The organism is Stenotrophomonas maltophilia, from assembly GCF_006974125.1.
Classification (GTDB): domain Bacteria; phylum Pseudomonadota; class Gammaproteobacteria; order Xanthomonadales; family Xanthomonadaceae; genus Stenotrophomonas; species Stenotrophomonas maltophilia_O.
The window spans coordinates 2,569,066-3,472,807 of the sequence record NZ_CP037858.1; the positions used below are offsets into that span (position 1 = coordinate 2,569,066).

Genomic DNA, 903,742 nt, shown 5'->3' on the forward strand with positions numbered 1-903,742 from the left:
CCCCGAGAGCATGCCGACGCCACGCGACGGCTGCATGCCTACGCGGGCGCACGACCGACGATGGACGTCCTGGGTTTCCGGTGGCTGCCGATCAAAGTCGTAGCGCAGGCTGCCGTCTTCCTGCAGCAGCCAATGCACGGTAACGCGCTCGTGGCGACCATCACCGAGATCCCAGTCCAGGGTGCGCATGATCAGGGTCTGGTCATCGGGCAGCTGCCGGACTTCGTCATAGGCACCCTGGGTCTTCGGTGCGCTTACCGCAAGCAGCAGAAACAGCAGCATTGGCATCGCTCCTCAAAGAAGACAGGATGCGCCCATATTGCCCTGAGCCGCCATCAGAATCATGTCGTCTTACGGGCACTTCACCGCATACACCGGCCCAGCACCGATCAGCATCAACGCCATGTAGTCACTGTCGCTGGCCTTGCCCTTCAGCGATGCGCCCCTGTTGAAGTGGAAGATGCCGAAGCCACCGGCCATGCGGACCAGCGCGCTGTCGATCTGCTCGGCGTCATCGCGGAAATAGCGGCTGATCTCGCTGCGGGAGGCCTTGTGCAGGGCATTGGGTTCGCGCTGCCACTGGTCGCCGCGACTGAAGGAAACGAAGTACTGGCCACCTTCCTTGTCGATGCGGAAGTCGGCCGGCTTGCGCGCGCTGGTGGCGAAACAGCCCTGCAGCGGATCGGCGGAGAACGGGAGCCCGGCGTCACCCCCACAGGCGGTGAGCAGCAGGAGGGCACCGGGCAGCAGCAGGCGGAGCGTGCGCATGGGATGTCCCTACAGGGGCAGGTGCGGCTAGTGTAGGCAGCATGCGGGCACAGCCCGTACAGAAATTCGGCAAGAACAAAGGGGTTTTCGGATGGCGCAGGGCAAGGCACCGTGGTGCGGCATGGCCAGTTGGCTGGGGATCGCTGTGGGTTGGGGGGCTGGCACATTGGCGGCGCAGGCCGCGGTGGCCGCAGGCGGCAATGGCATGGCCGCAGGGCTGGGCGTGGGCGTGCTGGGTGCGGCACTGGTCGGCGGCGGCCTGGCGGTGGCCTCGCGCGTGCGGGGTGAGCGTTGGCCGGGGATCGGCATTGCTGGCGCAGTGATCAGCGCGCTGCCGCTGCTGATGTACCTGCTGCGGATGATGTTGAAGCTCTAGGCGGTAGAGCCGAGCGATGCTCGGCTGATGGCCTGCGACAGCCGAGCATGGCTCGGCTCTACAGATTCGACTGCAGTCACGCAGGATCAGCTGCGGTGAATCTCCACCGTCACGTGTACCAGCTCCTCATGGATGGCCAGCGCGTTGCGCACGGTATCCGCATCAAGGCTGGCATCGCTGGTGACCACGCTGGCACTGACTGCGTACTTGCCACGGCCCACCTGCCAGACGTGCAGGTCGGCCAGGCGTGCCGGCCAGGGGCCCTGTTCGATCACTTCGCGCACTTCGGTCACCACCGGCGCATCCATCTGCGCGTCCAGCAGGATGCGGCCGCTGTCGCGCAGCAGGCCCACCGCCCACACCGTGACCAGTACGGCGCCGACCAGGCCCATCACCGGGTCCAGCCAGGTCAGGCCCAGCAGCTTGCCGCCGAGCAGGGCGACGATGGCCAGCACCGACGTGGCGGCGTCGGCCAGCACGTGCACGTAGGCCGAGCGCAGATTCAGGTCGTGACCGTGCGCATGGCCGTGATCGTGGTGTTCGTGGTCATGCCCGTGATGATGGCCATGGTCATGCCCGTGGTGATGATGCGCGTGGCCCGGGCTGTCGTGCAGCCACCATGCACAGAGCAGGTTCACGCCCAGGCCCACCGCAGCGATGGCGATGGCTTCGTTGTAGTGGATCGCCGCCGGTACCCACAGCCGCTGCAGTGACTGTACCGCCATCAGTGCAGCGACGCCGAGCAGGGCGATGGCACTGGTATAGCCGGCCAGGATTTCGATTTTCCAGGTGCCGAAGGCGAAGCGCGGATCGTGCGCGTAGCGGCGTGCACAGCGGTAGGCGAACACCGAGAGGCCCAGCGCCAGCGCGTGCGAACTCATGTGCCAACCGTCGGCGAGCACGGCCATGGAGTTGAACCACCAGCCGCCGACGATCTCCACCAGCATCATGCCGACGGTGAGCCACAGTGCGCGGCGGGTATTGCGTTCGGCAAGCGGGTTGCCGTCGTCGAAGCGGTGTTCGTGGCGGCGGGCGGCGGCGAGGGCGTCCAGATGCATGGGCAGACCATGGGATGGAAATATACCCCCATAGGGTATACGATCCCGCCATGGCCCATGTACACAAGAATCGAAAGCAGCTGCTGACCCGGGTACGCCGTATCGGCGGCCAGGTGGCGGCGTTGGAACAGGCGCTGGACAAGCCCGAGGGCGAAGCGGGCGACTGCGCGGACGTGCTGGTGCAGGTCGCGGCGGTGCGCGGTGCCGCACACAGCCTGCTGATGGAGCTGCTGCACGAGCACCTGCAGGAGCACGTGGTGGGTGCCGATGACCCGCAGCAGCGGGCGGACGAGGCCGCGGTGCTGGTCGAGCTGCTGCGCCGCTACGGCAAATAGCAAGGGTAGTGCCGGCCGCTGGCCGGCAACCCCATGAATTCCGCAATCAACCTGCAGTTGCCGGCCAGCGGCCGGCACTACCCGTGCCGGTGCCGCGCATTCCAGATATGCGTCGCCGCCAGCAGCAGGCTGCCGGTGACGGTCATCGGCGTTTCCCAGTCATGCGAAGGTAGCGCCAGCGCGCCGGCCAGCAGCAGCCCGAGTCCGGCGCCAGCGGTGGCCCAGGCCAGCACGGGCAGCGGATGACGGCGCTCGGCCCGCCACAGCGCATAGCCGGTCAGCGGCAGGGCGATGGCCACGAACAGCAGGTGGACCCATTCCGCTTCGGCCCAGGTGCCGAACAGGGGGAGCGCAGCGGCCGGCAGTGGCAGCGCCAGGCAGTGCAGCAGGCACAGGCTGGACAGGGCGACCGCGCCGGCATCAAGCAGGGTGGCAGAAGGCGACTTCATCGGGGGAGGTTCCTTGCACAACAAGTGTTATACAGTAACATTTCCGTTCCGCAGCCAACCCGCTCCGACATGAACACTGTTTCCCGCGCCGACCGTCGCCTTCCGGTCACCGTGCTGTCCGGCTTCCTCGGGGCCGGCAAGACCACCCTGCTCAACCAGATCCTGCGTAACCGCGAGGGCCTGCGCGTGGCGGTCATTGTCAACGACATGAGCGAGGTCAACATCGACGCACAGCTGGTGCGTGAAGGCGGCGCCGAACTGCGCCGCACCGAAGAGACGCTGGTGGAGTTCAGCAACGGCTGCATCTGCTGCACGCTGCGCGATGACCTGCTGCAGGAAGTGCGGCGCCTGGCCGATGCGGGTCGCTATGACTACCTGCTGATCGAATCGACAGGCATCGGCGAACCGATGCCGGTGGCGGCCACGTTCGCGGTGCGCGACGAGCAGGGCTTCAGCCTGAGTGACATCGCGCGCTTGGACACGATGGTGACCGTGGTCGATGGCAGCGCCTTCCTTGCCGATTTCGGTTCGACGCTGCGCCTGGCCGAGCGCGGCCAGCAGGCTGGCCCGGAGGACGATCGCGGTGTGGTCGACCTGCTGTGCGAGCAGGTCGAGTTCGCCGACGTGATCGTGGTCAACAAGGTGGACCAGGTGGACGACGAAGTGTTGCAGGACACGCTGGCCGTGCTGCGCGGGTTGAACCGCGACGCGAAGCTGCTGCTGTCCAGCTTCGGTGATGTGCCGCTGGCCGAGCTGCTGGATACCGGTCGCTTCGACATGGAGCGTGCGCAACGTGCGCCGGGGTGGGTGAAGGAACTGCGCGGCGAGCACACACCGGAGACCGAGGAGTACGGCATCGGTAGCTTCGTCTACCGCTCGCGACGTCCGTTCCATCCCGCGCGATTCGCGCGCGCGCTGCAGTCGGGCATGCCAGGCGTGATCCGCAGCAAGGGCTGGTTCTGGCTGGCCAACCGCATGGACTGGGTGGGTGAGCTGAACACGGTGGGCGCAGCGACGCGCACGCAGGCGGCAGGCTTCTGGTACGCCGCGCGCGATCGTGTGCGTGCGGGCATCGAGGACACCACACCGCTGCTGCCGCCCACGCCGCTGCCCTACAGCGACCTGGGCTGGGCCCGGCAGCAGGCCGACTGCTGGAGCGCGCCGTTGCCGGGGCTTGAGGAATTTCCGGACTCGGCCGCACACACGGCGATGCAGCGGCTGTGGCACCCGTTGTGGGGCGATCGTCGCCAGGAACTGGTAGTGATTGGCGTGCACATGGACGAGCGCGCCGTGCGTGCAGAGCTGGATGCCTGCCTGCTCAATGACCAGGAGCTGCGTGCGGGGCCGCTGCTGTGGCAGCAGCTGCCGCAGGCGTTCCCGGTGTGGAAGCGCTGAGCGGGCGCTGAGGGTTCGAGGTGTGCCGGCCAGCGGCCGGCACTACCTGCCCTGCATCGATCCACGCATGGCGTGGATCTACAAGGCGTCACGCCACTGCCAGCCCTCGGTGCTCACCTGCAGCACGTGGGTCGGTCGCAACGCCTGCAGCAGGTGCCGGTCGTGGCTGACCATCATCAGTGCACCCGGCCACGCCGCAAGCAGTTCCTCCAATGCCTGCAACGCGCTCAGATCCAGCGCATTGCCCGGCTCGTCCAGCAGCAACAGCTGGGGCGCAGGATCGGCATACAGCACGCTGGCCAGCGCACCCTTCACGCGTTCGCCATCGCTGAGGCTGTGGGCTGCCCGCTGGATGCGCTGTGCGTCCAGCCCGAGCAGCGCAAGCCGCGTGCGCAGTTCGCCCGCATCGGCACTCGGGTTTGCCGCTTGCACGGTCTCCAGGATGCTGCGCCCGTCGGACAATCCCAGTAGTTGCTGGTCAAGCAGTGCCAATGGCGCATGCCGTTGCACGGTGCCACTGCGTGCAGGCAGCTGCCCTGCCAGCACACGCAGCAAGGTAGATTTTCCAGCACCATTGTCACCGACCACAGCGATGCGCTGCCCCCGGCGGATCTCCAGCTGCAAGGGGGCGGCGCAGCCGTGCGGCAGCACCAGCGACTCTGCCTGCAGCAGGCGCGCGCTGCCGCGTTCGCCTTCGACGGCAAACAGCGCCAGTTCCGGCGTAGCGTGAACCGCTGATGCCGCAGCGCGCAGCTGGTCGGCGCTGACCTGCAGGCGCTCGGCCTGGACCTGCTGCGATCGACCATGGCTGGCCTCGGCGCGCTGCTTCTGCCGGCCCAGCAGGATCGGCGCCTGGTTGGCCTGCTTCGCATCGCGGTTGCCGCGCGACTGGCGTTGCTGCTGCCGTTCGTGCTGTTCACGCGCGCTGCGCTGCTGCTGCCGGTGCTGGGTGCGGGCGTGGTCGAGCTGGGCAACGGCGGCTTCACGCTCGGCCGCGCGCGCGTCGGCGTAGTGTTGCCATGGCCCGCCATAGCGATGCAGTCCGCGCGCGTCCAGTTCGACGATCTGCTGCATGTGCCCAAGCAGCCCGCGATCATGGCTGATCGCCAGCAGGCCGCCACGCCACTGCTGCAGCTGTTCGTACAGCTGCTGTCGATGCCGCACGTCGAGATGGTTGCTGGGTTCGTCCAGGATCAGCCAATCAGCGCCGCTGGCCCAGGCGCCGGAGAGCGCCACCTGCATCGCCTGGCCACCGCTGAGACGCGCGGCAGGCTGGGCGGGATCGAGATCATCGGGCAGGCGCAATGCCTGCCATTGCTGTTGCAGGCGATCACGCAGATCCCAATGGTCGCCGACGCAGACAAAGTCGGCCTCGTCCACACTGCCGGCTTCGATGCGTTGCAGCGCGGCCAGTTCCGCGCCGACGCCGGCCAGTTCACCGACGGTGCCGGCAGGTGGATAGCCGGGCGTGGGCAACAGGAATACGCGGCGGCTGCCGCGTACCTGGCCGCTGTCGGGTGGCAGGCGGCCGGCCAACAGGCGTGCCAGCACGCTTTTGCCGGCGCCGTTGGCACCGACCAGGCCGGTGGCGACCGGATCGAAGGAAAACGACAGATCGGAAAACAGCGGGCGGCCGTCGGCCAGCCGATACGACACGCGATCGAGCGTGAGGGAATGTGTGGTCATGCGACCTCCATGGATGCCGGGTTCTCCCCTGCGCGCAGGGGCGGGAAGAGTCAGGCCGTCTATCGGGAAGACGGCGGCATCAATGGCGCATTGGTCGCGAGCCTCTGGGAGGAATGAGCGGCCAGTATAGCGGGGTTGGCTGAATGGTCGGGTTGGCAACGGGTGACTCGAGCGCGGCTCGACTCTACACGGGCATCCACGCATGGCGTGGATCTACTGTGGGGCGGGCATGGCGCGGAGTGGTTGGGCCTACGGCACGGTTTCCAGACGTTCGCTGACGAAGTCGATGAATACCCGCAGCTTCGGAAGCACGTGGCGGCCCGAGGGCCACAGCAGGTGGAAGATGCCGCAGGAGTGCACGTGATCGTCGAGCACGGTCACCAGCCGGCCGTCGGCCAGTGCATCGCGCACCGAGTGCACCGGCACGAAGGCCAGGCCGATATCGCGCAGCGCCAGTGCCACCCGCGCTTCGATGGTGTTGGCCACCATGTGCACCGGAAGCTCCTGCGGTGTTTCATGATCGGGCCAGTGGATCGGCCACAGTTCCAGCTTGCCGGTGCTGGGGAAGCGGTAGTGCAGCAGTGTGTGCTGCATCAGCTCTGCTGGCGTGCGCGGAATGCCGCAGCGCTGCAGGTAGGCGGGCGAGGCGACGATGCGGCGCGGGAACACGCCCAGCCGCCGCGCGTTCATGCGCGAGTCGCTGGGCTCACCGACGCGCAGCACCGCATCGAAACCTTCCTCGATGACATCGACCAGGCGGTCGCTGAAATCCAGGTCGAGGCGGATGTCTGGATACGCCGCCATGAATTCGGCCATCAATGGCAGGGTGAGGTCGCCGACCAGGGGCAGGCTGATGCGCAGCGTGCCCTTGGGTGAGGCATGTGGCTGCGCCAGTTCGGTGCGGGCGGCGTCGCGCTCGTCGAGGATGCGGCGGCAGCGCGCCAGGAACAGCTGGCCCTCGGCGGTGAGGGTGATGCTGCGCGTGCTGCGATGGAACAGGCGCACGCCCAGTGCGTGCTCCAGCCGCGCTACACACTTGCCCGCTGCCGAGGCGGAAATGCCCTGCAGGCGCCCGGTCTCGACAAAGCTGCGGGTGTCGGCGGCATGCACGAAGGTCTGCAGGTTGGCGAGGTTGTCCAGGACTGACATGGCGTGCAGGTGGTGAAAGCGGCAGGGTAGGTCGGCGCGACCGCTGCGGGTGGCTCCGCCATCGCAACACTGTGGTGCGGGCGGAGCGGGGACCGTTGCGGCCTTGAAGTTCCGGTCATCATGCCGATTGCGGACTACGGGGTCCATGATGCCCGGAGCGGCAACCGGCTTTTTGCGAGGACGCCCGCTGCCTAACGTGGCGGCTTCTACCCCCACGGATCACCGCGATGAATGCCACTCCTTCCTTCGAACCTGAGCCGACACTGCCGTCGGTGCAGCGGCTGCTGCAGCAGGTCCACCCGCAGCGCCTGGTCGGTGCGGTGGTGCTGGTGCGCGAGCACGGCGTGCTGCGCCATGCCAGCGCCACGGGCCTGGCGGATCGCGGGTCGGCCACGCCGATGCAACGCGACCAGCTGTTCCGGTTGGCCTCGGTGAGCAAGCCGCTGCTGACCACGGTGATCCTGCGCCTGGTGGCCCAGGGCGTGCTCGACCTCGATACGCCGGTACAGCGCTGGCTGCCGGACTTCCGCCCGGCGATGGCCGATGGCAGCACGCCGCCCATCAGCCTGCGCCAGCTGCTCAGCCACAGCAGCGGGTTGGGCTATCGCTTCCTCGAAGCCGATGCGGACGGCCCCTACGCGCGGGCCGGTGTCAGCGATGGCATGGACGCCAGGCCGTTGACCCTGGCCGAGAACGTGCGCCACATCGTGCAGGCGCCACTGCTGTTCGCACCGGGCAGCCAGTGGATGTATTCGCTGGGCGTGGACGTGGCCGGTGCCGTGGCCGAAGCGGCGACCGGGGAAACGTTGCAGGCATTGTTCGCACGCTTGCTGGCTGCGCCCCTGGGCCTGCGCGATACCGCCTTCGCTACCCACGATGCGTCACGGTTGGCCACGCCCTATGTCACCGACACACCGCAGCCACACCGCCTGCGCGAAGGCGAGGTGGTCGCCCCGTTCGAGGGCACGGTGGGCATCGAGTACAGCCTTGCCCGCGCAACCGATGGCAGCCGGTTCCCTTCGGCCGGCGCGGGCCTGGTGGGTACCGCCGATGAAGTGGTGCTGGTGCTGGAGGCGCTGCGCGACGGGCAGCACGCCGGCCTGTTGCCGCCCCACCTCGTGGCAGAGATGGCCACCCCGCAGGTCGGCGAGCAGGGACCACCGGAGCCGGCTGGCTGGGGCTTCGGTCTTGGCTTTGCGGTGCTGCGCGATGCGGCCGCCAGCGGCACGCCGCAGAACACAGGTACATGGCGCTGGGGCGGTGCCTACGGCCATAGCTGGTTTGTCGACCCTGCGCGCGGCCTGAGCGTGGTGGCGCTGACCAACACGCTGTACGAAGGCATGGACGGTGCCTTTGTCGATCAACTGCGCGATGCGGTGTATGCCGATCTGGGGACTGCACGATGAGCGGCCATGCCATCGATGCCGCCAGCCCGGCCGGTGAAGCCACGCGTCTGCCATGGGCCGGCCTGCTGGCACTGGCCGGCGGTGGCTTCATCACCCTGCTGACCGAGACCTTGCCGGCCGGTGTATTGCGGCCCATGGGCGACAGCCTGGGTGTGAGTGATGCGGCGGTGGGGCAGTTGGTGAGCGTGTATGCGTTGGGCTCGGTGATGGCCGCGTTGCCGATGACCGCGCTGACCCAGCGCCTGCCACGACGCCCGCTGCTGCTGGCAGCCATCGCCGGCTTCGTGGTGGTCAATACATTGACCGCGTTGAGCGGCAGCTATCCACTGATCCTCGCCGCACGTTTCCTGGCGGGCGTGAGCGGCGGGCTGCTGTGGTCACTGGTGGCTGGCTACGCGGCGCGCATGGTGGTGCCCTCGCTGCAGGGCCGGGCGATTGCGGTGGCGATGGTCGGATCGCCGCTGGCGCTGTCGCTGGGCGTACCGGCCGGCACGTTGCTGGGCCAGCAGATCGGCTGGCGCTGGGCGTTCGCAGTGATGAGCGTGCTGGGCGTGGGGCTGCTGACGTATGCGCGTTGGGCACTGCCGGCCTTGCCCGCCGCCGGTGCCGGCCAGCGCACCTCGCTGGGCGCGGTGTGGCGCACGCCCGGCGTGCGCAGCGCACTGCTGGTGATGGTGCTGTACGTGCTCGCGCACAATGTGCTCTACACCTACATCGAACCGCTGGCAGTGGAGGCGGGGGCGGGCCCGTGGCTGGATCGCCTGCTGCTGGCCTTCGGCCTGGCGGCGATCGCGGGTATCGGTATTGCCGGCTGGGGCGTGGATCGCCACCTGCACACGCTGGTGTGGGCAGCGGTGATCGGTTTCATCCTGCCGGTGCTGGCGCTGCTGATGTGGCCGGGCAACGCGACCGCGCTGCTGCTGGCGACGGTCCTGTGGGGCGTGGCCTTCGGCGCGGTGCCGACCCTGTTCCAGACCGCACTCGCACGCCGAGCCGGGGCCGCAGCGGATCTGGCGCAGTCGATGCTGGTGACCGGCTGGAACCTGGCCATTGCGGCGGGAGGTGTGGCGGGTGGTGTGCTGCTGCAGACCAGTGGGCCCACCCAGTTGGGATGGTTGCCGTTGCTGCTGCTGGCGGTGACTGCTGCATGGTTGCTGGCACGGCCGAAGGCGTGGGCGTAGGCGACGATCGGTGGTGGCGCGGTGCCGGCCAGCGGCCGGCACTACCGTGGTCCACGCCATCCACGCATGGCGTGGATCTACCGGGCGCAGCGACCCGCGTTTGCTTTTGCTTTCTTCTGTTGATTCCGTGGTGGGAGGCAGCCGGAACCTGTCAGAGGCCGGGGCGGTCGGGTTCGCGGGGGTGTCCGCGGCATGGATGCCGCGGCCAAGCCCCCATGGATGGGTTTACGGCGTCCCCCGCGAACCCGACCGCCCCGGCCAACTCCGGGATAGCTGTACGCGACCCACCACGAGGGGCTCCGCCGTTCGCCGTCCTATTCCACTGGCTCACGCTCGATCGGCACGCTGCGCGGGTTCTGCATGTCCTCCCGCGCTGCGCCATAGCGCTGCTGCCGTTTGTGATGGAACGCCACGAATTCATCGCGTGGCAACGGCCGCGAGAAAAGCCAGCCCTGTCCGAATTCCACCTTGCGGCTGTGCAGGTAGGCCAGCTGGGCTTCGGTCTCCACGCCCTCGGCCACCACCCATAGCCCCAGTTCCTTGGCCATGTCGATGATGTGCGGGGTCACCGGGCTGGTGGCGCTCTCGGTGCCGATGGCATCGATGAACGACTTGTCGATCTTCAACGCATCCAGCGGCAGCTGCTCCAGGTACTGCAGGCTGGAGAAGCCCACGCCGAAATCATCGATGGCCACGCTGTGGCCGGCGCGGCGTGCCTGCGCCAGCATCGTGCGGGCGCGGTCCAGATCGAGGAAGCCGCGCTCGGTGGCCTCCATCCAGATCTGTTGCGGCAGGATGCCGCTGCCGGCCATGTGCCTGGAGATCATCTTCAATGCACGACCGCTGCTGATGTCCTCGGCAGCGAGATTGATCGCGATGTGCGCGCTGCGATCGGCCACCAGCAGCTCGCGCATGTCGCGCACCACGTTCTCGATCACCAGGTCGGTGACGTCGGCGATCATTCCGGCTTCCTCGGCCAACGGAATGAACAGGTCCGGGCGCACCTGGGTGCCATCCGGGCGCTGCCAGCGGATCAACACCTCGGCGCCGACGCAGATGCCGGTATCCAGTTCGATGATCGGCTGGTAGTGCAGGTACAGCTCGCGGCGGCGGATGGCGGTGGCCAGTTCGCCGCGCAGCGACAGGCGGCGCCGCGACAGCCAGATCACCAGGCCGGCACCGGCAGCGGCCAGCAGGACGCTCAGTGGCACGAACAACCACGCCTGCTGCCGGAACGTGGCAGCCAGTGCGGCGCGCGGTGTGGTGGCGATCGCCAGCCATTCCTCGTTGCGTGCGGTCGCGTACAGCGTGTTCTGGTCCAGGCCTTCGCCCGGTGTTCGCAGCAGCGCTTCCAGCAGCGCCGGTTCCATGCCCTCCTGCCTGGCCAGCAGGCGGCCGTCGGGGCTGGCCAGGGCCAGGCGCACGTGTGGATCGACGATGACGTCGACGAAGCGGCGTGGATCGACCAGTACATCGTAGTTGCCGTACAGGATGGCCAGCATCTGCCTCCGGCCACTGGCTTCGGGCCGGATATCCACCGCAATCCCCGCACCGTCACTGGTGACATGGTCGGCCTTGGGCTGGTTCACGTCGGATGGGAACGGCCCCCACGACGTGCACCGCAGCTTGCCGCCCTCGAAATAGCCCATCTGGTCGACCGACGACGTGGTCATCACCAGAGTCTGCATGCGCCGGATGTGGTCCGGCCCGCACGGATCGTAGGCGCCGGCCTCGGCGGACTTCAACGCGGCCAGCGCTTCCATGTAGGACTGGTCGGAACGGCGCAGGGTGCGGCCGGCGATGTCGCGCAGGCGCTGCTGCTCGACGCTGACCGCACGGTCCCAGGTGGCATAGGCCATCACCGCGATCGGCACAGCCGCAGCCAGCAGCGCCAGTGCGGTGGCGCCAATGATCACGCGCAGCCGGCTCATGGCCGGGGCTCCAGCAGGGCGGGCAGGGCAGGGTGCATGGACTGGGCCGATCCTTGGGCAGGTGCGGCTATCTGAGCATGGCGCCGGGCCGGGCGGAATGGGCGCGACCCGGCATTTCGTCACATTGTGATGAAAGCGGCCAAGTTTGACGGGATCGGCCCATCCAGCGCTGGCGCTCCGGCCTGTGGAGGACTACCGTCGAACGCTTCGCCCGCCCTTTTGCCCGCGCCCATGACCGAGCCCGCAACGCCCCCCGAGCACCTGCGCCGCAGCCTGTCCAACCGCCACCTGCAACTGATCGCCATCGGTGGTGCCATCGGCACCGGCCTGTTCATGGGGTCGGGCAAGACCATCAGCCTGGCGGGCCCATCCATCGTCTTCGTGTACCTGATCATCGGCGCGATGCTGTTCTTCGTGATGCGCGCGATGGGCGAGCTGCTGCTGTCCAACCTGAACTACAAATCCTTCATCGATTTCTCCACCGACCTGCTCGGTCCCTGGGCCGGCTTTTTCTGTGGGTGGACCTACTGGTTCTGCTGGATCGTCACCGCCATCGCCGATGTGATCGCGATTGCCGCCTATGCGCAGTTCTGGTTCCCCGGGCTTGAAGCCTGGAAACCGGCGCTGGCGTGCGTGATGCTGCTGTTGTCGTTGAACCTGGTGACGGTGAAGCTGTTCGGCGAAATGGAATTCTGGTTCGCGCTGATCAAGATCGTTGCGATCTGCGCGCTGATCATCACCGGTGCCGGGCTGGTGGCGTGGGGCTTCACCTCGCCCAGTGGCCACACCGCGGCGCTGTCGAACCTGTGGAATGACGGTGGCATGTTCCCGATGGGCCTGGTGGGCTTCTTCGCCGGCTTCCAGATTGCGGTGTTCGCCTTCGTCGGCATCGAGCTGGTGGGTACCACCGCCGCCGAAACCGCCGATCCGGAGCGCAACCTGCCCAAGGCGATCAATTCGATCCCGGTGCGCATCATCATCTTCTACGTGCTGGCGCTGATCGCGATCATGGCAGTCACGCCGTGGCGCCAGGTGGTGCCGGACAAGAGCCCGTTCGTGCAGCTGTTCGTGCTGGCCGGCATTCCCGCTGCCGCCAGCCTGATCAACTTCGTGGTGCTGACCTCGGCCACCTCGTCTGCCAACAGCGGCATCTTCTCCACCAGCCGCATGCTCTACGGCCTGGCCGAGGAAGGCCACGCGCCGCGCGGGCTGTCGCGCCTGTCGCGCGCGGCGGTGCCGGCCCGCGGCCTGCTGTTCTCCTGCCTGTGCCTGCTGGGTGGCACCCTGCTGATCTACCTGATCCCGAACCTGGTGACCGCCTTCACCCTGGTGACCACGCTGGCCACCGTGCTCTTCATCTTCGTCTGGTCGCTGATCCTGGTGGCCTACATGGTCTACCGCCGCCGCTACCCGGAGCGCCACGCTGCCTCGATCTTCCAGATGCCCGGCGGCGTTGCCATGTGCTGGGCCTGCCTGGTGTTCTTCGCCGGCGTGCTGGTGCTGCTGAGCCTGCAGGGCGACACCCGCCAGGCGCTGATCGCCAGCCCGGCGTGGTTCGTGCTGCTGGGTGTGGGGTATTGGGTGCGCCGGAGGACCGCGAAGTGATCCAACGTCTCCGTTCCATCGATTGGCCCATCGTCTCCAGAGAGTTACATCCACGCATGGCGTGGATCTACTGTCAGCCGCAGGAAATCGGCCGTTGCCGTTGCTGTTGCTGTTGAGGTTGCCGGCCAGCGGCCGGCACTACCACGGGTGCAGGGCGCAGCCCTGCCGGCCCCCATTCACCCGGCGTTAGCGGGCGCGGCCGGATCATCCGGCCGCCATGTCCCGTCGCTCCCTCCTGCTCGCGCTGTCGCTGCTGTCCAGCCTGTGGCCGGGGCTGGCCGCCGCGCGCACCGTCTACCGTTGCGTGCAGGGCAACACCGTGAGCCTGGCCACCGCCCCGGAACCCGGTTCACGTTGCACCCCGAAGGAAATCGACGACAACGCCATCCAGGCCCCGAACCTGTGGGGCAACATGGGTGTGTTCAGTGGTGTGCTGTATGAGCGCGAGCAGGATGGCGTGCTGGTCTATTCCACCCGCAACCTGCCCGGTTCGCGGGTGTTCCTGAAGTTCACCGTGGCCACGCCGCCGGGTGAGCCCGCCCACGAGGGCCTTGGCAAGGTCGGCAAGCCGCAGCTGGCCCAGCATGCCAGGCAGTTCAAGGCCGCCGCCAAGGCCACCGGCGTCGACGACGCCTGGCTGCGTGCGATCGCCCATGCCGAGAGCAATTTCGATGCGCTGGCGGTCTCGAGCAAAGGTGCGCAGGGCGTGATGCAGCTGATGCCCGAGACCGCGCAGGAATTCGGCGTGCGTGATCCGTTCTCGCCGCAGCAGTCGATCGAGGGTGGCGCGCGCTACATGCGCGCGCTGCTGCGCCGCTACAACGGCGATCGGCCGCTGGCCGCAGCGGCCTACAACGCCGGTATCGGTGCGGTCACCCGCTACAAGGGGGTGCCGCCGTATGCCGAAACCCTGGCCTATGTGGACAAGGTGATGGCGCTGTACGCGCGTTACCGCGAAGCGATGGGCATCCGCACCGAGGTGCCTGCACGCTAGGCTGGCGGTGCTGGATGTGTCGTGTAGCGCCGAGCCCATGCTCGGCTCTACAAGGCGTCTGCTCAGCGCGAGGTCGAGGTGCTGACCAGTTCGTAGCGCTCGACGCGGCCCAGGCGGGCAACCTCGGCCTGCACGTCGGCACGTTGCTTCAGCGCACGCCAGGCTGCATCGATCTTCACGTCGCCCGGCAATGACGGATAGGTGCGCATGTCCTGCAGGCTGGCCAGCGTCTCGCCACGGTCGGTGGGGGAGCGCAGCTGTTCGATCAGCACTGCGGCTGCTCCGTCCAGGTTGCCTTCGTCCAGCAGCATCTCGCGATGGAACAGGCGCGCGTCGTCGCGCTGGGCAAGGATCACCGAGCGTGCGGCTTCCATTGCCTGGGCATCGCCGCGTTCGCGGGCGGCAGCGAACTGCACCAGGGCTTGTGCGGCTTTGCCGTAGCCACCGAGGTCGGGGAGATCTTTCACGGCCTGCGCTGCATCCTGCATGCGGCCGAGCGAGGTGAACACGAAGCCGACATTCAACCGGTGCTCGATGTCGTCCGGGCCGAGTGCGCCGATGCGGGCCGCCTGTTGCGCCGCCGCCAGGGCATCGTCGGTGCGGCCCAGCCGGCGCAATGCGGTGAACCGGCTGTTGAGCAGCCACGCCACCCATTCGGCTTCCTCCGCCGACGGCGATTCGCCTTCGGCAGCCGCCCGGGCCATGCCGTCGGTCAGTGCCAGCACTTCCTCATTGCGGTCCAGCATCAGCAGCGTGACGCTGAACTGGGCCATGCGCGCGTCCAGCTTGCGATCAAGCAGGCCGGACACCCGCAGGTCGTCCAGGTGCTTCTGCGCGACCTGTACCGGGTCGAAGCGCGGATCGGCGCGGTCGACATAGCGGTCGAAGCGCTTGTCGCTGCGCAGCTGGATGATCTCGGTTGGGCTGTCGATGCGGGCCAGCGTGGCCGGAATCGCGTCGCCGCGGCCGTTCTCGGCCTGCAGCGTGGCCAGCGCCAGCCACAGTCCGGTCGGTTCCAGGCCACCGCTCTTCCAGCCGTTGTCGAACAGCGCCTGCAGCAGGTCCATGCGCTGCCGCGGCTGGTCGCGCAGGCGGTACTGCAGGTAGCCGATCGTCTGGTGTTCGAGCGGCAGCGGCGCTTCGGCATGTTTCAGTGCCTGCACCAGATGACGGGTGGCCGCTGCAGGCTGGTCCTCGGACAGTTCAACCGACATCAGGGTGAGCAGGACCTGCGCATCCTCCGGCAGTGCCTCCTGCGCCCGCTGCAGGTAGCGGCGGGCCTGGTCCGGCTTCTTCTGCACCATCGCGGTCCAGCCGGCCACCTGCGCGGCGCGGCCGCGATGTTCGGCATCGAAGTCATCCAGCATCGGATCTTCCATCAGCCGTTCCATCGCGATCAGCGCGCCCAGTGTGTTGCCACTGCGCGACTGCTGGATCGCCTCATCCCATCGCGTGGCATAGGCCATGTGTACTGCGTCGCTGGTGACCGACGGCTTCTGCGGCGCCACCGTGATCGAGGCGGAGGCGGATGTGCTGGCCAATGCGGCAATCAGCAGGGCGGCGAGGGGGAGGATGCGGGGCATGGAGGATCTCCATCCGTGGGAACCGCATTGAACCTGCTGGAGCCAGCGAGAACAAGCGCGATGGATGGAACTCTGGCGTTTGACCGCACGATTGGCCATGGCGGATCGTGCGTTCAGCGTCTATTGTCGGTGCCTCTTCAGACAGCAGGCAGGCAGCGCAGCACGATGGCACGGTGGCAATGGATGGCGGCAGGCGTAGCGTTGGCGACGGTAGTGGCATTGGCCGCAACCTGGTGGGAGACACCGCTGCATACGCTGGCTGAACCGGCGGGTCCGGCTCCAACGCCGTTGGCGTGGACCGCGCAGATCGAACCACTGGCCGGCGATGGCCACCCGGGTGACCGCGATGGCGCGTCCGCACAGGCACGTTTTGCGGATCCGTACGCGTTGCTGCGCGGCGCCGATGGCAGCGTCTATTTCACCGATGCCGGTGACAACAACCGGATCCGCCGCCGCTTGCCCGATGGCCGCGTTGAAACGGTGGCCGGGCAGGGCGAGGGGCGCGTTGATGGCCCGGCACTGCAGGCCAGTTTCAATACGCCCTCGGGCATTGCCGCCGACGCGCAGGGCAACCTGTATGTGGCCGACACCGGCAACCATGCGATCCGCCGCATCGGCACCGATGGCCAGGTGACCACACTGGCCGGTGGCGAACAGGGCCACGCCGATGGCCCTGCCGCGCAGGCACGCTTCGATGCGCCGATGGGCATCGCAGTGGATGCGCAGGGCCAGGTCTACGTGGCCGATACCTTCAATGACCGCATCCGGGTGATCGGTACTGATGGCAACGTGCGCACCCTGGCCGGCGGCGATCGGCCGGGCCTGGCCGATGGCACGGGCCCGGCTGCGCGCTTCGATACGCCGGTGGCCCTGGCCTTCGATGCGCAGGGCGCGCTGCTGGTGGCCGACCTGTTCAACAATGCCGTGCGCCGCGTAGGCGCCGACGGCACGGTCAGCACCGTGGTCGCCGCCGGTGGCGTGATCAATGGGCCGCTGTCGCTGGCCACCACGCACGACGGTGTGCTGTACGTGGGCGATCTTGATGGCCGCATCGTGCAGGTGACGCCGCAGGGCCACCAGATCGCGCTGGTCGGCAATGGTCGCCTGCCGCGGCTGGCCCGCCCCACCGGACTGGCGATGGACGCCGATGGCAGCGTGCTGGTGGCCGACGCCGCCAGCTACCGTCTGCATCGCCTGCGCCCGCTGCCGGTGGGCGAACTGCCGGCACCGGCACTGGTCGGCCCGGCTGCCGATGCGGCGCTGCCGAAGACGGGCGGCCGCTGGCCGCTGGCACCGCAGGACGGTTGGCATGAGGTGGTCGGTACGTTGGGTGAGGTGCGCGGCAACTTCACCGGCGAGAGCCGCCACCACCTGCATGGCGGCTTCGACGTGCGCGGTGATGTGGGCCAGACCGTGCTGGCGATTACCGAAGGCAAGATCAGCAGCCCGATGGCGGCATGGAGTCTGGGTGAACAGGCCGAGGGCCTGGCGGTGGACCGCCTCAAGTACATCCACATGCGGGTGGGCCGCACCCCGCGCAATGAACCGTTCGATGCGCGCTGGCAGGCGCTGTACGACGAGCAGGGCAAGCTGCAGCGGATGCGCGTGCGCCGCGGCATGCGCATCCACGTCGGCGATCGCCTGGGCAGCATCAACAACCAGGCGCACGTGCACCTGGCCGTGGGTACCGGTGGTTTCGAGACCAATGCCGTGGCGCTGGGCTTCCAGAACTACGCCGACCACTTCGCACCGCGCATCACCGATGTGGCGCTGCTGGACGACAACGACCAGCCGATGGCCGCCGGCAGCGATGGCGTGGTGATGGTGGCGCGCCAGGGGCGCGGCGTGCAGATCGTGGTGGAGGCGTGGGACCAGGTCGACAACAACCTGCCGCGACGCCGTCTGGGCATGTACCAGGTGGGCTACCAGATCCTCGATGCCGGCGGACAGCCGCTGCAGGGCTATGAACAGCCGCGCTGGAACATCGTGTTCAACCGCATGCCGCCGCAGAAGGAAGCGGTACGCGTGGCCTACGCACCGGACAGCGGCATCACCGTGCATGGCAGTGCGATGACCCGTTTCCGCTACCTGGCCACCAACACCGTGCGTGATGGCCTGATGGAAACCGGGCGCTGGCAGCCGGCGTCGCTGCCGCCGGGCGAGTACACCGTGCGCGCCAGCGTGCGCGATTACAGCGGCAACGAAGGCGTAGGCCCGCGCGAGATCAGGGTACGGCTGCTGCCATAGCCGCAGCCGGGGCGCCGCAGCGTTCGCGCTCGGCGTCCATGTCTTCCAGCGGCCGCACCTCGATGCTGCCGAAGCGCGCCCACGGGAAGTCGCGGGCGATGCGCATGGCTTCGTCGCGGTCGCGGGCGACGATCAGGTTGAAGCCGGCCAGCAGTTCGCGGGTTTCGGCGAACGGGCCATCCAGTACACGGCTGTTGCCATCGCGCACGCGCAGGGTCTGCGCGGTGTCGACCGGCTGCAGCTTCTGCGCGGCCAGCAGTGTGCCCTCGGCCTGCAGCTTGTCGGCATGGGCGAGGCAGTCGCGCATCAGCGCGTTGAATTCTTCGATGGGCAGGGCCTGCAGCAGGGCAGGCTCGATATAGATCAGAAGCAGGTACTGCTGCATGGCACGGTCCAGGCGGGGCGGGTGCTCATGATGGCGCAGGATTGCGCGTGGGCATGTTGCAGCGCGGGAGGCGGCGCCTTTCGGCGGGGATCGGCGAACGGCGGAGCCCCTTCGTGGTGGGTTTGGGTTGGGCGCTGAAAGCGGGTTTCCTGAGGGTGTGCCGGGCGGGTGGGATTGGCGGGGACGCCGTGAATCCGTCCTTGGAGGCTTAGCCGCGCCATCCATGGCGCGGATACCCCGCCAATCCCACCCGCCCGGCCCCAGACAGATTCCGGCGGCCGATCCACCACGGGAAATCAACAACAAGAGCAAAAGCGGGTCGCTTCGCTCGCAAAGCAGAGGCCGCCAGCCAGCCGCCGTTGCTGTTGCTTTTGCTGTTGCTTTTGCCCTCTTTCTTGATCTTCCCGTGGTGGGTACCGGAGGCAGAAAACTGTCCAGGGCCGGGTGGGGAGGCAGGGCAGGGGCGTGAGCCGCATGGATGCGGCGACCGAGCTTACATGGACGTACTTGCAGCGTCCCCTGCCCTGCCTCCCCACCCGGCCAAACCCATGAACCCGAGCTTTCAGCGACCAACCCAACCCCACCACGGAGGGGCTCCGCCGTTCGCCGACCTCCGCCGAAGGCACGCTTTCCGCGGAAGAAAAATTTCCAACAGACGTGTCGATTCCCAGCCCTCTGGTTCGTTGTACCCAGTGAAGGGCACGCACCACGCGTCCCCACGGGAGACTGCAATGAAAGTGATGGTGATCGTGAAGGCCAACGCCGACTCCGAAGCCGGCCGCATGCCCAGCGAACTGGAACTGTCCGAAATGGGCGCCTTCAACGAACAACTCGTGGCCGCCGGCATCATGCTGGCCGGTGAAGGCCTGCACGCCACCCAGCGCGGCCGTCGCATTCATTTCGGCAGCGGCGCACCCAGGGTCGAGGCCGGTCCGTTCGGCCCCGCCAGCGAGCAGATCGCCGGCTTCTGGCTGTGGGACGTGCGCTCGCTGGACGAGGCCGTCGAATGGGCCAGCCGCGCGCCGTTCGGCAGTGGCGGCACGCTGGAACTGCGCCCCCTGATCACCGCCGAAGACTTCGGTGAAGCCTTCACCCCCGACTTACAGCAGCAGGAACAGCGTCTGCGTGTACAGCTGGAAGGTTGATCCGATCCATTTCTCCGCCGGGCACCGCCCGGCGCTACCGTCCTGAAACCCTCAACGGAGCAATGCCATGAAACTGATTCCCTTCCTCGGCTTCAGCGGCCAGGCCCACGATGCGATGGCGTTCTACGCCAAGGCACTCGGTGGCCAGGTGACGTCGGAAATGAAGTACCGCGACATGCCGCCCTCCGATGGCTCGCCGGGCTGCAACGAAATGCCGCCGGAAACCCTCGACCACGTCGCGCACAGCCAGCTGGAGATCGGCAACGCCATCCTGATGGCCGCCGACGGCCCCGGCGGTGGCGAGGGTGGCTCGACCACCATCAATGTCGATGTCGACAGCATCGAGGAAGCCGAGCGCGTGTTCGCCGCGCTGGCCGACGGTGGACAGGTGCAGATGCCGATCGCCGAAACGTTCTGGGCGCATCGCTGGGGCATGCTGATCGACCGCTACGGCAAGCCGTGGATGGTCAACTGCATGAAGCAGCCCTGATTCCTCTTTCCTTCATCCACAAGGAGCTTTACCGATGAGTGCACCGCAACCGCAGATGATCTTCGTCAACCTGCCCGTTCAGGATCTGAACGCATCCAAGGCCTTCTTCGCCGCGCTGGGCTACAGCTTCAATCCGACCTTCACCAATGACGATGCGGCCTGCATGGTCATCAGCGAGAGCATCTTCGTGATGCTGCTGACCCAGCCGTTCTTCAAGCAGTTCACCAATAAGGCGATTGTCGATGCGCACAAACACACCGAGGTGATCACCTGCCTGTCGGCCGACAGCCGCAAGGCGGTGGACGTGATGGTGGACAAGGCGCTCGCGGCGGGTGCCAGCGAACCGCAGCCGGCTCGTGACTACGGCTTCATGTACCAGCGCGGCTTCCAGGATCTGGACGGCCATCTCTGGGAAATCGCACACATGGACGGCGAGCCGGGCTGACGGCGGTCGCAGGGAGAACCCTCATGGCTTACGTGGATGCTTACGTTCTGCCGTGCCCGCAGGACAAGGTGGCGGCCTACCGCCGCCTTGCCCGCAAGGCCGGCGCGGTCTGGAAGGACCATGGCGCGCTGCAGTACATGGAGTGCGTGGCCGACGACGTGGAACCAGGCAAGAGCACGTCGTTCCCGCGCGCGGTGAAAGCCAGGCCCGGTGAAACGGTGATCGTCGCCTTCGTGCTGTTCCGCTCGCGTGCGGCACGCGACCGCATCAACGCGAAAGTGATGGCCGACCCACGGTTGGCGTCGCTGGGCCCGAAGGACATGCCGTTCGATACCAAGCGCATGTTCTGGGGTGGCTTCAAGCCCATCGTCGAAGCGTGAGCTGTGGCGCTTGTGCGGGCCGGGCGTGCGTGCTGTGATCGGCGCATGCTCGATCCCGCACTGACGCAGCGTCTGGAAACCCTCTGGCGGATGGAGTCGCCGGTGTTGATCGCGCGCCTGGCGCGGCTGCTCGGGGGCGATGTCGGCCGTGCCGAGGAGCTGGCCCAGGACACCTGGCTGGCCGCGCTGGAGCGCTGGCCGGAGCAGGGCATCCCGGACAATCCCGGAGCCTGGCTGATGACCACTGCGCGCAACCGCGCCATCGATGTGCTGCGCCAGCACCAGCGCGTGGCGCAGCAGCATGCGCAATGGGGTGAGGAACTGCATCCGGCACCCCTGCCAGCGCCGGATGACAGCCATGCGCTGGAAGATGACCTGGGTGACGATCTGCTGCGCCTGATGTTCGTGGCCTGCCACCCGGTGCTGCCTGCCGATGCGCGGGTGGCACTGACCCTGCGCCTGCTCGGCGGCCTGACCACCACCGAGATCGCGCGTGGTTTCCTGCAGCCCGAGCCGACCATCGCCCAGCGCATCGTGCGCGCCAAGCGCACCCTGGCGCAGAAGCAGGTGCCTTATGAAGTGCCGCGCGCGGAGGCAATGCCCGAGCGATTGGCTTCAGTGCTGGAGGCGATCTACCTGGTCTTCAACGAAGGCTATGCGGCCAGCGCCGGCGATGACTGGATGCGACCGGCGTTGTGCGAGGAGGCGCTGCGGCTGGCACGCGTCCTGGCCCATCGGCTGCCGGTCCCGCCGGTTCTGGGCCTGCTGGCACTGATGGAACTGCAGGCATCGCGCGCTGCGGCACGGACCGACGCGCAGGGCGCGCCGGTGCTGCTGGACCAGCAGAATCGAGCCCGCTGGGATTGGCTGCAGATCGAGCGTGGACAGCAGGTGCTGGCCCGTGCGCTGGCGGCCGGTGGAGGCGACGATCCCTATGTGCTGCAGGCGCGCATTGCCGCCTGCCATGCGGCTGCGCGTCGGGCTGAAGCCACCGACTGGCCACGTATCACTTCGCTCTATACCCAGTTGCTGCGGGTGATGCCTTCGCCGGTTGTCGCACTGAACCGGGTAGTGGCGGTGCTGCGCAGCGAGGGCGCGTTCGCTGCATGGGCACAACTGCAGCCGCTGCTGGTTGATGCACGCCTGCGCGACTATGCCCCTTTGCAGGTAGTCTGCGGGGAGGTACTACAGGTGCTGGGACGTGACCTCGACGCACGTCACGCTTTCGCCGAAGCCGCCAGACTCAGCCAGAACCAGGCGGAGCGGGGCCTGCTGCGGCGACGGGCCGGACTGCCACCCCAGGAGTGACTGCGACGAACGCAGCACTTGTCGGCAGGCGCGTGAGCGGCTATGTTTCGCGCCCAGTGGGCGCATGAGCGTCCACGTTCCGTGCGTATTGACCGAGGAGCGGTTGGATGTATTCAAGGACGAAGAGCGCATCGCGCGCTTTTGCGCGCCTGCTTGCCTGTGCCCTGTGCCTGGCCGTATGGCCGATGGCTGCGCAGGCTGCAGACAGATCGCAGCAGGCCTACTGGGCCGGTTTTGCCTATACCGCTGATGCCGCTGCCGTGCAGGCGACCACGCCGCATGCGCATGCCGTGCTGGAAAAGCGCGGCCTGATCCCGCTGAACCAGACCCTGGCGCAGGCGCTCAAGCGCCGGCCGCCGGCGAACCTGGAACTGATCGACCAGCCGGTGGCGATGCTCGACGGTACCACCAGCGCGACTGTGCTGGCAGCAGCGCTGGACCGCGAACTGGTCTCGGTCGAGCCGATCGGCAACCAGTACAAGGTACTGGTGGAAGTGGCCCTGCAGGCGCTGTTCTTCGATTTCCGCGAGCGCCAGGTGATCGCGTCCTATCCGCTGACCCTGCAGCGCATCGATGTGCAGGATTACCGTCCGGACAACGACGATATCGACGCGATCGTCGCCGATCTGCTGTACGGCAACGCTGCCACCAGCCTGTCCCAGGTCCTTGCCACCAGCCTCACCCAGGCCCGCCTGCCCGACGCGGCGGTGCGCCGCCTGCAGGTGGGTGGCGTGACGCTGTCCGATGCGGCACGCGGCAAGCTGCCGGACCCGAAGTGGGAAAGCCCGCTGCGTGCAACGCTGGCCCATGAGCTGTCCAAGACGCTGTCGTCCAACACCGGCGTCGGCCTGCTGCCGCCGGCCTCGGGCCAGGCGATCGGCGGTGCGATGGCCGCGCGCTTTGCCGACGGCAAGGTCTACCAGCTGAAGATTCCCGAGCCGGACTACGTCATCAGCGTGCAGGTCGATGCGCTGAAGAACGGCGTGATTGAAGAAACCCCGGCGATGAAGACGATGCTGTTCGGCGCCTTCTTCACCGCGAAGGTGATCGAACCGTTCTCGGGCAAGGTCTATTTCGAACAGCCGCTGCGCAAGGGGGCCACCAAGGTGGTTCCGGTCACGCAGTGGCAGGTCGACCAGTGGTCGGCCAGCTACGAAACCCTGCTGGCCGGCTTCGATGCCTTCGCCGGCGCCGCCGCCAAGCGTGCCGATTCGCGCGCATGGCTGGACGAACAGAAGCCGGGCGGCCGCCCGTTGCAGCAGCAGACCCAAGCCCTCCAGGAGTTGATCAAGTCATGTCGTTGATGCGTACCATCCTGCTCATCCTCATCGCCCTGGTGGTGGCCTCGCCGGTCGCCGCGCAGACCGCGAGTTCGCGTGGTACCGGTTCGGCCAGCTACGGCCTGCGCCTGAGTGCCGACACCCGCGCCCAGGCCTTGAACAAGGCCAAGGTCAATGCGCTGGAGACGTACATCGCTGAAACCGGTGCGGCCAAGCTGCGCCTGTTCGAGGCCCGCCGCGCCGAGTTCATCGGCGAGATCGACCGCTATGTGCTCAGCGCCGTGCCACTGTCGGACACCGAAGACAAGAAGGCCAAGACCTACACCGTCACTGTCCGCGCCGAGATCAACACCACGCTGCTGCAGACCAAGCTGGATGCGGGTTCGGCCGTGGCCGGTGCCACCGCCGCGCAGCGCTCGCTGCTGACCTTCCTGTTCATGGCACGCTCGCAGGACACCGTGCAGTCGTTCCAGGACAAGGAATACCGCCGCGTCGACGCCAGCAGCAGCTACAGCGAGAACACCCGTGAAGGCGACAGCTTCCGCGGCAACTCGGTCAGCACCAACGGCAGCATCAACCAGAACGGTTCGGTGTCGGTCACCAGCGGCGGCAGCACCACCCAGCGCAGCGACAACATCAGCTGGAAGGTGGCCAACGCGGCCGAGGTCAACACTGCGATGACCGGTGCCTTCAGCGCCGCCGGCTACGAAGTGGTTGAGGCCGAGTACGTGGAAGGCGAATCGCGCGGCCTGCTGAGCATCGAGCGCATCCGCAAGGATTTCAGCACCGGCAACGACCTGTCTGCCGCCACCCTGCGTGACACCGCCAATGGCATCCGTGCGGCCAACATCCCGTACATCGCCGTCGGTACCCTCGACGTCGGCATGCGCGACCGCGACCCGGCCAGCGGCAACACCCGCGTGTTCGTCACCGTTACCGGCAAGGTGCTGGACGTGACCGGTCGCTTCCCGCGCACCGTGTCGTCGGTGGGCCCGGTGCAGTTCTCCGGCACCGGCCCGAATGAAACCGTCGCCCGCACCAACGCCCTGCAGCTGGCCGCCGAGAAGGCCGCCCAGCAGATGATCAACGAACTGAACGTCAAGGCAGTCCGCTGACCCCTGGCATACCGCGCCGGGCATGGCCCGGCGCTACCCGCGTGTTTCCACGTGCCGCATCGCGGCCGTCTCTCCCAAAGGAATCTTCCATGATCCGCAATACCGCTCTTGTCGTGGCCATCGCTGCCGCCACCCTGTCGATGCCGGCCCACGCTGGGCTGGGCAAGCTGAAGGACCTGGCCGGTGCCGCCACCGGTACCTCCAGCAGCAGCGCCTCCAGCGCCGCCGCTCCGGATGAAGCCGCGCAGGAAGCGCTGGTGCGCCGTTTCGTCAGCTCGCAGTCGCACTCGCTGCAGGCCCAGACCTCGTTCGCCCGCGCCTTCGGCCTGGCCGAGCAGGTGCAGCTGCTGGAAGCCGAGCGTCAGGCGCTGTCGTCGGGTTCGGTCAGCGTCGATGCAATGAAGAAGTCGGTGTCGGTCAGCGAAGCTGCGCAGGCCGCGATCAACGAGCGCCAGGCCGCACAGCCGGAACTGAACGCTGAATCCAAGCAGCACTACGCCGAAGGCCTGGTCTCGCTGCTGTCTTCGGCTGCCGAAGCACAGAAGCTGGGCGGCGAAGCCAGCAACTTCACCGCCGGCATGAAGAACCTGGGTGCGACCCAGCTGGCCACCGTCGGCCGCAAGCTGGCAGCGGGCGCATGGGTGGCCAAGGAATCGCCGGGCTTCATCCAGGGCCTGTACGGTTCGACCAAGTCGGCCGTGACCTTCGCCAGGAAGAGCAAGGTGAAGGTGCCGTCCAACGCCGACTCGATGCTCGACTCGATCTGATCCGAGGCGAATCTCCATGCGTACGACAACCCGTTTGATCGGCCTGGGCCTGGCCGCCGCGCTGCTTGCAGCCTGTGGCAAGCAGGACACCCCGGCCGCCGCGCCCGCACCCGCCAAGGACAAGGCAACCAGTGCGCTGGCCAGCAATGCGCCAGTGGAAGCAGCGCCCCTGCGTGGCACGCCGGATTTCGGCGGCACCACCCAGGTTGCGCGTGAAGCCGATGGCATCGGCAGCACCCCGGAACTGGCGGTGCTGGCAGCGCTGCAGTCGGCCGTGGCGCAGGTCAACGGCGTACGCGTGGCCAGCCAGATGCAGAGCCTGCGTGCGGGCCTGCATGTGGATGTGGATGGCGAACACGTCGGCGATATCCGCGCCGACGCGTTCACCCAGCAGATGATCGCCGGCTCGCAGGGCGCGGTGCTGGGCTATGAAATCCTGTCGCAGGATGAAGTGCGGCAGCTGGACGAGGAAACCATCGCCCGCGTGCGCGCCAGCGACGAAGGCTGGAGCTTCAAGGGCTCGGCGTCGGCCAATGCATCCGGCGAAGCCTCGGCCAAGAGCGGTTCGGCCTCGGCCAGCGTCAGGGAAAGCTACGACGAGAAGGTCAACGTCGATGCCAAGCGTGGCGCCAGTTCGTTCGATTCCGACGTGACCCATCGCAGCATGCGCAGCTACTGGAAGGTGCGCGTGCGCGCGCAGATCGCCCAGTACCGTGCGCCGGACGAGCAGGGCAAGCCGAAGATCGTGGTCGCCCTGCCGCGCACCAAGGCCGGCAGCTACGCCGTGGGCGATGGCCGCGTGGATGCCGATGAAGTGGCCGACGCGATCCGTGCGCGCCTGTCAGACACGCTGACCCAGACCCAGCGCTTCATCGTGCTGGACCGCGAGTTCGGTGACGAGCTGCAGGCCGAGATCGACCACATCAACAGCGGCAACGTGCGGCTGCAGGACACCGCACGCGTAGGCCAGCAGCTGGCGACCGACCTGATCCTGATCCCGACCATCGAACGCTTCGAGTACCCGCGCAGCGTGCGCAACCTGCGCATGTCCGACCGCCAGGTGACCTCGTACTCCGGTGGCGGCCGCATCACCCTGCGCCTGATCAACGCCACCACCGGCCAGGTGGTGATGTCCGACAGCTTCGACCACCAGTTGGCTTCGACCGGCCCCAGCACCCTGCCGCGCGTGGTCAACGGCCGCAACATGGCCGCAGCGATGATGGAATCGCTGTCCGGCCAGATCGGTACCACCATCGTCACCACCCTGTTCCCGGTGTCGGTGGTCTCGGTGGACGGCGACCAGGTGGTACTGAGCCAGGGCGGCGAAACGCTGCAGGCTGGCCAGCGCTGGCAGGCCGTACGCTTGGGCGAAGAACTGAAGGACCCGCAGACCGGCCGCTCGCTGGGCCGCAGCGAACACCCGTGCTGCACCATCCGCATCGACCGCGTGGCCGCACAGACCTCGTACGGCACCATCGAAGACGGCGTCGACGCGATGCGCGGCGGTTTCCGTCCGGGGCAGATCGAACTGCGCCAGAAGCTGGGCAGCAAGCCGGCTGCTGCTGCCGCAGGCGCGACTGCCTCGGCCGCTCCCGCAGCCGCACGCCCGGCGGCCAAGCCGAAGCCCAAGGCCGCTGCAGCCCCGGCAGAAGACCCGAACTGGTAACAGACTCAAGCAACACACAGATGGGGTCAGAGCCCTTTCCTGCCGGGAAAGGGATCTGACCCCTTCGTGTTTCCGTCCGTGTCGACCAAGGTCGACACCTACCAACAGCGGCGTGTCGACCAAGGTCGACATCCACCAACAGCAGCGGGGACCTGTCGAAGGCAGGGTGGGTCCGGTTGCGGGGGTGTCCGCGGCATGGATGCCGCGGCCAAGCCCCCAAGGACGGGTTTACGGCGTCCCCCGCAACCGGACCCACCCCGCCATCCCACGGATAGCCCGCTGTTGCTGTTGCTTCGGCCCTGGCCTCTGCAGGTGCAGGGCGCAGCCCTGCCGAATCCCATTACACTCCAGAGAGATTTCCCTGCTGGAGAGAGCAATGAAACGAGTAGCACTGGGCCTGCTGGCCCTGTCAGTGTCGAGCGCACTGATGGCGGCCACCCCGAAATTCGACGGTGCGCGGATCTCCGCCGACGTCAAGGGACTGGCCTCCGACGCCTACGAAGGCCGCTCCCCGGCCACCGCCGGCGAAGAGAAGACCATCGCCTTCCTCAGCAAGCAGTTCGCCGACGCCGGCCTGCAGCCGGGTGGTGACCTCAAGGACGGCAAGCGCCTGTGGACCCAGGCCGTGCCGCTGCGCAAGGGCGACATCGTCGGCGCACCGCAGCTGGCGCTGCACCAGGGCGGCAAGACCCTGCCGCTGGAGCAGGGCAAGCAGATCGCCGTGCGTGCCGCCATGAACGGTGCCAGCAACGTCGATATCAGCAAGGCGCCACTGGTGTTCCTCGGCTACGGCGTGAAGGCGCCGGAGCGCAACTGGGACGACTTCAAGGGCGTGGACCTGAAGGGCAAGATCGCCGTGGTGCTGATCAACGACCCGGACTTCGAAACCGGCCAGGGCGATTTCGACGGCAAGGGCATGACCTACTACGGCCGTTGGACCTACAAGTACGAGGAAGGCGCACGCCAGGGCGCGCTGGGCGTGCTGATCGTGCACGAGACCGCACCGGCGTCGTACGGCTGGGCCACCGTGGCCGGCTCCAACACCAACACCATGTTCGATGTGGTGCGCGACAACCCGTCCGAGAGCCATCCGCTGCTGGAAGGCTGGATCCAGCGCGACCTGGCGGTGGAGCTGTTCCGCTCGGCCGGGCAGGACTTCGAGGCGCTGAAGAAGAAGGCGCAGCAGCGCGATTTCACCCCGGTGGTGCTGAGCGGCGCCAGCCTGGACGCCAAGTACGCGGTGAAGACCGAAGTGATCACCTCGCACAACGTGGCCGCACGCCTGGAAGGCAGCAGCCACCCGGACGAGACCATCGTCTACAGCGCGCACTGGGACCACATCGGCGTGGGCGAGCCGGACGCACGCGGTGACCGCATCTTCAACGGTGCGCTGGACAACGCCAGCGGCACCGCTTCGCTGATCGAGCTTGCCCGTGGCTTCGCCAAGGCCAAGCGACCGGAGCGTTCGCTGCTGTTCCTGGCGGTCACCGCCGAGGAGAAGGGCCTGCTGGGCTCGGAGTATTACGCCACGCACCCGCTGTATCCGCTGGAAAAGACCGTGGCGGTGATCAACATGGATGGCATGGCGCCGTTCGGTCCGTCGCGCGATTTCGGCATTTACGGTGCCGCACGTTTCGAGCTGCTGGACCAGCTGAAGGACGTGGCCAAGGGCTGGGACATCCGCTACACCCCGGACCCGAAGCCGGAAGCGGGCCTGTTCTTCCGCTCCGATCACTTCCCATTCGCCAAGCGTGGCGTACCGGCGCTGTCGTGGTCGGCCGGCCAGGACTGGGTGGACGGCGGCGTGGCCGCAGGCAAGAAGGCCTCCGAGGACTACACCGCCAAGCGTTACCACCAGCAGGGCGACGAATGGCAGCCGGACTGGGTGTTCGCCGGTGCCGCCCGCGACCTGGAAGTGCTGTACACGCTGGGCAACCAGCTGGCCAACTCGCGCAGCTGGCCGAACTGGAGCAAGGACGAATCGTTCCGCGCCGTGCGTGACGCCAGCGCCGACCAGCGCAAGTAACGGCGTTGGGTAGTGCCGGCCGCTGGCCGGCATTGCCGCCCCCAGAAACGCCGGGCCATGCCCGGCGTTCCGGTAACGGCTTCCATCCCCGCTTTCCGGCCCTTCGTCGCAGTCCGCTTGTTTGCCCGGCGGGCCGCCCTATGCTCGGCTCACCCCCTTCCTCCAAGGCGCCGCCGTGTTCGCCAGCCTCTCTCTCCTGATCCGCCACCTGCTGGCCTGGGCCGCCGCGCTGGTTGTCGCCGGCATGGTCTGGAGCGGCATCTTCAGCGGCATGAACGATGGCCCGGGCTGGGTGTTCGGCCTGCTGGCGATGTTCCTGATGATCTCTGCGCTGGGCAGCGCGATCACCCATGTACGCCGGGTCTGGCTGGTGGCCGGCCGGCTGGATTCGACCACGCTCTCGGGCCGCCAGCGCCGCCAGGTGGAACTGCCGATGGACGCCGGCCAGGCCTACGCCGTGGTGGAAGCGGCGATTGCCGAACTTCCGCGCGTGGAGGATGTGGAAAGCTCGGCCGGCAGCCTGCAGGTGCGCGCCTACGTGCGCCGGGTCGACCTCTGGAATGGCCGACAGCCCTCGCGCTGGAACCTGCCGGCGCGGCTGGCGATCAAGCGCAACAGCGTGCTGGCCACGGTCACGCCGGGGCAGGGCACCAGCACTGTCACCCTGTTGTTCGAACCGGATGCTGGCTGGTGGGCCGACCTGCTGGCGCTGGATGAGGGCAGCAACTTCGAGAACGCCGAAGCGGTCACCCGCGCGATCAGCCGCCGCGTGGCCGACCAGCGCCGCGATGAGCAGGCGGCGGCCGAGCAGACCCAGGTGGAGAAGGAACTGTCGGTCGCGCGCTTGAACCTGCTGCACGCGCAGGTGGAACCGCACTTCCTCTACAACACGCTGGCCAACGCGCAGGTGCTGACCCGCACCGATCCGGCGCGCGCCGAACAGATGCTCGGCCACCTGATCCAGTACCTGCGCAGCTCGTTGCCACAGGTGGATGAATCGGTGTCGACGCTGGGCGTGGAGCTGGAGCGCACGCGCGCCTACCTGGAGATCCTGCGCATCCGCATGGGCGCGCGGCTGGCGGTGGAAGTGCAGGTGCCGAATGAACTGCATGGCGTGCACCTGCCGGCGATGGCGCTGCAGACGCTGGTGGAGAACGCGATCAAGCATGGCCTGGAACCCAAGCCAGGCGGCGGCACGATCTGGATCCTGGCGCGCGGTTTCGATGACCACGTGACGGTAACCGTGGCCGACGATGGCCTCGGCTTCGGACAGGGCACCAGCGGCACCGGCATCGGCCTGAAGAACCTGCGCGAGCGCCTGCGACTGACCTGTGGCGAGCAGGCTGGCGTGGCGATCGTCGCCAACTTCCCCAGCGGTGTGGCCGCGACCATGACCTTGCCGCAGACACACAAGGAGCGCAGCCATGCCGCTTGAAGCCCTGATCGCCGAAGACGAGGAACTGCTGCGGCAGTCACTGGTGGAACAGCTGCACCGGTTGTGGCCGGAACTGAAGCTGGTGGCCGAGTGCGAGGACGGCGCCAGTGCGCTGGAGCAGCTGGCCGAGACGCAGCCGGACATTGCCTTCCTCGACATCCGCATGCCCGGCATCAGTGGTATCGAGGTGGCGCGCTCGCTGTCCGAGCTGAGTCCGCGCACCCAAGTGGTGTTCGTCACCGCCTACGACCAGTACGCCATCGACGCGTTCGAGCAGGGCGCGATGGATTACCTGCTGAAGCCGGTCAGTGACGAACGCCTGCTGGCCACGCGTGAGCGCATCCTTTCGCGGTTGCCATCGACGCGTCAGGATGACGCCGTGCTGGAACGCCTGCTGCAGCGGCTGGGCCCAGCGCAGGGCGCTGCCGAACGCCCGCCGCTGGCCTGGATCACCGCCAGCAACGGCCGGGAGACGCAGTTGATCATGCTGGAGGACGTCGCTTACTTTCGTGCCGACAACAAGTACACCACCGTGGTGACTGCCGCAGGTGAGAGTCTGTTGCGCACGCCGTTGCGCGAACTGCTGGAAGTACTCGACCCGCAGCACTTCCGCCAGATCCACCGCTCGACCATCGTCAACATGAAGGCGGTGGCGGCGGTCAGCCGCGACGATACCGGGCGCGGTGTGCTGCGGCTGCGGGGTCGCACGGAAACACTGGTGGTCAGCCAACCGTTCATGAGCCTGTTCCGCGGCATGTGATCCACGCAGGCTGCTGAAAGAACAATGCCACCGTGATCGCGCACGGTGGCATTGTGGGTCCCCCCGCTTCCCTCAAGGCTCAGTAGGCAGGTTGCAGTGTCAGGTCGTGGTGGTGCTCGTTCTCGCCCACGTGGTTGAGGCGGCCGACCAGTTCGGAGTGCTGCTTCATGCGCCCGATCTCGGTCATGATGCGGATGTCCTCATGGCGCAGTTCGCGCTTGGCGGTGACCGCCTGCTTGTAATCGAGTACTTCCGGGTAATGCTCGGCCAGGTCCAGTGCCTCGGCCACGTGCTCGACACTGTCGGCCTTGGAGCTGATGCGGGCGCGGCTGTTGAAGGCCTTCATCCAGCGCTCGAAACCGGCAGTGCGGTCGAACATGTTGGCCATGAACCAGATCACGAACAGGATCGAGATCCATGAGCCGAACACCACGACCACGCGCGTGAAGGTGATGTGGTAATCGTCGCGCCACAGGTAGTTGGTGATCAGGCCGAGGATCAGCAGCGAGGCCGCCTGCCAGCCGACGATCGAGGCGATCAACCACTGGCACTTGGCCTGGGCCAGCACAGCCACTTCATCGCGGATCTGCTGCTCGCTGAGGCTGCGCCAGTGCGCGACCTGTTTTTCGAACGGGCTGCTGTAGAGCTCGTTGTCGCGAAGCAGTAGTCCCAAACCCTTGAACAAAGCAATCATGGCTGGCTCCTTGTGGAACGTGCGTCGATCAGCGTTGGACGGTGTGGCGGGTTCAGTTCTAGCACTTCCAGCGAGCCGTGCAATGGGCGCAATGCCTAGCGGCATAAGGGTTTTGTATGAATGGGTGAATGTTGGTGCATTGCAGCATCGCGGTCGCAGCCTGCGACAGGATGTCGCAGGGTGAAATGTGCTGCGGCCGCACATGAAACCGTGGCTGAGCGCGGAGACTCGCCGCCAGCGTCGTGATCGCCCAGAATCGGGGCCGACCGCGCAACGCGTGGCCGTACTTCCGCCTTTCCTGGACCTGTGATGCCTGCTCTGCTGCAGCGACTCTCCCGCCCCGTCACCGCGCCGATCCGGCGCTGGGTGCTGGAGGCCTTCCCGCGTGGCCAGAGCGGCATCGATTACGACCACCCCCTGGGTGACCCGGGCTGGTTCGGCCCGGACAGCGTCACCTGGCGGCTGCATGCTGAATTCCCTTCGATGCTGGCCGGTGGCCTGTGTGCGCTGATGCTGCAGACCCTGCATCCGCGGGCACTGGCCGGGGTCTACGACCACTCCAATTTCCGCCAGGACCTGGTGGGGCGCCTGCGTCGCACCACCGCCTTCGTTGCCGGTACCAGCTATGCGCCCAGCGGCGAGGTGGAAGCGCTGGTGGCCAAGGTGCGTCGCATTCACGCGCAGATCCGTGGCCAGACCGCGCAGGGCGAGCCGTATGCTGCTGATGATCCGCAACTGCTGACCTGGGTGCACGTAACCGAGGCCTTCGGTTTCCTGCAGGGCTTCCGCCGCTACGGGCGCGAGGTTCCGGAGCACATCGCCGATCGCTACTACGACGAGTACCGCTGCGTGGCCGAGGCACTGGGCGCGGTGGATGTGCCACGCAGCGAAGCCGAAGTGGCGGCGTACTTCTGTGCACGGCAGCCGGAGCTGCGTGTGGACGAGCGCTCGCGGGAAGTGCTGGAGGTGTTGTCCGGGGTGCGCCTGCCGGTTCCGGTGCCAGGGCTGTCGCGCGAGGTGTTCCTTGGCGCGGGTGCGGCACTGCTGCCGGACTGGGCCGAGGGCATGCTGGAACGCAATGGCCGCCAGCGTGCGCAGGCCGCAGCCTCTGCGAAGCTGATGCAGGGCATGGCGCCGCTGTTCCGCCGCGCGCTGCCCGATGGCCTGGCCAGCCGCGCCTGCGCACGCATGAGCGTGCCGGTGGAAGTCCTGCGGGAGTGGCCCGAAGTGCTCCGGTAGGTACCAACCTTGGTTGGCACGCGTTTCGCGCGATGCTTCAGAAGCGCCAACCGAGGTTGGCCTCTACCAGAGCGGATTCCGCCGTAGATCCACGCCATGCGTGGATGGGCCTTACCCGCCTACCTTCAACCCGCGCAACAGCATCTGCAGCGCGGCCGTCGCCTGCCGCAGGCGCGCATCACCTTCCTCCCCTTCGGCGATCCAGAACGCGGCCTCGGCCAGGCTGCCGTAGATCAATGACGCCAGCGCCTGCGCATCCACCGGCGCCACCACGCCCTGCGCGATCATCTGTTCGATCAGGCGCTGCATCGAATGCACGCAGTGGCGCTGCGATTCCGGTGAGGCGCCACCCAGCACCGCGCGCGCGTCGCGCAGCACGATGCGCTGGATTTCCGGTTCCAGCGCCATCTCCAGGTACGCGCGACAGCGCTGCACGAAACCCTCCCAGGCATCATCGGCGCCGTCGCTGATCGCCTGCAGGCGCAGGTCGGTCTCCGCGTCCAGCTGGGCGACCACCGCTGCCAGCAGGCCCTTCTTGTCGCCGAAGTGGTGATAGAGCGCACCGCGGGTCAGTCCGGCCTGGGCGGTCAGGTCGTCCATCGAGGTGGCGGCATAGCCATGTTCACTGAACACCCGGCGGGCGGTGGCCAGCAGGCTGGCGCGGGTTTCTTCCATCTCGGCGCGGGTGCGGCGGACCATCCTGAGCTCCTTACATACGCAGTGCATGATTATTTACATACGACACGTATGAATGTAGCCTCTTATTCATACGCTCTGTATGTATTGTCGTGGCGCCGGGTGCGCCAGGCAAGCCGCTGCCCTGGAGATCCTGATGGCCACCCCCTACCGCGACCTGTTCGCCGCCCCCGGCACCACCGGCCTTGCCCTGGCCGGGTTACTGGCCCGCCTGCCGCTACCGATGACCGGCATCGGCATCATCACCCTGCTGTCGCAGCTGCGCGGCAGCTATGCCCTGGCCGGTGCGGTGTCGGCCACCTTCGTGCTGACCTACGCGCTGCTGTCACCGCAGGTGTCGCGTTGGGTCGACCGCCACGGCCAGGGCAGGGTGTTGCCGTGGGCTACCGCGGCCAGTGCGGCCGGGCTGCTGGTGTTGCTGGTCTGCACTGTACTGCGGGCGCCGGACTGGGCGCTTTTCGTCGCTGCCATGCTGGCTGGGTGCATGCCGAGCGTGTCGGCGATGGTGCGCGCACGCTGGACCTCGATCCATCGCGGTCGCCCGCAATTGCAGACCGCGTATTCGCTGGAAACCGTATTCGACGAAGTCACCTTCATCGCCGGGCCGCCGCTGTCGGTCGGGCTGTCGGTGGCGGTGTGGCCGCAGGCTGGCGTGCTGGCGGCGGCCCTGTTGCTGGTGGTCGGCGTCGTCGCGCTGGTGCTGCAGCGGGGCACCGAACCACCGCTGCAGGCTCTCGATGCCGCAACACCGCGACGTTCCCTGCTGCGGCAACCGGAGATCCGCCTGCTGGCGTTGCTGATGCTGGCGATGGGCGTGATCGTCGGCACCGTCGACATCACCAGCGTGGCGTTCGCCGAGCAGCGTGGGCAGCCGCTGGCCGCCAGCGCGGTGCTGTCGGCCTATGCGCTGGGCAGCTGCGCAGCGGGCCTGCTGTTTGGTGCATTGAAACTGCAGGTGCGGTTGCGGCGCTTGCTGCTGCTCGGTGCAGCAGCCACTTCGATGACCACGTTGCCGCTGCTGTGGGTCGGCAGCCTGCCTGGACTGGCCGTGGCGGTGCTGCTGGCCGGGGTGTTCTTCGCGCCGACGATGATCGTGGCGATGTCGCTGGTCGAACAATGCGTGCCGGCAGCACGGCTCACCGAAGGCATGACCTGGCTGCTGGCGGGTCTGAACATCGGTGTCGCGCTGGGTGCGGCGGTGTCGGGCCAGGTGGTCGATGCCGCTGGCGTGCGCCCGGGCTTTCTGGTCGCGCTGCTCGCGGGCGCCTGCGTGCTGCTGATCGCCGTGCTCGCGCAGCACGCACTGCCTCGAACGCGTGTACCGGCCTGTGTTGCGGAGGCCACGCGATGAGCGCTGCTTCGTCTGCACAGCCCGCGACTGTGCTCCGTCGCCCATGGATGGCGGTGTCGGCGGTCGGCCTTGCGATCTTCGCAGTCGTCACTACCGAAATGCTGCCGGTCGGCCTGCTGACCCCGATCGCTGATGACCTTGGTGCGTCCATCGGCACCGCCGGGCTGATGATCTCGCTACCGGCCCTGCTGGCGGCGCTGTTTGCGCCGCTGGTGGTGATCGTTGCCGGTGGCATCGATCGTCGCCGCATCCTGTGCGTACTGCTCGGCCTGCTGATGGTGGCCAACATCGCCTCCGCGCTGGCGCCGGGCATCGCCTGGCTGCTGGCCGCGCGGGTGCTGGTAGGGTTCTGCATGGGAGGTATCTGGGCAATTGCTGGTGGATTGGCCGCGCGCCTGGTGCCGGCGCCTCGCATCGGCCTGGCCACCTCGATCATCTTCGGCGGCGTGGCCGCAGCGTCGGTGCTGGGGGTGCCGCTGGGTGCACTGATTGGCGACGCGCTGGGCTGGCGATTCGCGTTCGCGGCGATGGCGCTGTTCAGCGCGGCGGTCCTGCTGCTGCATCTTGCAGTGCTTCCCGCGTTGCCGGTGGCGGCGTCGGTACGGCTGGCGCAGTTCGTGCAGCTGCTTGGCCACCATGGCCTGCAGCGCGGCCTGTGCCTGACCCTGTTGCTGGTAGCGGGTCACTTCACTGCGTTCACCTATGTACGCCCGTTGCTGGCCCTGCAATCGGGCGTGGATGCTGCCTGGATCGGCGCGCTGCTGTTCGCCTATGGCATGGCGGGCATCGCGGGCAACTTCATCGCCGGGCCGCTGGCCGCACGCCATCCACGCGGGGTGCTGCTGGCGATCGCGTGCGGGTTGCTGCTGACGCCGTTGTTGTTCCTTTGGCTGGGCAGCACGCCAACCGGCGGCATTGCGGTGCTGCTGCTGTGGGGCCTGGCCTATGGCGGTGTATCGGTGGGCCTGATGAGCTGGATGATGAAAGCGGTGCCGCAGGCCGTGGAGATCGCCACCGCCTTGTATGTGGGGGTGTTCAACATCGGCATCGCGCTGGGGGCGTGGGCCGGTGGCCGGCTGCTGGATGGCTTCGGGCTGCACGCCAACCTGTGGGGGGCAGCTGCGCTCGCCACGAGCGCAGTGATGCTGGTTGCCAGCACCCGCAGGTAGATCCAGCCCATGGGTGGATGGCGTGGGTAGAGGCCAACCAAGGTCGGCCGCTACCCGGAAATGAAACGGGCGCCTTGCAGCGCCCGTTCCGGTTACATCACCACACCTTGACCCGCTTGTCCGGGGCCAGGTACAGCTTCTGGCCTTCCTTCACTTCGAACGCCGGGTACCAGGCGTCGATGTTGCGCACGGTCAGTGCGCGGAACTGGCCCGGTGCATGCACATCGGTCAGCAGCGAGTTGCGCAGCGCCTGCTCGCGGCTCTTGCTGCGCCACGCCTGGGCGAAGCCGAGGAAGAAGCGCTGGTCCGGGGTGAAGCCTTCCAGGGTCTGGCCCGGCTTGCCCTGCAGCGACAGCTGGTAGGCATCGTAGGCAGTGCCCAGGCCGGCCACGTCGGCGATGTTCTCGCCCAGGGTCAGCTTGCCGTTCACATGCACGCCCGGGAACGGCTCGTAGCTGCTGAACTGCGCGGCCAGCGCATCACCGGCGGCGTTGAACTGCTTCAGGTCCTCGGCGGTCCACCAGTTGTGCAGCTTGCCGGTTTCATCGAACAGCGCGCCGGCGTTGTCGAAGCCGTGGCTGATCTCATGGCCGATCACCGCGCCGATCGCACCGTAGTTCACCGCGTCGTCGGCGGCGCCGTCGAAGAACGGCGGCTGCAGGATCGCGGCCGGGAACACCAGGCGGTTCTCCAGCGGCACGTTCATCGCATTGATGGTCTGCGGCAGCATCGCCCATTCGCCGTGGTCGACCGGCTTGCCCAGCTTGGCGATGTTGCGCTGGTACTCGAACAGCTCGGCGCGCTGTGCGTTGCCCAGCGCGTCATCGCGACGGATCTCCAGGCCGGTGTAGTCGCGCCACTTCTCCGGGTAGCCCATGCCCACGGTCAGGCCGGCGACCTTGGCCTTGGCATGTGCCTTGGTCTGCGGCGACATCCACGACAGTGCGTCGATGCGCTTGGCGAAGGCGGCGATGATGTTCTTCGCCATCTCGTCCGCGCGCTCCTTGGTCTTCGCGTCGAAGTGCTTCTCGACGTAGCGCTTGCCGATGGCCTCGCCGACTGCATGGTTGGCATCATCCACGGCGCGCTTCCAGCGGTCGCTCTGCTGCGGCGTGCCGCTCAGCGCGGTGCCATGGAAGGCGAAGCGGGCATCGGCGAACTTCTTCGGCAGGTAGGCGGCGGCACGGTCCAGTGCGTGGAAGGCCAGGTAGTCCTTCCAGACGTCCAGCGGCTCGGTGGCGACCAGCTTGGACAGGCCGGCCACGGCCTTGGGCTGCCACACGATGAAGTCCTGCTGCTTGCCCAGCGCGGCTGCATCGAGGAAGGCGTTCCAGTCCATGCCCGGCGCCTTGGCATTGAAGTCGGCCTGGGTCCACGGATTGGCACCCTTGGTCACGTCGTTGGTTTCTTCCTGGGTGGCATGCGTCTGCGCGATCCTGGTCTCCAGAGCGAGGATGCGCTGTGCCTTGCCGGCCGGGTCGGCAACGCCAGCCAGCTGCAGCATCTGCGCGATGTAGGCCTGGTATTGCTTGCGCAGCTCGGCCATGCGGCCGCCGCCCAGGTAGAAATCGCGGTCAGGCATGCCCAGGCCACCCTGCACCAGGTAGGGCGCGGTACGGTCCGGCTGCAGCATGTCCACCGACACCCACAGGCCGAACAGGCGGTCGGTGTAGAAGTTGGTGGCGTTGAGCAGGTCGACGTCGGCGCGCATGTCGCCGCCGAGGGTGCGGGCCAGGCCGGCCTTGTCGGCGATCGCATCGATCGCCTTCAGCTGCGGCTGCAGCGGGGCGATGCCGTGCTGCTCGATGCCGGCTTCGTCCATGTAGGCGGCGTAGTAGTCGCCGATCAGCTTGTCGTCACCGCTGGCCTGCGCGTTGCCGGCCGCGCCTTCGAGGATGGCGCGGGTGTCGGCCAGGGTCTTCTCGGCAATGACGTTGAAGCTGCCGAAGCGCGAACGGTCGGCCGGAATCTCGGTGTTCTTGACCCAGGTGCCGTTGGCGAAGCCGAAGAAGTCATCGCCGGCCGCGATGCTGCGGTCCATGCCGCTGGCATCGAAGCCGAAGCTGCCCAGCATCGGCTTGGCCGCAGCGGGTGCAGCTTCGGCGGGCTTGGCGGTGCCAGCGGCCGGATCGGCCGGACGGTCGCAGGCAGCCAGGGACAGGCTGGCAACGATGGCCAGTGCCAGGGTGGGACGGCGCAGCTTGGACATGGACTTCTCTTGCAGCGGAAAACCCCAAGTCTAATCCGCCACGGTCCGGCTGGCCGTCCCTGTGGCCGGCCGGTCCTGTGCAGGATCTGGCTGAACGCGCCGAAGCGATCTTCACGCCGTCATCGGGGTGGTGCATGCTGGGCCCTCGAGCCCTGCGCGGACACGGGGAGGTGGCCATGCAGGACGGGGTCAGGCGTCAAGAATGGCGTTCGCCGGCCGTTGAGGTCGGGGATGTGGAGGATTCGTTCGCGCATGAAGCCAGCCGACTGCACAAGGAAGATCGACCGATGCCCGCGTTGAAGCGGGCGTTGGCCCGTCCGTTGCGCGCCATCACCTGGGGTGGCGTGCTGCTGGGCCTGTTGCTGGTGGCCGGATTGGCCACCATGCTGGCCAACGATCATCACCGCCGCCTGGAGGCCGCGCAGCGGCAGAGCCGCGCGCTGGCGGTGGGCAGCGAGCGCCTGCTGGCGCTGGAGCTGCGCAACCTGGAGCGGGCGATGTCCGGCATCGCTGCCGATGCCGCTGAACTGTTCCGCAGCGTGCCGGCGCAGGCGCCGGCACTGCTGGATGCCGCTGTCGGTGGTGTGCTGCGCCGCCACGCTGAACTGCACAGCATCGTGGTGCTGGACAGCCATGGCCGCGCCCTGACGGCCGGCAAAGGTGACCTGAACCTGCCGCTGTGGACCGACCCGCAGCGCCGCGGCCTGGGCAGTTCGCTGTATATCGGCCCGCCGCTGCGCGCCAGCGATGGTGGCTGGGTGGTGCCGCTGGCGTTGCCGATGGCCGGTGACCGCTGGTTGCTGGCGCGGCTGCGCTGCGGCGAACTGCAGCGCATCGTCGGCGGGCTCGATGTTGGCCCGAACGGGCTGGTTTCGATCAGCGATGCGGAAGGCTACATGCTGGCCCGCGTGCCAGACCCGCACGGCACGGTCGGTCGCCGCTACGATCTTCCGCACCGCGACCTGCTCGGCAAGCAGGCCGTGGTCGAGCTCGGCAGCCTGCCCGGCGTGGTCGATGGTGTGCCGCGCATCACCACCATCAGCACGCTGGAACGCAGCCCGCTGGCGGTGCAGGTCGGCCTGGCCGACGAAGACGTGCTCGCGCCCTGGTGGCCGTACCTGCAGGCGTCGGTGGCGATCGTACTGGCCTATATCGCGGTGTTGCTGGTACTGCTGTACGCCGTGCGGCGCAGCACCCGCAGCCAGCAGGCGATGGCCGAGGAACTGAAGACGGGCCACGCCGAGCTGCGTCTTGCGCACCAGGTCGGTCGTGTCTGCACCTGGTACGTGGACGAGGACGCCGCACTGCTGCGCTGGTCGCCGCTGGCGCGCGAGATCTTTGGAGTGCAGACCGATGCCCTGCCGGTCGCCGATTTCTTTGCACGGGTGCATCGCGATGATGCCGCGCGCCTGCAGCAGGCCTTTGACCAGGCCTTCGCCGGCGGTGCGGTGCTCGACCAGGTGTTCCGCCTGGTGCTGCCCGGGGGTGAAGTGCGCTGGGTGGGGGCGCGCGGACAGCGGGTGGAAGTGGCCGACAGCGAACGGCGCATGATCGGCGCGCTGACCGACCTGAGCGAACGCTACCAGGCGCGCGAGCAGATGAGCGAAGTGGAGCGCCGCTTCCGCCTGTTGTTCGACCGCAACCCGGCGCCCTTCTGGGTGTTCGATCCGGACACGCTGCGCTTCATCGAGGTCAACGACGCTGCGGTGCGCCAGTACGGTTACAGCCGCGAGGAATTCCTGGCGATGAGCATCCTCGACATCCGTCCGCGCGAAGGCTGGGACGAAGTGAAGGGGGCGATCGCCAAGGCCCGTGTCGGCGAACTGCAGGACGCCACCGTGCGCCTGCACCGGCGCAAGGACGGCAGTGTGTTCGAAGTGCGCGCGCACCTGTCCAAGCTCGATTTCGATGGTCAGCCCGCCTGCCTGGTGCTGGCCGAGGATGTGAGTGAACGGCTGGCCTACGAACGCGACCTGGCCTACCAGGCGCGGCACAACCCGGCCACCGGCCTGCTCAACGTGCGTGCGCTGACCGACCAGCTGGATGAGCAGGACGAGGGCTATACCATCGCCTTCGTGCAGTTGCGCGGCCTGCAGCTGGTGGCCGATACGCTGGGACGCGAGATCGGTGATGCGGTGCTGCAGTCGATGGCGACCCGCCTGGGCGGGTTGGGCGCGCGTTGCGGCACGCTGGCCTTCCAGCCGGCGGAGGACTTCGTGTTCGCCATCGGTGCCGGGCACGATACCCAGCGCGTGCTGGACGACCTGCTGCAGATCGTGTCGGCGCCGATGCGCGGCAAGGATTCACTGCACCAGTTCGAGCCGCGCATTGGCGTGGCGGTGCACGTGGCCGGGGATGGCCATAGCGCCGAGCAGGTGATCGGCATGGCTGCACAGGCCGCGCATGCCGCGCGTGCCGAGGGCAACGTGGTGGTCTGGTTCGACGCGGCAGTGACCACGCGCCTGGCCGACCGCCTGCGCCTGGCAGGGCGCATCCATGCCGCCATCGACAACGAATTCCAGCTGTATTTCCAGCCGATCCGGCACGCCAGCGATGGCAGCCCGGCGGCACTGGAGGCGCTGCTGCGCTGGCCACAGGCCGATGGCAGCTTCATTCCGCCCAACGAGTTCATCCAGCTGTGCGAGGAGACCGGGCTGATCCTGGCGCTGGGCCGCTGGGTGATCCGTGCGGCGGCCAAGGCGCAGCGGCGGCTGGTCGAGGCCGGCTGGGGCGAGCTGCCGATCGCAGTCAATGTGTCCGCCGTGCAGTTCTTCAACAGCGACCTGGTGGCCGAGTTCACCCGCGCCCAGCAGGAGTTCGGCCTGGCCCGCGGCGCGCTGCACGTGGAGTTGACCGAGAGCAGCCTGATGCGCAAGCCGGCGCAGGCGATGCAGACCATGCAGCGCCTGCACGAGCAGGGCATCAGCGTGTCGCTGGATGATTTCGGCACCGGCTATTCCAGCATGTCCTACCTGCAGCACCTGCCGCTGGACATCCTGAAGATCGATCGCAGTTTCGTTGCCGATGTGGAAACCAATCCACGCAATGCCTCGATCTGCCGCGCGCTGCTGTCGCTGGGCCACAGCATGGGCCTGACGATCATCGCCGAGGGCGTGGAGACGCCGGGGCAGCTGGACTGGCTGGCCGCACACGGCTGCGACCAGGTGCAGGGCTACCTGCTGGGGCGGCCGGCGCCGCTGGAACGGATCATCGATGCGCTGGATGAGGTGGCCGCCTAAGTGGTAGTGCCGGCCGCTGGCCGGCATTCGCCCAGGACCGGGATGTGTCTGATTGCCGGCCAGCGGCCGGCACTACCGGCAAACGCCAGGCTCGGCTACACCCCGGCCTCCACCAGGTGGTCGATGAAACTGCGCACCTTCGGTGCCAGGTGGCTGCGGCTGGCATAGACCGCGAAGATGCCGATCGGCGCGGCCTCCCATTCGGGCAGGATGCGCACCAGGCGACCATCGGCCAACGCATCCTGCAACAGGAAGTCCGGCTGCAGGATCACCCCCATGCCTGCAATCGCCGCTTCGCGCAGCACGTCGCCGTTGTTGGCATGCAGCAGGCTGCTCACCGCCACCTTCACTTCTCCAGCGGGCCCCTGCAGCGGCCAGTGATCACCGGCGGCCCAGTAGCTGTAGCTCAGGCACGCGTGTGCCTGCAGCTCCTGCGGTGTCTGCGGCGTGCCACGCGCGGCCAGGTAGGACGGTGCGGCGCACAGGCTCACCCGCGATTCGCCCAGGCGGCGCGCGATCAGCGTGGGGCCGGGCTCGCGGGTGATGCGGATGGCCACGTCGTAGCCTTCCTCGACCATGTCCACCAGGCGGTCGGACAGCGCCAGGTCCAGTTCCACCTGCGGGAAGCGTTCGCGGTAGCTGGCCAGCAACGGGCCGAGGCGGGCAATGCCCCAGCTGACCGGCGCGTTGATGCGCAGCGTGCCCGAGGGCTCCAGCGCCTGCGCACCGATGCTGGCCTCCAGCGCGTCGAACTCGGCCAGCAGGCGCACGCACTGGGCGTAATAGGCGGCGCCGGCACTGGTCGGGCTGACCCGGCGCGTGGTGCGGTGGAGCAGGCGGGTGGACAGGCGCTTCTCCAGCGCCGCGACCTGGCGGGTGACGCCGGCGGTGGACATGTCCAGGGCCTGGGCGGCGGCACTGAAGCCGTTGCGCTCGACCACCGCCACGAAGACCCGCATCGCATCGAGGGTATCCATTGTTGCGTCTTTCGAAATAAATACGGTCAAACCATCGTATTTATCAGTCCGTGAAGGCGCAATAACCTGTGCCTACTCCCTTCAAGGTGCTTTCCGATGCACACCACGACCGCTCCTGTTTCGCCGCTGGCACCGTATGGCGCCACCCTGCTGCGCCTGGCCCTGGGCGTGCTGTTCCTGGTCCATGCGCTGACCAAGCTGCTGGTGTTCACCCCGGCCGGTACGGCGGCGTTCTTCGAATCTCTGGGGCTGCCCGGCGTGCTCGGCTACCTCACCATCGCCGTCGAGCTGACGATCACCGCCGCGCTGCTGCTGGGCATCTACGCGCGCTGGGTGGGCCTGGTTGGCGTGCCGCTGCTGCTGGGCACCATCGCCACCGTGCACGGCGCCAACGGCTTCGGCTTCGCCAACGCCGGCGGCGGCTGGGAATATCCGGCCTTCTGGGCGCTGGCGCTGGTGGTGCTGTTCCTGGTCGGCGACGGCAAGTGGACCCTGCGTTCGCGCTGATCGTCGCCTGATCCTGCAACTGGAGAATTCCATGTCCCGCCTGCCATCGCTGTACATCTCGCATGGTTCGCCGATGACCGCCCTGCATCCGGGCCAGGTTGGCGTGCGTCTGGCCGAGCTGGCGCGCGATCTGCCGACGCCACGCGCCATCGTGATGGCCTCGGCGCACTGGCTGGGCCGGCAGCCGCTGGTCGGTGCGCATCCGCAGCCGCCGACCATCCACGATTTCGGCGGCTTCCCGCGCGCGCTGTTCGAACTGCAGTACCCGGCGCCAGGTGATCCGGCGCTGGCCGAAGAGGTGGCCGGCCGCATCGCCGCCGCCGGCCTGCCGGTGGCGCTCGACCCGCAGCGTGGCCTCGACCACGGTGCCTGGGTGCCGCTGCGGCTGTTGCGCCCGCAGGCCGACATCCCGGTGGTGCCGCTGTCGATCCAGCCGCTGCTCGGACCCGAGCATCAGTTCGCGCTGGGCCGTGCGCTGGCGCCGCTGCGCGAACAGGGCGTGCTGCTGGTCGGCTCGGGCAGCATCACCCACAACCTGCACGACTGGGGTGACTACCAGGACGGCAAGGAAGCGCCTTACGTGCGGCCCTTCATCGAGTGGGTGGAGCAGCGGCTGGCTGCCGACGACCGCCAGGCCCTGCTCGACTATCGCCGGCAGGCACCGTTCGCCGAGCGCGCGCACCCGACCGACGAGCACCTGCTGCCGCTGTTCTTCGCGATGGGCGCGGCGGGCGAGGGCGGCTTCGGTGCACGCCGCATCGATGCCGGCATCGACGCCGGTTTCCTGGCCATGGACCTGTACCGCTTCGATGGGGCGGCATGAGCCGGGGCTGACGCCGGGCCATCCCCGTCGTCGCGCCTGCAGCCGCATGTGGTAGTTTTTTCCGGGTTTCCGGCGCTGGCCTTCCGAGCCTCCCCACGCGCCGCTTCCTGGAAGAAGCATGCATACCATTGAAGTCGTCCTGGCGATGCTGGTGGCCGTTGTCGCCAGCGGCTACCTGGTTCGCGTCCTGCCGTTCTCGTTGCCGCTGCCGCTGGTGCAGATCGGGCTGGGCGCGGTCATCGCCGGGGTATTCAACCGCGGCCATGCGCTGGAGCCGGAAGTGTTCTTCCTGCTGTTCCTGCCGCCGCTGCTGTTCCTCGATGGCTGGCGCATTCCCAAACAGGGCCTGTTCCGCGACAAGGGCGCAATCCTCGAGCTGGCGTTCGGCCTGGTGGTGTTCACCGTCATCGGCGCCGGCTTCCTGATCCATTGGCTGATTCCGGTGATGCCGCTGGCGGTGTGCTTCGCACTGGCGGCGATCGTGTCGCCGACCGATCCGGTGGCAGTCGGTGCGATCGCCTCCAAGGCGCCGATTCCCAAGCGCCTGATGCACATCCTGGAAGGCGAGTCGCTGCTGAACGATGCGTCCGGCCTGGTCTGCTTCCGCTTCGCGGTGGCCGCAGTGATGACCGGCACCTTTTCGCTGGCCACGGCCTCGCTGACCTTCGTGTGGGTGGCGGTGGCCGGCCTGGCGGTGGGCGTGGCGGTCACCCTCGGTGTGTCGACCTTCCAGCGCTGGCTGTGGCGCCGCTTCGGCGAGGAGCCGGGCGCGGCGATGCTGGTCAACCTGCTCATTCCGTTCGCGGCCTACCTGCTGGCCGAAGAGATCCATGCCTCGGGCATTCTCGCCGCGGTCGCCGCCGGCATCGCGATGAGCTATGTCGAGCTGACCGGCCGCGTTTCCGGCAGCATGCGCGTGCAGCGCGCCGGGGTCTGGAACATGCTGCAGTTCAGCTTCAACGGCATCATGTTCGTGCTGCTGGGCGAGCAGCTGCCGGGCATCGTCGAGCGCGCCACCACCACCATGAACGAGAGCGGCCACCAGAGTGCGTGGTGGCTGCTGGTGTACGTGGTGGTGATCAACCTGGCGCTGGTGGTGCTGCGCCTGTTGTGGGTGTGGCTGTCGCTGCGCTGGAACCTGCTGCGCGCGCGGCGCCGCGGCCTGGAGCGCGGCGAGGCACCGAACTGGCGCATCGTGGTGGCCACCTCGGTGGCCGGCGTGCGTGGTGCGATCACGCTGGCGGGTGTGTTGACCCTGCCGCTGTTCCTGCCCGATGGCAGTGCGTTCCCGGCGCGTGACCTGGTGATCTTCCTGGCCGCGTCGGTGATCCTGTTCTCGCTGCTGGGCGCCAGCATCGCGCTGCCACAGCTGCTGAAGGGCCTGCAGCTGCCGGCCGATTCAGGCGAACGCAAGGAAGAGGACCTGGCACGCCGGCTGTCGTCGAAGGCCGCTCTGGCCGGGGTCGAGCGCATGCGCCAGCAGCTGGTGATGAACCAGAACACCGAGAACGTGCAGCTGTACAACGACGCTGCGTCGCGGGTGAGCCTGCTGTACCAGCGCCACCTGGAGCGCGACAGTGATGGGCCCGACGTGGACCCGGAGAAGGTCCGGCGCATGGAAATGGGCTACCGCCAGCTGCGCAGCGCAGGCCTCAATGCCGAGCGCGAGGAGCTGTTCCGGTTGACCCGGCGCGGGGTGATCTCCGACGAGATCTCGCGGCGCCTGATCCGCAACCTGGACCTGCTGGAATCGCGCAAGCGCGAATGACGCTGCGGTCGGGCGGCGTCGATCGGGGTCAGATCCCTTTCCGCAGGAAGGGGATCTGACCCCAGGATCCGAGAGCCGCGCTTATTCCGGCTTCGTTTCCAGGAAATACGCCTCGACCTTGCCCTTGACCTTGATGGTCATCGGGTTGCCGCGGCGGTCGCGGGCCTTGCCGGCCTGAACGCGGATCCAGCCTTCGCTGACCGAGTATTCCTCGACGTTGTCGCGCTCGACGTCGTTGAAACGCACGCCAACGCCGCGCTCCAGCGCCTGCGCATCATGGAAGGGGCTGGCCGGGTTGATCGCCAGGTGGTCGGGAGGGGTATCGCTCATCGCTTCATTCACAGTGACGGCCACCAAGGCCGGCTTCAGCGGCACAGGATAAACCGTAGAATGCCGGCCTGCCCCAGAGGAAGTTCCACCATGCCCGACAACAGCGACTATTTCGACTTCGAGGAAGACATCCACGACTTCGACGAAGACGGCTTCGAGGCCCGGGTCTGGAACCTGCTGGTGCTGATCAACCCGGGCGACGAAGAGCTGGCCCTGCAGCAGTTCAACCGCTGGCGCGAGCATCTGGCCGAGGACGGGCAGCCGCTGGAAGCGGACAGCGACTGGCTGCCGGCCCTGTTCACGGCCATTGCCTGGCAGTCCGGTTTCGAGGTGGAGCGTGATGACCTGGAATCGCTGCAGTCGGCGGTGAACGAGCTGTCGGCGCGCTTCAACCTGCAGCTGGACTGGGGCGGTGACCTGGATGACGAGGACTTCGCCGAAGGCCTGGACGGCGTGCAGCTGATGTCCACCGCCTTCGACCGCCTGCGCGAGCACAACTACACGCTGTGGAGCGTGGATGCCGGCAGCGACGGCTTCACCGGGATGATGGCACTGACCCGCGACGACGACGCGATGCTGGCGCTGTGCTCGCTGCTGAACGTGGAAATCCGGCTGGGCAGCGACCCGTTCTGAGGCCGGTAGGTGGGTGCGGAGCCCGCCTATAGGTGGATGGCAACCTTGGTTGGCATGCCCTGTGCCGATGTGCGGACCAAGGTCCGCACCCACCACAGCAAGGGGTAGCCCCCAACGCCGGCCTATGGCCGGTACTGCGCCCGGGCGTTGGCGATCACCGCTTTGACCAGCTCGCGGTCGGCGTGCCGGGAAATGGCCCTTGCACCGAGCGCAATCGCCTGTGCGCGCAGTTCGGCAGTGACATCGTAGTGTGCACCGCTGGCCTTGTTCTGGAAGGCCCGCGCTGGAATGCCGAGCTGCGCCGCCATGGCGTGCAGCTCGGGCAGGGTGTCGGCCATCAGGTGCGCCCAGCGCTGTCCGCGCCAGGGATGCACCGCGTCATCGACGTAGACCGTCACCGCCGCGGCCGGTTCAGGCCTGCGGCTTGCTGTCGCTGTCAGCGGCCGGCGCGGCCTCGGCGTCGGCAGCAGCGGCTTCGGCCACGTCGCCCTCGGCGGCTTCGCCTTCCTCGCCTTCAGCAGCGTCGACGCCTTCGAATTCGGCAACCAGCTTGTCCAGATATTCGTCAGCGGTCTGGCCGGATTCGGCCGCCAGGGTGTCCAGCAGCTTCTGCAGCAGTTCGGAGTACTCCAGGTTGACCTTGCGGCCTTCCTTTTCCTGCACGTTGGACAGGTGCTTGAGCATGGCCAGCATCGGCACCGGGTTCTCGGCGTTGCCCATGGTCTGGCCACCGATGGCCAGCAGCCACTCACGGCCCTGCAGGCCGATGGCGGCGACCACCTGGCCGTCTTCGTTGGTCAGCACGGCATGGTTCTGCACCTGCTGCTGGGCGTTCAGGCGCAGGAACGGGCGCTTGGCCTGCTGCTTCTTGCGCTTGTCGCGCTTGGCCTTGGAGTTCTGGGACATGGGGTGGGGTCACCTGGAAACGGAAAGACCGCCATTGTAGCGGCCGCACGCAGATGGGGTCAGATCCCTTTCCATGGAAAGGGATCTGACCCCGGTTCAATCAGCGCGCCACGGCGGGCGCGGCGGCCTCTGCCGGTGCCTTGCCCTGCGCGGCCTGCACATCCGGGTCGACGGTCGGCGCCGACAGCCCCACCTGCGGGCCGGCACCGGCCAGGGCGGCCTCCTCGGCGGCCCTGGTCATTACTACGATGCTGATGCGGCGGTTGATCGGGTTCTGCGGGTCGGTCTTGTCGAACAGCACGGACGAGGACAGGCCGACCACGCGGGTGATCTTGCTGTCATCCAGGCCGCCATCGACCAGCGCGCGGCGTGCGGCATTGGCACGGTCGGCGCTCAGTTCCCAGTTGCCGTAGCCGCGTGCGGCGGAATAGGCGGTGATGTCGGTGTGGCCGGTCAGGCTGATCCGGTTCGGCACATGGTTCAGGTACTCGGCCAGCTCGTGCAGGATCTGCTGCGTATAGGGCTTCAGCGTGGCACTGCCAAGGTCGAACATCGGCCGGTTCTGCTTGTCCACGATCTGGATGCGCAGGCCTTCCGGGGTCAGGTCCAGCAGCAGCTGGTCCTTGAACGGTTCCAGCGCCTGGCTCCTGCTGATCGCTTCCTGCAACTCCTTCATCAGCTGCTCCAGCTGCTGCTTGTCGCGCTGCTGCTGGTCCACCGGCTGCGGTACTGCTTCCTTCTGGTTCTGGAAGGGATCGTTGCTGTTGCCACGCGAAATGTCGGTGGCACCGCCCAGCTTGATCATCGAAGTACTGGCGCCGCCCGGGCCGGCCATGCCGGGCGCCGGCGTGGCGTTCTGGCCACTCAGCGGGCTGGGGTTGCGGAAGTACTCGGAAATGGCTGCACGGTCGTTCTTGTTGGTGGTGGCCATCAGCCACAGCACCAGGAAGAAGGCCATCATCGCGGTCACGAAGTCGGCATAGGCCACCTTCCATGAACCGCCATGATGGGCGGCGTGGCCGGCCTTCTTGACCCGGCGGACGATGACGGTGGGCTTGTTCTCGGCCATGGCTTACTTGACCGTCTTCAGGTGCTGCTCGAAATCGGAGAAGGCCGGGCGCACGTTCGACGGCAGCGTCTTGCGGGCGAATTCCAGTGCGATCTTCGGGTTGTAGCCGCGCAGGCAGGCCAGCAGGGCGGTCTTCACCGATTCGTAGATGCGGCTGTCCTGTTCGGCGCGCGCTTCCATTGCCGCTGCCATCGGGCCGACGAAACCGTAGCCCAGCAGGATGCCGAGGAAGGTGCCGACCAGCGCACCGGCCACGTGGCCGCCTACTTCGACGATATCGCCGCCGATCGAGCCCATGGTGATGACGATGCCCAGCACCGCCGCCACGATGCCGAAACCGGGCAATCCGTCGGCGACCTTGTTCATCACCTGCGACGGTGCCATCGCCTCGGCGTGGTGCTTTTCCAGCTCCAGTTCCAGCAGCGGTTCCAGCTCGTGCGGCTCGATGTTGCTGCCGATCATCAGGCGCAGGCAGTCGGTGATGAAGTCGATCAGGTGGTGGTCGGCCTGCACCTTGGGGTAGTTGCCGAACAACGCGCTCTCGGCTGGGCGCTCGACATGGTCTTCCAGTGCCATGAAGCCTTCGCGGCGCGCCTTGTTCAGCAGTTCATAGAGCAGGCTGAGCACATCGATGTAGTCCTGCTGCTTGTAACGTGGGCCCTTGAACACGCCCACCATCGCCTGCAGGGTCTGCTTGACCGTCTTGGCCGGGGTGCCGACCAGGAATGCGCCGAGCGCGGCGCCGCCGATGATGACCAGTTCGTAGGGTTGCCAGAGGGCACCCAGGCGGCCGTGGGCACCGAGGTAGCCCCCGATCACGCTGATGATGACGACCAGGAATCCAACGATGATGAGCATGGCGCGACGCAAGGAGAGGGGATATCTCCTTGTCGGCCCGTCGCCTGGTTTTCTGAAGAGGGAATTCTGTGAAATCGGTCAGCGGGGTATTTCAGCCCGCCACGCCGGCCTCGGCACCGCCACGCTGCAGTGGATCGGGCCAGGGCTCGCCATTGCCGGTGAACGAAAGTGAGACGGAGTTCAGGCAGTGGCGTTCGTAGGTCGGCGGCGGGCCGTCCGGGAACACATGGCCCAGGTGGCTGCCGCAACGCGCACAGGTGATCTCGGTGCGCACCATGCCGTGGCTGGTATCGCGGATCTCGCGCACGTGCGCCGGGTCGAACGGGGCGAAGAAGCTGGGCCAGCCAGTGCCGGAATCAAACTTGGTACTGGAGCGGAACAGCGGCAGCGCACACAGCCGGCAGCAGTAGACGCCCTCGCGCTTGTTGTCGAGGAACACCCCGCAGAACGGCGCTTCGGTGCCGTGCTGCAGCAGCACGCGGCGCTCCTCGCTGCTGAGGCCGGCGACGAGTGCCTCGGTCTGGGTGGCGGTGGGGGGCGTCAGATCGAAGGCAGTCATGGCGGCGCTCCGTGGGGTCGATGGCCTGGGGATGCGGGAAAACGTGGGGGTGATGGAGCGACCTTGCAAGTGTGATGGCCGTTCATGGGCGGCACACAGGGGGTGGCGCATGGTGAAGACGATCCACGCCGGAGCGTGCCATGAAATCGCCCCTTCCCCTGTTGCTGATCGCCCTGCTGCCTGCGTCGGCGCTGGCCCAGGTGCCGACCGCCGATCCGACCGCCACCCGCAGCAGCAGCACCGTGGCGCCCACCCCGGTGGCACCGCCACCACAGGCCGCGCGCCCGCAGCCGCAGGTACTGCCCTCACCGCAGCCGGCGCAGCCGATCAAGTCCACGGGGCCGGCCCAGGTCGCGCCGACGCCGGTACCGAAGCCGGTCGACAAGGTCTACGACCGCAACGGTCGCATCATTCCCGGCGTGCGCCCGGCCGGTCCCAACCGCGTGTTCGATTCGCGCACCGGGCGTTATCTCGACAGCGTGCCGCAGGGCGACGGCCAGCAGATCCGGTAAGGCCGCGCCCGGCGGCGCAGCTGAACCTCCGAAAACAACACCTTCCCGATCACTGCTTTTTCGCCTGCGATTAACCGTTCCGGGACCACCGTGGCCCTGCGCCGGCATTCCGCCGCCGCATGTCCTTCGTCCACTGGATCGCGATCATGAAGAACCAGCAGAACCGTCATCCCGGCAAGGAACCGCAGGGCCGCAACCCGCAACAGCAACAGCAACAGCAGCAGCAACAGCAACAGCAACAGATGGAACCGCAGCAGTCGCACAAGGGCGGCAAGCAGCAGGAGCAGCGCCCGCAGAAGCATCCGCAGCAGCGCTGACGGATCCGGGGTCAGAGCCCGCGTTGCGGGATCTGACCTTCGCACGCAGCCCCCTGATCGGGGTCGGATCCCGCACAGCGGGCTCTGACCCCACCCCCGCAGCCAGCTCAGTCCGGAATCGGCAGGCTCAGCGTTTCCTTCACCTCTTCCATCACGATGTAGCTCTTCGATTCACGCACATGCGGCAGCGTCAGCAGGGTGCTGCCGAGCAGCTTGCGGTAGGAGGCCATCTCGCTGATCCGTGCCTTCAGCAGGTAATCGAAGTCGCCCGACACCAGGTGGCACTCCAGCACGTTGGGCAGCTTCAGGGCCGCGCGCCGGAATTCCTCGAAGATGTCGCCGGACTTGTAGGCCAGGCTGATCTCGACGAACACCAGCAGGCTGGCCTTCACCGCCGCAGGGTCCAGATGGGCGTGGTAACCGGTGATCACGCCCTCGCGCTCCAGCCGGCGCACGCGCTCGGTGCACGGGGTGGTGGACAGGCCGACCCGCTCACCCAGTTCGGTGAAGGAGATGCGGCCTTCGGCCTGCAGGATGCGCAGGATCTTGCGGTCGATCTTGTCCAGTTCGCGGGTACGGGTGGCCATGGCCGTCAACCTTGGGGAGTGAATCTCAGGAGAACATCCTGCTGGTTGATTGCAAATCAGGCAAATCAACTGGTATCGGCTGTCTATACTTCCCCAATTGTGGTCCCGGCACGCTCCAGTGCAGGGAATGATCGGGTTGGAGAAGTCCCATGCGAGTCCTAGTTCTCGGCAGCGGCGTGATCGGCACCACCAGTGCCTGGTACCTGCGACAGGCCGGGTTTGAAGTCACGGTCATCGACCGCCAACCCGGCCCGGCGCTGGAGACCAGCTTCGCCAATGCCGGCCAGCTGTCGTTCGGCTACACCTCGCCGTGGGCGGCGCCGGGCGTGCCGAAGAAGGCGATCGGCTGGCTGTTCGAGAAGCACGCGCCGCTGGCGATCCGCCCGGGCATGGACCTGGCCCAGTACCGCTGGCTGTGGCAGATGCTGCGCAACTGCACCCACGAGCGCTACGCGATCAACAAGGCGCGCATGGTGCGCATGTCCGAGTACAGTCGCGACTGCCTGAACGAGTTGCGCGCGCAGATCGGCATCGAGTTCGAAGGCCGCGACCTGGGCACCACCCAGTTGTTCCGCACCCAGCAGCAGCTGGATGCCTCGGCGCAGGACATCGAGATCCTGGCCCAGTACGGCGTGCCGTACGAGGTGCTGGACCGTGCCGGCATCATCCAGGCCGAACCGGCCCTGGCCCACGTCGATGGCCTGGTAGGCGCGCTGCGCCTGCCGCGTGACCAGACCGGCGACTGCCAGCTGTTCACCCGTCGCCTGGCGCAGATGTGCGTGGACGCCGGCGTCGAGTTCCGTTTCGACCAGGACATCACCGGCCTGGAGTTCGATGGCGACCGCATCACCGGCGTGCGCATCGACGGCAAGCTGGAAACCGCCGACCGCTTCGTGGTTGCACTGGGCAGCTACTCGCCAGCGCTGGTCGCACCGCTGGGCATGCGCCTGCCGGTGTACCCGCTGAAGGGCTACTCGCTGACCCTGCCGATCACCGACCCGGCGATGGCACCGACCTCGACCATCCTCGACGAGAGCTACAAGGTGGCGGTGACCCGCTTCGACGATCGCATCCGCGTCGGTGGCATGGCCGAAGTGGCCGGCTTCGACCTGTCGCTGTCGCAGCGCCGCCGCGAGACCCTGGAACTGGTGGTCAGCGACCTGTACCCGAAGGGCGGCGACCTGTCGCGCGCGCAGTTCTGGACCGGCCTGCGCCCGGCCACGCCGGACGGCACGCCGGTGATCGGCGCCACGCCGTTCCGCAACCTGTACCTCAACACCGGTCACGGCACGCTGGGCTGGACCATGGCCTGCGGTTCGGGCCGCTACCTGGCCGACCTGATGAGCGCGCGCCAGCCGCAGATCAGCACCGAAGGTCTGGATATTTTCCGCTACGGCCAGTACGGTCACGCGCCGCAACACGAGAACCGCACATGCGTCCTGCCCGCGCGCTGATCGATCTGGGCGCCCTGCGCAGCAACTACCGGCTCGCCCGTGAACTGGGCGGTGGCAAGGCCCTGGCGATCATCAAGGCCGATGCCTATGGCCATGGCGCGGTGCGCTGTGCACAGGCACTGGAAGACGAGGCCGATGGCTTCGGCGTGGCCACCATCGAAGAAGCGCTGGAACTGCGCCAGGCCGGCATCCGTGCGCCGATCCTGCTGCTGGAAGGCATTTTCGAACCCAGCGACATGGCGCTGGTGGCCGAGCATGATTTCTGGTTCGCCGTCGGTTCGCCGTGGCAGCTGGAGGCCGTCGCCGCCTTCGACAGCCCGCGCCCGTTGACGGTGTGGCTGAAGCTGGACAGCGGCATGCATCGCCTCGGCCTGGACGTGGACAGCTTCCGCGCGGCGCATGCGCGCCTGTCAGCGCTGCCCCAGGTCGAGCGCATCGTGCTGATGACCCACCTGGCACGTGCCGATGAGCTGGACAGCGAGCGCACCCACGAACAGGCGGCGACCTTCGCGCGGGCCATCGACGGCCTGGAGGGCGAGACCAGCGTGTGCAATTCGCCGGCGCTGCTGGGCTGGCCGGACGTGCGCAGCGACTGGGTCCGCCCGGGCCTGATGCTGTACGGCGCCAACCCGCTGCCGGAGGCTTCGGAGATCACCGCGCGCCTGCGCCCGGTGATGACGATGCAGTCGAAGGTGATCGCCGAACGCTGGATCGAGGCAGGTGAACCGGTGGGTTATGGCGCGCGCTTTGTCTCGAAGGCACGCACGCGCGTAGGTGTGGTCGCGCTCGGCTATGCCGACGGTTATCCGCAGTTCGCCCCGAATGGCACGCCGGTGCTGATCGACGGCCAGCCCGGTGCGCTGATCGGGCGCGTGTCGATGGACATGCTGACCGTGGACCTGACCGCGCATGCGCAGGCTGGCATCGGCAGCGTGGTGGAACTGTGGGGTTCAGCGCCGACGCTGTCTGAACTGGCGCCGCGCTGCGGCGTGAGCGCGTACCAGCTGCCGTGCGCGGTCAAGCGCGTGGCGAAGGTGTACGTGTAGAGCCGGGCCCACGCTCGGCTCCGGTAGCGGCCGACCTTGGTCGGCGCTGTGAGTGCGTGTCGACCAAGGTCGACACCTACCGAGGGGCCTAGCGCGCAGCGGTCGCCATGCGCGGCCCTGGTAGCGGCCGACCTTGGTCGGCGCTGTGAATGCGTGTCGACCGAGGGGCCTAACGCGCGGCGGTGGCCTGGCTGGCCAGCTGGCGCTTGACCCAGTCATCGATCAGGCGCTTCTCGTAGCGCAGCGGATCACTTTCGCTCTTCAGCCCAACGTTGTGCAGGTAGCCGGTATCACTCAGGCGTGCGTCACCTTCACTGACGATGCGGCCGCTGGCGTCCTTCAACGTGTACTGCAGGGTGATCCGCGGTGGGTAGATGTCGCGCATGATGCGGATGTCGCGCCCGCGGGGGCCATGCCACGGCTCGTAGTCACCGGCTCGCTTGATGTCGACCAGGGTCACATCCAGGGTCTGCCCCGGTTGCAGTGGTTTGGCTGCGGTGGTCTGCACGTAGCGCGCCAGCTGCTGGACCCAGTCGCCGCGTTCGGCCTCGAAGCGGTTGCTGCTCTGGCGGATCTCGGTGAATTTGGCCGGATCGTCCCACTTCACGCTGACCGGGCCATCGGCCTGCAGCGCGCGCGGGGCTTCCGGATCGGTCACCGCGCGTGGCGCAGCATTGGCGCCGCCTGCCATGAGGGCACCGGCCAGCAGAAGGGCGGTAGCAAGTGAGCGGTTCATGACGGTCTCCTGCATCCCCTGAGGGGGACGATATTGATCACGGATCGAGTGTGATCCCGCTCCAGGGCAACGGCAATGGCCGAATGCGTCATGCGCAAGAGCGGTTGCCGCCAATTCATCGTCGTCAACCCTGACTGACGGCGCTTGACGCTGTGAATACGCTCTCTGGAAGATGCTGTGCCTCCAATCCGGCCCGTCCAGACGCCCTTGTCCACACTGCCGCCCCTAGTGGAGCGCCCACCGATGATGGTGCCGGCGCCCGAACCCGACCTGCATCATGGCGTGCTTGAGCGCATCAACGCCGGTTTCTGCGTGATCCAGGTGCTGTTCGAGGGTGACCGCGCGGTGGACTACCGTTTCATCGAGGTCAACGACGCGTTCGAGCGCCATACCGGCCTGAAGGACGCCCGGGGCCAACGCATGACGGTGCTGGAGCCGCACCACGAGCAGGACTGGTTCCGCATCTACGGCGAGGTCGCACGCAGCGGCCGGCCGGCGCAGTTCGAGATGGAGGCACGGGCGCTGGGCCGCTCCTTTGCGGTCGACGCGGTGCGCGTGGGGCGACCGGGAGAAGACAAGGTCGGCATCCTGTTCTTCGACATCACCGCGCGCAAGCAGATGGAAGTGGAGCTGGGCGAAAGCGAAGCCCGCTTCAGCGCACTGGCCGATGGCCTGCCGATGCCGGTATGGGTGCTCGACGAGCGCGGCCACGCCCGCTTCGTCAACAGCGCCTTCAGCGAGTTCTTCGGTGGCGACGAAACGCGCGTGCCGGAAGATGTCTGGCGCGGCCTGGTACACCCGGACGATGCGTCCGTATTCGAGTACGAGCTGCAGGAAGCACTGAAGGCGCAGCGTTCGATGCATGCGCTGGTACGCGCGCGGCGCGCCGATGGCCAATGGCGCTGGTTGGAGATGAATGCGCGTCCGCGCTTCTCGCGCATGGGCCGCTTCATCGGCCTGGCCGGCAGCAGTCCGGACGTGACCGAGCGCCGCGAGATCGAACTGGCACGTGAGGAACTGCTGCAGTCCGAGCGCGCCGCGCGCAGTGCCGCCGAGAACATGGCGCGGCTGAAGGACGAATTCCTGGCCACGCTGTCGCACGAGCTGCGCACGCCGCTGACCACCATCCTCGGTTGGAGCGAACTGCTGCTGCAGCGGGTGGACAACACCAGCCCGCTGTACAAGGGCCTGAACGTTATCGCCAACAGCGCCGGCGCGCAGAAGCGGCTGATCTCGGACATGCTCGATCTCAGCAGCATGCTGCTGGGCAAGGTACAGCTGGAGGTGGAAGTGCTGGACCTGCGCACGCTGCTTGGCGAAGCCATCGGCGCGCAGGAACTGGTGGCCGAGGGCAAGGCACTGGACGTGCACCTGCAGTTGCCCGAGGAGCCAAGCCCCGTGCTCGGCGATGCCACCCGCCTGCAGCAGGTGTTCTGGAACCTGCTGTCGAACGCCATCAAGTTCACTCCGGCTGAGGGCCGCATCGACGTGCAGCTGCAGGCCGACGGCAACCACTGGGTGATTACGGTACGCGATACCGGCGATGGCATCGCACCGGAGTTCCTCAACCACCTGTTCAGCCGCTTCCGCCAGGCCGATGGCACCACGACGCGCCGCCATGGCGGCCTCGGCCTGGGCCTGGCGATCGTGCAGCAGCTGGTCGAACTGCACGGCGGCACCGTTGCCGCCGCCAGCGAAGGCCATGGCCACGGCGCCACGTTCACCGTGCGCCTGCCCCAGCACCTGCCGGATGCCGAACGGCGGCCGCTGCGCGAAGTCATCAGCGGGCCGATCCTGGAGCCGGTGATCGTCGAGCCGTATCCGCTGCGGGGCATGCATGTGCTGGCGGTGGAAGACCAGCCGGAGGTGCTGGAATACCTGCGGCGCATGCTGGAAGAGCAGGGCGCCAGCGTGTCGGCGGCCAGTTCGGCAGGCGAGGCACTGGCATTGCTGGCCGACACCGGCCATCTGCAGTACCACGTGATGCTGACCGACATCGGCATGCCGGGCATGGATGGCTACGGGCTGGTGCGCACGCTGCGCGAGGACATGGGCGTGGACGCAGCAATGCTGCCGGCGGTGGCGGTGACCGCGCTGGCGCGTGCCGATGACCGCCGTCGTGCCTTGGCGTCGGGCTTCCAGGAGCATGTGGCCAAGCCGTATTCGGTCGCGCAGCTGGTGGCCGCGGTGCGCAAGGTGCAGGTGCCGCGCGCCGACAGCGCGCTGCACTGAGCATTCACGGCCGATCGGCGACCCTGCACGCAGGAGGTCGCCGATGTCCCGTACAGCTCCCCGCATCCACACCGACCCGGCGCAGATCGCGCGCCTGGAAGCCCTGCTGCCGCAGCTGGAAGGCGAAACGCAGGTGGAACTGACCCTGCACGATGGCCGGCGCCTGCTCGGCACGGTGGCGGTGAAGCCGACCGTGCAGCAGTACCGCAACGACGCCGGTGATGAAGGCAGCAACGGCCAGCTGCGCCTGGATGACTACGACACGCCGGTCCAGCAGCACCATGTGTGGCTGGACGAGATCGCCAGCATCCGCAGGTTGCCGCCGAGGGTTTGACGGCAACCTGCCGGGTCCATCCACGCATGGCGTGGATCTACCTGGGGTTGCAGTGGAGCCACGCCATGCGTGGCTGCTGCGCTCAGTGCTCGAACAAGGTCGGCGTCGCCTCGAACCGGCGAGCATAGGCGCGCTCCTCCGCAACCCGCGCCACCTCGTCGTCGGCCAGGTCCGGCGCACCATACACCGCGTAGGCCACGCTGCCGTCGGCGCCATGGCCGACCTGGTGCAGCCGGTAGCGCGAGTGGCCGCCGCCGGTGTCCTCGGGGTAGTGCACGGGCGGATGGCTGCCTTCCAGGTCCATTTCACTGTTGTCGACCACGCCACCGACGAACAAGGCTCGCATGCAGGTTCTCCTGGGTTTCCGGGGGGAGCCTCTACCCTGAACGTTCCAATGTTGCTGGCGGATCAAGGCCCCGTTCGGGTTTCGCAAAACGGCCTGGCGGGGCCGGCCCGGCCAAGCCGGTACAATGGACGGCCCTCACGCTTGAAGTACCCGCGCCGATGGCCTCCAGCGACGACGCCCCCCTGCAGACCCTGTTCCTGCCGTTCTCCCAAGGTGCCCTGCGCTGGCCGGAGGGTCCGGTGGCCTTCCTGCGTGCCCGTGATGGCTGGCCGCTGCGCGAAGTGGCGGGCAATCGCGAGGTGCACTGCGAGCAGAGTTTTGCCCCGTTCGCGCAGCCGCTGCAGCAGGCCGCCGGCTGGACCGTCAGTGGCCAGCTGGACGATGCCGCCGGCAAGGGCCGCTATCCGCTGGTGCTGGTGCTGCCGCCGCGCCAGCGTGAAGAGGCCCGTGCGCTGTTCGCCCGTGCGCTGGCACTGGTCGCCGACGGCGGTCGCATCGTCGCCTGCCAGTCCAACAACGAAGGTGCGCGCTCGGGCGAGGGCGATCTCAAGCAGCTGGCCGGCCTCGGTGGCAGCCTGACCAAGAACCACTGCCGCGTGTACTGGACCGCCCCGTTGCAGGGCCAGCACGACGCCGACCTGGCCAGGCGTTGGTTGGCGCTGGATGCGGTGCGCCCGATCGTGGGCGGTCGCTTCCTCAGCCGCCCGGGCGTGTTCGCCTGGGATCGCATCGACCCGGCGTCGGCGCTGCTGGCCGAGCACCTGCCGGCCGACCTGGCCGGGCGTGCCGCCGATCTCGGCGCGGGCTACGGCTACCTGTCGCGCGAGCTGCTGGAGCGTTGCCCGAAGATCACCGCGCTGGACCTGTACGAGGCCGAGCAGCGTGCATTGGCGCTGGCCGAACTGAACCTGGCGCCGCCGCCGCGTCCGCTGCCGCTGCGCTTCCTGTGGCAGGACGTCACCGCCGGCATCGAGCCGGGCTACGACGTCATCATCAGCAATCCGCCGTTCCACACGCCGTCGCGTGCCGATCGCCCGGACATCGGCCAGCGCTTCATCGCCGTGGCCGCGCAGGCGTTGCGTCCGGGTGGGCGCCTGTACGTGGTGGCCAACCGCCACCTGCCCTACGAATACACGCTCAACGAGAGCTTCGGTGCCGTGCGCGTGATTGCCGAGCGCGATGGCTTCAAGCTGGTCGAAGCGGTGAAGGGGAAGGGCCGGTGAAGCTGGTCAAGCACATCGCCAACCTGGGCTACGGCAGCCGCAAGCAGGTGCAGTGGATGTTCCGCGAGGGACGCGTCACCGACGCCGACGGCGAGGTGCTGTACGCCGACGACCAGGTGCCGCACGAGGCCATCCGTGTCGATGGCGAGCCGCTGGACCCGCCGGTGGGACTGTCGATCGCGCTGCACAAGCCGGCCGGCTACACCTGCTCGACCAAGGACACCGGCCGCCTGATCTATGACCTGCTGCCGCAGCGCTTTCGCGACCGCGATCCGGTGCTGTCCACGGTCGGCCGCCTCGACCGCGAGACCAGTGGCCTGCTGCTGCTGACCGACGATGGTGGCCTGCTGCACCGGATCATCTCGCCGAAGTCGAAGCTGCCCAAGGTCTACGAAGTGGAGCTGAGCGACGACCTGCGCGGCGACGAGGTGGCCCTGTTCGCCAGCGGCACGCTGATGCTGGAGTCCGAGAAGACGCCCCTGCTGCCGGCTGAACTGGAAGTGCTGGATGCGCGCCGCGCGCGCCTGGTGCTGCACGAAGGCCGCTACCATCAGGTACGCCGCATGTTCGCCGCCACCGGCAATCACGTGCAGGCCCTGCATCGCAGCCGCGTTGGCGGGCTGGACCTGCAGGGGCTGGACGAGGGGCAGTGGCGGCAGCTCACTTCCACCGATCTGGATACGCTGTTCGCTCCATGACCACCATCGCTGCGCTGCCGTTCCTCCCCGACGCCGTCATCTTCGACATGGACGGCCTGATGATCGACAGCGAGCGGGTCTCGCTGGCCTGCTGGAGCCAGGCCGCCGACGAGTTCGGACTGGGCCTGGATGAGGCGGTGTTCCTGCGCATGGTCGGCCTCGGTGACCGCGATACGCACGCGCTGCTGCGTGCGCAGGGCATCGAGGACAGCGTGATCGAGGCGGTGGCCGCGCGCTGCCACGAGCTGTATGAAGCACGCACGCAGACGGGCCTGCCGCTGCGGCCGGGCATCCTGGAACTGCTGGAACTGCTGAAGGCGCACGCGATTCCGCGCGCGGTGGCGACCACCACGCGGCAGCCGCGGGCCAACCGCAAGCTGGCGGCGGCCGGACTGCTGCCGTACTTCGATGCGGTGATCACCAGTGGCGACGTCGCGCAGCCGAAGCCGGCGCCGGACATTTACCTGCTGGCCGCACGGCGGCTGGGCCAGGCGCCGGAACGCTGCCTGGCACTGGAGGATTCACCGGCCGGTACGCGCGCGGCGCTGGCCGCCGGCATGACGGTGATCCAGGTGCCGGACCTGGTGCATCCGGATGAAGAGTTGCGTGCCCTGGGCCACCGCATCGTTGGATCGCTGGTGGACGCGCACGGGCTGCTGCTGCCGCTGTTGCCGAAATAAGGTGGGTGCCGGCCGTTGGCCGGCACACCCCAATGCCCCGGTGGGTGCCAACCTTGGTTGGCACTGAGCCGAGCATGGCTCGGCTCTACGTCCATTGGTGGGTGCCGACCGTGGGTCAGCACACCTGCCCCATCACACCCGCCCGAACACCAGCGCGGCGTTGGTGCCACCGAAGCCGAAGCTGTTGGACATCACCGTGTCCAGCTTCTGCTCGCGGCTCTGGCGCAGGATCGGGAAGCTCTCCACCTTCGGGTCCAGCTCGCCGATGTTGGCCGAACCGGCAACGAAGCCGTCGCGCATCATCAGCAGGCAGTAGATCGCCTCATGCACGCTGGCTGCACCCAGCGAGTGGCCGGACAATGCCTTGGTCGACGACAGCGGCGGTACCGCATCGCCGAACACTTCGCGGATGGCGTTGAGCTCGGTGACATCGCCCAGCGGGGTCGAGGTGCCGTGGGTGTTGAGGTAGTCCAGCGGGCGATCGATGCCCTGCAGCGCCATCTTCATGCAGCGCACCGCGCCTTCGCCGGACGGGGCAACCATGTCGGCGCCATCGGAAGTGACGCCATAGCCGATCAACTCGGCATGGATGTGCGCGCCGCGCGCAACGGCGTGGTCGTAGTCCTCCAGCACCAGCATGCCACCGCCACCGGCGATGACGAAGCCGTCGCGGTCCTTGTCGTACGGACGCGAGGCGCTGGCCGGGGTCTCGTTGAAGCTGGTCGACAGTGCGCCCATCGCGTCGAACATCACGCTCATCGACCAGTGCAGGTCTTCACCGCCACCGGCGAACATGATGTCCTGCGCGCCATGGCGGATCATGTCCGCGGCCGCGCCGATGCAGTGCGCCGACGTCGCGCAGGCGGCCGACAGCGAGTAGCTGACGCCCTTGATCTGGTAGGCAGTGGCCAGGCAGGCCGAGACGGTCGAGCACATCGTGCGCGGCACCATGTACGGGCCGACCTTGCGAACGCCGCGCTCGCGCAGCAGATCGACCGCGCCGATCTGCCATTCGCTGGAGCCGCCACCGGAGCCGGCGATCAGGCCGGTGCGCAGGCTGCTGACCTGCTCGGTGCTGAGCCCGGCATCGGCGATGGCATCGCGCATGGCCAGATAGGCGAAGGCCGCTGCGTCGCTCATGAAACGCTTCTGCTTGCGGTCGATCAGCGCGTCCAGGTCGAGATCGACGCGGCCGCCGACCTGGCTGCGCAGGCCCGCTTCGGCGTGGTCGGCCAGCGCGGTGATGCCCGAGCGCCCTTCGCGCAGCGCGGCCGAAACAGTATCCAGATCATTGCCGAGGCAGGACGTGATGCCCATGCCGGTGATGACGACGCGACGCATCAGAAGCTCCCGGTTTCAGTGAACAGGCCGACGCGCAGGTCGCGGGCGCTGTAGATTTCGCGGTCATCCACGTACATGCGGGCGTCCGACTGGGCCATCACCAGCTTGCGGTTGATGACGCGGCTGATGTCGATCTCGTAACGCACCAGCTTGGCCTCCGGCAGCACCTGGCCGGTGAACTTCACCTCGCCGCAGCCCAGTGCGCGGCCCTTGCCGGGGGCGCCCAGCCAGGTCAGGAAGAAGCCGGTCAGCTGCCACATGGCATCCAGGCCGAGGCAGCCGGGCATCACCGGGTCGCCGATGAAGTGGCAGCCGAAGAACCACAGGTCCGGGCGGATATCCAGTTCGGCGCGTACCATGCCCTTGCCATGCGGTCCGCCGTCCTCGCGGATGTCGGTGATGCGGTCGAACATCAGCATCGGGTCGTTGGGCAAACGGCCGGCGGCGGTGCCGAACAGTTCACCGCGTGCGCTGGCCAGCAGCTGTTCGCGGTTGAACGCGTGGAGACGGGTCATGAAGCACAATCCTGGAAGCGGGGAAACAGGGAAACAAGCGCTCGAGGATGCCCGTGGAAACTGTGCCGATCAAACATTTCAACCGTACGCAACCGTAGTGTTTTCAATGGAATACGCGCATCCTGTTGATGTGCAACGACCATACTTCGGCGTGTGGCCCGTTCGGCATGCCCCCGCCCTTTCCGCCTGACATGACCCGACTGCGCAAGATCATCCACGTTGACATGGACGCGTTCTACGCGTCGGTGGAGCAGCGCGACGATCCGTCACTGCGCGGCAAGCCGGTGGTTGTGGCATGGCGTGGCGCCCGCTCGGTCGTATGCGCGGCGTCCTACGAGGCACGCGTGTTCGGCGTGCGTTCGGCGATGCCCGCCGTACGTGCCGAGCGCCTGTGCCCGGACGCGGTCTTCGTGCCGCCGGACTTCGCGCGTTACAAGGCGGTGTCACAGCAGGTACGCGCGATCTTCCTGCGCCATACCGACCTGGTCGAGCCGCTGTCGCTGGACGAGGCCTACCTGGACGTGACCGAGCCGAAGAGTGGCATCGAACTGGCCACCGACATCGCCCGCACCATCCGCGCGCAGATCCGCGAAGAAACGAACCTGACCGCTTCAGCCGGGATCGCGCCGAACAAGTTCCTGGCCAAGATCGCCTCGGACTGGCGCAAGCCCGACGGCCAGTTCGTGATTCCGCCGCAGCGCGTGGATGCGTTCCTGGCGCCGCTGCCGGTCAACAGGGTGCCCGGCGTCGGCAAGGTCATGGAAGGCAAGCTGGCCGCGCGCGGCATCGTCACCTGCGGTGATCTGCGGCAGTGGGCGCTGATCGATCTGGAAGAAGCATTCGGCAGCTTCGGCCGCAGCCTGTACAACCGCGCACGTGGCATCGACGAGCGGCCGGTGGAACCGGACCAGCAGGTGCAGTCGATTTCCTCGGAGGACACCTTCGCCGAGGACCTGCTGCTGGAAGATCTGACCGAGGCCATCGTGCAGCTGGCTGGGAAGACCTGGAACGCCACGCGCAAGACCGAGCGCATCGGCCACACCGTGGTGCTGAAACTGAAGACCGCGCAGTTCCGCATCCTCACCCGCAGTTTCACCCCGGAGCGCCCGCCGGAATCGATGGAAGAACTGCGCGACATCGCGCTGGCCCTGCGCGCCCGCGTCGACCTGCCGGCGGAGACCCGCTACCGCCTGGTCGGTGTCGGCCTTGGTGGCTTCCGCGAGAAGGAACCGGTGGTGCAGGGCGAATTGTTCGAGCACACCCAGACCGATCGCTCCTGATCGTTCATCCACGCACGGCGTGGATCTACGTGTCGACCAAGGTCGACACCCACCAAGAGCAGGGCATTCCATCCCGACAGGTTGCGCAGACATGCCATCCAGGCAGATCGCAGAGAACTGTCGAAGGCGGGGGGGGGGCGGTTGCGGGGGCGTGAGCGCCATGGATGGCGCGACCGAGCCTCCATGGACGGATTCACGGCGTCCCCCGCAACCGGACCCACCTCGCCATCCCACGGATAGCCGGCTGTTGCTGTTGCTTCGGCTGTTGCCGTGCATTGAGCAGGTGCAGGGCGCAGCCCTGCAAAAGCCCCCCCTACCTCATGGCCACTGCATCTCGCCCTTGGCCACCTTCGCACTCAGCTCCAGCGATGCCACGCCGTCCAGCTTCGGGTAGCGCGCCTGCATCGCTTTCACCAGCGCCGCACCGTCCTTGGCCTTGGCTGCCTCGGAATCGAACGCGCGGATGTAGTCCGCCGTGAACGCCAGTGCACTGGCATCCAGTGCCGCACCCGGCGCGTAGTGCCCCGGTACCACCACCTTCGGCTTCAGTGCCTGCAGCCGCTGCAGGGTCTGCAGCCAGTCGGCGTGCGACTTCGGCGTCTGCGTGTCGGCCATCCACACGTGTTCACCGGCCATCACCGGAATACCGCCGACGATCGCGCGCAGCGACGGCACCCACAGCACCGTGCGGTCCGGGGTCGGGCCATCGAGGCCGATCAGCGGCAGGCGCAGGCCTTCCAGCTGCAGGGCATCACCGTCCAGCACCTGCGGCACCACGATGCGTGCCGGCACGTCGGCGCCCATCTTCGGCCCCCAGTAGGCCAGCTTGCCGGCCTGGCTCTGCTGGATATGGGCAACGGTCTGCGCGGTGGCGACGATGCGTGCCTGCGGGAACGCGTCCTGCAGGGTAGCCAGGCCGAAGTAGTAGTCCGGATCACCGTGGCTGATGTAGATCGTGGTCAGCTGCTTGCCGCTGGCACGGATCAGCTCGACCAGCTTGCGCGCGTCGCTGGCGCCGAACTGCGCATCGACCAGGATCGCGTCATGGCGGCCTTCGATCAGCACCGAAGACACCGAGAACATCGCCTGCGGGCCCGGATGGAAGGTCTGCAGGTGCAGCTGGGATCTGGTCGCCGTGGCCGGCGCCGGCGTGGCCGAAGCGGCCATCAGCGGAGCACTGGCGAAGGCGGCGGCCAGCGCGAGGGGAAGCAGCAGGGTAGCGGTGCGCATTGGGAATTCCTCGTGTCGGATGGGGAGCGGAGCGCGGGCTATGCCGGCGTCCTTGCCCGGCCCGCTGCGGGCCGTCGCAAGCGACGTTGGCAACGGCTCCTGCCGTTGCCTTCGGCTCTACAGCTGGGTAGCGCCGGGCCATGCCCGGCGGACGCCATGATCAGTACGCGGCCGTGATGATCTGCTTCGGGTACTGCTGCGCTTCCAGCTCGGCGACGAACGCGGCGCCGTAGTCGGCGTAGCTGATGCGGCTGTGGCCGCTGGCATCAGCGAGGAAGGCCTTGGGCTGCACGCGGTACTGGCCGCGCTCTTCGCCCGGGCCGATTTCGGCGGCCGGCGAGAAGAAGGTCCAGTCCAGGTCGTCCACCGCCTGCAGGCGATTGAAGGCTTCACGATGGGCCAGCGCGTACGGCTTGTAGGCCTCCGGGAAGTTGGGGGTATCGACCAGCTGCACGCCCGGCGCGACTTCCAGGCTGCCGGCGCCGCCGACCACCACCAGGCGCGGTACACCGGCCTTGCGCGCGGCGGCGGCCAGCTGCGCGGCCACTTCGCCGACGCGGCCGATGTCATCGCCCGGACGCGGGCCATAGGCGCTGGCCAGAACGTCGTGGCCGGCGATGGCGGCGACCAGGGCATCCTGGTCATCCAGCGAGGCGATCACCGGATGGGCACCGGCCAGTTCGGCCGGAAGATCCTGCGCGCTGCGCACGATGACGGTGAGTTCGTGGCCGTTGGCCAGCGCGTGGCGGGCGATCTGGCGGCCGATGTTGCCGGTGGAACCAACGAGGGCGATCTTCATGGCAGGACTCCGTGGGGTGGTATGGGGTGGGAATGGGGCCACTCTAGGCCGCTGCAGTCGCTCGAAAAACAGCGTATAACGCGCTTGTTTGTTGCATGGATCGAGCATATGGACCGATTGACCGCCATGACCGTGTTCGTCGAGGTGGCCGAGCGCGGCAGCCTCACCGCCGCCGCCGAGGTGCTGGACATGTCACGGGCGATGGTCACCCGCTACCTGGCCGAGGTCGAGGGTTGGCTGGGCGCGCGCCTGCTGCACCGGACCACGCGCCGGGTCAGCCTGACCGGCCCCGGCGAGGCGGCGCTGGTGCGCTTCCGGCAGATGCTGGCCATCGGCGAGGAACTGCACGGTGAGCTGGCCAGCGACGATCCCGAACCGCACGGCACGTTGCGGGTGACCGCCAGCGTGTCGTTCGGGCAGAGCCACCTGGCGCGGGCGGTGGCCGCTTTCGTCGCACGCCACCCGGCGGCGCGCATCGAACTGCTGCTGGTCGACCGCACCGTGAACCTGGTGGAGGAGCGCGTGGACCTTGCGGTGCGCATCGCCCGCCAGATCGATCCCAGCCTGATTGCACGACGGTTGGCCACCTGCCGCTCGGTGTTGTGCGCGACGCCGTCCTACCTGCAGGCACGCGGTACGCCTACCGCACCGGAACACCTGGCCGCGCACAACTGCCTGACCCATCACTACGTGGGCAAGAGCTTGTGGCAGCTGCACCGCGATGGCCGTTCACTGTCGGTGGCGGTGGGCGGCAACATCAGCGCCAACGAAGCCTCGCTGTTGCTGGAAGCGGTGCGTGCCGGCGCCGGCATCGCCATGCTGCCGACCTACCAGGTGGCGCCGCTGCTGCGCAGTGGCGAGCTGATCGAACTGCTGCCCGAATTCAGTCTGGACGAACTCGGCATTCATGCCGTGTACGCATCACGGCGCCAGCAGCCCGCTATCATGCGGCGATTCCTGGATTTCCTGGGCGAGTGTTTCGCCAGCCCGGCCTTCCAGGATCTGGATTGGCGCCCACCGGGCAAGGAGAACACATGAACCATGGACAGGCCTTGATCGACCACAACCGTGCTGCCTGGGACCGCCAGGCCAGCGAAGTGCGCGAATGGTCGCGCCCGGTGGAAAGTTCAACGATTGCCGCCGCGCGCGAAGGCCGCTGGCAGGTGCACCTGACGCCCCGTGCGTTGCCACTGGACTGGATGGGTGATGTGCGCGGCCGTCGCATCCTGTGCCTGGCCTCGGGCGGTGGCCAGCAGGCACCGGTGCTGGCCGCTGCGGGCGCCGACGTCACCGTGTTCGATCTCTCCGACGGGCAGCTGGAACAGGACCGCAGGGTCGCCGCGCGCGATGGCCTGCAGCTGCGCACCGTGCAGGGCGACATGCGCGATCTGCACGCCTTCGCCAACGACAGCTTCGATGTGGTGTTCCACCCGATCTCCAACCTGTACGTGCCCGACGTCCGGCCGGTGTGGACCGAATGCCGCCGCGTGCTGGCGCGCGATGGCATGCTGATGGCCAGCTTCTACAACCCGGTGCTGTTCGTCGGTGCGCGCGATCCGCAGCTGGATGCACAGGGCCTGATCCGGCCGCAGTACGCCATTCCCTATTCGGATCTGGAAGACCTGCCACCGGCCGAGCGCGAGGCGAAACTGGCACGGGGCGACGCACTGACCTTCGGCCACAGCCTGACCGAACTGATCGGTGGCCAGCTCGATGCCGGCTTCATCATCGATCGCTTCATGGAAGACTGGCAGCCGCAGCCGCGTTTCCTGATCGATCGCTATCTGCCCACCTTCCTGGCTACCCGCGCGCGCCGGATCGGCTGAGGCGGATCGGCGCAAAAAACAGCGGCGTACAATGGACGGACCCACGTCATGCAGGTGCCGTCCCTTGTCGTATCCGTATCCGCTGGTCGTGTTCGACCTCGATGGCACGCTGGTCGACAGCGCTGCCGATATTGCCGAAGCGCTGAACCGCACGCTGGAGGACATCGGCGTGGCGCGTGTGCCGGAAGCCACCGTGCTGGGCTGGATCGGTGACGGTGTGGGTCGTCTGGTCGAACAGGCGGTGCAGGCCGCCGGCCGCGAGGTGGACCTGGCCGAGGTGATGCCGGTGTTCATGGTGCACTACCGTGAGTGCCTGCTGCGCAGCCCGCGGCTGTTCGATGGCGTGGGCGAAGCGCTGGCGCAACTGCGTGCGCGCAACGTGCCACTGGCGATCTGCACCAACAAGCCTGAAGCACTGGTGCCGCCGCTGCTGCAGCACCTGGGTATCGGTGATGTATTCGCGCTGGTACTGGGGGGAGATTCGCTGCCGCAGCGCAAGCCCAGCGGTGAGCCATTGCGGCACATCGCCGCGCACTTCGGGCTGCCGGTGGAGTCCTGCCTGATGGTGGGTGATTCGTTGACCGACTACCGCGCCGCCGAAGATGCCGGCATGCCGATCGCACTGGTGCGCTACGGCTATCCGCGCGGCCTGGACCTGGCCACCGCGCATGCGGTGGCGGTGATCGACGACCTGCGTGAACTGCCGGGGTTGGTCGCCGGTATCCCGGTGTAGAGCCGAGCCCGTGCTCGGCTGCTTGAATGCATGAGCCGAGCATGGCTCGGCTCTACAGTAGACGCCATGCGTCGATGGCATCAGGAGGCGCCGGGCGATGCCCGGCGCGCTCCTTCATTTCGGCTGGTAACGCACGCTCAACTGGTACTCACGGCCGGGCTGGTTGAACCACGCCACGGTCTCATACCTGCGGTCGAACACATTGGCGGCACGTGCCAGCAGCGACCACGACGGCGTCAGCGCGTACTCGGCGCGCAGATCCAGCGTGCCGTAACCTCCCACCTTCACCATGTTGGCGGCATCGTCGTAGCGCTTGCCGGCACCCTGTACGGTCAGGCCGGCGCGGAAGTTGCCGAAGCGACGGTCGATGTCCAGGCGCGCGGTCTGCTGCGCGCGGCGTGGCAGCCAGTTGTCGAACTGGGTGCTGCCGCCGGTGCGGTTGCGCGGGTCGGTGTAGCTGAGCTGTGCGTTGATGTCGAAGCCGGCCAGCAGCACGCCGCCGGTCAGTTCGGCACCGCGGATGCGGGACTTCTCCACCTGCTGCATCTTGAAGGTCGCCGCATCGTAGGTGATCAGATCATCGATGCGGGTTTCATACACATCCAGACCCCAGTGCCAGCCCTGGCCCTGCTGCGAAACGCCCAGGTTGGCACTCTTGGATTTCTCCGGGTTCAACGTAGGCACGCCGCTCCACGGGTCGTACAGATCGCTGAAGGTCGGTGCCTTGAACGCCGTGCCATAGCTGGCGTTGACGCGCAGGCCGTGGCCCAGTTCCACGGCCCAGCCAACGCTGCCGGTAGCGTGGTTGCCGAACTGCTGGTTGTCGTCGTTGCGTGCGCTGGCCTGCAGCTGGTGGCGTCCGAAGCGGCCCTGGTACTGCACGAACACGCCGGTGTTGCGGCGACTGTCGACGAGGTAACCCGCGCTGCTACCATCCAGGTTGTCTTCGCTCCAGTCCACGCCTGCGCTCAGCAGCTGGCCCTCGGCCACGCCGAAATCGCCCTGCAGCGAGGCGCTGTCGCGATGGGTCTGTGCGCTGCCACGTGCACCGAAGTCGCCGAAGTTGTCCGACTCGTTGTCACTGCGGCCGACGTTGGCGGTGAATGCCAAGCGCTCGGACGGGGTGTAGCGCACCTTGCCGGCCAGCACCTGCTGGCGGGTTTCCGAATAGTTGTAGTAGCCGTCGTAGTGGTTCTTGCCGTCGGCGCGCAATGCGCTGCCTTCCACGTTCCACTGGTCGTTGAAGCTGTAGCCACCGCGCAGGCTCTTGGACAGGTTGCGGTAGCCGTCGCGATCGGGCTCGTCGGCGAAACAGCCGGTGAACAGCGTGGCCGAGCCGCGGCAGGCATCGATGCCATCGGAATGCTGGTAGGCGATGTCGGCACCGAACCAGCCGCGTTCGCTGCCACCACCAATGCCGCCGCTGGCTTCGCGCAGCCCGTTGCTGCCGCCGCCGAGCTGGAAGTGCGGGGCGAAATCGCCCTGGTTGCGACGGGTGAAGATCTGGATCACGCCACCGATGGCGTCGGCACCGTACAGGCTCGACTGCGGGCCGCGAACGATTTCGACGCGTTCGATCTGCGCCAGCGGCAGGTCCTGGTACATGGCCAGGCCGAGGTCGGCGCTGTTGATGCGCACGCCATCCACCAGCACCACGGTGTGGCCGGAATTGGTACCGCGCAGGAACAGCGAGCTCTGCTTGCCGAGGCCGCCGGCGTTGGTCAGGTTGATACCGGCGCGGCCACGCAGCAGTTCCTGCAGCGAAGTGGCCTGGCTGGATTCGATCTGCGCGCGGTCGATCACCTGTGCCGGCGCGATGCTGTCCTGCAGGGCGATCGGGGTGCGGGTGGCGGTGACCAGGATCTGGTCGAGCGCGGTGGTGGCCTCGCTGGCCTGGGCCAGCGCGGGCAGGGCGGCCAGCACGGCCAGGGACAGCATTCGGGACTGCAGCTTCATGGGGGACTCCAGGTGCCACGCACGCCCGCGTGGCGAAGGGGAGGAGCCGCGAAGGCAGGCACGCGCCGACGCCGCAGCGCGCGCCACGGTCATCCAGCGCCATGCCCACCGCATCGCGACCTGAGGCTTCCGGGCCGGTCTCCGGGCTCGCCGCCGGGTGGCGCGAGGCCACCGTCCAGGCGCCTTCCCATGCCTGTGGCACAGTGGCGTTGTTGCCTGGAACTGACGTGCTTACCGTTGCGGGGGCAGCGCCGGCCTGGCGTGGAATCACGCGTCACCGGCTTCCCGTTTCAACCTGCCGGCCGGAGCCGCAGGTCACCTGGAAGTGCGCGCAGTCTACGGCATCGCAGGCAGTGCCGTTGCGTCGCGCCTGCACGACTGCCTTTGCTGTGCCTTTAGAATGGTTGCTCGATCCCGTGGTGCCGTTGCCGATGTCCGCCCGTTTTCCGCTGTACCTGCGTTGCCCGTCCGGGACGCGCGCATGATCCTCGACCTGGTCCGCCATGCCGGCAACGGCCGTGATGAATACCTCGATGGCCGCAGCGACCCACCGCAGCTGGCCGGCCTGCCGCAGGAGCTGGTCGAGGCCTATGCCGGGCAGCGCTGGGAGCGGGTGGTCAGTTCGCCGCGGCTGCGTTCGCTGCATACGGCCATGGCGCTGGCCACCCCGCGCGGGCTGGACGTCGAAGCGGACGAGGAATGGGAAGAGCTGGATTTTGGCGACTGGGACGGGCAATCGCTGTTCGACCTGCCGGAAGATGCGCTGGCCGCCTTCCACGCCGATCCGCATGCGTTCCCACCGCCGAACGGCGAGAGCTGGGGGCATTTCGAGCGGCGCATCGCGCGCGCGCTGGATCGCCTGCTGGATGACGATGACCCGGTGCCGACGCTGGTAGTCAGCCACGGTGGCCCGTTGCGCATGGTGCTGTCGCAGGTCTGCGGCCTGCCGATGTCGCTCTGCTGGGCCCTGCGTATCGACCACGGCACCCGCTTGCGGGTGTGGCTGGAGCGTGGCGAGGTCGGGCTGGTGGGTGAGCTGCTGGAGCTGCAGCAGCCTTGATCGCACTCGCCGGGCATGGCCCGGCGCTACCGATCCCGCATCACAGCGGTAGTGCCGGCCGCTGGCCGGCAGCTTCAGGAACGATGAAAAGACCATGCAGTTGCCGGCCAGCGGCCGGCACTACCGGTGCAGTCAATCCTCGTCCGCGTCCTCGGTCACGCTGTCCTCAGCGTCATCGTCGGCATCGAAGCGCTGCTCATGCACCGGGCCCGAGGCCGGGCCGGCTGCCTTCAGCGGATGCGCAGCGATGCGCGCTTCGTAATCCTGCACCAGTGCTTCACGCTGTGGCTCGCTCAGCTCCTGCCAATGGCAGTCCAGCAACGCGCCTTCCAGCGAGTACAGCAGGTTCAGGCTGGGCTTGAAGCCGGCGCGCTTGACCTTGACGAAGGCGCCGACGGCTCCGATCGCGACCAGGTCGTCGCGGCTGCGCAGGCCGACCTGGCGCAGCCACGCCGCACTTTTCGGGCCGATGTTGCGCAGCTTCGGCGTGCTCATCCCAACGCCTCGACGAACACGCGGGCGATGGCTTCCAGGCCGGCCTGATCTTCTGCGTCGAAGCGGCCGACCTTCGGGCTGTCGATATCGAACACGCCGATCAGTTCATCGCCGCGCAGCAGCGGCACCACCAGTTCCGAGCGCGAGGCCGAATCGCAGGCGATATGGCCGGGGAAGGCGTCGACGTCCTCCACGCGCTGGGTCACGCGCTGGCTGGCGGCGGCTCCGCACACGCCCTTGTCCAGCGGGATGCGCACGCAGGCCGGCAGGCCCTGGAACGGGCCGACCACCAGTTCCTTGCCGTCGTACAGATAGAAGCCCACCCAGTTCAGGTCGGGCAGGGCATGGTAGACCAGCGCAGAGAGGTTGGCCGCGTTGGCGATGCGGTCGGACTCGCCGTAGACCAGGCCACGGGCCTGTTCCAGCAGCTGGGCGTATTGTTCCGGCTTGCTGCCGGTGAGCGAGGCATTGGCGAACATGCCAGCAGTCTAGCAAGCGCGCCGGGCCGGTGATAATGCACGCACTGTTGCCCTGCTGGAGCCCTTGATGCCGTTGCCCACCCCGCTGCCGCCAGCCCTCTTCGTTACCGGCACCGATACCGAGATCGGCAAGACCGCGGCAAGCACCGCGCTGCTGCATGCGCTGCGCCGGCGTGGCCTGCGCGCGGTCGGCATGAAGCCGGTGGCCAGCGGCAGCGAGGATCTGGGACAGGGCCTGCGCAACGAGGACGCGCTGGCGCTGCAGGCAGCCAGCTGGCCGGTGCCGGACTACGCCGATCTGAATCCGTATGCGCTGCGGCAGCCGCTGGCACCGGAGCTGGCCGCTGCCGAGGACGGCGTGCAGGTGGAGCTGGCGCCGATCGTGGCCGCGTTCGAACGCCTGCGCGCGCAGGCCGACATCGTGGTAGTGGAGGGCGTCGGTGGTTGGCTGGCGCCGGTCTCGGCCACGCTGGACCAGCTCGACCTGGTGCGCGCACTGCGGTTGCCGGTGCTGCTGGTGGTGGGCATGCGGCTGGGCTGCGTCAACCATGCGCGGCTGACCGCGCAGTCGCTGCAGGCCAGTGGCGTGGAGTGCCTGGGCTGGATCGGCAACCACATCGACCCGGCGATGCAGCGCCAGGATGAAAACATCGCAACGCTGCAGCAGCGACTGCCGATGCCGTGCTGGGGGCGCTTGCCGCACCTTCCGGGCGCGGATGGCCAGATCCTGAGCACGCATCTGCTCGATTGACCTGGGGTAGTGCCGGCCGCTGGCCGGCAACCTCGATGTATCCACCTGCGTGCAGTTGCCGGCCAGCGGCCGGCACTACCGTGCTGCAGACGCCAGCTCCCGCGCGATCGCGCCCAGCCGCTCCACCGCCCCAATGAAGCGCGCATCCAGCGTCTGGCAGCACGACAGCCGCAGGCAATGGCGATACCGCGCGCCACGTGAATACACCTGGCCGGGCATGAACACGATGTCCTCCTGCAGCGCACGCTCAAACAGTTCGCGCGTATCGATGCCCGGCAGTTCCAGCCACAGCAGGAAGCCGCCCTGCGGTTCAGTGGCGCGGGTGCCCGCCGGGAAGTGCTCGGCCACCAGCTGGCGCAGCCGTCCGACCTGTTCGCGATACAGGCGACGCATGCGATGCAGGTGGTGCTCGTAGCTGCCCGCTTCCAGATAGGCCGCCACCGCGTCACCCAGCAGCTGCGGCTCACCACCGGTGGACTGGAACTTCAGCAGTGCGATGCGTTCGGCGAAGCGGCCACCATCGAGCCAGCCGATGCGATAGTCCGGCGCCAGCGTCTTGGAAAAGCCGCCGACCACCATCACCCAGCCGTCGCGATCAAACGCCTTCAGCAGCGGCGCCGGCGGCTCGCAGAACTGCAGCTCGGCGTACACCGCATCCTCGATCAACGGCAGTTGGCGTGCATTGACCAGCTCGGCGAGGCGTTGCTTGGCATCCATCGGCATGGTGCAGCCCAGCGGGTTGTGCACGGTCGGCATCACCACCAGCGCGGCCAGCGATGTGTGCTCCAGCAGCGTGTCCAGCGCATCGACATCCAGGCCCTGCTGCGGATGGGTGGGCAGTTCGATGGCCTGCAGGCCGAGGTTGGCCAGCAACGGGTACAGATTGAAGTAGGACGGTGCCTCGATGCCGACCGCGTCGCCGGGTTGGGTCACCGCACGCAATGCCAGCTGCAGCGCTTCCATTGCACCGTGGGTCAGCAGCAGGCGCCCGGCGTGGGTGTGCAGGCCCATGCGCGGACCGCGGCGCACGATCTGCGCCAGCAGCCGCGGCGAACCATTCGGGCGCGCGTAGGTCTCCACCGTCTGCTGGCCATGGCGTAGTACCTGCGCGGTGTGCTTGGCCAGCTGCGCGCCGGGGTAGAACTGGCGACCGCGCGGGCCGGCGAACGCCAGATCGATCACGCCCGGGCGGCGCTGCGCCTCAAGCACGCGCGCCATCAACACCTGCTGCAGCGGTGCAGTGGGTGCCGAGGGCACATCGCGCAACGAGCGTTCCGGCACCGACAGTCGTGGCGCGACCTCGAAGCCGGCCTTGGGCCGGGGAATCACCAGACCAGCGTCTTCCAGCTGGCGATAGGCGGCAATCACCGTGTTGAGGCTGAGCCTGCGTTGTGAGGCCATCTGCCGCAGCGAGGGCAGGCGGCTGCCAACCGGAAGGCGACCGCCGTGAATGGCCTCGGCCAGTTCGTCGGACAGCCGTTGGTAGCGGGGCGGGATCATCGCGCTCTGGTCATCTGTATCCATCGAATTTCCCGCCATCTGGTGCTGTACCCATGATGATGGCGAGCCTAGCATGTCGTTGTCGGCCGGGCCTGATCGGGGCGTGGCCGGTACTTTCCAAGCGCACGGCTGGATGGCCGTGCGTCTTTTTTTGCAGGTAGTGCCGGCCGCTGGCCGGCAATCCCTGGATCCCCAGGAGCCGGCGAGCGGCCGGCACTACCCGGGTCGTTACCGCATCGGCACCAGCGCCGCATCGCGCCGGTACAACGCCGGGAACTGCCTGCCCAGCGCGGCCAGCTTCGGTGCGTCGTAGTAGCGGATGTAGGCCGCCTGCGGGTAGTTCGTCATGTAGTTCTGGTGGTAGCTCTCGGCCGGGTAGAAGCGCTGGCCGCTGACCAGCTGGGTGACGATCGGCGCGCGGTAGCTGCCGGCCTGGCCGAGCTGGGCGATGTAGGCGCGGCTGGCCGCCTGCTGGCGGGCGTCGTCAGTGAAGATCGCCGACCGGTACTGGCTGCCGTGGTCCGGCCCCTGGCGGTTGAGCTGGGTCGGGTCGTGTGCCACCGAGAAGAACACCTGCAGCAACTGCCCGTAGCTGACCTGGCGCGGGTCATAGTCGATCTTCACCGCCTCGGCATGGCCGGTCTGGCCGCTGCTGACCCGTTCGTAACGCGCGTTGGCGGCGCTGCCGCCGATATAACCGGAGACGGCATTGCTCACGCCCTTGACGTGCTGGAACACGCCCTGCACCCCCCAGAAGCAGCCACCGGCAAACACCACGCTGGCGTGGGTGGCGTCATCGCGGAACGCGGCATCGCCGCTGGGTGCTGGCAGCGCGCCGGTCTGTGCGCTGGCTTCGACCGGTGCCGCGATGGCGCCGTGGTCAACCAGCAGCACACCGGCGATCAATGCCGTGGCCACCAGGCCTGCAACACCGGCAGCAACGCCCTGTTCAAAGGAGAGTTTCATCATGTCCTCCCGTTTCAACCAAAGGTGAAGGCATAGGCCTGCACGCCCGCATCGAGGAACTCGATCTCGAAGCGGTGCGGGCCGACCGTGCCGCGCTGGCGGATCAGCTGGTACAGGCGGTGCTCGTCGACCACGCCGCTGCCATCGGCTCCGACATCGCTGCCGGCATCGGCGGCGGGCAGCGGCTTGCCGTCCAGCCAGACCCGGAAACGCACCGGCGTGCCGTCGTGGGCCGGTGCCAGCACCAGGTGCAGGTCGCGCGCATGGAACTGGAAGGCGATGCGGCCACCGGCCTGCTGCAGCTGTGCCGCTTCATCGGTGACGGTCCAGTGCCCGGACAGCCCCCACTGGTTCAACGCCAGGGTGGCCGGCAACGTGTAGTCGAACGCAGCGTCGCTGCGCTGCCCGCCGGGCGAGGCGAACTGCTCGGCGCGGGCGTGGCCCAGATAGGTTTCCGGCGAGCGCAGATTGCCCATGTCGGCCTGCGCGGCCACGCCCTTCAGGTCGGCGGCAGCGGGATCGGCCGGTGGCGGCAGATGGGTCTGGCCGGCTTCGGTCAGCAGGCGGCGGATCATCTGTTCCGAGCGCGCATAGTTGCCTTCGCCGAACTGGTGGCCGCGGATGTTGCCCTGTGCATCGACGAAGTACTGCGCCGGCCAGTAGCGGTTGTTGAACGCGCGCCAGATCGTGTACTGGTTGTCGAGCGCCACCGGGTACTCGACCTTCAGCTGCTGCACCGCCTTCATGACGTTGCGCGGGTCACGCTCGAAGGCGAATTCCGGGGTGTGCACGCCGACCACCACCAGGCCGTGGTCGCGGTAGCGGCGTTCCCATTCGTGCACGAACGGCATCGCGCGCAGGCAGTTGATGCACGAGTACGTCCAGAAATCGACCAGTACCACCTTGCCGCGCAGCTGCTGGGCCGTCAGCGGCGGGCTGTTGAGCCAGCCGGTGGCGCCGTCCAGCGCGGGCAGGGTGCCTTCCACCGGCAGCGGTGCATCGGCAGCGGCGTTGGCACCGGCCATCATCATCATTGGCGGTGCCGCCGGCTGCGCGCCGGGTACCGCATCCAGCAGGCCCTGCTCGATGCGCGCGGTGCTGACCGTTGAAAGGCGGGTGAGCAGGCCGGTATCCCAGCCCATGCCGATCGCCACCACCGCCAGCAAGGCCGCCACGCCCAACACCTTGCGCAGTGCGTCGCCGAGGCCAAGCCGCGCCTGCAGCGCACGGAACACGCGCCCGCCCACCCACACCGCCAGGGCCAGCGCGGTGATCGCACCCAGTGCATAGGCCAGCAGCAGCGCACTGGTACCGACGCTGGCGCCATGCAGGGCCGCACCGGTCAGCACCAGGCCGAGGATCGGCCCGGCGCACGGTGCCCACAGCAGGCCGGTGGCGATGCCGATCAGCAGCGAGGTCCACGCACCTCCACGCCCCGCTGCGTCGGCGGCATCGGCGCGCGCACTCAATCGGGCGCCTACGCGCTGGAACGGCGCCAGCAGATGGTCGGCCAGTCGTGGCCATAGCAGTGCCACCGCGAACAGCGCCATCAGCAGCAGGGCGATCCAGCGTCCGACCTGGTTGGCCTGCGCCACCCATTGGCTGCCCACCGCGGCCAGGCTGGCGACCACGGTGAAGGTCAGTGCCATGCCCAGCAGCAACGGCAGTGTGCTGCGCAGGAATGGACGGTCGGCACGCGCGAACACGAACGGCAGCACCGGCAGGATGCAGGGGCTGAGCAGGGTCAGCGCGCCCCCAAGGTAGGCAAGCAGCAACAGCAGCATCGTCAGGCTCCGGAAGCAGGGGAAGAACCGACCGGCACCCGCCAGCCATCGGCAGTGCCGCCCTCGGCGGCACCGGGAACGAACACCATCGCCGCACCATTCATGCAGTAGCGCAGCCCGGTCGGGCGCGGGCCGTCGTTGAACACATGGCCGAGGTGGCCACCGCAGCGGCGGCAGTGCACCTCTACCCGCAGCATCCCGAAGGTGATGTCGCGGTCTTCGCCGATGGCGTTGTGCAGCGGCGCCCAGAAGCTGGGCCAGCCGGTGCCGCTCTCGAACTTGGTGGAGGAGGAGAACAGCGGCAGCGCGCAGCCTGCGCAGGCGAAAGTGCCCTGCCGGTGTTCCTGGTTGAGCGGGCTGCTGTACGGGCGCTCGGTGGCCTGCTGGCGCAGCACCGCGTACTGCGCCGGGGTCAGCTGCTGGCGCCACTGCGCATCGCTGTGCATGACCTCGAACTGTCGCGACGGGCGCGCTTCGGCGGCCGCCGGGGCGGCGCGGCTGCAGGCCCCCAGGCCGAACAGGCCGGCGGCGGTGGCAACACCGCCCAGGCCCAGCAGATGGCGGCGGGACAGGGACATGGCGGACTCCGGGAAGGGGCGACGGGGCCATGCTGCGCCCGCCCGGGTCAACGAATCCTCACGCAGGATTCAATTTTTCGTGAGGTATCGGCGGCAATCCCGCGCCACAATGCAGCCAGCCTCCCCACTGGCCCCGAGCTGCCGATGTCGACCAAACGCGTGCTGATCGTTGAAGACGATGCCCACATCGCCGACCTGCTGCGCATGCATCTGGGCGATGAGGGTTACGACGTCGCCCATGCCGCCAGTGGCGATGCCGGCCTGCGCCTGCTTGAGCAGGACGGCCCGTGGGATGCGCTGGTGCTGGACGTGATGCTGCCCGGCGTGGACGGCCTGCAGGTCTGCCAGCGTGCACGCGCGATGGCGCGCTATGTGCCGATCATCATCATCAGCGCGCGCGGCAGCGAAACCCAGCGCATCGTCGGCCTGGAACTGGGTGCGGATGACTACCTGGCCAAGCCCTTCTCGATGCCGGAACTGGTGGCACGGGTGCGCGCATTGCTGCGCCGCGCCGAGGCGATGGCGCAGAGCGCACGCATCGATGCCGGCGCGATCGAGCTGGGTGGGCTGCAGCTGGACCCGGTTGCACGCACCGCCTCGGTGGATGGCAACCCATTGGAGCTGACCCCGCGCGAGTTCGACCTGCTGCTGTTCTTCGCCCGCCATCCAGACCAGGTGTTCGCACGCATGGAACTGCTCAACCAGGTCTGGGGCTACCAGCACGACGGTTACGAGCACACGGTCAACACCCACATCAATCGGCTGCGCAGCAAGATCGAGCCGGACCCGGCCAACCCGCGGCGCCTGCTGACGGTGTGGGGACGCGGCTACAAGCTGGTCGATCCGGCCGGGGCGGCGGCATGATCAAGCCGAACCTGTGGCAGAAGCTGGCGGCGGTGATCGCCGCGCTGATGCTGATGTGCTGCATGGCGTTGCTGGCGCTGCAGATGCGTGCCAATACCCGCCACGAGCAGGAAGTGGTGCAGCGGTTGTCGCTGGGCCTGGCCGAGCACATCGCCCAGCGCAGCGAGCTGATGGATACCAGCGGCATGCGTGATGCCGCGGTGCGCGCGCTGTTCGGCCAGCTGATGGCGGTCAACCCCAGCGTCGAGGTCTACCTGCTGGACGACCAGGGTCGCATCCTTGGCCACGATGCACCCAGTGGGCATCTGGTGCGCAACCGGGTGGACGTGGCACCGCTGCGCCGGCTGCTGGCCGGTGCACCGTTGCCGATCCTCGGCGATGACCCGCGCAGCGCGGATGGCCGCAAGGTGTTCAGTGCCGCGCCGCTGATCGTGCAGGGTCGCCAGGCTGGCTATGTGTACGTGGTGCTGGTCGGCGAACACCGCCAGATGTTGTCCGACGACCTTGCCGCCGGCAGCCAGTGGAACACCACGCTGTGGTCGGTGATGCTGGTCGGCAGCCTGGGCCTGCTGGCCGGGCTGGTAGCGTTCTACTGGGTGACCCGTCCGCTGCGGCGGCTGACCCGGCGCATCCAGGCCTTCGACATGGATGCACCCACGCCGTTGCCGGCGCCGGAGCCGCTGCGCCCCGGTGAGCGCGACGAGCTGGTGATCCTGGAACACGCGCACGCGCAGATGGCACAGCGGCTGGGCGAGCAATGGCAGCAGCTGCGCCAGCAGGACCTGCAGCGGCGCGAGCTGGTCGCCAATATTTCGCACGACCTGCGCACGCCGCTGTCGTCGCTGCACGGCTACCTGGAAACGCTGGCGTTGAAGGATGCCACGCTGTCACCGGACGAGCGCCGCCGCTATCTTGGCATCGCCCTGGCGCAGAGTGCCAAGGTCGGTCGGCTGGCACGCGCGCTGTTCGAGCTGGCGCGGCTGGAGCACGGCGAAGTGCGGCTGGAGTGGGAAGTGTTCGCGCTGCCGGAGCTGCTGCAGGACGTGCTGCAGAAGTTCGAGCTGGCGGCGCAGGCGCGCAACCAGCGCCTGCTCGCGGAGTTCCCGCCAGGCCTGCCGCTGGTGCGCGCCGATCTGGGCCTGGTCGAGCGGGTGCTGACCAACCTGCTCGACAACGCGCTGCGGCATGCGCCCGACGGTGGCCGGATCGAGGTGCGTCTGCGCGCGACGCCGGACAGCGTGGAAGTGAGCGTGGCCGATGATGGTCCTGGTGTTGCCCCTGCACTGCGCACACAGCTGTTCCAGGCACCGGCCGCGCTGGGCGCGCGACGTGGCGAGAACGGCGGGTTGGGCCTGCTGATCGTGCAGCGCATCGTGCAGCTGCACGGCCGTCGCATCGAACTGCGTGACAGCGAGCGCGGCGCGCTGTTCGTGTTTGCGTTGCCGCGCGCGGAACCGGCAGCCTAGCAGGCCGCCTCGCACTCCACCACGCCGCCGCTTTCCAGCGGCAGGTGCAGGCGGATGCAGGCACCGCCCAGCTCCGAATCGGTCACTTCAACGTGGCCGCCATGCTTGTCGGCCACTACCTGCACCAGCGCCAGACCGAGGCCGAACCCGGGGCTGCCCGGATCCAGCCGCACATAGGGTTGAAGCACCTGGCCGCGCAGTTCGGGTGCGATGCCGGGGCCGTCGTCCTCCACCTGCAGGCATAGCCAGCCGTCGTTGACGGTGCTGGCGATACGGATCTGCCGCCGTGCGTAGCGCAGGGCATTGCCGAGCAGGTTGCGCAATGCCAGTTCCAGCATGTGCCGGTTGACGTTGACCAGGCCGACCGGCGACAGCGCCTGCTGCACGGGCATCGGCAACGGCGCGAACTGGGCCACTACCCCGCGTACCAGTGCCGCCAGTTGCAGGCGCTGCCGGGTCAGCTGATGGCAGCGACCGAGTGCGGCGTACTCGACGCCGGCATCGGTGAGGTGCTGCAGCCGATCAACGTCGGTGCGCAGGCCGCCCAGGGCATCACGCTGGATCTCGTCCAGCGCGGTGTCCTCCAGGTCGGCCAGGCCGAAGCGCATCCGTGCCAGTGGGGTGCGCACTTCATGTGCCACTGCCTGCGCCAGAACGCGCTGGCTTTCCAGCAGCTGCTGCAGTTGCTCGGCCATATGGTTGAAGGCATTGGCCAGCGGCCGCACCAGCGCGGTGCCGGCGCGTGGCGCACGCGTGTCCAGCTGTCCGTCGCGCATCTGCCGGGCCGCCTGTGCCAACTGCGAGACGTCACGCCACAGGCGGTAGACCATCACGTACATCGGCAGTGCCACGGCCACCATCAGGATCAGCAGCAGGATGGCCACGCCGGACACTTCGCTGTCCTGCCAGCCCTCGTCGGGCAGCGCTTCGTCCAACGGCCCCAGCATCACCGCGTAGTCGCTGTCGCCGATCCGCTGAAGGCTGCGCATGTGCTCCAGGTCGATCTGCACGCGGCCGTTGTTGAAGGGGGGACGCTGGCTGGCCGGCAGCTCCTTCATCGCCTCGGCCAACGGCACCATGCGCAGGGCATAGGCGAAATCAGCGTCCAGTTGGCGCGCCAGCGTCGGCCACTGCTCGCGCGGGGTTTCGGCGAAGCGGTGCTGCAGCAGGGCATGGGTGCCACGCATTTCGGCCTGGAGCCCGGCTTCGGTGCGGTCTTCCAGCAGCGCGTCCCAGGCCCACAGGCCCAGCACGATCAGCAGCAGGTGGGCGACCAGGAAACCGATGCCGTAGCGCAGGAAGTGGAAGGCGTGGCCGCGCATCGCCGAGGGCGTGCGCTTCATCCCCATGCCGAGCGGCTGAACAGGTAGCCGCGTCCACGCACGGTCTTGATCCGCTCCGGTTGTTCAGGGTTGTCGCCCAGCTTGCGGCGAAGGCGTGAGATGCGTGCATCGATCGAACGGTCCAGGCCGTCAAAGGCGATGCCACGCAGGCCGCGCAGCAGCGCGTCGCGGTCGAGGATCTGCCCCGCGTTGCTGGCCAGCAGGAACAGCAGGTCGAACTCGGCGGTGGTCAGTTCCAGCAGGGCGCCCTGCAGGTGCACATTGCGGGTGGACGGGTCGATGTTCAGCTCGCCGAAGCGCAGGCTGCCGTCGCGTGGTTCGACCCGGCGATGGCGGCGCAGGTGCGCACGCAGGCGGGCCAGCAGCACCCGCGGTTCGATGGGTTTGCCGATGTAATCGTCGGCGCCCAGCTCCAGTCCCAGCACCTGGTCGATGTTGTCGGTGCGGGCGGTCAGCACGCAGATGATGCCGTCATAGTGGGGTCGGATCTGCCGACACACTTCGAAACCATCCTGATCGGGCAGGCCGACGTCGAGCAGGACCAGGGCCGGCTTCTCGGTCAGGATCCGGGTCACCGCACGCTCACCGCTGCGCTCGTGGGCCACCTGGTAGCCATGCCGCTGCAGATAGTCGCTGACCATCGTACCCAGGCGGGCATCGTCTTCGACCAGTACGATATCCAGCATTTTCAAGGCCTCCGTGGGCGCAAACGTACCGCCACGGCACGAGCGCGGCGATGCTATCCCAGCCTGCGGGCCGCCCGGGTCCCGGGGGCGGGCGCCATTCAGCCGGGGTTGCTGGCGCTCGGGCCGGGCCTCAGGCCTGGCAACAACTTGGCGTCCAGCATAGCGTGTTGCTGTTACAAAACGTTACCTTCGTGATACGTCTGGTGACCATCGCTGACAGCAAAGCGACTGACGCGGGGCAGGTGGGGCGCGGAGCATGGAGTCTCCTCCGCTCCGCGTGCCGTTCCCATGTCGCCCGCTGCCCTCTGCCTGCTGAACCCTTCCCGCCGTTGCCGCTGCGGAGGTGCCCGATGAGCGGCGTGGTCGGGGCCTGGCTGCCGCCCGCCGCGGACGAGCACCTGCTGCAGCAGCTGGCGCCGATGCTGCGCGCCCTGCAGCAGCGGGGCCGGGGCCGCATCGGCTACTGGACCGACGCCGAGGCCGGCCTGGCGCTGGGCCATTGCCGGGCACCAACCGATACGCCGTTGCAGCCCCTGAGTTCGGACTGTGGTCGCTACGTGCTGTGCCTGGATGGCCGGTTGTACAACCGGGCCGACCTGCAGTCGCAGCTGCGCGATCTGCCGCGCAGCTGCAGCGATGCGCGGCTGCTGCTGCAGGCGATCGTCGAATGGGGCGTGGAGCGGGCGCTGTCGCGTATCGAAGGCGCGTTCGGCTTCAGCGTCTGGGACCGTGAGTCGCGTGCGTTGTGGCTGGCCCGCGACCCGGTCGGCGAGCGGCCGCTGTACTACGGCTGGTACCAGGGCCAGTTCCTGTTTGCCTCGGAAATGAAGGCGCTTCAGGCCTTCGCCGGCTTTGCCCCGAGCATCGACCAGGATGCGCTGAGCCTGCTGCTGCGCCATGACTACGTGCCGGCACCACACACCATCTACCGCGGCATCCACAAGCTGGTGGCAGGCGCGATGCTGCGCATCGATCTGAATGACCATGCGGCTGGCGGTTCCAGCCAGGCCGCACAGGGCGGCTCACGCTACTGGTGCGCACGCGATGCGATGCAGAGTGCACTGCAGGAACCCCTGCAGCCGGCACCCAGCCTGGAGCAGGCCACCGACCAGCTGGAAGCGGTACTGCAGAAGGCCATTGCCGCACGGATGCACTCGCCGCTGGCCTGCGGCGCGTTCCTGTCCGGTGGCACCGATTCTTCATTGGTAACCGCAATGATGCAGGCGCAGTCGACCCTGCCGATCGAGGCGTGGACGGTCGGCTTCGACGATCCCGGCCATGACGAGAGCGACTGGGCCTCGCAGGTCGCGCGCCACCTGGGCGTGCAGCATCACCTGCACCGCATGGACGCACGCCAGGGGCTGGACCTGCTGCAGCGCCTGCCGCAGGTCTGGTGCGAGCCGTTCGCCGACGCCTCGCAGTTGCCGACCCTGCTGGCCAGTGAACTGCTGGGCGCGCGCAAGCCGGTGGCGCTCACCGGCGACGGTGGCGATGAACTGTTCTTCGGCCACCCCAGCTATGGCCGCGCACTGCGCAATGCGCGCCTGTGCGGTGGCCTGCCGGACTGGGTGCGCGACCTGGCGCGGCGCAGTGGCAACCGCATGAACGTCGAGCGTGGCCGCCTGGGTGGCTGGCGTGCGCTGGTGGCCGAGGTTGCCGCCAACGACGTGGAAGGGCATTACCTGCAGCGTGTGACCCGCTGGCGGCAGCCGGCGCAGGTGGTGCTGGGCGCGCGCGAGCCGATGACGATCTTCCAGCAGCAGGACACCGCGCTGCCGGCCGAGGCGCGCATCCAGCTGCTGGATTTCCGCATGGACCTGGCTGAGGGCATCCTCGCCAAGGTCGATCGTGCGGGCATGGCGGCCGGTGTGGAAACGCGTGCACCGCTGCTGGACATGGAGGTGGTGCGGTTGGCCTGGCGCCTGCCCCAGCACCTGAAGTACCACGATGGCGAGCACAAGCTGATCCTGAAGCACCTGCTGGCGCGCTATCTGCCCGAACCGCTGGTGTATCGCCCCAAGCGCGGCTTCGGGCCGCCGATGGCGCGCTGGTTGGCCGGCCCGCTGCGCGATTGGGCGGAGGCGCTGCTGGACCCGCAGCTGCTGCGCAACCAGGGCTGCTTCGATGCGGCGCGCGTGCGCGGTATCTGGGAGGCGTTCCTGCGCGGTGAGCGCAAGTGGCACACGCACCTGTGGAACGTGTTGATGTTCCAGGCGTGGCACCAGCACTGGCACGTCAATCGCGGGCGTTGAGATTCCTTCGCGGTTTGTTCTGCGTGGCGCAGGGCGGATGCCCTTGCGTACGAATGTCCTCCGGCGCCGGCCGTTGGCAGTCACCTCCCCCTTTACTTCGTACGCAAGGGCATCCGCCCTGCGTTCGGAGTTCGTCGGCGCCTCATTGAAGGCAGATTGTTCGCAGCCTTACCCACCGCAAGCCGAGCCTCGTCGGGGCGGGCAGGGGTCTGGGCAAAGTAAAGGAGGAGGTGGCGGCCAACGGCCGGCACCGGGGGACATTTGCCCAGGCCCCTGCCTGTCCCGGCGGGGCCCTTCAGTTCGCGGCGAATCCAGACGAGGGAGCGCTCTTCAATGCAGACGCCAGGCAAAAAAAGACCCGGCAGAGGGAGGGATCTGCCGGGTCCGGATTGCATGGGGGGAGGGACCCATGCAATGAGTGTTGCGTCGCGTCAGTGACTGTTCGCGTCCGCCGTTGATTGGTTGTAGCCCTGCACCAGTTCGGACCAGGCCTTGCTGGCCTGCAGGCCGAGGCCGACCATGTCCTGCTGGGCCTGGCCCAGCCGTTGCAGGTTGTCCTGCCACAGCTGCGTGCCCTTGTTGAGCGTCCCGGCCGCGTCTTCACCGCGGGCCAGTTCACCCAGCCAGCCGCCGGTCGCGGTCAGGTTGCGCTCCATCACCTTCAGCTGCACGCCGAACATGCTTTCCGCGTTCTCCAATGCCAACCGGTTCGCGCGCGTTGCCGCGGCGGCGAGCTGGCGGGTGGCATCACTGAAGCGATCGCTGAAGGCGGCGGCCATGGGCATCAGGAAGTGGCTTGATGCATTGCAGCATACGCCCTTGATGCCGCATTGCAACAAAAATAACAAAGGCGCCCAGGGCGCCTTTGAAACACCTTTCAGATCAATGGGTTGATCAGGCCGCCGGGCCGCGGTAACGGCAGCCCGAGGTGCAGGTTTCATGCACGGTGATCTCGCTCAGCGCCGGCAGGCTGGGCTTGAGTTCGTTCCAGATCCACACCGCCAGGTTCTCGCTGGTCGGGTTCTCCAGGCCGGGGATGTCATTGAGGTAGTGATGGTCCAGGCGGTCGTAGATCGGCTGGAAGGCCGCCTTCACGTCGCCGAAGTCCATGATCCAGCCGGTCTGCGCACCCGGCTCGCCCTCGACCTTCAGTTCCACCCGGAACGAGTGGCCGTGCAGGCGCGCGCACTTGTGCCCCGGCGGCACGTTGGGGAGGCGGTGCGCCGCCTCGAGCATGAAGACTTTGAAGATTTCCATGGCGCAATTGTACGCCGCAGGTGGCAAGCCATCCTGAGCGGATGTTGGGCTTTCGTGAAGTAACTCTTTCCATCCGGATGAAGAGATGATAGTTTCTCTTATATCCGTATGAAGAGATGTTATTGGCCGGACCCCGGCCAGGCATGGACTACTGCGGAACTACGTCGCCCTTTCCACCTTCCCCACATCGTCATGCCCAAGCACACCCTGCTCGTGGCGGCCCTGGCCGTCGCTCTGGCCGCGCCTTTGTCCGCCGCCGCCGAAACCTCCGCCGACGCCAGTGGCGAAGCCAGCACCCTGGCCGCCGTGCGCGTCACCGGTTCCAACATCAAGCGCACCGATACCGAGGCCTCCAACCCGGTGCAGGTGATCGGCCGCCAGCAGCTGGAACAGACCGGCAAGGCCACCGTGGCCGATGTGCTGCGCTCGATCTCGGCCAACACCGGCAACGCCAGCAACGAAACCACCAACAACGGCTGGGCCTCCGGCTCGGCCGGCATCGGCCTGCGTGGCCTGTCGCAGAAAAACACGCTGGTGCTGCTCAACGGCCGCCGCCTGGCCAACTACGGATTCCCGGCCGGTGGCCTGTCCGACACCTTCGTCGACCTCAACGCGCTGCCGCTGGTCGCGGTCGAGCGCATTGAAGTGCTCAAGGACGGCGCCTCGGCGGTGTACGGCTCCGATGCCGTGGCCGGCGTGGTCAACATCATCACCCGGCAGAACTTCGAAGGCGCCGAGATCGGCGGCAGCTTCGGCGGTGCCGACCAGGGTGGCCTGCACGAGCAGAACCTGAAGTTCGTCGGCGGCCTCGGTGATCTCGACACCGATGGCTACAACATCCTCTTCAGCCTGCAGGGCTACAACCGCGAGCGCCTGGACCAGGACGAGCGCAACCTGACCAAGAGCGGCATCTACACCGATGCGCCGGGTGGCCGCTGGAACGGCTGGTCGGCCAAGGGCGCGCGCTACCTGGTCAACGGCGTGTCGGTGCCGATGCTCGATGCCAACGGCAACTGCCCGACCGGTACCACCCGCGTTGCCAGCGCACCGATCGACGGCCTCGCCGGTGACACCTGCGGTTTCAACCAGGCACCGTTCACCACGCTGATTCCTTCGACCAAGCGCTACCAGGCCTACGCCAACGGTACTTTCCGCCTGAACGACAACGTCGAAGCCTTCGGCGAAGTGCTGTACAGCCAGATCAAGAGCGCCGCGTGGTTCGGTAGCAGCCCATTCTTCACCCTGGAGAGCGGCCGCTTCGCACTGAACGCGAACAGCGGCCTCGCCGAGCCGGTGTCGTCGCTGCTGCCGGCCAACAATCCGTACAACCCGTATGGCCGTGCGATTCCGATCGAATACACCTTCTTCGACCTCGGCGGCACGATCAAGACCAACCGCTCAACCGCCTATCGCGGTGTGTTCGGCCTTCGTGGCACCACCGCCAACTGGGACTGGGAAGTGGCTGCATTCGGTGCGCGCAGCAGCGAGCGCGAGAGCGTGTCCGGCGGCTTCGCCAATCGCTGGGCGCTGGCCGATGCGCTGGCCACCGGCAGCTACAACCTGCTGAACCCGGCGGCCACGCCGCAGTCGGTGCGCGATTCCATCAACATCGCCACGCTGCGCCCGGCCGAGTCCAAGCTACAGGGGATCGACGCCAAGATCTCCGGCAGCCTGGGCCACACCTGGGCCGGTGAGATCGGCTTTGCTGCCGGTGCCGAATGGCGCCGCGAGAAGCTCGACTCCAACAACCCGTGGCAGATCGATGCCGGCCTGCAGGTGCGCCCGGCCATTGCCGAAGTGCATGGCCAGCGCCAGGTCAGTGCCGCCTACGCCGAAGTAAACGTGCCGCTGGCCTCGACGCTGGAGCTGTCCGCCGCCGCGCGCGCCGATCACTACGATGACTTCGGCGATGCGTTCTCGCCGAAGATCGGCCTGCGCTGGCAGCCGCTGGATTTCCTGCTGGTGCGTGCGTCGGCGTCGAAGGGCTTCCGTGCACCATCGCTGTCGGAGAACTCCAACAGCACCAGCATCGCCTACGGCAGCGTGGTCGATCCGCGTGATCCGGACGTGCCGGGCTCGCGCCAGAATCCGACCTTCTTCACCGTCGGCAACAACGAACTGAAGCCCGAGCGTACCAGGAGCGTGAACTTCGGCGTGGTGCTGTCGCCGTGGGCCAACACCAACGTGAGCGTGGACTACTACCGCATCCAGCTGGACAACCTGGTCGGCACCAACAACACCCAGACCCTGGTCAACGACAACGTGGCCGGCGCGGTGCAGCGCGATGAGCGTGGCAAGCTGCAGGCGGTCTACAACCGCTACCAGAACCTGAGCGAGCTGAAGACCTCGGGCATCGATGTCGAGCTGCGCCAGCGCATCCCGACCGCGGCACTGGGTGACTTCACCGTGTCCTCGGCCTACACCCACGTGCGTGACTACCGTCGCCCGACCGTGGTCGGTGGCCCGCTGGTGGACTACGCCGGCAGCAACCTGGGCGCGACCCTGCCCAAGGACAAGGCCACCACCACGCTGGACTGGAAGTACGGCGACTTCAACGCGGCGGTGACCTGGTACTACACCAGCAGCTATCGCCAGGAAGCGAGCACCGCCGCCAAGGCCGTGCAGCAGCAGGTCGGCAGCTACAGCCAGTACGACCTCTACCTGGCCTACACCGGCGTCGACAAGCTGACCGTGTACGCCAAGGTGCAGAACCTGGCCGACAAGACGCCGCCGTATGACGCCTCGTTCCCCGGCATCCGCGCGCCGTACGACTTCAGCCAGTACGACCTGCGCGGCCGCTACTTCACGCTGGGCTTCGATTACCGCTTCTGATCCATCCGCCGCGGCCGGTCACCTGAAGGGACCGGCCGCGCGACTGTCTGCCGTTGTGTTCCAAAGGAGTCACCGTGTCCTTGCATCGCCGTGCCGTTCTTCCGTTGCTGCTTGCCGTCGCAGCCGTACTGTCCTCGCCGCATCCGGCGCAGGCACAGAGCGCGTACTTCTTCCCGCAGGTCACCGACGCAGCGGCGTTCGATGCAGCGGTGCCCACGCCGGAGCAGTTCCTCGGCTACCCGATCGGCAGCCGTTACACCCGGCACGACCAGCTGGTGGCGTACTTCCAGGAACTGGCCAAGCGCTCGGACAAGATCAGCGTGCGCGAGATCGGCCGCAGCTATGAAGGCCGCCCGCTGTTGATCGCCACCGTCACCGCTGCAGGCAATCATGCGCGGCTGGAACAGATCCGCCAGCAGCACGCGACCCTGGCCGATCCGGCGCAGCCGCGCAGCGCCGCCGGTGACAGCCCGGTGGTGGTGTGGCTGGGCTACAGCGTGCATGGCAACGAGACCTCCAGTGCCGAGGCGGCGATGCTGACGGCGTACTACCTGGTGGCCAACCGCAGTCCCGAAACCCAGCAGTGGCTGCAGCAGGCGGTGGTGCTGTTCGATCCAGCGCAGAATCCGGACGGCCGTGACCGTGCCGCCAACTGGCACAACGCGTGGGCCTCCGATCCGGCCTCGGCCGACCCGGCCGACAAGGAGCACGTCGAGCCGTTCCCGCAGGGCCGCACCAACCACTATTTCACCGACCTCAACCGCGACTGGCTTGCCCTGACCCAGCAGGACTCGCGGCCGAAGGTGGAGGTGTTCCACCAGTGGTACCCGAACGTGCAGATCGACTTCCACGAAATGGGCAAGGACAGCACCTACTACTTCGAGCCCTCGCCGAAGAGCATGCACAGCCCGCTGATTCCGGCGGCGTCGTACGAGTTCAACAAGACCCTGGCCAAGTACCACGCGCAGGCGCTGGATGCGCTGGGGTCGCTGTACTACACCGGCGAGAACTTCGACAACTTCTCGCCGGTGTACGGCTCTACCTACCCGGACTTCCATGGCGCCGTCGGCGTTACCGTCGAGCAGGCCAGCTCGCGCGGCCGCGTGCAGGAATCGGTGAATGGCCTGCTGACCTTCCCGTTCACCATCCGCAACCAGGTCGCCACCGGGCTGGGCACGGTGCGTGGTGCAGTGACCGAGCGCAGCGGCCTGTTCGACCTGCAGAAGCAGTTCTTCCAGAGCGCGCTGAAGCAGGCCGCGCAGCAGCCGGTAAAGAGCTTCGTGTTTGGTGATGCGCATGACCCGGCACTGACCCGTCGCCTGTTGGAACTGTTGCTGCTGCACAGGATCGAGGTGCGCGCGCTGGATCGTGCGGTGACCGTGGATGGGCAGCGCTTTGATGCCGGCAGCGCCTACGTGGTACCGGTGCAGCAGGCGCAGTTCCGCCTGGTGCATTCCATCTTTGCCGAGACGCCGCCGATCAAGGGTGATGTGTTCTACGGCAGCACCAGCTATGCGATCGCACCGGCCTACGGCGTGGCCTTCGCCGGCAGCCGTAGCCGTATCGAAGGCGGCGCACGCGTGGCTGCGCTGCCGGCGGAGCAGGGCGCGGTACTGGGCGGCCAGGCCGGATTCGCCTACGCGATCGACTGGCGCGACTACAACGCCGGGCGCGCGCTGGCCGCACTGCAGGGCAAGGGCGTGAGCGCACGTGCGGCGTTCCAGCCGTTCACCACCGCGACCGCGCAGGGCGATATCAGCTTCGCCGCCGGCAGCCTGGTGATTCCGGTTGCCGGGCAGTCGCTGCAGGGTGCGCCGCTGCTTGAGGCAGTGACGTCCGCCGCGCGCGAGGCAGGTGTGCAGGTGTATGCGCTGTCCAGCGGCCGCAGCCGCGAAGGCATCGACCTCGGCAGTGACGGCGTCAAGGCGCTGCGCAAGCCCGCAGTTGCGCTGGTGATGGGCGAGGGCGTGGCCGCCACTGAAATCGGATCGGCATGGTTCCTGCTCGACCAGCAGCTGCACCTGCCGGCCAGCAAGCTGGACCCTCAGCAGCTGGGCAAGGTGCCGCTGGACCGCTACACCACGATCGTGTTGTCCGGTGGTACCTATACCGGCGTTGATGCCACGGCGGTGGCTGCACTGAAGCGCTGGGTGCAGGCCGGTGGTTCACTGGTGACCTACGGCAGTGCCTCGAAGTGGGCAATCGAACAGAAGCTCGCCGACGGCGAGAAGCTCGGCAAGGAAGAAGACGCTGCTGACGAAAGCCGCCGCGCATTCGGCGATCAGCGCGACTTCGCAGCGATCGAGCGGGTGAGCGGCAACATCCTCAGTGCCGATGTCGATACCAGCCATCCGTTGGCATTCGGTGTGCCGCGCCGGCAGCTGGCGATCAACAAGGAGAACACGGTGACGCTGCAGCCGAGCACGAACCCGTTCTCGACGGTGGTACGCATCGACACCCCGCCGCGGGTGAATGGCTACCTGTCCGAGCGCAACCGCGCGAGGGTGGCAGGCAGCGCGTGGCTGCTGGTGTCGGCGCAGGGGCAGGGCAACGTGGTGCTGTTTGCCGATGATCCGGCGCACCGCAAGTACTGGCACGGGACGGATCGACTGCTGATCAACGCGATCTTCTTCGGGAATCTGGTGAATCCGAGTAAAGCGCGGGGTTGAGGCTGCACGCGCTTCAGTTGATATATGGGTGGGGAGGCCGGGCGGGCTGCGCAGGACACGCTGTAAATACGTCCATGTAAGCTCGATCGGCGCATCCATGCGCATCACGGTCCTGCGCAGCCCGCCCGGCCTCCCCTCGACAGTTTCCTGCGGGCGCGGACGCATCGAACCCCAAGGCGGGAGCAAGGGCAAAAACAGAAGCAAAAACAGAAGCAAAAGCAAAAGCAAAAGCAGGAATTGCGGCTTCGGCTTTTGCCTTTGAACTTGAATTTGATCTTTCTTCTCCCGGCTACCCGGCGGGACAAGTAGGCGCTGGTGATCTCTGAAGCGGCGCAGGGCGCAGTGGGTGCAAAACCGTGAGCGCCATGGATGGCGCGATCGAGCCCCCATGGATGGGTTTACGGCGTGTTTTGCACCCACTGCGCCCTGCGCCGCCCCAAGCGAAACCAGCCGCCAGCTTCTACTCACGGTAGCCAGCAACAAAAAAGGACGGCGCGTCAGCGCCGTCCCTCGATAGCCCCCCGCGCAGCGGGAAGCACCATCCATGTCAGCTGGGATCAGCCGGCGCGACCGCCGCCGTTGCCACCCTGGCCACGACCACGGCCGCCACCATTGCCGCCACCGCCACGACGCTGGCCCTGACCGGCACCCGCACCTGCACGCTGCTGGCCATTGCCACCGCCCTCGCGACGGCCGCCACCGGCCTTCTTCGGGCCGGCATGTGCGTGGCGCGGCGCATCACCGTGCGGACGACGTGCGTGGCTCTTGCGCGGTGCGCGCTCGCCGGTATCGTGCTCGGCCTTGCCCGGTGCACTGTTGCCCCAGCGGATCGGCGTCTGCAGCTCGAAGCCCGGCACGTCGCGGATGTCCATGTCACGGCCAAGCAGGCGGGTGATCGCACGCAGCAGCTTCACTTCGTCCTGCGCCACCAGCGAAATCGCCTGGCCGGTGGCACCGTTGCGGCCGGTACGACCGATGCGGTGCACGTAGTCCTCGGCCACCATCGGCAGGTCGAAGTTGATCACCTTCGGCAGCTCGTTGATGTCGATGCCGCGCGCGGCGATATCGGTGGCCACCAGCACGGTCACGCGGCCGGCCTTGAAGTCACCCAGTGCACGCAGGCGCTGGCCCTGGCTCTTGTTGCCGTGGATCGCCGCGGTCTTGATGCCGGACTTTTCCAGGAACGTGGCCAGCTTGTCGCTGCCGTGCTTGGTGCGGGCGAAGACCAGGGTCTGCTCGCGGCTGTCCTGCGCCAGCAGGTGCAGCAGCAGGTCACGCTTGCGGCTGCCATCGACCGGGTGCACGCGGTGGGTGATGGTCTCGGCCACGGTGTTCTTCGGCGTCACCTGGATCTGTTCCGGGTTGCGCATGAACTCCAGCGCCAGCTGGCGGATGTTGTCCTCGAAGGTGGCCGAGAACAGCAGGGTCTGGCGGTTCTGCTTCGGCAGCTTGGCCAGGATGCGCTTGATCGACGGCAGGAAGCCCATGTCGAGCATGCGGTCGGCTTCGTCCAGGACCAGCAGTTCAATGCCGGACAGGTCGATGCTGCGACGTTCCAGGTGGTCGATCAGGCGGCCCGGGCAGGCCACCAGCAGATCCACGCCACGGCGCAGGATGTCCAGCTGGTTGCCCATGCCGACACCGCCGTAGATGCAGGCGCTGGGGATGCGCAGATACTTGCTGTAGCCGCGCAGGCTGTCGTGCACCTGGGTGGCCAGTTCACGGGTCGGGGCCAGGATCAGCGCACGCGGCTTGCGCGGGCCGCTGCGCACTTCCTGCGAGGCGGTGCCCAGGTGCTGCAGCAGCGGCAGGCCGAAGGCGGCGGTCTTGCCGGTGCCGGTCTGTGCACCGGCCAGCAGGTCGCGACCGGCCAGTGCCAGCGGGATCGCCTGCTGCTGGATCGGGGTCGGGTTTTCGTAGCCCTGCTCGGCAAGCGCACGCAGCAGGAAGGGCGCCAGGCCCAGCGATTCAAAAGACATTGAGTTTGCTCCAAGTACAAGAAACGCCTGTCCGAACGGACAGACGGGGGCAGATCAAACTGATCGGCTGACTCGGAGCGTTCCCGTGAACCGCGCTGCGAGAATTGGGTGCAGCCGGCACGGAGCGCAGGCTGGAATGCGTGACGAACGGCGTCGGAGTGGGGGCGGGCGAAGAGGGCGGACCCTGGTCGCCGGCGATCCCGGAGGGAAACGGACGGCCGCTGCAGACTCCGCAAGTCTAAACGATGTTTGAGACTTCACGCAAAAAGGCCTGTTCAGGTAAGGGGTTCTCTCTGCAGGGCTGCGCCCTGCACCCGCAGAGGCCGAAGCAACGGCAAAGGCCGGATTCCTGTGGGTAGGCGGGGTGGGTCCGGTGGCAGGGGACGCTGCAAGTACGTCCATGTAAGCTCGGTCGCCGCATCCATGCGGCTCACGCCCCTGCCACCGGACCCACCCCGCCTTCGACAGTTTTCCGCGATCTGTCAGATCTCATCCGATTTATCTCGATATCTGATGGATTTCGACGATGAATGACGTGGATGTTCGATCCGTCATCGGGAAATTGTCTGGGGGTGGGGCGGTGTGGGTGGGCAGGACCGTTGGCGCCATGGATGGCGCCATCGAGCCCCCATGGATGGGTTCACGGCGTGTCCTGCCCACTCACACCGCCCCGCCCAACCAGCAGAAAACCAGAGCCGTTTTTGACGTTGCCGTTGCCGTTGCATTGAGCAGGTGCAGGGCTGCAAGCCCTGCCGAACCCCCCAACTACGGTAGGGTGGGCCGATGCCGCGCTGCAGCTTGGCGTCGCCGCAGATTTGATTACACTTGAAACTTGTTTGCCCACGACTCCGGACACCCACCCATGAAGCTTGGTTCTTTGAAGGAAGGCGGCCGCGACGGCACCCTGATCGTCGTCTCGCGTGACCTGCGCCACGGCGTGCGCGCCACCGGCATTGCCGCCACCCTGCAGCAGGCCCTGGAAGACTGGAGCCATATCGCGCCGCGCCTGAACGCCTTGTACGAATCGCTCAACGCCGGCGACGCCGATGGCGTGTTCGACCTCGACCCGCAGGCACTGGCCGCGCCGATGCCGCGCGCCTATGAATTCGTCGATGGCAGCGCCTACCTGCCGCACGTCGAGCGTGTGCGCCGCGCGCGTGGCGCCGAGGTACCGGAGAGCTTCTACACCGATCCGCTGATGTACCAGGCCACCAGCGCAGGTTTCTACGGCCCGCGTGATGCGGTCAAGGTGGTCAGCGAGGAGTACGGCATCGACCTGGAAGCCGAGATCGTGGTCATCACCGACGACGTGCCGATGGCCGCCACCCCGGAACAGGCGGCGGGCCACATCCAGCTGGTCGGCCTGGTCAACGATGTCTCGCTGCGCAACCTGATCCCGGGCGAGCTGGCCAAGGGCTTCGGCTTCCTGCAGTCCAAGCCGCGTTCGGCGCTGTCGCCGGTGTTCGTCACCCCCGATGAGCTGGGCGCTGCGTGGCAGGACAGCAAGGTGCACCTGCCGCTGCTGACCCACATCAACGGCCAGTGGTTCGGCGCACCGGAAGCCGGCGTGGACATGCAGTTCAACTTCGCCCAGCTGGTCGCGCATGCGGCCAAGACCCGCCCGCTGGGTGCTGGCACCATCGTCGGCTCCGGCACCATCGCCAACGAAGACACCAGCAAGGGTGCGTCGTGCTTCGCCGAGCAGCGCGTGGTCGAAACCCTGCGTGACGGCAAGCCGAGCACGCCGTTCATGTCCTTCGGTGACGTAGTCCGCATCGAGATGCTCGATGCCGCCGGCAACAGCATCTTCGGTGCGATCGAGCAGCGCATCGAACAGGCGGCCAAGCCCTGAGCATGGAGGCGGCGATGGACATCCTGGTTGACGACGGCCCGGTCGACGACGGCATCGTGCTGTACACCTACTGGCGATCCAGCGCCGCCTACCGCGTGCGCATCGGCCTGGAGCTGAAGGGCCTGGCCTGGGAAGCGCGCCCGGTGCACCTGGTGCGCGAGGGCGGCGAGCAGCATCTGGACGCCTATCGCGCGCTCAATCCGCAGCAGCTGGTGCCCACCCTGCTGCACGACGGGCATACGCTGACCCAGTCATTGGCGATCGTCGAGTACCTGGAAGAGCGCTTCCCGCAGGTGCCGCTGCTGCCGGCCGACGCCGCCGGCCGTGCGCGGGTGCGGGCGCTGGCTCAGCTGGTGGCCTGCGATATCCATCCGATCAACAACCTGCGGGTGATGCAGTACCTGGAACGCGACCTGGAGCTGCCGGCGGATGCCCGCACGCAGTGGACCCTGCACTGGATCGCCGAGGGCTTCCAGGCAATGGAAGCACTGCTGGCCAACAGCAGCGCTACGGGCACGTTCTGCCACGGCGACCGCCCCGGGCTGGCTGACCTCTGCCTGCTGCCGCAGCTGTACAACGCACACCGCTTCGGCCTGGACCTGGGGCCGTACCCGACCCTGCGCCGCATCGAGGCCGCCTGCCAGGCACTGGACGCCTTCGACCGCGCGCGCCCGGAAAACCAGGCCGACGCCGCCTGAACGAAAAAGGGGACGGAGGGGATTAAGTCGTTTGTGCACTTACGACTTAATCCCCTCCGTCCCCTTTTTCGTGCGGTCAGAAGCCGTGGGTGATGCTGGGGGCGCCGGCCGAGAAATCGGCGTAGGGGTCGTGCTCGCCGCTGCTGCCTTCGGACAGGCGGAACTTCAGCGCCAAGCCATCGCGTGAATCGGCCGCACGCAAGGCTTCCTCCTGCTCGATGGTGCCGGCCTTGGCCAGCCGGAACAGGCACTGGTCGAAACTCTCCATGCCTTCTTCCAGCGAGCCCTCCATCGCCGCCTTGATCTCGTGCACCTGGCCGCGGCGCAGCAGGTCGCGGATCATCGGCGTGTTGAGCAGCACCTCGGTGGCCGGCAGGCGACGGCCGTCCTTGTTCTTCACCAGGCGCTGGCTGATCACCGCACGCAGGTTCAGCGCCAGGTTCATCAGCACGTTCTTGTGCGCGCTTTCCGGGAAGAAGTTGAGGATGCGCTCGATGGTCTGGTCGGCGTTGTTGGAGTGCAGGGTGGCCAGGCACAGGTGGCCGGTCTCGGCGAAGGCGATCGCCGCCTCCATCGTTTCCGCGTCCAGGATCTCGCCGATCAGGATCACGTCCGGTGCTTCACGCATCGCGTTCTTCAGCGCGTTGTGGAAGGCATGGGTGTCCAGCCCGACCTCGCGCTGGTTGACGATCGACATCTTGTGCTTGTGCAGGTACTCGATCGGGTCCTCGATGGTGAGGATGTGACCGGTGGTGGTGCTGTTGCGGTGATCGATCATCGACGCCAGCGAGGTGGACTTGCCGGAGCCGGTGGACCCCACCACCAGCACCAGCCCGCGCGGGGTCATGATGACGTCCTTCAGCACCTGCGGCAGGTTCAGCTCTTCGATGCTCGGAATCCGGCTGCGGATGGCACGGATGACCATGCCGACTTCGCCGCGCTGCTTGAACACATTGACGCGGAAGCGACCGGCGTCGGGCAGGGCGATGGCCATGTTGAGTTCCAGCTCGCGCTCGAACTGCGGCACCTGGCCCTCGTCCATCAGCGAGTAGGCGATCTTCTTGACCATGCCCGGCGGCAGGCCGGTATTGCCCAGCGGATAGAGCTTCCCCTCGATCTTGATGTAGACCGGTGCCCCGGTGGTCAGAAACATGTCCGAAGCGTTCTTTTCGGTCATCAGCTTCAGGAAGTAGCCGATATCCATTGCGAATTTTCCCCAACGAAACGGCCGACGCCCGTTGCCAGCACGGTGTCGGCTTGACGACAATGGCCGTGAACCGACAACCGGTACGGCCTCCCCAATGAAACGACTTAGCTTCGCACGAATGCGCCACAGCCTGTATGTGATGGCGTTTGCATTCGCACTGTCTGCCCCCGCCTGGGCGCAGGATGGCGCGATGGAACTGGCCCAGGCCCGGCAGGCGGTCGACAAGGCCACCCAGGCCGATGCCGACCAGTACGCCCCGGACCTGATCGGGCTGGCCCGGCAGGGGCTGGAGCAGGCCCAGCGCGCCGCCGGCGACCGCCGTGAGCGCAAGAACGCCCCGGCAATGGCCCTGCGTGCCGCCGCCGACGCCGACCTTGCCCGCGTGCGCAGCGAGGAAGCCACCGTGACCGCCCAGCTGCAGCTGCGCCGCAACGAGGTCAACCAGCTGCAACGCCAGCTGTCGACCGGGGAGGATCGCCGGTGAAGCCGATGACTGCCGCAACCCTGGCCGCGCTGCTGGCGCTGCCGACCCTGGCCGTGGCCGCCGACAACCCGATGGTGGCGCAGCTGAGCCAGCGCCTGATGGCCATCCAGGCCAACCCGGATACCGCTGAGCTGGGCGCCTTCGAGCGCATGCAGGCCCAGCAGGCCATCGCCACCCTGGACAAGGCCAAGCGCCGCGACCAGGAACTGGCCACCTACCTGGCCGAGCGCCGGGTGGAGATCGCCGAGACGGCCGTGCGTACCGCGCTGGCCGCCCGCGAGGTCGACCGCCTGGAGCGGACCCGCAGCGACCTGCTGATCGAGGCCAGCCGCCGCGACGCCGCGCGCGCCCGCCAGGAAGCCGAACAGCTGCGCATGCAGGCACAGATGCAGGCCGAGGAGGCTGAACGCCTGCGCCAGGCTGCCGAGGCCGAGACCCTGGCCCGCCAGGACGCCGAGAACGCCCTGACCAGCGTAGCCGGCAAGCAGCAGCAGCGCCTCAGCGCCGCCCAGCAGAACGCCGCCAAGCTGGCCCGCGAGGAAGCCGAGCTGGTGTCCGGTCAGAAGCTGCCGGGCTCGAAGTTCGATGGCCGCGGCGAGGTCTTCACCTTCCGTGGCGATGCGTTTGCCGCCGGCGCCTCCAGCCTGTCCGGCGGTGCCCGCAACCAGGCCAAGGCGTTGGCCGAGTACCTGAACATCGGCAAGAAGGGCCGCCTGCGCATCGAGGCCTACGACAGTGCCAACGGCGTAGGCCAGAAGCGTGCCGAGGCCCTGCGTGACGCGCTGGTTGCTGCGGGTGTCGCGAGCAACCGGATCCAGCTCGCCGGCAAGAAGGCAGCCTCCACCCAGGCACGTTCGGCCGAGGTCATCATCGCCCCGTAATTGCTTGATATCGTTTGTTTTTCGTTGTGATGAGCATTCAGCCTGAACCCCGCCCCGGCGGGGTTCGGTCTTTTTGACGCAGGGGTCTTGTACCCCGCCTTGAGCAGGCGTAGGGTCAATCGTCCGGGACGCAATGCCGCGGACCGGACGATGGGAGGGCCGGGCCGATGCAAGCAGGGCGCGAACCGCAGCAGATCGACGTGCGCAGGCCAGTGCCGCAGGTCGTTGCAGGCGTCCAGGTGGCCATCGACCGGCGCTCCTCCATGAACAACGCCCCGTGCCTTGCGGCCGGGGCGTTCGTGTATCTGTCGAAGGAGGTCCATCATGTTTGAAGATCAGCCCCAGAGCGAGATCGACGCCCGTCGCGCGCGTGATCCGGAGTTCAGGGCACTCCATGACCAGCACCGCAAGTTGAACAAGAAGTGCATGGACGCGGAGTTGGGTGTACTCCCGATCGATGATGTCACCCTGGGTCGCATGAAGCGCGAGAAGCTGCTGGCCAAGCAACGACTTCTGCGAATGTACGAAACACCGCTCCCAACGACGTCCCCCACGCTTTGACGCACCCCGTCACGCCCGGAACGGCGTGACCCGGCCATCGATGGCCCCGCCGGGCGCTCCTGCCCCGGCATCGCGGCACCGCCGATGAGGCGGCCGCGCCAAGGCACCACAGGCGGTGGTGCCTTGGCCTGCAGGCAAAACTCACCGATGCGGGCGGTACCGGTCTCCTCGTCGATCCGGGGCCGTCCGCATCTCTTTTTGCGGGCTTGTGGGCCGTCGCCGCGCCGACCTGACATTCATCGCCATCCGACGGATAATCACCGGTCCGGCCCTCTGCGGCGCGAACCGAAAGTCCTCCGAATGCCCATTCATTCTTCCGTCCTCGAACTCATCGGCCAGACCCCGATCGTCAAGGCCCAGCGCCTGGACACCGGCGTCTGCGAGCTCTACCTGAAGCTCGAAAGCGCCAACCCGGGCGGATCGATCAAGGATCGCATCGGCCTGTCGATGATCGAGGCGGCGGAGCAGCGCGGCGACCTGAAGCCGGGTGCGACCCTGGTGGAAGGTACCGCCGGCAACACCGGTCTGGGCCTCGCCCTGGTCGCGCAGCAGAAGGGCTACAAGCTGATCCTGGTCGTTCCCGACAAGATGAGCCGCGAGAAGATCTTCAACCTGAAGGCGATGGGCGCCGAAGTACGCTTGACCCGCTCGGACGTGGCCAAGGGCCATCCGGAGTACTACCAGGACCTGGCCAAGACCATCGCCGAGCAGACCCCGGGCGCCTACTTCATCAACCAGTTCGGCAACCCGGACAACCCGGCCGCGCATGAATTCGGTACCGGCCCGGAAATCCTGGAGCAGATGGGCGGCGATCTGGACGCCATCGTGTTCGGCTGCGGCAGCTCCGGCACCATGACCGGCCTGTCGCGCGCGTTCGCCAAGCTGTCGCCGAAGACCGAGCTGGTGCTGGCCGATCCGGTCGGCTCGATCCTGGCCGAGTACATCAACGACGGCAATCTGAACGACAAGTCGGGCAGCTGGCTGGTGGAGGGCATCGGCGAGGACTTCCTGCCGTCGATCTCCGACTTCAGCCGCGTCAGGAAGGCCTATGCCATCAGCGACGCCGAGAGCTTCCACACCGCGCGCGAACTGCTGGGCAAGGAAGGCATCCTGGGCGGCTCGTCCACCGGCACCCTGCTGGCCGCCGGCCTGAAGTACTGCCAGGAACAGACCACGCCGAAGAAGGTGCTGGTGCTGGTGCCGGATACCGGCAACAAGTACCTGTCGAAGATGTACAACGACTACTGGATGCTGGACAACGGCTTCCTGCAGCGCCCGCAGCACGGCGACCTGCGCGACCTGATCCTGCGCCCGTACGGCCAGCGCGATACCGTGGTGATCGGCCCGAACGACCTGCTGACCACCGCCTACCAGCGCATGAAGCTGTACGACGTGTCGCAGCTGCCGGTGATGGACGGTGACCAGCTGGTCGGCATCGTCGATGAAAGCGACGTGCTGCTGCACGTCTATGGTGACGAAGCACGCTTCCGCGACACCGTTTCCACGGCGATGGTCAGCAAGCTGGACCGGCTGGACGTGAAGTCGCCGATCGAGGCGCTGCTGCCGGTGTTCGACCGCGGCCAGGTGGCGATCGTGATGGACGGCAATGCCTTCCTGGGCCTGATCACCCGTATCGACCTGCTGAACTACCTGCGCCGTCGCGTGCAGTAAGCCGCTGATCGCAGACGTTCGCCGCTGAATCCCGGTTTATCCGCGTCAAAGGTCGTTAAGGCCGCGCTGGTAGACTTCCGCACCTTCGACGGCGCCGAGCTTCGGCGCCCCTCAGGAAAGAACATGTCCAACGCTACTTCCCAGGATCGCGCCCTGGCCCTGGCCACGCTGGCCATCCACGGCGGCCAGTCGCCAGACCCCAGCACCGGCGCGGTGATGCCGCCGATCTACGCCACCTCGACCTATGCGCAGTCCAGCCCGGGCGAGCACCAGGGCTTCGAGTACTCGCGTACCCACAACCCGACCCGCTTCGCCTACGAGCGTTGCGTGGCGTCGCTGGAAGGCGGCACCCGCGGCTTCGCCTTCGCCTCGGGCATGGCGGCCAGCTCGACCGTGATCGAACTGCTGGACGCCGGCAGCCACGTGGTGGCGATGGATGACATCTACGGCGGCAGCTTCCGCCTGTTCGAGCGCGTGCGTCGCCGCACCGCCGGGCTGGATTTCAGCTTCGTCGACCTGACCGATCTGGCGGCCTTTGAAGCGTCCATCACGCCGAAGACGAAGATGGTGTGGATCGAGACCCCGACCAACCCGATGCTGAAGATCGTGGACATCGCCGCGGTCGCCGCCATCGCCAAGCGCCATGGGCTGATCGTGGTGGTCGACAACACCTTCGCCTCGCCGATGCTGCAGCGTCCGCTGGAGATGGGGGCGGACCTGGTGCTGCATTCGGCCACCAAATACCTCAACGGCCACTCGGACATGGTCGGTGGCATGGTGGTGGTCGGCGACAACGCCGAACTGGCCGAGCAGATGGCCTTCCTGCAGAACTCGGTGGGTGGCGTGCAGGGGCCGTTCGACAGCTTCCTGGCCCTGCGTGGCCTGAAGACCCTGCCGCTGCGCATGAAGGCGCATTGCGCCAACGCGCTGGCCCTGGCCCAGTGGCTGGAAAAGCACCCGGCGGTGGAGAAGGTGATCTACCCGGGCCTGCCGTCGCACCCGCAGCATGAGCTGGCGGGCAGGCAGATGGCCGGCTACGGCGGCATCGTCTCGATCGTGCTGAAGGGCGGTTTCGAGGCGGCCAAGCGCTTCTGCGAGAAGACCGAGCTGTTCACCCTGGCCGAGTCGCTGGGCGGCGTGGAAAGCCTGGTCAACCACCCGGCGGTGATGACGCATGCGTCGATCCCGGTGGCGCGCCGCGAACAGCTGGGCATCAGCGATGCGCTGGTGCGGCTGAGCGTGGGCGTGGAGGATCTGGGGGATCTGCAGGTGGATCTGGGAGAGGCTTTGAAGTGAACAATGAAACGATTCTGAAGGCGGAAATTGCTCGCCGCCGAGTACGCATCAGCAGCCATGACACCCAGATGAAGGCGCTGCCTGCATTCATCCGCGACGTTTCCGAGGGCATGGCTGCTTGGCGCGCATGGACGTCACTGGCGCTGCTGGATATCAAGCACAAGTATCGCCGTTCGGTGCTCGGGCCATTCTGGATCACCATCAGCATGTTCGTGCTGATTCTGGGTATCGGCCTGCTCTACAGCCAGCTGTTCCGCATGAACCTGCGGGAGTACCTGCCCTACATCGCTCTGGGTGACATCGTCTGGATCTACATCTCGACGACCGTTCAGGAGGGCTGCACGACGTTCACTGCCTCCGAAAACCTGATCCGGTCGATGCGCCTGCCGATGACGCTGCATGTGATGCGGCTGGTGACGCGCACGTTCATCGTGTTCCTGCACGGCGCGATCGCCTACCTGCCGTTCGTCATCTTCCTCAAGATCGAACCTGAACTGGTCTGGCTCCTTGCTCTGCCGGGTGTTGCCCTGATCGTGCTTGCGACGATTCCGGTCACGGCTATCTTTGGCCTGCTCTCGGCCCGCTTCCGTGACCTTCATCCTGCGATTGCGAATTTCATGCAGCTTGGTTTCTTCATGACGCCGATCATCTGGAAGGCGGACATGCTGGGTCCGCATCGTTGGGTTGCCGATATCAATCCGATCTACCACTTCATCCAGATCGTGCGCATGCCGCTGATGGGACAGGTTCCGGAAGCGCACTCGTACTACTTCGTACTGGCCTTCATCGCTGCGGCGTTTGTAATCGCGCTTCCCTTCCTGGCGGCAAATCGCCACAAGATCTCGCTGTGGGTGTAACACCATGACCTTCATTGAAGTGGTCGACTGCAGCGTCCAGCTGCCGATCTATGGCACCAACAACCGCTCCATGAAGGGAGCCATCATGTCCGCCGTTACCGGCGGGCGCGTGGCTCCCACCAGCCGCAACGTGACCGTGGTGGATTCTCTCCAGAACGTCACCTTCAACCTGCGTGAGGGTGACAAGCTGGGTCTCGTCGGCCATAACGGGGCAGGCAAGACCACGTTGCTGAAAACACTTGCGGGCGTTTATGAGCCAACTTCTGGCTACATCCGCAGCCAGGGGCGCGTTGCCAATCTGCTGGACGTGACGATGGGCATGGATTTCGAAGCAACTGGCGTCGAGAACATCCGGTTGAAGGGGTTGCTGCATGGGCTTTCCCGTGCTGAGATCCAAAGCAAGATCCCGCAGATCTGCGAGTTCTCGGGCCTTGGCCCCTATGTGAACATGCCGGTGCGCGTGTACTCCAGTGGCATGATGGTGCGTCTGGCGTTCTCGATTGCCACCAGTTTCGATGCCGAGATCCTGCTGATGGACGAATGGTTGGGTGTCGGCGATGCGGACTTCAACGCCCGTGCTCAGCAACGCCTCGCCGAAATCGTACAGAAGGCCAGCATTCTGGTCCTGGCCAGCCACAATCAGGACATCATCGCCGCCAATTGCAATCGCATCATGCATCTTGAGCATGGGCGCATCACCAGCGATCAGCCGATAGAGGCCCGTGCCTGAATGAATACTCGTAACCGGGACTACTGGATCAACAGGAGCGGTGATCTCTATGCCGACCAGCAGAAGATCCGGCGTGAGGCGGGCAACAGCAATTACGCCCGGCAGGAAGCGTGGCTGGTGGGATTCCTCGCGGAGCGTTCCGAACAACTGGGGCGGCCGGTCCGGGTACTGGATTTCGGGGTGGGCTTCGGACGTCTTGCGCGGTTGCTGCCGCAGCATGCCTTCGTGGACTACTTCGGTTTCGATATCTCCCCTGCGATGGTGGAGCCGCTGCTGCGTGAACCGCCTGTTGAACTGGCCGCAGACATCGGGCGTCGCATCCGCGTCGGATCTTCGTTGGCCGAGGCCATGCAGGGGGAGCAGTTTGATGTGATCTTCACCGTCTCGGTGTTGATCCACAACGACCGCGAACAGGCGGCAGACGTACTTGCACAGATGCGCGTGTTGCTGGCGCCCGGAGGGCGGCTGTGCTTCATCGAGAACCGGCCGGTGTCGATCAGCCTGCTGGCCAACCTGTGGCATGCAGGTTGCTGGAGTCATGATTTTGCCGGCACGTTGGCGCCGGACATGAATGTGGACGTCGAAGACGGAATCCTTTCGGACCATGCCATCTACATTCTGCATGAATCCGCCGCCGGGATCCCACGCCAGCTTCGTGTGCCGGGCGCCCGCGGGTTTGAACCGATCACCGCCGGTGACTACCTGTTGCGGACGCTGGAAGCTACCACGGCTGTTGCGCGTGGCATGGAAGTGGAAAGTGCCACGCTTGGCGGCGACATCGCGCAGATGCGTGATGCGGTGGAACTCTATCGTCAGGCCGAAGAACACGCGCGAACGAATCTGGACATCGCGCGACAGCATCTAGGCGATGACGTGGGTCTGCTGGATGGCATAGGCCATCTTACCGCCGCCATTGATGCGCTTCCGGCATTGGCGATGCGTATCGGCGTGCTGGGTGGCGAGACCTCCGTGCAGCACGCCCAGTCCTTGGGGCGGATCGAAGCGCTGCATGCGCGTGAAGCGACGCTTGTCGAATCGCTGGCGCAGCAGGAGCGAGAGCTTGAGCAGGCGCAGGCCAGGTTGGACGCTGCCCAAAGCGCCAACCAGCATCTGCAATGGCAGCAGGGCCTTCGTGAACAGGTTCGCCAGGCCCTGAGCAGCCGGATGGATGAGGGCGCCATGCCATACCTCGACGCGCCGGTGGGTGGCAGTGCATCGGTCGGTCAGCCGGTACCCTCGGTCTACGAGTTCAACGCCCGCCGTGACATGCGTTTCGCGCAGACTGTGGTCGGGCATGAGCGGGTCTGCCACATCATGCATCAGGAGTGGTTCGGTATCCGCGCGGCCTGCGGCTCGCTGCCGGGGCACAAGCTTGCGGTGACCAGTACCTCAGCGCCCGACGCCGGTGATGTTGAGGAGGTGGCCCGTCTGCTTGCCGCCAACAAGGTGAATCGGCTGGTTATCCATGGATTCTCCGACGGCATGTTGCAATGGGTGAAAGGCCTCGCTGCGGCCGGATTCGACCGGATCTACATGGTCTGGCATGGCGCGCCCTCGATGTGGATCCATGCTGAAGAGCGGCGCCTGTTCGCACTGGCCTACAAGGCGGTCCGCACTGGCCTGATCCGCAGGGTCAGTGTCATGCGCGCAGGTTCCCATGCGGCGCTCGCAGATGTAGCGGGCTGGCAGAGGCAGGTCTACAACATGCCGCCAGCCTATACCGGCAAGCGCATTCCGCGGCGGGCGACCGGAGCCACCGTATTCATTCCGTCCTGGAATCTGATCCACAAGAACATCTTCACGAACGCCGCGGCTGCGGCAGCGACCGGGGAAGTGGCAAACATCTGGCTGATGGCGGATGATTTCGCCTTGCCGTACCGGGTGGACAAGAATGTAAAGCGTCTTCCAAAACTCAGCCAGTTGCAGATGATGGAGGCGATGTCGCAAGCCGATGCAGTGATGAATGCCTCCATCGTCGACTGCCATCCGATGGTGGAGTTGGAGGCGCTTGCTGCAGGTACTCCCGCGCTGCGGGGGCGTCTGGGGATGGATGCGCTGGAAGACCATCCCTATGTCGAGATCACCCAGGTGGCCGATCCGCTCAGCGTTGCCGATGTACGCCAGACGCTGCGCCGGATGTTGGCGGCTCCCGCAGTAGAGATGGATGACATGATGTCGTCCTACTCGCGCCAGATGGTGGCGTTGTCCTTCGAGCGATACTCAGAATTTATGGAAATCTAAAAATGGGCTTGAGGGTTTTTGTTACCCGCGAACTTTTCCCCTTTACCGCCGGTGGCATTGGACGCGTGATCGCGAACATGCTGATGACCGCGCCGGAAGAAGATCGCGCGGAGATGGCAGTACTTTACGTTGGCGACAACGTTGAAGCGGATGCGTTCGCGGTCGCCCACCCGGGCGTGACCTTCCTCGCGTGGCCGCACTCGCGCTTTCAACAAGTAGACGAGCGTGGGGAGATTTTCCCGCCAATGCCGGCGTTCACCCACAGCATGCTGCACTGGGAATCGGTGCATGTGCTGCAGGGGCTGCTCGAGCTGGAACGTCTGAAAGGCCCGCTTGAGTATGTCGAGTTCGTGGACTGGGGGGCACCTGCGTTCGCCGCAACCCAGGAAAAGCTGCTTGGCAGCGCATTGACGACGGCCACGCTGGCCGTGCGCCTGCACACCACAGACAGCATCCTGGCCGATTTTGAGCCGCGCGTGCAGAGTGTGCACGGGTTGAATCTCTTTGACCTGGAACGAAAGGCGCTGGCCGATTGCGACCTTATCGTCGGTCAGATCGCACCGGTTGCCGAGGCCTTCCGCGTGTTCTACGGTTTCAGCGAGGAGGAGTGGACTCCACGCCTGCGCCTGCATGCTCCGCCGGTGTTGCTGGATACGATGCAGCCGACCACGCAGACCACCGTGATCGATGATACAACGTCGCTGTTGTTCACTTCGAAACTGCAGGACATCAAGCGCCCGGATACTTTCATCCGTGGCTGCATCCAGTTCCTGCGGGACAGGCCGCGTTATCAGGGCAACATTGTTTTCCTGGCGCATTCTTTTGATGTGAGCTATCAGGAGTATGTCATCTCGCTGGTGCCGGAGGACCTGCGCAGCCGGGTGGTGTTTGCCCGTGGCGTAACCGGTGCGGCGCGCGAGAAGAGCATTTCTGGTGCGGTATGCGTATTCCCGTCTCCATGGGAGTCGTTCTGCCTTGCTGCGTACGAGGCGTCGCTGTCAGGCGCAGCCTGCGTGCTCAACGCGCAGAATCCGGCTTTCGGGCCGGGCAGTCCGTGGCGGGATGGATACAACTGCAGCACGTTTGATGGCAGCGCCGAAGATCTGGCACGCGCGCTTTCCGGGCTGTTTGAAAGCGCCGTCGGCCGACTGTCGCCGGTCGAGGTGCCGAAGGACCCGCTTCCCTGGAAGGGGCTTGATCCGGTGGCGGTGCCTGCTGCGGTTCCCCTGGACAGGCAATTGACCGTAGTCGTCGTCAACCGCGATAGCGCGGGCCGCGTGTTGAATTCGCTGGACAGCATCCTCGCGTCCAATCTGACGCTTGACAAGCTGATCGTGATTGACGACGCCTCGCGCGACCCACGCGATATCGCTGTGCTGGACCAGCTGGGCAGCAATGATCCACGTTTGTCCGTGCACCGGCTTGCGGTTCCCGTTGGTGACGCTGTAGCGCGCAACATGGGCCTTGCGTTGGTTGAGACGCCGTTTGCTGGATTCGTGCGCGGTGGTGACCAGTTACTGCCGGGCTTCCTCAATGGCGCGGTGAGCGCATTGGCGTCGCACCCGGATTTTGATGTGGTCGTGGGGCAGGTGGGCGTGACCGTGGATCCCGATGATGTGATCGCCGGCAATGTCGCCCCGGATGGATTCCACATTTTCTATGGTGAAGGACGCCTCGCAGGACTCTACGAGAACCGCCTGGCGCCGGAAAGCTACGTGATCCGGACCGAGGCCGCCAGGCGCTTCGCATTCGATCCCGTCATCCCTGCACTTGAAGTATGGGAAATGATGCTGCGCGCCTGCCAGTCGGGTGCACGCTTCATGGTGACTTCCGCCGTGAACGTGCTTGCACGGCATCAGGGGCAACCAGATGAACGGCACTTGGAGCAGATCCAGATCGCGATGCGCCGGCGCCTGCAGCGCAAGCGCGTGCGTGTCGGCTCACTGGAGGTACCTGCGTACTTCATCTTCGGTGCGCATGTATCGCCGAGCGGGTTCATGGGGGATGCCTCCAACGCGGAAATGGCCTATCGGCTGCAGGCACTGATGGAAAGCGAGTCCGTGCGCTACACCCTGGCACTTGCCAGGCTTCTGCAGAAGCGGGCGCCATGGGTACTGCGCTTGGGTAAATGGTCGGTGCAGCGACTGGCGCCGATCTATCGCCGATTGCGGTGAGCGTTCCGGGGCAGCATCGATGCATGTGATCGTCATCCAGCTGGCGTGTTGGCGTGTTGGCGGAGAGCGGGCTGCATTGGCGCGTGCCCGCCTGCGCGCGATACCTGCTGCTTCGGTGCTGATCGTTGGCGAGGGAGCGCCGCCCGCCGACCTGCTCGAGGAGTGTACAGAGAGACGCAAACTGTGCGTGGATTCGCCTTTGCATGCGATGCAGGGCCGACGGTTGCCTGATGTCCGCCGCAGTGGTGACGCGGAGCAGCTCGGTTGGTCATTGGCGGTGATGGCGGCGCTTCGGGCGCTGCAGCAGGATGTGCACCTGGACTGTGTGGAGATTCCATCGTGTGGTGCGCTGGCCTACGCACTTCTCCAGGAGCGAGCTCTGTCAGAGGTGTTTGACACTACGCGCGTGATGTTGCGGTTTGACGGCATCCAGGCCATCGAAGTCCTGAGGCAGGGACGCAATGTCGAGATGGCTGCGCTGATGTTGATGGACATGGAGCGGATGTGCCTGGAGCAATGCGACCAGGTTCTGGTCGATAGTCAGGCGATCGCAGAATCCTTGCAGCGCTTCCTTCCAGGCAGCCAGAGGCCGCTTCACCTGCAGGCGACGCTGCCGGAGCCGGCCGGGCTCGTGTCGGAGCACCATGCAGTGGGTTCAGCACTGGCTTGCGTCGCAACCGAAGCGCCTGCTCTCAGGCAGTGCCTGCGGGCGATTTCCGGTTACCTGCAGCAGAACAATGATGGTCTGCTGCAGGTCTCGGTCGTCTGCCAGCCTGCGCTTCTATCCGAAGTGCTGCATGTGGTGCCTGCTGCCCTGCGCCATCGTTTCCAGGAAGCGCCTGCGGATTGCCTGCGCGCTTCGCCCATGCGTGTGGTCATGCCTGATCGCTGGTCTGCAGGCTCGGCTCTGGCGCGGGAGCTGCTTGCTCATGGCCATAGCCTGATTGTGGATGTCGCCAACCCGGCGCTGGCTGCCGCACAGGGGTGGGAACAGGGGCGGACCCATCTTGGCTACACGGATGCCCGTGGGCTGTTCGAAGCGCTGCGGGCTTCGCAGCAGTGGGTGCCCACCCGTCACCTGCGGATGGGGCCTTCCCCGCCGCTGCCCAAGCTTGACGTTGGTACGCCGGGCCCCGCCAAGGTCTCCGTGGTCGTGCCCTGCTACAACATGGGCCGCTGGCTGCCGCAGACCTTGCGCAACATACAGCGGTTTTCATGGAGCGATCTGGAGGTCATCGTTGTTGACGATGGATCGACGGATCCCGGCACGGTGCAGCTCATCGAAGAGCTGGAAGCAAGCCCCACCGCTGGCCTGCGCGTGGTCCGTCTTGAGTTCAACCAGGGATTGTCTGCTGCCAGGAATGCCGGCGTTGCCGCAGCGCAGGGTGAGTTCACCCTGTGCCTGGACGCGGATGACCTGGTGTCGCCAGAGTTTGTTTCGATTGCTGTACGCGCACTGCAGCGACAGCCTGCGCACGACTTCGTTGTTCCCCGCTGCGCCTACTTCTTCGGTGACGAATCTGCGCTTGATGTGAACGAGTTGCGGCTCGGCCAGGGCTTGCCAATGGTTGGTGCGGCATTTGATTCCGGTACGCTGGGCAATCGTTTCTCAACGGCGACCAGCCTGGCGCGAACTTCGGTACTGCGTGCACTCGGCTATGACGAAAGCCTGCGTTCCTATGAAGACTGGCAGCTTTACCGGCGCGCGCTGCAGCAGGGCAGTCGTTTCGTTGTCACCAACGACGTTCATTTTTTCTACCGGCAGCGACCGGATTCAATGATCCACGATCCGGCCATGCGCGCTCGCCACAGCCTGCTTTACGCGGAGATGGTGGGCGGAGCGACGTTGATCGGGCAGGGACCGGTGGTGTCGCCGAACCTGCTGGGAGCGCTGGCCGCTCCCCCGCGGATCGATGGGAGCTCGTCCGGGCTGTTGCTGGGGGGCGTTGTCGAGGCGCTCGACGAGATGCAGGCATTGCGCCGTAGTCGCATCGTCGGGCTGGGATACAGATTGTCGGCCCTGTTGCGGCGGCTACGTCGTTGAGATGCGTGGCAATACCATCGCATCTCAGTGGCTCACCCGGCAGAAGCTACTGCGATCTGCTCATCAGAATCTGTTGCCATCTCCAAGTATCCCGACACATCTTGGCCAGATCCAACTTCGCGCTCCAGCCCAGCCGGCATTCTGCAAGTGAGGGATCAGCCCAGCATTCACCGATATCGCCTGGTCTCCGGCCAACGATCTCGTAGGGTACCGGTCGTCCCGATGCTTCGCTGAAAGCCCTGATGACATCGAGTACCGAGTAGGGTATTCCGGTTCCCAGATTCAATGCGTTCAAACCGGAAAGATTAGGTAGTGCCTCCAGTGTTCGAATATGTGCTGTGGCCAGATCGCATACGTGGATGTAGTCCCGGATGCCGGTTCCATCAGTCGTCGGATAATCCGCACCGAATACCGAAACATGCGAGCGAAGCCCGGCTGCAACCTGGGCGATATAGGGCATCAGATTGTTGGGAGTGCCACTGGGCTCTTCCCCCAGTAGCCCGGATTCATGTGCGCCCACCGGATTGAAGTAACGGAGATTGATCGCCTGCAGTAACGGGTCGGCCAGTTTTGCATCGTTGATGATCTGCTCGACGAAGAGCTTCGTGCGACCGTACGGGCTTGTCGCCGAAGTGGGGGCGCTTTCATTTATAGGGCAATGGGAAGAATTTCCATAAACCGTTGCCGATGAGCTGAAGACGAGCTTGTGACACGCATTGCGCTGCATGCATTGGAGCAGGTTGATCGTCCCAGCAACATTGACATCGTAGTAAGCCAGAGGCACAACTGCACTTTCTCCCACGGCCTTGAGAGCCGCGAAGTGCATGACGGCCTCGGGGCGCTGCTGAAGGAAGGCGCGGTCAAGGGTCGCGCGGTTCCTGATGTCGCCGGTGATGATGTTCACTACGCGGCCGGTGAGCATGTTGAGTCGTTCGCCCACGTCCGGCCGGGCATTGCTGAAGTCATCGACGACGGTGACTTCGTGCCCCCCAAGCAGAAGCTCGGCACAAACGTGGCTCCCTAGGTAGCCTGCTCCACCGGTGACCAAAACGCGCATTCTCTGATCCTGCAATCGGCAAGCTTCATTGTTGCATACAAGCCCTGCCAGGCTCACGCTAGTCTGTTGAGGCGTTGACTAGCCCCCTGTTTCCGGCTCAAAATCCGCAGTTAGCTTGAATTTATCTACCTTAGGCGACCCCGTGAATAGAACCCTACGCTTGCAACGAGTCAGAGCGCTGATGGCGACGCCCACAGCGCCATTGCTCAGATTGACCCTGCTGGGAGTCGGCCTGGTTCTGGTGCTCCTGCCTGGAGTGCTTCTGATGCGGGAGTTGCTGCACATTGGCATGCAGGAAGACGCGATGATCGGACTGCGTCATCTGCGCAACATGCTCGAGGGCAGCGGATTCGTATACAACCGCGGTGAATCGGCACTCGGCGCGACAAATCCGCTTTTCTGGATCTTCTCGTTCCTTGCCATCAAGCCATTCTACTTGGCAAGTCCGTCCCTCGACGTGTTGGTGGCGCACTACTATTTCTGCGGGTTTGCGCTGCTGGCAGCGGCTATCGCCTTTGCAATGGCCGCGCCTTCGCGGACTCGCACTGTGTCGGTTGCTGCCATGGCGCTCCTGAGCGTCCTGTTCTTCTGGCCCCTGCGCTTCCTCTATCTGGGGCTTGAAGGGCCGTTCATGCTCGTATGTGTTGGCGTTCTTGGCCTGCTGGCTGTCCGATCTGTGGGCACGCGGGATGGTCTGCTCGCAACACTGGTTGGCTTCCTGTCATGGAACCGGCCGGAAATTGCGCTCATTCTGATTCCTGCAGTCCTCTTCTATGCACTGCTGATGTCGGATAAGTCGAGCCGTATCCGGGTCTCAGTCGGCTATCTGGCAGGCGCAGTGGCATTTCCGTTGATGCTGAAGCTCGTATCCGGCGCTTACATCGCGGGCACAGTGCAGGCGAAGGCATACTTCGGCAATCCCAGTCCACCGTACAATCTTGATTTCTTCGTGCAGCGGATCATCTATCTGGACTCGTTCATCGGTCTTGGTGGTGGGGTGACGGTGCTTCTGCTGGTGGGCATTTTTGCTTCTGCAATCATCGGCATCCTCGATTTCCTGCAAGGTGATCGCAAGCAGATGCCGTGGGTTCGAGGCGTGTACCCAGCGTTCGTCGCAGGATATTCGTGTTTCGTCCTGTTCATTCCTTCTCTGTGGGAATGGTATGTAACTTTCTGGCTTTCCTTCGCGCTGGTCCAGTATGGCGTTCTCATCAGTCGAGGAATCAATTGCTGCTTCTCAGTACTGCGTGGCAATGTAGGCGCAGCCATGCTGGGCGTCACAATCGTGCTGTTGTCTACGAGCTGGTTGATGGGACACCGACTTGCAACCCAGCGCACGGAGATCGTCGGTTGGATTACCCAGGACGCGGGTTTCCGTGGCCGCTTGTCCAAGGAACTGAACGAGCGCTGGCATGCTCGCTCGGTCTGGATGGAGGCTGCTGGCTGGCAGGGTTATTTCAACAATGCGCGCATCTTCGACGAAGTCGGGCTGGTGGATGATGAAACACAGCCGCTGGCACAGAAGTACGGCTGCGCGTATTTCGTTTCCGCACTCAAGGAGTTGCAGCCACAATTCGTCATCAAGAGGCAGTTCGAGATGGACCGGAACGTGATGCTGACGCCTCCGCGCAGTTGCCCGAACGCGCCTCTCTTCTCGAATGATGCGGATCGACTCTGGTTTGATTCCAACTATGAGGCCGTGGAGCACTACGGAACGCCCGCTCCCGGTTACTTCGGAGAGTATTCATTCCTCGTCCTCTACCGTAGCCGCAACAAGTAGCGGATACCCGCGCCCGGCTGGCGTCCGGCGGCTGCAGGGCAGCGGAGGCACCACAGCTTCCGCTGCGCCTCCAGGGACGATGATCTGCTCGATGGGGACACTAGTTGCTCGCTGTACCTAGGTCGTCTGTCGGCGCAGGGATTGACGCCCTTGCCACTGCCTCCGCTGGGGCGTCCCTTCAAGCATGACGGGGCCAGTCGCGAGCGGTAGGGGGAGGGGCAGATGCATGATCAATGATTGCGCAGGACAACGGCAGGCTGGGCTCCAGCAATTCTCCGGCCTACTGTGCCGCATGGGTGGGATATTCCTCCCATGCGGCGGGCTGCATCGCCGGCAACGTGTCAGCTGGCGTCCGGCGCTCTCATTCGTGACGACGGCCTGGCACCGCCGTCTTCTTGAAGACAAAGTGCGAATCAAGCCTGTACTTCACCGCGTAGCCGATGCTCAGGCCAATGATTCCTCCGACATACCTCATGGCGTCTCCTTCGAACATGAAATGGAAGGCAGCTTCGGTCCCCCAGAAAATCAGCGTCGTCGCCAGCCCCATAACTACATAAAGGGTGAATGTCTTTGCTTCTTGGGAGGCGCTCTCTGAGCTATGGCCGAAGATGAAGTGCTTGTCGAGGAAGTACTTGCACAACAGGCCTGTTGCAGTTCCAAGCACGACAGACGCCGGCACCGAATATGGTCCCTGATACAGAAGGACAGCCAAGGCCTGGGTGCCGATGTTGACCAGAATGGAGGCGGCCGCAAAGCTCGAGTAGGCAAAGATCAAACGTGATCTGCTCAAAGCTTGATCCTGCGGAAAATGAACTCTGGGATATTCTTGATGATCATCATTACTGCCCACCAGAAGCCAGGCAGGTAAGCCACGGATTTGCGCTTTCCAATTGCCTTGAGAATCCCATTGGCCACCTGTTCCGGTGTCGCCCAGAGTGCTCCCTTCTTGAACGCGGCTGTCATTGGTGTATCGACGAACCCAGGCTTGATGGCCAGTACATTGACGCCGCTCGCGTGCAGGCGCTGGCCAAGCCCGCTTAGATAGGTAGTAACGGCGGCTTTTGCACTGCCGTACAGGTAGTTGCTGGCGCGACCGCGATCGCCCGCCACCGAGGAGATCACGGCCAGAGTAGCGCCATGCTGTAGACGCTGTGCAAGTGCAGCGGCAAGAGCGATCGTCGCGGTGGCATTTGTGGCGAACTCGTGTAGTGACAGGTCTACAGAGGCATCGCAGGCGGCCTGGTCCGGCAGAGTGCCGTGGGCGATTAGAACGGTATCGATGCCCCCCAACGCTGCCCATGCGTTGTCCAGCAGTCCACCGTGTGCGGCCACATCGTTCACGTCCAGAACCCCGGTCTCCACACGCTGGGCGCCGCGCACGCGTAGGTCGGCGGCAATGGCATCAAGCTTCCCGGCGCTACGGCCGACCAGATAGAGCGCCGCGGCACGTCCGGCGTATTGGCGTGCTACCGCCTCGGCGATGGCCGATGTCGCGCCGATGATCAGGATCTTCTGCATGGTTACTCCATCACCCGACGCCAGAAGCCGGATGAGAATCGAGGGTCGATGAAATGGGAGAATTGCTCCCAGGCCGGATAGGCCTGGCGGAACAGCGCGCCGGACATGCGTGCGTCCTTGGCCGGATACACCGCGCCACCGGCGTCGCTGACAATGCGATCGAGGCGCTCCAGCATCGTAAGCAGGCCCGGGCCGTCATTGGGGAAATCGAGGGCTAGGGTTGTGCCTGGACGCGGGAATGAAAGCATCCCCGGCGACGGGATGTCGCCAAACTCCTTGAGAACAGCCAAGAACGAGCCGCGACCGCTGCGGGCGATTTCAGCCAGCAAGGCTGCTGCCGCATCGCGAGCGTGCGCAGGCGGCAACACGCACTGGTGCTGCAGGAAGCCTCGCGGTCCGTACATGCGGTTCCAGTGGTTGATGCCGTCCAATGGATAAAAATAGCTCTGGTAATGCGATACATGGCGTGCCCGATGCGCGGGCTGCCGCCAGTAGTACAGCGTGTTGAATGGACGCAGAGTAAGGCCGTTGACCAACGAGACCGGGGGGACCAACGGCATGCTGCGTCGTGGGGCTGAACTGGGCGTGGCCGCTTGAGCGTCGCCGGGTGCGTGGTCGCCGCGAAGGAAATGGCCACGGCCGAGGTTGCGCGCTTTGGCAAGGCAGTCGATCCAGGCCACCGTGTACTCATAGCCTGCTGCAGAATCCCGGGAAAGCTCGAAGAATTCATCAAGATTGCCGAATCGGATCGACTCGGTTTCGATCCATGGGCCGGGTACCCGGCGAAGCTGCAGTTCGGCCCAGGTAATGAATCCGGTCAGGCCCAATCCCCCTGCGGTGGCCGCGAATAGTCCACTACTGTCAGCTGCCGTGAGTTGCTGGCGCGAACCATCGCTGCGTAGCAGTTCCAAGCGCAGCACATGATGGCAGAAGGTCCCGGCGCGATGGTGGTTCTTGCCGTGCACGTCATTGCCAATGGCGCCGCCAACGGTGGCGTAGCGTGTGCCCGGTGTCACGGGCAGGAACCAGCCACGTGGCAGTGCAATATCCAGTATGGAGGCCAAGGTTACGCCGGATTCGCAGCGCACGACGCCGGTAGCGGGATCAAAATCGATGAATCGGTCCAGTCCGTGGCTGGTGAGCAGCGTGGCATCCGGGTTCAGGCAACTGTCGCCATAACTGCGGCCATTGCCGTGAGGCAGCACCGAGCCCCCATCGACAGGCAATGGCAGCGGAACGTCGCGGTCGAAAACCGGCACTATCCGCTGATTGACTCGCGGATAGCGCCCCCAGGATTGGCCGGCCGGTGCTCTCATATTGCGATCAGGACGATGAGGAGGCACAAGCCGATCACGATTTGACTACTACGGTCTGTCGCAGCGAATACGATGGGATCGTCATGCATGTCGCCACGGTGAGAGACGATCCACATGCGGCTGATCCAGTACAACAGGATCGGACAAAGGAGCCATAGCAGTTTCGGGCTGGTGTATAGCTCCAGGCTTTCGGGGCTGTTGATGTACAGCGCGAATACCAGCACGCCTATGTAACCCGCGGCGGCTCCCAATGATTGCACCAGCGGCAGGTCGGCCACGGAGTAGCCACGGCCGATGGCCACTTCCTTGCCACTGGCCAGCGCCGAAGCCAGTTCCGTATAGCGCTTGAGCATGGCCAGGCTGAGGAACACGAACATCGAGAAAGCCAACAGCCAGAACGAGAGTTCAGAGCTGATTGCCACTGCGCCGCCGATGATACGCACGGTGTACAGCGCCGCCAGCATTACGACGTCAATCATCACAATGCGCTTGAGCTTGAGGGAGTAGCTCAGTGTCATTACGTAATAGCACAGCAACACGCCGGCGAAGGCTGGGCTACAGGCAAGGGCGAGTGCGAATCCGGCCAGCGTGATCAGCGGGGCTGCCAGCAGCCCGTGCAGCAATGGGAGCGTCCCGGCGGCAAATGGCCTCCGGCGCTTGCGCGGATGCATACGATCGGGAGTCAAGTCCAGCAGGTCGTTGAGCAGGTAGACGCCTGACGCGCACAGGCCGAATGCCAGGAAGGCCACCCCGGCATCGACGACCGAGCCGAGGTCGAAGAAGCGGTGGGCAGTCAGCAAGGGCACCAGCACCAGCAGGTTCTTCAGCCACTGATAGACGCGAAGGGCCTTGATCCAGGTGAGCAGGCCTCCGTTCTGAGATGGCAGGTGGGCCAGGACTTCCGTCCGCGTGCTTGCCGCGCGGACCAGCCCATTGCCATTGTTGACAACAATGGCTCCTCCGGCGTGTGCCCAGACCTTCAGGTCGACCTGGCCGTTACCCATATAGTCGAAGCCGCGTTCACCGAAGCGCTCCGCCAATGCCTGCCCTTTGTTGGTGCCGGACAGGTTGGTGTACCCATCGCTGGCCATGACCTCTTCGAACAGGTCCAGATGGTCGGCAATGGGTTGGACCAGCAGCCGGTCCGATGCCGTACACAGTACGCGCGGCCGTTGCGTGGTGGTGCGTAGAATTTCCAGGACCCGCTCGTCATAAGGCAAAATTGCTGCGGGCAATTGCACGCGCGAGGCCAGTTGGCGCTTCACATACGCCTTGCCTTTCAACAGCCAGAAGGGAATCAGGAAGACATACAGTGGATTGTGCGCCAACAGCGCCAACAAGGACTCGTAGAGGATGTCAGAACGCAGTAGGGTTCCATCAAGATCCACGCAAAGCGGTCGATTGGAAGCCGTCACAGAGGAAAGCCCCGGTTCGTAGCCGCATTGTTTTGTCGCATTTTCATGCCTTTCATGGTTACCGGTGACGAGGCCAATGATAGATGATGGCAACCTCGGTAATCGCTATCGAGATTCAGGCGCGAGGCTCGCGGTACGCGGGCTGCCGCTCATGTGCTTTACGGGGGGCGTTCAGCCCAGTCGTCGGGCTCATCCGTCCGAACGATAGGCAGTTATCCGTGATCCTGCGCCAGGAGGAGCGGGAGGGGCCGCCGGTCGGCTGTGCAGGAACGGAGTATCTGATCCAGACAGGTGCCCCGGCAACCCGGTTACGCACCGGGCTGCCATTGGGTGGTCTGGTCCCCCGGCAGTTGATAGCGTACTTGCCGGGAGTGAGGCTTACAGCGCCTTTTCCAGCTCCGGCAGGATCGCAAACAGATCTCCCACCAGGCCGATATCGGCAATCTCAAAGATCGGCGCATCGCCGTCCTTGTTGATCGCGACGATGGTGCCGGCATCCTTGATGCCGGTCAGGTGCTGGATCGCGCCACTGATGCCGACCGCCACATACAGTTCCGGCGCGATGATCTTGCCGGTCTGGCCGACCTGCAGGTCGCTGGGCACATAGCCGGCATCAACTGCGGCACGCGAAGCACCGACGGCGGCACCGAGCTTGTCCGCCAGCTGGAAGATGACCTTGAAGTTCTCTTCCGAGCCGACGCCACGGCCGCCGGAGACCACGCGCTTGGCGCTCTGCAGGTCCGGGCGGTCGCTGGCACCGGCGGCCAGGCCGATGAAGCGGGTATGGGTCGGCAGGGCAGCATCGACGCTGGCCGCTTCAATGGCGGCAATGCCGCCCTGGGCGGCTTCCGGCCACGAGGCGGCACGCACGGTGGCGACCACGATCTGGTCGGCAGGTGCTTCCACGGTGATGATCGCGTTGCCAGCGTAGATCGGGCGCTTGAAGGTGTGGCTGCCTTCGACGGTCATCAGGTCGGAGACCTGGTTGACGCCGAGCAGGGCGGCCACGCACGGCATCAGGTCCTTGCCGAAGGTGGTCGACGGTCCGAACACGTGGGTGTAGCCCTTGGCCAACTGCGCGATCTGCGGCGCGAGCACCTGGGCGATGGCCTGCGCGTTGGCGGCGTTGGCCACGGTCAGGACCTTGGCAACGCCGGCGATCTTCGCGGCCTCAGCAGCGACGGCGGCCGGATCGGCGGCCAGTACCACGACATCAATGCTGGCACCGCTGATGGCGGCGGCGGCACTGACGGTCTTGGCGGTGGCGGCGTTGAGCTTGCCGTCGTGGTGCTCGGCGATGACGAGAATCTTGCTCATTACAGCAACCCCTTCTGCTTGAGTGCGGCAACCAGTTCAGCCGCGTCCTTGACCATCACGCCCTTGCTGCGCTTGGACGGCGCGGCGTACTGGGTGGTCTTGAAGGTGTCGGCGGCTTCAACGCCGAGGTCGGCCAGCTGCAGGGTTTCCAGCGGCTTGGCCTTGGCCTTCATGATGTCCGGCAGCTTGATGAAGCGCGGCTCGTTCAGGCGCAGGTCGGTGGTGACCACGGCCGGCAGATCCACTTCCAGCGTTTCCAGGCCGGCGTCGACTTCACGGGTGACCGTGGCCTTGCCGTCGGCGATCTCGAGCTTGCTGGCGAAGGTCGCCTGCGGGCGGCCCCACAGCGTGGCCAGCATCTGGCCGGTCTGGTTGGCGTCGTCGTCGATGGCCTGCTTGCCGAGGATCACCAGGTCCGGCTGTTCCTTCTCGATCAGCTTGAGCAGGGTGCGCGAGGCGGTCAGCGGCTGGATGGCTTGGTCGGTGACGACGTGGATGGCACGGTTTGCGCCCATGGCCAGTCCGTTGCGCAGGTGCGCCTGGGCGTCGGCCGGGGCGATGGTGGCGACCACCACTTCGCTGGCGATGCCCTTGTCGCGCAGGCGCAGGGCTTCTTCCAGGGCGATTTCGTCGAAGGGGTTGGGGGACAGCTTGACGCCGTCGGTGACCACGCCGGAACCGTCCGGCTTGACCTGAATGCGGACGTTGTAGTCCACCACGCGCTTGTACGCGACGAGGATTTTCATCTGGTACGGGGTCCTTCAATAACGGTGAGAACGTCCGGTCCTCGCACAGCAACCGGTTCGGGGGTGGGATCTCGATTCTAGCTGGCTTGAGGGGACCATGCGAATGCGTATGGTTTGGTAGGGCCGCCACGGTGTCCCCGCGTTGGCGTGCTGCGCGTGCAGCAGGGGGGGGGGGCGGGTGAGGGCGCTATGCTCCGGAGGTCATTGAAGTTGCCACGATGTTTCCCGGGCCCGGGGAGAGCGGGTCATGCGAGTGTCAGAACCTGGAGACGATGTTGATGGGATTCGATCAATGTCCTGCCTGCGAGGGGCGGCTCAAGGCTGGGCTGCAGCCTTGGCATCTGCAATGCGGCCGGTGCAGTTATGAGGGAAGCTCGCTTCGCGTGGATATCGATGTGCAGGGGGATCGCGAGGTGCTGGACGAGGTACTTCGCGAAGAGGGGTTGAGTGACCTTCGACAGCGCAACTTCGCCGTGCTGGCCGAGGATCTGGCAGCGCGGTTTGCGCAGCGGGCGGAGGGGCGTCCGCGGCTGTTGGATGTCGGCTGTGCCCATGGTTGGTTTTTGCAGGCCACCGAGGGCCAATTCGAGGTCGTGGGCATCGAGCCCGACGCCCGCGTAGCCGATTCGGCCAGCGCGCGCGGCTTGCCCGTCCGCCGGGGGTTCTTCCCGGACGTGCTGCAGGTGGGTGAGAAATTTGACGTGATCGTCTTCAATGACGTCATGGAGCACATCCCCGACATCCTGTCTGCGATGCGGGCCTGCACGGCCGTCCTTCGCCCCGGGGGCGTGGTGGTGATCAATGCACCGGCACGAACGGGCGTGCTCTACCGGGTCGCGCGGGTGATGGCCCGGATGGGGGCACCTGCCAGCTTCGAGCGGTTGTGGCAGAAGGGGTTCCCGTCGCCACACGTGCATTACCTGGACGACGGCAGCATGCGCGCGATTGGTGCCCGTACCGGTTTGAGACTGTTGCGCGCCCGTACGCTGCCTTCCCTAAGCGTGAAAGGTCTGTACGCGCGCATCCGCTACGACCGGTCGGTGTCGACGGCCAAGGCCATGGCGCTCACGGCTGCGTTGAGTATGCTCGCGCCGGTGATGCGGCTGCTGCCTGCTGACATCAAGGTCTGGATGTTGCAGGTCGAGTCCGACCCTGTTGGCGGGATGGCCGGCTAGCGCCTGTTCATTCAGGTGTTGGGGGGGCGAGCGGCTGGGCATGTATCCTTGGCGGTCAACGTGCGGCGGGTTGCAGACACCGCCCGCAGATTTGTCCACTTCAAGGAGATGCCTTTCGTGCCCACTTGGCTCGTCACCGGCGGCGCCGGATTCATTGGCGGAAACTTCGTTCTCGAAGCCGTCGCCCGTGGCATCAAGGTCGTCAACCTCGATGTGCTCACCTATGCCGGCAACCTGAAGACTTTGTCCAGCGTGGAGGGGGATCCCAACCATCTGTTCGTGCAGGGCGATATCGGCGATCGGGCACTGGTCGCTGGTCTGCTGGCCGAACACCAACCGGACGCGGTGCTGAACTTCGCCGCCGAGAGCCATGTCGACCGCTCCATCGACGGCCCGGGCGCCTTCATCCAGACCAACGTGGTCGGCACGCTGGGCCTGCTGGAAGCCGTGCGCGACTACTGGAAGGCACTGCCGGCCGAGCAGGGCGCGGCGTTCCGCTTCCTGCACGTGTCCACCGACGAGGTGTACGGCACCCTGGGCGAGACCGGCAAGTTCAGCGAAACCACGCCGTACGCCCCGAATTCGCCGTACTCGGCGTCCAAGGCTGCCTCGGACCACTTGGTGCGCGCGTTCCATCACACGTACGGGTTGCCGGTGCTGACCACCAACTGCTCGAACAATTACGGCCCGTACCACTTCCCCGAGAAGCTCATTCCGCTGGTGATCGCCAAGGCGCTGGCCGGCGAGCCGTTGCCGGTGTACGGCGATGGCAGGCAGGTGCGCGACTGGCTGTTCGTGTCCGACCACTGCGAAGCGATCCGCACGGTGCTCGCGAAGGGCAAGGTTGGCGAGACCTACAATGTGGGTGGCAATTCGGAAAAGCAGAACATCGAAGTGGTGCAGGCCATCTGCGCACTGCTGGACCAGCGCCGCCCGCGCGCGGATGGCGAGCCGCGCAGCAGCCAGATCACCTACGTGGCCGACCGCCCGGGTCATGACCGCCGCTACGCGATCGATGCGTCGAAGCTGAAGAGCGACCTGGGCTGGGAGCCGGCCTACACCTTCGAGCAGGGCATCACCCGCACCGTTGACTGGTACCTGGACAACCAGGAATGGGTGAACGGCGTGCTGGATGGCAGCTACCGCCTGCAGCGCATCGGTACGGCGGCCTGAACCCAGGAGATCTTATGTCCCAGCGCAAGGGCATCATCCTCGCCGGCGGTTCCGGCACCCGGCTGTATCCGATCACCAAGGGCGTCAGCAAGCAGCTGCTGCCGGTGTACGACAAGCCGATGATCTACTACCCGCTCAGCGTGCTGATGCTGGCGGGCATCCGTGAAGTGCTCATCATCAATACCCCGCACGAGCAGGCCCTGTTCCAGCTGCTGCTGGGCGACGGTTCGCAGTGGGGCATGGACATCCAGTACGCCGTGCAGCCGAGCCCGGATGGGCTGGCACAGGCCTACCTGATTGGCCGCGATTTCGTGGCCGGCAAGCCGAGCTGTCTGGTGCTGGGTGACAACATCTTCCATGGCCATGGGCTGAGTGAAATGCTGCGGCGCGCCGATGCCCGGGATCAGGGCGCCACGGTGTTCGGCTATTGGGTCAACGATCCCGAGCGCTATGGCGTGGCCGAGTTCGACGGCGGTGGCAAGGTCATTGACCTCGTCGAGAAACCGACCAATCCGCGTTCGAACTATGCGGTGACCGGCCTGTACTTCTATGACGGCAACGCCAGCGATTACGCTGCCGAGCTGAAGCCCTCTGCGCGGGGCGAGCTGGAAATCACCGATCTCAACCGCAGATACCTGCAGCAGGGCAGCCTGCACCTTGAACCCTTGGGGCGCGGCTACGCATGGCTTGATACCGGCACCCACCAATCGTTGCTGGAAGCCTCCAACTTCATCGAGACCATCCAGACCCGCCAGGGCCTGCAGGTCTGCTGCCCGGAAGAAATCGCTTTCGGCAAGGGCTGGATCACTGCCGAGCAGCTGGAAGCCCTGGCTGCACCACTGATCAAGAATGGCTACGGCCAGTACCTGCACAAGCTCGCCCTGCGTGGAGTTGTTCCGTGAAAGTGATTGAAACCAGGTTGCCCGGCTGCGTGGTGATCGAACCGGCCGTGTTCGGCGATGCCCGCGGCTATTTCTTCGAAACCTGGAACGCCGAGCGCTTCGCCGCGCTGGGCCTGCCGGATCGCTTCGTGCAGAGCAATGTGTCCACTTCGGCCAAGGGCGTGCTGCGTGGCCTGCATTACCAGTGGCCGCGTCCGCAGGGCAAGCTGGTGTCGGTGCTGGAGGGCGAGGTCTACGACGTCGCCGTGGACATTCGTCGCGGCTCGCCGACCTTCGGCCAGTGGGAAGCGGTGGTGCTGAGTGCGGAGAACAAGAAGCAGTTCTGGATTCCGGAAGGCTTTGCGCACGGCTTTGCGGTGTTGTCCGAGCGGGCGGTGTTCAGCTACCTGTGCACTGAGGTCTACCTGAAGGACTTCGACGCCGGCGTGTGCTGGAACGATGCCGACATTGCCGTGGACTGGCCGGTCAGTGCACCGACGCTGTCGGCCAAGGACGAGAACGCACCGTTCCTGAAGGACATTGCCGAAGACCGCCTGCCGGTCTACGTGCCATGACCGTGCTGGTGTTCGGTGGCAACGGCCAGGTCGGCCAGGAGCTGCTGCGCGCGCTGGCACCGCTGGGCAAGGTGGTCGCGACCACCCGCAGTGGCGTCCTGCCCGACGGAAGTGCCTGTGAAACGGCCGATTTCGGCCAGCCCGACAGCCTGCCGGCATTGCTGGACCGCGTGCAGCCGTCGCTGGTGGTCAATGCGGCCGCTTACACCGCCGTTGACCGCGCAGAACAGGATGTTGATGCCGCCTTAGCCGCCAACGCGCAGGCGCCGGGCGTGATCGCGCACTGGTGTGCGGCGCATGGCGTGCCGTTCGTGCATTACTCCACAGACTACGTGTTCGATGGCCAGGGCACCGCGCCCTACCGCGAGGACGAGCCAACCGCACCGCTGGGTGTCTACGGCATCAGCAAGCGCGACGGCGAGGACGCCGTGCGCGCGGCCGGTGGTCGCCACCTGATCTTCCGCACGGCCTGGGTCTATGCCTCGCATGGCGCGAACTTCCTGCGCACCATGCTGCGCGTGGGCGCCGAGCGCGATGTGTTGCGGGTGGTGGACGACCAGATCGGGACGCCCACGCCGGCGGCGCTGATCGCCGACGTCACCGCGCTGGCGCTGCAGCATCCGCGCCACCTGTCGGGCACCTGGCACCTCACCGCCAGCGGCCAGACCAGCTGGCATGGCTTTGCCGAGGCGATCTTCGCCGAAGCGTTGGCCACTGGCGTGCTGGCCAAGGTGCCGACCGTCGAGGCGATTCCCAGTTCCGAATATCCGACCCCGGCCAAGCGCCCGGCCTGGTCGGCGCTGGACAACCGCAAGCTGCAACAGGATTTCGGCATCGTGCTGCCGGCATGGCAGGACGGCCTGAAGCGGGTGATGGCGGAGATGGCCTGACCCGGTAGGCGACGTGCCGACCAACGGTCGGCATCCTCCAGCGGGCTTCGCGTCAGTTGCGCCCGTACGTATCCTCGAACCGCACGATGTCATCCTCGCCCAGATAACTGCCTGACTGCACTTCAATCAGTTCCAGCGGCAGCTTGCCCGGGTTGCGCAGGCGATGGGTCACGCCCAGTGGAATGTAGGTGCTCTGGTTCTCGCTGAGCAGGATCACCTCGTTGCCGCGGGTCACTTCAGCCGTACCGCTGACCACGATCCAGTGCTCGGCGCGGTGGTGATGCATCTGCAGGCTCAGCGTGCCGCCGGGCTTGACCGTGATCCGCTTGACCTGAAAGCGCTCGCCGTTGTCGATCGAATCGTAGGCACCCCACGGGCGATAGACCTTGCGATGCCAGGTGGCCTCGCTGCGGCCTTCGGCCTTGAGTTGCGCGACTACTGTCTTGACGTCCTGCATGCGGTCGGCCTTGCCGACCAGCACGGCATCGTCGGTTTCCACCACCACCACATCGTCCAGCCCGACCAGCGCCACCAGGCGTTGTGCATAGGCATAGGTGTTGCGGCAATCGATGGCGATCACATCACCCTGGTGGGCATTGCCGTCGCCGTCCTGCTGCGAGACATCGCGCAGTGCGGTCCACGAGCCGACATCGTTCCAGCCGGCATCGAGCGGGATCACCACTGCATCGGCGGTCTTTTCCATCACCGCGTAGTCGATCGAGTCCGAGGGCACGGCGGTGAAGGCGTCCTTGTCCAGGCGGGTGAAGTCGGCATCGCGGCGAGCCTGCTGCCAGGCCTGGCGGCTGCTGGCCAGCATTTCCGGCTGGAAACGTTCCAGCTCCTGCAGGTAGCGCGACGCCTTGAACAGGAACATGCCGCTGTTCCAGTAGTACTGGCCGCTGGCGACATAGCCCGAGGCCGTCTCCAGATCGGGCTTCTCGACGAAGCGCTCGACGGCGCGCAGGCCCTGCCCATCGGCCGCCTTGATGTAGCCGTATCCGGTTTCCGGGCCGGTCGGCACGATGCCGAAGGTCACCAGCTTGCCGGCCTCGGCGGCACCGGCAGCGGCCTGTACCGCACTGCGGAACGCCGCCTCGTCGGTGATTACATGGTCGGAGGGCAGCACCAGCAGCAGCGCGTCGGCACCGTCACGGGTGGCTTCCAACGCGGCTACGGCAATCGCCGGTGCAGTGTTGCGGCCCACCGGTTCCAGGATGATCGCGGCCGGCTCGGCCCCGACCTGCTGCAACTGCTCGGCAGCGACGAAACGGTGCTCTTCGTTGGCGATCACCAGCGGGCCACGCGCCGCAAGCGGGGCGACGCGCTGCCAGGTGGCCTGCAGCATCGTCAGCTCGCCGGCCAGCGGCAGGAACTGCTTCGGATACGCCTCGCGCGACAGCGGCCACAGGCGGGTTCCGGAGCCGCCGGAAAGGATGACGGGCTGGATGCTGCTCATGCGGGCCTCGGTTACGACTGGATCAGGCGGGAGATGTCGTCGGTGCGCGCCTGCATCAGTGCAGCGTCACCACGCGATTCGACGTTCAGGCGCAGCAGCGGTTCGGTGTTGGAGCTGCGCAGGTTGAAGCGCCAGTTGCCGAAATCCGCGCTGATGCCATCGGTATGGTCCAGTGCCGGCGACTGTGCCGCGAAATGCTCCATCACCCGCGCCACTGCGGCCTTGGCATCGCCCACCTTGAAGTTGATCTCGCCGCTGCACGGATAGGCGGCCATCCGGTCTTCCACCCAGTCGGCCAGCGAACGGCCACTTTCGGAGACCAGCTGGGCGATCAGCAGCCACGGAATCATCCCGGAGTCGGCGTAGGCGAATTCGCGGAAGTAGTGATGGGCGCTCATCTCGCCGCCATACACGGCATCCTCGGCCCGCATCTTTTCCTTGATGAACGCATGCCCGCTCTTGCACTGCACCGCAACACCGCCGGCCTGCTCGACCATGTCCACCGTGTTCCAGACCAGGCGCGGGTCGTGCACGATCTTGCCGCCCGGATTGCGCGCCAGGATCGCCTTGGCCAGAAGGCCGACCAGGTAGTAGCCCTCGATGAAGCGGCCGGAATGATCGAAGAAGAAGCAGCGGTCGAAGTCGCCGTCCCATGCAATGCCGAAGTCGGCGCCATGCTCGCGCACCGCATCGGCCGTGGCGGCACGGTTCTCCGGCAGCAGCGGGTTGGGAATGCCGTTGGGGAAGCTGCCGTCCGGCGCGTGGCAGATGCGGATGAACTCGAACGGCAGGTGCGGTGCCAGCAGGTCGACGATGGCGCCTGCGCCGCCGTTGCCGGCATTGACCACCAGTTTCAGCGGCTTCAGCTTGCCGGCATCGACATAGCTCAGCAGGTGCTGGATGTAGGCGCTCTTGTCATACTGGGCGACCTGGCCGGCACGCGGCGGCTGGGCCTTGGCGGTGTCGGCGGCGACCGCATCGGAGATCGCGAACAGGCCGGTGTCGGAACTGATCGGCCGTGCGTTCTCCTTGACCAGCTTCATGCCGTTGTAATCCATCGGGTTGTGGCTGGCGGTGACCATCACGCCGCCGGCCGCACCCAGGTGGTCGGTCTGGAAATAGACCTCCTCGGTGCCGCACAGGCCGATGTCGATCACTTCCCGGCCGGTGCCGCGCAGGCCTGCCGCCAGCGCGTCCTGCAGCGCCGGGCTGGTCAGGCGCACGTCATGGCCCAGCACCACCGGGCCCGGTGCGAGCTGGGCGGCCAGTGCCACACCGATGCGGCGGGCCAGGTCTTCGTTCAGTTCCTCGGGCACGCGGCCACGGATGTCATAGGCCTTGAAGGCGGGCAGGGGCATCGAACCAGTCCATCCGGATAGAGAAACCCGATTATAGCGGGAGGGTCTGCAAACGGCCGGTGAGCCAGGGGCGCCCGGCCAGTAGCGTTGGCATGGGAGTGGGGCCGGCCGATTCCCCGTCGATGGGCCATGGCCAGCAGGCAGTTCGCATACAATTGCGCGCTGACGACCGAGGACATGGCCCGAGTGGCCATCGCCGATTGGCCTGCTGTTCCAGAAGGATCGAGGTTTGCTTTGAAATTCACTCACGATCAGAAACGCGTGCTGGTGACCGGTGGCGCGGGCTTCCTCGGGTCGCATCTGTGCGATCGGCTCATCGCGGGCGGCCATGACGTCCTCTGCGTGGACAACTTCTACACCGGCAGCAAGGCGAACGTGGATGGGCTGCTGGGCCACCCACGGTTCGAGCTCATGCGCCATGACGTGACGTTCCCGCTCTATGTGGAAGTGGACCGGATCTTCAACCTGGCCTGCCCGGCGTCACCGATCCACTACCAGCAGGACCCGGTGCAGACCACCAAGACCAGCGTGCATGGCGCAATCAACATGCTCGGCCTGGCCAAGCGCCTGCGCGCGCGTATCCTGCAGGCCAGCACCAGCGAGGTGTATGGCGATCCGGAAATCCACCCGCAGGTGGAAGGCTACTGGGGCCGGGTCAACCCGATCGGCATCCGCAGCTGCTATGACGAGGGCAAGCGTTGCGCCGAAACGCTGTTCTTCGACTACTGGCGCCAGCACCAGCTGGAAATCAAGGTCATGCGCATCTTCAACACGTATGGCCCGCGCATGCATCCCAATGACGGCCGGGTGGTCAGCAACTTCATCGTGCAGGCGCTGAAGGGCGAGCCGATCACCATCTATGGCGATGGCAGCCAGACGCGCAGCTTCTGCTATGTCGATGACCTGATCGAAGGCATGTTGCGGCTGATGGACTCACCGGCTGATCTCACCGGTCCGATCAATATCGGCAATCCGTCCGAGTACACCATGCTGGAACTGGCCGAGACCGTGCTCCGCCTGGTCGGCGGCGCGTCGAAGATCGAGTACCGCCCGCTGCCCTCGGATGATCCACGCCAACGCCAGCCGGATATCAGCCTGGCCAAAGCGGATCTGGGCTGGGAGCCCAAGGTCGGCCTGGAGGACGGCCTGAAGGAGACCATCGCCTATTTCCGCCATCGCTTGCAGGCCTGAGGTGGCGACGATGCGCAAGATCGTGGTGATGCCGGTCTACGAGGACCTGGAAGCCTCCTCGAAGCTGTTCGTCGAGCTCGCCCGCACCCAGGGTCCGGACACCTATGTGGTGGCCGTGGACGACGGCTCGGTGCGGCAGCCATTGCCGATCAGCGCCATTGAGGCTTCGGGGCTGGAGGGCGTGGTGATCCGCCTGCGTCGCAATGTCGGGCATCAGCGTGCGATCGCCATCGGCCTGGGCTATGTGGCCGAGCACTTCGATGGCAATGACATTGTCGTGGTGATGGATTCCGATGGCGAGGATACGCCGGAGAGCATCACCGAGCTGGTGGCGGGCCTGGATTCGGCCGATGTCGACGTGGTGGTGGCCAGCCGTCGCAGCCGGGTCGAATCGCTGAAGTTCAAGTCGTTCTACATCGTCTACAAGCTGCTGTTCTCGCTGCTCAGCGGGCGCCAGATCAGCTTCGGCAACTTCATGGCGGCGAAGATGCCGGCGGTGCGCCGGTTGGCATCGATGCAGGAGCTGTGGATCCACGTTGCCGCCTGCGTGCTGGGCTCGAAGCTGCGCGTGCAGACCTGTGCGCTGGATCGTGGTCCGCGTTATGCCGGCCGCAGCAAGATGAACTTCGTCGGCCTGGCCCTGCACGGATTCCGTGCACTGATGGTGTTTGCCGAGGATGTGCTGGTACGCGTGGGCATCGCCTGCACCCTGGTGGCGGCACTGTCGATCATCGGCGGCATCGTCGCCACCGGGCTGAAGATGCTGGGCTTTGCATCACAGGGCTGGTTCTCGCTGGCATTCGGTATTCTGGTGCTGGTGTTCCTGCAGACCGCGGCACTGACGCTGATCATCCTGATGTTGTCGGGGATGATGCGCGGCGGTGGCGTCATGAGCGTGGGCAGCTATCGCGAATTCGTCGACGAGGTCCTGCATGCCGGCCGCCGCAGTGGCTAAGGATGCGCTGGGCGGACAGGCCGTCCGCTACGTGATCAATGGCCTGGTCGCCACCGCAGTGCACTATGGAGTGCTGCACTTCAACATCGAGGTGCTGCACGTCCCGCTGGCCGCGATGGCCAACGCGATTGCAGCGGTCTTTGGCATCACCGTGTCGTTCCTCGGCAGCCGCTACTTCGTTTTCCATGGCAGGCAGGGCAGCCTGGCACGGCAGGGTTCGCTGTTCCTGCTGATCTACGCCGCGATCGCCGTCCTGCATGCGCTGGTGATGTACGTCTGGGCCGATCGATGGGGCCTGGACTACCGCGCAGGGTTCGTGCTGGCGACCGGAATGCAGATGGCCGTCAGCTTCGTCGCCAACAAGTTCCTGGTGTTCAAATGAACAAATATCTGCGTGCCGCGCTGGCAACCCTTGCATTCATTGCCGCCCTGCTGCTGGTCTACTACGTCCACATGCGCCAGTTCCGCGTGAACGTGGTGCTGTATGCCAGCATCCTCGACGCGGTGATCGCAGCGGTGGTGGTGTTTGCTGGCCTGTACATGTTGAAGTGGTTCAGGGATTTCAGCCGCCTCGAGCTGATCCAGCTGGCCGCCATCTGGTTGCTGGGAGGCTATGTGTTCGCGATCTCGGTCCCGACCGTCATCGACCGCTCGCTGTCCTTCTACATCCTGGAGAAGCTGCAACAGCGTGGTGGTGGGATACGCGAAGACGCGTTCCGCCAGGTGTTCACTGAAGAGTACGTCCGCGAGCATCACCTGGTGGAAGTGCGCCTGACCGAGCAGCTGCAGTCCGGAACCGTGCAGATCCATGATGGTTGTGTGCGGTTGACCGCGCGCGGCGAGCGCCTCGCATCGTTCGGCCGCTTCTACCGGCAGAACCTGCTGCCGACCCACCGCCTGCTGATGGGGCAGTACACCGATGCGCTCACTGATCCTTTCCGCGACAGCCGGATGCCGTCCGACTACCGTTGCCAATAGCCCGGGTGCTGCTGGCGCATTGGTTTTTCCGTTGGTTCCCTGAAACGTTTCATGGATGACATGACCTCCACCTCTTCCCCCCTGCGCACTACGCGCCGGGACCTGGCGATTGCCGGGATCCTGGTGCTGCTGTTGGCCGCTTCCCTCGTATCGGTCGCCAAGCGATCGGACTATCAGACGTCGCTGCTGCGCCAGGCCTTCGCTGAGGACGCGGGATTCGACGCATCCGTACCACGTGAGGTGGTGGATGCACGCGATCTGGTACGCGCGCAGCCGATCGCGCCTTCGCTGCTTTCGCTCGGGCAGGGGCTGAAGGACGATCCCTTGATCCAGCAACGCATGTGGGAGGCGCTGTATCCGGTCCGGTTCAGCGATACCGATACCCCGCAGCGCCTGCTTAGGGCCGGTGATCCGCTGGTTGACCAGTGCCACGTCCAGGGGAGGAGCGGAGATGTCGTTCTTGCTGACTGCCACTGAACCAGGGCGCCGTGCGGCGCTGGCCATGCTGGTCTCCATTCTTTTCTGCTACGGCCTGGCCGCCGTGGGCCTGATGGGCTGGCCGGTACAGGTGGCATTCGGCGCGGTCGTGCTCAGCGCGCTGCTCGCCCTGCCAGCCGTGCGTGACCTGCGTACCGCACCTCTGGTCCTGGCCGTTCTGGTGCTGGTGTTGATCGCACTGGGAAGCCCCAGCGATGGCTGGGACCCGCGTTCAATCTGGCTCTTCCATGCCAAGCGGATCTACCTGGAGGGCACGTTGTACGCCCAGCTGGATGATTACGCGCCGTGGAGCCACAACGACTATCCCGCGCTGGTTCCGTTGTTGATGGCCTGTGCAGCAGGTTTGGCCGGGCACTGGAACGAACTGCTGCCCAAGGCGGTGGCACCGCTGCTGCTGCTGCCGGCGCTGCTGCTGATCGTCCCGAGTTTCCGATGGCGCTGGTGCGGAGTGCTGTTCGCAGTGCTGCTGCTGCGCCTGGGGCGCGACATGCTGATCAACGGCTACATGGATCCGCTGGTGGCGGTCTACGCCGTCGCTGCCGTGGCGACAGCGATGCGTCACCGCATGTCCGGGGAGCATGGTGGTGGTCGTGAGCTGGTCGCATTCACCTTGCTGGTGGCCGTGCTGTCGATGTTGAAGAACGAGGGCGCCGTGCTTGCGGCTCTGTTGACGGCCGTGGTGCTGGGCGAAGGCGTGCTGCGTGAGCGCCGTCTGGGCTGGCGCATCCTCCTGGCCGCGGTTGTGGCCCTGCTGCCATTGCTGGCATGGAAGCTGGCCGTCGGGCAGGCAGGGGTGGGCAATGACCTGGCGGGAAGTGACATGAAGGCGCAGCTGTTGGCGCGGCTTGGCAGCGAAGGCGGTACCCTGCCGATCGTCGGTCGCCTGCTGCTGGATGTGTGGGTGCTGGTGCCGTTGCTGGTGCTGGCAGTGCTCTGGCGCCCGGTGCTGCGGGTTCCGGCGGCATCGGCCGCCGCGCTGGTGGCGCTGGCGTACGCAGCGGTGCTGTTCCTGGTCTACCTCGGAACACCGCATGACCTGGACTGGCACCTGCGCACCAGTGTCGACCGTGTCCGCATGCCGGTAACACTGTTGCTCGGGTTTGCGGTGCTGCTGGCGCTGGAACATCGCGTCGCGGCGAAGATGCCGCGCACCCGCTGAGTCGGAACGCGCCGTGGCGCCATGCTGCGGCGCATCCCAGCGGTAGGCAGGTGTAGCGCTAGAATGCGCTCATTCTTCCCGTGTGGGGCTGTAGAAATGGAACACGTGACTTCCACCGGCAAGCGCAACAAGCGCTTCGCCAGCGCGGCGGAGGCCCTTCAGGGCGTCATCGCCGATGGCCAGACCCTGGCTGTCGGAGGCTTCGGCCTGTGCGGCATTCCCGAGGCGCTGATCGCCGCGCTGCGCGACAGCGGGGCAAAGGGCCTGACCGTGATCTCCAACAACGCGGGGGTCGATGGCTTCGGCCTGGGCCAGCTGCTGGAGACGCGGCAGATCAGGAAGATGATTTCGTCCTACGTGGGCGAGAACAAGGAGTTCGAGCGGCAGTTCCTGGCCGGCGAACTGGAACTCGAATTCAATCCGCAGGGCACCCTGGCCGAGCGCCTGCGCGCCGGTGGCGCAGGCATCCCGGCATTCTTCACCGCCACCGGCTACGGCACGGTGGTGGCCGAAGGCAAGGAAACCCGCGAGTTCGACGGCAAGCACTACGTGATGGAAACCGCACTGCGCGCCGACGTGGCGCTGGTCAAGGCGTGGAAGGCCGACGAAGCCGGCAACCTGGTGTTCCGCAAGACCGCGCGCAACTTCAACCCGGCCTGCGCGATGGCCGGCAAGGTCTGCATCGTGGAGGTGGAGGAGGTGGTGCCGGTCGGCGACATCGATCCGGACCAGGTGCACCTGCCGGGCATCTACGTGCACCGCATCGTGCACAACGCGAACCCTGAAAAACGCATCGAACAGCGCACCATCCGTGCGGAGGGCAACTGACATGGCGTGGACCCGTGACGAGATGGCAGCGCGCGCTGCTCTGGAACTGACTGACGGCGCCTACGTGAACCTGGGCATCGGCCTGCCGACCCTGGTCGCCAACCACATCCCCGAGGGCGTGGACGTGTGGCTGCAGTCGGAAAATGGCCTGCTTGGCATCGGCCCGTTCCCGACCGAAGCCGAAGTCGACGCGGACCTGATCAATGCCGGCAAGCAGACCGTCACCGCGCGTGCCGGTGCCAGCTATTTCGGCAGCCATGACAGCTTCGCGATGATCCGAGGCGGCCACGTCAACTTGGCCATCCTCGGCGCCATGCAGGTCACCGACAAGGGCGACCTGGCCAACTGGATGGTGCCCGGCAAGATGGTCAAGGGCATGGGCGGCGCGATGGACCTGGTGGCCGGCGTGCAGCGCGTGGTGGTGCTGATGGAACACACCGCGAAGAACGGCGAGCACAAGATCCTGGCCGAATGCACGCTGCCGCTGACCGGCGTCGGCGTGGTCGACCGCATCATCACCGACCTGGCCGTGTTCGACGTCACCGATGCCGGTCTGGTCCTGGTGGAAGCGGCGCCGGGTGTGGGCGACGAGGAGCTGAAGGAGAAGACCGGCGTGGCGTTTGCGCGCAGCTGAGGCCGCGGCCTCAGCGTCCTCGGGCGTAAGCATATTCCGAGGAGGAAGCACGCGGGGGAGCGCCTTCCACCTCGGAGGTGTCGGCCACGGTGAACCCGGCAGCGGACACGACGGCTCCGGTCGCACGTTCGATGGCATGCGCAAGCGTGCCATCGATCTGCCCGGCTTCGGTGTCGAACATGCTCGGCAGTAGATGGGCATCGAGCAGGGGGCGCAGCGCCGGGAGGCGTACCCAGAACATGCTGCCGGACGCGAACTGTCCATCGCCGGGTGCGCTGTCCAGGCCCAGCAATGCCCAGAGCCGCTCCATGCGCAGTGCATTGCCGCCGATGTAGTCGGCCACGTTCAGCAGGTGGCCTGCTGGAGCCATCAGGCCGATACGTGGATCGGCCTGCAGATGTGCCAGGTTCGCAGCAGCCTGGGCAGTGCCCAGCAGCGCTTGGACCATCTCGCGCCGCCACTGGTCGCCGTTGTCGCGATGGCTGGAGCGCTTGGTATGCAGCTTCAGCACCAGTGATTCGTTCTGCTGCAGCAACCGGTCGGCTGCGTGCAGGAACGGCAGGATGTCACGGCCGTGGTTGTCGTAGACCCAGATTTCAGCGGTCAGGCCCTGCGCGTCGATGATCGACTGCACCTGCGCCTGGCGCTCCCCTGTGGTGGTGATGACCAGGCGTGCCTGTAGCCCGCTGTCCTTCACCGCCTGCAACAGCTCCGGCAGCGCATCCAGGTACCACGCGTGGATGACGATGCAGGGACGCGACGGAGCGGCCTGCGAGGGGACCAACGCGCGCCGGGTGGCCTGCAGCCAGGCATGGCCGAGACGGGCATCCGGTTCAAGAACCGCGCTTTCCGCCCATTCGTTCCAGGCATTGATGAACACCAGACGCCGAGCGGGCGCTACATCACGCAGGCGCTGGTGCACCGTGTCGTGCAACCAGTCGCTGTAGCCACGCGGCGAAGCATGCAGCAGCACGCGGCCGCGTCCCGGGCGGCGTGCTTCGTTGTCCCAGCCCGGGTTGACGCCTGGATACAACGGATAGTCCGCCAGTGGTGCACGGCGCATCTGTGCCGCCAGTTCACGCCAGTCGCGCACGTCGCCTTCGTACTCGGGATTGAGCAGGAACTGCGTGGTGTTCAGCTGGCGCGGGGCGGCAATGTTCGGTGGGAATTCCACCGCGGCATCGAAGCCGATATCGCGCGGATCCGGGCGTTCGAAACTCTGCACGTAGGCCAGATGAATCTCGCCGATGCCGTTGTCGCGGCACCAGCCACGCCAGCGCGCCGCCGTGGCCTTGGGATCGGGCAGCAACTGCGGCCGGTACAGCAACAGCACCGGTCGTCCCTCGACCTTCAATGCACGGGGGTCGCGCAGGTAATCGGCAACGTGGGCGATGAACGCCAGGTCATCCCCGGCACTGTGCTGTTGGCCGATCAGTACATCCTGGTTGCGCCCATCCCAGCGTCGGGTCCAGTTCTCGTTGGCCCAGCACAGGCAGAACGGCAGTTCAATCGTGCTGTCGGCCAGCCACTGGCGCAGGGGCTGCTCCATCAGCGTGTGGCCACTGAACCAGTAGAAATAGAAGCAGAATGCGCCGATGCCATGGTCGGCCGCCAACCGCGCCTGCGCGCGCAGCGTCTCGCCAACACGAAGGTCGTAGAAGCCCAGATCACCGGGCAGGCGCGGCTGCACATGTCCCTCGAACTGCGGCAGGGCACGGCTGACGTTGCGCCATTCGGTGAAGCCCTTGCCCCACCAGGCATCGTTCTCTTCGAACGGATGGAACTGCGGCAGGTAGAAGGCCACCAATGTCGCCGGCAGTGCTGCCGGCAGGGGCGCCTCTTCCGCAGCGGCGTAGCCGATCGCACGTTCATCGGCGCGCTGCAGTGGACGGATGCCGTCGGCAGTGGCGCCGATGCGACCACGCGGCGGAGGCGGACTCCAGCTGCCAATACGGTCCAGGCCCCGGTTGCGCAGCCGATCACGCAGCGACGCCGGCATCGGCAGGGCGCGGAACAGTGTGCGCAGGACCGAGAAGGTGAGCTGCCGGACTCCGGACGCCGCACCGCTCATCGATGAAGCCTGGCAAGGGAAAGAGTGCGCATTGTTCGGGGCCAGCAGCGGGACTGTCCTCATTTTCCGGCAATCGCCGCTGCAACAGCAAATCCACCAGGTGCTACTGTGCCGCCATGCTGTTCCCCCACGACCTTCCCGATGCCGACGTCCAGCACCGCCAGGCCTGGCTGTGTCCCGCCGAGGCCGATGCCTTGCAGCGCGATCTGCAGGCCGGCGTGCCGTGGGAGGTGCATCGCATCCGCATGTTCGGCAACTGGGTGGATTCGCCACGGTTGAGCTGCTGGATTGGCGACCCGCAGGCGCGTTATCGCTACTCGGGGGCGGAATTCGTGCCGCAGCCGTGGCCGCGGTCACTGCTGGGCATGCGCGAGCGCCTGCAGGACGATGGCCTCGGCCGCTTCAACAGCGTGCTGCTGAACCGCTATCGCGGCGGCGGCGACTACATGGGCTGGCACAGTGACGACGAGCCCGAACTGGGGCCGGCCCCGGTGATCGCCTCGTTGAGCCTGGGCGCGCCGCGGCGTTTCCTGCTGCGCCGGCGCGATGATCCGGCGCGCAAGGCGGAGTATCTGCTTGGCCATGGCGACCTGTTGGTGATGGCCGGGCAGACCCAGCGTTATTACCAGCACGCGCTGCCGAAGATGGCGCGCGTGAAGGGCGAGCGGATCAACCTGACGTTCCGCTGGATCACGCCGCGTTGATACGGACGGGGGTCAGCGCTTGGCCGCCGTGGTGTCGTTCTGCCCGCTGACCAGCGTCCAGCCCACCATGTCCTGCGCCAGCTGCTGCAGGCCGCGCTCGAAAGCGGCGGTCACGGCCGGCACATCGGTGCTGCCGACCGGCTGTGCCTGGCGGAAGGTGCGGTCGGCCACCACGCGCTGGTCGGCGACGTGGATCAGTTTGGCGTTGACCTCGATCACCACCGTCGGCGTCGCCTGGCCCTGGTAGTCCGATTCGAAGCGGCGTACGTCGGTGGACAGCTTGTAGTCGGCGCGGATGCCGGCGGTACTGCGGGCCACGCCGCGGATGCGGCCGGAGTCCTCGAAGCCACGCAGCAGGGTGTCCTCGATCATGTCGGTGGCCGGCTGTGCCCAGCTGGCGCCCTTGTAGATCTCCAGCTGCGACGGGGTCGGCCGCACGTTGATGCGCGGGCTGTCGACCATGCGTGCGGCGCTGGGCTTGGCCAGTACCAGCTGCCAGCTGGCCTGCGGCCACGCCGGATCGGCCTTCACCTGCACGGCGGGCGAGTACAGCGTCACTGCGGTTTTCTCGCTGCTGCCAAGGATGGAGCAGCCGCCCAGCAGGGTGACCAGCGAAGCGGCCAGCAGCAGGCGCGGAAGGGGCATCGGGCTCATTTGGGTTCGAACTCCTTCGGTGCGTCGCGGCCCAGCAGATAGCGCGCGGGGTTGTTCTCGAGGCGGTCGCTGACCCGGCGCAGGTCGCGGATCAGGCCGCGCAGTTCGGTCAGCGTCGGGCCGAGCTGGCCGAGGCCATCGTTGGCGAAGCTGTTGATCGCGGCGCGGTTCTCGCCAAGGATCGAATCTGCATTGCCGGCGGCCGAGTCAAGCTTGGCCAGGGTGCCGTCCAGCTTGTCGATGATGCCCGGCAGCTGCTGCACCAGGTTCTTGTCCAGGCGCTCGATGGTGCCGTTGGTGGTCTTCAGCGTGGTGTCCAGGCTGCGTGCGGCATCGCGCGCGCTGAGCAGCAGCGCCTGGGTGCCCTGGTCGCGGTCGGCCAGGCCGCCGCTGATGGTCTCCAGGTTGGCCAGCGTGGCGTTGATCGAGGCCACGTTGCGGTCGCTGAGGATCTGGTCCATGCGCTCGACGATGCGGTTGGCGACGTCGGTGATGTTCTGCAGCGCCGATGGCGTGGTCGGGATGATCGGGGCCGGATCCTTGTTGACCGTGGTCAGCGCCGGCGACTGCGGCGTGCCGCCGCTGAGCTGGATGATCGATGGCCCGGTCAGGCTGGTGATCGCCAGCTTGGCACGGGTATCGGTCTTGACCGGGGTGGTCGAGTTCAGGCGGATGCGCGCGACCACTTGGCGCGGGTCGTCCGGCACCAGGTTCAGTTCGATGATCGAACCGACCGCGATGCCGTTGTACTGCACCGGACTGCCCACCGACAGGCCGGTCACCGCCTCGCGGAACACCACGCGGTATTCCTGCCAGGTGCGGTCGGAGGAGTACTTGGCCGCCCACAGGCCGAAGGCCAGCAGGGCCAGGCCGGTGATCAGGGTGAACGCGCCGATCAGCACGTAGTTGGCTTTGGTTTCCATGGCTCAGGCACTCTCGATCTGTTCGCCGCGCGCGGCACGCGCACGCGGTCCGTGGAAGTATTCCTGGATCCACGGATGATCCAGTTTCTCGATGTCCGGCAGCGGCGCGTTGGCCACCACCCTGCGGTCGGCGATCACCGCCACCCGGTCGCAGATCGCATACAGCGTGTCCAGGTCGTGGGTGATCAGGAACACGGTCAGCCCCAGCGCTTCCTGCAGGGTCTTGATCAGGCGGTCAAATGCCGCCGCACCAATCGGGTCGAGGCCGGCAGTGGGTTCATCCAGGAACAGCAGGGGTGGGTCCAGCGCCAGCGCCCGGGCCAGGCCCGCACGCTTGCGCATGCCGCCGGACAGCTGCGAGGGCAGCTTGTTGATCGCATCGGCGGGCAGGCCGGCCAGCTTCACTTTCAGCAGCGCCAGTTCGTAGTGCCAGCGCTCGGGCAGTTCGCGGTGGTGTTCCTTCAGCGGCACCTGCACGTTCTCGCCCACGGTCAGCGACGAGAACAGGGCGCCGTCCTGGAACAGCACGCCGGTATTGCGCTCGATGTGCAGGCGGCTCTCGGCATCGTCGGCACGCGCATCGCGGCCGAGCACTTCGATCTGGCCGGCATCGGGCGTGCGCAGGCCGAGGATCGAACGCATCAGCACCGACTTGCCGGTGCCCGAGCCACCGACCACGCCCAGGATCTCGCCGCGGCGCACGTCCAGGTCCAGGTCTTCATGCACGGTCTGGCTGCCGAAGCGGTTGACCAGCCCGCGCACGCGGATGGCCAGGTCGTGTCCTTCGCCGTCCTGCATGGGGATTTCTTCGGGAGTCGTATGCGTGCTCATGTCACCAGTCCATGTGCATGAACCACAACGCCGCGAAGGCGTCGATGATGATCACCAGCGAGATGGTCTGCACCACGCTGGAGGTGGTGCGTTCACCGACCGACTGCGCCGTGCCCTCCACCTTCAGGCCTTCCAGGCAGCCGATCAGGCCGATCACCAGTGCGAACACCGGCGCCTTCGACAGGCCGACCAGCATGTGCCGCACTTCCATGGTCTCGTGCATGCGCGCGATGTACATCTGCGGCGGGATGTCGAGGTCGAACGCGCCGACAGTGATACCGCCGGCCAGGCCAGCGACCATCGCGATGAAGGTCAGCAGGGGCAGGGTGACCAGCAGCGCCATCAAGCGTGGCAGCACGAGCAGGTCGATCGGGTCCAGGCCCAGCGTGCGCATCGCATCGATTTCCTCACGCGCCTTCATGGCGCCGATCTGCGCGGTGAAGGCACTGGCGGTGCGGCCGGCCAGCACGATCGCGGTCAGCAGCACGGCGAACTCGCGCAGGAAGGCGATGTTGACCAGCTCGACCACGTAGATCTCGGCGCCGAAGTCGCGCAGGATGGTCGAACCGAGGAAGGCGATCACCGCGCCGACCAGATACGACAGCAGCGCCACCAGTGGTACTGCGTCCAGCCCGACCTGCTCCATCTGGTGCACGGTCGCGGTCAGGCGGAAGCGACGGGGTTCCTTGACCAGCCGGGCCGCCTTGACCAGGTTTTCGCCGAGGAAACTGCACAGCGCCTTGATGTTGTGGCCAGTGGCATGGACGCTGACACCGAGCCGTTCCAGCGCGGCCAGCACGCCGAAATCGCGCTTGGGTCGGGGCCGGTCGTCGGCCACTTCCTCGATGGTGCACACCAGCGCCTGGTGATCCGGGCGGAACTGCAGTGCGTCCTCGCCAAGGTCGGCGCGATGGGCCACGCGCAGTACCTGCAGCACGCCGGCCGAATCCATCTTCTCGATGCCGGTGGCATCGATGCCGGTCAGCGTGTCGGGAACGCCGCGCAGGACTTCGGCCGCGGCCAGCGCGGTCTTCAAGGTCCAGGTGCCGGACAGGCGGATCAGGCCCGGGTCATGGGCATCCTGTTCGAGCTGGGGGGCGTGGTTCGGGGTCACTTGGGCCATTCGGGTCGCAGCATAACCGTTCTGTATCGGGCTTCGCGTCGAACTCGGATGAATTTCTCCGGTAAGGCCCAGCCTAGGTAATACTACGGCGCATGTCCGCAGACGCTCACACGATCCCCACGCCCCAGGCCACCTACGCGCAGCGCGTGGCCTTCGTTTCCGAGATCGCCGGACGCCTGCACAGCTATGGCACAACGGCCCAGCGCCTGGAAACGGCGGTGGTGGCACTGGCCCGCCAGCTCGATCTGGATTGTGAACCGTGGTCGAATCCCACCGGTATCATCCTCAGCTTCAGCGACCCGGCGCAGGCGATCGGCTCCAGCGACATCACCCGCGTGATCCGCCTGGCACCCGGTGAGAATGACCTGCACAAGCTCAGTGTCGCCGACCACATCGCCGAGGAAGTGGCCAACGGGCGGATGAGCATTGCCCAGGGCCACACCGCGCTGCGCCAGCTGGACAAGGATCCGGGCCGGCGCGGCAAGCTGCGCACCATTCTTTCGTTCACCCTCGGCGCGGCCGGCGTGGCCGGCATGTGGAAGCTGCCGTGGCTGGACATCGCGACCGCCGGAGTCATCGGCCTGATGATCGGCCTGCTCGGCATGGTCACCGACCGTCGCCCGGCCACCCGCGAAGCGGCCGAGGCGCTGGCGGCGCTGCTGGCCGGCATGGTCGCAACCCTGGTCGCGTCCTTTGTCGGCGCACTCAACCTCAACACGGTGATCATCGCCTCGCTGGTGGTGCTGCTGCCCGGCATGTCGCTGACCAATGCGGTCAATGAACTGGCCAGTCAGCACTGGGTATCGGGGACCGCGCGCTTCGCCGGTGCGCTGACCACCATCATGAAGCTCAGCGTCGGCGCGATGATCGCGGTGACCCTGGCCGATGTGCTCGGCCTTGATCCGGTGATTCGTGCCACGCGGCCGCAGGGGCCGTGGGTGGAGTGGGGTTCACTGCTGACCGCGGCGTTTGCCTTCGCGATGCTGTTCAAGGCCAACCGCCGCGATTATCCGTGGGTGATCGCGGCCTCGGTGGCTGGTTATGCGATCTCCAAGTTCGGTGGCCACGCCTGGGGGGCGCCGGCCGGCATCTTCCTGTCGGCGATGCTGCTGACCGCCGGTGGCAATCTGTTTGGCCGCCTCGTTGGCCGCCCGGGTGCGATCATCCGCCTGCCCGGCATCATCATGATGGTGCCCGGCAGCACCAGCCTGCGCGGCGTACTGACCCTGGTCCAGCAGCAGGACGTGGGTGCCGGCCAGAGCGTGTTCCTCACCGTACTCAACGTGGTGATGGCGCTGGTGGCCGGCCTGCTGTTCGGCAACCTGCTGATGCCGGCCCGCAAGACGTTGTGATCGAAGGACGGTAGCGCCGGGCCGTGCCCGGCGGATCGGGAAACCAACCGCTGCGCTCGCCGGGCATGGCCCGGCGCTATCCAAGGAAAACGCCGGCTTTCGCCGGCGTTTTTCATTCCAACCCGATCCGCCCTCAGGCCTTCTTGATCAGGAAATCTTCCGGCTTCTTGTTGCCCTTGGCGGTCAGCTCGGCCATCCAGCGCGGCTGCTTGCCACGGCCGGTCCAGGTTTCCTTCGGGTTGGCCGGGTTGCGGTACTTCGGTGCAACCTTGCCCAGCTTGCGGCCGGCGGTCTTGGACGGTGCCTTGGCTGCCGGGGCGGCCTTGCGCGCGCGCGGGGCCGGGGCGCCGCCGAACAGCTCTTCGATGGTGTAACCCTCGGTCTTGGCCAGCTTGGACAGCTGGGCCCGGACCTTGGTGATCGGCCGGCGCTTGGCGACGATGGTCTGCTGCTTCTTGGCGGTGCGGATCAGGGCGCCCAGTTCGCGTGCCGACAGGCCGGTCAGGTCAATGCTCATTTACGGTTACTCCGGAAACTAATGTGTGGACGGGACGAGCCAGTCCATGGCGTCGCAGCACAGAATAGAGATGAATTATTCCAAGCACAAATGCAGACGGGACAGGGCTTGGCGGCATGCCGGCTGCATCGCGTCGATTTTGACCGGATTATGTCCGCTGCAATATCGGTGACGTGGCGGGAATGCAAAAAAAGACCGGGGCATGCCCCGGTCTTTCTACGATCAGCCCTGCAGTCGCTGCAGCAGGGTGGCCTTGTCCAGGCTTTCCGCTTCGCTGGCGCGGCGCGAGCGGTACTCGTAGGTGCCGGCGGCCAGGCCGCGCTCGCTCACCACCACGCGGTGCGGGATGCCGATCAGTTCCATGTCGGCGAACATCGCGCCCGGGCGCAGGCCACGGTCGTCCAGCGCGGCGTCGAGGCCGGCGTCGCGAAGTTCCTGCAGCAGATTGGCAGCGGCGTCGGCCACGGCAGCGTCGCCCTTCGGGTTGATCACGCACACCACCACCTGCCACGGCGCCATCGCGTCGGGCCAGATGATGCCGGCATCGTCATGGTTCTGTTCGATCGCGGCAGCCACCACGCGCGAGATACCGATGCCATAGCAGCCCATCGCCATCACCGCGGCCTTGCCGTTCTCGTCCAGCACGGTGGCATCCAGCGCTTCGGCGTACTTGCGGCCGAGCTGGAATACGTGGCCGACTTCGATGCCGCGGGCGATCTTCAGTTCGCCGCCGTCCAGCGCGCGGTCACCGGCACGCACGTTGCGGATGTCCGCCACTTCCGGTTCCGGCAGGTCACGGCCCCAGTTGACGCCGGCCAGATGGAAACCGGCCTCGTTGGCGCCGACGACGAAGTCGGACATCGCTGCCACTTCGCGGTCGGCCACCACGCGGATGGCCTTGGCCGGTGCGACCGGGCCGAGGAAGCCCGGCACGCTGCCCAGGTGATCGGCGATCTCCGCTTCGCTGGCGAAGCGCTGCTCGTCCAGGCCAGCAACCTTGGCCAGCTTGATCTCGTTGACCTCGTGGTCGCCGCGCACCAGCACCAGCACGAACTGCTGTGCCTCGCCTTCACCGGCGATCAGCGCCACCGACTTCACCGTGCGCTGCAGGTCGATGCCGAGCAGGGCGGCGACGTCCTCGCAGGTCTTCTGGGTGGGCGTGTCGACCTTGCGCATTGCTTCGCTGGCGGCCGCACGGGGAGCCGGATCGGCCGCAATCGCCGCCTCCATGTTTGCTGCGTAGTCCGAGCCGGTGGAGAACACCAGCGCGTCTTCACCGGAATCGGCGATCACGTGGAATTCCTGCGAAGCATCACCGCCGATCGCACCGGAGTCGGCCTGCACCATGCGGAAATCCAGGCCGAGGCGGGTGAAGATGCGGCTGTAGGCCGATTTCATGTTCTCGTACTCGCGCACCAGGCATTCATCGTGCAGGTGGAACGAATAGGCGTCCTTCATCAGGAACTCGCGCGAACGCATCACACCGAAGCGCGGGCGGATCTCGTCGCGGAACTTGGTCTGCACCTGGTAGAAGTTCACCGGCAGCTGCTTGTAGCTGGACAGCTCGCTGCGCGCGAAGTCGCAGGCGGCTTCTTCGGCGGTCGGGCTGTAGCAGAACACCTGGTCCTTGCGGTCCTTGATCTTCAGCAGCTGCGGGCCAAACTTCTGCCAGCGACCGGTCTGCTCCCACAGTTCCTTCGGCTGGATGGTCGGGATCTGGAATTCCACGGCACCGGCACGGTCCATTTCCTCGCGCACGATGCGCTCGACCTTGCGCAGCACGCGCAGGCCCAGCGGCGACCAGGTGTAGAGGCCCGATGCCAGCTTGCGGATCATGCCCGCGCGCAGCATCAGCCGGTGGCTGGTGAGCTCGGCGTCGCTGGGGGTTTCCTTGGTGGTGTGCAGGTGGAACTGGGAGAGGCGCATCGTCGGCTTCGGATAACGGCAGAGACGCCTATTCTGCCAGCCCGGCCGGGGGGAGGGGTATCGGCAGGGCTGCGCCCTGCACCCGCCTCACGCAACGTCAACAGCAACAGCAACAGCGGGTTTCCCGTGGTAGGGCGGGGTGGGTCCGGTTGCGGGGGACGCCGTAAACCCATCCCTGGGGGCTTGGCCGCGGCATCCATGCCGCGGACACTCCCGCAACCGGACCCACCCCGCCTTCGACAGTTTCCTGCGAGCTATCGGAATGGCTCCGGGGGGTCAGATCCGTTTTCCGCAGGAAAACGGATCTGACCCCGGATTCAATTCGAGATCTGACAGATTTCATCCACGCATGGCGTGGATCTACTGGCCACCGGCCTACTGTCGAAGGCGGGGTACTGTGGGTTTGCGGGGTGTGAGCGGCATGGATGCCGCGACCAAGCCCCCATGGACGGGTTCACGGCGGCCCCGCAAACCCACAGTGCCCTGCCATCCCACGGAATGCCGCGTTTGACGTTGACGTTGCTTCGGCAGGTGCAGGGCTGCAAGCCCTGCCGATACCCTCACTCCGCCGGGCAGTACGCCTTGATGGCCGCTTCAGCCAATCCCTTCTGCGCGCTGCGCTGTTCCGGGGTCAACGCGGTATCGGCCTTGCCGTCGCCATTGGTGTCCTGCATCACCTGGCCGGAGCCTTCCAGCAGGGCCAGGTTGGCACGGGCGGTGCTGCACTGCTCCGGCACGGGTGTGGCCGGGGTCTCGGCACTGGCCGCGGCCTGCGGGCTGCGGGACTGCTCGCGGGTCTCGAACTTCTTGCCGGCCGGCGGGGTCTCCGAGTACTGGGTCACGCCATTGGCGTCCTTCCATTTGTAGACCGGGCCGGCCACGGCGTTGGCACTGGCCAACAGCAGCAGGCATCCAAGGCAGGACAGGGCACGCATGGCAAACTCCATGGAATGGGCGTAGAACGCCGATTGCAGCATTGGCGCCGAGCACTGGCAAGTCGATTAAACTGGATTCCATGGACCCGATCACACCGCCGCCGCGTTCGCGCACGATTTACCTGCTGCCCAACCTGTTCACCACCGCTGGCCTGTTCGCCGGCTTCTACGCGATCATCGCCGCGGCCAACGGGGATTTCGTCAATGCCAGCATCGCCGTGTTCGTGGCGGCGGTGATGGACGGCCTGGACGGGCGCGTGGCGCGCCTGACCGGCACCAGCAGCGAATTCGGCGTGCAGTACGACTCCCTGGCCGACCTGGTCAGCTTCGGCATGGCCCCGGCACTGGTGATGTACCACTGGTCGCTGTCGTGGCTGAAGTTCGATGACCCGCTGCTCGGGCGGGTCGGCTGGGCGGTGGCGTTCCTGTATGCCGCCTGCGCGGCACTGCGCCTGGCCCGTTTCAACACCCAGGTGGCGGTGGTCGACAAGCGCTGGTTCGTCGGCCTGGCCAGCCCGGCTGCGGCAGGCCTGATGATGTCCTTCGTCTGGGCCTTTGCCGATGGCAACCTGGGCTGGGACGGCAACCAGCTGCGCTACGTGGCGCTGGCGGTGACGATCGTCGCGGCGTTGCTGATGGTCAGCCGCATCCGCTTCTGGAGCTTCAAGGGCGGTGCCGCCAAGGGCAGCCGTTCCGACCGTGTGCCATTCCTGGTGCTGGCCCTGGTGCCGGTGGCGATCGCCATCGCGGTCATTGATCTGCCGCGTGTGCTGTTCGTGGTGGGCATCCTGTACGCCTTGTCCGGCCCTGTGATGTGGGCCGTGCAGCGCCTGCGCAAGAAGCCCGAGGCCGCGTGAGCCAGGACCTGCCCGTGCTGTGGTCACCGGCCCAGCAGGCCTGGCTGCAGGCCATGGGCTACACCGTGTATCACGACGGCCAGCTGGCCGCCGAACTGGACGCCGCGCTGCAATTGAGCGTGGCCGAAGCCGATGCGGCCGCAGCGGCTTCGGCGGAGCCGGTGCGGGCGGGTTCGGCCTCCATGCGGGAACACCCTGCCGAAGCCGCACCCGCTCCTCGCCAGGAACGCCCGGCACCGCCGCGTCGCGAGACCCCCGTCACCGCACCGGATACCGCGCCGGCACCGGTCCGTCCGCTGCCGGGAGGCAATGCACGGCAACCGGTGGTGCGGCTCCCGGATCGCCTGCAGATCGCACTGCTGCGTGCCTCCGGCTGCAATCCCAGCGATCCCGCCACGCAGGCGCTGATGGACAGTTGGCCGCTGGACCAGCTGCGCCGGGATCCGGCCGCCAAGCGTGCGTTGTGGCCGCAGTTGCGTGCCCTGCGCAAGCGGGGCAGTGCATGAGCGCGGTCAGCCAGCCCGGCCCGGTCAGCCTGCGCGCATTGCGCGAGAGCGACCTCAATGCGGTGATGGCGATCGAAGTGCGTGGCTATCCGTTTCCATGGACCCGCGGCATCTTCGTTGATTGCCTGCGTGCCGGTTATCCCGGCCTGGCGATGGAGCGCGATGGCCAGCTGATCGGCTACGGCGTGCTCAGCATTGCCGCCGACGAGGCACATGTGTTGAACATCTGCATCGATCCGCTGGCGCAGTCGCGTGGGCTGGGTCGCCAACTGCTGCGCGCACTGGTGCAGCTGGCGGGCAACCGGGGTGCCCACCGCGTGTTCCTGGAAGTGCGTCCGTCCAATACACCTGCGCTGGCCCTGTACCACAGCGAAGGTTTCAACGAGATCGGCCGCCGTCCACGCTACTACCCGGCGGCACAGGGCCGCGAGGATGCGGTGGTGATGGCGATCGAGCTGGTCGACGGCGACCTGCAGGCGATGCCGCCGTTGTAGTGGAGAAGGGTTGCCGGCCAGCGGCCGGCACAGCCTCTACGCCAGCCGCAAGGCCAATACGCCGCCGACGATGAGCGACGCCGCCAGCCAGCGCGCACGCGGGATCCGCTCGCGCAGCAGGAACACCGAGATCAGCAGCGCGAACAGGATCGACGATTCACGCAGTGCCGAGACCATCGCCACCGGGGCCTGGGTCATCGCCCACAAGGCCATCGCATAGGACGCCGTGGTGCCGATGCCGCCGGCCAGGCCCAGTGGCCAATGCTGGCGTGCATAGACCAACACCGCACCACGCCGGGTGTACAACGCCCACAGTGGCAGCGGAATGCCGGACAGCAGGAACAGCCACAGCGTGTAACTGAGCGCGCTGCCGGACTGGCGCGCACCCTGCGCATCGACCAGGGTGTAGGTGGCGATCATTGCCGCGGTCAGCAGTGGCAGGCGCAGCTGGCCGCCCCGTGCACCCAGTGCCATGCACAGGATGCCGGTGCTCACCAGTACCACGCCCAGCCACGCGGCAGGTGGCAGTTGCTCGCCCAGCAGGGTGCCGGCCAGCGCAACCAGGATCGGCGCGCTGCCACGCATCAGCGGATAGGCCAGGCTCATGTCGACCTGCTGGTAGCAGCGTGCCACCAGGCCGTAATAGGTCACCTGCAGCAGCACGGATGCAGCCAGCCAGGGCCAGCTGTGCGCGGCCGGGAACGGCAGGAAGGGCAGGGCGGCCGCCGACAGCAGCGCGGCGCTGCCGGTGACCAGCACGGTGCCGAGGAACTTGTCCGGCCCGCGTTTGACGATCGCATTCCAGCTGGCGTGCAGGGCCGCCGCCGCGAGGACCAGCAGGAAGATGGAAAGAGGCATCGGGCGATGATGCCATGCGGGGGAAATGGAAACGCCGGGCAATGCCCGGCGTTTCCGATTCCGCTTCGATGGGTGCCAACGTTTTCCACTGTGGTAGGTGCCAACCTTGGTTGGCACGCACCAGGGTGCGACGTTACAGCTTCGCGCGCTGCTCGCGCAGGCCGGCCAGCTGGGTGTTCCAGTCGGCCAGCCGCACGCGCTCCTGCTCGACCACGGCCGGCGGCACCTTGTCGGTGAACTTGGCCAGCTTGGTCTCGCTCTTTTCCTTTTCGGCTTCGACGCGGGCGATTTCCTTGTCCAGGCGCACGCGCTCTGCATCGAGATCGACCAGGCCTTCCAGCGGCACCAGCAGCTTCAGTTCACCGACGATCGCGGCGGCGGCCGGCGGTGCGCTTTCGCCTTCGGCCAGCCACTGGATGCTGTCCAGCTTGAGCAGGAACGACAGCGAGGCGCTGAAGCGTTCGATGCGCACGCGGTCCTGTTCCAGCCCGGCCTGCAGGCGCAGCGGCACCAGCTTGGACGGGGCGACGTTCAGTTCGCTGCGCACGCGGCGCACGGCACTGATCACCGCCTTCAGCCATTCCACGTCGGCCTCGGCCTGGGCGAAATCGCCTTCGAACTCGGCCGCGGTCGGGTACGGGCGCAGCGACAGCGTGGTTTCGGCCAGGCCCAGGCGCGGGGCCAGCTGCTGCCACAGCTGTTCGGTAATGAACGGGGTCAGCGGGTGCAGCAGGCGCAGCAGCGCTTCCAGTACGTACAGCAGGGTGTGGCGGGTGCTTTCGGCATCGGCGGCGTCGGCACCGTTCAGGGCCGGCTTGCTCAGTTCCAGGAACCAGTCGCAGAACGCGTTCCAGGCGAACTCGTACAGGCACTGCGCCAGCAGGTCGAAGCGGTAGTTGGCGTAGTGGCCCTGCGCTTCGGCGGTGGTGGCGGCCAGGCGCGAGAGGATCCAGCGCTCGGCATCGGTACGCGGCTTGGGAACGCCGGTGAACGCCGCGCCCTCGGTGTTCATCAGCGCGAAGCGGCTGGCGTTCCACAGCTTGTTGCAGAAGTTCTTGTAGCCTTCCGCGCGGTTCATGTCGAACTTGATGTCGCGGCCGTGGGTGGCCAGCGCAGCGATGGTGAAGCGCAGCGCATCGGCACCATGGGCAGCAATGCCGTCCGGGAATTCCTTGCGGGTGGCCTTCTCGATCTTCTCCACCATCTTCGGCTGCATCAGGCCGCCGGTGCGCTTGGCGACCAGGTCGTCGATGGTGATGCCGTCGATGATGTCCAGCGGGTCGAGCACGTTGCCCTTGCTCTTGGACATCTTCTGGCCCTGGCCGTCGCGGATCAGGCCGGTGAAGTAGACGTCCTTGAACGGGATCTTCCCGACCAGGTTGTCGGTGGCCATGATCATGCGCGCCACCCAGAAGAAGATGATGTCGAAGCCGGTGATCAGCACCGACGACGGCAGGTAGCGATCAAAGCCACGCTCGGCCATGGCCTGCTCGTTCGGCCAGCCCAGGGTGGAGAACGGCCACAGCTGCGAGGAGAACCAGGTCTCCAGCACGTCGCTTTCCTGGTTCAGCACCACCTCGCTGCCCAGGTTGTGCTTTGCCCGCACTTCCTCTTCGCTGCGACCGACGTAGCAGCTGCCGGTGGCTTCGTCGAACCACGCCGGGATGCGGTGGCCCCACCACAGCTGGCGGCTGATGCACCAGTCCTGGATGTTGTTCATCCAGTGGCGGTAGGTGTTGATCCAGTTCGGCGGCACGAACGAGATCGAACCGTCTTCGACCAGTTCCAGGCCACGCTTGGCCAGGTCGTCCATCTTCACGAACCACTGGTCGGTCAGGTAGGGCTCGATCACCTGGCCGGTACGGTCGCCACGCGGCACCTGCAGCTTGTGCGCCTTGGTCTCGACCAGGATGCCCAGGTCTTCCAGCTCGGCCAGCACGGCCTTGCGTGCTTCGTAGCGGTCCAGCCCCTGGAAGCGCTCAGGTGCGTTTTCGTTCAGCGCTGCCACCGGGGTGAACAGGTTGATCATTGGCAGGCTGTGGCGCACGCCCACTTCATAGTCGTTGAAATCGTGCGCCGGGGTGACCTTGACCACGCCGGTGCCGAACGCGCGGTCCACGTAGTCGTCGGCGATCACCGGCACGCGACGGCCGGTCAGCGGCAGCACCACGCTCTTGCCGATCAGGTGCGCGTAACGCTCGTCTTCCGGGTGCACCATCACCGCGGTATCGCCCAGCAGGGTTTCCGGGCGGGTGGTGGCAACGACCAGGTAGTCGCGGGTTTCGCGCAGGGTTTCCACGCCGTCGGCATCGCGCTCGACGTGCTCGTAGCTCAGGCCGTCATCCAGCGTGTAGGCGATCGACCACAGGAAGCCGTCTTCCTCGGCGCTCTCCACTTCCAGGTCGGAAATGGCGGTCTTCAGCACCGGGTCCCAGTTGACCAGGCGCTGGCCGCGGTAGATCAGCCCCTGCTCGTACCAGCGCACGAAGGCTTCGTTGACCGCCGCCGACGGCTGCGGATCCATGGTGAAGGTGCTGCGCGACCAGTCGGCGGAGGTGCCGAGGCGGCGCATCTGGCGCTCGATGGTGTCGCCGGACTGCTGTTTCCACTCCCAGACCTTGCCGATGAAGCCTTCGCGGCCCAGCGAATCGCGGGTCTCGCCCTTGCCTTCCAGCGCCAGGTTGCGGCTGACCACCATTTCGGTGGCGATGCCGGCGTGGTCGGTACCGACCTGCCACAGCGTGTCGTAGCCGCGCATGCGGTGGTAGCGCACCAGCGCGTCCATCAGGGTCTGCTGGAAGGCGTGGCCCATGTGCAGGGTGCCGGTCACGTTCGGCGGCGGCAGCAGGATGGTGTACGGCTCGCCCGTGCCGGACGGCTTGAAGTGGCCGGCCTTCTCCCAGGCCTCGTAGAGGTCGGTCTCGAAGGACTTCGGGTCGTAGCTGGAGGCGAGTTGGGTCATGCGGGGGAACCGGTAATCAAGGCGGAAGGGAGATCAGCGCGACCCGAGGGCGCGCCGGATCTTCTGGTCGGTGTGGTACTGGCTGACCGCGTAGGCGGCCCAGATGGCGGCGGGCAACCAGCCGATCAGGGTGATCTGCAGGATCAGGCAGACGATCCCGGCCAGCGGCCGGCCGATGGTGAAAAAGGACAGCCAGGGAAGAATCAGGGCGATCAGCAGGCGCATCAAGGGGTCCTCGCGGGACTTACATGTCGTGCTTGTTCAGGTCGTAACCGGCGGCCTTGTACTGGCGCCAGCGCTCGCGCAGCGGTTCGCGCGCTTCCGGATCGGCCGGAACCACTTCCAGCACGCGCTCGCACTGGCCCAGCCAGGGCTCGTCGCGCAGGTTGATCACCAGCGGGCGCGCCGGTGCCTCGGTGCCGGGCACGGCGATCAGCACCAGGGCTTCTTCCTCGTCCATGTCCTCGCCGGCGATCTGGTGCGGGATGTAAGCGTCGTTGTCGAACGCCCACAACAGCTCGTCCAGCTCTTCGGCCTGGGCCTGGTCGCGGGCCAGCACCAGGGTGAACAGCCCGGCGTCGTTGGCCTTGCGTGCCAGCTCGCAGACCAAGCGCAACGGCTCGGTCAGGAAGCGGGGCTTGGCGATCAGGTAGAAGTCGGCGCGGGGCATGGCAGGGTCCGGGTCAGGCAGGGTTCCGGCGGTGCCGGGCGAGGCCCCGGCCGGCGGGAGCCGGCCAGGGTCGGGTACGGCATCAGGCGCGGGCGGCCTGGTCCAGCAGCCACTGGCTCAGCAGGCCGACCGGGCGGCCGGTGGCCATGCCACGCTTGCCTTCATCGCTGGCCACGCCGGCGATGTCCAGGTGGGCCCAACGCTGGCCTTCGGCGAAGCGCGACAGGAAGCAGCCAGCGGTGATCGCACCGGCCCAGCGGCCGCCGATGTTGTAGACGTCGGCGAAGGTCGAATCCAGCATCGGCTGGTACTCGTCCCACAGCGGCAGGCGCCAGGCGCGGTCGAACACGTGCTCGCCGGCGGCCAGCAGTTCGTTGGCCAGATCGTCGTGCTTGCTCATCAGGCCGGCGGTCTGGTGACCCAGGGCCACCATGCAGGCACCGGTCAGGGTGGCGACGTCGACCAGCGCGGCCGGTTCGAAGCGCTGCGCGTAGGTCAGTGCGTCGCACAGGATCAGGCGGCCTTCGGCGTCGGTGTTGCCGACTTCGATGGTCTTGCCCGACATCGAGGTGATCACGTCGGACGGGCGGTAGGCGTTGCCGTCGATGGCGTTTTCCACCGCCGGCACCACCACGACGAGGTTCAGCGGCAGCTTGGCCTTGACCGCGGCGACGAAGGTGCCGATGACGTTGGCGCCACCGCACATGTCGTACTTCATTTCCTCGATGCCGCCCTGGGTCTTCAGGTTGACGCCACCGGTATCGAAGGTGATGCCCTTGCCGACCAGCACATAGGGCTTGGCGTCGCCGGCACCGGTCCACTTCAGCACCACCAGGCGCGGGCGGTTGGCCGAACCACGGGCCACGGCCAGCAGCGAGCCCATGCCCAGCGCTTCCATCTGATGCTCGTCGAGGATCTCGGCTTCGGCACCGTCGTGCTCGCCGGCGAACTTCACGCCCACTTCGGCCAGGTAGGCCGGGGTGCAGTAGTTCGGCGGCAGGTTGCCCAGCTCGCGGGCGAACTCGACACCGGCGGCGATGGCCTGGCCCTGGGCCAGGGCCTGGGCGTCGTCGCCGGCGATGGCCAGCTGGGCCAGGCCGGCGTCGTCGGCCTTCTTCTTGCCCAGGGTGGCGGTGTAGCGGTAGGCGGCATGATCGGCGGCGATCACCGCCTGGCGGATCGCCCAGGCCGCGTCGCGGTCCTTGATGGCCACTTCGGACAGGGTGAACAGTGCGCTGCGGGTAGCGCCGGCCTTCAGCGCGCGCACGGCGTCGCCAACGGCCTTCAGGTACTGCGGCACACCGAAGCGGGCGGCGTCGCCGAGGCCGACCACCAGCACGCGCGGGGCGGACACGCCCGGCAGGTCGTGCAGCAGGGTGGTGGCGCCGGTCTTGCCGGACAGGTCGCCGCGCTGGGCCAGCGAGGCCAGTCGGCCGCCGCTGGCAGCGTCCAGGGCCTGTGCGGCCGGGGTCAGGGTATGGTCGGCATACGCGCCGACCACCAGGCAATCAACGGTGGCGGCGGCCGGAGCAACGTGGTTCAGGGTGAATTCGAGGGCCATTGAGCAGATTCCATTGGCAAGTCCGTACAATCGCGGACCGTTTACGCCCAGACAGTAGACTGGGCGGCACCGCGAACGAACCCCAGAGTTTAAACCACCGCCCCATGTTGAAGCTCGACCGATACCTGCTGGGCGATTTCGTCCAGAGTTTCCTGGCTACCCTGATCGTCCTGCTGGTGGTCAGCGTGGGCGGCGTGCTGGTGGACATCCTCGGCAACATCGCCGACGGGCGCCTGCCGGCCAAGCTGCTGTTCTCCCAGCTGGGCCTGCAGTTCATCGCCTACCTGCCACTGATCCTGCCGCTGGCGCTGATGCTGGGCCTGCTGCTGGCGGTGGCCCGCCTCTACCGCGACTCGGAAATGGCCGTCATCACTGCCATTGGCGTGGGTCCCAGGCGCCTGCTGCGGCCGCTGCTGATGCTGGTGGTGCCGGTGGTGCTGCTGGTCGGCGCCTGCTCCTTGTGGCTGGGCCCATGGGCCGGCCGGGTGGCCGAGCAGATGATCATCGAGGCCAATCGAAGCGTGCTGATGGCGGGTCTGGAGCCGGGCCGATTCACCCAGCTGCCCAATGGCGGCGTGGTCTACCTGTCTTCGATCTCGCCCGATGGTACCCAGCTGGGCCGGGTCTTCCTGCAGCGGCAGAAGGACGACCGCCTGGAAGTGGTGTCCGCCGCAGGGGGGCGCATGTTCTTCGAAGGCGCGCGCCAGCGCTTCCTGGAACTGGATGATGGCCACCAGGTGGAAGGCCCGGTGGCCGGGGGGCTGGATTACCGTCTGGCCACCTTCGCCCGCAACGATGTGGCCCTGCCCGACGGTGCGCAGACCCGTACCGGGGATGATCCGGAACTGATGCCGACCACGCAGCTGTTCGGCGATGACCGGCCCGAGGCGCAGGCACAGCTGCATCGCCGCCTTGCTCCGCCGTTGATCGCACTGGCATTTGCGCTGCTGACCGTGCCGCTGGGCCGCAGTTCGCCGCGCCAGCAGCGCTACGGGCGGATGATGCTGGCGCTGATGGCCTACATGGTCGGTACCAACCTGATGTTCATCGGCAGTGGCTGGATCGCCAACGGCAAGATTCCGCCTGCGCTCGGCCTCTGGTGGCTGACCCTGCCGCTGCTGGCGCTGGCGATCTGGATGTATGCACGTGATGGCCGCCTGGGCCGCCCGAAGGGAGCCCGCGCATGAGGCTGCGCCCGATGCGTTTCGACCTGTATCTTGGCCAGTCGGTGTTCACCACGGTGCTGCTGACCTGGGCCGTGCTGGTGGGCCTGGACGTGGTGATGGCGTTCTCCGGCGAGTTCAAGGACATCGGCAAGAACGGCTACACCCTGGGGCATGCTGCCGCCTGGGTGCTGTACACGGTGCCACGCCGTGCCTACACCATGTTCCCCACCGCTGCGGTGATTGGTGCGCTGATGGGGCTGGGCCAGCTGGCCGCGACCTCTGAGCTGACCGCGCTGCGTGCGCTGGGCCTGTCGCGCAAGCGCCTGAGCGTATCGGTGGCCATCGCCCTGTCGCTGCTGACCGCCGTGATGGTGCTCAGCGCCGAGACGCTGGGCCCCTGGGGCCAGGACCGGGCCGACGCGCTGAAGTCCAGTGCCAAGTGGGGGCGCGACATCTCCACCACCCGCTATTCCGGCCTGTGGGCGCGCGAGGGCGATACCTTCCTCAGCGCTGCCGGTGGCGAAGAGCAGCTGGTGGGAGACAAGGGCACGCGGCTGATCCTGCGTGACGTGCGCCTGTATCGCATCGCCGAGGATGGTCGGATCGCCTCGCTGACCCATGCGGACACGGCCGAGCATGACCGTGACGGCTGGGTGCTGACCGGCGTGCGCCGCGATACCTTCGGTGAACGTTCGGCCACGCGCGAGGAAGTGGCGCGCGAGCCATGGAACTCCAAGCTGGACGCCGGGGCGCTGGCCACCGGCATCGCCAAGCCGCGCAACCTCAGCGTGGCCGAACTGCGCACCAGCATCGAATACCGCGAGCGCAACGGTCTGGATGCGCGCGACTACGAAGATGTGTACTGGAGCCGCTGGTTCTACCCGGTGAACGTGCTGGCGCTGTGCCTGGCCGCGGTGCCGTTCGCGTTCGGCTCGCTGCGCAGTGGTGGCATGGGCAAGCGCCTGTTCCTCGGCATCCTGTTCGCGCTGGGCTTCTGGCTGCTGCAGCTGTTCTTCGGCCGCATGGCCGGCGCGTTGAAGTTCGATTACCGCATCGCCTACGCGTTGCCACCGATCGTGATGCTGGCAGTATCGGGATTGCTGTTCCGGCGGAAATCAGGCTGATTCTGGTAGCGCGGGGCCATGCCCGGCGCTACCGGGGCAATCCAGCGCTTCGGCATCCGCGCCAGGACCACCAGCATCCCGGCCCAGCGTGCTTGATTCTGTAGAGCCGAGCCCATGCTCGGCTGCTTTTTGCGCACCGCCTGCCAGCCGAGCATGGGCTCGGCTCTACAGATCGTGCATCACCGTTTCGGTATACGCACCACGCGGGTGCCGCTGGCGCGGTCGTGCCAGGTCAGATGCTGGCGGTCGACCCACGCCCACCAGAATCCCAGTCCGCCCAGCAGCAGCGACAGCGTGCCGACGGCGAAACGCAGCCAAAGCTGTGCGCGGCGCAGGGGCGCGCCATCGCTCGATTCCAGCTTCAGCCGCCACGGCCGCATGCCGAGCGTCTGCCCGCCGCGGCGCCAGCTGGCCGTGGCATACCACCCCGTGATCAGCCAGCACACCGCCCACAGCAGCCACTGCCAGGCACTGAACGGTGCGATGTTCTCGCGCTGGGCGTGGCCGCTGAGGGTGTAGGCAAGGGTGAACAGGGTGCCGGCCAGCATCCACAGCGCCAGCACCGGCAGCGCGTCGTAGACCATCGCCAGCACGCGCCACAGCAGCAATGCGCGCGGGCGGGGCAGCTCGGTCGCGGCCGCAGGGGCCGAATCAATGGCAGGGCGGGACATGCGCCGAGCATACGCAATGCTGGCCGCATCCGCAGTCGCCCTCGTATCCTGCACGCATGGCCTCTGTTTCCACCCCCGCCGAACGCCGCCAGCTGGTGCAGCAACTGCCGGAACTGCGCGCCGATGACAGCGTGCGCATCCAGCGTTTCCTCGATGCGATCTGGGCCGAGAACGGTCTGGCCCGCGCCACCCTCGACAGCTACCGGCGCGATCTGGAAGGCCTGGCACGCTGGATGGACGGGCGCGATGGCGGCCTGGCCGGCATCGAACGTCCGGGATTGTTCGACTACCTGGCCTGGCGTACCCGTCATGGCTGGTCGCCGCGCAGCAATGCCCGCCTGATGTCGGCGTTGCGCGCGTTCTTCGCCGATGGCGTGCGACGGGGTGACCGCAGTGAAGACCCCAGCGCGCTGCTGGATCCCCCCAAGCTGCCTCGGCTGCTACCCAAGGCGCTGGCTGAGAGCCAGATCGACGCGCTGCTGGCGGCGCCGGATGTCGAGAGCCCGCTGGGCCTGCGCGATCGCGCCATGCTGGAGCTGATGTACGCCGCCGGCCTGCGCGTGAGCGAATTGGTGCTGCTGCCGGCCACCGCCGTCAACCTGCGCCAGGGCGTGCTGCGGGTCACCGGCAAGGGCAGCAAGGAACGGCTGGTGCCGCTGGGCGAGGAATCGCAGCACTGGCTGGAGCGCTACCTGCAGCAGTCGCGGCCGCAACTGGTCGGCAAGGGCAGGGTGCAGGCATTGGCGGATGGGCAGACGCCACTGTTCGTCGAGCCGACGCTGCATGCGCTGACCCGGCAGGCGTTCTGGCACCTAGTCAAGCGCCATGCGCAGGTGGCCGGCATCGACCCGGTGCGGATCAGCCCGCATGGCCTGCGCCACAGCTTCGCCACCCACCTGCTCAATCGTGGCGCCGATCTGCGCGCGCTGCAGATGCTGCTTGGCCACAGCTCGTTGTCGACCACCCAGATCTACACCCTGGTGGCGCGCGAGCACCTGCAGAAACTGCACGCTCGGCATCATCCGCGCGGTTGAGCCGCGGCCTGAACCCTGGCCCCGGGCGGTGCGCGGCGTCGCGGCCCGGTGCCGGTGGCTGTGTCAGAATCCGGGGTCTTCTTCTGTCGCGGACTGCTCCATGCTCCGATTTGCCATCGCCGCCGTGTTCGGTGCGCTCAGCCTGACCGCCTGCGCCCAGCCGGCCCCGCCGGCCGCCAAGGCACCCGCCGCTGCTGCGGCCAAGGCCAGCCCGGCCGCGAATGCGCCCGCCGACCAGGCGGTACGCGCCGCGCTGACCGCGCTGAACCCCGGTTTCCAGGTGGATTACATCGGCGCCGCGCCGTTCCCCGGCTTCCGCGAGGTCGTCGTTTCCGGTCAGCTGCTGTACGTCTCCGACGACGGCCGCTACCTGTTCCAGTCGCAGCCGTACGACACCCGTGCCAAGGGCCCGGCCAACAGCGAAGGCCTGCTCGGCTACCGCCGTGATCTGCTGGCCAAGGCCAACCATGGCGACCGCATCGTGTTCGCCGCGCCGAACGCCAAGTACACCATCAGCGTGTTCACCGATATCGAGTGCGGTTACTGCCGCAAGCTGCACCAGGACATCGCCGAGCTCAACCGCAACGGCATCACCGTCGAGTACCTGGCGTTTCCGCGCATGGGGCTGGGCAGCAAGGACTACACCGACATGATCTCGGTCTGGTGTGCGGCCGATCGTCGCCAGGCACTGACCAACGCCAAGCGCGGTGGCAGCGTGCCGGCCAAGAACTGCACCAACCCGGTGGCGATGCAGTACGCACTGGGCCAGCAGCTGGGCGTGAACGGCACGCCGGCGATCTTCGCGCCGGATGGCACCCAGCTGGGTGGTTACCTGCCGCCGGCGCAGCTGCGCGCGGCGCTGGACAAGCTGTCCGGGAAGCGCTGACGCGGAACGGCAGCGTCGAGCCACGCTCGACTGCGGTTCCACATGTGGCAGCCGAGCAGGGCTCGGCTCCACGGATTCGAGGCCGGGGATGCGTGTCGCATCCCCGGCTTTTTTTTACTTCAGGCCATCACTGACCGCCTTGGTCAGCGTGCCCTGTGCATCGTCACCACTGAACTCCCAGACGAACGCGCCGCCCAGGCCCTGGGTCTTCACGTAGCCCATCTTGCGGGTGATGTTGGCCGGGGTGTCGAAGCTCCACAGCGTGCTGCCGTTGTAGATCCAGGTGGCGCCGGCGGTGTTGTCGGTGTAGCCCGGCCACGCCAGGTTCTTCAGCACCTTCCAGTCTTCGATGCCGGCCTCGTAGGTGCCCGGCGCGGCGCCGGTCGCGGTCTGGTACAGGCCGTTGTTGGCGTTGGCCACACCGGTCCAGCCGCGCCCGTAGTAGCCGATGCCCAGGTTGAGCTTGGCCGCAGGCACGCCTCGGCTGATGAAGGCCTCGATGGCGTCGTTGCTGTTGTACAGCTTCTGGTCGCCGGTGGACGGATCATTCGGCGAATCAAACAACGCCGACTGGTGATTGGTCTTCGTATCCCACGCGCCGTGGAAGTCGTAGGTCATCACGTTGATGTAGTCCAGGTACGGGTGATACGCGGCCGGATCGGTGACGCGGATCTTGTCGATGCCGGCACCCACCGCCACCGTCAGCAACAGGCCTGGACGCACCGCATCGAGCTGGCGGCGGAACTCGGCCATCAGCGCGGTGAAGTTGGCGTTGTCTTCCGGCTTGCCGCATTCGATGCCGCACGCCACCGGGTATTCCCAGTCGACGTCGATGCCGTCGAACACACCCAGTGCGGCACCGGCACCACCGGCACCGTCGGTTACCGGCAGGTTGCCCTTGATGTAGGCGTCGATGCACGAGGCGACGAAGGCCTGGCGGTTTTCCGGGCGCGCCGCGCTGGAGAAGCCACGCGACCAGGTCCAGCCGCCCAGCGAGATCAGCACCTTCATGCCCGGGTATTTGGCCTTGAGCTGCTTGAGCTGGTTCCAGTTGCCGCGCAGCGGCTGGTCCCAGGTATCGGCGCTGCCGCTGACACTCTCGGCGGCACTGAAGGCCTTGGTGTAATCGGCGAAGGCATCGCCACCGGCACCGCTGTTCGGATCCGACGGCTGGGTGATGCCCACTTCGCAGCGATTGTTGCGAACGTTGCCGAACGCATAGTTGATGTGGGTCAGGCGCGCGGCCGAACCGCTGCTGTCGATGTTCTTGACCCGGTAGTTGCGGCCGTATATGCCCCACTGGGTGAAGTAGCCGATGACCCGCTTGCCGGTGGTGCCGCCGTCGCCGGCCAGCGTGGTGGCGCTGATCTCGGTGCCCTGGGCGGACGCGTTGCCGGCGTTGTCGCGGGCACGCACACGGTAGCGGTAGGTGGTGGATGCAGTCAGCCCGCCATCGACGTAGCTGGCACTGGACGGCGAGCCGACCAGGCTGCCGTTGCGGTACACGTCGTAGCCGGCCACGCCGCTGCCCCCGGTGTTGTCGGTGGACGGGCTCCAGCTGAGCGCGATGCTGTTTGCGGTGCGGGTGCCGACCGCCAGCCCGCCCGGCACGCTCGGTGCGGTGGTATCGCCGCCGGCGGCGTTGACTGTGATGGTGATGGTCGCGGTGCTGCTGGTGGCGTTGTTGTTGTCGGTGGCTACCGCGCGCAGGGTGTGGCTGCCGGCGCTGGCATTGGCCCAGCTGGCCGCATACGGCGCACTGGTGGCCACGCCCAGCGTGCTGCCATCGCGGAAGAACTCGACCTTGGCGACGCTGCCGTCCGGATCACTGGCGGTGGCGGTCACGTTGACCGTGCTGCCGGCACTGAAGGTGGCGCCGTTGGCCGGCGAGGTCAGGCTGACCACCGGCGGCTGGTTGGCGCCGCTGCCATCACAGGCGCCGAGGTTGGTGTAGTAGGGCGCACCGGCCGGATGGTCCGGCGGCGCGTTCCAGATGTCCTGGTTCGCCCGATAGAGGACGCCTCCTTTCTGCAGGGTATCGCCGGCCCGGTAGATCTTGGCCTGGTCCCACTGGGCCACCCCGGCACAGCTGGCGGCCTGCGCCAGGCCGGGCAGGGCGGCGGTACCGGCGGCCAGGGCAAGCAGCCAGGCCAGGCGGCGGGGACGACAGCTTCGGGTCGAACGTTCGGCACTGCGCACAATCGGGTCGTACATGGGTAAGTCTCCGATCAAAGGGCGCGCGGGCCCCGATGGCGCCGCGCGTGACGCAGGTCCGGGCGTCGCCCGGGAAGGCGACGGAGGGGGGCGGACGGAGGTACCTGGGAGGCCGGGGAGAGAGTCCGGCACCAGGTGGGGACAACGTTGTCATCAATCGTGTGGTCAATCCGTGAGCAAGCGCATGGTTCCGGGATTCGGGCGGAGAGCGGCGCTGCGCGCGGTCGGCGGCCATCGGCGGAGCCCCCCTCGTGGCTGGGATGGGTCGCTTACAGCGGGGTTCTGAGGTTTGGCCGGGTGGGTGGGGTCAGGCGGGGACGCCGTGAACCCGTCCCTGGGGGCTTGGCCGCGGCATCCATGCCGCGGACACCCCGCCTGACCCCACCCACCCGGCCCTTGACAGGTTCCTGCGCGGCCAGCCACGAAAGACAGAACAAAAAATCAAAAGCAGAAGCCGGTCGCTTCGCTCTCCAATGCCTGACTTCTGGGATTTCCCTGGTTGCCGGCCAGCGGCCGGCAACCAGGGAGCATCCACACATGGTGTGGATCTACCGCAGATCGCGGAAATCTGTCGAAGGCGGGGTGGGTCCGGTTGCGGGGGTGTCAGCCGCATGGATGCGGCTGCCAAGCCCCCAGGGACGGGTTTACGGCGTCCCCCGCAACCGGACCCACCCCGCCATCCCACGGGAACCCAGCTTTTGCTTTGGCCGTTGCCGTTGCCGTTGCCTTGGCCTCGGCGGGTGCCGGGCGCCGCCCGGCCAAAGCCCATCCCCCGCTTCCGGTACAATGTCGGGCCCGTTTCCCAACTACGGTTCCCCGGACATGATGGTCCTCGAGGGCGCGCCCGCCCTGTCGCCGTTCCGCCGCGAACGTCTTGAATCCCGCCTGCAGTCCATCGCTCCCTCCCTGCGCATCAGTGGTGCCTGGCACGTCTACTTCGTGCAGCCCGAAGGCAGCGCCACTCCCGACCTCGCCACCCTGTGCCGCATCCTCGAAGCTGCGCCGCAGGCCGAGGCCGTGGCCGAAGGCGCGGTCAGCCGAATCGTGGTGCCGCGCCTGGGTACGCTGTCGCCGTGGTCGAGCAAGGCCACCGAACTGGTCCGCGGTGCCGGCCAGCCGGTGAGCCGGGTCGAGCGAGGCCTGCGCATCGACGTGCAGGGCTGGCCGGCCGATGCCGACGTGCAGCAGGCGCTGGTCAAGGCGCTGCACGACCCGATGACGCAGTCGGTGCTGGAGACCGTGCAGCAGGGCCAGGCGCTGTTCTCGGCGCCCGCCCGTGGCGAACTGGAACGCGTGCCGGTGGACCAGCTGGAGGCCGCCAACGAGCGCCTCGGCCTGGCCATGGCCCAGGACGAGATCGATTACCTGCGCGAACGCTTCACCGCGCTGGGCCGCTCGCCGTCGGACGTCGAACTGATGATGTTCGCGCAGGCCAATTCCGAGCACTGCCGCCACAAGATCTTCAACGCCAGCTGGACCATCGACGGCCAGGAGCAGGACCGCTCGCTGTTCCGGATGATCAAGAACACCCACCAGCAGACCCCGCAGCACACGCTCAGCGCGTACAGCGACAACGCCGCGGTGATCGAAGGCCATCCGGCCTCGCGCTACCGCCCGGATCCGGCCAGCGGCGAGTACCGTCGTGAACCGCAGGTGCCCAGCGCGTTCCAGATCAAGGTGGAGACCCACAACCACCCGACCGCCATCGCACCGTTCCCGGGCGCCTCGACCGGCGCCGGTGGTGAAATCCGCGATGAAGGCGCGACCGGCCGCGGCGGCAAGCCGAAGGCGGGCCTGACCGGGTTCTCGGTCTCGCACCTGCGCATTCCCGAGCTGCCGCAGCCGTGGGAGGCGCCGCGCGCGCTGAATCCGCGCATGGCGCCGGCGCTTGAAATCATGACCGATGGCCCGCTCGGCGGCGCCGCGTTCAACAACGAGTTCGGCCGCCCGAACCTGCTCGGCTACTTCCGCAGCTTCGAGCTGCCTGAAGGCGCCGGCCTGGTCCGCGCCTACGACAAGCCGATCATGCTGGCCGGTGGCCTCGGCGCCATCGACCGCGTGCAGGTGGACAAGATCCAGCTGCAGGCCGGTGATGCGGTGATCGTGCTGGGTGGCCCGGCGATGCTGATCGGCCTGGGCGGCGGTGCCGCCAGTTCGGTGGCCTCCGGCGAGAGCGCCGAGGACCTGGACTTCGCCAGCGTGCAGCGCGACAACCCGGAAATGGAACGCCGCTGCCAGGAGGTCATCGACCGCTGCGTGGCGATGGGCGCCAACAACCCGATCAAGTTCTTCCACGACGTCGGTGCCGGTGGCCTGTCCAATGCCATCCCCGAACTGCTGCACGACTCCAAGGTCGGCGGCGTGATCGACCTGGGCAAGGTGCCCACCGATGATCCGTCGCTGTCGCCGATGCAGCTGTGGTGCAACGAATCGCAGGAACGCTACGTGCTGGGCGTGGCCCAGGAGCGCCTGGCCGAGTTCGCGGCGCTGTGCGCCCGCGAGCGCTGCCCGTTCGCTGCGGTCGGCGTGGCCACCGCCGAGGAACACCTGGTGGTGGCTTACGGTGCCGTGCCGGGCCACACGCCGGCCGATGCGCCGATTGACCTGCCGATGGACGTGCTGTTCGGCAAGCCGCCGAAGATGCACCGCGACACCGCACACCCGCCGGCACCGCGCTGGCCGGCGCTGAAGACCGGCGGCCTGGATCTGCAGGAAGCCGGCCTGCGCGTGCTCGCGCACCCGACGGTCGCCTCGAAGAACTTCCTGGTCACCATCGGTGACCGCAGCGTCGGTGGCCTGACCGCACGCGAACAGATGGTCGGCCCGTGGCAGCTGCCGGTGGCCGACGTGGCGATCACCCTGGCCGACTTCGACGGCGTGGCCGGCGAAGCGATGTCGATCGGCGAGCGCACCCCGCTGGCCCTGCTCGACGCGGGCGCGTCGGCACGCATGGCGGTGGGTGAAGCGCTGACCAACCTGTGCGCGGCCCCGGTCGATGCGCTGGATGAGATCAAGCTGTCGGCGAACTGGATGGCCGCTGCCGGCCACCCGGGCGAAGACGCGCTGCTGTACGACGCGGTGAAGGCGGTGGGCATGGAACTGTGCCCGCAGCTGGACATCAGCATCCCGGTGGGCAAGGACTCGCTGTCGATGCAGGCGCAGTGGCACGACCAGGGCGAAGCGCACAAGAGCGTGTCGCCGGTGTCGCTGGTGATCTCCGCGTTCGCGCCGGTGGCCGACGTGCGCCAGCAGCTGACCCCGCTGCTCGACCGCGACGTCGAAAGCGAGCTGTGGCTGATCGGCCTCGGCGCTGGCAAGCAGCGCCTGGGCGGTTCGATCCTGGCCCAGGTGCATGCCGACCACGGTGACCTGCCGGCGTTCGCCGGTGCTGCCCCGGATCTGGACGACCCGCAGCGCCTGCGCGGTTTCTTCGAACTGATCCGCGATGCGCGCCAGGCCGGCCTGCTGCTGGCCTACCACGACCGCAGCGACGGCGGTGCCTTCGCCGCGCTGTGCGAAATGGCCTTCACTTCACGCCTGGGGCTGGATATCACCCTCGACGCCTGGGGCGACGATCCGTTCCGCAGCCTGTTCAACGAAGAACTGGGCGCGGTGGTGCAGATCGCGCGCGAAGACCGCGCGGCATTTGCCGACCTGGTCGAGCGCCATGCACTGACCGAGTGCGCGCAGCGCATCGCCAAGCCGACCACCGCACCGGTGGTGCGCGTGTCGCTGGCTGGCGAGAACCTGGCCGAATGGCGCTGGGAAACGCTGTTCGACGCCTGGTGGTCGGTCACCCACGCCATGCAGAAGCGCCGCGACAACCCGGCCAACGCCGATGCCGAGCGTGAGATCGCCCGTGCCTTCAACGCACCGGGCCTGAAGCCCAGGCTCAGCTTCGACATCAATGAAGACGTGGCCGCCCCGTTCATCAGCACCGGTGCGCGTCCGCGCGTGGCCGTGCTGCGCGAGCAGGGCGTCAACGGCCAGATCGAAATGGCGAACATCTTCGAACGTGCCGGCTTCCGCCCCTTCGATGTGCACATGAGCGACCTGATCGAAGGCCGCGTCGCCCTGCAGGACTTCACCGGCCTGGTCGCCTGCGGCGGCTTCAGTTACGGCGACGTGCTTGGCGCTGGCCGTGGCTGGGCCACTTCGATCCTGGAGCGCAGTGCGCTGCGTGATGCCTTCGCCGCGTTCTTCGCGCGCGAGGACAGCTTCGCCCTGGGCGTGTGCAACGGCTGCCAGATGATGAGCCAGCTGAAGGACATCATTCCCGGTGCCGAACACTGGCCGCAGTTCCGCCGCAACGCCAGCGAGCAGTTCGAAGCCCGTACCGCGCTGCTGGAAGTGGTGGAATCTCCATCGATCCTGCTGCGTGGCATGGCCGGTTCGCGCCTGCAGGTGGCAGTGGCGCATGGTGAAGGCCAGGCGGTGTTCGACAACGCGGTCGACCAGGCCGCGGCCCGTGTTTCGCTGCGCTACATCGATGGCCACGGCAACGTTGCCAGCCAGTACCCGCTGAATCCGAACGGTTCGCCGGACGGCATCACCGGCCTGACCAGCAGCGACGGCCGCGTGACCATCATGATGCCGCACCCGGAACGCACCCCGCGCGCGCTCAACATGAGCTGGGCCCCGGCCGAGTGGCAGGGTGATTCGCCGTGGATGCGCATGTTCCGCAACGCGCGGGTGTGGTGCGGCTGATCGCACCACATCGCGCAGGCATCAATGCCACCGCGTATGGAAAAGCCCGCCGTTGATCGGCGGGTTTTTTCTTTGCGCGCGTGAAAATCCTGATGTGCCCGCTAGTTACATGGATTTTCAGGCGACAAAGTATCGTCACGCGTCGCTAACAAAATCATTTTATAAACAGGCGAAAGAGTGAACTGCTTCACGGCAATAGGATTTGTCGTGTCAAAGTCTTGACGATCTGCAAAGTTGCCGTTAACACTTGAACCCCGTTTCAGAATCATTCATTTCGCAGTAACCGGTTGGCGCACGCGCTCGGTTTTCTGTCGCTGCGCGCCGTTCGGCAATACCCCGCAGTAAATCACGCGAATAAGCGCCCCCAGGGGACGTTGGGCCGGAAAGCCCAGCGGTGGCGTTGCTTTGCCCAAAACCAGTCCAATCAGGAGCCGTACCGATGAATCGGATTTATCGCAAGGTCTGGAACAAAGCATTGGGTCAGTTGGTGGTGGCCTCGGAACTGGCTTTCTCCGACAGCAGCAGCGGTGGGGTCGTCGACCAGCGCCGCGATGCGACACAGGCCACGCCCGCACTGCTGGCGGTGGCACTGGGCCTGGTATTGGGATTGGGCATGAGTGGCTCTGCCACCGCACAGTCGGTGCAGATCGGCGGTAGCGCCACCTGCGTGGCATTCAGCGGCAAGCTGCTCGAAAAGTGCCTGATCGAAGGTTCGGCCACGGCCAAGGGCAGCAACGCGGTGGCGATCGGCAGCAACAGCAGTGCCAGTGCGGCCAACAGCGTGGCGCTGGGCGCGGGATCCAAGGCCACGCGCGCCAACACCGTCTCCGTCGGTGATGCCGGCAAGGAACGGCAGGTCACCAATGTCGCCGCAGGCACGCAGGCGACCGACGCAGTGAACAAGGCGCAGCTGGATGCGCAGGCGCGCGCCACGCAGGCCGCGCTGGCCAACGTTGCCGCAGACGGCAACCGCTATTTCAAGGCCGACGGCGCAGGCGATGACAGCGACGCGGCGAAGATCCAGGGCGAGGGCGCACTGGCTGCCGGTGCCGGTGCGCAGTCGCTGGCCAACGCCACCACCGCCATCGGTACCCAGGCCATTGCCGCAGGCATCGGCGCCAGCGCGTTCGGCCAGGGCGCGTTGGCGATCGGTGATGCCAGCGTAGTGGTCGGGCAGAGCGCAGCAGCCTTCGGCCTTGGCGATACCGCCGTCGGTGCCAGCGCATATGCCGCCAGCGAAAACGGTGCAGCAACGGCACTGGGTGCACTGTCCGAAGCCACCGCTGATGGTGCGACCGCCGTCGGTGGCGGTGCTGTGGCGATGGGCCCCGGCAGTACCGCATTGGGCCGCGGCGCCACCGCGGCCAACGAAGCCTCGATTGCAGTCGGTGCGTTCAGCACGGCCGTCGGTGAATACAGCACCGCGCTGGGCTCCAATTCGGCCGCGGTAGCCACCGGCAGCGTGGCGCTGGGCGCCGGGTCGCTGGCCGACCGTGTCGATACCGTGTCCGTCGGTGCCGCCGAATACGGCCTGACCCGCCAGATCACCAGCGTTGCCGCCGGCACCGAGGATACCGATGCGGTCAATGTTGGCCAGTTGAAGGGCGTTGCAGCGGTGGCCGATGCCACCGCCAAGCGCTTCCAGGCCACCGGCAGCAGCAACGGCGATGCCGGTGCTCTGGCAGAGGGTGATGACGCATTGGCTGCCGGCGAGGCCGCCAACGCCATCGGCACCGGCACCACGGCGGTCGGTGCCGGTGCCACCGCCGTTGCGCAGAACGCGACCGCGGTGGGCAACAACGCGCTGGCCTCGGGCCAGAACAGCGCAGCGTTCGGCAACAACGCGCAGGCCAATGGCCCGGGTAGCGTGGCCGTCGGTGGCGCTGCGGTGGACGCCAACGGCAACCCGCTGATCACCAGTGGTGGCGTGCCGGTGGTCACCGGCGCCACCAGCGCCGGCGTGGGTGGCACGGCGGTCGGCGCAAGTGCCGATGCCAGCGGCTTTGCCGCATCGTCCTATGGCGTGGGGGCCTATGCGTCCGGCGCGCAGGCGTCGGCGTTCGGCGCGGTCTCCAATGCCATCGGCGATTACTCCACGGCACTGGGTACGCAGAGCAATGCCACGGGCACCAGCAGCGTCGCCATCGGTGGCCCGGCCGATCTGGTTCCGGGCATGGGCTTCTTCGTTCAGACCCAGGCCAGCGGCGAAGCCGCGATTGCGGTGGGTGCCGGCGCCATCGCCAGCGGCGACCGCGCGGTGGCCAACGGCACCCTCAGCGAAGCCTCCGGCATCGAAGCCACCGCGGTGGGCTACTTCGCCTATGCACCGGGCGAGAACGCCAGCGCGCTGGGTGCGCAGACCTGGGCTGTCGGCAAGGACAGCACCGCCATCGGCTACTACGCTACCGCTGGCGCCGAGAACAGTGTTGCACTGGGTGCCTACTCCGGGTCCAACCGCGCCAACACGGTTGCCGTGGGTACCAATGGCAACGAGCGGCAGATCGTCAGCGTGGCCGCGGGCACCCAGGCCACCGATGCGGTGAACAAGGCGCAGCTGGATGCGGTGGCCAGCACCGCCGACAGCACCGCGCGCTTCTTCCAGGCCCAGCCGGAAGCCGGCAGCGATGCCGGTGCGCTGGCCGAGGGCGAGGGTGCCATCGCCGCTGGTTCGTCGAGCAATGCGATCGGTGCCGGTGCGGTCGCGCATGGCGCGGCCGCCTCGGCAATCGGCGATGACAGCGTGGCGGTGGGCCGCAACAGCACGGCCACCGGCAATGGCGGTGTCGCCATTGGTGGCCTGGGCCAGGCCTACGACGAGTTCAACCAGCCCATCATCGGTGCCGATGGCAAGGCGCAGCAGGTGGGCACCACGGCCGTGGCCGATGCCACGGCGGTCGGCAGCGCTGCGCAGGCCACCGGCGCTGCCAGCAGCGCCTTCGGCAATGCGGCCAAGGCCAGCGGTGACAACAGCTTCGCCGCCGGCGGCAAGTCACGCGCGACCGGCGCGTATGCGGTGGCGGTGGGTGACAGTGCGTTCGCCAGCAGCGATGACAGCACCGCAGTAGGCGGCTACAGCTGGGCCACCGCCAGCGGCGCCAGCGCCTTTGGTTCCGGTGCGTGGGCCACCGCCACCAACGCCTCGGCGTTCGGCAACGCGGCGTGGGCCAGCGGGGCTGGCGCCACGTCGATCGGCTACAACAGCTGGGCCAACGGAACCAGCGCCACCGCAGTTGGCCGCGGCGCCTTCGGCTATGGCGACAACAGCGTGGCGCTCGGCTTCCAGGCGCTGGGCAACAGCATCAACAGCATCGCCATCGGCACCAACACGGTGGCCGGCGGCGAAAGTGCGATCGCGCTGGGTGCGGGCAGCAATGCCAGTGCCAGCAATGCCGTCGCACTCGGCGCGGGCTCGGTCGCCAACCGCGCACGCACGGTGTCGGTGGGCAGCAGCGGCAACGAGCGCCAGGTCACCAACGTCGCCGCCGGTACCCAGGCCAACGATGCGGTGAACAAGGCACAGCTGGATGCGGTGGCAAGCACCGCCACAACCACCAGCCGCTTCTTCCAGGCCAGCGGCAACGGCGACGATGTGGCGGGTGCGCTGGTGGAGGGCGACAACGCGCTGGCCGCCGGTGACGCGGCCAACGCCATCGGCGATGGCGCCACCGCGCTCGGCAGCGGTGCCAATGCGCTGGCCGGAAACGCGCAGGCGATCGGCTTCAACGCGCTGGCGACCGCCGCCAATGCCAGTGCCGTAGGCGCCAACGCACAGGCCACCGCCGAATACGCCACCGCGCAGGGTGCGGAAAGCGAAGCCAGCGGTGAGCAGAGTGCGGCATTCGGCGCGGCCAGCATCGCCAGCGGCGCGGGCAGCACCGCCAGCGGTGCCCTGTCCGAAGCGTCCGGCGAAGAAGCCGTAGCCGTGGGCTACTTCAGCAACGCCAGTGGCAGCGGCGCCACCGCGGTCGGCAGCGAGAGCGTGGCCAGCGGCACGGCCGCGGCAGCGTTCGGTATCGGTGCCGAAGCCACCGGTGGCTACAGCACCGCCATCGGCGGCTATGCACAGGCCTCGGCCTTCAATGCCACCGCCTTTGGCAACTTCGCCAACGCCTCGGGTTCCAACAGCGTGGCGCTGGGCGGTGATTCGCAAGCGTCCGGTGCTTACAGTACCGCCACCGGCCAGGGCAGCCTGGCCACCGGCACCAACAGCGTCGCCGTCGGTGGTTCGCTGTTCGGCACCCTGGCCACCGAGGCCTCGGGCAACTACTCCACGGCGGTGGGTGGTGGCGCCTGGTCGGGAGGTATCAACAGCACCGCGCTGGGCAACGCGGCGGAATCGCGCGCGGCCAACAGCGTGGCGCTCGGTGCGGATTCGATTGCGGACCGCGACAATACCGTGTCGGTGGGCGGCGGCGGCAACACCCGCCAGATCACCAACGTGGCCGATGGCACGCAGGGCAACGATGCGGTCAACAAGAACCAGCTCGATGCCGTAGCCGCCGCCGCGGAAAAGACCAGCAGGCAGTTCCAGGCCAGCGGCAATGCCGATGGTGAAACCGGAGCGCTGGTGGAGGGCGACAATGCGCTGGCCGCCGGTGATGCGGCCAACGCGATCGGCAACGGTGCCACCGCGCTGGGCAGTGGTGCCAATGCGCTGGCCGCGAACGCCACCGCAGTCGGCATCGATGCGCTGGCGACCGGTAACAACGCGGCGGCACTGGGCAGCACGGCACAGGCCACCGGCGAGGACAGCCTGGCCCTGGGCAGCGGCGCCAGCGCCAGCGAAGTGGGGACAAGCGCGGTGGGCGCGCGCGCACAGGCAAGCGGTGTCTACAGCACCGCCAACGGTACTGAATCCAACGCCAGTGGCGCACAGTCCGTTGCCAGCGGCTTCCGCAGCGCGGCCTCCGCTGATGGCACCACCGCGGTGGGTGGCTATGCCGAAGCGACCGGTCGCCTCGGCACCGCACTGGGCTACGGCTCGGCTGCCAGCGGCGCCAACACCACGGCGGTGGGCTTCGGGGCAGCAGCGGCGGGCACCGGCGCGGTTGCGGTGGGTCAGTCGAGTGAAGCCAGCGGCGCGGAAAGCGTAGCGATCGGCGGCAGCACCTTCTTCGGCCTGATCCCGTCGCGCGCCAGTGGCACCGGTGCGGCAGCATTCGGTGCCGGTGCGTGGGCCACCGAGGACTACGCGACGGCCATCGGCTGGAATGCCTGGTCGGCAGGTACCAACGCCACGGCGCTGGGTGCCAACGCCACCGCCAATGGCAGCAACAGCGTTGCGCTCGGTGCCGGTTCCAAGGCTGACCGCGACAACACGGTGGCCGTTGGCAAGGCCGGCAGCGAACGCCAGGTCACGAACGTTGCCGCCGGTACCGAAGCCACCGATGCGGTGAACAAGGGCCAGCTCGACGCCGTTGCCAGTGTCGCCGACAAGACCAGCCGCCAGTTCCAGGCCAGCGGCAATGCCGATGGCGAGGCCGGTGCACTGGTCGATGGTGAAAATGCGCTGGCGGCGGGCAATGCGGCCAATGCGATCGGCAACGGTGCGACCGCGCTGGGCAGCGGCGCCAACGCCATGGCCGCCAATGCCACGGCGGTCGGCTTCGATGCGCTGGCCACCGGCAGCAACGCTGCCGCACTGGGCAATGCTGCGCAGGCCAGTGGTGTCGACAGCGTGGCGCTGGGCAGCGGTGCCAGCGCCAGCGAAACCGGCGCCAGCGCCACCGGTGCCGGGGCCCAGGCGAAGGGCCCCTACAGCACCGCCAACGGTGCGCAGGCCACGGCCACCGGCACGCAGGCGCAGGCCAGTGGTTTCCGCGCCAGTGCTTCGGCTGACGGCGCTTCGGCCATCGGCAGCTACGCCGATGCCAGCGGTCGCCTCGGCACTGCGGTGGGCTACGGCAGCAAGGCCACCGCCGCCAACGCCACGGCAGTGGGTGTCAGTGCCACCGCCAGTGCTGCGGGCAGCGTGGCATTGGGTTCGGGCTCGGTGGCTGATCGTGCCAACACCGTCTCGGTGGGCAGCACCACCAGCGATCGCCAGATCACCCGTGTCGCCGCCGGTACCGAACGCACCGATGCGGTCAACCGCGGCCAGCTTGACGCGGTGGCTGCAACCGCCGATGGCACGGCGCGCTACGTCAAGGCCAGCGGTACCGGCACCGCCAGTGCCAGCGGCAGTGACGCGGCAGCGCTGGGTTCGGGAGCCAGCGCCAGTGGTGCACGCAGCAACGCACTGGGTGCCAATGCGGCAGCCATCGGCAACGGTGCGCTGGCACTGGGCAGCAGCGCCGGTGCGTCCGGTGCCAACTCGGTGGCACTGGGTGCAGGTTCGCGCGCACTCGATGCCAACGTGGTGTCGGTCGGCGGTGGCAACGGCAGCGATGGCCCGGCCACGCGCCGCATCGTCAACGTGGCTGATGGCCGCATCGCGGCCGGCAGCAGTGACGCGGTCACCGGTTCCCAGCTCAATGTCACCAACCAGCGCGTGGGCGCAGTGGAAACCCGCGTCGGTGATTTCGATTCGCGCATCGCCACGGTGGAGACCACGGCGGCCAGTGCGGTCGGCTACGACGACGCCAGCCGTGACCGCCTGACCCTGTCCGGCTTCCAGGGCACCACCATCGACAACGTCGGTGCCGGCAGCATCGCCGCCGGCAGCCGCCAGGCGATCAATGGCGGCCAGCTGTTCCAGTCGCTCAGCGATGCGGCCAGTTTCCTGGGGGGCGGCGCCAGCGTCGGCATGCAGGGCGTGTTCGTGGCGCCGAACTACGTGATCCAGGGTGCCACCTACAGCAACGTCGGTGATGCGCTGGGTGCGTTGGACCGCAAGGTCAGCGAGATCGACCGCCGCACCGCCGGTGGTACGCGTTCGGGAACGGCCAGCCTGCGCTCGATGAGTGCCTCGCTGGATGAAAGCGCACTGGCCAGCGTTGCCGAAGCACCGACGGCGGCCGATGCAGCACCAGCCAGCACCGCGCGCGTGCAGGGCACGCCGACCGCGGCGGCGGCGGGTGCGGGCATCCCGGTGGGCACCCCGGCATCGGGGCTCAACGCGGTCGCCATGGGTGACGGCGCAGTGGCCAGCGGTGCCGCGTCCACCGCCGTCGGCCAGGGCGCAAGTGCCACCGCTGCCAACGCTGTGGCACTGGGCCAGGGCTCGGTTGCCGATCGTGCCAATACGGTGTCGGTGGGCAGCGAAGGCAACGAGCGCCAGGTCACCAACGTGGCAGCCGGTACCACTGCCACCGATGCGGTCAACAAGGGCCAGCTCGATCGCGGCATGGCCACCGCCAACAGCTACACCGACAGCCGCGTCCAGGCCGTCGCCGACAGCTTCGATGTGTTCAAGGGCGAGGTCGACGGGCGCCTGCGGCACATGGATCGCCGCATCGACCGACAGGGCGCGATGAGCGCGGCGATGCTCAACATGGCCACCAGTGCTGCCGGCATCCGTACCCAGAACCGGGTCGGCGTCGGCATCGGTTTCCAGGGCGGTGAATCGGCACTGTCGCTGGGTTACCAGCGTGCGATCAGCGACCGCGCCACGGTGACGGTCGGCGGTGCCTTCAGCAGCGACGACAGCTCGGTCGGCGTCGGTGCCGGCTTCGGCTGGTAAGCCACTCCATCGCGCCGGCGGCCACCCACGCCGGCGCAGCACCTGCAACGAGGGCCTGGGGGGAGGTCACGGCAATCCCGGCTGGGCCGGCCGGGAGTCGTCAAGGAATGATGGCCGCAGTGTTGGTTCGATCCATGACCCAGAAGAGGAATTCGACGTGATCAAGAAGCAGAACCTTCGCATCAATGTGTTGGCAGCCGCCGTGCTGTCGCTGACCGGTGTTGGCCTGGCACAGGCCGCCGACCTGAAAGCAAATGCGCCGTTGTCCGGCCCGAAGACGCAGCAGGTTGATGGCATCATCGTGAAGTACCGCGCTGGCAGCGCCGCAGCTGCCGATGCAAACGCCAAGCTGGCGGTGGTCAACTCGGCCATCGCGCGCGCCGTGCCGGCAGGCACCAACGCGGCTGCGCGCAGTGCCGCGTTGCGCCCGCAGGTGGCCCGCAAGCTCGGCATCGGCGCCGACCTGATCCGCCTGCAGGGCGGCATCGCGCGCGCTGATCTGGACAAGGTGCTGGGCGAACTGAAGGCTGACCCGACCGTCGAATATGCGGTGGCCGACGCCGTCATGTATCCGATCGATGCCGCGTCGTCGCCGCGCGCGGCCGCTGTCGCGAAGTCCGATGCGTCGCCCAGCTTCGTGCCCAACGATCCGTACTACCAGAGCCATAACTGGCACTTCCACAACCCGGTCGGCGGCGTCAACGCACCGGCCGCATGGGACGTCTCGCAGGGCGAGGGCATCGTGGTGGCGGTGCTCGATACCGGCATCCTGCCCGAGCACCCGGATTTCGCCGCCGGCACCCTGCTGGAGGGCTACGACTTCATCAGCCAGGCCAGCCGCTCGCGTCGTGCCGCCGATGGCCGCGTGCCGGGTGCACTCGACTACGGTGACTGGATGCCCACCGCCAATGCCTGCTACGACGGTTCGCCGGTACGTGACAGCAGCTGGCACGGTACCCATGTGACCGGCACCATCGCCGAGGCCACCAACAACGGCCTGCATACCGCCGGCCTGGCCTACAAGGCCAAGGTGCTGCCGGTGCGCGTGCTCGGCTACTGCGGTGGCACCCTGTCGGACATCACCGACGCCATCACCTGGGCCTCGGGCGGTACCGTGGCCGGCATCCCTGCCAACCAGAATCCGGCCGAGATTATCAATATGAGCCTGGGCGGCTCCGGCAGCTGTGATCCGGCCTACCAGGCGGCCATCACCGGTGCCACCAACCGCGGTACCCTGGTGGTGGTGGCAGCCGGCAACGACTCGATGAATGTCGCCAACGCCCGCCCGGCCAACTGCGATGGCGTGGTCTCGGTCGGCGCGACCGGCATCACCGGCGCCATGGCCTACTACTCCAACTTCGGTACCCGCATCGATCTGTCCGGCCCGGGCGGTGGCGTCACCGACGGCAATCCGAACGGCTATGTCTGGCAGGCGGTGTCCAGCAGCAAGACGTCGCCGCCGGCAGCCGGTTCCACCGAGGGGTACACCCTTGGCGGCAAGGCCGGCACCTCGATGGCGGCACCGCATGTGGCGGCCGTCGCCGCGCTGGTGCAGAGCGCACTGATCGCCGCCAACCGTGACCCGCTCGCACCGGCAGGCATGCGTACCCTGCTGAAGGAAACGGCACGTCCGTTCCCGGTCAGCATTCCGTCCGCCACCCCGATCGGTACCGGTATCGTCGACGCCAAGGCCGCGCTGGACAAGGCCCTGGAAGAGCCGTGCACCGAGAACTGCGGGCCGGTGGCCAAGCCGCTGACCAACAAGGTGGCCATCGGCGGGTTGAGTGGTGCCGCCGGCAGCAGCGTGCTTTACAGCTTCGAGGCTGCGGCAGGCAAGCAGCTCAGCGTCATCACCTACGGTGGCACCGGCAACGTCTCGGTCTACCTGGCCAAGGGCCGCGAGCCGAGTGCCACCGACAACGATGCGCGCTCGACCCGCCCGGGCACCTCGGAAACGGTGCGCGTGACTGCAGCAACCGCCGGCACCTACTACATCAAGGTGGTGGGTGAGGCGGCTTACAGCGGTGTGAGCATTCTCGCCACGCAGTAAGCGCGCAGTGCGGTAGTTGAATGGCCGAAGCCCGTCACCTGATGTGACGGGCTTCGTCTTTTTACGAAAGCGGGCGGCAGGGCGACGGAAATCACGGCGTAACTGCTAAAGTCGAGCCGATTGACAGGAGAGTCACGTGAACGCGCTTGCTGCAACCGCCGCCGACGACGCCGAAGGTCGCATCCTGGATGCGTTGCTGGCGCGTGGCCGCCTCAAGGAGAGCGATCTTGCACGGGCACGGCCGCTGCACGCGGAGGCGGGCGGCAGCCTGCTTGGCCTGCTGGTGCGGCTGGGGCTGGTGTCCGAACGTGACCAGGCGCAGGCCAGCGCCGAGGTGCTGGGTCTGCCGCTGCTGGATGGCAAGCAGCTGCCGGATTCACCGCCCCAGGGCCTGGCCGAGGGCCTGCCGCTGTCCCTGCGTTTCCTCAAGCAGTTCCATGTATGCCCGCTGGCGCTGGATGAACAGGGTGTACGGCTGTGGCTGGCTGACGCCCACGATCCCTATCCGCAGCAGGCGGTGCAGCTGGCGCTGGGCGTACCGGTGACGCCGGTGCTGGGCATGCGTGCGGAGATCGATGACCTGGTCGAGCGCTGGTTCGGCCAGGGCCGCAGCGCGATGGGCGCGATCGTTGAAACCGCAGACGGCGAGGGCGGCGCGGTCGACGATATCGAGCACCTGCGCGACCTGGCCTCGGAAGCGCCGGTGATCCGCCTGGTCAACCTGGTGATCCAGCGTGCGGTGGAACTGCGCGCTTCGGACATCCATGTCGAGCCGTTCGAGAGCCGGTTGAAGGTGCGTTACCGCGTGGATGGCGTGCTGGTGGAGGGCGAAAGCCCGCCGGCCAACCTCACCGCAGCGGTGATCAGCCGCATCAAGATCATGGCCCGCCTCAACATCGCCGAGCGCCGCCTGCCGCAGGATGGCCGCATCATGCTGCGCGTGCAGGGCAAGGAGCTGGACCTGCGCGTGAGCACGGTGCCGACCGCGCACGGCGAGAGCGTGGTGATGCGCCTGCTCGACCGCGAAACGGTGGTGTTCGATTTCCATCGGCTCGGCTTTACCGATGCGTTCCTGCCGCAGTTCCGCAAAGTGCTGGAACAACCGCATGGCATCCTGCTGGTCACTGGCCCGACCGGTTCGGGCAAGACCACCACGCTGTACACCGCGCTGAGCCAGCTCAACACCGCCGACGTCAAGATCATCACGGTGGAAGATCCGGTCGAGTACCAGATCGAAGGCATCAACCAGATCCAGGCCAAGCCGCAGATCGGGCTGGACTTCGCCAACGCACTGCGCAGCATCGTCCGCCAGGACCCGGACATCATCATGATCGGCGAAATGCGCGACCTGGAAACCGCGCGCATCGCGATCCAGTCGGCGCTGACCGGCCACCTGGTGCTGTCCACCCTGCACACCAACAATGCGGCCGGCGGCATCACCCGCCTGCTCGACATGGGCGTGGAGGACTATCTGCTCACGTCCACCATCAACGGCATCCTGGCCCAGCGCCTGGTGCGCCGGCTGGAGCCGACCCACGCCGAGCGCTATGAAGCCTCGCCGGAGGAGATCGAGCGCTTCGAGCTGCGCCGTCTGCAACCGGAAGGGCCGATCCATCTATACCGCCCGAAGCCTTCGGCAGTGGCGCCGACCGGTTACCTGGGCCGCACCACCATCATGGAATTCCTGGTGATGAACGACGCGCTGCGCCGCGCGGTGATGCGCCGCGATGGCATGGGCGAGATCGAACGCATCGCCCGTGAAGCCGGCATGCGCACCATGTACGAGGATGGCCTGGCCAAAGCGCTCAGTGGGCAGACCACCATCGAGGAAGTGCTGCGCGTGACCGAGGAAAGCTGATGCGCGCAGGACGCCGGGGCTGACATGCCGAACTACCGCTACAAGGCGCTCAATCCGCACGGCGAGATCTTCGACGGGCAGATGGAAGCAGCCAGCGAGGCCGAACTGGTCGCGCGCCTGCAGGATCAGGGCCACCTGCCGATGGAGACCCAGCTGGCTGATGGCGGCGCGGTTGGCGGCAGCAGCTGGCGCACGCTGCTGCGCCAGCGCCCGTTGCAGGGCGCGGCGCTGTTGCAGTTCACCCAGCAGCTGGCGACCCTGCTTGGCGCCGGCCAGCCGCTGGACCGTGCACTGTCGATCCTGCTCGGTCTGCCGGAAGACGAACGCTCGCGGCGTGCGATCACCGACATCCGCGACGTGGTGCGCGGCGGTGCACCGCTGTCGACCGCGCTGGAACGCCAGCACGGCCTGTTCTCGCGCCTGTACGTGAACATGGTGCGTGCCGGCGAGGCGGGTGGCAGCCTGCACGAGACCCTGCAGCGGCTGGCCGACTACCTCGAACGCAGCCGCGCGCTGCAGGGCAAGGTGATCAACGCACTGGTCTATCCGGCCATCCTGCTGGTGGTGGTGGGCGGTGCACTGCTGTTCCTGCTCGGTTACGTGGTGCCACAGTTCGCGCAGATGTACGAAAGCCTGGACGTGGCGCTGCCCTGGTTCACCAACGCGGTGCTGCAGCTGGGCCTGTTCGTGCGGGACTGGTGGGTGCTGCTGCTGGTGGTGCCCGCAGTGCTGGCACTGTTCTTCGAACGCAAGGTACGGCAGCCGGCGTTCCGGCTGGCGCTGGATGGATGGCTGCTGCAGCGTCGCGGCATCGGCCGCCTGCTGGGTGAGCTGGAAACCGCACGGCTGGCGCGCACGCTGGGCACCCTGCTGCGCAATGGCGTACCGCTGCTTGGGGCGCTGGGCATCGCACGCAACGTGCTGGGCAACCGCGCGCTGGCCGCCGACGTGGAAGCGGCCGCCGATGAAGTGAAGAATGGTGCCGGCCTGTCGCTGGCGCTGTCACGTGGCAAGCGATTCCCACGGCTGGCGCTGCAGATGATCCAGGTCGGCGAGGAGTCCGGCGCGCTCGATACCATGCTGCTGAAAGCTGCCGACACGTTTGAACAGGACAGCGCGCGCCGCATCGACCGTCTGTTGGCGGCGATGGTGCCGGCGATCACCCTGGTGCTGGCCTCGGTGGTCGGTGCGGTGATCGTGGCCGTGCTGGTGCCGCTGTACGACCTGACCAATGCCATCGGCTGATGATGGCTCCCTACGCAACCCCGACACTCCGCAACTGAAAGGACCGACCATGATTGCTTCCCGTCGACCGATCCGCCTTTCCTTCACCGCCGCGCGCAACCAGTCGGGCATGAGCCTGCTGGAGATCATCATCGTCATCGTGCTGATCGGTGCGGTGCTGACCCTGGTCGCCAGCCGCGTGCTGGGTGGTGCCGATCGTGGCAAGGCGAACATCGCCAAGGCCCAGGTGCAGACCGTTGCATCCAAGGTCGACAACTACCAGATCGATACCGGCAAGCTGCCGGGCTCGCTCAACGATCTGGTGACCGCACCGGCCGGTGTCGGCGGCTGGCTGGGCCCGTACGCCAAGCCGGCCGACCTGAATGACCCGTGGGGCCACGCACTGGAGTACCGCGCGCCGGGCGAAGGCCAGCCGTATGAACTGATCAGCCTGGGCAAGGACGGCAAGGCCGGTGGCAGCAGCGTCGATGCCGACATCCGCTACCAGCCGTAACCGGGCATGACGCATTTCCTGCCGCGCCGGCTGCCTCGCCCGCGCCTGCACGGCAGGCGCGCGGCGGGCCTGTCGCTGCTGGAAATGCTGCTGGTGATCGCGCTGATCGCGGCGATCGGCCTGATCACCGCCGCGGGTCTGTCGCGCGGCTTTGCCGGCATGCAGCTGCGCAGCGCCGGCAAGGACATCGCCAACCAGCTGCGCATGGTGCGCGCGCAGGCCATCGCCCGCGGTGAACCGCAGCGCTTTGTCATTGAGCCGGCAAAGCGGCGCTGGGAAGGCGCCAACCGGCGCCACGGTGATGTGCCGGCACAGCTGCAGGTGCAGTTCGAAGGCGCCGCGCAGCTGGCCACCGCGCCAGGGCAGGGCGTGATCGAGTTCCATCCCGACGGCGGCTCCAGCGGCGGCCGCATCCGGCTGCAGCGTGATGATGCCGAATGGCGCATCGACGTGGGCTGGCTGACCGGTGAGGTCCGCTCCGGCCCCTGGCGGGCGCAATGAAGCGGCGCGCCCGCGGCTTCACCCTGCTGGAAGTGATCATCGCCTTCGCCTTGCTGGGCCTGGCGCTGACACTGCTGCTGGGCAGCCTGTCAGGTGGCGCGAAACAGGTCCGCGAAGCCGAGCTGCGCACGCGTGCGGTGCTGCATGCGCAGTCGTTGCTGGCCGAAGCCGGTGTCGCCTCGCCATTGCAGGTCGGCAGCCAGCAGGGCGACTGGGAACAGGGCCGATACCATTGGGAGCTGCAGGTGCAGCCATGGGTCGAGCCGCGTGCCGGCAACGCGGCACAGGTGCAGGCGCAATCGCCGGGGGGCTCCCTGGCTGGCCGAGCTGCAGCTGCAGGTGCGCTGGGGTGACAGCGAACGCGAACAGCTGCGCTGGCGTAGCCTGCGCCTGCTGCCGCCGGACCTGGAGCGTGCGCGATGAAGCGACGCGCCGCAGGCTTTACCCTGGTGGAAGTGATGCTGGCCACGGTGTTGTTGGCCGGTGGCCTGGCGCTGGCGTTCGCCAGCGTGCGCTCGGCGATGGCGGTCAGCCAACGCGGCGAGCAGATTGCCGCCGGGAGCGAACGCATGCGTGCGGTCGAAGCCCTGCTGCGGCGACAACTGGCCGGTGCGCTGCGCACGCCGCTGGAAGTGCCCGATCCCACCCGCGAACCGATCTTCTTCCAGGGCGAAGAGCAGCGCATGCTGTTCGCCGCCGATCTGCCGGGCTACCTCGGCCGTGGCGGAGCCTACCTGCACGCGCTGCAGGTGGACGGACGCGATGGCCAGCAGCGCCTGCTGCTGGACCTGGTGCTGCTGCAGGAAGGCGAGCGCATCGCCGAGAACCCGCCGCGCCCGCCGGAAGTGCTGGTGGAGAACCTGAAGTCGGTACAGCTGCGCTATCGCGGCATCGATGCCAGTACCGGCCAGATGAGCGACTGGATGCCGCGCTGGGACGATACCCGTCGCCTGCCGATGCTGGTGGAGATCCAGATCGTGCCTGCCAAGGGTGCCCCCTGGCCTGCACTGGTGGTCGCTCCGCGCGCCGGCGGCAGTGGAGGTGCGCGATGAGCCGGGTGCGAGGGGCAGCGCTGGTACTGGTGCTGTGGCTGATCGCCCTGATGACGGCGCTGGTGGGGGCGTTCGCGTTGAGCGCGCGGGTCGAGCATCTGCAGCAGCGGGTGCTGGGTGATGATGCGCGTGGCCAGGAGCGTGCACGAGCGGGACTGGAGTACGCGTTGACGCGCCTGTCCGCCGATCCGCAGCGGGTGCCCTGGCGCGCCGACGGCCGTGTCTACCGCTGGCAGTTCGATGACGCCAGCATCGAGATCAAGGTGCTGGACGAGAACGGCAAGATCAACCTGAACCTGGCCGACGTGGCCCTGCTGAGCGCCTTCCTCAAGGCACTGGGTGAAGACGAAACCCAGGCCCGCCAGCTGGCCGGCGCGATCGTCGACTGGCGTGACGATGACAGCCTGCTGCAGCCCGGCGGTGGTGCCGAAGCGCCCGACTATGCCGCAGCAGGCCTGCCCTATGGCCCCCGCAACAAGCGTTTCGAGACGTTGGGCGAGCTGCAGCGGGTACTCGGCATGCGCGGGCCGCTGTACCAGGCCATGCTGCCGCACCTGACCCTGTACAGCCGCCAGGCGCGACCGGATCCGCAGTTCGCCAGCGCACCGGTGCTGACCGCACTGGGCCTGGATGCGGACACCGTGCTGGCGCAGCGCGCCCAGCAGGAGCGTGATGCAGATGCCGCTGGCGGTACGACAACGCTTGCCAGCAGCAGTGGCACCTATAGTATCGAGTCTCGTGCAACGGACGGCAGTGGACGCCGGTCGGTAGTGCAGGCAGTGGTACGCAATGGCTCGGGCGGGGTTCCCGGGCGGTCCTACACAGTGCTTCGCTGGGAGCAGGGAATGACAGCAAGATGACGGCTTGGCAGGACAGTGTGCGGCAGGTGCAGGGCCGGATCGGCCCTGGCGCCGGCCGTTTCCTGCGCTGGTGGCGACAATCGCTGCTGGCGTGGGTGCCGGCCCGTTGGCAGTGGGCGCTGGGCTGGGCGCAGGCCCGCCTGCTGCTGCAGCGCGAAGGCGACCACCTTCAGGTCTGGCGTGAGGCGGGGGAGCGCCGCGAACCGGTGGTACGGCTGCCGTGGCCGCTGTCCCCGGCCGAACTGGATCGCGTGCTGGAAGCCCGCCTGCGCAGCTTGCCGCGGGTGTGGCTGCTGCCTGCCGGCGATGTGCTGCGCCGGCAGCTGCGCCTGCCAGCGGCGGCGGCTGACCGCCTGCGTGCGGTGGTCGGTTTCGAGATCGACCGGCAGACGCCGTTCGAATCCAGCCAGGTCAGCTATGACGTGCGCGAACGTGGCGCGGCGGGCGAGGGCCAGCTGCAGGTCGAACTGGTGGCCTGGCCGTTGCGGCAGCTTGAGGCCTGGCGCAGCGCTGTGGGCCAATGGGCCGATGCACTGTCCGGTGTCGATGCCATTGATGCGCAGGGCAACATCCTGCAGGTGAACCTGCTGCCGCCCGTGCAGCGTCAGCTGCAGGCCGACCCGATGCGGCGCTGGAACCTCCTGCTGGCGGTGGCCTCGGTGGTGATGCTGGTTCTGGCTGGCCTGCAGCTGCTCGACAACCGCCGCGCGGCAGCGGATGAACTGCGTGCCCAGGTGGAGCGCAGCGCGCGCAGTGCGCGTGGCGTGGCCAGCGAACGTGCCCAGCTGCAGGCGCTCATCGACGGTGCTGCGTTCCTGGAAAAGCAGCGCGGCCAGCGCGCGGGTACGGTGGAGATCTGGAACGAACTGACCCGGCGCCTGCCGGAGGGAACGTACCTGGAAAAACTGGCCATCGAGAACAACAACCTGCAGCTGATCGGGCTCAGCCGCGAGGCATCGCAGCTGGTGCAGCTGCTGCAGGATGCGCCACAGTGGCGCAAAGTGAATCTGACCGGCGTGCTGCAGGCCGATGGTGCCGCCAGCGGCCGCGATCGCTTCACCATGACCGCTGAACTGCAGCCGTTGCCGGCGGCAGCCCCGAACCGGGAGGCGGCCGATGCCGATGCCAAGCGCACGCCGTGACCGCTGGCTGGCGCTGGCACTGCTGCTGGCAGTGCTGGGCCTGGCCTATCTGCTGTTGGTGCACCCGTGGTTCACCCAGCCGCTGCGCGAGATCGATGCCGATGTTGCGACGCTGCGTGAGCGCGAATCGCGCGTGCAGGCACAGTTGCAGCAGAAGCCGCAGATCGAGCAGCGCCTGCGAGCCACCCGCGAAGCCCTGCAGCAACGGCCGGGCTTCCTGCGTGAGGCCACAGCCGAGGCCGCCGCCGCCGCACTGGGCGCGAAGCTGCAGGATGCAGTGGCGATGGCCAGCCCGGGCAACCGCAGCTGCACCATCAGCAACCGCACGCCGCTCACCGACAACCGCCGGGACGCCGAGTTCGTGCGCGTGGCCATGCAGGTGCGCCTGCGCTGTGGCGTGGCCGAGTTGGCCACGGTGCTGCACAGCCTGGAAACCGGCAGCCCGCGCTTGTTCGTCGACAACCTCAACCTGATCGCGCAGCGCTTCCAGCAATCGCCGAATGAATCCGGGCTTGGTCTGGATGTGTCGTTCGAGCTGGCCGGCTACCTGCTGCCGGGCGCTGCTGCCGATGGCAGTGCTCCGACACCTGCCGCCGAACCGGTGTCCGCGCCGCAGTCGCCTTCAGCTGCGCCAGCCCCCGCACCGGCTGCGCCGGTCGAGGGACAGGAGGTGGCCGATGAAACTTGAGCAGATCAGCCTGCGTACCGGTTTCCTGCTGGCCCTGGCCGGTTGGGCCGCGGCGGTCTGGTTGGCCACCGGTTTTGGCCTGGGCAGCCAGCTACCCGGTGCCGACGGCGATGCCGATGCGGCGCCTTCGCTGCCGGTGCTGCCGCCGTTGGCCGCAGAACGCATGCCCAGCGCCGACAGCTACAGCGCGATCGGCGAGCGACCGCTGTTCGCCGAGGACCGCAGGCCGAAGCCCTACCTGCTCGGTGGCAGCGAGCCTGCCGCCAGCGCCGCGCTGCGCTTGACCGGCGTACTGCTGACCGGCGACTTCGGCATGGCTACCTTCACCACCGAACAGAATCGTTCGCTGCGCCTGCGCCTCAATGGCGAAGCGGTGGACGGCTGGCAACTGGTGGGGCTGGCGCCGCGCCAGGCCACGGTGATCGGCCCAAGTGGCAGCCAGGTGCTGGAACTGGCCGTGTTCAACGGCCAGGGTGGCGAGCCACCCACCGTACTGCGGGGTGCCAATGGCGCGCCACCGGCGGGCGCGGTCGTTGTGCCGCCGCCGGCGGGCGCAGCGCCGATGCCACCCCCACCTCCGGCTGCTGCAACCGCAACCGCGCAGCCGCAGCCCGCCAGCAGCGTGCCATCAGCCGCCGCCGCGGCACCTCCTGCCAACAACAACGGCCCCAGCGAAGCGCAGATGCAGGCCATCCGCGAACGCATCCAGGCCCGTCGCCGCCAGCTGCAGCAACAACAGCAGCAACAACCGTCGCCGCCCCCGGGCGATGGCACCAACCGATAGAGTGAATGCATGAGCCTGCGTTTTCTTCCCTGGTCCTTTGCCCTCGCGCTGCTGGTCGGCTGCAGCACCGTGTCCGCGCCGCATGTGCAACGCAAGGGCAACCTGTCGCCCACTGCCGAGGCCGGCCAGGCAGCCGAGGTCGCTGCCGATGCCGCCCGTGACGCCCAGGGGGCTCCGCAGGCCGTGATCCGCCGCGGTACCGGCACCATGATCAACCGCGAAGCCGCACGCGCGCCGGCACCGGCGCTGCATGGCGCCAGCACCGGCGAGGCGACCTTCAACTTCGAAGGCGAGTCCGTGCATGCGGTGGTCAAGGCCATCCTTGGTGACATGCTGGGCCAGAACTACGTGATCGCACCGGGCGTGCAGGGCACGGTCACCCTGGCCACGCCCAAGCCGGTGTCGCCGGCACAGGCGTTGAACCTGCTGGAAATGGTGCTGGGCTGGAACAACGCCCGCATGGTCTACAGCGGTGGCCGCTACAACATCGTCGCCGCCGACCAGGCCCTGGCCGGCACCGTCGCGCCGAGTACCGCACCGGCGGCCAGCGCACGTGGTTTCGAAGTGCGGGTGATCCCGCTGCAGTTCATCTCCGCCACGGAGATGAAGAAGGTGCTGGAGCCGTATGCGCGGCCCAACGCCATCGTCAACGTCGACAGCGGCCGCAATGTGATCACCCTCGGGGGCACCCGCGCCGAGCTGGAAAACTACATGCGCACCGTCGAGATCTTCGATGTCGACTGGCTGTCGGGCATGTCGGTGGGCGTGTTCCCGATCCAGTCGGGCAAGGCCGAGCAGGTCGCTGCCGATCTGGAGAAGGTGTTCGGCGAGGAGAGCAAGACCCCCAGCGCCGGCATGTTCCGTTTCCTGCCGCTGGAAAACGCCAACGCGGTGCTGGTGATCACCCCGCAGGTGCGTTACCTGGATCAGATCCAGCAGTGGCTGGACCGCATCGATACCGCTGGTGGCAGTGCACGCCTGTTCTCCTACGAGCTGCGCTACATCAAGGCGCGCGACCTGGCCGAGCGCCTCAGTGAAGCCTTCGCCAGCAGCGGCAATCGTGGCGGTTCCAGCCCCGCATCGCTGGCACCGGGCGCGATTCCATCGCAGCTGGGCAGCGACGGCGAGCGCGGCATGGACAGCAACAACAGCAGCAGCTTCGGTTCGACCCCGGGCAGCAGCTCCGGCAGCGGCAACAGCGGAAGCATGAACCTGCCGCAGCGTCAGTCCGGCAACGTCAGCGTCAGCCTGGAAGTGGAGGGCGATCGCGTGGGCGTGTCGGCGGTGGAGGAAACCAACACCCTGCTGGTGCGCTCGACCCCGCAGGCCTGGCGCTCGATCCGGGAAGTGATCGAGAAGCTGGATGTGATGCCGTTGCAGGTGCACATTGAAGCGCAGGTGGCCGAAGTCGCGCTGACCGGAGACCTGAAGTACGGCGTCAACTGGTTCTTCGACAATGCTGTGCTCGGGCAGAAGCTGACCGGCGCCCTGGGCGGCGTGACGCTGCCTGCCGCCGCTGGCGGTTCCTGGAGCAGCTTCGCCGGTGCCGTAACCGGTGGCGAAGGCCTTGGCTGGGCGTTCACCGGGCACAACGGCGCGGCGGTGGTGAGTGCGCTGGACAAGGTCACCGACGTACGCCTGCTGCAGACGCCTTCGGTATTCGTGCGCAACAACGCCGAGGCCACGCTCAACGTGGGTGACAAGGTGCCGATCAACACCACCACGGTGAACACCGGCATTGGCACCAGCAGCTACAGCTCGGTGCAGTACATCGACACTGGCGTGATCCTGAAGGTGCGCCCGCGCGTGACCCGCGATGGCACGGTGTTCCTGGATATCGTGCAGGAAGTGAGCAGTGCCTCGGACGTTCCGGAGAACTGCAACCCGACCGAGCGCAACTGCAACCCGCGCATCTCCACCAAGAAGCTGTCGACCGAAGCGGCGGTGCAGAGCGGCGATACCATCATGCTGGCCGGCCTGATCACCGATTCGGCCACCGATGGCAGCAGCGGCATTCCCGGCCTGAGCCGGATTCCGGTGGTGGGCGCCCTGTTCGGGCAGAAGACGCGCACCAGTCGTCGTTCGGAAGTGATCGTGCTGCTGACCCCGAGCATCGTGCGCAACGGCCAGGAAGCACGCACGCTGACCGACGAGTACAGCCAGCGCTTCCGCGCGATGGAACCGCTGAACCAGCCGCGCGCAAAGAAGTAAGGGGGTTACGGCCGGGCTGCGCCCGGCACCTGCAGAGGCCAGAGCCAGAGCCGGAGCAACAGCAACAGCGGGTCTTCTGAGGGATGGCGGGGCACTGTGGGTTTGCGGGGACGCCGTAAACCCATCCATGGGGGCTTGGTCGCCGCATCCATGCGGCTCACACCCCGCAAACCCACAGTGCCCCGCCTTCGACAGTTTCCTGCGGCTGTTGGTAGGTGTCGACCTTGGTCGACACGGTAGATCCACGCCATGCGTGGATGCTTTTCGATTCCAATTCGAAATATTCGATTCCAATGGAGATTCATCCACGCATGGCGTGGATCTACTGCAGCTCGCAGAAATCTGTCGAAGGCGGGGTGGGTCCGGTTGCGGGGGTGTCAGCCGCATGGATGCGGCTGCCAAGCCTCCAAGGACGGGTTTACGGCGTCCCCCGCAACCGGACCCACCCCGCCAACCCCAGGAACCCAGCTTCTGCTTCGGCTGTTGCTGTTGCTCCGGCCCTGGCCTGAAGCGGGTGCCGGGTGCAACCCGGCCGATACCCTCCCAGTGCTAGGCTGTGACCACCGACAACCACGAAGGCGGGATGGGGGCGATCGTGTTGTTGCCGCTGTGCGTGGACGATGCTGCGCTCGATCGCTGCCTGGCCGCACTGGATGCCGGCACCGCGCCGGGCACCGCGGTCTGGCTGGCCGACGATGCACAGACCGGTCCGCGTGCGCAGGCGGTGGTCGAACACTGGCTGGCGCATACGCCACTGCAGGCCGAGTACACCCGCCGCGCGCGGCCGTTGGGCGAGGTGGCCCACCTGGACGAGATGCTGCGCGCCTGCGACGGCCTGGACGTGGCCGTGCTGGCGCCGGACAGCGTGCCGGCACCCGGTTGGCTGCAGCAGCTGCAGGACGCCTTCGCCCGCGATGCCGCCATCGCGACCGCAACCCCGTGGTGCAATGCCGGCGAAACCGCTGCGTGGCCACGGCTGGGCGAGATCAATCCGGAACCGGACGATGCGGCGCTGCTGGCACAGACCTGCGCCGCTTTGCCGGCGCTGCACCCGGAGCTGCCATCGGCGGTCACCCATGCGGTGCTGGTGCGTGGCAACGCGCGCCGTCGCGCCGGTGGCCTGGACGTGGACAGCTACGCCGGCTGGAACGCGGCCCTGGTCGACCTCAGTCTGCGCATGGCTGGTCTGGGCTGGCGCAACGTGCTGTGCGAGACCGCCTTTGTCAGCCGGGCGGGCGAAGCGGTCAGCCGCGATGGCGACCTCGAGGCGCTGGCTGCGCGCTGGCCTGGCTGGGTGCCGCGCCTGGCCGATTTCCTGATGCACGATCCATTGCACGGTCTGCGCGCCGATCTGCAGCAGCGCATGCGGCAGGCGATAATGCCGAAGGAACAGGGCGACCTGTTCGTTCCTTCCGCGCCGGAGCCACCCGCTTGAATGTTGCCATCGCCGCCATCGTCGTCACCTACCAGAGTGGCAGCACCATCGATGCCTGCCTCTCGCGCCTGCGCCAGGCGCAGGACGTGGCCGAGATCCGGGTGATCGACAACGGCTCGCTGGATGGCACGCTGGACATCGTGCAACGGCATGCCAGCCACGATCCCCGTGTGCGTTTTGTCGGCAATCCTGACAATCCCGGCTTTGCCGCTGCCAACAACCAGGGGGTGGCCGATTCGCACAGCCCGTGGCTGGCCTTCATCAACCCGGACCTGATGGTCGAGCCCGATACCCTGGTCGAGCTGCGTAGCCGTGCCGAAGGGTTGGGTGATTGCCTGCTGGGTGTCGAGCAGCTGGACGAGCATGGCCATGCCGACGAGGCGGTGCGCCGTCGTGATCCGGATTTCCTGTTGATGCTGCGTTCGCCCGGCAAAGGCTCGAAGCTGGCGGTCCCGCGCGACCCTCAGCAGTCGCTGCAGCGGGTGCCGGCACTGTCCGGTGCGCTGCTGATGATGCCGCGTGCGCTGTTCGACCGCATCGGTGGCTGGGACGCTGGCTATCGCCTGCACGCCGAAGACCTGGACCTGTGCCGGCGCGCACGTGAGGCTGGCGCGGTGGTGGCGATCGCCAACGACCTGCAGGTCACCCATGTGCGCGGCGTCTCCAGCCGCTCACGACCGTTCTTCGTTGAATGGCACAAGCACAAGGGCCTGTGGCGCTATTTCCAGAAGTTCGAAGCGAAGCAGCGTTCGCTGCCGGTGCGGGTGGCGGTATGGGGCGCGATCTGGGCCCATGCGCTGATGCTGGTGCCGCGCCTGCTGCGACGGTCGCTGTAGCGCCGGGTCCACGCTCGGCTTTACCGTTCGGGCCACCCATCCACGCATGGCGTGGATCGACTGGCGGCGCCCCGGTTCACCTCTCCGGGCGCATAATCCGCCCTATGCCTATCATCCAGTCCCTGCTCGACACCGACCTGTACAAGTTCACCATGATGCAGGCGGTGCTGCACCAGCACCCCGGCGCCCAGGTGCAGTACCGGTTCAAGTGCCGCACCCCCGGCATCGACCTGGCCCGCTACATCGACCAGATCGACGAAGAGATCGACCATCTGTGCAGCCTGCGTTTCAGCAGCGCGGAACTGGACTACATGCGTGGGCTGCGCTTCGTGAAGCCCGACTTCGCCGATTTCCTCGGCCTGTTCCACCTGGACCGCAAGTACATCCAGCTGCGTGCGTCGAAAACCGTGCCCGGCGAGATCGAACTGGACATCACCGGTCCCTGGCTGCACACCATCCTGTTCGAAGTGCCGCTGCTGGCGATCATCAACGAAGTCTGGTTCCGCAACACCACCACGCCTGACTTCGCCGAAGGCGAGCGCCGCCTGCAGGCCAAGGCCGCGCTGCTGCGCGATACACCCGGTTTCGAACAGTGCCGCATCGCCGACTACGGCAGCCGCCGCCGCTACTCGCGCGACTGGCATGCGCGCCTGCTGCCGCTGCTGCGCGATGCGCTGGGCCCGCAGCTGGTGGGAACCAGCAACGTGCACTTCGCGCGCCTGTACGGCATGACCCCGCACGGCACGATGGCGCATGAGTACCTGCAGGCGTTCCAGGCACTGGGCCCACGACTGCGCGATTCGCAGGTGGCGGCACTGGAATCGTGGGCGCGCGAGTACCGCGGCGACCTGGGTATCGCGCTGTCCGACGTGGTCGGCCTGGACGCGTTCCTGCGCGATTTCGACATGTACTTCTGCAAGCTGTTCGACGGCGTCCGGCATGACTCCGGCGATCCGTTCGACTGGGGCGACCGCATGCTGGCGCACTTCCAGCAGCGTCGGGTCGACCCGCGCAGCAAGGTGCTGGTCTTCAGCGACGGCCTGGACATCGCCAAGGTCATGCGCCTGTACGACTACTTCCGTGGTCGCTGCCAGGTCGCGTTCGGCGTCGGCACCCACCTGACCAATGATCTGGGTCCGACGCCGCTCAACATCGTCATCAAGATGGTCCGCTGCAACGGCCAGCCGGTGGCCAAGCTCAGCGATTCGCCGGGCAAGAGCATGTGCGACGACCCTGGTTACCTGGCCTACCTGCGCCAGGTCTTCGAGCTGCCGCAGCCGGCATAACCCGCCGGCCTTCAGTGCTGCTTACAGGTAGTCGACCACGACCAGGTAGGCGCCCTGCAACGGCTGCTGCTTCGAGGCCTGCACGCTGTAGCGCTCGGAGAAGGCGATATCGCCGGCGCGCATCGCGCTGGCCGACACCGACAGTTTCTGCCCCTGGCGCTTGCCATCGCGCAGCGTTGCGGCCTGGCCATCGGCCAGCGCCGTCACAGCCACCGTCGAGCCCTTGGCCGACGGCGGGCAGGCCGCCAGGCTCAGCTCGCCCTGGGACAGGTTGGTCGTGCAGCCCGGTTCGACGATGCGGCCGCTGAAGCGGATGCTGCCGCTGCTGGCCTGGGCCACGGCACTGAGGGACATCAGGGCCACGCACAGCAGAAGGGAGGTTCTCATGACACGTTCTCTGGTTCGGTGTGTCCTAGTTAGCGACAGCTTCGACCAGCCTTTAATAGGACGATTCCGAATCTGCTAGGCCCATCACCAAGAAAGAGTGATGCGCATCAAAGAAGCCAATTTCGACCTGAAAAAGGCCTGTTTCCGTGCATGCCGAAAGCGCCACCCGAAGCGTCATCCAAGGTCGTTTCCGACCTGATCCGGCGACCGTCAAATTCCCGCACCTGCAAGGCCAAAATTTCGCTTAACACGTCACACTTGCTGCGTCAATGAATTGACGTTCAGAAAAATAATGAGACTTTCATCACAGTTGTGCCTATACTTGCGTCACGGATTCAGGGGAACGTATGTCCGAATCCGGCCACAGGTGAGACGCAAGGATGGGTCTTGTTCGCCCGGCAGTGCTCCTTGCTTCCTCCTCTACTTCCATCTCTTCAGTAGGGTTAGGTAAAAGCGAATGCACAAGATCAACCTCATTGCCGCTCTGATGCTGGCCGCCGCTCCGCTGGCCGCCAACGCCGCCGACGGCACCATCACCTTCAACGGCAAGGTGACCGACAAGACCTGCACCATCTCGACCCCGGGCGGCAAGGACTTCGCCGTCAACCTGCCGACCGTGTCCAAGAACACCCTGGCCGCCGCCGGTAACGTTGCCGGTCGTACCCCGTTCGCCATCAACCTGACCAAGTGCAGCGCCGGCAACGTCGCGACCTACTTCGAGCCGGGTTCGACCGTTGACTTCAACACCGGCCGCCTGCTGAACCAGGCTTCGGCCAACGCTGCCACCAACGTGCAGCTGCAGCTGCTGGGCTCGAACAACCAGGTCCTGCCGATCAAGGCTGCAGGCGCTGGCCAGGCCCAGACCAACTCGCAGTGGGTCACCGTCGGCACCGACGGCTCGGCCGACCTGAACTACTACGCTGAGTACTACGCCACTGCCGCCGCCACCCCGGGCGACGTCACCAGCAGCGTCAAGTACACGATCATCTACAACTGATCGTAGCCGTACCCGCACTGGCCGGCGTACGCGCCGGCCAGTGCCTCGCGGCCTTTGGCCCCATACCTCGAGCGTAGTACTTCCGATGAAAGCACTCTTTCCCCGGGCGCTGCTGCTGGCAGCGTTCACGCTGCCCTTCTGCCAGGACGCACTGGCCGGCGTGGTGGTCAATGGCACGCGGGTGATCTATCCGGCGCAGGCGCGCGAAGTCACCGTGCAGGTCGACAACGTGGGCGATTCACCGGCGCTGGTGCAGGCCTGGATCGACAGCGGCGACGCCAACCAGACCGCCGATACCAGCGATGCCCCGTTCGTGCTGACGCCGCCGATCGCGCGTGTCGAGCCGGGCCGCAGCCAGGCGCTGCGACTGATCTTCTCCGGCGCGCAGCTGCCGACCGACCGTGAGTCGGTGTTCTGGCTCAACGTGCTGGATGTTCCGCCGTCCCCGGACAACGCCGACAGCGGCGAACAGAATTACCTGCAGGTCGCGTTCCGTTCGCGCCTGAAGCTTTTCTACCGGCCGCAGGGCCTGAAGGGCGTCGCCAACGACGCGCCGGCAGCGCTGCGCTGGACCCGTACGGGCGACCGTCTGCGGGTGGAAAACCCGAGCCCCTTCCACGTCACTCTGGCCGAAGTACATGCCGTGACCGGCAGCAGTGAAAAGGCCGTCGAGGACAAGGGCGCAATGGTCGCGCCGAAGCAGAGCCTGGAGTTCGCCGCACCGGCGGGCACCGACCAAGTCCGCTTCATCACCATCAACGACTACGGCGGCCGGGTGGAACACACCATCCGCCTCGGCAGCACCGGGGGCTGAACGCGCCGCGCTGGCCCTGGCCTGCGCATCCCGCCACCGCCGCTGTGCGGCGAATTGAAGGAATGTCAGTGTGATCGGAAACAGATTGACATTGTCGATCCATCAGGCGCTTTGCCTGCTGGTTGCTGGCGTGGCCTGCCCAGGATGGGCGCTGGCTGCCCCGGCCAATCTCGGCGAACAGGCGCTGATGGCGCAGAGTGGTGCGGCCAACGCGCGTGCACCGGAATCGGCCCAGTTCAACTCCAGCTTCCTGTCTGGCCAGGCCAAGCAGGTCGACCTGGCGGCCTTCAGCAACGGCAATCCGATGGTGGCCGGCAACTACCGTGTCGACGTGTACGTCAACGGTGCCTGGCAGGGCCGCCGCGACCTGCAGTTCAAGGCCGATGCGCAGGGCCGTGTCGACGCCTGCCTGCCGCTGCCGATGCTGGAAGAAATGGGCGTGGACAGCGAGGCCGTGCTGCTGCAGCAGGATCCGTCCGTGCCTGCCGACAAGACCAGCTGCGTGCCGGTCCAGCAGCGCATGGCCAATGCCTATGGTGTCTATGACAGCGGCAACCTGCGCTACGACCTCAGCATCCCGCAGGTGTTCCTGCGCCGCGAGGCGCGTGGCTACGTCAACCCGGCACTGTGGGACCGTGGCATCAATGCCGGCTTCGTCGGCTACAGCTTCAATGCCATCGACAGCGACAGCCGTGTCGAAGGCGGCCAGCGCAACCGCAGCGCCTACCTGGGCCTCAACGCCGGCCTCAACCTGGGCGGCTGGCAGTTCCGCCACGACTCGAACCTGACCTGGTCCGAGGGCGACGGCCGCCATTGGCAAAGCATCGCCACCTATGCGCAGCGCGGCATTCCGCGGGTGCGCGGCATGCTCACCATCGGTGAGGCCTACACCACTGGTGAACTGTTCGATTCGATCGGTTACCGCGGTGCCAGCCTGGCCAGCGACGACCGCATGCTGCCCGATTCGCTGCGCGGTTACGCGCCGGTCGTGCGCGGTATCGCCGAGACCAACGCGCGCATCGAAGTGCGCCAGAACCAGCAGCTGATCTACTCCTCCACCGTATCGCCGGGCAGCTTCGTCATCGACGACCTGTACCCGACCGGCTACGGCGGCGACCTGGAAGTGAGCGTGATCGAGGCCGATGGCCGCCGCCGCGAATTCAAGGTGCCGTTCGGTTCGGTGCCGCAGATGCTGCGCGAAGGCGTGTCGCGTTACTCGCTGACGGCCGGCCAGGTGCGCAACAAGCTGCTGGCCGATGAGCCGTGGCTGGTGCAGGGCACCTACCAGCGCGGCATCGGTAACCAGCTGACCCTGTACGGCGGCAGCGCACTGAGCGATGGCTACCTGTCGCTGCTGTACGGCGTCGGCCTGTCCACGCCGGTTGGCGCGTTCGCCGCCGACGTCACCCACGCCCGTACGACGTTCGACCACTATGGCAACCACACCGGTGCCAGTGTGCGCCTGAGCTACAGCAACATGATCGGCGAGACCGGGACCAACCTGACCCTGGCCGCCTACCGCTATTCGACCGAAGGCTTCTACAGCCTGCAGGACGCGCTGTACGGTCGTGATTCGGACAAGCGTGGCATCGATCCGACCACCCGCGGCCGCCAGCGCAGCCAGTTCCAGGTGACGCTGAACCAGCCGCTGGGTCGTCGTGGCGGCGCGCTGTACCTGACCGGTTCGGTGCGTGACTTCTACGATCGCCCCGGTACCTCCAAGCAGTACCAGGTCGGCTACAACAACGCCTGGCGCTCGGTGAACTATGGCTTCTCCGCGCTGCGCACCGAAGAGGGCGTGCTGGGCCGTTCCGACACCCAGTACCTGCTGTCGATGAGCGTGCCGCTGGGCCGTGGCACCCACCCGGTGTCGTTCAGCGCCGATCTCGGCGTGCGCGACCGCGGTGGCTACGACAACAGCCGCGTCGGCATCACCGGTTCGGCCGGCGTCGACAACAACTTCAGCTATGGCGCAGCCCTGTCCGACTCGCGCGAGGGTGGCACCACCGCGGTCGGCAACGTCGAGTACCGCAGCCGCTACTCCGCGTTGAACGCCACCTACAGCCATTCGCGTGATTTCCGCCAGGCCTCGGTCGGTGCCAACGGCAGCGTGGTCGTGCATCCGGGCGGCTTCACTTTCACCCCGCAGCGCGGCGACACGATGGTGCTGGTGGAAGCGCCGGGCGCACGCGATGCCATCGTCAGCAACGCCCCGGGCCTGCGCGTGGACGGCCGCGGCTACGCCGTGGTTCCGTATGTCTCGCCGTACCGCCTCAACACCGTCACCCTCGACCCGCAGGGCATGGCCCACGACGTCGAACTGGAGAGCACCAGCCAGGCGATCGCGCCGTTCGCCGGTGCCATCAGCTACCTGCGCTTCGATACCCGCAAGGGCAACGCGCTGCTGATCCAGGTGCGCAACCCCGATGGCCGCACCATGCCGTTCGGTGCGCAGGTCAAGGATGAGCAGGGCCAGCCGGTGGGCATGGTCAGCCAGGGCGGCCGCCTGTACGTGCGCAGTGAAAAGAACCAGGGCCGCCTGCTGGTGGAGTGGGGCGCCGGCGCCGACCAGCGCTGCACCGTCGATTACCAGGTTCCGGCGGGCGCTGATGCGTCCAAGACCGGCTTCATCCCGCTGGAGGCAGCATGCCGATGATCTCTTCCCGTGGCCGCAAGGCGCTGAGTGCCCTTGCATTGCTGGGCGGCGTGCTGCTGGCTCAGCAGGCCAGCGCCGCGTGCCGTATCCGGGTCAGTGGATTCGTTGCGCAGGACGTGCAGATGGACATGGGTCAGATCGTCATTCTGCCCAGCACACCGGTCGGCGGCGTGATCAAGGAAATCAGCGTGCCGATCAACCAGCAGAACAGCGTCGCCCGCTGCGACTACTGGTATGGCGGCAGCTCGGCCGGCGAGTATGTCAATGCGCCGCAGAAGCGGCCGGTGGCCGGCTTTGCCAACGTCTACGAGACCGGTGTTTCTGGCGTGGGTATCCGACTGTTCCGCGACTCCGGCTCGATCCAGACCTACTACCCGCATTCCATCAACTTCGGCGCCAACTCCACCATCTCGCTGATCGGTGGCCAGTTCCGCATCCAGCTGATCAAGACCGCCGCGCAGACCGGTTCGGGCGTGATCGCACCCAATGGCCGCTTCACCACCTATTACTTCGACGGGGATGGCCCCAGCCGCCCGGTACTGACCTCGACCTTCCGGGGCTCGGGCACCACCGTGGTCAGCCCGACCTGTGAAGTGCAGGCCGGCAGCCGCAACATCGCGGTCGATTTCGGCAGCGTGGCCAATACGACCTTTACCGGTGTTGGTTCCAAGGCCGTCGACCGTGACTTCGAGATCCGCCTGAACTGCCAGGGCAGCAATGTGGCCGCATACCAGAGCAAGATCGGCATCCGCCTGGATGCCGACCAGGACAGTTCGAACATGCCCGGCGTGCTGAAGCTGAGCGCAGCCACCAACAGCGCCACCCGCATCGGCATCCAGATGGTCCAGCGCGACGGCAGCACCGAACGCGAAGTGCGCTTCGGCCAGACCATCAGTGTCGGCACCACCACCACCGGTACCAGTGTCATGAGCCTGCCGCTGCGGGCCCGCTACGTGCAGACCCAGGCCGGTACCGTCGGTGCGGGCACCGCCAACGGGCAGGCGACGTTCACGATCCAGTACGAGTAGTACGCGCTTTCCATTGCTGAGTTTCGAACCTCACGTCGCCCGTTCTGCGGGCGGCGTTGACTGCGTCTTGATCCCGCAAACGTGAAGATCGGGGCTATCATTGCCGTACAGAAACATGAATGTGATGTACGTCATGGAAATGACCTCCTTTTCACCGCGATGCCTCCACTGCCGGGCTTCCCGCCCGGGTGAGGGGCAATGAAAGGATCCGGCGTGCCAGCGACCCACCTTGCCATTGCCGGATTGCCCGCCGAGTTCGTCGAGATGCGCAGCGGAGGCCTGTACTGGGTGGTGGCTGCGGGCAGCGCGCCGACGGACCTGCTCGGTGCCGGCGTGCTGGCCACGGCCGACGCACTGGACGAGGCCGTGCTGGTCACGCTGGGGCGGGGGGCCGAAGCGATGCTGGCGCTGCTGCCTGCCGACCAGGGACCGGCCCGCCTGCGCCTGTTCCAGCGCTCGCACCACGGCATGCAGCAGGCGTTGCGCGGGCTGATCGGCGATCTGCCGCGCACCGCCTCGGCGCGTACCCGGCTCAGCCTGGTGCAGTTCCCGGTGGCGGCGCTGGAAGGCTGGGATGATGCCCGCCTGGCGCGCTGGTGCCAGCAGCTGCAGGAATGGGCCGTGCAGGCGCAGCAGGTGCTGCTGTTGCTGTGCCATGGCGAAGTGGCGGCGCTTGCGCCACGTCTGCTGGCGTTGAACCGCAGCTGCGCCGGCGTGGCCCAGCTGCATCCGCATCGCGGCGCCCTGCAGCTGCTGCTGCATTACTGGTCCAACAGTCATGGTGTGGTGGCCCAGCGAGCGTTCGGCGTCGAGCAGGAAAGCCGAGGGCTGCGCCATCTGGCCGAGGCCGATGCCGCCGGGACGGCGATCGGTTCGGCCAGCGGCAGTGACCGCGATGTCTACCTGGCCCAGACCGAAGTACTGGAAGGTGCGCCGCCACTATCGGCGGCCTGGCGCCTGTATGACGGCTGGGGCGGATTGCTGCCCGCCGCGCTGCAGGCGCGCGAGGCCACCGTGGTGCTGGCCATCGACGAGAATGCCCAGGTTGATGCACTGGCCCGCCTGCTGCACCGCCTGCGCCGCGAACGTGGCAACGCATTGAAACTGGTGGTGCGCGAGCTGCAGCCCTGCCTGCGCTATGCCGATGAGCGCCTGCTGATGCAGTGCGGCTGCAGCCTGGTGGTGCCCGCCGACACCCCGTTGCCGCGTCTGTTGACCCTGCTGGAAACCGTGCAGCGTCAGCGTTGGCAGGGGCAGCTGGCTGAAGATCCAGAGCCGCTGATCCGTGCGCATCGACCGCCTTCGGTGAGTGGTCTGGTCAACGCCGCACGATTCCGTCAGGTCGCAGGTGAACGCATCGACCAGGATGGCAGCGCGGTGGAAAGCGCCGTGCTGGCGCTGCAGCCGGTGGCCGGCCTGCGTGCCGAGCAGACCCTGCAGCAGCTGCGCATCCGCCGCCAGGGCGATCTGGCCTGTGTCTATCGCGGGCAGGTACGGCTGTTCCTGTTTGGCTGCCGGCGTGATGCGGTCGAGCAGGCCCTGGGCAATCTGTTCCGCCTGCCCTGGCGCGAACTGTTCGATGGCTACCAGCGTCTGGCCGAGTACGACATTGCAGCGATGAATGCCCGCAGCAGCGATCCGGAGGCCGAGGTACTGCCTGAAGCCCCTGCGATCCTGCCGGCCGTGGCCCCGGCGCTCGAGGCGCCGGTTCTCACCGCCCCGAGGCCGCTGCGACTGGGAGATCGCGCATGACTACCGACCAGCAACTCTGGACCCTGATCGTCGCCTGCGCACTGGTGATGATTCCCTTCGGTGCCATGCTCGGTACGCTGTGGCGCGGGCTGCGCCGCCGTGTCGCGCGCTGGCTGCCGCCCCGCCACCTGCGCCGTGCCGGTGTGCGCCAGCGCGCACCGCGGAGGGCGGCATGAGTCCGCAGGCAGTTCCCGCATCTCCCTTTGCCTGGGCCGACCTGCGCGGCTGGAACCTGTATTTCCTGTCCAAGGTGGTACTGGCCTGGATGGGCGCGCTGGATCTGAAGATCCTGCCCAACCTGCTGTTCCTGGGCGCGCTGCTGATTCCACTGCGCTGGCGCTGGGCACGCATCGCGCGCACTGTCGTCGCGGTACCGGTAGGCGTGGCCCTGTACTACCAGGACACCTGGTGGCCGCCGTTCCGGCGCCTGTTGGTGCAGCCTGGCGTGCTGGACTTCTCGGCGGACTACTGGCTTGAGCTGGCCCAGCGCTTCATCAACTGGCAGATGGTGGCGGTGCTGGCGATGCTGGTGCTGGCCTACGTACTGCTGAAGCCGTGGCTGCGCATCACCACCCTGAGCGTGCTCGGCATGCTTGGCCTGGCAGTGATGGCGGTACCGGTGCCGGCGGGCTGGAACTGGGGGCAGGGTACCGCCACCGCGGCTACCGCCAGCGCCGGCGGCACCCCAGGTGGCGGCCTGCCGCCGGCCAACAACGAGACGCTCAATGCATGGCTGGCCAGCTTCTACCAGCAGCAGGCCAGCCTGAAGACCAGTTTCCCGGCACCGGGCAGCGGCGCGCCCTTCGACGTCATCATCCTCAACATCTGCTCGCTGGCATGGAGCGATCTGGATGAAGTGGGGCTGCGCCAGAACAACCTGCTCGATCACATGGACGTGGTGTTCGACGACTTCAACTCGGCGACGGCCTACAGCGGTCCGGCGGCGATCCGCCTGCTGCGCGCCAGCTGTGGCCAGACCTCGCATACCGGGCTGTTCGATCCGGTGCCGGCCGAGTGCCAGCTGTTCTCGAACCTGCAGCATCTGGGCTTCCAGAGCGAGCTGGCGATGAACCATGACGGCCACTTCGACGATTTCATCGGTGAACTGCACCAGTATGGCGGGCTGCAGGCGCAGCCGATGGATATCAGCGCATTTCCGACTGCGCTGGTGGCCTTCGACAAGTCGCCGTTGCGCCGCGATGGCGATGTGCTGATGGCCTGGTGGAAGCAGAGGATGGCCGGTTCCAGCCAGCAGGTGGCGCTGTTCTACAACACGATCTCGCTGCACGATGGCAACCGTATCGTTGGTGCCGATGGCCGCTCCAACGCCGCCGACTACAAGGCACGTGCGGAAATGGTGCTGGGCGACATGGCCGGATTCGTCGACGCGGTGGAAAAGAGCGGCCGCCGCGCGATGATCGTGGTGGTGCCCGAGCATGGCGCGGCCCTGCATGGCGACCGCATGCAGATTCCGGGCATGCGTGAGATCCCCAGCCCGTCGATCACCCACGTGCCGGTGGGCGTGAAGCTGATCGGCATGGGCGCACCGGCGGCCGGCGGCCCGCGTCATGTCCCCGAACCGAGCAGTTACCTGGCGGTGTCCGAGCTGGTGTCGCGCGTGTACGCGCTGAACGCCCAGTCGCCGCCGAGCGAGCGCAACTGGGACAGCCTGCTGAAGGGGCTGCCGCAGACGCCGTCGGTATCGGAGAACGAAGGCGCCAAGGTCATCGAGTACGCCGGCAAGCCCTGGCTGCAGCTGCAGGGCAGCCAGACCTGGAGCCCCTACCCGGAGGAGGCCCGCTGATGCCTGCCGACATTCTTGCCGTGCCGGTCACGCTGTCCGTGGAAGAGGACGACATCGACCTGCTGCGCCGCAGCCTGGACATGCCGGGGCTGCCCTATGTGGACTTCTCGGCCCAGCGGGAACGCGCACGGGCACTGGCGCGCTGGCCGTTGCTGGCCGAGCTGGAGCCGCGCCGATGAACACCTTGCTGTCGCTGCAGGGCATCCATGGCGGAACCGGCGTCACCACGGTGCTGGCCGCGCTGGGCCAGGGCCTGCATGCCCAGGGGCAGCGTGTGCTGCTGGTCGAATGCAGCCCGGACCAGATGCTCGGCCTGCACCTCGGCCTGCCTGTCGACGTGGACACCGGCTGGGCGCGCGCACAGCTGGACGGTACGGACTGGCGTGATGCCGCCTACGCCGTCGCAGCAGGACTCGCGGTGCTGCCTTATGGTCGTGTCGACGCCGAGGCCGCGATGCGCATCGAACAGCAGCTGCAGCAGGCACCGGCCACCTGGGCCGAGCGCATTCCGCTGCTGGAGACCCAGTTCGACTGGATCCTGTTCGACCTGCCGCAGCGCCTGCCGGCGCACGCTGCGGCCGTCAACCAGCACGCGCGCTGCACGCTGCCGCTGCGCCTGGCCTGTGTCGATCCGGTCAGCCATGTGTTCCTGCAACGGCAGCCGGATGACACTCGCCTGCTGCTGGCCAACCGCTACGATCCGGTCATTCCGGTGCAGCGCGACCTGATGCAGCTGTGGCTGCACGCGCACGGCGCGCGGCTGGTGCCGCAGCCGCTGCACGAGGATGCGCGGGTGCCCTCCGCACTGGCCAGCAAGCAGCCACTGGGGCGCTATGCGACCGATTCGCTGGCCGCTGCCGATGTCGATGGCCTGGTGCTGTGGTGCCTGGCCGAGGCCGCACGGCGCCAGGCCGCGATGGGGGCACGCTGATGGGCGCCCGCGTCTACTACCTGGGCTGGGGGGCGCCTGCGCGAACGCGTGCATGCGTCCTGGCCGACCCGGTCGCTGCTGTGGTTGCTGCAATGCGTGGGCTGGGCATTCCTGCGCCTGGAAGGGCCAGCGTGGCAGGCACAGGCCCCGCGCCTGCGCAACGCCTTCCCGCAGATCCAGGGCGACCGTCGCTGGCGCCCTGGCGATCCACTGCGGTTGCTGATCCAGGTCATGTGGCTGTCGGTGGTGCGGTTGGTACCGCAGCCTTCGCTGAGGCGGCAACGGTTGGCCCAGGCCCGTCGCGAACGCATTGCCGAACTGCGTGGCGCGGCCGGTCGCGGCCGCCTGCGCTATCTGCGCGCGATGCGCGATGCGCCCAGTGAATTCTGGAACAGCCGTGTGGCGGCCTGGTTCGGCCGCAAGGTGGGCAGCCTGTCGCCACGTTCGCGGCATGTGCTGACCCTGCTGGTCGGGTTGGCCACGCTGGGGCTGGCGGCGCTGTGCATCACCCAGCCGTTCACCTATCTCGCGCAGTTCGTGTTCGTCTTGCTGCTGTGGGTCATCGCCCTGCTGGTACGGCGCATGCAGGGGCGCTATGCGACGCTGGTGCTGGTGGTGCTGTCGATCACCGTGTCCTGTCGCTACCTGTGGTGGCGCTATACCGCCACGCTGAACTGGAACAGCACCTTCGACCTGGTCTGTGGCGTGGTGCTGCTGGCGGCGGAAACCTATTCGTGGCTGGTGCTGATGCTGGGCTACGTGCAGGTGGCCTGGCCGCTGCGTCGCCGCCCGGCGCCGCTGCCGGCCGATATCCACCAGTGGCCGACGGTGGATGTGCTGATTCCCACCTACAACGAAGACCTGGCGCTGGTGCGGCACACCGTGTACGCAGCGATGGGCCTGGACTGGCCGGCCGACAAGCTGCGCATCCATATCCTCGATGATGGCAAGCGTGAGGACTTCCGCGAGTTCGCCGAGCGCGCCGGGGTCAACTACATCACCCGCTCGAATAACCATCACGCCAAGGCCGGCAACCTCAACCATGCGTTGACCCTGATCGATGGTGAGCTGGTGGCCATCTTCGACAGCGATCACCTGCCGGTGCGTTCGTTCCTGCAGATCACCTGCGGCTGGTTCCTGCGCGACCCGAAACTGGCACTGGTGCAGACCCCGCACCACTTCTTCTCGGCCGATCCGTTCGAACGCAACCTGCAGGTGTTCCGCAGCGACCCCAACGAAGGCGAGCTGTTCTACGGACTGGTGCAGGACGGCAACGACCTGTGGAACGCGGCGTTCTTCTGCGGCTCCTGCGCAGTACTGCGGCGTAAGGCCATCGATGCCATCGGCGGGTTTGCCACCGAAACCGTCACCGAAGATGCACACACCGCGCTGCGCCTGCATCGCAAGGGCTGGAACTCGGCCTACCTGCGCATTCCGCAGGCGGCCGGCCTGGCCACCGACAGCCTCGGCGCGCACGTCAACCAGCGCATCCGCTGGGCGCGCGGCATGGTGCAGATCTTCCGCATCGACAACCCGCTGCTGGGCAAAGGCCTGAGCCTGTTCCAGCGCTTCTGCTACGCCAACGCGATGCTGCATTTCCTGGCCGGCATTCCACGCCTGGTGTTCCTCACCGCGCCGCTGGCGTTCCTGCTGCTGCACGTCTACATCATCTATGCGCCGGCGCTGGCCATCCTGCTGTTCGTGGTGCCGCACATGGCCCACGCCAGCCTCACCAACGCACGCATCCAGGGCAAGTACCGGCGGCCGTTCTGGGGCGAGGTGTACGAGACGGTGCTGGCCTGGTACATCGCGCGTCCCACCACCGTGGCACTGTTCAGCCCGGGCCGTGGCAAATTCAACGTCACCGACAAGGGCGGCACCCAGGCCGGCGACCGATTCGACTGGCGCGTGGCGCAGCCCTACCTGGTGCTGGCGCTGCTGAACGTGCTTGGCCTGTGCTTTGCCGTGTGGCGCTTCATGCACGGGCCGCTCGATGAACGCGGCACGGTGGTCGTCAGCTCGCTGTGGGTGCTGTACAACCTGCTGATCATCGGCGGTGCGCTGGCGGTGGCCGCAGAAGTACAGCAGGTGCGGCGCACGCATCGCGTCACCACCCACCTGCCGATGGCGCTGCAGGTGCCTGATGGCCGCCGCCTGCGCGGCGTGTTGCAGGACTATTCCAACGATGGCGTAGGCGTTGAACTCGGCGAAGACGCACAGCTGGCCGAGGGCCAGCGCGTGCAGGTGCTGCTGGGGCGGGGCCGCCGCGAATTCGCGTTCCCGGCGCGGGTGCAGCGCACCGTCGGCCAGCGACTGGGCCTGCTGCTGCTGTTCGAGGACGAACGCCAGCGCGTGGAGTTCGCCCAGTGCACGTTTGCCCGCGCCGATGCCTGGCTCGACTGGCACGCCGGTTACCAACCCAAGAGCCTGCCGCGCAGCCTGTGGAGCGTGTTGGTCCTGGGCTGGCGCGGCTATCGGCGGATGGGTGATTTCGCACCGTTCGACCTTGACCGCCCGGCACACTGGAACCGTCGCCTGCTGCGATGGCTGGCCAGTTTTGCTCCGCAACGTCCGCTTCCTTCCCACCCGGCTGACCCAGCCGCTGATCCAGGGCTTCGTCCATGACCCTTCCGTCCTCTCTGCGCTGGCTGCTGCTGCCCCTGCTGGCCCTGCCCGTGGCGTCAGGCAACGGCGCGCCTGCTCCGGCACCGGTCGCCCCTCCTACAACAGCGCCTGCCGCGCCGCCGGTGCCGAGCGTGCCGGCCGCGCCAGCCACCTCTCCCGCCGCCGGTGCCGAGCCCGCGCTGGCGCAGACCTGGACGGGCAGCGCCTGGCCCTGGCAGCGGCAGAACACCTTCGCGCAGCTGGGGCGTCGCCAGGACACGCTGTTGTCGGGGGTGCGCAACGCCACCACCTTCGAGTTCCAGGTCCGCCGTGACCGCCTGGTCCGCGATGCCGAGCTGGATCTGAGCTTCACGCCGTCACCGTCGCTGTTGCCGACCCTGTCGCACCTGCGGGTCTACCTCAACGACGCGATGATGGGCGTGGTGCCGATCAGCAACGACCAGCTGGGCCGCCCGGTGCAGGCCAAGCTGCCGCTGGACGCGCGCCTGATCGCCGATTTCAACCAGGTCCGGCTGGAGTTCGTCGGCCACTACACCGACATCTGCGAAGAGCCGACGCACAGCTCGCTGTGGGTCAACCTGTCCAGCAACAGCACGCTGCGTCTGGGCGGCCAGCCGCTGGCGATGCAGGACGACCTGGCCAACTTCCCGCTGCCGTTCTTCGATCCGCGCGATACCGCACGGCTGGAACTGCCGGTGGTGTTCGCTGCCGCACCGAGCCTGGCACAGCAGCGTGCGGCGGCGGTGATGTCCTCGTACTTCGGCAGCCTGTCCGGCTGGTGGCGCCAGGCGCGCTTCCCGGTCAGCTTCGGCACGCTGCCGGACAAGGGCCACGCGGTGGTGCTGGCGGTCAACGGCAGGTTCCCGCCAGTGATCGCCAACCATGCCCCGGTCAAGGGCCCGGTGATCGAACTGATGTCGCTGCCGGAAGACCCGCAGCGCAAGCTGCTGCTGGTGCTGGGCCGCAACGATGACGACCTGCAGAAGGCAGTGGCCGCGATGGCTGCAGGCAACGTGCTGTTCCGTGGCCGCCAGGTCAGCGTCGACGAGATCAAGCCGCTGGCCCCGCGCAAGCCGTACGACGCACCGAACTGGGTGCGTACCGACCGCGCCGTCCGCTTGGCCGAACTGCTCGATTACCCGCAGCAGCTGCACGCCAATGGCGTGTCGCCGCAGCCGATCACGGTCAACCTCAACCTGCCGCCGGATCTGTTCATCTGGCGCAACCAGGGCATTCCGCTGAACCTGCGCTACCGCTACACGCCGCCGTTCGGCAGCGATGAATCGCGGCTGGGCGTGGCGATCAACGATCAGTTCATCTCCAGCTTCCCGCTGGTGCGTCGCAACGGCAAGCAGGGCCTGGAGGAAATCCGCCTGCCGGTGCTGGCCGGCGATGCCGGTGCCGACGACGGGCGTCTGCTGATTCCGGCGCTCAAACTGGGCGACCGCAACCAGCTGCGGTTCGATTTCAACTTCGCCAGCGTGATGGGCAGTGCGCAACGCGACCACTGCCAGACCGTGCTGCCGCCCAACCTGCAGGCAGCGATCGAAGAAGACTCGACCATCGACTTCTCCGGCTTCCATCACTACATGGGCCTGCCGGACCTGTCCGCATTCGCGCTCAGTGGTTTCCCCTTCACCCGCATGGCCGATCTGTCCGAGACCGTCGTGCTGGTGCCCTCCAGCGCCAGCGAAGCACAGGTCAGCCTGCTGTTGAACCTCATCGGTGGGCTGGGCGTGCAGAGTGGCTACCCAGCCTATGGCCTGCGCCTTTCCGATGACTGGAAGCAGGCCAGCGCGCTGGATGCGGACCTGCTGATGCTGGGCGCCCTGCCGGCCGAACTGCGCGGCAGCCAGCAGCTGTCGCTGCTGATCGATGACCAGCGCACGCGCCTGCTCAACGGCCAGTCGCCGTCGCCGCAGCAGGCGATGGAACAGGCCCGCCGTGGCAGCCGCGATGGCGACCCGGCGGTGACCGAAGTGGCAGTGAGCGCGCAGGCACCATTTGCCGCGATCATCGGCATGCAGTCGCCGAAGCATGCGCAGCGCAGCATCGTTTCGCTGGCCGCCAGCAATGCCGCCGACTACGGCCTGCTCGACGATGCACTCAGCGATACCGGCAAGCGCGAAGCCATCGCCGGTTCGGTGGCGATCCTGCGTACCTCGGGCATTCACAGCCAGTTCGTCGGCGATCACTACTACGTTGGCGCGCTGCCGTGGTGGCTGCTGCTGTGGTACCACCTGGCCGATCACCCGGCGCTGCTGGCGGTGCTGGCCACGGTGGTGGTGCTGATGGTCGCCTTCCTGCTGTGGCGCACGCTGCGCTGGGTCGCGGCCAAGCGCCTGGACCCGGGGCACTGATGGTACGTACGCGGCATCCGCTGATCACCGCTTCCGGCCTGGTCCTGTTGGGACTGGCCGGTGCCGGGCCCTGCGCGGCGCAGGCCTTGCCCGATACACCGGGCGGAACCGTCGCCGAGCAGCGCCAGTGGCTGCTGCAGCAGGTGCGCATTGGCGAGGCCACCGGCCGCCAGAGCCTGATCGAAGACGCGCTGGCGCGGCTGCGCATGCTGGCACCGGATGATCGCGGCACGCTGGTGGCGATCCTGGAAGTGCAGCTGTCGCAGCAGAAGCTGCAGGATGCCGAGGCGACCCTGAAGCGCCTGCGCGAGATCGGCACGGGTACCCGTGAACTGGCCGCCGGCGAGCGCCTCTGGCAGGCTTATCGCGGTGACCTGCAGCAGGATCTGCAGCAGGCGCGTCTGTTCGCTGCCGGTGGTCGCAGCGCCGAAGCGCTGGCGATCTACCGGCGCCTGTTCAACGATGATCCGCCCGGCCTGCAGCTGGGCCTGGAGTACTGGCGCCTGCGCGGCGCCCAGGCGGATGGGCGTGCACAGGCGATCCGCGCGCTGAGCGAACTGGACCGCAGTTATCCGGGCAATGTGCCATTGCTGCAGGCGCTGTCGCAGATGCTGTTCGCTGCCGGCCGCGATGCCGAGGCGCTGGCCGCGCTGCAGCGCATGGGGCGCAATCCGGAAGCCCGCGGCATGGCGGCGGATGCCGAGTGGGCCTACCTGAAGGATCAGCCGGCCGATGACCGCAGTGTGCGCAGGCTGCAGGACTTCATCACCCGCAACCCGACGTTTGCCGACATCGCGTTGGTGCGCGAGCGCTACACCGACCAGCACAAGCGGGTCAGCGACCCGGCGTGGCGCGCCGGCCTGCGCGGCCAGCAGTTGCTCGATGCCGGCCGCAATGAAGAAGCCGAGCGCGCTTTCCTGCAGGCGCTGCGCGGCTATCCGCGCGAGCCCGACCTGCTGGGTGGGCTGGGCATGGTGCTGATGCGACAGGGCCGCCGCGAGCAGGCCATCAACTATTTCCAGCGTGCGGTCCAGGCCACCCCGGCCGGTGACAGCAACGACAAATGGCGTGACCTGATTGCCAGCACCCGCTACTGGCTGCAGCTGGACCAGGCCGATGCGGCGCTGGCGGCCGGCCGGCTGGACGAGGCCGAGCGACTGTATGCGCAGGCGCGTCGCCAGCAGCCCCGCGACGTCACTGCTGCACTGGGCCTGGTCGACGTGGCCGTGGCCCGCGGCGATGACGCTGCAGCGGAACGCCAGTTGCAGGTTGCCCGGCGGGTGGCGCCCAACGACGCCAACGTGATCCGCAAGCTGGTGCAGCTCTACGGCCGCACCGACCCGCAGCGGTTGGAAGCCTTCATCAACGCGTTGCCTGCCGCCCAGCGCAGGTTGTATGCCGAAGACCTGCGCCAGCTGCAGATCAGTCGACTGCGTGAACGCCGCGAGCAGGCGTTGGCTGCCGGTGATGCAAGCACCGCGATCACGCTGGGACAGCAGCTGCGCGGCGAACTGCCGGGCGATGCATGGCTGGCCTATGCGCTCGGCAACGAGCTGCGCGCCGCCGGCCGGCAGGAGGAGGCCGACGTGGTGGTGGCCGACATGGCCACGCACAACGACAGTGCCGAGGCGCGCTACGCGCAGGCGCTCTATCTGTCGGGATCCGATCGGCTGCCGCAGGCGCTGGCGGTGCTCGATGGGCTGCCGCAGGCGCAGTGGGACGACGACATCCGCGCGCTGTCGGCGCGCCTGCAGCGGCAGCAGCTGGTCGATCATCTGTGGGATCTGCGTACGCAGGGCAGGGAGGCCGAAGCCATCGCGCTGCTGCAGCAGCAACCGTCCAGCACCGACAATGATCTGCTGATGGCCGAGTGGGCGCGCCTGCGCGGCGATCATGCGCAGGCACTGCACTACTACCAGCGCGTGCTTGTTGCACAGCCGGACAATGTGGATGCGCAGCTGGGCCAGGTACAGGCCTGGATCGGCACCGGCGATCTGGCCAGCGCACGCCGCCAGATGCACGACGCACCGCCGGCAGTGGACGATGCCGGGATCGGCCAGCAGCGCCAGCTCGCCACCATCTGGACCGACCTGCGCGAGGACACGAAGGCCCTGGCGATCCTGCGCGCGCTGCTGGCGCGCAAGGCCGGGCCCGATGCACAGTCCTGGCGTGACGCGGCACGACTGGTGCGCCGCGATGATCCACAGCAGGCGCTGGACATGTACGCGCAGGCGATGGCCGACAACGGCCTGTTGGCTTCCAGCCAGGCCACGCCGCGCGACAACCGCGCGCTGACCCTGGCCAGCCGCGAGACCGCAGGCGACGACTGGTTGCGGCGCAGCCTGCGCAGCGACGTGGAAACCCTGTACCAGCAGGAGAACCCCACCCTGACGGTGATGCAGGATACGGGCCGCCGCAGCGACGGCACACCCGGCATCTCGCGGCTGTCGCGCGATACCCGCATCGCGCATCTCGACGCACCGTTTGCCGGTGGCCTGGGCTGGGCGCGCATCGAACAGGTGAGCTTCGACGCCGGCCGCTTCCAGTCCGACGGGAACGGCGCCTACGACGAGGATTTCGGCAGCTGCGACCTGGATCTGCTGCAGGCCGACAACAGCCGCCTGCGCGCACCAGGGTGCACCGGTTTCGTCCATCAGCGGCGCACCTCCGGCGCTGGCTTCGCCGTCGGCTGGCGCACCCTGGACGACCGCTGGAACCTGGATATCGGCCACACCCCATCCAACTACGTGGTCGGCAACTGGCTCGGCGGTGTCACCCTCAATGGCGACCTCGGGCGCTTCGGCTGGGGCGCCACGGTGTCGCGGCGGCCGATGACCAATTCGCTGCTGTCGCAGGCCGGCGCGGTTGATCCGCGCAGTGGCATCAGCTGGGGTGGCGTCACCGCCAACGGCGTGACCTTCAGCCTCGGCTACGACCAGGGCGGCCGTGATGGGGTGTGGTCGAACTGGAGCTGGCATCGGCTGACCGGCCACAACGTGGCCGACAACACCCGCGCACGCGCGATGGTGGGCTGGTATCACAAGCTGATCCAGCGCCCCGACATGCGGCTGGACGTGGGCACTACCGCGATGTACTGGCGCTACCAGAAGGACCTGGGCGGCTACTCGCTGGGCCAGGGCGGTTACTACAGTCCTCAGCGCTATGCGTCGCTGAGCCTGCCGGTCAGCTTCGCCTGGCGCAACGACGTGTGGTCGGTGCGCGTGGATGGCTCGGTCAGCGTGTCCAGCGCGCGCACGTCCTCGATCAGCCGCTTCCCCGACCAGGCCTTGATCGATCGCGTGATCGAGCAGCTGGAGCCGCAGTATGGCCCGCTGCGGCTGGACGAGGCCGGCCTGTATACCGGCGACAGCCGGAGCACCGGCACCGGCTACCGCCTGTACGGCGCGGTCGAGCGCCGCCTGGGCGACCACTTCGTGCTTGGCGCCGCCGGCACCCTGCAGCGCAGCCGCGATTTCTCACCGAACTCGTTCCAGCTCTACCTGCGCTACACCTTCAAGCCCTGGCAGGGAAACCTGCCGTTGCCCGTATCGCCACTGGTGCCATATGGCGAGTTCCGCTGACCTGCAGCGACGGCGCCTGCTGCAGGCGGCCGCCACGCTGCCGCTGCTTGGCTGGCGCCACGCGCAGGCCGCGCCCGCAGCGCGCTGGCCGGCCTGGCAGGTACTGGTCGACAGCAGCCTGAGCCGCGACGGACGCATGATCGATCGCAGCCAGGACGATCAGCGCAGCACTTCCGAAGGCCAGTCCTATGCGTTGTTCTTCGCCCTGGCCGACAACGACCAGGCGCTGTTCGACCGCATCCTGGGCTGGACCCAGGACAACCTCGCCGGTGGCGACATGCGCCAGCATCTGCCCGCCTGGTTGTGGGGGCGGGATGACAAGGGAAGCTGGCGGGTACTGGACGGCAACCCGGCCTCGGACTCCGATCTCTGGCTGGCCTACGCGCTGCTGGAAGGCGCGCGGCTGTGGCGGCGTCCCGCGTTGAAGGCCATCGCCGAGGGCATGCTCGCGCAGGTGCGGGCACGCGAGATCGTGGACCTGCCCGGGCTCGGCCCGATGTTGCTGCCGGGCCCACAGGGATTCACCGAAGGGGACGCCACGCGGGTCAACCCCAGCTATCTGCCACTGCCGCTGCTGCGCCGCTTTGCAGTGGAGGATCGTAGCGGGCCGTGGCAGGCGCTGGCGCGCAACAGCGTGCAGCTGTTGCAGCAGACCAGCCCACACGGGTTCGCACCGGACTGGGCGGCGTGGAAAGGCGATCGCTTCGTCGTCGATCCGGTGCGTGGCGCGGTCGGCAGCTACGATGCCATCCGCTGCTACACCTGGGCAGGCATGACCGCACCGCGCGATCCGTTGTTCCGTGCGCAGCTGGCGGCCCTGTCCGGGCCGCTGCAGCGCCTGCGCAGTGGTGCACCGATGTGGGAGAAGATCGACACCCGCAGTGGCCAGGGGCAGGGTGAAGGCAACTACGGATTCCGCGCTGCACTGCTGCCGTATCTGATCGCGCAGGGCGAAGCGGAGCGTGCCGATGCATTGTTGGCCAGTCTGCCCAGTACGGAGCAGCAGCGTGCTGACGCACCGGCCTATTACTCGCAGATGCTGGCGCTGTTCGGTCGTGGCTGGGCCGAAGGACGATGGCGTTTCGCCGCCGACGGCCGCCTGCAGCCCAAGCGCTGAGCGTGCTATCCGCCGGGCATGGCCCGGCACTACCGATGGGATCGGATCCCATTGCGCAGCAATGGGCTCTGACCCTCAGCCAGGCATCACTCCAACGCGTAGCGCAGGGTAAACAGCACCGCCACCAGCCACACCGCCGGATGCACTTCGCGCCAGCGCCCGGTACCGGCCTTCAGCGCGGCATAGGCGATGAAGCCGAACGCCAGGCCGTTGGCAATCGAGTAGGTGAATGGCATCGCCAGCGCACACAGCGCCGCCGGCACCGATTCGGTCAGGTCGCTCCAGTCCACTTCCACCAGTTCGCGCAGCATCAGGCCGGCCACGAACAGCAGCGCCGGCGCGGTGGCATAGCTGGGCACCATCGCTGCCAGCGGCGAGAACAGCAGCGCGGCCAGGAACAGCGCCGACACCACCAGCGCGGTCAGGCCGGTGCGGCCGCCCACCTGCACGCCCGAAGCGCTTTCGGCAAAGGCGGTGGTACTGCTGGTGCCCAGCATCGAGCCTGCAACAATCGCGGTGCTATCGGCCAGCAACGCACGGCCGAAGCGCTTCTGCGCGCCCGGCAGCTTCAGCAGGCCGGCGCGGCCGACCACGCCATACAGGGTGCCGGTGGCATCGAACACTTCCACCAGCACGAACACCAGCACCACCTGCAGCAGCACCGCCAGCGGCGCGCCGCCGTCATGGTGCAGCAGGCCCGGCAGGTCCAGCTGCAGGAAGGTGGGTGCAAGGCTCGGCGGCAGCGAGACCAGGCCCTGGTACTGCACGTCGCCCAGCGCCCAGCCCGCGCCGGTCACAGCTAGGATGCCGATCAGGATCGCACCACGGATGCGCCGTGCTTCCAGCACCGCGATCAGCAGGAAACCGGCCAGGGCCAGCAGCGGCGGTGCCGTGTTCAACGGGCCCAGTGCCACCAGCGTGTCTTCATTGCCGATGATCACGCCGGACTTCTGCAGCGCGATGATCGCCAGGAACAGGCCGATACCGGCCACGATGGCCGAGCGCAGCGATGAGGGAATGCCCGACACCAGCCATGCGCGCACACCGGTCAGCGACAGCACCAGGAACACCAGGCCGGAAATGAACACCGCACCCAGCGCCTGCTGCCACGGCAGGCCGGCCGCGCCCACCACCGTAAAGGCGAAGAACGCGTTGAGACCCATGCCCGGCGCCATGCCGACCGGGAAATTGGCCGCCAGTGCCATCACCGCCGAACCCAGCGCAGCGGCCAGGCAGGTGGCAACGAACACCGCACCGGCATCCATGCCCGTGGTCCCCAGGATTTCCGGGTTGACGAAGACGATGTAGGACATCGTCAGGAAGGTGGTGACACCGGCCAGCAGCTCGGTGCGCACGGTGGTGCCGTGCTGCTGCAGCTGGAACAGGCGCTCGAACAGGGACATGGGGAAATCTCAACCCGTTGGTCGTGGGTACCGACCGTTGATGGTGGGTACCGACCGTTGGTCGGTACGCCTTCCGTCACCACCAACGGTGGTGACCTACCAGAATGCAGAACGGCCGCGCAGAGCGCGGCCGTTCTTTCTTTCTTTCTTTCTTATTTCAGCGCCTTGAAGCGCAGGCGCTTCGGCGCAGCGTCGTCGCCCATGCGGCGGCGCTTGTCCTCTTCGTATTCGCGGTAGTTGCCCTGGAAGAACTCCACGTGCGAATCACCTTCGAAGGCCAGGATGTGGGTCGCGATGCGATCCAGGAACCAGCGGTCATGCGAAATGACGAAGGTGTTGCCCGGGAACTCCAGCAGCGCATCTTCCAGCGCACGCAGGGTTTCGATGTCCAGGTCGTTGGACGGTTCGTCGAGCAGCAGCACGTTGCCACCCTGCAGCAGGGTCTTGGCCATGTGCAGGCGGCCGCGCTCACCACCGGACAGCGAACCGACCATCTTCTGCTGGTCCTGGCCCTTGAAGTTGAAGCGGCCGATGTAGGCGCGCGACTGGATCTCGATGCCGTTGATGTTGAGGATGTCCAGGCCGCCAGCGATTTCCTGGAAGACGTTGTGGTTGCCTTCCAGCGCGTCACGGCTCTGGTCCACGTAGGACAGCTTCACGGTCGGGCCGACCACGATCTCGCCGGTATCCGGCTTTTCCTGGCCGGTGATCATCTTGAACAGGGTCGACTTGCCGGCACCGTTCGGGCCGATGATGCCGACGATGGCGCCGGCCGGCACCAGGAAGCTCAGGTTGTCGAACAGCAGGCGGTCGCCGAACTTCTTGGAGACATTCTTGAACTCCATCACCGCATTGCCCAGGCGCTCGCCCGGCGGGATGAAGATTTCGTTGGTCTCGTTGCGCTTCTGGTAATCGACCGACTGCAGCTCTTCCAGGCGGGCCAGACGGGCCTTGCCCTTGGTGCGGCCGCCCTTGGCGTTCTGGCGCGACCACTCCAGTTCCTTCTGGATCGCCTTCTGGCGAGCCTTTTCCTGGTTGTCTTCCTGCTTCAGGCGCTCGTCCTTCTGGGTCAGCCAGTCGGTGTAGTTGCCCTTCCACGGAATGCCGCGGCCGCGGTCCAGTTCCAGGATCCACTCGGCGGCGTTGTCCAGGAAGTAGCGATCGTGGGTAACGGCCACCACGGTGCCGGTGTAGCGCGCCAGGAACTGTTCCAGCCATTCCACCGACTCGGCGTCGAGGTGGTTGGTCGGTTCGTCGAGCAGCAGCATGTCCGGCTTCTGCAGCAGCAGGCGGCACAGGGCCACGCGGCGCTTCTCACCGCCGGACAGCTTGCCGACCACGGCATCCCACGGCGGCAGGCGCAGCGCATCGGCGGCCACGTCCAGCTGGTTTTCCAGCGTGTGTGCATCGCCGGCGGCGAGGATCGCCTCCAGGCGCTCCTGTTCCTTGGCCAGCGCGTCGAAGTCGGCGCCTTCCTCGGCGTAGGCCAGGTACACCGCGTCCAGCGCGGCCTGTGCCTGCAGCACTTCGCCCACGCCTTCCTCGACCGCTTCACGCACGGTCTTGGTCGGGTCCAGCTCCGGTTCCTGCGCCAGGTAGCCGACCTTGATGCCCGGCTGCGGGCGGGCTTCGCCCTCGAAATCGGTGTCCACGCCGGCCATGATCTTCAGCACGGTGGACTTGCCGGCGCCGTTCAGGCCCAGCAGGCCGATCTTCGCGCCCGGGAAGAAGGACAGCGAGATGTCCTTGATGATCTGCCGCTTGGGCGGGACCACCTTGGACACGCGGTTCATGGTGTAGATGTATTGCGAGGACATGCGGTCTCCGTAGGCGCGGCCCTGCGCCCGACCCGTCACGGGAACATCCCGTTACGGCAGCGGGCACAGACTGGAATGGAATACCGCCAATTATAGCCGGAACCGGTTCCGGGCCGCGCCCGGGAGGGGCCCCCGGGCTGGCCGTGGCCTGAATACTTCGTCACAGTCCTTCAGCGGGAAGCGTTTCCAGCCGGAAACGGTTCAGATCGGGTGCGCAATATGGGTTCACCACCCACCCGAGCAGAGGTCTGACATGCGCATCAATCGAGTAATGGCCGGCGCCGTGGCCTCTGTGCTGGCGCTGGGCGCCGTGGCCCCGGCATTTGCCGACAACGACCATCGCCGCGACCACGACCGCCGTGAGTGGCGGGAGGATCGCCGTGAGTGGCGCCAGGACCGCCGTGACTGGGAGCGCGACCGCCGCGAGGCCCGGCGCGACTGGGAACGCGACCGCCGCGACTGGCACCGCGACCATGACCGCTACTACCGCCCGGCACCGCCGCGTGTGGTCTATCGCCCGGCACCGCCGCCGCCGCGCTATGGCGGCTACGGTTGGCGGGTCGGTTCGCCCTACCGCGATTACTACCGTGGCCCGGTCTACGTGGTGAATGACTACCCGCGCTACCACCTGCGCCGTCCGCCGTACGGGCACCACTGGATCCGCGATGACCGCGGCAACATGCTGCTGGTGGCCATCGCTACCGGCGTGATCGCCCAGTACGTGCTCAGCGGGCGCTGACCCCGCAACGCCAATCGAAACCATACGGGGCCGGATTCCTTCGGGGATGCCGGCCCCGTCTGTTTCGGCCCCAGCGGGCCGGTGCGGGGCTACAATCGGGGGCTGAGTCGTACCCCTTTTCCCTGCCTGCTGGAGTACCCGATGTTCCCGCGTGACGTCCGCATCGAATCCTACGATCCCGAACTGGCCAAGGCCATCGCCGCTGAGACCCAGCGCCAGGAAGACCACGTCGAGCTGATCGCCAGCGAGAACTACACCAGCCCGGCGGTGATGGAAGCCCAGGGCAGCCAGCTGACCAACAAGTACGCCGAAGGCTACCCGGGCAAGCGCTATTACGGCGGCTGCGAATACGTGGACATCGCCGAGCAGCTGGCGATCGACCGCCTGAAGCAGCTGTTCGGTGCGGACTATGCCAACGTGCAGCCGCACAGCGGCTCGCAGGCCAACCAGGCCGTGTACTTCGCCCTGCTGCAGCCGGGTGACACCATCCTCGGCATGAGCCTGGCCCACGGCGGCCACCTCACCCACGGCGCCAAGGTGAACGCCTCGGGCAAGCTGTTCAACGCCGTGCAGTACGGCGTGAACGACCAGGGCCTGATCGATTACGACGAAGTCGAGCGCCTGGCCCTGGAGCACAAGCCGAAGATGGTCGTGGCCGGCTTCTCGGCCTACTCCCAGGTGATCGACTGGGCGCGCTTCCGCGCCATCGCCGACAAGGTCGGTGCCTACCTGTTCGTCGACATGGCCCACGTTGCTGGCCTGGTCGCCGCTGGCGTCTACCCGAGCCCGCTGGAGCACGCGCATGTGGTCACCTCGACCACCCACAAGACCCTGCGCGGCCCGCGTGGCGGCATCATCGTCGCCAAGGGCGCCGACGAAGACCTGGTCAAGAAGCTGCAGTCGATCGTGTTCCCGGGCATCCAGGGCGGTCCGCTGATGCACGTCATCGCCGGCAAGGCCGTGGCCTTCAAGGAAGCACTGGAACCGGGCTTCAAGGCCTACCAGCAGCAGGTGGTGAAGAACGCCCAGGCGATGGCCAACACGCTGATCGCGCGCGGCTACAAGATCGTCTCCGGCGGCACCCAGAATCACCTGATGCTGGTCGACATGATCGGCAAGGACGTGTCCGGCAAGGACGCGGAAGCCGCACTGGGCAAGGCCCACATCACCGTCAACAAGAACTCGGTGCCGAACGACCCGCGTTCGCCGTTCGTGACCTCGGGCCTGCGCCTGGGTACCCCGGCGGTGACCACCCGTGGTTACGTCGAACAGGACTGCGTGGACCTGGCCAACTGGATCGCCGACGTGCTTGATGCACCGAACGACGACGCTGTCATCGCCCGCGTGCGCGACGCCGTCAGCGCGCAGTGCCGCAAGTACCCGGTCTACGGCTGATCGAAACAGGGGTCGGATCCCTTCCCGCAGGGAAGGGCTCTGACCCCAGCACCGGAGTGTTCGCGCATGGATGAGCGCCGCCTCAAATATGTGTACGCCGTGCTGGCCGTGCTGTTCGGCCTGCCCAGCCTTTTCATGGGCGGCGTCGGCGCCTGCATCGCCCTGGTCATGGGGGTGATCGGCCTGGTCTCGCTGGATGCTGACAAGCTGTGGTTCGCTGCCGTCATGTGTGTCTGGGGAACGGCCGCGCTTGCCGGCCTGGTGGCCTGGGCCGCGCTCAGCGTCATCTGGTTGCGTGATGGACTGCAGGGCCTGCGCACGGCCTCGCCACGCTGGTGGTGGTTGCTGGGCATGGGCGTGCTGGCGGGCCTGCCGTTGCTGGGATTGGCGATATATACCTTCTCCGGGCTGGGCCCGGCGGTGGTGAGCGGTCTCTTCGCTGGGCCGTCGCTGCTGGTGCCCACCGGCATGCTGATGCTCCTGCGTGCGCGTGCCGATGCCGTGGATGTGCCGCCCGTGCGAGCACGGGTATCGGAGTAACCGCGCATGGATGAGCGTCGCCTCAAATACCTGTACGCCGCGTTGGCGGTACTGCTCGGCCTGCCCAGCCTGGCGATGGGCGGCGCGGTCGCGGTGATGTTCCTGGTTGTTGGCCTGCAATCCTTCGGCGGCAACCGCTCCCCCGATCTGGTGCCACTGCTGTGGGGCCTGGCCGGCGTGGCGGGTTGCCTGGCCTGGCTGTGGATCAGCGCCGGCTACCTGCTGCAGGGCCGGGCCGGCCTGCAGGTGCGCGCGATCTGGTGGTGGCTGCTGCTGGCCGGTGGGCTGGCCGCGCTGCCGGTTCTCTGGATGACCGCATGGTTCGGCTTCCAGCAGGGGGGCGCCGCGTTGGAACTATTGCTGCTGGGGCCGTCGATGCTGGTACCGGCCGCCATGCTGGTGTGGCTCAAGCGCCGCGCCTGACGCGGCCAATCAAAGGGAATGGAACGCATGGATGAGCAGCAGCACAAACGATGGATGGGGATAGCAGGCCTGCTGGTAGGCCTGCCCACCGCGGCGGCAGGAGGCACCGTGGCGGTGCTGGGCCTGATATACCTGGTGGACGGCAAGTACCTGGCCGGCAACGAGTCTACGGTGATCGCGCTGTGGTCGTTGGCCGGACTTCTCGGTCTGTTGTCATGGATGTGGCTGACCGGGCTCTTCCTGTGGCGCGGCCGCGATGGTCTGCGCCAATCCCCGCTTGTCGCTTGGATTGGGCTGCTGCTGGGGACCCTCGCCGCGCTGGGCGTGGTCGCCGCCACGCTGTATTTCACCTTCAAGCATGGTGAGATAACGACGCTGGGCTTCCTCGGGCTTGGCCCGCCGTTGCTGGTGATGGCGGGGCACCTGGCGTGGCTGCGCTGGGGCGGGAATACTCCGGCGTCGGGGCCGGCCGGCTGAGTGGCGGTCCAAGGAGCGCATCGGGCGCCCATTCCGGCTTTCGCGCAGGCACTTCCGCGCAGGCAGCATTTGCTGCTGGACCCTTTCTCAGGTACCTTTGCGACGCTGCCATGACCGTGGCATCTAGGTTGCCCCCTGAGCCAGGCGTTCCATGCATTGCCCCTTCTGCCAACATGCCGATACCCGGGTCATCGACTCGCGCGTCTCTGAAGACGGCGCGACGATCCGTCGTCGGCGTGAGTGCGAGGCGTGCGGCGAGCGCTTCAGCACCATGGAAACGGTTGAGCTGAAGCTGCCGGCCATCGTCAAGAGCGACGGCACCCGCGAGGCGTTCGACCAGCGCAAGGTGCGGGCGGGTTTCGACCGCGCGCTGCAGAAGCGTGCCGTGGCCGAGGACAAGATCGAGGCGGCGGTGCGCGCGGTGGTTCACCAGCTGCGCATCAGCGGCGAGCGCGAAGTGCCTTCGATCAAGGTCGGCGAGTTCGTGATGAACGAACTGCGCAAGCTCGATCATGTGGGCTATGTGCGCTTCGCATCGGTGTACCGCAGCTTCGAGGACGTTGCCGATTTCCGCGAGGAGATCGAGAAGCTGGAACGCGACCTACCGTCCAGTACCGAACAGCTGCAACTGCTGGGCGACGTGATTGCCCTGACCAAGAAGAAGAAGGGCTGACCACCTCTGCCCTGGTGGGTGCCAACCGTTGGTTGGCACTGATGGCATGGATCAACACCGGCGGCGTTACCATGGCCGCATGAGCACCCCGTTCTCCGTCCTGGATCACCTGCACATGGCCAACGCGCTGCGCCTGGCCGAGCGTGCTGCCTACACCACCCGCCCGAACCCGATGGTCGGCTGTGTCATCGCCCATGGCGAACGTGTGGTCGGGCAGGGCTGGCACCAGCGTGCCGGTGGACCGCACGCCGAAGTGTTCGCGCTGCGCGAGGCCGGCAGCGAGGCCCGCGGTGCCACCGCCTATGTCACGCTGGAACCCTGCGCACACTACGGTCGCACGCCACCGTGTGCGCTGGCACTGATCGAGGCGGGCGTGTCGCGCGTGGTTGCCGCGATGCGCGATCCGTTCCCGAAGGTCGATGGCGGCGGCTTCGATCTGCTGCGCAACGCCGGCATCGAGGTCGCCGAAGGACTGATGGCGACACAGGCGCGCGAGATCAACAAGGGCTTCCTGTCGCGTGTGGAGCGCAACCGCCCGTGGCTGCGGGTGAAGCTGGCCGCCAGCCTCGATGGCCGTACCGCGATGGCCGATGGCAGCTCCAAGTGGATCACCGGTCCAGCCGCGCGCGAAGATGTGCAGCATTGGCGCGCGCGTGCGGGCGCGATCCTGACCGGCGCCGATACCGTGCTGGCCGACGACCCGATGCTGACCGTGCGCCTGGCCGACACCGAGGTGATGCCGCCGCTGCGCGTCGTGCTCGATTCGCGCCTGCGTTCGCTTGAATGCAGTCGCGTGCGCGAGGGCGGGGCACCGACGCTGTACCTGCATGATGCAGCGGTGAGCGCCCCGGATGCGGCCGACGCCGAATTCGCCAGCGTGCCCTGCATTGATGGGCGGCTGGACCTGGGCGCGGTGCTGGCGCTGCTGGCCGAGCGTGGCATCAACGAAGTGCATACCGAAGCCGGCGCCACCCTGGCGGGCGCGCTGCTGCGCGGCGGCTGGGTGGACGAACTGCTGCTGTACCAGGCACCTACGCTGCTGGGTGATGGCGGTCGTCCGCTGCTGGCCGGCCTTGGCATCGAGGCGATGGACCAGCAGCGCCGCCTGCGCGTGGTCGACCAGCGCCAGGTGGGGGATGACCTGCGGTTGCTGCTGCGCCGGTAGTCGAATCCGGTCGTGCCGGGCCATGCCCGGCGGAAGCCATCAGGGATCGCAGGTCTCTTCGGCGCCTTCCGACAGAGGTGCACCCAACCACGAATCGAATGGAAGCAGCCGCCCCAGAATGGTCTGGTACAACTGCTGCGCGCGCTGGGCGTGTTCAGATCCGGACCGCGCCTGGTACCTGCTGATCACCGGAGTGCAGCGCGCCACGTCCGGCGCATTGCGAAGCAGCGACGCCCAGCGCAGGAAGAGTGCATCGACGCGCGCCAGCCGCTCACTGTCCGGGGCCGCATGCATCGCCAGATAGTCGCTCCGCAGCGGCTCGATGTCCGGAAGCTGGCACACCAGACGGTACAGGCCGATTTCCGGTGATCCCAATGGGGTGAAGTCCAGCGCAGTACAGCGAACCCTGGTGAGGCGGGCGGCCAATGCTTCCGCAAAGGTCACGGTAGTAGTCACTGCAGGCGTGGGGAAGGCTTGGCGCGAAAGCCATGCAGGCACATCTTCGATGATGGGCTGCCAGTCGATGGTCTGGGAGGGCTCGGCGTGTCCATGCTGCGTCCTGAGCACCTGCCGGGCTTCGGCATCATCCTGCAGGAGCACGTGTGCTTGGAGGGTGTACTCCTGTTCGGGTGACAATGATGCGCCCGAAGCACCGCAAGATATGACGCTCAGGATAAGTGATGCGACCTGCATCCGTGTTGTCGTCCAGCGAGCCGTTGCCCTTGAAATCATCATTGCCACCCTTCCGGTGCCTCTTCACAATGCAGGGACTGAACGGGCACTCTGAAGAGCCACGCTTCGATGGCGGCTCCGACATCGCGCCGCGGTGGGAGTGAATCTCGCATTTGCCTTCTATTGGTGCTGACGGCGCTCGAGCTGCCGGTGCACGAAGGATGCGACGGGGATGTTGCGGTAGTCGACAAGCTGGTCCTCGTCCATGGCGAGAGCAGCCGGACGTTGGCGATCACGATCTTTTCCGAGGCAGGGTCGGTTGCGGACGCCAGTTGAGCGTGAAGTCCGGGGGCCAGGGGTGTCAACGTCAGTATCAGGAAATGACACGGCCGCACGAACGGGGCCGCGCGTGGACCGCAGCAGAGCATGCAACGATTCAACTCCGGCTGCCATGCAGAACGTCCGAAAGCCTGTCAGGTGGCAGATGCCGGGGGGCTGCTCATCTGCAATCCCGGTTCCACAATGCCTCCACTCTGGGACGAAGGGCTATGCACTGCTGTACCAGCTCGGTCTCGGAAACCTCCTTGTGCCTTGTGCTCAGTGCCCGGGCCAGTTCGTGGGCGCCGGCCAGTTCCTGCGGCGCGATGCGGGCCATGCAGCGACGATGCCGATCGACAAGGTTGTCGCATTCGTCCAGGCCGGTGACGTGCATGATGGCGGTGCGCATGGTCTCGTTGGACTGGTCACGAAGTTGCATGATCAGCGCTTCAATCAGCACCTCTCCCACATCGCGTTCGATGCGGCCGTAACGCAGTCGTTCACCCCGGTATCCATCCTGTGCGCTTTGCCAGCCGTGATCGACTGCAGAAGATACAAGCCGGGTGGAGCCGCTGATGGTGCGGTAGGGGCCATCGCGCAATATCGTCATGTACGCCTTCCAGAGTCGTTCCTGGCCTTGATCGGTTCCGCCGAACAGGGCGGCATCAGACAAGGGGCGGAGGCGCTCCACGTCACCCACGCGGCAGGTGAAGTGGACATCGGCCACCCGCGTGCCGGCAATCACGTCGTGCCAGATCTCGCTGCGCTCGGCCCTGCATCGGGAGCCGGCCACAACGTCTGACGCCCAGGTCTGGTGTGCCGAAGCGTCGGCAGCGTCGGGGCCGGTGTTCCGCTTGAGGCTCTCCAGGCGTGTGACCAACAGGCCTGGCAGCGTGAACGTGTCGGTGTCCGCATCGGCTGGCGGCCCGCCCAGCGCCTGCACGGCGCCGGTGTCGTTCTCGTACATTGCCTTGATCAGGAGATCGAACGTCTGCTCGGGCGTCGGCTCCCGCGCTGCTGCCAGGCGCAGGGGCATGGCCAGAACAATGAGAAAGCACAGGGCGTAGCGGCGCATGGTGGCACCATCAAGGCAGGGGCGGAAAGACTGCTGCCCCTGCTCTTGGCGGTCCATGCAATTTATTGCAGATGTCGATGCCGTTGCCGTCAGCGATGTGCATCGCTGACGTTGCCATCGCGTCAGCTTACGCGCACGCGTCGGTCCACATCATCTCGGCGATCGGGCGCAGCGCCTTGCACTCCTGCGTCATCTCGTCGGCCGACTTCACCTGGGCCTTGGCCTTCAGTTCCTCGGCCATCGCGTCCACGCCGCCGATCTGGTCCGGTGCGATCTTCGCCACGCAGCTGCGGTGCTGCTGCAGCAACAGGTCGCAGCCCGGTACGCCGGTTACCTTCGGCGCGCTGGCCGCCTGCGCGTCCTGCATCCAGTCTTCGAACGGGGCCAGTGCACCGGCTACGGTGCCTACCAGGTCATCGAAATTGCCGCTGTACCAATAGCCATTGTCCTTGGCAGAGTACAGGGTGAAGGTGCCGCTGACCGGCACGCGCGCGCCACTCTGCAGTGCCTGGGTGTAGGCATCGGTGAACTGCTTGCGCGAGGCCGGGCTGGCATCGGCGGCCAGGCTGGCGGCGAACAGCGGGCGCACCTTGCCCAGGTCGGGTACCTGGCAGCTGAAACTGATGCGCGCCAGCTTCTGGTCTTCAACGTATTCGTTGTCTTCGATCACGCTCTTGGTCGCGCGGCACTTCGAATCACGCAGCGCCTTGGCATACAGCGCTTCGGTGGCCGCTGCGTCGGCCTGGGCACCGGTGCTGGCCAGTACGGTCTGCCAGGGTTCGGCCAATGCCTTGGCCAGCGCGCCCGGGGTCGGTGTCACCGCGTCCTGGCCTTCAAAGGCGGGTTTCAGCGCGTCGTTGAGCGTGCGGGTAGCAGCAGCGTCGTCTTCCAGCAGGGTACGCGCGTACAGGTCGAAGGCCTGCTCGGGGGTCAGTTGGGCCGATGCAGCGCCGGCCATCAGCGGGGCGCACAGCAGGGCGCTGGCCAGCAGGGTACGGGTGAAGGTCTTCATGACGGTGTTTTCCTGTTCCAGAGGCGCGCAAGCCTAGCGCATCCAGCGGTACTTTCGATGGCGGCCCGAGGTCACATGGCGGTGTACTCCGGCCAAAAAAACGGGCCCCTTGCGGGGCCCGTTCGATCGCACGACGAGGAGCGATCGTTGGATCAGAAGCTGGCGCGCACGCCGACCGAGTACTGGGTGACGTCGCGGTAGCCGGAGATCTCGCCCACCAGGCCCCAGGTCCGGGTGAAGTTGACCTGGCCGCCGACGGTGCCGACCCAGGTGCCCTTGAAGTTGTTGCCGCCATCCATGTAGCCGGCCTTGGCCCAGGCTTCGGTCATGCGCGACGGCTTGCCGCGGATACCCATGGTGACGCGGCCCAGATTGGTGTGGTCCTTGCCGTGGTAACGCACGCCGTCATAGCGCAGGGTCGATTCGGCGTTCTGGCGCACCCAGGCGGCATCGGCGGTGAAGTCCACGCGGTCGCTCCACGGCATGTGGTAGCCAATGCCCAGCTCCGGCTGGTTCAGCTCCAGCTTCAGCGAATCTTCGCCGTAATGGCGGGTCTTGCTGGTGCGCGACCAGCCACCGAACACGTAGACCTGTTCGGCGATGGCCACCGAGCCACGCAGGTAGCCGCCGTCGACCTTCGGGTCGTCCAGTGCGTTGTCGTCAACCTTGACCTGCGTCCAGCCGCCTTCAACGTAGGTGTAGCTCAGGGCGTCGGCCGAAGCCGAGAACGGGGCGGCGGCCAGCAGGGCGGCCACGATCAGCATCTTGCGCATGGGAATTCCTGTGAATTTCAGTCCTTTGGCGGGCCTGCCCAGCGGGCTGCCCGTGGCGACCTCATGTCGTCCGGGGCAGAATTTTAATGAAAGCTTTACAAATTGCGAGCGACGGCCGTCACAGCTGTGGCATCCGACCCCGTTCAGCCCGGGCTGGTACACTGGCCATGCCGGTTCGCCGGTACACAAACGTCTTCAGGGCGGGGTGCAATTCCCCACCGGCGGTAGGTGCGCAAGCACGAGCCCGCGAGCGCCCCGGCCCACGGCCGGGGGTCAGCAGATCCGGTCCAATGCCGGAGCCGACGGTCATAGTCCGGATGAAAGAAGACGGTGCCACAGGGCTCATGCCCTGTGTGCGCCTGTTTGCCTTGCGGCGTTTTTCGCTCACATTCCGCGGAGAACGTTACTTGTTTACTGGAATCATCGAAGGCGTCGGCCGTCTGGCCGCACGCGAACCCATCGGCGGCGATGTCCGCTTCACCTTCAACGTCGGGAATCTGCCGTTCGACAACGTGCAGATGGGCGAGAGCATCGCCATCAACGGCGTCTGCCTCACCGTCATCGCATTCGACGCCAGCAGCTTCCAGGCCGATGCCTCCACCGAGACCCTGGGCCTGACCACGCTGGGCCAGCTGGGCGAGGGCGCGGTCATCAACCTGGAGCGCGCCATGCGCCCGACCGATCGCCTTGGCGGTCATCTGGTCAGCGGCCACGTCGACGGCTTGGGCCAGGTGCTGTCCATCCACGAAGACGCGCGTGCCCAGCGCTGGCGTTTCGCCGCGCCGGCCTCGCTGCGCCGCTACATCGCCAGGAAGGGCTCGATCTGCGTGGACGGCGTCAGCCTCACCGTCAACGAAGTGGACGATGAAGGTTTTGAAGTCGCCCTGATCCCGCACACGGTGGCCAACACCGCCTTCTCCGCCGCAGGCGTAGGCAGCGCGGTCAATCTTGAAATCGATCTGGTCGCCCGTTATGTGGAGCGGCTGATCAGTGTGCCGACCAACGGTCAGCACCCACAGGGAGATGTCGCATGAATTTCGCCCCGATTCCGGAAATCCTGGAAGACATCCGCCAGGGCCGCATGGTGGTCATCGTCGATGACGAGGACCGCGAGAACGAAGGCGACCTGATCATGGCCGCCGAGCTGGTCAAGGCCAGTGACATCAACTTCATGGTCACCCATGGCCGTGGCCTGGTGTGCCTGCCGCTGAACCGTACCCGCGCCGCCGATCTCGGCCTGGCGCCGATGGTGCAGGCCAATACCGCCCAGTTCCAGACCAATTTCACGGTCAGCATCGAGGCCGCCGAGGGCGTCACCACCGGCATTTCGGCGCATGACCGCGCCCACACCATCCGCACCGCGGTGAAGCCCAACGCCAAGCCGTCGGACCTGCACCAGCCGGGCCATATCTTCCCGTTGATCGCCCAGCCGGGCGGGGTGCTGACCCGCGCCGGCCACACCGAAGCCGCCGTGGACATGGCCATGCTGGCCGGGCTGGAACCGGCCGGCGTGCTGGTGGAGATCCTGAACCCGGATGGCAGCATGGCACGCCGCCCGGAGCTGGAAGTGTTCGCCCGCGAGCACGGCCTGAAGATGGGCTCCATCGCCGATCTGATCGCCTACCGCCTGGCCACCGAAAAGACCGTCGAGCGCGTGGACGAGCGCGAGATCGATACCGAATTCGGCCCGTTCAAGCTGGTCACCTACCGCGACCGCATCGCCCACGACCTGCATTTCGCCCTGGTCCGCGGCACCCCGGATGCGGAAACCCCGACCCTGGTGCGCGTGCAGGTGGAAAACCCACTGGCAGACCTGCTGCACTGGCGCCGTGACGACTTCGGCGTGGCCGCCACCGATGCCCTGCGCGCAATCGATGCCGAAGGCGCCGGCGTGATGGTGGTGCTGCAGGCCCCGCGCGATGGTGAGTCTCTGCTGGCCCGCCTGCGCCAGCAGCCGGCACCGGTGGTGCCGGGCAAGGACAAGGACGTGAGCCAGTGGCGCCGCAACGGCGCAGGCGCGCAGATCCTGTCGGACCTGGGCCTGGGCAAGCTGCGCGTGCTGGGCACCCCGCGCCGCCAGATCGGCCTGGCCGGCTATGGCCTGGAAGTGGTGGAGACGGTGACCCTGTAATGGGTAGTGCCGGCCGCTGGCCGGCAACCGCATCCCCGGGATTGCCGGCCAGCGGCCGGCACTACCACACCTCCGCCAACGGTGGGTGCCGACCCTTGGTCGGCACGCCCTGGGCCCCGCCGATCACGGCCGGGGCCCATCCACGCTAGAATTACCCCCTTATCGAGTCCCCCAAGCCGCATATGAGCCACTACGAAGGCGATCTTCGCACTCCCGAGTCGGCGCGCTTCGCCATCCTGGCCAGCCGCTGGAACGCCCGCATCACCGATACGCTGGTCGCTGGCGCCCGCCAGAGCCTGGCCGGCAATGGCATCACCGAAGCCAATATCGACGTGATCCGCGTGCCGGGTGCCTGGGAACTGCCGCTGGTCGCCGCGCGCCTGGCCGCCGCCCATGAACATGCCGCCATCCTCACCCTGGGCTGCGTGATCCGTGGCGATACCCGCCACTACGAACACGTGGCCGATCGCTGCGCCGAAGGCCTGATGCGCGTGCAGCTGGACTTCGGCGTGCCGGTGCTGAACGGCGTGCTGGCGGTGGAACGTGTTGAAGACGCCGAGGCCCGCGCAGGCGGCAGCCACGGCAACAAGGGCGAGGAAGTCGCACTCGCCGCATTGGAAATGGTCAATCTTCTGGAGCAGCTGCCATGAACAAGAACACCCAGGGCAAGCCCTCCGGTAAACCCGTCCGCCGCGATGGCGTCGATCCGGTGCTGCGCTCGCGCGCCCGCCGTCGTGCCGTGCAGGCCATCTACGCCTGGCAGATCTCCGGCGGCAACGCACAGTCGCTGATCGCCCAGTTCGCCCACGAGCAGGCCCGCGAAATCGCCGACCTGGCGTACTTCGAGGCGCTGCTGCACGGCGTGCTCGACAACCGTCGCGACATCGACGAAGCGCTCGGCCCGTATCTGGACCGTGGCATCGAAGAAGTGGACGCGATCGAACGCGCGGTGCTGCGCCTGGCCGCCTACGAGCTGCGTTACCGCCTGGACGTGCCGTACCGCGTGGTCATCAACGAAGCCATCGAATCGGCCAAGCGTTTCGGTTCCGAACATGGCCACACCTACGTCAACGGCGTGCTGGATCGTGCCGCCGTGGAATGGCGCAAGGTCGAATCGGGTCACTGACCCACCTGTGGTAGTGCCGGCCGCTGGCCGGCAGCTGCAGGGATCCTGAGGTTGCCGGCCAGCGGCCGGCACTACCGCCCACCGCGCCTGGCGCGGCACGTACAACAGCGGGAGCGCCCCATGTCCCTGGCCGAATTCGCCCTCATCGACCGTATCCGCGCCCGTACCACCGAGCGCGACGACATCCTGCTCGGCATCGGCGATGACGCCGCGCTGCTGCAGCCGCGTGCGAACGAACAGCTGGTGGTCACCGCCGACACGCTCAACAGCGGCGTGCATTTTCCCGCTGAAACCCCGGCCTTCGACATCGGCTGGAAGACCTTGGCGGTCAATCTTTCCGATCTGGCCGCGATGGGCGCGCGCCCGGCGTGGTGCACGCTGGCGCTGTCATTGCCGGAAGCATCCGAAGACTGGATCGATGCCTTCGCCGATGGCTTCTTCGCCCTGGCCGACCAGCACGACATCGCGCTGATCGGTGGCGATACCACGCGCGGCCCGCTGTCGCTGACCGTCACCGCGATGGGCCAGGTCGGCCGTGGCCAGGCATTGCGCCGCGACCGCGCGCAGGTGGGCGACGATATCTGGGTCAGTGGCACCCTGGGCGATGCCGCCGGCGCGCTGCGGCTGTGGCAGCAGGGTGCATTGAACGTGGCCACCGCCACCCTGCTTGCCGATTACGAAAGCCTGCGCCAGCGCCTGCTGCGGCCCACGCCGCGGGTGACCCTGGGCCTGCGCCTGCGTGCCTTCGCGCATGCAGCGGTGGATGTCTCCGACGGCCTGCTGGCCGACCTCGGCCATATCACCGCACGCAGTGGCGTGGGGGCCGAAGTGGATGCCGACCTGCTGCCCATCTCGCACGCGCTGCGTGAACTGCTGGGCCGCGATGGCGCCCGCGACTGCGCACTGCGCGGCGGCGATGATTACGAACTGTGTTTCACTGCCGCCGCCAGCCAGCGCGACGCGCTGCACTACCTGGCCGAATCGCTGGAGATTCCGCTTACCCGCATCGGCCGCATCGTCGAAGGGCAGGGCGTGCAGGTGGATGGCGAACCCAGCGACGGCGGCTACCAGCACTTCACCCGTTAGGGCCACGCCATGGGCGGGTGAGCCCTCCGGCCATGCGGGAGGCTTTTTCCCGCAAATCTGCAAGTTCTTGCATGGGAACCGGCCTGCAGCGTCCCTAGTCTGGAACGCTACGATACGTCGGAGTTCTTCCATGGGCCGTCCTCAATCTGCCGCCTGGCCCATCTGGCCTGTGCTGCTTTCGCTGGCCGTTCCCTCCATCGTGGTTGCGTGCCCGGTGCAGGTGCCCGATGGGTTGCTGGATCGCGTATTCGACGTTCAGTACACCGACGTGCCGGATGTGCGGCTGGCAACCGCATGGGGGACTGCCTATGTAGAGCTGGGGCGCTGCAATGGCTACATCGACGTGGACACCGTGCCACAGTTCGCCGGGCTTCAGTACGTCCGGCACATCGGTGGGGCGCCGGCCTACGCATTCGCTGGCGCCCCCGGTGCGCCACTGGTCACGATGGAGTTGGATGCCTATGCCCCGCAGGACGAGCCGGATGAGGAGGGTGTCGGGCACAACACATTCATCTCCGCCCACGCATCCAGTTCCTTCAGGATGTGGGTGCCGGGGCCGAACATGCAGATGCGCCTGAACATCGCACTCTATTCCCCGGGCGGGCCTGTGCGTGGGATCGCCTCCACCGATCTTGGATCATTCACCCATACGGTCCGTCAGCAACCGGGCAGCCAGCTGCGTCAGCGCCTGCAGCTGGGCGTCAACGTGCAGGGCCCTACCTGCACGCTGTCCGATACCAGCGTCACGCTCGATCCGGTCTCTGCTGATGCACTGCGGGCTGGCGGCAGCACCGCCGGTGCCAAGCCCTTCGATGTGCTGATGAACTGCCCCTTCGCGGGCACGCCGGTCAAGCTGACCCTGACCGACGTGAACCAGCCCGGTAACCGCACGACGGGGCTGCTGCCCGCACCCGGCAGTACTTCCGGTGGCGTACGTGTGCAGCTGCGCCGGGGCGGCACGCCCATCACGATTGGGCAGCAATGGGATCACGGGGTCTCCGAGGCCGGAACCAACCGGATTGCGCTGGAAGCGCGCTATCTGCGCACCACGGGCACGCTCCGGCCGGGTGAGCTGACGGTGCAGGGCGTGTTGACCGCGGACTACCGCTGACACATGAAAAGGCCGGGAAACCCACAGGTTCCCGGCCCCATCATGCTTCAGTGAACGATGGTTGCCTGCACATCGCGTGCGGTGCCGTAGTCGTCCAGCCATTGGAACGACAGGGTAGCCGGAGCAGGATCGCCCGCAGGCATCGGCAGTTGCAGCACGGCGCCGGGTGCGACCATGTCTGCGTCCAGCATGCGGCCATCGGCCAGGGTCACCTTGCCCAGCGTCACGTGGTAAGCCGTCGGGTTGTAGGCGTGCAGCGCGCCCGCCTGCAGGCGCCATTGCAGTTGCGCGGCGGCATCGTCGGGCCGGCCCGGCAGGCCCGCGGGTCGATGGAACAGCTTCACGCGGGTGCGCACGGCAAACTGCAGCAGGTTGGTGCCGTCGCTGCCGACAGGCTTGGGTGGCACATCCAGCAGATTGAAATAGAAGACCGACTCGCGGCCCGAAGGCAGCGCCGTTTCCGATGGGCGGGGTGCGTAGGTGATGCGGTAGGCCTGGCTCTGCTTGGCCTGCATCAAGCGGGGTTCGGCCGGTGTCAGCCGGAAGGGTGTACGCACGTCTTCAGGCCGCGCGTGGCTGTCGCCGGCATCGATCCAGACCTGGGTCAGTGCAGGTGACGTGCCGACATTGGTGGCCTTCACCGTGACATCCCGGCCTTTGCCGGCATCGTGGATGATGCGGGTGCCCTGCAGGGTTACTGCCGCAGACGTGGAAAATGAAAGCGCGGCGGCCAGCGGTGCGACCAGCCACGCGGTGGCGCGACGATTCATGGGCGTTCCTGGAAGAGGGCGGGAAGCAGCACTACACGCGCTTCCCGCCTGCGGTCCTACTTGTAGATCACCACGAAATCGCCGGATGCATTGGCGGTACCGGCCGTGGCGTTCTGCGCCGGCGATGCATACCAGGCGCTGTAGTCCAGCTGGCTGCTGCCGCCGGCCGGAATGGTGACGGTATAGGTCGGGTCATCGCCGATCTTCTGGTGGTTGCCCACGGCGTCATACAGCGCGACACCCACATTGGTGGCCGCCGACGCTGCGGTCAGTGCCAGGTTGCCGGTGCTGCCGTGCGGAGTGCCACCGAAGCGCACACCGACTTCCTGCGCTGCACCCGAACCGGTGCAGTCCAGCTGGATGCTGAAGTTCTTCTGGCCCGCACGGGTATTGGCGTTGACCGACACCAGGTCGACCTTGCCCATGGGTACGGTCACGGTGCCGCCGGTGGACTGCACTGCGCAGGTGGAGGTCATCAGTTCGCCGGTGATCTCCAGCTTTTCAGCCATTGCCGACGGCGATGCAGCGGCGGCGACCAGGCCAGCCAGCAGCACGGAATGCGTGATTTTCATTTCGTTTTCTCGATGGATGAATGGAACTCGATGCACGCCGGGCTGATACCCAACCGCAACGTTGCGCAAGTTTCCGTTCGGCTGCCTCCACCGGGAATGCAACTAATTGCAATTGGGGAATTGGGCGCTGGCCTGTGCGCACCGCCGTGATGGAAGCGCTGCTTCTGCAACTTCTTGCATGGTCTGCCGCCGGGCGCCTTCCTAGACTTCCGCCTCCGGACGCTCTCTGCCGCGTTCCTGCAGACCCATGATTTCCTCCAAGCCCCGTCTCCCGTGCATGGTGCGCCTTGCATCGGCCATCGCAGCCTCGCTCGCACTCACTCCCACCTATGCGGCCCCGGTCGCGGATGTGGAGTTCAGTGACGGCTTCCTGCTGGGCGGCAGTGCCATCGATGTCTCGCGGTACGTGCAGGGCAATCCCGTCGCGGCTGGCGAATACGCCGTGGACGTGTTGCTCAATGATGCATTCCTGCAGCAGGCCGACATCGCTTTCATTGCAGGCGATGACCCACTCGATGCGCAGCCCTGCCTGCCTGCATCGCTGCTGCCGCTGCTGGGCCTTGGCGTGCAGTATCTTGAAGCGGGTGCCGAAGAGCAGGGCACCTGCGTGGACCTGCCGACCCGCGTGCCGGGCGCCACGGTCACCTTCGACAGCAGCACGCTGCAGCTGCGCCTGACCGTGCCGCAGGCGGCGCAGGAGCGCCTGCCGCGCGGGCATGTACCCGCCGCGCGGCGCGATGCGGGGGTCACTGCGGCCTTTGTCGATTACGCCGCCAACCACTACAGCAGCCAGGGGCGGCAGCATGGCCATCTGGGCCTGCGTGCCGGCGTCAATCTGGGCCATTGGCGTCTGCGCCACCGCGCCTCCATCACCCAGGGCGCCGCTGGACTACGTTCCCGCACCCTGGGCAGCGACCTGCAGCGCGATCTTCCCGGCTGGAACAGCCAGCTGCTGCTGGGCCAGGGCAGCACCGGGGGCGAACTGTTTGAAAGCCTGCGCTTCACCGGCGTGCGCGTGGCCACCGACGAACGCATGCTGCCCGATTCGCTGCGCGGCTTCGCACCGGTCGTGCAGGGCATCGCCGAAGGCAACGCTGTCGTCAGCATCCGCCAGAACGGCACCGTCATCCACGAAAGCACGGTGGCTCCGGGCCCGTTCGTCATTGACGATCTGTATCCCACCAGCTTCGGCGGCGATCTGCAGGTGACCGTCACCGAAGCCGATGGCCGCAGCCGGCGCTACACGGTCAATTTTTCAGCGGTTCCGCAGGCATTGCGCGCCGGCTCATCGCGCTTCAGCGCCACCGCCGGCCACCTGCGTGATGACGGCGCGCGCCTGCGCAGGCTGCCGTTCGCCGAAGGCACCTACGCCCATGGCATCAGCAATCACCTGACGCTGCTGGGCGGCGCCCAGGTGGCGCAGCACTATCAGGCCGCCCTGCTGGGCGCGGCGGTGAATACGCCAGTGGGTGCGTTCGGTGCGGACATCACCCACTCGCGTGCGCGGCCTGGCACGGGCGAGCAGGTGCACGGCAACAGCTACCGGCTCAATTACCAGCGCTACCTGGCTGGCAGCGGCACCCATGTCGGCCTGGCGGCCTACCGCTTCAGCACGCGCGGGTTTCGCACCTTGAACGACACCGCTGCGCGGGCGGATGACGCGTGGGTCGATACCGGGCGCACGCGCCAGCGCTACCAGATGAATCTCTCCCAGCGGCTGGGCGAACGCACCTCGCTGCAGTTGAGCGGTGGGCACGTGGCCTACTGGGACAGCGGACAGCGCCGCAACGACGTGCAGCTGGCACTGCAGACATCCTGGCGGCGTGCGAATGTGGGCGTGTCGGTGCAGCGCTACCGTTCCGAACGCGGCGACCAGGACACGCGCTATGCCTTGAATGTCAGCGTGCCACTGGGTACTGCGCCGCAATCGCCGCGCCTGAGTACCCAGCTGAGCCATTCACCACGCACGGACCAGGCCCAGCTGTCGTTGAATGGCACGCTGGGCGCGCAGCGCAACACCCACTACAGCCTGTCGGCCGGCCACGGCAGCGACGGCGTCCACAGCCAGAGCGCCTACGTGGGGCACCAGGGCGCCTACGGGCACTTCAACGCCGGCTACAGCCATGCCGCAGGCCAGCGCAGCCAGACCCTGGGTGCCAGCGGCAGCGTGGTGCTGCACCGCGGCGGGGTGAACTTCGGCCCGCCGCTGGGCAATGGCTTCGCGCTGGTGCAGGCCAAGGGCGCCGAAGGCGCGCGTATCGGCGCCGGCCACAGCGTGCGTGTTGGCCGCAACGGCTATGCGCTGCTGCCGCACATCACGCCGTACCGATGGAACCAGATCGACCTGGACCCGGCAGGCCTGCCGCTGGATGTGGACGTGCTGCAGACCTCGCACCGCATTGCGCCCACCGCGGGCGGCATCGTGCGTGTTGCGTTCGAGGTGCGCCGCGAACGCACGCTGTTCATCGATGCCACCGATGCGCTGGGCCAGCCCTTGCCTTTCGCCGCGCGCATCGTCGATGAAGCCGGCCAGTCGCGCGGTGCCGTGGGGCAGGGCAGCGTCATCCAGTTGCGCGGTGCGCAGGAGGCCGGTGCGCTGATTGTCGACCCGGAAGGCCCCGCGCGCTGCCGCCTCGATTACCAGCTGCTGGACGCCCCCGACGCCTACGGCCTGTCGTGGACCCAGGCGCAGTGCCTGCCGCACCCGCCGCTGCCCGCCGCGCTGCAGGTCAATGCCCGGCAACTGCACGCCGAACCCACCGACCACGATGGCCAAGCGGCCACCCCCCGATGACTGGAGCCCGAATGAAACACGCCCTGCTTGCCCTGTTGCTGCTGACCCCCGCCGCGGCCTTTGCCGATACCGCCACCCTGACCATCAGCGGGCGGGTGCTGCCCGGCACCTGCACGCTGGCCGCCCCGGCCATCACCCTGGACCCGGTGAAGGCGGATGAGATGACCGCGGCCACGCCCAGCAAGCTGAAGACCGGCGCGCTCAACTTCACCGGTTGCGTGGGTGTTTCGCGCGCACGCCTGTCGTTTGACGGTACCGCCGCCGACGGTGATGCGCAGCGCTGGAAGAATACCGCCACCGCCACACCCGCCACCGGGGTATCCATCGCGCTGTTGTCCGGTACCAGCGGCAACACCTATCTGAAGAAAGGTGATGCCGATATCCCCGTGGCCGTCACCGGTGCAACTGCCAGCTTCGCGCTGCGTGCGGGCTACTACATCGCCACCACCAGCGGGATCAATGCCGGCAACATCTCGACCGAGATCGTGGTCACCGCCGCCTACGACTGAGGCCAGTGTCAGCGCAGGGCCTCAATCGCGTCCACGCTGGCCGTGGTCAGTGCGATGGCCTCGGCAACGCATGCCATTGCCGCCGCATCCGCGGTACCGCAGGTGCGTAGTGCCTGCTCAGCCTGCTGGCAACGCTGCGCGGCCTGCGCCTGCTCCAGGAAGACCAGTGCGCCGCTGAAGCTGTGCAGCAGATCGATCATCGCCGTGCCATCGCCCGCTTCCAGCGCCCGGCGCAGTGCAGCCAGATCCGTGCGTGCCGTTTTCAGGAACGCTGCGCGCATCTGCGCCTGTACTGCCTCGCTCATCAGCGGTGCAGCTGCCGCCGCCGTCGCAGGATCCGGTTCAAGGGAATACAGCACGCGCTGCAGTGCGCCCAGGTCCAGCGGTTTCAACAGCAGCTGGGTCATGCCGGCCGCCCGTACCTGCTCTGCGTCGTTGGGCAACGCACTGGCGGTCAGTGCCACGATGGGCACGCGGGCGTTGTCCGCGCGCAGCCTGCGAGCAAGCGCATAGCCATCCATGCGTGGCATGTTCAGGTCGGTCAGGACGACGTCGAATCGGCCCTGGCACCAGCGCTCCCACGCCTCATTGCCGTCTGCGGCGGTGGTCACCTGCCAGCCCAGCGCCTGCAGCTGCGCCAGCGTCACATCGCGGCTGATCACGCTGTCATCCACCAGCAGAGCATGGCCGCCCGGCGGTGGCCTGCTTGCAGCAGTATGCCCACCGGGCACATCCGCATCCACGGCAGTGGCACGTTCTACGGGAACGTCCACGTGGAAGCGGCTGCCCGCCCCAGGTGTGCTGTGCACGCCCACCGTGCCACCCATCAGTTCGGCAAAGCGCCGGCACAGCGCCAGGCCCAGCCCGCTGCCTCCCTGTTCGCGGCCGGCATGGGCCTGCACGAAGGGTGAGAACAGCGTGGCCTGGTCTTCGGCAGCGATGCCAGGCCCGGTGTCGCAGACCTCGAAGTACAGGTGTTCGGTTCCTTCGGGTCGAACACGGGCATCCACGCGGATCGTGATCGTTCCCGCAGTGGTGAACTTCACTGCATTGCCGACGAAGTTGTGGAGGATCTGCGCCAGCCGGCGTGCGTCGGCTGTATAGGCTGGTGCCATCGCATCGCCTGCCTGTACCACCAGCTGCAGGCCTTTGTCGGCGGCCTGCGGCCCGAACAGCGTCGCGGTCTGCTGCAGCAGACCGCGTGGATCAAACGCCACCGGCTGCAGCTGCATCAGGCCGGCCTCCATGCGCGACAGGTCCAGGGTATCGTCCACCAGCCCCTGCAGCACCCCGGCGGCGCTGCGCGCGCGTGCCGTGTGCGTCTGTGCCGACGCCGACATGGGCTGCCGTGCCAGCAGTTCCAGATGGCCCAGCACGCCGCTCAGTGGCGTGCGGATTTCATGGCTGATCATCGCCACGAAGGCGCTCTTGGCCTGGTCGGCCGCTTCTGCCGCATGGCGGGCGTCCAGCAGCCGTTGCCGGGTTTCTTCCTGTGCGGTCACATCGGTCACCGCGCACACCCAGATCGCTCGCCGCTGGTAGCGCGAAGGGGCCACGATGGCGCGTAGGAAGCGCGGCGGGGTGGTGCCATCGGCGGCGGCAACCGCGAAGGGTTGGCCGGGCTCTGGCGCGCCCACATCCTGCACCAGCCGCTGCACCACGGATGCCAGGCCGGGCACCGTGCCACCGGCCAGCTGTTCCAGTGCCTGGTTGTGCAGGATCAGCTGCCCGCTCTGCTGGTCCAGCAGGCACAGGCCCACCGGCGAGGTTTCGATCAGGGTGCGGCTCAACGCCTCGCTTTCATGCACGCGTGCGGCCTGTTCCAGCGCCGGCCGCAACACGCGCCGGTCCACCCGCAGCAGCACCACCCACAGCGCGCCCAGCAGCACCGCCAGCATCAGCATGCCCGCCAGCAGGTAGGCCCGTTGCGTGGCCCAGACATCGGCCCAGTGGTAGGGGCGCACCAGCACCCAGTCCACACCGCGCAGCGGCGCTGATACCTCGAAGCGGTGGTTGCCGTTCAACAGTTGGGGGCCGGTGGTGCCTCTGTGGCCGTGGCATGCAGTACTTCGCGGCCCTGCCGGTCCACCACCTGCCATGTCCCGGCAGCCGCCTCGGTCAGCCGTTCGTGCAGGGCATCCAGCGGCTCGAACGTGAGGCGGTGGGCAAAGGGCGTGCCTTCGCTGCGCAGGCGCATCTGGGTCACCAGCGCGTCCTGTCCGGTAAATGGATTGCGGCCGTAGTACACACGCAGGTGCCCGCTGGGCAGAGCGATGTCGGTCCCTGTTCCCGCGCCCTGCCAGCCTTCATCGGCGGTACGGCGCAGTGCGGCCAGGGCCTGTTCGCGGGTCTGCATGCCCATGGTGCGCAGCAGCTGGGTTTCGTCCTGCAGCCCGGCCACCGCGAACAGCTGCCCTTCCGGTTCGTAGGTGTAGGAGATAAGCGAGGTGGGCGAATCCTGCGCCGCTACCGTGGCGGCCATGTAGGCCGAATAGGTTTCCACCATGCCCAGGAAAGCAGCCTGGGTCTGCGGGGCAAGGCGGGGCTGCGGTGGCGACACCGCCAGCCAGGGAACCGACAGCGCGCCGGGCGCCAGCACCTGTACCTGGCCCCGCTGGGCCGCCAGGCGTTCGGCAAGGGGCATGCCACGGGCCGCCAGCAGCGGCTGCTGCGTGGCCCACAGGGTGGCGTTGGTGTTCAGGCTGGCGACGTAGGCGCGTCGGCGTTCGCCGATGTAGCGGTCCATGGTCTGCAGCCCACGGCGCAGGGCGTCACGTTCTTCCTGGTGCACGGTTTCCAGCCGCAGCCACAGGGCCGCAGCGCCGGCAGCCAGCAGCAGCACGGTCAGTACTGCGCCGCCGCCAAACAGGACCCGTCGTTGCAGGTGCCGCAGGGTGGCAAGCACGGAGTCGGTGGGTGACGCCATGGCACAACCCTGCAGATCGGGGCCCGCACACAGAGTGCCGGGCACGACACGCCCGTGCAAGCGCAGGCCTGGCCTGCTGGCCGTGGCCGTGCCCCGGCTCGCGACAGGCGCTCGCGGGCATCGTCGCCCAGCTGCTGGTCATCGCCCGCCCTATAGGCATTTACGGAAAGCGTGCCGACGCCGTCCAGGTACAGGGGAAGAAGGCGGCGCCAACAGGCAAGCGCAAACACCATCGATCAAACGTGATTGCAAGCCCGTGCCATCCGCCGTCGCTGGTGATCCATGATTCGCATGCAACGCAGGTGATTCCAATGAGGGACGTTTCAGATTTCGAAGATTGATATCCCCCATCATGCGTATCGCGTGATGCACAGCACCGTGCCAAAAGCGTCATCCTTGTAGAGTCGAGCCTTGCTCGACTCACCGCGCCCAGCGCGGCTTCCTGGCGACCTGACCGAAAAGCAGCCGAGCGTGGGCTCGGCTCTACAGTGCGCTGGGCGCAATTGCCGGGGCAGAGCACATCACCGTTGGGATGGGATCTGTTCCCGGGCAATCGGTAGCGCCGGGCCGGGCATCACACCGGCGGCAACACCTTGCCAGGGTTGAGGATGCCATCCGGATCCAGCGCGGCCTTGATCGCGCGCATGGTGGCCAGCGTGGCCGGGGTGAAGGCGCGGGCCATGAAATCGCGCTTGGCCAGGCCGATGCCATGTTCACCGGATAGCGTGCCGCCCAGCGCCAGGGTCAGTTCGAAGATCTTCGGCAGCGCGGCATGCGCACGTGCGTTCTCGTCGGCGTCATCCGGGTGGTAGAGGATGTTGACGTGCAGGTTGCCGTTGCCGGCATGGCCGAAGGTGACGATGGTGAGCGTGTAGTCGCGGGCCAGTGCCTGCACGCCGGCCACCAGATCGGGAATGCGCGACACCGGTACAACTACATCCTCATTGATCTTGCCCGGGGCCACGCTGCGCAGTGCAGGTGAGAGCGCCTTGCGTGCGGCCCACAGCTGGTCACGTGCGCGGCCTTCCATCGCCACATCCAGTTCGATCATGCCGTCGCCTTCAGCGGCGGTGGCCAGTGCCTGCAGCAGGTAGGGCAGGGTGTCGTGGTCACCATCGGCTTCGACCAGCAGCATGGCGCCGGCCTGCGGCACTTCGGCACCATTGAGCCGCAGCAGTTCCAGGCTGCGTGCATCCATGAATTCCAGGCGGGTGGGCACCACCGGCTGCGACATCAGGCGTGATACCGCCGCAGCGGCCGCATCGGCATCGCGGTACAGCACGCGCAGTCCGGCCTGGCTGACCGGCAGCGGGGTCAGCTTCAACGTGGCTTCCACGATCAACGCCAGCGTGCCTTCGCTGCCCACCAGCAGGTGGGTCAGGTCGTAGCCGGTGGCGTCCTTGGTGTAGGCGCCGCCGCAGCGGATCACCTCGCCGGTGCCGGTGACCGCCACCAGGCCCAGCACGTTGTCGCGGCTGGTGCCGTACTTCACCGCGCGCGGGCCGCCAGCGTTGCAGGCCAGGTTGCCGCCGATGCTGCAGACTTCGGCGCTGGACGGGTCCGGCGCCCAGAACAGGCCGTGTGGAGCCAGCGCCTGCTGCAGGGCGCCGTTCAACACGCCGGGCTGCACCACGGCGCAGCGGTCGCCGGCACGGATCTCCACGATGCGGTCCATGCGGGTGAACGACAGCACGATGCTGCCCGGCAACGGCACGGCCGCGCCGGTGGTACCGGTGCCTGCGCCGCGTGCAACCAGCGCTACGTGGTGTGCACGGCAGGCGCGGACCAGTGCCTGCACCTGTTCGATATCGGCGGGCAACGCAACAGCGGCGGGGCGTTGGTGGCGCCATGAGTTGTCCTGCGCGTTCGCCTCCAGCGCGCCGTCATCCATGCGCCAGCCCTCCGCGCCCAGCAGGGCGGACAGTTCGGCAACCAGGGCAGCGGGCAGGGCAGTACTCATGACGGATCTCGTGGGGCAACGGGAGCGGGTTGGATCAGTTTCCAGGCGACAACGGCGCCGGCCAGCGGCAGCCAGACCCAGCGCAGTTCGGACAACAGCGTGGCGAGGCCACGTGCGCTGAAGAACTGCGCGGCAAACGGTGAAACGCGGATCGGTCGCCACGGCGCGAAGAAGCGTTGTTCGCTCCACGGCCAGGCGAGGGCAACGCCGAGGCCGCCGGAGGTCATCGCATCCAGCAGCGGGTGGCTGGCCGCGCAGATGAAGACGAATACAGCGGCTTGCACGGTAGATGCCACCGTTGGCCGCGCCCTGGTGGGTGCCAACCTTGGTTGGCACGAAACCGCCGACCAAGGTCGGCGACTACCGGAGCTGTGTGGTGCCGACCAAGGTCGGCGACCAGCAAAGAACGCCAACACCGCCGCCATCGCCGCCAGCACGCAGGCAAACAGCAGCGAATGGCTGGCCCCACGATGGCCGAACGCATCGGCATAGGGAATGTGCAGGGCGAACGCCAGCACATCGGCATCGGGAAGCATGGCGGCGATCACGCCGGCAACCAGCAGGCGCGGCGGGATGCGGCCGCGATCCGCCGCGCACCACAGCGCCAGCGGTACGGCGGCATGGGTGATGATCGACGGCATCAGTCACGCACCGTGGTCGTGCCGGCCAGGCCGCGCTCTGGTAGGTGCCAACCTTGGTTGGCACAGAAGCGCCGACCAAGGTCGGCCTCTACCAGAGCGGACGGTATCCATCAGCAATCATCCAGCCGGAACGCATCACGCAGCCACCGCAGCTGCGGCGGCTCGCCCGTGGCGTCAACCACGTCAAAACGGCAGGGTGCATCGGCCAGAGCGGGATTGTCCTGCAGGTACAACTGTGCGGCATGCGCCAGGCGCCGGCGTTTGCGTGCATCCACCGAAGCGGCGCCACCGCCGAAGTCCGAACGTGCGCGATAGCGCACTTCCACGAACACCACGGTGCCAGCGTCATCCATCACCAGGTCCAGTTCGCCGCCACGGTAGCGCACGTTGCGCGCGCGTGGCTGCAGGCCGGCCTGTTGCAGATGCTGCTCGGCGGCGACTTCCACCGCCGAGCCACGTTGGCTGCGCTCAGCGACCACCGACGATCGGCATCGGCCGGCCGCCATTGAAGGTGGACCATGCCGGCTGGCGCAGGATGTTGCCGTTGCTGTCCAGGAACAGGGTGCCGGTAGCGCCGTCCAGGCCGCCTTCATTCGACAGCTTGTCCAGGTAGGCGGTGATCTTCCAGGCATCGGCGCCGAAGGCGAACAGGCGACCGGCCGCACCGCGGGCGCTGGGCAGCGCGCTGGCAACCTGGCTGGCCGACGGCAGGCCGGACACGCTGCGCACGTTCCAGGCTTCGTTCGGGTAGACGATGCCATCCAGCGCCACGTCTTCTTCCATCTTGCCGCTGCCGACAGTCAGCTGCGAGGTGCCGACGCGGGTCGCGCCACCGGCACCGGCCAGCGCCAGCTGCGGCGCCAGCAGGCGCGCCTGCGGCGCGCGCACGGCCAGGAACACGGCATCGACCTGGCCGGCATTGCGCACCTGTGCGCCAACGTCGCCCACCGCATCGCTGACGCCGATCGAGGCCACCACCTGGCCACCACGCTGGGCAAAGCGCTGGGCGAAGGCGGCGGCGGCACGGCGGCCGGTGTCGTCGGCGCTGTTGATCACCAGCGCCTTGCCACGCTCGCGGCCACGCAGGTATTCGGCGGCGACGATACCGTCGTCTTCCGGCGCCAGCGAGAAACCGGCGCTGCCGGCCGGCGGTGCATCCTTGCCGCGGTTCAGGGCCAACACCGGCACCTGCAGCTGCTGGCGGCCATACACTGCGTCCACTTCGTCGCGGCCCAGCGGGCCGACCACGAAGTCGGCACCGGAGGCAACGGCCTTGTCGTAGGCGGCCAGGGCGCCGGCCGGGGTGCCGGCGGTGTCGAAGAAGTTGATGTCCGGGCGGCGGCGGCTTTCACCGTAGTAGGCACTCAGCAGGCCATCGCGCACCGGCTGTGCGGCGGTGGCCAGGCGGCCGCTGAGCGGCAGCAGCACGGCCAGCTTGGCCGGCGGCCGGTAACCGTCGCTCATCGCCGGCGGGCGCTTGCTGGTATCGAACTGGGCGGCGCCATCGCGGTCGAACGGACGCGGCAACGGCAGGCCGCGTGCGATCAGCGCACGGCCAGCGAAGTTGTACAGCGGGTCGTTGGCCGGCAGGGCGGCGGCACGGCTGCGCAGGGTGGCGTCGTCGAGGGTACCGAGCAGGCCGGAGATGGCGGCCTGGTTCTCGCTGCGCGCACTGCCGGTCAGGCTGGCATGGGCGCGGGCGCGCTCGGTGGCGGCGCCGAACGCGTCGCCGGTGCCCTGCAGCGCGTTGGCGCGGGCCACGTACCAGCGCGTGCGCAGCGCGGGGAAGACGTTGTCGCCATGTTCCTTCAGCAGGGCCAGGGCCTGCGCCGGCTGCTTGTCGGCCAGTGCCAGCTCGGCGCCGGTCAGCTGGTAGCGCTGCAGGCTGGGGCCGGACAGCTGGCGGGCGGTGAGCTGGCCGAGCAGGCTGCGCGCGCGGGCACTGTCGCCGGCCAGGTGCCAGGCCCAGGCCGCGTCGGCCAGCGCATTGCTGCGGGCACCACCGCGCAGGGTGGCGGCCAGGCCTTCCAGTTGCAGCGCGGCATCGCGCGGCTTGCCCTGTTCGATCAGCGCCAGCGCCTGGCTCTGCGCCGGCGATTCGGGTGCGCTGGTCAGGCTGGTGGTGGCACAGCCGGCCAGCAGCATCAGCGACAACGACAGGGCGGAGATCCGTGCGGCGGGCTTGTTCATGATCGGGTCCATGCGATGAGGGCAGCGGCCTTGGCCGGGTACACGCTACGATTCTACCCTTGCCCCGTGAGTACCGCTGAAATGAGTGTCCCAACCCTGTACGTCGTCGCCACCCCGATCGGCAACCTGGCCGATCTGAGCCCGCGCGCGCAGGAGGTGCTGCGGTCGGTGGCGGCCATCTGTGCCGAGGACACCCGCCGCAGCGGTCAGCTGTTGTCGCATTTCGGCATCCAGCAACCGCTGGTGGCCCTGCATGAACACAACGAAGAAGCCCTGGCTCAGCGCCTGGTGTCGCGCCTGCAGGCTGGCGAATCGCTGGCGCTGGTCAGCGATGCCGGCACCCCGCTGGTCAGTGACCCCGGTTTCCGCCTGGTGCGTGCCGCGCGCGCGGCCGGCATCAAGGTCAGCCCGATTCCTGGCGCCTGTGCCGCCATCGCCGCGTTGAGCGTGGCCGGCCTGCCCAGTGACCGCTTCAGCTTCGAGGGTTTCCTGCCGGCCAAGGCCAGCGGCCGCCGCGACCGTCTGCAGGCGCTGGCCGGTGAAGTACGCACGATGGTGTTCTATGAATCCTCGCATCGCATCGCCGAGTCGCTGGCGGACATGGCGGCGATCTTCGGCGGCGAGCGCCCGGCAGTACTGGCGCGCGAACTGACCAAGCTGTTCGAGACCGTGCTCGATGGCGACCTGGCCGGCCTGCTGGCCAAGGTGGAAGCCGACGAGAACCAGCGCAAGGGCGAGTTCGTGGTGATGGTGCAGGGCGCCGGCGACGATGAGCAAGCGCAGCTGGCGCATGGCCGCCGTGTGTATGCCAAGCTGAGCGAACACCTGCCGCCGTCGACCGCGGCCAAGCTGGCGGCTGAGCTGACCGGCGCACCGCGCAAGGCGTTGTACGGCAGTTGATGGATCGTGCGGACCAAGGTCCGCACCCACCAAAGCGGAATCCGCACCCACCAGGGCAGCGGAATCGGTAGATCCACGCCCTGCGTGGATGGATGAACCGGACGCCGCGATCAGCACGGCAGGACGGGCGTGCGTAGGCTAGAATGTGCGCTGGCGGAGCCGGCCAGACAGTCGCGTCATCCCTTCGGGGGTGCCGAGGAAAGTCCGGGCTCCATAGGGCAAGGTGCCAGGTAACGCCTGGGCGGCGCAAGCCGACGGAAAGTGCAACAGAAAGATACCGCCTACGTCTTCTTCGGAAGGCCGGTAAGGGTGAAATGGTGCGGTAAGAGCGCACCGCGAGTCTGGCAACAGACCGGCACGGCAAACCCCGCCTGGAGCAAGACCAAATAGGGATCCTTTGGCGCGGCCCGCGTTGGATCCGGGTAGGTTGCTTGAGCGTTGCGGTGACGTAACGCCTAGAGGAATGACTGTCCACGACAGAACCCGGCTTATCGGCCGGCTCCGCCTCCTTCTTCCATATGCATGAACCGCGCATCGGTAGTGCCGGCCGCTGGCCGGCAACCTCCTCACCAGCAGACGCATCGTGCTGTTGCCGGCCAGCGGCCGGCACTACCGGGATGATGTCCGGCCTCAGCCCGGCGTGCGGTACTGCCCGGCGGAAATGAACTGCTCGAAGCGTTCGCACCACACCACGACGGTGCTGTAGTCGTCCACGTTGACGCTTTCAGGCACGTCCACCAGGAAACGGTTGAAGGTCTTCACCTCGCCGATGCGCTGGGCCTGCGCCTTGATCTTCAGGAAATCGGCCTTGTTGTCGACGAAGTCGCGGACCAGGTAGACCTTGTAGTCCGGCCCCGGTCCCATCTTTCCGTCGAACGCGACCTGGCGTGCGCTGACGCTGACCTTGCCGTCGGCCCAGTGCACCGCGTCGCTGCCTTTGAGGTCACGGCGGAAGGTGGTGTGGTAGGTGGCGTCGTTCATCGCGGCCTGCACCTGCGTGATCGGCGGGTCATCGGGGGCGATCAGGATCGGCAGCAGATAGATGCCCAGGCCGAAGCCCAGGCCGAGGGTGAGCAGGTGGGTGGCGAGCAGGATGAGGGTGCGGCGCATGGGGCCTCCATGTAGATGTGGATCGCGCGGCCTGGTGCCGGGCACGACCACTTTGGGAGGTTGGGGGCGGCATTTATAGACACAGTGCCAGACGCAAAAAGGGCACAGTGGGGTGGCCGCAGCAGCGCAGGCCCTGTGGTGCGGGCGGAAAGGCGCTGCGTCGGGAAGCTGAATGACGCCGTTGGCAGTCCTGGAGCGGGTAGTGCCGGCCGCTGCGTGGCTTGCCCGAAGATCCGGAAGTTGCCGGCCAGCGGCCGGCACTACCCCGCTGGAAAGGGATTCCGGGCAGCGGCCAGCATGACCGGGTCAGAAAATGACGTGGCTCTGTCCGTTGGCTGCGCCCTGCGGGCCAAAGCGGCGCTCGTGGATTTCGCCGTGGCCATCGGCGTCGATCAACAGCACGGTGCTGGCGCGGGTGCCGTAGTCGTCGCCGCGGATGAAGGCCGGGCTCAGCCAGCGCTCGCGTTCCAGGCCGATGCCGGTGTCGGGCAGGTCGCTGTCGGCGGGGCGATGTTCGTCGGCGAGGGCGTTCCAGAGCGGGGTCAGGTCTGGGGTCAGATCCCTTTCGCTTTGCGAAAGGGATCTGACCCCATCTTCCTGCAGCCAGGTTTCAAGGGCAGCCATCAGCCGCCGGGTCTTCGGCCACGGCGCGTCCAGTGCGCCGTTGGACATGCCATGCACGCCGGGGCCCAGGCTCTGCCGCTCGGCGGGGTGGTTGCCCAGGAACTCCAGGCTGTGGCCGTCGGCCAGCAGCAGGTTGAAGGGCGCATACGCGCCCGCCACGGTCGCCAGCCGGTCGATATGCACGGCGGCCGGGTCGCGGCCGCGCAGGAAGTCGGCCACCAGCGCCCCCCGGGACGGGCCGGTCTGTGCGGCCAGCGGATCGCGGACATTGGTGACCACGGCCATGCGGCCGCCGGCACCGACACCGGCCCAGCCACCGCCGGAGCGCAGGTCGCGTCCCCCGATGACGGAGGTCTCATCTTGCCAGGGGGCCAGCGCCGCCGTCGGGCGGGCGTGGAACTCATCACGGTTGCCGGTCATCACCAGCCGCCAGCGCGGGTGGTGCATCCAGCCAAGAGCGAGCAGGCACATGGCCTCATTGTGCATGGTTTGCGCAGTCCGGCGGTGTTTCCGGCCGGTTCCGGATGAATGCGCGGGCGATGTTTCACGCCCTGTCTACAGCCCTGAACTTCCGTTCAATCTCAAAAATTGAGACGGATCAGCAACTTGTGGATAAGCCTTGAACAATTCTCTAAAGGTTGTTGCAAGCCATTGATGCGGCTGGCGATTTCCCCGCTGAAAAGTTGTTGACAACCCTTCGGCCGCTGCTAAGGTGGGCATCAGAGGGAAATCCGGGTGTTTTGTGGGTTTTCGTGGTTCAATGTTTCACCGGGCGAAGGATAGGTGCACGCGTCGTGTTCCAGGGCGAGACGGCCATCACAGTTGACGATAAAGGGCGCATGGCGGTTCCCACCGCTTACCGCGACCTCGTCGCGCGCGCCAGCAACAACCGTCTCGTATTGACCTACAACCCGTTCGAAGCCGGCTGTCTGTGGCTGTATGCAGAGTCGGAATGGGAGCGGGTCCGCGACGACGTCATGTCCAAGCCCAACACCCAGCGCGTCGTGCGCCTGTTGCAGCAGAAGCTGGTCGGCTCGGCCGCCCATCTGGAACTGGACGGCAACGGTCGCATCAGCATCCCCGCCAGCCACCGCGGTGCGGTGGGCATTGAAAAGAAGGCGGTATTGCTCGGTATGGGCGACAAGTTCGAATTGTGGAGCGAGCAGGCGCATCGGGCCCTGATCCAGCAGACGTTGTCTGACGAGGATCTGGGTGATGGGTTGCTCGACCTGAAGTTGTGAGCCGGGGTGCCCGGATGCGCCCAGAAGCGCAGGCCGGTCACCTTCCGGTGTCGCAGTCGCCGGCGGTGCACCTGCCGGTCCTGTACACCCAGGTCATTGAAGGCCTGAGGGTGATCGAAAACGGACGTTATCTGGATGGCACGTTCGGTCGTGGCGGTCATGCACGTGGCGTGCTCACCCAGCTCGGTCCCGAGGGGCGCCTGCTGGTCATGGACAAGGATCCGGAAGCCATCGCCGTTGCCGAGCGCGATTTCGCGCCGGACCCGCGCGTGTCCATCTTCCGTGGCAGCTTCGCCCAGCTGCTGCAGTGGGATGCGACGGCTGAAGGCCTGGACGGCGTGCTGTTCGACCTGGGCGTGTCTTCGCCGCAGCTGGACGTGGCCGAGCGGGGTTTCAGCTTCGGCAAGGACGGCCCGCTGGACATGCGCATGGACCCGGACAGCGGTGAAAGCGCCGCGCAGTGGATCAACCGCGTCGAAGACCGCGAGATCGCCGATGTGCTGTGGACCTATGGCGAAGAGCGCCAGAGCCGCCGCATCGCCCGTGCCATCGTGGCCCGCCGCGAGAAGCAGCCGTTCACCCGCACCGCCGAACTGGCCGAGCTGATCGCCTCGGTGATGCCGCGTGGAAAGGACAAGATCCACCCGGCCACGCGCAGCTTCCAGGCCATCCGCATCCACATCAACCGCGAGCTGGCCGATCTGGAAGCCGGGCTCGACGCGGCGGTGGAGCGGCTCAAGCCCGGTGGCCGGCTGGCGGTGATCAGCTTCCATTCGCTGGAAGACCGCATCGTCAAGCAGTACATGAACCGCCTGGCCAAGGCGCCGCCGGCCAACCGCCGCCTGCCCGAGGCGGTCGCGTTCGTGCCGACGCTGGACCTGATCGGTGGCGCCATCAAGGCCACCGACGAAGAGCTGGCGGCCAACCCGCGCGCCCGCAGCGCCGTGCTGCGCGTGGCCCAGAAGCGGGAGGCCGATGCATGAGCCGGCTGCTGCTGATCATCCTGTTGGCCTCCACCGTGGCCTCGGCGATCGGCGTCGTGTTCGTGCGTCACCGTCACCGGCAGACGTTCATCGAGCTGTCGCGCGCCGAGCGCAAGCGCGATGACATCAACCTCGAATTCGGCCGCCTGCAGCTCGAGCAGGCGACCCTGGCCGAAGCCAACCGTGTCGATCGCATCGCCCGCGAAAAGCTCGGCATGAAGTTCCCCGAGGCTGCTGACATCGTGGTGGTGCGGCCATGAGCAAGACCGGCCGCAACCGCCCGCGCAACGCCTTCAACCTGCGCCAGCGCCTGCGCTGGGTCGCGCTGGCGCTTGGCCTGTGCTCGGTGTCGCTGGTCGGTCGCGCCGCCTACGTGCAGATCATCAACAGCGATTTCTACCAGCGCCAGGGCGAGGCCCGTTACCTGCGCGAGCTGCCGATCAAAACCTCGCGCGGCATGATCACCGACCGCAACGGCGAACCGCTGGCGGTGTCCACGCCGGTCGCCTTGATCTGGGTCAACCCGCAGGACCTGCTGCGTTCGCCCGAGCGCATCCCGGAGCTGGCCCAGGCGGTCGGCATGTCGGTGGACGAGCTGAGCAGCCGCCTGTCGCAGAAGTCGGACAAGGAATTCATGTACCTGCGTCGCCGGATCAATCCGGACGAGGCAGAGAAGGTGGTCGCGCTGAAGATTCCGGGCGTGGCCGCGCAGCGCGAGTTCCGCCGCTTCTACCCGCAGGGTGAGGCGATGGCGCACGTGCTGGGCTTCACCAACATCGACGACCGTGGCCAGGAAGGCCTGGAGCTGGCGTTCGACGAGTGGCTGCGCGGCAAGGCCGGTGCCAAGCGGGTGATCCGCAACCGCAAGGGCGAAACCGTCGAAAGCGATCTGCTGCGCGCCGCCGAACCGGGCAAGGACCTGACCCTCAGCATCGACCGCCGCATCCAGTACCTGGCGTTCAAGGAACTGCGCAACGCGCTGGTGGCCAACAAGGCGGCCGGCGGTTCGATGGTGATCATGGACGTGACCACCGGCGAGATCCTGGCCATGGTCAACCTGCCGACCTACAACCCGAATTCGCTGACCGGCGCGCTGCCCGATGCGCGCCGCAACCGTGCGGTGACCGATCTGGTCGAGCCGGGTTCGACGATGAAGCCGTTGACCATCGCTACCGCGCTGCAGGCCGGTGCGGTGACCAAGGACACCATCATCGACACCAACCCGGGCTACATGCAGGTGGCCCGCTTCACCATCCGCGACGTGCCGCGCAACAACGGCGTGCTGAACGTGACCGGTGTGATCACCCGCAGTTCCAACATCGGCGCGGCCAAGGTTGCGGCAAAGATGCCGGACCAGGTGTTCTACGATGGGGTGCGCCGCTTCGGCTACGGCTCGGTGCCGCACAGCGGCTTCCCGGGTGAATCCGGTGGCGTGGTGCGGCGCCCGGCCAACTGGGACGGCGCCACCAAGACCACCATGTCCTACGGCTACGGCCTGAACGTGACGCCGCTGCAGATCGCCACCGCCTACTCGGCGCTGGCCAATGGCGGCAAGCTGATCGCGCCGACCTTCGTCAAAGGCCAGCGCAACGAAGCGCATCAGATCATCGATGAGAGCGTCGCCAGGCAGGTGGTGGCGATGATGGAAACGGTGGTGACCCAGGGCGGCGCCAAGCAGGCAGCGGTGCTGGGTTACCGCGTGGCCGGCAAGACCGGTACCGCGCGCAAGACCGGCCCCGGCGGTTACGAGCGCGGCCATTACAACGCGCTGTTCGCCGGCGTAGTGCCGGCCACCAACCCGCGCTTCGCCACCGTCATCGTCATCAACGACCCGCAGGCCGGCAAGTTCTACGGCGGCCTGGTGTCGGCGCCGGTCTACCACAACGTGATGGAAGGCACCCTGCGCCTGATGGACGTGCCGCTGGACGACCTGCAGTCGTGGCTGGCCGCACAACAGTCCGGCAAGGTCGGCCACTCGGCCTCGATCCTGCCCGCGCCGCCGGCCGAGGCCGCGCTGCCGGCCGATGCCGCCGCTGAATTCGATGCTGCGCTGCCCAGCGCGCACGCCCAGACGCCGCCCGCTACGGGAGGCACGCAATGAGTCCTTCGATGTTGCTTTCGCAGTTGCTTCCGGACGTCGCTCTTGCAGGGCACGACCCCGTTCTGACCGGCCTGGTGCTGGACAGCCGCGCCGTGCGCCCCGGCAATGCCTTCGTCGCCATCGCCGGTTTCGGCGCGCATGGCCTGGGGTTTGTCGAGCAGGCCCGTGCGGCCGGCGCCGGCGTCATCCTGTTCGAACCGCCGGCACCTGCCGAGCTGCCGGCCCCGACCGATGCGATCGCCGTGCCGGGCCTGCGCGCGCGCATGGGTGCGATGGCCGACCAGTTCCATGGCGCACCGTCGCGGGCGATGGCGATGGTCGGTGTCACCGGTACCAACGGCAAGACCTCCACCGTGCAGCTGCTGGCCCAGGCCTGGCATCTGCTCGGAACGCCCAGTGGCAGTATCGGCACGTTGGGCGCCGGACTTTATGGTGCGGTTGAACCGACCGGCTTCACCACGCCGCTGGTGCTGCAGATGCATGCGCTGCTGGCGCAGCTGCGCGACGCCGGTGCGCGCGCGGTGGCGATGGAAGTCAGCTCGCACGCGCTGGACCAGGGCCGTGTGGATGCCGTGCACTACGACGTGGCGGTGTTCACCAATCTCACCCGCGACCATCTGGACTACCACGGTGACATGGCCAGCTACGGCGCGGCCAAGGCGCGGCTGTTCCATCGTCCGGGCCTGAAGTCCGCGGTGATCAATCTTGACGACGCCTTCGGCCGCCAGCTGTTCGCCGGCCTGCCGGCGGGCGTGCAGCCGATCGGCCTGAGCTCGCGCGGTGCCACCGATGCCAGTGTGCGCGCCGAAGCGCTGCAGCTGGACGGCCGTGGTATTGCGTTCGACCTGGTCATCGACGGCCAGCGCGCGGCGGTGCAGTCGCCGCTGCTGGGCCGCTTCAACGTGGACAACCTGCTGGCCGTGGCCGGCACCCTGCATGCGCAGGGCCAGCCGCTGCCGCGCATCGCCGAGGTGCTGTCGGCGCTGCAGCCGATCCGTGGCCGCATGAACCGCCTCGGTGGCGAAGACGGCCTGCCTACCGTGGTGGTCGACTACGCACACACCCCGGACGCGCTGGAACAGGCGCTGGACAGCCTGCACGGCCATCTGCACGGCACGCTGTTCTGCGTGTTCGGCTGCGGTGGCGAACGTGATACCGGCAAGCGCCCGCAGATGGCCGCCATCGCCGAGCGTCTGGCCAACCAGGTCATCGTCACCGACGACAACCCGCGTGGCGAGGATGGCGATGTGATCGTCGCCGACATCCTGGCCGGATTCATCGATGCCTCCGCCGTGACCGTGCAGCGCAGCCGCGCGCGCGCGATCGGCCTGGCGGTGAAGCGCGCCGCTGCCGGCGACATCATCCTGATTGCCGGCAAGGGCCACGAGCCGTACCAGGAAGTGAACGGCGTGCGCCATGACTTCGACGACACCGAAGTGGCTGCCGCTGCACTGGCAGCCAAGGCCGGTGTTCTGGCGACGCGCATGGATGCGCTAGTGGCCCGGCCGCAGGACGCGGAAGAGGGCCCGGCCCAGGCTGGGGAGGGCGCCGCATGAAGCGCACCCTGCTTTCGCTGATCGCACACTGGGCCGGCGGCGAGATCCACGGCGATGACGTGGCCATCGATGCGGTCAGCAATGACACCCGCAGCCTCGGCCCGGGCAGCCTGTATGTGGCGCTGCGCGGCGAGCGTTTCGACGGCCATGACTTTGCCGCCGACGCGCAGGCGCGCGGTGCCAGTGCGCTGCTGGTCGAGCGCTTGCTGCCGATCGAACTGCCGCAGGTGCTGGTGGCCGACAGCGAACTGGCACTGGCGAAGATCGCCACCGGCATGCAGCGCGACCGCGGCACCGAGGTGTTTGCGATCACCGGCAGCAACGGCAAGACCAGCGTGAAGAGCCTGCTGCTGTCGATCCTGCAGCAGGTGGCACGGCACGCGCACAAGGTGGTCTACGCCAACCCGGGCAACCGCAACAACGAGATCGGCCTGCCGCTGGCGGTGATCGATGCGCCGGAAGATGCCGACTACGCCGTCTACGAGATGGGCGCCGGCAAGCCCGGTGACATTGCCTACCTGACCGATATCGCCCGCCCGCGCTATGCGCTGGTCAACAACATCGCCCCGGCACACCTGGAACGCATGGGTAGCCTGCTCGGCGTGGCAGTGACCAAGGGCGCGATCTATGCCGCGTTGCCGGCCGATGGCGTGGCGGTGATCAATGTCGACGATGCCTACGGCCGCTGGTTCGAACAGCATTTCGTCGGCACCCCGCCGCGTTGCCGCGTGCTGCGCTACGGCCTGGAACATACCGCCGACGTGACCGCGCGCGACATCCGCGCCGGCGCGCAGGGCACCCAGTTCACCCTGGTTTCGCCAGCCGGCGAAGCACGCGTGGTGCTCGGCCTGCCGGGTCGCCACAACGTCAGCAATGCGCTGGCCGCAGCCAGCCTGGCGCTGGCCGCGGGCGTCGACCTGGCGCTGATCGCTGCCGGCCTGGCCGAAGCGCAGCCGGTGCCGGGCCGCCAGATCGCCCATCAGCTGCGCAACGGCGCGGTGCTGGTGGATGACAGCTACAACGCCAATCCCGGCTCGCTGGCGGCGGCCATCGACGCCCTGGCCGCAGCGCCGGAAGAGGGCTGGCTGGTGCTGGGCGACATGCGCGAACTGGGCCCGGACGCCGAAGCGCTGCATGCGCAGGCCGGCATCCGCGCACGTGCTGCCGGCCTGAAGCGGCTGTATGCGCTGGGTCCGCTCAGTGCCGCCGCTGCGGCCGCCTTCGGCGAAGGCGGTCGCCATTTCGCTACCCATGGTGCGCTGTCACAGGCGCTGCAGGATGAGTTGCACGCTGGTGTGCGCTGCCTGGTCAAGGGTTCCCGTGGCAGTGCCATGGACCTGATCGTCAAAGCGCTGCTGGCGCAAGGAGAGGAATCCCCGCATGTTGTATGAACTGGCTCGATGGTTGCAGCAGTTGGAGAGCCTGTTCGGGCTGTTCAACTACCAGACGTTCCGCGCCATCCTTGCCGCGCTGACGGCCCTGTTCCTGTCGCTGTGGCTCGGCCCGGCGATGATCCGCAAGCTTGCCCAGTTCAAGGGCGGCCAGCCGATCCGCAAGGACGGTCCGCAGACCCATTTCTCCAAGGCCGGTACGCCGACCATGGGCGGTTCGCTGATCCTGCTCACCATCACCCTGTCGGTGCTGATGTGGGCCGACCTGCGCAACCGCTACGTGTGGCTGGTGCTGGCGGTGATGCTGTGCTTCGGCGCCATCGGCTGGTATGACGACTGGATCAAGATCGTCCGCCGCGACCCGAACGGCCTGAAGTCGCGCTGGAAGTACCTGCTGCAGTCGATCTTCGGCCTGGCCGCGGGCCTGTTCCTGTTCTACACGGCCGACGTGCCGGCTGCGCTGACCTTCTACATCCCGATGTTCAAGTCGATCGCGCTGCCGCTGGCCGGCATCGGTTTCGTGGCCATCGCCTACTTCTGGATCGTCGGCTTCTCCAACGCGGTGAACCTGACCGACGGCCTGGACGGCCTGGCGATCATGCCGACCGTGCTGGTGGCCTGCGCGCTGGGTGTGTTCGCTTACGCCTCGGGCAACGTGGTGTTCGCCAACTACCTGCAGATCCCGCAGATTCCGGGCGCCGGCGAGCTGGTCATCATCTGTGCGGCCATCGCCGGCGCGGGCCTCGGCTTCCTGTGGTTCAACACCTATCCGGCCATGGTGTTCATGGGCGACATCGGTGCGCTGGCGCTGGGCGCGGTGCTGGGCACGATCGCGGTGATCACCCGCCAGGAACTGGTGCTGGTGATCATGGGCGGCGTGTTCGTCATCGAAACGCTGTCGGTGATGATCCAGGTCGCCTCGTTCAAGCTGACCGGCAAGCGCGTGTTCCGCATGGCGCCGATCCACCACCATTTCGAATTGAAGGGCTGGCCCGAGCCGCGCGTGATCGTGCGCTTCTGGATCATCTCCGTCGTGCTCGTGCTGATCGGCCTGGCCACGTTGAAGGTGCGCTGAGATGAACGACCTGTCCCGCCAGGCAACACGCCTTGAAGCCATCGAAGGCAGCTACGACAAGTGGCTGCTGGGCGCGATCATCGCGCTCACCGGCGTGGGCGTGGTGATGGTGGCGTCCAGCTCGATCGCACTGATGAGCAGTCCGTTCTACTACCTCAACCGCCACCTGATCTTCCTGGCGGTCGGCATCGTGCTGGCGGTGATTGCCGCGCGCACCGAGCTGAAGTCGATCGAGCAGTACAACCAGATGCTGCTGCTGGGCTGCTTCGTGCTGCTGCTGGCGGTGTTCACGCCGGGCCTGGGCAGCACCGTCAACGGCGCGCGCCGCTGGATCAACCTGGGCATCTCCAAGTTCCAGACGGTCGAAGCGGTAAAGGTGCTCTACATCGTGTGGCTGTCCAGCTACCTGGTGCGTTTCCGCGACGAGGTCAACGCGACCTGGCCGGCGATGCTCAAGCCGCTGGGCGTGGCCGGTGCGCTGGTGGTGCTGCTGCTGCTGCAGCCGGACTTCGGTTCGTCCACCCTGCTGCTGGCGATCACCGCCGGCATGCTGGTGCTGGGCGGGGTGAACATGCCGCGCATGTCGATGCCGGTGATCATCGGCCTGGTCGGCATGAGCGCGCTGGCGATCATCGAGCCGTACCGCATGCGCCGCATCACCTCGTTCCTGGACCCGTGGGCCGACCAGCAGGGCGACGGCTACCAGCTGTCCAACGCGCTGATGGCGGTGGGCCGTGGCGAGTGGACCGGTGTCGGCCTGGGCAATTCGGTGCAGAAGCTGTACTACCTGCCCGAAGCGCACACCGACTTCATCTTCTCGGTGACCGCCGAGGAGTTCGGCTTCCTGGGCACCTGCGTGATCGTGGCCCTGTACGCGCTGCTGGTCGGCCGCACCTTCTGGCTGGGCATGCGCTGCGTGGAAATGAAGCGCCATTTCTCCGGCTACATCGCTTTCGGCATCGGCCTGTGGATCAGCATGCAGACCTTCGTCTCGATCGGCGTGAACCTGGGCATCCTGCCGACCAAGGGCCTGACGCTGCCGCTGATCTCCTCCGGCGGTTCGTCGGTGCTGATGACCTGCGTGGCGATGGGCCTGCTGCTGCGCGTGTCCTATGAACTCAAGCGCGCCGAGCGCCGCCAGGCCGTGCGTATCGGTGGCGCCGAAGACGTTGCTGCCGAGTCGAGCGACGAGCCGGCCGCGCCGGTGGCCGCCAGCGTACCGATGAGCGCCGAGCCGGTGGCTGCCACTGCGCCGAACGCTGCGCGTGGCACCAGCCGCCTGCAGTCGCGCATCGAACCGACCTTCGGGAGGCTGTCATGAGCGCAGCCCATGACACTGCACGCCCGGTGATGATCCTGGCCGGTGGTACCGGCGGTCATATCTTCCCCGGCCTGGCCGTGGCCCGCGTGCTGCGCGAGCGTGGCGTGCCGGTGACCTGGATGGGCGCCGAAGGCGCGATGGAAACCCGCCTGGTGCCGCAGCACGACATCGCGATCGACACGCTGGCCATCACCGGCCTGCGCGGCAAGGGCAAGCTGGCGTTGCTGGCTGCGCCGTGGCGACTGATGCGCGCGCTGCGTGCGGCCGGCATGATCATCCGCAAGCGCCAGCCGCGTGCGGTCGTGGCCTTCGGTGGATTCGCCTCCGGCCCGGGTGGCATGGCCACGCGCCTGCATGGCCTGCCGCTGATCGTGCATGAGCAGAACCGCGCACCGGGCCTGACCAATCGCATCCTGTCGCGCTATGCGCGCCGCCTGCTGACCGGGTTCCCGGGCACCTTCGCCGCGCGCGAGGAGTTCGTCGGCAATCCGGTGCGTGCGGAGATCGCCGCCATCGCACCGCCGGAACAGCGCTTCGCCGACCGCCACGGCCCGCTGCGGGTGCTGGTGGTCGGTGGCAGCCAGGGCGCACGCGCGCTCAACACCGGCGTGCCGCAGGCCATCGCTGCGCTGGGCGCTGCAGTGCCGGTGCAGGTGCGCCACCAGAGCGGCGAAAAACTGCACGCCGAAGCGGTCGAGGCGTATGCCAAGGCCGGCGTGCAGGCGGAGATCACCCCGTTCATCGCCGACATGGCCGAGGCGTTCGCCTGGGCCGATCTGGTCGTGTGCCGTGCCGGTGCGTCGACCCTGGCCGAGCTGTGCGCGGTCGGTGTCGGCAGCGTGCTGGTGCCATTCCCCGCTGCCGTCGACGATCACCAGACCCGCAATGCGGAGTATCTGGTCGAGCGCGGCGCGGCGGTTTTGCTGAAGCAGGACGGAACGCTGGCCGACGGCATTGCCGCACTGCTGCGCGATCTGTCCGAAAATCCCGCCCGCCGCATGCAGATGGCGCAAGCCGCGCGTGCCCTGGCCAAGGTCGATGCCGCCGAGCGCATCGCCGATATCATTCTCGAGGAAGCTGTATGAAGAAGGCATGCCACCGCGCCTGCCCTGCGCGAGGCCGCGCATGATCCGTCGCCTGCAAGACACCAACGACCTGGTGCGCGCGTTCCCGCGCGTGCATTTCGTCGGCATCGGCGGCACCGGCATGAGCGGTATCGCCGAAGTGATGCTGACGCTGGGCTATGAAGTGTCCGGTTCGGACAACGCCGACAACGGCGCGACCCGCCGGCTGGCCAGCCTGGGTGCGCGCATCATGCGCGGCCACTCGGCGGCCAACGTGCTGGGCACCGACTGCGTGGTGGTCTCCAGCGCCATCCGCGAAGACAACCCGGAGCTGATGGAGGCGCGCAGCCAGCGCATTCCGATCATGCCGCGTGCGGCGATGCTGGCCGAACTGATGCGCTTCCGCCGCGGCATTGCGGTGGCCGGCACCCATGGCAAGACCACCACCACCAGCCTGACCGCCGCCGTGCTGAGCGAAGGCGGCCTGGACCCGACCTTCGTGATCGGCGGCCAGCTGCTGGCCGCCGGTGCCAACGCCAAGCTGGGTGGTGGCCAGTGGCTGGTGGCCGAGGCTGACGAAAGCGATGGCAGCTTCCTGCGCCTGAACCCGTTGATGTCGATCATCACCAACATCGACGCCGATCATCTGGAGAACTACGGCAACGATTTTGCCCGCGTGCAGGCGGCGTTCGCCGAGTTCCTGCAGCGCCTGCCGTTCTACGGCCTGGCGGTGCTGTGCATCGACGACCCGGAAGTGGCTGCGCTGGCTGCCAAGACCCCGCGCCACGTGATGAGCTACGGCATGAGCCCGCAGGCCGACGTGCGGGCCGAGAACGTGGTGCAGGAAGGTTCGCGCATGCGCTTCACCCTGCGCCTGCCGCAGGGCACCAGCCAGGAAGTGGTACTGGCACTGCCGGGCAAGCACAACGTGCTGAACGCACTGGCCGCCGCCGCAGTGGGCTGGCAGCTGGGCGTGGCCCCTGACGCCATCGCACGCGCGCTGGAAGCATTTGCCGGTGTCGGCCGTCGCTTCAACGATCTGGGCGAGGTGACCACCGCCAGTGGTGCCAAGGTCCGCATCATCGATGACTATGGTCATCACCCGAGCGAGCTGGAAGCAGTGTTCGCCGCCGCCCGTGGTGGCTGGGCCGACAAGCGCCTGGTGGTGGCCTTCCAGCCGCACCGCTACAGCCGTACCCGCGACCAGTTCGACAAGTTTGCCGCCGTGCTGTCCAGCGTCGATGCGCTGGTGCTGAGCGAGGTCTACCCGGCCGGTGAGGAACCGATTGCCGGTGCCGACTCGCATGCACTGGCCCGCGCCATCCGTGCGCGTGGCCGTAGCGAGCCGGTGGTGGTGGGCAAGGCTGCCGAACTGGTCAGCGTGCTGCCGGATGTGCTGCAGGACGGTGACCTGCTGCTGATGATGGGGGCGGGCGACATCGGCGCCGTGGCCACCCATATCGCAGTGGAAGGCTTCAAGGGGGAGGGCGAGGCGTGAGCACGCTGACCTTCCCGCCGCTGCGCGTGACCGACCCGGCCGGGTTCGGCCGCGTCGCCGTGCTGCTCGGCGGCAGTTCCAGCGAACGCGAAGTGTCGCTGGATTCGGGCCGCAACGTGCTGGCAGCCCTGCAGTCGCGCGGCGTCGATGCGTTCGCGGTGGACGGCATTCCGGCGCTGGCCAAGGCGCTGGCCGCCGGTGGCATCGATCGCGTGTTCAACATCCTGCACGGCCACAACGGTGGTGGTGAGGACGGCATCGTGCAGGGCCTGATGGACGCCTTCGGCGTGCCGTACACCGGCTCGGACGTGCTGGGCTCGGCGCTGAGCATGGACAAGATCCGCACCAAGCAGGTGTGGCTGTCGCTGGGCCTGCCGACCCCGCAGTACCGGAAGGTCGACGCTTCGAACGTACATGCGCTGGCGGCCGAACTGGGCCTGCCGGTGGTGGTGAAGCCGGCCAACGAAGGCTCCAGCGTGGGCATCAGCCGGGTCACCGATGACGCCGGCCTCGACGAGGCGGTGGCGCTGGCCGCGCGCTACGACGGCCAGCTGCTGATGGAGCAGATGGTGGTCGGCGACGAACTGACCGTGGCCATCCTCGGCGACGTTGCGCTGCCGTCGATCCGCATCGTGCCCAAGGGCCAGTGGTACGACTACAACGCCAAGTACATTGCCGAAGACACCCAGTACCTGTGCCCGGGCCTGGACGGTGACGACGAAGAAGAAATCCGGCGCATCGCGCTGGCCGCGTTCCGTGCCGCCGGTTGCCGTGGCTGGGGCCGCGTGGATGTCATGCGTGATCGCAGCAGCGGCCGATTCTTCCTGCTGGAAGTGAACACCGCACCGGGCATGACCAGCCATTCGCTGGTACCCAAGGCGGCCGGCCAGGCCGGCATCAGCTTCGAAGAGCTGGTGTGGCGTGTGCTGGAACAGACCCTGGAGGCCCCGCACGCATGAACGCGGTGCTGCGCATCTTCGTCTGGCTGTTGGCGCTGTCGGTGGTTGCACTGCCGGTCGTGGCGGTGGTCAATGGCTGGGTCGGCGCCGAGCGCTGGCCGCTGGCGAAGCTGCGCGTGCATGGTGAGTTCAAGCGGGTGCCGGCCGAGCAGCTGCAGCAGGTGCTGCTGCCGTATGCGCACGCGGGCTTCTTCGCGGTCAAGCTGCAGGACGCGCAGGACGCACTGGAACAGCTGCCCTGGGTGGAAAGCGCGCAGGTGCGCAAGCAGTGGCCGGACGTGCTGGAAGTGACCCTGGTCGAGCACAAGCCGTTCGCGCGCTGGGGCAACGACCGCCTGGTCTCCGAGCAGGGCAAGCTGTTCCCCACGCCGAAGAAGCTGGCCGACCTGGCGCTGCCCGAACTGGACGGCCCGGACAGCCAGACCGAAGAAGTGATGAAGCTGTACAGCGACTCGCGTGCATTGTTCGCACCGGCTGGCGTCGATGTACGCCGGGTGACGATGGATGCACGCGGCAGCTGGTCGCTGGTGCTGAGCAACGGCACCGAAGTGGTGGTGGGCCGTGACGACGCGCGCTCGCGCATGCAGCGCTTCGTCAAGGTACTTCCGCAGCTGAACCGCCAGGACGCGCCGATCGAGCGCGCCGACCTCCGTTACACCAATGGTTTCACGCTGAGCTGGGGTACCCCGGCCACGCCGGCGAAAACGCCGGCGACCCCGGCCAGCAGGACGCAGGAAAGGACATGAATCGCAAGGGTGACAAATCGCTGATCGTTGGCCTGGACATCGGCACCTCCAAGGTGGTGGCGCTGGTGGGCGAGTATTCGCCTGGCAACCCGATCGAAGTGATCGGCATCGGCTCGCACGAGTCGCGCGGTTTGAAGCGCGGCGTGGTGGTGGACATCGAATCGACCGTGCAGTCGATCCAGCGCGCGGTGGAAGAAGCCGAGCTGATGGCCGGCTGCGAGATCCGCTCGGTGTACGCCTCCATTTCCGGCAACCACGTGCAGTGCAAGAACTCGCCGGGCATCGTGCCGATCCGCGACGGGGAAGTGACCTGGGGTGACCTGGATCGCGTGCTCGATGCGGCCAAGGCGGTGGCGATTCCGGCCGACCAGAAGATCCTGCATGCGATTCCGCGCGAGTACGTGCTGGACGATTCGCAGGAAGGCATCCGCAACCCGGTCGGCATGACCGGCGTGCGCCTGGAGGTGCATGCGCACCTGGTGGTGTGCGCGCAGTCTGCCGCGGCCAACATCAGCAAGTGCGTGCAGCGCTGCGGCCTGCAGGTGGACGACCTGGTGCTATCCTCGCTGGCCTCCAGCGTGGCGGTGCTGACCGCCGACGAGCGCGAGCTGGGCGTGGTGCTGGTCGACATGGGCGCCGGCACCACCGATATCGCGGTGTTCGTGCAGGGCGCGATCTGCCACACCGCCTCGCTGCCGATCGCGGGTGACCACGTGACCAACGACATCGCGCACATGCTGCGCACGCCGACCCCGGAAGCCGAGCAGATCAAGGTGCGCTACGCCTGCGCCCTGGCCCAGCTGGCCACCGCCGAGGAAAGCATCCAGGTGCCGTCGGTGGGCGACCGCCCGCCGCGCCGCATGCCGCGCCATTCGCTGGCGCAGGCGGTGCAGGGCCGTTACGAGGAGATCTTCGAGATGGTGCAGGCCGAACTGCGCCGCTCCGGCTTCGAGGAACTGGTGCGCGCCGGCATGGTGCTGACCGGTGGCGCGTCGAAGATGGAAGGCGTGGTTGAGCTGGCCGAGGAAATGCTGCAGATGCCGGTGCGCGTGGGCATTCCGCAGCACGTCACCGGGCTGGGCGAAGTAGTGGGCAACCCGGTGCATGCCACCGGCGTGGGCCTGCTGCTGATGGGCAGCCAGATCGAGCACCCGCGGCGGCCGTCGCTGCCGACCGGGCGCGCCGGAAGCATGTTCAAGAAACTCAAGACCTGGTTCCGCGGCGAGTTCTGACGCGGAACCCGTAATGCCGGGCCTGGCCCGGTCGCAGTACCCGCAGTACCCGCATCACAACGCAACACCGGCAACACACAACCCACACAGCCGCAACGTCGGCATGCAGCAGGACGGCAGGACGCCCGAATGCCCATGCCAGCCAAAGCGGATACAACGAGGACACGGACATGGCGCATTTTGAACTGATCGAAAAGATGGCACCCAATGCGGTGATCAAGGTGGTTGGCGTGGGCGGCGGCGGCGGCAATGCCGTGGCGCACATGGTCAACTCGGCAGTGGATGGCGTGGAATTCATCACCGCCAACACCGACTCGCAGGCCATCAAGAATTGCGGTGCCAAGCTGCAGCTGCAGCTGGGTACCAACGTGACCAAGGGCCTGGGCGCAGGCGCGAACCCGGAAGTCGGCCGCCAGGCCGCGCTGGAAGACCGTGAGCGCATCATGGACGCCCTGCAGGGCGCGGACATGGTGTTCATCACCGCCGGCATGGGCGGTGGCACCGGCACCGGCGCTGCACCGGTGGTGGCGCAGCTGGCCAAGGAAATGGGCATCCTGACCGTGGCCGTGGTCACCAAGCCGTTCCCGTTCGAAGGCCGTCGCCGCATGCAGGTGGCGCTGAAGGGCATCGAGGAACTGAGCCAGCACTGCGACTCGCTGATCACCATTCCGAACGAGAAGCTGATCACCGTGCTGGGCCGCAATGCGACGATGATCCAGGCCTTCCGTGCCGCCAACGACGTGCTGCAGGGCGCCGTGCAGGGCATCGCCGACCTGATCGTGCGTCCGGGCCTGATCAACGTCGACTTCGCCGACGTGCGCACCGTCATGTCCGAAATGGGCCTGGCAATGATGGGTACCGGCACCGCCCGTGGCGATGACCGCGCCCAGGCCGCTGCCGAATCGGCCATCCAGAACCCGCTGCTGGACGACGTGAACCTGGCCGGTGCCAACGGCATCCTGGTCAACATCACCGCCGGTGCGGACTTCACCATGGCCGAGTTCGACGAGATCGGCCGCACCATCGACGGCTTCGCTTCGGAAGACGCCACCGTGGTGGTCGGCACCGTGCTCGACCCGGACATGCAGGACGAAGTGCGCGTGACCGTGGTTGCCACCGGCCTGAACCGCGTGTCGGCCAGCAAGACCCAGCGTCCGGGCGAGCGTGCGCCGATCAAGCTGGTCCGCAACGCCACCACCGGTCAGCCGGAGTTCGGCGACTTCGACAACGGCGGCGACGCCGTGTCCAAGGCCGTGGGCGGCATGGGCCTGGGCCTGCGTCGTGCCAGCAGCGATACCGCTTCCGCTTCTGCGCCGTCGGCTCCGGCCGCTTCGGCTCCGGCGGCAGCTGAACTGCCCAACGATTACCTGGACATCCCGGCGTTCCTGCGCCGCCAGGCGGACTAAGCGGGGCTTCCCGGGGTTGTCCTCCCCGGGGTGCGCCACCATGTCCTGAAAACGCGGGCGCCGGGCCAGGATGGGCCCGGCCGCCCTGCTTCATGTGCGTCCCATTGGCGCGCCGGTGTGTCCTGCCTGCCTTTCAGCCGGGGTAGGGGACCGTGCGTGTTAATCTAATGTGTCACTTCCGGTCCATCCCCCATGATCCAGCAACGCACCCTCAAGAACACGATCCGCGCCACCGGCGTTGGCCTGCACAGCGGTGACAAGGTCTACATGACCCTGCGCCCGGCACCGGTCAACCATGGCATCGTGTTCCGCCGCGTGGACCTGGACCCGGTGGTGGAAGTGCCGGCCAAGGCCGAGCTGGTCACCGAAGTGACCCTGTGCACCGGCCTGACCTGCAACGACGCCAAGATCCAGACCGTCGAACACCTGATGTCGGCGCTGGCCGGCCTGGGCGTTGACAACATCATCGTCGAACTGTCCTCGGCCGAGCTGCCGATCATGGACGGTTCGGCCGGCCCGTTCGTGTTCCTGCTGCAGTCGGCGGGCATCGTGGAGCAGGATGCGCCCAAGCGCTTCATCCGCGTGCTGAAGACCGTGGAAGTGACCGAGGGCGACAAGGTGGCCCGCTTCACCCCCTATGAGGGCTACAAGCTGGGCTTCACCATCCAGTTCGACCACCCGATGATCCCGGCCAAGCAGTCGCGCCAGGAAATCGAGTTCTCGACGCTGGCCTACACCAAGGAAATCTCCCGCGCGCGTACCTTTGGCTTCATGCGCGACCTGGAATACATGCGCGAGCGCAACCTCGGCCTGGGCGGTTCGATGGACAACGCCATCGTGCTGGACGAGTTCCGCGTGCTCAACGAAGACGGCCTGCGCTACGCCGACGAATTCGTGCGCCACAAGATCCTCGACGCGATCGGCGACCTCTATCTGGCCGGTGGCCAGGTGCTGGGCGCCTACGAGGGCTTCAAGTCCGGCCACGCGCTCAACAACAAGCTGGTACGCGCACTGATGGCCGACGCCACCGCCTGGGAATGGGTCAGCTTCGACTCGCCGGCCACGCCAGATCCGGTCGAATACGCCACCCCGGCGTACGCCTGATTTCTGTAGATCGTTGAATTTAAAGACAAAAGCGCCGCCTGAAAGGGCGGCGTTGTCGTTTCCGCAACGCGCATCGCATTCAGCATGCTTGACGCGAGTCAAGGCCGGTTGGAGGTCACGGTTTTGTGAACCTGTTGGATCGGAAGCCTGAATTTAACGCGGTTTTAACAACAATCTAACGACAGGCCCCCGGATGGCAGCTAGGATGCGACCCGGCCCCCGAAATGTTTCACGCCGTGGTGACACGTGCGACGGGGAGCGGAGCCGGATGCTCCGTTGTCGTCAGGACCGCTTCTTCGGCTTCGAAGGAACGTCCTGCAGGCAAGCCAAGGCGTCGCGTAGCCCTTTGTGCGTGGCGGCTGAAACTGCGTGGGGTCCATTCCGGTTGTCGAGCGCTGGGGAGCGCGTGGGAGTGGGAGACGCAGTCTTGATGGTCACCCTGGTGGCCTTCAGCCCGATGGAACGGGCCGCGTCGAGCAACTGGGCTTCGGCAAGCCGCAACTTGGCATGCCAGACCGGGGATTCGACGAGAAAAACGAGGTGTTCCCCGTCCACATTGGCCAGCCGGCAACGGCTGCGCAGAGGTGGCGGCAACTGGGGGCGCAACTGACGGTCCAGCGCGTCGAGCCACAAGGCACGCCGCAGCGGGTTCCCGCTTTTGTCCGCCATCACCGCATCCAGCGCCGGTTTCGGCACTGACGCGGGGCGAACGCTGGATTTCGGCTCAGACATGAAAACTCACTGATGGCATTCAAAAAGATCGTAATCAAAACGCGTGAAGGACAGGCCAAGTCGTCGCCGATCGCGCGTTTGCGGTTCTATTTCGAGGACCGCCCCCGTGCCCTGCTGGGCAGCGTACTCGGGGTAGGCTGCATTATCGGCCTTGCTGGCGGCATTGGCGCCAGCGCGCTGAATGATTCCCGGCTGCAGGCCAAGGTCGAGCGCCAGGATGCGGAACTGGCCAAGGTCAAGCGCGATGCGCAGACCCAGGTCAACGCATTGGCGGCCCGCCTCGGCGAGCTGCAGGCGCAGGCCACCCGCCTGAACGCCCTTGGCGAACGGCTGACCCAGATGGGCAAGCTGGAAGACGGCGAATTCGACTTCAACGAGACCCCTGGCCTCGGTGATGGCGATGCTGGCGGCCCGACCAGCGACATCCCAGTCAAGGACGTCAACGCCGACTTACAGGTGCTGGAGCAGCGCTTCGCTGCTTCAGGCCGCCAGCTGTCGGTGATGGAATCGCTGATGTTCGACCACCAGCTGCAGCAGAACGCCGTGCCCTCGCGCATGCCGATCCGCAACAGCTACGTGACCTCCGGTTTCGGCACCCGTGCCGACCCGTTCGGCCGCGGTGCCGCCACCCACAAGGGCATGGACTTCCACGCCAGGGTCGGTGACCCGGTGATGGCCGTGGCCGAAGGCGTGGTCAGCTTCTCCGGCGTGAAGGGCGGCTACGGCAACGTGGTCGACGTCGACCACGGTAACGGCTACGTCACCCGCTACGCGCACAATTCGCGCCTGGTGGTGAAGGTCGGCGACCTGGTCCGTGCGGGCCAGGAAGTGGCCAAGGCCGGTTCCACCGGCCGTTCGACCGGCGCCCACGTGCACTTCGAGGTGTGGGAGAACGGCAACGTGGTCAACCCGCGCAAGTTCCTCGGCGACGGCGGCAACACGCCGGTCGGGCGCATCAGCCGCGGCTGAATCCCGGGTCGGACTCCTTCCGCGCCGCGGAAGGGCTCTGACCTGATCTGGTTGAGGGCTGGTGTCGAGGGCAGAGGGCAGAGCCCTTTCGCCATGGCGAAAGGGATCCGACCCCGCATTCGTGTTTCTTTGCCGAATCCGGGGCGATCGCGACCGGATCGGCGCTTGAAACCTCAGCCGCCCGTCCCAAGCTACAATGGGTGTTGCCATCGACAGGGCGCCAGGCGCCCTGTTTCGTTTGCGGCGGACGGATCCCAAGGGGGAGGCCGGGCGTCGTGTCCATCCAACCCGGTTCCTTCAATGATCAACAGCCTGCTTACCCGCGTATTTGGCAGTCGTAACGAACGACAGCTGCGCCAGCTCAACCGCATCGTCGCCAAGATCAATGCGCTGGAGCCGGAGATCGAGAAGCTTTCCGACGAGCAGCTTCAGGCCAAGACGCCGGAGTTCAAGCAGCGCATCGCTGACGGTGAAGCCCTGGACAAGGTGCTGCCGGAAGCCTTCGCGGTCTGCCGCGAAGCCGGCCGCCGCGTGCTGGGCATGCGCCACTACGACGTGCAGCTGATCGGCGGCATGGTGCTTCACCTGGGCAAGATCGCAGAAATGCGCACCGGTGAAGGCAAGACCCTGGTGGCGACCCTGCCGGTGTACCTCAACGCGCTGGAAGGCAAGGGCGTGCACGTGGTCACCGTGAACGACTACCTGGCCCGCCGCGACGCCGCGCAGATGGGCAAGCTGTACAACTGGCTGGGCCTGAGCGTGGGCGTGGTCTACCCGGGCATGCCGCACAGCGACAAGCGCGAAGCCTACGCCGCCGACATCACCTACGGCACCAACAACGAATTCGGTTTCGATTACCTGCGCGACAACATGGCGCTGTCCAAGGCCGACCGCTACCAGCGCGGCCTGCACTACGCCATCGTCGACGAAGTCGACTCCATCCTGATCGACGAAGCGCGTACCCCGCTGATCATCTCCGGCCCGGCCGATGATTCCCCGGAGCTGTACATCCGCGTCAACCGCGTCGTGCCGAACCTGGTCAAGCAGGAAGTGGAAGACGGCGAAGGCGACTTCTGGGTCGACGAGAAGGGCAAGCAGGTGCACCTGTCCGAAGCGGGCATGGAGCACGCCGAGCAGCTGCTGGTCGAAGCCGGCATCCTCGATGGCGAGACCGAAGGCCTGTACGCGGCACAGAACCTGACCGTCGTGCACCACCTCAATGCCGCGCTGCGTGCGCACGCCATCTACCAGCGTGACGTGGACTACATCGTGCGCGATGGCGAAGTGGTCATCGTCGACGAATTCACCGGCCGTACCCTGGCTGGCCGCCGCTGGTCCGACGGCCTGCACCAGGCGGTGGAAGCGAAGGAAGGCGTGCCGGTCCAGCGCGAGAACCAGACGCTGGCCAGCATCACCTTCCAGAACCTGTTCCGCATGTACAAGAAGCTGTCCGGCATGACCGGTACGGCTGATACCGAAGCGTTCGAATTCCAGAGCATCTACGGCCTGGAAGTGGTGGTGATCCCGACCAACCGCCCGACCATCCGCAAGGACAGCCCGGACCAGGTGTTCCTCAACCGCAAGGGCAAGTTCAATGCGGTGCTGGCCGACATCGAAGAGTGCGCCAAGCGCGGCCAGCCGGTGCTGGTGGGTACCACCTCGATCGAAACTTCGGAAATGCTGTCCGAGCACCTGAGCAAGGCCGGCGTGAAGCACGAAGTGCTCAACGCCAAGCAGCATGACCGCGAAGCGACCATCGTCGCCAATGCCGGCCGTCCGGCCGCCGTGACCATCGCCACCAACATGGCCGGTCGCGGTACCGACATCGTGCTGGGCGGTTCGCTGGAAGCCGAGATCCACGCCCTGGGCGAGGACGCGACCGACGAGCAGAAGGCCGCGGTCAAGGCCGAATGGCAGAAGCGCCACGATGCGGTGAAGGCTGCCGGCGGCCTGCACATCGTCGGCACCGAGCGCCACGAATCGCGCCGTATCGACAACCAGCTGCGTGGCCGTTCGGGCCGCCAGGGTGACCCGGGTTCGTCCCGCTTCTACCTGTCGCTGGAAGACAACCTGATGCGCATCTTCGCCTCCGACTGGGTGCAGAAGGCCATGCGCATGATGGGCATGAAGGAAGACGACGTCATCGAGGACCGCCTGGTCAGCCGCCAGATCGAGAAGGCGCAGCGCAAGGTCGAGGCCCACAACTTCGACATCCGCAAGAACCTGCTGGACTTCGACGACGTCAACAACGACCAGCGCAAGGTGATCTACGCCCAGCGCGACGAGCTGCTGGACGCCGAGTCGGTGAAGGGCAACGTCGACGGCATCCGCGACGACGTGATCTTCGATGTGGTGGCCCGCTTCGTGCCGCCGAACTCGATCGACGAGCAGTGGGACCTGCGTGGCCTGGAGGCGACCCTGGAGTCGGACTTCGGCCTGCAGATGTCGCTGACCGGCCTGGTCAAGGAACACGAGGAACTGGACGCCGAAGCAATTGCCGCCAAGGTGCAGGAGCGCGTGAACCAGCACTTCACCGAGAAGGAAGCCGGCGTGGGCGAAGAGACCATGCGCGCGCTGGAGAAGCACGTGATGCTGACCGTGCTGGACCAGAGCTGGAAGGAACACCTGGCGCGCATGGACTACCTGCGCCAGGGCATCTACCTGCGTGGTTACGCGCAGAAGCAGCCGAAGCAGGAGTACAAGAAGGAAGCCTTCGAGCTGTTCTCGGACATGCTGGAGAACGTCAAGCGCGAAGTGGTGACCCTGCTGTCGCGCGTGCGCGTGCGCAGCGACGAGGAAGTGCAGGCGCTGGAAGCGGCCGAGCGCCAGCAGGTGGAAGCCCGCCTGCGCCAGTCGCAGTTCCAGCACCAGGACGTGGGTGGCTACAGCGCCGACGAGGAAGCCGCACAGGTGCAGGCCGCCCAGCAGGGCGTGGCGCAGCTGCAGCGCGACGAGCCGAAGATCGGCCGCAATGATCCGTGCCCGTGCGGAAGTGGCAAGAAGTACAAGCACTGCCACGGCCAGCTGAGCTGATCCCGAAGAGCCCCGCGAAAGCGGGGCTCTTCTTTTGTGGTGCATGATCCTGGCCAGATCCGCGATTGCGCGGGCCGCCCTGTTCTGGGCATGCTTCCCCCATGCCTTCCCCCACCCGATCGATCCATGTCGTGGCCGCCGTCATCACCGACGCCCGTGGCCGCGTGCTGCTCAACCGCCGAACCGAGAACCGCGACATGGCCGGCCTGTGGGAGTTCCCGGGCGGCAAGCGCGAATCCGGCGAGACCTCCGAACAGGCGCTGGTGCGCGAACTGCGCGAAGAGCTGGGCATCGAGGCCGATATCGGCGAGTGGCTGATGGACGTGCCGCAGCGCTACCCGGACAAGCACCTGACCCTGGAAGTGCGCCATGTACGCAGCTGGAAGGGCACGCCACGCGGGCGCGAGGGCCAGGCGATCACCTGGGTGGCGCCGGACAAGCTGGGCCGCTATTCGATGCCGCCGGCCGATCTGCCGGTGGTGGCCGCCCTGCGCCAGCCCGACCGCTACCTGATCACCCCGGCGCCGGCCGATGATGACGGCGGCGTACAGCAGTGGCATGAGCAGCTGCAGCGTGCGGTAGCAGGTGGCCAGCAGCGTATCCAGCTGCGCCTGCCGCCGGCGCATCCGCAGCGGCAGGCGATGGTCGAGCAGGCCGTGCGTGCGCATCGCCGCAGCGGCGTGCAATGGCTGCTCAATCGCGATATCGAACTGGCGCGTGCGTTGGGCGTGGGCGTACACCTGGGCAGCGAGCAGTTGCAGGAACTGTCGCAGCGTCCACTTCCCGAAGGCCAGCTGGTGGCCGCATCCTGCCACGACCTGCAGCAGCTGCAGGCCGCACAACAGCTGGGCTGCGACTTCGCGGTGCTTGGCCCGGTGCAGGCCACCGCCAGCCATCCCGATGCCTCGCCGCTGGGCTGGGATGCCTTTGCCGAACTGCGAGCGCAGGTATCGCTGCCGATCTACGCCCTGGGCGGCATGGGCCGCGGCCACATCATCGAAGCGCGCCGCCACGGCGGGCAGGGCATCGCCGCCATTCGTGGGTTGTGGCCGGCGTAAAGCTGCTTCGCTCGCCGGGCATGGCCCGGCGCTACCGTGTGGGATGGAGGCAGTAGATCCACGCCATGCGTGGATGGATGCTCGCGATCACAACGTGATCCAGAAGCACCCGTACTGCCGCCGCAATCCCAGCACCGTCGAGGCGCGCGCCACGCTGCCCGGCAACGTCTGCTCCAGGCGCAGGCCGACCGGATGCCGCACGGCCGGCGGCTCAGGGTCGGATTCCTGCGCAGCAGGGCTCTGACCCTCCTCCGGCACTGCGACCTGGTCCTGCCTGGAATAGACCGGCACCACGTCCACCAGCGGCCGCCGCGCCAGCGATTCCAGCTGGCCGAGAATGCGCTGCGCGCCCGCGTCGGACACCGCACCCCACAGGTACAGTGAAGACAGCCGATTGACGTCGTTGCCGAGGATGCCGTTGCGCAATGCATCCACGAGCTCGCTCAGCCGGCGTGGGCAGCGTGCACCCAGCGTGTCGCGCGGTGCGGTGTTGCCGGTAGGGGCGGGCGGCGGCAGCCGTGACCGTGCGCCCACGCTGTCACAGGGACGGTCGGTGTAGACACTCTGGCCCTGCGCATCGGTGCAACGGTTCAGGCGCGTGGACTGCGCGTGGGCAACGTGGGCCATCGCGCACAGCGGCAACAGCACCAGCAGGAGGGAAAGGCGGATCATCAGCGAAGGGTAGCGCTGATCAGGTCCGCATGGCGTGCTTTCAGCCTCGCAGCAGTTTCAGCACTGAAGTGGTCGGCCTGGCCAGGTTCAAGGTGTAGAAGTGCAGGCCGGGCGCGCCGCCTTCGATCAGGCGCTGGCACAGCCTGGCTACCACTTCGGTGCCGAATGCACGCACCGACTCGGCGTCATCGCCGTAGGCCTGCATCTTGCGGCCGATCCAGCGCGGAATTTCCGCACCACACTGTTCGGAGAAGCGGCGCAGCTGGCTAAAGTTGGCGATCGGCATGATGCCGGGCGTGATCGGTACCTGCACGCCGAGCCGGCGCACTTCATCGACGAAGTGGAAGTAGGCATCCGGGTTGAAGAAGTACTGGGTGATTGCCGCATCGGCACCGGCGTCGATCTTCGCCTTGAAGTGCTTCAGGTCGGCCAGCGCATCGGTCGCCTGCGGATGCGTTTCCGGATACGCACCCACTTCGATGTGGAACGCATCACCGTGCTCGGCGCGGATGAAGTCGATCAGCTCGGCGGCATAGCGCATGTCGCCGGGGAAGCCCATGCCCGAGGGCAGGTCACCGCGCAGTGCGACCAGGCGACGGCAGCCGATGGCACGGTACAGCTTGAGCAGTTCGCGGATCTCCTGGCGGGTGCCGCCGACGCAGGACAGGTGCGGTGCGGCGTCGAACCCGTGGTGCTGGTTGAGGTGGCGCACGGTCTCGGAGGTATAGCTCAGGGTCGAGCCACCGGCGCCGAAGGTACACGACACGTATTCGGGGGCGTAGTCCTTCAGCTTGGCCGCGGCACGGTCCAGCTGGCTGCGCTGTTCGTCGGTCTTGGGCGGATAGAACTCGAAGCTGATGGCGGTCATGGCGCGGGGCGGCGGCGGGTTTGAGTAAGTATATCGCTTCATCAAGATGGATGTGCGAATGGCGCGTGAGCAAATGCCGTCCGGCGCCTGCGACCGTTCGCCCCACCGTGCGGCCGCTGCTCCGAAATCGCAACCTGTATGCCTCGGCCCGGCCCACGCTGCTCCCATCCCGGCAACATCCACCCGATGAAGGAGCAGACGATGAAGATCTTCCTGGCACTCTGGTACGCAATGAAGGCGCTGGCCCGGCTGGCGATGATCGGCATGGCGATGGCCGTGCTGGGCTCCGGTTCGGCCCATGCGACGGCCGCCACCGGCACCGGCAAGGTGCAGGTCGAGGTGGTCGGCAAGGGCCGCCCGCTACTGCTGATCCCCGGCCTCAACAGCAGTGCCGAGGTCTGGCGCGAGACGTGCCTGGCGCTGAAGGACGTGCAGTGCCATCTGGTGCAGCTGCCGGGCTTTGCCGGCGCGGCTCCTGCCGATCCGCGCCCGGCTGGATTCCTGCCGGCGATGCGCGGCCAGTTGCTGGCCTACCTGCATGACCAGCAGCTGGGCCCGGTGGTGGTGGTCGGCCACAGCCTCGGCGGCCTGCTGGGCCTGCAGATGGCACAGGCCGAGCCGAAGGCGGTCAGCGCGCTGGTGGTGGTTGATGCATTGCCGTTCCTGCCGGCGGCGCGTGACCCGAACGCCACCGCAGACAGCGTGCGGCCGATGGCCGACCAGCTGCGCAAGGGCATGCTCGCCGCCGATGCCGCGCAGTGGCAAGCGCAGCTGAAGGCCGGCCTGCCAGGCATGACCCGCGATCCGCAGCGCCAGGCCGAACTGGGTCGCTGGGGCGAAGCCAGCGACCGCCAGACCACGGCTGACGCCATGCACGCGGTGATGACCACCGATCTGCGTAACAGCATCGCCTCGATCAGCGTGCCGACGCTGGTGCTGGGCAGCTGGGCCGGTTACCAGCCGATGGGTGGCACCGAGGAAAGCACCCGCGCGGTGTTCCAGGCCCAGTACGCGAAACTGCAGGACGTGCAGATCGAGATGAGCGCGCAGGGATTCCACTTCCTGATGTGGGATGATCCGCGCTGGTTGCAGGAACAGGTGCAGCGTTTCCTCGCCGCGCATCCCTGACCGCTGTCCGCCCTCCTGCCATCGCCGAGAGCCCGCATGGACGCCACCACGTCATCCCGCCGCTTCTGGACGCTCAATGCACTGGCATGGGCTGGCTATGCGATGTACGGGCTGTGGGTCGGGATGCGGATCGGTGGCGGCGTGGTGTTCAGCGGCATCGTGCTGATCACCGTCAGCGTGGCCGCCTGCCTGTGGTTGTGCAGCGGCACGCTGCGCGCGGTTGCACTACGCCAGCACTGGTGGGAGGGCAGCCTGGGAAGCCTGGTGTTGAAACTGGCTGCCGGTGTGGTGCTCGGCGCCAGCGTCGCGCAGGCGGTGACTGCCGCGCTGCTGCTGCCGGCACTGGCGCTGGGCTGGGTGCAGCTGCCTGGCGGCCACGCGGATTACCAGTGGTCGTCGTTGCTGGTGTACTGGATGAACACCGCACTGTTCCTGCTGATGTGGACGGGCCTGTGGGCAGGCCTGCACGGTTTGCGCCGGGCCCGCCACAGTGAGCTGGCCCGCCTGCGCGCCGAGGCCGAGCGCAGCACGTTGGAGCGCGATGCTCTTCGCGCACGGCTCAACCCGCATTTCATGTTCAATGCGCTGAACAACCTGCGCGCGCTGATCCTGGAAGATCCCGAGCGTGCGCGCGACATGGTCACCCGCCTGTCGCGCACGCTGCGCCAGGCGCTGGCGCACAACCGCAGCGAGCAGGTCACGCTGGCCGAGGAACTGGCGGTAGTGGACGATTACCTGGCCATCGAGGCGATCCACTTCGAGCAGCGCCTGCAGGTAAACCAGCACATCGATGCCGGCGCACTGCAGGCACAATTGCCGGCGATGGCACTGCAGCTGCTGGTGGAAAATGCGATCAAGCATGGCATAGCCAGTCGCCCCGGCGGTGGCGGGATAGAGATCCGGGCCACGTTGGACGACCACGTGTTGCGCCTGCAGGTGGACAACCCGTTGGGCAGCGCCGGCGAGCCCACCCACGGGCATGGCGTCGGCCTGGCCTATCTGCGTGCGCAGCTCGGTTCGCGCGGGCGTTTCAACCTGCAGCCGGTCGGCGATCGCATGCAGGCCCTGCTGGAGATTCCGCAATGAGTGGCGTACTTCGTGTACTGATCGTCGATGACGCACGGCTGGCGCGCCAGGAGCTTCGCACGCTGCTGTCGGCGCTGCCCTGGGTGCAGTGCGTGGGCGAAGCCGACGACGTGCCCGCCGCACGCGAGGCGATCGCCACGCTGGCGCCGGACCTGGTGCTGCTGGACGTGCAGATGCCTTCCGGCAGTGGTTTCGATGTGCTGGACGGCCTGGAGACGGTGCCGGCGGTGGTATTCGTCACCGCCTACGACACCTATGCCGTGCGCGCCTTCCAGGCCAATGCGCTGGACTATCTGGTGAAGCCGGTGGAAGCGCCGCGGCTGCTGGAGGCGCTGGAGCGGGCACGTCAGCGCGAAGTGGTTTCGGCCGGAGCATCGGATTCGCGCAGCACGCTGGCTGCGCAGGACCAGGTGTTCGTGCGCGAGGGCGAACGCTGCTGGTTCGTGGCGGTGTCCGAGATCCGCCGGCTGGTGGTGGATGGCAACTACACGCGGCTGTGGTTCCGCGACCAGAATGCCCTGCTGACCCGCAGCCTGAGTGCGCTGGAAGCACGCCTGCCGGCAGAGATTTTCTTCCGCGCCAACCGCAATACGCTGGTCAACCTGCGCCGCATTCGTGGCGTAACGCCAAGTATTGCCGATGGCTACGATCTGACGCTGGACGACGGCAGTGAAGTGGACGTGTCGCGGCGGCAGGCGCGCGAACTGCGCGAGCGCATGGCGTTATAGCTGCGGCTACAGCTCGGCGCTGACCGGGCTGGTGAGGAAGCCCCACAGCAGGCGCGCCATCACCGCTGGTGAGCGTGCCTGTGAACGCGCATACGCCAGCAGGGCATCCAGCCGCGGGCGATCGTACAGGTGGCCGGCCAGCAGCACCGCGTGGATGCGACGGGTGTTTGCGGTGTCCTGCAGCGGGTCGCCATCGAGGAGCACCAGATCGGCGGCCTTGCCAACCTCGACGCTGCCATGTGATGCCTGCAGCTGCAGATGACGCGCGGCCTGCAGCGTGGCCGCACGCAGTACGTCGGCCCGGCTCATGCCGGCGTGCCGCAGCCATTGCAGTTCATCGTGGTAGCGGAAGCCGCCCAACCCGGTATCGGTACCGACCAGCACGGGGACGCCTGCGCGATGCGCGGCGCCGGTGAGCACCAGGCCATGCTCAAAGTAGGCCTTCAATGCAGTTTCACCGCGCGGGCCGGGGTAGCGCGCCACGGTGGCCTGCAGGTCATCACGCCACGCCCAGCGTGAGAGCGGATCCAGATAGGCCAGGCGCGGGTCGTCGGCGAAGGCGGGGTCGCGTGCGCGCGCGTCCTCTTCGCGGGTGACATGGGTCGGTACGAACGCGGCACCGCTGGCCTGCATCAAACCGAACGCCTTGTTGCAGAGCGCGGGCTGGTGACTGGCCACCATACGTTCGGCCAGTTTGGTCGGGTCTTCGCCGTCGAGCGCGCCGCCACGCCAGGCGGCTGCGTTTTCGAAGCAATGCCGCACGAACAGATGGGCGTGTTCGAAGCTGCGCTGGCCTGCCTGCATCGCGTCTTCCAGAGGCACGGCCCTGGGCAGGTGGCCGACCAGCGGACGGCGCAGCTGCTGCGCCTCGGTGGCCAGCCGCTGGTAGGTATCCGCACGCAGCCGGTTGTAGACCTTCAGCGCGTCGACACCGCGTGCGCTGTACGTGCGTGCACGCGCAGCCGCGGCATCCGGCGCGAGTGACGGATCTTCGAAGTAGAAACTGGCGATCTGCACGAAGCGCGGTGCAACCTGCTGCCCGGCAATGGCCTGTGCGGTCCAGCGGCGCTTGTCGGCCACGCAGGCGATCAGCGGATCGGTAGCCTGCGGGCAGTCCATCATGTCGCGGGTACCAGTGATGCCGTTGGCCAGCATCAGCGGGAACTGCAACTGCGGTGACAGTTGCAGCGCATGGGTGTGCATGTCCCAGAAGCCCGGCAACAGCCAGCGGCCACCGCCATCAAGCACGGGCAATGCCGCGTCATGTGCGTCTTCGCCGATGGCGGTGATGAGGCCGTTGCGCACAGTCACCGTGGTGGGTTCGCTGGCCTGCCCGCGCGCGATGTCCACCACCCGCACGTTGGCGATCACGCGGCTGTTGCCCGCCTCCGGCAGCGGTGCTCCGCGCAGGGGCCAGAGCAGCGCCGCCACGAAGGCCAAGGGCAGCACCGGCAGGGCCGCCAGCAGTGCGCGCAGCAGGCGCCTCATGGGCCGCTGGCCTGGCCGCGCAGGCGTGCACTGACACCATCGCGTTCGACCCGGATGTCCAGGTGCAGACCATAGTGACTGCACAGCCGCCGCATGATTTCCAGGCCCAATCCGCTGCCCCTGCTTCCCGCGCGCTTGTCGAACGGGCGTGGTTCGGGCCAATTGCCCAGCGATGGTGTGGTGTCTGTGGTGTTATGCACCAGCAGGTGTCCTGCGTCCAACGCGATCAGCACCTGCCCATGGGCGGTGTGTGCGAAGGCATTGCCGATCAGGTTGGCCAGTACCACGTGCAGCGCCGCCTCGGGAGCACGCAGCGTGGCGTCGTCGGGTACCACAAGCTGTACCTGCACCGGCCGCGACGCCAGCAAGGGCGACTGTTCGACAATCACACGTTCCAGCAGCGGAACCAGCCTGACCGGCCCGGCGCAGTGACCTGCGGGTTCCTCGCGCGCCAGGGCCAGCAGCGCGGTCACAGCCCGTTGCAGCTGCAGTGCAGACAGGCGGATGTGCTGCACGTGCTGCCGGCCGCGCTCCGACAACCCGGGTTCGCCGAGCAGTTGGCCCGCCGCGCTGGAGATGACGGTCAGCGGAGTGCGCAGTTCATGGCTGGCATCACGGGTGAACGCATGCTCGCGCGCGACGAAGGCGGCGACCCGTGCCGACAGTCCGTCCAGCGCACGTGCCAGCACGCCGATCTCGTCGCCATCGAAGCGTGCGGCAAGTTCCGTGCCGTGGCCGGTCATCGGCTGCAGTATCTCGACCTCTTCGACCAGCGCATACAGCCGGCGTGTGACGCGATGGGCCAGCCACCTGCCGAGCAGGATCGCCAACAGCACCATCACCAGCGCAGTGCCGGCAAGCAGCATCACCACGTTGTCGCGGATCGGCCGTACCACCAGTTGGCTGCTGACTTCAGACACCAGCCACGCCGGTGGGGCCGATGCCGCTGGCGTGAGCCGCAAGAGATGGTAATGGCGCCCGTCATCGCCAGCGAATTCCGAGCGCCAGGGTTCATCGGCGAACACCCGGTGCAGGTCGGCGGGAAATGTCGACGGTGAGGTATGCAGCTGGACGGCGGCGTCGGCCGGCGTGCGCCAGCGACCATCGCGCGCATGGTGGGCAAGCTGTGCCTGAGCTTCGCGCGCCAGCTGGGCATTGAACAGGCTGTCCTCGACGGCATACATGAAAACCAGCGAGTACAGCCCGAACACCGTGGCGATGAGCAGGGCGAACGCAGTAAAGGCGACGGCGAGGCGGCGGCGCAGGTGCTGGACCGGGCGTGCTTTCATGGCGCTGCCTCCAAGCGGAAGCCGACGCCGTGAACGGTGCGCAGCATCTCGCCTTCGAACGGCTTGTCCAGCGCCTGGCGCAGCAGGTAGAGATGCGAGCGCAGTGGATCGGAGGGCGGCGCTTCATCGCCCCACAACCGCTGCACCAGCTCGCTGCGGGTGACGGTGCGTGGCCACGCCTCGGCCAGAATGAGCAGGATGCGTTGCGCCACCTGTGGCAACTCCAGCGGCGTGCCCGCACGCGATGCCTGGCCGCTGCGGCGATCGATGCTCAGCGGGCCCACCTGCAGCAGGTTCGCCTGGCCAACGCGGTGGCGACGGGCGAGGGCGAGGCAGCGGGCAAGCAGCTCCGCGTCATCGAACGGCTTGACCAGATAGTCGTCTGCGCCGGCCGCGAAGCCCTGCAACTTGTCACCAATCGCGTCGCGTGCGGTCAGCATCAGGACGGGGATGTGCCGGTCGCTGCATTCACGCAGTCTCTGGCAGATGGTGACGCCGTCGATGCCGGGCAGCCCGATATCCAGCAGCAGTACATCCGGCGGTGACGCCAGCGCCAGACGCAGGCCAGCCTGGCCGTCGGCGGCAAAATCGACCAGATGGCCGTGCGACTGCAGCATGTCGACGATGGTCGATGCCAACGGCAGGTTGTCTTCAATCAACTGCAGGCGCAGGCGCTCGGCGTCCATGGTCAGGGCTGCATGCGGGCCAGGAGAGCGCTAGCTTCGTCCAGACCGGGCTGCTTTTCCAGCACAGCCAGTACCTGCGAACGGGCCAGATCGGTCCGGCCCAGGCGCCAGTGTGCTTCTGCCATCGCGACCTGCAGCCTTGGCTCGTCCATATGCGGGCTGGCCAGCTGCATGATGGCCAGCGCGTCGGTGGTTGCAGTGGCGTCCTTTGCCGCTTTCAGCTGGTAGAAGCCCAGCATGCCGATCAGCTCGACGTGATGGTCGGACGGGCGCTGTGCCAGTATTCGCGCCGCCTGCCCATCGCGCTGCTGCAGGTGCTGCTCCACCAGCGCCATGCTGCGTTCATCGCGCCATGCCTGGCGTGCCAGTGGCACACGCCCGCTGGCGCGCACGAAGGCGTCAGCCAGTGCAGCGGTCGAGAACGGGTTCTGACCGGTCAGCAGGCGTCCATCGACTACGACCTTGGGCATCATCAGCGGTGCCTCCTGCCAGTGTGCGCCCAGCTCCCGCATGCGCGGTTCAAGCTGGAAGGTGAACTCCTTCGCCCAGCGCTTGCCGAACAACGACTCTTCCTCTTCCGTGAAGCCGGTCATGGCGCGGCCGTCCACCAGAGAGCGTCCATCGGCCAGGCGTACCCCTGCCAGCGCCGCCGGACCATGGCAGACCGCCGCCACCAGCCCGCCCGATTCCCATATGGCGGCAATCGTGTCGCGCAGCGCGGGATCGGCGGGAAGATCGAACATCGCGCCCTTGCCGCCAATCACCAGTACGCCCTCATAGTCGTTCGCGCGCAGCTGCGCGGTGGGCAGGGTTGCCGCCAGCTTGGCCATGGCCTGCGAATCGGCAATGACAGCAGCATTGAAGGCCTCATCGGGGTTGTACCTGTCTGCTTCGACAGCGCCCCCTTTGGGGCTCGCCACGTCGATCTCGAATCCGTTCTGCCTGAGGATCAGCCAGGCCTGGGCGAACTCGTCCATCTCGAAGCCCGGACGGGACTTGCCCTGATCACGTCCTTCGCTGCTGACCACCAACAGGACGCGTGGCGATGCATCAGGCGGTGAAGGCGCGCCCAGAGCGGGCAGGGGCAGAGCGGCAAGGAGCGAAGACAGCAGGGCGTGGCGGAAGCGGCGCATGCAGGGTTCTCCAGGGGATGTGCCAGCAGGGTGGCTGGTCGATGTGAAGCAGACTTCAAGCCCTGCGGGCGCTACCCTGAGTGCCTGTTTCCGTACGCGGCATGCCATGTCCATCGTCCTCACCGAATTCGCCCGTCCCCGCCTGTTCCCGCGCGTGCCGCGCGGCAACACCATCCAGGACTGCACTGCCGAGCAGTTTGAAGCCCACCTCAACGCACACGCGCCGATGAAGGTGCTCGAGGGCTACGCGCCATTCTGCAAGCTGTTCGTCTACGAGAACTGGACCAGCACACGCTGCCTGACGGTGCCGATTACCGATGCCAACCGTCACCTGCTGCGCAGCGGCTACGAGGCGCGCAATCGTGAAGAGCTGCCGGTGCTGGTGCGTTGGTTCGAAGGCGTGGAATCGCCGCGTGCGAACTACCTGGTGGTGATCCTGTACAGCGCCGAACAGCTGGCCAGGGAAGGTTCACCGATCGAGGCCGACTGGGGCATCGTCGGCTGCATCTACACCGCCGAGCCGGAAGAGGTGCCGATGGCGCCGATCACGATGATGCGCAATGCGCTGGGGGTGGAGGAGGGTGGCTCCGGCGTGTCACTGGATCGCGAGGCCTATCAGCGCTCGGTCGCCTTCTGGGAAAGCAACGCCAACTGGCGGCCGTAACCGGCCTGGGTTGGACCCCCTGCACCGCTGGGCTCTGGCCCGGTCATCCGGCCCCATGCGCCCGCTATGATCGGGGCAGGCAGACCCCCCAAAGGGCAGGGCATGGATATCTGGGCAAGGATGATTCCGGTGTTGCTGGTTGGCGTGTTGCCCGCCGCCACGGTGCTGGCGGCCAAGCCTGCTGCCGACACCGCGTGCGCGCCATTGGCGGCCCTGCCTGGGCTGCGCGATGCCGGGGTGACCGCGCTGTCGATGCAGCCCAGCGACGGTCGTTGCCTTGTCGAGGTGACGGCCAGCGACAGCCAAGGGCTGCTTCGGCAGCGGCAGATGTTGGAAGTGCTCACGCAGCATGCCTGCGAGGCGCCCGCGGAGGTGACGGTAGACAACCTGCGGCCATCACTGTTGCTGCGCACACCGAAGCGATGTGCTGCGCGTAGCAGCCAGGATCTGTTCGCTGGCGAAGGTGTTCCCTGGATGCAACCGCGCGGAAAGCTGCCGCGCTATCCACGCGAAGCCATGGAGCAGGGGCTTTCCGGGCGCAGCCTGCTCAAGGCACTGATCGATTCGCACGGCATAGTGGCTGCGGTGATCGTGGAGACCTCCAGTGGCCATGCGGTGCTGGACGAGGCGGCCGTGGAAGAGCTGCGTGGTTGGCATTTCGTGCGTGGCGATGCCCAAAGCACGGTGCCGGCGCTGACCATCGTTCGCGTGCCGATGCGGTATGAGTTCGTGGATTGAACGGCATCCACGCATGGCGTGGATCAACGCGAGGCTATGCCGTCCACGTGTGGCGTGGATGTACGGACCGCAGTAGAGCCACGCCATGCGTGGCTGCTTGGCCTTCAGACGGCGTTCCATTCCCACCACGGGTAGTGGTACTCGCGGTCGATGGCCTGCCAATGCTGGCTGCAGTGCGTGCAGGCAACGGTATGGCAATCGCCCCAACCATCCTCGGCCTCCTGCAACGAGAGCCGCCGCATCTGCCCTTGTTCGATCAGGCGACGCGGATCGAAGAACGGGTAGCGGGGATTGAGTGCGCACAGGCATCCTTCACGCGCCTGCCAGTAGCGCAATCGTTGCAGCGCGGCCTTGAGGTGGGCCTGGTTGCTGATCAGCATGCCGCCGAGCGCGACGCCCTGGCAGCGCTGTTCGATCAGGTCTGCATGCGCGGCCAATGCATCCAGCGAGGACGCGGTGAACAGCCGTGCGACCGTGCGCGCGGCGTCGGTGATGCGTTTGCCGTCACGCGACAGCAGGTCCTGCAGCAGGACGTCGGCCTGAGCATCCTCAAGCCGGGGCGACGGCGTTGCGGACCACGGCCAGCGCATCAACGTGCCTTGCCGATCGCGGCGTAGTGGCCGGCGGTCAGCCGCAGCAGATCGGTGGGTGCCAGTTCCACTTCCAGGCCACGGCGTCCGGCGCTGACATGCAGGTTGGGCAATGCCTGCGCGCTGGCGTCCAGGAAGGTGCGCAGGCGCTTCTTCTGCCCGAGCGGGCTGATGCCACCGACCAGATAACCGGTCGCGCGCTGTGCGGCGTCAGCAGCAGCCATCTCGCACTTCTTGCAGCCGGCCGCTTCGGCCAATGCCTTCAGGTCCAGCTGGCCGGCCACCGGCACGATTGCAACGAGCAATTCATGGGTTTCGGTGCTGGCCAGCAGGGTCTTGAACACCTGGGCCGGATCGAGGCCGAGCTTGTCGACGGCTTCGCCGCCATACGATTCGGCGTGGGCGTCGTGCACGTAGCTGCGCACGGTGTGGGCGATCTTCTCGCGCTTGAGGAGGTTGATGGCCGGGGTCATGGGCGCATCGTAGCGCGGGGTGAAGGCCTTGCCTTGACCGAGGCTGTTGTCCCCGCTCTGGTGGGGAACATCCACGCATGGCGTGGATCTACTGTGGGTTGGGTGGATACGTGGTGTATGACCACACGCGAACGCAGAACGGGCGCCCGAAGGCGCCCGTTCCGTGTGCATCCGTTGCTGGGGGCAGAACCCCTTCCTGCGGAAAGGGATCCGACCCCGCGCACGCTGGTAGTGCCGGCCGCTGGCCGGCACCGCGCAGGGCATCAGTAGCGGTAGTGGTCCGGCTTGAACGGGCCTTCCACCGGTACGCCGATGTAGTCGGCCTGTTCCTGGCTCAGGGTGGTCAGCTTCACGCCGATCTTTTCCAGGTGCAGGCGAGCCACTTCTTCGTCCAGCTTCTTCGGCAGCAGGTAGACCTTCTTCTCGTAGCTGTCCTTGTTCGCCCACAGGTCGATCTGTGCCAGGGTCTGGTTGGCGAAGCTGTTGGACATCACGAAGCTCGGGTGGCCGGTGGCGCAGCCCAGGTTCACCAGGCGGCCTTCGGCCAGCAGGAAGATCGCGTTGCCGTTCGGGAAGATGTACTTGTCCACCTGCGGCTTGATGTTGACGTGCTTGATGCCGGCGAACGACACCAGCGCATCGACCTGGATCTCGTTGTCGAAGTGGCCGATGTTGCAGACGATGGCCTGGTCCTTCATCGCGCTGAGGTGCTCGATGCGGATGATGTCCTTGTTGCCGGTGGTGGTGACGTACAGGTCGGCACGGCCCAGGGTCGATTCGATGGTGTTGACTTCATAGCCTTCCATCGCCGCCTGCAGGGCGCAGATCGGGTCGATCTCGGTGACGATCACGCGCGCGCCGTAAGCACGCAGCGAGGCGGCGCAGCCCTTGCCGACGTCGCCGTAGCCGCAGACCACGGCCACCTTGCCGGCCAGCATCACGTCCATCGCGCGCTTCAGGCCATCGGCCAGCGATTCGCGGCAGCCGTACAGGTTGTCGAACTTGCTCTTGGTGACCGAGTCGTTGACGTTGATCGCCGGGATCAGCAGGGTGCCGGCCTGGGCCAGCTGGTACAGGCGGTGCACGCCGGTGGTGGTCTCTTCGGAGACGCCCTTCCAGTCCTTGACCACGCGGCCCCAGTAACCCGGGCGCTCCTTGGCGACGCGCTTGAGCAGGTTCTTGATGACCTGTTCTTCGTGCGAGGACGAGGCGGTGTTGACCCAGTCACTGCCGTTTTCCAGTTCGTAGCCCTTGTGGATCAGCAGGGTCACGTCACCGCCGTCGTCCACCACCAGCTCCGGGCCGGTCAGGGTGCCGTCGGCCAGGGTGAAGGTCAGCGCGTCCAGGGTGCAGTCCCAGTACTCTTCCAGGGTCTCGCCCTTCCAGGCGAACACCGGGGTGCCGGTGGCGGCGATGGCCGCGGCAGCGTGGTCCTGGGTCGAGAAGATGTTGCACGAGGCCCAGCGCACGTCGGCGCCGATGTCCTTCAGGGTCTCGATCAGCACCGCGGTCTGGATGGTCATGTGCAGCGAGCCGGTCACGCGCACGCCCTTCAGCGGCAGCTCGGCCTGGTACTTGCGGCGGATCGACATCAGGCCCGGCATTTCGTGCTCGGCGATGTCCAGTTCCTTGCGGCCCCAGTCGGCCAGCGTGATATCGCGGATCTTGTAATCACCTTCGGTGGAGAAGGTCTTGGCAACAGCGTTCATTCGTGTGCTCCGGTTGTGGGCGAGCGGGTGCTCGCATCTAGCCGGGCGCCGTTGTTACAAAGCCACCTTACCGAGCCTGGCCGGGCCTCATGGGATCCGGTCGCAGCGCCCCTCGGCAGGGGAGAACCCCCATTATATCGCGGCCCCGGCATGACATCGGGATGACCCAACCATCGGCAGGTGGGATCGCGTGCACGGCCTGTTAAGGTCGGTGTTTTCACGCATCACACAGGTGGAACGATGAACATGCACGCGCGCCGCAACCGGCGCTGGACCGGCCTGGTCCTGTCGATGGGACTGCTGGCGGTGGCCCCGCTGGCCTGGGCGGCAGCGCCGCAGCCCGCGGCCGCACAGGCCCAGGGCGTCAACGGCTACGAACTGCCGTCGGCGGCGCTGCAGGCGGTGGTGGATGCGCCCCGTGCGCCCTCGTTGTACCTGTCGCCGCGCCGCGACGTGGCCGCGATGATGCAGATGCCGTCGCTGCCTTCGATCCAGGTGGTGGCGCAGCCGGAACTGAAGCTGGCCGGCCTGCGCATCAACCCGCGCACGTTCTCCGACAGCCGCTTCAGCTTCGGCGAGAAGCTGTGGCTGATGAACGTGGCCGACGGCAAGGAGCGGCAGATCAGCGGCCTGCCGGCCAAGCTGTCGATTGCCAGTGTGATGTGGTCGCCGGACCAGAAGTGGCTGGCCTTCAACCAGATCGACGCCGCCAGTGGCGCCAATGAACTGTGGCTGGTGGACGTGGCCGGTGGCAGTGCCCGCCGCCTGGTTGCCGGCCTGAACACGGTGATCGGCAGCGGCTACCAGTGGCTTCCGGACAGCCGCGGCCTGGTGGTGTTCACCCGCCCGGCCAACCTCGGTGCGGCCCCGGCCGCCGACGGCATTCCGACCGGCCCGGCCGTGCAGCAGACCAGCCAGGGCGGCGGCGTGGTGTCGATCCGTACCTACCAGGATCTGCTGAAGAACGAGGCCGACGCGCGCCAGTTCGATTACTACGCCACCACCCAGCCGATGGAAGTCAGCCTGGATGGCAGCACCCGCGCGATCGGCGCGGCCGGCATCTTCATGGGCTTTGCGGTGTCGCCGGATGGCCGCTTCGTGCTGCGCCAGCCGGTGCAGCGCCCGTATTCCTACGTGGTGCCGGTGGACAGCTTCCCGCGACGCATTGAAGTGATCGACCGTGCCAGCGGCAAGCTGGTGCACACCGTGGCCGTGCGCCCGCTGGTGGAAGGTTTGCCGACCGGCAACGACGCCGAAGTGACCGGCGTGCGTGACATCCGCTGGCGCGGCGATGCCGATGCCACCCTGGTCTGGGCCGAAGCGCAGGACGGCGGCGACCCGAACAGGGAGGCCAAGGTGCGCGATGCGGTGCTGATGCAGGCCGCCCCGTTCGACAAACCGCCGGTCACCCTGGCCCAGCTTGGCAGCCGCCTGGCCAGCATCAGCTGGGGCCGCGGTGACCTGGCCCTGCTGACCGAGTCGTGGTGGAAGACCCGCAGGACCAAGACCTGGCTGATCGCCCCGGACAACGCCGGTGCCGAGCCTCGCCTGCTGTGGGATCGTGACGCGCAGGACCGCTATTCCGATCCGGGCCGTCCGCAGTTGTCCAGCGACGATCGTGGTCGCTCGCTGCTGCAGACCAGCGCCGATGGCAGCAGCCTGTATCTGGCCGGTGCCGGTGCTTCGCCGGAAGGTGACCGTCCGTTCGTGGACCGCTTCGACATCGCCAGTGGCAAGGCCACCCGCCTGTTCCACTCGCAGGCGCCGAGCTACTCGCTGCCGGTGGCATTGCTGGACAACCAGGGCAGCTCGCTGCTGCTGAGCCGCGAGAGCCCGGACGAGCCGGCCAACTTCTACGTGCAGTCGCTGGCCGATGCGGCCACCCAGCCGCGCGCATTGACCCACTTCGCCCATCCGCTGCCGCAGCTGAAGGGCGTGCAGAAGGAGCAGATCCGCTACAAGCGCAAGGACGGCGTCGACCTGACCGCGACCCTGCTGCTGCCGCCGGGCTACGACCCGAAGCGCGACGGCCCGCGACCGTTGCTGATGTGGGCCTACCCGGGCGAGTTCAAGAGCGCGGCTGCGGCCAGCCAGGTGACCGATTCGCCGTACCGCTTCAATGCGGTCAGCTACTGGGGCCCGCAGGCGTTCCTGGCCAAGGGTTATGTGGTTCTGGCCAGCCCGTCGATGCCGATCATCGGTGAGGGCGACAAGGAGCCGAACGACACCTACATCGAACAGCTGGTGGCCAACGCGCAGGCAGCGGTGGATGAAGTGGTGCGTCGTGGCGTGACCGATCGCGATCACATCGCCATCGGCGGCCATTCCTACGGTGCGTTCATGACCGCCAACCTGCTGGCGCACACCCGCCTGTTCAAGGCCGGCATCGCCCGCAGCGGCGCCTACAACCGCACACTCACGCCGTTCGGTTTCCAGGCCGAGGAACGCAATTACTGGCAGGCGCAGGACGTCTACCAGAAGATGGCGCCGTTCAACTACGCCGACAAGATCAAGGATCCGATCCTCTTCATCCACGGCGTGGACGACAACAACTCCGGCACGTTCCCGATGCAGAGCGAGCGCATGTTCGCGGCGGTGAAGGGCCTGGGTGGCACCGCGCGGCTGGTGATGCTGCCGAACGAATCGCATGCCTATCGCGCACGCGAATCGATCATGACCATGCTGGCTGAGAGCGAGCGCTGGCTGGAGCAGACCATCGGCCCGGCCGAGCAGGGCAAGGCGAAGAAGAAGCGCTGACGTGACCCGGTAGTGCCGGCCGCTGGCCGGCAACCTCATGGAGCCATGCAACCTGAGGTTGCCGGCCAGCGGCCGGCACTACCAGATGAAACCATTTTTGCATCGCAGCACGACGCCCGATCTGGGATAGGCTTGGGGCCTGGATCCGTTGACCGAGGCCTGTGCGTCGCCGATGAACGAGTACCGCAGCAGCATCGAATTTGCTTCTCCCGATCTTCCGCTCCGCGATGACGTGCGCCGGCTTGGCGCACTGGTCGGTGACCTGCTGGTCGAACAGGTTTCGGCAGCGTTTCTTGATGACGTCGAGGACGTGCGCACCCGCGCCATCGCCCGCCGCGAAAACCAGGCGCCGCTGTCGGAGCTGGCCGATGGCCTGGCCGGGCGCACGCCGCAGCAGGCCGAGACCATGGTGCGGGCCTTCAGCACCTACTTCCAGGTGGTCAACATCGCTGAGCGCGTGCATCGCATCCGCCGCCGCCGTGACTACCAGCGCGCCGGTACCGCTGGGGCGCAGCCCGACGGCCTGCAGGATGCGCTGCAGCACCTGAAGGCGCAGGGCGTGGGCCTGGATGAGCTGGCGCAGTGGCTGCCGCGCATCGACATCGAACCGGTGTTCACCGCGCACCCGACCGAAGCCGTGCGCCGTGCGCTGCTGGAGAAAGAGCAGCTGATGGTGGCCAGCCTGGTCGACAACCTCGACGGCCAGCGCACGCCGGGGGAAGCGGCCGCCGATGCTGCGCGCTTCCGCATGGCGCTGACCGCTTCGTGGCAGACCACCGATTCCTCGCCGGTGCGGCCTACCGTCGATGACGAGCGCGAGCACGTCGGCTTCTATCTGGTGCAGGTGCTGTACCGGGTGATTCCGGTGCTGTACGAATCGCTGCAGCAGGCGCTGCGCGATACCTACGGCGAAGAACTGCCGCTGCCGCGCCTGCTGCGCTTCGGTACGTGGGTGGGCGGCGACATGGACGGCAACCCGAACGTGGATGCCCACACCATCCGCAATACGCTGGATGCGCAGCGGCAGGCGGTACTCGGGCGCTACCAGAAGGAACTGCTGCAGCTGGCCAGCCTGCTCAGCCAGTCCACCGAGCGGGTGGGCGTGAGCGATGCGCTGCAGGCGCGCGTGGTGCAGTACCAGCAGCTGCTGCCGCAGGTGCAGTCGCGCCCGCGCCACGCCGACATGCCGTACCGCCTGCTCAACGACCGCATGCGCGCACGCCTGCAGGCGACGCTGGACGATGGCGAGGGTGCCTACGCTGGCCCCGCCGAAGTGATCGACGACCTGCAGCTGATCCTCGACAGCCTGCGCGCCAATCGCGGCGAACATGCCGGCGGCTTTGCCGTGCAGCGCCTGCTGTGGCGGGTAAAGACGTTCGGCTTCCATCTGGCGCGGCTGGATGTGCGCCAGGAGTCGAGCGTGCATGCGCGCGCACTGGCCGCCGTGCTGGGCGGCGAGGAGGCCTGGCAGGCGCTGGATGCGGTGGGCCGTGCGCGGCTGCTGAGCCCGCATGCCAGCGGTGAAACGGCATTGCCCAACGGCGACGACGAGGGCAACCAGCGGCTGGATGCGGTGTTCGCCGCGCTGGCCGATGCGCGTGCGCGGCATGGCAGCGATGCGCTGGGCAGCTACATCATCTCGATGGCGCACGACCGCAGCGACGTGCTGGCGGTGCTGGCGCTGGCACGCCGTGGCGGCCTGGTAGAGGAGGGCGGTGCAGTGCCGCTGGACATCGCCCCTCTGTTCGAGACGGTGGATGATCTCAAGCGCGGCACCGCGACCCTGCGTGACCTGCTGGCCGACCCCATCTATCGCGCGCACCTGCAAGCACGCGACGACGTGCAGATGGTGATGCTCGGCTATTCGGACAGCAGCAAGGACGGCGGTATCGCGGCCTCGCGCTGGGGCCTGCAGCGTGCACAGGTGGAACTGCTGGAAGTGGCGGCCGAGGCCGACATCCGGCTGACCTTCTTCCATGGCCGTGGCGGCTCGATCAGCCGTGGCGGTGGCAAGACCACGCACGCGGTCGATGCGTCGCCGCGCGGCAGCATTGATGGCCGCCTGCGGGTGACCGAGCAGGGCGAGGTGATCCATCGCAAGTACGGCATCCGTGCGCTGGCCCTGCGCTCGCTGGAGCAGGCCACCGGTGCGGTGCTGCGCGCCAGCCTGCGCCCGCGCGCCGCCGAGCCGCGCGAGGGTGACTGGCGACCGGTGATGGACGCGGTGGCTGCGGCCAGCAGCGAGGTCTACCGTGGCTTCGTCGGCCAGGCCGGTTTCATGGACTACTTCCGCACCGCCACGCCGATCGACGTGATCGAACGCATGACGCTGGGCTCGCGGCCATCGCGCCGGCTCGGCCAGGACGCCGCGCTGGGCAACCTCCGTGCGATTCCCTGGGTGTTTGCCTGGAGCCAGGCGCGGGCGGTGATTCCCGGCTGGTACGGCGTGGGCAGTGGCCTGCAGGCGGCGGTTGATGCCGGCCACGAACAGACCCTGCGCGAAATGGCGCGTGACTGGCCGTTCTTCCGCACCTTCCTGGATGACATCGCGATGGTGCTGTCCAAGGGCGATATCACCATCGCCGAGCAGTTCTCGCTGTTGTCGGGCGACCTGCACGGGCGCTTCTTTCCGCAGGTGCAGCGCGAACTGGAACTCACCCGGCACTGGCTGCTGGCATTGATGGACCAGAAGACACTGCTGGACCACGATGCGCGGCTGGCGCTGTCGATCCGCCTGCGTAATCCCTACGTCGATCCGATCAGCGTGCTGCAGGTGGATCTGCTGCAGCGCTGGCGGGCCAGCGGTCGCGAGGATGACGATCTGCTGCGTGCGCTGGTGGCGTGCGTGAATGGCGTTTCGCAGGGCGTGCAGAACACCGGTTGATCCGCATCCGCCGGGCATGGCCCGGCGAGTTCGAAAGGGTAGTGCCGGCCGCTGGCCGGCAACCTCATGATGTCTGCCAGCGCGCGCGAGGTTGCCGGCCAGCGGCCGGCACTACCTCATTCCTCCGGCGACGGCGGGTTCGACGCCAGCAGTTCCAGATGGCGCTGCTCCATTTCCTGGCGCAGCTGGCGGCGGATCTGCGCGGCGGCCTGGCGGCGCTTCTCGTCCGACGTCGCCGGCTGCAAGGGCGGGACCGGCGTCGGCCGGCCTTCCTCGTCCACTGCCACCATGGTGAAGAAGCAGCTGTTGGCGTGGCGCACGCTGCGCTTGAGGATGTCCTCGGCCACCACCTTGATGCCGATCTCCATCGACGAGGTGCCGGTGTAGTTCACCGAGGCCAGGAAGGTGACCAGTTCGCCCACTGCGATCGGCTGGCGGAACATCACCTGGTCCACCGACAGGGTGACCACGTAGCTGCCGGCATAGCGGCTGGCACAGGCGTAGGCCACCTGGTCGAGCAGGCGCAGGACGGCGCCGCCGTGGACCTTGCCGGAGAAATTGGCCATCTCCGGCGACATCAGCACGGTCATGGACAGCTGGTGGGTTTTGAGTTCGGTCGACATGGGCCGATTGTATCGACAACCGGGTAGTGCCGGCTGCTGGCCGGCAACCACGCGATTGTTGCCGGAGGCCATGAAAAAGCCGGCCAGCGGCCGGCTCTACCGAAAGCAGAAGGGCCGCTTGCGCGGCCCTTCGTGTTTCTTACTTCAGCTTCGCATCGGCGCGCAGGGCGGCGGCGCGGTCGGTCTTCTCCCAGGAGAAGGCCGTGGCGTTGACGGTCTCGCCTTCGCCGTTGAGGTAGCTGAACTCCTTCGGCTTGCGGCCGAAGTGGCCATAGGCCGCGGTCTGCTGGTACATCGGGTGCACCAGGTCCAGCATCTTGATGATGCCGTACGGGCGCAGGTCGAAGTGCTTGCGGATCAGCTTCTCGATCTTGTCGTCGCTGATCTTGCCGGTGCCGAAGGTGGTGACCGAGATCGAGGTCGGCTCAGCCACGCCAATGGCGTAGGAGACCTGCACTTCGCAGCGGTCGGCCAGGCCGGCGGCAACCACGTTCTTGGCGACGTAGCGGGCCGCGTAGGCTGCCGAACGGTCGACCTTGGACGGGTCCTTGCCGGAGAAGGCGCCACCACCGTGACGGGCCCAGCCGCCGTAGGTGTCGACGATGATCTTGCGGCCGGTCAGGCCGCAGTCGCCCACCGGGCCGCCGATCTCGAACTTGCCGGTCGGGTTGATGTGGAACTTGGTGCCCTTGTGCAGCCACTTGGCCGGCAGCACCGGCTTGATGATCTCTTCGCGGACGGCCTCGATGAGGTCCTTCTGCTTGATGCCCGGGGCGTGCTGGGTCGACAGGACCACGGCGTCGATGGCCGAGACCACGCCGTTTTCATAGCGCAGGGTGACCTGGCTCTTGGCGTCCGGGCGCAGCCACGACAGCGGCGAGTTCTTCTTCTTGCGGATCTTGGCCTGCTGCTCGACCAGGCGGTGCGACAGGTGGATCGCAGCCGGCATGTAGCTGTCGGTCTCGTTGGTGGCATAGCCGAACATCAGGCCCTGGTCGCCAGCGCCCATTTCTTCCGGCTTCTTGCGATCCACGCCCTGGGCGATGTGCGGCGACTGCTTGCCGATCAGGTTCAGCACGCCGCAGGTGGCGCCATCGAAGCCGACGTCGGAGCTGTCGTAGCCGATGTCCGTGATGACCTTGCGGGTCAGCGCTTCCAGGTCGATCCAGGCGCTGGTGGTGATTTCACCGGCGACAATGGCAACACCGGTCTTGACCATGGTCTCGCAGGCCACGCGGGCGCGCTGGTCCTGGGTCAGGATCGCGTCCAGCACCGCATCGGAGATCTGGTCGGCAACCTTGTCCGGATGGCCTTCGGAGACCGACTCGGAGGTGAAGAGATAGCTGGACATCAGGCGTAATATCCCTTGATTCGGATGGAAAGATGGGCGCGCATGATACACGGGGTGCGCCGCCTGTGCATTGTGAACCTGTACCGGTTGCCGGTGGTTAAGCCCGCGTAGGCCCGGCAAGGGCCGTCCTGACGGGATTGGGCCCCAGCCTCGAGGCCCAGTGTTCCACCAGCGTGACAACGGGCCGGGTGGCCAGGGTGCCGGTTGCGGCCCCGCTCCGGCAGGGTCGACCGTCATCGTTCTGCCCCAGAACCGCCATCTGGCTGCCGTCTGCCGGGCGCAGGCTGTCGGCCAATCCGGCCGCCGGGCATGAGTGGATCCGCCATGCAGGAACTTGAACAGCGTCTCCAGCAACGCTTTCCCGATTGGTTCCATGGCCGTCGTGGCCAGCTGGCGCGGCCGTTGCTGCGCAGCGTCGGGCGCTGGTCGCGGTTGGACCAGATCGAAGCTTTCCTGCAGCGCAGTGCAGGATTGCGCGGCTTCGGCTTCGTCGCCGCCGGGCTGGAGTTCATCGGTGGCCAGTACCAGGTGGACCCGGCCGCGCTGGCGAAGATCCCGGCCACGGGCCGCCTGCTGATTGTTGCCAATCATCCGTCCGGGGCGCTGGATGCGCTGGCGCTGCTGGACGCGGTTGGCCGCATCCGCCGCGATGTGCGGATCGTGGCCAATGACCTGCTGGGAGCCATCGCGCCGCTGCAGGACCTGCTGCTGCCGGTGCGCATCCTCGGCGGCAAGGCACAGCGTGGCAGCCTGCACGCCGTGGAGGAAGCGCTGGCCGCCGAGCAGTGCGTGATCGTGTTCCCGGCCGGCGAGGTCTCGCGCCTCTCGCTGCGCGGCATCCGCGACGGTCGCTGGCAGCGGGGGTTCGTGCGTTTCGCCCGTGCCGCGGGCGCGCCAGTGCTGCCGGTGCGGGTGGAAGCACGCAATTCGGCGCTGTTCTACGGCGCCTCGACCCTGTTCAAGCCGGCCGGCACCGCGCTGCTGGCGCGTGAGATGTTCACCCGACGTGGCCGTCCGCTGCGCCTGTGCATCGGTGAGCCGATGCAGCTGGGCAAGGGCGGCGACCCGGGCGCGCAGCTGTTGGCCGTGCGCCGCGCGCTGTATGCGCTGGGCCGCAATGGCGCGGCGGGCGGTGCCGCTGCCGTTGCAGGCCCCGAGCCGCTGGCCTCCCCGGTGCCACCTTCGCGGGTTGCCGCTGGCATTGCTGCAGCCACCCAGCTGGGCCAGACTGCCGACGGCAAGCAGATCCTGCTGGCCACCTGCAGCGCCGATTCACCGCTGCTGCTGGAACTGGGCCGGCTGCGCGAACTGACCTTCCGCCAGGTAGGCGAGGGCACCGGTCGCAGCCGCGACCTGGACGACTACGACCCGCAGTACGAGCACATCGTGATCTGGGACGCGGCCGCACAGCGCATCGCCGGCGCCTACCGCATCATGCGCGGTGCGCAGGCGCTGGCTCGGCACGGCCTGTCCGGGCTCTACAGCGCATCGTTGTTTCGCTATTCCGACGATGCGATCACCCACATCGCCGAAGGTCTGGAACTGGGCCGCAGCTTCGTGGTGCCCGATTACTGGGGCAGCCGCAGCCTGGACTACCTGTGGCAGGGCATCGGCGCCTACCTGCAGTGCCGGCCCGGCATCCGTTACCTGTTCGGCGCGGTGTCGATCAGCGCGGCGCTGCCGCGCGATGCGCGCGAGCAGCTGGTGGCGTACTACCAGCGCTACTACAGCGGTACCGCTGGCCTGGCTGAATCGAACCGCCCGTTCCAGTACTTCGCCGCACCGCCGAGTTTCGGCGAGCTGGATGCAGGCGCCGCGTTCGATGTGCTGAAAGCCAACCTGGCTGCACTCGGCACCGGCGTGCCCACGCTTTATCGCCAGTACACCGATCTGTGCGAACCGGGGGGAGCGCGCTTCCTCGCCTTCGGCGTGGATCCGGACTTCAGCGACTCGATCGATGGCCTGATCGAAGTGGACCTGTGCGCGATCCGGCCGAACAAGCGCAAGCGCTACCTGCGCGACGCGGGGACGCCGGCATGAGCGCGCTGGCGAACCTGTCGCCACACCGGCGCGCAGTGTTCGTCTCCGATGTGCACCTGGGGTCACGTCACTGCCATGCCACCGAGCTGGCGCGGTTTCTCTCGCAGCTGCGCTGCGAACGGCTGTACCTGGTGGGCGACATCATCGACCTGTGGTGGATGGCCCATCGCCGTGCCAACTGGCGGCAGTCGCACAGCGAAGTCATCCAGGCCCTGCACGCGCTGCGCCGTGCAGGCACCGAGATCATCTACATTCCCGGCAACCACGATGCCTCGCTGCGCCAGGTGTGCGGGCTGATGCTGCCGGCGATGCAGGTGCGCCGCCGCGCCATCCACGTGACTGCCGATGGCCGCCGGTTGCTGGTCGCGCACGGCGACGACTACGACGGCGTGACCCACTTCGGCGGCCTGCAGGAAAAGTTCGGCGACTGGCTGTACTACCGCATCCTCACCGGCAACCAGGCGCTGAATGCAGTGCGGCGCCGGCTGGGCATGCGCTACTGGTCGCTGTCGGAATTCCTGAAGAAGCGCAGCGGCGCGGCCGAACGCTACATCGAGCGCTTCGTGCAGGCCGGGCTGGACGACGTGCGCCGGCGCGGACTGGATGGCATCGTCTGTGGCCACATTCACCGCGCTGCGTTGATCGAACGCGATGGCCTGGTCTATGCCAACGACGGCGACTGGGTGGAGAGCCTGACCGCACTGGCCGAAGACCATGATGGCGCGCTGCGCCTGCTGGACCACAACGGCCAGACTCTGGTGGAGCTACCGGGCGCGCGCATGTCGCAGGCGGCGTAACCTGCCTTTTGTAGAGCCGAGCCCACGCTCGGCTTGCTGTTTGTTCTTCGTACAGACCGCGCTGCGCGCGCAAGCCGAGCGTGGGCTCGGCTCTACAAAGAACCCCCACAAACGTGTGGCCATCGCGCTAGCATCGGCCCATGGATTCCCTGACCCAGATCGTACTCGGTGGCGCCGTCGCCGCTGCCATCGCTCCGCCCGGCCATCGCCGTGCGGCCCTGCTTGCCGGTGCCGCGCTCGGCACCCTGCCGGACCTCGACGCGCTGTGGCTTGGCTTCACCGCCGCCGACCCGGTGGCGAACATGATCGAGCATCGCAGCTTCAGCCACTCGTTGCTGGTGCTGCCCTGGGTGGCTGCACTGATCTGGTGGTTGTTCAAGCGCTTCGGCAATGGCCGCGTCGCGCAGTCACCGGTGCGCTGGTTCTGGGCGATCCAGCTGGCGCTGGTCACCCATCCCGTGCTGGATGCGTTCACCGTCTACGGCACCCAGTTGTGGTGGCCGCTGCGGCCACATCCGACCATGGGTTCCAGTGTCTTCATCATCGATCTTGGCTACACGGTGTGGCTGCTGCTGGCCTGCGTGCTGGCCTGGTTTGGCCGCGCCCGCCCCTGGGCTGGCAAGGTGCTGGGTGTGGCGTTGCTGGTCAGCAGCGCCTACCTGGGCTGGGGCCTGATAGCAAAGGCCCAGGTCTACCGTGCTGCCCAGCAGAGCCTGGCGGCGATGGGCCTGGGCGATGCGCCGCGCTTCTCGGTGCCAATGCCGTTCAACACCCTGCTGTGGCGCGTGGTGGCGATGACGCCGAACGGCTACGTGGTGGGCGACCGCTCGCTGGTGGCTGACCATGGGCCGATGCAGTTCGAAGGCCATCCCTCCAACGTGCAGGCATTGCGCGAGGCGCAGGCGATTCCGGCGGTGCAGCAGCTGACGTGGTTCAACCGTGGCTTCATGCGTGCACAGGTGATGGACGGGCGGCTGGTCCTGAGCGACCTGCGCATGGGGCTGGAGCCCGACTACACCTTCAACTTCGCCGTGGCCCAGCAGGTCGACGGGCAGTGGCGGCCGATCACGCCCGAGCAGGTGCGGACGGATTACAGCAGTCCCGCCGCGCGCGCTGATGCCGGTCGCCGGTTGGTGGCGATGTGGCAGCGGATCTGGCACGAGCCGGCAGCCGCCGCGCCCGGAGCTGCACACCCGTAGATCCACGCCATGCGTGGATGGCGCAAACAACAGCCACGCATGGCGTGGCTCTACTACGGCTGGCGGTTGAGCTTGATCGAACGGTTCAGCACCTGGCGCGGCACGTTGGCGATGTCAAAGCCAACGAACGCCAGCAGGAACTGCAGCCCGGAGATCAGCGCGACCATCGCGATCATGATGGTACCCACCGGCGTGGCGACATCGGCCTGGGCCGACCGCACCCAGTGGTACAGCCCGAACAGCCCCCCGAAGGCGAGCAGGCTGCTGCCGGCGATCAGCTCCAGTGACGCGATGCTGAGGTCGCGCAGGAAATAGTTGTAGGCAATGCGCTTGAGCGTGTTGCGCAGGTGCTTGAAGGTGAACTCACCCAGGATGCGACCGATGCGCAGGTTGCTGGTTTCGTCGCCGTAGTGGGCATCCATTGCCACATCCTGCACGACCGCGCGCACGGTGTTCAGTCGGAACAGCATGTCGGTCTCGAAGAAATAACGGTCGCTGACCGCCTCGAGTTTCAGGTGGCTGGCGACCTTGGCATGGATGGCGGTGTAGCCGTTGGTCGGATCGAACACCTGCCAGTACCCGGACGAAGCCTTGGTCATGAAGGACAGCAGCAGGTTGCCCAGGCGCCGCACCGGGGGCATGCGGCGGATGTGGGTCAGGTTCCAGAATCGGTTGCCCTTGGTGTAGTCGGCATGGCCGTCGGCGATGGGTGCGACGAAGTCCATCAGCAGCGCCGGGTCCATCTGCCCATCGCCATCGACCTTGACCAGGATATCCATGCCATCGGCGATGGCCGCGCGGTACCCGGTCTTGATCGCGCCGCCGACGCCGAGGTTGTGCTGATGGAACAGCACGGTGATGCGCGGGTCGTTGGCTTCGGCCTGGATCAGGCGGCCGCTGCCGTCGGGGCATGCATCGTCCACGCAGTAGATCGCCGTTACCGCATCATCGATCGCCGCCAGCACGGACAGCACCTGGCGGGTCACTTTGTAGCAGGGGATGATCACGGCGATCCGTGCCGGCGCGGATGCGGAGGGCGTAGTGGTGGTCATCGGATTCATCGGGCTGGGTGGGCCAGCAGGGGTTTTGCCGGCAGTTCCACCAGATCCCCCTGCAGCACCCGTGGTGCGTCGCCCTCAGGCGCTACGGTGATGTGGTGGTAGCGGTTGAAGGTGAAATTGAACGCCTCGTCGGACATCGATGGGAAGTACCGGCGGAAGTAATCCATCTGTGGCAGGTACAGCACATGGTTCACGGCGGGAATGCCAACACCCGGCAGGAGGCCCCCGAACCCGCCGGGAGCCACCAGCACGCCTTCGGTCGTGCTGGCTGAGCCGCGGGCCTGCAGGGAGTGCAGGACGGCAGTGCGGTCCATCGCGAAGATCGGGCCGGCCGGCTGCACCGGATTGAACAGGCCGTTGCCCAGCAGGTTGGCCAGTGCGGCCGCGGCGAGCACCAGGCTGGTTGCATGCATCGACAGCTGCGGGCGGCGGGCAGCAACGGCCAGCGCCGCCAGGCACAGGTAGGGAATGGCGTCGGCAGCGCTGTGCAGGCGGCTGAACTGGCCTTCACCGAACAGGAACTTGGCCAGGCTGCCGACCATCAGCAGCGCCGCCAGAAGCAGCAGGCGCCAGCGCTGCAGGCGCACGCCGCAGTGCACCAGGATCATCGCGCAGGCGATGTTGAGCAACAGGCCGAAGGCCAGCAGCGCGCGCGCGGGGGGCACCATCGACAGGGTGGTCAGCTTGCCAACCACGGCGGGCACAGGCAGGAAGATCCAGCAGGCGATGAACAGCAGGCCGGCGGCCAGGATCAGCAGGGAGCTGCGGTGGCTTTTCGCCCATTCGCGCAGCCGTGTGCCATCGGCCAGCACCAGGGTGAACAGCGGCAGCAGGCTGCCCAGCACCGCGATTTCGCAATCGTTGGACGCCTTGAACAGCGGCAGCGGGGCGAACCGGTAGGTCATCAGGTTCGGAAAGAGGTGCGCGAGCAGGCTGGTCAGGCCGACACCGCCACCGGCGCTCTGGCGCTGGCCGGGGTACACCGTGTTGCGCACGATCGGGATGATGTCGTGGAAGTAGCCGACGAACACCGCCAGTGCAATCGCGCCTGCGATGGCGGCATCGACCAGACGTACAACGGTGATGGCATCGCGCCGGACCGCCAGCACCAGTACCGCCAGGGCCAGCACCGAGGAAATGATGAACGGCGGGTAGGACACTGCGATCAGCCATGCCGCCAGTGCATAGGCGCTGACTGCGATGCGCAGCGCGCGATGGCCGATGCCCAGCCATGCCACCGCAGCCCAGGGCGCCAGCGCGAATGCACCAGCATTGCTGGTCCACCAGACCTGCACGAACGGCGCGAAGAACAGCGTGGCCGAAACCAGTACTGCGGCCGGTGTCGGCATCCGCAGTTGGCGCAGGAGCAGAGCCCATCCGCTCAGGAAGGCCATGGCCATGAACATGAAGAAAAACGAATAGGCGTTCGCTGCAGGCAGCAGGAAGAACGCCCAGTGGTAAGGCTTGAACAGCAGCCCCCAGTCCAGCAGCGGCAGCGCCTGGAAGGTGCGCAGTGACTCGTGGTACGCCGAGTGCGCATTGACCTGCCCGAAGTCGTTGTTGACCGCGATCTGGATGTACGGCGTGAACACCATCCATTCGTCGGTGCGGATGTAGCGGGCGGTGCCGAGCAACGGCTGCTGTGGCGCCAGGCCCAGATACTCGTAGGCCAGCGAGTAGGAAGAAGGCGTCAGCGCGAACGCGACATACAGGATGCACAGCAGCGCCATGATCCCGGCAAGCAGGCGAACCTGGCCAGGTCGAAGCCCGCCCGTCTGGGCCGGGTCCTGGGCAGGGAAAGGCGTTCGGCCGTTGTCGTTCATCATGCTCCCGCAGGTCAGGTCCATCCGCGCGCGACAAGCTCACGCACCGATGCTCTGCTGCCGCACGGGGAGAGGCCCCGGCACGCGCCGTTCCGAGGCCGGGACTGCGGGATTCTAGCCGGTTGCCATCGCAGCCGCTGGCCGCCCTCGGGTGAGACCGGGCCTCAATACACCGTGGCGCGGCCCTGCACGAACGAATAGAAGAACACCGCGTTCGGATCGTTCTGCACCAGGCGGAACTCGCGACGCATGCCTTCCACGGTTTCCTCGTCCACCGAGCCGGCCTGCAGCAGCTGATCAGCGGCCGACAGCAGCAGCTGCTCCCAGAACGCGATCATCGTCTTGCGACGCGCCGGCTCGCGGTTGTCCAGGTGGATCGTCTTGATCTCGGTGTGCACGTCGCGGAAGCCACCGGCCAGCAGCAGGTTGCCCAGCTTGGCGCCGACGAACGGGTCGCCACCATGGTCGTACTGGAAATCGTTGAAGGCCATCCAGTAGCGCCAGATATGCGGCGAATACGGGTCGAGCAGGAACGAGGCGTTCATCACCTCGGTGATGTAGACCGGCGACCCCGGGGCCAGCACGCGGCGCACTTCACTCAGCACGCGTGCCGGTGACGGGACGTGTTCCAGCACCCAGCACAGGAACGCCGAATCGAAGCTGCGCGCCTCGAAAGGCAGTTCGCCGGCGTCAGCCTGTTGCAGGGTGTAGCGGTCGCTGCACCAGGGTGTGCGCGACAGGTTCCCGCGCGCGGTTTCCAGCTGGGTCTCGCTCAGGTCCACGCCGGTCACGTGCAGTTCCGGGAAGCGGCGCAGCAGGATCTCGGTCTGCGCACCCACGCCGCTGCCGACTTCCAGCAGGCGCCGCGCGCCGCTGTAGTCGATCTGGCCAAAGATGCTTGATTCCAGCAGCCGCGCCTGGGTCATCAGGCGCTGCTGCTCGGTGCCGGAGAACCCGTGCAGGTAGGTCGGGGAGGAGATCGGCGGGGTCATGACGGCGGGCTCTTGTAGCGTCGAGCTGGCTCGACTGTTCGGAAACGCGGGGCTGACGGCTCAGGCCGCCGAAGACAGCGCCGGTTCCCCGGCGATCAGGCGGTCGAAGTACTCGGTGGTCAGTGCGATCTGGCTCTGCGGGTCTTCGGCACGGTTGACCACTGCGCGGAAAGCGGCGTTCTCTGGCCGGTCCTTGGCATACCAGCCCAGGTGCTTGCGCGCGATGCGCACGCCCTGGGGCTCGCCATAGAACGCATGCAGTGCGTGCAGGTGGCCAAGCAGGATGTCGCGTACTTCCGCCAGCGATGGGGGTGGCAGTTCCTCGCCGGTGGCCAGGTAGTGCGCCACTTCGCGGAAGATCCACGGCCGGCCCTGCGCCGAGCGGCCGATCATCACCGCGTCCACGCCGGTTTCCTTCAGGACGTAAGCGGCCTTCTGCGGCGAATCGATATCGCCGTTGGCGATCACCGGAATGCGCAGCGCGGCCTTGATCTCGGCGATGGTGCCGTACTCGGCCTGGCCGGTGTAGTGCTGGTCGCGGGTGCGGCCATGTACCGCCAGCGCCGCGATGCCGCTGTCCTCGGCGATGCGCGCGATAAGCGGGCCATTGCGATGGTCGCAGTCCCAACCGGTGCGGATCTTCAGCGTGACCGGCACGTCCACCGCGTTGACCACGGCCTCGAGGATGCGCGCCACCAGCTGCTCGTCGCGCATCAGTGCCGAACCGGCCCAGGCGTTGCACACCTTCTTGGCCGGGCAGCCCATGTTGATGTCGATGATCTGCGCGCCGTGGTCGACGTTGTAGCGCGCGGCCTCGGCCAGCTGCTGCGGTTCGGTGCCGGCGATCTGCACGCTGATCGGTGCCGGCTCGCCGTCATGGTCCATGCGGTGGATCGACTTGCGCGTATTCCAGAAGCGCGGGTCGCTGATGGTCATTTCCGAGGCGGCCAAGCCTGCGCCCAGCCGTTTGCACAGCAGGCGGAAGGGCTTGTCGGTGACGCCGGCCATGGGCGCCAGCACGACGTTGGGGGCAATGGTGTACGGGCCGATCTGCATGCGCCCATTGTAGGGCGCGGGCGGCGGTACGGCCGTGTCGGGGGCGTTCCGGTTCAGGCCGATCCGCACCCAGCTCATGCCGTACCGGCATCAACAGATGCTTGACGGTTGCTTCCGCCGCCCCCAAGGGCGGGCGATCGTAGGCGGCTACCCCAGGCTCTGCCAGGCCTGGCCGGTACCCAACGCGAAGGCCAGCCCCAGGCTGAGGCAGGCCAGTGAACTGACCACCCAGAAGCGCCGGCCGTTGTAGCCGGGACGGAGCAGGGCCAGCGTGAAGCCCATCGCCGCGCGCAGCAGCAACAGCAGGGCGATGCCCGACAGGACCAGACGGCTGGCCGGCAGCGGCGAATGCCAGCCCGCGGCTGCCAGTGCGTACAGCGTCCAGGCCACCAGCACGGCAGTGATGCCGGCGGTCATCAGCGGTGGCCACCAATGCCCGGCCTGTGCCAGCCGGACCATGCGCTGGCCAGCACCGAAGTACCTGTACCACGCGGCGCCGAAGGCAATGCAGCCGATATGCAGCAAGGCTGCGATGGCACTGCCGGCGGCGGCAACCAGCAACCAGGGGAATCCGTCCATGTCCTGCCCACGCTGAAACGCTGCGCGGATGGTGGGTGAGGGGCAGGATGCGGGCAATGCGACCGGCAGTCGCAGCCGTTCGATGCGACCGCTGCTGAAGGCGCTGCGCTCAGCGCGGTGGATCGATCTGCAACCCGGCACCGAGACGGTCCAGGGCCACGTCCACGCGTGGCAGCCGTTGCCGACCCTGCAGCCACAGCAGGCGCAGCGGCAGGCCGCGGCAGTCCAGCGACGGCAGGATCGAGACCAGGCTGCCGCGCGCCAGCGCGTCATCGACCAGCCAGGTGGCCAGCTGCGCGATGCCGAAGCCGGCCTCGACCGCCGCCACCTGGGCCTCGGCGCTGCCAACCACCAGGCGCGCGCGGGCCTGCAGCGGTGTACTGCGCTGCCCGCCATCGGCCACCTGCCACGGCCCGATGCTGCCGTCCGCGCGTCCGAACAGCACACCGTCATGTCCGGCCAGCTCGGCGGCCGAGCGGGGCTGGCCATGCCGAAGCAGGTAGGCCGGGGAGGCGCAGAAGCGCAGGCATTCGTAACCGAGCAGGCGGCTGCCCAGAGGGGCGGGCAGCGGCTCGGGACCGCCGATGCGCACGGCGAGGTCGACGCCGTCCTCGGCGAGGTCGCTGAAGCGGTCGCTGAAGGTCACCTGCGGATGCAACTGTGGAAACTCGGCGGCCAGCTGCAGCAGCAACGGCCAGACTTTGAGGCGCCCGAAGGTGGCCGGCGCATCCACCCGCAGGCGGCCCACGGGCGCGTCTGCGTGCGCGACCAGCACCGACTCGGCATCGGCCAGTTCGCCCAGCACCCGCACGCAGGTGCGGTAGAAGCCCTCACCGGCCTCGGTCAGGCGAAGGCGGCGCGTGCTGCGTTCGAACAACCGCGCGCCCAGGCGTGCCTCCAGCCGTGCGATGGTCTTGCCCACCGCCGAACTGGTCAGGTGCAGGCGTTCGGCGGCGGCAGTGAAGCTGCCGGCATCGGCGGTGGCGACGAAGGCCTCGATGCCGCGCAGGCGCTCGGTGGGAAGCATGGGGAATTTCTGTCCGGAATCGATGGAAAACATAGCAGCAATCGGAATCCAGGGAGGAAATAGGCTGGCGGCCCCTGTTCTGATGCCCGCTCATGTCCTCCCTCGATTCCGCCGTGGCCGCTGTCCCCGCAAATGCCCGCGCACGCCTTTCGGTCGTCCTGCTGGCGGTGTCCGCCTTCGTCATCGTCACCACCGAGTTCCTGATCGTCGGCCTGTTGCCCGCGCTGGCGCGCGACCTGGGCCTGGGCATCGCCCGTGCCGGGCAGCTGGTTACCTTGTTCGCGTTCACCGTGATGCTGGCCGGGCCACCGTTGACTGCGCTGCTCGCACACGTTGAACGGCGGCGCCTGTTCGTGGCGATCCTGCTGCTGTTCGCCGGCTCCAACGCGCTGGCCGCGATGGCTACGCAGCCGTGGCTGCTGGCGCTGGCGCGGGTGCTGCCGGCACTGGCGCTGCCGGTGTTCTGGGGCACCGCCAGTGAGACTGCTGCGCAGCTGGCCCCTGCAGGGCAGGGAGGTCGTGCGGTCGCGCGGGTCTATCTGGGCATCACCGCCGCAATGCTGTTCGGTATCCCGCTGGGTACGTTGGCCGCCGACGCTCTCGGTTGGCGCGGCAGCTTCTGGCTGTTGGCGGCCCTGTCGCTGTTGATGGCGGGCGCGCTGGCGTTGTGGATGCCGGACACCGTGGCCGGACCGCGGCGCGCGCTGGGCGAGCAGGCACGGTTGCTGCGCCAGCCGCAGTTGCTGGGCCATGTGCTGCTGTCGGTGCTGGTGTTCACCGCGATGTTTGCTGCCTATACCTACCTGGCCGATGTGCTGGAGCGGCTGATGCAGGTACCGGCGGCACAGGTGGGCTGGTGGCTGATGGGCTTCGGAGCTGTCGGGTTGATCGGCAATGCACTGGGGGGGCACTGGGTCGATCGTGCGCCGCTGGGCGCGACCCTGGTGTTCTGCGCGGTGCTGGCGCTGGGCATGCTGGCCAGTGTCGGGCTGGCCGGCCACGGCACGTTCGTGCTGATTGCACTGGCCCTGTGGGGTGTGGCGCATACTGCATTGTTCCCGCTGTGCCAGGTGCGGGTGATGCGTGCGGCGCCCCAGGCGCAGGCGCTGGCGGGAACCTTGAATGTGTCCGCGGCCAATGCCGGCATCGGCCTGGGCGCGCTGCTGGGAGGTGGGGCCATCGAACGCTTCGGGCTTGCCTCGCTGGGCGTGGTGGCCGCTGCCGTGGCGCTGCTGGCAATCGTCGCGGGCCTGCTGCTGCGGCGGCTTGCCCGGTCTCGCTCATCCACGCATGGCGTGGATCTGCCTCATTGAAAGGCAAACAAAAAAGCCCGGGTGTCTGCACACCCGGGCTTCTTCATCCACGCATGGCGTGGATCTACTTTGCTTCAGCGTCGGCCGGGGTGAAGCGCGGCATCGCCGCTGCAGCGCCTTCCTTCTCGGTCGAGCGACCGGCGAACTGGTTGGCGAAGCGCACGTGGCGGGCGAACGGGGCATCGGCCACCTGCGCCAGCGACGCGGCCAGCGCACCGTTGAAGGCGTCACCGGCACCGGTGGTGTCGATCGCCTGCACCTGTTCCGCACCCACGCGGTAGTACGGCTGGGTATCGCCGCGCAGGTTCTCGTCGGCATGCGAGACGAACACACCCACCGAACCCAGCGTCACCACCACGGTGCCGTTGCCGACCAGCTTGCGGCACAGTGCATGCAGGCTGGCGCCATCCAGCGCGGCGACGTCGTTGGCATCCACGCGCTCGCCGACATGTCGGCCGAGCAGGGCAGCGAACTCGGTCTCGTTCGGGGTGATCACATCGGCCAGCTTGAGCAGGCCGATGGTCGAGGGGGCATCGGCCGGTGCAGTGTTGAGCACGGTGGTGACGCCGGCCTCGCGGGCCGTGGCCAGTGCCGCTTCGATGGTCTGCACCGGCGATTCCAGCTGCACCAGCACCACCTTGGCACGGGTCAGCAGGGCCTGCTGCTGTTGCAGGAAGTCGGTGCTCAGCGCGGCGTTGGCACCCGGGCCGATCACGATGGTGTTGCGGCCACGGGCATCGACGTAGATGCCGGCGGTGCCGGTCGGTTCGCTGCTGGCTTCGGCGATCAGACCGAAGCCGTCCTGTGCGGCCAGCTCACGGGCGGTGGCGCCACCGGCGTCGTCGCCCAGCGCACACACGAAGTGGGTGTCGGCACCGGCGCGGCAGGCTGCCACGGCCTGGTTGAAGCCCTTGCCACCGGGGCCGGTGCTGTAACGGCCGGCAATGGTCGCACCCGGTGCCGGCAGCGACTCGCACCGCCACACGTGATCGACATTGAAGGAACCGACGACAACGACACTGCTGCTCATAGGGAATCTTTTCTCAACCAAGGGTTCAACTGAAGTGCGTCAGCACGCCGGCGATGGTCGCCGTCATGAAGGTGGCAATGGTACCGCCCAGCACCGCGCGCAGGCCGAACTTGGCCAGGTCGTGGCGCCGTTCCGGGGCCAGGCCACCGATGCCGCCAATCTGGATCGCGATCGAGCTGAAGTTGGCGAAGCCGCACAGCGCATAGGTCGCGATCAGGCGACCTTCGCTGGACAGGCTGACGCCAGCCACCTGGCCGTTCACGATCTGCGACAGCTCGGTGTAGGCCACGAACTCGTTGATCACGACCTTCTGGCCGATCAGAGAACCGACGGTGGTGGCATCGGCCCACGGCGTGCCGATCACCCAGGCGATCGGGGCCAGCAGGTAGCCGAAGATGGTCGACAGGTTGGTCGGCTTGCCGATCTGCGCAGCCAGGCCGGTCACTTCACCGATCCAGGTCAGCGGGGCGTTCAGCAGGGCGATCAGGGCGATGAAGGCCAGCAGCATGGCGCCGATGTTCAGCGCCAGCTTCAGGCCGTCGCCGGCGCCGGCCGCAGCCGCGTCGATGATGTTGCTGGAGGTCTTCTCGACTTCCATCTTCACCGTGCCGCGGGTGAGCGGGGTGCCGGTTTCCGGAATCAACAGCTTGGCCACGACCAGAGTGGCCGGCGCGGCCATGATGCTCGCCGCCAGCAGATGCTTGGCGTAGAAGGCCTGCTGCGCCGGGTCGCCGCCGCCGAGCATGCCCACGTAGGCCGCCAGCACGCCGCCGGCGATGTGTGCCATGCCGCCGATCATCATGGTCAGCAGCTCGGACTGGGTCATCTTGGCGATGTACGGGCGCACGGTCAGCGGCGCCTCGGTCTGGCCGATGAAGACGCTGGCGCAGACACTGGTGGTTTCCGCACCGGACACACGCATGACCTTGGTGATCGCCCACGCCATCACGCGCACGATCGCCTGCATGATGTTCAAGTGGTACATCACGCCCATCAGCGCCGAGAAGAAGATGATGGTCGGCAGCACCTGGAAGGCGAAGATGAAGCCGTAGTTCTTGGTGTCCATCAACGAGCCGAAGATGAAACCGGAACCCTCGTTGACGAAGCTCAGCACCTTGACGAAGCCGTGGCCCAGCGCGTCGAACACGTCGCGCCCGCCCGGCACCAGGATCACCAGCGCCGCGAAGGCGATCTGCAGGGTGATACCGGTGGCAACCAGCTTCCAGTCAACCGCACGCTTGTTATTGGAAAACAACCAGGTGATGTCGATCAGCACCGCCAACCCGAACAGGCCGAAGCCGATCCTGCCCAAACCTTCGACCATGTGAGTGACTCCCCTGGGGCGTCGCGAAAAACGGGAAGCCTAGTGCAGGGCCGGGGCCGGGGCAAGGAAAAGCAGCGTGCGCGCACCCATCGGTACCGATCAGGCCAGCAACGGCAAGGGCTTGCGGCCGGCGGCGACAGGTAGAATGGGGATCGATCCCGGCCCGGATGCGGGCCCGCAGCAGGAGATTCGCATGCAATACCGTCGCCTGGGCTCCACCGGCCTGCCGGTTTCCGCCCTTTCCTTCGGCGCCTGGGTGACCTTCGGTGACCAGATCCCGCGCGATGAGGCCCGCAACCTGGTGGCCGCCGCCTGGGATCATGGCGTCAACTTCTTCGACAACGCCGAGGGCTACGCCAACGGCCGCGCCGAACAGGTGATGGGCGATGTGATCAGCGACCTGCGTCTGCCGCGCGACGGCTTCTGCGTGTCCAGCAAGGTGTTCTTCGGTAGCGCCAAGGACCCGCGGCCGACCCAGCGCGGCTTGTCGCGCAAGCATGTGACCGATGCCTGCCATGCCGCGCTCAAGCGCCTGCGGGTGGATTACCTGGACCTTTATTACTGCCACCGCCCGGATCCGGACGCGCCGATCGCCGAGACCGTGCACGCCATGGATACCCTGGTGAGGCAGGGCAAGATCCTCTACTGGGGCACTTCCGAGTGGTCGGCGATACAGATCCAGCAGGCGCTGGATTTCGCCGAACGACACAACCTGCAGGGCCCGTCGATGGAGCAGCCGCAGTACAACCTGCTGCACCGCGAGCGGGTGGAGGTCGAGTACGCACCGCTGTACGCCCGCGCCGGGCTGGGCACCACCATCTTCTCGCCGCTGGCCTCGGGCCTGCTGACCGGCAAGTACGATCAGGGCATTCCCGCCGATGCGCGACTGGGCCGGGAAGGCATGGAATGGCTGCAGGACCTGGTGCTGGGCGCCGACGCCGAGGCCCGCCTGGGCCAGGTGCGCCGCTTCAGCGAAGTCGCGCGGGCGCTGGGCCAGGCCCCGGCCACGCTGGCCATCGCCTGGTGCCTGCGCAACCCGAATGTCTCCAGCGTGATCCTCGGCGCCAGCCGGGTCAGCCAGCTGCTGCAGAACCTGCAGGCGCTGGAGGTGCTGGAGCAGGTCGATGCCGCCGGCTGGGCCGAGGTCGAGGCCGTCTTCGGCTGAACCCCGGGGCCGACCGGGCCTCGGTGGCCTCGGTCGGGCCTGCTCGGGATCGTGATCGATAGAGTCGACTGCTTCGGATAGTCGACTGCTTCGAGCAGCAGCAGTCGCCTCTACACATCTGTGTCGTCAATTTGATTGACGTTATCTATCGAATTTCAGAATTCGATCATTAATCTCATCAATGAAGTTGAGAATGGTTGTTGATTGTCAACTGAGAATCATTATCATTTAACTCGTCCCTCGCACGAGTCCAGATGCTCATGAATGCTCAACCTGTACTGCTGCGCCCCGAAACGCTGACCCTCCGCGATCGTCCGGTCCGCGTCGTTCCGCCGGAAGAGGTCATCGACAGCGAAGCCCTGCTCAAGGGCCGTCGTGAAATCCTGATCCAGCACGGCGACCGCTTCTATCGCCTGCGGCACACCAGCAACGACAAGCTGATCCTGACCAAGTAATCGCGGTCTGGTCGCCCGCCTCCCTCCCTCCTGCCGGCAGCGCCGACAGGGTGGGCGACCCGTCCGCTCCCGCTCTCTCCCCCCCGGTCTACCGCGTGCACCTTCCGGGTGTGCCGGTAACCGGGGGTTCCCCTGCCTGACCGAACGATCCCGATGACCCGCCATACCGCCCTTTGCCTTGCTGTCTGGATGGCGCTGCCGCTGTCCGCCCACGCTGCTGCCACTGCTGCCCCCGATGCGCGCGAATTCGATCGGGTGCAGGTCACCGCCACCCGCACCGAGCGGGCCGTGAGCGACGTGGCGGCCACCGTGGACGTCATCGACCGTGAGCAGATGGACCGGCACCTGGTGCAGGACATCAAGGATCTGGTGCGCTACGAGCCGGGCCTGTCGGTCACCCGCAGCGCGACCCGCTTCGGCCTGGATGGTTTCCGCATCCGTGGCCTGGACGGCAACCGCGTGCGCATCCAGACCGACGGCATCGTCATGCCGACCCGGTTCGACATCGGTTCGTTCGCCAGTTCCAACCGCAACTTCACAGACCTCGATACGCTCAAGCGAGTCGAGATCGTGCGTGGACCGGCCAGCTCGCTGTACGGCTCCGACGCACTCGGTGGCGTGGTCGCGTTCGTGACCAAGGACCCGGCCGACTATCTCAAGGACGGCAAGAACAGCTACTTCGGCCTGAAGTTCGGCTACGACGGTGAGTGGAAGGGCCTGCTCGGCGGTGCCACGGCCGCCTTTGGTGGCGACCACTGGAGCGGCCTGGTCAACGTCAACCACCACCAGGGCCAGGAAACGGACAACAAGGGCACGGTTCGCAGCGACAACGACACCCGCACCGCGTCCAATCCGCAGGATCGCGACGGCCGCAGCCTGCTCAGCAAGCTGGTCTATGCACCCAGCGAGGACCAGCGCTTCCGCTTGACCGTGGAAGGCAACGAAGACACCACCGATACCAATGTGCTGTCGGCAATCGCCAGCGTTGCACCGCGCCCCGGCGCGATGGCAGCGGCCACTGGCATGAAGTCCCACGACACCCAGAAGCGCAACCGTGTGTCCTTCGCCCACGAGATGGATGCGCTGGACCAGTCGTTCGCCGACAGCCTGCATTGGCAGGTGTACGCGCAGAACAGCGAAACCCGGCAACAGACCGACGAGACCCGCACCGACGGCACCAGCCGCCACCGCGTGTTCTCCTTCGACCAGCATGCCTATGGCCTGCAGGCGCAGTTCAACAAGGCGTTCACCACCGGCAGCGTCGAGCACGCATTGACCTACGGTTTCGAAGGCACCCGTACCGAGATCCGCCAGAAGCGCGACGGCTACCAGGTCAGCAAGGCCGGCGTGGTCAGCAACACGGTGGTGCCGGACACCTTCCCGGTGCGTGACTTCCCGATCAGCAAGACCACCGAGCTGGGCCTGTACGCACAGGATGAGATGCGCTTTGCCGATGGCAGGCTGTCGCTGGTGCCGGGCGTGCGCGTGGACCGCTATGAGCTGAAGCCGGAAGTGGACGGTATCTTCGCCGAAGACAACCCGACCACGGCCGTGGCGCAGCTGAAGAAGACCAGCGTGTCGCCGAAGCTGGGCATGGTCTGGCGCTTCACCGACGAATGGTCGCTGTTCGCCGGCTATGCACGTGGCTTCCGTTCGCCGCCGTACAACGACGTCAACATCGGCCTGACCAACGTCGCCTTCCGCTATACCGCCATCGCCAATCCGGACCTGAAGCCGGAAACCAGCGACGGCTATGAACTGGGCCTGCGCTTCATCGCGCCGGCGGCGTACGTCAGCGTCAGCGGCTACTACAACGACTACAAGGATTTCATCCAGTCCAACGTCGATACCGGCCGCAACGCACAGGGTTTGACCGTGTTCCAGTCGCAGAACATCGCCGACGCGCGCATCTATGGCGCGGAAATGAAGGCCGGCATCGAGTTCGGCGAACTCAGTCCGGCGCTGAAGGGCTGGGCGCTGCGCAGTGCGTTGGCATGGTCGCGTGGTGACAACCGGACCGATGACGAACCGCTGGCCTCGGTCGATCCGTTGCGTGGCACGCTGGGCCTGATGTACGACACCGACACCTGGGGCGTCGAACTGGCCGGTACCTTCGTGCAGCGCAAGAAGCGCCTGCCGCCGCCTGCTGCGCAGACCAATCCGAACGCACCGGCGCCGTTCGTCTACCAGCCGGCCGGCTACGGCGTGCTGGACCTGATGGCGCACTGGAACTTCGCACCGGGTGCCACCTTCAATGTCGGCGTGTTCAACCTGGTCGACAAGCGCTACATCGAATGGTCGTCGATCACCCCGAGCCTGATCACCAATCGCGCACTGAGCGATCGTTTCAGCAGCCCGGGCCGCACCTTCTCCGCCAGCCTTGCCGTTTCCTGGTGACCTCATGAGCCGAGCATTGTCCGCACGCAGGAATGACTCCATCGCCGCGCCACACAGCGCGGCCTGGCCGACCCCGGCACAGCTGGCCACGCTCGGCACCGTGTTGTGCCTGTACCACGCCGACGGCAACGAGTTGGGCGGCTGGCGCCAGGCCGTACGCGTGCACGCCTGCCAGGGCGTGGACAGTGAAGGCCTGCGCGAGAGCCTGTGCTTCCTCGATGGCCGCGGTCGCTGCGTGTGGCGTTTGTACCTGCTGCCCGACAGCGATTTCCTGGCCTGGGACCGTCTGGTCGCGGCGCTGCCGCCGGGACCGGAACACGACAGCGAGGCGAGCGTTGGCGAACGCCTGTGGCGGCGCCTGGCCGGCCATCTCGGCGGCCAGCGCTGGCGCCTGTGCGCGCTGCGCCTGCACGCCGCCGACGACGGCCGCACCCTGGCTGCCAGCCTGTCGACCCTGTCCTCGCTGGGCGCGGCCACCGCGCGCCGCATCGCACGCCTGGAAGGTGCCGAAGGCGAGCTGGCGATCGACGACTGCTGCTGTGCCGACGCCGCCCGGCGCCCGGCGCCGCGGATCCCCGGCGACCTGCCGCTGATCCGCCTGTGACCCTCTCCTGATGGAACGCCCGTTGGCCACGGATGGCCCCTCAATGAATCTGCAACCCCGAAGGAAGACCCCGATGAAGCTCCAGACAGCCAGCGCCATGCTGCTGCTCGCCGCCAGCGGCGTGGCCAGCGCGCAGCCCTCCGATATCGCCCGCGACCACGACAGCATCCTCGCCATGCAGGGTGAGTACACCGTGGATTTCGCCTTCGACGAGACCGTGCTGCTGAAACCGGGCTACGAGCGCGCGCCGGCGATGCGCAGCGGCGGCAGCGAAGTGGTCATCGTGGTCGAGGACACCCCGAAGCGCATCGTGCTGCAGCACCTGCTGCTGGACGAGAAGAGCGGCCACATCACCAAGCACTGGCGCCAGGACTGGGTGTACGAAGCACCGAACCGTTTCGAGTTCAGTGCCGACCAGACCTGGAACGTACGCAGCATTCCGGCGGCGGTGAGCCAGGGCGCCTGGACCCAGTGCGTGTACGAAGTGAGCGACGCACCGCGCTACTGCGGCACCGGCGCCTGGACCTACACCAACAACGTGCCGAGCTGGACCAGCGATCTGAGCTGGCGCCCGCTGCCGCGCCGTGAGTACACCAAGCGCAGCGACTACAACGCGCTGGCCGTGATCAACCGCCATACGCTGACCCCGAACGGCTGGACCCACGAACAGTTCAACACCAAGGTGCAGCGCAACGCCGATGGCAGCCAGGTGGAGATCGCACGCGAGTTCGGCTTCAACGACTACGTGAAGACCACCGAGGTCGACTTCACCCCGGCGCGCAACTACTGGAAGGCTACTGCCGGTTACTGGGCCAAGGTGCGCCAGCGCTGGGACGGTTTCCTGACCCAGGCCCCGGGCGTGCACCTGAAGACCAAGATCGACGGCATGGCGATGATCATTCCGCTGTTCACCCAGGCCGAAGAGATCCAGTCCGGCAAGAAAGTGAAGGACAAGCAGATCGACGAAGTGTTCGCCAAGTACGTGGAAAAGGCCCAGTAGATCCACGCCATGCGTGGATGCACTGCACTCAGGACGTCGGTCCACCCAGCGTGGTCAGGTCCAGCCCTGCATCCTGGAAAGCCTGCAGGGTGACCTGCAGGCTCGCCTCGTCGTCGCGGGTGCGGACGCCCATGACAGCTTCGTGGCAACGCACTTGATCCGTACTGCAGGCACTCCGGTCCGGCAGTAGCAGCGCGGTCTGCGAGACCAGGATCGCCATGTGCGCCACTTCCTTTCTTGGCTTCGGTTGGCCCTGGTAGAACTGGTTGAACTCCGCGCGCAGGTCGGCCATCACCTCGGCATCGGTGCGCGTGCGTGACACGCTGGCCGGAACCAGATAGGTCGGGTGGCCATCGTGGAAGGCGCGCACCTCATCGGCCAGCACCGTTTCCAGTATGAAGGCCTGTACCGGGTCCGGGACAAGGCCCGGTGCAGTGCGGGCAGATACGGCCGGCATCGCCACCAGCAGTGGCACGCCGGCCAGAAGGACGCGCAGGCAGAAGCCGTAGTTCATTCCTATTCCTTGAACATCAGAAACGCCGCCACCACGATCAACCCGAACGCGGCGTAGTGGTTCCACTTCAGCGGCTGGCCCAGGTAGAACGCGGAAAACACCGCAAACACCAACAGCGTGATCACTTCCTGCATGCCCTTCAGCTGCGGCGCCGAATACACCGCGCTGCCCAGCCGGTTGCCCGGCACCTGCAGGCAGTATTCGAAGAAGGCGATGCCCCAGCTGACCAGGATCACCATCATCAACGGCGCGCTCTTGTACTTCAGGTGGCCGTACCAGGCGAAGGTCATGAAGATGTTGCTGCCGAGCAGCAACAACACCGGGTACAGGTAAGCAGCGAACGACGTGCCGGGCATCCGGGCGATCTCATCGGGTGGGGCGCGCAGCATACAGCCGGCCCCACCCGCAGCGTGTCACGAGCGCGTCAGGCTTCGCGCAGGGCCAGTGCCGGCGGCGTATGCAGGATCGCCCGCGTACCCCACCAGCCCGCCAGCAGGCTCAACCCGATGCCGACCACGCCGCCGATCAGCAGGCCCGGCCACGGTGGCAGCAACGGCAGCTCGAACACCTTCTGCGAGACCGCCACGCCGATGGCGGCCGCCGCGCCCACCGCCAGCATCGCCGCCAGCATGCCCAGCGCGCCGAATTCCACCAGCACCGCGCCGCGCAGCTGGCGCCGGGTTGCGCCCAGCGTGCACAGCACTGCGCTGTCGTAGCGACGCTCGCCCGCCGTGGCCTGCAGCGCGGCCAGCAGCACCAGCACGCCGGCCAGCAGGCTGAACACCATCACCAGCTGCACCGCCTGTGCCACCCGTTCCATCACATCGCGCACCTGCGAGATCACCGCGTCCACGTCCAGCAGCGACAGGTTGGGCTGCGCGCGCACCAGCTCGCCCAGCCCGGCCGCCTTGCCGGCCGGCAGATGGAACGCCGACAGCAGGTTGTGCGGGGTATCGCCCACCGCATTCGGATTCAGCAGCACGAAGAAGTTCGGCCGGAAGGTGTTCCAGTCGGCCTTGCGCACACTGGTGACGGTGAACTCGCGCTCCTGCTCGCCGACTGCAATGGTGATGCGGTCGCCCGGATACACGCCGTAGCGCTTGGCCCAGCCGATTTCAACCGACGCCTCCGCCGCCGTGCTGTCGGGCGTCCAGAAGGTGCCGTTCATCAGCGTGTTGGCCGGCGGGAAGCTGCTGCGCCAGCTGAAGTTCAACGGCCGGTTCTCGTCGTCGTCATCGCGCTGGCCGCCCTGCGTCGGTTGCCCGTCCTGACCGGGCTCGCGGTCCACGCGCAGCGGCGGCTTGCCGTTGATGGCGATCAGGCGCCCGGTGGCCATCGGTTCGATGCTGGCGTCGTTGGCACCCAGCCCGCGCAGCGTTGCCAGCACACTGTCGCGCTGTTCGGGCTGGATGTTGATCAGGAAGTAGTTCGGCGTGTCCGCCGGCAGCCGCTCGCGCCACTGCTGCAGCAGCCCTGGGCCGGTCACTGCCAGCAGCAGCAACGCGCACAGCGACAGCGACAGCCCGACCAGCTGCATCACCGCCAGCAGCCGGCGCCGGGTCAGTGCGGCCAGGCCCAGTCGCCAGTTGCCATGCAGGCGATGCTGCAGGCCGCGCATCAACTGCAGCAGCACGAAGCCGACCACCCCGGCCGCCACCGCCAGCGCGGCCAGGCCGCCCAGCACCCACAGGGCCAGCTTGAGGTCACCGGTGACCTGCACCGCCAGCAACAGGCTTGCCCCCAGCGCGGCCACATAGGCCAGCAGCGAGGCTGGCGGCAGGGCAGCGAAAGAACGGTTGAGTACGCGCATCGGCGGCACCCCGCGCAGACGCAGCAGCGGTGGCAGGCCGAAGCCGAACAGCAGCAACAGGCCGATGCCGGCACCGGTCAGCGCCGGCATCGCTTCCGGCAGCGGCAGGCGCTGCGGCACCAGGCTGCCCAGCACCTGTACCAGCCCTTCCTGCGCAGCCATGCCCAGGCCGATGCCAAGTGCACAGGCCGGTACCGCCAGCATCAGCAGCTGCAGTGCCAGGCCGAGCAGGATGTCGCGCTGGCGCGCACCCAGGCAGCGCAGGATCGCCACCTGGTCGATGCGGCGAAGGGCGAAGCGGTTGGCCGCCAATGCGGTGGCCACGCCTGCCAGCAGCACCGCCAGCAGCGCGCTCAGGCCAAGGAAGCGGCCGGCCAGGTCGAAGGCCTGGCGCACGCCGCGCTGGGTGTCATCCACGTTCAGCAGGCGCAGGCCCTTCACCTGTGGCAGCAGCCACTCGCGCAGGGACGCGACCTGTCCGGCCGGTCCTGCAAACATCAGCCGGTAGTTGATGCGGCTGCCGGGGCCAAGCAGGCCGGTGCCTTCCACATCGGCGCGGTTGACCAGCAGGGTGGGGGAGGGCGTCAGCAGGTCGCCACCGGTATCCGGTTCGGCCTCGATGATGCCGGCGATGCGCAGCGTGCCAGCGCCGAACTCGAGATCATCGCCGGCCTTCAGTCCCAGCCCCTGCAGCAGGCGCGGGTCGGCATAGGCCTGGCCCTTGGGCGGCATGCCGGCGTTGGCGATCAGCGCGCCACCGGGCGTGCTGCGCACCCTCAGCGTGCCACGCAGCGGATAGCCCGCCTGCACCGCCTTGATGCTGGCCATCTGGCTGGCATCACCGTTGAACAGCACGCTGCCGAAGCTGGCGATGCGGGTGAAGGCCAGTCCACGGCGCTGCGCCTCGTCGGCGAACGCCTGCGGCGGGTCATCGCGCCCGGCGATGCCGAGGTCGCCACCGAGCATTTCCGCTGCGCTGCCGGTCAGTGCCAGGTTGACCCGGTTCACCAGCGTGCCGACCGCGGTCATCACCGCCACGCCCAGCACCAGTGCGGCGAACACGGTCAGCAGGTCGCCGGCCAGGGCCTCGCGACGCAGCGCGCGCCATGCATGGCGCAGCAGGTTCATGCCTGGGCCCCATGTTCAACCGGCAGCAGCCGGCCGTCGTCGATGCGATGGATGTACTGGCAGCGCTGGGCCAGGCGCAGGTCGTGGGTGACCAGCACCAGGGTGGTGCCGCTGCCTGCGTTCAACTCGAACAGCAGGTCGCTGATGTGCTGGCCGGTGGCATGGTCCAGCGAGCCGGTCGGTTCGTCGGCGAACAGGATGCGCGGGCGGGTAACGAAGGCACGTGCCAGTGCAACGCGCTGCTGCTCGCCACCGGACAGCTGGCGCGGGTAGTGACGGGCGCGATGGGAGAGGCCGACCTGGGCCAGCACTTCATCGACCCGCGCGCGATCCTCGCGCCCGGCCAGTTCCAGTGGCAACGCGACGTTCTCGGCAGCGGTCAGCGCCGGCAGCAGGTGGAAGCTCTGGAACACGAAGCCGACCTCGTGCGCGCGCAGCTGGGCACGTGCTTCCTCGTCAAGGTGGCCCAGGTCCTGGCCCACCAGCGCGATGTGGCCGCGGCTGGGCAGGTCCAGGCCGGCCAGCAGGCCGAGCAGGGTGGTCTTGCCGGAACCGGAGGCGCCGACGATGGCCACGCTGGTGCCTTCATGGACGGTCAGGGTGATGTTGTCCAGTATGTGGACTTCACCCTCCGGGCCCTGCACGGACTTGCCGACCTGGTCGACGGCGATGGCGACGGGCGCGCTGCGGGGGGACAGGCTGTCGATGAGGAGACTCCAATGCGCAAGACGGGATGGAGCCGGCGAGCCGGCGCGATGATGGTGCTGCTGCTAGGGTTCCTGCTGCTGCCCGGGCTGGCCTGTGCCAAAGGTCCGGCCGGCACCGTGCTGGTGCTCGGCGACAGCCTCAGTGCTGCCCACAATATCCCCGCCGACGCCGGCTGGGTCAGCCTGCTGCAGCAGCGGGTCAGGCAGCAGTCGAAAACCCCGGCGCGCATCGTCAACGCCAGCATGAGCGGCGAGACCACCTCGGGCGCGCTGACCCGCCTGCCGGGCCTGCTGGCGAAGGAAAAACCGACCGTGGTGGTGATTGCCCTGGGCGGCAACGACGCACTGCGCGGGCTGACCCCGGCACAGGTGCAGGGCAACCTGGAAAAAATGGTGCAGGCCAGCCAGAAGGCGGGGGCCAGGGTGCTGTTGCTCGGCATCGACGTACCGCCCAACTATGGCCCGGCCTACCGCCAGCGCCTGGCGGCGGCTTACAAGGCGCTGGCCACGCAGTACAAGGTGCCGCTGCTGCCGTTCCTGTTGGAGGGTGTGGCCCTGCAGCCGGGCATGATGCAGGCCGACGGCCTGCACCCCACCGCGCAGGCGCAGCCGAAGGTGCTGGACAACGTCTGGCCGCTGCTCAGGCCGCTGCTCTGAACCGTTTGATTCCCTCTTGACGGAACTTCACATCACGTCCACCGTCGATGCGGCATGTTTCACAAAGCTGAAGTTAGAGGGAATCACATGCGTCAGACGAAGGAGACCTCCGGCTTGGTGCTGGTGGTCGAAGACAACCGCAACATCTCCGAGATGATCGGGGAATACCTGGAAGGTCGCGGCTTCGAAGTCGACTATGCACAGGACGGCCTGGATGGCTACCGCCTTGCGGCGGAAAACAGCTATGACGTCGTGGTGCTCGACCTGATGTTGCCGCGCCTGGATGGCATCGAAGTGTGCCGTCGCCTGCGCAACGATGCGCGCAAGTCCACCCCGGTGCTGATGCTCACGGCACGCGACACGCTGGACGACAAGCTCACCGGCCTGGGTTTCGGTGCCGATGACTACCTGACCAAGCCGTTCGCGATCCAGGAGCTGGAAGCCCGCCTGCGCGCGCTGATCCGTCGCGAGCGTCGCCAGGTTGGTTCGGAAGTGCTGAAGGTGGCCGACCTGGTGCTCGATCCGGTCAGCATGCGCGCGACCCGTGCCGGCACCGAGCTGCAGCTTTCGCCGATCGGCCTGCGGCTGCTGACCATCCTGATGCGCGAATCGCCGCGCGTGGTCACCCGCCAGGAGATCGAGCGCGAGATTTGGGGCAACGGCCTGCCGGATTCGGACACGCTGCGCAGCCACCTGTACAACCTGCGCAAGATCATCGACAAGCCGTTCGACCGTCCGCTGCTGCACACCGTGCAGAGTGCCGGCTACCGCATTGCCGACATCGCCCAGCCGATGGCCTGAGCAGGATACTCGCCGGTGCAGTGGCAGGCCCGGCCGGGTTGTGGCCACGTACGAGGGCGGGGCATGACCGGCCGGCGTTGTCGCCGGTCATCGCCCATGCACCCGCACGGCGTGGCGCGCTGCCTATAATCGCAGCGCTCTGACCGGGACCCCGCAATGCCGCACGGCCTGCCGCGCAAGATCCGTATCGCCTTCATCCTGCAGGCAGTGCTGGCCAGCCTGGGCATCCTGCTGGGTGCGTGGCTGGTCTCGCTGGTGATCAAGCACAGCCTGGTCGGTGCCGCCCTGCGCGAGGAGGCGGCGTACTACTGGACGCTGCACGAAGCGTCGCCGGTGCAGCCACCGCCCAATACCCAGAACATCCGCGGCTACCTGCTGGAAAGCGGGCAGTCGGCACTGTCGTTGCCGGCCAACCTGCGCAATCTGGAGCCCGGCTTCCACGAACTGCCCAAGGATGACCAGCTGGTGCTCGTCGACGTGCGCCCGGCCGGTCGCCTGTACCTGGTGTTCCTGCGCTCGCGCGCGGAGATGCTGGCGTTCTGGTTCGGCATCGTGCCGGTGCTGCTGACCCTGCTGGCGGTGTATGGCGCCAGCTGGGTGACCTACCGCGCGTCCAAGCGCCTGGTGTCGCCGGTGAACTGGCTGGCACGGCGCGTGTCGCGCTGGGACCCGGGGCATCCGGAAGCGGCCGACCTGGAGCCCAACAAGCTGCCCGCCGACATGCAGGGCGAGACCCGGCAGCTGGCGGCCGCGCTGCATTCGCTGGCCAACCGGGTCAGCGCGCACGTGGCGCGTGAGCGCAACTTCACCCGCGATGCCAGCCATGAACTGCGTACGCCGCTGACCGTCATCCGCGTTGCCAGCGACATGGCACTGGGTGATGAAACCCTGCAGCCGCGCCTGCGCCGCAGCCTGCAGCGCATCCAGCGGGCTGGCCGCGACATGGAGGCGGTGATCGATGCGTTCCTGATCCTCGCCCGCGAGGCCGACGTCGAACCACAGATCGAGCTGTTCGACGTCAACGACATCGTCCGCTATGAAGTGGACAACGCCAACGAACTGCTGGGGTCTCGCCCGGTGTCGGTGCACCTGCACAGCGATGGCCCGGTGCAGTTGCATGCGCCGCCGCGGGTGCTGCAGGTGGTGGTCAGCAACCTGGTGCGCAACGCCTGCAGCTACACCGACGAGGGGCGCATCGACGTGCATGTGCACAACGACCGGGTGGTGGTGCGCGATACCGGTATCGGCATGTCGGCCGACGCGCTGTCGCGGGCCTTCGAGCCGTTCTACCGCGCCGAGCCGAGCCGCCCGCAGGGCACCGGCCTGGGCCTGTCGATCGTACGCCGGCTGTGCGACCGCTTCGGCTGGAAGGTCAGCCTGGCCAGCGAGCCGGGCAAGGGCACCGAGGCCACGGTGATCTTCCGGTAGAGGGATTTTGCCGGGCTGCGCCCGGCACCCGCCGAGGCAACATCAAAAGCGGGCATTCCGTGGAATGGCGGGGCGGTGTGGGTTTGCAGGACACGCCGTAAACCCGTCCATGGGGGCTCGATGGCGCCATCCATGGCGCCAACGGTCCTGCAAACCCACACCGCCCCGCCTTCGACAGTTTCCCGCGATCCGCAGTAGATCCACGCCATGCGTGGATGGGGTTGCTCAGTTGCAGTTGACCTTCGGCGCCAGCGCCCTGGTCCAGATCGCGTAGCCGGCCGGGGTCATGTGCAGCATGTCCTCGCGGAACAGCTTCGCATCCGGCTGGCCATCCGCGCCCAGCATCGGCGTGTAGATGTCGGTGAAACCGGTGTTGGGCAGCTTGGCCAGGGCGGCCTTGATCAGCGAGTTGGCCTCGTTGATCGCCGGCAGCAGGTGCGCGCGCGACGGGCTCGGCTTGATCGACAGGTACTCGACCCTGGTCGTCGGCAGGTCGCGGTGCACGCGCTGCACGAAGGCGACCACGTCATCGCGCACCTGGGTCGCGCTGCGGCCGCTGTTGAGGTCGTTGTCACCGGCGTAGAAGAACACCTTGCACGGCGCATACGGCACCACGATCTGGCCGGCATACCAGGTGCTGTCACGCACTTCCGAACCGCCGAAACCACGGTTGAATACCGGCTGGCCGGGGAAGTCGGTGGCCAGGCTCTCCCAGAAGCGGATGGAGGAGCTGCCGATGAACTCGATGCCGCCCCGTGGCGGCGGGTTGGCCTGGTCGGCGCTGGCGAAGTGGGCCATGTCGCCGGCCCAGGCCACGTTGGAGACCTGCTCGGGCACGCGCGGCGGCTTGGCCGGGCTCAGCGCCTGGGCCAGGGGGGCGGCGGTCAGCAGGCCCAGCATCAGCAGGCAGGTACGGCGATGGGACATCAGGCGCTCCAGCGGGGAAGGGGAAAGCCATCATAGAAGCTGGGGCGGCCCGGGGCTTGCCCCTGGCAGTCCATTCACCGGGCCGGTGCCGGGATGCGGCCGGCGGCCTTGTGGCAAAATGGCAGCCATCTGCCTATCCCTGTGCACCCATGATTCCCTGCCGTGCGTCTGAGCGGTCGCTGCGCCGCGCCCCTGTTGCTGGATGTTCCCCCCGTGGCTGATCAGTTCGGCCATCTGCCCCGCGGCCCGCGCCGCATCTTCCAGGCCGCCCGCTGGTCCTGGCAGGGCCTGCGCGCCGCCTGGCTGCACGAATCGTCGTTCCGGCTGGAGGTCTACCTGCTGATCCTGCTGGCCCCGATCGCGATCTGGCTGGGGCAGACCCCGGTCGAGCGCGCGCTGCTGATCGGCTCGATGCTGCTGGTGCTGGCGATGGAACTGGCCAACTCGGCCATCGAAGCGGTGATCGAACGTTACGGCAGCGAGATCCACGAGCTGGCCGGCCGCGCCAAGGACATGGGCTCGGCGGCGGTCTTCGTGCTGATGATGAACGTGCTTCTGTGCTGGGCGCTGGTCGTGGTCCCGCATGCAATGGCCGGCATTTACGGCTGATCCCCATTCCCCCTTGTTGAAGACTTCCCATGTCCCTTGAGTTTCTTGCCGATCCGAATGTCTGGTTGACCCTGTTCACGCTGAGTGCGCTGGAAATCGTGCTCGGCATCGACAACCTGGTGTTCATCTCCATCGCCGTCAGCAAGCTGCCAGAGCACCGCCGCCCGTTCGCGCGTCGGCTCGGCATCGCAGTGGCCTGTATCACCCGTATCGGCCTGCTGGTATCGCTGGCGTACCTGGCGCACATGCAGGCGAACCTGTTCACCGTAGCCGGCATGGGCATTTCCATCCGCGACCTGGTGCTGATCGTTGGTGGCCTGTTCCTGATCATCAAGGGTTGGATGGAGATCAAGGAAATGATCACCGGTGGCGAGGATGAAGATCCGAGCACGACCAAGACCTCGGCCGTGTTCGGCTACGTGATCGCGCAGATCGCGGTCATCGACATCGTGTTCTCGCTGGACTCGGTGATCACCGCGGTCGGCATCGCTGACCACGTGCCGGTGATGGTCGCCGCGATCCTGCTGTCGGTGGCGGTGATGCTGCTGGCCGCCAACCCGCTGGGCCGCTTCATCGACGCCAACCCGACCGTGAAGATGCTGGCGCTGGCCTTCATCCTGCTGATCGGTGCGGTGCTGATCCTGGATGGCCTGGACGTGCACATTCCCAAGCCTTACATCTACGCCGCCATGGGCTTCTCGGTGCTGGTGGAGTGGCTGAACCTGCTGATGCGCCGCCGCGCACGCGAACACCACGTGCCGGGTGCCGGCGACTGGTAAGCGCGCCGCTGGCGTGTGAGTCCCTCAGAACCCCCGGCCTGGCCGGGGGTTCTGCGTTGTGGGGGCCCGGCTCTGCTACGGCGCTGCGGTTTTTGCACCTGTAGCGGGGTTCTGGTCTCCACTTGTGAACCAGGATCAACAGTGTTTTCCCGGGGCGAGGCTTAATCCGCTACAGCAAAGCGCGCAGGCTACGCACTCCCGATTCCCGCCCCCAGGAAACCCTCCCATGAATTCCAGAGCCGCCTTGCTGGCGCTTGCCGTCGGCGCCTTTGCCATCGGAACCACCGAGTTTGCGCCGATGGGACTGTTGCCGGTCATCGCCGACGGCGTGGGCGTGGGCATTCCCACCGCCGGCATGCTGATCACCGCCTACGCCGTGGGCGTGATGCTGGGTGCCCCGGTGATGACCCTGCTGATGGGACGGTTCGGCAAGCGCACCGCGCTGATGCTGCTGATGTCGATCTTCGTGGTCGGCAACCTGCTCTCGGCACTGGCCCCAAACTACGGCCTGCTGTTGCTGTCGCGCCTGGTCACCAGCCTCAATCACGGTGCCTTCTTCGGCATCGGTGCGGTGGTCGCCGCCAGCCTGGTACCAAAGGAAAAGCAGGCCGCCGCCGTGGCGACCATGTTCATGGGCCTGACCATCGCCAACATCGGTGGCGTGCCGCTGGCCACCTGGGTCGGCCAGCAGCTGGGCTGGCGCTTGTCTTTCGCTGGCACGGCAGTGCTGGGCGTGGTGGCGATCACCGCGCTGGGCCTGGCCCTGCCGGCATCGGCACCGGGCCCGCGTCCGGACGTGCGCCGCGAGATGAAGGCCATCCTGCAGCCGCAGGTACTGCTGGCGATGGGCACCACGGTGCTCGGCGCGGGTGCGATGTTCACCCTCTACACCTACGTGGCGCCGGTGCTGACCGAACTGACCGGTGCCTCCAACGCCTTCATCGCGATGTCGCTGGCGCTGATTGGTATCGGCTTCACGTTCGGCAATGGCATCGGTGGGCGCATGGCCGACTGGTCGCTGGACGGTGCCACGCGCATCCTGCTGGCAGTCCTGGCCCTGCTGATGTTCATGTTGCCGCTGGCCTTCATGAGCCACGCCACCGCGGCGCTCGGTGTGCTGCTGTTCGGCGCGGCGACGTTCGCCATCGTGCCGCCGCTGCAGATCCGGGTGATGGAAGCGGCCAGCGAAGCGCCGGGGCTGGCGTCGTCGATCAACGTGGGTGCGTTCAACCTGGGCAATGCCGTAGGCGCGGCGCTGGGTGGTGCGGTGATCAGCTCGGGGCTGGGCTACGCCGCGATTCCGGTGGTCGGTGGCCTGCTGGCGGCGGCGGGGTTGCTGCTGGCATGGTTGGGGCGTCCTCGCACTGCGGTGGCCGAGGCTTGCTGAGTGATGTGGGGTTCCGGCAGGGCTTGCAGCCCTGCACCCGCTGCAATCAACGTCAACGGCAAAAGCCTGCATTCCGTGAGTTGGCGGGGTGGGTCCGGTTGAGGGGGGCGCTGCAAGTACGTCCATGTAAGCTCGGTCGCCGCATCCATGCGGCTCACGCCCCCTCAACCGGACCCACCCCGCCTTCGACAGTTTCCCGCGATCGGTCGGAACGGCGTTCTGCTTTGGTAGGTGTCGACCTTGGTCGACACGAATGCCTGAAGAATCGATTTTTGCTTTTGATTTTTCTTTTGATCTTCCCGCGGTGCGCAGGAAATTGTCTGTGGCCGGGCGGGTGGGCGTGGCGGGGGTATCCGCGCCATGGATGGCGCGGCTAAGCCTCCAGGGACGGATTCACGGCGTCCCCCGCCATGCCCACCCGCCCGGACTACTCAGGCGATCCATGAGCATGGCCACCGCGGAGGGGGCGGCGCCCGATGGCCGGTCTTTCACCCGAACCATGGCATGCTCGGTGCCCAGTCCACCCGGAACCTCCGCCATGCGCCTGTTCACCCGTGTCCTTCCCCTGATGCTGCTGGCCTCCCTGCTCTCCGGCTGCGGCTACAACGCCATCCAGCAGAAGGATGAAGCGGTCAAGGCCAGCTGGTCGGAGGTCATCAACCAGTACAAGCGCCGCGCCGACCTGGTGCCCAACCTGGTGCAGACCGTGAAGGGCTTCGCCAGCCAGGAAGAGCGCGTGCTGACCGAAGTCACCAACGCCCGTTCGCGTGTCGGCCAGATCAACGTCAATGCCGATGACGAAGCCTCGCTCAAGCAGTTCCAGCAGGCCCAGGGCGAACTTGGCAGCGCGCTGTCGCGGCTGCTGGTGGTCACCGAGAACTACCCGGAGCTGAAGTCCAACCAGAACTTCCGCGACCTGCAGGCGCAGCTGGAAGGTACCGAGAACCGGGTCACCGTCGCCCGCGGCCGCTACATCCAGCAGGTGCAGGACTACAACACCTACATCCGCTCGTTCCCGCAGGTGATCACCGCCAAGCTCTTCGGTTACAAGACCAAGCCGAACTTCACCGTGGACAACGAAGCACAGATTTCCAACGCGCCGGCGGTCGATTTCGGCAACGCGCCGCAGCAGCCGGCACCGCAGCCGGGCCACTGACCGATGCGCCTGGCCACTGCGCTGCTGGCCCTGCTGCTGTGGCTGCCGCTGGCCGCGCAGGCACAGCAGCTGGCGCCGATTCCGGCGCTGGATTCGCCGGTGGTGGATACCACCGGCACGCTGGACGCCGCGCAGAAGCAGGCGCTGGTGCAGCAGGCGATCGAGCTGCAGCAACGCAAGGGTAGCCAGCTGCAGGTGCTGGTGGTGCCCACGACCCAGCCGGAAGACATCGCGCAGTACACCACGCGCGTCTTCGACCAGTGGCAGATTGGCCGCAAGGGTGTGGATGATGGCGTGCTGCTGGTGGTGGCCAAGGAAGACAGGCGCGTGCGCATTGAACCGGGCTACGGCCTGGAGGGAGCGATTCCCGATGCCATCGCCAACCGGGTCATCCAGGAGTACCTGGTGCCGCGTTTCCGTGCCGGCGACTACGCCGGCGGCATCACCGATGCCACAGCCGTACTGGTGAAGATCGTCGATGGTGAAGCACTGCCTGCGCCGGTCAGCAGCCAGCGCGGCCGTGAGCCCGAGGGTGGCGGCGATACCTGGTTCCTGGCGCTGTTCATCGGCGTGTTCGCCGGCAGCATCCTGCGCGGCGTGTTCTCGCGGGTGCCGCGACCGCTGCGTGGCCTGCTCGGCGGTGCTGGTGCAGCACTGGCGGCGTTCCTGTTCACGTCCACGCTGCTGGCCAGTGGCCTGGCAGGCGTCGTGGGCCTGATCGTTGCCATGCTCTCCGGTCACCCGGGCCGCTTTGCCGGAGGCGGCGGCTGGGGCGGTGGCAGCTGGGGCGGCGGAGGCGGCTTCGGTGGCGGTGGTGGATTCGGCGGCGGCGGTTGGGGCGGTGGTGGTGGCCGCTCCGGCGGTGGCGGTGCTTCGGGGGGATGGTGATGATCCAACGGCTGTGTCGTCATGTATTTTCGCCGTCGGTACGGCGCGCGTTCCCGCCGGCCACGCTGCAGGCGATCACCGAGGCCATCGCGGCCGGTGAGCAGCGCCACGGTGGGCAGGTGATGTTCGCGGTGGAAGCGGACCTGCCGCTGGCGGCGCTGTGGCACAAGGTCACACCGCGCCAGGCTGCCGAACATGCCTTTGCCCGCCTGCGCGCCTGGGATACCACCCACAACAATGGTGTACTGATCTACCTCCTGTTGGCTGACCACGCCATCGAGATCGTTGCCGACCGTGGCCTGCAGGGCCGGGTCAGCCCGGCGCAGTGGCAGCGGGTCTGCACCCACCTGCGCGAGGGCCTGCGCGGGTCCAATCCGGTGGAAGCGCTGCAGGATGCCATCGACGAGGTCTCGAGCCTGATCGAAGGGCACTTTCCGGCCTCGACCCGGTCGAACGATGACGCGTTGCCGAACTCGCCCCAGCTCCTTGGTTGAGCCGGGGCGGCACTGGCCCGAGAATAGGCGTTCAACCGCAAGGCACCTTCCATGATCTATTTCCACGACATCGACCCCATCGCCCTCTCGCTGGGGCCGATCAAGGTGCATTGGTACGGCATCATGTACCTGCTGGGCTTCACCGCGGCCTGGCTGCTGGGCCGCAAGCGCATCGCCGCCGGTCGCCTGCCGGGCGTGGACGCCAATGGTTTCTCCGACCTGCTGTTCTACGCAATGCTCGGCGTGGTGCTGGGCGGGCGCATCGGCTACATGCTGTTCTACGCGCTGGGCGATTTCCTGCACAACCCGCTGCTGCTCTTCAAGGTGTGGGACGGCGGCATGAGTTTCCACGGCGGCCTGCTGGGCGTGATTGCCGCCTGCTGGTGGTGGTCGCGCAAGCACAAGCTGCATTTCTTCGACACCATGGATTTCATGGCGCCGCTGGTGCCGCTGGGCCTGGGCTTCGGACGCATCGGCAACTTCATCGGCGCCGAGCTGTGGGGCAAGTACACCGACGGCAGCTGGGGCGTGGTGTTCCCGTCCGGCCTGCCGGCACCGCTGAACCAGCTCGACCACGCCACCTTGCAGGCGCAGTTCGCCACCGGCGCGCTGAACCAGTTCGCGCGCCATCCGTCGCAGCTGTATGAAGCCTTCCTGGAAGGCCTGGTGATGTTCGTGGTGCTGTGGACGGTGTCGGCCAAGCCGCGCCATCGCTATCTGGTGGGTGGCCTGTTCGCGCTGCTGTACGGCCTGTTCCGTTTCGCGGTGGAGTTCGTGCGCATGCCCGACAATGGCGTCTACGTGGCCTTCGACTGGCTGACCCGTGGCCAGATCCTCAGCCTGCCGTTGATCGTCTTCGGCCTGGTGCTGCTGGTGATGTCGCGCCGCGCGCCGGTACTGCAGCCGCAGCTGCCGGTGGCTGCCGAGGGCAAGGCATGAAGGCTTACCTGGACCTGCTCTCGCACGTGCTGGAACACGGCGCCGAGAAAAGCGACCGCACCGGTACCGGCACCCGCAGCGTGTTCGGCTGGCAGATGCGTTTCAACCTGGCCGACGGCTTCCCGCTGGTCACCACCAAGAAACTGCACCTGCGTTCGATCATCCACGAACTGCTGTGGTTCCTGAAGGGCGACACCAACATCGGCTACCTGAAGGACAACCAGGTACGCATCTGGGACGAGTGGGCCGACCAGAACGGCGATCTCGGCCCGGTGTACGGCAAGCAGTGGCGCAGCTGGGCCACCGCCGATGGTCGCGAGATCGACCAGATGCAGTGGCTGGTGGACGAGATCAAGCGCAACCCCGATTCGCGCCGGCTGGTAGTCAGCGCCTGGAACGTGGGCGAGCTCTCGCAGATGGCGCTGATGCCGTGCCACAACCTGTTCCAGTTCTACGTGGTGGACGGCAAGCTCAGCTGCCAGCTGTACCAGCGCAGCGGCGACATCTTCCTCGGCGTGCCGTTCAACATTGCCAGCTATGCGCTGCTGACCCATATGGTGGCGCAGGCCACCGGCCTGGGTGTGGGCGATTTCGTCCACACGCTGGGCGACGCGCACCTGTATTCGAATCACTTCGAGCAGGCGCGCGAGCAGCTGTCGCGTGAACCGCGCGCGCTGCCGAAGCTGTGGTTGAACCCGGAGGTGACCGACCTGTTCGGCTTCCAGTTCGACGATATCCGCATTGATGGGTATGACCCGCACCCGGCGATCAAGGCGCCGGTGGCGGTATGAGTGCGATGAAGCTGTCGATGATCGTGGCGCTGGACCGCAACCGTGGCATCGGCCAGGGCAATGCCATGCCCTGGCACCTGCCGGACGACTTCAAGCACTTCAAGGCGCTCACCCTGGGCAAGCCGATCCTGATGGGGCGCAAGACCGCCGAGTCGATCGGCCGCGTGCTGCCGGGGCGGACCAACCTGGTGCTGACCCGCAGCGGCCAGGTGCCATTCGAGGGCATGCGCGCGGTGGCGTCGCTGGACGAAGCGAAGTCGATTGCCGAAGGCGAGGGCGCCAGCGAGCTGTGCATCATCGGTGGTGGCGAGATCTTCCGTCAGCTGCTCGACCAGGCCAGTGATCTGTACCTGACCTGGGTGGATGCCGAAGTCCCGGCCGATACTCATTTCCCCGAGGTTGACCCGGGGGGCTGGCAGGAAACCAGCAGCGAGCCGCATCCGGCCGATGCGCACCACGCCTACGCGTTCCGCTTCGTGCACTACGTGCGCCGCTGAGGGCGGTTTCCTGCAGAGCCGAGCCATGCTCGGCTGCTGTTGGTGGACACATGGCGTAGCCGAGCATGGCTCGGCTCTACAGAACCGGCCGTTGCAACGTTCAGGGCATCCGGTAATGCCCGATGATGGCGTGCTGGAACAGCAGGTTCTCTTCGCGCGTGCCGCGCGCGATGTTGTGCAGCACCAGCGGCGTGCCGTCGGCCAGGTGGCGGTCGGAGACGATGCCCACATGCAGCAGGCCGTTGCCGTTGAGCTTCCAGGCAACGATGTCGCCGGCTGCGTAGTCGGCGGCGGCGGCGGTGATCGGCTGCTGCCACCCCTGCCGTTCAAACCAGCGCATCAGGTTCGGCACGCGGCGATGATCGATGTTGCGATCCGGCCGTGACAGGCCCCAGATCGCCGGATAGGCACTGAAGTTGCCGCGCATGTCTTCATGCACGCGCGCCTGCAGGTCCAGGCCCTGGCTGCGCAGGGCGCGCACCACTACGTCGGTGCACACGCCGCGATCAACCGGGACGTCTCCGCCGGGATAGGCCAGCACCTGATAGGCAGGGTCGTAGCGGGTGGTGACACCGATCTGCGCGCGCGCTGCAGCCACCAGTGGCGGCGATGGCGCCTGCGGTTGCGTTGGCGTGTGGTCGGCGTTTCCGCCACCGCTGGGGGCAGGGGCCGAAGTGGGCTGGCAGCCGCTGGCCAGGGCCAGCGTCAGCAGCACCATCCATGGTGCCCAGCCGCGCCGCGTCATGCCTGCGGCGGGGGACTGTTGTTGCCGGGGCCCGCAGAGCCACCACCACTACCGCCACCACGGCGGCGGCGACGGCGCGGGCCGCGGTTGCCCGGGTTGGCGGCCGGAGCGTTGCCGCCGCCCTGTTCCTTGCCCTGCGCCGGTGCAGCCGGGCGCTCGTGCGCCGGCCGCGCTGGCGGGCGGGCGTTGGGCACAGGGGCAGGTACATCGCGGCCCGGCACCTGCACCACGCGCAGTTCATCGGTATCGAGCTGGATCGCGGTGAGCTTGCCGCCCCACACCGCGCCAGTGTCGATGGCGTGCACGCCCTGGGTGATGGTCAGGCCCAGCGCCGACCAGTGGCCGCAGACGACCTTGAGGTCACGCTCGACCCGGCCCGGCACCTCGAACCAGGGATACAGCCCCTGTTCCTGCGTGCCCGGCGTGCCCTTGTCCTCGATGCCGATGCGCCCACGCGGGGTGCAGTAGCGCATGCGGGTGAGCACGTTGATGATCGCGCGCGAGCGGTCGTAGCCGGACAGGTTCGGTGCCCAGCTCGGCTTGTCGCCGTACATGTTGCGGAACAACTTGCGGTAGCCGGCGCCGTGCAGCTGTGCCTCGACTTCGGCCGCGTGCTTCTCGGCCATCTGCGTGGTCCACTTCGGCGCCAGGCCGGCGTGCACCATCATCCAGCCCAGCTCGCGGTCCACGTGCACCAGCTTCTGCAGGCGCAGCCAGTCCAGCAGTTCGTCGCGGTCCTCGGCCTGCACGATGCGCAGCAGGTCCGGGTTGACCTTGCGCTGTTCCTCTTCGGTGCGCGCACCGACGGCCAGCAGCGAAAGGTCGTGGTTGCCCAGCACCACCACGCTGTGCTCGCGCAGCGAGTGGACCAACCGCAGTGTTTCCAGTGACTGGCCACCGCGGTTGACCAGGTCGCCGCAGAACCACAGGGTGTCCTGCGCCGGGTCGAAGCGGATCTTCTCCAGCAGTCGCTGGGTGACGTCATAGCAGCCCTGCAGGTCGCCGATCGCCCACACACTCATCGTTCGGCCTCCGTGTCAGTGCAGGGTACGCGGGATGGCCAGCACGAAAGGTGCGACCGGCGCGGCAAATTCGGTGCCGTCGTCGGCGACCATGTCGTAGTGGCCCTGCATGGTCCCGTGATCGGTCCCCAGCATGACACCGGACGTGTAATGGAAGTCTTCACCGGGGCGCAGGCGCGGCTGCTCGCCGATCACCCCGTCGCCATCGACATGCTCGACGCGGCCGTTGGCATCGGTGATGCGCCAGTGGCGTGCGACCAGGCGCGCGGCAACACGTCCCTGGTTGTGGATGCGGATCGTGTAGGCGAACGCATAGCGCCCGTCTTCCGGCGCGGATTGATCGTCGAGGAAGCGCGGTGCGACTTCGACGGAGATGGCATAAACGTCAGCGTCTTCCATACCGGCAGTGTAATCAGGAGGCATTGGCCAAAGCGATGAATTCGGCCACGTCCAGCTGTTCGGCGCGGGCATCGGGACGCACGCCGGCGGCAACGAACTGTTCGGCGGACACCACGTTGTTCAGGGCGTTGCGCAGGGTCTTGCGGCGCTGCCCGAAGGCGGCCTTGACCACCTCGGCGAAACGCTTGTGGTCGTTGATGTTGATCGTGGCCGGGTCACGCGGCACCAGCCGCACCACGGCCGAATCGACCTTCGGCGGCGGCCGGAATGCGCCCGGCGGCACCACGAACAGCGAGGTCACCTGGCAGTAGGCCTGCAGCATCACGCTGAGCCGGCCGTACACCTTGCTGCCGGGGCCGGCCGCCATGCGGTCGACCACTTCCTTCTGCAGCATGAAGTGCATGTCGCGGATCACCGCGGCATGTTCCAGTGCATGGAACAGGATCGGCGAGGAGATGTTGTAGGGCAGGTTGCCGACCAGGCGGATCGGCTGGCCATCGGCCAGCTCGGTGAAGTCCACCCGCAGCACGTCGCGGTGGACGATGGTCAGTTCGCCCAGCGGTTCGGCGGCGGCGGTCAGCGGCGCGATCAGGTCGCGGTCGAACTCGATCACCGTCAGCTTCGGATGCACGCGCAGCAGCGGCAGGGTGATCGCGCCCTGGCCGGGGCCGATCTCGACCAGCCGGTCGCCGTCTTTCGGGTTGACCGCCATCACGATCTTGTCGATGTAGTGGCGATCGGCCAGGAAATGCTGGCCAAGCTGCTTCTTGGCCGGGGCGGTGAACACCGGGCCGGAGGGGGAATGCGGGGAATTCATGCGCTCAGTGTACGTTGCCGCGCAAGCTGCGCACACAACGTCGTTGCCGCCTGCAGGCTCGAAGGATCGGCAATGCCGCGGCCGGCCAGGTCCAGCGCGGTGCCATGGTCCACTGCTACGCGTGGGTAGGGCAGGCCCAGGGTCAGGTTCACCGCCTGCTCGAAGCCCGAGTACTTCAGCACCGGCAGGCCCTGGTCGTGGTACATCGCCAGCACACTGTCGAAGCCGGCCAGCTTGGCCGGCAGGAACGCGGTATCGGCCGGCAGCGGCCCGATCAGGTCCATGCCCTCTGTGCGCAGGCGCTGCATCAGGGGAATGATCAGGTCCAGCTCTTCGCGGCCCAGATGGCCGTCTTCGCCGGCGTGCGGGTTCAGGCCGAGCACGGCGATGCGGGGTGCAGGCAGGCCGAACTCGCGCCGCAGCGCGGCATGCAGGGTGCGCAGGGTGTGTTCCAGGCGGGGCGCGGTGATCGCGTCGGCCACTTCGCGCAACGGCAGGTGGGTGGTGGCCAGGGCCACGCGCACGATGGGGTTGGCCAGCATCATCACCACCTTCACGCCGGCCTGGTCGGCCAGCAGTTCGGTGGTGCCGCTGTAGGCGATGCCGCCTTCGTTGATGACCGCCTTGTGCACCGGGCCGGTGACCACGCCGTGCAGTTCGCCGGACAGGCAGGCCTGGCCGGCACCCAGCAGGGCGCCGATGACCGCCCCGGCATTGGCCGGGTTGGCCTGGCCGAAGTGGCTCTGGGCGGCATTGGCCACAACGCGCACACGCAGATCGCCGGGGACGCGTGCTTCGGCGTCCTCGGGCAGCAGTTGCAGGGGAAGGTTCAGCGCGGCCGCAGCCGCGCGCAGGGTATCCGGGTCGGCGAAGGCCAGCATCCGGCAATCTTCACGCGGCTGCTGGACGAGGCGGACACACAGCTCCGGGCCGATCCCGGCGGGCTCGCCCGGTACCAGAGCGAGCTCGGGGCGCATCGATCAGGACTGCGGCGGCGTGGCGGTGTTTTCCGCACGGTCACCGCTGCGGAAGCTGACGTAGGCTTCGCCACGCAGTTCCTGCAGGAAGCGGTTGTACTCGTCTTCCAGCTTGCGGCGGCCAATGGTCTCGCGGACCTGGGCACGCTGGTTGTCGTTGGTCACGTCGGTCTGGCGAGTGGCCACGCGCTGCAGGATGTGCCAACCGGCATCGGTGCGGAACGGTTGGCTGACGCCGCCGTCCTGGATACCGGCCACCTGCTGGCCAAAGGCCGGACCGAATGCATCGGCCGGGAACCAGCCCAGATCGCCGCCCTGGCCCTTGCTGTTGTTGTCCTCGGAGGACTCCTTGGCCACGGTCTCGAAGTCCGCGCCGCCAGCAATGCGGGCACGCAGGGTATCGATCTTGGCTTTGGCGGCCGCGTCGGTCTGATGATCGTCCACGCGCACCAGGATGTGGCGACCGTGGTACTCGGTGACGGTGCTGGCGCCGGCAGCGGCACTGGCATCGCGCACTTCCACCAGCTTCAGCAGCTGGAAGCCGCTGGGGCCGCGGATGGGGCCGACCACTTCGCCGGGCTTCATCTTTTCCATCATCTGCGCGAACGCCTGCGGGATCTCATCCAGGCTGCGCCAGCCCAGGTCGCCGCCTTCCAGCGCGTTGGGGCTGTCCGAATAGCGCACGGCGGCCGCGTTGAAGTCCAGTTCGCCCTTGTCCAGCAGCGCCTTCACACCGTCGGCCTTCTTCTGGCCGGTGGCGATCTGGTCGGCGTTGGCGCCGTCCGGCAGCGCGACCAGGATGTGTGCCAGGTGATACTGGTTGCCGGCAGTGGCCTGCTGCTTCAGCGCGGCATCGACCTCGCCCTCGCTGACGCTGATGCGGCTCTGCGCGAAGCTCTGGCGCAGGCGCTGCACGGTGATCTCATCACGCACCGAGGCGCGGAAATCGTTGAAATCGATGCCGTCGTGCGCCAGGCGCTGGCGCAGGGCATCCAGGTTCGAACCGTTCTGCTGGGCGATGGAGTTCATCGCCTGGTTCAGCTCCTGGTCGCCGACACGGATGCCGCTGCCCTGGGCGCGGGCCACCTGCAGCTTGACCAGCACCAGGCGCTCGAGCACCTGGCGGCTGAGCACGTCTTCCGGCGGCAGCTGGTTTTCCCGGCCGGCGTACTGCGCCTTGATGTTGGCGATCGCACGCTGGAGTTCGCTCTGCAGGATCACGTCCTCATCGACGACGGCGGCGATGCGGTCGAGCGGCTGCGCCTCCTGGGCAAGCACCTGCAGGGGGGCGGACACGCTGGACACCGCCAGCAGCGAGGCGAGTAGAACGGGGAAGCGCTTGGTCATGGGATCAGATTCGGATCGTAGTCATCACGGGTCGCTCCGGTGTTGCTGGGCGGCACGAGATAGAGGTCGTCGCGGTTGTAGCCGAGGATAGCACGGCGCAGAGTGCGGTCCGTGTCCTGGCCGATGGAGCTCAGGCCCTTCAGGACGAACTCCACCTGGATGGAGTTGTTCATCTCGCCTTCGCGATTGCGGACATAGCGGCGGCCGACCACACGCACGGCCAGGCAGCAGCTGTCCCACTGGACGCCGCCGATGATTTCCAGCGGCTCCTTGTCCTGCAGCGAGTAGTAATAGCGGCCGACCAGGCTCCAGCGCGCATTCAGCGGGTACAGGAACGACAGGTCGGCCTGCTCCAGCAGGGTGCGATCATGCTTGTTGGCACCCGGCAGGGCACCGGCATTGATGCGGTAGCGGTAGCTCAGGTTGACCACGCCGTCGTTGGGCATCAGGTAGCGGGCACGGACGCTGGCCAGATCCTCGCGCTTGTACTTCGGGTCCCACTGGTAGGTGGCGCCCAGGGTCCAGCGGTCGTTGATCATGTAGTTGCCGTCGGCGATCCAGGCCGACTTGCCCTTTTCCACCGGTTCACCGCCGGGGGTGACGGTCACCCGCGACTCATCGAAGTACTGGATCTGGCCGATCGAGGCCGAGAAGCGCTCCTTGCCGGTGGTCTGGTCGATGAAGCGGGTGCTCAGCGCCAGGGTCAGCTGGTTGGCATCGTTCTGGCGGTCGGCGCCGGTATAGCGCGAATCGCGGAACAGCTGGCCCCAGCTGAAGGTGAAGTCACGCGTATCGAAGATCGGCAGCTCGTCCTGGTTGCGGTACGGCGTGCGCAGGTAGAACAGGCGCGGCTCCAGGGTCTGCAGGAACGACTTGCCGCCGATGCGGGTCTCGCGGTCGAAGAACAGACCGGCGTCGATGCTGCCGATCGGCAGGCTGCGGCTGGGCGAGGTATTGCCGCGCAGCTGCTCGGGCGTGGCCGTGGCCGGGTCGATGCCCTGCGAACGCAGGATCTGGGCCTGGATGCCGTTGACCCCGTCGACCAGGCCGCGATCCAGCTGGTAGGCGGTGTAGCGGTAGGCCAGGGTCGGGGTCACATACCAGGCTGCGCCGCTGATCGGGAACGACACATACGGCTTCACGTCCAGTCGCGAACCACCACTGACACCAACGCCGGAGGTGAGCTGTTGGCCCGTCCGTGTGTACTGCAGATCCTCGCCGGTGCCGACGGCGTTCTTGAAGTTGATGTCGTCGTGGGTGAAGCGCACGGCTTCGGCGTAGATGCCGGTTTCCAGCCATGAACGGACCGGCTTGTCCCAGTTGAAGTACAGGCGCGGCTGGCGGTTGTAGGGCAGGGCGCGCTCGTCGAGGGTGTAGTCGGTCAGCTGCCAGCGGTCGGCCATGATGCCGGCCGTCCAGTTCGTGCCGGTGCCATACAGGCCCACCGTGCTCTGCAGGTTGGAGGCGGTCACCCCCACCAGGCGGTTGGCGAAATCCTCGACATAGCGCTCGTCGCTGACCCAGGCCAGGTTGGCACGGGCCTGCCAGTGGCTGTCCACGTTGTGGTAGCCGCTGAACATCACCCGGCCGCGGTCACGGTCGCGCAGGCGGTCGTTGGGCATGAACGAGGTCAACACCTCGCCGCGGCCGCCGTTGTAGAGGTAGCGGAACTCGTTGTCGAGCAGCAGGCCGCGCCGGCTCATGTAGCGCGGGGTCAGCGTGTCGTCGTAGTTCGGCGCCAGGTTGAAGTAGATCGGCTGGGCGTAGTCGAAGCCGTTGCGCCCGGACATGCCCAGCTGCGGGAACAGCAGGCCGGTCTTGCGGCGGTCATCGATCGGGAACTTGAAGTACGGCGCCCACAGCACCGGCACCTTGCCGATGCGCAGCACGGCGTTGCGCGCGGTGCCGAAGCCCTCGTCGTTGTCCACTTCGATCTGCGGTGCCGACAGCTTCCACACCGGCTGCGAGGGGTCGCAGGTGGTGTAGGTGGAGCGGTGCATCTGGCCGACCGCACCCTGCAGGTCGACCGATTCGGCATCGCCGTTGCCGCGGCGCGACACCAGCTGGTACTGGATGTCGGTGATCTTGTGGGTGTCGCTTTCCTGGTTGCCCTCGGCACGCTTGGCGACCATCCGGATCGACCCGTCCTGGTAGCGCACATTGCCGTCGGCGATGTAGTTGCCGGTCTCGGTATCGAAGCTCAGCTTGTCGGTACCGACGAACTGGTCGCCGCGGCGCAGCGCCACGTTGCCTTCGTACTGCGGCACGGTGGTGGTGCCCAGCAGCTGGTCACCCTCGATGTCGGTCGGCTGCTGCTCGCGCGCGGCGGCGGCGCTGGCCTTGTCCTGGCCGGGGACCGGGGTCGGGGCGTCGGTGAACGCGGGGATGACGTCGGTGGCCGGGCACAGGCCCCAGTTGAGCGGCTTTTCATCGGCCATCACCGGCAGGCTGATGGCGATGCTCAGAGGCAGGGGAAGCAGGCGGAGGGCTCGGCGCACGCGGTTCGGATTCGGGCGAAAACGGACGGTAGCTTGCCCCATCCCTTGCATAGGGGCAATGAAGGGCGCCGGAGGTTGCCGGTTCGGGTTCATCCGGCAGCGTTGCCGCCAGCCGCTGAGATCAGGGCCTGGACATGGGCCACACTGCACTCGGCCAGTGCCTGCAGGTCATAGCCGCCCTCCAGCATCGACACCACCCGGCCGGCCCCGTGGCGGCGTGCCAGCGCGTGCAGTTCACCGGTGATCCAGGCGAAATCCTCGGTCTCCAGCATCAGGTCGGCCTGCGGGTCGCGCAGGTGGGCGTCGAAGCCGGCCGAGATCAGCAACAGCTGCGGGCGGAAGTCGTCGATGGCCGGCAGCATCTCGTCGGCCCAGACGTTGCGGAAGCGGAAGCCCCCGCTGCCGGGGGGCAGCAGGATGTTCATCAGGTTGCCTGCGCCGCGGTCACGGCGCAGGCCGGAATTGGGGAACAGGCCGGCCTGGTGCGTGCTGTAGTACGAGACCCGGGCATCGTGCTGGAAGATGTCCTGGGTGCCGTTGCCGTGGTGCACGTCGAAATCGACCACCGCGATCCGCTCCAGGCCATGACGGTCGCGGGCATAGGCGGCGGCGATGGCGATGTTGTTGAGCAGGCAGAAGCCCATCGCCGTGCTGCTGGTGGCGTGGTGGCCGGGGGGGCGCACCGCGCAGAAGGCCAGCGGGTCGTCGCCCAGCATCACCGCATCGACTGCGGCCACGCCGGCACCGGCGGCGTGCACGGCAGCGCTGGCCGAGCCGGGCGAGGTCCAGGTGTCCATGTCCAGCTGGCGCAGCGGCACGGTCTGCGGCTGCAGCACGAAGTCCAGCAGGGCGCTGTCATGGACCCGGGTCAGCTCGCCGAACTTGGCCGGCGGCGCCTCGCGCCATTCGAGCTGCCCAGGGAAGGCCGCATGCAGCGCATCGAGTACGTGCTGCAGGCGTTGCGGGCACTCCGGGTGGCCGGGGCCGGGGTCGTGCAGCAGGCAGGACGGATGGGTGTAGACCAGCATCGTGCCGACTCAGCGCTGGCGCTGCTGCGGTTGCCACAGCGCCTCGCCCTGGCCGTCGGCACGGGCCAGCACCCGGGCCAGCACGAACAGCAGGTCCGACAGCCGGTTGAGGTATTGCAGCGCCTCGCTGCGCACGGCTTCGTGGCGGGCCAGGGTGACCGTCTCGCGCTCGGCGCGGCGGACAATGGTGCGCGCCAGATGGCAGCGCGCTGCCGCCTCGCCCCCGGCCGGCAGGATGAACTCCTTCAGCATCGGCAGGCCGGCGTTGTAGTGGTCCAGCTGCTGTTCCAGTGCCGAGACATCGGCGGCGTGGATCGCGGCGTGGCCGGGGATGCACAGCTCGGCACCCAGGTCGAACAGCTGGTGCTGCAGGTGCACGACCAGTGCGCGTACGTCCTCCGGCAACGGTGCCGCCAGCAGCAGGCCGAGCGCGGCGTTGGCTTCGTCGACGGTGCCGTAGGACGCCACCCGGGCGTCATCCTTGGCCACGCGCTGGCCGTCACCGAGGCCGGTACTGCCGTCGTCGCCGGTGCGGGTGTAGATGCGCGAGAGGCGATGACCCATGGCGTGGCTCAGTGCCGGATGTCGCGGCGGGCCTGCTGGAGCTTCAGCACCTGCTCCACGGCCAGCTGCAGCGCGGCGGCCAGCGCCACGTAGATGGCGGTGGTACGCAGGTAGGGGCCGAACCACTGCGCGTAGTTCTGCGCCCAGCCGGCCAGGGTCGGCTCGGCCACGTTGCGGCTGCTCCAGTAGAAACCGCCCTGCGCCAGCAGGTGGCAGACCGCCACCGACGCGACCAGCAGCAGCGCGCCCTTGGCCAGCACCGGCCAGCGCGCGGTCTGGTAGTTGCGGCCCAGCAGCATGCCGCCGGCCCACAGCGAGAAGTACGCTGGCAGCAGCAGCCAGTAACCCGGCGACACGCAGTAGTGCTGCCAGAAATCCAGGCCGCTGCTGCGGATCACGATCCAGTCGACCAGCACCGCGAACACCATCAGCAGCGGGAACGCCCAGCGCGTCCAGCGCGCCAGGTAGAAGCCACCGATGAAGAACACCGCCCACGAGGCATCGGGGATTGCCGCGAAGTGGTTGACCCGGGTCGCTGCCAGCACCAGAACGAGCACGGACAGGACGAAGGCGCGGTTGGCAGTGTCGGACATGGAGGCGGGCCCGGAGCGGATTCAGGTTTCATTCTAGCCCGCCGCGCGGGTTGGCGCAGGTGCCGCCCGTTCGGCGTACAGTCGGGGCGAGCGCGTATCATGAACACATGAGTGAACGACATGACGTGCTGATTGTCGGTGGTGGCCTGGTGGGCGCCAGCCTGGCCATTGCCCTGGACCGCCTCGGCCGCGACGTGGGCCTGCTCGAGGCCAGCCCCGCCGGCGAGCTGCCGGCGGTGTTCGACCAGCGCAACCTCAGTTTCGCCGCAGCCACCGTCAATGCGCTGACCGCGCTGGGGGTGATGCAGAAACTGACGATGGCGCCGGGCCCCATCCGGCGCATCCACGTCAGCCGCGCCGGCGATTTCGGCCGTGTGCAGCTGGAAGCGGCCGATTATGACCGGCCGTGGTTCGGCCAGGTGGTGGTCGCCCGCGACTTCGGCCAAGCGCTGGAAGCGCGCCTGCAGGAGCTGCCGCGGCTGCACCGTTACCGGCCGATGCGGTTCCTGGGCCTGGGCGAGGTGGTCGGCGGCTACCGCCAGGTGCGGGTCGCCGACGAGGCCGGCGAGCGCGTATTGCTGGCACGGCTGGTGGTGGGTGCCGACGGTACGACCAGTGGCGTGCGCGGTGCACTGGGCATCGAGGTCGACCGCCATGATTTCCAGCAGACCCTGTTCGTGGCCCGCGTGCGCAGCCAGCGCGCGCCGGATGGCACCGCGTGGGAGCGGTTCACCGATACCGGCCCGACCGCGCTGCTGCCGCGTGGCGATCGCCACTTCGGCACCGTGCATGGCGTGGCACGGGACCAGGCCGATGCGGTGATGGCGCTGGACGATACGGCGTGGCTGCAACGCCTGCAGAACGCGATCGGCTGGCGTGCCGGCCGCCTGCTCGAATCTGGCCCGCGTAGCGCCTACCCGCTCATCCAGGTGCTGGCGCGTGCGCTGGCCGGTGAACGCACGGTGCTGCTCGGCAATGCCGCGCAGACCATCCACCCGCTGGGTGCACAGGGCTTCAACCTGGGCCTGCGCGATGCGCTGACCCTGGCCGAACTGCTGGAAGATTCCATCGATGATGCCGGCAGCGATGCGCTGCTGCAGGCCTATGTCGCGCGCCGCGAGGAGGACCGCCGGCAGACCGTGGCGTTTTCCGGAGGGCTGGCGCGGCTGACCAGCAACCCGGCGCCGCTGATGAGGCCGCTGCGTAGTCTCGGCCTGGTGGCCGCACAACGTGCCTCGGTACAGTCGATGCTGGTCGGTGGCGCGATGGGCTTCCGTGGCGAAGTGCCGCGGCTGTGCCGTGGAGAAGCGGCATGAGCCGGCGTGCGCGCCTGGACGTGGCCATCGTCGGCGGTGGCGTGGTCGGTGCCGCCTGCGCGCTGGCGTTGGCCGATGCCGGTTTGTCGGTTGCGCTGGTGGAAGGTCGTGAGCCCGCGCCGTGGCAGGCCGCACAGCCCGACCTGCGCGTGTTCGCCTTCGCCGCTGACAACGTACAGCTGTTGAACCGCCTCGGCGTATGGCAGGCGATCGCGCAGGCCCGCGCCTGGCCCTACCGGCGCATGCAGGTGTGGGACGCGGCCGGTGGCGAGGATCTGCTGTTCGACGCCGATCGCTTCGGTCGTCGTGAGCTGGGCTACATCGTCGAGAACGGACTGCTGCAGGACCGCCTGTGGGCGGCGCTGCCCGCGGCGGGCGTGCAGCTGCATTGCCCGGCACGGGTGGAAGCGCTGGAGCAGGACGAGGACGGCGTGCGCCTGCGCCTGGACGACGGTCGTCGCCTCGAAGCGTCGTTGGCGGTGGCCGCCGACGGTGCCGAATCGACCCTGCGCCAGCTGGCCGGGATCGAGGTGGAAAAGCATGACTACCACCAGCGTGGCGTGGTGGCCTATGTCGACAGTGAACTGCCGAACCAGGCCACGGCCTGGCAGCGCTTCCTGCCGACCGGGCCGTTGGCGTTGCTGCCGGTGGCCGAGCGCCGCAGCTCGATTGTCTGGACCCTGCCCGAGGACGAGGCTGCGCGCGTGTTGGCCTTGGACGAAGATGCGTTCAACCGCGAACTGACCCGCGCCTTTGCGGCGCGGCTGGGTGACCTGCGGCTGGCCTCACCGCGTGCGGCGTTCCCGCTGCGCCGCCAGCTGGCACGCCACTACGTGGCCGGCCGTGTGCTGGCATTGGGGGATGCAGCGCATGTGGTGCATCCGCTTGCCGGGCAGGGCGTGAACCTGGGCCTGCGCGATGTGGCTGCTCTGCAGCAGTGGCTGGCGCCGTCGGCCGAACGCCGCGGCCAGCCGCGCCTGTCGCCGCAGCGCCTGCAGCGCTGGGCGCGCGAACGCCGCAGCGACAACCAGATCGCCGCCTACAGCTTTGACGCGATCAACCGCCTGTTCTCCAACGACGAAATGCACCTGACCCTGGCCCGCGGCCGCGCGCTGGGCTGCGTCGGCAAATGGCCGCCGCTGGTGCAGGCGTTCTGGAAGCGCGCCGCCGGCGTCTGACGCAAAAAGGGGACGGAGGGGATTAAGTCGTATGTGCACATACGACTTAATCCCCTCCGTCCCCATTTTCAATCAACCAGCCAACCGGCCAGGTCGGCACGATCCAGCTTGCCGCGACGCTTCACGTCCAACGCATTGAACTCATCGGCCAGCGCCGGATTCGCCTGCGCTTCCTCGCGGCTGATGAAACCATCGCCGTTCACATCCAGCGCAGCGAAGTGGATGCGGTACTGGCCGACCACGCTGCTCGGTTCCAGCGAACGTACGGTCACCTGTGCCTCGCCAGCCGGCTGTGCAATCTCGACGCTGCCGCTGACCCGGCCGGCATCCAGCGGTTGCTGGCGGATCGCGCCGCCGGTCGGGCCCAGCGGCTGGCTCTGTGCAGGGGTGTGCGGCAGCTGCTGGGCCATCGCCGTTGTACTCAGCAGCAGGACGGCCAGCAGTGCAATCGAACGACCTTGCATGGGTTCTTCCTCCTTGGTAGCGCCAGGCCATGCCCGGCGGACACCGCAGCGTCAGCGCAGCGGCGAGGCCAGTACCGTGATCTCCTCACGGTCGTGGTACAGCTGCTTGGCGCGTACCACCAGCGGCTTGCCGGCCTGGTCCTGGAACAGGTCCAGGCACAAGCGGGTTTCGTCCCAGCGCTTCTTCATCGGCAGCTTCAGATTGAAGATCGCATGCCTGCACCAGCCTTCGCGGAACCAGGTGGCCATGCGTTCGGCCACGCGGCGCGGCTGCTCGACCATGTCGCAGACCATCCAGTCCAGCGGCTGCTCCGGGTGCCAGTGGAAGCCATCGGCGCGCAGGTGCTCGACCAGGCCGGTGTCCAGCACGTGCTGGCGCAGCGGGCCGTTGTCGATGCTCAGCACGTGCATGTGCTGGCGGGTCAGCACCCAGGTCCAGCCGCCGGGTGCGGCGCCGAGGTCGGCCGCGCGCATGCCGGGCTTGGCCAGCGCTTCGCGTTCTTCCGGCGTCAGCAGGGTCAGCAGCGCTTCGTCCAGCTTCAGTGCCGAACGCGAGGGCGCTTCGGGCAGCAGCTTCAGGCGCGGGATGCCCAATGCCCACGGCGCGCTGTCGGCCGGGTCGGCCACGCAGACGAAGGCGTGGGTGCCGTCGACGAACACCACGTGCAGGCGCGGCAGGCGATTGTTTGGCTTGTCAGTGAGCTTGCCGGCCTTGCGCAGCGCCGGGCGCAGTGCATTGCCGAAGGCACGGGCCAGCCCGGACAGCGGCTTGCCGGCGTCCGAATCGGGGTGCTCCACCCACAGGTCACCGAAGCGCGGCGCATCGGCCAGCACCTCCAGCATCGGGGTGATCCGGTCAGCCGGGTCCAACTGCGGCAGCTCGGCCAGCACGACCAGCTTCTGCCGCGCGAAGATCAGCTCGCGCCAGCGCAGGCGCGGAGCCAGTGCCGCAGCTTCGTCGCACATGAAAAGCACATAGCCGTCATTGCGCTGGGTACGCGCATAGCCGGCGAAACCGGCTTCGCCGGCACGGAACTGCAGCTCGCCGGCCAACTCGGGCTCGAAGCCCTGCCGGCACAGGCACAGCAGGCCGATGCCGGTCTCAGTAACGGGCGCCATCGCTTTCCCCATAGGCACGCAGCACGCTGCGCGCGGCGTCGCGGTTCAGGCCCTGCACCACTTCGATGCCGCGCTTGTTGAGTTCACCCACCCAGTCGGCCGGCAGCGGGCCTTCATCGAACGGGGTCAGCTCTTCGACGTCGGCCGAGTTGGCACCGATCAGCAGGCGGTCGATGCCGGCCCACACGGTAGCGCCATAGCACTGGCAGCACGGCTGCGAACTGGTGGCCAGGGTGACCGGCGACAGCACCGCGTTCAGGCGCGGGGTCTGCAGGCGCTGCTGGGCCAGCATGTAGGCCATGTTCTCGGCGTGCGCCAGCGAGGTCGCATGCGGCATCACCCGGTTCACGCCGGCGGCGATGACCTTGTCATCCGGTCCGAACACCACCGCGCCGAACGGGCCGCCACTGGCGTGCTCGACGTTCAGCCGCGACAGCTCGATCGCCAGCGCGACCTTGGCCTCATCGCCCGGATATCGACGATCCAGGTCGATCTGGTCGTGGATCCAGGCGGGAAGGGTCAGGTGGACTTGCGCGTACAGCATCGCGGGGGTGCCTCGTAGTGGAATGGAAGAAAGTGCGGTTGCTTGGGAAACCGGCGCGCAGTGTAGCTGCACCGGCCTGTATCGGGTGTGGCGGCGGGTCAGCCCGGCGAGCCGGTGCGGATCACCACGTACTGCTTGCGGAACTCCAGCCCGGCCTGCGGCCAGCTGGCCGCGTAGGCGCGCAGCAGGGGCAGGGCGGCGGCGAAGTCGTGGCCGTTGACCCGGCAATCGGCCTCGCACAGGCCACCGGCATCGCGCGAGGCGAACAGGCGGATGGCGAGGAACTGGCGGGCTTTCAGCAGCTCGTCGAAGGCGTCCATGCTGCGGGTGAACAGGCAGCAGGGGCAGGAGCCATGATCGTCTTCGCTGCAGGTGGAGGCATCCACTTCCTGCGCACGGTAGTGCGCCAACGGCCCCAGCACCACGGTGCGTTCGTGTTCCTCGCCATCGTCACCGGCCGGATAGGTCAGGCCCATCATCGGCAGGCCCTGTGCATCTTCGGCGCCGATCGCAGTCTGCAGGGTCGCCAGGTCCACCCGCACCCAGGTCTGGAAGCCGGACTGCAGCGAGGTCCGTTCGTCGGCACCGTTGGCGTGCTGGTACTCGAACAGTCCATCAGCGAACAGGATGGGGTGCTGTGCCTCGATGACCGTGGACGTCTGCCAGCCGCCATTGTCGCGCGCGTGCGCGGCCATTGCGTGAGGGGTCAGGCGCAGTCCGCTTTCCAGCAGCAGTGCACCGCCGTCGACGCGGCAGGCGATGCCGGCGTCCTGCAGGACCTGCTGCAGCAGTGGGAGGAGCGCGGTGGAGGAGGTGGTCATGTCAGGCCTGTGGATGGATCGGGTGGGACATCCAGCCTGGGCCGGGTGTCAATGGTCGAGTGCGTCGCGCTCGGCGCGATAGCGCTGCGCGTCGGGCTGCTGCTGCGGATCGTTGCCGTGGTCGCGCAGCCAGGTTTCCAGCTCGCGGCGATAGTCCGCGCGGAAATCGGCATTGCCCGGGCTGAAGTGCAGCTTGCGTGCCGCTACCTCCACGCGCTCGCGCGCGCTGGCACGGGCCTGGGCAATGCCGTGCGGTGATTCGTTGGTGAGGATGACGAAGTTGCGCGGGAAACCGGGCGAGTACTTCACCACGAACGGCTGGTCCTGCGCCGGGATGCGGATGGCGTTTTCCAGCGGCCACAACGAAGCGGTATTGGTGTGGAACACCACCTCCACATCGCGCCCTTCGGCAGTGCGCAGCACCGCTTCGTAGCGCCAGATGTACTGCTCGTTGAGCGTGGAATTGGTTTCCTCGGCCTTGACGATCACTGCTTCACCACGCTCGCCCACCACGTTGAGGAACGCGGCGTTGAGGAAGTGGCCGAGGAAGATGTTGAGCATCGCCAGCGGGAACACCACGATGGCGTAGCCCGGAAAGCGCCGCCACCACGAGACCAGACCGGCCAGCACCATCGCCGAAAAGAACGTCAGCAGCGGATGCTGCGAGATGAACCAGAGCAGGGCGGAGAGGGCGGTGATCATGGTCGCGGTCGTGCGGGCGCCGTCCTGGCGCCCGCGCAGATCCTCAGGCCGACCAGGTGTCGCGCAGGGTCACGCTGCGGTTGAACACCGGCTTGGCTTCGGTGTGGTCGCGGCGGTCGGCGACGAAGTAGCCGGTACGCTCGAACTGGAACGACTGCTCCGGCGCGGCGCTGGCCGCGGCCGGCTCGACATAGCCGGTGACAGTGCGGCGCGATTCCGGGTTGAGGTAGTCGCGGTAGGTCTTGCCTTCCGATTCGTCATCCGGGTTCGGCACCGAGAACAGGCGGTCGTACAGGCGGATCTCGGCCGGCACGCCATGCACGGCGCTGACCCAGTGGATGGTGCCCTTGACCTTGCGGTTGGCGCCTTCCATGCCCGGACGCGATTCCGGATCCAGCCAGCCGCGCAGCTCGGTGATGGTGCCGTCGGCATCCTTGATCACTTCATCGCAGCGGATGATGCCGGCGCCGCGCAGCCGCACTTCGCCACCCGGGACCAGGCGCTTCCAGCCCTTCGGCGGCACTTCGGCGAAGTCCTCGCGGTCGATCCACACTTCGCGTGCGAACGGCACTTCGCGGCTGCCGAAGCTCTCGTCTTTCGGGTGGTTGCTGAAGGTCAACTGCTCTTCGTGGCCTTCCGGCAGGTTGGTCAGCACCAGCTTGACCGGATCGATCACCGCCATGCGGCGCGGCGCTGCACTGTCCAGGTCTTCGCGCAGCGCACCTTCCAGCACGCTGAAGTCGATCAGCGAGTTCTGCTTGCTGATGCCCACGCGCTCGGCGAACAGGCGCATCGCGGCCGGGGTGTAGCCACGGCGACGCAGGCCCTGCAGGGTCGGCATGCGCGGGTCTTCCCAGCCATCCACCAGCTGCTCGGTGACCAGCGCCATCAGCTTGCGCTTGCTCATCACCGTGTAGTTGATGTTCAGGCGCGAGAACTCGATCTGGCGCGGCTTGGCCGCTTCGCGTGGCAGGCCGGCATCGACCAGCGGCTGGGTCAGCGCATCGTCATGGGCGAAATCGACGTTGTCCACGCACCAGTCGTACAGCGGGCGGTGGTCTTCGAATTCCAGCGTGCACAGCGAGTGGGTGATGCCCTCGATCGAATCACCCAGGGCGTGGGCGAAGTCGTACATCGGGTAGATCGGCCACGCGTTGCCGGTGTTCTGGTGCTCGACGTGCTTGATGCGGTACAGCGCCGGATCGCGCAGGTTGATGTTGCCGCTGGCCATGTCGATCTTGGCGCGCACGGTGCGCGCGCCATCCGGGAATTCACCGGCGCGCATGCGGCGGAACAGGTCGAGGTTTTCCTCGACGCTGCGGTCGCGCCACGGCGACGGGCGGCCCGGTTCGGTCAGGGTGCCGCGGTAGGCGCGCACTTCCTCGGCCGACAGGTCGCAGACATAGGCCTTGCCCTGTTCGATCAGCTTCTCGGCGGCCAGGTAATAGGTCTGGAAGTAGTCCGAAGCGTGGCGCAGCTCGTTCCAGCTGAAGCCCAGCCAGCGCACGTCGTCCTGGATCGCGGCCACGTACTCCGGATCTTCCTTGGCCGGGTTGGTGTCGTCGAAGCGCAGGTTGCAGACGCCGCTGAACTCACCGGCGATGCCGAAGTTCAGGCAGATCGACTTGGCATGGCCGATGTGCAGATAGCCGTTCGGCTCCGGCGGGAAGCGGGTCTTGATCGCCTGGTGCTTTCCGCTGGCCAGGTCCTCGCGCACGATCTGGCGGATGAAATCGCGCTTTTCGTGGCTGTCGGCGGGGGTCTCGGGGCTGGCGGGGGTGTGCTCGGACATGAGTCGGCGAAAAGAAAGGCAGAAAGACCAACAGTCTAGCGCGTACGGGGCAGGGCTGCCCGGTGGGGTGTGGGGATGCCGGCCAGCGGCCGGCACTACCCACCCATCTTCCGGTAGCGCCGGCCGCAGGCCGGCGGAACGTGGATCGACGTACAGTTGGGTAGTGCCGGCCGCTGGCCGGCAGAACGGTCATGCGCCGTCACCACCACCATTCAGCCCCCGGGCGTATGCTGGAACCCTGTCCCACGGAGCCGCCGCATGCACATCGTGTACAAGGCCGACAACCTGTTCGACGCCCACCTGGTCAAGCACGCGCTGGAAGATGCCGGCATCCCGGCCTTCGTGTTCGGCGAGTCGCTGCTGGGCGGCATGGGCGAACTGCCGCTGTTTGGCGTGCTGCGGGTGGGAATCCCCGATGCCGCGCGCACCCAGGCCGAGGACATCGTCGCCGCGCTGGACTTGGGCCAAGCCCCATCCGACCCCATTTCAGATGCAGACGACATAGCCGGCCTGCCGGCGTAGGAGCGCATCATGTTGGGAATTGGCCAGGGCATCCTCGGCATCGGCGCCTTCAAGCAGCGCCTGCCGCGCCCGGAAGAGGCGCTGCCGGGGCGCGAGCAGCCATTGCCGCTGCACAGCAACCAACACTTCGTGAACAGCCATCCGCTGAAGGACCGTTTCGCCGGCCTGCAGCAGATCCGTTTCGCACTGGGTTGCTTCTGGGGCGCCGAGCGCAAGTTCTGGACCGAACCGGGCGTGTACAGCACCTCGGTCGGCTATGCCGGCGGCATCACCCCGAACCCGACCTATGAAGAGGTCTGCTCGGGCCTGACTGGCCACACTGAAGTGGTGCAGGTGGTGTTCGACCCGGCGGTGGTGAGCCTGGAGCGGCTGCTGCAGCTGTTCTGGGAAAGCCACGACCCGACCCAGGGCATGCGCCAGGGCAACGACACCGGCACCCAGTACCGCTCGGCGATCCACGCCACCGACGAGGCACAGTACGCCGCGGCGCTGGCCAGCCGCGAGGCGTACCAGGCGCAGCTGGATGCGGCCGGCTACGGCCCGATCACCACCGAGATCGTGTATCCGGCACCGGAGTACTACTACGCCGAGGACTATCACCAGCAGTACCTGGCGAAGAACCCGAACGGTTACTGCGGCATCGGCGGCACCGGCGTGAGCTGCCCGATCGGGTTGGATGTGGAGGCGCCGCGCTGACGCGCGGTGGTCCGCCTGCGGCGGGCAACGTCAACATCAACATCCAAAGCGGCTCTGGGTTGCTGATGGTTGGGCGGGACGGGGGCGGCTGGCAGGACACGCCGTAAACCCATCCCTGGGGGCTCGATGGCGCCATCCATGGCGCCAACGGTCCTACCAGCCGCCCCCGTCCCACCTTCGACAGTTTCCCGGTGACGGTGGGCAAGAGCAGTGGTTGGTGACGAACTGATGGAAAAGAAGAAGGACGCGGCTTTCGCCGCGTCCTTTTTTTTTTGATGCTGCAGTGCCGTCTGTAGCCGAGCTATGCTCGGCTGCGAGCAAGCGAAGCGCGCGACCCGCTTTTGCTCTTCTTTCTTTCTTCCGTGGCGGGCGGCCGCAGGAAACTGTCGAAGGCAGGGTGGGTAGGCCGTGCAGGGGCGTGAGCCGCATGGATGCGGCGACCGAGCTTACAGGGACGTACTTGCAGCGTCCCCTGCACGGCCTACCCACCCTGCCAACCACATGACCCGCTCTTCGCGACCAACCGACCCGCCACGAGGGGCTCAGCCGTTGGCCGAAATCCTCACAGTTCCGAACGAATGCGCTCGCGCAGCGCCTGCAGATCCTTGGCAAACGCATCGATACCGGTCGCCAGCTTCTCGGTCGCCATCGGATCGGCGGCCAGATCCGCCGCGAACTTCGCCGCATCAATCGGGGTCACCGCCGCGCCATCGGCCGCACCGGCCACCAGCTTGCGCGGCAGCTCGCCGTGGTCGGCGTCCAGCTTCTCCAGCAGGTCCGGCGAGATCGTCAGGCGGTCGCAGCCGGCCAGCGCTTCGATCTGCGCGGTCGAACGGAACGAGGCGCCCATCACCACCGTCGGCGAACCGCGACGCTTGAATTCGGCGTACACGCCGCGCACGAACTTCACGCCCGGGTCTTCGTCGATGCTGGCCGGGGCCTGGCCGTTGGCCACGTACCAGTCCAGGATGCGGCCGACGAACGGCGAGATCAGGAACGCGCCGGCTTCGCTGCAGGCCAGCGCCTGGGTCGGGTTGAAGATCAGGGTCAGGTTGCAGTCGATGCCTTCGGCCTGCAGGATGCGCGCGGCTTCCACGCCTTCCCAGGTCGCGGCGATCTTGATCAGGATCTTCTCGCGCGGCACGCCGGCATCGGCATACATCTGGATGAACTGGCGGGCCTTGGCCACGGTGGCGGCGGTGTCGTGGGCCTGGTCGGCATCCACTTCGGTGGACACGCGGCCGGGCACCAGCGTGCTCAGCAGCGCGCCGACGCCGATGGTCAGGCGGTCGGCCACGGCATGCACCACGGCTTCGCGGTCGCCCGTCTGCTGCCGGCCCCAGGCCAGTTCGCGTTCGATCAGCTCGGCGTAGACCGGCAGGTCCAGCGCCTTCTTCACCAGGGTCGGATTGGTGGTGCAGTCCACCGGCTGCAGGCGCTTGATGGCCTCGTAGTCACCGGTATCGGCAACGACCACGGACAGTTCGCGCAGCTGGGACAGTTTGGACGGGGTACTCATTACGGCTCCTGGTGCAGGGGGATCGAATCGCGCGCGGTGCGCAGCGGTAATCAGGGGCGGTCGTTGTGGACCGCGGTCACGCGCAGGCGCAGCTTGCGGCCGCCGGGCGCGTTCCAGTCGATGCTCTGGCCGATTGAAAGGCCGAGCAGGGCACTGCCGACCGGGGCCAGCACGGAAACCTTGCCTTCATCGACGTTGGCTTCGCGGGGGAAGACCAGGGTCAGGACGTGCTTCTCGCCCGACACTTCATCTTCGCACTCCACGCGCGAATGCATCATGACGATGCCTTCGGGAATCTGGTCCGGTGCCAGCACGGTGGCACGGTTGAGTTCTTCAGCAAGCGCGAGCGCGGCAGGCGTCTGGCTCAGCGCAGGGGATTCGAGCATGGCGTCCAGGCGGTCCATGTCGAAGGTGGAAACGGTGATCGACGGCGGCAGGCCGCTGGCGGTACTCATGGTGAAGCTCCTTGGTTGAAAGCCATGCAAAAGGCGGCACCTGCTGGCGCCGCCTGTCTGTATTGTGGGGACAAATGCGGCCGGAATCGACTCCTGCCGATTCCAGGCCGGTGCTGCGGGGGTTCAGCCGTTCAGCGCGGGGCCGGGCAGGGCGGCAGTGTCGCCGGCGGCGTTGACCGCCTCCAGGGTGAACAGCGCCTGCGGCAGGCGCTTGAACTGGTCGGCCAGCTCCATCAGGAAGTCGTTCATGGCCGAACTGCGGCGCCAGATCATGGCGATGCGGCGGCTGGGACGGCCTTCGCCGGTGAAGTCGAGCAGGCGGATGTTGTTCGAGCGCGGGACCGGCGGCTGCACTGACAGGCTCGGCAGCAGGGTGATGCCGACGTCGGCGGCGACCATCTGCCGCAGGGTTTCCAGGCTGGTGGCGCGGAACTCGGACTTCTCGTTGGCGCCGAACAGGCGGCAGACCTCCAGTGCCTGGTCGCGCAGGCAATGCCCGTCTTCCAGCAGCAGCAGCTTCTGCGTGGCCAGTTCCTGCACGTCCAGGTGTTCGCGACGGGCCAGCGGGTGGCGCCCGGAAACGGCCAGCAGGAACGGTTCCTCGAACAGGAACTCGGCATGCAGCTGGTCGTCGATCACCGGCAGGGCCAGCAGCGCGGCGTCCAGCTTGCCTTCGCGCAGGCGGTCCAGCAGCACATCGCTCTTTTCCTCGACCAGCAGCAGTTCCAGCTCCGGGAAGCGATCGCGGATGCGCGGGATCACATGCGGCAGCAGGTACGGGCCGAGGGTCGGGAAGATCCCCAGGCGCACCGTACCGGCTTCCGGGTCGCGGCTGCGTCGCGCCGCTTCCTTCAGCTGTTCCACTTCGGACACGATCACACGCGCCCGTGCCGCCGCTTCCTGGCCGGCCGGGGTCAGCATCACCTTGCGCGGTGCGCGTTCCACCAGTGGCAGGCCCAGCTCTTCTTCCAGCTTGCGGATCTGCGTGGACAGCGTGGGCTGGCTGACGAAGCATGAGGCGGCAGCCCGGCCGAAATGCTTGTGGTCGGCCAGGGCTACCAGGTACTTCAGATCACGTAGGTTCATCCTTACACCCCAGGGGTAACGGACCGGCTGACGGCGTGGTTACCCGACAGGCAGACAAAGTTCCCGGTGATCTGGGAACGGTGGATCAGGCCGCTTCAGCAACGGCACCGCTGCTGTTGCTCACCGACGAGCGGATCAGGTGGTCGAACGCGCTCAGTGCGGCGGTTGAGCCGGCGCCCATGGCGATGATGATCTGCTTGTAGGGTACCGTCGTGCAATCGCCAGCGGCGAACACACCCGGCAGGTTGGTCTGGCCGCGGTCGTCGATGACGACCTCGCCACGCGGCGACAGCGCCACGGTGTCCTTCAGCCACTCGGTGTTGGGCAGCAGGCCGATCTGCACGAAGATGCCTTCCAGCTCGACGCGGTGGGCGTCGCCGCCGACGCGGTCCTTGTAGACCAGGCCGGTGACGCGGCTGCCGTCGCCCAGCACTTCAGTGGTCTGCGCGCTGGTCAGCACGGTGACGTTGCCGAGGCTGCGCAGCTTCTTCTGCAGCACTTCATCGGCGCGCAGGCTGGAATCGAACTCCAGCAGGGTCACATGCGACACGATGCCGGCCAGGTCGATGGCCGCTTCCACGCCGGAGTTGCCGCCGCCGATCACCGCCACGCGCTTGCCCTTGAACAGCGGGCCATCGCAGTGCGGGCAGTAGGCCACACCCTTGTTGCGGTACTGGTCCTCGCCCGGCACATTCATCTGCCGCCAGCGCGCGCCGGTGGACAGGATCACCGAACGCGACTTCAGCACCGCGCCGTTTTCCAGCTGCACCTGCACCAGGCCGTCTTCACCGGCTGGCACCAGCGCACTGGCGCGCTGCAGGTTCATGATGTCCACCTCGTACTCGCGCACGTGCTGTTCCAGCGCCGTGGCCAGCTTCGGGCCTTCGGTCTCCTTCACCGAAATGAAGTTCTCGATCGCCATGGTGTCCAGCACCTGGCCACCGAAACGCTCGGCGGCGATGCCGGTGCGGATGCCCTTGCGTGCGGCGTAGATTGCCGCTGCAGCGCCGGCCGGGCCACCGCCCACCACCAGAACGTCGAAGGCGTCCTTGGCAGCGATCTTCTCGGCATCGCGCTTGCTGGCATTGGTATCCAGCTTGGCCACGATCTGCTCGAGGGTCATGCGGCCCTGGTCGAACACTTCACCGTTGAGGTACACGGTCGGCACCGACATGATCTCGCGCTTCTCGACTTCGTCCTGGAACAGGGCACCGTCGATGGCCACGTGCTGGATGCGCGGGTTGAGCACCGCGGCCAGGTTCAGGGCCTGCACCACGTCCGGGCAGTTCTGGCAGGACAGCGAGAAGTAGGTTTCGAAGCGGTAGTCGCCTTCCAGGTTCTGCACCTGCTCGATCAGCTCGGCGGTGGCCTTGGACGGATGACCGCCCACCTGCAGCAGTGCCAGCACCAGCGAGGTGAACTCGTGGCCCATCGGCAGGCCGGCGAAGGTCAGGTGGATGTCCTGGCCCGGGGTGCCCAGGTCGAACGAGGGCACGCGGCCCTGGCCGTCGCGCAGCACCTGCAGCGAGATCTTGTCCGACAGGCTGTCCAGGGTCTGCAGCAGTTCCAGCATTTCCTGCGACTTGGCGCCATCGTCGGCGTGCGCGGTGATCTGGATCGGGCGGGTCACGCGCTCCAGATAGGTCTTCAGCTGCGACTGCAGGTTGGCGTCCAACATCGGGTCTTCTCCTGGCTTCAGGCAAACAGGGGGCGTGGCACCGCTGTAGAAGGTAGCGGACCAGCAGGGGGTAGGGGTGAACCCAAGACAGCGGCCGTGGAAGGGGCTGGCTGGCCAAAGCGAGCGGGCGTTGGCTGTCTTGGGTTCACCCCCACGCCGGCGGGGGGACCGGCACGGGGATGAAGGGCGCACCGTGGCGTGGGGCCACGGCAGGCCGGTACTGCGTTAGATCTTGCCGACCAGGTCCAGCGACGGGGTCAGGGTCTTCTCGCCTTCCTTCCACTTGGCCGGGCAGACCTGGTTCGGGTTGGCGGCGGTGAACTGGGCAGCCTTCAGCTTGCGCAGGGTCTCGGCGACGTCACGGGCGATCTCGTTGGAGTGGATCTCCAGGGTCTTGATCACGCCTTCCGGGTTGATGATGAAGGTGCCGCGCAGGGCCAGGCCTTCCTCTTCAATGTGCACGCCGAAGGCGCGGGTCAGCTGGTGGGTCGGGTCGCCGACCAGCGGGAACTGGGCCTTGCCGACGGCCGGCGAGGTTTCGTGCCACACCTTGTGCGAGAAGTGGGTGTCGGTGGTGACGATGTAGACCTCGGCGCCGGCCTTCTTGAACTCGGCGTAATGGTCAGCCGCGTCCTCGATCTCGGTCGGGCAGTTGAAGGTGAAGGCGGCCGGCATGAAGATCAGGACGGACCACTGGCCCTTCAGGCTGTTGTCGGAAACCTTGATGAACTCGCCATTGTGGTAAGCGTTGGCTTCGAACGGCTGGATCTGGGTGTTGATGAGGGACATCATTTTTCCTCTGGTGAAGGGGAGTGGGTGAATCGACAGGACCTAGGTTACCGATTCGCTTGCGATAAGAACAATCCATTGATTGCATCTATTTGATAGATGTAGTCTATCAAAGTGCCATGAGCAGGCACTGAATCTTGCCGTTCCCATCGTGCAACTGCCTGTGTGACAAGGGAAATCGTCCTGAGCGGGTGAAGAGGGCTGATAGCCCCTCCTTATGCCCTCTGGCGAAACCTGAACGGATTCCAGCTTTTCCAGAGCCGAGCCCATGCTCGGCTGGGGGTGGAGCAGCCGAGCATGGGCTCGGCTCTACAATTGCGGAATGTCTTTCCAAACCGAACCCACCCTGCGCCAGATCGTGGCCGATGCCAGCGCCCGCCTGGGCGGCATCGAAGCCCGCCACGAGGCTGAACTGCTGCTGCTGCACGTACTGGACCGCCCGCGCAGCTGGCTGTTCGCCCACGCCACCGATCCGCTGGCCGCCAATGACCAGGCCGCCTTCGAGGCGTTGCTGGCCCGCCGCGTGGCCGGTGAGCCGGTGGCCTACCTGACCGGCCGCCGCGGATTCTGGACGCTGGACCTGGAGGTCGACCCGGCCACGCTGATCCCGCGCCCGGAAACCGAGCTGCTGGTCGAGTTGGCACTGGAGCGCCTGCCGCAAGACCAGTCGCTGCAGCTGGCCGACCTGGGCACCGGCAGTGGTGCGATTGCACTGGCACTGGCCAGCGAACGGCCGCAGGCGCAGGTGCTGGCCACCGATGCCAGCCCGGGCGCGCTGGCCGTGGCCGCGCGCAACGCGGCCCGCCATGAACTGCGCAACGTCCGCTTCGCCGAGGGCGGGCACGACTGGTATGCGCCGCTGCAGGGCGCGCGCTTCGACCTGATCGCCAGCAACCCGCCGTATATCGCCAGCGACGATCCGCATCTGGAACAGGGCGACCTGCGTTTTGAACCGGCTACCGCGCTGGCCTCCGGCGTGGATGGCCTGGATGACATCCGTCGCATCGTCGACGGTGGCCAGGCCCACCTGCTGCCCGGCGGCTGGTTGCTGATCGAGCACGGTTGGGACCAGGGCGAGGCGATCCGCGCGCTGTTCGACGCTGCTGGTTTCACCGAGGTGCAGACCGTGCAGGATTTGGAGCAGCGCGACCGCATCACCCTGGGTCGGCGTCCGGCCTAGAATGGAGGTTCTCCTGCCCCGGCAGGGCATCACCCTGGAGCTGCAAGCATGCGTACGCTGCACCCCGCCATCACCCCCTACGACGTCGGCACCCTGAAGGTCGACGACCGCCACACGCTGTACTTCGAACAGTGCGGCAACCCGGACGGCAAGCCGGTGGTGATGCTGCACGGTGGCCCGGGCGGCGGCTGCAGCGACAAGATGCGCCAGTTCCATGACCCCTCCAAGTACCGCATCATCCTGTTCGACCAGCGTGGCGCCGGCCGTTCCACCCCGCACGCGGATCTGGTGGACAACACCACCTGGGATCTGGTGGCCGACATCGAAAAACTGCGCGAACACCTGAAGGTGGATCGCTGGCAGGTGTTCGGTGGCAGCTGGGGTTCGACCCTGGCACTGGCCTATGCCGAAACCCACCCGCAGCGCGTGACCGAACTGGTCCTGCGCGGCATCTTCATGCTGCGTCGCTGGGAGCTGGAATGGTTCTACCAGGAAGGCGCCAACCGCCTGTTCCCGGATGCCTGGGAGCACTACCTCAAGCCGATCCCGTCGGTGGAGCGTCATGACCTGATCTCGGCCTTCCACCGCCGCCTGACCAGCGAAGACGAGACCACCCGCCTGGAAGCAGCCAAGGCCTGGGCGGTGTGGGAAGGCGCGACCAGCTTCCTGCATGTCGATGATGACTTCATCAACAGCCACGAAGACCCGCATTTCGCGCTGGCGTTTGCCCGCATCGAGAACCACTACTTCGTCAACGGCGGTTTCTTCGAAGTGGAAGACCAGCTGCTGCGTGACGCGCACCGCATCGCCGATATTCCCGGCGTGATCGTGCACGGCCGCTACGACGTGGTCTGCCCGCTGGCCAACGCCTGGGACCTGACCAAGGTCTGGCCGAAGGCCAAGCTGGAGATCACACCGGCCTCGGGCCATTCGGCGTTCGAGGCCGAGAACGTGGACGCGCTGGTACGCGCCACCGATAGTTTTGCCTGATACCCACGGGGTCAGAGCCCTTTCCCACGGAAAGGGCTCTGACCCCGGTCCGGAACCCCATCCACGCATGGCGTGGATCTACCACAGCCTGGTAGTGCCGGCCGCTGGCCGGCAACCGGGAAACGGTTGGATCGCGCAGACGCCGACCAGCGGCCGGCGCTACCAATCGCCGGCCAGCAAGGCGTCAGCCAGCACCTGCAGCTTTGGCGAATGCTGGCGCGACGGCGGGTAGATCAGCGACAGTTCGCGGCTGCGGCCTTCGAACGGCTGCAGCACGCGCTGCAGCCGGCCATCGGCCAGCGCGTCGGCCACCGCGAAATCCATCACCTGCACGATGCCGATGCCGGCGATGGCCGCTTCCACCAGCGGATCGCCGCTGTCGAATACCATGCGCGTCGGTGGCGTGACCTCGCGCAGTTGCCCGTCCTGCAGGAACTGCCAGTCCACCAGCCGGCCACTGCGCAGGTTGCGCACCGCCAGGCAGGCATGATCCTGCAGCGCGGCCACATCGTCCGGTGCGCCACAGCGGGCCAGATAGCCCGGGCTGGCCACCGTCACCCAGCGCAGCGGCCGCAATGGCCGCGCAACAATGCGCTGGTCGGCGATGACGCCGGTGCGCAGCGCGGCATCGAAGCCTTCCTCGACCAGATCGACCAGGCGGTCGCTGAGCACGGCTTCCACCTGCAGCTGCGGATGCCGTTGCAGCAACGGTGCCAGCATCGGCACCAGCACCTTGCGCCCGAACATCGACGGCGCACTGATCTTCAACGTGCCTGAGGGCGTGCACGGGCGATCGGCCAGCTGCCGCTCGGCATCGTCCAGGCCGGCCAGCAGCGGTGCCACCTGTTCCACGAACTGGCGGCCATCCGGGGTCAGCGCCACGTTGCGGGTGTTCCGCTGCAGCAGCTTCACCCCCAGCGATACTTCCAGCCGCCCGACCGCACGCGACAGGCCGGACTGGCTCAGGCCCAGCTGGCCGGCGGCCACGGTGAAACTGCGGGCTTCGGCCACCTGCACCAGCATGCGCACCGCATTGAGGTCCATCGAGGCTGCATTCATGCGGAAAATCATGACAGAAATGGCGGGTAGGGGGTTTGTTGATTCGGCCGCATCAATGAGACTGCGCTCCCCCACCAATCCAGACCGCCGATGCCTCCCCTCAAATACCCGCGCTGGGCGCTGACCCTGCTGGCCACCGCGCAGCTGATCATCGCCCTGGATGCCACCATCATCTTCGTCGCCCTGCACGACATGGGGCGCGCGCTGCAGATCAATGCGCAGCAGCTGCAATGGGTGGTCAGTGCCTACACCGTCGCCTTCGGCGGCAGCCTGCTGCTGGGAGGCCGTGCCGCCGACCTGATCGGCCGCCGCCGTTTCTACCGGCTGGGCATGCTGCTGTTCGCACTGGCGTCGCTGCTCGGTGCGCTGGCACCGAATGCCACCCTGCTGATCATCGCGCGCGCCGCGCAGGGCGTCGGTGCGGCCCTGCTGTTCCCCGCCACGCTGGCACTGATCAACACGCTGTACGCCGAAGGCCCGGTGCGCAACCGCGCGCTGGCGATCTGGAGCATGGCCAGCGCGGTGGGCCTGGCGCTGGGCACGCTGCTGGGTGGCGTGCTGACCCAGGCGTTCGGCTGGCCGGCGGTGCTGGCTGTAATCGTGCCGCTGGCCACCGCTTGTGCGGTCGCTGCTGGTGCGTGGCTACCGGCCGACGGCCCGCAGGTGCGAGGCCGCTCCTTCGACCTGGCCGGTTGCCTCACCGTCACCGCCGGCGGCAGCCTGCTGGTCACCACCCTGGTGCAAGGGCCGGAGTGGGGCTGGACGGCGCCGGCCACGCTCATCTGCCTGCTGCTTTCAGCGGTACTGCTCACGGTGTTCGTGCAGATCGAAAAGCGCAGCCGTGACCCGCTGATGCAGTTTTCGCTGTTGCGCCTGCCGGGCCTGCGCGCGGCACTCGGCCTGACCTTCGCCTTCATGAGCAGCTATGGCGTGCAGTACTACTTCCTGGCGCTCTACTTCCAGGATGGCTACGGCTGGAGCCCGCTTCAGGCCGGCATGGCGTTCCTGCTGCCGACATTGGTGTGCACCTTCGGCATCCGTATTGCCGAACGCATGCTGCGGCGCCGTTCGCCACGGCAGGTACTGGCCTGGGGCTTCGCCGCTGGTGCCATCGGCATTGCCGCGGTGGCGCTGGCGATGCCGCATGGCGCCAGCTACTGGCCGCTGCTGCCGGGCATCGTGGTGCTGAGCGTGGGCCAGGGCATGAGCTGGACAGCAATGTGGATCGTGGCCGGCCAGGGTGTGCCGGGGCCGCAGCAAGGCGTCGCGTCTGGCATGGCGGCCACCGCCCAGCAGATCGGTGGCGCTTTGGGATTGGCGGTACTGGTGATGATCGCCAACGCCGCGCGTGGCGCGCAGGCGGCAACGAGTCCAGGTGCCCTGCAGGGCATGGTCAATGCACAGTACGGCGCCGCGCTGTTCGCCGCGCTCGGCGTGGTCATCGCGCTGGGCCTGCGCCCGGCGCCGGTAGACTCGGCTGCAACTACCTGCCTGAGCAACGAAGCATGATTGCGCTGCTGGACCTGCGACAGACCCTGCACGCCTTCGCAGCCTGCAACGATGATGATGAGGTGTACGGCTCCTTCGGTTGGGTGCACGCCACCGATGACGACCTGCTGCAGGCGCGCTTCTGGTTGCCACCCGATGAGGATGCCGCCTTCGATGAGGAGAGCGAGGTGCCGGTCGAAGCGCGCGTGCTGGGCCTGGGCACGTTCCTGGAACCTGCGACGTTTGCGGATGTGCTCGACGTGCAGAAGCGGCAGCGTCCGTTGTCTTCGTTGCACGACTACGCGCAGGCGCTGGCGTACTACGCCGAGTACGACGCGTTCCAGCAGGTGGAAGGCGTTGACGAGGCACTGGGTGAAGCGGAAGCTGCGGAACAGGTGGCTGCGCGCGAGGCAGGTGTGGGCACAGGCATCTTCGCGTCCTTCGATCTGGCGTTGAACGCGTGCCCGGAGGTGCGGATCAAAGCTGCAGCCCAACGCGTGGCGCGGCTGCTGGAGATTCCGGTGGGCGATGCATTGGCGCGCTGCCGCGCGTTGCCGTTGCTGCTGGGCGAAGCCCTGGACCGCAACCGCGCGCAGGCGATCAAGGATCAGTTCGAAGCGATCGGTGCGACCGTGCAGGTATACGGGTTCAAGCCGTTCCCGTGGATGGAGGCTCCAACGTTGCGGTAGTGCCGGCCTCTGGCCGGCAATGCAATGATCCAACTACCCTGAGGTTGCCGGCCAACGGCCGGCACTACCGATCAGGAATGGATCCACGCGCGTTCAACCGAACGCCAGCAACTGAGGCTGCAATGCGCGGAAGATCCGCGCCAGCCGCTCCGCCCATGCCTGCTGCCCGGCCACATCGGCAATCAGGTCCTGGCGGATTTCCAGTTCCACGTGCACCAGTCCACGGCCTTCGCCATGCACCGGCACCGCGTAGTCGCTGGTGCTGCTTACCGAATACGGTTCGTTGTCACCCACCACCAGGTCGCCCTCGTCGCGCAGTGCGTGCAGCAGCGCATGCGCAAAGCGCGTGTCCTGGTGGTAAAGCACGCCGGCATGCCACGGACGCTGCGTGCCGTTCATCGCCGGGGTGAAGCTGTGCATCATCACCAGCAGGGTGGGGCGGCCGGCATCGCGGCGTGCATCAAGCTCGGCGTCGATGCGCGCGTGGTAGGGCGCGTGGATCGCATCGATGCGCTGCTGGCGCTGCGCTGCCGACAGCCCGGCATTGCCTGGCACCACGGTGTGGTCGCTCACTTCCGGAATCAGCGTTGGCGACACCAGCGGGCGGTTGCAGTCGATCAGCAGCCGCGAATAGGTCTGTTCGATCGCCCAGGCATCCAGCCGTTCGGACAGTGCACGGGTGGTGCCGGCAATGCCGATGTCCCAGCCGATATGGCGGTCCAGTTCGGCCTGCGGCAAGCCCAGGCCTGCAAGGGCACGCGGCACCTGCTGGCCGGCATGATCGGCCAGCAGCAGGAACGGCGAGGCGCCCTGCGGCCGGTGGATCGTGTGGATCGCCGGGTCGTCTGTGCCCAGAAGCGCAGGCAGCGCGTGCAGATCGGCGTCAGCCACGCGGGCGTCCATCCAGGTGGTGCTCGATCATCCACAGTCCGGCCCACAGCTTGGCGTCCAGCTCGTAGCCTTCGCCCATCTTCTGCACCAGCCACGCGGCGGCCTGCGCGCGCGGAATCTCATGCACGATGATGTCTTCGCTGTCGTCACCACCGCCCTCACCAACGCGGCGCAGGCCGGTGGCACGCACGAAGGCGATCTTCTCGCTGCTGGCGCCGGAGGAGGTCGGGCCTATCAGCAGCACTTCGGCGTGATCGGCGGTCCAGCCGGTTTCTTCTTCCAGTTCGCGCACGGCCGAAACTTCGATCGATTCGCCTGCATCGATGTCGCCGACCAGGCCGGCCGGCATCTCGATGGTGGGCGCCTGCAGCGGTACGCGGAACTGTTCGACGAACAGCACGTTGTCGTCAGGGGTGACCGCGATGATGATCGCCGCCAGGCCACCGGCATGGGTACGCTCGCTGTATTCCCAGGTGCCTCGCACCAGCATGCGCTGGTACTTGCCTTCATAGACGACGCGCGGGGCTTCGGTATTGCGCTGGCTCATGCGGGCTCGCTGTGGGTGGGAAGAATATCGGGCACGCCGGCGGCATCGAACAGCCGGCGGCGGGTCATCGGGCCGAAGCGCAGGGTCTGGCAGATGCCGCCGAGCAGCTCGGGATCGGCGTTCTGGCGCAGCAGGCCGGGCTGGCTGCCTTCCAGCGGCGCGTCCAGCGCGATGGTGGTGAGCTGGCGCCAGAGCAGGGCGTGCTCGCGCTGCTCGCGCAGGCGCACTGCCATCTGTGCGGCGCCGCGCAGGCGCAGGAACGGCACTTCGTCCAGGCGTTCGTACAGCACATCCATGCTGCCGAAATGGGCCAGCAGCACGGCGGCGGACTTGCTGCCGACACCACTGACACCGGGAATGTTGTCCACCGCGTCGCCACACAGCGCCAGGTAATCCGCGATCTGGTGCGCATGCACGCCATGTCGTGCCTTCACCCCGGCCACGTCCCAGCGCTGGTTGCGTGCGTAGTCCCACTGTTCGTCGTGGTCCAGCAGCAGCTGCGACAGGTCCTTGTCGGCGGAGATGATCACACCGCGGTGGCTGCCACGATGCACATGCAGGGCGCTGCCGATCAGGTCATCGGCCTCGTATTCATGGTGGGCCAGAACGGCAAGGCCCAACGCCGCGCACAGCGCCTTGCAGTGCACGAACTGGCGCTTGAGCGCCTCCGGCGCCGGGTCGCGGTTGGCCTTGTAGGCGGGGTACAGACGGTGGCGGAAGCCACTGTCCAGCGCTTCGTCGAAGGCGATGGCGATGTGACGCGGGCGCTCGCGCTCCAGCAGGTCCAGCAGGAAGCGGGCGAAGCCGTGCACGGCATTGGTCGGCCAGCCCTGCGCATCCTGGAACTGATCCGGCAGCGAGTGCCAGGCGCGGAACACGTAGATGCTGGCGTCGACCAGGTACAGCGACGGCGGTGGTACCGGCAGGGTCATGCCGGTGGCGTCCAGTCGCGCAGCAGGGCGGCCGGATCCGGACGCTCGCGCTCGGGCACAGCGGCCTTCGGCGTGCCGATATGGATGAAACCGGCGATGCCTTCGCCCTCGGCCAGGCCCAGGTAGGCGTGCACGGCGGGGTCGAAGGCCATCCAGGCGGTCAGCCACTGCGCGCCGAAGCCCAGCGCCTGTGCGGCCTGCAGCAGGGCGAAGCAGACGCAGCCGGCGGTCATCAGCTGTTCCTGCTCGGGCACCTTCGGGTCCGGGCGCGGGCTGGCCACCACCACGATCACCAGCGGCGCATGGCTGAAACGCTGGCGGTCCTTCTCGAATACCGCCTCGCCGGCATGCGGGTCGCGCTGGCGGCTGCGCTCGGCCAGGAAGTCGCCCAGAGTGTGACGTGCATCGCCGGCGATCTTCAGGAAGCGGAACGGCACGCGCTTGCCGTGATCGGGCACGCGCACTGCCGAAGCCAGCATCCGCTGCAGGGTGGCCGGATCCGGGCCGGGCTCGGCCAGTTGCCGCGAAGGCACGGAGCGGCGGGCATCCAGGGCAAGCAGGGCAGCGGGGTCGGGCATGGAGTCTGAACCGGTCATCACGGGTGTTTGATTATAGTCGGGGTGGTCAATGACGCCGTCTGTGTCGCGTCCTGCCCCTGAATATCAAACTGTGATGAACATCATGCCACTGGCGGGAAAGGGACGACCGCTTCCTCTCGCCTCGTGGGCCTCGCACGGCTTACGATATCTATCTTGCCGGGCCGCCGGTCATGAGGTTTGAAGTGAGGACTGTTTCACTGTCCGTGACGGGCTGGCCGGCCTACCATCGACGTACCGGTACATGGGGTGTACCGGCCGTCGCGATGTCCATGCTGTCTGTCGTACCAGAGAAGGTGGGGAGCCTTCCCGAATGATGAGCGCGCCCACACCGATGGGATCGCCGGGCCGTGACCCGGCCCAGCTTCAGCGTGCCCGGGACATGGTCCTGCCGGCGCTGTGCCAGGCTTTCGGGGCCGCACTGGCGCGTTTCGACGATGCGCTGTTCGACCGGGCCGGCAATGCAGGTTCGTCGCAGCTGCTGTTCCTGGATGCGATGCGCGAGCTGCGCCGCCGCCGTGAGGACATCGCCGCCGCCTTCGCCGGCCACCTGCAGCGGGCCTGGGATGCACTGGCCAGTGGCGAGCCGCTGTCGGCCGAAGCCACCCTGTCCGGGCCGGCCGAGGATGGCCTGAGCCTGCTGGCTGAACATGTACTGGAGTCGCGGTTGGCGGTGCGCAATTTCGCCACCGTGCTGCTGCGCGACTTCAAGCCGGTGCTGGCGCGGCTGGACCGGCGCCTGGGCCGCTTGATCGGCGGCGCCGAGCTGGATGCCGACCACAACCCGGTCAGCCCCGAACACCTGGGCGTGGCCATCCATGAGGCCTTTGCCGGCTGCGAGCTGGCGCCGGAAGTGCACCTGGTGCTCATCAAGCTGTGCGAGCGCGACCTGCGCGCGCCGGTGGGTCGTATCTACGAGAAGCTTGACGAGCAGCTGGCCGCCGCTGGCGTGATGTCGCAGATGGGGGCGCCGCGGCGTCCGCTGTCGGCCGCGCCCGACCCGCGCATGGCGCCGGGCGCGGACGATCTGGTCGAGCCGCGCCACGCGGCGGGCTTCGAATCCGACTTCAGCGATGATGAACAGGCCGCACCGGCCTGGGCGCAGCGCTTTGCCGCGCGCTGGTCCGAGCGGCGTGGCCACATGCAGCAGCACCTGGGCGCCGAAGACGGCGACACCGGCGAGGCCCATGCGGGCCAGCAGGGCATGCTGCTGGAGGCGCTGCACGAACTGCTGCAGCAGACCCGCCACGTGCGCGAGGACGCGACGTCGGCCGCACAGGTGGCGATCGGCCAGCAGCGTCCGCTCAGCCAGCGCGAGATGATGTCGGTGCTGTCGCTGCTGCAGGCCACGCCCAGTGCGACGCTGCGTGCGGCCATCGGCGAGGATGGCGAATCCCTGGCGCAGCGGCTGAAGAGTGAAGTGCTGTCCAGCGCCACCCGTCTCGGCGTCGATCCTGGCCAGACCCGGCTGGACCCGCAGGACGAGGACGCGATTGATCTGGTCGGCATGCTGTTCGATGTGATGCTGGACGAACGCGAGCTGGAAGGTCGCTCGCGCGAGCTGATCGGCCGCCTGGTCGTGCCCTTCGTCAAGGTCGCGATGCTCGACCGCCGCATGTTCGTGCAGAAGACCCACCCGGCACGCAAGCTGCTCAACTCGCTGGCCGAGGCCTGCGAAGGCAACACTGGCGAAAGCCAGGCCGAGCGGATGCTGATGGCCAAGGTCGAGGAGATCATCGAGCGCCTGGTCGCCGAGTTCAACGAGAACCTGGCGATCTTCCTGACCCTGGAAGAAGAATTCCGCGAGTTCCTCGTGCAGCACCGCCGCCGCGTGGAAATCGCCGAGCGCCGCGCCGCCGAAACGCAGCGCGGCCAGGAAAAGCTGGAAATGGCCCGCAGCCGGGCCGGTGCCGAACTGGACCGCCGCATCGGCGATGCCACCCTGCCGCCGGCCATCGCCGGGTTCCTGCGCCAGCCATGGCAGCACCACCTGACCCTGGCGCTGCTGCGTGAGGGCGAGGAGGGCGCGTCGGTGACCGAGGCACTGAGCCTGGGCGACGGCCTCCTGGAGGAAGTGGCCGAGGCCCGCCGCCAGATCGTCGGCAAGCCGTGGCTGCAGGCCTGGCAGCCGGTGCTGGCCAAGGTGTTCGCCAGCGTGGGCGTGCACGGCGATGCCGCCACCGGTGCCATCGACGCCCTGCATGACACCCTGCAGGGCATTGCCGAATCGCGGCCGGAACTGCAGCGCGCGCTGCCGGAGCTGCCACAGGTTGCCTTGCCGGCGCCGCCGGTGGCTGAATCGCCGGCGGTGGAGTTGAGCGGCCAGATCGATGCCGATGATTTCGACAATGCCGATGCCGATCGCTTCCGCCGCATGGAAATCGGCAACTGGCTGGACTTTGTCGACAAGGACGGCAAGGTGCAGGCCGGCAAGCTGTCCTGGGTCAGCCCGATTTCCTCGCGCCTGCTGTTCGTCAACCGCCGCGGCGTGCGCTTCTGCGTGGCTTCGCCGGAGGAGCTGGCGGTGATGGTGCGGCTGGGACGGCTGCGTGCGCACGTGGATGACGGTGCCTTCGACAGCGCGATGCAGGGTGTGATCGATCGGCTGGACCCGGGCAGCGCAACACTGCACTGAGCCGTGGCCGCCTGCTAGGATCGGGAAAACTCACCGATCAGCGGGGACCTGCATGGCCGTGGCGTTGCTGGGGATCAAAGAGACCGCGCCGGGCGAACGGCGCGTGGCGTTGACGCCGGAAACCGCGCGCAAGCTCGGCGCCCTGGGCATCACTGTCTGGTACGAGCCCGGTGCTGGACTGGCCGCGGGTTTCACCAATGCAGCGTATGACGATGCTGGTGCCCGCGCGTTCGATGCCAGCCGCTGGGCCGAAATCGACATCCTGTTGTGCGTGCAGGCGCCCGCTGCGACGGTGCTGGAGCAGCTCAAGCCCGGTGCCAGCGTGGTTGGCCTGCTGGCACCGGCCACCGATCCGGCGCTGGCCGCATTGGCGGCCAATGACCGCCTGCAGGTGTTCCCGCTGCAGCAGCTGCCGCGCACCACCCGTGCGCAGGCGATGGACGTGCTCAGTTCGCAGGCCGGCATGGCCGGCTACAAGGCCGCGCTGATCGCCGCCGAACGCGCACCACGCTTCTTCCCGATGCTGACCACCGCTGCCGGCACCGTGCGGCCGGCCAAGGTGCTGGTGATCGGTGCTGGCGTGGCCGGACTGCAGGCCATTGCCACCGCGCGCCGGTTGGGCGCACAGGTGGAAGGTTTCGACGTGCGCCCGGAAACCCGCGAGCAGATCCAGTCGCTGGGCGCGCGCTTCCTGGACCTGGGGGTGAGCGCGGCCGGCGAGGGCGGCTATGCGCGCGCGCTGACCGACGAGGAGCGCGCCGAGCAGCAGCGTCGGCTGGCCGACCACCTGCGCGGTGTGGATGTGGTGATCTGCACGGCGGCGGTACCGGGGCGCCCGGCACCCACCATCGTCACTGCCGCAATGGTGGAAGGCATGGCCACCGGCAGCGTGATCGTGGACTTGGCGGCCGAGAGCGGCGGCAACTGCGCACTGACCCAGCCGGGGCAGTGCATCGAGCATCAGGGTGTGACCATCGATGGCCCGCTGGGCCTGGCCAGCCGCGGCGCGACCCAGGCCAGCGAGATGTATGCGCGCAACCTGCTGAACTTCGTCGCGCTGTTCGTGCACGAGGGGCAGCTGGCGTTCGACTGGGAAGACGAGCTGCTGGCGAAGACGCGCTGGCTGGCGTGAGTCGGTAGATCCACGCCATGCGTGGATGAACGGCCCCGTGTGCGGACCAAGGTCCGCACCCACCCTGCGGATGCCAGCGTTACCGCGGCTTCGCCGGCGGTGGGTTGTCGCGCACCCAGTCCTTTCGCTGTTCCGGCGTCATCTGCGACCAGCGCTCGCGCAGTGCGTCGCGCTGCGCGGGGGGCAGTTCCCGCATCTGGCCGAACAGGGCCCGGGCCTGCTCACGCTGTTCCGGGCTCATGTGCTCGAAGCGGCGCAGGCCACGGCGGGCCTTGTCGCGTTCCTCAGGGCTCATCGTCTGCCAGCGCTGGCCGTGCGAGAGCATGCGCTGGCGCTGGCCGGCATCGGCGCTGTTCCAGCGGTCGCGCAGCGGCGCCAGCAGCGATTCCCGCTGAGCTTCGCTCAACTGTTCCCAGGCCGGCAGCGGCGTGGCCGGCGCAGGGCGTGCCGCAGGGGCGGGCGCGGCGCTCTGCGCCAGCGCCGGGAGGACCGGCAGCAGCAACAGAGTCATCAGCAGGGGCAGGGTGTGCAGTCGGGACATGATTCACTCCATCGCCAGGTCGGTATCGCCCAGCCACAGGTACAGATCGGGATTTTCGTCGTAGAGCGCGCTGTTGTCTTCCACCGAGGCAAGCACAGGTGCCGGCGCCGGGCCCGTCAGCGTGTCATGGCCAGTGAACTGCAGGCCGATACCCAGCGCCACCACCAGCGAACAGGCACTGGCCAACCACCAGCGCCAGCGCCCGCGATGGGCGGCCGTGGCGCCGTGGCGAGCCTGGCGCAGCCGGGCCAGCGTTGCCGGCGACAGCGCGTGCAGCGACTGCGCGTGCAGGCTGCGCAGGGTGTCATCGGAAGGCAGGGAGCGGTTCACGGGTGGATCTCCAGGTAATCCTGCAGCGCCTGGCGGGCGCGTGCCAGATGGGTTTTTACCGCGCCTTCGCTGCAGCCCATGGCGCGGGCGGTGGTAGCCCCGTCCAGGTCCTGCAGCACGCGCAGGGTGAAGGCCTCGCGCTGGCGGGCGGGCAGGCGGCGCAACGCGTCCACCAGCTGCTGGTACTGCTGGCGCTGTTCATGCGCCTGTGCCGGGTCCGGGCCGGGATCGGCCCAGTCGATCTCGCCGCCTTCCGCATCCTGGTTGTCGCGCCAGAACGGCAGGCGGAAGCGGCGCCGGCGCTGCACGTCGATCACGCGCCGGCGCAGGATGCTCCAGAACAGCGGCGCCCATTCGGCAGCCGGCTTGTCGGCGTAGTCCAGCATGCGCAGCAGCGCGTCCTGCACCGCGTCCATGGCGTCTTCGCGCTGGCGCAGGCCGGCCTCGGCGAAGCGGAACGCACGCGGGCCAACACTGGCCAGGAACGCTTCCAGCGATGCTGGCAGTGCATCGGTCTCGGCGCTCGGGGGGACGGGGCTGCTCACCAGCACAGGGTACGGTTCCTCGCTCGGGGTCACCATCGACAACGCGTGAGTGCGGCTTCGGTTGACGCCGGGTGCGCACCGGGTTCAGCCCATGGTTATGATGGGACGACGAAGACAGAGCGGGAGCGTTGCCAGTGAGTGACGGGTTCGTGGCGCTGTACATCTTCATGCTGGCGGCCATCGCCGGCCACGTGATCATTTCGCGGGTGCCGGTGATCCTGCATACCCCGCTGATGTCGGGCTCCAACTTCATCCACGGCATCGTGCTGATCGGCGCGATGGTGGTGCTGGGGCACGCGCAGACACCGCTGGAAAAAGCCCTGGGCTTCCTCGCCGTGGTGCTCGGTGCCGGCAACGCCGCCGGTGGCTACGTGGTCACCGCGCGCATGCTGGAAATGTTCAAGCCGAGCGCGCCCAAGGGCGGCAAGGACGAGCCGAAGGAGCCGCAGGCTTGAACATCAGCACCGTCGAACTGCTCGATTGGCTGGTCAAGGCCAGCTACCTCGTCGCCGCCACGCTGTTCCTGCTGGGCCTGCAGCGCATGGCCTCGCCGCTGACCGCGCGCAGCGGCATCCGCTGGGCCGGGCTGGGCATGCTGCTGGCCACGGTGGCGACCTTCTTCCTTCCCGAACTGCACAACGTGCCGCTGATTCTGGTGGCGCTGCTGCTGGGCGCGGGCCTGGCCTGGTGGTCGGCCGGCAAGGTTGCCATCACCGACATGCCGCAGATGGTGGCGCTGTACAACGGCATGGGCGGTGGCTCGGCGGCGGCCATCGGTGCAGTGGAACTGCTGCGCTACGCCTTCCTTGCCAATCGCGATACCAGCCACTGGAGTGCGCAGGCGCTGGCCGAGCTGGCCGCGCGCCAGCCGTCGGGCATGGTGCTGCTGCTGGCGGTGGTCGGCGCGGCGATCGGTGCGGTGTCGCTGTCCGGCTCGGTGATTGCCTGGGCCAAGCTGGATGGCCGGCTGGACAAGCGCGTGACCTGGCCCGGCCAGCAGGTGATGAACCTGCTGGTGGCACTGGCGGTGGTGGTGCTGGCGATCATCGCGGCCAGCACGCTCAACACCTGGGCGATCGTTGCCTTCTTCGTGCTGGCGCTGGCGCTGGGCGTGCTGATGACGCTGCCGATCGGTGGCGCCGACATGCCAGTGGTGATCTCGCTGTACAACGCCTTCACCGGCCTGGCGGTGTCGTTCGAAGGCTACGTGCTGGGCAACGAGGCGTTGATCATCGCCGGCATGATGGTCGGCGCGGCCGGCATCCTGCTGACCCGGTTGATGGCCAAGGCGATGAACCGGCCGATCCGTAACGTGTTGTTCTCCAACTTCGGCGGTGGTGCTGGCGGGGAAGCGCAGGCGATCAGCGGTTCGCAGAAGCCGATCGAGGCGTCGGATGTCGCGGCGATGATGGCCTACGCCGAGCGCGTGGTGATCGTGCCTGGATACGGCATGGCCGTGGCGCAGGCCCAGCACAAGATATGGGAACTGGCGCAGCGGCTGGGCCAGCGCGGGGTCAAGGTGAAGTTCGCGATCCACCCGGTGGCCGGGCGCATGCCTGGGCACATGAACGTGCTTCTGGCCGAGGCGGGCGTGCCCTACGACCTGATCGCCGACATGGACGACATCAACCCGGAGTTCGCCAACACCGACGTGGTGCTGGTGATCGGTGCCAACGACGTGGTCAATCCGGTGGCACGCACCGACCCGGCCAGCCCGATCTACGGCATGCCGGTGCTGGACGTGGTCAATGCGCGCAACGTGGTGGTGATCAAGCGCGGCAAGGGCACTGGTTTTGCCGGCATCGAGAATGCGCTGTTCTATGCCGACAACACCCGCATGCTGTACGGCGATGGTGCGGAAGCGGCAGCGTCGCTGGTGAGCGAACTGAAGGCGCTCGACGGCGGGCATTGAGGCCGGCTGCATCCGGTGGGTGCGGACCTCGGTCCGCACGCTCTTGCCGGCCAGCGGCCGGCACTACCCTCCCATCCACGCATGGCGGGATCTACCCGCGCATCCCCGGTAGCGCCGGGCCATGCCCGGCGGGCGCAGCAAGCGGCACGCTCAGCGCGCCAGCCAGGCACCCACGGCGACACCCACGGCCAGCCAAAGCCATTCCACGGCGCCATTGGCCAGGGTGATCAGGGTCCAGGCCAGGTGCGGGCCCATGCGCAGGCTGGCGTCCCACAGGTCCAGCCCGATCGAGCCGCCCATCCAGGCGCTGGCGATGGCCCAGTTGGCCACGGCGGCCACCAGCAGGGTGCCCAGTACGACCAGGGCAATGCGCAGCCGGCCCGGGCCCAGCGTGCCCATGCGCAGCATGAACACCAGTTCCAGGGCGGTCAGTACCGCCATCCAGCCGACCTGCCGGCCGGTCATCAGCGCCAGCACCATCCAGGCAAGGGGAGCAACAACCAGACCCAGCAACAGCATGATGGGCCAGAGCCAGGTCACGGTCCTGGCACGCGCGGCATTGGAGGACATCGAAGCTCCCTGAAGATCAGCCACAGGATACTGTGGTTTGCCGCAGTGCACCGGCGGCCGCAGGGCGGCTGGGCTAGAATGCCGTCTTGCGTGGCCCCGGCCACGGCCCCATATCGGTCCCCATGTATTCCCGTAGCAGCGAACCTGTCCACTTCGAACGCGATTGCGAGGCCGTGATGGTCCCGCAGGGCGACACCGTGACCCTGCCCGCCGGCAGCTATGGGTACATCACCCAGGCGCTGGGCGGCAGTTATTCGGTGTTCGTCGAGGGCAACCTGTTCCGCATCGCCGGCAAGGATGGCGACGCCATCGGCAAGGAGGCGCCGGCACCGCTGGAACTGCCGGCCGACGCCACTGATGAACAGGTGGAACAGCTGGTATGGCAGCAGCTGCGCACCTGCTTCGATCCGGAAATTCCGGTCAATATCGTCGAACTCGGCCTGGTTTACGAGGTTGAGATCAAGCACCTGGATGAAGGCCAGCGCGAGATCGACGTGAAGATGACCCTGACCGCACCGGGCTGCGGCATGGGCGACATCCTGGTCGACGACGTGCGCAGCAAGCTTGAAATGATCCCGACGGTGGCCGAGGCCGACGTCGACCTGGTGTTCGACCCGCCGTGGAACCAGCACATGATGTCCGAGGCGGCCCGGCTCGAGACCGGCATGCTTTGACCCAGGGCCCGCAGTGACGCGGGCCCGGCACTACCCGCAACCAGAACAGGAATCCTCCGGTGTCCCAGTCCATCCCCAGCTTCGCCGTCACCCGTTCGGACCACCCGCGCAGCGCTGAAGAGCGCGCCCAGATCCTTGAGAAGCCGGGCTTCGGCCTGCATTTCACCGATCACATGGTGGAGGTGCGCTGGGACAAGGATGCCGGCTGGCACAACGCCAACGTGCGTGCCTACGGTCCGCTGCAGCTGGATCCGGCCGCAGCCGTGCTGCACTACGGTCAGGAAATCTTCGAAGGCATCAAGGCCTACCGCCATGCCGATGGCTCGATCTGGACCTTCCGTCCGGATGCCAACGGCCGCCGCCTGCAGCGTTCGGCACAGCGCCTGGCGCTGCCGGAACTGCCGGTGGAGATCTTCGTCGAATCGCTGAAGCAGCTGATCGCCGTGGACAGTGCCTGGGTGCCGTCGGCTGATGAGTCCAGCCTGTATTTCCGTCCGTTCATGATTGGCGATGAAGCCTTCCTTGGCGTGCGCGGCGCGCACAAGGCCGGTTACTACGTCATCGCCAGCCCGGCCGGCCCGTACTTCGCCAAGGGCGTCGCCCCGGTGTCGATCTGGCTGTCCACCGAATACGCGCGCGCGGCCAAGGGCGGCACCGGCGCCGCCAAGTGCGGTGGCAACTATGCTGCCTCGCTGCTGCCGCAGCAGAAGGCGCAGGCGCAGGGCTGCTCGCAGGTGCTGTTCCTCGACCCGGTGGAAGGCAAGTACCTGGAAGAGCTGGGTGGCATGAACGTGTTCCTGGTCTACAAGGACGGCACGCTGGTGACCCCGGAACTGTCCGGCAGCATCCTCGAGGGCATCACCCGCGAGAGCATCCTGCAGCTGGCCCGCGACCGCGGCATGAAGGTCGAAGAGCGCAAGGTCACCATCGACGAGTGGAAGAACGGCGTGGCCTCCGGTGACATCGCCGAAGTGTTCGCCTGCGGTACCGCCGCGGTGGTCACCCCGATCGGCCAGCTGAAGGGCGAGGGCTTCTCGGTGGGCGATATCAACGCCCCGGCCGGCGAGGTGACCATGTCGCTGCGCAAGGAACTGACCGACATCCAGTACGGCCGCCTGCCGGACCGCCACAACTGGCTGGTCAAGCTGGGCTGATCGCCCGCGGTCAACTGTAGAGCCGAGCCCACGCTCGGCCGCTTTTCCGGAAAGCCCGTCCCAGTGACGGGCTTTCTGCGTTGTGGGCCCGCCCGCCAGACCGCAGCAGGTGATTGCTTGACGCAAATAGGTTTGCGATGCAAACTGAATTCAAGCGACCCCGGTGGAGCGTGTCATGCAGCAGCCGTCCGTCATTGATCCTTCCTCGCGCCTGCAGGCGCTGACCCGTGAGTACTCCCGGTACTCGCGAAGTGCCGGGGGCCTGTCGGCGATGGCAGGCGGCTTCGCCTGCCTGGCCTCGTTCCTTGCCGGCGCCCTGTTGCCGACCACCCTGGCGCTGCGCATCGTGCTCATTGCCCTGCCGGTGTTGTGGATCGTCGGCAAGCAATGGCTGGCACGCCGTTACTACCAGCGGCTGGGCCAGGTCGAGGAGCAGGTCACGCCGGTTGAACGCAATTTCCAGCGCTTCTTCATCGCCTTCACCGCGCTGGTAAGCGTGCTGGTGATCGGCAGCGTGCTGCCCCGGATGGTGCCGATGGGCGAGTTGCCCTGGGATCTGCGCGCCATCGGCTATCTGGTCGTGGTGGCACTGTTGCCCTGGATGGTGTGGCGCTGGCTGCGTACGCCGCTGGAGTTCATCGTGGGCGTGTTCCTGCTGTGCCAGGCCGCGCTGGCCTTCACCGGGCAGGCGTATGGCTTCGGCCCGAGCACCGCCGTGTTCCCGTTGGCATCCATCGCGCTGATCGTGGTCGGTTGGCGTGACCACCAGCGCTTCCAGCGGCTGCAGGTGGAGATGCGCGCGTTCATGGCGGCGCGGACGAACGTCGAATGACCCAGCTGCCTGATTCCAGAGCGTTGCTCCAGCTCGACCGCTTGATCCATGAGCCGGCACGGCTGCTGATCCTGTCGATCCTGGCAGGTGCCGAATCCGCCGAGTTCGGTTTTGTCGAGCATCTCAGCGGGTTGAGCAAGGGCAACCTCTCCAGCCATTTGAGCAAGCTTGAAGCGGCAGGGCTGGTCGCCATCGACAAGTCGTTCCGTGGCAAGCGCCCATTGACCACCTTGCAGTTGACGCCGATGGGCCGCACTGCCCTGGCCGAGTACCGCACGCAGCTGGCGGCGATCGTTGCCGGCATTCCCGATCCGGATCGAAAGGACTCCTGAAATGACATTGCTCCCGCGCCTGTTTGCAGTTCTGGTTGTTTCCTTCTCTGCCCTCACCGGCGTGGCCGCGGCCGCAGATCCGCGCCAGCAGGGAGCCGCGCTGACCGCGCAGTTCTACGAAGGGCACATCGATGCCCTGTGGGAACGGATGACCCCGCAGATGCAGGCGGGGCTGCAGTCCCCGCAGAGCCTGGTGGCGCTTCGCGAGCAGGTGCTGGCGGGCTGAGGCACGGAAACCGAGCTGGTCAGTGAGAAGGTCGAGAAGGTTGATGGGTTCGACACCTATCTGCGGCAGGCGCGCTTCGCCAGGAGCCCGGCCATCATCCAGGTGCTGTGGGCCATCGATGCCGACGGGCAGATCGGCGGCTTCTACATCCGCCCGCTGCAGACCACGCCGCCGCAGGCCGCGGCGAGCGGGTTCCTCGACTACCAGACCCGCACACGGCTGCAACTGCCGTTCGACGATGAATACTTCGTGTTCTGGGGCGGGCGTACTGTCGAACAGAACTACCATGCGGCCCATGCCGGCCAGCGCTTCGCGCTGGATCTGCTGATGATCCGCGATGGCCGTTCGCACCGTGGCGATGGCCTGCGCAACGATGACTACTACTGCTTCGGTCGCCCGATTCTCGCACCGGCCGACGGCACGGTGGTGGAGGTGATCGAGGGGGTCGCCGACAACGTGCCGGGCCAGATGAATGCCGCCCAGCTCACCGGCAACCGCGTCATTCTCGATCACGGCAATGAGGAGTACTCGGTGCTGGCGCACCTGCGCCAGGGTAGTGTGCGCGTCGCCCAGGGACAGGTGGTCCGCAGTGGCGCGCACCTCGGTGACTGTGGCAACAGCGGCAACTCGTCCGAGCCGCACCTGCACTATCAGCTGCAGGCCGGGCCCGTGTTCGGTGTCGGCGAAGCGCTGCCGGCACAGTTCTCCGGCTACGTGGCCGATGGCCAGCCGGTTGTACGCGGTGAACCGGTCAAGGGGCAGCGTATCCGGCCTGCCGGCGTTGCGCAGGCGAAATAGCCAGCGCGTCCAACGCAGCGGGCAGGGCACCGTGCGGATGCTGCGCGACCGATGGTGTGGGCAGTCGACGCCGATGTCGGCAAAGTCATTCCAGGACACGTGACGACCCAGTCAGGTCTGTGCAGGACACGAGAAAGTTCCTTCACCTTCACAAACCCTCGACCCGAAAAGTCTCAGAACGAACATTTCATCTTGCTGAAAAGACGCTGAAAATCTTGTGGTGTCCGGTTTCGGCCTTTAGCGTCATCTGCACGGCGGATCGTTAGGGGGATCCGCTGACTCACCGGACTTCGAACCTCGCCAATGCAAGCCAGCCCACGGTTCGGGCCGGTGCTTCTGCCGATTCCGGCATTCACACCACAAGAAAGGGAAATACGATGTCCCAGGTAACGCAACCGCGTGTGCGTCGAGTGTGGGTGGTCCTTGGTGCGTCCGTTCTGTCATCGCTGCTGCTGGCCACGCCTGCGCTGGCCGGTGATGTCCAGCTCAGCGGCCTGCAGTCCGCGCCGACGCACCAGCGTTTCATCGTGAAGTACCGCGACGGCAGCGCCGCCGTGGCCAGCAACACTGCGCTGGCTTCGTCGCTGAAGACGGCCGCCGCTGGCCTGGCCAGCAGCCAGGGCCGCGCGCTGGGCCTGCAGGAGGTCCGCAAGCTGGCCGTTGGCCCGACCCTGGTCAGGACCGATCGTCCGCTGGACCGGGCCGAATCCGAGCAGCTGATGCGCAAGCTGGCCGCCGACCCGAACGTGGAATACGTCGAGGTCGATCAGATCATGCGTGCGACCCTGACCCCGAATGACACCCGCTTCAGTGAGCAGTGGGGCTTCGGCACCACCAATGCCGGCATCAACATCCGGCCGGCCTGGGACAAGGCCACAGGCACCGGTGTCGTTGTCGCGGTGATCGATACCGGCATCACCAACCACCCGGACCTAAACGCCAACATCCTGCCCGGCTATGACTTCATCAGCGATGCGGCGATGGCGCGCGATGGCAACGGCCGCGACAACAACCCGAACGATGAGGGCGACTGGTACGGCGACAACGAGTGCCAGGCCGGTTACCCGGGTTCGAACTCCAGCTGGCACGGTACCCACGTCGCCGGCACCGTGGCAGCAGTGACCAACAACAGCACCGGCGTGGCCGGTACCGCGTTCAACGCCAAGGTCGTGCCGGTGCGTGTGCTCGGCAAGTGCGGCGGCTACACCTCCGACATCGCCGATGCGATCGTGTGGGCTTCCGGCGGCACCGTCAGCGGCGTACCGGCCAACGCCAACCCGGCCGAGGTCATCAACCTCTCGCTCGGTGGCGGTGGCAGCTGCTCGACCACCTACCAGAATGCGATCAATGGTGCGGTCGGCCGTGGCACCACCGTGGTGGTTGCCGCCGGCAACAGCAACACCAACGTGTCCTCGTCGGTGCCGGCCAATTGCCCGAACGTGATCGCGGTGGCGGCCACCACCTCGGCCGGTGCGCGTGCCAGCTTCTCCAACTATGGCAATGGCATCGATATCTCGGCACCGGGCCAGGGCATCCTCTCGACCCTCAACAGCGGCACCACCACGCCGGGCAGCGCCAGTTACGCCTCGTACAACGGCACCTCGATGGCGGCACCGCACGTGGCCGGCGTGGTCGCGCTGATGCAGTCGGTCGCTCCGAGCCCACTGAGCCCGGCGCAGGTCGAAAGCATCATCAAGAGCACCGCACGTCCGCTGCCGGGCGCCTGCTCGGGTGGCTGCGGCGCCGGCATCATCGACGCCAATGCCGCCGTGGCTGCGGCGATCAACGGTGGCGGCAATCCGAACCCGGGTGGCAATGTGCTGCAGAACAACGTGCCGGTGACCGGCCTGGGTGCTGCGACCGGTGCCGAGTTGAACTACACCGTTGCGGTTCCGGCTGGCAGCACCCAGCTGCGCGTGGCGATCAGTGGCGGCAGCGGTGATGCCGACCTGTATGTGCGCCAGGGCAGTGCCCCGACCGATACCACCTACACCTGCCGTCCGTACCTGAGCGGCAACAGCGAGACCTGCACCATCAACAGTCCTGCCGCCGGCACCTGGTACGTGCGGGTGAAGGCGTACAGCACCTTCTCGGGCCTGACCCTCAACGCCCAGTACTGAGCCCAAGCCCCTCTCCATGGGCACGCCCCGGCCTAGGCCGGGGCGTTTTTGCTTTGGGCAGGTGCCGACCTTGGCCGGCACGCTGTTCCTCAGACCGACTCGAAGCGGTTCGCGGCCACGTTCTTGCGCACGTGCTGAGGGTCGAAGATCCGGCCGTTCATGGCGATGTACACGCCGCTCGGCAGCGACTGCACCGCACCGATCGCGCAGCCGATGTTGAACTCCGCATCCGAACCTCGGAAACGCGCCGGGCTGAGTGCGCCGGTCATCACGATGGTCTTGTCCGGGATCGTCGCCAGCACCTTGCCGGTCTGCACCATCGAGTCGGTGCCGTGAGTCACCAGCACGTGGCGGGTCGGCTGCGCGGCGATGGTGGCGCGGATCAGTTCGCGGTCCTCATCGTTGATGTGCAGCGAATCCTTGCGCAGGATCGGAATCACGTTGAAGCGGAACGTCACGCCCAGCTCGCGCAGGATCATGCCGATCTGGGGGTCGCCGATCTGGTAGTCCGACTTGTCGTCGAAGTAGATCTTGTCGATCGTGCCACCGGTGGTGACGACCAGGAGCTCTTCCATCATGTGCATGCGCGAAACCAGGACAGGTACAGCGGCGCGGGGCCAGGAACACAGATGATACGGCCCGGCGGGCGCAGCGTCAGCGTCGTTTGCCGAAGCGGGCGCGCAGCCCTGGCAGGCTGGCGCTGAAGATCACCAGCAGGGCCAGCGCGATCTCGATCAGCGCCAGCCAGCGCGTCTCCGGGTGGCTCCAGGCGCTCATCACGCCGTGGCTGAACCAGCCCAGCGCCAGCACCGAGGCCCAGAAACCCGCCTTGCGCCAGCCCAGGCGCAGTGCGATGGCCAGCGCCAGCGGTGGCGCGGTGAACACCAGCTGGGTGGCCAGCCAGTGCTTGTCATTGATGAACCAGCCGGCGAACAGCGCGGCCAGCCCCATCAGGGCCAGCAGCAGGACCGTGCGCGGCGGCCGGTTCATCGGGCCAACCGCTGCGCGATGTCGGCCACCCGGCGGCCCAGCGCACGGGCCAGCACGGCCTCGTCGTCGGTCGGCTGCGGATCGTCGGCGGCACCTGCCACGTGGCTGGCGCCATAGGGCGTGCCGCCACTGGTGGTATGGCTCAGCGCCGGTTCGGTAAACGGAATGCCGACGATCACGCAGCCGTGGTGCAGCAGCGGTACCTGCATCGACAGCAGGGTCGATTCCTGGCCGCCATGCATCGAGGCGGTCGAGGTGAACACCCCGGCCGGCTTGCCCGAGAGGGTGCCGTTGACCCATTCGGCGCCGAGACCGTCGAGGAAATGCTTCACCGGCGCGGCCATGTTGCCGAAGCGGGTCGGGCTGCCGAGCAGCAGGCCCTGGCACTCGACCAGGTCCTGCACGCTCACATAGGGGGCGCCATCGTCGGGTACAGGCGGCTGCGCGGTCTGGGTCACCGCGGCCACCGGCGGCACCGTGCGCAGGCGCGCGCTCATGCCCGGCACTTCGCCGATGCCCCGCGCGATCTGGCGCGCCAGCCGTGCCACCGAACCGCCCCGGCTGTAGTACAGCACCAGAATCTCGCCCATCGTGCCCGCTTCTCCTCGTCGTGTGGCCACCAGTATGGCTATCCTGCCAGCATTCCGCATCGGGTACCCTTCCACCGATGGAACCTCTGGATACGCTCAACCTGTGGATGGAGCGCGCGCGGGATCGCGCACGGGCCATCAGTTTCGGCCGCTTCCTGTGGCATCGCTTCCTCGACGACCGCCTGTTCCAGGCAGCGGCGGCGCTGGCGTACACCACGGTGTTCGCGCTGGTGCCGCTGGCCATCGTGGTGTTCGGCGTGCTCTCGGCCTTCCCTGTCTTCGACCGCTGGAGCGACCAGCTCAGCGATTACGTCTTCTCCAACTTCGTGCCCAATGCCGCGCGCGCGGCGGAGGGCTACCTGCGGCAGTTCTCGGCCAGTGCCGGCCAGCTCACCGCCGCCGGCTTCATTGCGCTGGTGGTGTCACTGCTGATCACCCTCAACAGTGTTGAAGAGACCTTCAACCAGATCTGGCGGGTTGGGTCGACCCGGCCCAAGCTGACCCGTTTCCTGGTCTACTGGACCGTACTCACCCTGGGCGCGATGCTCGCCGCCGCTTCGCTGGCGGTGTCGGCGCGGGTGTTCGCGATGCCACTGTTCGGGACCCAGGAAGGTCGTTGGCTGGCCGAGTTCGCATTGCGGCTGGCGCCGATCCTGATCGAGTTCGTCTGCATCACGCTGATGTTCCGGGTGGTGCCGCACCACACAGTGAAATGGCGGCACGCGGTGCCCGGCGCGATCCTGGCGGCGGTCATCCTGGAACTGGTGAAATGGGGCATCGGTGCCTACCTGGGCAGTTTCCAGTCCTACCAGAAGCTGTATGGCACGGTGGCCTTCGTGCCGATCCTGCTGCTGTGGATCTACCTGTGCTGGGTGGCAGTGCTGCTAGGGGCATCGTTGTCTTCGTCGATGGCCGCCTTCCGCTACCAGCCGGTGGAACTGCGCCTGCCGCAGGGTTACGAGTTCTATGGCCTGCTGCGCCTGCTGGGCCGCTTCCACCATGCACGTGCCAAGGGCAAGGGCCTGGCCGATGATGAAATCCTGCGGCTGGAGCCGATGCTGACCGATTCGCTGCTGCAGGACCTGGCCTGCAACCTGCAGGAGATCGGCCTGCTGCGCCGCGATGAACGTGGTGAATGGCTCTTGTCGCGTGACCTGGACCAGGTCAGCCTGGCCGATCTGTACGAATGCACCCAGCTGCGCATCCCGGTGGCCGAGCAGCATCTGCCGTACCGGGACGACAGCCTGGGTCGCGCCGCATTGGCGGCACTGGACGACCTGCGACTGCCCCTGCGCGAACGCCTCAAGCGCAAGGTCAGCGATATCTACACCGAATCTGGAGACATGCCATGACCCGCAAGACCCCGTTGCTGCTGCTCCCGCTGGCCCTCCTGTTGGCCCTGGCGGCCTGCAAGCCGGCACAGGAGCCGACCCCGGCCAGCAGCCAGCCGCCGGCGCAGGCACCGACACCGAGCACGCCGGCACCGGTCGAGGAGACCCCGGCCGAACGCATCACCGCCGAGTTCCCGACGCTGAAGACGAAGGCGGTCGATGGCAGCGACTACGACCTGGCCGCGCACCGCGGCAAGTGGGTGGTGGTGAATTTCTGGGCGACCTGGTGCGCGCCGTGCCGCAAGGAAATGCCGGAGTTGTCGGCGCTGCATGCGATGCGCAGCAACATCGAAGTGGTCGGCCTGGCCTATGAGGACATCGAAGCGCCGGAAATGCAGGCGTTCCTGACCAAGCATCCGGTGACCTATCCGATCGTGATCGTCGACCCGTTCGATCCGCCCGCCGATTTCGCCACGCCGCGCGGCCTGCCGCTGACGCATCTCATCGATCCGCAGGGCAAGCTGGCGCACAGCTTCCTCGGCCCGGTGACTGCCGCCGACATCGAAAAGCAGATCGCGGCTGCCAAGTAGTGGGTTGGTCGGCAGGGCCTGCGGCCCTGCACCCGCGGTAGTGCCGGCCGCTGGCCGGCAGCAACAGCAACAGCGTGCATTCCGTGGGTGGGTGGGGCGGTGTCGGAGTGCGGGGACGCCGCAAGTACGTCCCTGTAGGCTTGGCAGCCGCTTGCTCGTGTGCGCTTTCCTGCGCACACGGCAAGACCGGGGTTGGGCGTCCTGCCCAACCCGCCCGAGGCATGCCTCGGGCCCATGCGGCTGACACCCCGCACTCCGACACCGCCCCACCTCTGACAGATTTCTGCGATCTGGTAGATCCACGCCATGCGTGGATGAATCTCCATCGAGTTCGAGTACTTCGACAATCGAACAAAGAGCATCCACGCATGGCGTGGATCTACAGAATGCAATGCCGACAGATCGCGGAGATCTGTCGAAGGCGGGGTGGGTCCGGTTGCGGGGGCGTGAGCCGCATGGATGCGGCGACCGAGCTTACATGGACGTACTTGCAGCGTCCCCCGAAACCGGACCCACCCCGCCATCCCTCAGGAAGCCCGCCGTTGCTGTTGCTGTTGCCGTTGCTCTGGCTTCGGCAGGTGCAGGGCCGCAGGCCCTGCCGAACAAACCCTATTCCTCGACCGGGAAGTCCTCGATCGGCTTCAGCACATCGTAGTGCTCGCGGTGCAGCTTGCCCTTCAGCTTCGGCAGCTCCGGCAACGGCGCATCCACGCGCGTATCCGGCAGCCGGTCCAGCAGGTTGCGCACCAGCGTCAGCCGGCCCAGGCGCTGGTCGTTGAAATCCACCAGCGTCCACGGCGCCGCTTCGCGGTGGGTGGCGCGCAGCATCGCCTCGCGTGCCTCGGTGTAGGCGCTGTACTTGCTGCGTGATTTCAGGTCCACCGGAGAGAGCTTCCAGCCCTTCAGCGGGTCGATATGACGCTCGGCGAAGCGCTTTTCCTGCTGCTCCTGGTCAACGCACAGCCAGTACTTGAACAGCAGGATGCCGTCGTCCACCAGCAGCTGCTCGAACACCGGCGCCTGGCGCAGGAACTGCTGGTACTCGGTCTCGCTGCAGTAGCCCATCACCCGCTCCACGCCGGCACGGTTGTACCAGCTGCGGTCCATCAGCACGATCTCGCCGGCGGCCGGAAGGTGCGACGCGTAGCGCTGGAAGTACCACTGCGTGGCTTCTCGGTCGGTGGGCTTGGGCAGTGCCACCACCCGGCACTGACGAGGGTTGAGGTGCTGGCTGATGGCCTGGATCGCGCCGCCCTTGCCCGCCGTGTCACGCCCTTCGAACAGCACCAGCAGGCGTTGCCCGCTGTGCTGCACCCAGCGCGCCATCGCGGTCAGTTCCAGCTGCAGTGGCAGCAGCAGTTCGTCGTAGTCCTTGCGCTTGAGCTTGGCCATCGTCACACCACGCGGGAAGGAAGCCCGAGCGTAGCGCACCGTCGCGTCACCGCGTGTAGAGGCAGGGCGACCGCCGCTGGGATGAGATCGACTGGGTATCGACTGGGTAGAGTTGACTATCGCGCGCAGCGCGGGGTTTTCGGCTTCCAGCCGAGAGCAGTCGACTGACAGTCGACTCTACCCAGCAGGCATTTTCCAGTAGACATTACCCAGTCTGTTCCGCTGTTCCCAGCCAGCCGTGCTCGCGCGCCAGCTGCTGCACCAACGCCGACAGATCATGGGCAAACCCGCCCATGTCGAACAGCCCGCTGCGCTCGCGTGCCTGCGCCAGTTCAGCACGCAACGCGGCCAGCGCAGCCGGGTCGTTGCCCAGTGCACTGGCGGTGGCGATGAACGCGGCATCGTCGGCGACGTTCAGCCGGGCCAGGCCAAGGTGATGGTTGAGGCTGCCGGCCACGCGCGCGGCGAAAGTGTCGCCCGGGCAGGTCAGCACCGGGCAGCCGGCCCACAGCGCATCGGAGGCGGTGGTGTGGGCGTTGTACGGATGCGTGTCCAGGAACAGGTCGGCCAGCTGATAACGGGCCAGGTACTGCGGATGCGGCAGCTTGTCCATGAACACCAGGCGCGCCGGGTCCAGGCCCGCGGCCTCTGCGGCGGCACGCAGGCGCGCGTCGGCCTGGCCGGGCCCGGACAGCAGCCACAGCACGCTGCAGGGCACCGCCTGCAGCACTGCAAAGGCACGGCCCATGCTGCGCGGGTTGAGCTTGTAGCTGTTGTTGAAACAGCAGAACACCACGCCCTGCACGGGCAGACCGCAGTCGGCACGCGTCGGCGCAGGCTCCAGCACGCGCGTGTTGTCCGACGGCTGGAAGGCTCGCGGCAGGCGCAGCGCGCGTTCGTTGTAGTGCGGCTCCAGTGCGGGCGGCAGCGCGAAGGCATCGCCGATCACCGCATCCATCCACGGCCCCCCCGACGTGCCCGGATAGGCCAGCCAGTTCAGCTGCAGCGGGGCAGGGCGCATCGCCAGCACTTCCGGCGCGCCACCACCGCCCCAGCCACGCAGGTCGAACAGCAGGTCGATGCCCTGTGCGCGGATGCGTGCGGCGGCATCGGCATGACGCAGGCCGGCCACATCATGCAGCTGCGTCGCTGTCTGCAGGCGCTGGCGGATGCGGCTGCCATCGTCGCGGTTCAGTGCGAACAGATGCAGTTGCAGTGCGGGGTCGTGACGCAGCTGCTCGAACAGCGCCACGGTCAGCAATCCGGTCGGATGTGCGCCGAACCCATTGGAGAGGAAACCGACGCGCAGCGGGCCGTGCGGGCGCACCGTTGCCGGCGGCAATGGCCGCACCGAGGCAGCCACAGCCACCGCACGGGTGCGTGCGCAGGCCAACTGCTCGGCAGCGCTGGCGTCCTCGCTGAGGAAGGCAAACGGCTCGACCACGCCCTGGCCGCTGGCCACGGCGGCGCGCACCTGTGCGGCCAGCGAGTCCACGTCCTGCCAATCGCACAGGCGACGCTGCCAGGCCAGGCGCTGGGCGGCGATGTAAGGTTCGGCCGGCATCAGCCCATGTGCGCGTCGATAGGCCGCCGACGCACCTTCGGCATCATCGGCATCTTCCAGTGCGTGGCCCAGCCACAGCGCAATGCCGGGATGTTGCGGTGCCAGTGCCGAGGCCTGGCCGAGCAGCTTGGCTGCATCGCCATGTGCACCGGCCATCCACGCCACGCGGCCGAGCCGCGCCAGTGCTTCGGGGTGGTTCGGGCGCAGCTGCAGGGCACGTCGCGCGGCCTGTTCGCCGGCAGCGATGTCGCCGGCTTCCAGTTCCACGTCGGCCAGCATCACCCAGGCGACGAAGTCGTCGGGCTGGCGGGCAATCGCTTGCTGCAGTTGCTGTCGCTGCTGCCAGGCCGACATCGTGCTCAGCCTGCCGACAGCTGGGCCAGGGCGTCGACCTGGTGTTCGTGGCTGAGCCGCTGCAGCAGCGGGTCGAGGTCACCGGCCAGGATGTTGGGCAGGTCGTACAGGGTCAGTCCTTCCACACGGTGATCGGTGATGCGCCCCTGCGGGAAGTTGTAGGTTCGGATGCGCTGGCTGCGGTCACCACTGCCCACCTGCAGGCGCCGCGATTCGGCCTGCGCGGCATCCTGGCGCTGGCGCTCGGCGTCCAGCAGCTGCGCCTTCAGGCGCTTCATCGCCTTGTCGCGGTTGGCGTGCTGGCTGCGCTCGGTCTGGCATTCCACCACCACGCCGGTTGGCACATGGGTGATGCGGATGGCCGATTCGGTCTTGTTGACGTGCTGGCCGCCGGCGCCGGAGGAGCGGAACGTATCCACCTTCAGGTCGGCCGGGTTGATGACGATGTCATCGACTTCGTCGGCTTCGGGAATGATCGCCACGGTAGCCGCCGAGGTATGGATGCGGCCCTGCGATTCGGTGGCCGGCACGCGCTGCACGCGGTGCGTGCCCGATTCGAACTTCAGGCGCGAGAACGCGCCACGCCCGACCACGCGTGCCACTACTTCCTTGTAGCCGCCATGCTCACCGGGGTTGTCCGATTCGATCTCGACCTTCCAGCCCTGGCGTTCGGCATAGCGGGCGTACATGCGGAACAGATCGCCGGCGAAGATCGCTGCTTCGTCGCCGCCGGTACCGGCGCGCACTTCCAGGAACAGGTTGCCCTCATCGCGCGGGTCGCGCGGTACCAGCAGCAGGGCAAGCTCCTGTTCCAGTTCCTGCAGGCGGGCCTGGGCCGCGGCGATTTCCTCGTCGGCCAGTTCGCGCAGGTCGGGGTCGGCGCGCATGCCTTCGGCCGCGGCCAGGTCGGCCTTGGCGCGGGTTTCGTCGGCCAGTGCGGTGGCGACCGGCTCAAGTTGGGCGAATTCGCGCGAAAGATCGCGGAAACGGGTGTTGTCGGCGACCACATCGGGTTCGGCGAGCAGGCGTTCCAGTTCTTCGCGGCGCTCGGCCAGCGCTTCCAGCTTACGGCGCAGGGTCGGCGTCATCGGGTCTCACGGGTGGGTGGCGGTAACCCGGCGTGGCCGGGAACAGGCGCTCGGCGGCGCGGGTCAGGTCGGCATCGCCACTGAGCGCGGCTGCGCGCAGGGCGGCGGTCGGCGGGTGCAGCAGGCGGTTGGTCAGGCCATGGGCCAGCAGTTCCAGTACTTCATCGGCCGGTTTGCCGTTGGCCAGCTGCTGGCGCGCGCGTTCCAGCAGTTCGGCGCGGGTGGCCTCGCCGAAGGCGCGCAGCTGCCGCAGCGGGGCCTGGTGGGCGCTGGCCTGCAGGGTTTCGACGAAACGCGAGACCTGCAGGTCGATGATCGCCTCGGCCTCGGCGGCCGCCTCGCGGCGTCCACGGCGGTTGTCTTCCACCGCGCGCTCCAGGTCGTCGACGGTGTAGAGGAAGGCGTCGTTGAGCGTGCCGACCTCTGCCTCGATGTCACGCGGCACGGCCAGGTCGAACAGCAGCATCGGTTTGTGCCGGCGCGCGCGCAGGGCATTGGCCACCATCTCGCGGTGGATCACCGGTTCGCGTGCGGCGGTGGCCGAGAACACCACGTCGGCCTCGCCCAGGTGGCGGTCCAGTTCGGTCAACGGCAGGGCCACGCCGCCGTGGCGGCTGGCCAGCTCCTGCGCGTGGGCGAGGGTGCGGTTGGCGATCAGCAATCGCCGCACCTTGCCTTCACTCAGGTGGCGTGCAGCCAGCTCGATGGTCTCGCCCGCGCCCACCAGCAGCACGGTGGAATCGTCCAGGCGCGCGAAGGCGTTCTGCGCCAGGCGAACTGCGGCCGAGGCGACCGACACCGGATTGGCGCCGACCTGGGTGTCGGTGCGCGCACGCTTGGCGACCGAGAAGGTCTGCTGGAACAGGCGGTCCAGCCGCTGGCCGAGCAGGCCGTGGTCACGCGCGGTCGACCAGGCATCCTTCACCTGGCCGAGGATCTGCGGTTCACCCAGCACCATCGAGTCCAGGCCGGTGGCGACCCGGAACAGGTGGCGCACGGCCTCGGCATCGGCGTGCTGATACAGGTAGCCCTGCAGGTCGCCGGCCTGGGTGTGCAGCCACTGGTCCAGCGCCTGTGCCGAATCGGCCACGGCATACAGCTCGGTGCGGTTGCAGGTGGACAGCAGCACCGCCTCGGCGATCTGCGGAGTATCGCGCAGCGAACCGAGCGCGCGCGGCAACGCCTCACCGGCGAAGGCCGCGCGCTCGCGCAGCTCCACCGGTGCGGTCTGGTGATTCAGTCCGAGCACCCACAGGGTCATTGTTCAGTTGCTTGCGATAAGCTGCTGGCCATTGGACGACATTTTAAGGCCCCGATGCCGACGATGCCCGCATTGATTCGCATCCCCAGTGTTCTGCTGCTGTCCCTGGCCTGCAGCCAGGCCCTGGCGGCGGTGCCGGCCAAGGCCCCCGTACGGGCCCCGGCCACTGAGGAACTGGCGCTGGAACCGGTGATGGCCGGTGAGTTCGCCCTGCAGGCCGGCAAGCTGGCCGAGGCGGCGCGCTGGTACCTGCAGGCCGCCCAGCAGACCGACGGCGACGCCGGCCTGGCCGAGCGCGCGACCCGCATTTCCATGCTCGCCAACGATGATGCCAGCGCCGCCAAGGGCCTGGCCCTGTGGCAGCAGCGGGCCCCGCGCTCGTTGACCCTGCGCAGTGCGGCCGGTGCGTTGGCCATGCGCCAGGGCGATGTGAAGGCTGCCCGCACCGAACTGCAGGGCCTGCTGGCCGACCCCGACGAGCGCGGCTGGAAGTTCGCCCTGGCGGCCCTGATCGGCGGTGGCCGCGATCCGGCGGTGCCCGCGCAGGTGCTGGGCGAGCTGGTCGAGGCCAACGCCATTCCGCCGAAGATCGAGGCCTGGCAGGAGTTCGGTCGCCTTGCCCTGCGCATGGACAAGCCCGACCTGGCGCGGCGCATGATCGATGAAGTGGTCAAGCGTTTCCCGGAAGAACCGCGCGTGGCGCTGCTGCGTGCCAGCCAGCTGCAGCAGGCCGGGGAGACCGGCAAGGCGCTGTCGCTGCTGCACGATGTGGAGCCGAAGACCCGCCAGGACCCGGAACTGCGCAATGCGGTGGCCATTGCCTATGACAGCCTCGGCCAGCCGTCCGCCGCCGAACGCGTGCTGGCGTTCGGCCCGCAGGACGTGCAGACCTGGGGCATGCGTGCCTCGCTGCTGGCCAAGCAGGGTGACAAGGCCGCGCTGTCCAACCTCTACAACGAGCTGTCGCGGCAGGCGGCCAAGCCGGACCCGGCGCAGCGCCTGCTGCTGGGCAAGATCGCCGAGTACCTGAAGCGTTACGCCGAGGCCGTGCAGTGGTACCACAGCGTGCCCGGTGGCGATGAGTTGAGTGAGGCGCGCCTGCGCGCGGCCAACGCCCAGGCCCTGGCCGGGCGCCTGCCGCAGGCATTGGATGAAGTGCACGCGATCCAGTCCGATGCGGTGGTTGACGACGACGTGCGCCGCGACGCCTACCTGCTGGAAGCCGAACTGCGCCAGCGCGCCGACGACAGTGCCGGGGAGCTGGATGCGCTGGCCCGCGGCCTGGCCGCTTACCCGGATGACAACGGCCTGCTGTACGCCCGTGCGCTCACCTGGGAACGCCGCGACGACATTCCGCGCGCCGAGGCCGATCTGCGCAAGATCCTGGTGACCGACCCGGAGAACGTGCCGGCTTTGAACGCGCTGGGTTACACCCTGGCCGATCGCACCGGTCGCCTGCAGGAAGCGCTGGAGCTGATCGACCGCGCCCGCGTGGCCGAACCGGACAACGCCGCCATCGTCGACAGCTATGGCTGGGTGCTGTATCGCCTGGGTCGCAAGGAAGAGGCGCTGGTGCAGCTGCGCCGGGCATGGACCCTGGCCAAGGACCCGGAGATCGCTTCCCACGTAGGCGAAGTGCTGTGGGTGCTGGGCAAGCATGACGAGGCCCGCCATTTCTTCGAGGAAGCGGCCAAGCTCGATCCTGAAAACCGCGCGCTGCTGCGCGCCCGCGAGAAATTCAATCCATGAGTGTTTCCCTGATCCGGCCGCTGCTGCTGGCGGCCGTGACCCTGGCGGTGACCGCCTGTACCAGCGTGGGCACGCAGAAGAGCCCGGCGCCGGCGGTGGTCGAGGTTGTTTCGGCCGAAGCGGCGCAGGCCGAGGCGGCGCGCGTGGCCGCGCTGCACGCGCAGCCGGACTGGGCTTTCCAGGGCCGGGTCGCGGTCAGCAAGGGCAAGGACGGCGGCAGCGGTCGCATCGACTGGAAGCAGGAAGGGCGCCGCTATGTGGTCGAGCTGAGCGCGCCGGTGACCCGGCAGAGCTGGAAGCTGACCGGCGATACCCATTCCGAAGCCGGTCGCCTGGAAGGACTGGCCGGCGGGCCGCGTGACGGCGAGGACGCCCAGCAGCTGCTGCTGGAGGCGACTGGCTGGGACATTCCGGTCAACCAGCTGCCGGCGTGGATCCGTGGCCTGGTGGCCGGTGATGCTGCTGGTCCGGAAAAGGTCGAACGCGACGGTGAAGGCCGGCCGCGTCGCATGCAGCAAATGGGCTGGCAGGTGCAGTATCTGGACTGGTACCCAGCCGAGGCTGGGCGCCCGGCGGTGCCACGCCGGATCGAGGCCAGCAATGGCGACGCCAAGGTACGCCTGCTGGTGGACCAGTGGGGGCAGGGCACCCCATGAGTGGGGCAGTCGACGGCGCGGGCTGGTCCTGGTGGCCGGCCCCGGCCAAGCTGAACCTGTTCCTGCACATCACCGGCCGCCGGGCCGACGGCTACCACGAACTGCAGACCGTATTCCGCCTGCTGGACTGGGGGGATCGCATCGGCCTGCGCCTGCGTGAGGACGGCCAGGTGCGCCGGCAGGGGGACGGCCTGGCGGGCGTGGCCGAGGCCGACGATCTGGCCGTGCGCGCAGCGAAGCTGCTGAAAGAGGCGGTCAATGTCGCGCAAGGTGTCGACATCATCGTCGAAAAAAACGTTTCTGCAGGTGGTGGTTTTGGCGGCGGTTCCTCCGATGCGGCCACCGTGCTGGTTGTGCTGAACCGGCTCTGGCGGGCCGGTCTGGACGAGGATGCGCTGGCCGCGCTGGGCCTGCGTCTGGGCGCGGACGTGCCGGTGTTCGTGCGCGGCCGCAATGCCTGGGCCGAAGGCGTGGGCGAGCGCCTGCAGCCGATCACCCTGGGCCCGGCTTGGTACGTGGTGGTCGAACCGGGTGTTCATGTTCCCACCCCGGCCCTGTTCGCAGACCCGGATTTGACGCGCGACAGCCCAGTTGCGAAAATAGAGGACTTCGCTTCCGGGACCCTGGTCGGGAACGCGTTCGAACCGGTGCTGCGCCGCCGCGAGCCTGCCGTAGAGGCGGCGCTTGTCGCGTTGAGCAAGATCGGGTCCGCGCGGCTGACCGGTTCGGGAAGTGGTTGTTTCGTCGAGTTCGCATCGCAGTCTGCCGCAGAGCAGGGACGGTCGAAGTTGCCGAAGGAGTTGCGGGCAAGGGTGGCAGCGGGCGTTGCGCGTTCGCCACTGCTGGATGCACTCGAGCAACACTGATTTATCAATGCAGGGGCGTCGCCAAGAGGCCCAAGGCACCAGGTTTTGATCCTGGCATTCGTAGGTTCGAATCCTACCGCCCCTGCCAATAGCGGCTGTGTCCGCGCCTTCCAGCGCATTGCCTGCGCGGGACGTGGAAACAGCCGCGGTGTTGTCAGCAGCAAGGGTCCATCAGGGTCCTTGCCGACTCCGGATCCCCGCCACTCGTCCCCGCCCGAGACAATCATGATGCAAGAGTCCCCGAACCTGCTGGTCTTTTCCGGCAACGCCAACAAACGTCTGGCGCAGAACATCTGCAAGGAACTGGGGGTTCGCCCGGGCAAGGCGCTGGTCTCGCACTTCTCCGATGGTGAAGTGCAGGTGGAGATCGAAGAGAACGTCCGCAAGCAGGACGTGTTCGTGATCCAGCCGACCTGCGCGCCGAGCGCGGAAAACCTGATGGAACTGCTGGTGCTGATCGACGCGCTCAAGCGCGCATCGGTGGCCAGCGTGACCGCCGTGGTGCCGTACTTCGGCTACTCGCGCCAGGATCGCCGCATGCGTTCCTCGCGCGTGCCGATCACCGCCAAGCTGGCGGCCAAGATGTTCAGCACCGCTGGCGCTGATCGCGTGCTGACCGTCGACCTGCACGCCGACCAGATCCAGGGCTTCTTCGATATTCCGGTGGACAACGTGTATGCGTCCCCGCTGCTGCTGGCCGACATCTGGCGCGCCTACGGCACCGAGAACCTGATCGTCGTCTCGCCGGACGTGGGCGGCGTGGTCCGCGCCCGTGCCGTGGCCAAGCGCCTGGATGACGCCGACCTGGCGATCATCGACAAGCGCCGCCCGCGCGCCAACGTCTCCACCGTGATGAACATCATCGGTGACGTCGAAGGCAAGACCTGCGTGATGGTCGATGACATCGTCGACACCGCCGGCACCCTGTGCGCCGCTGCCGCTGCCCTGAAGGCGCGCGGTGCGCTCAAGGTCGCCGCCTACTGCACCCATGCGGTGCTGTCGGGCCCGGCAGTGGACAACATCACCAATTCCCAGCTCGACGAGCTGGTGGTGACCGACACCATCCCGTTGAAGGACGCGGCGCGGGTGTGCAGCAAGATCCGCCAGCTGAGCGTGGCGGAAATGCTGGCCGAAACGATGCGCCGCATCGCCTTCGGCGAGTCGGTCAGCTCGCTGTACGTCGACTGAGTTTTTCGCCCCCGCCGGCAACGGCGGGGGCATACCCCGGGTGCTTCTGGTCGCGGAAGCATCTTCAACCGCCACGCCGCAAGGCGAGGCAACAACCTGAGTAGTCGAAAATGTCGAAGACCCATGAAATCAAGGTCACCAAGCGTGAACTGCAGCGTAAGGGTGCGAGCCGCCGCCTGCGTCACGCTGGTGTGATCCCGGCCATCGTGTACGGCGGCAACGCCGAGCCGGTCGCCATCAGCCTGGACCACAACGAAATCTGGCTGGCCCAGCAGAACGAGTGGTTCTATGCCTCGATCCTGGACCTGAACCTGGACGGCCAGGTGCAGAAGGTCCTGCTGCGTGACATGCAGCGCCACCCGTACAAGCAGCTGATCATGCACCTGGACTTCCAGCGCGTGAACGAGAACGAAGCCCTGACCGCTTCGGTCCCGCTGCACTTCATCAACGAAGACACCTCGCCGGCTGGCAAGGCTGCCGACGTCGTGGTCGCCCACGAACTGAAGGAAGTGACCATCAGCTGCCTGCCGAAGGACCTGCCGGAGTCGATCGAAGTCGACCTGGGCGAGCTGAAGGCCGGTGACATCGTCTACCTGTCCGACATCAAGCTGCCGAAGGGCGTGGAAATCCCGGCCCTGGCGCTGGGCAAGGACCACGACGACGCCATCGTCACCGCCAAGGCCGGCAAGGTCGACGCGGCTGACGAAGAAGCGGCTGCCGCCGAGTAATACCGCTACGGTGCCTGCCTCCGGGCAGGCACCGTGTTGGAAGGAACCATGGCAGGACTGCGACTGATCGTCGGTCTGGGCAATCCCGGATCGGAACACGCCCGGACCCGGCACAATGCCGGGTTTCATTTCGTTGAGGCCCTGGCGGAAAAAGCCGGTGCGCGATGGAATGTGGACAGCAAGCTGTTCGGCGAGACCGCCAAGGTCGAGATCGCCGGGCAGACGGTGTGGCTGCTCAAGCCCGCCACCTTCATGAATCTCAGCGGCAAGTCGGTCACCGCCGCACAGCGGTTCTGGAAGATCGAGCCGGAAGAAACCCTGCTGGCCCACGACGAACTGGACCTGGCGCCCGGCGTGGCGCGGCTGAAGTTCGACGGTGGCCACGGCGGACAGAACGGCCTGCGCGACACCATCCGCCTGCTCGGCCACGGCAAGTTCCACCGCCTGCGCGTGGGCATCGGCCACCCCGGCCACAAGGACCGCGTGGTGGGTTGGGTGCTCGGCCGCCCGTCGAAGGACGACGACGTGCTGATCGCGCGCGCCATCGACGATGCGATCGACGTCATGCCGCTGGCGGTACAAGGCGATTTCAGCGAAGCGATGAAGCGGCTGCACACCCCGAAATGAATGGTAGGTACCGACCGTTGGTCGGTACGGAGAATGATTGGAAAAGCAGCGCCCAGGTCGCTGTTTCCCCAATCACTTTCACCCCAGAGAGCTGTCACCCATGGGTATCAAATGCGGCATCGTCGGCCTGCCCAACGTCGGCAAGTCGACCCTGTTCAATGCGCTGACCAAGGCGGGTATCGCCGCGGCGAACTTCCCGTTCTGCACCATCGAGCCGAACGTCGGCATCGTGCCGGTGCCGGATCCGCGCCTGAACGAGCTGGCAGCGATCATCAACCCGCAGAAGGTCATCCCGACCGCGGTCGAGTTCGTCGACATCGCCGGTCTGGTGGCCGGTGCCGCCAGCGGTGAAGGTCTGGGCAACAAGTTCCTGGCGCACATCCGCGAAGTCGATGCGATCACCCACGTGGTGCGCTGCTTCGAGCACGGCGACATCGTGCACGTGGCCGGCAAGGTCGATCCGATCTCGGACATCGAAACCATTGATACCGAGCTGGCGCTGGCCGACCTGGACAGCGTCGAGAAGGCACTGAACCGTGCCGAACGCGCAGCCAAGGGTGGCGACAAGGATGCAGTGGCGCGCAAGCCGGTGCTGGCCAAGCTGCAGGCCGCGCTGTCGGACGGCAAGGCTGGACGTTCGGTGGGCCTGGACGAAGAAGAGAAGGCGCTGGTCCGTGACCTGTTCCTGCTCACTCTGAAGCCGGTGATGTACATCGCCAACGTGCTGGAAGACGGCTTCGAGAACAACCCGCACCTGGAGGCCGTGCGCGCGCACGCCGCCGCCGAAGGCGCGCAGGTGGTGCCGGTGTCGGCCGCGATCGAAGAAGAGCTGTCCCAGCTCGACGACGAAGACCGCGATACCTTCCTGGCCGATCTGGGCCTGAGCGAGCCGGGCCTGAACCGCGTGATCAACGCGGCATACAGCCTGCTGGGCCTGCAGACCTACTTCACCGCTGGAGTGAAGGAAGTCCGCGCGTGGACCGTGCGCAAGGGCGCCACCGCCCCGCAGGCTGCCGCAGTCATCCACACCGACTTCGAGAAGGGCTTCATCCGCGCCGAAACCATCGCGTATGACGACTTCATCAAGTACAAGGGCGAAGCCGGCGCCAAGGAAGCCGGTCGCCTGCGCCTGGAAGGCAAGGAATACCGGGTGCAGGAAGGCGACATCCTGCACTTCCGCTTCAACGTCTGATCCTGCGGCAGCGGATCGACCCTGGACGCCCCGCCTTGCGCGGGGCGTTCGCGTTTCCGGTGATGGACAAAAAAACACCACGTTGCGAAACGCTTGCGGTGTGATGTTCGCCGGCACTTGTCCACAGCAAACTCCCATCGCTCTCCACGCCGGATGTGGAAAACCGCGTAGCGTCCTGTGGAGCCGAGCCCATGTTCGGCTGATCCCCGGCTCGGGCTCGGCTCTACAGGGCTACCCGTGCAGCGTGGACAAATTTTCACCACGCCCTGAAACGCCTGCGGTGCAATGCTCGCGCCCACTTGTCCACACCAAGTTCCCATCGCTTTCCACGCGGGGTGTGGAAAACAATTGCAGGCGTGGACAAAAACTCACCACGCCCGGAGACGCCTGCACCGCAACGCTCGAACCCACTTGTCCACACCAAGTTCCCATCACTCTCCACGCGTGGTGTGGAAAACCCCGGGTGGCCCGCTCTGGTAGTCGCCCACCTTGGTGGGCGCGCGGCGAAACAGTGCCCACCAAGGTGGGCATCTACCAGGTGCGGCGTGCCCTTACAGCGCGCTGCCGCCGAACTTGTGGGTGTACTGCAGGTTGATGGTGCGGCCGACGCTGTCGAACCAGGACACGTCGTAGTACGGGTACGCGGTGTAGGTGGCGTCCTTCGGCGGCATCTTGTTGAACACGTTGACCACCGACAGCGACAGGCGCGAATGGTCGTCGAAGCGGTACTGCACCGACGCGTTGTAGCGGTAGGTCGCCTTCACGTATGGGCTGTCACCGCTTTCCCAGTCGAACGACTGGTCGTAGTTGTCCGAGGTCGGCAGCTTGCCCAGGCGCGAACCGTAGACCGTGGCCGACCACGCGTCCTTCTCCCAGGTCACGCTCAGGCTGGTCTTGGTGCGCGGGATGTCGAATCCGCTGTTGACCGCGAACTGGTCCAGGGTCGGATCGCCGGGGTAGCGCTGGAAATCGTGCTTCTTCACCCAGGTGTGGGTGCCATTGAGGATGAAGTCGCCGATGCCGGTCTGCAGGCGGTAGCGCAGGCCGACGTCGATGCCGGAGGTGGACTCGCGGGCGACGTTGATCGGGGCCACGCGCACGCCGTACAGGCGGCCATCGCTGGTGCGGGTGATGCGGTCGAGCGCATCCACGCAGGTCGGCGAGCTGATGTCGGCAGTGCCGAGCCGGCAGTTCGCTTCGTTGGCCAGGATGGTGCGCACATCCATGTCCTGAACCTGCTTGCGCATGTCGATGTCGAACCAGTCCACCGACAGGTCCAGGCCGATCGCCGGCGACCAGACGAAGCCAGCGCTCCACGAGGTGCTGGTTTCCGGGTCGAGCTGGCGGTTGCCGGTACGGCTGCGGATCAGGTTGCGCTCGTAGTCGGAGCAGTCGCTGGCGCCGTCGGCACGGCAGCTGTACAGGTCCTCTGCAGTGGTCTCGTCATTGCCGGGGCCGGCGAACACGTAGTGCAGGTCCGGTGCGCGGAACGCCGTGCCATACGAACCACGTACCAGCAGGGTGTCGATCGGGCGCCATTCCAGGCCGCCGCTCCAGGTCGCCTTGCCGATGGTGTGGCCCGAATAGCGATACTGGTCGTAACGGCCGGCCACGCTCAGGTTGACCGTCTCGTGCAGCGGCATGCGCAGCTCGGCGGCGGTCGCCCAGCGGTTGCGCGAGCCCTGGCCGTCCGAATCCTTCCAGCTGTAGTAGTAATACTGGGTGGCCAGCGGATCGGGATTCAGCGCGTAGGCCTGCTGGCCCACTTCCACGGTCGCGGCGAAACCGGCATCACCGCCCGGCAGGCCGAACAGCGCCGAGTTGGTCAGGGTGAACGCTGCCGTCTCGGTGCGCGACTTCGGCGAATAGGTGGTGCGTGCGGCAATCGAATCGTACTCGGCGCGGGTCAGCGGCCGGTACAGCCGCGACGGATCCGCGTTGTAGATCGGGAAGCCATCATCATCCACACCCAGCTGCGGGCCCAGGAACAGGTCATTGGCCTTGGCGGCGATGATCTGCGCCCAGCTGATCCGCGACTGGTACTGCGAGTGGCTCAGGGCCGCTTCGTAGTCCCAGTTGCCAATCAGGTTGCCCTTGAAGCCGGTGGTCACGCTGAAGGTTTTCTGCGTGCTGCGTACCATCGCATTGCGCAGGCCGCCCATCTCCTCGGGCGAGAACTGGCGCTGCCAGAACTCGATCTCGCCGGTGGCCTGGTTGTTGAAGTAGCCCGACTCGTCGCCGCTGGCATCCATCCGGCCCCATTTGGTGACATCGCGCATCAGCGACATCGTGTGGTAGCCCAGCTGCACGTCGGCAAACCACTGCTGGCCATTGTCGAAGTCGTAGCTCAGCGATGCGTAGCCGTTCGCACCACGACGCTTGCTGAGGATGGTGCCGTAGCCGATCGACGCGTCGCTGCCGCAGTAGTAACCGTACTTCGGACGGTAGGCGCGGTAGGTGCTGCCCTGGTTCTGCCCGGCCAGGGCTTCGCAGGTGGCGGCACCCGGGTCCAGGTAGTTGTCGTCGTAGTCGGTGCGCAGATAAGCGCGGCGCGCGATGCGCGAACCCTCGGTGGGGCCGTCCTGGGTCGAATCCTGGATGTCGCGCTCATAGGCCCACAGCGGGGTCTGCGACTGCAGCTCTACGCTGTACACGGCGTTGAAGTTGCCGCGGCTGAAGCCGCTGGCCAGGCTCATGTCGAACGACTCGCCACCGCCTTCGCTGGTGGTGCCCATGCGCATGTCGATGGTGGTGCCGTCGGCCTTTTTCTTCAGGATGAAGTTGACCACGCCGGCGATCGCGTCCGAACCGTAGATGGCCGAGGCGCTGCCGGTCAGCACTTCGATGCGCTCGATCATCCCCAGCGGGATGTTGGAGACATCGGTGAAGTTGCTGCGGCCCTTGAACGGCATCGGGAAGTCGGCGATGCGGCGGCCATTGACCAGCACCAGCGTGTGGTTCGGGCCCAGCCCGCGCAGGTCCACCTGCTGGGCGCCCGGCGAGAAGTCGGCGCCACTGGAAGACTGCTGGCTCTGCGTCTCACCGCCGTTCTGGGTCATCGCACGCAACACGTCCGGCACGCTGGTGAAACCACTAGAGCGGATCTGCTCGGCATTGATCACCGTGATCGGAGCGGGGCCTTCCACCTGGGCGCGCGGAATGCGCGAGCCGGTGACCTGCACCGCGTCCAGCTGTTGAACCGAAGAGGAAGCCGGTGCCTGGGCCGCCGCGGAAGCAGCCACGCCCATCAACGCCAGCTGGATCGACCACGCCATCGCCTGTCTACGCATGAGGAATTCTCAAAAATGATGCCGGCCCGCAGAGGAGGGGCCCTGTCCCCCATTCAGATTTCTGGAATGGGCGCGCGCATTTAACGCCTTTTTTATGTCCTTGACTACTGGGTCCCTATCTGGCAAAGAGTGAAAACGCTTGCAAGTCGATTTTGTTCAGGGAGATCAAGATGCGACGCCTCGACCGGACCCTGCGTAGCCCCTTCGCCTGGCTGGCGCTGCTGGTGCTGGCCTGGCCATTGGCCACGCCCGCGCAGGACCTGCAGGGCCCGGGCTTTGCCTACTACGAAGTCGGCGATCTGGAGGCCCCGCGCCCCGGGCCGCGCGCGCCGGCGATGATGCTGATGGGCGGTGGCGAGTGGGTGCCGGACGCCTTCCAGTGGTGGCTGAAGCAGGCCGGCAATGGCCGTGTGCTGATCCTGCGTGCCTCTGGCGGCGACGAACTGCAGGACCGCCTGTACCGCGAGATCGGCGGCACCACCGCAGTGCAGACCCTGGTCTTCGACAGCCGTCGCGGTGCCGACGATCCGGCAGTGCTGCGGGTGGTCGCCGCCGCTGATGCCATCTTCATTGCCGGCGGCGACCAGTCGCGCTACATCCGCTTCTGGAAGGGCACCGCACTCAACCGCGCGCTCAACGCCCACGTGCGCGCCGGCAAGCCGATCGCCGGTACCAGCGCTGGCCTGGCGATCCTCGGCGGCTATGCCTATGGCGCCATGGATGGCGGCAGCATCACCTCCGCCGGTGCGCTGGCCGACCCGATGGGCAGTGCGGTGACCATGGACAGCGGCTTCCTGCAGATGCCCTACCTGCAGCGCGTGGTCACCGACACCCATTTCGACAAGCGTGACCGGCTTGGTCGCCTGATCGTGTTCGTGGCACGCGCCGCGCAGGACAGCGGCGACCCCGACATCGTCGGTATCGGCGTCGACGAGGACACCGCCCTCTGCGTCGAACCGGATGGCCAGGCCCAGGTCTACAGTGCCGACGGCGAGGGCAAGGTCTGGGTGGTCAGCCCCGGGCGTGATGCGGACCGCCTGGTCGAAGGTGAGCCGTTGCGCTTCCATGCAGTGCCGGTGACGGTGGTCGCCAGTGGCAGCCGCATGCGCCTGGACGATTTCCAGGCCGAGGCCGACTACCAGGCGGTGGCCGACGTCAGCGACGGCGAGATGGAGTTCACGCTTCGGTAGTGCCGGCCGCTGGCCGGCAACTCGCCTTTCCCGATACGCCCCCTGCCGGCCAGCGGTCGGCACTACCCTGCAATCCATTCCCTCGTTCTGCTGGAGACGTACCCGATGAAACTGCGCCTGGCGCTGTCCGCGCTGCTGTCACTGCCTTTGCTCGCCCAGGCCGCACCGGCCCCTGCGCCGCTGCTGGTCATCCACGGCGGTGCCGGCGTCGAGCGCAAGGACCTGTCGCCGGCCGAAGAGAAGGCGGCGCGCGAGGCGCTGCGGGCCGCCCTGTTGAAGGGCCATGCCGAGCTGGCCGCCGGCCGTCCCGCGCTGGCCGCGGTCACTGCCGCGATCACCGTGCTCGAGGATGACCCCACCTTCAATGCCGGCAAGGGCGCCGTGTTCACCCACGATGGCCGCAATGAACTGGACGCGGCGGTGATGGATGGTGCGACACAGTCGGCCGGCGCGGTGGCCGGCGTGCAGCGGGTGCGCAATCCGATCCTGCTGGCGCAGACCGTGATGCAGAAATCCAGGCACGTGATGATGGTCGGGCAGGGCGCCGAGGCGTTCGCGGTGGAGCAGGGCATCACCCTGGTCGATCCGTCGTACTTCCGCACCGACAAGCGCTGGCAGCAGCTGCAGCGTGCACTGAAGGAAGAGGCCAGCGGCCAGGCGCATGCCGATCTGGAGACCGCAAAGCATTTCGGGACCGTCGGTGCAGTCGCATTGGATGCACAGGGGCAGCTGGCCGCCGGCACCTCCACTGGCGGCATGACCAACAAGCGCTACGGCCGGGTGGGTGACTCGCCGATCATCGGTGCCGGTACCTGGGCCGACGCGCGCTGCGCGGTGTCCGGCACCGGCTGGGGCGAGTACTACATCCGCACCGCGGCCGCGCACGAGATCTGCGCGCGCATGCGTTACCAGGGGCAGAGCCCGGAGCAGGCCGGCAAGGGCGTGATCAACGAGACGATCCCGCAGATGGGCGGCGATGGCGGTGCGATCGTGCTCGCCGCAGATGGAAAAATGGCCACGCCGTTCAACACCCTGGGCATGTATCGGGGCTGGATCGGCGCCGACGGTGTGCCTCATGTCGCTATTTTCGCCAACGAGACCCTGCCGGTCCCCGGGCAATAACCTTGCGTATCAATGGGTTTGCGACAACGTGTGAAAAAGATGGAAAAAAGCGTTGACAGGCCCCCGTCCCATCAGCAGAATAAGCGGCTCACCACCACACACCGCAACGCTTCGGCGGCAGCGGGATGGGGTGGTAAGGAGGGATACCCAAGCGGCCAACGGGGGCAGACTGTAAATCTGCTGGCTTACGCCTTCGGTGGTTCGAATCCACCTCCCTCCACCAGTTTCACGTTGTGACATTCCCGGCGCGGGAGTAGTTCAATGGTAGAACCTCAGCCTTCCAAGCTGATGGTGCGGGTTCGATTCCCGTCTCCCGCTCCATTGAATGAACTTTGAATATTATCGAGTTCATGTCATAATGCAAAACTCGGCTCACGTAGCTCAGTCGGTAGAGCACTTCCTTGGTAAGGAAGAGGTCGAAGGTTCGATTCCTTTCGTGAGCACCATCTTAAGCATCACCTCTCAGACGAATTCGAGATAAGCAGCCATGGCCAAGGGTAAGTTCGAGCGCACCAAGCCGCACGTCAACGTCGGCACCATCGGTCACGTCGACCACGGCAAGACCACGCTGACCGCCGCACTGACCAAGATCGGTGCCGAGCGCTTCGGTGGCGAGTTCAAGGACTACTCCTCGATCGACGCCGCGCCGGAAGAAAAGGCTCGTGGCATCACGATCTCGACCGCGCACGTCGAATACGAATCCCCGGTCCGTCACTACGCCCACGTGGATTGCCCGGGCCACGCTGACTACGTCAAGAACATGATCACCGGTGCCGCCCAGATGGACGGCGCGATCCTGGTGTGCTCGGCCGCTGACGGCCCGATGCCGCAGACCCGCGAGCACATCCTGCTGTCGCGCCAGGTCGGCGTGCCGTACATCGTCGTGTTCCTGAACAAGGCCGACATGGTTGACGACGCCGAGCTGCTCGAGCTGGTCGAGATGGAAGTGCGCGAGCTGCTGAGCAAGTACGACTTCCCGGGCGACGACACCCCGATCATCGCCGGTTCGGCCCGTCTGGCGCTGGAAGGCGACCAGAGCGACATCGGCGTGCCGGCCATCCTGAAGCTGGTCGATGCCCTGGACAGCTGGATCCCGGAGCCGGAGCGCGCGATCGACAAGCCGTTCCTGATGCCGGTGGAAGACGTGTTCTCGATCTCGGGCCGCGGCACCGTGGTGACCGGTCGTATCGAGCGCGGCGTGATCAAGGTTGGCGACGAAATCGAAATCGTCGGCATCCGTCCGGTGCAGAAGACCACCGTGACCGGCGTTGAAATGTTCCGCAAGCTGCTGGACCAGGGTCAGGCAGGCGACAACGCTGGCCTGCTGCTGCGCGGCACCAAGCGTGACGACGTCGAGCGTGGCCAGGTCCTGGCCAAGCCGGGTTCGATCAAGCCGCACACCAAGTTCGAGGGCGAAGTCTACGTCCTGTCGAAGGACGAGGGCGGCCGTCACACCCCGTTCTTCAACGGCTACCGTCCGCAGTTCTACTTCCGCACCACCGACATCACCGGCGCAGCTGCTCTGCCGGAAGGCGTCGAAATGGTGATGCCGGGTGACAACGTCAAGATGGTCGTCACCCTGATCAACCCGGTGGCAATGGACGAAGGCCTGCGCTTCGCCATCCGCGAAGGTGGCCGTACCGTCGGCGCCGGCGTGGTCTCGAAGATCATCGAGTAAGCCTGCAGTACCGGTGGTTGCATAGCGCCGCCGGTTACGCGAATGGCGGGCCGGGAACCTCGGTCCGCCTTCGCCGTCTAAGGGAAGGCAAGTTTCAAAACGTACGCCAGTAGCTCAATTGGCAGAGCAGCGGTCTCCAAAACCGCAGGTTGGGGGTTCGAGTCCCTCCTGGCGTGCCATCTGCCCACCTTATCCAGCGGCCTGGGCCGCTAAAGCAGACACAGCCTGATGAATAGCAAGATCGAACACTCCAAGGACAACTCCGCCAACGGTGGGGATATCGTCAAGTATGTCGCCGCATCGCTGCTGGTGCTGGCCGGTCTGTTCGTCTGGTTCTGGTTCTCCGCCGACTCCGGTCGCGCAACCCAGCTGGGTGCGTGGGCGGGTCAGCTGCGTGCGTTGGCGGTCGTGGTCGGTCTGGTTGGCGGTATCGGCGTGTTCATGCTGACCGGCAAGGGGCGCGACACCCGCGAATTCCTCTCCGAGTCGCGCTTCGAACTGCGCAAGGTGGTCTGGCCGACGCGCCAGGAAGCCATCCGCATGACCTGGGTCGTGATGGTGGTGGTGACCATTCTCAGTCTGTTGCTGGGTGGGTTCGATTACGTCATTCAGTGGCTGGTTCAGTTGTTCCTGAGCCGCTAAGGAGAATTGCATGAAGCGTTGGTACGTCGTTCACGCCTATTCGGGCTTCGAGAAGTCGGTGGCGCAGGCTCTGCGCGATCGCATCGTCCGTGACGGCATGGAAGAGCGCTTCGGCGATGTCCTGGTCCCGACCGAAGAAGTGGTCGAGATGCGCGCTGGCCAGAAGCGCCGTTCCGAGCGCAAGTTCTTCCCGGGCTATGTGCTGGTCCAGATCGAGACCCACGAAGAAGCCGGTATTCCGCGCATCGATAACGAAAGCTGGCACCTGGTCAAGGAAACCCCGCGCGTGATGGGCTTCATCGGCGGTACTGCCGACCGCCCGCTGCCGATCGCCGATTCCGAGGCCGAGGCCATCCTGAATCGCGTTCAGGAAGGTGTCGAGAAGCCGCGTCCGAAGGTGCTGTTCGAGCCGGGCCAGATGGTCCGTGTCACCGACGGCCCGTTCAACGATTTCAATGGCGTCGTCGAAGAAGTCAACTACGAGAAGAGCCGTCTGCGCGTCTCGGTGCTGATCTTCGGTCGTGCCACCCCGGTCGAGCTCGAGTTCGGCCAGGTCGAAAAGGCCGTCTGACCTGTCCTGTAGAGTCGAGCTATGCTCGACTCCGGGGGCTGGATGGTGTGGTAGTCGAGCAAGGCTCGACGCTGCAAAGGGAGCCGGGCCTTGCCCGGTTTCTTCCGTTTACGTGCCGCTTCAGGCATGTGAAGAAAAAACCTGATATAGTGCGCGGCTCCCCGCTGGGAAGCCAGCAGGACGAGGCCGCCGCAAGGTGGCCTTCAGCATGATTTCAAAACGCGATGCCGGGACGCGTGATTCCCGGTCCGATGGGGAGCCTGTTGTCGAAAGGCGCTAGCACCCGGAGAGCATACTCATGGCAAAGAAAGTTGTCGGTTACATCAAGCTGCAGGTGAAGGCCGGTCAGGCCAACCCCTCGCCGCCGGTCGGTCCTGCGCTGGGTCAGCGCGGCCTGAACATCATGGAATTCTGCAAGGCGTTCAACGCTGCCACGCAGAAGCTCGAGCCGGGTCTGCCGGTTCCGGTGATCATCACGGCCTACTCGGACCGTACGTTCACCTTCATCACCAAGAGCACCCCGGCCACCACCCTGCTGAAGAAGGCCGCTGGCATCTCGTCGGGCTCCAAGCGCCCGAACACCGAGAAGGTCGGCAAGGTCACCCGTAAGCAGCTGGAAGAGATCGCCAAGGCGAAGGAACCGGATCTGACTGCCGCCGATCTGGACGCCGCCGTGCGTACCATCGCTGGCTCTGCCCGTTCCATGGGCCTCGTGGTGGAGGGTTAATAAGATGGCACAGACCAAGCGTGAGAAGGCCATCAAGGCCGCCGTCGTTCCGGGCAAGGCATACGCCTTCGAGGACGCGATCAACATCCTGAAGAGCGCCGCCAAGGCCAAGTTCGTCGAGTCGATCGACGTCGCTGTGCGCCTGGGCGTCGATGCGAAGAAGTCCGACCAGCAGGTCCGTGGCTCCACCGTGCTGCCGGCCGGTACCGGCAAGTCGGTCCGCGTCGCCGTGTTCGCTCCGGCCGGTGCCAAGGCTGACGAAGCCCTGGCCGCTGGCGCCGAAGCCGTCGGTATGGATGATCTGGCCGAGAAGATGCAGGCCGGCGATCTGAACTACGACGTCGTCATCGCGACCCCGGACGCCATGCGCGTCGTCGGTAAGCTGGGTACCGTGCTGGGCCCGCGCGGCCTGATGCCGAACCCGAAGGTCGGCACCGTTTCCCCGAACCCGGGTGAAGCCGTGAAGAACGCCAAGTCGGGTCAGGTCCGTTACCGCACCGACAAGGCCGGCATCATCCACTGCACCATCGGCAAGGCCGACTTCGCCGAAGACGCGCTGAAGTCGAACCTGACCGCGCTGCTGCTGGACCTGATCAAGGCCAAGCCGGCCACCTCGAAGGGCACCTACCTGCAGAAGGTTTCGGTCAGCTCGACGATGGGCCCGGGCGTCACCGTCGACCAGTCGTCGCTGACCCTGAAGTAATTGTTTCAAGCGGTCACGGTACCTTCGGTGCCGTGACCGTGACATTTGAAGGCATCGCTGGCAGTGCATCGCCCGCGGTAGCCGTCAAAGACCGCAGGCGCGGTCGTGGCACTACCGGCGACGGGCACGGAAGCTCGATCTGGCAAGGAGTCGCCGCCGGAGCAGTCATGAGCGCTTAATCGATTCCCCGGAATCACCCTGCGTAGATGGTGCCCTTCTGGAGTTTTTCTGGTTCACGCACGTCTGGGTTTCCCAGGTTGGCCCACTCCAGGTCTAGAACGGCCCACCCCCCGGAACATCATCCCGATGTTCCCGGCGTCCAGGACGGATGCCGCACAGGACCGCACACGGCAGGAGCCGTAAGCGGAGTTCAATAGGAGGAGTGCAATGGCTCTCAATCTGTCCCAGAAGCAAGAAGTAGTCGCCGAGCTGGCAGACGTCGCCGCCAAGGCCCACTCCTTGATCGCAGCCGAATACGCTGGCACCACGGTCGCCCAGATGACCGCGATGCGCAAGCAGGCTCGTGAAACCGGTGTTTTCTTGAAGGTTGTCAAGAACACCCTGGCTTCGCGCGCCGTTGAAGGCACCGAGTTCGCAGTCGCCCAGGACCAGATGGTTGGTCCGCTGCTGTACGCGTTCTCGCTCGAGGAGCCCGGCGCTGCCGGTCGCCTGATCAAGGAAGCCGCCAAGGGCAACGACAAGCTGAAGGCTAAGGTCGTCGCCATCGGTGGCGAAGTGTTCCCGGCAAGCCACGTCGACGTGCTGGCCTCGCTGCCGACCCGCGACCAGGCCCTGGCCATGCTGGCCCGCGTCCTGACCGAGCCGGTCACGATGTTTGCCCGCGCCATCAAGGCCGTTGGCGAGAAGCAGGGTGGTGGCGACGTCGCCGCCGACGCTGCCGAGCCGGCCGCCGAGACCGCCTGAGTTTCGACTTACCGTGGTTCCTGACGGAACCTCAACCCAGAAAATCATCCAAAGGTATTAATCATGTCCCTTACCAACGAACAGATCGTCGACGCCATCGCCGAGAAGTCCCTGATGGAAGTGATGGAGCTGGTCAAGGCCATCGAAGAGAAGTTCGGCGTCTCCGCCGCTGCTCCGGTTGCAGTGGCTGCTGCCGCTGGCCCGGCCGCTGCTGTTGAAGAGCAGACCGAGTTCACCGTCACCCTGAAGTCGGCCGGCGACAAGAAGGTCGAAGTCATCAAGGCCGTCCGTGCCATCACCGGCCTGGGCCTGAAGGAAGCGAAGGACCTGGCCGAAGCCGGTGGCGTCCTGAAGGATGCCGCTTCGAAGGAAGACGCCGAGAAGATGAAGAAGGACCTGGAAGCTGCTGGCGCGACTGTCGAAGTCAAGTAAGCAGTTACCTTGCATCGTCACCGATTCACGGCGATGCAGCCAAGGCTGGGGGCGTAAGCCCCCGGCCTTTGGTCGTTGTTGCGGTGTTGTGGATCCACGCTATGCGTGGATGTAATCGGTAGATCCACGCCATGCGTGGATGCAGGAAGCAGCAAAAAGCCCAACACGGGCTGCGGTCAGACCCCGGCAGGCCAGCGCAGAGCGCGGCAGCGGGGGAGTGGATGCAGACGAGTTGGCAGTTGGAAGTAGCGGGAGAAGGCGTGCTGGTGCCGGCAATACCAGCGACTTCCAACTGACAATTTCAAGTTCCCTTCGGATCGTGGGCGCACGATCCGCACAACAAGGTGGAAGACCTCATGACGTCCTATTCGTTCACCGAAAAAAAGCGTATCCGCAAGGATTTCGGCAAGCAGCGCTCGATTCTCGAAGTGCCGTTCCTGCTCGCCATCCAGGTGGATTCCTATCGTGAATTCCTGCAGGAAAACGTCGATCCGGCCAAGCGCACGGACCACGGCCTGCACGCTGCGCTGAAGTCGGTCTTCCCGATCGCCAGCTACAGCGGCAATGCTGCCCTGGAATACGTCGGCTACAAGCTGGGCGAGCCGGTCTTCGACGAGCGTGAGTGCCGCCAGCGTGGCATGAGCTACGGCGCCCCGCTGCGCGTGACCGTGCGCCTGGTGATCTACGACCGTGAGTCGTCGACCAAGGCCATCAAGTACGTGAAGGAGCAGGAGGTCTATCTGGGCGAAATCCCGCTGATGACCGAGAACGGCACCTTCATCGTCAACGGCACCGAGCGCGTCATCGTCTCGCAGCTGCACCGCTCGCCGGGCGTGTTCTTCGACCACGACCGTGGCAAGACCCACAGCTCGGGCAAGCTGCTGTACAGCGCCCGCATCATTCCCTACCGCGGCTCCTGGCTGGACTTCGAGTTCGACCCGAAGGACGCGCTGTTCACCCGTATCGACCGCCGCCGCAAGCTGCCGGTGTCGATCCTGCTGCGCGCGCTCGGCTACAGCAACGAAGAGATGCTGGCCGAGTTCTTCGAGATCAACACCTTCCACATCAACCCGGATGAAGGCGTCCAGCTGGAGCTGGTGCCGGAGCGCCTGCGTGGCGAAACCCTGGGCTTCGACCTCGCCGACGGCGACAAGGTCATCGTGGAAGCCGGCAAGCGCATCACCGCGCGCCACATCAAGCAGCTGGAAGCCTCGGGCATCGCCGCCCTGGCCGTGCCGGACGACTACATCGTCGGCCGCATCCTGTCGCACGACGTGGTCGATGCCTCGACCGGCGAACTGCTGGCGCAGGCCAACGACGAAATCAGCGACGAGCAGCTGCAGGCCTTCCGCAAGGCCGGTGTGGATGCCGTGGGCACCCTGTGGGTGAACGATCTGGATCGTGGCCCGTATCTGTCCAACACCCTGCGCATCGATCCGACCAAGACCCAGCTGGAAGCCCTGGTCGAGATCTACCGCATGATGCATCCGGGCGAGCCGCCGACCAAGGATGCTGCGCAGAACCTGTTCCACAACCTGTTCTTCACCTTCGAGCGCTACGACCTGTCCGCGGTCGGCCGCATGAAGTTCAACCGTCGCGTGGGCCGCAAGGAAACCACCGGCGAAGCCGTGCTGTACGACCGCAAGTACTACGGTGAGCGCAACGACGAAGAGTCCAAGCGCCTGGTCGCCGCCCATGGCGACAGCTCCGACATCCTGGACGTGATCAAGGTCCTGACCGAGATCCGCAACGGTCGCGGCGTGGTCGACGATATCGACCACCTGGGCAACCGTCGCGTGCGCTCGGTCGGTGAAATGGCCGAGAACGTGTTCCGCGTGGGCCTGGTCCGCGTCGAGCGCGCGGTCAAGGAGCGCCTGTCGATGGCCGAGTCGGAAGGCCTGACCCCGCAGGAGCTGATCAACGCCAAGCCGGTCGCCGCTGCCATCAAGGAGTTCTTTGGCTCCTCGCAGCTGTCGCAGTTCATGGACCAGAACAACCCGCTGTCGGAAGTGACCCACAAGCGTCGCGTCTCGGCCCTGGGCCCGGGCGGTCTGACCCGTGAGCGCGCCGGCTTCGAAGTGCGCGACGTGCACCCGACCCATTACGGCCGCGTCTGCACCATCGAAACCCCGGAAGGCCCGAACATCGGCCTGATCAACTCGCTGGCCGTGTACGCCCGCACCAACCAGTACGGTTTCCTCGAGACCCCGTACCGCAAGGTCGTGGACGGCAAGGTCTATGACGAAGTCGAGTTCCTGTCGGCCATCGAAGAAAACGAGTACGTCATTGCGCAGGCCAACGCCCTGACCAATGCCGACAGCGTGCTGACCGAGCAGTTCGTTCCGTGCCGCTTCCAGGGCGAATCGCTGCTGAAGCCGCCGGCGGAAGTCCACTTCATGGACGTCTCGCCGATGCAGACCGTGTCGATCGCGGCCGCGCTGGTTCCGTTCCTGGAGCACGATGACGCGAACCGTGCACTGATGGGCGCCAACATGCAGCGTCAGGCCGTGCCGACCCTGCGTGCGCAGAAGCCGCTGGTCGGTACCGGCATCGAGCGCGCCGTGGCGCGTGACTCCGGCGTGACCGTGAATGCCCGTCGTGGTGGCGAGATCGTGCAGATCGACGCCGCCCGCATCGTGGTCAAGGTCAACGAGGAAGAGATCGTTGGCGCCACCGACGCAGGCGTGGACATCTACAACCTGGTCAAGTACACCCGTTCGAACCAGAACACCTGCATCAACCAGCGTCCGCTGGTCCAGGTGGGTGACGTCATCGCCCGCGGCGACGTGCTGGCCGACGGTCCGTCCACCGACATCGGCGAACTGGCCCTGGGCCAGAACATGCTGATCGCGTTCATGCCGTGGAACGGCTACAACTTCGAAGACTCCATCCTGCTCTCCGAGCGCGTGGTGGAAGAGGATCGTTACACCACGATCCACATCGAAGAGCTGACCTGCGTTGCACGTGACACCAAGCTGGGGCCGGAGGAAATCTCCGCCGACATCCCGAACGTCTCCGAGCAGGCGCTGAACCGCCTGGACGAGAGCGGCGTGGTGTACATCGGTGCCGAAGTCCGCGCCGGCGACATCATGGTCGGCAAGGTCACGCCGAAGGGCGAAAGCCAGCTGACCCCGGAAGAGAAGCTGCTGCGCGCGATCTTCGGCGAGAAGGCTTCGGACGTTAAGGACAGCTCGCTGCGCGTTCCGCCGGGCATGGACGGCACCGTCATCGACGTGCAGGTCTTCACCCGCGACGGCATCGAGAAGGACAAGCGCGCCCGCCAGATCGAAGAGTCTGAAATCAAGCGCGTCAAGAAGGACTTCGACGACCAGTTCCGCATCCTGGAAGCCGCCATCTACATGCGTCTGCGTTCGCAGATCGTGGGCAAGGTGGTCAACGGTGGCGCTGGCCTGAAGAAGGGTGACGTGATCAGCGACGCCTTCCTGGACGGCCTGAAGAAGGCTGACTGGTTCGCCCTGCGCATGAAGGACGAGGACGCTTCGGAAGCCATCGAGCGCGCGCAGAAGCAGATCCAGGCGCACGAGAAGGAATTCGAGCGTCGCTTCGCCGACAAGCGCGGCAAGATCACCGCCGGTGACGACCTCGCCCCGGGCGTGCTGAAGATGGTCAAGGTGTTCCTGGCCGTGAAGCGCCGCATCCAGCCGGGTGACAAGATGGCAGGCCGCCACGGCAACAAGGGTGTGGTCTCCAACGTGGTGCCGGTCGAGGACATGCCGTACATGGCCTCGGGTGAAACCGTGGACATCGTGCTGAACCCGCTGGGCGTGCCGTCGCGTATGAACATCGGCCAGATCCTGGAAGTGCACCTGGGCTGGGCCGCAAAGGGCCTGGGCCGCAAGATCCAGGCGATGATGGAAGCCCAGGCGGCGGTTGCCGACCTGCGCAAGTTCCTGGACGACATCTACAACCACGACGACACCAACGTGGCCAACCGTGTCGACCTGTCGCAGTTCAGCGACGAGGAACTGCTGCGTCTGGCCCGTAACCTCACCGACGGCGTGCCGATGGCCACCCCGGTGTTCGACGGCGCCACCGAAGCGGAAATCAAGCGCATGCTGGAACTGGCCGACCTGCCGAGCAGTGGCCAGACCCAGCTGTATGACGGCCGCACCGGTGAAGCGTTCGATCGCCACACCACCGTCGGTTACATGCACTACCTGAAGCTGAACCACCTGGTCGACGACAAGATGCACGCCCGTTCGACCGGTCCGTACTCGCTCGTCACCCAGCAGCCGCTGGGCGGCAAGGCGCAGTTCGGCGGCCAGCGCTTCGGTGAAATGGAAGTCTGGGCGCTGGAAGCCTACGGCGCGGCCTACACCCTGCAGGAAATGCTGACGGTGAAGTCCGATGACGTGCAGGGCCGCAACCAGATGTACAAGAACATCGTCGACGGTGAGCACGAGATGGTCGCGGGCATGCCGGAATCCTTCAACGTGCTCGTGAAGGAAATCCGCTCGCTGGCCATCAACATGGAACTGGAAGACAACTGATCCATGCCGGCGCGGCGGTCAACGCCGCCGCGCCGCTGGCAGTCAACTGAAAGCCCATCGACACAGCATTCCTCCTTCTGGAGAACACCATGAAAGACCTGCTCAACCTCTTCAACCAGCAGCGCCAGACGCTGGACTTCGACGCGATCAAGATCGCGCTGGCCTCGCCGGACCTGATCCGTTCGTGGTCCTTCGGCGAAGTGAAGAAGCCGGAAACCATCAATTACCGTACCTTCAAGCCGGAACGCGACGGCCTGTTCTGCGCCGCCATCTTCGGCCCGGTGAAGGACTACGAGTGCCTGTGCGGCAAGTACAAGCGCATGAAGCACCGCGGCGTGGTCTGCGAGAAGTGCGGCACCGAAGTGACCCTGGCCAAGGTGCGTCGTGAGCGCATGGGCCACATCGACCTGGCCTCGCCGGTCGCGCACATCTGGTTCCTGAAGTCGCTGCCGTCGCGCATCGGCCTGATGCTGGACATGACCCTGCGCGACATCGAGCGCGTGCTGTACTTCGAAGCCTACGTGGTGACCGAGCCGGGCCTGACCGCCCTGGAGCGCCGCCAGCTGCTGACCGAAGAACAGTACCTGCAGGCCCGCCAGGAGCACGGTGACGACTTCGACGCCGCCATGGGCGCCGAGGCCGTGTACGAACTGCTGCGCACGATCGACCTGCAGTCGGAAATGACCCGCCTGCGCGAGGAAATTGCCGCTACCGGTTCGGAAACCAAGCTCAAGCGCCTCACCAAGCGCATCAAGCTGATCGAAGCCTTCCTGGAATCGGGCAACCGTCCGGAATGGATGGTCATGACCGTGCTGCCGGTGCTGCCGCCGGACCTGCGTCCGCTGGTCCCGCTGGATGGCGGCCGCTTCGCGACCTCCGACCTGAACGACCTGTACCGCCGCGTCATCAACCGTAACAACCGCCTGCGCCGCCTGCTCGAACTGAGCGCGCCGGACATCATCGTGCGCAATGAAAAGCGCATGCTGCAGGAATCGGTCGATGCGCTGCTGGACAACGGCCGTCGTGGCCGTGCCATCACCGGCACCAACAAGCGCCCGCTGAAGTCGCTGGCCGACATGATCAAGGGCAAGCAGGGTCGCTTCCGCCAGAACCTGCTGGGCAAGCGCGTCGACTACTCGGGCCGTTCGGTCATCGTGGTCGGTCCGTACCTGCGCCTGCACCAGTGCGGCCTGCCGAAGAAGATGGCGCTTGAGCTGTTCAAGCCGTTCGTCTTCGCCAAGCTGCAGCGTCGTGGCCTGGCCACCACCATCAAGGCCGCCAAGAAGCTGGTCGAGCGCGAAGAAGCCGAAGTCTGGGACATCCTGGAAGAGGTCATCCGCGAGCATCCGGTGATGCTGAACCGTGCGCCGACCCTGCACCGCCTGGGTATCCAGGCGTTCGAGCCGGTGCTGATCGAAGGCAAGGCCATCCAGCTGCACCCGCTGGTCTGCACCGCGTTCAACGCCGACTTCGACGGTGACCAGATGGCCGTCCACGTGCCGCTCTCGCTGGAAGCCCAGCTGGAAGCGCGTGCGCTGATGATGTCGACCAACAACATCCTGTCGCCGGCCAACGGCGAGCCGATCATCGTGCCGTCGCAGGACGTCGTGCTGGGTCTGTACTACATGACCCGCTCGCTGGAAAACAAGAAGGGCGAGGGCATGGCCTTTGCCAACATCGCGGAAGTCAAGCGCGCCTACGACAACCGCGTGGTGGAACTGCACGCGCGCGTCAAGGTCCGCATCACCGAGGTGGTGACCGACGAGGACGGCATCAAGCAGAACAAGACCTCGATCGTGGACACCACGATCGGTCGCGCCCTGCTGGCTGAAATCCTGCCGGAAGGCCTGCCGTTCGCGCTGGCCAACACCGAGCTGACCAAGAAGAACATCAGCCGCCTGATCAACTCCAGCTACCGCCAGCTGGGTCTGAAGGACACGGTCGTGTTCGCCGACAAGCTGATGTACACCGGCTTCGCCTACGCGACCCGCGCCGGCGTCTCGATCGGCATCGACGACATGCTGATCCCGGACGAGAAGAAGGGCATCCTCACCGAGGCCGAAGCCGAAGTGCTGGAAATCCAGGAGCAGTACCAGTCGGGTCTGGTCACCGCCGGCGAGCGCTACAACAAGGTGGTCGACATCTGGTCGCGCACCAACGAGCGCATCGCCAAGGCGATGATGGACACCATCGGTACCGAGAAGGTGGTCAATGCCAAGGGTGAGACCATCGACCAGAAGTCGATGAACTCGCTGTACATCATGGCCGACTCCGGTGCGCGTGGTTCGCAGGCGCAGATCCGTCAGCTGGCCGGCATGCGTGGCCTGATGGCGCGTCCGGACGGCTCGATCATCGAGACGCCCATCAAGGCGAACTTCCGCGAAGGCCTGAACGTGCAGGAGTACTTCAACTCCACCCACGGTGCCCGTAAGGGTCTGGCCGATACCGCGCTGAAGACCGCGAACTCGGGTTACCTGACCCGTCGTCTGGTCGACGTCGCGCAGGACGTGGTGATCACCGAGGTGGATTGCGGTACCACCGAAGGCCTGATCATGACCCCGATCGTGGAAGGCGGCGACGTGGTCGAGCCGCTGAAGGACCGCGTGCTGGGTCGCGTGGTTGCCGAGGACGTGTTCCTGCCGGGCAACGACGAAGATCCGATCGTCACCCGCAACACCCTGCTGGACGAAGCCTGGGTCGCCAAGCTGGAAGATGCCGGCGTGCAGACCATCAAGGTCCGCTCGACCATCTCCTGCGAATCGGCCTTCGGCGTCTGCTCGCGCTGCTACGGCCGCGATCTGGCCCGTGGCCACCTGGTCAACATCGGTGAAGCGGTCGGCGTCATCGCCGCCCAGTCCATCGGTGAGCCGGGTACCCAGCTGACCATGCGTACGTTCCACATCGGTGGTGCGGCGTCGCGAGCCGCTGCGGTCGACAACATCACCGTCAAGACCACCGGCTCGGTGAAGTTCAGCAACCTCAAGTCGGTCGAGCATGCCAACGGCTCGCTGGTGGCAGTGTCGCGCTCGGGCGAAATCTCGGTGCTCGATGCCCACGGCCGTGAGCGTGAGCGTTACAAGCTGCCGTACGGTGCGACCATCACGTCCAAGGACGGTGATGCGATCAAGGCTGGCCAGACCGTGGCCAACTGGGATCCGCATAACCACCCGATCGTGTCGGAAGTGGCCGGCTTCATCCGCTTCATCGACTTCGTCGACGGCATCACCGTCATCGAGAAGACCGACGAGCTGACCGGCCTCGCTTCGCGCGAAATCACCGATCCGAAGCGTCGTGGTACCCAGGCCAAGGATCTGCGCCCGATCGTGCGCATCGTCGACGCCAAGGGCAACGACCTGTCGATCCCGGGCACCGATCTGCCGGCGCAGTACCTGCTGCCGCCGCGTTCGATCGTCAACCTGCAGGACGGCGCTGCCGTCGGCGTGGGTGACGTGGTCGCCAAGATCCCGCAGGAAGCGTCGAAGACCCGCGACATCACCGGTGGTCTGCCGCGCGTGGCCGACCTGTTCGAAGCGCGCAAGCCGAAGGATCCGGCGGTGCTGGCCGAGCGTTCGGGCATCATCAGCTTCGGCAAGGACACCAAGGGCAAGCAGCGCCTGATCATCAAGGACACCGATGGTTCGGAGCACGAAGAGCTGATTCCGAAGTACCGCCAGGTCATCGTGTTCGAAGGCGAGCATGTCACCAAGGGTGAAACCATCGTGGACGGCGAACCGAGCCCGCAGGACATCCTGCGCCTGCTGGGTGTCGAACCGCTGGCTGCCTACCTGGTGAAGGAAATCCAGGACGTGTACCGCCTGCAGGGCGTGAAGATCAACGACAAGCACATCGAGGTGATCACCCGCCAGATGCTGCGCAAGGTCGAGATCACCGACCAGGGCAGCAGCAAGTTCCTGAACGGTGAACAGGTGGAGCGTCAGCGCGTTATCGAGGAGAATGCGCGCCTGTCGACCCGCAACGAGCTGCCGGCGCACTTCGATCCGGTCCTGCTGGGTATCACCAAGGCCTCGCTGGCGACCGAATCGTTCATCTCGGCCGCGTCGTTCCAGGAAACCACCCGCGTGCTGACCGAAGCGGCCGTCCGCGGCACCTCGGACAACCTGCGTGGCCTGAAGGAAAACGTCATCGTGGGTCGCCTGATTCCGGCCGGTACCGGCCTGGCGTACCACAGCAACCGCCGTCGCGGCGCTTCCGGTCTCACCGAGTCGGAAATGCAGACCCTGGCCGGCACCCCGGCTGCAGTCGAGGCTCCGGCCGTTGAAGCTGAAGCTGAACAGGTGTCTGGCGAAGAATGAGTTATCCGGTCCGGCCGCAAGGCCGGACCATCCCGTCGGTTCATCGACGGGTAGGGAAAGGGCAGGGGGATCGTCCGCGATCCTCCCCGCCAACCTGAACGGGGTACATGGAGGCCCCCCAGTAACGTTCCAGGATCAGGAACGGGCTTGACAGGAGGCGTTTGACTGCTTTCCTGGCAGGTTGCTACAATCGTCTGTCTCAGCAGGCCAGAATTTTGGCCTGCTTTAACATTTCCGCATCTCTGGTCGGATTTTCCGGCCACCAATCAGAAGAACCTACTGATGGCGACGATCAACCAGCTGGTCCGCAAGCCGCGGCAAGCGACCACCTACAAGAGTGCCTCGCCGGCGCTCGACAAGTGCCCGCAGCGCCGTGGCGTCTGCACCCGTGTCTACACCACCACTCCGAAGAAGCCGAACTCGGCTCTGCGCAAGGTTGCCAAGGTCCGCCTGACCAACCAGGAAGAAGTGATTTCCTACATCGGTGGTGAAGGCCACAACCTGCAGGAGCACTCCGTGGTCCTGATCCGCGGCGGTCGCGTCAAGGACCTGCCGGGTGTGCGTTACCACACCGTTCGTGGCTCGCTCGACGCCGCCGGCGTTGCCAAGCGTCGCCAGGCCCGTTCCAAGTACGGCGCCAAGCGTCCGAAGGCATAAGGAGAGAGCACTATGTCGCGTAAGGGTAATACTCCGCAGCGTTCCGTCCTGCCCGATCCGAAGCACGGAAGCGAAACCATCGCCCGCTTCATCAACATGGTCATGCAGAGCGGCAAGAAGTCCGTCGCCGAAAAGATCGTGTACGGCGCCATGGACGTGATCACCGAGAAGAACAGCAGCGCCAACGCCATTGAGCTGGTGCAGAAGGCTCTGGACAACGTCGCTCCGGCGGTCGAAGTCAAGTCGCGCCGCGTCGGTGGTGCCACCTACCAGGTGCCGGTCGAAGTGCGTTCGTCGCGCAAGATGGCTCTGGCCATGCGCTGGCTGATCGACTCCGCGCGCAAGCGTGGTGAGAACACCATGCCGAAGAAGCTGGCTGCTGAACTGATCGACGCCTCGGAAAACCGTGGCGGCGCCATCAAGAAGCGCGAAGAAACCCACCGCATGGCCGAAGCCAACAAGGCATTCGCCCACTACCGCTGGTGAGTTTGACGGCCTTGTAAAACAGGCAGGGCAGCACCACTTCGGTGCGTGCTGCCTCGCGGTCCCAGAAGGACTGCGCCAATCCGAAGGCCGCCGAAAGGCGGCGTTCGGCCATCCGAAATCCAAGAAATCTGAGAGGCTCCCGTGGCCCGTTCCACTCCCATCGAGCGTTACCGTAACTTCGGCATCATGGCTCACATCGATGCCGGCAAGACCACCACGTCCGAGCGCATCCTGTTCTACACCGGCAAGAGCCACAAGATCGGTGAAGTGCATGACGGCGCCGCCACCATGGACTGGATGGAGCAGGAGCAGGAGCGTGGCATCACGATCCAGTCCGCTGCCACCACCGCGTTCTGGAAGGGCATGGACAAGTCCCTGCCGGAGCACCGCTTCAACATCATCGACACCCCCGGGCACGTCGACTTCACCATCGAAGTGGAGCGCTCGCTGCGCGTGCTCGACGGTGCCGTCTTCGTCCTGTGCGCCGTCGGTGGCGTGCAGCCGCAGTCGGAAACCGTGTGGCGCCAGGCCAACAAGTACCACGTGCCGCGCATCGCGTTCGTCAACAAGATGGACCGCACTGGTGCCAACTTCCAGAAGGTCGTCGGCCAGCTGAAGGCCAAGCTGGGCGCGGTTGCCGTGCCGATGCAGCTGCCGATCGGCGCTGAAGACAACTTCAAGGGCGTTGTCGACCTGCTGAAGATGAAGGCCATCCATTGGGATGAGGCTTCGCAGGGCATGAAGTTCGAATACGGTGAAATCCCGGCCGACCTGCAGGGCCCGGCTGAAGAGGCTCGCCAGTTCATGGTCGAGACCGCTGCCGAAGCCAGCGAAGAGCTGATGGAAAAGTACTTGGGCGGCGAAGAGTTGGCCGAGGCTGAAATCATCAACGCGCTGCGTACCCGCACCCTGGCCACCGAGATCGTGCCGATGTACTGCGGCTCGGCCTTCAAGAACAAGGGCGTGCAGGCCATGCTGGACGGCGTGATCCAGCTGCTGCCGTCGCCGGTCGACGTGCCGGACGTGAAGGGCGTGGACGTTGACGACGATACCGTCGAAATGACCCGCAAGTCGGACGACAAGGCTCCGTTCTCGTCGCTGGCCTTCAAGATCATCACCGACCCGTTCGTCGGCGCGCTGACCTTCTTCCGTGTCTACTCGGGCACCCTGAACGGTGGCGACACCGTGCTGAACTCGGTGAAGGGCAAGAAGGAGCGCATCGGCCGCATCCTGCAGATGCACTCGAACAACCGCGAGGAAATCAAGGAAGTTCTGGCCGGTGACATCGCCGCTGCCGTGGGCCTGAAGGACACCACCACCGGTGACACCCTGTGCGCCGTGGACGCCCCGATCATCCTGGAGCGCATGACGTTCCCGGAACCGGTGATCTCGATGGCCGTCGAGCCGAAGACCAAGTCGGACCAGGAAAAGATGGGCCTGGCCCTGGGCCGTCTGGCGCAGGAAGATCCGTCGTTCCGCGTCAAGACCGACGAAGAATCCGGCCAGACCATCATCTCGGGCATGGGCGAGCTGCACCTGGACATCATCGTCGACCGCCTGAAGCGCGAGTTCAACGTTGAAGCCAACGTCGGCGCGCCGCAGGTGGCCTACCGCGAAACCATCACCCTGGCCGACGTCAAGTCGGACTACAAGCACGCCAAGCAGTCCGGTGGTAAGGGTCAGTACGGTCACGTCGTGATCGAACTGTCGCCGATCACCGCTGCCGACCGTGCCGATCCGAAGCTGGCTCCGGCCATCAAGGACGACTTCCTGTTCATCAACGACATCACCGGCGGCGTGATCCCGAAGGAATTCATTCCGTCGGTTGAAAAGGGCCTGCGCGAAACCATCACCAGCGGTCCGCTGGCTGGCTTCCCGGTCGTGGACGTCAAGGTGAAGCTGGTGTTCGGTTCGTACCACGACGTCGACTCCTCGGAAATGGCGTTCAAGCTGGCTTCGTCGATGGCCTTCAAGCAGGGCTTCGCCAAGGCCAAGCCGGTGCTGCTGGAGCCGATCATGAAGGTCGAGATCGTGACCCCGGAGGATTACCAGGGTGACGTGATGGGCGACGTCAGCCGTCGTCGCGGCGTGCTGCAGGGTTCCGACACCACCGGTGACGGTTCGGCCAGCATCATCAACGCGATGATCCCGCTGGGTGAAATGTTCGGCTACGCCACTGCGCTGCGTTCGCAGACCCAGGGCCGCGCCACCTTCACCATGGAATTCGATCACTACGAGCCGGCTCCGACCAACATCGCCGAAGCCGTCATGAAGAAGGGCTGAGCCTCGCTCAGCCTCTCTTGAAACCACTTACGAACAATCAAGGTATAGAACAATGGCAAAGGGTAAGTTCGAGCGCACCAAGCCGCACGTCAACGTCGGCACCATCGGTCACGTCGACCACGGCAAGACCACGCTGACCGCTGCACTGACCAAGATCGGTGCCGAGCGCTTCGGTGGCGAGTTCAAGGATTACTCCTCGATCGACGCCGCTCCGGAAGAAAAGGCTCGTGGCATCACGATCTCGACCGCGCACGTCGAATACGAATCCCCGGTCCGTCACTACGCCCACGTGGATTGCCCGGGCCATGCTGACTACGTCAAGAACATGATCACCGGTGCCGCCCAGATGGACGGCGCGATCCTGGTGTGCTCGGCCGCTGACGGTCCGATGCCGCAGACCCGCGAGCACATCCTGCTGTCGCGTCAGGTCGGCGTGCCGTACATCGTCGTGTTCCTGAACAAGGCCGACATGGTTGACGACGCCGAGCTGCTCGAGCTGGTCGAGATGGAAGTGCGCGAGCTGCTGAGCAAGTACGACTTCCCGGGCGACGACACCCCGATCATCGCCGGTTCGGCCCGTCTGGCGCTGGAAGGCGACCAGAGCGACATCGGCGTGCCGGCCATCCTGAAGCTGGTCGATGCCCTGGACAGCTGGATTCCGGAGCCGGAGCGCGCGATCGACAAGCCGTTCCTGATGCCGGTGGAAGACGTGTTCTCGATCTCGGGCCGCGGCACCGTGGTGACCGGTCGTATCGAGCGCGGCGTGATCAAGGTTGGCGACGAAATCGAAATCGTCGGCATCCGTCCGGTGCAGAAGACCACCGTGACCGGCGTTGAAATGTTCCGCAAGCTGCTGGACCAGGGTCAGGCAGGCGACAACGCTGGCCTGCTGCTGCGCGGCACCAAGCGTGACGACGTCGAGCGTGGCCAGGTCCTGGCCAAGCCGGGTTCGATCAAGCCGCACACCAAGTTCGAAGGTGAAGTCTACGTCCTGTCGAAGGACGAGGGCGGCCGTCACACCCCGTTCTTCAACGGCTACCGTCCGCAGTTCTACTTCCGCACCACCGACATCACCGGCGCAGCTGCTCTGCCGGAAGGCGTCGAAATGGTGATGCCGGGTGACAACGTCAAGATGGTCGTCACCCTGATCAACCCGGTGGCAATGGACGAAGGCCTGCGCTTCGCCATCCGCGAAGGCGGCCGTACCGTCGGCGCCGGCGTGGTCTCGAAGATCATCGAGTAATCTGGTAGTATCTGCGCCCCGATGTTGCCTGGGTAGGGCATCGGGGCGTATCAAATGGGAAAGCAGGCACAGGATGTGCCTTGTGTTCCCCGGACCAGGAAGGGTCAATGCCATTCAGGCGGCGTCAACAGGCGACTGTTGACAGCTGCCTTGCGTGCCATTATGCTTCTACGTCTGGGCAGGCCGGGTAACTGGTCTGCCTACGTTTTTGAGGTCTATGGAGTGACCTTGTCGGCCTGCAGGACTGTGGGCCGTCCGTATTCAGGAATTTCATGGGGCAAAGCAACCCAGAGGCTTTGTCTGTCGCTCTTTTAACGAAGGAACCTACCGCCATGGCGGACCAAAAGATCCGGATCCGGCTGAAAGCGTTCGATCATCGTCTGATCGACCGTTCGGCCAGCGAGATCGTTGAAACGGCAAAGCGGACCGGCGCGCAAGTGCGTGGCCCGATCCCGCTGCCGACCAAGATCGAGCGTTACACCGTTCTCGTTTCCCCGCACGTCGACAAGGACGCGCGTGACCAGTACGAGACCCGCACGCACAAGCGCGTGCTCGATATCGTTGACCCGAATGACAAGACCGTGGACGCGCTGATGAAGCTCGAACTGGCTGCCGGCGTCGACGTTCAGATCAAGCTGACCTGAGGACTACGACCATGACGAAGAAGTATTCGTTGGGCTTCGTGGGCCGCAAGGCTGGCATGAGCCGCGTGTTCACTGAAGATGGCCGCTCCATCCCGGTGACCCTGATCGAAGCAACCCCGAACCGCATCGCGCAGATCAAGACCGTCGAAACCGACGGCTACAGCGCCGTGCAGGTGACCGTCGGCGCGCGTCGCGCTGCCCTGGTCAACAAGCCGGAAGCCGGCCACTTCGCCAAGGCGAAGGTGGAAGCGGGTCGTGGCCTGTGGGAATTCCGCGTTGAAGACGCGCAGCTCGGCGATTTCGCCGTTGGCGGCGAAGTCAAGGCGGACATCTTCGAAGTCGGCCAGATCGTCGACGTCCAGGGTGTCACCAAGGGTAAGGGCTTCCAGGGCACCATCAAGCGCCACAACTTCCGTATGGGCGATGCAACCCACGGTAACTCGCTGTCGCATCGCGCGCCGGGTTCGCTGGGCCAGCGCCAGACCCCGGGTCGCGTTTTCCCGGGCAAGAAGATGTCGGGCCACATGGGCGCAGTGCAGCAGAGCACGCAGAACCTGGAAGTGGTCAAGGTCGACGTCGAGCGCGGTCTGATCGCCGTTCGCGGCGCCGTTCCGGGCGCGGCGGGTGGCGACGTGATCGTCCGTCCGGCGAGCAAGGCATAAGGAGAGATGACGATGGAACTCGTTATCACGGGTAGCAACAACAAGGTCTCGGTCTCCGACGCCGTGTTCGGTCGCGATTTCAGCGAAGATCTGGTCCACCAGGTCGTCGTTGCCTACCGCAACGCCGGTCGCGCCGGCACCAAGGCACAGAAGACTCGCTCCGAAGTGGCTGGTACCACCAAGAAGTCGAAGAAGCAGAAGGGCGGCGGCGCGCGTCATGGCGCACTGACGGCTCCGATCTTCGTCGGCGGCGGTGTCACCTTCGCGGCCAAGCCGCGCAGCTTCGAGCAGAAGGTCAATCGCAAGCAGTACCGTGCCGCCATGTGCGCGATCCTGTCCGAGCTGAACCGTCAGGGCCGTCTGACCATCGTGGAGTCCTTCGACGTCGAAGTGACCAACACGAAGGGTCTGATCGCCAAGCTGGCCGGCCTGGAAGTGGGCAAGCGCCCGCTGATCGTCACCGAAGAAGCGTCCGAGCACCTGTACCTGTCCGCCCGCAATCTGCCGTACGTGCAGGTGCGTGACGTCCAGGGTCTGGATCCGGTCTCGCTGGTGGGTGCCGACACGGTCGTCATCACCGCTGACGCGGTCAAGAAGGTCGAGGAGTGGCTGGCATGAACAGCAACGAAAAAATCTTCAGCGTGCTGCGTGCCCCGCGTGTCTCCGAAAAGACCGCGCGCCTGCAGGAACTCTCCAACCAGTATGTCTTCGAAGTTTCGAACGAAGCCACCAAGGCCGATGTAAAGGCCGCGGTTGAGCAGCTGTTCGACGTCAAGGTCGAAGCCGTCAACGTGGTCAACGTCAAGGGCAAGAACAAGTCCTTCCGTAACCGTGCTGGCCGCCGCGGCGATTGGCGCAAGGCGTACGTTCGCCTGGCCGATGGCCAGTCGATCGATGTAACGGCCAAGGCCTGAGGTACATCCCATGCCATTGATGAAATTCAAGCCCACTTCCCCCGGCCGCCGTTCGGCCGTGCGCGTGGTCACTCCCGACCTGCACAAGGGTGCTCCGCACGCTGCGCTGGTCGAGTCGCAGAGCCGCTCGGGTGGTCGTAACCACCATGGCCGCATCACCGTGCGTCACGTCGGTGGTGGTGCCAAGCAGCACTACCGCATCATCGACTTCAAGCGCAACAAGCTGGGCATCCCGGCGCGCGTGGAACGCATCGAATACGATCCGAACCGCACCGCCCACATCGCTCTGCTGTGCTACGTCGACGGTGAGCGTCGCTACATCATCGCCCCGAAGGGCCTGAAGGCTGGTGATCAGGTGATCGCTGGTTCGGATGCCCCGATCAAGGCCGGCAACACCCTGCCGCTGCGCAACATCCCGGTCGGCACCACCATCCACTGCATCGAACTGAAGCCGGGCAAGGGCGCTCAGATCGCTCGCGCCGCTGGTGCGGCCGTGCAGCTGGTGGCTCGCGAAGGCATCTACGCCACCCTGCGCCTGCGCTCGGGTGAAATGCGCAAGGTTCCGGTCGAGTGCTGCGCCACCATCGGCGAAGTCGGCAACGACGAGCACAGCCTGGAAAAGCTGGGCAAGGCCGGTGCCAAGCGTTGGCGCGGCGTCCGTCCGACCGTTCGTGGTGCAGCCATGAACCCGGTTGACCACCCGCACGGTGGTGGTGAGGCGAAGGCCGGCCAGGGTAATCCGCATCCGGTCACCCCGTGGGGTGTCCCGACCAAGGGTTACAAGACGCGCCATAACAAGCGCACTCAGCAGTTCATCGTCCGCGATCGTAGGGGCTAATCGACCATGGCACGTTCACTCAAGAAGGGCCCGTTCGTCGATCACCACCTCGTCAAGAAGGTGGAGGCCGCTGCGGGCAGCAAGAAGCCGATCAAGACCTGGTCGCGCCGTTCGATGATCCTGCCTGACATGGTAGGCGTCACCATTGCCGTGCATAACGGCAAGAACCACATCCCGGTTCTCGTCAACGAGAACATGGTCGGCCACAAGCTCGGCGAATTTGCCATCACCCGGACCTTCAAGGGTCACGGTGGTGACAAGAAGTCGGGCAAGTAAGGAGAGATGACAATGGAAGCGAAAGCCATCCTGCGCACTGCGCGCATCTCCCCGCAGAAGGCTCGTCTGGTCGCTGACCAGGTGCGCGGTCTGCCGGCCGAGCGTGCGGTCAACCTGCTGAAGTTCTCGGACAAGAAGGCTGCCCACCTGATCAAGAAGGTGGTGGAGTCGGCTATTGCAAATGCCGAAAACAACCAGGGCGCCGACGTCGACGAGCTGAAGGTTCAGACCATCATGGTTGATGAAGGTCCGACCCTGAAGCGTTTCATGGCGCGGGCGAAAGGCCGCGGTACCCGCATCCTCAAGCGCACCAGCCACATCACTGTGGTTGTGGGCGCCGCCAAGTAAGCGGATAAGGAAAAGACCATGGGTCATAAAGTTCATCCGATTGGTATCCGCCTCGGCATTTCCAAGGACTGGAACTCCAAGTGGTACGCCAACAAGGCCGAGTTCGCTGGTTACCTGGCAGCCGACCTGAAAGTGCGCGAAATGCTGCGCAAGAAGCTGGCTCAGGCCGGCATCAGCAAGATCCTGATCGAGCGTCCGGCCAAGACTGCTCGCGTGACGATCCACACCGCCCGTCCGGGCGTGGTGATCGGCAAGCGCGGTGAGGACATCGAGAAGCTGCGCAAGGAAGTGAGCGAGATGATGGGCGTCCCGGCGCACATCAACGTCACCGAAGTGCGCAAGCCGGAACTGGACGCGCAGCTCGTTGCCGAGTCGATCGCCCAGCAGCTGGAGCGTCGCATCATGTTCCGCCGCGCAATGAAGCGCTCGGTCGGCAACGCGATGCGCCTGGGTGCCCTGGGTATCAAGGTCAACGTGGGTGGCCGCCTCAACGGTGCAGAAATCGCCCGTTCGGAGTGGTACCGCGAAGGCCGCGTGCCGCTGCACACCCTGCGTGCCGACATCGACTATGGCTTCGCTGAAGCCAAGACGACCTACGGCATCATCGGCATCAAGGTCTGGATCTACAAGGGCGAGGTCTTCGATTTCTCCCAGGTTGGCCAGGAAAAGCAGGACGACACCCCGTCGCGCAACGATCGTCACGATCGCGGTGACCGTGGTGACCGTCAGCGCCCGGCCCGTGAAGCGAGGTAACGACAATGTTGCAACCCAAGCGAACCAAGTACCGCAAGGTACACAAGGGCCGTAACGATGGCCTGAGCTGGAGCGCCAACGCTGTCAGCTTCGGCGAATACGGCCTGAAGGCAACCGCACACGGTCAGCTGACCGCGCGTCAGATCGAAGCGGCCCGCCGCTCGATCAGCCGCTACGTCAAGCGCGGCGGCAAGATGTGGATCCGCGTGTTCCCCGACAAGCCCATCACCAAGAAGCCCATCGAAGTCCGAATGGGTTCTGGTAAGGGTAACGTGGAATACTGGGTGGCCCAGATCCAGCCCGGCCGCATGATCTATGAAATCGAGGGTGTTTCCGAGGAAGTGGCTCGCGAGGCGTTCCGCCTGGCCGCCGCCAAGCTCTCGGTCACCACCACTTTCGTGACCCGTACGGTGCGCTGATGGATATCAAAACTCTCCGTGAAAAGTCGGCTGACGAACTCAAGGCCCACCTGATCGACCTGCGTAAGGAACAGTTCTCTGTCCGTATGCAGCAGGTCACCGGCCAGCTGCCGAAGACCCACGACATTCGCCGGGTCCGTCGCGAGATTGCTCGCGTCAAGACCCTGCTCGGCAGCACGAAGTAAGGATGGCCGCTATGAGCGACAATACTGAAAAGAAGACGCTGCGCACGGTCGAAGGCCGTGTCGTCAGCAACAAGATGGACAAGACGGTTACCGTCCTGGTTGAGCGTCAGGTCAAGCACGCGCTGTACGGCAAGTACATCAAGCGCTCGACCAAGCTGCACGCCCACGATGCCGACAACGCCTGCAAGGAAGGCGACGTCGTCCGCGTGACCGAGATTGCTCCGATGTCCAAGACCAAGAACTGGCGCGTGGTGGAAGTCATCACGCGTGCGGCTGAATAAGGAGTCTGAATCATGATCCAGATGCAGAGCTACCTTGACGTCGCGGACAATTCGGGTGCCAAGCAGGTGATGTGCTTCAAGGTGCTGGGTGGTTCCAAGCGCCGTTACGCCGGCATCGGCGACATCATCAAGGTCACCGTGAAGGATGCGATTCCGCGCGGCAAGGTCAAGAAGGGTGAAGTGTATGACGCCGTCGTGGTGCGTACCCGCAAGGGTGTGCGTCGCGCCGACGGCTCGCTGATCCGCTTCGACGGCAACGCTGCCGTTCTGCTGAACAGCAAGCAGGAGCCGATCGGTACCCGTATCTTCGGGCCGGTGACCCGTGAACTTCGTTCGGAGAAGTTCATGAAGATCGTCTCGCTCGCTCCCGAAGTGCTGTGAGCGACAGGAGATAATCATGGCTAACCGTATCAAGAAGGGCGACCAGGTTGTCGTCAACGCTGGCAAGGACAAGGGCAAGCAGGGCGAAGTCGTCCGCGTCGACGGCGACCGTGTGGTCGTCGCCAACGTGAACATCGTCAAGCGCCACACCAAGCCGAACCCGCAGGCAGGTGTTGCCGGCGGCGTGGTCGAGCGCGAAGCTTCGATCCATATCTCCAACGTGAATGTTCTGAACCCGGCTTCGGGCAAGGGCGAACGCGTTGGCTTCAAGGTGCTGGAGGATGGACGCAAACTGCGTGTGTTCCGCTCCAGCGGTGAGGCGCTCGACGCCTGAGGAATGAGAAGATGAGTTCCCGTCTCGAAAAGTTCTACAAGGACGAAGTGGTGCCGGCGCTGATGAAGCAGTTCGGCTACACCAATCCGATGGAAGTGCCGAAGCTGGTCAAGGTCGCCCTGAACATGGGTGTCGGCGAAGCGGCCACCAACAAGAAGATCCTGGAAAACGCCGTCGGCGACATGACCAAGATTTCCGGCCAGAAGCCGGTTGTCACCAAGTCGCGTGTGTCGGTTGCGTCGTTCAAGATCCGCGATGGTTGGCCGATCGGCTGCAAGACCACGCTGCGTCGCCACAAGATGTACGAGTTCCTGGATCGCCTGATCAACATCTCGCTGCCGCGCGTGCGCGACTTCCGTGGTGTTTCCGGTCGTTCCTTCGACGGCCGCGGCAACTTCAACATGGGTGTGAAGGAGCAGATCATCTTCCCGGAAATCGACTTCGACGCCGTCGACGCGATCCGCGGTATGGATATCGCCATCACCACCACTGCGAAGACCGACGCGGAAGCGAAGGCGCTGCTGGCAGCGTTCAAGTTCCCGTTCCGTAACTGATCTGTCGAGGAAACCGAAATGGCAAAGACCTCCATGGTCAACCGCGACATCAAGCGGGAAAAGCTGGCAAAGAAGTACGCTGAAAAGCGTGCAGCTCTGAAGAAGATCGTGTCCTCCGTGGACGCGACCTACGAAGAGAAGATCGACGCCGCAACCAAGCTGGCCAAGCTGCCGCGCGATTCGTCGCCGAGCCGCCAGCGTAACCGTTGCGAGCTGTCGGGTCGTCCGCGTGGCGTCTACAGCAAGTTCGGCCTGGGCCGTAACAAGCTGCGTGAAGCCACCATGCGTGGCGACGTCCCGGGTCTGCGCAAGGCCAGCTGGTAATCCCAGCCGGCCCTGCGATCGGGAGCCCCACCGGGGTTCCTGAACCGGGCAGGGGGGGCGTTCAGCCTTCCCGACGCAAAAAAACCGAAGAGCCCGGCGCAAGCCGGGCTCTTTTGGCGTATACTCCCGCGTCTTGCCCTGTGCAAACGGGGTTGTAGGAGTGGGCTTCCGGCCCGCTGCATCAAGGGACCTGGCCCGTTTCCAGGAGACAACAGATTTTCGCGAAAGCGGATATCGGTGCACTCAAAGGTACTCATATGAGCATGACTGATCCCATCGCCGACCTGCTGGTCCGCATCAAGAATGCGGCCGCGGTTGGCAAGCAGACGGTGAAAGCCCCGTCGTCCAAGATCAAGGTTGCGATCGCCCAGGTCCTGAAGGACGAGGGTTACATCACCGACCTGCGCGTGACCCAGCTGGAAAACAACAAGTCCGAGCTGGAAATCGTGCTGAAGTATTTCGAAGGCAAGCCGGTCATCGCGACCCTGAAGCGCTTCTCGCGTTCGGGCCTGCGCCAGTACCGCGGCAAGAGCGAGCTGCCGAAGGTCATGAACGGCTTGGGTATCTCCATCATTTCCACCTCCAAGGGCATCATGACTGATGCGCAGGCGCGCCAGCTGGGCGTCGGCGGCGAAGTCCTGTGCTTCGTGGCCTAAGGCGAAAGGAGTAGAACTATGTCCCGCGTAGCCAAGAAGCCGATCGACCTGGGTAAGGTTGAACTGAACGTCCAGTCGGAAAGCGTCACCGTCAAGGGTCCGAAGGGCACCCTGTCGCTGCCGAAGCCGGCCGGTATTGCCATCAACGTCGACAGCGGCGTTGCCACCCTGAGCACCGAGAACGCCGAGCTGGTCGCACTGACCGGTACCGTGCGTGCGATCCTGGCCAACATGGTCAAGGGCGTGTCCGAAGGCTTCGAGCGCAAGCTGGAGCTGGTCGGCGTGGGTTACCGCGCTGCCATGCAGGGCAAGGACCTGAGCCTGTCGCTGGGCTTCTCGCACCCGGTCGTGTTCGTGGCGCCGGAAGGCATCACCATCACCACCCCGACCCAGACCGAGATCCTGGTCCAGGGCGCTGACAAGCAGGTCGTCGGTGAAGTTGCCGCCAAGATCCGTGCGTTCCGCAAGCCGGAGCCGTACAAGGGCAAGGGCGTGAAGTACTCCGACGAAGTCATCATCCGTAAGGAAGCCAAGAAGGCATAAGCGCGAGTCCCTCGCAAGAGCCCGCACATCCCTGTGCGGACTTCTCAGGGAAAAGCTCTTCCTTCAGCTTTCAAGGAATAATCAAAATGAACAAGAACATCGCCCGCCTGCGTCGCGCCAAGTCGACCCGCGCCCACATCCGTGAGCTCGGCGTCGCCCGCCTGTCGGTGCTGCGCACCGGCCAGCACCTGTACGCCCAGGTCTTCACCGCCGACGGTTCCAAGGTGCTGGCTGCTGCCAACACCACCCAGACCGACGTCATGGAAGGTCTGAAGAACGGCAAGAACGCCGATGCCGCCGCCAAGGTCGGCCGTATCGTCGCTGAGCGCGCCAAGGCCGCCGGCGTCGAGAAGGTTGCCTTCGATCGTTCGGGCTACCGCTACCACGGCCGCATCAAGGCCCTGGCAGAAGCCGCCCGCGAAGCCGGCCTGCAGTTCTAAGGGATAAGGGCAGGGGACCTGTGGTCTCCTGCCCGCCTGCTCGCCCGCCTGAGTGAGGCGGGACGGCGCCACTCTTCTGCAGTGGCCCACCGGAACAACGCATCACTTCACAACCATAAGCGGCCCCGAGCCGTACATACCCAAACAACCAAGGAATCAACATGGCAGAAGAGCGTCAGCAGCGGGGTCGCGATCGCGACCGTAACCGCGAAGAGAAGATCGACGACGGCATGATCGAAAAGCTGGTCGCGGTCAACCGCGTCAGCAAGACCGTCAAGGGTGGCCGCCAGTTCACCTTCACCGCCCTGACCGTTGTCGGCGACGGCGAAGGCAAGGTCGGTTTCGGCTATGGCAAGGCCCGCGAAGTGCCGGTCGCCATCCAGAAGTCGATGGAACAGGCCCGCAAGAACCTGGTCAGCGTTGACCTGAACAACGGCACCCTGTGGCACACCATCAAGGATGGTCACGGCGCAGCCCGCGTGTTCATGCAGCCGGCTTCCGAAGGTACCGGCGTCATCGCCGGCGGTGCCATGCGCGCCGTGCTGGAAGCGGTTGGCGTGAAGAACGTGCTGGCCAAGGCCACCGGTTCGCGCAACCCGATCAACCTGGTGCGTGCCACCGTGAAGGGCCTGTCTGCTGCGCAGTCGCCGGCTCGCATCGCGGCCAAGCGCGGCAAGAAGGTGGAGGAACTCAACCATGGCTAATGAGTCCAACAAGACTGTGAAGGTGCGCCTGGTGCGTGGCCTGCGTGGTACCCAGTCGCGTCACCGCCTGTCGGTGCGTGCCCTGGGCCTGAACAAGCTCAACGATGTGCGTGAACTGAAGGACAGCCCGCAGGTTCGCGGTCTGATCAACACCGTTCACTACCTCGTCAAGGTTGAGGAGTAATCGATCATGACTCTGCGTCTCAATGAACTGAGCCCGGCACCGGGCGCCCGCACCGAGCGCACCCGCGTCGGTCGCGGTATCGGCTCTGGCCTGGGCAAGACTGCCGGCCGCGGCCACAAGGGTTCGTTCGCCCGCAAGGGTGGCGGCAAGATCAAGGCTGGCTTCGAAGGCGGCCAGACCCCCATGCAGCGTCGTCTGCCGAAGATCGGCTTCCGTTCGCCGATCGCCAAGGACACCGCTGAAGTGCTGCTGTACGCGCTGGACAAGCTGCCGGCCGGTGAGATCGACTTCGCCGCCCTGCGTGCTGCCAAGCTGGTCCCGAGCACTGCCAAGAAGGCCAAGGTCGTCGTCAAGGGCGAAGTGACCAAGGCGTTCACCCTGAAGGGTATTGCTGCCACGGCTGGTGCCAAGGCCGCGATCGAAGCTGCCGGCGGCAGCGTAACGGAGTAAGAAAATCATGGCGCAAGCTGGCATCGGTAACCTCGCGGGCGGAATGGGCAAGTTCACTGAACTTCGCCAACGTTTGCTGTTCGTCGTCGGGGCTTTGATCGTCTATCGCATCGGCTGCTACGTGCCGGTGCCGGGCGTCAATCCCGATGCCATGCTTGCCATGATGCAACAGCAGGGCGGCGGCATCGTGGACATGTTCAACATGTTCTCGGGCGGCGCCCTGCACCGTTTCAGCATCTTCGCGCTGAACGTGATGCCGTACATCTCGGCATCGATCGTGATGCAGCTGGCCGTGCACATCTTCCCCGCCCTGAAGGCGATGCAGAAGGAAGGTGAGTCCGGCCGCCGCAAGATCACCCAGTATTCGCGCATCGGCGCCGTGCTGCTGGCAGTGGTGCAGGGCGGCTCGATCGCACTGGCCCTGCAGGGCCAGGTCTCGCCGTCGGGCGCTCCGGTGGTGTATGCGCCGGGCATGGGCTTCGTGCTCACCGCCGTGGTCGCGCTGACCGCCGGCACCATGTTCCTGATGTGGGTCGGTGAGCAGGTCACCGAGCGCGGCATCGGCAACGGCGTGTCGCTGATCATCTTTGCCGGTATCGTCGCCGGCCTGCCGGGTGCGGTCATCCACACCTTCGACGCCTACCGCGACGGCAACATCCAGTTCATCCAGCTGCTGCTGATCGCCATTGTCGTGCTCGCCTTCACCTTCTTCGTGGTGTTCGTCGAGCGCGGCCAGCGCCGGATCACGGTGAACTACGCGCGCCGCCAGGGCGGTCGCAACGCGTACATGAACCAGACCTCGTTCCTGCCGCTGAAGCTCAACATGGCCGGCGTCATCCCGGCGATCTTCGCCTCGAGCCTGCTGGCCTTCCCGGCCACCCTGGCCATGTGGTCCGGCCAGGCTGCCAACCAGAGCAGCATGGGCCAGATCCTGCAGAAGGTCGCCAATGCCCTGGGCCCGGGCGAGCCGCTGCACATGATCGTCTTCGCCGCGCTGATCACCGGTTTCGCGTTCTTCTATACCGCGCTGGTGTTCAACTCGCAGGAAACCGCCGACAACCTGAAGAAGTCGGGCGCGCTGATTCCGGGCATCCGTCCGGGCAAGGCAACCGCCGACTACATCGACGGCGTGCTGACCCGCCTGACCGCAGCCGGCTCGGCCTACCTGGTGATCGTCTGCCTGCTGCCGGAACTGATGCGCACGCAGCTGAACGCCTCGTTCTACTTCGGCGGTACTTCGCTGCTGATCGTGGTGGTGGTGGTGATGGACTTCATCGCCCAGGTGCAGGCGCACCTGATGTCCCACCAGTACGAGAGCCTGCTGAAGAAGGCCAACCTGAAGGGCGGCAACCGCGGCGGTTTTGCCCGCGGCTGATTGGCCTGTTATACTTTCGTCTTCCTGACGTGATGGTCCCTCCGCTTCGCGGACTCCGGCCACACAAACGAAGGGCGGCCCCCGCAGCGGTTCCGGGTGGGGGTGTGATGAGGTGGTCCCGCGCTGGAGTAGCGCGGGCGGCCCCGGGGGAAACCCCAGGTCCAACCCCATCCGGCGCCGGAGCCTGGGCACACTCCCCAGGCCGGGTTCATGAAACCAATGGTTTCACGGGCTTCCATGTAAACCGGAACCTTGTTAGTATCGCTAGTTCACTTTTTTGATCCATCCTGCCGGATTGGCGTGCCCGAGGCGCGCTGTCGGCCATCACTCAGCTGGAGAACCGCGTCATGGCGCGTATTGCAGGCGTCAACCTGCCAGCCCAGAAGCACGTCTGGGTCGGGTTGCAAAGCATTTACGGCATCGGCCGTACCCGTTCGAAGAAGGTCTGCGAAGTCGCAGGCGTTGCTTCGACCACCAAGATCCGCGATCTGTCGGAGCCGGAAATCGAGCGCCTGCGCGCCGAAGTCGGCAAGTACATCGTGGAAGGCGATCTGCGCCGTGAGATCGGCATCGCGATCAAGCGCCTGATGGACCTGGGCTGCTACCGCGGCCTGCGTCACCGTCGTGGCCTCCCGCTGCGTGGCCAGCGCACCCGTACCAACGCCCGCACCCGCAAGGGTCCGCGCAAGGCGATCAAGAAGTAAGGGACTGAGAAATGGCTAAGCCCGCTGCTAAGACCAAGAAGAAGATCAAGCGCGTCGTCACCGACGGCGTTGCCCACGTCCACGCTTCGTTCAACAACACCATCGTCACCATCACCGACCGCCAGGGCAACGCTCTGTCGTGGGCGACCTCCGGTGGCGCTGGCTTCCGCGGTTCGCGCAAGTCGACCCCGTTCGCTGCCCAGGTGGCTGCTGAAAAGGCCGGTCGTGCTGCGCTGGACTACGGCGTGAAGTCGCTGGAAGTCCGCATCAAGGGCCCGGGTCCGGGCCGTGAGTCGGCCGTGCGTTCGTTGAACAACGTCGGCTACAAGATCACCAACATCATCGACGTGACGCCTATCCCGCACAACGGGTGCCGTCCGCCGAAGAAGCGTCGCGTCTAAAGGGAGCGATAAGAAATGGCTCGTTATATCGGTCCTACCTGTAAGCTCGCCCGTCGCGAAGGCGCCGACCTGTCCCTGAAGAGCCCGGCGCGTGCGCTGGACTCCAAGTGCAAGCTGGAGCAGAAGCCCGGCCAGCACGGCGCCACTGCCCGCAAGGGCAAGCTGTCCGACTACGCCACCCAGCTGCGTGAAAAGCAGAAGGTCAAGCGTATCTACGGCCTGCTGGAGCGTCAGTTCCGCAACTACTACAAGAAGGCCTCGACCAAGAAGGGCAACACCGGCGAGAACCTGCTTCAGCTGCTGGAAACCCGCCTGGACAACGTCGTCTACCGCATGGGCTTCGCCGTGACCCGTCCGGCTGCCCGTCAGCTGGTGTCGCACCGCGGCGTCACCGTGAATGGCAAGTCGGTCAACCTGGCTTCGTACCAGGTCAAGGCTGGCGACGCCATCGCCCTGTCTGAAAAGGCTGCCAAGCAGCTGCGCGTCCAGGAAGCCCTGACCGTCGCCGCCCAGCATGACCTGAGCCCGTCGTGGGTTGAAGTGGATTCCGGCAAGTTCACCGGCATCTTCAAGGCTGTTCCGGATCGTTCGGATCTGCCTGCGGACATCAACGAAGCGCTGATCGTCGAGCTGTATTCGAAGTAATTCACATTGGAGAGCCCCCGGCGACGGCCGGGGGTTCACTAGGAGAACCCGCAACATGACGGTTACCGCCAACCAGGTTCTGCGTCCTCGCGGTCCGCAGATCGAACGCCTTACCGACACCCGTGCAAAGGTCGTTATCGAACCTTTGGAGCGGGGTTATGGGCATACACTGGGTAATGCCCTGCGTCGCGTGCTGCTGTCGTCCATCCCGGGCTTCGCCATCACGGAAGTCGAAATCGACGGCGTGTTGCATGAGTACACCACGGTCGAAGGTCTGCAGGAGGACGTGCTCGAAGTCCTGCTGAACCTCAAGGACGTGGCCATCCGTATGCACTCCGGCGACAGCGCCACCCTGTCCCTGTCCAAGCAGGGCCCGGGCGTTGTCACCGCTGCCGACATCAAGGTCGACCACAATGTGGAGATCCTGAACGGCGACCATGTTATCTGCCACCTGACCAAGGACACGGCAATCAACATGCGTCTGAAGATCGAACGTGGTTTCGGCTACCAGCCGGCTGCCGCGCGTCGTCGTCCGGACGAAGAAACCCGTGCCATCGGCCGCCTGGTCCTGGATGCCTCGTTCTCGCCGGTCCGCCGCGTCGCCTATGCCGTGGAAGCGGCCCGCGTCGAGCAGCGTACCGACCTGGACAAGCTGGTCATCGATATCGAGACCAACGGCACCATCGATGCCGAGGAAGCCGTGCGCACCGCCGCCGACATCCTCAGCGACCAGCTGTCGGTGTTCGGTGACTTCACCCACCGCGACCGCGGTGCGGCGAAGCCGGCCAACAACGGCGTGGATCCGGTGCTGCTGCGCCCGATCGACGATCTGGAGCTGACCGTGCGTTCGGCCAACTGCCTGAAGGCTGAAAGCATCTACTACATCGGCGATCTGATCCAGAAGACCGAAGTGGAGCTGCTGAAGACCCCGAACCTGGGCAAGAAGTCGCTCACCGAGATCAAGGAAGTGCTGGCTCAGCGCGGCCTGTCGCTCGGCATGAAGCTGGAGAACTGGCCGCCGGCCGGCGTCGCCAGCCACGGCATGCTGGGCTGATATCGGTAATGCCTGGAGGCTCCACCGGCAACGGTGGAGCCTTCAACGCAACACAACACGCCACGACGAACCCCAGGTTCGCGCGGCAGGTCGTCCAGGACGGGCGGCCAGGACCATCCGCAGTCCACGCAGCAACGCCAGGATGGCGACAACGATCCACACAGCCCCATCATTAACCAAGGAATATCACCATGCGTCACCAGAAGTCTGGCCGTAAGTTCAGCCGCACCAGCGCCCACCGCGAAGCGATGTTCAAGAACATGGCTGCCTCGCTGTTCAAGCACGAGCTGATCAAGACCACCCTGCCGAAGGCCAAGGAACTGCGCCGCGTTGCCGAGCCGCTGATCACCCTGGCCAAGGTCGACTCGGTCGCCAACCGCCGTCTGGCCTTCGCCCGCCTGCGCGACAACGAAGCCGTGGGCAACCTGTTCACCATCCTGGGCCCGCGCTACGCGAACCGTCCGGGCGGCTACCTGCGCCTGCTGAAGTGCGGCTTCCGCGCCGGCGACAACGCGCCGATGGCCTACGTCGAGCTGGTTGACCGTCCGGTCGTGGCCGAGGAAGTGGCCGAGTAATCGGACCGCTCCAACGCGACACAGCGAAAGCCCGGCCTCTGCCGGGCTTTTGCGTTCTGGTAGCGCCGGGCCATGCCCGGCGTTTCCGTTTCTGCTGCGCCCGCCGGGCATGGCCCGGCGCTACCCGCAGCAGGCTCTGACCCACACCGTTCCGACAGGCGTCACCTGTGGCGGTTCGAATGGCGCGCGCTCTCGGTTACGCTTGGCGTCTTGATCCATTCGAGCGTTGACGATGAATCCACTGCGCTGGCCCTTCCGCGCCCAGTTCTTCCTGGGCTTCCTGATCTGCGCAGGCCTGCTTGGCTACGCCATCTTCCTGCAGCTGAAGATGGGCCTGGAACCGTGTCCGTTGTGCATCTTCCAGCGCCTGGCGTTCGCTGCGCTGGGCCTGCTGTTCCTGATCGGTGCGCTGCACGGACCGTCCAACCGCCCCGGCCGGGCGACCTATGGCGTTCTGGCCTTCATCGCCGCGGCAGTAGGCGTCGGCATCGCCGCGCGCCACGTCTACGTGCAGATGCTGCCGCCAGAAATGGGTTCCACCTGTGGCCCGCCGCTGGCCTTCCTGAGCGAGACCATGGGGCCGCTGGAAGTGTTCCGCACGGTGCTGACCGGTACCGGCAACTGCGGCAACATCGACTGGACCTTCCTGGGCCTGACCATGCCGATGTGGTCGGGTGTGTGGTTCGTGCTGCTGGCGCTGTGGGCGCTGGTGGTGTCGCTGCGCAAGGTCAAGCGCTGAAGCAGGGGAGTGCCGGCCGCTGGCCGGCACACCGTGAGGATGCCGGCCAGTGGCCGGCACTACCTCAGAAATCCTGCTGCAGGCTCAGGTAAGCGCCACGGCGCGGCCCCCACTGCGGCGCGAACACGCCAACACCGCCACCGTCGCGCAGCTGGTAGCTGCGGTCCAGCGCGTTGATCACCGCCAGCTGCACGTGCAGCGGATGCCCACTGTCGGCGTTGAAGTCGTGCCCGGCGCTGAGGTTCACCTGCAGGTACGACGGCAGCTCGCCGCCATTGGGCACGCCTTCGATGTCCGAACGCAGGCCGCTGCCGAACACGTAGTTGGCGCCGATCCGGTTGTGCCCGGCGAAGGCGTAGCTGAGCCCACCGGACGACGTCAGCTTCTGGTCGTGGTCGAGGTGGATCCAGTGGTTGGCCACATAGGCCAGCGCTTCCGGGTCGAGGTTGTACTGGCTGGTGATGACGTCGCTACCGATGGCCTTGTTCAGCGCGGCGTTGAAGTAGGCACTGAACGGACCGTTGCTGTAATCGGCACTGAACTCCAGGCCACGGATGTGGCCACGGCGGTAGTTGAAGGTCGAATAGATATAGGCGGCGCCGAACTGGCCTTCGTCCTGCAGCCGCGCGACGCGACGATCGTACGCATCCAGGCCCAGGGTCAGGTGTTCGCCCAGTTGCTGCGAGACGCCGATGTCGTAGTAGTCGCTGCGTTCGGCCAGCGGTGTGTTGTTGCCGCCGCTGGGCTGCTGGTTGGTGGTGCCGTCGTACAGGGCGATGTCGCCGCTGGCGATCAGCTCGCTGGCCGGTGGCGTGAAGTAGCGCGAGTAGCCGGCATGCACGGTGGTGCTGTCGCTGGCATTCCAGACCACGCCCACGCGCGGGCTGAGCTGGCCCTCGGTGCGGCCGAAGGCCCTGTAGCGGTCGCCACGCAGGCCGTAGTTGACGGTCCAGTCGTCGCCGATCTTCCATTCGTCCTGTACGTACAGTGCCAGCGTGCTGGCATGGAAGGCGCTGCGGTCGGGGATCAACAGCGGTGTGGTGCTGGACTGCTGGCCGCCGTCATCAACCGGGAACACCCAGCTGTTGCTGTTCGCCCGCGCGTTCTCGTAATTGCCGTACAGGCCATAGCGCAGCGTGTGGTCGTTGCCCAACGGCGTTGAGAAGTCGGCCTGCAGGGTGTTGGCGCGGTTGCTGCGCTGGACCTGCGAGGCGACGCCACTGAACACCAGGTCGCCGATGACATCCGGGTTGAACGCCACATCGCTGTAGCGCTGCCCGGCCGACAGCTGGTAGGCGGTGCTGCCGAGCGTGCCCTGCAGCACCAGCATGCCGAAGCGCGTGGTCTCGCGCTGGGTCTCATCCAGTTGGCTGGAGTCGAAGGTGGTGGTATCGAGATAGCCGAACTGCGGCGCCTGGCCCGGATTGACCGGAATCTGGAAGCGGTTGTTGGCGAAGCCGGCGAACACGCTCAGGCGGGTGTTCTCATTGACCAGGTAGGTGAGGTCGGCGAATGCCTTGCCCTGGTGGGTGTCGTCGTGTAACGGCTTGCGCGTGCTGGTGGGGTTCTCCAGGCCGACGTCGTTCTGGTCGTAGTTGCCGGTCAGGAACCAGCTCCAGCGCCCCTGGTTGCCCCACCAGGAGGCGTCCGGATTGACTTTGCCGAACGAGCCGGTGGTCAGCCCCGCGCTGCCGCCGTTGCCCAGTTCGGCACCGTTGCGGGTGGTGATGTCGACCACCGCGGCGGTGCGCTCGCCGAACTGCGCCGGCAGTGCGCCGTCCATCAGGCGGATGCTCTTGATGGTGCGCGCGTCCAGGGTCTGGCCGAAGCCGGAGATCGATTCCGGCAGCAGTACGCCGTTGATGCGGTACTGCAGATTGGCGTGGTCGCCGCGGACGTGCACGCCGCCGTAGGAATCCTGGACCACGCCCGGGGCCTGCAGCAGTACCTGGCTGAGCGGCGCGGAGGCGCCCAGTGGCTGCTTCTGGATGTCCTCGGCGGTGATCTGGTACTGGCTGCTGCCGATGTCCGGCGACAGCGTGTTGCGCGCCTGGTCGAGCTGGGCGTGGACGGTGACTGCGTCCAGGTCCTTGACGGACGAAGGGGTGTCGTCGGCTGCCGAGGCGAAGGCGGGCAGGCTGGCCAGGGCCAGGGCGAAGGTGATGCCGGTAGCGAGGGGCGAGGGCTTCATGGTGGGAGAGGTGGCGGCTGGATGTGGAAGGGGCCGGTCCATGACGTAGAAGTGTTACTCCGTAACAAAGCATGCGCCTGTCCCGGGCGGCTGACCATGCAGGATCTGGCCGCTGGCGTCGGCCTTTCCCTGCCGTTCAGGCGAGCAGGCCGGCCGGATCGGCCCTTTGCGTCAGCGGCTGGCTCTGCGACCATGACCGCCCCCCATCCCGGAAGTCTGCAATGAGCCTGTCCGCCGTTCCGCCCGTCCCCGATCCCGCCGCGACCGTCGCCGGCGCTGCCTGGTCGCCGGAGAGCTGGCGTGGCAAGACCGCGCTGCAGATGCCGACCTACCCCGACCCGGTGGCACTGGACGCGGCCCTGCACGAGCTGAAGCGGTTGCCGCCGCTGGTCACCTCATGGGAGATCCTGGCGCTGAAGCAGCAGTTGGCCGAGGCCCAGGAAGGCAAGCGCTTCCTGCTGCAGGGCGGCGACTGCGCCGAGAACTTCAGCGACTGTGAATCGGGCACCATCTCCAACCGGCTGAAGGTGCTGCTGCAGATGAGCCTGGTGCTGGTGCACGGCCTTCGCCAGCCGGTGATCCGTGTTGGCCGATTCGCCGGCCAGTACGCCAAGCCGCGCTCGGCCGACACCGAGACCCGCGACGGCGTGACCCTGCCCAGCTATCGCGGCGATGTGATCAACGCGCCGGCCTTCACCGAAGCGGCACGCCTGCCGGACCCGAAGCGGATGCTGCAGGCACACGCACATTCGGCGATGACGATGAACTTCGTGCGCGCGCTGATCGACGGTGGTTTCGCCGACCTGCACCACCCCGAGTACTGGAACCTGGAGTGGGTGCGGCATTCGCCGCTGGCGGCCGAGTACCAGAAGATGGTGGCCTCGATCGGCGATGCAGTGCATTTCATGGAGACCCTCGCCGGGGCTCGCGTGCACAACCTCAACCGGATCGATTTCTACACCTCGCATGAAGCACTGCTGCTGCCCTACGAGCAGGCGTTGACCCGGCAGGTGCCGCGCCAGCAGGGCTGGTTGAACCTGAGCACGCATTACCCGTGGATCGGCATGCGCACCGCTGCGCTGGATGGCGCGCACGTGGAATACCTGCGTGGCGTGCGCAATCCGATTGCGATCAAGGTGGGCCCGTCGGTGACGCCGGACCAGCTGCTGCGCCTGATTGACGTGCTCAACCCGCATGACGAGCCGGGCCGCCTGAGCTTCATCCACCGCATGGGCGCAGCGCAGATTGCCGAGAAGCTGCCGCCGCTGCTGGACGCGGTCAAGCGCGATGGTCGTCGCGTGCTGTGGGTATGCGATGCGATGCATGGCAATACCGAGAGCACCGCCAACGGTTTCAAGACACGTCGCTTCGACAACGTGCGCGGTGAGGTGGAGATGTCGTTCGATCTGCATGCGGCCGCAGGCACGCGCCTGGGTGGCGTGCACCTGGAACTGACCGGCGAAGACGTGACCGAGTGCACCGGTGGCGCGCGCGAGCTGACCGAGCGTGACCTGGAACGTGCGTATCGTTCGACGGTGGATCCGCGGTTGAATTACGAGCAGTCGCTGGAGATTGCGATGGCGATCGTGCGCAAGCAGGAGCAGGTGCGGTAAGTGTGTTGCGGCAGGGCTTGCAGCCCTGCACCTGCGGATGCAACGGCAACGGCCGAAGCAACGGCAACAGCATGCATTCCGTGGGATGGCGGGGCGGTGTCGGAGTGCGGGGACGCTGCAAGTACGTCCCTGTAAGCTTGGCAGCCGCATCCATGCGGCTGACACCCCGCACTCCGACACCGCCCCACCTTCGACAGATTCCGGCGGCTGTTGGTAGGTGTCGACCTTGGTCGACACGGTAGATCCACGCCATGCGTGGATGCTTTGGGATTCCAATTCGAAATATTCGATTCCGATGGAGATTCATCCACGCATGGCGTGGATCTACTGCAGATCGCGGGAATCTGTCGAAGGCGGGGTGGGTCCGGTTGCGGGAGTGTCCGCGGCATGGATGCCGCGGCCAAGCCCCCAAGGACGGGTTTACGGCGTCTCCCGCAACCGGACCCACCCCGCCATCCCACAGGAAACCCGCTTCTGCTTCGGCTGTTGCTGTTGCTGTTGCTCCAGCACGCAGCAGGTGCAGGGCTGCAAGCCCTGCCGACCAACACCCTTCTTACGAACGACTGACGTGACGCTCATGCGGCATGCGCGAGGCTGTCCGCTTGCTGTTCGAGTGGAGGTGGCAACGGTGCACTGGCAAAGCGCACAGGCCTACGCATGGCCGTTGGGATTGGCAGCAGTAGTGGGCGGCATCGGCGCGTGGCTGATCCTGTGGATCTATCATCGATTGAAAGGGCGTGATCGCCGGCGCGCCCGCATCGGTCGCGTGCTCGGGCTGCCGATGGCCACCGCGTGGCCACTGCTGCTGTTGATCCCCGCGTTGCAGGCCACGCCGCTGCAGGATCCTGTACTGGGCAATCTGCAGCACGTGCTGCACATCGCGCTGACCGCATGCTTCATCTGGCTGCTGGTACGCGTGGTGGCGGCGGGCGAGCGCGCGATCCTGCGCAGCCATCCCATCGATGTCTCCGACAACCTGGAAGCGCGCCGCATCCAGACCCAGACGCGGGTGCTCAGCCGTGTACTGATGGGCGGCATCATCGTGCTGGGCGCGTCGCTGGTGCTGCTGACCTTCCCGATGGTGCAGAAGATCGGTACCGCCCTGTTGGCCTCAGCGGGCCTGATCGGCCTGGTGGCCGGTATCGCGGCCAAGCCGGTGTTCGGCAACCTGATCGCCGGCCTGCAGATCGCGGTGACGCAGCCAATCCGGCTGGATGACGTGGTGATCGTTGAAGGTGAGTGGGGGCGTATCGAGGAGATCGGCAGCAGCTACGTGGTGGTGCGTATCTGGGATGAGCGGCGGATGGTGGTGCCGCTGACCTGGTTCATCGAGAACCCGTTCCAGAACTGGACGCGGCGCAGCGCCGACCTGCTCGGCACCGCGTTCCTGTGGTTGGACTACCGTGCGCCGATCGCGGCGATCCGCGCCGAGCTGGAGCGCATCTGTCGTGGCGAAGCGCTGTGGGATGGCCGGGTCTGCGTGACCCAGGTGACCGAGACCAGCGAGCGTGCGATCCAGGTGCGACTGCTGGTCAGCGCGCGCAGTTCCGGCGATGCCTTCGACCTGCGCTGCCTGGTGCGCGAGCGCATGCTCGATTTCCTCGCACGTGAGCATCCGCAGTCGTTGCCGCAGGTACGTGCGCGGCTGCAACACGAAGATGAGCTGGATATGCCGCGTGGTCCACGTGCGCGTACCGCGGATGTGCGTTCGCCAGGTGCTGAAGATGGTGAGGCTGCGATCGTGCCGGTGGAGCTGGAGCCCGAACGGTAGCGCCGGCCGCTGGCCGGCGACCCCGGATCTGCCGGCCAGCGGCCGGCACTACCGGATCAGGGCTCGCCGGCGTCGATCAGCGCATCGGTATCGAAGTGCGGCGGGCGCCGTGCGCGCGTGCGCTGTTCGTAGGCGTAGGCCATTTCGATCAGCTTCGGTTCGCTCCAGGCGGTGCCCATGAACAGCAGGCCGACCGGCAGGCCGTCGATCTGGCCCATCGGCACGGTCAGGCTGGGGTAACCGGCCACGGCAGCGGCGCTGTAGCTCTCGCCGGGGAAGTCGTCGCCTTCGCTGCGGATCGCCCATGCGACGCCGGTGGTCGGTGCCACCAGCGCATCGAGTTGATGGGCGGCGAGGGCGGCGTCGATGCCTTCCGGGCCGGCCAGGCGGCGCGCATCGCTGCGCGCGCGGATGTAGGCAGGGTCGGCCAGGCCGGCGGTGGCATCGGCCTCCACCAGCAGCTCCTGGCCGAACAGGCCCAGTTCCTGCTTGCTGTGCGCCTGGTTGAAGGCGATCAGGTCGGCCAGGCTGCGCAGCGGGGCGCGATGGGTGCTGAAGTAGCGCTCCAGGCCCGCCTTGAATTCGTACAGCAGCAGCGTGCGCTCAGCCTCGGCCCAGGCGTCCTGGTTGGGCAGTTCGACGGGTACCACGACGGCGCCGGCGCGACGCAGTTCGGTCGCCGCCTGATCGATCAGCGGCGGCATGCCACGGTACTTCAGCAGCGGCGTCTGCAGCAGGCCGATGCGTTTGCCGCGCAGGCCTTGCGGGTCCAGGCGCGCGGTGTAGTCGTAGACCGCACGGCCGGGCATGGTCGCGGTGGCCGGATCGGCGTCATCGCGGCCGGCGATCGCGGTCAGCACGGCAGCAGCATCGGCGACGCTGCGGGTCATCGGCCCGGCGGTGTCCTGGCTGAAGGAGATCGGCACGATGCCATCGCGGCTGACCAGCCCGACAGTCGGCTTCAGGCCGACCACGCCGTTGATCGCGGCCGGGCAGACGATGCTGCCGTCGGTCTCGGTGCCGATCGCCACGCTGGCCAGGTTGGCGGCCACCGCCACCGCACTGCCGCTGCTGGAGCCGCAGGGCGAGTGGCTGAGGCGATAGGGGTTGCGGGTCTGGCCGCCGCGGGCACTCCAGCCGGAAATCGAATCGTTGCCGCGGAAGTTGGCCCACTCGCTGAGGTTGGTCTTGCCCAGCACCACGGCGCCGGCCTCGCGCAGGCGCCGCACCAGGTAGGCATCGTCCGGGCGGAAGCCCTGCAGCGCCAGCGAGCCGGCACTGGTGGCCATCGGCGCGGCGTTGATGTTGTCCTTGAGCAGCAGCGGGATGCCATGCAGCGGGCCGCGCAGGCGGCCTTCGCGGCGCTCGCGGTCGCGGGCGGCGGCTTCCTTCAGGGCATCGGGGTTGAGTTCGATCACCGCGCGCAGGCGTGGCCCGGTGCGGTCCAGCGCGGCGATACGCTGCAGGTAGGCCTGGGTCAGAGTGGTGCTGTCCAGCTCACCGGCGGTCATCCGCGCCTGCAGGTCGGCGACATCGGTTTCGGCGTACGGGAACGGCACGTTGCGGCTCGCAGGTTCGGCCGCATGCGCGCTGGGCGTGGCCGGGCTGCAGCCAGCCGAAAGCAGCGCAGGCAGCGCGGCGAGCAGGCAGGTCAGCAGAGGCGGCAAGGACGGGCGCATGGGGCGGCTTGGTCGGCTCCAACCCCCAGTGTAGCCGGTGCTCAGCGGTGGCGCTTGCGCAGGTCGCGGGCGAGGACGTAGACCACGATCAGGTTGATCGCCAGGATCGTCCAGGACGGCCAGCCGGGATGACGGATGATCGCGAAGATATCGAAGGGCAGGTACAGCGAGGCGGTCAGGCAACCCAGCCAGGAGGCCCAGGCCTTGGCCCGCCACAGGCCCCAGGCTTCGACCAGGTGCAGCAGGCCGTAGCCGATCATTCCCGCCGCGGCCAGATGGACCGCGTCGGGACTGATCATGTGCAGCAGCGAGGGCAGGGTGCCATGGTCCGGATCCAGGCTGAAACGCCGGATCAGGACCATGATGCCGTGCCGCAGCGGCTGCGGTCCGAGCACTTCCAGCCCGGTGGCGGCCAACAGCGCCAGCATCGCCTTGCTCGCTTCGAGCAGGGCGATGACATGGAGACCCGGATGCCGGTGTGGATCCGGGTTGTAGCCGCTCTGGTTCACGGGGTGCTGGCTCAGCCGCCGCGCGAAGCCTTCTTGCGGTCGCTTTCGGTCAGGAACTTCTTGCGCAGACGGATCTCCTTCGGGGTGATCTCGACCAGCTCGTCGTCTTCAATGAAGTCCAGGGCCTGTTCCAGCGAGTACTTGATCGCCGGGGTCAGCTGGATCGCATCGTCCTTGCCCGAAGCGCGCATGTTGGTCAGCGGCTTGGTCTTGATCGCGTTGACGGTCAGGTCGTTGTCCTTGGAGTGGATACCGACCAGCTGACCTTCATACACGTTGTCGCCTTCAGCAGCGAACAGCTTGCCGCGCTCCTGCAGCGGGCCCAGCGAGTAGGCCGGCGTGGTGCCCGGCGCATTGGCGATCATCACGCCGTTGATGCGCTTGGCGATCGCGCCCTGTTCCTTCGGACCGTAGTGGTCGAACACGTGGAACAGCAGGCCCGAACCCTGGGTCAGGGTCTTGAACTCGTTCTGGAAGCCGATCAGGCCACGGGCCGGGATCGAGTATTCCAGGCGCACGCGGCCCTTGCCGTCCGATTCCATGTTCTTCAGCTGGCCCTTGCGGGTGCCCAGCTTTTCCATCACGCCGCCCTGGTGGATTTCTTCGATGTCCACCACCAGCTGCTCGATCGGCTCCATCATCTGGCCGTCGATTTCCTTGATGATCACTTCCGGGCGCGACACGGCCAGCTCGTAGCCTTCGCGACGCATGTTCTCGATCAGCACCGACAGGTGCAGTTCGCCACGGCCGGAGACCAGGAACTTGTCGGCGTCTTCCAGCTGCTCGACCTTCAGGGCCACGTTGTGGACCTTTTCACGGTCCAGGCGGTCCTTGATCTGGCGGCTGGTCAGGAACTTGCCACCGGACAGGTCCTTGTTGCCGGCGAACGGCGAGTTGTTGACCTGGAAGGTCATCGAGATGGTCGGCTCGTCGACGGTCAGCGCCGGCAGGGCTTCCGGGGTGTCCGGGGCGCAGATGGTGTCGGAGATGGTCAGCTCCTGGATGCCGGAGATGGCCACGATGTCGCCGGCCTCGGCGGTATCCTGCTCGATGCGCTCCAGGCCCATGAAGCCCAGCACCTGCAGCACCTTGCCGTTGCGCTTCTTGCCTTCACGGTCGATGACCGCGACCTGCATGTTCTTCTTCAGGGTGCCGCGCTGGATGCGGCCGATGCCGATCACGCCCACGAAGTTGTTGTAGTCCAGCTGGCTGATGCGCATCTGGAACGGGCCTTCCGGGTCAACTTCCGGACGCGGCGCGTGCTGCATGATCGCTTCGTACAGCGGGGTCATGTCGCCGTCGCGCACGGTGTCTTCCAGGCCGGCGTAGCCGTTCAGGCCCGAGGCGTAGACGATCGGGAAGTCCAGCTGCTCGTTGGTGGCGCCGAGCTTGTCGAACAGGTCGAAGACCTGGTCGATCACCCATTCCGGACGGGCGCCCGGACGATCGACCTTGTTGACCACGACGATCGGCTTGAAGCCCATCGCGAAGGCCTTCTGGGTCACGAAGCGGGTCTGCGGCATCGGGCCGTCCATCGCATCGACCAGGATCAGCACGGTGTCGACCATCGACAGCACGCGCTCGACCTCACCACCGAAGTCGGCGTGGCCGGGGGTGTCGACGATGTTGATCCGGTTCTTGATGCCGGTCTTCTTGTCTTCCCAGGTAATGGCGGTGTTCTTGGCCAGGATGGTGATGCCGCGTTCCTTTTCCTGGTCGTTGCTGTCCATCACGCGCTCGGCGAGGACGGTGCGCTCGGACAGGGTGCCGGACTGCTTCAGCAGCTGGTCGACCAGGGTGGTCTTGCCATGGTCGACGTGGGCGACGATGGCGATGTTGCGAAGATTTTCGATGGACATACGAAAGGGGGCCAGTCGGCGCCGGATTTGGAAAAAGAAGTCCAACATTATACGTCGAACTTGACGATTCGCGAAAAGGTGGATTTCACACCCGTCGCGGGACCCATTCAGGTGGCTGTCCGCTGCCTCTGCCGGGGCCGCCAGGGCCGGGAGACGGGGCTTCCCATCCGCGGGCTGAAGCCGGGTTCTTCACCGATGGTCGAAGCCGCCGCCGCCACGAGGCAGGTGTAAACTAGGTGGCTAGACGCGTTCCCCTCTGCATCAAGGATCTTCATGTCCCTCATCGCCACTTTCGACACCACCCAGGGCCCGATCAAGGTCGAGCTGTTCGCCGACAAGGCGCCGCTGACCGTGGCCAACTTCGTGAACCTGGTCAAGCACGGCTTCTATGACGGCCTGATCTTCCACCGCGTGATCGCCGACTTCATGATCCAGGGCGGCTGCCCGCAGGGTCGTGGCACCGGCGGCCCGGGCTACAAGTTCGAAGACGAGAAGAATGGCGTGAAGCACGAGGTCGGCTCGCTGTCGATGGCCAACGCCGGCCCGAACACCAACGGCAGCCAGTTCTTCATCACCCACATCAAGACCGACTGGCTGGACGGCCGCCACACCGTCTTCGGCAAGGTCCTGGAAGGCCAGGCCATCGTCGATTCGGTCAAGCAGGGTGACGTGATCCATTCGATCACCCTGGAAGGCGACGTCGACGCCATGCTGGCCGCCCAGGCCGACCGCGTCGCCGAGTGGAACAAGCACCTCGCCGCCTGATCCCCCTTCGAAACGGCCACCCACGGGTGGCCGTTTCCCTGTTCCCCGCCGCCCGCCAGGCCTGCGTGGCTCCGCCCGCGGCGTCCCATCAAACGCTTGCAAGCAAGAGGAAACCCCCATGAAAGCACCCGTTCGTGTTGCCGTGACCGGCGCCGCCGGCCAGATCGGTTATGCCCTGCTGTTCCGCATCGCCTCCGGCGAAATGCTGGGCAAGGACCAGCCGGTCATCCTGCAGCTGCTGGAACTGCCGGTCGACAAGGCCCAGGCCGCCCTGAAGGGCGTGATGATGGAGCTGGAAGACTGCGCCTTCCCGCTGCTGGCCGGCATGGTCGGCACCGATGACGCCGAAGTCGCGTTCAAGGACGCCGACATCGCCCTGCTGGTCGGCGCGCGTCCGCGCGGCCCGGGCATGGAGCGCAAGGACCTGCTGCTGGAAAACGCCAAGATCTTCACCGCCCAGGGCGCAGCGCTGAACAAGGTCGCCAGCCGTGACGTGAAGGTGCTGGTGGTCGGCAACCCGGCCAACACCAACGCCTACATCGCGATGAAGTCGGCCCCGGACCTGAAGCCGGAAAACTTCACCGCCATGCTGCGCCTGGACCACAACCGCGCGCTGAGCCAGCTGTCGACCAAGCTCGGCAAGCCGGTCGGTGGCATGGAGAAGCTGGTCGTGTGGGGCAACCACAGCCCGACCATGTACCCGGACTACCGTTTCGCCACCGCCGATGGTGCGTCGATCGCTGATGCGATCAACGACCAGGAGTGGAACGCCAACACCTTCATCCCGACCGTCGGCAAGCGCGGCGCGGCGATCATCGAAGCCCGTGGCTCGTCCTCGGCTGCTTCGGCCGCCAACGCAGCGATCGACCACGTGCGTGACTGGGTGCTGGGCAGCAACGGCAAGTGGGTCACCATGGGCGTGCCGTCCGACGGTTCCTACGGCATTCCGGAAGGCGTGATCTTCGGCTTTGCGGTGACCACCGAGAACGGCAAGTACACCCTGGTCAAGGATCTGCCGATCGACGACTTCAGCCAGAAGTACATCGACAAGACCCTGGCCGAGCTGGAAGAAGAGCGCGCCGGCGTCGCCCACCTGCTGGGCTGATGCAGGCGGTACCGGTGCGAGCCGGTACGTCTTCCATCAAGGCAGGTACCGACCGTTGGTCGGTACGCAGAAAACGGGGGGGCTTCGGCTTCCCCGTTTTCATTTGGAATTCCTGGAACCGCATGATCCACCTGCATTACATCGACGACGCGCTGCTGGTGGCCGAGAAGCCGGCCGGCCTGCTGTCCGTGCCTGGCCGCAGCGCCGAGAACCAGGACTGCGTGGTCGCGCGCCTGCAGGCGCTGTACCCGGACGCGTTGACCGTGCACCGCCTGGACCAGGTGACCTCCGGCCTGCTGCTGCATGCGCGCGGCAAGGACATGCAGGCGGCGTTGTCGATGCAGTTCGAGCAGCGCCAGGTTGGCAAGTGCTACGAAGCCGTGGTGCAGGGCGTGATGGAAGGCGATGCCGGCGAAGTGGACCTGCCGTTGATCGTGGACTGGCCGAACCGGCCGAAGCAGATGATCGACCATGAGCGCGGCAAGCCGGCGCTGACGCGTTGGCGCGTGCTGGCCCGAGATGTTGAAGCGCAGCGCACGCGCGTGGCGCTGGAACCGGTGACCGGCCGCAGCCATCAGCTGCGCCTGCACATGGCCAGCCTCGGCCATCCGATCGTCGGCGATGCGCTGTATGACGCCGCACCAGCGCAACGTGTGCATCTGCATGCGCGCAGCCTGCAGTTCACCCACCCGGTGACGGGCGAGGCGCTCGCGTTCGAGTCTGCGGCTCCGTTCTAGGGGGTTCGGCAGGGCTTGCAGCCCTGCACCCGCAGAATCACCGTCAACGTCAAAAGCCAACGCGGCATTCCGTGGGATGGCGGGGCACTGTGGGTTTGCGGGGACGCCGTAAACCCGTCCATGGGGGCTTGGTCGCCGCATCCATGCGGCTCACACCCCGCAAACCCACAGTGCCCCGCCTTCGACAGTTGGCCGGCGGCCAGTAGATCCACGCCATGCGTGGACTAATCTCAATCGGAATCGAATATTTCGAATTGAAATCGAAATGCATCCACGCATGGCGTGGATCTACCGCGTCGACCAAGGTCGACACCTACCAGAGCAGTCGACCAAGGTCGACACCCACCAAGGCATAACGTCGTTCCAACAGATCGCAGAAAACTGTCGAAGGCGGGGTGGGTCCGGTTGCGGGGGCGTGAGCCGCATGGGCCTGAGGCATGCCTCGGGCGGGTTGGGCAGGACGCCCAACCCCGGTCTTGCCGTGTGCGCAGGACAGCGCACACGAGCAAGCGGCGACCGAGCCTCCATGGACGGATTCACGGCGTCCCCCGCAATCGGACCCACCCCTCCATCTCCCAGTAAGCCAGCTTCTGCTGTTGCTTCGGCTTGGGCAGGTGCAGGGCTGCAAGCCCTGCAGAACAAACCCACCCCCTACCAAGGTAGGGCGGCCCGCGCGCCAGCGCCGGACTATCCTCGAACCCATGACTTTGTCTGGGAGGGCTGCGTCATGAACTACGAGGAAACCTACCGTCGCTCGATCGACGAGCCGGAGGCCTTCTGGGGCGAGGAAGCCAAGCGCATCCATTGGCATAAACCGCCGCAGCAGGTGCTCGACTACAGCAACCCGCCGTTCCGGCGCTGGTTCGTCGGCGGCGAAACCAATCTCTGCTACAACGCCGTCGACCGCCACCTGGCCGAGCGCGCCGACCAGCTCGCGCTGGTCGCCATCTCCACCGAGACCAACAGCACACGCGAGATCACCTATCGCCAGCTGTACCGCGAAGTGAACGACTTCGCCGCGGTGCTCAAGCACCTCGGTGTCGGCCACGGCGACCGCGTGGTGATCTACATGCCGAACATGGCCGAGGCCGTGTTCGCCATGCTGGCCTGCGCGCGCATCGGTGCGGTGCACTCGGTGGTGTTCGGTGGCTTCGCCGCGCACAACCTGGCGCTGCGCATCGACGACGCCAGGCCCAAGCTGCTGATCGCTGCCGATGCCGGCATGCGCGGTGGCAAGCTGATTGCCTACAAGCCCATGGTCGACGCCGCCTGCGCCGAAGCGGCCTCGCCGCCGCCGCACGTGCTGATCGTGTCGCGCGGACTGGACGCGGCCGAACCGCGCGTGCCGGGCCGTGACGTGGAGTACGCCACGCTGCGCGCGCAGATCGGTGAGGTCGATGTGCCGGTGCAGTGGCTGGAAGCGAGCGAGCCGAGTTACCTGCTGTATACCTCCGGCACCACCGGCAAGCCGAAGGGCGTGCAGCGTGATGTCGGTGGCTATGCGGTGGCGATGGCGCAGTCGATGGAGACCGTGTTCGACTGCAAGCCGGGGCAGGTGATGTTTTCCACCTCCGATGTCGGCTGGGCCGTCGGCCATTCCTACAACGTCTACGGCCCGCTGATTGGTGGCTGCACCTCGCTGCTGTACGAAGGGCTGCCGACCAATCCGGACCCGGGCATCTGGTGGGCGCTGTGCGAGCAGTACAACGTGCGTACGATGTTCTCTTCGCCGACCGCCATCCGCGTGCTGAAGAAGCACGACGCGGACTTCATCCATCGCCATGACCTGGGCGCGCTGAAGTACCTGTTCCTGGCCGGCGAGCCACTGGACGAACCCACCGCGCACTGGATCAGCGAAGCGCTGGGCAAGCCGATCATCGACAACTATTGGCAGACCGAAACCGGCTGGCCGGCGCTGACCCTGCTGCCAGGCCTGGAAATGAAGCCGGTGCGCTTCGGTTCGCCCGGCTTCCCCAATCTCGGTTACCGGATGAAGGTGATCGACGAGAACACCGGCGAGGAGGTCGCGCCGGGGCAGAAGGGCGTACTGGTGGTGTCGCCCCCGTTGCCGCCGGGTTGCATGAGCACCGTGTGGAATGATGACAGCCGCTTCCTGCAGAGCTACTTCAGCCACTTCAAGGAACTGTTGTACAGCTCGCTGGACTGGGCGATCCGCGACGACGATGGCTATACCTTCATCCTGGGGCGCACCGATGATGTGATCAACGTGGCCGGGCATCGCCTCGGTACGCGTGAGATCGAGGAAGCCATTTCCAGCCATCCGCGCGTGGCCGAGGCGGCGGTGATCGGGGTCAAGGACGAGCTGAAGGGGCAGGTGCCGCTGGTGTTCGTTACCCTCAAGCAGGGGCTCAACGGTGAGGACCCGGCACCGGTGGTGGCGGAGATGATGGCCACGGTGACCACCTCGCTCGGCGCGGTCGCGCGCCCGGCGCACGTGCATGTGGTCAACGCACTGCCCAAGACCCGTTCGGGCAAGTTGCTGCGGCGCTCGCTGCAGGCGCTGGCCGAACAGCGCGACCCGGGCGACCTGTCGACGCTGGATGATCCCAGCGCGCTGGAGGAGATCCGCCGGGCGCTGGGGCGCTGACCCGAGAGTGCCGGCCGCTGGCCGGCAATCCCGTCAATCCGGAGGTTGCCGGCCAGCGGCCGGCACTACCCGCGGTACATGCGCTAAGCTCGGCCTGTCATTGACCTGCAACACGCGGCGCGCGCCGGGGAACGCGCGTGCCGCTTGGGGATGGCACACAGGGGAGCGTGCCCACCAGGGCACGCTGGCATGGCGCATCAAGGGAGGGGGATGCAATGGCATTGCTGCACGCCAAGACGGCCGCTGGCCGTCAGGAAATCGAAGACCGTGGCCGGCGCCTGCCGGCGGCACTGCGTTCGATCCTGCTGATGGTCGACGGCCATCGCGATGACACTGAACTGCGCGGCCTGTTCGAGGGCCTGCGCGCACCGGCCGATGCGCTGGAGCAGCTGGAAGCGCAGGGCCTGATCGAAGTGGTCGGTGGCAATGCCGAGGTGGCACCGGTACGTGGCATCAGCACCGGCCGCGAACGGGATCCGGCGTTGTACCAGCAGTTGTACGACGCGATGAGCGAGGCGGTGCGACGCCACCTCGGCCTGAAGGGCTATTTCATGCAGTTGAAGATTGAACGCTGCACCGATGCACTGGCGTTGGAGCGCCTGTGCCCGGAGCTGCTGGCCGCGGTGGGAAAGGCGCGCAGCCCGGCGCTGGCGCAGCGCTGGTGGCAGGAAACCCAGGCGGCCGTGGTGAGCGCTGGCAATGAGGTCGTGCAGGCCTGAATCACCACGTAAAGTGATCGGTTCACTTCCCCACAAGGAGTCCCGCGTGCAGGACGACCACGACGACACCGATACCCCCGGCTGGGATGCGATCAATGCGGCGCTGGCGCCCCTGTATGCCGGGCAAGAGCCGCGTCATTTCGGCACCGCACTGCCTTACACGCTCGGTGGCCGGGATCCGCTGGATGGCATCAGCGTGTACTGGGTGGATGCGCCGGTACCGCATTGGCACTACATCACCTACGGCTTCTCCGAGCTGTACACCAAGGAGAGCAGCGATGCCGCCGCCAGCGGTTATGGTTTCGAGCTGACCTTCCGCCTCGCTGCCGAAGCCGGTGAGCACGCCGGCAGCACGCCGCCGGTGTGGCCGATGAACCTGCTGCAGAACCTGGCGCGCTACGTGTTTGGCAGCGGCAACGTGTTCGAGGATGGTCACCATCTGAATGCCAACGGTCCGATCGCGCTGGAGACCGGCACGCGCCTGTGCCACCTGGCCTTCATTGCCGATCCGCAGTTGCCGGCGCGCGACACCGCCAATGGCCACCTGCAGTTCCTGCAGCTGGTCGGGCTGACCGACGAAGAGATGGAGGCGGTCAAGCGCTGGTCGACGCGCGGCGTGCTGCAGGCGCTGCAGCCGGCGATGCCGCTGTGGATCAGTGATCTGCACCGCCGCAACCTGTTGGACGATCCGGCACTGGCAGCCCAGGTGCAGGCCGGCAGCGAGCGCGAGGGCTCCAGCACCGGCATGCTGTTCATCGAGACGTTGGACTGGAGGCAGGAGGCTGGCGTCACCACACTGGTGCTCGGCGCGGGCCAGGTCGCGAGCGTCTGCGAACTGCTGCCGCTGCGCCTGCGCCACGGAAAGTCGCTGGAACTGGCCAGCCGCGAGCGGCAGTGGGAGTTCATTCCAGCCGGGCGTGGTGACGTGGGCGACGTGTCGGCCGACAGCGCGCGCTGGGCGTTGGACGAGACGGGTCTGGAGACCCTGGCTGGCGTGCGTGCCGAACGTGGCATCTACCCGGTGGCGGGAACGCTGCGTATCGAGGTGGTGCCGACCTACCTGCGCGACGCCAACGGTGAAGTGATCCGCCAGATCGGTTGACTGCACCGATGAAACCGATGGGGTCGGAGCCGCCTGTTGTGCAGACGGATCCGACCCCGGGTCATCCTCAGGCCAGGCCCTCGGCCTTCAGCACGGCCTGCACGCCGGCATCGGCGTCCATGCGTGCCTTGTAGGCGGCCAGGTTGTCCAGGCCGGACAGGTCGACCTTGGTGCCGGCAGCCCAGCGCAGGGTGATGTAGAAGTACGGGTCGGCGAAGCTGCGGAAGCCGGCCAGCCACGGCTTGTCGGCAAGCTGCTTGTCGGCGGTCTCGAACAGGCTGCGCAGGCGCTTGTGCGCGGCGGCACGGATCGCATCGAACTGGCTTTCGTCGGCGATGAACTTGCCCGGTGCGAACAGCGGCGAGAAGGCCGGATGCACGTCGGAATTGACGAAGGCCAGCCAGCGGGTGGCTTCGGCGCGCTGTCGCGGGCTGCCGTCACCGCCGAGGCCGGCCTGCGGGCAGGTGTCGGCGATATAGCCCATGATCGCGGCGTTCTGCAGCAGCACGAAGTCGCCGTCGACCAGCGCGGGTACGGCGCCGGCCGGATTGATCTTGAGGAATTCCGGACCCTTCAGGGTGTCCTTGTTCAGCAGTTCGACCTCGAACGACTGGCCGGTCCACTGCAGGGCGATGTGGTCGGCGGTGGAACAGGCACCGGGCTTGCTGTACAGCTTCATGGGAACTCCAGGTGATGCGGGCGGGAAACGCCCACTATCCCAGAGCCTGCCGGCGGGCGGCAACGCTGCCGCCAGCACGGATTGTTACGACTGCCGCGGCTTGAGGTTCTGCACCTTATAGAAGGTGTGATCGCCGATGGTGGCCACCTGGTAGGCGTTGCGCCAGTTCGGGCTGGCGATGGACAACGCGGCGAAGTGGCTGGCACCGGGCACGATCTCGCGGCGCTCGCCGGCCGGCAGCGCCCAGTTGCGCTCGGCGTCGAAGGCGACGTTCATCGCCTCGCTCCAGGCAGCGTCGTTGCCCAGCTGGGTGCCGGGGGAGACGATCGTCGGTGCGAACTGCTTGCGCGCGGTGACCACCTGGCACATCGAGTCGCCCCACAGGCCGCTGTCGAGACGGCGCAGGGCGACCTCGGCAACGGCCTGCTGGCCGCGCAGGGTCTGGTCGCGGGCTTCCAGGTAAACGGTGGTGCTCAAACACAATGAATCAGCGGCCGGCTGCGGCAACAACTGCGACAGCCAGAGAATCCAGGCCAGTTTCATATAACTCCTTGCTCCGTATGGGCCGCACTCTCCACCTCCGGTCGCGGGGGGCGACAGGACGCGGGGTACGACTTGGCGTCATGGGGAGGCGGCCATCGGGGCCGCCCCGTGGGCGGCCCCAAAAGAAACGATCAGTACCGATCGAGGGGGCCGCACCGGCTCACCGGAAACTGGCTGGTGAGCGGAAGATGGCGCAAGGTAGGGGGGGATAGCCGAACGCATCGTGAACCACCCGGCTTGACATTCAGGTTCGGGCGGGGTGACGGAAATCACATTCCGCCCCCCATTCAGGCGCTCATCAGAGCGCGGCGGCGACCCGGCTGCCCTGGTCGATCGCCCGCTTCGCATCCAGTTCGGCGGCTACATCGGCACCGCCGATCAGCTGCGCGTTGATGCCGGCGGCCTGCAGTTCGGCCTGCAATGCGCGGTTCGGTTCCTGCCCGGCGCAGATCACCACCTGATCGACCGGCAGCAGCTGTTCGCTGCCTTCAACACGGATGCGCAGGCCCTCGTCGTCCACGCCCAGGTACTCGACGCCGCCGAGCATGCGCACGCCCTTGGCCTTCAGCGTTGCGCGATGGATCCAGCCGGTGGTCTTGCCCAGCCGCGCACCGGGCTTGCCCGGGCTGCGCTGCAGCAGCCACAGCCGGCGCGGCGAGGCCTCGGCCTGCGCCCGGGCCAGGGAGCCACGTGATTCGAAGCTGGCATCGACGCCCCATTCGGCCATCCAGCGCTGCGGGTCCAGCGAGGGAGACTCACCGGCGTGGCTGAGGAACTCGCCGACATCGAAGCCGATGCCGCCGGCGCCGATGATCGCCGCATTGGCGCCCACTGTGACCCGGCCCAGGAGAACGTCCAGGTAGCTGACCACCTTGGCGTGGTCGGCGCCGGGGAAGTCGACCTTGCGCGGGGTGATGCCGGTTGCCAGCACCACCTCGTCGAAGCCAGCCAGGCTGGCTGCATCGGCTCGCGTGCCAAGGCGCACCTGCACGCCGGTTTCAGCCAGCTTGTGGCGGAAGTAGCGCAGGGTCTCGTGGAACTCTTCCTTGCCGGGGATGCGCTTGGCCACGTTGAACTGGCCGCCGATTTCGTCGTTGGCATCGAACAGGGTGACCTGGTGGCCGCGTTCGGCGGCCACCGTGGCGCAGGCCAGGCCGGCAGGGCCGGCGCCGACCACTGCGACCTTTTTCGGCGTGGCAGCTGGACGGTAGACCAGCTCGGTCTCGTGTGCGGCACGCGGATTGACCAGGCAGCTGGCCAGCTTGTTCTCGAATACGTGGTCCAGGCAGGCCTGGTTGCAGGCGATGCAGGTGTTGATCGCCTCGGGGCGGCCGGCGCGCGCCTTGTTCGGCCACTGCGGGTCGGCCAGCAGCGGGCGCGCCAGCGACACCATGTCGGCGCCGCCATCGGCCAGGATGCGCTCGGCGACCTCGGGCATGTTGATGCGGTTGGTTGCCACCAGCGGCACCTTCACATGCGGCTTGAGCTTGGCGGTGACACCGGCAAAGGCCGCGCGCGGCACCGAGGTGGCGATGGTCGGGATACGCGCCTCGTGCCAGCCGATGCCGGAATTGATGATCGTCGCGCCGGCGGCCTCGATGGCCTGGGCCTGCTGCACGATCTCTTCCCAGTTGCTGCCGTCTTCCACCAGGTCCACCAGCGACAGGCGGTAGATGATGATGAAGTCGGGCCCGCAGGCTTCGCGGATGCGGCGCACGATCTCGACCGCAAAACGCATGCGCTGGTTGGTGTCGCCACCCCAGCGGTCGGAGCGCTTGTTGGTGCGCGGGGCGATGAACTCGTTGATGAGGTAGCCCTCCGAGCCCATCACTTCGACGCCGTCGTAGCCGGCTTCGCGGGCCAGCTTTGCGCTGCGTGCGTAGTCGGCGATATGCCGCTCGACGCCGCTGGCCGACAACGCTCGCGGGGTGAACGGATTGATCGGCGCCTTCAGCTTCGACGGTGCCACCGACAGGGGGTGGTAGGCATAGCGGCCGGCATGCAGCAGCTGCAGGCAGATCTTCGCGCCATGCTGGTGTGCGGCGGCGGTGAGCTGCCGGTGCGGGCGCACTTCCCAGGGCCAGGACAGCTTGCCGCCGAACGGCTTCAACCAGCCCACCACGTTCGGTGCGAAGCCGCCGGTGACGATCAGGCCGACACCGCCCTCGGCGCGCTCGGCGAAATAGGCGGCCAGGCGCGGGAAGTCGCGGGCGCGATCTTCCAGGCCGGTGTGCATCGAACCCATCAGCACGCGATTGCGCAGCTGGGTGAAGCCCAGGTCCAGCGGGGCGAACAGGTGGGGATAGGCGCTTTCGTTGGCTGGCGACATGGTCGATACGCTTGCGTACGGAAGCGCGAAGCGTGCCGGGAAACGGCGGCCGGGGCAAGGGGCGCGGGGGTAGTGCCGGCCGCTGGCCGGGTACGCTCGGCACATGCGTGCTGTCGCTCCCGCATTTCGCTGCGCGAACCGCGGGCCCCACTTACCGGCCTCCAACCCCCGCGCCTGCGGCGCTGCCCCCGAACTCCGGGGGCGGTAGTGCCGGCCGCTGGCCGGCATTCCAGTCAGCTCAGGGCGACTGCGGTTGCCGGCCAGCGGCCGGCACTACCGGCAGCGGCCGGCCAATCCCGAACCAGCCCAGCGTTACCCCGCACAGGGGGCCGATCAGCAGGGCGAAGGCGAGGGTGCCGACACCGACATTGCCGCCGAGCCACCAGCCCAGCAGCAGCACGCTGCCCTCGATCAGGCTGCGCACTTTCCAGATCGGCCAGCCGGTACGGGCGTGCAGGCCGGTCATCAGGCCGTCGCGCGGGCCAGGGCCCAGCTTGGCACCGATGTACAGGCCGGTGGCCAGGGCGACCAGCGGCATGCCGGCGCAGAACATCGCCAGCTGCCAGCCAAGGCCGACCGCCGGGGGGAGCAGCCACAGACCGAACTGCGCGGACGGGCCGATCAACATCACGTTGAGCACGGTGCCGATGCCCGGCTTCTGTCGCAATGGCCACCAGAGCAGCAGCACCAGCGCGCCGATCACATTGGTGGCCAGGCCGAACGACAGCGGTGTCTGTGCGGCGATGCCCTGCGACAACACGTCCCAGGGGGCCACGCCGATCGCTGCACGGATCATCAGCGAGGCGCCGAAGCCGTACAGGAACAGGCCGATGATCAGTTGCAGCAGACGCAGGGGCAGGGCGGTGGGCATGGCGGCGCTCGGGGAGAGGGGGGATCTGTTTCCACCGTATTCCCGATTCATCCGCCGCCATAGATACAGATGCGGGCCAATCCGCCGCCACAGGCAGAATCCGTAGCCGAGCCCATGCTCGGCTGCTTTGCCTGGCCCCGTCAGCCGAGCATGGGCTCGGCTCTACATCGGCGTTCCAGCCTGGCTCAATCGCCCCAGCCCGCCAGCGCCAGCTTGCCCACCGTGCGTCCGCTGGCCAGGCGCTGATGCGCGATGTCCAGATTCGCCGCATTGATCGTGCCCAGCGTCTCGCTGAGGGTGCCGCGCAGCTGGCCAGCATCGATCATGCTGGCCGCGCGGCTGAGGATGCGGTGCTGTTCGATGCGGTCCGCAGTGGCGAAGCGCGAACGCGCGAACATGAACTCCCAGTGGATGCTGATGCACTTTGCCTTGTAGGGATCACCGATGCGCAGCGCGCCGCGTGGTTCGACGATGAGGCCGACATGGCCCTGTGGCGCCAGCAGCTGGCCCAACGCATCCCAGTACTGGTCGGTGTCGGCCAGGTTGAGGGCGACCTGTACTGCGTCGATGCCCAATGCCTGCAGCTGGGGCAGCAGCGGCTGCCGGTGGTCGATCACATGCTGGGCACCCATCTGCCGGCACCAGTCGATCGACGACTCACGCGAGGCGGTGGCGATCACCTCGAATCCGGCGTGCCGGCCCAACTGGATCGCCATCGATCCAACGCCGCCTGCTCCGCCGATGACCAGCAGGTGCTGGCCGGCATGGCGGCGATCATCCAGCTGCAATGGCATGCGCTGGAACAGCAGTTCCCACGCGGTGAGCGTGGTCAATGGCAGTGCGGCCGCTTCGGCGAAGTCGAGCGTGGTCGGCTTGCGCGCTACCAGGCGTTCGTCCACAAGATGGAACTGCGCATTGCAGCCCGGGCGGGTGACATCACCGGCGTAGTAGACCTCGTCGCCGGACGCGAACAGGCTGGCGTCCTCGCCGATCGCTTCGACCACGCCGGCGGCGTCCCAGCCGAGTACGCGGGGTGCGTCGAGCGTGGCCGGATCGGTGGCCGCCCGCTGCTTGCCGTCGACCGGGTTTACCGAGACGGCCTCGACCCGGATCAACAGGTCGCGGCCACCCGGAGGCAGCGGCGGGGGCAGGTGGATATCGCAGAGGGCGGGGGCGGATTCACGACTCAGGGCGACGGCTTTCATCTCGGCTCCGGCTGGGTTCGTGGCTCCATCATAGAGTTCCTCACGTTTCAGCAGATGCGCTGAATCGCGTGGAGCAACCTGTTGAGCAATATGTCGTATTCCGCACCTAAACCCCGTCAAACCCTTGCAGCGTGAGGGTCTTGCGGATTTTCATCATCCTGTATAGGGTTTCAACGTCGGACCGGTGGAGGGTCGGGCACAACACTTCACATGTTACGGGACTGTTAACATGACCTTCACCCGCCTGAGCATAATGTTCGCGGCGGTGGCGTGCTGAATCGGCTGTCGAACATCGACGCACTAGTGCTGGCCCATGCCTCTACCGGTTTCATACCCCCGAAATAGGAGCTGTACTCAATGAACAAGAAGATCCTTACTGCCGCGCTGCTGGGTGGTCTGGCTTTTGCCCAGGCTGCGTCCGCGCAGGAGTTCGATGACCGCTGGTACCTGACCGGTTCGGCCGGCTTCAACTTCCAGGACAGCGACCGCCTGACCAATGACGCTCCGTTCGTCACCCTTGGCCTGGGCAAGTTCATCAGCCCGAACTGGTCGCTGGACGGTGAGCTGAACTACCAGAACCCGAACTTCGACGCCAACAAGGACATGAACTGGTCGCAGTACGGCGTCTCGCTGGACCTGCGTCGCCACTTCATCAAGGAAGGCCGCGGCTGGAACCCGTACCTGCTGGCCGGCCTGGGCTACCAGAAGTCGGAAGAAGAGTACAACCCGATCGGCGGTGGCCTGGCTGACCGCAAGGACGGCAACTTTGCCGCCAAGGTCGGCGTCGGTCTGCAGACCACCTTCGAGAAGCGCGTTGCTGTCCGCGCCGAAGTCGCCTACCGCGCTGATTTCGACGACCAGAGCGTGAACCCGAAGCGTGCCGGCAACGATGAAAGCTGGTTCGGCGACGTGCTGGCTTCGGTCGGCGTCGTGATCCCGCTGGGCCCGGCTCCGGTCGCGGCTGCTCCGGCCCCGGCTCCGGTTGCCCCGAGCTGCGCCGACCTGGATGACGACGGTGACGGCGTCAACAACTGCGACGACAAGTGCCCGAACTCGCAGCCGGGTCAGACCATCGGTCCGGACGGTTGCCCGGTGCCGGTCTCCATCGACCTGAAGGGCGTCAACTTCGACTTCGACAAGTCGAACCTGCGTCCGGACGCCGTGGCGATCCTGAGCGAAGCCACCGAGATCCTGAAGCGTTACCCGGATCTGCGCGTTGAAGTCGCCGGTCACACCGACTCGAAGGGTACCGACGCTTACAACCAGAAGCTGTCGGAGCGTCGTGCTACCGCCGTGTACAACTACCTGACCAAGAACGGCGTTGACGCCGGTCGCCTGGTCAGCCCGATCGGCTACGGCGAGAGCCGTCCGATTGCTCCGAACACCAACCCGGATGGTTCGGACAACCCGGAAGGTCGCGCCAAGAACCGTCGTACCGAGCTGAACGTCCAGAACTAAGTTCTGACGCTCTGCCCGCAAGACACAGCAGGACCCGGCTTCGGCCGGGTCTTGTTGTTTCTGAGGTCCGGAATCCAGGCATCTGTTGATCCGGGAACAACCGTTCGTCGGGTTTTTGCTCGTAAAACCAATGAGTTGCCGTATTCATTGAAAGTGGCGCTTGAAAGCTGTCGCGGCATTGCTAAACTCGCCGCGTCACTTCCTTTCGTGGATGCTCCTCATGCTGCGCTCTGCATCGGCTGCCTTCCTGGCGCTGGCCTTGGTTCCCGCCGCCCACGCTGCGGTCGATTGCTCGGTCAACACCAGCGCCTCGCCGCTGCCGTTGCCGGCCACGACCATCGCGCCGGTGGCCGACGAGCTCTACATCCGTGGCAACCAGCTGGGCATGCCGGCCGGTGTGCTGAGCAGCAACTATGATCCGTCGCAGTCGCTGGACCAGGTGCTGCAGCGCCTGCGCATCGACGGCTGCCAGAACATCGCCAAGGCCATTCCGAGCGCACCGGCGGTGAAGCCGAACGATCCGGCGGCCTACAAGCCGCAGACCGAATTCGACAACACGCCCTGGCGCTTCGACATGAGCCAGAACGGCAAGCGCATGACCGCCGAAGAGTTCGACGCCTGGATGAAGGCGCGCGGCGTGCGCGTGGTCAAGGCGCGTCCGGCTCCGGTCGCCACGCCGGCACCGGCTGAAGCACCGGCTGAGACCAAGCCGGTCGACAAGAAGTAAGCGCCGCGGGGAGCAGAGGCTTGCGCACGCGCCGCCCGCCTGCCGCCCCCGCCGCCCGCTCCCACGCATCGCGTGGGCGTGCGACTCCCGGTGCCACAGCCGCCGGTGTCCGTCATGGCCTGGCGCGCGTGCTGTCCAAGGCCGGCGTGTGCTCGCGCAGCGAGGCCGCGCGCTGGATCGCCGAGGGCCGCGTACGCGTCTCCGGCCGCATCGTGCGGGATCCCGAGTTCCCGATTGGCCAGCCGGCGCCGCCGATCGAGGTCGATGGCCAGCCGATGGGCGCGCCGCAGCGCCTGTACCTGATGCTCAACAAGCCCCGCGGGGTGGTGACCACCGCGCAGGACGAGCGTGGCCGCGACACCGTCTACCGCTGCTTCGATGGTGCAGGGCTGCCGTGGATCGCGCCGGTCGGGCGTCTGGACAAGGCCAGCGAGGGGCTGTTGCTGTTCAGCAACGATCCGCAGTGGGCCGCGCGCCTGACCGATCCGGAAACGGGTCCGCAGAAGACCTACCACGTGCAGGTGGACCGCCTGCCCGACGAGGACACCCTGGCTGCGCTGCGCGCCGGTGTCGAGGACGAGGGCGAGTTCCTCGTCGCCCAGGCCGTGCGCGTGCTGCGCAGCGGCGACAAGACCGCGTGGCTGGAGGTGGTCCTCGACGAGGGCCGCAACCGCCACATCCGCCGCCTGTTGGCGGCCTTCGACCTGCAGGTGCTGCGCCTGGTCCGGGTCGCGATCGGTGGGCTGCAGCTCGGCGATCTCGGCAAGGGGCAGTGGCGGGTGCTGGAGGTCAGTGACCAGCAGCGGCTGGGGGCCGCTGCACCGGGCTGATCATCGCCCGCGGCCGGCAGCTGCCGGCCACCGTTCCAGGCGTAGGGGGCGCCTGGTTGCTGAATTTCCCGAACGGAGCCTGCCCATGTACCACCCGACCCTCAACCAAACCCTGCGCTGCGCAGGCCTGCTGCTGCCGATGGTGCTGCTGACCGCCTGTGGTGGCCACAAGAAGGTGGCCAAGGCGGAAACGCCGGCCGAAACCCCGGTGGTGGAAGTGAAGACGCCGGAACTGGATGGTCGCGGCAGCTACCGCTTCCTGATGAGCAACGGCGACAAGAAGATGACCGCCGATGAATTTGATGCCTGGATGAAGGCCAACGGCATCCGCGTTGCCAAGGGCAACGGCCAGGACGCTGCCGCCAAGCCGGTGGTGGTGGCCAGCAAGGACGAGCCGAAGGGCAAGAAGAAAAAGAAGTGATGCCTGTGGGTGTCGACCTTGGTCGACACGCCTTGACCGGTGGGGTCAGAGCCCTTTCCGCAGGAAAGGGATCCGACCCCGGCCATGATCAACCCTTGATCACGCCCAGCTCGACACCGATGCGGGTGAACGCATCGATTGCGCGGTCCAGCTGTTCGCGGGTGTGCGCGGCACTGATCTGGGTACGGATGCGGGCCTGGCCCTTGGGCACCACCGGGAAGAAGAAGCCGATCGCGTAGATGCCTTCTTCCAGCAGGCGCTCGGCGAACTTCTGCGCCAGCGGTGCGTCGTACAGCATCACGGGGCTGATCGGATGCACGCCCGGCTTCACGTCGAAACCGGCGGCGACCATCTTCTCGCGGAAGTGGCGGGTGTTCTCCACCAGGGTGTCGCGCAGGTCATCGGCGGCGGCCAGCATCTCGAACGCCTTGATGCCGGCGGCGACCACGTGCGGCGGCAGCGAGTTGGAGAACAGGTAGGGACGCGAACGCTGGCGCAGCAGTTCGATCACCTCGGCGCTGGCGCAGGTGAAGCCACCCAGCGCACCACCCATGGCCTTGCCCAGGGTGCCGGTGATGATATCGATCTTCTCCAGCACGCCCTTCACTTCGGCCGAGCCACGGCCGGTGGCGCCCAGGAAGCCGGTAGCGTGGCATTCGTCGATGTGCACCAGCGCGTTGTACTTCTTCGCCAGCGCGGTGATCTCGTCCAGCGGGGCGATGAAGCCGTCCATCGAGAACACGCCGTCGGTGGTGATCAGCTTGGTCTTGCAGCCGGCGGCATCGGCGGCCTGCAGCTGGGCTTCCAGGTCGGCCATGTCGCAGTTGGCGTAGCGGAAGCGCTTGGCCTTGCACAGGCGCACGCCGTCGATGATCGAGGCGTGGTTCAGTGCATCGGAAATGATCGCGTCATTCTCGCCGAGCAGCGGTTCGAACAGGCCGCCGTTGGCATCGAAGCAGGCGGCGTACAGGATGGTGTCCTGCTTGCCGAAGAAGTCGGCGATCTGCTTCTCCAGCTGCTTGTGCAGGTCCTGGGTACCGCAGATGAAGCGCACCGAGGCCATGCCGAAGCCGTGCGTATCCAGCGCATCCTTGGCGGCCTGGATCAGGTCCGGGTGGTCGGCCAGGCCCAGGTAGTTGTTGGCACAGAAGTTCAGCACCTTGCGGCCGTCGTCGAGGGTGATCTCGGCCGACTGCGGGCTGGTGATGATCCGCTCGGACTTGAACAGGCCCTGGGCGCGGATGGCGTCCAGTTCCTCGGCGAAGTGGCGGGTCAGGGCGGAGGAGGCGTCGGTCATGGCGTGGGCACGGCTCTGAACGGGGAAACCGTTGATTCTACCGGGCATCGCCGCCTGCCGACCGGCCCGGATGGGGCATCGCCACGGCCGGCACATGTTGCATCGCAATAGCAAACTGGTTAAAAATTCGTGAACCGGAGCTGTCCCGCTCCGGCTGCTACGTCCGCTCCCCGCCTTCCACGCCACCGCCCCCACCGGAGACGCTCATGAAGCACGCCTGTGCCTGCCTCGCCATTGCCGCTGCCCTGACCCTGGCCGCCCCGTTCGCCGCCAGCGCCCAGGAAAACGAATCGCCGTACAGCTGGAACGTCACCGCCGTTTCCGATTACCTGTTCCGTGGTGTGTCGCAGACCGACGAGGATCCGACCCTGCAGGCCGGTTTCACCTACACCAGCCCGGTTGGCCTGTATGCCGGCGTGTGGGGCTCGGGCGTGGATTTTGGTACGGGTGACCCGAAGACCGAGGTCGACTACCTGATCGGCTATGGCGTGGATGTCACCGAGCGCGTCAACGTCGATGTGCTGTTGAACCGCTACACCTACCTGAAGTCCAGCCACCAGAACTACAACGAGCTGATCACCACCACCACGCTGGATGACACCTACAAGCTGACGGTGGCCTACACCAACGATGTCTGGAACAGCAGCACCGATGGCTGGTACTTCGGCCTGGGCGGCAGCTGGGGCCTGCCGAAGGACTTCACCCTGAATGCCAATGTCGGTCGCAGCACCTTCGAGGACGGCATCGCCAAGGATTACACCGACTGGAACGTCGGCGTCGCGCGCCAGTTCGGCCTGTTCAATGTCGGCCTGGGTTACTACGGCACCGACGGCAACGGCCGTGACAACTCCGGCAAGCTGGCCCACAGCCGGGTGATGCTGAGCGTGGCCGTCGGCAAATAACGCCGCAGGCGTTACGGGTAGTGCCGGCCGCTGGCCGGCAACACCAAAGAAAAAGGCGCCCAATGGGCGCCTTTCTCGTTTCGGTAGCGCCGGGCCATGCCCGGCGTCGCCGTGTGCCGGATCAATTCCAGCTGAGGACCACCTTGCCGGCCTTGCCTTCTTCCATCAGGTCGAAGCCCTTCTGGAAGTCGTCGATCGGCAGCTGGTGGGTCATCACCTTGCCGAGCGGGAAGCCGGACAGCACCAGCTGGGTCATCTTGTACCAGGTCTCGTACATCTTGCGGCCGTAGATGCCCTGCACGGTCAGGCCCTTGAAGATGATCTTGTCCCAGTCGCAGCCGGCGCCCTTGGGCATGATGCCGAGCATGGCGATCTTGCCGCCGTGGTACATGCAGTCGAGCATGTCGTTGAACGCACGCGGGTTGCCGCTCATTTCCAGGCCCACGTCGAAGCCCTCCATGTGCAGTTCCTTCATCACGTCCTTCAGCGACTGGTTGGCCACGTTGACCACGCGGGTGGCGCCCATGTCGGCGGCCAGCTTCAGGCGGAAATCATTGACGTCGGTCACCACCACGTTGCGCGCACCGATGTGCTTGCAGATGCCGGCGGCGATGATGCCGATCGGGCCGGCACCGGTGATCAGCACGTCCTCGCCGATCACGTTGAACTCCAGCGCACAGTGCGCGGCGTTGCCGTAGGGGTCGAAGAACGCAGCCAGCTCCGACGGGATCTGGTCCGGGATCGGCCACAGGTTGCTGGCCGGCATCACCATGTATTCGGCGAAGGCGCCGTTGACGTTGACGCCGATGCCGACGGTGTTCGGGCACAGGTGCGGGCGGCCGCCACGGCAGTTGCGGCAGTGGCCGCAGACGATGTGGCCTTCGGCCGAGACGCGCTGGCCGATCTCGTAGCCGGTCACTGCCGAGCCGAGTGCGGCGACGCGACCGACGAACTCGTGGCCGATGGTCAGGCCCGGCTTGATGGTGCGCTGGCTCCACTCGTCCCACAGGTAGATGTGCAGGTCGGTGCCGCAGATCGCGGTCTTCTCCAGCTTGATCAGGACCTCGTTCGGGCCCGGGGTGGGAACCGGAACTTCTTCCAGCCAGATGCCCTTGGCCGCTTCGCGCTTGACCAGGGCCTTCATCGTTTGCTGCGCCATCGGGGTGGAACTCATCAGGGGGAAAGCGCGGATTATAGGGTGCCGCGCGGATTTCCCATGTTGCGCTGCGGGTGCAGTGGCGGAACGAAAGGCGTGCGCCGGCGGGCGTTTCGAACGTGGCCGCTGTGCTCGTCGGGCCATGCCCGGTGGATGCGCGGGTGCCAACCAAGGTTGGCTGCTACCGGGGCATCGGTGCGCCCGGCCCATGACTTCCGGGGTTCGGGGCGGGGCAGGGCGGCGGGCTACAATCGAGGGTTCCACTACCAGGGGCCGCTCCATGCGCTCGAACCTGCTTGCATTCTCCATCGTCGCCAGCCTCGGGCTGGCCCAGGTCGCCCATGCCGCTGAAGGCATGTGGGTGCCGCAGCAGCTGCCGGAAATCGCCGGCCCGCTGCAGAAGGCCGGCCTGAAGCTGTCCCCGGAACAGCTGTCCAACCTGACCGGCGACCCGATGGGCGCGGTCGTCGCCCTCGGCGGCTGCACCGCCAGCTTCGTCTCGCCGCAGGGCCTGGTGGTCACCAACCACCACTGCGCGTATGGCGCCATCCAGCTGAATTCGACCGCGCAGAAGAACCTGATCAAGGACGGCTTCAACGCGCCGACCCTGAAGGACGAGCTGAGTGCCGGCCCGAACGCCCGCGTGTTCGTGCTCGACCAGATCACCGACGTCACCGCCCAGGCCAAGGCCGCCATCGCCGGCGCCGGCAACGACCCGCTGGCCCGCAGCCGCGCGCTGGATGCCTTCGACAAGGCCCAGGTCGCCGCCTGTGAAGCCGATGCCGGCTTCCGCTGCCGCCTGTACAGCTTCTCCGGCGGCAACACCTACCGCCTGTTCCGTAACATGGAAATCAAGGACGTGCGCCTGGTCTACGCGCCCCCGGGCAGCGTCGGCAAGTTCGGCGGCGACGTCGACAACTGGATGTGGCCGCGCCACACCGGCGATTTCTCGTTCTACCGCGCCTACGTCGGCAAGGACGGCAAGCCAGCCGCCTTCGCCGCCGACAACGTGCCGTACCAGCCCAAGCACTTCCTGAAGTTCGCCGACCAGCCGCTGGGCGCCGACGACTTCGTGATGGTGGCCGGCTACCCGGGCCGCACCAACCGCTATGCCCTGGCTGGTGAGTTCAACGAAACCGCCAGCTTCACCTACCCGACCATCGCCAAGCACTACAACGCGGTGCTGAAGATGATCGCCGATGCCGGCAAGGCCGACGCCGACGTCAAGGTGAAGTACGCCGCCACCGCGGCCAGCATGAACAACGTGGCCAAGAACTACCTGGGCCAGCTGGAAGGCTTCAAGCGCATCGACGCTGCTGGCCAGAAGCAGGCTGAGGAAGCCGCCGTGCTGGCGTGGCTGAAGAAGCAGGGCGCTGCCGGCAAGCCGGCGCTGGCCGCACACGCGCAGCTGCTCAAGCATCTGGATACCAGCAAGTCGACACGCGAACGCGACCTGTTCGTCGGTCAGTTCAACAACACCTCGGCCGTTGGCGCGGCGATCACCCTGTACCGCCTGTCGATCGAGCGCAGCAAGCCGGATGCCGAGCGCGAAGCCGGTTACCAGGAGCGCGACCTGACCACCATCGAAGGTGGCCTGAAGCAGATGGACCGTCGCTACGTGGCGAAGATGGACCAGCAGCTGCAGACCTACTGGCTGGACCAGTACGTGGCCCTGCCGGCCGCACAGCGCGACAACGAAGTGCTGAACAAGTGGCTGGCCGGCAGCGATGCTGCTGCGGTGAAGTCGCTGGTGGCCAAGCTGGGCGGTACCGAACTGGGCAGCCTGGACACCCGCCTGAAGTGGTTCAAGGCCGACCGTGCCGCGTTTGAAGCCAGCAGCGATCCGGCCATCCAGTACGCCGTGGCTGTCATGCCGGCACTGCTGAAGCAGGAAGAGCAGAAGAAGATCCGCGAAGGCGAATCGCTGACCGCACGTCCGCTGTACCTGCAGGCCGTGGCCGACTACAAGAAGAGCCAGGGTGAGTTCGTCTACCCGGACGCCAACCTGTCGCTGCGCATCACCTTCGGCAACGTCATGGGCTATGGCAAGGACGGCGTGAAGTACACCCCGTTCACCACCCTGGAAGGCGTGGCGGCGAAGGAAACCGGTGAGGATCCGTTCGATTCGCCGAAGGCGCTGCTCGATGCGGTCAAGGCCAAGCGTTACGGCGGCCTGGAAGACAAGCGCATTGGTTCGGTGCCGGTGAACTTCCTGTCCAACCTGGACATCACCGGTGGCAACTCGGGTTCGCCGGTGCTGGACGCCAATGGCAAGCTGGTCGGCCTGGCATTCGACGGCAACTGGGAATCGGTCAGCTCCAACTGGGTGTTCGACCCGGTGATGACCCGCATGATCGCCGTCGACAGCCGCTACATGCAGTGGATCATGCAGGAAGTGGCGCCGGCGCCGCAGCTGCTGAAGGAATTGAACCTGGCGAAATGATCCGTTTGCGGTCGCTGGCGGTCTATCCACGCATGGCGTGGCTCTACTGGCCGCCTCCGGCAGCGCCGGGCCATGCCCGGCGGAATCCGTAGGAAACCTGAAACCCCGCGACCCACGTCGCGGGGTTTTTTCATGCCCGGCCCGGCCCGGTGCGCCGAACAGGTATCATCCGTGTTCCGCGTACTTCACAGGATGTGAACGAAACGCGGAAACCTCCTCCCCCCAGGACCCCTTGCACGCATGCGCATCCTGCTTGCCCGCCACGGCGAAACGCCGTGGAACGCCGAAGGCCGCTACCAGGGCCAGATCGATATTCCGCTTTCGCCGATCGGTGAAGCCCAGGCCCAGGCACTGGGTGCCCGCTTGGCCTCGGTCGACATCACCCGTGCCGTCGCCTCGCCGCTGTCGCGCGCGCAGCGCACCGCGCAGCTGGCACTCGGTGCCGCCCGTGCCGACATGCTGCTGACCGAGCCGGAGCTGCAGGAAATCGCCCACGGCGAGTGGGAGGGCCTGCTGGCCAGCGAAATCAACGAAAAGGATCCGTCGCGCCTGCAGGCCTGGCGCGAGGAACCCGATACCGTGCTGATGCCCGGCGGTGAATCGCTGCGCCTGGTGCTGGAGCGCAGCTGGCGTGGGCTGGCGCGCGCCACCGAAGGCCTCGGCGAGCACGACACCCTGCTGGTGGTCGCCCATGACGCGGTCAACCGCGTGATCCTGTGCAAGGTGCTGGGCCTGCCGATCTCCCGCCTGTGGACCTTCCGCCAGGCACCGACCACGCTCAACCTGCTCGAAGGCGCCGACCTGGACAGCCTGGAAGTGGTGCGCCTGAACGACTGCGCCCACCACACGCCGTTCTTCGGCGAAGCCAAGCACCGCGCCCTCTGATCCATCCCCCGCATCAACTGCTTCTGCTGGAACCGCTGCCGTGACGAACACCCCGACCACCCTGGCCGACTGGCTGGACTACATTGAACGCCAGCACCCGGCGACCATCGACATGGGCCTGGAGCGCGTGCGCGCCGTGGCCACGGCGATGGGCCTGGGTGCGCCGGCCACGCGCACCATCGTGGTCGGTGGCACCAACGGCAAGGGCTCGACCGTGGCCTTCATCGAGGCCATCGGCCGTGCTGCCGGTTGGAAGGTCGGTGCCTACACGTCGCCGCACCTGCTGCGCTACAACGAGCGCGTGCGCATCGACGGGCAGGACGTGGACGATGCGGCGCTGGTCGCCGCGTTCAACGCCATCGAGGCCGCGCGTGGCGAAATCACGCTGACCTATTTCGAGTACGGCACGCTGGCTGCGCTGCAGCTGTTCGCCGACGCCGGGCTGGACCTGGCGGTACTGGAAGTGGGCCTGGGCGGCCGCCTCGATGCGGTCAATATCGTCGACGCCGACGTTGCGGTGATCACCACCGTGGACATCGACCACGCCGAGTGGCTGGGCGAGGACCGCGAAGCGATCGGCACCGAGAAGGCCGGCATCATCCGCGGCTGGAAGCCGGTGATCCTGGGTGAGACCGATCCGCCGTCCAGCGTGCTGGCGCGTGCCTATCTGGTGGGTGCCAACGCGATCCGCGGCGGCAGCGATTATTTCTACGAACCGATCGATGCCCAGCGCTGGCGCTGGCGTGATGTCGGCCTGCGCATGGAGCTGCCGACCCCGGCGCTGGCCGGCCCGATCCAGCTGGCCAATGCGGGTGCCGCCATCGCTGCGATGCGTGCGCTGGACAAGCCGGTGCCGCGCGCGGCGTGGGCTGCCGGTATCGCGGCAGCACGCATTTCCGGCCGCATGCAGGCATTCGAGCGGGATGGCGTGCAGATCCGCGTGGATGTCGGCCACAACCCACAGGCGGCGGGCCAGCTGGCGCGCACGCTGAAGGCCGAGGTCTCGGCCGGACGCACCCTGGCGGTGTACGCCGCGCTGCAGGACAAGGACGCGGTGGGCGTGGTGCAGGCGCTGCAGGATGTGGTGGGCGAATGGATCCTGGCTGGGCTGGATGGCCCGCGTGGGCAGAGCGCCGCCCAGCTGCAGGCGCGCCTGGCCGGCACGCCCGCGGCCAAGGCGCAGCTGGCCGATACCGTCGAACAGGCACTGGCGCAGGTGCTGGCCCAGGCCGAGCGCGGCGACCGCGTGCTGGTGTTCGGCTCCTTCCATACCGCCGCAGCGGCCCTGCAGATGCTGCAGGGCGATGCCTGATCCGCGTTCAGCCAACGCCGACGCCGTCCGGTCCGGCACCCGTATAATCGATGGCAATCTCCGGACAGTTGCCTGCCTCACGTGGATACGCCTCTGAAACAGCGTCTGATTGGTGCCATCGTGCTGGTGGCACTGGCCGTGATTTTCCTGCCGATGCTGGTCAAGGGACCTGCACCGGACAGCGGCGTCGCCAATGTGCCGATCGCCGCGCCGGATGCACCGGCCGATGGCCAGTTCGAAACCCGTGAACTGCCGCTGGTGGCCCCTGCGGGCGGCGCCACGGGGCTGCAGACCGGCCAGGCCAAGCCGCTTGCGGATGCCGCGGCACCTGCCACACCGCCGACCGTCGACACCTCGCCGGCGGTTGCCGCCGGCAACTATGCGGTCACCTTCGGTGCCTACGGCAGCAAGGCCGATGCCGACGCAGTGATCGCCTACCTGAAGCGCTCGCAGCTGCCGGGCTTCGCTGAAACGGCCACCATCAATGGCCGTCAGGCATGGCGCGTGCGCGTGGGGCCGTACGCCGACCGCGCACAGGCCGAGGCCGCCCGCCTGCAGGCGGTGAAGATCCGTGCCGATGTGAAGGCTGAAGTGATCACCCTGGATGCCGCAGCGGCCAGCAGCGCCCCGGTGGCCGCCACCCCGGCAGCGGCCACGCCAAGCGCCAGCACCCCGTCCGCAGCCACCGCGCCGTCGGCCGGCAGCAACCCGGTGCGCAGCGAAAGCCTGCCGCCGAGTACAACGACCGCTCCGGCTGCCAAGCCCGAGCCGCCGAAGCCGGCGCCGAAGCCCGAAACCCCGAAGCCGGAGCCGAAGCCGGATGCCGCCAGCAAGCCGGCAACGGCCCCGACCACGCCAGCAGCACCGGCGGCCAGCGGCGTCGGCTTTGCCGTGCAGCTGGGCGCGTTCGGCCAGGCCAACGATGCCAACGCCCTGCGCGACAAGGTGCGCGCCGCTGGTTTCAGCGCCTTTGTCGAGCAGGTGCGCACTGAAAAGGGCACTCTGCATCGCGTCCGCGTCGGGCCGGTGGCCAACCGCGCCGATGCCGAGCAGCTGAAGGCGCAGGTCGCCGCCAAGGTCGGCGTGGCCGGCATGGTGCGACCGCACCCATGACCCACGCGCAGCCCCGTTGCCAGCGCCGCCGAAGGAGCGGGGCGCCATGATCGACGTGGTGCTGCTGATCGTGATCGCCGCCTCGGCCCTGCTGGGGATGCTGCGCGGCTTCGTGGGAATCGTCATCGGCACCCTGTCGTGGCTGCTGGCCGCGTGGGCGGCCTTCGCCTTCGGCAATGATGCCGCCCATTGGTGGGCTGCCCCGGCGGCCCCCGGTGGCGAACACTTCGTCGGTGGCTACCTGGGGGTGGGCATCGGCGTGATGATCGTGGTCGCCGTGGTCGGCATGGTCATCAAGGCCCTGGTCCACCGCAGCATGCTGACCAGCCTGGACCGCCTGCTGGGTGGCGTGCTGGGCGTGGTCCGTGGCGGCCTGATCGCCGCGATCCTGCTGCTGCTGGGCAGTTTCACCCCGCTGACTGCCGAGCCTTCCTGGCAGCGTTCGGCGGTGCGCCCACTGCTGAACCCCACCGTTGCCTGGATGAACAGCAAGCTGCCGCACTGGGAGGTTCCCGGGGCCGATCTGCTGCCCAAGGCCTTGCCGACCGACGCGCTGTCCCCATCTGCATTGATGGAGTTGGGCAAGAACGCAGGCGCCGGGTTGGGAAAGCCGGGCGCGGCAGGCGATAATGGCATCCTCAACCAGGTAGTGGCAGGCAGCGGATGGCTGCGGCCTGCGAAAGCGGAACAGGGCGATTCCTACGATCCGGCCGAAGTGCGTCCGGACGCCCCAGCACTGCCGGACAGTATCGAGCCGGGCGATCCGGCCAATGTCGACCGCAGGCGCGGCGACCACCGCGGCCAGGTACGGCCACCTTCCTTGTAACTGGGCACAGCCCAGCGGAGACCTCGCACCATGTGTGGCATCGTCGGAATCGTCGGCAACCAGAACGTCGCCGGGCAGTTGTATGACGGCTTGACCGTCCTCCAGCACCGTGGCCAGGACGCGGCGGGCATCGCCACCGCCAATGGCAGCCGCCTGCGCGTGCAGAAGGCCACCGGCCTGGTCCGCGATGTGTTCGATGCCCGCACCATGTCCACCCTGGAAGGCAGCGTCGGCATCGCTCATGTGCGTTACCCGACCGCCGGTTCGGAAGGCATGGACGAGGCGCAGCCGTTCTACGTCAATTCGCCGTACGGCATCGCGCTGGCCCACAACGGCAATCTGATCAATACCGAAGCGCTGCGCCAGCAGGTGTTCGAGCAGGACCGCCGCAACGTCAACACCGATTCGGACAGCGAAGTGCTGCTGAACGTGTTCGCCTACGAACTGGAACAGCAGCGCCAGCTCAGCCCGGAAGCGGCCATCCGTGCCGTGGCCGGCGTGCACCGCCGCTGCAAGGGCGGCTACGCGGTGGTCAGCGTGGTGCTGGGCCTGGGCCTGGTCGCCTTCCGCGACCCGCATGGCATCCGTCCGCTGGTGCTGGGCAAGCGCAGCCATGCTGAGGGCGACGAGTACATCGTGGCCTCCGAATCGGCCGCGCTGGACGTGCTGGGCTTCCAGCGCGTGCGCGACGTGCAGCCGGGCGAAGCACTGGTGATCACCGCGCGTGGCGAGCTGTTCTCGGAGATCTGCGCCGAGCCGGCCGAGCACACCCCGTGCATCTTCGAGTACGTGTACTTCGCGCGCCCGGATTCGATGATCGACAACGTCTCGGTGCACAAGGCGCGCATGCGCATGGGCATCAAGCTGGGCGAGAAGATCCTGCGCCTGCGCCCGGATCACGACATCGACACCATCATCCCGATCCCGGACACCTCGCGCGATGCCGCGCTGGAGATCTCCAACGTGCTCGGCGTGAAGTACCGCGAAGGCTTCATCAAGAACCGCTACATCGGCCGCACCTTCATCATGCCGGGGCAGGGCGAACGCGTGAAGTCGGTGCGCCGCAAGCTCAACCCGATCCACCTGGAGTTCCGCAACCGTGTGGTGCTGCTGGTGGACGACTCGATCGTGCGTGGCACCACCAGCCAGCAGATCGTGCAGATGGCCCGTGACGCGGGCGCGCGCAAGGTCTACCTGGCCAGCGCGGCGCCGCCGGTGCGCTACCCGAACATCTACGGCATCGACATGCCGGCGGCCGAGGAACTGGTCGCGCACAACCGCACCGTGGAAGAGATCGAAGCCCACCTGGGCTGCGACTGGCTGATCTACCAGGATCTGGAAGACATGGAAGCGGCGGTGAGCGAGGGCAACCCGGCGCTGCGCAACTTCGATTCGTCGTGCTTCAACGGCCACTACCCGACCGGTATCGAGCCGGGCTACTTCGAGCGCATCCAGCAGCTGCGTTCGGACGATGCCAAGCACAAGCGCCGCGCCTGAGGTCCAAGCGTGGTTGACGTGCCCGACGTTGGAGGCGACCTGCTGCGCGCGGCGCAGCAGTGCCTGGCTGAAGCCGACCCGCTGCGCAAGGTTGCGCTGACCCAGGGCCATGCCGCCGCGTTCCGCGCCGGCCGCCTGAAGGTGGCGGCCGATGCGCCGCCGCCGGAGCCGATCTGCATGCCGGGCCGGCCGGCGCAGCTGGTGCTGGTGCATCCGCGCGAAGTACCCCGGCGCGGGCTGGGGGGCGTGGCAGGGCGTGCTGCCTTCATCCACGCCATCGCGCACATCGAACTCAACGCGATCGACCTGGCCTGGGATGCGGTGTACCGCTTCCGTGGCCTGCCGCCGGCGTTCCATGCCGACTGGGTCAGCTGTGCCGACGACGAATCGCGGCACTTCATGCTGCTGCGCGAGCGCCTGCAGGCACACGGCCACGATTACGCCGATTTCCCCGCGCACAACGGCCTGTGGGAAATGTGCGAAAAGACCGCGCACGATGGCCTGGCACGCATGGCACTGGTGCCGCGCGTGCTGGAAGCGCGCGGCCTGGACGTCACCCCGGGCATGATCGAGAAGCTGCGCAACGTCGGTGATGGCGAGACCGCCGATGTGCTGGAAGTGATCCTGCGCGAGGAAGTGGCACATGTGGCTGCCGGTTCGCGCTGGTACCGCTGGTACTGCGACCGCGCCGGCGTCGAGCCGCGCGCACGTTTCAAGGAACTGCTGGTGGAGTATGCCGGCGGCTACCTGCACGGGCCGTTCAACATGGAAGCGCGCCTGCTGGCCGGTTTCGATGCGGATGAGCTCGCCAACCTGGTCGAGCAGGCCGGTTGAAGAAAAGGGGACGGAGGGGATTAAGTCGTTTGTGGCACAAACGACTTAATCCCCTCCGTCCCCTTTTTCAGGCGTTTGGCAACACCACGCGCTTGCCATCCACCGTCGGCCGGTTGATGTAGAACAAGCCGGGACCCGGCCGGTACGGCAGTTCGCTGACGCCGGCATCGGCGGCGTAGGTCAGTGCGGTGTCGCCCAACGCATCGAAATTCCAGTGTGCCGACTGCATCAGGTAGCGCCGCCGCAGCAATGCTTCCTGGGTCTGGGTCAATGCCTGTCCGTCCACCAGCCGCCGCGCGATCGGCTGCAGGGCCGACGGCAGCTCCCAGCCGGGAACTTCGGCGGCATTGGCGGTCCATTGCACGCCGGCCTCGATGGCCTGCTGCTGCATCACCTGCAGTGCGATCAGCTGGTAGCGCCAGTCGATGCGTCTGCGCAGTACCACTGCGGCGGTCACGTACAGCACCGGTGACAGCAGCACGCTGCGGCTGCCGGCACGACGCTGCTGCTGCCACTGGTGCCAGACATCCACCCAGATCTCTTTTTCCCCAACGCCCAGCTGCTGCCGCCAGCGCTCGGCATCGGCCTGTGTTTCAGCGTAGACCGTGGTCGCCTGCAGCAGGGCCAGCGGTGGCGTCTGGTAGTCAGCCACTGCTGGCCGACGCAGCTGTTGCCGGCGTGGACGACTGAGCAGCTTTGGGCCTTCCTCCAGCTGGTTGTGACCACCACCGATGTTGGCGTGTACGCCGGGCAGGGCGATCTCGGTGAACGGCGGTGCCACGCTGGTCAGCGGATAGTGCTGGCGATGTTCATCGCGTGCAGTGAGCTGCACGACGCGACCGGCGATGCCGCTGTGCAGGGCCGGTTGCGGCTGCTCATCGGCGCGGCCGCCATTGACTGCGACCACGGTGTCGAACAGTCCGATGAAGCGCAGCACCGGTGTGGCGGGGGCGAAGTTCGCGGTACAGGACAGGCCGGCGCCCTGCAGTAGCTGGCGCCAGCGCGCGCTGTTCCAGCCCTGCAGCTGATGGGCGATGTCACGTGCGGCAGCGGCACCGCGTGAATAACCGAACAGGTCCAGCTGCACACCCTGCAGCGGTCGCTGCCAGCGTGCGGACAGCTCGGCCAGTGCCGCCGGCAGCAGCACCTGCAGCGCGCGCTGGACCTTCGCACGAACGCCGCTGGCACCGATGCCGAAGGCCAGCCCGATCAGATCGTCGTCGGCATCATCGCGGGTACCCACGCCTTCGATATAGATCGACAGCGAGGGCGCGGCCACCGCATTGCGACGACTGTCCGGATACAGCTGCTGCAGGCGCGCGATGTTGGTCAGGCCGTTGTCGTAGCTGCTGGTCAGCCGGCTCTGGTAGGTCGAATCATCATCCGCGCGCAGCTGCGCCGGCCGCGGCTGCGGGACCTGCGGGCGACCGCGCGCCAGGTTGTGCGCGTTGTTGCGGGTGCCGTCGAAGAACAGGCCGATCCGCAGCAAGCCGACATCTTCGTCCGTGTCCTGCGATGGTGCCATGTGCATGTCCCGTCGTGGCTACGTCACGGTAGCGCGAAAGCGATGTGTTGGCGAAGTGTAGTGACGCTTTTGACCTTACTTAACGCAGATGCGGTCGATCACAGTTCCTGATTTTCATTCCCATCTTCTATTGAATTCACACGACCCGCGCAGGCCATATGGCCAAACCCGGCAAACCCGGGCGTGCTGCATCAACGCTGTTCACATCATTCAAGGAGCGACGCAATGTTGTCCAGATCGATTGGCAAAGCGGCAGGTGGCCTCGTGTTGGGTTTGTCGGTGGCGGCTGCCGCGCAAGCGGCACCGTTGTTCGAACCGGTAACGGTCATCAGCCGGGCATCGGCCAACAGTGAGCCTGCCCTGGGCAAGCTGCTGGCCACCCCGTCCACGGCGACGGTGCAGGAAGTGCGTGTCGACGCGACGGCTACGGCGCAGCCGCAGCTCGAATTCGAACTGCTCGGCAAGCAGGTGCAGGCGGTACGCAGCAAGGTCGAGGCACTGCCCGATGGTGGCAGCATCTGGTACGGCCAGTTCCGCTCACCTTCGGACAAGCTGACCGCCGCCACGTCCAATGGCCAGGACGATCCCGGCAATTCGCTGATCCTGGTGCGTTCGGGCAACACCCTCACCGGTTCGATCCGCAAGGACGGCAAGCTCTATCGCCTGCGTCCACTGGGTAACCGCCACGTGCTGGTCGAGGTCGATGAATCGCGGATGCCGGCCGATCATCCGGCCGACTACAACCAGCTGCCGAAGATCCCGATGGCCGACAACGACCACATCGGCATCGCGCAGGCCTCGTCGGGAACGCCGGCGACCATCCGCGTGCTGGTGGTGGCGACCAATGCGGCGGTCACTGCCTATGGCGGCAACATGCAGGCGCTGGTGCAGCTGGCGGTGGCCGAGTCCAACCAGGGCTACGTCAACAGCAACGTCGGCATCACCCTGCAGCTGGCCGGTTACGAGACCACCAACTACACCGAGTCCGGCAATTTCACCACCGACCTGACCCGTTTCCGCAACACCAGCGACGGCTACATGGACAGTATCCACACCAGCCGCAACAACACCGCGGCCGATGTCGGTGTCCTGCTGATCAACAACACGAGCTACTGCGGGTTGGCCTCGGGCATCGGCTCGACGGCATCGACGGCCTTCGCGGCGGTGTACTGGGACTGCGCGACCGGCTACTACTCCTTCGCGCATGAGATCGGCCATCTGCAGAGTGCGCGGCACGATATCGCCAGTGATCCCAGCACGTCGCCCTATGCCTATGGGCACGGCTATCGCTACGAGCCGTCCTCTGGTTCGCGCTGGCGCACGATCATGGCCTATGACTGCTCGGCCGGCTGCCCGCGCCTGAACTACTGGTCCAACCCGAACATCAGCTACAACGGCATCCCGATGGGCAATGCCAGTACCGCCGACAACCAGCGCGTACTGGTCAATACCAAGGCCACCATCGCGGCCTTCCGCTGAGTGCTGCGCCCGCGGCCGCCTTGCGCGGTCGCGGGTGTTGCCGCCGTGCTCAGGCGCGCGCGAGCGTATCCAGCGACCAGCCGCTGGCATCCACGCGCAGCACCGAACCCTGCTCGTACCAGTCACCCAGCACGATGCGGGTGCAGGCGCGACCACCGGCCTGCAGCGAGTGGATCGCCGGACGGTGGGTGTGGCCATGGATCATGGTGTCCACGCCATGGCGCACGAAGGTGGCATCGACTTCGGACGGAGCCACGTCGGTGACGGTCTCGAACTGCGCACGATCACCCTGCTTCATTTCCGACTGGCGGGCCTGGCTGGCTTCACGCGCCTTCTGCGCGAATGCGATGCGCGCGGCCAGCGGCTGTGACAGGAACTGTGCCTGGAACACCGGGTCACGGGTCTGTGCACGGAACTGCTGGTAAGGAATGTCATCAGTGCACAGCAGGTCACCGTGCTGCAGCAGCACGGGGCGACCGTACAGCTCGATCACGCACGGGTCGGGCAGGATGCGCAGGCCGGCGCGGCGCGCGTAGTCCTCGCCAAGCAGGAAGTCACGGTTGCCGCGGATGAAATACACCGGCACGCCGCTATCGGAGAGCACCTTCAGCGCGTCGGCCACCGCATCGGTGGCGGGCGAGGGCGTGTCGTCGCCGATCCAGGCTTCGAACAGGTCGCCGAGGATGTACAGCGCATCGGCGCCGGGCGCCTGTTCGCGCAGGAAGCGCAGGAACAGGTCGGTGATCTCCGGACGGCTGGGGTCCAGGTGCAGGTCGGAAATGAACAGCGTGGTCATGCGGTCATTCTAGGGCATCAACGATGTCGGTAGCGCCGCCGGCATCTGACCCCAGGGGCTACACCGGCAACGGCAACCAGGCCAGGCTGGCCGAGGCCAGTCCGATGGCGATGCCGGTGGCGGCAAGCACATCGGACGGATAGTGCAGGCCCAGCACCACCCGCGACAGCGCCACGCCGACGGTGAACGGCACCAGCAGGGGCGCCAGCCACGGGTAGTAGGCCAGCGCCACGATGGTGAACGACACCGCGTGCAGGGTATGCCCGGAGGGGAAGCTGAACTCGTCCAGCGGTGCCACCCAGGCGCGGATGCGCAGGTCGGCGGCATACGGGCGCGGGCGCCGGGTCCAGCGCTTGAGGCCCTTGTACAGCAACAATGCGGCCAGGCCGGTGGTGGCCATGTGCACGGACGCGCGCAGGCCGTCGAAGCCATCGAGCAGCACCAGGGCGCCCATCAGCACATACCAGAACACGCCATCACCGAGCCGGCTGATGACTGCGAACAGGCGGCGCACGCGGCGGCGGCGGCAGTAGTGGTTGGCCCGCCGGCACAGGCGTGCTTCGCGGTCGGCCAGCAGTTCAAGCCGCGTTGTGCGCATGGCCGGTCCTCCGCGACTGGGCCAGTTCGGCCAGCAGGGCGTCGAATTCCGCCACCACCTGCTGCGGATGCAGGCGCTTCATCGCGCGTGCGGCGTTGCCGCCCAGCACGTGGCGCTGCGCGTCATCGGCGGCCAGCTGCACGGCTGCTTCGATGAACTGCTCATCGTTGTCCACTGCGGCGCCATTCTCGCCATTGCGCAGGTACTCGCGCGCAGCGCCGTAGTCGAAGGCCACCGTTGCCACGCCGCTGGCCATGCTTTCAAGGGTCACGTTGCCGAAGGTCTCGCTGCGGCTGGGGAACAGGAACAGATCGCCGCTGGCGAAATGACGCGCAAGGGCTTCGCCGCGCTGGATGCCACAGAAGATGAAGTCGGGATTTTCATGCGCCAGCTTTTCGCGGGCCGGGCCATCACCCACCCACACAAAGCGCGCCTTGGGACGGATCTGCTGCAGCCGGCGGAAGGCCTTCACCGCCAGCCCGAGGTTCTTCTCCGCGGCGATGCGGCCGACGTAGATCGCCACCAGGCCGTTGCCGTCCACACCCCACTCTTCGCGCAGGGCAGGGTCTCGACGGTTCGGATCGAACTGCTGGCTGTCGACCGCGCGTGCCAGCAGGCGCACGCGTTCGAAGCCCTGCTCGCCGAGGAACTGCTGCAGTTCGCGGGTGGGTACCAGGGTTGCATCGGCCTGGTTGTGGAAGCGGCGCATCCAGCGCATCGCGGCGGCCTGCAGCCAGGCCACGCCGTAGTCGGGCAGGTACTCGTCGAAGCGGGTGTGGAAGCCACTGGCCACCGGGATGCCGAGGCGCCGTGCGGTGCGCACCGCCGACCAGCCCAGCGGGCCTTCGGTGGCGACATAGACGGCATCCGGGCGCTGCTGCTGCCAGTGGCGACCGAGCCGGATCGGTGCCGGCATGCCGAAGCGCAGGCCGGGGTAGCGAGGCAGGGCGGCACCAGGAACCAACAGGGTGCCCGGTGCGGAGTCCAGCGCTTCGTTGGCCTGGCGGGGCCGGATCAGGTCGATTTCATGGCCAGAGTTGCGCAGTCCCTGCTCCAGCCCCTGTACGGTGAGGGCAACGCCGTTCACTTCCGGCGGATAGGTCTCGGTGACGATGGCATAGCGCATGGCGGGCCTCCGGGTTTCCGGCATGCTCGGGCCTGGCGATGTAGCCGATGTGACCGCTTTGCGACCGGCAGATGACGCGGTCGGAAGCCTGGGCCACCACGGCCCCGAAGGGCCGTGGTGGGCACCGTGCGTGGTGCGTGGATCAGAAGCGCTGCTGGTATTTCATGTAGATGAAACGGCCGATGTCGAAGCCACCGTAGTAGGAGAAGTTGGAGCTCGGCTGGCTGTACATGGCCGGACCCTGGCGGCCGAACACGTTGTTGGCGCCGATCGAAACGGTGGCGTCCCACGGCAGGCTGTAGCGCGCCTGCACGTCATGGAAGGTGACCGATCCACGACGGTTGTAGTCACGCGTACCGCTGAACCACGGCGCACGCTGGCCAGGATGGGAACATTCGTTTGGATAGTCCTCGGCACCCAGGCAGCGTTCCTTGACCGCTGAGAAGTAACGCAGGCCCCAGGTCACGCCGAGATTGCCACGCTCCCAGCCCAGCGATGCGTTGGAGCGCACGCGGAAGCCGATGCCGCCGTTGGTGGCGATGCCATTGCTGGGGATGGCCGGTACGCCGGCTTCGTTGGTGGTCTTCTCTTCGGCGTTGACCACGTAGGTGGTCTTCCAGTCGGCACTCAGCGTGCCCCAGCCGGTTTCGACCTTGTGGCCGATCTCCAGGTCATAGCCTTCTGCCTGGCGGAAGCCACTGTTGCGGTTGCCGAAGTTGAGTTTGTTGACGATGCCCAGCTCTGGATCGCGGGTGAAGCTGCTGCAGCGCTCGGCAATACCCAGCTCGTAGCAGTCGCGGAGGATGTCATTGGGATGGTCGGAAACGATGGTGTTGTCGATGCGGATCTTCCACCAGTCCAGTGCGATGTGAAGTCCTTCGGCGAACGTCGGGCTCCAGACCAGGCCCAGGGTGCGGCTGGTCGAGGTTTCCGGCTGCAGATCCGGGTTGGAGCCGTTGGTGAAGGGTACGGGCGTCTGTCCACTGCTGCCGGTGATGGGTTCATTGCCCTGGCCGAGCTGGCGGTAGGCGTCGGCATTGGCGATGTCGGCGGCGCAGCGGGCGCGAACCTCGGCACTGCTTGCGGCTGCGCCATGAACCGTATCGCAGGGATCACGGAAGCCGGTGGTGAACGTCTCCGAGCCGCCGCCGTACAGGTTGGCGATGGTCGGCGCACGGAAGCCCTGGGCCCAGGTACCGCGGACCAGCAGCTGATCGATCGGCTTCCAGGTGAAGCCGAACTTGCTGTTGAGGGTTCCGCCGAAGGTGGAGTAGTCCGAGTACCGCGTCGCCGCGCTGAGGGTCAGTTCGCGGGCACCGGCGAGGTCGCGCAGCACCGGCACGCTCAGTTCCAGGTAAGCCTCGTCGACGCGGTAGCCGCCACCGGTGGGCCCTGCCGCCAGGTTGGTGGTGGCACCGGCCTGCGCCAGCGCATCCGGGATGAAGCGGCCGTCCTCGCGGCGGCTCTCGGCACCCACGGCGAAGCCCAGCTCACCGGCGGGCAGGCTGGCAAGGCTGCCGCTGAGGTTGGCGAACAGGTTGCGGGTGGTGGTGCGGCCGCGGGTGAGTTCATCCGGGAACAGCCAGTGCTGCAGTTCCGGGTTGCCGGTCAGGCCATAGGGGTCGTCCTGGCCATACGGAACCAGCGGGTTCCAGGGTTTGCAGCCCGCGATAGGCGCATCCGGGGTTCCGCATTCGACCTTGCCGGTTGCCGGGTCGTAGAACGAAGGACCGGTGGCATCGGCCACGCGCTGCTTGTGCAGGTTGCCGGTGGTGCGTTGGGTCAGCTCACTGCGGTTGTATTGGTAACCCGCTTCCCAGTCGAAGTCGCGACCGCCGAATTCGAAGCTGCCCTCGAATGCCGCCACGCCCTGCCAGGTGGTCAGTTCGCTGGTGCTGACGCGCGGAATTTCCCAGGCACGACGGTTCCAGTGCACATCGCTGGGCGTGTCATAGCCGTGATGGTTGCCGAACGGATTGAACCAGCTGTCGGCCGACATCGGGGTGATTTCGGCCGGGCCGGACTGGAAGGGGTAGCCGGCGACCTGCCGGGTGGTGGTGCGCCGGTTCCAGGCCAGCTGGGTGTTGAAACGGATCTGGTCGTTCAGATCCGCGCGTGCGTCGACGAAGATCGAATCGCGCTTGATCGGCGTCTGCAGATGCATCTGCTCGTTGCTGTTGCTGACATCGCCGGTGAACGGTGTGTTGTCGCTGAGGTGGAAGCTGTCCGGCCCACCTGGCTGGCTGCCGCGGTCGAGCGAGTAGCTGCAGCCCCGGCTGTTGTTGCAACCGGGGCCCTCGAAGCCGGTGATGCGACCCCACTGGCCGACCGTGGTCCAGCCCTCATCCGCATGGCGATCCGTATAGGTGTAGGCACTGAAGCCACGATCCTTCGCCCAGACGCCCTTCTCTTCAACATGCTCGGCAGCAATGCTGATGGAAGCACGTTCATTGGACCAGCCGGCAACCACGTCGTACTGGGTACGGGCACCGTCGCCTTCGCTGAACTGACCATGGTAAACGTTGGCGGTTACGCCCTGGACGTTGCGCCGGGTGATGATGTTCACCACGCCGGCCATCGCGTCGGACCCGTAGATGGCCGAGGCACCGTCCTTGAGCACTTCCATGCGTTCCACCGCAGCGGCAGGAATGCTGGAGATATCCTGGAAGCCAGACGTGGTCATGCCCAGCCGCTTGCCATTGACCAGCACCAGGGTGCGCTGCGCACCGAGGCCACGCATGTTCACGTAGCTGCCGCCGGCGGCTTCGCCGGCGCTCAATGGGCTGGCGCGGCTCAATGCCGGACTGCCGGTCGCGGTCAGGTTCTGCAGGATGTCGGCAACGGAGTTGAAGCCCTGTCGCTCGATGTCGGCGCGGCTGACGGTCAGCACCGGCTGCGCGGTTTCCAGGTCGACCTGGCGGATGCGTGAGCCGGTGATTTCGATGCGGTCCAGCGTGGTGGCTTCCGGTGCCTGCTGGGCGAGTGCGGGAGCGGCCAGCGTTGTGGTCGCCGTGATCGCAAGTGCGCGCCGGATCGCCAGCCCCAGTGCGGGAATACGGATGGTCATGGGTCTCTCTCTCTCAGTCTTCGAAGTCTTCGGTGCGCGGCCAAGCGAGCTGCGCCAACGCCACCGCGGGCGGTGGTTGTTCGAACCTAGTGAAGGAGGAGAGGGAGAGGTATGGGGAAAGGACGAAATCGCCATGGAACGGCATGACGCTTCCGCACAAACCGGAAGTGAATCAATCGATTGATGTGATCGACGTGGGAGCGATGGACGAAGCCCCCTCGCCGCGACTCTGGACCGAATGCGTCATGGCAATCGCAGGCAGCGACAACCTGCGTGGAAACAGAAAAAAACCACGGCCCCGAAGGGCCGTGGTCGTGGAGCTTCAACAGCGCGGATGGATCAGAAGCGCTGGGTGTACTTCATGTAGATGAAACGACCAATGTCGTAACCGCCGTAGTACGAGAAGACCGAGCGCGGCTTGGTGTACATGACCGGGCCCTGCTTGTCGAACACGTTGTTGGCGCCCACCGAAACGGTGGCATCCCACGGCAGGTTGTAGCGGAACTGCAGATCGTGGAAGGTCACTGCGCCACGCTCGTTGTAGTTGCGCGCACCCTTGTACCACGGCGCGATCACGCCCGGATCGGAGCACTCATCGGCGTACTTGGTCGGGTTGACGCACTGTTCCTTGACGCTGGAGTAGTAGCGCGCGGTCCAGCTCACGCCGAAGTTCTCCAGGTCCCAACCGACGGTCAGGTTCGAACGCACGCGGAAGCCGATGCCCGAGTTGGTGACGATGCCGTTGCTGACGGTCGGCACGATCGAGCTGTCGTTGGACGAGCGGGAGATGTCCTTGGCCACGTAGGTGGTCGACCAGGAGGTGCTCAGCTTGCCGTAGTCGGTCTCCAGGCGGTACGACAGGTCCATGTCGTAGCCTTCGACTTCTGCGAAGCCGGCATTGCGGCCACCGAACCTCAGGCCGGTGACGATGCCGTTGGACGGATTGCGGGTGAAGCGCGCGCAACGATCGGCCAGGCCCTGCTCGTAGCAGTCGATCAGGATCTGGTTCGGGCTGTCGTCGACGATGGTGTCGTCGATGCGGATCTTCCACCAGTCCAGCGAGACATTGAGGTTGCTGACGAACGTCGGGCTCCAGACCACGCCCAGGGTGCGGCTGGTCGAGGTTTCCGGCTTCAGGTTCGGGTTCGAGCCACCGATGAACGGCGTCGGCGTAGCGGCGACCGAACCTTCGGTCGGCTTGTTGCTGCTGTCCAGCTGGCGGAAGTTGGCGACATCGGCGATGTCCTTCGCGCAGCGTGCGCGGACTTCGGCGCTGCTCTTGGCCGAACCGTACTTGCTGTCGCACGGGTCAGAGAAGTTGGCGAAGGTCTCCGAACCACCACCGTACAGGTCGGAGATGGTCGGGGCACGGAAGCCCTGTGCCCAGGTACCACGCACCAGCAGCTGGTCGATCGGCTTCCACTTGAAGCCGAACTTGCTGTTGAGGGTGTTGCCGAAGGTGTTGTAGTCCGAGAAGCGGGTCGCGGCGTTGAGGCTCAGCTCACGGGCACCCGGCAGGTCGGCCAGCACCGGCACGTTCAACTCCAGGTAGGCTTCCTTCACCTTGTACGAGCCACCGGTCGGGCCAGCGGCCAGGTTGGTGGTGGCACCGGTCTGGGCCAGTGCATCCGGCACGAACTTGCCGGTTTCCTCGCGGTTTTCCACGCCGAAGGCAAAGCCCAGGTCACCGGCAGGCAGGGTGAACAGGCTGCCGCTGATGGTGGCGAAGGCGTTCTTGGAGGTGGTGCGGCCAGTCGCGTTCTCGGCCGGGAACAGCCAGTCCTGCAGGGCCTGGTTGTTGGTCATGCCGTACGGGCTGTCCACACCGTAGGGAACCAGCGGATTCCACGGCAGGCAGCCGGCGATCGGCGCGCCGGGCTTGCCGCACTCGACCTTGCCGGTGGTGGCGTTGTAGTACGACGGACCGGTAGCGGCCTGCACGCGGCCCTTGTGCAGGTTGCCGGTGGTGTGCTGGCGCAGCTCGTTCTTGTTGTACTGGTAGCCCACTTCCCAGTCGAAGTAGCGCTCGCCGATCTCGAACGAGCCGTCGAACGCGGCCACGGCGCGGTAGGTCTTCAGTTCGCTGGTGCTGGTGCGCGGCAGCTCCCACAGGCGACGGTTCCACTTCACTGCGGTCGGCGTGGCATAGCCATGCTGGTTGCCGAACGGGTTGAAGTAGCTGTCGATCGACATCGGGTCGATCTTGGCGACGTCGACATCGAACGGATAGCCGGCGGTGACGCGGGTCGAGGAGCGCTTGTTGTAGCCCAGTTCGGCCTTGAAGCGCACGTTGTCGGTGATGTTGGCCTGGCCCGAGAAGTACAGCGAATCACGCTTGATCGGATAGCTCAGGTGCATCTGATCATTGGTGTTGCTGACGTCACCGGTGAACGCGGTCGGATCGGTGAAGTGGTAGTTGGCCGGGTTGGTCGGGTCGCTGCCGCGGTTGAGTGCGTAGTTGCAGCCTTCCTTCGCATTGGTGCAGCCCGGGCCGCCCTTCACGCCATAGAACTGGCCCCACTGGCTGTTGGTGGTCCAGCCATCGGTCGGGTGGCGATCGGTGTTGCTGTAGCGGCTGAAGCCGCGGTCACGCGCCCACACGGCCTTTTCTTCGGAGTGTTCGGCAGCGAACGTGGCCGAGAAGCGATCGTTGGACCAGCCGGCAACCACGTCGAAGCGGTCACGCGCGCCGTCGCCTTCGCCGTACTGGCCGTGGTAGACGTTGGCGGTGATGCCGCTGACGTTGGTGCGGGTGATGATGTTGATCACGCCGGCCATCGCGTCGGAGCCGTAGATGGCCGAGGCGCCGTCCTTCAGCACTTCGATGCGTTCCACTGCCGACACCGGCAGGGTCGACACGTCCTGGAAGCCGGAGGTGCTGATGCCCAGGCGCTTGCCGTTGACCAGCACCAGCGTGCGCTGGGTGCCGAGGTTGCGCATGTTGACGTAGGTACCACCGGCATCTTCACCGGCCGACAGCACGTTGGCGCGGCTGATGGTCGGGCTGCCCATCGCGGTGACGTTCTGCAGGATGTCCGACACCGAGCTGAAACCCTGGCGTTCGATGTCCAGGCGGGACAGGGCCAGCACCGGCTGGGCGGTTTCAACGTCAACCTGGCGGATGCGCGAGCCGGTGATCTCGATGCGGTCCAGGGTGGTCGGTGCAGTGCTGCTGCTCTGGGCGAAGGCCGGCAGGGCAGCCAGCGTAGCGGTGGTCGCCAGGGCGTAACGGATGGCCTGGCCCAGCGCGGTGGTACGTGAAGTCATTAACGATCTCTCTCTCAGGTCGTGCGCGAGACGTCACTCCGGACGTCGATGAAGCCGGTCGTTAATCAGACCGACGACCGATAGTAGTCTCGTTGGTTAACATCCTGTAAAGAGAGCGTGTCGAAAGGTGTCACTTCACTTCACGTGATTTCACGAAAAATGAACAAAAGCAGATGCTTATGCCATTTCGGCATAGCAAGCGTCGGGCTTCAACTGCTGCGATGCAGCAGGAATTGCGCGAAAAACGCGCAGAGGAGGCCTATGGCGACGCGTTGTGACGCGCCGCCCTGGCAGTAGGGATCAGGCCACGAACGGCCGGAACTGGATGCCCAGGCCAGCGAGGCCGTCGGTCTCACCGATCAGGTCGGCGCGCAGCAGCGGGCGGGCATCGATGAAGGTCTGCGGCACGATCAGTGACAGGCGGTTGTCGTCGGCGGTCAGTTCCAACGCCGGCAGCGGATCGTCCTCGTGGGCACGGTTGAGCAGTACCGCCAGGCGCAGCAGGGCAGCCAACCGGCGTGCGGTCGACAACAGTCGCTCGGGCAGGGCGTCGAAGGCGGTCTTGGTCACGCTGCGGCGATGGCTGCGTACCAGTGCGGCCAGCATCTGCTGCTCCTGCCGCGAGAAACCGGCGATGTCCGAGTGCTCCAGCACATAGCTGCCATGCACGTGGTAGCCGCTGTGGGCGATCATCAGGCCCAGTTCGTGCAGGCGCGCGGCCCAGCCGAGCATGCGTGCGTCGTCGGCATCGAGCTTCCAGCGCTCCTGCACCTGCTCCAGCAGCGACAGCGCGGTGTCCTGCACGCGGTCGGCCTGTACCGTGTCGATGTCGTAGCGCTGGCTGAGCGCGGCCACCGATTCGTCACGCAGGTCGTTCTCACCGGCGCGGCCGACGATGTCGTACAGGATGCCTTCGCGCATCGCCGCCTTGCTGACCAGCAGTTTCTGCAGGCCCAGCGCCTGGAAGGCCGCTTCCAGCACCAGGATGCCGCCGGCGATGATCGGGCGGCGGTCGCTGGACAGGCCCGGCAGCTGGATGTCGTCGATCTTCTTGGCCTTCAGCAGTTCGTCGCGCAGCTGGGGCAAGGCCTCGGCGGTGATCGCGCCCTTGCTCAGCTTCATCGTCGCGCAGATCTCGCTGATTGCCTTGTGCGTGCCCGACGAGCCCAGTGCTTCCTGCCAGCCCAGCGCGCGGTACTTGCTGGCGAAGGGCTGGAACTCGCGGCCGATCTCGGCCAGCGCGTCCTTCCAGCGCTTCTTGCTCAGCTTGCCGCCGGGGAAGAAGCGCCGGGTGCTGGCGATGCAGCCGGCCTGCAGGCTCTCGCGCTCCAGGGTCTGCATGCCCATGCCGATGATGAATTCGGTGGAGCCACCGCCAATGTCGATCACCAGCCGGCGCTGGCCGGGCTTGGGCGGTTGCGCATGGGCCACGCCCAGGTAGATCAGGCGCGCTTCTTCGCGTCCGCTGACCACTTCGATGGCGTGCCCCAGCGCGGTTTCGGCAGGGACCAGGAACGACTGCGGCGAGCGCAGCTGGCGTACGGTGTTGGTGGCCAATGCGCGTACCCGGTGCGGCGGCACGTTGCGGATGCGCTGGCCGAAACGGGCCAGGCATTCCAGCGCACGCTGCCGTGCAGCGGCAGAGAGGCCACCTTTGCCATCCAGGCCGTCGGCCATGCGCACCGTCTCGCGGAGGCGGTCGATCACCCGCAGCTGGCCGAGCGTGTAGCGCGCGATGACCATGTGGAAACTATTGGAGCCAAGGTCGATGGCGGCCAGCAGGTCGCCATCCTGCAATGCGGGCGGAGTCGTGGTGGTATGCGGCATGGGCGAATGTTAGCCGAAGGGGCGGTGTGCTCGTCACCGCGCGGCCTTCACATTTTGGAAGAGGGGAGTGCGGCAGGGCTGCGCCCTGCACCTGCCGAATCAACGTCAACGTCAAAAGCGGGGTATCTGTGGGATGGCGGGGTGGGTCCGGTTGCGGGGGACGCCGTGAACCCCGCTCCGCGGTCCTGCCCAGCCGCTGGCGGCTGTGCGTTCGGGCGCTTGCGAAGCAATGCTCCGCAAGCAAAGCGCCCTCACCCTTGGGGGCTTGGCCGCGGCATCCATGCCGCGGACACCCCCGCAACCGGACCCACCCCGCCTTCGACAGTTCCCTGCGATCTGCCGGGACGGCGTGCTGTGCGGCTGTTGGTGGGTGTCGACCTTGGTCGACACGGTAGATCCACGCCATGCGTGGATGAGTCCAAACGCGCCGACCTTGGTCGACACGTACCGGATCAGAGGCCCTGCATCAATGCCATCTGCGCAGAATGCGGTGCTTCGTCGTGGGCCGGTGCACGCTTGTGGTAGATGCCGTCGGCATCCAGTTCCCAGGCGTTGAGGTTGTCGTCAAGGTAGTTCTGCAGCACTTCGCGGTACACCCGCTTGGCCAGCTCCGGGTCGAGGATCGGGAAGCAGGTCTCGACCCGGCGCAGCAGGTTGCGTTCCAGCCAGTCGGCACTGGCGCAGTACATCTCCGGTGCGCCGTCGTTGCCGAACCAGTAGACGCGGCTGTGCTCCAGGAAGCGGCCGACGATCGAGCGCACGCGGATGTTGTTCGAGATGCCCGGCACGCCCGGGCGCAGAGTGCAGGCGCCGCGGATGATCAGGTCGATCTGCACGCCGGCCTGCGAGGCGGCGTACAGCGCGCGTACCACCTGCGGTTCGTTCAACGCGTTCATCTTGGCGATGATCCGCGCCGGGCGGCCGGCGGCGGCGATGCGCGTTTCGCGCTCGATGCGGCCGAGGATGCCGGTGTGCAGGGTAAAGGGCGACTGCAGCAGGCGCTTGAGCTTCATCTTCGAGGCCAGCCCGGACAGCTGCTGGAACAGCAGGTGCACGTCGTTGCCGATGTCCGCATCGGCGGTGATCAGGCTGATGTCGGTGTACGCACGGGCGGTGCCGCTGTGGTAGTTGCCGGTGCCCAGGTGCACGTAGCGGCGCAGCTTGCGGCCCTCGCGGCGCACGATCAGCAGCATCTTGGCGTGGGTCTTGTAGCCGACCACGCCGTACACCACCTGCACGCCGGCTTCCTGCAGGCGATCGGCCAGGCCCAGGTTGGCCTCCTCGTCGAAGCGCGCGCGCAGCTCGACCACCACGGTCACGTCCTTGCCGTTGCGTGCAGCCTGGATCAGCGCGTCGACGATCAGCGAATCCTTGCCGGTGCGGTACAGGGTCTGCTTGATCGCCAGCACATTGGGGTCGGTCGCCGCCTGCCGGATCAGGTCCAGCACTGCGGTGAATGCATCGAACGGGTGGTGCAGCAGCAGGTCCTGGCGCGCGACCGTCTCGAAGATGCCGTCGCTGTCGCGCAGCGTGCGCGGGGTCATCGGCGGGTACTTCAGGTCCGGCTGCGCGATCAGGTCGTACAGCTGGATGATGCGGTTGAGGTTGACCGGGCCGTCGATGCGGTACACCGCGTTCTCGGTCAGGCCGAAGTTCTGCAGCAGGGTGCGCACGATGTCGCGTGGCATGTCCTGTGCGATTTCCAGCCGCACCGCCGGCCGGTAGCCGCGGTCGACCAGTTCGTCGCGCAATGCCAGCGCCAGGTTCTCCACTTCTTCCTCGTCCACCACCAGCTCGGAGTTGCGGGTAACGCGGAACTGGTAGGCCCCCTGGACTTCCATGCCCGGGAACAGCTCATCGACGAAGGTGGACAGCACCGACGACAGGAACACGAAGTTCTGCGATCCGCCGAGCTTCTCCGGCAGCTGGATGATGCGTGGCAGCGAGCGCGGCGCACGCACGATGGCCAGGTGGCCGGCACGGCCGAACGCGTCGGTGCCCTTCAGCACCACCACGATGTTCAGCGACTTGTTGAGGATCTTCGGGAACGGATGCACCGGGTCCAGGCCCAGCGGCGACAGCACCGGCATGATCTCGTTGCGGAAGTACGCGCGCAGCCAGCGCTTCTGGCGGTGGGTCCACGAATGCCGGCCGAGTACGCCAATGCCGGCCTCCATCAGTGCCGGGCGCAGCGTCTCGTTCCAGCAGCGGTACTGCTGGTCCACCAGTTCGGCGGCACGGTCGTGGATGGCGTTGAGGATGGCCTGCGGGCTCATTCCGTCCGGTGCCGGCGGCAGGCCGAACTCCTGCGCGTGGCGTACGGCCGCGGCGCGGATTTCGAAGAACTCGTCGAGGTTGGTACAGGAGATGCACATGAAGCGCAGGCGCTCCAGCAGCGGCACCTGCGGGTCCATCGCCTGGGCCAGCACGCGGAAGTTGAAATCCAGCTGCGACAGCTCGCGGTTGATGTAGAGCGCCGGGTCGCGCAACGGATCGTTGTCCGGGCTCACGGGGAGGGGGAGGGATCCGAGGCTGCTCATGGCGTCATTCTTCGATGGAAGTCAGGGGGGCGGACTCGCGCGGGCGCACGTGGTCGGCATCGAAATGGCAGGAAAACACCGAGCCCTTGCCAACCTCGCTTTCAATCTCCAGCCGCGCGTGGTGCAGGCCGAGGATGTGCTTGACGATGGACAGGCCCAGGCCGGTACCGCCGCTTTCGCGGGAACGGCTGCTGGAGACACGGTAGAAACGTTCTGTCAGCCGCGGCAGGTGGGTGGCCGGGATGCCGTAACCGGAATCGCGCACCGCCAGCACCGCGCCGTCGCCTTCGCGGCGGAATTCCACCGCGATGCGGCCACCGGCCGGGGTATAGCGCACCGCGTTGGTCACCAGGTTGGAGAAGGCGCTGTGCAGCTCCTTGGTGGAACCCTGCAGGTCGACACCGGCGAGGTCGTCGATGCTGATCTGGTGGCGGCCCTGGCTGTGCGCTTCGGCTTCGCGGCGCAGCGTGGCCAGCATCGGCTGCATCGCCACCGTCTCTTCCTCGCTGTGTTCCTGCGATTCGAGGCGCGACAGCGTCAGCAGGTCTTCCACCAGCTGGGCCATGCGTTGGCTCTGCTTGCGCATCTCTTCCAGCATCGGACCGGTGCCCGGGAAATCCTCCGGGTCCATCATGTCCAGGTAGCCGTGCACCACGGTGAGCGGCGTGCGCAGTTCGTGTGAAACGTTGGCGACGAAGTCGCGGCGCACCTGTTCCAGGCGCAGCAGCTTGCTGACGTCGCGGGCGATCAGCAGCCAGTAGTCCGACGAATAGGGAATCAGGCGCAGGTTCAGGCGGATCGCCGGATCGACCGGCGAGGGCACATCCAGGATCGGCTCGGCATTGCGGCCGCCGGCCAGCCAGTGTGCCAGCGGCATCGGCTGCAGGCGTTCGACCAGGGCTTCGCCGAGGTCCCCCGGATGATGCAGGCCGAGCAGGGCGGTGGCCGCTTCGTTGAACCACTGCACACGCTGGCTGTTGCGGTCCAGTACCACCACGGCATCGGGCAACGCGGCGGCGGCGGCGCGGTAGCTGCGCAGCATGTCGAGCAGGCGGCGCTTGCGAACGCGCATTTCCACCTGGTTGCGGTACAGCAGGCGGTCCAGCTCGTTCCAGACGCCGGTGCCTTCCTCCGCGGTGTCCCAGCGCTGGCGCGCGGTCAGCCGGCGCAGCACGCTGCGCAGCCGCCAGTAATGCCAGGCCAGGGTGGCCAGCGCGCCCAGTGCGATGCACAACCACAGGTGACCCGTGAACCACCCCACCAGTCCGGAGAACAGCAGTACCGCGGCAACGGTGGCCAGGGTCTTCAACCAGGCAGAGCGGATGTGGCGAGGCATTGCGATCTCGTCGTTGAGGTGCGGCGGTTCACTGGGGTGAACCGAGGGTTATAGCAGAGTTGCCGGTGCCGGCACCCGCGGGTGCGCGGCGCCGGCACGACGAGACTCAGGTGGCGGTGGAGAAGCGGTAGCCGGCGCCGCGCACGGTCTGCACCATGTTCTCGGCGTTGAACGGTTCCAGCGTCTTGCGCAGGCGGCGGATGTGCACGTCGATGGTGCGCTCCTCCACGTACACGCTGCCGCCCCACACATGGTCCAGCAGCTGGGCGCGGGTGTAGACGCGCTCGGGGTGGGTCATGAAGAAGTGCAGCAGGCGGTATTCGGTCGGGCCGATCGGCACCGGCTGGTCGTTGGCGAACACGCGATGGGCGGCGCCGTCGATGCGGATCGGGCCGACCGCCACGCTGCCGTCCTCGTCGTCCTCGCGGGCGCGGCGCATGACCGCACGGATGCGGGCCAGCAGTTCGCGCGCCGAGAACGGCTTGACCACGTAGTCGTCGACACCGGCTTCCAGGCCACCGACACGGTCGTTCTCTTCACCGCGGGCGGTCAGCATGATGATCGGTACTTCGCGGGTCAGCGTTTCCTTGCGCCAGCGGCGGGCCAGATCCAGGCCGCTGGTGCCGGGCAGCATCCAGTCCAGCAGGATCAGGTCGGGAACGCGGTCGGCGATCGCGGTCTGGGCCTCACGGGCATCGCCGGCGTGGACCGGTTCGTAATCGCCCTTGCGCAGGGCGAAGGCGACCATTTCACGGATCGCGGGCTCGTCATCGACGATCAGGATGCGTTTCTGCACGAGGACACCGTAGGGCTCGGTTACTGGAGTGGTGCCAGTAGACTACGGTTTGATGACATGTTTGTGACTACCTGGCCGGAACCGGCCGGGATTGCCATCGACCGGTCATGCAGCACTCAGCGGCGGTCGAGGTCCGGGTCCTGCACGCCCTGGCGGCGCAGCTCCAGCACGGTGGGGGTGATCGCCTCGATGCGTGCGTCCACCCGTGCCCGGCCCACGTAGTCCAGCGCCGGGTTGCGCTTGAGCGCCTGCAGCTGCATCAGCGACTGCTCCGGGCGGCCGCTGAGGAAGGCGGCCTCGGCATAGGCCTCGCTGGCGCGCACGCTGTCACCGGCCAGCTCGCTGGCGCGGGCGTATCGCTGCTGGAAGACCGGATCGTTACCACTTTGCGACAGCAGGGGCCGCAGCATGGCCTGCGCGCGCTGGCCCGCCTCTCGGGTGCCCTGTTCGTTCAGGATCTCGGCGTAGGTCAGGGCCACGGGCCGGCTGTTGGGGTGCTCGCGCAGCAGCTGCTCGAAACGGGTGTTGGCCTGCGCGCCCAGCCCGGCACGCGATTCGGCCTCGCCCAGGCCCAGTGCCAGCCACAGGTTGTCCGGGCGGGTCTGCAGCAGGCTGGCCAGGGTCTGCCGGGCCTGCGTGGCACCGCTGCGGCCGCCGCGCATGACAGCCAGCGCCTGGCCGTAGCGCTGGGCGTCGTTGAGGCCGTCCTTCTGCCGCTTGGCCATGTCCGCGTATTCGCGCTCCAGCTCGGCGGTGGAATCGGCGCTCAGCACCCGCAGGCGTTCCCGTGCCCACTCGAAGTCGCCGCTGGCGCCACGGGCCAGCTGGCCGACCGGAATGCGCAGCACGCTGCTGGGCAGCAAGGGGTTGTTTCCGCGCAGCAGCGGCTCGGCCAGCCCTGGATCGGCCGGATTCACCCGCTCCTTGCGTTCGCCGCTGGGGGTGCTGGTGGTCAGCAGCACCGTGTCCTTCTTCATCTGCTCGGCGCGGGCCTTGGCCTCGCTGATACGGGTGATGTTGACCGGGTGGGTGCGCAGGAACTCGGGCACGCTGTAGCCGCCCTCGTTGCCGCGCATCGCCGCCGACATGCGCTCGAAGAAGCCGGCCATCGCGTCCACGTCATAGCCGCTGCGCGACAGGGTGCGAATGCCGAGGCGGTCGGCCTCCGATTCGTTGGAGCGGGTGTAGTTGATCTGCCGCTGCTGCATCAGGCCCATGCCCGAGCTGATCGCGGCCATGGTCGCGTTGCCCGAGGAGGTGCTGTTGCTGGCCTGGGCAGCCACCACCGCAGCCAGCATGCCCAGCAGGATCGGAATCTGGTCGCGCTGGGCGCGCTCGACCCCGCGCAGCACGTGCTGCTGGGTGACATGGGCGATTTCGTGGGACAGCACCGCAGCCACCTCATCCTCGCGTTCGGCGGTCAGCACCAGGCCGGCATTGACCCCGATGTAGCCGCCAAGGGTCGCGAAGGCGTTGATCTGGCGGTCCTTCATCACGAAGAAGGTGTAGGGCTGGCGCGGCTGGTCGCTGTTGGAGCCAAGCCGGGTGCCCATGGTCTGCAGCCAATCGTTCACCAGCGGGTCGTCCAGCAGGTAGCCGTAGTTGCGCAGCTCGCGCAGCATCATCGCGCCGTACTCGGCCTGGCGCGCCGGGGTCAGCAGCTCGCCGGCCGAGGAGCCGATGTCGGGCAGCTTCTCCTGGGCCTGGGCCAGCGGCATGGCCAGGGCCAGGGTGACGGCGGTAGTCAGCAGCAGGGCTCGCAAGCAGAAGGTCCTCGGGCAGGGCGCGCCAAGCGTGGCAGGGCAGGGGGCAACCATTCGTTAATCCACAGTGTTGCGGCGGTGGCGTGGAAATTCCAGCGCGCCGGTACCATATGTAGACCGTCGATCCATCGTGGAGTTTCCCGTGACAGCCCAGACCGCCGGCGGTGCCCCCGCCATCACCATCTATTCCACCGCCGTCTGCCCGTACTGCGTGGCCGCCAAGAACTTCCTCAAGAGCAAGGGCCAGCAGTGGACCGAGGTCCGCATCGACCTGGACCCGGCCGAGCGCGAGAAGATGATGGCGCTGACCCGCCGCACCAGTGTGCCGCAGATCTTCGTCGGCGACGTCCATGTCGGCGGCTACGACGACATGATGGCCCTGCACCGTGAAGGCAAGCTTGAGCCGCTGCTGGCCGGGCAGGGCCAGGCATGAGCACGGCCGACGACGGCAGCAAGGACCGCATCGCCGAATTCACCGACTTCCGCAAGCGCATGAACGAGCGCATCCTGGGTGAACCGAACCAGGTGGTGCGGCGCTTCTTCGCGCTGGATACGCAGACCTACCAGGCCGGCGCGCTGGACGTGAAGACCAAGGAACTGCTGGGCCTGGTGGCCTCGATGGTGCTGCGCTGCGACGACTGCATCAGCTACCACGTGGCCCAGTGCAAGGACGCCGGGGTGACCCGTGAGGAGTTCTTCGAGACCTTCTCGGTCGGCCTGGTGGTCGGCGGCTCGATCGTGATCCCGCACCTGCGCCGCGCGGTCGACTTCCTCGACCAGCTTGAAGGCGGCGCGGCCGCCCCGGCAGCGCACGAGCACTGAGTGCTCCGGTAGTGCCGGCAGCTGGCCGGCATTCCCTGAACCCGACACGGCCGGGGTTGCCGGCCAGCGGCCGGCACTACCGGACCTGCAAGGGGGCCTTCCCCGCAATCCAACAGTCCAGGAGCCCCCTTGTTGTTCAAGGGGGCGCGCCGACAGGCGCGGGGATAAGGTGGAATGCGCGGGCAATTCTGCCTGAGCCGGGGAGTGGGACCATGGTCTATTTGGGACCTCGGCCCCGGCTCAGGCATAATTGCGGGTGAAACTTCCTTTGCGCCGGCGTTTCCGGGCACGTCCGGACGGCGTTTTTCCCCCTGTTCGGAACATCGATCAATGACGCAGAAAATTACGGTCATCCGCGGCGACGGCATTGGCCCGGAAATCATGGACGCCACCCTGTTCGTGCTCGACCAGCTCAACGCTGGCCTGGAGTATGAAGACGCCGACGCCGGCCTGGTGGCCCTGGAAAAGCACGGCGACCTGATGCCGGCGGTGACCCTGGAGTCGATCGCGCGCAACAAGGTCGCGCTGAAGAGCCCGCTGACCACCCCCGTCGGTGGTGGCTTCACCTCGATCAACGTCAGCCTGCGCCGCCATTTCGACCTGTACGCCAACGTGCGTCCGGCCCACACCTTCCCGAACACCAAGTCGCGTTTCGACAACGTCGACCTGATCACCGTTCGTGAGAACACCGAAGGTGCGTACCTGGCCGAAGGCCAGGAAGTGTCGGCTGATGGCGAGACCGCCTTCTCCGGCACCCGCATCACCCGCAAGGGTTCCGAGCGTATCGTGCGCTACGCCTTCGAGCTGGCCCGCAGCGTCGGCCGCAAGAAGGTCACCGCCGTACACAAGGCCAACATCATCAAGTCGACCTCGGGCCTGTTCCTGAACGTCGCCCGTGAAGTGGCCGCGCAGTACCCGGACATCGAGTTCCAGGAAATGATCGTCGACAACTGCTGCATGCAGCTGGTGATGCGTCCGGAACAGTTCGACGTGATCGTTACCACCAACCTGTTCGGCGACATCATCTCCGACCTGTGCGCCGGCCTGGTGGGCGGCCTGGGCCTGGCCCCGGGTGCCAACATCGGCAAGGATGCGGCGATCTTCGAAGCCGTGCACGGCACCGCGCCGGACATCGCCGGCCAGGGCAAGGCCAATCCGTGCGCGCTGTTGCTGGCAGCGGCGCAGATGCTGGACCATATCGGCCAGCCGGAAAACGCCGAGCGCCTGCGCAAGGCCATCGTGGCGACCATGGAAGCCAAGGATTCGCTGACCGGCGACCTCGGCGGCACCGGTACCACCATGAGCTTCGCCAAGGCTATCGCCACCCGCCTGTAAGCGGCCGGTCGACCTCGGTTGGATCCACAGCGGGGCGCCTTCGGGCGCCCCGTTGCGTTGTGGGCTGACTCGGTAGATCCACGCCATGCGTGGATGGCGGGGCTTTGATCCGCAGCCACCCATGGGGTGGCTACAGGCGGTTATCTGTGCGTTTATCGTACAGATCATGTGCCCGATCCCGGCTGGTTCGTGCGCCAGCCGCTCCGCATCCTGTGCCCACTTCCCACCGCACAGGAGTCGCCCCATGAACCTTTCCGCCTTCGGCCTGGCCAGCCTGATCGGCATGGCCGCCACCGCCCCGGTCGCCGCTGCCGAACCGGCCCATCCCACCATCCGCCATATGGCCGGCGCGCCGGTCGCGGCCTCGCTGGATGCCGCGAAGACCGCCGTGCTGGTCATCGATTTCCAAAACGAATACTTCGACGCCAGTGCCGCGCCCGGCTTTGCTGGTGGCCGCATGGTCATCCCTGACGGCGTAGCCGCGCTGCGCCAGGCGAAGCGGGTGGTCGAGTTCGCTGATGCCAACGGCATCCGCGTGATCCACGTGCAGCATGTGCTGCCGGCCGGCGCGCCGCTGTTCGCGCAGGGCAGCGTCAACGCCGCCTTCCATCGGGGCCTGCTGCCGCGCCAGGGCGAGGCCGTGGTGCAGAAGGACAACGTGAGCGTGTTCGCCGGCGCCTCGGCTGCCGTGCTGGACACCGTGCTGAAGGACGCCGGCATCGACACGCTGATCGTCACCGGCCTGCAGACCCATGCCTGCGTGGCCGGCGCCGCCCGTGACGCTGCCGCCGCACCGCGCGGCTACCGGGTGATCGTGTCGTCCGATGCGACGGCCAGTCGCGATCTGGATCTGGCCGGCGGCCAGCGCATGGATCATCGCGCGCTGCACGGGGCCTCGCTGGCGCAGATCGAGGATACCTTTGGTGACGTTCTGAGTACCGATGCAATCCTGGCGCTGCCGGTGCGCAAGGCCGGCGACGGCGCTTGATAAGCTGCTAGGGCCCGCATGCCGTGGGCCCCCGCCAGGTGGAGTTGCCCGTTGATGGATCATTTCGCTGCCCTGCGTGCGCTGCGCGCCATCGTCGACGCAGGCGGCTTCACTGCTGCGGCCGAACGCCTGGGCACGACCCACTCGGCGATGTCTCGGCAGCTGCGGCAACTGGAAGACCATCTGCAGGTGCGCCTGCTCGATCGCAACAGCCGCCGGCTGTCATTGACCGAAGCCGGACGCGATTACTACCAGGAGGCCGGCGCGCTGCTCGATCGTCTGCAGGAGGCGGATGACCGCGCGCGCGCAGGACAGGCCCAGCCCGGTGGCTCAGTGCGCATCAGCGTGCCGCAGGTGGTCGCCAGCCAGGAGTTGCCACAGTGGTTGCCGTCGTTCCTGCAGCGCTACCCGCAGGTCTCGCTGGATCTGTCGGCCGATGATCAGCTGGTCGATGTCGTGGGCGGTGGGTTCGACCTGGCCCTGCGCATCGCGCATGCGTTGCCGGACAGCCAACTGGTCGCACGTGAACTGGCCAGCTGCCCGCGCATACTGGTGGCCGCGCCAGCCTATCTGGCCCGGCACGGCCTGCCGCGGCAGGCGGCCGACCTTGCGCAGCACGCCCTGCTGGGCTTCAGTCCCACGCCGTCGATGCCGCCCTGGCAGCTGCAGGGGCCGCGTGGTGCCAGCATGAACATCGAGGCTGGCCAGCGCCTGCGCGTGGATGCCACGCCAGCGCTGTATGCCGCCGCGCTGGCGGGAATGGGCATCAGCCTGTTCACCGCGCTGACGGTGCAGGAAGATCTGCGCGCCGGTCGATTGATCCGTGTGCTGCCAGCGTGGCATGCGGGGCAGCGACGCTACTTCGCGCTGTATCCACATGCGCGTGCGCTTGCCCCCAAGGTGCGTGCGCTGGTCGAGCACCTCGCGGCGCACTACGCTGCACAGGTGGGCGCGGCAGGGTAGCCGCGCCGCTGCAACCGAGGTGGTGATGGAATCGGTGTACCTGCTGGTCGCGCTCGGCGCGATCGTCGCCGGATTCGTGCAGGGGCTGTCGGGTTTCGCCTTCGGCATGGTGGCGATGTCGTTCTGGGCATGGGGGCTGGAGCCGCGACTGGCGGCCACACTGTCGGTGTTCGGCGCGCTGGTCGGCCAGGTGGTGGCGGTGTTCACCGTGCGCCGCGGCTTCAATCCGCGCCTGCTGCTGCCTTTCGTGCTGGGTGGGCTGGCCGGCATTCCGCTGGGCGTGATGCTGCTGCCGCAGCTGGACATGGACTGGTTCAAGGCTTTGCTGGGCGGCTTCCTGGCGCTGTGGTGCCCGGTGATGCTGATGGCGCGCTCGTTGCCGCCGATCACCGTCGGAGGGCGCGTGGGTGATGCCATTGCCGGTATGGCCGGTGGCGTGCTCAGTGGCATCGGTGGCTTCGCCGGGCCGGTGCCGACGTTGTGGAGCACGCTGCGCGGCTTCGGCAAGGACGAGCAGCGCGCGGTCATCCAGAACTTCAACCTGGCCATGCTGGCGGTGACCATGGCCACCTATGTCGGAACTGGCCTGGTGACGCGGCAGATGCTGCCGTACTTCGCCATCGTGGCGCCGGCCATGCTGGTGCCGACGCTGCTGGGCGCGCGGGTCTACATCGGTATCAGCGAGGCGCGCTTCCGGCAGATCGTACTGAGTCTGCTGACCGCATCCGGCATCGCGCTGCTGGCCTCGTCGCTGCCGACGCTGCTGGCGCGTGCGCCGGCAGCCTGAGGCTCAGGCTGGGCGGAACATGCGGAAGCGTTGTTCGGCGCCGATGCGGAAGTAGTCGGCGGGGCCGCCGCCGCGCAGGATAGGCGCCGCTGCAGCGGTGTCGTAGATGCCGTCGACCAGCAAACGGGTGTCGATGTGCACTGCGACCACTTCGCCCAGCACCAGCCAGCCGTTGGTGTCCTGCCCGGCGGCATCGCGCAGGCGCACGATCTGGGTGCAACGGCACTCCATGCTCACCGGGCTCTGTGCCACGCGGGGTGGCGCGACCTGTGTGGAGGCCAGTGGCGTCAGCCCGGCCAGGGCGAACTCGTCGACCTCCGGCCCGACCCCACGACAGCTTTCGTTCATTGCTTCGGCCAGGTCGAAGGTCGCCAGGTTCCAGGCGAACTCACCGGTCGCTTCGATGTTGCGCAGCGAGTCTTTGCGGCCCTGGCTGGAGAAGCCGATGATCGGCGGGGTGTAGTTGAACGCATTGAAGAAGCTGTACGGCGCCAGGTTCAGTGTCCCTTCGGCGTCACAGCTGGAAATCCAGCCGATCGGGCGTGGGCCGATGATGGCGTTGAACGGGTCGTGCGGAAGGCGGTGTCCGTCTGCCGGGCGGTAGCTGTGGAAGGTGCAGGACATGGGGCAGGGTTCCAAAAAAAAGCCGTGATCCTCGCGGACCACGGCTTGTCGTTTACGACCAGATGGGGTTCAGCGCTGCTGGATCTTCGACAGCAGGCGCAGGAACTCCACATACAGCCAGACCAGGGTCACCATCAGGCCGAATGCGCCATACCACTCCATGTACTTCGGTGCGCGCTGGGCCACGCCGGTTTCGATGAAGTCGAAATCCAGCACCAGGTTCAGCGCGGCGACGACCACCACGAACAGGCTGAACGCAATGCCCAGCCAACTGGAATCGTGGATCACCGGCACATCGATGTTGAAGAAGCCGAGCACGAACGAGGCCAGGTAGAGCAGGGCGATGCCGCCGGTGGCGGCGACCACACCCATCTTGAAGTTCTCGGTGGCCTTGATCACGCCGCTGCGGTAGGCGATCAGCAGCGCGAACAGGGTGCCGAAGGTCAGCAGCACCGCCTGGAACACGATGCCCGGGAACTTGGCGTTGAAGACGGCCGAGATGGCGCCGAGGAAAAGCCCCTCGACCAGCGCGTACATCGGCGCGGTGACCGGGGACCATTCCTTCTTGAAGACGGTAACCAGTGCCAGTACCAGGCCGCCGATCGCGCCGCCCATGGCGTACAGCCTGGCCGCGTCCATGACCTGGTCGTACTCGTCGATCGACTGGTTCCAGGCGAAGGCCGCCGTCAACACTGTCAGCAGCAGCAGGAAACCGGTCTTGTTGACGGTGCCGTTGAGCGTCATGGCCTGGTCGGGGCTGGTTACCACCGAGCCACTGGCGAGGTCGAGGAAGGTCGACTCGGAAAGAGCCGGGTTGCCGCTGCGCATGCGTGTTCTCCGTGCGAATGAGGGGCTGGACGGCCATCCGGCCGATGACCGGGAGCATAGCCGATGGTTGCACGTGGTGCGGTGTCAGGCTTCGGATGCGGGTCGCCCGCGTTGACAGTTCATGATGCGCTTGGCCACAATGACCAGCTCCCCGGGCCTGGCCCGAGGGGATTGCAAGACCGGGGTATAGCGCAGTCTGGTAGCGCGCCTGCTTTGGGAGCAGGATGTCGGGGGTTCGAATCCCTCTACCCCGACCAATCCCACATCACGTCGGATTGGACGCCGTTCCGGTTCGGGCGCCCGTAGCTCAACTGGATAGAGCACCGGCCTTCTAAGCCGGCGGTTACAGGTTCGATTCCTGTCGGGCGCGCCATCGGCGAGGCACTGGGATCGCATCGGCGGATGTGAAGAAGTGCTTGCAAAAGCGTAAAGACTCCACCAGAATATCGGACTCGCTTCGGCGGACCGGAACTTCGGTGACAGTCCCCAGGCAAAGGTTTGAAGCTCCAGCGCCAGCGGATATCGGCGAGGGAGCAAAAGTTTCAGTGGTGGCTGTAGCTCAGTTGGTTAGAGTACCGGATTGTGATTCCGGTGGTCGGGGGTTCGAATCCCCTCAGCCACCCCACTGATTCAACCGCATCGGCGCAGCCGAAACGGTATTGCAATAAACAGAATGCACGCTACAATGTGCGTCTGAGTTTTACGGGCCGTTAGCTCAGTTGGTAGAGCAGTTGACTCTTAATCAATAGGTCCAAGGTTCGAATCCTTGACGGCCCACCAAGACGGAAGCCACCTGGTATGCCAGGTGGCTTTTTTCTTATAAGTGTGACCCCTTCGATTTGAAGGATCGCACGTAGCGGTACCCGCGCATGGCGTGGATCTGCCGCGGTGCTGGAACAGCCGTACTTGATTCAACATCGTTGAAAAAAGTGCTTGCACCCACCGCTCGGATCAAGCCATAATTCGCGCCCCGATTTCGGGCTGTTAGCTCAGTTGGTAGAGCAGTTGACTCTTAATCAATAGGTCCAAGGTTCGAATCCTTGACAGCCCACCAGACGAAAGCCACTTGGTTCGCCAAGTGGCTTTTTTCTTGCCTGTGCTTTGCCTGTGCGTCGCTCCGGCCCTCATCCACGCATGGCGTGGATCTACTGAAGCGGTGCTGGAACAAATTGCGCGTGAATCGCCATGTTCAGCTTTGTGCAGGCCTTTCGCTTCCTGTCATCGCCTGCGACAATGAACGCCTGTGCCGGCCACGCGAAAGTGGCGGAATTGGTAGACGCCCTGGATTTAGGTTCCAGTGCCGCAAGGCGTGGGGGTTCGAGTCCCCCCTTTCGCACCAGTGCCGGCCTGTCCCCGCCCTGATCGGGCCATCTGCGCCCCCTTGACCGGCACGCGCTGGCAGTGCAGGCCGAATTGGGCGAAACTAAAGGGCTGCGGCAAGCAGGCGCGTCCCAGACGTCGTGTCCTTACAACCGTTTCATCCCAATCATCGAGCCGGGGGCCTGGGCCACCGGTGGCAGGAGTCAACATGCAAGCTTCGATCGAATCCACCGGCAACCTGGAACGCCGCCTGAGCTTCTCGCTGCCGGAAGAGCGTCTGCAGAGCCACATCGTCGGCCGCCTGGGCGAAATCGCCCGTACCACCCGCATCAAGGGTTTCCGTCCGGGCAAGGTGCCGGCCAAGGTGATCGAGCAGCGCTTCGGCGCGCAGGTCCGTGGCGAGGCGCTGGACGGCCTGCTGCGCGAAACCTTCGACGCGGCCGTGCGCGAGCACGACCTGCGCATCGTCGGCAGCCCGCGCATCGACAAGGGCGACGAGGGTGAGTTCTCCTTCGTCGCCACCGTGGAAGTGGTGCCGGACTTCGGCGACATCGACGTCAGCAAGCTGACCGTCGTGCGCCACAGCGCCGAGATCACCGACGCCGACATCGACCAGATGATCGAGAACCTGCAGAACCAGCGTCGTACCTGGGCCCCGGTCAGCCGTGGCGCACAGGACGGTGATCTGGTCGCCGTGGAAACCTGGTCGCAGGCCGGCGAAGAGCGCCTGCCGGCCGAGGGCACCGAGAAGGGTTCGATCGTGCTCGGCCAGGGCATGATGTTCGAAACCATCGAAAAGGGCCTGGTTGGCCTGGCCAAGGGCGAAGAGAAGACCCTGGACGTCGAGTTCCCGGCGGACTGGCGCGTGCCGGTGCTGGCCGGCAAGACCGTGCAGGTCACCGTCAAGGTTGCCGAAGTCTCCGAGCCGGTCGTGCCGGCGGTCGACGAAGCCTTCATCAAGAGCTTCGGCGTGAAGGGCGGCGATGTGGAGCAGTTCCGCAGCGACATCCGCGCCAACCTGGAGCGCGAGCTGAAGGGCGCCCTGATGAACCGTCTGCGCCGCGAAGTGGGCGAGCAGCTGATTGCCGCCTATTCGTCGGTGGAAATGCCGCCGCGCCTGGTCGAGAACGAGGCCCGCGCCATGCTGGCCCAGCAGGTCGAGCAGATCCGCCGCAACGGCCAGAACGTCGGTGAGATCCCGGCCGATGCCCACGAAGGCTTCAAGGACGCCGCCGCCAAGCGCGTGCTGGTCGGCCTGCTGGTCGGCGAGGTGGCCCGCATCAACGACCTGCGCCTGGAAGCCAAGCGCCTGAACGAAACGATGCGTCTGATCGCTTCGACCTACGAAGAGCCGGAGCAGGTCATTGAGATGTACCGCAACGACCCCCAGCTGATGTCTGGCCTGCAGAACCGTGTGATGGAAGAGCAGGTGATCGACTGGATCGCCGAGCGTGCCCAGCACACCGAAGAGAAGCTGTCGTTCCAGGACGCGATCCGCCAGTAAGCCCGGCCGGATCACCGGATGCCCCGCGCCTTTGCCGGCGCGGGGTTGTTGCCCCCCAAGATAGGTACCTCACGTAATGGACAACCGAACCAAAGCCCTGAACCTGGTTCCGATGGTGGTCGAGCAGACCAGCCGCGGCGAGCGTGCCTACGACATCTATTCGCGCCTGTTGAAGGAGCGCCTGATCTTCCTCGTGGGCCCGATCGACGATCACATGGCCAACGTGGTGGTGGCGCAGTTGCTGTTCCTGGAATCGGAAAACCCGGAAAAGGACATCAACATCTACATCAACTCGCCGGGTGGCGTGGTCACCGCCGGCATGGCGATCTACGACACCATGCAGTACATCAAGCCGAATGTGAGCACCACCTGCATCGGCCAGGCCGCCTCGATGGGCGCCCTGCTGCTGGCCGCGGGCGAAGCCGGCAAGCGCTACGCGCTGCCGAACTCGCGCGTGATGATCCACCAGCCGCTGGGCGGCTACCAGGGCCAGGCGACCGACATCGACATCCACGCGCGTGAGATCCTGACCCTGCGTTCGCGCCTGAACGAGGTGCTGGCCAAGCACACCGGCCAGTCGCTGGAGACGATCGCCCGTGACACCGAGCGCGACAACTTCAAGAGCGCCTTCGAGGCGCAGGCCTACGGTCTGGTCGACCAGGTCCTGGAGCGTCGTCCGGATGAGTCGATCCAGGCCGGCTGACCGGCCTTCACGGGGCCATGGAGGCCCCGTTCCTGCAGGGTCGGGCGGGACTGGTGTCCCCTCGGCCCTGTGCTATTCTCGAATCGAACCCCCGTTCAGCGGGTGGGGTAACTGGGTAAGCGAAGCATGAGCGAAGACCGCCAAGGTCGTTCCACGGACACCGGCAAGATCCTCTACTGCTCTTTCTGCGGCAAGAGCCAGCATGAAGTGCGCAAGCTGATTGCGGGTCCGAGCGTGTTCATCTGTGATGAATGCGTGGAGCTGTGCAACGACATCATCCGCGAGGAGCTTGAGGAAAAGGCGCAGTCGGCGCGCAGTTCGCTGCCGAAGCCGCGCGAGATCCTCGAGGTGCTCGACCAGTACGTGATCGGCCAGAACCGCGCCAAGCGCACCCTGGCCGTGGCCGTGTACAACCACTACAAGCGCATCGAGAGCCGGCAGAAGAACGACGACGTCGAACTGGCGAAGTCGAACATCCTGCTGGTCGGCCCGACCGGTTCGGGCAAGACCCTGCTGGCCGAGACCCTGGCCCGCCTGCTCAACGTGCCGTTCACCATGGCCGACGCCACCACGCTGACCGAAGCCGGTTACGTGGGCGAGGACGTGGAGAACATCATCCAGAAGCTGCTGCAGAAGTGTGACTACGATGTCGAGAAGGCGCAGCAGGGCATCGTCTACATCGATGAAATCGACAAGATCTCGCGCAAGAGCGAGAACCCGTCGATCACCCGCGATGTGTCCGGTGAAGGCGTGCAGCAGGCCCTGCTGAAGCTGATCGAAGGCACCGTGGCCAGCGTTCCGCCGCAGGGCGGCCGCAAGCATCCGCAGCAGGAATTCCTGCAGGTGGACACCAAGAACATCCTGTTCATCTGCGGCGGCGCGTTCGCCGGGCTGGACAAGGTGATCCAGGCCCGTTCCACCGACGTCGGCAGCATCGGCTTCGGCGCCAAGGTGAAGAGCAGCGAGCGCAAGCAGGAAGTGGGCAAGGTGCTGGCCGAAGTCGAGCCGGAAGACCTGATCAAGTTCGGCCTGATCCCCGAGTTCGTCGGCCGCCTGCCGGTGGTGGCGACCCTGGAGGAGCTGGACGAGCCGGCCCTGATCAGGATCCTGACCGAGCCGAAGAACGCCATCACCAAGCAGTTCAAGAAGCTGTTCGAGATGGAGAACGTCGAGCTGGAGTTCCGTCCGGACGCGTTGTCGGCCATTGCCCGCAAGGCGCTCAAGCGCAAGACCGGTGCCCGTGGCCTGCGCACCATCGTCGAATCGGTCCTGCTGGACACCATGTACGACCTGCCGTCGCAGGAAAACGTCAGCAAGGTGGTGGTGGACGAGTCGGTGATCGAGCACAAGTCCGAGCCGTACCTGATCTACCAGACCCCGGCGGCCCCTGAACAGAAGGCCGCAGGCGCCGAGTGATCCTTCCAGGTTGTTGATTGGAAAGGATTTTCAAGGAATGCCTTGCATCTGAAAGCCGATGGCCCCATAACGGGGCCATCGGCTTTTTTTGTCTCCGGAAGATGCCCTCCCGGAGGCGGTTTTCCCCTTCCCTGGAGCCCCCATGGCCCGTTCCCCAAGTGAAACCCTCGACCTGCCGGTCCTGCCGCTGCGCGACGTAGTGGTGTTCCCGCACATGGTCATCCCGCTGTTCGTCGGCCGTGACAAGTCCATGCACGCGCTCGAACAGGCAATGGAATCGGACAAGCGCATCCTGCTGCTGGCGCAGAAGTCGGCCGAGACCGATGACCCGCATGCGGCCGACCTCTACCAGGTCGGTACGCTGGCGCAGGTGCTGCAGCTGCTGAAGCTGCCCGACGGCACCATCAAGGTGCTGGTCGAAGGCCTGTCGCGCGTGCAGGTCACCCACGTCGACGAGCGCAACGGCTCGCTGCACGGGCAGGCGGTGGAAATCGACGCCACCGACGAACGCGAGGCCCGCGAGGTCGAGGCGATCGCCCGCTCGCTGATGTCGCTGTTCGAGCAGTACGTCAAGACCAACCGCAAGCTGCCGCCGGAACTGCTGCAGACGCTGTCGGGCATCGATGAGCCGGCGCGCCTGGCCGACACCATCGCCGCGCACATCAGCGTGCGCCTGGCCGACAAGCAGCGCCTGCTGGAAACGCTGGCCGTCGGCGATCGCCTGGAGATGCTGGTCGGCCTGGTCGACGGCGAGATCGACGTGCAGCAGATGGAAAAGCGCATCCGCGGCCGCGTGAAGTCGCAGATGGAGAAGAGCCAGCGCGAGTACTACCTCAACGAACAGATGAAGGCCATCCAGAAGGAACTGGGTGACCTGGACGACGCGCCGGGCGAGCTGGAAGAGCTGGCCCGCAAGATCGCCGAAGCCGGTATGCCGAAGGCGGTTGAAGCCAAGGCGCGCAACGAACTGAACAAGCTCAAGCAGATGTCGCCGATGTCGGCCGAAGCGGCGGTTGTGCGCAACTACCTGGAGTGGCTGCTGGGCGTGCCGTGGAAGAAGCGCAGCAAGGTGCGCAAGGACCTGAAGGCCGCGCAGGACACCCTCGACGCCGACCACTACGGCCTGGAGAAGGTCAAGGAGCGCATCCTTGAATACCTGGCGGTGCAGTCGCGCGTGAAGCAGATGAAGGGCCCGATCCTGTGCCTGGTCGGGCCGCCGGGCGTGGGCAAGACCTCGCTGGGCCAGTCCATCGCCAAGGCCACCAACCGCAAGTTCGTGCGCATGTCGCTGGGCGGCGTGCGCGACGAGGCCGAGATCCGTGGCCACCGCCGTACCTACGTCGGTTCGATGCCGGGCCGCATCGTGCAGAACCTCAACAAGGTCGGCAGCAAGAACCCGCTGTTCGTGCTCGACGAGATCGACAAGATGTCGATGGACTTCCGTGGCGATCCGTCTTCGGCGCTGCTGGAAGTGCTCGATCCGGAGCAGAACAACGCGTTCAACGACCACTACCTGGAAGTGGATCTGGACCTGTCCGAAGTGATGTTCGTGGCGACCTCGAACTCGCTCAACATTCCGGGCCCGCTGCTGGACCGCATGGAAGTGATCCGCATCCCCGGCTACACCGAGGACGAGAAGCTCAACATCGCCACCCGTTACCTGGTGCCGAAGCAGATCAAGGCCAACGGCCTGCAGCCGGAAGAACTGGAGATCGGCAGCGATGCCATCCAGGACATCGTGCGTTACTACACGCGCGAATCGGGCGTGCGCAACCTGGAACGCGAGATCGCCAAGATCTGCCGCAAGGTGGTGAAGGAGATCGCGCTGGCCGGCCCGCAGCCGGCGGCGAAGGCGAAGAAGGGTGCGAAGAAGAAGGCGCTGGTGAGCGTGTCCAGCAAGAACCTGGACAAGTACCTGGGCGTGCGTCGCTTCGACTTCGGCCGTGCCGAGGAAGAGAACGAGATCGGCCTGGTCACCGGCCTGGCCTGGACCGAGGTCGGCGGCGATCTTCTGCAGATCGAATCGACGCTGGTGCCGGGCAAGGGCCAGCTGATCCTGACCGGTCAGCTCGGCAACGTGATGAAGGAATCTGCGTCGGCGGCGCTGTCGGTGGTGCGTTCGCGCGCCGTGGGCTTTGGCATCGACAGCGACTTCCTGCAGAAGCACGACGTGCACCTGCACGTGCCCGATGGTGCCACGCCGAAGGACGGCCCGAGTGCCGGCGCGGCGATGGTGACCTCGCTGGTGTCGATGCTGACCAAGGTGCCGGTGCGTGCTGACGTGGCGATGACCGGCGAGATCACCCTGCGTGGTCGCGTCACCGCGATCGGTGGCCTGAAGGAAAAGCTGCTGGCGGCACTGCGTGGTGGCATCCGCACGGTGATCATCCCGGAAGAGAACCGCAAGGACCTGGCCGACATTCCGGCCAACGTCACCCGCGATCTGAAGATCGTGCCGGTGAAGTACATCGAAGAAGTCCTGGACCTGGCGCTGGAGCGTCCGTTGGCACCGAAGAAGGCGCGCAAGAGTGCGCAGCGTGTCACGGTGCGCAGCAAGGCCAAACCGAGTGGAAGCGCGCGCGTCAAGCATTGACGCGCGCTGTCCAATGGCCCGAAACCCGCGTCGTTGCTGGCTTTCCAGCTTGCGTGGGGGTAGGGCCACTGGTATAAAAGCAGCACTCGCGAATGAGTGATCGCTGTCAGCGATGACTGAATCGGCGAACCGTTTCCACATGGCGGCCGCATGCAGAAGGCATGCGGTTGCTTCCCTGTCGAATAAGCGGAACCCACCGCCAAAGGAGTTGTAGAGAATGAACAAGACCGAATTGATCGATGCCGTTGCTGAAGCTGCCGACCTGACCAAGGCCGAGTCCAGCCGCGCTGTCGATGCCGTCGTTGCTGCCGTCACCAAGGCGCTGAAGGACGGCGATGCGGTCACCCTGGTTGGCTTCGGTACCTTCCAGGTCCGCGACCGTGCTGCACGCACCGGCCGCAACCCGAAGACCGGCGACACCATCAAGATCGCTGCTTCGAAGAATCCGTCGTTCAAGGCTGGTAAGGCCCTGAAGGATGCTGTAAACTAAGCGGCTCGCTGGGGTGCTTAGCTCAGCGGTAGAGCGTCTCCTTTACACGGAGAGGGTCGGGGGTTCGAAACCCTCAGCACCCACCACAGCACCGCGGTAAAAGTTTGAGTGTGGAGCGGTAGTTCAGCTGGTTAGAATGCTGGCCTGTCACGCCGGAGGTCGCGGGTTCGAGTCCCGTCCGCTCCGCCATTCAACGAGGCCTCCGGCCAAAAGCTGGAGGCTTTGTTTTCTCCCCGGTCCAGGCCGGCTGAAAACAAAAAAGGTAACAACGCGGAGCGGTAGTTCAGCTGGTTAGAATGCTGGCCTGTCACGCCGGAGGTCGCGGGTTCGAGTCCCGTCCGCTCCGCCACTACATCGAGGCCCCCGGCCTGAAGCCGGGGGCCTTGTCTTCTCCCCGGAAGGTTCGGGAAGAAGGCGAAAAGGTTTTTGCAAGAACGGAGCGGTAGTTCAGCTGGTTAGAATGCTGGCCTGTCACGCCGGAGGTCGCGGGTTCGAGTCCCGTCCGCTCCGCCATTGCAGAATTCTTAAGTCCCTGTGAAAAAACTTTGAAAAAAGTGTTCATCGGGCTGGGTTTCCAGGGAGTCTTCGGATATACTGGGCGCCTGCAAAGTTTCAGCGCGGAGCGGTAGTTCAGCTGGTTAGAATGCTGGCCTGTCACGCCGGAGGTCGCGGGTTCGAGTCCCGTCCGCTCCGCCAACTCTAAAAGCCCTCGGCGCAAGCCGGGGGCTTTTTCTTTGTGTCATGCGTGCAATCGCACGCGCGGGGGGATCTGCCCGCCGCGTGTTGCCGCGAAGGCGCGCGCAGGCCATGCGGGCGCTGCTTTTGGTCCCTGCGGCGAAGCGGGTTACACTGCCGGGCTCGCCAATCAGGCCTTGTGATTCCTCACCATGCTGCAGAAACTCCGCGACAAGACCTCAGGCTGGATCGTCACCGTGATCCTGGGGCTGCTGATGATTCCGTTCCTGTTCGTGATCGACAACAGCTACCTTGGTGGCGTTGGCGCACAGAACGTGGCCAAGGTTTCCGCGCCCCCGACCTGGTGGCGTTCGGCACCGTCGTGGTGGCCGGTGCGCATGCTGTGGCAGCACCATGAGATCAGCGCGCAGGATTTCCGCACCCGCTTCGAGCAGGAGCGCATGCGTGAGCGCCAGCAGCAGGGCGAGAATTTCGACCCGCGCGCGTTCGAGAGCACTGAGAACAAGCTGGCCGTGCTCGATCAGCTGATCGACGAGCAGGTCGTGCGCCTGGTCGGCGAGCAGGCCGGTGTCGTGATCGGCGATGGCGCGGTGCGCGAGTACATCGCCACCATCCCGGCCTTCCTCGATTCGAACGGCAAGTTCAACGAGAACAACTACCGCCTGGCGCTGGCCGGTGGCAATCCGCCGCGTACCCCGACCCAGTTCCAGGAACTGGTGCGTGAGAGCCTGCAGCAGTCGGTGATTCCGTCGGGCCTGCAGAACTCGGGCTTCGTCACCCAGTCCGAGACCGAGCGCCTGCTGAAGCTGCTGGGCGAGACCCGCGACGTCGAACTGGCCGCATTGCCGGAAGTGCCGGCCGACACCGCGCCGGTGACCGATGCGCAGATCAAGCAGTGGTACGACAGCCATGGCAAGGACTTCCGCCAGGCCGAGAGTGTCTCGCTCGAGTACGTTGAGATCAATGGCGCGAACCTGCCGGCACCGACCGCAGCCGACGAAGCCACCCTGCGCAAGCGCTATGAAGACGAGAAGGCGAAGTTCACCACGCCGGAGCAGCGCCAGGCCTCGCATATCCTGATCACCGGCGACGGTGCCGAAGCCAAGGCGAACAAGATTGCCGCCGAAGCCAAGGCCGCCGGCGCCGACTTCGCTGCACTGGCCAAGGCCAACTCGGAAGACCCGGGCTCGAAGGACCAGGGCGGTGACCTGGGCTGGGTCGAACGCGGCGCGATGGTCAAGCCGTTCGAAGATGCACTGTTCGCTGCCAAGGCCGGTGACGTGATCGGCCCGGTCAAGACCGAGTTCGGCTATCACATCATCAAGGTTGCCGCGGTCCGTGGTGGCCAGGGCAAGTCGTTCGAGGAAGTGCGTGACACGCTGGCCGCCGAGCAGCTGAAGGCCGACGGCGAGCGCGGCTTCAACGAACTGGCCGGCCGTCTGGTCGACGCCATCAACAAGAGCCCGAGCGATCTGGCGGCTGCGGCCAAGGAAGTGAACCTGCCGCTGCAGACCCTGGGCCCGATCACCCGTGCCACCGCCAGTGGCATCGCCGCTGACCCGGCCGTGCTGCGTGCCGCGTTCTCCGACGTGCTGGTGCAGGACGGGACCGCCAGCGATCCGATCGCTCTGGGCGGTGCGACCAACCACAGTGTGGTCATCCGTGTGGCCGCGCACACCCCGGAACAGGCCATGCCGCTGGACAAGGCCCGCGAGCAGGTGATCGCCGCGATCCGTGCCGACCGTCAGCGCCAGGCCAGCGACAAGGCGGCCGATGCCGTGCTGGCCAAGCTGAAGGCGGGCGCTACCCTGCAGTCGCTGGCGGCCAGCGAGAAGCTGCAGCTGAGCCCGATGCCGGGCCTGCCGCGCAGCCAGCCGGTGCCGACCCCGGAAATCAACCGCGCGATCTTCAGCGCGCCGGTGCCGGCGGATGGCAAGCCGAGCTACGGCAAGGTCGACGTCAACGGCCACGCGCTGCTGTTCGCGGTGAACAAGGTGAACCCGGGCGACGTGAAGGAAGTGACCGCCGAGCAGCAGAAGCAGCTGAAGGACCAGCTGAGCCAGATCGATGGCATGGCTGCGGCCAAGGCCTACGTCGAGGCGATGCGCAAGAAGTTCGTGATCCAGACCACCGAAGCGAACCTGTAAGCCTCGCGGTGGGCAGGACGAGAAAGGCCCGGCAATGCCGGGCCTTTTTTGTTGGAGCGTTGCTGGAAATTGAACTGTGGAGCCGAGCCCATGCTCGGCTTGTCATGAATCCAGACAAGTCGCAGGCAAGAAAAAAGCCGAGCGTGGGCTCGGCTCTACGTGGGGAGGCGCTTGGCCTGTCCGTCAGTCTTCCACGCGCAGTACCGCGCCAGGCTTCAGCACGCTGCTGCCGCTCAGGCCGTTCAGCGACAGCAGGGCCTTCACCGGCATGCCATAGCGGCGGGCGATGGTCCAGGCCGACTCGCCATCACGCACGGTGTGGCGGCGGCTGCGCGGACGGTCGGCGATCGCGGCGACGGTCCTGGTGGCCTGCGGCGCGGGTACAGCGGCCGCCACCGGTGCGGCGCTGGCGACCAGCGCGGTCGCTGTCTCCGTCACCGTCGCATTTGCAGCCGAGACAGGTGCCAGCACGCGGGTGGTGCCCGAGGGGCGGCCACCGGAGGCCAGGGCCGGATTGAGGCGGGCGATCCTGGCAGGGTCCAGGGCGCGCTGTGCGGCCCACTGCTGCACGCTGGTGCCCGCAGGCAGGGTGTGGTCCTTCAGTACCGGCACGGTGCGGTCCAGCGAGGCCATCACGCCGGGCTGGTCTTCCACGTCTTCCAGCACGCACGCCAGGGCATGCAGCTTCTCGACGTAGGCATGGGTAACCGGCGACAGGCCAGGCAGCGCCGACGGCTTGGCGTTCTGCGCGTTCATGCCGGCCTTGCGCATGGACTGCAGCACGCGGTACTCGCCGGCGTTGTAGGCCATGGTGGCCAGGCGCCAGTCGCCGCCGAACATGCCGTGCAGGGTCTTCAGGTAGCGCACTGCGGCCTGGGTCGAATCGACTGCCGACAGGCGGCCGTCATAGCCGTTGGCCATCGGCACCCGGTGGTTGCGCGCGGTGGTGGCGATGAACTGCCACAGACCGGTCGGGCCGCTGCCGTTGCGGGCATTGGGCCGGTAGCCGCTTTCCACGAAGGGAATCAGCGCGAACTCGGTGGGCAGGTTCGCCTTGCGCAGCTCTTCGACCACATAGCCGAACAGCACCAGCGCATCGTCATCCTGGTTGGCCAGGCGCGAGGGGGCGTGGGCGAACTGCTTCTGCCAGCGCGGGCTGGTGGCCTCTGCGTCGCAGCTGGGTTCGGCCAGGCCGTCGCGGAAGCTGGTGAAGATCTCCTGGCCGTTGCGCACCGAAGCGGCCGGCAGCGCCGAGGGATCCAGCGGCAGGGCCGCGGCAGCGGTCAGGTTCTGGCTGATGCCGGCGCCCAGCGACTGTGCGCCTGCGGTTCCGGCCAGCCCCAGGGCAAGGCCCAGGGCCAGCGGCAGACTTCGGCGCATCATGCGCGGAAGCCGTCTTTCCAGTGCCGGAGACCGGCCATCACGTCGACGTCGTCCACGACGTCACGGCCCAGGTGTGCCGATACCGACGCACGGATCGGTGCAGCGTGCACACGCAGGAAGGGATTGCAGTCGAATTCGTTGGCCAGGGTTACCGGCAGGGTGGAACGGTCATCGCGGCGCATGGCCAAAGCCTCCTCTTGGCGCTGCCACAAGGCAGCGTTGGCGGGGTCGACATGCCGCGCGAAGACGGCATTTGACACGGTGTACTCATGAGCGCAACAAAGCAGCAGTTGCGCGGGCAGGGCACCCAGCTTGCGCATCGACGCCAGCAGCTGGGACGGCGTACCTTCGAACAGGCGTCCACAGCCCAGGCTGAACAACGAATCTCCGCTGAAAAGATGTTCAGCAGTGTGAAACGCGATGTGGCTGCGGGTATGCCCGGGCACGGATAGTACGTGGAACGTCCGGCCCAGTGCCTGAACGCGTTCACCTTCGCCGACCCGCTCGGTCGCCGTGGGAATGCGTTCCTCGACCGGCGCGACGACCCGCGCGCCGGGGAAACGTGCCTGCAATGCCGGCACGCCACCGATGTGGTCGTCGTGGTGATGGGTAAGCAGGATCGTGTCCACGCGCAGGCCCTGATCGGCCAGCGCGAGCACGGGCGCGGCATCACCGGGGTCGACGACCACGGCGGCGCCATCGTTGTCGATCAGCGTCCAGATGTAGTTATCCGCAAATGCGGGCAGGGCAGTCAGTCGCATAGAATTGGACCATGCCCGCGCTGCAGAGCACCCGTCAAGCGAGCCAGACCCCGTGGTTCGACAGTGAACCGGCGGAGTCCTTGCGCGTGCTGGAGCGGCAATTGCTGCTGCCACAGCTGTCGGTGCTGCCGGCGCAGCCCTGGCTGTGGATCGCACCAAGTGTGGCCTGGCTGGACGATGCACAGCTGGGCGGACGCGGTCTGCGCCTGTACCGGCAGGGGCCGGGCTATGACGGCGATACCCGCTGCGGGCTGCCCTTGCCCCTGGCCAACGAGAGCGTCAATGCGATCGTGCTGCAGCATGTCACCACAGGCGATGCCGACCAGCTGCTCGACGAGTGCGAGCGCGTACTGATGCCGGGCGGGCATTTGTGGCTGAGCAGCCTCAATCCGTTCAGCCCGTACCGCACTCACTGGCGGCAGCATGGGCTGGTGGTGCGTACGCCGCAGCGGATCCGCCTGCTGCTCGGCCGCCATGGCCTGGAGTGCGACGATATGCGCTACCTCGGCCCGCTCTGGCGCGGTGCCGGCAGCCGTCGCCCGGGGGGCTGGGCGCCATTGCGCGCGGCCTGCCTGTTCCATGCGGAAAAACGCACGCTGGCCCTGCCCGGGCCGAAACCGCTGCCGGTGCGCTGGCACGGCACCGTAGCTACTTGATTCTGGAGCTGTATTGAAAACCATCGAAATCCACACCGACGGATCCTGCCTCGGCAATCCCGGCCCCGGCGGCTGGGCCGCGCTGCTGCGCTACAAGGGCCACGAGCGCGAACTGAGTGGTGGCGAGGCGCACACCACCAACAACCGGATGGAGCTGATGGCGGCCATTTCCGGGCTGGAGTCGCTGACCGAGCCGTGCAACATCGTGCTCTACACCGACTCGCAGTACGTGCGGCAGGGCCTGACCCAGTGGATGCCGGGCTGGATCCGCAAGAACTGGAAGACCGCCGGTGGCGACCCGGTGAAGAACCGCGAGCTGTGGGAGCGCCTGCAGGCGGCCACGTTGCGGCATCAGATCGACTGGCGGTGGGTGAAGGGCCACTCCGGCGATCCGGACAATGAGCGGGTGGATACCCTGGCGCGCAACGCGGCGATCCAGATCCGCGACGCCAGCCCGGTAAACTGATCCCATGCGTCAGATCATCCTCGATACCGAAACCACCGGCCTGGAGTGGAAGAAGGGCAACCGCATTGTCGAAATCGGCTGCGTGGAGCTGTTCAAGCGCCGCCCGACCGGCAACAACTATCACCAGTACATCAAGCCGGACTGCGAGTTCGAACAGGGCGCGCAGGAAGTCACCGGCCTGACCCTGGAGTTCCTCGATGACAAGCCGGACTTCGCGCAGATCGCCGATGAGTTCCTGGCCTTCATCGATGGCGCCGAGCTGATCATCCACAACGCGGCGTTCGACCTGGGCTTCCTCGACAACGAGCTGTCGCTGCTGGGGCCGCAGTACGGCAAGATCACCGATCGCTGCACGGTGATCGATACCCTGGTGATGGCGCGCGAGCGCTTCCCGGGCCAGCGCAATTCGCTGGATGCGCTGTGCAAGCGGCTGGGCGTGGACAACTCGCACCGTGCGCTGCACGGTGGCCTGCTCGATGCGCAGATCCTGGGCGATGTCTACATCGCGCTGACCTCGGGCCAGGAAGAGATCGGCTTCGGTCTGGGCGATGAAGATGGCGGCGGTGCCGGCGCGGCATTGCAGGCTTTCGATACCAGCAAACTGCTGCCGCGTCCGCGCGTGGTGGCTACGCCGTCGGAACTGGAAGCGCACACCGCGCGCCTGGAGCGACTGCGCAAGAAGGCCGGCCACGCACTGTGGGATGGCCCGAAGGTGGAAGAGCCCGCCAGCGCGTAATGCCTGGAATGAGGTAGAGCCGGCCGCTGGCCGGCAGCGCCGTATCCACGCGTGGCGTGGATCTACCGGTCAGTGGCAGCGCACCAGGATCACGCTGATGTTGTCACGGCCACCGCCGTCGAGTGCGGCGGCGACCAGCGTATCCACGCATTCCTGCGCGCTGGCATCTTCGAATGCCAGGGTGCGGGCGATGCCGCGGTCATCCACTTCCTCGGTGAGACCGTCACTGCACAGCAGCAGCTGCATGCCGGGGCGCAGCTCGCCGCTGGTCGTGGCCACGTTCAGGTGTGCCGGATCCGTCACGCCCAGTGCCTGGGTAACCACGTTGCGGTGCGGATGCGCGCGGGCCTGCTCAGCGGTCAGGTTGCCCTGTGCGACCAGTTCCTGCACCACGCTGTGGTCCTGGCTGAGCTGCGCCAGCTGGCCGTCGCGCCACAGGTAAGCGCGGCTGTCGCCGACCCAGGCTACTTCATAGCGGTTGCCCTGCACGCGCGCGGCCACCACGGTGGTGCCCATCGGCAACGTGTCGTTGCGCCGGCGCGAGGCGCGGATGATCTCTTCGTCGGCGGTGCGGATGGCCTGTGCCAGCGGTGCGCCGCGGCGGATCTCGCGCACGATGGTTTCGCGTGCCAGTGCGCTGGCCACTTCGCCGCACGCATGCCCGCCCATGCCGTCGGCCACCAGCCACAGGGCCAGCTCGCTGTCACCGTAGTAGGTGTCCTCGTTGAGCTCGCGGCGCATGCCGGGGTGGGTCAGGTGTCCGAATTCGATCATGGTGGGCAGGGCGGAGTATTGCCGGGGGAGACAGGCATCATCGGGTGGGCGCAGGCATCCGGCAAGGCATGCGCCCAGGAAATTTTCACTTCGTTGGCCGGAATCACTTGTCGTCGGCCTCACTTCCTCGTATGATGCGCGTCCCCGGTCCGCCGGGGACCACCCGGAGAGGTGGCAGAGTGGTTGAATGTACCTGACTCGAAATCAGGCAGGCGTTTATAGCGCCTCGGGGGTTCGAATCCCCCCCTCTCCGCCAGATAAAGAAGAAAGCCGCCCACTGGGCGGCTTTTTTCTTGGCCAACGTTCGGGAGATGCAGGCGGTTGTTGTAGTGATCGACACCTCTGATGCGGGGGGATGAGAACCCCCGACGGGGTTCGACGGTTCTGCAGGAGCAGAACCGGACAGCCGTAGGCTGGCCCTGGAGCGCGTAGCGCGGAAGGGTCGGGTGCATGGATGCACCCGACAATCCCCCCCCTCTCCGCCAGATAAAAAAAAAGGGCTGCCGAAAGGCAGCCCTTTTTTTTTATCTGGCGCGGGACGCAACGCGCGTTTCGCGCGTCGCCCGAGACGTTGCCGCTGGGCACATCCACGCATAGCGTGCGAGGGAAGGCCATTCGCACAGGGTGGGAATCCATGCCCTGTGCGAATGGCGTGTGCTCAGAACGTGTAGCCCAGCCCCAGCTGTATGCCGTTCTGGGTCTGGCCGTCGCGCCGCTCGCCCACGTAATCAACCATCACCGACAGGCGCTTGCTGGCACGGCTGGTCACGCCCAGGTTCCAGGCGAGGACCTGTTCGCCGACGGTCTGGCTGCTGGCACTGAACAGCAGGTCCGGGGCAGCGGCGAAGCCGTTGCTGTAGCGGGCCTGGGTATCGCCAAGCTCCTTCTGCCAGACCACGCGGGCACGCGGGGTGATGCGCTCGCCGTTGTTGCCGTCGAAGGTCTTGAACAACTGCAGGCCAGCGCCCACGCGGATGCTCTCCAGGCTGCCACTGCGGCCGACCAGTGCGGCTGCGCCCCGGCCTTCGTTGAAGTGCGTGGCCGAGGTGCGCGTGTAGTCGATCACCGGCAGCAGCGGCTGGATCACCACGCCGTTGCTGGTGGTGAACGAGAACGCATGCTCCACGCGCGCGGAAATCGCGTCGTTGCTGTACTTCGCACGCAGCGGTGCCTGCAGGCCCTCGATACCCTCGATGCTGCGACGGGTGTCGTGGCGAAGATCGGTGTAGCGGACGGCGGCGGACAGGTAGCCGCGCGAATAGAGCGCGTCCACGTAGCCGCCGATATCCAGCGCGCGGACATCGCCGCTGAATCCTGCACCTTCGCTGGACCGGGTCGACATGTCGGCCGCGGCAAGGCTCACGCCCAGTGTCACACGGTCGTCTGCCAGGCGGGTATCGGCACCAAGTGCGATGCCGCCGATGGTATGGCTCAGGCCGGCGACGCCGGCATCCCCCTCGATACGGCCGTGGCTGCCGAAGCCCCGCGCCCAGAAGCTGCGGTTGCGTCCGGCGTCGCCCGCATCACTGCCCGCATCCGCCGGTGCGACCAGGTGCATCGCCAGCTGGTTGAACAGGCGATTGCCGGTCATCGCAGATTGTGCCGAGGCCGTCTGTGCGGCCTGTGCAGCCAGGCCGTCCGCATCGCCACCGCTGCGCGATGCTGCCTGGTGCTGCTGCACGACGTTGCCGATGCTGCCGACCAGTGCGGAATCGGCCAGGCGCAGGCTGGCATGCCCGTCGCCACGCAGTGCTCCCGCTTGGCGCGCGATGTCATCGCGGTCAGCGAACTGCAGGGCGCCCAGCAGTCCACTCATCGAGGAAGTGCGCTGCGCAGCCGCCTGTTGCAGTGCGATGCCCAGGCCGTCGCCGGACGCGGCATTGCCGAACAAGCGTGTGTCGTCGAAGGAAGGATTGGCGGTCAGCCACAGGCCACTGCCGGTCTGGTTGACGGTGAAGCTGAGCAGTGAATTGTGGCGAGGGCGGAACACCGCGCCGGGAGCGGTGAGATCCACCGCGCTGCCGGCCTCGCCACTGCGCTCGACGTACTGGAAGCGCCCTTCGATGAAGTCCGACACCGGCGCTGCGCGGGTCAGGGTATCGGGCGTAGCGGTGCGGCACCACAAGCCGGCGTACTCACCGTTCGACGGGCCGCAGGGGGCGACGGGCAGCTGCAGGGCGCTGGAATCCACCTGGGTTCCGACCAGATGGTTCTGCTGGCCTGCCGGGAAGAACGCCTGCTTGACGTCCAGCGTCAGCCTGGCGCTGGGGGCAATGCTCAGCACGGCGCGGTTGATGTTGCCGTACAGGTTGTAGTCACCGGACCGCCGGTCCTCTTCGACCAGGAAGTAGCGGGCTTCTTCCAGCGTCAGTGCCGGTGCGGTGCGCTGGCTGTCGACCTGGAAGGCCAGGTTCGCGCCGTCCTTGAGGTTGATGTAGCGCCCCTTGCCGATCCGGAAGCGTTCGCTGGTGAACACGTCGTCGCCACCCGGCGCGAGTGCTTCCAGCGAGTAGGGGCGCATGACGATGCCGGAGGGCGCGAGCGTTCCGCCCTCGTTGATGTCGATCGTGGCATTCAATGAACCGTGTCCGGTCAGCACGCCGCCGCGTTCGACCACGGTCAGGCTGCGCAGTGCGCCCTGCTGCAGCTCGATGCGCCCGCCATTGCGGGCGCCGATGGCTTCGGCGTGGTGGATCCAGCCATTCTGCTGCAGGCGCAGGGTGCCGCCATCGGCCACCACATACTGGGCGGCGGAGGCGGTATCCAGTGACCAGACACCGCCCCTGCCGATGCGGATCACACCGAAGGCGTCGTCCAGCCGGATGTCCGGGGCCGATTGCTGGAAGTAGCGCAGGTTGGCCAGCGCGTTGGTGTAGCGCCCGCGCACGGCCAGGTTCGGATTGAGGTCTCCGCTCACTTCCTTGTCGATGGAAAGCACGTCGCCAGGCTGGACGTAACCGGCTTCGGTAACGACGCGATCACTGTAGAAGGTGACACCGGGATACGCGGTGCAGTTGCCTGCCGCGCTCTGGTCGCGGGTCGGGCAGAAGCGCGTGGCCACGGCCGCCACGTTCGGGTCGAAGTAGCGCAGGAAGCCCGACTGCTGGGTCAGTTCATAGTGCGCCTGGACGATGCGCGCTTCGATGACCGCGAAGTCGGTCGGGCCGAACATGTCCCGGTAGTACTTGATGTACTTGTCCTGCCCCGGGTACGGGGTAGGGCCGTTCGGGCCGGATTCGCCATGGATGCCCAGCACCGTCTCCGTGTAGCTCCCGTGCGCCGGCAGCAGGCCGAACTGCGTCACCTTGCGCTTCACGCCGGCAACGAAGGCGTCGGCGCAGGCCGAGTAGCAGCCGCCGTCCAGTACGGTATCCAGCCCATGCTGGCGGATGATGGCGCCCATGCCCACGCCACCGGAGGCGGCCCCGCCCGGCGAGTTGCGGAACACCACCTGGCGCAGCGGCGTACCACGGGCCTGCGCGGCCAGGATGTAGGCCTCCAGCGTCTGCGGATCGGTCGCCAGCACGTTGCCGGTGTAGTAGAGCGTGTCTCCATTCACATGGAAGGCACTGGCATGGGCCTGCGGCGCGGCAGCGATGCCGAGAAGTGCTGCAACAAGGGCACTGCCGAGGACGGTGGCGCGACGGGCGGGGAGGGCGGGATATCGATGCATGCGGAGTTCCACGGAAAGGAGTGAAGTGCGGTTGCCGCCCTCTTTTGCTGCATCTGGTCAGGGCGGGTCGCGCGCGCTCGGCCGTTGGACTGGCCGGGCGTGGAGGGCGGCAGGCCGCCTCTCCAGACCGCTAACGCAGGTGCGGGGGTTTCTCCCCCAGTCGCCGTTCTCGCGGGAAAATGCAGGTGCAGGGGCGGAGCGTTCGCACCGCGCGGGTTACCATGTGTGCATCACTTGCTGGAGCCTTCCCCCATGAGCGCTGAAATCCTCGTCCCCGTGTCCTTCGGCGAGCTGCTGGACAAGATCTCGATTCTGCAGATCAAGTCCGAGCGCATCAGCGACGAGGGCAAGCTGGCCAACGTGCGCAGGGAGCTGTCGGCGCTGGAGCAGACCTGGATGGCGCACCCGGCGGCGGTGAAGGACATCGCCAAGCTGCGTGCCGAGCTGAAGGCGGTCAACGAGCAGCTGTGGGACATCGAGGACGACATCCGCCTGAAGGAAAAGGCGCAGGCGTTCGACCAGGGCTTCGTCGACCTGGCGCGCAGCGTCTACCTGCGCAACGATGAGCGTGCGCGCATCAAGAAGGCGATCAACCTGGCGCTGGGCTCGGCGTACGTGGAAGAGAAGTCCTACCAGGATTACGCGCAGCGTGGGTGAGGTGGACCCGCCGGGCGTGGCCCGGCGCTATCGATGATCCATCCGCTCAGGTGAGGTGGTCCGCCACGTAACGTTCGAATGCGGCGATGCCGTCTTCAACGGTGATCAGTTCCATCACATCGTCGAACTCGATCTTGGTGCCCCATTTCAGATCGGCGGCCTGCTTGGCCAGGTACTTGCGCGCGGCATCGTCGTAGCGGTCCACGCAGTAGCGGCGGTCCGAGTACGGGCCGCTGCGGTTCGGGTTGCTGGCCGCATGCAGGCCCAGCACCTTGGCGCCCATCGCGTTGGCGATGTGCATCGGGCCCGAGTCCGGGGTCATCACCAGGTTGGCGCGGGCAAGCAGGGCAGGCAGCTGCTTCAAGGTGTCCTTGCCGACCAGGTCCAGTGCCGGCGTGTGCAGTTGTGCCTGGATGGCATCGGCCATGCTGCGCTCCAGTTCGCTGCGGCCACCGCACAGCACCACCTGCCAACCGCGCTGTGCGGCGTGGTTGGCCACGGCTGCATAGCGGTCTGCATACCAGTTGCGGCGCACGTGGCTGGAGCAGGGCGAGATCATCAGCACAGGGCGGCCATCGTCCTGCCATTGCGCGGCGGCCCACTCAAAGGCGGACGGCGGTACGGCCAGGTCCCAGCTGACCTCGGTCTGGCGCAGACCCAGCGGCTCGCAGAAGCTGCCGATGGCATCCAGCACATGGATGCCGGGACGGTCGGGAATGCGCTCGTTGATGAAGAGCCCGTGCAGGTCCTTGGAGCGGCTGCGGTCGTAGCCGATGCGGCGCTCGGCGGGAATGAGCGCCGACAGCAGGTTGGCACGGAACGCCACCTGCATCTGCAGCAGCGCTTCAAAACGCCCCGGTGGCAGCTGTTTGCGCAGCTCCTTGACCCCTGCCATGCCGCTCTTCTTGTCGTAGGCGTGGAAGGTGACGCCGGGCAGGCCGTCAAGCAGTTTGTGGCCGACCTTGTCGATGATCCAGTGGATCGGCGTGTCCGGACGCGCAGCCTGCAGGGTGCGCACCAGGGGCACCACGTGGGTGACATCGCCGAGTGCGGACAGGCGCAGGAGGCACAAGGAGGAGGACGCTGATGCCATGTGTTGTTAGACTCAATGAAATGGTCGCATTCGACGCCAATGAAGCGCTGACGCCATGCCGCGAGGGTCGCGGCATCGGGGCCATTCTGTTCGACCGCGAGCGGCTGCGGCAAGCCGAGGTTGGTCTGTTCTCGCCCCAGCACTGGGGCAGCAAGGCCCGGCCGGTCGGCGAGGGCGGTCGCGGCAGCGCCTGGTTCATCGATGCGCCGTTCGGCGCCAGCGTGCTGCGCCACTACCTGCGCGGCGGTCTGGCAGCGAAGATCAGCCATGACCAGTACCTCTGGCGCGGGTCGGACCGGACCCGGAGCTTTGCCGAATTCCGCCTGATGCGCGCCCTGCGCGAAAAGAAGCTGCCGGTGCCCCGGCCGATCGCCGCGTACTACATGCGCGAGGGCCTGCGTTACCGCGCCGCGATCCTGATGGAGCGGATCGAGGGCGTACGCTCGCTGGCCGACCGTGCGCTGGTCGCCGGCCGGGGCGCGCCCTGGGAGGAGACCGGGCGGCTGATCGCCCGCTTCCACCGTGCCGGCCTGGACCATGCCGACCTCAACGCGCACAACATCCTGTTCGATGGCAACGGCCATGGCTGGCTGATCGACTTCGACCGCGGGGTGATCCGCATTCCGGCCACCGCCTGGCGCGAACGCAACCTCAAGCGCCTGCTGCGCTCGCTGATCAAGCTGCGCGGCGAGCGCAGCGTGGAAGACGTGCAGAAGGACTACGCGCGCCTGCGCCGCGCCTATGACATGGCCTGGAACCGGGGCACCTGATGGACTGGTCGTTGCGTTTCCTCGGCGTCGGCAACGCGTCGGCGGTCGAGCTGGGGTCGCCGATGTCGGTGATCGAGCGGGACGGGCGTCCGTGGCTGACCATCGACTGTGGCGGCGAAGGCCTGACCGCGTTCAAGGCCCACTACGGGCACATGCCGCAGGCCCTGTTCGTCACCCATGTGCACCTGGATCACGTGGCCGGTTTCGAGCGGCTGTTCGTGGATACCTTCTTCAGCACGCACCGCCGCGGCAAGGTGCGCCTGTACGTGCCGGCCACGGTGGTACCGCTGCTGCACAAGCGCATCGGCGACTACCCGAACGTGCTGGCCGAGGGCGGTGCGAACTTCTGGGATGCCTTCCAGCTGATCGTGGTGGGCGAGGCGTTCTGGCATGAGGGCGTGCGCCTGGAAGTGTTTCCGGTGCGCCATCACTGGCCGGAGACCGCCTATGGCCTGCGCCTGCAGGGCGCGCTGACCTGGAGCGGCGATACCCGGCCGATTCCGGAGATGCTGGCACGCTATGCCAACGACAACGAACTGATCGCCCACGACTGCGGCCTGCACGGCAACCCGTCGCATACCGGCGTGGACGACCTGGAGCGTGAGTACAGCGCCGAGCTGCAGTCGCGGATGATGCTCTACCACTACGCCAGCGTGGCTGACGGTGCGGCGCTGGCCGCGCGCGGCCACCGCGTGGCGCAACCGGGGCAGTGCGTGCCGCTGGCTTTCCCGACCGCACCGAACGTGCTGGCACAGGATCCGCCGTGAGCGGAACCGGCAGGCCCGCCGATACGGTGCTGGCCGCCGGACTGGAGGCGCTGGAGCGCGCGCTGCATGCGCCGCGGGTGCGTGCCGACCGTGAGCGCCTTGCCGCACTGCTGGACGAGGATTTCAACGAAATCGGCAGTTATGGCCGTTGCTACGGCCGTGAAGCGGCGTTGGCGGAGATTCCGCTGGAGCACGCGCAGGTGCAGATCGAATCGGAGCAGTACGCGGTCTCGCTGCTGACGCAGGACCTGGCCCAGGTGCGTTACCGCAGCCGCCATCACCTTGATGGCCAGCCGCAGGGCTGGGTGCTGCGCAGCTCGCTGTGGCGATGGCATGCGCAGGGATGGCGGGTGGTGTTCCACCAGGGAACGCCGGAGGCGGGGTAGCGCCGGGCCATGCCCGGCGAAGAGCGCCAACCAAGGTTGGCAGCTACCAGAGCGAGGGGCGAGGGGCGCCAACCAAGGTTGGCAGCTACCAGAGCGAGGGGCGAGGGGCGAGGGGCGCCAACCAAGGTTGGCATCTACCAGAGCGGGGTACGGCCCGAAAAGGCGGTGGCCCCGCCGGCTGACCTCGGCGCCCGCGTCGATCGATACCGTTGCTGCCTTCCGGCCCTGGCGGGGTTTTCGACCTAGCGTCGCGAGGGGCCGACGGGGCCACCATAGAGACGTTGGCCGCCCGGTGGGCGGCCAGTTCACGGATCAGGGGAAGCAGCGCGCGATGCGCCAGAGACCACAGCCGGACTGCGCATCGGCTGGCCGATGGCAGACGCGTAGTCTAGCGCAGGCAGGTGCATCGACGCCAGCTTCACGCACTGAATCGCCTGTAACCCGTTCCCGGCCACGGCGGCCGGGGCCGGCCCCCGTTGCTAGAATGCCGGCCAGGAGGAACGACCTCCCCCACATCGGGAATCAAAGACCAGGACGGCCTGGCCCTACCAAGAGGAGGGCCGTCATGGCCTGGATCTATCTGTTGTTCGCCGGCCTGCTGGAAATCGTCTGGGCCGTGTCCATGAAGCAGTCCGAAGGCTTCACCAAGCTCACCCCCACCGTGGTCACGATCATCGGCATGATCGCCAGCTTCTGGCTGCTGGCGGTGGCCATGCGCAGCCTGCCGCTGGGCACCGCCTATACGATCTGGACCGGCATCGGCGCCGTCGGCGCGTTCGTGGTTGGCATTGTGTTCCTCGGCGAGCAGGTCAACCCGATGCGCATCGGCGCAGCGGTATTGATCGTTTCCGGCCTGGTGCTGATGAAACTCTCCAGCAGCTGAATGCATTTACTTATGGCGGAGAAGGGAATCTCCGCGTTCTGCAGGTATATGCATTTTCGGCAAAATCATTTTGTGCGTCCGCTTTATTTGACGTACGTCATAAAAATAACGAGCGTGATTCACATGCCGCTGGCGCCATCGGTCGCACAGTGCCGCCATTCGTCATGCGAAACCGGGGAGTTTTCGCCTTGATGGACACGTTGGCCTGCCTGTTCCAGGTGCGGCCGCGTGAAGATGTGAAGATTTTCAGAAGTTAATGAAGCCAGGCCTTGTTCCCCTGCCGGGAGCCGGGGTGGGCCGCATTGTCTTCAAAAAAACTTGCCTGCAGTGCCATCTGGTCTTTTCATGGAGATTTACCGATGAACCGCATTTACCGTCTGGTTTTCAATCGCGCCCTCGGCGTAATGCAGGTTGCATCGGAGGTCGCCCAGAATCCCGGCGGAAGCGCGGTCTGCACGGCACGGGTGCCGCGATTGCGGGCGCACCAGCTGGCGGTCGCACTGGCGGCCACGCTGGCCAGCGGTTCGGCATTCGCAGCGTGCACAGGCACCACCACCGTCGACTGCGACGGCACCACCAACATCAACAACTACTCCAACGCGACCAACGGCCTCACGCTGAACATCGCCTCGGGTGCGTTGCTGCGTACGCCACCGATCGTAGGTGGCGGCAACGCAGCAACGCTGACCGGCGACAACGTGACAGTCAACAACAGCGGCACGATCGATCCTAGCTCGATCATCCTCGCGTCGCCCGGCCTGGTGGTCGGCAATGGTCTGGCCAACAACAGCGCGATCCTCGTCAACAACAATTCCGGCGGACAGATCAAGGGTGTCGTCAACATCGCAACGCTGCTGGGTTTCGGTGGCCAGGCACTGGTGGCACAGAATGTCAATGGCACCACCACCATCAACAATGCCGGCCTGATCAGTACGTCGTTGATCGGCGTAGGTAGCGTTTCCGACGCGACCACGGTGGTGACCTATGGCGGCGCGGCAGCCAATGTGACCAACACAGGCACCATCGACGGGCGCGTCGGCCTGGGTGCTTCCGGCGGAAATGCGTTCCTCAATGCGGGGGCGGTCAGCGGCAGCGTTCACCTGGGTGATTCAACCGGCGGAAATACCTTCACCGCAGTGTCGGGTTCCAGCGTTGTGGCCGGCGGCGGCACCGCCATTGCCGGCGTGATTACCGGTGTCACCGGGGTGAAGGTTGCGGCTGCGGGATCGGTCGATGCCGGTACCGGCAGCGGTGCCACCAACAACACACTGGTGCTGCAGAACAGCGCTTCCGGTACGGGATCCGGCACCGGTGGAGCGGTGACAACGCTGGGTTGGAACCAGTACCTCAACTTCCGGAAGCTGACCGTCAACAGTGGTACCTGGAATCTGCAGGGCGGATGGACGGGAGCCGGGGCGACGACGCTCAATGACGGCCTGGTCAATTTCAATGATGCCGGTTCCTTCGGCACAGGGCTGTTCACCGCCAACGGCGGTGCCATCGCCGCTTCCACGGCCGGCCTGAACCTGGCCAACGCTTTCAGCCTCGGTGGCAACCTGTCTCTGTCCGGAACCAATGCGTTCGGCCTGGGGGGCGTCCTTTCAGGCGCTGGTGGGCTGACCGTCAACAACACCGGCATCGTCACTCTGGGCGGCGCAAACCTGTTCTCCGGCGGCGTCAATCTCAATGCCGGTGGCCTGCTGCTGGGCAATGCGGGTGCTCTCGGCTCCGGCACCCTCACCGTGGGTGGCACGGCGTCGCTGGACACCACCGCCGCGTTCAACCTGAGCAACAACCTGATCGTCAGCGGGGGCGGCACGCTCAACCTGCTCGGCAACAACAGTCTTGGCCTCAACGGATCGATCTCCGGCGCCGGCAACCTGGTCAAGGCCGGTCCGGGCACGCTCACCTTGAATGGTGCCAACCTGCTCACGGGCTCCTTCGCGGTCACCGGTGGTGCGCTGGCCTTGGGCGCCGGTGGCAGCCTGTCGCCGACAAGTGCGATTTCGCTGAGCGCAGGCACCAACCTCGATCTCTCGGTTGCGGCCAGCCAGACCATCGGCTCACTTGCCGGATCCGGTGCGCTCAACCTCGGCGCGCGCAGCCTCACGTTGGGCGGCCTGAACACCAACACCACCTTCTCCGGCGTCATCGGCGGTGTCGGTGGCGCGCTGGTCAAGGTCGGTACGGGTACCCAGACCCTGTCTGGTGCCAGTACCTTCACCGGTGGCGTCGCGCTCAACGGCGGCGGCCTGCTGCTGGGCAATGCAGGCGCGCTGGGCACCGGCGCGCTCAGTGTCGGCGGCAACGTGTCCCTCGATGGTACCGGGTCGCTTGCTCTCGCCAACGCGGTCAATCTGGGCGCGGGCAGCATCCTCAATCTGTCCGGGAACCAGGCGTTGACCTTCAACGGCGTCATCGGTGGTACCGGCAGCCTGGTCAAGAACGGTGCGGCCACCCTGACCCTCAACAACGCCAACACGTTTGGTGGAGGGCTGTCGCTCACCGCCGGTGGACTGGTGCTTGGCAACGGCGGTGCGCTGGGAACCGGCGCATTGAATGTCGGTGGTGCAGTGACGCTTGATGCCAGCTCGGCACTGACCGTGGGCAACGGCATCAACCTGGGACTGGGTGGTTCGCTCAATGTGCTGGGGGGCAACGCGCTGACGCTGGGTGGCGTGATCGGTGGTACCGGCAGCCTGGTCAAGAACGGCGCCTCCACGCTGACGCTGGGTGGGGCCAACGCGTTCACCGGCGGCCTGAACGTGAATGCCGGCAAGGTGGCGCTGGCCAGTGGCGGCAGCCTGGCGGCAACCGGGGCGGTGAGCCTGGCCGGGGCCGGCGCCGAACTGGATATCTCACTCGGCGGCAACCAGACCATCGGTGCGTTGTCCGGTGTGGCTGGCAGCACGCTTTCGCTGGGCAGCAGCACGCTCACCTTTGGTGATGCCACCAACCAGACGTTCGCGGGCGCGATCGGTGGTACCGGCGGCCTGGTCAAGCAAGGGATCGGCATCCAGACGCTGACCGGCGCCAATACCTTCAGCGGTGGGGTGAATCTTGCGGCCGGTGGCCTGGTGCTGGGCAACGCCGGTGCGCTGGGAAGCGGCGCACTGTCGATCAGTGGCAACGGTTCGCTGGACACCACCGCAGCGATGAACCTGGGCAATGCGATCAACCTCGGCGCAGCGCTGACACTGCCGGGCAGCCAGAACCTGACCCTGGGCGGCGACATCACCGGCACTGGCAGCCAGGTCAAGAACGGTGCGTCGACACTGACCTTGAACGGCACCAACACCTTCACGGGTGGCTTGAGTGCAAACGCTGGCGCCCTGCTGCTGGGCAACAGCGGCGCACTCGGTACGGGGACGCTGGGCATCGGCGGCAACGTCTCGCTCGATGGTGGCGCCGCGCTGAATCTGGCCAACAACGTGTCCCTGGGCGCGGGAGCCGCGCTGTCGTTGCCGGGCTCGCAGGCCATCACGTTGGGCGGGGTGCTCTCCGGTGCGGGCAGGCTGGTGAAGAACGGTGCCACCACCTTGACTCTCAATGGCGCCAACACCTTCGGCGGTGGGTTGACCGTCAACGGTGGCGGACTGGTGCTGGGCAATGCCGGTGCGCTGGGCACCGGTGCATTGTCGGTGGGCGCCAACACCACGCTGGACAGTTCGGTGGCGCTGAGCCTGGCCAACGGCGTCAATCTTGGAGCAGGGGCAGTGCTTAACCTGCTGGGCGGCCAGAATGTAGCACTGGGCGGTGTCATTGCCGGCACCGGCAGCCTGGTCAAGAACGGTGCGGCGACACTGGCGTTGAACGGGCCCAATACCTTCAGCGGGGGTGTTGGCCTCAACGCGGGCCTACTGCAGCTGGGCAATGCACAGGCACTGGGTACCGGCCAGCTGGACGTGGGCGGCAACGCGTCGCTGGATGCAGCATCGGCGCTCACCGTAAGCAACAACATCGGCCTCGCTGCCGGTGCCAATCTTTCCGTGCTGGGCAGCAATGACCTGACGCTCACCGGTCCGGTATTCGGTGCAGGCGGGTTGATCAAGGATGGCTTGGCGCAACTCACTCTGTCCGGTGCCAATCTCTTTACCGGAGGCACCACCGTCAATGCCGGTGTACTGGCGTTGGGGGCAGGTGGCAGCCTTGCCGCAGCCGGTGCGGTGAATCTTGCCGGTGCGGGAGCGACACTGGACATCTCCGCAGCCGGCGCGGCACAGACCATCGGTGCGCTGAACGGCGTGGCGGGCAGCCAGCTTGCACTGGGCGCGCAGTCGCTCACGTTCGGCGGTGCCAGCGACGGCAGCTTTGCCGGCGTGATCGGTGGCACCGGTAGCCTGGTCAAGAACGGCACGGGCGTGCAGACGCTGTCCGGTGCAAACACCTTCAGTGGTGGCCTTGCGCTCAATGCGGGTGGCCTGATTCTCGGCAACGCCAGCGCGCTGGGGACGGGGGCGCTCGGTATCGGCGGCACCACCACGCTCGACAGCACCGTGGCGCTGAACCTGGCCAATGCGGTGAACTTTGGTGCCGGTACGCAGCTGACGCTGGGCGGCAGCAACGATGTCACCCTTGGTGGCGTGGTGGCCGGCAACGGCAGCCTGATCAAGAATGGTGCGGGCCTGCTGACCCTCAACAACACCAATACCTTCGGTGGCGGCCTGACTTTGAATGGTGGCGGCCTGGTGGTCGGTGCGAATGGTGCGCTAGGTACCGGCGCGCTGGCGGTGAATGCCAGTACCGCGCTGGATGCAGGCGCGGCAGTGACGCTCGGCAATGCAATCACGCTGGGCTCGGGCGTTGCACTGACATTGCCTGGCAGCAACGCGCTGACGCTGGCGGGTGTGATCGGTGGCAACGGCAGCCTGGTCAAGAACGGCGCTACCACGCTGACGCTGTCCGGTGCCAATACCTACACCGGCGGTACCACCATCAACGCCGGCACGCTGGCGCTGGGCACGGGTGGAAGTCTCGCCGCAGCGGGTGATGTCACGCTGGGCGCGGGCGCTGGCTTCGATATCTCCGGTGCCGGCAGCAGCCAGACCATCGGTGCGCTCAACGGTGCGGGCGGCAGCACGCTGGCGCTGGGCGGAAATTCATTGACCTTCGGTACGGCCAGCAACGCCGCGTTCGACGGCGTGATCAGTGGCGGCGGCGGTCTGATCAAGGTAGGCGCGGGCGTACAGACGCTGTCCGGCGCCAACACCTTTGGCGGCGGCGTGACGCTCAACGCAGGCGGGCTGGTGCTGGGCAATGACGCGGCGCTGGGCACGGGTACCTTGACCGTCGGCGGTGCCGCCACGCTGGATACCACCGGCCTGGCAACGCTGGCCAACAACATCGCGCTCAACGCCGGGCTGACCGTGCTCGGCAGCAACGCGCTGACACTCAACGGTGTTCTTTCCGGGGCCGGCAGCCTGACCAAGAATGGCGGCGCAACGCTGACCCTGAACGGCATCAACACCTACACCGGTGGCACCAACATCAACGCCGGCACGCTGGCGCTGGGGGCCGGCGCCAGCCTGGCGGCGAGCGGCACGGTGAACCTCGCTACCGGTGCCACGCTGGATCTGTCTGCCGGCAGCGGCACGCAGGTGTTCGGCACCCTGGTCGGCAACGGTACGGTGAACCTTGGTGCCAACTCGATCGAAGTGGGCGGCGCCACCAATGGCACCTTCAGTGGCTCGATCGCAGGCACGGGTGGCCTGACCAAGGTTGGTACGGGCATCGAGACGCTGACCGGTGCCAACACCTACACCGGCGGCACCTTCATCAATGCCGGTACGCTGGCGATTGGTCCGGGCGGCAGCCTGGCAGCCACCGGCGCGGTGACGCTGGGTGCAGCAGGCACCGGCTTCGATATCTCCACCGCAGGGGCCAACCAGACCATCGGCTCGTTGAACGGCGTGGCCGGCTCGACGGTGAGCCTGGGGGCACAGACGCTGACACTCGGTGGTGTTGGCAACAGCCTCTTCGATGGCGCGATTTCCGGCACGGGTGGCCTGGTCAAGAATGGCGCCGGCATCCTCACGCTGGGCGGTGCCAATCTGTTCAGTGGTGGCGTTGCACTCAACGGCGGTGGCCTGGTGGTCGGCAACAACGCTGCGCTCGGCAGCGGTGCGTTGACGGTCGGAAGCAACGCAACACTGGATGCATCGACCGCTGCCAGCCTGGCCAACAACATCAGCCTGGCAGCGGGTGCCAATCTTGATCTGCTCGGCAGCCAGGCGCTGGCGCTGGGCGGTGTGATCTCGGGTACAGGTGGGTTGATCAAGGACGGTGCGGCCACGGTAACCCTGAGCGGTGCCAACACCTACACCGGGGGTACCACCATCAACAGCGGCACGCTGGCGATCGGTGCCGGTGGCAGCCTCGCCGCAACCGGCGCGGTGAACCTGGCCGGTACCGGCACGCTCGACATCTCGGCGGGCAACCAGGCCATCGGTTCGCTGGCCGGCGTGGCCGGCAGCACGGTGGCGCTGGGCGGCAGCACGCTGACCCTGGGCGGCACAGTGGACAGCACCTTCAACGGTGCGATCAGCGGCAATGGTGGGCTGATCAAGAACGGCGCGGGCGTGCAGACGCTCACTGGGGCCAGCACCTTCAGCGGTGGCGTGGCGCTCAACGCCGGTGGCCTGGTGGTCGGCAACAACGCTGCGCTGGGCACCGGTGCGGTGACGGTCGGTGGCGCGGCTACGCTCGATTCGAACACCGCGGTGACGCTGGCCAACAACTTCATCCTCAACAACGCGTTGACCGTCCTCGGCAGCAACAATCTGACCCTCAACGGCAACCTGAGTGGTACCGGCAGCCTGACCAAGGAGGGTGCGGCGACGCTGACCCTGAACGGCACCAACACCTATACCGGTGGCACCAACATCAACGCCGGTACGTTGGCACTGGGTGCTGGCGCGAGCCTGCACGCCAGTGGCATCGTCAACCTGGCCTCGGGTGCGACGTTCGATCTGTCGGCGGGCAGCGGCACGCAGCAGTTCGGTACCCTGATCGGCAACGGTACGGTGAATCTGGGCGCCAACACGCTGACGATCGGAGACGCCACCAATGGCACCTTCAGTGGTTCGGTGGCGGGCACCGGTGGCCTGGTCAAGGAAGGTTCGGGCACCCAGACGTTGACCGGCACCAATACCTTCACCGGTGGCACCACCATCAACGCTGGCACGCTGGCGATCGGCGCCGGTGGCAGCCTGGCTGCCACGGGTGCGGTGAATCTGGCCAACGCCGGTACCGCCTTTGACATCAGCGCGGGCGGCCCGCAGGCCATCGGCTCGCTGGCAGGCGTGGCCGGCAGCACCGTGGCGCTGGGTGGCAGCACGCTGACACTCAATGGCGTGGGCAACACTACGTTCGCTGGTGACATCACCGGCACCGGTGGCCTGGTGAAGAACGGCGCTGGCGTGCAGACCCTGAGCGGCAGCAATACCTTCAGCGGCGGCGTGGCACTCAATGCCGGTGGCCTGGTGCTGGGCGACAACGGTGCACTGGGAACCGGCACGCTGACCGTGGGCGGCAACGCCAGCCTGGACGGCACCAGCGCGTTGACCCTGGCCAACACCGTGCAGCTGGCCAGCGGCACGCTGACCCTGGCCGGCGGCAACACGCTGACCTTGAACGGCCCGATCAGCGGCGCTGGCGGCCTGCTCAAGGATGGCGCAGCGACGGTCACCCTGGGCGGTGCCAGCACCTATACCGGTGCCACCACCATCAACAGCGGCACGCTGGCGGTGGCGGCCGGTGGCAGCCTGTCCGGTGCCAGCACGGTGAACCTGGCCGGCGCTGGCACGTTGGACATCAGTGCCGGTGGCAGCCAGAGCATCGGTGGCCTGGCTGGCGTAACCGGCTCCAGCGTGGTGCTGGGTGGTGCAACCCTGACCACCGGCGGCAACAATGGCAGCACCACCTTCGGCGGTGTGCTCAGTGGCACCGGCGGCCTGGTGCAGAGCGGCACCGGCACGCTGACCCTGAGCGGCGACAACGTCTATACCGGCGGCACCACCATCAATGGCGGCAGCACGCTGCAGATCGGCAACGGCGGCAGCACCGGCTCGGTGCTGGGTGACATCACCAACAACGGCAGCCTGGTCTACAACCTCGGCACCACGGCAACCGTGGGTGCTGTGGTCAGCGGCAGCGGCGGCCTGACCCAGGCCGGCAGTGGCACGCTGGTGCTGACCGGCAACAACACCTACACCGGCGGTACCACCATCAATGCCGGTGGCACGCTGCAGGTCGGCAACGGCGGTGCGACCGGTGCGATTGTCGGTGACATCACCAACAACGGTGCGCTGGTGTCCAACGTGGCCGGCAACACCACGCTGGGCGGCACCATCAGCGGCGCTGGTGGCCTGACCCAGGCCGGCAACGGCACGCTGACCCTGACCGGCAACAACACCTATACCGGCGGCACCACCATCAATACCGGCGGCACGCTGCAGGTGGGCAATGGCGGTGCGACCGGCGCGATCACCGGCAATGTCGCCAACAACGGCAGCCTGGTGTTCAACGTCGGCGGCAACACCACGGTCGGCGGTGCGATCAGCGGCAGTGGTGGCCTGACCCAGGCCGGCGCCGGCGTGCTGACCCTGGTAGGCAACAACAGCTACACCGGCGGCACCACCATCAATGCCGGCGGCACGCTGCAGGTCGGCAACGGCGGGGCAACCGGCGCCATCGCCGGCGACATCACCAACAATGGTGCGTTGATTTCCAACGTGGCCGGCAATACTGCGCTGGGCGGCACCATCAGCGGTACGGGTGGCCTGACCCAGGCGGGCAGTGGGTCGCTGGTGCTGACCGGCACCAGCACCTACACCGGCGGTACCACCATCAACGCCGGCGGTACGCTGCAGCTGGGCAATGGCGGTGCGACCGGCTCGATCGTCGGCGACATCACCAACAACGGCACGCTGGTGTCGAACGTGGCGGGCAACACCACGCTGGGGGGCACCATCAGCGGCAGCGGCGGCCTGACCCAGGCCGGCAGCGGCACACTGACCGTGACCGCCAACAACACCTACACCGGGCCGACCACGATCAACGCAGGCGGCACGCTGCAGGTGGGCAACGGCGGTGCGACCGGCGCGATCGGCGGCAACGTCACCAACAATGGCAGCCTGGTGTTCAACGTGGGTGGCAACACCACCGTCGGCGGCGCCATCAGCGGCAGCGGTGGCCTGACCCAGGCCGGCAGCGGCACGTTGATCCTGGGCGGCAACAACACCTATACCGGCGGCACCACCATCAACACCGGCGGCACGCTGCAGGTTGGCAACGGCGGCGCGAGCGGATCGATTGCCGGCAACGTCAGCAACAATGGCAGCCTGGTGTTCAACGTAGGTGGCAACACCACCGTCGGTGGCACCATCAGCGGCAGCGGTGGCCTGACCCAGGCCGGCACCGGAACGGTCACCCTGACCGGCAACAACACCTACACCGGCGGCACCACCATCAATGCGGGTGGCACGGTGCAGGTCGGCAACGGCGGGGCCAGCGGTTCGGTCACCGGCAACATCACCAACAACGGTGGCCTGGTCATCAACACCGGCGGCACCACCACGCTGGGCGGCACCATCAGCGGTGGCGGCAGCATCGTGCAGGCCGGTCCGGGAGGCCTGAACCTGGGCGGCAACAGCGGTGGCTTCAGCGGTACCGGCCAGGTCACCGGCGGCGGCCTGAATGTCACCGGCAACATCGGCGGCCAGTGGACCATCGGTAGCGGCACCACGCTGTCCGGCACCGGCACCATCGGTGGCACTGGCGGTGGCGTGACGGTATCCACCGGGGGCGTGCTGTCGCCGGGCAATGGCCCGGGCAATGGCACCGGCACGATCACGGTGGGGGGCAACCTGACCCTGTCGCCGGGCAGCACGCTGGGCATCGATCTGGGTGCTACAGGCAGCGACACGGTGCAGGTGGGGGGAAGTGCCAGCGTAGGTGGCAGCATCGTGCAGGTGAACACCATTTCGCCGAGCACCAGCTACCAGCAGGGCCAGCAGTACACCGTGATCAACGCGGGTGGTGGCGTCAGCGGGCAGTTCGCCTCGGCAACCACGCCGTCGGCCTTCCTGACCATCACCCCGGTCTATACCGCGAACACGGCCAACCTGCAGATCGATGTGGCGCAGACCGCGGCATTCACCACGGCGGCGAAGACGCGCAACCAGTACAACACCGCTGCAGCGCTGGACAGCCTGCCGCAGAGTGGTTCGGCACTGGGCCTGTACAACACGCTGCTGATGTATGACGCGGGTACCGCGCGCGCGGCGTTCGACCAGCTGTCCGGTGAAGTACATGCGGCCAGCCGTGCGGTGCTGCTGTACGACAACTACCTGGAGGAGGGCATCCGCCAGCGCCTGGGCAGTGAGTTGCCGACCGTGCGTGGTGAGCGTGCCTCGGCCTGGCTGGCCGGTAGTGGCAAGGTGTTCCGCCAGGACGGTGACGGCAACGGCGATGACATCCGCTCCAACCGCAATGCGCTGATGGCGGGCGTGGACTGGCAGCTGGGCGAGCACGTGGTGCTGGGTGCGGCCGCAGGCAACGAGCGGCTGGATACGCGCCTGTACGATCGCAGCTCGCGGGCCCGCCTGCGCGGCAATACGTTCGGCCTGTATGCGCAGGGCCAGTGGAACAACGGCTTCGCGGTCGGTGGCAGCGTATCGCGCGGTGACTACCGCACGCGTACCACGCGTGAGGTGCCGCTGCTGGGCCAGACCCTGTACAGCCGCCAGGACTCGGATGTGACCATCGCGCAGGTGGAGGGCAGCTGGACCTGGACCCATGGCAAGACCCAACTGCAGCCGTATGTGCAGTTCACCAAGCACTGGGTCGACAGCGATCGCGCAGTGGAGCAGGGCGGCACTGCTGCACTGGAGCTGGAAGGCGGCAAGGACACGCTCAATGTCAGCACCGTGGGCGTGCGTGGACGCTGGGACGTGGGCAGCGGCGAGCGCTTCCCGGCGCAGCTGACGGTTGGCCTGGGCTGGCAGCACGCGTCGGGTGATACCGATGTGGCCAGCCGCAACCGCTTCGCCGTGGGTGGCAACGCGTTCGATGTCTACAGCACGGTGATGGCGCGTAACGCGCTGGTCAGCCAGGTCGGCGTGGCAGTTGGGCTCGGCCGCAACAGCCAGCTGTCGATGTTCGTGCAGGGCCAGCACGGCGATGGTCGCCGCGATGTCGGCGGGCAGATCAACCTGCGCGTGGGCTTCTGAGTGGAGCAGGGCCGCAATGGATCCGCGCGCTGCGTGGATCCGGGTCGGGGCGGAGGGTTACATCCTCCGCTCCATCTCCACGGCGTCGATGCCGGGGCCGTGGCCATCCGGCACCACCCGTGTCACCTGGAAGCCCAGGCCAGCGTAGAAGCCCCGGGTGTGCTGGCTGGTGCTGAGCGTGATGCGTGCAATCGAGGCATCACGTTCGGCCTGCTGCAGTCGTGCCACCGCCAGTTCACGGCCGATTCCCTGCCGGTGCAGCGCGCGCTCGACCATGCCCCAGCAGAAGCCGGCACTGCCATCGCCGCGGCGCGAGAGCCCGCCGCAGGCAATGATGCTGCCATCGCGCTCGATGACCTGGAACGCGCAGTCCGTGGCCTGCTCATGCAGGAAGCGTTCGAAATCGCTGCGCTCTTCGGGTGCGAAGTAGGTGGGTACGTTGCTGTCGAAGATCGACAAGCAGGCGCTGGCATCGGTGGGGCGGTAGAGGCGGAGTGTCATGGGTCCACGATAGACGATCGTCAGTAGATCCACGCCATGCGTGGATTCATGGGCCGGATGCCGTGCGTGCTTCGCTCAGGCAGAGATTCCCGCCAGCACCGCATACATCACCACGAAGCTGACCAGAAACAGGTAGACGCCGCCGATGGCCAGGTAGCGCAGCACGGTCAGCACCTTGTTGCCGCCGTAGACGCGCTGCTGCATCCACAGCAGGTAGACCGGGACCGCCAGCCACAGCAGTGCATACAGCCATTGGCTGACGGCGCCGAATGCGGGGGATGCGAGCGCGCTGCTGACGCCCGCGAGGAGGAAGGTTGCCAACAGCACCATCATCAGCCAGCAGTGGCTGTACAGCGCCACCACCAGGTGTTCCAGATAGCCCATCGGCCGCGGGATGTAGGCGATGCGCAGCACCAGCGCGAACACCGGCATCAGGAAGAACAGGGCACCGGGCAACGCAGTCAGGATCGCCTGCATGTACAGATCGGTCTTGCCGCCCATGCGCTGGATGTTGGTGTTGCCGTTGTGCAGGCGCTTGTTGAGCCAGTTGTTGGCGAACGTCGGCCAGCCGGCAACCACGATGGGATTGGTGTCCGCATCCCAGGGCTTGCCGTTGACGGTGTGGTTGAAGAAGGTGCCGTGCTCCGTCGTGGCGGCCTCCTTGCCGGCACCGGTGAGCTCGGCTTTGCGCTGCGCGGCTGCGGCATTCACTGCAGCCCTGGCCATGGCGAAGCCGGGGTTGCCGGTGGCGGGTGAGTTGGCCTGCTGGCGATCGATCGTCGCGAGCTGTTCCACGCGCGCGGCTTCGACCTGCTCGACGGTTGTGGCCCTGGTGTACGCCGAACCGCTGCTGCCGCCCATGTGGATGTCGTCGACATGCACGAACAGCTTGCCGATGAAGAACGTAAACAGGGTAAGGATGACGAACAGCCGCAGGGGCTGTACGTATCCCACGCGACGCCCCTTGAGGTAGTTCAGTGCGATGCGGCCGGGAACCCAGAGATCGCGCAGCGTGCGGAAGATGCGCCCGTCCAGGTGCCAGAAGGATTCGAACACTTCCTCGATGGCGTGGCCCACATGCTTGAGCGGGTTGTGCGCTGATTGCCCGCAGCGATGGCAGTAGTGGCCATGCAGGACGGTGTCGCAGTTCTCGCAGGCGGCGTGCGCGCTGTCGGTCGAGCTCATGGGCAATGGGCCAGGCGTCGGATGAAGGCGCCTACGATAGCGAATTTTCAGGTTTCGTTCAGTTTTGTCGGGGGCCACATCGGTTGTGGGAAGTCACCGAGCGCATCCACGCATGGCCTGGATCAAATGGACGTATCTGGGGCAGCAAGCCCGCCTGTTGCACGGCTGCGCTGACAGGGCCGGAGAGGGAAGGAGGCTGCTGAGTCGAGCCTGACCCCTTGAGTCGCCGGGCATTGGGATCAGGATTTGGGATTGCAGCGCTTACACTGGCGGGAGGGCAAAGGGGGGGGCGAGATGATCATTCTCAGAACGAGTGAAGACACCATCCTTCAAGTTGTGACGCACCAGACATATGCGCTTACGGGCAGGCCGGCCAAGCTCTCCCCTGGTGATTGCATCCTGCTTTCGCTTGTTGGACGCCGCGAGGTTTCTTTCAGTATGGAGCTGGTGCGCGTTCGGTTGGATAGGAACAACGAGACCGACAAGATCTTTGGAAGGCACTGGCCCGTGATTCTCGACTGCAGGGATTGTTGGCCGCTGAAGACGCCTTTCGTGATGAGCGACCATGCGGTTTCGGGGCACAACTATGGCCCCGGAGGAACGAGCGTCTACGTCCAGCGCCAAGACCAGGAGGTCATCCGCGCAAAGGGCCTTCTGGGAACAAGGTCGTGGGCGGAATACCTGGGGACGTAGCCTGACCCACCGCCGGCGAGGGGGGGGGCGATGCACCCGATCCCGGCGCATCGGGTGGTCGTGCATCCGCGAATGTCGCGCATCTGGGCGAGCAAGTCCCTCTGTTGAGGGGCTGCCCCGACAGGGGCGGGGAGAGGCCGGCAAGGGGAGGGGCCCGAACGTTGCGCAGCAACGTTTGGGGCGAAGCGCGCGCAGCGCACTTCGCGTCCCCAGCCAGCGGCTTCTGCGAGGTACAGCCGATCAGGTATCCCAGCGTGGCGGAAATCCATTGATGGATCTGGAGCAACAAGCCCCTCTGTTGAGGGGCTGCCCCGACAGGGGCGGGGAGAGGCCGGCAAGGGGAGGGGCCCGAACGTTGCGCAGCAACGTTTGGGGCGAAGCGCGCGCAGCGCACTTCGCGTCCCCAGCCAGATAACTGAAAAAGGCCGCCCCAAGGGGCAGCCTTTTTCAGTTATCTGGCGGAGAGAGGGGGATTCGAACCCCCGAAGCGCGGTTTAGACGCTTACACACTTTCCAGGCGTGCTCCTTCAACCACTCGGACACCTCTCCGGATCCCTGCCATCGGCAAACGCCTCAGCAGGGGCGCAGATTCTAGCGGGCTGCGCGACACTTCACAAGCACCCCGGCCAGGAACCTGCGAAGGGCGTGCCGGGGGCGAGGGGGCTGGACAGGCATGGCACAATGGAACATCCGATGGAAAACGGTGGCCTGATGTCCTATCTCGTCCTTGCCCGCAAGTGGCGTCCGAAGCGTTTTGCCGAGCTGGTGGGCCAGGAACACGTGGTCCGTGCGCTCAGCAACGCGCTGGACAGCGGCCGGGTCCACCATGCGTTCCTGTTCACCGGTACCCGCGGCGTGGGCAAGACCACCATTGCGCGCATCTTCGCCAAGTCGCTCAACTGCGAGCAGGGCACCAGCGCCGACCCGTGCGGCCAGTGCGCGGCCTGCCTGGACATCGACGCCGGCCGCTACATCGATCTGCTGGAAATCGACGCCGCGTCCAACACCGGCGTGGACGACGTGCGCGAGGTGATCGAGAACGCGCAGTACATGCCCTCGCGTGGCAAGTACAAGGTCTACCTGATCGACGAAGTGCACATGCTGTCCAAGGCGGCGTTCAACGCGCTGCTGAAGACGCTGGAAGAGCCGCCGGAGCACGTGAAGTTCCTGCTGGCCACCACCGACCCGCAGAAGCTGCCGGTCACCGTGCTCAGCCGCTGCCTGCAGTTCAACCTCAAGCGACTGGATGAGGATCAGATCCAGGGCCAGATGACCCGCATCCTGGCAGCAGAAGAGATCGAGGCTGACGGCAGCGCCATCGTGCAGCTGGCCAAGGCCGCCGATGGCAGCCTGCGTGACGGCCTGTCGCTGCTGGACCAGGCGATCGCCTACGCTGGTGGTGCACTGCGCGAGGACGTGGTGCGCACGATGCTGGGCACCGTCGACCGCACCCAGGTGGCGGCGATGCTCGATGCGCTGGCCGAGGGCGATGGCCCGCGCCTGCTGCAGGTGGTGGCTGCCCTGGCCGAGTTCTCACCGGACTGGAGTGGTGTGCTGGAGGCGCTGGCCGAAGGTCTGCACCGCATCCAGGTGCAGCAGCTGGTACCGGGTGCGGCCGTTGCCGAAGGCCTGGATGCCACCGCGTTTGCCGAGCGCCTGCGCCCGGAAGTGGTGCAGCTCTGGTACCAGATGGCCTTGAATGGCCGTCGCGATCTGCCACTGGCACCGAGCCCGCGTGCGGGCTTTGAAATGGCCGTGCTGCGCATGCTGGCGTTCCGTCCGGCTGCTGCGGTACCGCCGGTGCCGAAGTCGGTTGAAGGCGCCGCAGGCGGCAACGTTGCCGGTGGAGGCAGCGGCGCGGGTACCCACGAAGCGACGCCGGCCGCTGCCGCCGCTCCGGCGGGCCCGGCCCCGGCGACGCAGGTGGCTGCGCCGCGGGAACCTGACCCCGAGCCTGAGCCGGTCCCGCAGCCCGAACCTGACCCAACGCCGGAACCCGAGCCGGTTCCGGTGGAAGAGCCCGTGTCGCCGCCGCCGGTAAAGGCCGAAGCAGAGACGCCGCCGCCGGCCGCTGAAGCAGAAGCGAGCGACGACCTGCCGCCGTGGGCGACCGATGAAGCCGAGGCGCGTGACGAGGCACTGGCGGCCGAGATGGCTGGGCCGGACGCCGCCATGGTGGCGCCCTGGCATGAGTCGCCGGCTTCCGTCGCGGCTCCCAGCGAGCCTGCGCCGCCCGAGCGCCCGTTCCGCACTGAAGGCATCGCCATCGCGCCGGCCGCGCCGATCCCGGCGCGTGATACCGCGCCGCAGGAAGGTGTCAGCGAGCTGGCCACGGCCGAGGACTGGCTGGATCTGGTCGCCAACAGCGGCCTGAGCGGCCCGTCGCGGCAGCTGGCGGCCAACGCTGCCTTCATCAGTTGCCAGCACGGGACCTTGAAACTGGGCCTTTCGCCCGGATTTGAGTATCTGCGCTCGGAGCGCGCGCTGGCCGCCCTGGGCGAGATGCTGGAGAAGGCCCTTGGCCAGGCGCCGAAGATCGTGGTCGAGACCGTGGAAACCGAACACGTTCCGGCCGAGACCCTGCACCAGCGCGCCGACCGCCAGCGTGGCGAGCGGCAGCAGGAAGCAGAGGCCGTTTTCATGGATGACCCGGAAGTGCAGGTGCTGATCCAACAGCACGGCGCCCGGGTTGTTTCCGATTCCATCCGTTCTTTTGACGAGTAAGACACCATGCGCGGAAACATCGCCCAACTGATGCAGCAGGCCCAGAAGATGCAGGAAAACCTGCAGAAGGCCCAGGAAGAGATCGCCAAGATCGAAGTGACCGGCAGCGCCGGTGGCGGCATGGTCAGCGTGACCCTGACCGGCGCCAAGGAATGCCGCAAGGTGCGCATCGACCCGTCGCTGGCCAGCGACCCGGAGATGCTGGAAGACCTGATCGCCGCCGCTTTCAATGACGCCTCGAACAAGATCGATGCCGAGTCGAAGTCGAAGATGGGTTCGGCCACCGCCGGCATGCAGCTGCCGCCGGGCATGAAGCTGCCGTTCTGATTTTCGGCGTGGCACCCGTGCAAGCGGGTGCCACAGAACCTGTAGCCGTCGAGCCTGCTCGACGCCATGAAAGCATGCCGCCGTGTCCGCACCCCTGCTTGAACAATTGATCGACGCGTTGCGGGTGCTGCCTGGCGTCGGCCAGAAGACGGCGCAGCGCATGGCCTACCACCTGCTCGAGCGCGAGCGCGAAGGTGGCCAGCGTCTGGCCGAGACACTGGCATTGGCGGTGGAGCGCATCGGCCACTGCGCGCAGTGTCGCGATTTCAGCGAATCCGAGTTGTGCCCGACCTGCGCCAACAGCAGCCGCGAGCGCAGCCAGCTGTGCGTGGTCGAATCGCCCGCCGACCGCCTGGCCATCGAGAACGCCACCGGCTTCCGCGGTGTCTACTTCGTGCTGCAGGGGCGGCTGTCGCCGCTGGATGGCATCGGCCCGCGCGAGCTGGGCCTGGAGCAGTTGGGGCGACGGCTGGCCGAAGGCGAGGTGCAGGAGTTGATCATCGCCACCAGCGCCACTGTCGAGGGCGAGGCCACCGCGCATTACCTGGCGCAGCTGGCGCGCGCAGGCAAGGTGCGGCCCAGCCGCCTGGCGCAGGGCCTGCCGCTGGGCGGCGAACTGGAGTACGTCGATCGTGGCACGCTGTCGCATGCGTTCGGGACGCGCAGCGAATTCCGCGATTGAGCAACGGCCGGCATGGCCGGGCGTGAGCGGCCTACAATGCGGGAGACATCCCCGCCGAGGCCGACCATGAGCAACGAAACCCTCTTCAGCAAGATCATCCGTCGCGAGATCCCGGCCACCATCGTCTACGAGGATGACGAGGTGCTGGGCTTCAAGGACATCGCACCGCAGGCGCCGGTGCACGTGCTGTTCATTCCGAAGAACGAGATCATTCCGACCCTGGATGACCTGCAGCCGTCGCAGGCGCACCTGATCGGGAAGCTGGCGCTGGCTGCCGCCGAGTACGCGCGCCGCGAGGGCTTCGCACAGGACGGCTACCGCATCGTGATGAACTGCCGCGAGGATGCCGGGCAGACCGTGTTCCATATCCACATGCACCTGCTGGCCGGTGCGCCGCTGGGGCATTTCGGTACGCCGGGGCGTTGAAGCCCCTATCCACGCATGGCGTGGATCTACAGTGGCAGCTGCTGGATGAAAGAAGGCCGCCCGAGGGCGGCCTTTTCCGTCACGCGTGCCGGTTGGCGATCACCACCAGCCCCAGCGGCCGTAGCCACCCCAGTACGGGCCATACGGGCCCGGGCCCCAGGGGCCATAGGGGTAGGGCACCACGTCGACCTGGCGCTGTTCCGGCCACAGGTAGATCACATCGGCCGACAGCTTCGGCAGGCGGTAGTCGTAGTCCCCGATGCGGGTGTTCTGGTAGCCATCGATCTTGCCGATGAAGGTCACGTCACGGCCCGCCTCAAACACGGCCGGGTCGTAGAAGCCGGCGCGGCAGGCGATGAAGCGGCCGTCGCTGGCGTCGGACGAGGTGGTGTTCGGGCGGCCACTGGCGTTGAGCGGGCGCGAGATCATCTGGAAGCAGGTCTCGCCCTGGCCGGGCTTGGTTTCGATGATGCGACCGCCCCAACGGACCGGCGTGCCGACCTGCTGGGTGGCGACCGAGTCGCGCGGGGAGACCAGGCTGAACTGTCCCTGCAGCGGCTTGGGGGCCGTGGCGCAGGCCGACAGGGCCAGCGTGGCCACAGCGGTGAGGAGGAACTTGGTGTTCATGGGGAGGCTCCGGAAGTCGGGCGATGCCTGCGCAGGTCCCGCAATAATGAAGCGAGGTCGGTGCAAGTTCCAGCGTAACGCGCGTCGGCGAAACGCTGGCTGAGTGCGAGCAGGGCGGGATCGGAACGTTGGGCATGAACCCGCTGTGCCCAGTCCTGCGCGGTTTCGTGGGGGTGCCGTCCCAGCCCGAGGCGGGCATAGCGCCGGCCCAGCCCGCGCCAGGCACGCAGCAGCGGGTCACGTTCGCGCTCGCCCCGGGCCAGCAGCCAGGCCATCCACGTCAGGGCCAGCATCGTTGCCACCACGAAGCCAGCGACAAGTTGCGCAGGGCCAAGATCATCCAGCCCCAACGGCTTGAGCAGTTGCTGCTGGCGGCGTGCATCGAAGGAGAGCACCAGGTCGTTCCAGCCGCGGCGCAGCCAGTCGCCCATCTGCCCCAGCTGCTGCCAGCGTTGCTGCAGCGGGCTGTCGGTGCCTGCCTGCAGGCGGTCGTCGAGGGTATCAAGGATGCGTTCCGGTGCGACCGCAGCGGTAGGGTCGACCCTTACCCAGCCGCGCTGCGGCAGCCATACCTCGGCCCAGGCATGGGCGTCCATCCGCCGCACGATCCAGTAGTCGCCAAGGCGGTTGTAGGTGCCACCGGCAAAGCCGGTCACCACCCGCGCCGGAATGCCGGCATTGCGCATCAGTACCACGAAGGCGGAACTGAAGTGTTCGCAGAAGCCGGCCTTGTAGCCGAACAGGAACTCGTCGACCGGATCGCGTCCCGCCGGCGGCGTCTGCAGCGTGTAGGAGAAATCGGTGGTGATCCATTGCAGCGCGCGGCGAACGATGGCTTCGTCATCACCGCCGGCATCCTGCCGCCATTGCTGCGCCAGTGTGGCCGTGCGCGGGTTGAAGCCACCGGGCAACTGCAGCGCGGCCCGTCGCAGATAGGGCGACAGCGTGCTGTCGAAGCGTTGTGGGGGCGCTGAATGCAGTCGCCAGCGGCTCAGCGACGCCAGTGAGCGCTCGCTGCTCAGGCTCATGTCCGCATCCAGCGTGCTGCCCGCAGGGGCGCGGCTGGGCAGGTCCAGTGCCACCAGCTGGCGCCGGTCGGTGGGTTCGTAGTCGATCTGATAGTCCCAGCCCTGCGTGCCGGCCTCGACCATGGCTGCCGGCCGTCGATCGCTGGCGCGGTCACGTGTCCAGCGCCGGCCATCGAAGGCGGTCAGTACCGGTCCCCGCCAGTAGCGTTGCATCGGCTCGGGTACCGCCCCGAAGAACTGCACGCGCAACGCCGGGGCATCGTCAGCCATCAGGTCCAGCCACTGGCCGGGCTCCATGCTGTCGGACAGCCCAGGCGTGCCGACGGCACGCTCGGGAACGCCCCACAGCGGCGTTGCCAGCCGCGGGAACAGCCAGAAGCAGGCCAATGCCAGTGGCAGGCCGATCGCCAGCAGGCGGCCAACGCCGCGCAGCTGCCCTCGCAGTGGCAGGTGGCCGGCGTGGCCTTCATCCCCGGCCAGGCGCTGCAGGGCGAGCAACGCGCTGATCCCCGCCAATGCGGCCAATCCGGTGGTCAGTGGTCCCTGGTCGAGCAGGAACGCCGCAAACGGGGAAAACAGCGCGAAGCCGAGCAGGCTGCGGGCATCGCGCCGGCTGCGCAGTTCGCTGGACTTGATCGCCAGCATCGCTGCCAGCAGGGCGCAACCGGTATCGCGCCCGGGTCGAACCATCCCCATCTGCCAGACGATGGCACCGAGCATGGCCAGCACCAGCAGCAGGCGCAGCGGCATGGGCAGGACCTTCCGCCACGACAGGACCGCAGTCACGCCCGCCGCGGCCGCGATCACGCCGGCCAGCAGGGGCGGCAACTGCAGCAGCAGCGGCAACAGCGCCAACGCCGCGCTGGCCAGGGTCCAGTTGCGGGCATTGCGGTCGAGCGAGGGCGTGGTCTCAGTCATGCGGCATCAATGCCAGTGCACGCAGGCACAGGTGGTGGTGGCTGGCACCCTGGCCTGGCCCGAACGGCGGGTGTGCAGGCAGCAGCAGGGTGTAGCGGCGGCCTTCGCGCTCGGCCATGTCGACCCATCGTGCCAATCGTGCGATGCGTGCTTCATGGCCCAGGGGGGCCAGCGTGCGCCAGTCGAGGATGACTTCGATGCCGACCGGCTTTTCGTACTCGCGCACCAGCAGGCTGTCGCGGCGTGCCGAGTGCTTCCATGAAATGCTGCGTGGTGCATCGCCCGCACGATAGGGCCGTAGCTGATGCAGTTCCTCGCCGCTGGCATGGGCGCGGGTGTGCAGCGGATCGTTGCCGCTTTCCGGCAGTGGATGAGCAAGCGCCTCGGGTTGCGGATAGACCAGCAGCGCTTGTTCCGGCCACACCCACGACCATGCCCGCACCAGGCCCAGTGGCTGGGTGGTGGACAGGCGGATGCGTGGCAGTTCCAGCCAGCCGCGGCGTTCGCTGGGAACCTGCAGTTCCACTTCACCGCGGCCGTGTGCAGGCAGCGAGGTCCAGGCTTCGCTGTCACCCAGCTGCAGGTGCAGGCCGTGACGTGCGCGCGGATCGCGCAGTGACACGTCCACGCGCAGGCGCAGTGGTTGTCCAGCCGGAACCGGTTCGGCGGAGATCGCGTCGATCTGTACGCCCGACAGCTGAAGGTGCGCGGCGATGGCGCTGGCGATCGCCGCTGCCGCCAGCAGCAGGGCCAGCAGCAACGCCGGGTTGTTGTTGTAGTTCAGTGCGCCCAGCAGCATGGCCGCCAGCAGCGTGGCGACGAACAGGCCGAAGCGGGTGGGCAGCACGTAGATGCGATGGCGGTCCAGGCGCTGCGGCAGTACTTCAGGCCTGCGCGGGCGTGCCAGCAGTTGCAGTCGTGCCCAGCGTGTGGTCACCCTCAATCCACCGCAACGGTCTGCAGGATGGCCCGTGCCAGTGCCGGCCCCGAGCTGGACTCGGCTTCGGTCACTAGGCGATGACCGGCCACTGCCACGAACAGGGCCTGCACGTCCTCGGGCGCCACGTGGCTGCGGCCCAGCAGCAGTGCATGCGCCCTGGCCGCGCGCAGCAGCGCAAGGCCTGCACGCGGTGACAGGCCCACGCGCACGCCGGCGTGCTGGCGGCTGCGGGTCAGCAGGGCCTGCACGTAGTCGACCAGTGCATCGCTGGCATGGACCTGGCCGACGGCTTCACGCAGCGCGCGTACCTGGGTGTCATCCAGCTTCGGCACGGCACGTGCGATCAGGTCGCGGCGGTCTGTACCGCGCAGCAGTTCGCGTTCGGCCTGCGCACTGGGGTAGCCCATCGCCAGCCGCAGCAGGAAACGGTCCAGCTGCGAATCCGGCAGCGGGAAGGTACCGGACAGGTCCACCGGGTTCTGCGTGGCGATCACGAAGAACGGATCGGGCAGGGGGTGGGTCTGGCCATCCAGGGTGACCTGCTGTTCGGCCATCGCTTCCAGCAGCGCGCTCTGCGTGCGCGGCGGCGCACGGTTGATCTCATCGGCCAGCAGCACGTGCGTGAACACCGGTCCCGGATGGAACTGGAACTGGCGGCTGCCGGCTTCGTATACCGAGACGCCCAGTACATCGGCGGGCAGCAGGTCGGAGGTGAACTGCACGCGCTGGAAGCTGAGGCCCAGGCTGCTGGCCAACGCATGCGCCAGCGTGGTCTTGCCCAGGCCGGGTAGATCCTCGATCAGCAGATGACCGCCGGAAAGCAGGGCGACAAAGGCCAGCCTGACTTCCGGCACCTTGCCCAGCACCAGTGCGTTTACCTGATCCTGTGCCTCCCGCAGGGCCTGGCGCAGTTGATCGGTTAGCATGCTGGGATTGGGGGACGAGGCTGTCATGATCGTCTCAGGTCTGGAATCCATTCGATTATCCATAGAGCAATGCAAGGCGAACAGCGCGCGCGGACAATATTTCTCTGGTTATGGACGCTGGTCACAGCGGCCAAGCTGGTGGTGGCTGCGCGCCTGCCACTGTTCGTTGACGAGGCGTTCTACTGGCAGGAAGGCCAGCACCTGGCCGCTGCGTATTCGGATCTCCCCGGACTGACCGCATGGCTGGCGCGCCTGGGTGTGGAGATCGGTGGCCACCATGTGCTCGCGTTGCGCCTCCCGTTCCTGGCCATCGGCGCGCTGCTGCCGTTGCTGGTGGTGCGCACGGCCACGCGCTGGTTCGGCAATGTGGCTGGTTGGCAGGCGGGCAGCCTCACGCTGTTGATGCCGTTGTCGGCGACGCTGGGCCTGCTGGCGGTGCCGGATGTGCCCATGGCGCTGGCCGCGGTGATCTGCCTGCACGCCGGTGCACGGCTGCTGCACAACGTTGATGCATCGTCGGCGATGAAGCTTGCGCTGGGTCTGTCGATCGGTGCGCTCAGTCACTATCGTTTCATCGGTGTCATCGGCGTTGGCTTCATCGCGCTGCTGGCGCTGCCGCAGGGGCGGCGCATGCTGGCCGATCCGCGCGTATGGGTCGCACTGGCGGTGGGCGTGCTGGCGTGGCTGCCGTTGCTGGCATGGAACGCGGACAACCACGACGCCGGCCTGAAGTTCCAGGTGGTCGAGCGCCATCCCTGGACGTTTGAATGGAACGGACTGTGGTTCCTGGTGATCCAGCCGATGCTGGTCACCCCGATCCTGTGCATGGCGATGTGGAAGGTGGCGCTGGCCGGTACCCGCAGGGGCGGCGGCACGCGCGTGCAGTGGCGCTACTTCGGCCTGGTCGGGGGCGTATCCACGCTGGGCATCTTCCTGCTGGGCTTCTTCACCGACGTCGAGCGGATCAGTTTCCATTGGCCGCTGCCGGGCTACCTGGCCCTGCTGGTGGCGGTGCCGGTGGTGCTCAACGGCTGGCCACGCTGGCTGCGGCGCACCGGCTGGTGGCTGGCCGGCGCAGGCATGGTGCTGGCGTTCGGTTATTACCTGATGGCCTCCACGCCTGCGTTGCGCGAGCAGCTGGCGGGCAGCAAGTACTACCCGCGCAATTTCGCTGGCTGGCAGCCGTTGGCGATGGCGGTGCGCGAAGAGTTGCAGCAGATGCCCGCGGGCACGCGGGTGCTGGCGGGGAACTTCAAGGTGGGGGCCGAACTGGGCTTCCAGCTCGGCAACGGCGATATCGAGGTGCTGCCGCATCCGCTCAACGACAAGCATGGGCGCACCGCGCAGCTGGCGCAGTGGGAACTGCTGCATGAGGGCAAGCGTTCGGCGCCGATGCTGCTGGTGCTTTCACCCAGCGATCAGCGTTACCGCGATCTGCTGGCGCGCTATCACGCCATCTGCGAGCAGGTGGGGCCGTTGCCGGCGCCGCGGGTGGTCAGCAGTGACCATGGGTTCCAGCGTTTCCTGCTGTTCCGGCTGCCGGCGCAGCGCGCACCGGGGGCGTGCGTGACTCCGGCAATGGCGTGGCTGGATACACCTTCCAACGGCGAAAAGGTGTCTGGCACGCTGGCCATCAAGGGATGGGCATTCAAGGATGGCGTCGGCCTGTCACGGGTTGAAGTGCTGGTCGATGGCCGCTCGATGGGGGATGCGCGCTATGGCCGCGCATTCGACGTGCGCCAGACCTGGCCGGACAGCACCGATCCGCAGCATCTGGCGGTGGGCTTCGATGCTTCATTGGACACCAGCACGCTGGCGCCGGGACGGCATTGGCTGGGCCTGCGCCTGCACGGCCGCGATGGCAGCGTGGAGGAATGGCAGGAGCAGCCGTTCGAGGTTCGTTGAGGCTTCTGCTTTTGTAGAGTCGAGCCATGCTCGACTGCTTCTGTACCAGGTGGCAGGGGGCCGGGAAAAGCAGTCGAGCATGGCTCGACTCTACAGTTCAGGGCACCGCGAACCCTGCCTGGCGCAGCAACCCGCACAGCGCGATCAGCGGCAGGCCGATCAGCGCGGTCGGGTCGCGGTTGTCGATCGCTTCGAACAGGCTGATGCCCAGGCCCTCGCACTTGAAGCTGCCGGCACAATCCAGCGGCTGTTCGGCGGCCACGTAGCGGGCGATCTCCTCCTGCCCCAGCGTGCGGAAACGGACTTCGGTCAGATCCACGGCGCTGAATGATTCTCCGCCCTGCGTGAGACTGATGGCAGTGTGGAAGCGTACCGTCTGCCCGGACATCGCCGCCAACTGCGCGCAGGCCGCCTTGGCCGTGCCCGGCTTGCCCAGCGGCCGCCCGTTCAGGTCCGCCACCTGGTCCGAGCCGATCACCCAGATGCCGGGGTAGCGGGCGGCGACCTCGGCCGCCTTGGCCGAGGCCAGGCGCGTCGCCAGGGCCAGCGGCGTCTCAGCGTTCAACGGGGTTTCATCCACGTCCGGGCGGGCGCAGTCGAAGGGCAGGCCCAGCCGCTGCAGCAACTCGCGGCGGTAGCGGGAGGTAGAGGCCAGGACCAGTGACATGCGACAATTCCGGGGCAGGGCACGGCAGTCTGGCCTGTGCGCAGCGCCAGCAGCAAGTCCTGTATGGCGGGCATTTGACAGCAGCCCCCCCGATCCTTAGTATTCAGCGGCTTATGTCCGCGAACGTGCCCGAATCGCTGGATGCTTGGCGGATGGTCGTAGCGCGAAGGCGCTTCGACGGCCAGGTCTCCCTGGCTGAATTGACCCGCCTGCAGGGGCTGGTCGCAGATACCGACGGCGAGTGTTCCTACTCGCTTGAATTCGGTCGCGACGAAGTCCTGCGGGTATCCTATGTGGAACTGACCATCGACACCGCGTTGCCGCTGACCTGTCAGCGCAGCATGCAGCGATTCCTGTTGCCGGTGAAGGTGACCCAGAGGCTTGGCCTGATCCGCGACGAGGATGAGGAATCGTCCCTGCCGGAGGAATACGAGGCGTTGCTGGTGCCGGAAGACGGCCAGCTGCGTCCGCTGGACCTGGTTGAAGACGAGTTGGTGCTGGCGGTGCCGGTGGTACCGCTGTCACCCGACGGCGAAGCAGTCGACAAGGACTGGGCGCCGAGCGAAGAAGAAACGAAGAAGGCCAACCCGTTCGCGGCGTTGGCGGCATTGAAGAAACAATAGCAGCCGGATTGTCGTCGGCGGCTGCGGCGAAAGCGAAAGTGTGCTGGGCGCTGGCGTCCTGCGCGACGATACGACGAAGCAAATCGAACCGAGTTTGGAGCAATCCCATGGCTGTGCAGAAATCCCGTGTCACCCCGTCCCGCCGCGGCATGCGTCGTGCCCATGACGCCCTGAGCGCCAAGCAGCTGTCGACCGACCCGACCACCGGCGAAGTGCACCTGCGTCACCACATCACTGCCGACGGTTTCTACCGCGGCAAGAAGGTCATCCAGACCAAGACCTCGGCCGTCGAAGAAGATTGATGTGCCGGGAAGGCCGCTGCCTCTGGGCAGCGGCCTTTGCCTTCTTTCCCGGGCGTGCCGGTGATCGGCGGCCCGCGCAACAGGAAACATGATGAGCAAGCGGATCTATTCGAGGATCGCGGGCACCGGTAGCTATTTGCCGGAAAAAGTCCTGACCAACGCCGACCTGGAAAAAATGGTCGAAACCTCGGATGAGTGGATCCAGTCGCGCACCGGAATTCGTGAACGGCACATCGCGGCCGAAGGCGAAACCACCAGCGACCTCGGCTACCAGGCCGCGTTGCGCGCACTTGAAGCGGCCGGTATCGACGCTTCGCAGCTCGACATGATCGTGGTTGGTACGACCACGCCTGACCTCATTTTCCCCTCCACCGCCTGCCTGATCCAGGCCAAGCTCGGTGTTGCGGGGTGCCCTGCCTTTGACGTCAACGCCGCCTGCTCGGGCTTCGTGTTCGCGTTGGGCGTGGCCGACAAGTTCATCCGTTCCGGCGACTGCAAGCATGTGCTGGTGATCGGCACCGAAACGCTGACCCGCATGGTCGACTGGAACGATCGCACCACCTGCGTGCTGTTCGGCGATGGCGCCGGCGCCGTCGTGCTCAAGGCCGACGAAGAAACCGGCATCCTCAGCACCCACCTGCATGCCGACGGCAGCAAGAAGGAACTGCTGTGGAACCCGGTGGGCGTCTCGACCGGCTTCAAGGACGGCGCCAACGGTGGTGGCACCATCAACATGAAGGGCAACGACGTGTTCAAGTACGCCGTCAAGGCGCTGGACTCGGTCGTGGACGAGACCCTGGCCGCCAATGGCCTGGACAAGTCCGACCTGGATTGGCTGATTCCGCACCAGGCCAACCTGCGCATCATCGAAGCCACCGCCAAGCGCCTGGACATGTCGATGGACCAGGTGGTGGTGACTGTCGACAAGCATGGCAACACCTCGTCCGGTTCGGTGCCGCTGGCGCTGGATGCCGCGGTGCGTTCAGGCCGCGTCGAGCGCGGCCAGCTGCTGCTGCTGGAAGCCTTCGGCGGCGGCTTCACGTGGGGTTCGGCCCTGCTGCGCTATTGATAGTGCAAGTTACGACAATGTGAAGCTTTGTCGTTACGGCCCCTCTGGGGCCGTAACGCGTTTATAGGAGTACCTGTCATGGTTGAGCCCATCGTCATCGAAGGGCAGCGCGCCTGGCTGAAGCAGTACGGCAAGGGAAGCCGCGCACTGGCCCTGGGCCTGCTCAATTTCGTTGCCCGCCGTTTCCATCTCGATGCCCTGCGCCCACCGCCGCACCGTGGTGGTGACGCCGCGCGCGAAACCGAAGCCCGTCGCCTTGGGGAACTACAGGCGCAGGGCGTGAACGTGCCCGACGTGCTGGGCAGCGGCCATGCTGCACTGGTGATCGGCGACAACGGCAGCTCGTTCAATACCTGCCTGCGCCAGGCCGATGAGGCAGGCCGCGACCGGCTGGTGATGGCGGCGATGCAGGCCATCGCAGAGGCGCATGCGCGCGGCGCCTATTTCGGCCAGCCGTTGCCGCGCAACCTCACCTGGGATGGGCAGAAGGTGGGCTTCATCGACTTCGAGGAAGATCCGCTGGAAGTGATGGAGCTGTCCGAAGCGCAGGCCCGCGACTGGCTGATGTTCGGTTACGGCGTGGCCAAGTACTACGCCGACCGCCCCGAGCAGCTGCAGACGATGATGGCCGAGGCGATGGGCGATGCCCAGGCGCCGGTGCGCGAGCATGTGCATGCGGTCAGCGGCCGCCTGCGCAGCCTGGCCCGGGTGTGCATGAAACTGGGCCGTTCAGCGCGCGCGCTGGCCCATTCGATCTTCATCGCCCATGGCGCCAGCACGGCGGGCGTGCTGATGCTGGTTGGCCTGTGCGTGGATTTCCTCGCCGACGGCGACCTGGACGTGCTGCAGCTGTTCTGCTGATGGCTGGCAGGGGTCAGATCCCTTTTCCTGCGGAAAAGGGATCTGACCCCGTCGCGCTTGCCCGGCCGCGCTCCATACGCCTGCATACGCGCACGTACAGACGACACAGCGGATTCGCCCTTATCATGGCCCGCTTCGATTGCAACAAGCGGATGACCGCGTGACCGTATCCACCCTCGCTTTTGTCTTCCCCGGCCAGGGCTCGCAGTCTGTGGGCATGGTGGCCGAGCTGGCCGAACTGCACCCGCAGGTGCGTGAAGCCTTCACCGAGGCATCCGATGGTGCCGGCGTCGACCTGTGGGCGCTGTCCCAGGGTGGCCCGGAGGAAATGCTCAACCGTACCGAATACACCCAGCCGGCCCTGCTGGCCGCGAGCATCGGCGTGTGGCGCGCCTGGAACGCCGTGGGCGGTCCGCGCCCGTCGGTGCTGGCCGGCCACAGCCTGGGCGAATACACCGCGCTGGTTGCCGCTGGCGCGCTGAGCCTGCATGACGGCGCGCACCTGGTGCGCCTGCGCGGCCAGCTGATGCAGGAAGCCGCACCGGCCGGTGTCGGCGCCATGGCCGCCGTGCTCGGTGCCGAAGACCAGCTGGTGCTGGACGTCTGCGCCGAAGCCGCAGGCAGCCAGGTGGTGGTGCCGGCCAACTTCAATTCGCCGGGCCAGATCGTGATCGGTGGCGACGCCGACGCCGTCGACCGTGCGCTGGCGCTGCTGGCCGAGAAGGGCGTGCGCAAGGCCGTCAAGCTGGCCGTGAGCGTGCCCTCGCACACCCCGCTGATGCGCGAAGCCGCCAACCGCCTCGCCGAAGTGATGGCTGGCCTGTCCTGGCAGGCGCCGCAGCTGCCGGTGGTGCAGAACGTCGATGCCAAGGTGCATGACGGTATCGACGCGATCCGTACCGCGTTGGTGCAGCAGCTGTACCAGCCGGTGCAGTGGACCGGTTGCGTGCAGGCTCTGGCCGGCCGTGGCATCACCCAGATCGCCGAGTGCGGCCCGGGCAAGGTTCTGACCGGTCTGGTCAAGCGCATCGACAAGGCCATCGACGGCCGTTCGCTGGCCACCCCGGGCGACTTCGAAGGCGCCCGCGAGGCATGGTCGGTCTGACTCCCCCTGTTCCTGCCGACCGTACCGGTGGCCGCTGCACGCGGCACGGGTGCGGCGGCCGCCCCAGCCTGAGGAAAACATCATGAGCAAGCCCCTGCAGGGTGAAATCGCACTGGTCACCGGTGCCAGCCGTGGCATTGGTGCCGCCATCGCCGATCTGCTGGCCGCCCAGGGCGCCACCGTCATCGGCACCGCCACCACCGAATCCGGTGCTGCCGCGATCGGCGAGCGCCTGGCCGCCCACGGCGGTCACGGCCGTGCACTGAACGTGACCGACGCTGCCGCGCTGGACAGCGTGCTGGACGGCATCGCCAAGGAGTTCGGCCCGATCTCGATCCTGGTCAACAATGCAGGCATCACCCGCGACAACCTGCTGATGCGCATGAAGGACGAGGACTGGGCGTCGATCATCGACACCAACCTGACCAGCGTGTTCCGCACCAGCAAGGCGGTGATGCGCGGCATGATGAAGGCGCGCAAGGGCCGCATCATCAACATCGCATCGGTGGTGGGCGTGACCGGTAATGCCGGCCAGGCCAACTACGCGGCCGCCAAGGCCGGCATCATCGGCTTCAGCAAGTCGCTGGCCAAGGAAATCGGTTCGCGCGGTGTCACCGTCAATGTGGTCGCTCCCGGCTTCATCGACACCGACATGACCAAGGCGTTGCCGGAAGAAGCGCGCACCGCGCTGATCAACGACATCGCCCTCGAACGCCTGGGTTCGCCGGAGGACATCGCCCATGCGGTGGCCTTCCTGGCCAGCCCGGCTGCCGGTTACATCACCGGCGAAACCCTCCATGTGAACGGTGGCATGTACATGCCGTAAGCAAGGGGCGCAGGGATTGCGCCGCAAGTGGTTGATCTGCTGAGGTTTTTGCTGCGATGCAAGGCCGCGCCGGTTTCCACTACACTATCCCACGGCCATCGCCTTTGATGGCGACCACTTTTGAACCACAACTCCATCTGGAGCGAGATCCCATGAGCACCATCGAAGAACGCGTCAAGAAAATCGTCGTCGAACAGCTTGGCGTCAAGGAAGAAGAAGTCACCAACAGCGCATCGTTCGTCGATGACCTGGGCGCTGACTCGCTGGACACCGTCGAGCTGGTGATGGCCCTGGAAGAAGAATTCGAGTGCGAGATCCCGGACGAAGAAGCCGAGAAGATCAGCACCGTGCAGGCCGCCATCGACTACGTCAAGGCCCACGTCAAGGCCTGATGTCAGACGGCAGTGCGCGTGCGGGTCATCCTCGCCGCGCACCGCACCCCATGGGGCCGCTGTTGCGGCCCCGTGTGTTTGAGCATCACATCGAAGCAAACCGAGTTGCCCGTAGAAACCATCCGGGTCAGGAGAAACAGCAATGAAGCGTCGCGTCGTCGTAACCGGCCTGGGTATCGTCTCGCCGTTGGGCAATGATCTGGCCAGCAGCTGGGAAGGCATCACCCACGGTCGTTCGGGCATCGGTCCGCTGACCAACGTTGCTGATGCCTACGTGGATCGGTTCACCACCAAGATTGCAGGTGAGGTCAAGGGATTTGACATCACCGCCGACAATGAACTGTTCGGCAGGTTCCGGGTCAGCGGCAAGGATGCCAAGAAGATGGACCCGTTCATCCATTACGGCCTCGGTGCCTCGTTCATGGCCCTGCACGATTCGGGCCTGGAGATCACCGACGGCAATGCCGAGCGCATCGGCGCCATCGTCGGCGCCGGCATCGGCGGCCTGCTCGGCATCGAAGAGCAGACCATCGAGTTCCACGAGGGCAAGAAGATCTCGCCCTTCTACGTGCCCAAGACCATCATCAACATGCTGCCGGGCCAGCTGAGCATCATCACCGGCCTGAAGGGCCCGTCGTTCTCGGCGGTGTCGGCGTGCGCGACCTCGAACCATTCGATCGGTACCGCGATGCGCATGATCCAGTACGGCGATGCCGACGTGATGGTGGTCGGTGGTGCCGAGCGTGGCTCGTCGCCGACCGCGCTGGGCGGCTTCTGCGCGATGAAGGCCATGAGCACCCGCAACGACGCCCCGGAACAGGCCTCGCGCCCGTGGGACAAGGACCGTGATGGCTTCGTGCTGGGCGACGGCGCCGGCATCCTGATCCTGGAAGAGTACGAGCACGCCAAGGCACGCGGCGCGAAGATCTACTGCGAACTGGCCGGCTTCGGTGCCAGCTCCGACGCGTACCACATGACCGCCCCGAGCGAGAACGGCGAAGGCGCCGCGCGCTGCATGGTCATGGCCATGAAGGACGCCGGCGTGACCCCGGAACAGGTGGGCTACCTCAACGCGCACGGCACCTCCACGCCGCTGGGCGACCTGGGCGAGACCATGGCGATGAAGACCGCCTTCGGCGACCACGCCTACAAGATGATGGTCAGCTCCACCAAGTCGATGACCGGCCACCTGCTGGGTGCCGCGGGCGGCGTGGAAGCGATCTTCTCGGTGATGGCGCTTCAGGACAACATCATTCCGCCGACCATCAACCTGCAGCAGCCGGGCGAAGGTTGCGACCTGGACTACGTGCCCAACGAAGCACGCCAGGCCAAGGTGGACGTGGTGATGTCCAATGGCTTCGGCTTCGGCGGCACCAACGGCACGCTGATCTTCAAGCGCGTCTGACCGGCATCGTCGCGACGCGACCCATCGGCAATCCGACAAACGGAACAATGCCGTGCACCACGGAGCCGCCGCAAGGCGGCTTCCGTGCATCTGAACCCCTGAACTGGCCGCCATGACCCACGCACCGCTGATCCACCCGCTGCCGCACCCGATCGATCTGCTGGCCCTGCAGCAGCACGACCCGGTGCGCTTCCCGCTGCTGATGGAATCCACTGCCTCGGGCACCGCCCAGGGCCGCTGGAGCCTGCTGCTGGCCGCGCAGGGCGATTGCCTGCGGCTGGATGCCGATGGCCAGGTGCGCGACCAGCACGACGTGGTGCACGCTGGCGGATTCCTGCAGGTGCTGGACCGCGCCTGGCAGCGCGAACGCCTGCCACATGACGGCAGCCACAGCCTGCCGTTCCGCGGCGGCTGGGCGTTGATGCTGGATTATGAAATGGCCAGCCAGATCGAACCGGTGCTGCCAGCGCGTGCTCGCGAGGACGGCCGCCCGACCGCGCTGGCGCTGCGCTGCCCCGCAGCGGTGCTGCATGACCATCAGAACGACGCCAGCTTCGTCATCGCCGAAGCAGGTGAGCAGGTATTGCTGGATGCTTTGGTCGCACTGGCCTCGGCGGCGTTGCCCGAGGCCGGGCAGGGCTGGCAGCCGCCGCAGTCGGTGGGCGAGGACGCGCCGCAGCGCTTCACCGACGGCGTGCGCCGGGTGATCGAGTACCTGCGTGCCGGCGACGTGTTCCAGGTGAACCTGTCGCGGCGCTGGAGCGCGCAGTTCGCTGCGCCGGTCAGCCCGCAGGCACTGTATGCACAGCTGCGTCGTGCCAACCCGGCGCCGTTTGCCGGCCTGTTCAGCGCGCAGGGCCGCCATGTGGTCAGTTCCTCACCGGAGCGGCTGGTGTCGGTGCATGCCGGTCATGCGCAGACGCGTCCGATCGCAGGTACGCGTCCGCGGTTTGAAGGTGATGACGATGCCGCGCGTATCCAGGAGCTGGTCGGTCACCCGAAGGAGCGTGCCGAGCACGTGATGCTGATCGACCTGGAGCGCAATGACCTGGGTCGCATCTGCCTGCCGGGCACCGTGGTGGTCGATGAGCTGATGACCGTGGAGAGCTACGCCCACGTGCACCACATCGTCAGCAATGTCAGCGGCCACCTGCGCCCGGAGGTCACGCCCGGTGAGGTGATCGCCGCCACGTTCCCGGGCGGCACCATCACCGGCTGCCCGAAGGTGCGCTGCATGCAGATCATCAGCGAGCTGGAGCAGGTGCCGCGCGGTGCCTATACCGGCGCCTTCGGCTGGCTGAACTGCGATGGCGACCTGGACCTGAACATCCTGATCCGCACCGCCGAAGTGGATGGCCACGAGGTCAGCTTCCGCACCGGCGCAGGCATCGTGGTGGACTCGGACCCGGACAAGGAACTGGACGAGACCCGCGCCAAGGCGCGCGGCCTGCTGCGCGCGTTGGGCCAGCAGGGGTGACGCGGCCGGTTCGGCTTCGGTGGGTGCCGACCTTGGTCGGCACGGATGCCGCCATGGCCGTTCATCCACGCATGGCGTGGATCTACTGATCGCCGCGCCAGGCATGGATTGTGGTGGGTGCCGACCGTTGGTCGGCACGGGTGTGCGGCCCCGGTCATGACCCCACACCACCGGCACGGTATCCTGCACGACGGAATCGAGTTCAGAGGTAGTCCATGGCGGGAGCCAAGCGCGGGTGTCTGTTCGTGGTAACGCTGGTGGTGGTGCTGGCCGCCGTCGTGGCCGGCGCGGGCGCGTGGTTCTTCTACCAGCAGACCCGGTTCGCCGATGCCCCGATCACCCCGTCCGCCGAGAGCGTGGTCATCGCCAGTGGCGATGGCATGAACAGCGTGCTGCGCAAGCTGCGCGATGCGGGCGTGGACGAGGGCCAGGACACCCAGTGGCAGCTGCTGGCGCGCCAGCTTGATGCCGCCGGCAAGCTGAAGGTGGGCGAGTACGCGCTCAGTGGCGACCTGACCCCGCGCGAGCTGCTGCTGCGCATGCGTGCCGGCAAGGTGCTGCAGCACCGCGTCACCATCGTGGAGGGTTGGAACATCCGCCAGCTGCGTGCCGCGCTCAAGCGCGCCGAGCCGCTGCTGCACACCACCGACACGCTCGATGACGCCGCGCTGATGCAGCGCCTCGGCTTCGGTGGCCAGCATCCGGAAGGCCGCTTCCTGCCGGAAACCTACGTCTACCAGCGCGGCGACAGCGACCTGGACGTGCTCAAGCGGGCCCATGGCGCGATGGAAAAGGCGCTGGACGAGGCCTGGGAAAGCCGTGCGCCGGACCTGCCGATCAACACGCCCTACGAACTGCTGACGATGGCCTCGATCATCGAGAAGGAAGCCGCGCTGGCCAGCGAGCGCCCGCAGATTGCCGGCGTATTCATGCGCCGCCTGAAGATCGGCATGCGCCTGCAGACCGACCCGACCGTGATTTACGGCATCGGTGCCGCGTATGACGGCAACATCCGCCGCCGCGACCTGACCACCGATACGCCCTACAACACCTACACCCGTGCGGGCCTGACCCCGACGCCAATCGCCATGCCCAGCCGCGATGCGCTGATGGCCGCCGCGCAGCCGGCACCGGGCGACGCACTGTATTTCGTCGCCGTGGGCGATGGCAGTGGCGCGCACGTGTTCTCGCCCAGCCTGGACCAGCACAACGCCGCAGTCGCCCGCTACCTGCAGCAGCTGCGCCAGCAACGTACCAAGGAGACCCCGGCGCAATGAGTCCCGCGCTGCTTCGCCACCCGCGTTTCGTCAGCCTGGAAGGCGGCGAGGGCGCGGGCAAGACCACCGCCATCAACGCCATCCGTGACTGCCTGCGCAGCCACGGTCATGAGGTGGTACTGACCCGCGAGCCAGGCGGTACGCCGCTGGCCGAGCGCATCCGCGGCCTGGTGCTGAAGCCTGATGCCGAGATCGCCGCCGAACCGCTCAGTGCCGAGGCCGAACTGCTGCTGGTGTTCGCTGCGCGCGCGCAGCATGTGCGCCAGGTGATCCAGCCGGCCCTGCAGCGCGGCGCCTACGTGCTGAGTGATCGCTTCACCGATTCCAGTTACGCCTACCAGGGCGGTGGCCGCGGGCTCGATCCGCAGTGGATTGCCGATCTGGAGCGCCGCGCGGTGGGCCTGTTGCCGGGCCTGACCTTGCTGCTGGATGTGGACGTGGCGGTGGGCCGCGCGCGTGCCAACGGCCGTGACCTGTGGCCGGACCGCATCGAAAGCGAGCAGGACGATTTCTTCCAGCGCGTGCGCGAAGTATTCCGCGGCCGTGCGCAGCAGGACCCGCAGCGTTTTGCGTTGATTGATGCGGGCCAGGAGCAGGCGCGCGTGGCCGCTGATGTGGTCGCGCATGTCGAGCGCTGGCTGCAGGACGGGGAGGGCGCATGAGCACGTTCTCGCCATGGCAGCAGCGCGCGTTCGACCAGACCGTGGCCGCGCTCGATGCCGGTCGCCTCGGCCATGGCCTGCTGATCTGCGGGCCGGCCGGGCTGGGCAAGCGTGAGGTGGCGCTGGCATTGGCCGACCACGTGCTGGCCCGCGGCGATGCCGCGCATGCCACGCGCACGCGCCAGCTGATCGCTGCGGGTACCCATCCGGACCTGCAGCTGGTCAGCTTCATACCGAACAAGAGCGGCGACAAGCTTCGCACCGAGATCGTCATCGAGCAGGTGCGTGAGATCACCGACAAGCTGGCGCTGACCCCGCAGTACGGCGTGGCGCAGGTGGTGATCGTCGACCCGGCCGATGCCATCAACCGCTCGGCCGCCAACGCGCTGCTGAAGACCCTGGAAGAGCCGCAGCCGGGCCGCTACCTGTGGCTGATCAGCAGCGACCCGGCGCGCCTGCCGCAGACCATCCGCAGCCGTTGCCAGCGCCTGGAATTCAAGTTGCCGCCGCAGCACGAAGCGATGGCGTGGCTGCAGCAGCAGGGCCAAAGTGAAGCATCGGCGCGCGAAGCGCTGGACGCCGCGCGCGGCCACCCCGGCCAGGCCGACAACTGGCTGCGCGAAGACGGCCTGAGCCTGCGCCGTGAAGTAGGCCGTGAGCTGGAGCAGCTGGCCGCCGGCAAGACCGGCGCGGTGGAGCTGGCGCAGAAGTGGTGCGGCGATGACAACGCGGCGCTGCGCCTGCGCTTTGCCGCCGACCTGGCGCTGGCCCAGGCCAGCACCGATGCCTTGACCACGCCGGAGCGATTGCACAAGCTTGCAGCCTGGTTCGATGCGGCCAACCGCACCCGCGACCTGCTGCGCACCACGGTGCGTGCAGACCTTGCGGTGGTTGAGTTGCTGCTGGCCTGGAACAAGGTGAACGAGCGGCCTGCCGCAAGGGGAAATCGATGAGTGCCAGCAACGCCCGCCAGGGCATCCTGTCCCTGGCCGTGAAGGACAAGGCCGCGCTGTACAGCGCGTACATGCCGTTCGTGAAGAACGGCGGCATCTTCGTGCCCACACCCAAGCGTTACTTCCTGGGCGACGAAGTGTTCCTCCTGCTGACCCTGCCCGATTCCAGCGAGCGCCTGCCGGTGGCCGGCAAGGTGATCTGGGTGACCCCGGCCGGCGCGCAGGGCAACCGCACCGCCGGCATCGGCGTGCAGCTGGCCGATGGCGCCGAAGGCGAGGGCGTACGCCACAAGATCGAGACCCTGCTGGCTGGCCTGACCAGTTCTGACAAGCCGACCCATACGATGTAACAGGGCGCGGATTGCCGCCCCGGTAGCGCCGGGCCATGCCCGGCGGCGCCCCTCGAAACACCCGTGAACACGAATGTGAAAAACTGTTGACGGCCTCTGAAAAGCCCCTATAATGAGCGGCTCAGCAACACACCGGGCGGTTAGCTCAGCGGTAGAGCATTGCCTTCACACGGCAAGGGTCACAGGTTCGATCCCTGTACCGCCCACCATGTTGCAGAACGAAAGAAGCCTCCAGCAATGGGGGCTTTTTTGTTGCCTGGCCATCAGCGCGGCTTTCCGGCATCGTGCAGCGGCATCGTTGACAGCGCGACTCACCGGCTCCCGCAACCGCGCGAAGCGCTCGCGGACGCACTTCACCGATGCGGGCAGAGGATTCCATCCATGTGCTGTTCCGTGGTTCCCGGCCGGCGTACTCTCGAGGCACTGCCATGCCCCCCATTCCCTGGAGTGTCACCATGCCGCTCGCCCGCATCGATGTTCGCAAAGGTAAATCCGCCGACTACCTGCGACGCGTCGGCGAAACCATCTACCAGGCCATGCGCGCGGTGGGTGTGCCGGAAAACGACCGCTTCCAGATCTTCCAGGAACACGAGCCCGGCACGCTGATCTACGATCCCGGCTACCTGGGCGTGGACCGCACCGACGACTTCATCTGCATCCAGATCACCTGGAACGAAGGGCGTACGCTGGAGCAGAAGAAGGCGCTGTATGCGGGCATCGCCGAGGGATTGCATGCGGCGGTGGGCATCCGCCGCGAGGATGTGTTCATCAACCTGGTGGAAGTGAAGAAGGAGAACTGGTCGTTCGGGAACGGGGTTGCGCAGTACGTGACTTGATGCGGGAAGCGCATCCACGCATGGCGTGGATCTACCGAGCCTGGTCGAGGCCGCCGATGTAGACCCACGCCCGCGTGGATCTACACCTCGCTGCCGACCTGCTCGCCTTCGGTGACCGCGGCACTGCGGGCCGCCTTCACTGTGTCGGCACTGTTGGGTTGTTCGCACTCGATGCTGGTCACGTAGCCGTCGTGGCTGATGTTGTGCTCGGCACGCTTGACCAGCCACTGCCCGTCCACGCCATCGCGGAAGCCCTGCATCACCACCGTGGCTTCGGCCATCAACGTCTCGCGGCCGGGCAACGTGTAGCTCAGCGTACGCGTCTGCCTGGCCTGTTCCTGGTGCTTGGCGCGCGCTGCAGCTTCGGCGGTTTCGCGGTCGGCGTAGGCCATGCGCAGGCGCACGATCGGTTCACCGCTGCCCAGCTTCACTTCCTGGCGCGTGGCACCGCGTACATCGCGATAGTAGGCGATGGTGGTGCCGGTCTTCTCGCGCGAGACGATGCTCACCTTGTAGCCACTGCCATCGGCCGGGGTCAGGGTGACGTCGGCAATGCGCTCACCGCTGGCACTGGTGGATTCACCCCGCTTGATGAACATCAGGCGGCCGCCGCCCGGCTTGGCGATGGCGTCATGCTGCTTGGCCAGGCGCAGCAGCAGGTTCATGTCCGACTCCTGCGACTGCACCGTCAGCGGCAGCGCGATCGATGCAAGCGACCCGCTCACGGCAGCCTCCATTCCGTGTTCGCCGGCCATGCGTTGCACCATGCCGCCGATGGTCGTGCCCTTCTTCCAGGTGCGCGTCTTCTGCGTCTGCAGATCGTTCTTGCCGCCCTTGCTGGCCTCGAACGGCGCCGCGCGGGCACGCAGGGTCATGCTGCCCGGGTAGCCGGAAATCTCCACCTCGTCGCAGATGTACAGGCCCATGCGCCGCACGTCACCGTCGTAGCCGATGAAGGCTTCCAGCTCCGCGCCCGCCGGCGGCAGCTGGATCGGATCGGAAGGATCATGGTCGGCCAGCTGCAGTTCCAGCATGTCCGAGTTGTTGTCGGTCTCGTCGGTGATCCGCAGCGACTTGAAGCGCGACCTGATGGTGTCGGTGATGTCCTGGTTGTTGGCAACCACGCGGAATGCCGGTGTGATGTTCAGTCCCACAGGGCCACTCCCTTGCGCTCGTTTGCCGGGCGCTGCACATCCGGCAGGGTGATCGCCATGCCCGCGGGCAGTACCGCGCCGCGTGCGGCAAGACCCGGGTTGGCGTCGAATACCGCGCGCAGGATGGCCGGTGATTGTTCGCCATAGTGCGTGTACGCGATGCGGTCGACGACGTCGCCGTCGCGGGTGTTATACGTTCGTGCCATCGCTGTGCTTCCGCAGGGAGAGGGTGAATTCGTGCCGTTGGATTCCGGCATCGGCAGTGAAACCGGAGGCGGTGGCGTCGATCTTGTCGATGACCCACAGCCCCAGGTTCCCGCCCTTGCCGGTCAGCAACCGCTGTGGCTTGCCCTGCGCGGCCAGCTTGCGCAGCTGCGAGAGCTCATTGCCGGCACCGCGGAACGCATAGTGGATGACGCCAGGCAGCGTCATGCTGGCCTTGCCAGGCCCGGTGTACTGCAGCGCAGCCATCTGGCCGATGCGTTCCTGCGCTGCCCAGCCATACTCGTTGCTCTGCTGGATGTCCTGGAAAACGGCGGTGTTGAGGCTGAACTTGAAGCCGCCCAGCATCAGAAGTACCGGGGCGTTGCCGGAATCGTTGGCTTTGAACTGCGACAGCAGCTTGTCCACTGTGCCGGTTACGAACTCGCGCTTCATGCTCAATTCCTGTCTGCAAGGCCACCACGGGCGGCAACCGCGTTGCGACGCTGCAGTTCGTCGGCGGTGCGACGTGCTACGGATTCGCTGGATTCACCTGGTTGCTGGTGGATGGTGATGTTGTTGGTCTGTTGTTGCTGCACGGTGGTGGGTGCACGTGTGGTGGGCGAGGGCATGGCCGGTGCAGTGCGTCCCTGCGCACCGCTCAGCTCAGCCATGCGCCGGTTCAAGCCATCGTTGCTGTCGGTGCCGACGGCATATGCGACCCGTGCCATGTCACCAATGCCACCACCACCGCGTGCCTTCATGCTGCTGTAGATGTTGGCGGCGCCCACTGCGGTCTGCAGCCCGTCCTCGGCAACGCCCAGTGCCTTGTCCTTGGCCGCGCCCACGCCGCCGCCGAGCTTGTCCATGAACCAGCCAACGCCTTCAATGACCGGCTTGAGCTTCTCCAGGATGCGGTCGAACGCAGCCGTTGCCTTCTCGCTGATCGACTCCCAGATGCTGCCGAGCGTCTCGCTGATGAAACCGGCGACGGTGCCAAGCATCTCGCCCAGCCACACCACTGCTCCCACCACGCCGCCGATGACCTGGATGACCAGCCGGAAGTTGGTCAGCAGCGCCTCGCCTACCAGTGAGCCGATCTGGCCGACGCGTGACAGTTCGTTGCCGGTGTACTGCGCCGGTTCCAGCATCTTCGACAGCCAATCCCAGGCCTGCCCGATCAGCCCGCTCATGACTTCCCAGGCAGGGCGCAGCGGTTCGACCGCGCGCATCAGTTCCCCCATCGCCGCGGTGCCTGCACCGCTGAGGCCTTCCCAGACGCCGCCCAGGAACGCCTTGATCGGCTCCCAGTACTTGCGTACCAGCAGGGCGCCGGCGGTGATGGCGGCGACCGCAAGAGCGATGGGGCCACCACCGATGGCACCGACGGCGGTAGCGACGATGCGGAAGCCTGATGCCAGGCGCATGGCCATCGGCCCGAAGCGTCCCATCTGGGCCAGCAGGCTGCCGCCCCGGAACAGCTCGAAGGCCTTCTGCGCAGCCAGGATCGGGCCCTGCAGGAAGGTCCAGGCGTAGCGGGCGCCGAGCACCGCGGTGCGCATGCCCAGCATGCCGACCACGATCTGCGTGGTGTTGGCGATCAGCTTCGGGTTTTCCTGCACGAACGAGGTGACCCCGTTCAGCAGTTCGGTCAGCTTGACCGCGGCCTCGCCCACCGCCGGCAGCAACGCGGCTCCGAAGGCCTTGGACAGGTTGTCCACGGCGATCTTGGCGCCCTCGATCTTCTGCGGGTCGGTCTGCATCGCATCGGCATAGGCTGCATCGGTGGTGCCCGCCGATCCATTCAGCGCCTTGTCGCGGACACGCACGTAGGTGTCCCAGTTCTCGATCATCGGCTGGACGAAGTTCTTCGCCTGCGCATCGCCGAACAGTGCGCCGATCTTTTTCTGGTCGCCTGCGGTGGCCTGGATGATTCCCTGCATTGCAGCATCGAAGGGATTGCCGCCGTCGGTCTGTGCGTCAGCGATGATCCTGCGCAGGTCCAGATTGAGGCTCTTCTTTGCCTTGTTCTGCAGCTCCGGCGACAGGACGGACGACATGAAGTTCTTCATGTTGCTGGCGGCCTTGTCGGCGCCGCCGGCCGAGTCCAGCGTGGCCTGCAGGGCGGCGCCGAGGGTCGCGGCCGCCGAGGTGCCCCGCAGCTTCATCGCTTCGAACGACGAGCCCAGGGTAGGCAGCACTTCAGCCATGTCCTTCAGACCCAGGCCGCCCTGCCGGCTGTTGACGACCAGAACATCCAGCGCGTTCTGCATGCGCGAGGGATCGATATCGAACGACTGCTGCAGGGCGGCTGCGGCCTGGGCCACATCATCGATGCTGGCGCCAGTGACGGTGGTGGTCCGCCCGACCGCGCCCAGGCTGGCCTGGGCCGATTGCGCATCCATGCCGGCGTCGATCATCAGCCTGATCGAGCGCTGCAGCGCGTCGGCGCCCTGGTTGGTCGCACGCGACTGTTCCAGGATGGCCTGCCCCAGGGCACTCACCTGGGCCCGGCTGAGGTTGGCGGCCACGCCGATCTGCTGGTTCTGGCGGGCGAAGCCGGAGGCGTTCTCCACCGGCTTGGCCAGCGCGGTAACGGCCGTGCCAAGCGCACCACGTGCCTCGCCGAATGCCGAGCCGAGCTTCTCGCGCTTCTCCAGATTGGCGGTGCGCTTTGCCTCGATGCTCTCCAGTGCCTCCTGCGAGGCACGCAACGCGTCGACCTGGGCACGCATGCGAGCGTACTCCTTGCTCGTCGTGTTCAGACGGGCAAGCCTGCGGTCCAGCAGTGTCATCTCGGTGCCGATGCGCTTGATGCCATCATTGGCGAAGGACAATGCGTCCTTCAGCGATTTGGACACCGAGCCGCCGATCGTGATCGTTGTCGTTTGAACGTTATTGGCCATGTACCGGCAACCCCTGAATCCACCAGATGAACTTCGACACCCGCAGCGTCATGATCTCGCGCAGGCCCCAGCCGGTATGTCCGGCCAGGGCAAGCACTCCCTGCCTGATCTGCGGCAGGGTCAGGTGGTAAAAAGCGCCACGCCTGCCTGCAGCCGGGCGTAGTCGCGCAGCGGCATCTTGCGCACGTCGTCCGGCGAGATCTCGCACAGGTTGGCGATCATCCGCACCTCACGCTGGGCGTCGCTGCCCTTGTCGTCCTGGTAGCGCTCCATGTCTTCCACGGTCGGTTCACGCATGCGCAGCACGGCGGTCTCCATGCCGTTGACCTGGCGCGGGCGGGTGAGGGTGATCTCGGCAAAGCCATCGCGCTCGATGACGGTGTCGGTGGGGGTCTTGGTCTTGCTGGACATGAAGGCGTTCCTGGAATGCGATGCGGTGCGATGGATGCGGGGGCGCGAGGCGCCCCCGGGTTCTTCGGTACGGCGTGGGCTCAGATGCCCAGCGCGCCGCGGATGCCGGCCAGGACGTCGACGCCACCCTGGCGGGCGATCATGTTGACCACGTCGATCTCCTGCACGACCTGGGCGCCATGGGTCAGCTTGTAGTAGCTCAGCGCCAGGCTGACCTTGATCGTGCCTTTCTCGCCGACCTTGGTTTCACCACGGTCCAGCAGCTTCACCTTGCCGCGCATGTTGTGCACGACCTGGGTCACTTCGCCGTCGTCGCCTTCCAGCGCTTCGCGGGCGGTGAAGCCGTACTCCTTGCTCTCGATGACGTGGAACTTGGTCATGATCTCCGCGTCGTCCGAGGCGAACTCGACCTCGGCGGTGAGCTTTTCATGGCCGAGCACGATCTCGGTCGGGGCCAGCATGCCACCGGCCTGGAAGTCCTCGGTCTTCAGCGACAGCTTGGGGGCGGTGAAGGACATCACGCTGCCGGCATAACCCTTGCCGTCGACGTAGAAGTTGAAGTTTTTACGGATCTTGCGCGCCATGCTTAGAAGATCTCCGAGACGTAGTTGTTGTTCATGTGCATGCGGAAGGTCAGCTGCTCACCCGGGTAGGTCGGGGTGAAGTCGAAGTCCCAGTAGAAGCGGCCCTGGGCCACGCTGTCCGCTGCGTTCAGTTCGGGGTCGATCCAGCAGTTGCCGCCGAGGATCGCGCCCTGGGTTTTCAGGCCACGCAGGAAGGCATTGACGCCCTCGCGCACGTCATCGACGTAGGTCTTGCTGATGCCGCGATCGACGGCCCACAGGTGGGCGGCTTCCAGGCTGTCGGCGATGATGTCGGCGGTGCGCACCACGCACAGGAACTGCCACTTCGGGTCGATGCTGGTGGTGCGGTTGCCCCACAGGCGGAAGCCCCCTTCGCGGATGACCGTCGCCACGTTGGCCTGGTTCAGCAGGTTGGCGCGGCTGGTGGCATCGGACAGGCCGAAGTCGATCGCACGCGCGGTACCGACCACGCCGTTGAGTTCCAGGTTCGACGGCGACGCCCACCAGCCGCGCTCGTTGTCGCTGCGGGCGATGGCACCGGCCGCGGCACCGGAGGCATAGCGGGTGACGATGGCATCACCGGACTGCACCAGCAGTGCCGGGTCGACCACGTAGACACGCTTGGAGCCGGTCAGGGCGGCGGTGGACTTGGCAGCGTCGTCGTTGCTGTTCGGGCCATCCTTGATGATCACTGCGCGCAGCTTGTCGGCAATGCCGAGCAGTTCCGCTACGACCGGGTTGGCCAGCACGGCCTCCGGCTTGGCCGGGTCGGTAGGGTGCACATGGGTGAAGCCGGGTGCGACCAGGATGCGCGGCTTGACGCCGACGATGGACTTGGCGGCCAGCAGTGCATGCACGCCTTCGTAGGCGCCGGTCTGGGCGTTCACGCCGCCCAGCACGTTGGCCAGGGTGGCGCTTTCGTTGGCACCATTCTCGACGCGGATGACGACGACCACGGCACTGGACTGGTCGAAGATCGCGTCGAGCGCACCGGGCAGGGTGCCAGCATCGGTGCCAGTGGTGGCCGACAGCTTGGCGGCCTGCGACGGCGAGGTCACCAGGACGGGCGTGTTGATGGGGAACGCTTCGGTGTCAGCCAGCGGCGCGGTGCCGACGATGCCGATCACGCTGCTGGAGGCGATGGCAATCGAGCGGGCACCGGTATCGATGTTGACGACCTGTACGCCATGGAGAAATTCGGTCATTCGGGGTTCTTCCTCGGTGTGGGTGTGTGCCGGCTTGTGCAGGCGACGGGGTAATGTTCGGAGAATGTGGTTGTCGGGATAATTGCAGCGGTGGCCCGCTGATCGATCAGACCCAGCCGGAGGCGCTGACTCTGGCGCTGAAGGTTGAAACCTGGGCGATACCCCCGGCACGGCGCAGCGCGACGGAAATGCTGACGCTGTCTGATTCGTAGCTGGCCGACTTGGCAGGGACGCTGATCGACACGCCTGCCGATGGTGCCGCCGATGCCGGAACGAACGAGGGAGCACTGGTGCTGAAAGAGGCTTTCGCGGGCGTGGAACCGGTGATCTGCACTTCGTACTCGGAAACGCTTGCACCTGCCGGAAGCCACTGGCCCGACGCTGCTACTGAGCTGCCTCCATTGCCGCCACCGGCGACGCCTGTGCGGATGGCATAGGTGCCGTCGGCATACATCAGGATCGAGACGGTTGCCGACACGGAGCCGGTGGAGTTGGTTTTGGCGCCATTGCTTGCCGAGTAGCCCTTGCCATGGAACGGTAGCCTGTAGGTGGCGCTGCCGCGGGCCGCCCACAGGTTGGATACGTCCATGCCGTTGATGCGATGGCCTACGTCGGCACGTTTGCTGCCGTACTGGATGTGCGCGTAGCGGCGGCTCAGGTCGGTGCCGCCGATACGGCGGCCCGAATCCTGTGCAAGTGGACCTTCGACGTACGGATCGAACAGGTCGTCAAAGTCGACACCGGAAGAGCGATATCCGCTGGGCATGTCAGCGCTCCGCTTTCAGTGCGCGCACTTCGGCGGCCAGCTCCTGGATGGCCTTGGCCATCACCGGCAGCAGCTGGTCGAGCTTGACCGATGCCACGCGCTCGCCCTGGAACTCGACACCTTCCAGGTCGACCGCTTCCGGCACCAGTTCGGCCAGCTGCTCGGCGACGAAGAACAGGCGGCGGCGACCGTCGTCGTTGTACTCGGGCTTGTAGTGGCCGGCGGCCAGTTCCATTTTTTCTACAACAGCCAGGCCGTAGGAAAGTTCGCCATCGATGTTCTTCAGCTTGCGCGAAGAGCCAATATCGAAGCCGCCGGCTGTCCAGAGAGCCCCGGCGGCACTCAGCTGTAGCCGATCCACTTGCGCGGTGGACGACCAGATCCGGAACACGTTGTCCGTGTTGTAGATATGGAACTCTTGATTCGAGTTCCCACGGTCCTTGATGATGAATGCGGCATTGCCACCTGCGGAAGTGACGCCGCCGACGAATGTGTTCTCCCGGTACTGGACATTGCTGAAGCTTGCCCGCTGCGTCGGAGTTCCTCCGGTGAAGTCGTAGGAGTAAAGCGAAAGTGCTGCGTCGCTCTCCATGGCGGTGGCCCAACGGGTCACGTTGTTGGCCCAGCCGAACCGCTGATGTACGACCTGGGTGCTGCCCTGGCCCACGTACATGTTCAGCGCGCCGCTCATGATGTCGCCGGCTTTGCTTATCTTGCTTGCTGGATCGAAATTGCCGCTGGTCCAGACAGTGCCGCCCGCGTTGAGCATGGCGGTGTATCCGCCTGCCGCATTGGCGAAAGTGAAGTTCGACCCGTTCTTGAAGATGTAGGAATTGGTGTCCCCGAGCACGAGCACGCCGTCGTTGGCAACTCCATTCCATCCATAGGAACGAAGCGAGTTTCCATTTACGGCGACGTGTCCGGTGAACGTCCCGCCACTCTTATCCATCTTCGTGTCGGGCGCGAAGTTCCCGGCGTGCCACATCGCCGAGCCGTTCCAGCGCGGCACGTCATTGTGTGCGATGGTCAGTTCGCCTGCGGCGGTCCGGCCGGCATTCCATGACCTCCAGGTCGACTTGCCCTCCCAGGCCCCGATGTACGCGGTTTCCGCGCCGTACTTGCCGAAGCCAAGAAGCGGGTATGTGCCACCAATGAACTGCTGGTCGCGGAAGTCATTACGCGACAGGTTGGCCTTGTCGTTGATCGCCTCCTGCAGCCCGGTCACATCAGCAATCACATGCTTGTGGCCCACGGTGGCGAAGTCACCGGCCAGGGCGAACTCGGAGGCGTGCTTGCCGTCCAGGGTGTCGGCGTCCAGGCCGTTGCCATGCCCGGTGTCCTTCAGTGCGGCACTCTTCAGCTCCAGCGCCGTGCGGGCCGCGCTGGTGTTCGCCGCAGACAGCAGTGTCTTCGCCAGCGCGGTCGGGGTGCTGGCGCCGAAGCGCTTGTCGGTGTAAGCGCGCACGCCACGCGGGGTAACTGCGCGCTGGGTGTCGGTCGCATCTTCGGCTTCGGTGCTGGTGGCCAGCTCGACCACGCCGACCACCTCGGTGGTGGCGGGTGGATAAAGGAAGCCGGCATCGCCGAACTGGATCTGCGTCGTGTCGATCCCGCTGAAGCGGGTATCGGTGGCCAGCAGCAGCATCGACGCGGCCGACTTCTCCATGATCGGATCGGCCTGGCCGTAGCTGGCGAACAGGGTGCCGTCGGCCAGGTACAGGCCGAAGCCGCGCAGCGTGTAGGAGGTGGCGCTGTCGTCGCGGATGGTGACGTGCACGGTGTCATCGCCCACCGCCTGGCCGCCGAAGGTGGCGACGCGCTTGATCTCGCCGGGCAGTGCGGTGAGCCCCGCCGAAGGCACGAAGGCAGTCGAGGTCAGGCCGATCTGGGTGATCAGGACGGCGTTGGTGCCGGTGTTCGGCGGATTGACCAGCTTGGCGAAGCCGGCATCGGTGATTTTCAAGCGCATGCGGGGGTTACTCTCCGATCAGTTGAAGGCGGCGGAAGGCCGTGGCGTGGGCGGCTGCTAGTGCGCCGACGGCGGCGTCGGCCTGCATGCCCTGGGTAAAGGTGAAATGCGAGCGCACCGGCTTGGTCCGGGTGATTTCGCCGATGACGTCCTCGACGAACATCGCCGTGGCGGACTGGCCATCCTGGTTGGCGATGGTCATCACCGCTTCGAAGGTGTGCGGCGCGCCCTTGGGCTGCAGCTGCCACCACTCGCGGATCAGCACCGAGCCGCCGAAGGCGGCCACCACGTCGCGCACGCTGCCGGCGGTGCCCTTGCGTCGCTGGATGGCGATGGCCGTACGTACCCGGGCGCGCTTCACGGCTTCGGGCCAGTAGGCCTTCCATTCGTCCACCGACAGCGCCCAGGTCAGCCAGGGCAGCAGTGCGGTCGGACAGCGGTCGGCATCCCACAGCGCGGTGATGTCCACCGGCAACGGACGTGCAACGATGGCGCGGGCAAGCGCGCGCTCGGCGTGGGTGGCGTTGGCGGGAAGCAGGTTCGCCGCCAAGGGCACCACCACCTGGGCGTCACCATCGATGATCTCGCCGGGCGCCGGTGCAGCGGCCAGGGTGACCCTGCTGCCGTCGATGACGGCGCCCTGCAGCAGCTGCCGGCCGTGCGCATCGGTGCGGAATACCGACTGCAGGCTCGCCAGCGCGCCGCCGGGGTGGCGGAAGGTGCGGTTGCGGCCATCGATCGCGCCGCGCAGGCGCGCGTTGATCAGGCGCGTGCTCGGCTCATTCATCGGTGCCGCCGTGGGTCAGGGTCACGCCGGTGCAGTGCGTGGCCTGGGTTCGGTCCACCACCACATCTGCAGCCGGACGGACGATCTCCACGCGCTGCACGCCCTCGGCATGCAATGCGGCGAACAACCCCGAACGGGTGACATCGCGGCCGAGACGATGTGACTCGCTGATGTAGCGGTCCAGGCGGGTGCGTGCTTCGGCAAGCACGACCTGTGAATCCGGGCCGGCAAAGGTGAACAGCGTGGCGTCGACCGTGTAGTTGACGATCGTGGCCGGCTTCACCAGCACGTGGTCGGTCAGCGGTCGCACATCATCCGCGCTCAGCTTCGCCTCGACGATGTCGGGCAGGCCCTGGGTGGCGGTTCCATCCGCTTCGCGCGACAGCACCGAGACCACCACTTCGCCGGGGCCGGGACTGGTCGCACTGGCGTCGAGCACGCGCGGGTCCGCGCTCAGCGCATGGAATACATAGGCACCCTCCGGCCCTGCCACGCTGAATCCTTCCGGGCCCAGCTGGATGCGGCGGCGGAAGTCCTCATCGCTCTCATATCGCGGTGGAATGCCTTCCTGCGGTTTGCCCGGGTCGAGCACCTGGCGGACGACGCCGAAGATCGCGGCGAGGTGGTCCAGGTCGCTGCCACCGGCATACGCCAGCATCACACCACGCGCGGCGTCGTTGACGCGCTGGCGATCGAGCAGGCGCAGGTAGGTGCAGACCTCCAGGATCTTGAAGGCCGGGTCCGACGGCAGCAGCGCGTCGAAAGTGGGATCCAGGGCCTGCAGTGCGGTCAGCGATTCATCGAACATGGCTTCGAAATCGAGCACTTCGATGACCGCCGGTGCAGGCAGCTGGGACAGGTTGACACTGGTGAACGAGCCGGATGCCACGGTTAGCGAACCTCGATTCCTTCGATGGTGATGGCCTCGCCGTCCGGCAGGTGGATCCCGGTCACTGCCAGGATCATCACGCCGGGGGCGGGGAGGGAGACGTCGACGTTCTCGACGTGGAGACGCGGTTCCCATCGCGCCAGCGCGTCGACGGTGGCCGCGATCAGGTCCATGCGCAGCGAGCGGTTGGTCGGCGCATCGATCAGTTCAAACACGCGTGAACCGTATTCGCGGCGCAGTACGCGGGAGCCAAGGGGCGTGGTGAGGATGTCACGCACGGACTGGTGGAGATGGGCGAGCCCATCCAGTGATTTGCCGGTGTTGGCGTCGATTCCTCGCATGGCCTCTATCGTCGTGGAGTGCGGGTTTTCAGGGCATTGCAGGCGTGGCCGCTCAGGCCTGGGCCGGCGTGGTCGGGGCGGTTGGGCCCTGTGCGGTGTGCTTGTGTGCCTTCAGACCGATGGCGCCAGCCTTGATCTCGCCCGGTGTGCTGATGTCCTTGCCAGCGCTGATCGCGCCGCTGACATCCAGATCGCCGGTCGCCTTGATCAAGGGCGTATCGAGCACGATCGATTCGCTGGCGATCACCTGTGCATTCGCACAGGTGACGATGACCTTGCCGCTGCCGACATGGACGTTGAGCGTGGTGGTTTCCTGGTCGTATTCGACGCTGCTGCCGTCGGCGAACTCGGTGCGTTGCCGCAGGCGCGAGTCGGCCGGCGGCGGAAAGCGGTCCTGGTACAGGCTGCCGAGTACCAGTGCCTGGCCGGGGTCGCCGTAGGGGCACGCCAGCACGACCTGCTCGCCCGGTTCGGGCGCGCACCAGCTGCGCATGCCTGGTCCGGCGCGGCGCTCCAGCCAGGGAATCCAGCCGGTAAGCATGCCGTCGGCATCGACGCGAACGCGCCCGTTCGCTTCGTCCAGCTCGCGTACCACACCGATCATCAGCAGGTTGCCGATCAACCGCGCGTGTTCGGCGCTCATCGTGCGCGCTCCGGCAACGGCAGGTAGCGGGACTCATGGGCGCGGCCGATCTCCGGCGCGAAGCTGTAGGACGCCTGCGGCACCACGCCACCGGCGTCGTCCCACGGGTTGTCGCCCAGTGCGATCGGCAGCGACCACTCGACGATCCAGGTGCGCAGGCCCGGCTGTGCTGCCGCTGGGTCTTCGGGCAATGCCGCGATCACATCGATCGCGCCGCTGGCAACGCCGGGAAAGCGGCCGAGCTGGTGCAGCCAGGTCGCGAGGGCGAGGGCCGCGTTGCGTAGCTGAAGCGCGGCGGTTGCATCGGTTGCCGGCAGCGCAATGCGTGCTTCGAAGCGCAACGTGGCCTGCAGAAGGCCACTGCCATCATTGTTTTCCCTGCTGCGGTCACAGCGGGTCATCGCCAGCAGGCAGGCCGGCAGGGGCATCCCCTCAGCGCTGGCGTCGCGATGGAATTCAACGCTTGCAAACCCCGGAAAGCGTGCGCGGATTGCGGCTTCGATCGCAGCAACCAGTGGATCGAGCGTAGGAGGGAAGGGATCGTTCGCCATGTCAGCTCATGCAGGGAAAGGAAGAAGGGCGTGGCCTGTGCGGCGCGCGCGGTCTGCAGCCAGTGTTGCCATCACCGCAGTGGGGTGGCATTGCAGGCGTGGCCGTATCCGGCAGGCTCAGTGCGCGGGAGTGGCGCTGCTGCTGCAGTCGGCAGGTGCTGCCGGCGCGGCGCCATTGATGGTGATGCCGCGCTGGTTGCCGAGGCTGCACAGCAGCGCACTCAGCTGGTCGGCCAGCGCGTGGTACTGCTGTGCGACGGCAACGTGATTGCGCAGCAGCGCGTCATCGCTGGCCGCGTGCAGGTCCGGCAGGCGGGAAGGGGGAAGCAGCTGGGCAGGTGCGATGCTGAGATCAGCGCGGCAGGGCGTGGCCGGCGTTGGCCTCGCGCCAGATGCGCACGAACTCAGCGTCAGCGTCGCCGCGATCACGACCAGGAGTCTTGGCATGGGTCTCGATGTCCCGTTGCAGGGTGTTGAACTGTTCGGTGCGCCGGGCCTGCTGGGCCAGGCGCTGTGATTCGGCCTGCGCGCCTGCGGCGCTGTTGGCGAGGGCCTGCTGGTGCGCGCGCTGGGCTGCATCGGTGCGGGCCGCCTGCTGCGCTGCCCGGGTGGTGGCAGCGGCAAGGTCCGCGCTGCGGTCGCGCAAGGTCCATCCCAGCCAGGCGCAGCTCGCGTGGCTGCCGGCAAGGACCAGCAGTCCGATGCCCAGCTTCAGTGCCCCGGGTGTCACTGCAGGGCTCCGCCGGCGGCACGGTAGGCCGCGCGTAGCGTTTCCAGTGCGTGCTCCTTCTGCCCGTAGCCGGCGCCTGGCAGCGACGCCCAGATGCGTCGTGCCGCGGTGACGGCAGCATCGAAGCGTCCCAGCCGGATCAGCTCGTAGGCACCGCATTGTTTCAACAGGGCGACCGCCGCACGGTCCTGCGAGACCGGGCCGAAGTCGGGCAGGCCCAGGCGTGCGCGCAGGTCGTCCCAGGTGCTGCGCAGGAACTGGTAGCGGCCGGCGGCGCTGGATTTGATGCCATAGCGCGGCAGCGACACCAGCACGCGGGGATGGTCGCGGTAGTCGGTGAACAGCTGGCCGCCGACGATGACGTCGTAGCCGTGGTCACGTGAGCGCTGGCCCGGAATGTCGGTGCCTTCGGACACGGCCAGCATGTCCAGGAACGCAGCGACGTTGGTGCCACCGAGGGCGCTGGCGGCGGCGACGGTCATGCGGCCGCTCCTGGTTGCTTGCGAACCAGGGCCAGCAGGGCGTCTATCTGTACGCTCTGCTGGGCGATCTGTGCACGCAGGGCGCTGACCTCACCGCGCAGCTGCCCGATCTCCTGCGCCATTGCCTCGCGTTCGTGCATCAGTCCATCGGCGCGTGTACGTTCGGCTGCGAGTTGTTCCTGCAGGGTGCGCAGGGTGTTGCTGGTGGCTTCGTCAGCGGTGCGGTCGACCTTGGCCGACGACAGCCACTGGCGCAACCACAACGACACCGCGATCAGCACGCCCGAGGTCCCGCCCAGGTACTTGGCCCAATCCGGCACGCCCGCCAGCAGGTCGCTCTCGTTCATGCGCGTGCGTACCCCTTGAGCAGGGCCGGATGGACCGCCTGTGGCAGCGCGGTGCGCGCACCGCGCAGGGCGCGCTTGATGGTGGTCTGTGAGACGCCGAACTCACGCGCGACATGGTCGCGCGGCATGCCGCTGGCGACCGCGCGGGCGATCTGCTCACGGCGTTCGTGCGCGCCGGCAGCGAAGCAGGACGCCAGGAACAACAGTTCGCCGCCGAAGTGCGCGACCAGCCGCCGGGCGGCGTCGTGGCCAAGGATGTCGATCAGCCGATGCTGGTCGGGCAGGGTGGAGGGGACGTAGACGATGACGCGGTGACGGCCGGTGGTGCTGGAGGTGGTCGGCGGCCACGCACGCACCAGCGTAAGGGCTGCGGATTCGCCGATGACCTCGGCCAGGGTCTGGATACTGTCGGGCAGGGCGTTCATGGAGGATGTCTTCAGTGGCATTGATCTCCACTGTTGCCATCCCGCCTGTCCAGTCAACACCTTTCATCTACTTTTATATCGGTGCGCTGAAGACGTTCAGTCGTGCGCGAGGACGGGTGAGGAGTACGACACGCCTGCTTGCAGTGCGCCGTATCCACTTGCACTGGCTGCTGATGTTTTCCTGTAGATCCGTACTCGCTGTCCTCACCTGGCAGGAACAGAGGCAGATCAAGGGGATGGGGCAGGTACAGGGTGAGGACGGCCCCCCGCCGCATGGCCTCATGCGCCGTGTACTGGCCGGAAACAAAAAAGCCCCGGACGATGCCGGGGCTTCAGGACTGCAGGAGGCGCTGGATCAAAGATCGAATACCAGGTTGCCGCCGGTCTTGCGGGGGATGTACCCGGCGTCGCGCAGCCAGCGTGCCGCGTTGACCTGGTCCATGCGCTTGACCGGGAAGCGGTTGGCGAACATCAGGAAGCGCGCCACGGTGATCGACTCGCCCTTGCCCTTCAGGGCCGCGAGGGTTTCGACGAACCATGGCGCGGGCGGTTGCTGGTTGCCCGGGCGGGCCACGGTACGCGCCTGCTGGGCGCTGCCAGCGCCTGCCCGGGCAGTGGCCAGCGTGCACAGCGAGATGAAGATCGCATCCAGGCTCACGTTGTCCTTGCTGCCCTTGGGCTGGGACTTGAACAACTCGATGGCCTTCAGGCGCGTCGACGTGAACTGTTCGACCTCCATGGCGTTTCCTCTTTGCGAAATGGGTTGGGGATGCAGGGTGACGACAGGTGTCGTCGGTGATGGGGGATGACCTTACATCATTTTCGCCGATGATGGGTCGTGGCCTGCGGTGGGTTCAGCGGATGGGGCGGGTAGCGGGTCCTGTTTACGGATCAGATCACACCGCGTGCAAGCAGCTGGTCCAGCGATCTGCGGACCAGATCGGCCGGGGTACCGTCGTTGTCGACTTCGATGTCGACCAGTTCATGCGGCAGCGGCTGCTCGCTGGCATGAGGGTCGCTGCTGCAATGGCCCGGGCGGTTGACGCGGATCACGACACCACCACGACGCCGGATCGCGCGGGCCTCATTGGCGAAGCGGACGTCGGGTACCAGCCCGCCCTCGGGCAGGCGTGCGAACAGCGAGCGTACCCACAGTTCGGGATGGACGCGGTTACGCCCCCATTCGGTACCGGCGGCCTGCATCAGGTGGCGCGGGGTGAGTTCGGCCAGCCAGTCGATGGCGTCCTCCTTGCGGCGGTCCAGTTCGTGCAGGGAGAGCCCAAGGAGAGAGGCGACGAACTGCCGCAGTGGGGCCGCGAAGCTGTCGCGTGGCAGCGCCAACGCCGATGCGAGTCCATTGGCGAGTGTGTCCTTGCCCGAGCGCTTGCTGCCGGCGATGCCGATGTAGAGCGGTACACGTGCGCGCGGCGCCGGCCGCAGGGCGATGCTGCCCAGTGCAGGGCCGGCACGGAACGCGGCCAGTGTGTCGGCAATCATGCGATGACCGCTGTCGAGGGAGGCGGGAATCATGCGGAATCTACTCCTGGAGAAATGCGGCAGGTGCCGGAGGATCAGGAATCGCGGCCGGCGAGGCTGCGGGCGCGGAGGATGCGCTGGGTGATGCGACCACCCCGGGCCGCCGCGGCGATCGGGTCAAAGCACAGCATGGCGGTGCGGGTACGTCGGCCGGCAGCAAGGTGGTCGCGGATGGTCCGCCCGGACAGCACCGGTACCCGCTGATGGATCTGCTGCACGGTCAGCTGCTCACCTTCGAAGGCATGCAGTCGGGGATGAGGCATGGCGGAAGCGCTCCTGGAAGGTGGCGGGCCGATACAGCCATCTTGCCTCTGTAGATGGTCTCCGTCAACACCTTTCATCCACTTTCATCGTGGCGTGGTCGGCCGGACGGGCTGGCGGTCCACAGCCGCAATGCCGCTGCTGCCAGGCGCTCGCGCTCAACCGCGCCGCGTGCCGCCAGGACACCCTCGAGATACTGCTGGCGATGTCGGCGCGGACTGACCGCCGTCCAGCGCCCGTCGTTGCCCATGCGCCGGTAGCCGTCCAGTTGCAGCAGGCGACGTGCTTCGCAGTGCAGGCGCCAGTCGTCGCTGCTGCTGTCAACGTCGCGACCATCATGGATGCGTGGCATCTAGAACGGGCCTGCCGCATGCTCGGCGAGACTGCGTCTGCGCTCTGGCATCAGCCAGACCTTGGCACGCTCCTTGCCCACCACGCGGGTGCGTACGCCATGGCGTTTGACCACGTAGGCGGCGGCCTCGTTCACCTCGCGACGGTTGGGCTTGTCGATGCCCACCGCGATGACGATCTCGGTGGCGCGGTAATGCGCGCTCCAGTGTTCGGCAGGGAGCGACCAGTCGAAATGGCGATCGATCAGTTCGGCGATCGGCGAGATGGGTTCGTGTTCGCTGTTGGTGGCATTCAGCGCATCCAGTTCCTCGGCACTCAAGTGCCAGGTCTCGCCGCCGCAGTACAACGCATGGGCCTCTGCCCAGACCTGCTGCATGTCGATCCGCGCCGGTTCGCCCAACGCTACGGCATGCACGGTCCACCAGCGGGTGTTGCCGGTGGCATCGCGCAGGAAGCGTTCGTCGTTGACACTGGCAAACAGGATGGTGCGCCGTGCATAGCGGGATTCGGTGCGCGCGTAGGGGCGGCGGATCTCGTCATGGCTGCGCGAGATGAATGATTTCAGCGCCGCGATATCGGTACGGCGGAAGGTGGCATCGACTTCGCCCAGTTCGACGATCCACTTGGAGATGACCTGCTTGACGCTGTCCTTGTTGGCCGGATCGAGCACGACCCCGTCAGCGATCAGTTGCAGCTCCGCCGGCGCCAGTTGCCGTGCCCAGCGCGTCTTGCCCAGGTTCTGTTTCGAGACGAACGTCAGCACGCCACGCGCGACCACGCCATCGGGCTCAAAGGCGGCCGCCACGCCGGAAATCAGCCAGCGCCGCATCAGGACCTCCTTCAGCACGCGGCCGTCGGCCATGCGCGTGGGCTGGGCTTCCTGCACGGTGTCGAAGAACGCCTGCAGGCGGGTCTGGCCATCCCACGGCCGTGAGGTGATCCAGCTGGCGACGGGATTGTAGGGATTGGCTTCGGCCACCTGGCACAGGTTGGTCTCGAAGCTGGCGGTGGCCATGCCGGCGCGGTGCATGCAATCCATCACTTCGCCAGCCGCGACCTCCTTGGCGTTGTCCACGGTCGTCTGCAGCCCAGGGACCAGGATTTCCAGATCCTTGCGGATGACGTTGTAGCGCACGGTCACACCGGTACGGCGGCACAGCTCGGCCAGGTTGCGGGCCGTTGGCAACGGCCGCCCGCGCGCGCTGGTGTCGGGAAACGGGGTGAAGGCATCGAATGCGGACAGGTTGCCAGGCACCTGGTAGCGCGCGCTGGCCGATGACGGCGCATCGTCCCGCACCACGTCGTCGCCTGCCGCGGGCGGCGCGGGAGGCAACAGCTGGATACGCACGGCGTCCAGCCCTTCACGCAGATGCAGGTCGTTGAAGTCGGTAGGACGGTCATCATCGCCATGCAGCGCAGCGAACTCGGGCCAGACCACGCGGGCATCGATGTCTGCAGCGGTCCGCGTGGCCAGAGTGACGCCAGGGTTGTCCAGTGGCTGCCGCGTCCACTGATCGTTGTCGGCACATAGCACGAACGACGCGTCCGGCATGGCGCCGCGCCAGGCCTGGCCGACCGGGCCGAGGTTGCCCGCATCCCAAGCCACTACCACACACCAGCCGGTGGCCTGGTGGATGGATTCGGCCGTGGCGTAACCTTCTGCAATGGCGATCGGCTGGCCGGGGACCGGCTTGCCGATGACATGGAAGCAGCCCTGCTTGCGGCCACCGGAAAGAAAGTCCTTGTCGCGTCCGAGTGCCGGATCCATGCGTGGAAAGATCGCCTGCAGCGAGACAACCCGGCCCGCACTGTTCATCACCGGTACCAGCAGGGCATTGTCGATGTGGCGGAAGACCAGCCCATCGCTGTTGCGCACCGGCCATGGCGCCACACGCAGGCCATGTGCGTGGATGCCCTTGCGTACGAGATAGGGATGGTGGGCATCCGCGGGAATGGCGCGGTTCCACAGCACGTTGGCCACCTTGGCGGCGGCGTCCTCGCGCTCGCGCTGATCCCGTTCGCGCGCGCTGCGGGCCGCCTCCTGGCGTTGCCGGATGGCACGCTGCTCGGCGGCGCTCAACGCGGTCGGCGATTTCGCGCACCAGGCATGGCGGACGCCGGTCCGCCAGCTGCCGAACTCGCCGGCCGGCACGTGGTCGCCAAACAATACAGCCCAACCATTGCGTGAGCCACGACGGTCGCCTTCCACATGGAAACGCACCAGCGTGCCATCGGCGTTGAGCGCGTCGCGGCCGCGCGCGTCCGGCACGATACCGTGCGCGTGCATGGCCTGCAGGAACGCGGGAACGATGTCCTGCGTGGGATGCGGTGTGTGCATTCGACGGGGCCCCTGGGAACGTGGATCGGTCCACGGCGGCCGATGGCGGCCAACGTGCTGTGCAGTACCTGGCGTGTGCAGGCCACGCAGCGGCCGACCGACGCAGTGTGGTCAGGATGTGATGGAGGTGGTGACACGGTCATGGTGTCGGAATGGAGGTTCAATTGCAACACCTTCCAGCACCTTGCATCCCCGGTCGCGAACAGGCCGGCCGGTACTCGTTGGATCTGTGATGACGATCCGCAGATTGCTGTGGTCGCGCCGGTGCGTCGCAGTTGGCGAGAACCGGTTTTCGGATGATGCGATCGCCGTCAGCGACGGCCCTTTGTTTCTCTCCATCGCGCCTTCGGGCGCCCGTGCACAAGGAGCCTGCATGCCTGAAATCCACTGCAACCACGAACACCAATCCGCCGCGGAATCCACGTCGTTGACGGTCGTTGCGACGTTCTCAATCGGTGCGACCACCCCTCGATAAAATACAACCCGCATGACGGACACCATCGACGAAGCGCAGGAAATGGAAGCGCGCCACCTGCAACGCGCCCTGGCCCAGCACGCAACGCGGGCCAGCAACGTTGCCCCTCTCACTCCCATGGGGGAATGCCACAACCCAGACTGCAGCGAAGACTTCGACAACGATCCGGCAAGGCTGTTCTGTGGGCCTGCCTGTGCCGAGCGTTTCGAAGCCATCCATCAACACCGCAACGCATAGGAACAGGGGACATGTCTCTGAACAGCAACGACGCTGGCTTCACCGAACGCATCGCCGGTCTATCGGCCGAGCTCGCCGTGCTGGTGAGCCTGGTGGAGAACCACATCCATCTGCAGCTGGCTGATCTGGCCGACTCGGGTGATGTGGATGCACAGGAGCGATTCGCGGTAGCCGATCCGGAGCGCTGGTTGGAGAACGCCCGCAACAGCCTGCAGGCGGGTGTCATGTTCCTGGAGCGCGCGGTGCAGCAGCCGGCGCGGTTCTAGTCATCCGGTGCGGGGGCGGAAGGGGCCGGCCAGGCTGCCTTCCGTCCCCCTCGGGCAGTGGACGATCCCCCGCGCTGGAGGCTGCGTCATAACGTCGCACTGGCCGCCGGGCAACCCTGAACGTGGTCCAAGGTTGACCGCAGGCCCGTAGAATGGCCGGGTGCGTCGTTCTGTCCTCCACCGCCGGTTCCAGACCCTGGCATGGCTAGCCATGCTGCTGGTGCTGCTTGCCCCGCTGGTGAGCCGCTGGCTGGCGCATGGTCACGTTGCAGCGGCTGTGCCGGTAGCGGCGATGGACCATTCCCAGCATGCGCAGCATGCGATGGAGGGCCATCACGACCACCACGCGATGGCGATGCAGCAGGGCGAGGTCGCAAAGAAGCCGCCCGCCGATCCACACGCCGAGCATGAGATGGGCGTGGACTGCGACTACTGCCTGATCGCCGCGCGGCTGATCACCCTGCTGGTGGCGGCATTGCTGCTGTTGGCACCGATGGTATCGATATGCCGTGCGCTGCGTGGTGCAGTGCAGGCGTTGCCGCAGCGGGTCAGCGGCACATTGGGAGCACGCGGGCCACCGGCCATCATGGCTGCCTGAGCCACACGCGCGGTGCATTGATCGTTTTTCATGAGGTTGCCGGCCACGGCCGGTGCCCGCACGCGCGTGTCTGTCCCTTTCTGATTGCTGCCCTGCCATTGCAGGGTGGCCTTGCATGCCGTGAACAAATGAAAACGAACCCCAACTCCGCGCGCCTGCGCCGGGCGACGCCGCCTGCCATGTGCGCGTTGCTCCTGCACACCGCCTCTGTACTTGCCGCCGATGCGGCACCACCGACCACGCTGGATACCGTGCGCGTGGTCGATACCCGCAGCGGCGAGCTGTCATCCACCGCCAGCGCAGGCTCTGCGCTGGGCCTGAGCGTGCTGCAGACACCGGCCAGCCTGACGGTGATTTCGCGCGAGCAGCTGGAACAGCGCGGCGACACCAACCTCAATGATGCGATCAGTCGCGCCGGTGCGATCAGTGCGATGCCGCACCCGGGCAACGGCCTGAGTGCGCTGTCCAGCCGTGGCTTCACCGATGGCGCTTCAGTGATGCGCCTGTATGACGGGCTGCGCCAGTACGGCGGTGTGGGCATCACCTTCCCGTTCGATACCTGGTCCATCGAGCGCATCGAAGTGCTGCGCGGTCCGGCCTCGGTCATCCATGGCGATGGTGCCATTGGCGGGGTCATCAACATCGTACCGAAGAAGCCGACGCGCGGTGCCATCGAGAACGAGATCAGCGTGACCGTGGGCAGCGAGGACACCGCACGCCTGGGCTTCGGCAGTGGCGGCGCGCTGGCGCCGGAGCTGGCCTACCGGCTGGACGTGAGCGGCAACTACAGCGGTGGCTGGGTTGATCGCGGGCGGAACAGTGATGCCACCTTCTCCGGCGCACTGCTGTGGCAGCCACGCACGGACCTGCAGCTGACCCTGACCCATGCCCAGGGCCACCAGAAGCCGATGCGCTACTTCGGTACGCCCCTGGTGGATGGCCGACAGTTGGACGCACTGCGCCACCGCAACTACAACGTGGAAGACAGTGACATTCGCTTTCGTGACCGCTGGACCCAGCTCGATGCGCTGTGGACACCGAACGCGAACGTGGAATGGCGCACGCGCATCTACCAGATCGACAGCCAGCGCGACTGGCGCAATGCCGAGGCCTATGTCTACAACCCTGGAACCGGGTTGATCGACCGTTCGGGCAATACCCGGATCACCCACAACCAGGACCAGGCCGGGCTGACCTCGACGCTGCGGGTACAGGGGAACATCGCGGGCCTGGCCAACAATCTTGCCGTGGGCCTGGACGCCAATCGTGCGCACTTCAAGCACACCAACAATACCTACGCCGGCAGCTCCGGCCCGGTCGATCCGTTCCATCCGGTGCCGGGGCAGTTCGCCAGCGATGCACCGAATCTGCCGCGCTACCGCAACGGTGCCGAGCAGTACGCTCTGTTCGTGGAGGACCGGTTGGCGCTGAGCGAACGCTGGTCGGTGCTGGGCGGGCTGCGCCACGACCGCGCGCGCATTGATCGTACGGATCTGGTCAGCGGCCAGAATGCGTTCTCGAAGACCTACAGCAGCACTGGCTGGCGCGTGGGCGCGGTGTTCGCATTGCAGCCAACGCTGAGTTTCTATGCACAGTACTCACAGGCGGTGGACCCGGTCAGCGGCCTGCTGATGATCAGCCCGGCCAACGGCGCCTTCGACCTGGCCAAGGGACGGCAGGTCGAGGTGGGCCTGAAGCAGGCGTTCGACGGTGGCGAGTGGACCCTGGCGGCCTATCGGATCCGCAAGACCGGCTTGCTCAGCCGCGACCCGCTGGTGCCGGATCGCCGGGTACAGGTGGGCGCGCAGACCTCGCGCGGCATCGAGGCATCGCTCAACTGGGGCTTCGCGCCGCGGTGGTCGCTCGATGCCAATGCCACGGTGCTGAAGGCCGAGTTCGAGGACTTCCTGGAAACCACCGGTTCGCCGCCGGTAGTGGTCTCGCGTGATGGCAATGTGCCGCCGAACGTGGCCGAGCGCCTCGCCAATGTGTGGGTGAGCTGGCAGTTCCTGCCCGACTGGAGCGCGGCCGCAGGCGTGCGTTACGTCGGCAAGCGCTACGCCGACAATGCCAACACCCTGGAGCTGCCCGGCTACAGCACCACCGACCTGGCGCTGACCTGGCAGGCGTCACCGCGCACGCGGTTGTCGGCGCGCTTGTTCAATGTGTTCGACAAGGCGTACTACGCCACGGCGTACTACACCAGTACGCAATGGCTGCTGGGACCGGATCGGCGCGTCGAGTTCACCGTCGACCATCGGTTCTGAGGGCACTGGCCATGTCGTTGCGATCCACTGCCAAGCGCTGGACCTATCTGGTGCACCGCTGGCTGGGCATCGGTGGATGCTTGTTGATGCTGCTGTGGTTCGTCAGCGGCATGGTGATGCTGTTCATCGGCTACCCGAAGTTGACGCCTGGCGAACGGCTGGCGGCATTGCCGGTGCTGGGTGATGCAAGGGATTGGCGAGGACTGTCGGCGCTGCCGGATGCTGTACAGGCCGAGCCGGAAGCCGTGGCCCTGACCACGGTAGGTGGTGAAGCGGCGTATGTGGTGCGTAGCGGCAGCAACGTCGGTGCGTGGTCGCTACGGACCGGCAAGGCGCTGCTGCCGGTTTCCACGCAGCGCGCCGAGGCGTCGGCCGCGCAGTTCGCCGGTGGGCAGGCCTTCGTTGGTGCGATGCGCGTGGATGAGGACCGCTGGATCCATTCGCGTGCGCTGGATGCGCATCGGCCGCTGTACCGGGTTGAAGTGGGCGGTGCGCAGCCGGGGGATGTGTATGTGTCCTCGCACACCGGCGAAGTGGTTCTGGACGCACCGCGCGTGCAGCAGCGCTGGAACTACGTGGGCGCGTGGCTGCACTGGCTTTACTTCCTGCGCATGCAATCGGTCGATCCGGTGTGGACGTGGGTGGTGATCGTGCTCTCAGCGCTGTGCACGGTGGCGGCAATCAGCGGCATCGTGGTGGGTGTGTGGCGCTGGCGCTTCCGTGGGCACTACCGCACTGGCGCGAAGACGCCGTATGTCGAGCCGTGGATGCGCTGGCACCACCTGATCGGGTTGGTGGCAGCGGCATTCGTGTTCACCTGGATCTTCAGCGGCCTGATGTCGATGAATCCATTGGGCGTCTTCAGCAGCACGCGCGAGGCGATCGACAGCGGGCGCTATCGTGGCGGCGCGGCATCCGTGGATGGAATGCTGGGTGAACCTGCAGTGCTGCTGGCGGCGGCGGGTGCCCGGAACTTCAGGCCGGTGGAGATCCAGTGGCGGCGCATCGGCGGCGAACTGTTCGCAGTGTTGCTGGATGGACGGGGCGATACCCGCATCGTGTCCAGTGCAGATGGAGAGCTGCGGGTCCTGCGGCAACTGCCTGCGGGCTGGCTGCGGCAGAAGGCGCGCGCCATGTCCGATGCGCCGATGCAGGCGTTCGCGGTCCAGCAGGGGCCGGACGCGTACTTCTATCCGCGCGCACCCGAAGCGATGAACGGTGCAGCCGTACGCCGCTTCCCGGTGGCGGTGGCGGACTTCGGTGATGCCGAGGCGACGCGTGTCTATCTCGACCTGGCCACCGGCGATCCGCTGCTGACGATGGGACATCGCGAGCGTGTCGGGCGCTGGCTGTTCTACTTCCTGCACAGCTGGGACCTGCCGGTGATGCTGCGCTTCGACAGCACCCGGTTGGCTGTTCTGCTGCTGTTGAGCGTTGCGGGTGCGGCGTTGTGCGCGACGGCCGTGGTGATTGGCTACCGTCGGTTGCGGATGAAGTTGCGGCCAAGGCGGCGGTAGCGTCCTGCCACAAGCGCGTAGGCTGTGAGACTATCGGGAGTTCCTGGCCAAGAAGGCCACGGCGTGCAGTCGATGTTGCTGTCGATGGCCAGGGGGAGTGCAGGGACGCCATGTTTGCAGCGTTTCAAAGGTCGTCCCTGGATAGGATTTCCACACAGCGTAAATGGAGCAAGGATGAACTACGTTTCAATGGGTGTTCTCGCAATTGGAATTGCAGCGGTATCTGCAGGTGCAAAGGCCGATTCCCTCCCGCGCCTGTACAACTTCCCGACCACCACCACGGCTTCAGTATCCAATGCGCTGCCCGCACCCGGGCAGGTGATCCAGCTTTCCGCACAGGTCGATTCCCAGGCCTTGGGGCTCTACCACATTCCCGGAAATGACCAGATCGGTGGTTTCGTTGAATTCAAGGTCAACGGCCAGCCGGTGGGCAAGGTCCATGTCAATACCTCCAACACTCCCTTTCTGGGAACGGTTTCTGATCTGAACAAGGGGTGCTGGGCTGCTTTCCGTGATGTCCGGATCTGCACGCACCAATTTGCCTATGGCCGTCAGGCCAAGGTTGCGATCAACTACACCGTGCCCGCCGGTTTCACCACCGCGTCGATCACCGCCGCCTTCAGCGGCGATGGCCAGTTCTCACGGGGCTCGGTGTCGGCGCCGATCAACCTGCGCAACATTCCCACCTTTGGTGAGATCCGCGGTGCGGGCAACAAGTGCCTCGATGCCGAGGGTGCCAACACCGGTCCGGGAACCGCCATCCAGGTGTGGGATTGCACACCTGGTACCCCGCAGCAGCTGTGGACGGTGAAGCCCAACACTTCGACCATCACCGGCGTGCCCAGCAACCGCGTGCTCGATATCGTGGGTTACGGCACCGGCAATGGAAGCCGCATCCAGCTGTATGACGCGCACGGTGACTGGAACCAGTCGTGGAAGTTCACCAATACCTCCATCGTAGGCGTGGCCAACAAGGTGCTTGACGCGACCGGCGCCTCCAGCGCCAACGGCACCAAGATCCAGCTTTACAGCAACGCGCAGACCGCCAACCAGAAGTGGGAGTTCAATCCGGCCAACGGCTCGATCGTCGGTGTCGGCGGCAAGTGCCTGGATGTGGAAGGCGCCAACACGGCAGATGGCACCCGCGTACAGCTGTGGGATTGTACGGGTGTACCGCAGCAGCGCTTCGAACTGGGTTCGGATGGGTCGATCCGTGGGCTGGGTGGGAAGTGCCTGGAGGCAGCCGACGGCGCAAGCCATGACGGCAATGCGATCCGCATGTGGACCTGCAACGGCGGTGCGCACCAGTCGTGGCGCCTCGTCGGCGAGATCCGCAATCCGCAGACCAACATGTGCCTGGATGATCCTGGCCTGGGCAACACCAATGGCTCCAAGGTGCACATGTGGATGTGCCATGGTGGCGACAACCAGCGCTGGCAGTTCTCCTCCTACTGAGGAGAGCCAGGGCTGATGTCATGCTCTGGAACCGCGTGCCTTCGGGCGCGCGGTTCCGTACAGGCGTCACACCCGCAGCCAACGGGTGGAGACCGCCACCAGCATCAAGGCCATGGCCACGCCGATGAACGCAGCGATCAGACCGAAGTGGTTGGCGGCGAAGCCGATCAGTGCCGGGCCGGCGAGGATGCCGGCAAAGCCCAGCGTAGAGACGGCCGTGATCGCCAGTGCACCTGGCATGCGGTTCTGATGGCCGGCCAGCGAGAACAGCGCCGGCGCGATGTTGGCGCAGCCGAGGCCGACCAGCACGTATCCGGCCAACGACATCTGCCACGGCGTGACCAGGGTCAGCACCAGCACGCCGCTGGCAGCGAGCAGTGCACCGAATACGATCGCGCGCTGGCGTCCCATGCGTGAGACCAGTGCATCGCCGAACAGGCGGGCGACGGTCATGGTCAGGGTGAAGGTCACATAGCCGATGCCTGCCAGGCTGGCATCGACACGGCGCACATCGCTGAGGAACACCGCGCTCCAGTCCAGCATCGCGCCTTCACCCAGGAAGGCGACGAACGCGAGCACGCCGATGAACAGCACGATGCCATGCGGCATGGCCAGCATCGGGGGGTCATGGGGCATGCGCTCGCTGTGCCAGTAGGACGCCGACAGCAGCATCACCAGCAGCATGGCGGCAACGCCGATCAGTACCGATGCCAGCGGTGGCAGCTGCGCGGACATCAGCACGGTCATGCTGGCCGCGCCGAGGAAGCCGCCGATGCTGAAGAAGGCGTGGAAGCCGGACATCATCACGCGACGCGCCTCGCGCTCGACGATCACCGCCTGTACGTTCATCGTGCAGTCCATCGCACCCACGGCGGCACCGAACACGAACAACACCAGGCCCAGCGCCCACGCCGAGCTGGCCAATGCCAGGCCGGGAACGGTCAGGCAGATCAGCAGGCTGCTGGCCACCATCACCCGGCGGCAGCCCAGGCGCGCGGCCAGCACGCCGGACAAGGGCATGGCCAGCAGCGAACCCGCTCCGAGGCAGAGCAGCACCAGGCCCAATGTGGCGTCGTTGATGTCGGTGCGTGCCTTGGCGAACGGCACCAGCGTGGCCCACAGCGCGGTGGCGAAGCCGGGAATGAAGAATGCAGCGCGGGTCGCGTGCTGTTCTGCACGCGCGCGGTTGGCGAGGGACATTGGAGATGCGCTCAGGGCGGAGTGGGGTGTACCGCGATGCCGGCGGCGTGGAAGCGCGCCGCCAGTGCGGGCGGTGCCGATGTGGTGAGCACCAGATCGTCGATCTCGTCCAGGCTGGCGATCTGCCAGTGGCCGCGGGCACCGAGCTTTTCCGTGGTGGCGGCGACGATGATGCGGCTGCTGCAGGCCACCATCGCGCGCTTGAGCGTGGCTTCTTCGGCATCCATCGCCCACACGCCAGTGTCGCCGTCCACCGCGCAGGGGCCGGGCAGGTACACGTCAGCACGCAGGCGCTGGACCTGGGCCAATGCTTCGGCGCCAACCGCGCCCCCCCCGCTGGCCAGGCGGCCGCCGATCAGCTGTACGGAAGTGCCTTCATGCAGGCTGGCGGCGACGGCGATCTGCGGGGCGTTGGTGATCACCGTCAGCCCGAGGGCGGCGGGTAGCTGCTGGGCAATGGCCAGGTTGGTCGAGCCCGCATCAAGCAGCACCACCTGGCCGGGCTGCAGCAGTGCGCAGACGCGGGCGGCCAGTTCGGCCTTGTCGCCGCGGTCGCGGGTCAGGCGCTCGCGCAGCGGGCGTTCCTTCGGTGGCGGCAATACAGCGCCGCCGTAGACGCGCTGGCACAGTCCCTGGGCGGCGAGTTCGCGAAGGTCGCGGCGGATTGAATCTTCGGAAACGGCATAGCGGCGCGCCAGTTCGGCGGCGACCACGCGGCCCTGCTGGCGCAGTTCCTCGAGGATCTGCCGGGTGCGCTGGGCGGGGAGGGGGCTGGGATCGGAGCTCATGACGCAAGTCTGCATGTTCGTGCATAAATGTGCAACAACGTGCATTTGGTGGAAGTGGGCACAGGGCGGCTGGACTGCCGGTGAACCCGCCCGCCCCGGGGTCTATGGATCGCCCTCGCGGACCGGCATCATGGCGGGGCATTTGGCATGGAATCCCCGATGTCCCCCACCGTTCACCGCAAGCTGCGCATCGGCGCGGACCAGTACACCGGCCAGAAAGTGGTCGACCAGCAGTTCCACGAGTGCGATTTCTCCGGCGCGGACCTGACCGGCACCGAGTTCATCAACTGCAGTTTCTACGATGCCGACAGCCGCACCGGCTGCCGCTTCAACGGCGCCACGCTGAAGGAAGCCAGTTTCCGCAGCTGCGACATCAGCATGTGCCACTTCAGTTTCATCAAGGCGCTGGGCCTGGAGATCAGCGAGTGCCGTGCGCAGGGCGCGGATTTCAGCAACGCCAGCTTCATGAACCAGATCACCACGCGCAGCTGGTTCTGCAGTGCGTTCATCAAGAAGTCGAACCTGCGCTATGCCAATTTCTCGCGGGTAACGCTGGAGAAATGCGAACTGTGGGAAAACCGCTGGGACGGTGCGAACGTGAGCGGCGCCAGCTTCGCCGGCTCGGACCTGTCCGGCGGCCAGTTCGAGGGCATCGACTGGAACAGCGCCAACTTCACCGACTGCGACCTGACCAACTCGGAGCTGGGTGAGCTGGACCTGCGCAGCACCAACCTGCGCGGCGCCACGCTGGACGTGCAGCAGGTGGCGCTGTTGATGCAGCGCATCGGCATCACGGTGGTGCCGTAGGCATCACCCGGCGTACGCCACCCAGCCCTTGAAGCTGAAGCCTGCATAGAACAGCTCCACGCCGTCGAAGCCGGCCTCCTGCAGCAGCGCCACTTCCTGTTCGGGGGCCAGCAGCGGCAGCCGCTCGGCAATGGCGTCGATCGCGCGCTGTGCATCGGCGTGGGCAACGCCCGAGGCTTCGGCGAACGCTGCGTAGCGCTGCAACCAACGCAGCTTGCCGGCCGGATCCTGCGGCACGCTGTGGTGGGCCACCACCAGCGGCGCGCCGGGTTGCAGGCGCCTGTGCAGCTCGCGCAGCGTGTGCAGGCGCTGCGTGGCATCGAGGAAGTGCAGGGTCAGCAGGCAGCTGGCCCCATCGAAGCGCAGATCGGGCGCATCGTCGATGTAGCCCTCCAGCAGCTGCACGCGCGGCATCAGCGGCCCCAGTGTCTGCTCGGCCAGGGCCAGCATAGGCGCGGCCGGGTCCACGCCCAGCAGCTGCCAGCCCGGCTGCGCCTCGGCGAAGGCCTTCAGCTCCAGCCCGCCGCCGGCACCGAGTACCAACACGCGGCCCTGTGCGGGAACACGTTCGGCCAGCAGCAGGCGGCTCATCTGCTGCAGGGCGACAAAGCCCGGCACCTGGCGCAGTGGACCTTCGGCATAGCGGGCCACCGCCTGCGGATCGGAGAACGAGGACATGCGCGGATTCCTGCGACGGGGGACATACCACTGTAGCGCGGCGCGCAAGAGGCATTGCGCGCCGCTGCCGCACGGGCAGGACAGGGCTCAGGCCGCTGCTGCCTCAAGCACGTCTTGCAGCCGCACCTCGCCGAGGAAGCCGCCGCTGCTGGCTGCCGGCTGCTGCGCTTCGATGGCGTGGGCGAACTGCACGCCGGCGTCGTCCTGCAGGCGCTCGAACAGCTGCTGCACCCTGGGAAACTCGCGACGATCGACCACCTGGTGATAGTCGTTCCAGCGCGCGATGCCGGCGAAGTACGCATCGGCGAAGCTGCGCTGTTCGCCCAGCAGCCACGGGCCTGTGCCGATCATCTGCTCCAGCGCCTGGTGTGCGTGGCGCACCTTGGTGGTGCCATAGGCACGCAGCGCCTCGCCGTCATCACCCCCGGCGTGTTCCAGCGCATGCCAGAGCGGGGCGTAGGCACCGAAGAAGCTGGTGTTGAGATAGGCCAGCCGGTGGTTGAGGCGATCGAAGCCGGACGTGCCCTGTGCGAAGCCCAGCCCCTGCGCGATGCCCTTCGCGGCCAGGTGGTTGAGGATGGCCAGGCTCTCGCTGAGCAGCTCGCCCTGCGCGGTTCGCAGGGTCGGGGTTTCGCCCAGCGGATTGAGGCGGCGGTAGTCTTCGCCCTGCACCTGGCCGGGCATGTCGATGCGGCACAGGTGATAGGGCTGGCGCAGCCATTCCAGGGCGACGATGGAGCCGAACGAGCAGCCCGAGGGCACGCCGTAGAAGAGGATCGGGGTCATGGCAGGTTTCCGGTTCAAGCCGCGATGCGGCGGGTGAAGAAAGCGTGCCTGCGTGGACATTGCCCCGAAAGCCGTTCGAATGGCATCCTGAAGTCCACATCTGTGGACGTTGTCCATGCTCAACCTCAACGATCTGGCCCTGTTCGTGACCGCGGTGGAGCAGGGCGGCTTCGCTGCAGGCGGGCGCCATCTGGGCCTGCCGCGCTCGACCCTGAGCAAGCGCGTGGCGCTGCTGGAAGAACAGCTCCAGGTGCGGCTGCTGCAACGCAGTTCGCGTCGCTTCGCGCTCACCGAGGTCGGCCAGGAGTTCTTCGAACGCGCACGTGCGGCGCTGTCGGAAGTGGAAGCGGCAGAAACCATCGTCCGTGGCCGTCAGGCCGAGCCCAGCGGCACCGTGCGCATCAGCGCTTCGATTCCGGTGGTGCAGGGTGAGCTCGCCGCGTGCCTGCCCGCGTTGGCCCGCCGCTATCCACGGCTGCGCATCGAAGTTGAAGTGAGTGATCGTTTCATCGACCTGGTGCAGGAAGGCATCGACATCGCCCTGCGCAGCCACTTCGGTCCGCTACCCGATTCCGGGTTGGTGCAACGCATGCTCGGTAGCGAGCGTATCGTGCTGGTGGCGTCCCCTGGCTATCTGGCAGCCGCGCCGGCAGTGGATACGCCCGAGCAGCTGCGCGCGCATGCCGGCCTGCTGACCGCGCGCCATGCAACGCGCTGGACGCTGCACAGCGCCGACGCCCGCACTGTGCAGGTGGAGCCGCAGGTGGCGCTGGTCGGCAATGAATCGCATCTGCTGGTCGCGGCGGCCGAAGCGGGTCTTGGCATCACCGTGCTGCCACACAGCCTGTGTGCGGCGTCAATCGCTGCCGGCCGCCTGCAGCAGGTCCTGCCAGCGTGGCATGCCGGCGAAGTCACCACCAGCGTGCTGCTGCCGCATCGTCGCGGCCAGTTGCCGGGCGTGCGCGTGGTGGTGGATGCGCTGGTCGCGCATTACCAGCTCAACGCAGCGCGCGCGCCAGTACCTGCCAGATCCTCGGGTCCTGGCACTGCGAAACGTTGAAACGCACATAGTCGGTCGCGCGCTGCGACTGACTGAATGCGTTGCCCGGTGCCAGCACGATGCCTTCGCGGAGGCATTGCCGCGCCAGTGCGGCGGCGTCGCGACCATCGGGCAGCTGGCACCACAGGAACAGACCGGCTTCCGGCTGCAGCCAAGGCGTGATGCCCAGCGTCTGCAGTTTCCGCAGCGTGTGCCGGCGCGCATCGGCCAGGCGCGAACGTATCGACTGCATGTGGCGGCGGTAACCGCTGTCGGTCAGCGCGATATGCATCAACTGTGCGGCCAGATGGCCACCGCCGAAGCTGGTCGCCAGCTTCAGGTCGGTCAACGCCTCGATCCAGTCGTGGCGCGCGGCGATGTAGCCGCAGCGCGACGCTGCCGACAGCGTCTTGGAGAAACTGCCGACGTGGATCACCCGTGACAGTCCATCGAGCGCGGCCAGCCGCGGTGCCGGCTGCAGTTCAAAGTCGGCGAAGATGTCATCCTCGACGATGATCAGTTCGCTGCGTTCGGCCAGGCCCAGCAGGCGGTGTGCGGTGCTCGCGGATAGCACCGCGCCGGTCGGGTTGTGCAGGCCGGAGTTGGTGATGTACAGCCGCGGCGAATGCGCTTGCAGTGCCTGTGCAAACGCCTCCAGGTCCGGGCCGCTGTGCGTGTACGGCACGCCGATGGCCTGCACCTGATGCGCCTTCAGCAGCGCGTGGTAGTTGAAGTAGCTCGGATCATCCACCAGCACGCAGTCGCCGGGTTTGAGCAGGAAACGGCAGAGCAGGTCGACCGCGTGCGTACCGGATTCGGTCAGCAGGATCTGCTCCATCGGTGCATCAATGCCCAGCGCCGCGCTGCGCCGTTGCAGCAGCTGGCGCAATGCGGGCAACCCGAGCGGGCCGGCGTAGTCGACCAGCTGCATTGCATCGGCACGCGCCAGCCGGCGCAGACCGCGGCGCACGCCATCGTGATACAGCCAGTCACTGGGCATCCAGCCGCAACCTGGCTTGAGGTGGCCCGCCGGCGTCTCCAGCGATTGCCGTGATACCCACAGCGGATCCACCGCGCGGTCCAGCCACGGCTCCATCTCGGCCAGCGCCAGCGGTGTGGCCGGGCCACTGACGTAGAAGCCCGAGCCTGCGCGCGCACCGATCAGGCCTTCGGCCGCCAGGCGCTCGTAGGCCTCGACCACGGTCGAGACCGAAACCCCCATCGCCGCCGCCTGTGCACGTACCGAGGGCAGGCGTGAGCCGGGGCCATCCAGCCGCGCACTGATGCGGGTGCGGACGGTCTGGATGACCGATTCGATGCGGGTAAGCGGACGCGGCATGGCGGAACCGTAGTGGAAGTGTGGGCAGTACAGTTACTTGCGACTGTACTGGATTGTAGCTGGGGTCGTCCCGCGCTGGATGCTTCCATACAGGTCCAGCCGGGCATCGTCCGGCACCTTCAGGAGTACAGGCGTGGAACGGTCGGCGAGTGGTTGGATCAATGGCTTCATCGGTGTGGTGATCTTCGCTGGCTCCTTGCCGGCCACCCGCCTGGCGGTGCTGCAGCTGGATGCCGGATTCGTCACTGCTGCACGCGCCACCATTGCCGCCGTGCTCGGCCTTGGCCTGCTCCTGCTGCTGCGTCAGCCGTGGCCGCGGCGCAGTGACCTGCCGGGGCTGGTAGTGGTCAGCCTCGGGGTGGTGGTCGGCTTTCCGTTGTTGACCGCACTCGCGCTGCGCCACGCATCGTCGGCGCACACCATCGTGTTCCTCGGCCTGTTGCCGCTGAGCACTGCGGTGTTCGGCGTGCTGCGCGGCGGCGAGCGGCCGCGTCCTGCCTTCTGGCTGTTCTCATTGCTGGGTAGTGCCTGCGTGGTCGGCTATGCCGCGCGCAACGGCATTGAAGCCTCGTTGCAGGCCGATCTGTTGATGCTGGCGGCGATCGTGGTGTGCGGGTTGGGCTATGCCGAAGGTGGCCGGCTCGCCCGTCATCTGGGCGGTTGGCAGGTGATCAGCTGGGCGCTGCTGCTGGCCTTGCCGGTGATGCTGCCGCTGACGGTGCTGATGCGCCCGGCCTCGTTCACCGCGGTCGGTGCCTCGGCGTGGTGGGCGCTGGGCTACGTGGCGGTGTTCAGCATGCTGATCGGCTTCCTGTTCTGGTACCGCGGGCTGGCGCAGGGCGGCATCGCCGCCGTCGGCCAGCTGCAGCTGCTGCAGCCCTTCTTCGGCCTGGCCCTGGCCGCGCTGCTGCTGCACGAATCGGTCAGCCTCAGCATGGTGCTGGTGACCGTGGTCGCGGTGATCTGCGTCGCCGGCGCGCGCCGCTTCAGCCGCTGAAAAAAGGGGACGGAGGGGATTAAGTCGCAACTGACCTCGCTGTGCCTGAAACGACTTAATCCCCTCCGTCCCCTTTTTGACGATAGCGTGCGCGTATCGTGGTGTGCGGCCAATGGTATTGGCCCTGTCGGTGGCGCTTGGCTGAAGCTGTGCGCATGAAGCCGATGTCGCGTATTTCCTTTGAGGGCCAGGTCGGCCTGGTGACCGGTGCCGCGGGTGGGTTGGGCCTGGCCTACAGCCGCCTGCTGGCCGAGCGCGGTGCGCAGGTGGTGATGCATGACGTCGGTGCCGGTACCGATGGCCGCGGCGCCGATCCGCAGCGCATCCTGCGCAGCGTCGAAGCACTGCAGGCGCAGGGTCTGACGGTACAGGCCGCAAGCGGTCCCATCGACCATCGCGCCGGTTGCCATGCGCTGGTGCAGGAACTGCTGCAGGCGCACGGCCGCATCGACTTCCTGATCCACAACGCGGGCTGGGTCGAGTACCAGACGCTGGAAGCGATCGAGGACGAGGCGTTGGAGCAGATGCTGTGCCTGGCGGCGAAGACGCCGCTGTGGCTGGCACAGGCGGCGTGGCCTGCGATGCGCGCGGCGGGCGGTGGCCGCATCGTCATCACCACCTCCGATCGCGCGCTGTATCCCCAGTACGCACAGCGCGGACTGTCCGCCTATGCGATGGGCAAGCTGGCCGCGCTTGGCCTGGTCAATGTGTTGGCGCTGGAAGGTGCCGAGCATGGCATCGTGGTCAATGCGGTTTCGCCGGTGGCGAAGACGCGCATGTGGGGTATCGACGGCGAGCCCGACGAACTGCATCCGTACGCAGTCGCGCAGGGCGTGGCCTATCTGGCATCCACGCGTTGCCGCGACGGCGGATGGGTGCTGCGCGCCAGCAACGGGCAGTTCCATGCACTGCGACTGCAGGAGGCCGAACATGTGGCGTATCCGCGCGATCTGCGTGCGGTCAGTGCCGACAGCATCGAATCAGTCGCGCTGCAATGGCCAGCCATTGCCCGCGCCAGCGTGGACGCGCGCGGCTGAGGGCGTACCCTAGGCGGGTTCCCACTGCCTGCATCGAGATGATCGACCTGCGCCTGCTTCGCCAGTTCGTGGCCGTGGCCGAAGAGCTGCATTTCCACCGTGCCGCAGCCCGCCTGCACATGTCGCAGCCGCCGTTGACGGCGGCAATACGACGGCTGGAAGACGAACTCGGAAGTGAACTCATCGTGCGCGGCAACCGTACCCTGGGCCTGACCGTGGCCGGGCAGACGCTGCTGGTGGAGGCGCGGGCAACGCTGCAGCAGGCCGAGCAGGCGTTGCAGCGCACGCGCGAAGCCGCCGCCGGGCAGTCCGGCAGCCTGCGCGTGGGCTATGTGGGCAGTGCGCTGTATGGTCGCCTGCCGGGCTTGATCCGCCGCTTCCGCCAGATCTACCCGCACGTTCAGCTGCACCTGCAGGAAGCCACGTCGCGCCAGCAGCAGCTGTGGCTGCGTGAGCAGCGCATCGACGTCGGCGTGCTGATTCCGCCGATTCCCGCCGCCGAGCTGGTGCTGCACGATTTCGACCATGACCGCCTGGCGATTGCGCTGCCGCGTGCACATGCGCTGACCGACGCGCCGGACGTCAGTGTGGCGATGCTGGCCGACGAACCGTTCGTTTCATGGCCGGCGGGCGAGGGCATCGGCTTCCACGCACAGGTGCTGGGCCTGTGCACCGCGGCGGGCTTCACCCCGCGCGTGGTGCAGGAAGCGCAGGGCATGCACGCGGTGTTGTCGCTGGTGGCGGTGGACGCCGGCGTGGCGATCGTCCCGGCCAGCATGGCCAGCTTCCGCCCGCAGGAAATCGCCTATCGCGTGCTGGAGGGCGAAGCCGCCCGCTTCGCCCTGCAGTTCTGCGTGCGCCCGGAACAGGCGTTGCCGGTGGTGCGTAATTTCCTGATGGCTGCAACCGATCCTGCGGATTGGCTATGCGTGGCCGTTGCGGAACAGATGCGCAACGGCATAGTCGATGAACACCCGCAGGCGTGCACTGGGATGGCGCCCACCGGGCCATAGCAACGAGAACTGCCCCTGGTGCGTGGGCAGTGCTGGCAGTACCCGATGCAGGCGGCCGTCGGCCAGCGCGTCGGCTGCGAGGAAGTCAGGCATCCAAGCCAGGCCCATGCAACCGATCGCAGCGGCCAGCACGGCCTCCATGTTGTTGCAGGTCATCGCCGTGGGAAGGCGTGCCCCGGCGTCGCCTTCGATGCCCGGCAGCTGCCACGGATGCAGCTTTCCGGTGGTGGGGTAACGGAAACGCAGCGCGGTATGCATGCGCAGCTCGCTCACATCACCGGGCGTGCCATGCGCCTGCAGATAGCCCGGCGCCGCACAGAGCATGAAACGAAAGCCACCCAGGCGCCGTGCGGTCAGGCTGGAATCGGCCAGTTCGCCGCTGCGTATCACTGCGTCCAGGCCTTCGCTGACCACATCAACGATGCGGTCGTTGAAGTCCAGTTCCAGCTGCACCTGCGGATAGCGTTGCTGGAAGCCGGGCAGCACCGGCAGCAGGAAGCGGTAGCCGATGGTGGGCAGGCCGATGCGCAGCAGCCCGCTGGGGGCATGCTGTCGCTGCGCCAGATCAGCCTGTGCTTCGGAAAGCTCATCCAGTGCGCGGCGGCAGCGTTGCAGCAGCAGTTCACCTTCGTCGGTGAGGTGCACGCGGCGGGTAGTGCGATGGAACAGGCGGGTGCCGAGTTCCTGTTCAAGGCGGGCGATACGCTTGCCGACCGCCGAGGCGGACAGGCCGAGCACACGGGCGGCGCCGACGATGCTGCCGGCCTCGGCGGTACGGACGAAGGCAAGCAGGGCGGAGATGGAGTCCATGCAGTCATGATTGCGGAACAATGCGCCGCAATCAACGTCCATCATAGAGCCTGTTTTTCGGGAATAGCGGCCTGTCCATCATCAATGCTCCTGATGGATGGAGGCCCGCATGGCCCCGGTTTCGATACTCCCTGTACCTGTCCGCACGCAGCAGCACTGGACGCTGCTTGCGGTCTGCCTGGCCGCGCTGGCGCTGCCGTTGTCCTTTTCGGCCGGCGCCGTCGCGGTGCCGGTGCTGGCTCGTTCTGCGGGGGCCTCGCCCACCGCGCTGGCCTGGGTGACCAATGCCTTCATGCTGACCTTCGGCAGCCTGCTGCTTGCTGCCGGTGGCCTGGCCGATCGTTATGGTCGGCGGCGGTTGTTCCTGCTGGGCACGGTGGGTTTCACCGCCGCTACGACCGCTGTATGCATGGCCCCGACGCTGCTGTGGCTGGATCTGGCGCGCGGCCTGCAGGGCGTTGCGGCCGCCGCAGCGCTGGCCTCGGGCACGGCGGCGCTGGCGCAGGGCTGGCAGGGGCCGGCGCGTGGCCGCGTCTTCGCCCTGCTGGGCACGACGTTCGGTGCGGGGCTGGCGCTTGGACCGTTGCTGGCGGGCCTGCTGCTGCAGGCACTGGGATGGCGCAGTGTGTTCGCAGCTGGTGGTGTACTGACGTTGGCGGCCTTTGCACTGGGCGCGCGCGTGTTGACTGAGAGCCATGGAGAGCGCGGCCGGCTGGATATCGGCGGCATGCTGGGCTTCAGCCTGATGCTGGCGGCGTTGACGCTGGCCCTGCTGTGGCTGGGTGAATTCGGCCCGCATGCCGTGCGCGTGCAGTGGGCGCTGTTGGCGACGCTGCTGCTGGGCCTGGTGTTCGTCTGCATCGAACGACTGCACCGCTCACCCTTGCTGGACCTCTCGTTGTTCTCGCAACCGGCGTTCCTCGGTGTCCAGCTGCTGCCGGTGGCGACCTGCTTCGGCTACGTGGTGTTGCTGGTCGTACTACCTCTGCAACTGCTGGGCGTGCATGGCCAGAGCGCGACGCTGGTGGGGCTGCAGATGCTGGCGCTGTCCGCGCCGATGCTGGTGCTGCCGATGCTGGCCGCGCGCTGGGTCGAGCGCGTGGGAACTGCGCGGCTGTGCACGCTGGGACTGCTGGTCTGTGCCTCTGGCCTGTACCTGTTGTCGCGCCACGCGTCGCAGCCGTCGCCGTCGCAGTGGGTGCCGTTGCTGATGCTGGTCGGTGCAGGGACGGCCTTGCCATGGGGGCTGATGGATGGGCTGTCGGTGAGCGTGGTACCGGTGCAACGTGCGGGCATGGCTGCGGGCATCTTCGGAGCCGTGCGGGTGGCCGGTGAAGGCATCGCATTGGCCGCAGTCACTGCCCTGCTTGCGCTGCTGATCGGCCACCAGCTGCAGGGAGCGTCGCCCGCGTCGCTGGCGCGTGCCGGTGCCTATCTGGCCACGGGGGCGCAGGCACAGGCGCAGGCACTGCTTCCGGCGATGAGCGGCGCACAGCTGCAGCACGCCAGTGCCGAGGCGCTGGCGGTGCTGCTGCGTCTGTTGGCACTGCTGACCGCCGCATGCGCGGTGCTGTTGCACCTGCTGCTGCGGCGGCCGGCAATGGCAATGCTCAGAACCGATAGCTGATGGTGCCGGTGATCACGCGCGGGTAGCCGGCGAAGCAGTCGCCAAACGTACGGCACGGGGCGTAGTAGCGCTTGTCGGTGAGGTTGGTGATGTTCAATGCCATCGTCCAGTCGGTCACCTGCACTTCCACCAAGGCATCGGCCAACGTGTAGCTAGGGGTGATGATGCGCCCGCCATTGCCAAGCGACACAGTGTTGCCGACATGGCGCACGCCCAGCCCCAGGCGCAGGCGTGCGGCATCGTCCAGCTGGAAGCCCTTGGACACCCAGGCCGAGGCCAGGTCCTGTGGGGTATCGTTGAGGCGCTGGCCCACTTCCAGCGCGAAGTTGCTGCGGCTGACCTCGGCCTCGTTGCGCGCAACGGCGGCGGTGATCGTCAGGTCGTTGGCGAACTGGAACTGCCCTTCCAGTTCCACGCCCTTGGAGCGGATCTGCCCGGTCTGCACCACGTTCAATACGTTGTCCGGATCGTTGGTCTGGCGGTTGGTTTCGGTGATGCGGTACGCCGCCATCGTCAGCAGCAGGTTGCGCGCCGGTTGCCACTTGATGCCGGCCTCGGCCTGACGGCCGCGCATCGGCTTGAAGGCCTGGCCGAACAGGTCCTGGCCGGCCACCGGCAGGAACGATTCGCTGTAGCTCAGGTAGGGCGACACGCCCGCGCCGAGGTCGCCGATCAGGCCGGCGCGGTAGGTGGTGGCGTTGTCGGTCTGGCTGGGTTGGCCTTCGGTTTTGGAGCGTGCATGGTCGCGGCGCGCGCCCAGCACCAGCGAGACGCGGTCGGCCCAGCGGATCTGGTCCTGCACATAGACACCCAGCTGGGTGGAGGTCTGGTCCGGCTGACGATCCCAGCCACGCACGATCGGCGCGACCGACACCGGGGCGTAGATATCGATGGGCGTGCCGGTGGCATCCAGCCGCTGCAGCTGTTCCTTGTACTGGCTGTAGTCCACGCCGGCCAGCAGCAGGTGCTGGAAGGCACCGGTGGCGAAGTCGAACTGCAGCGCATTGTCGGCGCTGAGGATCTGCACGTCCGGGCGGGTGCCGTAGGCGGTGCGGTTGACCACGCGGCGCGCAGCGTCGATGAACGGATCGGCCGGATTGCTGTAGCTGTCCACGTACATCTGCTGCAGCGTCGTCCTGCCGTCGATGTAGCGTACGGCCGAGCGCAGGCTGAGCACATCGTTGAAGCGGTGGTCGAACAGCGCGGTCAGGCTGTAGACGCGCGAGTCGATGCGGTCGAAGTCGGGGTCACCGATGAAGGTGGAAGGATCCAGGCGGCGCCCGGGGGGTGCCAGCAGGGTCGCGGCCAGCGGCAGGAACTGCTGGCTGGAGCCGGTCCTGTCATGCTGGTAACTGGCCAGCAGGGTGAGCGTGCTGCGTTCGCCGCGCCAGCTGACCGAGGGCGCCAGATAGACGCGGTCGTCCTTCAGTACATCGGTCTGCATGTTCGATTCACGCAGCAGCCCGACGAAGCGTCCGGCAACCGTGCCGGCATCGTTCAAGGCGCCGCTGAAGTCCCCCTGCAGGTGCCTGCGGTCGAAACTGCCGAGCTGCACGCCTACCTCGCCACCGAGGGCGCCGAAGGTCGGGCGCTTGCTCATTGCATTGATGATGCCGCCGGTGGCGCCGGCACCGTACAGCACCGAAGAAGGGCCGCGCAGCACTTCCACCCGCTCCAGGCCATAGATTTCCGGGCGGGCGAGGGGGCTGAACCCATAGCTGCGGCGCAGGCCATCCTGGTACTGCACCGGGTCCAGCCCGCGCACCGAGGTCGCGTCGTTGCGGGTATCCAGGCCCCAGGCATCGGCAGTGACGCCGGCGCTGTAGCGCAGCACTTCCTGCAGGTTGTGCGCGCCGCGATCGGTGAACAGCTGCTGGGTGACCACGCTGATCGCCTGCGGCGTTTCGGTCAGGGCGGTGTCGGTCTTGGTCGCGGTGCTGGCCCGCTCGGCCACCACGGTCACTTTGTCCAATGTGCGTGCCGCCGGGCCGTCCTGGGCCTGGGCGATGGCCGAGGCCAGCAGGGTGGGCAGGGCGAGCGCGTACAGCATCGGGCGGTGCGGCGACAGGGCGGGCATCGTCAGGAATCCGGGAAGGGCGGTGACGGCGGATTATCCGGATGCCTGCCTGCAAATACAAATGATTCCCAAATGCGATTGAGTTGCCCGGGGTGGATGTCAGGGCAGGCCGTCCGAGGCGCCGCGGATGCTCAGCCAGGCGCCACCGCCCGGGGCGCTGCCTGCGCGCAGCCGGAAGCCGTGCAGGCCGGCGATGGCGGCCACGATCGACAGGCCCAGGCCGAATCCCGGCCCCTGGCCGGCGCCGCTGCTGCCTCGGAAGAAGCGCTGGTAGATCAGCGTGCGGTCCTGCGGCGGGATGCCGGGCCCGTTGTCGATCACATCGATCCTCGGCGCGCCGTGATCGTCGACCGCACGCAGCAGGATGCGGCCGTGCGCAGGGGTGAACTGCAGGGCGTTGGACAGCAGGTTCGCCACCGCTTCGAACAACAGTTCACGGTCGCCACGCAGCAGGCCAACCTGTGGGTCCACCTGCAGCTCCAGCAACTGCTGCTTCTCTTCGGCCAGAGGCAGGTAGAACTGGTGCAGTTCCTGTAGCAGCTCGGCAACGTCGACCTCGTCGAAGGCCGAACGTCGCTGGTGGCTCTCCAGTTCGGACACCCGCAGCAGCGCGGTGAAGCGCGCCATCAGCATGTCCGTTTCCGCCAATGCCTTGTCCAGCGGGTCGGCATGCGGATCCTGCTCGTCCAGGCCGACGCGCATGCGGTACAGGTGCGCCCGCAGTCGGGTGAGCGGGGTGCGCAGATCGTGGGCGATGCTGTCGCACACGCCTTTGACCTCGGTCATCAGCTGTTCGATGCGTTCCAGCATGGCATTGACGATGCTCGACAGCCGATCGATCTCGTCGCGACGGTTGGATACCGGCAGGCGTTGACCGAGGTCACCGGCCACGATGCGGTTGGTGGCGGCTTCGATCTGCTGGATCCGCTTCAGCGGGCGCCGGCGCAGCAGATGCCAGCCCACCAGGCCAGGAATGACGGTCAGAGATACCCCCCACAACAGCGCATCGAGGATGATGCTGTTGACCGCAGTGAGCTTGCCGTTCTGGCGGACGAACACCAGCGTCCGCCCATCCCGGGTCGCAATGCCCAGCGCGTTGCCACCGCTGTCGTGCCGGCCGCCGGCCAGCGTCCATCCCTGCACCGGATGCGAGCGGCCATCCAGTGGCAGCCCCTCGGGAATGGCGATCAGCGTGCCGCCCATGGGTGAACCGCGGCGGTCGAACAACCCGTAGGTGTACACCTGGTGCAGGTCGAAGCGCTGGCTGTCGCGCAATGCATCGTCCAGTGCCTGGCCGTCGAATGCCATGAACAGATGGGCACGCTGCTGCAGCCCGGATTCGGTCAGGTCATTGAGATAGTCCGAGATGCGCCAGTACATCACCCCCAGCAGCAGGCTCGACCAGGCGACGAACAGGATGCAGTACAACCCGAGCAGGCGGCTGCTGGACGAGCGCCATTGGTCAGGGTTGCGCATCGAAGACATAACCGGTTCCACGTACGGTGGTGATGGGTTGCGGGCGGCCCGGCTGCTCGATGCGTTTGCGAACACGGCCGATGTGGACGTCGATGAGGTTGGTGCCGGGGTCGAAGTGATAGCCCCAGACTTCCTGGAACAACATGCTGCGGGTGACCACCTGGCCGGCATTGCGGACCAGGAATTCGAGCAGCTTGAACTCCGTCGGCAGCAGGCTGATCTCCTGCCCGCCACGCCGGGCCGAACGGGTCATCAGATCCAGTTCGAGGTCGCCGGCGCGCAGGACATTGTCTGCAGGGCCGGCCTGGCTCTGGCGACGGATCAATACCTCCACGCGGGCCGCCATCTCATCCGAGGCGAACGGCTTGGTCAGGTAATCGTCACCGCCTGCACGCAGGCCACGCACGCGCTCGTCCACGTCCGACAGCGCGCTGATCATCAGTACGGGCGTGACGATACCTTCGCGCCGCAGGGCAGTGACCAGCGCCAGGCCATCGATACCGGGCAGCATGCGGTCCAGGGTGATCACCGCGTAGTCGCCCGCACGCGCCAATGCGAGGCCGGCAGTGCCATCAACGGCAACGTCGACCTCGAAGCCATGGCTGCGCAGCTCGGTTGCGATTTCCTCCGCGGTGACAAGGTCGTCCTCGATGGTGAGTACGCGCGGCATGGGCCAGTGTGCAGGTTGGATGGCTGCCATCCTCGCAACCGCGCGCGGTGACTGCAAATGAAAAATGTTTCATGCGCGATTCGCCGGAATCCACGCACGGGTCTTCTATATTCGGCGCCGAGCGTCTCCCCCCGGCGCGCGGAATCCCGGCCACCGATGAACCTCCTGCACACCCCGTTGCCACGCCACGCCCGGCCACTGAGGATGCGCCGGCCGGCGCTGTTTGCACTCGTTCTGCTCAGCCTGCTGTCGGCCTGCGGCAAGGAGGCGCCCAAGCCGGCCGGCAGGCTTCATGAGGTGGAAGTGCTGACCCTGCAGGAGAAGCCGTTGGCGATGGAACAGGAGCTGCCGGGGCGGACCATCGCATCGCAGGAGTCGGATGTGCGCCCGCAGGTGGATGGCGTGCTGGTCAAGCGCCTGTTCGAAGAGGGCGAATCCGTGCATGCCGGGCAGCCCTTGTTCCAGATCGAGCCGGCCCTGTACCAGGCGGCAGTGAACCAGGCCCAGGCCAACCTGAAAACCGCCGAAGCGGCGGCGGTCACCGCACGCCTGCGCGCGCAGCGGATGCAGGCGCTGGGTGGCGAGCAGCTGGCCGCGCGCCAGGACGTGGATGACGCCATCGCCAGTGGGCAGCAGGCCGCAGCCGCGGTGCGGGCGGCACAGGCGAGCCTGGATACCGCGCGCACGCGGCTTGGTTTCGCCACGGTTACCGCGCCGATTGCCGGTCGCATCGGTCGTGCGCTGTTCACACCGGGTGCGCTGGTCACCTCGGGCCAGGCCAATCCGCTGGCGCGGATCCAGCAGGTCGACCCGATGAACGTGGACATCACCCAGTCCAGCAACGAGTACCTGGCTTTGCGCCGTGCGATCGCCGACGGAGGCGTGCAGGCCACCACCGCTGCAGTGCGGCTGCGCCTGTCCGATGGCAGTGAGTATCCGTTGCCCGGCACCCTGGAATTTGCCGATATCGACGTGCAGCAGGAAACCGGCAGCATCACCCTGCGTGCACGGTTTCCCAATCCCGCCGGGCAGCTGCTGCCGGGAATGTATGTGCGGGCGCAGGTGGGGCAGGGCACGCAGCGGCAGGCGCTGCTGGTGCCGCAGTCTGCAGTGGACCGCAGCCCGAAGGGCGAGGCGCAGGTGTGGGTGGTGGATGAGGGCGGCAAGGCGAAGCTGCGCCTGTTCCGTACCGCGCGGGCGATTGGCGACCAGTGGCTGGTGCTGGATGGCATCGTGTCCGGCGAACGGGTGGTCGTGGCCGGCGCACAGGGGCTCTCCGATGGCATGGCGGTGCAGGTGAAGCCCGCGGCGGCAGTCGCGCCGACAGCCGCCGGGAAGGGCTGAGCCATGTTGCCGCGCTTCTTCATCCATCGCCCGGTATTCGCCTGGGTGCTGGCGATCTGCATCATGGCCTTCGGCGCGATCGCCGTCAGCCAGCTGCCCGTCGAACAGTACCCGGATATCGCACCGCCGCAGGTCAACATCACCGCCAATTACACCGGCGCCTCGGCGCAGACGGTGGAAGACAGCGTTACCCAGGTGATCGAACAGCAGATCAAGGGCATCGATCACCTGCTGTACTTCTCCTCCACCAGTTCGTCATCGGGGCAGGCGCGGATCACGGTCACGTTCGACCAGAGCGCCAATCCGGATATCGCCCAGGTCCAGGTGCAGAACAGCGTCAACCAGGCCATCAACCGACTGCCGCAGGAAGTGCAGCAGCAGGGCGTGACCGTGGCGAAGTCGCAGGGCGACTCGCTGATGGTGGTCTCGCTGTACGACACCAGCCGGCGCATGGAACGGGTGGACGTTTCCGATTTCCTGGTCAGCAACGTGCAGGATCCGATCAGCCGCATCCCGGGTGTCGGCGAGATCAATGTGTTCGGCTCGGCCTATGCGATGCGCGTGTGGCTGGACCCGCACAAGCTGCGCGCCTACGACCTGATGCCGGCCGACGTGCGCACGGCCATCCAGGCCCAGAACACCCAGGTCACCGCCGGTGAGCTGGGGGCGTTGCCATCCAGCGCAACGCAGAGCCTGAATGCCACCGTCACCGCACAGTCGCGCCTGCAGACGCCCGAACAGTTCCGCGCGATCATCCTGCGCACGCTTCCCAGCGGCGCCGCCGTACACCTGGGCGACGTGGCACGGGTGGAGATCGGTGCCGAGAACTATCAGACCAGCAGCTATCTCAATGGCTATCCGGCGGCGGGTTTCTCGGTCACGCTGGCTTCCGGGGCCAATGCGCTGGCCACCGCGGATGCGGTCCGTGAGGAGATCGAACGCCTGCGACCAACGTTCCCGCCCGGGCTGCAGGTCGCCTATCCCCGCGATAGCACGCCGTTCGTGCGGGTCTCGATCGAGGGTGTCATCCATACCCTCATCGAGGCCATCGTGCTGGTGGTCGTGGTGATGTTCCTGTTCCTGCAGAACCTGCGTGCCACGTTGATCCCCGCGATCACGGTGCCGGTGGTACTGCTGGGCACGTTCGGCGTGCTGGCGGTCGCCGGATTCACGATCAACACGCTCACTCTGTTTGCGATGGTGCTGGCGATCGGCCTGCTGGTCGACGATGCCATCGTGGTGGTGGAGAACGTCGAGCGCATCATCCACGACGAGCACCTGCCGCCACGCGAGGCCACCGAAAAATCGATGGGCGAGATCACCGGCGCGCTGATCGGCATCACCGTGGTGCTGGGCGCGGTGTTCCTGCCGATGGCCCTGTTCGGTGGTTCCACCGGCATCATCTACCGCCAGTTCTCGATCACCATTGCTTCGGCGATGGCGCTGTCGGCGCTGGTCGCACTGACGCTGACCCCGGCGCTGTGCGCGACCCTGCTCAAGCCCTCTTCGGCGCAGAAACCGCAGGGCCGCTTCTTCAGGGCGTTCAACCGCGGTGTCGAGCGCAGCCAGTTGGCCTATCAGGGAAAGCTCGGTGGCGTGGTCGCCCGGCCGCGGCGCTGGATGGCGTTCTACCTGCTGCTGGTGGTCGCCATGATTGCGCTGTACGCGCGCATGCCCACCGGCTTCCTGCCCGTGGAAGACCAGGGCCAGGTGACCTTCCAGTTCTCCACGCCGGAGGGCACCCCGATGGCGCGTACCGAAGCGCTGGGCGAGCAGATCAGCCGCTACTTCATGGAGCACGAGAAGCAGAACCTGGACGTGGTGTTCGTGGTGGTCGGCCGCAACAATGCCGGCACCGGCCAGAACGCCGGACAGGGCTTCCTCGCACTGAAACCCTGGGATGAGCGTACCGGCGACAACACCGCTGCGGCGATCATCACGCGTGCCAATGCCTACTTCCGCAGCTTGCCGGATGCCAAGGTCAATGTACTGGCACCGCCGGCGGTGCGTGGACTGGGCCAGTCCAGCGGCTTCGAACTGTGGTTGCAGGACACCAGCGCCGCCGGGCGCGTGGCCCTGCAGGCGGCGCAGGAACAGGTGGTGCGTGCGGCCGGCGAAGACGATGGGCTCACCTCGGTGCGCCTGAATGGCCTGGGCGACAAGGCCGAACTGCGGCTGGACATCGACCATGCCCAGGCCAGCGCGCTGGGGCTGTCCCAGGCTGACATCAATTCCACCCTGTCCGCGGCCTGGGGCGGCAGCTACATCAACGATTTCCTCGATCGCGGCCGGGTCAAGCGTGTCTACATGCAGGGCGACCAGCCGTACCGCAGCGTGCCCGACGACATCGGCCAGTGGTATGTGCGCGGTGGCAATGGGCAGATGGCGTCGTTCGCCAGCTTCGCCAGCAGCCACTGGGCGCGCGGGCCGCAGCTGCAGCAGCGCTTCAACGGTCTGCCGGCGATGCAGATCCAGGGCAGCGCCGCGGAAGGACGCAGTTCGGGTGAAGCGATGCAGCGCATGCAGGCGCTGGTTGCGGACCAGCCGGGATTCGACCTGCAGTGGAGTGGCCTGTCCTACCAGGAACAATTGGCCAGCAACCAGACATTGTGGCTGTACACCGCCTCCATTGCCTTCATCTTCCTGTGCCTGGCCGCGCTCTATGAGAGCTGGACGGTGCCGGTGGCGGTGGTGCTGGTGATTCCCTTGGGCGTAATCGGTACCGTGCTGGCGACCACGGCGGCAGGCTTCGTCAACGACATCTACTTCCAGGTGGGTCTGCTGACCACCATCGGCCTGTCGGCGAAGAATGCGATCCTGATCGTGGAGTTCGCCGAGGCCCGTTATCGTGCAGGCAGCTCCGCGGTGGAGGCTGCGCTGCAGGGCGCACGCCTGCGCCTGCGACCGATCGTGATGACGTCGCTGGCCTTCGTGGCCGGCGTGATTCCGTTGGCGCTGGCGACCGGTGCGGGTGCAGTGAGTCGCCGTGAAATCGGCATGAGCGTGATCGGCGGCATGGTGTCCGGCACGGTGCTGGCGGTGGTGCTGGTGCCGCTGTTCTTCGTGCTGGTGCGCCGCCTGGGCCGGTCACGGCTGCAGGACTGAGGGGGCGCGGCTGTCATCTGGCTGCCGCAGCACCATCACCCGTCCTTTGCCCAGGTGTCGCTAGCGTAGGCGGTTCCCGTCCCCCGCGGAGATCTGCCATGTGGCTGCTCGATCATCTCTGGCCCGGCCGCAGACCTGTCCCTTCCCCGGTCGCCGTCGAACCGCAGGCGACGCCCCGCCGGCCCTGGCTGAAGCGCCCGGTGCGGGCCGGGCGCAGCTGCATGGCCCCCTGGCAGAAGATCGCCGCACCGCCGCGGCGCACACGCCACTAGGCGGTGCGGTCGGCGGGATGGTTGACCCCGTCGTTGACCGGGATCACACCCAGCGCGAACGGGTCGATGCCCTCCAGGCAGGCCACGTTGTAGCCGTACTGTTCCGGGTTGGAGCGGCGCCGGTGATGGGTGTAGATGCCGCACACGCCACAGAAATAGTGCTCGGCCACATGGGTGTTGAACTGGTACAGCTGCAGGTGGTCCTGCCCGCGCACCACCTGCAGGCCCGCGCGGGTGACGCTGGCGGCGATGGCGCCACGGCGGCGGCACATGGAGCAGTCACAGCGGCGCGGGTCGACGATGCCGTCGGGCAGGTCCAGCAGCAGTTCGACCGTACCGCAGTGGCAGGTGGCGCGGTGCCGGGGTTGGACCGGAACGCCGGCCACGGACGTGATACCCATCGTTGCTCCTGTGTGGTGGAAGGCGGCCGCAAGGGCCGCTGCCGACCCTGCGCCGGCCAGCCTGAACGGACCGTAGATGCCACGCTGATCCGGCTTGTGGCTAACTATGCGGCTTCAAGACCGCGACAGGATGCCAGTGAACGCCGCAGGACGTTGGATGACAGGAAGTGCCACAGCGCTGGCGGCGCTGTGGGTGACCGGGCTGCTGGCGTACCAGTTGCCGGGGCCGGGCTGGTTGGCCATCGGCGTGGCCGTGCTGTGGCTGCTGGTTGCCCTGTGGGCGTCGTGGCGGATCGCGCGTGGCCGCGGTTCACGCAGGTCGGGCCTGATGTTCGGCGCGTCGCTGGCGCTGGCCGTGCTTTGGTGGTTGCTGCTGACCCCGCGCCAGGACCGCCTGTGGGCCGACGACGTCGCGCAGCGTCTGCACGTGGTGTCCTTCGATGGCCGCCACGTGGTGTTCAACAACGTGCGTGATTTCACCTGGCGCACCGAGACCGACTATGACGCGCACTGGGTGCGTCGCGAGTACGACCTGGACCAGCTGCGCTCGGCCGACCTGGTGCTGTCGTACTGGATGGGCCCGGCCATCGCCCACACGCTGATCTCGTTCGGCTTCGAGGATGGCCGCCACGTGGTGTTCTCGCTGGAGATCCGCAAGGAACGCGGTGAATCGTTCTCGGCACTGGGCGGTTTCTTCCGCAAGTTCGAGATGACCCTGGTGGCGTCGGAGGAGACCGACATCATCCGCACACGCACCAATGCGCGTGGCGAGGATGTCTACCTGTACCAGCTGCATGGCATGGACCGCGCGCAGCTGAAGGAACTGTTCGCTGCGTACATTGCGCAGGCCCGTGAACTGGATGCGAAGCCCGGCTTCTACAACACGTTGACCAGCAACTGCACCACGATCGTCTTCGACCTGGCCCGCCACATCGCACCGCGCCTGCCGCTGGATTACCGCCTGCTGTTGTCCGGTTACCTGGCCGAGTACGCACAGGAGGTCGGCGCGCTCACCCCGGGCGTGCCGTACGCCGAGCTGCACGACAAGGGCCGCATCACCCAGCGTGCGCTGGACCTGGGCGATGGCGCCAATTTCTCCACCGCAATCCGCCAGGGCGTGCCCGGCACCGAGCAGGACCCGCAGTAATGACACGATTCTTCCCATCCCGCTGGCAGCGCCTGCTGCCGGTGTTGTTCGCCGTCTTCCTGCTGCTGGGCAGCAGTGGCTGCGCGATGGTCACCGTCAAGCAGGTCAAATCCAGTGATTCGCTGGTCAACAAGCGTGCCGACGTGCTCAACACCGGCAAGCTCAGCCCGGCCGCGCGCGAGACGCTCAGCGCGGCAGGCCTGGACGAGTCGCAGTGCGAGAAGGACTTCCTGGTCTGCCGCAGCACGCTGCTGATGACCGACGATCTCAATGTCGAGCAGAGGTTGTCGGCGCTGTCCGAACTGTGGGTGAAGGCAGCGCTGGCGCTGACCCCGAAGAAGACCGCTGCCGGCGATCCGCCGATGAGCGATGCGGCGCTGGATGCCTGGCTGGAAGCGGCGCGCTATGCCTACGCCTACCTGTTCTACAGCGGCCGGTCTCCGTCTGATCGTGCTTTCGAGGACCGGCAGACGCAGGTGCGTGACTACTACAACTACGCGGCAGAGAAGGCGGCGGTGGTGCTGTTCGTGCGCGCACGCGCCGCTGCGCTGGCCGGCGAGGACTATACGAAGCCGCTCACGGTCGGCAGCTGGTCGCTGGCCTCCAACTACCAGCAGCTGAACCTGAAGAGCATTCCCGCGCAGCTGGTGCCGGCTGGCACGGTCAGCTTCGTCGGCCTGCGCAGTACCTATCGCCGCGATGGGTTCGGTGCCGAGCTGGTGATGGTGATGGACCCGCCGAAGCTGGTCGCGCCGGTGATCGCACCCGATGGCCCCAAGGCCGAGACGCCGCAGGAGGATGAGGACGACGCGCGCCGTGGCCGCCGCCATCGCCATGACGACTCGGTGCCTGAGTTCAGCGAGATGTCCTCGATCAACGTCACTGCGCTGCTGCGCTTCGAGGGCAGCAGCCTGGACGATGTGATGCGCACGCGCCGGGTCGAACTGGATGCCTATTCGCCGGAAGCCACCGAGCGCATCACCCTGCACGGCGAACAGGTGCCGCTGGCCGGCAACTTCACGGCTGCCTACGGCTTGTGGCTGGCGCAGAGCGGTTTCGCCCGGCAATCACTGCGCACCCTGTTCGGCATGAGCGAGGGCATCGGCGAACCGCACATCTACCTGATGCAGCCGTGGGACCCGAACCGCCGCATCATCTTCATGCTGCACGGCCTGGCCAGCAGCCCGGAAGCCTGGGTGAACCTGGCCAACGAGATCATGGGCGACCCCGAGCTGCGCCAGCAGTTCCAGGTCTGGCAGGTCTATTACCCGACCAATGCGCCGATCGCGCTGAACCGCTACGAGATCGCCAATGCGTTCAACGATACGCTCAAGCACTTCGATCCCAATGGCAGTACGCGTGCATCGAAGGACATGGTCTACATCGGGCACAGCATGGGCGGCGTGCTGGCGCGCCTGCTGGTCAGCGACTCTGGCGACGTGCTGTGGAATGACCTGCTGGCCAACTACGACCTGAAGGGCGAGCGCCTGAAGCGGGTGCAGAACAAGCTGGGGCCGCTGCTGCATTTCAAGGCGCAACCGAACGTGGAGCGCGCGATCTTCATCGCCGCGCCACACCAGGGCACCGACATCGCCGGCAACAAGGTCGGTCGCCTGATCGGTCGCCTGGTGCGCCTGCCGCTGACCATCCTCGGCAAGTTCGAGGACGTGTTCCTGGCGCTGGCGCAGGCCGAACAGCAGGTCGATGGTACGGCCAAGCCCAAGATCCCCAACAGCATCGACAATCTCAAGGCCAGCGATCCATTCGTGAAGGCGTCCGCGCAGCTGCCGATCGAAGCGGGCCTGAAGTACCACTCGATCATCGCCCAGCGCAAGCCGGAGCTGCCGGTGGAAAAGTCCGATGACGGGCTGGTGCCGTACTGGAGCGCGCACCTGCCGGGCGCACTGTCGGAGAAGGTGATCATTTCCGGCCACAGCGTGCAGGAGACCCCACAGGCGGTGCTGGAGGTGCGGCGCATCCTTCACCGGGATATCGATGAGATGGGGACTGGCACCCGGTAATGCCGGTAATGCCGGCCGCTGGCAGGCACCATCACGGGATTTCCGCGTGCGCGGAGGTTGCCGGCCAGCGGCCGGCACTACCGGAGTCCGGCGGCGCTACACCCGCCGTGCGATCACCGTGGCCAGCAGCGCCAGGCCGAAGGTGATCGCCAGGCACAGCACGTAGCCGGTGTGGGGTGCGCTTTGCACGAACAGCGCGAACAGTGCACCGGAAACCGCCAGCGCGGTGGTCACCGACAGCGCTTCGCTCAGCTGCAGTGCCGAGGTGTTGGCACCCTGCTCGTGCGGTGCGGACAACGACAGCGTCAGCACCGACAGGCTGGCGTAGATCATGCCCATGCCGAAGCCGGTCATGGCCCAGCCGACCAGGGCCACCGGCAGCGGCACTGCGTTGAACAGCACGGCCAGTGTGGCGGCAATACCGATCGTCATCAGCGGCGTGCCCATGCGCAGCAGCTGCTGGCGCGACCAGCCACGCTGCTGATGGCCCTGCAGCCATGAACCGGCGAACCAGCCCAGTGCGCCAAGACTGAGCACGGCACCGGCCCAGCTGGGTGAGAGCCCGCGTTCGCGCTGCAACAGCAGGGGCAGATAGGCCTCGCAGGCGAAGAATGCGGCTGCCGCGACGCCGCGCAGCGCGATCACGCTGGGCAGTCCGCGGCGCAGGAGCAATGTGCCGGCCGGCAGCAGGCGATGCACGCAGAACAGCAGGGCCAGCATGGCCACGCCGATGCAGAGCAGTGCAGGCAGGCCCTGCTGCTGGCCGCCGAAGTAGAGCAGCAGCGCCGCCAACGAGGCACCACTGGCCCAGCGCACCACGTTGCCTCGCCCATCGTCGGCGAGGCCGCCATCGGTGGGTTGCATGCGCGTGAGTGCCGGGCGCAGCAGCAGCGCGGCCGGAATCGCCAGCAGCGGCACGGCCAGGAACACCCAGCGCCAGCCGAGATGCTGCACGATCAGCCCGCTCAGCGCGGGGCCGATCATTGACGGCACCACCCAGCCTGCGGAGAACGCGGCGAATACCTTCGGCCGCAGGTGCTCCGGGTAGCTGCGCCCGACCATCACATAGAGCGAGACCGAGATCGCACCCGCACCCAGGCCCTGCAGCAGGCGCCCCGCCACCAGCATGCCCATGCGCATGGCAAAGCCAGCCAGCAGCAGGCCCAGCACGAAGCAGGCCAACCCGTACCAGAGTGGCCGTGCCGGCCCATGCTGGTCGGCCCAGCGCCCGGCCAGGGTCATGCCGATCACGCTGGTGGCCAGGGTACCGCCGAAGGCCAGTGCGTACAGGCGCAGGCCGTCCAGTGCCACGGCCACGGTCGGCATGGCGGCCGCCACCGCGAGGGCCTCGAAGGCATGCAGCGCGACCAGCGCGACCATGCCGATGGTGGTGGCGCGGTAGCGCGCGGACAGGATCGAAGTGTCAGCCGATGAACTGGCGTTGGCGGGGGAGAGCGTGGGGGTCATACGGGTCAGATGCGGGCCGCGCTTGTCAACAGGCGGCGAAGATAGCAGCATGACACCTCAACTGTAGTTGAGGTCAAGCAATGGTGTCCCAGGAACTGAGCGTTGGCGAAGTCTCCCAGCGCAGTGGCGTGGCGGTTTCGGCGCTGCACTTCTACGAGCGCAAGGGGCTGATCAGCAGCCTGCGCACTTCGGGCAACCAGCGCCGCTACAGCCGCGACGTGCTGCGCCGGCTGGCGGTGATCCGCGTAGCGCAGCGCGTGGGCATGCCGTTGGAAGCGGTCGGCCGGGCCTTCGAGAGCCTGCCCGACGGCCGCGCACCGACCAAGGCGGATTGGGCCAAGTTGTCCGCGCGCTGGCGCGCCGAGCTGGAGGAGCGCATCCACATGCTGCAGCTGCTGCGCGATGAGCTGACCGGCTGTATCGGCTGCGGCTGCCTGTCGCTGCAGCGCTGCCGCCTGGCCAACCCCGGTGACGTCCTCGGCGAACGCGGCGACGGCCCGATGCGCTGGGAATGAAAAAGGGGACGGAGGGGATTAAGTCGCAAGTGCACAAACGACTTAATCCCCTCCGTCCCCTTTTTCTTACCAGACCGTGATCGTCTCGCCGCTCTGGATGCCTTCCACCGCGCGCTGGTAACCCAGTGCCGCGCGCTGTGCGGTCACCGCTTCGAAGCCCGGGAAGTAGGGGCCGTAGTCGGCCATCGACTCGACCAGCACGTTGGGGCTGATCACGTTGATGCGCAGGCCACGTGGCAGCAGCTCCAGCGCAGCGGCACGCACGAAGCCTTCCAGTGCGGCATTCACTGCGGTGGCGTTGACGCCGTCGCGGATCGGATGCGCGCTGATGATCCCGCTGGTCAGGGTGATCGAACCGCCTGCATTGAGGTGGTGCTGGGCGGCCAGCGCCAACCGCACCTGCCCAAGCAGCTTGTCCTGCAGGCCGAGGTTGAACTGTGCCGGCGTCATCGCCTGCAGCGGGCCGAAGTGCACCGAGCCAGTGGTGGAGATCACCGCATCGACCGGTCCGCTGCGTGCGAACAGGTCGGCAACGCTGGCATCGTCGGTCAGGTCAACGCGCAGTTCGCCACTGTGGCGACCGGCGGCAAGGATCTGGTGATGCTGGCCGAGCTGGCGGGCGACTGCCTGGCCGAGGGTGCCGCTGGCACCGACGAGGAGAATCTTCATGGCCGTTCCTTGAGGAGGGGGATGGGCGCAGTCTGCACCCTCACAAAGGGGTTGGGTAAGGAGCGTATGCTTCGCTGATTCCTAACTCTGGATTAGTAATGGATACGTTGCGCTGCATGCAGGCCTTCGTCGCCGTGGCCGAGCGCGGGAGCTTTGCAGGGGCTGCCGAACAGCTGCAGGTGTCGGCGGTGATGGTCGGCAAGTACATCCAGCAGCTGGAGGCGCATCTGGGCACGGCCTTGCTGCAGCGGAACACTCGCCGCCAACGCCTGACCGAAGCCGGCGGGGCCTACCTGGCCGGTTGCCGGCAGGTGCTGGAGCAGGTGCAGCAGGCCGAGGCGGATGTGGCCGGCCTGCAGGTGCAGCCACGCGGCCTGCTGCGGGTCAGCGCGCCGACCACCTGGGGCAGCTGTGTGCTGGCTCCGCAGCTGGCCACGCTGTTGCGCGCGCAGCCGCAGTTGAACATCGAGCTGGACCTGAGCAACCGCCGCGTGGACCTGATCGACGATGGTTTCGACGTGGCGATCCGGGTGGGGCCGCTGCCGTCGCAGGAAGTGGTGGCGCGACCGCTGCCGCCGTACGCGATGAGCCTGTGCGCGGCGCCCGCGTACCTGCGCCGGCGCGGCACGCCGCGCACACCCGATGATCTGGAAGGGCACGACTGCCTGAGCCACCTGGCCTGGCGTGGTGGCCACGGCTGGCAGCTGGCCAATGGCGAACAGGTGGATTGGGACGCACGCCTGACCTGCAACGATGGCTTCGCGTTGCGTGAAGCTGCCGTGGCCGGTGCCGGCCTGGTGTTGCAACCGACGGCGTTGCTGGCTGCCGAAATTGCCGCCGGGCGCCTGAAGCCGCTGCTGCGCGGCTACCTGCCCGAACCGCGGCCGATGCACCTGATCTACCTGCCCGACCGCAGGCCGCGCCCGCGGTTGCAGTGCTTCGTTGATTTCGTCATGACCACATTGGGGCGGTGATCATCGGGTAGATGGGGTCAGATCCCTTTGCCTCGGCAAAGGGATCTGACCCCAGGGGATCAATCATTCGCCGCAGACAGTTCCTGTCCACGCACCTGCGCGGCGCGCAGCGCCGTGTCCACCAGCGCCTCGAAGCCACCGGCCTGGAAGCTCTCGATGGCGGCCTGGGTGGTGCCGTTCGGCGAGGTCACGCGGCGGCGCAGCTCGGCCGGGCTTTCGCCTGCCTCATCCAGCATGCGCGAGGCACCCAGCAGGGTCTGCACCACCAGCGTGCGCGCGGCGTCGGCCGGCAGGCCCTGGGCGATACCTGCTGCTTCCATCGCTTCGGCCAGCAGGAACACATAGGCCGGTCCGCTGCCGGATACAGCAGTGACCGAATCCATCAGCGGTTCGCTGTCGATCCACACCGTGCGCCCGGCACTGGCCAGCACCTGTTCGGCCTGCGCGTGCTGCTGCGCGTCCACCGAGGGCGTGGCGTACAGGCCGGTCACGCCGGCGCCAAGCAGGGCCGGGGTGTTGGGCATCGCACGCACCACCGGCAGATTGCCGCCCAGCCAGCGTTCCAGCTGCGTGCTGGTGATGCCCGCGGCAATCGATACCACCAGCGGCTGGTTTGCCTGGGCCAGTGCCTGCAGCGACTGGCAGACATCGCGCAGCACCTGCGGCTTCACCGCCAGCAGCCAGGTGCGGCCCTGCGCGGCGGCATCGGCGGCGTTGTCGTGCACCTGCACGCCGAAGTCGGCGGCCAGCGCCTGGCGCAGTTCGGCCACCGGCTCGGCCACGTGGATGTGCGCGGCCGGCACGCCCTGGCGGATCAGGCCGGCGATCAGGCTGCGGGCCATGTTGCCGCCGCCGATGAAGGTGATGGAATCAGCTGCCATGGAAGTCTCCTTGGAAAATCAGGCCGGGCGCGGGCGGGCGCCGAACAGGGCGGTGCCGATGCGCACCAGGGTGGCACCCTCGGCGATGGCTTCGGCGTAGTCGCTGCTCATGCCCATCGACAGCGTGTCGACCTGCGCGTGCTGGGCAGCCAGCGACTGGAAAAGTGTGCGCATGCGCACGAATGCATCCCGACGGCGCTCGGCCTCGGGCCATGGCGCGGGAATCGCCATCAGTCCGCGCAGGCGCAGGGTGGGTTCGGCGGCAATCGCGGCGGCCAGTGCATCCACTTCTTCCGGTGCACAGCCATGCTTGCTGGATTCGTCGTCGATGTTGACCTGGATCAGCACGTTCAGCGGGCCGCGCCCGGCAGGGCGATGGCGTGCCAGCGCGGTCACCAGCTTGGGGCGGTCCACGCTCTGCACCCAGTCGAAATGGCTGGCCACGGCATCGGCCTTGTTCGACTGCAGGTGGCCGATCAGGTGCCATTCCAGCGCCAGGTGCTGCAGCGCCTGCATCTTGGCGAGCGCTTCCTGCACGTAGTTCTCGCCGAAGGCGTGCTGGCCCTGTGCGGCCAGCGCGGCCACAGCCTCGGCAGGCTGGGTCTTGGACACCGCCAGCAGGCGTGGATCGGGCCTGCCCGCGGCCTCGGCGGCGGCATGCAGGTTGCTCAGGATCTGGGGCAGGGGAGTGGCCACGTAACGCGTTCCATTGAATCAGGAGGCTATACTGCCGCCCGGGGAAAGATCCTTCCAGTCGAAGCCGTTATTGGGGAGTAGCCGCTCATGGATATCGCCGAACTGTTGGCGTTTTCCGTAAAGAACAAAGCGTCCGACCTGCACCTGTCCGCAGGCCTGCCGCCGATGATCCGCGTGGACGGCGACGTTCGCCGGATCAACATCCCAGCCCTGGACCACAAGCAGGTCCATGCGCTGGTGTACGACATCATGTCCGACAAGCAGCGCCGCGATTACGAGGAATTCCTCGAAGTGGACTTCTCCTTCGAGATTCCATCGCTGGCGCGCTTCCGAGTGAACGCGTTCAACCAGAACCGCGGTGCCGGTGCGGTGTTCCGTACCATTCCGTCCGAGGTGCTCACCCTCGAGGACCTGGCCTGCCCGCCGCTGTTCCGCGAGGTGATCCAGCAGCCGCAGGGCCTGATCCTGGTGACCGGCCCGACCGGCTCGGGCAAGTCGACCACGCTGGCGGCGATGATCGACTACATCAACAAGAACGAGTACGGCCATATCCTCACCGTCGAGGATCCGATCGAATTCGTGCACACCTCGCAGAAGTGCCTGATCAACCAGCGCGAAGTGCACCGTGACACGCATGGCTTCAATGAAGCGCTGCGCTCGGCACTGCGTGAGGACCCGGACATCATCCTGGTCGGCGAACTTCGCGATCTGGAAACCATCCGCCTGGCGCTGACCGCCGCGGAGACCGGCCATCTGGTGTTCGGCACCCTGCACACCAGTTCGGCGGCCAAGACCATCGACCGCATCATCGACGTATTCCCGGCCGGCGAAAAGCCGATGGTGCGCTCGATGCTGTCCGAATCGCTGCGTGCGGTGATCTCGCAGGCGCTGCTGAAGAAGGTTGGCGGCGGTCGTACCGCAGCGTGGGAAATCATGGTCGGCACCCCGGCCATCCGCAACCTAATTCGCGAGGACAAGGTGGCGCAGATGTACTCGGCCATCCAGACCGGCCAGCAGTACGGCATGATGACCCTGGACCAGCACCTGCAGGACCTGGTCAAGCGCAGCCTGATCACCCGCAACCAGGCCCGCGAGTACGCCAAGGACAAGCGCCTGTTCGAGTAAGGCGGGGCAGCAGCGGGGCGGCGTGCGCCAGTGCGCCGCCGTTCCCGCGCCGTTTCCTCCACCGACCGTTTCCTGGTACATGCCCCATTGGGAGCCCGCCGTGAACACCACCGCGACCACCATCGATTTCACTTCGTTCCTCAAGCTGATGGCGCACCAGCGCGCCTCGGACCTGTTCATCACCGCGGGTATGCCGCCGGCGATGAAGGTCAACGGCAAGATCTCGCCGATCACGCAGACCCCGCTGACGCCGCAGCAAAGCCGCGACCTGGTCCTCAACGTGATGACCCCGGCGCAGCGCGAGGAGTTCGAGAAGACCCATGAATGCAACTTCGCCATCGGCCTGTCCGGTGTCGGCCGCTTCCGTGTCAGCTGCTTCTACCAGCGCAACCAGGTCGGCATGGTGCTGCGTCGCATCGAGACGCGCATTCCGACCGTGGAAGAGTTGAGCCTGCCGCCGATCATCAAGACGCTGGCGATGACCAAGCGCGGCATCATCCTGTTCGTCGGTGCCACCGGCACCGGTAAATCGACCTCGCTGGCGGCGATGATCGGCTACCGTAACCAGAATTCGACCGGCCACATCATCACCATCGAAGACCCGATCGAGTTCGTGCACAAGCACGAAGGCTGCATCATCACCCAGCGTGAAGTCGGCATCGATACCGACAGCTGGGAAGCCGCGTTGAAGAACACCCTGCGCCAGGCGCCGGACGTGATCATGATCGGCGAGGTGCGTACCCGCGAAGGCATGGACCACGCCATCGCCTTCGCCGAGACCGGCCACCTGGTGCTGTGCACCCTGCATGCCAACAACGCCAACCAGGCGATGGACCGCATCGTCAACTTCTTCCCGGAAGACCGCCGCAACCAGCTGCTGATGGACCTGTCGCTGAACCTCAAGGGCGTGGTCGCGCAGCAGCTGGTGCCGTCTCCCGATGGCCGTTCGCGCAAGGTTGCCATGGAGATCCTGCTCGGCACGCCGCTGGTGCAGGACTACATCCGCGACGGCGAGATCCACAAGCTGAAGGAAGTGATGAAGGACTCGGTCCAGCTGGGCATGAAGACCTTCGACCAGAGCCTGTTCGAGCTGTACCAGGCCGGCGAGATCAGCTACGAGGACGCGCTGCGCTACGCCGATTCGCAGAACGAGGTACGCCTGCGCATCAAGCTCAGCCAGGGCGGCGACGCCCGCACCCTGTCGCAGGGGCTGGATGGCGTGGAGATCTCGGAGATCCGGTGACCCGGCCGGCAACGGTCGTGACTGGATTGATGAATTCCAGTCATGACCGACTGCCATCCCGTCGGTTCAATCCATCGCCCAAGCGGGCGTATCGTCAGCGCTCCCCCTCTGGAGCACGACGATGCAGACACGTGAACTCGGCCGCAGTGGCCTGAAGGTTTCCGCCCTGGGCCTGGGCTGCATGGGCCTGAGCCATGGCTATGGCCAGCCGGTCGAGCGCAGCCAGGGCATCGCCCTGCTGCAGGCCGCCGTTGAACGCGGCGTGACCTTCTTCGACACCGCCGAGGTGTACGGCCCGTACACCAATGAAGATCTGCTTGGCGAGGCGTTGGCGCCGTACCGCGACACGCTGGTGATCGCCACCAAGTTCGGTTTCAAGGATGCGCGTGTCGACACCGGTTTGGACAGCCGCCCGGAGAACATCCGTGCGGTGGCCGAAGCCAGTCTCAAGCGCCTGCGTACCGACCACATCGACCTGTTCTACCAGCACCGTGTCGACCCGAACGTGCCGATCGAGGACGTGGCCGGCACCGTGCGCGATCTGATCGCCGAGGGCAAGGTCGGCCACTTCGGCCTGTCCGAGGCCAGTGCCGCCACCGTGCGCCGCGCGCACGCGGTGCAGCCGGTGGCTGCCGTGCAGAGCGAGTACTCGCTGTGGTGGCGCGAGCCGGAACGCGAACTGCTGCCGACGCTGCAGGAACTGGGCATCGGCTTCGTGCCGTTCAGCCCGCTCGGCCGCGGTTTCCTGACCGGTGCGATCAACGCCGACACCACCTTCGACGCCAACGACTTCCGCAACACCGTGCCGCGTTTCGAAGTGGAAGCGCGTCGTGCCAACCAGGCGCTGGTGGATCGCATCAGCACGATCGCCGCGGCGCGGGGTGCGACCCCGGCGCAGGTGGCATTGGCCTGGCTGCTGGCGCAGGCGCCGTGGATCGTGCCGATCCCGGGCACCACCAAGGTCCACCGCCTGGAAGAAAACCTGGGCGCGATCGACCTGCAGCTGGCGCCGGAGGAACTGCAGCGCATCGCGCAGGCGCTGGACGAAGTATCGATTGTTGGTGAGCGCTACAACGCCCAGCGTGCGGCCCAGGCCAAGGGCTGACCATCAGGCGGGTGCGGATCGCTGGTGGGTGCGGACCGTTGGTCCGCACTCCTCAACCCTCACGCCATCGGCCCACGCAGCGCATCAAGCACCGTGCGCATCGCCACGGTGACGTGGCGGCGCGACGGGTAGTACGCGTAGTAGCCATCGAAGTGCGGGCACCAGTCGTCCAGCACCGACTGCAGGCGGCCCTCGTCCAGCATCGGCTGCACCTGGTCTTCCGGCAGCCAGGCCAGTCCGCTGCCGGCCAGCGCAGCGGCGCGGGTCATGCCCATGGTGTTGAAGGTCCACTGGCCGGACACGCGCACACTGAGTTCGTTGCCGTCCTGGCCGAAATCCCACGGCATCAGCCCGCCATGCGTGGGCAGGCGCAGGGTCACGCAGTTGTGGTCGGCCAGTTCGTCCGGATGCCGTGGCACCACATGCTGGCGGAAGTAGCTGGGTGCGCCGACCACGCGCATGCGCAGCGGCGGGCTGATCGGCACCGCGATCATGTCACGGGCCAGCCGCTCGCCGAGGCGGATGCCGATGTCGTAGCGTTCGGCCACGATGTCGGCCAGCCCGTAGTCGGCCGCCAGTTCCACCTTCAGGTCCGGATACTGCTGAAGCAGCGGCGCCAGCCTCGGCCAGGCGATGTACTCGGCGGCATGGCCGGTAGCATTGATGCGGATGGTGCCGGCAGGGCGTTCCCGGTACTCGGCCAGTGCGGCCAGCCCATCCTCGATCTCGGCCAGGCGTGGGCCCAGGGTGTCGAGCAGGCGGGCGCCGGCTTCGGTGGTGGAGACGCTGCGGGTGGTGCGGGTCAGCAGGCGCACACCCAGGCGCTGTTCCAGGCCGCGCATGGCATGGCTGAGCGCGGACTGGGAGACGCCCAGCTGGGCGGCGGCCTTGGTGAAGCTGCCCTCGCGGGCAACGTGGACGAAGGCCTGCAGGTCGTTGAGATTTTCGCGGGGCATGACGGGATGATACGGCCGGGCTGCGCCCGGCACCTGCTTCAAGCCAAGGCAACGTCAACGTCAAATGCGTGCATCCCGTGGGATGGCGGGGTGGGGCCGGTTGAGGGGAACGCCGTAGATACGTCCATGTAGGCTCGGTCGCCGCATCCATGCGGCTCACGCCCCCTCAACCGGACCCACCCCACCTTCGACAGTTTCCCGCGAGCTGTTGGAACGGCATTCTGCTTTGGTGGGTGTCGACCGTTGGTCGGCACTGGGTCGGACGTGTGGGTATGTCGATTTCTGCGTCTGTGGTTCGTCGAATGAATGACTTCAACGGGAGCTGCACATGAGCACTGACACCAAGCCCAAGGGCCCGGCCTCGTACTTCCCCTCCATCGAGAAGACCTACGGGCAGCCGGTTGCGCACTGGTTCGGGCTGCTGGCCGGGAAGAGGGGCCTGAAGCACATGGAACTGGTCAGCTTCCTGAAGAGTGAGCACGGCCTGGGCCATGGCCACGCCAACGCGCTGGTGGCGCACCATCTGGCCGGCAAGGGCTGATCGGCAAGGGGGCAAGCAGGGCGGGGCGCATTCAGCTGAACGATTTCATCTGCAACTGTCATGCGGATCGTGTCTAATAGCGCTCCCCACCTGCTGTTCCCCACCCGTATGTCCCTTCCCTCCCATGGCCCCGCGCCGTGCGACGACGCTGACGGCCACCTGGTCACCGCTGGTCCGCTGACCCCGCCGCCGGACAGCGCTGGTACCACCGCCGACGAAAAAGCGCTGCGCCACTCGATCGCCGAGGATGTGCAGGGCATGGTGCTGGCCACGATGGTGGCCTCGCTGGGCCTGGCGATCTTCGCCAAGAGCGGGCTGATGATCGGCGGCATGGCCGGCATGGCCTTCCTGCTGCATTACGCGCTGGACTGGAACTTCGGCGTGGTGTTCGTGCTGGTCAACCTGCCGTTCTACTGGGTGGCGCTGCGGCGCATGGGCTGGGAATTCACCCTGAAGACCTTCGCCGCGGTCACCGCCTGTGGCGTGCTGACCGACCTGCTGCCGCGCTGGATCGACTTCTCGCACATCCACCCGCTGTATTCGGCGATCGTGGGCGGTGCGTTGTCCGGCCTGGGCATCCTGTTCTTCATCCGCCACCGCGCCAGCCTTGGCGGCATCGGCATCCTGGCGGTGTACCTGCAGCGCACCCGCGGCTGGAGCGCGGGCAAGGTGCAGATGTCCTACGACGCCTGCCTGATGGTGGCCGCGTTCTTCGTGTTGTCGCCGTCGAAGGTGCTGTACTCGGCGATCGGCGCGGTGGTGCTCAGCCTGGTGCTGATGTTCAACCACCGCCCGGGCCGTTACATGGGCGTGTGACGATTCGACGGTAGTGCCGGCCGCTGGCCGGCAACACCTGCAGCATTCCGAGGCTGCCGGCCAGCGGCCGGCACTACCGGGAGGCCTGCAGCCACGGCGGCGACAGCTTCAGCAGCCGCGCATGCACCGGGCAGTCCTCGGCGTGCGCACCGGGCAGGTAGCCCAGGCTCATCAGGAATTCGCCGGTGATCTCGCCGCCGGTGAAGCGGAACGTCTTCCTGAACAGCTTCACCCAGTCGGCCTTGCTGCGCGGATGGTGCGCGTCCAGCCACGCCGCGAAGCTGCCGTGGCTGGCCCGCAGCTGCTGGATCACCTGTGCGTTGTGGATCGCCGCCAGCACCTTCAGCCGGTTGCGGATGATGCCGGCGTCCGAAAGCAGCCGCTCGATGTCCTGCTCGGCATACGCTGCCACCCGGTCCACATCGAAGCCGTCATAGGCCGTGCGGAAGCCCTCGCGCTTCTTCAGGATCGTTTCCCAGCTCAGGCCGGCCTGGTTGATTTCCAGCACCAGCCGCTCGAACAGTTCGCGCTCGTCCCGCTGCGGGAAGCCGTACTCGTTGGCGTGGTAGTAGTCGTGCACCGGATGGCCCGGGGCGATGAGGCAGTAACCGCTCATGGGAAAGACTCGTTGGATTCGGGTTCGGGATCGATGGCCAGCGCAGGGCGCCCGCCGATGGACAGCATCGGCCAGCGTGGCGGTTCGAGAGTGAGCTCGCCATCACGCAGTGCCTGGTTGATCGCTTCGGCCTGCCCGCTCGCGGTGCCGAACAGCGAACCGGCCCGGCGCCAGTGGGTATCACTGCCACGTGCGTACAGCACGCAGTCCGGCCCACGGTGGGTGTACAGCTCGCACAGCAGCACTTCGCCGGTGCCATCGCCGTCCAGGTCGCGATGCACGATCAGGCAGTCGCGCTCGCTCTGGGCGCAGGATTCGCCATTGATCGCGCGCGTGGCCAGTGCCTGCCACCAATCGTCCGGCGGCGAGCTGGATCCCTTGGCCAGCTTCAGCGCGCGCTGCAGGGCGGTGACGTCCTGCGGCCCCTTGTCGAGGCGATGGCCGTCGTCCCAGCGTGAGGTACGTGCCAACGCTGCAGCGATCACCTGCGGCGCATTGGCATCGGCGGTGATGGCTGGATCACGCTGCAGCTCGCGCAGCGCCTGCACGCCACGGCGTCCAAGATCGAAGCGCAGCACGTTGACGTCGCTGCTGGTGATCGCCGGCGGGTCCGCGCGCAGCCGCGCCAGCTGGCTGGACAGGGTCAGCCGCACCGGGTCCAGCAGCGGCGAGTTGCCCAGCAATGCCAGTGCCAGTACCGCCCAGCACATCCAGCGGTTGACCGGCTCCAGCATCTGCAACCAGCGGCGCTGCCGGCGCAGCACCGCCAGCGCGTAGCCCACGGCATAGCCGGCCACGGCCAACGCGACGAGTACCGCCCAGAACCGGTCGATGGTCCAGCCGTACTGCGTCACGCGCAGGCCCAGTGCATACAGCGCCAGCGCGGCGTACACCGGCAGCGTCAGCAGGCTGGCCTCGACCAGCCTGCGCAGCACGAGAGGGTAGGGTGCACTGTCATCCCCCTGCTGGTAGACCGCATTGGTGAACGTCACCAGCAGCAGTGACACCACCACCAGCAGGCTGGCGGCCGAACGGGTTTTCCACAGCGGCTCCAGCCCGGTAAGCGGCAGGCTCAGCACGAACAATACGGCGATGAAAGAGAGCAGCGGCAGCAGCCCGCGGCAGATCGCGAACAGCACCTGGCGGGTGATCTGGATCGCGCGGTGCTGGGTGCGCCCGATCAGCACGCCGAAGCCGGCCAGGCTGCCGGTGGCCAGCGCGATGAATGCATCCTGGCGGAACAGATCGCGGAAGACGTTCACGTCCAGCAGCTGGAACAGCGCCGCCCACAGCCACAGCAGCAGCCAGGTCAACCCGGTGAACAGCGTTGCCAGCGCCAGGGTCAGGCCGTTCTGCCAGGCGCGCTCGAACAGCTCGGGGTAGCTGGCGCGCCAGTGCCCGTGGTGCAGCTGGAACTGCCACCAGGGCAGCGCTACGAACACCGCCAGGGCCATGCCCAGGGTCAGTGGGAACTGCAGCGCGCCCGATTCCAGTGCGGTCTCGCCAGTGAGGTTCCAGCCGATCCAGGCGGCCAGCGCCAGCACCACCGCCGAGCCGAGCGCGGCCTGCAGCCACAGCCGGCGCTGGCCCAGCTCGACCAGGCTCAGCGCCACCGCGCTGGGAATGGCCAGCACCCAGGCGTACCAGCAGTAGCGCCAGCCGATATCGCGGAACGGCCACGCATCGGACAGTTCCTGCGCGGCATACAGCATCAGACCCTGCAGCAGGGCGATCAGGACGATGGCGCTGCGTGCCGGCAGGGTCAGGGGCGATGAAGACTGCATCGATGACCTTCCATGGCAAAGCGCCATCCTAGCCCATCGCCGTTCGGCGCCATCGCGCGACCATCCCGCGCCCAGCAGGTAGAATGGGCCCATGCCTGTAACGCCGACCTCCCTTGCCGATCACCTGCTCGTCGCGCTGCCGTCGCTGCTCGACGCGACCTTCGCCCGCAGCGTCGCGCTGATCTGCCAGCACGACGAGAACGGGGCGATGGGCGTGCTGGTCAACCAGCCGTCCGAATACACGCTGGGAGAAGTGCTCGCGCAGATGGACATCACCACCGGTGATGGCGACCTGCAGGCGCGCATGGTGCTCAACGGTGGCCCGGTGCATCCCGAGCGCGGCTTCGTCATCCATGACGACGCGCGGGCGTGGGATTCCAGCCTGACCGTGGGCGACGGCCTGTACCTGACCACTTCGCGCGACATTCTTGAAGCGATGGCGCGCGGCGAAGGTCCGGCCAATGCCGTGGTCACCCTCGGCTGTGCCGGTTGGGGCGCAGGGCAGCTGGAAAGCGAGCTGTCCGAGAACAGCTGGCTGACCGTGCCGGCCGATGCCGAACTGGTGTTCCAGCTGCCGCTGGAGCAGCGCTGGCAGGGTGCGGCCTCGCGCATCGGCGTCGACCTGTTCCGGCTGACCGACTACAGCGGCCATGTCTGAGCCCGTCACGCCCGCGCCGGACCCTGCTGCCCCGGCCATCCGCCGTGACGGCACGGTCCTGGGTTTCGATGTCGGCTCGCGCCGGATCGGCGTGGCCATCGGCAGTGCCTTCGCCGCGCATGCGCGCGCGGTGGCCGTGGTCGATGTGCACGGCAACGGCCCGGACTGGACCGCGATCGAACGCCTGCTCAAGGAATGGAAGCCCGACGGCCTGGTGGTGGGCGACCCGCTGACCCTGGACGGCCAGGACCAGCCCAACCGCAAGCGCGCGCAGGGCTTTGCCCGCCAGCTGCGGGAACGTTTCAAGCTGCCAGTGGTGATGATCGACGAGCGTTCCAGCTCGGTCGAGGCCGCCCGCCGCTTCGCTGTCGAGCGCGCCGAAGGGCGCAAGCGCCGCCGTGATGCGGCCGCCCTCGATGCCGTGGCCGCGGCGGTGATCATCGACCGCTGGCTGTCGTCGCCGGACGACGCCACCCCCATTCCCTGACTGCCGAATCCCGCCATGACTGCCCAGCAAATCGATGCCTCCGGACGCCTGCGCCACCTGTTGACCCTGGAGGGCCTGCCGCGCGAGACCCTGCTGCAGCTGCTTGACCGGGCGGGACAGATCCGCGATGCCGCGGTCGGCCGCGTTGGCAACAAGCGCCACGTGCTGGCCGGTTCGGCGGTGTGCACGCTGTTCTTCGAACCGTCCACGCGCACCCGCAGCTCGTTCCAGTTGGCCGCGCAGCGCCTGGGCGCCGACGTGCTGAACTTCGATGCCTCGACCTCGTCCACGCGCAAGGGCGAAACCGCCTGCGACACCCTGCGCAACCTGGAAGCAATGGGCGTGCGCGGCTTCGTGGTACGCCACCCCGATGACGGCGCCGTGGCCGCACTGGCCGACGCCGCGGGCGAGGGCACCGCGCTGATCAATGCCGGTGACGGCCGCAGTTCGCACCCGACCCAGGGCCTGCTGGACATGCTGACCCTGCGCCAGGCCAAGGGCCCGGATTTCTCGAAGCTGAAGGTGGTGATCGTCGGCGACGTGAAGCACTCGCGCGTGGCCCGCACCGACCTGCACGCGCTGCGTACGCTGGGCGTGGGCGAGATCCGCGTGTGCGGCCCGCAGTCGCTGCTGCCGGACGACGAGACCCTGAAGGGCTGCGTGGTCGGCGATGACTTCGACGCGATGCTGGAAGGCGTCGACGCGCTGATGATGCTGCGCCTGCAGCGCGAGCGCATGGAAGAAGGCCTGGTGCCGTCGCTGGAGCAGTACCACGCCCAGTACGGCCTGACCAACGAACGCCTCGCCCGCGCTGGCAAGGATGCGGCGGTGCTGCACCCGGGCCCGATCAACCGCGGCGTGGAAGTCACCGACGACGTGGCCGACGGCCCGCAGTCGTGGGTACTGCGGCAGGTCGCCAACGGCGTCGCCGTGCGCATGGCCGTGCTGGAAACCCTGCTGGGCTGACCTGCCCTGGTAGGGTAGGTGTCAACCTTGGTTGACACACTCACCGCCCGGTTCGTGCGCGCACTGTTTTGGTAGATGCCAACCTTGGTTGGCACTATCCACCGGTGCTAATGTCATCGGGCAGATCACATGACGCCCCAAGCTCCCATTCGCACCATGCATGGGGATATTGCCCAAGCCGCGTCGTCAGCCCGGCCCTGATCGGATTTCCCATCAGGTACATCGCATGCCGGTGCAACGATTCGTCAGAGCGGATCGCATGATCGTGATAGCAGGCCTGCCAGAAGCGCCCGACTCGCCCCAGCAATCGGTTTGCCTGCTGGGCTGTGCGCGACTTGAAACGCTCCATGACGGTTTCCAGCGTTCCCGCACGTAGTTCGACTAGCCAGTGGATGTGGTCGGGCATGACCACGTAGGCAATCGAGCGGGTGAAGCCTTCCTGATCCAGTCGCTGGAATTCGCGGACTGCCAAGGCGGCCGCTGCGGCGTTGGTGAAGAGCGGCGCGCGGTCATGGACGACGGTGGTGAGGATATAGCTGAGGCCGATGCTGGAGTGACGGCCGAGCAGGAGACGGGTGTTCTGCATGGAGCAAGCATGGGCGGGCCTGCTTTCAGTGAACATCGGGGAAAGGCTTGGTTTCAGGTAGGCCAGTGCCAACCAAGGTTGGCAACTACCAAAGCAGTCAATGCCAACCAAGGTTGGCAACTACCAGAGCAGTCAATGCCAACCAAGGTTGGCAGCTACCAGAAGCTGCGGTTCATCGCTTCTGCGCGAACAGCCAGGCCCACATCGCCGGGTCGGCGTAGGTGGCGTCCCAGGCATTGTGGTTGCCTTCCGGGTACTCGGTATAGCGCACGTCGCGCGCGGTGGCGCTCTGGAAGGCGCTGTGCAGCCGGCGGTCGTCGTCCGGCGGCACCACATCATCGAGTGCGCCGTGGAAGATCCAGATCGGCGTCTGCCGCAGGCGTTGGGCGATCACCGCATACGGATCTGACTCCTGTGCGACCTGCTCGACGAACAGGGTCGGTCGCTTCGCGCGCGGTGCGAACACGGCACCGCATACCGGCACGATCGCGGCAAAACGATGCGGGTCGTCCAGGCCGATGTTCCAGCTGCCGTAACCGCCCATCGACATGCCGGTCAGGTACTGCCGTGCCGGGTCGGCGCCGAACTCGGCGACGATCGCGTCCAGTGCGGCCAGGGCCATGCGGTTGTTGCGCCCGCTCCATTCGGAATGGCGCGGTGCCTGTGGAAACACCACCAGGGCCGGGAAGTCGGGATGCTCGCGCAGATAGGGGCCCAGTCCCGAGTAGGTCTGCTTGACGCCATCGGCGCCGCGCTCGCCCGAGCCATGCAGGAACAGGATGACCGGGGGTCCGCCCTGCGTGGCTGCGCTGCCCGGGGCGGAGGCCCGGACGCCGGCAGGAATGAAGACCTGGTAGTAGGCGGTCTCGCCATCCACCTTCACCGCGCGGCCCTCGAAATGCCCGCGCGCACTGTCCGGCAACGAGGCACAACCGGACATCATCAGTACGGCCAGCAGCGGCAGCCAGCGCGACATCGAACGGACCATGGGACTTCCCGAGGCAGTAGGGTCACCTGCATCGTAGTGCGCGGCGGGTCAACGCAGCATCATGCACCGCGTCACTCCGGCCGAGGAAAGCTGGCGATGATCTCCAACTGCTCCCGTGCTTCGGCATTGCCTTCGGCAGCGGCGGCCTGCACCTGCGCCATGTCCGGGTGCAGCACCACCAGCAGCGGGTTTTCGCAGACCGGGCAGTCGTACTCGGTGGCGTCCTCGTCCAGTTCCATTTCCATGGCGCGCGAGCTGCCCTTCCATTCGCAGGCCGGGCAGGTGTGCTGCTGGTCGCGCCAGCCGGGCTGGAAGTAGTTTTCGATCGTCGTTGCCATGGGTGTTCCAGTTGGGATCGGGGCAGAGCCCCGCGTGGCGGGGATCCGACCCTGCAGGGTTCAGTGCAGCAGCACCAGGGTGGCCAGGCCGAGGAAGGTGAAGAAGCCCATCGAGTCGGTCACGGCGGTCAGGAAGATGCCGCTGGCCAGCGCCGGGTCGAAGCCGAAGCGTTTCAGCGTCAACGGCACCAGCACGCCCGCCAATGCAGCGAACAGGAGGTTGCAGGTCAGTGCGATGGCAATCACTGCGGACAACCCGGGCGAGTGGAACCAGGCCAGCACGATCAGGCCCAGCACCGAACCCAGCATCACGCCGTTCAGCAGCGCGACCCGTACTTCCTTCCACAGCAGGGTGTGGGCATTGGAGGCGCCCACCTGGCCCAGCGCCAGGCCGCGCACCATCAGTGCCAGCACCTGGGTACCGGCGTTGCCGCCGAGGCCGGCGACGATCGGCATCAGCACCGCCAGTGCCACCAGTTTGTCGATGGTGCCTTCGAAATGACCGACCACGCTGGAGGCCAGGAAGGCCGTGCACAGGTTCACCGACAGCCACATCAGGCGACGGCGCATCGCGCGCCAGACCGGGCTGAACAGATCCTCGTCCTCGTCCAGACCGGCGGCGCCCAGCGCCTGGTGCTCGGCCTGGCCGCGGATGATGTCGACCACGTCATCGATGGTGATGCGGCCGATCAGGATGTTGTTGTCGTCCACTACTGGCGCGGAGATCCAGTCATGGTCGGAGAACTGGCGGGCGACTTCCTGGTCGCTCTCGCCGACGTCGATGGCTGGCTGCTCGTCGTCGATCAGGCGGTTGATCGGCGTGGTGTCCTCGTGGGTCACCAGTGCCGCCAGCGACACCCGGCCGAGGTACTGATGGCGGCGGCTGACCACGAACAGGTGGTCGGTGTGGTCGGGCAGTTCACCGCGCAGGCGCAGGTAGCGCAGCACGACGTCGACATTGACGTCGGCGCGCACGGTCACCACGTCCGGGTTCATCAGGCGGCCGGCACTGTCCTCGGGATAGGACAGCACCTGTTCCAGGCGCTCGCGGTTCTCGCGGTCCATCGACTTGAGGACTTCGTCGATGACCGTGTCCGGCAGGTCTTCGACCAGGTCGGCCAGATCGTCGATGTCCAGGTCTTCGACCGCGGCGATGATCTCGTCCGGGTCCATGTCCGCGAGCAGGCTTTCGCGCACGTCGTCGCCGACGTGGACCAGCACCTCGCCATCATCTTCCGGATCGACCAGGCCCCACACCACCTCGCGCTTGCCCGGCGGCAGCGATTCGAGCAGGTTGCCGATCTCGGCCGGGGCCAGGGTGTTGACCAGGCGCCGCACCGGGCCCAGCCGGCCGCTGTCCAGTGCATCGGACAGCATCCGCAGTTGGCGTGCAGTCTTGTCGTGGCGTACAGCTTCAGCCATCGCAGCTCCCGCGGGGATAAGAAAAGCCGCGATCCCGGCAAGGATGCGGCAACAGGGGTGTTCAGCGCGTCATTATCGCAAGGGGATGTTTCACCGGATACCCCGGCGGCAACGAGACGGGGTCAGATCCCTTTTCCCGCGGAAAAGGGATCCGACCCCAGGCGTGCATGCCCGGCGAGCGGGTGGTGTCAGGGCGTATCGGCCACCAGCGCCAGCCAGCGTTCGATCGCGCGGCGGTCACGCGCGGCCAGCAGCTTGGGTGCGCGTGCACGCAACGTCGCCAGGTCGGCCTCGCGGATCGCGCGGCGTACTTCCAGCAGCGTGCCCGGGTGCAGGCTGAATTCGGTCAGGCCCAGTGCCAGCAGCAGCGGGGTCATCCGCGCATCGCCGGCCATCTCGCCACAGACCGCCACCGGGATGCGGTGGCGCGCGCCGGTCTCGATCACCATCTGCAGCAGCCGCAGCACCGCCGGGTGCAATGGCGAATACAGCTCGCCCAGCGCTTCATTGTTGCGGTCGGCCGCCAGCAGGTACTGCACCAGATCGTTGGTGCCGATCGACAGGAAGTCGACCAGATCGATGAAGCTCTCCAGCGCCAGCGCGGCCGCCGGCACTTCGATCATCGCGCCCAGCGGCACGTGGTCGGACACCATGTGGCCTTCGCCGCGCAGCTGTTCGGACAGCCTGAGCATGCGCCGGCGCACTGCCAGCAGCTCCTCGCGGGTGCTGACCATCGGCACCAGCACCCGCAGCTTGCCGTAGGCCGAGGCGCGCAGGATCGCGCGCAGCTGGGTGTCGGCTACCTTCGGCCGTGCCAGCGACAGGCGTACGCCGCGCAGGCCGAGCGCCGGGTTCTCTTCGTTGCTCAGGGTCAGGCCGGTGCGGTCGGCCTTGTCCGCACCCAGGTCGAGGGTGCGGATGGTCACCGGTCGCCCGCTCATGCCCAGTGCGGCATCGCGGTAGGTCTGGAACTGTTCTTCTTCGTCCGGCAGCTCGTTGCGCTGCAGGAACAGGAATTCGGTGCGGTACAGGCCCAGGCCGTGGGCGCCCAGCGCATGCGCCTGGGTCACGTCCTCCAGCGATTCGGCATTGGCCAGCAGGGCGATGTCGACCTGGTCGCGGGTGCGGCTGGGCTTGCTGCGCAGGCGGCCAAGCTCGCGCTGTTCGCGCGCATGTTCCTTCAGTCGTGCGCGGTAGTCGCGCAGATTGTCGGCCTGCGGATTGGCGGTGATGCTGCCGTCGGCACCATCGATGATCAGCACGTCGCCATCGGCGATGCGGCTGAGCAGCTGCGGCACGTTGACGATCAGGGGCAGGTGCAGGCTGCGCGCCAGGATCGCGCTGTGCGAGAGCGCGCTGCCGGCGGCGGTGACGATGCCGACCACGCCCTGTGCCTGCAGCTGTGCCAGCTCGGACGGGGCGATGTTGTCGCAGACCAGGATTTCCCCGGCCAGGCCTTTCACCGCCGGCGGGCGCTCGGGCTGCAGGAAGGCATGGATGCGGCCGATCACATGGTCGAGGTCGTCCATGCGGCTCTTCAGATAGGCATCGTCCATGCCGTCGAAGACTTTGGCCAGGCGGTCGCGCTGCAGGCGCAATGCATAGCCGGCGCTGTACGGTCCGCTGCGGATCAGTTCGTCCAGGCCATACAGCAGCTCGGGATCGTCCAGCAGCAGCGCATGCAGGTCGAGGAACTCACCCACTTCCTGGTTCAGCGCTCCATGCAGGCGCTGGCGCAGCTCGTGCATCTCCGTGCGTGCGGCATCCAGCGCACGGTGCAGGCGGGCCAGTTCGGCCTCGACCTGGTTGGCGGCAACGCGCTGCTCGGCCACTTCCAATGCATGCGGCAGGCGCACGCGGGCGCGCCCCATTGCCGTGCCGCGGGCGGCACCATGGCCGGCCAGCAGCAGTACCGGCCGTTGGCCGGAAGGGGGCTGGCCGGCGCGTGCGCGTGGCACGCTCAGCTGTCCTCGTCGAAACGGCGTTCGAACAGGCCGACCACCGCCTCCATCGCGGCGGCTTCGTCCTCGCCGTTGATGCGCACCGTGACCGGGGTGCCCTGGCCGGCGGCCAGCAGCATCACGCCCATGATGCTCTTGGCGTTGATCTCACGGCCCTTGGCGGCCATGGTCACGTTGCAGCGGAACGGCGCCAGGGTCTGCACCAGCTTGGCGGTGGCCCGGGCGTGCAGGCCCAGGCGGTTGCTCACGGTGAGTTCTCGTTCAAGCATCGTCGACTATCGCTCCATTACGGGTGCCCGCCGCGGCTGTGGCGGGCAGTTGATCCAGTCCCTGTTCCGGATAATTCATCACCCGCAGCAACATCGGCAGGCTCAGCGCCGACACCCGGCGAACCGGGGTCCCCAGCCGGGCCAGCTGCCCGGCAAGGTTGGCGGGGCTGGCGCCGTACAGGTCGGTCAGGATCAATACGCCTTCACCACTGTCGACCCGCCGCAGAGCGGCCGAGGCGAGCGGGAGCAGGGCGTCCAGGTCTGCGTCGAACGGTACTTCGAAAGCTTCGGTTTTCAGCGGCAATTGCCGCAGGAGCCGGGTCGCCACGTCAAGCAGGGCGGTCCCGACCCCAGGATGTGTTACGAGGAGAATGCCACAGGTCATTACTGCACGTTAACAGGTCAAGGTGAATCGGCGATAGCAGCAGGAGAGGGGCACTGTGTCCCGTATTCAGCGTTGCCGGGGTCGGATCCCTTTTCCACGGGAAAAGGGCTCTGACCCCATCCCCTTTGCTCCCATCCACGCATGGCGTGGATCTACCGTGTCGACCAAGGTCGACACCTACCAACAGCACACGGAATCTGTCAGAGGCGGGGCGGTGTGGGTATGCAGGACCGCAGGCGCCATGGATGGCGCCTACGAGCCCCCATGGATGGGTTCACGGCGTGTCCTGCATACCCACACCGCCCCGCCATCCCACGGAATGCGGCTGTTGCCGTTGCCTTGGCTGTTGACGTTGCCTCTGCGGGTGCCGGGCGCAGCCCGGCCGCCCTCAATCCTGTTCGCGGTGGTACGTTGCCACGTCTTCCCAGCCCATCTCGCGGGCGTGGCGTGCCATGCGCTCGGCCAGGAACACCGAGCGGTGCTTGCCGCCGGTGCAGCCGAACGCCACGGTCACATAGCTGCGGGTGCCATCCCCCAGCTTCGGCAGCCAGGTATCGAGAAAGTCCGTCAACTGGGCCAGATAGCGCTGCACATCCGGCTGCGCTTCCAGGTAGTCGCGCACGCCGGGTTCGCGACCGCTCAGCGCACGCAGTTCCGGGTCCCAGTGTGGATTGGGCAGCGCCCGCGCATCGAACACGAAGTCCGCTTCGGCCGGCACGCCGCGCTTGTAGGCGAACGATTCGAACAGCAGCGACAGGCCGGTGGCATGGTCCATCGTGAACTCGGTGATGATCCGGCGCCGCAGCTGGTGCACGTTGAGGTTGCTGGTATCGATCACCGCATCGGCCTCGCGGCGCAGCGGTGCGGTCAACTCGCGTTCGCGGGCGATGGCTTCGGGCAGGGACAGCCCCAGCTGGCTCAACGGATGGCGGCGGCGGGTGTCGGCGTAGCGCTTGAGCAGCGTCTCGTCGCTGGCTTCGAAGAACAGCACCTTCACGTCCACGCCGGCGTCGGCGGCCAGCTGCCGCCAGTCGCCCAGCTGGCTCAGGTCGGCCTGCCCACGCACGTCGATGCCTACGGCCAGCCGGCGCGGTGCACTGCCGCCGCGATTGGCCAGCAGGCTGCGCACGAAGTCCGGCAGCAGGTTGATCGGCAGGTTGTCCGAGCAGTAGTAGTCCTGGTCCTCGAAGGTCTTCAGGGCGACGGATTTACCCGAGCCGGACAGGCCGCTGACGATGATCAGGGTCGGGGCGGAGGGGGTGACGGTGCTCATGGACAGGCTCTTCGTAGGGCAGGGGGTCAGGGCGTTCGCCGTTCCAGCAGGTTGCTGTGGCGGGCGATGAACATCGCCGCCGGGTCGATGCCCTTGGTCCGCAGGATATGCAGGCGGGTGGCCGCCTCGGTCAGCACGGCCAGGTTGCGGCCGGGCATTACCGGCAGGGTGATCAGCGGCACGTCCAGATCCAGCACATGGCGGGTACCCGAATCGCCGGTGAGGCGCTCGTAGCCATGCGGGGTGGGTTCGGTCATCGGCTTGGTCAGGTGAACGATCAGCCGAAGGTACTTGTTCTTCTTTACAGCCGTGTCGCCGAACATCTCGCGCACGTTCAACACGCCCAGGCCGCGCACTTCCAGCAGGTCCTGCAGCAGCTCCGGGCAGGTGCCGTCGAGTACATCGGGTGCGATCTGGGTGAATTCGGGGGCATCGTCGGCCACCAGGCGATGGCCACGGCTGAGCAGTTCCAGCGCCAGTTCGCTCTTGCCGGATCCCGCTTCGCCGGTGATCAGCACGCCGATGGAGTAGATCTCCATGAACACGCCATGCAGGATCACCCGCGGCGCCAGCGTCCGCGCCAGGTGGTAGGAGAGGTGGTTGAGCAGCTCGTGGCCGCGCTTGGGCGACAGCCACAACGGGGTGCCGGATTCATCGGCGGCGGCGCGCAGGTCTTCCGGGCACGCCTGGTTGCGGGTCAGCACCAGTGCCAGCGGGTGCGACTGCATGATTTTTTCGATCGTTTCCCAGCGCTGGCGCGGTTCAAGTGCGTCCAGCCAGGACAGTTCCTCGGTGCCCAGGATCTGCACCTTGTTGGGGTAGATCGCATTGAGGTAGCCGGCCAGCGAGGGGCGCCGCGAGACCGTATTGCCGGCCTCGAGCTCGCGCTTTTCACCCGACTGGCCCGCGGCCCAGCGCAGCCCCAGCCGCTCGCGCTGCTGTTCGAACAGTTCACGGGCGGTGATGCTGGTATTCATGCGGCACTCGCAGGTGGGGTCATGTCCAGCGCCTCGCGCAGGGCCCGGGCATCGCCTGCCTGGCGCAGGGCCTGGCGGACATCCGCTGCCGAGAACAATTCGGCCAGCTCGGACAGCAGCATCAGGTGCTGGTGGGTGTAGTGGGCGGGAACGGCCATCGCGAATACCAGGTCCACCGGCTCGTCGCCACCGAAGTCGACCGGGGTGGCCAGGCGCAGCAGGGCGCCACGGGGGCGGTCCAGGGTCGGCGCGCGGCCGTGGGGAATGGCGATACCGTGGCCGATCGCGGTGCTGCCCAGCGCTTCGCGCTGGCACAGGTTCAGATAGATCTGTTCGGCGTTGGCCTGGCGGCAGGCCAGCAACCCGGCGGCGGCCTGCAGGACGCTGTCACGGTCGGTGGCCGTGCAGAGCTGGGTCTGCACGGCCGCCAGGAGGTCAGTCAGGGGCATGTCTGCGGGGAACGGTGGCGATCAGCCACCATTGTCGCCCACCGGCAGCGGTGCGTGCTGCTGTTTTTTCTCCTTGTGCTTGATCACCAGGCGGTCAAGCTTGTCCGCAAGCAGGTCGATCGCGGCGTACATGGTCTGGCCGCCGGCCTCGGCGTGCAGGGTCTGCCCAGGGATGTTGAGGCTGGCGTCGACGTGGTGCTCGGTCTTCTGCAGCTTGAGGGTCACCCGCGCTTCGCAGTGCTGGTCGAAGTGTTTGCCGATCCGGGCCAGCTTCTCCTCCACATAGGACTGCAGGGCCGGGGTGACTTCGACATCTTTGCCAAACGTTTCGATGCGCATCGGGTTTCTCCTGTGTTCGGATGTGCCAATGAACCTCTCCGCCGGGCGCGGCGGCGCGTCAAGCGATTCTGACCCTTTCGTGCGAGGCGGAAATGTTCATGGCTTCACGATACTTCGCCACGGTGCGTCGCGCTACTGGAATTCCCGACGATTTGAGCAGGTCAGCCAGCTTGGCGTCAGAAAGCGGCTTGCGCGGGTTCTCGTCGTCGATCAGGCGGCGGATCATCGCCTGGATGGCGGTGCTGGATGCTTCGCCACCGCCCTCGGTATCAATGCCCGAGGCGAAGAAGGCGCGCAGCGGCAGGGTGCCGCGCGGGGTACGAACGTGCTTGCGGGCAATCGCGCGCGAGACCGTGGATTCGTGCAGGCCGAGCTCGGCGGCGATCTCGCGCAGGGTCAGTGGACGCAGCGCCTGCTCGCCGAATTCGAGGAAGCCGGCCTGCTGCAGGATCAGGCTGCGCACGACGCGCAGCAGGGTCTCGCCACGCTGCTGCAGGCCCTTCAGCAGCCAGCGTGCTTCCTGCAGCTGGGCGCGCAGGTAGCCGGCGTCGGCGTCGCCGCAGCGGCGGATCAGCTGTTCATAGCCACGATGGATCACCACCTTTGGTCCGGCGTGCCCGGCCAGCGCCGCGCGCCACACGCCGTTCTGCCGCCACACCACTACGTCCGGCACCACATAGGTGTCCTGCGACAGCGGCGCGATCTGCGTGCCCGGGCGCGGGTCCAGCGAGCGCAGCAGCGCCACGGCAGTCTCGACCTCGTCCAGCGGCTGCTTCAACTCGTGTGCAAGCCCGGCAACGCCGCTGCGCGGCAACCGCTCCAGTGGTCCTGCGGCAATCTGTCGCGCCAGCAGCAGGCCCGGCGTTTCATCGGCCAGCACGTCCAGCTGCAGCTGCAGGCATTCGCCAAGCGTGCGTGCAGCCACACCCACCGGATCGAAACGCTGGATGCGATGCAGCACGGCAAGGATCTCGTCCTCGTCGGCGTGGATCGCCGGCAACAGGGTTTCGGCGATGGTGGCCAGCGGCTCGCGCAGGTAACCGTCGTCGTCCAGTGCATCGATCAGTGCCGCGCCGATGCTGCGATCGCTGGCAGAAAGATGCGACAGGTGCAGCTGCCACAGCAGATGGTCGGCGAGCGTTTCGGTTTCGGCCACGCGCTCGGCAGCGCTGCCGGTATCGTCGTCATCATCGAAGCTGCCACCGCTGCCGGTCGCCGTCCAGTCCAGTTCGGCCGGCGCCCAGTCGTCGCCTTCATCGCTGCGTTCTGCAGGCGCTTCGTTGTCGTTGACATCGCTGCCTTCATTGGCGGCGCTGCTGTCGTTGCTGTCGGCCCAGTCCAGCAGCGGGTTGCTCTCCACTGCCTGGGCGATCTCCAGCTCCAGCTCGGTGGTCGACATCTGCAGCAGCTTGATCGCCTGCTGCAACTGGGGCGTGAGCACCAGTTGCTGTCCCAACGATGTCTGCAGCCGAGTCTTCATGCCTGTGCCGAAAGGAAGGAAAGGGACCCGGCGACCGCAGTCACAGCTTGAAGGAATCCCCAAGGTAGACCCGGCGCACGTCGGCGTTGTCCAGGATCGCCTCCGGCGAACCCTGGGCCAGCACGCTGCCCTCGGCGAGGATATACGCGCGGTCGCAGATACCCAAGGTCTCGCGCACATTGTGGTCGGTGATCAACACGCCGATGCCACGTTGCTTGAGATGGGTGACGATGCGCTGGATCTCGCCCACCGAAATCGGGTCGACACCGGCGAAGGGTTCGTCTAGCAGGATCAGGCGCGGCTGCGCGGCCAGTGCGCGGGCGATCTCGCAGCGGCGGCGTTCGCCACCGGACAGGCTGGCGCCGAGCTGGTCGGCAACATGGCCCAGCTGCAGCTCGTCCAGCAGGCCGTTCAATTCGCGCTCGCGGCCGGCCGAGTCCAGGTCCTCGCGCAGTTCCAGCACCAGGCGGATGTTGTCGGCCACGGTCAGCTTGCGGAACACCGAGGGTTCCTGCGGCAGGTAGCCCACACCCTGCTTGGCGCGGGTGTACATCGGGTCGCCGGTGATGTCCTTGCCGTCGAGCACGATGCTGCCGGCATCGGCGGCGACCAGGCCGACGATCATGTAGAAACAGGTGGTCTTGCCGGCGCCGTTGGGGCCGAGCAGGCCGACCACTTCACCGGCGTCGAGGGTCAGCCCGAAGTCCTTGACCACTTCGCGCTGCTTGTACTTCTTGCGCAGGCCCTTGGCGACGAGCATTACTTCTTGCTCCCGGCCGGCTGTGCCGGCGTGGCGGCCTTGGGCTGTGCCGCCGGTGCGGCCGGGGTCTTGTTCTTCGGCGGGATGACGGTGCGCACGCGGCTGCCGTCACCACCGGAGTTCATCTCGCCGGTGCGGGTGTTGTAGACCATGCGCTGGCCGGCATTGGTGCCGCGCGCGCTGGTGACCTTGTAGTTGCCGGTCAGGGTGATGATCTCGGTCTTGATGTCGTAGTCGATGCGATCAGCCAGCGCGTCCATCCAGGTACCGTCATCAAGCTGCTGTTTCATCTTCGCCTGCTTGCCGGTGAACACCGCGCGCACGGCTTCGCCGTCCTTGAGGTAGATCTCGGCCTCGGACGAGCGCAGGTCCAGCGTGCCCTGGGTGATGACCACGCCCTGCGACAGCACGGTCTTGCCGTCGCCGGTGAGCGTGCCCGACTGGGCGCCGGAATCGATGTGCATGTCTTCGTTGCGGTCGGTGGACTTGGCGAAGGCGGCGCTGGGGACAAGAAGACCAAGCGCGAGTACGGCGGCAAAGGGAATCTTCATCGGGGTCCGTTCTACCGGTGGGGGCCTCCCGGGTGGACCGGGGGCGGGCGGGTGGGGCTGCCGGCCCTGCGCCTGTCCGGAGACGTCGCAGGCTGGCGGCGGAATCAGCGTTTGGGCGTGTAGCGGCCCTTGGACTGGCTGAGGAAATGATACGTGTTGTTCTTCGAATCCACTTCGAAGCCGACGCCGGACTGTTCCATGCCCGGGCGGGTCATGGTTACCAGGGCGTCGGTGCGGGCGCGGTTGTCCTTCGGGAACACGTCCAGATGGTCGGTGCGGAAGGTGGTCGGCACCACGCCCGGGCCCGCCGGGCTGTCGCCGGCGACATTGCCGCGCAGCTTCATCTCGTCGCCCTTGGCGCTGAGCCAGCCGGTCTCTGCACGCAGGGTCCAGTGCTTGCCATCCTTGTCCGGCATCTCGAACAGCGGGGTGGCGATGTTGATGGTCTGGTCGCCGCGCTGGCGCTCCAGCAACGGTGCGCGCAGGGTGGTCGATTCCTTGCCGTGCTCATCCAGGGCGACGATCTGGAAGTCATGCAGGATGTAATCCACGCCGATTTCCTGGCCACCCGTGGCTGGCCCCTTGTCGCGGTTGCGCAGCGCCGCCCAGCTGCTCAGCAGGGCGGCCAGCAGCAGGCCGATGCCGAGCAGGGTGCGCCAGTTCAAGGTGGGCACGTTCATGCGCCGAACCTCGCCAGCACCGCATCCACGCGGCCCTGAGCGGCCAGCAGGATGTCGCACAGCTCGCGCGCGGCGCCACGGCCGCCCTCGGCGCGGGTCTGCCAGTGCACGCGTTCGGCGATCCACGGATGGGCATTGGCCGGGGCCACCGCCAGGCCGACCGCACCCAACGGCGCCAGGTCGGGCAGGTCATCGCCCATGAACGCCACCTGTTCCAGGCCGATGCCGTGCTGCGCACACAGCGCCTGCACGCTGGCCAGCTTGTCGCCCACGGCGATCTGGGTGTCGATGCCGAGGTCGGCGCCGCGCTTGAGCGCGGACTGGCTGTTGCGCGCGGTGATCAGCACGGGGTGGATGCCGTGCTGCTGCAGCAGTTTCAGGCCCAGGCCGTCCTGCACGAAGTACGCCTTGCTCTCGTTGCCGTCCTTGTCGTAGTACAGCCGACCATCGGTGAGGGTGCCGTCCACGTCGAAGCACGCCAGGCGGATCTGGGCCGCGGCGGCATGCAGGTGGGCGGGGAAGGCGGGCAGGGGGGACCAGGGCATCAGGGCGGCAGGCTCGTTGTGGGCGGGTACGGCGTTACAGACTGAATGGGGTCTATGGACTGTCGGTTAAACCACCCGGGCCCGCAACAGGTCATGAATGTTCAGGGCACCGACCGCACGGCCCTGGCCATCGACCACGATCAGGCCGGTGATCTTGTGGGTCTCCATCAGCCGGGCGGCCTCGACCGCCAGCTGGTCGGCGCCGATGGTGCGCGGGTTGCGGGTCATCACGTCGGCGATCTTCGCCGTGCGCACGTCCAACGCGCTGTCCAGCGCACGGCGCAGGTCGCCGTCGGTGAACAGCCCGATCAGCACGCCGTCGGCGTCGACCACGGCGGTCATGCCCAGCCGCTTGCGGCTCATCTCCATCAGCGCTTCGCTGAGGCTGGCGTCGGTGCCCACGCTGGGCAGGTCGTCGCCGGTGTGCATGACGTCGGTGATGTGCAGCAGCAGGCGGCGGCCAAGGCTGCCGGCCGGGTGTGAACGGGCGAAGTCATCAGCGGTGAAGCCACGTGCGTCGAGCAGGGCCACGGCCAGTGCATCGCCCATGGCCAGCGAGGCGGTGGTGCTGGAGGTGGGCGCCAGCGCCAGCGGGCAGGCCTCGGCCGGCACGCTCACGTCCAGGTGGATGTCAGCGGCGGTGGCCAGGCTGGACTGCGGGCGGCCGGTCATGGAAATCAGTACGTTGCCCTGGCGCTTGAGCACCGGTAGCAGCATCAGCACCTCGTCCGATTCGCCCGAATAGGACAGGGCCAGCACCACGTCGTCCTCGGTGATCATGCCCAGGTCGCCGTGGCCGGCTTCGCCGGGGTGCACGTAGAACGCCGGCGTGCCGGTAGAGGCCAGGGTGGCAGCGATCTTGCGGGCGATATGCCCGGACTTGCCCATGCCGGTGGCGACCACCCGGCCACGGCTGGCCAGGATCGCCTGGCAGGCCTGCTGGAAGGCTTCGCCGAGGCGGTCGGCCACGGCATCCAGCGCCTGCCGCTCGATCTCGAACACGCGGCGGCCGCTGGCAACCAGGCCGGCAGGGTCGACGGAACGGGGGGGCAACAGGGATTCGGCCATGCGGACGCCACGCAGCGGAAGTAGAATGGACGCACATTTTATTAGGAAAGCCCGTTGGACGCCGACACCATCCGCAATCTGATCGAAACCGGCCTGCCCGGCGCCCGCGCCGACGTGCAGGGCGACGATGGCGTGCATTTCGAAGCGACCGTGGTCTGCGAGGCCTTTGCCGGCAAGATGCCGCTGGCCCGCCACCGCATGGTGTATGCCACTCTGGGCGACCTGATGGGCGGCGCGATCCACGCGCTGGCGCTGAAAACCGTGACCCCGGCCGAAGCCGGCTGAACCGCAGAAGATCCCGAATACATGGCCAAGATCGTTGTGACCGGCGGCGCTGCGCTGCACGGTGAAGTGAGCATCTCCGGCGCCAAGAACGCCGTCCTCCCCATTCTCTGCGCGACCCTGCTGGCCGATGAACCGGTGGAGATCACCAACGTGCCGCACCTGCACGACGTGGTCACCACGGTGAAGCTGCTGGGCGAGCTGGGCGCCAAGGTCACCATCGACCAGGGCACGTTGTCGCGCGGCAGCGCGATCGTGGTCGACCCGCGCTCGGTGAACCAGCACGTGGCACCGTACGAGCTGGTCAAGACCATGCGCGCCTCGATCCTGGTGCTGGGCCCGCTGCTGGCCCGTTTCGGCGCGGCCGAAGTGTCGCTGCCGGGCGGCTGCGCGATCGGCTCGCGTCCGGTCGACCAGCACATCAAGGGCCTGCAGGCGCTGGGTGCCGAGATCGTGGTCGAGAACGGCTTCATCAAGGCCACCGCCAAGCGCCTGAAGGGTGGCCATTTCACCTTCGACATGGTCAGTGTCACCGGCACCGAGAACGTGCTGATGGGCGCGGTGCTGGCTGAAGGCACCACCATCCTCGACAACTGCGCGATGGAACCGGAAGTGACCGATCTGGCGCATTGCCTGATCGCGCTGGGCGCGAAGATCGAAGGCCTGGGCACTGCCCGGCTGGTCATCGAAGGCGTCGAGCGCCTGTCCGGTGGCCGCCATGAAGTGCTGCCCGACCGCATCGAGACCGGCACCTTCCTGGTGGCCGCGGCGATGACCGGTGGCAAGGTCACCGTCAACCGTGCGCGCCCGAACACCATGGACGCGGTGCTGTCCAAGCTGGTCGAGGCCGGTGCGAAGATCGAGACCACCGACGACAGCATCACCCTGGACATGCAGGGCAAGCGGCCGAAGGCGGTCAACCTGACCACCGCGCCGTACCCGGCATTCCCGACCGACATGCAGGCGCAGTTCATGGCACTCAACTGCGTGGCTGACGGCGTGGGCGTGATCAACGAAACGATCTTCGAGAACCGTTTCATGCACGTCAACGAACTGCTGCGCCTGGGTGCGGACATCCAGGTCGAAGGCCACACCGCCATCGTGCGTGGCAGCGAGCACCTGAGTGGCGCACCGGTGATGGCGACCGACCTGCGTGCGTCGGCCTCGCTGATCCTGGCTGGCCTGATGGCCAGCGGCGATACCACCATCGACCGCATCTACCACCTTGATCGTGGCTACGAGAACATCGAAGAGAAGCTGTCTTCGCTCGGCGCCACCATCCGGCGCGTGCCATGATCCTGCGCGGCAAGTTCAGCCCGCGCCGCAAGGCGCTGCTGGCCCTGGTGCTGATCGTGCTGGCGTGGCTGGGCTATGCCTGGTACGCCAACATCGCCATCACCCAGGGCATCGAGCAGAAGGACATGGACTGGAACGGCGACGGAACGGTCACGCGTGACGAGATCATCGAGTCGTTCTATGCGGTTGCGGTGAACGACAGCCAGGACGGCAACCGCCATTGCCGCACGTTTGTCTGGCGCAGCACCGGCGAGCAGATCCGCGTGGACTGCCGCACCGAGTTCAAGGCGGCCGAAGAGAAACCGGCCGAAGCGAAGAAATAAGAAAACGCCCGCGAAAGCGGGCGTTTTTTTGGGATACACGCATCCACGCATGGCGTGGATCTACTGGAACGTGAAGTAGATCCACGCCATGCGTGGATGACGTGGATCTCCGGTCAGTTCATCGCCTTGATGGTCAGGTCCAGCGCATCGCGGCCGCTCTCACGCTGCAGCATCCGCGCCGGCACCGGGAAGTCCGGTACGATCCAGGCGATCAGCTCCTTGTTGCCATCGGCACGCGATACCTTGGTGGCCTCGTAACTCTTGCCGGCCACGGTGATCGATTCCTTGCCGACCACGCGGTAGGTCATGTTCTTGATCCGGCCCTCGTCCACCATGCGGTAGGTCAGCGGCTTGCCGGCCGCCAGGTCACGGGCAATCGCCAGGTTGATCAGCAGCGCATCCATGTCACCGGCCTTCAGTGCGATCGGTCCGGCGCGGTCGGGCTTGATGTCGCCGCTCCAGGTGGCCTGGTTGCTGTTCCAGTTGTAGGTGGCCTGCACGTTGCGCTTCTTCACCAGCAGGGCCGAACGGTCCTGGCTGCTGAGCGGGCGCAGCTGGCCGCGCACTTCCTCGAACACGGTGCTCTGGCTGAGGTCGGCCAGCTGGTTCTTCACCTGCAGGCTGTAGCGCCACTTGTTGGCGCCTTCGCTGGACAGGGTCATGGTGCCGTTGGCCTGCATGCCCATGTAGCTGGCCAGGTAGTCGGCCTTGAACGGCTCCAGCGCCATTGCCGGCAGGCTGGCCACGGTCAGCGCGGCAGCGGCGATCCAGGTGAGGGGGCGGGTCAGGGTGCTCATGCTCAGACTCCTTGGTATTCGATCAGGCGCAGGTCGACGCGGTCTTCGCCGTCTTCGCGTTGCAGGATGCGCACCGGGGTGGGGACACCGTTGGCGATCCAGAGGATGGTTTCGTTGTTGCCGCCATTGGTCCGGTAGACCCGCAGCGCGTTGTAGGACAGGTCGCCGACCTCGACGTTCTCGGTCTGCGGTGCGGCCTGGTAGTCGTGCTGGCGGACCTTGCCCATGTCCACGTAGCGGTAATGCATGGCGGCGCCGGGGCGCGCGTCGCGCATGATCGCCAGGTTGATCAGCAGTGCGCTCTGGTCGCCCGGCTGCAGCGGGATCGGCTGCGCACGTTCCTTCTTGACGTCGCCGGTCCACTGCGCGGTACCGGCCTGCCAGTTGTAGGTGCCCACGGCCTTCTTGCCCAGGAACAGGCCCTTGCGCACCGTGCTCTGGCTGAGCGGTGCGTAGACGCCACTGCGCTCTTCGAACACCGTGCTCTGCTCGATGTTCAGGCCGAGCACGCTGGCAAAGCCGCGGCGGCCGACCACCTGCATGTCCACCCGCCACTGGGTGCCGCCGGTGTGGGTGACCTGCATGCTGGCATCACCCGCTTCCTTGCCCTTGTAGAAGGCCTGGTAGGTGGCGGTGAACGGCTGCAGCGGCGGCGGTTCCCAGGCCAATGCCGGCAGCAGCGGCACACTGGGCTCGTTCGGTGGCAGCGCAGCGGGTGCAGGTGGCGGTGCCGGTGAAGCCGCGGGCGGCTGCGTCTGGCCCCAGCCCACGCCGGGAAGCACGGCAAGCGACAACAGCAGTGAAGTGGACAGCAGCGTCGTGGTCTTCATGGAGGACAGGGACCGCAGGAGGGGGCAGGATGCCAGCCCCGCAGTCAGCGGGGCGTGTGCAAGGGCGTTACCGGTTCAGGTTTCCGGCGGAATCTAGGGCCAAGGGGCTAAACAGGGGGTGACCGTCCAGCCAGGGCTGACCCTCCCGTTCAGCCAGGCGGCCCTCGCACAGCAGCTGCAGCGTGGCGATCAGCAGCGGGTGCTCCACCGCCAGCACCCGCTCGGCCAGGCTGTGCGCGTCGTCGCCGGGCAGCACGGGAACCCGCACCTGCGCCAGCACGGCTCCGGCATCCAGCTCCGGCACCACCAGGTGCACGCTGGCACCGTGCTCGACGTCGCCGGCGTCCAGCGCACGCGCGTGGGTGTCCAGGCCCTTGTGCAGCGGCAGCAGCGACGGGTGGATGTTGACCAGGCGGCCAGCGAAGCGCTGCACGAAGGCCGGACCAAGGATGCGCATGTAGCCTGCACAGACGATCCAGTCCGGCTGTACTGCTGCCAGCGCATCGCCCAGAGCCTGCTCGTAGGCGGCGCGGTCGCTGAAGGACTTCGGCGTGTGTGCCCAGCGCAGGCTGGAATCGACGCGTTGCAGTGCTTCTGCAGCGGGGCGGTCGGAGAACACGCCGATCACCTCGGCCGGCAGGCGGCCATTGCCGATCGCGTCGAGGATGGCCTGCAGGTTGCTGCCGCGGCCCGAAGCGAGCACGGCGATGCGGGTTGGGGCGGTCATTGCAGGGAACTCCGGCGGATCAATGGCCAGGTCAGCAGGCTGCCGATGGTCGCCATCAGCATGTCGGCATGCGCATCCCACATGTCACCCTGCTGGCCGTTGTAGGCCTCGGCGGCATCCGGCGACAGCGCCAGCGCGATGGCCCATTCGAACCATTCGTAGACCAGGCTGGCGCACATCACCGTCATTACCGCCAGGGCGAAGGCCTGGCCCAGGCGCAGCGCTGGCCACGCATGGCGCGCCAGCTGCAGCAGCGCGGGGGTGAAGCAGACGCCGAACAGGAAGTGGATGAGGCGGTCGAAGTGATTGCGCTGCCAGCCGAATGCCGCGTTGGGCGACCAGCCGGTCAGCGCCTGCGCCCAGGCGTCGTAGGGCACGTTCGAATACAGCCAGCGCGCCGCCACGCAGTGCAGGGCGATGAAACCGCAGATGGCGATGAAAGCGCCATTGCCCAGCCAGCCGCCGCGGCGGTCGACCCATAGCAGCGCGGCCAGCCCGATCACGGTCAGGGTACTGTGCAGGGCCTGTTCGGTAGGCCACAGCGGGTGGATCCAGCTGATCGCGAAGATCGCCAGCACGGCGGCGAAGGCCAGCTTCTTCGGGCCCGAAAAGCGGTAGCGGGCGGGTGAGGCGGTTGTCGAGAGGGCAGGCGAGGACATGGAGAGTCGATCTGGGAAGGGCGGGTCGTCTGCCTGCGGGCTCAGACGCCGAGATGGTCGCCGCGGTCGAACAGCGCGGCCATGTCCGGCTTGGACAGGAACACCCAGGCATAGGCGGTCAACGCCATGCCCAGTGGGCCAGCCAGCACGCCCAGCCACGCCGCGCGCTGGCACCAGGCCAGGCCGGTGCGGCGTGACAGCAGGCGCGCGGTATGCAGCTGCACAACACCCAGCACGATGGCCAGCACGGCGATCGAGGCATAGACCGTGGTCAGCATCCAGGCATCGTCCAGGCCGCGTGAGTGGGCCACCCATCCACTGAGGCCAAGGAACGCCACTGCGGCGACCCAGTGGAAACCGGCCAGGGCGTAGAACAGCACTCCCAGTGTCTGCAGATGGCTGACCAGCTGCAGCTGCGCCAGGGTCTGCTGCGGTAACGGCGGCGGCATGTTGGAGGCGGTCATGCGGCCGTGGCGGGAGCGTCGAAGGCAGCCTTGACCTGCGGACGCAGCAGGGTGATCAGGCTGAACACACCCAGCACCGTGCCGACCGGCGTGAACAGGCAGGCCAGGCCAGCCGCGATCAGGCACAGCAGATGGCGGCGACGGCGGGCCAGGCAACGACCCGCATAGGCCACGAACCCGCCCAGCGCGATGCCACCGAACACGACGACGCAGCCGAGAACAGTGAACACCCAGCCCATCAGGCGCTGTTCCTCCGGCGAGGAGGGCTCGCCGCCAGACTTCATCGGCAGGCTGCCGGTCAACGCAGCGATGCCGATCACGATGTGCAGGATGAAGATCAGCGAGAACAGCACGATCAGGCCACCGACCACGTAGTGTGCGATGGCCAGCATGCGCAGGTGGTCGGCATCCTGCGCGCTGAACGGCGGTACCGTCGCCAGCGGCGGCGGTACGGGGGCGGGCGACAAGGGGGGCGTTGCGTCCATGCGGGCTCCTGGTTGCCGGGCTCAGCCGATGTGGACGCGCTCGGCGCCTTCGGCGGTGACCACCTGGCCGATGGTCCAGTGCTCCAGGCCCTGCGCCTTGACTGCGTCGGACACCGCGGCCACCTGGTCCGGCGCCACGATCAGCACGAAGCCGATGCCGCAGTTGAAGGTGCGCCACATCTCGCTGTCGGCTACTGCGCCTTCCTTCTGCAGCCACTGGAACACCGGCGGCAGGGTCCAGGACGAGGCCTGGATGTCGAGGCCGAGGCCTTCGGGCACTACGCGGATGATGTTCTCGGTCAGGCCGCCACCGGTGATGTGGGCCATGCCATGGATGGCCTCGCCGTGCGACTTCAGCAGCGACAGGATCGGCTTGACGTACAGGCGGGTCGGTGCCATCAGGGCATCGACCAGCTTCACGCCGCCTTCCAGCTCCAGATCGGCCGGGCGGCCGGCGCGGTCGTAGATGCGGCGCACCAGCGAGTAGCCGTTGGAGTGCGGGCCGGAGGAGGCGATGCCGATCAGCACGTCGCCGGCGGCCACGCTGGCGCCGTCCTTCAGCTCGCTCTTCTCGACTGCGGCGACGGTGAAGCCAGCCAGGTCGTACTCGCCCGGGGCATACATGTCGGGCATTTCAGCGGTTTCGCCGCCGATCAGGGCGCAGCCGGCCTCGGTGCAGCCGTTGGCGATGCCGCCCACGACCGCCGCGGCGGTATCGATGTCCAGCTTGCCGGTGGCAAAGTAGTCCAGGAAGAACAGCGGCTCGGCACCCTGCACCAGCACGTCGTTCACGCACATGGCGACCAGGTCGATGCCGATCGTATCGTGGCGGTTCAGCTGGTGGGCCAGCTTCAGCTTGGTGCCCACGCCGTCGGTACCGGACACCAGCACCGGCTCGCGGTACTTGTTGGACAGGTCGAACAGGGCGCCGAAGCCGCCCAGGCCGCCCATCACTTCCGGGCGGAAGCTGCGCTTGACCAGGGGCTTGATCCGCTCGACCAGCTCATTGCCGGCGTCGATGTCGACACCCGCGTCACGATAGGTGAGGGGGGAGGGGGCGGAAGACGGGGTGTTGGTCACGGGCGTCGGCGCTGGCAGGGGTTGAACGGGCGATTTTAACAGGCCGCATTGGCGCAAAGGCCGTATTCGGGCAACAATTCCCCCGGATACGTCGAGCCAATGGATGTCCTGATGCGCCGCAGCCTGATTCTGACCCTGCTCCTTGCGCTGAGCCTGCCGGTGGCCACGATGGCCCAGAGCGGCCTTCGCACCGAGGGTGATGTCGCCACCGCCAGTGGCGCGTACGAGGCCGAAGTGCCCGTCAACAGCCAAGCCGAGGCCGATCGCAACGGCGCCCTGGCCCGCGCGCTGAGCGTGGTACTGGGCAAGCTGTCCGGCGACCGCAGCGTGATGTCCCGCCCCGGCGTGGTGCAGGCGCTGCGCAACGCCAAGGACTACGTGGCCAGCTACGACTACAAGCAGGACCAGAGCGTGAGCGCCAACGGTGCCCCCAGCTTCCGTACTCTGCTGGTGGCCCGCTTCCGCGAGGACGACGTTGATTCGCTGGTGTCGGCGCTGGGCCTGCCACTGTGGCCGCAGCCGCGACCGAAGCCGGTGCTGTGGCTGGCCGTCGACGATGGCAGCGGCCCGCGCCTGGTCAGCGTGCAGCAGGCCAACGCCGCCCGCCCGCTGCTGAACCGCGCCATCGAGCGTGGCTACAAGCTGGGCCTGCCCAGTGGTGGTGCCGCCGAACAGGCGCTGGCGGGTGCGATCTGGCGCCAGGACAGTGCCGCCGTGGCCCGTGCCTCCTCGCGCTACTCGCCGCCGATGCAGCTGATCGGCAAGCTGTACCGCGCCAATGGCGGCTGGCAGGCGGACTGGGTGTTCGTCGACAACGGCCGTGAACTGAACAAGTGGACCAGCAAGGACGCCAACGCCATGCGCGCGATGGCCGCCGGTGCCGACGGCGCCGCCGATGCGCTGGTCAAGCGCTATGCCAAGGCGGGCGCTGCCGTCGGCCAGGCCGGGACCTACCGTGTGGTGGTCACCGGCATCAACAGCGCCGATGACTACCTGCGCCTGGCTGCCGGCCTGCGCGAAGTGCCGGTGGTACGCAGCGTCACCCCGCTGCACGCCTCGGCAAGCCAGCTGGAACTGAGCCTGGAGATGACCACCGGGCTGGCCGGCTTCAACCGCATGCTGGGCGACAACGGCGTGCTGGTGCCGAGCGCGCCGCTGCCGGCCCTGCCCACGCCGATCGATGACACCACCGGTACCCCGGTGGCCGCCCCGGTCAGCAACGAGTACCGCCTGCGATGACCCTGACCCCTGAAGCGGAAATCGCGCAGTTCCTGCGCCGCCTGAAGTACATCCTGTTCGCCGGCCTGATCGGCTGGGTGGTGTGGCTTCTGGCGCCGATCCTGACCCCGTTCGTGCTGGCGCTGGCGCTGGCCTGGCTGGGTGACCCGCTGGTGGACCGCATCGAGGCCACCGGCCGCTCGCGCATGACCGGCGTGGTGCTGGTGTTCGCGGCGATGGTACTGGTGATCGTGGCGCTGCTGCTGGTGCTGGTGCCGATGATCGAGCGCCAGATCACCACCCTGATCGCGGTCGCGCCGCAGGCACAGGCGTGGCTGATGGAGAAGGGGATTCCCTGGTTCGAGCAGAAGACCGGCCTGGAAGTGATGCAGTGGCTGGACCCGGACCGCCTGATCGAATGGGTGCGCAGCCACTGGCAGCAGGCCGGCGGCTTCGCCACCACGTTCATGGGCTACGTCTCGCGCTCGGGCTTCGCGATGGTGACGTGGGTGGTCAACATCCTGCTGCTGCCGATCCTGGCGTTCTACTTCCTGCGTGACTGGGACAAGCTGGTTGAGCGGGTGGCGTCGGTGATTCCGCGCAACCAGATCGGCACCATCAGCGCGCTGGCGCGTGAATCCAACGAGGTGCTGGGCGCGTTCATCCGCGGCCAGTTCCTGGTGATGCTGGCGCTGGGCGTGATCTATGCCGGCGGCCTGTCGCTGGTCGGCCTGAAGCTGGGCCTGCTGATCGGACTGATTGCCGGCCTGATCAGCTTCATTCCCTACCTGGGCGCGACCACCGGCATCCTGATGGCGGTGGTGGCCGCACTGGTGCAGGCGCAGGGCTTCGACCTGAAGCTGCTGATCCTGGTCGGCGTGGTGTTTACCGTGGGCCAGCTGCTGGAGAGCTACGTGCTGACCCCGCGCATCGTCGGCGACAAGATCGGCCTGCACCCGGTGGCGGTGATCTTCGCGGTGATGGCCGGTGGCCAGCTGTTCGGCTTCCTCGGCATGCTGCTGGCGCTGCCGGTGGCCGCGGTGACCAACGTGCTGCTGCGCTATGCGCACCAGCGCTACCGCCAGAGCGAGCTGTACGTGGGCGAGAAGCCGGCGATCGTGCTTGATGGCGTGGTCGATGCCCCCCATATCATCATTCCGAACGACAAGGGCCCCGACCTGAAGTGATGGGTGTGCCGCAACTGCCGCTGGCCCTGCATTACCCGCGGGACCAGCGCCTGGAGACCTTCATCGGCGCGCCGGATGGCGCGCTGGCGCAGCTGCGCGCGATCGCGGTGGGTGCCAGCCACGATTGGGTCTACCTGGAAGGTGCGGCGGGCACCGGCAAGACCCACCAGGCGCTGGCGATGTGCTCCAGCGCCGAGCAGGCCGGGCGGCTGCCGACCTATGTGCCGCTGGCCAGTGCGGCCGGCCGCGTGCGTGCGGCGCTGGATGGGCTGGAGGCGCGCGAACTGGTGGCGCTGGACGGCCTGGACGAGGTTGCCGGCAACCGCGAGGACGAGATCGCGCTGTTCGATTTCCACAACCGTGCGCGCGCGGCGGGCGTGACTGTGCTGTACACGGCGCAGAAGGCGCCGGAAGCGCTGGGCCTGGTGCTGCCGGACCTGCGTTCGCGGCTGGGCCAGTGCGTGCGCGTGCTGCTGCAGCCGCTGGATGAGGAAGGGCGAGCAGCGGTGCTGCGTGAGCGTGCGCTGCGCCGTGGGCTGGCGATCGACGAGGCGTCCATCGAGTGGCTGCTGTCGCACACCGGTCGCGAGCTGGGTGGGTTGATCACGCTGCTGGACTGGCTGGACCGCGAGTCGCTGGCGGCGAAGCGGCGGATCACCGTGCCGTTCCTGCGCCAGGTGCTGGAAGAAGGCCGGCCGCGTTACTGAGGGATGTTGTTCGGCAGGGCTGCGCCCTGCACCCGCAGAAGCCGAAGCAACGTCAACGTCAAAAGCGGGCTATCCGTGGGATGGCGGGGCGCTGTGGGTTTGCGGGGACGCCGTGAACCCGTCCATGGGAGCTTGGTCGCCGCATCCATGCGGCTCACACCCCGCAAACCCACAGCGCCCCGCCTTCGACAGGTTCCCGCGATCTGCCGGGACTGCGTACTGCACTGCTGACTACTGTTGGTGGGTGTCGACCTTGGTCGACACCAGAGCAAGCGCAGCGAAGCAACCCGCTTTTGCTTTTCTTTCTTTCTTCCGTGGCTGGACGCCCACGGAAACTGTCAGAGGCCGGGCGGGGTGGGCCATGCAGGGGCGTTGGCGCCATGGATGGCGCCATCGAGCTTACAGGGACGTACTTGCAGCGTCCCCTGCATGGCCCACCCGCCCGGCCAAGCACGCGATCCGCTCTACGCTTCCAGCCACGAGGGGCTCAGCCGTTCGCCGCCAACTCAACATCCAGCGCACGCAGGCGATCCACGGTGCCGACATCGGTCCAGCGCCCACGATGGTGCTGCCCCGTCATCAACCCCTGCGCCATGAAATGCTTCTGCAGCGGCACCACCGAGAACTTCGGCGGCATCCGCTCGCTGCCCGGTGCCTCGCCGATCACTGCGCGCCAGTCGGCCACGATCGAAGGACGATACACGCCGATGCCGGCATAGGTCAGGCACGGTCCTTCGCGATCGTGGTGCAGCAACCCCTGCGCATCAAGGCGGTAGTCACCGTCCGGGTGCTGCGCGGGATTGTCGACCAGCACCAGATGCGCCTGGCCCTGTGGTTCGCGTGGCAGCGTGGCGAAATCGAAGTCGCTCCAGATGTCGCCGTTCACGACCAGGAACGGGGCGTCGCCCAGCACCGGCAGTGCATTGAGGATGCCGCCGCCGGTTTCCAGCGGGGTCTGCCCTTCGTACATGAAATGCAGGCGCAGGCCCCATTGGCTGCCATCGCCCAGCGTCGCCGGGAACTGCTCGGCCAGCCATGCGGTGTTGACCACCACCTCGCGCACGCCGAGTGCGGCCAGGCGTTCCAGGTGCCAGACGATCAGCGGCTTGCCAGCTACTTCCAGCAGCGGCTTGGGCGTGTGCAGGGTCAGCGGGCGCATGCGCTCGCCGAGGCCGGCGGCAAAGACCAGCGCCTTCATCGGGCCACGCGCATCGGTGCGGCCAGGTCGGCCAGCGCCGGCTTGATGCGGTTGTCCAGCAGCTGCTGCAGTGGTGCCAGTTCGCGGTAGCGCGGCAGCACTTCATCCAGATAGGTGATGAAGCGCGGCGCGTCGTCGAGGTAATGGCCCTTGTTGTCGCGGTAGCGCAGGCGGCAGAACAGGCCAAGGATCTTTACGTGGCGCTGGATGCCCATCCAGTCGGCATCGCGCAGGAAGGTGGCGCGGTCGGGCACCGGCAGGCCGGCCTCGCGCGCACGCTCGTGGTACTGCGCCAGCCATTCGTCCACACGCTGCAGCGGCCAGCTCAGGAAGGCGTCCTTGAACAGGCTTACCGCGTCGTAGGCGATCGGGCCGCGCACCAGGTCCTGGAAATCCAGTACCGCCGGGCCGTCGTCGACTGGCATCAGGTTGCGCGGCATGTAGTCGCGGTGGGTCATCAGCTGGGCCTGGCCCAGCGCGTTGTCCATCAGGCGGCGATGCACCAGCTGCAGGCCTTCGATCTCGCCGCAGTCCAGCTCCAGGTTCAGGTGCCGCTGCAGGAACCATTCGTCGAACAGGCCGGCATCACGCTGCAGCAGCGCTTCGCCGAACTGGCCGAAGTCGGCCGGCACCGGAATCGCCTGCAGGCGCAGCAGTTGTTCGATCGAGCGGCCGAACCATTCATCGGCGTTGCGCTCATCGAGGATCTTCGCCAGGGTCGGGCCACCGAGATCTTCCAGCAGCAGGAAGCCGGCCTCCAGGTCCTGCGCGAGCAGCATGGGCACGCGCAGGCCGTTGTCGTGCAGCAGGCCGCGCATGCGCAGCCACGGCCGCGGATCTTCCAGCCCCGGCGGGGCGTCCATCACGATGTGGCTGCCGCGCGTGCTGGTGGTGCGCCAGTAGCTGCGCATGCCGGCATCGACCGAAGCGCGCTCGACCACCGCGTTGGCATCATCGAGCTGGGTACGGGCCCACCGCAGGCGCTGCGCGCTGCGCTGGGGATCGGAGGCGGGTTCGGTCATGCAGGCATATCCGGGCGCGCCGGGCGCGCCAACGTCGGGAACAGGAAAGGAAGGGGACGGGGTCAGCGGCGGCCGCTGAACAGGCGCAGGACGGCCAGCACGGCCACCGCGCCCACCACCGCACCGAGGAAACCGGCCGGTTCACCGGGGGCGTACCAGCCCATGTACTGGCCGAACCAGCCGGCCAGCAGCGCGCCAAGGATGCCCAGCACGATGGTCAGCAGGCAGCCCATGCGGTTGTTGCCGGGCATGAAGAAGCGCCCGAGCAGGCCGACGAAGAAGCCCACCAGCAGGATGTACAGCCAGCTGCTGCTGCCGAACAGACCATTCATGCGCGCGGATTCCGCTTGAGTGTGGACGCAGCCTAGCAAGGCCAGGCTGCGTCCGTCACGGGTGCCGGATCAGCAGCAGCCGTGGTCGCCGTGGCGGGTGCCGCTGTCGGCGGCCACCGGCGAACCGCTGGTCTCGCCGCGCAGGCTGGCGGCGTAGTGCTCGCTGATCACCTTGGATACGCAGGCGGTGACCTTCTTGCCCATCGGGATGTGCAGGAACTCGTTCGGGCCATGCGCGTTGGAGTGCGGGCCGAGCACGCCGGTGATCATGAACTGCGCACCCGGGAACTTCTCGCCCAGCATGCCCATGAACGGGATCGAGCCGCCTTCGCCCATGTACATCGCCGGCTTGCCGAAGAAGGCCTGGCTGGCGTCGTCGATGGCCTGGGTCAGCCACGGCGCCATGGCCGGGGCGTTCCAGCCGGTGGACGCCTTTTCAAGGTCCAGGGTGACCTGCGCGCCGTTCGGCGGGTCGCGCAGCAGCGCTTCCTTCAGCAGTTCGCCGCAGGTCTTGCCATCGGCGGTTGGCGGCAGGCGCAGCGACAGCTTCACCGAGGTCTGCGGGCGCAGCACGTTGCCGGCCGATTCCAGCGGCGGCATGCCGCCGACGCCGGTGACCGACAGCGCCGGGCGCCAGGTGCGGTTGAGCACCAGCTCGGTCAGGTCCTCGTTCATCGGGCGCAGGCCGTCGACCATCGGGAACTTCTCGAAGATCTCGGTATCGACCACTTCGGCGGCGCGCTTGGCCTGTTCCTGGCGCTCGGCCGGGATCTCGACGTTCATGCCGTCGATCAGGATGCGGCCGGTGTCCTGGTCCTCGATGCGCGAAAGGATCTGGCGCAGCAGGCGGAAGCTGGACGGGATCACGCCGGAGGCATCGCCGGAATGCACGCCTTCGTTGAGCACCTTCACGGTGAAATTGCCGCCGGTCAGGCCGCGCAGCGAGGTGGTGCACCACAGCTGGTCGTAGTTGGCGCAGCCCGAATCCAGGCAGACTACCAGCGATGGCTTGCCGATACGGTCGGCCAGGTGGTCGACGTAGGCCGGCAGGTCGTAGCTGCCCGATTCTTCACAGGCTTCGATCAGCACCACGCAGCGCGCGTGCGGCAGGCCCTGGGCCTGCAGCGCCAGCACGGCGGCCAGCGAGCCGAAGATGGCGTAGCCGTCGTCCGCACCGCCGCGGCCATACAGCTTGTCGCCGCGCAGGACCGGGGTCCACGGGCCGAGGTCGTCGTCCCAACCGGTCATTTCCGGCTGCTTGTCCAGGTGGCCGTAGAGCAGGATGGTGTCGTCGCCGGTTTCGGCGCCGGTGGCCGGAATTTCCAGGAAGATCAGCGGGGTGCGGCCTTCCAGGCGCACCACCTCGACCTTCAGGCCGGGCAGCTGCTGGGCCTTGGCCCAGTTCTCCATCAAGGTGACCGCCTGTTCCATGTAGCCGTTCTGCACCCAATTGGCGTCGAACATCGGCGACTTGTTGGGAATGCGGATGTAGTCGACCAACTGCGGGACGATCTCGCTGTCCCACTTGTCATTGACGAATTGGCCGAGCTTGGCGCTGTCCATCTGAAACTCCGGTTGCATGGGCTGTGATCGCGCCATTCTACGCCTGTGCTGGGGTAGGGTTTTTCCTACATCACGTCGGGTATTTGGCTGGCTTACGGAAATCCGGGAAACCGATAGGCTGTGCACATGTGGTGACGGACACTGTTCCTACCGACGGGATTGCCGGTCGGGACGGCCAGAATCACAAGGAGATACACGTCGTGCCTTGGTTTGTCGTGTTGAGGGTGCTGGTACTGGTAATGGGGATCGCTGGGGCGCATGCCGCCGAACCGATCGACATCAACCGCGCTGATGCCCAGGCGCTGCAGCAGGGATTGACGATGGTCGGAGCCGCCAAGGCCGAGGCAATTGTCGAGCACCGGCGCAGACACGGCCCGTTTCATCGCGTCGAGGACCTGACGCAGGTGAAGGGAATAGGGAATGCAATCGTCGAACGGAATCGACAGCGGATCACCGTAGGCAACAGGCTGTTGCCGGCGGATCCGGTACCCGGATCGGTACCGGTGCGAACCGTACCCAGGCGCTGACAGCAGGAATCGTCGGAACTGGCAGGAGGCTGGTTCACCGGACACGGGCAGGACGCCTGTGACCACCGACCGCCGCAGGATGCGGCACCAATCACCAGGATGGTGGCATCACAGACCTGTGGAAGGGGCTGAGATACAAACAGGACAGACGCGGCCGCGTGCAGGACGCAACGCTACCCCCACAGCGCAGGATGCGAGGGGGCGGCAGCAGGCCGACAGGGACGTAACGATTGCCCGGTACGACACATGGCTGTGTCGCCGGGCAGTTTCATTTGCGGCGCCCGGTTTTTGCCGCGGCCACCACGGGTCGATGGTGTACGGTGGCTGCTCCGCATGGAAAGGACACCCGCTGGATGTTTCCGCATCGCCCCACGACCCTGATGCTCGCCCTTGCACTGGCCCTGCCGCTGCTGGCCCATGCCGCTGCGCCGACACCGGTTGCCAAGCCCGCCGCTGCCGCCAGCACGGCCGACGTGCGCGGGCCGACTGACCTCAAGCCGGGCGAATACCTGTGGCATCCGGAAATCTCGCCGAGCGGCCCGATCGTGCTGGTGGTCAGCCTCGATGAGCAGCGCGCCTACGTGTACCGCAACGGCATTGCCATCGGCCTGACCACGATCAGCTCGGGCAAGGCCGGGCACGAAACACCGACTGGTGTGTTCACCATCCTGCAGAAGGACAAGGACCACAAGTCCAACCTCTACAACAGTGCGCCGATGCCCTACATGCAGCGGCTGACCTGGGACGGCATCGCCCTGCATGGCGGCAGCCTGCCCGGGCATCCGGCCTCGCACGGCTGCGTGCGCCTGCCGCAGGCCTTCGCGCAGAAGCTGTTCAGTGAAACCCAGCGCGGCGATACCGTGGTCGTGGCCGATGCCAAGAGCTCGCCGATGACCCTGGCCTATCCGTCGGTGCTGGCGCCGGTCAACGCGCGCGGGCAGGCGCTGCCGGAAACCGAGGGTGTGGCCACCCAGGGCTGGTGGAATGACAGCGCGGCGCCGGCCGGGCAGGTCGGCATCCTGGTCAGCCTGCACGACCAGCGCCTGTACGTGCTGCGCGATGGCGTGATGATCGGCGAGTCGCCGTTGAAGGCCGATGCACTGCCGGCCTTCCAGGGCACGACCCTGTTCGTGATGGGGCAGGGCTACAGCGACACCCCCAGCCCGCTGGACGCGAACCAGCGCCTGCACCAGTGGACGGCCTATCCGCTGCTGGGCCAGGACCGTGCCCAGGCCACCCCGGACCTGCTGGCCACGCCCTCGCTGCCGATGGCGTTGCCGGCCGATTTCGCCCGTCAGCTGTACCAGGTGCTGGTGCCGGGCACCACCCTGCTGGTGACCTCGCTGCCGGCGGTCCGCCCAAGCCCGGCTGAATCCGGAATGCAGCCGGTCTTGGAATCCGAGCCGCCAGGGTCCACCTTCAAGGGCAACTGAGTCCCCTCGTTGTGCCCATGACTGCATCCCGCCTGTGCCGGCTGGCCGCGTTCGGCCTGCTGGCGACCTCGGCCAGCGCCCCGGCGCTGGCACAGACGCCCGCCCTCGCCACCTCTGCCGATGATCTGGCTGCCCTGCTGTCGCGCAGCGCACCCAAGGCCGACCGCCACGTGCTGCAACTGGCGGCGCATGCCATGCGCTGCGCACTGCAGCGGCCGGAGCTGGGCATCAATGGTGATCGCCTCAGCGTGATCGACTATTCGCGGCCGTCCACCGAGCCGCGCCTGTGGGTGTTCGACCTGGCCCACCAGCGCCTGCTGTTCGAGGAATGGGTGGCGCATGGCCGCAACAGTGGCGAGAACCGCACCGAGCACTTCTCCAACCGCGATGGCAGCTTCATGTCCAGTCTTGGCGCGTTCACCGCGCAGGAGACCTACATGGGGGGCAATGGATATTCGCTGCGCCTGGCCGGGCTGGAACCGGGCTTCAACGACCGCGCGCGTGACCGAGCAATCGTCATCCACGGCGCGCCGTACGTGAATCCGGCCACCGCACAGCTGCAGGGGCGGCTGGGGCGCAGCCTGGGCTGTCCGGCGGTGCGGCTGTCGGTAGCCAAGCCGCTGATCGATGCGTTGCGTGGTGGCACGATGGTGTTTGCTTACTACCCCGACCAGGATTGGCTGAAGCACTCGCAGCTGCTGGCCGGCGGGTGCGGTGGCCAGGGCACGCTCGCCACGCGGTGATGCACGACGGCGCGCGACATGATGCAATGCGCCGATGAACATCGACTCCCTGCTGCACACTCCGAGCCAGGTGATCTCCAGCCTGGACTACCGCCGCGAACGGTGGCGCAACGGCCTGGGCTGGACCCGCGAGATCCTGCGCCTGCCGGTGCAGGGCGATGACTGGGCGCTGCGCCTGTCGGTGGCCGAGATCGAGCAGGACGCGGCGTTCTCCGCCTTCCCTGGTGTGGAGCGCGAGCTGGTGCTGCTGCAGGGCAATGGCGTGCGCCTGCGCTTCGACGATGACCGCGTGGCCGACGTGTTGCCACCGCATGGACGGGTGCGCTTTGCGGGTGAGGAAACACTGCACGGTGAACTGGTGGACGGCATCACCCACGACTTCAACCTGATGTGGAAGCGCGAACTGCTGCAGGCCGAACTGCTGCACCGGCCATTGGTGGGGTCGATGTTCTTCTTCTGCGAACCGGGTGTGGCCTGGGCGCTGCACCTGTTGGCCGGGCACGCCGAATTTGGTGAGGACAGTGGATTGCCGGCCATGCAGGCCGGCGATACCGCGTGGTTGGCAGCCGGTGAACGTCAGCGGCACGCGTTGCAGGGCGGTGGCGAGCTGTTGGCGATCCGGGTCAGTGCGGCGGGGTGATGATTCGTTGGCGCCGGCGGGCACGGCCAGCCGAGCATGGCTCGGCTCTACAGTAGATCCACGCCATGCGTGGATGCGGCCACCTCAATACACATCGCGCCGGTAACGACCGGCCAACAGCAACGCTTCCTTGCCGTCCGCTCCCAGCACCTGCTCGATCACCGCATCCACCGCCGGGGCCATGCCCTGCAGGCTGCCGCAGACCAGGATCGCCGCGCCTTCATCCACCCACTGCCGCAGCGTTGCCGCTTCGGCCAGCAGCCGGTCCTGCACGTAACGGTGCACGCCGCCATCACGGCTGAACACTGCATCCAACCGCGCCAGCGAGCCGTCGGCCAGCATCGCCTGCAGTTCTTCACCGAAGTGGAAGTCGTGCGCAGCGGTGCGCTCACCGAACAGCAGCCAGGTACGGCGTGCGCCACGCTGGGCACGTTCGTGCAGGTGCGCGCGCAGGCCGGCGATGCCGGTGCCGTTGCCGATCAACAGCAGCGGCACGTGGGCGGCGACGCCATGGAAGTTGTCGTTGCGACGCAGCCGCAGCTGCACCGGCTCGCCGATGACCGCGTGGTCGCACAGCCAGCCGCTGCCGATGCCGGGTGTACCGTCCGCGCGCAGCTGGCGACGCAGCAGCAGTTCCACCGCGCCACCGGCCATCACCGAGGCGATCGAGTATTCGCGATGCGGCAGCGGCTGCAGGGTCGCCAGCAATGCGGGCAGATCACCCGGGGGAACCAATGAGGGCAGGTGCGAGCGCGCGACGCGTGCCAGCAACGTCTGCCCGTCATCCAGCACGATGTCCGCATCGAAGCGTTGTGCGTCCAGCCAGGCACGTACGGTGTGCGATGCATGCTGCGGGCCGATCTCGGCGATGTCGCCGGCCTGCCACTGCGCATCTGCATCGGCCGGTGGCTGCAGGCGTATCCAGTACACCGGGCCGCCGGGGCTGCCCGGGTTCAGATGCGTGCGCTGCAGCAGCGTCCACGGCTGGTACTCGGCCGGACTCCAGTCGGGCAGTTCGCTGGCGTTACCGCCGAGTTGTCCCAGCAACTGCTGCCAGTGACGCAGCGCGGCCGGATCGGCGTTGTCGACGTCGATCGCATCGAACAGAGGGTGCGCGCCGTGCTGGCGCAGCCATTGGTCGAGCTGGTGGCCGAATCCGCAGAAGTGGCCATAGCTGCGGTCGCCCAGCGCGAGCACGCCGTAGCGCAGGTGCTGCAGCGAGGGCGGCGTGGCCATCACCCCGCGCAGGAAGGGCAGGGCGTGGTCGGGCGGATCACCTTCGCCGGTGGTGCTGGCGATGAACAGCGCGCGCTGGCTGTCGGCCAGCAGCGCCGCGTCCACCTCATGCAGGCCACGCACGCGCACCGGCACGCCGGCACCACGCAATGCCTCGGCACTGCGTTCGGCCAGTTCGCGGGCAAAGCCGGTCTGGCTGGACCAGACCAGCAGGATCGGGGGCGTGTCACCGGTTGCAGCATCGTCGCGCGGTCGCCCACGCCACCACAGTGCGGCGCAGGCCAGCGCATACAGCGCGGTGGCGATGATGGCGATCTGCGATTGCCGTTCCGGGGGCGCGCCCTGCCACCAGGCTTCGCCGAGATGCAGTCGCAGCAGCGCCCAGGCGATCAGCGCCAGCAGGATCAGTACAAGCGCGTTGCCGAGCAGCGCGCGCGACGGTCGTGTACTCATGAGTCCTGCTCGTCGAGCAGGCGCTGGAAGGCGCTGCTGAGGAATTCCCGCGGGCCTTCTGCGGCGCGTTGCAGGTAGCGCGCGGCCAGTCCTTCGCGTTCGGCCAGCGCCATGCCCTGTTCGCGACCGAGTACGGTCAGTGCGGTGGCCCAGGCATCGGCGTGCATGGCGTCGTCGGCCACCACCGTGACCGCCGCTGCAACCTGCCGCACCGGTCTGCCCGAACGCGGGTCCAGGCTGTGGCTGTAGGCCTCGCCATCGGCCTGGTACTGGTGCCAGCGATCACCGGAGGTGGCCACCGCCTTGCCGTCCAGCGCCAGCACCCGCGGTGGTGTTTCGGTGTGCGCGTCTTCTTCCGGCGCCGATTCCACCAGTACGCGCCATGGCTGGCCGTCCGGCTTGCGACCATAGCCAGCCAGTTCGCCACCGACCTCGATCAGTGCAGCAGCAATGCCTTGCCCACGCAACCAGGCGGCCACGTGATCGACGCCGAAGCCCTTGGCGATCGCAGAAAGATCCAGTTCCAGTCCACCCGGTTGCAGCAGCGCATCGTCCTGCCACTGCAGGCGCTGCCAACCGCAGCGATCGCACGTGGCCTGCAGGGTAGCGTCGTCGGGCTGGCGGCGTTCACCGGCATGTGCACCGAAGCCCCACAGTGCAACCAGCGGGCCGATGGTGGGATCGAAGGCACCGTCACTGGCGGCAGCGATGGCCAGTGCGCAGGCCAGAACGTGGCGCGTCTCGGCCGGCAGCACGCACCATTGGCCGGCGTTGGTGCGGTTGTAGCGGCTTAGATCCGAGCCGGGCTCCCACGTGCTCATCTGCGCGACCACATCATCCAGCCGCGCCTGGATGCCGGCGTGCAGCGGGTGCAGGTCGCGCTGGCGCGGCGCAACCAGCGACACGCTCCAGGTGGTGCCCATGGTGGTGCCGCCGAGTCGGGCGATGTCGAGCAGGGAATCGGTCATGGTGAGGCGTTGCGGCGGCGATGCCGGGGCCTGCCCGGCATCGCGGTCCACGTCATTACTGCGGCAGCACTTCCAGCGTGGCCACGTAGCTCAGGCGGCGCTTCGCGGCCTGCTTCACCGAGGTCTTGTTGTCCTCGGTGCCGGTTTCCAGCCAGTACATGCCGGCTTCCGGCCAGGTCACCTTGATCTCGCCCTTGGCATCGCTGGTCAGCTTCAGTTCGTCCTGCGCGTTGCGGTAGCGGGTGGCGCCACGCACGATCTCGAATTCGAGTCCGGCGGTTGGCTTGCCGTCAACCAGTACGCGGAAGGTGGCTTCCTCGCCGGCGAACAGGTCGTTCGGGTGGCCGACGGCGACCAGCTCGATGCCACGGTTGGTCGGCTTCAGCGCGGTGTCGTTCGGCGCGCCGTTGGTGACGAAGGTCTCCACGCGACCGACCGATTGGCTCACTTCCAGCTTCTTCGCATCCTTCGGCAGTTCACCAAAGGTGGCGACGCTGCCGCGCCAGCGTTTGCGCTCGCCGTTCTGTTCGTAGGTGGCGAACAGGCCGTCGTTGACCGAGGCGATGCGGTAGGTGCCCGCCTGCTTCAGTTCGATGTCGAACACGCTGCGGTACTTGCCGGTCGACGCGTTCTGCGGCTGCACGGTGCTGCCGTCCGGCGCGGTGATCACCAGCGATTCCAGGCGCAGCGGCACGTGGTTGAAGTAGAACAGGTCGTTGGAGACCGCACCGTCGACGGTGATCCACGGCGCGTTGCCGGCGATCACGGTCTGCGAGGGCAGCAGCCAGGCCTTGTGGGCCAGGGCGGAGAAGGGAAGGGCAGCGGCCAGGGCGGCGGCGAGGACGAGCGTGCGCTTCATGCGGAAGACTCCAGTGGATGCGGGGTGATGCGACAAGAGCGAGGGGATTAGGACTTAATCCCCTCCGTCCCCTTTTCAGGGTTTGACGGCGAGGGTGACCTGGCCCAGTTCGGTGGCGCCCTGCGCCTTGCCGTTCTGCGCGGCGGTGGCTGGCCAGGTGAAGGGGATCTTCAGCAGTTCGCGGCCGCCGACTTCGCGCACCGCTTCCACTACCAGGGTGTAGTTGCCCGGGGCCAGCTGCTTCAGTGCCGGCTGCTTGTCGTTGAACGACAGCGCGTGCTTGCCGGCCGGGCGGGTCGGGCCGGTCACGCCGTCCACCGGCACCTGCAGGGTGCGGCCGCTCTTGCGCCACCACTGGCGCAGGTCGGGCAGCCACTTGGTGCCATGGCCTTCGCTGTTGCTGGTCTGCTGGTACCAGACCGAGAGGTTGGCCGCGACCTTCTGGTCGGCGCCTTCCAGCCACACGGCCACATACGGGCGGTGGTATTCGGCGACGTTGAGCTTGGGCACTTCGACGTTGATGTCGAGGGTGGTGGCATAGGCTGGCGAGGTGGCCAGCAGGCCGCTGAGGGCGATGGTCAGGGTGACGCGCATGGGGCGGCTCCGGAAACGGGGAAAAGTCAGTGGATCAGCAGCAGGGCGATCAGCAGCGGGATCATCAGGCCGAGGCCGACCAGCGGCCAGGTCATGCGCCGCTGCCGTGCATGGAGGTGCAGCAGGAACAGGCCGGTGATGCAGAACACCAGGCAGGCCACGGCGAACAGGTCCAGGAACCAGCCCCACGCCGGGCCGGCATTGCGGCCCTTGTGCAGGTCGTTGAGGTAGGACACCGCGCCGCGCGAGGTTGATTCGTACTCCACCGCGCCGGTCTCGCGATCGATGCTCAACCACGCGTCGCCACCCGGTCGTGGCAGCGACAGGTAGATCTCCTCGGCCGACCACTCGGCCGGGCGGCCGCCGATGGCGATGCCCAGCTGCGTATCCAGCCATTGCCGGGCGGGGCGCGGGATCGGCGCATTGCCGTTTTCGCGCGTGCCGAGCTGGCCAAGCAGATCGGCTGGCAGTTCCAGGTGCTGGTTCTGCACCTGTGGCTTGGCCTCGATCTTCGCGGCATGGTTGAGGGTCAGGCCGGTCACCGCGAACAGCAGCATGCCGATCAGGCACACCGCCGAGCTGATCCAGTGCCACTGGTGCAGCGTCCGCAGCCAGAAGCCACGGCTTTGTTGCTGCTGCACGGCGGAAGAGGCAGGACGGCTCACGGCACGGTTCGAGGCGGACGGGGACTGCCCATTACATCATTGGTGAGAATAGCTCGCAATTGCGTGTCGTTCTGTATCCCGGAGGGGCCCTTGCTGGTTTCCGCCAGCGGCCGGCACTACCGCTACCGCGGATCGTGGATGAAGCGGTGCCGACCAAGGTCGGCACCCACCGGAGCAGGGCAATGCCGGTCAGTGGCCGGCACTGCCGGTGCGCGGCGGTCAGAACTTCGCGTTCAACGAAATCCAGTAGCTGCGGCGCTGGTCCTTGGTCGCGTAATCGTCCACGCAGTTGAACTCGCTCTGGCTGATCAGCAGGCACGACTGCGAGACGAAGTTCTTGTCGAACAGGTTGTTGACCCGCGCATTGACCGTCAGCCATGGCGTGGCCTTCCAGCTGCCACCCAGGTGGAAGATGGTGTAGTCCTCGTAGTAGCGGGTCTGGCTGGCGCCGTTGGCGTCCAGCAGCGTGTCGCGGTAGCGGTCGTAGCGGCCCTCGCCGATCAGCGACAGGCTGATGGCCTCGTTGAGCTGCCAGTTCAGGCTGGCATTGGCCATGTGCTTGGCCGGGGTGGTGCCGGTGATCGGCAGCCCCTTCTGCGGGCCGCTGGTCTGCTCGCTCCTGGTCCAGGTGTAGTTGCCGCGCAGCTGCAGGGTGTCGAGCAGGTCGACGTGGCCGGCCAGTTCGGCACCACGGGTTTCGGCCTTGTCGATGTTCACGCTCTGGGTGAAGGTGCTGTAGCCCAGCGCCGCCCAGCCCGGGCCGATGTCCACGCAGTAGCCGCTGCCGGCCGGTGCCACTTCGCAGTTCGGGAAGGTGCCGCCGCTGGCGATCTTGTCCTCGAACTTATTGATGAAGCCGGTGACGTTGAAGCCCCAGCGCTGGCCTTCGTAGTAGGCGGCCAGCTCGTAGTTGGTGCTGGTTTCCGGCTTCAGGTTCGGCGAGCCCACCAGCGGCAGCACGCCCTGGCCACCAAAGCCGGTGATGCCCGGGAACAGCTGGTCCGGACGCGGGGTCTTGTAGCCGGTGCTGACGCCACCCTTGAAGGTCCACGCATCGCTGGCATTCCACACCAGGTAGCCGCGCGGGCTGAGATGGCTGCCGAAGATGTTGTGGTCGTCGTAGCGCAGGCCGAAGGTGGCAGTCAGAGTGTCGGTCAGCGCCCAGTTGTCCTCGGCGAACAGCGCCCACATGCGATGCTTCTGCCTGGTGTTGCTGCGGTAGCCGGCGCCGTCCATGCCGAACACGCCGTCGATCATGTCGGTGTCGTTGTACTGGCCGCCGACAGTGAGCTTGTGCGCGCCGAAGTCCAGATCCAGCATCGTGTCGAGCACGTAGCCTTCCAGTTCCATGGTGCGCAGCGGACGCGGCAGGAAGGCCTGCAGGCGCGCCATTTCACTGGGGTTGAGTGCGGTCAGCGCATTGCCACGGCCGGCCGCGCAGTTGCTGGCGGCACCGGTACGACGGCACACGTCGTTCCACAACGTCTGCAGGTTGGCGCGCTCGTCAAGGGTCAACGGCAGCGATCGGCCGAGGTTGCTGCTCTTGCTGTGGGTCAGCGAGGTCTGCCAGGTGCCGAAGCTGTAACGGCCCTGGTGGGTCAGCGACAGCTGGTCGCGCTCGTAGCGCTGGTAGGCGGTGTAGCCCACGCGCGGCTGCACCACGCGGCGGGTGACCGTGCCGTTGCCGTTCGGGTTGGGAATGACTGCGTTACCCACGCGCCACAGGCTGGCCAGGCTGTCCAGGGTGCCGGTCTGGCCTTGGCTGTTGTCGTACTTCTGCCGCGAGACGTCGTAGTCCAGCCACAGCTCGTGGTCATCGTTGACGCGGAAGTCCAGGCGCACGCCGGTATTCCAGTTGGTGTTGGCCACCGACTTGCCGCCGCCACCGAAGCCGATGCTGCGCTCCCAAAGCGTGCCGTCGGGAAGGGTCAGTGCATCCCATTCCGGATTCGATGCCTTGGCATCGTAGTAGCTGCCGCGCACCGCCAGGCTGAGGCGGTCCTTCAGCAGCGGGCCGCTGAGGTACAGGTCGGTGGTGCGTGCATCGCCGAACTGGTCGTCCTGCTGCACGGTGAAGCCCTGGGTGAGCGCGCCATGCCAGCTGTCCTGGTTGCGACGGGTGATGATGTTGATCACGCCGCCCATCGCGTCCGAGCCGTACAGCGTTGACATCGGGCCGCGCACCACTTCGATGCGCTCGATCGCATCCAGCGGCGGCAGGTAGGCGAACTGGCCGCCGCCGAAGTTGTTCGGGTACAGCTGGCCGACATTGCTCTGGCGGCGGCCGTCGATCAGCACCAGGGTGTATTCGGAGGGCAGGCCGCGCATGGAGATGGTGGCGCGGCCGTTCTTGTCGGTGGCCTCCAGGCCGACGTCGATGCCTTCCACGTCGCGCAGCGCATCGACCAGGTTGGTGTAGGGGCGCTTGCTCAGTTCCTCGCGGCTGACCACGCTGATGCTGGCCGGTGCATCGACCACCTTCTGTTCGAAGCCGGAGGCGGTGACCACCACCTTGTCCAGCGTCTGCGGGGCGCCGGCGACCTCTCCATGCGCGAAAGCAGGGGCCGCCATCGTCGCCAGCACGGCGCTGGTCAGCAGGGGGCGGGACAGGGACGAACGGACACGATGGCGCTGGGCCATGGCAGTTACCTCGAAAGATGCAGGGAGGTGCGATGCCGGGCGCGAAGGGCGCGGCATGCGTGGGAAGCCCGGTCAGGGGCGGCAGGGATGAAGCAGGCAGCGGCGTGCGGGCGCGACCGCGCAGGCGGTCACGTCGGGCCGTTGATCAGGCGAGCGGCGGCGCCTGGCCGCGTTGCTGGCGACGCCCGGGCGCGTCGGCCCAGGGCGTGTCCGGAGCGGCCAGTGGCCAGTCCGTGCGCACGCCAGGCATGGCCGGCGTGGCGGGTACGAGTTCAAGTTCGGTACGCAGCCACTGGCTGGCCAGCAGCAGCGGCGAACGGGCCTTCTCGGCCGCTTTCACCGGGGTGGAGGCACAGCGGCGCAGCTTGGCCGGTGCTTCTTCCTGCAATGGGCCTTCGCCGCCGCGTTCTTCCAGCGGTACCTGCACGGTCGCCGCTGTCGCCGGATGCGGCAGCAGCGGCAGGGTGCCCAGCAGCAACGCCAGCATCGCCACCCACGCCAGCAGGCTGGCCAGCGCGGGACGCTGGCCGCGCGCTATGAATGAGAATCGGCGCTGGGACGACGGCTGAAACACGGAAATTCCAGGCTGGAACGATGCGGAAGCGAAGCGCAGGCGGCGTTGCGATGCCGAATCGCTGGCACTCACGTTCATCCGCAGGACGACACCGGAAGGATTCTAATTGGGAATCATTGTTAAGTGCAAATGTGATTGATTCACGGTCGGGAGGGCCGACGTCAAGCGGGTTGCGGGCGCCGACGGTGCAGCTTGCGCGCGAAGGACTGAAGTGGCTGCTCCACCCATTTGAACAATACTTGGCTGGCAATCAGGCAGAGCGATAGTGCTCCGACGAGAAAAAGCACGTGCTGAAACCATGAATGAGGCCCGCCGAGCTTGTTTGCCAGTACGACACACAGCGAGATGATGAAGAAATGCGACAGGTAAAGAGAATACGAACTATCGCCGAGCGAGTGCAGCCACGCTGGTAGGCGTGGCCGACGATGTGCTTCCCAGTTCACCGCGCCAAGGACCACCGCTGCGCTGGCGCTCCCGAACAGGGCAACGCGTCCCAGCTCGCCTGGATGCTCGACGCCTGCAGCGTTCAGCCAGATGGCTGCGCAGACAAACATGCCGATGCCGCACAACAGCAGCGGCAGGCCGAGCCTGGCTGGCACTCTGCGCCAGTGCAGACCGATCAACGCTCCTGCAATGAACTCCCAGGTCAACGGTGATGATGCTAGGTGCATCGCTGGCGTTGTCTGCAGGCGCAAGGTCAGGACGATTGCCACGAGAAGCGCCCAGCCCAACAGGTAGGCTGTCAGCCTGCGCTCGGGAACCAGGCAGATCGCAATTGCCATGGCCAGATAGAAATATGCTTCATGCACCAGTGTCCAACCCACCGGAATGATCAGGGAGGCGCCGGGGGGCCAAAGCAGGAACGATGAAATCAGAGTTTGCGTATCAAACGCCGAGTTGGTGACTGGATTGCGCGCTACCCAGAATGCGCTCCAGGCTGCAATGCCTGCGCTCAACAGCCAGTAGATCGGCAGCACACGCCACGCCCGGCGGCTAAGGAACTGTAGTGATGCGCTTGGACTCTGGTATCGACCGGCAGCGATGACGGTCATTACGAAACCGGAAATGACGAAGAACAGATCGACGCCGCTGTATCCAAAGCGAATCCAGGAGGGGAGTAGCGAGTTGCTTGCTCCAGCCGCTGCTTCAAAGCCCTTCAGATGAAACAGCACGACGGCCAGCGCCGCAATGCCGCGAAGTACCTGAATCGATGCGAAGGATTCAATTCCGTTCATTCCCTGAACCGTGTCGACCTGCTCCTGCGGAGAAGACTACAACAGGTCAGGGGTGCGGAAGACCTTCAAGGCAAATGGACAGGCTCAGACTTCGCTCCAGCGCCGCAGCAGGTTGTGGTACACGCCGGTCAGCTGCAGCACCGCTTCGGCGTCGCCACCGGTCTGCCGCAGGCGTTCGATCGAGCCGTCCATCTCCCACAGCAGGCGCCGCTGCACGTCGTCGCGGATCATGCTCTGCACCCAGAAGAACGAGGCCACGCGCGCGCCGCGGGTGACCGGATTGACCTTGTGCAGGCTGCTGGACGGGTACACGATCAGGTCGCCAGCGGGCAGCTTCACTTCGTGTTCGCCGTAGGTGTCGCTGATGATCAGCTCGCCGCCCTCGTACTCGTCCGGATCGGACAGGAACAGGGTGCAGGAGATGTCCGAGCGCAGCTGCTCGCCGTTGGCCAGGTTCATCACCGCGCCGTCGACATGGAAACCGTAGGTGCCGCCACCGCTGTAGCGGTTGAAGCGTGGCGGCAGGTACTTCAGCGGCAGCGCCGCGCTGAAGAACAGCGGGTGCCGGGCCAGCGCAACGAGGATGGTCTCACCCAGTTCGCGGCGCAACGGCGATGCCTCGGGCAGCTGCTGGTTGTGCTTGGCCTGCGCCCCCAGATGGCCGACGGTTTCGCGGCCATCGGTCCAATCGGCGGCATCCAGGCGACGTCGGAATGCGGCCACCTGCTCGGCGCTGAGAATGTCGGGGATGTGCAGCAGCATGTAGGACTCCTCAGGGGGACGGCGGTGCGACCAGGGCGCGCACCTGCGGATGTGGGGACGCCGCCAGTTCCGGCACGATGTGCGCCATGAACGCCGGGCTGCCGTGGGCCAACGCCAGTTGCAGCCAGTGCACCGCCTGCTCGATCTGGCCGTCCTGCAGCAGGATCGATGCGTAGTTGGCCTGGCCGCGGAAATCGCCGGTCTCGGCGGCGCGCCGGTACCAGTCCAGCGCGGCCTGCGGATCGCGCCCGATCTCCAGGCCGTCCTCGAGATGGCGGGCCAGCAGGTTCATCGATTTGGCGTGGCCCAGGTGCGCGGCGCGGGTGTACAGCGCCAGCGCCTGCGCGCGGTCCTGTGGTACACCGCGGCCGGTGGCCAGCAGGTTGGCCAGGTTGTACAGGCCCCAGTCCAGGCCGGTATCGGCCGCGCGCCGGTACCACACCGCCGCCAGCGTCGGGTCGGCGACGGTGCCCTGGCCCAGCTCATGGCAGCGGCCGAGCATGTTCATCGCCATCGGTGCGCCGTTGTTGGCGGCGGTTTCGTACCAGAGTAGCGCGGCAGAGGCATCCTGCGCGGTGCCTTTGCCTTCCATGTGCATCTGCGCGAGCAGCAGTTGTGCATCGACCTGGCCGGCCTGCGCGGCATCGCGGATGTGCGCGAACGCGGCAGGCGGGTCGTGCTGCAGCAGCGCGGCCAGGGCGTCGCTGTCGATGGGAGTGCGGTTGGCCATGCAGTGAGTATCGCCGGAAACAAAAACGGCGGCAGGAGACCCTGCCGCCGTGGTGGAGCGGAGCTACATCAGAACTTCACGTTCAGTGCCAGGGTGGCCGAGCGACCCGGGGCGATGCTCGCGTAGTGCGAGGCATAGGCCTTGGTGAAGTAGGTCTTGTCGGTCAGGTTCTGCACGTTCAGCTGCAGGCTGATGTTGTCCTGGATTGCGTAGCTGGCCATCGCGTCGAAGCGGGTGTAGCTGGCGATCCACTTGGTGTTGGCGACATCACCGTACTGCTTGTCCGAGTAGAACGCACCGGCGCCGACGGTCAGGCCGATCGGGAAGCGGTAGGTGGTCCACAGGTTGGCACTGTGCTTGGCGGTGTTCGGGAACACGTTGCCGTTGTTCGGCGACGGCACGTAGACGTTGGACGGGCAGGTGCGGCCCGACACGGCGCAGACGAAGCCGTTGTCCTTCAGTTCCGAATCCAGGTAGGTGTAGCCGCCATACAGGCTCCAGGCATCGGTCAACTGGCCATTGAAGCCCAGTTCGAAGCCGTTGATTTCCTTCTTGCCGGCATTCTGGCTGGTGCCGTTGTCGATGGTCACACGTGCGTTGTTCATCACGGTGTGGAAGATCGCGGCGGTCAGGTTCAGGCGGTTGTCGAGCAGGTCCCACTTGGTACCCAGTTCGAGGTTCTTGGTGTCCTGCGGCTTGAGGTCGGCCACGGCGGCGCTCAGGCCGTCCGAACCGTCACCACCGTCCATGCCCGGCGGGGTCGAGGAGGTGCCCCACGACAGGTAGATGCTGCCATTGGCGGCCGGCTTGAATACCGCGCCGGCCTGGTAGTTCAGGAAGTCGTTGTCATTGCGCACGCGGGTCGGTGCCGCGCCCGCCACCGGGGTGGTCAGGGTGGTGCTGTAATCGTCGTAGCGCAGGCCAACGTTGAAGCTCCACTGCGCGGTGAGCTCGATGGTGTCGAACAGATACGCGGACGTGGTCTTGGTGCGCTGCTCGACGTCCAGCGCCTTGTCGCTGCGGTACACCGAGTGGGTAGCCGCCCACGGATCGTTCGGGTTCGGGTTGGCGAAGCTGGTGCAGTTGTAGCCGGTGGCCGCACCGGTGGTCGGGCACTTGCTGTTGCCGGTCAGCGGGTTGCTGGTGCCCGGGGTCATCAGATAGCTGCCGCGGGTCATCTTCTCGTCGCTGTACTCCACGCCCGCGCTGTAGCTGTGCTTGAGCGCGCCGGTCTGGAAGGCGCCGGTCAGGCCCAGCTGGTCGGCGAAGCTCTTGACGTCAACGGCGCGGGTGTTGGTACGGCGCCACAAGGTGCCGTAGTTGTTCGGGTTGCCCTGGCTGTCGTCCGGCTGGGTCCACAGGTAATCGTTGCTGGTGTTGCCCAGGCGGGCGATGTTGCGCAGCTTGTGGCCGCCGAAGTCGTAGCTGGCGTCCAGGGTGCTGATGTCGGCGCGGGTGCGCTGGAAATCACGATCGACCAGGCCGTAGTAGTTGTTGCGGTCCGGCACCATCGGGCGGCCATCGACCCACTTCGAGGCCGGCGCACCGTTCGGGTTGCCGTACGGGAAGCCACCCGCGTCCGGCAGGTCATCGCTCTGCATGTGGTAATGGCTGGCGATCAGCTGCGCCGGGCCGTTCAGGCCGAATGCGATGGACGGCGCGATGCCCCAGCGGCTGACGTTGGCCGCATCACGGCCGGCGATGTCCGATTCGTGCTTCATCAGGTTCAGGCGGGCGGCGATGCCATCGCCCAGCACGTAGTTGGCGTCCACGGTGCCGCGGGCGTAGCTGTCGGTGCCGATGCCCATGCTGGCGCTGGTCTCGTTCTTCAGCTTCGGCGTCTTGCTCACCAGGTTCAGGCTGCCACCACCGGAGTCACGGCCGCCGTAGGCCGAGCTCGGGCCCTTGACCACTTCCACCTGCTCCAGGTCGAAGATTTCGCGGGTCTGCGAACCGACGTCGCGCAGGCCGTCGACGAACACGTTGCTCTGCGAATCGAAGCCACGGATGAACGGGCGATCGCCGGTCGGGTTGCCGCCTTCGCCGGCACCGAAGGTGATGCCCGGCACCATGCGCAGCGCATCCTGCAGGTTGGTCGCGCCGGTCTCGGTGATCAGCTTCTCAGACACGATCGAGACCGACTTCGGGGTGTCCAGAAGTTCAGCGGTGAACTTCGGCGAGGACGGATTGAACCAGCTGCCGCGCACCTGCACTTTGTCCAGGTCAGTGGCCTTGCTGGTGCCGGAGGCGGCGCCGTCGGCGGCCTGTGCGGCCAGCGGTGCGAAGCCGGCGGCCAGGGTGGCCGAGGCGAGCAGGGAAACGCGCGGGGCGTACTTGCGGGTCTTGATGTGGGTCATGGTCTGGGTGGCGGTGGCTTGGATCGGGAAAGGGTGCGGGCCGGCACGCAGGCGTGGCGGCAGGCAGGAGGCGGGTGCTGTAGAGCCGAGCCGATGCTCGGCTGGCCCGAAACGCAATGAGGCGCACGGCAAAGGCCGCAGGGCGCCTCAGCTGGCGTGCGGTGCGGGCGGTGCGTGGCCGGGGTTCAACCGCAGTGCGGGATCGTGCAGCTGCCAGCGCAGGGCGTCGGAGCGCCACAACGGGATGTGTGCGACCAGGGTGGCACGCGCGGGGGCCAGGCCGGTGCAGGGTGTACTGCCCTCGCCATCAAGCGGTGGCTCGGGGGCAGGGGCGGCGTGTTGCGGGCATTCGTCGGCCGGCGTTTCCGGCAGCGGCATGGTCTGCAGCAGATCATCCGCGTGTGCCTGCCAGCCATGTGCGGCCGGATCGCTGGCACGCCCCTCGTGCAGCGCCGACCAGCCCAGCAGCAGCGTCAGCAGCACGGCCACAAGCAGCGGCCACCCCTGGCGGGCAAGCTGGCACAGCGTGGCGGTGGGCGCGGGCGAAGCCATGGCGCAGGAGCGGAGTCGTTACGAAGATGTTACGTAGAATAACATCAACGATAATGATTCGCATGTACGGGGTATGGTGGGCCGCCGGGGCGGCCTTGGAGCGCCCTGGGAAGGCCCTTGTGGGCCTCCTGTGGGTCCACCCCACAGGTGGATGCCCTTGTTCAAGGCGCGGCTTTAGTCTCGGTCGTCGCGGGTCCAGACCGCGTCGTGCTCCCGCTTTACCGGGAACTTGGGCACCGGGGTATAGGCCGGGGCGCACAGGGCGCGGCCATCGCGCACGTCGAAGCGCGCGCCGTGCAGCACGCACTCCACGCTGCCTTCGGTGGTGTTGAACTCGCCCGAGGACAGCTCGAACTCTTCATGCGTGCACTGGTCTTCCAGTGCGTACAGCTCGCCGTCGAGGTTGAACACCACGATCGGCGTGCCGGTCACTTCGTCGAACACGCTCTTCATTTCGCCCGGCAGCAGCTCGTTGCCGGCACAGACAAAGGTCCAGGCCTCGCTCACGCGGCGGCTCCGGCCAGCGGCTTTTCCAGGATCTCGAAGCGCAGGTCGTCGCGCTTGGGGATGCCGAAGCGTTCGTCGCCATACGGGAACGGCTTCTTGATGCCGGTACGGCTGTAGCCGCGACGCTCGTAGAAGGCGATCAGTTCGTCGCGCACGTCGATGACGGTCATCTGCATCACCGGCACGTTCCATTCGCGCGCGGCGTGCGCTTCGGCGGCATCCATCAGCTGCTTGCCGACGCCACCGCCCTGCTGGGCCGGGTCGACCGAGAACATGCCGAAGTAGCCCTTGCCGTCGACATCGGCGACGTGGGCGCAGGCCACCAGTTGGCCCTCGCGTTCGGCCAGCAGGATGGTGGAGCGCGGGCGGTCGAGGTCGCCCTGGATGCCTTCGGCGTCGATGCGGGCACCGTCCAGCAGGTCGGCTTCGGTGGTCCAGCCGACGCGGCTGGCGTCGCCGCGGTAGGCCGAGGTGACCAGGGTGATCAGGGCGGGGATGTCGGCCGACGTGGCGGCGCGGTAGGTCAGGGTGCTCATCGGCCCATTCTAGGTGGGCCGTGGGCGGGCGCAAATGGGGGAGCGGCGTGGGGTCAGAGCCCTTTCGCTGGGCGAAAGGGCTCTGACCCCGTCTGCCGGGCTCAGCCCAGCAGCTTGCGTACCTTGGTCAGCGCGGTCATGAAGCGCTCGATCTCGGCGTGGGTGTTGTAGAACGCCAGCGAGGCACGGCAGGTGGCCGCCACACCGAAGTACTGCAGCAGCGGGTGCGCGCAGTGCTGGCCCGATCGTACGGCCACGCCTTCCAGGTCGAGCAGGGTGGCCAGATCGTGGGCATGCGCGCCATCGATCAGGAACGAGACCACGGCGGCCTTCTCCGGCGCTTCGCCGATGATGCGCAGGCCGTCAACGCGGCGCAGCTCTTCGGTGAAGTGCGCCAGCAGTTCGGCCTCGCGTGCTTCCACGTTCTCCTGGCCAAGCTGCTGCAGGTAGTCGGCAGCCACGCCCAGGCCGATGAAGCCGGCGATGTTCGGGGTGCCGGCTTCGAACTTGTGCGGGGCATCGTTGAATACGGTGCCGTCGAAGCTGACTTCCTTGATCATCTCGCCGCCACCGAGGAACGGCGGCATCGCATCAAGGTGCTCGCGGCGCGCCCACAATGCGCCGGTGCCGGTCGGGCCACACATCTTGTGGCCGGTGATGGCGTAGAAGTCGCAGCCGATCGCGGCCACGTCGACCTTGCGGTGCGGCACTGCCTGCGAGCCGTCGACCACGGTGATGATGCCGCGCTTGCGCGCTTCACGGCAGATTTCGCGCACCGGGTTGACAGTGCCTAGCACGTTGGACACGTGGGTGACCGCCAGCAGCTTGACCTCGGGGGTCATGGCAGCACGCAGTGCATCCAGGTCCAGCGCCCCATCTGGAGTGATCTCGGCCACACGGATGGTGGCGCCGGTACGCTGGGCGACCAGCTGCCACGGCACGATGTTGGCATGGTGTTCCATGCGGGACACCAGGATGACATCGCCGGCCTTCAGCCGCGGCAGCGCCCACGAGTACGCCACCAGGTTGATGGCGAAGGTGGTGCCGCTGCACAGCACCAGGTCGCTGGGGCGCACGTTGAGGAAGCGCGCCAGCTTGTTGCGTGCGCCTTCGTAGGCATCGGTGGCTTCGCTGCCCAGTGCATGCACCGCGCGGCTGACGTTGGCGTTGTAGCGGCGGTAGAACTCGTCCACCGCGCCGATCACCTGCACCGGCTTCTGGCCGGTGTTGGCATTGTCGAAATAGACCAGCGGCTTGCCGTGCACTTCGCGCATCAGCAGCGGGAAGTCGAGGCGGACGCGGTCCCAGTCGGGGGCACCGCTGGGGGTTTCGATCGGGCGCGGGGTGGACAGGTTCATGCCACACCCGCCTCGGCCAGGGCCTTGTCCAAACGGCGTGCCAGCTGCTCGCGCAGGGCGTCCGGCAGGACCTTCAGCGGCTCGTGGCAGAACGCGGCGCTCAGCAGTGCCTGCGCCTGTGCCTGCGGCAGGCCGCGCGAGCGCAGGTAGAACAGCGCATTGGCATCGAGCTGGCCGACGGTCGCACCGTGCGCGGCCTTCACTTCATCGGCGTCGATCACCAGCGTCGGCTGGGTGTCGATCTCGGCATCGGCCGACAGCAGCAGGTTCTTGTTGGACAGGTTCGCGTCGGTGCCGTCGGCGCCTTCGCGGATCTGGATGCCACCATGGAACACCACGCGGCTGCGGTTGGCGGCAACGCCACGCCACAGCAGCTCGCAACTCGTATCGCGTGCGATGTGGTCGATGCCCAGGCGGGTTTCGACGTGGCGGCGGCCATTGCCAAGCAGCACGCCGTTGGCGGTCAGCTGGGCGTTGTCGCCTTCCAGGCGCACGTTCAGTTCATGGCGGCTGAGCGCGGCGCCCAGTTCCAGGTCGACGCGGTGGTACTGCGCGTCACGTGCCAGCACCGCGTCGGTGCGCAGGAAGCTGGTCTGGCGCGCGCTGCCGGTCTGCACGCGGGCGTGCTTGAGCACGGCATCGCGGGCGACATGGGCGTGCAGCACGGTGTTGTCCAGGTGGGCCGAATCGCCGACGCTGAAGCGGTGCTCGACCACACCCAGGCTGGCGCCGGCACGCAGTTCGATCAGGTGGCGGTGGTGCCAGGCCAGGTCGGTCTCGCCGGCGACGCTGGCGAATACCAGCTGCAGCGGCGCTTCGACCTGCACGCCTTCGTCCACGCGCAGCACTACGCCTTCATCGGCCAGTGCGGCGTTGAGGCGGGCGAAGATCTCCTCGCTGCGCTCGTAACGGCGGCCAAGGAAACGCACGGCGTCTTCGCCGGATGCCAGTGCGGCCGACAGCGGCTGCAGCTGCACGCCGGCCGGCAGGGCCTGCACGTCGCTCAGCGCGGCATCCAGGCGGCCGTTGACGAACACCAGGCGCGGTGCCGGGATGTCCTCCAGCAGTGCGGCATCCAGTGCCGGCGGGGTCAGCGGTGCGGCGGCGAACGCACGGCGCTCCAGCTGGCGCAGCGAGGTGTACTTCCAGGCTTCGTTGCGCGCAGCCGGCAGGCCATCGCGCAGGGCCGCGTCGAGCACTTCGCGGCGCGCATCGCTGCCGCAGAAGGCCTGGGCCATGGAGTCGAGCAGGGCGCTCATCAGACCGCCGCCTCGCGCACCACGCGATCCTTCAGGAAATCGTAGCCGTGCGCTTCCAGTTCCAGGGCCAGCTCCGGGCCGCCACTCTTGACGATGCGGCCATCGGCCAGCACGTGCACCACGTCCGGCTTGATGTAGTCGAGCAGGCGCTGGTAGTGGGTGATGACCAGGAACGAACGGTCGGCCGCACGCAGTGCGTTGACGCCGTCGGCCACGCTCTTCAGCGCGTCGATGTCCAGGCCCGAATCGGTTTCGTCGAGGATCGCCAGCTTCGGCTCCAGCACGGCCAGCTGGAAGATCTCGTTGCGCTTCTTCTCGCCACCGGAGAAGCCTTCGTTGACGCCACGGTGCAGCAGTTCGTCCTTCAGGTGCAGCACGGCCAGCTTCTGGCGCACCAGCTTCAGGAACTGCATGGAGTCCAGTTCGTCTTCACCGCGTGCCTTGCGCTGTGCATTCAGCGCGGCGCGCAGGAAGTAGGTGTTGTTCACGCCCGGGATTTCCACCGGGTACTGGAACGCCAGGAACAGGCCGGCGGCGGCGCGCACTTCCGGGTCCTGGTCGAGCAGGTCGACGCCGTCGAACTGCACGCTGCCTTCGGTCACTTCGTAGCCGTCGCGGCCGGCCAGGACATTGCCCAGGGTGGACTTGCCGGCGCCGTTGGGGCCCATGATGGCGTGCACCTGGCCGGGCTTAACATCCAGCGACAGGCCCTTGAGGATTTCCTTGTCGCCGATGCGGGCGTGGAGGTTTTCGATCTTCAGCATGGTCATGACTTGGTTGATTTCGGGGCTGCGGGGTCGATGCGGACGATCTGCACCGTGCCGTTGCCGGGCTGCCCAGGTTGAGCGGGGAGGGCGGAGAAGACCACGAGGATCTCTTCACCGGGTTCTTGCAGGCAGGAGACCGGGAGGGAGGCCTGTCGGATGGATTCGGCAGCGGCGCGATCCAGCTCACGGTTGCGCGAACTCAGGAGCGGCCGGATCGCGTCGAAGCTGCCGTCCTGCCGCGTCGTCAGCAGCATGGAAAATTCTTTCGGCGTGGAGATGACCGTGCCGGCGGGCAATTTGACCGGGGTCGCACCCGCCAGGTCTTCGGGGGTGCAGGCCGCGTTTGCCACCGCCCAGGGCGAAAGGCCCAGCAGCAACAGTGCGGGCAAAGACGTACGCATCATCCGACGCTTCCCTCCAGCGAGACTTCCAGCAGCTTCTTGGCTTCCACCGCGAACTCCATCGGCAGTTCGCGGAACACCTGCTTGCAGAAGCCGTCGACGATCATCGACACCGCGTCTTCCTGGCTGATGCCACGGGCGCGGCAGTAGAACAGCTGGTCGTCGGAGATCTTGGAGGTGGTGGCCTCGTGCTCGACGGTGGCGCCGGGGTTCTTCACCTCGATGTAGGGGAAGGTATGGGCACCGCATTGCTTGCCGATCAGCAGCGAATCGCACTGGGTATAGTTGCGCGCGCCATCGGCGTTGCGGTCCACACGCACCAGGCCGCGGTAGGTGTTCTGGCCGCGGCCGGCGCTGATGCCCTTGCTGACGATCTTGCTCTTGGTGCGCTTGCCGATGTGGATCATCTTGGTGCCGGTGTCGGCCTGCTGGCGGTGATGGGTCAGCGCCACGGAGTGGAACTCACCGACCGAGTCGTCGCCCAGCAGTACGCAGGACGGGTACTTCCAGGTGATCGCCGAGCCGGTCTCGACCTGGGTCCAGGTGACCTTGCTGCGCGCGCCACGGCATTCGGCACGCTTGGTGACGAAGTTGTAGATGCCGCCGACGCCGTTCTCGTCGCCCGGGTACCAGTTCTGCACGGTGGAGTACTTGATCTCCGCGTCTTCCAGCGCCACCAGCTCGACCACTGCAGCGTGCAGCTGGTTCTCGTCGCGCATCGGCGCGGTGCAGCCTTCCAGGTAGGACACGTAGGCCTTGTCCTCGCACACGATCAGGGTGCGCTCGAACTGGCCGGTGTGGCCGGCGTTGATGCGGAAGTAAGTGCTCAGCTCCATCGGGCAGCGCACGCCCTTGGGAATGAACACGAAACTGCCATCGGAGAACACCGCCGAGTTGAGCGCGGCGAAGTAGTTGTCACCCACCGGCACCACGGTGCCCAGATACTGGCGGACCAGCTCCGGGTGTTCCTTGATGGCCTCGGACATCGAGCAGAAGATGATGCCCTTCTCGGCCAGTTCCTTGCGGAAGGTGGTACCGACGGACACCGAGTCGAACACCGCGTCCACCGCCACGCCGGCCAGCTTGGCGCGCTCGTGCAGCGGCACGCCCAGCTTGTCGTAGGTGTCCAGCAGCTCCTTGGGCACGTCATCCAGCGAGGCGTACTTCGGGCCCTTCGGCGCGGAGTAGTAGCTGAGCGCCTGCAGGTCGATCGGGGCGATCTCCAGCTTGGCCCAGTCCGGCATCGGCATGGTCAGGAAGTGGCGGTAGGCGTCCAGGCGCCACTGCGTCATCCACTCCGGCTCTTCCTTCTTGGCCGACAGGGCACGGATGGTGTCCTCGTCCAGGCCCGGCGGCAGGGAGTCCGATTCGATCTCGGTGATGAAGCCGGCCGAATACTTGCGGCCGAGCTGCTCGTGGATCTCGCGGTTGGGGGTGTCGTCGTGGGCGACGTTTTCGATGGTTTCGGTGGCCATGGGGGGCTGCCTACGGATCAGGAGACGACGTCGACAGCGATGGTGCGGCGCTGTTCGTCATCGGCAAGGGGGAGAGGGGGCAGGATCTGGGCGAGGGTGACATCGCGCAGGGCCTCGGAAACCACGTCGTTGATCAGCCGCCAGCTGCTGCGCGCGCCGCACTTGGGCGCCATGCCGCACTGGTGGTGGTCGTGGCTGCATTCGGTCAGGGCCAGCGGCCCTTCCATTGCTTCGACCACTTCGAACAGCGAGATCTCGATGGCCGGGCGGGTCAGCCGGTAGCCGCCACGCACGCCACGCAGGCCTTCAACCAGGCCGGCCTGGGCCAGCGGCTTGAGCACCTTGCTGACGGTGGGCGGCTCCAGACCGGTGAATTCGGCCAGCTCGGTGGCACTGAGTACCTCGCCCGGACGGGCGGCAAGCACGGTCAGTACCACGGTGGCGTAATCGGTGAGCTTGGTGACACGCAACATGGGAATGCGAGCGGTTCTTAAAGCGGACTGAAATTGTACGCTTTTATTCGCCGGCATCCAACCCGGGCATTCAGCCGGCGCTGGGGCCGGGCCGGGAGGACACACCGGGGCCGTTGCCAGGCGCAATGCTGCGCCAACGGGGTGATTTTCGCAATCACCCGGAATGGGCGAGAATCAGCGTTCCTTTCGCTGCAGACCTCCCTTGCCGATGCCCAAGAAGATCCAAGCCCGCAAGTCCGCCATCCACGGCAACGGTGTTTTTTCCGTGGCCCCGATCAAGCAGGGCGAGCGCGTGATCCAGTACAAGGGCCTGCTGCGCAGCCACGGCGACGTTGATGCCGATGACAGCGGCGACGTCGAAAGTGGCCATACCTTCCTGTTCACCCTCAATGACGACTGGGTGATCGATGCCAACTACAAGGGCAATGACGCGCGCTGGATCAACCACAGCTGCGACCCGAACTGCGAAGCAGTGATCGAGGAAGACGAGGACGGTGACAGCCGTGGCGACAAGGTGTTCATCGAAGCGCTGCGCGACATCAAGGCCGGTGAGGAACTGACCTACAACTACGGCATCACCCTGGCCGAGCGCCACACCGCCAAGCTGAAGAAGATCTGGGAGTGCCGCTGCGGCTCGCCCAAGTGCACCGGCACCATGCTGCAGCCCAAGCGCTGACCCGCAATGGGTAGTGCCGGCCGCTGGCCGGCACACACGTGAAAAGCGTGCCGGCCAGCGGCCGGCACTACCTTATTTGCCCAGCACGCCTGCCGGCACCAGGTTGCCCAGGTTCTGGTTGAAGGTGACCACCAGCTTGCCGTTCTTCACCTGCGCCGACTGTACCTGCAGGGCGCCAAGTACACCGGCCACGGCCGGATCCAGCTTGTAGATCGGCTCGCGCTGGGCGTAGTCGCTCAGCCAGGCGTTGAGCAGGCCGCGGGTGCGCGAGTCGAGACGACCGCCCTGGTTGGCGGGGGTGAAGTCATCCACGCTGGGCTGCTGCAGGTGGAAACCCTGGGTCTGCGCGTCGTAGCGCAGGCCGCTGCTGAGCTTCACCGTACCCAGTCTGGCCGGATTGCCACCGGCGGTGGCCAGTGCAACGTCCATGCCGAGGTTCAAGCGCTCGCCGGCCGGGAGGCTCAGCTGGGGGTGGCTCATGGTCAGCGCGATCAGTCCGCCCAGGGCGTCCTGGGTGCGCGGGAAGCTGCCATCGAGGTACTGCTGCACATCGCTGGCGCCCACCGACAGTTCGCGGCCGGAAATGGAAGGGGCGGCCTGGGCACCGATCGCGGCTGCGATCAGTACGGTGGAGGCGGCGAGGCGGGTCATCAGGGAACGCAGGCGCATGGCGGTGACCGCTGGACAGGGAATGGATGGAGGAAAGAGTAGCCGGGGCGGCTGAATCGTGCGTGCATGCCGCTGCAACGGTTCAGTCCAGCGTTGGCCGCAGTTGCGCCGACTGGATCTGCCAGGCGCGGCCATCGGGGCTGGATTGCACGCGGTACCAGCCGCCGAAGCGGAAGGTGCCTTGTGCGGTGGTCGCGCGGAGCCGCACCGGCACCTCCAGCAACCGGGATGGCTGCCGGCCGTCGCGTGCCAGCGGGGTTCCGCTGTCCAGGCGCAGCGTGCGCAGGTCCTGCAACTGGCGTATCGCAGCGTCATCTGCGCGGTGCGGATCGGCCGGTGGCATCGCCCATGCCGCGTCGCTGGCGCTGCGGTTGCGGTTGAGCAGCGCGATCACGTAGCGGTTGAGCATCACCGAAGGTGGTTCGGCGTCGGCAGCGACCGCGGCGAACAGCGGATCGATCGTTGCTGACTGCGGGGGCGCTGCGTCGGTGTCTGCAACGGCCTGTGCTCCCGCGCTGGCTGGTGATGGCGCAGGCGCAACGTCCGGTTGTGCAGTGGGCCTGGAACAGCCCAGCAGCACCAGTGGCGCGATCAGGAATAGAGTCCTGCGCATGCCTCCTCCCCGAGGCGACGTGGAGAAGGCAGTGTATCGACTGCGCCCCGGTCAGCGGGAGGTGGGCAACTGTTCCAGTGCATCCAGCGCCGGCAGCACCTGCCCGGCGATGGCGGCCAACGCGTGTCCATCGGTTTCGGCGTGGCGCTGCACGATGTCGCGCAGCAGCTGGGTGGCAATCACCAGGGTCGCACGTTCATCGCCGCTGAGCCCGGCGGTGCGCGGTGCCGCTTCCAGCAGGCGCATCAGGTCGCGGCTGGCGCGATGTTCCAGTTCGATGGTGCAACGCCCGGTGCACTGCACCCCGTCCTTTTCGATGGGGGTCACCGAGATCCGGTAGCGGGTGGAGGGGCTGGCCATGAGGGGATGCTCGCCGTAGCTGTGGAGGATGTGCCAACGATAGGCAAGGCCACGGCCGGCGGCGACGGCCGGCGCTGCACGCAGTGTTCCACCCGGTACGTTCCGGCACCGCCGCAGGCGGGGCCCAGCCAATGGCGACGGGCCTGTACGGGCATTCCCGGGGATGCGGCAACGCTGTGTTGCGGGCCGTGGTTGGGACAAAAAAAACGGGACGGCCGGAGCCGTCCCGTCGGAATCCGCGTTGGGGCGCGCGCTTACAGCGCGGCGTCCTTCAGCTTCTTCAGCGGACGCACCTTCAGCTTGGTGGTAGCCGGCTTGGCGGCGAACCACTGTTCTTCCTTGGTGAACGGGTTGATGCCCTTGCGCTTCGGCTTGGCCGGCACATTGACGGTGGTGATCTTCAGCAGGCCCGGCAGGGTGAAGGAGCCAGCGCCCTTCTTGTGCACCGAGGATGCGACGGCGCTTTCCAGCGAGGCCAGCACAGCGCGGACGTCCTTGGCGATGACGCCGGAGGCTTCAGCGATGTGTGCAACCAGGCCGGACTTGGTCAGCACTTCCTTGATCGGCTTCGGAGCGGCCGGCTTGGCGGCTGCCTTCGTCGCGACTTTCTTCACTGCCTTCTTCGGGGCAGCCTTCTTAGCGGTCTTTGCCATGGTTTCCTGTTCCGTGAACGGTTGGTTGTTTGGTCGGCGCCGAACCCCGTCGGCAAGCGCAATGTAGGGCAACTCTCGGGCGCCGCCAATAGCCCGAAGCGCGGAAAGTGCATGTTTTTTCATATCCAGGCCGATTCAGTACATGGCCGGCGATGGCGGACGGGGGTGTCGGGGCGCGGCTGGCCGCCAGCGCCTGGTCATCGGCAGGATGCGCGAAACCACTGAAAACAAGGGGGAAATGCGTTTCCGGCTGGTGAGGAAGTGTCCATCTGCCCAGCGCCGGAGCGACGTGGCGCGTGCGGCGGAGCGACGCAGGGCTAACGCGCCACGTGCGAGGGTGATCGTTCATCACCGTCACGCAGGAGCAGCACATGGGAATCTCGCGACACGCCACCGCGCACTGGGAAGGCGACCTGAAGTCGGGCAAGGGGCAGTTGAGCACGCCGCAGAGTGGCCTGCTGGACAAGACCCGCTACGGCTTCAACAGCCGTTTCGGCGACGAAAAGGGCACCAATCCGGAAGAACTGATCGCTGCCGCGCACGCCGGCTGTTTCACCATGGCGCTGTCGGCCAAGCTGGGCGAAGCCGGCTTTACCCCGACCTCGCTGGATACCGAAGCCAAGGTCGATCTGTCGCTGGAAGGCGGCCCGCAGCTGTCGCAGATCCGGTTGAAAGTGAAGGCCGTTGTGCCGGGTATCGACGCGGCGAAATTCCGCGCGATTGCCGATGATGCCAAGCAGAACTGCCCGGTGTCCAAGGCGTTGAGCGCGGTGCCGATCAGCCTGGAAGCCGAGCTGGGCTGACCCAGGGTAGTGCCGGCCGCTGGCCGGCAACTGCATGAATCGATGATTGCAGAGGCAGCCGGCCAGCGTTATGGCGGCCTTCCTGGCCGCCACCCTCCGGGCCGTCGCGTCCGACGTTGGCAGCGGCTCCTGCCGCTGCCTTCGGCTCTACCCTGCGGCGTTTACCAGTCAAGGGTGCCGGTAATCACCGTCTGCACCTGGCCGCCGGACCAGACCTCGCCGTCCTCATCGACCAACAGGGTCAGGCGCGCATCGTGGCCGACTTCGCGGCCCTGGCTGACTTCGTACGGCGCACGGCCCCGCGGCAGGGCCTCGCGCAGGTCCAGCCACGCGGCCAACACGGCGTTGGCGGCACCCGAGGCGGCGTCTTCGAAGCGGCGACCGTTGCCGACGAAGGCGCGCACGGCCAGGTCGAATCCCTCGCGGCCATCGCTGAAGGCATAGGCGAACACGCCCATGCTGTCGGTGGATTCAGCCAATGCCGCCACCGCATCCCAATCCGGACGCAGGGCGCGCAACGCGGCTTCATCGGCCACCTGCACCACCCACCAGCTGCGGCCACCCTGCATGCGTGCCGGCGGCAACGTGCCCAATGGCCAGCCCTTCAGTGCTGCCTGCAGCCGCGGATCGGTGGCCTCGGCGGTTTCGGCCAGCTGCGCGCGCGGGGTGCGGATGGCGATGCGCTGCTGCGCGCCTTCGCCACTGACACGCAGCGGCAGGGCGCCGGCAATGCCGTCCTGCACCAGCACACCGTCGACCGGTGCGGCCAGGCCCGCCTGCAGCACCGCATGCGCGGTACCGACGCTGGGGTGGCCTGCGAACGGGACTTCCTTCTGCGGGCTGAACATGCGCAATCGATAGCTGGTGCCGGGCGCCTGCGGCGGAAACACGAAGGTGGTCTCCGGCAGGCGCGTCCAGCGCGCGATGGCCTGCATTCTGGCGTCGTCCAGGCCTTCGGCGTCGAGTACAACGGCCAGCGGATTGCCAGCGCCGGCGCGCGGGGAGAACACATCCAGCTGCAGGAAACGACGGGTGGTCATCGGGGCAAAACTCCAGTAAACAGGCGGCATAGCGTAGCGCGCGGCACCCAAAAGGGGACGGAGGGAATTAAGTCGCTTTTGCCCCATGTGCCATAAGCGACTTAATTCCCTCCGTCCCCTTTTTCCGTGCGCTACCAGCGAATGTGTCCGTCGATGACCGGCTGCACCTGGCCGCCAATCCACACCGTGCCCTGCGCATCGACCTGTACCTGCACGAGGCCATCGCGTCCCACTTCACGGCCCTGGCTGGCCACGTAGCGGCCCTCGTGGCCGGGCAGGGCATCGCGCTGCCGCAGCCAGGCGCCAATCAGCGCATTGGCGCTGCCGGTCACCGGGTCCTCGGGCACGCTTGGCGCATCAGCGGGGCAGAACGCGCGCACCACGCGGGTGTGGTCGGTGCCGGCTTCGTCGGCGAATACCGCCACGCCCGTGGCATCGGTCGCCCGACTCCAGCCGGCCAGCGCGGCCATGTCCGGCACCAGGCTGCGCACGGCGGCGGCATCGCGCAGTGGCAGCAGCCACCAGCGTGCACCGTTGTCCCACAATTCGGGTGCGTGCCCGCTGGCCGCCAGCGCCAGCAGCTGCTCCGGCGCGGCGTCCGCCGTCGTGTCCAGTTGTCGTGCCGGTGGGCTGGCCAGCTGGATCTGCAGTGCCTCGGCCGGGCCGCTCACCCGTACCGGCAGCAACCCCGCCGCGCATTGCTGCAGCAGGGCGCCGCCGCGCGGTTGCGCCAGGCCGCAGGTCACCGCCACCCACGCCGCACCGACGCTGGGATGCCCGGCGAACGCCAGTTCCCGGGTCGGGGTGAAGATGCGGATGTGGTAGTCGGCGCCGGGCGCGCTGGGGCGCAGGAAGAACACCGTCTCGGACAGGTTCAGCCAGGCGGACAGGGCCTGCATCTGGCTGCCGGAGAGCCTGTCGGCGTCCAGGATGGCGCCCAGGGGATTGCCGGTGCCAGGGCGGGGGGCAAAGACATCGAGCTGCAGGTAACGGAGGACGGCCATCTACGGGGATATTGCGCTTAGAATCAAAGGTTCCGCCCCCGAGGGCGGCTTCCCCACATTCTACATAGCCAATCCATGTCAGCTTCCCCCCTTGTCGATCGTTGGATCGTACTGAAGTTCGGCGGCACCTCGGTGTCGCGTCGTCATCGCTGGGACACGATCGGGAAGCTGGCGAAAAAACGTGCGGAAGAGACCGGCTCGCGCGTGCTGGTGGTGGTGTCGGCGCTGTCCGGGGTCACCAACGAACTGACCGCGATCGCCGATGGCGCGCCGGACAGCCGTGATCGCGTGGCCGCGCTGGTCGAGCGCCACGAGGGCTTCCTGGTTGAACTGGGCCTGGGCCGTGAGGTGCTGGCCGAGCGCCTGGCGGCGCTGCAGGGCCTGTTGGACGATGCGCGCGCCGCGACCCGTCCGCTGGAATGGCAGGCCGAGGTGCTGGGCCAGGGCGAGCTGTTGTCCTCCACCCTGGGCGCGGCCTATCTGCACGCGTCGGGCCTGGACATGGGCTGGATGGATGCCCGCCAGTGGCTGGATGCGATGCCGCCGCAGCCGAACCAGAGCGACTGGTCGCAGCGCCTGTCGGTAAACTGCCAGTGGCGCGCCGACGCGGAGTGGATGCAGCGCTTCCGCGCCCAGCCGACCCGCCTGCTGATCACCCAGGGCTTCATTTCCCGCCATGCCGACGGCGGCACCGCCATCCTCGGCCGCGGCGGCTCGGACACCTCGGCGGCGTACTTCGGTGCGCTGCTGGGGGCCAGCCGTGTGGAGATCTGGACCGATGTGCCGGGCATGTTCAGCGCCAACCCGAAGGACGTGCCGGACGCACGCCTGCTGACCCGCCTGGACTATTACGAAGCGCAGGAAATCGCCACGACCGGCGCCAAGGTGCTGCACCCGCGCTCGATCAAGCCGTGCCGCGATGCCGGCGTGCCGATGGCCATCCTCGATACCGAGCGCCCGGAACTGCCGGGTACCAGCATCGATGGCAGTGCCGCACCGGTGCCGGGGGTGAAGGCGATCAGCCGCCGCAACGGCATCGTGCTGGTGTCGATGGAAGGCATCGGCATGTGGCAGCAGGTCGGCTTCCTGGCCGATGTGTTCAACCTGTTCAAGAAGCATGGCCTGTCGGTGGACCTGATCGGTTCGGCCGAAACCAACGTCACCGTGTCGCTGGACCCGTCCGAGAACCTGGTCAACACCGATGTGCTGGCCGCGCTGTCGGCCGACCTGTCGCAGATCTGCAAGGTGAAGGTGATCGTGCCATGCGCGGCGATCACCCTGGTTGGTCGTGGCATGCGTTCGCTGCTGCACAAGCTGTCGGATGTGTGGGCCACCTTCGGCCGCGAGCGCGTGCACATGATCTCGCAGTCGTCCAACGACCTGAACCTGACCTTCGTCATCGACGAGGCCGATGCCGATGGTCTGCTGCCGGTGCTGCACGCCGAGCTGATCGACAGCGGCGCGATGCCAGTGGAAGAGACCGAAGTGTTCGGCCCGCGCTGGCGCGAGATCGCCGGCACCGTGCGCCCGCGTGGCACGCCGTGGTGGCGGGGCCAGCGTGCGCACGTGCTGCAGCTGGCCGATGCCGGCACGCCGCGCTACGTCTACCACCTGCCGACGGTGCGCGCCCGCGCCCGTGCGCTGGCTGCGATCAAGCCGATCGACCAGCGCTACTACGCGATCAAGGCCAACAGTCACCCTGCCATCCTGCAGCTGCTGGAAGCCGAAGGTTTCGGCCTCGAGTGCGTATCGCACGGCGAGCTGAAGCACGTGTTCCAGCACCTGCCGGAACTGTCGCCCAAGCGCGTGCTGTTCACCCCCAGCTTCTGCCCACGCAGCGAGTACGAAGCCGCATTCGCGCTGGGCGTGACCGTCACCGTCGACAACGTTGAAGCACTGCAGCGCTGGCCGGACCTGTTCCGTAACCGAGAGCTGTGGCTGCGTGTCGACCTGGGCCGTGGCGAAGGCCACCATGCCAAGGTCCGTACCGGCGGCAAGGACTCCAAGTTCGGCCTGCCGATCGCCCGCGTCGACGAGTTCGTGCGCGCGGCCACCGATCTGGGCAGCCGCGTGGTCGGCCTGCATGCGCACCTGGGCAGCGGCGTGGAGACCGCGCAGCACTGGCGCCTGATGTGCGATGAACTGGCCGGTTTCGCCCGCCGCATCGGCAGCGTGCAGACCATCGACATCGGTGGCGGCCTGCCGATTCCGTATTCCGCCGAGGACGAGCCGTTCGACCTGGATGCCTGGGCCGAGGGCCTGGCCGAGGTCAAGGCGCTGCATCCGGCCTTCCGCCTGGCGATCGAGCCGGGCCGCTACCTGGTGGCCGAGTCCGGCGTGCTGCTGACCCATGTCACCCAGGTGGTGGAGAAGGACGGCGTGCGCCGCGTCGGCCTGGATGCTGGCATGAACGCACTGATGCGCCCGGCCCTGTACGACGCCTGGCACGACATCGAGAACCTCAGCCGCCAGGGTGGGTATGCCGAGGCGGCGTTCGATGTGGTTGGCCCGATCTGCGAATCCAGCGATGTGTTCGGCAAGCGCCGCAAGCTGCCGGTGTCGACCGCGCCGGACGACGTGATGCTGATCGCCGATGCCGGCGCCTACGGCTATTCGATGGCCAACACCTACAACCAGCGGATGCTGCCGCGCGAAGACGTGATCGAATGATCGCCGCGCGCGCCCTGCACCCGCCCACCGACACGCCCCGCGCCATCGCGCGGGCCCGTGCCTGACCGGATACACCATGACTGCTTTCGACAAACACCAGGTTTCCCGCTTCCGCTTCGTCCGCTGCGAGTTCGCCGCGCAGACCGGCGTGGCCAAGCTGGTCTATGCCTTTGATGACGGCCCGGAGATGGTGGAGACCATCACCGTGCCGGGCGCCCCGTTCGTGCTGGACGAGGCGCGTACCGCTGCCGTGCAGCGCGCGCTGCAGCTGCTGCACCTGATCGCCGGTGTCAGCTACTACAAGGCGGGCGTACCGGAGACGGTCAGCATCGACAGCTATGCCATCGATGCCGATACCGCTGCGCTGGTGGAGACGGTCTATCTCAACGGCCTGGGTGAATTCGCGTACCGCAACGGCCTGAACCTGCGCGGGCGCTTCCGCCTGCCGGTGCAGGGCGAAGCGGTGCAGGCGCCGGTGCTGGGCCTGCAGCCGCACGCGCTGGTGGCGATCGGCGGCGGCAAGGATTCGCTGGTCAGCATCGAAGCGCTGCGCCGTGCCGGCGTGGACGAAACGGTGACCTGGATCGGCGGTTCGCAGCTGATCCGCGCCTGTGCCGAGCGTACCGGCCTGCCGACGCTGAACCTGGGCCGCGCGCTGGCGCCAGAACTGTTCGAGCTCAACCGCCAGGGCGCCTGGAACGGCCATATCCCGGTCACCGCGGTGAACTCGGCGATCATGGTGCTGGCCGCGCTGCTGCAGGGCGTGGACCAGGTGGTGTTCTCCAATGAGCGTTCGGCCAGCTACGGCAGCCAGATTCCGGGCACCGGCGAAGTGAACCACCAGTGGTCCAAGGGCTGGGCGTTCGAGCAGGCCTTCGGCAGCCATGTGCAGGCGCACGTGGCGGCGGACCTGCAGTACTACTCGCTGCTGCGCCCGATGTCCGAGCTGGCGGTGGCCCGCCAGTTCGCCAAGACCGACTTCTACGACGCGCACTTCTCCAGCTGCAACCGCAACTTCCACATCCTCGGCGAGCGCCCGGTGAACCGCTGGTGCGGCGTCTGCCCGAAGTGCCATTTCGTGTTCCTGGCGCTGGCCCCGTTCATGCCCAAGACGCGCCTGGTGCGCATCTTCGGCCGCAACCTGCTGGACGATGCCGAGCAGGCCGGTGGTTTCGATGCGCTGCTGGAATTCCAGGACCACAAGCCGTTTGAGTGCGTCGGCGAAGGCCGCGAATCGCGTGCGGCGATGGCGACCCTGGCGCAGCGCCCGGAGTGGAAGGAAGACGTGCTGGTGAAGCGCTTCTGCAATGAGATCCAGCCGCAGCTGGATGCCGCCGAACTGGAACTGGCACCGCTGCTGCAGCTGCAGGGCGAGCACCGCGTTCCGGCTGCGCTGTGGGAACGGGTGCGTGAAGATTTCGAAGCTTGAAGGAAAGCGCGTTGCGCTGTGGGGCTGGGGCCGTGAGGGCCGCGCAGCGTTTGCGGTGCTGCGTGAGCGACTGCCCACGCTGCCGCTGAGCCTGTTCTGCCCGGCGGCCGAAGTCGAGGCCGCGCGTGCGGAAACGCAGGGCGTGCTGGACGTGCGTGGTGAGCCTTCTGCTGAAGCGCTGGCCGCGTTTGACGTGGTGATCAAGTCTCCCGGCATCAGCCCGTACCAGCCGATCGCGCTGGCGGCGGCGGAGCAGGGCACCACCTTCATCGGTGGCACCGCGCTGTGGTTTGCCGAGCATGCGGCTGCCGATGGCATCGTGCACGACACCGTGTGCGTGACCGGTACCAAGGGCAAGAGCACCACCACCGCGCTGGTCGCGCACCTGCTGCGTGCCGCCGGCCACCGTACCGGTCTGGTCGGCAACATTGGCCTGCCTCTGCTGGAAGTGCTGGACCCGCAGCCCGCGCCCGATTACTGGGCGGTGGAACTGTCCAGCTACCAGACCGGCGAAGTGGCGCGCAGTGGCGCCCATCCGCAGGTAGCGGTGGTGCTGAACCTGTTCCCCGAACACCTGGACTGGCACGGCAGCGAACAGCGTTATATCGAAGACAAGCTGCGGCTGGTGACTGAAGCCGCGCCGCGCATCGCCGTGCTCAACGCCGCCGATCCGCACCTGGCCGCGCTGTCGCTGCCTGACAGCGAAGTGGTCTGGTTCAACCAGCCGCAGGGCTGGCATATGCGCGGTGACATCGTGCATCGCGGTGAGCAGGCCGTGTTCGATACCCGCAACACACCGCTGCCGGGCCGCCACAACCGCGGCAACCTGTGCGCGGTGCTGGCCGCGCTGGAAGCGCTGGGGCTGGACGCGGTGGCGCTCGCGCCGGCGGTGCAGGATTTCCGGCCCCTGCCGAATCGCCTGCAACGCATCGGCGCGGCCGATGGCCTGACCTACGTCAACGATTCGATCAGCACCACGCCGCATGCCAGCCTGGCTGCGCTGGAGTGCTTTGCCGGGCAGCGTATCGCGCTGCTGGTGGGCGGGCACGACCGTGGCCTGGACTGGAGCGATTTCATGCAGCACATGTCGCACGACGTGCCGCCGGTGGAGATCGTGACCATGGGCAGCAACGGCCCGCGCATCCACGCGATGCTGCAGCCGCTGGCCGATGCCGGTCGCTTCGGCCTGCACGCTGCAGGTGATCTGCCCGAGGCGATGGCCTTGGCGCGCGCCGCGCTGGGTGCGCAGGGTGGGGTGGTGCTGCTGTCGCCGGGCGCGCCGAGCTTTGGCGCCTATCGCGACTACGTGGCGCGTGGCCGTCATTTCGCTGAGCTGGCCGGGTTTGACCCGGAGAGCATCAGCGCGATTCCGGGGTTGGGTATCGCTTGAAGGTAGTGCCGGCCGCTGGCCGGCAACCTCCGGAGAAATTCATCCACGCATGGCGTGGATCTACTGTTCCTCGTCGATGAACGCGTAGCCGCCGTCGATCAGCTGCTGCAGATACGCATCGAAGCTGGGCGCGATCACCGCGTAGCTGTCCGGATCGTGCAGGTAGCGCACCACCTGGCCGGCAACGCCGCCGGGTGCCGGATCAAAATCCAGGTACAGCATCGAGGTGCCGCCATTGTTCATGCAGTGCGAGAAGCACAGGCGGCGGTTCATCGGCAGGTCGGCGTCGATGCCTTCACCCAGGATCTCCGGCTCGTCGTCCAGCCATTCCTCGTAGATGGAACGGATGCTGTCGTCCCATTGCTGCTGGTCCTCGAAGATCTGCGCGACCGAACGCAGGTAGTACGGATAGCCGCCATCCTCCACGTCCGAGCCGAGCATCAACACGCAGACCTCACCGCTGGGGTACTCGCGGAAGTGGGTGCCATCCACGCGGGACAACAGTTCTGCCAGGCTGTCCGGCACCAGCGGCCACTGCGCACGCAGGCGCTGCAGGTCTTCGGCGCTGGCGCCCTGCACATGGGCCCACCGCGGGGCATCGTCGGCAGGCAGGCGTGGGATCAGGCCAGACAGAAAGCGATCAACCAGGTTCATGCGAAAAAAGGGGACGGAGGGGATTAAGTCGTATCCAACCACACCTGCGTCACGTCGCCAATGCAGAATGCGACGCGGGAGGGGCGAATACGGCTTAATCCCCTCCGTCCCCTTTTTCTTGCGGAGCAGGCGCATGAATCGTTGGCGATGCGGTGTGGCGGTGATGCTGGGGCTGGCGGCGATGCCGGCGTGGGCGGCGATGAAGACGCAGCCGGTGGAGTGGAAGCACCAGGGCACGACCTTCAGTGGCGTGCTGGTCTATGACGACGGCGACAACGACAAGCGCCCGGGCCTGGTGATGGTGCCGAACTGGAAGGGTGTGAACGCATCGGCCATAGAGAAGGCCAAGCAGCTGGCCGGCGATGACTACGTGGTGCTGGTGGCCGATGTGTACGGCAAGGGCGTGCGGCCGAAGACCGATGCCGAGGCCGGCCCGGTGGCGACCAGGCTGCGCAACGATCGGCCGCTGCTGCGCGCGCGTGCGCTGGAAGCGGTGAACGTGCTCAAGGCGCAGGCCGGGAAGGTGCCGCTGGATGCTGGCCGGATCGGTGCGGTGGGCTTCTGTTTCGGCGGCACCACGGTGCTGGAACTGGCCCGCGCGGGTGCGCCGCTGGCTGGCGTGGTCAGCCTGCACGGCGGGCTGGGTTCGCCGCTGCCGGCGCAGGCCGGTGGCACGCACCCGTCGGTGCTGGTGCTCAACGGGGCCGACGACAAGAGCGTGACCGCCGAGGACATCGCCGGTTTCCAGAAGGAAATGAACGCAGCCAAGGTCGATTGGGAGTTCACCAACTACAGCGGTGCGGTGCATTGCTTCGCCGAGCGCGATGCCAACAGCCCGCCGGGCTGCCAGTACAACGAGCGTGCGGCCAAGCGTGCGTGGAAGGCGCTGGATGAGTTCTTCGAGGAACGCTTCGAGAAGCGTTGAGCCGCGGTGTTCGCCGGGCATGGCCCGGCGCTACCCGATCGCGTGCGGTAGCGCCGGGCCATGCCCGGCGACGCCATCAATGCGAGCGCTGCACCGCGTAGCGGGCCAGACCACGCAGGGCGGCCACGGCGTCGTTGTCAGCCAGGCCATCGAGCGCGCGCTCGGCGGCTTCGGCATATTCCTCGGCACGCGCGCGGCTGTACTCCAGGCCGTCGGTGGCGCGGATCGCGGCCAGCACTTCCGGCATCGCCGTGGCATCACCATCCCGCACGATGGTGCGCAGGCGCTCGCGGGTGGCATCGTCGGAGTGGGCCATCGCGTGGATCAGCGGCAGCGTCGCCTTGCCCTCTGCAAGGTCGTCGCCCAGGTTCTTGCCCAGCTCCTCGGCGTTGGCCGAGTAGTCCAGCACGTCGTCGGCGATCTGGAACGCGTAGCCCAGGTGCATGCCGTAGTCGAACAGGGCCTGCTGGGTGGCTTCGTCCACACCGCTGGCCAGCGCGCCCAGGCGGGTACCGGCAGCGAACAGCACCGCGGTCTTGCGCTCGATAACGCGCAGGTAGGCGGCTTCGTCGGTATCGGGGTTGTGCACGTGCAGCAGCTGCAGCACCTCACCCTCGGCGATGCGGTTGGTGGCATCGGCCAGGATCTGCATCACCGACATGCGCTCCAGCTCGACCATCAGCTGGAAGCTGCGCGAGTACAGGAAGTCGCCGACCAGTACGCTGGGCGCGTTGCCCCACAGCGCGTTGGCGGTGCTGCGGCCACGCCGCAGGCTGGATTCGTCCACCACGTCGTCGTGCAGCAGGGTGGAGGTGTGGATGAACTCGATGATCGCGGCCAGCTGGTGGTGGTCCGCGCCGACATTGCCGACCGCACGGCCGGCCAGCATCACCAGCATCGGGCGCAGGCGCTTGCCGCCGGCGGAAATGATGTGGTCGGCGATCTGGTTGATCAGCACGACGTCCGAGGACAGCCGGCGCCGGATCAGGGCGTCGACGGCGGCCATGTCGGCCGCGGCAAGCGACTGGATCTGGGGCAGGCCCAGGGCGGGACGGGTGTCTTCGGTGATGGTCATGCGATCAGGCTTTCAGGCTCACCACTGATTATAGGCGCTGACCGTGAATTCGGGCGCAAACCGGGCCGGCCGGCGTCCGCGGCCTGGCCAAGGCGGCCGCCTGCGTGAATACGTATGCAGGTTGCGCCATGCCCGGGAGGCCGCCGCTAAGCTTGCCGGAACAGGATTTCGGCCCGCTTCCGGCGGGCCCCGCATGCCCGGAGGGGGGCTGTCGATGTCGCACTATCCATGGTGGCGCGGAGCCGTCATCTACCAGATCTACCCGCGCAGCTACCTCGATGCCAACGGCGATGGCGTGGGCGACCTGCCGGGCATCATCGAGCGGCTGGACCACATTGCCGCGCTGGGCGTGGACGCGATCTGGATCTCGCCGTTCTTCAAGTCGCCGATGGCCGACTTCGGCTACGACATCGCCGACTACCGCGACGTCGACCCGCTGTTCGGCAGCCTGGACGACTTCGACCGCCTGCTGGCCAAGGCGCACGGTCTGGGCCTGAAGGTGATGATCGACCAGGTGCTGAGCCACACCTCGATCGAGCACGCCTGGTTCCGCGAGAGCCGCCAGGACCGCAGCAACCCGAAGGCGGACTGGTACGTCTGGGCCGACCCGCGCGAGGACGGCACGCCGCCGAACAACTGGCTGTCGCTGTTCGGTGGCGGCGCCTGGCAGTGGGAGCCTCGCCGTGAGCAGTACTACCTGCACAACTTCCTGGTCGACCAGCCGGACCTGAACTTCCATCACCCGGACGTGCAGCAGGCCACCCTGGACAACGTGCGCTTCTGGCTGGACCGCGGCGTGGACGGCTTCCGCCTGGATGCGATCAACTTCTGCTTCCACGATGCGCAGCTGCGCGACAACCCGTCCAAGCCGGCGGACAAGCGCGTGGGCCGCGGCTTCAGTCCAGACAACCCGTACGCGTACCAGTATCACTATTACAACAACACCCAGCCGGAGAACCTGCCGTTCCTGGGGCAGCTGCGCGCGCTGCTGGACGAGTACCCGGGCGCGGTCAGCCTCGGCGAGATTTCCTCGGAGGACTCGCTGGCCACCACCGCCGAGTACACCCAGGACGGCCGCCTGCACATGGGCTACAGCTTCGAGCTGCTGGTCAACGACTACAGTGCGGCCTACATCCGCGATACGGTCTCGCGCCTGGAAGCGGTGATGACCGAAGGCTGGCCCTGCTGGGCGGTTTCGAATCACGACGTGGAGCGGGCGGTCAGCCGCTGGGGCGGCCACCCGGCCGACCCGCGCCTGGCGCGGATGCTGGTGGCGCTGCTGTGCTCGCTGCGCGGCTCGGTGTGCCTGTACCAGGGCGAGGAGCTGGGCCTGGCCGAGGCCGAGGTGCCGTTCGAGGCCCTGCAGGACCCCTATGGCATCACCTTCTGGCCGAATTTCAAGGGCCGCGACGGCTGCCGTACCCCGCTGCCGTGGACCGACGCTCCGCTGGCTGGCTTCACCTCCGGCAAGCCCTGGCTGCCGATCCCGGCCGAGCACCGGGTGGCGGCGGTGGCCGTGCAGGAGCGCGACCCGCACTCGGTCCTGGCGGCGTTCCGGGCATTCCTGGCCTGGCGGCATGGCCAGCCGGCGCTATTGCATGGCAGCATCCGATTCATCGAAAGCGCCGAGCCAGTGCTGCTGTTCGAGCGTATGCTTGCAGATGAAACCCTCCTGCTGGCCTTCAACCTGTCGGCCGAGGCGGTGAGCCATCCGCTGCCGCCGGGCAACTGGCAGCAGGTGGCGGTGCCGGGCCCGGATGCGGGCACGGTGCAGGGCAATGAACTCCAGCTGCCGCCGCGTGCGGTGTATTGCGCCCGACGCAGCTGACCGTTTTCTCCGGTGGCGGTACTTGCGGGGACGGGGCCGAAGCGCCCCGTCCCTTTTTTGTGGGTGCGGTTGGTGAAAGGCATCCACGCATGGCGTGGATCTACTGGGGGAGGCCCTTGTCCACGCCATGCGTGGATGGGCTTGGCCGGCCAACGGCCAGCATCCGCGCAAAAGAAAACCCGCTGCCTGCGCAGCGGGTTTCCGGTCCTGCTCCCCTTGTGTTGCCGGCCAGCGGCCGGCACTACCTGGTCATGGTCAGAACTTGTAGTTCACGCCCAGCATGTAGGTGCGGCCCCACTCGATGTACTCCAGCGGGCGGTCCTTGCTGCCGGCGTAGGTGCGGTACGGCTCGTTGGTCAGGTTGCTGCCCTGCAGCAGCAGGGTCAGGCCCCGCAGGGCGCTGCTGTCGCTGAAGGTGTAGCTGACCTGCGCATCGGTCACGTTTTCGCCGACGACGTAGCGCAGGCTGCGGTTGCCGTTGAAATTGCCGATCTCACCGATGAAGTCCGAACGCCGGCGCTGGCTCACGCGTGCTTCAAATCCGCTGCGCTCGTAATAGGTGGTGAAGTTGTACACGCGCTTGGACAGGCCCGGCAGGCTGATCGGGTCACTGCCCACGCTGGAGGCGCTCTCCGGATCCAGGATGGTGATGTCGCTCTTGTTGAAGGTCGCGCTGGCCTGCACGCCGAAGCCGCGCAGATTGTCGGTCAGCATGTCCAGCGGGAACGACGCGGTCAGTTCCAGGCCCTTCAGCGTGCCGCCCTTGCCGTTCTGCGGAGCGGAGAAGGTGCCGGTGGTCAGCACCGGCGCCGTCATGCCCGGCGGCGGCACGTAACTGCCCAGCAGCGCGGTGAAGTCGTAGTTGTCCACCGACTGGGTGTAGACGTAGCTCTTCAGGTCCTTGTAGAAGATCGCGGCGGCCACATAGGCCTTCTCGCCGAAGTACTTCTCATAGGAGAGGTCCAGCGCGGTGGCACGCCACGGGTCCAGCAGCGGATTACCGCCGCTGCCGCCAGGGCGGCCGGTGCCGGTGTCCACGCCGAACTCCAGGCCGGCGCGCATCTGGTCCACGCGCGGGCGTGCGACCTGCTTGGCGGCGGCGAAGCGCAACGTCTGCTGGTGCGGGAACATGAAGGCCAGGTTCAAGCTCGGCAGCCAGTCGTTGTACGTGCGGCCAGCGGAGTAGGGCTGGATGTTGCTGCCGGCCGGCTGCGAGCTGTCCCAGTAGCGCGAATCCGAGCTCTGGTCGGTGTGCTGCATCTGCACGCCGATGTTGCCGCGCACGCCGACCACGCCGATGTCGGTGTTGATGTTCAGGCGCGCCCACGCGGTGGTGATCTTTTCCTGCACCGTCCACGACTTGGGAATCAGGTAGTCCAGGTTGTCGACCGGGTTGAAGGTCATGTAGCGCCCCACCGCGGCCGGCACGTTCCAGGCCGGGATGGTGCCGAGGCCGGCGAAGCTCAGGTCCACCGGGCGGTACTGCAGGTCCGAGGCGATGTTGGCATCGCCCTGGGCACCGAGCAGGATGTTGCCTTCGGACTGCGTCTTCACTTTGCGGCGGTCGGCGTAGTTCACGCCGATGTCGATGTCCGGCGCCCACGAGGCGATGGCATCGGGCAGGGCGATGGTGGCGGCCAGCTTGCCACCCTTCAGGCGGTCTTCCACCTGCGGCACCTTGCCGTAGCCGGAACCGTAGATGGTGTTGGTCAGGAACAACGCGCCGGGGTTGGAATAGTCCAGGCCCGGGCTGATCTGCGAGAAACCGTTCTGGCGGATCGACACGCCGACCGTATCCAGCTGCGGCATCGGCGTCAGCTGCAGGTTGTTTTCCAGGTTCAGCTCATCGCGGGTGGCCTTGGAGTAGTTCAGGTCGGCGACCAGCTTGACGCCACTGAAGTTGAATTCGTTGTTCCAGCCGAACGCGTCGATCTTGTCCTTGCGCTTGTTGTACATGCCGCGTACCAGCGGGTACACGCCGCTGGCGGTGCCGCCGGTGAATGATCCATTGGCGTTGATCTGCGGGTTGCTGACCAGCAGGCCGGGTGTGTAATTGCCGTTGTAGTTGCTCAGGTTGAGCTCGAACTGGTTGGCGGTGTCGATCTGCTCGGCTTCGGTGTGGAACGCATCGAAGGTGCTGGTCCAGCTGTTGTTCGGCCGGAACTGGATCGTGGCCATCACGCCGTCGCGCTTGTTGTTGCCGGTGCGGCGCAGCGCCTTGATGCCATCGGAGAAGTAGGTGCCGGCGGCAACGCCCGGGCGGTTGCCCTTGTCGGTGTGCTCGGTGGTCCACGGCTCATACAGGCCGACCTGGTTCTCCTGGATCGGCATGTCGCTGTGCGCGTAGCCGATGGCGATGCCCAGGGTCTTGTCCAGGAACTGGTCGATATAGCTGGCGCTGAAGCGGTTGCCGTACGGATCGACGTTGGCGGCGCGACCGAGCGAGCTCTTCTGGTACCGGCCGCTGACCGCGATCACGCGTTCGCCGAAGCTGAGCGGGCGTGCCGTCTGCATGTCGATGGTGCCCGACAGGCCCTGGCCGACCAGCGCCGCATCCGGGGTCTTGTACACGGTCACGCCGTTGACCAGCTCGGACGGATACTGGTCGAACTCGACGCCGCGGTTGTCACCGGTGCTGACCACTTCGCGGCCATTGAGCAGGGTGGTGGCGAAGTCCGGCGACAGGCCGCGCACGCTGATCACCTGCGCACGGCCCGCCACGCGCTGCGCGGCCAGGCCGGGCAGGCGCGAGATCGACTCGGCGATGCTGACGTCGGGCAGCTTGCCGATGTCTTCGGCGGAGATCGCCTCGACCACCGAGGTGGCGTCCTGCTTGACCGCGATCGCGCTCTCGATGCCGCGGCGGATGCCGGTGACCTGCACCGTGTCCAGGTTGGTGGCGGCGGTGCCGGCCGGCGTGGTGGTGCTCTGCGTGGACTGTGCCGACGCCAGCGTCGGCGCCAGTACAACGGCCAGCGCGAGACTCAGCGCACTGCGCTTGTGGTTCAACATTTTCCCCTCCCAGGCAATGTTGCAGATCGATTCGTGAGCGTCCCGGCCGGGCCGAGGACGTGCGACGCGGTGGCCGCTGTCGTCGCCGCTATGGTAGGCAGCGCGTTCTTCGCGGGAATCACCCTGCATACGTATTCAATGGTGTTTGCAGGGATGTAATCGCTTTCAGATCCTGCTTGCGGTAGTGCCGGCCGCTGGCCGGCAATCGCGTTCACCGGGTTGCGGGCCAGCGGCTGGCACTACCGGGGCATTCACAGCGGCGTGAAGCGAATGGCCTGCCCACCGCCCGGTGCCAGCACCAGCGTCACTGCATCGGCACTGGTCACCTCGCGGGTTTCGCGTGCGAACGCGAACGGGTTGCTGCGGAAATCAGCGCCTTCACCATCACGGTAGATCTCGGCGCGATAGCGCACGCCTGGCTCCAGGAAGCCCAGCGACACCGACAGCACGCGGCCGTGTTCATCCGTGATGCTGCCGAGGAACCAGTCGCGGCTGTTGCGGTCGCGGCGCACGATGGTCACGTAGTCGCCCACTTCGCCATCGAGCACGCGGCTCTGCTCCCAGTCCACCGCCACGTCTTCGATGAAGCGGAACGCCTCGCGATGCTGCAGGTAGTGCTCGGGCAGGTCGGCGGCCATCTGGATCGGGCTGTACAGCACCACGTACAGCGCCAGTTGGCGGGCCAACGTGCTGGGGATGGCCTGGCCGTGGCGGCCCTTCAGGCTGAGGATGCCGGGGGTGTAATCCATCGGCCCGGCCAGCATGCGGGTGAACACCAGGTTGACCTCATGTTCCGGCGGGTTCGGTGGCTGGCCCCAGGCGTTGTACTCCATGCCACGCGCACCTTCGCGCGAGATCCAGTTGGGATAGGTGCGGCGCAGGCCGGTGTCCTTGATCGGCTCATGCGGGTTCACCGACAGGTGCCGGCGCGCGGCTTCCTGCACCACCTTCAGATGGTGGCGGGCCATGAACTGCCCGTCGTGCCACTCGCGCCACAGCGGGCCCCCCGTGGGATTGCGGCGGTCGACCTGGCCGTCGTCGCAGACATAGCCGGTCTTGAACTGGTCCACGCCCAGCCGTGCGTACAGGTCCAGCGCAGCGCCCAGCTGATCCTCGTAGTGTTCGATGGCGCAGCCGGTTTCATGGTGGCCGATCAGGTGAACACCCTTCTTCAGGCCATACGCCGACAGTGCTTCAATGTCGAAATCGGACGTGGCACGGGTGAAATCGAAGTCGTAGCCATTGCCTACCCACATGCCGTCCCAGCCCGGATTCCAGCCTTCCACCAGCACACCACGGAAGCCGTGCGCGGCGGCGAAGTCGATCACCTTCTTCGTCCTGGCGGTGGTGGCCGCATGCTTCGGTCCGGTCGCCCAGCTCTCGTTGTCCAGGTGCATCGACCACCACACGCCCACGTACTTGGCCGGTTTCACCCAGCTCACATCGCCCAGCGCATTGGGCTCGTTGAGGTTGAGGATCAGGTCCGATTCGACCAGGCCACCGGCACGGTCTGCGATCTGCAGCGTGCGCCAGGGCGTGGCGAAGGGCAGGGCACGGCGCACCTTCCAGCCTTCGGCCGAGGGTGACAGCTGCGCGCGCAGGCGTTGTCCCTCGGTTCGCCGCAGCCACATGCCGGCGTAGTCCACCAACGCGGCCTCGTGGATCGCCACGTGCAGGCCATCACGGCTGCGCAGGGTCATCGGCGTATGCACCAGCGGCACCTCGCGAAGCGGCGTGCGCTGGTACAGGTATTCGTAGTGGATCGGCTCACCGGCGGGAATCCACCAGGCGGTTGATTCGGGCGCGATGGCGAACTCGGTCAGTTCGTCATCGATGATGGCCTCGCGCAGGTTCGGCTGCTGAGGGAATACATAGCGGAAGCCCAGGCCATCGTCGTAGACGCGGAACACCACATCCAGCCGGCGCCTGCTGCCGGTGGTCCCGGCCAGCTGCACGGTCATCTCGTTGAAGTGGTTGCGGGTGAGCCGGCGCTCGCCCCAGGGCTGTTCCCAGGTGTCATCGACGCTGCGCTGCTGGTGGCCGAGCAGGGCGAAATCGCGGTCCAGGCGGCCATCGCGCAGTTCGAAGCCCAGCTTCGAATCGGCCACCACGGGCTCGCCGAAACGCTCGACGCGGTAGCGGGCGGTGCCGCCGTCCAGCACCAGGCTGACCTTGAGCACCTTGCCGGGTGATTCGACGCTGACGACCTGTGGCGCGGCCTGTGCCAGCGTGGCCAATCCCAGCAGGGCCACGCCGAGCATGTGCGCGAACAGTGCGCGTACAACCGTGTGTGACATCGGCATTTCCCCTCCCAAGGCGCCGTTGGCAGACCCGGACCATAAGCCAGCGCAGCAGGCGCGCTATCGCGTGGCGCCATGAATACGTATGCAGCTGGACGCAGCCGACAGCCCCGCGTCTACCATGGGGCCAAGGCACCTTGAGGGAGGGGCCGCGCCCGCCCGCCGGCAACGACGGTGCGGACCTACAACGCGTGCAGAGAGGGAGGGAGGCCGACGGGCGCAAGCCGGTCCGCCGCTTCGATGCTGAAGATCATTTGCCTGACCGCTGCCCTGGGGGCAGCGCTGGGATCGACCGCGCAGGCGGCCGACCTGCAATTCGACGGCCGCCATGCGCGTGCCGAAGCCGCTGCCAACGGCAGCTACCTGCTGCATGCGCCGAAGGGTGAGGTGCGCATCGCGCCCATGCCGATGCGCAGCCAGACAGGTAGCGTGATGTTCGACGCGTTGTTCGCGCTGGCCCAGCAGGAAATGGACCAGGATCGCGTGGATGCGATCCGCGATCCTGCGTTCGACGAAGGCCGGCCGGTGCCATGCGAGTGCTTCCAGACAGGCGCGCGCTGGCCCTATGTGTGGACCCGCGATGTCAGCTTCGCCGCCGATCTGGCGCTGGCGCGGCTGGACCCGGAGCGCACCCGGCAGTCGCTGCAGTTCAAGCTGTCGGCGGCGCGCGATGGCCAAACGCGCGGCCTGTTCGTGGCGCAGGACACCGGTTCCGGTGGCAGCTGGCCGATCAGCAGCGATCGCGTGGTGTGGTTCCTGGCTGCACGTCATCTGCTGGAGGATCGCGCGTTTGCCGACCAGGTCTGGCAGGCGCTGCAGGGCACGCTGGCGCAGGACCGCGCGATGGTGTTCGACACGCAGATGGGCCTGTACCGGGGGGAAACCTCGTTCCTGGACTGGCGCGAGCAGACCTATCCTGACTGGACCCGCGAGGATGTGCGCTTCATCGGTGATTCCTATGCGCTGTCCACCAACGTGCTGCACTACCAGGCACTGCGCCTGGCCGAACGCCTGGCCGGCCAGCACGGCGATGCCCGCGCGGCCGAGTACAAGGCGTGGGCCGATGCGTTGGCGCAGCAGATTGATGCGCGCTTCTGGCGCGAGGACATCGGCCAGTACATGAGCTACATCGGCGAAGCCGCGCACCCGGTGCCGTACACCAAGGTCGATCTGCTCGGGCTGTCACTGGGCATCCTGGCCGACGTGCTGCCGCCCGAGCGTGCGCGCCGTGCGCTGGCGGCGTACCCGATGGGGCCGGCTGGCAGCCCGGTGGTCTGGCCGCAGGAAGCGCAGCAGCCGATCTACCACAACCGCGCGATCTGGCCGTTCGTCAGCGCCTACTCGCTGCGTGCAGCGCGGCAGCTGGATGATGCGCCGCGCATCGCGGCCGAGATCCGCTCGCTGATGCAGGGTGCCGCGCTGGCTGGCTCCAACATGGAGAACTACGAGCTGGTCAGCCAGGCGGTGCATGTCGAGGACGGTGCGCTGAGCGGCCCGGTGGTCAATTCCGAACGCCAGCTGTGGTCGGTGGCCGGCTATCTGTCGATGGTGGTCGAAGGTGTATTCGGCGTGCAGGACGATGGCCGCGTGCAGCCCAAGCTGCCGGCGGTGCTGGTGCCGGAGCTGTTCGGCACGCAGCGCAGCATCAGCCTGGAAGTCGCTGGCAAGCGCTACGTGCTGGAGCGCCCGCAGAACGTGGGCGACGGCCTGCTGCTGGCCGGCAGGACCACCACGCGCGGCACGACCACCACGGTGCAGCTGGTCGCTGCACCGGCAGCAACTGGTTTCACCGCCACGACGGCGGATGCCAACGCGCGTGCGCCGGCCACGCCGGTGGCGCCGCAGCCCCTGCGCAAGGGCGCGGGCTGGGACGTCCAGGTCGCCGCGCATCACGTGCTGTGGCAGGACGGCAAGACGGTCACCGCCAGCAACGGCGTGGCGCACATCAGCGACGATGGCCTGCAGCACTGCCTCAGCCTGACCCATCGCCAAGGCATGCTGGAATCACTGCACAGTCCGACGGTCTGTGTCGGACCGGAGCAGCTGCTGAAGGGGGAGCAGCACTGGCAGTTCACCTCGGCCAACGCCGGACACGTACGGCTGCGGTTGCAGTACGCCAACCCGAACGGCCCGATCAACACCGGCGTCACCGCTGCGGTGAAGCAGCTGGCGCTGCAGTGTCCCGGCCAGCCGCTGCAACGGCACACGGTTGCCTTGCCGCACAGCGTGGGCTTGCAGGAATCGACCTCCGCAACGTTCGCGGTGCCCAAGGGCCGCTGTACGGTCACGCTTGAAGAGGGCTTCAACATGAGCGCGCTTGAACACTTCGCGCACTACACCGGTGGCAAGGGCGGCCGTGAGGGCGTGCTCAACCAGGCGCAGGTGCAGGCGCTGAAGGTGGCACCGGTGGCGATGGAAGAGGGCGCACGATGAATCGTCCCGCCAAGCCACAACTGTCGTTCTGGCAGATCTGGAACATGTGTTTCGGCTTCCTTGGCATCCAGTTCGGTTTCGCGCTGCAGAACGCCAATGCCAGCCGCATCTTCGAGACGCTGGGCGCGGACATCGAGGCGGTGCCCGGGCTGTGGATCGCCGCACCGCTCACCGGCCTGCTGGTGCAGCCGGTGATCGGCTACCTGTCCGACCGCACCTGGACGCGCTGGGGCCGCCGCCGTCCGTTCTTCATGATCGGTGCCGTGCTGACCACGCTGGCGCTGCTGGTGATGCCGAACTCGCCGACGCTGTGGATCGCCGCCGGCACGCTGTGGGTGCTGGACGCTTCGATCAACGTATCGATGGAGCCGTTCCGTGCCTTCGTCGGTGACCAGCTGGCGCCACGCCAGCGTCCCACCGGCTATGCGATGCAGAGCTTCTTCATCGGCGTGGGCGCGATCGTTGCCAGCTTCCTGCCGTTCATCCTGGCCCACTTCGGCGTGGCCAATACGGCCGCCGCCGGTGAAGTGCCGGACACCGTGCGCTACGCGTTCTACTTCGGCGCGGTGGTGCTGCTGGCAGCGATCAGCTGGACGGTGGTGAGCACCCGCGAGTACTCGCCGGCGCAGCTGGCCGCATTCGACGATGCCGAGCCACCGGCGCACCATGCCGCGCGTGTGATCAGCGGACCGGCACCGTGGACGCAGGTGGCGTTGTGGCTGGGACTGGGTGTGCTGCTGGCCCTGCTGATCGCCTGGCGCCAGGGTGACAGGATGCTGTACGTGCTGGCGGGGCTGTGTGCGGGCTACGGCCTGCTGCTGGCCGTGGCCCGCGCGCTGCCTGCCACCCATATGCTGGCCGCCATCGTCGGCGACCTGCGCGCGATGCCGGTCACCATGCGCCGCCTGGCGTGGGTGCAGTTCTTCTCGTGGTTCGCGCTGTTCGCCATGTGGATCTACACCACCGCTGCGGTGGCCGGTACCCACTTCGGTTCGACCGATCCACAGTCGGCCGCCTACAACGAAGGTGCCAACTGGGTGGGCGTGCTGTTTGGCGCCTACAACGGCTTCGCTGCGCTGGCGGCGGTGCTGATTCCGCCGATGGTGCGTGCGATCGGCCTGCGCTGGAGCCATCTGGTCAACCTGTGGCTGGGCGGCGCCGGCCTGGTCTCGCTGATGTTCATCCGCGACCCGCACTGGCTGCTGCTGTCGATGGTGGGTGTGGGCTTTGCCTGGGCCTCGATCCTGTCGCTGCCGTATGCACTGCTGTCCGACAGCGTGCCGGCGTCGAAGATGGGCGTGTACATGGGCATCTTCAATTTCTTCATCGTGATCCCGCAGCTGGTCGCGGCCAGTGCGCTCGGCTTTGCCTTGCGCGCCTGGCTGGGCGGTCAGCCGATGCATGTGCTGGTACTGGGCGGCTGCAGCCTGTTCATTGCCGGCCTGTGTGTGCTGCGGGTTCCGTCCCGACCGGAGGTGGTGTGATGCGTGCTGCGTTGGCTGTTGCTGTTTCCCTTGCCCTGTTCGCCGGCCAGGCCGCGGCCGCGCCGCGCCCGGACTACGTCGGCACCACCGAGCCGTTCGCCAGTGATGCGGTGTACTTCGTGGTCACCGACCGCTTCGTCAATGGTGATCCGTCCAACGACCATCGTGACCAGGGGGGCGCGCACCGCACCTTCGATATTCCGGTGCCATGCCCGGACAAGGTGGACGGCAACATCGGCTACCTCGGCGGTGACTTCCGCGGCGTGCTCGACAATGCGCAGTACATCCGCAACCTGGGGTTCGGCGCGGTGTGGATCACCCCCATCGTCGACAACCCGGATGAAGCCTTCACCGGCAGCAAGCCGATCAGCTGCACCAGCACGCTGACCGACCGTGGCAAGACCGGCTACCACGGGTACTGGGGCATCAACTTCTACAAACTCGATGAACACCTGCCCAGCAAGGACCTGGACTTCGCCGGGCTGACCAAGGGCCTGCACGGTGCTGGCTTGAAGGTGGTGCTGGACATCGTCGGCAACCACGGTTCGCCGGCCTGGACCATGCCGACACGGCAGCCGCAGTTCGGGCAGATCTTCGACAAGGACGGAAAGCTGATCGCCGACCACCAGAACCTGCCGCCGCAGAAACTGGATCCGAAGCACAACCCGCTGCACGCGTTCTACAACAACATCGGTCCGGTCGACAGCAAGGATGGCTCGATCTTCGATGGCAACCTGGCTGAGCTGTCCGACTTCAATCAGGACAATCCGGCGGTGATGGACTACCTGGTCGGTGCCTACCTGCAATGGACCGCGCAGGGCGTGGATGCGCTGCGCATCGACACCATCGGCTGGCTGCCGCATCCGTGGTGGCATGCCTTCGTCAAGCGCATCCGCGCCGAGCACCCGGGCATGTTCATGTTTGGCGAAGCCTTCGACTACAACGCGGCGACCATTGCCGAGCACACCTGGCCGGCCAACGCCAATGTCAGTGTGCTCGACTTCCCGCTGCGCGGCGCACTGGAGCAGACCTTCGGCACCGCCGGCAAGGGCTTCGAGACCCTGGCCGAGCCGCTGCACCTGAGCGGGGGGCCGTACGCCAACCCGTATGAGCTGATGAGCTTCTACGACAACCACGACATGCCGCGCCTGCAGGCCAGCGACAACGGCTTCATCGATGCGCACAACTGGCTGTTCACCGCGCGCGGCATTCCGGTGGTCTATTACGGCTCGGAGACCGGTTTCATGCGTGGCCGTGCCGAGCATGCCGGCAACCGTGCGTACTTCGGCCAGTCGCGTGTGGATGCGGCGCCGAAGAGCCCGATCTTCGCGCCGCTGCAGCGTATCGCCAGGCTGCGCGAAGCCACCCCGGCGCTGCAGCGCGGCCTGCAGGTGAATGAGCGCCTGCAGGGCGATGAGGCGGTGTTCTTCCGCGTGCTGCAGCATGGCGAGGTGGCGCAGACCGCGCTGGTGTTGCTGAACAAGGGCGACCAGGCCAGGACTCTCACCGTGGCGCATTACGTCCAGTCCGGCCGCTGGCGTGATGCGCTGGACGGCGGTTCGTTGCAGGTGAACGGTCCGCTGAAGGCCGACGTGCCCGCGCACGGCGTGAAGGTCTATGTGCTGGACGCCGCCGTGCAGCAGCCGGCGCTGCAGGCCGAGCTGGACAAGGCGATGGCCGACCAGCGGGCACGGGACAAGCGGCTGGGGCGTTGATGACGCCGCCGGGCATGGCCCGGCGCTACCGCTCTGGTGGGTGCCAACCTTGGTTGGCACGCTCTTCAAGCAGTCGAGCAGGCTCGACCCTACAATAGGCTCCCCTCACGCCCCGCCGTAACGCCATGACCGACCTCGCCCCGCAGACCCCGATCGAAACCCTGCTGAAGGCGGCGATGGACGGGGCGGTGCCGATCCGCGCCTTCATGGAGGCCTTCGTCGCCTCTGAGGTGGTGCTGCTGACCGGCAGCCTGGTCACCCCCGACGGCAGCGGCTTCGACCCGCTGCTGTTCGACAAGCAGGGCACCCTGCACGTGGCCGTGTTCACCGATCCGTCGCGGGTGGGCATCTACAGCCAGCAGGCCGAACACCAGATCCGCTGGCTGATGCTGGACGTGCTGCGCCGCGTGCCGGGTGGCTATGGCGTGGTGATCAACCCGGGTACTTCGCTGGGCTTCGAGATCTCGCCCAGCGGCGTGGGCGAGATCCTGAAGGACTTCGCGCGGGGCTGAATACCTCTGTAGAGTCGAGCATGGCTCGACTCTACAGAGCGCTTCCCCAGCGAGGTTACGCCATGGAATTCAGGGAATTACCCGTCAATGCGCCGGAACGGCAGCAATTGGCCCAGTGGTACCACGCGGAATGGGGCCAGGACGCCGGCCTGACACTGGAACAGGAACTGCAGCGGCTCAATCCGCCGCAGGATGCCGAAGGTTTCCCGCACCTGATCGCAGGATTCGATGGAGACCAGTTGGTCGGTGCCGTGCAGCTCAAGCGGCGGGAAATGCAGGCGTTCCCACAGTACGAACATTGGCTGGGCAGCGTGTTCGTGGCCGACAGCCATCGTGGGCGTGGGCTGGCTGGCGCGCTGGTGGAGCAGGCAGCGGCGCAGGCGGTGCGGATGGGGGTTTCCGATCTCTACCTGCAGACCGAGGCCCTGGACGGTGGTCTGTATGCGCGGCTGGGATGGAAGCCGCTGCAGGAAGCCGACAACCGCAGCTATCGCGTGCTGGTGATGGTGCGCAGGTTGGCCGCATGAGCGTATCCACGGCACGTCATTCCCGCTCGGCCCTGATCTTCCTGATCGCGGCCATCGTTGCCGCCCTGGTGTCCATGCCGCTGCTGCGCGCGGTGGGCATGGTGCTGTGGCCGGTGTTCGTCATTGCCTGGCTGATCAACCTGGGCGCGGCCTGGCATCTGGCCCAGTGGGCGCGCCAGCAGGGTCGTTCGGCGTGGGCATTCGGGTTGCCGGCGGCGCTGGGCACCGTCGCCTCGATCGTGGTCTATGTACTGCTGGCCTTGCTGGGGCCGAAGGCCGGGGCGCCGCCACGCGGCTGATGCCCTCATGCAGGGCGCCAGCCGCCGGGCGTGTCCCGGCGTTAACCGGGGGGCGAGCCATGTGTTGGCAGGTCGCGTGTCAGGTGGACGGCCCCGTCAAGCGCATTGCGCCGCGCATCCGACTGCTCGACATATCTCAGCAGATCCTGCTGCAGTACCCGACGGCTGAGGGCTCTCAGGCGCTCGAGTTCTGTCTCCGACCTGCCCGGTGATCTGGCGGAAAGGTGCAGGCTGTTGGCGATGTTCAGGGAGATTCTGCGGCGAAGGTCGGCCTCGTCCCTCGCCTGCCCCTGTTCGTCGAAAAGAAGGTGGACCGACATTGCAAGCTCATTGCTGTACTGCTGCCGCGGGCTGGGAAACGTCTGGATTACGTAGAGCCCTCCCAGTAGGGAGGAGATCATGGCGATCAGGATATGTGTTCCCAGCAGAAGCCACTGCTTCATCTAGTGGAACTCCTTGGATGAGGAATCATGTCTGTGGACCCGCCTCGTGTTCGAGGTCGTTCCGTAGCTCCACATTGCGGGCGCGGCGATCCGCCTTGCATCAGCGGTCTGCTCGCGAAGCGCAAGGACTCTGGATCAACGTGATGTCAGGAGATGGGAAGCGGGCGCGCGAGCCGAAGTGCGGCAGGAGGCATCGTTGCTGATGCGGTTGTGCCTGGGACAGACGTCAGGGGAGTGTCTTCAGGCAGATGGTGCCGGGCATGGCTCGGCACTGCAGATGGACTGCGCGCGGTGCCGGCGATCAGTCGGGGTAGTGAGCTAAAGCAGAACCTTCAGCCATGGATCATCGCAACCACATTGCATTCCCATGCACGCAGTCGATGGTGGTGCCGGCCGCTACCGGCACCATCGCATACCTCACATCGTTACCTTGCGTCGATTGTCATCGCTCACCCGGTCGATCAGCTTGTTGTACGGGTCGAAGCCCGCTTCGTCCGGCTTTTCATCCACCGTCACCGTGATCTCCGGATCGGTGCTGGTGATGTGGTGGCGCTGCAGGTACAGCACCTTCTGGTCGCGCTCCTTGCCCGACGGACCATTGGCGAACACGCCGACCTCGACCCAGTCATCCATCTTTCCGTCGCTCTCCTTGCCCTTGCCGTCGGCGTACTGCTTGGCGGCGTGCAGGTCCAAGGTCACGTCGTAGCGGCCGTCATCGCGCTTGCGGGCGCTGGCGGCCATCACGCGGTTGTCGTAGAAGCTGATCTTCTCGAACAGGTCGGTGACCAGCTGCTGGCGGTCGGCCGGGGTCTCGGCCCTGATGTAGTCCAGCAGCTCGCGTGAGGTGGTGTAGGGCGGTTGCTGGTATCCCTTGTCCTGCAGGAAGCGCTTCAATGCCCGGTTAAGCGCCTGCTCGCCGATCTCCTCGCGCAGCCGGTAGAACACCAGCGAACCCTTCTGGTAGTGGATGTACTGCTGGTTCTCCACGCGCTCCAGCGGCTGTTCCTCGATGGCCTCGCCGCCGCGGCCGGACAGGTAGCCGTCCAGTTCGCGCTTGAGGAACTGGCGCATGTGCTGGCGGCCGTACTCCTGCTCCATCACCATCAGCGCCGAGTACTGCGACAGCGATTCGGACAGCACCGTGGCGCCCTGCACGTTGGCACCGATCACCTGGTGCGCCCACCACTGGTGCGCGATTTCGTGCGCGGTCACGTAGAAAACGTAGTCCACCTTGTCCGGGTCACGCAGGTCAGCGATGAAGCCGATGGCCTCGGAGTAGGGGATGGTGTTGGCGAACGACTGCGCGAAGCGCGCATAGCCTGGGAACTCGATGATGCGTACCTGACGGTGCTGGTACGGGGTGAAGTTGGCTTCGTAGTAGGCCAGCGACTTCTGCACTGCCTCGATCATCCGGTCCACGTTGTAGCCGTGCGCCGGGTCGAAGTAGACCTCGATCGGAATGTCCTTGTACCTGCCCTTGCGCACGTCCCAGCGCGCCGACAGGTAGGCGTAGAAGTTCAGCATCGGGCGATCCATGGCATAGCTGAAACAGCGCCGGCCATTGACCGTGGTCTCGTGCTGCAGGTAGCCCGGGGCCAGCGCGACCTGGTCCGGTGCTGTGCACACCGTGGTGCGGAAATCGAGCCAGTCGGCATCGTTGGAGATGTAGGTGTTGGCGCGTGCTGCTTCATCTTCCAGCTTGGGCATGCGCCGCGGCTCACCCAGGTCGCGCTTGCGCCGCTCGTTGCGGTCGCTGATCTCGGCGCCTTCGTTGTAGCCGAACGACGGCAGGACACGGCTGTTGAAGAACGTGCCGTTGTCGACGAGGTTGCTCGGCGCCTGGCCGGCGGTGATGCCATTGGGCTTCTGCGCCACCCGGAAATGGACGCCGCGGCTTTCGCCCGGTTGCAGTGGCGTGTCCAGCCGGTAGATGCGGTAGCCGAGATCCTTGTCGTGGAAGGTCAGCTTCTGCCCGCCAAGATCGGTCGCCAGCAGCTGCTTGTCGTCACCCATCGAGACATGCAGTTCCTGGATGGGCTGCGCGTGCAGGTTGCGGATCGTCCAGTTCGCATCGATCACCATCGACTGCGATTCCGGGAACAGGTCCACGCGGTTGTCCACGGCGACGATGCGTGGTTGCGGCAGGTTGCGGTACTTCGACAGCTCGCGCTCGTAGCGGGCCTGCAGGTCCAGTTGCTGGTCGGGCGAGATGAACTCGTTGCGGATGTTGGTGCTCCAGTACAGCCAGCCACCCACGGCGACGAACGCCGCTGCGGCCAACGCCGCAAAGGCACCGGTCGGCCCACGCAGGCGGTGGCCGGCCAGGGCCAGGCGCTGGCGCAGCCCCTGGCTGACACCGCGCACCCAGAAGGCGGAGGCCACGCACATCAACGCGAGCAGGAACAACGCCCAATAGCCCTGGAACGCCAGCTGTCCGGTGAGGAAGTGGCCGTAGCCGTTCATGTCCGAATATGGGGCGATCGGCCAGCTGCCGAAGTTGTAGATGTTCTGCGTGTAGTCGAGCATGCCCAGCACGCCTTGGCCGATCATCACCACGATCAGCAGCGCGTAGCCGATGAACTTGTTGTTGGTCAGCACCTGCAGCACCAGCGCCATGCCGCCCATCAGCACGTACACCACCGAATCCAGCGCCAGACTGCGCAGGTACAGCAGCGGCTCCAGGTGCGTGTAGCCCTTGGCCAGCTGCACGCTCATCGCAGCCAGCGCGCCGGCAGCCTGGAAACAGGCGATCACCGCCACCAGTGCGGTGAACTTGGCCAGCAGCGGCACCCAGTTCGGCACCGGCATGGCGTCGGTCACTTCATTGATGCGCGCGCCGCGCTCCTTCCAGACCAGCTCGCCGGCGAAGAACAGCACGATGATGATCAGCAGCCAGCTGAAAGCCCCCTGCAGGCCCATGATCATCTGCGAGGTGACCGGCCAGATCGAGGTGCCGTACAGCGTCTGCCGGAACAGGGCGCTGGGCAGGAAGTTCGCCAGGCCCAGCACCAGCAGCACGATGAACGGGACGCTGCGCAGTACGCCGCCGGTGTCGAAACGCACCTGGCGAAGGAATTGCTGCCACGCCGTGGTGGCTGTGAACGCCGGTATCACGCGCGGCAGCGTCGCGCGGGTGGGACGGACCACGCTGGCATCGGCAACCGGTTGCGCCTGCCTGCGGCCCCAGCGCCGGCGGCGGCTGCCGCTGCGTTCGGTGCGGAACAGCGCGAACGTGGCGGCGAACAGCACCGCGGCCACGCCCAGCCACAGGGCGCGGTTGGCCAGCAGGTAACCGGTCAGCGCGGGAATGCCGCTGTTGCGTTCGGCGGTGGACCAGTAGCGGATGGTGCGGCCCAGCGCACGCATGCCGAGCGGCTCACTCAGCACCGCGATCCAGGTGTTGTCGATGTCGCGCAGCAGGGCCGCGCTGGCACCGAACAGCACCAGGTAGGCGACCAGGCCGATGTAGACCCACAGGATCGAGCGGGTCACCGCGGCCAGCAGCGACAGCAGCGCGGTGGTGAACAGCAGGTTGGGAATGACGATGACCGCAAAGGTCCAGGCATAGCCCTGCCAGCTGATCGGGCCCATGCGTTCGGGATCGACCCAGGGCATGAACGGCGCCAGCCACAGACCGAATGCGATCAGCACGTAGACCAGCAGTCCGGACGCCAGTGCCGCAGCGATGCGCCCGGCCAGATAATCGCGGCGCTTCACCGGGCTGGCGAAGATCAGTTCGGCGGTGCCGAGCTCGAAGTCACGCAACAGCGCGTTACTGACGAACAGCGCGGTGACCAGCATGCCGAGCAGGGTGAAGATGCCCAGCATCTGCGCGATCACGGTGGGCGCGTTGCTGTGCACGTTGCCGGTGCCGCCACCGATCTGCACCGCATCGCTGGAGGCGGCAGCGAAGGCGAGCAGGGCGAACAGCCCGGCCAGCAGCCATAGCAGCGGGGAACGCAGCTGCTCGCGCAGCTCGAAGCGGAAGAAGTCGAGGATCATGGTGTGCTCCGCTCAGGCCGCCGCGCGGGCACGGGCCTGCAGGCGCAGGCGCTGGAAGTACACGTCCTCAAGGTCGGGAGCCACGGCCGCGAAGCCATCGCCAGGGTCGTTGGCGCTGTGCACGTGGATCACCGGGCGTCCCCCGACCAGGCGCGTGGAAAGCACCACGTAGCGCACCTCGTGGTCGGCCAGTTCCGAAGGATCGACCTGCTTGCGCCAGACCTGCTGCTGCAACGCGTCGATGGCATCGGCCGGTCGCCCGGTCAGCAGTACCTGGCCCTTGTTCATGATCGCCATCGTCGGGCACAGGTCGGTCACGTCCTCGACGATGTGGGTGGACAGGATCACCGCCACGTTCTCGCCGATCGCCGCCAACAGGTTGAGGAAGCGGTTGCGTTCCTCGGGGTCGAGGCCGGCGGTGGGTTCGTCGACGATCACCAGACGCGGGTCGCCGAGCAGCGCCTGGGCAATGCCGAAGCGCTGGCGCATGCCGCCGGAGTACGTGCCGAGTTTGCGCTTGCGTGCGTCCCACAGGTTTACCTGCTGCAGCAGTCCATCGACCACTTCGCGCCGCTGGGCGCGCTGGGTCAGGCCCTTGAGTACAGCGAAATGCTCCAGCAGGTCCAGCGCGCTGACCTTGGGGTAGACGCCGAAGTCCTGCGGCAGGTAGCCCAGTCGGCGGCGCACCGCGTCCTTGTCGCGCAGTACATCGATCGGCGCCTCGCCTGGAATGGTGAGTGTGGCCGTACCACTGTCGGCCTCCTGCAAGGTGGACAGCGTGCGCATCAGCGACGACTTGCCGGCGCCGTTCGGGCCGAGCAGGCCGAACATGCCGCGTGGGATGTCCAGGCTGACGTTGTTGAGGGCATGCACGCCATTAGCGTACGTCTTCGACAGCGAATCGATCTTCAGCATGTGACGTACACCTTTCCATGAGCGTGTCTGCGCGTTATCCGCGCATCGGCCTCCGTGCGCATCCGCCGTTGGTCATGGGGGGAGGCGCCTGCCGCTGTGCGTTGGGAGGGGCGGTGGAGGCCACCGCCCGCTCCCGCAGCTGCGTCAGTCGCTGTTGACCGGCAGCTGCCAGCACACCACTGGGCCGTCTTCGGCGTCGATGCGCCGACCGGTGACCATGAAGCCGTTGCGGCGCAGTACTGCCTGCGAGCGTGCATTGCGCACAGCCGTTTCAGCGGTGAGACAGCACACGCGCGCATCGTGCCGCGCCCAGGTCACCAGTTCGGCCAGTGCCCGGCCCGCCAGGCCCCGCCCCTGATGTGCCGGGGCGATGCCATAGCCGATATCCAGCACGCCCTGCTCCGGCGGGCGGGTCAGTGAGAACAGCCCAACTGGCTGGCCGGCATCCACGACCTGCCAGGCAGCGGGCGCGAACAGCGTTTCGATGCGCTCGGCCAGGTCGGCCAGCATCGTCAGTACGGGCAGCGGTGCGATGGCATCGTCCGCGGAGCAGGGGCGTGACAACAGTGCGCGCAGATCAAGCGCGGAAACAGGTGAAAGCATGGGAACCTCGACAGGTGGAAGTGCCCGAAGCGGGCATGACCGGTACGAGGAGGGCCGCGGGCGTCAATCGTGACGCAGCGTGGCTTTCGCCGCCGTTACCGGTGCGGGAAGTGGACGCTGGCGGAGGACAAAGGCCTTCTCCCGGGTGGGGCATGCGATGCCGGGGCGCGCCCGGCGGGTGGGTGCAGCATAGCCGACGCTGCCGCCTCAGCGCAGCGACGATTCCCGCACCACCAGCTTCACCGGGATGCTCTGGCTGTCCACCGGCTGTCGGCCGATCAGCGCCAGCAGGCGCTCCACCAGCAGCTGGCCGGCCTGCTTGGTGTCCTGCTGCACGGTCGTCAGCGCAGGGGACACAGAGGCTGCCAGCGGGATGTCGTCGAAACCGGTCACCGCCACGTCCTGCGGCACCCGCAGGCCGGCTTCGCGCAGGGCGCGGATCGCACCGATGGCGATCAGGTCGCTGGCCGCACAGATCGCATCGAGTGGTTCGCCACGCGCCAGCAGCAGCTGGCAGGCCTCCTGGCCGGACGCCTCGGTGGTGATCGCATCGTGCTGCAGCGCCGGTTCGGCGGCCAGGCCGTGGTCCTGCAGGGCCGCGACGTGGCCGCGGTAGCGCTCCTGGAATTCGGGGTAATGGCTGGAGGCATGACCGAGGAAGGCGATGCGGCGGCAGCCCTGCTGCAACAGGTGGGTGGTGATGTCGTGCCCGCCCTGGAAGTTGTCGCTGCCGATCGACACGCCCGGCTGGCCGGGCAGGGCGGCGCCCCAGCGCACGAAATGCGTGCCCTGTTCGACCAGCCGCTGCAGGCGGTCGCGCGATTCGTGGTAGTCGCCGTAACCGAGCAGGATGATGCCGTCGGCCTTGTTGCTGTCCTCGTAATCGGCCTGCCAGTCGGTGGACAGCTGCTGGAACGAGACCAGCAGGTCCTGCCCGTGCAGGGCGCAGGCGCGGGTGATCGAGCCCAGCATCGAATGGAAGAACGGGTTGATCAGCGAATCGTCGTTGGTCGGGTCCTCGAAGAACAGCAGGGCCAGGGTGCCGGCGTTGCGCAGACGCAGGCTGGAGGCGTTCTTGTCGACCTTGTAGTTCAGCTCGCGGGCGATGCGCAGGATGCGCTCGCGGGTCTCTGCGTTGACCATCGGGCTGCCACGCAGGGCCCGCGACACGGTCGGCTGGGAGACCCCGGCCAGATGGGCGATGTCCAGGGAGGTGGCTTTGCCTTTGATGGTCATGTGCGGGTGGCAGGGGCCAGGTGGAAGGTGCCCGGGCATGATGCCATGGGCAGACGCGAATGCCCCCGCATGCGTTCGTCGGAGCGAAGGTAAGTCATTGCCGGACAAGGAAATCAGCCTGATCCTTCGATGCTGTCGGGATCTCCTGACCGGGCGGATGGCGGCGGCAATGCTAAGATGCATCGTTCTCGCATTCCCCCAAATTTCACCAGGGGCGGCCCAGCGTACTGCACCCCCGGCCGGGGCTGTGCTATCACTGGCGGTCTGCCCCTGGACAACGGACGAAGGTACCTATGGCGCGCGGCATCAACAAAGTCATCCTGGTCGGCAATCTCGGCAACGACCCGGACGTGAAGTACACCCAGGGCGGCATGGCGATCACCCGCATCAGCCTGGCCACCACCAGCGTCCGCAAGGACAAGGATGGCAACCAGCAGGAGCGCACCGAATGGCACCGCGTGGTGTTCTTCGGCAAGCTCGGTGAGATCGCCGGCGAGTACCTGCGCAAGGGCAGCTCGGTCTACGTCGAGGGCAGCCTGCGCTACGACAAGTACACCGGCCAGGACGGCGTGGAGAAGTACTCCACCGATATCATCGCTGATGAAATGCAGATGCTGGGCGGCCGTGGTGAAGGCGGCGGTGGCGGTGGTGGTGGCAACTACGGCGGCGAGCGCCCGCAGCGCCAGCAGACTCCGCGCCAGGAGTACGGCGGCGGTGGCGGTGGCCAGCGTGGCGGCCAGGGTGGTGGCTATGGCAACCAGGGCGGCAACCAGGGGGGCGGCTACGGCAACCAGGGGGGCAACCAGCGCCCGCAGCCGCAGCAGGCGCCGCCGATGGACGACTTCGCTGACGACGATATTCCGTTCTGATCGAACGCTCGTTCGCAGCAGAAAAGAAAGCCCCGCTCATGCGGGGCTTTTCTTTTTGCGCGATGTCATCTGCGTTGTGCTTCGCAGCATCAGTTTTCGTGCACCGCGACTTGCAAAGAGACAAATTCCTCCCCTATGGTGCAATCGATTGCATTGCTGTGAATTGTTGCGTTTGATACCGGTTGGGAGGCCGGAAGGTGGATGTCCATCCATTCGATCAGACCGGCTCCTTCGAGGGGGCTCACGCGGCGCGATGCGCTGCGCATCGCGGTTGCCGGCAGCATTGGTCTGGGGGCTGTGACGGCCGCGGGAGCGCTGCCCGCATTCGCCGCCACGGCGCCGCTCAAGGGCAACCTGAAGCATTCCGTCGCCCGCTGGACCTTCCCGCAGCTGTCCGTCGCCCAGCTCTGCGCGACGGTGAAGGACATCGGCTTTGCCGCCATCGATCTGGTCGGCCCGGAAGACTGGCCAACGCTGAAGGCGAATGGCGTGTACAGCTCGATGTGCAACGGCGCGGAGCTGGGCCTGACCAAGGGCTTCGCCGGCCGCGAATTCCACGACCAGCTGGTGGAGCGCTACACGCGGCACATCGATCTGGTCGCTGATGCCGGTTACCGCAATCTCATCTGCTTCTCCGGCAACCGCAGCGGCATGGACCCCCATGACGGCATGGCCAATGCCGAGGCTGGCCTCAAGCGCATCCTCGGGCATGCCGAGAAGCGCGGCGTGGTGCTGGTGATGGAGCTGCTGAACTCCAGGGTCGACCATCGCGACTACCTGTGCGACCGCTCGGCCTGGGGCGTGGAGTTGTGCCAGCGGCTTGGCTCGGACAACTTCGGCCTGCTCTACGACATCTACCACATGCAGATCATGGAAGGCGACATCATCGCCACCATTGGAAAACACCACGCCTGCTTCAAGCATTACCACACCGCAGGCGTGCCTGGCCGGAACGAGATTGGAGACCAGCAGGAGCTCCACTATCCGGCCATCTGTCGCGCAATCCGCGACACCGGTTTCAAGGGGTATCTGGCGCAGGAGTTCACGCCTGCAGCGCCCGATCCCGTTGCCTCATTGCGCGAGGCGATCCGCCTCTGCGACGTCTGAAACGATATCCACCCAGGTGAGAAACCCATGGCAGATAATCACTACGACGCCATTGTTGTTGGCTCGGGAATCAGTGGCGGTTGGGCGGCGAAGGAGCTGACCGAGAAGGGCCTGAAGGTCCTGATGCTGGAACGCGGACGCAACATCGAGCACGTCAAGGACTACGTCAACGCGATGAAGGAAGCGTGGGACTTCCCCCACCGCAACCGGCCAACGCAGGCGATGAAGGCCGAGTTCCCGGTGCTGATGCGCGACTACGGCCTGGCCGAGAATCTGGAAGGAATGTGGGCCAACGAACAGGACTCACCCTACATCGAGACCAAACGTTTCGACTGGTTCCGTGGCTACCACGTCGGCGGCCGCTCGCTGCTGTGGGGGCGGCAGAGCTATCGTTTCTCCGATCTGGATTTCGAGGCGAATCTCAAGGACGGTATCGCCGCTGACTGGCCGATCCGCTACGCCGACATCGCGCCGTGGTACGACTACGTGGAAAAGTTCGCCGGCATCGCCGGCACGCGCGAAGGACTGGACGTGCTGCCGGACGGCGAGTTCCTGCCGCCGATTCCCTTGAACATCGTCGAAAAGGATGTGGCCGCGCGGATCAAGAAGGCCTTCGGCGGAACGCGCCATATGATCCACTCGCGCACCGCCAACATCACCAAGCCGATGCCGGAGCAGGGGCGCGTCAATTGCCAGTACCGCAACAAGTGCATCCTGGGCTGTCCCTTCGGTGCCTACTTCTCGACCCAGGCGGCGACACTGCCAGCGGCGATGAAGACCGGCAACCTGACCTTGCGGCCGTTCTCGATCGTCAAGGAAGTGCTCTATGACAAGGATCGCAAGCGTGCGCGTGGGGTGGAGATGATCGACGCTGAGACCGGGCAGACCTACCAGTACACCGCCAAGGTCATCTTCCTCAATGCGTCGTCGTTCAACTCGACGTGGCTGCTGATGAATTCGGCTACCGACGTCTGGGACGGCGGGCTGGGCTCTTCGTCGGGCGAGTTGGGGCACAACGTGATGGACCATCACTTCGGTGCGGGCGCCTCGGGCCGGGTCGAGGGCTACGAAGACAAGTACTACTTCGGCCGCCGTCCCTGCGGCTTCTACATTCCGCGTTTCCGCAACGTCGCGGCCGACAAGCGCGCCTACCTGCGCGGGTTCGGCTACCAGGGCGGTGCCAGCCGTAACGGCTGGTCGCGCGAGATCGCCGAATTGAACATCGGTGCCGACCTGAAGGAGGCACTGACCGTGCCGGGTGACTGGCGGATCGGCATGACCGGTTTCGGCGAGATGCTGCCGCACCACGACAACACCATCCGCCTGGACCACGACCGCAAGGACAAGTGGGGACTGCCGGTGCTGGCGATGGACGTTGCCATGCGTGCCAACGAACTGGCGATGCGCAAGGACATGGCCGCCGACGCGGCCGAGATGCTGGAAGCGGCCGGCGTCAAGGACGTGAAGATGCACGACAACGACTATGCCCCGGGCAAGGGCATCCACGAAATGGGAACGGCGCGGATGGGACGTGACCGCAGGAGCTCCGTATTGAACGCACACAACCAGGTCTGGGATGCGCCCAACGTCTACGTCACCGACGGTGCCTGCATGACCTCCAGCGCCTGTGTGAATCCCTCGTTGACCTACATGGCGCTGACGGCGCGCGCTGCCGACCACGCCGTGCGCGAACTGAAAGCGGGGAACCTGTGATGGATCGTCGCGAACTGTTGAAGATGATCGTGGCCGCCACCGGTGCGGCGATGGTCGGGCTGCCGGCGCTGGTGCATGGCAAGGTGCCGGCTGCCGCCACGAAGATCCATTTCTCCGATGCCGAAATCGGCACGCTGGGCGAGATCGCCGAGACCATCCTGCCGCGGACCCGAACGCCCGGGGCGAAGGACGCGGGCGCCGGTGCGTTCATGGCGACGTTCGTCACCGACTGCTACACCGCCCGGCAGCAGGCGACGTTCCGCGCCGGACTGGTCGACATCGACAAGCGCGCGGGTGGCCGGTTCGTATCGCTCACGCCGGAAGCCCGTACCGAACTGCTGCGTGCTCTGGATGCGGAGGCCAAGGCACGCAAGGCCGATGTGACCGAGACCGGTACGCCTGAAGAGGGCGAGGCGATGCCGCACTACTTCACGATGCTCAAGCAGTTGGCCATCTTCGGCTTCTTCACTTCCAAAGTCGGTGCAACAGGGGTGCTGCAGTACGTCGCGGTGCCGGGTCGCTACGACGGCGACCTCGCCTATGTCCCCGGTACGCCCGCGTGGGGGACCAGCTGATGGACACCCCCCTGATGATCCGCCCTGCGTTGATCACGGCCGGCCTGCTGGCCGCCACATCTGCATTCGCGCAGGACAGCGTCGACGCTGCACGTGATCCGAAGAAGACCGAGGTGTGGACGCCGGTGCCTGCAGTCGTGGCAACGCCCGCGGGCAAGGCGCCGTCCGACGCCATCGTGCTGTTCGATGGCAAGGATGTCTCCGCGTGGGAATCGGAGCAGGGCGGGCGCGTGCCCTGGAAGGTTGCTGACGGCGCCATGACCGTCGTTCCGGGCAGCAAGGGCATCCGCACCCGGCAGCGCTTCTGCGATGTCCAGCTGCATGTCGAATGGCGTACCCCCACCGAGACGAAAGGCTTCGACGGCCAGAACCGGGGCAACAGCGGCATCTTCCTGCAGGAACTGTATGAGCTGCAGGTGCTCGACAGTTACAACAACCCGACCTATGCCAATGGCCAGGCGGGTTCGATCTACAAGCAGGCCATGCCGCGGGTGAACGCCTCGCGCGCACCGGGCCAGTGGCAGGTCTACGACATCCTCTGGAAGGCCCCGCGCTTCTCGCAGGGCGGCGGCCTGACGTCGCCCGCGCGCATCACCGTGTTGCATAACGGCGTGCTGGTACAGGACGACACCGTGCTGGCAGGCAAGACCGAGTACATCGGTGCGCCTTCGTACGCGCCCCATGCGTGCGCGCCGCTCTATCTGCAGGAGCATGACTCCAAGGTCAGCTACCGCAACATCTGGGTGCGCGAACTGTAGTGGCACGCGGCCGGCGTGGTCGCCGGCCGCTCACTTCGCCAGGTAGCTGGCGATGTCATTGATCTCCTGCTGTGACAGCTGGGAAAAGGGCGGCATCAATCCGCCGCCCTTGCTGATCTTTTCCTTGATCTGCGCGGGTGGCATGCGCTTGCCGATGTCGGTGAGCGCCGGGAACGCGCCCGGCATGCCTGCGCGGTCGGCGCCGTGGCAGGCCACGCAGTTCGCGGTGTAGAGCTTTGCACCGGCAGCCGGGTCGTCCTTGCACCAGGCAGCTGTCGCAACGCTCATGCCGCCCAGGGCCACCGCCGTTGCCAGTATCATTTTCATGTGGGGCTCCTTGATGCGTCAGCGCCGCGCATGGGCAGGCGCATTCGTGGTCAGGTGTTCACGCAGGTAGTCCGCGCCGGTCAGGATCACCTTGGCCGGATCGCGTGGCTGGTCGTGCTCGATGATGTACCAAGGCACGCCGGCGGCTGCCGCAGCAGGCAGGATCGCGTTCCAGTCGAGAACGCCCTGGCCCACCGCCGCGAATCCGCCTTCATCTTCGGCCTGGCCCTTGGGCGCATTGTCCTTGGCGTGTACCGCGAACAGGCGGCCGCGGAACTTGCCCAGCATCACCGCCGGGTCGTGTCCGGAGCGTGCCACCCAGGCCAGGTCCAGCTCGGTCTGCAGGTCGGGGCCGGCAGCAGCGAACAGCAGTTCCAGGCCGGTCCTTCCGTTGAAATCGGCAAGTTCGAAGTCGTGGTTGTGGTAGGCCAGGCGCATACCCTTGCCGCGCACCTGCTTTGCAATCTGGCCCAGTTCCTGGCCCAGGGCGGTCCAGCCGGCGGCATCGCTCGGGCGATCCTTCTTGTCCAGGTAGGGCACCACCAGCGTCGTGTTTCCGATCGAGCGGTTGAACGCCACCACGCCGTCCAGGTCCTTGCGCAGCTCGGCCAGTGCCACGTGCGAAGAAATCGCCTTGATCGAATACCGGTCCAGCAGCTGCTTGAGTTCGGGGGCGCTGACGCCCTGCGTGCCCACCGTTTCCACCGCATGCACGCCTGCGTCGTGGACGATCTTCAACTGCTGATCGAGCGAGCCGGCATCGCGCAAGGTGTACATCTGCACCGCGATCGGCTTCTGCGTGCTGGCGGCTTCGACTGCGAAAGCGGGCAGAGCGGCCAGCAACAACAGGGCGAGGGTTGCAGTTCTACGGACAGGGATGTTCATCAACAGGTCCTCCCGGGATTCAACCGATGGTGGTCCAGGCGTGTGACCTGGCCGATGCGATGACGCGGTCGACGATCCGCGCCGAGCGCACGCCATCGTCGAAGGTGGGCAGGCCCTCGGGGCGCTCGCCTCCGATGGCGCGATAAGTGTCGGCGATGAACGCCTCGAAGCACTGGCCGTAGCCCTGCGCGTGCCCGGCCGGCAGCACCGACAGCCGCCGTTGTTCGGCACTGCCTGCACCCGGGCCGCGCACGAAGATCTCCTCGCGCTGGTCGGGTCTTCCGATCCACAGCCGCTCGGCATCCTCCTGGTTGAAGGCCACGCTGGCCCTGGCGCCATCGATCTCGAACCAGAGGCGATTGTGGCGTCCTGCCGAGACCTGGCTGACCGTCAACGACGCCAGCGTGCCGGCGCCGGTCCTGAACATCGCTGCGGCGACGTCTTCGCTGGTGACCGCCTGCATCGCGCCGCTGGCCGTAGGCGTGCTGAAGCTCTGGCCGGTGATGTCGCCGCGTTCGGAAATCACCGTCTGGAACGCCGCACTGACCTCGGTGAAGCGCTCGCCGCTGACCCATTCCACCAGGTCGCACCAGTGCGAGCCGATGTCGGCGAACACGCGCGACGTACCGCCCAGTGCCGGGTCCACGCGCCAGTTGTTGCTGGCCGGGTCCAGCAGCCAGTCCTGCAGGTAGCTGCCGTGGATCAGGTGCAGCGGCCCCAGCTCGCCGTGTGCGATGCGTGCGCGTGCCTCGCGCACCACCGGGTGGTAGCGGTAGACGAAGGGCACCGCGGCAACCAATCCGGCCGATGCGGCCAGCGTCGCCAGCGCCTGTGCATCGTCCAGTGTCGTCGCCAGCGGTTTCTCGCAGATCACGTGCTTACCGGCTTCCAGCGCAGCCTGCGCCATCGCCCGGTGCAGGTGATTGGGCGTGCACACGTGCACGACCTGCACCTGCGGATCGGTGATCACGTCCTCGATATCCCGGTAGGCGCGCGGGACATTCCAGGATTGCGCCGCCTCATGCGCGCGCTGCGGCGACGAGGCGGCCACGCCGCGTACCTCGGCTCCAGCCAGCAAGGCGGCGCGACGATGCACTGCACCGATCATGCCGGCGCCGACAATGGCGATTCCAAGCTTGCGCATCGACTGGGATCCTCAGGGTGTGGAGGGCGCGGCGGTGGCCGCCGGCCGGTCGCGGAACAGCAGCAGGAAGGCGATCAGCACCACCAGTGCAACACCGGCCGGGAACAGCCAGATCTGCTGCCAGTCCGGGCCGGCCTCGCTGGTGAAGTGCTCCACCACCGCGCCGGACAGGAAGGTGCCGATCAGCATGCCCACGCCGTAGGTGGCCAGGGTGATGAACCCCTGCGCGCTGCTGCGCGCGGCGGGGCCAGCATGCGCGTCGGTGTAGATCTGGCCGGTGACGAAGAAGAAGTCGTAGCAGATGCCGTGCAGCACGATGCCGATCACCAGCAGTGAGAAACCGCCGCCCGCATCGCCGAAGGCGAACATGACGTAGCGCACCACCCAGGCGGCCATGCCCACGGCCAGCATCGTCTTGACCCCCAGCCTGACGAACAGGAACGGCATGGCCAGCATCAGCAGCACTTCGGAGACCTGGCCCAGCGACTGCAGGCCCGCGGCGCCGCGCACGCCCAGGTCGTTGAGGTACGGGTTGGTGAAGTTGTAGTAGAACGACAGCGGGATGCAGATGGCGATGGAGGCCAGGAAGAACACCAGGTAGGCGCGCGACTTCAGCAGCCGCAGCGAATCCAGGCCGAGGATCTGCCCGAGCCCGGCATCGCGCTGCTTCGCCAGCGGCGGCGTGTGCGGCAGGGTGAACGCGTACAGGCCCAGCACCAGCGACGCCACTGCTGCCATCTGGAAGGTGAGTTCGAGCCGATGCGCCTGTTCCCAGCCCAGCCAGCCAATCAGCACGCCGGCCACGATCCAGCCGACGCTGCCAGCCACCCGCACCAGCGGGAACTGTTTCTCAGGCGATTGCATGTGCCGCATCGCCACGCTGTTGGCCAGCGCCAGCGTCGGCATGAACAGCAGCATGTAGCCCATGACGCAGGTGGAGAACATGCTGAAGCTGGTGGCCGTGGAGGCCAGCCACATCAGTACTGCGCCGGCCAGGTGCAGGACCGCCAGGATGCGCTGTGCGGCGAAGTAGCGATCCGCGATCAGGCCGACCAGGAAGGGAGCGACGATCGCACCGATGGACTGGCTGAGGAAGGCCGTCGCCACCTGGCTGGCGCTGGCCTGCAGCGGGCCCTGCACCAGGTAGGTGCCCAGGGTCACGAACCACGCTCCCCAGATGAAGAACTGCAGAAACATCATCGCGCCCAAGCGCGACATGGCGTGCGTCATGGCTTGCCCTCCCGGGGCGGTATCGGCTCAGAGTCCCAGCATGCGGTGCAGTGATGCGGCGTCGGCGCCGCTGTCGGCAAAGTCGTCGAAAGCGCGTTCGGTCACGCGGATGATGTGGTCGCGGATGAAGGCGGCACCCTCGCGTGCGCCGTCTTCCGGGTGCTTCAGGCAGCACTCCCATTCCAGTACCGCCCAGCCGGGGAAGTCGTACTGCGCGAACTTCGAGAAGATCGACTTGAAGTCGATCTGGCCGTCGCCAAGTGAACGGAACCGGCCCGGGCGATCGATCCAGTCCTGGTAGCCGCCATAGACGCCGCTGCTGGCGCTGGCACGGTACTCCGCATCCTTCACATGGAAGGCGCCGATGCGCGCGTGGTAGCGGTCGATGAAGCCGAGGTAATCCATCTGCTGCAGCAGCAGGTGGCTGGGGTCGTAGAGGATCTTCGCGCGCGGATGGTGATCGACCACGTCGAGGAAGCGCTCGAAGGTCGCGCCGTCGTGCAGGTCCTCACCGGGGTGGATCTCGAAGCACAGGTCCACGCCACAGGCGTCGAAGGCATCGAGGATCGGACGCCAGCGCCGGCCGAGTTCGGCGAAGGCCTCGTCCACCAGGCCGGGCGGGCGCTGTGGCCAGGGATAGAAGTACGGCCAGGCCAGTGCGCCGGAGAACGTGGCGTGCGCGGTCAGCCCCAGCCGCTGGCTGGCCTTGGCTGCCAGCATCAGCTGTTCCACCGCCCAGGCCTGGCGGGCGGCGGGATCGTCGCGTTTGTCCGCGGGTGCGAATCCGTCGAACAGGCTGTCATAGGCGGGATGGACGGCGACCAGCTGCCCCTGCAGGTGGGTGGACAGTTCAGTGATCTGCACGCCATGCCCGGCCAGCATGCCGGCGAGGTCGTCGCAGTACGCCTGGCTGCGTGCGGCCTCGGCCAGGTCGAACAGGTGGGGGGCGCTGGTCGGTACTTGTACGCCAGAATAGCCTAGGCCCGCGGCCCACCCGGCCAGCGTGTCCAGCCGATCAAAAGGAGCTGTGTCGCCGATGAACTGCGCCAGGAACAGCGCTGGACCCTTGAGCGTCTTCAACGTGATTCGCCCTCGATGCAATCGATTGCATTATCCTAGCAGGGGCTTACGCTGGACCTGTTGTGCACTGCACAGCGGGCAGGAGAACTAACGCCATGGCCACCATCTACGACATCGCAAAGCACGTCGGCGTCTCTGCCGGCACCGTGTCACGTGCACTTTCGCGGCCGGACAAGGTGCTGCCGGCGACGCGCGCGCGCATCGAGCAGGCTGCTGCCGCGTTGGGCTACGTGCCCAATACGGTGGCCCGTACGCTCAAGACCCAGCGCAGCGGCAAGATCCTGGTCACCGTTCCGGATATTGCCAATCCGTTCTTCGCGCAGATCCTGCAGGGGGCGGAAGACGCCGCGCAGGCCGTCGGCTATGCAGTGCTGCTGGGCGATACGCAGGACCAACCCGACCGCGAGGAGCGCTACGCGCAGATGCTCCGGCGCAACGAGGCCGACGGCATGATCGTGCTCGGCCATCGCCTGCCACCGACGGCGCGCGAGATTGTCCAGCAGAGGGGGGCTGCCGCGCCGGTGGTCAACGGATGCGAGTTCGACCCCGCGCTGGGCCTGCCCAGTGTGCACATCGACAATGCCGCCGCTGCACGTGCCGTCATGGAGCATTTGTACGCACTGGGCCATGAACGGATCGCCGTGGTCGGCGGGCCGCCGGATAATCCCCTGCACCAGCAACGCCTGGAAGGGGTGCGAGCCGCCGCCAAGGCGCGCGGCCGCCTGCGCCAGCTGAGCGTAGTGCCGGGCGATTTCTCGGTGGAATCCGGGCATGCCGCAACGGTGGCGCTGCTGGCCGATGGGGCGGCATCGACCGCAGTCTTCTGCTTCAGCGACCAGATGGCGCTGGGTGCGCTGGCGGCCTGCCGCGATCTGGGCATCCGCGTGCCGGACGAGCTGTCCGTCGTCGGTTTCGATGACCTTGCGTCTTCGCGCTACCTCACGCCGCCGCTGACGACCATCCGGCAGCCGATGCGGGAAATCGGCGCGCGCGCGGTCAACCTGCTGCTCGCCATCATCGAACAGGTGGACGTTCCGCTTCAACAGACGCTGGATTTCAGCCTGATGGTGCGGGGGTCGACGGCTGCGCCTGGGCCCAGGTGAGGCCATGGACGCTGCAGGTTCGAGTCCTTGATCCCGAATTGACGTAAAGCTGTCAGACTCACGACAGGCAGCCCGGCAGGGGCCGGGGTGGAACGTGCGATCGCGCAAGGGGGTCGGCAATGCCGTTCTTGACTGACTCGACGGAGGTCGCGGTCGAAGGCGCCGGCGCGGCACGGCGCATCGGCTGGATGCGCTTCGTGGGCAATGGCCTGGGCGCGATCCCCATCGCCTCGATCATGCTGGAGCGCCAGGATGGCGCGCTGCCCTGGGTCCTGTTGCTGCTCAATGCGCTGGCATGGCCGGCGCTGGCGCTGGTGCTGACCCAACGCTCGCGCAAGCCGGCCGCGGTCCAGTTCCGCTGCATGGTGGCCGACTCATTGTTCGGCGGCGGCTGGATCGCGTTCATGGCCTTGAGCGCCGTACCCAGTGCACTGTTCGCAGCATTGCTGGTGGCCGACAAGATCGCGGCCGGCGGCGTGCGCCTGGCGATGCGGGCAACGCTGGCTCTGGTGGTGGGCTTCGCGCTCACCTGGTGGGCGCTCGGGTTTCCTTACCAACCCGTGTCGTCGCAACGCACGATCGTGCTCAGCGTGCCGTTCCTGTTCGTCTACGGCATCGGGCTCAGCATCCTCAGCTGGCAGCTGGCGCGTCGGGTGAAGTCGCAGAACCGCCAGCTGCAGCGTCTGAGCCGGATGGATCCGCTGGTCGAACTGGCCAATCGCGGCTTCCTGATCCTGCGTGCGCAGCAGGCGCTGGACAAAGCGCAGGGGCAGGGCGGCTTTGCCTGCCTGTTGATGCTCGATGTGGATGACTTCAAGCACATCAATGATTCGCACGGGCACCGCGCCGGTGATGAAGTACTGCGGCACATCGCCTCGACCCTGCGCGCCTTCGCCCGGCCCGGTGATACACCAGCGCGCCTGGGCGGCGACGAGTTTGTCGTGCTGCTGCACGACTGCGCGCCCGTGGATGCGATGCATGTGGCCGAACGGGTTCGCCTGCACCTGCTCGAAGCGGCACGGCAGGCGACCCCGGGCGTTGAGTTCAGCGTGAGCATCGGGATTGCTGCCACGCCGCGCGGCGGCAGCGTGGAGGACTGGCTGGCCCTGGCCGACCGCGCGCTTTACCACGCCAAGCGGCAGGGCAAGAACACCGCCAGCTATGGCGAGTGAGTTCGTGCGTCCGCCCTGGAACAGGCCAGTAGCTGTGCGGCCGCCGCTGGGGAATCGCCACGCATCACCAGCTGCAGCGCGGTGATCGGCATGCCCAGCTCCAGTGCAACGAAGCACAGGCCCTGGCGGTGCATGTTCTGCATCGACGCCGTCTCGCCGCACGTGCCCGGGCCGAAGCTGATCAACATGTTCCACAGTGGCAGGACGCCGCTGGTGCCGGTGGAGCGCCTGGCCGAACTCGACTACCGCCTGGTGATCATTCCCTCGGATCTGCAACGGGCCGCGATCCGGGCCCTGCAGCGCACCTTGCAGGAGATTGCGCTGACCGGTGACAGCGGGCGCATCGCCGATGAACTGGCCAGTTTCGGAGAGCGCGAGGCGATCGTGCGTACGGCGCGCTATCTGGCATTGGATATCCATACGGAATCAACGCAATAGCGTCCGGGCCGTGCGCACGTGACGGTCGTTGCGCTGCATCATGGGTCAGTCAGAATCCATGCATATACTTTGCTCACCAAGGAGGGTGAACAGATCGGGGGATCTTCGCGACGATTGAAGTTTCGGGCTCTGACCAAGACCTCTCCGGGTGCTTGGCAAGCTTAGGTGCAGAAGTGACGCCCATTTGGGGATGGGCAGGGTGATGGGAATTCTGGCTTCAGTCGGCTCTGAACGGAGCGACATTGGGGCTGCACGCGCTTCCCCGCATGGTCCAGAAGCTGCGTGACATTCGTTTGGTCTGGCGGAGGACCTGCCGGCAGATGGGCTCATTCTTCGAGGATAGACATGGATCGCTTCAAGCGGATCGTCCTGGCAATGGCGGCACAGCTGCTGGCCTTCGGCGTACAGGCACAGGTTCACTCTTTCGAGACGTATGGGCGAGAGCTGGCACGCAGCGAGTCCATCACTGCGCTTCCTGCGGGGTTTGGCCAGTTCGGCGAGCGCATCGACTTCTACTCAGGCGCCGTGTCCTTCCACAAAACCGTGGTCGAACTCCCGGGCAATAATGCGCTGAGGGTGGCAGCGGACTATGAGTACACCGTCCAGGAAAAGCTCGGGTGGCCGCCCAAGTATGCGTTGAGGCGCGCGGAACCATTCATCATGGGCATTCATTCCACCGAACTGGGCTGGATGGTCGGTAGCCCGAACGCCTACACCGGACGTCGATGCTCCGACCCTCGGAGACGGGGTGTCGCCGAAGTGGTCAGGTCGAGCAAGCCGCCGATCGACAATTTTCTGCCCGAAGACTACTGGGATGGGAATTCGCTGGTTGGCACGGAGGGTGGCGGAATCATCCGACGGCTGGATCAGGGGGAACCGAGCATTCCGAATGTCGATGTACGCTGGGCAACCAACGGCGGATGGCGTTTCAGCTGCTACCAGCTGGCCGATGGTAGTGATGGATTCGTTGGTCACGGTCCGGATGGAAACAGGTACTACTTCGGCCGTCCCGAGCGTGACGAAGAGACGCTACAGATAATGAGCAATTTCCAGCAGTCCGACACCTGGCTGGATGTTTCCCTGTATCGCATGCGACTGACTCGTGTGGAAGACCGGTTTGGCAACTGGGTCAATTACTCGTCCAGCCAGATTACGGCGAGTGATGGCCGCAGCATCACTTTTTCAGGCACGGACGGCTCGGTGATCGAGGCTGGGGGGCGCCAATGGCGCCTTCAGGGGGGAGTGCTGACCAATCCGGATGGCTCCACATGGTCGATCGGCAGCGTGGGGGGCATTGCGGCGAGGCCGGATGGGGGGGGCGATCGCCCTGTGTGGAAGTCTCTCGCAGATCCCGATGGCCTTCAGCGGGCAGCTGACGGTGAACGTCAAGCTGGAGTCCAATGTGAGCGCGAGCTTCGCTCTGGAGCCACGCCGGCGGGGCTATTCACAGGTGACCTCCTACTGCCTTCAATCCCCGACGGGCGGGAAATTCTCGGAGCTCCCGCACTATGTCGATGGCATCTCACTGGTGTCGCGTTCGATGCAGGGTGCGGGGGTGCCACTGCTGACTCATTCCATCGACTACGGACCGCCCAACGCCTGCTATCAGCCGGCAGTGGGGCAGGGGCTGGCAGAGGTCTGCACGTCAAGTTCGCCGGTGACGCGCACGACGGCAGTCACTGGCTCTGATGGAACGGTTGAACGATATGTGTTCGGCAATCGTGCGCGGATGGACGCAGGCCTGCTGCAGTCGCATTCAATTGGAAGTTCGCAGGTTGTCAATTACGAGTACGCCCTTCCGTATGAGAACGCGTACGACATGGGGAAGCGCAGGCTTTACGACGTGGGCCAGACCAGCATCACGGTGCTGACCCGTAGTCTGATCAGACGGGATGGAGTGAACTTCGAGCGACGGGTTCCCTCTGACTGTGGTCCCGGCGCCAATGCGCTCTGCATTGACACGTTCTATCGTCCAGTCAAGTTCGTCAGTTCAAGCGCCGCAGTTCCATGAGGGCAGCGGAAATGCACGACGAATGGATCCGTGGCCCGTGTCTGCGGCTGCTTGCCAGCAGCGCGGCGACTGCGCAGAACCATTCGCGCACCGAGACGAGCCTGTACTCGGACAACGCAACCTCATGAGCAGTGGGGATCGTGGGATTGCCGCGATGCGACCGGGCGACGCATAGCGGGGCGGCGGCTGTTTCGAGCTTGCGGTGATAAGGGTGGACGACGCGCTCCTGATGCGTCGCCTGGGGCAGTCACTGTTGACGGGGAGTGAGCCCGGAATGGGAGCGTGGCGGTCGCTGGGAATGCGGTTGCCGTCAGGGACCGTTGCTGAATTGATCGCATATGATGCTGAACCAGATGCGGGCTTCACCGTGAGGATCGACAATCAATCCGATCCACGCATCGCATTGCAGGAGGTCATCTCCGCCCTCGGTCTTTGCGCGGACCGGATCATATGGTCCAACATCAATGGGATGCCGTGTGCTGCAGGGTGTCGCCAGGGCATATCAAGGTAAGGTCGATGACGATGCAGGCGGTCAAGGTAGTTTGATCCGTTGGCACGGCCAATCCTCTACCATGGGCCACCCCGCCCGGACGTGCCCCCATGCAAGACGCCCTCGTTGCCCAGCCCAAGCCCCCCGTTGCGAGGATCGCGGCCTGGCTGATGATGCTGCTGGGCATGTGGCTGGCGCTGAAGCTCGGCCTGGTGGTGACCCTGCTGTCGGGCCTGCTGGTGTTCCAGCTGACCCACGTGCTGGCGTCCACCGTGGAAGGCAAGCTGCCGCCGGGACGGGCGCGGGCGATTGCGGTCATCGTCCTGTCTGCGGTCATCATCAGCGCGCTGGTGCTGGCTGGCATCGGCGTGGCCTCGTTCTTCCGCACCGAGACCGGTGGCCCGGATGCGCTGCTGGGCCATCTGATGGACATCCTCAACAGCTCGCGGCACCAGGTGCCGGCGCTGCTGCAGCCGTACATTCCCGAGGACATGCCGGCGTTGCGCGCGGCACTGAACGACTGGGCCGCCGAGCACCAGCGACAGCTCGGGGTGGCCGGGACCTCGGCGGTGCAGATCGGCGTGCGGGTGCTGATCGGCATGGTGCTGGGCGCGATGATCGCGCTGTATGACGAACTGCCGCTGCCGAAGATGGGGCCGCTGGCGCAGGAGCTGATCGGGCGCACCAGCCGCCTGGCCACCGCGTTCCGCCAGGTGGTGTTCGCGCAGGTAAAGATCTCGCTGCTCAACACCGTGTTCACCGCCATCTTCCTGCTGGGCGTGCTGCCGCTGTTCGGGGTGCACCTGCCGCTGTCCAAGACGCTGGTGCTGATCACCTTCATCGCGGGCCTGCTGCCGGTGGTGGGCAACATCATCTCCAACACCATCATCACCATCGTCGCGCTGTCGGTCTCGTTCTATGTGGCCGTGGCCGCACTGTTGTACCTGATCGTGATCCACAAACTGGAATACTTCCTCAACGCACGCATCGTCGGTGGCGAGATCCAGGCCCGTGCCTGGGAGCTGCTGCTGGCCATGCTGGTGATGGAGGCGGCATTCGGTCTGCCCGGCCTGGTGGCAGCGCCGGTGTTCTATGCCTACGTGAAGCGCGAGCTGGCCGATCAGCGCTGGATCTGACCCGGCATGATGTGACATTCCCGCTACGATGAGGCGGGCCTTCCCATCTTGGCGGCGCGTTCGCGGTCGCTGTGCCATACCTATCGCAACGGTTCGCATGGCGCTGGCTTGGCGCTGCCGGAACCGGTCGTTACAGTGAACCGCACGTCAGGGGAAATTTGCATGGCCGGCAAGGCGTCGCCCATCGGGTTGCGGACCTGGGTCTGGATCCTGACCGGGCTGTTCGTGGTCTGCACCTTGCCCTTGATGGCCATCGCTCTGGTACAGGGCACGCTGCGCTACACCGGCGCCGAAGACAACCTTTCCAGCCTGCGCCAGCTGCGGCAGTCCTTCGAGCTGGCCAACCTGGTTTCGGCCGAGCGCGGCCCGGCCAACAGCCTGCTGGGGGCTGACCCGGCCGACGCCGTCGAACAGGCACGGCTGGCCGCGCAGCTGGCGGCCGCGCGCAAGCGGGTCGACACCGCCGTGCTGAAGCTGGAGACCGCACTCAAGGACGACCCGGGCGTGGTGGATGAGCATGGCCTGCTGGCCGACGCGCAACGTCGCCTGCAGTCGGCGCGCGCTGCGGTCGACCGGGTCGTGGCGCAGCCCCATGACGCACGCCGGGTGGAGGAGGTGGAGCGTGCGATCAGCGGCATGTTCGCCGTGGTTGATCGCCTGCACCTGCTGACTTCGGCACAGACCAACGTGCTGGTCAGCGCCGATCGAGAAGCGGCGATTCCGGCGATGCAGGGCCAGGTGCTGATCGATCTTCGCGAATATGGTGGCCGCCTGGCCTCGAACGTGATGGCGCCGGTGGCGATACCAGGGGCATGGCGTGAGGAGCAGGTACGCGCGGCGCTGCAGACCCAGGGCCGCCTGCTGGAGCTGTGGCGGTTGGCGGGCAGCCACGAGTCGGTGTTCCGCAGTGACCCGGAATTGTCATGGCACTGGGACATGGCGCGACGGCAGTTCTTCGGTGAGTCGCTGCCGATGATCGAGCAACTGATCGAAGACGGTCGCCGCGGCCTGCCGCCGCCGTGGACCGCCGCGGAGTTCACCACGCGCTACGTGCCCACTCTGCAGTCGCTTGAGGCGCTGCGCGATGGCTACCTGAGCGTGTCCATCGCCCGCTTTGAACGCACCCGCAACCGCGAAGCGACGCGCCTGGTCGTGCTGGTGGCGACGGTGCTGGGTACGCTGCTGGTGCTGGGCGTGGCCCTGCGCATTGCCCATCGGCAGATCCTGCGGCCGCTGCTGCAGGCGCAGAAGCAGGTCATCCAGATCGCCTCGGAGGCACCGGGGCCGGAGCAGCATGTCACCCACCCGCTGGCCGAAATGCAGCGCCTGTTCGATGCGATCGAGGTCCTGCGCGAGAAGTCGCGCGAGCGCTCTGCGCTGACCAGCGAACTGCGCCAGCTGGCAGGTACCGATGAATTGACCGGGCTGTTGAACCGGCGCGCGCTGGAAGAAAGGGTGCAGCAGCGGCATGCCGAAGGAGGCGCCGGCGCCGTGGTGATCCTGCTGGACGTGGACCGGTTCAAAGCGATCAACGACGGCCACGGTCACGATGCCGGTGACGAAGTGCTGGTGCAGGTGGCGCAGTTGCTGCAACGGCACCTGCGCCGCAGCGACAGCATCGCCCGCTATGGTGGTGAAGAGTTCCTGGTGCTGTTGGCCGACGGTGATCTGGCCGGCGGCCGCCAGCTGGCCGAGTCATTGCGATTGGCCCTGCAGCAGATGGACATCGCGCTGGCCGGCGGCACAGTGCTGCGGGTGACCGCCAGTTTCGGCGTGGCCGAGGGCGGCACCGACGCACTGGGCTGGCGCACCCTGCTGCGTGCAGCCGATGCGGCCATGTACCGGGCCAAGGCGCAGGGGCGTGATCGGGTACGGGTGGCGGGGGGCGGTCGTGGCGCCCGCTGATCGTGGCATTCATCGCCGGCGCACGCGGTCCTGCCTAGACTGGCCCTCCGATCGCTGCAGGAGCCGTCCATGATCTTTCGCCCTGTTGTTGCCACGGCCCTGCTGGCCGGGTTGTTGGCCGGCTGTGCTTCGACCGCTTCCCAGACCAGCGCCGACGCGCCTCGCCATCCTTCCATCGCTGCCGACCTGAGCCCGGTACCGGCCTTCACCGGCGGTGGCACTGGCTGGAGCATCGAGATCGCCTCCACCGGCAAGGGCAACCACGACGCCAGCCTCAGTGCCGATGGACGCACCCACAAGGGCGTGCTGCGCTACCTCGGCCAGCCGGCAGATGCACCCGGTGCGCTGATCGTTCTCAATGGCGAGCTGGGCAAGCAGCCGGCCATCGTTGAGATCAAGCACGAGTCGTGCCGCAATTCCGAAGGCGTGGACACGCTGGCCAGCGTGCAGGTGACGATGGAAGGGCAGCCCCAGCGCCGTGGCTGCGGCCACCTGGCCGTGTACTGATCCTGTGCGCCGTCGTGCTTGAGATTCCAACCCTGCACACCGTGCGCCTGCGGCTGCGTGCACAGCAGCTGGATGACTTCGGCGTCTATGCCGCGTTCCTGGCCTCGCCGCGTGCGCGGGGCATGGGCGGGCCGTTCGGTGAGGTGGCGGCGTGGGGCCAGTTCTGCCACGACCTGGCCAGCTGGCACCTGTTCGGCCACGGCGCGCTGATGATCGAACGCATCGATACCGGTGCCTGCATCGGTCAGGTCGGGATCAACCACGGCCCGCTGTTCCCGGAAAAAGAGCTGGGCTGGTTGCTGTACGACGGCCATGAAGGGCAGGGCTTCGCGACTGAAGCCGCCGGTGCGCTGCGTGATTGGGCCTTCGTGGTGCCGCAGCTGCCGACCCTGGTCAGCTACATGGCGCCGGACAACCTGGCATCGCAGGCCGTCGCACGGCGTCTGGGCGGCGTGCTGGATGAAAAGGCCGCGCGCAGCGACGCGGATGATCTGGTGTACCGCTACAGCGCAGGGTAGTGCCGGCCGCTGGCCGGCATCACCAGTGCACCGGGCGCGCGGCCCACGCATCAAGATCAGCCAGTTCCGGCGCCAGTGCATGCTCCACCGCCCGCCGCAGCAGTGCCGGCGCGACATAGTGCCGGTGCGCAGCATCGATCAGTGCCATGTACATGCTTCCGAACGCATTGAGGGTCTGCACGTGTGAGCCAAGGCTGATCTCGATGCATCCATCGGCACGCCGCTGCACACGCACGCTGCTGCGGAAGCGCAGGTGCCGATCGTCGGCGCCGAGCAGGACTTCGGCGCAGTTGTCTTGCGTGTCGATGTGCGAATCCAGCACCGGGAATCGACCGGCGAACAACCGGCTGCGATCGGTCGACAGTAGTGACGACACCGGGCATCCCAGCGGCGACGTACGCAGCCGCAGCGGTGCCACCAGGCGGTTGCGCAGGGCCATCAGATGGCCGACGCCGCTGGGTGGATTGCGCAGGAAGCCCTCCAGTACATCGGCCAGCAGCGCCGACGCGGAACGGTAGGCCACCTGCGAGGGTTCCAGGCACAGGGTGGTCAGGTCCTGATAGTGGCTGTGCGGCAGTGCCGTGGGCAGCAGGCCATCGCTGGCAGCAGCCCGTGCATGGACGGGATAGGCCGGTGTGGCGCGTGCGACGAACCCGCGCAGCGGCCGCAGTGGGATCCGACGCAGCGGACCGAGCAGGGCACGGGTACGCGCGCACAGCTGAGCACTCAGGCTGGGCGGCGCCGCCTGCAGCGACAGTTGCAGCAGCGGTGCCGCTGCAAGTGTGGTGCCCGAAGGCCAGTGCGATTCCGGCAGCACCTCGGTCAGGCTGGGGATATCGGCGGCATTGCGCTCCACCTGCGCACGGGCCTGTTCGCTCATTTGGCCTGCCAGTTCATCGCTGTGGCAGGACAACGCGAACAACGCCGGGTGTGCACGATGGTTCGATGCGAACTGATGCCAGGTGCCTCCACCGAAGCGCACCGTGAACAGGCAGTCAGGTGGAATGCGGACACGCCGAAGCGTGCGCGCGAAGGCACCGGGATCTGCTGCCAGCTGCGTGTCGGAGACGGTGGCGAAACGCAGCTCGGCACCGGCGCTGCCGGCAATGGCGGTGAACATGCGCGGGCCTGCATGGCGATGAAACGGGTGGCCACCGGCACCGACGGTGAAGCTGTACAGCGAGGAGGCGTCTCCCTGCTGCAGGTGCATGCCGCCCAGTCGCGCCGAAGGCTCGTCCAGCGCATCGATGAAGGCCGGGTGGTGGCGCTGGCGCTGGCTGGCGTCGGTCACCAGCGCATCACCGGCGCCGATGCCGAGCTGCGCGATCAGGGTGACTTCGGTCGGACTGCCGCCGTCCTGTGCCGGAAGCTGCACTGCTGGAAACGAACGGCGATCGCGGGTCGAACCAGGCATCGTCATGCTCCTTGGCGGGCGGATCAGCGGGCGGGGGACTTGCGGCGCGCGCGTGCTTCGCGCTTGAGCGGACCGCCGACCGGACAGACTTCGGCCGCCCACGAGAACAACGTGTTGGCCAAACGGTCGGGCACCTGCCGGAAGTACACGAACTGGCCGCGCTTCTCGCGTTCGATCAGGCCGGCTTCCTCGAGGATGCGCAGATGGCTGGACAGCGCCGGCTTGCTGAAGTCGAAGCGTTCGGCCAGTTCGCCCGCGCTGAGCTCGCCGGCGCTGAGATAGGCCAGGATCTGCCGGCGGGCGGTGGAGGCGAGGGCTTCGAAAATACGGTCCATGGCGAGCTAATTAACTAATTCGTTAACTGATACTCCTCCCGCCGGTGGCGGCTGTCAAGCCATGACCCGTTGCGCGGCACGCCTGGGCTTTGCCATCCTCCCTGCTGTTTTCCGTAGCGTGGAATCCCGATGCGTCCTGCGTTCTGGCTGGCTTTGGCCCTGCTGCCCACCGTGGCGGTGGCGCAACCCGCGCGTACTCCCAAGACCAAAGCTCCGGCGCAGGATCCCTTCAGCGAGCTGTTCGATACCGCCTGCATGCAGCACATCGGGGCCCCGGCGCGGTTGCAGTCACTGATGGAATCCAATGGGCTGTCGCCGCTGCAGCCCGCCGAAGCCGCGACGCTGTTGCAGGGGCAACCGGGCGTGGCCTGGATGGTGCCTCTGGCCAGTGGTCGCTATGCGGTGAGCTGGGCTGACGATGGCACGTGCACGGTCTACGCCGAAAAGGCCGACGCGGCGGTCGTGCAGAAGGGATTCGCCCGGTTGGTGCAGGCCGCACCGATGCCGTTGCAGGTGCGCTCGCTGCCGGGACGTGGGCCGCTGTCGGCCGATCAGGTGGCGATCCAGTACGGCTGGGCCACGCCGGGGCAGGGCAAGCTGCAGGTGCGCTTCCGCCTGGTCACGCGGCAGGCCGCCGATGCGGGCGTGCAGGCGATGGCCTCTGCGGCGCCGGGGGAGGCGATGCTGGAGCAGGGCGCGTCCGGGCCCTGACAGGAGCCGCGCCTGCGGTTCAGGCTTTCACGTGGGATGTGATATATCGTTTATCGATAAATTCACCCCGGGGCGGCGAGGCCACCCCAACACCGGAGGCCGCTTGACCGCTCGTCCCGCCCGCGCAAGACCCGCGCGAGGCCTGTTCACCCTGGCCCAGGCCGCCGTACAGGCCGTCCGGGCGATGTGCTGGCTGGGCATCCTGGCCGCACTGCTGGCGGTGCCGCTGGTCGCCCACGACCGTCGCTGGCTGCTCGACAGCGTGCACGACGCTGCGGCCGCCGCCGCGCACGGCAATGATCTGTTCCTGCACTTCTGCCTGGGCCTGGGTGCGATCATCGCGCTGCTGGTGCTGTGCCTGCTGTTCCTGCGCCATCTGCTGAGGCTGCTGAAGTCGGCGGCGCGCGAGCGTCCGTTCACCCATGCCAATGCACAGCGCCTGCAGCGCATGGCCTGGCTGATGCTGGCGATGGAGCTGCTGTCGATCCTGATCGGTGCCTATGCGGCCTGGATGGGCCCGGATTTCACCTGGATGGAGGTCGGCGGTGGCATGTCGATCACTGGCCTGGTCGCCGTGCTGATGCTGTTCGTGCTGGCGCGCGTTTTCGCCGTGGGCGCAGCGATGCGCGACGACCTCGACGGTGTCATCTGATGGCGGTCGTCATCACCCTGGACCGCATCCTGCAGGAACGGGGCATGACCCTGTCAGAGCTGGCCGGGCGTATCGATATCACCCTGGCCAACCTGTCGATCCTGAAGACCGGCAAGGCGCGCGCCATCCGCTTTTCCACGCTGGATGCGATCTGCCGCGAGTTGCAGTGCACGCCTGGCGACCTGCTCGGGCATGACCCGGCGCAGGCGCAGGACGCCGACTGAGTGGTTCTCCTTTTCCCTTACCTACTGACGAAACGGACCTGAAATGGAATGGTTGGCTGACCCCTCGATATGGATGGGCCTTGCAACCCTGGTCGTGCTGGAGATCGTTCTCGGCATCGACAACCTGGTGTTCATCGCAATCCTTGCCGACAAGCTACCGCCGCACCAGCGCGACCGCGCGCGGGTGATCGGCCTGGCGCTGGCCCTGCTGATGCGGCTGGTGCTGCTGGCCGCGCTGGCCTGGATCATGAAACTGACCGAGCCGCTGCTCACGCTGTTCGACCACAGCTTCTCCGGACGTGACCTGATCCTGCTGGGCGGTGGCCTGTTCCTGCTGTTCAAGGGCACCATGGAGCTGCATGAGCGGCTGGAAGGCCGCCAGCACGAGGACAACGGCAAGAAGGTCTATGCCAGCTTCGCAATGGTGGTGGCGCAGATCGTGGTGCTCGATGCGGTGTTCTCGCTGGACTCGGTGATCACCGCGGTCGGCATGGTCGACAACCTGGGCGTGATGTATGCCGCCGTGACCATCGCGATGGTGCTGATGCTGGTGGCGAGCAAGCCGTTGACCCGCTTCGTCAACAAGCATCCTACGGTGGTGGTGCTGTGCCTGGGCTTCCTGCTGATGATCGGTTTCAGCCTAGTGGCCGAGGGCCTGGGCTACAAGATTCCGAAGGGCTACCTGTACGCGGCGATCGCCTTCTCGATCCTGGTCGAAGCGTTCAACCAGTGGGTACGCTTCAACCGCGAGCGCAACGAGCGCCGCCAGCCGTTCCGCCAGCGCACTGCGGATGCGGTGCTGCGCATGCTCGGCGCGCGTCCGGCCAATGGCCACGATGACGAAGGCGCGGACGAACCTGTGGATGCCGGGGAACGCCTGCAGCCGGCCGAGCACGAGATGATCCGCAGCGTGCTGGGCCTGGCCGATCGCCCGGTGTCGAGCGTGATGACCGTGCGCGCCGACGTACAGTGGATCGACCTTGCGCGTGGACAGGACGATGTGGTGGCACGCCTGGTGGCATCACCGCACACCCGCCTGCTGGTCGGCGATGGTGATCTGGACAGCCTGTGCGGCGTGGTGCAGAGCCGCGATCTGCTGGCCGACCTGCTGCAGGGCAAGCCGCTGCAGCTGGAAGGCAACCTGCGCGAGCCGCAGTACGTGCTGTCCAGCGCCAGTGCGCTGCAGGCGCTGGAGCTGATCCGCCAGCATCCGGTGCCGTTGGCGGTGGCGGTGGACGAGTACGGCAGCGTGGAAGGCCTGGTGACGGCCAACGATCTGCTGGCGGCGATTGCCGGTGATCTGGTCGACACCCAGGACGAACGCTATGGTGTGATCGCGCAGGGGGAAGGCCAATGGGAGGCCGATGGTGCGTTGACCCTGGACGATCTGCAGCGCCTGGCCGGCGTGTCGCTGCCGCGCAGTGCCGACTACATGACCATCTCCGGACTGGTGCTGGAGCAGTTGGGTCGCCTGCCGGACATCGGTGATGCGGTGGACGTGGCCGGTGTGCGCATCACAGTGCTGGCGATGGAGAAGCGCCGCATTGCCCGCCTGCGGGTGGAGCGCCTCGACGAAATGGCCTGACCCACCTGTTGTTGCAGGGCCGAGCCCATGCTCGGCTGCAGGTTGAGACACCGAGCATGGGCTCGGCTCTACACAACACGGCCCGCAGCCTTCACCATGGCGGGCCCGCTTTCTGTCATGGATGGTTGCAGTGCTGAGTACGATCGGTTTGTTGATGGGCCTGTATGTGGCCTGGCGCCTGTTCTGGCCGCTGCGCATGCCCATCGGGTTGAAGGTCGTGCTGTCGCTGCTGGTGGTGGCCGTAGCCGTGCAGCTGCGCATCGTGGCCACCTTCTGGGGCACGATGGCGTCGCTGGAGATCCCGAAGATGGCCATCGCCGTGCTGGCCACCGGCTCCACTGCGGTGCTGCTGCTGGCCTTGATGATGCTGGTACTGGACGCCGGCCTGCTGCTTTCGCGCCTGCTGCGTTGGCCGCGCATGGTAGCGGCCCTGCGCGCATCGAAGCTGCGGCCATTGGCCGGCCTGCTGGCCCTGCTTGTGAGTGGCTATGGCATCAGCCAGGGCATGGCCGTGCCCCAGCCTCGGCAGATCGACGTGGCGATCAGGGATCTGCCGGCCGCGTTCGACGGTTATCGCGTGCTGCAGCTGACCGACATCCACGCCAGCCGCCTGCTGACCGGCGACTGGGTACGCAGGGTAGTGGACGAGAGCAACGCGCTGAAGCCGGACCTGATCGTGATCACTGGCGATCTGATCGACGGCAGTGTCGAGGCCCGTCGCGAAGACGCGCGTCCGTTGGCCGATCTGCAGGCGCCGGATGGCGTCATTGCCATCACCGGCAACCACGAGTACTACGCGCAGTACCAGGACTGGATGCAGGCGTTCCGCGCGCTGCACATGCAGGTGCTGGAGAACAGCCATCTGCAGGTGCGGCGTGGTGATGCGGCGCTGACCATCGCCGGTGTCACCGACCCGGTGGCGGCACGCTACGGCCTGCCGTTGCCGGATCTCCAGGCTGCACTGGAGGGTGCCGATCCCTCCGCACCTGTGATCCTGCTCGATCATCGCCCACGCAATGCGCGTGAGGCTGCTGCGCGCGGTGTGAAGCTGCAGTTGTCCGGACATACCCATGGCGGCCAGATCATCGGCATGGACCAGCTGGTGAAGCGGGCCAACGGCGGCTACGTCTCCGGCCGCTACGAGGTGGACGGGATGACCCTGTACGTGAGCGATGGCGCTGGCCTGTGGGCCGGATTCCCGGCACGCATCGGCGTGCCTTCGGAAATCACCCTGATCACCCTGCGCCGCGCCCCGTGACCTGAAGTGGGGTCAGATCCCTTTCCTGCAGGGAAAGGGACCTGGCCCCTGACAGACCATATGGAGGGAACCATGTCCCGTACCCGCGCGCCGATGGAACGCCTGATCCGCGCCAATGCGGACGAGATCAACCGGCTGCGCCAAGCCATCCGCGAAGCCGCTGGCGCGCGCTGGCGTGGCCCGGAACAAATGCAGCGGCATGCGGCAGCCTGCGCGGAATATAACCAGCGCTATGCACAGCTTGCTTTCCCGGGTGGATACGCCAACGCGCTGAGGCAACTTGCCGAACACGATCCAGATACGGTGGATGTCGTGCTGACCTTCCTTGAGGTGCGCCCGTACTTCTTCCGTTCCGGATACATGTGGAAGACGCTGCTGAAGCGCGTGCAGCGGGCGCCGATGGGCGTGAAGCAGCAGGCCCGGATGCAGAAGATCCTCGAAGCCTACGCCGCTTACAGGGCGGGAAGCCAGCACACCGGGTAGCGCCACGCCATGCGTGGAGGTCGTGTCCTTCCCGCCGCGGGCCCAGGATCGGCGATCATCTGCACGGTCCATGCGGAATCAGGGAGCACACAATGCAGGGAATGCCTCATCCAGTCCGGCGTCCACGCCACGTCGCGCTGCTGGTCGGCCTACTCGCGCTGGCCGCATGCCAACGCACATCGGATGCGCCGACAGGGGCACCCGCAGCGGGCACACCGCTTGCCGCCCCGGCCACCGCAACAGACCTCTCTCCGCTGCTGGATGCGCTGCCGACCTGTGCGCTGGACGGCTGGTACATCGACCTTCAGACCGATCGCCCGGCCCATCCCTGGCTGGCCGCGAACGCGCCGAAGCCCTGCAAGGTGGACGAAGAGAACGAGATCGCCACGTTCTGCACGCGTGGGCAATGGAAGGGACTGCCGGTGGAGGAGGTGGTCCTGCCGACGATGACGTTCGTCTCGTTTCGTGGGGCGAAGATCGGTCTGCCGCTGGAGAAGGCGCGTCCCGTCGTCCGCCAGCGCTTCGGGCAGGAATTCCCGGGTGGTGCGGCGTACGAGGCGGGCCGCGAGCCGAAGCTGATGGCCGACCCGGAGGACGCGCAGCGTTCATGGCTGCTGTGCAGCACGCCGGAACTGGGCCACGACGTGGACAGCGGGGGAAGCATCAGCTATTCCGGCATGAACCTGCCCTACGATCACGACGGTTGCAGCTACCGCTACAGCCCGGTCGACTTCTGCGATGCGCCGCACCGGGCCGCCATCGAAGATGCGCTCCAGCACCAGGAGCCCAATTTCAACCAGCACTACCTGCTGGTGCAGGTCGATGATCGCCCCGAGTTCTTCCAGCGCACACTGGTGCTGGTCGACACCCGCACGGGACGCGCCACGCCATTACCGATCGATGCCTTCACCGGCCCGGCGGGGAAGGGCGGAGATGCCACCGGCTACGGGACACTGGAAACGGGCGTGGACCAGCCGCAGTTCTGCCTCGATGGCGCGTTGCTCGTCTACCGCGTGTTCGAGGAAGGACGCTTCTGCTTCGGCTTTGACGGTGAGCGCTTCACCGGGCACGAAACCCAGTACATGCAGCCGATGGATGACCGATGACCGGCATTTCACCCGGGCCGTGACACTCTGCCTGCAACCTGCATCCACGGGAACGAGGCTGTTGAAGGCGAACACGCAATGACCGCGGCGCGGCAGCGCTCGATGTGGGTGGCCGGCCTGTCCACGGTGGTGGAGTGGTACGACTTCACGCTGTACCTGTACTTCGCCACGGTGCTGTCGCGAGTGTTCTTCGGCGGTGGCGAGCAGGCGCTGCTGGTCACCCTGGCCGGCTTTGCGGTGTCCTACCTGATGCGCCCGCTGGGCGCGCTGTGCTTCGGCCACCTGGGCGACCGCCTGGGCCGGCGCTGGATGCTGCTGGCTTCGATGGCGTTGATGGCAGCGGCAATGCTGGCCACTGCGCTGCTGCCGACAGTGGCCACGGCCGGTACGACGGCGGGCGTGCTGCTGCTGATCCTGCGCTGCGTGATGGCGTTTTCGGTGGGCGGTGAGTACACCGGGGTGGTGGCGTACCTGCTGGAAAGCGCACCGGAGAGACGACGCGGGCTGGTCACTTCGCTGGCCTCGGCGGCCAGTGAAGTGGGCGCACTGCTGGCGGTGGCGATTTCCGCGCTCACTGTCGCGCTGCTGCCCACCCCGCAGCTGGACAGCTGGGGCTGGCGCATCCCGTTCTTCTTCGGTGCGGCGCTGGCACTGGTGATCCTGATCGCACGCTCGGGCATGCACGAATCGCCCGAGTTCGAGCGTCAGCGCCGTGAGGGCAGCATTCCGGCCACGCCGCTTCGCCATGTCCTGCGCAACCATCCGCTGGCGGTGGCGCGCACGTTCGCGATTTCGGCGCTGGGGTCGATCACCTACTACGTGGGAATCACCTATGTGCCCGCATTCCTGCATGCGCGGGGCCACGATGAGGGCGATGCGCTGTGGCTGTCGACGATTGCGGCAGTGGCGGTGATCGCGGTCACGCCACTGTTCGGCGCATTGTCCGACCGCGTCGGACGACGGCCGGTGCTGTTGGGCCTGACCGTGCTGGCAGCGCTGCTGCCACTGTCCTTGTTTGCGTGGATGGCGCAGGCGACAGCGCTGGGCATCGCGCTGGCTGCGGTGCTGCTGGCCTGCGTGGCCGGTGGCGTGAGCGCGGTGGCGGCGCCGGCCACGGCCGAGCAGTTCCCCGGTGAAGGCCGGGTCAGCGGGCTGGCACTGGGCGTGACCATGGCCACTGCATTCTTTGGCGGTGCAACACCCTGGCTGGCGCAATGGTGGGTGGAGCGCAGCGGCTGGGCAGCAGCGCCAGGTGCGATGATCGCGTTGGTGGCAGTGCTGGTGTTGCCGGTGTTGTGGACCCTGCCCGAGACGGTCCCGGGCAGGGCCAAGCGCTAGCGGGTCAGACCTTCAGGGTCTGCTCGATGTCGGCCAGTACCGCAGCCGCATCTACGCCGATGGCAATCGACTGCACCACGTGGCCGTCCCACACGCTGGGGCCGAATGCCAGGCCTTCCGGCTTGGGAATGGTCATGCCGCGGGCGACGCCGTCGGTGGCCACGCGCACGCTGGCGCGCTCGAACTGGAACAGCTCCGGACGGGTCAGCGCGATGCAGGCGCAGCAGTCGTGCACGACCATGCCCTTGTGGCCGGCCTGCAGGTAGAAGTCCACGTAATCCTGCGACAGCGCACGCACCAGTTCGGCATCGGCACCGCCGATGGCGGCCAGCGTGTCCAGGCCGTCACGGTCCATTTCCACGCGGGTGGTCACGTCCAGACCGATGGCAGTAACCGGCCAGCTGGCGGTGAACACCACGTCGGCCGCTTCGGCGTCGCCCCAGATGTTGGCCTCGGCGGCCGGGGTGATGTTGCCGTTGACGTGGAAGGCGCCGCCCATGATCACCACGCCGCGCACCAGGCCGGCGATGTCCGGGGCCTGCTGCAGGGCCAGGGCCAGGTTGGTCATGCGACCGACCGCGACCAGAGTCACTTCGCCCGGATGGGCACGGACCAGGTCGATGATCAGCTGGTGGGCGGGGCGCGCGTCGGCGGCCACGTCCAGTTCGGCCGGCACCGGGTGATTGCCCAGGCCGTTGTGGCCATGGATGTGCACCGGCCAGGCTTCCGGGGTGGCTTCCGGCTGCAGCGGGCCACCGGCACCGCGCGCGACCGGGGCGGCAAAGCCCCAGGCCTGCTTCAGGTACAGCGCATTGTGCGTGGTCGACTCCACCGAGGCATTGCCGAAGGTGGTGGTGACGCCGATCAGGTCGATCTGGGCGTGCTTGTGCAGGTACAGCAGGGCCAGGGCGTCGTCGACGCCCGGGTCGGTATCAAAAATGACTTTCAGCATGTTGTTGTTCTTCTTCTTCCGTGTGGTGCGGGGGGCGCCGGCGGCCCGGAAGCAGGCCGGCGCGCCCTACATTGTCCCATCTTCATGACAGGCAGGGCCATTGCCGGGCTGGCAGGCCCATAATGCCCTCCAGTCCAGGCATGGAGCCGCCGAATGCTGATCGTTGCCCTTCTGCTGGTCCTGCTGGTGCTGGGCCTGAACGTGGTGGCTACCGTGGTGATCGTCAGGCGTGATGGCCTGTCGGCGGGCGGCCGGACAGTGCAGTTGCTGCTGGTCTGGCTGCTGCCGCTGGTCGGCGCGATCCTGTGCATGGCGGTGGCCACGGCCGATGGCTCGGGAAGCCGGGGGGAGGGGGGCGGACGCCATGACACCTCCGTTGGCTATTCCAGTGACAACCACAGCCATCACAGCTACAGCAACTCCGACTGCGGAAGCGACAGCGGCAGCAGTGACGGTGGTAGCTGCGGTGGTGGCGATTGACGAGATGTTCCGGGATGCCGGCCAAGGTCACGTCCTGGTAGTGCCGGCCGCTGGCCGGCAACCTCATCCGCTCAACCGCCGCCTTCGGTCGGCAACGGTGCCGGCACGTTCAACAGCCCGCCCGCCGCCACATAAGCGGCCAATGCCTGGCCCTGGCTCAGCAGATGGCGTTCCATGGTGCGTTCAGCAGCCTGCGCATCGCGGCGTCGGAAGCACTCCATCAACTCGCGGTGTTCTGCCAGCGACTGCGCGGTTCGCCCCGGGGTGAGCAACTGGCGGCCGCGGTGCATCTTCAGGATGCGGTGCAGGTCGTGGGTGATGCGGATCAGCCACGGGTTGCCGGCATAGTGCTGCACGGTTTCGTGGATCAGGTAGTTGTTGCGGTAGTACTCGGCGATGTTGCCCTCGGCCGCTGCGGTTTCCATCGCTGCATGCAGGTCTTCCAGCTGCCGCACGCCGGCATCGTCGATGTGCCTGACCGCCTCGTGCGCGCAGCGGCCTTCCAGCATCGCCATCACCGGGAACAGCTGGTTGAGGTCTTCCAGCGTCAGTCGTGTGACCCGGCTGCCACGGCCGGCATCGATCTGCACCAGGCCTTCGGCAGCCAGCAGCTTCAGCGCCTCGCGCAGCGGCGTGCGGCTGATGCCCAGTTCCTCGCACAGTGCGGGCTCGTCGATCCACTCGCCCGGCGGAAGCCGGTAATCGTAGATGCGCTCGCGCACATGTTCGGCCACCTCTTCGTACAGAGGTGCGCGTTTCTTCGGTGACCGCGGGGCAGGGGCAATGGCCATGGAGGAAGTGTACCGCCAGGTAGTGCCGGCCGCTGGCCGGCAACCCATGGTCGCTGGATGGCTTCATGAGAGTGCCGGCCCGCGGCCGGCACTACCGTTGGGTGCTTACATCCAGCCCGGCACCACGAACACCAGCCAGGCCAGCAACGGCCCCAGGGCCACCACCAGACCGCTGTACACCAGGAAGCGGCGGAACAGGGTCTCGCGTTCTTCCTTCGCGGCCGAGGCCACCACCAGTGCACCATTGGTCGAGAACGGGCTGACATCGACGATGGTGGACGACACCGCCAGCGCGCAGATCACGCCGGCGGCGCTGAGGTGACCCTGCATCAGGAACGGTACCGCCAGCGGGATCGTGGCACCCAGTACCGCCGCCGACGAGGCGAATGCGGAGACGATGCCGCCGACGTAGCAGACCAGCAGCGCACCGAGCAGCGGGATGCCGATGCTGGAGACGCCGTGGCCGATGAAGTCCACCGCGCCGGCATGTTCCAGTACGCCGATGTAGGTCACCACGCCACAGATCAGCAGCACGGTGGACCAGCTGATGCCATCGACCGCGCCCTTCTGGCTTTGTGGCGACAGCAGCGCCAGAGCCACCGCGACGGTGATCGAGACCAGACCGACATTGAGGTTGTAGATCAGCGCGGCCACGCCCAGACCGAGCAGGCCGATCAGGGTGAACAGGCGCTCGCGGGTCAGGCCCACGGCGTCCAGCGCAACCGGATCGTTGGAGAGCGTGCCACCGCCTGCCGCGACCAGCGCACCATGGCCTTCGATCGCGAACTGGCGCGACGACGCCTGCGGGCCACCGGCCATTGCCAGCTCCGCATTGCCCACAGTGCCAGCTGCGGTAATCGAGCCGCGGCGCAGAAGGGCGATGCCACCGAAGGCGAAGAAGCAGATCGTCGCCATCATGAAGTTGAAGCCGAGGCTGGTCAGGAACACCGCCATCTCGGTCACTTCCAGCCCGGCCTTCTGCACCACGCCGTTGGTGATGCTGCCGTACACGCTGATCGGCGAGAAGCCGCCGGCCTGCGCACCATGGATGACCAGCAGGCCCATCATCAGCGGATTGATGTTGTACTGCTTGGCAAAGCGCAGCGCGACCGGGCCGATGATGGCTACCGCTGCCGGGCCGAGCGCGCCGAAGGCGGTCAGCACCGCGGTGATCACGAACATCACCCAGGGGATGGCCACGATGTGCCCGCGCACCGCTTTCACAGCCCAGTGCACCAGCAGGTCGATGGTGCCGTTCTTCTGCGCGATGGCGAACAGGTAGGTGATGCCGACCAGGGTCAGGAACAGATCGCCGGGAAAGCCGGCCAGGACCTCCTTGCCACCCATGTCGACCCACAGCCCGCCGATGATGAAGGCCAGCGCGAAGGCGACGGCGCCCATGTTGATCGGCATCGCCGTGGCAACAATGAACATGATCACCAGACCGATGATCGTTGCGATTTGTGGACTCATGCGCCCTCCCAGACACGTGACTCACGTACAGCGCGGATGGAGACCCGCCATCCCGGGGTAAGGCGACGTACTGCGTGTTGCGTGATACGTACTGCTCGAACCCGTTACTGCAGCCGCTCCAGCGCGCTGCGGACCCATGCCGCCGCGCCTTCAAGGCTCTGGAACTCCTCCACCGCGCGCACCTCGCAGCACGGGTATGACGGCGCGACCATGCGCGCCAGTGCATTGCCCGGGCCCAGCTGGAGGAATACCCGCGCGCCTCGCTCGAAGGCCTGGCGCATCACCTGCGCCCATTCGATGGTCTGGGCCAGCTGTGCCGACAGGGTGCGCACCGCTGCCGCGCGATCACGTACCGGCCGTGCATCGATACCGGCCAGCAGCGGCAGGCGCGGGGCCTGCAGCGCAGAGGCATCGAGGGCCGCAGCGAACGGTGCGACCGCCGCTGCCAGCAGCGGTGTGTGCGCCGGAACGTGTACCGGCAGCAGCCGGATGTCTGCACCCTGTGCACGCGCTGCAGCGGCCAGGCCCTGCAGCGAGGCGTGCGTGCCGCCCACGATGAAATGATCCTGGCCGTTGGCGATGGCCACGTACGCGCCCTGTGCATCGCACAGCGACTGCAGGCTGCGGCGGTCCAGCCCGAGCACCGCCTGCAGGCCTGCATCGGTGGGGCTGGCGCTGTCCATCAGTTGCGCGCGCCGTGCGGCGAGGGCCAGGCAGCTGGCGGCATCAACGCTGCCTGCGATCGCATGCGCGGCCAGTTCACCGATGCTGTAGCCGGCCACCAGCACCGGTGCCGGCACCGTTTCGCGAAGTCCCTGCCAGTGCGCGAGGCTGGCTGCACACAGCAAGGGTTGCGCCAGGGCATTGTCGAAGCGCGATTCGTCAGCGGCCGCCGCGAACACGTCGCGTCCAAGCACTGCGCTGGCAGTCTCCAGTACCTCGTACGCGGCCGGCAGATCGCGCACGCGGTCGAACATCGCCGCGTGCTGCGCGCCTTGGCCGGGGCAGAGCAGGGCAAGGCTCATGCACCCTCCTGCTGCAGCAGGAACCAGCTGCAGGCGAGCAGATCAGCACTGCCACCGGGGCTCAGGCGGCGTGCGACGAAGCGCTCACCGATGCCGTGAAGGCGTGCCTGCCAACCGACTGTGAAGGCGCCGCCGCTTTCCAGAAAGCCACGTGCCTGCTGCTGGGCCCAGTGCAGGCCGTCGGCGCCGCCGCGGTGCAGCAGGTTGAGGTCATCGATCTGCGCGACCAGCTGCATCAGGGTCTGGCACAGCGCCGCATCGTGCGTCAGGCCTTCCTCCAGTGCATGACGCAGCGTGGGTATCGCCAGCTCGCGCAGCACAGGGTAGCCGGCCGCCGCCTGCTCGCGTACGCCCGGCACGCCATGGCGCACGCGTGCCCGCTGGCCCGGGCTCTGCGCATCCAGCGGTGCACCGGCGAAATCATCGGCCCAGTGCGGCACGCCCAGACAGACCTCTGCGGCGGACACGCTATGGCCCTGCTGGCGCCGGCAGCGTGCGGCGGAAGCGACCAGCAGGCCGAGGCTGAAGATTGCACCACGATGAGTGTTGATGCCGCCGGTGGCGTGCAGCATCGCGGTTTCGGCGGCGATGCCCTGCATGCGCAGCAGTGCGAAGGGTGCATCGTCAGCCCCGGCATGGGCGATCGCAGTGAAGTAGTGGCGCAGCGAGAACAGGCTGCGCAGGAAGGTGCCGGCATCCATGTCGTGATGGCTTCCGGCATCAAATGGAGTGACCAGGCCGGGTTTGGGAGCCAGCGCCAGTTCGGCATGCAGACTGGCGATGGCCAGGCGGCCCAGTCGCGCGCTGTCGATCGCGCCTGCATCCGGCTGGCGGGACTGGAAGGCCGCGCTCACGCCGCCACTCCAGCTGCCTCGAACAGGCGCTCTCGGGCGTCCAGTGCAGCACCTTCCAGGCGCTTCACCAGTACCTGACGGCTGTCACCGGCAAACTCACGCCAGTTCACCGCGCCGCCATCAGGCAGGCACAGTTCGCCATCGGCGCGACGGGCATGCTCGTGCTCCCAGGCGTTCAGGTGTGCGGCAAGTGCATTGGCCTGCGTACGGGTCTCCACCTGCCACAGCAGATCGATGTCCGAGCGTGCGTGCACATAAGGCAGGCCAGTGAGGTGCTGCCACGCGAAGGCACCGAATACGCGCGCCTCAGCGATGTTCTGCAGCGCTTCAAGGGGCCGCTGCCAGTCCTGCGGAACGTCGCCTTCCAGCACCGTCTGAAGTGCCGGCGGTGGCGTGGTGCGCAGTACATCGTGTGCTGGCACGCGCAGGGCCAGGCGCAGTTTGCCCTCGGCGGGCGGCAGCGGCACACCGAGACGCAGGCGGGGGTCTGCATCGTCGGCGGCACGTCGCGCGACGATGGCCGGCAATCCCTGCGCAAACCAGTCGGCCAAGCGTGACTCATGCGCGGCGATGTCCGCCTGCCAGCCGGCGTGCGCTGACAGCCACACCAGCGCATGGCGGGGCAGCCGCTCAGGCATCGCCCTGGCTCGCGGCAACAGCCACGCGTGCGGCCAGCATGCGCCCGCCACGTTCGGCGCCGCGCATCGCGCGACGGTCGCCATCGGCGGGCGTGCGCAGCGCTTGCAGCAGGTGGGCAGCCAGGTTGCCGTTCCAGATCGAGTCCACCGCACCCATCGCTACGTAGTTCTCCACGCCCGGTGCGAACACCGGGGATGTCTGGCTCAGCGCCTGCAGTTTCTCCAGCGGCTGCTTGGTCACCCTGGCCATCGCACGCAGGTCCATCACCCGCACCTGGGCGTCGGGTAGAGCATGGATGTGGTCGGCCATCAGCCCGAACGAGAGGAAGCCGCCGCTGACGGATTCACCGTAGACCAGCGTGACCAGTCGCGCGCCACGTCGACGCGCGAGATCCAGCGTCTGCGCCAGGTGCGCGAAACAGCCGTTGATGCCGAGCAGTTCGTCGCGGCGTGCCAGACGCTGGCCGGCGGTGTCGACCAGCATCACGATCGGTTGCTGCGGATGCGCGGCGGTGCTGGCCAGCACCGTTTCGGCCAGTGCCAGTGCGTGGTCCACGCCGACTTCGAGTTTGTCGGCGGTACCGATCACGGTCACCTCGCCAACCTCGGTGGCAGCGCTGCCGGTCAGCACCGAATCGTTCACCGCAATGGCATGCCCATGCGGAAACAGGGCATCGAGCAGTGTCTGCAACGGCATGCTCATGGCAGGCTCCGGTTGGCGGTAGCGATGAGGAATTCATCGGTGTCGAGCAGTGGCAGGCGCTCGGGGTGGGGAATGCCCAGCCGCGCCCAGATCTCCAGGCCATCGCGGCAATCGCTCCAGGCCTGCACGCGCGCCTTCAATGCCACATGGCGTTCCTGCAGCGTGGCCAGTGCAGCATCTGGATCGGCACTATTGGTATCGGGCTGCAGCGCATTGAATGCCGCATGCGCGAACGCTTCGATGGCGTCGGGTACCAGCACCTGCGCCTGATCGATCAGGTAGCGGTGCTTGCCGCCGGTCACGCGCCAGACCAGGGCACGGTCGCGCGAATCGAACTCTTCCACCCCACGCACGGTCTCGATCACTTCCGGGCCGGACAGCGACAGCCGGCCTTCCTCGGACATGATGACGGTGGTGCAGCAGCGGGCGACGATGCCCATGCCGCCGAACGCACCGTTGCCGCTGCCGATCAGCGCGATGACCGGCACGCCGGCTGCACGCGTGCCCAGCGTGGCACGCATGATTTCTGATATCGCGATCAGGCCTGCATTGGCTTCGTGCAGGCGCACGCCGCCGGTGTCCAGCAGCAGCAGTACGCCATCGGGTCGTGTCTCGGCTGCGCGGCGCAGCAGTCCGGTCAGCTTGGCGCCGTGCACCTCACCCACGCCGCCGCCCATGAATTCACCCTGCTGCGCGGCCAGCAGTACGCGCCTGCCGCGCAGCAGGGCTTCGCCCACCACGATGCCATCGTCGAAGGCGGCCGGCTGGTCCAGCTGGGCCAGGTGCGGGCTCATCATCCGCCGCGCCGGGCCAAGGAACTCGCGGAACGAACCGGCGTCGACCAGCCCGGCAATGCGTTCGCGCGCATCGGCTTCGTAGTAGCTGTGGCGCTGTATGTGGCTCATGGCGTGCCTCCGGCCAGCAGGGTTTCCACCGCCTGGTCGAGGCGCAGGCTGACCACCGCCGGGGTCGCACCGGCATCGTTGATGGATACGCGCACATCGCGCAGCGGATGGCGCTGGGCGAAATCGGCGATCACCGCCTGCCAGATGCTGCCAAAGCCCTGTGCGGCGGTGATGACACGCACGGTCATTGCGCCGTCCAGGTCGGCCGGTTCCAGCAGGATTTCCAGGTTGCCCGAGGCCAGCACGCCCACCAGCACCGCATCGCGCGGGAACTGCACGGCGGTGCGGCCGTCGAATCGATAGTCGAGGGTTTCCATGCTCTGTCCCTTACCAGTTGCGGAAGCGCTTGGGCGGGTCGTAGAGGCCGCCAGACCAGCGCACCAGGTCCTTCACCGAGCGTGCGGCCAGCAGGTCGCGGCTGGCATCGCGTACTGAAATGCCAAGGTCTTCAGGTCGACGGATCACACCGCGGTCGCGCAGGTTTTCCACCATCGCGCGGTCGCGGCCAAGGCCGACGGCGGTATAACCGGACACACCGCGGATCGCCTGTTCGCGTTCTTCCGGCGTGCGGCACAGCAGCAGGTTGGCGATGCCTTCCTCGGTCAGCACGTGGCTGACGTCGTCGCCGTAGATCATCACCGGCGGCAGCGGCATGTCCGCGCGTTCGGCCAGTTCCCAGGCATCGAGGCGTTCGACGAAGGCCGGCGCCATGTGCTCGCGGAAGGTCTCCACCATCTGCACCACCAGCTTGCGGCCGCGTGGCATCTCGCCCGGCCGCGCAGCCTGCTGGCCAGCCTTGATCCAGGCATCGCTGGCGTGGCGGCGGCCACGTGCATCCGAGCCCATGTTGGGCGCGCCACCGAAGCCGGCGATGCGGTCGCGGGTGGCGGTGGAGCTGTTGCCCTGCAGGTCGATCTGCAGGGTGGAGCCGATGAACATGTCGCAGGCGTACAGGCCAGCGGTCTGCGAGAACGCGCGGTTGGAGCGCATCGAGCCGTCGGCGCCGGTGAAGAACACATCGCCACGAGCAGCGATGTACTTCTCCATGCCCAGTTCCGAACCGAACGAGTGCACCGATCTGACGAAGCCCGATTCGATCGCCGGGATCAGCGCCGGGTGCGGATTCAGCGCCCAGTGCTGGCAGATCTTTCCCTTCAGCCCCAGCGATTCGGCATAGGTAGGCAGCAGCAGTTCGATGGCCGCGGTGTCAAAGCCGATGCCGTGGTTCAGGCGGTTCACGCCGTACTCGGCGTAGATGCCCTTGATGGCCATCATCGCCATCAGCACCTGGATCTCGGAAATCTGCGCCGGGTCGCGGGTGAACAGCGGTTCGATGTGGTTCGGGCGCGGCGCCTGTACTACGAAGTTGACCCAGTCAGCGGGGATATCGACGCGGGGGAGGGTGTCGACGATTTCGTTGACCTGGGCGATGACGATGCCGCCACCGAAGGCGGTGGCTTCGACGATCACCGGGGTGTCTTCGGTGTTCGGGCCGGTGTAGAGGTTGCCGTGGCGGTCGGCCGCCTGCGCGGCGACCAGGGCCACGCGCGGGGTCAGGTCGATGAAGTAGCGGCCGAACAGTTCCAGGTAGGTGTGGATGGCACCGATCTGGATGCGGCCTTCGGCCACCAGGTTGGCCAGCCGCACCGACTGCGGGCCCGAGAAGGAGAAGTCCAGCTTGGACGCGATGCCGCGCTCGAACACATCCAGATGCGAGGGCAGGGACAGCACCGACTGCACCATGTGCAGGTCGTGCACCCGTGCCGGGTCCAGATCGGCCAGGGCCTGCGCCAGGAAGTCGGCCTGCTTCTGGTTGTTGCCCTCCAGGCAGACCTTGTCGCCGGGCTCCAGCAGCGCGTGCAGCAGTTCGCCCACATCGGTGGCGGCCACTTCGCGGCCCTGGGCCCAGGGCGCCGCCCGTTCCAGGCGGGCCTGGCGGCTGCGTTCCAACGTATCCCAGCTCGGGTTCATCGACCGGCTTCCGATTGGCGTTGAGATAATTACGGCATAATTACATCGGGACGTGCAACCCGCAGTGCAGCAAATTCCCCGGTATCACGTATTCAGTAGATCCACGCCATGCGTGGACAGGTGCATGGCATGCCGACCAACAGTCGGCGCCCACCCAAAAGAAGGGCCCGCGCGGAGGCGGGCCCTTTCCTGCGGAAAGGGATCCGACCCCGGGCACGTGCTTGGCTCAGAATTTCCAGCGCAGGCTGGCCGACACGAAGCGCGGTTCGCCGTAGTTGTTGTAGTCCAGGTTCGCCCAGTAGCTCTTGTCCAGTGCATTGCGCACGCTCAGCGTTGCCGTCCAGTTGTCGCTGATGCGGTAGTTGGCGTTGAACTGCACCAGCGAGTACGCCGGCTGGTTCACCGTCACCGTGCCGCCGAGCGGGTAGGCGATGTTGTAACCCTGCACCTTGCTCTGCCACTGCACCCCGCCACCGATGCTCAGGCGTTCCAGCGCACCGCGCAGCTGCAGCTGGGTGTTGAGCTGCAGCAGGTCCTTGGGCGGATTGGCGTACAGCAGGTCGGTGGCGGCGCGGGTGACCTTGACGTGGGTGTAGCCGGCGTTGATCGTCCAGCCCGGCAGGATCTCGCCGTTGACGTCCACTTCCCAGCCGCGCGCCTTGGTGCCGTTGATGCCGATGTAGGCCGAGCTGCCGTCGCTCAGCGTGCCTTCCGGCACGCTCATGTCGCGCACCGCGTAGTTGTCCTGCTTGGCCTCGAACACCGCCGCATTGGCGGTCAGGCGGCCATCGAACCACTGCGTCTTGATGCCCGCTTCCAGGTTCGAGCCCTGCACCGGTGCCAGCAGGTTCTCGTTGCGGTCCTTGTAGTTCTGCGGATTGAAGATCTCGGTGTAGCTGGCGTAGGCCGACACGTTCGGGGTGATCTCGTAGACCAGGCCCACGTACGGGGTGACCTCATCGCTCACCTTGTACGCACCGCTGGTGCCGGTATAGGCGCCGGCAGCGTTGTACGAGCGGCTGAGTGTTTCCCAGCGGCTCAGGCGTGCACCGGCAATCAGCGACAGCGGCTCGGCCAGGCGCAGGCGGGTGGCCAGGTAGACGCCGCTCTGCGTGGTCTTGGCCACGCGGCGCGCGCCGGTGCGGGTGTAGGTCACCTCGGAAATATCGCCGTTCCAGTTGAACACGTTGGGGATGTAGTAACAGCGTTCACGCCCGCAGGTGGCCCAGTCGCCCGGGAAGTTCAGTGCCACGGTATTGGTGGTGCCTTCCAGGTCCGACCACTGGGCACCGACGGTCAGGTCATGGTCGCGGCCAAACAGCGGGAACGTGCCGGTCAGATAGGCGTCGACGTTGCGGCGGGTGTCCTTGGAATCACCGGCGGCCGCGCGCAGGTAGATGCCCGCGCCGGTCACCGGGTCCGGGTTGCCGGTGCCGTACAGGCGCACGTTCTGCACGTTGCCGCGGGTGTAGGCGGTGTTGATCTTCAACAGCCAGTTGTCGCCGAAACGCTGCTCCAGGTTGGCGAACGCGGTGCTGCTCTCGCGCTTCCAGTAGCTCCACTTCGGCGACAGGTTGGTCGAGCGCGCCAGATGCGCGAAGTTGCCCTGGTTGTCGAAGAACGCCACGGTGCCCCAGGTGGAACCGGTCGGGTTGTTGTCCTGGGTCTGGTAGCCGACGGTGACCGTGGTGCTGTCGGTGACATCGCCTTCCAGCACCGCCATGCCGGCCATCTTGTTCTCGTCGTAGCGGTCGTAGTACAGGCCACGATCGGTGTAGGCGGCGACCACGCGGCTGCGGAAGCGGCCGTCATCGGTGAGCGGGGCGGTCACATCGGCCTCCATGCGGCGATAGTCCCAGCTGCCCGCGCTGACCGTGAACGAGGCATCGAACTCCTTGCCGGGGCGCTTGCGCAGCAGGTTGACCGTGGCCGACGGCACGCCGGCGCCGCTGAGCAGGCCGTTGGCACCGCGGATCACTTCGATGCGGTCGTAGAAGGCGGTGTCGTATTCCTGGTTGGTCGAACCGCTGTAGGTCGGGATGCCGTCGACCTGGAAGTCAGTGATGGCGAAGCCGCGTGCGTAGTAGAGCGGGCGCTGGGTGTCGTAGAAGGACACGCTGACGCCGGTCACGGTGCGCATCACGTCGTTGATGCTGAACAGCGATTCGTCCTGCAGGCGCTTCAGGCTGATCGCGGTGGCGGACTGCGGGGTTTCCTGCAGCGTGATCGGCAGGCGCGTGGTGCTCGACGGTGGTGCGGACTGTTCGGCGCGGACGCTGACCCGGTCCAGGGTCTTGGCATCGGCGGCGCCATCGGCCGCAGCGAACGCACCGGGTGCGGCCAGCAGGGACAAGGACGAAAGCAGGGCAGCCGGCAGCAGCGCGCGGCGGGGCAGGCGGTTGGTCAGGGTCGGGGACATGGTGGGCTCGAAGCTCGGAAGCGGGGAAGGGCGGCAACAGTCGTCCAGCACCCGGGGCGGCGGCTTCGGGCACAGCAGGTCCATCTGGGAGGGGCGCGGTCACTGCGCAGGACGCAAATGTAAATAATTCTTAACAACATTACAATTCGCGTCATTGTGGAGGGGCTTCTGGGCGCATGGCAGTGGCTGGCCCGGGGTCGGATCCCGTTGCCGCAGGCAATGGGCTGTGGCTCCATCATCGGCGCCCAAGCGCAGGTCAGAGCCCTCCCGTGCGGGAGGGACCCGACCCGTAGTTGCCCAAACGCGAACGGCCACCCGTAGGTGGCCGTCCGTCTGCGTCGAATGGAAACTGCGGGCTTACAGTGCCTGCAGTTCCTCGTTGGCGTTGCGCTTTTCCTTGGCCGGGGCCGGAGCCGGAGCTGCGGCCGGTGCAGGCGCTGCCGCGTTGGCATCCACCGGCACTTCCAGATAGGGAAGGTGCAGGGTCTGGCTGGTCAGCGTGCGGATCTCGTTGGTCAGCGCGGCGCTGTCGTTGAGCTTGCGCCCGTATGACGGGACGATTTCGCGCAGGCGCGCTTCCCAACCGGCCTTCATCTGGTCCGGGAAGGCCTTGGCCATCAGGTCCAGCATGATCGGCGGCGAGGTCGACGCACCCGGCGAGGCGCCGAGCAGGGCCGCGAGGGTGTGGTCCTTGTCGGTCACGATCTCGGTACCGAACTGCAGCACCGGGCCCTTCAACGGGTCACGCTTGATGATCTGCACGCGCTGGCCGGCGGTGACCAGCTTCCAGTCGCCCGGCTTGGCGTTGGGGAAGTACTTGACCAGTTCGGCCTGGCGGTCGGCATCGTTCAGGCGCGCCTGGCCCATCAGGTACTGCACCAGGTCCAGGTTGTCCTTGCCCACTTCCAGCATCGGGCCGACGTTGTTGTGGGTGACCGACGAGTACAGGTCCCACCACGAGCCGTGCTTGAGGAACTTGGTGCTGTACAGCGCGAACGGCCCGAACAGCACCACCGGCTTGCCATCCAGCTTGCGCGCATCCAGGTGCGGCACCGACATCGGCGGTGAGCCGGTCTCTGCCATGCCGTAGGCCTTCACGCCGTGGCGCGAGGTCACGTCCTGGCCCTGGAAGGCGAGGAACTGGCCACCGACCGGGAAGCCGGCGTAGTCCTTCGATTCCGGAATGCCGGACATCTGCAGCAGCTTCAGCGCGGCGCCACCGGCACCGATGAACACAAAGCGGGCGTGGGTGGTGGACTCGGTGCCGGCCTTGAGGTCCTTCACCGTCACGTTCCAGCTCTTGTCGGCGTTCTGCCGCAGCGCGCTCACTTCGTGGTTCAGGTGCAGGCTGAAGTTCGGGCTGCGCTGCAGGCCGGTGGTCAGCTGGCGGGTGATCACGCCGAAGTTGACGTCGGTACCGAGCGGCATCCAGGTCGCGGCCACCTTCTGCTTCGGGTCACGGCCTTCCATCAGCAGCGGGGCCCACTGCTTGATCTGCGCCGGATCTTCCGAGTACTGCATGCCGTAGAACAGCGGGTTCTTCACCAGGGCCTGCTGGCGCTTGTGCAGGTAGGCGATGTTGTCATCGCCCCAGACGAAGCTCATGTGCGGCGTCGGGTTGATGAAGTCGCTGGGCTGGCTCAGCCGGCCTTCCTTCACCTGGTGCGACCAGAACTGGCGCGAGACCTCGAACGATTCGGCGATGCCGACCGCACGCTTGGTCTCGATGCTGCCGTCGGGCAGTTCCGGGGTGTAGTTCAGTTCGGCGAACGCCGAGTGGCCGGTGCCGGCGTTGTTCCAGCCATCGGAGCTTTCACCGGCGACGCCGTCGAGGCGTTCGTAGACCTGGATGTTCCAGTCCGGCTGCAGTTCCTGCAGGTAGGTGGCCAGGGTGATGCTCATGATGCCGGCGCCGACCAGCACCACATCGACGGGCTTGTCGTTGCTGGCGGCGGGCACCGAACGCTGGGTCAGCGGCCAGTACAGGAACAGCGCGGCGGCCAGCAACAGCAGCACGAGCAGGGCGAGCAGGGCCTTGCCAAATTTCTTCATGGGGGCGGGATCGTTGGCGGAGGGGAAGGGGTCAGGATGCGCGTGGGGCAGGGAAAGGGCGTGAAGAAACAACGCCTTGCGCCATCCAACCGCGATTCTAACCGGATCCGGTCCGTTTTTGATGCAACGCAGCATCCGACGTTTCGCGGCCCCGTCACCTGGGGGGGGGGGCGGGCTCGACCTGGTGACCTCAGCCCCAGTAACGCCGGGCCACGCCTGACGACCGCAGCCCCAGTAGCGCCAGGCCATGCCTGGCGACGTCGTCAATCAGACCAGCTCAAGAATCTCGTCGCCGGCCTCGTCGACCTCCCCGGTCGGGCGCCAGCCCAGGCGGCGGTAGAACCCATGCGAGCGCGAGCGTGGGTCGGCCGAGCAGGCCAGGAACAGCCGCGGGTGGCCGGCGTCGCGAGTCAGGCTGACGACCTCCTGCAGCAGCTGGCGGCCGATACCGCGGCCTTCATATTCAGGCAGCAGGGCCAGCACCAGCACCTCGCCGCTGTCGCGGTCGGCGAAGCAGTAGCCGGCCATGCGCTCGCCGTCCCAAGCGATGCGGCCGATGAAATCGCCACCGGAGATGCCTTCGGCCCAGCTGTCCCCGGTGATGCCCAGCGCTGCCAACTGCGCGGCGCTGAAGGCGTTCTCGCGGGTGCGCCCGCGCAGGTCGATGCAGGCGGCGGCATCTTCAGGGCGGGCATCGCGCACGGCTATGGGCATGTCGGACATCCTTGTAGTGGTCGGCCCGTCAGTATCCGCATCACGCATGGACCCGGTGTGGAGGTTGCGTGGAGATCCGATGGAGCAAAAAGGGGACGGAGGGAATTAAGTCATCTTTGCCCTGTATGACGCTAGAGCCTTAAACGACTTAATCCCCTCCGTCCCCTTTTCCTGCGTGCGACTCAGCGCTTGCGCCGGATCAGCGCGGAGGAGGCATCCAGCACCGCGCGGGTCAGTAGCGCCATGGTCTGCACGTCGCCCTTCCAGTGCTGCCAGTACAGCGGCACGTCTTCCCACGCGCGCTGCCGCACGTAGACCAGTCGCCCGGCATCCAGGTGGCGCTTCACCAGCGGCAGCGGGTTCATCGTCCAGCCCAGCCCGCCCAGGTTGGCCTGCACGAAGGCCCGGGTGGACGGGATCCACCAGGTCGGTGCGGTGCTGGGCAGGTCGTCGCCGGCCATGCGCCGGGCGAAGCGCGACTGCATCTCATCCTTGCGGTTGAACACCAGCACCGGCGCCTGTGCCAGCGCCTGCGCGGTCACGCCCTTGGCAAAATGGCGCTCGCGAAACTCGGGCGTACAGGTCGCCGCGTAGCGGATGCTGCCCAGCGCGTGGATCTGGCAACCCTGCACGGGCTCGTCCAGCGTGGTCACCGCCCCCAGCACTGTGCCCTGGCGCAGCAGCTCCACCGTGTGGTCCTGGTCCTCCACGCGCAGGTCCAGCGTGGTGCCGGTGGTCTGCGCGAACTGGTAGGCCGCCTGCGGGAACCAGGTTTCCAGGCTGTCGTGGTTCACCGCCACCGGAATACTGGCCTGTGGCAGATCCTCGTCGGCCAGGCCCATCCGGTGCAGCGCATCGTGTTCGAGCAGGGCAGTCTGCTCGGCCAGCTGTACCAGCAGCTGCCCTTCTGCGGTGGCGGTGGCCGGAGTGCCACGCTTGACCAGCAGCCGGCCGATCCGATCCTCCAGTGCCTTGACCCGCTGCGAGATGGCGGACGGGGTGACATTCAGCGACTGCGCGGCGCGGTCGAAGCTGCCTTCGCGGATCACTGCGGCCAGGGCGCGCAGCTGGGCATGGTCGATACGCATCGGATTAAGTTCCGCTAATGTTGGTTTAGGAAGTTTAGCTCGTCTTTTCCATGTTGCGGCGCGACAATGGCGCCCGTTCCGGTGCTGTCCGCCTTCGCGAGGCACCGTCCCCCCAAGCAAGTAAAGGCAGTGAATCCCATGTTCTCGGTCATCTCCGCCAGCACCGGCCTCGGTGCCTGGTTCTCTGGTGCAGCCACCGGCATCGGCCTGTTCGCCGTGGTCGGCGCGCAGAGTGCCTTCATCCTGCGCCAGGGCATCCTGCGCAAGCACATCGTGCCGGTGGTCGCCACCTGTGCGGCCATCGATGCCATCTTCATCTTCGCCAGCGTGGCCGGCCTGCGCACGCTCACCTCGGCGCTGCCGTGGCTGACCACCGCCGTGCTGTGGACCGGTGTCGCGTTCCTGGCCTGGTATGCGATGAAGTCGGCACGCCGTGCGATCGCCGGTGGCGGTGGCATGGGCGAGGCCGACAGCGATGACGGCAGCCGCCGTGCGGTGCTGATGGCCGCGGTCGGCTTCTCGCTGATCAACCCGCACTTCTGGCTGGACATGATGGTGATCGGCTCGATCGCCGAGAACTTCGGCAACGCCCGCATGGCCTTCGCTGCCGGCGTGGTGACCGCCAGCTGCCTGTGGCTGACCGCGCAGGGCCTCGGCGCACGCCTGCTGGCGCCGCTGTTCACCAAGCCCAGCACCTGGCGCGTGCTCGACGGCACCATCGCGGTGATCCTCAGCATCCTGGCCCTCACGTTGGCGGTGCGCGGGGTCCACTGACCCGGCGCACGCCCCCCGAACCCACGTCCTGACTCTCTCTCCAAGGTAGTGGTAACGACGGCACCGGCAACGGTGCCGTCGTTTTTTATGCGCCACTGGCGGCCCGGGCGCCTGCCTGCCTAGAATCGGCCGGCCGGGACAAGGGGTCCAGGCAGGGGAGATATGGATGCACAAGCGCTGGCTGGCCGCCCTCATCGTGGCGGGACTTTGGTGTGGAACCGCTGCTGCGATCGATCTGGGCGCCTATGTGCGAGCGGACAAGTTCGGCGATGTCATGCTGTCTCCCGGGGGCGACTATCTGGCCGCGACCGTGCCTGCGGACGGGTTCACCGCTGTGATCATCCTGCGTACGGACGACAACACGCCGGTGGGCAACCTGCGGCCACCACTCAATTCGCATGTCTTCAACATGCGCTGGGTCAACAACGATCAGGTGATGTTCGGTCTGGCGCAGAAGTTCGGCACCCGCGATGCGCCGTGGGCCACCGGCGAGCTGCTGACACTGGATGCGCGCACCGGGCGACCGGAGCTACTGGTGGGCTACCGCGATCTTGGCCTGCGCGTGCGGCCCAAGTACCGGACGTCGGCTGCGGCGTTCCTCAGTGACGCCTTGCCCGGCGATGATGCCCACGTGGTCATCGCGGTAGGCGGATCGCGGCTGGATGCCAACGGCTATGCGGCCCAGCTGGAACTGGCAAGCGGCAAGCAGCGGCTGCTGGCCCGCGCGCCGATGCCGGGTGCCTCCTATGTGGTGGATGCCCGAGGCGAGGTACGTTTCGTCCAGGGCGCCGGTACCGATAATGTCCATCGGCTCTACCACCGCAACGGTGGTGACTGGGTGTTGGTCAATGACGAGAAACGCAGTGGCCGCAGCGAGACGGCGCTGGGCTTTTCCGCCGACGGCCAATTGGCCTATCTGCTCAGCGAGCAGGCCAGCGGCCCCGATGCCATCGTCAGCTGGAACCCGGCCACGCAGGAGCGCAAGGTCGTGCTGCGCGACGAGGTCGTCGATCCGGCGCGACTGATCCGCCGCCCGGGCAGCACCGTGCCGGTCGGTGCGCTGTTCCAGGGAAACACACCGCATACCCGGTTCTTCGACGAAAGCTCCGAGGAGGCGCGGTTGTACCGCAGCCTGGAAGCGGCATTCCCAGGGCGTGCAGTGTTCATTACCTCAAGTACCCGCGACGGTCGCCGCCTGCTGGTGGAAACCGGGTCCGGCTCCAATCCGGGCGAGTTCTACCTGTACGACCGCGACCGCAACCAGGCGCGCTTCCTGATGGCGCGCAGCGAATGGATTGACCCGGAGACCACTGCGTCGGTGCGGCCGGTCCTGCTGAAGGCGCGCGATGGATTGGAGCTCCATGGATTCCTGACAGTCCCGCATGGCAGTACCGGCCGTGACCTGCCGATGGTGGTGGTGCCGCATGGTGGGCCGATCGGGATATTCGACAACGGTAGTTTCGATCACGAGAACCAGTTGTTGGCCGCTGCTGGCTACGCCGTGCTGCAGATCAATTTCCGCGGTTCGGGCAACTATGGCCGTGCCCACAGCCGGGCAGCACTGAAACAGTGGGGTGGCGCGATGCAGGACGACGTGACCGACGCCACGCGATGGGCGATCAGCGAAGGCATTGCCGATCCCCGGCGCATCTGCGTCTACGGTGCCAGCTACGGGGCTTACTCGGCGATGATGGGTGCCGCCCGCGAGCCAGGGCTGTACCGGTGCGCGGCCGGCTATGTGGGCGTCTACGACCTGCCGCTGATGTTCACCGGCGGAGATATCCAGGACCGGGATTCGGGGATGAGCTACCTGCGCGAGTGGCTGGGCGATCCTGCCACGTTGGGCGCGGTCTCGCCGGTCAACCTGGCCGGCCAGATCAAGGTTCCGGTGTTCCTGGCGGCCGGTGGTCAAGACAGGCGCGCCCCGATCCAGCACACCGAGCGCATGGAAGCGGCGCTCAAGCGTGCCGGTACGCCGGTGGAAAGCCTGTACTACAAGACCGAAGGGCACGGCTTCTATACCGAAGCCCATCGCAGCGAGTACTACGGCAAGCTGTTGGCCTTCCTGTCACGCAGCCTCGGTGGCAAGACCGCCACGACTGCGGCTGCGGACGGCAAGGGCAAGGCGCCGTAAGGCAAAGGGCGGCGGATGGTTCATCCGCCGCCCCGGTTCCTGCCTGTGGGTGGGCCTACTTCACCCCGTGCATCATCTTCTTCAGCAGCGGCGCGGTAATGAAGGCCGCCAGCGCGCAGCCGAGGCCGATCCACATCAGCAGCCAGAACAGGTGTGCATAGGCACCGGCTGCGGCCACCATGTCCAGCGATCCGCCTTCCGGCACCTCGATCGCAGCCAGCTTGCCGAACAAGGCGGCCAGCGTTTCCGAGAACGCGGTGGCCAGGAACCAGGTGCCCATCATCAGGCTCATCACCCGCGGCACCGCCAGCTGGGTCACCGCCGACAGGCCAACCGGCGACAGGCACATCTCGCCGCTGGCCAGCAGGAAGTAGGCCAGCACCAGCCACCACACGCTCGCCATCTCGCCAGTAGCGCCGACCTGCTGTGCGGCCAGTGCCAGCGGGACGAATGAGAGTGCACCGATCACCAGGCCCCAGGCCGATTTCACCGGCTTGCCTGGCTCCCAACCACGGCGGTCCATCCACGTCCACAGCGCGGCGAAGGCCGGTGCAAGCAGCACCAGGAACAGGCCGCCGAGGTAGGTCAGCGAGCCGGCGGTCTGCGGAATCACCAGGCAGTCGCGCACCAGCAGCACCAGCATCAGTACGACGATGGCGGCGAAGAAGGTGCGCGGTGCAGATGAGCCCGGACGGCGCTCGGACAGCCGCGCGCTGACCACGAAGCCCAGCGGTGCCAGCAGCAGCGAGATGATCGACCACGGCAGCGGGGTACCGCCGGTGATCACCAGCGAGGGCACGATGTCCTTGGTCAGCAGGCGGTCGGTGAAGGTCACCCACGAGCCGTAGGACTGCTCGTACATCGTGAAGAACACCAGCGCCATGAAGATCAGCACCATCAGCGCGATCATCTGCTGGCGCTGTACCGGCGTGCATTTGGTGCCGGTGAACCAGGCGAACCAGACCAGTACGCCGCCCAGCACCACCAGCATCAGCATCAGCGCCAGGCTGATTTCACCGCCCAGCGCGAACGCGCCGTTGCCGGCCGCCCACATCAGCCACGCCACCGGCAGCACGCCGAGCACCGCGCACAGATAGATGAGCCATTCGCGTGGCAGGCCCAGCACCTTCTGCTTCAATGCCGCCGGCTGCGGTGGTTCGGCATGGCCCTGCAGGTACTTCTGGCCCCACAGGAACATTGCCAGGCCGGCCAGCATGCCGATGCCGGCGGCGCCGAAACCGTATTTCCAGCCGTAGGCTTCACCGAGGAAGCCGCACACCAGCGAGGAGAACAGCGCGCCCAGGTTGATGCCGGCGTAGAACAGCGAGAAACCCGAATCGCGGCGCGGATCGTCCTTGGCGTACAGCTTGCCGACGATGGTGGAGATGTTCGGCTTCAGGAAGCCTACGCCCATGATGATCAGCGCCAGCGACAGGTAGGTCACCGCCAGTGCCGAGGTGTCGCGCACCACTTCACCGTTGACCCGGTAGGCCGCATGGCCCTCGAAGGCCATGCCCAGGTGGCCGAGTACCAGCAGGATGCCGCCGAACAGCACCGCCCGGCGCATGCCCAGCCAGCGGTCGGCCAGCATGCCGCCGAACACCGGGATGCAGTACACCAGGCCGCCATAGGCACCGAGCAGGTCCAGGCCGGCCTTGTCGCCGAACAGGTGGTACTTGGTCAGGTACAGCAGCAGCAGCGCCTTCATGCCGTAGAACGAGAAGCGCTCCCACATTTCGGTGAAGAAGCAGACGTAGACGCCCTTGGGGTGGCCCAGGAAGTCGTCGGAGGCAGGAGCGGCAACGGTCATCGACGGCGCGGACAGCGGAAAGGGCGCGATTATAGGCCTCTGGGCCTGGGCAGGCAGCCGCTGGTGGAACCACGCCATGCATGGCCGGCGCTCCCCCGGCTGCCGCCGCTCACAGGTATCGCAACCATGGCAGATCGCGCCTTCGTGCTTTGAACCGCGCGAATACCCGCGTTGGCGGGTACAGCACCACCGCCAGCGCACAGGCCACCAGCAGCAGGCCGCTGACCGAATCCAGGGCATACAACTCGCCATGTGTCGGCCCCCAGGCTGCCAACGCGGCCAGGTACAGCCCCTTCAGCACGTACAGGTGCAGCAGGTAGAAGAACATCGGCGCGGCGCCGATATCGGCCAGCGGGCGCAGCGCACGCGCCAGTGGCGGCCATTCGTACAGGCGCAGCAGCAACACGCCCACGCCCAGGGTCAGCAGCAGGAACTGCAGCGACGGCGGGTACTTGGTCACATTGAGGATGCTCAGCCAGGTGCGCAGTGCAGTGGTCTGGTACTGCCAGGGGGCGTCCCCGTACTCGTTGGCGAACCGCAGCAATGCGAACAGGGCCAGCGCGCCGACGCCTGCCCACAGCAGCCAGCGCTGGCGCTGCTCCGGCGCGCGCTCGTGGGCGAACCAGGGCCCCATCAGATAACCCAGAGCGATCACCCCGATCCACGGCATTACCGGATAGGAGGTGCGCAGGCGCAGCGCGCCGGCCTCGATCCAGTCGCGCTGGTGCAGCACTTTCCACAACACCGCCAGCAGGCCATTGCCTTGCAGCCGTATGTTGTCGAACAGGTTGTGCCCGGCCACCACCGCGACTGCCAGCACCAGCAGGGCCGGGCGCGGCAGCCACAGCAGGCCAGCCAGCGCGATCATGCTCAGTCCGATGGCCCAGATCACCTGCAGGTACAGCGTGTCCGGCGGCAGCTGGAAGGTCCAGGCGAAATTCACCAGGGTCAGTTCCAGCACGACCAGGAACAGGCCTCGCTTGAGCAGGAAGGCGGCCGTGGCCCGGCGCGGATCCGCTTGGCGCTGGCCATACAGCCAGGCCGACAGGCCGGTCAACAGGACGAACACGGGTGCGCACAGGTGGGCCAGAAGACGGCAGGCGAACAGCGCAGGGGAGACCGTCGCCGCGTCCATCGGGTCGCTCACCTGGTGCTGCAGGAAGAAGGTCTCGCGCACGTGGTCCAGCAACATCAACAGCATTACGGTGCCGCGCAGCTGGTCGATGGAGGCCAGGCGGGTAGTGGGGGAGGGGGCCACGTACGAGGTTCGGTCGGCGTGACAGGATATAACATAACAATTACGTCTTTCCAGCGCGTGCTGAGCTGTTCCGACGAGCGCGCGCGTCGGCTCAGGGCAGGCAAACCGAGGGGCTCCAGCCCAGCGCCTCGTCGTAGTGGACCTGGATCGCTCGCAGGCTCCCGTCAGGGTTGGCCTTCAAGCAGAATCGGGCGCTGTGGTGTTGAGTGGCGCCGGTCCTGGTGGCCGACAGCGAAACGTCGTACAGGCGTCCGGGCTGCAGCGGCATCGCCGTTTGCCTTGAAATGGCGTTGGCTGGCACTTCTCCGTAGACCACGCAGGCTCCGGGTGGAAGTGGGATTGATGCGGGATGGGCAAAGTAGAAAGACCATTGCCGCCGCAGCGGTGGAGTAATTGCGTCATGCACCTCCACACCAAACACCTCCGGAGTTTTACCGATACGCTTGCGCTCTTTCTTGGGTAGTCCGAAACAAGGTTTGCCGGCGTGGTCAGTGATCTCGACTGCGCCAATGCGGCTCCAAGCAGATGCGTAATCGCAAAGCGGCATCAGGCAGATCAGGGTCACGAGAGCCACGACCGGTGATTTGATCGGGCGGATCCGCAGTGGGTTGTTCATCGGGCAGCTCAGCGTCATGGGTTCAGTTCATGAACACGATGCACGGGGCGTTGAGGCACTTCAAACGGTGCTGGCTGGAATGCTGCAGTACTGGTTGGCCTGGCCTCTGCAGGACAAGGAGACAGCGAGGCCCGGCAGCCCTCCGGGATGTGCCTCATGCGCTTGATGCGTTGGCCGAGTTTGGCCAGAAGCGACTATCTCACTGCCGACCTGGCCGCAACCCTCCCGAACCGCACTGGACTTGCCGCCCCCTGAACGCTAGCGTGACCAGGATTTTTTGCCAGCAGGGGCTTCCATGAACCACGACGCTGCGCCCAAGCAGCTCACCTTCCGCGCAGTGGCCCTGGCCATCGTGCTGGCGGTGGTGCTGTCGGCCGCAAACGCCTATCTCGGTCTGTTCGCAGGCCTGACCATCGCCACCGCCATTCCCGCCGCGGTGATTTCCATGGGCGTGCTGCGCCTGCTGGGCGGTGGCTCCATCCTTGAAAACAACATCGTGCAGACCGGCGCTTCAGCCGGTTCGTCGATCGCCGCCGGTGTGATCTTCACCATCCCCGCGCTGGTGATCATGGGCTACTGGCCGGACTTCAAGTACTGGTGGGTGCTGGGCATCGCCGGTCTGGGTGGCCTGCTGGGCGTGCTGTTCTCGGTGCCGCTGCGCCGTTCGATGATCGTTGAAGACCCGCTGCCGTTCCCGGAAGGCAAGGCCGCCGCCGAAGTGCTCAAGGCCGGTGAGAACCCGGGCCCGGGCCTGAAGATCCTCGGCCTGTCGGCGGTGATCGGTGCCTTCGTCAAGCTGGCCGCGGAAAGCGGCATGCGCCTGATTCCGGACGCCTGGGCCACCTCGGCCTACGTCGGCAGCTCCAAGGTCACCGCCTTCATCGGCACCAACCTGTCGCCGGCGCTGCTGGGCGTGGGCTACATCGTCGGTCTCAACGTCGGCATCGTGGTGGTCTCCGGTTCGATCCTGACCTGGCACATCGCCATCCCGATCTACCAGGCGTTCTTCATGAACACCGATCCGGCACTGGCCGCGTCGGTTGCCACCGCTTCGTCCACCGAAGCCGCGTTCGCCATCTGGGGCGCGAAGATGCGCTACCTGGGCGTCGGCGCGATGCTGATCGGTGGCATCTGGACCCTGATCTCGCTGCGCAAGTCGCTGCTGAACGGCGTCAAGAGCGGCTTCGCGGCTGCCCGCAAGAGCGGCGGCCCGGTGCTGGCGCACACCGAGCGCGACCTGCCGATGAAGTGGATGCTGGTCGCCCTGGTGGCCTTCGTGCTGCCGCTGCTGGCCCTGTACCAGGCCATCGTCGGCCAGTGGCACGTGTCGATCCCGATGACCCTCATCATGATCGTCGCCGGCTTCCTGTTCGTTTCGGTCTCGGCGTACCTCGCCGGCCTGATCGGCTCGTCCAACAACCCGGTGTCGGGCATCACCATCTCCACCATCCTGTTCGCCTCGGCGGTGCTGGTGGTGCTGCTGGGTGCCGATGGCCTGAAGCCGGTCGGTGCCGGCGGTGCGCCGCTGGGTGCGGTGGCCGCGATCATGATCGGTGCGGTGGTGTGCTGCGCCGCCGCGGTCGGCGGTGACAACCTGCAGGACCTCAAGGCCGGTTACATCGTCGGCGCCACCCCGTGGAAGCAGCAGCTGATGCTGGGCATCGGTGCGTTCTCGTGCGCGCTGATCATGGCTCCGGTGCTGAACCTGCTGGCCACTGCCTACGGCATCGGCGTCAAGTCCGAGCTGCATCCGAACGCACTGGCCGCGCCGCAGGCCAACCTGATGGCCTCGGTGGCCAAGGGCCTGTTCGGCGGTGAACTGCCGTGGACCTTCATCGGCATCGGTGCCGTGGTCGGTGCCGCCATCATCGCCTTCGACAGCTGGCTGAAGTCGCGCAACGCCCGCTTCCGCGTGCCGGTGCTGGCCGCCGCCATCGGTATCTACCTGCCGCTGGAACTGATGGTGCCGATCTTCCTCGGTGGCCTGATCGCCTACCTGGTCGAGCGCTTCCACAAGGTGCGCGCGGATGACGAAGAAGGCCGCGACCGCGTGCACAAGCCGGGCGTGCTGTTCGCCGCCGGCCTGATCACCGGTGAGGCACTGATGGGCATCGCCATCGCGATTCCGATCGTGGTCAGCAGCCGCGCCGACGTGCTGGCCGTGCCGTTCCACCTGCCGGGCGCACAGTGGATCGGCCTGGCCGTGCTGTTCCTGGTCGGCTGGCTGATCTACCGCACCGGCAAGCGCGCCGTGGCGTAACACCCACGGGGTCGGATCCCTTCCCGCAGGGAAGGGCTCTGACCCGGTAGTGCCGGCCAGCGGCCGGCACTACCGCAAACCGCGCTACGGCGCGGTTTGCCTTTTCTGGCGAAGGCATCGACCCGTCCCCGGCCATGACCGATGGCCTTGGCAGCCCCGGCCGCACGGGCCTACCATCGGTTTTTTGCCGTCCTGCGGAGACCCCGATGAAACTGCGTCATGCCCTGCTGCCACTGAGCCTGCTGGCTGCCCTGCCCAGCGTTGCCGCTGCCCGTGGCCTGGAAGTCCGCGACATGGTGGCCATGGACCGCGTCTCCGCGCCGGTACTGACCGCTGACGGCGGCACCGTGGTGTTCGCCAAGCGCAGTGTGGACGCCAACCTGAAGGCCTCCACCGCGCTGTTCGCACGCAACCTGCGCACCCGCGATGCGGCGCCGCCGAAGCAGATCACCCCGGCCGGCTGGAACGTCAATTCCGCCTCGCTGTCGGCTGATGGCCAGACGGTGTATTTCCTCAGCGCCAAGAACGGCAGCCAGCAGCTGTACGCGCAGCCGCTCAGCGGTGGCACCCCGCGCCAGCTGACCGATTTCGCGGTCGACGTGGACAGCTACCACGTGTCGCCGCAGGACGACCGCGTGCTGTTCAGCGCCGGCGTGTTCCAGGCCTGTGCCTCGGACCTGGCCTGCACCGAGAAGAAGTTGAAGGATGTCGCCGGTGCCAAGGCCAGCGGCAAGGTGTTCGACTCGCTGTTCGTGCGCCACTGGGATACCTGGAACGATGGCCGCCGCAACACCCTGTTCGTGGCGCCGCTGCCGGCAGCGAAGGCCGGTCCGGTCAAGGGCGCTTCGGCGCTGAGCGCCACCATCGATGGTGATGCACCGTCCAAGCCGTTCGGTGGCAATGACGATTTCGTGTGGTCGCCGGATGGCGCGAGCGTGGTGGCCAGCATCCGCGTGGCCGGCAAGCAGGAACCGTGGTCGACCAACTTCGACCTGTACCGTTTCGACGCTGCCGGCAAGCAGGCGCCGGTCAACCTGACCGCGTCCAACCCGGCCTGGGATGCCGGCCCGGTGTTCAGCGCCGACGGCAAGACCCTGTTCTACCGTGCGATGAAGCGCCCGGGCTTCGAGGCCGACCGCTTCGGCCTGATGGCAATGGACCTGGCGAGCGGCAAGACCCGCGAGATCGCCCCGCAGTGGGACCGTTCGGCCGGCGGCATCACCCTGTCCGCTGACGGCGCCAGCATCTACACCACCGCCGATGACCTTGGCGAGCACCCGCTGTTCCAGATCGACGTGGCCAGCGGCAAGGCGACCAAGCTGATCGGCGACGGCAGCGTGACCTCGGTCGATGTGGCTGGCACCAGCGTGGCGATCACCCGCAACAGCCTGAAGAGCAACGACCAGGTGCTGGTTGGCCTGCTGCCGGCCGCGGGCGAAGCCATCGGCGAACTGCGCGCGCTGACCCCGGCCGCCGGCGACGTGCTGAAGGACGTGTCCTTCGGTGACTACGAGCAGTTCGAGTTCAAGGGCTGGAACAACGACACCGTGCACGGCTACGTGGTCAAGCCGCACAACTACCAGGAAGGCAAGTCCTACCCGGTGGCGTTCCTGATCCACGGCGGTCCGCAGGGCAGCTTCGGCAACGGCTGGAGCTACCGCTGGAACCCGCAGACCTACGCGGGCCAGGGCTACGCGGTGGTGATGATCGACTTCCACGGTTCCACCGGCTACGGCCAGGCCTTCACCGATGCGATCAGCCAGCACTGGGGCGACCGCCCGCTGGAAGACCTGCAGAAGGGCTGGGACGCGGCGCTGAAGAAGTATTCCTTCCTCAACGGCGACAAGGCCTGTGCGCTGGGTGCCAGCTATGGCGGCTTCATGGTCAACTGGATCGCCGGCAACTGGAACAGCCCGTTCAAGTGCCTGGTCAACCACGATGGCGTGTTCGACCAGCGCATGATGGGTTACGCCACCGAAGAACTGTGGTTCACCGAGTGGGAGCAGGGCGGTACCCCGTACCAGAAGGCGGCGAACTACGAGAAGTTCAACCCGGTCAACCACGTGGCGGACTGGAAGAAGCCGATCCTGGTGATCCACGGCCAGCAGGACTTCCGCATTCCGGTCGAGCAGGGCCTGGCTGCGTTCACCGCTGCACAGCGCCAGGGCATCGAATCGAAGTTCCTGTACTTCCCGGATGAGAACCACTGGGTGCTGAAGCCGAACAACAGCATCCTGTGGCACGACACCGTCAATGCCTGGCTGAAGCAGCACATCGGCAACTGATGACTGCAGCGCCGCCCTTCGGGGCGGCGCTTTTGTTTCACCATCTGCTGTACCGGTGGGTGCCGACCGTTGGTCGGCACACCTTCCTGATCTGCCGCCAACAGCAGCCGGCCAGCGGCCGGCACTACCCAGAGCACCTGCATGATCCAGAACGACATCGTCGTCTTCGGTTTGATCGCCGCCACCCTCGGCGCCGTGTTCTGGACCGCCTCGCGCGAGCAGGGCCTGTGGAAGCGCTTCTACACCTTCGTGCCGGCGCTGCTGCTGTGCTACCTGATTCCTGGCATCTACAACACTGTCGGCCTGATCGACGGCCAGAACACCAAGCTCTACAACCCGATCGCGCGCGACATCCTGCTGCCGGCGGCGCTGATCCTGCTGACCCTGGCAGTGGACATCAAGGGCATCCTGCGGCTCGGCCCGAAGCTGGTGCTGATGTACCTGGGCGCATCGGCCAGCATCATGCTCGGCGCGGTAGTGGCCTTCCTGCTGATGCGCGCGGTGCATCCGGAAACCGTGGCCGGTGATACCTGGGCCGGCATGGCCGCGCTGGCCGGCAGCTGGATCGGCGGTGGCGCCAACATGCTGGCGATGCGCGAAGTGTTCGACGTCAACGCAACCACGTTCGGCCAGTTCGCAGTGGTCGACGTGGGTGTCGGTTACGTGTGGATGGCCGCGCTGATCTTCCTGGCCGGTCGTGCCGCGAAGATCGATGCACGCAGTGGCGCCGATACCTCGGCCATCGATGAGCTGAAGGAGCGTATCGCGCGCTTCCAGGCCGAACACGAGCGCATTCCCAGCCTCACCGACCTGATGCTGATCGTGGCGGTGGCCTTCGGCGGCGTCGGCCTGTCGCATGCGATCGGTGCGCCGCTGGCGGCGTGGTTCAAGGCCAACGTCAGCTGGGCCGCGCAGTTCAGCCTGGACGCACCGTTCGTGTGGGTGGTGGTGCTGTCGACCACGCTGGGCCTCAGCCTCAGTTTCACCCGTGCGCGCAATCTCGAAGGCGCGGGTGCATCGCGTCTGGGCTCGCTGCTGCTGTACTTCCTGATTGCCTGCATCGGCATGCAGATGGATCTGCTGGCGCTGCTGGATCGCCCGTGGCTGTTCCTGCTGGGCATCATCTGGATCAGTGTGCACATCGTGCTGCTGTGGTGCCTGGGCAAGCTGCTGAAAGTGCCGTTCTTCTACTTCGCCATCGGCTCGCAGTCGAACATCGGTGGCCCGGCCTCGGCGCCGGTGGTGGCCGCCGCGTTCCACCCGGCATTGGCGCCGGTGGGCGTGCTGCTGGGCACGATGGGCTACGCCACCGGCACGTACCTGGCCTACATCGTCGGCATCACCCTGCGCGCGCTGGCCGGGCAGGGGTGATTCCGGTAGTGCCGGCCGCTGGCCGGCAACCCGGTGATGCTTCACGGAGTCATGAGGTTGCCGGCCAGCGGCCGGCACTACCGATGCTCTATGCCACCGGCAATCCGCGTTCGATCAGCCACGCCTTCGCGTCTTCGGCGTCCTCTTCAAACCACGCCCGGGTAGATCCCAGCCGATACGTATACCCCCAGGCATCCATGTCGGCCATCAGCCGCTGGCTGCCGACGCCGGGCAGTTGCCCGGCCAGCACGATCTGCAGGTAGCAGGTCGCGTCTTCCTCGGCCACCGAGTCGGTGGCATCGGTGTGCACCTGCGCGCGCCGCTCCGGTGGCAATACGATCAGGTGGCAGGCTTCGTGCAGCATCGAATGCACGGGGGTGTCATCGCGCACGTACACGTTGCTGGCAATGATGCCCGCCTCGGGCTCGCCCCAGTAGCTACCGGGAATCGGTTCACCGGCCGCCACGTGGTGCAGCCGAAGGCCATGCGCGGCGAGCAGGCACTGCGCATCTGCGAAGGCGATGTCGCCCACGCAGGTGATGTCCACGGCGGTTGTCGTATCGGTCATGCGGGTCAGGCAGCCCCGCCCATGCAGGCACGGGCGGGGCAGGGCATCAGGGTTTGTCCGGGCCTTCAGGCAGCGCCACGGAGATGTCCAGCACATCGTGCTGGCCATCCTTCACCAGGTCGACCTTCACCGCATCGACGTCGATGTTCACGTACTTCTTGATCACTTCCAGCAGCTCGCGCTGCAGCAGCGGCAGGTAGTCCGGGCCACCGCGGTGGCTGCGTTCCTGCGCGATGATGATCTGCAGGCGGTTCTTTGCGGTTTCGGCGGTGGTCTTCTTCGCTTTGAGGAAATCGAACAGGCCCATGCTTACCCTCCGAACAGCTTGCTGAAGAAGCCCTTCTTCTCGACGCTGGTGAAGCGCATCGGGCGATCTTCGCCGAGGATGCGCGCGACGGCATCGTCATACGCCTGGCCGGCGGCGGATTCGACATCCAGGATGACCGGCTCGCCCTTGTTGGAGGCATTGAGCACGTCGCCCGATTCGGGGATCACGCCGATGGCCTTCAGCCCCAGCACTTCCTCGACGTCGGCGATGCTGAGCATCTCGCCGGTTTCCACGCGCAGCGGGGTGTAGCGGGTCAGCAGCAGGAAGGCCGGCACGTTCTGGCCGGATTCGGCCTTGTGGGTCTTCGAATCCAGCAGGCCGATGATGCGGTCGGAGTCGCGCACCGAGGACACTTCCGGGTTCACCACCACCACCGCGCGGTCGGCGAAGTACATCGCCAGGAACGCACCCTTCTCGATGCCGGCCGGCGAGTCGCAGATGATGTAGTCGAAGCCATCGGCGGCCAGGTCCTTCAGGACCTTGCCCACGCCTTCCTGGGTCAGTGCATCCTTGTCGCGGGTCTGCGAGGCAGCCAGCACGTACAGGTTGTCGAAGCGCTTGTCCTTGATCAGGGCCTGCTTGAGGGTGGCTTCGCCGTGCACGACGTTGACGAAGTCGTACACCACTCGGCGTTCGCAGCCCATGATCAGGTCGAGGTTGCGCAGGCCGACGTCGAAGTCGATCACCGCCACCTTCTTGCCGCGCCGCGCCAGGCCACAGGCCAGGCTCGCGCTGGAAGTGGTCTTGCCCACGCCGCCCTTGCCGGAGGTGACTACGATGATTTCAGCCAAAGGACTTCTCCTGGTTCTGCATTAGTTTGGGGCTGCGTCAGTCCAGCGCAGCGATCTTGATCTGGTCCTGTTCCAGCCAGACCTGCACGGCCTTGCCGCGCAGGTTGTCCGGGACATCGTCCAGTACCTTGTAGTGGCCTGCAATGGCCACCAGTTCCGCATGGAAATCACGGCAGAAGATGCGTGCCGCGGTGTTGCCCTGGGCCCCTGCCAGCGCGCGGCCGCGCAGGGTGCCGTAGATGTGGATGCTGCCATCGGCGATGACCTCGGCGCCGGCGCCGACAGTGGCCATCACGGTCAGGTCGCAGTTTTCCGCGTACAGCTGCTGGCCCGAACGCACGTTCCCCAGCTGCATGCGGCCTGGCTGTGGTGCGGCCGCATCGGCGACCTTGGCCACCGGTGCGGCCGGGGCCGGCTTCGGCTCTGTACGCGCGGCGCGGCGCGGTTCCGGCGCGGGCGGCGGAGCCGGTTCGGCTTCGGCACGTTCGTACTGGGCGCGGAACTTGGCCAGCAACGGCAGGCCGAGCTGCTGCGAGAGCAGGTCGACCGCGCTGGTGCCGTAGGCCAGCGCCACCGGCAGCACGCCCGCGCTGCGCAGGCCGTCGACCAGCGCCTGCGCGGTGGACACGTCCGGCACCTGGCTCAGGCCGCCGAAGTCGAGGATCACCGCGGCGCGGCCGAACAGCTTCGGTGCACGGGTCACGCGCTCGCGCATTTCCTGCACGAGGCGTTCGACATCAAGGGTACGGATGCGCAGGTTGGCGATGCCCACCTGGCCGATCTTCAGTTCACCGGCCTGTTCGTAATCGAAATTCACCGCCACGCTCAGGTCCCCGTTGGCCGCTGTGCCTGCGCCGGCAGCTGCCGGGCGCGTGTCCATGCCACATCCGGCAGCTTGCCGCCGTAGGTCTCCTGGACCCACGGGTAGCTGCACAGTTCCTTGGCCAGCATGCTGGCACGCACATCGACCTGGGCCATGGTGTTCTGGCCCAGCTCGCGGAAGCCGAAGCTGCCGTGGAAGAGCAGGGCGGCATCGGCGCCATGGTCGAGGAAGACTTCGCAGGTCATCTGCGGGTAGCGCAGCTCGGCGAAGCTCTGCGCGTCGGCATAGAACGCACGGCCGACGCCACCGCCGCGGCGGCGGCTGGCGACCACGATGCGGTCGATGTAGAAGAACGGGGTGTCCAGCTGCTGCTTGAACCAGGCGAAGTTGCTGCTGTCGTGCTGGCTGTCGCTGCCGAAGCCGATCAGGAAGCCGGCCAGGTTGCCGTCGCGCTCGGCGACGCGGAAATATTCAGCGGTTTCGTAGAACAGGCGCAGGCGGGCCGCATCCAGGGGAAGGATGGCCAGGCCAGCGTTGTTGTTCAAAGCCAGGACGGAATCGAGCTCGTGCTCGCGCACGTCGCGGATGACAATCGACATTGTGACTCCGTGGGGTAACGCGGTTGGTCCATCAAGGGACCCTGCGCACGATTATTGCATGCCCGGGGTGGGCTGCGGCATGAACAGGCGACCGGGCAGGCATGACTTCCGTGGGGTGCGGTGCGCAGGCCGGGCCCGTAGAGTGCTGCCATGTTGGGAGTCCTCAGCCATACCCGCGTCCTCCGCCTGGCCGGCCTGTTCACCTGGGTCATGGTCGGCCTGCCGTTGGCGTACTCGCAGTTCGAGAACCTGCACAGCCGCGGCGACATGGGGGGCTGGGCGGTGCTGCTGTTCGTCGCCTACCTGTCTTTCGGCACCTCGTATTACTGGCTGACCCGCATCCTGCGCAGCGACAGCCCCACCAGCTGGCTGGACCGGGGGTTGCTGTTGCTGCTGACGATCTCGGCGCTGGGCGTCAGCTTCCTCAGCGGCTCGGGCCTGGGCAGCATCCTGATGATGGTGGCCGCCGGGGTCATTCCGTGGATGCTGTCGGTGCGCCTGGGCGTGCTGTGGCTGCTGGTCAGCCAGCTGGCGGTGGCCCCGGTCTACTACATGCTGCTGCGCTTCCCGTTGTTCGAAGCAGTGATGCAGTCGCTGCTGTACGGCGGCTTCTCCATGTTCATCTTCGTGACCAGCCTGGTTGCCCGCCAGCAGACCGAGGCGCGCGACGAACAGCGTCGGCTCAATTCAGAGCTGCGTGCCACCCGCGCCCTGCTGGCCGAGAGTGCCCGTGTCAATGAGCGCACCCGTATCTCGCGCGAGCTGCATGACCTGCTGGGCCACCAGCTGACCGCGCTGACCCTGAACCTGGAAGTGGCCGGGCACCTGGCCGAAGGGCAGGCGTTGGAACATGTGAAGCGCTCGCACGCATTGGCCAAACTGCTGCTGGGCAACGTGCGCGAGGTGGTCAGCCAGCTGCGCGAGACCGGCGCCATCGATCTGGCCGCGGCGCTGCGCCCGCTGACCGAGAATGTGCCCTCGCTGGACATCCAGCTGGACATCGAGGATCCGCTGAACGTGGAGGACCCGCAGCGGGCCCACGTCCTGCTGCGCTGCACGCAGGAGATCATCACCAACGCGGTGCGCCACGCCGGTGCCCGTCACCTGTGGATCAAGGTGTACCGTGAAGCCCCGGACCGGGTGGTGGTGGAGGCCCGCGACGACGGTGTCGGTGCGGACATGGTCAATGTGGGCAATGGCTTGCGCGGCATGCGCGAGCGCCTGCAACAATGTGGTGGCCAGCTGCAGGTCGAGACCCGTCCCGGCGAAGGCTTCCGCCTGCGGGCGACGGTGCCGGCAACGGTGCTGGTGGCCGCCCTTACCAAGGTTCCTGAAGGAGTACGTTGATGATTCGCGTCTGCCTGGTTGATGACCAAACCCTGGTGCGGCAGGGAATCCGCTCCCTGCTGGCACTCGACGACGGCATCGAGGTGGTGGCCGAGGCCGGCGATGGCCGGCAGGCGGTGGAGATGATCCCGCAGGTGCGCCCCGACGTGGTCCTGATGGACATGCGCATGCCGGTGATGTCCGGGCTGGAAGCACTGCAGGTGCTGTCGCGGCAGGAACAGCTGCCGCCGACCATCATCCTCACCACCTTCGACGACGATCAGCTGGTGCTGGCCGGCCTCAAGGCCGGTGCCAAGGGCTACCTGCTCAAGGATGTGACCCTGGCACAGCTGGTCGGTGCCATCCGTACCGTGGCCGAAGGCGGTTCGCTGGTGCAGCCGGCGGTGACGCAGCGCCTGTTGTCGGGCCTGGAGCACATGCGCAACGAGTTCGTCAGCCTGGACCGCCCGGACCCGCTGACCGACCGCGAGACCGAGATCCTGCGGCTGATGGCCAGCGGTTTCTCCAACAAGGAGATCGCCAACTCACTGGGCGTGGCCGAGGGCACCATCAAGAACCACGTGTCCAACATCCTCTCCAAGCTGGGGGTGCGCGACCGTACGCGCGCGGTACTGAAGGCGTTCGAACTCCAGCTGGTCTGAGGAAAATCGTTTCGGTACAAAGACTTGGGTGGTGGCAGGGGGTTCCGGCCAAGGTTGCCCCCTACTTGCCGGGTAGCGGTATGCGTTACCCTTCGAATTCTTTGTCCATACAAATACGCAGCCGGCAGGGAAACCGGTGCGCCAATCCCGATAAACAATGCCCGCGAAGCCTGCTAGGATTGGCGCTTCGCTTCAATCAACCCGGCCGTGGGATCGGCCCCGGAGACTCTCTGAATGACCCGTATTATCGAGTTCCTGATCGCCTTGGGGATCGTGGCTGGCCTGTTCGTCATCATTGGCGTATGTCTGCCGGGCGAGCGTCACATCACCGAAAGCATCGAGACCAACCGCAAGATGACGATCGTGTACGACACGGTCAGCAGCCTGCGCCGCTTCAAGGACTGGAACCCGCTGGTACTGCGCGATCCCGCCGTTGAACTGAAGCTGTCCGGCCCGGCCTCCGGCAAGGGTGCCACCCTGGACTTCACCTCCAAGGACCTGGGCACCGGTTCCTGGAAGATCACCGACGCCGAAGAGAACAAGCGCGTTGCGATCGCCATCGAAGACGCCACCAAGGGTCACGACAAGGTCACCACCTTCACCCTGGAGCCGACCGGCAAGGGCGGCCGTAACGTCAAGATCACCCAGGACTACTCGGTGAAGTACGGCTTCGACCTGTTCGGCCGTTACGCCGGCCTGTATGTCAGCCGCCAGATCGGCGACGACATCAAGATGGGTCTGTCGCGCATGGCCAACATGCTGGCCAGTGTGCCGAACGTCGACTACCGCACCCCGGAAGCGCCGCTGACCGATCTGGCCATCGTCGATGTACCGGCCGAGGACCTGCTGGTCGTCAACGCCGGTAACGTGGATCGCGGTCAGGACACGATCACCAAGTCCATCAAGGACAACCAGGAGTGGATCAAGCGCGTGATGGAGGCCAATGGCCTTGAAGCCGCCGGTCCGTTCCGCATCATCACCACCGACTTCGGTCAGGAGAAGTACGCCTTCGACATCGCCCAGCCGGTGAAGAAGAAGGGTGCTGAAGGTGCTGCTGCTGAAGCTCTGACCGTCAAGATCGACGGTGGCGCTCCGGTCAAGTACGTGCACGTCGCTCCGCACCGCTCGGCACATGCGGCCTACAGCGGCCACATGGCGGGTCTGGACGTGGCCCGCAACGGCCTGCGCGCCTGGGCTGTGACGGCGGGCAACGAAGTGATCGACCGTCCGTACGAATCCTGGAAGGACGGCATCGACAAGTCGTTCACCCCGGAAGGTACCTACGACATCTACTGGGCCGTCAAGTAAGCCTCGGCTGACCCATGTAATGCTGGACACGAAAACGCGCCGCTCATTGCGGCGCGTTTTTTTTCATCTGGCGCCCGGCAAGGGGCGCTGCGCAAGGAGCCCTCATGTTCAATCTGGAACGTCGCGCACGTAAGCCTTCCCTGCTGGCCTGTCTCGGCGCGCTGCTGGCGGCCGCCTCGATCGGTCTGTCCGCCTATGCATCGCACGGTGTGGCGGACCCGTTGGCGCAGCAGCATCTGAACATGGCGGCGCTGTACGCGTTCGCACACGGTGCGGTGCTGGTGGCGCTCGGGCCGCGCGCGCAGGGCGCGATCGCGCACCTGGCGCTGTACGTGCTGCTGCTGGGAGTGCTGTTGTTCTCCGGCAGCCTGGTGGGCGGCGCGCTGTGGCAGTGGCCGACGCGGATGGCACCGATCGGTGGCACCAGCATGATGGCCGGATGGGTGTTGCTGGCGATCAATGCGTTGAGGCGGTGACTGAGTCGACGTTGTCGCTTCGATCCATGCTGATGCGATCGTGAAGGTTCATGGGCGTTACTTTTCTTTTCGCGCGAAAAGAAAAGTAACCAAAAGAAACGCGCCGCCGACCGCGAGCCGGTGCTGCGCACCGGTCCCCCTCGCTCCTCGGCCCGTCGAGGGGCGGTGCGGAGAGCAGCCGAGCATGGCTCGGCTCTACAGAATCGCACGCACCTCTTCGCCCTCGCCGGACCTGCGGTGCTCGGCTCGCTTGAAGGCGGACCCAGCAGCCGCGCGCTGATCCGTTATAGAGGCTTCGAGCGAAGCGACCCGCTTTGGTCTTTGCTCTCTTGTTCCATTCCGTGGCGGACGCACGCGGAATCTGTCCGTGGCCGGGCGGGTGGGGTGCGCAGGGGCGTAAGCCATGGATGGCGCGCCCGAGCCTACAGGGACGTATTTACGGCGTCCCCTGCGCAGCCCACCCGCCCGGACAGCTCCATGAATTTCGCTTTGCGGCTGCCACGAGGGGCTCAGCCGTTGGCCGGTCTCCAGCACCAATGCCACGGTTCGTAGACGATGCCGTGCGGGTTGTCGCGCGGGTAGCTCAGATGGAAGCCATGCGCGCCGGCATGCGCCTGCAGCCACGCGAACGCGTCGGTGGCTTCGAACGATTCTTCGGCCGGGGCGTCGCCCGGCGTGCCGATGTCCAGCGCGTGGCCGCTGTGGTGTTCGCTGAAACCCGGTGCAGCATTCACCTTCAGGATCTCCGCCACGCTCAAGCCGCGCGCCAGTTTCCGTTCGAAGATGCCCAGCTGGTAGGCATGGCTGCGGAAGCCGGAGATGGCGTCCAGCGCAATGCCATCCTGTGCCGCCTGCAGTCGCATCCGTCGCCAGCCCTGCGCGGCGGCACGGCGCAGCCACAATGGGCGGGCGAAGCGGTCGCGACCGGCGAAGTGCAGCAGGCACGGTTCGGATTCCAGTGGCAGGCCGCTGTCGTCGGCATAGCGCTGTGCATCCAGGCCAAGCTGCTGCAGGCGCTGCTGCAACCCGGCCAGGGGCAGCCACTGATCTTCCAGGCCGGCGCCGAAGGGCCGCGCTGCCGCGTCATCCAGCAGCGCCAGTGCTTCCTCGACCCCGGGCTCGCGCGGCAGGCGCGGCACCATGGCGTGCACACCCTGTGCCAGCACCGCCGCCAGGTAGCGGCCATCGCGCTTGCGCCGCAGCACCCAGTGCGCCTGCGACAGCAGGCGTGCATCCAGGTTGCTGCGTGCACGCAGCAGGTGAGCGGGCCACAGCTCGATGGCCTCGGTGTTGATCAGCAGGGGCGCGCGTCGTTGCATCGCCGCAGCTTACTGCCGTGGCGCCGACGCGGCCACCTTGCGCAGCGCATCGAGCAGCGCCTGCGGCCGGTCCACGCTGAGCAGCAGCGTGCTGCCATCACTGACCGGCAGTGCGAGGACGCGCGCACGGTCGGTGACCAGGGCGAAGCCCTTGCCGCCCCCCTGCAGGCGGAAGTGGCCCGAGTAGAAGCCCGGCATTGAATAGCCATTGGTTTTGAGACGGATGCCATAGCGGCGGTCACGCTGCAGATCGACCACCTCGGCCTGGTCCAGCCGCAGCTGCGCCACCGGCACGCGCCGCCGATACATCGTCGAGCGCACGTCCAGCGCGTCGCCGGCCAGCTCCACGCGGCGGCGGAAGAACGCGGCCCCCAGCCCGACAGCGAGTACAGCGATGACGATCAGGCTCCATGCCGCACTGCCGCCCATCCGGAACCAGGGCGGCGACAGCGTTACTTCGATCCAGGGGACGCTCGCCGGTGCCTTGTGCAGCTGTGCATACAGGCAGGCCACGAAGGCAGCCAGCAGCGGCAGCACGATCCAGAGCACGCGCAGCGGCGAACTCTCGGCCACGTCAAAGGGTTTCGGGTCGCTGCCGCCCATGGTTCAGGCCTCCTTCTTGAACACCAGCATCGCCGCGCGCATCGGCGCCGGGATGATGATGTTGACCAGTTCCCAGCCCAGTTGGCCCTGGCGACTGAGTTCGGCCTGGATGTCTTCGGCCTTGTGCAGGCCCATCAGGGACGTCTTGACCTCGATGGTCTGGTAGTTCCAGCGCTTGCTCATTCCTTGTCCTCCGACGATGGCGTGGGTTTCGGCAGGCGTCCTGCCCTGCGCAGGGCGTCGCGCAGCACGTATTCGATCTGCGCGTTGAGGCTGCGCAGCTCGTCATCAGCCCAGCGCTGTGCCGCAGCCAGGACGTCGGCGTTGATGCGCAGCGGGTAGGCTTTCTTCTCACTCATGGGGGCTCCTGGCGGGGCGGTGGGGCGCCCCGTTGCGAGTGTGGCTCAATACAGCGAGCCGGCATTGACGATCGGCTGGGTACCGCGGTCCGAGCACAGCACGGTCAGCAGGTTGCTGACCATGTGTGCCTTGCGTTCCTCATCCAGCTGCACCACGCCGTTCTTCTGCAGTTCGGCCAGGGCCATCTCGACCATGCCCACCGCACCGGCCACGATGCGCGTGCGTGCAGCGATCACCGCGTTGGCCTGCTGCCGCTGCAGCATCGCCTGGGCGATTTCGGCAGCGTAGGCCAGGTGGCTGATGCGCGCGTCGATCACCTGCACGCCGGCGTCAGCCAGGCGCTCGGCCAGTTCGTTCTTCAGGTGCTGGGAAATCTCGCTGGCGTGGCTGCGCAGGGCCAGCTGGCCGTCCTCGTGCTGGTCGTAGGGGTAACTGGTGGCCATCGCGCGCAGCGCCGATTCGGACTGGATGTGCACGAAGCTCTCGTAGTCGTCCACGTTGTAGACGGCCTCGGAGGCATCGACCACCTGCCAGACGATCACCGCGGCGATCTCGATCGGGCTGCCGTCCAGCTCGTTGACCTTCAGCTTGCCGCTCTCGAAGTTGCGCACGCGCTGGCTGACCCGGCGCTTGGCAAAGAAGGGGTTGTTCCAGCGCAGGCCGTTGTCCTTGACGGTACCCACGTACTTGCCGAACAGGCTCAGCACCGCCGCCTGGTTGGGCTGGATGGTGTACAGGCCGGCCAGGATGAACACGCCCAGCGCCACCAGCAGGGCGCCCAGCAGCATCAGCAGCAGGTTGGGTGAGCCGGTACTGGCCTTCGCTGCCACGCCCACCACGAACAGGGCGGCGCCGGCGAGGGCGACGAGCAGGGCGCCGGCCAGCGTGCCGAGGCCGTTGAGGGAAGACAGTGACTTCTCTTTCATGGCGGTACGTCCTTGAGGGTTCGGAGAAAAGATATCAAAGTGATATCACTTGTCCACTACCGTTCGTCGGATGCCATGGCCGGGGTGCCCGGCCAGCTAGAATGCCCACCCGCCTTCACATCGCTGCTGGAACCGTCATGGCCAAGCTTGGAACTCCGTTGTCCCCCTCCGCCACCCGCGTGCTGCTGCTGGGCTCGGGCGAACTCGGCAAGGAGGTGGCCATCGAGCTGCAGCGGCTGGGCGTGGAAGTGATCGCCGCTGACCGTTATGCCGATGCGCCGGCCATGCAGGTCGCGCACCGCTCGCATGTGATCGACATGCTCGATGCAATGGCCCTGCGCGCGCTGATTGCCCAGGAGCAGCCGCACCTGGTGGTGCCGGAGATCGAGGCCATCCACACCGAAACCCTGGTCCAGCTGGAACAGGAGCAGGGCGTGCGGGTGATCCCGACCGCGCGTGCCGCACGCCTGACCATGGACCGCGAAGGCATCCGCCGCCTGGCCGCCGAAACCCTGGGGCTGCCGACCTCGCCGTACCGCTTCGTCGATACCGAGGCCGAATACCGCGCTGCCGTGGCTGCCATCGGCCTGCCGTGCGTGGTCAAGCCGGTGATGTCGTCCTCGGGCAAGGGCCAGAGCACCTTGCGCAGCGAGGCGGACATCGCCCCGGCCTGGGATTACGCGCAGACCGGTGGCCGCGCCGGTGCCGGTCGCTGCATCGTCGAAGGCTTCATCGATTTCGATTACGAGATCACCCTGTTGACCGTGCGCCATGCCGGTGGCACCGCGTTCTGTGCGCCGATCGGGCATCTGCAGAAGGATGGCGATTACCGCGAAAGCTGGCAGCCGCAGCCGATGTCGAACGCGGCACTGGCGCGTGCCGAAGAGATTTCGCGCGCGATCACCGACGACCTCGGCGGCTGGGGCCTGTTCGGCGTCGAGCTGTTCGTGAAGGGCGACGAGGTGTGGTTCAGCGAAGTGTCACCGCGCCCGCACGACACCGGCCTGGTGACGCTGGTATCGCAGGAACTGAGCGAGTTCGCGCTGCACGCGCGCGCCATCCTCGGCCTGCCGATCCCGGTGATCCGCCAGAGCGGCCCGTCGGCCTCGTGCGCGCTGCTGGCACACGGCGAGGGCGTGCCGTACTTCAACAACGTCGCCGCTGCATTGCAGGTGCCGGATACCGCCGTGCGCCTGTTCGGCAAGCCGAGCGTGCACGGTCATCGTCGCGTCGGCGTGACCCTGGCGCGCGCGGAAACCATCGACGAAGCACGCGCCATCGCACGCGATGCCGCCGACGCCATCGGTGTCGAACTGCGCCCGTAAAGCAAAAAGGGGACGGAGGGGATTAAGTCGTTTGTGGCACAAACGACTTAATCCCCTCCGTCCCCTTTTTATTACTTCACGTCCACCCACACCAGGTGGTGGTCGCTGCCGTCGGCGATCTTCGCTTCCGGGCTTTCATTGGCCGGCCAGAAAATACCACTGCCCACGTATTCGAAACCGGTCGAGGGCAGTACATAGTCCAGGCGCATGGTGCCGGACTTCGGGCCGAAATCGCCGGTGGCGTGGAACGGTGCGCCCTTGCGCTCGATGCCCTTGGCCGCATAGGCCAGGCTGGTCTGCTCGCCGCCGACGCTGCGCGGGGTGGGGTAGCGCAATACGCGGGCGTTCTCGATCAGCTCAACGATCGCTTCATGACGGCCATCGCCATCGACCGGGTCGTTGTTCAGATCGCCGAGGATCACGAAGCGCGCGTCCTGTGCCAGGCCGCCGCACTGGCCCTTGTCGTCGCACAGCCACGGCTTCTCACCCTTGGACAGATATTCCTGCCACAGGCGCAGTTCGTCGTGGTTGCGTGCCGCGTTGCGCTTTTCCGGGCCGTCGAACACCGGCGGGGTCGGGTGCGAAACCAGCGCGTGGACCACGCCGGCTGGGGTCTTCACCGGCACGTCCCAATGCGACTTCGACGACAGGCGCAGCTGCGACCACACATGGTCGTTGTAGAAGCTCTGGCCGGTACGCGGGTCAACCGGGCGGATCGCGCCGGGCATCGCGCTCCACTTCAGCAGCTGGAAGCTGCGTACCTTGGCTTCGTCGATCGGGTAGCGCGACAGCACCAGCATGCCGTACTGGCCCGGGTGCAGGCCGTAGCCCCACGCATCGTTGCCACGGCTGCGGCCTTCGCCGCCGACCACGCCGTTGTTGTCCAGGTCCAGTCCGCTGGGCACGCCGGTATTGACCGGGGCCAGGTAGCGGTAGGCGAAGTGCAGCGGCTTGCCGCCGCCGGGCTGGGCCACTTCCAGATAGCGCTTCTGGAACAGGTCGGCGGCGCGATGGGCGTCGTCGAAGTCGAATTCATTCAGCAGCACCAGGTCCGGGCGCACCTGCTGCAGCACTGCGGCGATCTTGCGTGCATGCTCGCTGTCGCCTTCCAGTTCCTTGATCAGGCCGCCGGCGTCGTCGGAGTACAGCGAAGTGTTGTAGGTGGCCAGGCGGAGCGCAGTGGACGGCTTTTCGGTCATCGCGGGGGACGTGGCGAAGGCGGGGGCGGTGGCGCCGCAGAGCAGGGCCAGGGCGAAGATCAGGGGTTTGGCGTTCATCCCCCTATTCTGCACCCGGCCCGGTGTCAGCGGTTTGTCAGCGCCCGTCCAGATCATTGTCGAAATCGTGCCAGCGGCGGCCATCGTAGGCTTCCAGCGGATGGAAGCGGCGCTTGTAGTCCATCTTCCGATGGCCGCGGATCCAGTAGCCCAGGTACACGTGTGGCAGGCCCTCGCGGCGCGCCCATTCGATCTGCTGCAGGATCGCGAAGGTGCCCAGCCCGCGCGTGGCGTGGTCCGGGTCGAAGAAGGTGTAGACCGCTGACAGGCCGTGCTCGGTGACGTCGGTCACCGCCACCCCCAGCAGCTGGCTGGGCTGGCCGTCGTGCCCGGGCAGGCGCATCTCCATGAAGCGGGTGTGCGACCAGCTGCCGATCAGGAACTGCTCGAACTCGTGCGGCCCGTGGTCGTCCATGCCGCCGTTGGCGTGGCGGTGGGTGAGATAACGGTGGTACAGCGCGAACAGGTCATCGCGGGCGGTGGCGGCGGTGATCCGCACCTCCAGGTCGTCATTGCGGGTAGCGCAGCGGCGCTGGCTGCGGTCCGGGACGAAACGTGCCACCGGGATACGCACCGCCACGCAGGCCTGGCAGTGTGCGCAATGTGGCCGGTAGACCAGATCACCGCTGCGGCGGAAGCCCCAGCTCAGGGCCAGCGGATACAGGCCGCCGAGGCGACGGTCGTGCGGGTCCAGCACCAGGTCGCGCGCCACCCGGTCCGACCAGTACCCGCAGGGGTGCTCGCCGGTCTGGAAAAGCCGCAGTTCGTCGTCTCTGTCGCCGTGTATTGCCATGGGCACAGCATAGCTCCAGCCCGTCGCAGTGGCGGCGACTGTCCGCCGGATGAATGGAACCGTCCACGGCGTCAACCGATGGCGCGCCCGGGCGTTGTTGTCTCCCGAGGGCGAAGTGATCGCCCCGACGCAATTCCCATTCCCAGGAGTGACCCCATGATCCGTACCCCCCTGCTGCTGGCCCTGCTGCTCGGCACCTCCGCCTCCGGTATCGCGCTGGCGGCCGACACCCCGACCACGCCGGCGCAGCGCCCGGCCAAGCTGGACACCAATGGCGACGGCGTCATCGATCGCAGCGAGGCCGCCGCCCACCCGCGCTTGGCCGCGAAGTTCGACGAACTGGACAAGAACAAGGATGGCAAGCTTTCGCGCGATGAACTGCCGCGCTGGCAGCATGGCCGCCGTGGCCACGGCGGTGAGCGCTGGGCCAAGCTGGACGTCAACAAGGACGGTCGCATCAGCCGTGAAGAAGCCAAGGCCGATCCGCGCCTGGCCGCGCGCTTCGACCAGCTCGACCTCAACAAGGACGGTTACCTGGACAAGGCCGACCGCGAGCTGCGCATGAAGCAGCATCGAGATGCCTGGTTCGCTGCCGCCGACACCAACAAGGACGGCCAGCTGAGCAAGGCCGAGTTCGACGCAGCCAAGGGCCCGATGCACGGCGGACCGCGCCATGGCGGCCCGCGCGACGGCACTGCACCGAAGCCGCAGCGCTGAGGTTCAATGCAGTGATTGATGACAACGCCGGCGCACTGCCGGCGTTGTCCGTTACAGGCCGCCGCCGCGCAGCAGCGAGTACAGCACCAGCGTGATGACCATCAGGTTCATGGCGATGATGCCGGTGCGGCCGTACATGGACTCGTACTTCCAGTTGGTCCCGCTGCGCCCGCGCCGTGCCGAATCGCGCACGATCATCGGTGCCATCACCCGCTGCAGCGTCACCAGGCACTGGTAGTTGACCACGCCCAGGCCTACCGCCAGCACCGTCAGCTGCGCCCAGACCGGCGCCTGCAGCATGACTGCCAGCAGGATCGCCAGGCACCAGAACATGCCGGTGATGATGTTGAGATAGAGGAAACGGCGCACGTCGGCGCGCTCGGACGCCGTTTCGGTGTACGACATCAGGAAGCGCCCGCCCAGATAGCTGCCGATCGCGCCACCGACCACGCCGCCGATCACCGCCCCCCAGCTTTCGGCCGGCAGCACGTGCAGTTGGCCCAGGGTGGCGGTCAACGATCCCATCGCGGTACCGCCCGCTGCACTGGCGCCGCCGAGGCCCAGCTTGCTGCCGCCGATGCCGACGCCGGTGCTGAGCAGGACCGCGGCGCTGGCGGTGCCGGGCGCGGCCACCAGTACCATCGAAACCACTGCCGTAGCGAACGCGGCACTGGGTGCGCTGCTGCGGGCGAACTCACCGAAGCGCTGCAGCAGGCCGTCGCGCACCAGGGCACGGGCGCGCGACAGGCGCTTGCGCACCGCCGCGTCGCTGAGGCCGAGCAGGTCGGCCACCTGCTGCGAACGCTGGCCTTCGCGGTAGTACAGCAGCAGTACTTCGCGGCTGTCGGCAGGCAGGGCGGAGATGATGTCCCCGGCGGCGATCTCTTCTTCCACCCGCTGCAGGCGGTCGGCGGCACCCGGGGCCGGGTCGGCGGCCATGCCCATCGCCACCTCGGCCGCCTCGCCGGTCAGCGGCCGGCCACGTTGCGCACGCAGCCAGTCGCGGGCAAGGTTGCGGGTGATCTGCCGCAGCCAGGGCAGGAAGCTGGTCGAGCTACGCAGCTGGTGCAGCTGCTGCCAGCCCTTCACGAAGGCTTCCTGGGCAATGTCCTCGCTGGCCTGGCGGTCGCGGGTGATGGCCAGCGCGATGGCGGTGACGGTGTTCTGGCAGGCCAGAACGATGCGGCCATAGGCGTGCTGGCAACCGCTGGCGGCGGCCGGCAGTTCGCGTTCCAGGGTCTGGTCGATCGATGCGGCGAACGTCGTCATGGCGGCGGCTCTCCTGCTGGGATTGTGTCCCATGACGGAGCCGCGCGCTCAATGTGACCAGCATTCTGTGCGGTAGTGCCGGCCGCTGGCCGGCAACCCCATGGCAAAAAAGGGGACGGAGGGGATTAAGTCGTTTGTGCCTCAAACGACTTAATCCCCTCCGTCCCCTTTTTGCGGCTGCCGGCCAGCGGCCGGCACTACCCGTGCGTCATTTCGAGGGCTGGATACGGACCCGGATTTCTTCCTCTTCCGGTGCCGCCTGCGGGGCCGGCTGTGCCTGCTGCGGCTGGGCCTGCGGGGCAGGGGCCGGTGCGACCGGTGCCGGGGTGCCGCGATGGCGCAGGCCGATCACCAGTGCCACGCCGGCGATCACCACCAGCAGCGCGATGCGGATGCGCCAGGCCCAGCTGCGGCCGCCGCTGCCCGCTTCCGGTGCGTCGCGGAAGGCGAACTCGGCGGTCGGATGGTCGCGGCGGGTGGTGTCGAGCAGGCGCGCCTCGCGCAGGATTTCACGCGCGCGTGGCTGGTCGTCGGCGCGCACGATCCACACCGCCGGGTAGGCGTTGGCGTTGCCCAGGTCGGTATAGCTGAACTGACCGCGGCGGCGGGTCTTGTACGAGCGCCCATTGGTCACCTTGACGTCGATGCCATGCTCACGCAGGAGCTCGGCCACGCCTTCGACGGTTTCCACGCGCTGGCTGCTGAAGATCTGGCGCATGGGTTTACTCCTTGGCCGGCACGGCGGCGGCCGCAGCCTGGTCGGGAACGACGCGGATCAGGCCTTCCTGCGCGGTGCTCGCCACCAGCACGCCGTTGCGGGTGAAGAACTGGCCGCGGGCGAGGCCGCGCGAATCCTGCGCGCTAGGGCTGTCCAGCGAGTACAGCAGCCAGTCGTCGGCACGGAACGGGCGGTGGAACCAGATGGCGTGGTCGAGCGAGGCCATCTGCACGTGCGGGTGGTAGTAGCTGATGCCGTGCGGGAAGGTGGCCGTGCCCAGCAGATGGAAATCCGAGGCGTAGGCCAGCAGGGCCTGGTGCAGCTCGGGCGCATCGCCCACCGGTTCGCTCAGGCGCAGCCAGACCTGGTGGTAAGGCGGGCGCTTGGGCGGGTTCAGTTCGTCGCGCGGGTACACGTGGCGGAACTCGAACGGGCCGCCGCGGGACAGCCAGCGCTGCACTTTGATCGGCAGCCGCTCCAGCACCTCGGCCGGCAGCGGGCGGTTCGGCTCGATGTCTTCCGGCTGCGGCACCTCGGGCATCTTGTGCTGGTGCTGGGCACCGGTTTCGGCCTGCTGGAACGAAGCCGCGCAGAAGAAGATCACCTTGCCGTGCTGGATCGCGGTGACCCGGCGCACCGAGAAGCTGCCGCCATCACGGGTGCGGTCCACGTCATAGACGATGGGGTGGTCGATGTTGCCGGCGCGCAGGAAATAGGCGTGCAGCGAATGCACGTGGCGACCGTTGTCGACCGTGGTCTGTGCCGCCGCCAGCGCCTGGCCCAGCACCTGGCCGCCAAACACGTACTTGGTGCCGATGTCGCGGCTCTGCCCGCGGAACAGGTTGTCCTCCAGCCGCTCCAGCGTGAGCAGGTCGATCAGCTCGGAGACGACGGGTTCGGGCGTGTCGTTCAAGGGGGGCGGCCACAGCAATGAAGAAGCCCCGATTATACCGGTGCATGCCAGCCCATCATCGGTAGTGCCGGCCGCTGGCCGGCAACCTCATGATCCTTCTGGGGCGCCTGCGGTTGCCGGCCAGCCGCCGGCACGATCATTTACTTGCCCAGCCGGGCGACCAGCGCCTGCAGGGCATTCTGCGCATCCGGGGCGAACCAGGCCTCCACGAAGCGGTCCAGCTGGATCAGGTCCGGGTGCAGCGCTTCGTGCAGGTCGGAGCGGGCGATGGCGCGGGTCAGCAGCATCGGTTGGCGTGGCTGCTTGAGCAGGTTCTGCAGCCAGGCGATGGCGCGCGCCACCACCAGGTCGCCTTCGGCCAGTTCATCAACCAGGCCGATCTGCAGCGCCTGTTCGGCCGGCACCAGCGAACCGGTGGTCAGCAGCACGCCGGCGCGGTGCACGCCCACCGCACGGCGCAGCAGGCGCTGGATGCCCTCCGGTGCGATCAGGCCGACCTGCACTTCGTTCAGGCCGATGGCATACGGCCGCGATGGATCGGCGCTGCGTGCCATCACCCGGTAGTCGCAGCACAGCGCCAGCACGCAGCCACCCGCAGGGGCATGGCCGGTGATCGCCGCGACCACCGGAATGCGGCTCTCGGCCAGCGTGCGCACGGCGCCAAAGAAGGCGTTCCAGGTGTCCAACAACTTGTGCTTGTCATCGCCATGCGAGAGCAGGTGCGGCACGTCCATGCCACCGGTGAAGATACGCTCGCTGCCCGACAGCACGATGCCATGCGCGTCTTCGGCCATGGCCAGCTCGATGGCATGGATCAACTGCCGGCACAGTTCGGTGTCCAATGCGTTGACCGGCGGCCGCGCCAGGCGCAGTTCGCGGATGGGGCCATGGTTGATCACCTCGATGAGCGTCGTCATGCTGCGGTCTCGTTGCGAAGAAGGAACCTGGGCGATGATAACCAAACCATTCGTTGGCGTACTGTTGGTTCTGTGTGCGGCTGCAGCATCGGCCTCGGCCGCAGAACCGGCCTGCGTCACGGTGGAGCAGGGGTGGGCGCGGTTGCCACCGAATCCGGCAATGCCGATGACCGCTGGTTACGGCGTCATCCACAACGGCTGCAGCAAGGCGGTAGCGATCACCGGTGCGACCAGCAGCAGCTTTGATGATGTCTCGCTGCATGAGACCACGATTGTCGATGGGGTCAGTCGGATGCGCGCGATCGAGCGCCTGCCGCTGGCACCCGGCGCGCGTGCCGAGCTCAGGCCCGGTGGCCTGCACCTGATGCTGATGCAGGGCAAGGGCGCGCTGAAGGAGGGGCAGGCGGTGCCGTTGCGGCTGCAGCTGGAGGGCGGTGGTGAAGCCAGTGCGGCGTTGACGGTGCGCAAGGCCGCGCCGTAAGCGCGCGGGGAAACGGCACGCTGCTGCTGAAGCGAGGGGGTGGGATGGCTGCCGTAGCGTCGAGGACGCTCGGCGCGACCGAACTATCCGGTAGTGCCGGCCGCTGGCCGGCAGCGTGGTGAATGCCGGCCAGCGGCCGGCACTACCACGGTGGCTTACGACCAGTCGTACGAGAACAGCACCGTGCGGCTCACCGGTTCGTACAGCATGACGATCGCATCGGCACCGGTGGCGCACCAGTTGTAGCCAGCGACGTCGGCCACGGCAAAGAACTTGTTGCCATTGCGGGTGATGATCACCGTTTCGGCGTCGTCCGGGGCGTCGGGGTCATCGGCAGCCTCGGTGAAGCCAAGCTCGAAGGCGGCGGGAATTTCTGCAGTCTCGGTCCAGTTGCCGAAGCCGATCGGTCCCCCCAGCGTATCCAGGTAATCGCGCTCGCTGGCCTCACCTTTGCCATAGCGCGAGTAACAGGCGAGGCGACCGTGCGCGGCATGGTAGTCGCGGGCCTTGGCGTAGCTCTCACGCATCTGCGTGATGTGGTCCTGCGCGTCCTTGTCCTGCGCAGCGTCGCCGATGAAATAGCCCTCGTTGCCGAGGAAGCGCATCTCGTTGCCGGCAGTCAGCTCGAAGGCGATCCAGTTGGTGCCGGTGAAATCGTTGTGGTGCGCCTCGGTGGTCTCGCCGATGCAGCCGTCATACGGCTCGATCGGGCACAGCATCGTTGCCACCTGGCCGGCCAGTTCCGGGCGCAGCACACCCAGGTCGATCTTCAGCAGCGGCAGCAGGTGCTGACCGAGCCACGCCTGATCGGCAGGAAAGACATCGGCGGGGAAGGGGACCATGCCGGGCAGCAGGTCGCGCAGTTCGGTGTGGTGGATCATCTCAGTCCTTTGAATGGTGTCGGTAGTGCCGGCCGCTGGCCGGCAACCTCATTGCCGCCGAAGCGTGCCGACCAAGGTCGGCACCTACCAGGGCGCGTCAGGTAGAGGCGTTGCGGATCGCCTCCGGCAGCGGCGCGCTCTTGCCGGTCTGGGTGTCCATCCAGACCACCACGACGTTGCCATCCGAGTACAGCTTCGACTCGTCCTGCTGGTCGACGATGCGGTGGCCGATGGTCACGCTGCTGTTGCCCAGGCGCTCGACGAACAGCTCGACCAGGATGTCGTTGGGCCACACGATAGGCAGCCGGTAGTTGACGTTGGTCGCGGCCACCACCGGTGCGATGCGGTCGGTCATCGACACGCCTTCCACGCCCAGCATCCAGCGCACGCGCGCTTCTTCCAGGTAGGAAATGTACTTGGCGTTGTTGACGTGGCCCATGCTGTCCATGTCACGCCAGCGCACGCTGATCGGGATGCGGGCCAGGATCTTGTGTTCGCTGCTCATCAGGCGTCCTTCTTCTTCTTGCTGGCCGTGGCGGTCTTGCTGGCCTTGCCGGTACTCGTGGCGGCCACGGCCTTCTTCGTCGCCTTGGCGGGCTTTTCAGGCTTCACCTTGCGCGGCGGGCGGGCGTCGGGCTTGTTGGCCACGGCGGCCGGCTGGTCCGGGCGCGCGCTGGTGGAGGGCAGCATGCGGGCCAGGAACTGGCCGGTGTACGACTGCGGGCAGGCTGCCACATCTTCCGGCGTGCCGGTCACCAGGATGGTGCCACCGCGATGGCCACCTTCCGGGCCCAGGTCGACGATCCAGTCGGCGGTCTTGATCACGTCCAGGTTGTGCTCGATCACCACCACCGTGTTGCCCTCGTCGCGCAGCTTGTGCAGCACGCCCAGCAGCGCTTCGATGTCGTGGAAGTGCAGGCCGGTGGTCGGCTCGTCGAGGATGTACAGGGTCCGGCCGGTATCGCGGCGCGACAGTTCCTTGGACAGCTTCACGCGCTGCGCCTCGCCACCGGACAGCGTGGTCGCGCTCTGGCCCAGCTTGATGTAGCTCAGGCCTACGTCCACCAGCGTTTCCAGCTTGCGGGCGATCGACGGCACCGGTTCGAACAGCCTCAGCGCATCTTCGACGGTCATTTCCAGCACGTCGTTGATGTTGAAGCCCTTGTACAGGATCTCCAGCGTCTCGCGGTTGTAGCGCTTGCCGTGGCAGACATCGCACGGCACGTACACGTCGGGCAGGAAGTGCATCTCGACCTTGATCAGGCCGTCGCCCTGGCAGGCCTCACAACGGCCGCCACGCACGTTGAAGCTGAAGCGGCCCGGCGAATAGCCGCGCGCACGTGCTTCGGGCACCTGCGCGAACAGCTCGCGCAACGGGGTGAACAGGCCGGTGTAGGTGGCCGGGTTCGAACGTGGGGTGCGGCCGATCGGCGACTGGTCGATGTCCACCACCTTGTCGAACAGGTCCAGGCCATCGATCTCCTTGTAAGGGGCGATCGGGTGCGAGGCACCGTTGATCTCGTTGGCCGCCAGCGAGAACAGGGTGTCGTTGATCAGGGTCGACTTGCCCGAGCCGGACACGCCGGTCACGCAGGTCAGCAGGCCCGACGGAATCGCCAGGTCCACGCCCTTCAGGTTGTTGCCGCTGGCCCCGCGCAGGTGCAGGGTCATCTTCGGGTTCGGCTTGTGCCGGCGCGCCGGAATCTCGATCGCGCGTTTGCCCGACAGGTACTGGCCGGTCAGCGAGCGTGGTGCCTCCAGGATGTCCTGCAGGGTGCCCTGGCCGACGATCTCGCCGCCATGCACGCCCGCCCCCGGGCCGATGTCCAGCACGTAGTCGGCCAGGCGGATCGCATCCTCGTCATGCTCGACCACAATGACCGTGTTGCCGAGGTCACGCAGGCGGGTGAGGGTACCGAGCAGGCGTTCGTTGTCGCGCTGGTGCAGGCCGATGGACGGCTCGTCGAGCACGTACATCACGCCGACCAGGCCGGCGCCGATCTGGCTGGCCAGGCGGATGCGCTGTGCCTCGCCACCGGACAGGGTGTCGGCCTTGCGTTCCAGGGTCAGGTAATCCAGGCCGACATCGACCAGGAAGCCGAGGCGTTCGCCGATTTCCTTGACGATCTTCGAGGCGATTTCGCCTCGCCAGCCCGGCAGGCTCAGTTCGCTGAAGAACTTCAGCGCCTCGTCGATCGGCAGCACCACCAGGTCCGGCAGCGGGCGATCGGCCACGAACACGTTGCGCGCGGCCTTGTTGAGGCGGGCGCCATGGCATTCCGGGCACGGCTGTTCGCTGATGTACTTGGACAGCTCCTCGCGCACCGCCGGCGATTCGGTTTCCTTGTAGCGGCGTTCGAGGTTGGGAATGATGCCCTCGAAGCGGTGCTTGCGCTGGGTGCGGCCACCGGCTTCGGTAAAGTAGGTGAAGGTGATCGCCTCATCGCCGCTGCCGTACAGCACGGCCTGCTGCACGTTCTCCGGCAGCGAGTTCCACGCCGCGTCGACGTCGAACCTGTAGTGCTTGGCCAGCGAGGCGATCAGCTGGAAGTAGTAGGCGTTGCGGCGGTCCCAGCCGCGCACCGCACCGGCGGCCAGCGACAGCTCGGGGTGCACCACCACGCGTGAGGGATCGAAGAATTCGGCCATGCCCAGGCCATCGCAGCCGGGGCAGGCGCCCATCGGTGCGTTGAACGAGAACAGGCGTGGTTCCAGTTCCGGCAGCGAGTAATCGCAGACCGGGCAGGAATACTTGGAAGAGAACAGCGTCGGCGCGGTCTCGGCGTTGTCCAGGCTCTGCACCGAGGCCATGCCGTCGCCCAGTTTCAGCGCGGTCTCGAAGCTCTCGGCCAGGCGCTGCTTGATGTCCTCGCGCGGGCGGAAGCGGTCGATCACCGCCTCGATGGTGTGCTTCTGGCGCAGCGCCAGCGGCGGCACCGCGTCGATTTCATGCAGCTCGCCGTCCACGCGCACGCGCACGAAGCCCTGCGCGCGCAGCTGATCGAACACCTGGGCATGTTCGCCCTTGCGGTCGCGGATGACCGGCGCCAGCAGCATGTAGCGCTGTTCCGGGTCCAGGGTCAGCACCTGGTCGACCATCTGGCTGACCGTCTGCGCCTCCAGCGGGTAACCGTGGTCCGGGCAGCGCGGAGTGCCGACGCGGGCGTACAGCAGGCGCAGGTAGTCGTAGATCTCGGTGATCGTGCCGACCGTCGAACGCGGGTTGTGCGAGGTCGACTTCTGCTCGATCGAGATGGCCGGGGACAGGCCCTCGATGTGGTCCAGGTCCGGCTTTTCCATCACGCTCAGGAACTGGCGTGCATAGGCCGACAGCGACTCGACGTAGCGGCGCTGGCCTTCTGCATAGATGGTGTCGAACGCCAGCGAGGACTTGCCCGAGCCGGACAGGCCGGTGATCACGATCAGCTTGTCGCGGGGCAGGTCGAGGTCGAGGTTCTTCAGGTTGTGCGTCCGCGCGCCGCGGATGCGGATGAAATCCATCGCCATGGGGGATCCGGTTGTGGGGGCGTTGGCTGGGTGCCGGGCCAGCAGGGAACGGCAATCGGTCAGCCTACCGAGGTGACCAGATGGGGGCAATGGGCGACAATGCCAGCCCGGTGTCTCACCTTGTGAGACAGGCCGTCAGGCAGGGGTCAGATCCCTTTTCACAGTGTGAAAAGGGATCTGACCCCGTTCCGACCGGGCCTCCCGGACCGTTCAGGGGTTGACTTGACCCACGCGCGCTGATCTGCGTACAATCCCGCTCCTGTCCGCCCTCGATGGCGGCAGCTCAGACCACAATAACTACAGAGGAAGGCCTGGTCATGTACGCAGTACTGGTCACCGGCGGTAAGCAATACCGCGTGGCGCAGGGCGAAAAGCTCCGCATTGAAAAGCTCGAAGTCGAAGTCGGCAGCGAGATCAAGTTTGACAACATCCTGATGCTGGGTGACAGCGACGGCGTGAAGCTGGGCGATGCGCTGAAGGGCGCTGCCGTCACCGCCAAGGTCCTGTCCCAGGGTCGTGCTGACAAGGTCCGGATCATCAAGTTCCGTCGCCGCAAGCACCACATGAAGCGTCAGGGTCACCGTCAGTACTACACCGAAATCGAGATCACCGGCATCGCCGGCTAAGCATCAGGAGAAGCAGTCATGGCACATAAAAAGGGCGTAGGCTCCTCGCGCAACGGTCGCGACTCCAACCCGAAGTACCTGGGCGTCAAGATCTTCGGCGGCCAGGCCATCGAAGCCGGCAACATCATCGTGCGTCAGCGCGGCACCCAGTTCCACCCGGGTTCGGGCGTTGGCCTGGGCCGTGACCACACCCTGTTCGCCCTCGTGGACGGCAAGGTGGAGTTCTCGGTCAAGGGCGCCAAGAAGCGTCGTACCGTCAGCATCGTCTCGGCCGACGCCTGATCCAGGCATCGCCGGCGCCCATGCCTTGGCATGGCCGTGCTGGATGAAGAGCACGCTGCATGGAGAGCCCCGCTTCGGCGGGGCTTTTCGTTAGAGTGAACGCAAGACCGGCCATGCCGGGTTGCCGGCCCGCGGCCGGCATGACATTCAAGGCGGCGGCCCGCAGGCCGCGCCCATCGCAGGCATCGAAACAATGAAACTGGTAGACGAAGCAGAAATCGAAGTGTTCGCCGGCAACGGCGGCAACGGCTGCATTGGCTTCCGTCGCGAGAAGTTCATTCCGCTCGGCGGCCCGGACGGCGGCGACGGCGGTGCGGGCGGCAGCGTGTACATCCGCGCCGACGAGAACCTGAACACCCTGGTCGACTTCCGCCATGACCGCATCTTCAAGGCGCAGCGCGGCGAGAACGGCATGGGCCGCCAGGCCTATGGCAAGGGTGGCGAAGACCTGACCATCACCGTGCCGGTCGGCACCGTGGTGATCAACGTTGCCACCGATGAAGTCATCGGCGACCTGACCCAGCACAACGACCGCCTGCTGGTGGCCAAGGGCGGCCGTGGTGGCCTGGGCAACATGCACTTCAAGAGCTCGACCAACCGCTCGCCGCGCCAGGCGCTGCCGGGCGAGCCGGGCGAAGAGCGCACGCTGAAGCTGGAGCTGAAGCTGCTGGCCGACGTCGGCCTGCTGGGCTTCCCCAACGCCGGCAAGAGCACCCTGATCCGCGCCGTTTCTGCGGCGACGCCGAAGGTGGCTGATTACCCGTTCACCACGCTGTACCCGAACCTGGGTGTGGTGAAGGTGGAGAACTACCGCAGCTTCGTGATCGCCGATATTCCGGGCCTGATCGAGGGCGCGGCCGACGGTGCCGGCCTGGGCGCACAGTTCCTGCGCCACCTGCAGCGCACCCGCTTGCTGCTGCACCTGGTGGACATCTCGCCGATGGAAGGTGGCGTGGAAGGTATTTCCCCGGTTGAGCAGGTGCGTGCGATCGAACGCGAACTGGAAAAGCACGATCCGGAACTGCTGAACAAGCCGCGCTGGCTGGTGCTGAACAAGGCTGACCTGATGTTCGAGGACGAGGCCAAGGCCGCCGCCGAGCAGATCGTCGCCGAGCTGGGCTGGAAGGAGCCGTGGTTCCTGGTTTCCGCGCTGGGCCGCGAAGGGACCTTCCCGATCATGAGCCGGATCATGGCCTTCTTCGATCGCCAGAAGGAAGACGAACTGGAAGCCCGCAACGCGCAGTGATGCCGCTGTGGTTCCGCACGAAAAACCCGGCTTCGGCCGGGTTTTTCATCTTCCGGTAGCGCCGGCCGCGCGGACCCCGTGGATCGCCCGGATCGCAGGCAACAAAAAACCCGGCCGGGGCCGGGCTTTTGTCTGCTGCCCGCGCCCCGAAGGGCAGGGCGGCAACGCCGTATCAGGCGGCCTTGAGGGCCTTGATGCGGTCGTTCAGGCGGCTCTTGTGGCGAGCAGCCTTGTTCTTGTGGATCAGGCCACGCGCGCTGAAGCGATCCAGGATCGGCTGGGCAACGGCGAAGGCGGCTTCGGCGCCGGCGGCATCGTTGGCGTCCAGCGCCTTGATCACTTTCTTGACAGCGGTGCGCAGCATCGAGCGCTGAGCCACGTTGCGCGCGTTGCGCACGACGGTCTGCTTGGCGCGCTTCTTGGCGGACTTGATATTGGCCACGGTGGTGGTTTCCTGAAAAAATCGGTGTTATGGGAACAGCAAGCTAGCTAGTATGATGGCGTAAGAAATGCACGTCAAGTCGATTGTCAAGAGGGACGCTGAGTGAGTTCACCCAAGTTGTTGCGGGGCCTGCTGTCGTTCAGCAGCATGACCATGGTCTCGCGCGTTCTCGGACTTGTCCGGGACTTCGTGGTGACCACCACGTTCGGCACCAACGCCATCACTGATGCTTTCTGGGTCGCCTTCAGGGTACCCAATTTCCTGCGCCGGTTGTTCGCCGAAGGGTCTTTCGCCACCGCTTTCGTGCCGGTGTTCACGGAAGTGAAGGAAACCCGCAGCCACGCCGAGCTGCGCGAACTGATGGCCCGGACCGCCGGCACCCTGGGTGGGGTGCTGATGCTGGTCACCGCGCTGGCGCTGATCTTCGCGCCGCAGCTGGCCTCGGTCTTCTCAAGCGGCGTTGATACCGACCCGGTCAAGCAGGGCCTGCTGGTCGACCTGTTCCGCCTGACCTTCCCGTTCCTGCTGTTCGTCTCGCTCACCGCCCTGGCCGGCGGCGCGCTGAACAGCTTCCAGCGCTTTGCCATGCCGGCGCTGACCCCGGTCATCCTCAATCTGTGCATGATCGCCGGTGCGCTTTGGCTGGCCCCGCGGCTGGGCGGCACTCCAGAGAAGCAGATCCTGGCGCTGGGCTGGGCGGTGCTGGCTGCCGGCCTCCTGCAGCTGCTGTTCCAGCTGCCCTCGCTGAAGGGCATCAACCTGCTGACCCTGCCGCGCTGGGGGTGGAGCCATCCGGGTGTGCGCAAGGTGATGACGCTGATGGTGCCGACCCTGTTCGGTTCCTCGGTGGCGCAGATCAACCTGCTGCTGGATACGGTGATCGCGGCCAAGCTGACCGACGGCTCGCAGTCCTGGCTGTCGCTGGCCGACCGCTTCCTGGAGCTGCCGCTGGGCGTGTTCGGCGTGGCGCTGGGCACGGTGATCCTGCCGGCGCTGGCCCGTCACCACGTCAGCACCGACCGCGAGGGCTTCTCGCGCTCGCTGGACTGGGGCCTGCGCATGACCCTGCTGATCTCGGTGCCGGCGATGCTGGGCCTGCTGCTGCTGGCCGAGCCGCTGATCGCCACCATCTTCCAGCACGGCCAGTTCAGTGCCTTCGATACCCGCATGACCGCGCTGTCGGTGTACGGCCTGAGCTTCGGCCTGCCGGCGTTCGCCTTGCTGAAGGTGGTGTTGCCCGCTTTCTACGCCCGGCAGGACACCAAGACCCCGGTGCGCGCCGGTGTGGCCGCGCTGGTGGCCAACATGGTGTTCAACTTCGCCCTGCTGGCGGTGCTGTACCAGGTAATGGTGCCGGACGAACTGAAAGCGCAGGGCGTGATGGCGGCCATCGGCAAGCAGCCCGGCCTGCATCTGGCGCTGGGCATTGCCAGCGCATTGTCCAGTTACCTGAATCTGGGCCTGCTGTGGTACTGGCTGGGCAAGACCGATGTCTACCAGCGCCGACCGGGGTGGGGCGGCTATCTGCTGCGCCTGCTGCTGGCCTGCGTGGCCATGGTCGCCGCGCTGCTGGCCCTGCTGCACTGGCTGCCGGCGTTCTCGGCGATGGGCGTGTGGGAGCGGATCGGCAGCCTGTCGCTGCTGGTCGGCGGCGGTGGTGCGACCTACGCGGTGGCCATGCTGGCGATGGGCTTCCGCCCGCGCGACCTGCGCGGGCATTGATCGCGGCCCGTGGCGGCTATACTTCAGGGTTACACCATTGAAGCGGCGGCCCCGGTCGGGCCGGAACGAGAGTTGATGAGCAGGCTGTTCAGAAGCGTCGAGGGCGGGGAGCTGTTCCCCAACGGAAGCGTGGTCTGTATCGGTGCATTCGACGGCCTCCACCTGGGCCATCGTGCGCTGGTGCGCCATGCGGTTGCCCGCGCGCGCGCCTTGGGCGTGGCCGCCGTGGCCGTGGCCTTCGAGCCGTTGCCGCGTGAATTCTTCGCCCAGGGCACGCCGCCGCCGCGGCTGACCCTGGCGCGCAGCAAGGTCGAGATCCTGCGCGAGCTGGGCGTCGATGCGGTCGGCCTGCTGCGCTTCGACGCGGCAATGGCAGCGATGCCGGCCGAGACCTTCGTACGCCAGCTGCTTGTGCAGCGCCTGAACGCCCGCGAAGTCTGGATCGGCCCGGAGTTCTGCTTCGGCAACCGCCGCCGTGGCGACCTGGCCCTGCTGCAGGCGATGGGCGCCGAGCTGGGGTTCAGCGCCGGCGAAATCGAAGCGGTCGACCTGCATGGCGAACGCATTTCCAGCACCCGCATCCGCCAGCTGCTGCAGGAGGGCGACTTCGCCCGTGCCAACGACCTGCTCGGCCGTCCGTACGCGATCAGCGGCCGGGTGGTGCGCGGGCGCCAGCTCGGCCGTACGCTGGGCTTCCCTACTGCCAACCTGCGCTTCCCGAAGACGCCGGCGCTGTCGGGCATCTACGCGACCTGGGTGCACGGCGTGTTCGACCAGCCGTGGCCGTCGGTCTCCAGCTTCGGCACGCGGCCGACGGTGGAGGGCGTGGAGCCGCTGCTGGAAGCCCACCTGTTCGATTTCCAGGGCGACCTGTACGGGCGCCACATCGACGTGGAGTTCGTCACCAAGCTGCGCGACGAAGAGAAATTCAATGATCTGGCGGCCCTGACCGACCAGATGCACCGCGACGCCGAACAGGCGCGCGCCATCCTTTCCGAACATAGATTGCGAGCCACTGCGTGAGCCAGGACTACAAGACCACCCTGAACCTGCCAGCCACCGAATTCCCGATGCGCGGCGACCTGCCCAAGCGCGAGCCGGGCATTCTGGCGCAGTGGGAGGCGCAGGGGCTCTACCAGCAGCTGCGCGACAACGCCGCCGGCCGCCCGCTGTTCGTGCTGCATGACGGCCCGCCGTACGCCAACGGCCGCATCCACCTGGGCCACGCGGTCAACAAGATCCTGAAGGACATCATCGTCAAGTCGCGCTACCTGGCCGGCTTCGATGCGCCCTACGTGCCGGGCTGGGATTGCCATGGCCTGCCGATCGAGATCGCGGTCGAAAAGAAGTGGGGCAAGGTCGGCACCAAGCTCGACGCCGTTGAATTCCGCCAGAAGTGCCGCGAGTTCGCCGAAGAGCAGATCAACATCCAGCGCGTGGACTTCAAGCGCCTGGGCGTGACCGGTGACTGGGACAACCCGTACAAGACCCTGAGCTTCGACTTCGAAGCCAACGAGATCCGCGCGCTGGCCAAGGTCGTGGCCAACGGCCACCTGGTCCGCGGCGCCAAGCCGGTGTACTGGTGCTTCGACTGTGGTTCGGCGCTGGCCGAAGCCGAGATCGAGTACCAGGAAAAGGAATCGCCGGCGATCGACGTGGCCTACGCCGCGCGCGATGCGCAGGCTGTGGCCCAGGCTTTCGGCGTGAGCCTGCCGGGCGACGTGGAAGTGGCCGTGCCGATCTGGACCACCACCCCATGGACGCTGCCGGCCTCGCTGGCGGTGTCGCTGGGTGCGGAGATCAACTACGTGCTGGCCGAAGGCCCGGCCCACAACGGCAAGCGCCGCTGGCTGGTGCTGGCTGCCGCGCTGGCCGAGCGCGCACTGCAGCGCTACGGTGTCGAGAACGTGGTGCTGCACGGTGAAACCACCGGCGCGGCGCTGGAAAACCAGCTGCTGGCGCACCCGTTCTATCCGGAGCGCGAGATCCTGGTGCTCAACGGCGACCACGTGTCCGACGAGGACGGTACCGGTGCGGTGCACACTGCCCCCGGCCATGGCCAGGAAGACTTCGTGGTCAGCCAGAAGTACGGCCTGCTGGACAAGTACAACGCCGGTCAGGTCACGCCGATCGACGGCCGTGGCGTGTACCTGGAATCGACCCCGCCGGCCGGTGACGTTGTGCTGGCCGGCCAGCACCTGTGGAAGGCGCAGGACGCCATCGTCGGCGTGCTGCGCGACAACGGCGCGCTGCTGGCGTTCCACCCGATCCGCCACAGCTACCCCCACTGCTGGCGCCACAAGACGCCGGTGGTGTTCCGCGCCACCCCGCAGTGGTTCATCTCGATGGACAAGGCCAACCTGCGTAGCGATGCGCTGGCCGCCATCGACACCGTCGGCTGGTTCCCGAGCTGGGGCAAGGCGCGCATCCAGAGCATGGTCGACGGTCGCCCGGACTGGACGATCTCGCGCCAGCGCACCTGGGGCGTGCCGATCGCACTGTTCACCCATCGCCAGACCGGCGAGATCCATCCGCGCTCGGTGGAGCTGATGCAGCAGGTCGCCGACCGCGTCGAAGCCGAGGGCATCGACGTGTGGTACTCGCTGGACGCCGCCGAACTGCTGGGCGCCGAAGCCGCCGACTACGAGAAGGTCACCGACATCCTCGATGTCTGGTTCGATTCGGGCGTGACCCATGAAGGCGTGCTCGCCGCGCGTGGCTTCGGCAAGCCGGCCGACCTGTACCTGGAAGGCTCCGACCAGCACCGCGGCTGGTTCCAGTCCTCGCTGCTGACCGGCGTGGCGATCGACAAGCGCGCGCCGTACAAGCAGTGCCTGACCCACGGCTTCACCGTGGACGAGCACGGCCGCAAGATGTCCAAGTCGCTGGGCAACGGCATCGAGCCGCAGGACATCATGAACAAGCTGGGCGCGGACATCCTGCGCCTGTGGATCGCCTCGGCCGACTACAGCAACGAGATGTCGCTGTCGCAGGAGATCCTCAAGCGCAACGCCGACGCCTACCGTCGCCTGCGCAACACCGCGCGCTTCCTGCTCGGCAACCTGGACGGCTTCGATCCGGCCCAGCACCTGCGCCCGCTCGACCAGATGGTCGCGCTGGACCGTTGGATCGTGCATCGCGCGTGGGAGCTGCAGGAGAAGATCAAGGCCGCCTACGACGGCTACAACATGGCCGAGATCGTGCAGCTGCTGCTGAACTTCTGCAGCGTGGACCTGGGCTCGCTGTACCTGGACGTGACCAAGGACCGCCTGTACACGATGCCGACCGATTCGCACGGTCGCCGTTCGGCACAGAGCGCGATGTACCACATCGCCGAAGCGTTCACCCGCTGGGTTGCGCCGATCCTGACCTTCACCGCCGACGAGCTGTGGGGCTACCTGCCGGGCGAACGCGCCGGCCACGTGCTGTTCACCACCTGGTACGACGGCCTGGCGCCGCTGCCGGCCGATGCCCAGCTCAACGCCACCGACTTCGACCAGCTGCTGGCCGTGCGTGAGCAGGTGGCCAAGGTGCTCGAGCCGATGCGTGCCAACGGCGCGATCGGTGCCGCACTGGAAGCGGAGATCACCATCGCTGCCAGCGAAGAGCAGGCAGCGCGCTGGCAGCCGCTGGCCGATGAACTGCGTTTCCTGTTCATCAGCGGCGACGTGCAGGTGCGCCCGGCGACCACCGACGAGGTGTTCGTCAGCGCCCAGCCGACCACCAAGGCCAAGTGCGTGCGCTGCTGGCACCACCGTGCCGATGTCGGCAGCAACGCCGACCATCCGGAACTGTGTGGCCGCTGCGTGAGCAACATCACCGGCGCCGGTGAAGTGCGGAGCTGGTTCTGATGGCCGCGCCCCGTCCGCACCCGAACGCCCTGGTCTGGCTGCTGCTGTCGGCGGCCATCATCGGGCTGGACCAGTGGTCCAAGGCCTGGGTCCTGTCGAGCCTGCCGGAGTTCCAGCCGGTGGTTGTGATCGACGGCTTCTGGAACTGGTACCGCACCTACAACACCGGTGCGGCGTTCAGTTTCCTGAGCGACGCTGGTGGCTGGCAGAAGCACTTCTTCACCGTGCTGGCGATCGTCATCAGCGGCCTGATGGCCTGGTGGCTGCGCGGCACTGCCCGTGGCAACTGGAAGGCGGCCGTGCCGTATGCGCTGATCATCGGCGGCGCGATCGGCAACGTGATCGACCGCCAGGTGCATGGTCATGTGGTCGATTTCATCCAGTGGTACGTGGGCAGCTACACCTGGCCCTCGTTCAACATCGCCGATTCGGCCATCGTGGTCGGTGCCATCGGCATCGCCCTGTTTGGCCTGTTCGAAGGCAAGTCCGCCAAAAAGGCGGATAATGCCAACCCGAAACCGTAAGCCGGCCGCTGCCGGGAGATTGAACTGATGGATGTGCTGCTCGCCAACCCGCGTGGTTTCTGTGCCGGTGTCGATCGTGCGATCGAGATCGTCAAGCGCGCGATCGAAACGCTGGGCGCGCCCATCTACGTCCGCCATGAAGTGGTGCACAACCGCTTCGTGGTGGACGACCTGAAGCAGCGCGGTGCGATCTTCGTCGAGGAACTGGACGAAGTGCCGGACAACAACACGGTCATCTTCAGCGCACACGGCGTCTCCCAGGCCGTGCGCCAGGAAGCCGAACGCCGCGGCCTGAAGGTGTTCGACGCCACCTGCCCGCTGGTGACCAAGGTCCACTTCGAAGTCGCCCGCCACTGCCGTGCCGGCCGTGACGTGGTGCTGATCGGCCACGCCGGTCACCCGGAAGTGGAAGGCACCATGGGCCAGTGGAACCGCGAAGCCGGTACGGGCCAGATCTACCTGGTGGAGGACGTGGAGCAGGTTGCCACGCTGCACATCAACCAGCCGGAGAATTTCGCCTACACGACCCAGACCACGCTGTCGGTGGACGACACGCGCGGCATCATCGATGCGCTGCGTGAGCGCTTCCCGGCGATGCAGGGCCCGAAGAACGACGACATCTGCTACGCCACGCAGAACCGCCAGGACGCTGTGCGCGACCTGGCCAAGCGCTGCGATCTGGTGCTCGTGGTCGGTTCGCCGAACAGCTCCAATTCCAACCGCCTGAGCGAGCTGGCCCGTCGTGAAGGCGTGGAAAGCTACCTGATCGACGGTGCGCATGAAATCGACCCGGCATGGGTGGTGGGCAAGCAGCACATCGGCGTCACTGCCGGTGCCTCGGCACCGCAGGTACTGGTCGATGGCGTGCTGGCACGCCTGGCCGAGCTGGGTGCCAGCGGCGTGGGCGAGCTGGATGGCGAACCGGAATCGATGGTGTTCGCGCTGCCGAAGGAACTGCGCCTGCGTCTGGTCGACTGACCGGGAAGGCCTCATCCACGCATGGCGTGGATCTACTGAAACCGCTCTGGTGGGTGCGAACCTGCACACGGTGGGTGCAAACCAGCACAAGGTGGGTGCGAACCTGCACACCGTGGGTGCGAACCTTGGTTCGCACGCTTTCGGGCATGCGCGGATGGGCGCACCGCCCATGACCTTTGGCCATGGGGCGGGGCACTTTACAGGCCTAGCATCGGAAGATTCTCCGTTGTTGGATGCTGCCGATGAAGACCCGAGCCCTGGCCATGTCGTTGCTGTTCGCGCTGGCGGCCACGCCTGCACTTGCGCAGATCTCGCCACCGGCGGACGCGGCGGCTCCCGGCCTGCTGCGCATCGACGTGGACGCGCGCGACCTGGCCCGGCGCATCTTCAAGGTGACCGCCACCGTGCCGGCCAAGCCGGGCCCGATGACCCTGCTGTACCCGCAGTGGATTCCCGGCAACCATTCGCCCACCGGCCCGATCGACAAGCTGGCCGGCCTGCGCGTGACTGCCAACGGCAAACCGTTGGCCTGGCAGCGTGATCAGTTCAACGTCTATGCGTTCAAGGTGGACGTGCCCGAGGGCGTGAGCGAGATCGTCGCCCACTTCGATTTCCTGTCCTCGCAGGGCGGCAGCCAGGGCCGGGTGGTGATGACCCCGGAAATGCTCAACCTGCAGTGGAACGCCAACTCGTTGTATCCGGCCGGCGTCGATGCGCGCAACCTGCAGGCGCAGGCCAGCGTCACCCTGCCCAAGGGCTGGGCCTACGCCACCGCACTGGAAACCGCGCGCCGCGACGGCGATACCGTGGTGTTCAAGCCCATCTCCTACGACCACCTGGTCGACTCGCCGCTGTTTGCCGGTGAGCACCACCAGCGCATCGACCTCGACCCGGGCGCGAAAGTGCCGGTGCACCTCAACGTGTTCGCTGACGACGCCAAATCGTTGAAGCCGAGCGAGGCGCAGATCACGATGCATCGCGCGCTGGTGCAGCAGGCCGACAAGCTCTATGGCGCGCGTCACTACAACCACTATGAATTCCTGCTGGCGTTGACCGACCGCCTCGGCGGCATCGGCCTGGAGCATCACCGCTCCAGCGAGAACAGTGCCGACCCGGGCTATTTCACCGAGTGGGACAGCAATGCCTGGATGCGTGACCTGTTGCCGCACGAATACACCCATTCCTGGAACGGCAAGTACCGCCGTGGCGCCGACCTGGCCACCGCCAACTTCAACGTGCCGATGGGCGACAGCCTGCTGTGGGTGTACGAAGGCCAGACCCAGTTCTGGGGCCAGGTGCTGGCCGCACGCTCAGGCCTGTGGTCGACGGCGCAGGCGCGCGACATGCTGGCCAACGTGGCCGCGACCTATGACCGTGGTCGCCCGGGCCTTGCCTGGCGCCCGCTGCAGGACACCACCAACGACCCGACCATCGCCCAGCGCCGCACGTTGCCTTACCGCAACTACCAGATGAGCGAGGACTACTACTCCGGCGGCCAGATGCTGTGGCTGGAAGTGGAGGGCAAGCTGCGCGAACTGAGCGGCAACCGTCGCAGCCTGGACGACTTCGCAAGTGCATTCTTCGGCGTCGGCAATGGTGACTGGGACGTCAACCCGTACACCTTTGATGACGTGGTCGCGACCTTGAACGGCATCGCGCCGTATGACTGGGCCACGTTCCTGCGCGGGCGACTGGACGGGCACGGTTCGTTGACTGGCGGCCTGGAGCTGGCCGGCTGGAAGCTGGTCTACCGCGATACCCCGAACGACGCCTACAAGGCGCAGGAAAAGCGTGCCAAGGCGGCATTGCTGGCCTACTCGCTGGGTGCCACCGTGCTCGACAGCGGTTCGGTCGGTGATGTGATCTGGGACAGCCCGGCGTTCAACGCAGGGCTGGCGCCGGGCATGAAGGTGATCGCGGTTGGCGGCCGCGAATACAGCAGCCAGCGGCTGAAGGACGCGGTGGCTGAGGCAGCGAAGGACAAGGCGCCGATCGTGCTGCTGGTGAAGCAGTTCGACCGCATTGAAGCGATGAACATCGACTACCACGATGGCCTGCAGTACCCGGTGCTTGAGCGCATTGCCGGCAAGCCCGATCGCCTGGCGGAACTGTGGAAGGCACGATGAAAGTGCGCGCCCACGATGGCGTGATCCTGTTGATGGCGATCCTCGCCATCGTGGGCGCATTCCTGCACGGCGATGGGCGTTGGCTGCACTGGCTGGCCAAGCCGACCACCACGCTGCTGATCGCCGCCATCGCCTGGCGCGTGCATGATCCGGCGCAGCCGTTCTACCGCCGCGCAGTACTGGCCGGCATACTGCTGTCGTGCGTGGGCGATATCGCGCTGATGCTCCCGATCGACGCGTTCGTGCCGGGCCTGGTCGCGTTCCTGCTGGCCCACGTCTGCTACATCGTCGCCTTCCGCGCTGGCCTGCGTGCCGGTCGTGGCCTGGTTGGCGCCAGTGTGCTGCTGGGTGCCTTCGCCACGCTCAACGTGCTTGGCTTGTGGCCGTACCTGCCGGTGCCTATGCGCATCCCGGTGCTGGCCTACGTGGTGGTGCTGGCGTCGATGGCGGTGTTGGCGCTTGCACGCGCATGGGCGCGTCCTCAGGCGGCCGCACCGGAACCGTGCAGTGCACGCTGGGCGGCAACCGGTGCCGTGCTGTTCGTGGCCAGCGATTCATTGCTGGCCTGGGACCGCTTTGCCGGTGGCCTGCCGCTGGCCAGCCTGCTGGTGTTGTCCACCTACTACGCCGCGCAGTACGCCATCGCCCGCTCCGTAAAAGAGAAAATGGGGACGGAGGGGATTAAGTCGTAATTGCCTTGATGCCGATGGCGACTTAATTCCCTCCGTCCCCTTTTTTGACGCTGCGTGCGACGCCCCGTGCGTCGAACTGCAGGCGGGCCGATTCGCGGTCGCCGGCGACCTCGTCCGGCAGCCATGCCAGCCTGCCGGCCTTGCGGACGATTACGTAGACGTGGCCGACTTCCGAGGCCGGGTTCTGCAATGCGTTGCGTTGTTCCTGCAGTGCCTTGGCCACGCGTGGTACAGCATCGAAATCGATGTTGGCCAGCGGGGTGCTGCTGCGCTGCAGGCTGATGGTGGGTGCGAACTGCTGGGGGTTCACCGGGTTGCCCTTGCGCCACTGGCCACGTTCGAAGTGATAGCTGTCGACGTGACCCGGCTGTTGCGGATCGACCAGATCGAGGTTGATGCGGCCATCGTCGTAGAAGTGGATGCTGTGGAATACCGTCAGCCGGTGTCCGGACAATGCGGGCAACTGCTCCAGTGCCTGGCGTGCGCCCTGCAGGTATTCCGAATCGAACAGCCGGTTGCTGCGTTCGGGCATCAGGGTGGGCTGCAGTCCGGGTGCCGTTGCCAGTGAGTCGGCCTGCTCGCGCGGTGGCTGCGAGGCAAGTGGCCTTGGCGAAAGGTCGGGCCGCACCGGATGTCCCAGTGTCTCGGCGATGGTTCCCAATGCACCGCCGGCAACGGCCACGCCAGCCAGCGCCAGCAGCACCAGCGAAAACACCCGTCGGGTGGAAGGAGGCTGCTTCACACGCCCTCCAGGCGCACGTTGCCATGGTCATCCGGGTCGTACAGCAGGGTCACGTGTTCGCGCGGGATGTTGGCCAGGTCGATCAGTGGAATGAAGCGACGCACGCTGGCGCGCTGCATATCGCCGTCACGATCGGTGTACTCCACCTGGAACTCCACCTGCGGCTGCTCGTTGAGGTAGGTGCCGGTCTGGCGCACCTTCAGTACCCTGGCCTCCACGCCGATGCCGCGATACTTCAGCGCATCGCCGCGCGCATCAGCCTGCAAAAGGCGGCCGAGCAGGCGCAACCCCAATATGTACCCGCACAGCACCAGCGGGCACACCAGCAGCGGGTGGCCGAAGGACAGGAAGGTCCAGCCCAGGCCCTCGCTCTGCAGGCGGTAGGCCGCCACATAGGCGGCGGCCACCAGGACGATGCCGATCGCAGCGCCGATGCTTCGCCGCCACAGGCTGGCGACATTCAGTTCGGGCTGGGCACCGTCCAGCACGATGTTGGGGAATGCTCCGGGCGTCCGGCCCAGGCGCGCATCGATGTGCCTGCCCACCTCGAAGCGATGCAGCTGGGGTTTGCTGTCGACCACCAGCAGCTGTTCGCGGATCGGGGTGCCCGACAGATTCTGGAAGGACAACTGCAGTTTCCATTGCGCGAAGCCACGCACCTGCACGCCGGTCTGTTCGGCGTGTTCGATCAGCGCATCACGAGGTTCGCCATCGGCGAGGATCGAATGCACGCGATGCAGGGCGCGCGGTGGTCCGAGCAGCAGGGTATGCAGGAAGGCGAGCAGCAGGGCCAGCCATGCGCTCAGTGACAGGGCGAGCAGCAGCAGTGCCAGCCATGGTGCACTGCGGTCGACCAGGGCCACCGGCCACGAGGTGCCGAAATAGAGAATGCAGGGAAAAGGCAACGCGAAGAACAGCAGGAACGCGCCCCAGAACCAGAGATAGGCTTTCATGGGGGAGGTGGCGGGCCGGTGGAACAGGCCGCGTAGCGTACTACGCTCAGCGGAACTGCAGGGTAAGCAGGTAGTAGCGGCCCAGTGGATCGTCCAGTCCCGGCATCTGCCCACCATTGCCGACCAGGTAGTTCACCGGTTGCGCATCAAGCACGTTGTGCACGTCCAGTGCCGCGATGACGCGCGGACCCAGGCGGCGCGCCAGGTGCAGGTTCCAGCGCAGCTGGCGCGGATTCATGCAGTGGTTCCGGTCGATCTGCCGCTGCGGGCACTCGTCGCCGGGCAGCCATGCACGGGTGCGGCCCACCTGGTTGCCGCGCAGGGCGATGTCCCAGTTGCTGTTCTGCCATTGCACGTTCAGGACCGCCGCCATCTCGGGCGTGACGTGCCCGCGCAGGTCGATCGCCGGTTCGTGGTCGCGACGGCGGCGCAGCTCCTGCTGCTTCAGCGCGTCCAGCGAGAACATCCACTGGCCGCTGCTGCCGGTGTCGATCCGGTATTCGCCACGCAGCACCCAGTTGCGGGAGGTGGTACGGCCGATATTGTCGAACGACAGCCGCAGGCTGCTCAGGTTGCCATCCTCATCCAGCTGCCAGGTATCACGGTTCCACACGGCATCGACCGGCTGCAGCGCGAGGATTTCGTTGCGCAGCTCGACGATGTTGTGGGTCAGCGACAGCGAGAACGCATCGCTGGGTGACCAGGTCGCCGCCAGCGAATGGCTGCGTGAGCTCTCGGCCTTGAGCGTGGTGTTCTCCTCCACATCCGCAGTGACCACGCAGCGGCCGTCGGGCCCGCTCTGTGCACAGGGCGGCAGTGCGCTTGAGGCGGGCAGAGTGAGGGTGCCGAACTGTCCTGGCGGACGGCGCTGTTCGAACAGGCTGGGCGCGCGATAGCCGCGACCGCTGGCCAGCAGGAACGACCAGTGCGGTGTTGGCGTCCAGCGCAGGCCGGCACGGGGCGAGAATGCCGTGTAGTCGCCGTCGTAGTCCCAGCGTGCGGCCAGGTCCATGCGCAGTTCCGATGTCAGTGGCAGGCCCAGTTCCGCATACGCGCCGCCACTCTGCCGCGACAGGCGCCGCTGCTGCTGCGGCAGCCCCAGTGCCAGATCGCCCTGGCTCAGCAGGGTGTCCGGGTGGGACGTCCAGCGTTCATGGCGCAGGTCGATACCGGTGGCCAGCTGCGCATTGCCACCCCGCATCGGCATCAGTGCGCGCTGTATGCCCCACCAGCCCTGCCATTGCTCGGTAAGTCCACGGTTTCGGATCGCCGGGAACAACGACTTGGCTTCATCGGCGGGCAATGCATTGAACCCTGGCAGGAACCTGAGTGACTGCGCGGCCTCGACGAAGGGGGCGGCGCGCACGGTGCCTGGCGTGGACAGGGTGACGTCGCTGCGCTGCGCGCTGATGCCGGCGTCCCAGCTGTGGCTGCCTTGGTCCCGGCCGATGCCAAGGGTGAGATCGGCATCGGTGGCACGTACCTGGGGACGCACATTGCCGGCTTCGCGCAGGACGCTGTTGAAGGTGTAGCCGTACAGATTGAGAGCCACGGCGGTCGGGCCCAGATCAAAGCGCTGCCTGTTGTGGCTGGCACGGGCCTCGGCGTAGACGTAGCGGCCCTCGCCACGCTCATGCCGATAGCGCAGATAGGCAGAGGCGGTATCAGAGGCGGGTTGAAGTGAACGTGGGCGCGAGCTGTCGAACCAGCAGGCGCCATTGCGTCGTTTCAAGGGTCCGTCGCAGCGCGTGGCGGGCCAGTAGTCGCCCTCGCGGAAGGCGCCGATCAGATACTGCGACGTTTCTGCGTGCCAGTCACGCTGGTTCCCCGCCAGATGGTCGACGCGATGCAGGTCGACACCTGCGAACCAGCGGTCGCCGTTCCCGCGCAGGCCTCCAGTGGCGGCCTGCACGCGGTACTGGCCGGCGTCGCCACGGCTGCTCAGGCCGGTCTGCAGCGTGGCTTCCGGGCCGTCGGCCTGGTCACGCAGGATGATGTTGACCACGCCGGACATGGCATCGGCGCCGTAGATGGCCGAGGCGCCACCGCGCACCAGTTCGATGCGTTCGACGAAGCTGAGTGGAATGCCGCCCAGGTCGGTGAGTCCGCCCTGTTCCAGGGACACCATCGGGTAGCGGGGCAGGCGCCGGCCATTGACCAGGAACAGGGTGGCGCGCGGTCCCATGCCATCCAGACTGGTGGTGGCGGCCGCACCAACAGGCAGGTACTGCGAATCGCCACTGCGTGCGCTGCTTATCGCTGGCAGCCCGTTCATGCCGGGCAGGTGTCGCAGCAGGTCGAACAGGCTGCCGTAGCCGCTGCGCAGGATGTCCGCGCGGTCGATCGTGGTCACCGGCAGGGTGGTCTGCACGGAGGTGCGTGGCAACCGGCTGCCGGTGACATGGATCGGCGCCAGGTCTACCTGGGGCGGGGATGGCGGAGGCGTGCGTGGGCGCGGCGCCACCGTTGCCGGAACCGGCGGCGCGACGACGGGCGCGACGCGGATGCGGCGGACCACGAAGCCTCCGGACGGTGTTCGAAGGATGGTCACCGGCATGCCGGCGACCAGCCGTTTCAGGGCCGATGCCGGATCGGCCAGGCCATGGGTGCCGTTGGCATGGAGCCCCGCGAGCTCCCGGGCATCGAACACCAGTGCGATGCCGCTTTGCCGTGCCCACTGCTGCAGTGCCGAAGTCAACGGGCCAGCGTTGATGTGGTAGTCGTGGGTGGCAGCCGGACCGCCTGCGATGGCGGCAGGCGGCGCGGCGACCAGCAGCGCCAGGCACAGCAGGGGGCGGAGCAGCCCCCACTGCAGCGCGCCTGGTCCTGCCATCACCGCAGGCCTCCTCAGTACGTGCGGCGCAGTTCCAGCGCGCCATCCGGGCGCGTCTGGCCAGCAATGGACCAGCCAAGTTCCAGCGCGGACAGCAACTCCTGTGCATCGCCTGCGCGGAACGTGCCGCTGACCGCCAGATCAGTGATCTCCGGGTCAGCGATCACCAGCGGTGCATGGCCATAGCGGTTCATGCGTTCGACCACGATCGACAGCGGGGTGGCATCGAAGACCAGCTGCCCATGCAGCCAGCCCTCGGCGGCTGCCGTGGAGGACAGCGCTGGACCAGGCTGGATGCGCCCGGAGGGCAGTACCTGCAGTTGCTGGCCAGGGGCCAGCGTGTGCTGGGCGGCGCCGTTGCTGACTTCCACCGCACCCTCCAGCAGCGCGACCTCGACCAGGCCATCGTGCAGGCGCTCGACCTGGAAGGTCGTGCCGATATCGCGGATCGTGCTGGTGCCGGCGCGCAGCTGCAATGCCTTGTTCGATGGCGCGACCTGCAACTGCAGGCGGCCGCGTTCCAGGTCCAGATCGCGGTGGCGCCAGCCGAAGCGGGCGTGCAGCGTCGTGCCGGCATCGAGCATGGCCACGCTGCCATCGGGCAGGGTCAGCCGCTGTGCCTGATGCGTGTCATTGGCAAAGCGCTGCGGGGCAGGGTTGCCATCCACCGCTACCATCCAGCCCACGCCGATGGCCAGGCAGATACCCGCGGCCGCGGCCGCCGCAGGCAGCCAGCGGCGTCGGGCAGGCCGTGCCGCACGCGCCGCAGCCGTCCGCAGCCACGGGTCCGCAGCCAGGCCCTGGCCCTGCTGGAAAAGGTCTTCGGCCTGCACCCAGGCTTTGACATGGGCAGGGTCTTCAGCAAGCCAGTCTTCGAACGACTCGCGTTCGGCTGCGGTGCAGTCCGGAGCTTCCAGACGCGCCACCCAGGTGCTGGCGCGTGCGAACAGCGAGGCGTCTTCCATGTGCCGGTGGCTGCTCATTCGGTATCCCTGTCGTTGTGCAGCGGATCCGGTCCCAACTCCTGGCGCAGGCCCTGCAGGGCGCGGGCGATATGTTTTTCCACGGTCTTGGCTGTAATTCCACAGTGCCGTGCGATCTGCGTATAGCTCATGCCGGTGATCCGGTTGAGCAGGTACACCTCGCGCGCGCGCTCGGGCAGTTTGAAAAGGGCCTGCCGCAGCAGGGACAACATCTGCCCGGACTCTGCCTGGCGCAAGGGGTCCGGCGACGGGCTGGTGGGCTCGTCGTGACCATCATGCTCGGCCAGTGACAGGTGCGGTCGCGACTGCGGCGATCGGCCGCGATCGGCCAGGCGATTGCGCGCAATACGATACAGCAGCAGGCGCAGTTCGTCGGTGCCGTGCGCGCGATAGCGGATCAGCCGCTCCATGCAGTCCTGCGCGATGTCCTCCGCATCCTCCGGCCCCACGCCCCGTGTGCGCAGGAACGCGCACAGTGGCGCGCGTTCTTCGCGTACGAACGCGATGAAGGCGTCCGCAGGCGCGGATGGCTCCGGCGCGTGGTGGATCAGGGGGGACGGAACGGACAGGGCTGGCCTCGGCTGACGTTGGTGGATGCGCCTTCGAGTTTTACGCGACGATGACCGGATGGGGAAGAGTGCAGGGTGCCCCCTCTCTCATTGTGAATGCATTCATTTTTCCACGCCGGCCGCGCTGGGGGAGATTCCGGCGTTCTGCCGTTTGACTCTTTACCCGCGTGTTGCGGGTGGAGAGAGAACGTATGAAGCATTCGAAGTTGAGCCTGGCCCTGGCCGGGCTGATCGGCGTTGGCGCCATCGCGGCGGCTGATGACGTCATGGCAATGAGTTATCACGTGCAGGGGGATCGCATCTTCCTGAGCGGCGGCGTCACCTACGCCGACGTGGTGTCGCTGCCGGCGTTGCTGGCCAAGGCGCAGGCCGAGGGCCGGCCGATCCGCGAAGTGGTGCTGCGCACCTCCAATGGTGGCGCGTTGATCGCCGGCGAGTGGCTGCAGGGCATCATCCGCACCGCCGGCCTGAACACCATCGTGTCCGGCAACTGCATCTCGTCCTGCTCGATCATGCAGTCCGGTGGTGTCGAACGCTATCTGGCCGGTGATCTGCCAATCGTCGATTCGGTACAGATCCACGCGGCCAGCAACAGCGGCAAAGTGATCTACACGCCGTCGCCGCGGATGACCCAGATCTACACCGGCAACTACGGCGGCGGCATCGATGCCGGGCTGCTGCACAAGGCCATGTATGAAGTCGTGCAGCCCAACGGCCTGCTGGTGTTCCGCGATCCGGCGCGCACCACGGGTGCCTCGGTCACTTTCGATCCTGATGGCAGCGGCAGCAAGCTGGAGTCGTTCCCGGGCCAGGACATCTACAACAACAGGATCATCACCGCGAAGGGCTACCGCGATCCGGGCGATACGTTGAATGTCACCGCCAACGTGAGCGGCGACATCAACCCGGGCTACCTGCGCACCGGTCGCCAGCTGCAGACCTTCGTCGATGATGATTTCGCGCGCTGGAACACCAACTGGCAGTCCAGCTACATCAACCTGGCGCAGAGCATCTACAACGCGTCCAGCAATGGTCCGCAGGGCGTCGGCGCGAACTCGGTACAGGACTACCAGAACGATCCCACATACAAGGCCCTGCTGCTGTCCAAGCTGCGTCTGGGTGACCTGGATGGGTCTACGCTGGACAACTCCATGGGCGTGATCCGCGTGACCAACGGCGCTACCTGGCGTACCTCCGCCACCACCGGTGCCGACTTCATGCTGGTCGACAACGGCACCATCGCGCTGGAAGGCGGCGCACTGCGCGCTTCGGAGGTGCGGGTGATGGGCGCAGGCATGCTGGTCGGCAATGGTGACGTGGCGGGCACCGCGATGGATCTCAGTGCGCTGGCCAGCGGCACCCGCCCGTCCTGGCGAGAGGACGGCTTCAACCGCCTGCGCGTCTACGGCACGCTGATGCCGCGCGGTGGCGACCTGGTCACCCACGGCTACGTCAACATCATGCCGGGCGGCAAGGTGCTGTTCGACGTGACCGAGAACGGTGGCAGCGCTGCCGGGCGCGTGCGCGTCGGCAGCTTCTTCGACCAGTCCAGCGGCAGGGTGAATGACGGCGCGCTGGTGATCTCCAAGGGCGCCTTCCTGGAGTTGAATGTTGCGCAGGGCTACTACGGCCAGGATTTCCGTCGCGATCTCGTGCAGGGCCCGATCTACCAGGGCGGCTTCGAAGATGTCGTGCGCCTGGGCGACACCGGCTACAGCGCCAGCATCACCGGCGGCGAAGTGTTCCGCCCACGCCACAACTCGCTGCTGAGTTTCAACGTGAAACAGACCGCGGACGGCCTGTGGTTGACCGCCAACCCGGGCTTCGACCAGTTGGGGCTGTTTGCCAATGGTGCTTCGGGAGATGCCCTTGGCCGTGCGCTGGCGACCGCTTCCGATCGCAAGGATGGTGGCCTGAAGTCGCTGCTCGGCGCTCTGCAGTTCGCTGACCGTGATGTGATTGCACAGCAGGCCGGTGCCCTGCGCGGTGACGCGCACGCGAGCCTGCGCCTGGCCGACAACGCGTTGGTGGGCAGCATCGGCAATGTGGTGCAGCAGCACCAGGCTGCGATGCGCAGTGGCGGTGATGCCGACGGCCTGGCCTCGCAGGCCGCGCAGTCGGTGTCGGCGCAGCCCGGGATGCGGCACGGCAGCCTGTTCAACCAGCTGGCCATGCATCTGGTCGAGCCGGCGGCGGGTGGCGGTGAAGGCAGTGGCTCTGGCCGCAGCCATGGCCTGTGGGCGCGAGGTTTCGCCAGTCACGGCCGCATCGATGCCGACGGCGGCGTGGCCGGCTTGAGCCACAACATCGGCGGCATCGTCGTCGGTGCCGATACCCGCGTTGCCGATGACCGCGTCACCCTGGGCGTCAGCGTGGCAGCGGCAGATATGTCGACCAAGGGCCGCGACGGCTCCGACTTCAGCGGTGACGTGCGCGCGCTGGACGTGGGCGGCTACCTGGACGCGACCTATTCGCGCGGCTATCTGTCGGCGGCGGTGCGCTATACCGACCTGCGTCATGACACCCGGCGCAGCGTCAGCGGTATCGATGGCCTGCAGCAGCCGCTGCGCGCCAAGTACAACAACGATGCGATCTCGGCACGGGTGGAACACGCGTTCTCGTTCACCACCGGCAAGGGCCTGGTGATCCAGCCGTTGTTGCCGGTGGTGGACTACGCGCGGACCTCGGCCACGCGCTTCAATGAAGGGCAGGGCGCGGGTGCACTGGTCGGTCGCAGCGGCAGCCTGGAAAGCATTCGCGTTGGTGCCGGCCTGCAGCTGTTCAGGACCTTCGAGGGCAACAACGGCGAGCGCATCACCCCGCGCGCCCGTGTGGTCTGGCAGAAGGAACTGGGCGATTCGCAGGCCCGCTACAGCACCGGCTTCGCCGCCGCACCTGACCTGGTGTTCGGCGCCAGCAGCCAGGCCGTGGGCGAGCAGGTGCTGGCCTGGAACCTGGGCGTGACCAGCCGCGCCAGCGAACGCCTGTCGATCATGGCCGACTACGTGGGCGAGCGCCGCGACGGGCAGATCCAGAACGGCGTGATGCTGGGCCTGGGCTACCGGTTCTAAGTGGTACAGGGCACCGGCGATGTTCGCATCGCCGGTGCCATCCCCACGGACGCGTGGCTGCGGTATGGTCGGCAGGGCATTCCACCCAGGTCCTTCCATGCAGATCGCCGTCTTCAGCGCCCGACCCTACGACCGCCGCTTCCTGGACGAAGCCAACCAGCGCGATGCTGCGGGGCAGGGTTGTACGTTCGTCTACTTCGATGCCGCGCTGGATGTGCATACCGCCGCACTGGCGCAGGACTGCGCCGCCGTCTGCGTGTTCGTCAACGACCGGCTGGATGCGGCGGTGCTGCGTGCGCTGCACGCGTTGGGCGTGCGTGCGGTGCTGCTGCGCTGTGCGGGCTTCAACAATGTGGACCTGGCCACGGCGAAAGCACTGGACCTGTTCGTCGCCCGGGTGCCTGCGTATTCGCCCGAAGCGGTGGCTGAGCACGCGCTGGCGCTGGTGATGACCCTCAACCGCCAGACCCATCGCGCCTACAACCGCGTGCGCGAAGGCAACTTCATGCTCGATGGACTGCTTGGCCGCACCCTGCACGGCCGCACGGTCGGCATCGTCGGCACCGGCAAGATCGGCCTGGCCACCGCGCGTATCTTCAACGGCATGGGCTGCACCGTGCTGGGGCATGACCCGTATCCGTCGGCCGCCTTCGCGGGCGTCGGCGAGATGGTGGCGCTGGATGAACTGCTGGCGCGGGCTGACATCGTCTCGCTGCACTGCCCGCTGATGCCCGATACCCAGCACCTGATCAATGACGCGTCACTGGCGCGGATGAAGCCGGGCGCGATGCTGGTCAATACCTCGCGCGGCGGGCTGGTCGATACCCACGCGGTGATCCGCGCGCTGAAGTCGCGCCGGCTCGGCCACCTGGCCATCGACGTGTACGAGCAGGAAAGCGCGTTGTTCTTCCAGGACCTGTCCGGCGAGATCATCGACGACGAGGCCTTCCAGCGCCTGATGACCTTCCCCAACGTGCTGGTGACCGGCCACCAGGGCTTCTTCACCGTGGAGGCGCTGCAGGAGATCTCGGCGATCACGCTGGGCAACCTGGCCGATTTCGCCGCCGGGCGGCCCTGCGCCAACCGGGTCGAGGCGGGCTGAGCCGGGTGGATTGACCGCCGGGGCGCCCAACCCGTAAAATCGCGGGCTCCGCCGGAATAGCTCAGTTGGTAGAGCGGCGCATTCGTAATGCGTAGGTCGCAGGTTCGACTCCTGTTTCCGGCACCAGTTGTAATGAAAAGCCACGGCCTTGGTCGGGGCTTTTTTGTGCTCTGGTAGTGCCGGCCGCTGGCCGGCAACCCCAGGAGTGCCAGCCCATGGCTGGCACTCCGCGATTTCCGAATCTCGGCGTCAGCTCGCCCCTCCATCGTCCCAGGTGCTTGACTCCTCGCGTCCTCATTCGAATAGTCCGAAGGAACCCGGGGGGAGTAAGGGCGGGCGACGGGCACCTTGGAGGTAGTCCTGGCCTTGCCAGAGGCATGGCTCCTGCGGCTGATGCGGAGAGCGCCCATGTGCATCACCATTCTGGCCTCGCTCTGTGGTTTTCCCAGCCAAGCCCTCGGGTGACACGACGTGGCGCAACGAACAACTAGGCTAGGTTTCGCCGATGTTCTGCGAGAAGCGCCTTTTGCCGAGGAGTGAGCCGGCCCTTGATCCTCATCTTCCTGTTGATGCCCAGGGCAGAGAGTTCATCATCGAGCGTCCTGGATATCAGGATGAGGCCGTCGTCGTTGAAGGAAACAAGATGTCGGTCAAACAGGGCATCGAGCGTTGCGATGAGTGGCAATCCGTTCTCGGGGTCCAGTCGCTCCCGATCGTCGCACGTACGCCACGGCTTGATGTGGGATGCCCTGAGGGCCTCAAGGGCGGTGCATCCGGTTACTGCACACCCCTGATTCCATCGCTTGAGAACGCCCCTGCGGAATCGACCCTGGCCGATCCTGGCTTCGATGAGCGCTTTGCGCTTGGTGGCCGGAAGATGCGTGGAGGACAGGATGTCGTTGATGTCCTTTTCGATACTCTTCGCTGGGCCCCTCCCCCTGAGGGCATGCACGGGATTCCGCAGCTTCTTCTCTACGACCTGGAAGCCCAGTGCTTTGAATCGCCTGTGTCACAGCCCGTCCTTTGCGCCGGCGAATTCGGACGTCGGGAGGTATTGGCCCGTTGCGAGGCCATGGGCACAGCTGGCAATTGCCTTCGGAGGATAGGGGCGCCCTCCAATCAGGACATCAAAATGATTCGAATTCCTGAAATTGTGCTTGAAGAATGGGTGATCGCTGCCGCCATGCGCATGGCGCGTGTCCCATATGCCCGCTGCTTCGAGAACATGTGACTTCCTGATTTTCGATGGCTGCCAATCCCGTACGCCCAATTGAGTCATCATCCTTGTGAATTTGGAGCGTGGAGCCCCGGCATCTGCCTATCGGCATGATCTGGAAAAGGTTGAGCACCAGGAACGTGATTCGACCGCAACGTGCGTGTCGGCCTCATCAGGCTCTGGACGATGGGCATCCATGTATCGCTATCTGCGGAGATCTACCGCCTGTGGTGCCCGTAGCAATGAACGCGGGCGCAGGCGCAGGGATGGCTTGATCAACGCACGGGCCATATACGTACCCTGCCGAGGTTATTACCATTGCTGCGCGGGATGCATGCTGTCTTCGGCAAGAGCGCCTGCTTCAATCAACAGGGGATGCAATGAAGAAGATCCTGATGTATCTGGTTGCGACCATCGTCCTTGCCGGTTGCTCGACCCGCCAGATCAGCGCCGACCAGGCGCAGCCGGTGCCTACCGACCGCGTGTTTGCGTTCAACACAGTCGGGGGCAGTGCTTCCGGACAGGTAGTGGTGACGCGGGACGTCGGCGCGATCGGTGGCGCATGCCCGCTGGCACTGTATATCGATGGCACCCTGGCAGCGCATCTGCGGCGAGGTGAGTCGGTGACGTTGACCGTTCCCGCCGGGAATCGAATCGTCAGCGCAAGTTTTGCTGGCAAGGGGCTCTGCAAGTGGGGCGATGAGTCGGCTCACAGGCGCGAGATTTCCCACATGGTGGCCGCAGGCAGCAAAACCAACATCCGCCTCGCTCTGGCCCATGACGGACTTATCCAGGTCAGCCCGACCGCGTTCTAGCGCGTTTGGGGCGGATCTACTCTGGTTATCGGCGGCTCAATATCGCTCGGCTCGCACTTCATGTTCCAGTTGAATGAGCGGCAGGTTCCAGTGCATGGGGCCTGGGTGAACAGCAGCCCTCCGCTCTCAAGACTTGGGGATCGATTTCCCAGGCATCCTTCCTGTGCTATCAATACCCTGCCTTGCTTCAAGGCTCTTTCAGGAATTGCAGGGATGCGCAGGTTCGGGGGAACTGCAGGCGGTGTGTCGATCCGCTTCAGGGAATTTGAAGTTCGGATTCGAATGCAGAGTGCGGCAGGCATCTGGCCGTGCTGCATGCTGCTGATCGGCCTTGGCCTGTCACCAACCGCAATCTCCCAGACGACCGTCACGTACATCCACACCGATGCCCTGGGATCGGTCGTGGCTGAAACAGATGCCAGTGGCAACGTGACCAGTCGCAATGACTACGAGCCCTATGGGGCCGTGGTCGGTGGTCAGGTCACGGACGGGCCGGGGTATACCGGGCATGTGAGCGACTCGGCTACCGGGCTGAGTTACATGCAGCAGCGGTACATGGACCCGCAGTTGGGGGTGTTCCTGTCGGTGGATCCGGTGACAGCGCACGCGCAGCCTGTTGCGCAGTTCAATCGGTACCGGTATGCCAACGGGAATCCTTACAGGTTCACAGATCCGGATGGGCGAATCGTCAAGTACGCATTTGAAGGCGGAGCGACGCTGCATGATGGTGCTGCCGTGCTCAACCATTGGATGAAGTCAGAAACCATCAGCTCTGAACTGAAGCAGATCCTCCTGTCCGATGAGACCTACACCATACAGTTCAATCGCAATGGTGATTTTGGATATGACGAGAACAAAAGAATCATCAGTATTGATGTCACCTCTGGACTTCGCATCAAATCCTCCGGGGAGATCCAGTCCCCTGCTCTGGGGGGCGGTCACGAGGTGAGCCATGCTGCCCAGCATGATCGGGTTGGATTGTCCGCTTTCCAGGCTTCGCTTGTTGCGCCACAGTCCAACTCGGAGAGCAACGGCGTGATGCAGATCCGGGTCGGCGTATCTTCGGAAGAAGCGCGGGCTACGGGCGTGGAGACACGGGCCGCGCGTGAGCTGGGGGAACCTGCCCGGAAAAGCTACAGCGACACGAACGGCACGGTTAATGTCTGCTCCCCCACCAGCAATCGAGGGTGTTGAATGAACCGTGTTCTGCTGATTGCGTTGGCCTTGTCCAGTGCCTCATGTCGCGCCGGCGAGGAGCTCCCAGGGCCTTGCCAGGACGCCAGCCGTCCGGTGGAGTCCATTGCGCCGGTCGTTCCCGCCATGACTGAAATGCAGGTGCGCGGCTCTGTTGTGGTGGCGGTGGTCGTTGAAGAGGATGGACGGGTGACGAATCCGGTCATCACGGGGGCCCAGCTTGAAGGGCTGGATCGGGGAAGGGTCGACAATGCTGCTTATGAGCGCGCAGCCCTGATTGCCGTGGCGAAATGGCGTTTCCCGCCGGTCCCATCCCGCTGCACCAGGAAGGTCACATTCGACTTCCAGCGTCTGGATTGATTGAGCCCGGTCAGGCCATGGAAGGCATTGGCAATCCCCGCCCTGGGGGCGAGGGGCGGCGCGAGTGGTGAGAAGAACTGCCTCAATAGGCAAGGTCGAAATAGTAGATCTTCTTTGCCCCGAACACGCCGCATCCTTCGCTGGTGAGGGCGTGGAAGCCGATCGGTGTCCGCGATGACGCCGCCGACAGGATGGCCGCGTATTTTTCCCGTCCGGATTTGTCGCTGGACAGATCGATTACCCAGCGCCCGTCGGAAACACACTCGTTGTTGGTGGGCTGGCCTTCCAGCCATACGGAAACGAACGTGGATTCGACAACCAGCTTGGTGATTTTTCCGGTCTGGTGTGTATCGGCCCATGCGCTGCCGGACAGCAGCAGTGCGCCGAGCGTGATAGCGAGCTGTTTCATGTCTTCCCTGCAGGCCCGGGTGATCAAACCCTATATATAGCGCAGTACGTGCCGGATCTGATGAGCACGAGCATCATCAGTTGCCGCAGAATGCCGCCGATTACCCCGGCCAGCACCCCGGCCGCGATCCGCATGGCCAGCCGGACCCATCGCCCGGTGCGTTCCCGCAACCAGGGCAGTACCGCCGCTACCTGTGCAACCAGCAGCAACACCACCACATCCAGCCCCAGTGCATCGACCAGCGACAGCAGCGGCGGCAGGTCGGGATTGCAGGCCAGTACAAGCAACAGCACGCTGCACAGCAGCGCAATGGTCCGGCGGCTGGTCGGCAGGGTGGTCCAGCGCAGCAAACGATCAACCAGGGGCATGAATCTACGGGTCCTTGTCAGAGCGGTGCATGCAGGCGGTCATTCCGCGCGGACGGGCTGCCGCAGCACTGTCTTCAATCGAGCGGCTTCGGTCCTGCGCGGGTCGCTCAGGTAGATCTCATGGTGGGGGCCGGCAAAGGCATACCCCAGAGAGGGCATCAGTTCATCGTGCAACTTCGCCAGGATCGGGCCCTCGTCATCGTAGGCTCCAATATGCAGGGTCTGCAGGCAGAGGCCCTCTTCAAGAATGTCGTGGCGAAGGCTGCCAGGTGGTTCACCCAGCTTCGTCCCCGCCTTGGCGATGGCAGCCTCCAACTGCTCTGGACTGATCCCGTCCGGCGTACGGATCATCACCGTCCACCTCCACTCATCCTTGCGGCGTGCCACGAAGCTCGGCGGATCCTCAGCGGTCCACAGCGCCTCCAGCGGCGGCACCACGTAGTCCTGGCCTTCGGCCTTGCGCGCGAACTTCAGCGCATAGCTGACCGCGTACAGCCACTGCACCGCCTGCAGGTAGGCCGGGGCGGTGTTCGGGTCACCGCGGCCGTCGATCATCAGGTAGGGCAGGGGCGGTACTTCCACCGCAACGAATCGGCCGACCGGTGGCTGATACAGTGCCCGGTCGCGCGTCTTGAAGTCGATCTTGTCCATGCGCCTTCCTCCTGCGCCGAGCATCCCATGTCCTTGTCCTTGCCGGAATGCCTGAACGCGTTCAGATGATCGTGCCGGACCCGGGCAGGGCATCCGCCGCCAGACTGTGCCAGGATGCCGCCCTCGGGCGTTCTGCCCGCCGTGGCCGCGCACTGCGACAACGTGTCGCAGCCTGAAACGGGCCTTTCCTGCGCCTGATCATTGTCAATGCCTTTCTTAAATGGTGGGTGACGGCCTAAAATTGAAAGGCTGACTCGACCCCACCTCCCTGCCTGTCTTCCGGACCGGCGGGACCGGCTTTTGCCGGATCAGGCAGGACGGGGAACGGCATTCCCTCGCAATTGGATCGACCGATGATTCCGTTGAAAACCCTTGGGCGCTGGTTGCGCCCGGGCCTGCTGCTGTCGTTGCTGGTGATGCTCACCGGCTGCGATGCCGTGGCCATCCTCAGTCCGAAGGGCCAGATCGGCCAGGATGAGAAGACCCTGCTGATCACGGCCACCGTGCTCATGCTGCTGGTCGTCATCCCGGTCATCATCATGACCCTGACCTTCGCGTGGAAGTATCGCGCCTCCAACACCAAGGCCCGTTACGAGCCGAAGTGGTCCCACTCGACGGCGATCGAGGTGGTGGTGTGGTCCATTCCCTGCATGATCGTGCTGGTGCTGGCGGTCCTGACCTGGCGTTCGTCGCACGCGCTGGACCCGTACAAGCCGCTGGAATCGGACGTCAAGCCGGTCACCATCGAGGCGATCTCGCTGGACTGGAAGTGGCTGTTCATCTATCCGGAAGAGAAGGTGGCGGTCGTCAACGAAATCAAGTTCCCGGTCAACACGCCGCTGAACTTCAAGATCACGTCCGATTCGGTGATGAATGCCTTCTTCATTCCGCACCTGGGCAGCATGATCTACTCGATGGCTGCGATGGAGACCAAGCTCCACCTGATCGCCAACGAGACCGGTGAATTCCCGGGCATGTCCTCGCACTACAGCGGCGCGGGCTTCGCCAAGATGCACTTCACCGCCTACTCGGTCACCGATGCCGAATACCGCCAGTGGCTGGACCAGGTCCGCGCCGGTGAGCAGACCCTGGACAAGGCCTCGTTCAAGGCCCTGGGTGAAGCACGCAACGCCGAGTGGTATCCGGTCACCTACTTCGGCAAGACCGAAGAAGGCCTGTTCGACTGGGTCATCGCCAAGCACATGGGCGACAACAAGCATTACGGCATGAAGCACGAGCACAAGGCCCCGGCCGATGGTGCTGCTGCCGAAGGCCACGATGCCCACGCAGGTCACGAGGGCCACCAGGGCCATACCGACGCTGCCGCCGCTCCGGCTGAACACGCCGGACACACTGCTGACGAGCACGCCGCCGCCGGTCACGCCCGCCACGCGGGTTCGGGAGAATGAACATGCTGGGAAAACTCTCTCTTGAGTCGATCCCCCACGATCCGATCGTGCTGACCACCCTGGTCGGCGCGGTGCTGGGTGGCCTGGGCGTCATGGCCCTGATCACCAAGTTCAAGTTGTGGGGCTATCTGTGGAAGGAGTGGTTCACTTCGGTGGATCACAAGAAGATCGGCGTGATGTACCTCATCGTCGCCTTCGTCATGCTGCTGCGCGGCTTCTCCGACGCCATCATGATGCGTACCCAGCAGGCGCTGGCCGTCGGCGGGTCCGAGGGTTACCTGCCGCCGCACCACTACGACCAGATCTTCACCGCCCATGGCGTGATCATGATCTTCTTCGTGGCGATGCCGCTGATCACCGGCCTGATGAACCTGGCCGTGCCGCTGCAGATCGGTGCGCGCGACGTTGCGTTCCCGTTCGTCAACTCGCTCAGCTTCTGGCTGTTCGTGTCGGGCGCGGTGCTGATCATGCTGTCGCTGTGGATCGGTGAGTTCGCTGCCACCGGCTGGCTGGCGTTCCCGCCGTTGTCGGGCATCGAATACAGTCCAAGCGTCGGCATGGACTACTACATCTGGGGTCTACAGGTCGCAGGCCTGGGTACCACGCTGAGCGGTATCAACTTCTTCATCACCATCCTGAAGATGCGTACCCCCAGCATGAAGCTGATGCAGATGCCGGTGTTCACCTGGACCGCCCTGGTGACCAACGTGCTGATCGTCGCCGCCTTCCCGGTGCTGACCATCACCCTGGTGCTGCTGACCCTGGACCGTTACCTGGGCACGCACTTCTTCACCAATGACGGTGGCGGCAACGCCATGCTGTACATCAACCTGATCTGGATCTGGGGTCACCCGGAGGTGTACATCCTGGTCCTGCCGGCGTTCGGCGTGTTCTCCGAAGTCATCGCGACCTTCTCGCGCAAGGCGCTGTTCGGCTACAAGGGCATGGTCTACGCCACCGCCTGCATCGGCGTGCTGTCGTTCATCGTGTGGCTGCACCACTTCTTCACCATGGGCTCGGGTGCCAACGTCAATGCCTTCTTCGGCATCACGACGATGATCATTTCGATCCCGACCGGCGTGAAGATCTTCAACTGGCTGTTCACCATGTTCCGCGGCCGCGTGCAGTTCACCACGCCCGTGCTGTGGACCATCGGCTTCATGGTCACCTTCACCATCGGCGGCATGACCGGCGTGATGCTGGCGATCCCGGCCATCGACTTCGTGCTGCACAACAGCCTGTTCCTGATCGCCCACTTCCACAACGTCATCATCGGCGGCGTGGTGTTCGGCATGTTCGCCGGCATCACCTACTGGTGGCCGAAGATGTTCGGCTTCCGCCTCAACGAGTTCTGGGGCAAGTGCGCGTTCTGGTGCTGGTTCATCGGCTTCTACGTGACCTTCATGCCGATGTACGTGCTGGGCTTCATGGGCATGACCCGTCGCCTGCAGAGCACCGTCAACCCGGCCTACGAGCCGCTGCTGCTGGTGGCGGCCGCAGGTGCCTTCATCGTGGGTGCCGGCATCCTGTGCCAGATCATCCAGGTGGCCGTGTCGATCCGCGACCGCAAGAAGACCGCCGACCTGACCGGCGACCCGTGGGACGCCCGTACGCTGGAGTGGGAAACCTCTTCGCCGCCGGCTTTCTACAACTTCGGCAGCCTGCCGGAAGTCACCGAGCTGGACGATTTCTGGGAGCGCAAGCAGCGTGGTGAAGCCTGGCCGAAGCCGGCCAAGTACACCGACATCCACATGCCGCGCAACACCGGCACGGGCGTTGTCATCGGTGCCTTCAGCCTGGTGTTCGGCTTCGCGATGATCTGGCACATCTGGTGGCTGGCCATCGTCGGCTTCGTCGGCATGATCGCCACGTTCATCTACCGCACCTTCGACCAGGACGTGGACTACTGGGTCCCGGCCGCCGAGGTGGAACGCATCGAGAACGAACACCGCAAGCACCTGGAATCCCAGGGCCTGGTGAAGTCGGAGCTGAAGGCATGAGCACCAATACCTCGACCCTGAGCCACGGGCACGCCGCGCAAGCGGCGGCCCATGGCCATGATGACCACGAGCACCACGACACCGGCGGCAACACCGTCTTCGGTTTCTGGGTGTACCTGATGAGCGACTGCCTCATCTTCGCCTCGCTGTTCGCCACCTATGTGGTGCTGGCAGGCGGTACCGATGGTGGCCCGACCGCGAAGGACCTGTTCGAGCTGCCGTTCGTGGCGTGGGAAACCGCGCTGCTGCTGACCTCCTCGCTGACCTTCGGCCTGGGCATGATTGCCATGCACCGCAAGCAGATGGGCCAGATGTACCTGTGGCTGGCCATCACCTGGCTGCTGGGCTTCGGCTTCATGTGCATGGAAGTGTGGGAGTTCCAGCACCTGATCCACCAGGGCTACGGTCCGGACCGCAGTGCCTTCCTGTCGGCGTTCTTCGCCCTGGTCGGTACCCACGGCCTGCACGTCAGCGCCGGCCTGCTGTGGCTGCTGGTGATGTTCGTGCAGCTGAAGAAGTACGGCCTGACCCCGACCAACAAGACCCGCATGGCGTGCCTGAGCCTGTTCTGGCACTTCCTGGACCTGATCTGGATCGGTGTGTTCTCCGTCGTCTACCTCAATGGAGCCCTGTAATGGCACATGACAACCATGCACACGACCACGGCACTGGCGGCGAAAGCCATGGCACCGTGAAGTCGTACCTGATCGGCTTCGTGCTGGCGGTGGTGCTGACCGTCATCCCGTTCTGGATGGTGATGTCGGGCGATTTCTCGCGTACCGTCAACGGTGTGGTCATCGCCATCACCGCGGTGCTGCAGATGCTGGTCCACCTGGTGTTCTTCCTGCACCTGGACCGCTCTTCGGAAAGCCGCTGGAACGTCAACGCTGCGGCCTTCACCGTGGTGGTGATCGGCATCATCGTGGTCGGAACCCTGTGGGTCATGCACAACATGAACGTGCACATGATGCACTGACGTCTTCGCGACGTTGCCACGCAGAAAGGCCGCCCTCGGGCGGCCTTTTTGTTTGCAGTGCGGATTCGGATGGATGGGGTCGGATCCCTGTCCGCAGGACAGGGCTCTGACCCCGGGGCGTCAGCCCACCCGGCGCAGGAACTCCTCGGCCTCCATCGGCCGGCCCAGGTGGTACCCCTTTTTCCGTTGTCCGGTAGTGCCGGCCGCTGGCCGGCAGCCAGTAGATCCACGCCACGCGTGGATGGCGGCACGCGCGACGCCTGTGGGGTCAGAGCCCTTGCCTGCGGCAAGGGGGCCGCCCCCGAAACCGGGGCGTCAGCCCACCTGGCGCAGGAACTCCTCGGCCTCCATCGGCCGGCCCAGGTGGTAACCCTGCAACTGATCACAGCCCAGCTCGCTCAGGTATTCGCGCTGCGCCTGCGTCTCCACGCCTTCGGCCACCACCTGCAGCTGCAGGGTGCGGCCCAGCGCGATGATCGACGAGACGATGGCGGCATCTTCGGCGTTGCACTCCAGATCGTGCACGAATGCACGATCGATCTTCAGTTCGGTGGCGGGCATGCGCTTGAGATAGAGCAGGCTGGAATAGCCGGTGCCGAAGTCGTCGATGGCAATGTGCACCCCCATCGCGGTCAGGTCGTTGAGGATCGCCAGGCTGGCGTCGACGTCCTTCATCGCGGTGGTTTCGGTGATCTCCAGGGTCAGGCGCGCCGGTTCGATGCGGTGCCGCTCCAATGCATCGCGCACGCTGTCCAACAGGGCCGGCGAGGAGAACTGCAGCGGCGACAGGTTCACCGCCATCGACCATTCCGTGTGCCCGGCATCGTGCCACGCACGCAGCTGTGCGCAGGCGCGGTCCAGTACCCAGTCGCCGATCGGCAGGATCAGGCCGCTGCGTTCGGCGATGGGAATGAACACATCCGGTGCCAGCAGGCCCAGTTCCGGGTGTTGCCAGCGCAACAGGGCCTCGGCGCCGGTGGCCGGTGCACCCGCCGCGGGGAACTTGGGCTGGTAATGCAGTACCAGTTCGTTGCGCGTGATCGCCTTGCGCAGGTCCTGCAGCAGGCGCAGCTGGCGGTTGGCGCTCAGCTGCATCGACGGCGTGAAGAAGGTATAGCCGTTCCGGCCGGTTTCCTTGGTGTGGTACATCGCCGCATCGGCGTGTGCCATCAGCTCGCGTTCGTTGCCGGCATCATCCGGATACAGGGCGATGCCGAGGCTGGCGCTGACCTGAAGTTCGGCGGCATCCAGGGTGAACGGTTCGCCCGCCGCCGCGATGATCCGCTCGGCGACCACCACGGCATCGTCGGGAATATCGATGGCCAGCACGATCACGAACTCGTCGCCGCCGAGGCGGGCGAAGGTGTCCTGCGGCCGCAGCAGGCTGCCGATACGCTGCGCCACCGCCACCAGCAGGCGGTCACCGAGCTGGTGGCCATAGGCATCATTGACCGCCTTGAAGCCGTCCAGGTCGCAGAACATCACCGCCACCGCGTGGTTGCGGCGGCGCGCCTTCTCGATGGCCTGCTCGATGCGGTCCTGCAGCAGCATGCGGTTGGGCAGCTGGGTCAGCGGGTCGTGCAGGGCGGCCTGGATCAGCTTGTCGTTGGCGTGTGCCAGTGAATCGGCCAGCAACCCGGTGCGCACGCGCATCTGCCGGTCGAACAGCGAGGCGACCAGGGCGATACCCAGGGTGGCAACGGTGGTGACGATCACCAGCACCGCCAACCAGCGCGTGTCGATGCCGCCACTGCCGACCGCGCCGCAGATGCTGCCTTCGGGAAAGCGCGCGGCCGCCATGCCTGTGTAGTGCATGCCGACGATGGCCAGGCCCATCACCAGCGACGCCAGCGCGCGCAGGAGGATGGTGTTGCGCTGTTCGGTGCGCAGGCGGAAGGCGATCCACAGCGCGGCACCTGCGGCACCGATGGCCACCGCGATGGAGGCGGCGAACCAGCCGGGGTGGTAGTCGATGCCCGGCTGCATGCGCATCGCGGCCATGCCGAGGTAGTGCATGGTGGCAATGCCCAGCCCCATCAGTACGGCGCCGGCCAGCAGCCGGCGCCAGGGCAGGCTGGGCCGCGACACCAGCCACAGTGCGTAGGCCGAGGCGCCGATCGACACTGCAAGCGAATACAGGGTGATGCCGAGGTCGTAGCCGACCGGGATCGGCAGGTCGAAGGCCAGCATGCCGATGAAGTGCATCGACCAGATGCCAAGGCCCATCGCCGCCGCGCCCCCGGCCAGCCACCAGCGGGCCACGCGTCCCCCGGCCGTGGCCAGGCGTCCGGCCATGTCCAGCGCCGTGTACGAAGCAAGAATGGCCACCAGCAGGGAGATGATGACCAGGCTCTGACTGTAGCTGCCAGTCATGTTGAATCCAGTGGGGAAGGGAGGGGCGCCCGCAAGGCGCACGCCCGCGACCCCTATCGGCGCAGGTGGGCGGGACTTGAGCGGTCGCAGCACCTGCGACCCGGCTCGGCTATCCTGCCACGCCTGTTCCTGTTGCTGGAAATCATCCAATGGCAAAAGCCCGCACCGCCTACGTCTGCAATGAATGCGGCGCCGAATTCAGCAAGTGGCAGGGCCAGTGCACCGAGTGCAACGCCTGGAACTCGCTGTCGGAAATCGTGCTGGAGAGCGCGGCGGCGGCCAAGGCGCCGGCGTCGCGGCGGGCGGGCTGGGCGGGCAAGATCGATCCACCGAAGATCACCGCCCTGAAGGACGTGGAGCAGACCGAGCATCGCCGGGTCTCGACCGGCATCGGCGAGTTTGATCGCGTGCTCGGTGGCGGCCTGGTCGAGGGCGCGGTGGTGCTGGTCGGTGGCGACCCGGGCATCGGCAAGTCGACCCTGCTGCTGCAGGCGGTGGCGAAGATGGCGGCCGAACTGCCTGTGCTGTATGTCACCGGCGAGGAGTCGCTGGCGCAGGTGGCCGGCCGCGCGCACCGGCTGGAACTGCCGCTGGATGGGGTCAACGCGCTGGCCGAGACCGGCGTCGAGTCGATCCTGCAGCATGCCTCCAGGGCGGGCCCGCGGCTGATCGTGGCCGATTCGGTGCAGACCCTGTGGACCGAGAGCCTGACCGCCGCGCCGGGTTCGGTCAGCCAGGTGCGCGAGAGTGCCGCGCGGCTGGTGCGCTTTGCCAAGGAGACCGGCACCGCCGTGTTCCTGGTCGGCCACGTGACCAAGGAGGGCGGCATCGCCGGCCCGCGCGTGCTCGAACACATGGTCGACGCGGTGCTGTATTTCGAAGGCGAGAGCGGCAGCCGCTTCCGTTTGCTGCGCGCGTTCAAGAACCGCTTCGGCGCGGTGAACGAGCTGGGCGTGTTCGCAATGGGCGACAAGGGCCTGAAGGAAGTCTCCAATCCGTCGGCGATCTTCCTGTCCGGTGGCAGCACCCACCAACCCGGCAGCTGCGTGATGGTCACCCGCGAGGGCACCCGGCCGCTGCTGGTGGAGGTGCAGGCACTGGTGGATGCCTCGCCGCTGTCGAATCCGCGCCGTGTCGCGGTCGGCCTGGAGCAGAACCGGCTGGCCATGCTGCTGGCGGTGCTGCATCGCCACGGCGGTGTGCTGGTCGGCGATCAGGACGTGTTCGTCAACGTGGTCGGTGGCATCCGTGTGCAGGAGACCGCTGCCGATCTGCCGGTGCTGCTGGCGGTGCTGTCCTCGCTGCAGGATCGGCCGCTGGCGGAGAAGACCATCGCCTTCGGCGAAGTCGGCCTGTCCGGCGAGATCCGTCCGGTGCCCAATGGCGAAGACCGCCTGCGCGAGGCCGCCACCCATGGCTTCAAGCGCGCCATCGTGCCCAAGGCCAATGCGCCCAAGGGCGGTTCGGTGAAGGGTATGGAAGTGATCGCGGTGGAGCGCCTGTCCGAGGCCATCGACGCGGCGTGATCGCGCCGGGCATGGCCCGGCGTCACCACCACGCACGTGGAATACGGCGGCCGACACGGTAACGGTCAGCCTGCCTGTGCTAGTTTTTCCCGCTCGACGAAGGCGCCCTCCGGCGTCTTTCCGTGCCCAGGAGTAAACGATTACATGCAGGACACCGCGCTCACCGCCCCCAACGCCGAAATCCGTCGTGCCGGGGTCGATCTCAATGGACTGATGACGGTGCTGGGCAAGCACCTGTACTCCACTCCGGTGGTGGCGCTGCGTGAGCTGGTGCAGAACGCGCACGACTCGATCATCCGTCGTCGCATCGAACAGCCCGGCATCGAAGTGCCTTCGCGCATCTCGGTGCAGGTCGATGCCGCTGCCGGCGTGCTGCGCATCACCGATACCGGTGCTGGCCTGACCCGCCAGGAAATCCACGACTACCTGGCTACCGTGGGCGTCGGCTACACCCGTGGCCTGCGTCAGGGCGGCGAGGACGATGAGGGGCTGATCGGCATGTTCGGCCTCGGCTTCCTGTCGGCATTCGTGCTGGCGCGCAGGGTCAGCGTGCGTACCACCTCGTACCAGACGCCGGAACTGGGGCATCTGTACGTATCCAGCAACGCCGAACAATACACCGTCAGCGAAATGCCGGCGCGCGCGGTCGGCACCGAGGTGGAGCTGGAGCTGCATCCGGATTTCCTGCCGCTGGCCAACGAAGCGCGCTTGCATGAGGTACTGGGCCGCTACTGTGCCCTGCTGTCCGAGCCGATCTTCATCGGTGCCGCGGCCGAAGCGCTCAACCCCGAGCCGCCGCCGTGGCGCGGGCAGGGTGATGTTGCCCTGCATCCGGTGCAGGCGCGCCGCCAGGCGCTGCAGTTCGCCGCGCGTTTCGAACATGATTTCGAGCCGATCGTCACCGTGCCGTTGCGCGCGGATGGCAGCAGCGATGCCACCGGCCTGTTGTGGGTGCAGGACGGCGCTACCTACGGCACCAGCGACAACCGCAATCTGTCGGTGTTCGTGCGCGGCATGCTGCTGGACGACGATGCGCGCGACCTGCTGCCGCCGTGGGCGGGCTTCATTGGTGGGGTGATTGAATCCTCGCGGCTGACGCCCACCGCCAGCCGCGAAGACCTGCAGCGCGACGACCAGTACCGCGCCGTGCAGCATGCACTTCTGGAAGCGCTGATCGACGGCCTGGCCGACGTCGCGCGGCAGCAGCCGGAAGCCTGGCGGCGCGTTCTCACGCGCCACAATGAGGCCTTGCTGGGCGCAGCGCTGTGCGATGACCGCCTGTTCGACCTGCTGCTGGAACACGTGCGCGTGCCGACTTCGCAGGGCGACCTGCCGGCCAGTGCGTTGCCGGCACGCGGTGCCGTGCACGTGATCCTCGACAATGGCGGCGGCTTCGAGGAAATGCTGTTCCGCGCGATGGGCGTGCCGGTCGCGCATGGCCATCGCTATGCGGTGGTGCCGTTCCTGCGTCGCTGGACCCAGGCCAAGGGCCTGCGTCTGGTTGAACTCGGCACGGAGCAGGGCAACCGCGCGCTGTTCCGCACTGACGACAGCCTCGACGAGGCGCAGCTGGCGTGGCTGCGCGAGCAGCTGGGTGACGGCGAACAGCTGCTGCCGGCACGCTTCAGCCCCGAGTCGCTGCCCGTGGTGGTGGTGCCCGACCGCGAGGCTGAGCTGAAGCAGCGCCTGGAAGACGACGAGAACGACAAGCGCGTTTCAATGGCGGCGCTGCGCCTGGCCCGGCAGTTCACGGCGCGCATCGAATCGCGTGCGCCGTCGCGGTTGTACCTCAACCTCGACAATCCGGCCGTGCAGGCGCTGTTGCGCGCCCAACGCGATGGCCACCCGCAGGCCGAAGCCGCAGCACGCCTGCTGCGCTCACTGAAGATCATCGTCGCAGCGCAGGGCCGCCCGCTGGCCCGTGCGACCGCCACGCCGGGGCCGGACCTCAACGGCGCTTTCACTGATATCGCCGGTGCCCTGCAGCAGATGCTGCGCTGAGCACCGCCCCCCTCTCATCCAGCCTTCGCTAGACAGGAGCACTTACCCCATGGACATCTGGAACTGGGTCGAAAAACTGCAGGGCGACCTGCGCCAGGCAGGCCAGGCGCAGAACGCGCAGCTGCTGAACCGCCTCGCCGACGAGGTGAGCGAACTGCGTGTCGACCGCGTCGACGCGCTGCTGCCCGAAGCGCGTGCACTGGGCAAAGCGCTCGACAACCCCTGGGTCGACGTCTACGTCGGCCATTGGGCGCTGCGCAACCGCGTCGGCAACCGTGTGGAAGGCGAGAGCGCGCTGGGCGAAGCCGTGGCGCTGTTCGAACGCGCGCATCGTGATGACACGCTGGAGTGCCCACAGTCGATCTGCGTGACCCAGGATCTGGCTGCCTGCTACGGCAACATCGATGGCCCGGGCTGGGTTCCCGAGCGCGTCGAGGTGTGTGATGAAACGCTGGCACGCATCGACCCGAGCTGGGCGTGCTTCCAGTGCCTGAGCTGCGAGAAGGCTGATGCACTGCTCGACGATGGCCGCGGCCAGGATGCGCTGGATTACCTGCAGGTGCAGTCCGATGCGATCGAGGCCTGCGGCAAGGAAGTGTTCGACAGCTTCCCGGAGATGCAGATCAAGATCCTGCTCGGCATGGGCCGCGCCGAAGAAGCGTTGGCGCTGATCGAGACGCGTGAGGCCGAAGTCGCCGCGTCCGGCGAGTACGAGCCGGCCAACTGCACGGTGCCGCGCCGCCTGTCCAAGGCCTGGGCGCTGGCGCAGCTCGGCCGCGACGAAGAAGCGCTGCAGCAGCTGGTGCCGTGGAACGAACTGACCCCGACCTATTGGCGGCTGTGGGCCAACACGGCCGCCGCGCTATGCCAGCGTGATCCGTCGCGCAACACCTGGGACCTGGGTACGCGCTACACCACCATCATCGAGCACTTCGCGAAGGTCGGCTCGCACCGGCTGCTGATCGAAGTGGCCGCGCTGAGCCTGGAGCTGGCCCTGCAGCGCGGCGCACGCTGGGTGGCACAGCGCCAGCTGGAGCTGGCACGGACCCATCTGGCGCAGCTGCGCCAGGACCGCGGTGCCGCAGCGCTGGTGGCCGGCCTGGCCGCTCGCATCGATGCTTTGCCGGATGTCGCACCGCTGCCGGTGCCGGCACCGGAACTGCTGGCCTGGCTGGAGGTACAGGGCGAGCAGAACCAGTCGCGTGATCCTGAGCGCGAGGCGCAGTGGCTGCTGCAGGCACAGATGCAGTTGCCGGATGATGAAGCACTGGCCGAGATGGCTGCCTCGGCATTGAGCGCCTGTGGTGCGCAGGCGGAAGCGCGTGCATTGCTGTGGCGTTTCGTGCGTGCGCACACGCAGGATGATGGTCCGGCCGCGTACACGCTGATGCGCTGGCTGACCGAGCAGGGCGACGACGATGGGCTGCGCCAACTGGCTGAACTCTACCGCGGCAGCGTGCCGGTGTTCGCGCACTGGTGCGAAGTGCAGCGCGCCCGTCGCGTATCCGACTGGCCGGCGCTGGAGCAGGCCGCACAGGCGCTGCTGGCCGCCTCGCCGGGTTCGCACGGCGCACGTGGCACGCTGGCGCGGATGTACATGGAAACCGGCCGCTTCAGCGAAGCACAGGCCTGCTATGCGCAGCTGGTGGAGCTGCTGGAAGAACCCAACGCCGCGCACTGGGACCACATGAGTGCCGCCAGCGCGGCGCGGGATTGGGACGCGGTGCGTCGCTCGGCGGCGGCGATCGGCATGGAGCTGTCCAGCCAGGACGGCGTGGTCGAAGAGCCGTGGGGCTGGGTGATCATCCGCAGCGAAGAGAATGGCGAGCCGATGGAGTACTACGCCCGGCGCAGTGGCCCGGTGACCGCGCGCATCGTCGAGAACGCACCGGCCAACCGTGCTCAGCAGGTCGGCGACTGGGTGGTGTTCGATGCCGCGCTGGTGCACCCGGCGCCGGAGGAGGAGGAGGCTCGCGAGCACTTCATTCCGACCTATGCGCAGGTACATGTGCTGGAACGCGGCGGCTTCGCGCGCAGTTGGCTGATCGATGGCGCGCACCCGGGCGAAGAGGCCTGGAATGCCTTTGTCGAAGCTGCCGAGGCGCAGGGCTGGCAGGTGTGGTCGCATAGTCGCGCGGACTACACCGTGACCGACCCTGGTGTGGAGGAGGGCACCCTGCCGGGCGTGCTGTTCACCGTTGCCCAGCCGCAGGATCATGCGCCGCTGGCGCTGCACCGCTTCCTGCAGCAGGAGACCGCAGCGTGGCCACATCCGCATTGCTGGCTGCGCCTGGCCGAGGCCTGTGACCAGGACCGGCAGCCGCACCTGGACGTGATCGAGCGCTACGGGTTGTAAGCCCGGTATCGGGTAGTGCCGGCCGCTGGCCGGCAACGCCATGAGATCCTGTGTTGCCGGCCAGCGGCCGGCACTACCTCAAGGAGAGAACCATGCGAAAGACAGGGATGTTCGTGATCGCCGGGCTGTTGCTGGCCGCCAGCGTGCAGGCCGCACCGGCCTGCCAGGAGCCCACTGCCATTGCCCGCGCCTTCTTCGAGGCGACCACCGGCAATGGCGATCTGCTGGAACCACCGCCGGCACTGGTCAGCCCGGACTTCGGCAAGGCACTGCGTGATGAGCGTGCCTGCCAGCAGCGCGAGGAAGGCATCTGCACGATCGATTCGGACCCGTGGCTGGATGCGCAGGACGGCGACATCGAAACCCCGGTGCGCTACAGCTGGAAAGAGGTCTCGGCCACCGCCGGCCAGGTCGAGATGCGCTATTCGGTCTGGAAGAAGGCCTACGTGACCCGGTTGCCGATGGTGCGCCAGGGCCAGGGTTGCTGGCAGGTCGATGACATCCTCACCAACAGCGGCCGTTCGGTGCGGAAGATCCTGGCCCAGCCGGTGCCCTGATCGCCTGCGGCATCCTCGCAGGGCGTGGTTCCACGCCATCTAGCGGCCGGCACTACCAGGGTGGGGGCCGACCGTTGGTCGGCACACCGCCTATCGCGTATGCCCGAACACCAGCTCGATCACGAACTGGCTGCCGAAGAACGCCAGCAGCAGCAACAGCATCGCCGCCAGCGTCCAGTGCACCGCCTTCATGCCACGCCAGCCGTAGCGGCGGCGGCCGATCAGCAGCACGCCGAACACGATCCACGACAGCACGCTCAGCACGGTCTTGTGCACCAGCTTCTGCGCCAGCAGGTCATCGACGAACAGCACGCCGGTGACCAGCGTCAGGGTGAGCAGCGCGAAGCCGACGGTGATCACCCGGAACAGCAGCGATTCCAGATCGGCCAGTGGCGGCAGTGCGCGCAGCCACGGGCGGAATTCACGACGGCGCAGGGCACGTTCCTGCAGCCACAGCATGATCGCCAGCAGCGCGGCGATGCTCAGCGTGGCGTAGGCCAGCAGGGCCAGCCAGGCGTGGCTGGCCAAGCGCCAGCCCAGCACCTTGCTTGGTTCGTGGCCGTAGCCGTGGTAGGCCAGCAGCAGTACGGCAGCCAGCGGGAACACCACCACGCCCAGCGCCGACATCCGCCCGCGCGCGCCGACCAGCGAGGTCAGCCAGGCCATGCCCAGGCCGACCAGCGACAGCGCGGCGAAGAAGTGCATGTCCGGCCCGCCGTTGGTGCGCATCGCCACCATCACGTGGTAGCCGCCGTGCAGCAGCATCGCCGGCAGGGCGGGCCACAGCCAGGCGGGGGAGCCGGTGCTTTCATCGCGGCCAAGCGCACGCACCAGCAGGGCGCTGGCGGCCAGGTAGAGCAGGGCGGCGATGAGAACGATTAACATCGTTGCAGTTTCGCATACCCCTGCGATGGTGGCGACGGCCCCGTGGTCGCAGTCCGGGGAGGGGAGCGGACCCGTTATACTGTCTGCCTTATTGTCCCCCGCTTTCAGACAGGTTGCGCCGCATGTTCGAGTCCCTGACCCAGCGCCTTTCCGGCACCATCGAGCGCCTGCGTGGCCGTGGCCGCCTGACCGAGGAGAACATCCGCGAGGCGACCCGTGAGGTCCGCATCGCGCTGCTCGAAGCCGACGTCGCGCTGCCGGTGGTTCAGGCCCTGATCGAGCGCATCAAGGTGCGCGCGGTCGGCCAGGAAGTGCTGAAGTCGCTGACCCCGGGCCAGGCCCTGATCAAGGTCGTGCGCGACGAGCTGACCGCGGTGATGGGCGCCGAAGCCAGCGACCTGAACCTCAATGTGCCCGCGCCGGCCATCATCCTGATGGCGGGCCTGCAGGGCGCCGGCAAGACCACCACGGTGGGCAAGCTGGCCAAGCACCTGAAGGAAAAGCGCAAGAAGAAGGTGATGGTGGTCTCGGCCGACGTCTACCGTCCGGCTGCGATCGAGCAGCTGAAGACCCTGGCCGAGCAGGTCGGCGTGCTGTTCTTCCCGTCCAGCGCTGACCAGAAGCCGGAAGCCATCGTCCGTGCCGCCATCGACGATGCGCGCAAGTCGTTCGTCGACGTGCTGCTGGTCGATACCGCCGGCCGCCTGGCCATCGACGAAGCGATGATGGCCGAGATCAAGGCCCTGCACGCTGCGGTGAACCCGGCCGAAACCCTGTTCGTGGTCGACGCCATGACCGGCCAGGACGCGGCCAACACCGCCAAGGCCTTCGGCGACGCCCTGCCGCTGACCGGCGTGGTGCTGACCAAGACCGACGGTGACGCCCGTGGCGGTGCCGCGCTGAGCGTGCGCTACATCACCGGCAAGCCGATCAAGTTCGTCGGTGTCAGCGAGAAGCCGGAAGGCCTGGACGTGTTCCATCCGGACCGTATCGCCAGCCGCATCCTCGACATGGGCGACGTGCTGTCGCTGGTCGAGCAGGTCGAGCAGCAGGTCGACAAGGACAAGGCGGCCAAGCTGGCCGAGAAGGTCGCCAAGGGCAAGAAGTTCGACCTGAACGACATGCGTGACCAGCTCGAGCAGATGCAGAACATGGGCGGCATCGGCGGCCTGATGGACAAGCTGCCGGGCCTGGGCAACATCCCCGACCATCTGAAGCAGCAGGTCAGCCAGGGCAAGGAAGTGCCGCGCATGATCGCCATCATCGGCTCGATGACCAAGAAGGAACGGCGCAATCCGAACCTGCTCAACGGCTCGCGCCGCGCGCGTATCGCCAAGGGCTCGGGCGTGACCCCGGCCGACGTCAACAAGCTGATGAAGCAGTACATGCAGATGGAAAAGATGATGAGCAAGATGGCCGGCGGCGGCATGAAGGGCATGTTGCGCAGCATGAAGGGCATGATGGGCGCCATGGGCGGCCGCGGCATGCCGTTCCGTTGATGCAGCGACGGGGCCGGCGCGCATTGCGACCCGGCCCCGGTCACAATGACTGGCGTATGCTGGATGGCGACTTCTCCAACAGGTATGTCGCGTGAACGCATCGCCGATTCTTGAACGCGCCGACACCTTCTGTCGGCGTTTTTCATTGCAGCTTCCGATCCTGCTGGCACCGATGGCCGGTGCCTGCCCGGTGCCGCTGTCGGCCGCGCTGGCCAATGCCGGCAGCATGGGGGCGATGGGTGCGGTGCTGTCGTCAGCGGCCGACATCGGTCGCTGGATGGACGACTTCCGCACGGCCTCCAGCGGTCCGGCGCAGGTGAACCTGTGGGTGCCGGATCCCGCACCGACCCGTGACGTTGCCGCCGAAGCCGCCAGCCGCGCCTTCCTCGCGCAGTGGGGCCCGGACGTGCCGGCCAGTGCCGCCGACGCCACGCCCGCCGATTTCGAAGAACAGTTCGCCGCGCTGCTGGCCGCACGCCCGGCAGTGGCCTCGACCATCATGGGTGTGTTGCTGCCGCGCCACGTGCAGCAGTTGAAGGATGCCGGCATCGCCTGGATCGCGTGCGCGACCACGTTGTCTGAAGCACGCGCTGCCCAGGATGCCGGCGCCGACGCCGTGGTGGCGCAGGGCATGGAGGCCGGTGGCCATCGCGGCGCATTCGATCCGGCGATGGCCGAGCGCCAGCTGGTCGGCCTGTTCGCGCTGCTGCCGCGCCTGGCCGATCACCTGCAGATTCCAGTGATTGCCGCTGGCGGTATCGCCGATGGCCGTGGCATCGCTGCCGCACTCACCCTGGGGGCCAGCGCCGTGCAGATTGGTACTGCGTTCCTGCGCACGCCCGAAGCGGCGATCGCCTCGGCGTGGGCTGATGGATTGGCCGCCAGCGAGCCCGAAGACACCTGGCCGACCCGTGCGTTCAGTGGTCGCCTGGGGCGTGGCCTGGCCACGCCGTATGTGCGCGCCGCCGCCGCGGAAGGTGCCCCGGCGCCACGCCCGTACCCGGTGCAGCGCGGCCTGACCGCGCCGATGCGCAAGCAGGCCGTGCAGGAAAATCGCCTGGCCGCGATGCAGGCCTGGGCCGGCCAATCAGCCTGGATGGCGCCGGCAGCACCCGCCGCCGACGTGCTGCGCGACATGTGGCAACAGGCGCAGGCCCTGCTGCGATGACGGTGTTCTGCAACGGCCAGCCGGCACAGGTAGAGGATCTGCTGCCGGCCCTGGTCAACTACGGCCACTTCACCTCGCTGCAGGTGCGCGGCCATGCCGTGCAGGGGCTGGATCTGCATCTGGCGCGGTTGTCGCAGGCCACGCGCGAACTGTTTGGCAGCGAACTGGATGTCGGCCAGGTGCAGGCCTGGATGGCGCAGGCGCTGCAGCAGGCGGGGCAGGGTGATGCCTCGCTGCGGGTGACCGTGTATTCGCGCCGTTTCGACTTCCGCAATCCAATGGCGGCTGTGCCGGTGGACGTGCTGGTGGCGGTGTCCGCGCCGGTGGCGCTGGCTGCGCCCAAGCGTGTGCGCAGTGTGGTCTGGCAGCGCGAGCTGCCGCAGATCAAGCACGTGGGTACGTTCGGCCTGTTCGCCGAGCGCCGCGCGGCGATGGCGGCCGGCTTTGACGACGCCCTGTTCGTGACCGCCCGCGGCGAGATCAGCGAGGGCAGCACCTGGAACCTGGCCGTGCACGATGGTGAACGGCTGCTCTGGCCGCAGGCCCCGGCCCTGCGCGGGACCGCCGAAGCGCTGCTGCAGCGGCATTGGCCGGGCGCACAGGCCACGCAGCCCTTGCCGCTGGCCGGGCTGGGCGCTGTGAAGGCGGCTTTTGCCTGCAATGCCAGTGGCCTGTGGGCGCTGGACGCCATCGATGGGCAGGTGTTGCCGGGGTCGAAGGCGCTGGCTGAACAGGGCAGGGCGGTGCTGGCGGCGGTGGCTTGGGACAGATTGGGGTCAGATCCCTTTTGCGCCGCAAAAGGGATCTGACCCCGGGAGTTCATCCCCGGGGTTGGCTCGGCCGGGCTCTGCCGCTATAATCGCCCGCTTACCTCGCCATCCTGGCGACTGGGCAACAGGAAAAACACCATGGTCAAGATTCGACTGACCCGCGGCGGCGCCAAGAAGCGTCCGTTCTACCACATCATCGTCACCGACGTGCGCAGCGCGCGCGACGGCCGCAACATCGAGCGCGTTGGTTTCTACAACCCGGTCGCCCAGGGCGGCGAGAAGCGCATCGAGCTGGACCTGGCCCGCGTTGACCATTGGGTCAAGAACGGCGCCCAGCCGACCGACAAGGTCCGCAACCTGATCAAGGAAGCGACCAAGTCCCAGGCCGCTGCGGCCTGATCCTGACGGGCCACGCTTCGGCGTGGCCCTCTTGGTTGAAGCAGATGAAAGATATCGAGCGCCGCATCCTGCTGGGCAGGGTTGTCGGCGCTTTTGGTGTGCGCGGCGAAATCAAGCTCGAGTCCTGGACCGAGCCACGTTCCGCCATTTTCCGTTACCAGCCGTGGATCGTGCGTAGCCCGTCCGGCGTGGAAACCACGATTGAAGGTGTGCGTGGCCGCGACAGCGGCAAGCACCTGGTCGCCCGTTTCCCCGGCGTCGAGGACCGCGATACCGTCGAAGCGATGCACGGCACCGAGATCTACGTGGCCCGCAGTGCATTGCCGCCGCCGAAGCCCGACGAGTACTACTGGGTGGACCTGGAAGGCCTGGACGTGAAGACCACCGAGGGCGTTGCCCTGGGCCAGGTCTCGCACCTGTTCAGCACTGGCGCCAACGACGTGGTGGTGGTCCGGGGTGACCGCGAGCGGATGATTCCGTTCGTGCAGCCGGACTTCGTCAAATCGGTCGACTTCGAGGCCAACCTGGTCGTGGTCGACTGGGATCCCGAGTTCTGAGTGTGAGCATGCGTTTCGACGTCATCACCCTGTTTCCCGAGTTCCTCGCCCAGTCCGCCGGACTGGGCGTGGTCGGGCGTGCGCAGGAAAAGGGACTGTTCAGCCTGCATGGCTGGAATCCCCGTGATTTCGCCGAAGGCAACTACCGCCGGGTGGACGACCGTCCGTTCGGTGGTGGCCCGGGCATGGTGATGCTGATCGAGCCGTTGCAGGCCTGCCTGCAGGCGATCCGCGATGCTGATCCGACCCCGGCACGGGTGATCCATCTCAGCCCGCAGGGGGCGCCGTTGATCCAGGCCAAGGTGCGGGAACTGGCGGCATTGCCGCGCATGGTCCTGCTCTGCGGCCGCTACGAGGGCATCGACGAGCGTTTCCTGGAGGCCAATGTCGACGAGGAAATCTCCCTCGGCGACTACGTGCTGTCCGGTGGCGAGTTGGGTGCGGCGGTCATCATCGACGCCGTGGCCCGCCTGCAGGACGGTGCCCTGAATGACGCGGAATCGGCGGCGCAGGACAGCTTCGAGGGCGACCTCGGCCTGCTCGACTGCCCGCACTACAGCCAGCCGGCCCAGCACCCGCTGGGTGACGTGCCGGACGTACTGCGCTCGGGCAACCATGCGGCCATCGCCGCCTGGCGCCGCCAGCAGTCGCTGGTCCGTACCGCCCAGCGGCGCCCGGACCTGCTGGATGAACAGGCGCTGGGCAAGGCCGACCGCAAACTGCTGGACCAGGCCCGCCAGGCCCCGAAACAGAAGGCTGACCCCTAGCGCAGGGCTGGCTTTATCGGCTATCATGGCCAATTACCGCCAGCCCCGGCCGGCGCGCGCAGTACCCACAACAAACGTGCAGCACAGTCCGGTGACTGCATGAGCCTACGTTGTCGACACGACACGCCCACCCGAACAAGAATCGGTGTAACCCATGAGCAAGCTGAACAAGTCCATCGTCGCGGAATTCGAATCCGCCCAGATCACCCGTGAACTGCCGAAGTTCAGCCAGGGCGACACCGTTGTCGTCAACGTGAAGGTGAAGGAAGGCAGCCGCGAGCGCGTGCAGGCCTACGAAGGCGTCGTCATCGCCACCAAGAACGCCGGCCTGAACTCCTCGTTCACCGTCCGCAAGATTTCGCACGGCTACGGCGTCGAGCGTGTTTTCCAGACCCACAGCGCCATCATCGACTCGGTCGAAGTGAAGCGTCGTGGTAAGGTCCGCGCCGGCAAGCTGTACTACCTGCGTGGCCTGGAAGGCAAGGCTGCCCGCATCAAGGAAGACCTGGCTGCTGCTGCTGCCGCCAAGGCTGCCCGTCTGGCCGAAAAGGCCTGATAAACAACTTCGGTTGTTGCCGCGACGGCCACCTTCGGGTGGCCGTTTGCGTTTCCGGCATCGCATCGGCCACGATCAGGTGATGAACGACATCAACCCGCGCTATCCGGCCGTGATCCAGTCGGCGTTGCGCTTCCTCGACGGCAAGGGGCTGGCGCGCGTGCAGTCGGCGCCGCTGCTGCACCGCCTGCTGTGGCGCCTGGGCATTGCCCTGCCGCCACCGATCCTGGCGGGCTTCGGCATCAATGCGCTGGTGCAGGGCCTGTTGTTCGGGCTGTTCTGGACCGCGCTGATGTGGCTGATGCTGTGGCAGGGCAGCGAGCGCCCGCTGGCGCTGTTGCTGGTTGCCGGCCTGGTGGCCGGTGCGCTGTTCGGCATGGTGATGGCGGCGCTGATGCGCTCGCTGCGCCGGCACCGCAAGCTGCCGGACTGGCGGCAGTTCCAGGCGCGGCAGGCGGACTGAGCCGATGGCGCACTGCGCCGTGACCACCGGCTACGGGCCGCGCTAGGCTGCAGCGTCATCCCGATGGTCGTACCGTGCGATGCCTGCCAAGCGAACCGCGCCTTCCGCCGCGCCTACGTTGCTGTCCGGCGGCAACCCACAGATCGCCAAGGGCGAGGGCGATGCCCCGGTGCAGGCGTACATCGCCGCCATGCCGGACTGGAAACGTCCGATCGGCGAACAGCTGGATGCGCTGATCGAACAGGCTGTACCCGGCGTGCACAAGGCGGTGAAGTGGAACTCGCCGATGTATGCGGTGGCGCCGGGCGAAGGCTGGTTTCTCAGCTTCCATTGCTTTGCCCGCTACATCAAGGTGGCGTTTTTCCGCGGCGCGGCGCTGACGCCGGTGCCACCCGAGCCGTCCCGGAGCGCCGATACGCGCTACCTGCACATTGCGCAGGATGGCGTGCAGGATGAGGCACAGTTCCTCGATTGGGTGCGCCAGGCCGCCGCGTTGCCCGGCGAACGCATGTAAGTCCACCGCTACGATCTCCTTGCCGACGAGAACCGCTGATGGCCACGCACGCGCCGAATCCTGACGATGCCGGAACCCCGGCGGCTGAACTGATCGATGCACGCATCGCCGAACTGGGCGACTGGCGCGGCGAAACGCTGGCGCGCGTGCGTGCATTGATCCATGAGGCGTTGCCTGACGTGCAGGAAACCTGGAAGTGGCGTGGCACGCCGGTGTGGGAGCACAACGGTATCCTGTGTACCGGCGAGACCTACAAGCAGGCGGTGAAGCTCACCTTCGCCAACGGTGCGGCGCTGGCAGATCCGAAGGGCCTGTTCAACGCCAGCCTGGAGGGCAACACGCGGCGCGCGATCGATATCCATGAAGGTGCGATGCCCAATGGCGCGGCGTTGAAGGCGTTGCTGCGCGCAGCGGCCACCTTCAACGCGGCGAAGAAGAAACGGTAGAGCCGGCCGCTGGCTGGCTGTTGCGCGGTGCTTCTGGAGAGGTGTGAAGTTGCCGGCCAGCGGCCGGCACTACCGTGGTGGTGCGGCATCCGGGTCGGCCACCGGCGACGGCGGGCAGGCCGGGATCTCCGACGGGGTGGCCAGTTCCTCGGCGTGCGAGGGCTTGCCCATCATCTTCGCCTTGCGCCAGCCGCCCCAGCGGTAATACGCCAGCGACAGCAGCATCGACACGAACGAGCTGACCGGGAAACTCCACCAGATCGCATCGGCGCCCCAGTACGGCTGCAGCAGTTCGGCGAACGGCACGCGCACGCCCCACAGCGAACCGGCCAGGATCAGCAGCGGCGGAATCACCGCGCCGGTGGAGCGCACCACGCCGGAGATGACGAAGCTGACACCGAAGAACAGGAACGAGCCGATCACCACGTGGTTGAGGTGGCGGGCGATGTCCAGCGCCTGGCTGGCCGGTGGCAGGAACAGGGCCAGCAGCTGGCGGTCGAACACCACCAGCGGCAGGATCAGCGCGCCGGTCAGCAGGAAATTGAACAGCACGCCCTGGCGCGCGGTGCCGCGCACCCGGTCCCAGCGCTGAGCACCGACGTTCTGCGCCGCCATCGACGAGCACGCCGCGCCGATCGCCATCGCCGGCATCTGCAGGTAGTTCCACAGCTGCAGCGATGCGCCATAACCCGCGCCGGTGTCGGTGCCGTACTGGTTGACCATGGTCATCAGCAGGATCACCGACAGCGAGATCAGCACCATCTGCAGGCCCATCGGCACGCCCTTGATCACCAGGGCTTTGAGGATGGCCAGGTCGAGCTTGAACAGCCGCATGTCGGCACGGCCCAGCCACAAGGTGTGGCGCTTGTGCCGCATGTACAGCAGTAGGCCGGCCAGCGACAGCGTCTGCGCGACCAGCGTGGCCCAGGCCGAGCCGGCAATGCCGAGCGCAGGGAACGGGCCCATGCCGAAGATCAGTACCGGGTTCAGCACGATGTCCAGCGCCACCGAGACCATCAGGAAGCGGAACGGCGTGCGCGAGTCGCCCGCACCGCGCAGCGCGGCGGTGAGGAAGGCGAACGCATACAGCGTTGGCATCGCCAGGAAGATGATCTGCAGGTAGGCCTCGGCCAGCGGCAGCGAAGCGGCCGGCGTGCCCATCGCTGCCAGCAGCGGATGGGCCATGAACCAGCCGGCGATGGCGATGATCACCGACAGGCCGATGAAGAAGGTGGCGCTGGTGCCGACCACGCGCCGCGCCTGCGCGATGTCGCGCGCGCCGATGGCCTGGCCGATCAGGATGGTCGAGGCCATGCCGAAGCCGAACACCGAGCCGATCAGGAAGAACATGATGTTGTTGGCGTTCGCGGTGGCGGTCAGTGCCGCCTCGCCGAGGAAGCGCCCGACCCAGACCGCATTCACCGAACCGTTCAGCGACTGCGCGATGTTGCCTGCCAGGATCGGCAGTGAAAACAGCAGAAGATTGCGCCCGATCGAGCCGGAGGTCAGGTCAAGCGGCGCTTTGGCCATGGAGTGGTGATCGAATCCCGGGAGGCGCACACTAGCACCAAGCCGGTTTGCGGGATGTGGCAATGCATCAACGACTGCGGGTGACGCGGGCCCTGGCGCTGGCCTTGATCGGCGCCGCACTGGCCGCATGTTCGACAGGTGACCGGCTGGGCGATACCCAGGTGCGGCCGACCGACCGCGCCGAGTGCCTGGTCGGCAGCCAGCGGCAGGATCTGTCCGCGGGTGTGCCGACCCTGATCGGCGGCACCGGCTGCCGGACCGACCCCGATCATCCGCGTCCCCTGAACAAGCCACCGGAGTAGTCCAGATCGATGCATGAACTTCCCCCGCTGTCGCCCAGTGTCCGCCTGGACATCTGGCTGTGGGCGGCCCGTTTCTTCAAGACGCGCAGCCTGGCCAAGCAGGCCATCGAAACCGGCAAGGTCAGCGTCGCCGGCCAGCGTCCGAAATCCTCGCGCGCGGTGCGCGTGGGCGAGCAGCTGCAGGTGGATCGTGGCGAGGAGCATTTCGAGATCCAGGTGCTGGGCCTGAGCGATCAGCGCGGGCCGGCACCGGCGGCGCAGCAGCTGTATGCCGAGAGCGAGGCCTCGAAGGCGCGTCGCGCGGAACAGCGTGCGCTGCGCATCGCGGCGCGCGACGGCTTCCAGCCGCCGGAGCACAAGCCGGACAAGCGTGCGCGGCGGCTGATCCGTGCGCTGGGAGACATCGACGCGTTGTGACGCATCCGCAATGCATGGCGGATGCCGTGCGTGCGGAACACCGTCGGCAACGCCGGGCCATGCCCGGCGTGCAAGGTTCCGGTCAGCCGCTGTTGGGTTGACCTCCTGCAGGGTCGGAACATCCTGTCATGGAAGATCGCAATGCGCCTGCGCCACAGCCTGCTGTGCCTGACCCTCGCCGCCGCCCCGGTGTACGCCGCTGACATCACCTTCTGGGATGCTCCGCAACGCGGCGGCAACAGCATGAACATGTCGCCGCCGGACCGGAACTACTTCGAGGCGCTGCGTGCCACCGGTGCGACCTGGGTACGGCTGGTACCGGACAAGTGGAAGGGGCAGGGCGGCCGTGACTTCCTGATCGGCAACGCCGACGACTATCAAGGGCTGGTCGCCGCCGACCTGGTGACGCTGCGCCGAGTGCTGGACGATGCCGACGCGGCCGGACTGAAAGTGGTGCTGACCCCGCTGTCGCTGCCGTTGCTGCGCTGGAAGCAGCACAACGGTGACAAGGTCGATCAGCGCCTGTGGCAATCCTTCGACAATCACGCTCCGGCACTGCGCTTCTGGCATGACCTGGCCGAGGCGCTGAAGGGGCATCCCGCATTGGCCGCCTACAACCTGGTCAATGAGCCCGTGCCGGAATACGGTGCCGGCCTGGCCGAGCATGCGTCCACCGAGGCGATGGAGCAGTGGTACGCCGGGGTGCAGGACGGCCCACGCGATCTGCGCCGCTTCTACTCCGACTTGATCACCCGCATCCGCGAGGTCGACGCGGAGATGCCGCTGATGCTGGATGCGGGCTGGTACGCCGCCGCCGACGGTTTCAACTACTGGCCGGCGCCGCTGGCGGATTCGAAGCTGCTCTACAGCGTGCATATGTACGAGCCGTATGCCGCAACCAGTGCGCCGAACCAGGCGCGTGCGAAGCCGTACCGCTATCCGGCGCAGGTGCCGTTTGGTGGTCGCAGTGAGCGCTGGGATGCGGCGCGTGTACGCCGTTACCTGCAGCAGCCGATGACGTGGGCGGCCTCGCATGGCGTGGGTGCCAACCGCATGGTGGTTGGCGAGTTCGGCTGCATGCGGCGCTGGCCCGACTGCCAGCGCTACCTGCAGGATGTGCTGCAGGTGCTGGAGCAGGAGAAGGTGCATTGGGCCTTCTACGCCTTCCGCGAGGATGGGTGGGATGGCATGGACTACGAGCTGGGCGACGGGCCGCTGCCGTGGTCGTACTGGCAGGCGCAGGAGAAGGGGAAGACCGTGGCGCCGCCGCGTTCGATGCAGGCGCCGTTGTTCGCGCCGGTTCTGGAGCGGCTGAAGGCGGGCAACCGGTAGGACGCCGGGCATGGCCCGGCGCTACCCACGGAGATGCCGGTCTCGCCCGGCGGATATCGATGAACGCGACGCCCGGTAGCGCCGGGCCATGCCCGGCGACACCTTCCGTCAGCGCTTGCCACCCAGCAGGTTGCCGCCCAGCTTCAGCAGGTCGCCCACACCCAGCTGGCCATCGCCGTCCTGGTCCAGCAGGCTGCCGAGCAGGCCACCGGCAAGACCGCCCTGTTGCTGCACCTGCTGCTTTTCCTGGCCGAGCGCCTGGCTGAGCGAGCCGGCATCGGCCTGGCCGCCACCGAGGCGCTGGGCAAGGAAGGCCATCACGATCGGGGCGAGGATCTGCAGCAGCTGGCTGGTGCGGCCGCTGTCGAGCTGGGTGGCCTGGGCCAGGCCGGTTTCCACCTTCTGCTGGCTACCGCCGAAGATGTGGCCGAGGATGCCGGCGCCGTCGCTGGCGGCACCACCGCCACCGCCGCCCAGCACCGAACCGAGCACGCTGCCCAGGTCCAGGCCACTGTGGTTGTTCTGCAATGCGCCGAGCAGCGCCTGCGCGCCCTGCGGCTGCGAGGCGTTGTTGCCCAGCGCGCCCATCAGCACCGGCAGCGCGGCGCTGATCGCACCGGAGGCCTGGGTGTCGCTGATGCCGAGCTGCTGCGACACCTGCTGCAGCGGGGCGCCCTGCAGTTTGGAGAGAAGTTCATCGGTCAGGCTCATCAGGGAGATCCTTGATTGGGTTTGGGCGTGCAGACGATACGACGCGGACCGTTAAAACGGCGACGCCGCCCCACAGGGAGGCGGCGTGCCGTACGCGCGGAGGGGCGATCAGAGCTCGATGTCTTCCGCACCCGGGGTAGCGGCCGGGAAGTCGCTTTCCGGCTGGGCCGGCTTGAACGGATCCGACGGCTGGCTGGCCAGCGCCTTCAGGGCCGCGGCAATGCCGGCACCATAGGCTGGGTCGGCCTTGCTGCAGTTGTCGATGTGGCGCTGCTTGATGAAGTCCGGCGCATCGCCCAGGGCGCGGGCGGTGTTGGCGAACAGGCGGTCCTTCTGGGCCTGGTTGTAGCTGCGGAACAGCGCACCGGGCTGGCTGAAGTAGTCGGCGTCATCCTCGCGGAAGTTCCAGAAGTCGGCGTCACCGCGGATCTTCATTGGCGGCTCGCGATACTCCGGCTGCTCCTGCCACTGGCCGTAGCTGTTCGGCTCGTAGTGCGGCAGGCCACCGTAGTTGCCGTCCACGCGCATCGCACCGTCGCGGTGGTTGCTGTGCACCGGGCAGCGCGCGGCGTTCACCGGAATCTGGTGGTGGTTCACGCCCAGGCGGTAACGCTGCGCATCGGAGTAGGCGAACAGGCGCGCCTGCAGCATCTTGTCCGGCGACGGACCGATGCCCGGCACCAGGTTGCTCGGTGCGAATGCCGATTGCTCTACGTCCTGGTACCAGTTGACCGGGTTGCGGTTCAGTTCGAACTGGCCCACTTCGATCAGCGGATAGTCGCTCTTCGGCCACACTTTGGTCAGGTCGAACGGGTGCACGCGGTAGGTTTCCGCATCCAGTTCCGGCATGACCTGGATGAACAGCTTCCACTTCGGGAAGTCGCCCTTCTCGATCGCAGCGAACAGGTCGCGGCCGTGGCTTTCGCGGTCATGGCCGACCAGGATCTGCGCCTGCGCGTCGGTCAGCGATTCGATGCCCTGCTGGCTGACGAAGTGGAACTTCACCCAGAAGCGCTCGCTGTCGGCGTTGGTGAAGCTGTAGGTATGCGAGCCGAAACCGTGCATGTGGCGGAAGCTGCGCGGAATGCCGCGGTCGCTCATCACCACGGTCACCTGCAGCAGCGCTTCGGGCAGCAGCGTCCAGAAGTCCCAGTTGTTGCGCGCGCTGCGCAGGTTGGTGTGCGGGTCGCGCTTGACCGCCTTGTTGAGGTCGGCGAACTTGCGCGGGTCGCGCAGGAAGAACACCGGCGTGTTGTTGCCGACCAGGTCCCAGTTGCCTTCTTCGGTGTAGAACTTCAGTGCGAAGCCGCGGATGTCGCGTTCGGCGTCGGCGGCGCCACGCTCGCCGGCCACGGTGGTGAAGCGGGCGAACATCTCGGTCTGCTTGCCGACCTTCTCGAACAGCTTGGCGCGGGTGTACTTGCTGATGTCGTGGGTGACGGTGAAGGTACCGAACGCGCCCGAGCCCTTGGCGTGCATGCGGCGCTCGGGAATGATCTCGCGGTTGAGGTTGGCCAGCTTCTCAAGCAGCCACACGTCTTCCATCAGCAGCGGGCCGCGCGGGCCGGCGGTCTTGCTGTTCTGGTTGTCCACCACCGGTGCGCCGAAGGCCGTGGTCATCGGCGTGACCGGGTCATCGCCGTGCTTCTGCTTGGGCGTGGTGCTCAGCTCGCGCTGCTGCTCGGCGCCCTGCTCCGGCGACGGGGCGGTGTGATACGGGCACTTGGCGTTGTTGTTGTCGGACTGGCTCATCGGCTGGCTCCTGGTGGCGGTGAAGACGTGGGAGAAACATCTTCACTCGACTTTAGCTATGGCCAGATGAAATGAATAATCGAATGATTCGTTCAGGTTGATAGATTCTGTCAATTGAAATGCAGAATCGGATTTGCGGAATCTTTCGACGGGCCTCCCGCACGGTAGCGGGAGGCCCTTGCCGTTTGCTGCGGTTACAGCAGCGCTTTCAACCGGTACAGGGCTTCCAGTGCCTGCTTCGGGGTCAACTCGTCCGGATCGATCGTCGCCAGCGCTTCCTGCGCCTTGCTGGCCGGTGCGCTGAACAGGCCGAACTGCTGCGGCGCATCCAGTGCCTGTGGCGCCAGTTCGGCGGCATGGCTTTCACCACCGCGCTGCTCCAGCTCGGCTAGGCGGCGGCGGGCCTGCGCCACGGTGGCACGCGGCAGGCCGGCCAGCGCGGCCACCTGCAGGCCGAAGCTGCGGTTGGCCGGGCCGTCCTTCACCGCGTGCATGAACACCAGCGCTTCGCCATGCTCGACGGCATCCAGGTGCACGTTGGCGATGCCGCTGCGGCCGCCCTCGTGCTGCTCGTCGGCCAGCGCGGTCAGCTCGAAGTAGTGGGTGGCGAACAGCGTATAGCAGCGGTTCTGGTAGGCCAGGTGGCGGGCCACCGCGTCGGCCAGCGCCAGGCCGTCGTAGGTGGACGTGCCGCGGCCGATCTCGTCCATCAGCACCAGCGAATGCGCGGTGGCGTGGTGCAGGATGTAGCTGGTCTCGGCCATCTCGACCATGAAGGTCGACTGCCCGCGGGCCAGGTCATCGCCGGCGCCGATGCGGGTCAGGATGCGGTCGATCGGGCCGATCAGCGCACGGCTGGCCGGCACGAAGCTGCCGATGTGGGCCAGCAGCACGATCAGCGCGTTCTGCCGCATGTAGGTCGATTTACCGCCCATGTTCGGGCCGGTGATGACCAGCATGCGACGGTCCGGATGCAGGTCCAGATCATTGGGTTCGAACGGCTGCTCGCGTACCGCCTCGACCACCGGATGGCGGCCACGCTCGATCTTCAGGCACGGCTCGGCCTGCAGCTCCGGGCGCGCCCAGTCCAGCGCCTGCGCGCGTTCGGCGAAGGCGGCCAGCACATCCAGTTCGCTCAGTGCAGCGGCACACTGCTTCAGCGGTTCCAGCTGCCCGCCAAGGGTATCCAGCAGCTGTTCGTACAGGTACTTCTCGCGCGACAGCGAACGGTCGCGCGCGGACAGCACCTTGTCCTCGAACGCCTTCAGTTCTTCGGTGATGTAGCGCTCGGCATTGGTCAGCGTCTGGCGCCGGGTGTAGTGCACCGGCGCGCGGTCGGACTGGCCCTTGCTGATTTCGATGTAATAACCATGCACGCGGTTGTAGCCCACCTTCAGGGTGGCAATGCCGCTGCTTTCGCGTTCGCGCTGTTCCAGGTCGACCAGGAACTGGTCGGCATGGGTGGACAGGCGTCGCAGTTCATCCAGCTCTTCATCGAAGCCGTCGGCCAGCACGCCGCCGTCGCTCAGCTTCAGCGGTGGCATTTCGGCGATGGCGCTGGCCAGCAGCTGCGCGCACTCATCGTGTTCGCCCAGCGCGGCATGCAGGGCCTGCAGGCGCGGCGAATCCAGCGGCGCCAGCACCTCGCGCACCGCCGGCAGCAGGCCCAGGCCATCGCGCAGGGTGGAGAAATCGCGCGGGCGCGCCGAACGCAGTGCGACGCGGGTGAGGATGCGTTCCAGGTCGCCGAGGCGACGGAACTGTTCGCGGATGTCGGCGTCGCTGCCGCGATCGATCAGGGTTTCCACCGCATGGTGGCGCTGCACCAGCACTTCGCGCAGGCGCAGCGGGCGGTGCAGCCAGCGCCGCAGCAGGCGGCCGCCCATCGGCGTCACCGTGCTGTCGAGCACGCCCAGCAGGGTATTGCGGGTATCGCCGTCGACGCGCGTATCCAGTTCCAGGTGGCGGCGGGTGGCGGCGTTCATCGCGATCGCCTCGCCGGCGGTTTCCATCGCGATCGAAGTCAGGTGCGGCAGGCGCTGCTTCTGGGTTTCCTCGACATAGCCGAGCAGGGCGCCCGCGGCAGCGGTCGCGCGCGGCTTGTCATCGATGCCGAAACCGCTCAGGTCATGCAGCTTGAAGAAGTTCAACAGCTGGCGGCGGCCACTGTCGGCGTCGAACAGCCACGGCGCACGACGGCGCACGCCGGTGCGCTGGCGCAGGAATTCCGGCCAGTTTTCTTCGTCGGGCACCAGCAGCTCGGCCGGCTCCAGTCGGGCCAGCTCGGCTTCCAGCGCGTCGTCGGTTTCCACTTCATTTACCAGGAAGCGGCCACCGGCCAGGTCGGCCCAGGCCAGGCCGTAGCCCTGCTTCGTGCGCGACAGCGCCATCAGCAGGGTGTCGCGGCGCTCGTCCAGCAGCGCCTCGTCGGTGACCGTGCCGGGGGTGACGATGCGCACCACCTTGCGCTCGACCAGGCCCTTGGCCAGCGCCGGGTCGCCGATCTGCTCGCAGATCGCCACCGACTCGCCCAGCGCCACCAGCCGGGCCAGGTAGCCTTCATAGGCATGTACCGGCACGCCGGCCATCGGAATCGGCGCGCCGCCGGAGCTGCCACGCTGGGTCAGGGTGATGTCGAGCAGGCGCGCGGCCTTGCGCGCGTCGTCGTAGAACAGCTCGTAGAAGTCGCCCATGCGGAAGAACAGCAGCAGGTCCGGGTAGTCGGACTTGGCTGCGAAGAACTGCTTCATCAGCGGGGTGTGTTCGGCGGACTTGTCTTTGGACATGGGACTCGTGGATCTGGGCGTCCGGCCGCGCCGGAGGGCGGCGGCAGCGGAGCAGGTACAGGGCCGTCCATGGTAACTGCTGGGGCCGGTGGACGCCGCTGCGGTTGGCGGGCACTCCCCGTGCAGGGCACGCAGTCAGGCCGGAACCAGGGTGATCTGCCGGTGGCTGGCGAAGATCTCCATCACGATCTCGAAGTAGGTCGGGCCTTCGCCCCGTTGCAGCGTGTCCAGCTGGCGGGCAATGGCCTGCGTATTGAAGCTGCCCGGTGTGTCGAGCTTGGCCTGCAGCCATTGGCGGGTGGTCTCCACGCCCAGGGCCGTGCGGCTGTGGGCGATATCGCGCCAGATCAGCGTGGCCTGCGCCTGGCCGGCCAACGCGCCATAGCCGCCATGCAACAGATCGTCCAGAGCATCCAGGCTCGGTCCGAGCTGCCAGTCCTCGCCGGCCATGAACACGCGGTTGATCTCCGCGTACAGGCTGGCGATGTCATTGATGGCGCTGCCTTCGATCTGCAGGACGAGTTTCATGCGCCACTGTAGCGTTGCCTGCGGCCCTCCGCTGGCCTTCAACACAGGAACCAGGACCCGGAATAGTCCGGGCGGCCTTGATCATGGAATCGGTTCTACGACTGGAAAGCGTGTCAAGCATGCAATGACACATGCGCTTCCAAACCCCGCAACGTCGACGCATGCCGTTTTTTTCGTTGCGGATGGAGCCTGGTTGATTTCTCTCGTTGCCGAGACCGGGAGAATGAAGGGAACGGCGATGCCTGGAGATTCGGGAGCACACATCGGCCCAACGGGGCGAGTGATCAGCCTTGCTGGCGGGAACAACGCGAGAACTATTGTTGAACCTGGTGCCAGCAAAATAAAATTCGGGTGTCACTGTACGGTGAGGTGTTGGTGATCTGTCCACGTTGTGAGCAAGGTGAGATGCTTGAGGCTCACGTCAAGGAGAGTGGTGTTCAGATATTTGTCTGCGACGAATGTGATGCCTTCTGGTTTTCTTTGATGGATATCGGCGTTTCTCCGTTCAGGGATCTTGAGACGTATCTTGAGGAGAATTCGATTGCTCCATTTTGGGAGTCAATTTCCGTGGATGAGCGCCGGTGATGCTTTGATGCACGTGAGTGAGTGGGCGAAGATGGCCGCCAGCCGCGAAGTGCTGGCGAAGGAACTATCCGTCTGAAGGTGGATGTCTTCGCTATCCAGCGCAGGGCGGTTGCGCCCGATCGGCCGCAAGCGGCATCCCAAGGAGCCTATTGATGAGTGACGCGTTTGAGATTGTCATGGAGGCGGTCCCATCGGTTCATGTGTCCACGCTGCTGGAGGAGATGGCCCGCATGGCTGAGTCCGTTTCGTCGACCGGGTGGGAAGGTGAACCCATCGCGGCTGGCGAGCACTCTGCAGGACGTTTCCATGAGTTTCCGTATGGCTCATGCATGGCCCAACAAGTAAAGGGCTTCCGATTGGGCTCGGCTGTTCATATTCCCATGCTGTTGATTCGTGTCATCAGGTTTGAAGGAATGGTGAGCATCGAACTGTCATTCGATATGGAGTGGGCGGATATCGGTGTCGCGATGTCGGAACTCCAACGGCATTTTCTGGAATTGAAGACGCTGAGTGGATCGCGAACCGTATACGGTGGCATGGAGCCCGCTCAGGATCTGGAGACCAGATTCTTCACTGACGATGAGTGCGGTCCCTTGGGGGTCACCGGTGCCTGATTCAGGCCGGGGATCGCTGTCCTGCGAGGGAGTGGCTTGGCTCTCTGAAAGGCTTGCGACCATTCACGATGAGCAGAGGGAGATTCGCCCAGTTCGCGGGCGAACATGTCGTCCTCCGCATGGGAGAGCTGTTCCTGGCGTTCCATTGTTGATGGAGATGGCGTTGCGGAGGAGCGCGCTGCAATGATGCCTGAGGTTGTCAGGAATGTTCTTCATTACTCCTATGGCTATTCCATGGGGTCACTGTGGATCAACATGAACGTTGAGTTGGAGGGGCGTGACGTCACCTTCGAGCAGCAGACGGAAGCGTTCTTTTCGATGCTGAAGTTGCTGATGATGGAAGGTAAGCTGAAGCTGGCTTCGCAAGGCGTCTTCGCCGATGGGGATGTTGATGGGCAGTTGGGTGCGCTTCGCCGCGCATGGCCGGCCGCCAGAGATCAGGCGGATCTCGATGAGCACGGGTTCTGGTTCCTTTCGGATGCGCCGTTTGGATTGGTCTGGATGTCACCTGAAGGCGACGTCTGGAGCTGAAATGCCTGATGCCGCTGCGGCAGTGTGCTCCTGAGGATGTCTGTGGCATCCAATGGAAACTTCAGGGGGGCACGTTGCTCACCCGGCCACTGCAGAGGCGGGTCTCATGCGGGTATGTGTGCGATGTTCGGACGGTACATGCATTCTGTTGCATTGATTCATCGACATGCGGTTCCCACAGCCGGTTTCGTGAGCTGCGCGTGACGATAATCACCAGTCCCTCGTCATTCCGATATTCCTGAAAGATATAGCGCTTGCCGTTCCGGGTGCGTTTCACACCTGTCTGCACAGTTCCAGAGTTTTGGATCGATATAATAATATCGACCCATAAAGTTTCCCCAGCCTGCGCCGCCATCGATCGTACGGCCATGATCAAGGGAATTGAGATGCTCGCCTTACGCAACCTCCGAGTGGGATCCCGGCTGGGTGCCGGGTTTGGTCTGCTGCTGCTGTTCATCGTGGCCATCGTCGGCCTGGCGCTGTACGGAAATCACCTGAAGTCTGCCCAGTTCGAGAAAGTGGTGGACGTCAACATGGTGAAGATGCGGCTGTTGAACGACATGCTGGATACCAACAACGCAGTGTTGATGCACCGCCGGCTGATGGTGATCAAGCGTGGCGAGGATTTCGACAAGGATTATCAGAAGGCGCAGGAGCTGTCGCGGACCTACGACGGCATCTGGGCCAAATACATCAAGATTCCGCGTGATGCCACCGGCGATACCCTGGTTGCGAAGATCGACGCGGCACGCAAGGCCACCGATGCCTCCACCCAGCATCTGCACGAGCGTATGAAGGCCGGTGATTTCGACGGCGCGGCCAAGGAACTGCTCGCCGAGCATGGGCTGGCAACCGCTTGGAACGAGGCCATCTCGACATTGCTGCGGCATCAGGAAGCGCTGACCGAGCGCAGCCGCGAGGAATACCGTTCAACCGAATCCTGGACCGGCACGTTGTCGATCGTGTTCGGTGCGTTGAGCCTGGTACTGGGCTCGCTGGCCGCGTGGGCCATCACCCGCAGCCTGACCCGCCCGCTGGAGGGTGCGGTGAAGCTGGCCGACGGCATCGCCAACGGGCGGCTGGACAACAGCATCGACGCGTCCGGCAACGATGAGGTGACGCAGCTGCTCAGGTCGATGCAGCGCATGCAGGCGCAGTTGCAGTCGGTGATGGCGGCGCAGGGCGAGCTGGCCCGCCAGCACGATGCGGGCAGCCTCAGCTATCGCATGGACGAGAGTGCCTTCCCCGGCGACTACGGGCGCATGGTACATGAGACCAATGCGCTGGTCGGTTCGCACGTGCAGGTGCAGAACCGGCTGATCGAGGTGATGAAGCACTATGCCCGTGGCGACCTGTCGGTGGACATGGATCCGTTGCCGGGCGAGAAGGCGGCGATCACCCAGGCAATGGACGAGACCAAGACCAGCCTGTCGGCGATCAACAGCGAGATCCGCCGGCTGGCGACGGCCGCGGCGGCAGGCGACTTCAGCCTGCGCGGCGATGAAGATCGCTTCGCCTATGATTTCCGCGACATGGTGGCCGGGCTCAATCGCCTGATGCAGACCACCGACGAGAACCTGGTGCAGGTGTCGACCCTGCTGCAGGCGATCTCGCGCGGTGACCTCACCGTACGCATGCAGGGTGACTTCCACGGCGTGTTCGCCCGCATGCGCGATGACTGCAATGCCACCGTCGATCAGCTCAAGCAGATTGTCGGCCGCATCCAGTCCAGCGCGTCCAGCATCAACCTGGCGGCAGGCGAGATCGCCTCGGGCAACACCGATCTGTCGCGGCGCACCGAGCAGCAGGCGGCGAACCTGGAAGAGACGGCTGCGTCGATGGAGGAACTGACCTCCACTGTGAAGCAGAACGCCGAGCACGCACGCCAGGCCAACCAGCTTGCCATCGGCGCGCATGGCGTCGCCTCGCAGGGCGGCGAGGTGGTGGGCCAGGTGGTCACCACGATGTCGGCCATCGAAGCCTCGTCGAAGAAGATCGCCGAGATCATCAGCGTCATCGACGGCATCGCCTTCCAGACCAACATCCTGGCGTTGAACGCGGCGGTGGAAGCCGCGCGTGCCGGCGAGCAGGGCAGGGGCTTTGCGGTGGTGGCCAGTGAGGTGCGTACGCTGGCACAGCGCTCGGCCGGTGCGGCCAAGGAGATCAAGGGCCTGATCGAGGATTCGGTCGGCAAGGTCGCTGACGGCTCGGCGCTGGTCCGCCAGGCAGGCACCACGATGGGCGAGATCGTGGCGTCGGTGCAGCGCGTCACCGACATCATGGCTGATATCTCCGCCGCATCGCAGGAGCAGAGCTCGGGTATCGAACAGGTGAACCAGGCGGTGGTGCAGATGGACGAGACCACACAGCAGAATGCGGCGCTGGTGGAAGAAGCCAGCGCCGCAGCGCGGTCCATGGAAGAGCAGGCCAACCTGCTGACCGAGGCGGTGTCGGTGTTCCGCACCGGTGCGGCCGCGGCAGCCGTATCGGTCCCGCGCGCGCTTGCTGCAGTAGCCGCCTCGGTCACGCCAGTGAGACGCCCGGCGGTGCTGTCGCCGCGCATCGAGCCGACGTTGGCTGCCAACGCGGGTGGTTGGGAAGAGTTCTAGCAACAGCGCGTGCCGGCAGGGAGACGGCGCCCATCGCGATGGTTGATCGCGATGGGCGCAACTTTCTTCCTGAACGCGCGATGGCCGATGAGGCGGCGGACACGCGCATTTCACTTCCGGTTGCCAACCGCAGGAGGACACTTGCGCCATACCGGAACTCAGGAGATGGCCATGAAGACCTCGACCCGATTGCTTGTGCTGGGCACGCTGCTGGCGGCTTCGTCGGTGGCCGGTGCGCAGACGTATGGGCCGCGCGATGAGGGACGCAAGTTCAACGACGGCAGTCGCGTGGTCTGCAAGAACGTGGAAGTGCAGCGCAACTCGCGCGATCCGAACCGCATCACGGGTACCGCCACCGGCGCAGTGATCGGTGGCCTGCTGGGCAACCAGGTGGGCGGCGGCAATGGCAAGAAGCTCGCTACGGTGGCCGGTGCTGTTGCCGGTGGTGCGGCCGGTCGCCAGATCCAGGGCAACAGCCAGCAGAAGAACGGCGACCGCGTCGTTGAACGCCGCTGCGAACGGGTCTACCGCTGATCGATCGCCGACAGCCCCCGTTTCCCCTTCCACACCGCAGTACCCGAACGCCGGCCCCGCGCCGGCGTTCTTCGTTGCAGGAAAAAGGGACGGAGGGGATTAAGTCGCAATTCCCCCAACCGGCCGTTTACGACTTAATCCCCTCCGTCCCCTTTTTGGCGAGGAGGCGCCAGGTGGCGAGGCTGCCGTAGAGCAGCAGCAGGACGGTGAGGGTGATCAGTTCGTGGCTGACTTCGGCCAGGCGGGCGTCCATCTGGTTCAGCCTCACCATCAGGTTGATGCCCGAGGTGGTCGGCAGCAGTTGCGCCAGCCAGACCAGCGGTGGCGGCGTCATCACCGCCGGCCACGACAGGTTGGCCAGGAAGAACAGCGGGATCGAGGTGGCGATGATGTACTGGAAGGCGCGTTCGCGGGTGCGGAAGAAGCTGCCGACGAACAGGCCGAACGCCACCGTGGCGGCGATGAACAGCGTGCCGCCCAACAACTGGCCCAGCGGGTTGCCGCCGCGCGGATAGTCCTGCACCCAGGCGGTGAAGCCGGCGTAGTAGAACAGGCCGAACAGGCCGATCAGGCCGAAGCCCATCGCCATGCCGGCCAGGGTCGGCAGGTCGAAGCGCAGGCGCCGGCCGAGCGCGAGGCGGCGGCCGCCGAGCAGGACGCCGATGCCCATCAGCAGCGTCTGGTGCACGATCAGCTCGGCCACGCCGGGCACGATGGCGCTGCCATAGCCTTCCTGCGTGTTGTACAGCGGGCGCTGCACCAGGGTGACCGGCGGTGCCTGCGGCGCGCCCATGAAGGCCGCCTGGCCGACTACCGCCTCACGCCCGAACGCGCCCAGTGCATCGGCCACGCTGCCCAGTACCCAGCTGGCACGGCCCAGGTAGGCGCCGTTGCCGAGCAGCACCAGCTTGGCCGGATGGCCGCGCAGGATGTCGCGCTCCAGGTTGGCCGGAATCAGCACGATCCCTTCTGCGTGGCCGGCTTCCAGCTGCTGGCGCGCACTGTCGATGTCCGCCGGTTGCCCGACCACGCGTGCAACGCGGAGTGCATCGAGCTTTCGCAGCAGCTCGCGGCTGGTCACGCTGTGGTCTTCGTCCACCACCAGCACCGGCAGGTTGCCCGCCACCTGGTGGCGATACGCGGCCGGGTAGAAGAACGAGTACAGGATCACCGCGCCGACCATCACCACGATCGCGTAGCGGTCGCACAGCACTGCCATCAGCGTCTGCCGCAGGCTGCGCCAGAGTGCGCTCATGCGTCGGCTCCCGCAGGCTGCGCGGCTTCAGGTGTACGCGCAAAGGCGATCAGGCGCAGGCCGCCGATGCCACCGGCCACCATCGTCATCAACAACAGCGTGGTCAGCGGCCATATCGAAACCTGCAGCGGCGAACCGATGAACTGCTGCTGGGTCTGCAGCTTGATGTAGGCGCTGAGTGGCAGCAGCTGATGCCAGATGCGGGTGAACAGGGGGCCATCCAGCACCGGGAAGGTGGCACTGGAAAATGCCAGTGCGGTGCCGATGCTGAGGCCGACCGCGGACAGCGCGGTACCCATGTCGCGGGTGACGCCGACGAAGAACAACGCGTAGGCGGCCGTTGCCAGGTAGAACAGTGGCTGTGCGAGCAGCAGCACGAGCACGCTGCCGGCCACACCATCGCCGCGCAGCCAGGCCAGGTAACCGATGCCGAGCGCGCCATACAGCGAAAACAGCAGGATGTACGGCGCGACCTTGCCGGCAATCGCCGACCACGGCGTGCGACCCAGCCAGGCGGGCAGGGTGCCGTCGCGGATCTCGCGGCCAAGGCTGCCGGCCACTGCCAGCGCCAGTACCAGCGACAGCACTGCCGGGAAGATCAGTGGCAGCAGGAACAATTCGTAGCTGCGCGCCGGGTTGTAGAGGATGTCCGACTGCACCGCGATCGGCGCCGCACGCAGCTTGCCCGGACCGACCTGCAGGCCGATGCGCTCACGCAGCAGGCGCGCGTTCCAGGCCGAGACCGCGTCGCCGATATCGCGCGCCGCAGATTGGCCGGTGGTCATGTAGGTGGCGTTGTAATAGGCGAACAGCGTGCCCTGGCGGCCACGCAACGCCTGCCGGGTGACATCGCGCGGCACCAGCACGATGGCGAACACATCCAGGCGGCGCAGCTGCGAACGTGCGTCTTCCATGTCCACCGGCTGGCTGGCGATGCGCACGCCGGGGCTGGCATCGAGCATGCGCAGCAGCAGGCGGCTGTCACTGCTGTGGTCGAGGTCGACCACGGCGATCGGGATGTCGCGCATCACCGACGGGGTGAACATCCACGCCATCATCGCCAGCATCAGCAGGGGCAGCAGGGTCACCAGCATCAGGTCGGCGCGGTTGCCGCGCAGCGACTGCAGCTCGCGCCGCCAGCTTGCGGCGAAGCCGCCGCGGCCGGGGCTCAGTGCTGGGGCCATGCGAACAGCACGCTCATGCCGGGGCGGAAGCCCTCGATGCGGCGTACCGGGCGCACCCGCACCTCGAAGCTGCGGACGTCGTAGCCGGACGACTGGCGGGTGGTACGCCAGGTTGCATAGTCGCCGGCGGGGTTGATGAAGTAGACCTCGAATTCGCCGTCCAGGCCGAGTGCCGGCACGCTGCCCTGAAGCTTGCTGCCGACCTTCAGGCCCTGCATCTGCGATTCGCGCAGGTTCATCGCCACCCACATGCGGTCGATGTCGACCAGGGTGAACACCGGGTAGCCGGCCGGCACCAGTTCGCCCGGGTCGGCCATGCGCTTGTTGATCTCGCCGGCGACCGGCGCGCGCCCTTCCACTTCGACACGCGCGGCATTGACTTCGGCCACCGCGCCCTGCGCCTGCTGCACCTGGCCCTGCGCGGCGCGCTTGTCCTGCTCGCGTGCGCCTGCCAATGCCATGTCGTACTGCGCGCGGGCGGCACGCGCCAGTTCGCGCGAGCTGGTGGCCTGGGCATGCGCTTCATCGCGCTTCTGCCGGGTCATCACCCCTTCGTTGAACAGGTTCTGCACGCGCTGGTAGGTGGCTTCGGCCAGCGTCGCGCCGGCTTCGGCCCGCTTCCAGTTCGCTTCGGCGGCGCGGATATCTTCGCTGCGCGCGCCTTCGTCGGCCTTGTCGGCCACCGCCTGTGCGGCGGCCAATGCGCCGTGGGCCTGCTGTTCCTTGGCGGCCACCTCCGGGCTGTCGAGCAGGAACAGCACCTGCCCGGGCTGCACGCGGTCGCCCTCGCGCACCTTCAGTTCGGCCACGCGCGCGGTGATCTTGGCGGCCACGTTGATGGTGTCCGCATCGGCCATGCCCTGGATCTGGTCGGCCGGGCTGCGCCAGGCCAGCCACAGGCCAAGCACCACCACGACCAGCAGCACCACTATCAGGATTGGGCCCAGACGGCGCTTGGCCGGGGGCGTCGTCGCATCGTCGTGCAGCACATCACTCATGGTCGATCACCTCGTCCGCACGCCGCCGGAACTCTTCGAAACGGTCCATCTGTCCACTGACCTCCAGCAACTGTGCCAGCGCAATATCGTATTGGTAGGCGGCCTGCGCGCGCTCGACACGGGCGCCGCCCAGGCCGAGCCGCGCGTCGATCACATCCAGCGAAGTCGCCTGGCCTTCGCGGAACGCCAGTTCCTGCAGGCGCAGGTTTTCCTGTGCCTGGGCGATGCTGCTGTCGAGCAGCACATACTGCTGGCGCGCGGTTTCCAGCTCGTTCCAGGCCTTGCGCACGCCCAGCGCGACCTGGTTCTCGGCCTCGCGCAGGCCCGCTTCGGCCTGGTCCTGCTGCGCACGCGCGGCGCTGATCTGCGCCGGCCGTGAGTTCGGCGACAGGAAGGTGTACTTCAGGCCGATGCCGAACGCCCAGTCCGGATCGGTCAGCATCTCGTCGCGGCGGCGGAAGTCGTACTGGCCGAAGGCGAAGATCTGCGGCTTCAGCTTGGCCTGCTGCACGCGCACGCCCTGTTCGGCCTGCGCCACCATCGCTCGCAGGCGCGTGATCTGCGGCTGGCGCGCCTGCGCGGTGCGCTCGAAGCTGGCCACCGGTTCCAGTGGCACGCGCTGCACGAACAGTGGTGATACCGGCTGCACCTCACCGCCACTGCGCAGCAGCGTGGCCAGCGCTGCCTTCAGCGTGGCCAGGTCGTTCACTGTCTTCTGGAATTCGCGCTCGGCCTTGTCGCGGGCTACGGTGGCCTGCAGGCGCTGCGCGCGGGTGGCGAAGCCCTCGCGTTCCAGCTTCTCCGCGTCGGACAGGTGACGGTTGAGGCCATCGCGCACATCGCGGCGCACGTCCACCGCCTGCTCGGCCAGGCGCTGGCCAAAATAGGCCTGGGCCAGCTGCACGGTCAGCGATTGGCGCTGTGCTTCGCGCTCGGCGCTGGCCTGCTCGTGGGCGGCGCTGGCGGCACGTTGCGCGGCCGGAATCACGCCGCCGGTGTACAGCGGCAGCACCGCGGTCACCACCGGGCGGGTACGCCAGTCGCGTTCGGTGAACGACAGCGGCGAGTCAATGCCATAGGCCTCGGCCACCGGCGCCAGTGAACCCAGTGGCAGCGTGAGGGTCTTCTGGAACTGCAGGCGGCGCACTTCGCCGGTGATTTCCGGCAGGCGCAGCAGGCGGGTGGCTTCCTGCAGGTCCTGCTTGTTGCGCACCGCTGCATCGGCGGCGGCCAGTGCATCGGAGACCTGTTCCAGGCGTTGCCGCGCCTGTTCCCAGTCCAATGCGGGTGTATCGCCGGTGGTCTGCGCCAGCGCAGCGGGTGGCAGGCAGGTTGCCAGCGCGAGCGCCAGCGCGGTCTTCGCGCAGTGCATCCTTGTACGTCGGCCGATCACGCCCATGCCGTCCCAATGGTGAAGAAGTGCGCAAACGGTAGTGCGCGCGGCGTGAAGCCCGGGTCTGCGGTCATCGGTCTGTCCTCAACGAAGGGTGCCGCTGGCCGCAGTGCGCAGCGCCTGGGTGATGTGCTGCAGCGTGCTTGAACGCACGGCGGCATGCTGCCAGTACAGCGGCACATCGAGCCAGCGGCGGGGTTCCAGTACCACCACGCGGCCGGCGCGCACGGCGGGCGCGACCAGCGTTTCCGGGGCCATGCCCCAGCCGAGTCCGCACGCGGCGGCCTCGACGAAGCCGGTGGAGGAGGGCAGGTAGTGTAGCGGCGGCTGCAGGCGCGCGCGGGTCAGGCGCCGCACGAAGCGCCATTGCAGTTCATCTTTGCGGTTGAACACCAGCATCGGTGCGCGCGCCAGTGCCGCGGCCTGCATGCCGTCGCTGAAGTAATGACGCGCGAAGCCGGGAGAGGCGATGGCGTGGTAACGCATCGCGCCAAGCGGGTGCACGTTGCAGCCCTTCACCGGTTGGCTTTCGGCGGTGACCGCGCCGAGCACGCTGCCATCGCGCAGCAGCTGCAGGGTGTGGTCCTGGTCGTCCATGCGCAGGTCGAACAGATAGCCATGGCGCTGGTGCAGGTCGGCGATGGCCGGCACGAACCAGGTGTCGAGCGAGTCGTCGTTGACCGCCAGCGGGATTGGCGTGCGCGCGGCGTCACTGCCGCGTTCGGGCAGCAGTTCGGCCACTGCCTCGGCCTCCAGCGCCTGCATCGGCCGCACACGGCGCAGCAGTGCCTCACCGGCGGCGGTGGGCCGGCACGGTGCCTGGCGCACCACCAGCACCTGGCCAAGCCGGTCCTCCAGGGCCTTGATCCGCTGCGACAGTGCCGACGGGCTGATCGACAGCCGGCGTGCGGCGGCCTCGAAGCTGCCTTCTTCCAGCACTGCAGCAAATGCGGACAGTTGCGGATGTACCAGGTCCACACCGGCACCTCTTCAGTATTTCTGCACAGGATAAAGAAAAATCAGTTTGTCTTAACGTGTCCGTTGGCCGCACCCTGCGCGTCCCCCCGCTGCCTGGCCTGTCCCGATGTGGATTGCTGCTACCGCCGCCGGCCTGTTCGCAGGTGCCGGCCTGATCATCGCCATCGGCGCGCAGAACGCCTTCGTGCTGCGCCAGGGCCTGCAGCAGCGCCATGTGGGGAGGGTAGTGCTGGCTTGCGCAGGTGCGGACATCGCGCTGATCCTTGCCGGCGTTGGCGGCATGGGTGCGCTGGTGCTGCAGTGGCCGCTGCTGCTGCAGGTGCTGCGTTTCGGTGGCGCGGCATTCCTGCTCTGGTATGGCCTGCAGGCCGGGCTGCGCGCGTGGCGAGGTGGCAGTGCACTGGCGGCGGGTGACGTGGACGGTGGCGATCGACGGCAGGTGCTGCTGACCTGCCTGGCCTTCACCCTGCTCAATCCGCACGTCTATCTGGACACCGTGGTGCTGCTGGGCAGCCTGTCCACGCGCTATCCGGGCGATCTGCGCTGGGCGTTTGCTGCCGGCGCCTGCGCAGCCAGCGTCATCTGGTTCTGCACGCTGGGCTATGGCGCGCGCCTGTTGCAGCCGGTGTTCCGCAGGCCGTCTGCGTGGCGGGTGCTGGATGCTGGCGTGGCGATGTTCATGTTCTGCCTTGCGACGTTGTTGCTGTTGCGCCCGCTCTAGGCGGCATCCACTGCGCACAACGGCGTCTCGCCTGGGCGCAGGGTCAGTACGCGCACGCCGCTGCCGGTGACCGCGACGGTATGCTCGAACTGCGCCGACAGCTTGCCGTCGCGCGTGTAGACCGGCCATTCGTCCGGCTGCTGGCGGATGGCCGGCTTGCCCTGGTTGAGCATCGGCTCGATGGTGAACACCATCCCTGCTTCCAGCACCATGCCGGTGTTGGGATGCCCGTAGTGCAGGATCTGCGGTTCCTCGTGCATCTCCTGGCCGATGCCGTGGCCGCAGTACTCCTTCACCACGCTGTAGCCGTGGCTGCGTGCGTGGCGGGCGATGGCATGGCCGATATCGCCCAGGCGTGCACCGGGGCGCACCACAGCGATGCCTTTCCACATCGCCTGGTAGGCGGTCTGCACCAGCCTGCGCGCGGCGTAGTCGACCTCGCCGACCAGGTAGGTGGTGCTGGAGTCGGCGATGTAGCCGTTCTTTTCCAGGGTGATGTCGAGGTTGACGATCTGGCCGTTGCGCAGCACGTCGGTGGCACTGGGTACGCCGTGGCAGATCACGTTGTCGATCGAAGTGTTGAGCACATACGGGAAGCCGTACTGGCCCTTGCTGGCCGGCCGTGCCTGCAGCTCATCGACGATCATGCGCTCGACGAATTCGTTGATCTCCATCGTGCTGCGGCCCTGCAGCGGCAGCTGGTCGAGCGCGGCGAACACCTGCGCCAGCAGGCGCCCGGATTCGGCCATCAACGCGATCTCGTCGGGGCGCTTGATGATGCCCATCGGCTCAGACCTGGCCCGGCGGCAGCAGCGGCGGCTGCACGCCGGCCGCGCGCAGCTCGCTGGCGACGATGTCCTGGAAGCTCAGCGTCGGGTTCATCTCGCACAGCATGCCGACCCGGATCCAGAAGTTGGCCTGGGCGTTGATCGAACGGCTGGAGACGGTGCAGGCACGGCGCAGCTGGTCGTGCAGGGTGTCATCGATGTTGACGATGCCCATGGGCGGTCCTGGTGGATTGGATATACGAAGCATATATGTTCCGTATATCCGCCTCAAGTCCGTCCGATTCAGTCCATGTGGGTGGCAAAGCGCAGGCGGTTGCCGTCGGGGTCGCGCAGCAACATCTCGCGGCTGCCCCACTCGGTGTCATGCGGGGGCTGCTCGATCGGCACGTTGGCCGCACTGAAGGCGCGGTGCAGGCTGTCGACGTCGTCGACAATGAAATACACCGCACCGCCGACCTCGCAGTCGCCGCTGTGCTCGGTGAGGAAGAGCGTCTGGCCGTCGCGGGTGAGCTGGGCGAACAGGGGGAAGCCGGGTTCGAAGCGGTGTTCCCAGTCGACCACGAAACCCAGCCCCTGCACGTAGAACGGCAGGGTGGTATCGGCGTGGCGCATGCGCAGCTGCGGGATGACGGTCTGGGGCATGGCGAGAGCTCCGGGACGGGAGTCCAGTGTAGTGCCGGCCGCTGGCCGGCATTGGTCTGGTAGATGCCAACCTTGGTTGGCATTGCCGGCCAGCGGCCGGCACTACCGAAGCCATGCCGGCCAGCGGCCGGCACCAGCGCTCAACCGGCCGTCGGTACCGCGGCCATCGCCGCCAGCAGTTCGCGGTTCACCTGCTGGTGCCGGGCCTGCCAGGCGGGAAGATCATCGGCGCTGATATCCGGCTGGCCATCCAGCGACGACAGCCAGCGCTTGAAGCGGCTCTGGTAGTTGGCCAGCGACACCTCGCCGGTGATATCACTGCCGACCAGGCCGCCGGCACGCAGCGCTTCGATCACCACCAGCGCGTCTTCCAGCTGGAAACGGCCCTGGTCCCAGTTGCTGCGGGCGACGTCCTCGGCGAACACATCCTTGTCGATCGACAGGTAGGTCGGTTGCGGCGACTTGGCCTGTTCGGCAGCGAACGCGGCAACCAGTGCCTCCGGGTGCTCGAAGCGTCGGAATGCACGGCCCATGCCGAGGCGGTGGCCCCAGCCGACATCCACGTCCATGCACCAGTACGTCAGGCGGCCGCCCAGCAGCGGGCGCCAGTGGTTCTCCCAGGCATGGCCGAGGCCGATGTCGCTGGAGGTGATGCCGAGCACATGGATGTGCGAGATCTGCGGCAGCTTGCTGGCGGCATTCATCCATGAACCGCAATGCATGCCGAACGGAAAACGCATGTTGTCCGGATGGTTGTCCAGCACCACCAGCTGGAACGGCGCCTGTGCACGCATGCGGCGCAGCAGCGGCAGGCTGAGATGGTGGAAGTCACCACTGCCGAGCATGACCGTGCCGGGTTGCGCGGGCAGCGACGCGAGCACTTCGGCGCCGAAGCGATCCAGGGTGCTGTTGCTGCAGGCGAAGCGCAGCGGGTCGTGCCACTGCGGCAGCGCCAGGGTCTGTGCCTGGGGCAGTGGCAGCACACCACCGTCCAGGTCGAGGATCAGCGGGGAACGCAACGGCATCGCTCAGCCGCCTCCATCAGGTTCGCCCTGCAGGTACGGGGCCAGGCGGCGCAGGGCGGCACGCAGCAGCGGGGAGCGTGCGTGGATCGCGTGCCGGGTGGAGGTGAAGCGGGCGCCCAGCTCGGCTTTGATCCGCGAGTCAGTCCAGCCGGCCACATAGTGGCTCAGGCCGTGCTGCAGCGCGTACTCAAGGTTGTGCATCCAGCTGACCGCGTACAGGTTGTGCTCGCGCGACTGCGGATAGGCCAGCCCGATGTACTTGTCCACCAGCTTTCCGGCGTGGATGTAGCACAGGTTCCAGCCGATCAGCTGGCCCTGGTGGCGATACAGGAACATCCGTCCCTGGCCCTGGCTGTCGGCCAGCAGATGCTGGAAGTAGGGCAGGCCGAGCTGGTCGAAATGCACCGCGCTCTGCGCGAACACGCCCAGGTACAGCGCATGCAGTTCGGCCTGCAGCTGCGGGTCGGCCAGGGCCGGATCACCGGTGGCGATGCAGTCGATCTGCAGGTCATCACGCGAGCGCAGCTTGCGCCGGATGTTCTTGCGGCGCGAGGACGACAGGCGGCCGAGATAGCCGTCGAGCGAATCGAAATCGATCGCCACCCAGGCCAATGGCATGCCTTCCAGTTCGACGAAGCCGCGTTCCAGCAGCGCCTGCAGGAAGGCGCCGCTGTGTGCATTGGCGGCGTCGTCCAGCAGCGGTGAATCGATCGCCAGGTCCTTGACCACCAGCAGGCGCGTATCGCCGATCGCGTGACGCGTCACGTCCTCGGCCAGAGCCTCCGGTGCCACGTGCGCCGGCAACGGGGTGTACTCGGTGCTGGTGGCACCGATGAAGCGGGTCTTCCAGGTGATCCATGGCCGCCACAGGCGCGACAGCGGCAGGCCGACCAACTTGCCGCGCAGCCCGTCATCCATCGTCGTGGTCAGGTCCAGCGGCGCACGGAAGGTCGGTAGGCCGCTGGGAAGGCGGCCTGCCTCGAATCCGAGCGGCGGGTGGGCCAGGAAGCCCTCCAGCAGCGCGGCCGGTTCCAGCGCGGTGCTGGATGCACGTGACGTCATGTCCATCGGCACGGGAACCGGCAGCGCATCCAACCTCAGCCCTTGGCCTTGGTCAGTGCCTGGTCGAGCAGGGTGATCGCCAGGTCGATCTCTTCGTAGCTGATGTCCAGCGACGGCGCGAAGGTGATCACGTTCTTGTACCAGCCACCCACGTCGAGCACGAGGCCCATGCGCTTGCCGTCGTGCAGGAGGTCACCGGCCAGGCCGATGTCGACCATGCGGTCCAGCAGTTCCTTGTTCGGGGTGTAGCCGTCGGTCTGGCAGATCTCGGCGCGCAGGGCCAGGCCCAGGCCGTCGACGTCGCCGATTTCCGGGTGACGCTTCTGCAGGCCACGCAGGCCGTCGAGGAAGTACGCGCCCTTTTCCGGCACGGTGCGCTCGTAGTCCATTTCCTTGCCCAGCTTCAGTACTTCCAGGCCCAGGCGGGTGCCCAGCGGGTTGGAGTTGAAGGTGGAGTGGGTGGAACCTGGCGGGAACACGGTCGGGTTGATCAGTTCTTCGCGCGCCCACAGGCCCGACAGCGGGTTCAGGCCGTTGGTCAGCGCTTTGCCGAACACCAGCACGTCCGGGGTCACGCCGAAGTGCTCGATGGCCCACAGCTTGCCGGTGCGCCAGAAGCCCATCTGGATTTCATCGACGACCATCAGGATGCCGTACTTGTCCAGCACGCGCTTGAGGCCGGTGAAGAAGTTGCGCGGCGGGATGACATAGCCGCCGGTGCCCTGGATCGGCTCGACGTAGAACGCAGCGTACTCGGCCTGGCCGACCTTGGGATCCCACACGCCGTTGTATTCGCTTTCGAACAGGCGTTCGAACTGCCATACGCAGTGGTCGGAGTATTCGTCCGGGGTCATGCCCTTCGGGCGACGGAAGGGGTACGGGAACGGGATGAACATCGCGCGCTCGCCGAAGTGGCCGTAGCGGCGGCGGTAGCGGTAGCTGGAGGTGATCGACGAGGCACCCAGGGTACGGCCGTGGTAGCCGCCTTCGAAGGCGAACATCAGGCTCTTGCCGCCACGCGCGTTGCGCACGATCTTCAGCGAGTCTTCAATGGCCTGCGCGCCGCCCACGTTGAAGTGCACGCGGCCATCGAGGCCGAACTTCTCATGCATATCCACGGCAATGGTCTTGGCCAGCTGCACGCGGGTCGGGTGCAGGTACTGGCTGGCGACCTGCGGCAGGGTGTCGATCTGGTCCTTCAGCGCGTCGTTCAGGCGCTTGTTGCTGTAGCCGAAGTTGCAGGCCGAGTACCACATCTGCAGGTCGAGGTAGGGCACGCCCGCACCGTCGAACATGTAGCTGCCTTCGCCGCGCTGGAAGATCTTCGGCGGGTCGACGTAGTGGACGGTGTCGCCGAAGGAGCTGTAGCGGGCTTCGTCGGCCAGCAGCTGCGCATCGGAGGCAGCGGCGTCGGCATTCTTGTCAAAAATGTTCATGCAGTTCGGTTCCGTGAAGGACGTTCGAAAGGGGGCAACGGGGGAGCGTGGCTGGAAGGGAGTGCTCAGGCGGTGGCCAGCAGCAGGGGCGGTACGGCGGGCTGCGGGGTGGCGTCGATGCGACGTGGCTGCAGCAGGCTGCCATCGAGCAGGCGCGGCAACAGCGCGATGGCATCGTGGAAGGTGTCGATCGCGGCATGCTCGATGCCGGCCTTCGTGCAATGGGTGATCAGGCGGCGCTTGGCGAATACGAAGTCGGCATCTTCGGACACGCAGAAATCCGAGCTGCCGTCGCCGATCATCAGCACGCGCGGCGCTTCGTTGGCACGTGCCTGCGCGGCGCAGGTGCACTTGCAGGTGCCACTGCGGCAGCCTTCGGCCTGGTAGGGCGATTCCAGTTCCCAGTGGTCTTCGCACCAGCGCAGGTGGTTGGCCACCACCGGCAGCCGCGACAGGCCGTGGTTGGCGAGGATGCGGTGGATCGCATAGTCCAGGCCGTCGCTGACGATGCGCAGCGGCAGGCCCAGCTGCTCGGCGCGGGCGACGAAGGCGACGAAGCCCGGATCGATCTGCACCTGGTCCAGGTGCGCGTCAAGCGTGGCCGGGTCCAGCTTCAGCAGCCGCACCTGGCCCTGCATGCATTCACGCGAGCCGATCTTTCCCGCTTTCCACTGGTCTTCCAGTTCCTGCCAGCCCGGCTGGCCGTACTTTTCCAGCAGCGAGTCGATGACATCTTCGAGGCTGATGGTGCCATCGAAGTCACACAGGATGCTCCAGTGCATGGGCAGGTCCGTCGATGAAAGAAGCGCCCGGCCCGATGCCGGGGCAGGCTCAATGTAGGTAGGCAGCCTTTCTCGTTCCTTTCCTGTTGAAAGGCTCTATTGACGGGCTGGGAAAGCGTTCAGGAAGGTGCATGGATGAATGCGCGGAGCGCAGGCCACGCGTGCACGTACGGGTCAGGCGCGGGCCAGGACCTGCAGGATTTCGGCCGTGTCTTCACGGGTCTGCCAGGCGCTGTTGCCCAGGGTGAGCATGCGTGCGGCGAAGTCGCGCGCGTTGGGCATGTCGTCCTGCGGCACGATGCCGCGCAGGTACGTGTAGTCGGGCAGGGCATGGATGAACATGCGGCTGGCGCCGAGACCGCGTGGCCACAGCTCTTTCAGCACGGCATCGCGGGCCCGCTGGCTGGGTAGCAGCAGCATCAGCATCGGCCAGGTGCCGCCGGTACCGGCCAGCCCATCGACCACTTCCACCGCCGGCAGCTGTGCCAGCTGCACGCGCAGCTGCAATGCACGCAGGCGCCCTGCCTGCAGGAAGGCCGGCAGGCGCCGCGCGGCATGTGCACCGATGTTCTGCCGCCACTGGCTGACCCGGTGCTGCGGAATCTCCAGCGGGAAAATGTCACCGACCGCTTCTTCCAGGTCGCCACGCTGCAATGCGCTGCGCAGCGGATTTCCGTACACCAGCGACAGCAGCGACGGCCGATAGCAGGCGGCCAGGCCGAGCAGCTGCACACTGCGCAGCAGTTCCCAGCGCAGGTTGAAGCGCACCTGTTCGGCGGCATGTCCGGCCAGCGCGGCACGCAGTTCGTCATCGCGGCTGACCAGCAGGCCGCCTTCGTGCAGGCTCAGGCCCTTGCCGGCGGCCAGGCTGAAGAATCCGATATCGCCGCGCAGGCCGACACTGGTGTTGCCAACGCGTGCGCCGAGCGCCTGCGCGGCATCCTCGATCACCCAGGCGCCGGCGCCGCGCGCAACCTCGCATGCCAGTTCGACATCGGCGATGCGCCCGCCCAGGTGAGTGGGCAGGATCGCCAGCGTGCGTGCATCGGCCAGGCGCTTGAGCTGGCCAGGGTCGAAATCGAAGTGGCCATGACGGGTGTCGCACAGCTGTACGCGAAGGCCCAGGCTGTGCACCGCGATCGGCACCAGCGGGCAGGTGTAGGCCGGCAGGATCACGGTGTCGCGCTGGGGTGTGCGCCTGCGCAGCGTTCGCAGCGCGATCAGCAGCGCGTGCGTGCCGGAACAGGTCAACTGCAGCGGCGGTGTGCCGAGCTGGCTGGCCAGGACCGCGCGCAGGTCGCCACCGCCAGGAAGGAAGTCGCTGGCCTGCATCGGCAGGCCGGCGGTGGGCGGCAGCTCGCGCGCGAACAGGCTCATCGCAACGTGCTCATGCGGTGCTTTCGGCAGGGCTGTGCGGATCGTCCGCTTCGGCACGGCCCAGGCAGACGATGCCGGCCACGATCAGTACCGCGCCGACCAGGTGATGCAGGGTCAGCGGTTCGTTCAACAGCCACGCCGACAGCAGCAGAACGCTGATCACTTCCAGGTGCGATGCGGCAAATGCAGGGCCGATCGGCGCATGGCGCAGCAGGCTCATCCAGGTGAAGAACGCACCCACGTAGCCGAGGATGGCGCCGTACACCCACGGCTGCGACAGCACGCGCAGCAGCCAGGCGGTGTTGGCCTCGACCGGCAGCGCGGCATCACCGGCATACTTGAAGCACAGCTGGGCCAGCGTGTCGAAGGCCATCAGCAGCGGGAAGCCGATCACATACAGACGCCTCATGAGCCGGCCCCCACCACCGCCACGCCTGCAGTGACCAGCAGCATGCCGGTCACCCGCAGCGGGGTGAGCTTCTCGCGGAACAGGAAACGGCCGGCGATCATCAGCGCGACGATGTTGATCGAGCCCAGCAGTACGCCCTTGGACAGCGGCACCAGCGACAGGAAGGCGATCCAGGCGACGAACTCAAGCACGTAGCAGGCGATGCCGATCCACAGCCAGGGCCGGCTGAGCATGTGTTTCCAGCGCTGCAGGCCTTCGCCGTCCTGCGGGTCGCTGGCGGCGGCCTTGAAGGCAAGCTGGCCACCGGTATCGAGCACCACGTTGGCCAGCCACAGCAGCGTGGCGAGTGCCCCCATCTCAGGCCACCGCCTTGAGTACGCCCGTGCGTTCACCGATCTCGGTGAAAAAGCGCGCGCTGCGACGGATCACATCGCGGCGTTCGCGGTCGATGGTGATCATGTGGTAGCTGTCTTCCAGTACCACCAGTTCCTTCGGACCGCTGACCCGCGACATCACCAGCTCGGCGTTGCCCATGCTGGCCACGTCGTCTTCGCGGGCGTGCATCACCAGGCACGGTGCGGTGACCTGGTGCAGATGGCGGCGGGTCCAGTTGCTCAGCGCACGCATCTCGGCCAGCGCATGCCAGGGGTTGCCCGGCAGCCCGGCGGCGGCACTGTCGCCGGACAGCATGGCGGCGCTGACCTGCGCACGCAGTCGCTCGTCACGCAGGCCGTAGGGCGGCTCTTCCATGAACATGCGGTCGCGGCCGATGTTGAAGCGCTTGAACCACGGCAGCAGGAACGAGAAGCGGGCCACGGCGGGGATGTTCCAGCCGTCGTAGCGGAAAGTGGCGCCGTATACGCCGACCCCGGACACCCACTCCGGGCGACGTGCAGCCAGGGCCAGCGACAGCACCGCGCCCATCGACAGGCCACCGACGAACAGCTGGTCGACCTTGCCGCGCAGGGTTGCCGCCGCATCTTCCACGCCCTGGTACCACTGTTCCCAGGTGGTCGCCAGCAGGTCATCCACGCTGCCGCAATGGCCGGGCAACTGCACGCCGTGCACGGTGAAACCGGCGTTGTTCAGCCCTTTGCCCAGCATGCGCATTTCCGCCGGGGTGCCGGTCAGGCCATGGACCAGCAGCACGCCCTGGGGGCCACCGGGGAGGAAGAAGTCGTGCGATTCGGTCACCTGGCGGCTCCGGGACGGCAGTGGGGATGGCAGGATCGCAAGCGCGATTTTCGCCAGCCTTTCAGCGCCCCGGGCCGGGTCAGGGCGCCTTCAGCAGCGGCAGTGTGATGGCGACCTTCAGTCCGCCACCGGGGCGGTTCAGGAAGCTCAGGCGGCCGCCGAAGTGCTCCACCGCCTCGTGCGCGATGGCCAGGCCGAGGCCGGTGCCGCTGGCATTGGTGCCCGGTGCCCGGAAGAAGCGCTCGCCCAGCCGTGGCATCACGTCGTCGGGCACGCCGGGGCCGTTGTCTTCCACATACAGTTCGACATCATTGTCGTCCAGCGCGTGCACGCCGACCGTGACGGTCGCATTGCGGCCGGCATAACGCAGGGCGTTGTCGATCAGGTTGTCCAGCGCTTCCTGCAGCATGGCGCCGTTGCCGAGTACACGCAGCGGATGGGGGCTGCCGCGGTAGCCGAGGTCGATGCCATCACGGATCGCCTCCGGAACGCGCGTGCCGACCCATTGCGGCACCAGCTCGCACAGGTCCAGTGCCTCCACGGTATCGGGCACGGTCTGGGCCCGGCTCAGCGCCAGCAGCTGGGTGCTGACCCGGGCAGTGCGCTGGTTGAGCCGGCGGATGTGCTGCAGTGCCTCGCGCACCGTATCGGGATCACCATGTGCCAGCGCCTGGTCCACGTGCAGGGCCATGCCCGCCAGCGGCGAACGCAGCTGGTGCGCGGCATCGGCGATGAAGCGGTTCTGCAGGGTGATCATTTCCGCCTGGCGGGCAAACAGATCGTCGATGGTGCTGATCAGTGGCTGGATCTCCTCCGGCACGTCGGCATCGGAGATCGGTGCCAGTTCGCCGCGGCGCTGCGCCAGGCGGGTCCTCAGCGGGGTCAGGATGCGCAGGCCGTAGGTCACGCCGAACCAGACCAGCGCGGCAGTGCCCAGCGCCAGCATGGTCATCAGCGGGATGATGATCATCAGGATCTCGCGCGCACGCTGTCGGCGGTCGGCCATGCTCTCGGCCACCGTCACCGCCAGCTGGTCCTGCGGATCGTTCATCGCCTGCGTGCAGACGGTGGCCATGCGCACCTGCTGGCCATTGAGGTTGCCGTCGTACAGCGCCGGATGCACGCCGGTGCAGTCCTGCGAGGGGGCATAGGGGCTGAAGTCGGCGTTGCCGCTGAGGGTGCCCTTGCGGCTGCTGTCGACGTTGAAGTAGCGATGGCCGTCGGGGTCGTACTCGATCAGGAAGCGCGCCTGCGGAGACAGGTCGCTGGTCACCGGCATGGTGCTCAGCATCTGCGCGAACGAGTGGGTGTCGTCGATCAGGTTGCGGTCGTGGATGCGGTTGGAATAGTCCAGCGCAACGTAATAGGCCAGGATCGTGTTGAAGGTGAGCAGGCCCAGCATCGGCAGCGCCAGGAAGGCGAGCAGGCGCCGGCGCAGGCTGGGGGGGGGCCACTGATCACGAGGCGCTTTCGTCCTGCGCGTCTTCCAGCATGTAGCCCAGCCCGCGCACGGTGCGGATGCCCATGCCGCCGGGCTGCAGCTTGCGGCGCAGGCGGTGCAGGGCGATGTCCAGGCCGTTGTCGGTCAGATCCTGGCCCCAGTCGCACAGCGCTTCCACCAGCTGCGCGCGCGATACGATGCGCTCGGCGCGTACCGCCAGTGCCGACAGCAGGCCGAATTCGCGCGCGGTCAGTTCCAGCGACTGGTCGTCGATCCACACCCGATGCCCGGCCAGGTCGATGCGCAGGCGGCCGATGCGCAGGTCCGGGTTGCCATTGCTGGTGACCCGGCGCAGCTGGGCACGCACGCGTGCTTCGAATTCGTCCAGCGCGAACGGCTTGACCAGGTAGTCGTCGGCACCCAGGTCGAGCACACGCACGCGCTCGGCCAGACCGTCACGGGCGGTCACCACCAGCACTGCGAGGCCATCTCCGCGCAGGCGCAGGCGCTGCAGCACATCGCGGCCATCCAGCTGCGGCAGGCCCAGGTCCAGCACCAGCAGTGCGTACTGGGTCGAGCCCAGGGCTGCGTCGGCGTGCGCGCCATTGTCGACGTGGTCGACCACGTACCCCTGCCGGCGCAGCGAGGCGCACAGGCCGGAGGCGATGTCCGGGTCGTCTTCAGCAATCAGAACGCGCATGCGCGGGGGCTCCTGTAACGGTCAGGCCCACCGGATGGACGGGGTGGGCCTCTCGGCTGCCGAGGGTAGCCGCAAACCGGGTGAAGGTGGAGCGCGGCGGCGCCGTTGGGCGCGGTCGCGCTGTTCCGCCATTCAGTCCTGCAGGCCGGGCTCGCCCTGCGCCAGCGGCACCCGCGAACCGTCCAGCAGGCCACGGCTGAGCCTGCCATCTTCGATGAACAGCAGTTCGCCGTTCTCGCCGTTCTTGATGCTGCTGTCGATGGCGATCACACGGTCGCCATGGAAGCTGCTGACATGCGGCATCGAGGTATGGCCGACCACGATGCGCGAGAGCTGCAGGCGGTCGAGCACGTTCTGCACCCCTGCGGTGTCCAGGCGCCCATCGAAGTAGCCGCGGTACCAGATCGGGCTGGTCTTGCCGTCATACAGCGGTGCGGTGGCCGGGTCGGCCTTCACTTCGGCCCTGGGCAGGCCGAGCGAGGCCTGGTAGGCCGCGTTGGTGCGCGCCGGGTCCAGCGCCAGCTCGACGGCTTCGGGCGAAATGCCGCCGTGCAGGAACAGGGTGTCACCGATCTTCAGCAGTACCGGGCGGGTGCGCAGCCACTGCCCGATCACCGAGTCGGGACCGTACAGTTGCGGGTAGCTGCGACCGAGCAGCTGGGCGCTGCGCAGGTACTTCGGGTTGACATAGCGCAGGTCGTCGTACAGCACCATGGTCTCGTGGTTGCCGAGCACGAAGTGCACCGCGCCGCCGGCCGCAGCCGCCTGCTGCTGCAGGCCATACAGCAGCCAGAAGGCTTCGGTCACCTGCGGGCCGCGATCGAATACATCGCCGGCGATGACCAGGGTGTCCTTGCCCAGCGCCCAGCGGTCCTGTGCGTCGATGACCTGGTGGGCGCGCAGCAGGCGCACCAGCAGTCCGTACTGGCCGTGGATGTCGGACAGCGCGACGATGCGCGGCACGGCCGGCAGCACCGAGATCGACGGTGCATTCGGGGCAGCCACATGCACCGTGTGTTCGTAGCCGCAGCGCGGGGCGATATCGGTACCTGCGGCCTGCGTGGCAAGCGTGTGCGACTCGACCTTGTCGTCGCAGATCCATCTGGCCTGCAGCCGGTCGCCCTCGCGGAACACATAGGGGCCATCGGCCTGCACGTGGTCGGCGGGCGCGGCAACCTCGCGGGCCTGTGTGGCTCCGGCGCTGCAGGCCAGCAGCGGCAGCAGCAGGGCGGTCATCAGGGAAGGGCGATAGCGCGACATCGGCGGTGTCCGGCGGCGGAAACATCCGATGCTAACCGGCACGACCGGATCGTGGTGTGCGCGAATGGGCGGGTCAGGCGCCGTGCCCGTCGTCCTTGAGCTTGCGCACACGTGTTGCGGCGGCCTGCAGGGGCTGGCCGTCACGCCCGCGCGGCTGCATGTAGGGCAGCGGCCGCCGCGTCGCCGATTCGATCAGCTGTGAATGGGCTTCGCCTGCACCGAAGCGATGGCGCTCTCCCCACTGGCGCAGTGCGACCAGCAGCGGGAACAGTTCCAGGCCTGCGGCGGTGAGCACGTATTCCTGGTAGGCCGAGCCGTCGGAGGCCGGTTGCAGTTGCAGGATGCCGGCCTCGACCAGCCTGCGCAGGCGATCACTGAGGATGTTGCGGGCGGCGCCCAGGCTGCGCTGGAAGTCGCCGAAGCGGCTGACGCCGTCGAAGGCATCGCGGATCACCAGCAGTGCCCAGCGATCACCGAGCAGATCGGCGCTGCGGGCAACGGGGCAGGGGCTGTCTGCGTGCATGGCGGTCTCCGTCCGATGTGGTTGCAGTTTAAAACCAATGGCGCTAGCCTGCATTCGGTTTCAATATGCAACCAGATAATGAGTGCCATGCCGATTCCACGCTCCCTGCTGGTGCTGCTTGCGGTTGCCGCCGGTGCCAGCGTTGCCAATGTCTATTACGCACAACCGCTGCTGGATCGGCTGGCGCAGGCCTTTGCCTTGGAGCGGGCAGTAGCCGGTGCGGTGCTGGCCGCGACCCAGGCCGGCAGCGTGCTGGCATTAATCGGATTGCTGCCGCTGGCTGACCGCGGTGATCGGCGGCGACTGCTGCGGCTGCAGTTGGCGGCACTGGTGGTGGCTCTGCTGTGGCTGGCGGCGGCACGCACGGCCAGCTGGCTGTTGTCGGGCATGCTGCTGGCCGGGCTGTTGGGCACCGCGCTGACCCAGGGCTTGATCGCCTACACGGCAGCGATGGCCCCGGCCACGCAGCGCGGGCGCGTGGTGGGGGTGGTGCAGGGCGGGGTGTTCATCGGGCTGCTGCTGGCGCGGGTGCTGTCCGGCACGGTGGCGGCCATCGCCGGCTGGCAAGCGGTCTACCTGTTGTCGGCAGCGGTGATGGCGGCCCTGTCCATACTGCTGTGGCGGCGCCTGCCGGCCGTGCCGATACCGGCGTTGCCGCCACGTTGGGGCGAACTGCTGGGCTCGATGCTGGGCATGCTGCGCGAGGACCGAACGCTGCGCGAGCGCGGGCCGCTGGCGTTGCTGCTGTTTGCGGGGCTCAACGTGTTCTGGGCCGCCGCCCCGTTGCCGCTGTCGGCACCGCCGCTGCACTGGTCCACCGCGGCCATCGGTGCGCTGGGCCTGGCCGGGGTGGTGGGTGCATTGATGGCAGCGCGGGTCGGGCACTGGATGGACTGCGGTTTTGCCGATCGGGTCAGTCTTGGCGCGTTGCTGCTGATGCTGGTCGCGTGGTGGCCGCTGCTGGGCATGCCGCAGTCGCTGTCGTTGCTGCTGCTGGGTGTGATCGTGCTCGATCTGGGTGGGCAGGCGCTGCATGTATCGAACCAGGCGCTGCTGCTGGGCGCGCCGGGTGAGCAGCATGGACGCCTGGTGGCCTTGTACATGCTGTTCTATGCCGTGGGTAGCGGTGCCGGTGCGGCGGCTGGGCCCTGGATGCAGGCCCGGCATGGCTGGCCTGCGGTGTGCCTGCTGGGCGCCGGCATCGCGGTGCTCGCGCTGCTGTGGTGGGCGGCGTGGCGGGTGGTGGCGGTGAAAGCAGCAGCTGGCGGCCGTATTGGTAGAGCCGGCTGTCGGTAGAGGCGACTGTCAGTCGACTGCTCTTCGCCCCGCGTGCGAAAAATCCCGCGCTGCGCGCGATAGTCGACCAGCGGTCGACTCTACCTGTCCTGTCGTCATCGCTGCAGTGCACGCCGTCCCGGGGCTTCCTGCAGGTCCGCGCTGGCCACCACCACGCGGTTGCGGCCGCTGCGCTTGGCCTCGTACATCGCGGCGTCGGCACGTGCCATCAGCCGCTCGTAATCCGGATGACCATCGTGACCGGCCACGCCGATGCTGGCGGTCAGCTCCAGCACCTGGCCATTGGCCAGTGCTACCGGCGACTGTGCGATCTGCCGGCGCAGGCTCTCGGCGATCACCGCGGCCTGTGATTCGCTGGCCGCGACCAGCACCACCACGAACTCCTCGCCGCCATAGCGGAACAGGTAATCACTGCCGCGGGTCAGCTGGCCGAGCAGGCCGGCGACGTGCTGCAACGCGCGGTCGCCGGCATCGTGGCCGTGGCCGTCGTTGATTGCCTTGAAATGATCCAGGTCGAGCAGCAGCAGCGAGAACGGCGTGCGGTTGCGTGTGGCCAGCTCGATTTCCCGGCGCAGCACGGTGGGCAGGAAGCGGCGGTTGAGCAGGTTGGTCAGCGCGTCGCTGCCGGCATCCAGTTCGCCGATGCGTTCGAACAGCAGCGTCATCAGGGTACGGATGCTGGCCAGGTCCTCGCGGATCGACGGCAGGGCTGCCAGGCGTTGCGCAGGGTCATCGTCAGTGGCGCGCTGCAGGCATCCGTCGATGCGGGCCATCAGCCGGCCGACCTGCTGGGTCTCGCTGCTTTCGCCAAAGCTGGGAATACCCTTGTGGGTGAACCACAGGCCGAATTCGGAGGTGGCCAGGCTGGCGCTGTCGCTGCCCTGCATATGGCCGGCCAACGCGTAGAGGAGGGCGTTTTCCCAGTCCAGCAGCAGTGCACGCTGGCGCTCGCGTTCGGTGCTGACGTTCTGCACCAGCGAGAACAGCCGGTATGCCGCGTCGGCGCGGCTGGAGCGCTCGCGCGCATGGGTGTAGGCGAGGGTCATGCCTTCCATGGCGATGTCCATGATCGCACTGAGGCAGTCGATGGCGGCGAATGCGGTGGCACTGTCGGGCGCGTCGTCACGCAGGCGCACGAACAGCTCGTGCTTGAGCACGCGCGCGCCGCGGGTGACCAGGTCGACGGGAATACCGACCCGTGCATGCACATCGCCGATCACCCGTTGCGAGGCAACGGTGGCGACGACGCCGGCGGCGTCGGTGGTCAGCAGCTGCACCAGCCAGCGCTGCATGGCCGGCTGCAGGCGCTGCTTGACCTGGTCATGGGACAGGAAGCGGCGTGCACGTGCGTCCTGCAGCAGCACTTCGTAGAAGCGTTGGGCCAGCGCCGGTGGGGCATCGGCGGCAGCGGCATGCAGCAGCGCGGTAGCGGCTGGGCCGGCCTGCTGCAGGCACAGCTGCCACGCCTCGGCCAGCGGCTGGCTGGCATCGTCCAGTTGGGGTGTTTCCACGTCGATCTCTGACTGCGTACGACAAACCACGGGTATCGGCCGCGGAGGCGTGCGGTTGATGGCGGGTTAGCCGGCCAGTTTACGCGCGGTGCAGGGTTGCACGGTGCGCAAACCACATCGGCGCCGCTGCGGCAATGAGTGAACGCATTTGAGAATCAATCGCATTGGTGGGAGAATGCGCGCACGGACCGGGCTGCAGGTGCCTGCAGCACTGCTCCGCCTCCCCCTCGTCGCTGCCTCAAGCCCTTTGCCAGAGGCCCCGTAGCCCTGCCAGAAGGTCCTGATCATGTCTCCTGCCGTTGTCCTATCGCCGCGCCCGCTGGCGCTTGCTGTTGCCGCCCTGCTGGCCGGCAGTGCCCTGACCGCCCAGGCCGAAACCGACGCTACCGATATCGACACGGTGCACGTCACCGCCTCGCAGATCGCGCGCCAGGCACTGGGTACCTCGACCATCACCGCCGAGGACATCGCCCGGCGCCCGCCAGCCAATGACATCGCCGAGCTGCTGCGGACCATGCCCGGCGTCAACCTGACCGGCAACAGTGCCTCGGGCCAGTACGGCAACAACCGCCAGATCGATCTGCGTGGCATGGGCCCGGAAAACACCCTGATCCTGGTCGATGGCAAGCGCATCGGCGCACGCGATGCCGTGCGCATGGGGCGCAGCGGTGAGCGCAATACCCGCGGTGACACCAACTGGGTGCCGGCGGAAATGATCGAGCGCATCGAAGTGCTGCGCGGCCCGGCGGCGGCACGCTATGGCTCCGGTGCTTCTGGCGGCGTGGTCAACATCATCACCAAGCGCCCGACCGGCGACCTGACCGGTGCGGTCGACCTGTACGGCCTGGTGCCCGAGCACAGCGCCGAAGGCGGCAGCGAGCGCGTCGGCCTGCAGTTGAGCGGGCCGATGACCGACACCCTGTCGTTCCGCCTGTACGGCAATCTCAACAAGACCGACGCCGATTCGCTGGAACTCAACCGTGACTTCGCGACGAATCCGAACGCGGTGCCGCCGGCCGGCCGCGAGGGCGTCAAGAACCGCGATGTCAACGCGCTGCTGCGCTGGGACGTGACCGCCAACCAGGTGGTGGAGTTCGAAGCCGGCACCAGCCGCCAGGGCAACATCTACGCCGGCGACCGTGCGGTCAGCACCACCGGCACTTCGACCGGCATCGATCTGGCCGCCCTGGCCGACAACAAGGCGGAGACCAACCGCATGTACCGCAACACCGGCGCGATCACCCATCGTGGCCGCTGGGGCGACGTGACCTCGCGGGTGACCGCCGCGGTGGAAGCGGTGAACAACTCGCGCATCAACGAAGGCCTGGCCGGTGGCCCGGAAGGCAGCTTCAACGGTACCGACTGGTCGACCTCGCGCCTGCGCAACTACCAGCTGGATGGGGAAGTGAGTTTCCCGACCACGCTGGGCGGCGCCGAGAACATCTGGACGCTGGGCTTCGAGTACCTGGACAGCCGCCTGACCGACCCGTATTCGATGAGCCAGTCCAGTACCAGCGGCGGCGGCATCCCGGGGCTGTCGGCCGATCGCACACGCGGCAAGTCCGACGCGCAGACCACGGCCGTGTTCGTGGAAGACAACATCTACCTGGGTGAGCGCTGGATCGTTACCCCAGGCCTGCGCTTCGACCACCACAGCCAGTTCGGCAACAACACCAGCCCCAGCCTCAATGCGCAGTTCCGCATCAACAGCGACTGGGTGGTAAAGGGCGGCATCGCCCGCGCGTTCAAGGCGCCGAACCTGTACCAGTCGAATCCGGACTATCTGTACTACACCCGTGGCAATGGCTGCCCGAATGCACTGCCGAGCCTGGGCGCCGGCTGCTACATGCGCGGCAACGCGGACCTGAAGGCGGAAACCAGCCTGAACAAGGAACTGGGCATCGAGTGGGCACCGCAGAGCGGCTGGCAGGCGTCGTTGACCTACTTCCACAACGACTACAAGGACAAGATCCAGGCCGGCTACACCCAGATCGGCCTGACTGCCGACACCAGGGGCCGCATCTTCCGCTGGGAGAACGCACCGAAGGCGATCGTGCAGGGGCTTGAAGGCAACCTGGTGATCCCGTTGCTGGGCGAGCAGGGCAACCGCCTGAAGTGGAGCAACAACTTCACCTACATGGTGGAAAACGAGAACAAGAGCACCGGCCAGCCGCTGTCGGTGATTCCGAAGTACACCGTCAACACGATGCTGGACTGGCAGGCCACCGACAAGCTGTCGCTGCTGCTGACCGGCACGTTCTACGGCAAGCAGAAGCCGGCCACCACCAACATCAACAATGATCCGCGCTGCACCGGTACCTGCGATCCGTCGCTCGCGCTGCAGGACCGTGGTGCGTACAACATCTGGGGCGTGAGCGCGCGCTACAAGGTGACCGAGACGGTCAGCTTCGGTTTCGGCGTCAACAACCTGGCCGACAAGCGCCTGTTCCGCGAGGCCAACAGCAGCGATGCCGGCGCGGCAACCTACAACGAGCCGGGCCGCGCGTACTGGGCCAGCCTGCGTTTCGGGTTCTGATCGCAGGCGGGCGTCGTTCCGCTGGGCTCGCCAGGCACGGCCTGGCGCTACTGGGTAGCGCCGGGCCATGCCCGGCGGCTCCGGACCTGCGCGCCTGCAATGTTATAAACACCGTGATAGTTTCCCCACGGCCGCCGGCGTAGCCTGCCTCCATCGCAAAGGAGCTGTTGCCATGGGCCACGACCACGATCACCTGCCATCCGAGATCCGCCACGAGAAACCCTTGTGGTGGGCGCTCGGCCTGACCTCCACCTTCCTCGTCGTCGAAGTGGTGGGCGCGTTCTGGACCAACAGCCTGGCGCTGTTGTCCGATGCGGCGCACATGGCCACCGATGCTCTGGCATTGATGATCGCGCTGGTCGCGGTGCGGCTGAGCCGGCGCCCGCCGGACGCGCGTCGCACCTACGGCTATGCGCGCCTGGAAGCGCTGGGCGCGATGATCAACGGCGCTATGCTGTTCGTGGTTGCCGGCTACATCCTGTGGGAAGCCATTGGGCGTTTCCGTGAACCGCAGGAGATTGCCTCGTCGGGCATGCTGGTGATTGCGGCGGCGGGCCTGGTCATCAACCTGATCTCGATGCGCCTGCTGCAGGCCGGCAGCGGCGAGAGCCTCAACGTGAAGGGCGCCTACCTGGAAGTGTGGGCGGACATGCTCGGCTCGGTGGCAGTGATTGCTGGCGCGCTGTTGATCAAGTGGACTGGCTGGAAGCCGATCGATCCCATCCTGGCGGTACTGATCGGCCTGTGGGTGCTGCCGCGCACCTACGTACTGATGCGAGAGGCGATCAACGTGCTGCTGGAAGGCGTGCCCAAGGGCATGGACGTGGCCAAGGTGCGCGACAGCCTGTCCGGCCACGCTGCGGTGCTGGACGTGCATGACCTGCATGTGTGGGCGCTGGCCTCCAGCACCCCGGCGCTGACCGCGCACATCGTGATGCGCGACGGCACCGATGCCGATGCGCTGCGCCGTGAGCTGGGCGGGCGCCTGCACGATGACTTCGGCATCGAGCACGTGACACTGCAGCTCGAAGCGGACCACTGCGGCGAAGCCTGTGGCGAGCCGGCACCGGCCAAGGGCGGCGAGCACGAGGGCCATGAAGGCCACGACCATGGCGAGGACGCGCAGGGGCATCGCGGTCACGTGCATCGTTGAATGAAAATGAAGGCCGCACCGGGGAATGCCCGGTGCGGTCATTCGTCCCGTCGCGAGGCCAGCCGATCCGCCAGCCGGGTCGGCTCCGGCAGCCGGTAGCCACGCAGCGTGCGTTGCACCCAGTCCAGCGCGGTATCGGCACTCACCCGATGGCCGCCGGCCACGAACAGCGGCTTGCAGCGGATCTTGCTGCGCAGCACCCAGCCCAGTTGTTCATCGCCATCCAGCAGCGGTGTGTGCGCGCCGGCCTCGACGCCCGGTTCGACGAACCGGCCCACCAGTTTCGACTTGGCCACGCCGATGCTTGGCAGGTCAGTGACCACACCGAGGTGAGCGGCCACACCCAGCCGGCGTGGATGGCTGATGCCGTGGCCGTCGACGAACACCAGGTCCGGCGTGCGCGGCAGCAGCGCCAGCGCGGCCAACAACGCTGGCAGCTCGCGGAAGCTGAGCAGGCCGGGGATGTAGGGCATCACCGTAGGAATCCGCGCGATTTCCTGCGCTACGGGCTGCAGCGTCTTCGCATCCAGCAGCACCGCCGCGGCGCGGGTGATGGCGCCGCTGTCTTCGAAGCCGACATCCAGCCCGGCCAGCCAGCGCACGTTGCGCGGCAGGCGGTCCTGGCGCTCCACGCGGCCAGCCAGCCGGATCTGCTGCTCGCGGGCGGCGGCGACGCTGCCTTCCCAGCGCCCGGGGTCGATCACCGTATTCATTGGCCGCAGCATCGCATGCGCGGTGCCACGGCCCGGTGAGTGGCGCCCGGGGCTACAATGGCCGCCTGCCTTTCCTCGCGTTGGAGACCCTGCAGTGACCCGTAAACTCGTACTGTTGCGCCATGGCCAGAGCCAGTGGAACCTGGACAACCGCTTCACCGGCTGGGTCGATGTCGACCTGACCGAGCAGGGGCGCCGGGAAGCGGCCGCCGCCGGTCGCCTGATGCGCGAGGAAGGCCTGCAGTTCGACGTTGCCCACACCTCCGTGCTCAAGCGCGCCATCCACACCCTGCAGGGGGCGCTGGCCGAGCTGGAGCAGGACTGGCTGCCGGTGAACAAGTCCTGGCGCCTCAACGAGCGCCACTACGGCGGCCTGCAGGGCCTGGACAAGGCCGAGACCGCCGCCAAGCACGGCGAGGACCAGGTCAAGGTGTGGCGTCGTTCGTACGACATCCCGCCGCCGGCCATGGACCTGGAAGATCCGGGCCATCCGATCCATGACCGCCGCTACGCCGGCCTGGACCGCAACGCGCTGCCGGGCACCGAATCGCTGGCGACCACCCTGGACCGCGTGCTGCCGTACTGGCACGACGCCATCGCGCCGCAGCTGAAGGACGGCAAGACCGTGCTGGTCACCGCCCACGGCAACTCGCTGCGCGCGCTGTACAAGTACCTCAACAATGTCTCGCGCGAGGAAATCCTCGAGCTGAACATCCCGACCGGCATCCCGCTGCTGTTCGAACTGAACGATGATCTGACCGTGCAGTCGTTCCGCTACCTGGGCGACCCGGAAGCGGCGCGCAAGGCTGCTGAAGCCGTAGCCAACCAGGGCAAGGCGCGGTAGATACCCACCGCTGGTGGGTATTGCTCTGGCGGGTATGTGCGGACCAACGGTCCGCACGTGCCCGATTGCGGCCACGGGCGTTCCCCCTGTGACCTTTGGCCGGTCCCACCGCAGGCCTCCCCGGCTACCCTGTGAAATTACCCGCAGGAGAGCCTCATGAACGTCCGCAACCTGGTCCCGCTGGGCCTGACCATCGCCATCGCTGCCTCGCTGGCCGCCTGTGGCAAGAATGAAACCGCTCCGGCGGCCAGTGCCGACGCCAAGCCGGCCTTCGACCTGTCGCAGATCAAGACCGCGCTGATCAGCCTCAATAGTGCCGATCTGGATCCGGCCATCTCGGCCTGTACCGACCTCAATGGCTTCGTCAACAGCAAGTGGCTGAAGGCCAACCCGGTGCCGGGCGACCAGACCACCTGGGGCAGCTTCGAGATCCTGCGCGAGCGCTCGCTGGAAGTGCAGCACACGCTGGTGCAGCAGGCCGCCGCCAGCCAGGCCAAGGCCGGCTCGGTGGAAGCCAAGATCGGTGACATCTGGAAGACCGGCAACGATGAAGCCAAGATCGAAGCCGCTGGCCTGGCGCCGCTGCAGCCGCAGCTGGACAAGATCACCGCGCTGAACGACACCGCCGCCATCACCCAGTACCTGCGCGACAGCCAGGCCGAGGGCAAGGGCGTGCTGTTCTCGCTGTTCGCCAATGCCGACTACAAGGATTCGGCCAACGTCATCGCCTACGTCGGCCAGGGCGGCCTGGGCCTGCCGGAGAAGGGCTACTACTTCGACGATGCGCAGGCCAGGATCCGCGACGCCTACGTGGCCTACATCGCCCAGGTGCTGACCCTGTCCGGCGTGGACGCCGCGCAGGCCGCCGAGCAGGCCAAGGCCGTGATGGCCTTTGAAACCCGCCTGGCCAAGGCCTCGATGTCGCGCATCGAAATGCGTGACCCGGCCAAGCGCTACAACCCGCTCAGCGCCGCCGACGCCGACAAGCTGACCCCGAACTTCAGCTGGACCGCGCTGTTCGACACCCTGAAGGTGCCGGCCGCGCAGAAGTTCTCGCTGGCGCAGCCGGGCTTCTTCGGTGAAATGGACAAGATGCTCGCCGATGTGCCGGCCAGCACCTGGCAGGCCTACCTGCGCTTCCACACCATCGACGATGCCTCGCCGTACCTGAGCAGCCAGTTCGAGAAGGCCAACTTCGAGTTCTTCGGCAAGACCCTGCGCGGCCAGCAGGAGATGCAGCCGCGCTGGAAGCGCGTGCTGGAGTCGGTCAACAGCGGCATGGGCGAAGCCCTGGGCCAGCTGTACGTCGACGCCGTGTTCCCGGCCGAGTCGAAGGTCGCCATGCAGCACCTGGTGGAAAACCTGTCGCAGGCGCTGAAGGCGCGCCTGGAGCAGCTGCCGTGGATGGGCGAAGAAACCAAGAAGAAGGCACTGGAAAAGTGGGCCAGTTTCACCCCGAAGATCGGTTACCCGGACAAGTGGCGTGAGTGGACGGGCCTGCAGACCAACGGTGACAGCTACCTGGGCAACATGCAGGCGGCACGTGCGTTCAACTACCGCTACATGCTGGACAAGATCGGCAAGCCGGTGGACAAGACCGAGTGGGGCATGACCCCGCAGACCGTCAACGCGTACTACAACGCCACCAAGAACGAGATCGTGTTCCCGGCGGCGATCCTGCAGGCGCCGTTCTTCGACGCCAAGGCCGATCCGGCGTTGAACTACGGCGGCATCGGTGCGGTCATCGGCCACGAGATGATGCACGGCTACGACGACTCGGGCAGCCAGTTCGCCGCCAACGGCAACTTCGACAACTGGTGGACCGATGCCGATCGCAAGGCCTTCACCGAGCGTACCGACCAGCTGGTCGCACAGTTCGATGGCTACGAGTCGGTGCCGGGCGTGTTCGTGAAGGGCAAGCTGACCCTGGGCGAGAACATCGGTGATCTGGGCGGCCTGACCGTGGCCTACGACGCGCTGCAGATGGCGCTGAAGGAAGATCCGAAGGCGAATGTCGAGGTCGATGGCCACAGCCAGGACCAGCGCTTCTTCATGAACTGGGCCACAGTGTGGCGCCGCAACTTCACCGACGGTGAGCTGCGCGTCCGCCTGAACACCGACCCGCATGCGCCGGCCAACTTCCGTGCCAACGGTGCACCGTCGAACATGCCCTCCTATGCCGCTGCATTCCAGTGCAAGGCCGGCGACGCGATGGTGCGTGCCGACGACAAGCGCGTGGTGATCTGGTAATCGATCGCACGTGATGCGTGATGCGAAAGGCCCGGCGAACGCCGGGCCTTTTGTTTGTCGACCCGGTGGCGCTGGATCGGTAGAGTCGACCGCTAGTCGACTATCGCGCGCAGCTCGGGGTTTTCGCGATCGGTACGAAGAGCAGTCGACCAACAGTCGACTCTACCGACGAGCCAGCCAGAGCATCAGTCAGGCCAGCTCCGGTTCCCGTGCCAGCATGCGATGGAAGCGCTGCAGCACGTAGGGATCGATCAGTCCGCCGGACTGCTCGTCGATGATGCGCAACGCAGTCTCGCGTTCCATCGCCGCGCGGTAGGGGCGTACGCTGGTCATGGCATCGTAGGCATCCGCAACGGTGACGATGCGTGAGCCCAGCGGAATGCTCTCGCCACGCAGGCCATCGGGATAGCCGCTGCCATCGAAGGCCTCGTGATGGGCGCGGATCAGGCGTGCGACCGGTGCCGCGTCGCTGCGGCCGGTGGAGAGGAAGATGTGTTCGCCGCGCACCGGATGCTCGCGCATGATCGCGCGTTCTTCGTCGGTATGCCGGCGCGGTGTCAGCAGTACATCGTCGGGAATGCCGATCTTGCCGATGTCGTGGAAGCGCGCGGCCAGGCCGATCTGCGAACAGGCATCGTCATCGAGATCGCAGTGCGTGGCCAGGCGCTGCGCGAGCAGGCCAACGCGGTCGCAATGGTGGCGGGTGTAAGCGTCGCGCATCTGCAGCGACATCGAGAGGGCATCGATCAGGCAGGCCTGCGCGTGCAGCAGGTCGGGGGCGGGTACGGCGTCAGAGAACATGGTCATCCGCCCGCACCGGGTGGGGACCGGTGCGGGGTGTTCGGGGGCGATCAACCCGGGGCGAGGGTGGTCAGAAGGGCGCGGGCCGCGTTGAAGCGGTCTTCCGGCAACGGCAGCGGGTGCTTGATGCGCAGCTTGTCGGGCCCTTCCATGGCGTACAGGTTCGGTTGCTTCTGGATCAGCTGGATCACCGCCATCGGATCGATGTTCGGCTTGGATTCGAACACGATGCGGCCACCGTTCTCGCCCAGGTCCAGCTTGCGGATGCCCAACGTGTTGGCTTTCAGCTTCAGCTCGGCGATGGCGAACAGGTGCTTGGCCGCGTCCGGCAGCAGGCCGAAGCGGTCAATCATCTCCACCTGCAGCTCGCGCAGCGCATCGCTGTCGCGCGCGCTGGAAATGCGCTTGTACAGGGTCAGACGGGTGTGCACGTCCGGCAGGTAGTCTTCCGGAATCAGTGCCGGCACATGCAGCTCGACTTCGGCGCCGCGCACTTCCTCGCCGGCATCCAGGTCGGGCAGCTTGCCCTGCTTGATGCTGCGCACCGCGCGTTCCAGCAGTTCGGTGTACAGGCTGAAGCCGACCTCGGCCATCTGCCCGCTCTGGTCCTCGCCGAGCAGTTCACCGGCACCGCGGATCTCCAGATCGTGCGTGGCCAGGGTGAAGCCGGCGCCCAGTTCGTCCATCGAGGCGATCGCCTCCAGGCGCTTTTCCGCATCCGGAGTGATCGAGCGACGGTCGGGGGCCACCAGGTACGCGTAGGCGCGATGGTGCGAACGGCCGACGCGGCCGCGCAGCTGGTGCAGCTGGGCCAGGCCGAAGCGGTCGGCGCGGTTGATGATGATGGTGTTGGCGTTGGGGATGTCGATGCCCGACTCGATGATCGTGGTCGACAGCAGTACGTTGAAGCGCTGCTTCTGGAAATCCAGCATCACCTTTTCCAGCTCGCGCTCGGGCATCTGCCCGTGGGCGACGCCGATGCGTGCCTCGGGCACCAGCTCGGACAGCTCGCGCTGCATGCGGCCGATGCTTTCCACGTCGTTGTGCAGGAAGTACAGCTGGCCACCGCGAGCGAGCTCGCGCTGGAAGGCTTCGCGCAGCAGCGCGTTGTCCCACTGGGTGATGAAGGTCTGCACCGCCAGCCGGTTCGGCGGCGGCGTGGCGATGATCGACAGGTCGCGCAGGCCGGCCATGGCCATGTTCAAGGTGCGCGGGATCGGCGTGGCGGTCAGCGTCAGCAGGTGCACGTTGGCGCGCAGCGCCTTCAGGGCTTCCTTCTGGCGCACGCCGAAACGCTGCTCCTCGTCGACGATGACCATGCCGAGGTCCTTGAACTTCACGTCCGGCTGCAGCAGGCGGTGGGTGCCGACGATGACGTCGATGGTGCCGGCGGCCACCTTCTCCAGTTCGGCCTTGATTTCCTTGGCAGTCTTGAAGCGCGACAGCACTTCGACCTTCATCGGATAGTCGGCGAAGCGGTCGCGGAAGTTGCGGTAGTGCTGCTCGGCCAGCAGCGTGGTCGGCACCAGCACGGCCACCTGCTTGCCGGCGCTGGCCGCGGCAAATGCCGCGCGCACGGCCACTTCGGTCTTGCCGAAGCCGACGTCGCCGCAGACCACACGGTCCATCGGCTGGCTGCTGGCCAGGTCGCGCAGGGTCGCGTCGATGGCGGCCAGCTGGTCGGGGGTTTCCTCGAACGGGAAGCCGGCCGCGAACGGCTCGTACATTGCGCGGTCCACCTGCAGCGCCAGGCCGGCACGCGCCTGGCGGCGGGCCTGGATCTCCAGCAGCTCGGCAGCGACGTCGCGTACCTTTTCGGCGGCCTTGCGCTTGGCCTTGCTCCACTGCTCGCCACCGAGCGAATGCAGTGGCGCGGTTTCCGCCGAAGCGCCGGAGTAGCGGCTGATCAGGTGCAGCTGGGCGACCGGCACATACAGGCGGTCGCCCTTGGCGTACTCGATTTCCAGGAACTCGCCGGGCATGCCGCCGACGTCCATCGCGATCAGGCCACGGTAGCGGCCGACGCCATGGTCCTCGTGCACGATCGGCGCGCCCTCGGTCAGTTCGCCGAGGTCGCGGATGATCGCTTCCGGCTCGCGGCCGGCACGGCGCGTGCGGCGGGTGCTGCCGGCGCGCTCGGGGAACAGCTGGCGCTCGGTCAGCACCGCGATGCGCGGGTCGTCCAGTGCGAAGCCATCCTCCAGCGGCGCCACCGCGATCGCGAAGCGCGCATCGTCGGCGAGGAAGCTGGGCAGGTCGGCCACTACCGGTGGCTTCAGCTCGGCGGCCTGCAGCACTTCCAGCAGGGCCTCGCGACGCCCGGGCGAATCGGCGGCAATCAGTACCCGGCCCGGATAGTGGCCGAGGAAGGATTTCAGCGCGTCGCCAGCGGGGGCCTCGCGTGCGGCCACCGGCAGCGGCGGCAGCGGCTGGTCACCCAGCGCATGGGCATCGGCGATGCGCGCGTGGTCAGCCGACCACACCTCGATGCGCGGGGCATCGTTCAGGCGCTCGCGCAGCAGCTCCGGCGACAGGTACAGCGCCGACGGCGGCAGCAGCGGCCGTTCGACGTCGTGGCGGCGCTGTTCGTAGCGCTCGCCGGTCTGCGCCCAGAACGCCTCGGCGGCTTCGCCGGCACCGGCACAGACCACCGGCAGGCTGCCGTCGGGCAGGTAGTCGAACAGGGTTGCGGTGCGTTCGAAGAACAGCGGCAGGTAGTACTCGACGCCAGCCGGGGCCAGCCCGGACTTCAGGTCCTGGTACAGCGCGCTGCGCCGGGTATCCACATCGAAGCGCTCGCGCAGCGTGGCCAGCACGCGAGCGATGCTGGCCTCGTCCATCGGGACTTCGCGGCCGGGCAGCATGTGCACGGACTCGACCTTGTCCAGCGAACGCTGGCTTTCCGGGTCGAAGGCACGGATCGAGTCGATGTCTTCGTCCAGCAGCTCCACGCGCAGCGGCTCGTCGGCACCCATCGGGTACACGTCCAGCAGGCCACCGCGCACCGCGAAGTCGCCCGGGTCCATCACCTGCGGCACGTTGCGGTAGCCGGCGCTTTCCAGGCGGCGCTTCTCGGCCTCCAGATCCAGGCGCTGGCCGACCTTCAGGTCGAAGCTGCCACCGATCACGTAGCTGCGCGGGGCCAGCTGCTGCAGCAGGGTCTGCACCGGCACGATCACCAGGCCACGCTTCAGCGCGGGCAGGCGGTGCAGGGCAGCCAGGCGCTGCGAGATGATGTCCGGATGCGGGCTGAAGCGGTCGTAGGGCAGGGTTTCCCAGTCCGGGAAGGCGACCACCGGCAGTGACGGGTCGCTGCCCAGCAGGGTCTGCAGGTCGGCTTCGAGCTGATTGGCGCCGTGGTTGTCACGGGCGATCACCAGCAGCGGGGCATCGTGCGCACGCGCGGCCTGGGCCAGGTACCAGGCCAGGGCGGTCGGCGAGGCGGGGGCGCGCCACCAGGCGCGGAGCTGGCCGGCGCGCGGCAGCGGCGGGGCGGGGTATGAGGTACGCGACATGGACCCCGGATTTTAGCAGAAGCCCGATCGAAGCCCGGTGGGTCGTATCGGCCGTTGGCCGGCAGCCTCATGTGCCGTTGGGGTAACGCAATGCCGGCCAGCGGCCGGCACTACCGGAAAGCGTCGCCGGGCAGGGCCCGGCGCATCCGTCAGTTGTCCAGCTCCAGCACCATCCGCACCAGGCCTTCGGCACCGGTCGGGTGCGGCACCGGCTTGAAGCCCAGCGAGGCGGCCAGCTGCTTCATCGGCTCGTTCTCGGCGGCAACGTCGCCGTACAGGCGGTCCAGGTACTTGCCGCGGCCCCACTTCACCAGCTTGCGCATCAGCTGCCGGCCCAGGCCCTGGCCAATGAGGAAGCGGCTGATCAGGATCGCGTACTCGGCTTCACGGGTACCGGGGATGATCGAGGCCCGGGCGACCGCGCCGACCACCGCTTCGCCAGCGGGCAGGGATTCGGCAGCGACCAGGGTGATTTCGGTCTTGGGATTGGGATGGGTCAGGCGCTGGGTGGTTTCCGGCGAAAGCTCGGTCACCGCCTGCAGGAAACGATCACGGATTTCTTCCGGCCCGAACAGGCTGAACGCCGCTTGCAGCGGTGCGCCATCTTCCGGGCGGATGGGGCGGATCAGCAGCTCGTGGCCGCTGGGAGCCTTGAAGATCTCATGCCAGGGCGGCATGCGGTTGCGAGTGGCCATACCGGGTGATTCCTTGGTGGTCCATCGATTGTGGCATCACCGGGGCTGCATTCCGTGAACGAAAGGCTCACGGCGGTACAGCCTCGTGAAGGCCGTTATTCGGGTGCTTTGAGCCAATCCAGGCGGGTGCTGGCACCGGGTTCGCCCAGGTGCTGGCGCAGTGCCGGCAGGGCCGGGCCGACCACCCGGTCGAACTGCCACGGCGGGTTGAGCAGCAGCATGCCACTACCGTTGAGGCGCAGCGGCGAGTCGTCCGGGCGCACCAGGAACTCGATCGTCATCGCCGATTTCACCGGCAGGGCGGTGGCCTTGCGCAGGAAATGCAGGATGGTGCGGCGCTGCTTGATCGGGAACCAGACAGCACAGGTGGCCTGTGGCCAGCGCGCCAGGGTTTCGGCCAGGGCGGCCAGAACGGCCTGGTATTCGGCGTCCTGGGCCTCGTAGGGCGGGTCGATCAGCACCAGGCCACGGCCGATCTTGCTGCCGTTGAACTTCGGCGGCAGCAGCGAGCGCAGCAGCGCATAGCCATCGCCGGGGCGTACATCGACGCGGCTGTCATGGGCGAACAGGGCCTTCAGCGTGGCCGTTTCGGCTTCCTGCAGCTCACATACCGCCATGCGGTCCTGCGCACGCATGGCCTGTGCGCTCAGCAGCGGCGAGCCCGGGTAGTTGGTCATCGCGCCCACCGGGTTGTCGGCCTGTACCGCCTTCAGATAGCGCTCGACCACCTCCGGCAGCTTGGGCTGGGCCATCAGCCGCATGATCCCGGATTCGGCCTCGAGGGTCTTGCGGCTCTCTTCGCTGGCCAGCAGGTAGCGGCCGGCACCGCCGTGGGTGTCGAGCACGAAGAACGGGCTGTCCTTGCGCTTGAAGCTGTCGATCAGGGCCAGCTGCACGATGTGCTTGAGCACATCGGCGTGGTTGCCGGCATGGAAGGCGTGGCGATAGTTCATGGGCGGCAGTGTACGGGGCGGCGGCCGCAGCGGCTATGCTGCGCGCCATGACAGCTCCCGTTGCCCATGTCCTGGTAGTCGAGGACGAAGCCGCCATCGCCGAAACCGTGCTCTATGCGCTGCGCAGCGAGGGCTATGCCGCCAGCCACTGCCTGCTGGGCGGCGAGGCCCTGCAGCGGCTGCAGGCCGGGGATATCGATGTGGTGGTGCTGGACGTGGGCCTGCCCGACCTGGGCGGCTTCGAGGTGTGCCGGCGGCTGCGCGCGCAGCCCGGACCGGCGGCCCAGCTGCCAGTGATCTTCCTGACCGCCCGCAACGACGAAGTGGATCGCGTGCTCGGCCTGGAGCTGGGCGCTGATGACTACATGACCAAGCCGTTCTCGCCGCGCGAGCTGGTGGCGCGGGTGCGCGCGCGCCTGCGCCGTGCGGCACCGGTCGTGGCAGCGCCCAGCGCCGACGCGGGCTGGCAGGAACATGGCACCTTCGCCATCGACCGCGAAGGCCGGCGCATCCGCTTCCGTGGCCAGGCACTGGACCTGACCCGCTACGAGTACGCGCTGCTGGAGGCGCTGCTGCAGCGCCCCGGCGCCATTCTCAGCCGTGCCCAGCTGATGGACCGTGGCTGGGACAGCAGCGCCGACAGTGCCGACCGCACCGTTGATACCCATGTAAAGACGCTGCGCGCCAAGCTGCGCGCGGCCGGTGCCAGCGACGACCCGATCCGCACCCACCGTGGCCTTGGCTATGCGCTGGAGGTCTAGCCGATGCGCCTGGTGCTGAAACTGTTCCTCGGCTTCTTCCTGATCACCGGCATCGCGGCGTTCTTCGTGATGCGCGTGTTCGTCAACGAAGTGAAGCCGGGTGTGCGCCAGGCAATGGAATCGACCCTGGTCGACGCCGCCAACGTGCTGGCCGAAATGGCCGCCGCCGACGTCAAGGACGGCACCATCCGCAGCGGCAGCTTCACCCGCAACCTGGCCAAGGCGCGCCAGCGCGACCTGAAGGCGATGGTCTGGCGTTTCCCGAAGCGTTCGCTGGACTACCGGGTGACCATCACCGACGCCAAGGGCATCGTCATCTACGACTCGCTGGGTCGCGACCTGGGGCGCGACAACTCGCGCTGGAATGATGTCTACCGCACCCTGCGCGGTGAGTACGGCGCCCGTTCCAGCCCTGAAATCGCTGGCGAAGAGGGCGATACGGTGATGCATGTGGCGGCGCCGGTGTACGACCCGGTCGATGGGCGCACCCTGATCGGCGTGCTCAGCCTGGCGCAGCCCAACCGAAGCATCGATCCGTTCATCGCCGCCAGCCAGCGCGCCATCATCGAGCGCGGCGCCTGGTTGATCGGGTTGTCGGCGCTGGTCGGCGTGCTGGTGACGATGTGGCTGACCACCGGCCTGGGCCAGCTCAGCCGCTATGCACGCGCAGTCAGCGCCGGCGAACCGGTGCCACCGCCTCGGCGGCGACGCGACGAGATCGGCGATCTCGGCCAGGCACTGGAAACGATGCGCCGCAAGCTGGAAGGCAAGGCCTACGTCGAGCAGTACGTGCAGTCGCTGACGCATGAGATGAAGAGCCCGCTGGCGGCCATCCGCGGTGCCGCCGAGCTGCTGCAGGAGCCGCTGCCCGAAGCCGATCGCGTGCATTTCGCACGCAGCATTGTCGACCAGCAGGAGCGGCTGACCGAGACCATCGACAAGCTGCTGGCACTGGCTGAAGTGGAACAGCACGGTTGGCTGCAGACCCGTGATCCGATCGCGCTGCCAACCTTGTTGGCCGATGCGGCCGCGGCCGCGCAGGTGCGCGCGCAGGCGGCGGGCGTGCAGGTCCGCATCGGCAGCGTTCCCGACCTGCAGGTGCAGGGCGACGGCTATCTGTTGCGGCAGGCGCTGCACAACCTGATCGACAACGCGATTGCGTTCTCCCCGGCCGGCGCGGAGGTCGCGTTGCAGGCCGAGGTGGACGGGCAGGGCGTGCGCCTGCAGGTGGCCGACCGCGGTGCAGGCATTCCCGACTACGCGCGTGAGCGGGTGTTCGAACGCTTCTATTCGCTGGCCCGCCCCGGCAGCGGGCGGCGCAGTTCCGGCCTGGGCCTGCCGTTCGTGCAGGAGGTCGCCCGCCTGCATGATGGCCGTGCCAACGTCGACGTGCGGGAGGGGGGGCGGCACGGTGGCCAGCCTGTGGCTGCCGCTGGGCGCATTGGGCCAACGTCCGCGCCGCTGACTTCACACTCGCTTCAAATTCGCCACAAACCCTGCTCACCACGGCGGTCCATCCTGCAGCCCTCTCCAACGAGGATGGACCATGAAATCCCTGAAGATGCTGCTGAGGTTCGCCATTGTCGGCGGGCTGATCCTGCTGCTGCTGGTTCCGCTGACGATGATCCGCGAGGTCATCAACGAACGCAGCGCGTACCGTGACGAGGCCTTCTCGCGGGTGGCCGACAGCCGCGCCGGTGCACAGCAGCTGGTGGGCCCGGTACGGGTGGTGCCATGGGTGGAACGCAAGCAGGTTGAACTGGTTGACCCGCTGGGCGTCAAGAAGACCGAGGTGCAGGTCACCGAGGGGCACTGGCTGCAGATGCCGGCGTCGCTTGAGGTGGGCGGCGAGATGCTGCCGAGCCAGCGCGAAGTCGGCTTGTTCAAGGTGCCGGTGTACAGCTGGAACGGCCAGCTGAAGGCGACCTTTGCCGCGGACGATTATCCGGTGAAGGCCGGCCGCAGCTATGGCCAGCCGTATGTGGCGGTGGGCATTTCCGATGTGCGCGGCCTGGTCGGTACGCCGAACCTGCGCGTGGATGGCAAGCAGCTTCGGTTGCTGCCGGGCGTTGGCGCGGCCAGCGAAGTGGGGCGAGGCCTGCATGCACCAGTGGCCGGTTTCGCTGCGGATCAGGGCGGCATGCTGGCTGCCAGCACCGTTGAACTGGAGTTGCGCCTGGATGGCAGCCGCATGCTGTCGGTGGTGCCGGTGGGCGATGACACCCACATCGCGCTGCGTTCGAGCTGGCCGCATCCGTCGTTCAGCGGTGCGTTCCTGCCCAACGAGCGCCGCGTCGATGCGCAGGGCTTCGATGCGCGCTGGGCGGTGTCCTCGCTGGCCTCCGACGCACAGCGCCAGCTGCGAAGTGACGGTGCGGTCGAATCGCAGGCGGTGACGGTGTCGCTGGTCGATCCGGTCGATACCTACACCCAGGCCGATCGTGCCTCGAAGTACGGCGTGCTGTTCGTGCTGCTGACTTTCGTGGGCTTCATCCTGTTCGAGCTGATCAGGTCGCTGCGCATCCACCCGTTGCAGTACCTGATGGTGGGCCTGGCGCTGGCGATCTTCTTCCTGCTGCTGATCAGCCTGTCCGAGCACATCGCGTTCTGGAAGGCCTACCTGGTTTCGGCCGTGGCCTGTATCGGCCTGCAGGCGGTGTACCTGGCCAATGTGCTGGGCCACTGGAAGCGCGGCCTCGGCTTCGCGGCGCTGCTGACCGTGCTGTACGGCGCGCTGTATGGCCTGCTGGTGTCGGAGAACAACGCGCTGCTGATGGGTTCGCTGCTGCTGTTCGTGATCCTGGCGCTGGCGATGTGGGTGACCCGCCGGGTGGATTGGTACGCGCTTGGCGCGGAACTGAAGTAAGGAGCACGCCATGGGCTGGCGCCAGGGATTGCGGCAACGGGCACGGCAGGGCATTCCGGCCCTGCTGGAAGTGGATGCACTGCTGCAGGCACATGGCGTGCTGGCGGCCCTGCCGGGGGCACGGATCGCCCCCGGCCTGGTCCGCTTCCAGCTGGCGGCGGTGACCTGCGAGGGACTGCAGGGCAAGGGGCTGGGCTGGCTGCAGGGCGCACGGCAGGGACGCGGTGCGCTGGCGGGCAAGGTGCCTCGCTACCGGCCCTGGAAGGCCGGGGCAGAGGCGCTGGCCGAGATCGGTATCGGTGGCCTGCCCGATGGCTGGCCCGCACACGCCGCGGTGTACGGCTGCAGCAGCATCGACCGGCGGCACTGGTTGCTGCTGCTGCCCGAGCGGGCGCAGTTGTGGTTGGGGTGGAATGGGTGATTCGGCTTTTCATCCACGCATGGCGTGGATCTACTGTTGTCCATGACCGATGGGACGGTATCGCCGCGCGCCTGCTGGCTAGACTCGATGGGTTGATGATCGAGCCGAAGGGCAGGGGTGCGATGTGTTGAAGTGGGGCATGCTGGCCGCAGCGCTGGCGATGGGTGGCAACGCAGGGGCGCAGCAGCGCGAGACGGTGGACCTGGACATGGTCAGCCGCATCCGCCAGGAGGCCTTCCACCGTTCGCAGGTGATGGACACTTTCAGCTATCTCACCGAGCGCATCGGCCCGCGCCTGACCAACTCGCCGGCGATGGGCCGCGCCAACGCGTGGACCCGCGGCAAGTTCAACGAATGGAAGCTGGACAACGTCCACGACGAAGCCTTCGACGACTTCGGGCGCGGCTGGGAGTTCACCTCGGCCAGCGTGGAGATGCTGGGTGACCGCGTGCAGCCACTGCATGCGCTGCCCAAGGCCTGGACGCCGGGTACCAAGGGCCCGGTCGAAGGCGAGCTGGTGCAGGTCGAGATCAAGAAGCCTGAAGACATCGAGAAGTACCGCGGCAAGCTGCGCGGCAAGATCCTGCTGCTGGGCGAGGCGCGCGAGTACAAGCGCGGCACCGAGCCCGATTCGCATCGCCACGACGCCACCTCGCTGGAAGGCCTGCAGGAATTCACCCTGCCCAAGGACAAGGACGCCACCGCCGCGCGTGCCAAGCGGGTGAAGGAGTACCAGGAACGCCAGCAGCTGGCGGCCAAGGTCAATGCGTTCTTCGTCGAAGAGGGCGCGCTGGCCTCGATCAGCATCAGCAGCTGGGACAACGGCATCATCCGGGTTGCCGGTGGTGGTTCGCGCAAGTCCGGTGAGTCAGTGGGCATCCCCGAGCTGGCGATGATCAGCGAGCACTTCAATCCGCTGGCGCGCGCGCTGGAGGCCAAGCAGACCGTGCGCCTGCGCGTGGATGTGGCCGCGCGTTTCACCGACGAGGCCGACCAGCCGGGTTACAACACGCTGGCCGAGATCCGTGGCAGCAGCAAGCCCGATGAAGTGGTGATGATCGGCGCGCACCTGGATTCCTGGCACAGCGGTACCGGTGCGGCCGACAACGCGGCCGGCGTGGCGGTGATGATGGAGGCGATGCGCATCCTCAAGGCGACCGGCGCCAAGCCCAAGCGCACCATCCGCGTGGCGCTGTGGAGTGGTGAGGAACAGGGCCTGATCGGCTCGCAGGCCTATGTGGCCAAGCACTTCGGTCGTTTCCCCGAACCCACCGACCCGGCACAGAAGGCGCTGCCGGCCTCGCTGCGCGAGCCCACCGGCGCGCTGCAGAAGACCCGCGATTACAGCAAGTTCCAGGTCTACTTCAACATGGACAACGGCTCGGGCCGTTTCCGTGGCATCTACGCGCAGGAAAACCTGGCGGCGATGCCGATCTTCGAAGCCTGGCTGGCGCCGTTCCATGACGTGGGCGCCACTACCGTGGCGACCCGCAACACCGGCAGCACCGACCACATCAGCTTCGACCGCATCGGCCTGCCGGGCTTCCAGTTCATCCAGGACCGGCTGGACTACTTCACCAACGTCCACCACAGCCACCTGGACACCTGGGACCACGCCGAACCGGAAGACCTGAAGCAGGCCGCGGCCATCGTCGCCTCGTTTGCCTACAACGCCGCAACGCGCGAGCAGTCGTTCCCGCGCAAGGTAGAACCGTAAAAGGGGACGGAGGGGATTAAGTCGTTTCTCCCCTCCGTTTCCCGGTCGCCACGCCCAGAGGCTGGGCAATCGCGACTTAATCCCCTCCGTCCCCTTTTTCCGTCGGGGGCGGAGGGCTGGTAAAATCGGGGAATTCCCGTTCCTCGAGCCGTCCATGACCTGCCGCACCCGCTTCGCCCCCAGTCCCACCGGCTACCTGCACATCGGTGGTGCCCGCACTGCGCTGTACTGCTGGCTGGAGGCCCGCCACCGTGGCGGCGAGTTCGTGCTGCGCATCGAGGACACCGACCGTGAACGCAGCACCCAGGGCGCGATCGACGCGATCCTGGAGGCGATGGAGTGGCTGGGCCTGGACTATGACGAAGGCCCGATCTACCAGACCGATCGCGTCGCCCGTTACCTGGAAGTGGCCGAGCAGCTGGTGGCCGACGGCAAGGCGTACTACGCCTACGAGACCCGCGAAGAGCTGGACGCGATGCGCGAGGCCGCCATGGCCAAGCAGGAGAAGCCGCGTTACAACGGCGCTGCGCGCGAGCTGGGCCTGCCGCGCAAGGATGACCCGAACCGCGTCATCCGCTTCAAGAACCCGCTGGAAGGTACGGTGGTGTTCGACGACCTGATCAAGGGCCGCATCGAGATCGCCAACAGCGAGCTGGATGACATGGTCATCTTCCGCCCGGACGGCTACCCCACCTACAACTTCGCGGTGGTGGTGGACGACTGGGACATGGGCATCACCGAGGTCATCCGCGGCGACGACCACATCAACAACACCCCGCGCCAGATCAACCTGTACGAGGGCATCGGCGCGCCAGTGCCGAAGTTCGGCCACATGCCGATGATCCTGGACGAGCAGGGCGCCAAGCTGTCCAAGCGCACCGGTGCAGCCGACGTGATGCAGTACAAGGATGCCGGCTACCTGCCGGACGCGCTGCTGAGCTACCTGGCCCGCCTGGGCTGGTCGCACGGTGACCAGGAGCTGTTCAGCCGCCAGGAGCTGATCGACCTGTTCGACGTGAAGGACTGCAATTCCAAGGCCTCGCGCCTGGACATGGCCAAGCTGGGCTGGGTCAACCAGCACTTCCTGAAGACCGAGGACGTGGCCGCGATCGTGCCGCACCTGGTCTACCAGCTGCAGAAGCTGGGCCTGGACGTGGCCGCTGGCCCCGCCCCGGAGGACGTGGTGATCGCCCTGCGTGAACGCGTGCAGACCCTGAAGGAAATGGCCGAGAAGGCCGTGGTCTGGTACCAGCCGCTGACCGAGTACGACGAAGCCGCCGTGGCCAAGCACTTCAAGGCCGGTGCCGAGGTGGCGCTGGGCAAGGCCCGCGAGCTGCTGGCCGCCCTGCCGGAATGGACGGCCGAATCGGTGGGCGTGGCCCTGCACGATGCGGCTGCAGCACTGGAGATCGGCATGGGCAAGGTCGCCCAGCCGCTGCGCGTGGCCATCACCGGCACCCAGGTCAGTCCTGACATTTCCCATACCGTTTACCTGGCCGGCCGCGAGCAGGCCTTGAAACGCATTGATGTGGCCATCACCAAGGTAGCAACGGCCTGAGGCATCCTTGCCAGGCCCGAACCGGAGAACACGCATGCCCGCCAAGACCGCCACTGCCTGTACCGCCCCGCACCACCACGTCCACGACGCATCGGATTTCGTGGCGGTGGTCGAGCGCGTCTCGCGCGAACGCGGGCTGCGCCTGACCCCGATCCGCGCCAATGTGCTGAAGCTGATCGCCGAGGCCGGCAAGCCGGTCAAGGCCTACGAGCTGCTGGAGTGGGTGCGCAACGGCAAGGGCGTGGGCGCTGATGCCCCGCCCACCGTTTACCGCGCCCTGGACTTCCTGATGGCCAATGGCTTTGTGCACAAGCTGGAATCGGTGAATGCCTTCGTGGCCTGCCACCATCCCAGCAGCGCCGCGCATTCGGTGCCGTTCCTGATCTGCAACAGCTGCCACAGCGCGGTGGAACTGGAAGACCGCGAGATCGTCACCCAGCTGGAGAAGCGCGCCAAGGAGCTGGGTTTCCAGCCGCAGGCGCAGACCCTGGAAGTACACGGCCTCTGCGCGCGCTGCGCCGGCTAACGCAACGGTAGTGCCGGCCGCTGGCCGGCATTGTGGAAACGGGGTCAGATCCCTTTGCCATTGGCAAAGGGATCTGACCCCGTTTCATATCGGCGCGACAGGGCCCGCGTCCTAGTCCATCGGCTTGGAGCGGGTATCCACCCGCACGATCACCGACATGCCGGGGCGCAGCTGCTTTGCCAGCTCCTGATTCCCGTTGATTGAAATCCGAACCGGCAGCCGCTGCACCACCTTGGTGAAGTTGCCGCTGGCATTGTCCGGGCGCAGCACGCTGAACTCCGACCCGGTAGCCGGCGCGATCTCCTGCACGCGACCCCGCAACACCTGGCCCTGGAACGCGTCCACCGAGAACGTGGCCGGCTGGCCGATCGCCATGCCCCAGGTCTGGCCTTCCTTGTAGTTGGCCACCACCCACAGCGTGTCAGGTACCAGGAACAGCAGCTGCGAACCGGCGGCGACGTACTGGCCCACGCGCACGCTGGCTTCGCTGATCTGGCCGTCGCGCGGCGCGTGGATCACCGTGTTGGCCAGATCGATGCGCGCCAGTTCCAGCTGCGCCTGCGCGCTTTCCACCTGGGCCTCCAGGCTCTTGCGCGCCACCTGGGTCGACACCAGCGTTTCCTCGGCGATGCGGATCTGCGCCTGCGACTGCTGCACGCTGGCCTGCGCCGAGGCCTGGGTGGTGCGGAACTTGTCGCGGTCGTTGATCGATACCAGCTGTTGCGCGGCCAGTTCCTCGTAGCGCCTGGTCTCGTTGCGCGAGCGCTGCAGTTCGGCTTGCCCGGCCGACAGCGTAGCCTGCGCGGAGGCAATCTGCGCACGGTTCTGCGCCTGCGATTGGTCGGAGTTGGCCAGTGCTGCGCGTGCGCTGTCCAGCGTCGCCTGCGCCTGGGCGACACGCTGCGCGTAGATGCGATCATCGATGCGCAGCAGCGGCTCGCCCTCCCTTACGTGCTGGAAGTCCTTCACCAGCACTTCTGTCACGTAGCCGTTCACCTGTGGCGCCATCACCGTGATCTGCCCGCGCACATACGCGTTGTCGGTCACCATCACCGTGCTGGTGAACGGCCACAGATGCCACGCGCGCAGAATCAGCGCGATGCCCAGCAGTGCCACCACTACCATCACCACCACGCTGCGTGCGCTGGGCTTGAGGTACTTCGGCGCCACGGCGGGTTCGACTGGCGTGGGCGCGGGGGCCGCGTCCGTCGGCGGCGGAGGGGAAACGTTGTCGGTGTCGTCGGGGCGGGGCGGGACGGGAGGCATGGGGGGACTCAACGGGACGCGGCCGGCGCGGCCACAGTGGGAAGGGCGGGATGGCGCTTGCGCCATTGCTTGAGCACGGCGGTGCGCAGCGAAAGCAGCAGCAACCAGCACAGGAAGCCGATGGCCAACCAGCCGCTCAGCGTGAACGCATCATTGAAGCCGCGTACGTTGGCTTCGCGGCGCGTGGTCTGCGCCAGCTGCGCGCTGCCCTGCGCGCTGCGCAGCACCGGATCGGTGATCTGGGCGGCGTACAGCTGCTGCTGGATGCGCAGGCGCTGCGCCACCACCGGGTCGGCCGGGTCGAGCTGGCTGGTCAGCGCGCTGGAGTACAGCTGCTCGCGATGCAACTGGAAGGTACCGAGCACCGCCGAACCGGCCAGGCCGCCCAGTGTCTGCGTGATCGAGAGCGTCACCAGGAAGGTGATCATGTGGTCCACGCCCTGTTTCAGCGCGGCGGAAATGCCGAGCATGATCAACGGTCCCATGAACATACCGGCACCGACCGAGGCCAGGAACTGGCTGGCGTAGAAGTCGTGCGGCCGATCCATGCTGGTGCGGTGCTGGTCGAAGAACGCGGCGGCACCCAGCAGCAGGATCGCCATCAGCAGCTGGGCGATCAGCCGCTTCGGGCCGAAGGTCAGCGATGCACCGGCGATGCCGGTGACCACGCCCGCGAGGATCACTACGAACAGCGGGCGCATCTGGTCAGGCCCCATGCCCAGCGTGCGCATCAGGTTGACCACGCCGTAGGATTGCTCGGTGGTGAGGAAGCGGATCAGGAACGCGCCGACGATGAAGTGCAGCACCGGCAGCTTCGACAGCCAACGGATCTGCAGCAGCGGATTGCGCCGGTAGTGCTCGATGATGAAGGCGGCGGTGGACAGCACGATCGAGGCAACCAATGCCCAGCCCAGCCACGGAGTGTTGAGCCACCAGCGGGTGTAGCCCTGTGCCAGCACGATCACCAGCAGCGCGACGGCCGGTGCGAGCAGGGCAAAGGTGAGGAAGTCCAATGGCTCGAAGGCCTTCACCTGGATGCCGGGCGGCAGCTTCAGCAGCACCACCGCCGCGAACGCACACAGGGCCAGGCCGGCTTCGAAGGAGTACAGCTGGTGCCACTGGCCGGTATCGACCAGGCCTGGCGACACGATCCAGGCGATCGGCACCGCCAGCTGCGAAAGACCGACGCCGACCACCAGCAGATTGCCGGTGAACCGCCGCGGCAGCGCCTGCAGCATGTACAGCGTGCCCAGTGTCGAACAGGCCGCGCCGGCGAAGCCGCTGGCGGCGCGGGTCAGCATCGTGGTCTCGAAGCTGCCGACGAACAGGTGCAGCACCGCCAGCGCTGCGTACAGGCCGAGCCCGATCTCGGCGAACAGGCGGATGCCGTACTGCTGGCGGAACTTGAAGGCCAGCAGGTTGGCCGTGACGTTGACCATTGCATACGCGGCCACCAGCCAGCTGCCCTGGGTCGGGGTCAGTGCCAGCTGGCCCTGCAGGAACGGCAGGTTGGCGGTGACCAGCGCATTGCCAAGGCCGCCGGTGATCGCCACCAGCAGCGATACCAGTGCATAGGCCAACCGACGGTACGGTGGGTGCCAGGGCATCGAAGCCGAACCGGGCATGGTCGGCTTCTCGTGCTCCTCCCAATCCGGAACCGGCTTCAGATACGGCTGGACCATCAGCGGGCCTCGCTGGTTGCTCCCTGGAGACCCCCGCGCAGCAGCTGCAGGGCACGCCCGGCCAACTGGGCACGCTCGTCGCGGGTCTTGCCGCGCAGGGCTGCCCCCAGCATGCCCGAGATCAGTGAAATATCCGTCTTTTCCAGATCGGCCCGGCAAAGGCCGGCCGCCTTGGCGCGGGCGATCGGCTCCTCCAGCAGGTCGCGCACGGTTTCGCGTGCGGTGCGCATGGCTGGCACGTCCGAATCCACCGCGCGCCAGTAATCGGCCAGTGCCGGTGAGTCGATGATGCGCTGGGCCATGCCCTCGAACACCTCGAACAGGGCGTCGCCACGGTCGCCGAGCTGTTCGACCTGGCGCCGGATACGGTCGACCGTACGCTGCAGCAGCGCCTGGATCAGCGCGGTGCGGTCGGGGAAGTTGCGGTACAGGGTGGCGCGGCCCACCTGGGCGCGTTCGACCACCAGGTCCAGCGGGGCAGTGACGCCGTGTTGGCCGAAGACATGATCGGCGGCGTCGAGGATGAGGGCACGGCGGGCAGCGGCATCGGCACGTTGGGCGGTCATGGCTTCATTTTCGGACATTAGTGTCCGGATGGCGAGACATTGAGTGACGGGATTGTCCGGTTGTTGTCGTACGCACATCTTTGTGACGGATGCGTGATGGCGGGGTCGAAATGAAAACGGGGGCCCGAAGGCCCCCGCTGCGTACATGTGGAAGGAGTGGCAAGGAGATCCACGCCATGCCTGGTCTCAGGCTGGGGTCAGAGCCCATTCCTGCGGAATGGGATCCGACCCCCGGCGTGGTGCAGTGGATCCACGCCATGCGTGGATGGAGGAGCGTCAGAAGAACGCGCGGATGCCGAATGCGACGCCACGGCCCGGCAGCGGCGAGTAGTCGCGCAGCAGCGAGGTATGCGGGCGCACTTCGCGGTTGGTCAGGTTGCTGCCATCCAGGAACACCTCGTAGCTGTTGCTGGCGTTGCGGTCCCAGCGGTAGGCCAGATGCGCGTCGACCAGGGTGTAGCCGTCGCTCGGTGCCTCGTTCTGGGCGACATCCTTCTGGCGGCTGTAGCGCACCGCACCGACCGAAGCGCGCCAACCGTCCTTCGACCAGCGCAGGTCGGCGCCGACACGGGCCGGGGCGATGCGCGGCAGGTAGCCGGTGTTGGCCAGCTCCACCGTGTAGTTGTGGTTGTGGTCGCCATGCGGCACGGCGATGTCCAGGTTGCGGCTGCCGCTGCCATCCAGCTTGGCCTTCACGTAGTCACCGAACAGGCGCAGATCCCAGTCACCGGCGCCGCCTTCGAACAGGTGCACCAGCGCTTCGGCCTCGGCACCGCGGAACACCGCGTCCTGCTGCGTCCAGGTACGCACCGGCAGGCCCTCGGTGATGCCGGTTTCGGCCAGGTAGATGAAGTCCTTGAACTTCGTCTGATAGACCGACGCGGAGAAGTCCAGGCGTTCGCTGTGGGTATGGATGCCCAGTTCCACGCGCTGGCCGCGCTCGGTCTTCAGGTTGCCGTCGCCGATTTCCAGCGAACGGGTGGCGATGTGCGCGCCGGCGGCATACAGCTCTTCGTTGGTCGGTGCGCGCTCGGAGCTGTCCACGCCGATGCGCAGGTCAACGGCATCGTTGAGCTTCCAGATGCCAGCGGCAGACAGGTTGGTGGCGCCGAACGTGCGACGGCGGTAGTCACCGGTCGGGTCCAGCTTGACCTGGTCGTGGCGGCCGCCCAGTTCCAGCTTGAACGGGCCGAACTGCTTTTCCTGCAGCACGAACAGGCCGATGTTCTTCGTGCCGGTATCCGGCACGAACGCCTCTTCGCCCTTGGCGCCGAAATCACTGTTGCCGAACTGCAGGCCGAAGGCGCCGTCCCATCCGCCGATCTGCTGCTGCACCGCTTCCAGGCGCGCTTCGATGCCGCGGTTGGTGAAGCGGGTCGACGGCGTGCCGGCTTCCAGCTCCACGTGTTCGTAATCGGTGTAGGCCACGCGTGCGTTGATGTTCTTCAGGAACGAGACCGGGTTGTAGATGCCGGCCTTGGTCTCGAAGCGGTTCTGCACCATGTCGATGCGCACGTCATGCTCGTCGCCGCCTTCCTCTTCGTCGCCATGGTCGTGACCGTGGTCATGGCCATGATCATCACCATCGGCGTGCACGTGCGCGCCATTGGGAATGCCATAGTTGGTGCGGTAGGTGCTGGCCGATACGCCGAAGTAGCCGCCGTCGCCCAGCCACGTTGCGCCGACGCCACCGGCGCGGGTGCGGATCGAGCTGTTGTCGAGGCGGCCGCGGCGCGGTTCTTCGCCCTCGGCCGCATCATGGTCGTGATCGTGGTCATGATGATCTTCAAGGCTGTCGATCACCGCGTAACCGGGAATGCGGTAGTCGTCGCCGTTGCGCACCAGGCCGTCCACGTGCAGGACGACGTTGCCGCTGACGCCATCGAGGCGGAACATGCCGCTGCGTTCGTTGTTCACCGAATTGCCGCGCAGCTCGGCGCGGCCGCTGAGCGGGCGCTCCGGCAGTTCGCGCGCGATGCGCCCATCGACCACATTGACCGCACCACCGATGGCGCCGCTGCCGAACAGCAGGGTGGCCGGGCCTTTCAGGACCTCGATCTGGTCGGCCAGGAACGGCTCGATGCTGGTGGCATGGTCGGCGCTGACGGTGGAGGCATCCATGTTGCCCATGCCGTTGGACAGCACGGCCACGCGCGGGCCTTCCTGGCCGCGGATGATCGGGCGGCCGACGCCGGGACCGAAGAAGGTGCTCTGCACGCCGGGCAGCTTGGCCACGGTATCGCCGAGGGTGCCGGCCTTCTGCTCGTCCAGGCGTTCACCGGCCAGTACCTCCACCGGGCGCGCCAGCGATTCGGCGTCGCCCTGCAGCGGCGAGGCGGTGACCTGCACCGACGACAGTTCAGTCAGGTGGCGGTCACGATGGGAATCGTCTTCGCTGGCGGCGAAGGCAACGGTCGGAAGCAGGGCGGTGAGGGCCAGGGCGAGGGAATGCGGCTTCAACCGCGGGGTACGGGCGGGCATCGATGGGTCCTTTGTTACACTGTATCAATCGCTGGGCGCACGAATCCCGTCAGCGGGACAGGGGGGGAGGGAAACCGTGCGGGTCGGGGAGGGATGTTATATTATTCCATAACGATTCGCCGACCCTGCTGGAAGTCATGTCCCTGTCCTCACGCCTGCGCCACCTGCTCGACCGTTTCGGCGCCACTGGTTCGATGCTGTGCGCGGTGCATTGCGCGGTGATTCCGGTGCTGCTGGCCGCAGCGCCTTCGTTGGGCCTGTCGTTCTGGCTGAGCGACGGCGTGGAACAGGCGCTGGTGGTGTTCGTGACCCTGCTGGGGCTGTTCAGCCTGGTCTGGGGCTACCGTCGCCACGGCGCGCTGCGTGCGCTGGGCTTCCTGATTCCCGGCCTGGTCGCATTGTGGGCCGGCGTGCTGTACGACCCGTTGCACCACAATGCGGTGCCGCACGCGGTGGTGATGACCGTCGGCGGCCTGCTGGTGGGTGTGGCCCATCTGGTCAACCTGCGCCTCAACCACGGTCACGTGCACGACGCCAGCTGCGCGCACTAGGCGCTCCGTGATAGGATTTTCGATCGTGCGCGGGGGCGCCCAGCAAGGCGGCCCCGCCGAACCCGTGTCAGTACGGGGTAACCAGATTTCACATTTGAGGAGTTGAAGACATGGGTAAGGGTGACCGCAAGACCGCCAAGGGCAAGCGCTACAACGCCAGCTACGGCAACGCCCGTTCGCACACCGCGAGCAAGGTCGCCGTAGGCGCCGCTGCTCCGGTTGCCAAGAAGACCGTGGCCAAGGCTCCGGCGAAGAAGGCTGTGGCGAAGAAGGCCGTCGCCAAGGCCTGATCCGGCCGAACGACCGGTTCAAGGAAAAACGCGGCGCCTGGCGCCGCGTTTTTTTATGCGTGTCGTCCTGGCCGCCGCGTTCGCCGGGCATGGCCCGGCGCTACCCACATTGGCGCGGTAACGCCGGGTCATGCCCGACAGAGACATTCGATCAGCGCAGGGTCTGCTTGAGCGTTTCCGGATTGCCGTCGTTCGGCGCGGCCGGCACCTGCAGCAGGTGGGCCAGCAGCGGGTAGACGTCGACATTGTCGAAGCCATCGATCACCAGGCCCTGGCGGAACGACGGGCCACCGGCCACGAACACCGCACGCATGGACGGCAGCGCGTTGTCGTAGCCATGAGAACCCCGGTCCTGCTTGGCGCGCTTGGCGATCTTTTCGCGGTGCAGTGCATCCCAGCCTTCATCCATGGCGCAGACGATGGCCGGAACCCGCGGGTGCGTGCCGTAGTGCCAGCGCGGTGGCAGGTTTTCTTTCTTCCAGCATTCGTAATGCGCATGGCGGCCGAGCAGGGCGCGCTCGGCCTCTGCTTGGCGGCCTGCGACCGGCGCGAAACCCACCGACTGGCCCTGGCTGACATTGCGCGCGATGGCCGGATCGGCCATCGATTCGGTCGCGATCACGTGGCCATCGGCCACGCCGGCCATGCCATGGTCAGACACCACGATGACGTTGGTGGTCGCAGCCAGGCCGCGCTGTTGCAGTCCGTCGAGCACCTGGCCGACGATCTGGTCGGCGCGCACGATGGCGTCGGCGTACTGCTTCGACTCGGGGCCGTAGTTGTGACCGGCCTTGTCCACGTGTTCCATGTACAGCGTGGTGAGGCGCGGTGCATCAGCATCGGTCTGGGCCAGCCAGTCGAGCACGATGCCGGCGCGCTGCTCCAGCGGTTCCTTGCCGTCGTAGATGCGCCACTGGCTCGGGCGCACGCCGCGGATTTCCGATTCACTGCCCGGCCACGACGTGGTGGCCGAGCGGACGCCGGCGTTCTCGGCGCCGACCCAGATCGGTTCGCCGCCCCACCAGGCACTGGTGGTGACGGCCTCGCGGTTGCTCAGTTCGAAACGGCCCAGGGTTGCATCGTCCATGCTGTTGTTGACGATGCCGTGGTGGTCCGGACGCAGGCCGGTGACGATGGTGTAATGGTTGGGGAAAGTCAGCGACGGATAGGACGGCGTCATCCAGCGCGCACGCACGCCTCCGTCGATCAGTCGCTGCAGGTTCGGAGTGAGCCCACGGTCCAGTGCATCGGCGCGTAGGCCATCGATGGAGATCAACAGCAGCTTGGGCGGCGCAGCCGAAGCGACGGGTGTGGGAACGGAGGCGGAAGGGGCGGGCGCGGTGGTGCAGGCGGCCAATGGCAGCAGCAGCGCCAGCGCGCAGGTCAGGCGTACGGAAGTCATCCACGCATGATAAGCCGGTGCAATGACGCGCCCAAGACACGGCGCGCTATCGCGCGCCGTGTCCGCGCATTTTTCCTTATCCCCGCGCCTGTCGGCGCGCCCCCTTCAACAAGACGGGGGCTTTTCTCCAGACATATTCCTGATGCTTCCATCCACGCATGGCGTGGATCTACCGTGTTGACCAAGGTCGACACCTACCAACAGTTGCGCAGTGCACCACCCCGACAGATCGCAGGAATCTGTCGAAGGCGTGGTGGGGCCGGTTGCGGGGGTGTCCGCGGCATGGATGCCGCGGCCAAGCCCCCATGGACGGGTTTACGGCGTCCCCCGTAACCGGCCCCACCACGCCATGCCTCGGAATGCTGCTGTTGCTTCGGCCGTTGCGGTTGCCTCTGCGGGTGCCGGGCGCAGCCCGGCCGGCCCTCTCAGGCGAACAGCGGGGCCTGGCGTTGTTCCAGCCGCAGCAGCGCGGCCTTGGTTTCCAGGCCGCCGCCGAATCCGGTGAGCGCGCCATTGCTGCCGATCACGCGATGGCAGGGCAGGATGATCGGCAGCGGGTTGCGGCCGTTCGCGGCGCCGACCGCGCGGGTCGCACTGGGCTGGCCGAGGTGCTGCGCCAGCTGCAGGTAGCTCCAGGTCTGGCCGAATGGGATCAGCGCCAGCGCCTGCCACACCCGCAGCTGGAACGGCGTGCCGCGTGGCGCCAGTTCAAGGTCGAAGCTGCTGCGTTCGCCGTGCAGGAACTGCAGCAGCTGTTCGCGCGCTTCCGGCAGCGCATCCGGTGCGTAGTGCCAGTCATCGCGTCCGCGTGCCGGATGGCGGTTTTCGGGGAAAAGCACATGTGACAGGCCACGTTCGTCACCGGCGATGGTCAGCACACCGATCGGGCTGTCGAAACGATCGAACAACAGGGTCATGTCGGTTCTCCAACGAAGGTTCCGGACAGGTGCCACAGGTGCAGCACGGCATAGGCGCGCCACGGGCGCCAGGGTTGCGAGCGTGCTTCGGTCGCGCGTTCGCTCAGGCGCTGGCCCTGCGCGTGGCCGAGGACCTGCTGCAGCACAAGATCACCGGCCGGGAATGCATCGGGCTGGCCGAGTCCGCGCAGGGCGATGTACTGTGCGGTCCACGGGCCGATGCCGGGCAGTGCAACGCAGCGCGCAACAAACTCCTCCAGAGCCTGCCCGGGTTCGAAGTCCAGCTGGCCACTGGCACACGCAGCGGCCAGCGCACGCACGGTTGAGGCTCGGCTGCGCGGCAGGCCGATCGATTCCAGCGGCGCCTCGGCCAGTACCTCTGGTGCCGGAAACTGGCGATCGAACTCGGACGGCATGCCCGGCAGATGCGCACCGTACGCATCCACCAGACGCCGCGCAAAGGTAGTGGCGGCGGCGACGCTGACCTGTTGGCCGAGCACGGCGCGTACGCCGACCTCGAAGCCATCCCAGCCGCCCGGAACGCGCAGGCCTGGGCGTTCGGCGATGCCGCGCGCCAGCAGTGGTTCTTCGTCCAGGGCTGCGTGGACCTGCTGCAGATCGGCATCGAGGTCGAACACGCGACGCACGCGGCGCACGATGTCCGGGATCAGGCGCGGATCCACCGCGCCCAGCTGCAGGCGCAGCTCCGGCCGTTTCGGGTCGGCGGTGACACGCAGCAGGGTGGGGCGCTCGGGTGTGCCCAGCACGCGCTGGTAGCTGTCCTCGCCGATCAGTTCGATGCCGGGCAGGCTGCGCTTGCGCAGGAACGCCAGCATGCGTGGGAAATCCAGCGGCGGGCGATACACCAGGCGCAGCACCAGGCCGCCATCATCGGCTGCCAACGGTTGATGCTGGCGGCGCAGCGCGGTCGGCGCCATGCCGCAGCCCTGCAGGAACGCGGTATTGAAACGTCGCAGGCTGTTGTAGCCGGCGGCCAGCGCGACGTCGGTCACCGGCAGGGTGGTTTCGGTCAGCAGCTGCTTGGCCAGCAGCAGGCGGTGGGTGGCATGGATCTGCCCGGGTGTGGCGCCGAGATGTTCGACGAACAGGCGCTGCAGCTGGCGCGCGCTGAGTCCAATCTTCTGCGCCAGGTCCGCTACCGGTTGCTCCTGCAGGAAGCCGCCGTGGATGATGGCCAAGGCGCGCTGTACGGTCTGCCCGGCGAGGGCCTGCTGGGCCTGTGGCGCCAGTTCCGGGCGGCAGCGCAGGCAAGGGCGGTAGCCGGCAGCGGCGGCCGCGGCCGCGGTCGGGTAGTAGGTGATGTTGCGTGGCTTCGGCGGTGGCGCCGGGCAGACAGGGCGGCAGTAGATGCCGGTGCTGCGCACGGCGGTGAAGAACACGCCGTCGAAGCGTGCGTCGCGGGCCAGGCGGGCGCGGTCGCAGGCGGCGGTGTCGAGGGCGAGGGCGGTGTCCATGGCGCCAGTCTAGGCGTGTGCGGGTAGGGATACTCGCCACATTCGGACATGGATGCTGAAGGGGGACAGGCCGGGCTGCGCCCGGCACCCGCGGTAGTGCCGCCCGCTGGCCGGCAACAGCAACAGCAACAGCAGAAGCGGGATTCCTGTGGGATGGCGTGGTGGGTCCGGTGGCAGGGGACGCTGTGAACCCCCAGGCCGGCCCAGCCGCTGGCGGCTGGGCGTTCGGGCGCTTGCGAAGCAGTGCTTCGCAAGCAAAGCGCCCTCACCCATGGGGGCTCGATGGCGCCATCCATGGCGCCAACGGTCCTGCCAGCCCACATCGCCCACCTCTGTCAGTTGGTCGCTGCAGTTGGTGGGTGCCGACCGTTGGTCGGCACGCTTTGCTGTTGGTAGGTGTCGACCTTGGTCGACACGCATTTCCCAAGGGTCAGAAGGGGTTCAGTGCCACGCGCTGAATGCGCGCCCCGGACGGGTAGACTGTGGCTCTTGCTCCCATGAATACCGGTTGCCCGATGTCCGCCAAATTCCGCTGGTTGCCCCTGTTGTGCCTGGCCCTGGCGGGCTGCAGTCAGCTGGAAAATCCAGGCAATGTGACCGCTGCCGACAAGGCAGCGCGGGCGCCGGCCAGCGATGGCGAGAACATGGTGTCGATCAATGCCGCCGATGCGCCGCCGCCGGCGCCGCCGCGCAGCCGGGCGGATCGGCCGTGGCCACAGGCGCAGCTGGAGAATGGCCGTGCCTGGGTCAGCTGCAGCACGGAATATGCTGGCGATGCCGGCGACGGCGTCGAGCTGGAGGGCCTGCAGCGCGAGCAGATCACCCAGGCCCTGGCGCCGTGCGCCGAACGTGGCCTGATGCGCGTGCGCTACGCCGGCAAGATCAATCCGGGCTTCGCCGAAATGATGTGGCGGTTGGCCGTGGTCGCTGACGATCAGAAGATCCACAAGCGCATCCTCGATCTGGATTCCAGCGGCGGCCAGGTGGAATCGGCGATCGTCGCCGGTGACAGCATCGGTGAATCCGGCTGGACCATCTGGGTGCGCGAAGGCTCGATCTGCCACAGCGCCTGCGTGTTCGTGCTGGCCGCCGGTGACAACCGCCTGCTGTCGGGCAAGGTCGGCATCCACCGCATGATGCGCATCAGTTCCAAGGCCACCTCGCGCGCGGAACTCAACCGCGAGCTGCACGAGGTCTACGACAACGTGAAGGACTACCTGCAGCGCAACGGCGTGGCGGTGGGCGTGGCCGACCTGATGATGACTGTGCCCAATCGCAGCCTGCGCCTGCTGACGCCGGACGAGCTGCGCCAGTACGGCCTGGATGGCACCAACGCGGTGCAGGACGATCTGGAACGGATCAAGCAGATGCGCGCCTGTGGCGATGACTTCGTGCAGCGCAAGGACGCGTTCCTGATCGCCTTCGACCAGCAGTGCAAGCGCGAAGGCGCCGACATGGAATCGATCAACAGCTGCGGCCAAGCGTTGAAGCAGCGCTTCGGCTTCCCGGATGCGGTGTGCCCGGAAGAAAGCCCGCTGTCGGAGATCGATGTGGCAACGCTGCCACCGGCACCGTCGGAGCCGCCGCCGGTGGCCGAACAGGCGCCGGCAGACACCGGCACGCCCGCCGCGCAGGCCGATGCCGCAGCGGTGGAAGGCAGCGCCAACGCGCGCTGACGGACGGCTCACCGTGCTGGCGTAGACTGCGGTTCTTTCCCGAGAACCGGCGGTGTTCATGAAACGCGTGCTCCTACTGCTGTCCCTGATGCCCATGCTCGCGTTGGCGCAGACGCCTGCGCCCGCCACGCCCGCCCCGGCGCCCGCGCGCCCGGCACCGGCCTCGCCGTCGGCTGCAAAACCGGCCACCGCCGGTGCTCCGGCGTTGACCGCCGCGCAGCAGGCACAGGTGCAGAAACAGGATGCGGAAATGGGTGCGGCCGCAGTGAAGGCGGCGCAGCTGGTTGATGCCAATCGCGCCGGCGAGTTGTGGGATGGCGCTTCGGCCGTCGCGCGCCGTGCAGTACCGAAGGCCGCTTTCGTCAGCCAATTGACCGCCGAGCGCACGCGTCTGGGTGCGCTGGCCGGGCGTGGCCAGCCGACCATCACCCGGGTCAAGTACAGCGCCGGTGCCGCGGTGCCGGAAGGGCTGTACATCAACGTCAGCTTCCCGACCCGTTTCGCCAACAGCGCACAGCCGGTGCGCGAGCTGGTCTCGTTCCGTTTCGACGAGGACCAGGTGTGGCGCCTGGCCGGTTACAGCCTGCGTGCGTCGGCACCCTGAGGGTCGTTAGCAGGTAATTCATTGGCGGAGCCATTTGCAGAGATGCTTGGAAAAACAACGATGCAATATCATCTGACCGAGGGTCAGCTTAATGGTCCGGCTGCAGCTTCGGCTGTCGATGGTCTGTCAGCGCGTGTGGGAGTCGCGCTCCCTGAAAGTTACATTGAATTCTTCAAGGCCCACGATGGGGGTGAAGGATTCATCGGTGACAGCTATATTATTTTCTGGAGAGTCGAAGAGTTAGTCGATTTCAATCGTGAGTATGAGGTCGCGGCATATGCTCCGGGAATATTTTTGTTCGCTTCTAGTGGCGGGGGCGAGGGGTATGGGTTTGACACATTGGATGTGGCAATGCCGATTGTTCGGGTTCCTTTCATAGGTATGGACCGTCAGTATGCGATCTCGGTAGCGAGGGACATTCCCGATCTGTTTGCGCGGCTGGCAGAACAGGATGATTGACTTGAATAAGTCTTCGCGTCCCAGTGGTATGGAGTTGTTCGAGATCAAGCCCGTTATGGTTGGTGGTGATCCAGCCTGTCCTGAGAATAAAGCGTGGTTGACGAGACAGCAGCACTTTGAGGCTGTGCGCTACTGGAATCGAGTTATCAGCAGTCTGCGTAATGAATCGAAGTAATTAAGGTTCCTCCGATCAACCTGTCGCCCCGTGGATGAGCAAATGGCAACTGAACTGACAATGCTGGCCTGGTCGATCGTGCTCGGCTTCGTCTACATCTTCGCTACCTCCTCCGTGGTCACCCGCGAGCGCGGGATGAAGTGGAATGCCTCGGCACGCGATGGCGATGCAAAGCCGGTCAGTCCGCTGGCCGGGCGCTTGCAACGTGCCCAGGCCAACTTCCTGGAAACCTTCCCGTTCTTCGCCGCCGCCGCCATCGCAGTGGTCGTGGCCGGTCGCGGCAACGACACCACGGCGCTGGCGACGCAGGCCTACTTCTGGGCACGCGTGGTCTACCTGCCGCTGTATGCCGCAGGCGTGCCTTACGTGCGCAGCCTGGTGTGGCTGGTGTCGCTGCTGTCGATCCTGGCGCTGGTGTTCGCGTTGTTGTGACCCGGGCCTGATCCAGATCAAGGCCGGTCAGGTGCGTGGCGCTATGCTGGCCCGGACTGAATCAACGGCAGGAGGCGCGCATGCGCAGGATGGACGTGGTGGTGGTCGGCGCCGGACCGGCGGGTCTGTGCTTCGCGCGTGCGCTGGCCGGCAGCGGGCTGCAGGTCGGGCTGGTCGAAGTGCAGCCGCGCCAGGCGCTGGCCGAGGCCGCCTTCGATGGCCGCGAGATCGCGTTGACCCATGCCTCGCGGCAGAGCATGGAGCAGCTAGGGCTGTGGCAGCGCCTGCCGCAGACCGAAGTCGCTGAACTGCGCGATGCCAAGGTGATGAACGGCGGCTCGCCGTTCGCGCTGACCTTCGCTAGCAGCCAGGTTGACGGCCAGCCGCTGGGCTGGCTGGTACCCAATCATCTGATCCGCCGTGCTGCATGGGATGCCGTGCAGGGCCAGGACGGCCTGGAGCTGTTTGACGGGCGCAAGGTGCTGGGCGTGCAGGCCGATGCGCAGGGACACGTGGTCAAACTCGATGACGGCAGCCAACTTCATGCGCGGCTGCTGGTGGCCGCTGACAGCCGCTTCTCCGCCACCCGCCGCATGCTCGGCATCGGGGCGCAGATGCGCGACTTTGGCAAGTCGATGCTGGTGTGCCGCATGCAGGTCGAGCGCGACCATCACCACACTGCCTGGGAGTGGTTCGGCTACGGCCGCACGATGGCGTTGCTGCCGCTCAACGAGGGCCAGGCATCGGCGGTGATCACGCTGCCGCCGCGGCAGATCGAGGAGCTGCTGGCGATGGATGAGGTGGCCTTTGGCGACGCCGTCAGTGCTTGCTTCGAACACCGCCTTGGCCGGATGCAGCCGGTGGCCACGCCGCAGGCGTATCCGCTGGTCGGTGTGTACGCGCACCGTTTTGTCGGCGAGCGTTCGGCGCTGATCGGCGATGCCGCCGTCGGCATGCACCCGGTCACCGCGCATGGCTTCAACCTGGGCCTGGCCAGCGCGCAGCGGCTGGCGCAGGGCATCGTCGGGCAGCAGCGTCGCGGTGCCGATATTGCCGCGGCCGGCATGCTGGGCAGCTACCAGCGGGGTCACCGGCTGGCGTCGCGGCCGCTGTACGAAGCTACCAATGCGATCGCCAGCCTGTACACCGACGATCGCCGTCCGGCACGCCTGCTGCGGGCGGCCGGCCTGCGCCTGGCGCAGGGCGTGGCACCGTTCAGGCAGCTGATTGCCTCGCACCTGACCCAGCGCGTGGCCTGAACAGCTTCAGATCAGCCGGCGGCCAGCACCCGGATCTGGCTGTCGGCGAACTCGACCACCTGGCCTGCGCGGATCTTGCAGGCCTTGCGCAGTTCGACTTCACCGTCGACCCGCACCTGGCCGTCGCTGATGACCATCTTGGCCTCGCCGCCACTGGTGACCAGGTCGGCCAGCTTGAGCAGCTGCTTGAGTTCGACGTAGTCGCCGTCGAGGTCGAATTCGAGAATCTGCATGGAGCGGGGTTCCTGGAAAGAGGGCGCGGGCCAGCGGCCGGGCGGGGAAGAGGGCGCGTATTGTGCGCCAGCGCGGGGCATGACGGCACGCGCACGGAAAGCTGTACGCCTCGTTCAGGATCAATGCGGTATCATTCCGCTCTGAGCGAGTGAAATCTCCTCCGACCGAGCAGCGCCAGGGCACGCGATAAGAAGGGCGCCCAAAGCGCGGACCATCACCTTTTTATCGCACTGCCAGGAAGACGGCAGTGCCTTCGGAGTTCCCCATGTCCCAAGATTCCCAAGCGCCGCTGCAGTTTGCGCAGCTCGGCCTGTCCGAGCCCGTGATGCAGGCGGTCACTGCCATCGGCTATGAAACCCCGTCGCCGATCCAGGCTGCCACCATCCCGGCGATGCTGGAAGGCCGCGACGTACTGGGCCAGGCCCAGACCGGTACCGGCAAGACCGCAGCGTTCGCACTGC

827 protein-coding genes, 20 tRNA genes, 2 other RNA genes, 3 pseudogenes and 3 riboswitches (2 of these 855 running past the window's edge) are annotated in these 903,742 nt (G+C 66.8%); of the genes and pseudogenes, 472 read left to right on the forward strand and 380 right to left on the reverse strand.

What is annotated here, in order from left to right; translation table 11 throughout:
* Positions 1–282, reverse strand: the 5' portion of a protein-coding gene (locus EZ304_RS11630) for a hypothetical protein (protein WP_099552531.1). It extends 42 nt beyond the left edge of the window; only the first 282 of its 324 coding nucleotides appear in the window; its start codon is at positions 280–282; its stop codon lies beyond the left edge, outside the window.
* 69 nt (positions 283–351) lie between these two features.
* Positions 352–768 (reverse strand): hypothetical protein, encoded by a 417-nt coding sequence (locus EZ304_RS11635; RefSeq protein ID WP_099552532.1) that lies wholly within the window; start codon positions 766–768, stop codon positions 352–354.
* Between the two features lie 91 nt (positions 769–859).
* Here EZ304_RS11635 and EZ304_RS11640 point away from each other — a divergent pair, with 91 nt between their 5' ends.
* A complete protein-coding gene (locus tag EZ304_RS11640; RefSeq protein WP_142807136.1) occupies positions 860–1,144 on the forward strand; it encodes a hypothetical protein in 285 nt (94 codons plus the stop codon).
* Positions 1,145–1,230: 86 nt separating this feature from the next.
* On the opposite strand, the gene dmeF is transcribed toward EZ304_RS11640, so the two are convergent.
* Positions 1,231–2,202, reverse strand: coding sequence for a CDF family Co(II)/Ni(II) efflux transporter DmeF (gene dmeF, locus EZ304_RS11645; protein WP_142807137.1), 972 nt, complete (start codon positions 2,200–2,202; stop codon positions 1,231–1,233).
* A gap of 50 nt (positions 2,203–2,252) precedes the next feature.
* Here dmeF and EZ304_RS11650 point away from each other — a divergent pair, with 50 nt between their 5' ends.
* Complete coding sequence (locus EZ304_RS11650) at positions 2,253–2,537, forward strand: metal-sensing transcriptional repressor (protein ID WP_099485296.1); 285 nt, start codon at positions 2,253–2,255, stop codon at positions 2,535–2,537.
* Between the two features lie 77 nt (positions 2,538–2,614).
* Here the strand turns inward: EZ304_RS11650 and EZ304_RS11655 are convergent, their stop codons facing one another.
* Positions 2,615–2,986, reverse strand: coding sequence for a MerC domain-containing protein (locus EZ304_RS11655; RefSeq protein ID WP_142807138.1), 372 nt, complete (start codon positions 2,984–2,986; stop codon positions 2,615–2,617).
* 69 nt (positions 2,987–3,055) lie between these two features.
* Here EZ304_RS11655 and EZ304_RS11660 point away from each other — a divergent pair, with 69 nt between their 5' ends.
* Positions 3,056–4,381, forward strand: a complete 1,326-nt coding sequence (locus EZ304_RS11660; RefSeq protein WP_142807139.1) for a GTP-binding protein — start codon at positions 3,056–3,058, stop codon at positions 4,379–4,381.
* A gap of 78 nt (positions 4,382–4,459) precedes the next feature.
* On the opposite strand, the gene EZ304_RS11665 is transcribed toward EZ304_RS11660, so the two are convergent.
* Positions 4,460–6,067 carry an ATP-binding cassette domain-containing protein gene (locus tag EZ304_RS11665; RefSeq protein ID WP_142807140.1) on the reverse strand — a complete coding sequence of 536 codons (1,608 nt, stop codon included), beginning with the start codon at positions 6,065–6,067 and terminating at the stop codon, positions 4,460–4,462.
* A 249-nt stretch (positions 6,068–6,316) separates the two neighbouring features.
* Positions 6,317–7,216, reverse strand: coding sequence for a LysR family transcriptional regulator (locus EZ304_RS11670; RefSeq protein WP_142807141.1), 900 nt, complete (start codon positions 7,214–7,216; stop codon positions 6,317–6,319).
* A gap of 227 nt (positions 7,217–7,443) precedes the next feature.
* Here EZ304_RS11670 and EZ304_RS11675 point away from each other — a divergent pair, with 227 nt between their 5' ends.
* A complete protein-coding gene (locus EZ304_RS11675; protein WP_142807142.1) occupies positions 7,444–8,622 on the forward strand; it encodes a serine hydrolase domain-containing protein in 1,179 nt (392 codons plus the stop codon).
* Entirely contained in the window at positions 8,619–9,803 is a 1,185-nt protein-coding gene (locus EZ304_RS11680; protein ID WP_142807143.1) for an MFS transporter, read from the forward strand. Before EZ304_RS11675 ends, EZ304_RS11680 begins: the two co-directional genes overlap by 4 nt.
* A gap of 314 nt (positions 9,804–10,117) precedes the next feature.
* On the opposite strand, the gene EZ304_RS11685 is transcribed toward EZ304_RS11680, so the two are convergent.
* Positions 10,118–11,734, reverse strand: coding sequence for an EAL domain-containing protein (locus EZ304_RS11685; protein WP_142807144.1), 1,617 nt, complete (start codon positions 11,732–11,734; stop codon positions 10,118–10,120).
* A gap of 231 nt (positions 11,735–11,965) precedes the next feature.
* Here EZ304_RS11685 and cycA point away from each other — a divergent pair, with 231 nt between their 5' ends.
* On the forward strand, positions 11,966–13,339 hold the full coding sequence (cycA, locus tag EZ304_RS11690) for a D-serine/D-alanine/glycine transporter (RefSeq protein ID WP_142807145.1): 1,374 nt from the start codon (positions 11,966–11,968) through the stop codon (positions 13,337–13,339).
* Positions 13,340–13,556: 217 nt separating this feature from the next.
* Positions 13,557–14,333, forward strand: a complete 777-nt coding sequence (locus tag EZ304_RS11695; protein WP_099552542.1) for a lytic transglycosylase domain-containing protein — start codon at positions 13,557–13,559, stop codon at positions 14,331–14,333.
* Positions 14,334–14,395: 62 nt separating this feature from the next.
* Here the strand turns inward: EZ304_RS11695 and EZ304_RS11700 are convergent, their stop codons facing one another.
* A complete protein-coding gene (locus EZ304_RS11700) occupies positions 14,396–15,916 on the reverse strand; it encodes a tetratricopeptide repeat protein (RefSeq protein ID WP_142807146.1) in 1,521 nt (506 codons plus the stop codon).
* A gap of 165 nt (positions 15,917–16,081) precedes the next feature.
* Here EZ304_RS11700 and EZ304_RS11705 point away from each other — a divergent pair, with 165 nt between their 5' ends.
* On the forward strand, positions 16,082–18,163 hold the full coding sequence (locus EZ304_RS11705; protein ID WP_142807147.1) for an NHL repeat-containing protein: 2,082 nt from the start codon (positions 16,082–16,084) through the stop codon (positions 18,161–18,163).
* Here EZ304_RS11705 and EZ304_RS11710 read toward each other — a convergent pair.
* Complete coding sequence (locus EZ304_RS11710; RefSeq protein WP_012479004.1) at positions 18,141–18,548, reverse strand: YciI family protein; 408 nt, start codon at positions 18,546–18,548, stop codon at positions 18,141–18,143. The two genes, EZ304_RS11705 and EZ304_RS11710, sit on opposite strands and share 23 nt — an antisense overlap.
* A gap of 731 nt (positions 18,549–19,279) precedes the next feature.
* Between EZ304_RS11710 and EZ304_RS11715 the strand changes: the two genes are divergently transcribed.
* The 12 genes from EZ304_RS11715 to EZ304_RS11770 all read left to right on the forward strand — a co-directional run bounded on the left by EZ304_RS11715 (position 19,280) and on the right by EZ304_RS11770 (position 31,365).
* Positions 19,280–19,693 (forward strand): YciI family protein, encoded by a 414-nt coding sequence (locus EZ304_RS11715; RefSeq protein WP_142807148.1) that lies wholly within the window; start codon positions 19,280–19,282, stop codon positions 19,691–19,693.
* A gap of 67 nt (positions 19,694–19,760) precedes the next feature.
* A complete protein-coding gene (locus tag EZ304_RS11720; protein ID WP_142807149.1) occupies positions 19,761–20,183 on the forward strand; it encodes a VOC family protein in 423 nt (140 codons plus the stop codon).
* Between the two features lie 34 nt (positions 20,184–20,217).
* On the forward strand, positions 20,218–20,628 hold the full coding sequence (locus EZ304_RS11725) for a VOC family protein (protein WP_142807150.1): 411 nt from the start codon (positions 20,218–20,220) through the stop codon (positions 20,626–20,628).
* A gap of 23 nt (positions 20,629–20,651) precedes the next feature.
* On the forward strand, positions 20,652–21,008 hold the full coding sequence (locus tag EZ304_RS11730) for a DUF1428 domain-containing protein (RefSeq protein WP_142807151.1): 357 nt from the start codon (positions 20,652–20,654) through the stop codon (positions 21,006–21,008).
* 45 nt (positions 21,009–21,053) lie between these two features.
* Complete coding sequence (locus EZ304_RS11735) at positions 21,054–22,316, forward strand: RNA polymerase sigma factor (protein WP_142807152.1); 1,263 nt, start codon at positions 21,054–21,056, stop codon at positions 22,314–22,316.
* Between the two features lie 107 nt (positions 22,317–22,423).
* Positions 22,424–23,620, forward strand: a complete 1,197-nt coding sequence (locus EZ304_RS11740; RefSeq protein WP_142807153.1) for a hypothetical protein — start codon at positions 22,424–22,426, stop codon at positions 23,618–23,620.
* Positions 23,611–24,711, forward strand: coding sequence for a hypothetical protein (locus EZ304_RS11745; protein ID WP_142807154.1), 1,101 nt, complete (start codon positions 23,611–23,613; stop codon positions 24,709–24,711). The genes EZ304_RS11740 and EZ304_RS11745 overlap by 10 nt, the downstream gene beginning before the upstream one ends.
* 89 nt (positions 24,712–24,800) lie before the next feature.
* Positions 24,801–25,478 carry a hypothetical protein gene (locus EZ304_RS11750; protein ID WP_099552550.1) on the forward strand — a complete coding sequence of 226 codons (678 nt, stop codon included), beginning with the start codon at positions 24,801–24,803 and terminating at the stop codon, positions 25,476–25,478.
* A 16-nt stretch (positions 25,479–25,494) separates the two neighbouring features.
* Positions 25,495–27,144 (forward strand): CsgG/HfaB family protein, encoded by a 1,650-nt coding sequence (locus tag EZ304_RS11755; protein ID WP_142807155.1) that lies wholly within the window; start codon positions 25,495–25,497, stop codon positions 27,142–27,144.
* A gap of 376 nt (positions 27,145–27,520) precedes the next feature.
* A complete protein-coding gene (locus tag EZ304_RS11760; RefSeq protein WP_142807156.1) occupies positions 27,521–29,170 on the forward strand; it encodes a M28 family metallopeptidase in 1,650 nt (549 codons plus the stop codon).
* A 175-nt stretch (positions 29,171–29,345) separates the two neighbouring features.
* Positions 29,346–30,605 (forward strand): sensor histidine kinase, encoded by a 1,260-nt coding sequence (locus tag EZ304_RS11765; RefSeq protein ID WP_005407896.1) that lies wholly within the window; start codon positions 29,346–29,348, stop codon positions 30,603–30,605.
* A complete protein-coding gene (locus EZ304_RS11770) occupies positions 30,595–31,365 on the forward strand; it encodes a LytR/AlgR family response regulator transcription factor (protein WP_099552553.1) in 771 nt (256 codons plus the stop codon). The genes EZ304_RS11765 and EZ304_RS11770 overlap by 11 nt, the downstream gene beginning before the upstream one ends.
* Before the next feature lie 79 nt (positions 31,366–31,444).
* Here EZ304_RS11770 and EZ304_RS11775 read toward each other — a convergent pair whose 3' ends face one another.
* Complete coding sequence (locus tag EZ304_RS11775) at positions 31,445–32,059, reverse strand: hypothetical protein (RefSeq protein WP_049432369.1); 615 nt, start codon at positions 32,057–32,059, stop codon at positions 31,445–31,447.
* 309 nt (positions 32,060–32,368) lie between these two features.
* On the opposite strand from EZ304_RS11775, the gene EZ304_RS11780 reads away from it, so the two are divergent.
* The gene (locus EZ304_RS11780) at positions 32,369–33,298 is read left to right on the forward strand and encodes an oxygenase MpaB family protein (RefSeq protein WP_142807157.1); all 930 of its coding nucleotides are present in this window, start codon (positions 32,369–32,371) and stop codon (positions 33,296–33,298) included.
* 111 nt (positions 33,299–33,409) lie between these two features.
* Here EZ304_RS11780 and EZ304_RS11785 read toward each other — a convergent pair whose 3' ends face one another.
* Positions 33,410–33,997: a TetR/AcrR family transcriptional regulator gene (locus EZ304_RS11785; protein ID WP_142807158.1), complete on the reverse strand. Its 588-nt coding sequence runs from the start codon at positions 33,995–33,997 to the stop codon at positions 33,410–33,412.
* A 133-nt stretch (positions 33,998–34,130) separates the two neighbouring features.
* Between EZ304_RS11785 and EZ304_RS11790 the strand changes: the two genes are divergently transcribed.
* The gene (locus EZ304_RS11790; protein ID WP_142807159.1) at positions 34,131–35,345 is read left to right on the forward strand and encodes an MFS transporter; all 1,215 of its coding nucleotides are present in this window, start codon (positions 34,131–34,133) and stop codon (positions 35,343–35,345) included.
* Positions 35,342–36,514 (forward strand): MFS transporter, encoded by a 1,173-nt coding sequence (locus tag EZ304_RS11795; RefSeq protein ID WP_142807160.1) that lies wholly within the window; start codon positions 35,342–35,344, stop codon positions 36,512–36,514. Before EZ304_RS11790 ends, EZ304_RS11795 begins: the two co-directional genes overlap by 4 nt.
* A 97-nt stretch (positions 36,515–36,611) precedes the next feature.
* On the opposite strand, the gene EZ304_RS11800 is transcribed toward EZ304_RS11795, so the two are convergent.
* Positions 36,612–38,723: a M13 family metallopeptidase gene (locus EZ304_RS11800; RefSeq protein WP_142807161.1), complete on the reverse strand. Its 2,112-nt coding sequence runs from the start codon at positions 38,721–38,723 to the stop codon at positions 36,612–36,614.
* A gap of 176 nt (positions 38,724–38,899) precedes the next feature.
* Here EZ304_RS11800 and EZ304_RS11805 point away from each other — a divergent pair, with 176 nt between their 5' ends.
* Positions 38,900–41,962, forward strand: coding sequence for a bifunctional diguanylate cyclase/phosphodiesterase (locus EZ304_RS11805; protein WP_142807162.1), 3,063 nt, complete (start codon positions 38,900–38,902; stop codon positions 41,960–41,962).
* Between the two features lie 95 nt (positions 41,963–42,057).
* Here EZ304_RS11805 and EZ304_RS11810 read toward each other — a convergent pair whose 3' ends face one another.
* Positions 42,058–42,939 carry a LysR family transcriptional regulator gene (locus EZ304_RS11810; protein WP_142807163.1) on the reverse strand — a complete coding sequence of 294 codons (882 nt, stop codon included), beginning with the start codon at positions 42,937–42,939 and terminating at the stop codon, positions 42,058–42,060.
* A 96-nt stretch (positions 42,940–43,035) separates the two neighbouring features.
* Between EZ304_RS11810 and EZ304_RS11815 the strand changes: the two genes are divergently transcribed.
* The 3 genes from EZ304_RS11815 to EZ304_RS11825 all read left to right on the forward strand — a co-directional run bounded on the left by EZ304_RS11815 (position 43,036) and on the right by EZ304_RS11825 (position 46,037).
* Positions 43,036–43,446, forward strand: a complete 411-nt coding sequence (locus EZ304_RS11815; protein ID WP_142807164.1) for a DoxX family protein — start codon at positions 43,036–43,038, stop codon at positions 43,444–43,446.
* Between the two features lie 31 nt (positions 43,447–43,477).
* Positions 43,478–44,269 (forward strand): dioxygenase family protein, encoded by a 792-nt coding sequence (locus EZ304_RS11820; protein ID WP_142807165.1) that lies wholly within the window; start codon positions 43,478–43,480, stop codon positions 44,267–44,269.
* A 118-nt stretch (positions 44,270–44,387) separates the two neighbouring features.
* Positions 44,388–46,037, forward strand: coding sequence for a Na+/H+ antiporter (locus tag EZ304_RS11825; protein WP_099552563.1), 1,650 nt, complete (start codon positions 44,388–44,390; stop codon positions 46,035–46,037).
* 81 nt (positions 46,038–46,118) lie between these two features.
* On the opposite strand, the gene EZ304_RS11830 is transcribed toward EZ304_RS11825, so the two are convergent.
* Positions 46,119–46,367, reverse strand: coding sequence for a DUF3297 family protein (locus tag EZ304_RS11830; protein ID WP_012509930.1), 249 nt, complete (start codon positions 46,365–46,367; stop codon positions 46,119–46,121).
* Positions 46,368–46,457: 90 nt separating this feature from the next.
* On the opposite strand from EZ304_RS11830, the gene EZ304_RS11835 reads away from it, so the two are divergent.
* A complete protein-coding gene (locus EZ304_RS11835) occupies positions 46,458–47,000 on the forward strand; it encodes a DUF6630 family protein (protein ID WP_142807166.1) in 543 nt (180 codons plus the stop codon).
* Positions 47,001–47,122: 122 nt separating this feature from the next.
* Here the strand turns inward: EZ304_RS11835 and EZ304_RS11840 are convergent, their stop codons facing one another.
* The 5 genes from EZ304_RS11840 to msrB (EZ304_RS11860) form a co-directional block, all read right to left on the reverse strand.
* On the reverse strand, positions 47,123–47,398 hold the full coding sequence (locus EZ304_RS11840; RefSeq protein ID WP_099552565.1) for a DUF4031 domain-containing protein: 276 nt from the start codon (positions 47,396–47,398) through the stop codon (positions 47,123–47,125).
* A gap of 13 nt (positions 47,399–47,411) precedes the next feature.
* Complete coding sequence (locus EZ304_RS11845; protein ID WP_099552566.1) at positions 47,412–47,906, reverse strand: hypothetical protein; 495 nt, start codon at positions 47,904–47,906, stop codon at positions 47,412–47,414.
* Positions 47,907–48,006: 100 nt separating this feature from the next.
* Positions 48,007–48,975 (reverse strand): flagellar motor protein MotB, encoded by a 969-nt coding sequence (gene motB / locus EZ304_RS11850; RefSeq protein WP_099552567.1) that lies wholly within the window; start codon positions 48,973–48,975, stop codon positions 48,007–48,009.
* 3 nt (positions 48,976–48,978) lie between these two features.
* Positions 48,979–49,833, reverse strand: coding sequence for a flagellar motor stator protein MotA (motA, locus tag EZ304_RS11855; RefSeq protein WP_099552568.1), 855 nt, complete (start codon positions 49,831–49,833; stop codon positions 48,979–48,981).
* A 91-nt stretch (positions 49,834–49,924) separates the two neighbouring features.
* The gene (gene msrB, locus EZ304_RS11860) at positions 49,925–50,392 is read right to left on the reverse strand and encodes a peptide-methionine (R)-S-oxide reductase MsrB (protein WP_049432331.1); all 468 of its coding nucleotides are present in this window, start codon (positions 50,390–50,392) and stop codon (positions 49,925–49,927) included.
* Positions 50,393–50,532: 140 nt separating this feature from the next.
* Between msrB (EZ304_RS11860) and EZ304_RS11865 the strand changes: the two genes are divergently transcribed.
* Positions 50,533–50,904: a classical arabinogalactan protein 4 gene (locus tag EZ304_RS11865; protein ID WP_142807167.1), complete on the forward strand. Its 372-nt coding sequence runs from the start codon at positions 50,533–50,535 to the stop codon at positions 50,902–50,904.
* 119 nt (positions 50,905–51,023) lie between these two features.
* Complete coding sequence (locus EZ304_RS11870) at positions 51,024–51,221, forward strand: lana protein (RefSeq protein ID WP_142807168.1); 198 nt, start codon at positions 51,024–51,026, stop codon at positions 51,219–51,221.
* 107 nt (positions 51,222–51,328) lie between these two features.
* On the opposite strand, the gene EZ304_RS11875 is transcribed toward EZ304_RS11870, so the two are convergent.
* A complete protein-coding gene (locus tag EZ304_RS11875) occupies positions 51,329–51,808 on the reverse strand; it encodes a winged helix-turn-helix transcriptional regulator (protein WP_005407919.1) in 480 nt (159 codons plus the stop codon).
* A 149-nt stretch (positions 51,809–51,957) separates the two neighbouring features.
* Here EZ304_RS11875 and EZ304_RS11880 point away from each other — a divergent pair, with 149 nt between their 5' ends.
* The gene (locus EZ304_RS11880) at positions 51,958–53,262 is read left to right on the forward strand and encodes a D-amino acid dehydrogenase (RefSeq protein WP_099552571.1); all 1,305 of its coding nucleotides are present in this window, start codon (positions 51,958–51,960) and stop codon (positions 53,260–53,262) included.
* The gene (gene alr, locus EZ304_RS11885) at positions 53,241–54,308 is read left to right on the forward strand and encodes an alanine racemase (protein WP_142807169.1); all 1,068 of its coding nucleotides are present in this window, start codon (positions 53,241–53,243) and stop codon (positions 54,306–54,308) included. Before EZ304_RS11880 ends, alr begins: the two co-directional genes overlap by 22 nt.
* 169 nt (positions 54,309–54,477) lie before the next feature.
* On the opposite strand, the gene EZ304_RS11890 is transcribed toward alr, so the two are convergent.
* Positions 54,478–55,044: a DUF3016 domain-containing protein gene (locus EZ304_RS11890; protein ID WP_142807170.1), complete on the reverse strand. Its 567-nt coding sequence runs from the start codon at positions 55,042–55,044 to the stop codon at positions 54,478–54,480.
* A 243-nt stretch (positions 55,045–55,287) separates the two neighbouring features.
* On the opposite strand from EZ304_RS11890, the gene EZ304_RS11895 reads away from it, so the two are divergent.
* Together EZ304_RS11895 and EZ304_RS11900 are read left to right on the forward strand one after the other, a co-directional pair.
* On the forward strand, positions 55,288–57,276 hold the full coding sequence (locus EZ304_RS11895) for a hybrid sensor histidine kinase/response regulator (RefSeq protein ID WP_099552574.1): 1,989 nt from the start codon (positions 55,288–55,290) through the stop codon (positions 57,274–57,276).
* A 43-nt stretch (positions 57,277–57,319) separates the two neighbouring features.
* A complete protein-coding gene (locus EZ304_RS11900) occupies positions 57,320–57,610 on the forward strand; it encodes a DUF3247 family protein (RefSeq protein WP_099552575.1) in 291 nt (96 codons plus the stop codon).
* 82 nt (positions 57,611–57,692) lie between these two features.
* On the opposite strand, the gene EZ304_RS11905 is transcribed toward EZ304_RS11900, so the two are convergent.
* Positions 57,693–57,956: a hypothetical protein gene (locus EZ304_RS11905; RefSeq protein ID WP_005407925.1), complete on the reverse strand. Its 264-nt coding sequence runs from the start codon at positions 57,954–57,956 to the stop codon at positions 57,693–57,695.
* Positions 57,957–58,114: 158 nt separating this feature from the next.
* Between EZ304_RS11905 and EZ304_RS11910 the strand changes: the two genes are divergently transcribed.
* From EZ304_RS11910 to EZ304_RS11920, 3 genes are read left to right on the forward strand one after another with little or no spacing between them, the layout of a single operon-like run.
* On the forward strand, positions 58,115–59,179 hold the full coding sequence (locus EZ304_RS11910; RefSeq protein ID WP_099552576.1) for a class I SAM-dependent methyltransferase: 1,065 nt from the start codon (positions 58,115–58,117) through the stop codon (positions 59,177–59,179).
* Positions 59,176–59,877, forward strand: a complete 702-nt coding sequence (locus EZ304_RS11915) for a pseudouridine synthase (protein ID WP_142807171.1) — start codon at positions 59,176–59,178, stop codon at positions 59,875–59,877. The genes EZ304_RS11910 and EZ304_RS11915 overlap by 4 nt, the downstream gene beginning before the upstream one ends.
* Positions 59,874–60,557: an HAD family hydrolase gene (locus EZ304_RS11920; protein ID WP_142807172.1), complete on the forward strand. Its 684-nt coding sequence runs from the start codon at positions 59,874–59,876 to the stop codon at positions 60,555–60,557. The genes EZ304_RS11915 and EZ304_RS11920 overlap by 4 nt, the downstream gene beginning before the upstream one ends.
* Positions 60,558–60,689: 132 nt before the next feature.
* On the opposite strand, the gene fabB is transcribed toward EZ304_RS11920, so the two are convergent.
* Both fabB and fabA read right to left on the reverse strand, forming a co-directional pair.
* On the reverse strand, positions 60,690–61,898 hold the full coding sequence (gene fabB, locus EZ304_RS11925; protein ID WP_099552578.1) for a beta-ketoacyl-ACP synthase I: 1,209 nt from the start codon (positions 61,896–61,898) through the stop codon (positions 60,690–60,692).
* A complete protein-coding gene (gene fabA / locus EZ304_RS11930) occupies positions 61,898–62,413 on the reverse strand; it encodes a 3-hydroxyacyl-[acyl-carrier-protein] dehydratase FabA (protein ID WP_005407930.1) in 516 nt (171 codons plus the stop codon). Before fabA ends, fabB begins: the two co-directional genes overlap by 1 nt.
* Positions 62,414–62,604: 191 nt before the next feature.
* Here fabA and dinB point away from each other — a divergent pair, with 191 nt between their 5' ends.
* On the forward strand, positions 62,605–63,693 hold the full coding sequence (gene dinB, locus EZ304_RS11935; RefSeq protein WP_142807173.1) for a DNA polymerase IV: 1,089 nt from the start codon (positions 62,605–62,607) through the stop codon (positions 63,691–63,693).
* Positions 63,694–64,011: 318 nt separating this feature from the next.
* Here dinB and EZ304_RS11945 read toward each other — a convergent pair whose 3' ends face one another.
* Together EZ304_RS11945 and EZ304_RS11950 are read right to left on the reverse strand one after the other, a co-directional pair.
* Entirely contained in the window at positions 64,012–64,923 is a 912-nt protein-coding gene (locus EZ304_RS11945) for an MBL fold metallo-hydrolase (RefSeq protein WP_142807174.1), read from the reverse strand.
* A 160-nt stretch (positions 64,924–65,083) separates the two neighbouring features.
* Positions 65,084–65,722 (reverse strand): NAD(P)-dependent oxidoreductase, encoded by a 639-nt coding sequence (locus EZ304_RS11950; RefSeq protein ID WP_012479034.1) that lies wholly within the window; start codon positions 65,720–65,722, stop codon positions 65,084–65,086.
* Positions 65,723–65,830: 108 nt separating this feature from the next.
* Between EZ304_RS11950 and EZ304_RS11955 the strand changes: the two genes are divergently transcribed.
* The 3 genes from EZ304_RS11955 (at position 65,831) to gph (ending at position 68,281) form a co-directional block, all read left to right on the forward strand.
* The gene (locus tag EZ304_RS11955) at positions 65,831–66,760 is read left to right on the forward strand and encodes a LysR family transcriptional regulator (protein ID WP_142807175.1); all 930 of its coding nucleotides are present in this window, start codon (positions 65,831–65,833) and stop codon (positions 66,758–66,760) included.
* Positions 66,757–67,548, forward strand: a complete 792-nt coding sequence (locus tag EZ304_RS11960; RefSeq protein ID WP_142807176.1) for a class I SAM-dependent methyltransferase — start codon at positions 66,757–66,759, stop codon at positions 67,546–67,548. Before EZ304_RS11955 ends, EZ304_RS11960 begins: the two co-directional genes overlap by 4 nt.
* Before the next feature lie 64 nt (positions 67,549–67,612).
* Complete coding sequence (gene gph, locus EZ304_RS11965) at positions 67,613–68,281, forward strand: phosphoglycolate phosphatase (protein ID WP_142807177.1); 669 nt, start codon at positions 67,613–67,615, stop codon at positions 68,279–68,281.
* A gap of 114 nt (positions 68,282–68,395) precedes the next feature.
* On the opposite strand, the gene btuB is transcribed toward gph, so the two are convergent.
* Positions 68,396–70,237 carry a TonB-dependent vitamin B12 receptor gene (gene btuB, locus EZ304_RS11970; protein WP_142807178.1) on the reverse strand — a complete coding sequence of 614 codons (1,842 nt, stop codon included), beginning with the start codon at positions 70,235–70,237 and terminating at the stop codon, positions 68,396–68,398.
* Positions 70,238–70,352: 115 nt separating this feature from the next.
* A riboswitch (cobalamin riboswitch) is annotated at positions 70,353–70,575 on the reverse strand.
* 143 nt (positions 70,576–70,718) lie between these two features.
* Between btuB and EZ304_RS11975 the strand changes: the two genes are divergently transcribed.
* Positions 70,719–71,297: a histidine phosphatase family protein gene (locus EZ304_RS11975; protein ID WP_142807179.1), complete on the forward strand. Its 579-nt coding sequence runs from the start codon at positions 70,719–70,721 to the stop codon at positions 71,295–71,297.
* Between the two features lie 132 nt (positions 71,298–71,429).
* On the opposite strand, the gene EZ304_RS11980 is transcribed toward EZ304_RS11975, so the two are convergent.
* Entirely contained in the window at positions 71,430–71,792 is a 363-nt protein-coding gene (locus EZ304_RS11980; RefSeq protein WP_142807180.1) for a TfoX/Sxy family protein, read from the reverse strand.
* Entirely contained in the window at positions 71,789–72,271 is a 483-nt protein-coding gene (locus tag EZ304_RS11985; protein ID WP_099552586.1) for a GAF domain-containing protein, read from the reverse strand. The genes EZ304_RS11980 and EZ304_RS11985 overlap by 4 nt, the downstream gene beginning before the upstream one ends.
* Before the next feature lie 67 nt (positions 72,272–72,338).
* Between EZ304_RS11985 and bioD the strand changes: the two genes are divergently transcribed.
* Positions 72,339–73,022 carry a dethiobiotin synthase gene (gene bioD / locus EZ304_RS11990; protein ID WP_142807181.1) on the forward strand — a complete coding sequence of 228 codons (684 nt, stop codon included), beginning with the start codon at positions 72,339–72,341 and terminating at the stop codon, positions 73,020–73,022.
* A gap of 75 nt (positions 73,023–73,097) precedes the next feature.
* Here bioD and EZ304_RS11995 read toward each other — a convergent pair whose 3' ends face one another.
* The 4 genes from EZ304_RS11995 to msrB (EZ304_RS12010) all read right to left on the reverse strand — a co-directional run bounded on the left by EZ304_RS11995 (position 73,098) and on the right by msrB (EZ304_RS12010) (position 77,850).
* Positions 73,098–74,546: a PLP-dependent aminotransferase family protein gene (locus EZ304_RS11995; protein ID WP_099552588.1), complete on the reverse strand. Its 1,449-nt coding sequence runs from the start codon at positions 74,544–74,546 to the stop codon at positions 73,098–73,100.
* Positions 74,547–74,750: 204 nt separating this feature from the next.
* Positions 74,751–75,488, reverse strand: coding sequence for a peptide-methionine (S)-S-oxide reductase MsrA (gene msrA / locus EZ304_RS12000; RefSeq protein ID WP_099552601.1), 738 nt, complete (start codon positions 75,486–75,488; stop codon positions 74,751–74,753).
* A 14-nt stretch (positions 75,489–75,502) separates the two neighbouring features.
* Complete coding sequence (locus EZ304_RS12005) at positions 75,503–77,272, reverse strand: cytochrome c biogenesis protein DipZ (RefSeq protein WP_142807182.1); 1,770 nt, start codon at positions 77,270–77,272, stop codon at positions 75,503–75,505.
* 2 nt (positions 77,273–77,274) lie between these two features.
* Positions 77,275–77,850: a peptide-methionine (R)-S-oxide reductase MsrB gene (gene msrB, locus EZ304_RS12010; RefSeq protein WP_142807183.1), complete on the reverse strand. Its 576-nt coding sequence runs from the start codon at positions 77,848–77,850 to the stop codon at positions 77,275–77,277.
* Positions 77,851–77,994: 144 nt separating this feature from the next.
* Between msrB (EZ304_RS12010) and EZ304_RS12015 the strand changes: the two genes are divergently transcribed.
* Positions 77,995–78,714, forward strand: coding sequence for a response regulator transcription factor (locus EZ304_RS12015; protein WP_065186281.1), 720 nt, complete (start codon positions 77,995–77,997; stop codon positions 78,712–78,714).
* Positions 78,711–80,180, forward strand: a complete 1,470-nt coding sequence (locus EZ304_RS12020; RefSeq protein WP_099552591.1) for a sensor histidine kinase — start codon at positions 78,711–78,713, stop codon at positions 80,178–80,180. Before EZ304_RS12015 ends, EZ304_RS12020 begins: the two co-directional genes overlap by 4 nt.
* Here the strand turns inward: EZ304_RS12020 and EZ304_RS12025 are convergent.
* Together EZ304_RS12025 and EZ304_RS12030 are read right to left on the reverse strand one after the other, a co-directional pair.
* Complete coding sequence (locus EZ304_RS12025) at positions 80,177–81,523, reverse strand: ATP-binding protein (RefSeq protein WP_142807184.1); 1,347 nt, start codon at positions 81,521–81,523, stop codon at positions 80,177–80,179. The genes EZ304_RS12020 and EZ304_RS12025 overlap by 4 nt on opposite strands.
* Positions 81,520–82,209: a winged helix-turn-helix domain-containing protein gene (locus EZ304_RS12030; protein ID WP_099552593.1), complete on the reverse strand. Its 690-nt coding sequence runs from the start codon at positions 82,207–82,209 to the stop codon at positions 81,520–81,522. Before EZ304_RS12030 ends, EZ304_RS12025 begins: the two co-directional genes overlap by 4 nt.
* A 350-nt stretch (positions 82,210–82,559) precedes the next feature.
* Between EZ304_RS12030 and asnB the strand changes: the two genes are divergently transcribed.
* Positions 82,560–84,461 carry an asparagine synthase (glutamine-hydrolyzing) gene (gene asnB / locus EZ304_RS12035; protein WP_099552594.1) on the forward strand — a complete coding sequence of 634 codons (1,902 nt, stop codon included), beginning with the start codon at positions 82,560–82,562 and terminating at the stop codon, positions 84,459–84,461.
* Between the two features lie 431 nt (positions 84,462–84,892).
* On the opposite strand, the gene EZ304_RS12040 is transcribed toward asnB, so the two are convergent.
* Together EZ304_RS12040 and queD are read right to left on the reverse strand one after the other, a co-directional pair.
* Positions 84,893–85,240 carry a phasin family protein gene (locus EZ304_RS12040; protein ID WP_099552595.1) on the reverse strand — a complete coding sequence of 116 codons (348 nt, stop codon included), beginning with the start codon at positions 85,238–85,240 and terminating at the stop codon, positions 84,893–84,895.
* Positions 85,241–85,355: 115 nt separating this feature from the next.
* Positions 85,356–85,718 carry a 6-carboxytetrahydropterin synthase QueD gene (gene queD, locus EZ304_RS12045; protein ID WP_049444904.1) on the reverse strand — a complete coding sequence of 121 codons (363 nt, stop codon included), beginning with the start codon at positions 85,716–85,718 and terminating at the stop codon, positions 85,356–85,358.
* 192 nt (positions 85,719–85,910) lie between these two features.
* On the opposite strand from queD, the gene EZ304_RS12050 reads away from it, so the two are divergent.
* Positions 85,911–88,550 carry a TonB-dependent receptor plug domain-containing protein gene (locus EZ304_RS12050; RefSeq protein WP_142807185.1) on the forward strand — a complete coding sequence of 880 codons (2,640 nt, stop codon included), beginning with the start codon at positions 85,911–85,913 and terminating at the stop codon, positions 88,548–88,550.
* Positions 88,551–88,624: 74 nt separating this feature from the next.
* Complete coding sequence (locus tag EZ304_RS12055) at positions 88,625–91,219, forward strand: M14 family zinc carboxypeptidase (protein WP_142807186.1); 2,595 nt, start codon at positions 88,625–88,627, stop codon at positions 91,217–91,219.
* A 557-nt stretch (positions 91,220–91,776) separates the two neighbouring features.
* Here the strand turns inward: EZ304_RS12055 and EZ304_RS12060 are convergent.
* Positions 91,777–93,198 carry a DEAD/DEAH box helicase gene (locus tag EZ304_RS12060; protein ID WP_099552598.1) on the reverse strand — a complete coding sequence of 474 codons (1,422 nt, stop codon included), beginning with the start codon at positions 93,196–93,198 and terminating at the stop codon, positions 91,777–91,779.
* An 862-nt stretch (positions 93,199–94,060) separates the two neighbouring features.
* On the opposite strand from EZ304_RS12060, the gene EZ304_RS12065 reads away from it, so the two are divergent.
* Positions 94,061–95,050, forward strand: a complete 990-nt coding sequence (locus EZ304_RS12065) for a fumarylacetoacetate hydrolase family protein (protein ID WP_099490736.1) — start codon at positions 94,061–94,063, stop codon at positions 95,048–95,050.
* A 14-nt stretch (positions 95,051–95,064) separates the two neighbouring features.
* Complete coding sequence (gene maiA / locus EZ304_RS12070) at positions 95,065–95,748, forward strand: maleylacetoacetate isomerase (protein WP_099551438.1); 684 nt, start codon at positions 95,065–95,067, stop codon at positions 95,746–95,748.
* Between the two features lie 76 nt (positions 95,749–95,824).
* Here the strand turns inward: maiA and EZ304_RS12075 are convergent, their stop codons facing one another.
* Positions 95,825–96,952, reverse strand: coding sequence for a PilT/PilU family type 4a pilus ATPase (locus EZ304_RS12075; RefSeq protein WP_099551436.1), 1,128 nt, complete (start codon positions 96,950–96,952; stop codon positions 95,825–95,827).
* A 121-nt stretch (positions 96,953–97,073) separates the two neighbouring features.
* Here EZ304_RS12075 and EZ304_RS12080 point away from each other — a divergent pair, with 121 nt between their 5' ends.
* From EZ304_RS12080 to EZ304_RS12125, 10 genes are all read left to right on the forward strand, one after another.
* Positions 97,074–97,439 (forward strand): DUF4398 domain-containing protein, encoded by a 366-nt coding sequence (locus tag EZ304_RS12080; protein WP_005407961.1) that lies wholly within the window; start codon positions 97,074–97,076, stop codon positions 97,437–97,439.
* Entirely contained in the window at positions 97,436–98,320 is an 885-nt protein-coding gene (locus EZ304_RS12085; protein ID WP_005407962.1) for a hypothetical protein, read from the forward strand. Before EZ304_RS12080 ends, EZ304_RS12085 begins: the two co-directional genes overlap by 4 nt.
* A 324-nt stretch (positions 98,321–98,644) precedes the next feature.
* Positions 98,645–98,881, forward strand: a complete 237-nt coding sequence (locus EZ304_RS12090) for a YdcH family protein (protein ID WP_005407964.1) — start codon at positions 98,645–98,647, stop codon at positions 98,879–98,881.
* 300 nt (positions 98,882–99,181) lie between these two features.
* Positions 99,182–100,552, forward strand: a complete 1,371-nt coding sequence (locus EZ304_RS12095) for a pyridoxal-phosphate dependent enzyme (RefSeq protein ID WP_142807187.1) — start codon at positions 99,182–99,184, stop codon at positions 100,550–100,552.
* Positions 100,553–100,675: 123 nt separating this feature from the next.
* Positions 100,676–101,848 carry a cystathionine gamma-synthase gene (locus EZ304_RS12100; RefSeq protein ID WP_142807188.1) on the forward strand — a complete coding sequence of 391 codons (1,173 nt, stop codon included), beginning with the start codon at positions 100,676–100,678 and terminating at the stop codon, positions 101,846–101,848.
* Positions 101,845–102,705: an ABC transporter permease gene (locus EZ304_RS12105; protein WP_059036192.1), complete on the forward strand. Its 861-nt coding sequence runs from the start codon at positions 101,845–101,847 to the stop codon at positions 102,703–102,705. The genes EZ304_RS12100 and EZ304_RS12105 overlap by 4 nt, the downstream gene beginning before the upstream one ends.
* Before the next feature lie 4 nt (positions 102,706–102,709).
* The gene (locus EZ304_RS12110) at positions 102,710–103,435 is read left to right on the forward strand and encodes an ABC transporter ATP-binding protein (protein ID WP_012509968.1); all 726 of its coding nucleotides are present in this window, start codon (positions 102,710–102,712) and stop codon (positions 103,433–103,435) included.
* Positions 103,436–105,676: a methyltransferase gene (locus tag EZ304_RS12115; protein ID WP_142807189.1), complete on the forward strand. Its 2,241-nt coding sequence runs from the start codon at positions 103,436–103,438 to the stop codon at positions 105,674–105,676.
* A gap of 2 nt (positions 105,677–105,678) precedes the next feature.
* Positions 105,679–107,850, forward strand: a complete 2,172-nt coding sequence (locus EZ304_RS12120) for a glycosyltransferase (protein WP_142807190.1) — start codon at positions 105,679–105,681, stop codon at positions 107,848–107,850.
* 19 nt (positions 107,851–107,869) lie between these two features.
* Positions 107,870–109,894, forward strand: coding sequence for a glycosyltransferase family 2 protein (locus EZ304_RS12125; RefSeq protein ID WP_142807191.1), 2,025 nt, complete (start codon positions 107,870–107,872; stop codon positions 109,892–109,894).
* A gap of 46 nt (positions 109,895–109,940) precedes the next feature.
* Here EZ304_RS12125 and galE read toward each other — a convergent pair whose 3' ends face one another.
* Entirely contained in the window at positions 109,941–110,951 is a 1,011-nt protein-coding gene (galE, locus tag EZ304_RS12130; protein ID WP_142807192.1) for a UDP-glucose 4-epimerase GalE, read from the reverse strand.
* A gap of 181 nt (positions 110,952–111,132) precedes the next feature.
* Here galE and EZ304_RS12135 point away from each other — a divergent pair, with 181 nt between their 5' ends.
* Positions 111,133–112,731, forward strand: coding sequence for a hypothetical protein (locus EZ304_RS12135; RefSeq protein ID WP_142807193.1), 1,599 nt, complete (start codon positions 111,133–111,135; stop codon positions 112,729–112,731).
* Positions 112,732–113,092: 361 nt separating this feature from the next.
* Here EZ304_RS12135 and EZ304_RS12140 read toward each other — a convergent pair whose 3' ends face one another.
* From EZ304_RS12140 to EZ304_RS12165, 6 genes are all read right to left on the reverse strand, one after another.
* Positions 113,093–113,521 (reverse strand): GtrA family protein, encoded by a 429-nt coding sequence (locus tag EZ304_RS12140; protein ID WP_142807194.1) that lies wholly within the window; start codon positions 113,519–113,521, stop codon positions 113,093–113,095.
* A complete protein-coding gene (locus tag EZ304_RS12145) occupies positions 113,518–114,249 on the reverse strand; it encodes an SDR family oxidoreductase (protein WP_142807195.1) in 732 nt (243 codons plus the stop codon). Before EZ304_RS12145 ends, EZ304_RS12140 begins: the two co-directional genes overlap by 4 nt.
* Positions 114,250–114,251: 2 nt before the next feature.
* Positions 114,252–115,565 (reverse strand): FAD-binding oxidoreductase, encoded by a 1,314-nt coding sequence (locus tag EZ304_RS12150; RefSeq protein WP_142807196.1) that lies wholly within the window; start codon positions 115,563–115,565, stop codon positions 114,252–114,254.
* Positions 115,562–116,953, reverse strand: coding sequence for a UbiA family prenyltransferase (locus EZ304_RS12155; protein WP_260678102.1), 1,392 nt, complete (start codon positions 116,951–116,953; stop codon positions 115,562–115,564). Before EZ304_RS12155 ends, EZ304_RS12150 begins: the two co-directional genes overlap by 4 nt.
* 405 nt (positions 116,954–117,358) lie before the next feature.
* A complete protein-coding gene (locus EZ304_RS12160) occupies positions 117,359–118,297 on the reverse strand; it encodes an electron transfer flavoprotein subunit alpha/FixB family protein (protein WP_142807197.1) in 939 nt (312 codons plus the stop codon).
* The gene (locus EZ304_RS12165; RefSeq protein ID WP_012509979.1) at positions 118,297–119,043 is read right to left on the reverse strand and encodes an electron transfer flavoprotein subunit beta/FixA family protein; all 747 of its coding nucleotides are present in this window, start codon (positions 119,041–119,043) and stop codon (positions 118,297–118,299) included. The genes EZ304_RS12160 and EZ304_RS12165 overlap by 1 nt, the downstream gene beginning before the upstream one ends.
* A 383-nt stretch (positions 119,044–119,426) precedes the next feature.
* On the opposite strand from EZ304_RS12165, the gene EZ304_RS12170 reads away from it, so the two are divergent.
* The 5 genes from EZ304_RS12170 to rfbD all read left to right on the forward strand — a co-directional run bounded on the left by EZ304_RS12170 (position 119,427) and on the right by rfbD (position 123,737).
* The gene (locus EZ304_RS12170; RefSeq protein WP_185959179.1) at positions 119,427–120,218 is read left to right on the forward strand and encodes a class I SAM-dependent methyltransferase; all 792 of its coding nucleotides are present in this window, start codon (positions 119,427–119,429) and stop codon (positions 120,216–120,218) included.
* A gap of 117 nt (positions 120,219–120,335) precedes the next feature.
* Positions 120,336–121,391: a dTDP-glucose 4,6-dehydratase gene (rfbB, locus tag EZ304_RS12175; RefSeq protein ID WP_142807199.1), complete on the forward strand. Its 1,056-nt coding sequence runs from the start codon at positions 120,336–120,338 to the stop codon at positions 121,389–121,391.
* Between the two features lie 14 nt (positions 121,392–121,405).
* A complete protein-coding gene (gene rfbA, locus EZ304_RS12180; RefSeq protein ID WP_142807200.1) occupies positions 121,406–122,293 on the forward strand; it encodes a glucose-1-phosphate thymidylyltransferase RfbA in 888 nt (295 codons plus the stop codon).
* Complete coding sequence (rfbC, locus tag EZ304_RS12185; RefSeq protein WP_142807201.1) at positions 122,290–122,847, forward strand: dTDP-4-dehydrorhamnose 3,5-epimerase; 558 nt, start codon at positions 122,290–122,292, stop codon at positions 122,845–122,847. Before rfbA ends, rfbC begins: the two co-directional genes overlap by 4 nt.
* Positions 122,844–123,737, forward strand: coding sequence for a dTDP-4-dehydrorhamnose reductase (rfbD, locus tag EZ304_RS12190; RefSeq protein ID WP_142807202.1), 894 nt, complete (start codon positions 122,844–122,846; stop codon positions 123,735–123,737). The genes rfbC and rfbD overlap by 4 nt, the downstream gene beginning before the upstream one ends.
* Positions 123,738–123,789: 52 nt before the next feature.
* Here the strand turns inward: rfbD and EZ304_RS12195 are convergent, their stop codons facing one another.
* Together EZ304_RS12195 and EZ304_RS12200 are read right to left on the reverse strand one after the other, a co-directional pair.
* Positions 123,790–125,193, reverse strand: coding sequence for a mannose-1-phosphate guanylyltransferase/mannose-6-phosphate isomerase (locus EZ304_RS12195; RefSeq protein ID WP_142807203.1), 1,404 nt, complete (start codon positions 125,191–125,193; stop codon positions 123,790–123,792).
* Between the two features lie 11 nt (positions 125,194–125,204).
* Positions 125,205–126,551, reverse strand: coding sequence for a phosphomannomutase (locus EZ304_RS12200; RefSeq protein ID WP_142807204.1), 1,347 nt, complete (start codon positions 126,549–126,551; stop codon positions 125,205–125,207).
* Between the two features lie 234 nt (positions 126,552–126,785).
* On the opposite strand from EZ304_RS12200, the gene EZ304_RS12205 reads away from it, so the two are divergent.
* The 8 genes from EZ304_RS12205 (at position 126,786) to EZ304_RS12240 (ending at position 132,794) form a co-directional block, all read left to right on the forward strand.
* The gene (locus tag EZ304_RS12205; protein WP_099527084.1) at positions 126,786–127,742 is read left to right on the forward strand and encodes a UDP-glucuronic acid decarboxylase family protein; all 957 of its coding nucleotides are present in this window, start codon (positions 126,786–126,788) and stop codon (positions 127,740–127,742) included.
* A 10-nt stretch (positions 127,743–127,752) separates the two neighbouring features.
* Positions 127,753–128,697, forward strand: coding sequence for a glycosyltransferase (locus EZ304_RS12210; RefSeq protein WP_099551409.1), 945 nt, complete (start codon positions 127,753–127,755; stop codon positions 128,695–128,697).
* Entirely contained in the window at positions 128,675–129,079 is a 405-nt protein-coding gene (locus tag EZ304_RS12215) for a GtrA family protein (protein ID WP_134528229.1), read from the forward strand. The genes EZ304_RS12210 and EZ304_RS12215 overlap by 23 nt, the downstream gene beginning before the upstream one ends.
* On the forward strand, positions 129,076–129,675 hold the full coding sequence (locus EZ304_RS12220) for a hypothetical protein (protein WP_099551407.1): 600 nt from the start codon (positions 129,076–129,078) through the stop codon (positions 129,673–129,675). Before EZ304_RS12215 ends, EZ304_RS12220 begins: the two co-directional genes overlap by 4 nt.
* 51 nt (positions 129,676–129,726) lie before the next feature.
* Positions 129,727–130,152 (forward strand): hypothetical protein, encoded by a 426-nt coding sequence (locus EZ304_RS12225; protein WP_142807205.1) that lies wholly within the window; start codon positions 129,727–129,729, stop codon positions 130,150–130,152.
* Positions 130,127–131,332, forward strand: coding sequence for a hypothetical protein (locus EZ304_RS12230; RefSeq protein WP_142807206.1), 1,206 nt, complete (start codon positions 130,127–130,129; stop codon positions 131,330–131,332). Before EZ304_RS12225 ends, EZ304_RS12230 begins: the two co-directional genes overlap by 26 nt.
* Positions 131,333–131,428: 96 nt before the next feature.
* Positions 131,429–132,160 (forward strand): CoA transferase subunit A, encoded by a 732-nt coding sequence (locus tag EZ304_RS12235; RefSeq protein WP_099551404.1) that lies wholly within the window; start codon positions 131,429–131,431, stop codon positions 132,158–132,160.
* A gap of 1 nt (position 132,161) precedes the next feature.
* Complete coding sequence (locus EZ304_RS12240) at positions 132,162–132,794, forward strand: CoA transferase subunit B (protein WP_099551403.1); 633 nt, start codon at positions 132,162–132,164, stop codon at positions 132,792–132,794.
* A gap of 10 nt (positions 132,795–132,804) precedes the next feature.
* Here the strand turns inward: EZ304_RS12240 and EZ304_RS12245 are convergent, their stop codons facing one another.
* Complete coding sequence (locus EZ304_RS12245; RefSeq protein ID WP_142807207.1) at positions 132,805–134,865, reverse strand: glycoside hydrolase family 99-like domain-containing protein; 2,061 nt, start codon at positions 134,863–134,865, stop codon at positions 132,805–132,807.
* A 116-nt stretch (positions 134,866–134,981) separates the two neighbouring features.
* Between EZ304_RS12245 and EZ304_RS12250 the strand changes: the two genes are divergently transcribed.
* Positions 134,982–135,569: an alpha-ketoglutarate-dependent dioxygenase AlkB family protein gene (locus EZ304_RS12250; protein WP_142807208.1), complete on the forward strand. Its 588-nt coding sequence runs from the start codon at positions 134,982–134,984 to the stop codon at positions 135,567–135,569.
* Between the two features lie 12 nt (positions 135,570–135,581).
* Here the strand turns inward: EZ304_RS12250 and EZ304_RS12255 are convergent, their stop codons facing one another.
* Genes EZ304_RS12255 through EZ304_RS12270 form a run of 4 tightly spaced genes read right to left on the reverse strand, consistent with a single transcriptional unit; the run spans position 135,582 to position 139,100 of the window.
* The gene (locus tag EZ304_RS12255) at positions 135,582–136,223 is read right to left on the reverse strand and encodes an ABC-type transport auxiliary lipoprotein family protein (RefSeq protein ID WP_099551400.1); all 642 of its coding nucleotides are present in this window, start codon (positions 136,221–136,223) and stop codon (positions 135,582–135,584) included.
* Positions 136,220–137,146 (reverse strand): MlaD family protein, encoded by a 927-nt coding sequence (locus EZ304_RS12260; protein ID WP_033835489.1) that lies wholly within the window; start codon positions 137,144–137,146, stop codon positions 136,220–136,222. The genes EZ304_RS12255 and EZ304_RS12260 overlap by 4 nt, the downstream gene beginning before the upstream one ends.
* A 3-nt stretch (positions 137,147–137,149) precedes the next feature.
* The gene (locus EZ304_RS12265) at positions 137,150–137,977 is read right to left on the reverse strand and encodes an ABC transporter ATP-binding protein (protein WP_142807209.1); all 828 of its coding nucleotides are present in this window, start codon (positions 137,975–137,977) and stop codon (positions 137,150–137,152) included.
* Between the two features lies 1 nt (position 137,978).
* Positions 137,979–139,100 (reverse strand): ABC transporter permease, encoded by a 1,122-nt coding sequence (locus EZ304_RS12270; protein WP_049427915.1) that lies wholly within the window; start codon positions 139,098–139,100, stop codon positions 137,979–137,981.
* Positions 139,101–139,192: 92 nt separating this feature from the next.
* On the opposite strand from EZ304_RS12270, the gene EZ304_RS12275 reads away from it, so the two are divergent.
* A complete protein-coding gene (locus tag EZ304_RS12275) occupies positions 139,193–140,452 on the forward strand; it encodes a threonine/serine ThrE exporter family protein (RefSeq protein WP_005408003.1) in 1,260 nt (419 codons plus the stop codon).
* Positions 140,453–140,585: 133 nt separating this feature from the next.
* Here EZ304_RS12275 and EZ304_RS12280 read toward each other — a convergent pair whose 3' ends face one another.
* The 3 genes from EZ304_RS12280 to EZ304_RS12290 all read right to left on the reverse strand — a co-directional run bounded on the left by EZ304_RS12280 (position 140,586) and on the right by EZ304_RS12290 (position 143,830).
* On the reverse strand, positions 140,586–140,969 hold the full coding sequence (locus EZ304_RS12280; RefSeq protein WP_099551398.1) for an H-NS family nucleoid-associated regulatory protein: 384 nt from the start codon (positions 140,967–140,969) through the stop codon (positions 140,586–140,588).
* A 222-nt stretch (positions 140,970–141,191) separates the two neighbouring features.
* Complete coding sequence (locus tag EZ304_RS12285; RefSeq protein ID WP_099551397.1) at positions 141,192–142,895, reverse strand: proline--tRNA ligase; 1,704 nt, start codon at positions 142,893–142,895, stop codon at positions 141,192–141,194.
* Between the two features lie 560 nt (positions 142,896–143,455).
* Entirely contained in the window at positions 143,456–143,830 is a 375-nt protein-coding gene (locus tag EZ304_RS12290) for a DUF4124 domain-containing protein (RefSeq protein ID WP_142807210.1), read from the reverse strand.
* A gap of 80 nt (positions 143,831–143,910) precedes the next feature.
* On the opposite strand from EZ304_RS12290, the gene pssA reads away from it, so the two are divergent.
* The 3 genes from pssA to rimI are packed head-to-tail and all read left to right on the forward strand — an operon-like array spanning position 143,911 to position 145,687.
* Positions 143,911–144,687, forward strand: a complete 777-nt coding sequence (gene pssA / locus EZ304_RS12295) for a CDP-diacylglycerol--serine O-phosphatidyltransferase (protein WP_099551396.1) — start codon at positions 143,911–143,913, stop codon at positions 144,685–144,687.
* Positions 144,684–145,193, forward strand: a complete 510-nt coding sequence (locus tag EZ304_RS12300; RefSeq protein WP_142807211.1) for a hypothetical protein — start codon at positions 144,684–144,686, stop codon at positions 145,191–145,193. The genes pssA and EZ304_RS12300 overlap by 4 nt, the downstream gene beginning before the upstream one ends.
* Complete coding sequence (gene rimI / locus EZ304_RS12305; protein WP_099551394.1) at positions 145,190–145,687, forward strand: ribosomal protein S18-alanine N-acetyltransferase; 498 nt, start codon at positions 145,190–145,192, stop codon at positions 145,685–145,687. The genes EZ304_RS12300 and rimI overlap by 4 nt, the downstream gene beginning before the upstream one ends.
* A 36-nt stretch (positions 145,688–145,723) precedes the next feature.
* Here rimI and EZ304_RS12310 read toward each other — a convergent pair whose 3' ends face one another.
* The 5 genes from EZ304_RS12310 to EZ304_RS12330 all read right to left on the reverse strand — a co-directional run bounded on the left by EZ304_RS12310 (position 145,724) and on the right by EZ304_RS12330 (position 151,738).
* Complete coding sequence (locus EZ304_RS12310) at positions 145,724–146,545, reverse strand: EamA family transporter (RefSeq protein WP_142807212.1); 822 nt, start codon at positions 146,543–146,545, stop codon at positions 145,724–145,726.
* A 133-nt stretch (positions 146,546–146,678) separates the two neighbouring features.
* The gene (locus EZ304_RS12315) at positions 146,679–149,507 is read right to left on the reverse strand and encodes a valine--tRNA ligase (protein WP_142807213.1); all 2,829 of its coding nucleotides are present in this window, start codon (positions 149,505–149,507) and stop codon (positions 146,679–146,681) included.
* 33 nt (positions 149,508–149,540) lie between these two features.
* A complete protein-coding gene (locus EZ304_RS12320; RefSeq protein ID WP_014035920.1) occupies positions 149,541–149,732 on the reverse strand; it encodes a YqaE/Pmp3 family membrane protein in 192 nt (63 codons plus the stop codon).
* Positions 149,733–149,751: 19 nt separating this feature from the next.
* On the reverse strand, positions 149,752–150,177 hold the full coding sequence (locus tag EZ304_RS12325) for a DNA polymerase III subunit chi (RefSeq protein ID WP_005415211.1): 426 nt from the start codon (positions 150,175–150,177) through the stop codon (positions 149,752–149,754).
* Between the two features lie 82 nt (positions 150,178–150,259).
* A complete protein-coding gene (locus EZ304_RS12330; RefSeq protein ID WP_142807214.1) occupies positions 150,260–151,738 on the reverse strand; it encodes a leucyl aminopeptidase in 1,479 nt (492 codons plus the stop codon).
* Positions 151,739–151,842: 104 nt separating this feature from the next.
* Between EZ304_RS12330 and lptF the strand changes: the two genes are divergently transcribed.
* Positions 151,843–152,925, forward strand: a complete 1,083-nt coding sequence (lptF, locus tag EZ304_RS12335) for an LPS export ABC transporter permease LptF (protein WP_099551390.1) — start codon at positions 151,843–151,845, stop codon at positions 152,923–152,925.
* Positions 152,922–154,028, forward strand: coding sequence for an LPS export ABC transporter permease LptG (lptG, locus tag EZ304_RS12340; RefSeq protein ID WP_099551389.1), 1,107 nt, complete (start codon positions 152,922–152,924; stop codon positions 154,026–154,028). Before lptF ends, lptG begins: the two co-directional genes overlap by 4 nt.
* Positions 154,029–154,207: 179 nt before the next feature.
* Here lptG and EZ304_RS12345 read toward each other — a convergent pair whose 3' ends face one another.
* Positions 154,208–154,699: an RDD family protein gene (locus EZ304_RS12345; RefSeq protein ID WP_142807215.1), complete on the reverse strand. Its 492-nt coding sequence runs from the start codon at positions 154,697–154,699 to the stop codon at positions 154,208–154,210.
* Between the two features lie 56 nt (positions 154,700–154,755).
* Between EZ304_RS12345 and xerD the strand changes: the two genes are divergently transcribed.
* Together xerD and EZ304_RS12355 are read left to right on the forward strand one after the other, a co-directional pair.
* The gene (gene xerD / locus EZ304_RS12350; RefSeq protein WP_142807216.1) at positions 154,756–155,733 is read left to right on the forward strand and encodes a site-specific tyrosine recombinase XerD; all 978 of its coding nucleotides are present in this window, start codon (positions 154,756–154,758) and stop codon (positions 155,731–155,733) included.
* A 100-nt stretch (positions 155,734–155,833) separates the two neighbouring features.
* Positions 155,834–156,619, forward strand: a complete 786-nt coding sequence (locus tag EZ304_RS12355) for a thioredoxin fold domain-containing protein (RefSeq protein ID WP_099551386.1) — start codon at positions 155,834–155,836, stop codon at positions 156,617–156,619.
* Positions 156,620–156,733: 114 nt separating this feature from the next.
* Here EZ304_RS12355 and EZ304_RS12360 read toward each other — a convergent pair whose 3' ends face one another.
* Positions 156,734–158,833 carry a glycosyl hydrolase family 18 protein gene (locus EZ304_RS12360; protein ID WP_142807217.1) on the reverse strand — a complete coding sequence of 700 codons (2,100 nt, stop codon included), beginning with the start codon at positions 158,831–158,833 and terminating at the stop codon, positions 156,734–156,736.
* Between the two features lie 822 nt (positions 158,834–159,655).
* Here EZ304_RS12360 and purL point away from each other — a divergent pair.
* From purL to pncB, 17 genes and pseudogenes are all read left to right on the forward strand, one after another.
* Positions 159,656–163,540: a phosphoribosylformylglycinamidine synthase gene (gene purL, locus EZ304_RS12365; protein WP_142807218.1), complete on the forward strand. Its 3,885-nt coding sequence runs from the start codon at positions 159,656–159,658 to the stop codon at positions 163,538–163,540.
* Positions 163,541–163,979: 439 nt separating this feature from the next.
* Positions 163,980–171,161, forward strand: coding sequence for an ESPR-type extended signal peptide-containing protein (locus EZ304_RS12370; protein WP_142807219.1), 7,182 nt, complete (start codon positions 163,980–163,982; stop codon positions 171,159–171,161).
* A 157-nt stretch (positions 171,162–171,318) separates the two neighbouring features.
* On the forward strand, positions 171,319–173,211 hold the full coding sequence (locus tag EZ304_RS12375; RefSeq protein ID WP_099553797.1) for a S8 family serine peptidase: 1,893 nt from the start codon (positions 171,319–171,321) through the stop codon (positions 173,209–173,211).
* Between the two features lie 136 nt (positions 173,212–173,347).
* Complete coding sequence (gene gspE, locus EZ304_RS12380; protein WP_142807220.1) at positions 173,348–175,069, forward strand: type II secretion system ATPase GspE; 1,722 nt, start codon at positions 173,348–173,350, stop codon at positions 175,067–175,069.
* Positions 175,070–175,093: 24 nt separating this feature from the next.
* Positions 175,094–176,314: a type II secretion system protein XpsF gene (gene xpsF / locus EZ304_RS12385; RefSeq protein WP_099553795.1), complete on the forward strand. Its 1,221-nt coding sequence runs from the start codon at positions 175,094–175,096 to the stop codon at positions 176,312–176,314.
* A 49-nt stretch (positions 176,315–176,363) separates the two neighbouring features.
* A complete protein-coding gene (gene gspG, locus EZ304_RS12390) occupies positions 176,364–176,807 on the forward strand; it encodes a type II secretion system major pseudopilin GspG (protein WP_004142831.1) in 444 nt (147 codons plus the stop codon).
* A gap of 6 nt (positions 176,808–176,813) precedes the next feature.
* Entirely contained in the window at positions 176,814–177,308 is a 495-nt protein-coding gene (gene xpsH / locus EZ304_RS12395; RefSeq protein WP_142807221.1) for a type II secretion system protein XpsH, read from the forward strand.
* Positions 177,305–177,731, forward strand: a pseudogene (gene xpsI, locus EZ304_RS12400) (type II secretion system protein XpsI). The gene xpsH and the pseudogene xpsI overlap by 4 nt, the downstream one beginning before the upstream one ends.
* Positions 177,728–178,360 carry a type II secretion system protein J gene (locus EZ304_RS12405; RefSeq protein WP_142807222.1) on the forward strand — a complete coding sequence of 211 codons (633 nt, stop codon included), beginning with the start codon at positions 177,728–177,730 and terminating at the stop codon, positions 178,358–178,360. Before xpsI ends, EZ304_RS12405 begins: the two are co-directional and overlap by 4 nt.
* On the forward strand, positions 178,357–179,220 hold the full coding sequence (locus EZ304_RS12410; RefSeq protein WP_142807223.1) for a general secretion pathway protein GspK: 864 nt from the start codon (positions 178,357–178,359) through the stop codon (positions 179,218–179,220). Before EZ304_RS12405 ends, EZ304_RS12410 begins: the two co-directional genes overlap by 4 nt.
* Positions 179,217–180,362, forward strand: coding sequence for a PilN domain-containing protein (locus EZ304_RS12415; protein ID WP_142807224.1), 1,146 nt, complete (start codon positions 179,217–179,219; stop codon positions 180,360–180,362). Before EZ304_RS12410 ends, EZ304_RS12415 begins: the two co-directional genes overlap by 4 nt.
* On the forward strand, positions 180,337–181,050 hold the full coding sequence (gene gspM, locus EZ304_RS12420) for a type II secretion system protein GspM (protein WP_142807225.1): 714 nt from the start codon (positions 180,337–180,339) through the stop codon (positions 181,048–181,050). The genes EZ304_RS12415 and gspM overlap by 26 nt, the downstream gene beginning before the upstream one ends.
* Positions 181,040–181,834, forward strand: coding sequence for a general secretion pathway protein GspN (locus tag EZ304_RS12425; protein WP_142807226.1), 795 nt, complete (start codon positions 181,040–181,042; stop codon positions 181,832–181,834). The genes gspM and EZ304_RS12425 overlap by 11 nt, the downstream gene beginning before the upstream one ends.
* A gap of 9 nt (positions 181,835–181,843) precedes the next feature.
* The gene (gene gspD, locus EZ304_RS12430; RefSeq protein ID WP_099553779.1) at positions 181,844–184,045 is read left to right on the forward strand and encodes a type II secretion system secretin GspD; all 2,202 of its coding nucleotides are present in this window, start codon (positions 181,844–181,846) and stop codon (positions 184,043–184,045) included.
* A gap of 583 nt (positions 184,046–184,628) precedes the next feature.
* Entirely contained in the window at positions 184,629–185,480 is an 852-nt protein-coding gene (locus EZ304_RS12440) for a glycosyltransferase family 2 protein (RefSeq protein ID WP_099553524.1), read from the forward strand.
* Positions 185,477–186,316, forward strand: a complete 840-nt coding sequence (locus EZ304_RS12445) for a glycosyltransferase family 2 protein (protein ID WP_099553526.1) — start codon at positions 185,477–185,479, stop codon at positions 186,314–186,316. Before EZ304_RS12440 ends, EZ304_RS12445 begins: the two co-directional genes overlap by 4 nt.
* Positions 186,317–186,420: 104 nt before the next feature.
* Positions 186,421–187,602: a nicotinate phosphoribosyltransferase gene (gene pncB, locus EZ304_RS12450; RefSeq protein ID WP_049402409.1), complete on the forward strand. Its 1,182-nt coding sequence runs from the start codon at positions 186,421–186,423 to the stop codon at positions 187,600–187,602.
* A gap of 21 nt (positions 187,603–187,623) precedes the next feature.
* Here the strand turns inward: pncB and EZ304_RS12455 are convergent, their stop codons facing one another.
* Positions 187,624–187,989 (reverse strand): hypothetical protein, encoded by a 366-nt coding sequence (locus tag EZ304_RS12455; protein WP_099553528.1) that lies wholly within the window; start codon positions 187,987–187,989, stop codon positions 187,624–187,626.
* A gap of 457 nt (positions 187,990–188,446) precedes the next feature.
* Here EZ304_RS12455 and EZ304_RS12460 point away from each other — a divergent pair, with 457 nt between their 5' ends.
* The 13 genes from EZ304_RS12460 (at position 188,447) to bcsZ (ending at position 207,654) form a co-directional block, all read left to right on the forward strand.
* Positions 188,447–188,986: a fimbrial protein gene (locus EZ304_RS12460; protein WP_099553529.1), complete on the forward strand. Its 540-nt coding sequence runs from the start codon at positions 188,447–188,449 to the stop codon at positions 188,984–188,986.
* Between the two features lie 85 nt (positions 188,987–189,071).
* Entirely contained in the window at positions 189,072–189,800 is a 729-nt protein-coding gene (locus EZ304_RS12465; RefSeq protein WP_099553531.1) for a fimbrial biogenesis chaperone, read from the forward strand.
* A gap of 91 nt (positions 189,801–189,891) precedes the next feature.
* Positions 189,892–192,456, forward strand: a complete 2,565-nt coding sequence (locus EZ304_RS12470) for a fimbria/pilus outer membrane usher protein (RefSeq protein WP_142808098.1) — start codon at positions 189,892–189,894, stop codon at positions 192,454–192,456.
* Complete coding sequence (locus tag EZ304_RS12475) at positions 192,447–193,484, forward strand: fimbrial protein (protein WP_142807228.1); 1,038 nt, start codon at positions 192,447–192,449, stop codon at positions 193,482–193,484. Before EZ304_RS12470 ends, EZ304_RS12475 begins: the two co-directional genes overlap by 10 nt.
* 213 nt (positions 193,485–193,697) lie before the next feature.
* Positions 193,698–195,236, forward strand: a complete 1,539-nt coding sequence (locus EZ304_RS12480; RefSeq protein WP_185959180.1) for a BcsE family c-di-GMP-binding protein — start codon at positions 193,698–193,700, stop codon at positions 195,234–195,236.
* Positions 195,233–195,412 carry a cellulose biosynthesis protein BcsF gene (bcsF, locus tag EZ304_RS12485; protein WP_033836073.1) on the forward strand — a complete coding sequence of 60 codons (180 nt, stop codon included), beginning with the start codon at positions 195,233–195,235 and terminating at the stop codon, positions 195,410–195,412. Before EZ304_RS12480 ends, bcsF begins: the two co-directional genes overlap by 4 nt.
* Positions 195,409–197,040 (forward strand): cellulose biosynthesis protein BcsG, encoded by a 1,632-nt coding sequence (gene bcsG / locus EZ304_RS12490; RefSeq protein WP_099553542.1) that lies wholly within the window; start codon positions 195,409–195,411, stop codon positions 197,038–197,040. The genes bcsF and bcsG overlap by 4 nt, the downstream gene beginning before the upstream one ends.
* Positions 197,040–197,219: a cellulose biosynthesis protein BcsR gene (gene bcsR / locus EZ304_RS12495; RefSeq protein ID WP_049451376.1), complete on the forward strand. Its 180-nt coding sequence runs from the start codon at positions 197,040–197,042 to the stop codon at positions 197,217–197,219. Before bcsG ends, bcsR begins: the two co-directional genes overlap by 1 nt.
* Positions 197,216–197,971 (forward strand): cellulose biosynthesis protein BcsQ, encoded by a 756-nt coding sequence (bcsQ, locus tag EZ304_RS12500; RefSeq protein ID WP_099553544.1) that lies wholly within the window; start codon positions 197,216–197,218, stop codon positions 197,969–197,971. The genes bcsR and bcsQ overlap by 4 nt, the downstream gene beginning before the upstream one ends.
* 48 nt (positions 197,972–198,019) lie before the next feature.
* Entirely contained in the window at positions 198,020–200,596 is a 2,577-nt protein-coding gene (gene bcsA, locus EZ304_RS12505; protein WP_260678104.1) for a UDP-forming cellulose synthase catalytic subunit, read from the forward strand.
* Entirely contained in the window at positions 200,593–202,956 is a 2,364-nt protein-coding gene (gene bcsB / locus EZ304_RS12510) for a cellulose biosynthesis cyclic di-GMP-binding regulatory protein BcsB (RefSeq protein ID WP_260678105.1), read from the forward strand. The genes bcsA and bcsB overlap by 4 nt, the downstream gene beginning before the upstream one ends.
* Positions 202,956–206,537, forward strand: coding sequence for a cellulose synthase complex outer membrane protein BcsC (gene bcsC, locus EZ304_RS12515; RefSeq protein WP_142807231.1), 3,582 nt, complete (start codon positions 202,956–202,958; stop codon positions 206,535–206,537). Before bcsB ends, bcsC begins: the two co-directional genes overlap by 1 nt.
* Positions 206,521–207,654 (forward strand): cellulose synthase complex periplasmic endoglucanase BcsZ, encoded by a 1,134-nt coding sequence (bcsZ, locus tag EZ304_RS12520; protein WP_142807232.1) that lies wholly within the window; start codon positions 206,521–206,523, stop codon positions 207,652–207,654. Before bcsC ends, bcsZ begins: the two co-directional genes overlap by 17 nt.
* Before the next feature lie 86 nt (positions 207,655–207,740).
* On the opposite strand, the gene EZ304_RS12525 is transcribed toward bcsZ, so the two are convergent.
* Both EZ304_RS12525 and ettA read right to left on the reverse strand, forming a co-directional pair.
* Complete coding sequence (locus EZ304_RS12525; RefSeq protein ID WP_099553550.1) at positions 207,741–209,057, reverse strand: NCS2 family permease; 1,317 nt, start codon at positions 209,055–209,057, stop codon at positions 207,741–207,743.
* Between the two features lie 152 nt (positions 209,058–209,209).
* Positions 209,210–210,874 (reverse strand): energy-dependent translational throttle protein EttA, encoded by a 1,665-nt coding sequence (ettA, locus tag EZ304_RS12530; RefSeq protein WP_005412220.1) that lies wholly within the window; start codon positions 210,872–210,874, stop codon positions 209,210–209,212.
* Positions 210,875–211,127: 253 nt separating this feature from the next.
* Here ettA and EZ304_RS12535 point away from each other — a divergent pair, with 253 nt between their 5' ends.
* From EZ304_RS12535 to ribD, 7 genes are all read left to right on the forward strand, one after another.
* Positions 211,128–211,613, forward strand: coding sequence for an RcnB family protein (locus EZ304_RS12535; RefSeq protein WP_142807233.1), 486 nt, complete (start codon positions 211,128–211,130; stop codon positions 211,611–211,613).
* Between the two features lie 141 nt (positions 211,614–211,754).
* Positions 211,755–213,008, forward strand: coding sequence for a serine hydroxymethyltransferase (gene glyA / locus EZ304_RS12540; RefSeq protein ID WP_010481990.1), 1,254 nt, complete (start codon positions 211,755–211,757; stop codon positions 213,006–213,008).
* A 66-nt stretch (positions 213,009–213,074) separates the two neighbouring features.
* A complete protein-coding gene (locus tag EZ304_RS12545) occupies positions 213,075–213,548 on the forward strand; it encodes a hypothetical protein (protein ID WP_099553557.1) in 474 nt (157 codons plus the stop codon).
* Between the two features lie 6 nt (positions 213,549–213,554).
* Entirely contained in the window at positions 213,555–213,971 is a 417-nt protein-coding gene (locus tag EZ304_RS12550; RefSeq protein WP_099553559.1) for a hypothetical protein, read from the forward strand.
* Between the two features lie 27 nt (positions 213,972–213,998).
* Positions 213,999–214,448: a hypothetical protein gene (locus EZ304_RS12555; RefSeq protein ID WP_142807234.1), complete on the forward strand. Its 450-nt coding sequence runs from the start codon at positions 213,999–214,001 to the stop codon at positions 214,446–214,448.
* A 151-nt stretch (positions 214,449–214,599) separates the two neighbouring features.
* Positions 214,600–215,121: a transcriptional regulator NrdR gene (nrdR, locus tag EZ304_RS12560; RefSeq protein ID WP_004143350.1), complete on the forward strand. Its 522-nt coding sequence runs from the start codon at positions 214,600–214,602 to the stop codon at positions 215,119–215,121.
* Positions 215,122–215,200: 79 nt separating this feature from the next.
* Complete coding sequence (gene ribD, locus EZ304_RS12565; protein WP_142807235.1) at positions 215,201–216,286, forward strand: bifunctional diaminohydroxyphosphoribosylaminopyrimidine deaminase/5-amino-6-(5-phosphoribosylamino)uracil reductase RibD; 1,086 nt, start codon at positions 215,201–215,203, stop codon at positions 216,284–216,286.
* A 39-nt stretch (positions 216,287–216,325) separates the two neighbouring features.
* Here ribD and EZ304_RS12570 read toward each other — a convergent pair whose 3' ends face one another.
* The 4 genes from EZ304_RS12570 to EZ304_RS12585 all read right to left on the reverse strand — a co-directional run bounded on the left by EZ304_RS12570 (position 216,326) and on the right by EZ304_RS12585 (position 220,136).
* Positions 216,326–217,021: a hypothetical protein gene (locus tag EZ304_RS12570; RefSeq protein WP_221931193.1), complete on the reverse strand. Its 696-nt coding sequence runs from the start codon at positions 217,019–217,021 to the stop codon at positions 216,326–216,328.
* 436 nt (positions 217,022–217,457) lie between these two features.
* Positions 217,458–218,351, reverse strand: coding sequence for a hypothetical protein (locus EZ304_RS12575; RefSeq protein ID WP_142807237.1), 894 nt, complete (start codon positions 218,349–218,351; stop codon positions 217,458–217,460).
* Positions 218,352–218,478: 127 nt separating this feature from the next.
* The gene (locus EZ304_RS12580) at positions 218,479–219,363 is read right to left on the reverse strand and encodes a hypothetical protein (protein WP_142807238.1); all 885 of its coding nucleotides are present in this window, start codon (positions 219,361–219,363) and stop codon (positions 218,479–218,481) included.
* Between the two features lie 152 nt (positions 219,364–219,515).
* Entirely contained in the window at positions 219,516–220,136 is a 621-nt protein-coding gene (locus tag EZ304_RS12585) for a hypothetical protein (protein ID WP_142807239.1), read from the reverse strand.
* Between the two features lie 187 nt (positions 220,137–220,323).
* Positions 220,324–220,469, forward strand: a riboswitch (FMN riboswitch).
* A 74-nt stretch (positions 220,470–220,543) separates the two neighbouring features.
* Between EZ304_RS12585 and EZ304_RS12590 the strand changes: the two genes are divergently transcribed.
* The 6 genes from EZ304_RS12590 to EZ304_RS21145 all read left to right on the forward strand — a co-directional run bounded on the left by EZ304_RS12590 (position 220,544) and on the right by EZ304_RS21145 (position 225,590).
* Positions 220,544–221,170 carry a riboflavin synthase gene (locus tag EZ304_RS12590; RefSeq protein WP_142807240.1) on the forward strand — a complete coding sequence of 209 codons (627 nt, stop codon included), beginning with the start codon at positions 220,544–220,546 and terminating at the stop codon, positions 221,168–221,170.
* Positions 221,167–222,267 carry a 3,4-dihydroxy-2-butanone-4-phosphate synthase gene (gene ribB / locus EZ304_RS12595; RefSeq protein WP_099553571.1) on the forward strand — a complete coding sequence of 367 codons (1,101 nt, stop codon included), beginning with the start codon at positions 221,167–221,169 and terminating at the stop codon, positions 222,265–222,267. Before EZ304_RS12590 ends, ribB begins: the two co-directional genes overlap by 4 nt.
* 182 nt (positions 222,268–222,449) lie before the next feature.
* Positions 222,450–222,917 (forward strand): 6,7-dimethyl-8-ribityllumazine synthase, encoded by a 468-nt coding sequence (gene ribH, locus EZ304_RS12600; protein WP_010481977.1) that lies wholly within the window; start codon positions 222,450–222,452, stop codon positions 222,915–222,917.
* Complete coding sequence (gene nusB, locus EZ304_RS12605; RefSeq protein WP_005408062.1) at positions 222,914–223,393, forward strand: transcription antitermination factor NusB; 480 nt, start codon at positions 222,914–222,916, stop codon at positions 223,391–223,393. The genes ribH and nusB overlap by 4 nt, the downstream gene beginning before the upstream one ends.
* A 120-nt stretch (positions 223,394–223,513) precedes the next feature.
* Positions 223,514–224,479 carry a thiamine-phosphate kinase gene (gene thiL / locus EZ304_RS12610; protein WP_142807241.1) on the forward strand — a complete coding sequence of 322 codons (966 nt, stop codon included), beginning with the start codon at positions 223,514–223,516 and terminating at the stop codon, positions 224,477–224,479.
* 130 nt (positions 224,480–224,609) lie between these two features.
* Positions 224,610–225,590 carry a fimbrial protein gene (locus EZ304_RS21145; protein ID WP_260678106.1) on the forward strand — a complete coding sequence of 327 codons (981 nt, stop codon included), beginning with the start codon at positions 224,610–224,612 and terminating at the stop codon, positions 225,588–225,590.
* 47 nt (positions 225,591–225,637) lie between these two features.
* Here the strand turns inward: EZ304_RS21145 and EZ304_RS12620 are convergent, their stop codons facing one another.
* Together EZ304_RS12620 and EZ304_RS12625 are read right to left on the reverse strand one after the other, a co-directional pair.
* On the reverse strand, positions 225,638–226,360 hold the full coding sequence (locus EZ304_RS12620; RefSeq protein WP_142807242.1) for a fimbrial biogenesis chaperone: 723 nt from the start codon (positions 226,358–226,360) through the stop codon (positions 225,638–225,640).
* Positions 226,361–226,416: 56 nt separating this feature from the next.
* Entirely contained in the window at positions 226,417–226,932 is a 516-nt protein-coding gene (locus EZ304_RS12625; protein WP_142807243.1) for a fimbrial protein, read from the reverse strand.
* 277 nt (positions 226,933–227,209) lie between these two features.
* On the opposite strand from EZ304_RS12625, the gene EZ304_RS12630 reads away from it, so the two are divergent.
* Both EZ304_RS12630 and EZ304_RS12635 read left to right on the forward strand, forming a co-directional pair.
* Entirely contained in the window at positions 227,210–229,726 is a 2,517-nt protein-coding gene (locus EZ304_RS12630; protein WP_260678107.1) for a fimbria/pilus outer membrane usher protein, read from the forward strand.
* Positions 229,727–229,737: 11 nt separating this feature from the next.
* Positions 229,738–230,235, forward strand: a complete 498-nt coding sequence (locus EZ304_RS12635; RefSeq protein ID WP_142807245.1) for a fimbrial protein — start codon at positions 229,738–229,740, stop codon at positions 230,233–230,235.
* A gap of 8 nt (positions 230,236–230,243) precedes the next feature.
* Here EZ304_RS12635 and EZ304_RS12640 read toward each other — a convergent pair whose 3' ends face one another.
* The 6 genes from EZ304_RS12640 to EZ304_RS12660 form a co-directional block, all read right to left on the reverse strand.
* Positions 230,244–232,259 (reverse strand): ATP-binding protein, encoded by a 2,016-nt coding sequence (locus EZ304_RS12640; protein WP_260678108.1) that lies wholly within the window; start codon positions 232,257–232,259, stop codon positions 230,244–230,246.
* Positions 232,256–233,161, reverse strand: coding sequence for a hypothetical protein (locus EZ304_RS21150; protein WP_260678109.1), 906 nt, complete (start codon positions 233,159–233,161; stop codon positions 232,256–232,258). Before EZ304_RS21150 ends, EZ304_RS12640 begins: the two co-directional genes overlap by 4 nt.
* Positions 233,162–233,735: 574 nt before the next feature.
* A complete protein-coding gene (locus EZ304_RS12645; protein ID WP_099553586.1) occupies positions 233,736–235,121 on the reverse strand; it encodes an FAD-binding oxidoreductase in 1,386 nt (461 codons plus the stop codon).
* Positions 235,118–235,762 (reverse strand): metal-dependent hydrolase, encoded by a 645-nt coding sequence (locus EZ304_RS12650; RefSeq protein WP_099553588.1) that lies wholly within the window; start codon positions 235,760–235,762, stop codon positions 235,118–235,120. The genes EZ304_RS12645 and EZ304_RS12650 overlap by 4 nt, the downstream gene beginning before the upstream one ends.
* Positions 235,763–235,872: 110 nt before the next feature.
* Positions 235,873–236,241 (reverse strand): YraN family protein, encoded by a 369-nt coding sequence (locus tag EZ304_RS12655; protein WP_185959181.1) that lies wholly within the window; start codon positions 236,239–236,241, stop codon positions 235,873–235,875.
* Entirely contained in the window at positions 236,231–237,952 is a 1,722-nt protein-coding gene (locus EZ304_RS12660) for a penicillin-binding protein activator (protein ID WP_099553593.1), read from the reverse strand. The genes EZ304_RS12655 and EZ304_RS12660 overlap by 11 nt, the downstream gene beginning before the upstream one ends.
* Before the next feature lie 81 nt (positions 237,953–238,033).
* Here EZ304_RS12660 and rsmI point away from each other — a divergent pair, with 81 nt between their 5' ends.
* Both rsmI and rnpB read left to right on the forward strand, forming a co-directional pair.
* Entirely contained in the window at positions 238,034–238,852 is an 819-nt protein-coding gene (gene rsmI / locus EZ304_RS12665; protein WP_099553595.1) for a 16S rRNA (cytidine(1402)-2'-O)-methyltransferase, read from the forward strand.
* Between the two features lie 155 nt (positions 238,853–239,007).
* An RNA gene (gene rnpB / locus EZ304_RS12670) (RNase P RNA component class A) lies at positions 239,008–239,359 on the forward strand.
* A 123-nt stretch (positions 239,360–239,482) separates the two neighbouring features.
* Here rnpB and EZ304_RS12675 read toward each other — a convergent pair.
* Both EZ304_RS12675 and EZ304_RS12680 read right to left on the reverse strand, forming a co-directional pair.
* On the reverse strand, positions 239,483–239,962 hold the full coding sequence (locus EZ304_RS12675; RefSeq protein WP_142807246.1) for a DM13 domain-containing protein: 480 nt from the start codon (positions 239,960–239,962) through the stop codon (positions 239,483–239,485).
* Positions 239,963–240,268: 306 nt separating this feature from the next.
* A complete protein-coding gene (locus EZ304_RS12680; RefSeq protein ID WP_099553698.1) occupies positions 240,269–241,057 on the reverse strand; it encodes an NRDE family protein in 789 nt (262 codons plus the stop codon).
* Between the two features lie 368 nt (positions 241,058–241,425).
* On the opposite strand from EZ304_RS12680, the gene EZ304_RS12685 reads away from it, so the two are divergent.
* The 15 genes and pseudogenes from EZ304_RS12685 to lpxC all read left to right on the forward strand — a co-directional run bounded on the left by EZ304_RS12685 (position 241,426) and on the right by lpxC (position 258,263).
* Complete coding sequence (locus EZ304_RS12685; RefSeq protein WP_008266948.1) at positions 241,426–241,827, forward strand: division/cell wall cluster transcriptional repressor MraZ; 402 nt, start codon at positions 241,426–241,428, stop codon at positions 241,825–241,827.
* A gap of 14 nt (positions 241,828–241,841) precedes the next feature.
* Positions 241,842–242,810 (forward strand): 16S rRNA (cytosine(1402)-N(4))-methyltransferase RsmH, encoded by a 969-nt coding sequence (gene rsmH / locus EZ304_RS12690; protein WP_010481940.1) that lies wholly within the window; start codon positions 241,842–241,844, stop codon positions 242,808–242,810.
* Positions 242,807–243,070, forward strand: a complete 264-nt coding sequence (gene ftsL, locus EZ304_RS12695; RefSeq protein ID WP_005412242.1) for a cell division protein FtsL — start codon at positions 242,807–242,809, stop codon at positions 243,068–243,070. The genes rsmH and ftsL overlap by 4 nt, the downstream gene beginning before the upstream one ends.
* The gene (locus EZ304_RS12700; RefSeq protein WP_142807247.1) at positions 243,067–244,911 is read left to right on the forward strand and encodes a peptidoglycan D,D-transpeptidase FtsI family protein; all 1,845 of its coding nucleotides are present in this window, start codon (positions 243,067–243,069) and stop codon (positions 244,909–244,911) included. Before ftsL ends, EZ304_RS12700 begins: the two co-directional genes overlap by 4 nt.
* Positions 244,908–246,467 carry a UDP-N-acetylmuramoyl-L-alanyl-D-glutamate--2,6-diaminopimelate ligase gene (locus tag EZ304_RS12705; RefSeq protein ID WP_260678110.1) on the forward strand — a complete coding sequence of 520 codons (1,560 nt, stop codon included), beginning with the start codon at positions 244,908–244,910 and terminating at the stop codon, positions 246,465–246,467. The genes EZ304_RS12700 and EZ304_RS12705 overlap by 4 nt, the downstream gene beginning before the upstream one ends.
* Positions 246,464–247,858 carry a UDP-N-acetylmuramoyl-tripeptide--D-alanyl-D-alanine ligase gene (locus tag EZ304_RS12710; RefSeq protein WP_142807248.1) on the forward strand — a complete coding sequence of 465 codons (1,395 nt, stop codon included), beginning with the start codon at positions 246,464–246,466 and terminating at the stop codon, positions 247,856–247,858. Before EZ304_RS12705 ends, EZ304_RS12710 begins: the two co-directional genes overlap by 4 nt.
* On the forward strand, positions 247,848–248,933 hold the full coding sequence (gene mraY, locus EZ304_RS12715) for a phospho-N-acetylmuramoyl-pentapeptide-transferase (RefSeq protein ID WP_010481929.1): 1,086 nt from the start codon (positions 247,848–247,850) through the stop codon (positions 248,931–248,933). The genes EZ304_RS12710 and mraY overlap by 11 nt, the downstream gene beginning before the upstream one ends.
* Position 248,934: 1 nt before the next feature.
* The gene (gene ftsW / locus EZ304_RS12720; protein ID WP_142807249.1) at positions 248,935–250,254 is read left to right on the forward strand and encodes a putative lipid II flippase FtsW; all 1,320 of its coding nucleotides are present in this window, start codon (positions 248,935–248,937) and stop codon (positions 250,252–250,254) included.
* Positions 250,251–251,339 carry an undecaprenyldiphospho-muramoylpentapeptide beta-N-acetylglucosaminyltransferase gene (murG, locus tag EZ304_RS12725; RefSeq protein WP_142807250.1) on the forward strand — a complete coding sequence of 363 codons (1,089 nt, stop codon included), beginning with the start codon at positions 250,251–250,253 and terminating at the stop codon, positions 251,337–251,339. The genes ftsW and murG overlap by 4 nt, the downstream gene beginning before the upstream one ends.
* A 40-nt stretch (positions 251,340–251,379) precedes the next feature.
* Positions 251,380–252,816: a UDP-N-acetylmuramate--L-alanine ligase gene (gene murC / locus EZ304_RS12730; protein ID WP_142807251.1), complete on the forward strand. Its 1,437-nt coding sequence runs from the start codon at positions 251,380–251,382 to the stop codon at positions 252,814–252,816.
* The gene (locus EZ304_RS12735; RefSeq protein WP_142807252.1) at positions 252,813–253,775 is read left to right on the forward strand and encodes a D-alanine--D-alanine ligase; all 963 of its coding nucleotides are present in this window, start codon (positions 252,813–252,815) and stop codon (positions 253,773–253,775) included. Before murC ends, EZ304_RS12735 begins: the two co-directional genes overlap by 4 nt.
* Positions 253,772–254,449, forward strand: a pseudogene (locus EZ304_RS12740) (cell division protein FtsQ/DivIB); the annotation flags it as partial. The gene EZ304_RS12735 and the pseudogene EZ304_RS12740, both read left to right, overlap by 4 nt.
* Before the next feature lie 68 nt (positions 254,450–254,517).
* A complete protein-coding gene (gene ftsA, locus EZ304_RS12745; protein ID WP_005408083.1) occupies positions 254,518–255,753 on the forward strand; it encodes a cell division protein FtsA in 1,236 nt (411 codons plus the stop codon).
* A 170-nt stretch (positions 255,754–255,923) separates the two neighbouring features.
* On the forward strand, positions 255,924–257,159 hold the full coding sequence (gene ftsZ / locus EZ304_RS12750) for a cell division protein FtsZ (RefSeq protein WP_049428898.1): 1,236 nt from the start codon (positions 255,924–255,926) through the stop codon (positions 257,157–257,159).
* Positions 257,160–257,351: 192 nt separating this feature from the next.
* The gene (gene lpxC / locus EZ304_RS12755; RefSeq protein WP_004143722.1) at positions 257,352–258,263 is read left to right on the forward strand and encodes a UDP-3-O-acyl-N-acetylglucosamine deacetylase; all 912 of its coding nucleotides are present in this window, start codon (positions 257,352–257,354) and stop codon (positions 258,261–258,263) included.
* Between the two features lie 282 nt (positions 258,264–258,545).
* On the opposite strand, the gene EZ304_RS12760 is transcribed toward lpxC, so the two are convergent.
* Entirely contained in the window at positions 258,546–258,995 is a 450-nt protein-coding gene (locus tag EZ304_RS12760) for a DUF721 domain-containing protein (RefSeq protein WP_005408086.1), read from the reverse strand.
* 12 nt (positions 258,996–259,007) lie between these two features.
* On the opposite strand from EZ304_RS12760, the gene EZ304_RS12765 reads away from it, so the two are divergent.
* The 3 genes from EZ304_RS12765 to EZ304_RS12775 all read left to right on the forward strand — a co-directional run bounded on the left by EZ304_RS12765 (position 259,008) and on the right by EZ304_RS12775 (position 264,055).
* Entirely contained in the window at positions 259,008–259,964 is a 957-nt protein-coding gene (locus tag EZ304_RS12765; RefSeq protein WP_099553613.1) for a M23 family metallopeptidase, read from the forward strand.
* A 300-nt stretch (positions 259,965–260,264) separates the two neighbouring features.
* On the forward strand, positions 260,265–262,997 hold the full coding sequence (gene secA / locus EZ304_RS12770; RefSeq protein ID WP_142807253.1) for a preprotein translocase subunit SecA: 2,733 nt from the start codon (positions 260,265–260,267) through the stop codon (positions 262,995–262,997).
* A gap of 101 nt (positions 262,998–263,098) precedes the next feature.
* Positions 263,099–264,055 (forward strand): Nudix family hydrolase, encoded by a 957-nt coding sequence (locus EZ304_RS12775; protein ID WP_142807254.1) that lies wholly within the window; start codon positions 263,099–263,101, stop codon positions 264,053–264,055.
* Positions 264,056–264,142: 87 nt separating this feature from the next.
* On the opposite strand, the gene EZ304_RS12780 is transcribed toward EZ304_RS12775, so the two are convergent.
* Positions 264,143–264,727, reverse strand: coding sequence for a DUF4124 domain-containing protein (locus EZ304_RS12780; RefSeq protein ID WP_142807255.1), 585 nt, complete (start codon positions 264,725–264,727; stop codon positions 264,143–264,145).
* 40 nt (positions 264,728–264,767) lie between these two features.
* Positions 264,768–265,595 carry a methylenetetrahydrofolate reductase [NAD(P)H] gene (metF, locus tag EZ304_RS12785; RefSeq protein ID WP_142807256.1) on the reverse strand — a complete coding sequence of 276 codons (828 nt, stop codon included), beginning with the start codon at positions 265,593–265,595 and terminating at the stop codon, positions 264,768–264,770.
* Between the two features lie 201 nt (positions 265,596–265,796).
* Here metF and EZ304_RS12790 point away from each other — a divergent pair, with 201 nt between their 5' ends.
* The 3 genes from EZ304_RS12790 to EZ304_RS12800 are packed head-to-tail and all read left to right on the forward strand — an operon-like array spanning position 265,797 to position 268,537.
* On the forward strand, positions 265,797–266,723 hold the full coding sequence (locus tag EZ304_RS12790; protein WP_099553624.1) for an alpha/beta fold hydrolase: 927 nt from the start codon (positions 265,797–265,799) through the stop codon (positions 266,721–266,723).
* Between the two features lie 36 nt (positions 266,724–266,759).
* The gene (locus EZ304_RS12795) at positions 266,760–267,809 is read left to right on the forward strand and encodes a sensor histidine kinase (protein WP_099553626.1); all 1,050 of its coding nucleotides are present in this window, start codon (positions 266,760–266,762) and stop codon (positions 267,807–267,809) included.
* Complete coding sequence (locus tag EZ304_RS12800) at positions 267,806–268,537, forward strand: LytR/AlgR family response regulator transcription factor (protein WP_142807257.1); 732 nt, start codon at positions 267,806–267,808, stop codon at positions 268,535–268,537. Before EZ304_RS12795 ends, EZ304_RS12800 begins: the two co-directional genes overlap by 4 nt.
* Positions 268,538–268,543: 6 nt before the next feature.
* On the opposite strand, the gene EZ304_RS12805 is transcribed toward EZ304_RS12800, so the two are convergent.
* The 4 genes from EZ304_RS12805 to EZ304_RS12820 are packed head-to-tail and all read right to left on the reverse strand — an operon-like array spanning position 268,544 to position 273,133.
* On the reverse strand, positions 268,544–270,025 hold the full coding sequence (locus EZ304_RS12805; RefSeq protein WP_142807258.1) for an amidohydrolase family protein: 1,482 nt from the start codon (positions 270,023–270,025) through the stop codon (positions 268,544–268,546).
* A complete protein-coding gene (locus EZ304_RS12810; RefSeq protein ID WP_142807259.1) occupies positions 270,022–271,314 on the reverse strand; it encodes a sensor histidine kinase in 1,293 nt (430 codons plus the stop codon). Before EZ304_RS12810 ends, EZ304_RS12805 begins: the two co-directional genes overlap by 4 nt.
* The gene (locus EZ304_RS12815; RefSeq protein WP_099553635.1) at positions 271,311–272,000 is read right to left on the reverse strand and encodes a response regulator transcription factor; all 690 of its coding nucleotides are present in this window, start codon (positions 271,998–272,000) and stop codon (positions 271,311–271,313) included. The genes EZ304_RS12810 and EZ304_RS12815 overlap by 4 nt, the downstream gene beginning before the upstream one ends.
* A gap of 2 nt (positions 272,001–272,002) precedes the next feature.
* Positions 272,003–273,133 (reverse strand): type 1 glutamine amidotransferase domain-containing protein, encoded by a 1,131-nt coding sequence (locus EZ304_RS12820; RefSeq protein WP_142807260.1) that lies wholly within the window; start codon positions 273,131–273,133, stop codon positions 272,003–272,005.
* Positions 273,134–273,239: 106 nt separating this feature from the next.
* Here EZ304_RS12820 and EZ304_RS12825 point away from each other — a divergent pair, with 106 nt between their 5' ends.
* Both EZ304_RS12825 and EZ304_RS12830 read left to right on the forward strand, forming a co-directional pair.
* Complete coding sequence (locus EZ304_RS12825) at positions 273,240–273,797, forward strand: DUF3228 family protein (protein WP_099553638.1); 558 nt, start codon at positions 273,240–273,242, stop codon at positions 273,795–273,797.
* A 102-nt stretch (positions 273,798–273,899) separates the two neighbouring features.
* A complete protein-coding gene (locus tag EZ304_RS12830; protein ID WP_185959182.1) occupies positions 273,900–274,535 on the forward strand; it encodes an energy transducer TonB in 636 nt (211 codons plus the stop codon).
* A 104-nt stretch (positions 274,536–274,639) separates the two neighbouring features.
* On the opposite strand, the gene EZ304_RS12835 is transcribed toward EZ304_RS12830, so the two are convergent.
* From EZ304_RS12835 to ahcY, 3 genes are all read right to left on the reverse strand, one after another.
* Positions 274,640–275,125: a hypothetical protein gene (locus EZ304_RS12835; protein ID WP_142807261.1), complete on the reverse strand. Its 486-nt coding sequence runs from the start codon at positions 275,123–275,125 to the stop codon at positions 274,640–274,642.
* Positions 275,125–275,598 (reverse strand): Cys-tRNA(Pro) deacylase, encoded by a 474-nt coding sequence (gene ybaK / locus EZ304_RS12840; protein WP_099553644.1) that lies wholly within the window; start codon positions 275,596–275,598, stop codon positions 275,125–275,127. Before ybaK ends, EZ304_RS12835 begins: the two co-directional genes overlap by 1 nt.
* A gap of 263 nt (positions 275,599–275,861) precedes the next feature.
* Positions 275,862–277,307 (reverse strand): adenosylhomocysteinase, encoded by a 1,446-nt coding sequence (ahcY, locus tag EZ304_RS12845; protein ID WP_004154241.1) that lies wholly within the window; start codon positions 277,305–277,307, stop codon positions 275,862–275,864.
* Between the two features lie 36 nt (positions 277,308–277,343).
* A riboswitch (S-adenosyl-L-homocysteine riboswitch) is annotated at positions 277,344–277,427 on the reverse strand.
* 120 nt (positions 277,428–277,547) lie between these two features.
* Here ahcY and EZ304_RS12850 point away from each other — a divergent pair.
* Positions 277,548–280,064, forward strand: coding sequence for a S9 family peptidase (locus tag EZ304_RS12850; RefSeq protein WP_142807262.1), 2,517 nt, complete (start codon positions 277,548–277,550; stop codon positions 280,062–280,064).
* 172 nt (positions 280,065–280,236) lie between these two features.
* Positions 280,237–282,948, forward strand: coding sequence for a phosphoenolpyruvate carboxylase (gene ppc, locus EZ304_RS12855; RefSeq protein ID WP_142808102.1), 2,712 nt, complete (start codon positions 280,237–280,239; stop codon positions 282,946–282,948).
* Between the two features lie 116 nt (positions 282,949–283,064).
* Here ppc and EZ304_RS12860 read toward each other — a convergent pair whose 3' ends face one another.
* Together EZ304_RS12860 and metK are read right to left on the reverse strand one after the other, a co-directional pair.
* The gene (locus tag EZ304_RS12860) at positions 283,065–283,571 is read right to left on the reverse strand and encodes an acyl-CoA thioesterase (RefSeq protein ID WP_099553699.1); all 507 of its coding nucleotides are present in this window, start codon (positions 283,569–283,571) and stop codon (positions 283,065–283,067) included.
* A 139-nt stretch (positions 283,572–283,710) separates the two neighbouring features.
* On the reverse strand, positions 283,711–284,922 hold the full coding sequence (metK, locus tag EZ304_RS12865; protein WP_010481882.1) for a methionine adenosyltransferase: 1,212 nt from the start codon (positions 284,920–284,922) through the stop codon (positions 283,711–283,713).
* Between the two features lie 324 nt (positions 284,923–285,246).
* On the opposite strand from metK, the gene EZ304_RS12870 reads away from it, so the two are divergent.
* The 3 genes from EZ304_RS12870 (at position 285,247) to EZ304_RS12880 (ending at position 288,958) form a co-directional block, all read left to right on the forward strand.
* Complete coding sequence (locus tag EZ304_RS12870; protein WP_142807263.1) at positions 285,247–286,962, forward strand: lysophospholipid acyltransferase family protein; 1,716 nt, start codon at positions 285,247–285,249, stop codon at positions 286,960–286,962.
* Positions 286,959–287,759 (forward strand): UDP-2,3-diacylglucosamine diphosphatase, encoded by an 801-nt coding sequence (locus EZ304_RS12875; protein WP_099553653.1) that lies wholly within the window; start codon positions 286,959–286,961, stop codon positions 287,757–287,759. Before EZ304_RS12870 ends, EZ304_RS12875 begins: the two co-directional genes overlap by 4 nt.
* A 140-nt stretch (positions 287,760–287,899) precedes the next feature.
* Positions 287,900–288,958 (forward strand): metal-dependent hydrolase, encoded by a 1,059-nt coding sequence (locus tag EZ304_RS12880; RefSeq protein WP_142807264.1) that lies wholly within the window; start codon positions 287,900–287,902, stop codon positions 288,956–288,958.
* 53 nt (positions 288,959–289,011) lie between these two features.
* Here the strand turns inward: EZ304_RS12880 and EZ304_RS12885 are convergent, their stop codons facing one another.
* From EZ304_RS12885 to EZ304_RS12910, 6 genes are all read right to left on the reverse strand, one after another.
* Complete coding sequence (locus EZ304_RS12885) at positions 289,012–290,019, reverse strand: glycosyltransferase family 2 protein (protein ID WP_142807265.1); 1,008 nt, start codon at positions 290,017–290,019, stop codon at positions 289,012–289,014.
* Complete coding sequence (locus tag EZ304_RS12890) at positions 290,016–291,749, reverse strand: DUF7657 domain-containing protein (RefSeq protein ID WP_260678111.1); 1,734 nt, start codon at positions 291,747–291,749, stop codon at positions 290,016–290,018. The genes EZ304_RS12885 and EZ304_RS12890 overlap by 4 nt, the downstream gene beginning before the upstream one ends.
* A gap of 257 nt (positions 291,750–292,006) precedes the next feature.
* Positions 292,007–292,834 carry a class I SAM-dependent methyltransferase gene (locus tag EZ304_RS12895; RefSeq protein WP_099553661.1) on the reverse strand — a complete coding sequence of 276 codons (828 nt, stop codon included), beginning with the start codon at positions 292,832–292,834 and terminating at the stop codon, positions 292,007–292,009.
* A gap of 60 nt (positions 292,835–292,894) precedes the next feature.
* A complete protein-coding gene (gene dusB / locus EZ304_RS12900) occupies positions 292,895–293,890 on the reverse strand; it encodes a tRNA dihydrouridine synthase DusB (RefSeq protein WP_099553702.1) in 996 nt (331 codons plus the stop codon).
* 147 nt (positions 293,891–294,037) lie between these two features.
* On the reverse strand, positions 294,038–294,469 hold the full coding sequence (locus tag EZ304_RS12905; RefSeq protein WP_142807267.1) for a hypothetical protein: 432 nt from the start codon (positions 294,467–294,469) through the stop codon (positions 294,038–294,040).
* A 109-nt stretch (positions 294,470–294,578) separates the two neighbouring features.
* Positions 294,579–295,496 carry a LysR family transcriptional regulator gene (locus EZ304_RS12910; RefSeq protein ID WP_142807268.1) on the reverse strand — a complete coding sequence of 306 codons (918 nt, stop codon included), beginning with the start codon at positions 295,494–295,496 and terminating at the stop codon, positions 294,579–294,581.
* A gap of 92 nt (positions 295,497–295,588) precedes the next feature.
* Between EZ304_RS12910 and EZ304_RS12915 the strand changes: the two genes are divergently transcribed.
* Positions 295,589–296,809, forward strand: a complete 1,221-nt coding sequence (locus tag EZ304_RS12915) for an MFS transporter (RefSeq protein ID WP_142807269.1) — start codon at positions 295,589–295,591, stop codon at positions 296,807–296,809.
* A 64-nt stretch (positions 296,810–296,873) separates the two neighbouring features.
* On the opposite strand, the gene EZ304_RS12920 is transcribed toward EZ304_RS12915, so the two are convergent.
* Both EZ304_RS12920 and EZ304_RS12925 read right to left on the reverse strand, forming a co-directional pair.
* Positions 296,874–297,839, reverse strand: a complete 966-nt coding sequence (locus EZ304_RS12920; protein WP_099553667.1) for a ribokinase — start codon at positions 297,837–297,839, stop codon at positions 296,874–296,876.
* Between the two features lie 25 nt (positions 297,840–297,864).
* The gene (locus EZ304_RS12925) at positions 297,865–299,163 is read right to left on the reverse strand and encodes a NupC/NupG family nucleoside CNT transporter (RefSeq protein WP_142807270.1); all 1,299 of its coding nucleotides are present in this window, start codon (positions 299,161–299,163) and stop codon (positions 297,865–297,867) included.
* Positions 299,164–299,356: 193 nt separating this feature from the next.
* Here EZ304_RS12925 and EZ304_RS12930 point away from each other — a divergent pair, with 193 nt between their 5' ends.
* From EZ304_RS12930 to EZ304_RS12950, 5 genes are all read left to right on the forward strand, one after another.
* Complete coding sequence (locus tag EZ304_RS12930; RefSeq protein ID WP_099553706.1) at positions 299,357–300,328, forward strand: aldo/keto reductase; 972 nt, start codon at positions 299,357–299,359, stop codon at positions 300,326–300,328.
* Between the two features lie 260 nt (positions 300,329–300,588).
* Positions 300,589–300,783: a hemin uptake protein HemP gene (hemP, locus tag EZ304_RS12935; RefSeq protein ID WP_005412278.1), complete on the forward strand. Its 195-nt coding sequence runs from the start codon at positions 300,589–300,591 to the stop codon at positions 300,781–300,783.
* Positions 300,784–300,936: 153 nt separating this feature from the next.
* Positions 300,937–303,180: a TonB-dependent hemoglobin/transferrin/lactoferrin family receptor gene (locus tag EZ304_RS12940; RefSeq protein WP_428999701.1), complete on the forward strand. Its 2,244-nt coding sequence runs from the start codon at positions 300,937–300,939 to the stop codon at positions 303,178–303,180.
* Between the two features lie 4 nt (positions 303,181–303,184).
* Positions 303,185–303,784 (forward strand): Hemin transport protein, encoded by a 600-nt coding sequence (locus EZ304_RS12945; protein WP_099553672.1) that lies wholly within the window; start codon positions 303,185–303,187, stop codon positions 303,782–303,784.
* A 73-nt stretch (positions 303,785–303,857) separates the two neighbouring features.
* Positions 303,858–304,784, forward strand: coding sequence for a DUF6607 family protein (locus EZ304_RS12950; RefSeq protein ID WP_142807271.1), 927 nt, complete (start codon positions 303,858–303,860; stop codon positions 304,782–304,784).
* A gap of 28 nt (positions 304,785–304,812) precedes the next feature.
* On the opposite strand, the gene EZ304_RS12955 is transcribed toward EZ304_RS12950, so the two are convergent.
* The 4 genes from EZ304_RS12955 to EZ304_RS12970 form a co-directional block, all read right to left on the reverse strand.
* Complete coding sequence (locus EZ304_RS12955; RefSeq protein ID WP_142807272.1) at positions 304,813–305,298, reverse strand: hypothetical protein; 486 nt, start codon at positions 305,296–305,298, stop codon at positions 304,813–304,815.
* Between the two features lie 2 nt (positions 305,299–305,300).
* Complete coding sequence (locus EZ304_RS12960; RefSeq protein ID WP_049444405.1) at positions 305,301–305,654, reverse strand: DMT family protein; 354 nt, start codon at positions 305,652–305,654, stop codon at positions 305,301–305,303.
* Positions 305,655–305,722: 68 nt separating this feature from the next.
* Positions 305,723–308,236 (reverse strand): ABC transporter permease, encoded by a 2,514-nt coding sequence (locus EZ304_RS12965; protein ID WP_142807273.1) that lies wholly within the window; start codon positions 308,234–308,236, stop codon positions 305,723–305,725.
* Positions 308,233–308,880, reverse strand: coding sequence for an ABC transporter ATP-binding protein (locus EZ304_RS12970; RefSeq protein ID WP_142807274.1), 648 nt, complete (start codon positions 308,878–308,880; stop codon positions 308,233–308,235). Before EZ304_RS12970 ends, EZ304_RS12965 begins: the two co-directional genes overlap by 4 nt.
* Before the next feature lie 75 nt (positions 308,881–308,955).
* Here EZ304_RS12970 and EZ304_RS12975 point away from each other — a divergent pair, with 75 nt between their 5' ends.
* From EZ304_RS12975 to EZ304_RS12985, 3 genes are all read left to right on the forward strand, one after another.
* Positions 308,956–309,600 carry an arylesterase gene (locus EZ304_RS12975; RefSeq protein WP_142807275.1) on the forward strand — a complete coding sequence of 215 codons (645 nt, stop codon included), beginning with the start codon at positions 308,956–308,958 and terminating at the stop codon, positions 309,598–309,600.
* A gap of 87 nt (positions 309,601–309,687) precedes the next feature.
* Positions 309,688–310,401: a response regulator transcription factor gene (locus EZ304_RS12980; protein WP_002811889.1), complete on the forward strand. Its 714-nt coding sequence runs from the start codon at positions 309,688–309,690 to the stop codon at positions 310,399–310,401.
* Positions 310,402–310,557: 156 nt separating this feature from the next.
* Complete coding sequence (locus EZ304_RS12985) at positions 310,558–311,829, forward strand: sensor histidine kinase (protein ID WP_142807276.1); 1,272 nt, start codon at positions 310,558–310,560, stop codon at positions 311,827–311,829.
* Positions 311,830–312,054: 225 nt separating this feature from the next.
* Here EZ304_RS12985 and EZ304_RS12990 read toward each other — a convergent pair whose 3' ends face one another.
* The gene (locus EZ304_RS12990; RefSeq protein ID WP_142807277.1) at positions 312,055–312,756 is read right to left on the reverse strand and encodes an SGNH/GDSL hydrolase family protein; all 702 of its coding nucleotides are present in this window, start codon (positions 312,754–312,756) and stop codon (positions 312,055–312,057) included.
* A 213-nt stretch (positions 312,757–312,969) separates the two neighbouring features.
* Here EZ304_RS12990 and EZ304_RS12995 point away from each other — a divergent pair, with 213 nt between their 5' ends.
* The 9 genes from EZ304_RS12995 (at position 312,970) to EZ304_RS13035 (ending at position 320,296) form a co-directional block, all read left to right on the forward strand.
* Entirely contained in the window at positions 312,970–313,365 is a 396-nt protein-coding gene (locus EZ304_RS12995) for a diacylglycerol kinase (RefSeq protein ID WP_099553686.1), read from the forward strand.
* 29 nt (positions 313,366–313,394) lie between these two features.
* Entirely contained in the window at positions 313,395–314,144 is a 750-nt protein-coding gene (locus EZ304_RS13000; protein ID WP_072167878.1) for a TerC family protein, read from the forward strand.
* A 226-nt stretch (positions 314,145–314,370) separates the two neighbouring features.
* Positions 314,371–315,531: an MFS transporter gene (locus EZ304_RS13005; RefSeq protein WP_142807278.1), complete on the forward strand. Its 1,161-nt coding sequence runs from the start codon at positions 314,371–314,373 to the stop codon at positions 315,529–315,531.
* Positions 315,532–316,069: 538 nt separating this feature from the next.
* A complete protein-coding gene (locus tag EZ304_RS13010; RefSeq protein ID WP_142807279.1) occupies positions 316,070–316,687 on the forward strand; it encodes a LemA family protein in 618 nt (205 codons plus the stop codon).
* A gap of 3 nt (positions 316,688–316,690) precedes the next feature.
* The gene (locus EZ304_RS13015) at positions 316,691–317,575 is read left to right on the forward strand and encodes a TPM domain-containing protein (protein ID WP_142807280.1); all 885 of its coding nucleotides are present in this window, start codon (positions 316,691–316,693) and stop codon (positions 317,573–317,575) included.
* Complete coding sequence (locus EZ304_RS13020) at positions 317,575–318,069, forward strand: TPM domain-containing protein (RefSeq protein ID WP_142807281.1); 495 nt, start codon at positions 317,575–317,577, stop codon at positions 318,067–318,069. The genes EZ304_RS13015 and EZ304_RS13020 overlap by 1 nt, the downstream gene beginning before the upstream one ends.
* Before the next feature lie 51 nt (positions 318,070–318,120).
* Positions 318,121–319,008 (forward strand): prolipoprotein diacylglyceryl transferase, encoded by an 888-nt coding sequence (gene lgt, locus EZ304_RS13025; RefSeq protein WP_142807282.1) that lies wholly within the window; start codon positions 318,121–318,123, stop codon positions 319,006–319,008.
* Positions 319,005–319,799 carry a thymidylate synthase gene (locus EZ304_RS13030; RefSeq protein WP_142807283.1) on the forward strand — a complete coding sequence of 265 codons (795 nt, stop codon included), beginning with the start codon at positions 319,005–319,007 and terminating at the stop codon, positions 319,797–319,799. The genes lgt and EZ304_RS13030 overlap by 4 nt, the downstream gene beginning before the upstream one ends.
* A 5-nt stretch (positions 319,800–319,804) precedes the next feature.
* A complete protein-coding gene (locus EZ304_RS13035) occupies positions 319,805–320,296 on the forward strand; it encodes a dihydrofolate reductase (RefSeq protein ID WP_142808104.1) in 492 nt (163 codons plus the stop codon).
* A gap of 100 nt (positions 320,297–320,396) precedes the next feature.
* Here EZ304_RS13035 and EZ304_RS13040 read toward each other — a convergent pair whose 3' ends face one another.
* From EZ304_RS13040 to EZ304_RS13085, 10 genes are all read right to left on the reverse strand, one after another.
* The gene (locus EZ304_RS13040; protein WP_142807284.1) at positions 320,397–321,041 is read right to left on the reverse strand and encodes a DUF1287 domain-containing protein; all 645 of its coding nucleotides are present in this window, start codon (positions 321,039–321,041) and stop codon (positions 320,397–320,399) included.
* Positions 321,038–322,063 carry a symmetrical bis(5'-nucleosyl)-tetraphosphatase gene (locus EZ304_RS13045; protein ID WP_099552757.1) on the reverse strand — a complete coding sequence of 342 codons (1,026 nt, stop codon included), beginning with the start codon at positions 322,061–322,063 and terminating at the stop codon, positions 321,038–321,040. Before EZ304_RS13045 ends, EZ304_RS13040 begins: the two co-directional genes overlap by 4 nt.
* A 15-nt stretch (positions 322,064–322,078) precedes the next feature.
* Positions 322,079–322,462 carry a Co2+/Mg2+ efflux protein ApaG gene (gene apaG, locus EZ304_RS13050; protein WP_005412297.1) on the reverse strand — a complete coding sequence of 128 codons (384 nt, stop codon included), beginning with the start codon at positions 322,460–322,462 and terminating at the stop codon, positions 322,079–322,081.
* A 13-nt stretch (positions 322,463–322,475) separates the two neighbouring features.
* The gene (rsmA, locus tag EZ304_RS13055) at positions 322,476–323,279 is read right to left on the reverse strand and encodes a 16S rRNA (adenine(1518)-N(6)/adenine(1519)-N(6))-dimethyltransferase RsmA (protein ID WP_142807285.1); all 804 of its coding nucleotides are present in this window, start codon (positions 323,277–323,279) and stop codon (positions 322,476–322,478) included.
* On the reverse strand, positions 323,276–324,256 hold the full coding sequence (gene pdxA, locus EZ304_RS13060; RefSeq protein WP_142807286.1) for a 4-hydroxythreonine-4-phosphate dehydrogenase PdxA: 981 nt from the start codon (positions 324,254–324,256) through the stop codon (positions 323,276–323,278). Before pdxA ends, rsmA begins: the two co-directional genes overlap by 4 nt.
* Before the next feature lie 3 nt (positions 324,257–324,259).
* Positions 324,260–325,603 carry a peptidylprolyl isomerase gene (locus EZ304_RS13065; RefSeq protein WP_099552754.1) on the reverse strand — a complete coding sequence of 448 codons (1,344 nt, stop codon included), beginning with the start codon at positions 325,601–325,603 and terminating at the stop codon, positions 324,260–324,262.
* A complete protein-coding gene (gene lptD, locus EZ304_RS13070) occupies positions 325,600–328,101 on the reverse strand; it encodes an LPS-assembly protein LptD (protein WP_142807287.1) in 2,502 nt (833 codons plus the stop codon). The genes EZ304_RS13065 and lptD overlap by 4 nt, the downstream gene beginning before the upstream one ends.
* An 89-nt stretch (positions 328,102–328,190) precedes the next feature.
* Positions 328,191–329,129, reverse strand: coding sequence for a histone deacetylase family protein (locus EZ304_RS13075; protein ID WP_106550111.1), 939 nt, complete (start codon positions 329,127–329,129; stop codon positions 328,191–328,193).
* A gap of 9 nt (positions 329,130–329,138) precedes the next feature.
* Positions 329,139–329,693, reverse strand: a complete 555-nt coding sequence (locus EZ304_RS13080; protein ID WP_049428822.1) for a cob(I)yrinic acid a,c-diamide adenosyltransferase — start codon at positions 329,691–329,693, stop codon at positions 329,139–329,141.
* 8 nt (positions 329,694–329,701) lie between these two features.
* Positions 329,702–330,286 (reverse strand): hypothetical protein, encoded by a 585-nt coding sequence (locus EZ304_RS13085; protein WP_049428818.1) that lies wholly within the window; start codon positions 330,284–330,286, stop codon positions 329,702–329,704.
* A 107-nt stretch (positions 330,287–330,393) separates the two neighbouring features.
* Here EZ304_RS13085 and ubiH point away from each other — a divergent pair, with 107 nt between their 5' ends.
* Complete coding sequence (ubiH, locus tag EZ304_RS13090) at positions 330,394–331,602, forward strand: 2-octaprenyl-6-methoxyphenyl hydroxylase (RefSeq protein WP_142807288.1); 1,209 nt, start codon at positions 330,394–330,396, stop codon at positions 331,600–331,602.
* A complete protein-coding gene (locus EZ304_RS13095; protein ID WP_142807289.1) occupies positions 331,599–332,780 on the forward strand; it encodes a UbiH/UbiF family hydroxylase in 1,182 nt (393 codons plus the stop codon). Before ubiH ends, EZ304_RS13095 begins: the two co-directional genes overlap by 4 nt.
* Before the next feature lie 68 nt (positions 332,781–332,848).
* Here the strand turns inward: EZ304_RS13095 and EZ304_RS13100 are convergent, their stop codons facing one another.
* From EZ304_RS13100 to EZ304_RS13125, 6 genes are all read right to left on the reverse strand, one after another.
* On the reverse strand, positions 332,849–333,244 hold the full coding sequence (locus EZ304_RS13100) for a hypothetical protein (protein WP_099552749.1): 396 nt from the start codon (positions 333,242–333,244) through the stop codon (positions 332,849–332,851).
* Positions 333,245–333,295: 51 nt separating this feature from the next.
* Positions 333,296–334,363: a 23S rRNA (cytidine(2498)-2'-O)-methyltransferase RlmM gene (gene rlmM, locus EZ304_RS13105; RefSeq protein WP_046428937.1), complete on the reverse strand. Its 1,068-nt coding sequence runs from the start codon at positions 334,361–334,363 to the stop codon at positions 333,296–333,298.
* Complete coding sequence (locus tag EZ304_RS13110) at positions 334,347–334,907, reverse strand: nucleoside deaminase (protein WP_004154307.1); 561 nt, start codon at positions 334,905–334,907, stop codon at positions 334,347–334,349. Before EZ304_RS13110 ends, rlmM begins: the two co-directional genes overlap by 17 nt.
* A gap of 98 nt (positions 334,908–335,005) precedes the next feature.
* Positions 335,006–335,728: a DUF6348 family protein gene (locus EZ304_RS13115; protein ID WP_099552747.1), complete on the reverse strand. Its 723-nt coding sequence runs from the start codon at positions 335,726–335,728 to the stop codon at positions 335,006–335,008.
* Between the two features lie 48 nt (positions 335,729–335,776).
* Positions 335,777–336,430, reverse strand: a complete 654-nt coding sequence (locus tag EZ304_RS13120) for a hypothetical protein (RefSeq protein WP_142807290.1) — start codon at positions 336,428–336,430, stop codon at positions 335,777–335,779.
* 43 nt (positions 336,431–336,473) lie between these two features.
* The gene (locus EZ304_RS13125) at positions 336,474–338,222 is read right to left on the reverse strand and encodes a glutamine--tRNA ligase/YqeY domain fusion protein (protein ID WP_142807291.1); all 1,749 of its coding nucleotides are present in this window, start codon (positions 338,220–338,222) and stop codon (positions 336,474–336,476) included.
* 258 nt (positions 338,223–338,480) lie between these two features.
* On the opposite strand from EZ304_RS13125, the gene EZ304_RS13130 reads away from it, so the two are divergent.
* Together EZ304_RS13130 and msrA (EZ304_RS13135) are read left to right on the forward strand one after the other, a co-directional pair.
* Positions 338,481–338,744 carry a DUF2007 domain-containing protein gene (locus EZ304_RS13130; RefSeq protein ID WP_099552744.1) on the forward strand — a complete coding sequence of 88 codons (264 nt, stop codon included), beginning with the start codon at positions 338,481–338,483 and terminating at the stop codon, positions 338,742–338,744.
* 30 nt (positions 338,745–338,774) lie between these two features.
* Positions 338,775–339,440: a peptide-methionine (S)-S-oxide reductase MsrA gene (msrA, locus tag EZ304_RS13135; RefSeq protein ID WP_165929946.1), complete on the forward strand. Its 666-nt coding sequence runs from the start codon at positions 338,775–338,777 to the stop codon at positions 339,438–339,440.
* Positions 339,441–340,002: 562 nt separating this feature from the next.
* Here the strand turns inward: msrA (EZ304_RS13135) and EZ304_RS13140 are convergent.
* The 5 genes from EZ304_RS13140 to ahpC all read right to left on the reverse strand — a co-directional run bounded on the left by EZ304_RS13140 (position 340,003) and on the right by ahpC (position 344,967).
* Complete coding sequence (locus EZ304_RS13140; RefSeq protein ID WP_142807292.1) at positions 340,003–340,959, reverse strand: transaldolase; 957 nt, start codon at positions 340,957–340,959, stop codon at positions 340,003–340,005.
* 50 nt (positions 340,960–341,009) lie between these two features.
* Positions 341,010–341,414: a nucleoside diphosphate kinase regulator gene (gene rnk / locus EZ304_RS13145; protein WP_005408156.1), complete on the reverse strand. Its 405-nt coding sequence runs from the start codon at positions 341,412–341,414 to the stop codon at positions 341,010–341,012.
* A gap of 123 nt (positions 341,415–341,537) precedes the next feature.
* Positions 341,538–342,500 carry a LysR substrate-binding domain-containing protein gene (locus EZ304_RS13150; RefSeq protein WP_049436468.1) on the reverse strand — a complete coding sequence of 321 codons (963 nt, stop codon included), beginning with the start codon at positions 342,498–342,500 and terminating at the stop codon, positions 341,538–341,540.
* Between the two features lie 85 nt (positions 342,501–342,585).
* The gene (gene ahpF / locus EZ304_RS13155; protein WP_099552741.1) at positions 342,586–344,178 is read right to left on the reverse strand and encodes an alkyl hydroperoxide reductase subunit F; all 1,593 of its coding nucleotides are present in this window, start codon (positions 344,176–344,178) and stop codon (positions 342,586–342,588) included.
* A gap of 225 nt (positions 344,179–344,403) precedes the next feature.
* On the reverse strand, positions 344,404–344,967 hold the full coding sequence (ahpC, locus tag EZ304_RS13160) for an alkyl hydroperoxide reductase subunit C (RefSeq protein WP_014036055.1): 564 nt from the start codon (positions 344,965–344,967) through the stop codon (positions 344,404–344,406).
* A gap of 322 nt (positions 344,968–345,289) precedes the next feature.
* On the opposite strand from ahpC, the gene prmC reads away from it, so the two are divergent.
* Positions 345,290–346,147, forward strand: a complete 858-nt coding sequence (gene prmC / locus EZ304_RS13165) for a peptide chain release factor N(5)-glutamine methyltransferase (protein ID WP_099552740.1) — start codon at positions 345,290–345,292, stop codon at positions 346,145–346,147.
* A gap of 48 nt (positions 346,148–346,195) precedes the next feature.
* Complete coding sequence (gene pip, locus EZ304_RS13170) at positions 346,196–347,137, forward strand: prolyl aminopeptidase (RefSeq protein ID WP_142807293.1); 942 nt, start codon at positions 346,196–346,198, stop codon at positions 347,135–347,137.
* Positions 347,138–347,296: 159 nt separating this feature from the next.
* Here the strand turns inward: pip and EZ304_RS13175 are convergent, their stop codons facing one another.
* Complete coding sequence (locus EZ304_RS13175) at positions 347,297–348,181, reverse strand: LysR family transcriptional regulator (protein WP_142808105.1); 885 nt, start codon at positions 348,179–348,181, stop codon at positions 347,297–347,299.
* Between the two features lie 105 nt (positions 348,182–348,286).
* Here EZ304_RS13175 and EZ304_RS13180 point away from each other — a divergent pair, with 105 nt between their 5' ends.
* A complete protein-coding gene (locus EZ304_RS13180) occupies positions 348,287–349,705 on the forward strand; it encodes an MFS transporter (RefSeq protein WP_142807294.1) in 1,419 nt (472 codons plus the stop codon).
* A complete protein-coding gene (locus tag EZ304_RS13185; protein WP_142807295.1) occupies positions 349,702–350,373 on the forward strand; it encodes a DUF7716 domain-containing protein in 672 nt (223 codons plus the stop codon). The genes EZ304_RS13180 and EZ304_RS13185 overlap by 4 nt, the downstream gene beginning before the upstream one ends.
* Positions 350,374–350,466: 93 nt before the next feature.
* On the opposite strand, the gene EZ304_RS13190 is transcribed toward EZ304_RS13185, so the two are convergent.
* From EZ304_RS13190 to EZ304_RS13205, 4 genes are read right to left on the reverse strand one after another with little or no spacing between them, the layout of a single operon-like run.
* On the reverse strand, positions 350,467–351,264 hold the full coding sequence (locus EZ304_RS13190; protein ID WP_142807296.1) for an N-formylglutamate amidohydrolase: 798 nt from the start codon (positions 351,262–351,264) through the stop codon (positions 350,467–350,469).
* On the reverse strand, positions 351,257–351,811 hold the full coding sequence (locus EZ304_RS13195; protein ID WP_099552737.1) for an NUDIX hydrolase: 555 nt from the start codon (positions 351,809–351,811) through the stop codon (positions 351,257–351,259). Before EZ304_RS13195 ends, EZ304_RS13190 begins: the two co-directional genes overlap by 8 nt.
* Positions 351,808–352,743 (reverse strand): 5'-3' exonuclease, encoded by a 936-nt coding sequence (locus EZ304_RS13200; protein WP_142807297.1) that lies wholly within the window; start codon positions 352,741–352,743, stop codon positions 351,808–351,810. The genes EZ304_RS13195 and EZ304_RS13200 overlap by 4 nt, the downstream gene beginning before the upstream one ends.
* Positions 352,740–353,321, reverse strand: a complete 582-nt coding sequence (locus tag EZ304_RS13205; protein WP_106550889.1) for a nitroreductase family protein — start codon at positions 353,319–353,321, stop codon at positions 352,740–352,742. Before EZ304_RS13205 ends, EZ304_RS13200 begins: the two co-directional genes overlap by 4 nt.
* 331 nt (positions 353,322–353,652) lie before the next feature.
* Between EZ304_RS13205 and EZ304_RS13210 the strand changes: the two genes are divergently transcribed.
* The gene (locus tag EZ304_RS13210) at positions 353,653–355,974 is read left to right on the forward strand and encodes a DUF1631 domain-containing protein (protein ID WP_142807298.1); all 2,322 of its coding nucleotides are present in this window, start codon (positions 353,653–353,655) and stop codon (positions 355,972–355,974) included.
* A 52-nt stretch (positions 355,975–356,026) separates the two neighbouring features.
* Positions 356,027–357,106, forward strand: a complete 1,080-nt coding sequence (locus EZ304_RS13215; RefSeq protein ID WP_142807299.1) for an NAD(P) transhydrogenase subunit alpha — start codon at positions 356,027–356,029, stop codon at positions 357,104–357,106.
* A gap of 79 nt (positions 357,107–357,185) precedes the next feature.
* Here the strand turns inward: EZ304_RS13215 and EZ304_RS13220 are convergent, their stop codons facing one another.
* From EZ304_RS13220 to EZ304_RS13230, 3 genes are read right to left on the reverse strand one after another with little or no spacing between them, the layout of a single operon-like run.
* Positions 357,186–357,647, reverse strand: a complete 462-nt coding sequence (locus EZ304_RS13220; protein ID WP_142807300.1) for a DUF3106 domain-containing protein — start codon at positions 357,645–357,647, stop codon at positions 357,186–357,188.
* 3 nt (positions 357,648–357,650) lie between these two features.
* Positions 357,651–357,977, reverse strand: coding sequence for a DUF3379 domain-containing protein (locus EZ304_RS13225; RefSeq protein ID WP_142807301.1), 327 nt, complete (start codon positions 357,975–357,977; stop codon positions 357,651–357,653).
* Positions 357,974–358,558, reverse strand: coding sequence for an RNA polymerase sigma factor (locus tag EZ304_RS13230; protein ID WP_005408172.1), 585 nt, complete (start codon positions 358,556–358,558; stop codon positions 357,974–357,976). Before EZ304_RS13230 ends, EZ304_RS13225 begins: the two co-directional genes overlap by 4 nt.
* 98 nt (positions 358,559–358,656) lie before the next feature.
* Here EZ304_RS13230 and EZ304_RS13235 point away from each other — a divergent pair, with 98 nt between their 5' ends.
* On the forward strand, positions 358,657–358,977 hold the full coding sequence (locus EZ304_RS13235) for an NAD(P) transhydrogenase subunit alpha (RefSeq protein WP_005408173.1): 321 nt from the start codon (positions 358,657–358,659) through the stop codon (positions 358,975–358,977).
* On the forward strand, positions 358,974–360,434 hold the full coding sequence (locus EZ304_RS13240) for an NAD(P)(+) transhydrogenase (Re/Si-specific) subunit beta (protein WP_142807302.1): 1,461 nt from the start codon (positions 358,974–358,976) through the stop codon (positions 360,432–360,434). Before EZ304_RS13235 ends, EZ304_RS13240 begins: the two co-directional genes overlap by 4 nt.
* A gap of 150 nt (positions 360,435–360,584) precedes the next feature.
* On the opposite strand, the gene EZ304_RS13245 is transcribed toward EZ304_RS13240, so the two are convergent.
* Positions 360,585–361,004 (reverse strand): hypothetical protein, encoded by a 420-nt coding sequence (locus tag EZ304_RS13245; RefSeq protein ID WP_142807303.1) that lies wholly within the window; start codon positions 361,002–361,004, stop codon positions 360,585–360,587.
* Between the two features lie 122 nt (positions 361,005–361,126).
* Here EZ304_RS13245 and sufT point away from each other — a divergent pair, with 122 nt between their 5' ends.
* The 7 genes from sufT (at position 361,127) to EZ304_RS13275 (ending at position 367,140) form a co-directional block, all read left to right on the forward strand.
* A complete protein-coding gene (sufT, locus tag EZ304_RS13250; protein WP_012479222.1) occupies positions 361,127–361,678 on the forward strand; it encodes a putative Fe-S cluster assembly protein SufT in 552 nt (183 codons plus the stop codon).
* A gap of 59 nt (positions 361,679–361,737) precedes the next feature.
* Complete coding sequence (locus EZ304_RS13255) at positions 361,738–362,832, forward strand: branched-chain amino acid aminotransferase (protein ID WP_099552729.1); 1,095 nt, start codon at positions 361,738–361,740, stop codon at positions 362,830–362,832.
* Positions 362,833–363,007: 175 nt separating this feature from the next.
* Complete coding sequence (locus tag EZ304_RS13260) at positions 363,008–363,664, forward strand: hypothetical protein (protein WP_099552728.1); 657 nt, start codon at positions 363,008–363,010, stop codon at positions 363,662–363,664.
* The gene (locus EZ304_RS13265; protein WP_046985218.1) at positions 363,661–363,996 is read left to right on the forward strand and encodes a transcriptional regulator; all 336 of its coding nucleotides are present in this window, start codon (positions 363,661–363,663) and stop codon (positions 363,994–363,996) included. Before EZ304_RS13260 ends, EZ304_RS13265 begins: the two co-directional genes overlap by 4 nt.
* A gap of 1 nt (position 363,997) precedes the next feature.
* Positions 363,998–364,222, forward strand: coding sequence for a hypothetical protein (locus tag EZ304_RS21155; RefSeq protein WP_260678112.1), 225 nt, complete (start codon positions 363,998–364,000; stop codon positions 364,220–364,222).
* Positions 364,223–364,324: 102 nt separating this feature from the next.
* Complete coding sequence (locus tag EZ304_RS13270) at positions 364,325–365,020, forward strand: M23 family metallopeptidase (protein WP_260678113.1); 696 nt, start codon at positions 364,325–364,327, stop codon at positions 365,018–365,020.
* A 377-nt stretch (positions 365,021–365,397) separates the two neighbouring features.
* On the forward strand, positions 365,398–367,140 hold the full coding sequence (locus tag EZ304_RS13275; protein ID WP_142807304.1) for a S8 family peptidase: 1,743 nt from the start codon (positions 365,398–365,400) through the stop codon (positions 367,138–367,140).
* 89 nt (positions 367,141–367,229) lie between these two features.
* Here EZ304_RS13275 and EZ304_RS13280 read toward each other — a convergent pair whose 3' ends face one another.
* The 3 genes from EZ304_RS13280 to wrbA form a co-directional block, all read right to left on the reverse strand.
* Entirely contained in the window at positions 367,230–367,715 is a 486-nt protein-coding gene (locus tag EZ304_RS13280; RefSeq protein ID WP_010481766.1) for an asparaginase domain-containing protein, read from the reverse strand.
* Between the two features lie 79 nt (positions 367,716–367,794).
* A complete protein-coding gene (locus tag EZ304_RS13285) occupies positions 367,795–368,130 on the reverse strand; it encodes a DUF2069 domain-containing protein (protein ID WP_099552725.1) in 336 nt (111 codons plus the stop codon).
* The gene (wrbA, locus tag EZ304_RS13290) at positions 368,127–368,720 is read right to left on the reverse strand and encodes an NAD(P)H:quinone oxidoreductase (RefSeq protein WP_005408181.1); all 594 of its coding nucleotides are present in this window, start codon (positions 368,718–368,720) and stop codon (positions 368,127–368,129) included. The genes EZ304_RS13285 and wrbA overlap by 4 nt, the downstream gene beginning before the upstream one ends.
* A 77-nt stretch (positions 368,721–368,797) precedes the next feature.
* Between wrbA and EZ304_RS13295 the strand changes: the two genes are divergently transcribed.
* Together EZ304_RS13295 and EZ304_RS13300 are read left to right on the forward strand one after the other, a co-directional pair.
* Positions 368,798–370,072, forward strand: a complete 1,275-nt coding sequence (locus tag EZ304_RS13295; RefSeq protein WP_099552724.1) for a YihY family inner membrane protein — start codon at positions 368,798–368,800, stop codon at positions 370,070–370,072.
* A complete protein-coding gene (locus EZ304_RS13300) occupies positions 370,069–370,641 on the forward strand; it encodes a TlpA family protein disulfide reductase (RefSeq protein WP_142807305.1) in 573 nt (190 codons plus the stop codon). The genes EZ304_RS13295 and EZ304_RS13300 overlap by 4 nt, the downstream gene beginning before the upstream one ends.
* A 609-nt stretch (positions 370,642–371,250) precedes the next feature.
* Here EZ304_RS13300 and ppk2 read toward each other — a convergent pair.
* The 4 genes from ppk2 to hemA all read right to left on the reverse strand — a co-directional run bounded on the left by ppk2 (position 371,251) and on the right by hemA (position 376,300).
* Complete coding sequence (gene ppk2 / locus EZ304_RS13305; RefSeq protein ID WP_014036078.1) at positions 371,251–372,033, reverse strand: polyphosphate kinase 2; 783 nt, start codon at positions 372,031–372,033, stop codon at positions 371,251–371,253.
* Between the two features lie 205 nt (positions 372,034–372,238).
* Positions 372,239–373,951, reverse strand: coding sequence for a tetratricopeptide repeat protein (locus EZ304_RS13310; protein ID WP_142807306.1), 1,713 nt, complete (start codon positions 373,949–373,951; stop codon positions 372,239–372,241).
* 5 nt (positions 373,952–373,956) lie between these two features.
* A complete protein-coding gene (prfA, locus tag EZ304_RS13315; RefSeq protein ID WP_099551248.1) occupies positions 373,957–375,039 on the reverse strand; it encodes a peptide chain release factor 1 in 1,083 nt (360 codons plus the stop codon).
* Positions 375,017–376,300, reverse strand: coding sequence for a glutamyl-tRNA reductase (gene hemA / locus EZ304_RS13320; RefSeq protein WP_099551247.1), 1,284 nt, complete (start codon positions 376,298–376,300; stop codon positions 375,017–375,019). Before hemA ends, prfA begins: the two co-directional genes overlap by 23 nt.
* Before the next feature lie 63 nt (positions 376,301–376,363).
* On the opposite strand from hemA, the gene EZ304_RS13325 reads away from it, so the two are divergent.
* From EZ304_RS13325 to ychF, 8 genes are all read left to right on the forward strand, one after another.
* Complete coding sequence (locus tag EZ304_RS13325) at positions 376,364–378,049, forward strand: tetratricopeptide repeat protein (protein WP_185959183.1); 1,686 nt, start codon at positions 376,364–376,366, stop codon at positions 378,047–378,049.
* Positions 378,046–378,705 carry a lipoprotein insertase outer membrane protein LolB gene (gene lolB / locus EZ304_RS13330; RefSeq protein ID WP_142807308.1) on the forward strand — a complete coding sequence of 220 codons (660 nt, stop codon included), beginning with the start codon at positions 378,046–378,048 and terminating at the stop codon, positions 378,703–378,705. The genes EZ304_RS13325 and lolB overlap by 4 nt, the downstream gene beginning before the upstream one ends.
* Positions 378,702–379,571 carry a 4-(cytidine 5'-diphospho)-2-C-methyl-D-erythritol kinase gene (gene ispE / locus EZ304_RS13335; protein ID WP_099551244.1) on the forward strand — a complete coding sequence of 290 codons (870 nt, stop codon included), beginning with the start codon at positions 378,702–378,704 and terminating at the stop codon, positions 379,569–379,571. The genes lolB and ispE overlap by 4 nt, the downstream gene beginning before the upstream one ends.
* Positions 379,572–379,582: 11 nt before the next feature.
* A tRNA-Gln gene (locus EZ304_RS13340) sits at positions 379,583–379,659 on the forward strand.
* Between the two features lie 140 nt (positions 379,660–379,799).
* Entirely contained in the window at positions 379,800–380,759 is a 960-nt protein-coding gene (locus tag EZ304_RS13345; protein ID WP_005415400.1) for a ribose-phosphate diphosphokinase, read from the forward strand.
* Between the two features lie 110 nt (positions 380,760–380,869).
* Positions 380,870–381,487 (forward strand): 50S ribosomal protein L25/general stress protein Ctc, encoded by a 618-nt coding sequence (locus tag EZ304_RS13350; RefSeq protein ID WP_099551243.1) that lies wholly within the window; start codon positions 380,870–380,872, stop codon positions 381,485–381,487.
* A 48-nt stretch (positions 381,488–381,535) separates the two neighbouring features.
* A complete protein-coding gene (gene pth / locus EZ304_RS13355; protein ID WP_008268208.1) occupies positions 381,536–382,114 on the forward strand; it encodes an aminoacyl-tRNA hydrolase in 579 nt (192 codons plus the stop codon).
* 100 nt (positions 382,115–382,214) lie between these two features.
* Entirely contained in the window at positions 382,215–383,306 is a 1,092-nt protein-coding gene (gene ychF, locus EZ304_RS13360) for a redox-regulated ATPase YchF (RefSeq protein WP_142807309.1), read from the forward strand.
* A gap of 551 nt (positions 383,307–383,857) precedes the next feature.
* On the opposite strand, the gene EZ304_RS13365 is transcribed toward ychF, so the two are convergent.
* The gene (locus EZ304_RS13365) at positions 383,858–386,596 is read right to left on the reverse strand and encodes a TonB-dependent receptor plug domain-containing protein (protein ID WP_142807310.1); all 2,739 of its coding nucleotides are present in this window, start codon (positions 386,594–386,596) and stop codon (positions 383,858–383,860) included.
* A 170-nt stretch (positions 386,597–386,766) separates the two neighbouring features.
* Here EZ304_RS13365 and EZ304_RS13370 point away from each other — a divergent pair, with 170 nt between their 5' ends.
* The 47 genes from EZ304_RS13370 (at position 386,767) to EZ304_RS13610 (ending at position 423,461) form a co-directional block, all read left to right on the forward strand.
* Positions 386,767–387,786 (forward strand): cyanophycinase, encoded by a 1,020-nt coding sequence (locus tag EZ304_RS13370; RefSeq protein ID WP_099551251.1) that lies wholly within the window; start codon positions 386,767–386,769, stop codon positions 387,784–387,786.
* 105 nt (positions 387,787–387,891) lie between these two features.
* Positions 387,892–388,908: an isoaspartyl peptidase/L-asparaginase family protein gene (locus tag EZ304_RS13375; protein ID WP_142807311.1), complete on the forward strand. Its 1,017-nt coding sequence runs from the start codon at positions 387,892–387,894 to the stop codon at positions 388,906–388,908.
* Positions 388,909–389,045: 137 nt separating this feature from the next.
* Positions 389,046–389,131, forward strand: a tRNA-Tyr gene (locus tag EZ304_RS13380).
* 24 nt (positions 389,132–389,155) lie between these two features.
* Positions 389,156–389,229: transfer RNA gene (locus tag EZ304_RS13385), tRNA-Gly, on the forward strand.
* A gap of 49 nt (positions 389,230–389,278) precedes the next feature.
* Positions 389,279–389,354 (forward strand) — tRNA-Thr (locus EZ304_RS13390).
* 41 nt (positions 389,355–389,395) lie between these two features.
* On the forward strand, positions 389,396–390,586 hold the full coding sequence (gene tuf, locus EZ304_RS13395) for an elongation factor Tu (protein ID WP_004154360.1): 1,191 nt from the start codon (positions 389,396–389,398) through the stop codon (positions 390,584–390,586).
* 103 nt (positions 390,587–390,689) lie between these two features.
* A tRNA-Trp gene (locus EZ304_RS13400) sits at positions 390,690–390,765 on the forward strand.
* A 49-nt stretch (positions 390,766–390,814) separates the two neighbouring features.
* Complete coding sequence (gene secE / locus EZ304_RS13405) at positions 390,815–391,228, forward strand: preprotein translocase subunit SecE (RefSeq protein WP_005408202.1); 414 nt, start codon at positions 390,815–390,817, stop codon at positions 391,226–391,228.
* Between the two features lie 10 nt (positions 391,229–391,238).
* Positions 391,239–391,799 (forward strand): transcription termination/antitermination protein NusG, encoded by a 561-nt coding sequence (nusG, locus tag EZ304_RS13410; protein WP_004154362.1) that lies wholly within the window; start codon positions 391,239–391,241, stop codon positions 391,797–391,799.
* Positions 391,800–392,097: 298 nt separating this feature from the next.
* Positions 392,098–392,526: a 50S ribosomal protein L11 gene (rplK, locus tag EZ304_RS13415; RefSeq protein ID WP_004145248.1), complete on the forward strand. Its 429-nt coding sequence runs from the start codon at positions 392,098–392,100 to the stop codon at positions 392,524–392,526.
* Between the two features lie 4 nt (positions 392,527–392,530).
* Positions 392,531–393,229 (forward strand): 50S ribosomal protein L1, encoded by a 699-nt coding sequence (rplA, locus tag EZ304_RS13420; RefSeq protein WP_142807312.1) that lies wholly within the window; start codon positions 392,531–392,533, stop codon positions 393,227–393,229.
* Positions 393,230–393,616: 387 nt separating this feature from the next.
* Positions 393,617–394,153 (forward strand): 50S ribosomal protein L10, encoded by a 537-nt coding sequence (gene rplJ / locus EZ304_RS13430; RefSeq protein ID WP_005408203.1) that lies wholly within the window; start codon positions 393,617–393,619, stop codon positions 394,151–394,153.
* Between the two features lie 63 nt (positions 394,154–394,216).
* A complete protein-coding gene (gene rplL / locus EZ304_RS13435; protein ID WP_099551233.1) occupies positions 394,217–394,585 on the forward strand; it encodes a 50S ribosomal protein L7/L12 in 369 nt (122 codons plus the stop codon).
* 356 nt (positions 394,586–394,941) lie between these two features.
* Positions 394,942–399,096 (forward strand): DNA-directed RNA polymerase subunit beta, encoded by a 4,155-nt coding sequence (gene rpoB / locus EZ304_RS13440; RefSeq protein WP_142807313.1) that lies wholly within the window; start codon positions 394,942–394,944, stop codon positions 399,094–399,096.
* Positions 399,097–399,185: 89 nt separating this feature from the next.
* Positions 399,186–403,409: a DNA-directed RNA polymerase subunit beta' gene (gene rpoC, locus EZ304_RS13445; RefSeq protein WP_099551231.1), complete on the forward strand. Its 4,224-nt coding sequence runs from the start codon at positions 399,186–399,188 to the stop codon at positions 403,407–403,409.
* Between the two features lie 282 nt (positions 403,410–403,691).
* Complete coding sequence (rpsL, locus tag EZ304_RS13450; protein WP_004145320.1) at positions 403,692–404,066, forward strand: 30S ribosomal protein S12; 375 nt, start codon at positions 403,692–403,694, stop codon at positions 404,064–404,066.
* Positions 404,067–404,078: 12 nt separating this feature from the next.
* Positions 404,079–404,552, forward strand: coding sequence for a 30S ribosomal protein S7 (gene rpsG, locus EZ304_RS13455; RefSeq protein WP_004145321.1), 474 nt, complete (start codon positions 404,079–404,081; stop codon positions 404,550–404,552).
* A gap of 141 nt (positions 404,553–404,693) precedes the next feature.
* Positions 404,694–406,835, forward strand: a complete 2,142-nt coding sequence (gene fusA, locus EZ304_RS13460; protein WP_049435135.1) for an elongation factor G — start codon at positions 404,694–404,696, stop codon at positions 406,833–406,835.
* Between the two features lie 52 nt (positions 406,836–406,887).
* Positions 406,888–408,078 carry an elongation factor Tu gene (tuf, locus tag EZ304_RS13465; RefSeq protein ID WP_004154360.1) on the forward strand — a complete coding sequence of 397 codons (1,191 nt, stop codon included), beginning with the start codon at positions 406,888–406,890 and terminating at the stop codon, positions 408,076–408,078.
* Positions 408,079–408,410: 332 nt separating this feature from the next.
* Complete coding sequence (gene rpsJ, locus EZ304_RS13470; RefSeq protein WP_005408208.1) at positions 408,411–408,722, forward strand: 30S ribosomal protein S10; 312 nt, start codon at positions 408,411–408,413, stop codon at positions 408,720–408,722.
* An 11-nt stretch (positions 408,723–408,733) separates the two neighbouring features.
* Positions 408,734–409,384, forward strand: coding sequence for a 50S ribosomal protein L3 (rplC, locus tag EZ304_RS13475; RefSeq protein WP_004145336.1), 651 nt, complete (start codon positions 408,734–408,736; stop codon positions 409,382–409,384).
* 12 nt (positions 409,385–409,396) lie between these two features.
* The gene (rplD, locus tag EZ304_RS13480; protein ID WP_004145337.1) at positions 409,397–410,002 is read left to right on the forward strand and encodes a 50S ribosomal protein L4; all 606 of its coding nucleotides are present in this window, start codon (positions 409,397–409,399) and stop codon (positions 410,000–410,002) included.
* Positions 409,999–410,298, forward strand: a complete 300-nt coding sequence (gene rplW / locus EZ304_RS13485) for a 50S ribosomal protein L23 (protein WP_004145338.1) — start codon at positions 409,999–410,001, stop codon at positions 410,296–410,298. Before rplD ends, rplW begins: the two co-directional genes overlap by 4 nt.
* A gap of 10 nt (positions 410,299–410,308) precedes the next feature.
* Positions 410,309–411,136: a 50S ribosomal protein L2 gene (gene rplB, locus EZ304_RS13490; RefSeq protein WP_004145339.1), complete on the forward strand. Its 828-nt coding sequence runs from the start codon at positions 410,309–410,311 to the stop codon at positions 411,134–411,136.
* A gap of 6 nt (positions 411,137–411,142) precedes the next feature.
* Complete coding sequence (rpsS, locus tag EZ304_RS13495; RefSeq protein WP_004154485.1) at positions 411,143–411,412, forward strand: 30S ribosomal protein S19; 270 nt, start codon at positions 411,143–411,145, stop codon at positions 411,410–411,412.
* Positions 411,413–411,424: 12 nt separating this feature from the next.
* Positions 411,425–411,760 (forward strand): 50S ribosomal protein L22, encoded by a 336-nt coding sequence (gene rplV / locus EZ304_RS13500; protein WP_004145348.1) that lies wholly within the window; start codon positions 411,425–411,427, stop codon positions 411,758–411,760.
* Positions 411,761–411,778: 18 nt separating this feature from the next.
* Positions 411,779–412,513 (forward strand): 30S ribosomal protein S3, encoded by a 735-nt coding sequence (gene rpsC, locus EZ304_RS13505; RefSeq protein WP_004145350.1) that lies wholly within the window; start codon positions 411,779–411,781, stop codon positions 412,511–412,513.
* 5 nt (positions 412,514–412,518) lie between these two features.
* Positions 412,519–412,932, forward strand: coding sequence for a 50S ribosomal protein L16 (gene rplP, locus EZ304_RS13510; protein WP_004154486.1), 414 nt, complete (start codon positions 412,519–412,521; stop codon positions 412,930–412,932).
* Positions 412,932–413,117 carry a 50S ribosomal protein L29 gene (rpmC, locus tag EZ304_RS13515; RefSeq protein WP_004154487.1) on the forward strand — a complete coding sequence of 62 codons (186 nt, stop codon included), beginning with the start codon at positions 412,932–412,934 and terminating at the stop codon, positions 413,115–413,117. The genes rplP and rpmC overlap by 1 nt, the downstream gene beginning before the upstream one ends.
* An 11-nt stretch (positions 413,118–413,128) precedes the next feature.
* Positions 413,129–413,398 carry a 30S ribosomal protein S17 gene (rpsQ, locus tag EZ304_RS13520; protein WP_004154489.1) on the forward strand — a complete coding sequence of 90 codons (270 nt, stop codon included), beginning with the start codon at positions 413,129–413,131 and terminating at the stop codon, positions 413,396–413,398.
* 12 nt (positions 413,399–413,410) lie between these two features.
* Positions 413,411–413,779 (forward strand): 50S ribosomal protein L14, encoded by a 369-nt coding sequence (rplN, locus tag EZ304_RS13525; protein ID WP_004145357.1) that lies wholly within the window; start codon positions 413,411–413,413, stop codon positions 413,777–413,779.
* Positions 413,780–413,795: 16 nt separating this feature from the next.
* A complete protein-coding gene (rplX, locus tag EZ304_RS13530) occupies positions 413,796–414,113 on the forward strand; it encodes a 50S ribosomal protein L24 (protein WP_004154490.1) in 318 nt (105 codons plus the stop codon).
* Positions 414,114–414,124: 11 nt separating this feature from the next.
* Positions 414,125–414,667 carry a 50S ribosomal protein L5 gene (gene rplE, locus EZ304_RS13535; protein ID WP_142807314.1) on the forward strand — a complete coding sequence of 181 codons (543 nt, stop codon included), beginning with the start codon at positions 414,125–414,127 and terminating at the stop codon, positions 414,665–414,667.
* An 18-nt stretch (positions 414,668–414,685) separates the two neighbouring features.
* Complete coding sequence (gene rpsN, locus EZ304_RS13540; RefSeq protein WP_005408209.1) at positions 414,686–414,991, forward strand: 30S ribosomal protein S14; 306 nt, start codon at positions 414,686–414,688, stop codon at positions 414,989–414,991.
* Between the two features lie 257 nt (positions 414,992–415,248).
* Positions 415,249–415,647, forward strand: a complete 399-nt coding sequence (gene rpsH, locus EZ304_RS13550) for a 30S ribosomal protein S8 (RefSeq protein WP_005408210.1) — start codon at positions 415,249–415,251, stop codon at positions 415,645–415,647.
* An 18-nt stretch (positions 415,648–415,665) separates the two neighbouring features.
* Positions 415,666–416,190: a 50S ribosomal protein L6 gene (gene rplF, locus EZ304_RS13555; protein WP_142807316.1), complete on the forward strand. Its 525-nt coding sequence runs from the start codon at positions 415,666–415,668 to the stop codon at positions 416,188–416,190.
* Between the two features lie 80 nt (positions 416,191–416,270).
* A complete protein-coding gene (gene rplR, locus EZ304_RS13560) occupies positions 416,271–416,630 on the forward strand; it encodes a 50S ribosomal protein L18 (protein WP_024957318.1) in 360 nt (119 codons plus the stop codon).
* Positions 416,631–416,791: 161 nt separating this feature from the next.
* The gene (gene rpsE / locus EZ304_RS13565) at positions 416,792–417,334 is read left to right on the forward strand and encodes a 30S ribosomal protein S5 (protein ID WP_005408213.1); all 543 of its coding nucleotides are present in this window, start codon (positions 416,792–416,794) and stop codon (positions 417,332–417,334) included.
* Positions 417,327–417,518: a 50S ribosomal protein L30 gene (rpmD, locus tag EZ304_RS13570; protein WP_004154497.1), complete on the forward strand. Its 192-nt coding sequence runs from the start codon at positions 417,327–417,329 to the stop codon at positions 417,516–417,518. Before rpsE ends, rpmD begins: the two co-directional genes overlap by 8 nt.
* 6 nt (positions 417,519–417,524) lie before the next feature.
* Entirely contained in the window at positions 417,525–417,968 is a 444-nt protein-coding gene (rplO, locus tag EZ304_RS13575) for a 50S ribosomal protein L15 (protein ID WP_004154498.1), read from the forward strand.
* Positions 417,969–417,975: 7 nt separating this feature from the next.
* Positions 417,976–419,343 carry a preprotein translocase subunit SecY gene (gene secY, locus EZ304_RS13580; protein WP_049447091.1) on the forward strand — a complete coding sequence of 456 codons (1,368 nt, stop codon included), beginning with the start codon at positions 417,976–417,978 and terminating at the stop codon, positions 419,341–419,343.
* Positions 419,344–419,690: 347 nt separating this feature from the next.
* On the forward strand, positions 419,691–420,047 hold the full coding sequence (rpsM, locus tag EZ304_RS13585) for a 30S ribosomal protein S13 (RefSeq protein ID WP_004154500.1): 357 nt from the start codon (positions 419,691–419,693) through the stop codon (positions 420,045–420,047).
* 11 nt (positions 420,048–420,058) lie between these two features.
* Positions 420,059–420,448, forward strand: a complete 390-nt coding sequence (rpsK, locus tag EZ304_RS13590; protein ID WP_004145443.1) for a 30S ribosomal protein S11 — start codon at positions 420,059–420,061, stop codon at positions 420,446–420,448.
* Between the two features lie 15 nt (positions 420,449–420,463).
* The gene (gene rpsD, locus EZ304_RS13595) at positions 420,464–421,093 is read left to right on the forward strand and encodes a 30S ribosomal protein S4 (protein ID WP_004145446.1); all 630 of its coding nucleotides are present in this window, start codon (positions 420,464–420,466) and stop codon (positions 421,091–421,093) included.
* A gap of 55 nt (positions 421,094–421,148) precedes the next feature.
* Complete coding sequence (locus EZ304_RS13600; RefSeq protein WP_005408216.1) at positions 421,149–422,147, forward strand: DNA-directed RNA polymerase subunit alpha; 999 nt, start codon at positions 421,149–421,151, stop codon at positions 422,145–422,147.
* Between the two features lie 191 nt (positions 422,148–422,338).
* On the forward strand, positions 422,339–422,722 hold the full coding sequence (gene rplQ / locus EZ304_RS13605) for a 50S ribosomal protein L17 (protein ID WP_005408217.1): 384 nt from the start codon (positions 422,339–422,341) through the stop codon (positions 422,720–422,722).
* A gap of 232 nt (positions 422,723–422,954) precedes the next feature.
* Positions 422,955–423,461 (forward strand): disulfide bond formation protein B, encoded by a 507-nt coding sequence (locus EZ304_RS13610; protein ID WP_010483974.1) that lies wholly within the window; start codon positions 422,955–422,957, stop codon positions 423,459–423,461.
* 64 nt (positions 423,462–423,525) lie between these two features.
* On the opposite strand, the gene EZ304_RS13615 is transcribed toward EZ304_RS13610, so the two are convergent.
* Positions 423,526–425,652: a TonB-dependent receptor gene (locus tag EZ304_RS13615; protein ID WP_142807317.1), complete on the reverse strand. Its 2,127-nt coding sequence runs from the start codon at positions 425,650–425,652 to the stop codon at positions 423,526–423,528.
* 221 nt (positions 425,653–425,873) lie between these two features.
* On the opposite strand from EZ304_RS13615, the gene EZ304_RS13620 reads away from it, so the two are divergent.
* Both EZ304_RS13620 and EZ304_RS13635 read left to right on the forward strand, forming a co-directional pair.
* Complete coding sequence (locus EZ304_RS13620; protein ID WP_099551227.1) at positions 425,874–427,265, forward strand: class II 3-deoxy-7-phosphoheptulonate synthase; 1,392 nt, start codon at positions 425,874–425,876, stop codon at positions 427,263–427,265.
* 628 nt (positions 427,266–427,893) lie between these two features.
* On the forward strand, positions 427,894–429,036 hold the full coding sequence (locus EZ304_RS13635; protein WP_099551250.1) for a mechanosensitive ion channel family protein: 1,143 nt from the start codon (positions 427,894–427,896) through the stop codon (positions 429,034–429,036).
* A gap of 56 nt (positions 429,037–429,092) precedes the next feature.
* Here the strand turns inward: EZ304_RS13635 and EZ304_RS13640 are convergent, their stop codons facing one another.
* The 3 genes from EZ304_RS13640 to typA are packed head-to-tail and all read right to left on the reverse strand — an operon-like array spanning position 429,093 to position 433,083.
* The gene (locus EZ304_RS13640; RefSeq protein WP_142807318.1) at positions 429,093–430,715 is read right to left on the reverse strand and encodes an amidase; all 1,623 of its coding nucleotides are present in this window, start codon (positions 430,713–430,715) and stop codon (positions 429,093–429,095) included.
* Between the two features lie 41 nt (positions 430,716–430,756).
* On the reverse strand, positions 430,757–431,224 hold the full coding sequence (locus EZ304_RS13645; protein WP_005415426.1) for a DUF2127 domain-containing protein: 468 nt from the start codon (positions 431,222–431,224) through the stop codon (positions 430,757–430,759).
* A gap of 11 nt (positions 431,225–431,235) precedes the next feature.
* A complete protein-coding gene (gene typA, locus EZ304_RS13650) occupies positions 431,236–433,083 on the reverse strand; it encodes a translational GTPase TypA (protein WP_032129766.1) in 1,848 nt (615 codons plus the stop codon).
* 273 nt (positions 433,084–433,356) lie between these two features.
* Here typA and EZ304_RS13655 point away from each other — a divergent pair, with 273 nt between their 5' ends.
* The 6 genes from EZ304_RS13655 to EZ304_RS13690 all read left to right on the forward strand — a co-directional run bounded on the left by EZ304_RS13655 (position 433,357) and on the right by EZ304_RS13690 (position 440,119).
* Positions 433,357–433,848 (forward strand): peptidylprolyl isomerase, encoded by a 492-nt coding sequence (locus tag EZ304_RS13655; protein WP_142807319.1) that lies wholly within the window; start codon positions 433,357–433,359, stop codon positions 433,846–433,848.
* 118 nt (positions 433,849–433,966) lie between these two features.
* Positions 433,967–434,953, forward strand: coding sequence for a malate dehydrogenase (locus tag EZ304_RS13660; protein ID WP_004153634.1), 987 nt, complete (start codon positions 433,967–433,969; stop codon positions 434,951–434,953).
* Positions 434,954–435,075: 122 nt separating this feature from the next.
* Entirely contained in the window at positions 435,076–435,690 is a 615-nt protein-coding gene (locus EZ304_RS13665) for an RluA family pseudouridine synthase (RefSeq protein ID WP_142807320.1), read from the forward strand.
* A 727-nt stretch (positions 435,691–436,417) separates the two neighbouring features.
* Positions 436,418–438,298 (forward strand): propionate--CoA ligase, encoded by a 1,881-nt coding sequence (gene prpE, locus EZ304_RS13680; RefSeq protein WP_142807323.1) that lies wholly within the window; start codon positions 436,418–436,420, stop codon positions 438,296–438,298.
* A gap of 215 nt (positions 438,299–438,513) precedes the next feature.
* Complete coding sequence (locus tag EZ304_RS13685) at positions 438,514–439,017, forward strand: hypothetical protein (RefSeq protein ID WP_142807324.1); 504 nt, start codon at positions 438,514–438,516, stop codon at positions 439,015–439,017.
* Between the two features lie 46 nt (positions 439,018–439,063).
* Positions 439,064–440,119 (forward strand): suppressor of fused domain protein, encoded by a 1,056-nt coding sequence (locus EZ304_RS13690; RefSeq protein ID WP_142807325.1) that lies wholly within the window; start codon positions 439,064–439,066, stop codon positions 440,117–440,119.
* Positions 440,120–440,186: 67 nt separating this feature from the next.
* On the opposite strand, the gene EZ304_RS13695 is transcribed toward EZ304_RS13690, so the two are convergent.
* The 5 genes from EZ304_RS13695 to EZ304_RS13715 form a co-directional block, all read right to left on the reverse strand.
* Positions 440,187–440,798 carry a glutathione S-transferase N-terminal domain-containing protein gene (locus EZ304_RS13695; protein WP_134529199.1) on the reverse strand — a complete coding sequence of 204 codons (612 nt, stop codon included), beginning with the start codon at positions 440,796–440,798 and terminating at the stop codon, positions 440,187–440,189.
* Between the two features lie 84 nt (positions 440,799–440,882).
* Positions 440,883–441,341 (reverse strand): cell wall hydrolase, encoded by a 459-nt coding sequence (locus tag EZ304_RS13700; RefSeq protein ID WP_004154513.1) that lies wholly within the window; start codon positions 441,339–441,341, stop codon positions 440,883–440,885.
* A gap of 298 nt (positions 441,342–441,639) precedes the next feature.
* Positions 441,640–443,670 (reverse strand): NADPH-dependent 2,4-dienoyl-CoA reductase, encoded by a 2,031-nt coding sequence (locus tag EZ304_RS13705; protein WP_142807326.1) that lies wholly within the window; start codon positions 443,668–443,670, stop codon positions 441,640–441,642.
* Between the two features lie 238 nt (positions 443,671–443,908).
* Positions 443,909–444,541, reverse strand: a complete 633-nt coding sequence (locus tag EZ304_RS13710) for a YczE/YyaS/YitT family protein (protein ID WP_142807327.1) — start codon at positions 444,539–444,541, stop codon at positions 443,909–443,911.
* Between the two features lie 185 nt (positions 444,542–444,726).
* Entirely contained in the window at positions 444,727–445,746 is a 1,020-nt protein-coding gene (locus EZ304_RS13715) for a zinc-binding alcohol dehydrogenase family protein (protein ID WP_099551217.1), read from the reverse strand.
* 357 nt (positions 445,747–446,103) lie between these two features.
* On the opposite strand from EZ304_RS13715, the gene EZ304_RS13720 reads away from it, so the two are divergent.
* The 4 genes from EZ304_RS13720 (at position 446,104) to EZ304_RS13735 (ending at position 449,182) form a co-directional block, all read left to right on the forward strand.
* Positions 446,104–447,204, forward strand: a complete 1,101-nt coding sequence (locus EZ304_RS13720; RefSeq protein ID WP_142807328.1) for an OmpA family protein — start codon at positions 446,104–446,106, stop codon at positions 447,202–447,204.
* A 220-nt stretch (positions 447,205–447,424) separates the two neighbouring features.
* The gene (locus EZ304_RS13725) at positions 447,425–447,931 is read left to right on the forward strand and encodes a hypothetical protein (protein WP_142807329.1); all 507 of its coding nucleotides are present in this window, start codon (positions 447,425–447,427) and stop codon (positions 447,929–447,931) included.
* 20 nt (positions 447,932–447,951) lie between these two features.
* On the forward strand, positions 447,952–448,761 hold the full coding sequence (locus tag EZ304_RS13730) for a pseudouridine synthase (RefSeq protein WP_142807330.1): 810 nt from the start codon (positions 447,952–447,954) through the stop codon (positions 448,759–448,761).
* 85 nt (positions 448,762–448,846) lie between these two features.
* Positions 448,847–449,182, forward strand: a complete 336-nt coding sequence (locus EZ304_RS13735) for a hypothetical protein (protein ID WP_005412356.1) — start codon at positions 448,847–448,849, stop codon at positions 449,180–449,182.
* A gap of 88 nt (positions 449,183–449,270) precedes the next feature.
* Here the strand turns inward: EZ304_RS13735 and kbl are convergent, their stop codons facing one another.
* On the reverse strand, positions 449,271–450,479 hold the full coding sequence (kbl, locus tag EZ304_RS13740; protein WP_142807331.1) for a glycine C-acetyltransferase: 1,209 nt from the start codon (positions 450,477–450,479) through the stop codon (positions 449,271–449,273).
* 206 nt (positions 450,480–450,685) lie between these two features.
* On the opposite strand from kbl, the gene EZ304_RS13745 reads away from it, so the two are divergent.
* The gene (locus EZ304_RS13745) at positions 450,686–451,381 is read left to right on the forward strand and encodes a TorF family putative porin (protein ID WP_142807332.1); all 696 of its coding nucleotides are present in this window, start codon (positions 450,686–450,688) and stop codon (positions 451,379–451,381) included.
* Positions 451,382–451,502: 121 nt separating this feature from the next.
* Here EZ304_RS13745 and tdh read toward each other — a convergent pair whose 3' ends face one another.
* Positions 451,503–452,525 carry an L-threonine 3-dehydrogenase gene (gene tdh, locus EZ304_RS13750; protein ID WP_010483949.1) on the reverse strand — a complete coding sequence of 341 codons (1,023 nt, stop codon included), beginning with the start codon at positions 452,523–452,525 and terminating at the stop codon, positions 451,503–451,505.
* A 292-nt stretch (positions 452,526–452,817) separates the two neighbouring features.
* On the opposite strand from tdh, the gene EZ304_RS13755 reads away from it, so the two are divergent.
* The 7 genes from EZ304_RS13755 to EZ304_RS13785 all read left to right on the forward strand — a co-directional run bounded on the left by EZ304_RS13755 (position 452,818) and on the right by EZ304_RS13785 (position 461,447).
* The gene (locus tag EZ304_RS13755; protein WP_142807333.1) at positions 452,818–454,980 is read left to right on the forward strand and encodes a S46 family peptidase; all 2,163 of its coding nucleotides are present in this window, start codon (positions 452,818–452,820) and stop codon (positions 454,978–454,980) included.
* Positions 454,981–455,220: 240 nt separating this feature from the next.
* The gene (locus EZ304_RS13760) at positions 455,221–455,865 is read left to right on the forward strand and encodes a histidine phosphatase family protein (RefSeq protein WP_010483945.1); all 645 of its coding nucleotides are present in this window, start codon (positions 455,221–455,223) and stop codon (positions 455,863–455,865) included.
* Positions 455,866–455,905: 40 nt separating this feature from the next.
* Positions 455,906–457,177 carry a bifunctional tetrahydrofolate synthase/dihydrofolate synthase gene (gene folC / locus EZ304_RS13765; protein ID WP_142807334.1) on the forward strand — a complete coding sequence of 424 codons (1,272 nt, stop codon included), beginning with the start codon at positions 455,906–455,908 and terminating at the stop codon, positions 457,175–457,177.
* Between the two features lie 81 nt (positions 457,178–457,258).
* A complete protein-coding gene (locus EZ304_RS13770; RefSeq protein WP_142807335.1) occupies positions 457,259–458,290 on the forward strand; it encodes an SPOR domain-containing protein in 1,032 nt (343 codons plus the stop codon).
* A 46-nt stretch (positions 458,291–458,336) separates the two neighbouring features.
* Positions 458,337–459,116: a CvpA family protein gene (locus EZ304_RS13775; RefSeq protein WP_106550077.1), complete on the forward strand. Its 780-nt coding sequence runs from the start codon at positions 458,337–458,339 to the stop codon at positions 459,114–459,116.
* A 30-nt stretch (positions 459,117–459,146) separates the two neighbouring features.
* Positions 459,147–460,613, forward strand: coding sequence for an amidophosphoribosyltransferase (gene purF, locus EZ304_RS13780; RefSeq protein ID WP_005408246.1), 1,467 nt, complete (start codon positions 459,147–459,149; stop codon positions 460,611–460,613).
* A gap of 9 nt (positions 460,614–460,622) precedes the next feature.
* Positions 460,623–461,447, forward strand: coding sequence for a ferritin-like domain-containing protein (locus tag EZ304_RS13785; RefSeq protein ID WP_142807336.1), 825 nt, complete (start codon positions 460,623–460,625; stop codon positions 461,445–461,447).
* 67 nt (positions 461,448–461,514) lie between these two features.
* Here the strand turns inward: EZ304_RS13785 and EZ304_RS13790 are convergent, their stop codons facing one another.
* Positions 461,515–462,972 carry a DUF2235 domain-containing protein gene (locus EZ304_RS13790; RefSeq protein WP_142807337.1) on the reverse strand — a complete coding sequence of 486 codons (1,458 nt, stop codon included), beginning with the start codon at positions 462,970–462,972 and terminating at the stop codon, positions 461,515–461,517.
* Between the two features lie 225 nt (positions 462,973–463,197).
* On the opposite strand from EZ304_RS13790, the gene EZ304_RS13795 reads away from it, so the two are divergent.
* Positions 463,198–464,451: a zinc-dependent metalloprotease gene (locus EZ304_RS13795; RefSeq protein ID WP_142807338.1), complete on the forward strand. Its 1,254-nt coding sequence runs from the start codon at positions 463,198–463,200 to the stop codon at positions 464,449–464,451.
* 49 nt (positions 464,452–464,500) lie between these two features.
* Here EZ304_RS13795 and lpxH read toward each other — a convergent pair whose 3' ends face one another.
* From lpxH to EZ304_RS13845, 10 genes are all read right to left on the reverse strand, one after another.
* On the reverse strand, positions 464,501–465,247 hold the full coding sequence (lpxH, locus tag EZ304_RS13800; RefSeq protein ID WP_142807339.1) for a UDP-2,3-diacylglucosamine diphosphatase: 747 nt from the start codon (positions 465,245–465,247) through the stop codon (positions 464,501–464,503).
* Between the two features lie 58 nt (positions 465,248–465,305).
* Positions 465,306–465,845: a phosphatase PAP2 family protein gene (locus EZ304_RS13805; RefSeq protein WP_142807340.1), complete on the reverse strand. Its 540-nt coding sequence runs from the start codon at positions 465,843–465,845 to the stop codon at positions 465,306–465,308.
* The gene (locus tag EZ304_RS13810; protein WP_099551269.1) at positions 465,826–466,971 is read right to left on the reverse strand and encodes a glycosyltransferase family 4 protein; all 1,146 of its coding nucleotides are present in this window, start codon (positions 466,969–466,971) and stop codon (positions 465,826–465,828) included. The genes EZ304_RS13805 and EZ304_RS13810 overlap by 20 nt, the downstream gene beginning before the upstream one ends.
* A gap of 142 nt (positions 466,972–467,113) precedes the next feature.
* The gene (locus tag EZ304_RS13815; protein ID WP_142807341.1) at positions 467,114–470,038 is read right to left on the reverse strand and encodes a TonB-dependent receptor domain-containing protein; all 2,925 of its coding nucleotides are present in this window, start codon (positions 470,036–470,038) and stop codon (positions 467,114–467,116) included.
* Between the two features lie 339 nt (positions 470,039–470,377).
* Positions 470,378–473,305, reverse strand: a complete 2,928-nt coding sequence (locus EZ304_RS13820; RefSeq protein WP_099551267.1) for a TonB-dependent receptor domain-containing protein — start codon at positions 473,303–473,305, stop codon at positions 470,378–470,380.
* Between the two features lie 300 nt (positions 473,306–473,605).
* Positions 473,606–475,132, reverse strand: a complete 1,527-nt coding sequence (gene ppx / locus EZ304_RS13825) for an exopolyphosphatase (protein ID WP_099551266.1) — start codon at positions 475,130–475,132, stop codon at positions 473,606–473,608.
* A 452-nt stretch (positions 475,133–475,584) separates the two neighbouring features.
* Positions 475,585–477,672, reverse strand: a complete 2,088-nt coding sequence (gene ppk1 / locus EZ304_RS13830) for a polyphosphate kinase 1 (protein WP_142807342.1) — start codon at positions 477,670–477,672, stop codon at positions 475,585–475,587.
* 4 nt (positions 477,673–477,676) lie between these two features.
* Complete coding sequence (gene phoR / locus EZ304_RS13835; RefSeq protein ID WP_087921666.1) at positions 477,677–479,008, reverse strand: phosphate regulon sensor histidine kinase PhoR; 1,332 nt, start codon at positions 479,006–479,008, stop codon at positions 477,677–477,679.
* Between the two features lie 106 nt (positions 479,009–479,114).
* Entirely contained in the window at positions 479,115–479,804 is a 690-nt protein-coding gene (gene phoB, locus EZ304_RS13840) for a phosphate regulon transcriptional regulator PhoB (RefSeq protein WP_005408258.1), read from the reverse strand.
* 116 nt (positions 479,805–479,920) lie between these two features.
* Positions 479,921–481,621, reverse strand: coding sequence for a M48 family metalloprotease (locus EZ304_RS13845; RefSeq protein ID WP_180851831.1), 1,701 nt, complete (start codon positions 481,619–481,621; stop codon positions 479,921–479,923).
* Between the two features lie 88 nt (positions 481,622–481,709).
* Here EZ304_RS13845 and grxC point away from each other — a divergent pair, with 88 nt between their 5' ends.
* From grxC to EZ304_RS13875, 6 genes are all read left to right on the forward strand, one after another.
* Positions 481,710–482,000 (forward strand): glutaredoxin 3, encoded by a 291-nt coding sequence (gene grxC, locus EZ304_RS13850; protein ID WP_004154541.1) that lies wholly within the window; start codon positions 481,710–481,712, stop codon positions 481,998–482,000.
* The gene (locus tag EZ304_RS13855) at positions 481,997–482,389 is read left to right on the forward strand and encodes a carboxymuconolactone decarboxylase family protein (RefSeq protein ID WP_099551264.1); all 393 of its coding nucleotides are present in this window, start codon (positions 481,997–481,999) and stop codon (positions 482,387–482,389) included. The genes grxC and EZ304_RS13855 overlap by 4 nt, the downstream gene beginning before the upstream one ends.
* A gap of 330 nt (positions 482,390–482,719) precedes the next feature.
* Positions 482,720–483,724, forward strand: coding sequence for an isocitrate dehydrogenase (locus EZ304_RS13860; RefSeq protein WP_099551263.1), 1,005 nt, complete (start codon positions 482,720–482,722; stop codon positions 483,722–483,724).
* A gap of 244 nt (positions 483,725–483,968) precedes the next feature.
* The gene (locus EZ304_RS13865) at positions 483,969–484,712 is read left to right on the forward strand and encodes a cysteine hydrolase family protein (protein WP_142807343.1); all 744 of its coding nucleotides are present in this window, start codon (positions 483,969–483,971) and stop codon (positions 484,710–484,712) included.
* 54 nt (positions 484,713–484,766) lie between these two features.
* Positions 484,767–485,675: a LysR family transcriptional regulator gene (locus EZ304_RS13870; RefSeq protein WP_099551260.1), complete on the forward strand. Its 909-nt coding sequence runs from the start codon at positions 484,767–484,769 to the stop codon at positions 485,673–485,675.
* A 25-nt stretch (positions 485,676–485,700) separates the two neighbouring features.
* Positions 485,701–486,462 carry a sulfite exporter TauE/SafE family protein gene (locus EZ304_RS13875; RefSeq protein WP_142807344.1) on the forward strand — a complete coding sequence of 254 codons (762 nt, stop codon included), beginning with the start codon at positions 485,701–485,703 and terminating at the stop codon, positions 486,460–486,462.
* A 3-nt stretch (positions 486,463–486,465) separates the two neighbouring features.
* Here EZ304_RS13875 and EZ304_RS13880 read toward each other — a convergent pair whose 3' ends face one another.
* Together EZ304_RS13880 and EZ304_RS13885 are read right to left on the reverse strand one after the other, a co-directional pair.
* Positions 486,466–487,086 carry a flavin reductase family protein gene (locus EZ304_RS13880; protein WP_142807345.1) on the reverse strand — a complete coding sequence of 207 codons (621 nt, stop codon included), beginning with the start codon at positions 487,084–487,086 and terminating at the stop codon, positions 486,466–486,468.
* Between the two features lie 69 nt (positions 487,087–487,155).
* A complete protein-coding gene (locus EZ304_RS13885) occupies positions 487,156–487,914 on the reverse strand; it encodes a Bax inhibitor-1/YccA family protein (RefSeq protein WP_099551257.1) in 759 nt (252 codons plus the stop codon).
* Between the two features lie 180 nt (positions 487,915–488,094).
* Here EZ304_RS13885 and EZ304_RS13890 point away from each other — a divergent pair.
* The 17 genes from EZ304_RS13890 (at position 488,095) to EZ304_RS13970 (ending at position 498,783) form a co-directional block, all read left to right on the forward strand.
* Positions 488,095–488,171: transfer RNA gene (locus tag EZ304_RS13890), tRNA-Pro, on the forward strand.
* Between the two features lie 39 nt (positions 488,172–488,210).
* A tRNA-Arg gene (locus EZ304_RS13895) sits at positions 488,211–488,287 on the forward strand.
* A gap of 175 nt (positions 488,288–488,462) precedes the next feature.
* Positions 488,463–488,539: transfer RNA gene (locus EZ304_RS13900), tRNA-His, on the forward strand.
* A gap of 79 nt (positions 488,540–488,618) precedes the next feature.
* Positions 488,619–488,694: transfer RNA gene (locus tag EZ304_RS13905), tRNA-Lys, on the forward strand.
* Between the two features lie 198 nt (positions 488,695–488,892).
* Positions 488,893–488,968: transfer RNA gene (locus EZ304_RS13910), tRNA-Lys, on the forward strand.
* Positions 488,969–489,168: 200 nt separating this feature from the next.
* Positions 489,169–489,253, forward strand: a tRNA-Leu gene (locus EZ304_RS13915).
* A gap of 189 nt (positions 489,254–489,442) precedes the next feature.
* On the forward strand, positions 489,443–490,738 hold the full coding sequence (tig, locus tag EZ304_RS13920; protein WP_049448004.1) for a trigger factor: 1,296 nt from the start codon (positions 489,443–489,445) through the stop codon (positions 490,736–490,738).
* Between the two features lie 76 nt (positions 490,739–490,814).
* Positions 490,815–491,441, forward strand: a complete 627-nt coding sequence (gene clpP, locus EZ304_RS13925) for an ATP-dependent Clp endopeptidase proteolytic subunit ClpP (protein ID WP_004146318.1) — start codon at positions 490,815–490,817, stop codon at positions 491,439–491,441.
* Positions 491,442–491,567: 126 nt separating this feature from the next.
* A complete protein-coding gene (gene clpX / locus EZ304_RS13930; protein WP_032129320.1) occupies positions 491,568–492,857 on the forward strand; it encodes an ATP-dependent Clp protease ATP-binding subunit ClpX in 1,290 nt (429 codons plus the stop codon).
* Between the two features lie 142 nt (positions 492,858–492,999).
* Positions 493,000–495,450 carry an endopeptidase La gene (lon, locus tag EZ304_RS13935; protein WP_099485204.1) on the forward strand — a complete coding sequence of 817 codons (2,451 nt, stop codon included), beginning with the start codon at positions 493,000–493,002 and terminating at the stop codon, positions 495,448–495,450.
* 217 nt (positions 495,451–495,667) lie between these two features.
* Positions 495,668–495,940, forward strand: coding sequence for an HU family DNA-binding protein (locus EZ304_RS13940; RefSeq protein WP_004146343.1), 273 nt, complete (start codon positions 495,668–495,670; stop codon positions 495,938–495,940).
* 11 nt (positions 495,941–495,951) lie between these two features.
* A tRNA-Val gene (locus tag EZ304_RS13945) sits at positions 495,952–496,026 on the forward strand.
* Positions 496,027–496,052: 26 nt separating this feature from the next.
* Positions 496,053–496,129 (forward strand) — tRNA-Asp (locus EZ304_RS13950).
* Positions 496,130–496,212: 83 nt separating this feature from the next.
* Positions 496,213–496,289 (forward strand) — tRNA-Asp (locus tag EZ304_RS13955).
* An 87-nt stretch (positions 496,290–496,376) separates the two neighbouring features.
* Positions 496,377–496,453, forward strand: a tRNA-Asp gene (locus EZ304_RS13960).
* Positions 496,454–496,559: 106 nt separating this feature from the next.
* Positions 496,560–496,636 (forward strand) — tRNA-Asp (locus EZ304_RS13965).
* Positions 496,637–496,827: 191 nt separating this feature from the next.
* The gene (locus tag EZ304_RS13970; RefSeq protein WP_142807346.1) at positions 496,828–498,783 is read left to right on the forward strand and encodes a peptidyl-prolyl cis-trans isomerase; all 1,956 of its coding nucleotides are present in this window, start codon (positions 496,828–496,830) and stop codon (positions 498,781–498,783) included.
* A 183-nt stretch (positions 498,784–498,966) separates the two neighbouring features.
* Here the strand turns inward: EZ304_RS13970 and EZ304_RS13975 are convergent, their stop codons facing one another.
* On the reverse strand, positions 498,967–500,166 hold the full coding sequence (locus EZ304_RS13975; RefSeq protein WP_099551255.1) for a lytic transglycosylase domain-containing protein: 1,200 nt from the start codon (positions 500,164–500,166) through the stop codon (positions 498,967–498,969).
* Positions 500,163–500,927, reverse strand: a complete 765-nt coding sequence (gloB, locus tag EZ304_RS13980; protein ID WP_099551254.1) for a hydroxyacylglutathione hydrolase — start codon at positions 500,925–500,927, stop codon at positions 500,163–500,165. The genes EZ304_RS13975 and gloB overlap by 4 nt, the downstream gene beginning before the upstream one ends.
* Before the next feature lie 11 nt (positions 500,928–500,938).
* Here gloB and EZ304_RS13985 point away from each other — a divergent pair, with 11 nt between their 5' ends.
* From EZ304_RS13985 to dnaQ, 3 genes are read left to right on the forward strand one after another with little or no spacing between them, the layout of a single operon-like run.
* Positions 500,939–501,583, forward strand: coding sequence for a hypothetical protein (locus EZ304_RS13985; protein WP_142807347.1), 645 nt, complete (start codon positions 500,939–500,941; stop codon positions 501,581–501,583).
* Between the two features lie 13 nt (positions 501,584–501,596).
* Positions 501,597–502,049 (forward strand): ribonuclease HI, encoded by a 453-nt coding sequence (rnhA, locus tag EZ304_RS13990; protein WP_032129326.1) that lies wholly within the window; start codon positions 501,597–501,599, stop codon positions 502,047–502,049.
* A gap of 4 nt (positions 502,050–502,053) precedes the next feature.
* Positions 502,054–502,785, forward strand: coding sequence for a DNA polymerase III subunit epsilon (dnaQ, locus tag EZ304_RS13995; protein ID WP_099551252.1), 732 nt, complete (start codon positions 502,054–502,056; stop codon positions 502,783–502,785).
* A 69-nt stretch (positions 502,786–502,854) separates the two neighbouring features.
* On the opposite strand, the gene EZ304_RS14000 is transcribed toward dnaQ, so the two are convergent.
* The gene (locus EZ304_RS14000) at positions 502,855–503,559 is read right to left on the reverse strand and encodes a PP2C family protein-serine/threonine phosphatase (RefSeq protein ID WP_005408277.1); all 705 of its coding nucleotides are present in this window, start codon (positions 503,557–503,559) and stop codon (positions 502,855–502,857) included.
* Positions 503,560–503,724: 165 nt separating this feature from the next.
* On the opposite strand from EZ304_RS14000, the gene EZ304_RS14005 reads away from it, so the two are divergent.
* Positions 503,725–503,815 (forward strand) — tRNA-Ser (locus tag EZ304_RS14005).
* Between the two features lie 402 nt (positions 503,816–504,217).
* Here the strand turns inward: EZ304_RS14005 and EZ304_RS14010 are convergent.
* The gene (locus EZ304_RS14010; protein ID WP_142807348.1) at positions 504,218–507,232 is read right to left on the reverse strand and encodes an autotransporter outer membrane beta-barrel domain-containing protein; all 3,015 of its coding nucleotides are present in this window, start codon (positions 507,230–507,232) and stop codon (positions 504,218–504,220) included.
* Between the two features lie 252 nt (positions 507,233–507,484).
* Here EZ304_RS14010 and EZ304_RS14015 point away from each other — a divergent pair, with 252 nt between their 5' ends.
* Positions 507,485–507,889: a DUF6165 family protein gene (locus EZ304_RS14015; RefSeq protein ID WP_049430220.1), complete on the forward strand. Its 405-nt coding sequence runs from the start codon at positions 507,485–507,487 to the stop codon at positions 507,887–507,889.
* A gap of 46 nt (positions 507,890–507,935) precedes the next feature.
* On the opposite strand, the gene EZ304_RS14020 is transcribed toward EZ304_RS14015, so the two are convergent.
* Positions 507,936–508,982 (reverse strand): glycosyltransferase family 9 protein, encoded by a 1,047-nt coding sequence (locus tag EZ304_RS14020; RefSeq protein WP_142807349.1) that lies wholly within the window; start codon positions 508,980–508,982, stop codon positions 507,936–507,938.
* 20 nt (positions 508,983–509,002) lie between these two features.
* Here EZ304_RS14020 and EZ304_RS14025 point away from each other — a divergent pair, with 20 nt between their 5' ends.
* Genes EZ304_RS14025 through EZ304_RS14035 form a run of 3 tightly spaced genes read left to right on the forward strand, consistent with a single transcriptional unit; the run spans position 509,003 to position 510,905 of the window.
* The gene (locus tag EZ304_RS14025) at positions 509,003–509,752 is read left to right on the forward strand and encodes a 3-deoxy-D-manno-octulosonic acid kinase (RefSeq protein WP_012479275.1); all 750 of its coding nucleotides are present in this window, start codon (positions 509,003–509,005) and stop codon (positions 509,750–509,752) included.
* Positions 509,752–510,519, forward strand: coding sequence for an MBL fold metallo-hydrolase (locus tag EZ304_RS14030; protein ID WP_099553812.1), 768 nt, complete (start codon positions 509,752–509,754; stop codon positions 510,517–510,519). The genes EZ304_RS14025 and EZ304_RS14030 overlap by 1 nt, the downstream gene beginning before the upstream one ends.
* On the forward strand, positions 510,516–510,905 hold the full coding sequence (locus EZ304_RS14035; RefSeq protein WP_142807350.1) for a DUF4440 domain-containing protein: 390 nt from the start codon (positions 510,516–510,518) through the stop codon (positions 510,903–510,905). Before EZ304_RS14030 ends, EZ304_RS14035 begins: the two co-directional genes overlap by 4 nt.
* A 168-nt stretch (positions 510,906–511,073) precedes the next feature.
* Here EZ304_RS14035 and ffs read toward each other — a convergent pair.
* An RNA gene (gene ffs / locus EZ304_RS14040) (signal recognition particle sRNA small type) lies at positions 511,074–511,170 on the reverse strand.
* A 300-nt stretch (positions 511,171–511,470) separates the two neighbouring features.
* On the opposite strand from ffs, the gene EZ304_RS14045 reads away from it, so the two are divergent.
* Together EZ304_RS14045 and EZ304_RS14050 are read left to right on the forward strand one after the other, a co-directional pair.
* Positions 511,471–511,788 (forward strand): DMT family transporter, encoded by a 318-nt coding sequence (locus tag EZ304_RS14045; RefSeq protein WP_099553816.1) that lies wholly within the window; start codon positions 511,471–511,473, stop codon positions 511,786–511,788.
* Between the two features lie 359 nt (positions 511,789–512,147).
* On the forward strand, positions 512,148–523,019 hold the full coding sequence (locus EZ304_RS14050; protein ID WP_142807351.1) for an autotransporter-associated beta strand repeat-containing protein: 10,872 nt from the start codon (positions 512,148–512,150) through the stop codon (positions 523,017–523,019).
* A 57-nt stretch (positions 523,020–523,076) separates the two neighbouring features.
* On the opposite strand, the gene EZ304_RS14055 is transcribed toward EZ304_RS14050, so the two are convergent.
* The 3 genes from EZ304_RS14055 to EZ304_RS14065 all read right to left on the reverse strand — a co-directional run bounded on the left by EZ304_RS14055 (position 523,077) and on the right by EZ304_RS14065 (position 525,947).
* Complete coding sequence (locus tag EZ304_RS14055; RefSeq protein WP_142807352.1) at positions 523,077–523,520, reverse strand: GNAT family N-acetyltransferase; 444 nt, start codon at positions 523,518–523,520, stop codon at positions 523,077–523,079.
* A 75-nt stretch (positions 523,521–523,595) separates the two neighbouring features.
* A complete protein-coding gene (locus tag EZ304_RS14060) occupies positions 523,596–524,705 on the reverse strand; it encodes a DUF3667 domain-containing protein (protein WP_142807353.1) in 1,110 nt (369 codons plus the stop codon).
* A gap of 1,149 nt (positions 524,706–525,854) precedes the next feature.
* Positions 525,855–525,947 (reverse strand) — tRNA-Ser (locus EZ304_RS14065).
* Positions 525,948–526,091: 144 nt separating this feature from the next.
* Here EZ304_RS14065 and dnaX point away from each other — a divergent pair.
* From dnaX to EZ304_RS14085, 4 genes are all read left to right on the forward strand, one after another.
* Complete coding sequence (gene dnaX / locus EZ304_RS14070) at positions 526,092–528,122, forward strand: DNA polymerase III subunit gamma/tau (RefSeq protein ID WP_142807354.1); 2,031 nt, start codon at positions 526,092–526,094, stop codon at positions 528,120–528,122.
* Between the two features lie 6 nt (positions 528,123–528,128).
* Positions 528,129–528,449, forward strand: coding sequence for a YbaB/EbfC family nucleoid-associated protein (locus EZ304_RS14075; protein WP_004154630.1), 321 nt, complete (start codon positions 528,129–528,131; stop codon positions 528,447–528,449).
* Between the two features lie 82 nt (positions 528,450–528,531).
* Positions 528,532–529,131, forward strand: a complete 600-nt coding sequence (gene recR, locus EZ304_RS14080) for a recombination mediator RecR (RefSeq protein ID WP_142807355.1) — start codon at positions 528,532–528,534, stop codon at positions 529,129–529,131.
* Between the two features lie 66 nt (positions 529,132–529,197).
* Entirely contained in the window at positions 529,198–529,557 is a 360-nt protein-coding gene (locus tag EZ304_RS14085; protein ID WP_014646179.1) for a histidine triad nucleotide-binding protein, read from the forward strand.
* Between the two features lie 99 nt (positions 529,558–529,656).
* On the opposite strand, the gene EZ304_RS14090 is transcribed toward EZ304_RS14085, so the two are convergent.
* From EZ304_RS14090 to EZ304_RS14105, 4 genes are read right to left on the reverse strand one after another with little or no spacing between them, the layout of a single operon-like run.
* Positions 529,657–530,184 carry a Slp family lipoprotein gene (locus tag EZ304_RS14090; RefSeq protein WP_008265847.1) on the reverse strand — a complete coding sequence of 176 codons (528 nt, stop codon included), beginning with the start codon at positions 530,182–530,184 and terminating at the stop codon, positions 529,657–529,659.
* Complete coding sequence (locus EZ304_RS14095; RefSeq protein WP_142807356.1) at positions 530,181–532,130, reverse strand: transglutaminase TgpA family protein; 1,950 nt, start codon at positions 532,128–532,130, stop codon at positions 530,181–530,183. The genes EZ304_RS14090 and EZ304_RS14095 overlap by 4 nt, the downstream gene beginning before the upstream one ends.
* Positions 532,123–533,067, reverse strand: a complete 945-nt coding sequence (locus EZ304_RS14100) for a DUF58 domain-containing protein (protein WP_142807357.1) — start codon at positions 533,065–533,067, stop codon at positions 532,123–532,125. Before EZ304_RS14100 ends, EZ304_RS14095 begins: the two co-directional genes overlap by 8 nt.
* A gap of 2 nt (positions 533,068–533,069) precedes the next feature.
* Positions 533,070–534,023, reverse strand: a complete 954-nt coding sequence (locus tag EZ304_RS14105; protein ID WP_142807358.1) for an AAA family ATPase — start codon at positions 534,021–534,023, stop codon at positions 533,070–533,072.
* A 42-nt stretch (positions 534,024–534,065) separates the two neighbouring features.
* Here EZ304_RS14105 and EZ304_RS14110 point away from each other — a divergent pair, with 42 nt between their 5' ends.
* The gene (locus tag EZ304_RS14110) at positions 534,066–535,901 is read left to right on the forward strand and encodes a glycosyltransferase family 39 protein (RefSeq protein ID WP_142807359.1); all 1,836 of its coding nucleotides are present in this window, start codon (positions 534,066–534,068) and stop codon (positions 535,899–535,901) included.
* Positions 535,902–535,998: 97 nt separating this feature from the next.
* Here EZ304_RS14110 and EZ304_RS14115 read toward each other — a convergent pair whose 3' ends face one another.
* On the reverse strand, positions 535,999–536,568 hold the full coding sequence (locus tag EZ304_RS14115) for a Maf family protein (protein ID WP_142807360.1): 570 nt from the start codon (positions 536,566–536,568) through the stop codon (positions 535,999–536,001).
* Between the two features lie 113 nt (positions 536,569–536,681).
* On the opposite strand from EZ304_RS14115, the gene EZ304_RS14120 reads away from it, so the two are divergent.
* The 15 genes from EZ304_RS14120 (at position 536,682) to EZ304_RS14190 (ending at position 548,706) form a co-directional block, all read left to right on the forward strand.
* Positions 536,682–537,191 carry a YceD family protein gene (locus EZ304_RS14120; protein ID WP_012479287.1) on the forward strand — a complete coding sequence of 170 codons (510 nt, stop codon included), beginning with the start codon at positions 536,682–536,684 and terminating at the stop codon, positions 537,189–537,191.
* 107 nt (positions 537,192–537,298) lie between these two features.
* Positions 537,299–537,493 carry a 50S ribosomal protein L32 gene (gene rpmF, locus EZ304_RS14125; RefSeq protein ID WP_004154640.1) on the forward strand — a complete coding sequence of 65 codons (195 nt, stop codon included), beginning with the start codon at positions 537,299–537,301 and terminating at the stop codon, positions 537,491–537,493.
* Between the two features lie 91 nt (positions 537,494–537,584).
* Positions 537,585–538,562, forward strand: a complete 978-nt coding sequence (locus EZ304_RS14130) for a beta-ketoacyl-ACP synthase III (RefSeq protein ID WP_099553840.1) — start codon at positions 537,585–537,587, stop codon at positions 538,560–538,562.
* Positions 538,563–538,640: 78 nt separating this feature from the next.
* Complete coding sequence (locus tag EZ304_RS14135; protein ID WP_099553842.1) at positions 538,641–539,423, forward strand: serine/threonine protein phosphatase; 783 nt, start codon at positions 538,641–538,643, stop codon at positions 539,421–539,423.
* Positions 539,424–539,583: 160 nt separating this feature from the next.
* Positions 539,584–540,528 (forward strand): ACP S-malonyltransferase, encoded by a 945-nt coding sequence (gene fabD / locus EZ304_RS14140; RefSeq protein WP_099553844.1) that lies wholly within the window; start codon positions 539,584–539,586, stop codon positions 540,526–540,528.
* Between the two features lie 82 nt (positions 540,529–540,610).
* Entirely contained in the window at positions 540,611–541,354 is a 744-nt protein-coding gene (fabG, locus tag EZ304_RS14145; protein WP_005408312.1) for a 3-oxoacyl-ACP reductase FabG, read from the forward strand.
* A gap of 152 nt (positions 541,355–541,506) precedes the next feature.
* Positions 541,507–541,746 (forward strand): acyl carrier protein, encoded by a 240-nt coding sequence (gene acpP / locus EZ304_RS14150; protein WP_005408313.1) that lies wholly within the window; start codon positions 541,507–541,509, stop codon positions 541,744–541,746.
* 142 nt (positions 541,747–541,888) lie between these two features.
* Complete coding sequence (fabF, locus tag EZ304_RS14155; protein ID WP_142807361.1) at positions 541,889–543,151, forward strand: beta-ketoacyl-ACP synthase II; 1,263 nt, start codon at positions 541,889–541,891, stop codon at positions 543,149–543,151.
* Positions 543,152–543,263: 112 nt separating this feature from the next.
* Complete coding sequence (locus EZ304_RS14160; RefSeq protein WP_142807362.1) at positions 543,264–544,628, forward strand: aminodeoxychorismate synthase component I; 1,365 nt, start codon at positions 543,264–543,266, stop codon at positions 544,626–544,628.
* A gap of 215 nt (positions 544,629–544,843) precedes the next feature.
* The gene (gene mltG / locus EZ304_RS14165; protein WP_142807363.1) at positions 544,844–545,905 is read left to right on the forward strand and encodes an endolytic transglycosylase MltG; all 1,062 of its coding nucleotides are present in this window, start codon (positions 544,844–544,846) and stop codon (positions 545,903–545,905) included.
* Entirely contained in the window at positions 545,902–546,567 is a 666-nt protein-coding gene (tmk, locus tag EZ304_RS14170; protein ID WP_043033676.1) for a dTMP kinase, read from the forward strand. The genes mltG and tmk overlap by 4 nt, the downstream gene beginning before the upstream one ends.
* Complete coding sequence (locus EZ304_RS14175; protein WP_142807364.1) at positions 546,564–547,520, forward strand: DNA polymerase III subunit delta'; 957 nt, start codon at positions 546,564–546,566, stop codon at positions 547,518–547,520. The genes tmk and EZ304_RS14175 overlap by 4 nt, the downstream gene beginning before the upstream one ends.
* On the forward strand, positions 547,517–547,870 hold the full coding sequence (locus EZ304_RS14180) for a PilZ domain-containing protein (protein WP_004146965.1): 354 nt from the start codon (positions 547,517–547,519) through the stop codon (positions 547,868–547,870). The genes EZ304_RS14175 and EZ304_RS14180 overlap by 4 nt, the downstream gene beginning before the upstream one ends.
* A 134-nt stretch (positions 547,871–548,004) precedes the next feature.
* Positions 548,005–548,079 (forward strand) — tRNA-Val (locus EZ304_RS14185).
* Positions 548,080–548,325: 246 nt separating this feature from the next.
* Positions 548,326–548,706, forward strand: a complete 381-nt coding sequence (locus tag EZ304_RS14190; RefSeq protein ID WP_142807365.1) for a tautomerase family protein — start codon at positions 548,326–548,328, stop codon at positions 548,704–548,706.
* Positions 548,707–548,786: 80 nt separating this feature from the next.
* On the opposite strand, the gene EZ304_RS14195 is transcribed toward EZ304_RS14190, so the two are convergent.
* The 25 genes from EZ304_RS14195 to EZ304_RS14310 form a co-directional block, all read right to left on the reverse strand.
* Complete coding sequence (locus EZ304_RS14195; RefSeq protein WP_099497689.1) at positions 548,787–549,860, reverse strand: phage late control D family protein; 1,074 nt, start codon at positions 549,858–549,860, stop codon at positions 548,787–548,789.
* Positions 549,851–550,066: a tail protein X gene (locus tag EZ304_RS14200; RefSeq protein WP_049430174.1), complete on the reverse strand. Its 216-nt coding sequence runs from the start codon at positions 550,064–550,066 to the stop codon at positions 549,851–549,853. The genes EZ304_RS14195 and EZ304_RS14200 overlap by 10 nt, the downstream gene beginning before the upstream one ends.
* Complete coding sequence (locus tag EZ304_RS14205) at positions 550,050–550,517, reverse strand: phage tail protein (RefSeq protein ID WP_049430173.1); 468 nt, start codon at positions 550,515–550,517, stop codon at positions 550,050–550,052. Before EZ304_RS14205 ends, EZ304_RS14200 begins: the two co-directional genes overlap by 17 nt.
* Positions 550,518–550,519: 2 nt before the next feature.
* Positions 550,520–552,967, reverse strand: a complete 2,448-nt coding sequence (locus EZ304_RS14210) for a phage tail tape measure protein (RefSeq protein WP_142807366.1) — start codon at positions 552,965–552,967, stop codon at positions 550,520–550,522.
* 120 nt (positions 552,968–553,087) lie between these two features.
* Complete coding sequence (locus EZ304_RS14215; protein WP_005412456.1) at positions 553,088–553,378, reverse strand: phage tail assembly protein; 291 nt, start codon at positions 553,376–553,378, stop codon at positions 553,088–553,090.
* 80 nt (positions 553,379–553,458) lie between these two features.
* Complete coding sequence (locus tag EZ304_RS14220; RefSeq protein WP_099553864.1) at positions 553,459–553,962, reverse strand: phage major tail tube protein; 504 nt, start codon at positions 553,960–553,962, stop codon at positions 553,459–553,461.
* 2 nt (positions 553,963–553,964) lie between these two features.
* Positions 553,965–555,167 (reverse strand): phage tail sheath C-terminal domain-containing protein, encoded by a 1,203-nt coding sequence (locus EZ304_RS14225; RefSeq protein ID WP_142807367.1) that lies wholly within the window; start codon positions 555,165–555,167, stop codon positions 553,965–553,967.
* 106 nt (positions 555,168–555,273) lie between these two features.
* Positions 555,274–555,933, reverse strand: a complete 660-nt coding sequence (locus EZ304_RS14230) for a hypothetical protein (RefSeq protein WP_142807368.1) — start codon at positions 555,931–555,933, stop codon at positions 555,274–555,276.
* A gap of 1 nt (position 555,934) precedes the next feature.
* Positions 555,935–557,902, reverse strand: coding sequence for a tail fiber domain-containing protein (locus EZ304_RS14235; RefSeq protein WP_142807369.1), 1,968 nt, complete (start codon positions 557,900–557,902; stop codon positions 555,935–555,937).
* 7 nt (positions 557,903–557,909) lie between these two features.
* Positions 557,910–558,452: a phage tail protein I gene (locus EZ304_RS14240; protein ID WP_260678438.1), complete on the reverse strand. Its 543-nt coding sequence runs from the start codon at positions 558,450–558,452 to the stop codon at positions 557,910–557,912.
* Positions 558,453–558,681: 229 nt separating this feature from the next.
* Positions 558,682–559,578, reverse strand: coding sequence for a baseplate assembly protein (locus EZ304_RS14245; RefSeq protein ID WP_142807371.1), 897 nt, complete (start codon positions 559,576–559,578; stop codon positions 558,682–558,684).
* A gap of 2 nt (positions 559,579–559,580) precedes the next feature.
* Positions 559,581–559,919, reverse strand: coding sequence for a GPW/gp25 family protein (locus tag EZ304_RS14250; protein ID WP_005408332.1), 339 nt, complete (start codon positions 559,917–559,919; stop codon positions 559,581–559,583).
* Between the two features lie 52 nt (positions 559,920–559,971).
* The gene (locus tag EZ304_RS14255) at positions 559,972–560,562 is read right to left on the reverse strand and encodes a phage baseplate assembly protein V (RefSeq protein WP_142807372.1); all 591 of its coding nucleotides are present in this window, start codon (positions 560,560–560,562) and stop codon (positions 559,972–559,974) included.
* Positions 560,559–561,113 (reverse strand): hypothetical protein, encoded by a 555-nt coding sequence (locus EZ304_RS14260; protein ID WP_142807374.1) that lies wholly within the window; start codon positions 561,111–561,113, stop codon positions 560,559–560,561. Before EZ304_RS14260 ends, EZ304_RS14255 begins: the two co-directional genes overlap by 4 nt.
* Positions 561,114–561,230: 117 nt before the next feature.
* On the reverse strand, positions 561,231–561,542 hold the full coding sequence (locus EZ304_RS20995) for a hypothetical protein (protein ID WP_158230222.1): 312 nt from the start codon (positions 561,540–561,542) through the stop codon (positions 561,231–561,233).
* Positions 561,466–561,759, reverse strand: coding sequence for a hypothetical protein (locus EZ304_RS14265; protein ID WP_260678115.1), 294 nt, complete (start codon positions 561,757–561,759; stop codon positions 561,466–561,468). The genes EZ304_RS20995 and EZ304_RS14265 overlap by 77 nt, the downstream gene beginning before the upstream one ends.
* A gap of 80 nt (positions 561,760–561,839) precedes the next feature.
* Entirely contained in the window at positions 561,840–562,325 is a 486-nt protein-coding gene (locus EZ304_RS14270; RefSeq protein ID WP_099553884.1) for a glycoside hydrolase family 24 protein, read from the reverse strand.
* Positions 562,322–562,672, reverse strand: coding sequence for a hypothetical protein (locus EZ304_RS14275; protein ID WP_043033662.1), 351 nt, complete (start codon positions 562,670–562,672; stop codon positions 562,322–562,324). Before EZ304_RS14275 ends, EZ304_RS14270 begins: the two co-directional genes overlap by 4 nt.
* Positions 562,669–563,097, reverse strand: a complete 429-nt coding sequence (locus tag EZ304_RS14280) for a helix-turn-helix domain-containing protein (protein WP_260678116.1) — start codon at positions 563,095–563,097, stop codon at positions 562,669–562,671. Before EZ304_RS14280 ends, EZ304_RS14275 begins: the two co-directional genes overlap by 4 nt.
* A gap of 355 nt (positions 563,098–563,452) precedes the next feature.
* Positions 563,453–563,836: a hypothetical protein gene (locus EZ304_RS14285; RefSeq protein ID WP_049444117.1), complete on the reverse strand. Its 384-nt coding sequence runs from the start codon at positions 563,834–563,836 to the stop codon at positions 563,453–563,455.
* A gap of 152 nt (positions 563,837–563,988) precedes the next feature.
* Positions 563,989–564,627: a hypothetical protein gene (locus EZ304_RS14290; protein WP_142807378.1), complete on the reverse strand. Its 639-nt coding sequence runs from the start codon at positions 564,625–564,627 to the stop codon at positions 563,989–563,991.
* Positions 564,628–564,668: 41 nt separating this feature from the next.
* Complete coding sequence (locus tag EZ304_RS14295) at positions 564,669–564,896, reverse strand: hypothetical protein (RefSeq protein WP_142807379.1); 228 nt, start codon at positions 564,894–564,896, stop codon at positions 564,669–564,671.
* 74 nt (positions 564,897–564,970) lie between these two features.
* A complete protein-coding gene (locus EZ304_RS14300) occupies positions 564,971–565,246 on the reverse strand; it encodes a DUF7696 family protein (protein WP_142807380.1) in 276 nt (91 codons plus the stop codon).
* Positions 565,247–567,583, reverse strand: coding sequence for a VapE domain-containing protein (locus EZ304_RS14305; protein WP_142807381.1), 2,337 nt, complete (start codon positions 567,581–567,583; stop codon positions 565,247–565,249).
* Between the two features lie 111 nt (positions 567,584–567,694).
* Entirely contained in the window at positions 567,695–568,072 is a 378-nt protein-coding gene (locus EZ304_RS14310) for a hypothetical protein (protein WP_142807382.1), read from the reverse strand.
* Here EZ304_RS14310 and EZ304_RS14315 point away from each other — a divergent pair.
* The 6 genes from EZ304_RS14315 to EZ304_RS14340 all read left to right on the forward strand — a co-directional run bounded on the left by EZ304_RS14315 (position 568,071) and on the right by EZ304_RS14340 (position 574,398).
* Positions 568,071–568,295, forward strand: coding sequence for a hypothetical protein (locus EZ304_RS14315; RefSeq protein ID WP_005408344.1), 225 nt, complete (start codon positions 568,071–568,073; stop codon positions 568,293–568,295). The genes EZ304_RS14310 and EZ304_RS14315 overlap by 2 nt on opposite strands.
* Positions 568,296–568,306: 11 nt before the next feature.
* Positions 568,307–568,561 (forward strand): hypothetical protein, encoded by a 255-nt coding sequence (locus EZ304_RS14320; protein WP_005408345.1) that lies wholly within the window; start codon positions 568,307–568,309, stop codon positions 568,559–568,561.
* A 211-nt stretch (positions 568,562–568,772) separates the two neighbouring features.
* Positions 568,773–569,159 (forward strand): DUF2946 family protein, encoded by a 387-nt coding sequence (locus tag EZ304_RS14325; protein ID WP_142807383.1) that lies wholly within the window; start codon positions 568,773–568,775, stop codon positions 569,157–569,159.
* 128 nt (positions 569,160–569,287) lie between these two features.
* Positions 569,288–571,426 carry a TonB-dependent receptor gene (locus EZ304_RS14330; RefSeq protein WP_185959184.1) on the forward strand — a complete coding sequence of 713 codons (2,139 nt, stop codon included), beginning with the start codon at positions 569,288–569,290 and terminating at the stop codon, positions 571,424–571,426.
* 11 nt (positions 571,427–571,437) lie between these two features.
* Positions 571,438–572,943, forward strand: a complete 1,506-nt coding sequence (locus tag EZ304_RS14335) for a PepSY-associated TM helix domain-containing protein (RefSeq protein ID WP_142807386.1) — start codon at positions 571,438–571,440, stop codon at positions 572,941–572,943.
* A 174-nt stretch (positions 572,944–573,117) separates the two neighbouring features.
* Positions 573,118–574,398: an RICIN domain-containing protein gene (locus EZ304_RS14340; protein ID WP_142807387.1), complete on the forward strand. Its 1,281-nt coding sequence runs from the start codon at positions 573,118–573,120 to the stop codon at positions 574,396–574,398.
* Between the two features lie 66 nt (positions 574,399–574,464).
* Here the strand turns inward: EZ304_RS14340 and EZ304_RS14345 are convergent, their stop codons facing one another.
* Positions 574,465–575,598 (reverse strand): MFS transporter, encoded by a 1,134-nt coding sequence (locus EZ304_RS14345; protein ID WP_142807388.1) that lies wholly within the window; start codon positions 575,596–575,598, stop codon positions 574,465–574,467.
* A gap of 11 nt (positions 575,599–575,609) precedes the next feature.
* Positions 575,610–576,386 carry a DeoR/GlpR family DNA-binding transcription regulator gene (locus EZ304_RS14350; RefSeq protein ID WP_142807389.1) on the reverse strand — a complete coding sequence of 259 codons (777 nt, stop codon included), beginning with the start codon at positions 576,384–576,386 and terminating at the stop codon, positions 575,610–575,612.
* A 159-nt stretch (positions 576,387–576,545) separates the two neighbouring features.
* On the opposite strand from EZ304_RS14350, the gene smqnr reads away from it, so the two are divergent.
* The gene (gene smqnr, locus EZ304_RS14355) at positions 576,546–577,193 is read left to right on the forward strand and encodes a SmQnr family pentapeptide repeat protein (protein WP_099553909.1); all 648 of its coding nucleotides are present in this window, start codon (positions 576,546–576,548) and stop codon (positions 577,191–577,193) included.
* 3 nt (positions 577,194–577,196) lie between these two features.
* Here smqnr and EZ304_RS14360 read toward each other — a convergent pair whose 3' ends face one another.
* Positions 577,197–577,871 (reverse strand): class I SAM-dependent methyltransferase, encoded by a 675-nt coding sequence (locus EZ304_RS14360; protein ID WP_099553911.1) that lies wholly within the window; start codon positions 577,869–577,871, stop codon positions 577,197–577,199.
* Positions 577,872–577,958: 87 nt separating this feature from the next.
* Entirely contained in the window at positions 577,959–578,657 is a 699-nt protein-coding gene (locus EZ304_RS14365) for a glutathione S-transferase family protein (protein ID WP_142807390.1), read from the reverse strand.
* 115 nt (positions 578,658–578,772) lie between these two features.
* Between EZ304_RS14365 and EZ304_RS14370 the strand changes: the two genes are divergently transcribed.
* Positions 578,773–579,717 (forward strand): LysR substrate-binding domain-containing protein, encoded by a 945-nt coding sequence (locus EZ304_RS14370; protein WP_099553915.1) that lies wholly within the window; start codon positions 578,773–578,775, stop codon positions 579,715–579,717.
* Here the strand turns inward: EZ304_RS14370 and EZ304_RS14375 are convergent.
* A complete protein-coding gene (locus tag EZ304_RS14375) occupies positions 579,656–581,035 on the reverse strand; it encodes a PLP-dependent aminotransferase family protein (protein ID WP_142807392.1) in 1,380 nt (459 codons plus the stop codon). The genes EZ304_RS14370 and EZ304_RS14375 overlap by 62 nt on opposite strands.
* 133 nt (positions 581,036–581,168) lie before the next feature.
* On the opposite strand from EZ304_RS14375, the gene EZ304_RS14380 reads away from it, so the two are divergent.
* The 3 genes from EZ304_RS14380 (at position 581,169) to EZ304_RS14390 (ending at position 584,082) form a co-directional block, all read left to right on the forward strand.
* Positions 581,169–582,032, forward strand: coding sequence for a DMT family transporter (locus EZ304_RS14380; RefSeq protein ID WP_142807393.1), 864 nt, complete (start codon positions 581,169–581,171; stop codon positions 582,030–582,032).
* A 155-nt stretch (positions 582,033–582,187) separates the two neighbouring features.
* On the forward strand, positions 582,188–583,069 hold the full coding sequence (locus EZ304_RS14385; protein ID WP_142807394.1) for an SDR family NAD(P)-dependent oxidoreductase: 882 nt from the start codon (positions 582,188–582,190) through the stop codon (positions 583,067–583,069).
* A 38-nt stretch (positions 583,070–583,107) separates the two neighbouring features.
* Entirely contained in the window at positions 583,108–584,082 is a 975-nt protein-coding gene (locus EZ304_RS14390) for a LysR substrate-binding domain-containing protein (RefSeq protein ID WP_260678117.1), read from the forward strand.
* Here EZ304_RS14390 and EZ304_RS14395 read toward each other — a convergent pair.
* On the reverse strand, positions 583,993–584,892 hold the full coding sequence (locus EZ304_RS14395; protein ID WP_142807395.1) for a LysR substrate-binding domain-containing protein: 900 nt from the start codon (positions 584,890–584,892) through the stop codon (positions 583,993–583,995). The genes EZ304_RS14390 and EZ304_RS14395 overlap by 90 nt on opposite strands.
* Before the next feature lie 109 nt (positions 584,893–585,001).
* Between EZ304_RS14395 and EZ304_RS14400 the strand changes: the two genes are divergently transcribed.
* Positions 585,002–586,519: an MFS transporter gene (locus EZ304_RS14400; RefSeq protein ID WP_142807396.1), complete on the forward strand. Its 1,518-nt coding sequence runs from the start codon at positions 585,002–585,004 to the stop codon at positions 586,517–586,519.
* On the opposite strand, the gene EZ304_RS14405 is transcribed toward EZ304_RS14400, so the two are convergent.
* The 3 genes from EZ304_RS14405 to EZ304_RS14415 form a co-directional block, all read right to left on the reverse strand.
* The gene (locus tag EZ304_RS14405) at positions 586,503–588,596 is read right to left on the reverse strand and encodes a TonB-dependent siderophore receptor (protein ID WP_142807398.1); all 2,094 of its coding nucleotides are present in this window, start codon (positions 588,594–588,596) and stop codon (positions 586,503–586,505) included. The genes EZ304_RS14400 and EZ304_RS14405 overlap by 17 nt on opposite strands.
* Before the next feature lie 99 nt (positions 588,597–588,695).
* Positions 588,696–590,072, reverse strand: a complete 1,377-nt coding sequence (locus EZ304_RS14410) for a sensor histidine kinase (RefSeq protein ID WP_142807400.1) — start codon at positions 590,070–590,072, stop codon at positions 588,696–588,698.
* A complete protein-coding gene (locus EZ304_RS14415; protein WP_099553929.1) occupies positions 590,059–590,742 on the reverse strand; it encodes a response regulator transcription factor in 684 nt (227 codons plus the stop codon). The genes EZ304_RS14410 and EZ304_RS14415 overlap by 14 nt, the downstream gene beginning before the upstream one ends.
* Positions 590,743–590,898: 156 nt before the next feature.
* Between EZ304_RS14415 and EZ304_RS14420 the strand changes: the two genes are divergently transcribed.
* Both EZ304_RS14420 and EZ304_RS14425 read left to right on the forward strand, forming a co-directional pair.
* On the forward strand, positions 590,899–592,086 hold the full coding sequence (locus tag EZ304_RS14420) for an efflux RND transporter periplasmic adaptor subunit (protein ID WP_142807402.1): 1,188 nt from the start codon (positions 590,899–590,901) through the stop codon (positions 592,084–592,086).
* A 3-nt stretch (positions 592,087–592,089) separates the two neighbouring features.
* On the forward strand, positions 592,090–595,191 hold the full coding sequence (locus EZ304_RS14425; protein ID WP_142807404.1) for an efflux RND transporter permease subunit: 3,102 nt from the start codon (positions 592,090–592,092) through the stop codon (positions 595,189–595,191).
* Positions 595,192–595,459: 268 nt separating this feature from the next.
* Here the strand turns inward: EZ304_RS14425 and EZ304_RS14430 are convergent, their stop codons facing one another.
* On the reverse strand, positions 595,460–595,864 hold the full coding sequence (locus tag EZ304_RS14430) for a GFA family protein (RefSeq protein ID WP_142807406.1): 405 nt from the start codon (positions 595,862–595,864) through the stop codon (positions 595,460–595,462).
* 157 nt (positions 595,865–596,021) lie between these two features.
* Here EZ304_RS14430 and EZ304_RS14435 point away from each other — a divergent pair, with 157 nt between their 5' ends.
* Both EZ304_RS14435 and EZ304_RS14440 read left to right on the forward strand, forming a co-directional pair.
* Positions 596,022–597,011 carry a DUF4105 domain-containing protein gene (locus EZ304_RS14435; RefSeq protein ID WP_142807408.1) on the forward strand — a complete coding sequence of 330 codons (990 nt, stop codon included), beginning with the start codon at positions 596,022–596,024 and terminating at the stop codon, positions 597,009–597,011.
* Positions 597,011–599,032: an esterase/lipase family protein gene (locus tag EZ304_RS14440; protein ID WP_142807409.1), complete on the forward strand. Its 2,022-nt coding sequence runs from the start codon at positions 597,011–597,013 to the stop codon at positions 599,030–599,032. The genes EZ304_RS14435 and EZ304_RS14440 overlap by 1 nt, the downstream gene beginning before the upstream one ends.
* A gap of 96 nt (positions 599,033–599,128) precedes the next feature.
* Here the strand turns inward: EZ304_RS14440 and EZ304_RS14445 are convergent, their stop codons facing one another.
* Positions 599,129–600,550 (reverse strand): MFS transporter, encoded by a 1,422-nt coding sequence (locus EZ304_RS14445; RefSeq protein WP_142807410.1) that lies wholly within the window; start codon positions 600,548–600,550, stop codon positions 599,129–599,131.
* A gap of 29 nt (positions 600,551–600,579) precedes the next feature.
* Between EZ304_RS14445 and soxR the strand changes: the two genes are divergently transcribed.
* Positions 600,580–601,014: a redox-sensitive transcriptional activator SoxR gene (gene soxR, locus EZ304_RS14450; protein ID WP_099553943.1), complete on the forward strand. Its 435-nt coding sequence runs from the start codon at positions 600,580–600,582 to the stop codon at positions 601,012–601,014.
* 66 nt (positions 601,015–601,080) lie between these two features.
* Here the strand turns inward: soxR and EZ304_RS14455 are convergent, their stop codons facing one another.
* Positions 601,081–601,683: a short chain dehydrogenase gene (locus EZ304_RS14455; protein ID WP_142807411.1), complete on the reverse strand. Its 603-nt coding sequence runs from the start codon at positions 601,681–601,683 to the stop codon at positions 601,081–601,083.
* 98 nt (positions 601,684–601,781) lie between these two features.
* Between EZ304_RS14455 and EZ304_RS14460 the strand changes: the two genes are divergently transcribed.
* Positions 601,782–602,657, forward strand: a complete 876-nt coding sequence (locus EZ304_RS14460) for a LysR family transcriptional regulator (RefSeq protein WP_142807412.1) — start codon at positions 601,782–601,784, stop codon at positions 602,655–602,657.
* A 59-nt stretch (positions 602,658–602,716) separates the two neighbouring features.
* On the opposite strand, the gene proC is transcribed toward EZ304_RS14460, so the two are convergent.
* The gene (gene proC / locus EZ304_RS14465) at positions 602,717–603,538 is read right to left on the reverse strand and encodes a pyrroline-5-carboxylate reductase (RefSeq protein WP_142807413.1); all 822 of its coding nucleotides are present in this window, start codon (positions 603,536–603,538) and stop codon (positions 602,717–602,719) included.
* A gap of 18 nt (positions 603,539–603,556) precedes the next feature.
* Positions 603,557–604,234: a YggS family pyridoxal phosphate-dependent enzyme gene (locus tag EZ304_RS14470; protein ID WP_142807414.1), complete on the reverse strand. Its 678-nt coding sequence runs from the start codon at positions 604,232–604,234 to the stop codon at positions 603,557–603,559.
* Positions 604,235–604,321: 87 nt separating this feature from the next.
* Between EZ304_RS14470 and EZ304_RS14475 the strand changes: the two genes are divergently transcribed.
* The 3 genes from EZ304_RS14475 (at position 604,322) to EZ304_RS14485 (ending at position 607,707) form a co-directional block, all read left to right on the forward strand.
* Positions 604,322–605,359 carry a type IV pilus twitching motility protein PilT gene (locus tag EZ304_RS14475; RefSeq protein WP_004147099.1) on the forward strand — a complete coding sequence of 346 codons (1,038 nt, stop codon included), beginning with the start codon at positions 604,322–604,324 and terminating at the stop codon, positions 605,357–605,359.
* A gap of 79 nt (positions 605,360–605,438) precedes the next feature.
* Positions 605,439–606,602 (forward strand): PilT/PilU family type 4a pilus ATPase, encoded by a 1,164-nt coding sequence (locus tag EZ304_RS14480; RefSeq protein ID WP_049400675.1) that lies wholly within the window; start codon positions 605,439–605,441, stop codon positions 606,600–606,602.
* Between the two features lie 121 nt (positions 606,603–606,723).
* A complete protein-coding gene (locus EZ304_RS14485) occupies positions 606,724–607,707 on the forward strand; it encodes an aldo/keto reductase (protein WP_142807415.1) in 984 nt (327 codons plus the stop codon).
* Positions 607,708–607,766: 59 nt separating this feature from the next.
* Here EZ304_RS14485 and EZ304_RS14490 read toward each other — a convergent pair whose 3' ends face one another.
* Positions 607,767–608,663 (reverse strand): LysR family transcriptional regulator, encoded by an 897-nt coding sequence (locus tag EZ304_RS14490; protein ID WP_142807416.1) that lies wholly within the window; start codon positions 608,661–608,663, stop codon positions 607,767–607,769.
* A gap of 328 nt (positions 608,664–608,991) precedes the next feature.
* On the opposite strand from EZ304_RS14490, the gene EZ304_RS14500 reads away from it, so the two are divergent.
* Positions 608,992–609,204, forward strand: a complete 213-nt coding sequence (locus EZ304_RS14500) for a DUF4287 domain-containing protein (protein WP_142807417.1) — start codon at positions 608,992–608,994, stop codon at positions 609,202–609,204.
* A gap of 108 nt (positions 609,205–609,312) precedes the next feature.
* Positions 609,313–610,020: a YitT family protein gene (locus EZ304_RS14505; protein ID WP_099553961.1), complete on the forward strand. Its 708-nt coding sequence runs from the start codon at positions 609,313–609,315 to the stop codon at positions 610,018–610,020.
* A 73-nt stretch (positions 610,021–610,093) separates the two neighbouring features.
* Here the strand turns inward: EZ304_RS14505 and EZ304_RS14510 are convergent, their stop codons facing one another.
* A complete protein-coding gene (locus tag EZ304_RS14510; protein WP_142807418.1) occupies positions 610,094–610,636 on the reverse strand; it encodes a DNA-3-methyladenine glycosylase I in 543 nt (180 codons plus the stop codon).
* Complete coding sequence (locus tag EZ304_RS14515) at positions 610,633–612,420, reverse strand: DUF4153 domain-containing protein (RefSeq protein WP_142807419.1); 1,788 nt, start codon at positions 612,418–612,420, stop codon at positions 610,633–610,635. Before EZ304_RS14515 ends, EZ304_RS14510 begins: the two co-directional genes overlap by 4 nt.
* 91 nt (positions 612,421–612,511) lie before the next feature.
* On the opposite strand from EZ304_RS14515, the gene EZ304_RS14520 reads away from it, so the two are divergent.
* From EZ304_RS14520 to EZ304_RS14530, 3 genes are read left to right on the forward strand one after another with little or no spacing between them, the layout of a single operon-like run.
* Positions 612,512–613,078 (forward strand): YqgE/AlgH family protein, encoded by a 567-nt coding sequence (locus EZ304_RS14520; RefSeq protein WP_005408377.1) that lies wholly within the window; start codon positions 612,512–612,514, stop codon positions 613,076–613,078.
* Complete coding sequence (gene ruvX, locus EZ304_RS14525) at positions 613,071–613,565, forward strand: Holliday junction resolvase RuvX (RefSeq protein ID WP_099553967.1); 495 nt, start codon at positions 613,071–613,073, stop codon at positions 613,563–613,565. The genes EZ304_RS14520 and ruvX overlap by 8 nt, the downstream gene beginning before the upstream one ends.
* A gap of 15 nt (positions 613,566–613,580) precedes the next feature.
* Positions 613,581–614,531 carry an aspartate carbamoyltransferase catalytic subunit gene (locus EZ304_RS14530; RefSeq protein WP_142807420.1) on the forward strand — a complete coding sequence of 317 codons (951 nt, stop codon included), beginning with the start codon at positions 613,581–613,583 and terminating at the stop codon, positions 614,529–614,531.
* Between the two features lie 94 nt (positions 614,532–614,625).
* Here the strand turns inward: EZ304_RS14530 and EZ304_RS14535 are convergent, their stop codons facing one another.
* The 17 genes from EZ304_RS14535 to EZ304_RS14615 all read right to left on the reverse strand — a co-directional run bounded on the left by EZ304_RS14535 (position 614,626) and on the right by EZ304_RS14615 (position 628,602).
* Positions 614,626–615,117: an REP-associated tyrosine transposase gene (locus EZ304_RS14535; protein WP_142807421.1), complete on the reverse strand. Its 492-nt coding sequence runs from the start codon at positions 615,115–615,117 to the stop codon at positions 614,626–614,628.
* 172 nt (positions 615,118–615,289) lie between these two features.
* The gene (locus tag EZ304_RS14540; RefSeq protein ID WP_099553972.1) at positions 615,290–616,105 is read right to left on the reverse strand and encodes a prolyl oligopeptidase family serine peptidase; all 816 of its coding nucleotides are present in this window, start codon (positions 616,103–616,105) and stop codon (positions 615,290–615,292) included.
* Positions 616,106–616,176: 71 nt separating this feature from the next.
* The gene (locus EZ304_RS14545; protein WP_099553974.1) at positions 616,177–616,443 is read right to left on the reverse strand and encodes a hypothetical protein; all 267 of its coding nucleotides are present in this window, start codon (positions 616,441–616,443) and stop codon (positions 616,177–616,179) included.
* Between the two features lie 60 nt (positions 616,444–616,503).
* A complete protein-coding gene (gene mgtE / locus EZ304_RS14550; RefSeq protein WP_142807422.1) occupies positions 616,504–617,865 on the reverse strand; it encodes a magnesium transporter in 1,362 nt (453 codons plus the stop codon).
* Positions 617,866–618,053: 188 nt separating this feature from the next.
* A complete protein-coding gene (ptsP, locus tag EZ304_RS14555; protein ID WP_142807423.1) occupies positions 618,054–619,823 on the reverse strand; it encodes a phosphoenolpyruvate--protein phosphotransferase in 1,770 nt (589 codons plus the stop codon).
* Positions 619,824–619,825: 2 nt separating this feature from the next.
* Positions 619,826–620,095 carry an HPr family phosphocarrier protein gene (locus tag EZ304_RS14560; RefSeq protein ID WP_005408385.1) on the reverse strand — a complete coding sequence of 90 codons (270 nt, stop codon included), beginning with the start codon at positions 620,093–620,095 and terminating at the stop codon, positions 619,826–619,828.
* A complete protein-coding gene (locus EZ304_RS14565; protein WP_014036239.1) occupies positions 620,088–620,480 on the reverse strand; it encodes a PTS sugar transporter subunit IIA in 393 nt (130 codons plus the stop codon). The genes EZ304_RS14560 and EZ304_RS14565 overlap by 8 nt, the downstream gene beginning before the upstream one ends.
* A 388-nt stretch (positions 620,481–620,868) precedes the next feature.
* Positions 620,869–621,753 (reverse strand): RNase adapter RapZ, encoded by an 885-nt coding sequence (gene rapZ, locus EZ304_RS14570; RefSeq protein WP_164145902.1) that lies wholly within the window; start codon positions 621,751–621,753, stop codon positions 620,869–620,871.
* Positions 621,754–621,779: 26 nt separating this feature from the next.
* Positions 621,780–622,730: an HPr(Ser) kinase/phosphatase gene (hprK, locus tag EZ304_RS14575; RefSeq protein WP_099553978.1), complete on the reverse strand. Its 951-nt coding sequence runs from the start codon at positions 622,728–622,730 to the stop codon at positions 621,780–621,782.
* Complete coding sequence (locus tag EZ304_RS14580; protein WP_099553980.1) at positions 622,727–623,179, reverse strand: PTS sugar transporter subunit IIA; 453 nt, start codon at positions 623,177–623,179, stop codon at positions 622,727–622,729. Before EZ304_RS14580 ends, hprK begins: the two co-directional genes overlap by 4 nt.
* Positions 623,180–623,200: 21 nt before the next feature.
* Positions 623,201–623,518, reverse strand: a complete 318-nt coding sequence (gene hpf, locus EZ304_RS14585; protein WP_005415556.1) for a ribosome hibernation-promoting factor, HPF/YfiA family — start codon at positions 623,516–623,518, stop codon at positions 623,201–623,203.
* 58 nt (positions 623,519–623,576) lie between these two features.
* Positions 623,577–624,998, reverse strand: a complete 1,422-nt coding sequence (locus tag EZ304_RS14590) for an RNA polymerase factor sigma-54 (RefSeq protein ID WP_099553982.1) — start codon at positions 624,996–624,998, stop codon at positions 623,577–623,579.
* Positions 624,999–625,038: 40 nt separating this feature from the next.
* Positions 625,039–625,758, reverse strand: a complete 720-nt coding sequence (lptB, locus tag EZ304_RS14595; protein WP_005408391.1) for an LPS export ABC transporter ATP-binding protein — start codon at positions 625,756–625,758, stop codon at positions 625,039–625,041.
* Positions 625,758–626,309, reverse strand: a complete 552-nt coding sequence (gene lptA, locus EZ304_RS14600; protein WP_099553984.1) for a lipopolysaccharide transport periplasmic protein LptA — start codon at positions 626,307–626,309, stop codon at positions 625,758–625,760. Before lptA ends, lptB begins: the two co-directional genes overlap by 1 nt.
* Positions 626,310–626,413: 104 nt before the next feature.
* Positions 626,414–626,989: an LPS export ABC transporter periplasmic protein LptC gene (gene lptC / locus EZ304_RS14605; RefSeq protein ID WP_099555262.1), complete on the reverse strand. Its 576-nt coding sequence runs from the start codon at positions 626,987–626,989 to the stop codon at positions 626,414–626,416.
* Positions 626,986–627,534, reverse strand: coding sequence for a KdsC family phosphatase (locus tag EZ304_RS14610; RefSeq protein WP_099603840.1), 549 nt, complete (start codon positions 627,532–627,534; stop codon positions 626,986–626,988). The genes lptC and EZ304_RS14610 overlap by 4 nt, the downstream gene beginning before the upstream one ends.
* A 66-nt stretch (positions 627,535–627,600) precedes the next feature.
* On the reverse strand, positions 627,601–628,602 hold the full coding sequence (locus EZ304_RS14615) for a KpsF/GutQ family sugar-phosphate isomerase (RefSeq protein ID WP_099553101.1): 1,002 nt from the start codon (positions 628,600–628,602) through the stop codon (positions 627,601–627,603).
* Between the two features lie 54 nt (positions 628,603–628,656).
* Between EZ304_RS14615 and EZ304_RS14620 the strand changes: the two genes are divergently transcribed.
* From EZ304_RS14620 to EZ304_RS14630, 3 genes are read left to right on the forward strand one after another with little or no spacing between them, the layout of a single operon-like run.
* Entirely contained in the window at positions 628,657–628,887 is a 231-nt protein-coding gene (locus EZ304_RS14620) for a BolA family protein (RefSeq protein WP_005408396.1), read from the forward strand.
* A 21-nt stretch (positions 628,888–628,908) separates the two neighbouring features.
* Positions 628,909–630,180: a UDP-N-acetylglucosamine 1-carboxyvinyltransferase gene (gene murA / locus EZ304_RS14625; RefSeq protein WP_099553100.1), complete on the forward strand. Its 1,272-nt coding sequence runs from the start codon at positions 628,909–628,911 to the stop codon at positions 630,178–630,180.
* Complete coding sequence (locus EZ304_RS14630) at positions 630,177–630,503, forward strand: hypothetical protein (protein WP_049445831.1); 327 nt, start codon at positions 630,177–630,179, stop codon at positions 630,501–630,503. The genes murA and EZ304_RS14630 overlap by 4 nt, the downstream gene beginning before the upstream one ends.
* A gap of 113 nt (positions 630,504–630,616) precedes the next feature.
* Here the strand turns inward: EZ304_RS14630 and EZ304_RS14635 are convergent, their stop codons facing one another.
* From EZ304_RS14635 to purM, 7 genes are all read right to left on the reverse strand, one after another.
* Entirely contained in the window at positions 630,617–631,300 is a 684-nt protein-coding gene (locus EZ304_RS14635) for a DUF3108 domain-containing protein (protein WP_099553098.1), read from the reverse strand.
* A gap of 2 nt (positions 631,301–631,302) precedes the next feature.
* Positions 631,303–632,130, reverse strand: coding sequence for a DUF3108 domain-containing protein (locus tag EZ304_RS14640; RefSeq protein WP_142807424.1), 828 nt, complete (start codon positions 632,128–632,130; stop codon positions 631,303–631,305).
* 67 nt (positions 632,131–632,197) lie between these two features.
* Positions 632,198–632,857: a phosphoribosylglycinamide formyltransferase gene (gene purN, locus EZ304_RS14645; RefSeq protein WP_142807425.1), complete on the reverse strand. Its 660-nt coding sequence runs from the start codon at positions 632,855–632,857 to the stop codon at positions 632,198–632,200.
* Positions 632,854–633,516 carry a DUF2238 domain-containing protein gene (locus EZ304_RS14650; RefSeq protein WP_142807426.1) on the reverse strand — a complete coding sequence of 221 codons (663 nt, stop codon included), beginning with the start codon at positions 633,514–633,516 and terminating at the stop codon, positions 632,854–632,856. Before EZ304_RS14650 ends, purN begins: the two co-directional genes overlap by 4 nt.
* Positions 633,517–633,557: 41 nt before the next feature.
* Positions 633,558–633,980 (reverse strand): hypothetical protein, encoded by a 423-nt coding sequence (locus EZ304_RS14655; RefSeq protein ID WP_099553094.1) that lies wholly within the window; start codon positions 633,978–633,980, stop codon positions 633,558–633,560.
* Positions 633,977–634,465, reverse strand: a complete 489-nt coding sequence (locus EZ304_RS14660) for a hypothetical protein (protein WP_142807427.1) — start codon at positions 634,463–634,465, stop codon at positions 633,977–633,979. The genes EZ304_RS14655 and EZ304_RS14660 overlap by 4 nt, the downstream gene beginning before the upstream one ends.
* Positions 634,466–634,486: 21 nt before the next feature.
* Positions 634,487–635,545, reverse strand: coding sequence for a phosphoribosylformylglycinamidine cyclo-ligase (gene purM, locus EZ304_RS14665; protein ID WP_010483620.1), 1,059 nt, complete (start codon positions 635,543–635,545; stop codon positions 634,487–634,489).
* Between the two features lie 99 nt (positions 635,546–635,644).
* Between purM and EZ304_RS14670 the strand changes: the two genes are divergently transcribed.
* Genes EZ304_RS14670 through hda form a run of 3 tightly spaced genes read left to right on the forward strand, consistent with a single transcriptional unit; the run spans position 635,645 to position 638,657 of the window.
* A complete protein-coding gene (locus tag EZ304_RS14670) occupies positions 635,645–636,784 on the forward strand; it encodes a DUF2066 domain-containing protein (protein ID WP_142807428.1) in 1,140 nt (379 codons plus the stop codon).
* Positions 636,781–637,950: an AI-2E family transporter gene (locus EZ304_RS14675; protein ID WP_142807429.1), complete on the forward strand. Its 1,170-nt coding sequence runs from the start codon at positions 636,781–636,783 to the stop codon at positions 637,948–637,950. The genes EZ304_RS14670 and EZ304_RS14675 overlap by 4 nt, the downstream gene beginning before the upstream one ends.
* Complete coding sequence (hda, locus tag EZ304_RS14680) at positions 637,950–638,657, forward strand: DnaA regulatory inactivator Hda (protein ID WP_099553089.1); 708 nt, start codon at positions 637,950–637,952, stop codon at positions 638,655–638,657. Before EZ304_RS14675 ends, hda begins: the two co-directional genes overlap by 1 nt.
* A 487-nt stretch (positions 638,658–639,144) precedes the next feature.
* On the opposite strand, the gene murU is transcribed toward hda, so the two are convergent.
* The 4 genes from murU to EZ304_RS14700 all read right to left on the reverse strand — a co-directional run bounded on the left by murU (position 639,145) and on the right by EZ304_RS14700 (position 642,772).
* Positions 639,145–639,855: an N-acetylmuramate alpha-1-phosphate uridylyltransferase MurU gene (murU, locus tag EZ304_RS14685; protein ID WP_142807430.1), complete on the reverse strand. Its 711-nt coding sequence runs from the start codon at positions 639,853–639,855 to the stop codon at positions 639,145–639,147.
* Positions 639,852–640,877, reverse strand: coding sequence for an aminoglycoside phosphotransferase family protein (locus tag EZ304_RS14690; protein WP_142807431.1), 1,026 nt, complete (start codon positions 640,875–640,877; stop codon positions 639,852–639,854). The genes murU and EZ304_RS14690 overlap by 4 nt, the downstream gene beginning before the upstream one ends.
* 62 nt (positions 640,878–640,939) lie before the next feature.
* Positions 640,940–641,209: a GlsB/YeaQ/YmgE family stress response membrane protein gene (locus EZ304_RS14695; RefSeq protein ID WP_005415577.1), complete on the reverse strand. Its 270-nt coding sequence runs from the start codon at positions 641,207–641,209 to the stop codon at positions 640,940–640,942.
* Between the two features lie 69 nt (positions 641,210–641,278).
* Complete coding sequence (locus EZ304_RS14700; RefSeq protein ID WP_099553086.1) at positions 641,279–642,772, reverse strand: M20 family metallopeptidase; 1,494 nt, start codon at positions 642,770–642,772, stop codon at positions 641,279–641,281.
* Positions 642,773–642,972: 200 nt separating this feature from the next.
* Here EZ304_RS14700 and EZ304_RS14705 point away from each other — a divergent pair, with 200 nt between their 5' ends.
* The 4 genes from EZ304_RS14705 to EZ304_RS14720 all read left to right on the forward strand — a co-directional run bounded on the left by EZ304_RS14705 (position 642,973) and on the right by EZ304_RS14720 (position 646,115).
* Positions 642,973–643,299: a ComEA family DNA-binding protein gene (locus EZ304_RS14705; RefSeq protein WP_239503787.1), complete on the forward strand. Its 327-nt coding sequence runs from the start codon at positions 642,973–642,975 to the stop codon at positions 643,297–643,299.
* A gap of 353 nt (positions 643,300–643,652) precedes the next feature.
* Positions 643,653–644,732 carry a L,D-transpeptidase gene (locus EZ304_RS14710; protein WP_142807432.1) on the forward strand — a complete coding sequence of 360 codons (1,080 nt, stop codon included), beginning with the start codon at positions 643,653–643,655 and terminating at the stop codon, positions 644,730–644,732.
* Between the two features lie 17 nt (positions 644,733–644,749).
* Entirely contained in the window at positions 644,750–645,475 is a 726-nt protein-coding gene (locus EZ304_RS14715) for a murein L,D-transpeptidase catalytic domain family protein (protein WP_010483599.1), read from the forward strand.
* A gap of 34 nt (positions 645,476–645,509) precedes the next feature.
* Positions 645,510–646,115: a HutD/Ves family protein gene (locus tag EZ304_RS14720; protein ID WP_099553083.1), complete on the forward strand. Its 606-nt coding sequence runs from the start codon at positions 645,510–645,512 to the stop codon at positions 646,113–646,115.
* An 84-nt stretch (positions 646,116–646,199) separates the two neighbouring features.
* On the opposite strand, the gene EZ304_RS14725 is transcribed toward EZ304_RS14720, so the two are convergent.
* The 20 genes from EZ304_RS14725 to EZ304_RS14820 all read right to left on the reverse strand — a co-directional run bounded on the left by EZ304_RS14725 (position 646,200) and on the right by EZ304_RS14820 (position 666,516).
* The gene (locus tag EZ304_RS14725) at positions 646,200–647,804 is read right to left on the reverse strand and encodes a sulfite reductase subunit alpha (RefSeq protein ID WP_142807433.1); all 1,605 of its coding nucleotides are present in this window, start codon (positions 647,802–647,804) and stop codon (positions 646,200–646,202) included.
* Positions 647,801–648,772, reverse strand: a complete 972-nt coding sequence (locus EZ304_RS14730; RefSeq protein ID WP_142807434.1) for an FAD:protein FMN transferase — start codon at positions 648,770–648,772, stop codon at positions 647,801–647,803. Before EZ304_RS14730 ends, EZ304_RS14725 begins: the two co-directional genes overlap by 4 nt.
* 55 nt (positions 648,773–648,827) lie before the next feature.
* On the reverse strand, positions 648,828–649,631 hold the full coding sequence (locus EZ304_RS14735) for a DUF4198 domain-containing protein (RefSeq protein ID WP_099553081.1): 804 nt from the start codon (positions 649,629–649,631) through the stop codon (positions 648,828–648,830).
* A gap of 75 nt (positions 649,632–649,706) precedes the next feature.
* On the reverse strand, positions 649,707–650,225 hold the full coding sequence (locus EZ304_RS14740; RefSeq protein WP_004147429.1) for a DUF2271 domain-containing protein: 519 nt from the start codon (positions 650,223–650,225) through the stop codon (positions 649,707–649,709).
* Between the two features lie 26 nt (positions 650,226–650,251).
* A complete protein-coding gene (locus EZ304_RS14745) occupies positions 650,252–650,890 on the reverse strand; it encodes a PepSY-associated TM helix domain-containing protein (RefSeq protein ID WP_142807435.1) in 639 nt (212 codons plus the stop codon).
* A 219-nt stretch (positions 650,891–651,109) separates the two neighbouring features.
* Positions 651,110–653,530 (reverse strand): TonB-dependent receptor domain-containing protein, encoded by a 2,421-nt coding sequence (locus EZ304_RS14750; protein ID WP_142807436.1) that lies wholly within the window; start codon positions 653,528–653,530, stop codon positions 651,110–651,112.
* Positions 653,531–653,675: 145 nt separating this feature from the next.
* Positions 653,676–654,017: a hypothetical protein gene (locus EZ304_RS14755; protein WP_099529805.1), complete on the reverse strand. Its 342-nt coding sequence runs from the start codon at positions 654,015–654,017 to the stop codon at positions 653,676–653,678.
* Between the two features lie 248 nt (positions 654,018–654,265).
* Complete coding sequence (locus EZ304_RS14760; protein WP_142807437.1) at positions 654,266–655,339, reverse strand: acyltransferase family protein; 1,074 nt, start codon at positions 655,337–655,339, stop codon at positions 654,266–654,268.
* A gap of 84 nt (positions 655,340–655,423) precedes the next feature.
* Positions 655,424–656,101: a Fe2+-dependent dioxygenase gene (locus tag EZ304_RS14765; protein WP_142807438.1), complete on the reverse strand. Its 678-nt coding sequence runs from the start codon at positions 656,099–656,101 to the stop codon at positions 655,424–655,426.
* Between the two features lie 10 nt (positions 656,102–656,111).
* Complete coding sequence (locus EZ304_RS14770) at positions 656,112–656,831, reverse strand: tetratricopeptide repeat protein (RefSeq protein ID WP_142807439.1); 720 nt, start codon at positions 656,829–656,831, stop codon at positions 656,112–656,114.
* A 68-nt stretch (positions 656,832–656,899) separates the two neighbouring features.
* Positions 656,900–659,188 carry a TonB-dependent receptor gene (locus EZ304_RS14775; RefSeq protein WP_142807440.1) on the reverse strand — a complete coding sequence of 763 codons (2,289 nt, stop codon included), beginning with the start codon at positions 659,186–659,188 and terminating at the stop codon, positions 656,900–656,902.
* A 147-nt stretch (positions 659,189–659,335) separates the two neighbouring features.
* On the reverse strand, positions 659,336–659,740 hold the full coding sequence (locus tag EZ304_RS14780) for a hypothetical protein (protein WP_142807441.1): 405 nt from the start codon (positions 659,738–659,740) through the stop codon (positions 659,336–659,338).
* Positions 659,741–659,914: 174 nt separating this feature from the next.
* Positions 659,915–660,247 (reverse strand): non-heme iron oxygenase ferredoxin subunit, encoded by a 333-nt coding sequence (locus tag EZ304_RS14785; protein ID WP_012479365.1) that lies wholly within the window; start codon positions 660,245–660,247, stop codon positions 659,915–659,917.
* Positions 660,244–660,783, reverse strand: a complete 540-nt coding sequence (locus EZ304_RS14790) for a GNAT family N-acetyltransferase (protein ID WP_099553072.1) — start codon at positions 660,781–660,783, stop codon at positions 660,244–660,246. Before EZ304_RS14790 ends, EZ304_RS14785 begins: the two co-directional genes overlap by 4 nt.
* Positions 660,784–660,884: 101 nt before the next feature.
* A complete protein-coding gene (locus EZ304_RS14795; protein ID WP_099553071.1) occupies positions 660,885–662,141 on the reverse strand; it encodes a cysteine desulfurase in 1,257 nt (418 codons plus the stop codon).
* Entirely contained in the window at positions 662,138–663,400 is a 1,263-nt protein-coding gene (gene sufD, locus EZ304_RS14800; RefSeq protein ID WP_142807442.1) for a Fe-S cluster assembly protein SufD, read from the reverse strand. Before sufD ends, EZ304_RS14795 begins: the two co-directional genes overlap by 4 nt.
* The gene (sufC, locus tag EZ304_RS14805) at positions 663,400–664,164 is read right to left on the reverse strand and encodes a Fe-S cluster assembly ATPase SufC (RefSeq protein ID WP_142808106.1); all 765 of its coding nucleotides are present in this window, start codon (positions 664,162–664,164) and stop codon (positions 663,400–663,402) included. The genes sufD and sufC overlap by 1 nt, the downstream gene beginning before the upstream one ends.
* Before the next feature lie 2 nt (positions 664,165–664,166).
* Positions 664,167–664,571: a hypothetical protein gene (locus EZ304_RS14810; protein WP_106549260.1), complete on the reverse strand. Its 405-nt coding sequence runs from the start codon at positions 664,569–664,571 to the stop codon at positions 664,167–664,169.
* Positions 664,568–666,043: a Fe-S cluster assembly protein SufB gene (gene sufB, locus EZ304_RS14815; RefSeq protein ID WP_010483551.1), complete on the reverse strand. Its 1,476-nt coding sequence runs from the start codon at positions 666,041–666,043 to the stop codon at positions 664,568–664,570. The genes EZ304_RS14810 and sufB overlap by 4 nt, the downstream gene beginning before the upstream one ends.
* Before the next feature lie 17 nt (positions 666,044–666,060).
* Positions 666,061–666,516 carry an SUF system Fe-S cluster assembly regulator gene (locus EZ304_RS14820; RefSeq protein ID WP_005408436.1) on the reverse strand — a complete coding sequence of 152 codons (456 nt, stop codon included), beginning with the start codon at positions 666,514–666,516 and terminating at the stop codon, positions 666,061–666,063.
* Between the two features lie 208 nt (positions 666,517–666,724).
* On the opposite strand from EZ304_RS14820, the gene EZ304_RS14825 reads away from it, so the two are divergent.
* Positions 666,725–667,192: an SET domain-containing protein gene (locus tag EZ304_RS14825; protein WP_010483549.1), complete on the forward strand. Its 468-nt coding sequence runs from the start codon at positions 666,725–666,727 to the stop codon at positions 667,190–667,192.
* 72 nt (positions 667,193–667,264) lie between these two features.
* Here EZ304_RS14825 and EZ304_RS14830 read toward each other — a convergent pair whose 3' ends face one another.
* From EZ304_RS14830 to EZ304_RS14845, 4 genes are all read right to left on the reverse strand, one after another.
* Positions 667,265–667,861 carry a DUF1439 domain-containing protein gene (locus tag EZ304_RS14830; RefSeq protein WP_014036282.1) on the reverse strand — a complete coding sequence of 199 codons (597 nt, stop codon included), beginning with the start codon at positions 667,859–667,861 and terminating at the stop codon, positions 667,265–667,267.
* A gap of 82 nt (positions 667,862–667,943) precedes the next feature.
* Positions 667,944–668,474: a hypothetical protein gene (locus EZ304_RS14835; RefSeq protein ID WP_142807443.1), complete on the reverse strand. Its 531-nt coding sequence runs from the start codon at positions 668,472–668,474 to the stop codon at positions 667,944–667,946.
* A 51-nt stretch (positions 668,475–668,525) separates the two neighbouring features.
* Entirely contained in the window at positions 668,526–668,834 is a 309-nt protein-coding gene (locus tag EZ304_RS14840) for a DUF3861 family protein (RefSeq protein WP_099553066.1), read from the reverse strand.
* 254 nt (positions 668,835–669,088) lie between these two features.
* On the reverse strand, positions 669,089–669,487 hold the full coding sequence (locus EZ304_RS14845) for an HU family DNA-binding protein (protein ID WP_010483539.1): 399 nt from the start codon (positions 669,485–669,487) through the stop codon (positions 669,089–669,091).
* Positions 669,488–669,858: 371 nt separating this feature from the next.
* Here EZ304_RS14845 and EZ304_RS14850 point away from each other — a divergent pair, with 371 nt between their 5' ends.
* Positions 669,859–670,290 carry an OsmC family protein gene (locus tag EZ304_RS14850; protein ID WP_049430047.1) on the forward strand — a complete coding sequence of 144 codons (432 nt, stop codon included), beginning with the start codon at positions 669,859–669,861 and terminating at the stop codon, positions 670,288–670,290.
* A gap of 161 nt (positions 670,291–670,451) precedes the next feature.
* Here EZ304_RS14850 and EZ304_RS14855 read toward each other — a convergent pair whose 3' ends face one another.
* Together EZ304_RS14855 and EZ304_RS14860 are read right to left on the reverse strand one after the other, a co-directional pair.
* Positions 670,452–671,330, reverse strand: coding sequence for a PhzF family phenazine biosynthesis protein (locus tag EZ304_RS14855; RefSeq protein WP_142807444.1), 879 nt, complete (start codon positions 671,328–671,330; stop codon positions 670,452–670,454).
* Positions 671,331–671,461: 131 nt separating this feature from the next.
* Complete coding sequence (locus tag EZ304_RS14860; RefSeq protein WP_142807445.1) at positions 671,462–672,334, reverse strand: PhzF family phenazine biosynthesis protein; 873 nt, start codon at positions 672,332–672,334, stop codon at positions 671,462–671,464.
* Positions 672,335–672,409: 75 nt separating this feature from the next.
* On the opposite strand from EZ304_RS14860, the gene EZ304_RS14865 reads away from it, so the two are divergent.
* The 3 genes from EZ304_RS14865 (at position 672,410) to murD (ending at position 677,823) form a co-directional block, all read left to right on the forward strand.
* Positions 672,410–675,004, forward strand: a complete 2,595-nt coding sequence (locus tag EZ304_RS14865) for a bifunctional aspartate kinase/diaminopimelate decarboxylase (protein WP_142807446.1) — start codon at positions 672,410–672,412, stop codon at positions 675,002–675,004.
* Positions 675,005–675,080: 76 nt separating this feature from the next.
* On the forward strand, positions 675,081–676,433 hold the full coding sequence (gene murL / locus EZ304_RS14870) for a UDP-N-acetyl-alpha-D-muramoyl-L-alanyl-L-glutamate epimerase (protein ID WP_099553061.1): 1,353 nt from the start codon (positions 675,081–675,083) through the stop codon (positions 676,431–676,433).
* Positions 676,414–677,823 carry a UDP-N-acetylmuramoyl-L-alanine--D-glutamate ligase gene (gene murD, locus EZ304_RS14875; RefSeq protein WP_142807447.1) on the forward strand — a complete coding sequence of 470 codons (1,410 nt, stop codon included), beginning with the start codon at positions 676,414–676,416 and terminating at the stop codon, positions 677,821–677,823. The genes murL and murD overlap by 20 nt, the downstream gene beginning before the upstream one ends.
* Positions 677,824–677,883: 60 nt before the next feature.
* Here the strand turns inward: murD and EZ304_RS14880 are convergent, their stop codons facing one another.
* Positions 677,884–678,477, reverse strand: a complete 594-nt coding sequence (locus tag EZ304_RS14880) for an SMI1/KNR4 family protein (protein ID WP_142807448.1) — start codon at positions 678,475–678,477, stop codon at positions 677,884–677,886.
* Positions 678,478–678,610: 133 nt separating this feature from the next.
* Here EZ304_RS14880 and EZ304_RS14885 point away from each other — a divergent pair, with 133 nt between their 5' ends.
* The gene (locus EZ304_RS14885) at positions 678,611–679,402 is read left to right on the forward strand and encodes a dienelactone hydrolase family protein (RefSeq protein WP_142807449.1); all 792 of its coding nucleotides are present in this window, start codon (positions 678,611–678,613) and stop codon (positions 679,400–679,402) included.
* Between the two features lie 76 nt (positions 679,403–679,478).
* On the opposite strand, the gene EZ304_RS14890 is transcribed toward EZ304_RS14885, so the two are convergent.
* Complete coding sequence (locus EZ304_RS14890) at positions 679,479–680,477, reverse strand: polyprenyl synthetase family protein (RefSeq protein WP_142807450.1); 999 nt, start codon at positions 680,475–680,477, stop codon at positions 679,479–679,481.
* Between the two features lie 214 nt (positions 680,478–680,691).
* Between EZ304_RS14890 and EZ304_RS14895 the strand changes: the two genes are divergently transcribed.
* Positions 680,692–682,305 carry an alpha-glucosidase family protein gene (locus tag EZ304_RS14895; protein WP_142807451.1) on the forward strand — a complete coding sequence of 538 codons (1,614 nt, stop codon included), beginning with the start codon at positions 680,692–680,694 and terminating at the stop codon, positions 682,303–682,305.
* Positions 682,306–682,560: 255 nt separating this feature from the next.
* Here EZ304_RS14895 and EZ304_RS14900 read toward each other — a convergent pair whose 3' ends face one another.
* A complete protein-coding gene (locus tag EZ304_RS14900; RefSeq protein WP_185959185.1) occupies positions 682,561–685,317 on the reverse strand; it encodes a TonB-dependent receptor in 2,757 nt (918 codons plus the stop codon).
* 251 nt (positions 685,318–685,568) lie between these two features.
* Positions 685,569–687,620 carry a glycoside hydrolase family 97 protein gene (locus EZ304_RS14905; RefSeq protein WP_142807452.1) on the reverse strand — a complete coding sequence of 684 codons (2,052 nt, stop codon included), beginning with the start codon at positions 687,618–687,620 and terminating at the stop codon, positions 685,569–685,571.
* 237 nt (positions 687,621–687,857) lie between these two features.
* Here EZ304_RS14905 and EZ304_RS14910 point away from each other — a divergent pair, with 237 nt between their 5' ends.
* The 6 genes from EZ304_RS14910 to EZ304_RS14935 all read left to right on the forward strand — a co-directional run bounded on the left by EZ304_RS14910 (position 687,858) and on the right by EZ304_RS14935 (position 694,587).
* Positions 687,858–690,050, forward strand: coding sequence for a Six-hairpin glycosidase-like protein (locus tag EZ304_RS14910; RefSeq protein WP_142807453.1), 2,193 nt, complete (start codon positions 687,858–687,860; stop codon positions 690,048–690,050).
* Complete coding sequence (locus tag EZ304_RS14915; RefSeq protein WP_142807454.1) at positions 690,047–691,534, forward strand: MFS transporter; 1,488 nt, start codon at positions 690,047–690,049, stop codon at positions 691,532–691,534. Before EZ304_RS14910 ends, EZ304_RS14915 begins: the two co-directional genes overlap by 4 nt.
* Positions 691,534–693,249: an alpha-amylase family glycosyl hydrolase gene (locus EZ304_RS14920; RefSeq protein ID WP_142807455.1), complete on the forward strand. Its 1,716-nt coding sequence runs from the start codon at positions 691,534–691,536 to the stop codon at positions 693,247–693,249. Before EZ304_RS14915 ends, EZ304_RS14920 begins: the two co-directional genes overlap by 1 nt.
* Positions 693,250–693,374: 125 nt before the next feature.
* Positions 693,375–693,761, forward strand: coding sequence for an SseB family protein (locus EZ304_RS14925; RefSeq protein ID WP_142807456.1), 387 nt, complete (start codon positions 693,375–693,377; stop codon positions 693,759–693,761).
* A gap of 62 nt (positions 693,762–693,823) precedes the next feature.
* Positions 693,824–694,288: a GNAT family N-acetyltransferase gene (locus tag EZ304_RS14930; protein ID WP_099553050.1), complete on the forward strand. Its 465-nt coding sequence runs from the start codon at positions 693,824–693,826 to the stop codon at positions 694,286–694,288.
* Positions 694,285–694,587 (forward strand): hypothetical protein, encoded by a 303-nt coding sequence (locus tag EZ304_RS14935; protein WP_142807457.1) that lies wholly within the window; start codon positions 694,285–694,287, stop codon positions 694,585–694,587. Before EZ304_RS14930 ends, EZ304_RS14935 begins: the two co-directional genes overlap by 4 nt.
* Before the next feature lie 41 nt (positions 694,588–694,628).
* Here EZ304_RS14935 and EZ304_RS14940 read toward each other — a convergent pair whose 3' ends face one another.
* The 5 genes from EZ304_RS14940 to EZ304_RS14960 all read right to left on the reverse strand — a co-directional run bounded on the left by EZ304_RS14940 (position 694,629) and on the right by EZ304_RS14960 (position 701,786).
* Entirely contained in the window at positions 694,629–695,030 is a 402-nt protein-coding gene (locus EZ304_RS14940; protein ID WP_099553048.1) for a hypothetical protein, read from the reverse strand.
* A 417-nt stretch (positions 695,031–695,447) separates the two neighbouring features.
* Complete coding sequence (locus EZ304_RS14945) at positions 695,448–699,032, reverse strand: ABC transporter permease/M1 family aminopeptidase (RefSeq protein WP_142807458.1); 3,585 nt, start codon at positions 699,030–699,032, stop codon at positions 695,448–695,450.
* A gap of 12 nt (positions 699,033–699,044) precedes the next feature.
* Positions 699,045–699,947, reverse strand: a complete 903-nt coding sequence (locus EZ304_RS14950; protein WP_142807459.1) for an ABC transporter ATP-binding protein — start codon at positions 699,945–699,947, stop codon at positions 699,045–699,047.
* 144 nt (positions 699,948–700,091) lie between these two features.
* A complete protein-coding gene (locus tag EZ304_RS14955) occupies positions 700,092–700,550 on the reverse strand; it encodes a GNAT family N-acetyltransferase (RefSeq protein WP_099553045.1) in 459 nt (152 codons plus the stop codon).
* Positions 700,551–700,757: 207 nt separating this feature from the next.
* Positions 700,758–701,786, reverse strand: coding sequence for a LacI family DNA-binding transcriptional regulator (locus EZ304_RS14960; protein WP_099553044.1), 1,029 nt, complete (start codon positions 701,784–701,786; stop codon positions 700,758–700,760).
* Positions 701,787–702,079: 293 nt separating this feature from the next.
* Between EZ304_RS14960 and EZ304_RS14965 the strand changes: the two genes are divergently transcribed.
* The 5 genes from EZ304_RS14965 to EZ304_RS14985 all read left to right on the forward strand — a co-directional run bounded on the left by EZ304_RS14965 (position 702,080) and on the right by EZ304_RS14985 (position 706,808).
* Positions 702,080–702,655, forward strand: a complete 576-nt coding sequence (locus EZ304_RS14965; protein ID WP_142807460.1) for a single-stranded DNA-binding protein — start codon at positions 702,080–702,082, stop codon at positions 702,653–702,655.
* A 201-nt stretch (positions 702,656–702,856) separates the two neighbouring features.
* Complete coding sequence (locus EZ304_RS14970) at positions 702,857–703,762, forward strand: hydroxypyruvate isomerase family protein (protein WP_142807461.1); 906 nt, start codon at positions 702,857–702,859, stop codon at positions 703,760–703,762.
* 27 nt (positions 703,763–703,789) lie between these two features.
* Positions 703,790–705,475: a GMC oxidoreductase gene (locus EZ304_RS14975; RefSeq protein WP_142807462.1), complete on the forward strand. Its 1,686-nt coding sequence runs from the start codon at positions 703,790–703,792 to the stop codon at positions 705,473–705,475.
* On the forward strand, positions 705,475–706,050 hold the full coding sequence (locus tag EZ304_RS14980; protein ID WP_142807463.1) for a gluconate 2-dehydrogenase subunit 3 family protein: 576 nt from the start codon (positions 705,475–705,477) through the stop codon (positions 706,048–706,050). Before EZ304_RS14975 ends, EZ304_RS14980 begins: the two co-directional genes overlap by 1 nt.
* Positions 706,050–706,808 carry a 3-keto-disaccharide hydrolase gene (locus tag EZ304_RS14985; RefSeq protein ID WP_142807464.1) on the forward strand — a complete coding sequence of 253 codons (759 nt, stop codon included), beginning with the start codon at positions 706,050–706,052 and terminating at the stop codon, positions 706,806–706,808. The genes EZ304_RS14980 and EZ304_RS14985 overlap by 1 nt, the downstream gene beginning before the upstream one ends.
* A 30-nt stretch (positions 706,809–706,838) precedes the next feature.
* Here the strand turns inward: EZ304_RS14985 and EZ304_RS14990 are convergent, their stop codons facing one another.
* The 5 genes from EZ304_RS14990 to EZ304_RS15010 are packed head-to-tail and all read right to left on the reverse strand — an operon-like array spanning position 706,839 to position 711,474.
* Positions 706,839–707,135 carry a c-type cytochrome gene (locus EZ304_RS14990; RefSeq protein WP_099553039.1) on the reverse strand — a complete coding sequence of 99 codons (297 nt, stop codon included), beginning with the start codon at positions 707,133–707,135 and terminating at the stop codon, positions 706,839–706,841.
* Between the two features lie 18 nt (positions 707,136–707,153).
* Positions 707,154–708,020 (reverse strand): sugar phosphate isomerase/epimerase family protein, encoded by an 867-nt coding sequence (locus tag EZ304_RS14995; RefSeq protein WP_142807465.1) that lies wholly within the window; start codon positions 708,018–708,020, stop codon positions 707,154–707,156.
* Between the two features lie 19 nt (positions 708,021–708,039).
* Complete coding sequence (locus EZ304_RS15000; RefSeq protein ID WP_142807466.1) at positions 708,040–709,164, reverse strand: Gfo/Idh/MocA family protein; 1,125 nt, start codon at positions 709,162–709,164, stop codon at positions 708,040–708,042.
* Between the two features lie 12 nt (positions 709,165–709,176).
* Positions 709,177–710,394 carry a nucleoside permease gene (locus EZ304_RS15005; RefSeq protein ID WP_099553036.1) on the reverse strand — a complete coding sequence of 406 codons (1,218 nt, stop codon included), beginning with the start codon at positions 710,392–710,394 and terminating at the stop codon, positions 709,177–709,179.
* Between the two features lie 27 nt (positions 710,395–710,421).
* Complete coding sequence (locus tag EZ304_RS15010; protein WP_099553035.1) at positions 710,422–711,474, reverse strand: sugar phosphate isomerase/epimerase family protein; 1,053 nt, start codon at positions 711,472–711,474, stop codon at positions 710,422–710,424.
* A gap of 95 nt (positions 711,475–711,569) precedes the next feature.
* On the opposite strand from EZ304_RS15010, the gene EZ304_RS15015 reads away from it, so the two are divergent.
* The 8 genes from EZ304_RS15015 (at position 711,570) to EZ304_RS15055 (ending at position 720,754) form a co-directional block, all read left to right on the forward strand.
* On the forward strand, positions 711,570–712,577 hold the full coding sequence (locus EZ304_RS15015) for a LacI family DNA-binding transcriptional regulator (RefSeq protein WP_099553034.1): 1,008 nt from the start codon (positions 711,570–711,572) through the stop codon (positions 712,575–712,577).
* A gap of 119 nt (positions 712,578–712,696) precedes the next feature.
* The gene (locus EZ304_RS15020; RefSeq protein ID WP_099553033.1) at positions 712,697–713,749 is read left to right on the forward strand and encodes a sensor domain-containing diguanylate cyclase; all 1,053 of its coding nucleotides are present in this window, start codon (positions 712,697–712,699) and stop codon (positions 713,747–713,749) included.
* A gap of 132 nt (positions 713,750–713,881) precedes the next feature.
* Positions 713,882–714,187: a hypothetical protein gene (locus tag EZ304_RS15030; RefSeq protein ID WP_239503788.1), complete on the forward strand. Its 306-nt coding sequence runs from the start codon at positions 713,882–713,884 to the stop codon at positions 714,185–714,187.
* 345 nt (positions 714,188–714,532) lie between these two features.
* Positions 714,533–715,876, forward strand: coding sequence for a hypothetical protein (locus tag EZ304_RS15035; RefSeq protein ID WP_142807467.1), 1,344 nt, complete (start codon positions 714,533–714,535; stop codon positions 715,874–715,876).
* 922 nt (positions 715,877–716,798) lie between these two features.
* Positions 716,799–717,824: an AI-2E family transporter gene (locus EZ304_RS15040; protein WP_142807468.1), complete on the forward strand. Its 1,026-nt coding sequence runs from the start codon at positions 716,799–716,801 to the stop codon at positions 717,822–717,824.
* A gap of 162 nt (positions 717,825–717,986) precedes the next feature.
* On the forward strand, positions 717,987–719,729 hold the full coding sequence (locus EZ304_RS15045; protein WP_142807469.1) for a GGDEF domain-containing protein: 1,743 nt from the start codon (positions 717,987–717,989) through the stop codon (positions 719,727–719,729).
* Between the two features lie 69 nt (positions 719,730–719,798).
* On the forward strand, positions 719,799–720,236 hold the full coding sequence (locus tag EZ304_RS15050; RefSeq protein WP_142807470.1) for a hypothetical protein: 438 nt from the start codon (positions 719,799–719,801) through the stop codon (positions 720,234–720,236).
* 14 nt (positions 720,237–720,250) lie between these two features.
* Positions 720,251–720,754 carry a GNAT family N-acetyltransferase gene (locus EZ304_RS15055; protein WP_099553028.1) on the forward strand — a complete coding sequence of 168 codons (504 nt, stop codon included), beginning with the start codon at positions 720,251–720,253 and terminating at the stop codon, positions 720,752–720,754.
* A gap of 19 nt (positions 720,755–720,773) precedes the next feature.
* On the opposite strand, the gene EZ304_RS15060 is transcribed toward EZ304_RS15055, so the two are convergent.
* Together EZ304_RS15060 and EZ304_RS15065 are read right to left on the reverse strand one after the other, a co-directional pair.
* The gene (locus EZ304_RS15060) at positions 720,774–722,168 is read right to left on the reverse strand and encodes a DUF2867 domain-containing protein (RefSeq protein ID WP_142807471.1); all 1,395 of its coding nucleotides are present in this window, start codon (positions 722,166–722,168) and stop codon (positions 720,774–720,776) included.
* A 23-nt stretch (positions 722,169–722,191) separates the two neighbouring features.
* Complete coding sequence (locus EZ304_RS15065) at positions 722,192–722,503, reverse strand: metalloregulator ArsR/SmtB family transcription factor (RefSeq protein WP_004147836.1); 312 nt, start codon at positions 722,501–722,503, stop codon at positions 722,192–722,194.
* 129 nt (positions 722,504–722,632) lie between these two features.
* Here EZ304_RS15065 and EZ304_RS15070 point away from each other — a divergent pair, with 129 nt between their 5' ends.
* From EZ304_RS15070 to EZ304_RS15105, 8 genes are all read left to right on the forward strand, one after another.
* Entirely contained in the window at positions 722,633–723,214 is a 582-nt protein-coding gene (locus EZ304_RS15070; protein WP_142807472.1) for an NMCC_0638 family (lipo)protein, read from the forward strand.
* Between the two features lie 184 nt (positions 723,215–723,398).
* On the forward strand, positions 723,399–723,866 hold the full coding sequence (locus tag EZ304_RS15075; RefSeq protein WP_099553025.1) for a DUF2975 domain-containing protein: 468 nt from the start codon (positions 723,399–723,401) through the stop codon (positions 723,864–723,866).
* Complete coding sequence (locus EZ304_RS15080) at positions 723,866–724,090, forward strand: helix-turn-helix domain-containing protein (RefSeq protein ID WP_142807473.1); 225 nt, start codon at positions 723,866–723,868, stop codon at positions 724,088–724,090. The genes EZ304_RS15075 and EZ304_RS15080 overlap by 1 nt, the downstream gene beginning before the upstream one ends.
* 43 nt (positions 724,091–724,133) lie before the next feature.
* Positions 724,134–725,675 (forward strand): TerC family protein, encoded by a 1,542-nt coding sequence (locus EZ304_RS15085; protein WP_142807474.1) that lies wholly within the window; start codon positions 724,134–724,136, stop codon positions 725,673–725,675.
* Positions 725,676–725,796: 121 nt separating this feature from the next.
* Positions 725,797–726,933: a metallophosphoesterase gene (locus tag EZ304_RS15090; protein WP_142807475.1), complete on the forward strand. Its 1,137-nt coding sequence runs from the start codon at positions 725,797–725,799 to the stop codon at positions 726,931–726,933.
* Positions 726,934–727,026: 93 nt separating this feature from the next.
* Positions 727,027–727,416, forward strand: a complete 390-nt coding sequence (locus EZ304_RS15095; protein WP_260678118.1) for a hypothetical protein — start codon at positions 727,027–727,029, stop codon at positions 727,414–727,416.
* Positions 727,417–727,508: 92 nt separating this feature from the next.
* A complete protein-coding gene (locus EZ304_RS15100) occupies positions 727,509–728,522 on the forward strand; it encodes a hypothetical protein (RefSeq protein ID WP_142807477.1) in 1,014 nt (337 codons plus the stop codon).
* Between the two features lie 78 nt (positions 728,523–728,600).
* Positions 728,601–729,860, forward strand: a complete 1,260-nt coding sequence (locus EZ304_RS15105) for an MFS transporter (protein ID WP_142807478.1) — start codon at positions 728,601–728,603, stop codon at positions 729,858–729,860.
* A gap of 4 nt (positions 729,861–729,864) precedes the next feature.
* Here EZ304_RS15105 and EZ304_RS15110 read toward each other — a convergent pair whose 3' ends face one another.
* Positions 729,865–730,812 carry a nucleoside hydrolase gene (locus tag EZ304_RS15110; protein ID WP_142807479.1) on the reverse strand — a complete coding sequence of 316 codons (948 nt, stop codon included), beginning with the start codon at positions 730,810–730,812 and terminating at the stop codon, positions 729,865–729,867.
* A gap of 153 nt (positions 730,813–730,965) precedes the next feature.
* Between EZ304_RS15110 and EZ304_RS15115 the strand changes: the two genes are divergently transcribed.
* Complete coding sequence (locus tag EZ304_RS15115; protein ID WP_142807480.1) at positions 730,966–731,292, forward strand: hypothetical protein; 327 nt, start codon at positions 730,966–730,968, stop codon at positions 731,290–731,292.
* A gap of 71 nt (positions 731,293–731,363) precedes the next feature.
* On the opposite strand, the gene EZ304_RS15120 is transcribed toward EZ304_RS15115, so the two are convergent.
* The 13 genes from EZ304_RS15120 to EZ304_RS15180 all read right to left on the reverse strand — a co-directional run bounded on the left by EZ304_RS15120 (position 731,364) and on the right by EZ304_RS15180 (position 745,925).
* Positions 731,364–732,083 carry a GntR family transcriptional regulator gene (locus tag EZ304_RS15120; protein ID WP_142807481.1) on the reverse strand — a complete coding sequence of 240 codons (720 nt, stop codon included), beginning with the start codon at positions 732,081–732,083 and terminating at the stop codon, positions 731,364–731,366.
* A gap of 105 nt (positions 732,084–732,188) precedes the next feature.
* The gene (locus tag EZ304_RS15125) at positions 732,189–733,556 is read right to left on the reverse strand and encodes an SLC13 family permease (protein WP_142807482.1); all 1,368 of its coding nucleotides are present in this window, start codon (positions 733,554–733,556) and stop codon (positions 732,189–732,191) included.
* A 104-nt stretch (positions 733,557–733,660) separates the two neighbouring features.
* Complete coding sequence (gene mdcH, locus EZ304_RS15130; RefSeq protein ID WP_142807483.1) at positions 733,661–734,581, reverse strand: malonate decarboxylase subunit epsilon; 921 nt, start codon at positions 734,579–734,581, stop codon at positions 733,661–733,663.
* Complete coding sequence (mdcB, locus tag EZ304_RS15135) at positions 734,578–735,393, reverse strand: triphosphoribosyl-dephospho-CoA synthase MdcB (protein ID WP_142808108.1); 816 nt, start codon at positions 735,391–735,393, stop codon at positions 734,578–734,580. The genes mdcH and mdcB overlap by 4 nt, the downstream gene beginning before the upstream one ends.
* Before the next feature lie 38 nt (positions 735,394–735,431).
* The gene (mdcG, locus tag EZ304_RS15140; RefSeq protein WP_142807484.1) at positions 735,432–736,073 is read right to left on the reverse strand and encodes a malonate decarboxylase holo-[acyl-carrier-protein] synthase; all 642 of its coding nucleotides are present in this window, start codon (positions 736,071–736,073) and stop codon (positions 735,432–735,434) included.
* Positions 736,066–736,770: a biotin-independent malonate decarboxylase subunit gamma gene (mdcE, locus tag EZ304_RS15145; RefSeq protein ID WP_142808109.1), complete on the reverse strand. Its 705-nt coding sequence runs from the start codon at positions 736,768–736,770 to the stop codon at positions 736,066–736,068. The genes mdcG and mdcE overlap by 8 nt, the downstream gene beginning before the upstream one ends.
* A gap of 2 nt (positions 736,771–736,772) precedes the next feature.
* Entirely contained in the window at positions 736,773–737,681 is a 909-nt protein-coding gene (locus EZ304_RS15150; protein ID WP_142807485.1) for a biotin-independent malonate decarboxylase subunit beta, read from the reverse strand.
* The gene (mdcC, locus tag EZ304_RS15155; RefSeq protein ID WP_099553012.1) at positions 737,678–737,998 is read right to left on the reverse strand and encodes a malonate decarboxylase acyl carrier protein; all 321 of its coding nucleotides are present in this window, start codon (positions 737,996–737,998) and stop codon (positions 737,678–737,680) included. The genes EZ304_RS15150 and mdcC overlap by 4 nt, the downstream gene beginning before the upstream one ends.
* A gap of 10 nt (positions 737,999–738,008) precedes the next feature.
* Positions 738,009–739,652, reverse strand: a complete 1,644-nt coding sequence (gene mdcA, locus EZ304_RS15160; protein WP_142807486.1) for a malonate decarboxylase subunit alpha — start codon at positions 739,650–739,652, stop codon at positions 738,009–738,011.
* Between the two features lie 226 nt (positions 739,653–739,878).
* Positions 739,879–742,071 carry a TonB-dependent siderophore receptor gene (locus EZ304_RS15165; protein ID WP_142807487.1) on the reverse strand — a complete coding sequence of 731 codons (2,193 nt, stop codon included), beginning with the start codon at positions 742,069–742,071 and terminating at the stop codon, positions 739,879–739,881.
* Between the two features lie 357 nt (positions 742,072–742,428).
* A complete protein-coding gene (gene mqo, locus EZ304_RS15170) occupies positions 742,429–744,123 on the reverse strand; it encodes a malate dehydrogenase (quinone) (RefSeq protein ID WP_099553010.1) in 1,695 nt (564 codons plus the stop codon).
* Positions 744,124–744,390: 267 nt separating this feature from the next.
* Entirely contained in the window at positions 744,391–744,837 is a 447-nt protein-coding gene (locus tag EZ304_RS15175; protein ID WP_142807488.1) for a GNAT family N-acetyltransferase, read from the reverse strand.
* Between the two features lie 182 nt (positions 744,838–745,019).
* A complete protein-coding gene (locus tag EZ304_RS15180) occupies positions 745,020–745,925 on the reverse strand; it encodes a LysR family transcriptional regulator ArgP (RefSeq protein WP_005415672.1) in 906 nt (301 codons plus the stop codon).
* Between the two features lie 138 nt (positions 745,926–746,063).
* Between EZ304_RS15180 and EZ304_RS15185 the strand changes: the two genes are divergently transcribed.
* Complete coding sequence (locus EZ304_RS15185) at positions 746,064–746,699, forward strand: LysE/ArgO family amino acid transporter (protein WP_005408523.1); 636 nt, start codon at positions 746,064–746,066, stop codon at positions 746,697–746,699.
* A gap of 166 nt (positions 746,700–746,865) precedes the next feature.
* Positions 746,866–748,833 (forward strand): alpha/beta hydrolase family protein, encoded by a 1,968-nt coding sequence (locus tag EZ304_RS15190; protein WP_142807489.1) that lies wholly within the window; start codon positions 746,866–746,868, stop codon positions 748,831–748,833.
* Positions 748,834–748,888: 55 nt separating this feature from the next.
* Here EZ304_RS15190 and EZ304_RS15195 read toward each other — a convergent pair whose 3' ends face one another.
* From EZ304_RS15195 to EZ304_RS15205, 3 genes are all read right to left on the reverse strand, one after another.
* Positions 748,889–750,643 carry a peptide MFS transporter gene (locus tag EZ304_RS15195; protein WP_142808110.1) on the reverse strand — a complete coding sequence of 585 codons (1,755 nt, stop codon included), beginning with the start codon at positions 750,641–750,643 and terminating at the stop codon, positions 748,889–748,891.
* Between the two features lie 109 nt (positions 750,644–750,752).
* Positions 750,753–751,901 carry a DUF1624 domain-containing protein gene (locus EZ304_RS15200; protein WP_142807490.1) on the reverse strand — a complete coding sequence of 383 codons (1,149 nt, stop codon included), beginning with the start codon at positions 751,899–751,901 and terminating at the stop codon, positions 750,753–750,755.
* A gap of 91 nt (positions 751,902–751,992) precedes the next feature.
* Positions 751,993–752,535, reverse strand: coding sequence for a hypothetical protein (locus tag EZ304_RS15205; protein WP_260678119.1), 543 nt, complete (start codon positions 752,533–752,535; stop codon positions 751,993–751,995).
* Between the two features lie 277 nt (positions 752,536–752,812).
* On the opposite strand from EZ304_RS15205, the gene EZ304_RS15210 reads away from it, so the two are divergent.
* The 3 genes from EZ304_RS15210 to EZ304_RS15220 all read left to right on the forward strand — a co-directional run bounded on the left by EZ304_RS15210 (position 752,813) and on the right by EZ304_RS15220 (position 758,433).
* Positions 752,813–754,777, forward strand: coding sequence for an OPT family oligopeptide transporter (locus tag EZ304_RS15210; protein WP_099553005.1), 1,965 nt, complete (start codon positions 752,813–752,815; stop codon positions 754,775–754,777).
* Between the two features lie 206 nt (positions 754,778–754,983).
* Positions 754,984–757,062 (forward strand): alpha/beta hydrolase family protein, encoded by a 2,079-nt coding sequence (locus EZ304_RS15215; RefSeq protein WP_142807491.1) that lies wholly within the window; start codon positions 754,984–754,986, stop codon positions 757,060–757,062.
* A 141-nt stretch (positions 757,063–757,203) separates the two neighbouring features.
* Complete coding sequence (locus tag EZ304_RS15220) at positions 757,204–758,433, forward strand: DUF819 domain-containing protein (protein WP_099553003.1); 1,230 nt, start codon at positions 757,204–757,206, stop codon at positions 758,431–758,433.
* Positions 758,434–758,521: 88 nt separating this feature from the next.
* On the opposite strand, the gene EZ304_RS15225 is transcribed toward EZ304_RS15220, so the two are convergent.
* Genes EZ304_RS15225 through EZ304_RS15245 form a run of 5 tightly spaced genes read right to left on the reverse strand, consistent with a single transcriptional unit; the run spans position 758,522 to position 761,542 of the window.
* Positions 758,522–759,001 carry a hypothetical protein gene (locus tag EZ304_RS15225; protein WP_099553002.1) on the reverse strand — a complete coding sequence of 160 codons (480 nt, stop codon included), beginning with the start codon at positions 758,999–759,001 and terminating at the stop codon, positions 758,522–758,524.
* A gap of 46 nt (positions 759,002–759,047) precedes the next feature.
* A complete protein-coding gene (minE, locus tag EZ304_RS15230) occupies positions 759,048–759,308 on the reverse strand; it encodes a cell division topological specificity factor MinE (protein ID WP_005408532.1) in 261 nt (86 codons plus the stop codon).
* A 2-nt stretch (positions 759,309–759,310) separates the two neighbouring features.
* Complete coding sequence (minD, locus tag EZ304_RS15235; protein ID WP_005408533.1) at positions 759,311–760,120, reverse strand: septum site-determining protein MinD; 810 nt, start codon at positions 760,118–760,120, stop codon at positions 759,311–759,313.
* Positions 760,121–760,157: 37 nt separating this feature from the next.
* Entirely contained in the window at positions 760,158–761,000 is an 843-nt protein-coding gene (gene minC, locus EZ304_RS15240) for a septum site-determining protein MinC (RefSeq protein WP_142807492.1), read from the reverse strand.
* Positions 760,946–761,542, reverse strand: coding sequence for a GNAT family N-acetyltransferase (locus EZ304_RS15245; protein ID WP_005408535.1), 597 nt, complete (start codon positions 761,540–761,542; stop codon positions 760,946–760,948). Before EZ304_RS15245 ends, minC begins: the two co-directional genes overlap by 55 nt.
* Before the next feature lie 150 nt (positions 761,543–761,692).
* Between EZ304_RS15245 and EZ304_RS15250 the strand changes: the two genes are divergently transcribed.
* The 4 genes from EZ304_RS15250 (at position 761,693) to EZ304_RS15265 (ending at position 765,314) form a co-directional block, all read left to right on the forward strand.
* On the forward strand, positions 761,693–762,889 hold the full coding sequence (locus tag EZ304_RS15250; protein WP_142807493.1) for a sensor histidine kinase: 1,197 nt from the start codon (positions 761,693–761,695) through the stop codon (positions 762,887–762,889).
* Positions 762,889–763,530, forward strand: coding sequence for a response regulator (locus EZ304_RS15255; protein WP_099552998.1), 642 nt, complete (start codon positions 762,889–762,891; stop codon positions 763,528–763,530). Before EZ304_RS15250 ends, EZ304_RS15255 begins: the two co-directional genes overlap by 1 nt.
* 234 nt (positions 763,531–763,764) lie before the next feature.
* Positions 763,765–764,838, forward strand: a complete 1,074-nt coding sequence (locus EZ304_RS15260) for an SRPBCC family protein (protein ID WP_099552997.1) — start codon at positions 763,765–763,767, stop codon at positions 764,836–764,838.
* A 104-nt stretch (positions 764,839–764,942) separates the two neighbouring features.
* Entirely contained in the window at positions 764,943–765,314 is a 372-nt protein-coding gene (locus EZ304_RS15265) for a DUF423 domain-containing protein (protein ID WP_019659313.1), read from the forward strand.
* Positions 765,315–765,823: 509 nt separating this feature from the next.
* Here the strand turns inward: EZ304_RS15265 and EZ304_RS15270 are convergent.
* Genes EZ304_RS15270 through EZ304_RS15290 form a run of 5 tightly spaced genes read right to left on the reverse strand, consistent with a single transcriptional unit; the run spans position 765,824 to position 768,522 of the window.
* Positions 765,824–766,633, reverse strand: coding sequence for a M15 family metallopeptidase (locus tag EZ304_RS15270; protein ID WP_142807494.1), 810 nt, complete (start codon positions 766,631–766,633; stop codon positions 765,824–765,826).
* A gap of 9 nt (positions 766,634–766,642) precedes the next feature.
* Complete coding sequence (locus EZ304_RS15275; RefSeq protein WP_142807495.1) at positions 766,643–767,236, reverse strand: PH domain-containing protein; 594 nt, start codon at positions 767,234–767,236, stop codon at positions 766,643–766,645.
* A 3-nt stretch (positions 767,237–767,239) separates the two neighbouring features.
* Positions 767,240–767,419 (reverse strand): DUF4177 domain-containing protein, encoded by a 180-nt coding sequence (locus EZ304_RS15280; RefSeq protein ID WP_142807496.1) that lies wholly within the window; start codon positions 767,417–767,419, stop codon positions 767,240–767,242.
* Positions 767,416–767,595, reverse strand: coding sequence for an Arc family DNA binding domain-containing protein (locus tag EZ304_RS15285; RefSeq protein ID WP_099552994.1), 180 nt, complete (start codon positions 767,593–767,595; stop codon positions 767,416–767,418). Before EZ304_RS15285 ends, EZ304_RS15280 begins: the two co-directional genes overlap by 4 nt.
* A 45-nt stretch (positions 767,596–767,640) precedes the next feature.
* A complete protein-coding gene (locus tag EZ304_RS15290; RefSeq protein ID WP_014036365.1) occupies positions 767,641–768,522 on the reverse strand; it encodes an SPFH domain-containing protein in 882 nt (293 codons plus the stop codon).
* Between the two features lie 137 nt (positions 768,523–768,659).
* Between EZ304_RS15290 and purT the strand changes: the two genes are divergently transcribed.
* The gene (gene purT, locus EZ304_RS15295) at positions 768,660–769,847 is read left to right on the forward strand and encodes a formate-dependent phosphoribosylglycinamide formyltransferase (RefSeq protein ID WP_142807497.1); all 1,188 of its coding nucleotides are present in this window, start codon (positions 768,660–768,662) and stop codon (positions 769,845–769,847) included.
* Positions 769,848–769,918: 71 nt separating this feature from the next.
* On the opposite strand, the gene EZ304_RS15300 is transcribed toward purT, so the two are convergent.
* Both EZ304_RS15300 and EZ304_RS15305 read right to left on the reverse strand, forming a co-directional pair.
* Positions 769,919–771,124, reverse strand: coding sequence for an endonuclease/exonuclease/phosphatase family protein (locus EZ304_RS15300; RefSeq protein WP_142807498.1), 1,206 nt, complete (start codon positions 771,122–771,124; stop codon positions 769,919–769,921).
* 37 nt (positions 771,125–771,161) lie between these two features.
* Entirely contained in the window at positions 771,162–771,917 is a 756-nt protein-coding gene (locus EZ304_RS15305) for an arginyltransferase (RefSeq protein ID WP_142807499.1), read from the reverse strand.
* 156 nt (positions 771,918–772,073) lie between these two features.
* Between EZ304_RS15305 and EZ304_RS15310 the strand changes: the two genes are divergently transcribed.
* Positions 772,074–772,634: an EF-hand domain-containing protein gene (locus EZ304_RS15310; RefSeq protein WP_099552990.1), complete on the forward strand. Its 561-nt coding sequence runs from the start codon at positions 772,074–772,076 to the stop codon at positions 772,632–772,634.
* 51 nt (positions 772,635–772,685) lie between these two features.
* On the opposite strand, the gene EZ304_RS15315 is transcribed toward EZ304_RS15310, so the two are convergent.
* The 4 genes from EZ304_RS15315 to EZ304_RS15330 all read right to left on the reverse strand — a co-directional run bounded on the left by EZ304_RS15315 (position 772,686) and on the right by EZ304_RS15330 (position 776,451).
* Positions 772,686–773,903 (reverse strand): RNA polymerase sigma factor, encoded by a 1,218-nt coding sequence (locus tag EZ304_RS15315; RefSeq protein ID WP_142807500.1) that lies wholly within the window; start codon positions 773,901–773,903, stop codon positions 772,686–772,688.
* Positions 773,904–774,111: 208 nt separating this feature from the next.
* Positions 774,112–774,621 carry a pathogenicity-like protein gene (locus tag EZ304_RS15320; protein WP_142807501.1) on the reverse strand — a complete coding sequence of 170 codons (510 nt, stop codon included), beginning with the start codon at positions 774,619–774,621 and terminating at the stop codon, positions 774,112–774,114.
* A gap of 4 nt (positions 774,622–774,625) precedes the next feature.
* On the reverse strand, positions 774,626–775,534 hold the full coding sequence (gene tesB / locus EZ304_RS15325) for an acyl-CoA thioesterase II (RefSeq protein ID WP_142807502.1): 909 nt from the start codon (positions 775,532–775,534) through the stop codon (positions 774,626–774,628).
* A gap of 140 nt (positions 775,535–775,674) precedes the next feature.
* A complete protein-coding gene (locus EZ304_RS15330; protein ID WP_142807503.1) occupies positions 775,675–776,451 on the reverse strand; it encodes an enoyl-CoA hydratase/isomerase family protein in 777 nt (258 codons plus the stop codon).
* A gap of 34 nt (positions 776,452–776,485) precedes the next feature.
* On the opposite strand from EZ304_RS15330, the gene EZ304_RS15335 reads away from it, so the two are divergent.
* Positions 776,486–776,932 (forward strand): copper chaperone PCu(A)C, encoded by a 447-nt coding sequence (locus EZ304_RS15335; protein WP_099554358.1) that lies wholly within the window; start codon positions 776,486–776,488, stop codon positions 776,930–776,932.
* 155 nt (positions 776,933–777,087) lie between these two features.
* On the opposite strand, the gene EZ304_RS15340 is transcribed toward EZ304_RS15335, so the two are convergent.
* The 3 genes from EZ304_RS15340 to uvrA form a co-directional block, all read right to left on the reverse strand.
* Entirely contained in the window at positions 777,088–777,813 is a 726-nt protein-coding gene (locus EZ304_RS15340; RefSeq protein ID WP_142807504.1) for an enolase, read from the reverse strand.
* A 97-nt stretch (positions 777,814–777,910) separates the two neighbouring features.
* Positions 777,911–778,318, reverse strand: a complete 408-nt coding sequence (locus tag EZ304_RS15345; protein WP_142807505.1) for an acyl-CoA thioesterase — start codon at positions 778,316–778,318, stop codon at positions 777,911–777,913.
* Positions 778,318–781,320, reverse strand: a complete 3,003-nt coding sequence (uvrA, locus tag EZ304_RS15350) for an excinuclease ABC subunit UvrA (protein ID WP_142807506.1) — start codon at positions 781,318–781,320, stop codon at positions 778,318–778,320. Before uvrA ends, EZ304_RS15345 begins: the two co-directional genes overlap by 1 nt.
* A gap of 317 nt (positions 781,321–781,637) precedes the next feature.
* Here uvrA and rplU point away from each other — a divergent pair, with 317 nt between their 5' ends.
* The 3 genes from rplU (at position 781,638) to cgtA (ending at position 783,474) form a co-directional block, all read left to right on the forward strand.
* Positions 781,638–781,946 (forward strand): 50S ribosomal protein L21, encoded by a 309-nt coding sequence (gene rplU, locus EZ304_RS15355; protein WP_005408557.1) that lies wholly within the window; start codon positions 781,638–781,640, stop codon positions 781,944–781,946.
* 18 nt (positions 781,947–781,964) lie between these two features.
* Positions 781,965–782,228: a 50S ribosomal protein L27 gene (gene rpmA / locus EZ304_RS15360; protein WP_005415704.1), complete on the forward strand. Its 264-nt coding sequence runs from the start codon at positions 781,965–781,967 to the stop codon at positions 782,226–782,228.
* 193 nt (positions 782,229–782,421) lie between these two features.
* Positions 782,422–783,474 (forward strand): Obg family GTPase CgtA, encoded by a 1,053-nt coding sequence (gene cgtA / locus EZ304_RS15365; RefSeq protein ID WP_006424789.1) that lies wholly within the window; start codon positions 782,422–782,424, stop codon positions 783,472–783,474.
* A 172-nt stretch (positions 783,475–783,646) separates the two neighbouring features.
* On the opposite strand, the gene rpsT is transcribed toward cgtA, so the two are convergent.
* Positions 783,647–783,916, reverse strand: coding sequence for a 30S ribosomal protein S20 (rpsT, locus tag EZ304_RS15370; RefSeq protein WP_005408560.1), 270 nt, complete (start codon positions 783,914–783,916; stop codon positions 783,647–783,649).
* A gap of 117 nt (positions 783,917–784,033) precedes the next feature.
* On the opposite strand from rpsT, the gene murJ reads away from it, so the two are divergent.
* From murJ to EZ304_RS15405, 7 genes are all read left to right on the forward strand, one after another.
* Complete coding sequence (gene murJ / locus EZ304_RS15375; protein WP_099554364.1) at positions 784,034–785,638, forward strand: murein biosynthesis integral membrane protein MurJ; 1,605 nt, start codon at positions 784,034–784,036, stop codon at positions 785,636–785,638.
* 75 nt (positions 785,639–785,713) lie between these two features.
* Positions 785,714–786,661, forward strand: a complete 948-nt coding sequence (locus tag EZ304_RS15380) for a bifunctional riboflavin kinase/FAD synthetase (protein ID WP_142807507.1) — start codon at positions 785,714–785,716, stop codon at positions 786,659–786,661.
* Entirely contained in the window at positions 786,658–789,489 is a 2,832-nt protein-coding gene (ileS, locus tag EZ304_RS15385; RefSeq protein ID WP_142807508.1) for an isoleucine--tRNA ligase, read from the forward strand. The genes EZ304_RS15380 and ileS overlap by 4 nt, the downstream gene beginning before the upstream one ends.
* Positions 789,489–790,013: a signal peptidase II gene (lspA, locus tag EZ304_RS15390; protein ID WP_099554370.1), complete on the forward strand. Its 525-nt coding sequence runs from the start codon at positions 789,489–789,491 to the stop codon at positions 790,011–790,013. The genes ileS and lspA overlap by 1 nt, the downstream gene beginning before the upstream one ends.
* Before the next feature lie 27 nt (positions 790,014–790,040).
* Positions 790,041–790,991 carry a 4-hydroxy-3-methylbut-2-enyl diphosphate reductase gene (gene ispH / locus EZ304_RS15395; protein ID WP_049428543.1) on the forward strand — a complete coding sequence of 317 codons (951 nt, stop codon included), beginning with the start codon at positions 790,041–790,043 and terminating at the stop codon, positions 790,989–790,991.
* 242 nt (positions 790,992–791,233) lie between these two features.
* Complete coding sequence (locus tag EZ304_RS15400) at positions 791,234–793,117, forward strand: M61 family metallopeptidase (protein WP_142807509.1); 1,884 nt, start codon at positions 791,234–791,236, stop codon at positions 793,115–793,117.
* On the forward strand, positions 793,114–793,809 hold the full coding sequence (locus tag EZ304_RS15405; protein ID WP_142807510.1) for a lysoplasmalogenase: 696 nt from the start codon (positions 793,114–793,116) through the stop codon (positions 793,807–793,809). The genes EZ304_RS15400 and EZ304_RS15405 overlap by 4 nt, the downstream gene beginning before the upstream one ends.
* Before the next feature lie 22 nt (positions 793,810–793,831).
* On the opposite strand, the gene EZ304_RS15410 is transcribed toward EZ304_RS15405, so the two are convergent.
* From EZ304_RS15410 to EZ304_RS15430, 5 genes are read right to left on the reverse strand one after another with little or no spacing between them, the layout of a single operon-like run.
* Positions 793,832–794,551, reverse strand: coding sequence for a hypothetical protein (locus EZ304_RS15410; RefSeq protein WP_142807511.1), 720 nt, complete (start codon positions 794,549–794,551; stop codon positions 793,832–793,834).
* Positions 794,548–795,504, reverse strand: a complete 957-nt coding sequence (locus tag EZ304_RS15415) for a hypothetical protein (protein WP_142807512.1) — start codon at positions 795,502–795,504, stop codon at positions 794,548–794,550. Before EZ304_RS15415 ends, EZ304_RS15410 begins: the two co-directional genes overlap by 4 nt.
* 46 nt (positions 795,505–795,550) lie before the next feature.
* A complete protein-coding gene (locus tag EZ304_RS15420) occupies positions 795,551–798,337 on the reverse strand; it encodes a TonB-dependent receptor plug domain-containing protein (protein WP_142807513.1) in 2,787 nt (928 codons plus the stop codon).
* 14 nt (positions 798,338–798,351) lie between these two features.
* Entirely contained in the window at positions 798,352–799,320 is a 969-nt protein-coding gene (locus tag EZ304_RS15425) for a FecR family protein (RefSeq protein WP_099554382.1), read from the reverse strand.
* Entirely contained in the window at positions 799,317–799,796 is a 480-nt protein-coding gene (locus EZ304_RS15430) for an RNA polymerase sigma factor (RefSeq protein WP_238378640.1), read from the reverse strand. Before EZ304_RS15430 ends, EZ304_RS15425 begins: the two co-directional genes overlap by 4 nt.
* Before the next feature lie 284 nt (positions 799,797–800,080).
* Between EZ304_RS15430 and EZ304_RS15435 the strand changes: the two genes are divergently transcribed.
* The 3 genes from EZ304_RS15435 to EZ304_RS15445 all read left to right on the forward strand — a co-directional run bounded on the left by EZ304_RS15435 (position 800,081) and on the right by EZ304_RS15445 (position 804,188).
* A complete protein-coding gene (locus EZ304_RS15435) occupies positions 800,081–802,960 on the forward strand; it encodes an autotransporter outer membrane beta-barrel domain-containing protein (RefSeq protein WP_142807514.1) in 2,880 nt (959 codons plus the stop codon).
* A gap of 97 nt (positions 802,961–803,057) precedes the next feature.
* Positions 803,058–804,062 carry a 2-hydroxyacid dehydrogenase gene (locus tag EZ304_RS15440; RefSeq protein WP_099554388.1) on the forward strand — a complete coding sequence of 335 codons (1,005 nt, stop codon included), beginning with the start codon at positions 803,058–803,060 and terminating at the stop codon, positions 804,060–804,062.
* A 50-nt stretch (positions 804,063–804,112) separates the two neighbouring features.
* Positions 804,113–804,188: transfer RNA gene (locus EZ304_RS15445), tRNA-Thr, on the forward strand.
* 361 nt (positions 804,189–804,549) lie between these two features.
* Here EZ304_RS15445 and EZ304_RS21295 read toward each other — a convergent pair.
* Positions 804,550–805,014 (reverse strand): HNH endonuclease signature motif containing protein, encoded by a 465-nt coding sequence (locus tag EZ304_RS21295; protein ID WP_185959186.1) that lies wholly within the window; start codon positions 805,012–805,014, stop codon positions 804,550–804,552.
* 644 nt (positions 805,015–805,658) lie between these two features.
* Between EZ304_RS21295 and EZ304_RS15455 the strand changes: the two genes are divergently transcribed.
* From EZ304_RS15455 to EZ304_RS15465, 3 genes are all read left to right on the forward strand, one after another.
* Positions 805,659–806,093, forward strand: a complete 435-nt coding sequence (locus EZ304_RS15455) for a membrane lipoprotein lipid attachment site-containing protein (RefSeq protein ID WP_142807515.1) — start codon at positions 805,659–805,661, stop codon at positions 806,091–806,093.
* A 213-nt stretch (positions 806,094–806,306) separates the two neighbouring features.
* Complete coding sequence (locus EZ304_RS21165) at positions 806,307–807,287, forward strand: RHS repeat-associated core domain-containing protein (protein WP_260678121.1); 981 nt, start codon at positions 806,307–806,309, stop codon at positions 807,285–807,287.
* Positions 807,288–807,647 (forward strand): energy transducer TonB, encoded by a 360-nt coding sequence (locus EZ304_RS15465; protein ID WP_142807516.1) that lies wholly within the window; start codon positions 807,288–807,290, stop codon positions 807,645–807,647.
* Between the two features lie 82 nt (positions 807,648–807,729).
* On the opposite strand, the gene EZ304_RS15470 is transcribed toward EZ304_RS15465, so the two are convergent.
* The 3 genes from EZ304_RS15470 to EZ304_RS15480 are packed head-to-tail and all read right to left on the reverse strand — an operon-like array spanning position 807,730 to position 809,075.
* On the reverse strand, positions 807,730–808,056 hold the full coding sequence (locus tag EZ304_RS15470; RefSeq protein ID WP_142807517.1) for a hypothetical protein: 327 nt from the start codon (positions 808,054–808,056) through the stop codon (positions 807,730–807,732).
* Positions 808,057–808,079: 23 nt separating this feature from the next.
* The gene (locus EZ304_RS15475; protein ID WP_142807518.1) at positions 808,080–808,424 is read right to left on the reverse strand and encodes a hypothetical protein; all 345 of its coding nucleotides are present in this window, start codon (positions 808,422–808,424) and stop codon (positions 808,080–808,082) included.
* A 39-nt stretch (positions 808,425–808,463) separates the two neighbouring features.
* Positions 808,464–809,075, reverse strand: coding sequence for a GyrI-like domain-containing protein (locus tag EZ304_RS15480; protein ID WP_142807519.1), 612 nt, complete (start codon positions 809,073–809,075; stop codon positions 808,464–808,466).
* A gap of 353 nt (positions 809,076–809,428) precedes the next feature.
* Between EZ304_RS15480 and cyoA the strand changes: the two genes are divergently transcribed.
* From cyoA to cyoD, 4 genes are read left to right on the forward strand one after another with little or no spacing between them, the layout of a single operon-like run.
* The gene (gene cyoA / locus EZ304_RS15485; RefSeq protein ID WP_142807520.1) at positions 809,429–810,484 is read left to right on the forward strand and encodes a ubiquinol oxidase subunit II; all 1,056 of its coding nucleotides are present in this window, start codon (positions 809,429–809,431) and stop codon (positions 810,482–810,484) included.
* A gap of 2 nt (positions 810,485–810,486) precedes the next feature.
* The gene (gene cyoB / locus EZ304_RS15490; protein ID WP_142807521.1) at positions 810,487–812,484 is read left to right on the forward strand and encodes a cytochrome o ubiquinol oxidase subunit I; all 1,998 of its coding nucleotides are present in this window, start codon (positions 810,487–810,489) and stop codon (positions 812,482–812,484) included.
* Positions 812,481–813,119, forward strand: a complete 639-nt coding sequence (gene cyoC, locus EZ304_RS15495) for a cytochrome o ubiquinol oxidase subunit III (protein ID WP_099554400.1) — start codon at positions 812,481–812,483, stop codon at positions 813,117–813,119. The genes cyoB and cyoC overlap by 4 nt, the downstream gene beginning before the upstream one ends.
* Positions 813,119–813,460 carry a cytochrome o ubiquinol oxidase subunit IV gene (gene cyoD, locus EZ304_RS15500; RefSeq protein ID WP_005408584.1) on the forward strand — a complete coding sequence of 114 codons (342 nt, stop codon included), beginning with the start codon at positions 813,119–813,121 and terminating at the stop codon, positions 813,458–813,460. The genes cyoC and cyoD overlap by 1 nt, the downstream gene beginning before the upstream one ends.
* A gap of 315 nt (positions 813,461–813,775) precedes the next feature.
* Here the strand turns inward: cyoD and EZ304_RS15505 are convergent, their stop codons facing one another.
* Positions 813,776–815,833 carry a putative bifunctional diguanylate cyclase/phosphodiesterase gene (locus EZ304_RS15505; RefSeq protein ID WP_142807522.1) on the reverse strand — a complete coding sequence of 686 codons (2,058 nt, stop codon included), beginning with the start codon at positions 815,831–815,833 and terminating at the stop codon, positions 813,776–813,778.
* Between the two features lie 149 nt (positions 815,834–815,982).
* On the opposite strand from EZ304_RS15505, the gene radA reads away from it, so the two are divergent.
* From radA to EZ304_RS15525, 4 genes are all read left to right on the forward strand, one after another.
* Positions 815,983–817,359, forward strand: coding sequence for a DNA repair protein RadA (gene radA, locus EZ304_RS15510; RefSeq protein WP_005408586.1), 1,377 nt, complete (start codon positions 815,983–815,985; stop codon positions 817,357–817,359).
* A gap of 144 nt (positions 817,360–817,503) precedes the next feature.
* Complete coding sequence (locus tag EZ304_RS15515; RefSeq protein ID WP_142807523.1) at positions 817,504–819,360, forward strand: ATP-binding protein; 1,857 nt, start codon at positions 817,504–817,506, stop codon at positions 819,358–819,360.
* 49 nt (positions 819,361–819,409) lie between these two features.
* Entirely contained in the window at positions 819,410–821,716 is a 2,307-nt protein-coding gene (locus tag EZ304_RS15520; protein ID WP_099552437.1) for a tetratricopeptide repeat protein, read from the forward strand.
* Positions 821,717–821,808: 92 nt separating this feature from the next.
* Positions 821,809–822,273, forward strand: a complete 465-nt coding sequence (locus EZ304_RS15525; RefSeq protein WP_142807524.1) for a hypothetical protein — start codon at positions 821,809–821,811, stop codon at positions 822,271–822,273.
* A 90-nt stretch (positions 822,274–822,363) separates the two neighbouring features.
* On the opposite strand, the gene EZ304_RS15530 is transcribed toward EZ304_RS15525, so the two are convergent.
* A complete protein-coding gene (locus tag EZ304_RS15530; RefSeq protein WP_099552435.1) occupies positions 822,364–823,158 on the reverse strand; it encodes a cytochrome C assembly family protein in 795 nt (264 codons plus the stop codon).
* A 122-nt stretch (positions 823,159–823,280) separates the two neighbouring features.
* Between EZ304_RS15530 and ffh the strand changes: the two genes are divergently transcribed.
* From ffh to EZ304_RS15580, 10 genes are all read left to right on the forward strand, one after another.
* Positions 823,281–824,657, forward strand: a complete 1,377-nt coding sequence (gene ffh / locus EZ304_RS15535; protein WP_014036403.1) for a signal recognition particle protein — start codon at positions 823,281–823,283, stop codon at positions 824,655–824,657.
* A 91-nt stretch (positions 824,658–824,748) separates the two neighbouring features.
* A complete protein-coding gene (locus EZ304_RS15540; protein ID WP_142807525.1) occupies positions 824,749–825,825 on the forward strand; it encodes an NAD(P)H-dependent flavin oxidoreductase in 1,077 nt (358 codons plus the stop codon).
* Positions 825,822–826,634 carry an aminotransferase class IV family protein gene (locus EZ304_RS15545; RefSeq protein ID WP_142807526.1) on the forward strand — a complete coding sequence of 271 codons (813 nt, stop codon included), beginning with the start codon at positions 825,822–825,824 and terminating at the stop codon, positions 826,632–826,634. Before EZ304_RS15540 ends, EZ304_RS15545 begins: the two co-directional genes overlap by 4 nt.
* A 99-nt stretch (positions 826,635–826,733) precedes the next feature.
* Positions 826,734–826,994, forward strand: coding sequence for a 30S ribosomal protein S16 (gene rpsP, locus EZ304_RS15550; RefSeq protein WP_005408594.1), 261 nt, complete (start codon positions 826,734–826,736; stop codon positions 826,992–826,994).
* A gap of 44 nt (positions 826,995–827,038) precedes the next feature.
* Complete coding sequence (gene rimM, locus EZ304_RS15555; protein WP_010483256.1) at positions 827,039–827,551, forward strand: ribosome maturation factor RimM; 513 nt, start codon at positions 827,039–827,041, stop codon at positions 827,549–827,551.
* Between the two features lie 8 nt (positions 827,552–827,559).
* Entirely contained in the window at positions 827,560–828,318 is a 759-nt protein-coding gene (trmD, locus tag EZ304_RS15560; protein WP_142807527.1) for a tRNA (guanosine(37)-N1)-methyltransferase TrmD, read from the forward strand.
* 154 nt (positions 828,319–828,472) lie between these two features.
* Positions 828,473–828,874 (forward strand): 50S ribosomal protein L19, encoded by a 402-nt coding sequence (gene rplS / locus EZ304_RS15565; RefSeq protein WP_005408597.1) that lies wholly within the window; start codon positions 828,473–828,475, stop codon positions 828,872–828,874.
* A gap of 82 nt (positions 828,875–828,956) precedes the next feature.
* Positions 828,957–829,337: a DUF6404 family protein gene (locus EZ304_RS15570; protein WP_099552431.1), complete on the forward strand. Its 381-nt coding sequence runs from the start codon at positions 828,957–828,959 to the stop codon at positions 829,335–829,337.
* A 79-nt stretch (positions 829,338–829,416) separates the two neighbouring features.
* Entirely contained in the window at positions 829,417–829,851 is a 435-nt protein-coding gene (locus tag EZ304_RS15575; protein ID WP_099552430.1) for a DUF1801 domain-containing protein, read from the forward strand.
* 38 nt (positions 829,852–829,889) lie between these two features.
* Positions 829,890–830,297 carry a DUF1801 domain-containing protein gene (locus tag EZ304_RS15580; protein ID WP_099552429.1) on the forward strand — a complete coding sequence of 136 codons (408 nt, stop codon included), beginning with the start codon at positions 829,890–829,892 and terminating at the stop codon, positions 830,295–830,297.
* Between the two features lie 69 nt (positions 830,298–830,366).
* Here EZ304_RS15580 and EZ304_RS15585 read toward each other — a convergent pair whose 3' ends face one another.
* Positions 830,367–831,827, reverse strand: a complete 1,461-nt coding sequence (locus EZ304_RS15585; RefSeq protein WP_142807528.1) for an MATE family efflux transporter — start codon at positions 831,825–831,827, stop codon at positions 830,367–830,369.
* 62 nt (positions 831,828–831,889) lie between these two features.
* On the opposite strand from EZ304_RS15585, the gene EZ304_RS15590 reads away from it, so the two are divergent.
* From EZ304_RS15590 to EZ304_RS15600, 3 genes are all read left to right on the forward strand, one after another.
* Entirely contained in the window at positions 831,890–832,129 is a 240-nt protein-coding gene (locus EZ304_RS15590; RefSeq protein ID WP_099552427.1) for a hypothetical protein, read from the forward strand.
* Positions 832,130–832,138: 9 nt separating this feature from the next.
* Complete coding sequence (locus tag EZ304_RS15595; protein WP_099552426.1) at positions 832,139–832,546, forward strand: RNA-binding S4 domain-containing protein; 408 nt, start codon at positions 832,139–832,141, stop codon at positions 832,544–832,546.
* A gap of 141 nt (positions 832,547–832,687) precedes the next feature.
* Positions 832,688–833,878, forward strand: coding sequence for a glycoside hydrolase family 5 protein (locus EZ304_RS15600; RefSeq protein WP_260678122.1), 1,191 nt, complete (start codon positions 832,688–832,690; stop codon positions 833,876–833,878).
* A gap of 108 nt (positions 833,879–833,986) precedes the next feature.
* Here the strand turns inward: EZ304_RS15600 and EZ304_RS15605 are convergent, their stop codons facing one another.
* The 4 genes from EZ304_RS15605 to EZ304_RS15620 form a co-directional block, all read right to left on the reverse strand.
* Positions 833,987–834,589, reverse strand: a complete 603-nt coding sequence (locus EZ304_RS15605; protein WP_049429956.1) for a DUF937 domain-containing protein — start codon at positions 834,587–834,589, stop codon at positions 833,987–833,989.
* A gap of 108 nt (positions 834,590–834,697) precedes the next feature.
* Positions 834,698–836,341, reverse strand: a complete 1,644-nt coding sequence (locus tag EZ304_RS15610; protein ID WP_099552424.1) for a catalase — start codon at positions 836,339–836,341, stop codon at positions 834,698–834,700.
* A 194-nt stretch (positions 836,342–836,535) separates the two neighbouring features.
* Complete coding sequence (gene mutS / locus EZ304_RS15615; protein WP_099552423.1) at positions 836,536–839,127, reverse strand: DNA mismatch repair protein MutS; 2,592 nt, start codon at positions 839,125–839,127, stop codon at positions 836,536–836,538.
* Between the two features lie 135 nt (positions 839,128–839,262).
* On the reverse strand, positions 839,263–839,655 hold the full coding sequence (locus tag EZ304_RS15620) for a barstar family protein (RefSeq protein WP_099552422.1): 393 nt from the start codon (positions 839,653–839,655) through the stop codon (positions 839,263–839,265).
* 405 nt (positions 839,656–840,060) lie between these two features.
* On the opposite strand from EZ304_RS15620, the gene EZ304_RS21300 reads away from it, so the two are divergent.
* The 5 genes from EZ304_RS21300 to EZ304_RS15645 all read left to right on the forward strand — a co-directional run bounded on the left by EZ304_RS21300 (position 840,061) and on the right by EZ304_RS15645 (position 844,528).
* Entirely contained in the window at positions 840,061–840,240 is a 180-nt protein-coding gene (locus tag EZ304_RS21300; protein ID WP_099552421.1) for a hypothetical protein, read from the forward strand.
* A 152-nt stretch (positions 840,241–840,392) separates the two neighbouring features.
* Positions 840,393–840,854 carry a hypothetical protein gene (locus tag EZ304_RS15630; protein ID WP_142807530.1) on the forward strand — a complete coding sequence of 154 codons (462 nt, stop codon included), beginning with the start codon at positions 840,393–840,395 and terminating at the stop codon, positions 840,852–840,854.
* A 183-nt stretch (positions 840,855–841,037) separates the two neighbouring features.
* The gene (locus tag EZ304_RS15635) at positions 841,038–841,385 is read left to right on the forward strand and encodes a DUF596 domain-containing protein (RefSeq protein WP_185959187.1); all 348 of its coding nucleotides are present in this window, start codon (positions 841,038–841,040) and stop codon (positions 841,383–841,385) included.
* Positions 841,386–841,771: 386 nt separating this feature from the next.
* Positions 841,772–843,994 (forward strand): methyl-accepting chemotaxis protein, encoded by a 2,223-nt coding sequence (locus tag EZ304_RS15640; protein WP_142807532.1) that lies wholly within the window; start codon positions 841,772–841,774, stop codon positions 843,992–843,994.
* A gap of 165 nt (positions 843,995–844,159) precedes the next feature.
* Positions 844,160–844,528 carry a glycine zipper 2TM domain-containing protein gene (locus EZ304_RS15645; RefSeq protein WP_032127541.1) on the forward strand — a complete coding sequence of 123 codons (369 nt, stop codon included), beginning with the start codon at positions 844,160–844,162 and terminating at the stop codon, positions 844,526–844,528.
* Between the two features lie 127 nt (positions 844,529–844,655).
* Here the strand turns inward: EZ304_RS15645 and EZ304_RS15650 are convergent, their stop codons facing one another.
* The 5 genes from EZ304_RS15650 to EZ304_RS15670 form a co-directional block, all read right to left on the reverse strand.
* Positions 844,656–845,783, reverse strand: a complete 1,128-nt coding sequence (locus EZ304_RS15650) for an ABC transporter permease (RefSeq protein ID WP_142807533.1) — start codon at positions 845,781–845,783, stop codon at positions 844,656–844,658.
* Positions 845,780–846,967: an ABC transporter permease gene (locus tag EZ304_RS15655; RefSeq protein ID WP_142807534.1), complete on the reverse strand. Its 1,188-nt coding sequence runs from the start codon at positions 846,965–846,967 to the stop codon at positions 845,780–845,782. The genes EZ304_RS15650 and EZ304_RS15655 overlap by 4 nt, the downstream gene beginning before the upstream one ends.
* Positions 846,952–847,965 carry an HlyD family secretion protein gene (locus EZ304_RS15660; protein WP_075674992.1) on the reverse strand — a complete coding sequence of 338 codons (1,014 nt, stop codon included), beginning with the start codon at positions 847,963–847,965 and terminating at the stop codon, positions 846,952–846,954. Before EZ304_RS15660 ends, EZ304_RS15655 begins: the two co-directional genes overlap by 16 nt.
* On the reverse strand, positions 847,958–849,364 hold the full coding sequence (locus tag EZ304_RS15665; protein WP_142807535.1) for a TolC family protein: 1,407 nt from the start codon (positions 849,362–849,364) through the stop codon (positions 847,958–847,960). The genes EZ304_RS15660 and EZ304_RS15665 overlap by 8 nt, the downstream gene beginning before the upstream one ends.
* 78 nt (positions 849,365–849,442) lie before the next feature.
* Positions 849,443–850,336 (reverse strand): LysR family transcriptional regulator ArgP, encoded by an 894-nt coding sequence (locus EZ304_RS15670; RefSeq protein WP_142807536.1) that lies wholly within the window; start codon positions 850,334–850,336, stop codon positions 849,443–849,445.
* A gap of 106 nt (positions 850,337–850,442) precedes the next feature.
* On the opposite strand from EZ304_RS15670, the gene EZ304_RS15675 reads away from it, so the two are divergent.
* On the forward strand, positions 850,443–851,057 hold the full coding sequence (locus tag EZ304_RS15675) for a LysE/ArgO family amino acid transporter (RefSeq protein ID WP_142807537.1): 615 nt from the start codon (positions 850,443–850,445) through the stop codon (positions 851,055–851,057).
* Here EZ304_RS15675 and map read toward each other — a convergent pair.
* From map to EZ304_RS15750, 15 genes are all read right to left on the reverse strand, one after another.
* Entirely contained in the window at positions 851,054–851,836 is a 783-nt protein-coding gene (gene map, locus EZ304_RS15680) for a type I methionyl aminopeptidase (RefSeq protein WP_185959255.1), read from the reverse strand. The two genes, EZ304_RS15675 and map, sit on opposite strands and share 4 nt — an antisense overlap.
* Before the next feature lie 10 nt (positions 851,837–851,846).
* Complete coding sequence (locus EZ304_RS15685; RefSeq protein ID WP_005408659.1) at positions 851,847–852,059, reverse strand: ParD-like family protein; 213 nt, start codon at positions 852,057–852,059, stop codon at positions 851,847–851,849.
* 68 nt (positions 852,060–852,127) lie between these two features.
* Positions 852,128–852,487: a bleomycin resistance protein gene (locus EZ304_RS15690; RefSeq protein WP_099552410.1), complete on the reverse strand. Its 360-nt coding sequence runs from the start codon at positions 852,485–852,487 to the stop codon at positions 852,128–852,130.
* A 140-nt stretch (positions 852,488–852,627) separates the two neighbouring features.
* Complete coding sequence (locus EZ304_RS15695) at positions 852,628–853,512, reverse strand: arginase family protein (protein ID WP_142807539.1); 885 nt, start codon at positions 853,510–853,512, stop codon at positions 852,628–852,630.
* Between the two features lie 3 nt (positions 853,513–853,515).
* Positions 853,516–854,580, reverse strand: coding sequence for a GNAT family N-acetyltransferase (locus EZ304_RS15700; protein ID WP_142807540.1), 1,065 nt, complete (start codon positions 854,578–854,580; stop codon positions 853,516–853,518).
* A gap of 29 nt (positions 854,581–854,609) precedes the next feature.
* On the reverse strand, positions 854,610–856,010 hold the full coding sequence (locus tag EZ304_RS15705; protein WP_046983245.1) for an aspartate aminotransferase family protein: 1,401 nt from the start codon (positions 856,008–856,010) through the stop codon (positions 854,610–854,612).
* Between the two features lie 65 nt (positions 856,011–856,075).
* Positions 856,076–856,792, reverse strand: a complete 717-nt coding sequence (locus tag EZ304_RS15710; RefSeq protein ID WP_142807541.1) for an MtnX-like HAD-IB family phosphatase — start codon at positions 856,790–856,792, stop codon at positions 856,076–856,078.
* Positions 856,793–856,966: 174 nt separating this feature from the next.
* Entirely contained in the window at positions 856,967–858,169 is a 1,203-nt protein-coding gene (locus EZ304_RS15715) for a DegT/DnrJ/EryC1/StrS family aminotransferase (RefSeq protein WP_142807542.1), read from the reverse strand.
* Between the two features lie 10 nt (positions 858,170–858,179).
* Positions 858,180–858,578: a DMT family transporter gene (locus tag EZ304_RS15720; protein ID WP_049429588.1), complete on the reverse strand. Its 399-nt coding sequence runs from the start codon at positions 858,576–858,578 to the stop codon at positions 858,180–858,182.
* The gene (locus EZ304_RS15725) at positions 858,575–858,934 is read right to left on the reverse strand and encodes an EamA family transporter (RefSeq protein ID WP_006425769.1); all 360 of its coding nucleotides are present in this window, start codon (positions 858,932–858,934) and stop codon (positions 858,575–858,577) included. Before EZ304_RS15725 ends, EZ304_RS15720 begins: the two co-directional genes overlap by 4 nt.
* Before the next feature lies 1 nt (position 858,935).
* The gene (locus tag EZ304_RS15730; RefSeq protein ID WP_010483180.1) at positions 858,936–859,772 is read right to left on the reverse strand and encodes an alpha/beta hydrolase; all 837 of its coding nucleotides are present in this window, start codon (positions 859,770–859,772) and stop codon (positions 858,936–858,938) included.
* Positions 859,773–859,851: 79 nt separating this feature from the next.
* Positions 859,852–861,174, reverse strand: a complete 1,323-nt coding sequence (locus EZ304_RS15735; RefSeq protein ID WP_142807543.1) for a sensor histidine kinase — start codon at positions 861,172–861,174, stop codon at positions 859,852–859,854.
* A 55-nt stretch (positions 861,175–861,229) separates the two neighbouring features.
* On the reverse strand, positions 861,230–861,913 hold the full coding sequence (locus EZ304_RS15740; protein WP_142807544.1) for a response regulator: 684 nt from the start codon (positions 861,911–861,913) through the stop codon (positions 861,230–861,232).
* 132 nt (positions 861,914–862,045) lie between these two features.
* Positions 862,046–863,173, reverse strand: coding sequence for a metallophosphoesterase (locus EZ304_RS15745; protein WP_099552401.1), 1,128 nt, complete (start codon positions 863,171–863,173; stop codon positions 862,046–862,048).
* 73 nt (positions 863,174–863,246) lie between these two features.
* Positions 863,247–863,696, reverse strand: coding sequence for a winged helix-turn-helix transcriptional regulator (locus EZ304_RS15750; RefSeq protein WP_099552400.1), 450 nt, complete (start codon positions 863,694–863,696; stop codon positions 863,247–863,249).
* A gap of 78 nt (positions 863,697–863,774) precedes the next feature.
* On the opposite strand from EZ304_RS15750, the gene EZ304_RS15755 reads away from it, so the two are divergent.
* Positions 863,775–864,992 (forward strand): MFS transporter, encoded by a 1,218-nt coding sequence (locus EZ304_RS15755; protein ID WP_142807545.1) that lies wholly within the window; start codon positions 863,775–863,777, stop codon positions 864,990–864,992.
* Between the two features lie 95 nt (positions 864,993–865,087).
* Here the strand turns inward: EZ304_RS15755 and EZ304_RS15760 are convergent, their stop codons facing one another.
* Entirely contained in the window at positions 865,088–866,503 is a 1,416-nt protein-coding gene (locus tag EZ304_RS15760) for a GGDEF domain-containing protein (RefSeq protein ID WP_142807546.1), read from the reverse strand.
* A gap of 286 nt (positions 866,504–866,789) precedes the next feature.
* On the opposite strand from EZ304_RS15760, the gene EZ304_RS15765 reads away from it, so the two are divergent.
* Together EZ304_RS15765 and EZ304_RS15770 are read left to right on the forward strand one after the other, a co-directional pair.
* On the forward strand, positions 866,790–869,039 hold the full coding sequence (locus EZ304_RS15765) for a TonB-dependent siderophore receptor (protein ID WP_142807547.1): 2,250 nt from the start codon (positions 866,790–866,792) through the stop codon (positions 869,037–869,039).
* 172 nt (positions 869,040–869,211) lie between these two features.
* Entirely contained in the window at positions 869,212–870,192 is a 981-nt protein-coding gene (locus tag EZ304_RS15770; protein WP_099554730.1) for a cation diffusion facilitator family transporter, read from the forward strand.
* A gap of 38 nt (positions 870,193–870,230) precedes the next feature.
* On the opposite strand, the gene nfi is transcribed toward EZ304_RS15770, so the two are convergent.
* On the reverse strand, positions 870,231–870,905 hold the full coding sequence (gene nfi / locus EZ304_RS15775; protein WP_142807548.1) for a deoxyribonuclease V: 675 nt from the start codon (positions 870,903–870,905) through the stop codon (positions 870,231–870,233).
* Between the two features lie 94 nt (positions 870,906–870,999).
* On the opposite strand from nfi, the gene gpmA reads away from it, so the two are divergent.
* Both gpmA and EZ304_RS15785 read left to right on the forward strand, forming a co-directional pair.
* Positions 871,000–871,749 (forward strand): 2,3-diphosphoglycerate-dependent phosphoglycerate mutase, encoded by a 750-nt coding sequence (gene gpmA, locus EZ304_RS15780; protein WP_033830680.1) that lies wholly within the window; start codon positions 871,000–871,002, stop codon positions 871,747–871,749.
* Between the two features lie 156 nt (positions 871,750–871,905).
* Positions 871,906–873,999 (forward strand): M13 family metallopeptidase, encoded by a 2,094-nt coding sequence (locus EZ304_RS15785; protein ID WP_142807549.1) that lies wholly within the window; start codon positions 871,906–871,908, stop codon positions 873,997–873,999.
* A gap of 189 nt (positions 874,000–874,188) precedes the next feature.
* Here the strand turns inward: EZ304_RS15785 and EZ304_RS15790 are convergent, their stop codons facing one another.
* From EZ304_RS15790 to EZ304_RS15805, 4 genes are all read right to left on the reverse strand, one after another.
* Positions 874,189–874,806 (reverse strand): HD-GYP domain-containing protein, encoded by a 618-nt coding sequence (locus EZ304_RS15790; protein WP_142807550.1) that lies wholly within the window; start codon positions 874,804–874,806, stop codon positions 874,189–874,191.
* A 44-nt stretch (positions 874,807–874,850) separates the two neighbouring features.
* Positions 874,851–878,315, reverse strand: coding sequence for a transcription-repair coupling factor (gene mfd / locus EZ304_RS15795; RefSeq protein ID WP_099554738.1), 3,465 nt, complete (start codon positions 878,313–878,315; stop codon positions 874,851–874,853).
* A gap of 149 nt (positions 878,316–878,464) precedes the next feature.
* Positions 878,465–879,010 (reverse strand): GNAT family N-acetyltransferase, encoded by a 546-nt coding sequence (locus EZ304_RS15800; RefSeq protein ID WP_004150340.1) that lies wholly within the window; start codon positions 879,008–879,010, stop codon positions 878,465–878,467.
* 95 nt (positions 879,011–879,105) lie between these two features.
* Positions 879,106–879,963: a 23S rRNA (adenine(2030)-N(6))-methyltransferase RlmJ gene (locus EZ304_RS15805; protein WP_142807551.1), complete on the reverse strand. Its 858-nt coding sequence runs from the start codon at positions 879,961–879,963 to the stop codon at positions 879,106–879,108.
* A gap of 35 nt (positions 879,964–879,998) precedes the next feature.
* Between EZ304_RS15805 and creB the strand changes: the two genes are divergently transcribed.
* The 7 genes and pseudogenes from creB (at position 879,999) to EZ304_RS15840 (ending at position 887,812) form a co-directional block, all read left to right on the forward strand.
* Positions 879,999–880,724 (forward strand): two-component system response regulator CreB, encoded by a 726-nt coding sequence (creB, locus tag EZ304_RS15810; RefSeq protein WP_099554742.1) that lies wholly within the window; start codon positions 879,999–880,001, stop codon positions 880,722–880,724.
* Positions 880,725–880,727: 3 nt separating this feature from the next.
* A pseudogene (creC, locus tag EZ304_RS15815) lies at positions 880,728–882,189 on the forward strand (two-component system sensor histidine kinase CreC).
* An 81-nt stretch (positions 882,190–882,270) separates the two neighbouring features.
* Positions 882,271–883,590, forward strand: a complete 1,320-nt coding sequence (creD, locus tag EZ304_RS15820) for a cell envelope integrity protein CreD (protein ID WP_142807553.1) — start codon at positions 882,271–882,273, stop codon at positions 883,588–883,590.
* 10 nt (positions 883,591–883,600) lie between these two features.
* Complete coding sequence (locus EZ304_RS15825) at positions 883,601–884,011, forward strand: hypothetical protein (RefSeq protein ID WP_142807554.1); 411 nt, start codon at positions 883,601–883,603, stop codon at positions 884,009–884,011.
* Positions 884,012–884,150: 139 nt separating this feature from the next.
* Entirely contained in the window at positions 884,151–885,728 is a 1,578-nt protein-coding gene (locus EZ304_RS15830) for a M20/M25/M40 family metallo-hydrolase (protein ID WP_142807555.1), read from the forward strand.
* Positions 885,729–885,882: 154 nt separating this feature from the next.
* The gene (gltX, locus tag EZ304_RS15835; protein WP_142807556.1) at positions 885,883–887,286 is read left to right on the forward strand and encodes a glutamate--tRNA ligase; all 1,404 of its coding nucleotides are present in this window, start codon (positions 885,883–885,885) and stop codon (positions 887,284–887,286) included.
* Between the two features lie 34 nt (positions 887,287–887,320).
* Positions 887,321–887,812, forward strand: coding sequence for a Fur family transcriptional regulator (locus tag EZ304_RS15840; RefSeq protein WP_004150412.1), 492 nt, complete (start codon positions 887,321–887,323; stop codon positions 887,810–887,812).
* A gap of 111 nt (positions 887,813–887,923) precedes the next feature.
* Here EZ304_RS15840 and EZ304_RS15845 read toward each other — a convergent pair whose 3' ends face one another.
* From EZ304_RS15845 to EZ304_RS15860, 4 genes are all read right to left on the reverse strand, one after another.
* On the reverse strand, positions 887,924–889,078 hold the full coding sequence (locus EZ304_RS15845; protein ID WP_142807557.1) for an HlyD family secretion protein: 1,155 nt from the start codon (positions 889,076–889,078) through the stop codon (positions 887,924–887,926).
* Positions 889,079–889,086: 8 nt separating this feature from the next.
* Positions 889,087–890,760: an MFS transporter gene (locus tag EZ304_RS15850; RefSeq protein WP_142807558.1), complete on the reverse strand. Its 1,674-nt coding sequence runs from the start codon at positions 890,758–890,760 to the stop codon at positions 889,087–889,089.
* A complete protein-coding gene (locus EZ304_RS15855) occupies positions 890,760–891,326 on the reverse strand; it encodes a TetR/AcrR family transcriptional regulator (protein ID WP_142807559.1) in 567 nt (188 codons plus the stop codon). The genes EZ304_RS15850 and EZ304_RS15855 overlap by 1 nt, the downstream gene beginning before the upstream one ends.
* A 276-nt stretch (positions 891,327–891,602) precedes the next feature.
* Positions 891,603–893,807 (reverse strand): TonB-dependent receptor, encoded by a 2,205-nt coding sequence (locus EZ304_RS15860; RefSeq protein WP_099551378.1) that lies wholly within the window; start codon positions 893,805–893,807, stop codon positions 891,603–891,605.
* A gap of 137 nt (positions 893,808–893,944) precedes the next feature.
* Here EZ304_RS15860 and EZ304_RS15865 point away from each other — a divergent pair, with 137 nt between their 5' ends.
* Positions 893,945–894,358: a MerC domain-containing protein gene (locus EZ304_RS15865; RefSeq protein WP_019338435.1), complete on the forward strand. Its 414-nt coding sequence runs from the start codon at positions 893,945–893,947 to the stop codon at positions 894,356–894,358.
* Positions 894,359–894,468: 110 nt separating this feature from the next.
* Positions 894,469–894,648 carry a 30S ribosomal protein THX gene (locus EZ304_RS15870; RefSeq protein ID WP_004150462.1) on the forward strand — a complete coding sequence of 60 codons (180 nt, stop codon included), beginning with the start codon at positions 894,469–894,471 and terminating at the stop codon, positions 894,646–894,648.
* Positions 894,649–894,799: 151 nt separating this feature from the next.
* On the opposite strand, the gene EZ304_RS15875 is transcribed toward EZ304_RS15870, so the two are convergent.
* The 3 genes from EZ304_RS15875 to EZ304_RS15885 all read right to left on the reverse strand — a co-directional run bounded on the left by EZ304_RS15875 (position 894,800) and on the right by EZ304_RS15885 (position 898,442).
* Positions 894,800–896,050 (reverse strand): ectonucleotide pyrophosphatase/phosphodiesterase, encoded by a 1,251-nt coding sequence (locus EZ304_RS15875; RefSeq protein WP_142807560.1) that lies wholly within the window; start codon positions 896,048–896,050, stop codon positions 894,800–894,802.
* Between the two features lie 425 nt (positions 896,051–896,475).
* The gene (locus EZ304_RS15880) at positions 896,476–896,967 is read right to left on the reverse strand and encodes a methylated-DNA--[protein]-cysteine S-methyltransferase (RefSeq protein WP_012510484.1); all 492 of its coding nucleotides are present in this window, start codon (positions 896,965–896,967) and stop codon (positions 896,476–896,478) included.
* The gene (locus EZ304_RS15885; RefSeq protein ID WP_142807562.1) at positions 896,964–898,442 is read right to left on the reverse strand and encodes a DNA-3-methyladenine glycosylase 2 family protein; all 1,479 of its coding nucleotides are present in this window, start codon (positions 898,440–898,442) and stop codon (positions 896,964–896,966) included. The genes EZ304_RS15880 and EZ304_RS15885 overlap by 4 nt, the downstream gene beginning before the upstream one ends.
* 515 nt (positions 898,443–898,957) lie before the next feature.
* Between EZ304_RS15885 and EZ304_RS15890 the strand changes: the two genes are divergently transcribed.
* From EZ304_RS15890 to ubiM, 5 genes are all read left to right on the forward strand, one after another.
* Complete coding sequence (locus EZ304_RS15890) at positions 898,958–900,118, forward strand: hypothetical protein (protein ID WP_142807563.1); 1,161 nt, start codon at positions 898,958–898,960, stop codon at positions 900,116–900,118.
* 58 nt (positions 900,119–900,176) lie between these two features.
* Positions 900,177–900,722, forward strand: coding sequence for a DUF4019 domain-containing protein (locus EZ304_RS15895; RefSeq protein WP_099551374.1), 546 nt, complete (start codon positions 900,177–900,179; stop codon positions 900,720–900,722).
* A gap of 60 nt (positions 900,723–900,782) precedes the next feature.
* Entirely contained in the window at positions 900,783–901,181 is a 399-nt protein-coding gene (locus tag EZ304_RS15900) for an SMI1/KNR4 family protein (RefSeq protein WP_185959188.1), read from the forward strand.
* Positions 901,182–901,398: 217 nt separating this feature from the next.
* Positions 901,399–901,788: an MAPEG family protein gene (locus EZ304_RS15910; protein WP_142807566.1), complete on the forward strand. Its 390-nt coding sequence runs from the start codon at positions 901,399–901,401 to the stop codon at positions 901,786–901,788.
* An 80-nt stretch (positions 901,789–901,868) separates the two neighbouring features.
* Positions 901,869–903,047: a 5-demethoxyubiquinol-8 5-hydroxylase UbiM gene (gene ubiM, locus EZ304_RS15915; RefSeq protein ID WP_142807568.1), complete on the forward strand. Its 1,179-nt coding sequence runs from the start codon at positions 901,869–901,871 to the stop codon at positions 903,045–903,047.
* An 11-nt stretch (positions 903,048–903,058) separates the two neighbouring features.
* On the opposite strand, the gene EZ304_RS15920 is transcribed toward ubiM, so the two are convergent.
* On the reverse strand, positions 903,059–903,280 hold the full coding sequence (locus EZ304_RS15920) for an RNA-binding S4 domain-containing protein (protein ID WP_012479588.1): 222 nt from the start codon (positions 903,278–903,280) through the stop codon (positions 903,059–903,061).
* 266 nt (positions 903,281–903,546) lie between these two features.
* Between EZ304_RS15920 and EZ304_RS15925 the strand changes: the two genes are divergently transcribed.
* On the forward strand, positions 903,547–903,742 hold the 5' end (the start) of the coding sequence (locus tag EZ304_RS15925) for a DEAD/DEAH box helicase (protein WP_142807569.1). 1,751 nt of this gene lie beyond the right edge of the window; the window shows 196 of its 1,947 coding nt (coding positions 1–196); its start codon is at positions 903,547–903,549; the stop codon falls past the right edge of the window.

What these genes read in the sequence shown, in the direction of transcription:
- EZ304_RS11635 (WP_099552532.1), bottom strand. Translation starts at nt 768, where the DNA reads ATGCGCACGCTCCGCCTGCTGCTGCCCGGTGCCCTCCTGCTGCTCACC.
- EZ304_RS11640 (WP_142807136.1), top strand. Translation starts at nt 860, where the DNA reads ATGGCGCAGGGCAAGGCACCGTGGTGCGGCATGGCCAGTTGGCTGGGG.
- dmeF (WP_142807137.1), bottom strand. Translation starts at nt 2,202, where the DNA reads ATGCATCTGGACGCCCTCGCCGCCGCCCGCCGCCACGAACACCGCTTC.
- EZ304_RS11650 (WP_099485296.1), top strand. Translation starts at nt 2,253, where the DNA reads ATGGCCCATGTACACAAGAATCGAAAGCAGCTGCTGACCCGGGTACGC.
- EZ304_RS11655 (WP_142807138.1), bottom strand. Translation starts at nt 2,986, where the DNA reads ATGAAGTCGCCTTCTGCCACCCTGCTTGATGCCGGCGCGGTCGCCCTG.
- EZ304_RS11660 (WP_142807139.1), top strand. Translation starts at nt 3,056, where the DNA reads ATGAACACTGTTTCCCGCGCCGACCGTCGCCTTCCGGTCACCGTGCTG.
- EZ304_RS11665 (WP_142807140.1), bottom strand. Translation starts at nt 6,067, where the DNA reads ATGACCACACATTCCCTCACGCTCGATCGCGTGTCGTATCGGCTGGCC.
- EZ304_RS11670 (WP_142807141.1), bottom strand. Translation starts at nt 7,216, where the DNA reads ATGTCAGTCCTGGACAACCTCGCCAACCTGCAGACCTTCGTGCATGCC.
- EZ304_RS11675 (WP_142807142.1), top strand. Translation starts at nt 7,444, where the DNA reads ATGAATGCCACTCCTTCCTTCGAACCTGAGCCGACACTGCCGTCGGTG.
- EZ304_RS11680 (WP_142807143.1), top strand. Translation starts at nt 8,619, where the DNA reads ATGAGCGGCCATGCCATCGATGCCGCCAGCCCGGCCGGTGAAGCCACG.
- EZ304_RS11685 (WP_142807144.1), bottom strand. Translation starts at nt 11,734, where the DNA reads ATGAGCCGGCTGCGCGTGATCATTGGCGCCACCGCACTGGCGCTGCTG.
- cycA (WP_142807145.1), top strand. Translation starts at nt 11,966, where the DNA reads ATGACCGAGCCCGCAACGCCCCCCGAGCACCTGCGCCGCAGCCTGTCC.
- EZ304_RS11695 (WP_099552542.1), top strand. Translation starts at nt 13,557, where the DNA reads ATGTCCCGTCGCTCCCTCCTGCTCGCGCTGTCGCTGCTGTCCAGCCTG.
- EZ304_RS11700 (WP_142807146.1), bottom strand. Translation starts at nt 15,916, where the DNA reads ATGCCCCGCATCCTCCCCCTCGCCGCCCTGCTGATTGCCGCATTGGCC.
- EZ304_RS11705 (WP_142807147.1), top strand. Translation starts at nt 16,082, where the DNA reads ATGGCACGGTGGCAATGGATGGCGGCAGGCGTAGCGTTGGCGACGGTA.
- EZ304_RS11710 (WP_012479004.1), bottom strand. Translation starts at nt 18,548, where the DNA reads ATGCAGCAGTACCTGCTTCTGATCTATATCGAGCCTGCCCTGCTGCAG.
- EZ304_RS11715 (WP_142807148.1), top strand. Translation starts at nt 19,280, where the DNA reads ATGAAAGTGATGGTGATCGTGAAGGCCAACGCCGACTCCGAAGCCGGC.
- EZ304_RS11720 (WP_142807149.1), top strand. Translation starts at nt 19,761, where the DNA reads ATGAAACTGATTCCCTTCCTCGGCTTCAGCGGCCAGGCCCACGATGCG.
- EZ304_RS11725 (WP_142807150.1), top strand. Translation starts at nt 20,218, where the DNA reads ATGAGTGCACCGCAACCGCAGATGATCTTCGTCAACCTGCCCGTTCAG.
- EZ304_RS11730 (WP_142807151.1), top strand. Translation starts at nt 20,652, where the DNA reads ATGGCTTACGTGGATGCTTACGTTCTGCCGTGCCCGCAGGACAAGGTG.
- EZ304_RS11735 (WP_142807152.1), top strand. Translation starts at nt 21,054, where the DNA reads ATGCTCGATCCCGCACTGACGCAGCGTCTGGAAACCCTCTGGCGGATG.
- EZ304_RS11740 (WP_142807153.1), top strand. Translation starts at nt 22,424, where the DNA reads ATGTATTCAAGGACGAAGAGCGCATCGCGCGCTTTTGCGCGCCTGCTT.
- EZ304_RS11745 (WP_142807154.1), top strand. Translation starts at nt 23,611, where the DNA reads ATGTCGTTGATGCGTACCATCCTGCTCATCCTCATCGCCCTGGTGGTG.
- EZ304_RS11750 (WP_099552550.1), top strand. Translation starts at nt 24,801, where the DNA reads ATGATCCGCAATACCGCTCTTGTCGTGGCCATCGCTGCCGCCACCCTG.
- EZ304_RS11755 (WP_142807155.1), top strand. Translation starts at nt 25,495, where the DNA reads ATGCGTACGACAACCCGTTTGATCGGCCTGGGCCTGGCCGCCGCGCTG.
- EZ304_RS11760 (WP_142807156.1), top strand. Translation starts at nt 27,521, where the DNA reads ATGAAACGAGTAGCACTGGGCCTGCTGGCCCTGTCAGTGTCGAGCGCA.
- EZ304_RS11770 (WP_099552553.1), top strand. Translation starts at nt 30,595, where the DNA reads ATGCCGCTTGAAGCCCTGATCGCCGAAGACGAGGAACTGCTGCGGCAG.
- EZ304_RS11775 (WP_049432369.1), bottom strand. Translation starts at nt 32,059, where the DNA reads ATGATTGCTTTGTTCAAGGGTTTGGGACTACTGCTTCGCGACAACGAG.
- EZ304_RS11780 (WP_142807157.1), top strand. Translation starts at nt 32,369, where the DNA reads ATGCCTGCTCTGCTGCAGCGACTCTCCCGCCCCGTCACCGCGCCGATC.
- EZ304_RS11785 (WP_142807158.1), bottom strand. Translation starts at nt 33,997, where the DNA reads ATGGTCCGCCGCACCCGCGCCGAGATGGAAGAAACCCGCGCCAGCCTG.
- EZ304_RS11790 (WP_142807159.1), top strand. Translation starts at nt 34,131, where the DNA reads ATGGCCACCCCCTACCGCGACCTGTTCGCCGCCCCCGGCACCACCGGC.
- EZ304_RS11795 (WP_142807160.1), top strand. Translation starts at nt 35,342, where the DNA reads ATGAGCGCTGCTTCGTCTGCACAGCCCGCGACTGTGCTCCGTCGCCCA.
- EZ304_RS11800 (WP_142807161.1), bottom strand. Translation starts at nt 38,723, where the DNA reads ATGTCCAAGCTGCGCCGTCCCACCCTGGCACTGGCCATCGTTGCCAGC.
- EZ304_RS11805 (WP_142807162.1), top strand. Translation starts at nt 38,900, where the DNA reads ATGCAGGACGGGGTCAGGCGTCAAGAATGGCGTTCGCCGGCCGTTGAG.
- EZ304_RS11810 (WP_142807163.1), bottom strand. Translation starts at nt 42,939, where the DNA reads ATGGATACCCTCGATGCGATGCGGGTCTTCGTGGCGGTGGTCGAGCGC.
- EZ304_RS11815 (WP_142807164.1), top strand. Translation starts at nt 43,036, where the DNA reads ATGCACACCACGACCGCTCCTGTTTCGCCGCTGGCACCGTATGGCGCC.
- EZ304_RS11820 (WP_142807165.1), top strand. Translation starts at nt 43,478, where the DNA reads ATGTCCCGCCTGCCATCGCTGTACATCTCGCATGGTTCGCCGATGACC.
- EZ304_RS11825 (WP_099552563.1), top strand. Translation starts at nt 44,388, where the DNA reads ATGCATACCATTGAAGTCGTCCTGGCGATGCTGGTGGCCGTTGTCGCC.
- EZ304_RS11830 (WP_012509930.1), bottom strand. Translation starts at nt 46,367, where the DNA reads ATGAGCGATACCCCTCCCGACCACCTGGCGATCAACCCGGCCAGCCCC.
- EZ304_RS11835 (WP_142807166.1), top strand. Translation starts at nt 46,458, where the DNA reads ATGCCCGACAACAGCGACTATTTCGACTTCGAGGAAGACATCCACGAC.
- EZ304_RS11845 (WP_099552566.1), bottom strand. Translation starts at nt 47,906, where the DNA reads ATGTCCCAGAACTCCAAGGCCAAGCGCGACAAGCGCAAGAAGCAGCAG.
- motB (WP_099552567.1), bottom strand. Translation starts at nt 48,975, where the DNA reads ATGGCCGAGAACAAGCCCACCGTCATCGTCCGCCGGGTCAAGAAGGCC.
- motA (WP_099552568.1), bottom strand. Translation starts at nt 49,833, where the DNA reads ATGCTCATCATCGTTGGATTCCTGGTCGTCATCATCAGCGTGATCGGG.
- msrB (WP_049432331.1), bottom strand. Translation starts at nt 50,392, where the DNA reads ATGACTGCCTTCGATCTGACGCCCCCCACCGCCACCCAGACCGAGGCA.
- EZ304_RS11865 (WP_142807167.1), top strand. Translation starts at nt 50,533, where the DNA reads ATGAAATCGCCCCTTCCCCTGTTGCTGATCGCCCTGCTGCCTGCGTCG.
- EZ304_RS11870 (WP_142807168.1), top strand. Translation starts at nt 51,024, where the DNA reads ATGTCCTTCGTCCACTGGATCGCGATCATGAAGAACCAGCAGAACCGT.
- EZ304_RS11875 (WP_005407919.1), bottom strand. Translation starts at nt 51,808, where the DNA reads ATGGCCACCCGTACCCGCGAACTGGACAAGATCGACCGCAAGATCCTG.
- EZ304_RS11880 (WP_099552571.1), top strand. Translation starts at nt 51,958, where the DNA reads ATGCGAGTCCTAGTTCTCGGCAGCGGCGTGATCGGCACCACCAGTGCC.
- alr (WP_142807169.1), top strand. Translation starts at nt 53,241, where the DNA reads ATGCGTCCTGCCCGCGCGCTGATCGATCTGGGCGCCCTGCGCAGCAAC.
- EZ304_RS11890 (WP_142807170.1), bottom strand. Translation starts at nt 55,044, where the DNA reads ATGAACCGCTCACTTGCTACCGCCCTTCTGCTGGCCGGTGCCCTCATG.
- EZ304_RS11895 (WP_099552574.1), top strand. Translation starts at nt 55,288, where the DNA reads ATGATGGTGCCGGCGCCCGAACCCGACCTGCATCATGGCGTGCTTGAG.
- EZ304_RS11900 (WP_099552575.1), top strand. Translation starts at nt 57,320, where the DNA reads ATGTCCCGTACAGCTCCCCGCATCCACACCGACCCGGCGCAGATCGCG.
- EZ304_RS11905 (WP_005407925.1), bottom strand. Translation starts at nt 57,956, where the DNA reads ATGCGAGCCTTGTTCGTCGGTGGCGTGGTCGACAACAGTGAAATGGAC.
- EZ304_RS11910 (WP_099552576.1), top strand. Translation starts at nt 58,115, where the DNA reads ATGGCCTCCAGCGACGACGCCCCCCTGCAGACCCTGTTCCTGCCGTTC.
- EZ304_RS11920 (WP_142807172.1), top strand. Translation starts at nt 59,874, where the DNA reads ATGACCACCATCGCTGCGCTGCCGTTCCTCCCCGACGCCGTCATCTTC.
- fabB (WP_099552578.1), bottom strand. Translation starts at nt 61,898, where the DNA reads ATGCGTCGCGTCGTCATCACCGGCATGGGCATCACGTCCTGCCTCGGC.
- fabA (WP_005407930.1), bottom strand. Translation starts at nt 62,413, where the DNA reads ATGACCCGTCTCCACGCGTTCAACCGCGAACAGCTGCTGGCCAGCGCA.
- dinB (WP_142807173.1), top strand. Translation starts at nt 62,605, where the DNA reads ATGACCCGACTGCGCAAGATCATCCACGTTGACATGGACGCGTTCTAC.
- EZ304_RS11945 (WP_142807174.1), bottom strand. Translation starts at nt 64,923, where the DNA reads ATGCGCACCGCTACCCTGCTGCTTCCCCTCGCGCTGGCCGCCGCCTTC.
- EZ304_RS11950 (WP_012479034.1), bottom strand. Translation starts at nt 65,722, where the DNA reads ATGAAGATCGCCCTCGTTGGTTCCACCGGCAACATCGGCCGCCAGATC.
- EZ304_RS11955 (WP_142807175.1), top strand. Translation starts at nt 65,831, where the DNA reads ATGGACCGATTGACCGCCATGACCGTGTTCGTCGAGGTGGCCGAGCGC.
- EZ304_RS11960 (WP_142807176.1), top strand. Translation starts at nt 66,757, where the DNA reads ATGAACCATGGACAGGCCTTGATCGACCACAACCGTGCTGCCTGGGAC.
- btuB (WP_142807178.1), bottom strand. Translation starts at nt 70,237, where the DNA reads ATGAAGCTGCAGTCCCGAATGCTGTCCCTGGCCGTGCTGGCCGCCCTG.
- EZ304_RS11975 (WP_142807179.1), top strand. Translation starts at nt 70,719, where the DNA reads ATGATCCTCGACCTGGTCCGCCATGCCGGCAACGGCCGTGATGAATAC.
- EZ304_RS11980 (WP_142807180.1), bottom strand. Translation starts at nt 71,792, where the DNA reads ATGAGCACGCCGAAGCTGCGCAACATCGGCCCGAAAAGTGCGGCGTGG.
- EZ304_RS11985 (WP_099552586.1), bottom strand. Translation starts at nt 72,271, where the DNA reads ATGTTCGCCAATGCCTCGCTCACCGGCAGCAAGCCGGAACAATACGCC.
- bioD (WP_142807181.1), top strand. Translation starts at nt 72,339, where the DNA reads ATGCCGTTGCCCACCCCGCTGCCGCCAGCCCTCTTCGTTACCGGCACC.
- EZ304_RS11995 (WP_099552588.1), bottom strand. Translation starts at nt 74,546, where the DNA reads ATGGATACAGATGACCAGAGCGCGATGATCCCGCCCCGCTACCAACGG.
- msrA (WP_099552601.1), bottom strand. Translation starts at nt 75,488, where the DNA reads ATGAAACTCTCCTTTGAACAGGGCGTTGCTGCCGGTGTTGCAGGCCTG.
- EZ304_RS12005 (WP_142807182.1), bottom strand. Translation starts at nt 77,272, where the DNA reads ATGCTGCTGTTGCTGCTTGCCTACCTTGGGGGCGCGCTGACCCTGCTC.
- msrB (WP_142807183.1), bottom strand. Translation starts at nt 77,850, where the DNA reads ATGTCCCTGTCCCGCCGCCATCTGCTGGGCCTGGGCGGTGTTGCCACC.
- EZ304_RS12015 (WP_065186281.1), top strand. Translation starts at nt 77,995, where the DNA reads ATGTCGACCAAACGCGTGCTGATCGTTGAAGACGATGCCCACATCGCC.
- EZ304_RS12020 (WP_099552591.1), top strand. Translation starts at nt 78,711, where the DNA reads ATGATCAAGCCGAACCTGTGGCAGAAGCTGGCGGCGGTGATCGCCGCG.
- EZ304_RS12025 (WP_142807184.1), bottom strand. Translation starts at nt 81,523, where the DNA reads ATGAAGCGCACGCCCTCGGCGATGCGCGGCCACGCCTTCCACTTCCTG.
- EZ304_RS12030 (WP_099552593.1), bottom strand. Translation starts at nt 82,209, where the DNA reads ATGCTGGATATCGTACTGGTCGAAGACGATGCCCGCCTGGGTACGATG.
- asnB (WP_099552594.1), top strand. Translation starts at nt 82,560, where the DNA reads ATGAGCGGCGTGGTCGGGGCCTGGCTGCCGCCCGCCGCGGACGAGCAC.
- EZ304_RS12040 (WP_099552595.1), bottom strand. Translation starts at nt 85,240, where the DNA reads ATGGCCGCCGCCTTCAGCGATCGCTTCAGTGATGCCACCCGCCAGCTC.
- queD (WP_049444904.1), bottom strand. Translation starts at nt 85,718, where the DNA reads ATGGAAATCTTCAAAGTCTTCATGCTCGAGGCGGCGCACCGCCTCCCC.
- EZ304_RS12050 (WP_142807185.1), top strand. Translation starts at nt 85,911, where the DNA reads ATGCCCAAGCACACCCTGCTCGTGGCGGCCCTGGCCGTCGCTCTGGCC.
- EZ304_RS12060 (WP_099552598.1), bottom strand. Translation starts at nt 93,198, where the DNA reads ATGTCTTTTGAATCGCTGGGCCTGGCGCCCTTCCTGCTGCGTGCGCTT.
- EZ304_RS12065 (WP_099490736.1), top strand. Translation starts at nt 94,061, where the DNA reads ATGAAGCTTGGTTCTTTGAAGGAAGGCGGCCGCGACGGCACCCTGATC.
- maiA (WP_099551438.1), top strand. Translation starts at nt 95,065, where the DNA reads ATGGACATCCTGGTTGACGACGGCCCGGTCGACGACGGCATCGTGCTG.
- EZ304_RS12075 (WP_099551436.1), bottom strand. Translation starts at nt 96,952, where the DNA reads ATGGATATCGGCTACTTCCTGAAGCTGATGACCGAAAAGAACGCTTCG.
- EZ304_RS12080 (WP_005407961.1), top strand. Translation starts at nt 97,074, where the DNA reads ATGCGCCACAGCCTGTATGTGATGGCGTTTGCATTCGCACTGTCTGCC.
- EZ304_RS12090 (WP_005407964.1), top strand. Translation starts at nt 98,645, where the DNA reads ATGTTTGAAGATCAGCCCCAGAGCGAGATCGACGCCCGTCGCGCGCGT.
- EZ304_RS12095 (WP_142807187.1), top strand. Translation starts at nt 99,182, where the DNA reads ATGCCCATTCATTCTTCCGTCCTCGAACTCATCGGCCAGACCCCGATC.
- EZ304_RS12100 (WP_142807188.1), top strand. Translation starts at nt 100,676, where the DNA reads ATGTCCAACGCTACTTCCCAGGATCGCGCCCTGGCCCTGGCCACGCTG.
- EZ304_RS12110 (WP_012509968.1), top strand. Translation starts at nt 102,710, where the DNA reads ATGACCTTCATTGAAGTGGTCGACTGCAGCGTCCAGCTGCCGATCTAT.
- EZ304_RS12115 (WP_142807189.1), top strand. Translation starts at nt 103,436, where the DNA reads ATGAATACTCGTAACCGGGACTACTGGATCAACAGGAGCGGTGATCTC.
- EZ304_RS12120 (WP_142807190.1), top strand. Translation starts at nt 105,679, where the DNA reads ATGGGCTTGAGGGTTTTTGTTACCCGCGAACTTTTCCCCTTTACCGCC.
- EZ304_RS12125 (WP_142807191.1), top strand. Translation starts at nt 107,870, where the DNA reads ATGCATGTGATCGTCATCCAGCTGGCGTGTTGGCGTGTTGGCGGAGAG.
- galE (WP_142807192.1), bottom strand. Translation starts at nt 110,951, where the DNA reads ATGCGCGTTTTGGTCACCGGTGGAGCAGGCTACCTAGGGAGCCACGTT.
- EZ304_RS12135 (WP_142807193.1), top strand. Translation starts at nt 111,133, where the DNA reads ATGGCGACGCCCACAGCGCCATTGCTCAGATTGACCCTGCTGGGAGTC.
- EZ304_RS12145 (WP_142807195.1), bottom strand. Translation starts at nt 114,249, where the DNA reads ATGCAGAAGATCCTGATCATCGGCGCGACATCGGCCATCGCCGAGGCG.
- EZ304_RS12150 (WP_142807196.1), bottom strand. Translation starts at nt 115,565, where the DNA reads ATGAGAGCACCGGCCGGCCAATCCTGGGGGCGCTATCCGCGAGTCAAT.
- EZ304_RS12160 (WP_142807197.1), bottom strand. Translation starts at nt 118,297, where the DNA reads ATGAGCAAGATTCTCGTCATCGCCGAGCACCACGACGGCAAGCTCAAC.
- EZ304_RS12165 (WP_012509979.1), bottom strand. Translation starts at nt 119,043, where the DNA reads ATGAAAATCCTCGTCGCGTACAAGCGCGTGGTGGACTACAACGTCCGC.
- rfbA (WP_142807200.1), top strand. Translation starts at nt 121,406, where the DNA reads ATGTCCCAGCGCAAGGGCATCATCCTCGCCGGCGGTTCCGGCACCCGG.
- rfbD (WP_142807202.1), top strand. Translation starts at nt 122,844, where the DNA reads ATGACCGTGCTGGTGTTCGGTGGCAACGGCCAGGTCGGCCAGGAGCTG.
- EZ304_RS12195 (WP_142807203.1), bottom strand. Translation starts at nt 125,193, where the DNA reads ATGAGCAGCATCCAGCCCGTCATCCTTTCCGGCGGCTCCGGAACCCGC.
- EZ304_RS12200 (WP_142807204.1), bottom strand. Translation starts at nt 126,551, where the DNA reads ATGCCCCTGCCCGCCTTCAAGGCCTATGACATCCGTGGCCGCGTGCCC.
- EZ304_RS12210 (WP_099551409.1), top strand. Translation starts at nt 127,753, where the DNA reads ATGCGCAAGATCGTGGTGATGCCGGTCTACGAGGACCTGGAAGCCTCC.
- EZ304_RS12215 (WP_134528229.1), top strand. Translation starts at nt 128,675, where the DNA reads ATGCCGGCCGCCGCAGTGGCTAAGGATGCGCTGGGCGGACAGGCCGTC.
- EZ304_RS12220 (WP_099551407.1), top strand. Translation starts at nt 129,076, where the DNA reads ATGAACAAATATCTGCGTGCCGCGCTGGCAACCCTTGCATTCATTGCC.
- EZ304_RS12225 (WP_142807205.1), top strand. Translation starts at nt 129,727, where the DNA reads ATGGATGACATGACCTCCACCTCTTCCCCCCTGCGCACTACGCGCCGG.
- EZ304_RS12230 (WP_142807206.1), top strand. Translation starts at nt 130,127, where the DNA reads ATGTCGTTCTTGCTGACTGCCACTGAACCAGGGCGCCGTGCGGCGCTG.
- EZ304_RS12235 (WP_099551404.1), top strand. Translation starts at nt 131,429, where the DNA reads ATGGAACACGTGACTTCCACCGGCAAGCGCAACAAGCGCTTCGCCAGC.
- EZ304_RS12240 (WP_099551403.1), top strand. Translation starts at nt 132,162, where the DNA reads ATGGCGTGGACCCGTGACGAGATGGCAGCGCGCGCTGCTCTGGAACTG.
- EZ304_RS12245 (WP_142807207.1), bottom strand. Translation starts at nt 134,865, where the DNA reads ATGAGCGGTGCGGCGTCCGGAGTCCGGCAGCTCACCTTCTCGGTCCTG.
- EZ304_RS12250 (WP_142807208.1), top strand. Translation starts at nt 134,982, where the DNA reads ATGCTGTTCCCCCACGACCTTCCCGATGCCGACGTCCAGCACCGCCAG.
- EZ304_RS12255 (WP_099551400.1), bottom strand. Translation starts at nt 136,223, where the DNA reads ATGAGCCCGATGCCCCTTCCGCGCCTGCTGCTGGCCGCTTCGCTGGTC.
- EZ304_RS12260 (WP_033835489.1), bottom strand. Translation starts at nt 137,146, where the DNA reads ATGGAAACCAAAGCCAACTACGTGCTGATCGGCGCGTTCACCCTGATC.
- EZ304_RS12265 (WP_142807209.1), bottom strand. Translation starts at nt 137,977, where the DNA reads ATGAGCACGCATACGACTCCCGAAGAAATCCCCATGCAGGACGGCGAA.
- EZ304_RS12270 (WP_049427915.1), bottom strand. Translation starts at nt 139,100, where the DNA reads ATGGCCCAAGTGACCCCGAACCACGCCCCCCAGCTCGAACAGGATGCC.
- EZ304_RS12275 (WP_005408003.1), top strand. Translation starts at nt 139,193, where the DNA reads ATGTCCGCAGACGCTCACACGATCCCCACGCCCCAGGCCACCTACGCG.
- EZ304_RS12280 (WP_099551398.1), bottom strand. Translation starts at nt 140,969, where the DNA reads ATGAGCATTGACCTGACCGGCCTGTCGGCACGCGAACTGGGCGCCCTG.
- EZ304_RS12285 (WP_099551397.1), bottom strand. Translation starts at nt 142,895, where the DNA reads ATGCGCCTCTCCCAGTTCCACCTGCACACCACCAAGGAAACCCCCAGC.
- EZ304_RS12290 (WP_142807210.1), bottom strand. Translation starts at nt 143,830, where the DNA reads ATGCGTGCCCTGTCCTGCCTTGGATGCCTGCTGCTGTTGGCCAGTGCC.
- pssA (WP_099551396.1), top strand. Translation starts at nt 143,911, where the DNA reads ATGGACCCGATCACACCGCCGCCGCGTTCGCGCACGATTTACCTGCTG.
- rimI (WP_099551394.1), top strand. Translation starts at nt 145,190, where the DNA reads ATGAGCGCGGTCAGCCAGCCCGGCCCGGTCAGCCTGCGCGCATTGCGC.
- EZ304_RS12310 (WP_142807212.1), bottom strand. Translation starts at nt 146,545, where the DNA reads ATGCCTCTTTCCATCTTCCTGCTGGTCCTCGCGGCGGCGGCCCTGCAC.
- EZ304_RS12315 (WP_142807213.1), bottom strand. Translation starts at nt 149,507, where the DNA reads ATGACCCAACTCGCCTCCAGCTACGACCCGAAGTCCTTCGAGACCGAC.
- EZ304_RS12320 (WP_014035920.1), bottom strand. Translation starts at nt 149,732, where the DNA reads ATGCGCCTGCTGATCGCCCTGATTCTTCCCTGGCTGTCCTTTTTCACC.
- EZ304_RS12325 (WP_005415211.1), bottom strand. Translation starts at nt 150,177, where the DNA reads ATGCCCCGCGCCGACTTCTACCTGATCGCCAAGCCCCGCTTCCTGACC.
- EZ304_RS12330 (WP_142807214.1), bottom strand. Translation starts at nt 151,738, where the DNA reads ATGGCCCTCGAATTCACCCTGAACCACGTTGCTCCGGCCGCCGCCACC.
- lptF (WP_099551390.1), top strand. Translation starts at nt 151,843, where the DNA reads ATGTTGAAGCTCGACCGATACCTGCTGGGCGATTTCGTCCAGAGTTTC.
- lptG (WP_099551389.1), top strand. Translation starts at nt 152,922, where the DNA reads ATGAGGCTGCGCCCGATGCGTTTCGACCTGTATCTTGGCCAGTCGGTG.
- EZ304_RS12345 (WP_142807215.1), bottom strand. Translation starts at nt 154,699, where the DNA reads ATGTCCCGCCCTGCCATTGATTCGGCCCCTGCGGCCGCGACCGAGCTG.
- xerD (WP_142807216.1), top strand. Translation starts at nt 154,756, where the DNA reads ATGGCCTCTGTTTCCACCCCCGCCGAACGCCGCCAGCTGGTGCAGCAA.
- EZ304_RS12355 (WP_099551386.1), top strand. Translation starts at nt 155,834, where the DNA reads ATGCTCCGATTTGCCATCGCCGCCGTGTTCGGTGCGCTCAGCCTGACC.
- EZ304_RS12360 (WP_142807217.1), bottom strand. Translation starts at nt 158,833, where the DNA reads ATGTACGACCCGATTGTGCGCAGTGCCGAACGTTCGACCCGAAGCTGT.
- purL (WP_142807218.1), top strand. Translation starts at nt 159,656, where the DNA reads ATGATGGTCCTCGAGGGCGCGCCCGCCCTGTCGCCGTTCCGCCGCGAA.
- EZ304_RS12370 (WP_142807219.1), top strand. Translation starts at nt 163,980, where the DNA reads ATGAATCGGATTTATCGCAAGGTCTGGAACAAAGCATTGGGTCAGTTG.
- xpsF (WP_099553795.1), top strand. Translation starts at nt 175,094, where the DNA reads ATGCCGAACTACCGCTACAAGGCGCTCAATCCGCACGGCGAGATCTTC.
- gspG (WP_004142831.1), top strand. Translation starts at nt 176,364, where the DNA reads ATGATTGCTTCCCGTCGACCGATCCGCCTTTCCTTCACCGCCGCGCGC.
- xpsH (WP_142807221.1), top strand. Translation starts at nt 176,814, where the DNA reads ATGACGCATTTCCTGCCGCGCCGGCTGCCTCGCCCGCGCCTGCACGGC.
- EZ304_RS12405 (WP_142807222.1), top strand. Translation starts at nt 177,728, where the DNA reads ATGAAGCGACGCGCCGCAGGCTTTACCCTGGTGGAAGTGATGCTGGCC.
- EZ304_RS12410 (WP_142807223.1), top strand. Translation starts at nt 178,357, where the DNA reads ATGAGCCGGGTGCGAGGGGCAGCGCTGGTACTGGTGCTGTGGCTGATC.
- EZ304_RS12415 (WP_142807224.1), top strand. Translation starts at nt 179,217, where the DNA reads ATGACGGCTTGGCAGGACAGTGTGCGGCAGGTGCAGGGCCGGATCGGC.
- gspM (WP_142807225.1), top strand. Translation starts at nt 180,337, where the DNA reads ATGCCGATGCCAAGCGCACGCCGTGACCGCTGGCTGGCGCTGGCACTG.
- EZ304_RS12425 (WP_142807226.1), top strand. Translation starts at nt 181,040, where the DNA reads ATGAAACTTGAGCAGATCAGCCTGCGTACCGGTTTCCTGCTGGCCCTG.
- gspD (WP_099553779.1), top strand. Translation starts at nt 181,844, where the DNA reads ATGAGCCTGCGTTTTCTTCCCTGGTCCTTTGCCCTCGCGCTGCTGGTC.
- EZ304_RS12440 (WP_099553524.1), top strand. Translation starts at nt 184,629, where the DNA reads ATGGGGGCGATCGTGTTGTTGCCGCTGTGCGTGGACGATGCTGCGCTC.
- pncB (WP_049402409.1), top strand. Translation starts at nt 186,421, where the DNA reads ATGCCTATCATCCAGTCCCTGCTCGACACCGACCTGTACAAGTTCACC.
- EZ304_RS12455 (WP_099553528.1), bottom strand. Translation starts at nt 187,989, where the DNA reads ATGAGAACCTCCCTTCTGCTGTGCGTGGCCCTGATGTCCCTCAGTGCC.
- EZ304_RS12460 (WP_099553529.1), top strand. Translation starts at nt 188,447, where the DNA reads ATGCACAAGATCAACCTCATTGCCGCTCTGATGCTGGCCGCCGCTCCG.
- EZ304_RS12465 (WP_099553531.1), top strand. Translation starts at nt 189,072, where the DNA reads ATGAAAGCACTCTTTCCCCGGGCGCTGCTGCTGGCAGCGTTCACGCTG.
- EZ304_RS12475 (WP_142807228.1), top strand. Translation starts at nt 192,447, where the DNA reads ATGCCGATGATCTCTTCCCGTGGCCGCAAGGCGCTGAGTGCCCTTGCA.
- bcsF (WP_033836073.1), top strand. Translation starts at nt 195,233, where the DNA reads ATGACTACCGACCAGCAACTCTGGACCCTGATCGTCGCCTGCGCACTG.
- bcsG (WP_099553542.1), top strand. Translation starts at nt 195,409, where the DNA reads ATGAGTCCGCAGGCAGTTCCCGCATCTCCCTTTGCCTGGGCCGACCTG.
- bcsR (WP_049451376.1), top strand. Translation starts at nt 197,040, where the DNA reads ATGCCTGCCGACATTCTTGCCGTGCCGGTCACGCTGTCCGTGGAAGAG.
- bcsQ (WP_099553544.1), top strand. Translation starts at nt 197,216, where the DNA reads ATGAACACCTTGCTGTCGCTGCAGGGCATCCATGGCGGAACCGGCGTC.
- bcsB (WP_260678105.1), top strand. Translation starts at nt 200,593, where the DNA reads ATGACCCTTCCGTCCTCTCTGCGCTGGCTGCTGCTGCCCCTGCTGGCC.
- bcsC (WP_142807231.1), top strand. Translation starts at nt 202,956, where the DNA reads ATGGTACGTACGCGGCATCCGCTGATCACCGCTTCCGGCCTGGTCCTG.
- bcsZ (WP_142807232.1), top strand. Translation starts at nt 206,521, where the DNA reads ATGGCGAGTTCCGCTGACCTGCAGCGACGGCGCCTGCTGCAGGCGGCC.
- EZ304_RS12525 (WP_099553550.1), bottom strand. Translation starts at nt 209,057, where the DNA reads ATGTCCCTGTTCGAGCGCCTGTTCCAGCTGCAGCAGCACGGCACCACC.
- ettA (WP_005412220.1), bottom strand. Translation starts at nt 210,874, where the DNA reads ATGTCCTCGCAATACATCTACACCATGAACCGCGTGTCCAAGGTGGTC.
- EZ304_RS12535 (WP_142807233.1), top strand. Translation starts at nt 211,128, where the DNA reads ATGCGCATCAATCGAGTAATGGCCGGCGCCGTGGCCTCTGTGCTGGCG.
- glyA (WP_010481990.1), top strand. Translation starts at nt 211,755, where the DNA reads ATGTTCCCGCGTGACGTCCGCATCGAATCCTACGATCCCGAACTGGCC.
- EZ304_RS12545 (WP_099553557.1), top strand. Translation starts at nt 213,075, where the DNA reads ATGGATGAGCGCCGCCTCAAATATGTGTACGCCGTGCTGGCCGTGCTG.
- EZ304_RS12550 (WP_099553559.1), top strand. Translation starts at nt 213,555, where the DNA reads ATGGATGAGCGTCGCCTCAAATACCTGTACGCCGCGTTGGCGGTACTG.
- EZ304_RS12555 (WP_142807234.1), top strand. Translation starts at nt 213,999, where the DNA reads ATGGATGAGCAGCAGCACAAACGATGGATGGGGATAGCAGGCCTGCTG.
- nrdR (WP_004143350.1), top strand. Translation starts at nt 214,600, where the DNA reads ATGCATTGCCCCTTCTGCCAACATGCCGATACCCGGGTCATCGACTCG.
- ribD (WP_142807235.1), top strand. Translation starts at nt 215,201, where the DNA reads ATGAGCACCCCGTTCTCCGTCCTGGATCACCTGCACATGGCCAACGCG.
- EZ304_RS12570 (WP_221931193.1), bottom strand. Translation starts at nt 217,021, where the DNA reads ATGATGATTTCAAGGGCAACGGCTCGCTGGACGACAACACGGATGCAG.
- EZ304_RS12575 (WP_142807237.1), bottom strand. Translation starts at nt 218,351, where the DNA reads ATGCGCCGCTACGCCCTGTGCTTTCTCATTGTTCTGGCCATGCCCCTG.
- EZ304_RS12580 (WP_142807238.1), bottom strand. Translation starts at nt 219,363, where the DNA reads ATGAAGACCTTCACCCGTACCCTGCTGGCCAGCGCCCTGCTGTGCGCC.
- EZ304_RS12585 (WP_142807239.1), bottom strand. Translation starts at nt 220,136, where the DNA reads ATGCGCAAGATGCTGATCGTGGCCGCCCTGCTGGCCGCCGCCCCGTTC.
- ribB (WP_099553571.1), top strand. Translation starts at nt 221,167, where the DNA reads ATGAATTTCGCCCCGATTCCGGAAATCCTGGAAGACATCCGCCAGGGC.
- ribH (WP_010481977.1), top strand. Translation starts at nt 222,450, where the DNA reads ATGAGCCACTACGAAGGCGATCTTCGCACTCCCGAGTCGGCGCGCTTC.
- nusB (WP_005408062.1), top strand. Translation starts at nt 222,914, where the DNA reads ATGAACAAGAACACCCAGGGCAAGCCCTCCGGTAAACCCGTCCGCCGC.
- thiL (WP_142807241.1), top strand. Translation starts at nt 223,514, where the DNA reads ATGTCCCTGGCCGAATTCGCCCTCATCGACCGTATCCGCGCCCGTACC.
- EZ304_RS21145 (WP_260678106.1), top strand. Translation starts at nt 224,610, where the DNA reads ATGGGCCGTCCTCAATCTGCCGCCTGGCCCATCTGGCCTGTGCTGCTT.
- EZ304_RS12620 (WP_142807242.1), bottom strand. Translation starts at nt 226,360, where the DNA reads ATGAATCGTCGCGCCACCGCGTGGCTGGTCGCACCGCTGGCCGCCGCG.
- EZ304_RS12625 (WP_142807243.1), bottom strand. Translation starts at nt 226,932, where the DNA reads ATGAAAATCACGCATTCCGTGCTGCTGGCTGGCCTGGTCGCCGCCGCT.
- EZ304_RS12630 (WP_260678107.1), top strand. Translation starts at nt 227,210, where the DNA reads ATGGTGCGCCTTGCATCGGCCATCGCAGCCTCGCTCGCACTCACTCCC.
- EZ304_RS12635 (WP_142807245.1), top strand. Translation starts at nt 229,738, where the DNA reads ATGAAACACGCCCTGCTTGCCCTGTTGCTGCTGACCCCCGCCGCGGCC.
- EZ304_RS21150 (WP_260678109.1), bottom strand. Translation starts at nt 233,161, where the DNA reads ATGGCGTCACCCACCGACTCCGTGCTTGCCACCCTGCGGCACCTGCAA.
- EZ304_RS12645 (WP_099553586.1), bottom strand. Translation starts at nt 235,121, where the DNA reads ATGAGTACTGCCCTGCCCGCTGCCCTGGTTGCCGAACTGTCCGCCCTG.
- EZ304_RS12650 (WP_099553588.1), bottom strand. Translation starts at nt 235,762, where the DNA reads ATGCCGTCGATCATCACCCATGCCGCCGTACCGCTGGCGCTGTGGTGC.
- EZ304_RS12660 (WP_099553593.1), bottom strand. Translation starts at nt 237,952, where the DNA reads ATGAACAAGCCCGCCGCACGGATCTCCGCCCTGTCGTTGTCGCTGATG.
- rsmI (WP_099553595.1), top strand. Translation starts at nt 238,034, where the DNA reads ATGAGTGTCCCAACCCTGTACGTCGTCGCCACCCCGATCGGCAACCTG.
- EZ304_RS12675 (WP_142807246.1), bottom strand. Translation starts at nt 239,962, where the DNA reads ATGCGCCGCACCCTCATCCTGCTCGCCACCCACCTGCTCACCCTCGGC.
- EZ304_RS12680 (WP_099553698.1), bottom strand. Translation starts at nt 241,057, where the DNA reads ATGTGCCTGCTCGCTCTTGGCTGGATGCACCACCCGCGCTGGCGGCTG.
- EZ304_RS12685 (WP_008266948.1), top strand. Translation starts at nt 241,426, where the DNA reads ATGGCGGTTCCCACCGCTTACCGCGACCTCGTCGCGCGCGCCAGCAAC.
- rsmH (WP_010481940.1), top strand. Translation starts at nt 241,842, where the DNA reads ATGCGCCCAGAAGCGCAGGCCGGTCACCTTCCGGTGTCGCAGTCGCCG.
- ftsL (WP_005412242.1), top strand. Translation starts at nt 242,807, where the DNA reads ATGAGCCGGCTGCTGCTGATCATCCTGTTGGCCTCCACCGTGGCCTCG.
- EZ304_RS12700 (WP_142807247.1), top strand. Translation starts at nt 243,067, where the DNA reads ATGAGCAAGACCGGCCGCAACCGCCCGCGCAACGCCTTCAACCTGCGC.
- EZ304_RS12705 (WP_260678110.1), top strand. Translation starts at nt 244,908, where the DNA reads ATGAGTCCTTCGATGTTGCTTTCGCAGTTGCTTCCGGACGTCGCTCTT.
- EZ304_RS12710 (WP_142807248.1), top strand. Translation starts at nt 246,464, where the DNA reads ATGAAGCGCACCCTGCTTTCGCTGATCGCACACTGGGCCGGCGGCGAG.
- mraY (WP_010481929.1), top strand. Translation starts at nt 247,848, where the DNA reads ATGTTGTATGAACTGGCTCGATGGTTGCAGCAGTTGGAGAGCCTGTTC.
- ftsW (WP_142807249.1), top strand. Translation starts at nt 248,935, where the DNA reads ATGAACGACCTGTCCCGCCAGGCAACACGCCTTGAAGCCATCGAAGGC.
- murG (WP_142807250.1), top strand. Translation starts at nt 250,251, where the DNA reads ATGAGCGCAGCCCATGACACTGCACGCCCGGTGATGATCCTGGCCGGT.
- murC (WP_142807251.1), top strand. Translation starts at nt 251,380, where the DNA reads ATGATCCGTCGCCTGCAAGACACCAACGACCTGGTGCGCGCGTTCCCG.
- ftsA (WP_005408083.1), top strand. Translation starts at nt 254,518, where the DNA reads ATGAATCGCAAGGGTGACAAATCGCTGATCGTTGGCCTGGACATCGGC.
- ftsZ (WP_049428898.1), top strand. Translation starts at nt 255,924, where the DNA reads ATGGCGCATTTTGAACTGATCGAAAAGATGGCACCCAATGCGGTGATC.
- lpxC (WP_004143722.1), top strand. Translation starts at nt 257,352, where the DNA reads ATGATCCAGCAACGCACCCTCAAGAACACGATCCGCGCCACCGGCGTT.
- EZ304_RS12760 (WP_005408086.1), bottom strand. Translation starts at nt 258,995, where the DNA reads ATGTCTGAGCCGAAATCCAGCGTTCGCCCCGCGTCAGTGCCGAAACCG.
- EZ304_RS12765 (WP_099553613.1), top strand. Translation starts at nt 259,008, where the DNA reads ATGGCATTCAAAAAGATCGTAATCAAAACGCGTGAAGGACAGGCCAAG.
- secA (WP_142807253.1), top strand. Translation starts at nt 260,265, where the DNA reads ATGATCAACAGCCTGCTTACCCGCGTATTTGGCAGTCGTAACGAACGA.
- EZ304_RS12775 (WP_142807254.1), top strand. Translation starts at nt 263,099, where the DNA reads ATGCCTTCCCCCACCCGATCGATCCATGTCGTGGCCGCCGTCATCACC.
- EZ304_RS12780 (WP_142807255.1), bottom strand. Translation starts at nt 264,727, where the DNA reads ATGATCCGCCTTTCCCTCCTGCTGGTGCTGTTGCCGCTGTGCGCGATG.
- metF (WP_142807256.1), bottom strand. Translation starts at nt 265,595, where the DNA reads ATGACCGCCATCAGCTTCGAGTTCTATCCGCCCAAGACCGACGAACAG.
- EZ304_RS12790 (WP_099553624.1), top strand. Translation starts at nt 265,797, where the DNA reads ATGAAGATCTTCCTGGCACTCTGGTACGCAATGAAGGCGCTGGCCCGG.
- EZ304_RS12795 (WP_099553626.1), top strand. Translation starts at nt 266,760, where the DNA reads ATGGACGCCACCACGTCATCCCGCCGCTTCTGGACGCTCAATGCACTG.
- EZ304_RS12800 (WP_142807257.1), top strand. Translation starts at nt 267,806, where the DNA reads ATGAGTGGCGTACTTCGTGTACTGATCGTCGATGACGCACGGCTGGCG.
- EZ304_RS12805 (WP_142807258.1), bottom strand. Translation starts at nt 270,025, where the DNA reads ATGAGGCGCCTGCTGCGCGCACTGCTGGCGGCCCTGCCGGTGCTGCCC.
- EZ304_RS12810 (WP_142807259.1), bottom strand. Translation starts at nt 271,314, where the DNA reads ATGAAAGCACGCCCGGTCCAGCACCTGCGCCGCCGCCTCGCCGTCGCC.
- EZ304_RS12815 (WP_099553635.1), bottom strand. Translation starts at nt 272,000, where the DNA reads ATGGACGCCGAGCGCCTGCGCCTGCAGTTGATTGAAGACAACCTGCCG.
- EZ304_RS12820 (WP_142807260.1), bottom strand. Translation starts at nt 273,133, where the DNA reads ATGCGCCGCTTCCGCCACGCCCTGCTGTCTTCGCTCCTTGCCGCTCTG.
- EZ304_RS12825 (WP_099553638.1), top strand. Translation starts at nt 273,240, where the DNA reads ATGTCCATCGTCCTCACCGAATTCGCCCGTCCCCGCCTGTTCCCGCGC.
- EZ304_RS12830 (WP_185959182.1), top strand. Translation starts at nt 273,900, where the DNA reads ATGGATATCTGGGCAAGGATGATTCCGGTGTTGCTGGTTGGCGTGTTG.
- EZ304_RS12835 (WP_142807261.1), bottom strand. Translation starts at nt 275,125, where the DNA reads ATGCGCTGGCCGTGGTCCGCAACGCCGTCGCCCCGGCTTGAGGATGCT.
- ybaK (WP_099553644.1), bottom strand. Translation starts at nt 275,598, where the DNA reads ATGACCCCGGCCATCAACCTCCTCAAGCGCGAGAAGATCGCCCACACC.
- ahcY (WP_004154241.1), bottom strand. Translation starts at nt 277,307, where the DNA reads ATGAACGCTGTTGCCAAGACCTTCTCCACCGAAGGTGATTACAAGATC.
- EZ304_RS12850 (WP_142807262.1), top strand. Translation starts at nt 277,548, where the DNA reads ATGAACATGCACGCGCGCCGCAACCGGCGCTGGACCGGCCTGGTCCTG.
- ppc (WP_142808102.1), top strand. Translation starts at nt 280,237, where the DNA reads ATGAACGAGTACCGCAGCAGCATCGAATTTGCTTCTCCCGATCTTCCG.
- EZ304_RS12860 (WP_099553699.1), bottom strand. Translation starts at nt 283,571, where the DNA reads ATGTCGACCGAACTCAAAACCCACCAGCTGTCCATGACCGTGCTGATG.
- metK (WP_010481882.1), bottom strand. Translation starts at nt 284,922, where the DNA reads ATGTCCAGCTATCTCTTCACCTCCGAGTCGGTCTCCGAAGGCCATCCG.
- EZ304_RS12870 (WP_142807263.1), top strand. Translation starts at nt 285,247, where the DNA reads ATGCAGGAACTTGAACAGCGTCTCCAGCAACGCTTTCCCGATTGGTTC.
- EZ304_RS12875 (WP_099553653.1), top strand. Translation starts at nt 286,959, where the DNA reads ATGAGCGCGCTGGCGAACCTGTCGCCACACCGGCGCGCAGTGTTCGTC.
- EZ304_RS12880 (WP_142807264.1), top strand. Translation starts at nt 287,900, where the DNA reads ATGGATTCCCTGACCCAGATCGTACTCGGTGGCGCCGTCGCCGCTGCC.
- EZ304_RS12885 (WP_142807265.1), bottom strand. Translation starts at nt 290,019, where the DNA reads ATGAATCCGATGACCACCACTACGCCCTCCGCATCCGCGCCGGCACGG.
- EZ304_RS12890 (WP_260678111.1), bottom strand. Translation starts at nt 291,749, where the DNA reads ATGGCGCTGCTGTGCATCCTGTATGTCGCGTTCGCGCTGACGCCTTCT.
- EZ304_RS12895 (WP_099553661.1), bottom strand. Translation starts at nt 292,834, where the DNA reads ATGACCCCGCCGATCTCCTCCCCGACCTACCTGCACGGGTTCTCCGGC.
- dusB (WP_099553702.1), bottom strand. Translation starts at nt 293,890, where the DNA reads ATGCAGATCGGCCCGTACACCATTGCCCCCAACGTCGTGCTGGCGCCC.
- EZ304_RS12905 (WP_142807267.1), bottom strand. Translation starts at nt 294,469, where the DNA reads ATGGACGGATTCCCCTGGTTGCTGGTTGCCGCCGCCGGCAGTGCCATC.
- EZ304_RS12910 (WP_142807268.1), bottom strand. Translation starts at nt 295,496, where the DNA reads ATGCTTCCCACCGAGCGCCTGCGCGGCATCGAGGCCTTCGTCGCCACC.
- EZ304_RS12915 (WP_142807269.1), top strand. Translation starts at nt 295,589, where the DNA reads ATGTCCTCCCTCGATTCCGCCGTGGCCGCTGTCCCCGCAAATGCCCGC.
- EZ304_RS12920 (WP_099553667.1), bottom strand. Translation starts at nt 297,839, where the DNA reads ATGAGCAGCAGTGTCGTTGTCGTCGGTTCCTTCAATGTCGATCACGTG.
- EZ304_RS12925 (WP_142807270.1), bottom strand. Translation starts at nt 299,163, where the DNA reads ATGGTCGAAGGTTTGGGCAGGATCGGCTTCGGCCTGTTCGGGTTGGCG.
- EZ304_RS12930 (WP_099553706.1), top strand. Translation starts at nt 299,357, where the DNA reads ATGCAATACCGTCGCCTGGGCTCCACCGGCCTGCCGGTTTCCGCCCTT.
- hemP (WP_005412278.1), top strand. Translation starts at nt 300,589, where the DNA reads ATGAATGCTCAACCTGTACTGCTGCGCCCCGAAACGCTGACCCTCCGC.
- EZ304_RS12940 (WP_428999701.1), top strand. Translation starts at nt 300,937, where the DNA reads ATGACCCGCCATACCGCCCTTTGCCTTGCTGTCTGGATGGCGCTGCCG.
- EZ304_RS12945 (WP_099553672.1), top strand. Translation starts at nt 303,185, where the DNA reads ATGAGCCGAGCATTGTCCGCACGCAGGAATGACTCCATCGCCGCGCCA.
- EZ304_RS12950 (WP_142807271.1), top strand. Translation starts at nt 303,858, where the DNA reads ATGAAGCTCCAGACAGCCAGCGCCATGCTGCTGCTCGCCGCCAGCGGC.
- EZ304_RS12955 (WP_142807272.1), bottom strand. Translation starts at nt 305,298, where the DNA reads ATGAACTACGGCTTCTGCCTGCGCGTCCTTCTGGCCGGCGTGCCACTG.
- EZ304_RS12960 (WP_049444405.1), bottom strand. Translation starts at nt 305,654, where the DNA reads ATGCCCGGCACGTCGTTCGCTGCTTACCTGTACCCGGTGTTGTTGCTG.
- EZ304_RS12965 (WP_142807273.1), bottom strand. Translation starts at nt 308,236, where the DNA reads ATGAACCTGCTGCGCCATGCATGGCGCGCGCTGCGTCGCGAGGCCCTG.
- EZ304_RS12975 (WP_142807275.1), top strand. Translation starts at nt 308,956, where the DNA reads ATGCGCAAGACGGGATGGAGCCGGCGAGCCGGCGCGATGATGGTGCTG.
- EZ304_RS12980 (WP_002811889.1), top strand. Translation starts at nt 309,688, where the DNA reads ATGCGTCAGACGAAGGAGACCTCCGGCTTGGTGCTGGTGGTCGAAGAC.
- EZ304_RS12985 (WP_142807276.1), top strand. Translation starts at nt 310,558, where the DNA reads ATGCCGCACGGCCTGCCGCGCAAGATCCGTATCGCCTTCATCCTGCAG.
- EZ304_RS12990 (WP_142807277.1), bottom strand. Translation starts at nt 312,756, where the DNA reads ATGTCCCATCGCCGTACCTGCCTGCTGATGCTGGGCCTGCTGACCGCC.
- EZ304_RS13000 (WP_072167878.1), top strand. Translation starts at nt 313,395, where the DNA reads ATGTCCCTTGAGTTTCTTGCCGATCCGAATGTCTGGTTGACCCTGTTC.
- EZ304_RS13005 (WP_142807278.1), top strand. Translation starts at nt 314,371, where the DNA reads ATGAATTCCAGAGCCGCCTTGCTGGCGCTTGCCGTCGGCGCCTTTGCC.
- EZ304_RS13010 (WP_142807279.1), top strand. Translation starts at nt 316,070, where the DNA reads ATGCGCCTGTTCACCCGTGTCCTTCCCCTGATGCTGCTGGCCTCCCTG.
- EZ304_RS13015 (WP_142807280.1), top strand. Translation starts at nt 316,691, where the DNA reads ATGCGCCTGGCCACTGCGCTGCTGGCCCTGCTGCTGTGGCTGCCGCTG.
- EZ304_RS13020 (WP_142807281.1), top strand. Translation starts at nt 317,575, where the DNA reads ATGATCCAACGGCTGTGTCGTCATGTATTTTCGCCGTCGGTACGGCGC.
- lgt (WP_142807282.1), top strand. Translation starts at nt 318,121, where the DNA reads ATGATCTATTTCCACGACATCGACCCCATCGCCCTCTCGCTGGGGCCG.
- EZ304_RS13030 (WP_142807283.1), top strand. Translation starts at nt 319,005, where the DNA reads ATGAAGGCTTACCTGGACCTGCTCTCGCACGTGCTGGAACACGGCGCC.
- EZ304_RS13035 (WP_142808104.1), top strand. Translation starts at nt 319,805, where the DNA reads ATGAAGCTGTCGATGATCGTGGCGCTGGACCGCAACCGTGGCATCGGC.
- EZ304_RS13040 (WP_142807284.1), bottom strand. Translation starts at nt 321,041, where the DNA reads ATGACGCGGCGCGGCTGGGCACCATGGATGGTGCTGCTGACGCTGGCC.
- EZ304_RS13045 (WP_099552757.1), bottom strand. Translation starts at nt 322,063, where the DNA reads ATGAGTGTGTGGGCGATCGGCGACCTGCAGGGCTGCTATGACGTCACC.
- apaG (WP_005412297.1), bottom strand. Translation starts at nt 322,462, where the DNA reads ATGGAAGACGCTGACGTTTATGCCATCTCCGTCGAAGTCGCACCGCGC.
- rsmA (WP_142807285.1), bottom strand. Translation starts at nt 323,279, where the DNA reads ATGAATTCCCCGCATTCCCCCTCCGGCCCGGTGTTCACCGCCCCGGCC.
- pdxA (WP_142807286.1), bottom strand. Translation starts at nt 324,256, where the DNA reads ATGCGCCCCGAGCTCGCTCTGGTACCGGGCGAGCCCGCCGGGATCGGC.
- EZ304_RS13065 (WP_099552754.1), bottom strand. Translation starts at nt 325,603, where the DNA reads ATGACCAAGCGCTTCCCCGTTCTACTCGCCTCGCTGCTGGCGGTGTCC.
- EZ304_RS13075 (WP_106550111.1), bottom strand. Translation starts at nt 329,129, where the DNA reads ATGCTGGTCTACACCCATCCGTCCTGCCTGCTGCACGACCCCGGCCCC.
- EZ304_RS13080 (WP_049428822.1), bottom strand. Translation starts at nt 329,693, where the DNA reads ATGGGTCATCGCCTCTCGCGCATCTACACCCGCACCGGCGACGACGGC.
- EZ304_RS13085 (WP_049428818.1), bottom strand. Translation starts at nt 330,286, where the DNA reads ATGTCCGACACTGCCAACCGCGCCTTCGTCCTGTCCGTGCTCGTTCTG.
- ubiH (WP_142807288.1), top strand. Translation starts at nt 330,394, where the DNA reads ATGAGTGAACGACATGACGTGCTGATTGTCGGTGGTGGCCTGGTGGGC.
- EZ304_RS13095 (WP_142807289.1), top strand. Translation starts at nt 331,599, where the DNA reads ATGAGCCGGCGTGCGCGCCTGGACGTGGCCATCGTCGGCGGTGGCGTG.
- EZ304_RS13100 (WP_099552749.1), bottom strand. Translation starts at nt 333,244, where the DNA reads ATGCAAGGTCGTTCGATTGCACTGCTGGCCGTCCTGCTGCTGAGTACA.
- rlmM (WP_046428937.1), bottom strand. Translation starts at nt 334,363, where the DNA reads ATGGCGCCCGTTACTGAGACCGGCATCGGCCTGCTGTGCCTGTGCCGG.
- EZ304_RS13110 (WP_004154307.1), bottom strand. Translation starts at nt 334,907, where the DNA reads ATGCTGTACGCGCAAGTCCACCTGACCCTTCCCGCCTGGATCCACGAC.
- EZ304_RS13115 (WP_099552747.1), bottom strand. Translation starts at nt 335,728, where the DNA reads ATGACCACCTCCTCCACCGCGCTCCTCCCACTGCTGCAGCAGGTCCTG.
- EZ304_RS13120 (WP_142807290.1), bottom strand. Translation starts at nt 336,430, where the DNA reads ATGATCACCGCCCTCTCCGCCCTGCTCTGGTTCATCTCGCAGCATCCG.
- EZ304_RS13125 (WP_142807291.1), bottom strand. Translation starts at nt 338,222, where the DNA reads ATGTCCGAGCACACCCCCGCCAGCCCCGAGACCCCCGCCGACAGCCAC.
- EZ304_RS13130 (WP_099552744.1), top strand. Translation starts at nt 338,481, where the DNA reads ATGCACATCGTGTACAAGGCCGACAACCTGTTCGACGCCCACCTGGTC.
- EZ304_RS13140 (WP_142807292.1), bottom strand. Translation starts at nt 340,959, where the DNA reads ATGAGTACCCCGTCCAAACTGTCCCAGCTGCGCGAACTGTCCGTGGTC.
- rnk (WP_005408156.1), bottom strand. Translation starts at nt 341,414, where the DNA reads ATGAGTACCGCCAGCGGCCTGCCGCCGTCGATCACCGTTTCCACCTTC.
- EZ304_RS13150 (WP_049436468.1), bottom strand. Translation starts at nt 342,500, where the DNA reads ATGAACCTACGTGATCTGAAGTACCTGGTAGCCCTGGCCGACCACAAG.
- ahpF (WP_099552741.1), bottom strand. Translation starts at nt 344,178, where the DNA reads ATGTTGGACGCCAACCTGCAGTCGCAGCTGAAGACCTATCTGGAGCGC.
- ahpC (WP_014036055.1), bottom strand. Translation starts at nt 344,967, where the DNA reads ATGTCCCTCATCAACACCCAGATCCAGCCGTTCGAAGCCAACGCTTAC.
- prmC (WP_099552740.1), top strand. Translation starts at nt 345,290, where the DNA reads ATGTCTTTCCAAACCGAACCCACCCTGCGCCAGATCGTGGCCGATGCC.
- pip (WP_142807293.1), top strand. Translation starts at nt 346,196, where the DNA reads ATGCGTACGCTGCACCCCGCCATCACCCCCTACGACGTCGGCACCCTG.
- EZ304_RS13175 (WP_142808105.1), bottom strand. Translation starts at nt 348,181, where the DNA reads ATGGACCTCAATGCGGTGCGCATGCTGGTGCAGGTGGCCGAAGCCCGC.
- EZ304_RS13180 (WP_142807294.1), top strand. Translation starts at nt 348,287, where the DNA reads ATGCCTCCCCTCAAATACCCGCGCTGGGCGCTGACCCTGCTGGCCACC.
- EZ304_RS13185 (WP_142807295.1), top strand. Translation starts at nt 349,702, where the DNA reads ATGATTGCGCTGCTGGACCTGCGACAGACCCTGCACGCCTTCGCAGCC.
- EZ304_RS13195 (WP_099552737.1), bottom strand. Translation starts at nt 351,811, where the DNA reads ATGAGCCAGCGCAATACCGAAGCCCCGCGCGTCGTCTATGAAGGCAAG.
- EZ304_RS13200 (WP_142807297.1), bottom strand. Translation starts at nt 352,743, where the DNA reads ATGACCCTGCCGGTACCACCGCCGTCGCTGTACCTGGTCGACGCCAGC.
- EZ304_RS13205 (WP_106550889.1), bottom strand. Translation starts at nt 353,321, where the DNA reads ATGCCCGACCCCGCTGCCCTGCTTGCCCTGGATGCCCGCCGCTCCGTG.
- EZ304_RS13210 (WP_142807298.1), top strand. Translation starts at nt 353,653, where the DNA reads ATGATGAGCGCGCCCACACCGATGGGATCGCCGGGCCGTGACCCGGCC.
- EZ304_RS13215 (WP_142807299.1), top strand. Translation starts at nt 356,027, where the DNA reads ATGGCCGTGGCGTTGCTGGGGATCAAAGAGACCGCGCCGGGCGAACGG.
- EZ304_RS13220 (WP_142807300.1), bottom strand. Translation starts at nt 357,647, where the DNA reads ATGTCCCGACTGCACACCCTGCCCCTGCTGATGACTCTGTTGCTGCTG.
- EZ304_RS13230 (WP_005408172.1), bottom strand. Translation starts at nt 358,558, where the DNA reads ATGGTGACCCCGAGCGAGGAACCGTACCCTGTGCTGGTGAGCAGCCCC.
- EZ304_RS13245 (WP_142807303.1), bottom strand. Translation starts at nt 361,004, where the DNA reads ATGTCCTCCAATGCCGCGCGTGCCAGGACCGTGACCTGGCTCTGGCCC.
- sufT (WP_012479222.1), top strand. Translation starts at nt 361,127, where the DNA reads ATGTATTCCCGTAGCAGCGAACCTGTCCACTTCGAACGCGATTGCGAG.
- EZ304_RS13260 (WP_099552728.1), top strand. Translation starts at nt 363,008, where the DNA reads ATGCAGCAGCCGTCCGTCATTGATCCTTCCTCGCGCCTGCAGGCGCTG.
- EZ304_RS13265 (WP_046985218.1), top strand. Translation starts at nt 363,661, where the DNA reads ATGACCCAGCTGCCTGATTCCAGAGCGTTGCTCCAGCTCGACCGCTTG.
- EZ304_RS21155 (WP_260678112.1), top strand. Translation starts at nt 363,998, where the DNA reads ATGACATTGCTCCCGCGCCTGTTTGCAGTTCTGGTTGTTTCCTTCTCT.
- EZ304_RS13275 (WP_142807304.1), top strand. Translation starts at nt 365,398, where the DNA reads ATGTCCCAGGTAACGCAACCGCGTGTGCGTCGAGTGTGGGTGGTCCTT.
- EZ304_RS13280 (WP_010481766.1), bottom strand. Translation starts at nt 367,715, where the DNA reads ATGGAAGAGCTCCTGGTCGTCACCACCGGTGGCACGATCGACAAGATC.
- EZ304_RS13285 (WP_099552725.1), bottom strand. Translation starts at nt 368,130, where the DNA reads ATGAACCGGCCGCCGCGCACGGTCCTGCTGCTGGCCCTGATGGGGCTG.
- wrbA (WP_005408181.1), bottom strand. Translation starts at nt 368,720, where the DNA reads ATGGGCGAGATTCTGGTGCTGTACTACAGCCGGGGCGGTTCGGTGGCA.
- EZ304_RS13295 (WP_099552724.1), top strand. Translation starts at nt 368,798, where the DNA reads ATGGAACCTCTGGATACGCTCAACCTGTGGATGGAGCGCGCGCGGGAT.
- EZ304_RS13300 (WP_142807305.1), top strand. Translation starts at nt 370,069, where the DNA reads ATGACCCGCAAGACCCCGTTGCTGCTGCTCCCGCTGGCCCTCCTGTTG.
- ppk2 (WP_014036078.1), bottom strand. Translation starts at nt 372,033, where the DNA reads ATGGCCAAGCTCAAGCGCAAGGACTACGACGAACTGCTGCTGCCACTG.
- EZ304_RS13310 (WP_142807306.1), bottom strand. Translation starts at nt 373,951, where the DNA reads ATGTCGGCCTGGCAGCAGCGACAGCAACTGCAGCAAGCGATTGCCCGC.
- prfA (WP_099551248.1), bottom strand. Translation starts at nt 375,039, where the DNA reads ATGACGCCGACCCTGCGCCGTAAGCTGGAAGCGCTGGCCGAGCGCCGC.
- hemA (WP_099551247.1), bottom strand. Translation starts at nt 376,300, where the DNA reads ATGACCCTGTGGGTGCTCGGACTGAATCACCAGACCGCACCGGTGGAG.
- EZ304_RS13325 (WP_185959183.1), top strand. Translation starts at nt 376,364, where the DNA reads ATGCCCGCATTGATTCGCATCCCCAGTGTTCTGCTGCTGTCCCTGGCC.
- lolB (WP_142807308.1), top strand. Translation starts at nt 378,046, where the DNA reads ATGAGTGTTTCCCTGATCCGGCCGCTGCTGCTGGCGGCCGTGACCCTG.
- ispE (WP_099551244.1), top strand. Translation starts at nt 378,702, where the DNA reads ATGAGTGGGGCAGTCGACGGCGCGGGCTGGTCCTGGTGGCCGGCCCCG.
- EZ304_RS13345 (WP_005415400.1), top strand. Translation starts at nt 379,800, where the DNA reads ATGCAAGAGTCCCCGAACCTGCTGGTCTTTTCCGGCAACGCCAACAAA.
- EZ304_RS13350 (WP_099551243.1), top strand. Translation starts at nt 380,870, where the DNA reads ATGTCGAAGACCCATGAAATCAAGGTCACCAAGCGTGAACTGCAGCGT.
- pth (WP_008268208.1), top strand. Translation starts at nt 381,536, where the DNA reads ATGGCAGGACTGCGACTGATCGTCGGTCTGGGCAATCCCGGATCGGAA.
- ychF (WP_142807309.1), top strand. Translation starts at nt 382,215, where the DNA reads ATGGGTATCAAATGCGGCATCGTCGGCCTGCCCAACGTCGGCAAGTCG.
- EZ304_RS13365 (WP_142807310.1), bottom strand. Translation starts at nt 386,596, where the DNA reads ATGCGTAGACAGGCGATGGCGTGGTCGATCCAGCTGGCGTTGATGGGC.
- EZ304_RS13370 (WP_099551251.1), top strand. Translation starts at nt 386,767, where the DNA reads ATGCGACGCCTCGACCGGACCCTGCGTAGCCCCTTCGCCTGGCTGGCG.
- EZ304_RS13375 (WP_142807311.1), top strand. Translation starts at nt 387,892, where the DNA reads ATGAAACTGCGCCTGGCGCTGTCCGCGCTGCTGTCACTGCCTTTGCTC.
- tuf (WP_004154360.1), top strand. Translation starts at nt 389,396, where the DNA reads ATGGCCAAGGGTAAGTTCGAGCGCACCAAGCCGCACGTCAACGTCGGC.
- secE (WP_005408202.1), top strand. Translation starts at nt 390,815, where the DNA reads ATGAATAGCAAGATCGAACACTCCAAGGACAACTCCGCCAACGGTGGG.
- nusG (WP_004154362.1), top strand. Translation starts at nt 391,239, where the DNA reads ATGAAGCGTTGGTACGTCGTTCACGCCTATTCGGGCTTCGAGAAGTCG.
- rplK (WP_004145248.1), top strand. Translation starts at nt 392,098, where the DNA reads ATGGCAAAGAAAGTTGTCGGTTACATCAAGCTGCAGGTGAAGGCCGGT.
- rplA (WP_142807312.1), top strand. Translation starts at nt 392,531, where the DNA reads ATGGCACAGACCAAGCGTGAGAAGGCCATCAAGGCCGCCGTCGTTCCG.
- rplJ (WP_005408203.1), top strand. Translation starts at nt 393,617, where the DNA reads ATGGCTCTCAATCTGTCCCAGAAGCAAGAAGTAGTCGCCGAGCTGGCA.
- rplL (WP_099551233.1), top strand. Translation starts at nt 394,217, where the DNA reads ATGTCCCTTACCAACGAACAGATCGTCGACGCCATCGCCGAGAAGTCC.
- rpoB (WP_142807313.1), top strand. Translation starts at nt 394,942, where the DNA reads ATGACGTCCTATTCGTTCACCGAAAAAAAGCGTATCCGCAAGGATTTC.
- rpoC (WP_099551231.1), top strand. Translation starts at nt 399,186, where the DNA reads ATGAAAGACCTGCTCAACCTCTTCAACCAGCAGCGCCAGACGCTGGAC.
- rpsL (WP_004145320.1), top strand. Translation starts at nt 403,692, where the DNA reads ATGGCGACGATCAACCAGCTGGTCCGCAAGCCGCGGCAAGCGACCACC.
- rpsG (WP_004145321.1), top strand. Translation starts at nt 404,079, where the DNA reads ATGTCGCGTAAGGGTAATACTCCGCAGCGTTCCGTCCTGCCCGATCCG.
- tuf (WP_004154360.1), top strand. Translation starts at nt 406,888, where the DNA reads ATGGCAAAGGGTAAGTTCGAGCGCACCAAGCCGCACGTCAACGTCGGC.
- rpsJ (WP_005408208.1), top strand. Translation starts at nt 408,411, where the DNA reads ATGGCGGACCAAAAGATCCGGATCCGGCTGAAAGCGTTCGATCATCGT.
- rplC (WP_004145336.1), top strand. Translation starts at nt 408,734, where the DNA reads ATGACGAAGAAGTATTCGTTGGGCTTCGTGGGCCGCAAGGCTGGCATG.
- rplD (WP_004145337.1), top strand. Translation starts at nt 409,397, where the DNA reads ATGGAACTCGTTATCACGGGTAGCAACAACAAGGTCTCGGTCTCCGAC.
- rplW (WP_004145338.1), top strand. Translation starts at nt 409,999, where the DNA reads ATGAACAGCAACGAAAAAATCTTCAGCGTGCTGCGTGCCCCGCGTGTC.
- rplB (WP_004145339.1), top strand. Translation starts at nt 410,309, where the DNA reads ATGCCATTGATGAAATTCAAGCCCACTTCCCCCGGCCGCCGTTCGGCC.
- rpsS (WP_004154485.1), top strand. Translation starts at nt 411,143, where the DNA reads ATGGCACGTTCACTCAAGAAGGGCCCGTTCGTCGATCACCACCTCGTC.
- rplV (WP_004145348.1), top strand. Translation starts at nt 411,425, where the DNA reads ATGGAAGCGAAAGCCATCCTGCGCACTGCGCGCATCTCCCCGCAGAAG.
- rpsC (WP_004145350.1), top strand. Translation starts at nt 411,779, where the DNA reads ATGGGTCATAAAGTTCATCCGATTGGTATCCGCCTCGGCATTTCCAAG.
- rplP (WP_004154486.1), top strand. Translation starts at nt 412,519, where the DNA reads ATGTTGCAACCCAAGCGAACCAAGTACCGCAAGGTACACAAGGGCCGT.
- rpmC (WP_004154487.1), top strand. Translation starts at nt 412,932, where the DNA reads ATGGATATCAAAACTCTCCGTGAAAAGTCGGCTGACGAACTCAAGGCC.
- rpsQ (WP_004154489.1), top strand. Translation starts at nt 413,129, where the DNA reads ATGAGCGACAATACTGAAAAGAAGACGCTGCGCACGGTCGAAGGCCGT.
- rplN (WP_004145357.1), top strand. Translation starts at nt 413,411, where the DNA reads ATGATCCAGATGCAGAGCTACCTTGACGTCGCGGACAATTCGGGTGCC.
- rplX (WP_004154490.1), top strand. Translation starts at nt 413,796, where the DNA reads ATGGCTAACCGTATCAAGAAGGGCGACCAGGTTGTCGTCAACGCTGGC.
- rplE (WP_142807314.1), top strand. Translation starts at nt 414,125, where the DNA reads ATGAGTTCCCGTCTCGAAAAGTTCTACAAGGACGAAGTGGTGCCGGCG.
- rpsN (WP_005408209.1), top strand. Translation starts at nt 414,686, where the DNA reads ATGGCAAAGACCTCCATGGTCAACCGCGACATCAAGCGGGAAAAGCTG.
- rpsH (WP_005408210.1), top strand. Translation starts at nt 415,249, where the DNA reads ATGAGCATGACTGATCCCATCGCCGACCTGCTGGTCCGCATCAAGAAT.
- rplF (WP_142807316.1), top strand. Translation starts at nt 415,666, where the DNA reads ATGTCCCGCGTAGCCAAGAAGCCGATCGACCTGGGTAAGGTTGAACTG.
- rpsE (WP_005408213.1), top strand. Translation starts at nt 416,792, where the DNA reads ATGGCAGAAGAGCGTCAGCAGCGGGGTCGCGATCGCGACCGTAACCGC.
- rpmD (WP_004154497.1), top strand. Translation starts at nt 417,327, where the DNA reads ATGGCTAATGAGTCCAACAAGACTGTGAAGGTGCGCCTGGTGCGTGGC.
- rplO (WP_004154498.1), top strand. Translation starts at nt 417,525, where the DNA reads ATGACTCTGCGTCTCAATGAACTGAGCCCGGCACCGGGCGCCCGCACC.
- secY (WP_049447091.1), top strand. Translation starts at nt 417,976, where the DNA reads ATGGCGCAAGCTGGCATCGGTAACCTCGCGGGCGGAATGGGCAAGTTC.
- rpsM (WP_004154500.1), top strand. Translation starts at nt 419,691, where the DNA reads ATGGCGCGTATTGCAGGCGTCAACCTGCCAGCCCAGAAGCACGTCTGG.
- rpsK (WP_004145443.1), top strand. Translation starts at nt 420,059, where the DNA reads ATGGCTAAGCCCGCTGCTAAGACCAAGAAGAAGATCAAGCGCGTCGTC.
- rpsD (WP_004145446.1), top strand. Translation starts at nt 420,464, where the DNA reads ATGGCTCGTTATATCGGTCCTACCTGTAAGCTCGCCCGTCGCGAAGGC.
- EZ304_RS13600 (WP_005408216.1), top strand. Translation starts at nt 421,149, where the DNA reads ATGACGGTTACCGCCAACCAGGTTCTGCGTCCTCGCGGTCCGCAGATC.
- rplQ (WP_005408217.1), top strand. Translation starts at nt 422,339, where the DNA reads ATGCGTCACCAGAAGTCTGGCCGTAAGTTCAGCCGCACCAGCGCCCAC.
- EZ304_RS13610 (WP_010483974.1), top strand. Translation starts at nt 422,955, where the DNA reads ATGAATCCACTGCGCTGGCCCTTCCGCGCCCAGTTCTTCCTGGGCTTC.
- EZ304_RS13615 (WP_142807317.1), bottom strand. Translation starts at nt 425,652, where the DNA reads ATGAAGCCCTCGCCCCTCGCTACCGGCATCACCTTCGCCCTGGCCCTG.
- EZ304_RS13620 (WP_099551227.1), top strand. Translation starts at nt 425,874, where the DNA reads ATGAGCCTGTCCGCCGTTCCGCCCGTCCCCGATCCCGCCGCGACCGTC.
- EZ304_RS13640 (WP_142807318.1), bottom strand. Translation starts at nt 430,715, where the DNA reads ATGCGCCCGTCCTTGCCGCCTCTGCTGACCTGCCTGCTCGCCGCGCTG.
- typA (WP_032129766.1), bottom strand. Translation starts at nt 433,083, where the DNA reads ATGTCCATCGAAAATCTTCGCAACATCGCCATCGTCGCCCACGTCGAC.
- EZ304_RS13655 (WP_142807319.1), top strand. Translation starts at nt 433,357, where the DNA reads ATGTCCCTCATCGCCACTTTCGACACCACCCAGGGCCCGATCAAGGTC.
- EZ304_RS13660 (WP_004153634.1), top strand. Translation starts at nt 433,967, where the DNA reads ATGAAAGCACCCGTTCGTGTTGCCGTGACCGGCGCCGCCGGCCAGATC.
- EZ304_RS13665 (WP_142807320.1), top strand. Translation starts at nt 435,076, where the DNA reads ATGATCCACCTGCATTACATCGACGACGCGCTGCTGGTGGCCGAGAAG.
- prpE (WP_142807323.1), top strand. Translation starts at nt 436,418, where the DNA reads ATGAACTACGAGGAAACCTACCGTCGCTCGATCGACGAGCCGGAGGCC.
- EZ304_RS13685 (WP_142807324.1), top strand. Translation starts at nt 438,514, where the DNA reads ATGGCATTGCTGCACGCCAAGACGGCCGCTGGCCGTCAGGAAATCGAA.
- EZ304_RS13695 (WP_134529199.1), bottom strand. Translation starts at nt 440,798, where the DNA reads ATGAAGCTGTACAGCAAGCCCGGTGCCTGTTCCACCGCCGACCACATC.
- EZ304_RS13700 (WP_004154513.1), bottom strand. Translation starts at nt 441,341, where the DNA reads ATGAAACTGGCCTGGATTCTCTGGCTGTCGCAGTTGTTGCCGCAGCCG.
- EZ304_RS13705 (WP_142807326.1), bottom strand. Translation starts at nt 443,670, where the DNA reads ATGTCGCCAGCCAACGAAAGCGCCTATCCCCACCTGTTCGCCCCGCTG.
- EZ304_RS13710 (WP_142807327.1), bottom strand. Translation starts at nt 444,541, where the DNA reads ATGCCCACCGCCCTGCCCCTGCGTCTGCTGCAACTGATCATCGGCCTG.
- EZ304_RS13715 (WP_099551217.1), bottom strand. Translation starts at nt 445,746, where the DNA reads ATGAAAGCCGTCGCCCTGAGTCGTGAATCCGCCCCCGCCCTCTGCGAT.
- EZ304_RS13720 (WP_142807328.1), top strand. Translation starts at nt 446,104, where the DNA reads ATGAACAAGAAGATCCTTACTGCCGCGCTGCTGGGTGGTCTGGCTTTT.
- EZ304_RS13725 (WP_142807329.1), top strand. Translation starts at nt 447,425, where the DNA reads ATGCTGCGCTCTGCATCGGCTGCCTTCCTGGCGCTGGCCTTGGTTCCC.
- EZ304_RS13735 (WP_005412356.1), top strand. Translation starts at nt 448,847, where the DNA reads ATGTACCACCCGACCCTCAACCAAACCCTGCGCTGCGCAGGCCTGCTG.
- kbl (WP_142807331.1), bottom strand. Translation starts at nt 450,479, where the DNA reads ATGACCGACGCCTCCTCCGCCCTGACCCGCCACTTCGCCGAGGAACTG.
- EZ304_RS13745 (WP_142807332.1), top strand. Translation starts at nt 450,686, where the DNA reads ATGAAGCACGCCTGTGCCTGCCTCGCCATTGCCGCTGCCCTGACCCTG.
- tdh (WP_010483949.1), bottom strand. Translation starts at nt 452,525, where the DNA reads ATGAAGGCCCTGGTCAAGCGCGAAGCGGCCAAGGGCATCTGGCTGGAA.
- EZ304_RS13755 (WP_142807333.1), top strand. Translation starts at nt 452,818, where the DNA reads ATGCGCTCGAACCTGCTTGCATTCTCCATCGTCGCCAGCCTCGGGCTG.
- EZ304_RS13760 (WP_010483945.1), top strand. Translation starts at nt 455,221, where the DNA reads ATGCGCATCCTGCTTGCCCGCCACGGCGAAACGCCGTGGAACGCCGAA.
- EZ304_RS13775 (WP_106550077.1), top strand. Translation starts at nt 458,337, where the DNA reads ATGATCGACGTGGTGCTGCTGATCGTGATCGCCGCCTCGGCCCTGCTG.
- purF (WP_005408246.1), top strand. Translation starts at nt 459,147, where the DNA reads ATGTGTGGCATCGTCGGAATCGTCGGCAACCAGAACGTCGCCGGGCAG.
- EZ304_RS13790 (WP_142807337.1), bottom strand. Translation starts at nt 462,972, where the DNA reads ATGGCACCATCGCAGGACACGGACGAAGATGTCGGCTTGCTGCGGATC.
- EZ304_RS13795 (WP_142807338.1), top strand. Translation starts at nt 463,198, where the DNA reads ATGTTGTCCAGATCGATTGGCAAAGCGGCAGGTGGCCTCGTGTTGGGT.
- lpxH (WP_142807339.1), bottom strand. Translation starts at nt 465,247, where the DNA reads ATGACCACGCTGTTCATTTCCGACCTGCACCTGGACCCCAGCCGTCCG.
- EZ304_RS13805 (WP_142807340.1), bottom strand. Translation starts at nt 465,845, where the DNA reads ATGCGCACAACGCGGCTTGAACTGCTGGCCGACCGCGAAGCACGCCTG.
- EZ304_RS13810 (WP_099551269.1), bottom strand. Translation starts at nt 466,971, where the DNA reads ATGCGCTATGCCATCGTCACCGAGACCTATCCGCCGGAAGTGAACGGC.
- EZ304_RS13815 (WP_142807341.1), bottom strand. Translation starts at nt 470,038, where the DNA reads ATGACCATCCGTATTCCCGCACTGGGGCTGGCGATCCGGCGCGCACTT.
- EZ304_RS13820 (WP_099551267.1), bottom strand. Translation starts at nt 473,305, where the DNA reads ATGACTTCACGTACCACCGCGCTGGGCCAGGCCATCCGTTACGCCCTG.
- ppx (WP_099551266.1), bottom strand. Translation starts at nt 475,132, where the DNA reads ATGCCGCATACCACCACGACTCCGCCCGCATTGCAGGATGGCGACCTG.
- ppk1 (WP_142807342.1), bottom strand. Translation starts at nt 477,672, where the DNA reads ATGAGCAGCCTCGGATCCCTCCCCCTCCCCGTGAGCCCGGACAACGAT.
- phoR (WP_087921666.1), bottom strand. Translation starts at nt 479,008, where the DNA reads ATGCCTCGCCACATCCGCTCTGCCTGGTTGAAGACCCTGGCCACCGTT.
- EZ304_RS13845 (WP_180851831.1), bottom strand. Translation starts at nt 481,621, where the DNA reads ATGGTTGCCCCCTGCCCTGCCACGCTTGGCGCGCCCTGCCCGAGGACC.
- EZ304_RS13855 (WP_099551264.1), top strand. Translation starts at nt 481,997, where the DNA reads ATGAGCACGGCCGACGACGGCAGCAAGGACCGCATCGCCGAATTCACC.
- EZ304_RS13860 (WP_099551263.1), top strand. Translation starts at nt 482,720, where the DNA reads ATGACGCAGAAAATTACGGTCATCCGCGGCGACGGCATTGGCCCGGAA.
- EZ304_RS13865 (WP_142807343.1), top strand. Translation starts at nt 483,969, where the DNA reads ATGAACCTTTCCGCCTTCGGCCTGGCCAGCCTGATCGGCATGGCCGCC.
- EZ304_RS13870 (WP_099551260.1), top strand. Translation starts at nt 484,767, where the DNA reads ATGGATCATTTCGCTGCCCTGCGTGCGCTGCGCGCCATCGTCGACGCA.
- EZ304_RS13875 (WP_142807344.1), top strand. Translation starts at nt 485,701, where the DNA reads ATGGAATCGGTGTACCTGCTGGTCGCGCTCGGCGCGATCGTCGCCGGA.
- EZ304_RS13880 (WP_142807345.1), bottom strand. Translation starts at nt 487,086, where the DNA reads ATGTCCTGCACCTTCCACAGCTACCGCCCGGCAGACGGACACCGCCTT.
- EZ304_RS13885 (WP_099551257.1), bottom strand. Translation starts at nt 487,914, where the DNA reads ATGCGCAGCGGCAACCCGGCTCTTTCCGAGTCGACCTTCCTCGACCTC.
- tig (WP_049448004.1), top strand. Translation starts at nt 489,443, where the DNA reads ATGCAAGCTTCGATCGAATCCACCGGCAACCTGGAACGCCGCCTGAGC.
- clpP (WP_004146318.1), top strand. Translation starts at nt 490,815, where the DNA reads ATGGACAACCGAACCAAAGCCCTGAACCTGGTTCCGATGGTGGTCGAG.
- clpX (WP_032129320.1), top strand. Translation starts at nt 491,568, where the DNA reads ATGAGCGAAGACCGCCAAGGTCGTTCCACGGACACCGGCAAGATCCTC.
- lon (WP_099485204.1), top strand. Translation starts at nt 493,000, where the DNA reads ATGGCCCGTTCCCCAAGTGAAACCCTCGACCTGCCGGTCCTGCCGCTG.
- EZ304_RS13940 (WP_004146343.1), top strand. Translation starts at nt 495,668, where the DNA reads ATGAACAAGACCGAATTGATCGATGCCGTTGCTGAAGCTGCCGACCTG.
- EZ304_RS13970 (WP_142807346.1), top strand. Translation starts at nt 496,828, where the DNA reads ATGCTGCAGAAACTCCGCGACAAGACCTCAGGCTGGATCGTCACCGTG.
- EZ304_RS13975 (WP_099551255.1), bottom strand. Translation starts at nt 500,166, where the DNA reads ATGATGCGCCGAAGTCTGCCGCTGGCCCTGGGCCTTGCCCTGGGGCTG.
- gloB (WP_099551254.1), bottom strand. Translation starts at nt 500,927, where the DNA reads ATGCGACTGACTGCCCTGCCCGCATTTGCGGATAACTACATCTGGACG.
- EZ304_RS13985 (WP_142807347.1), top strand. Translation starts at nt 500,939, where the DNA reads ATGCCCGCGCTGCAGAGCACCCGTCAAGCGAGCCAGACCCCGTGGTTC.
- dnaQ (WP_099551252.1), top strand. Translation starts at nt 502,054, where the DNA reads ATGCGTCAGATCATCCTCGATACCGAAACCACCGGCCTGGAGTGGAAG.
- EZ304_RS14000 (WP_005408277.1), bottom strand. Translation starts at nt 503,559, where the DNA reads ATGATCGAATTCGGACACCTGACCCACCCCGGCATGCGCCGCGAGCTC.
- EZ304_RS14010 (WP_142807348.1), bottom strand. Translation starts at nt 507,232, where the DNA reads ATGCATCGATATCCCGCCCTCCCCGCCCGTCGCGCCACCGTCCTCGGC.
- EZ304_RS14015 (WP_049430220.1), top strand. Translation starts at nt 507,485, where the DNA reads ATGAGCGCTGAAATCCTCGTCCCCGTGTCCTTCGGCGAGCTGCTGGAC.
- EZ304_RS14020 (WP_142807349.1), bottom strand. Translation starts at nt 508,982, where the DNA reads ATGGCATCAGCGTCCTCCTCCTTGTGCCTCCTGCGCCTGTCCGCACTC.
- EZ304_RS14025 (WP_012479275.1), top strand. Translation starts at nt 509,003, where the DNA reads ATGGTCGCATTCGACGCCAATGAAGCGCTGACGCCATGCCGCGAGGGT.
- EZ304_RS14030 (WP_099553812.1), top strand. Translation starts at nt 509,752, where the DNA reads ATGGACTGGTCGTTGCGTTTCCTCGGCGTCGGCAACGCGTCGGCGGTC.
- EZ304_RS14045 (WP_099553816.1), top strand. Translation starts at nt 511,471, where the DNA reads ATGGCCTGGATCTATCTGTTGTTCGCCGGCCTGCTGGAAATCGTCTGG.
- EZ304_RS14050 (WP_142807351.1), top strand. Translation starts at nt 512,148, where the DNA reads ATGAACCGCATTTACCGTCTGGTTTTCAATCGCGCCCTCGGCGTAATG.
- EZ304_RS14055 (WP_142807352.1), bottom strand. Translation starts at nt 523,520, where the DNA reads ATGACACTCCGCCTCTACCGCCCCACCGATGCCAGCGCCTGCTTGTCG.
- EZ304_RS14060 (WP_142807353.1), bottom strand. Translation starts at nt 524,705, where the DNA reads ATGAGCTCGACCGACAGCGCGCACGCCGCCTGCGAGAACTGCGACACC.
- dnaX (WP_142807354.1), top strand. Translation starts at nt 526,092, where the DNA reads ATGGAAAACGGTGGCCTGATGTCCTATCTCGTCCTTGCCCGCAAGTGG.
- EZ304_RS14075 (WP_004154630.1), top strand. Translation starts at nt 528,129, where the DNA reads ATGCGCGGAAACATCGCCCAACTGATGCAGCAGGCCCAGAAGATGCAG.
- EZ304_RS14085 (WP_014646179.1), top strand. Translation starts at nt 529,198, where the DNA reads ATGAGCAACGAAACCCTCTTCAGCAAGATCATCCGTCGCGAGATCCCG.
- EZ304_RS14090 (WP_008265847.1), bottom strand. Translation starts at nt 530,184, where the DNA reads ATGAACACCAAGTTCCTCCTCACCGCTGTGGCCACGCTGGCCCTGTCG.
- EZ304_RS14095 (WP_142807356.1), bottom strand. Translation starts at nt 532,130, where the DNA reads ATGACTGAGACCACGCCCTCGCTCGACCGCAATGCCCGCAACTGGACC.
- EZ304_RS14105 (WP_142807358.1), bottom strand. Translation starts at nt 534,023, where the DNA reads ATGACAGCCTCGTCCCCCAATCCCAGCATGCTAACCGATCAACTGCGC.
- EZ304_RS14110 (WP_142807359.1), top strand. Translation starts at nt 534,066, where the DNA reads ATGCAAGGCGAACAGCGCGCGCGGACAATATTTCTCTGGTTATGGACG.
- EZ304_RS14115 (WP_142807360.1), bottom strand. Translation starts at nt 536,568, where the DNA reads ATGTCACTGGTCCTGGCCTCTACCTCCCGCTACCGCCGCGAGTTGCTG.
- EZ304_RS14120 (WP_012479287.1), top strand. Translation starts at nt 536,682, where the DNA reads ATGTCCGCGAACGTGCCCGAATCGCTGGATGCTTGGCGGATGGTCGTA.
- rpmF (WP_004154640.1), top strand. Translation starts at nt 537,299, where the DNA reads ATGGCTGTGCAGAAATCCCGTGTCACCCCGTCCCGCCGCGGCATGCGT.
- EZ304_RS14130 (WP_099553840.1), top strand. Translation starts at nt 537,585, where the DNA reads ATGAGCAAGCGGATCTATTCGAGGATCGCGGGCACCGGTAGCTATTTG.
- EZ304_RS14135 (WP_099553842.1), top strand. Translation starts at nt 538,641, where the DNA reads ATGGTTGAGCCCATCGTCATCGAAGGGCAGCGCGCCTGGCTGAAGCAG.
- fabG (WP_005408312.1), top strand. Translation starts at nt 540,611, where the DNA reads ATGAGCAAGCCCCTGCAGGGTGAAATCGCACTGGTCACCGGTGCCAGC.
- acpP (WP_005408313.1), top strand. Translation starts at nt 541,507, where the DNA reads ATGAGCACCATCGAAGAACGCGTCAAGAAAATCGTCGTCGAACAGCTT.
- fabF (WP_142807361.1), top strand. Translation starts at nt 541,889, where the DNA reads ATGAAGCGTCGCGTCGTCGTAACCGGCCTGGGTATCGTCTCGCCGTTG.
- EZ304_RS14160 (WP_142807362.1), top strand. Translation starts at nt 543,264, where the DNA reads ATGACCCACGCACCGCTGATCCACCCGCTGCCGCACCCGATCGATCTG.
- mltG (WP_142807363.1), top strand. Translation starts at nt 544,844, where the DNA reads ATGGCGGGAGCCAAGCGCGGGTGTCTGTTCGTGGTAACGCTGGTGGTG.
- tmk (WP_043033676.1), top strand. Translation starts at nt 545,902, where the DNA reads ATGAGTCCCGCGCTGCTTCGCCACCCGCGTTTCGTCAGCCTGGAAGGC.
- EZ304_RS14175 (WP_142807364.1), top strand. Translation starts at nt 546,564, where the DNA reads ATGAGCACGTTCTCGCCATGGCAGCAGCGCGCGTTCGACCAGACCGTG.
- EZ304_RS14180 (WP_004146965.1), top strand. Translation starts at nt 547,517, where the DNA reads ATGAGTGCCAGCAACGCCCGCCAGGGCATCCTGTCCCTGGCCGTGAAG.
- EZ304_RS14190 (WP_142807365.1), top strand. Translation starts at nt 548,326, where the DNA reads ATGCCGCTCGCCCGCATCGATGTTCGCAAAGGTAAATCCGCCGACTAC.
- EZ304_RS14200 (WP_049430174.1), bottom strand. Translation starts at nt 550,066, where the DNA reads ATGGCACGAACGTATAACACCCGCGACGGCGACGTCGTCGACCGCATC.
- EZ304_RS14205 (WP_049430173.1), bottom strand. Translation starts at nt 550,517, where the DNA reads ATGAAGCGCGAGTTCGTAACCGGCACAGTGGACAAGCTGCTGTCGCAG.
- EZ304_RS14210 (WP_142807366.1), bottom strand. Translation starts at nt 552,967, where the DNA reads ATGGCCAATAACGTTCAAACGACAACGATCACGATCGGCGGCTCGGTG.
- EZ304_RS14215 (WP_005412456.1), bottom strand. Translation starts at nt 553,378, where the DNA reads ATGTCCAGCAAGACCAAGACCCCCACCGACACCGTCATCGAGCGCGAT.
- EZ304_RS14220 (WP_099553864.1), bottom strand. Translation starts at nt 553,962, where the DNA reads ATGGCGCGCAAGATCCGTAAAAACTTCAACTTCTACGTCGACGGCAAG.
- EZ304_RS14225 (WP_142807367.1), bottom strand. Translation starts at nt 555,167, where the DNA reads ATGACCGAATTTCTCCATGGCGTACAGGTCGTCAACATCGATACCGGT.
- EZ304_RS14230 (WP_142807368.1), bottom strand. Translation starts at nt 555,933, where the DNA reads ATGCCCAGCGGATATCGCTCTTCCGGTGTCGACTTTGACGACCTGTTC.
- EZ304_RS14235 (WP_142807369.1), bottom strand. Translation starts at nt 557,902, where the DNA reads ATGCGCTTGAAAATCACCGATGCCGGCTTCGCCAAGCTGGTCAATCCG.
- EZ304_RS14250 (WP_005408332.1), bottom strand. Translation starts at nt 559,919, where the DNA reads ATGCGAGGAATCGACGCCAACACCGGCAAATCACTGGATGGGCTCGCC.
- EZ304_RS14255 (WP_142807372.1), bottom strand. Translation starts at nt 560,562, where the DNA reads ATGAGCGCCGAACACGCGCGGTTGATCGGCAACCTGCTGATGATCGGT.
- EZ304_RS14260 (WP_142807374.1), bottom strand. Translation starts at nt 561,113, where the DNA reads ATGGCGAACGATCCCTTCCCTCCTACGCTCGATCCACTGGTTGCTGCG.
- EZ304_RS14270 (WP_099553884.1), bottom strand. Translation starts at nt 562,325, where the DNA reads ATGACCGTCGCCGCCGCCAGCGCCCTCGGTGGCACCAACGTCGCTGCG.
- EZ304_RS14275 (WP_043033662.1), bottom strand. Translation starts at nt 562,672, where the DNA reads ATGAACGAGAGCGACCTGCTGGCGGGCGTGCCGGATTGGGCCAAGTAC.
- EZ304_RS14280 (WP_260678116.1), bottom strand. Translation starts at nt 563,097, where the DNA reads ATGAACGCCCTGCCCGACAGTATCCAGACCCTGGCCGAGGTCATCGGC.
- EZ304_RS14285 (WP_049444117.1), bottom strand. Translation starts at nt 563,836, where the DNA reads ATGGAGGTCGAACAGTTCACGTCGACGCGCCTGAAGGCCATCGAGTTG.
- EZ304_RS14290 (WP_142807378.1), bottom strand. Translation starts at nt 564,627, where the DNA reads ATGATTCCCGCCTCCCTCGACAGCGGTCATCGCATGATTGCCGACACA.
- EZ304_RS14295 (WP_142807379.1), bottom strand. Translation starts at nt 564,896, where the DNA reads ATGCCTCATCCCCGACTGCATGCCTTCGAAGGTGAGCAGCTGACCGTG.
- EZ304_RS14300 (WP_142807380.1), bottom strand. Translation starts at nt 565,246, where the DNA reads ATGCCACGCATCCATGATGGTCGCGACGTTGACAGCAGCAGCGACGAC.
- EZ304_RS14305 (WP_142807381.1), bottom strand. Translation starts at nt 567,583, where the DNA reads ATGCACACACCGCATCCCACGCAGGACATCGTTCCCGCGTTCCTGCAG.
- EZ304_RS14315 (WP_005408344.1), top strand. Translation starts at nt 568,071, where the DNA reads ATGACGGACACCATCGACGAAGCGCAGGAAATGGAAGCGCGCCACCTG.
- EZ304_RS14310 (WP_142807382.1), bottom strand. Translation starts at nt 568,072, where the DNA reads ATGCGGGTTGTATTTTATCGAGGGGTGGTCGCACCGATTGAGAACGTC.
- EZ304_RS14320 (WP_005408345.1), top strand. Translation starts at nt 568,307, where the DNA reads ATGTCTCTGAACAGCAACGACGCTGGCTTCACCGAACGCATCGCCGGT.
- EZ304_RS14325 (WP_142807383.1), top strand. Translation starts at nt 568,773, where the DNA reads ATGCTGCTGGTGCTGCTTGCCCCGCTGGTGAGCCGCTGGCTGGCGCAT.
- EZ304_RS14330 (WP_185959184.1), top strand. Translation starts at nt 569,288, where the DNA reads ATGAAAACGAACCCCAACTCCGCGCGCCTGCGCCGGGCGACGCCGCCT.
- EZ304_RS14335 (WP_142807386.1), top strand. Translation starts at nt 571,438, where the DNA reads ATGTCGTTGCGATCCACTGCCAAGCGCTGGACCTATCTGGTGCACCGC.
- EZ304_RS14340 (WP_142807387.1), top strand. Translation starts at nt 573,118, where the DNA reads ATGAACTACGTTTCAATGGGTGTTCTCGCAATTGGAATTGCAGCGGTA.
- EZ304_RS14345 (WP_142807388.1), bottom strand. Translation starts at nt 575,598, where the DNA reads ATGTCCCTCGCCAACCGCGCGCGTGCAGAACAGCACGCGACCCGCGCT.
- EZ304_RS14350 (WP_142807389.1), bottom strand. Translation starts at nt 576,386, where the DNA reads ATGAGCTCCGATCCCAGCCCCCTCCCCGCCCAGCGCACCCGGCAGATC.
- smqnr (WP_099553909.1), top strand. Translation starts at nt 576,546, where the DNA reads ATGTCCCCCACCGTTCACCGCAAGCTGCGCATCGGCGCGGACCAGTAC.
- EZ304_RS14360 (WP_099553911.1), bottom strand. Translation starts at nt 577,871, where the DNA reads ATGTCCTCGTTCTCCGATCCGCAGGCGGTGGCCCGCTATGCCGAAGGT.
- EZ304_RS14365 (WP_142807390.1), bottom strand. Translation starts at nt 578,657, where the DNA reads ATGACCCCGATCCTCTTCTACGGCGTGCCCTCGGGCTGCTCGTTCGGC.
- EZ304_RS14370 (WP_099553915.1), top strand. Translation starts at nt 578,773, where the DNA reads ATGCTCAACCTCAACGATCTGGCCCTGTTCGTGACCGCGGTGGAGCAG.
- EZ304_RS14375 (WP_142807392.1), bottom strand. Translation starts at nt 581,035, where the DNA reads ATGCCGCGTCCGCTTACCCGCATCGAATCGGTCATCCAGACCGTCCGC.
- EZ304_RS14385 (WP_142807394.1), top strand. Translation starts at nt 582,188, where the DNA reads ATGAAGCCGATGTCGCGTATTTCCTTTGAGGGCCAGGTCGGCCTGGTG.
- EZ304_RS14390 (WP_260678117.1), top strand. Translation starts at nt 583,108, where the DNA reads ATGATCGACCTGCGCCTGCTTCGCCAGTTCGTGGCCGTGGCCGAAGAG.
- EZ304_RS14395 (WP_142807395.1), bottom strand. Translation starts at nt 584,892, where the DNA reads ATGGACTCCATCTCCGCCCTGCTTGCCTTCGTCCGTACCGCCGAGGCC.
- EZ304_RS14400 (WP_142807396.1), top strand. Translation starts at nt 585,002, where the DNA reads ATGGCCCCGGTTTCGATACTCCCTGTACCTGTCCGCACGCAGCAGCAC.
- EZ304_RS14405 (WP_142807398.1), bottom strand. Translation starts at nt 588,596, where the DNA reads ATGCCCGCCCTGTCGCCGCACCGCCCGATGCTGTACGCGCTCGCCCTG.
- EZ304_RS14410 (WP_142807400.1), bottom strand. Translation starts at nt 590,072, where the DNA reads ATGCGCAACCCTGACCAATGGCGCTCGTCCAGCAGCCGCCTGCTCGGG.
- EZ304_RS14415 (WP_099553929.1), bottom strand. Translation starts at nt 590,742, where the DNA reads ATGCCGCGCGTACTCACCATCGAGGACGACCTTGTCACCGCGGAGGAA.
- EZ304_RS14420 (WP_142807402.1), top strand. Translation starts at nt 590,899, where the DNA reads ATGAACCTCCTGCACACCCCGTTGCCACGCCACGCCCGGCCACTGAGG.
- EZ304_RS14425 (WP_142807404.1), top strand. Translation starts at nt 592,090, where the DNA reads ATGTTGCCGCGCTTCTTCATCCATCGCCCGGTATTCGCCTGGGTGCTG.
- EZ304_RS14430 (WP_142807406.1), bottom strand. Translation starts at nt 595,864, where the DNA reads ATGGGTATCACGTCCGTGGCCGGCGTTCCGGTCCAACCCCGGCACCGC.
- EZ304_RS14435 (WP_142807408.1), top strand. Translation starts at nt 596,022, where the DNA reads ATGACAGGAAGTGCCACAGCGCTGGCGGCGCTGTGGGTGACCGGGCTG.
- EZ304_RS14440 (WP_142807409.1), top strand. Translation starts at nt 597,011, where the DNA reads ATGACACGATTCTTCCCATCCCGCTGGCAGCGCCTGCTGCCGGTGTTG.
- EZ304_RS14445 (WP_142807410.1), bottom strand. Translation starts at nt 600,550, where the DNA reads ATGCTGCTATCTTCGCCGCCTGTTGACAAGCGCGGCCCGCATCTGACC.
- soxR (WP_099553943.1), top strand. Translation starts at nt 600,580, where the DNA reads ATGGTGTCCCAGGAACTGAGCGTTGGCGAAGTCTCCCAGCGCAGTGGC.
- EZ304_RS14455 (WP_142807411.1), bottom strand. Translation starts at nt 601,683, where the DNA reads ATGAAGATTCTCCTCGTCGGTGCCAGCGGCACCCTCGGCCAGGCAGTC.
- EZ304_RS14460 (WP_142807412.1), top strand. Translation starts at nt 601,782, where the DNA reads ATGGATACGTTGCGCTGCATGCAGGCCTTCGTCGCCGTGGCCGAGCGC.
- proC (WP_142807413.1), bottom strand. Translation starts at nt 603,538, where the DNA reads ATGGCAGCTGATTCCATCACCTTCATCGGCGGCGGCAACATGGCCCGC.
- EZ304_RS14475 (WP_004147099.1), top strand. Translation starts at nt 604,322, where the DNA reads ATGGATATCGCCGAACTGTTGGCGTTTTCCGTAAAGAACAAAGCGTCC.
- EZ304_RS14480 (WP_049400675.1), top strand. Translation starts at nt 605,439, where the DNA reads ATGCCCCATTGGGAGCCCGCCGTGAACACCACCGCGACCACCATCGAT.
- EZ304_RS14485 (WP_142807415.1), top strand. Translation starts at nt 606,724, where the DNA reads ATGCAGACACGTGAACTCGGCCGCAGTGGCCTGAAGGTTTCCGCCCTG.
- EZ304_RS14490 (WP_142807416.1), bottom strand. Translation starts at nt 608,663, where the DNA reads ATGCCCCGCGAAAATCTCAACGACCTGCAGGCCTTCGTCCACGTTGCC.
- EZ304_RS14500 (WP_142807417.1), top strand. Translation starts at nt 608,992, where the DNA reads ATGAGCACTGACACCAAGCCCAAGGGCCCGGCCTCGTACTTCCCCTCC.
- EZ304_RS14505 (WP_099553961.1), top strand. Translation starts at nt 609,313, where the DNA reads ATGTCCCTTCCCTCCCATGGCCCCGCGCCGTGCGACGACGCTGACGGC.
- EZ304_RS14510 (WP_142807418.1), bottom strand. Translation starts at nt 610,636, where the DNA reads ATGAGCGGTTACTGCCTCATCGCCCCGGGCCATCCGGTGCACGACTAC.
- EZ304_RS14515 (WP_142807419.1), bottom strand. Translation starts at nt 612,420, where the DNA reads ATGCAGTCTTCATCGCCCCTGACCCTGCCGGCACGCAGCGCCATCGTC.
- EZ304_RS14520 (WP_005408377.1), top strand. Translation starts at nt 612,512, where the DNA reads ATGCCTGTAACGCCGACCTCCCTTGCCGATCACCTGCTCGTCGCGCTG.
- ruvX (WP_099553967.1), top strand. Translation starts at nt 613,071, where the DNA reads ATGTCTGAGCCCGTCACGCCCGCGCCGGACCCTGCTGCCCCGGCCATC.
- EZ304_RS14530 (WP_142807420.1), top strand. Translation starts at nt 613,581, where the DNA reads ATGACTGCCCAGCAAATCGATGCCTCCGGACGCCTGCGCCACCTGTTG.
- EZ304_RS14535 (WP_142807421.1), bottom strand. Translation starts at nt 615,117, where the DNA reads ATGCAGAACACCCGTCTCCTGCTCGGCCGTCACTCCAGCATCGGCCTC.
- EZ304_RS14540 (WP_099553972.1), bottom strand. Translation starts at nt 616,105, where the DNA reads ATGGTCCGTTCGATGTCGCGCTGGCTGCCGCTGCTGGCCGTACTGATG.
- EZ304_RS14545 (WP_099553974.1), bottom strand. Translation starts at nt 616,443, where the DNA reads ATGGCAACGACGATCGAAAACTACTTCCAGCCCGGCTGGCGCGACCAG.
- mgtE (WP_142807422.1), bottom strand. Translation starts at nt 617,865, where the DNA reads ATGGCTGAAGCTGTACGCCACGACAAGACTGCACGCCAACTGCGGATG.
- EZ304_RS14560 (WP_005408385.1), bottom strand. Translation starts at nt 620,095, where the DNA reads ATGCTTGAACGAGAACTCACCGTGAGCAACCGCCTGGGCCTGCACGCC.
- EZ304_RS14565 (WP_014036239.1), bottom strand. Translation starts at nt 620,480, where the DNA reads ATGACCTGTGGCATTCTCCTCGTAACACATCCTGGGGTCGGGACCGCC.
- rapZ (WP_164145902.1), bottom strand. Translation starts at nt 621,753, where the DNA reads ATGAGCACCGTCACCCCCTCCGCCCCGACCCTGATCATCGTCAGCGGC.
- hprK (WP_099553978.1), bottom strand. Translation starts at nt 622,730, where the DNA reads ATGAATACCAGCATCACCGCCCGTGAACTGTTCGAACAGCAGCGCGAG.
- EZ304_RS14580 (WP_099553980.1), bottom strand. Translation starts at nt 623,179, where the DNA reads ATGCCCCTGACTGACCTCCTGGCGGCCGTGCAGACCCAGCTCTGCACG.
- hpf (WP_005415556.1), bottom strand. Translation starts at nt 623,518, where the DNA reads ATGCGCATCGAAACGTTTGGCAAAGATGTCGAAGTCACCCCGGCCCTG.
- EZ304_RS14590 (WP_099553982.1), bottom strand. Translation starts at nt 624,998, where the DNA reads ATGAAGACTCGGCTGCAGACATCGTTGGGACAGCAACTGGTGCTCACG.
- lptB (WP_005408391.1), bottom strand. Translation starts at nt 625,758, where the DNA reads ATGCTCGTCGCCAAGGGCCTGCGCAAGAAGTACAAGCAGCGCGAAGTG.
- lptA (WP_099553984.1), bottom strand. Translation starts at nt 626,309, where the DNA reads ATGAAGATTCCCTTTGCCGCCGTACTCGCGCTTGGTCTTCTTGTCCCC.
- lptC (WP_099555262.1), bottom strand. Translation starts at nt 626,989, where the DNA reads ATGAACGTGCCCACCTTGAACTGGCGCACCCTGCTCGGCATCGGCCTG.
- EZ304_RS14610 (WP_099603840.1), bottom strand. Translation starts at nt 627,534, where the DNA reads ATGCCCTGGTCCCCCCTGCCCGCCTTCCCCGCCCACCTGCATGCCGCC.
- EZ304_RS14615 (WP_099553101.1), bottom strand. Translation starts at nt 628,602, where the DNA reads ATGGCCGAATCCCTGTTGCCCCCCCGTTCCGTCGACCCTGCCGGCCTG.
- murA (WP_099553100.1), top strand. Translation starts at nt 628,909, where the DNA reads ATGGCCAAGATCGTTGTGACCGGCGGCGCTGCGCTGCACGGTGAAGTG.
- EZ304_RS14630 (WP_049445831.1), top strand. Translation starts at nt 630,177, where the DNA reads ATGATCCTGCGCGGCAAGTTCAGCCCGCGCCGCAAGGCGCTGCTGGCC.
- EZ304_RS14635 (WP_099553098.1), bottom strand. Translation starts at nt 631,300, where the DNA reads ATGAGCACCCTGACCCGCCCCCTCACCTGGATCGCCGCTGCCGCGCTG.
- EZ304_RS14640 (WP_142807424.1), bottom strand. Translation starts at nt 632,130, where the DNA reads ATGAAGACCACGACGCTGCTGTCCACTTCACTGCTGTTGTCGCTTGCC.
- purN (WP_142807425.1), bottom strand. Translation starts at nt 632,857, where the DNA reads ATGACCGCCCCAACCCGCATCGCCGTGCTCGCTTCGGGCCGCGGCAGC.
- EZ304_RS14650 (WP_142807426.1), bottom strand. Translation starts at nt 633,516, where the DNA reads ATGTCCTCGCCTGCCCTCTCGACAACCGCCTCACCCGCCCGCTACCGC.
- EZ304_RS14655 (WP_099553094.1), bottom strand. Translation starts at nt 633,980, where the DNA reads ATGACCGCCTCCAACATGCCGCCGCCGTTACCGCAGCAGACCCTGGCG.
- EZ304_RS14660 (WP_142807427.1), bottom strand. Translation starts at nt 634,465, where the DNA reads ATGGACGCAACGCCCCCCTTGTCGCCCGCCCCCGTACCGCCGCCGCTG.
- EZ304_RS14670 (WP_142807428.1), top strand. Translation starts at nt 635,645, where the DNA reads ATGGATGTCCTGATGCGCCGCAGCCTGATTCTGACCCTGCTCCTTGCG.
- EZ304_RS14675 (WP_142807429.1), top strand. Translation starts at nt 636,781, where the DNA reads ATGACCCTGACCCCTGAAGCGGAAATCGCGCAGTTCCTGCGCCGCCTG.
- hda (WP_099553089.1), top strand. Translation starts at nt 637,950, where the DNA reads ATGGGTGTGCCGCAACTGCCGCTGGCCCTGCATTACCCGCGGGACCAG.
- murU (WP_142807430.1), bottom strand. Translation starts at nt 639,855, where the DNA reads ATGAAGGCGCTGGTCTTTGCCGCCGGCCTCGGCGAGCGCATGCGCCCG.
- EZ304_RS14690 (WP_142807431.1), bottom strand. Translation starts at nt 640,877, where the DNA reads ATGACCGAACCCGCCTCCGATCCCCAGCGCAGCGCGCAGCGCCTGCGG.
- EZ304_RS14695 (WP_005415577.1), bottom strand. Translation starts at nt 641,209, where the DNA reads ATGAATGGTCTGTTCGGCAGCAGCAGCTGGCTGTACATCCTGCTGGTG.
- EZ304_RS14700 (WP_099553086.1), bottom strand. Translation starts at nt 642,772, where the DNA reads ATGGACAGCGCCAAGCTCGGCCAATTCGTCAATGACAAGTGGGACAGC.
- EZ304_RS14710 (WP_142807432.1), top strand. Translation starts at nt 643,653, where the DNA reads ATGTTTCCGCATCGCCCCACGACCCTGATGCTCGCCCTTGCACTGGCC.
- EZ304_RS14715 (WP_010483599.1), top strand. Translation starts at nt 644,750, where the DNA reads ATGACTGCATCCCGCCTGTGCCGGCTGGCCGCGTTCGGCCTGCTGGCG.
- EZ304_RS14720 (WP_099553083.1), top strand. Translation starts at nt 645,510, where the DNA reads ATGAACATCGACTCCCTGCTGCACACTCCGAGCCAGGTGATCTCCAGC.
- EZ304_RS14725 (WP_142807433.1), bottom strand. Translation starts at nt 647,804, where the DNA reads ATGAGTACACGACCGTCGCGCGCGCTGCTCGGCAACGCGCTTGTACTG.
- EZ304_RS14730 (WP_142807434.1), bottom strand. Translation starts at nt 648,772, where the DNA reads ATGACCGATTCCCTGCTCGACATCGCCCGACTCGGCGGCACCACCATG.
- EZ304_RS14735 (WP_099553081.1), bottom strand. Translation starts at nt 649,631, where the DNA reads ATGAAGCGCACGCTCGTCCTCGCCGCCGCCCTGGCCGCTGCCCTTCCC.
- EZ304_RS14740 (WP_004147429.1), bottom strand. Translation starts at nt 650,225, where the DNA reads ATGCGCGTCACCCTGACCATCGCCCTCAGCGGCCTGCTGGCCACCTCG.
- EZ304_RS14750 (WP_142807436.1), bottom strand. Translation starts at nt 653,530, where the DNA reads ATGGCCCAGCGCCATCGTGTCCGTTCGTCCCTGTCCCGCCCCCTGCTG.
- EZ304_RS14755 (WP_099529805.1), bottom strand. Translation starts at nt 654,017, where the DNA reads ATGCTGGCGTTGCTGCTGGGCACCCTGCCGCTGCTGCCGCATCCGGCG.
- EZ304_RS14760 (WP_142807437.1), bottom strand. Translation starts at nt 655,339, where the DNA reads ATGAACGGAATTGAATCCTTCGCATCGATTCAGGTACTTCGCGGCATT.
- EZ304_RS14765 (WP_142807438.1), bottom strand. Translation starts at nt 656,101, where the DNA reads ATGCTGCTGCACATCCCCGACATTCTCAGCGCCGAGCAGGTGGCCGCA.
- EZ304_RS14770 (WP_142807439.1), bottom strand. Translation starts at nt 656,831, where the DNA reads ATGGCCAACCGCACTCCCATCGACAGCGACGCCCTGGCCGCGCTGCTG.
- EZ304_RS14775 (WP_142807440.1), bottom strand. Translation starts at nt 659,188, where the DNA reads ATGACCCACATCAAGACCCGCAAGTACGCCCCGCGCGTTTCCCTGCTC.
- EZ304_RS14780 (WP_142807441.1), bottom strand. Translation starts at nt 659,740, where the DNA reads ATGGCTTCGCCCGCGCCCACCGCCACGCTGTGCCAGCTTGCCCGCCAG.
- EZ304_RS14790 (WP_099553072.1), bottom strand. Translation starts at nt 660,783, where the DNA reads ATGAGCACCCTGACCTACCGCGCCGCCACGTCGGCCGACATCCCCGCC.
- EZ304_RS14795 (WP_099553071.1), bottom strand. Translation starts at nt 662,141, where the DNA reads ATGAACCTGTCCACCCCGCGCCCGATCGAAACCCCCAGCGGTGCCCCC.
- sufD (WP_142807442.1), bottom strand. Translation starts at nt 663,400, where the DNA reads ATGAGCGCCCTGCTCGACTCCATGGCCCAGGCCTTCTGCGGCAGCGAT.
- sufC (WP_142808106.1), bottom strand. Translation starts at nt 664,164, where the DNA reads ATGCTGAAGATCGAAAACCTCCACGCCCGCATCGGCGACAAGGAAATC.
- EZ304_RS14810 (WP_106549260.1), bottom strand. Translation starts at nt 664,571, where the DNA reads ATGATGCGTACGTCTTTGCCCGCACTGTTGCTGCTGGGCCTTTCGCCC.
- sufB (WP_010483551.1), bottom strand. Translation starts at nt 666,043, where the DNA reads ATGGCCACCGAAACCATCGAAAACGTCGCCCACGACGACACCCCCAAC.
- EZ304_RS14820 (WP_005408436.1), bottom strand. Translation starts at nt 666,516, where the DNA reads ATGTTGCGTGTCACCAAGCTCACCGATTACGCCACCGTGGTACTGACC.
- EZ304_RS14825 (WP_010483549.1), top strand. Translation starts at nt 666,725, where the DNA reads ATGCCCAAGAAGATCCAAGCCCGCAAGTCCGCCATCCACGGCAACGGT.
- EZ304_RS14830 (WP_014036282.1), bottom strand. Translation starts at nt 667,861, where the DNA reads ATGCGCCTGCGTTCCCTGATGACCCGCCTCGCCGCCTCCACCGTACTG.
- EZ304_RS14835 (WP_142807443.1), bottom strand. Translation starts at nt 668,474, where the DNA reads ATGCGCAGGACTCTATTCCTGATCGCGCCACTGGTGCTGCTGGGCTGT.
- EZ304_RS14840 (WP_099553066.1), bottom strand. Translation starts at nt 668,834, where the DNA reads ATGGCCAGCCCCTCCACCCGCTACCGGATCTCGGTGACCCCCATCGAA.
- EZ304_RS14845 (WP_010483539.1), bottom strand. Translation starts at nt 669,487, where the DNA reads ATGGCAAAGACCGCTAAGAAGGCTGCCCCGAAGAAGGCAGTGAAGAAA.
- EZ304_RS14850 (WP_049430047.1), top strand. Translation starts at nt 669,859, where the DNA reads ATGGGAATCTCGCGACACGCCACCGCGCACTGGGAAGGCGACCTGAAG.
- EZ304_RS14855 (WP_142807444.1), bottom strand. Translation starts at nt 671,330, where the DNA reads ATGACCACCCGTCGTTTCCTGCAGCTGGATGTGTTCTCCCCGCGCGCC.
- EZ304_RS14860 (WP_142807445.1), bottom strand. Translation starts at nt 672,334, where the DNA reads ATGGCCGTCCTCCGTTACCTGCAGCTCGATGTCTTTGCCCCCCGCCCT.
- EZ304_RS14865 (WP_142807446.1), top strand. Translation starts at nt 672,410, where the DNA reads ATGTCAGCTTCCCCCCTTGTCGATCGTTGGATCGTACTGAAGTTCGGC.
- murL (WP_099553061.1), top strand. Translation starts at nt 675,081, where the DNA reads ATGACTGCTTTCGACAAACACCAGGTTTCCCGCTTCCGCTTCGTCCGC.
- EZ304_RS14880 (WP_142807448.1), bottom strand. Translation starts at nt 678,477, where the DNA reads ATGAACCTGGTTGATCGCTTTCTGTCTGGCCTGATCCCACGCCTGCCT.
- EZ304_RS14885 (WP_142807449.1), top strand. Translation starts at nt 678,611, where the DNA reads ATGAATCGTTGGCGATGCGGTGTGGCGGTGATGCTGGGGCTGGCGGCG.
- EZ304_RS14890 (WP_142807450.1), bottom strand. Translation starts at nt 680,477, where the DNA reads ATGACCATCACCGAAGACACCCGTCCCGCCCTGGGCCTGCCCCAGATC.
- EZ304_RS14895 (WP_142807451.1), top strand. Translation starts at nt 680,692, where the DNA reads ATGTCGCACTATCCATGGTGGCGCGGAGCCGTCATCTACCAGATCTAC.
- EZ304_RS14900 (WP_185959185.1), bottom strand. Translation starts at nt 685,317, where the DNA reads ATGTTGAACCACAAGCGCAGTGCGCTGAGTCTCGCGCTGGCCGTTGTA.
- EZ304_RS14905 (WP_142807452.1), bottom strand. Translation starts at nt 687,620, where the DNA reads ATGCCGATGTCACACACGGTTGTACGCGCACTGTTCGCGCACATGCTC.
- EZ304_RS14910 (WP_142807453.1), top strand. Translation starts at nt 687,858, where the DNA reads ATGCTGAAGATCATTTGCCTGACCGCTGCCCTGGGGGCAGCGCTGGGA.
- EZ304_RS14915 (WP_142807454.1), top strand. Translation starts at nt 690,047, where the DNA reads ATGAATCGTCCCGCCAAGCCACAACTGTCGTTCTGGCAGATCTGGAAC.
- EZ304_RS14920 (WP_142807455.1), top strand. Translation starts at nt 691,534, where the DNA reads ATGCGTGCTGCGTTGGCTGTTGCTGTTTCCCTTGCCCTGTTCGCCGGC.
- EZ304_RS14925 (WP_142807456.1), top strand. Translation starts at nt 693,375, where the DNA reads ATGACCGACCTCGCCCCGCAGACCCCGATCGAAACCCTGCTGAAGGCG.
- EZ304_RS14930 (WP_099553050.1), top strand. Translation starts at nt 693,824, where the DNA reads ATGGAATTCAGGGAATTACCCGTCAATGCGCCGGAACGGCAGCAATTG.
- EZ304_RS14935 (WP_142807457.1), top strand. Translation starts at nt 694,285, where the DNA reads ATGAGCGTATCCACGGCACGTCATTCCCGCTCGGCCCTGATCTTCCTG.
- EZ304_RS14940 (WP_099553048.1), bottom strand. Translation starts at nt 695,030, where the DNA reads ATGAAGCAGTGGCTTCTGCTGGGAACACATATCCTGATCGCCATGATC.
- EZ304_RS14945 (WP_142807458.1), bottom strand. Translation starts at nt 699,032, where the DNA reads ATGATCCTCGACTTCTTCCGCTTCGAGCTGCGCGAGCAGCTGCGTTCC.
- EZ304_RS14950 (WP_142807459.1), bottom strand. Translation starts at nt 699,947, where the DNA reads ATGCTGAAGATCGATTCGCTGTCGAAGACGTACGCTAATGGCGTGCAT.
- EZ304_RS14955 (WP_099553045.1), bottom strand. Translation starts at nt 700,550, where the DNA reads ATGCTTTCACCTGTTTCCGCGCTTGATCTGCGCGCACTGTTGTCACGC.
- EZ304_RS14960 (WP_099553044.1), bottom strand. Translation starts at nt 701,786, where the DNA reads ATGACCATCAAAGGCAAAGCCACCTCCCTGGACATCGCCCATCTGGCC.
- EZ304_RS14965 (WP_142807460.1), top strand. Translation starts at nt 702,080, where the DNA reads ATGGCGCGCGGCATCAACAAAGTCATCCTGGTCGGCAATCTCGGCAAC.
- EZ304_RS14970 (WP_142807461.1), top strand. Translation starts at nt 702,857, where the DNA reads ATGTCCATCCATTCGATCAGACCGGCTCCTTCGAGGGGGCTCACGCGG.
- EZ304_RS14975 (WP_142807462.1), top strand. Translation starts at nt 703,790, where the DNA reads ATGGCAGATAATCACTACGACGCCATTGTTGTTGGCTCGGGAATCAGT.
- EZ304_RS14980 (WP_142807463.1), top strand. Translation starts at nt 705,475, where the DNA reads ATGGATCGTCGCGAACTGTTGAAGATGATCGTGGCCGCCACCGGTGCG.
- EZ304_RS14985 (WP_142807464.1), top strand. Translation starts at nt 706,050, where the DNA reads ATGGACACCCCCCTGATGATCCGCCCTGCGTTGATCACGGCCGGCCTG.
- EZ304_RS14990 (WP_099553039.1), bottom strand. Translation starts at nt 707,135, where the DNA reads ATGAAAATGATACTGGCAACGGCGGTGGCCCTGGGCGGCATGAGCGTT.
- EZ304_RS14995 (WP_142807465.1), bottom strand. Translation starts at nt 708,020, where the DNA reads ATGAACATCCCTGTCCGTAGAACTGCAACCCTCGCCCTGTTGTTGCTG.
- EZ304_RS15000 (WP_142807466.1), bottom strand. Translation starts at nt 709,164, where the DNA reads ATGCGCAAGCTTGGAATCGCCATTGTCGGCGCCGGCATGATCGGTGCA.
- EZ304_RS15005 (WP_099553036.1), bottom strand. Translation starts at nt 710,394, where the DNA reads ATGACGCACGCCATGTCGCGCTTGGGCGCGATGATGTTTCTGCAGTTC.
- EZ304_RS15015 (WP_099553034.1), top strand. Translation starts at nt 711,570, where the DNA reads ATGGCCACCATCTACGACATCGCAAAGCACGTCGGCGTCTCTGCCGGC.
- EZ304_RS15020 (WP_099553033.1), top strand. Translation starts at nt 712,697, where the DNA reads ATGCCGTTCTTGACTGACTCGACGGAGGTCGCGGTCGAAGGCGCCGGC.
- EZ304_RS15030 (WP_239503788.1), top strand. Translation starts at nt 713,882, where the DNA reads ATGTTCTGCATCGACGCCGTCTCGCCGCACGTGCCCGGGCCGAAGCTG.
- EZ304_RS15035 (WP_142807467.1), top strand. Translation starts at nt 714,533, where the DNA reads ATGGATCGCTTCAAGCGGATCGTCCTGGCAATGGCGGCACAGCTGCTG.
- EZ304_RS15040 (WP_142807468.1), top strand. Translation starts at nt 716,799, where the DNA reads ATGCAAGACGCCCTCGTTGCCCAGCCCAAGCCCCCCGTTGCGAGGATC.
- EZ304_RS15045 (WP_142807469.1), top strand. Translation starts at nt 717,987, where the DNA reads ATGGCCGGCAAGGCGTCGCCCATCGGGTTGCGGACCTGGGTCTGGATC.
- EZ304_RS15050 (WP_142807470.1), top strand. Translation starts at nt 719,799, where the DNA reads ATGATCTTTCGCCCTGTTGTTGCCACGGCCCTGCTGGCCGGGTTGTTG.
- EZ304_RS15060 (WP_142807471.1), bottom strand. Translation starts at nt 722,168, where the DNA reads ATGCCTGGTTCGACCCGCGATCGCCGTTCGTTTCCAGCAGTGCAGCTT.
- EZ304_RS15065 (WP_004147836.1), bottom strand. Translation starts at nt 722,503, where the DNA reads ATGGACCGTATTTTCGAAGCCCTCGCCTCCACCGCCCGCCGGCAGATC.
- EZ304_RS15070 (WP_142807472.1), top strand. Translation starts at nt 722,633, where the DNA reads ATGCGTCCTGCGTTCTGGCTGGCTTTGGCCCTGCTGCCCACCGTGGCG.
- EZ304_RS15075 (WP_099553025.1), top strand. Translation starts at nt 723,399, where the DNA reads ATGTGCTGGCTGGGCATCCTGGCCGCACTGCTGGCGGTGCCGCTGGTC.
- EZ304_RS15080 (WP_142807473.1), top strand. Translation starts at nt 723,866, where the DNA reads ATGGCGGTCGTCATCACCCTGGACCGCATCCTGCAGGAACGGGGCATG.
- EZ304_RS15085 (WP_142807474.1), top strand. Translation starts at nt 724,134, where the DNA reads ATGGAATGGTTGGCTGACCCCTCGATATGGATGGGCCTTGCAACCCTG.
- EZ304_RS15090 (WP_142807475.1), top strand. Translation starts at nt 725,797, where the DNA reads ATGGTTGCAGTGCTGAGTACGATCGGTTTGTTGATGGGCCTGTATGTG.
- EZ304_RS15095 (WP_260678118.1), top strand. Translation starts at nt 727,027, where the DNA reads ATGGAACGCCTGATCCGCGCCAATGCGGACGAGATCAACCGGCTGCGC.
- EZ304_RS15100 (WP_142807477.1), top strand. Translation starts at nt 727,509, where the DNA reads ATGCAGGGAATGCCTCATCCAGTCCGGCGTCCACGCCACGTCGCGCTG.
- EZ304_RS15105 (WP_142807478.1), top strand. Translation starts at nt 728,601, where the DNA reads ATGACCGCGGCGCGGCAGCGCTCGATGTGGGTGGCCGGCCTGTCCACG.
- EZ304_RS15110 (WP_142807479.1), bottom strand. Translation starts at nt 730,812, where the DNA reads ATGCTGAAAGTCATTTTTGATACCGACCCGGGCGTCGACGACGCCCTG.
- EZ304_RS15115 (WP_142807480.1), top strand. Translation starts at nt 730,966, where the DNA reads ATGCTGATCGTTGCCCTTCTGCTGGTCCTGCTGGTGCTGGGCCTGAAC.
- EZ304_RS15120 (WP_142807481.1), bottom strand. Translation starts at nt 732,083, where the DNA reads ATGGCCATTGCCCCTGCCCCGCGGTCACCGAAGAAACGCGCACCTCTG.
- EZ304_RS15125 (WP_142807482.1), bottom strand. Translation starts at nt 733,556, where the DNA reads ATGAGTCCACAAATCGCAACGATCATCGGTCTGGTGATCATGTTCATT.
- mdcH (WP_142807483.1), bottom strand. Translation starts at nt 734,581, where the DNA reads ATGAGCCTTGCCCTGCTCTGCCCCGGCCAAGGCGCGCAGCACGCGGCG.
- mdcG (WP_142807484.1), bottom strand. Translation starts at nt 736,073, where the DNA reads ATGCCTGAGCGGCTGCCCCGCCATGCGCTGGTGTGGCTGTCAGCGCAC.
- mdcE (WP_142808109.1), bottom strand. Translation starts at nt 736,770, where the DNA reads ATGCCGTTGCAGACACTGCTCGATGCCCTGTTTCCGCATGGGCATGCC.
- EZ304_RS15150 (WP_142807485.1), bottom strand. Translation starts at nt 737,681, where the DNA reads ATGAGCCACATACAGCGCCACAGCTACTACGAAGCCGATGCGCGCGAA.
- mdcC (WP_099553012.1), bottom strand. Translation starts at nt 737,998, where the DNA reads ATGGAAACCCTCGACTATCGATTCGACGGCCGCACCGCCGTGCAGTTC.
- mdcA (WP_142807486.1), bottom strand. Translation starts at nt 739,652, where the DNA reads ATGAACCCGAGCTGGGATACGTTGGAACGCAGCCGCCAGGCCCGCCTG.
- EZ304_RS15165 (WP_142807487.1), bottom strand. Translation starts at nt 742,071, where the DNA reads ATGTCCCCGACCCTGACCAACCGCCTGCCCCGCCGCGCGCTGCTGCCG.
- mqo (WP_099553010.1), bottom strand. Translation starts at nt 744,123, where the DNA reads ATGAAGAAATTTGGCAAGGCCCTGCTCGCCCTGCTCGTGCTGCTGTTG.
- EZ304_RS15175 (WP_142807488.1), bottom strand. Translation starts at nt 744,837, where the DNA reads ATGCCCATAGCCGTGCGCGATGCCCGCCCTGAAGATGCCGCCGCCTGC.
- EZ304_RS15180 (WP_005415672.1), bottom strand. Translation starts at nt 745,925, where the DNA reads ATGCGTATCGACCATGCCCAGCTGCGCGCCCTGGCCGCAGTGATCCGC.
- EZ304_RS15185 (WP_005408523.1), top strand. Translation starts at nt 746,064, where the DNA reads ATGTTCTCGGTCATCTCCGCCAGCACCGGCCTCGGTGCCTGGTTCTCT.
- EZ304_RS15190 (WP_142807489.1), top strand. Translation starts at nt 746,866, where the DNA reads ATGCACAAGCGCTGGCTGGCCGCCCTCATCGTGGCGGGACTTTGGTGT.
- EZ304_RS15195 (WP_142808110.1), bottom strand. Translation starts at nt 750,643, where the DNA reads ATGACCGTTGCCGCTCCTGCCTCCGACGACTTCCTGGGCCACCCCAAG.
- EZ304_RS15205 (WP_260678119.1), bottom strand. Translation starts at nt 752,535, where the DNA reads ATGACGCTGAGCTGCCCGATGAACAACCCACTGCGGATCCGCCCGATC.
- EZ304_RS15210 (WP_099553005.1), top strand. Translation starts at nt 752,813, where the DNA reads ATGAACCACGACGCTGCGCCCAAGCAGCTCACCTTCCGCGCAGTGGCC.
- EZ304_RS15215 (WP_142807491.1), top strand. Translation starts at nt 754,984, where the DNA reads ATGAAACTGCGTCATGCCCTGCTGCCACTGAGCCTGCTGGCTGCCCTG.
- EZ304_RS15220 (WP_099553003.1), top strand. Translation starts at nt 757,204, where the DNA reads ATGATCCAGAACGACATCGTCGTCTTCGGTTTGATCGCCGCCACCCTC.
- EZ304_RS15225 (WP_099553002.1), bottom strand. Translation starts at nt 759,001, where the DNA reads ATGACCGATACGACAACCGCCGTGGACATCACCTGCGTGGGCGACATC.
- minE (WP_005408532.1), bottom strand. Translation starts at nt 759,308, where the DNA reads ATGGGCCTGTTCGATTTCCTCAAAGCGAAGAAGACCACCGCCGAAACC.
- minC (WP_142807492.1), bottom strand. Translation starts at nt 761,000, where the DNA reads ATGGACACGCGCCCGGCAGCTGCCGGCGCAGGCACAGCGGCCAACGGG.
- EZ304_RS15245 (WP_005408535.1), bottom strand. Translation starts at nt 761,542, where the DNA reads ATGTCGATTGTCATCCGCGACGTGCGCGAGCACGAGCTCGATTCCGTC.
- EZ304_RS15250 (WP_142807493.1), top strand. Translation starts at nt 761,693, where the DNA reads ATGTTGGGAGTCCTCAGCCATACCCGCGTCCTCCGCCTGGCCGGCCTG.
- EZ304_RS15255 (WP_099552998.1), top strand. Translation starts at nt 762,889, where the DNA reads ATGATTCGCGTCTGCCTGGTTGATGACCAAACCCTGGTGCGGCAGGGA.
- EZ304_RS15260 (WP_099552997.1), top strand. Translation starts at nt 763,765, where the DNA reads ATGACCCGTATTATCGAGTTCCTGATCGCCTTGGGGATCGTGGCTGGC.
- EZ304_RS15265 (WP_019659313.1), top strand. Translation starts at nt 764,943, where the DNA reads ATGTTCAATCTGGAACGTCGCGCACGTAAGCCTTCCCTGCTGGCCTGT.
- EZ304_RS15270 (WP_142807494.1), bottom strand. Translation starts at nt 766,633, where the DNA reads ATGCAACGACGCGCGCCCCTGCTGATCAACACCGAGGCCATCGAGCTG.
- EZ304_RS15275 (WP_142807495.1), bottom strand. Translation starts at nt 767,236, where the DNA reads ATGGGCGGCAGCGACCCGAAACCCTTTGACGTGGCCGAGAGTTCGCCG.
- EZ304_RS15280 (WP_142807496.1), bottom strand. Translation starts at nt 767,419, where the DNA reads ATGAGCAAGCGCTGGAACTACCAGACCATCGAGGTCAAGACGTCCCTG.
- EZ304_RS15285 (WP_099552994.1), bottom strand. Translation starts at nt 767,595, where the DNA reads ATGAGTGAGAAGAAAGCCTACCCGCTGCGCATCAACGCCGACGTCCTG.
- EZ304_RS15290 (WP_014036365.1), bottom strand. Translation starts at nt 768,522, where the DNA reads ATGAAAGAGAAGTCACTGTCTTCCCTCAACGGCCTCGGCACGCTGGCC.
- purT (WP_142807497.1), top strand. Translation starts at nt 768,660, where the DNA reads ATGGCCAAGCTTGGAACTCCGTTGTCCCCCTCCGCCACCCGCGTGCTG.
- EZ304_RS15300 (WP_142807498.1), bottom strand. Translation starts at nt 771,124, where the DNA reads ATGAACGCCAAACCCCTGATCTTCGCCCTGGCCCTGCTCTGCGGCGCC.
- EZ304_RS15305 (WP_142807499.1), bottom strand. Translation starts at nt 771,917, where the DNA reads ATGGCAATACACGGCGACAGAGACGACGAACTGCGGCTTTTCCAGACC.
- EZ304_RS15310 (WP_099552990.1), top strand. Translation starts at nt 772,074, where the DNA reads ATGATCCGTACCCCCCTGCTGCTGGCCCTGCTGCTCGGCACCTCCGCC.
- EZ304_RS15315 (WP_142807500.1), bottom strand. Translation starts at nt 773,903, where the DNA reads ATGACGACGTTCGCCGCATCGATCGACCAGACCCTGGAACGCGAACTG.
- EZ304_RS15320 (WP_142807501.1), bottom strand. Translation starts at nt 774,621, where the DNA reads ATGCGCCAGATCTTCAGCAGCCAGCGCGTGGAAACCGTCGAAGGCGTG.
- EZ304_RS15330 (WP_142807503.1), bottom strand. Translation starts at nt 776,451, where the DNA reads ATGACGACGCTCATCGAGGTGATCAACCATGGCCCCATCCGCGAACTG.
- EZ304_RS15335 (WP_099554358.1), top strand. Translation starts at nt 776,486, where the DNA reads ATGATAACCAAACCATTCGTTGGCGTACTGTTGGTTCTGTGTGCGGCT.
- EZ304_RS15340 (WP_142807504.1), bottom strand. Translation starts at nt 777,813, where the DNA reads ATGATCCACCACACCGAACTGCGCGACCTGCTGCCCGGCATGGTCCCC.
- EZ304_RS15345 (WP_142807505.1), bottom strand. Translation starts at nt 778,318, where the DNA reads ATGAGCAGCGAACACAAGATCCTGGCCCGCATCCCGATCAGCGTGCGC.
- uvrA (WP_142807506.1), bottom strand. Translation starts at nt 781,320, where the DNA reads ATGGCGATGGATTTCATCCGCATCCGCGGCGCGCGGACGCACAACCTG.
- rplU (WP_005408557.1), top strand. Translation starts at nt 781,638, where the DNA reads ATGTACGCAGTACTGGTCACCGGCGGTAAGCAATACCGCGTGGCGCAG.
- rpmA (WP_005415704.1), top strand. Translation starts at nt 781,965, where the DNA reads ATGGCACATAAAAAGGGCGTAGGCTCCTCGCGCAACGGTCGCGACTCC.
- cgtA (WP_006424789.1), top strand. Translation starts at nt 782,422, where the DNA reads ATGAAACTGGTAGACGAAGCAGAAATCGAAGTGTTCGCCGGCAACGGC.
- EZ304_RS15380 (WP_142807507.1), top strand. Translation starts at nt 785,714, where the DNA reads ATGAGCAGGCTGTTCAGAAGCGTCGAGGGCGGGGAGCTGTTCCCCAAC.
- lspA (WP_099554370.1), top strand. Translation starts at nt 789,489, where the DNA reads ATGGCCGCGCCCCGTCCGCACCCGAACGCCCTGGTCTGGCTGCTGCTG.
- ispH (WP_049428543.1), top strand. Translation starts at nt 790,041, where the DNA reads ATGGATGTGCTGCTCGCCAACCCGCGTGGTTTCTGTGCCGGTGTCGAT.
- EZ304_RS15400 (WP_142807509.1), top strand. Translation starts at nt 791,234, where the DNA reads ATGAAGACCCGAGCCCTGGCCATGTCGTTGCTGTTCGCGCTGGCGGCC.
- EZ304_RS15405 (WP_142807510.1), top strand. Translation starts at nt 793,114, where the DNA reads ATGAAAGTGCGCGCCCACGATGGCGTGATCCTGTTGATGGCGATCCTC.
- EZ304_RS15415 (WP_142807512.1), bottom strand. Translation starts at nt 795,504, where the DNA reads ATGAAAGCCTATCTCTGGTTCTGGGGCGCGTTCCTGCTGTTCTTCGCG.
- EZ304_RS15420 (WP_142807513.1), bottom strand. Translation starts at nt 798,337, where the DNA reads ATGGCAGGACCAGGCGCGCTGCAGTGGGGGCTGCTCCGCCCCCTGCTG.
- EZ304_RS15425 (WP_099554382.1), bottom strand. Translation starts at nt 799,320, where the DNA reads ATGAGCAGCCACCGGCACATGGAAGACGCCTCGCTGTTCGCACGCGCC.
- EZ304_RS15435 (WP_142807514.1), top strand. Translation starts at nt 800,081, where the DNA reads ATGAAGCATTCGAAGTTGAGCCTGGCCCTGGCCGGGCTGATCGGCGTT.
- EZ304_RS15440 (WP_099554388.1), top strand. Translation starts at nt 803,058, where the DNA reads ATGCAGATCGCCGTCTTCAGCGCCCGACCCTACGACCGCCGCTTCCTG.
- EZ304_RS15455 (WP_142807515.1), top strand. Translation starts at nt 805,659, where the DNA reads ATGAAGAAGATCCTGATGTATCTGGTTGCGACCATCGTCCTTGCCGGT.
- EZ304_RS21165 (WP_260678121.1), top strand. Translation starts at nt 806,307, where the DNA reads ATGCGCAGGTTCGGGGGAACTGCAGGCGGTGTGTCGATCCGCTTCAGG.
- EZ304_RS15465 (WP_142807516.1), top strand. Translation starts at nt 807,288, where the DNA reads ATGAACCGTGTTCTGCTGATTGCGTTGGCCTTGTCCAGTGCCTCATGT.
- EZ304_RS15470 (WP_142807517.1), bottom strand. Translation starts at nt 808,056, where the DNA reads ATGAAACAGCTCGCTATCACGCTCGGCGCACTGCTGCTGTCCGGCAGC.
- EZ304_RS15475 (WP_142807518.1), bottom strand. Translation starts at nt 808,424, where the DNA reads ATGCCCCTGGTTGATCGTTTGCTGCGCTGGACCACCCTGCCGACCAGC.
- EZ304_RS15480 (WP_142807519.1), bottom strand. Translation starts at nt 809,075, where the DNA reads ATGGACAAGATCGACTTCAAGACGCGCGACCGGGCACTGTATCAGCCA.
- cyoA (WP_142807520.1), top strand. Translation starts at nt 809,429, where the DNA reads ATGATTCCGTTGAAAACCCTTGGGCGCTGGTTGCGCCCGGGCCTGCTG.
- cyoB (WP_142807521.1), top strand. Translation starts at nt 810,487, where the DNA reads ATGCTGGGAAAACTCTCTCTTGAGTCGATCCCCCACGATCCGATCGTG.
- cyoC (WP_099554400.1), top strand. Translation starts at nt 812,481, where the DNA reads ATGAGCACCAATACCTCGACCCTGAGCCACGGGCACGCCGCGCAAGCG.
- cyoD (WP_005408584.1), top strand. Translation starts at nt 813,119, where the DNA reads ATGGCACATGACAACCATGCACACGACCACGGCACTGGCGGCGAAAGC.
- EZ304_RS15505 (WP_142807522.1), bottom strand. Translation starts at nt 815,833, where the DNA reads ATGACTGGCAGCTACAGTCAGAGCCTGGTCATCATCTCCCTGCTGGTG.
- radA (WP_005408586.1), top strand. Translation starts at nt 815,983, where the DNA reads ATGGCAAAAGCCCGCACCGCCTACGTCTGCAATGAATGCGGCGCCGAA.
- EZ304_RS15515 (WP_142807523.1), top strand. Translation starts at nt 817,504, where the DNA reads ATGCAGGACACCGCGCTCACCGCCCCCAACGCCGAAATCCGTCGTGCC.
- EZ304_RS15520 (WP_099552437.1), top strand. Translation starts at nt 819,410, where the DNA reads ATGGACATCTGGAACTGGGTCGAAAAACTGCAGGGCGACCTGCGCCAG.
- EZ304_RS15525 (WP_142807524.1), top strand. Translation starts at nt 821,809, where the DNA reads ATGCGAAAGACAGGGATGTTCGTGATCGCCGGGCTGTTGCTGGCCGCC.
- EZ304_RS15530 (WP_099552435.1), bottom strand. Translation starts at nt 823,158, where the DNA reads ATGTTAATCGTTCTCATCGCCGCCCTGCTCTACCTGGCCGCCAGCGCC.
- ffh (WP_014036403.1), top strand. Translation starts at nt 823,281, where the DNA reads ATGTTCGAGTCCCTGACCCAGCGCCTTTCCGGCACCATCGAGCGCCTG.
- EZ304_RS15545 (WP_142807526.1), top strand. Translation starts at nt 825,822, where the DNA reads ATGACGGTGTTCTGCAACGGCCAGCCGGCACAGGTAGAGGATCTGCTG.
- rpsP (WP_005408594.1), top strand. Translation starts at nt 826,734, where the DNA reads ATGGTCAAGATTCGACTGACCCGCGGCGGCGCCAAGAAGCGTCCGTTC.
- rimM (WP_010483256.1), top strand. Translation starts at nt 827,039, where the DNA reads ATGAAAGATATCGAGCGCCGCATCCTGCTGGGCAGGGTTGTCGGCGCT.
- trmD (WP_142807527.1), top strand. Translation starts at nt 827,560, where the DNA reads ATGCGTTTCGACGTCATCACCCTGTTTCCCGAGTTCCTCGCCCAGTCC.
- rplS (WP_005408597.1), top strand. Translation starts at nt 828,473, where the DNA reads ATGAGCAAGCTGAACAAGTCCATCGTCGCGGAATTCGAATCCGCCCAG.
- EZ304_RS15570 (WP_099552431.1), top strand. Translation starts at nt 828,957, where the DNA reads ATGAACGACATCAACCCGCGCTATCCGGCCGTGATCCAGTCGGCGTTG.
- EZ304_RS15575 (WP_099552430.1), top strand. Translation starts at nt 829,417, where the DNA reads ATGCCTGCCAAGCGAACCGCGCCTTCCGCCGCGCCTACGTTGCTGTCC.
- EZ304_RS15580 (WP_099552429.1), top strand. Translation starts at nt 829,890, where the DNA reads ATGGCCACGCACGCGCCGAATCCTGACGATGCCGGAACCCCGGCGGCT.
- EZ304_RS15585 (WP_142807528.1), bottom strand. Translation starts at nt 831,827, where the DNA reads ATGGCCAAAGCGCCGCTTGACCTGACCTCCGGCTCGATCGGGCGCAAT.
- EZ304_RS15590 (WP_099552427.1), top strand. Translation starts at nt 831,890, where the DNA reads ATGCATCAACGACTGCGGGTGACGCGGGCCCTGGCGCTGGCCTTGATC.
- EZ304_RS15595 (WP_099552426.1), top strand. Translation starts at nt 832,139, where the DNA reads ATGCATGAACTTCCCCCGCTGTCGCCCAGTGTCCGCCTGGACATCTGG.
- EZ304_RS15600 (WP_260678122.1), top strand. Translation starts at nt 832,688, where the DNA reads ATGCGCCTGCGCCACAGCCTGCTGTGCCTGACCCTCGCCGCCGCCCCG.
- EZ304_RS15605 (WP_049429956.1), bottom strand. Translation starts at nt 834,589, where the DNA reads ATGAGCCTGACCGATGAACTTCTCTCCAAACTGCAGGGCGCCCCGCTG.
- EZ304_RS15610 (WP_099552424.1), bottom strand. Translation starts at nt 836,341, where the DNA reads ATGAGCCAGTCCGACAACAACAACGCCAAGTGCCCGTATCACACCGCC.
- mutS (WP_099552423.1), bottom strand. Translation starts at nt 839,127, where the DNA reads ATGTCCAAAGACAAGTCCGCCGAACACACCCCGCTGATGAAGCAGTTC.
- EZ304_RS15620 (WP_099552422.1), bottom strand. Translation starts at nt 839,655, where the DNA reads ATGAAACTCGTCCTGCAGATCGAAGGCAGCGCCATCAATGACATCGCC.
- EZ304_RS21300 (WP_099552421.1), top strand. Translation starts at nt 840,061, where the DNA reads ATGCTTGAGGCTCACGTCAAGGAGAGTGGTGTTCAGATATTTGTCTGC.
- EZ304_RS15630 (WP_142807530.1), top strand. Translation starts at nt 840,393, where the DNA reads ATGAGTGACGCGTTTGAGATTGTCATGGAGGCGGTCCCATCGGTTCAT.
- EZ304_RS15635 (WP_185959187.1), top strand. Translation starts at nt 841,038, where the DNA reads ATGATGCCTGAGGTTGTCAGGAATGTTCTTCATTACTCCTATGGCTAT.
- EZ304_RS15640 (WP_142807532.1), top strand. Translation starts at nt 841,772, where the DNA reads ATGCTCGCCTTACGCAACCTCCGAGTGGGATCCCGGCTGGGTGCCGGG.
- EZ304_RS15645 (WP_032127541.1), top strand. Translation starts at nt 844,160, where the DNA reads ATGGCCATGAAGACCTCGACCCGATTGCTTGTGCTGGGCACGCTGCTG.
- EZ304_RS15650 (WP_142807533.1), bottom strand. Translation starts at nt 845,783, where the DNA reads ATGAGCGCACTCTGGCGCAGCCTGCGGCAGACGCTGATGGCAGTGCTG.
- EZ304_RS15655 (WP_142807534.1), bottom strand. Translation starts at nt 846,967, where the DNA reads ATGGCCCCAGCACTGAGCCCCGGCCGCGGCGGCTTCGCCGCAAGCTGG.
- EZ304_RS15660 (WP_075674992.1), bottom strand. Translation starts at nt 847,965, where the DNA reads ATGAGTGATGTGCTGCACGACGATGCGACGACGCCCCCGGCCAAGCGC.
- EZ304_RS15665 (WP_142807535.1), bottom strand. Translation starts at nt 849,364, where the DNA reads ATGGGCGTGATCGGCCGACGTACAAGGATGCACTGCGCGAAGACCGCG.
- EZ304_RS15675 (WP_142807537.1), top strand. Translation starts at nt 850,443, where the DNA reads ATGTGGATTGCTGCTACCGCCGCCGGCCTGTTCGCAGGTGCCGGCCTG.
- EZ304_RS15685 (WP_005408659.1), bottom strand. Translation starts at nt 852,059, where the DNA reads ATGGGCATCGTCAACATCGATGACACCCTGCACGACCAGCTGCGCCGT.
- EZ304_RS15690 (WP_099552410.1), bottom strand. Translation starts at nt 852,487, where the DNA reads ATGCCCCAGACCGTCATCCCGCAGCTGCGCATGCGCCACGCCGATACC.
- EZ304_RS15695 (WP_142807539.1), bottom strand. Translation starts at nt 853,512, where the DNA reads ATGCCGTTGCGTTCCCCGCTGATCCTCGACCTGGACGGTGGTGTGCTG.
- EZ304_RS15700 (WP_142807540.1), bottom strand. Translation starts at nt 854,580, where the DNA reads ATGGACATGACGTCACGTGCATCCAGCACCGCGCTGGAACCGGCCGCG.
- EZ304_RS15705 (WP_046983245.1), bottom strand. Translation starts at nt 856,010, where the DNA reads ATGAACATTTTTGACAAGAATGCCGACGCCGCTGCCTCCGATGCGCAG.
- EZ304_RS15710 (WP_142807541.1), bottom strand. Translation starts at nt 856,792, where the DNA reads ATGCACTGGAGCATCCTGTGTGACTTCGATGGCACCATCAGCCTCGAA.
- EZ304_RS15715 (WP_142807542.1), bottom strand. Translation starts at nt 858,169, where the DNA reads ATGAGCCTGTTCGCGCGCGAGCTGCCGCCCACCGCCGGCCTGCCGATG.
- EZ304_RS15720 (WP_049429588.1), bottom strand. Translation starts at nt 858,578, where the DNA reads ATGAGGCGTCTGTATGTGATCGGCTTCCCGCTGCTGATGGCCTTCGAC.
- EZ304_RS15725 (WP_006425769.1), bottom strand. Translation starts at nt 858,934, where the DNA reads ATGGGGGCACTCGCCACGCTGCTGTGGCTGGCCAACGTGGTGCTCGAT.
- EZ304_RS15735 (WP_142807543.1), bottom strand. Translation starts at nt 861,174, where the DNA reads ATGCTGGGCCTGCTCACCTTCAACACGATCCTGGCCTATTACGTTGCG.
- EZ304_RS15740 (WP_142807544.1), bottom strand. Translation starts at nt 861,913, where the DNA reads ATGCGCGTTCTGATTGCTGAAGACGACCCGGACATCGCCTCCGGCCTG.
- EZ304_RS15745 (WP_099552401.1), bottom strand. Translation starts at nt 863,173, where the DNA reads ATGTCGCGCTATCGCCCTTCCCTGATGACCGCCCTGCTGCTGCCGCTG.
- EZ304_RS15750 (WP_099552400.1), bottom strand. Translation starts at nt 863,696, where the DNA reads ATGCACGCAGACAGCCCCTGCCCCGTTGCCCGCAGCGCCGATCTGCTC.
- EZ304_RS15755 (WP_142807545.1), top strand. Translation starts at nt 863,775, where the DNA reads ATGAGTGCCATGCCGATTCCACGCTCCCTGCTGGTGCTGCTTGCGGTT.
- EZ304_RS15765 (WP_142807547.1), top strand. Translation starts at nt 866,790, where the DNA reads ATGTCTCCTGCCGTTGTCCTATCGCCGCGCCCGCTGGCGCTTGCTGTT.
- EZ304_RS15770 (WP_099554730.1), top strand. Translation starts at nt 869,212, where the DNA reads ATGGGCCACGACCACGATCACCTGCCATCCGAGATCCGCCACGAGAAA.
- nfi (WP_142807548.1), bottom strand. Translation starts at nt 870,905, where the DNA reads ATGAATACGGTGATCGACCCCGGGCGCTGGGAAGGCAGCGTCGCCGCC.
- EZ304_RS15785 (WP_142807549.1), top strand. Translation starts at nt 871,906, where the DNA reads ATGAACGTCCGCAACCTGGTCCCGCTGGGCCTGACCATCGCCATCGCT.
- EZ304_RS15790 (WP_142807550.1), bottom strand. Translation starts at nt 874,806, where the DNA reads ATGACCATGTTCTCTGACGCCGTACCCGCCCCCGACCTGCTGCACGCG.
- mfd (WP_099554738.1), bottom strand. Translation starts at nt 878,315, where the DNA reads ATGTCGCGTACCTCATACCCCGCCCCGCCGCTGCCGCGCGCCGGCCAG.
- EZ304_RS15800 (WP_004150340.1), bottom strand. Translation starts at nt 879,010, where the DNA reads ATGGCCACTCGCAACCGCATGCCGCCCTGGCATGAGATCTTCAAGGCT.
- EZ304_RS15805 (WP_142807551.1), bottom strand. Translation starts at nt 879,963, where the DNA reads ATGAACTATCGCCACGCCTTCCATGCCGGCAACCACGCCGATGTGCTC.
- creB (WP_099554742.1), top strand. Translation starts at nt 879,999, where the DNA reads ATGCTGCGCGCCATGACAGCTCCCGTTGCCCATGTCCTGGTAGTCGAG.
- creD (WP_142807553.1), top strand. Translation starts at nt 882,271, where the DNA reads ATGAAATCCCTGAAGATGCTGCTGAGGTTCGCCATTGTCGGCGGGCTG.
- EZ304_RS15825 (WP_142807554.1), top strand. Translation starts at nt 883,601, where the DNA reads ATGGGCTGGCGCCAGGGATTGCGGCAACGGGCACGGCAGGGCATTCCG.
- EZ304_RS15830 (WP_142807555.1), top strand. Translation starts at nt 884,151, where the DNA reads ATGCTGGCCGCAGCGCTGGCGATGGGTGGCAACGCAGGGGCGCAGCAG.
- gltX (WP_142807556.1), top strand. Translation starts at nt 885,883, where the DNA reads ATGACCTGCCGCACCCGCTTCGCCCCCAGTCCCACCGGCTACCTGCAC.
- EZ304_RS15840 (WP_004150412.1), top strand. Translation starts at nt 887,321, where the DNA reads ATGCCCGCCAAGACCGCCACTGCCTGTACCGCCCCGCACCACCACGTC.
- EZ304_RS15845 (WP_142807557.1), bottom strand. Translation starts at nt 889,078, where the DNA reads ATGCCTCCCGTCCCGCCCCGCCCCGACGACACCGACAACGTTTCCCCT.
- EZ304_RS15850 (WP_142807558.1), bottom strand. Translation starts at nt 890,760, where the DNA reads ATGGTCCAGCCGTATCTGAAGCCGGTTCCGGATTGGGAGGAGCACGAG.
- EZ304_RS15855 (WP_142807559.1), bottom strand. Translation starts at nt 891,326, where the DNA reads ATGACCGCCCAACGTGCCGATGCCGCTGCCCGCCGTGCCCTCATCCTC.
- EZ304_RS15860 (WP_099551378.1), bottom strand. Translation starts at nt 893,807, where the DNA reads ATGCCCGCCCGTACCCCGCGGTTGAAGCCGCATTCCCTCGCCCTGGCC.
- EZ304_RS15865 (WP_019338435.1), top strand. Translation starts at nt 893,945, where the DNA reads ATGTCCCTGTCCTCACGCCTGCGCCACCTGCTCGACCGTTTCGGCGCC.
- EZ304_RS15870 (WP_004150462.1), top strand. Translation starts at nt 894,469, where the DNA reads ATGGGTAAGGGTGACCGCAAGACCGCCAAGGGCAAGCGCTACAACGCC.
- EZ304_RS15875 (WP_142807560.1), bottom strand. Translation starts at nt 896,050, where the DNA reads ATGACTTCCGTACGCCTGACCTGCGCGCTGGCGCTGCTGCTGCCATTG.
- EZ304_RS15880 (WP_012510484.1), bottom strand. Translation starts at nt 896,967, where the DNA reads ATGACCCTGTTGTTCGATCGTTTCGACAGCCCGATCGGTGTGCTGACC.
- EZ304_RS15885 (WP_142807562.1), bottom strand. Translation starts at nt 898,442, where the DNA reads ATGGACACCGCCCTCGCCCTCGACACCGCCGCCTGCGACCGCGCCCGC.
- EZ304_RS15890 (WP_142807563.1), top strand. Translation starts at nt 898,958, where the DNA reads ATGTCCGCCAAATTCCGCTGGTTGCCCCTGTTGTGCCTGGCCCTGGCG.
- EZ304_RS15895 (WP_099551374.1), top strand. Translation starts at nt 900,177, where the DNA reads ATGAAACGCGTGCTCCTACTGCTGTCCCTGATGCCCATGCTCGCGTTG.
- EZ304_RS15900 (WP_185959188.1), top strand. Translation starts at nt 900,783, where the DNA reads ATGCAATATCATCTGACCGAGGGTCAGCTTAATGGTCCGGCTGCAGCT.
- EZ304_RS15910 (WP_142807566.1), top strand. Translation starts at nt 901,399, where the DNA reads ATGGCAACTGAACTGACAATGCTGGCCTGGTCGATCGTGCTCGGCTTC.
- ubiM (WP_142807568.1), top strand. Translation starts at nt 901,869, where the DNA reads ATGCGCAGGATGGACGTGGTGGTGGTCGGCGCCGGACCGGCGGGTCTG.
- EZ304_RS15920 (WP_012479588.1), bottom strand. Translation starts at nt 903,280, where the DNA reads ATGCAGATTCTCGAATTCGACCTCGACGGCGACTACGTCGAACTCAAG.